This window comes from Micromonospora sp. LA-10 (genome assembly GCF_051853095.1).
Lineage (GTDB): Bacteria > Actinomycetota > Actinomycetes > Mycobacteriales > Micromonosporaceae > Micromonospora > Micromonospora echinospora_A.
In genome coordinates this window covers 2,649,467-3,539,255 of sequence record NZ_CP195710.1, presented here as the reverse complement: position 1 = coordinate 3,539,255, position 889,789 = coordinate 2,649,467, and the positions used below count along the sequence as shown (strand labels likewise).

Here is an 889,789-nt window from a genome sequence, read left to right as displayed (position 1 = left end):
GCGGGCGCCGAGCCCGCCGGACCGGCTTCCGTCGGGGAACCGCTCATGCCCATCGCCACGTCGTGCCAGGTCTGCCGGGTACGCCGGGCCGGCGAGCAGAGGACCACGTCGGGAAGCAGCCCGTGCCGGGCCAGCCAGGCGCCGGCGGTGGCGGCGTCGGCGTGCCCCCGCGCCGTCAGCGACCGCTCCACGTCCGGGGCGTCCCCGGACGGCTCGGCCTTGGCGTGCCGCAGCAGCACCAACGTCCGCTGCCCGTTTCTGCCGTCCGTCATACCGCCCAGCTTGCCTGATTGACGATCAAAGCGCCTGGGTATGTCGATGTGTGCCGCTACCTGATCCATGGCCGCGGCGGGCAGAAAACGCCAGCAGGACGCCAAGGAGGCGACGTCATGGGCATCGGTGCCAGCATCTTCCTCATCGCGCTCGGCGCGATCTTCGCGTTCGCCGTCGACGCCAACCTGGGATGGCTGAACCTCAACGTGGTGGGCTGGGTCCTCATGCTCGCCGGCGTCGCCGGCCTGCTCACCACGCTCTACTTCTGGAACAGCCGTCGCCGCGTCGTGGCCGCCCCGGTACGCGAGCGGGTCGTCGCCGAGCCGGTCGCGCCGGTGCGGGAGGACCGCGTCGTACGCGAGGAGTACCGCGAGGTGCGTGGTCCAGGCTCGGGCTATCCGGTCTGACCCGCACCCCCCGAACCCGAGGGCCCCGCAACGGCGCGGGGCCCTCGCGCATGTCCGGAGCCGGTCCGGCGCGACTCAGCGCGGTGCGGCCCGGCTCAGGCGAACAGCGCGAAGTAGATCGCGATGTGGTGGCAGATCGCCGCGACGAGCGTGCAGGCGTGGAAGAACTCGTGGTGGCCGAAGACCGTGGGCCACGGGTTCGGGCGGCGCAGCGCGTAGAAGACCGCGCCCACGCTGTAGATCGCGCCGCCCACGGCCAGCAGTACCAGCGCGGTGACGCCGCCGGAGTGCAGGATCTGCGGCAGCATGGCCACCGCGACCCAGCCGAGCGCGAGATAGAGCGGGGCGGAGACCCAGCGCGGCGCGTGCGGCCAGATCAGCTTCACCGCCACGCCCGCGATCGCGCCGCCCCAGACCAGGCTCAGCATGATCGTGGCCTGCCGGGTGTCCAGCAGCAGCGTGCAGAAAGGCGTGTAGGTGCCGGCGATGAACACGAAGATCATCGAGTGGTCCATCCGGCGCATGATCTGGTAGCCGCGTTCGGACCAGACCCGCCGGTGGTAGAGCGCGCTGGTGCCGAAGAGCCCGCACACGGTGAAGCTGTAGATCAGACAGCTCACCAGTGGTGCCCAGCCGGGACGGCCGGCGGCGATCGAACAGAGCACGATGCCGCAGACGAGAGCGGCGAAGAACGCGTACGCGTGCAGCCAGCCGCGCATGCGCGGCTTCCCGATGTCGGCCGGCCGGAGCCGGAACGGTGCGGATGTGGTCACCTCAACAGGTTACGACGGCGTAGGTTACTTGCAAGTAGTGTGGACCGTCACGTCAGCCGACGGGAGGATGACCGGATGCGGATCCGGCCGGTCGGAACCCATGCCCTGCTGCTCGACTGCGACGACCCCGAGCAGGTCGAGGCGTGGCGGGCCGAACTGTGGCACCGGCGCGCGAGCGGCGAGCTGACCGCCACCGAGATCGTCCCGGGCGCGGTCACCGTGCTGCTCGACGGCGTACCGGACCCGGAGGCGGCCGCCGACCGGATCGCCGGCTGGCACCCCCGGACCGCCGGCCCCGGCGCGGCCACCGCCGAGGTGCGGGTGCCGACCGTGTACGACGGCGAGGACCTGCCGCGAGTCGCCGCCCACTGGGACACCGACGTGCCCGCCGTGGTCGACCGGCTGCGGCGTACCGAGTTCCGGGTCGCGTTCTGCGGGTTCGCGCCCGGGTTCGCGTACCTGACCGGACTGCCGCCCGAGCTGGCGGTGCCCCGGCTCGCCACGCCGCGTACCCGGGTGCCGGCCGGCTCGGTCGCGCTCGCCGGCCCGTACGCGGGCATCTACCCGGCCGCGTCGCCCGGCGGCTGGCTGCTCGTCGGCCGGACCGACCTGCCGCTGTTCGACGTACGCGCCGACCCGCCGGCCCGGCTCACCCCCGGCACCCGGGTCCGGCTGGTCGACGCGCCGTGATCGAGGTGCTGCGGGCCGGGGCGCTCACCACGGTGCAGGACCAGGGCCGCCCCGGCTGGGCGCACCTCGGCGTGCCCCGCTCCGGCGCGCTCGACCCGGCCGCGCTGCGCCTGGCCAACCGGCTCGTCGGCAACGGCGGGCACGCCGCCGGGCTGGAGATCACCATGACCGGCTGCGTGCTGCGCTTCACCCGGGCGGTAGCTGTCGCGCTCACCGGCGCCCCCGCCGACGTGGTCGTCGAGTGGCCGCCGCCCGGCGCGCGGCGGCGTCCGGGGGACGTGGGACGGCCGCTGGCGCTGCCGGCCGGGGCGGTGCTGCGCGTCGGGCCGGCCCGGGCCGGGGTACGCACCTGGCTGGCGGTGAGCGGCGGGATCACCGTCGAGCCGGTGCTCGGCAGCCGATCCACCGACACGCTCTCCGGGCTCGGGCCGCCACCGCTGCGCGACGGAGATTGGCTGCCGCTCGGCACCCCGGACGGTCCCCCGCCCCCGGTCGACCTCACCGTCCCCCAGCCGGTCCCGGACGAACTGCGGCTCGCCGTGCGTCCCGGCCCCCGGCAGGACTGGTTCACCCCGCAGGCGCTGGACCTGCTGTGCGGCACTGCGTACACCGTGAGCCCGGACAGCAACCGGGTCGGCGCGCGGCTGGCCGGCGCGGCACTGCCCCGCGCGGTGGCCGGCGAGCTGCCCAGCGAAGGACTGGTGCTCGGCGCGGTGCAGGTTCCGCCGGACGGTCGGCCGCTGGTCTTCCTGGCCGACCACCCCACCACCGGCGGTTACCCGGTCGTCGGAGTGGTGGACGACGTGACCCCGCTCGCCCAGGCCCGGCCAGGCGCTACGGTGACGTTCCATGGACCTCAACGCTGACCTCGGCGAGGGATTCGGAAGCTGGCGGCTCGGCGACGACCACGCGCTGCTCGACCTGATCAGCTCCGCGAACGTGGCCTGCGGCTTCCACGCCGGCGACGCGCCCACCATGCACCGGGTCTGCGCCGCCGCCGCCGAACGCGGCGTCGCTGTGGGCGCGCAGGTCGGCTACCGGGACCTCGCCGGCTTCGGCCGGCGGCACATCGCGTACGACTTCGCCGAGCTGCGCGACGAGACGATCTACCAGCTCGGGGCGCTGGACGCCTTCTGCCGGGTGTACCGCACCCGGGTCCGCTACCTCAAACCGCACGGCGCGCTCTACCACGCGGCCGCCCGCGACGAGGCCCAGGCCGCCGCGCTGGTGGCCGCGATCAGCGGGTACGACCACGAGCTGCCCGTGCTCTGCCAGCCCGGCAGCGTGCTCGCCCAGCTCGCGACCGGCGCCGGCCTGCGGGTGGTGGCCGAGGGCTTCGCCGACCGCAACTACCTGCCGAACGGCACGCTGGTGCCGCGCAGCTCACCGGACGCGCTGGTGACCGACCCGGAGCAGGTCGCCGTCCGGGCGGTACGGATGGCCGTCGAGCAGACCCTGGTCGCCGTGGACGGCACGGTGATCCCCTGCCCGGTCGAGTCGATCTGCCTGCACGGGGACACGCCGGGGGCGGTGCGGTGTGCGGAACTCGTGCGGGCCGCGCTCGTCGACGCGGGGGTCACGCTCACTCCGTTCGCGTGAAAGGAAGGGCCCCCTGTTAACGCCTCCGGTAGAGGAAGGGGCCCTTCTTAACACTCGCGGTCAGGCGTCCATCCCGCGCAGGACCAGCGGCACACGGGTCGCGCCGCCGGTGACCACCCGGACCGGCACGCCCCAGTCCTGCCGCGTCAGGTGGCAGGCCGCGTGCTCCACGTCGGCGTCGCACGTCGCCGCCTGGGCGGTCACCTGGAGCACGCCCTGCGCCACGTCGCCGCTGACCACCAGCCTGCGGGACAGGTCGGTGGTGGTGCCCGCGCCCTCGACCAGCAGCTCCGGCGGGGACGCCGAGACCACCAGGCGGGTCGACGGCCCGTACGTCTCGTCGAGCTTCTGCCCCGGCGCCGGCGTGAAGATCACGTCCAGGGTCAGCTCCCCGGCCGCCACGTCGGTCGGCTTGCGCTCCAGCCGGTGCCGGGGGCCGTCCACCGTGTTCGCCCCGGCCGAGGTCAGCGCGCCCGGCGCCAGCCGGGTCAGCCGGTGCGCGGCCGACTCGACCACGAGCACGTCGCCCTCGCCGGTGAGCACCAGGTCGCTCGGCTCGGCCAGCCCGTCCGCCACGGTGCCCAGCTGGCCGGTCTCCGGGTCGAAACGCCGCACCGCCCCGTTGTACGTGTCGGCGATCAGCACCGAGCCGTCGGGCAGCGCGCACACGCCCAGCGGGTGCTGAAGCAACGCCTGGTCGGCCGGGCCGTCGACGTGCCCGAAGTCGAACAGGCCTTGACCGACGGCGGTGTGCATCACGCCGTCAGAGACCCAGCGGATCGCGCTGGTCTCGCTGTCGGCCACCCAGAGGCGGGTGCCGTCGGCCGAGACCGACAGCCCGGACGGCTGGGCCATCCACACGTCCGGCAGCGGGCCGTCGCGCAGCGCCTCGACCGTGGTTCCGGCGTACATGCCGGCGGTCCGCTTGATCGGGTCGAACCACCAGAGCTGGTGGATGCCGGCCATCGCGACGATCACCCGGTCGTCGTACCAGGCCACGTCCCACGGGGACGACAGGTCGACGGCGCGGGCGTCGTGCGCGTGGTCGTCGACCGTCGAGCGCCACTGCCGCCCGGTGCCCGCGACCGTGACCACCTCGCCGGAGGACAGCCGTACGCCGCGCAGCAGGTGGTTGACCGTGTCCGCGACGACCACGTCGTAACCGGCGACCTCGGCCACGTGCGGCGGCAGCAGGCAGAGCCCCTGCGGCTCGGCGAACGTGGCGGCGGAGGCCGGGCCGTCCGTCCGGCCCCGGGAACCGGCGCCGATGCGCCGGACCACGGTCTCGCCGTCGGCGGCCAGCTCGACCAGTGAGTGCCGGGCCGAGTCGCTGACCAGCAGGTTGCCGCCGTCGAGCGGCAGCGCCTTGCCGGGGAACCGCAGCACGGTGTCCGGCTCGGCCGGCGGCACGTACGGGCCCTCGCCCCGGTGCAGCGTGCCCTTGGCCTCGTGGGCGGCGATCAGCTCGTCGATCAGCCGGGCCAGACCTTCGGCGTGCCCCTCGCCGGCCATGGTGGCGACCACGTAGCCCTCCGGGTCGAGCACGGCCAGGGTCGGCCACGCCTTGGCCGCGTACTGCTGCCACATGTCCATGTCGGCGTCGTCGAGCACCGGGTGGTGCACGCCGTACCGTTCGACGGCCGCGGCCAGCGCCGCCGGGTCCTTCTCGTGCTCGAACTTCGGCGAGTGCACCCCGATCACGACCAGGACGTCGCCGTACTTCTCTTCGAGCGGGCGCAGCTCGTCCAGCACGTGCAGGCAGTTGATGCAGCAGAACGTCCAGAAATCCAGCAGGACGATCTTGCCTCGCAGGTCGGCCAGCGTGACGGCCTTGCCGCCGGTGTTCAGCCAGGCCCGACCCCGCAGTTCCGGTGCCCGTACGCGCGCGCTCATGCCCCCATCGTGCCGCACCCGCCGGGCGCGTTCCCGGCGATCCCGGGGTGAACAGAGGCACACCGAAACGGCGCGGAGCGCCCACCCGGCGAGGGGTGGACGCTCCGCGTACGTGCGGTTACTGACCGGCCGGCTTCAGGCAGAGCACCCGGGTGGCCCCGCCGCTCTCGACGGAGACCGTGGGCTGCGTCAGATCGGCGCACTTGTCCTTGTTGTCCACCTTCGACACCACGCTGAACGCGCCCTGCTCACCGCAGTCGGCGGCCACGGCGGTCTCGCCGGACTGCTTGACGCAGGAGCCGACCGCCGGGTCGAAGCCCGCCGGCTTGTCGTCGCCGACCTTGCCGAGCAGCGTGAGCAGACCGAGCGGTACGGCGAGGATGAGCACCGCCGCGATCAGCACCGCGGCCAGCACCCGCCCGTTGCGTACCTTCGGCGGGGGCGCCTCGGTCTGCGGCTCGGCGGCGTCCGGCTTGAACGCGTCGAAACGGCCCTGCTCCGGCTCACCGGACGGTCCGTCCTGCGACCAGGCCGGCGGGGCCTGCTGCGGCGCCGGGAAGGGGCTCGTGTCGCCCGGCCGGCCCTGGCCGGGCACCGCGACGGAGGCGCGCCCACCGGCCGGCGGGCCGAACTGGTCCGGCTGGCCGCCGAACGGCTCGGGACGGCCGGCCGGGCTGCCGAACGGGTCCTGGTGGCCGCCGGGAGAACCGAACGGGTCCTGGCGGCCGCCCGGCGAGCCGAACGGGTCCTGGTGACCGCCCGGGGTGCCGTACGGGCTCTGCGGGCCGTCGAACGGGTCCCGGACCGCGCCGGGCTGCTCGCCGCCCGGGTGCACTCCGTTGGCGGGACGGGTGTTCGCGGGCGGGTCCATGAAGGACGGCACACCGGCCGGGAACGGCGGCGGCGCGGCCGGCGAGGACGGCGGCGCGGCGGCGTACCCGTGCGGCCCGTCGGCGTCCTCGGTACGGGACTGCGGGCCGGGGAAGCCGTTGTCCGGGCCGAATCCGGACGGACCGTCCTGGTCGGGGAAGCCGTGCCCCTCCTGCTCGGGCGCCTCCTCGGGCTCCGGGCGGGCCGGCCGGCCGTACACCCGGGGCTGCGGCGCCGGGGTGCCGGTCGGCAGGGGCTGGTCGGACGGCGGGCTGACCCGGCTGGTCACCGGAACCGAGGCGCTGGCCGAGACCGGGCCGCCCTCCGGGGAGGTACGCGGGCCGGGCACGGACGCCGACTGCGGCTCGTCGTTGCCGGGACGGGACGCGCCCCACGCGCCGTCGCCGCGTTCCGGCTCGTACCCCTGGGGTTCGGCCGGCGCGGGCGCGTGGTCGGTGGGCGGCGACGCGGCAAGCGCGGCACCGGGCACCCGCTGCTGCTGCGCGGGCAGCGGCACGGCGTTGCCGGGCGAGATGCCCGGCGCGGGAGCGGGCTGGTACGCCGGTTCGGAGTCCTCGGAGCGGCCCCACGCCTCGGCGGGCGACCACGGCTCGGCGGCCGGTACGGCCGGGCGGTCGTCCTGGTTGCCGCCCCAGCCGGCGGGCGCGTCGGGAGCCGGTACGGAGACGCTCGCGCGGGCCGCCGGCGCCTCGACCGGTGCGGCGGCGCCCCAGCCGGGCTGTGCCGGCTCCTCCGCCGGCCGCCCGGTCTCCTGGCGCTGCGGCACGGACGCGGCGCCGCTCCAGGCGCCGGCCTGCTCCTCGGAGTCACGCTGCTGCGGTACGGCGGCGGCGCCCCAGCCGCCGGGCTGCCGGCCCTGGTCCGGCTCGCCCCAGCCGCCCGGCTGCGCCGTCTCGGCCGGGTTGGCGGCACGGCCCGCGGCCCAGCCACCGGAGCGGTCCGGGTCGTCGGGGCGGGCGGGCTCGTCCCAGCCACCCGACCGGTTCTCGGGCTGCGGGGCGGGCCAGCCGCCGGAGCGGTGTCCCTCGTCGTGCTGCGGTCCTCCCGTCGGACGCCAGCCGCCGGAGCGGTGCGGGTCGTCCTCGGGAGCGGCGGAGCGGTTGTCCTGATCGGACTGCTCCGGAGTGGACCACGAAGTGTCCGGCCGGGTGGCGCCGGGCACCGAGACCGCGGCGGCGGCCCGGGCGGGCGGGTCGGCCGGCGGCCAGGTGGCGCCGGTCTGCTGACCCGGGGGCGCCCAGGCCGGCTGGCTCTCGCGCGGCGTCCAGCCGCCGGAGCGGCCGGGGTCGTCGGCCGCGGCGGGCTGCTCGTCACGCGGGTTCCAGCCGCCGGAGCGGTTCGGATCCTCCGGCGGCGCGGCGGCGGGAGTCCAGCCACCGGCGTGTCCCGGGGCGTCGTCGTGCTGCCCGCCGGTGGGCGCGAAGCCGCCGGAGCGGTGCGGGTCGTCCGGCGGGGCGGGCGTGACCCAGGTCTCGTTCGGCACGGTGGCCGGGGCGGGGACGTAACCGGTGCTGCGAGCGGACGGGTCGCCGGACGGCGACCGGACCGGCTGCTCACCGGAGCCCCACCCCTGGCGGTTCTGCTCCGCGGCCCAGGCCGGCGCCGTCGGCTCGGCGGGGCTGCCCGGCGGCGTGGCGGCCCAGGCGGGCGGCGCCGGGTCGGCGGCGCGGTCCGGGCCGGGCTGCTCGGGAGCGCCCCACGCGGGGCTGCCCTGGCCGGCCCAGGCGGGCGCGCCCTGGTCGGCGCCGCCCCATGCGGGGGCGTTCTGGTCGGCACCGCCCCAGGCGGGCTGCTGCCCGCGGTCGGCGGGCGGTGGGACCTGGGCGGTGGCCCGGCCGGTCACCGGCTGGCCCGCGGGCGGGGTCCACGCGGGTGGCTGTTCGTCGTTCGCGGCCCAGGCCGGTTGTGCGGGCCGACCGGCCGGCGGGGGCGGCGCCCAGCCGAGGTCGGGCGCGCCGTTGTACCCGTTGTCCTGCTGCGCCGGCTGATCGCCGTACGGCACCGGTCCGCCGGTGCCCGGCGACACCTCGCCCGGCTCCTGGCCGGGGCGGTGCGGAGCCTCGGACGTCATGGGTGCGCCTCCTCCATCACAGGTCGGCCGCCGATGCCGGTCCGGGGAACCGTCGGCATGGCTGCCGGCGTCGCCGGCGGGTACCGGCCGTGCGGGCTCCCCGCACCGTATCCGGTGGTCGCCCGGAGCCGCCCGGGGGAGCATCAGCCGTCACCGAAAGTCACCGGACGACGTCGATGAGTGTCACTTGCCCGCGTCGGTCCGGAACCACCGGTTGGCGACCGTGCCAACCGTACCGGGCGGTGCGGCGAGGTGGAATCCCGGTGCCGACCGATGCCGATACGCCGAAGACCCGCCCGGTGTCGGGCGGGTCTTCGGACTGGAGGAGGTGAGAAAGGTCTGTGGCGTCAGCTCATGTGACGCTGGGCGATGGCGAGAAGCTCCTCGCGGACCGCGGGCGAGTTCGCGGAGCGCAGGGCGTGCTCGATGGCACGGGCCCGGCGGTTGGCGTCGCGGCGGGTGCGGATTCGCTCGATCATGCTCATCTTGGGTCTCTCCTCCTGGCTATTCGGTTGTCAGCCCCTTGATGTCTCTATTTAAGCGCACCGGACCGCCGATCGCCATCGATTATTAGGTGAGCTGAGCCACGTGCCTAAGGATCGTAGGTTCAGAGCGGCATCGATCCTATGATTCGGTTCCCAAAACGGTCACGGCCGGTGTGCCGGGCGTTCACCCGTTGCACACCGGCCGTGACCGGAGCGGTGGTACGTCAGGTCCAGGCGAGCAGCGCCGCCTCCGGGTCGGCGAGGAAGTCCCCGATGTCGCGGAGGAACTTCGAACCCAGCTCACCGTCGATGATGCGGTGGTCGAAGGAGAGGCCGAGCGTGGTCACCAGGCGCGGCTTCACCTTGCCCTTGTGCACCCACGGCTGCTCCCGTACCGCGCCGAAGGCGAGGATCGCCGACTCGCCCGGGGGCAGGATCGGCGTACCGGTGTCGACGCCGAAGACGCCGACGTTGGTGATGGTGAACGTGCCGCCGGACATGTCCGCCGGAGACGTCTTGCCCGACTTGGCGGTCTGCACCAGGCCGGTCATCGCGTCCGCCAGCTCGCGCAGCGAGAGCCGCCCGGCGTCCTTGATGTTCGGCACGATCAGCCCACGCTCGGTGGCCGCCGCGATGCCGAGGTTGACGTACTCCTTCACCACGATCTCGTCGCCGGCCCAGGTCGAGTTGACCATCGGGTGCCGCTTGACGGCCAGCAGCACCGCCTTGGCGACCAGCAGCAGCGGCGAGACCCGCACGTCGCGCCACTCGCGCCGGTCGCGGAGCCGGTCCAGCGCCTTCATCGCCCGGGTCACGTCGACGGTCAGGAACTCCGTCACGTGCGGGGCGGTGAACGCCGAGCGGGCCATGTTCTCCGCGGTGAGCTTGCGTACCCCCTTGACCGGGATGCGCTGCTCGCGGTCCGCGCCGAAGCTCGCGGCCGACGCGGCCGGCGTCGTGACCGTCAGCGGCTCGGCCGCCGCCGGGGCCGCGGTCGCCGCCCGCTGTACGTCCTCGCGGGTGATCGAGCCGAGCGGACCCGAGCCGGTCAGCGCGGCCAGGTCGATGCCGAGGTCCTTCGCCAGCTTGCGGACCGGCGGCTTGGCCAGCACCGGACCGGAGACCCGGCCGTTGCCGTTGACCGCCGGGGCGGGAGCGGGCGCCGGCGTGGGAACGACCGGCGCGGGCGCCACCGGGGCGGCGGCCTGAGCCGGCGCCGGCGCGTCACCCTTGCGCGGTCGGCGCTTGGCCGGGGCGTTGCGCGGGCCGTAGCCGACGAGCACCGCGGTGCGCCCACCTGGGGCGACACCACCGATCAGGCCCGGCTCGACCATGCCCTCGGCGGGCGCGACCTGGACCGCTGCCAGCGACGCGGCCGACGGCGTGGGCAGCTCCGACGCCGGAGTCGCGGTCGTGGACTCCTCGATCGGCCCGGCGCCCGGGTCGGTGTCGATCGCGATGATCGGCACGCCGACCTCGACAGTGGACCCCTCCGGGTGGAAGATCGCCTGCACCCGTCCGGCCCACTTCGCCGGGATCTCGACCGCCGCCTTCGCGGTCTCCACCTCGACGATCGGCTGGTTCAGCTCGATGTCGTCGCCGACCTTGACCAGCCAGGCGAGGATCTCGCCCTCGGTCAGGCCCTCGCCCAGGTCGGGAAGGTTGAACTCCTTGATCCGGGACATGCCGCTCACCAGCCGAACGTGCGGTCGACGGCGTCGAGCACCCGGTCCAGGTCGGGCAGGTACTCCTCCTCCACCCGGGCGGCCGGGTAGGGGGTGTCGAAGCCGGTCACCCGCAGCACCGGGGACTCCAGGGAGTAGAAGCACTCCTCGGTGATCCGGGCCGCGATCTCCGACCCGAGACCCAGGTTCCCCGGGGCCTCGTGCACCACCACGCAGCGGCCGGTGCGCCGCACCGACTCGTACGCGGCGGTCAGGTCCAACGGCGACAGCGTCCGCAGGTCGATGACCTCCAGCTCGCGGCCGTCCTCCCCCGCGGCGGTGGCCGCGTCGAGCGCGGTGCGGACCATCGGACCGTACGCCAGGACCGTCGCGTCCGTGCCGGGTCGTACGACCCGGGCCGAGTGCAGCGGGTACGCGTCGGCGATCGGCGCGTCCAGGTCCACCGGACCCTTCTCCCAGTAACGCCGCTTCGGCTCCAGGAACACGATCGGGTCGTCCGAGGCGATCGCCTGCTGGATCATCACGTACGCGTCCTGCGGGTTCGCGCAGCTCACCACCTTGAGACCGGCGGTGTGCGCGAAGTACGCCTCGGGCGACTCGGAGTGGTGCTCGACAGCGCCGATGCCGCCGCCGAACGGGATGCGGATGACCATCGGGATCCGCACCTTGCCCTGCGAGCGGTAGTGCATCTTCGCCACCTGCGACACGATCTGGTCGTACGCGGGGTAGACGAAGCCGTCGAACTGGATCTCGCAGACCGGCCGGAAGCCACGGATGGCCAGGCCGACAGCGGTGCCGATGATGCCGGACTCGGCCAGCGGGGTGTCGATCACGCGCTGGTCGCCGAAGTCCTTCTGGAGACCGTCGGTGATCCGGAACACGCCGCCGAGCTTGCCGACGTCCTCGCCCATGATGACGACCTTCGGGTCGTTCTCCAGGGCCCGCCGCAGACCGGTGTTGAGCGCCTTGCCGAGGGTGAGCGTCTCCGTGGCCATCAGTGCGCGCTCCCCTCGAAGGACTCCATGTACTGCGTGAACCGGGCCCGCTGCTCGTCCAGCTCGGGAGAGCCGTTGGGGTAGACGTGGTCGAACATGCTGACCGGCTGCGGGTCGGGCATGGCGAGCACGCGCTCACGCAGGTGCACAGACTCGGCGCGGGCCTGCTCGTCGACCTCGGTGAAGAACGACTCGTCGGCGATCTTCTGCTTGGTCAGGAACGCCTTCATCCGGGCGATCGGGTCCTTCGCCTGCCACGCCTCGACCTCGCTGGCGATGCGGTAGCGGGTCGGGTCGTCGGAGGTGGTGTGCGCGCCCATCCGGTAGGTGTACGCCTCGATCAGGCTCGGACCCTGGCCGTTGCGCGCGTTGTCCAGCGCGTGCCGGGTCACCGCGTACGACGCGAGCACGTCGTTGCCGTCCACCCGGACACCGGGGAAGCCGAACCCGCCGGCCCGGCGGTACAGCGGCACGCGGGTCTGCCGCTCCAGCGGCTCGGAGATGGCGTACTGGTTGTTCTGGCAGAAGAACACCAGCGGGGCGTTGAAGACGCTGGCCCAGACGAACGCCTCGTTGACGTCGCCCTGGCTGGTGGCGCCGTCGCCGAAGTAGGCGATGACCGCCTCGCCGTCCTCGCCGCCGGTCTTGCCGTCCATGGCGACACCCATGGCGTACCCGGTCGCGTGCAGGGTCTGCGCCCCGATCACGATCGTGTACATGTTGAACTTGAACTCGTTCGGGTCCCAGCCGCCCTGGTCGACGCCGCGGAACAGACCCAGCGGCATGATCGGGTCGATGCCACGGCAGTAGAGCACGCCGTGCTCGCGGTAGGTCGGGAAGGCCATGTCCTGGGTACGCAGCGCCCGGCCGGAGCCGACCTGCGCCGCCTCCTGACCCAGCAGGCTGGCCCACAGGCCCAGTTCGCCCTGGCGCTGCAGGGCGGTGGCCTCGGCGTCGAGCTTGCGGACCAGGACGAGATCGCGGTAGAGCCCGCGGTACTCCTCGTCCGTGAAGTCGACGCGGTACTCGGTCCCGTCCGGGCCGAGCGCGGTCTCGATCCGCTCACCTTCCGGCGTGAGCAGCTGTACGAGTTCCGGTTCACCGGCCGCGGCGGCGCGCCTGGTGCGGGGTGCGGCCCGCTTGCTGCGGGTGGCGGCCCCGGGGTCGCCCTTTGCCATCCGTCTCTCCCTGTCTGTCTGCGCCGGCGCCGGGGGTTACCCGAGCCGCGCACCTCGTGCGCCCGCCCCGGCTGATGCCGGGCCGGTCCCTGGCGACCGCGCCTGACCCCGGTGGGGGTTGCCGCGCGGCGTGAGCCCGGGATCCGTCGCGGACGGACCCAGGCCCGGGAGCGCCGGCGTCGTTCCGCACCAGCCGCGGGGTACGCGGAGGTGGCGGCTGCGTTGCCGTCGTGTCTGAATGATTGCAGAGGAGGTGAGCGGGCCCACAGTATGGCCTCCCCCACGAGCGAGGTTCCATCTGGTTCATGACGGATAGACGTCTTTGTCGCCAGTGGTGCGATCGGCTGACGTACAAAATGTGTGTCGACACGCGGTTGCGGCTGGTGAACTGAGCGTCACTGGGTCAAGCTTGCGGTGAGCCGTTGCGCGGCTTTTGTCCGAATATCCGCGCGTGCTCTCCCGTCCCCGTTCGCGCGTGAGGAGTGTGCCGGTGTCCGAACCAGAGGGTCCCCCCGGCTCACCATTCCTCGGCCGGCACCGGGCGCTGCCCGCCTCCCCGTACCGCCGCGTGGTCGGTGCGCACCGCGCCCCCGGCTCCGGCAGCCCCAGCCGCGGCTACCTGCTCACGGTGGCGCTGCTCGCCGGCACCGCGTCGATGCCGATCCTCGCCGCCGTCAGCACCGGATCGGCGACAGTGGGCAACAGCGCGCTCCCCGACACCAGCACCCCGTTCCTGCCGACGCCCTCGGTCGGGCCGGTGGTCATCCCGCTGCCCCAGACGACCCAGCCCGCCGTGCCGTCCACGCCCACCCCCGACGTCACCTCCGTACCCGCAGCGCGGCCCGTGCTCCCGGCCGCACCGAGCCTGCCCGACGACAGCGACCTGGCCGCCCGCCACCGGCCCCGGCCGGTGGCCGCGCCGCCGCCACCGTCCACGCCGGTCCGGCCCACCCCGGTCCGCCCGCCGCGCCCGTCGCCGGTGCCCTCACCGTCACCGTCGCACTCGCCGTCGGACCCGGGTACGCCGACACCCGAGCCGAGCCCCAGCCCCGAACCGTCCGCCACTTCCGTCGAGCCGACGCCGTCGGCTGGTTCGTCCGAGCCGTCCGGCCCATCGGGTACGTCCGGCCCACCAGATCCGTCCGGTCCCGCCGACCCGTCGGGTTCTGCTGGGCCGTCCGCCACGTCCGCTCCGTCCGGCCCGTCGGATCCACCTGGTCCTGCCGACCCGTCGGCCGCCTCGTCGGGCTCCACCGCCGATCCTCACCCCTCATGATCGACACCATTCCGGCGTAGTGGCGCGATCCCGACCGGCCTGATGCCGCCACTTCGCCGAGATGGTGTGGATCAACAAGGTTGTAGGGGTTCCCGGGACACGCCCGTGACACGGGCGGGGTGGTCCAGAGCGCGCAGGCCACATGATCGACGCCATTGCGCGGTAGTGGTGTGGTTCCGGCAGGCCCGATGCCGCCACCTCGCCGAGGCGGTGAATCAGCGAGGTTGTGGGCCTCCCCGAGGCTTGCCCCTGCCATGGGCGGGGTGACCCGGAGCGCGCAGACTCCATGATCGACACCATTCCGGCGTAGTGGCGCGGTCTCGACCGGCCTGATGCCGCCACCTCGCCGAGATGGTGTGGATCAACGAGAGGGATGCCGGACCGGGCATGCGCATGATCGACATCACTTCGCCGTGGTGGTGTGGTACCGGCCGGCTTGATGACGCCAGGTCGGGGAAATGGTGTGGATCAACGGGTGGGCTGGGTGCCGCGGGCACGCCTCGCGCGTCGGACGGCGGGTCGGGGATGGCAGGCCACATGATTGACACCATTACGGCGTTGTGGTGTGGTTCCGGCCGGTCCGATGCCGCCACCTCGCCGAGATGGTGTGGATCAACGAGGTTCGGGGGCATGCCCTCACCTCGGGCGAGGTGATCCGGGCCGGGCCCCTGCATGATCGACACCACTTCACCGTGGTGGTGTGGTCACGACCGGCACGAACGGCGGCGATCATGCAGGGGCGCGACTGTCTAGGCCGGGTCGTCGGTCAGGCGGTGGCGGTTCGCCTCGATCCAGGCGGTGAGCGCCTCCGGGTCGTCCGGATCCACCCCGTCCGCCATGAGCTGGGCCACCGCCGCGGTGGCCGGGCTGCGCCGCTCACCGGTGCTGTAGAGGCGGGCGAACTCCGGGACCATCTCGGTGATCGCCTCGTCCGTCCGGGCGGCGGCCGACTGCGACAGCCCGCGCTGCCGGGCCGCGTACGCCGCCCAGGCGCGCAGCACTCGGGGCAGCATGGCCGCGTCGTCCATGTCCAGCACGGCGCGGCGGTGCACCCAGTCGAGCAGGAACAGCTCCGCGACCATCGGGCTCCACCGCATCGGATCGGCGTCCGGGAAGCTGGCCGCGTGGTCGAGCAGCAGACCGAGGCAGAAGTGCAGCGAGGCCAGCTCGCCGTCGGCCACCTCGGGCAGGCCGAACCGGGCCGCCTCGGGTGAGTTGACGAACGCGCGTACCAGGCGGGTGCGCTCCTCGTCGGTGGGCGGCGGCACGACAGCCGGCCCGGCCGGCGGGGTCGGCCCGGGCAGGACGGCCAGCCGCGCGCCCACGAGCGCCCGGTCGGTGGCGAGCGAACCCTGTGCGGGCAGCTCGCCGAGGTCGTCGGTGACCGCCAGGTGGCGGCTCACCTCGGCGTGCATCCGGGCCGGGTCCTCGGTACGGAACCAGGTGAACTCGTCCTCGGTGCAGATCTCCCGGGCCTGCTCGACGATCCGGGCCGCCGGGCCGCCGACGAAGACGTCCTTGGTGATGCCGATGTTGTGGTCGACCAGCGCCACCAGCGCGTGCTCCGGCCCGCCCTGCTCCTCGTCGTCGTAGGCGAACGTGGCGAGGTAGGACGTCTGGTCGCCGTACACGTCGCCGTACGCCCAGGCGCCGGTGACGTGCACCCGGCCGAGCTGGGCGGCCCACGCCGGGGCGTACGCGCCGGGCCGGACCCGGGCGGCGCCCTCGGCGTCGGGCACCAGGGCGGCGAAGACGGCGCGCAGGGTGGTCGCGGCGGCGCTGCGGCGCCGGGACGTGGCGGCGAGGAAGCCGGTGACGAACTCGCGGACGGCCTGTTCCCGGTCGTGTTCCGCGACGGCGTAGACGCTGCCCAGCAACGCGGCGCCGAGCATTTCCGCGTCCAGGGCCGAGTCGAGCCTCGTCACGTCGCGCGCGGCGTGCAGCACCGCGTCGTAGGGGGTCTGTGGCGTGGCCATGCATCGACCCTACGCCGCGCGAGCCGCCCCCACACCGGTCAGCGCGCCGGGTTCAGCGCCGCCCGGCCTCGCGCAGCGCGTCCCGGCCCGTGCCGTAGCGCGCCAGCACCGCCCACACCGGGTCCAGCACGTACTTCTCGCCGACGCTGCCCACCGAGGTGAGCAGGCGTTGCTCGGCGCGCGCCCGGGCCCGCCGGGCCGCCCACCCGACCACCGGGCGGGTCAGCGCCGCCACGAGCAGCCCGGCCAGCAGGCCGCCGAGGAGCAGGACGGTCGGCCAGGGCACCACACCGAGCGTCGGGTGTTCCAGCGGGGGCAGGCCGAGCAGGCGCACCGCGTACCCGAGGAGCAGCCAGACCAGGCCCGCGAGCGCGGCGAGGGTGACCACCCACTGGAGTACGCCGACCACCCGCCACCAGGCCGGCCGGCGGTCCATGCCCAGGTCGGTCGCGGCAACCGCGTGGTCGAGCGCGCCGGGCAGGTCGGTCTGCCGGGATCGGGCCGCGGCGGTCACCGCGGCCGGCCATGGCGCCGGCAGACCGGCGCCGTGCCGGTCGGCCACCGCGCGGATCGCCAGCGTCAGCGCCGAGCGCTGCGCGGCCGTCGGATCGGGTACGGAAGTGGCCGCGACCAGGCTGTCCGCCGGCGCGTCCGGGTCCCGGCCCGGCAGGTGCAACCGGCGCAGCGGATCCGGTCGCAGCTTGCGCCAGCTCCGCAGCAGCGGCCAGCCGGTGTTGCTGACGGCCCGATGCCGGTACGCCCCCTCGACCGCCTGAGCCACGGTCGGCACCCCGGCTGCCCCGGCCAGCGCCCGGGTCAGCTCCTGCGCCGAGGCGTCACCGGGCCTGGTGCTCGGCGGTTCCGGCCCGACGAGCGGTTCGAGATCGGCCACCACGGCGTCCACGTCGCCGGAGAGCCGGCGCAGGGCGGCCTGCCGTTCGGAGACCGTACGCTCCAGCTCGGCCCGCAGGCCGCCCAGCCCGTTCGGGTCCACCGCGACCGTCGGCAGCAGCGGCACGCCGCCCAGCCCGTCGGCGTCGAGCAGCCGGCGCAGGTCGTCGAGGACCTTGGGCAGCTCGGTCGGGTGCAGCCGATCGGCCTGGTTGAGCACCACGACGGTGACGTCCTTGTGCCTGTGGAACTCGCGCAGGTAGCTGGTGTGGATCACGCGGTCGGCGTACTTCTGCGGGTCGACCACCCAGACCACCAGGTCGACCAGGCCCAGCAGGCGGTCCACCTCCAGCCGGTGGCCGTGCTGCACCGAGTCGAAGTCGGGCAGGTCGAGCAGGACGAGACCGTGCAGCGCCGACTCGTCGTCGCCGTCCAGCGGGCTCTCCCGGACGAACCGGTGCCGAGGCAGCACGCCGATCCAGTCGAGCAGCCGGACCGCGCCGTCCAGCGGACCCCACACGCAGGCGTGCGCGACGCCGGTGGTCGGCCGGCGTACCCCGACCGGGGAGAGGTCGAGCCGGGCCAGCGAGTTGAACAGGCTCGACTTGCCGCTGCCGGTCGCGCCGGCCAGCGCCACCACCGTGTGCCGCCCGGAGAGGGCGAGCCGGTCACCGGCCCGCTCCACCACCGTGTGCGCGGCGACCAGCTGGGCGTCGGGCACGTCGCCGTCCACCGCGCTCAGGAACCGCTGGATCGCCTGGAGGCGCTCGATCAGCACGTCCGGGTCGACCCGCTGCTCACCGCGCAGCGCGTCACGCATCCGTCCGACGACGTTGGTCACGGGCGACCGTCCTGTTGGGGGTTCGGGAACAGGCCGCTGCGGTGCCGGGCCCGCTCGACCTCCAGGGCGGCCCAGCGCAGCGCCGCGCCGGCGTTGTCGGCCGGGCGTTCGGCCTCGGTGCGGGCCAGGAAGCGCTCGGCCTCCTCGGCCAGCAGCTTGCCGACCCGGTCGAGCAGGTCGACCCGGGCCTTGCGGGACAGGTTCCGCACCGCCTGGTCCCCGAAGATCGCCTGGAGCACGGTCTGCCCGGCCACCGCCGTGCCGGTGCCGGCGGCGACCTCCAGCCCGGTGGGGATGAACGCGGTGGAGGCGAACACACCGATCATGACGACGAGGCCGGTGGCGTTCACCGCGTACGCCGCGGTGCGGGCCACGAAGCGCCGGTCGCCGCCCTCGACCCGGACCAGCTCCAGCACGCCGCGCTGCCAGTCGCGGACCAGTTGCTCGGCCCGCTGCGGCAGGTCGGCCGAGGCGTGGGCCAGGTCCGGTTCCAGCAGCGCCGCGCCGGCCGGGTGCGCCTTCCAGCCGGTGTACGCGTTCTCCGCCGCCTCGGAGGCCACCCCGCGCAGCAGCGTGACGAGCTGCGATTCGATCGCGGTACGCAGTTCCGCGGCGGGCGCGGGCCGCCCGGTGACCGCCGCGACGACCCGGTCCCGCAGCCGGCCGATGCGTGCTTCCAGGCCCCGGAAGAACTCGCCGGTGCCGATGAACTCCTGCCAGCGGGCCAGTACCTCGCCGCGCAGCAGCCGGCCGTCCCGGAGCCCTTGGTCGACTGTCCGTTCCGCGCCCCGGTACGCGGCCCGTACCCGCTCGTCCAGCGCGTCGGCGGCGGTGCACTGCTCGTCGGCGGCCTCGGCGAGCGCCTCCACCACCGGGTGCAGCGCGGCCAGCGCGCCGTCGAGCGTCTGCCGGACCACAGCGGCGCGGGCGTCGGCGTCGGCGGCGAGCCGGGAGAACCAGTCGCTGAGCGGCGCGGTGATCCGGTCCGGCAGCAGCCCCTGCCCGTCGACCCAGGTCTCCGGCAGGACGAACAGCGGCGCGGCGCCCAGTTCCTGATCGGCGAGCATCTCGGACAGGTGGGCGGCGACCTCGTCGGCTGCCTCCGGGGGTACCCGGTCCAGCACCATCGCCACCGCCGTGCCCCGGGCGCGGGCGCTGCGCAGCAGCTCCCAGGGGACGGCGTCGGCGTACCGGGCGGCGGTGGTGACGAACAGCCAGAGGTCGGCGGCGGCGAGCAGTTGCCCGGCGAGCGCCCGGTTGGCGTCGACCACGGAGTCGATGTCGGGCGCGTCGAGGAAGGCCAGGCCGGGCGGCAGCGCCGGGGCGGTGACCAGGTGCAGGGTGCCCGGCTGTTCGCTCGGCTCGGTGGTACGGGTCAGGCCGGGCAGCAGCTCGCCCTGCCGGAACCAGGCCGCGTCGCTGGGACTGCACACCAGCACCGGTGAACGGGTGGTCGGGCGGAGCACCCCGGCCGCGCTGACCCGTGCCTGGACCAGGCTGTTGACGAGCGTCGACTTGCCCGCGCCGGTGGAGCCGCCGACGACCACCAGGAGCGGGGCGTCGAGCCGGGCCAGCCGGGGAAGTAGGTAGTCGTCGAGCTGGTCGGTGAGGCTGGTGGCGGCGTGCCGGGCCGGCTCGGCCGAGGGGAGGGCGAGCGGGAAGCGGGCTGCGCCGATCGCCGACCGCAGGCCGGTCAGCGCGGCGGGCAGGCCCTCCGCGGCGTACGCAGGCTGATCGGCGCCGGTGGTGGCTCCGGTGCGGGCTGCGACGGCGGGCGCGCCGGCACTGGTGGCGGAATCGCCATGCGTCGTCACCGCTAAAGCGTGCCCGACCGACGCAAGGTAAGACAACCGGGCAGTAGTAACGGTCGGGTTGCGCCGGGTCGGCTCAACCCCGACTTGCGGATTGGCAATGGCGTGGCACTATTGAGTCAAGTTCACTCAACTTGTGGTGCGGTCGCTTCCGGGCGGCCCCCCGGGCAGGCCGTCTGACCTGCCCACCCGTTACGAAGCGAGGAAGCGAACATGGCACGTGCGGTCGGCATCGACCTCGGCACGACGAACTCCTGCGTCAGCGTTCTCGAGGGCGGTGAGCCCACCGTCATCGCCAACGCAGAGGGCTCGCGTACGACTCCCTCGATCGTCGCGTTCGCCCGCAACGGCGAGGTGCTCGTCGGTGAGGTCGCCAAGCGCCAGGCGGTGACCAACCCCGACCGGACCATCCGCTCGGTCAAGCGGGAGATCGGCACCAACTGGACCGTCGACATCGACGGCAAGAAGTACACCCCGCAGGAGATCTCGGCCCGGACGCTGATGAAGCTCAAGCGGGACGCCGAGGCGTACCTGGGCGAGCAGATCACCGACGCGGTGATCACCGTCCCGGCCTACTTCAACGACGGGCAGCGCCAGGCCACCAAGGAGGCCGGTGAGATCGCCGGCTTCAACGTGCTGCGGATCGTGAACGAGCCGACCGCGGCCGCCCTGGCGTACGGCCTGGACAAGGGTTCCAAGGAGCAGACCGTCCTGGTCTTCGACCTCGGTGGCGGCACCTTCGACGTGTCGCTGCTGGAGCTGGCCGAGGGCGTGGTGGAGGTCAAGTCCACCAGCGGTGACAACCAGCTCGGCGGTGACGACTGGGACCAGCGCATCATCGACCACCTGGTGAAGACGTTCCGCGGCGAGCACGGCATCGACCTCTCGCAGGACAAGATGGCGATGCAGCGGCTCAAGGAAGCGGCCGAGAAGGCCAAGATCGAGCTGTCCGCCGCCACCACCAGCAACATCAACCTGCCGTACATCACCGCCGGCTCGGCCGGCCCGCTGCACCTCGACGTGACGCTGAGCCGCGCCGAGTTCCAGCGCATGACGCAGGACCTGCTGGACCGCTGCAAGGGCCCGTTCGAGCAGGCCGTCAAGGACGCCGGCATCAAGATCTCCGACGTCGACCACGTCATCCTGGTCGGCGGCTCGACCCGGATGCCGGCTGTCACCGACCTGGTCAAGCAGCTCACCGGCCGGGACCCGAACAAGGGCGTCAACCCGGACGAGGTCGTCGCCGTCGGCGCCGCCCTGCAGGCCGGTGTGCTCAAGGGCGAGGTCAAGGACGTCCTGCTGCTCGACGTGACCCCGCTGAGCCTGGGCATCGAGACCAAGGGCGGCATCTTCACCAAGCTCATCGAGCGCAACACCACCATCCCGACCAAGCGCTCCGAGGTCTTCACCACTGCTGACGACAACCAGCCGTCGGTGCTGATCCAGGTGTTCCAGGGCGAGCGGGAGATCGCGGCCTACAACAAGAAGCTCGGCACCTTCGAGCTGACCGGCCTCCCGCCGGCCCCGCGCGGCGTGCCGCAGATCGAGGTCACGTTCGACATCGACGCCAACGGCATCGTGAACGTGCACGCCAAGGACCTGGGCACCGGCAAGGAGCAGAAGATGACGATCACCGGCGGCTCCTCGCTGCCGAAGGACGACATCGAGCGGATGCGCCGGGACGCCGAGGAGCACGCCGACGAGGACAAGCGCCGCCGCGAGGAGGCCGAGACCCGCAACGTGGCCGAGGCGCTCCAGTGGCAGACCGAGAAGTTCCTCGCCGAGAGCGGCGACAAGCTGCCCAGCGAGAACCGTGACCAGCTCAACGAGGCGCTCGGCGAGCTGCGCAGCGCGCTCGGCGGCCAGGACATCGAGAAGATCAAGTCCGCGCACGAGAAGCTGGCGCAGGTCTCCCAGCAGGCCGGCTCGCTGCTCTACGCCCAGCAGCAGGAGGGCGAGCAGGCCGCGCCGGGCGGCGCAGCCGGGCCGGGTGCCGGTGCGGGCGCGGGTGCGGCCGGTGGCCCGAAGGCCGGTGGCGACGACGACGTGGTCGACGCGGAGATCGTGGACGAGGACAAGAAGTGACATCCGGTCCCGGACACGATTCGCACGGCAGAGGGATGAGGTAACCGCATGACGGACAAGCCACGTGCGGCCGACCCGGGTGCGACCGGGTCGGCGCCGGGCGCCGGCAGGCACGCCGGCGACGAACCCCGGGTCGTCATCCGCGACAAGCGCAAGCTCGGCAAGGTGACCGAGCAGCCGGCGAACGACGCCTCGGCGGCGGACGCCGCTGCCGACGCGCCCGCCGAAGGGCTGGTCGAGGAGGCCGAGGTCGTGGTCGACGAGATCGGCGGCGAGGCCGAGGTCACCGGGCCGACGGTGGTCGACTCCCCGGCCGAGCCGAGCGGGGAGACCGAGGCGAGCGCGCCGCTCGGCGCCGAGCTGGAGTCGCTCCGTACCGACCTGGAGGAGCGCACCCGCGACCTCCAGCGGGTCACGGCGGAGTACGCCAACTACCGCAAGCGGGTCGACCGGGACCGCAACCTGGTCCAGGAGCAGGCCACCGGGGCGGTGCTCAGCGCGCTGCTGCCGATCCTGGACGACCTGGACCGGGCCCGCGAGCACGGCGATCTGGTGGGCCCGTTCGGCAGCGTGGCCGAGCAGCTCACCGCCGCGCTGGGCAAGTTCGGCCTGACCGCCTTCGGCGAGAAGGGCGACCCGTTCGACCCGACCCGCCACGAGGCGGTGGCGCACCAGACGTCCGCCGACGTGACCGAGTCGACCTGCGTGCAGGTCATGCGCCGGGGTTACCAGCTCGGCGAGCGGCTGCTGCGGCCCGCCATGGTCGCGGTCGCGGACCCGGAGTAGTGCCGACCCGTGACGTCCCGCCCGCCCTCACCGGGCGGGCGGGACGACCGGGCTTCGACCCGTGGAAGGGGGTGGACCGGTGAGTTCCAAGGACTGGATCGAGAAGGACTACTACGCCGCGCTTGGCGTGGAGAAGTCCGCCTCCTCGGACGAGATCAAGAAGGCGTACCGCAAGCTGGCCCGGGAGTCGCACCCGGACCACAACCCCGGTGACACCGGGGCCGAGGAGCGGTTCAAGACCGTCTCCGAGGCGTACGCGGTGCTGGGCGACGAGAAGAAGCGACGCGAGTACGACGAGATGCGCTCGCTGTTCGGCTCGGGTGCCTTCCGCCGCGGCGCCCGCGGGGCGGGCCAGCCGGGCGGCGTGCCGTTCGACGTCTCCGACCTGTTCGGCGGCGGCGCGGGCGGCGGCGACACCCGGTTCGGCGGCGGCGGTTTCACCGACCTGTTCAGCTCGATCTTCTCCGGCGGCGGCGGCGGCGGGGGCGGCGCGGCGCGTCCGCGCGGCCCGGCGCGTGGCCGGGACGTCGAGACCGAGGTGGCGCTGGACTTCTCCGACGCGGTCCGCGGCGTCACGCTGCCGCTGACGCTGCGCGCGCCAGGCGTCTGCGACACCTGCCACGGCAACGGCGCGAAGCCGGGCACGCAGCCGGTGGCCTGCCCCGTCTGTCACGGCGCCGGGGTGACCACCCGCAACCAGGGGTCGTTCAGCTTCTCCGAGCCGTGCCGCAACTGCCAGGGCGTCGGCACGATCGTCGAGGAGAAGTGCCCGGAGTGCCACGGCACCGGCGGCGTCACCAAGACCCGCACGCTCAACGTGCGCTTTCCCGCCGGGGTGGCCGACGGGCAGCGGATCCGGCTGGCCGGCCGGGGTGAGCCCGGTGAGCGGGGCGGTCCGGCGGGCGACCTGTTCGTGCAGGTGAAGGTCCGCCCGGACGAGCTGTTCGGGCGCACCGGGGACGACCTGACCCTGAACGTCCCGATCACGTACGCCGAGGCGGTCCTCGGCACGGACCTGCGCGTACCGACCCTGGATGGGACGGTGACGCTGCGGGTGCCACCGGGTACGCCCAGCGGGCGGGTGCTGCGCGCCCGCGGCAAGGGCGTCGTACGCAAGGACGGCCGCGCCGGTGACCTGCTGGTCACGCTCGACGTGGTGGTCCCGGCAAAGGTCTCGGACGAGGCGCGGGCGGCGCTGGAGACCTTCGCGGAGCAGACTCCGCCCGCCGCGCGGGAACATCTCGACGCGCGGGTACGTCGATTCAGTTGACGGCGGCAGCGGAGGTGAGCGGGCATGTCGGAGGAGTACGTCGGCTCAGGTGACCCGGCCTACGAGGCCAAGGTCTTGATGATCTCGGTGGCTGCGCGGATGGCGGGGATGCACCCCCAGACGCTGCGCCAGTACGACCGGTTGGGCCTGGTGCAGGCGGGCCGGGCGTCCGGCGGTGGTCGCCGGTACAGCGTCCGGGACGTGGTCCTGCTGCGCGAGGTGCAGCGGCTCAGCCAGGACGACGGGATCAACCTGGCCGGGGTCAAGCGGATCATCGGGCTGGAGCGGCTGCTCGAAGAGGCGCAGCAGCGGGTGGCCCGCCTGGAGGCGGAGCTGGACGCCGCGTACCGGCGGATCGCCGAGCTGGAGTCGCTCGGTGGCTTTCCCCGCGGCGATCTCGTGCCGACCAACCGCACGTCCACCGCGCTCGTCGTGTGGCGACCGCGCCGCGCTCCCGACCGCTGACCTTTCACCGGAAGGCCGGCGCGCCCCGCTCCCCCGGGGCCGCGCCGGCCTTCGTTCCTGCCCGGGCCGGTTCGCGGTCCGGGTCAGGGGAATCCGGGGTACGGCAGAGCGGGGTCGATTAGGCTTTTCCGTAGGGGCAAAAGCCCCAAAGCGGACTCCGGGCTGGCGGGGGGAGCCATGGCGGAACCGGCGAAGAAGGTGGCGGAACGCGCCGAGGAACGACTCGAGAAGGTGGCCGAGAACGTCCGCGAGCGGTTCGATCGGGTCACCGAGGGACGCTTCAGCGACAAGGTCAAGGAAGGGCGCTTCGCCGACCAGACGGACCACGGCGTGGACCGGGCCCGGGACGACGAGAGGCGCAAGAAGCAGGGCGGGTCGACCTGACGATCCGCCGACGTGCGGGCCGGGATCCACGGGGGATCCCGGCCCGTTCGTGTGCTCGGGATCGCGGCCCGTTCGTGTTCCGGGGAAAGCGACGCGTCAGAGGCGGCGGTTCTCGCGGACCAGGCCGCCCTCGCACCAGTCCCGGTAGACGAAGAGGTCCGGCCGGGCGAGCAGCACGCGGCTGTTGTGCGCCCAGTTGCGCATCAGGTCGTCGCCGGCGCGCTCGGCCTGCTCGACCAGCTTGCGGAAACGGCGCTTGGGATGGGCGCGGAAGTTCGTCCGGATGCCGTCGGCGGCGTAGATGTAGAGGCAGTGCAGCGCGAACCGGCGAGCCGGGCAGCCCTGGTCCATCGCCAGGTCGAACAGCGTCTGCACCAGGTGGTCACCGGCGACCAGCAGGTCCCAGTCGGGCGGCATCGAGGTCAGCGGCACCGAATCCGGTTGGTAGGCCCACGCCCGGAGTTCGGCGGGCGAGGGATCGACCGGATTGGCGAAGCCGTGGAACGTCTCTTCCTGCACGCTCACCGGCCGACCTTCCGCTTGCGCTGGCGGGGGCACCGGCCACCCGCGGACCCTGGCTGCTGGGCCGAAACGTTAACGCGGCTGAGCGGAGCAGTGGTAGACCTTCCGGGGATCAATTTGACAACGCCGGGCCGGATCTGCCCTGCGGCGGACCCGGCCCGGCACCGGTCAGTCTCCGGTCGGCGCGGGCAACGGCGCCGGCGTACGGGCGGCTGCGGCGCGGGTGCGCAGCCACTGCTTGAACCACTGCGTGTCGGGCAGCCGGGCGAGAAGCGGGCCGGTCACCACCGTGATCAACACGTACGCGGTGGCGAGCGCCGCCAGCTTCGGGTCCACCGGGTAGAGGGCGGAGACGGCCAGCCCGGCGATGACGATGGAGAACTCGCCGCGCGGTGTCAGCGCCAGGCCGGCCCGCCAGCGACCGGGCTCGGCGATCCCGACCCGGCGGGCGGCCAGGTAGCCGGTGGCCACCTTCGTCGCCATGGTGACCACCGCCAGCAGCAGCGCGGGCAGCAGCACCGGCGGCATGTCCAGCGGGTTGGTGACCAGCCCGAAGAACACGAAGAAGACAGCGGCGAAGAGGTCCCGCAGCGGGGAGAGCAGTTCGGTGGCGTGGTGCGCCACCGGCCCGGACAGCGCGATGCCGACCAGGAACGCGCCGACGGCGGCGGAGACCTGGAGCTTGGCCGCGACGCCCGCGACGAGCAGGGTCAGGCCCAGCACCCCGAGCAGGAGCGCCTCCGGGTCCTTGGCGGACAGCGCGGCGGAGATCAGGTGGCCGTACCGGATCGCCACGGCCAGCACGACGACCACGGTGAACACCGCGACGGCGAGCGCGATGCCGCCCTTCATCAGGCCTACCCCGGCGAGCAGCGCGGTGACCAGCGGCAGGTAGAGGGCCATCGCCAGGTCCTCGATCACCAGGACGGAGAGGATCACCGGCGTCTCCCGGTTACCGACGCGGCCCAGGTCGCCGAGCACCTTGGCGATGACGCCCGAGGACGACACCCAGGTGACGCCCGCGAGCACCACGGCGGCGACCCAGCCCCAGCCGAGCAGCAGCGCGAACCCGAAGCCGGGTAGCGCGTTGAGCACCGCGTCGATCAGGCCGGCGGGCGCGGCCGAGCGGAGGTTGCCCACCAGCTCGTTGGCGCTGTATTCCAGCCCGAGCATGACCAGCAGCAGGATCACGCCGATCTCGGCGCCGACGGCGAAGAACTCCTCGCTGGCGTTGAGCGGCAGCAGGCCGCCGTGCCCGAAGGCGAGGCCGGCGAGCAGGTAGAGCGGGATGGGTGAGACGCCGAAGCGACGGCTCAGCCGGCCGAGCAGGCCGAGCAGGAGCAGCAGCGCACCGACCTCGATGAGCAGGATGGTGGTTTCGTGCATACGCGTCAGACGTCCGGGCCGGTCTCGGCGAGGATCGCGGTCACGCCGTCGAGGCCCTGGCGGGTCCCGACCACGACGACCACGTCGCCGGCTTCGAACCGGAAAGTGGGATCCGGCGAGACGTTCACCGTGCCCTGACGCAGCACGGCGACGATCGACGCGCTGGTCCGGGTCCGCGCCTTGGTGTCACCCAGCCGCTTGTTGACGTACTTCGACCCGGCCGGGATGGCGATCTGCTCGGTCAGCAGCCCGGCGGCCTGCTCGCGCAGCCCGGAGAGCTGACCCAGCATCAGCGACGCGCCGAGGATGTCGGCGAGCGCCTCGGCCTCGTCGTCCGTGAGCGGGATGTCGTGCTGGCAGGAGTCGGGATCTTCCGGGTCGTAGAGGACCAGGTCGCGACGGCCATTGCGGTGGGAGACCACACCGAGCCGGCGGCCGGACTCCGTCATCAGGTCATGACGGACGCCGATCCCGGGCAGGGAGGTCTGCTCGACACGTACTCGCACGCCGGTGAGGCTACCGCTGCCGCGCACACGTTTTCGGTGGGGTCGATGTCTCGCCATTCGGCCGGCGAGTGGTGACTCAGGTCACACGAGTGGAGTTGAGCGGAATAGACTCAACTCTGGTTGTGTCATGTCCAGTGGACACGCCGATCCGGGGGAGCCCATGAACACGGAACGACTCACCACCAAGAGCCGCGAAGCCATCACCGGTGCCGTCGCGCTGGCGAACCAGCGCGGCCACGCCACCGTGGAGCCCTGGCACCTGCTGCTGTCACTGCTGGACACCGAGGGCTCGACCACCGCGGGCCTGCTGCGCGCCGTCGGGGCCGACCCCGCCGAGCTGCGCCGCGTCGCCCTGCGCTCGGTCGACGCGCTGCCCGCCGCGCGCGGGTCGAGCATCGCCGAGCCGACGCTCGCCCGCGAGTTCGTCAACGCCATCGGCGCCGCCGAGCAGATCGCCCGCCCGCTGGGCGACGAGTACACCTCCACCGAGCACCTGCTGGCCGGCCTGGCCCGGGTCGGCGGCGCGGTCTCGGTCGCGCTGAAGAACTCCGGCGCCACCGAGGAGAACCTGGTCGCCGCGTTCCCGACCGTCCGGGGCGGCGACCGCCGGGTCACCACCGCCGACCCGGAGCAGACCTACCAGGCCCTGGCCAAGTACGGCGTGGACCTCACCGCCAGCGCGCGCGACGGCAAGATCGACCCGGTGATCGGCCGGGACTCGGAGATCCGCCGCGTGATCCAGGTGCTGTCCCGGCGTACCAAGAACAACCCGGTGCTGATCGGCGAGCCGGGCGTCGGCAAGACCGCGATCGTGGAGGGCCTGGCCCAACGGATCGTGGCCGGCGACGTGCCGGAGTCGCTGCGCGACAAGAAGCTCGTCTCGCTCGACCTCGGCGCGATGGTCGCCGGCGCGTCGTACCGCGGCCAGTTCGAGGAGCGGCTGAAGTCGGTGCTGGAGGAGATCAAGAACTCCGACGGCCAGGTCATCACGTTCCTGGACGAGCTGCACACCGTGGTCGGCGCCGGCAAGGGCGAGGGCTCGATGGACGCCGGCAACATGCTCAAGCCGATGCTGGCCCGCGGCGAGCTGCGGATGGTCGGCGCGACCACGCTCGACGAGTACCGCGAGCACATCGAGAAGGACCCGGCCCTGGAGCGCCGCTTCCAGCCGGTGCTGGTCGGCGAGCCCACAATCGAGGACACGATCGGCATCCTGCGCGGGCTCAAGGAGCGCTACGAGGTGCACCACGGCGTACGGATCACCGACGCCGCGCTCGTGGCCGCCGCCTCGCTCTCCGACCGGTACATCACCGACCGGTTCCTGCCGGACAAGGCGATCGACCTGGTCGACGAATCCGCGTCCCGGCTGCGCATGGAGATCGACTCGCGCCCGGTCGAGGTGGACGAGATCGAGCGGGCGGTACGCCGCCTGGAGATCGAGGAGATGGCGCTGGCCAAGGAGCCGGACGCCGCGTCCGCCGAGCGCCTGGAGCGGCTGCGCAAGGAGCTGGCCGACAAGCGCGAGCAGCTCACCGCGCTCTCCGAGCGCTGGCAGACCGAGAAGAGCCACATCACCAAGCTCTCCACCGCCAAGGAGGAGCTGGAACGACTCGGCGGCGAGGCCGAGCGGGCCGAGCGCGACGGCGAGCTGGAACGCGCCGCCGAGCTGCGGTACGGCCGGATCCCCGCGCTGCGGACCGAGCTGAAGCAGGCCGAGGAGGAGCTGGCCCGGCTCCAGGCCGACGGCGCGATGCTCAAGGAGGAGGTCGGCGCGGACGACATCGCCGCAGTGGTCGCCTCCTGGACCGGCATCCCCGCCGGCCGGCTGCTCGAAGGCGAGACCGCCAAGCTGCTCCGGATGGAGGAGTCGCTGCGCGCCCGCGTGGTCGGCCAGGCCGAGGCGGTCGGCGCGGTCTCCGACGCGGTACGCCGCGCCCGGGCCGGCGTCGCCGACCCGGACCGCCCGACCGGCAGCTTCCTGTTCCTCGGCCCGACCGGCGTCGGCAAGACCGAGCTGGCCAAGGCGCTCGCCGAGTTCCTCTTCGACGACGAGCGGGCCATGGTCCGCATCGACATGAGCGAGTACGGCGAGAAGCACTCGGTGGCCCGCCTGGTCGGCGCCCCGCCCGGGTACGTCGGCTACGAGGAGGGCGGCCAGCTCACCGAGGCGGTACGCCGCCGCCCGTACTCGGTGATCCTGCTGGACGAGGTGGAGAAGGCGCACCCGGACGTCTTCGACGTACTGCTCCAGGTGCTCGACGACGGCCGGCTCACCGACGGTCAGGGCCGTACCGTGGACTTCCGCAACGCGATCCTGATCCTCACCTCGAACCTGGGCTCGTCGGTGATCAGCGACCTGACGCTCACCGAGAACGAGCGCCGGGAAGGCGTGCTCGCGGTGGTCCGGTCCCACTTCAAGCCGGAGTTCCTCAACCGGCTCGACGACATCGTGGTGTTCGCCGCGCTCCAGGGCGAGGACCTGCGGTCGATCGTGGACATCCAGCTCGACCGGATGCGCCGCCGACTGGCGGACCGCCGGCTGGGCCTGGAGATCACCGAAGCGGCCCGCACGTGGCTGGCCGAACACGGGTACGACCCGATCTACGGCGCCCGCCCGCTGCGCCGGCTGGTGCAGTCGGCGATCGGCGACCAGCTCGCCAAGGCGCTGCTGTCCGGCGACATCCGCGACGGCGACACGGTGCGCGTCGACCTGTCCGACACGAAGGAGTCCCTGGCGGTCACCGCCGCCTGACCCGTCCCACCCCGCGAAGGCCCGGCCCTCTCAAGGCCGGGCCTTCGCCGTCCCTCGCGCCCCCGCCCCCGCCCCCGCGCCCCGCCTGCGCCCGCGCGTCGTGCGGTGTTAATAGGGGGCCCTTCCTCTACCGGAGGCGTTAATAAGGGGCCCTTCCTTGGGGTTGGGAGGGGTGGTGGGGTGGGCACATAGTGGGGCATGAGCGGGACGTGGGAGCGGGAACTGGACGAGGCGGCGCGGGAACTCGACCGCGCGGACACTCTCGCCTTCGGCGGGGTGGGGCTGGCGGGGCAGGTGCTGCCCGCGACCGAGGCGTACCGGCGGCTGGAACAGGGGCTGCGGGAGCACCCGGAGGCGGCCCGCAAGCGGGTCGACAAGTTGCTCCGCAAGGGTTCGCCGGCCGGCCGGGCGTACGCGGCGACGCTGCTGGAGGCGGTCGATCCGGCGGCCGGGCGGGCGGCGTGGACCCGGCTGCGCGACGACGGCGGCGAGTTCACCACGTTCTCCGGATGCCTGATGGGCCAGGCCACGCTGGGCGAGTACGCGGCCGACCGGCTCGCCGGCCACGCAGGTAACTGAGCGAACACTCAGCGTCCGGGACTTCAGCAAGCTTGTCCGCGGTTGTTACCGTTCCCGCCGAGCATGTTGGGGGAGGCGGTCGTGAACGGTTCGTTGGCGTACGTGGTGACCACGCTGGGGTGCCTCGTCGGGGTGGCCGGTGTGGTGATCGCCGTGATTGCGATGCGGAAGTCCCGTTCCGCGTCCGGCCCGAAGACGAAGGCGGCGCCGGGTGACCCGTTCCGGGACCGGGACGCGGACGCTCTGCGCGGTGACCCGCGCGCGCTCAAGCCCGGCGACATCGTCGAGATCCGCGCCGTGCCGTACACGGTGCGCGGCTCGGTGCACCTGGTCGAGGGCGGCTGGAGCTGGGCGGAGCACCTGCTCGACGACGCGGGCGGGGTGAAGCGCTGGCTGTCCGTCGAGTCCGACCCGGATCTGGAGCTGGTGCTCTGGACCAGCGAGCCGGGGGCCACCGTGACGCCGGGCGCCCCGACGCTGGATATGGCCGGCCGCCGCTACAACTGGGACGAGTCCGGCCAGGCCCGGTACACCGCGACCGAGGGCACCGGCCTCGATCCGCACGGCACCATGCGCTACTACGACTACCAGGCGCCCGGCGGGGCGCGGCTGTCGTTCGAGGCGTACGGGGAGGCCGGCTGGGAGGTCAACCTCGGTGAGGAGCTGCGCCACGCCGAGGTGATGATCTACCCGCAGGGCGGCCCGGAGACGGTGCGCTGACGTGCTCGTCTGCCTTGATGCCCCCTACGTCGACACCAGCGCCGCCGACCTGAGCCTGGCCCTCGGCGGCCCGGAGCTGCCGGCGCTGGCCGTACGCGACCTCGACCTGCCCGGCCTGCCCCGGCTGCGGCTGCGCCTGCTCGGCGCCTCCCATCAGGTGGTGCTCGGCGGGCTCACCGAGACCGTCGCCTGCCTGCCCGGCCGCCCGCCGCACCTGCCGGACGCGCTGCACGACGAGACGGCCGGCTACCGGTTCATGGCCACCGTGCTCCGGCCGGAAGGCGACGGCCTGCGTACCCGGGTCGCGGCGCTGCGCGCCGAACTGGCCGAGGATCCGTACGCGCTGATCGGGGTCTTCCCCGGCGACGAAGACGCGGTCACCGCGCTCTCCGTCCGGCCCCGGCCGCCGGACGGCGCGCTCGCCTGGCGCACCTGGCACGTCTATCCGCAGACGAACGAGCTGGTCCTGACCGAGACCGTGGTGGAGGAGCTGTGACGTACCGACGGTGGTTCGTGGTGGGCGTGGCGGTCGCCGTCATCGGCGCGCTCGTCGCCGCCTTCACGATCTTCTACGGCAACTTCTCGCCCCGGGGCTACGTGGAGGACAACTTCTCCCGCGCCTCCGGGCGGGACATCGGCTCGAACGCGATCGCGTACACCTCGAAGAAGACGCCGAGCGAGGTGTCCCAGCAGATCACCGACGCCTGGCGCCCGGCCGACCAGTACGTCGACGGCAGCGGCGTCTACCTGCGCTACGACGACGACTCGGTGGTGATCCTCCCGCTCGCCGTCGGCTCGGTGATCCTGCTGGAGAAGATGACCACCGCCTACCCCCGCTACCACACCGTCGTCGGCAACAGCTGGGGCTGGGGCCGAGGCAGCACGGTGCGGGGCGGCGGCCCCGGTTCCGGTAAGTAGCCCTCTTCGATTCCCTCACCCCTGGAGTCTTCTGTGGAGAACCTCCTCACCGATCTGCTGGTCACGCTCGCGTACGGCGTGGTCGGCGTCGTCCTGATGGCCGTCGGTTACGTCCTGGTCGATGTGGCCACCCCGGGCAAGCTCCACGAGTTGATCTGGGTTGAGCGCAATCGCAACGCGGCGGTGTTGCTCTCGTCGAACCTGATCGGGGTGGGCACGATCGTGGTGGCGGCGATCGTGGCGAGCGCCGATGATTTCCGGCTGGGTCTGATCGGGGCGGGCGCGTACGGCATTCTCGGTTTGGTGATCATGGCGGTGGCGTTCGTGCTGCTGGACGCGGCGACTCCGGGCAAGCTCGGTGAGTTGCTGGTCGATCCGCAGCCGCATCCGGCGGTGTGGGTCTCGGCCACGGTGCACCTCGCCACCGGCGCGATCATCGCCGCCGCGATCATCTGATGGACGACTGGAATGCCGCCTCGGGGGAGAAGAAGGAGAAGCGCAACCCGGCGTTGACCTTGGCCGGGGAGATGCTGGACGAATGGTTCGTCTCCGCCTCGTCGGACGAGAAGGAGGCGAAGCGCCGGAGGATGGTGGGCCGGTTCACGGGAGCGGCCGACGGCTGGGCCGCCACACCGGAGAACGTGAAGGAGAAGCGCAAGAAGGCGTTCTTCTGGGTCGTGGTGGTGAGCGTGCTCGCCCTCTGCCTCCTCGGCGTCTTCGGCCCCGACTCGGACACCTCCGTCCCCGCCCCGGCGGCCGACGAGCGCTCCGGCACCGTGCCGATCCTCAAGGCGGCCGCCGACAGCCAGGGCATCTGCTACGGCTGGAGGCTGTCCGACGGGTGGAACGACGTGAGCGTCGGCTCCAACCACGGTGACGGCATGCCGGCCCCCGGCGCGCCGGGCTGCGCGCGCTGGATCGAGGTGACCGCCGAGGTCAGGTACTCCTCCATGACGGGCGAGAGGGAGGACGACGACGTCCTCATCCGGATCGAGGGTTCGGACGGCATCACGTTCACCGACCTCACCGAGATCCGGACCGGGCTGCGCCGCTTCGGGCTGGACGAGGAGACGTTCCTCGACGAACCGGGCTGGGCCGTCACCCGGGCCGCCACGATCCTGCCGCTGCTCGCCGCCGAGCGCGGGCTGGCCGGACCGGCCGCGGCGCCCACCGCCGCGCCGTCCACCGCCGCCGCGCCACTGCCGGACGCCGGCAGCGACTTCTGGCGGGACCGGTGGGGTTACATCCTCACCTCGGCCGGGTTCTTCCTGGTCGCCGCACTGTTCCTCGTCGTGGGCCTGCGACAGCGCCGCAAGCAGCGGGGCGAGGCGACCGTGCAGCGCGCCCGCGGTTCCGGTAAGTAGCCCTTCGCTCGATCCCCTCACCCTGGAGTCTTCTGTGCAACATCTCCTCACCGATCTGCTGGTCACCCTCGCGTACGGCGTGGTCGGCATCGCTCTGATGGCCATCGGCTATGTCCTGGTCGATGTGGCCACCCCGGGCAAGCTCCACGAGTTGATCTGGGTTGAGCGCAATCGCAACGCGGCGGTGTTGCTCTCGTCGAACCTGATCGGGGTGGGCACGATCGTGGTGGCGGCGATCGTGGCGAGCGCCGATGATTTCCGGCTGGGTCTGATCGGGGCGGGCGCGTACGGCATTCTCGGTTTGGTGATCATGGCGGTGGCGTTCGTGCTGCTGGACGCGGCGACTCCGGGCAAGCTCGGTGAGTTGCTGGTCGATCCGCAGCCGCATCCGGCGGTGTGGGTCTCGGCCACGGTGCACCTCGCCACCGGCGCGATCATCGCCGCCGCGATCATCTGATGAGCGGCAAGCCCGCAGTGGGGAAGGACAAGCGCACCCAGACGGTGATCTGGTCCGTGGTCGGGGGTTTCGTGGTTTTCGTCTGCGCCATCGGCGTGTTCGGCGGCGACTCGGACACCTCCGTCCCCGCCCCGGCGGCCGACGAACGGTCCGGCACCGTGCCGATCCTCAAGGCGGCCACCGACAGCCAGGGCATCTGCTACGGCTGGGAACTGCTCGACGTGTACGACGACGTGAGCGTCGGCTCCAACCTCGGCGACGGCACCACAGTCATCGACGCGCCCGGCTGCCCGCGCTGGATCGCGGTCTCCGCGAACGTCAGGTACACCTCGTCCAGCAGCGAGTCGGAGGATTCCGCCACGATCCAGATCAAGGGCTCGGAGGACATCGAGTACTCCGAGCTCTACGCGATCGAGACGGGGCTCGGCCGCTTCGGGCTGGACGAGGACGCGTTCCTCGGCGACCCGGGCTGGGCCGTCACCCGGGCCGCCACGATGCTGCCGCTGCTCGCCGCCGAGCGAGGGCTCGCCGGACCGGCCGCGCCGCCCACCGCAGCGCCGTCCACCGCCGCCGCGCCGCTGCCGGACGCCGGCAGCGACTTCTGGCGGGACCGGTGGCTCTACATCCTCACCTCGGCCGCGTTGTTCCTGCTCGCCGCGCTGTTCATCGGCGTGGGCGTGCGACAGCGCCGCAGGCACCGGGGCGGGGTGCCCGCGCAGCGCGCCGCGGCGGGAGCCGCCGGACGTACCCGGAGCATCCGGTGACCGCCGACGTGGCCGCACGGCCGCGGTGGCGCCTGGCGCGCGCGGCGGTCCTGCTCGCGGTCTTCGTCTGCGCGGCCTGCGGCCTGGTGTACGAGCTGGCGCTGGTCGCGCTCGGCAGCTACCTGATCGGCGACACGGTCGGCCAGGCGTCGATCGTGCTCGGCGTGATGGTCTTCGCGATGGGCGTCGGCGCGCTGGTGGCGAAGCCGTTGCAGTCCCGGGCGGTGGTCTCGTTCGCGGTGATCGAGCTGACCCTGGCGCTGCTCGGCGGCCTGTCCGTGCTCGGTCTTTACGCCGCGTTCGCCTGGCTCGACCTGTACGGCCCGGCGCTCGTCGGCACCGCGTTCGTGCTCGGTCTGCTGATCGGCGCGGAGATCCCGCTGCTCATGGTGATGCTGCAACGCATCCGGGAGCAGTCCGCGGGCAGCGCGGTGGCCGACCTGTTCGCCGCCGACTACGTGGGCGCGCTGCTCGGCGGGCTGGCCTTCCCGTTCCTGCTGATCCCGGTCTTCGGCCAGCTCAAGGGCGCGCTCGTGGTGGGCGCGGTGAACGCCGTCGCCGGGGTGGTGCTCGTCTTCACCGTGTTCCGCGCCGACCTCAGCCGGCGGGCGCGGGCCGCGCTGGGCGCGGCCACCGTCGCGGTCGGCCTGCTCCTCGGGTACGCGTGGGTGACCGCCCACGACTTCGAGGTGACCACCCGCCAGCAGCTCTACCGCGACCCGGTGGTGCACGCCGAGCGCAGCCGCTACCAGGAGATCGTGCTGACCCGCTCGGTGCGCGAGCCCGGCCACTCCGCCACCGACCTGCGGCTGTTCCTCAACGGCGACCTCCAGTTCAGCTCGATCGACGAGTACCGCTACCACGAGGCGCTCGTGCACCCGGCGATGCACGGGCCGCACGGCGACGTGCTGGTGCTCGGCGCCGGGGACGGGCTGGCCGCGCGGGAGATCCTCAAATACCCGGACGTGCGTTCGGTGACGCTCGTCGACCTCGACCCGGCAGTGGTCGAGCTGGCCCGCCGCGAGCCGCAACTGCGCGAGCTGAACGGCGGCTCGCTCACCGACCCCCGGGTACGGGTGCTCAACCTGGACGCGTTCGCCTGGCTGCGTACCGCCACGGACCGCTTCGACGTGGTGATCGCCGACCTGCCCGACCCGGACGAGACGGCTACCGCGAAGCTCTACACGATCGAGTTCTACACGCTGATCCGGCCGGTGCTGGCCCCCGGCGGGCGGCTCGTGGTGCAGTCCGGGTCCCCCTACTTCGCGCCCCGGTCGTACTGGTCGATCGAGCGGTCGATCCGCGAGGCCGGTTTCGCCACCGTGCCGTACCACGTCGACGTGCCGAGCTTCGGCGACTGGGGGTTCGTGCTCGCCGCGCCGGGTGACGTCGCGCCGGAGCTGGCGCTGCCGGACGATCCGCCGCCGCTGCGCTTCCTCACCCCGGCGGTGCTGGCCGCCGCCGCCACGTTCCCCGCCGACCGGGCCCGGCTGGACATGCCGGCCAACACCTTGTTGCGGCCCAGGGTGCTGGACTACGCCCGCGAGGAGTGGCGCGGCTACTAGGTTTCGGAACATGCCACCCGAATCGCCGCGCTACCGGCCGGGGATCGGCTGGCTGGTCCGCCGGCTGCCGACCCGGGCGATCCAGGCGGCGTCCTACCTCCAGGCGTTCGTGCTCTCCGGCGTGGTCACCGTGCTGGCCGTACGCGCGTACCTGAAGGCCACCGACTATCCGCAGCTCGGCGGCGGCGGGCTGCACATCGCGCACGTGCTCTGGGGCGGCCTGCTGCTCGCCGTGGGCCTGGGCATCCCGCTGGTCTTCCTCGGCGGCGGCGCCCGTACCGGCGGGGCGGTCGTCGGCGGCATCGGGTTCGGGCTGTTCATCGACGAGGTGGGCAAGTTCGTCACCACCGGCACGGACTACTTCTACGCCCCCGCCGCCGCCATCATCTACGTCGCGTTCGCGCTGCTGGTCCTGCTCACCCAGGCGGTACGCGGGCGGACCGGCCGATCCCGGCTGACGCCCGCCGAGCGCACCGCCAACGCGCTGGACGTGGTGCTCAGCGGCCTGCCCGCCGGGCTGACCGACAGGCGGCGGATCGCCGTGCTGCGCCTCGTGCAGGGCACCGGACCGGCCACCGAGACGGCGATGGCGCACCTGCTGGACGCCGTACCCCGTCGGGAACCGCCGCCGGTGCGGATCTGGCAGCGGGCGGCGGACCGGGCCCGGCGTCTCGCCGCCTGGGCGGCCGGGCGCCGCTGGCTGGTCTGGCCGGTGGTGGTCTACCTGGTGGTGGAGCCGGTGCTCACGGTTGTCGCGGTGGTCCTGGACGGCGTCACCGGGCACCTGGACCAGGAGCGGGAATGGGGCGCGGTGCTCGGCGTCAGCGCCACCGCGCTCGTCACCGCCGTGCTCGGCCTCTGGGCCGCCTGGCTGCTGCGCCGGAACCGGGCCGAGGCGTTCCGGCTGTTCAAGCTGGCGCTCCTGGTCGACCTGCTGTTCGGGCAGGTCTTCAACTTCACCGTCAACCAGTTCGGCGCGGTCTCCGCGGTCGCGCTCGACCTGGCGCTGCTCGGCGTGGTCACCGCCGAGCACCGCCGGCTGCGCCGCGCCGCGGAGCGGTGAGCCGTTCCGGCGTGCTGACCTGGTGCGAGATCGCTACGGTGGTCACCTGATCCAGGAAGGGAGAATCATGGCCGATGCTCCGGGCACCGCGCCCCGCGTGCGTCCCAGTGTGGTGACGCTTTCCAGTTGGCTGCTCATTCTCGTCGCCGTGATCCAGGTGGTGAACCTGATCGTGGCGCTGTCCGTCGTGGGCACCGTCCGCGACGTCCTCACCGACGCGTACGCGGGCACCTCGGCCGAGGGCGCCGCCGACATCGCGTACGTGTTCAGCCTCGCCACGGCGATCCTGTCGCTGCTGTTCGCGGCCGGGCTCGTCGTGCTCGCGCTGCTGAACAACCGGGGCAAGAACGCCTCCCGGATCACCACCTGGGTGCTGGGCGGCATCCTGTTCTGCTGCACCGGTGGCGGGCTGCTCACCGGCCTCACCGGTGGCATGACGGGCGGCACCGCCACGGGTGACATGCCCAGTCCGGAGGAGATCCAGCGCCGGATGGACGACGCTCTGCCGTCCTGGTACACCCCGGTCAACCTGCTGCTTGGCCTGGTGACGCTGCTCGCCCTGCTGGCCGCGCTGATCCTGCTGGCGCTGCCGAAGGCGAACGAGTTCTTCCGCAAGCCCAAGGCCGGCTGGGAGCCGCCGGTTCCGGGCGGCGCGTACCCGGCAGCCCCGGGGCACGCGGGTGACCCGTCGTACCCGTCGTACCCGGGCCCGACCGGCGACCCGGGGTACCCGCCGGCTCCCGGCACCCCGCCGCCGTCCACGCCGGGCGGTCAGCCGCCGTCGGCCGGTCAGCCGCCGGCCGGGCCGGGCAGTCAGCCGGGCGAGCGCCGCGACCCGGAGCCGCCGCCCGGAAGTTGACGTCCGGATAGCGGCGACGCCGACGATCCCTCCGAGTAGGTTGCAACCCGACGCCTACCGGAGGGATCAGTCGTGTCGTACCCCGATCGGGCCGCACCCCGGCGGCCGGGCACGGTCCTCGCCGCGGTGGCGGTGCTGCTGGCGATGGCGGTCGGCGCCGTGGCGTACGCGGTGGCCAACCTCGCCGTCACCGGTGGCACGGTGGAGCGGTTCCGGACCGCCGCGGCGGACGAGACCGGCGCGAGCGGCGGCGACGTCGACCAGGTGGTCGGCCTGCTGCGCGCCTCGACCTACCTCGCCGCCGTGTTCGGCGTGCTGGCCGCGCTGCTGCTCGTCGGGCTGGCGCTGGGCCTGCTCGCCGGCCGGCCCGGCGCCCGCGTGGGCACGTGGATCGTCGCCGGCGCCGGCCTGCTCTGCGGCTGTTGCGGGCTGGCGTTGCTGGTCGGCCAGCGGGCCGTCCCGCTGCAACTCGGCCCCGAGGACCGGATCACCGCCGACCTGCTGGGGCTCGTCGGTGACGCGTACCCGGCGTGGTGGATCCCGGTGAACGCGGCGGTGTCGGTGGCGCAGATCCTGGGGTACCTGGTGGTCGCCGCGCTGCTCACGTTGCCGTCGGCCGGCGCGTTCCTGCGTCGCGGCACCGGACCGGCGCGGCCGTCCGGCTACGGCGCCACCGTGTCCGGCGCGCCCGCCTCCGGGCCGACGCCCTGGGGACCGCCGCCCGGCCTGCACCAGCCGTCCGCTCCGCCTGCGCCGTCCGTGCCTCCGTCGTCCGCCCCGCCCGCGTCCGCTCCGCCTGTGCCTCCGGCGTCCGCCCCGCCCGCGTCGCCGTGGGCCGCGCCGCCGGCGACCTCGCCGCCCCCGTCCGCTCCGCCCGCGTCGCCGGGCGGGTTCCCGCCGCCTCCCGAGGACCGCCCATGACCGGTGACACCCATCCCTCCCGGCGCCGCGCCCTGGTGACCGGCGCCAGCCTCGGCATCGGCGAGGCGTTCGCTCGGCGGCTCGCCGCCGACGGCTGGGACCTCGTCATGGTGGCCCGGGACGCCGCCCGGCTCGACGCGCTCGCCACCGAGCTGACCGGTCGGCACGGCGGCGACGCGGAGACGATCGCGGCCGATCTGTCCACCGAGGACGGTTGCGCGACGGTTGAACGCCGGCTCGCCGACGGCCCGCCGGTCGACCTGCTGGTGAACAACGCGGGGATAAGCCTGAACACCTCGTTCGTCCGCTCGCCGGTGGCCGACGAGGCGCGGCTGGTCCGGCTCAACGTGCTCGCGGTGCTGCGCCTGACCCACGCCGCGCTCGGTCCGATGATCGAACGAGGCGACGGGGCAGTGATAAATGTCTCTTCCGTTGCGGGCTTCGGTGTCCCCATGCCGGGATCCACGTACTCGGCCAGCAAGGCGTGGGTGACGAATTTCAGTGAGTCGATCGGCCAGTCCGTCGCGCCGCTCGGCGTACGGGTGATGGCGCTCTGCCCCGGCTACACCCGCACCGGCAACCACGAGCGGGCCGGCATCGACATGTCGCGCCTGCCCGCCTGGGCCTGGCTGCGCGCCGACGATGTGGTCGCCGAAGGGCTCCGTGACCTGCATAAAGGCAAGTTCGTGAGTGTCCCGGACTGGAAGTACAAGGTCGCGGTGGCCGGGTTGCGGTACGCGCCGAAGCGCCTGCTGCGGGGCTTCCGCCGGGACACCCGGGGCGCGGTCGACCGGCGGCGCGGCTGAGCGGTGTGGCGCCGGATCGGCGGCCGGCCCGGATGGACGGTCGCACAGCGTAGCCAATCATCGCCACCCATCGGTCGCCCACTGGGTTGACCAGGGCGGACCCCAAGCACGGCGCTCAGACTTGCGAAGTACTCTCTGGGCCATGGGCGACCGCGACGACCTGCGCAAATTCATCAGTGACCTGGCTGTGGTCCACGGCCAGGTCGTGCTCTCGTCGGGTCGCGAGGCGGACTGGTACGTGGATCTGCGCCGGGTCACGCTCCATCACGAAGCGGCTCCGTTGATCGGTCGGGTCATGCTCGACCTGACCGCCGACTGGGCGTACGACGCGGTCGGTGGGCTGACCCTGGGCGCCGATCCGGTGGCCGCCGCCATGTTGCACGCCTCGGCCGGCACCGACGGCGCGGTGGACGCGTTCGTGGTCCGCAAGGAGGGCAAGGCGCACGGCCTCCAGCGCCGGATCGAAGGTCCGGACGTGGCCGGTCGCCGGGTCCTGGCGGTCGAGGACACCTCCACCACTGGCGGAAGTGTGTTGACGGCGGTCGAGGCATTACGTGAGGCGGGGGCCGAAGTGGTGGGTGTGGCGGTTATTGTTGATCGAGGCGCCGGCGACGCGGTGCGAGCCGCCGGATTGCCCTATCGGGCGGCCTATACGTTGGCTGACCTCGGCCTTGTGGCGTAAAAGTCTGCCGATTCGGATCTGCTGATATGCAGGCGGATCGATGCTGCTGGTGGAAGGATGGAATACGTGGGAACTGCGTTGGCTGAAATGACCATGCCTCAGATCTCGCCGCTTGCCGGCGAGCCGATCGAACGCGCCGACGCCGAGCGGCTCGCGGGGGTCCTCAAGGCCCTCGCGGACCCCGCACGGCTGCGGCTGCTCAGCCTGATCCAGTCGGCTCCCGAGGGGGAGGCGTGCGTGTGTGACCTCACCGCGCCGCTCGGCCTCTCGCAGCCGACGGTCAGCCACCACCTGCGAATCCTCACCGAGGCCGGCTTGCTGGAGCGGGAGAAGCGCGGGGTCTGGGCGTACTACCGGCTGGTGCCGTCCGCGATCGCCACGATCGCGGATCTGCTCACCCCGCCGCGGAAGCGGGCCACCAAGAAGGCTCGCTGAAACCTTCGGGCCGACCCGACGAGGGTCGTCCCGGCCGGGTGCCCGGTGGCGTGCGAGGGGTGGCGCCATCAGCGCACGATGACGGCTGTGGCCGTTCGTGTGACCCGGTTCGATGAGTCATGCCGAAAGCCGGTCCTCGCCCGAGGGCCGGCTTTCGGTGTCTCCGAACGCGTTCAGCGGCGGTGCTGCCCGCCGTCTCCGTGGCCGGGCCGGTGCTCCTGGATGCCTTCGCGAGCCGCCTCCACTGTGCCGGCCACGGTCGCCGCGGTGATCACCGCGACTGCCTCGCCGCGCTTGCGCGCGCGCCGGTCCCGCAGGAACTCGAAGAAGATCGGCAGCACCGAGATCACGATGATCAACGCGACCACCGGCAGGATGTACCTGTCGATCTTGTCGCCGATGGCGTCGTAGATCTGCCGGGCCAGCAGGTAGCCGATCAGCAGGATGCCGTCCACCCAGAGGACCGCGCCCACCACGTTCCACACGAAGAACTGGCGGGCCGGCATGCCGAGCACCCCGGCCACCGGGTTGAGGAACGTCCGCACGATCGGGATGAACCGGGCCAGCACCACAGCCTTCGCCGGCCCGAACCGCTGGAAGTAGTACTCCGCCTTCTCCACGTACTCCCGCTTGAACAGGCGGGAGTTGGGCTTCTCGAACATGCGGCGGCCGTACCGGGCGCCGAGCCAGTGCCCGAGCTGCGCGCCGACGATCGCGCAGAGCGGCCCGCCGATCATCAGACCGGCCAGGGACAGGCGGGTGCCGTCGCCGAAGATGGCGTCGGCCACCGGGGAGGCGGCCACCCCGGCCAGGAACAGCAGCGAGTCGCCCGGGAAGAAGAAGCCGACCAGGAGCCCGGTCTCGGCGAAGAGAATGACCCAGACGCCGATCATGCCGAAGGTGTGGATGAGGTCCTTCGGATCGAGCGGGTTCAGAGCCACGCTCTCGGAGAACATCCGTGTCTTCCCTGCTGTGTCCACGGCCACACAGGGTACCCCGGCCCGGTCCGGCATTTCGGCCGGACCGGGCGTCCTCGTCAGAGGCGGGGATCGACGGGCTCGGACTCGCAGGCGAGGATCGCGAACACCAGCTCGTGGCGACGCCAGAGCGGCGCGTCCTCGGCCAGCGCGTCCAGCGCGGCCAGGCCCAGGCCGTGTTCGCGCAGCGCGAGCCCGCGCTTGCGGCCCAGCGAGCGCCGGCGCAGCGCGGCGAGCTGACCCGCCCCGGTGTAGCCGGGACCGTAGATGATCCGCAGGTACTCGCGGCCCCGGCACTTGATCCCCGGCTGCAGCAGCGAGCCCTTCGGGCCACGGGCGGCCAGGCCCGCGTACGGCTTCACCACCATGCCCTCGCCGCCGGCCGCGGTGAGCGCCAGCCACCACTGCGTCGCGTCCGCCACCGCCGCCTCGTCGGCCAGCTCCACCACCCGCCGACGGGTCGGCGTGAAGAACTCCGGGTCGGCGGCGCACAGCCGGTCGGCCAGCGCCAGGTGCCAGCCGTGGTCGCGGTCGGCGTAGCTCACCCCGGCCCCGGCCAGCACCGCGAACGGCGCCAGCGTCACCCCGCGCAGCCCGTCGGTCGGCCGGACGTACGCCCGGTAGGCCGCCGAGTAGGCGGTGACCTCGGCGGCCCGGTCGGCCATCCGGGCGTGCAGCCCGTCCACCGGCAGCCCGCGCCCGGCGGCGGTGTCCAGCGCGGCGAGCACCGCCGGCAGCGCCGCCCGCCCGGCCGCGCCGACCCCGGCGTACTGCTCGCGGATCAGCCCGCCCGCCTTCGCGGACCAGGGCAGCAGCTCGGCGTCGAGCAGCAGCCAGTCGGTGCCCAGCTCGGCCCAGAGACCGGCGGCGGTGACCGCGGCGCGCACCCGCGCCAGCAGTTCGCCGTCGAGCGGCGGGCCGAAGAACGGCCTACCGGTACGGGTGTGCACCACCCCGCCGTCGAACCGGCCCGGCTCCCGCTCCACGAGCACCACCGCCCGCGAGCCCATGTGCTTCTCCTCGCAGACCACCCGGTCGACACCGGCCGCCCGGTAGTCGGCGAACGCCTCAGCCGGGTGCTCCAGGAACCCGTCGACCGTCGACGTGGAGCAGGGCGCCATGGTCGGCGGCAGCCACACCAGCCGACCCGGGTCGACAGCGAACCGGCTCATCACCTCCAGCGCGGCGGCGGCGTTCTCGGCCGGCACTGTGAGCGACCCGTACTGGTGGGTGACGTGGCGTCGCCCGGTCACGTCGGCCAGGTCCAGCACGGTGTCCGGCCGCGCCGGCGCGACCGGGACCAGCGGCCGGGCCGGGGCGTACCACTCCTTCACCGCCGGGACGGCGACCAGCTCCTTCTCCGGGTAGCGCAGCGCGGTCAGCTTCCCGCCGAACACGCAACCGGTGTCCAGGCAGATGGTGTTGTTCACCCACTCCGGCTCGGGAGTCGGCGTGTGCCCGTACACGACCATGGCCGAGCCCCGGTAGTCCCGCGCCCACGGGTAGCGCACCGGCAGGCCGTACTCGTCGGTCTCGCCGGTGGTCTCGCCGTAGAGCGCGAACGACCGCACCCGGCCGGACGCCCGCCCGTGGTACGCCTCCTTCAGCCCGGCGTGCGCCACCACCAGCCGGCCGCCGTCGAGCACGAAGTGGCTGACCAGACCGTCGATGAACGTCTCCACCCCGGCGACGAACTCCGGCGACTCCGCGGCGAGCTGCTCCATCGTCTCGGCCAGGCCGTGGGTCAGCCGTACGTCCCGGCCGCGCAGCTTGCGCAGCAGCTTCTGCTCGTGGTTACCAGGCACGCAGATCGCGTGGCCGGCCGCCACCATGCCCATCACCAGGCGGAGCACGCCGGGCGAGTCCGGGCCGCGGTCCACCAGGTCACCGACGAACACCGCGGTACGCCCCGACGGGTGCGCCGCGTCCACCGGGCGGCCCGCGTCGTCGCGGCGCAGCACGTAGCCGAGCCGGGACAGCAGCGCCTCCAGCTCGGTACGGCAGCCGTGCACGTCGCCGACCACGTCGAACGGCCCGGTCAGCTCGCGCCGGTCGTTGAACAGCTTCTCGTAGCGGATCTCCGCCGCGTCGATCTCGTCCACGCCGCGCAGCACGTGCACCTTGCGGAAGCCCTCGCGGGCCAGCCGCCCGTACGACTGCCGCAGGTCGCGGCGCATCCGGTTGAGCACCTGCCGGCCGTGCGTGCGGTCGGCGCGCGCCTCGGTACGCTCCCAGGCCACCGCCTCCGGCACGTCCAGCACGATCGCCACCGGCAGCACGTCGTGCTCCCGGGCCACCCGGATCAGCCCGGCGCGGGCGTGCGGCTGGAGGTTCGTCGCGTCGACCACTGTGAGCAGTCCCCGCCGCAGCCGGATGGCGGCGACGTGGTGCAGCGCGTCGAACGCGTCGGCGGACGCCGACTGGTCGTTCTCGTCGTCGGCGACCAGCCCTCGGAACGTGTCCGAGGAGAGCACCTGGCTGGGCGCGAAGTGCCGCCGGGCGAACGTCGACTTGCCGGAGCCGGAGACGCCGACGAGCGCCACCAGTGCCAGCTCGGGGATGTCCAGGACGGTCATCGGTTCGTCGCCTCCTTCCGGTCGTTGCTGCCGTTGCTGTCGTTGTTGCCGCGCCGGCCGTCGCGGTCGGCGCGGGTGAGCACCGCCATCTGGGTCGGCGCGCCCACCTCCGGGTCGTCGTCGCCGACGCCGCCGAGCACCGCCGTGTAGCCGTGCGCCGCCGCCACCCGGTCCACCCAGGCCGCGAACTCGGCGCGGGTCCACTCGAACCGGTGGTCCGCGTGCCGGAACCGGCCCGGCCCGAGCCCCTCGTAGCGGACGTTGTACTCGACGTTCGGGGTGGTCACCACCACCGTGGCCGGCCGGGAGTGACCGAACACCGCGTCCTCCAACGCCGGCAGGCGCGGCGGGTCGAGGTGCTCCACGACCTCCATCAGCACCGCCGCGTCGTACCCCCGGAGCCGGTCGTCGCGGTACGTCAGCGCCGACTGCCACAGCCGGATCCGGTCCCGCTGCCGCTCCGGCAGCCGGTCCAGGCGCAGCCGCCGGGCCGCCATTTCGAGCGACCGGTCGGACACGTCGACGCCCACCACCTCGGTGAACCGCCGCTCGGCGACGAGCGCGGTGAGCAGGGCGCCGCCACCGCAGCCCAGGTCCAGCACCCGGCTCGCGCCGCTGTCCCGCAGCGCGGTGAGCACCGCCTCGCGCCGCCGTACCGCCAGCGACGCCCGGCGCGCGCCCTCCGCCGTCCCGGCCCCACCGCCCGACGACTCGGCCGGGTCGCCGATCGACGGGTCGATGCTGTCGTCGGCGGGCGGCTCGTCGGTCAGGCGCAGCTCGGTCAGGCGGGCCATCGCCACGCCCGCGAGCGCCCGGCGGTGCGCCAGGTAGCGCCGCGTGATCAGGGCCCGCTCCGGATGACCGGCCAGCCAGCCGGCGCCCGCGCGCAGCAGCTTGTCCACCTCGTCCGGCGCCACCCAGTAGTGCTTCGCGTCGTCCAGCACCGGCAGCAGCACGTACAGGTGGTTGAGGGCGTCGGCGAGCCGCAGCGTGCCGGTCAGCGTCAGGTCGACGTAGCGGCTGTCGCCCCACTCCGGGTACGTCTCGTCGAGCGGGATCGGGGTGGCCGTCACGGTCCAGCCCAGCGGGGCGAAGATCCGTACCGCCAGCTCGGCACCGCCCCGGCAGCGCAGCACCGGCACCCGTACGGTCAGCGGGATCGCGGTGGCGGCCAGCTCGGGACGGTCACGCGACTCGCCCCGCAGGGCGGAGCGGAACACCTTCGACAGCGCCGACGAGAGCAGGCTGGAGGCGGCGTACGGGCGGTCGTTGACGTACTGCCCGAGCGCGAAGCCCTCCGGCGCGCGGTTCCGGCGGCCCCCGCCCAGCTTGAGCGGATCGACCTCGACCAGCAGCGCCGCCGTGCAACGCGCCTCGTCCGCCTCCGGGTAGAACACATGCGCGGCGCCGGCGGGCAGATCGAAGGTCTGCACGCGGTCCGGATGCTTCACCAGGAGGTGGCCGAGGTCGGTTGCGGGGCGGTGGGTCGTGGTGAGGGTCAGCAGCACTTGTCGATGATCTCTTGGGTTTGTGTTTTCTGTCGTGGGGGTTTCCGGGGGAGCCCGACCCGCTCCGGGCGGTCAGGCTTGATCCCTGCGCGGGTCGGGCTCCCCCGGAAACCTGACGTGGTCCCGTCGCGTCGACCTGTGCTGCCTGGTGGTTCGGTTTCTATGCGGCGGTGCCCCGCCGACCGGTGGTCGGCGGGGCACCTCTGTGCTTCGGGTCAGGCTACGAAGCGGGTCTTGCGGCGGCGGGTCAGCACGTAGCCGCCCGCGCCGGCGGCGAGCAGCAGCGCGCCGATGCCGGCGATCAGGGCGGTGGAGGAACCGGTGATCGGCAGCGTGCCGCCGTCACCGCCGCCCTGGCCACCGTCGCCGCCACCCGGCGCCGCGTTGACGACGACCTTGGCGGTGTCGTTGGCCGGCTTCAGGTCACGGTAGAAGCCACCGTCGCACTCGCACGGCACGTTGATCTTCACGAGGCCGGTGTCGTTGGCGATCACCTTGTCGATCTTCAGGCCGAAGTCCAGCTTCACGGTGTCCCCGGCCTTCAGGAACGAGTCGAAGTAGCAGCGGTAGTGACGCGCGCCCGGCTTGCCCGGCTCACCCCACTCGTCGCCCTTCACCGGGAAGCAGTTCTCCGGAACGGCAGTCGTGGTGGTGCCCTTCGGCACGTCGAAGGTCAGGTACGTGACCGAGCTGCCGGAGCGGCTGTAGTCCAGCGTGGCCGGACCGTTGTTGCGCAGCCCCACCGTCGCCTTGACGGTCGCGCCCGCCTTCCCGGTGACCGACGCGCCGAGCGCCTCCAGGTCGGTGCTGTTGTTGCCGGTGACCTTCACCTGCAGGTACGTGGCGTTGTTCTCCGGCCGCGGGTCGGCCTGGAAACCCCGCGCGGCGGCCCGGCCGGCGGCCTCGGCCAGCGTCAGCTTGCCGTCGGTGCCCGGCTTGCCGACGGTCACGTCGTAGTTGCCGAGGTAGTTCTCGAAGTCGTCGAGCTCGTCCGGGGTCATCCAGATGATCTCGCCGTACCGGGAGCCCGGCGCCAGGGTGTCCGCACCGAGCGCGTACGGCAGCGTCGCCCCGAACGTGCTGCCGCCGGGGAGCTCCTCGTCGAACCGGCAGGTGCGCAGCTCGTCGCCGACGTACGTGCAGTTGCTGTAGTGCTTGGTGGAGTTCATGCCGTAGTCGTTGTAGAAGATGACGGCGGCGCCCTTGGCGGTGGTCTCGCCGACGTTCGTCACCTTCAGCGGCGCGGTGAAGCTCTTGCCCGGGGCGGCCGAAACAGTGGTCTCCGGGCCGGCGGCCAGGTCGACGCCCTCACCGACGCGCACCTTGGCCTCGTGCGACACGCCGTCGAAGCCGTTCGCCGACAGCGTCACCTTGAGCGTGCCGGCGTCGCCGTCCTGAGCCTTGCCGGTGGGCTTGATCTGCACCGGGAAGACGCCGGCGAGGCCCCACTCGTCGACCTCCACCTCCCACGGCAGCATGCACACGAGCACGTTCGCGGAGGGCGAGGTGCAGTCCGCTCCGGTGTTCTCCTCCTCGCCGACGGTCACCTTGCCGGCGAGGCCGGTGAGCTCGTAGCGGACGGTGAGGTCGTGCAGCACGACCGGGGCCGAACTGCGGATGATGCTGTAGTCGATCTTGCCGTCCGAGTCGGCGGCGATCGTCGTGTCGCTGAAGTAGACGCCGAGCTTGACCTTGGAGTCCGCCGCGAAGCCGGGTGTGGCGGAGGCGGCGACGAACGCGCCTGCGACGCCCAACCCGGCGAGCAGCCGCCGGCTGGAGTTGCTGAGCATGTGGAGGGTCCTCCCGTGGGGGTGATCAGGTGGAGCCCACGGAGCTTAAAGATTCCTTAAAGGATCGCGTTGTCCCACATCATGAATATTGACCGAACGGATGATCGGCGCCACCGCAATGTTCCAGCTGCCCGGGACCGTCCATCAATGGGACACCGGGAGGTGCAGTGACGTACGAGGAGTTCGCCGACGCGCGGTTGGGCGCCCTGCTGCGGTACGCGGTCATGCTGACCGGAGACCCGCACCAGGCCCAGGACCTGGTGCAGGACACCATGGTCCGGGTCCAGCTCAACTGGCGGCGGGTGGCTCGCAGCGACGCCCCGGAGCGGTACGTGCGCCGCATGCTCACCAACCAGTTCATCGACTGGCGGCGCGGCTCCTGGGCGCGGCGCGTGCTGCTGCGCGGCGAGGTCGACGACTCGGTGCCCGCCACGGCCGACCACGCCCAGTCCGCTGTGGACCGCGACCAGGTCCGGTCCTGGCTGTCCCGGTTGCCCCGGCGGCAGCGCGCCGCCCTGGTGCTGCGCTACTACGAGGACCTGCCGGACGGGGAGATAGCCGAAATCCTCGGCTGCGCCGTGGGCACCGTCCGGTCCAGCATCTCGCGTGCGCTGGCCACCCTCCGAGCCGAAGTCGTGGAGGTCTGCTGATGATCGAGGACGAGCTGCGGGCCACCTTCGCCCGCCTTGAGGAGTTGACCCCGCCCTCCGGGCCGGTCCGGGCCGCCGTCGACCGGGCCGTGGTCCGGCGCCGTACGCGCCGTCGGCGCGTACGCCTGGCCGGCACGGCGCTGGCGGTCACCGCCGTCGCGCTCGCCGGCTTCACGGCCTTGGCGCCCCGGCCACCGGCGCCGCCGACGGCGCTTCCGGCCGCCACGCCGGAGCCCGCGCCCAGCGGAGCGCTGAACGTGCTGCTGCTCGGCGTCGACCAGGTCGCCGGCAGCCGCCGTGCCGACTCGATCCTGCTGGTGCACGTGCCGGCCGACCGGAGCCGGCTCTACCTGGTGTCGCTCCCGCGCGACCTGCTGGTGCCGATGCCGTCGAACGGAGGGAAGGAAAAACTCAACGCGACCTTCTCCCGCGCCGCCGGCTCGGGCACCGACCTGGCCGCCGGCTTCCGGGCGACCCGCCAGGCGGTCGACCGGCTGACCGGGGTACGCGTCGACGCCGGCGCGGTGCTCACCTATTCAGGAACACGGGAGCTGACCGACGCGGTCGGCGGCGTACCGGTCTGCCTGCCAGAGCCGGTGCGCTCGGTGCACACCGAGCGGCGTTTCCCGGCCGGATGCCAGCGACTCGACGGCGCGGCGGCGGTGGACCTGCTGCGGCAGCGGTACGGCCTGCGCGACGGCGGACTGGACCGCGACCGCAACGCGGTGCGCTACGCCGCCGGCCTGCTCCGCCAGATGCGCGAGCGGGGAACGATGACCGATCCGGCGCAACTCGGCCGCCTGCTCGTACGGATCGGCCCGGCCGTCACGATCGACGCCGGTGAGCTGTCGTTGCCGGCGCTGGTGGGCGCGACCGGCCGGGCCGGCGCCGCCGAACCGGTCGCGCTCGCTCTCCCGGTGCGCGACGAGTGGACCGGCCGTGGGTTCGAGCCGGACCCGGCGCTCGCGCCGGGATTCCTGGACGCGTTGCGCGCGGATCGGCTGGCGCAGTGGGCCGCCGCCCACCCCCGCCAGGTCACCGCCCTGCGGTGACCTGGCGTCAGGATCAGCGGTAGTCGTCCTCGTCGGCGGTGACGACGCGGGCCTGCTCCATGGCGTCCCAGTCGTCGACCTCCATGCCGCGGTGCGGCTCGCCGTCGGTGTCGTCGGTCACCGTGGTGGCCTGCTCGACCGCGTCGGCCGGCTCGGCCTCCAGATCCCGCTCCTCCGGGGCGAGGTGGTCACCGGGCGCGAAGTCCTCGTCGGGCTGCCCCATCGTCCCTCCCTGATCTCCGTGCGGGCATCGTCCCCACCACCGTACGGGCTGGTCCGGGCCGCCGCCCGGTGGCGGGCGGAACGCGGAGTCGGCGATTGTCCCGCTCCCGCCGCGCGGCCGGTGCCAGGATGGTTGCCATGGGCTTTCTGATCCGACTGGCGATCACCGCGGTCGCGTTGTGGATCGCGACGCTGATCGTGCCCGGGGTGGACGTGAGCGGCCGTAACACCGGCAACAACGTGCTCACCCTGATCGTGGTGGCGCTGGTCTTCGGTGTGGTCAACGCGGTGCTCAAGCCGCTCATCAAGGTGTTCGGCTGCGTGTTCTACCTGCTCACACTCGGCCTGTTCGCGCTCGTGGTGAACGCCCTGCTGTTCCTGCTGACCGACTGGATCGCCGGGGTGCTGAAGCTGCCCTTCCACGTGGACGGCTTCTGGGCCGCCTTCTGGGGCGCCATCGTGGTCGCGGTGGTGAGCTGGCTGATCAGCGTCGTCGTGCCGGACCGGCTGGAGAATCGGTGAGCGGCGTCCGGGCCGGTTGTGCCCCGCTCGCGCTCCTACGGGATACTGCCCGCGGTGGACAGCGCGGTCCGGCGCACCCGTGGACGTCAGCGGCCGGAACGGTCGCCTCCATGGAAGACAGCGGCCTGCACGGCCGAGAGCGGTAAGTAAGGAGCGTTCGACATGCCCATCGCTTCCCCTGAGGCTTACGCGGAGATGCTGGACCGGGCCAAGGCCGGCCGGTACGCGTACCCCGCGATCAACGTGACCTCCTCGCAGACGCTGAACGCGGCGCTCAAGGGCTTCGCCGACGCGGAGAGCGACGGCATCATCCAGGTCTCCACAGGCGGCGCGGAGTACCTGTCCGGCCCGTCCGTGAAGGACATGGTGACCGGCGCGGTGGCGTTCGCCGCGTACGCGCACGAGGTCGCCAAGAAGTACCCGGTGAACATCGCGCTGCACACCGACCACTGCCCGAAGGACAAGCTGGACAAGTTCGTCCGGCCGCTGATGGCCATCTCCCAGGAGCGCGTCAAGGCCGGCCAGGAGCCGCTGTTCCAGTCGCACATGTGGGACGGCTCGGCCGTGCCGGTGGCGGAGAACCTGGAGATCGCCGAGCAGCTGCTCGCTGAGGCCGCCAAGGGCAAGATCGTCCTGGAGATCGAGGTCGGCGTCGTCGGCGGCGAGGAGGACGGCGTCGAGAACGCCATCAACGACAAGCTCTACACCACCGTCGACGACGGCCTGGCCATGGTCGACGCGCTCGGCCTGGGCGAGAAGGGCCGCTACATGGCGGCGCTGACCTTCGGCAACGTGCACGGCGTCTACAAGCCGGGCAACGTCAAGCTGCGCCCCGAGGTGCTCAAGCAGATCCAGGACGCGGTCGGCGCCAAGTACGGCAAGGACAAGCCGCTCAGCCTGGTTTTCCACGGCGGCTCCGGCTCGCTGCTCTCGGAGATCCGGGAGGCGCTGGACTACGGCGTGGTGAAGATGAACATCGACACCGACACCCAGTACACGTTCACCCGCCCGGTCGCGGACCACATGTTCCGCAACTACGACGGCGTGCTGAAGGTCGACGGCGAGGTCGGCAACAAGAAGCTGTACGACCCGCGCGTCTGGGGCAAGGCCGCCGAGGCCGGCATGGCCGCCCGTGTGGTCGAGGCCTGCGAGCACCTGCGCTCCACCGGCACCACCATGAAGTGACCCTTCGCGTGTAAGGAAGGGCCCCTTGTTAACCGCTGTGGTTAACAAGGGGCCCTTCCTCTACCGGAGGCGTTAAAAGGGGGCCCTTCCTTTCACCGCACCAGGAGGGTGACTGCCTCGCGGGCGTCGTCGGTCAGGTGGATCGTGTGCGACAGGTCGCCGAACGGGGACGCGGCGAACAGCGGCCGCAGCAGCGACTCCACCGGCAACTCCGTGGTCCAGTACGTGCGGTCCAGGAAGACGTACGCCCCGCTCGCCCCGTCCGTGCCGTAGAACGTCTTCGTGGCCGCCTGGAACACCTCCTGCACGGTGCCGGCCCGGCCGGGCGCGAACACGATGCCGCCCCGGGCCAGCCGCAGGATCGTGTCCTCCCGGATGGCGTTGGAGAAGTACTTGGCGATCCGCCCCGCGAACAGGTTCGCCGGCTCGTGGCCGTACAGCCAGGTGGGGATGGCCAGCCCGCCGGAACGGGCCCACTCGGTGCCGGGGGCCGACGGGCGGGGCGAGGGCAGCGACGGGCCGTCCGCGTACCGCTTGCGCACCGCCAGCGCCGCCGCCGTGTACCGCTCGTGGTCGGTGAAGTCCGGCGCGACGGCGAGCGTGTCGATCGCGGCGGACAGCTCCTCGGCCGGCCAGGCCGCGAGGAACGCGCCGAGGTTCGCCGCCTCCATCACGCCGGGACCGCCGCCGGTCACCACCAGGCGGTCGGCCCGCGCCAGCTCCCAGCCCAGCACCGCCGCCATCCGGTACGCGGCGCTGCCGCGCTGTACCGCGTGCCCGCCCATCACACCCACCACCGACTGCGGCCCGTGCGCGGCCAGCCACGACCGGGTGGCGTCGGCGAGCGCGTTGTCCACGCCGTGGTCGTGCAGCCGCTGACCGAGCGCCTCGCGTACGTCCGGCAGCGCGCCGCCGTGCGCCCGGAAGTGCGCGTACACCCGGGTGTCGTACATCCCGGCGAACCCACCCTCGGCGAACCCGGCGGCCAGCTCGTCGGCGGTGTAGAGGTGCGACGGCTGGGTCGGGTAGGGCAGCCCGGAGAAGGGCGGGACCACGTTGGCGCCCCGCCGGACCAGGTCCGCCCCGACCTCGCGGCCGGCGAAGCGGCAGCCCACGAAGAGCGTGCCGGTGACGTCGACGTCGCGCAGGTCGGGAACCGGGTCGAGGTCGAGGCGCAGGCCCTGCACGGTCAGCCCGGCCAGGGTCCCTCCGGCCAGCCGCTGCTCGAACGCGGTGCGGGTCTCGATCTCGTTGACGTGGGGGGCGTGCGGCTCGATGACGTCCGCGGGTGGTGGGGTCGGCACCCCGTCATCCTGCCCCCGCACGGCAAGTGCCGAAACCGGGGCGGGAACGACAGGAGCCCGGCGGGCACGCCGCCGGGCTCCTGCGTAACCGGGTCCTGGGGAGGCTCCGGATCTGTATTTGTAGTGCAAGAACCACGCCGGCGGCATGGGCCGCGGGTACGTGCGCTCCCGCCGCAGGCGTGACGAAACCCTCAGCCGTTCAGCCAACCGTACGGGCGAGGCCCCTCGCGTACCCGAGGGCGAAGCGGGTTGAATGGGGCGATGCAGAACCTGTTGCCTGAGCCACCGGCCACCCTGCTCCCGACCCACGAGGAGGCCGACGCCGCGCTGGCGGCGGCGGCCGAGCAGGGCACCGACGAGGCGTACGCCGAGGTCGCGGCCCGCTTCCCGACCTACAGCGCGGCCTGGGGGGCGCTGGCCGGCCGCTCGCTCGCCGCGGATCAGGTCGTGACGGCGTACGCGTACGCCCGCACCGGCTACCACCGGGGCCTGGACCAGCTGCGCCGCAGCGGCTGGAAGGGCCACGGCCCGGTGCCCTGGTCGCACGCGCCCAACCAGGGCTTCCTGCGCTGCCTCTACGTGCTGTCCCGCGCCGCGGGGGAGATCGGTGAGGCGGACGAGGCGGCCCGCTGCGCCCAGTTCCTCCGCGACTGCGACCCGGCCGCCGGGGACGCGCTGTCCGGCGACTGACCCGCCCCGCGACGGCCGGCATCTTGCGGCCGGCCGTCGCGCCCGTCCCTACAGCCCTTCGGCCACCGACGCGGCGATCTTCAGCCAGGCGTCCCGGGTGGCGGAGGAGAGCTGCCCGTACCGCAGCGGCTCGCCGGTGTCGATGAGCCGCTCGTACGGCGCCAGCAGCACCGCCCGGGTCCGGGCCGCGAAGTGGGCCTGGATGGCCGGCAGGTCGATCTCCTTGCGGGACGGCGGCATCGACACCACGGTGACCGCCTGCCGGACCAGCCGCTGCCGGCCGCTCTGCTCCAGGTGGTCGAGCATCCGGGCGGCGGTCTCGGCCGAGTCGTTGCGGGCCGACATGGTCACCACGAGCTGGTCGGTGGCGTCCATCGCGGCCTGCCAGTTCTGCGCCCGGACGTTGTTTCCGGTGTCCACGAAGATCAGCTTGTAGAACCGGCTGACCACCTCGCGGATCTCGGCGAACGCGGCGGCGGTGAGCATCTCGCCGCCGGTCGCCGACTCGTCCGAGGCGAGCACGTCGAACATGCCCTCGCCCTGCGAGCGGACGTACTGCGACAGGTCGCCGACCCGGCCGTGCGGCCCCTGGAACTGGGCCAGGTCGCGCAGCATGTCCCGGACAGTACGGGCGTGGAAGTCCTGCTGCGCCCGCATGCCGAGGGTGCCCTGGGTCTCGTTGTTGTCCCAGGCCAGCACGTAGCCACCGCGCTTCTGGCCGAACGTCATGGCGAGCAGCAGGATGGCCACCGTCTTGCCGGCGCCGCCCTTCGGGTTGACCACTGTCACCTGGCGCAGCCCGCCGAAGTTGCGGCGGACCATCTCGATGTCGCGCTTCACCTCCTGCTCGTGCCGCCCGGGCGCGAGCCGGACCAGCCCGATCTTGTTGACCACCGCGCGTACGCCCATGGTGGCCACCGGGTCGACCGGGCGGACGTGGCGGCGGCGGGCGAAGTCCTCGGCGGTCGGTGGCACCGCCTGCTGCGGCGTCCAGCCCTGCTCCGGGTACGCCGGTGGGGGCGCGGCCGGACCGGACACCGGCGGGGCAGTCGCCTGCGGCGGCACCGGGGCACCCGGCTGCGGCGCGCCTGCCTGCGGCGGGCCGGCCTGCGGCGTCCAGCCGGGCGGCGGGTACCAGCCGGGCTGGCCGGGTTGCGGCTGGTACCCGCCCTGGGGGTAGCCGTTGCCGTAGGGCGAGGGCGGCGCCGGCACGCCCGGCGACGGTGGGAACGGCCCGAGGCGCGGCGGCTCCGGCGCGGGCTCACCCGACGGCGGCGTGTCCGGCCCGTGCGACGACGCCCCGGTGACCGATGCCCGGCCGGAGGCCGGGGCGGTGTCGGGCGGCGGGAGCGGAGTTCCGGCGACCGAGGCCCGGCCGGAGACGGTGCCGTCGGCCTGCACGACCCTCGGCGCGTCGGTACCGGACCCCGGCGTGGCGCCGTCAGCGGGAACGGGGTCCGGCGCGGAGTCGGCGGTGGCTCGCTGCGGCGGCTGGGCCCACGGCGACGCCGCCCGACCGTTCCCGCCGCCCTCGCCGTCCGGGTCGGCCGTTCCCGGCGTGACGGCGGACTGCGCCGTTGTCCGCGTGTCGTTCGGGTCGGCTGTTGTCCGCACGTCCGCCGGGTCCACCGACGTCCGCGTGGCGGCCGCGCCAGGATCGGGCGCGGCCTGCGACACGGGATACGCGGCGGCCGGGTCGGGCTCCGGCGCGGCCCGCGACGCGGGATACGCGGCGGCCGTGACCGGTGCGCCCGGTCCCGGCTGGGCCGGCGCCGGGCCGGTAGGCGGCTGGTCGAGCGTGAACGGCAGGTCCAGGTCGACCGCGGGCGCCGGTGGCCCCGGGACGTCCGCCGCCGGCGGCGTCGCAGCGTCGGCCGGCGGGAGCGGCCAGGGTACGGCCGCCCAGGGCGGGGCGGTGACCGCACCGTCGGTCTCCTCCGGCGGCCAGAGCGGCTCGACGTCGCGCTCCGGCACCTGCCCTCGACCCGGCACGTGGGCCCGGTCGTCGTTGTCGTGCACCACGGTTCCTCCCCATTCCTTCCGCCGAGGATAGGCGGTACGGCCAGCGGCGCGAGCCGGGCGGGGATCGACCGAGGTCAGCCCGTCCAGACCGCCCAGGCCCCCGGCTCGGTCCACCAGGAGCGTTTGCGGGTCAGCTCGCCCTCGACGCCGTCGTCGAGGAAGGGCACCTTCTCGTCGCGGGGCACCACCGCCACCGCACGTCCCCGCGCCCGGCGAACCTCCAGCCGGACCTTCTTCCGGCCCAACGCCGACCGGGTCACCACTGGCACGGCGACCCCGACCGTCACCCGGCCGTCGGCCGGGTCCGGACCGGCCAGCAGGTCCACCTCGCCGAGGCGCCCGTACCCGCCCGCGTTGCCGATCGCACAGGCGGTGATCGGCTCGGAGCCGTCGCTGAGCACCGTGCCGTCGACCTCGACCCGGGCCCGCCAGTGCAGCGGCCGGCCGGCGTCGTCGGCGGCGCCGAGCAGCGCGCCGTCCAACGTCACCGAGCCGCCGTCGTTGCGCAGCAGGTCCAGCCGCCGGGGGGTGCCGTCCAGCACCGCCGCGGCGACCCCGGCCGGGTCCCGGGGCAGCCCGAGCTGCGCGGCCAGGTCGCGCGCCGTCCCGGACCGGGCCGGATCGAGCGGGAGTACGCCGACCGGGGGCAGGTCGGGCACCGTCCGGTTCTCGGCCAGGTCCGCGGGGCGGCGGCTCGGCGGCGGAGCGTACCTGCGCACCAGCCGGCGCAGGACGGCGCGCAACTGACCGTCACTCGCAGTGGCGACGATCAGCCGGGTCTTGCCGTCGGGGTCCGGCCAGGTGAGGCCGTCGACGCGCGGCGGGCCGTCGAGCCGGGCCAGCACCTCGTCGATCTCGGCGTCCGACCGGGCGGTCACCGTGGTCACCCGGGCGCCCCGGGCGGTCAGTTCGTCCGCGCAGGCCAGCACCGGTACGCGCGGCGTCTCGCAGCGCTCCTCGCCGGTCTCGGCGGCGCTGTCGTCCGCGCCGCCGCAGCAGGCGCCGCCGTTGCCGCAGCCACCACCGGGAGCGTCCCGCTCCGAGCCGAGGGTGAGCAGCACCACGTCGTACACGAAGGAGCCTCCTGCTTCTCGACCAACCCCTGCTGGTCCCGCCGTCACTACTTGTTAGCCTGACACCCCGGGCTCGCAGACCGGTCGCCACCTGGCACCCGAGCCTTCTGGAGGCGGAAAAGATGCCAGCGATCGTGCTGCTCGGCGCCCAGTGGGGCGACGAGGGCAAGGGCAAGGTTACCGACCTGCTCGGTGAGCGGGTCGACTACGTCGTGCGCTACTCCGGCGGCAACAACGCAGGCCACACGGTGATCACGCCGGACGGCCAGAAGTACGCGCTGCACCTCATGCCGTCCGGTGCGCTGTCACCGAGCGCGATGATCGTGATCGGCAACGGCGTGGTGGTCGACCCGAAGGTGCTGCTGCAGGAGATCGACGGGCTCGCCGAGCGCGGCGTGGACGTGTCCCGCCTGCGCATCTCCGGTGACGCGCACCTGATCATGCCGCACCACCGGGCGCTGGACCGGGTGGTCGAGCGCTACCTCGGCAGCTCCCGCATCGGCACCACCGGCCGGGGCATCGGCCCCGCGTACGGCGACAAGGTCGCCCGGATGGGCATCCGCCTGCAGGACCTGCTCGACCCGGGCATCCTGCGTAAGAAGCTGGAGCTGGCGCTCCGCGAGAAGAACCAGCTGCTGTTCAAGATCTACAACCGCAAGGCGATCGACGTCGAGGAGACAGTCGAGGAGTACCTCCAGTACGCCGAGCGGCTGCGCCCGTACATCGCCGAGACCCGGGTGATGCTCTGGGACGCGCTCGACCGCGGTGAGACCGTGCTGCTCGAGGGCGCCCAGGCGACCATGCTCGACATGGACCACGGCACCTACCCGTTCGTCACCTCGTCGAACCCGACGGCCGGCGGGGCGTGCGTGGGCGCTGGTATCCCGCCGACTGCGATCACCAAGGTCATCGCGGTGAGCAAGGCGTACACGACGCGGGTGGGCTCCGGCCCGTTCCCCACGGAGCTGTTCGACGACAACGGGCAGCACCTGCGCAAGATCGGCCACGAGTACGGCACCACCACCGGCCGGGAGCGCCGCTGCGGCTGGTTCGACGCCGTGGTGGCCCGGTACGCGTGCCGCCTCAACGGGGTCACCGACCTCGTGGTCACCAAGCTGGACGTGCTGACCGGCCTGGCCAAGGTGCCGATCTGCGTCGGGTACGAGATCAACGGCGAGCGGTTCGACGACATGCCGATGACGCAGACCGACTTCCACCACGCCACGCCGATCTACGAAGAGCACGACGGCTGGTGGGAGGACATCACCAAGGCGCGGACCGAGGACGAGCTCCCCGAGAACGCGAGGCGCTACATCGCCCGCATCGAGGAGCTGACCGGCACCCGCGTGAGCGTGGTAGGTGTGGGCCCAGGCCGAGAGGAAAACGTCCTCCGCCACCCCCTCCTCCCCTAACCTCCTTTCTGCTGTTGATCAAGGAGTTTGTGTCCGATCCGGCGTCGGATCCGGACACAAACTCCTTGATCACCGGGGCGGGCGCGGGGTGGGCGTCCGGGGTTATCCACAGGGTTGTCCACAGGGGTGTCGGCTGTGGGGTGGCGCGGGGGAGCCTGCGCGTGTGGGTGAATTCGACGAGTTGACGCGGCTGGCTGCGGGGCAGGGCGGGTTTGTCACCGCTGGGCAGGCGTTGCGCCTGGGCCTCGGCCGGGAGCAGATCCGGTACCTCGTCCGGGCCGGGCGATGGACGCGCGTCTCGCGCGGCTGCTACCTCCCGTCCGCCGGGCCGACGGCGGTGGCGCTGCGGCGTGTGCGCATCCGCGCCGCGATCGCGAGCCTGGGGCCGGGTGCGGTCGCCGTGCTCGACACCGCCGCCGAACTGCACGGCATCGGCGGCCTTCCGCCGACGGCGGCGATCCACGTCTCGGTGCCGCCGGGTCGGCCGCACGTGCAGCGCCGGGCGGAGCCGGGACTGACGGTGCACCAGTTGACGCTCGCCGACGCGGACGTGTGCCGGGCCGGCGGCGTACCGGTCACCACACCGGCGCGGACCGTTGCCGACGTGTTGCTGCGGGCTCGGCGCTACCCGGCGGTGTGCGTTCTCGACTCCGCGCTCAACCAGGGGATCCTGGCCGAGGACGACCTGCCCCTGGTGCTCGCGCATCTTGCGGGACGCCGAGGGGCGGTCGCCGCGCGGGAGTACCTGGCCGAGGCGGACGGCCGGGCGCAGTCGCCCCTGGAGACGCGCGCCCGGCTCCGGTGTGTCGACGGCGGCGTCCCGCCGGACACCCTGCAACTCCCGGTACGGGACGAGGACGGTTACCTGCTCGGCATCGGGGACCTGGCATGGCGGGGCGCTCGGGTGATCGCGGAGGCGGACGGCCGGGCCCCGCACCTGACCCCGGAGGCCGTCTACGCCGACCGTTTCCGGCAGAACCGCCTGGTCAACGCCGGCTGGCGAATCCTCCGCTTCACCTGGTCCGACACCCTGCGCCCCGACTACATCCCCCAGACCGTCGGACGCGCCCTGCGCCAGAGCCGCCAGCGCGGTTGATCAAGGAGTTTGCGGACTCTCACCCCCGGATCTGGGACGCAAACTCCTTGATCAACGGGGTGGGGTGGGGTGGTCAGTAGGATGCGGGGTCGTGCGCGTACTTCTTGTGGGTGGTGGTGGGCGGGAGCACGCTCTCGCGCTCGGACTGGCCGGTGACCCGGCTGTCGAGGCGCTCGTCGCGGCTCCGGGCAATCCGGGGATCGCGGCCGTGGCGCAGCTGCGGGAGGTGACACCCACCGACCCGGCCGCCGTGGCGGCCCTCGCCGTCGAGGTCGCGGCGGACCTGGTGGTCATCGGCCCGGAGGCGCCGCTGGTGGCGGGCGTCGCCGACGCGGTACGCGCCAAGGGCATCGCGGTGTTCGGCCCGAGCGCGCAGGCGGCCCGGCTGGAGGGGTCGAAGACGTTCGCGAAGGACGTGATGACCGCTGCCGGTGTGCCGACCGCGCGCGCGTACACCTGTGAGGACGCGGCGGCCGTGGCGCGGGCGCTGGACGAGTTCGGCGCGCCGTACGTGGTTAAGGACGACGGGCTGGCCGCCGGCAAGGGCGTGGTGGTCACCGACGACCGGGCCGCCGCCGAGCGGCACGCCGCGGAGTGCGGCCGGGTGGTGATCGAGGAGTACCTGTCCGGTCCCGAGGTCTCCCTGTTCGTGGTCACGGACGGCGAGGCGGCGGTGCCCCTGCTGCCCGCGCAGGACTTCAAGCGCGTCGGCGACGGCGACACGGGCCCGAACACGGGCGGGATGGGCGCGTACGCGCCGCTGCCGTGGACTCCGCCGAACCTGGTGGACGACGTGATCCGCGACGTGGTGCACCTGACGCTCGCCGAGTTGCGCCGCCGGGGCACCCCGTTCGCCGGCCTGCTCTACGTGGGCCTGGCGATCACCCCGTCCGGCCCGCGCGTGATCGAGTTCAACGCGCGCTTCGGCGACCCGGAGACCCAGGTGGTGCTCGCCCTGCTGGAGACGCCGCTGGGCGGGCTGCTGCACGCCGCCGCCACCGGCACGCTCGGCGCGCACCCGCCGCTGCGTTGGCGCGACGGCGCGGCGGTCACCGTCGTGGTGGCGGCCGAGGGCTACCCGGCGGGCCCGCGTACCGGTGACGTGATCACCGGCGCGGACCGCGCCGGGATCATCCACGCCGGGACCCGCCGCGACGCCGACGGCACGTTGCGCTCCGCCGGTGGCCGGGTCCTCTGCGGTACGGCGACCGGCCCGGACCTGGCGGCCGCGCGCGACGCCGCCTATGCCCTGGTACGCGAGGTGGAGCTGGCCGGTTCCCACCACCGCACCGACATCGCGGCGGCGGCGGTGGACGGCCGGATCGCGATTCCGAGCTGACGGCGGGCGGGGCGGCGGGCGGCAGCGTGCCGAGTTCCGCCCCGATCATCGCTTGGGCGGTCCGGCTCAGTTCCTCGCTCTTGGCGTCCGTCGCGGTGATCGAGTACTCGACGCGGAACTGGCCGTCCCGGGTGGCGGCGACGCCGCCCAGGTAGCCGTAGCGGCTGCCGGTCTTGAGCCAGAGGTCGTGGCCGGGTGAGGCGATGATCGGCGGGGGAAGCCGGAGCTGTACTGGCCGATGGTGCCGTCGGGGGAACTCCGGCCGGGTGAACATCTCGGTCAGCCACGGCTCGGGCACGACCTGGCCGGCGAACAGCGCGTTCGTGAAGGTGTCCAGGTCGGACCGGCTGGAGACGAGGTCACCGGAGGCCGGCGGAGGGTCTGGCTCCACCTGCGGTCGTCCTCGGTGGTAACCCGGGGGACGCGACCGTAGTGGCCCGGCCACGGAGGGGCAGATGAGGTTCCCGGCTGATGGTGCCCCGGTCACCGGCCTCGTTGCCGGTGTACCGGTCACCTTCCTCGTCTGCGGATCAACAGGGCGAGCACGCTGAACGCCGCGCCGACGATGGCGCCGACGACGCGCACCCCTTCGGTGGCGGTGGCGCCGACGTCCACGCCGGACCCCGCGAGCAGGGTCAGCAGCAGGACGGTCAGCAGTCCGCTGCCCGCGATCGTCCAGATCCACCGTTCGGGGCCGCCATGGCGACCGTCGCCGTTTCCGCCCCCTGTGTCACCCGGGACCGGTAACCCCATGCCGCGCATCCCTCCGCCGGTGCCGGCGTGGTCGACGCCGGCCGTTCCAGAAACCTGCTCACACTCATACATGGACAGTAAGCGATGGGAGCACGTAAATGGGAGGTTCCCGATGAGATTCCCATGCAGATATCGGCATGCCTGCATGGCGTGGGGGCGGACGGTGACAGGAACGACTCAGTCGAAGTAGCGGCGCAACTCCCGGCTCAGCACCTTGCCGGTGGCGTTGCGCGGCAGGTACTTGACGAACACCACGTCCCGGGGCACGGAGAAGCGGGCCAGGTAGCGCCGGACGTACTCGCGGACCGCCTCCGGGTCGAGCGTCTCGCCCGGTCGCAGCGCCAGGAACGCGGCCAGCCGCTGGCCGTAGTCGGGGTCCGGGACGCCGATCACCGCGACCTCGCGGACCTGCGGCAGCCGGGCGATCAGGTCCTCCACCTCGGACGGGAAGACGTTCTCGCCGCCGGAGACGATCATGTCGTCGGCCCGGCCGTCCACGAAGAGCAGGCCTTTTGCGTCCAGCCGGCCGAGGTCGCCGGTGTCCAGGAGACCGTCGCGGCTCTCCCGCCCGACGCCCGAGGTGTAGCCCTCGAAGAGCATCTCGTTGCCCACGAAGATCCGCCCGACCTCGCCGTCCCGGACGGGACGGCCGTTCTCGTCCAGGATCGCCAGCCGGGTGCCGTGCGGTGGCCGGCCCGCCGTGTTGGGCGCGGCGCGCAGTTCGCGTGGGCCGGCGATGGAGGCCCAGGAGACCTCGGTCGAGCCGTAGAGGTTGTACAGCACGTCGCCGTAGCGGTCCATGAAGGCGGTGGCCAGGTTGCCGGGCAGGGCGGATCCGCTGACCGCCACCACCTTGAGCGGGGGCCGGGGCTGCGGCGGCTCGACCTCCATGAGCCGTTGCAGCATCACCGGTACGGCGAACATCGCGTCGCACCGCTGGTCGACGAGCGCGGTCAGCGTGGCGGCGGGGTCGAAGCGGCGGTGCAGCACGACCGTGGCGCGCAGCGCGAACGAGACCTGGAGGGCGGCGTACCCCCAGGTGTGGAAGATCGGCGCGGCGATCATGGTGGTGTTCCGCGCGTGCAGCGGGATGCGGTCGATGATGGACACCAGCGGGCCGAAGCCGTGCGGGGTGGGGCGGCGGGCGCCCTTGGGCGCGCCGGTGGTGCCGGAGGTCAGCACTATGGTGCGGCCGTCCCGCTCGGGCGGCTGGAGTTGTTCGCCGGGGACCGCGGCGGCGATCAGCTCCTCGTGCCGCCGCTCGTCGACCCGGTGCACCTCGGCGGGGAGGCCGAGGACGCGCTCGGTGAACTCGCCGTCGTGGACCAGGGCGCGCAGGCCCTGTTCCTCGGCCACGGTGCCCAGTTGTGCCGCGGACAGGCCGGTGTTGACCAGGACGGCGTCCGCGCCGAGCAGCATCGCGGCGACTATCGCCTCGATGAGGCCGTGGTGGTTGCGGCAGAGCACGCCGACCCGGTCGCCGGTCTGTACGCCGAGGTGGGACCGGAGAGAGCGGGCCAGCCGTTCGGAGCGCTCCAGCAGTTCCTGGTACGTCATGGTGGCGCCGCGCTCGTCGACGACCGCGACGCGGCCGGGGTCGCGGGCGGCGGCCTGGCGCAGCTCCCCGGCGAGGCTCCAGCCCCACCGGCGCAGCGCGTTGAGCTGCGAGACGACCCGGATCGGGCGGCCCGGGGTGAGCAGTCCACGGCGGGTCAGCGTGGCGGCGATGAACGGCAGGTCCAAGGCGCAACTCCTTCGCGTTCGTGGTTCGTCGACCAGGCTCCGGACGGGTCGGCCGTCCAGTTTTGCGTGATCTTGCGCCCGATCGCGGGTCGGGTCGGCCAGGCGGGGGCACCCGGCCCGCGACGGCGCTGTCTGTTGTCGCGGGCCGGGTGGTGGCCGCCGGCGGTCAGCGGATCTGCATCCCGGAGATGGCCCGGGAGATGACCAGCCGCTGGATCTCGGAGGTGCCCTCGAAGATGGTGTAGATCTTGGCGTCGCGGTACCACCGCTCGACCGGGTGGTCGCGCAGGAATCCCGCGCCGCCGAGGAGCTGGACCGCCTTGTCGGTCACCGAGACGGCAACCTCGCCGGCCTTGAGCTTGGACATCGAGCCCTCACCGGCGGCGAACGGCCGGTTGTTGCGGCCCATCCAGGAGGCGCGCCAGACCAGGAGCCGGGCCGCGTCGATCTCCATCTTCATGTCGGCGAGCGCGAACGCGACCGCCTGGTTGGTGATGATCGGGCGTCCGAACTGGACCCGCTCCTTGGCGTAGTCCAGGGCGTACTCGTAGGCGGCGCGGGCCACGCCGAGCGCCTGCGCGCCGACTGTCGGGCGGGACAGCTCGAACGTACGCATCGCCGCCTGGCCGGAGGCACGCTGCCCGGACCGGGCGCGGGCCAGGCGCTCGTCGAGCGCGTCCTTGCCGCCGAGCAGGCAGCGGCCCGGCACCCGGACGTCGTCGAGGAAGACGTCCGCTGTGTGCGAGGCGCGCAGCCCGAGCTTGCGCAACTTGCGGGTGGCGGTCAGACCGGAGGTGCCCGGGGGTACGACGAACGCGGCCTGCCCGCGCGAGCCCAGCTCGGGGTCGATCGAGGCGGTGACCACGTGCACTCCGGCGATGCCGCCGTTCGTGGCGTACGCCTTCTGCCCGTTGAGCACCCACTCGTCGGTGGCCTCGTCGTAGACGGCGCGGGTACGCATCGACCCGACGTCGGAGCCGGCTTCCGGCTCGCTCGTGCAGAACGCGGCGACGGCCGGGGAGTCGACGTCGCCGAAGCACTGCGGCACCCATTCGACGAGCTGGTCGGGGGTGCCGGCGCCGTAGATCGCGGCGACCGCGAGCGAGGTACCGAAGATGCTCAGGCCGATGCCGGCGTCACCCCAGAAGAGTTCCTCGCTGGCGATCGGCAGGGAGAGGCCGGTGGGGTCGGCCCAGCAGGTGGCGAGGAACTCGAAGCCGTACAGGCCGACCTTCGCCGCTTCCTGGATGATCGGCCACGGGGTCTCCTCCCGGGCGTCCCACTCGGCCGCGGCCGGGCGCACGACCTCGGCTGCGAAGCCGTGCACCCAGTCGCGTAGATCCCGCTGTTCCTCGTTCAGGTCGAGCGAGAACTCGGCCATGTCAGGCCTTGGGGATGTCGAACAGGTTGGCGATGTTGGCGGCCAGGCCCAGGTCGCCCTTGGCCTTCAGCTTGCCGGTCATGAACATCATCACCGGGTTGGCGGCGCCGGTGATGATCTTCAGGAACTCGACCGGGCCCATGGTGAGGCTCAGCTTCGGGTCGCGGGTCGGGGTCTCCGAGGCGGTGCAGGTGCCGTTCTCGATGACGACCTCGTAGGTGTCGGTCCCACCGTCCGGGCGGCCGGTGATGTTCCAGTGGATGACCGCGTTGGTGGCGCCGGCGCGGTCGGCGCGGAACAGCGCGGGCATCCGGTTGAAGACCTCGCTGAGGATCTTGCCGCGCGACTCGCCGGACATGATCTCGGCGATCTTGGCGTCCGGGGTGGACTTGACCAGCTGCGCGAACTCCTTCGGGCCGACGTTCGCGAAGTTGGCGGGGTCGAAGTCAGTCATAAGGGATTGCACCTCTCGGGCGGGTCCGGCTTTGGTTACTCTGGCGTAACCTTACGCACGGGTAGGTATGCTCGCAAGAGTGTCCAGCACACCGACCTTCAAGCGCCTTCCCCGCGCCGTACGCGAGCAGCAGATGCTCGACGCGGCGGTGAAGGTGTTCTCCCGCCGCGGCTTCCACGCCGCCAGCATGGACGAGATCGCCGACGACGCCGGCATCTCCAAACCGATGGTGTACGCCTACCTCGGCACCAAGGAAGAACTCTTCATCGCCTGCCTGCACCGGGAGAGCACCCGGATGATGGAGGCCATCGCCGGCGCCGCCGCCCCCGACCTGCCCGCCGACGAGCGGCTCTGGCGCGGGCTGCGCGCGTTCTTCGGCTTCGTCGGCGCACACCGCGACGGCTGGGCCGTGCTCTACCGGCAGGCCCGCGGCTCACAGCCGTTCGCCGCCGAACTCGCCGCCATGCGGGGACGGCTGGTCGAGGTGGTCGCCGGCATGCTCGACAACGCGCTGCGCGCCGCCGGACGGGAGGTCGGCGCCACCGACCTGGAGGTGGTCTCGTACGCGCTCGTCGGCGCCTCCGAGTCGCTCGCCGACTGGCTGGCCGACCACCCGGAGGCCGACGCCGGCAAGACCGCCACCCGGATGATGAACGTGGCCTGGCTCGGCGCCGACCAGCTGTTGCGCGGCGTGACCTGGCACCCCGGCGCTGTGTAAGGAAGGGCCCCTTCTTAACGCCTCCGGTAGAGGAAGGGCCCCTTGTTAACAGTCGCGCCGAGCGGCGGCCCGCCGGTGCGCCCGCCGCCGCGCCCACCGGACCGCCTCGAACAGACCGGTGACCGCGAGCGAGATGGCGACCCCGGCGAGGAGCCCGGAGACGGGGTTGTGCTCGAACGCCAGGCCGCCGAAGTAGCCGAGCAGCGCGCAGTAGATCCCCCAGGTCGAGCAGGCCAGCGCGTCGTACAGCAAAAACATCCGCGCCGGGTAGCGGACCGCGCCCATGGTCAGCGTGACGGCGGTCCGGCCGCCGGGCACGTACCGGGCGGTGGTCAGGATCATCCCGCCGCGCCTGTCGACGGCCCGGCGGGCCCACTCGGAGCTGGCCCGCCGCCGGCTGTCCGCGGGAAGCCGGGCGAGCCGGTGCGCGCCGCCGCCGCGCCCGATCGCGTACGAGATGTGATCGCCGAGAAGCGCGCCGAACGCGGCGGTCACGATCACCAGCACCAGGTTCGGCTCGCCGCCCGCCGCGAAGACCCCGGCCGTGATCACCACCGTCTCGCCGGGTACCGCCGGGAAGAACGCGTCGATCGCGGTGACCGCGATGATCAGCAGATACACCCACGGTGAGGTCACCGTGTGGTGCAGCAGGTCGAGCACGTCCCCCATGCACCCATGCTCGGGGGTGCGGTGTTAAGCAGGGGCCCTTCCCATACAAAAGGCGTTAACAAGGGGCCCTTCCTTCTCCTCGGCCGTGGGCCCGCGCGACGTGAGCACCACCGGCGCCCCCAGCGCCTCCGAGACCGCCGCCGGCCAGTCGTCCGGCGACTCGCCAAGCACCGGCCGAGCCCGCAGCAGCCGCTGCGTGAGCGCCGCCTGCCGGTCCAGGTCACCAGCCGGCCCGGGGACGAGCCGGTCCAGGTCACCAGCCGGCCCGGGGACGAGCCGGTCCAGTTCTTCGTACCGGCGGCAGATCCGCAGCTCGGGGCCGGCCAGGTCGAGGTGGGTCAGCGCCAGTCCGTCCACGCCACCTGCCACCTCCAGCGCGTACCGGTGGGCGACCGCGTCGAAGTGCCCGAACCGGAATCGCCCCTGCCAGGGGTTCGTCCCGTTGTGCCGGTCGGTGAACGGCAGCGCCGCGTCCTCGGTGACCAGCGGCCCGGGGCCGTGCCGGGTGGTGGTCGTGCGCAGCACGCCGAGCCGCTGCGCGGTCCCGGCCATGCCCGCCTCGGCGAGCAGCGTCTCGGCGTTGGCGAACGTCGTGGTGCTCCACGTCGTGTACGGGTGAAAGCCGTGCCACTCGTCCAGCAGCACCCCCTGGGCGCCCTCGAACACGCAGGTGCCCTCGCGCAGCGCGGACGCCAGCCAGGTCCGGTCGACGATCGCCACCCGGCGCGCGAAGGCCGCGTACGCGGGCAGGCAGTCCTCCACCGGCGGCGCGTCCAGCGGGCCCAGCTCGGCGGTGAGCCGGTCGCGCAGCGCGGTCAGCCGGCGGCGCAGCACCGCCGGGCGGCGGCAGTCCGCCACCCGGGGCGCCTCGTCGGGGTGGGCGAGGCCGTACGCGACAGCCTCGCCCACCCCGAGCCCGCAGGAGCCGTGCCGGTCGGCTCCCCGGGCGATCTCCCGGGCGCGGTTGGCGGCCCGGTGGTACGGGGTGGCGAGCAGCGCCTCCCCGTCCACGGTCAGTCGGTCGAGCGCGTCGGGCACGCCGACCGACGCGAGGTGGTCGGCCTCGGCGGCCAGCGCCAGCGGGTCCACCACGACGTGCCGCGCCAGGTGTGTCCGTACGCCCGGACGGAACGTCCCGGCGCCGAACTGCGCGAACGTGTGGTGCCGCCCGTCGCGCAGGACGACGTTGTGCGCCGCCTGCGCGCCCCCGTTGAAGCGGATCACCGTGTGCACCTGCCGGGTGGCGCAGAGCAGGTCCACCACTGTGCCCTTGCCGGCGTCGCCGTAGCCGAGGTCGACCACCATCACGTGGTTCACAGCCGGGTGACCCCGCTTCCGCCGTCGGCGGGGCTGAACGGCAGCGTCGCCACCGCGCGCCGCCCGGAGCCGACCTGCGCGAGGGCCTTCGAGACGGTCCGGGTGGCCGTCGAGCCGGCCCGGTCCAGGTCGCGCAGCCCGGCGTCCAGGTCGATGGCCTGCTCGCCGAGGCCGACGGTGAGCGCGATCGTCTCGCAGACCGCGTCCAGGTCGTCCAGCTCGACTGCGTTCTGTCCGAGCAGGCCGCGCCAGAAGTCCAGCACCTTGCGGTTGCCCGCGTAGTGGCTGCCGGCCGGGAGCAGGTAGTAGGTGTCCCAGCGCGCGGTCACCTCGTCCACGATCTGCCGGACCGGCATGTCCTCGCGCAGGTCGTCGCCGATCAGCCGGGCCACCTCCGCGCCCTTGACCCCCGGGTACGCCAGCTCGTCGCCGATGATGAACAGGTAGCCGCGCCGGCCGCGCTTGTCCCAGCTGTCGGTGGCGGTGTGCCGGGCCATGAAGTAGAGCGCCAGCTCGTACGACTCCATCATCTGGCCGCCTCCGCCGCCCTCCAGCACGATCCGGCCGAGGTCGTCGTCCATCCGGTTGTCGGACTCGAACTGCCCGATCTGCAACGGCACCCGGTCGCAGGTGGCGTCGCCGATCGCGCCGAACATGACCTGTGGGTCCTTCGCGTACCCCTGGCGCAGCAGCAGGCCGAGCAGCTGCGGCAGCTTGCTCTGCAGCACGCGGGGCACGTGCCCCATCGAGCCGGTGACGTCGAACAGCACGGCGATCGGCGTCGACTGGGGGTGTTCGGCGGAGTCTCGGCTCTCCCGCAGCGCGTCGCGCGGGTCGAGCGCCGGGTGCACCTTGCGGGCGCCGCTGTCGCTGTACGAGAACGCGCTCTTGCCGGTGCGGCGCCGGTAACGGTCGGCGGCGTCGTACACGTCGGTGGACCAGATTCCACTGCCCATGGCAGCCTCCCTAGGGGTTGAGGGTGAAGGGTCGGAAGGTGCGCGGCCCGTACAGCCGGTGCAGCACCTCGTCGAGTTCGCGCAGCAGCCGCCAGGCGTCGTCGGGCCGGGTGGCGAGCGCGGCGCCCTGGCATCCGTCGGCGAAGGCGCGTAGCTCGCGCGGCGCGCGGTCGCCCATCAGCCAGGTCATGCAGCGGGCGGCGAGCGCGATGTCGGTGCCGGGCCCGCACTGCCGCTTCGCGGCGACCTCCGGCGGATACCAGTCCTCATGGCCGGGCACCAGCGCCGGCACGAGCCCGCCCGGCTCGGCCGAGAAGCACCAGTCGACGAGCACCAGGCCGTGCGCGTCCGGCTCGATCAGCACGTGCCGGGGCAGCACCGCGCCGTGCACCACGCCGGCCCGGTGGGCCAGGCCGAGCGCCACGAGCAGCCGCCGCCACATCCAGGCCGCGTCGCGCGGGTCCAGCCCGTCCGGGTACGCGCGGCGCACGTCGTCCAGGCTGCGCAGCCCGGGTACGGTGACCAGCTCGTTGACCTGCCGTTGTACGCCTGTCGACGGGTCGCGCGCCGGGTAGGAGTCGACGAGCCTCGGCACGTACGCGAGGTGCTTGGCGTCGCCGCGCTCGGCGATGCGGCGCAACGCGCGTGCCTCGCGGGCCATCAGGTCGTTGTCGCCGGGGTGCCGGCACACCTTCGCCAGGTGATAAGAAGGGGCCCCTCCTCTACCGGAGGCGTTAACAGGGGGCCCTTCCTTTCGTTCGTGCAGGGTGGCGACGTCGCCGGTGTACGCGGGGGCGGGGGTGCGCCAGCGCGTGGTGACGGTGATCAGCGCTTCGGCGGCGGCGGCGCGTACCAGCGGGTCGGCCGCGCCCAGCCGGTCGGGGTGCAGCGCGCCGACCAGCTCGCGGTAGCGGCGGGCCGGTTCGTCGGCGCCGAACAGGTCGGTGTCGGTACGCGCGGCCGTGACCAGCCGGATCGCCTCTTCGGTCCTCACCGCACCGTCTCCTCCCGGGCGGGGCGCAGCAGCGCCGGGTGCAGCAGCCGGGCGTCTCCGGCGCGGTAGAGCTTGGCCCGGGGGCCGCCGCGCGCGCCGCCGCGTTCGGTGCTGGCGCCGGTGCTCTCCACGAATCCGGGCACCGAGAGCACCTTGCGGTGGAAGTTGCCGGCGTGCAGCGGGTGGCCCCAGACCGTCTCGTAGACCTCGCGCAGCTCGGTGACTGTGAACTCGGGGGCGAGGAAGCGGGTGGCCAGCGGCGTGTACTCCAGCTTGGAGCGGGCCCGCTCCAGCCCGTCGTCGATGATCCGGCCGTGGTCGAAGGCGAGCTGCCGGCTGGTCAGCGCGGTCACCGGCAGCCAGATCGCGTCGTCGGCGTCGGTGTCGGCGACCGGGTCGGGCAGGTCGGGGGCGAACGCCAGGTGCGCGACCGAGACCACCCGCATGCGCGGGTCGCGGTCGGGCGCGCCGTAGCTGCCGAGCTGTTCCAGGTGTACCCGGCGCAGCCGCTCGCCGCCGAGGCCGGTCTCCTCGGCCAGTTCGCGCCGCGCGCCGGCGGTCAGGTCCTCGTCCGGCTGGACGAAGCCGCCGGGCAGCGCCCAGTGCCCCTCGTAGGGCGGCGCGCCGCGGCGGATCAGCAGCAGGTGCAGCGCGCCCTCGCGGATGGTCAGGGCGACCACGTCGACGGTGACCGCGACCGCCGGGTAGTCCCGGGGGTCGTATCCGGCGAGGAAGTCCTGCTCGTTCACTGCGATCACTCTCTCAGGTTGAGAACAACTCAATCTGAGAACAACTTAGCGCCGAAAAGAGGGGACGGCAAGTCCCCTCTTTCGCTCAGCGCATGGAACCGGTCAGATGCGGCCTTCCGTCCCGGGCGCTGTGCAGCGCGAAGTCCCAGCCCGCGTCGGCCGGTGAGGCGCTGAACGCGACAGTGGACGGCAGCGGCACCGGCAGCTTGAACGCCACGTCCACCGTGTACGCCTCCGGCAGCCGGGGCGCCAGGGCGGCCAAGCAGCGGGCCTTGCTCCACATCCCGTGCGCGATCGGGCGCGGGAAGCCGAACAGCCGCGCGCCCAGCTTCGAGGTGTGAATCGGGTTGTGGTCGCCGGAGACGCGCGCGTAGTCCGTACCCACGCGGGGCGTCACCCGCCACTGCGCGGAGAAGGCCGGCGGCGCCGGGCGGTCACCCCGGTCGCGCCGCGGGCCGCCGCCGGACGCGCGCTCCTTCCCGAGGTACGTGGACACGCCGCGCCAGACCTCCTCGCCGCCGATCGATCCGATCAGCACCACGTCGAGCTGGCGGCCCCGCTCGTGCGGGCGCAGGTTCTCCGCGTACGTGTGGAAGTCGACGCGCTCGCCGACCTCGACCGGGCGGTGGACGGTGATCCGGTTGGCCACGTGCACCACGCCGGTGAGCGGGATGGGGAAGCCGGGGCTCGTCATCAGCCGCAGCGACAGCGGAAACCCGAGCACGTGCAGGTACGTCGCCGGCAGCCGGTCGGTCAGCCGGAACCCGCACACCCGGTCGTAGTCCGCCAGATGCCCCTGATCCACAGCGACCCCGGCTACGGCGAGTTCCAGCCCCGGCACGTCGGCCCCCCGCCGCCCCCCGACTCCGGGAACCACTCCCAGCAGCGCCCGCCGATAAAGCGCCCCACTGGCAGGCAACCGCTCCAGCGCCACCCGCCGCCGCCCGCCCTCGGGCCCTACCCCCTCACCCCGTCGATCATGAAGTTGGCTGCCTTGTGGATCTCCAGAAGTGCCGTCAACTTCATGATCGTCGGAGGTGGGGCGGGTGGGGGTGGGGTGGGCCTGGGTGCGGGCCAAGGCCGCGGCTCGGGCTGCCGTGAGGTCGCGGGTGGGGCCCTCGATCAGGTCGTGCAGGCTGAGGTCGTCGTCCTCGTGGTCGCGGGCTGCCATCACGCCCCCAGCAGGCTCTGGCCGCAGACCCGGACCACGTTGCCGCTCACCGCGCCGCTCGCCGGCCAGGAGAGCCAGCCGATCGTCTCGGCCACGTCCACCGGCAGGCCGCCCTGGGCCATGCTGTTCATCCGCCGTCCCGCCTCCCGGATGGTCAACGGGATACGCGCGGTCAGCCGGGTCTCGATGAAGCCCGGCGCGACAGCGTTCAGGCTGATCCCGCGTTCGCGCAGCACCGGGGAGAGCGAGTCGACAAGGCCGATCACACCGGCCTTGCTCGTGGCGTAGTTGGTCTGCCCCCGGTTGCCGGCGATCCCGGCGATCGAGGAGACCGACACGATCCGGCCGCCGGCCGGGATCAGGTCGCGTTCCAGCAGCACGTCGTTGATGCGCTCCTGACTGGACAGGTTCACGTCGATCACCGAGTCCCACCGGTCGGCGTCCATCCGGCCCAGCGTCTTGTCCCGGGTGATGCCCGCGTTGTGCACCACCACGTCAACCCGCCCGTGCCGGGACGCCAGGTGCTCCGCCAGCCGGGTCGGCGCATCAGGCGCGGTCAGGTCGAGCTGCACCGCGCTGCCGCCGATGTCGTTGGCGACAGCGGCCAGCTCGTCCCCGGCCGCCGGGATGTCCAGCGCCACCACCTGCGCGCCGTCGCGGGCCAGCACCTTCGCCAGCGCCGCCCCGATGCCCCGCGCCGCGCCGGTCACCAGCACCACCTGCCCGTCCAGCGGCCGGTCCCATTCGGCCGGCGCGACGGCGGTGCCGGCACCCACCCGGATCACCTGGCCCGAGACGTACGCGGACCGGCCGGAGAGCAGGAACCGGAGCGTGGACTCCAGGCTCACCGGGGTGCCGGCGTCACCCTCGCGGGTCACGTAGACCAGCTGGGCGGTGACGCCCCTGCCGAACTCCTTGCCGATACTGCGGGTCAGGCCCTCCAGCGCACGCTGGGCGGTAGCCTCCCGAGGGGAGCCGCACTCGGCCGGCGGCGTGCCCAGCATGATCACCCGGCCGCTCGGCACCAGCGAGCGGGCCTGCGGGTGGAAGAAGTCGTACAGCTGGCGCAGCCCGGTGGAGTCGGTGATGCCGCTGGCGTCGTACACCAGGGCCGCGAAGCGGCGGTCGGCGTCGTGCGCGGCGACCGGGTCGGCCAGCTCGACCCCGGCGGCGGTCAGGATCTTCCCGGCCGGCTCGGCGATCCGGCCACCGGCCGAGGAGCCGAGCAGGACCGGCCCGGGAACGAGCGGGTCGCCCGGCGTGTGCCGGCGCAGTCGGGGCGGGTCGGGCAGCCCGAGGCGCTTGACCAGCGCGCGACCGGCCCCCGTCTGGACGAAGCTCGCGTACCTGTCGGTCATAGGCGTAGCCTACTGGCGAGTAGGGTTCGGGCAACAGTTTCGAGGGAGGCCGATCGTGCAGAGTGTCCGGCGGGTCGCGGTCATCGGGGGCAACCGCATCCCCTTCGCCCGGTCCAACTCGCGCTACGCGCACGCGTCGAACGCCGACATGCTCGGCGCGGCGCTCGACGGGCTGGTCGCCCGGTTCGGGCTGGCCGGCGAGCGGCTCGGCGAGGTCGTGGCCGGCGCGGTGCTCAAGCACTCCCGCGACTTCAACCTCACCCGTGAGGTGGTGCTCGGCTCCCGGCTCGACCCGCACACCCCCGCGTACGACATCCAGCAGGCCTGCGGCACCGGCCTGGAGGCCGCCATCCTGGTCGCCAACAAGATCGCCCTCGGGCAGATCGAGGTCGGCATCGCCGGTGGCGTCGACACCACCTCGGACGCGCCGCTCGCCGTCAACGAGGACATGCGGCGCACCCTGATCCAGCTCAACTCCGCCCGTACGCTCGGCGAACGGCTCAAGATCGCGGCGAAGCTGCGCCCGCACCAGCCGTTCAAGCCGGACATCCCGCGCAACGCCGAGCCGCGTACCGGACTGTCCATGGGTGAGCACGCGGCCCGCACCGCGCTGCGCTGGAACGTCGACCGGACCGCGCAGGACGAACTCGCGCTGCGCTCGCACCAGCGGCTCGCCGCGGCGTACGACAAGGGGTTCTTCGACGACCTGATGACCCCCTACCTGGGGCTGACCCGCGACCAGAACCTCCGCCCGGACACCAGCCTGGAGAAGCTCGGCTCGCTCAAGCCGGTCTTCGGCGCCTCCGGCGCGGACGCCGAGCAGGCCACCATGACCGCGGGCAACTCCTCGCCGCTCACCGACGGCGCGTCGACGGTGCTGCTCGCCTCCGAGGAGTGGGCCAAGGCGCACAACCTGCCGGTGCTCGCGTGGTTCTCCTGGTCCGAGACCGCCGCCGTCGACTTCGTGCACGGCGACGAGGGGCTGCTGATGGCCCCCGCGTACGCGGTGCCCCGGATGCTGGCCCGCGCCGGGCTCAGCCTCCAGGACTTCGACTTCTACGAGATCCACGAGGCGTTCGCCTCCCAGGTGCTGGCCACGCTCGCCGCGTGGGCGTCGCCGGAGTTCTGCAAGGAGCGCCTCGGCCTGGACGCGCCGCTCGGCTCGATCGACCGCGACAAGCTCAACGTCAACGGCTCCTCGCTGGCGGCCGGACACCCGTTCGCCGCCACCGGCGGCCGGATCGTCGCCACGCTGGCCAAACTGCTCGACCAGAAGGGGAGCGGGCGCGGCCTGATCTCCATCTGCGCGGCCGGTGGGCAGGGCGTCACAGCCATCCTGGAGCGCTGACGGCTTCCGGCAGGGCTGCGGTCCCGGCCGCAGCCCTGCTCCACGTTTCCGCCGGTGCCCGGAGCAACCCGAAGGCGGCTCAGCCGCGTCACCTGGGCATGAGGCGAACGAAGGGCTCCGGGACGTGAACCGGGCCGAGGAAGACGAGTACCGGCAGTTCGTCGCCGCCCGGCTGGAGTCGTTGCGCCGCACCGCGTACCTCCTCTGCCGCGAGTGGCACACCGCCGACGACCTGGTCTCCATCACGATCGGCAAGCTCTACCGGCACTGGCGCCGGGTCCGCGCCGCGGAGAACATCGACGCGTACGTGCGCGGAATGCTCACCAACGCGTGGCTGGACGAGCGGCGGCGGCCCTGGCGGCGCGAGCACAGCACCGACGAGGTGCCGGAGACCGCCGACATGGTCCTGCCGGAGCCCACCCTCGCCGAACGCGACATGCTGCTCGCCCTGCTCGGTCAGCTGCCGCCCCGGCGGCGCGCCGTGCTGGTGCTCCGCTACTACTGCGACCTGTCGGTCGAGGAGACAGCTGACGTCATGGGCATCAGCACCGGCACGGTCAAGAGCCAGTCCGCGCGCGGCCTGGAGGCGTTGCGCCTGCTGCTGGGCGGCATCCCGTCGGCCCGAGGGGAACTGTCATGACGTACCGGCAGTTGTTCGACGACCTGATCGGCGAGCCGCCGGTCTCCACTGTGGACGTGGACCGGGTGATCAGCGGACAGCGCCGGGCCCGGCGGCTGCGGATCGGGGCCGGTACGACGGCGGTCGCCGCGGTGGTGGCGGCAGTGCTGGTCGGCACCACGACGCTCATCGGCAAGCCGCACGCCCAGCCGGCCAAGCCGGCACCGGCCGTCACGACGGTCCCCGGCAGCGATCAGGACCTCGATCGGATCGACGCCGCGGTGATCGCGGCGTTGACCCGCGCGGTGCCGAGCCTGGCCTGGGCGGTGAAGGACGGGCCCGTGATCGACGCCCCCAACTGGGCTTCACAGGCTGTGGGCCAGTCCGGCTCTCCCGGCTACCGAGGGGACGGCAGCTTCCGGGTGGACGGGGTGGATCTGACAGCAGATCTACAGATCACCCGGGACGGCGCGAAGAGCTGGCAGGCCGAGGCAACTCGCGCATGCTCCAAGAACGCCATCGAATGCGGCGAGCAGACGGGTCCGGACGGGGAGAAGATCAGGTACCAGCGGGCAGTCTGGGAGGAGGAGGTGCCGGCGCAGTTCCAGGATCGGATGCCGAGCCGGACAGAGACCGCTGACGCGGCGGCCCTGCGCCGGGACGGCACGTTGCTACGCCTGACCGTGCGGACCGTCACCGCCGAGGACGATCTCCCGATCACCGTCGGGCAGCTGATCCCGGTCGTGGTGGACCGGGCCGTCGCTCTCGCGCCGATGCCGTCCCCCAGCCCGGCGGCCACGTCGGCCGTCACCACTGTCGCGGGCACCGCCGCGGACGCGACACGTCTCGACGCGGCGCTGACCAGCGCCCTGCGCCGGCAGGCATCCGACTTCACCTGGCTGACCAAGTGGGGCGGCGCGAGCAGCCCGACCCCGGTCGGTTTCGAGCCCAAGGGCCGGCTGAGCGTCGACGCACCGGTGCTGTATGCCGCCACGTTCCGGGTCGGGAACCGGGCCGCGCAGGTCACCCTACGGCTGGTGCGCGATGGCGAGGCCGCCTGGTCGCTCGCCCCGCCCTGCCCCACCGCTGCGCTCGCCGCCCGCCACTGCACGGTGACCGAGTTCCCTGGTGGCGAGCGCCTGCGGGCACGGCGGATGCTCACCGGTTTCGGCTCGCGCCCCGACTCGGCGCGGCCGGCGGGAAGCAACAGCTACCTGATCGAGTCGCTCCGCCCGGACGGCACGCTGGTCCGCCTCCGTCTCACGCAGGACAAACCGGCGCTCTCGATGGACCAGACGATCGAGATTGCCCGGGAGCCGTCGCTCGTCCTGGCCCCACGGCCACCGGCGGGAACCGCCACTGCGCAGGCATACGGTCCCCCCAGGTGGGACTACGACGGCGCAGCGTCGGCCGCGGTCACCGCCGCGCTCGACGCCGCCTCGCCGGACGGAATGATCTATCTGCTGCCCTTCCGCGGAGGGGACGACGGGCTGAACGGCGCGACCCTCCTGTCGTACAACTTCCTGGTGCAGCGAGGCGGGCTGGCCGGCGACGGGGAGATCATCGTGGAGCGCCGCGCGGCGCTGGTGCTGAGCTGTGCCACGGTCGGAGCACTCCCGCCTGCGATGCACCGGGGGCACGCGCACGACGGCGAGTGCACCGAGTCGACCCGCCCGGACGGGAACCGGGTCGTCACGATCGTCTCCCGTCCGGCCGGGTCGGTGATCTACAGCGTGTTCGTGCAGCGACCCGACCGCGGCACGGTCGAGGTGGTGATCGACAACCGGCCCAACACCGGCGCCGCCTCGGACATGCCGACGGACGGAGATCTCGGGAGCCGCTGGCCGAAGGGCATTAAGGGCGGCACCACCCCGCCGCTCACCCTGGAGCAGGTCACGGCGCTTGCCGGTCACCCGGATCTGATCAACCTGTTGCCCTGACCGGAGAAGACGGACGCCCCGGGCCGGACCGGTCCGGGGCGTCCGCCACCAGCGGGCCGACCGGTGGCGGCGCGAGCCCGTACGCGAGAATGACGGCCGTGACGACGATCCCGAACGTGCTCGCCAACCGGTACGCCTCGCCCGAACTGGTCGCCCTCTGGTCGCCGGAGGAGAAGGTCCGGATGGAGCGCCGGCTCTGGCTGGCGGTGCTCAAGGCCCAGCGTGATCTCGGCGTGCCGGTGCCGGACGGCGTGGTCGAGGCGTACGAGCGGGTGGTCGACGACGTCGACCTGGCCTCGATCGCGGCGCGGGAGCGGGTCACCCGGCACGACGTGAAGGCCCGGATCGAGGAGTTCAGCGCGCTCGCCGGGCACGAGCACGTGCACAAGGGGATGACCTCCCGGGACCTCACCGAGAACGTCGAGCAGCTCCAGATCCGAGCCTCGCTGGAGCTGATCCGGGACCGGGTGGTCGCCACGCTGGCCCGGCTGGGCTGGCACGCGGGCGAGTACTCGGCGCTGGTGATGACTGGCCGGTCGCACAACGTCGCCGCGCAGGCCACCACGCTCGGCAAGCGCTTCGCGTCCGCCGCGGAGGAGCTGCTGATCGCGTACGAGCGGCTGGAGGACCTGATCGGCCGCTACCCGCTGCGGGGGATCAAGGGGCCGGTGGGCACCGCCGCCGACCAGCTCGACCTGTTCGACGGCGACGCCGAGAAGGTGGCCGAGCTGGAGCGCCGGGTGGCCGGGCACCTGGGCTTCAGCCGGGTGCTGGACAGCGTCGGCCAGGTCTACCCGCGCTCGCTGGACTTCGACGTGCTCTCCGCGCTGGCCCAGGTGGCCGCCGCGCCGTCGTCGCTGGCCACCACGATCCGGCTGATGGTCGGCCAGGAGCTGGTCACCGAGGGCTTCAAGCCGGGCCAGGTCGGGTCCAGCGCCATGCCGCACAAGATGAACACGCGCTCGTCGGAGCGGGTGAACGGCTTCGCGGTGATCATCCGGGGTTACCTGTCGATGGTCGGCGAGCTGGCCGGTGACCAGTGGAACGAGGGTGACGTCTCCTGCTCGGTGGTGCGCCGGGTCGCGCTGCCTGATGCGTTCTTCGCCGCCGACGGGCTGTTCCAGACGTTCCTCACCGTGCTGGACGAGTTCGGCCCGTACCCGGCGGTGATCAACCGGGAGCTGGAGCGCTTCCTGCCGTTCCTGGCCACCACGAAGATCCTGGTGGCAGCCGTACGCCGGGGGGTCGGCCGGGAGGTCGCGCACGAGGTGATCAAGGAGCACGCGGTCGCCGTGGCGCTGGCCATGCGGGAGAAGGGTGCGGCGGAGAACGACCTGTTCGACCGCCTGGCCGCCGACGGCCGGCTGGGCCTGACCAGGGCCGAGATCGACACCCTGGTGGCCGACCGCAACGCCTTCGTGGGCGCCGCCGCCGACCAGGTCAACCGCGTGACCGCGAGGATCACCGGTGTAGTGCAGACCCACCCCCAGGCCGCGACCTACTCCCCGCCCCCCATCCTCTGACCCCCGCCGCTTGCCGACGATCATGAAGTTGGCGGCACTGAGGGAGATCATTCCTGCCGTCAACTTCATGATCGACGCGGCAAGGCAAGAGGGTCAGGGGCCGGTGGGGGTTTCGGCTGCGGAACTCAGGTTGGGGGCGCTCGCGGGTTCGGCGATGCCGCCGGGCGCGGAGGCGATCTCCGGCTCGTGGGCGGTGTCGGCCGCGATCGCCGGCTGGTCCGGCGGCATGACGTCCGGCATCGTGGGCGCGACGATCACCGCCGTGCCGTACGCGCAGATCTCCATCCACATCTCGCCGCAGTCGCGGCTGTCGAAGCGCATGCCGATCACCGCGTTCGCGCCGAGGCGGCGGGCCTCCTCGCCGAGGCGGGCCACCGAGTCGGTACGCCACCGGGTCAGGTTGTCCGGCGCCAGCGGATCGTAGGCGCCACCGCGCAGGTTCTTGACCCCCTCGCGGTACGGGTTGCGGGTCCTCGCCATCGAGGAGACCACTTCGCCGAGGATCTGGCGGATTTCGTAGCCGGGCAGTTGATCCGTGGTCACTACCAGCACGTTTCCGATGCTGTCAGCCCTCGGCCGGGTGGTTCGCGAGCCGTGTTCAGCTGATCGGATGCTGAAAAACGACGCGGCGCGGACGGCCGGGCTGCTCCCGGCCGATCCGCGCCGCATCGGCATCAACCGTCAGACACCGGCCGTCGAGGTGATCCAGGACCGGTTGTACGCGACACTGCCGTAGTTCTGGATGGTGGTGCCGTTGGCGGTGGAGGCGACGCCGACCTGCCGGCCGTTGTAGAACTGCGGGCCGCCCGAGTCGCCCCGCCACGCGTTGCCGTTGACCCGGGTGCTCCGGATCGCCTGGCCGCCGTACGCGTCGGTGACGCTGGTGCTGGTCACCTGGACGGTGGCGGTCTTGAGTTGGGGCGACGCGCCGCAGCCGCTGTAGCAGGTCATGCCCCAGCCGTAGATGGTGTTGGTCGAGCCGACCGGCGGGTTGCTGGTGGCCAGCGACACGGCGGAGGTGCTGACCGTGCTGGACAGGCGCAGCAGGGCCAGGTCGTAGCGGGTGTAGGAGGCGCTCACGGTGCGGGTGACGCCGCCCGAGGCGTAGTAGACGCTGCCGACCCGCACGGACATGGTGCCGCTGACGCAGTGCCGGGCGGTGAGCACCCACTGGGGCGCGATCACGCTGCCGGAGCAGGTGAACGAGCCGTTGCTGAAGACGGCGGCGGCCCACGGGGCGGACGAGACGGTGCCGCCACCGATGATCGGCTGCGGGCCGGCCGGCGCGGCGGTGGCGCCGGAGGCGGTGGCCAGGACGCCGGCCAGCGCGGTGGTCAGCACGGCGAGCAGGGGACGGAGGCGCATGTCGGGGCTCCTTCTGCGCGACGCCCGGGGTTGCCGGGCAGGGGGACACCCGCCGGATGGGGTGAGCCGGCGAGGGACGTCGATCGAGTGCATCGACATCTGACGATGCATGCTACGGGTGTGCCGTGCGGTGTCACAAGAGACGAATCGAACAACGCCGATGGCGTGACGACTGACGCGCGTCGCGCCGACGTGCTGTCGGATACCTGTCCAAGCTGGGGCGTTTCGCGGCAGAATGCCTGCTAGGAGGGGGTGCGGAGGGTCACCCACAGGCACCGAGCGCAACGAATTCGCATCGACGCCGCAACGAACGGGCAACGGTGTCCGGCCGGCGTCGCCGGTCCCGCCGAGCACTGCCGGAAGTGCCCCCGGCCGGTTCGGGCCGGGCGGTATCTGCCAGGTAGGCTGGCTGCGCTCGCCCGATAGTGGGCCGGCACCCAACTGCGTACACAGTCAGGAGTGCCCCGTGCCTCGCGTCGTAGTCGACGTCATGCTCAAGCCCGAGATCCTCGATCCGCAGGGCCAGGCCGTCGCAAACGCGCTGCCCCGGCTCGGCGTCAGTGACGTCGCCTCGGTTCGGATCGGCAGGCGGATCGAGATCGAGTTCACCGGCGAACCGGACCTGGACCGGGCCCGCGAGATCGCCGACAAGCTGCTGGCCAACCCGGTCATCGAGGACTTCACCGTCCGCGTGGTCACCGCCGACGAGACCGCGGGCGCGCAGTCGTGACCGCCCGGGTCGGTGTGGTGACCTTCCCCGGCTCGCTCGACGACGGGGACGCGGCCCGGGCCGTACGGATCGCCGGCGCCGAGGCGGTCCGGCTCTGGCACGGCGACCCGGACCTGCACGGGGTGGACGCCGTCGTCCTGCCCGGCGGCTTCTCCTACGGTGACTACCTGCGCTGCGGCGCCATCGCCCGCTTCGCCCCGGTGATGGAGACGATCGTCCAGGCCGCCCGCGGCGGCCTGCCGGTGCTCGGCATCTGCAACGGCTTCCAGATCCTCTGCGAGGCGCACCTGCTGCCCGGCGCGCTCACCCGCAACCAGCACCTGCACTTCCGCAACCGGGACCAGGTCCTGCGCATCGAGGGCACCGGCACCGCCTGGACCAACGCGTTCCAGCCGGGCCAGGAGGTGCTCGTCCCGGTCAAGAACGGCGAGGGCTGCTACGTCGCCGACTCCGCGACGCTCGACCGGCTGGAGGGCGAGGGCCGCGTCGTCGCCCGCTACGTCGGCGGCAACCCCAACGGATCGCTGCGCGACATCGCCGCGATCACCAACGAGGCCGGCAACGTGGTCGGCATCATGCCGCACCCCGAGCACGCGGTGGAGGCGCTCACCGGCCCGTCCCTGGACGGCCTCGGCTTCTTCACCTCGGTGCTCAAGCACCTGGTGGGAGCGCCGGCGTGATGGTGGCCGTGATCATCGGTCGGCTCATCCGCCGCACCGGCGGCGAGCGCAACAAGGAGACGTCATGACCACCCATCCGGACCCGGCCCTGCGGGAGCCGCAGGGCGGCCCGACCGACGAGTGGGCGCCGGGCGTGGACACCGTCCCCCGGGCCGCCGAGACGCCGGAAGAGCTCCAGCCGTACGCCGAGCTGGGCCTCCGCGACGACGAGTACGACCGGATCCGGCACATCCTCGGCCGCCGGCCGACCCAGGCCGAGCTGGCCATGTACTCGATCATGTGGAGCGAGCACTGCTCCTACAAGTCGAGCAAGGTGCACCTGCGCCAGTTCGGTGAGAAGGCCCCGCCGAGCGACCGGCTGCTCGCCGGCATCGGGGAGAACGCCGGCGTGGTCCAGGTCTCCGACGAGCTGGCGGTGACCTTCAAGGTCGAGTCGCACAACCACCCGAGCTTCGTCGAGCCGTACCAGGGCGCGGCGACCGGCGTCGGCGGCATCGTCCGCGACATCCTCGCCATGGGCGCCCGCCCGGTGGCCGTGATGGACCCGCTGCGCTTCGGCGCGGCCGACCACCCGGACACCGCCCGGGTACTGCCCGGCGTGGTCGCCGGCGTCGGCGGCTACGGCAACTGCCTCGGCCTGCCCAACATCGGCGGCGAGGTCGTCTTCGACCCCTGCTACCAGGGCAACCCCCTGGTCAACGCGCTCTGCCTGGGCGTGCTGCCGGTCGACCGGCTGCAGAAGAAGGACGCCACCGGCCCCGGCAACATCGTGGTGCTGATGGGCGCCAAGACCGGCCGCGACGGCATCGGCGGCGTGTCGGTGCTGGCCAGCGCCACCTTCGACGAGGGCAGCGAGCAGCGCCGCCCGTCCGTGCAGGTCGGCGACCCGTTCATGGAGAAGCTGCTGATCGAGGCGTGCCTGGAGCTGTACGACGCCGAACTGGTCGTCGGCATCCAGGACCTCGGCGGCGCCGGCCTGACCTGCGCCCTCACCGAGACCGCCGCCTCCGCCGGCACCGGCATGCGGGTGTGGCTGGAGCGCGTGCCGCTGCGCGAGCCGTCGATGGAGCCGCACGAGATCCTGGCCAGCGAGTCCCAGGAGCGGATGCTGCTCGTCGTCTCCCCGGACAAGCTCGACGCGGTGCTCAAGACCGCCGAGAAGTGGGGCGTCTGGGCCACCGCCATCGGCGAGGTCACCGCGCCGTCGCCGGACGGCCGGCCGGGCCGCCTGGTCGTCACCTGGCGCGACCAGCTCGTTGTGGACGTGCCGCCGGGCTCGCTCGTCGACGACGGCCCGGTCTACGCCCGCCCGATGCGTGAGCCGGCCGACCTGATCCTGCTCCAGGCCGACCGCGCCGAGACGCTGCCCCGGCCGAACACCCCAGAGGCGCTCCGGGAGACCGTGCTGCGCATGATCGCGTCGCCGAACCTGGCCGACAAGACCTGGGTCACCGAGCAGTACGACCGCTACGTGCTCGGCAACACCGTGCTCGCCCAGCCGGAGGACTCCGGCGTGATCCGGATCGACGAGCGCAGCGGCCTCGGCGTCGCGCTCTCCGTCGACGGCAACGGCCGGTACGCCCGCCTCGACCCGTACCACGGCACGAAGCTGGCGCTGGCCGAGGCGTACCGGAACGTGGCGGTGACCGGCGCGAAGCCGATCGCCGTGACCAACTGCCTCAACTTCGGCTCCCCGGAGGACCCGGGCGTGATGTGGCAGTTCGCCGAGGCCGTGCGCGGCCTGGCGGACGGCTGCCTGGAGCTGGGCATCCCGGTGACCGGTGGCAACGTCAGCTTCTACAACCAGACCGGCGCCGCGGCCATCCACCCGACCCCGGTGGTCGGCGTGCTCGGCGTGCTCGACGACGTGGCGAACCGCGTGCCGATGGGCTTCGTGCCCCGGGCCGCCGGCGACCACGACCAGCTCTTCCTGCTGGGCGAGACGCACGTCGAGCTGTCCGGCTCGGAGTGGGCCTGGGTGACGCACGAGCACCTGGGCGGCATCCCGCCGCAGGTCGACCTGGCTCGCGAGCGTCAGCTCGCCGAGCTGCTGGCCGAGGCGGCCCGCGTCGGGCACCTCAGCTCGGCGCACGACCTCTCCGACGGCGGCCTGGCGCAGAGCCTGGTCGAGTCGGCCCTGCGCCGGGGCGTCGGCGCCCGGGTCGTCGTGCCGGAGCACTTCGCCGGTGGCTCGATGCCGTTCGTCTTCCTGTTCAGCGAGTCCGCCGGCCGCGCGCTGGTGTCGGTGCCGCGCGGGCACGAGAAGGCGTTCACCGCCCTCTGCGCCGAGCGCGGCGTGCCGTGGGAGTTCATCGGCGTCACCGACCCGGCCTCCGGCGCGCTGGAGGTGCACGGCCAGTTCCGGATCGGCCTGGACGAGCTGCGCGAGGCGCACACCGGCACGCTGCCGCGCCTGTTCGGCGCGGCCGAGGCGGCGCGGGTGGAGGTGGCGGCCACCCGTACCGGGACCACCACCGTGCTCCCGGCCACCGCCGAGCAGCCGATCGGCGTGGACCCGGCCGAGGTCGTCTCCGAGCCGATCGCTGAGGGCTCGTCGGCCGAGGCGCCCGCGCCGGCCGCCACCGACGCCGCTCCGGCGGCGTCCGAGGCGGATTCCGACGCACCCGCTGCGGCGGAGCCCGCCGCCGAGGCACGGGACGAGACCGCTCCGGCCGCCGACGCCACCCCGGCGCAGGACGGGTCCGACGGCCCGGCTCCCGGTGAGCCGGCGCCGGACCAGCGCTGAGGCCCTCGCCTTGGCCGTTTTCGCCCAGCCCGGCGCCGGTGCCCGCTTCGACTGGGGACTGACCGGGGCGGCGGAACTCGGCCGAGTCTGCGCCGCCCTGGTGGTGGTGGACGTACTGTCGTTCACCACCGCCGTGGAGGTGGCGGTGAGCCGCGGCATGCGGGTGCACCCGTTCCCGTGGGGCGAGCAGGCCGCCGACTACGCCCGCCGGGTCGGCGCCGTCGCGGCGGTGGGCCGCCGGCGGACGACAGCGGAGCATCCGTGGTCGCTCTCCCCGGCGGCGCTGCGGGCCGCGCCTGCCGTCGCCGACCTGGTGCTGCCGTCGCCGAACGGCTCGGCGATCAGCGCCGCCGCGAGCGCCACCGGCGTGCCGGTGGTCGCGGCCTGCCTGCGCAACGCACGCGCCGTCGGGCACTGGCTCCGCACCCAGGGGTACGGCTCGACCGACGCTCCAGTGGGTGTGGTGGCGGCCGGGGAGCGCTGGCCCGACGGGTCACTGCGGCCGTGCGTGGAGGACCAGCTCGGGGCGGCCTGCGTGCTCGACGCGCTCGCCGGGGTGCCCGGCGGGCTCTCGGTGGAGGCCGCGATGGCGCTGGCCGCGCTCGCCAGCACCCCTGACGTGCCGGCGGCGGTGCGGGGGTGCGTGTCCGGCCGGGAACTCGCCGAGGGCGGCTTCGCCGAGGACGTCGACGTCGCGACCGAGGTCGGCGTCTCCGAGGTCGTGCCGGTGCTCCGCCAGGACTACTTCGCCGCCGCCTGAGTCACAGCTGCCCGCGCGACGGGACGTATCGACAAAACTGTGGCCGCCCGCGAGCGCGGGCGGCCACAGTCGTGCGTGCTGATGCGGGTCAGTCGTCCAGCCAGTCGAGTCGCCGACCGCTGCGGTCGCCCTGCGCGTCCGGGCGAGCGCGACCGGCCTGCGCCGGGTCGTTGGGGTAGGCGTTGTCGTAGCCGCCACCGCGCTGCTGCGGCGGCTCCTGGCCGTAACCACCCTGCTGGCCGTAGCCGCCCTGCGGGGACTGGCCGTAACCGTCGCCGTATCCGGCGCCCTGCTGGCCGTATCCGCCGGCCTGGTGCCCGCCGTCGTACCCGCCACCGGTGTTGCCGTAGCCGCCAGCGGCCGGGCTGTTGTCGTAACCGCCCTGCTGCCGACCGTCGTAGCCACCGGCCGGGTTGTCGTAGCCACCGGCCGGAGCGTCGCCGTATCCGCCCTGCTGACGGCCGGCGTCGTAGCCACCGGCCGGGGCGTCGTACCCGCCAGTGGACGCGCTGTCGTAGCCACCCGCCGGGGCGTCGCCGTATCCACCGGTGGCCCGGCCACCGCCGTAGCCCGCGTCGCCGTAACCGCCGGCCGGGGCGTCACCGTAACCACCGGCGCTGCCGTAGCCACCCGCCGGGGCGTCACCGTAGCCGCCCTGCTGGCGGCCGCTGTCGTAGCCGCCGGTGGGCGCGTCGCCGTAGCCACCCGCCGGGGCGGCGCCGTACCCGCCGCCGGCGCGGTAGCCGTCGCCCTGCTCCGCGCCGCGACCGTACGGGGCCGGGGCGGACTGGTCGTAGCCGCGATCCTGCTCCGGCTGGTAGGTGCTGGTCGGGTACGGGTCGGCCGCCGGCGCGTACTGGGTGCTGTCGCCGGTGTAGCGGCCGGTGGGCTCGTCGAAGCGCTCGTTGCCGTACCCGCCGCCCTGGGCCGCGTATCCGGCCGCCCCGGCCGCAGCGCCGGCGGCGTAGTCCGGGGTGCCGTAGCCGGCCCCGGAGGACGGGCCGTTGCCGTAGCCGCCGCCCGAGGAGGGCGCGGTGCCGTATCCGCCGCCGGAGGCAGGCGCGTCGCCGTAACCGTTGCCGGCGCCGTAGCCGCCCTGACCGGGCGCGTCGTCGCCGTAGCCGTACCCGGCCTGTCCCGCGCCGACGCCGTACGCCGGTCCGGGCGGCGCGCCGTACGGGTCCGGCGGGACGTCGTCCACGACCGGCCGCTGGAGCATGGTGGGGGCCTCGCTGATCGACGGGCCGCCGACCATCGTCGCGCCCGGCCCGGCGCCCATGCCGTTCACCACCCGGGTCTGGTCGTCCGTGCCGTGGTAGGCGCCGCGGGCCGCGGGGATCGCGCCGGCTGCCGCTGCGCCGCCGGGGCCACCCGGACCGACCGGCCCACCGGGGCCGTCGCCGTCACCGTCGTCGCCCTCGTTCTTGCGCCGCATGTAGAGCAGCACGATGGTGCCCACACCGACGGCGACGAACAGGCCGCCGAGCAGGATCAGCAGCCAGGAGCCGAAGCCGCCGGAGTCCTCGTTCGCGGTCGGCTGCTGGGCGGCCGGCGCGTCGGTGGCCGGGGTGTCGGTCGCGTCCTCCTCGAGCGGCTCTTCCGAAGGCGGAGCGGACTCGCTCGCCGACGGGGTGGCGCTCGGGCTCGCCGACGCCCGCAGCTGAATGCTGAGCCGGACGCCGGTCACCGACTGGCCGGCGCTCGCGTTGATCGACCGGGCGACCGGCGTGGCGCCGTCGGTCGAGGCGCCCACCTCGATCCGGCCGGGCGCGATCGGGGCGGACTCGGAGCCGCTGAAGCTGAAGTTGCCGTTGCCGCTGGTGTTGGTACGGCGCTCCTTGCCCGCGCTGTCGCGCAGCATGACGAGGGCGCCTTCGATCGGCTCGCCGTCGGCGTTGACCACCTTGCCGGACACCGTCTTCACGGTCTGCGGCTGCTGCGGCGCGTCCGGACCGCTCACCCTCATGTCGCGCGAGTCGCCGCCCTGGTCGCCGCCGCCTGCACGAGCGGAAACCCGGACCTGCCCGGACTTGTTGTCGCCCGGCGCGAGATTGTCGGCGGTGAGGGTCACGTTGAAGGTCGCCGACTCGCCGCCGCCGATGGAGCGGGCTGGTACACGACAATCGCCCTGGCACTTCAGACCGTCGAAGGTGTCGACGCTGACGCTGAAGACGCTGGGCGAGTCATTGTTGTTCTTGACGGTGAAGCTCATGGGCGTCGACTGACCGCTCGACAGCGAGTCCCTCGACAGGCTGGTGATCTGCACGTCCGGGTTCGCCGCGAGGGCGGGGGTGGCGGGGACGGTGAGCAGGGCGCCGAAGAGCAGCGCTACGACCACACCGGCCCGCTGCTTCCAGGCACGTCGGTGTGTTGACACGTCCACCGCCTTCCGGGTCTGATCTCTCCGCCGGCCACTCGGCCGAGGTTGATCACTCACGGTACGAACAACGCCGTCGGCAACTATGCCTTGTCTGACCGGATCATCTCTACCCAGGGCCGCCGCATGGCGGCCTTCTGCCGGGTCGTATCGTCCCGTCGTGTCCTCTCCGCACGCTTATTCCGAAGCGGTACTCACCGCCCTGGCTGCGCTGGACGAGGGGCGTACGCCCGAACGGCCGGTCCTCCGGGAGGCGGTCCGGACCCTCTTGGCTGACCTCACGGATCGCGCCCCCGGCCGATCGGTGGAGGTGCGCGTCCCACCCTACGGTGCGGTGCAGTGCGTGAGTGGCCCACGACACACCCGGGGTACGCCCCCGAATGTGGTGGAGATGGACGCGCCGACGTGGCTGACGCTCGCCACCGGACGCCTCGAATGGGCGCGGGCGGTCACCGACGGTCGCGTACGGGTGTCGGGGAACCGGGCCGACCTCTCCGCGTACCTCCCTATTTGGTCGGCGGACGGCGACGACGTCCCCTCACCCTGAGCTGGGACTCCGTGACTGTCGGTATCGACTGCTGTTCGCGTACACTGAGAGCCGACGACGGTCCCGGCCCATGCGTGCGGAGCTGACCCCCGGCTCCGCCAGGCCAGTCCAGACCCCACTGCGAGGGAGCGGCAGGTGCCCCGAGGCGATGGCCGGCTGAGCCACGACCTTGACCCCCAGCGACCCGGCCCACAGGACGCGTGCGGCGTCTTCGGCGTCTGGGCGCCAGGGGAAGAGGTCGCAAACCTCACCTACTTCGGGCTGTACGCCCTCCAGCACCGCGGCCAGGAGGCCGCGGGCATCGCGGTCAGCGACGGTTCCGGCGTCGTGGTCTACAAGGACCTCGGCCTGGTCGCCCAGGTGTTCGACGAGCCGACGCTCGCCAGCCTGCGCGGGCACGTCGCGATCGGGCACGCGCGCTACTCGACCACCGGTGGCTCGACCTGGGAGAACGCCCAGCCGACCATCCGCGCCACGACCGCCGGCACCACGATCGCGCTGGCGCACAACGGCAACCTGGTGAACACCGCCGAGCTCCAGCGCGAGGCGGCGGTGCGCGGGCTGGACTCCGACGGCTCGACGAACGACACCTCGCTGGTCACGATGCTGCTGGCCAGCCGGCCCGACCTGTCGGTCGAGGCGGCCGCGCTGGAGGTGCTGCCGCAGCTGCGCGGCGCGTTCAGCTTCGTCTTCATGGACGAGTCGACGCTCTACGCGGCGCGCGACGCGCACGGCGTACGCCCGCTGGTGCTCGGCCGGCTGGAGCGCGGCTGGGTGGTGGCGAGCGAGACCGCCGCGCTGGACATCGTCGGCGCGAGCGTGGTCCGCGAGGTGGAGCCGGGCGAGCTGATCGCCATCGACGAGAACGGGATGCGTTCCAGCCGGTTCGCCTCGCCCGAGCCCAAGGGCTGCCTCTTCGAGTACGTGTACATCGCCCGGCCGGACGCCACCATCGCCGGCCGCAACGTGCACGCCGCGCGGGTGCAGATCGGCCGCCAGCTCGCCAAGGAGCACCCGGTCGAGGCCGATCTGGTGATCCCGGTGCCGGAGTCCGGCACCCCGGCCGCGATCGGCTACGCCGAGGAGTCCGGCATCACCTACGGCCAGGGCCTGATGAAGAACCCGTACGTCGGGCGCACCTTCATCCAGCCCTCGCAGACGCTGCGCGCGCTCGGCGTCCGGCTCAAGCTGAACCCGCTGCGGCAGAACGTGCGCGGCAAGCGCCTGGTGGTGGTGGACGACTCGATCGTGCGGGGCACCACCCAGCGGGCGATCGTCCGGTTGCTGCGCGAGGCGGGCGCCCTGGAGGTCCATGTCCGGATCTCCTCGCCGCCGGTGAGCTGGCCCTGCTTCTACGGCATCGACTTCGCCACGCGGGCCGAACTGCTGGCCAACGGGCTGGACAACGACGGAATCCGGCGCTCGATCGGCGCCGACACGCTCGGGTACGTATCGCTGCCCGGTCTCATCGCCGCGACCGAGCAGCCGAAGAGCCGGCTCTGCCGGGCGTGCTTCGATGGGGAGTACCCGATCGAGCTGCCGGCCGGGAACCTGATCGGCAAGCACGTGCTCGAAGGAGTGGGACGCCGGGTCGCCGCCGAGGCTGCCGGGCCGACCGGTCCGCTCGTCGCCACACCGACCCACCACCCGTAGCACCACCGACGCGGGTCCGGCCGCTCCGGGCTCGCGGGAACCACAAAGGGGAGAACCGTGACGCACGTGTCCGAGCGCAGCGGCGCAGGATCCAGCCCGACGGGCGCCGGCGGCGACCGCCAGCCCTGGTCGGCGGGGTCCGGCCGCACGCAGCGCAAACGCTCGGTCTCGTACGCCGACGCCGGGGTGTCGATCGAGGCGGGCGACCGCGCGGTCGAGCTGCTCAAGTCCAAGGTCAAGCAGACCCGGCGCCCCGAGGTCATGGGTGACCTGGGCGGCTTCGCCGGCCTGTTCCGGCTGGACACCAAGAAGTACAAGAACCCGATCCTGGCCTCCTCGACCGACGGCGTGGGCACCAAGCTGGTGATCGCGCAGCAGCTCGACATCCACGACACGGTCGGCATCGACCTGGTCGCCATGGTCGTCGACGACCTGGTCGCCTGCGGCGCCGAGCCGCTGTTCCTGCTCGACTACATCGCCACCGGCGAGGTCGTGCCGGACAAGGTCGCCGAGATCGGCGCCGGCATCGCGGACGGCTGCCGGTACGCCGGTTGCGCGCTGCTGGGTGGCGAGACCGCCGAGCACCCGGGCGTGCTGCGCCCCGACGAGTACGACATCTCCGCCACCGGCGTGGGCGTGGTGGAGGAGAGCGAGATCCTCCGCCCGGAGCGGGTGGAGGTGGGCGACGTGGTGATCGCCATGCGTTCCTCCGGCCTGCACTCCAACGGCTACTCCCTGGTCCGGCACGTGCTGCTGGGCGCCGGCCGGATGCGGCTGGACGTGGTGATCGACGACTTCGGCCGCCAGCGGACGCTCGGCGAGGAGCTGCTCACCCCGACCAAGATCTACGCGCAGGACTGCCTCAAGCTGATCGCCGAGGCCGAGGTGCGGGCGCTGGCCCACGTCACCGGCGGCGGCATCCCCGGCAACCTGGTCCGGGTGCTGCCCGAGCACGTCGACGCCGTGGTCAACCGCTCCACCTGGAAGCCGCAGCCGATCTTCGACCTGATCCAGTCCAAGGGCCGGATCGAGGACCCGGAGATGGAGGCGACCTTCAACATGGGCGTCGGCATGTTCGCGATCGTCTCCGCCGAGGACGCCGACCGCGCGCTGGCCACCCTGACCGGCCGGGGCGTGGACGCCTGGCAGGCGGGCGAGATCATCGAGGGGTCCGGCAACGTGCAGATGGTCGGGCAGCACACCCGGGGCTGATCACCCTGCGCCGATCGGCCGGGCACCTGATCGGGGGTTCACCCGAGCGGTCGCCGCGGCCTAGCCTGGAGGTTCGGTTTTCAGGCAGGCGGGGGAGGTGCTGATGGCTGCGCGCACGCCCGAAGGGATGCGGGGCATCGCCGCCGTCCCGTCGTACGTCGTGATGCAGCCGACGACGCTGTGCAACCTCGACTGTGCCTACTGCTACCTGCCGCTGCGGGCCGCCGACAGGCGCATGCCGGTGGCTGTCGCCGAGGCGGTGGCGGCGTCGGTGAACCCGTGGGCGGAGGGCGGCCGCTTCTCCGTGGTCTGGCACGGCGGCGAGCCGCTCGCCGCCGGCCGGGAGCATCTGGCCGCCCTGCTGGCGCCGTTCGGGCCGGACGTCGAGCACCACGTACAGACCAACGCCACGCTCGTGGACGACGCCTGGTGCGCGTTCTTCGCCGAGCACCGGGTGCGGGTCAGCGTCAGCGTGGACGGGCCGCGGGCCCGCAACGCCGAGCGGGTCACCCGGGGCGGACGGCCGGCGTACGACCGGATCGTGGCCGGCGTGGCGGCGCTGCGCCGCCACGGCGTGCCGTTCTCGGCGCTGGCGGTGGTGTCGCGGCCGGAGCCGGGCCTGGCGACCGAGCTGTACGACTACTTCCTCGACCTGGGCTGCGACGTGCTCGGTGTGAACATCGAGGAGACCGAGGGCGTCAACACCCGGACGAACGCCCGGGACGCGGGCGCGGTCACCGGGTTCTGGGCGGAGCTGGTGGCGGCGTGGCGCCGCGATCCCCGGATCCACCTGCGCGAGGTGGAGTGGTCGCTGCGGTACGCGGGCGCGGTGCTGGCCGGCACCGCCGACGACCTGCTGCCCCGCCGTCTGGACCCGATTCCGACGGTCGGGCACGACGGTTCGGTGGTGGTGCTCTCGCCGGAGCTGGCCGGCTTCACGGACCCGCACTACGGCGACTTCACCAGCGGGAACGTGCTCAGCACCCCGCTGGGCGAGATCCTGGCCGGCGCGGCCGGCACACCCTGGGTGGGGGAGTTCCTCACCGGCGTGGAGGCGTGCCGCACGTCCTGCGCGTACTTCGGCTTCTGTGGCGGTGGGCACGCCGCCAACCGCTACTTCGAGCTGGGGCGTTTCGACGGTACGGAGACCGAGCACTGCCGGAACAGCAAGATCCGCCTACTGGAGGGAGTGTTGGAGCATGCCCGAGACCATCAGTGACACCGACCGGGGGGCCGTGGCCGACCGGGTGCGGGACGCCGCTGCGGGGCTTACCGCTCTGCTCCGTGAGGCGGAGGCGGCGCGGCTGCTGCGGGCGGAGGTGTCGGGCGGCGACGGCGCCAACGCGGTCTGCGCGTGGAACCACTTCGAGAACATCCCGACGTTCTACAACTGGAACAACCGGCCACGCTGAAGGGACGGTTCCGCGATCAGGGACCTGTCGGCGAGTCGGGGCGGCACCCCGGCACGGCAGGTCCCTGATCGTCGGTCGCACGCCGGCTCAGCAGAGCACATGCGTGAGCACGCGGGGGGTTACCGCGTGCTCAGATGTGACCGGAGGTCAGCGGGTCGGACGAGCCCAGGTGTCCGGGTCGTCGTCCGCATGGTCCTCGTCATCGTCGTCGACATACTCTTTGTAGTCGTCGTCGAAGTTGTGCTCAGACTTTCCACTCCCCGCCAGTTCGCGCTGCAAGGCGGTTAGGTCGGTGTTCGGGGAGTGGTACTTCAACTCCCGGGCCACCTTCGTCTGCTTGGCCTTAGCACGGCCGCGCCCCATGGCTCGACCCCCTCGCACAGAATGCGGGGCAGCCCGAAGGCGGGCCCCGATGACGTCAGGCATCTCTCGTGGCTCTTACGGTACATGGGGATGCCATCGTTCGGCACCTCGGGTCACCGTCGACCGGACCTGCGCGTCGCGGTGGTCCAGCCGTCACCAAGTGTACCCGGTAAGGGGTAAGGTCCGGGGCTGGCCGTGACAGCGGACAAATCGGTAGAAATTAGCCCGAGCGCCAGCGTACCGCTCGGGTCCCCCGGGGGCGGAGTCGTCGTTCGCCCCCGGGGGGGTGAGCTTCACCGCAGATGGATCGCGCGCAGCCGGCCGACCTCGGCCATCCGCCGCTCGGCGAGCCGGTCCGCGGCCACCGCCGGAGGCACGCCCTCGTCGTCGGCCAGCTGGAGGATCTGCCGGGTGGTGTCGAAGATCCGGGTGGCCCGCAGCTTGGCGCGCTCGAAGTTGAAGCCCTCGATCTCGTCCGCCACCTGGATCACGCCGCCCGCGTTCACCACGTAGTCCGGGGTGTAGAGAATGCCCCGGTCGGCGAGCACCTTCTCGATCCCCGAGTGGGCGAGCTGGTTGTTCGCCGCCCCGGTGACCACCTTCGCCCGCAGCACCGGCACGGTCTCGTCGTTCAGCGCGCCGCCGAGCGCGCACGGGGCGTACACGTCGATGTCGGAGGCGACGAGCGCCGCGGTGTCGTCGACCAGGGTGACCTGCGGGTGGGTGGTGCGCGCCCACTCCAGGGCGCGCGGGCTCACATCGGTCGCCACCACCTCGGCGCCGTCGTCGAGCAGGTGGGCGGTGAGGTACTTGCCGACCTTGCCCAGCCCGGCCACGCCGACCCGCCGGCCGGCCAGCGTCGGGCTGCCCCAGACGTGCTCGGCGGCGGCCCGCATGCCCTGGAACACGCCCCACGCGGTGAGGATCGAGGAGTCGCCGGCGCCGCCGTGCTCCACGCTGCGGCCGGTGACGTACCGGGTCTCGCGCGCGATCACGTCCATGTCCGCGACGTACGTGCCGACGTCGCAGGCGGTGTAGTAGCGGCCGTTGAGCGACTCGACGAAGCGGCCGTACGCGCGCAGCAGCGCCTCGCTCTTGATCTGCTCGGGGTCGCCCCAGATGACCGCCTTGCCGCCACCGAGGTCGAGGTTCGCCAGGGCGTTCTTGTACGCCATCCCGCGCGAGAGGTCGAGCACGTCGGCGAGGGCGTCCTCCTCCGTCGCGTACGGGTAGAACCGGGTGCCGCCGAGCGCGGGGCCCAGCGCGGTGGAGTAGATCCCGATGATCGCCTTCAGGCCGGACTGCTTGTCCTGGCAGAACACGACCTGCTCATGCCCCGTGGAAACGGGGTCGTCGGTACTGGCGAATACGCCCATGGCTGACTCCTGTGTCGGTGAGCGCCCTTGTGGGGAGCGGAACCTGGTGGCACGCCGGCGGGATGGTGCCGGTGTCTCTGAGCCTAATATCGGCCCGAACCGTACTGTCGCGCACGTCACGCCACGGGGTTACGGGCGGCGACGGGCGGTCCCGTCTCGTGGGAGGATCGCGCCGTGCCGTCGCTCTTCGCTTCATACCTGCGCGTGTACGAGCCGTTGACCGCCTTCGACCGGGACCGGCAGTCGTACTGGCGCCGGTACGTCAGCGAAGGCCGGGCTATCGCCCCGCTGGAAGGGCCGGTCCGACAACGGACCGCGGTGATCGAGGCGCTGGGCGCGGGCTGGACCCGGCTGCCCGACCTACCCGACGAGGCGTACGTCCTGGAGTCGGACGACTCGCTGCTGGTCTGCCCCTGGAACCTGCGTATCCGGGTCGCCGAGGCGGCGCTGAGCGCCCGCGACGGCGTGCCCTCGGTGCTGGCCGACGCGTTCGTGCCGCCGGTGCTCGCCGGGCAGGCCAAGGCCGTGGTGGAGGACTGGCGCAGCGGCGCCCGGGTGCTGGAGCACGGCGTGCCCCGGGTGCACGAGCAGATCGCCACCTGGGGTGTGCCGCTGCGCTGGTTCGTGCTGTTCGAAGCCGGCGAGCGGCACCTGGTCACCGAGCCGGAGCGGCGCGCGCTGCGCTACCGCACCGAGATCTCCAAGGCGCGCCGCCGGGCGTCGCGGGCGCTGTCGGTGCTGCGCAAGTCGATCGGCGAGGCGCCGATCACCGAGGCGGTCGAGGAGGCCGCCCGGTGGCTGGAGGAGTTCCACCCGCGGTCGGTGGTCGAGCTGGACTACGGCGGCCTGGTGCAACTGCTGCCGGACGAGACGCTCGAGGCCGACGACTCGACCGAGCTGGTGGCCACCGGACTGTCCGGACTGGGCCGGGGCGAGGCGGAGGAGGCGTCCGCCGCGTACGACAAGCTGGTCGCCCGCTGGCGCGCGGTGCAGCTGCTGGAGCGCTGCAACTGACGCCCGGTTTGCCCCTATAAGTGGCCTTAGACACGAGAGTGTCTCGTAGTTGATGCATCACGAACCGTGATCATGAGTCCGAATAAGGTACTTTCTGCGGCATAAAAGTCGTAAAAATCGGGCATGCTTCATCCGTCCGTCTAGGGACCTTCAGCCGTTCGGCCCATGTCGGACATCGGGGACTAGCCGGACCATGGGAGACGCGTCGGCCGGCGGGACCCCGGCCGATGTCTATACATGTGGAGGAGTGACCCCGATGGCATCGCGAACGCACGAACCTGAGCCGCTACTCACACCGGCCGAGGTGGCGTCGATGTTCCGTGTCGACCCGAAAACGGTGACCCGGTGGGCCAAGGCTGGCAAGCTCAGCGCCATCCGGACCCTTGGCGGCCACCGCCGCTACCGTGAGTCAGAGGTTCGGGCCCTGCTGCAGGGGCAGATCCCCCAGCAGCGCCAGGGAGACTGACGAACCGGCGTTCTCCGGCGTTCCGATCAGGGGCGGTGCCATCGCGGCGCCGCCCTTAATCGCGTCCGGGCTCAGTCGCGCTCCGGACCGTCCAGCACGATCCGCAGCCCCACAGTGCCACCCTCGCCCCGACGCAGCCGGCTGCCCAGCAGGCTCAGCCGCCCGATCAGCCGGTACTTCTGCTTGAGCAGGCCCCGCACCCGACGGGTGCTGTCCGGGCCGGCGATCGTCGCGTGCCCCGGCACCGCCTCGCCGTGCGGCCGCCCGCGCACGTCGCACGGCGCCACTGTCACCCGGCCGTCGCGCCGGATCCGCTTCACCTTGCCGGAGTCGGACACCGTCCACACCGCAAGCGAGTCACCGTCGCGTACCGCCCACACCGGTGTCGCCACCGCCCGGCCGTCCTTGCGGAACGTGGTGAGCAGGACGTACTTCTCCGCCGCCAGGCGGTCCAGGTCGGTCACGCCGCCCAGGATACGGCTGCGACAGCCCGACGGAGCACGGATAGCGTGCTCACATGACCGGGGAACCCGAGATCGGCGACGTGTTCGGCGAGATGATCCGCGACGCGTACGCCGTCGCCACCGGCATCGGACCCCGGCCGATGGCCGGTGGACGCCTGCCCCGGCCGGTCATCGAGATCATCGAGCGGGACGACGGGCTGATCAACGGCGCGCCCGCCGGGCACTACCTCGACCCGCCGCAGCTGTGGCAGCCGCACGACCACCGGGCGGTCGACCGGGTACACGGGCACGTGCTCGACGTCGGCGTCGGCGCCGGACGGATCGCGCTGGAACTCCAGGAGCGCGGCGTGCCCGTCACCGGCCTGGACACCTCGCTGGGCGCGCTGCGGGTCAGCCGGCACCGAGGCGTACGCGACCTCGTCCACGGCACCGTCGACGAGCACGCCGCCGACGGACCGCGCTACGACACGTTCCTGCTGCTCGGCAACAACCTCGGACTGTTCGAAGGGCGGGAACGGGCGCCAGCGATGCTCGCCGCGCTCGCCGCCCTGGCCCGCCCCGGCGCCCGGGTCATCGCCCACGGCACCGACCCGTACGGCACCACCGACCCGGCGCACACCGGCTACCACGAGCGCAACCGGCAACGGGGCCGCCTGGGCGGGCAACTGCGGCTGCGGCTGCGCTACCGCCTGCTCGGCACCGGGTGGTTCGACTACCTGGTCTGCTCGCCCGAGGAGTTCGCCGAGCTGGTCCACGGCTCACCGTGGCGACTGACCGACGTGGACGACACCGACCATCCCTACTACCTCGCCACCCTGACGCTGCGGCGTTAGGAAGGGCCCCTTTCAAACGCCCAGGCGTTAACAAGGGGCCCTTCCTTACACGCTCAGACCTGGACGGTGGGGGTGGTCTCCTCCGGGGGCAGGCCGCCGTCGCCGTCGACCACCTCGTCCGGCGTGCCGTCCTCGTCGATGTCCACCATGGTGATGTCCACCTTGCCGTCACCGTCGGTGTCGAACTGGAACAGGTCAGCCTTGCCGTCGCCGTCGGTGTCCACCACCCACACGTCGGTCTTGCCGTCGTTGTTGGTGTCCGCGCGGAGCAGGTCCACCCGCTCGTCGCCGCGGGTCTCGACCGTCTCGGTGTTCTCCGCGCTCTCCGGTGCCTGGCTCATCTCGTTCCTTCCTTCGGCGTTGACGGCCGTCCTTACCCCGTCCGCTCCGCCCCCACTCATCCCGGCGGCCCGGCCCTGCATAGGGTCGCATGCAGGAACGAGCGAGCGGACGGGCCCGGCGGCGGAGACCCCGCGCGCCCCCGCCGCGGCGAGGGGACAGCGATGAGTGGTCGTTTTGTGGTCGTCGGGGCCGGCACCATGGGCCTCGGCATCGCGTACGTGGCGGCCGGCGCCGGGTACGCGGTCGAACTGGTCGAGGTCGACCCCGCCCGGGGCGCCGAGGCCGTCCGCCGGCTCGGCGAACTGTGGGACCGGGGCGTGCAGCGCGGCAAGCTGACCGAGGAGGCCGCCACCGCCAACCGCGAGCGCGTCACGTTGCGGGCCGGGCTCACCGAGGTGGCCGAGGGCCCCGACGTGATCGTGGAGGCCGTGCCCGAGCGGCTCGACCTGAAGCGCGCCGTGCTGCGCGAGGCGGAGAGTCGCCGGCCCGCGCTGCTGGGCAGCAACACGTCCAGCATCCCGATCGCCGAACTGGCCGCCGGGCTGGAGCGTCCCGCCGACTTCGTCGGGCTGCACTTCTTCAACCCGGTCTGGGCGATGGCGCTGCTGGAGATCGTGGTCGGCCCGGCCACCGCGCCGCAGACCACCGAGGCGGCCGTCGCGCTCGCCGGCCGGCTGGGCAAGGACCCCGTCGTGGTACGCGACATGCCCGGCTTCGCCACCTCCCGGCTCGGCGTCACGCTCGGCCTGGAGGCGATCCGGATGGTGGCCGACGAGGTGGCGAGCCCGGCCGACATCGACAAGGCGATGGTGCTCGGCTACCGGCACCCGATCGGCCCGCTGGAGCTGACCGACCTGGTTGGGCTGGACGTGCGGCTCGACATCGCGCGGACGCTCCAGGCCGCGTACGGGGACCGCTTCGCGCCGCCGCCGCTGCTGGTCGAGATGGTGGCCGACGGGAAGCTGGGCAAGAAGTCCGGGCAGGGCTTCTACACCTGGGAAGGCGGTGTCAAACAGTGACCGGACTGCGGATCGAGGAGCTGCCGGACCGGCTGGTGGTCACGCTGGACCGGCCGGAGAAACGCAACGCGATCGACGCCGACCTGGTGGCCGAGCTGCACGCGGTCTGCGCCGACCTGGAGGCACGCCCCCGGCTGCTGCTGCTCACCGGCGGGACGGCGGGCATCTTCGCCGGCGGCGCCGACATCGCCCAGCTGCGCGAGCGCGGCCGGCTGGACGCGCTGGCCGCCATCAACCAGGGCGTCTTCGCCCGCATCCGGGCACTGCCGATGCCCACCGTGGCCGCCGTCGACGGGCCGGCGCTGGGCGGCGGCGCCGAACTCGCGTACGCCTGCGATCTTCGGGTGTGCACGGACCGCGCGGTCTTCGGCCAGCCCGAGGTGCGGCTGGGCATCCTGGCCGGCGCGGGCGCGACCTACCGGCTGCCGGCGCTGATCGGTGAGGCCCGCGCCAAGGAACTGCTGTTCACCGGCCGGCGGGTGGACGCCGAGGAGGCGCTGCGGATCGGGCTGGTGAACCGGGTGGTGGCCGACCCGGAGGAACTGCTGCCCACCGCGCACGGCCTGCTCGACGAGATGGCCAAGGGCTCCCCGCTGGCCCTGCGGCTGACCAAGCTGGCGGTGGACGCCCCGCAGGCCGCGCACCCGCAGCTCGACCTGCTCAGCCAGGCGGTGCTCTTCGAGGACGAGGAGAAGCACCGGCGGATGACCGAGTTCCTGGACCGGCGCAAGACGCGCTGAGCCGGAATACGACGAGGGCCGCGCCGGTGTTCCGGCGCGGCCCTCGTCGTCGGTGTTTCTCAGCGCCGGATCTGGACTCCGGCGTCGGCCAGCGCCGGGATCGCCGGCGCGGACTCGGCGAAGCCGATGAGCAGCAGCGCCTCCGGCCCGTACGCCTTGATCTCCTGGGCGATGCCGGAGAAGTCGACGGGGGTCTTCGGGTCCTCCGGCGGGTCGTAGGTCAGCAGCTTGACCCGGTCCGCGCCGATGCCGGCCTTCTCCAGCTCCGAGCGGACGTTCTCCTGGAGTCCCTCGCCGTAGGAGTCCTTACGGGCCAGGATCGCGATCTTGCGCGGCCCGTCCCGGAGCATCACGTCGGCCAGCGCGCGCCCCTGGAGGCTGTCCGGCGGGGCGGTACGGAAGTAGAGGCCCTTGTCGTCCACAGCGCTCAGCCCAGCGTCGGTGTTCGACGGCGAGAACAGGATCCGCCCGGCGGCCACCACGTCCGGCAGTACCGCCCGGGAGATGCCGGAGCCGCCCGCGCCGATGATGACCTGGACGCCCTCCTGGACATGCGAGGCGACGGTGGCCTTGGCGACCGCCGGGTTGGTGCCGTCGTCGCCCTCGATCCACTTCACCGGCTCGCCGAGCACACCACCGGCGGCGTTGACCTCGCGCAGGGCGAGCGTGGCGCCCGCGGCCAGCGGCGGGTACGCCAGCGCCAGGTCACCGGTCTTCGGCAGGAGACCGCCGAGGACCAGCGGCGCGTCCTTCGCCTTCCCGTCGCGCAGCTTGCGACCACGCGGCGGCGTCTTGCTGCTCGCTCCGGACTCCTCACCGGCGCCGACGAACTCGGTCTTGCTGTCGTCGATCTTCTGGTTGTCGAAGTGCATGGTGCCGTAGCTCGCGGTGGCCGGCTCGCCGGTGTCCGTGAACCCGGCACGGGTGAGCGACACGCCCCGGTACTCGATGTCCTGACCGGCGCGGGCGAGCTGAAGGCAGGCCGCCACGTCGTCGCAGCGCTCGCCGCCGGTGGTCACCCCGACGATCTGCTTGGCGATCTCGGCCGGCGCGGTGGTGCCGGCGAGCTGGGCGGCCAGCGCGCTGATCACGACCGCGTCGTAGGACTCGGCGGAGTAGAGGAAGTCACCCAGCTTCGCGTCTACGGCGAGTAGTCGTTCCTTGAAGCTCTCGGGCAGCGGAGTGAGGGGCGTTGTGCCCTTCATCCCGTTCACCAGATCCGCCCGATCCTTCAGTTCGGCTGGGTACGAATTGAGCATGTTGCCGTCGGTGCCGTAGAGGCGCACCTGGGTGGCGGGCGCTTCTTCCGGCTCGTCGCTCCCGCAGGCGCTCGTGGCGAGCAGGAGCGCCGCGCAGGCCATGGACAGGGCCGCGCGCGACGTGCGTGTTCTCAGCATGGTCGTCCTTCCTCCGGCGAAGGTCCGCTGCGCACCTTAGCGTGCCCACGCGGCAGGCGGGACTGTGGAGTCGGCTGCGTCGGCACCCCGACTGCGGGTGTCACGCTCCGTGTTCATCGAGCGATTTCCGGGTCACGGCTTGACCCCCGGAGCTACTGTTCCGCGGGTGAACGACGAAGCACAGCAGACGCTGGACGACGCGACCGCCGTGCTCCGTTCCGCCCTGGCCGGGGACGGCGCCGGGGTGGTGGGCACGTTCGACGCGGTGGTGGACCGCTCCGGGCTGGCCGGGGCGTACGGGGTGGCCTGGTGCCTGGCCGCCACCATGCTCGGCGACGACGCGCCGCCCGGTGGCGCCGCCCTCGACTTTCCCGGCATCGACCAGGCCGACTACGACACCCGCTGGGTGGCCCGCTTTGTCAGCGCGTGCGCCAACGACGACGCCGACACCGGCGAGGCGCTGTTCGGGGCGGCGGCCGCCGACGGGCTGCTGCCCGACTGCCTGCTCACCCTCGCCGGCTCGACCATCGCCACACTGCGCAGCCGGTCCGACTGAGCCCGCCGCGCCGCGACGCGCCCCGGCTGTGATAGCTCTGGGACATGTCCGAGGCGATGCTCAGCAAGGTGCGCAAGCTGCTCGCCCAGGCCGAGGACCCGGCCTGCACGCCCGCCGAGTCGGCCGCGTTCATGGCCAAGGCAACCGAGCTGATCGCCCGTTACGGCGTCGACCGGGCGCTGCTCGCCGTCCGCGACCCGGCCGTCGACCCGGTCGGTGACCGGACCGTCGAGGTGGTCGCGCCGTACGCCCGGGACAAGGCCGGACTGCTGGCCGCGGTCGCCGAACCGTTGCGCTGCCGCTGCGTACGCCGACGGCAGGGCAACGGTTTTGCCATGCACCTGTTCGGCTTCGCCAGCGACCTGGAACGCGTCGAGCTGCTGTTCACTTCGCTGCTGGTGCAGGCCGCGCACGGGCTCGCCGGTGCCGTCGTGCCGGACGGGGAGCACCCGGCCGCGTTCCGGCGTACCTGGCTGGCCGGCTTCGCGTACGTCGTCGCCGAACGACTGCGCGCAGCCGAGAACAAGGCGGTGGCCGAGGCGGGCGGTCCCTCGACGGCCCTGGTGCTCGCCGACCGCTCCGATCGCGTGCAGCGCCGGGTCGCCGAGGCGTACCCCCGGTTGCGCACCGCGCCGCGACGGCGCCTCGCGGGCGGTGGTTTCGGACCGGGCGCGGACGCCGGCCGCCGCGCCGACCTCGGCGGCACCGGCGTGGCCGGCGCCGGAGCCACACCGGGCATCGCCGGCTGACCCGGCCCACCCGACGGGTACGGGTCAGGTGGTGCGGGCGACGGTGGCCAGGTAGCGGCAGAGCAACTCGTGCCAGCCGGCCGTGAGCGCCTCGCGGTAGCCCTCGGCCGCGGTGCCGTGCCGGTCGAAGTAGCGGTGCTCGACCTCGACCCGGGTCAGTTCCGGGCCCTCGGGGTGGAACAGGACCTCCACCTCGCTGGCGGCGGCCGGGTCGGGCACCGGCACCCGGTCCGGGCCGATCTGCCAGGTGAAGACCAGACGCCGGGGTGGATCCCAGGTCAGCACGCGGCCCCAGTCGTTGCGGAAGCCGTACGGGCCGATCTCGTAGAGCATGCCGCCGGCCCGGGGTTCGATGCCGAGCGCGGCGAGCGCCTGCGGGCCGGACCAGGTGTACTCGCGTACCCACCAGTCGGCGAGCGATCCGGTGAACACGGCGTACGCCTGCTCGGCCGACGTCGGGACGAACAGGTCGCTGCGGAGGGAGAAGCGGTCGGATTCCTGCCGGACCTCATCCGGATCGGCCATCTCCTGTCCCATAGGTCCGGACCATACCGGCTCATGTCTCGGTGCGCAGCTTCCGATCCGCCCGCTTCCGGACACCGGGACCGCCGGTCCACGACAGCGCTGAGTGGCGGGTCAGGCGCTCTACGCAAGGTGCGGCGGCGCTTCCGGGAGGTCAGGGCGGATGCCGTACCGGAAAGCGGGTAAGCGCCGTCGACCGGACCGACTGGGAGAGCGGGGAGCATGACCGACAGCCGAGCCACCGAACCAGTACCGGACCCCGGCTACGAGCCGCCCACCTCGCCGGCCGATCCCGAGTCGGAGCCGGACGTCCTGCTCGACGTCCCGGAGCTGACCGTCGACGAAATCCGGCTCACGGTGGACGGCCTCGACGCCGACCTGTCGTTGCGAGCCCGGCTGGCGAACCTGCTCCAACTCGACGCCGGGGTGCGGGTGCACCTGGAAGGCGTCGAACTGGACATCACCGGGGTGAGCGCCGAGGCGCTGCTCAAGGTGCGGCTGGAGAAGCTGGTGCAGATCCTGGACCGGGCGCTGACCACCATCGACCGCAACCCGCAGCTCATCGACGCGCTGGCCCGCTCGGCCGGCGTCGCCCTGGACGACGTGCACCGGCTCGCCGCGCCGGTGGTGGACCAGGCCGGACGTACGGTGGCGACGGCCGGCGAGGCGGTCGAGCGAGTCGTGCCGGCGGTGTCCGGCCAGATCGAGCCGCCGGAGCCGGTGCGCCGCCCCGACCGGGTCGCCGGTCCCGCTGCCACGGCCCCGGCGAGCTCGCCAGGGCCGACGGGCTCGGCTGGTTCTGCCGGCTCGACGGATTCCGCCGGGTCAGCCGGCTCGGGGCGCGAGGCTGGGGCGGCCGGGGCCAGGCGCGCTGCCGAACCGCCGGCGGGCGCCGGGGTGGGCGGGAACAGTGGCACGCCGGGCACTTCGCAGCCGACCCGTCCGGGGGGACCGGCGGGGTCGCGATCGACCGCCACCGGGGCGACCGGCTCCGGGTCAGCCGGCCAAGGCCCGGCGGGTCCGCAGGCTGCCGGTTCGGGGTCGGGTGGTCCAGGCCCGACCGGTTTGCAGGCCGGCGGTCCGGGGTCGGGTGGGCCGGGCGCAAGCCGGGCGAACGGTTCGTCGGCCCGCCGGCCTGCCGAGGGAAAGCGCGCCCCGGAGGGGAGACCCGGGCCGGAACGCACTAGCGGCGCCGGCCAGCCGGCGAGCGCCGCGGCGGAGGCCGCTCAACTGGCGAGCCAGGCCGGGCAGACGCTGCGGCAGGCCGGGCGCAGCGTGTGGGAGGCGATCCAGGGCGGAATCGGCCAGGCCCGCTCCCAACCCCCCGACCGCTGACCACCCACCCCCACCATCCCACCCGCCCCGGGCACTTCAGGCGTTGATCAAGGAGTTTGGGTCGGTTCGGGCGAGTCGGGATGCCACAAACTCCTTGATCACGCACGTGATCGGAACGATCAGGGCGGAGCGGGGCGTCCTGGGTGGACGTGGCGCTCTAGCGTCAGGTCATGAGAGCGCTTGTGGGGTTGCTTGTCGTGTTGGGCGTGCTCGTGGTCGGCGCGTTCGTCGCGGTGATCGTGCGGGACCGGCGGCGGATGTCCTCACCGGAGGACTCGGCCGCGGCCCGCGTCGCGCGGTCCGACCAGGAGCGGTACGCCGCCGAGCGGCACGGCATGCAGGGCGAGGTGTGGCGACGCGGCCAGAACTCGCCCTGACCGGGCCGGGTTCCGCCCTGACTGGCCAGGTCGGCCGTGCCACCTTCGCCCGTATCTCGTCGCGTACCCCTCGACGCAGCTCTTGTTTCGACATTCCTCTAGGTTGACAGACTTCAAAACAGAGGGCAGGGTGAAGGCTGCTTCGACATTCATCTAGACAGGGAGTCCACATGTCCCGCGTCCAGCTCGCCCTGCGCGTGTCCGACCTCGAAGGCTCAGTCGCCTTCTACAGCAAGCTGTTCGGCGTCGAGCCGGCCAAGCGCCGCCCCGGCTACGCCAACTTCGCGGTGGAGAACCCGCCGCTGAAGCTCGTACTCCTCGAAGGTGAGCCCGGCCTGCCGACGGTGATGGACCACCTCGGGGTCGAGGTGGCCACCACCGAGGAGGTGACCGCCGCGACCAACCGGCTCACCGAGTCCGGCCTGATCACGCTCGAGGAGAACGACACCGAGTGCTGCTACGCGCTCCAGGACAAGGTCTGGGTACGCGGCCCCGGCGACGAGCCGTGGGAGGTCTACACGGTCAAGGCCGACTCACCGCAGCGGGAGAAGGTGGTCGAGAGCGCCTGCTGTGCCTCGAACGCCGCGGAGCAGCCCGCCGCCGTCTGAGCCGCATACCGCGAGGTCCCCACCGGCTCGTCTGCCGGTGGGGACCCCTGTCGTTGTTGAGCCGCCTCAGCGTGCCCACCGCGCACGTCGACTATCGCGCTTTGGCGAACCTCAGCCGTTTGAAGCCCTCGACGTAGACGAACCGCTTGCCGTCCGGAGAGAAGCTCGGGTCGTACGCGCGGGCGCCGTCGGCGATCCGCGTCTTCTTCCCGGTGCCGACGTCGACCGACCACACGCCGCCCACGTGATCCGACGCGACGGCGGCGATCACCGACCGGCCGTCCGGCGACACCGCCAGGCCGGCGAGGCCGGGAAGCTCCGTGACGAACCTGGCCATGGCCGACCCGACGTCCCACTCGGTCAGGTGCCAGGTGAGGTCGTCCGGACTCACCTCGGGCGGCAGCGGCAACCTGCCCAGGGAGTCGGGTGCGGTGATGAAGAACAGCCGCTCGCCCAGCGCCGCGGGCGACCGCGTCAGCACCGTCGACTCGCAGTCCGTGTCACCGCCGCTGGGGTTGAAGGTCGTCCCGCCCGCCGTCACCGGAGCGGCGAACTCGTGCGCCGTCCCGTCGGCGAGCAGCTGGACTCCCCCCGGGCCGCACTCCCGGGGCGCCTCCACATATCCCCCGCCGCCACCGTTCACGAGTGCGGCGTCGGCGAGGAAGCGTGTCGACGCCAGCGGCTCGAACGTCTTGTCGGCGGGCGAGTAGCTGAGCAGCTCCGTTCGGTCCCAACCGCATTCGAGGGCCACCCCGAGGTCGCCGTCGGAGCCCGCGAACAGGAAGCTGAACAGGCCCCCCTCGCAGGCGGACACCGCCGGGGCGCGCGTGAGAACGGCTTCCTCGCCGCTCCCGTCGGGCCGCTGCCGCCACACCTCGGCCTGGTCCGAGCCCGAGGTCGAGGTCACCTCCCGCAGGTAGTAGACCCAGCCGTCGATGGCCCAGACCGGATGGGAGAGGGAGACGGAGTCCAGGAGCCCCGAGATCCGGCCACACCCGCCGAGCAGCATCACGGCGAGGACGAGGACCGGCGTCAGGGCCGTACGCAGCGCACGCACACGCGACCTTCCGGTGGCATTCGGTCCGCCGCTCGGCGGGCCCGCTCACCCTAGACGCACCGCGCGAGTGGCGGCCTCGCCGTCGCGACGGACGGGAACCGGACAGCCGAGCCTTCGGGGGCCGCAAAAGCAGAACGCCGACCTGCGTTTCCGCTGGTCGGCGTTCCTGTAGCCCGGCGAAAGGCTATGTGGCCAGGGGCGGGGTCGAACCGCCGACCTTCCGATTTTCAGTCGGACGCTCGTACCAACTGAGCTACCTGGCCGTGGTGCTCGGCACATGCTACCGCACGAGCCGATACGCAGAACGCCGCGCATGAAGCTGCGCGGCGTCAGCGCTTGCGGTCCTGACGGGACTTGAACCCGCGACCTCCGCCTTGACAGGGCGGCGAGCACTCCAACTGCTCCACAGGACCTGGCTGGTGTTGCATCCGGCGCGAGCCGGACCGTGCCCCCAACGGGATTCGAACCCGTGCTACCGCCTTGAAAGGGCGGCGTCCTGGGCCGCTAGACGATGAGGGCGGCCCCGCCATCATTGCACACTCGCAACTTCAAGCGGACTTGCTCCCATCCGGCCCCGCCGGAGGCAGGAGAAGCATATGTCATGCCTGCGCGGACGGCCAAACCGGTATGGGCACGGCTGCGGAGCCGGGTAAAACCGCAGGTCAACGGAGGCGTGCGATCCCGTACCGCCGTTTCAGGTCCGGGATCAGGTGCCGGCACGCAGCCATCGTCTGGGCCCGGTCACCGCCCGCGTCGTGCATCAGCACGACCGAGCCGTGCCGGGTGGCGCCCGTCACCCGCTTGATGATCGTCTTCGCCGGCGGGTGGTCCCAGTCCTGCGGGTCCACGCTCCAGTGCAACGGGCGCAGGCCCATCTGCCGGGCCACCACGATCTCCTCGGCGGTCCACCGGCCGCCGGGCTGGCGGAACCAGGTGATCGGTGCCTTGGGCGCGGCAGCGCGGATGGCGTCGTTGGTCCGCTCCAGGTCGGCCCGGATCTGGGCAGCCGACCGCCGGCCGAGGTTCACGTCGTGGTGCCAGCTGTGGTTGCAGAGCTGGTGACCCTCGCGGACGATCCGGGCCACCAGCTCCGGGTGGCGCTTGGCCTGCTGGCCGACCACGCAGAACGTGGCGGTGACCCGGGCCGCCCGGAGCTGGGCCAGGATCTGCGGGGTGTAGCGCGGGTCCGGCCCGTCGTCGAAGGTGAGCGCCACCCCGCTGCTCCCACTGGCCCGGTGCAGGCCTGCCGGCAGCTTCTTGGGCACCGGGCGCAGCTTCGGCTTTCTGGGCGTGGGGGTGGGGGTCGGTGAGGGCTTCGTCACGGGCGACGGCGACGCCGGGACCGACGGCGAGGCCGCCGCCTGTTCGGGTGACTTGCCGGCTTCGCCGCAGGCGGTGACGAGGAGCACCAGGCCCAGGACGAGCGCCGGCAGGGCGCGTGGACGCATTCGTCGCTCCCGGAGGGGTCGGGGTCAGACGGACTTTCCGACCGTAGTGGACGCGCCCCGGAGCGAAAAGGGCCGTCAGCCCGTGGTCGACTGGTCCAGCGAGTCCCGTACCGCCACGGCGAGGGAGAGCGCCTCGGCCAGATCCACCGGTCGGACCACCCCGGCCGGCAGCGAGTCGGCCCGCCAGCCGGGCCCGGCGGCGAGCACCAGCAGCGGCCGTCGCGGGACGGTCAGCAGCGCGGTGAGCTGGCACGGGTCGGCGGTCGAGCGGGTGTGCGACCAGAGGACCACGGCGGCCGGCCCGGTCCGGTTGACCGCCTCCACGAGGGCGGGCACCGGCACCCGGGCACCGAGCATGCGACAGCTCACACCGGCTTCCGCGAGCGCGGCGGCGAGCGCCTCCAGCGGCAGCGAATGCTGTTCCTCGTCGGCGCAGGAGAGCAGGATCCGGGGCGACCCGCCGTTCGGGTGGGCCCGGATCACCGTGGCGAACGCCACCGAGACGCACCGGGACATCAGGTGTTCCACCTCGATCAGGCCGGCGGTGGCGGCGTGCCGCTCCCCGATGCCGGTGAGCACCGGCCGGAGCAGCCCTTCCCAAGTCGCCACCACCCCGTCGGCGGCGAGCGCGTCGGCGATGGTCCGTGCGATGGTCACCGAGTCCAGGCGCATCGCGGCGCGGGCCAGCCCACGCGCGGCGGGGCCGGCCCGGCCGACCGGGATGGTCGTGCCGCCGCCGTCGCGTACCGCCGAGGTCCGTGCTTTGAGCGCGAGCCGGTCCGGAGGCGGCACGGCCGGTGCCTGCCGGGCCCAGCGGGCCGCCTCGGCGGGCGCCACCCCCTCGGCGGTCAGCCGGCGCATGATCTCCAGGCGGGCGAGGTCGGCGGGCGTGTAGCGCCGGTGGTGGCCCGGTACGTGCTCGCTGGGACCGAGTCCGTAGCGCTGGTGCCAGGTGCGCAGCGTGGTGACCGCCACACCCAGTCGGCGTGCCACGGCCCCCGCGCTCAGCGCCTCATCGGCCACCCGACCGCTCCGGTGCCTCGGAGGCTGCGACGCCCGGCCGGGCCGGGCCCGCCGGATGCAGCAGCCGGTTGACGACGCCGCCCAGCCACGGGGCGTACGCCCGGGGGTCGGCGTCCAGGTCGGCCACCACCGTGTCGGGGTCGGCCCAGCGCAGCTCGGCCACCTCGTCCGGGTCGGGCCGCGTCACCAGGTCGGCGGGTACGTCGGCGCGCAGCACGTGGTCGTACTCGAACTCGACGCGGCCGGTGGCCGGGTCCTCGGCGTAGTAGATGTAGACGCCGACCTCGGTGAGCGCGACCGGGCCGAGGCCCAGTTCCTCGGCGAGCCGCCGGTTGGCGGCCTCGGTCAGCGACTGGCCCGGCAGCGGGTGCCCGCAGCAGGAGTTCGCCCAGCGCAGCGGGAACCGTGTCTTCACCGCGGCCCGCTGCTGCAACAGCACCCGCCCCTGCGGGTCGACCAGGAGCACCGAGAAGGCGCGGTGCAGCCGGCCGGGTGGCTGGTGGGCGGTCGCCACGGTGGTCTCGCCGAGCACCTGCCCGTCGTCGCCGACCAGTTCGACGAGGTGTTCCTCGCGCTCGCTCATGCCGTCGCCCCGGTGATCCGGGCGGCGGCGAGCTTGCCGCTGATCAGCACCATCGGTACCCCCACGCCCGGCTGCGTGCCGGAGCCGACGAAGACCACGTTGTCCAGCTTCCGGTGCAGGTTGGAGGGGCGGAACGGGCCGGTCTGAAAGAGGCTGTGCGCGGCGGCGAACGGCGTGCCGGCGGCCATGCCCTGCGCCGCCCAGTCGGCGGGGGTGACGGCCCGCATCACCTCGATGCCGTCGCCGAAGCCGACGTAGCCGCGTTCCTCCAGCGTGCCCACGAGCTGATCGGCGTACCGCTGGGTGAGGTCGCCCGTCCAGTCGAACGGCGCCCGCTCCAGGTTCGGCACCGGCGCCAGCACGTAGTAGGTGTGCTTCCCGGCCGGCGCCACCGACGGGTCGGTGCGGCTCGGGTTCGTCACCAGCAGCGACGGGTCGGTCATCAGCTCGCCTCGGCGGATCACCTCGTCGAACGTGCCCTTCCAGGACCGCCCGAAGTGAATGTTGTGGTGGGCGATCTTGCCATAGCCCTGCGTCGAACCGATGTGCAGCACCACGCAGGACGGCGAGTAGGTGAGCTTGCGCTGCCGGCTGGGCGGCAGCAGGTCCTCGTAGGCGACCGGCAGGTCGGGGTTGAGCACCACCGTGTCGGCGGGGACGAAGTCACCGTCCGAGGTGATCACGCCGGTGGCGCGGCCGTTGGCGGTCTCCACCCGGGTCACGGTGGTGCCGTACCGGAACTGCACGCCGTGCTTCTCGGCCGCGCCGGCCATCCCCCGGGAGACCGCGTGGATGCCGCCGCGCGGGAAGCAGACCCCGGCCACCGAGTCGAGGTACGCGATGACCGCGTAGATCGCCAGCGCGTCGTGCGGCGACAGGCCCGCGTACATGGCCTGGAAGGAGAAGATCCGCTGGGTACGCGGGTCGCGGAAGAACTGGTTGATCTTCGTCTGGAGTCGCCGGAAGGCGCCGTTGGCGAACAGCTTCAGCAGGTTGCCGGTCAGCAGGTCGGTCGGCGCGTCGAGGTTGCGCTCGATGAAGTCGGCACGCTCCCACTGCCACAGGTTGCGGGCGTAGTCGACGAAACGCAGGTAGCCGTCCGCCTCGCGGGGGCCGCAGACACGCGCGATCTCGGCGGCCATCCGGGTGGTGTCGGTGATGACGTCGAGCGTCGACCCGTCCGGGTAGTAGGCGCGGTAGGCCGGGTCGAGCGGGCTCAGGTCGAGCCAGTCGGTCAGTTCCTCGCCCACCGCGCCGAGCGCCTCGGCGATCAGGTCGGGCATGGTGAGGACCGTCGGGCCGGTGTCGAACTCGTACCCGTCGACGCTGAGCCGCCCGGCGCGCCCGCCCGGCACCGGCTCGCGTTCCAGCACTGTCACCTGCCGGCCGCTACCCGCCAGGTGCAGCGCGCAGGCCAGCCCACCCAACCCGGCGCCGACCACGACCACCCGGTCGGTCCGTCCCTTGACGGTACGCATTCCGGCCCCCTTGCTCGCGAAGTTGCTCATCATGCCCGCCGCGCGGTGGCGGCGGTGGCGAGACCCGTCAGCGCGGTGCGCGCGGTCTCGTCGATCGGTGCGGTGCCAAGCGCGGCGAGCGCCTCGGTGACCCGGTCGGCGATCATCCGTTCCACCCGGGCGGTGGCCCCGGTGTCCCGGACCACGTCGGCCAGCCGGTCCACGTCGCGTGCCGTGGTGACCGACCCGGCCCGGTCCAGCACCCGGCGCTGCGCCGGGTCGGCGAGCTGCCGGGCCAGCATGAGCAGCGCGGTCGGCTTGCCGGTACGCAGGTCGTCCCCGGCCGGCTTGCCGGTGGTCTCCGGGTCGCCGTAGACGCCGAGCAGGTCGTCGCGGAGCTGGAACGCCTCGCCGACGGCCAGCCCGTACCGGGTGTACGCGGCGATGAGCGGGTCGTCCGCGTCGGTGCCGGCCAGGCAGGCGCCGAAGAGCAGCGGCCGCTGGACGGTGTAGCTGGCGGTCTTGTACCGGGCCACCCGCAGCGCCCGGTCGACAGTCCAGTTCCCCGCGTCGTTCTCGCCGAGCACGTCCAGGAACTGCCCGGCGACCGTCTCCACCCGCATCTGGTCGTAGCAGCGGCGCACGTCGAGCAGCCGCTCGGCGGGGACCGCCGCGTGGCTCATGAGCCGGTCGGCCCACACCATGCAGAGGTCGCCGATGAGGACGGCGACGGCTTCGCCGTACCGGTCGGGGTCGCCCGCGTGCCCGGCGGCCCGGTGCCGGGCGGCGGCGGCCCGGTGCGCGGTCGGCAGCCCGCGTCGGGTGTCGGAGGCGTCCATCACGTCGTCGTGCACGAGCGCGAACGTGTGCAGGAGTTCGAGGGCGGACAGGGCCGGGAGCACCGAACACATCGGTTCCTCCCCGCCGACGGCACCCCGCCATCCCCAGTACGCGAACGTGGGGCGGACCCGTTTGCCGCCGGCCAGCACGCAGTCGCGCGCGGTCGCGGCGAAAGCACCCATCGCTGCGTCGATCTCGGTGAGCGAGTCGACTTCCGCGGCCAGGAACGCCACCAGCGTCTCATCGACCCCTTTGATCAGGTCTTTCGTGAACGCGGCCAGTACGCCGCGGACCGGATCGTCCGTCGCCCCGGGCTGAGCCGGCGCGACGCGGAGCGCATTACCCGCAACTGCGTCGTTGGCCATGTGGGCGAGCGTACCCTAGGGTTACGAGTTGCGTCGATTGCTGCGTCGAAACTGAGGAGGGCCGATGGACGTGGATCTGGCCGCCGCCTATGACCGTTGCCGCGAGCTGCACCGGCGTCACGGCCGTACCTACTATCTCGCCACCCGACTGCTCCCCGCCTGGAAACGGCGGCATGTGCACGCCTTGTACGGATTCACTCGCTACGCGGACGAGATCGTCGACCGCACCGAGGACCTGCCGTCCGCCGAGCGCGCGGCCCGGCTGCGCGAGTGGTCGGATCGATTCGTGGCCGGGCTGCACGGCGCGTCGGTCGACGACCCGCTGCTCCCCGCCGTGCTGCACACCATCGCCGTGTTCGACCTGGACCGGGACGACTTCGCGTCGTTCCTGCGCAGCATGGCGATGGACCTGACGGTCATGTCGTACCCGACCTACGACGACCTGCTCGACTACATGGAGGGCTCGGCGGCCGTCATCGGCACCATGATGTTGCCGATCCTGGGCAGCTCCGACCCGGCCGCCGCCCGGGAGCCCGCCCGCCAGCTCGGCTTCGCGTTCCAGCTCACCAACTTCATCCGGGACGTCGCCGAGGACCTCGACCGGGGCCGGACCTACCTGCCCGACGAGGATCTCGCCAAGTTCGACGTCACCCGCGCCGACCTGGTCGCGGCCAAGGACGCCGGGCGCACCACGCCGCGCATCCGCGAGCTGATCGAGTACGAGGTGACCCGCGCCCAGGCCCACTACCTCGCCGCCGCGCCGGGCATCCCGCTGCTCAACCCCGCCTCGCAGGCGTGCATGCGCACCGCGTACGCGCTCTACGGCGGCATCCTCGACGAGGTCGCCGGGCAGGACTACGACGTCTTCGTCCGCCGGGCTCTGGTGCCGCAGCGGCGCCGGATGGCGGTGGCCGCGCGGGCGCTGCTCACCCCGGCCGGCACGCCGGTGCGGGTGCCCGGCCCGGCGCTGGAACCGGCCCTGGCCGGATGACCGGCCGGACGGCGGTCGTGCTGTTCACCCGCGACCTGCGGGTGCACGACCACCCGGCACTGGCCGCCGCCTGCTCCGCGTTCGAGCGGGTGGTGCCGCTCTACGTGCTCGACCCGGCGTTGCAGAAGCTCTCGGCGAACCGCACCCGGTTCCTGCACCAGAGCCTGGCCGACCTGCGCGAGGCGCTGCGCAAACTCGGCGGCGACCTGGTGATCAGGCGCGGCGACCCGGTGACCGAGACGGTCGAGCTGGCCCGGAAGGTGGGCGCCGAGGGCATCGGGCTCTCCGCCGACGTCAGCCGCTACGCCCGCCGCCGGGAACGCCGCCTGCGCGCCGAGTGCGACCGGCACCGTATGTTCCTACGGCTGTTCCCCGGCCTGACGATCGTCGAGCCGGGCGCGCTGCGTCCGAGCGGCGGCGACCACTACCGCGTGTTCAGCCCCTACTTCCGCGCCTGGCAGGGCGTGCGCCCGCGGGACGAACTCGCCGCGCCGAAGCGCGTCCGGCTGCCCGACGGCGTGGACCCGGGCCGCCTGCCCGACCCGCCGAAGGGCGACAGCCCGGCCGCCGCCGTGGGCGGGGAGAGCGTCGCCCGCCGCCGGCTCACCGCCTGGCTGCCCACCCTCGACAGGTACGACGACATCCACGACGACATGGCCGGCGACGAGACCTCCCGGCTCGGCCCGTACCTGCGCTTCGGCTGTGTCTCGCCGCTGGCCGTGGCGAACCGGGCCGGCGACCGCGACGGGCCGTTCGTCCGGCAGCTCTGCTGGCGCGACTTCTACCACCAGGTCGTCGCCGGCTTCCCCGACCTGTCCACGGTCGCCTACCGGCGCGGCGCGCGCGAGGACTGGCGGTACGACGAGCACGCGCTCGACGCCTGGACCGAGGGACGGACCGGCATGCCGATCGTGGACGCCGGCATGCGTCAGATGCGCGCCGAGGGCTGGATGCACAACCGGGCCCGCCTGATCACCGCCGGCTACCTGACCAAGCACCTCGGGCTGGACTGGCGGCCCGGCCTGGAGGTCTTCTTCCGGTGGCTGCTCGACGGCGACCGGGTCAACAACTCGGGCAACTGGCAGTGGGTGGCCGGCACCGGCAACGACACCCGGCCGTACCGCGGCTTCAACCCGGTACGGCAGGCCGAGCGTTACGACCCCGACGGCGCGTACGTGCGGCGGTGGGTGCCGGAGCTGGAGTCGGTGGCGGGCAAGGCGGTGCACCAGCCGTGGCGGCTGCCCGACGGGGTACGCCGCACGCTCGACTACCCGCCGCCGCTGGAGGTGCCCGGCGCCGACCCGGTATGGCTCCGCTGACGCCCTTCGTTGCCCGTCGCCCGTCGCCCGAGCAACAACGTCGCTGGCGCAGAGCCCACGCGGATCGCGGGGCCACTGCTCTCATAGTTACTGCAAGTGACCGCGGCTCTCGCCCGTGGCATCCACCTCCGGCCGACTTTGCTCTGCAGCCATATCCGCACCCGTTGCGGAACGTGACCGTGCGGGCCTCGCGCGGTTTTCGGACCTATTGCGAATGCCCTGCTCAACGCGGTGCTGCGCCATTGGCTGCAGAGCAAAGTCGAAAAAGGGAAGACCAGGTGGTCCCGCCAGCCGAATGCGCTGCGTGACGACGCCCTGAAATCACAGATCGTGACTGACGGTCAGAGGCAGGAGTGCAGCGCCTCGACCAACTCCTCCACCCGATCGTGGTCGGCCAGCCGGGCGGTCGCGTACGCGAAGGTGTAGCCCCGCTCCGGGTCGGCCCAGGCGCTGCTGCCGCCGATCCCGCCCATGCCCCAGCTGCCGTCCGGCTCCCACTGCATCCCGAGCGTCCAGTCCACCGGCCGGTCCAGCAACAGGTCCGGCCCGCTGTACTGCACCCGCGTCGCCTCCGCGACCAGCTCCGGGCTGAAGAGGCGGACCCCGTCCAGGGTGCCGCCGGCGAGCAGGCCCGCGTACAGCCGGGCGAGCCCGGCCGCGGTGGCGTGCAGGTTCACCGCCGGGATCTCGGCGGCCCGCCACAGCTCGCTGTTCACCATCGCGACGTCCATCCCGCCCGGCGGATTGTCCAGCGCCCGCGCCCGCAGCGAGCCCGGCTCGCCGCGCATCTGGTCCGGCCAGGCCGGATCGGCGTACGACAGGTCGGCGCACCGCCGCCGGTCCGTCGTGTCCAGCCCGAACGCCAGGTCGAGGCGCCACGGACCGGCGATCTCCTCGGCCAGGAACCGGCCCACCGGCCGCCCGTCCACCCGGCGGACCAGTTCGCCGACCAGGTGCCCGTACGTCCAGGCGTGCTCGCCGGCGACGGTGCCCGGCGTCCACTCCGGCTCGGCCGCCGCCAGGTCGGCGCAGAGCAGGCCCCAGTCGGCGATCGCCGCGGCGGGCCGGGGGACCGGGAAGGCGGGCAGCCCGGCGGTGTGGGCGAGGACCTGCCGCACTGTCGCCGGGGTACGGAATTCCGGCCAGTACGCCGACACCGGCGCGTCCAGGTCGACCCGGCCCCGGTCGACGAGCAGCAGCAGGCAGAGCGCCACCACCGGCTTGCCGGTCGAGTAGACGTCGACGAGCGTCTCCGGCCGCCACGCGCGGTCCGCCCCGGAAGCCGGTACGACCGCGCCAGGCGGAACCGTCGCATCCGTGCCGCCCATCAGCTCGATCACCGGTACGCCGTCGTGCCACACCGCCAGCGACGCGCCGGTCTCCCGGCCGGTGGCGAACAGGTCGTGGAAGCAGTCCCGGACCGGGGTGAAGCGCGTGTGCATGCGGCCACGGTAGGCGGTCGCGTTCGTGACGAGCGCGGGATTCGGGCCCGGTGCGGTGGCCGGTGTCCCGAAGGTACGGAATGCTTGCGGAATGGCGGAGCCGGAACTGGTGGACGTAGTAGTGGTCGGGCTCGGCGTCGGCGGCGAGGAGGTGGCCGGGCGGCTCGCCGAGGCCGGCCTCACAGTGGTCGGCATCGAACGGGACCTGGTCGGGGGCGAGTGCCCCTACTGGGGCTGTGTGCCGAGCAAGATGATGATCCGGGCGGCGAACGCGCTGGCCGAGGCGCACCGGGTGAACGAACTGGCCGGGTCCGCCCAGGTGCGGCCCGACTGGGCGCCGGTGGCGAAGCGGATCCGGGCCGAGGCCACCGACACCTGGGACGACAAGGTGGCGGTGGAGCGGTTCACCGGCAAGGGCGGCCGGTTAGTCCGGGGCAGCGGGCGACTCGACGGCCCGAACCGCGTACGCGTCGGCGACCAGGTGTTCCAGGCCCGGTACGGCGTGGTCCTCGGCACCGGCACCCGCCCGTCGGTCCCGCCGATCGACGGGCTGGCCGACACGCCGTACTGGACCAACCACCAGGCCATCGAGGTGGAGGAACTGCCCGCGTCGCTGCTGGTGCTCGGCGGCGGCGCGATCGGGCTGGAACTCGCGCAGGTCTTCGCCCGGTTCGGTGTCCGGGTGACGGTGATCGAGGCGGCCGACCGGGTGCTCGCCGTCGAGGAGCCGGAGGCGTCGGCGCTCGCCGCCGACGCGCTGCGCGCCGACGGGGTGGAGATCCACACCGGGGTCAAGGCCGGCCGGGTCGGCTACGACGGCGGCGCGTTCACCGTGCACGCCGACGGCGCCGAGTTCACCGGTGAGAAGCTGCTCGTGGTGACCGGCCGTAAGGCGCACCTGGAGGAGCTGGGCCTGGACACGGTCGGGGTGGACGCCGCGCAGCGTTACCTGCCGGTGAACGACCGGATGCACGTCACCGACGGGATCTGGGCGGTCGGCGACCTTACCGGCGAGGGCGCGTTCACCCACATCGCCATGTACCAGGCCGGCATCGTGGTGGCGGACGTCCTCGACCACATGCGGCGTACCAAGGGCGGCCCGGACGCCAGCGGCACCGCGAGTGTGGTCGGCGGCGCGGCCGGTGTGGTCAGCTCGGTCGGCGGCGCGATGAGCGCGGGCGGGTCGACCGCCGCACCCGGCAGCGTCCCGGTCGCCGACTACCGGGCGCTGCCCCGGGTCACGTTCACCGACCCCGAGGTCGGCGCGGTCGGCCTCACCGAGCAGCAGGCCCGCGAGCGCGGCGTCAACGTCCAGCTCGGATACGCCGATCTCACCTCGTCGGCCCGGGGCTGGATCCACAAGACCGGCAACGCCGGGTTCATCAAGCTGATCGCCGACGCCGACCAGGGCGTGCTCGTCGGGGCGACCTCGGCCGGACCGGCCGGTGGCGAGGTGCTCTCCGCGCTCGTCGTGGCGGTGCACGCGGCGGTGCCGATCAGCCAGCTCCGGCACATGATCTATGCGTACCCGACGTTCCACCGCGCCATCGAGGACGCGCTGCGCGCGCTGAAGTGACGCCTCAGCCGGCCAGCGCGCCGTGCCGGCCGGCCCCGGCGGCGAACCGGCCGGCGCCGCGTACCCCGTCCACGGCCAGCGACTCCATGCCGTAGGCCAGCTCGGTGGCCATCGCCTCCGGTTCCGACCGGCCCGCGCCGTCCAGCACCGCCGCCCGGTCGTTGCGCAGGCACGTCTGCGGAGACCGGGCGATCGCGGCGGCCAGTTCCTCGGCCGCCGCGCGGGCCGCACCCGGCGCGACCATCCGGTTGACCAGACCCATCGCGTACGCCTCGTCGGCGCCCACCGGGCGGCCGGTGAGGATCAGGTCCATCGCCCGGCTCTCGCCGATCAGCCGGGGCAGCCGGACCGTCCCGCCGTCGATCAGCGGTACACCCCACCGGCGGCAGAACACGCCGAGCGTGGCGTCCGACTCGGCGACCCGCAGATCGCACCAGAGCGCCAGCTCCAAGCCGCCGGCCACCGCGTACCCGGAGATCGCGGCGATCACCGGCTTGGACAGTCGCATCCGGGTGGGGCCCATCGGCCCGTCCCCCTCGGGCTCGACGCGGTTGCCGCGCGGCGTGCCGACGGCCTTCAGGTCGGCGCCGGAGCAGAACGTGCCGCCCGCGCCCCAGAGCACGGCCACCGCCGCGTCCGGGTCGGCGTCGAACGCGCGGAACGCGTCGGCCAGCGCCCGTGCGGTCGGTCCGTCCACGGCGTTGCGGGCCTCGGGCCGGTCCAGGATCACAGTGGTCACGGCACCGGCGTGCTCGACGCGTACCCCCATGGGCCCAGCATGCCCGCGACGCACCTGGGAGGGAATTCCGGGGCGTCCGGTTTGGGGGCTCTCCTGCCGGGAAGTCGGAACGGGTGCGCGAACTACTGACGAAGATCGAACAGGCCTCCGGTCTCGACCGGGTGGGTGACCGGTTGCAGCGCGCCGTTCAGGGCACGCTGCGTTCCCAGCGGGTACGCGACGCGCTGCACGGCGTGTGGCTCGGCCATCCGCTGCACCCCGCGATGGTGCAGGTGCCGGTCGGCGCGTGGATCTCCGCCGCCGTGGTGGACCTGCTGCCCGGCCAGCGCCGAGCCGCCACCGCGCTGGTGGGCCTCGGTACGGTCAGCGCGCTGCCCGCGGCCGTCGCGGGGCTCAACGACTGGGCCACGCTCTCCCGCGACCAGCGCCGGATCGGGCTGGTGCACGCCGCCGCCAACACGGTCGGCCTGGCGCTGTACGCCGGCTCGCTGGCGGCCCGGCTCAACGGGCGGCACGGGCTCGGCCGGGCGCTGTCCTACCTGGGTCTGTCCGCCGCGAGCGGCGGCGCGTACCTGGGTGGGCACCTCGCGTACAAGCAGGGCGCCCAGGCCAGCCAGAGCGTCTCCGAGCTGCACCTGATCAGCGACGGGTGGCACCGGGTCGGCGACCTGAGCAGCCTGCCCCGGCACGAGCTGGTCACCAAGAAGATCGACGACGTCTCGGTGATCCTCTACCGGGACGGTGACGACGTCACGGTGATGCTGGAGCGCTGCCCGCACCAGAGCGGCCCGCTCGGCGAGGGCAAGGTGGAGCAGATCGACGGTCACGCCTGCGTGGTCTGCCCCTGGCACGGCAGCGCGTTCCGGCTCAACGGCGGCGAGGTGGTGCACGGCCCGGCCGCGAACGACCAGATCGTGCTCCCCACCCGCGTGGTGTCCGGCCGGGTCGAGGCCCGGCTGCCCTGACTCAGTCCCGCCGGTGCCGCCCGCTGAACCCCGCCCGGGCGGGCACCGGCCGCTTGCGCAACCCGAGCAGCGCGCCGATCTGCGCGCCCACGATGCTGGCGACCGCCAGCACCGCCGAGATGGCGAGCGGACGGTTGATGCCCTCCTCGGCGGTGGGCCGGGACGCGCCCGCCGACATTGCCGGCGGCTGACCGACCGGCGCCTCCACGGTGGGTGTCGCGTCCCGCGGGGTGGGCTTCGGCTTCGCCGCCGACGCGCTCGACGACGCGCCGCCGCCACCCGGCTTGGCCGGCGCGGTCTGGGCCGGCTTGGTGACCACCAGCCGCCCGGTGGCGTGCCGCCGGGCACCGGAGTCCGTCGCGCCGTCCGGCAGCGTGATGAGCTGGCCGGGGCGGATCCGGTCCGGGTCGGCGAGCCGGTTCAGCCGGGCCAGCTCCTTGTATCTGTCGAAGTCGTCCAGGTAGCGGTCGGCCACCTCACCCAGGTAGTCGCCCTTGGCGACCCGGTACACGGCCTGGTCGCTGGCCTCCGCCGCGACCGGGGCCGGTGGCGTGACCTGGCTCGTGGCCACGACCGGTGAGGTGACGGTGGCGACCGCCGGGTGCGGGGCGGTGAACGTGGCGGCGCTCGCCGCGGCGGGGCTCGCGGCCAGGATCAGCGCGACCGAACCGACGAGCGCTGCAGCCGCCTTCTGCTGGCGGTGCATGCCGGGCAGCTTCGGCGCCGGCCGGCGTACCGCGGCCGCGAGCAGCTCCACCACGACGGAGAACGCGAACGTGGCCCAGCCGAACCAGCCCACCACCGCGAGCGCCCGCAGGAACAGTTGACCGTCGTCGCGGCTGGTCAACGTCGTACCGATCTCGGCGAACGTGGGCAGGTGATCCGGCAGCGGGTTGCCGGCGAACGCCAGCAGCGCGACCGGCCCGCCGGCCAGCACGCCGACGAGCACGACGAGGGCGCCGAGCCCGGTGAGGACCTGGCCGGCGCGGCGGACGGGGGAGCGTCGGGGTGCGCCCATGGCGGCCTTCCCTTCCTACGGTGGACCGGTGAGCGCCCGAGCGGTGGCCTCACCGGAGACGACGGCGGTGTTCTGCATGCCGAACAGACCCAGCAGGTCCCGGCTGTAGGTGATCTGCACGCTCACCCGGATCTGGGTCTCGGCGCCGACCACGGGGAAGTCGACCTCGTGGTCGGCGACCCCGCCCGCGGCGTCGAGGTAGGCGGCGACCGCGGCGCGGGCGGCGACCTGGTCGATCTGCTTCGGACCGCCCTCGATGGCCCGCGCGCGGTCGATCATCTGCCCGCCGGCGCGCGCCGCCTCGGCGGCCAGGTTGTCCGCGCGCTGGAGCGTGCGCAGTTGACCGGCGCCGTCGTAGGCGAGGCCGATGATCGCCAGCACGCCGGTCATCGCCACGGCCAGGAAGAGGCTCACCCGGCCGTTCTCCGCCTCGCGCCGCCCCGTCATCCGCGACTCCGGTAGGTGTCCAGCGGCGAGGTGAAGCGCGCCGAGACGGTCTTGCCACCCGGCACCCCCGGCAGGCCGGGCGCGCTCAGGTCGTCGAAGGAGACGGTGCAGGTCACGGTGACCGTCACCGTCGCGGGCACGCCTGCGGCGCTCTCGTACGCGGCGGCGAAGCTCGTCGCCGTCCCGGCCACCGAGCCCGCGAGGTCGAGCTGGGGTGGGCCGGTGCAGTTCAGTCCCGCCCAGCCGAGCTGATCGTGGGCCGCTTCCTCGGCGGCCTCCGCGCCGTCGTCGGCGTTGCGGGCGAGCGAGGCGGCCCGGGCGGCGTCGTGGGCGGCCGACTCCACCGCCTCGTCCGCGACAGCGGTCCGCCCGGCGACCCCGGCCAGCACCATCAGCCCGATGAAGGCGGGCGCGAGCACCGCCACCTCGATCGAGACGGAACCCCGGTCCCGCCGCGGCCCGGCGCTCATCCGGTCGTCCACCGTTCGGCCGGGCCGTGCGCGGTCTGCGTGACCTCGAACGAGACGCCCGGGATGACCGACAGGGAGCGTCCCTGCACCGTGCAGGTGACGGCGGTGGCGGTCTCGACGCAGGTCGGTCCGGTCTGCTGCCAGTCGACCAGCCAGTCCCCGGACTGTTGCAGGAAGCTGATCGCCCGCTCCCGGCCGGCGTCCGGCCCGGCGTCGATCGTGCGCTGGGCGTTCACAGCGGTCTGCGCGGCGTTGAGCGCCGTGGACCGGGCCACGAACCAGACGGCGACCTGGATCGAGCCGAACAGCATCACCAGGATCACCGGCATCACCACGGCCAGCTCGACCGGGTTGGCGCCCCGCTCGCCCTCGGCCAGACGGGCGCGCAGGACGGCGGCGATCCGCCCCGGACCGGGCGGACCGGCGGGCCGGCCGGCGCACGCCGGCCGGCTCCGGACCGTACGGGCGGGGCGGGGCATCACGGGGCCTGCGGCGCCGTGTTGTTCGGGATGGCGTTCATCCAGTTGTTCGCCTTGGCCAGGGCGAGCCCGGTGACCGCCATGGCCACCGCGACCAGGCCGAAGATGATCACCGCGGTCGGCACCGGGCTGTCGCCGCGCTCGGAGTCCCGGCGCAGCTCGGCGAGGCGGGTGCTCACCGCCACGTACAGGTAGGCGTAGAGGTGCATGGTCGTCTCCTTCTCGAAGGTGGGTTCACAGACGGGCGAGGAACGGATAGACGGCGAAGCCGAGCAGGACGAAGACCAGCAGCGAGCCGGGGATGTCCAACTTGCTGGTGACCCCCTCGGCGCGGGCCAGGTTGTCGGTACGGATCTGGTCCCGCAGCGAGTCGGCACGGGACCGCAACGTCTCGTGCACCTGGGCGCCCTCGCTGCCGGAGGAGCGCATGATCGCGCCCACGTCGCCCAGCTCCGGGATGCCGATCCGGTCGGCCAGCTCCTGCAACTCGTCCCAGGGCGAGTGCATCTGGAGCTGGGCGAGCCGCAGCGCCTCCCGGATCCGGTCGAAGACCCAGCCGTCGCAGACCGCCGCCGCGCGTTCCAGCGACTGCACCGGGCCGTGCGCGGCGGACAGCTGCAACGCCACCAGGTCGAGGTAGGTGCAGACCGCCTGCCGGAACTCGTCCCGGGCGGCGTCCGCCTTGGCCAGGACCGCGCGGTGCGCGAGCAGACCGGCGCCGAGCGCCAGGCCCAGGCTGGCCACCACCGGTACGGCCACCGGCAGCGCCACCCCGCCGACGAAGAGCACCGCCGAGGCGACCGCCGGGGTGGCGAACCCGACGAGCGCGGAGAGCAGCACCGACAGCGCGTACTGCTCGGGGGTGCGGTCGAGCAGGGCGAGCTGCCGGTGCGGCGGGCGCAGCCAGCGGGCGAACCCGCCGAGCCAGTCCGGTCCGGCGCCGGCGGCCGGGGCCTGGCCGGGCGGCTGGTGCAGCCGGCGCAGCGCCGGGCCGAGCGCCGGGGTGGCCGGCAGCGCCTCGCGTACCACCATGAACAGTCCGAGCCCTACCGCGCATCCGCCGAGCACCGCGATCGCCATCTGCCAGTTGAGGACGCTCACGCGATCGCCTCCTCCAGGTCGGGCGCCGGGAGGAAGCGCGCGGGCCGGGGCGGCTGGCTCATCGAACGCACCCAGACCAGCAGGCCGACGAACGCCGCGCCGAGCACCGCCATCACGAGCTGACCGGTGACCGTCCCGTACGGACGGATGTAGTCGCTGTTCACCAGCCCGTACGCCAGCGTCGCCAGCGTCATGCCGGTGAGGAAGCGGACCGCGAACCGGGGCTGGGTGCGCTTGGCCTCGACCTCGCGCCGCGTCGCCACCTCGGCCGAGGCGGCGGTGGCGATCGAGCCGAGCACGTCGCCGAGGCGCTCGCCCCGGTCGGTGAGGTGCAGGATCAGCGCGGCCACCACCTGGTCGGCGACCGGGTCGGCGATCTCGTCGGCGAAGGCGAGCAGCGCGGAGCGGGCCAGCCAGCCGGCCTGGAGGCGGGCCGCGAGCGTGCGTACCTCCTCCTGGATCTCCTCCGGCGCGGTGGCGATGGTGCCGATGATGGCCTGCTGGAGTCCCTGGCCCGTGGCCGAGATGTCCTTGAGCCGGCGGGTCCACTCGCCTACGGCTTCGACCCGGGCGATGGCCCGCTGCTCGGCCCGGCCCACCGCGAACAGCCACGGCACGCCCGGCACCGCGAGCGCCACCAGCAGGCCGACCACCGGCAGTCCGGTGAGCAGGAAAGCCGCCGCTCCGGCGACCACCGCGGCGCCGAGCAGGAGCTGGTAGCGGCGCTGGTCGGCGCGGCTCGCGCCGGAACCGGTCCAGAGCCGGCTCAGGCCCGGCCCGGCGCCCGGCGCCGGACCCGGCGGGCGGCTGGTGCCGACGAGCGCGACCACCGTCAGCACCAGCCCGGCCACGCAGGCCGCGCCGGAGACCAGGGCGATCAGTTCGATCTGCGTCACGCCGGCCCTCCGCTCGGCCGGGTCCCGAGGCGGGTGTGCCGGGGCCGCCGCCACGCGCCCACACCGGCCTCCACGAACCGGGTGAGCAGCCGGGCGTCGTAGCCGACGCGCAGCAGCTGCTCGCGGATGCGTTCGGGCAGGTGGCGGGGGACCGCGCGGCCGTCCGGCCCCGGGCCGAAGACGCTGGTGGTGATGATCCGGTTGCCCTCGCCGACGCCGATGACCTCCTCGACGTGCGAGACGAAGCGGTGCTTGCGCCCGCCGATCGCGGTCTCGTCCTCGACGGTCACGTAGACGATCAGGTCGAGCGCGTTGCCGGCCATCCGGCGGGCCTGGTCGACTGTCATCTCCCGGCCGTGCGACAGCGCCAGCTCGATGATGCGCTCGCTCACCCCCGAGGGGGTACGCGCGTGGATGGTGCACATCGAGCCGCGGCTCGTCGTCATCGCCTGGAGCATCGGCACGATCTCCCGGGACCGCACCTCGCCGACGATGATCCGCAGCACGCCCATCCGCAGCGACACCGGGATCAGGTCGGCGATGCTGACCTCACCCGCCGGCCGCCCGTCCGCGCCGCGCTCGCCGTGCCCTTCGCGGGACTCGAAGCTCATCACCGCGCGGTGCTTGTGCCCACGCCGGGCCGGCAGCAGTTCCCGGCTCTCCTCCAGCAGCACGTACGGCTCGTCGGCCGGGATCTCGTCCATCAGCGCCCTGATGACTGTGGTCTTCCCGGCCCCGGCGAGCCCGGCGACCATGATGTTCAACCCGGCCCGCATGGACGCGCGGAGGAAGTCGCGCAGCAGCGGGTCGATCATCTCGTCCAGGTCGGGCCGGGCGCCCGCGATGTCCTCCAGGCTCACCGCGAGCGTGTTGTGCTTGCGGATCACCGCGTACGGGCGGTGGCTGACCAGGAACACGGCGGCGAGCCGGCTGCCGTCCGGCAGTTGCAGGTCGAGCGTGGGCTTCGAGGTGGACAGCGACCGTTCGGTGGCCCCGGCCCGGCGGGCCGCCGCCTGGAGGATCTCCACCAGCTCGTCGTCGGTCTCGGCGATCGGCTCGGCCCAGTCGACGCCGCCGCCGTGCCGGGTGATGCGTACCTGGTCGCAGCCGAGGATGTGCACCTCCTCGATGCTGTCGTCGACGAGCAGCGTCTGGAGCCGGCCCAGCCCGACGAGCTCGGCTGTCACCTGGTCGAGCAGCAGCCGTTCCTCGTCGGCGGCCATCGGCGTGCCGGACCGGCGTACCGAGTCGGCGTACGCGGAGACCACTGTGACCGCCAGCCGGGCGCGCTCGACCTCCTCGGCGTCGGCGTCGAACTCGCGCCCGCGCTGCCAGTGGGTGAGCCGTTCGCTCAGCTCCCGGCGCAGCTCGCGGACCACCGCGAAGTCGATCCGGGGGCGCGGCGGTGGCGGGGGCGCGGCGGGGAGCGGGCCGGGTACGTGGTGCCGCCCGTTCGGCGGCGCCAGCGGCGGGACCGTGGAGACGACGCCGGGCTGCTGCCCGCGCGGGTCGTGGGAGACCGGCTCAAACCGCACCGGACACCCCCGGCACGCTCGGCGCGGTCACCGCGCGCGGTGTGGTCGCGCCCGGCCAGGCGAGCCGGGCCCGCCGCCGGTCCAGCAGCGCTCGGACCGGCACCTCCAGGGCGCCGGCCGCGCGCATCAGCGGCCGGTTCGCGCGTACGGTGCCGCCGTGGCCGAGCACCTCGGCGGTACGCGGGTCGTGCGGCAGGCGGGCGATCACCGGCAGCCGCAGCGCCTTGCTGATCTCGCTGGTGCCGTGCCCGTCCCCGACCACGAGCAGCCGCAGCGTGCCCGGCGGTACGCGGTGCTCGGTGAGGTCCCGTTCGATCGCCCGGGCGGTGGCCCGGGTGGCGGAGATGTCGGGCAGGTTCGCCCGGGTGACCAGCAGCACCACGGTGGCGGCCCGGAGCAGTGGCCACGGTGGACCGCCGACGGCGAGCCGGCCGCAGTCGACGAGCACGTCGTACGGCGGTTCGCCGCGCTCCAGCCCGGTGAAGTAGTCGGCGAAGCGCTGCCACAGTGGGATCACGCTGCCGGCCTGGGCCGGGTCGACCACGCCGGGCAGCAGCAGCCGTTCGCGCCGGGGCGCGTCCAGGTCGACCAGCTGGGACCAGAACGCCTGCTCCAGGCTGCCGTCGCGCAGCTCGCCCACTGCCAGCTCGCCGATGCCGCGCGGGCCGTCCAGGGCCCCGCCGAGGTAGCCGGCGAGGATCGAGCCGCCCGCCGGGTCGCACTCGGCCAGCACGAGCCGCCGGTGCCAGCTCAGCGCGGCGGCGAGCGCCGCGGTGGTGACGCCCGGCGATCCCTTCGCCGAGACCAGGGCGATGATCGCCATCAGGCGGCCTCGGTGAGCACGAGCGCGATGCGGTCGTCGGCGGCGAGCGCCACGACCGCCGGCACGTCCCGCACGGTCAGCGCCAGGTAGACCACCACGTCGCCGTTCTGGGGCGTGGCGGTGTCGATCACGGTGCCCTCGAACCGGGTTCCGCCGCCGCGGGACGCGTCGGTGCCGTTCGTGGCGTTGCTCGGTGTGCTGACCAGCAGCACCTTGTCGCCGGGGTTCAGCTTGCGGGCCGGCACCTGCTCGGGTTCCAGTCCCAGCGCGATCTGCTGCTGGCCGGGGCCGAGCAGCGGGGCCTCGGTGAGCTGCGCCTCGGTGAGCAGCGTGCCCGGGGTGAGCCGGACGGCGGCCCGCAGCCCCAGCACCTCGTCCATCCGGTCGGCCGGGACCGGCTGGAGTTCCCGTCCGCCGGAGACGCGTACCGGCACCAGGTCGTCGGCTGTGAGTTGCCGGCCGACGTCGACCGGCCGGGCCACTGCGAGGTACGTGCCGGTGGAGCGGACCGAGGTGACCGCGAACGCCGCGCCGAGCCCGCCGAGGGCGATCAGCAGGATCGCCAGGCCGAGCAGGCCGGGCCGGACACGTCGCTGCCGGACCACCTTCGGCGGCGCGACCGGCGCCTCCATCGGGGTTCCGTTGCGGGCTGCCACCACACTCATCGGGTCACCACCTGAAGCTCGTTGATCTGTACCGGGATGACGCCGCTGGACCGGCTCTGGGCGATCACGCCGCTTTCCCCGCCGCCGGACCACTCGACGGTCCAGAACGTGGTGGCGCTCACCTCGTAGGTGTCGGCCTTCGGATAGCCGGTGTCGAGACCGCAGTCCGGCGAGGTGGAGCCGGCCCGCGGCCCGTTCGCCCGGTACGGCGTGCCCGGTCCGTCACAGGTGACGTCGATGTCGTCGGACATGTGCCAGACGATCCGGTCCACCTTCGCGGTGATTCGGACGGTCAGCCCGCGGTCCGAGGCGGAGGCGTTCAGCGGCCCGAAGTACGACGCGCCCGGGCTGGCCCACATCCAGACCGGCAGCCCGACCAGGCCCGGCCCCTGACTGCGCCGGGGCGCGACCGAGACCCGGGGCGGGAGCAGCGAGATGGAGGCCAGCGCGCGCCGGGCCAACTCTTCCGGGTCCGGCGGCGCGCCGTAGCCGGGCGGCGGGGCGTCGCGCAGTGCCCGACGGATGCTGCCGAGGTCGCCGCCGTTGCAGGTGAGCTGGTACCACTGTTGGCCGGGAGGCGCCTCGCCCTGCGGCTCCTCGAGTTTGTAGTAACAGCCGTCGGCGTTGTTGAACCAGCCGAGAACCTCGTGGTAGCAGGGGATGACGCGGCCGTTCCACTGGCACTTCGGCGCGCCGCCGCCGTTGCCGCCCCCGCCGCCGTTGTCGCCGCCGCCCGGCCCTCCCGGCCCTCCCGGGGTGCCGGGGTCGTCGTCCCAGACGTCGCAGTCGGTCTGTTCCGGCGGGCACGAGCCACCGGGGTCGGCGGCTCGCGCGGGCGCGCCGGTGAGCGTCAGCAGCGCGGCGAGGCCGGCGGCGAGCAGCAGCCGGCGGAGCGTCCCGACCCGGGGTCGGCGGGCCGGGACACCCCTTCCTCCCCAGGTCAGCACGGCTGGTCCTGGTGTGCGGCGCCGCCGTTGATCAGCCACCGGCCGTCCGGGAAGCGGACCGCCGTCGCGGTGGCGAGGTAGCGCCCGCCGCGGGTGCCGGGCACGGCCTTGCGGTCCTTGGCGTAGACGAGCCGGTAGCCGCTGGCGTCCAGGCAGTCCTGGATCTCGACGGTGGGCGGGCGGGCGGCCAGGTCGACCGAGACCACTGTGGGATCGGAGACCAGTTTCCCGGTACGCATCGCGCCGTGCTCCTTCGCGTCGAGAATTGCCATTCGCACCCGGGTCAGTAGCGGATCAGCCAGAAAACGGGCCAGAGCGGGATGGGACGGATCGCTGCGGGCGCTCGCCGCTCGGGACGCGTCGAGATAGCCGGAATAGGCGGCAAGCGCTGACTTTTCGGCTTCCTTCTCCGCCTCGGCGGATTGGGTGGCGGGGGCGGCGGCGCGCCCGGTGAGCGGGCGGGTGGCCGCCTCCGGTTCGGTGCCGCAGCCGGTCGAGCCGACCGCCAGCGCGAGGCTGAGCAGGTAGATTTCCCATCGGCGGGATTGCCGTGTGCGCAACGCCGATCCCTCCTCGGTGCCGGCCCGGGGCGATCACGCCGACCCGCTCCGGGCATGCGGAGGCGCGCCCGGAACTGTCACTCCGGGCCCCCGTCGCCACCACTGGTATTGACCTGTACTGATTGCTGCGGACTCTGTGCCCTGACTCCTCCGACGCCAATTGATCGGGGGTTGCGTCGTACCCAAGGGGCGAGCATAAGCTCACGTCCGCCGATGCAACAGAGGCAATTCACGTGAACACGGTGAGTGAAGACGGGAGGTGGTGGCCGGTATGTGTCAGCACGGTGACGGGCGGGCTTCCGCAGGGCGCCGGGCCGGCTGGTGTGTGCTCACCCGTACCCGCCGCGGCGATGGCGACCGGCCGTCGGTATGGGTGGGGAGCGTGCCGCTCGTCCGATCCGTCCCGCCGGTCCACCCGGGTCGGGACTCGGTGCGCTCCGGCCCGCCGCGCGTCGCGTCGCACGCCGGTCCGGGTCCCGCCCGTCACATGTGGACGAACCAAGAATCACTCTGCGTGCTCCACGATGGAACCGTGGGCGACCGGACGGGGGAGCCGTCGTGACCGCTGAACGGGTGCGAGGTGCCGGACCGGTGGCCGAGGCCCACCGTCCGGTCGTCCGGCTGCTGGCCGCCCTCGCTGTCGTACCGCTGCTCCGGCTGGCGGTGGCGCGTTACGCCGTACCCCCGGGGTCTCCGGACCGGAGTGCGTGCGACGGCTGCGCCGCCCCGATCGGGCTGGACCGGCCGCTGCCGGCGCTCGGGCCCGGCGCCCGCTGCCCGGCCTGCCGGGCCCGGATCGGCGCGGCCCCGGCCGTGGTCGAGGTGGCGCTGCTGCTCGCGGTGGCCGTGCCGGTGCTCGCCGGCGGCGTGGCCGCCGCGCGCCTGGCGCTCGCCTGGTGGCTGCTCTGGGCGGTGCCGATGACGATCGTGGACGCGATGGCGCACCGGCTGCCCGACCGGCTCACCTGGCCGGCGGCGGCCGGCGCGTGGGCGCTGCTCGGGGTGGCCGCGCTGACCGGCCCGGGCGCGGACCCGTGGATCCGCGCCACAGCCGCCGGGCTGGCGCTCGGCGGCGGCTTCGCCGCGACCACGCTGCTGCTCGGGCGGCGCGGTTTCGGCCTCGGCGACGCCAAGCTGGCCCTCGGCGCGGGCGCGCTGCTCGGCTGGTACGGCTGGCCGGTGCTGGTGGCCGGCCTGGTGCTCGCGCTCGTCCTCGCCGGGCTGGCCGGGGTGGCGCTGCTCGCCGCCCGGCGGGTCCGCTGGACCGGGCACCTGCCGTTCGGGCCGTTCCTGGTGCTCGGCACCGCCGCCACGCTGGTGCTCGTCACCGTGTGATCGGCCACCCGCGGGTGCGAGCGGGGGTCGCCACGGGTATCGGAGTCCCAGCCGCCTCCCAGCCGGGTCTGGTTCGGTGGCGGTCCAGGCTTCGGACTCGGGAGGGCACGTGTCGCACGGCGACGACGGTTGGCGGATCCGGCGCACCAGCGCGGACCTGAACCGGCTGGGCGAGACCGAGTCGGTCTTCGCGCTCGCCAACGGCTGGGTGGGCTGGCGCGGGACGCTCGACGAGGGCGAACCGTGCGGCATGCCGGGCAGCTACCTCAACGGGTTCCACGAACAGCACGAGCTGAGCTACCCGGAGAGCGGGTACGCCTTCCCCGAGCTCAGCGACACCGTGATCAGCGCCCCGAACGCCGCCCTGATCCGGCTCTGGGTCGACGACGAGCCGCTCGACCTGCGTACCGGCACGATCCGGCGGCACCACCAGGAGCTGGACCTGCGCGCCGGAGTGGTCCGCCGGGAAACCGAGTGGATCTCGCCGGGCGGCCGGGGCGTCCGGGTCCGCAGCACCCGGCTGGTCTCGCTGACCCGTCGTCCGGTCGCCGCCGTCGACTGGTCGGTCGAGCCGCTGGACGAGCCGGCCCGGCTGCGGATCGGCGCCGACCTGCTCGCCAACCAGCGGGTGCCGGAACGCGCCGACGACCCCCGGGCCGCCTCGGTGATCCACGATCCGCTCACCGGCGAGGTCCGCCGCGACGACGGCCTCGACGGTGTGCTGGTGCACCGGACCGGGCGCAGCGGCCAGCGGGTCGCCGTCGCCGTCGCGAACCGGGTCGAGGCCCCCGACGAGATCGCCACCGACACCGAGCTGACCGACGACCGGTTCCGGCTGGCGCTGTCCGGCCCGGTACGCCCCGGCGAGCGCATCCGGGTCACCCGGTTCGCCGCGTACGAGTGCGCCGACGTCGACGGCACCCCGCCCGGTGAGCTGGCCGACCTGGTCGTCGCGGAGGCGGACGCGGCCCGGGCCGACGGATTCGAGGCCCTGCTCGCCGAGCAGCGCGCCGCACTGGACGCCGCGTGGGCCACCGCCGACGTCGAGCTGGACGGTGACCCGGAACTGCAACTCGCGGTGCGGTTCTCGGTGTTCCACCTGCTCCAGGCCGGGCGCGCCGACGGTGACCGGACCATCCCGGCGAAGGGGCTGACCGGGAACGGCTACGACGGGCACGTGCTCTGGGACACCGAGGGCTACGTGCTGCCGGTGCTGACGTACCTGAGGCCCGAGCTGGCCCGCTCGGCGCTGCGGTGGCGGCACGCCCACCTGCCCGAGGCCCGCGAGCGCGCGGCCGAGCTGCGCCTGACCGGCGCCACCTTCCCGTGGCGGACGCTCAGCGGCCGGGAGTGCTCCGGCTACTGGCCGGCCGGCAGCGCGGGCCTGCACGTCAACGCGGACATCGCGGACGCGGTCCTGCGGTACGTCGCGGCCACCGGCGACACCGCGTTCCTCGCCGAGTGCGGCGCCGAGGTGCTGATCGAGACCGCCCGGCTGTGGCACGGCTACGGCCACTTCGACGACGGCGGCGCGTTCCACCTGACCGGCGTCACCGGGCCGGACGAGTACTCCGCGCTCGTCGACGACAACGTCTTCACCAACCTGATGGCGCGGCGCAACCTGCGCGGCGCCGCCGACGCCGCCGAGCGCTGCCCGGAGGTGGCCGCCCAGCTGGGTGCCGACGCCGCCGAGGTGGCCGGCTGGCGGGCCGCCGCCGACGCGGTGTTCGTCCCGTACGACGGCAAGCGCGGCGTGCACGAGCAGTCGGCCGGGTTCACCGCGCAGCCGGAGTGGGACTTCGCCGGCACCGGCGAGGACGACTACCCGCTGCTGCTGCACTTCCCCTACCAGGAGCTGTACCGCAAGCAGGTGGTCAAGCAGGCCGACCTGGTGCTGGCCATGCTGCGCTGCCCCGGGGAGTTCACCGCCGAGGAGAAGACACGCAACGTCGCCTACTACGAGGCGCGGACCGTCCGGGACTCGTCGCTGTCGGCGTCCGCGCAGGCGATCCTCGCCGCCGAGGTCGGGCACCTCGACCTGGCGTACGACCTGTTCGCCGAGACGGCGTTCCAGGACCTCGCCGACCTGGGCGACAAGACCGCCGACGGGCTGCACCTGGCGTCCCTGGCCGGCGCCTGGCTGGTGGTGGCGCAGGGCTTCGGCGGGCTGCGCGACGACCGGGGCGTGCTCTCCTTCGACCCGCGGCTACCAGGGCGGATCACCCGGCTGGTGTTCCACCTGCGCTGGCACGGGCACCGGCTGCGGGTCACGCTCACCGGGCGGGAGGCCCGCTACGAGCTGCCGGACGCCGGTCCGGGCGACGCGGTCGAGCTGTGGCACCACGGCGAGCAGCTGCGGGTCACCGGCGACGGGCCGGTCACCCGGCCGATGCCGCCGGCGCCCGACCCCGGTCCCGAGCCGCAGGCCCCGCCGGGCCGCCGTCCCGAACGGCGCGCTCAGGAGGAGGCGGGCGGCGACGACTGAGCCGGCAGGCCGGACATCCGCGCGACGACCTCCTCCAGCGCCTCGAACGCGTACGCCCAGTTGTGGCACTTGAAGCTGCGCAAACCGGTGATCGGGGTCCGGCAGTCGGCACAGTGGACACCGGGGATCGCATCCGGCACCTCGGTGTTCACGTACTTGCGTTCGCCGAGGATCACCCGGGCGATCATCGTGCGGTCGTGCACGCCGTGCAGCGCGGACGCGACGATGTCGTACCAGGTCGCCCGCCGCCCGCACTTCGGGCAGTCCGGCTCGTCGCCGCTGACCCACAGCGGCGCGCCGATGCTGCGCGCCGGCATGTTCAGCAGCTTCTCCAGCCGGCGCACGTCCGCCTCCGGGGTGGTCCACCGGTGCCGCCCGGGCAGCGAGGCGGGCGAGTCGTAGACGGCGCGGAACACCACCGGATCGACCTCCACTGTCTCCCGGCCACCTGTCATCGGTACCTCCTCGCGACGGCGTGTCCCACCGTCGTACCAGGTGGACGGCGGGATCGGCCGGATCATCGACACGACGGGTCAGCGGTGTGTCGCCCAGAGTGCTAGACAACGAGGCGTGACGGAGGCTGAGAACCGACCCAATGTCGCCCGGATGTACGACTACTACCTGGGCGGCTGCCACAACTTCGCCGCCGACCGGGCCGCCGCCGAGGAGATCCTGAGGATCTTCCCGGACACCGGCGTCGCCGCGCAGAGCAACCGCGCGTTCCTGCGCCGGGTCGTGCGCTGGGCAGCCGAGCAGGGCATACGTCAGTTCCTCGACATCGGCGCCGGCCTGCCCACGCAGGGAAACGTGCACGAGGTGGTGCGCGCGATCCGCCCCGACGCCCGGGTGGTCTACGTCGACCACGACGAGGTGGCCGTCGCGTACGCCCGGCGGCTGCTGCCCACCGACGGCCGGACCGTGGTGCTCCAGGGCGATCTGCGGCGTCCCGGCGAGTTGCTCGCCGACCCGACGCTGCGGGCCACCATCGACCTGAGCGAGCCGGTGGCGGTGCTGCTGCTCGCGGTGCTGCACTTCGTGCCGGACGCCGACGACCCGTACGCGGCCGTGGCGACGCTGCGCGACGCCACCGTGCCGGGCAGCGTGCTCGCGCTGTCCCACCTCACGCTGGACGGCCTGCCGACGCTACCCACCGAGCAGGGCACCGCGATCTACCGCCGCAGCAGCTCACCGCTGGTGCCCCGCACCCGCGACCAGGTGGCCCGCTTCCTCGACGGCTACGAGCTGGTCGATCCGGGCCTGGTCAAGGTGGCGGAGTGGCGGTCCGACGGCGAGCCGCAGGCAGCGGTGTCGCACGGCTACGGCGGGGTGGGCGTCCGCCGCTGAGGGAGGGGCAGCCCAGGCCGCCGTGCGCCGGCGGCTTCCCGCTCACCGGCGCAGTGTGGTTTCCCGGGTCATGCGGGACAGCTTCTCCGGGTTGCGCACCGCGTAGAGGCCGCTGATCCGGCCGTCGTCGAGGCGTACCGCGACGACGGTGTCCAGCTCGCCGTCGAGGCGTACCAGCAGCGCCGGGTAGCCGTTGACCTGCGCCGGCTCCATCGACGCCACGGCCGCGATCCGGCGCCAGCCGCCCGCGAGCAGCCGGGCCACCTTGTCGCCGCCGGTGACCGGACGGGCCAGCGCCTGCTTGATGCCGCCGCCGTCGCCCACCAGGACCGCGTCCGGGGCCAGGACGCGGAGCAGCGCGTCCAGGTCGCCGGTCTCGACGGCCCGCCGGAACGCGTCGAGCGCGTCGCGGGCCTCGGCCGCCGAGACGGTACGCCGGGGCCGGCGCGCCGCGACGTGGGCGCGCGCCCGGTGCGCGATCTGCCGCACGGCGACCGGAGTCCGCTCGACCGTCTCGGCGATCTCGTCGTAGCCGACGTCGAACACCTCCCGCAGCACGAACACGGCCCGCTCGGTCGGCGTCAACGTCTCCAGGACCAGCAGCATCGCCATCGACACGCTGTCGGCCAGCGCCACGTCGTCTGCCACGTCGGGCGCGGTGAGCAGCGGCTCGGGCAGCCACGACCCGACGTACGACTCCTTGCGCCGCCCGAGCGTGCGCAGCCGGGACAGCGCCTGCCGGGTGGTGATCCGGACCAGGTAGGCGCGCCGGTCCCGCACCTCGCCGAGGTCGACGCCGGCCCAGCGCAGCCAGGTCTCCTGCACCACGTCCTCCGCGTCGGCGGCCGAGCCGAGCATCTCGTACGCGACCGTGAAGAGCAGGTTGCGGTGCGCGAGGAAGTCCTCGGTGGCCTGGTCCGCCATGGCTGGCTCCTCCGTTGTCCGGCTGCGCTCCCCACCAGACGCCGCCCGTCATCGCCGTGTGACATCGGGTCGCTGCGGCGTTCGTCACCCCGGTCCGGCGTCACGTGCGCGGCGTCTCCGGCATCTCGTGTTCGTCCGACACCACCGAAGCAGAGAGGTCGCAACCGATGCAGACCCGATTCAACCTGTTCGAGAACGCGGTCTCGGCCACGTTCATGAAGCGTTTCGCCGGCGCGGGCATGGTGATCCACCAGTCGTCGCTGCCCCGCACCGTCCAGGAGCTGGTGTCGCTGCGGGCCAGCCAGATCAACGGCTGCGGCTGGTGCATCGACATGCACACCAAGGAGGCGGTGGCCGGGGGCGAGAGCGCGGTCCGGCTGAACCTGGTCGCCGCCTGGCGCGAGTCGACAGTCTTCACCGAGGCCGAGCGCGCGGCGCTGGCGTTCGCCGAGGAGGGCACCCGGCTGGCCGACGCGCACCAGGGGGTGTCCGACGAGACGTGGGCACGGGTGCGGGAGCACTACGACGACGACCAGATCGCCGCGCTCGTCTGCCTGCTCGGGCTGATCAACGCGGCGAACCGGTTCGCGGTGCTCGTGCACCAGCGCGGCGGCTCGTACGAGCCGGGGATGTTCGCGGCGGCCATGAGCTGAGCGCCGCGGCGGCGGTCCGACCCGGTCGTCCGGTCCGGACCGCCGCCGGAAAACGCGGCGACACCGGTGATCCCTTGTGGCCATACTGCTCGCCATGAAGATTGCGGAGGCCCTTGCGCTGCGGGCGGAAGCGGCGCGACGCGCCGAACAGCTCCGTGTCCGCATCACCGCGAGCGCCCGCTACCAGGAGGGCGAGACGCCCGCCGAGGACGCCTCGGCCCTGCTCGTGGAGGCGGCCGGGGTGCTCGGTGAGCTGGAGACGCTGATCCGGCGGATCAACCGTACGAACGCCGCCACCGTGGTGGACGGTGGCACCCTGACCGACGCGCTCGCGCGGCGCGACGTGCTGCGTCTGCGGCACGGCGTGGTTACCGCGGCCGCGGACGCCGCCTCCGGTGAAGGCCAGCGCGGCTACCGACAGCTCCGGTCGGAGCTGAAGATGGTCCCGGCGTTGCCGGTGTCGGAGCTGCGCCGGCAGGCCGACGAGCTGGCCCGGCAGATCCGCGAGGTGGACACCACGATCCAGCGGACGAACTGGGAGGTCGATCTGCTGGACTGACGAGTCGCGGAGCAGGTAGCCGACGTGGAGGCGTGCACACCCCCGAGAGCCGGCGGGCAATCCGGCTCACCTCCTGGTGCGCCGAGGGCAGGCGCCGGGGTTCGACTCCCCAGCACACAACGCATGCCCAGCACGGGACACGCGTGACGGCGCACAGGGCACGGCACACCACCAGGTGCAGATCCACGACGGTGAGGGTGGGACAGGGGACTTCCGCGACTCGTCCCGTCATCGCAGGTTCATCGCAGGTTCCAGAAGAACGACCGGACGTCGTCGACGAACAGGTCCGGCACTTCCAGCGCGGCGAAGTGGCCGCCCCGGTCGAACTCGCTCCACTGCCGGATCGTGTACGTCAGTTCGGCGATCGGGCGGACGGACCGGGTGATGTCGTGCGCGAACACGGCCACCCCGATCGGCGGCGGGCAGGGCGCGGGCGGGCCACCGAACGCGCTCTCCCGCACCAGCCGTGCCGACGACGCGGCGGTGCCGGTGAACCAGTAGACCGAGACGTCGGTGAGGATGCGATCCACGCCGACCGCGGAGCGCGGGTCGGTCCACTCGGTGAACTTCTCGGCGATCCACGCGAGCTGCCCGACGGGCGAGTCGTGCAGCGCGTACGAGACGGTCTGCGGACGGCTGGCGTAGAGCACCTGGTGCGGGTGTCGCTGCGTCTTGAGCCGCATGATCCGGGCGAGCCGGTCACGGTCGTCGTCGGACAGGGCGGCCTCCCCGGTCCAGCCGGGCGGTGGGGGCGTGGGCAGGTAGTTGAGGTGCACGCCGACGACGTGCTCCGGGTCGACGCCGCCGAGCCGGGTGGAGATCACCGAGCCCCAGTCGCCGCCCTGGGCGCCGTACCGCCGGTAGCCGAGCCGGCGCATCAGCTCGGCCCAGGCGCGGGCGACCCGGCCGACGTCCCAGCCGCGCTCCCGGGTCGGGCCGGAGAAGCCGAATCCCGGGATCGACGGTACGACCAGGTGGAACTGCTCGGACAGCGGGCCGAGCACGTCGAGGAACTCCACGATCGAGCCGGGCCAGCCGTGGGTGAGGATCAGCGGCAGCGCGTCCGGGTCGGTGGCCCGTACGTGCAGGAAGTGGATGTTCTGCCCGTCGATGGTGGTGGTGAACTGCGGATACCGGTTCAGTTCGGCTTCGGCCGCCCGCCAGTCGTACGTGGTGCGCCAGCGCTCGGCCAGCTCGCGTACCCGGGCCAGCGGGATGCCGTAGTCCCATCCGGCGCCTGGTAGTTCGTCGGGCCAGCGGGTGCGGGCGAGGCGGTCGGCCAGGTCGTCGAGGTCGGCCTGGGGGACGTGGACATGGAACGGTTCGATCACGGCTGCCGTCCTTCGTTGGTGGCACAAACGTTGGGGCGGCCAACGGTAGCGCAGATCATTGGGGACGCCAACGTTTCCGGTTAGGCTGGGCACGTGGAGACCCCGGAGCCGGACCTCGTACCGACCCGCCTGGCCGCCCTGCCGAGCTGGCTGATCACCCAGACCGCCGTACGCGCCGGCCGGCTGGTCGCCGACGGGCTGGCGGCGGCCGACGCGCGCGGTTACCACTTCCGGCTGCTCGCCACGCTCGACGAGTTCGGCCCGGCCAGCCAGGCGGCGCTCGGTAGGCGCAGCGGCATCCACGTCAGCGACGTGGTGGCAGCGCTCAACGAACTCGCCGAGCGGGAGTTCGTCGTCCGCGCCCCGGACCCGGCCGACCGGCGGCGCAACGTCGTCACCATCACCGCTGCCGGGCGGCGGCAGTTGCGGCGACTGGAGAAGCGACTCGCCGCCGTGCAGGACGAACTGCTCGCGCCACTGTCGCCGGACGAGCGCGCGGACCTGACCCGGCTGCTGGCCCGGGTGCTGGCCCACCACACCCGCCCGCCCGCCTGACGACTGCTCTCCGGCACAGTCCTCATTCACCGCCTACCATTATCGTTCTCGATAGTGATAACGTCTGCGGCGTGACGATGTCGATGGAACGGTGGGCGGAGATCGCGCTGCACCCGGTGCGGATCCGCATCCTGCGTGCGGTCGCCGGTGCCCGGGTGACCACGCACGACCTGGTCGAGCTGTTGCCCGACGTCCCGCAGGCCACCCTCTACCGGCACCTGGCGACGCTCGTGAAGACCGGGATGCTCGACGTGGTGCAGGAGCGCAAGGTCCGCGGGGCCGTCGAGCGGGTGTACGCGCTACCCGCGCACGGCGCGGCGCTGGACCCCGCAGCCCTGGCGGCGGCGACGCCGGAGGACCACGCGCGCTACTTCACCGCGTTCGTGTCGAGTCTGCTGTCGGAGTTCTCCCGCTACCTCGCCCGGGAGTCCGTCGACTTCGTCGCCGACGGCGTCGGATACCAGCAGCTCGTCCTGCACCTGACCGACGCCGAGCTGCACGAGTTCGCGGCCGGGCTCAACGCGCTGGTCGGCCCGTTGCTCGCCAGAGGCCCCGGCGACGGACGGATCCCCCGGCTGCTGGCGACCGTCCTGATGCCCGCCGAGCGCCCGGCGACCCCGGGCGACGCGCACACGCACACGTCAGCGCACGACTCCGACACGACGAAGGGCGACAACTGATGGCCTCGGTAACGTTCGACGGCGACGTGATCGACATCCGGTTCACCGGATGGGAACGAATGTGGGTCGGCCGGGAGCGGTTCGCGCTGCGCCTGGCCGCCGTGCGGCACGCCGCCCCGGTGGACGAGCCGATCCGGCTCGCCCGGGGCGCCCGGCGCGGGTACACGGTGTCCGGCTTCGCCAAGGTCGGCGTCTGGGGCATCTTCGGCGGCCCCCGGCAGCTCGTGGCGGCCCGGCGCGGTCAGCCCGGTCTGCACCTGGTGCTGGACCGCGCGGCGGCCGGCGGGGAGTTCGACGAGGTCGTCGTCTCCGACCCGGCCGCGTCGCGCCTCGCCGAGACCATCGGGCGTGCGACGAGGAGCCGGCCATGACCGGCGACCGACTGGCGATCGAGGCGTCGGGCCTGACCAAACGCTACGGCGACGTCACCGCCGTTCGCGACCTGACGTTCACCGTACGACCCGGCGCGGTCACCGGCTTTCTCGGCCCGAACGGCGCCGGCAAGACCACCACGATGCGCATGCTGACCGGGCTGGTGACGCCGACCAGCGGCGCCGCCACGATCGGCGGGCAGCCGTACGGCCGGCTGGCCCAGCCGTCGCGGACCGTCGGCGCGGTGTTCGACGGCAACGCGTTCCACCCCGGCCACACCGCCCGTGACCACCTGGGCGTCTACGCCGCGATGGCCGGCTGCCCGGGCAGTCGCGTCGCGGAACTGCTGGACCTGCTGGGCCTCGCGCAGGCCGCCGACCGTCGTACCCGGGAGTTCTCCACCGGCATGCGCCAGCGGCTCAGCCTCGCCACGGCGCTGCTCGGCGACCCCCGCGTCCTGCTGCTCGACGAACCCTCGAACGGCCTGGACCCGGAAGGCATGTCGTGGCTGCGCGGACTGCTGCGCCGGCTCGCCGACGAGGGCCGCACCGTGCTCGTCTCCAGCCACGTCCTGCACGAGGTCCAGCAGGTGGTCGACGACGTGGTGGTGATCCGGCGCGGTGAACTCGTCGCCGCCGGGCCGTGGGCCCGGCTCACCGGGCCGCCGACGGTGCTCGTCACCTCGCCGGACGCCACCGACCTGGCCGCCGCCCTGACGGCGGGCGCCGGGTCCGTCGAACCGGCCGGGCCCGGCCGACTGCGGGTACGCGGACTGGACGCGCCGCGCGTCGCCGACCTGGCCGCGGACCACCGGCTGCGGATCCACGAGCTGGTCACCGAGTCCACAAGCCTCGAACAGCTCTTCCTCGACCTGACCACCGACCCGGCGGAGGCCCGATGAACCTGCTCAGAGCGGAACTACGCCGGGTGCTGGCCACCCGCATGTGGACCGGGCTGCTGATCGCCGCCGTCGCGCTCGGCGGCGGCCTGGTCGGGCTCATGGCGATCGTCGGACCGGAGAACTTCGACCCGCCGATGCCCGGCCTGCACACCGAGGAGGGCCTGCGGTCCATCCTCGGCCTCCTCGGTTTCACCGCCTTCGTGCCGGCCGCCGCCGGGGCCCTCGCGGCCACGTCCGAGTACCGGCACGGCACCGCCGCCGTCACGTTCATGTTCGCGCCGCGCCGAGGGCGGGTGCTCGCCGCCAAACTCGCCACCCACGCGATCGTCGGCCTCGGCTACGGGATCGCCCTGGCCGGGTCCGCCGCGGTCGCCCTGTTCACAGTCGCCGCCGCGCGTGGCGTGTCGCTGGGCCTGCCCGCTCCCACAGTGCTGGCGCTGCTCGCCCGCATCGGCGTCGCGATGGCGGTGTACCTGCTCGTCGGCACCGGCGTGGGCGCGCTGCTCCGCAACCAGGTCGCTGCCGTGTGCGTCGTGGTCGGCTACCTGTACCTGGCCGAGCCCGTGCTGATGATGATCCCCGGCGTCAACGCGCTCTACCCGCTCCTGCCCGGCGGCGCCACCGCCGCACTCACCGACTTCACGTACGTCGCCGACGCGATGTCCGAGCAGCTCGGCAGTGACGCCGTCGCGCTCCTGCCACCGGCGGTCGGCGCGTTGTTGTTGACCGGGTACGCGCTCGCCGCCGCCGCGATCGCCGTGGTCGTCCCGATGCGCCGCGACATCACCTGAGCGTCGCCGCACGGTAGCCGTCCGGCGTATCAGGGCTGGCGTGGACCGAAGACGATTCGTACTCTGGTCCTCCGACGTCCGGGGTCGACGGTGGGGGAGGGTCGACGCTGCATGGACCCGGTCCTCGCCGATCTTCCGACCGACCGTGTTCTCGCCCTGCCCGGCGCGGACACCGGCGCGGTGGCCATGGCGATCGCCCGCGATCACGCGGAGCTGGCCGCCGTCGTGCACCATCCGGCCTCGGCGTACGCCATGCCGGCGGACTTCGCGCGCGCCGCGCTGGACCGGCTCGAGCAGGTAGCCGTCGAACTGCTGCCGGCCTGGCTCCCGGAGGCCGCGCACGGCGTCCGCCCGGACACCTCCGGGCTCGCGGCCGTGCGGGCCGCGGCCGCCGCCCTTGCCCGCCGGGACCGCTACCCCGGCTCGTTCCTGACCGATCTGGCCGTCTTCGCGGTGACCGGGCGACGCCCCGCCACCAGAACGCTCCCGCTACGCGCCAGCGCGGCCGCGCTGGCGCGTCTCGTCGCCGCCGCGTTCGGCCGGCGGAAGGTGGTGCTGCTCGTCGGGCCGGTCACCGGCGACGCCGCAGTGGTCGCGGCCGGCGCCGCGTGGCTCGTGCAGCACGGCGGCCCGGCGGTCTGGCTGGCCGGGGCGGGTCCGGCCGGGCTGGAGGGGCTGCCGGTGTTCCGCGTCGCACCCGCGACCGTGCCCGGCGGTCACGTGCCGGTGGCGGGCCGGCCCCATCCGGGCAGCGACGCGGAGAAGAGGCTGGAGGCGGCGCTCGCGGCTCAGAGCTGGGCGGCCGGACGGAGATGGAACCAGAGCTACCAGTCGAACCGCCTTTCCGCGCCGGTGCGACTGGATCTAGTGTGGCCGGACGAGCGGTGCGTGGTGGAGATCGACGGCCCGGAGCACTGCCGCCCGGTCCGTTTCGAGGCCGACCGGCAACGCGACGTCCAGCTGCAACTGGACGGCTACGCCGTCCTGCGCTTCACGAACGCCCGAGTAGTCCACGACGTCGGCACCGTGGTCCAGCAGATCGGCACGTATCTGCGGGCACGTCGCCGAGACCTGGCGGAAGGACGGCATCATGGCCGGCGATGACCTGACCGCATCCGAGAGCGCGATCCTCGTGGTGCTCATGGCCGAGGCGCGGGAGGTGCTGAGCACCGAACTGCGGGACCGCTACGGCCTGGTCGTACGCAAGCCGCAGCGCGACAAGCTCACCCGCCTGCACTACGTGGCCAGCCGCAAGAGCGGGCCGACGTACGCCCTGCAACTGGACGACAAGGGCTGGGTACGGATGCAGAGCGACCTCGACTTCACGCTGCGCGGGGCGAGCGCGCTCGGCGCCGCCCTCACTGCGTTGCAGGCGCACCTTCGCGACCGGGTCCTGGCACGCAGCGGCTGCGCGACCCTCGCCGAACTCTTCGCGCTCACCGACGTGCGCGCGTCGGCCGACTCGTCGCCCTCCGAGCCGTCCGGATCGCTGACCGCGCGTGTGGTCAGCGCGTACCGGGCGCTCGCCGACGAGCCCGGCGCCTGGGTGAGCCTGCGCCGACTGCGGCCGTTCTTCGCCGACGTGCCCCGCGACGACGTGGACGAGGCGCTGCGCCGGCTCAGTCGCTCCGAGGGCGTCACCATCGCGCCGGAGTCGAACCAGAAGACGCTCACCGAGGCGGACGTCAAGGCTGCGCTGCGCCTCGGCGGGCAGGACAACCACCTGCTGGCGATCGGCGTGTGATGAACGAGGCGGAACGGAACGCGCTGGCCGCCCTGCGGTTCGACTGGGCACCGGTGCCCGACGACGTGTGGCGCCCGTTGCCCTTCCACGTCGACGGCCTGCACATCCCGGTCGTCCGGGAGGTGCTCGCCGGGGTGGACGAGGCTGCGTCGAACCCGCACGGCAGCCCGCTCGGCCTGGTGGTTCAGGGTCAGCGCGGATCCGGCAAGACCCACCTGCTGGGCGTGATCCGCCAGCAGGTGCAGGAGCGGAACGGCTACTTCTTCCTGGTCGGCCTGCTCGACGCCGGTGGCTTCTGGGACGGCGTGCTCGCCGCGATGCTCGACGGCCTGTCGCGGCCGGTGCCCGGTAGTCGCGAGACGCAGCTCAAACTGCTGCTTCGGCGCCTGTCCGCGCTGGTGGGCGCGCCCCGGACGGCGCGCCGGGCCGTCATGGGCGACACCCAACTGACCCGCGCGGCGCTGGACGCCTTCCTGGACGGGCTCGGCGACTTCGACAGGCACGCGGCCCGCACCTGCCAGGAGACGGCGCGTGCGCTCGCGTTGAGCGCCTCCGAGGACATCGGCCACCGCGACATCGCGGAGAACTACTTCCTCTCCGGTGAGGAGGTGGTTGCCGGGGAACGCGCGGCCTGGGGCATGCGTCGCGTCCCGCGCCCGGCCCAGCAGATCGTGCAGGACCTCTCCTGGCTGCTCGCCCTCACCGGCCCGTCGGTGGTGGCGATCGACCAGGTCGACACGCTCATCGCCCAGTTGGCGATCCAGAGCGACCCGGCCCTGGCCGGCGCCGCCGACATGAGCCCCGAGCAGGCGCTGATGCTGGCCCGGATGGCGGACGGCCTGATGGCGCTGCGGCAGACGACCCGCCGCACGCTCACCGTCCTCGCCTGCATCCCGAACTCGTGGACCATCATCAAGTCCACCGCCGCCGACACGGTGGCCGACCGGTTCCGGGAGACGCCGCCGCTGCGTCGCATCGACGACGCCGACCTGGCCCGGGCGATCATCGAGAAGCGGTTCACAATCCGCTACCGGGAGGCGGGTTTCGTCCCGCCGTACCCGTCGTGGCCGGTGTCCCCGCGCGCCTTCGCCGAGGCCGGGGCGTTCACCCCGCGGCAGCTGCTCATCGAGATCGACAGGCACATCCGCGAATGCCTCGCCGCCGACGAGGCCTGGGAGATGACCACGCTCGGCGAGCCGCCCACCGCCGAACCCCGGGCGCCCCGCCCCGCCCCGACGGCCGCCACCGGCGAGGAGGTGGACCGCTACGACGCCCGGTTCGCCGAGCTGCGGGAGGCCGCCGACGTCAGCGGTCCGCTCCGGCGGTCGTCCGAGGACGAGGCGATGCCGCCGCTGCTCGCCGCCGGGCTCACCGCCTGGATCCTGGAGCGGGGCGACGCGGGCGAGGCGTTCAGCGTCGACCCGCCCCCGAGCACCGACCCGCCGCTGCACGCCCGGCTGCGGCTCACGCTCGACGAGCGCACCGAGGACCAGGTGCACTGGTGTTTCCGGGCGATCGGCGACGACCACCACGGCAACGCCGCGCTGGCCCGGCTCCGCAAGGCGTCGGTGGCCGCCGCCCTCGACACCGGTTCGGGCCGACGCAAGCTGTTCCTGCTGCGCAACCGCGCCTGGTCGACCAGCGCGGCCACCAGCAGGGCGGTGGGGGCGTTCACCGAGGCGGGCGGCCAGACGCTCGGCATCGACGACGAAGACCTGCGCGTCCTCTGCGCCCTGCGGGTCATGCTCGCCGAGGCCCCCATGGATCTGCAGGGCTGGCTGGCCGAGCGCCGGCCGACCCGGGAGCTGAAGTTCCTCCAGCACGCGCTGGCCGACGTGGATCGCTGGACCATCGACGGCGGATCGCCGCCGGAACCGACCGAGGCGGCGGCCGAGCCGACCCCGGTGGCCACCGCGCCCGCAGCCGTGACCGACCCGGCGTTCGTCGTCGGGCACGGGTACGACGACGGGGTGCCCGTGCCGTTGGCGCTCGAAGCGCTGCGCAAGCACACCACGATCTTCGCCGGGTCCGGCTCCGGCAAGACCGTCCTCATCCGCCGCATCGTCGAGGAGTGCGCCCTGGCGGGCGTCTCCGCCATCGTGCTCGACCCGAACAACGACCTCGCGCGGCTCGGCGAGGGATGGCCCGAGCCGCCCGCGCAGTGGCGCCCGGGTGACGCGGAGCGGGCCCGGGACTACCTTGCCCACACCGACGTCGTGGTCTGGACACCGCGCCGCAACTCGGGCCGCCCGCTGAGCTTCCAGCCGCTGCCCGACTTCACCGGCGTACGCGACGACCCGGACGAGTTCGGCGAGGCCGTCGAGGCGGCCGTCGCGGCCCTCGCGCCGCGTGCCATGGTCACCGGCCGGGCCACCCGGGCCCACCTCGGGCTGGCCGTGCTGCGCAAGGCCGTCGAGCACTACGGCCGGCGTGGCGGTTCCCGCCTGCAGGGCCTCGTCGACACGCTCGCCGACCTGCCGGACGGGATCATCGACCTGGACGACGCCGACAAGATCGGCCTCAGCCTGGCACAGACCCTGACCGCCGCCATGGTGAACGACCCGCTGTTCGGGGGCGAGGGCACGCCGATGGACCCCGGCGTGCTGCTCACCCCCGCACCCGGCAGGCGGGCCCGCGTCTCGGTCGTCAGCCTGGTCGGTCTGCCGTCCGACGACGTACGGCAGAGCTTCGTCAACCAGCTCCAGATGGCGCTGTTCGCCTGGATCAAGAAGAACCCGGCCGGGGACCGGCCGCTGCTCGGGCTGCTCATCATGGACGAGGCGCAGACGTTCGCCCCGTCCGGCGCGATGACCGCGTGCACCCAGAGCACGCTGGCGCTCGCCGCCCAGGCCCGCAAGTACGGACTCGGGCTGATCTTCGCCACCCAGGCGCCGAAGAGCCTGCACAACCGCATCCCGGGCAACGCGGCGACCCAGCTGTACGGCCTGATGAACAGCCCCGTCCAGATCGAGGCGGCTCGCGAGATGGCCCGGGCCAAGGGCGGCGACGTGCCGGACATCTCCCGCCTGACCGTCGGCGAGTTCTACCTCGCCGCCGAGGGCGCGGCGCCCCGCAAGATCCGGACCCCGCTGTCGCTGACCCACCACCCGCGCAGCCCGCTCACCGTCGAGGAGGTGCTGGACCGCGCTCGCGGCGGTCAGGGGCGCAGCACGTAGCGTCCGCGTACCCCGCCCTCGGCCACCGCCCGGTGCGCGTCCGCCACCCGGTCCAGCGGCAGCACCTCGTGTACCCGCGCGGGCAGCTCACCGGCGGCGGTGCGGGCGAGCAGGTCGGCCAGGCGTACCCCGTCGGGGCGCACGTCGACCGCGCGCACCGTGACGCCGCGTTCGGCGGCCGGCTCGGCGTTCGGCCGTACGCCGACGAACACGCCGCCGTCACCGACCAGCGCGAGTCCCTGGTCCTGCCAGCCCGCGGCGTCGGCAACCGCGTCCCAGCCCGGCTCGGCCGCGGTGGTGAAGTCGGCGCCGAGCCCGCGGACGAACTTCTCGTCCCCGGCCCGCGCCAGGCCGGTCACCCGCCATCCCCGGTCCCGGGCGAGCGGCACGACGTAGCCGCCCACCGCGCCGGCCGCCCCGGTGACCAGCAGCCGCCCGCCGGCCGGCGGGTCGCCGAGCAGGTCGACGATCTGCGCCGCGGTCTGGCCGTTGAGCGGCACCGTCGCCGCCGCCACCAGATCCAGGTCATCGGGTACGACCGCCAGGTCGGCCACGGATACGACGAGCTGCTCGGCGTAGGTGCCGTAGTCGCGGTCGAACCCGCCGACGAGTCCGGCGACCCGGGTGCCCACGGCGAGGTCGACGGCGGGACCAGCTGCGGCGACGACACCGGCGAAGTCCCAGCCCAGGCCGGTGTGGTGCGGCTGGTGGATGAGCCCCAGCGAGTGGAAGAAGCCGCCGACGACGCCGAGGTCGGCCGGGTTGACCGGTGCCGCCGCGACGTCCACCCGGACCTCGCCGGGCCCCGGCTCGCGCTGCGGAACGTCGATGATCTCGATGGAGTCCGGTCCGCCCGGGTTGCGGACGACGGCGGCGCGGAAGGTACGCGTACCCATGGTTCTGTCTCCTTGTTCGTGCGGTATGCCGTGCTCCACGATGGAGGGGTAACTTTCTTTCGGGAAGTACGCACTTCGGAGTGCGTTGGGTACCCCGGGGTGGGAGGCGCGGACGATGCCGACGCAGACGGCGGCGGAGAAGCGGGCGCAGGCGCGGGAGGAGTACGACGCGTTCCTCGCCGGCTGCCCGAGCCGGCAACTCCTGGACCGGATCTCCGACAAGTGGGTGGCGCTGATCCTGGCCGCGCTGGGCCGCGACGGGCCGGACCGCGACGCTGGACCGCAGGTCATGCGCTACTCCGAGCTGTCGCGGCGGCTGGCCGGGGTCAGCCAGAAGATGCTCACCCAGACGTTGCGCTCGCTGGAGCGCGACGGCCTGGTCACCCGCACCGTGACGCCGAGCGTGCCGGTGACTGTCACCTACGAGCTGACCGGCCTCGGTCAGTCGCTGCATCAGCTGATGCGCGGCATGAAGCTGTGGGCCGAGGCGCACATGGACGAGGTGCACGCCAACCGCGAGCGGTACGACGCCGCGGCCGGTAGCTGACCGGATTTCCGAAACTTTCGGTCCGGGTCGCGCTTCTGCGGGCTCGGGCCGCGTGCCGTGCCGCGAGGGCGATCGGTGGGCTGGTGCCCTGATCGGCCGGGCTGGGTCCATGTTGACCTTAACATCGACATTGACCGATCGTGCCGTCGCGGATATCTTCCCAGGGAAGTTACCGGTACATCTTCGAAAAGTTTCAGGGCAGTGACGCGGGAGTGAGCGCACCGCCGGCTCCACCCGCGTCAAGCCGGGCATCGCCAGCGCATCATCGTCCGATATGCAGAGGAGTGTCATGAAACATCTACCGAGGCGCAGCCACCGCGTGGTGCTGGCCGCCGTCAGCAGCGCGCTGGCTCTGGCCGGCGCCGCGCTCGTGGTGCCCACCATGGCCCAGGCGGCGGCGAGCACGCTCGGTGCCGCCGCGGCACAGTCCGGCCGCTACTTCGGCACCGCCATCGCGGCGAACCGGCTGAGCGACTCGACGTACAGCACCATCGCGGCGCGTGAGTTCAACATGATCACCGCCGAGAACGAGATGAAGCCGGAAGCGCTCCAGCCGAACCGGGGCCAGTTCAACTTCTCCTCCGGTGACCAGATCTACAACTGGGCGACCCAGCGGGGCCTGAAGGTCCGCGGCCACACGCTGGCCTGGCACGCGCAGCAGCCCGGCTGGATGCAGAGCCTCAACGGCAGCAACCTGCGTCAGGCGATGATCGACCACATCAACGGCGTGATGGCCCACTACCGGGGCAAGCTGGCGGCGTGGGACGTGGTGAACGAGGCGTTCAACGAGGACGGCAGCCGCCGCAGCTCGAACCTGCAGGGCACCGGTAACGACTGGATCGAGGTCGCGTTCCGCACCGCCCGTGCGGCCGACCCGTCGACGAAGCTCTGCTACAACGACTACAACATCGAGAACTGGTCGTACGGCAAGACGCAGGGCGTCTACAACATGATCCGGGACTTCAAGTCCCGTGGCGTGCCGATCGACTGCGTCGGACTGCAGACCCACTTCACCGGCGGCAGCTCTCTGCCCGGCAACTTCCAGACCACGCTGCAGAACTTCGCCGCCCTGGGTGTCGACGTGGCGCTGACCGAGGTCGACGTCACGAACTCCTCGACCAGCCAGTACGCGGGGCTGACCCAGGCGTGCATCAACGTGCCGCGCTGCATCGGCATCACGGTCTGGGGCGTGCGTGACAGCGACTCGTGGCGCTCGAACGAGAGCCCGCTGCTGTTCGACGGCGGCGGCAACAAGAAGGCCGCGTACAACTCGGTCCTCAACGTCCTCAACTCCGCGTCGCCCAACCCGACGCCGACCGCGACCGTGTCGCCGACCGCCGGACCGACCGGCGGGCCGACCACGCCGCCCCCGACCACCGGCGCGAGCCGGATCGTCGGCAGCCAGTCCGGCCGGTGCATCGACGTGCCGAACTCTTCGCAGAGCAACGGCACCCGGGTGCAGCTCTACGACTGCCACGGCCAGACCAACCAGCGGTGGACCTACACCTCCAGCCGGCAACTGAACGTGTACGGCTCGATGTGCCTGGACGCCGCCGGCTCCGGCAACGGCTCGGCGGTCCAGATCTACAGCTGCAACGGGCAGACGAACCAGCAGTGGAACGTCAACTCCAACGGCACCATCAGCGGCGTGCAGTCCGGCCGCTGCCTGGACGTCTGGGGCACCGGTAACGGCCAGCAGGTGCAGATCTACGACTGCAACGGCCAGGCCAACCAGCGGTTCCAGCTCGTCGCCACGAGCTGACCTTCGCGTACGCACGGCGGCTCACCGTCGTGGCTTCGGCCACGGCGGTGAGCCGTTGCGTTGTGCCCGGCCCGGCGGGTTGTCGCGTTCCGGGTTGGCGGCCGGTGTCAGCCGATCAGCAACGCGGTGCGGTAGTCGGAAGCCAGCGCGGCGGCCCGGTCCCGGCGCTCGGCCTGCTCCTCCTCGGTGAGAGCCGGCGGCGGCGAGGTGGGACCGTCCACCCGGTCACCGACGCGCAGGAAGTACTCGTCCTGCCCGGCCGGCGTGCACATGCACAGGAGCCGCGCCGGCTGGTCGAAGGAGTTGCGGAAGAAGTGCGGCGCGTTCGCCGGAATGTTCACCGTCTCCCCGGCCCGCGCGACGGTGTGCTCGCCCCGGAACGTGAACTCCACGGCCCCGTCCAGCACCGTGAACATCTCCTCGAAGTCGTGCCGGTGCGGAGGCGGCCCACCACCAGGCGGAACCCGCATCTCGATCAGGCAGTACCGGCCGGCCGTCTGCTCGCCGGTCACCAGGATCGTGTAGGTGCCGCCCGCGATGGCGAGGTGCGCGAGGCCGGGGTCGTCGGGCCGGGCGTGGACGAGGGTACGGGTCGGATCGTCGGACGGGATCGCACCGCTGGCCATCGGCTCTCTCCTCGATCGTCGGTCTGCGGATCGATTCCCCTCATAGCCACCGAGAGTCCCGCTAAACCTGGGACGCTCGTCGTCATGCCGGTCGGCGAGCCACCACCGCCAGGGCCATGCCGAAGAACTTCAACGGCGAGCGTTCGATCGCGTCGGTCACCGGCCGGATCCGGCGCCCGAAACGGGACCTGTCGAACGGCGGCATGATGTAGTCCACCGCCATCGGCTCCAGCCCGGCCCGCCGGAGCTGCCCCGACAGGCCACGGGCGGTGAAGGCACGGGCGTCGGCGAGCCGACGGTGCAGCGGCACGATCCACGGCAGGAACGGACCCCGCGCCGGCCGGTACCGCCGGCCCCGGATCAGGAAGCCGTGCGTCTCGAACGGGAACCACCTGTTGGGCGTCGTCAGCGCGAACCGGCCGCCGGGCACGAGCACGCGGTGGACCTGCCGCAGGGCGGCGTCCAGGTCGTCGATGTGCTCCACCACCTCGATGGCGGTGACCAGGTCGAAGCTGCCGTCCGGGTAATCCAGCTCGGTGGCGGACAACTCCCGCACGTTGATCTTCCGGGCCGCCGCCGGATCGCCGGCCAGCCGCTCCCGGAACAGCTCCAGCCGGTCCTGCTGGATGTCCACGGCCTCGATCTGCGCGAACGCGTCGACCAGCCGCATCGTGTACGTGCCGTCCCCGCAGCCGATCTCCAGTAATCGCCGGCCGGTCAGCGATGTGTGCCGGCCTAAGGTGCCGAGCCTCTTCGCCACCCCACGCTCGCCGAACGCGCTGCCGTGACCCAGCCCCAGATTGCGATTCGTATTCACCATGGTCGCTGACCATAGACCTAACGAGCGTTAGCGTGGGGGCACCGAACGACCGGCGGTGCCGGCCCTTGCGGCGTCCTGATCTCTGACGCCGGAAGGGCCGGCCTCGTACCGCAGTCTTCGTCAGCCGCCGTTGGCCACGTAGATGTAGTAGCGGGTGACATCGGTGTCCGTGCCGTCCGCCTTGTGGCCGGTCACCGACAGGGTGTACGTCTGGTAGTTCTGCGTCGGCGTGTAGGTGATCGACGCCTTCCCCTGGCTGTCAGCCGGCACGTCGGTCGACGGTCCGTCGTCGATCTGCCAGGTGAAGGACACGATTCCCGGGGTGCCGCCGCTGAACTCGAACGTGCCGGGAACACCGGCGCCGCCCGACCAGGTGCCGTCCGGATACTGGGCGCTCGCGACGTAGGGCGCGTTGCCGACCGTGAACTCGAAGTCCGTCACGGGCGAGAACTCGCCGTTCGCCGTACGGCTCCGTACGTGAATGGTGTTGGTGCCGTTGCGTTCGAACGGCACCGCGACCCGCGTCGACGTGCCGTCGGTGCTCGCCGGCAGGACCTGCTCCGGACCGTCGTTGACGCGGTAGTGGTACTCGGTCACCTCGCCGAACAGTTGGGTGTGGAAGTAGAAGTAGCCGGTCCAGCCGATCCCCCTACGCGACCAGTCGTAGGTGCTGTACACGCTGACCATGTTGTCCCGGACGCTGAAGGACGCGATCCGCAGCTCCGACTCGGTGCCGTCCGCACCGACGCTCGTGACCCGGACGTCGTCGTAGCCCCACGAACCCGGCGTGTACGTGACAGTCGCGGTGCCGTCGGGACCGGCCGCGATCGTCTGCTCCTCGGCACCCCTCAGCAGGTAGCGGTACGAGACGACGTCCGGCAGCCCCGGACGGAACGTGAACGTAACGGGCCGGCCGACAACGGCATCGCCCTCCGGCGTCTGCGTGACCACGGGCCCGGACCAGATGCGGAACGTGTAGGTGGTGGCGGGTGATCGGGTGCCGTCCGACAACAGCGCCTCAACGACCACCGTGTTGTCGCCGGAGTGCTGCGGTGTGACAGTGACGTAGGCGTACGGGTTGCCGCCGCTGGACACGGTCTGCTCGGCGCCGCCGTCGAACCGGTAGACGAATCCGGTCAGGTTCGGCAGCCCGCTGTCAAACTCGATGCTCAACGGCACGCCGACTCCGTCCCGGCGCGGCCAGCTGGTCAGGTCGTGCGCGTAGGCGGTCGGGCGCGCGTCGATGATGAAGAACTGATATTCGGTGACCATCGACGTGGAACCGTCCGCCTTCACCGACCGGACGACCATCGAGTGCCAACCCGGCGTCGCCGTCCACGACAGCACGGCGGTGTCGTCCTCGGCCGCCGCGACGGTCTTCCACTCGTCGTCGAGGTAGTACTGGTAGGCGACGACGTCGCTGTTGCGCGGGGTGAAGCGGAACGAGCCGACCTTGCCCGCGACCTGGTCGGTGTCCAGGTTGAACTCCGCCGACTCGACGCCGGGGGCGTCGGTGACCCAGACCTGCAGCGTCTCCTGCCCGATCAGCTTGTTCCGGGCGTAGCTGCGCACGGCCATCTCGATCTGACCGGTGGTGGTGAACGTGACCGGACCGGTGGCCTTACCGTCGACCGCCGGGAGGCGGACCTCCGCGCCGTCCTTGAGCTGATACCCGAACGCGGTGGTCTCCGGCTTCGACGCGACAAGCGTGATCGTGCTCGGCAGGCCGACGCCGTTCACCACGACCTCGGCGTACGGCGCGGTCTCGGCGACCCGGAACCGGTAGTTCTTCTCCGGCCCGCGGTTGCCCGCCGCGTCGACCGACGCGACGTAGAGGTCGGTGCTGAACCGCAACTTCGGGGTGTACTTCAGGATCCCCGTGCCGCCCGGACGCCGGGCGGGAACCTGACCGTAAGACCCCCAGGAGTCACGCCAGGCGAACGCGACCACGTCGCGGTCACCCGCCCCGTCGAAGCGGAACGTCCCCTCGATGCCCGTGCCACCGCCCGGGGAGTCGCCCTCCGGATACGTCCGCGACGAGACCTGCGGCGGATTCGCCGGAGCGGTCACATCCATGACGATGTAGCAGGTCTTGCTCCACGGGCCCGCGTCGTCGTAGTCACTGGCCCGGGCCTGCCAGGCGAGAACCGTGCCGTCGGCGTACTGGCTCAGGTCCGTGCCGTAGTAGTCGTGGAACTCGCGACGCTGCTCGGGATGGTCGACCGGCCAGATCGCGTACAGCACGGTCGTGTAGTCGCCCTCGTCCCGATCACTGGCGGTGGCCCCGAACACCGTGTTCCGCGCCGCCGGCGACGGTTTGGTAAGCGTTCCGCACGGCCGGTCCGGGTACTTCAGTTGCAGGCCCGTGATCGTGGGCGGATGGTTCGCGGAGGCACTGAGCACCGGCTTCGCGAAGGTGCGACCGGTCCGCGCGTCGGCCTCCTGAGCGGCGGCGACCCGGATCTCCACGGTGATGCTCTTGTCGCGCCGGCTCAGCGCCGCGTTGAGCGTGGCCACCATGTCCAGAGCCAGATAGGCCGGGCAGGAGGCGCCGGCTCCCCGCGTGGTGGCCAGCAGCTTCTCGACCTCGGCCGGCGGACGCAGCCAGGTGGTGCTGTCAGTGACCGGGCGGGTCCGCCACACCTCGATCGTCGCCGGGGCGGAGCAGTCGGTGACCGCCTTCTCGACGGTCCAGAGGTACGAGTCGTGGACGACAGTGCCCTTCAAGCTGGTCAGGTCGTACGTGAAGTAGGAGCGGTAGGTGTGCGTCCGGCCGGCCGCGTCGCGGGACGTGCCGACCGGCGGCGTCACGTCCGCGTCGACGAACTTCGTCCTGGGGCTCTGCGAGTCGAGATAGGCCCAACTCGTCAGCGGGACATCGTAGGAAGTGGCGGCTGAGGCCGGAGAGCCGACGGTGAGCCCGGCGGCGACGACGGCGAGGACTGTGATCGGGACAGCAGCTTTGAGGCGTTTCATGTGGACGCGTACCTCCCCCGTGGCGGCGCCTCTATCGACGCAGGCGGGCGTCATCGTAGCGAGGGGAATCCATGCGATGGGGAGCGGCTGACTGTCGTTGTTCTTGCAGGACAACGCCACGATCAACGCCAGCCGGCCGCGCCGGGTCAGCGCTGGCCGATCCGTGGTCCCAGGCTTCGTGGATCTCTCTGGTCGTCGAACAGGAAGCGCGGACGACGCCAGAAGCTGGAACCGTAGAACATGTTGTTCTACACTCGTAGTCATGGAACGCATCGGTGTCCGGGAGCTGAACCAGAACACGAGCCAGGTGCTGGCTCGTGTGAGTGGCGGCGAGACCGTCGAGATCACCGATCGCGGTCACCCGATTGCCCGACTTGTCCCGGTTGGGGACGACAGATCGCTCTTGGCCAAGCTGGTAGCGGCAGGGCGAGCCGTCGCCCCCACCGGCGGCGGCTCTGTTCCACTCCCACCGAAGCTCGGTGACGAGAGTGTGGATGTGGCCGCCTCGCTCGCTGCGATGCGTGACGAGGAACGCTGGTGATCTATCTCGATTCGGCTGCCGTCGTCAAGCTGGTTCGGCAGGAGGCGTGCAGCATCGACCTTGTCTCCTGGCTCAACAATCACGACGACGTACCGCTGGTTTCCTCCGCTCTGGTTGAGGTGGAAGTACCCAGAGCGCTGCGCCGATCAGCCCCGCAAGCTTTGATCGGGGTGCCGGCTGCCGTCGGACGGCTGTTCCGACTGGAGATCGACAGCACGGTCCGCGCGACCGCAGCCGCGTTCGCCGAGCCGACGCTTCGCAGCCTTGACGCCATCCACCTGGCCACCGCCCAGGTGCTGACCAACGAGTCCGGCACGGCGCTCACCGCCTTCGTCACCTACGACCGGCGGCTGCTCGAATGTGCCAAGGAAGCCGGGCTACCCGTAGCAAGTCCCGGCCAGAGCTGACCACGAGTCCACCCGCTGGCGCAGCTGGCTCCGGGCCGGTCCGCATCGGTCGCGTCACCCTCAAGCTCGGCGATCGATCGGCGGAGGGCTGTGGCGTTGGCCGGGTTACGCAGGAGGTACTCGGTTTCCTTCATCGCTTCGTACTCGGCAAGCGGGACGATGACCACCGGTTCGTGGCCCGAGCGGGTCACCACCACTTACTCGGCGTCGTTGATGACGCTGTCGAGTTCAGCGGCCAGATTCAGCCTCAGCTGGGTGAAGTTGACGGTCCGCATGACCACCTCCAGAGCAAGTGGTCCGCGTCTCGTCCTGGTCGAGCCATGCTGATCCAAGATCGCGCCCACACAATGGGGCCGTTGAGCTGCAAGAGAGTGGGCCGCCAGGGACTCGAACCCTGAACCTATGGATTAAAAGTCCACAGCTCTGCCATTGAGCTAGCGGCCCGCCCGCCCAGATTACCGGAACCCGCCCGCTCCAGGCTCGCGGCTTCCGCCGCCTGTCGATCTTCAGACCCGCGGCCAGACCCGAACCAGGCGAAGCGCCAGAGAGGCGTGAACCTCCCTGCCTGGGGAACCGAGGCAACCATGCGAGTGACCAGCACCGCCGCCGTCGCGGCGTCCCGCGAGGTTCCGGGCGCCGACGGCGTACGCCGGCCCGGCGGTGAGGTGCACGCCTGGCTGCCGGGCCAGAACCAGACGTTGTGCGGGCTGCCGCTGAGCCGTACCCGCCTGCGCCGCTTCCCGCACGTGCCGTTCGACTACTCCGGCATCGACGTCCTCACCGAGGCCGACCCGGAGGGCTGGGTCTGCCCGCGCTGCCTGGCCGCCACGTCGGGTCGCCGCGATCGGGAGAAGGGCTGGGTGCGCACGAACCCCCGTCCGTGAGCGGTTGCTGCCCGGTTCAGCGGGTACCGCACCGGACATGCGCATCGTGATCGTGGGAGCGACCGGCAACGTGGGGACGGCCGTGCTGCGCCGGCTGCGGCGGGAGGCGGAAGCGGAGCTGGTGGGGGTGGCGCGCCGGCTGCCCGGACCGGACGCCGGTGAGCCGTACGCCGACGTGGAGTGGCACTCCTGTGACATCGGCGCGCCGGGCGCGGCCGACCAGCTCGTGCGGATCTTCGCCGGGGCTCGCGCGGTGGTGCACCTGGCCTGGCAGATCCAGCCCAGCCACGACCGCCGCACGCTCTACCGGACCAACGTCGGCGGCAGCCGCGCGGTGATCGAGGCCGCCGTCCGGGTCGGTGTTCCGGCCCTGGTGTACGCCTCATCTGTCGGTACCTACGCGCCCGGCCCGAAGAACCATCCGGTCAGCGAGAACTGGCCGGCGACCGGGGTGGAGACGTCGTCGTACAGCCGGGACAAGGCGGAGGTGGAGGCACTGCTGGACGGCGTGCAGCGGGAGCACCCGAAGCTGCGGGTGGTACGGCTGCGGCCAGGGCTGATCTTCCAGCGGGAGGCCGGTACGGAGATCAGCCGCTACTTCCTCGGCCCGCTGGCGCCGGTGCGCCTTCTCCGGTACGGCCGCATTCCGCTGGTGCCGTCGAACAAGCGACTGCGGATGCAGGCGGTGCACGCCGACGACGTGGCCGACGCGTACGCCCGGGCGGTTCTGGGGGACGCGAGCGGCGCCTTCAACGTGGCGGCCGACCCGGTGCTGACGCCGGAGCTGGTGGCCCGGCACTTCCACGGCTGGACGGTGCCGGTGGCGACGCCGGTGCTGCGCGCGGCGGCGGCGCTGACCTGGCGGGCGCGGCTGCAACCGGTCGACACCGGCTGGGTCGACCTGGCGCTGAACGTGCCGCTGATGTCCAGCCACCGCGCCGAGACCGAACTGGGCTGGACCCCGGCGGTCGACACGGTGACCGCCCTGAAGGACCTGTTCACCGGCATGGCCACGAGAGCCGGCACTGACTCCCCGCCGCTGTCCCCGGACCCGACCCTGCCCGGCCGCCCCGCAGCCCTGACCCGAGGCCACCTCCCCGGCCACCCCAACCCCTACTGACCCCGCCTCTCGCCGCTGCCCCCTGCCCGCCACTGCCCTATCGCTCCGGCCTCGGCCCCGCTCTGGCGCGCCCGTGCCCCACCACTACCCCGCCCTGCCTGCCTCGCCCTGTTGATCAAGGAGTTTGTGTCCCGCGCAGAGATCAACCAGGACACGAACTCCTTGATCACCGAGCCAAGAGGGCAAACGCGGGGGTGAACGGGCGGGGCGAGTGCCGGCGGGCCGGAATTGGCCGGTGATCATGAAGGTGGCGGGGCGACACGCCGATGACGGGACCGTCAAGTTCATGATCGACGAGGCGGGGCGAGAGCGGCGTTCGCGGGCCGGCTGGATCGGTCGACGATCATGAGGTTGACGGCGCGACACGCCGACGGGGAGGCCGCCAACTTCATGATCAACAGCGCGGGGTGAACCGGTGGGGAGGGGGAGAGGGTCAGGAGATGCGGGCGCCCAGGAAGAAGATGCCGGGGCGGCCCTTTGTCTCGAAGCCTCTGCTCGGGTTGCGGCGCAGCGTTGAACTGTCGATCTGCAGCGTGCCGGTGCGGTTGTTGCTGACGAAGAAGATCGCGCCGCCGCCCTCGTTCGCGCTGTTGTCCTCGATCACCGTGCCGGCGATCCGTACCGCGAACTCGTTGCCGTCGCAGTAGATCGCGCCGCCGCTGCCGCCGCCCGGCGTGCCGCCCCGGGCCGGGTTCGCGCCCGTGCCGACCGCCCGGTTGTCCCGGAAGACGCTGTTCAGCACCGTCCAGGAGACGCCGATGCTGCTCAACGCCCCGCCGTTGGCGCACACCCCGCCGGTGAAGGTGCTGCTCACCACGTACACCGGTTTGTTCTCGAACTGGCTGAGCACGCGCAGCGCCGCGCCGCCCAGGTCGGGGCCGGTACGGTCGCAGCGGTTGCCGACGAACCGCGAGTTGACCACCTTGAACCGCCCGCCCCGGACGAAGATCGCGCCGCCTCCACCGCCCTCGACCTTCTCGCCGGTGGAGTCGCCGTCGGCGAACGTCAGGTTCTGCACGGTGAGCTGCGGATGGTCCTGGTTCTGGCAGTGCGAGGTGGTGAAGCCCTGCGCCTGGTCGCAGGTGTTCATGTAGAGGATGCGCCGCTTGCCGCCACCGCTGAGCGTGACCTTGCCGCCGCCGTCCAGCACGATGCGCGGGCCGCGCGAGTTCACCACCTTGGCGGTGGCCTTCATGGTGATGGTGACCGGCGCGGGACCGCAGTCGAAGGTGATGACGCCGCCGGCCGCGACGGCCTTGACCACCGCCTCGGAGGTGCAGCTCGCCGGGGTGCCGCTGCCGACGGTACGGGTCGGGCGTGAGGTGTCCACCGCCCGCGCCTCGGCCGGCACGTTCGCCCGGCCGGCGGGGTTACCGGCGCGGAACGCCACGCTGGCGGGGGTGGGGCTCGGTCGGGCGCTACCGAGACCGGAGCGCCCGCTCGGGGACGCCGCCGGGGCGGCGGCAGTCGGACCGGCCGACGAGTCGGTGCCGGCGGCGGGCGCGGGAGCCGGATCGTCGCCGCAGGCGGGGAGCGTCGCCGTCGCCAGGGCGAGGACGAGCAGGGTGACAGCCGACTTCACGCGCACCGCCCGATGCTAGGAGGACCGTCCGCCCCGGCACGACCCCACAGCCGATCCTTAACCCGCCGCTAAGCCGCAGCCGCCGGCCGCGCGGCGGTCAGGCGTGCGACAGCGCGAACGCGACCAGGAAGCCGAGCACGGTGATCAGCCCGACCAGCAGGTGCGCGTCCGCGAACGCCTCCGGAACCATGGTGTCGGTGATCATCGCGAGGATCGCGCCGGCGGCGAGCGCGGTGATCGTCGCCAGCACCTCGGGCGGCGCGCCGCCGAGCAGCGTGTACCCGGCCAGCGACGCCGCGCCGGAGATCAACGCGATGGCCGTCCACAGCCCGAACACGTAGCGCCGGGTGCGTCCGGCCTGCCGCATCCCGGCCGCGCTGGAGAGCCCTTCCGGCACGTTGCTGAGGAAGACCGCGATGACGGTGACCAGGCTGACCGGTCCGCCGGCCAGCAGGCTCGCGCCGATCACCACTGATTCGGGTACGCCGTCGAGCAGCGCGCCGACCGCGATGGCATTACCCGAACCGGGCTGTTCCCGCTCGGATGGCTGCTCGTCGCCGGAGCGCTTGCGGTGCCGCGCGCCGTGCCGGGCCAGCAGCACGTTCGCCCCGGTGTACGCGAGCGCGCCGGCCGCCGCGCCGATTACCACCGGCAGCAGCCCGCCCTGCTCGTGCGCCTCGTCGATCAGCTCGAACGAGACGGCGGAGAGCAGCACGCCCGCCCCGAACGCCATCACCGAGGCGGTCACCGGGCGTGGTACACGCGCGAAGAACCCGACGGCCGCCCCGATCAGCAGGGCCGACCCGGCGAGCAGGCCCCAGAATCCCGCTTCCAGCCACTCCGGCACGCGCTGGACCCTACCCCCGCACGCGTGCCGCCAACCGGGTCAGAAGTCGGCGAACAGGTGCGGCAGTTCGCGCGGGAAGAGGCGGCGCAGCTCACCGGCCGCGTCCACCGGGACGTCACCCAGGCCGCGTACGACCACCTCGGCCGGGTCGAGCACGCCGTACGCCAGGGCGGACAGCCCGGCGGCGGTGAGCCGGGCGGTCGGCACGCTGCCCGCGGCGGCGGTCTGCGCGGGCAGCACGGCCAGCTTGCCGGTGGTGCCGTCGAGCAGATGGCGACCGGCGAGCCAGCGATCGCCGACCACCTCGATCAGCACCCGGCCGACCCCGACCGGCTGGTCGGCGAGCGCGTCCAGGCTGAGCAGCCGGGCCATCGGCGCGGTCGGGTCGGGCCGGGCCACCCGCGCCTCCACCTGCACGTCGAGGTCGGTGAGCCACAGCTCGGGCAGCTCGTCCGGGGGGATCTGGACGCTGATCCGGGCCACCTGGTCGACGTGCCGGGCGAAGAACTGGAGCACCGACGCCCGGGCGTACGGGTCGTCGACCAGCAGGTCGTCGGCGTGCAGCGTGCCGGCGTGGTCGTCGATGCGGTAGGTGACAGCGCCGACCGTCTCGCCGCCGCGCACCACGCTGAGCAGCCAGCGGTCGTCCCGGTCGCGCAGCCCGACCGCCCGGAAGTCCGGGAAGACCGCGAAGCCGTGGCGTTCGCGCAGGCAGCGTTCCGTGTACGCGCGCCACCGCGCATACCCCGCGCCGATCCGCTCCCAGACCAGCTCGTCGGGCAGTTCGGCGCGCAGCAGCGGCGCCAGGTCCGCGGGGGCGAAGACAGCGGTACGCCGCCGGGGCAGCCCGATGTAGCCGAAGCGCTCGTAGAACGAGGCGCGGAACGGGTGCAGCGCGCTGAGCTGCTGCCCCTCGTCCCGCATGCCGTCGAGGAGCTGGTGCATCAGCGTGCGGACGTGCCCGCGCCGGCGGGCCAGCGGATGGGTGGCCACACCCGCGACACCGGCCATCGGCAGCACCGCGCCGCGCAGGTTCTGCCGCATCGGGATCGCCGAGACCGCCGCCGCGGTGACCCCGTCCTCCTCGGCCACCAGCGTCGTGTTCCCGGCGTTGTACGGCAGGTAGGCGCGGAACTGGTCGGTCCGGGAGGCGCCCATCGGCGAGGCCTCGAACGCGTACGCCTGGAGCGGGAAGCTGGTGGTCAGTCGTTCATCGGCGGCCAGCCGGCGGATGTGCATCCGTTCATCCCAACCGCACCGGGCGCGGTCCGCAACCGGAAAGGGCGCCCGCTCACGCCTCGGTGACGTCCGAGATGACCACCGTCACGTTGTCCGGCGCGCCGGCCTGGTGGGCCAGTTTCACCAGTTGCTCGCCGCACTGCTGGCGGTCGCCGTAGGTGGCGAGCGCCGCCGCGATGGCGGCGTCCTCCACGTAGTCGGAGAGGCCGTCGCTGCACAGCAGCAGCCGGTCGCCGGGGAACACGGTGAGCGCTCCGACGGCCGGCGGCGCGTCGGAGCCCTGGACCGCGCGGGTGACCAGCGAGCGCTGCGGGTGGTGCCGGGCCTGGTCGCGGGAGAGCGCGCCCTGGTCGACGAGCGCCTGCACGAACGTGTCATCGCGGGTGAGCTGGGTCAGCTCGTGGTCGCGCAGCAGGTAGCAGCGGGAGTCGCCGACCTGGGCGAGCACCAGGGTGTCCCCGGCGAGCAGGGCGGTGGTCAGCGTCGTACCCATGCCGTCGCGGGCCGGGTCGACGGTGATGGCCGCGCGGATGCGCTGGTTGGCGGTGCTGACCACGGCGCGCAGCGCGTCGGCCGCCTCGTCGGCGCCGGTGGGCGGGGTCAGCTCGTCCAGGATGCGGATGACGATCTCGCTGGCCACCTCGCCGGCGGGGAGCCCGCCCATGCCGTCGGCCACCGCCACGAGGCGGTCACCGGCGAGGGCGGAGTCCTCGTTGTTGGTCCGGACGAGGCCGACGTCGTTGAGGATGGCCGAGCGGAGGATGAGCGTCATGACGACAAGCTTGCCAAGAAGAACGGCTCCGCGTCTCTACGCGCTGGCGGGTCTGCTGAAAGAAATGTCATCCGCTTGCATCCTGGGTATGCGTCAACTGTCCGGTGTGGACGGCCGAGGATAACGCAGCAGCAGGCTCGCGTGGACCTCCTCCTCGCCCACCGCCGCGTACGTGTGCGGCACGTCGGAGATCCACCGCAGGTAGCCGCCCGGACCGGCGGTCGGCGGGGCGTCGGCCGGGCCGGCGCGCAGGACGCCGGAGAAGACTGTGACGTGCTCGGTCACGCCGCTGGAGTGGGCGGGGGAGAGCTGCGCCGGGCCCGGGGTGACCCACATCCGGTACAGCTCGTAGGTCGCCTCCCGGTCGCCGAAGACCTCCAGCAGCGTGGCTCCGACTGCGCCTCCGCGTACGGTCGGTGCCTGGTCGGGCGCGGAGAGTACGGCGGTCAGCGGCACGCCGAGCTGCGCGGTGATCGCGTACAGCGTCTCCAGCCGGGGGTTGCGCACGCCGTTCTCCAGGCCGGAGAGCGTGGCCTTGCCGACGCCCGCGAGGCGGGCCAGCTCGGACAGGGAGATCCCGCGTTCCGCGCGCAGCGCGCGGATGCGCCGGCCGACCTCCTGTGCGCTCCGGTCACCGGCTGGTGGGGCAGCTGTCATGGGGCTATGGTGCTACACCGTGCCGTTCCGTTAACGGAACGGGTGGAGGGGGGAAGCATGGCCGGTCGACTCCAGCCCGTGCTGGCCGGCGTGGTGACCGCCCTGGTCGGCTTCGCCAGCTCGTTCACAGTCGTCCTGGCCGGGCTGCGCGCGGTCGGCGCCGACCGGGACCAGGCGGCCTCCGGCCTGCTCGCGCTCTGCGTCGCCAGCGGCGCCTGCGCGGTCTGGCTCGGCCTGCGGCACCGGCTGCCGCTGTCGATCGCCTGGTCCACGCCGGGCGCGGCGCTGCTCGTGGCTACCGGGCCGGTCACCGGCGGCTGGCCCGCCGCGGTCGGCGCCTTCCTGCTCGCCGGGCTGCTGATCGTCGCCGCCGGGCTGATCCCCGCGCTCGGCCGCGCGGTCGCCGCGATTCCCGCCCCGATCGCCTCCGCCATGCTCGCCGGGGTGCTGCTGCCGCTGTGTACGGCGCCCGTACGCGCCCTCGTGGAGGTGCCCCGGCTGGCCGGGCCGGTGGTGCTGGTCTGGCTGCTGCTGCACCGGTTCGCCCGCCGCTGGGCGGTACCCGGCGCGCTCGCCGTGGCAGTGGTGGCGATCGCGCTCACCACCTCCGGCCCGGCGCGGCTGGACGCCGCGCCGGTCGTCGCGCTCACCGCGCCGGCCTGGACGCTGCCCGCCGTCGTCGGGCTCGCGCTGCCGCTGTTCCTGGTCACCATGGCCGCCCAGAACGTGCCCGGCACCGCGGTGCTGGCCGGGTACGGCTACCGGGCCCCACTGGGCTCCGCGCTGCGGGTGACCGGGCTCGCCACCGCCCTCGGCGCCCCGGCCGGTGGGCACGCGGTGAACCTGGCCGCGATCACCGCCGCCCTGGCCGCCGGGCCGGACGCCCACCCGGACCCGGAACGGCGCTGGATCGCCTCGGTCACCGCCGGGATCGGCCTGGCGCTGCTCGGGCTCGGCGCGGGCGTGGCCACCACCCTGGTGCTGCTCTCCCCGCCGGTGCTGGTCGAGGCCGTCGCCGGGCTCGCGCTGCTCGGCGCGCTGGCCGGGGCGGTCGCGGCGGCGGTGGCTCAACCGGACGCGCGGGAGGCCGCCGTGGTGACGTTCGTGGTCACCGCCTCCGGGATCAGCCTGCTCGGCGTGGGCGGCGCGTTCTGGGGCCTGGTCGCCGGCTGGCTGATGCTGCTGCTCTTCCGCCGCCGCGCGGCCGCGCCCCCGCCGGCCGCCTCCCCGCCGGCCGGGCCGCCCGAGGCGGAAGCCGCCCCGCCGGTTCCCAGCCGCACCGGGTGACGAACCGTCATCCCATGGCGGTCTGCTGAGGCGGCAGCCGCAGTTCGAGTTCGATGCTCTGCACTTCCTCCTGACTCACCGTTATCGGTTCCGGCCGCCCGATCTGATAACCCTGGGCGAAGTCGACCTCCGCGGCGCGCAGAAGGTCGAGGGTCTCCCGGTCCTGGACGTACTCCGCGGCGACACGGATGCCGAGCGTGTGGCACAGCTCGACGAGCGCCGACACCACAGCCTGGTCCGCCGGTGACCGGCAGAGGTCGACGATGAACGCGCCGTCGATCTTCACCAGGTCCACCGGCAGGTATTTGAGTTGGGCAAGGGCGCCGTATCCGGTGCCGAAGTCGTCCAGCGCCAGGTGGCAGCCGACTTCTCTGATCCCGGTGGCGAATGCCACCGCCTCGTTGCGATTCTCGATGAGCGCGGTCTCGGTGATTTCGAACGTCAGGCATTCCGGATTGACGTGGTGCCGGTGAATCGCCTCGGTCACGAAGGCGAGCAGCCCCGGGTCGGCGAGCGACTTCCCGGAAATGTTGACCTGGTAATGGGAGGTCTGCGCCCCGCGGCCGATCAGTTCCAGAGCGTGGTCGATGACCCACTTGTCCACCGACAGGATCTCGCCGACCCGTTCGGCCATGTCGAGAAAGGCCCACGGCGCGACCGGCTCGCCGGTGTCGCTGCGAACGCGCAACAGGATCTCGTGGCGGGCGACCTGATTGAGCCCGAGGTCGATGATGGGCTGGGCGTACAGGGCGAACCGGTTGGCCGTGACGGCGCGATGAATCCGGCGGCGGCACCGGTCCGTCCGTTCCCGCTCGGCGACCGGCTGGTCCAGGACCTTGACGGCGGTGGCGTTGCGGTGCGCGTCGCGGGCCGCGTGCTCGCCGTCGACGAGAAGGTCGAAGCCGGTGTCCGGGATGTCGTTGCCGAAATGGACCACGCCCGCCGAGGTGTTGAGCCGCAGCGGCTTCTGCCGGACGCTGAAGAGATGGTTCCGGAACTTGTCCACGATCCGGGCGGCCAGGGTCTCGGCGTTCGCCGCGTCGTCCCGGGGGGCGAGCAGCAGGCCCCACGAGCCGGAGCCCACCAGGCCGCTGGTGACGTCGTCCCCGACGACTGTGCGCAGGTTCCGGGCGATCTCCGCCGTCAGCTGGTCCCGGTCCTCGTCGGTGAGCGCGTCGGGCAGCCGGGTGGCCGGCTCGGTGGCCACGACGATCAGGGCGCCGCCGGTGGTACGACGCGCCCGGTCGACCTCGTCGATCACGTAGCCGCGGGTCTGGAGCCCGGTGAGCACGTCCCGTACGGCCGGGTCGGCACCGAGCATCCGGCTGCGCACGGCGAGCCGGCGCTGCTCCTGACGGGCGAGTTCGAGCGCGGTGATGTCCTCGCCCGTGGCGATGACGCCCACCGGCCGGCCCGCGTCGGTCAGGATCTCCAGGTGGCAGTACACGTGGCGGATGCTGCCTCCGGGCTGGACCACCCGGAAGCCGATCTCGTCGGGGCGGCTCTGCTCCCACGCCGTCCGCACCGCGGCGAGGACGCGCTCGACATCGGCGGGATGAACGAGTTCGAAGAGCGCCCGCGGGGTGAGACGGAGCGTCCCCGGCGCGTGTCCGACGATCATCGCCATCTCGTCGGACCAGGAGAGCCGTTCGAAACGTTCCGTCCTGCCGTCACCGAACAGCCAGGTGACGGTGCCCTGCTTCGCCAGCTGGGCGGCGCGGGTGACCCGGGTGGCCTCGTCGGCGTCCCAGGTCAGAGGGTCGGCAAGGTCGGTGTCCACGATGATCTTGTAGCCCTCGGCGAGGGAGAGGTCGTGCTGACTCTGCACGGTCCGCGCGACACGGCGGGCGCGCGCGAGCTCCAGAGGGCTGGGCGTGGTCTCGGCGAGCGCCAGGATGTCATCGAGATCCACGGCTGGCCCCCTGCCGCCGGTCGCTCTCCGAGCGGGTGAAGCCGGCCTTCTCCGCCAGTTCGCACAGCCCTTTCTTGGCGGCGGCCTTGTAGGAGCGGACGCTGTTCTCGGTCAGTCCGAGAAGGCGGGCGATCTCCTGGTTGGAGAAGCCCTCCTTCGACATCTGGAACACTTCGGCGTGCCGTGCCGGCAGCTGGTGCAACCAGCCGCGCAGCGTCTCCTGCGCCTCCCACGCGTCGGCGATGTCCGAGTGGGACGACGGCGGGAGGTCCTCCGGCGCCACAGCGGCTTCCCGCCGGCGCCGTTCCTGGTCCTTCATCATCTTGAACCGCGCCGTACGGACGATCCAGCCGGCCGGTTTGACGTGGTCGCGAAGCTTCGACCACTCGACCCGGCCGTGCAGAAACGCTTCGTGAAGCGCGTCCTCCACCGCCTGGCGGTCCCGGCATCTCGCCCTCAGGATCCGTTCCACCGTGTGGTACGAGCCTTCGGTGAATTCGGCGAACTCCCGGTCGTGAACGGCCTTCAGGCGGGCCGCCTCGGCCTCGCGCAGCGCGTCGTTGTCGTCGGGACCCGGTGTCAGAGCGGCTGTGCCCTTGATGTCGGTCACGCCGCCTCCTCGACGGGGCCGGGCTTCGACGCGCTGCGCCCGCCCAGCTCGACCTCCCGATGCCCGTCGCGATCGCGCTCCACGATCCGTACGACGTCGTGGTCGGCCTCCGCGAGCCGGATCAGCCAGGTCACCCGGGCTGTGGTGCGTGTTGTCGCCTCGCGTTCCTCGTTGATCCGGGCGCGGTATGCCACGTAGGCCCGCACCAGGCCCGCCACCACTGCGGCGACGGCAGTGGCCACGGCCACCACCTGATATCCGGTGAGCGGTTCCGCCAGCGCTTCGTTCATTGTTCCCCCTCGGCCCCCTTGGTTCGCCAATTACTATCCGTGGCGAGAGGCCGATGTAGATACCAGAACACGCGCGATGTTTTTGAAGATCAACGATCAAGTCGTTCATCAGCGATTAAAGCGCAAAGTCATGGCATTGAGACTCTGCGCAAGGGGATCGACGAACGGCTTTTCCGGGCAACTTGCATTGATCACCTATTACTGCGGGTGACAAATCCATCACCTCGGCGGCGGGCGTCACTCCTCGGCGGGAAGCTCCGTGGCCGGGACGGTGAGGCGTACCGCGCCGTCGCTCACCGCCGCGATCCGGTCGGCGAGCACGTAGACCGCGCCGGTGCGGACCAGATCGGTGGAGACCTTGAGGTAGCCGTCGCGCAGCAGCCGCGCGGCCAGGTCGGCCGGCACGTCCGGCTCCTCGACCGCCGCCGACTCGATCAGCTCGTCCAGGCTGCTGCCCGGGTCGACCGGGGCGGGCGACTGCACGGTCACCGCGGCCGGGTCGCCGCGCTGGACGAGATCGACGGTGCCCACCTCGACGCCCGCCGAGTCGACCACCCGCATGCCGGTGGTGACCCGGGAGACGGTGTCCTGCTGCTGGCTCATGCAGAAGCGGTTCCCGGGCCACGCGGGCGCTAAACGGACGGGGCCCAGCCGCCCGGCGGCCGGGGGGACAGCTCGCGCCAGGTGTCGGTGCCGTCCAGCAGCGCCCGGACCGTCTCCTCCGCCTCCTCGACGCTGGCGTGCTCGTAGAACCGGGAGACCCCCTCGGCGCCGCCGGCCCGCTGCTCCACGTGCCAGCGGTCGCCGTCCACCCGGAGGAAGACGTCACGCCGGGCGAGGCGTCCCCATTTCCCGTTCCACCAGTGCCTGCGCTGCTCCATGCCCGGACTCTATCGAACATGTGTTCGATACACGTCGGCCCCCGCGAGATTGCCGCGGGGGCCGATCGGCTATGGCGTCAGCGCGGCGCGGGCGGCTCCTGCCGGCGGCCGAGCACGTCGTCCAGGGCGCTGCGCTGGCCCGGCGTGCCGTGGTTGCCGGCGAGCAGCGCGTCGCGGATCTCGGTGAGCAGCTTGACCTCCTCGCTCGGGGCCGAGGGCGGCGGCTCCTCGCCGCGCTTGCGGCGCTCGGCGAGCCGGTTCATCGGGTAGACGACCAGGAAGTACAGCGCCGCCGCGGTGAGCACGAACGTGATCAGCGCGTTGACGAAGGCCACCCAGTCGAAGGCGACGCCGCGGAAGGACGGCGTCGAGCCGCCGATCCCGTCCTCGTTGCCGGTGATCAACACGATGAACACGCGTACCAGCGGTTCCAGGAACGACTTGGTGAGCTGGGTGACCACGCCGGTGAACGCCGCGCCGATGACGACACCGACCGCCAGGTCGACGACGTTGCCGCGCATGATGAAGTCTTTGAAGCCCTTGAGCATCCGTACTCCCGTGCCCTGTTGAGTCTGCGTCGGGGACAACCTATGCCCCGGCGGGCCCTTCGAGAAAAGCGCCGGCCTCGATCGCCGCCCGCTGCGGGTCGCCGGCCCGGATCGCCTCGACCAGCCGGCCGTGGTCCACGTACCGATCCGGGGTGAGCGCCTCGCCCATCGCCTGGGCGACGGTGCTGCGCAGCGCGGCGCCGACCGAGCCGTACAGCTCGGCGAGCATGGCGTTGTGCGCGGCCGCCACCACGGCCGTGTGCAGCGCGGCGTCCGCCTCGACGAACTCGTCCACCCGGCCGCCGCGCCAGGCGGCCTCCCGGGCCGCGAGCGCGCCGTCGAGCGCCGCCAGGTCCTCGGGGGTACGCCTCAACGCGGCGAGCCGGGCGGCCTCCACCTCGAACGCGCGCCGGACCTCGATCACCTCGGTCATCCGGTCGTCGGTGAGCCGGCGGGCCACCACCGGCGCCAGCTCGTCGGTCGACACCACGTAGGTGCCGGAGCCCTGCCGGCACGCCAGCACCCCGGCGTGCACGAGCGCCCGGACCGCCTCGCGGACCGTGTTGCGCCCCACGCCCAGCTCGGCGACGAGTTGCGGCTCGGTGGGGATGCGCCCGCCCACCGGCCACTCGCCGCCGAGGATGCGCTCCCGGAGCTGCTCGATGGTCTGGCGGACCCGGTGACCGCGCGGCGGCACGGCGACGGAATCCACGGCGGGTGTCACGGGTTACACCTCATGCCGAAATTCATCCCATGATTGTAGGTTCGAGGTCATGACTCCGCCACCTGCGCCCGCCGCGACAGTGCCCGCCCCGGGCGTCGCATCCGCGGTCACCCCCACCCCGGCGCCGCGCGCGGTCCGGGGTGGCCTGCTCGTCCTGACCGGGATGCTGCTGGTCGCGCTGAACCTGCGGGCGGCGGTGACCAGCCTGGGCGCCCTGCTCGACGAGGTCCGGGTCGGTCTCGGTCTCTCCGGGGCCATGGCCGGCCTGGTCACCACACTGCCCACCATCGCGTTCGCCGGCCTGGGCGCGCTCACCCCGTGGCTGGTCCGCCGCTGGGCCGCGCCCCGGGTGCTGGTGCTCGCCATGCTGGCGCTCACCGTCGGGCAGGTGCTGCGCGCGCTCACCGGTTCGGCGGCGGTCTTCGTGCTCACCAGCGCGCTCGCGCTGGCCGGCATCGCGGTGGCGAACATCCTGCTGCCGATGCTCGTCAAGCAGCACTTCCCGCACCGCACCGGGCTGGTCACCGGGGCGTACACGATGGCCCTGACGGTCGGCACGACGGTGGCCGCCGCCGCGGCGGTGCCGATCGCGCACGCCTTCGGCTCCTGGCGGGCCGGGCTCGGCGTCTGGGCCGGGCTGGCCGCGCTGGCCGTACTCCCGTGGGTGCCGCTGGCGCTGCGTGCCCGCGCCGCGCGACGGGCCGCGCCCCCGGCGGTGGCCGTCGCCACCCCGGCACGGGTGCAACCCGCCCGGACCCGGCTCGGCTGGGCCATGGCGGTCTACTTCGGGGCGCAGTCGCTCAGCGGGTACGCGATCATGGGCTGGCTGGCCCAGCTCTTCCGGGACGCCGGATACCGCCCGGAGGCGGCCGGACTGCTGCTCGCCGGCGTGACCGCGCTGGGCGTGCCGGTGGCGCTGATGATGCCGACGGTGGCCGGCCGGCTGGCCACGCTCCGCCCGCTGGTGCTGTCACTGACCGTGTTCTCCGCTGCCGCGTACACCGGTCTGGCGCTGGCCCCGCGCGGCCTCGCGCCGCTGTGGGTGCTGCTGCTGGCGCTCGGGCAGGGCGCGTTCCCGCTCATCCTGACCACGATCGGGCTGCGCGCCCGGACCGCCGAGGGCACCGTGGCGTTGTCCGCGTTCGCGCAGAGCACCGGGTACGTCATCGCCGCGCTCGGGCCGCTGCTGGTGGGCATCCTCTACGAGGCGACCGGCGGCTGGACCGCCCCGATCGGCTTCCTGCTGGTGGCGCTGGCCGTGCAGACGGCGGCGGGCATGGTGATCGCCCGTCCCCGCTACATCGAGGACGAGCGCTGAGCAGGACCGGTCAGGAGGGGGAGGTCGGGGTGGGGTCGCCCGCGACGGCCTCTTCCACAGTCGGGTACGTGTGCAGCACCTCGACCAGCCCGCTGACCTCGAGGATGCGCAGCACGCCGCGCTGCGGGGCGGCCAGCCGGACGACGCCGCCAGCCTCGTCGCAGTTGTTCTTCGCCCGGACGAACACGGACAGGCCGGTGGAGTCGCAGAACGACACCTCCGCCAGGTCGAAGACGAGGCGGTTGCGCCCCTTGTCCAGCAGATCCGTGATCTGGTCCTGCAGTTGCGGTGCCGTGGCCATGTCCAGCTCGCCCGCGACCGACACGACGACCACGTCGCCGCGCTGTTCCGTGTGCACCGTCAAGGACATTCGTCGACCTCCTGTGTTCGGAGGAACGGTATCCCACGTCGGGTCCGCCGCGCAGAACGGGAGCGGTCACAGGTGCGGGCGATCATTTCTTTGCTCCGCGACAAGTAGTCCACCAGCCTCCGGTGATAGAGTCCGCCCGTCCAAATCAGGGAGGTCAACCATGGCGTTGAGCGCCGAACAGGGTGATCGGCTCGCCCACTTGCTCACTCAGCACGCGGAGCGGTTGACCAGTCGCTGGATCGAGATCATCGCCGGTTCGCTGCGCGGCCGCCTGAGCCGTGCCGAACTGGCTCGCCAGGTGCAGGAGCTGCATCGCGCGCTGGTCGACGCCGGCCAGCACGGTGTCACCGACCTGGCCGGCGAGCACGGTGGTGAGCTGCGCGCGGTGCTGTCCGAGCTGTCCACCAACCGGGCCCGTCAGGGGTTCTCCGCCACCGAGACCGCGATCAGCGTCTTCGCGCTGAAGGAAGCCCTGCTGGAGCTGATGGAGGAGGAGAAGGGCGAGGACACCCTGCGGGACTTCGTCGCCTACTCCGCGCTCATCGACCAGATGGGGCTGTTCACCTTCGAGACGTTCGTACGGGCCCGGGAGAGCCTGATCGCCGACCAGGCGGAGCAGTTGCTGGAGCTCTCCACCCCGGTGGTCAAGCTCTGGGAGGGCGTGGTCGCCGTCCCGCTGGTCGGGACGCTGGATTCGGCCCGTGCCCAGGTCGTGATGGAGCGGCTGCTCCAGACCCTGGTCGACACCGGGTCGCCGTACGCGATCATCGACATCACCGGCGTACCGGCGGTGGACACCCAGGTCGCGCAGCACATCCTCAAGACCGTGGTGGCCGCCCGGCTGATGGGCGCCGACTGCATCATCTCCGGCATCCGCCCGCAGATCGCGCAGACGATCGTGGCCCTCGGCATCGAGTTCGGCGACATCGCGACCAAGGCGAGCCTCGCCGACGCGCTGCGCCACGTGCTGCGCCTGACCGGGGTCGAGACCGCTCGCCGCCAGCGCCGGGAGTCCTGATGGAACGGGTGCCGATCCTCAAGATCGGCGACATCCTGCTGGTCTCCATCCAGGTCGACATGTCCGACCAGACGGCGATCCAGTTGCAGGAGGACCTGGCCGAGCGGATCGTCGCCACCGGCTGCCACGGCGTGATCATCGACATCACGGCGCTGGACATCGTCGACTCGTTCGTCGGCCGGATGCTCTCCACCATCGCGTCCATCTCGAAGGTGCTGGACGCCGAAACGGTGGTGGTCGGCATGCGCCCGGCCGTCGCCATCACGCTCGTCGAGCTGGGGCTGTCGCTCAACGGCATCCGTACCGCGTTGAACGTCGAGCGCGGCATGGAGCTGATCGCGGCCAGCCGCCCCGACGAATGGGACGAGGCGGCCGACGACGAGGGCACCGAGACGACGGCGACGGCATGACCACCGGCGTCGACCTCGGCGTGCCGGCGACGCAGGCGATCCGCAGCGACGAGGACGTGGTGCGGGTCCGGCAGTTGGTGCGTACCACGGCCGTCGCGGTCCGGCTCTCCCTGGTCGACCAGACGAAGCTGGTGACCGCCGCCAGCGAACTGGCCCGCAACACGCTGATCTACGGCGGCGGGGGCAGCGCCGAGGTGAGCACCGTCTCCGACGGGCGACGGCGCGGCGTGCGGATCCTCTTCGCCGACGAGGGGCCGGGCATCCCCGACCTCGACCTGGCGCTGACCGACGGCTACACCACCGGGGGCGGGCTGGGCCTCGGGCTCAGCGGGGCCCGCCGGCTCGTGGACGACTTCGACATCCAGACGGCTGTCGGCGAGGGGACGCGGATCACCGTCACCAAGTGGTCGCGATGACCGCTGACGTGGTCCCCGACCACGGGGTGTGGTTCCGGATCGACAACGGCGCGACCGCCGGCGGCGTACGCCGCGCCGCCGAGCGTCTGGGCCGGCAGATCGAACTGAGCACCGAACGTGTCGCGGATCTGGCCATCGTCACCGCCGAGATCACCAGCAACCTGGTCAAGCACGCCCGCGAGGGCTCGCTCCTGATGCGTCCGGCACGCCGGGACGAGCGGGCCGGGGTGGAGCTGGTGGCGATCGACTCCGGCCCCGGCATGGCCGACCTCACGCTCTCCTCGGTCGACGGCCACTCCACGGCCGGAACGCTCGGCATCGGCCTCGGCGCGATCGTCCGGCAGGCGAGCCGGTTCGACGGCTACTCGTTGCCGGCCCGGGGCACGGTCCTGGTCGTCCAGGTATGGGACGACGCACCGCCGGAGCCGGACTGGGCCGCCGGTCTGGCCCGGCCGATCACCGGCGAGCAGAGCAGCGGCGACGGGTACGCGGTTCGCGAGGTCGACGGCCGCCGGCAGGTGCTGGTCTCCGACGGCCTCGGCCACGGGCCGCTGGCCGCCGCCGCGACCGGGGCCGCCGTGTCCGCGTTCCGTTCCGCGCCCGACGGGCCGCCGGACGTGGTGGTGCGGCACCTGCACGCCTCCATGTCGCACACCCGGGGCGCGGCGCTCGCGGTGGCCGAACCGGATCCCGCCGCCGGGCTGCTCCGCTACGCCGGCCTGGGCAACATCGCCGCGATGATCGTCACGCCGGGCGAGCGGCGGCGCGGGCTGGTCTCGCTGCCGGGCATCGCCGGGCACCAGCGTCCGGCGATCCGCGGGTACGACTACCCCTTCTCGCGCGACGCCACCCTGGTCATGCACAGTGACGGGGTGGTGGATCGCTGGGATCTGGACGACTACCCCGGGCTGGCCGGGCGCAACCCGTTGCTGACCGCCGCGACGCTGCTGCGTGACGCCGGCATCCGTCGCGACGACGCCTGCGTCCTGGTGGCGCGGGGGGCGGCATGACAGAACCCCTTCTGCACCTCGCGCTCCGCGTCGAGCAGGACATCTTCCTGGTCCGGCAGCGTGGCCGGGAGGTGGCCGCGGCGGTCGGGCTGGAACACCAGGACCAGGTGCGGATCGCCACGGCGCTCAGCGAGGTGGCCCGGGAGTTGCTGAGCAGGACCGACGGCGCGGACGTCACGTTCGCCCTCGACCGGGACGCCGTGGGCCGCCGGATCCTCCAGGTCGACCTGTCGCCGCTGCGTCCGCTGCCCGACCGGTACGAGCCGCAGTCCGGCGCCGTCGCGCGTCTGGTGGACACGTTGCGTCTGGTGGCCGTCGAGGGCGATACCGTCGTGAGGATGTCCCGACGAGTGCCCGACCACGCCGCGGAGCTGACGCCGGAACGCGCCGGCCGGCTCCGCGCCGAGCTGGCCGAGCGTGCTCCGGGCTCCGCGCTGGATGAGCTGGCCGCGCAGAACTCCCAGCTCATCGCGGCCCTCGACGAGGTACGCAGCCAGCGCGACGAGCTGGAGGTGCTCAACTCGGAGCTCCAGGAGACCAACCGGGGCGTGATGGCGCTCTACAACCAGCTCACCGAGGAGCTGGAGGAGACCAACCGGGGCGTGGTGGCGCTCTACGCCGAGCTGGAGGAGAAGTCCGCGCAGCTGCGGGCCGCGAGCGAGTCGAAGAGCCGGTTCCTGGCCAACGTCAGCCACGAGCTGCGCGCGCCGGTCACCGCGATCATCGGACTGGCCCGGCTGCTCGCCGACTCCGCCTCCGACCCGCTCACCGGCGAGCAGGCCCGCCAGGTGGGGCTGATCCGGTCCTCGGCGGGCGACCTGCTGGGGCTGGTCAACGAGCTGCTCGACCTGGCGAAGGCGGAGTCCGGCCGGATCGAGCCGGAGTGGTCCGAGGTCGACCTGCGCGCGGTGTTCGGGCAGCTGCGCGGCACGCTGCGGGCGCTCACCACCCGCTCCGAGGTGGAGCTGGTGGTCGAGGAGCCGCCGGCCCCGGCGACGCTGCGCTCGGACGAGGTGCTGCTCGCCCAGGTGCTGCGCAACCTGCTGCACAACGGCCTGAAGTTCACCGAGCGCGGCGAGGTACGCATGCGCGCCGAGCGCCGGGGCGAGCAGTGGATGCTCTCGGTCACCGACACCGGCGTCGGGATCCCGTCCGAACTGCACGAGCGGGTCTTCGAGGAGTTCTACCAGGTGCCCGGCACGACGCGGGTCGGCGGCACCGGGCTCGGCCTGCCGTACGCGCGGCGGCTGGTCACGCTGCTCGGCGGGACGCTGGAGCTGCGGAGCGAAACCGGCCGGGGCAGCACGTTCACAGTGCTCCTTCCCGCGGGCGGAGCGTGACGGTGGACAGCGGGGCGGTGACCGTGCTGGTGGTCGACGACAGCGGCCCCAAACGGTACCTGCTGGTCAACTGGCTCACCCGGGCCGGTTTCGTCACCGTGGAGGCCGAGAACGGCACGCAGGCGCTGGACCGGGTGGCCCGGGAGCATGTCGACCTCGTGGTGCTCGACGTGCGGCTGCCCGACATGAGCGGCTTCGAGGTGTGCGAGCGGATCAAGGAGGGGTACCCGTACATCCCGGTCATCCACGTCTCCGCCCACGCGGTGGACGTGGTCGACCGGGCGCAGGGGCTCACCCGGGGCGCGGACGCCTACCTGGCCGAGCCGATCGAGCCGGAGGAACTGGTCGCCACCGCGCACGCGGTGCTGCGCTACTACCAGGCCCGGCTGCGTGCCGAGCAGCTCGCCGAGCGGCTCGCCGCGCTCGCCGACGCCACAGTGGAGATGCACGCGACGCCGAACTTCGTCCGGTTGCTGGAGGCGGCCGCGAGCGGCGCGGCGCGGATCTTCAAGGCTCCCGCGGCGGTGGTCGCGGAGACGTTCGACGGGGACTGCCTGGCCGGGGTGGCGGCCGACCCGCATACGCCGGCCAGGATCGTGCCGTGGGTGGTGGACGACACCGGAGTGCCGATCGGCACCCGGGTACGCGTCGACGAGCCGGCGAACTGGGCGCTGGCGGACTGGCCGGACGGCGACACGGTGACGGTGGCCGCCTCCCGGCTGCGCGAGGACCGCGCCCCGCTGTACGTGGTGGTGCCGACCGCCACCCAGACCGTCCGTACGCCGGTGCTGGTGCAGCTCGCCCAGGCCGTCGCCTCGGCGGTGGAGGCGCAGCGGTCCTTCGACGAGGAGCACCGGATCGCTGTGACGTTGCAGCGCAGCCTGCTGCCGCAGCGCCTGCCCGACGTCGTGGGCCTGGACCTGGCCGTGCGGTACGAGCCGGCGAGCGCGCAGACCGAGGTGGGCGGCGACTTCTACGAGTTGGTGATGCTCGACGGGCATCTGCTGGTGGCGATCGGTGACGTGGCCGGGCACTCGCTGCACGCCGCCACCGTGATGGCCGAGTTGCGGCACGCGGTGCGCGCGTACGCGGTCGAGGGCCATCAGCCGGGGGTGATCCTGGACCGGGTCAACGAGCTGATGCGCAACCTGTTGCCGAACGAGCTGGCCACCATCTGCGTGCTGCTGCTCCACCCGCCGACCGGGCTGGTCCGGCTGGCCAGCGCCGGGCACCTGCCGGCGTTGCTGAGCCGCGACGGCCGGGTCGAGTTCGTGGCGCAGTCCGCGCCGCTGCTCGGGGTGCGCGCGAAGCGTCCGCCCGACCTGGAGTTCGTGCTTCCCGCCGGGGCGACGCTCGTGCTCTACACCGACGGGCTGATCGAGCGGCGGGACGCCACCATCGACGACGGCATGGCGGCGCTCGGCGTGGCCGCCACCCGGGTGGACGACAACCTGGACGAGTTCTGCCAGCGGCTGCTGGTCGAGCTGGCGCCACCGGAGATCCAGGACGACGTCGCGGTGGTCGCGGTCCGCCGTCGCTGACCCGCACCGGCGCGGGTGCCGGCGAGCGTCACGGACGTAGGGCCGCCAGCGAGCGGGCGTACGCCGCGGGCGAGACCCCGGCGACGGCGGTGAACTCGCGGACCAGGTGGGCCTGGTCGGCGTACCCCAGATCGGCGGCGACCCGCGACCAGTCCAGCGGCCCGGCGGCGGCCTGTTCGATCGCCTCCTGGAGCCGGTAGCGGCGGATCACCCACTTCGGACCGACGCCGACGTGGTCCAGGAAGAGGCGCTGGAGCCGGCGGACGGAGACGCCCCGCCGCCGCGCGAAGTCGGTCACCCGCAGCACGGTCCGGTCGGCGCGGATCTCCTCGACCAGCGCGGTGGCCTCCGCGGTGAGCGGATCCGCGACCGGCGACCACGAGGTCAGCAGCTCGTCCAGCCTCGCGCAGCGCTCGTCGTCGGTCCCCGGACAGACCGGCCCCTCGGTGATCGGTACGCGCCGGCCGGTCAGCTCGGCGACCGGGCGCCGCCAGAACGGCCGGAAGCCGCCCGGACGGAACTGGACCCCGGAGACCCGGCCGGCGCCGTGCAGCGTGACGGCGAACAGGCCGGTGTCGACGCCGGCGATCTCACCCTGCTCGGCCGCACCGTCCTGCGCCTGGAACACCACGTTCACCGTCGGGTGCGGCACCACCCGCTGCTCGAACGGCTCGTCCAGGTCCCAGTCGATCAGCCAGTAGTGCTCGACCCACCGGCGCAGCGCCGGGGCGGCCATCCGGCGCCGGAACCGCACCTGCCGGCGCAGCCGGTCCGGATCGAGGATGCCCCGGTTGTCGCGCCGCGGTTCGTGTCGCATTTCTTCAAGACCGCCCTCATACGCTGCCCCTATGAGCACGAAGACTAGTGAACTGCTCGCCGTCGCGGCGCCGCGTACGGTCGCTGTGGTTCGCGGCATCTCCGACGACCAGCTCGGCCTGCCCACCCCGTGCCCCGACTACACGGTGCGCGACCTGCTCGGTCACCTGTTCGACGTGGTGGTCAACTTCCAGGAGCTGGCCCGCCGGGAGGAGGTCGACTGGTCCGGCAAGACCGACCACCTGACCGACGGCTGGCGCGACCGGTTCGCCACCGAGGCGGCCCGGCTGACCGAGGCGTGGTCCGACCCGGCCGCGCTGGAGGGCGTGTCACCCGGCATGGGGCTGCCACAGGAGACGGTCGGGTTGATGGCGCTGATCGACCTCACGGTGCACGGGTGGGACCTGGCCCGGGCCACCGGCCAGGAGCTGACAGTGGACCCGGCCGTGGTGTCGGCGGGGCACGAGTTCATGGACCGCATGGGCGACATGGGGCAGAAGATGGGCGCGTTCGGTCCGCCGGTGCCCACCGAGGCGGCACCGACCAGCATGGACGCGCTGCTCGGCCGGGCCGGGCGGAACCCGGTCTGGACCCGCTGACCCGAACGGCCCGCGTGGTCCCGCGCGGGCCGTTCGGGCGCGGTGTGCGCCGGGTCCGCGTACCGGATGGCTCGGTAAGCCCGCATTTTCCGCTGTTGCTCGCCGGCACGGGGCGGCGAGCGGCACGGACGGCGGCGTCCGCCGGGCCGGGACGGTCGGCGTCCGGCCCGGCGGTCAGCGGCCGAGCAGCCCGGCGGAGCCGGCGACCACCAGCCCGATCACTGTCGAACAGCAGCAGACGACGAGCGCGGCGGCGACCACCACGAGGACCAGCCAGGTCGGTCCCCGTCGCGCCGTCGAGGGCTCCTCGTCGCTCATCCCGGCAGTCTAGGTTGATGCGATGGAGCTGATCTCGATCGCCGACGTCCGGGCCGCCGCCGAGGACGTGGCCGGCACCGTGCTGCGGACCCCGTTGGTGCCGGTGCTCTGGGACGATCAGCTGTGGCTCAAGCCGGAGAACCTGCAACCGGTGGGGTCGTTCAAGCTGCGCGGGGCCACCCACGCGGTGGCCCGGCTCGATCCGGCGACCCGGTCGCGGGGCGTGGTCACCCACTCGTCGGGAAACCACGGGCAGGCCCTGGCGTACGCGGCCCGCGCCCTCGGCGTGCCCTGCACGGTGGTGGTCCCCGAGGGCGCGCCGGAGGTCAAGGTGGCCCGGATGCGGGCACTCGGCGCCGACGTACGGCTGGTGCCACCGGCCCGGCGGCTCGCCGAGGCGGAGCGGATCGTGGCCGGGATCGGCGCGACGCTGGTGCCGCCGTTCGACCACCCGGCGGTCATCGCCGGCCAGGGCACCGTCGGGCTGGAGATCGTCGCCGACCTGCCGGACGTGGACGTGGTGCTGGTGCCGGTGGGCGGCGGCGGGCTCGGCTCCGGCGTGGCCACGGCCGTCAAGGCGCTGCGCCCGTCCGCCGCCGTGATCGGCGTGGAGCCCGAGCTGGCCGCCGACGCCCGGGAGTCGCTCGCCACCGGTGAGGTGGTCGTCTGGGGCGTCGAACGCACCTACCGGACGTGCGCCGACGGGCTGCGGACCAACCTGTCCGCGCTGACCCTCGCCCACCTGCGGGACCGGCTCGACGGCATCGTCACGGTGACCGAGGACGAGATCATGGCGGCCACCGGCCGGCTGATCCGGGACGCGCGACTGGTGGCCGAGCCGAGCGGCGCGGTCGCCCTGGCCGCCCGGCTCTTCCACAGTGGCGAGCTGCCGGCCGGCCGTACCGTCGCGGTGGTGACCGGCGGCAACGCCGACCCGCACGTGCTGTCCGCCGCGCTCGCCCAGGTGTAAGGAAGGGCCCCTTGTTAACAGACGTCTGTTAAGAAGGGGCCCTTCCTTTCACGCGCGGCCGACGCGGTCCAGGATCCAGGCGTTGACGAACGCCTCCTCACGCCACGAGTCGTACCGGCCGCTGGGACCGCCGTGGCCAGCGCCCATCTCGGTCTTGAGCAGGTAGTCGCCGGCCGGCGCGAGCGCGCGCAGCCGGGCGATCCACTTGGCCGGCTCGTGGTAGAGCACCCGGGTGTCGTTGAGGCTGGTCACCGCCAGGATCGCCGGGTAGTCGGCGGTGGTGACGTTCTCGTACGGCGTGTACGACTTCATGTACGCGTACACCTCGGGGTCGTCCAGCGGGTTGCCCCACTCCTCCCACTCGGTGACCGTCAGCGGCAGCGACGGGTCGAGGATCGAGGTGAGCGCGTCCACGAACGGCACCTGCGCGACGATCCCGGTGAACGCGTCCGGAGCGAGGTTCGCCACCGCGCCCATCAGCAGGCCACCGGCCGACGCGCCCCGGGCGACCAGCCGGTCGCTGGCCGTCCAGCCCGCCTTGACCAGGTGCCGCGCGCAGGCCACGAAGTCGGTGAACGTGTTCTTCTTGGCCAGCAGTTTGCCCTCGTCGTACCAGCGCCGGCCCAGCTCACCGCCGCCCCGGATGTGCGCCACCGCGAAGATCACGCCGCGGTCGAGCAGGCTCAGCCGGGCGATCGAGAACCACGGGTCCATGCTCGCCTCGTACGACCCGTAGCCGTAGATGACGGCGGGCGCCGAGCCGTCGCGCGGGGTGCCCCGGCGGCACACGAGCGAGATCGGCACCCGGGTGCCGTCGTCGGCGAGCGCCCAGTCCCGGTGCTGCTCGTAGTCGGCCGGGTCGTACGGCCGCCCGTCCGGCCCGGGGCGTACCGGCTTCTGCCGCCGCAGCGTCAGCTCCCGGGTCACCAGGTCGTAGTCGTAGACCGAGTCCGGGGTGACGAGCGAGGTGTAGCGCAGCCGCACCTCGTTCGTGCGGTACTCCGGGTTGGCGTCCAGCCCGACGCTGTAGATCGGCTCGGGGAAGTCGATGTCCCAGCTGTCGTCGCTGCCGACCGGCAGCACCCGCAGACCGGTCAGGCCGTTGGCGCGCAGCGACACCACGAGGTGGTGCTCGAACGCGTCGACCGCCTCCAGCCGGGTGCCCGGCGTGTGCGGGATCAGCGGCGTCCAGTCGCCCGGCGCGTCCGCCGAGGTGTACGCGAGCGCGAAGTCCTCCGCGCCGTCGTTGTGCAGGATCAGGAAGCGGTGGCCGTGGTGCTCCACCGCGTACTCGATGCCCTGACGCCGCGGGGCCACGACGGCGGGCTCGCCGGTCGGGTTGGCGGCCGGGATCACCCGCACCTCGCTGGTGATCTTGCTGTGGATGTCGATGACCACGAAGCGCTCGGAGCGGGTCAGCTCGACGCCGACCCAGAACCGCTCGTCGTCCTCCTGGTAGACCACCACGTCCTCGCTGGACGACGTGCCGACGGTGTGCCGCCAGACCCGGTTCGGCCGCCACGCGTCGTCCACAGTCACGTAGAACAGCGTCGACGCGTCACTCGACCAGGCGGTGCCGTAGAACGTGTCCGGCACCTCGTCCGGCAGTGACTCGCCGGTGGTCAGGTCCTTGATCCGCAGCGTGAAGCGCTCGTCGCCGGAGAAGTCGGTGGAGTAGGCCAGCCAGCGGCCGTCCGGGCTGACGTCGAACGCGCCGAGCGAGAAGAAGTCGTGCCCCTCGGCGAGCTGGTTGCCGTCGAGCAGCACCTCCTCACCGTCGAGCGGCGCGCCGTCCGCGCTGACCGGGGGCGCGGTCTCGCCGGGGCGGACCGCGCGGCGGCACTGCACGCCGTACTGCTGCCCCTCGACAGTGCGGGTGTAGTACCAGTGACCGTCCTTACGGGTCGGCACCGACAGGTCGGTCTCCTGGGTACGCCGGCGCGTCTCCTCGAACAGCTCCGCGCGCAGCTCGGCCAGGTGGGCGGTGCGCGCCTCGGTGTACGCGTTCTCGGCGTCCAGGTAGGCGATCGTGTCCGGGTCGTCCTTGGCGGCGAGCCAGGCGTACTCGTCGAGGACTGTGTCACCGTGATGGACGCGCTCGGTCGGGACGCGCTTGGCGACGGGCAGTGGGGTTTCGGTCACGGCGCCACGTTACCGGGCGCCGGGCCGCCGCCGGGCGCGCCCGCCGCGCCAATCCGGCGACTCGCCGCCAGGGCTTTCGAACATGTGTACGATGACCGCCATGGCGGATGCAGCTCGTTCCACCAACCGACCCGGAGCCCTCGACATCACCCGGAAGCTGGCGGAGATCTGCGGTTCGCCGTTCGCCCGCTTCGCCGGCCCGGCCGACGAGGTGGCCGGGCGTACCGCCCGTTGGGTGGCCGTGCCGGGCGGCCCGCGCGCCGCCGCCGAGGTGTTGCGACTGGCCGCCGCGTACGACCTGACAGTGGTGCCCCGTGGCGCCGGCACGAAGATCGACTGGGGCGCCGCTCCGGCGCAGGTGGACATCATGCTCGACACCGGCCGCCTCGCCGGGGTCTGGCACGAGCCGCGCGACGCGGCGGTGGCCGAGATCGGGGCCGGTACGCCGCTGCGCGCGGTCCAGGCCACGCTGGCGCGTACCAACCGGCGGCTGCCGGTCGACGCGCCCTCGCCGGGCGCGACGCTCGGCGGGGTGCTCGCCGCCGACGAGTCCGGTCCGCTGCGGCACCGGCACGGCAGCCCGTGCGCCCAGCTCATCGGCGTGCGCTATCTCGACGCCGACGGCGAGCTGGTGAGTGTCGGCGAGTCCGGCACGGAGGCGTTCGGCCGGGCCGCCCCGGGTGTCGGCGGCGGCCGGCCGGGCGGACGCGCTCCGGCTAGCGATGGTGCTGGCGGCGTGAGCGGTGCCGGTTGGGGTGCCGGCGGTCCGGCGGACGGTCCCGGCTGGGGTGCTGGCGGTCGGGCGGGCGGTGCCGGCTGGGGTGCTGGCGGTCCGGCGGGCGGCGCCGGCGGAGATCCGGGGCGCGGTGGCGGCGACGCCATCCTCGGTCGGGGTGGGATGCCAGGGCTGGACGTGGCCCGGCTGCTCTGTGGCTCGCAGGGCGGGCTCGGGGTGCTGGTCTCGGCCACCATGCGGGTGCACGCCGTACCGGCGGGCCGGCTCTGGGTGTCCCGCCCGGTCTGGACGCCGCTGGAGGTCCACGATCTGGTTCGGGCTGTGCTGGCCGCCGACGTCGATCCGGCCGCCGTCGAACTGGACCTGCCCGTGCCGGTGCCGCTGCCCCGGCGCCGAATCCCGGCCACGCACCCGTCGGTGATCAACCGCCCCGATCACCCGGCCGTGACCGGCCGGCCCGCGGCGGGCAGCCTGGTGGTGCTGCTGGAGGGCGGCCCGGCCGACGTGACCGAGCGGGCCGAACGGCTGATGGCCGTCCTCGGCGCCCCGGCGATGGTCAGCCACCACGCGCCGGAGTGGTGGGGGCGCTACCCGTTCGCGCCCGGAGACACCGCGCTGCGCATCGAGGTGCCCATCAACGACCTGCACGCCGCCGTCTACGCGCTACGCGACGCCGCCGGCGCCCCCGTGCCGGTACGCGGCTCGGCCGGCACGGGCGCGGTGCACGCCGCCCTGCCCGGCGCGCTGCCGCCGGAGCGGGTCGCCTCGATCCTCACCGCCGTCCGCAGCGTCCTGATCGCCCGGCAGGGCCGGTGCGTCGTGGTGGCCGCACCGACAGCGGTGCGCCGTAGCGTGGACCTCTGGGGCGAGCTGCCCGCGCTGCCGCGCCTGCGCAGCGCCAAGGCCCACTTGGACCCGCACCACCGCCTGGCCCCCGGCCGCCTCCCCGGCGGCCTCTGACCAAGGCCCCCTTCACACCGGACGCCCATTCCAGCGGGCGCGGCAGCGGCGGGCACCACTTCGGGGGTGGTGGTTGTGTCGGCGTGCCCGGGATGCCGCCACCTCGGCGGGCTGGTGCGTCGATCGCCAGTTCGGGGTGGTGGTCGTATCCACGTCCCCAGGATGCCGCCACCTCGGCGAGTTGGTGCGTCGATCGCCAGTTCGGGGTGGTGGTTGTGTCGGCGTGCCCGGGATGCCGCCACTTCGGCGAACTGGTGCCGCCGACCGCCAGTTCGGCGTAGTGGTCGTGTCCGCGTGCGCCCGGATGCCGCCACTTCGGCGAACTGGTGCCGCCGACCGCCAGTTCGGCGTAGTGGTCGTGTCCGCGTGTGCCGGATGCCGCCACCTCGGCGGGCTGGTGCTGCCACCGCCAGATCGGTGTGGTGGTCGTGTCCGCGTCCCCGGGATACCGCCACTTCGGCGAGCTGGTGCGTCGATCGCCAGTTCGGGGTAGTGGCTGTGTCCGTGTGCGCGGGATGCCGCCACCTCGGCGAACTGGCGTCGCCCACCCATTAGTTCACCGACCCAGCCCCGCCAACCCACCGCAGACAACCTGTCACCGGCGCTCGCGCCTCACGGCTGCCGTGATCAAGGGCTTTGCGTCACGTTCCGCGCCTCCCCAAGCCCCAAACTCCTTGATCACCGCTGAGCCGGCCCGAGGGCCGGGGCCGGCGCCGGGACCGGGCAGGCCCAAGGGCGTGATCATGAGGTTAGCGGGGGCGAAAGGGACGAATTGAGCGGTCAACTTCATGATCGACCAGGCGAGGCGAGGCGAGGCGAGGCGAGGTGAGGCGAGGTGAGGCGAGGTGAGGTGAGGCGAGGCAGGGCGAGGCAGGGGGAGGGGGAGGGTTAGGGGGTGTCGTTTCGGAGGACCAGGATGGCTATGTCGTCGCGCGGTGGCTCCACCGAGAAGGCGATCGTGGCGGCGCGCAGCCGGGCGGCCACCACGTCGGCCGAGTACCCGGCCAGCGGCGCCGCCGACTCGCGCAGCCGTTCGGTGCCGAACAGCTCGCGTCCGCGCCGCCGTTCGGTGACCCCGTCGGTGTAGAAGATCAGCGCGTCGCCGGGCTTGAGCGCCAGCTCGGCGGTGGGCGTGCTGATGGTGTCGAGCAGGCCCAGCGCCGTACCGCCGGTCCCGACGAACGTGGCGCCGCCTCCGCCGTGCAGCAGCACCGGGCGGTCGTGGCCGGCCAGGTGCAGCGAGACGTCGAGCTGGTCGCCGTCGCCGGGCGAGACGGCTGCCAGCGCCAGCGTGCAGTAGCGTCCGCCGCCGCGCTCGACGAGCGTCTCGTTGAGCCGGCTGAGCACCTCGGGCAGCGGCTTGCCGTCGCCGACGAGGACCCGGATGACGTCCCGGACCAGGCCGGTCACGGCGGCGGCCTGCACGCCCTTGCCGGATACGTCGCCGACCACCACGAGCCAGCGGCCGTCCGGCAATGGGACCACGTCGTAGAAGTCGCCGCCGACCTCCGCGTCGTCGCCGGTGGGGACGTACTCGGCGGCGAAGCCGATGCCTTCGACCACCGGGAGCACCGGCGGCAGCAGGGACTGCTGGAGCGTCTGGGCGACCCGGCGGCGTTCGGCGTGGATGCGGGCGTTCTCGATGGCGAGGGCGGCGCGGCGGGCCACGTCCTCCAGCACGGAGACCTCGTCGGGGTCGTGCCGCTGCCGCTGGTGCCGGCCCACGGCGAGGGTGCCGAGCCGTTGCCCGCGGGCGATCAGGGGTACGGCGAAGCCCTCCATCGGCCCGCCGAGCGGCACCTGGGCGGCGTTGCGGGACGCCTCGCGCAGCCGGGACTGGATCGAGTCCGGGCCGGTCTCCTGGAGGATCCGGTGCAGCTGCGGCAGCATGGCCTCGTCGGCGTGGCTGGACGCGGCGAGGCGCAGCCGCCCCCACTCGTCGGTGGTGTGCACGGCGCACCACTGGCCGAGGCGGGGCACCACGAGCTGCGGGATGAGCGCCATGGTCAGCTCGACGTCCAGCGACTGGGCGAGCAGTTCGCTGGCCTCGGCCAGAAACGTCAGCCAGGTCGACCGGCGCACGTCGGCGCGGCGCAGGCGGTCGTTCTCCAGGTGCAGCGACAGCCGCTCGGCGGCCAGCACCGCCAGCGGCCGGGCGTACGTCGAGGGCGCCGCGTCCAGTTCCAGCTCACCGGTGTACGGGCGGTGCACGGCGAGCGGTACGCGCAGCAGTTCGTTGCCCTCGCGCGGCTGCCGGCCGTACCGGGCGAACACCTGGGTGCCGAGTCCGTCGCCCCGGTCCAGCCGGACGGTGCCACCGGCGGCGCCGACCATTTCGCCGACCCGGCTCAGCAGGGCGGTGGCGAACTCGGGCAGCGGCTCGTCGGCGTACGGGTCGGGGGTGATCTGCATCAAGTCGCTCATCGCGGCGGCGCTGGGCGTACCGTCGCCGGTCCGTTCCGGCTCGGTCAGCGGCGGCGGGCCGGCCGACGGGCGGGCGGGCCCGCCGGGGCCGGGCCGGTCGAGGCGGAACCAGACGCCCTTGCCGGTGGGCAGGTACGTGGTGCCCCATCGGCTGGAGAAGTGGTCGACGAGCAGCAGCCCGCGCCCCCGCGTGGCGACCTCGGCGATGTCGGAGGTGGTGTTGCGCACGCCGACGATCAGTTCGTCGACGGGTCCGGAGGCGAAGTCGGTGACGGTCACGGTGAGGCCGTCCGGGTCGGCTTCGACCTCGATGTCCAGTTCGGTGCGCGCGTGCTCGACGGCGTTCGTGGTCAGTTCCGTGGTGAGCAGCAGCGCCTCGTTCAGCAGTTCGGGCAGCCGGGCTTCGAGCAGCATGGTGCGTACCACGGCGCGGGCCGCCGCCGGGGTGCGGCGGTCGGCGGGGAGGCGGACCCGGCGGACGTGCTCGTCCGCACCGCCGCTCCGAGTGGCCCCCGCCTCCGCTGACACCTCCGTATCCTCCACCGCCCCGACCCCGGGTGCCAAGCGTCCGGCGAACCGGCCAGTCGGGCGGATACGACGCGTGACGCGGGGTTGCACGCCGTGACCTCGACGGATCACGCGGCAGAATGATGGGATGGCCGCGTGACGGCACGAGCCCGAGCGGAGCGAGGAACCATGACCACGGCAAAACAGTCGGCGACGGCGGACCCGTCCGCGTCCGACCACGAGGTGCTCCTCGGCGAGCTGGTCGACGCGTTGCGCCGGGTGGCGCACGGTGACCTGCGGGTACGCCTGCCGCGCCGGGCCGGACTGCCCGGTGAGGTCGCCGACGCCTTCAACGACGTGGTGTCGTTGCAGGAGCGGCAGCACCTGGACCTGCGGCGGATCAGCCGGATCGTCGGCCGCGACGGCCGGCTCACCGAGCGCCTGGACGACGAGGGTCTGGACGGCTCGTGGGCGGAGGGGCAGCGGGCGGTCAACTCGCTCATCGACGACCTGGGCCGGCCCACCACGGAGATCGCCCGGGTGATCGTGGCGGTGGCCGACGGCGACCTCTCCCAGCACATGGCGCTGGAGATCGACGGCCGTCCGCTTCGTGGTGAGTACCTGCGCATCGGCCGGACCGTGAACACGATGGTGGATCAGCTGTCGTCGTTCGCGGACGAGGTGACGCGGGTGGCCCGCGAGGTGGGCACCGAGGGCAAGCTGGGCGGCCAGGCCGACGTGCGTGGCGTCGCCGGCACCTGGAAGGACCTCACCGACTCGGTGAACACCATGGCGTCGAACCTCACCGGTCAGGTGCGGTCGATCTCGCAGGTGGCGACCGCGGTCGCGAAGGGCGACCTGTCGCAGAAGATCACGGTCGGGGCGCGCGGCGAGGTGGCCGAGCTGGCCGACACGATGAACTCGCTCACCGACACGCTGCGGCTGTTCGCCGAGCAGGTGACGCGGGTGGCCCGCGAGGTGGGCACCGAGGGCAAGCTCGGCGGCCAGGCGGAGGTGCCGGGCGTGGCCGGCACCTGGAAGGACCTGACCGACAACGTGAACTCGATGGCGTCGAACCTGACCGCGCAGGTCCGCAACATCGCCCAGGTGTCGACCGCTGTCGCCAAGGGTGACCTGTCGCAGAAGATCACGGTGGCCGCGCAGGGCGAGATCCTGGAGCTGAAGGACACCGTCAACACGATGGTGGATCAGCTGTCGTCGTTCGCCGACGAGGTGACGCGGGTGGCCCGCGAGGTCGGCATCGAGGGCAAGCTGGGCGGCCAGGCGCAGGTGCGCGGCGTCTCCGGCACCTGGCGCGACCTCACGGAGAACGTGAACCAGCTCGCCGGCAACCTGACCAGCCAGGTCCGCAACATCTCCCAGGTCTCCACGGCGGTCGCCAAGGGCGACCTGGGTCAGAAGATCACAGTGGACGCGCAGGGCGAGATCCTGGAGCTGAAGAACACCGTCAACACGATGGTCGACCAGCTCTCCTCGTTCGCCGACGAGGTGACGCGGGTGGCCCGCGAGGTCGGTACCGAGGGCAAGCTGGGTGGTCAGGCCCAGGTCAAGGGCGTCTCGGGTACGTGGCGGGACCTGACCGACAACGTGAACTCGATGGCGTCGAACCTGACCAGCCAGGTGCGGAACATCGCCTCGGTCACCACGGCGGTGGCGAAGGGTGACCTGTCGCAGAAGATCACCGTGGACGCCCGGGGCGAGATTCTGGAGCTGAAGTCGACTGTCAACACGATGGTGGATCAGCTGTCGTCGTTCGCCGACGAGGTGACCCGGGTGGCCCGCGAGGTGGGCACCGAGGGCAAGCTCGGCGGGCAGGCCCAGGTGCGCGGCGTCGCCGGCACCTGGCGGGACCTGACCGACAACGTGAACTCGATGGCGTCGAACCTGACCGCGCAGGTCCGCAACATCGCCCAGGTGTCCACGGCGGTGGCGAAGGGTGACCTGTCGCAGAAGATCACCGTGGACGCCCGGGGCGAGATCCTGGAGCTGAAGTCGACTGTCAACACGATGGTGGATCAGCTCTCCTCGTTCGCCGACGAGGTCACGCGGGTGGCCCGCGAGGTCGGTACCGAGGGCAAGCTGGGTGGTCAGGCCCAGGTCAAGGGCGTCTCGGGTACGTGGCGGGACCTGACCGACAACGTGAACTCGATGGCGTCGAACCTGACCAGCCAGGTGCGCAACATCGCCTCGGTCACCACCGCCGTGGCGAACGGCGACCTGGGTCAGAAGATCACCGTGGACGCGCAGGGCGAGATCCTGGAGCTGAAGAACACCGTCAACACGATGGTCGACCAGCTGTCCTCGTTCGCCGACGAGGTCACGCGGGTGGCCCGCGAGGTGGGCACCGAGGGCAAGCTCGGTGGTCAGGCCCAGGTCAAGGGCGTCTCCGGTACGTGGCGCGACCTCACCGAGAACGTCAACCAGCTCGCCTCCACCCTCACCACGCAGTTGCGTGCGATCGCCCAGGTCTCCACGTCGGTGACCCGCGGCGACCTGACCCAGCGCATCAACGTGAAGGCGCAGGGCGAGGTCGCCGAGCTGAAGGACAACATCAACCAGATGATCGTCACCCTCCGGGAGACGACGAAGAAGAACGCCGAGCAGGGCTGGCTCGACTCCAACCTGGCCCGCATCGGCGGCCTGCTCCAGGGTCAGCGCGACCTCGGCGAGGTCTGCCGCATGATCATGATGGAGGTGACCCCGCTGGTGGACGCGCAACTCGGCGCGTTCTTCCTGGCGGACAGCTCCGAGGGCAGCATGCGGCTGCGGCTCACCGCCTCCTACGGCTACGTGGCCCGCGGGCACGACGTGACGTTCGGTCCGGGCGAAGGGCTGGTCGGGCAGGCCGCGCTGTCCCGCCGGACGATCCGGGTCAAGGCGCAGCCGGACGGGCGCCTCGTGGTGCGTTCCGGGCTGGCCGACACGCCCCCGGCCGACCTGGTGGTGCTCCCGGTCCTGTTCGAGGGCGAACTGCTCGCCGTGATCGAGTTCGCCGGCGTGGCCACGTTCTCCGACCTGCACCTGGCGTTCCTGGAGCGGCTGGTGCTCACCATCGGCGTCGCGGTCAACACCATCCAGGCCAACCGGCGTACGGAGGAGCTGCTGGCGCAGTCGCAGCGGCTGGCGCACGAGATGCAGGACCAGTCGGCCGAGTTGCAGCGCACCAACGCCGAGCTGGAGGACAAGGCGAAGCTGCTGTCCGAGCAGAAGGCCAACATCGAGACGCAGAACCGGGAGATCGAGCTGGCCCGCCTCGGCCTGGAGGAGAAGGCGCAGCAGCTCACCCGGGCGTCGGCGTACAAGTCGGAGTTCCTGGCCAACATGAGCCACGAGCTGCGTACGCCGCTGAACTCGCTGCTCCTGCTGGCCCGGCTGCTCGCCGAGAACCCGGAGCGGAACCTCAGCCCGAAGCAGATCGAGTTCGCCCGGACCATCCACAGCGCCGGCTCGGACCTGCTCTCCCTGATCGACGACATCCTCGACCTGTCCAAGATCGAGGCGGGCCGGATGGACGTGGAGCCCACCGAGATCCAGTTCTCCGAGATCCGTGGGTACGTCGAGCAGGCCTTCGCGCCGCAGGCCGAGGAGAAGGGCCTGGACTTCCAGGTGCGGGTCAGCCGCGACCTGCCGCCGGCGCTGGTCACCGACGCCCTGCGGTTGCAGCAGATCCTGCGCAACCTGCTCTCCAACGCGGTGAAGTTCACCGACAACGGGGCGGTGACGCTGCGGATCGGGCCGGCGGCCGAGAACGCCGTCTTCGACGTGCCGGCGCTGACGAACGCGCAGCGGGTGATCGCGTTCACCGTGATCGACACCGGCATCGGGATCTCCGACGACAAGCTGTCGCTGATCTTCGAGGCGTTCCAGCAGGCGGACGGCACGACCAGCCGGCGGTACGGCGGGACCGGCCTCGGGCTGTCCATCAGCCGCGATCTGGCCCGCCTGCTTGGCGGCACGATCACCGTCTCGTCCGCGCCCGGTCAGGGTTCGACGTTCACTCTCTTCGTACCCGATGTGCTGGCGCCGGACGCGGTGGTGGCGCCGGCGCCGCCGTCGCCGAGCCGCGCGGGCCTGCCGTCGTCGCTGCTCATGCCGATGGAGCTGCCGCAGCCGCAGGAGACGCCGGCGACCCGGCGGCTGGACGGCGTGACCGTGCTGATCATCGACGACGACGTGCGGAACGTGTTCGCGCTGACGTCCGCGTTGGAACTGCACGGGATGACCGTGTTGTACTCGGACAACGGGGCGGACGGCGTCCGCCAGCTCGCCGAGCATCCGGAGGTGGACATCGTCCTGATGGACGCCATGATGCCGGACCAGGACGGGTACGAGACGACCGCGCAGATCCGCCGCAACCACCGGTTCGCGGACCTGCCGATCGTCTTCCTGACCGCCAAGGCGATGCCCGGCGACCGGGAGTCGGCGCTCAGCGCCGGCGGCAGCGACTACATCACCAAGCCGGTGGACCTGGACGAGTTGATCGAGCTGATGGCGTCCTGGATCGGCCGCAGCCGAGGCGAGGAGAACGAGTGACGCAGACGGCCAAGGCCCTGCTGGTGGACGACCGGCGGGAGAACCTGATGGCGCTGGAGGCGATCCTCCAGGGTCTCCCGGTGCAGTCGGTCGCGGTGGAGAGCGGCGAGGCCGCGCTCAAGCAGCTCCTCGTGGACGACTTCGCGGTGATCCTGCTGGACGCCCAGATGCCGGACATGGACGGCTTCGAGACGGCGACCCACATCAAGCGGCGCGAGCGCACCCGGCACGTACCGATCATCTTCCTGACCGCCGCGGACAAGGACGCCCAGCTCGCGCTGCGCGGCTACGCGGCGGGCGCGGTCGACTACCTGACCAAGCCGTTCGACCCGTGGGTGCTGCGGGCGAAGGTGACTGTCTTCGTCGACCTGTGGGTGAAGACCCGGCAGCTCGCCGCCCAGTCGGACCTGGTGCGGGAGCGGGATCTGCAGTGGCGGCACCTGACTGACGCGGTGGACGAGGCGACGGCGCTGCTGCGCGCCGACGACGACCCGTCCACCCGGGAACGTGCGGTGGAGCTGCTGGAGCAGGCCCGCTGGGGCAACACCCGCTGACGGCTCAGCCGCCGACCGGGCCGCCGTGCCCGGTCGCGGCCCGCCGGGCCCGCCACCGGTCGCCGAGCGATTCCAGTTCCTCCTGTACGAAGAGGAAGAAGTCGCGCATCTCGGCGACCCGTTCACCGGCGGGGGTGCTGCGGCCGTGCAGCGCGTCGACCCCGCCGGCGGCGATGTCGATGAAGTTCTTGTAGAGCGTGGTCTTGGTGATCGTCGCCTCGTACCAGGGGTTGTCCGGCATCCGGTAGCGGTCGCGCCGGGAGCCCTTGACCGGCTCGCGGACCAGCATGGCGAACTGGGTCAGGTAGCGGACCGCGCCGCTGACCGCCGCCGCGCTGACGCCGAGCCGTTCGGCGATCTCGCCGGCGGTGAGCGGGCCGTCGGCGCTCATCACCGTGAACAGGACCCGGGCGGCCATCCGGGGGAAGCCCACGTCGGCGAAGGCCATCGCCATCCGCTCCACGAAGAGGTGGACCTCCTCCTCGTCGTGACGGGACGGCTCGTTCATGGTCGGCTCCTCGACACTCACCCCGTGACCCTACAGTCTTCACAAGTTTGTGAAACGAGCGTAACTTCTGAAGTATGGAAACGGCAATCGATGTGTCCGGCCTGGTGAAGACCTTCGGCCGCACCCGGGCCCTCGACGGGCTCGACCTGACCGTCCGCACCGGGGAGGTGCACGGCTTCCTCGGACCGAACGGCTCCGGCAAGTCGACCACCATCCGGGTGCTGCTCGGCCTGCTGCGGGCGGACGCGGGGGCCGCCCGCCTGCTGGGCGGCGACCCCTGGCGGGACGCGGTGGCACTGCACCGCCGCCTCGCGTACGTGCCCGGCGACGTCACGCTCTGGCCCAACCTCAGCGGCGGCGAAGTGATCGACCTGCTCGGCCGGATGCGCGGCGGGCTCGACCCGAAACGCCGCGCCGAACTGCTGGAGTCGTTCGAGCTGGACCCGCGCAAGAAGGGCCGCACCTACTCCAAGGGCAACCGGCAGAAGGTCGGCCTGGTCGCCGCGCTCGCCTCCGACGTCGAACTGCTCATCCTCGACGAGCCGACCTCCGGGCTCGACCCGCTCATGGAGGAGGTCTTCCAGCACTGGGTCCGCCGGGCCGTCCACGACGGACGCACAGTGCTGCTGTCCAGCCACATCCTGGCCGAGGTGGAGGCGCTCTGCGACCGGGTGACGATCATCCGGGCCGGGCGGGCCGTCGAGTCCGGCACGCTCGGCGACCTGCGCCACCTGCACCGCACCGCCATCGACGCCGAGGTCGCCGCGCCGCTCGACGGCCTGGCCGACCTGCCCGGCGTACACGACCTGCGGGTGGACGGGCGGCGGGTGCGCTTCGACGTCGACACCGCCGCGCTCGACGCCGCGCTGCGCCGGCTCACCGAACTCGGCGTACGCAGCCTGGTCAGCACGCCGCCCACGCTGGAGGAGCTGTTCCTGCGGCACTACGAGACGGCGGCGCCCTCCGAGACGGCGCGCCCCGAGACGGCGGACCGGTCATGAGCACGCTCACCGGCACCCGTCACCTGGCCCGGCTGATCCTGCGCCGCGACCGTCTCCTGCTGCCGCTGTGGGTGCTCGTGCTCGCGGTGCTGCCGATGACGTACGCGGCCAGCTTCGCCGGGCTGTTCCCGACCGCCGCCGAGCGGGCCGGGTACCTGGAGGGCACCGCCCGCAACCCGTCCATCGTCGCGCTGCTCGGCCCCGCGTACGGCGACAGCATCGGCGGGCTGACCGCCCAGCGCAGCGGCTTCCTGCTGCTGATCGTCGCGCTGGCCAGCCTGCTCACCGTCATCCGGCACACCCGCACCGAGGAGGAGGCCGGCCGGCGGGAACTGCTCGGCGGCAACGTGCTCGGCCGGCACGCCGGGCTGACCGCCGCGCTGCTCGTCACGTACGCGGCGGATCTGCTGCTCGGCCTGCTCACCGCCGCCGGGCTGGTCGCGACCGGGCTGCCAGTCGGCGGCTCGGTCGCGTACGGCCTCGTCACCGTGCTGACCGGCGTCGTGTTCGCCACGCTCGGCGGGCTGGCGGCCCAGCTCACCGAGACCGCCGGCGGGGCGCGGGGCGTCGGCCTCGCCGGTCTCGGCGCCGCGTTCGGGCTGCGCCTGGCCGGGGACACCGCGAGCAACGACTGGCCGAGCTGGCTGTCCCCGCTGGGCTGGGCCGCCCGGGTCCGCCCGTACGAGGGGGAGCGGTGGTGGGTGCTGCTCCTGCCGCTGGCCGCCACGATCCTGCTCGCGGCGCTCGCGTACCCGGTCTCGGTCCGCCGCGACCTGGGCGCGGGCGTGCTGCCGCCCCGGCTCGGCCCGGCCACCGCCGGTGGTGGCCTGTCCGGCCCGTTCGGCCTGGCGTGGCGGCTGCACCGGACGCAGATCCTCTGGTGGTCGGTCGGGTTCGGCCTGCTCGGCCTGATCCTCGGGGGCGCGGCCGAGGCGGCCGGCCGGTCCGTCGAGGGCAGTCCGCGGATGGAGGAGATCGTGGCCCGGCTCGGCGGGGCGTCCGGCATGGCCGACGCGTACCTGGGCGTGACGCTGAGCCTGGCCGGGCTGGCCGCCGCCGGGTACGGCATCCAGGCCGCGCTGCGGATGCGCGCCGAGGAGTCCGCCGGGCACGCCGAGCCGGTGCTCGCCACCGGCACCCGCCGCTCGACGTGGCTGCTCTCGCACGTGGCGTTCGCGCTGCTCGGCCCGGTGGTGGTGCTCGCGGTGACCGGGCTGGCCACCGGCCTGACGTACGGCCTGAGCACCGGGGACGTGCCTCGGCAACTGGGCCGGATGCTCGCAGCGGGCCTGGCCCAGGTGCCGGCGGCGTGGGTGCTGGCCGGGCTAGCCGTGCTGCTCTACGGCCTGCTGCCCCGGCTCGCGCCTGCCACCTGGGCCGTGCTGGCGGTCTGCGTGCTGCTCGGGCAGCTCGGCGCCGTGCTGGAGCTGGACCAGTGGCTGCTCGACCTGTCCCCGTTCACCCACACCCCGCAGGTGCTCCGCGACGCCTGGACCCCCACCCCGCTCTACGTGCTGACCGCCCTGGCCGCGCTTCTGGCCACCGCGGGCCTGCTCACCTTCCGCCGCCGGGACCTCCCCGTCCTCTGACCCCTCGCTGATCTTGCACTTGCGGCCCCGGTCAAGGGTGATTCGCCCTTTTCGCCGGGGCCGCAACTGCAAGATCGCGGGGGAAGGCGGGGCTACGGGGTGGCTTCGTTGCGGATCATCAGGGCGCTTCGTAGGCCGGTGATGTCGAGGACGCGGATCAGGAAGTCGCCGACGTTGCTGAGCATCAGCAGGCTGCGCGCGTGACTGGCCTTGCGGCTGAGCACCACGAGCGTGCCGAGGCCCTGCGAGTCGCAGAACGTGACCCCGGCCAGGTCGAGCACGATGCGCGGCGGCGGATCCGTCAGCACCTCGTTGACCACCGTCGAGAGCTGGGCGGCCGTGAGCATGTCGATCTCACCGGCCAGACGAAGCACTGCTTCGTCACCGGTCCGGTGTACGGTGATGGACAGTTCGGCACGATCCACCCGGTCAGCCTATCGCGATCTCGACCAGCGGGCCTGTCGAGCGGATCGCGGGCGGCCTGCCGCCGCTCACCGGGGTGAGCCTGGTAACCCCCGTCGCGGGGTGCGTGCCAGGCAGCACTCCGACGCTGACACAATGGGCCCATCGTGACCGAGACGCTTTCCGCCGGATCCGGCCGCTACCCGGCCGACGCCCCGGCCTCCGAGGCCCTGTTCGACCGCGCCAAGGCCGTCGTGCCCGGCGGGGTGAACTCCCCCGTGCGCGCGTTCCGTGCCGTCGGCGGCACCCCGCGCTTCATGGTCCGGGGGGAGGGTCCCTGGCTCTTCGACGCCGACGGTCGTCGGTACGTCGACCTGGTCTGCTCCTGGGGGCCGCTCATCCTCGGCCACGCGCACCCGGCAGTGGTGGAGGCGCTGCGTGAGGCCGCCGCGCTGGGCACGAGCTTCGGCACGCCCACGCCGGGCGAGGTGGATCTGGCCGACGAGATCGTCGCGCGGACGCCGGTGGAGCAGGTGCGCCTGGTCAACTCCGGCACCGAGGCGACCATGTCGGCGATCCGGCTGGCCCGCGGCTTCACCGGCCGCGCCAAGATCATCAAGTTCGCGGGCTGCTACCACGGCCACTCTGACGCGCTGCTCGCCGCCGCCGGCTCCGGCGTGGCCACGTTCGGCCTGCCCGACTCGCCCGGCGTGACCGGCGCGGCGGCGAGCGACACGATCGTGCTGCCGTACAACGACCTGCGCGCGGTCGAGGAGGCGTTCGCCGCCCAGGGCCCGCACATCGCCGCGATCATCACCGAGGCCGCCGCCGGCAACATGGGCGTGATCGCGCCCCGGGACGGCTTCAACGCCGAACTGGCCCGGATCGCGCACGCGCACGGCGCGCTGCTCATCGTCGACGAGGTGATGACCGGGTTCCGGGTCTCCCGCGCCGGGTGGCACGGCCTCGACCCGTCGGACGCGGACCTGTGGACGTACGGGAAGGTCATGGGTGGCGGCCTGCCCGCCGCGGCGTTCGGCGGGCGCGCGGAGATCATGGCGAAGCTCGCCCCGGCCGGCCCGGTCTACCAGGCCGGCACGCTCTCCGGTAACCCGCTGGCCTGCGCGGCCGGCCTGGCCACGCTGCGGCTGGCCGACGACACGCTCTACCGGCGGCTCGACGAGACCTCCGCCGCGCTGGGCAAGCTCACCACCGAGGCGCTGTCCGCAGCCGGCGTGCCGCACCGCCTCTCCACCGCCGGCAACATGTTCTCGGTCTTCTTCACCGACGCGGACGTGCGCGACTACGACAGCGCCCGCACCCAGGTGGTGCCGGCGTTCAAGGCGTTCTTCCACGCGATGCTCGCCGGTGGCGTCTACCTGCCGCCGAGCGCGTTCGAGTCGTGGTTCGTCTCGACCGCCATCGACGACGCGGCGTGGGAGCAGATCGCCGCCGCCCTGCCGGTGGCGGCGCGGGCGGCGGCAGCGGCGGGAAGCGGGGGGTAACTATGGCGGAGACCGTGGTGCACGTGCTGCGGCACGGCGAGGTGCACAACCCGGACGGCATCCTCTACGGCCGACTGCCCGGGTTCCGCCTCTCCGAGCTGGGCGTGCAGATGGCCAAGGCGGCGGCGCAGGCGCTCGCCGACCGGACCGTGGTGCACGTGGTGGCCAGCCCGCTGGAACGCGCGCAGCAGACCGCCGAGCCGATCGCGGCCCAGTTCGGCCTCTCCGTCGGCGTCGACGAACGGCTGATCGAGAGCGCGAACTGGTTCGAGGGCAAGAAGGTCTCGCCCGGTGACGGCTCGTTCCGCGACCCGCGCAACTGGTGGGTGCTGCGCGACCCGATGACCCCGTCCTGGGGCGAGGCGTACCGGGCCATCGCCGAGCGCATGTTCGCCGCGCTGCACGCCGCCCGCGTCGCCGCCGAGGGCCGCGAGGCGGTGCTGGTGTCGCACCAGCTCCCGATCTGGACGCTGCGCCGGCACGTCGAGCGCAAGCGGCTCTGGCACGACCCGCGCCGCCGCCAGTGCGGCCTGGCCAGCCTCACCTCGTTCCACTTCGACGGCGCCAAGATCGTCGGCATCGGGTACTCCGAGCCGGCCGCCCACCTCGTCTCGGTCTCGCCGACCGCCCGGACGGCCAAGGGGGCCTGATGCTCACCCGGAGGCTCGCCGCCGCCCTGCTCGCCGCCGTCACCGCCGGTACGGCGCTGGTCGGCTGCACCTCCGACAGTCAGGAGAGCCGGTGCGCGGCCGACGGGTCCGTCGTCACCTGCGAACCGGGCCAGCGCTCGAAGACGCCGAAGGTCAGCGGTGAGCTGCTCACCGGCGGCGGCTACGACATCTCCCGCGACCGCGGCCAGGTCGTCGTGGTCAACTTCTGGGGCTCCTGGTGCGCGCCCTGCCGCGCCGAGGCCGACGACCTGGAGGCCACCTACCAGGCCACCAAGGGCACCGGCGTGACGTTCCTCGGCATCAACGTGCAGGACAGCAAGGACAAGGCGCTCGCGTTCGAGGAGGGCCGGGTCACGTATCCGAGCCTCTTCGATCCGGCCAGCCGGCAGGCGCTCAACTTCGACATCCCGCCGAACACCACCCCGGCCACCGTCGTGCTCGACCGCGAAGGCCGGATCGCCGTGGTGATCCGCCGGGCCGTCACCCAGGACGAGCTGCGGCCGATCGTCGAGAAGGTGGCCGCCGAGTCGCCGCCGCCGAACGGCTCCCGCTGATGGGCGAGACGTTCCGCCAGCTCGCCGAGTCCGGCCCGCTGCTGTTCGCGGTCGGCGCGGCCGCACTGGCCGGACTGGTCAGCTTCCTGTCCCCGTGCGTGCTCCCGCTGATGCCCGGCTACCTGTCGTACGTGACCGGCCTGGCCGGCGCCGACCTCGAGGGCGGTGCAAGGAAGGGCCCCCTGTTAACGCCTCCGGTAGAGGAAGGGCCCCTTCTTAACACCGGCAGCGCAAGCGGCGCAGGCGGGGGCGGCGTGGGCGTCGCCGAGCGGGCGGCGCCGCAACGGACCACCGCCGCCGTCAAGGGCCGCGTGCTCGCCGGCACGCTGCTGTTCATCGCGGGCTTCACCGTCGTGTTCGTCGCCACCGCGATCCTCTTCTCCGGCGTCGGCAAGCTCTTCTTCCGGTACGAGCGCACGCTGGAAATCGTCATCGGCGCGCTCGTGGTGGTGCTCGGGCTCGGCTACCTCGGGGTGATCCCCGGCATGCAGCGGGAGTTCCGCATCCGCTGGCTGCCCTCCGCCGGGCTGCTCGGCGCGCCGGTGCTCGGCGCGGTCTTCGCGCTCAGCTGGCTGCCCTGCACCGGCCCGACGCTCGGCGCGGTGCTCGGCATGGCGGCCACCGAGGGCGGAACCGACCGGGCCGTGGTGCTCGCCGTGGCGTACTGCCTCGGGCTGGGGATGCCGTTCGTCGTCTTCGGGCTGGGCTTCCAGCGCCTGCTCGGGGTGTTCCGCGCGGTCCGGCGCAACAGCCGCTGGGTCACCCGCATCGGCGGCGCCCTGCTGATCGCGATCGGCCTGGCGCTGATCACCGGCGGCTGGGTGAATGTGGTGATCTGGTTGCAGACGAACGTGGGCGTGGGCGAGGTGAGCATCTGATGACGACCGTCGACGACCGGCCGTCGACCCCTCCGGCGCAGGCGCCCCGGCGTCGGGTCAACCCGGTGCTGGCCCTGCTGCGCAACTCGTGGCGGCAGCTCACCAGCATGCGTACCGCGCTGATCCTGCTGTTCCTGCTCGCCGTCGCGGCGATCCCCGGCTCGGTGCTGCCGCAGCGCGGCGTCAACCCGGAACGCGTCAACCAGTGGTTCGTCGACCACCCCGACCTGGCGCCCCGGCTGGATCAGATCGGCGCGTTCGAGGTCTTCGGGTCGGTCTGGTTCTCCGCGATCTACCTGCTGCTGTTCACCTCGCTGATCGGCTGCATCCTGCCCCGCGCCCGGGACCACGTCCGCGCGCTGCGGATGAAGCCGCCGGCCGCGCCGAAGCGGTTCGACCGGCTGCCCCAGCACGCGGTGCTGGCCGCCGTCGCCGCCGATGCCGAGGCGATCGCGGCGGTGCTGCGCCGCCGCCGGTGGCGGGTCACCGTGCGTGGCAACGAGGTCTCCGCCGAGAAGGGCTACCTCAAGGAGACCGGCAACCTGCTCTTCCACGTGTCGCTGGTCGCCGTCCTGCTCGGGGTCGCGCTCGGTTCCTGGTACGGATGGCACGGCAACCGCATCCTGGTCGCCGGCGAGGACAACGCGTTCTGCAACACCCGCCAGCAGTACGCCGAGGCGTCGCTCGGCCCGCGTGTGGACAGCTCCGACCTGCCGCCGTTCTGCCTGACGCTGGAGAAGTTCGAGGCCGACTACCTGCCGTCCGGGCTGGCGTCCCGCTACTGGGCCACAGTCACTGTGGACGAGCCGGGCGGCGAGGCGCGGACCGCCGGTTTCTCGGTGAACTCGCCGCTGCGGCTCGGCTCGGCGAACGTCTACCTGCTCGGCAACGGCTACGCGCCGCTGCTGAAGTACACCGACAAGTACGGCCGCAGCCAGACCAGCGAGGCGCCGTTCCTGCGTACCGGTGACTCCAACGCGACCGAGGAGGGCGTGGCGTTCTTCCCGGACGCCAACGTCGACCCGAAGACCGGCGCGCGGGCCCCGGACCAGCAGATCGCCTTCGACGGGCTCTACCTGCCCACGGGTCCGGAGAGCGCGCCGTTCGTCTCGTCGCAGTACCCGGCCGAGCGCAACCCGATGGTGAACCTGACCGCGTACCGGGGGAACCTCGGGATGGACGCCGGCATCCCCGGCTCGGTCTACGCGCTGGACCGGCGGCAGATCGACGACGGCAAGCTCAAGGAGATCGGCACCAAGCTGCTGCGGCCGGGGGAGAAGTGGACCCTGGACGACGGCAGCACGCTGGAGTTCGTCGGCACCAAGCCGTACGTCACGCTCGCGGTCCGGCACGCGCCCGGTCAGACGCTGCTGCTGGTGGCCAGCGGCACGCTGCTGCTGGGCCTGATGGGCTCGCTGTTCGCCCGGCGTCGCCGGGTGTGGTTCCGGGTTTCGCCCCCGGAGGGTGGATCTCCGACGGGCGGTAGTAGTTTGGTGGAGGCCGGTGGGCTGCCGCGCACCGAACATCCAGGGTTCGCCGACGAGTTCGCGCAGCTTGTCGCCGCGGTGAGCGGCGACGCGCCGGACGCGCGGCGGGCGCGAGAAGGAGACGAGTGATGTCCGCACTCTCCGACCAGCTGGTCGCGTACGCGATCCTGGTGTACCTGGTCGCGATGATCAGCCACGCCGTGGAGTTCGCGCTGGGCAACGCGCGGAAGGTCCCCGCGGCCGCACCCGCGCGGGAGCTGGTCGGCGCGGGCGTCGGCGGCGCCGGCGGCAGCGTCGACGACCCGGCCGCTCCGGCCGAGCCGCCGCGCCCGGACCGCTCCGCCGCCCGAGCCGTGCTGGCCGGCCGGATCGCCGGCTGGCTCACCGTGGTCGCCGCCGCCGTGCACCTGGGCGCGGTGATCACGCGGGGCGTCGCCGCCGACCGGATGCCCTGGGGCAACATGTACGAGTTCGTGCTGACCGGCACCTGGGTCGGGATGGCAGCCTGGCTCGTGGTGCTCTGGAAGCAGCCGTGGCTGCGCCGGCTCGGGCTGTTCCTGACGCTGGTCATGGTGCTGCTGCTGGCGTTCGCCGAGCTGAAGCTCTACGTGCCGATCGAGCCGCTGATGCCGGCGCTGCAGTCGTGGTGGTTCATCATCCACGTCTCGACGATCATCTTCGCCTCGGGCATCTTCCTGCTGGGCGTGGTGCCCGCCGCCGCGTACCTGATGCGGGCCGGCTGGGAGCAGGGTCGGCGGAGTTTCCCGTACACCCTGGCCCGCCGCCTTCCGGAGGCGGCCGGGCTGGAGCGGTTGACCTTCACGCTGCACGCCTTCTCGTTCCCGATCTTCACGTTCGCGGTGATCGCGGGCGCGATCTGGGCCGAGGCGGCGTGGGGTCGCGCCTGGGGCTGGGACCCGAAGGAGACCTGGGCGTTCATCTCCTGGGTGGTGTACGCGGGCTACCTGCACGCCCGGGCCACGCCGAGCGTGAAGCGCAACGTGGCGACCTGGATCTCCATCGTGGGCTTCCTGACCGTGATGATGAACCTGTTCGGTGTGAACTTCTTCTTCACCGGTCTGCACTCGTACGCCGGGGTGTAGTGACGGGGCGCGTGCTCAGCACCTCGTCCACCCGGCGCGTGACCTGGTAGGCCACCTCCGGCAGATCGGCCAGTTCGAGGCGGTCGGCCCGGAGCGCGAACTGCGCGTGCAACTCGCGGGCCACCGCGTCGCGGATCTCTGCCTGGAGCGGGCTGAGGCCGTCCGGGTCACCTGCCACGTATGCGTCGTCCATCCGCCGATGATGAACCGCCGCTGGCGAATCTGTCAGTGACGCAAGATGTAGGACTACACTTCTTAGAACTGTAGTTATAAGAAGTGTGAGCCTGTATGCCGCTGCTCGGAAAGCCCGCAGAGATCTTCGACCGGGACGTCGAGTGGGCCGAGCTGGCCCGGTTCGTGGCCGACGACCGGCCCGGCGCGACCCTCGGCGTGGTCAGCGGCCGCCGGCGGCAGGGCAAGACCCTGCTGCTGTACCAACTGGCGCAGGTGAGCGGCGGCTTCTACTTCGGCGCGACCGAGGCGACATCGACGGAATCGCTGCGCCGGCTGGGTGAGGCGCTCGGCGCGTACTCCGGTGCGCCCGGCCCGGTCCACCTGCCGGACTGGGGCGCGGCGGTCGACGCGTTGCTCGCGCTGGGACGGGAACGCCCCGTCACCGTCGTCCTCGACGAGTTCCCGTACCTGGTGCGCGCGGCCCGTGACCTGCCGTCGATCATCCAGCATGCGTTGACGCCAGGGCGTCCGGAGCGGACCGGGTCCCGGGCGCGGTTGTTGTTGTGCGGCTCGGCGCTGTCCTTCATGGGAGGGCTGCTCGCGGGGTCGGCGCCGCTGCGCGGGCGCGCCGGGCTGGAACTGCCTGTGCAACCACTGGACTTCCGCGCCGCGGCGGCCTTCTGGCAGATCGACGACCCGCTGCTCGCGGTACGCGTCTTCTCCGTCGTCGGCGGCACTCCGGCCTACCGCCGGGAGTACGTGCAGGACGACACTCCGGCCGGGCCGGACGACTTCGACGCGTGGATCGTGCGTACCGTCCTGAACCCGGCCCGGCCGCTGTTCCGCGAGGCCCGATACCTGCTGGCCGAGGACCCGGACCTGCGGGACACGGCGCTGTACCACTCGGTTCTCGCCGCCGTCGCGGAGGGGAACGCCAGCCGGGGCGGAATCGCCGGCTACATCGGGCGGAAGGCCACCGACCTCCAGCACCCGCTGACCGTGCTGGAGGACGCCGGGCTGCTGCTGCGCGAGCCCGACCCGCTGCGCAGCGGCCGCAGCAGCTACCGGATCACCGAGCCGTTGATCACCTTCTACCAGGCCGTGATGCGTCCGGCGTGGACTGCTCTGGAGCAGCGGCGCGGGCCCGACGTCTGGCGTCGCTCGCAGCGTCGCTACGCCAGCGCGGTTCTCGGGCCCCGGTTCGAGGAGATCGTGCGGCAGTGGTCGCTGCGCTTCGCCGAACCGGAGTTGCTGGGTGGGCACGTCGCCGAGGTGAGCGCCGCGACGCTGACCGATCCGGACACCCGTACGCGTCACGAACTCGACCTGGTCGCCATGGGAGAGCCGCCCTCGGGCGACGGCCCCCGCCCGTTGTTGGCGATCGGTGAGGTGAAGTGGGGGCGCAGGCTGGGCCGGGCCGACCTCCAGCGGCTGGAGCGGATCCGCGCCGTGCTGCTGCGGCGACCCGGCTTCGACGCGGCCGGAGCGCGGCTGCTGCTGGCGAGCGGCGACGGCTTCGACGACGATCTCGTCGACGCCGCCGACGGCCGGCCGGACGTGGTGCTTGTCGACCCGGCCGTCCTCTACGGGCGCTGAGCGGGCGCGTCACCCACCGAACCAGCCGGGGACGTCGAGGCGGAACACGTCGGCGGGGACCATCCGGCGCAGGTCGTCCTCGATGGCGTCGACCCGGTCCGCGCCGAGCGTGCCCGCCCAGCGGTCGCGTAGCTCGTCGAAGACCACGGCCGAGCGGTGCAGCCCGTCGCGGCCCTTCGCTGTCATCCGGACCAGCTTGCGCCGGGCGTCGGCGGGGTCGTCCACGCGTTCCAGGTAGCCGAGCGCGACCAGCCGGTCCACCGTCTTGCCGGCGGCCTGCTTGGAGACGCCGAGGCGCTGGCCGAGGTCGGAGGCGGTGGTGCCGGCCGGGCCGACGGCCTGGAGGACGAAGCCGTGGGCCGGGCGCAGGTCGGGGTGCCCCTGGCGGGCCAGCTCGGCGTGCAGGTCGTCGACGAGCGTACGGAAGCCGGCGAGCAGGAGCAGCGGCAGCGCGAAGCCGGGGCGGTCAGGCGTTGCCATTTTCGACAACCACGTTTACTATTTCGTCAACCACGTTGACCATCTTACGAGAGGGGACCAGTCATGTCCCGCTTCACCGCGTACGAGCCGGACACCGCGCCCGCCGCCGCCCGCCCGGTCATGGCCGGCGTACGCCGCTCGCTGGGTCACCTGCCCGCTGCCGTCGGCCTGATGGCCGGCTCGCCCGAACTGCTCAAGGGCTTCCTCGCCGCCAACGCCGCCTTCGAGGCCACCGACCTCGACCCGGTCGCCCGGGAGGTAGTCGTGCTGACCGTCGCCACCCGCAACGGCTGCCACCTCTGCGTGGCCATGCACACCGCGACGCTCGTCCGGCACGCCGCCGCGCCCGAGCTGATCGAGGCGCTGCGGACCGGCGGGACGCTGCCCGACCCCCGGCTGGAGGCGCTGCGCCGGTTCACAGTCGCCGTCCTCGACCACCGGGGCGCGGTCCCCGACGCCGACCTGGACGCGCTGCTCGCCGCCGGATGGCAGCGCCGGCACGCGCTGGACGTGGTGCTCGGCGTCGGCACGTACACCATCTCCACGTTCGCGAACCGGCTCACCGAGGCGCCGCTCGACGCGCCGCTGGCCGCGTACGCCTGGACGCCAGCGGCCTGAGCTGCGGGTGTTAAGAAGGGGCCCCTCCTCTACCGGAGGCGTTAAGAGGGGGCCCGTCCTTACGCTCCCAGGAACGTGCGGGAGGATGGCGGTATGGCGGCGCGTGGGTTCCCGTACACCGATCTCAAGGATTTTCTGGCGGCGCTGGAGCGCGCGGGCGAGCTGCGGCGGGTGAGCGCGCCGGTCGACCCCACGCTGGAGATCAGCGAGATCGTCACTCGCACCGTCCGGGCCGGCGGGCCGGCGCTGCTGTTCGAGCGCCCCACCCGGGGCGAGATGCCGGTGGCGATCAACCTGTTCGGCACCGAGAAGCGGATGGCGATGGCGCTCGGGGTGGACAGCCTCGACGAGATCGGCGCTCGGATCGGCGACATGCTCAAGCCGGAGCTGCCGCAGGGCTTCTCCGGGATGATGGGTGGCCTCGGCAAGGTCATGCAGCTCAAGTCGATGCCGCCGAAGAAGGTCAAGACCGCCCCCTGCCAGCAGGTCGTCTACCGGGGCGACGACGTCGACCTGAACCGGCTGCCCGGGTTGCAGGTGTGGCCCGGTGACGGCGGGATCTTCCACAACTTCGGGCTGACCCACACCAAGCACCCGGAGACCGGCAAGCGCAACCTCGGGCTCTACCGGCTCCAGCAGCACAGCCGCAACACGATCGGCATGCACTGGCAGATCCACAAGAACTCCACAGCGCACCACGCGGTCGCGGAGCGCCTCGGCGAGCGGCTGCCGGTGGCGATCGCCATCGGCGCGGACCCGGTGGTGGCGTACTCGGCCAGCGCGCCGCTTCCGGCCGACATCGACGAGTACCTGTTCGCCGGGTTCCTCGCCGGTGAGCGCGTCGAGATGGTCGACTGCCTGACCGTCCCGCTCCAGGTGCCGGCGCACGCGCAGATCGTGCTGGAGGGCTACATCGAGCCGGGCGAGCGGCTGCCCGAGGGCCCGTTCGGCGATCACACCGGCTTCTACACGCCGGTCGAGCCGTTCCCGGTGATGCACATCGAGTGCATGACCATGCAGCGCGACCCGGTCTACCACTCGATCGTCACGTCCCAGCCGCCGCAGGAGGACCACGGCCTCGGCAAGGCAACCGAGCGGATCTTCGCGCCGCTGCTGCGCTTCCTGATCCCGGACATCGTCGACTACGACCTGCCCGCCGCCGGTGTCTTCCACAACTGCGCGATCGTGTCGATCCGCAAGCGCTACCCGAAGCACGCGCAGAAGGTCATGAACGCGATCTGGGGCGCGCACATGATGTCGCTGACCAAGCTGATCGTGATCGTGGACGAGGACTGCGACGTGCACGACTACAACGAGGTCGCGTTCCGCGCCTTCGGCAACGTCGACTACGCCCGCGACCTGCTGCTCACCGAGGGGCCGGTGGACCACCTCGACCACGCCTCGTACCAGCAGTTCTGGGGTGGCAAGGCCGGCATCGACGCGACCCGCAAGCTGCCCGAGGAGGGCTACACCCGGGGCTGGCCGGAGGAGATGCGGATGTCGCCCGAGGTGGTCTCGCTGGTGGACAAGCGGTGGAAGGAATACGGGATCTGATGACGGCGGCGGTACAGGAGCGGCCCGGCCGGGTCGCGTCCTTCCTCAAGCTCGTCGCCATCGAGCACTCGGTCTTCGCGCTGCCGTTCGCGTACCTGTCGGCGCTCACCGCCATGCAGCTCAACGGCGGCCGGGTGGATTGGCTCGACCTGCTGCTGATCACGGTGGCGATGGTCGGCGCGCGGACGTTCGCGATGGCCGCGAACCGCATCCTCGACCGGCGGATCGACGCGCGGAACCCGCGTACCGCGAACCGGGAACTGGTCACCGGCGCGGTGAGCGTGCGCACGGCCTGGACCGGCGCGGCCGTCGCGCTCGTGGTGTTCCTGGCCGCCGCCGCCCTGCTCAACCCGCTCTGCCTGGTGCTCGCGCCGCTCGCCGTGGTGCCGCTGATCGTCTACCCGTACGGCAAGCGGTTCACCAACTGGCCGCACGCCATCCTCGCGGTGGCGCAGGCGGTCGGCCCGGTCGGCGCCTGGCTGGCGGTGACCGGCACGCTCGACGGCTCCGGCCCGGCGTGGCTGCTCGGCGCCGCGGTCGGGCTCTGGATCGGCGGCTTCGACCTGATCTACGCCTGCCAGGACTCGGAGATCGACCGGGAGATCGGCGTGCACAGCGTCCCCGCCCGGTACGGCCGGCGCTTCGCGCTGCACGCCTCGACTGTCGCGCACGTGGTGACGTTCGCGCTGTTCATCTGGTTCGGCGCCTGGGTCGGCTTCGGCTGGCTGTGGTGGATCGGGCTGGCGCTGACCGCTGTCGCCTTCGCCTACCAGCACCTGGTGGTGAGTCCGACCGACCTGAGCAAGGTCAACCGGGCGTTCTTCACCGCCAACGGCTTCGTCGGCATCGCGTTGTTCGTCCTCGCGCTGCTCGACCTGGTGATCCGGCTCGGCCTGCGGCCGTAGCCGCGAAACCGGTCAGGACGCCGGGGTGACCGGGTAGCGGGCGCTCTCCAACGTCCAGTCCACTGTGCCGCGCACGGCGGCGGCCAGCCCGTCGAGGTGGATGGCGACCGCGTCGTCGAGCGCCGGGCCGAACGACGGCGTCGCCGCCCGGAGCGCCGCGAAGCGGTCCATCTCGGCCCGCCAGTGCCCGGCCACCAGGTCGACCGCCTCGGCCGTCGGCACGCCCCGCTCGGCGGCCACCGCCAGCACCAGGTTGTGCCCGCCGCCGGTGGCGTGGTCGCGCTCCAGCGAGGCGATGTCGTTGAACCAGGAGAGCAGGTCGTTGGCGAGGTCGGCGAGCCGCCGCAGCGCCGGGTGGTGGTAGACCGCGTCGGGCAGCGGACGCCCGGACGCGAACTCGATGAGCGGGTACGACACGTACGCCGCCGAGGTGGCCCGGCGCAGCCGCACGTACTCGGCGACGCCCGGTGGACGGCCGGACCCGGTGGCGGTGGCCTCCCGGTGCACGCCGTCGAGGTGGTCGGCGACCGCTTCGGCGAAGCGCAGCCGCCAGCGGGCCGGCATCCGGCGGCGGGGCTCGCGCCACGCCTGCACCAGCAGCCGCCGCAGCGGGCCGGTGAAGCCCGGATGGCGGGCTCGCGGCCCTTCGCGCAGCAACGCGAGCGCTCCGTCGCGCAACGCGCGGATCTGTCCCGGCGTCAGCCCGTCCCGCCCGTCGCAGGCGTCGTCGACCAGGAAGAACCAGGTGAACATCGCGGTCAGCACCCGAAGGTCCGCCTCGGTGGCGTCCGGGTAGAGGCGTCCGGCGTACCGGGCGAACCCGGCCCGCGCCAGCCGCCGCCGGGTGACCGGGTCGGATGGCAGGCCGAGCCGGTCGACCAGCTCCACCAGCCAGCCCTGCACGTCGTCCGCGTACGGGGAGATGCGGGGCGCGATGGGGCAGTCGGAACGCAGCGCCCGCAGCACCGCCGCCGTCATCACCGGCCCTTCCCACGGAAGTGGATTTGCCGATCGAAGAATTTCACGTCCCGGGAAGCTCCGTGAACCCACTGGACATCCCGGGCAGGCCGCCCGAACGGGGGTCGTGGCCCGTCGTCCGCGGCGACCAGGCACGCTTGAGGGCATGCGCGAACCATGGGTGGTGGGTGTCTCCGGGGCCTCGGGCACGCCGTACGCGGCTGCGGTCGTCCGGGCACTGCTCGACGCCGGCGAGGCGGTGGACCTGATCGTGTCCCGGGCGGCCCGGCTGACAGTGCTCGACGAGACCGGCCGGCCCTTCCGGGACGGGCACTGGGCCGAGGACCTGGCCGCCTGGCTCGACCGGGACCTCACCGGCGCGGACATCCGGCACTGGCCCGCCGGTGACCTGGCCGCCGGCCCGAGCAGCGGTTCCTACCGGGTACGCGGCATGGCGGTGGTGCCGGCCAGCACCGCCGCGTGCGCGGGCATCGCCATTGGGCTCTCCAAGGACCTGCTCCAACGTGCCGCCGAGGTGAACCTCAAGGAGCGCCGCCCGGTCGTGGTGGTGCCCCGGGAGACGCCGGTGACCCGCAGCCACCTGGAGCACCTTATCGCGCTGCACGACGCCGGAGCCGTGGTGCTGCCGGCCAGCCCGGGCTTCTACGGCGCCGGGGCGGCGGCCTCCGCCGGGCAACTCGTGGACTTCGTGGCCGGCAAGGTGCTGGACGCGCTGGGCGTCCCGCACACGCTGTTCCGGCGGTGGGCCGGCGAGCTGGCCGCCGGCCGCCGGGCCACCGACCCGGCCTGACCGGACCCGGCGTACGACGAGCGGGGCGCGGCCTCAATCGGACCGCGCCCCGCCCGTTCAGTACATGCCGGCGTTCGCCGGGCCGGGGCCGGTGGAAGCGGTCGGGCCCATGTTGCGGGCCTTGCCCATGTCCTCCGCCTCGTCCAGCATGCCCTCCCCCTCGAGCAGGGCCCGCACCTCGGATTCCCGAAACCGGCGGTGCCCTCCTGGAGTCCGGATACTGCCGATCCGGCCGGCCGCTGCCCATCTGGTCACAGTTTTCGGGTCAACCCGAAACAGCGCAGCGACCTCACCCGGTGTCAGCAGGCGATCTCCAGTGTCCACAGCCCCCTCCTCGCGTCGACGAAGCCCCCGGCTGAACACACTGCCCCCGGCCGGTGCGAGCCCAGAGCCGTCATGAGGGACGTATGGCAATTACAGCACCGGCTACCGGACGTGTCCGCCAAACGCGAAAAACGCACACACTGGGAAGTTAGGAAATGGTACCGGCGGAGAACCCCCGTGACCGCACGTTTGTGATAGGCGACAGTACCTCACGGGGCATCCGGTGCCCGCCGTGTCAGGTCCCCGTCGAGCGGATAGGGTCACTCTCCGTGGACACGATCGACCTGAGCCTCGTGGAGTTGCTGCGGGGCAACGCCCGCCTGTCGTACGCCGAGCTGGCCCGTCAGGTCGGCCTCTCCGCCCCGGCCGTGCACGAGCGGGTCGGCAAGCTGGAGTCCAGCGGCGTGATCCGGGCGTACCGGGCCGAGGTCGAGCCGGAGTCGATCGGGCTCGGCGTCACCGCGCTGATCGGCATCGTCGAGGACTCCGACGCGGACACCGACGACGTGCTGGAGTCGTTCCGCCGCATCCCCGAGATCGAGTCCTGCTATTTCATGGCCGGTGTCGAGTCCTTCCTGCTCAAGGCGCGGGTCGGCACGATCGCCGAGCTGGAACAGCTGATCGTCCGGCTGAACCGGACGGCGGGCGTGGCGTCCACCCGTACCAGCATCGCGCTGTCGACCAAGTGGGAGAACCGCCCGCAGCCGCTGGAACTGCCCACCACCTGACGCCTCTGGCCCCGGGGCGGGGGTTGCGGTTACCGTGCGCCGATGACGAGCTCGGGACGCGGCGCCGTAGTGGTCACCGGCGCGGCCGGTGGGCTGGGCCGGGCGATCGCCGCCGCGCTGCACGCCGACGGGTGGAACGTGCTGCTCACCGACGTCGATGCCGAGGCCGTGCAGGCCGCCGCCGCGCCGCTCGGTGGCTGGTCGCGCCCGCTCGACGTACGCGACGAATCCGCCTGCGCGGACGTCGCCGCCGAGGCGGCGGCCGCGCCCGGCGGCCTCGGGCTGTGGGTGAACAATGCCGGCATCCTGGTCACCGGCCCGTCCTGGGAGCACGACGCGGCCCGCCGCCGCTCGGTGGTCGAGGTGAACGCGCTCGGCGCGATGAACGGCACGCTCGCCGCCGTCGCGGTGATGCGCGAACAGGGCCGCGGCCACGTGCTCAACGTCGTCTCGCTGGCCGGGCTGATCGCCGCGCCCGGCGAGACGGTGTACGCGGCCAGCAAGCACGCCCTGCTCGCGTTCAGCCTCGGCACCCAGGCCGACCTGCGGATGGCCGGCGTCCGGGGCGTACACGTGTCGTGCCTGTGCCCGGACGGGATCTGGACGCCGATGCTGCACGACAAGCTGGACGACCCGGGTGCGCTGGCGTCCTTCACCGGTTCGCTGCTGACGCCGGAGCGGGTGGCCGCGCGGGCCGTGCGGCTGGCCCGCCGGCCCCGGCCGGTGGTCAGCCTGCCGCGCTGGCGCGGCGCGCAGGTACGGCTGCTCGACGCCTTCCCCCGGCTGGCCCTGGCCCTCACGCCGGTGATCCGGGCCACCGGCCGGGCCGGTCAGCTGCGGCAGGCCCGCCGGGTCCGGGGAAACCCGAGCCCACCTCGCTTGTAACGTTGCCGACGTGACTCATCTCGACCGGTGCGACGAGGCCAGCCGGCGCTGGGTGACCGAGGCGATCGCCGCTGTCGAGGCGGACGCCAACCGCTCCGCCGACACCCACCTGCTGCCCTTCCCGCTGCCCCGCGAGTGGGGGATCGACCTCTACCTCAAGGACGAGTCGGTGCACCCCACCGGCTCGCTCAAGCACCGGCTCGCCCGCTCGCTGTTCCTCTACGGGCTCTGCAACGGCTGGATCGGCCCGGACACCACGATCGTCGAGGCGTCATCCGGCTCGACGGCGGTCTCCGAGGCGTACTTCGCGCGGATGCTCGGGCTGCCGTTCATCGCTGTCATGCCCGCCTCCACCTCGCCGGAGAAGATCGCCCAGATCGAGTTCCAGGGCGGACGCTGCCACCTCGTCCAGGACCCGGCGAAGGTGGTGGTGGAGGCGCGCTGGCTCGCCGAGGACACCGGCGGCCGGTTCATGGACCAGTTCACGTACGCCGAGCGGGCCACCGACTGGCGGGGCAACAACAACATCGCCGAGTCGATCTACGCCCAGCTTGCGCTGGAACGGCACCCGGTGCCCGCCTGGATCGTGGTCGGCGCCGGCACCGGCGGCACCAGCGCCACCATCGGCCGCTACGCCCGCTACCGCCGGCTGCCCACCAAGCTCTGCGTGGTGGACCCGGAGAACTCCGCGTTCTACCCCGCCTGGCAGGCCGGCGACTGGTCGGTGTGCACCGACCGCGGCTCCCGCATCGAGGGCATCGGGCGGCCCACCGTCGAGGCGTCCTTCCTGCCCGGCGTGGTGGACCGGATGGTGCAGGTGCCGGACGCCGCGTCGCTCGCCGCGATGCGGGCCGGCTCGGCGGTGCTCGGCCGCCGGGTGGGCGGCTCCACCGGCACCAACCTGTGGGGCGCGTTCGGGCTGATCGCCCAGATGCTGGCGGACGGACGTACCGGCTCGGTGGTCACGCTCATCTGCGACCCGGGCGACCGGTACAGCGACACCTACTACTCCGACGAGTGGGTGGCCGCGCAGGGCCTCGACCTCGCCCCGCACCTGGCCACCGTCGACCGGTTCCTCACCGACGGCACTTGGCCGGCGGCCTGAACCGGTTGGTCAGCGCGGGTCGACCCGCTCGGCCAGCCCCGGGTAGCGCACCACGAAGCCCTCCGGGTCGACCTCCAGGTCCGCGGTGAACGTGCCGCTGGCGTACCGGACCCGCCCCGGGCCGAGCGAGGTGTAGACCTGCTCGGCGGGAACCACGGCCAGGCCGGGCAGCAGCACCCAGGCCACCGTCACCGCCGTCGCCATGTCGGCGGGCAGCCGCCCCAGCCCGATCCGGCGGATCGGCATCGTGTTCGTCAGCGGAGACCCGCCCAGGTCGATGTCGAGCGCCTCGTCCAGCCGGCCCGGGTCGTCGATGCCCGGCAACCCCGCCGGTGGATGCCCGGCCGCGCTCAGCGCCGCGTCCAGGTCACCCTCCTCGCCGGTACGCACGCGCCAGCCGTCCTGACCCCGCTCCAGACGTACGCTCCGCGACCAGCCGGCGCCCTCGGCCTCGACCTCCAGCCCGCTGGTCGACCAGTCGGGCGCGAGCGTCAGGCGGTAACGGCAGGTGTACGGGATCGGGTCCACGGCGAGTGCCACGCCCTGCGCGGTCAGCCCCTGCCCGCCGTCGAGCACGACGTGCTCGGAGCCGGCGGTGTCGGTCCGTGCCCAGAAGAGCGACTTCGGCATGGTCCGGACGTTACGCGACCGGGCCGTCGGCGGCAGCGGATGCGCGAACGCCGCCGCCGAGCAGGTGCTCGGCGGCGGCGTCGTGGGTGCTCAGATCAGTGGGTACGTGCCGGCGGGCGCCCGCCGAAGCCGCGCCGGTCGTCCCGGCCCCGCCCCTCGGTCCGGAAACCGCCGCTCCGGCGCTCGGCCGGGCGCGCGTCGCCCCGGTCACCGAAACGCCGCTCCGCCTGCGGACGGTCCTCCTGGCGACGGTCGCCGAAGCCGCGCGAACCGCCCGGCCGGTCGTCGTTCCGCCGCTCGTCGCGGTCGTACCCGCGCCCGGTTGCCGGCTGGTTCCGGTCCCCGAACGTGCGGTCGGCGCGCTCGCCGAAACGCCGGTCGTCGCGCTGGCCGCCGAAACGGTCGCTGCGCTGGCCGCGGTCGTCGGACCGCTGCTCGCCGAAGCTCCGGCCGTCGGACCGCCGGTCGCCGAAGCTCCGGTCGTCACGCCGCTCCGGCTGGCCGAAGCGGCGCTCGCCGCCGCCGGACCGCTCGCCCGAGTAGCCCTCGCCCGCCGGCCGGTCGCCGAACCGGCGGTCACCGCCGCGGTCCGCGAACCGCTCGCCCGCGGGCCGGTCGCCGTAGCGGCGCTCGCCCCGGCCGTCGCGGTCGCCGAACCGGCGCTCGCCACGGTCGGAGAAGCCGCCCCGGCCGCCCCGGTCGAAGCCTCGGCCGTCGCGGTCACCGAAGCGACGCGGGCCACCGCCGCGTCGCGGCTCCGGCTCGTTCCGCACCGGTACGCCGCTGGGCTCGCGCGCACCGATCAACTGGGCCAGCGCCTCGTCGCCCGCCCGGACCCGGGTCTCGGCCGGCTCGACGCCCGCCTTCTCCATCATGGCCAGCGTGGTGCGGCGCTGCTTGGGCAGCACCAGCGTCGCCACCGCGCCGGACTCGCCGGCCCGGGCGGTACGGCCGGCCCGGTGCAGGTAGTCCTTGGGGTCCTTCGGCGGGTCCACGTGCAGCACCAGCGAGACGCCGTCGACGTGGATGCCCCGGGCCGCCACGTCGGTCGCGACCAGCACGGGCGTGCGGCCCTCGCGGAACTCGGCGAGCGTCTTGGTGCGCATGCGCTGCGTCTTGCCGCCGTGCAGCCCACCGGCCCGCACGCCGACGGCGGCGAGCTGCTCGACCAGCCGGTCCACGCCGAGCTGCGTACGGGCGAACAGCATGGTGCGGCCCTCACGGGCGGCGATGGACGCCGCGACCGCGAACTTGTCGTGCGGCGGGATCAGCAGCAGGTGGTGATCCATGGTGGACACGGCGGCGGTGGCCGGTGCGGTCGAGTGGGTGACCGGGTCGGTCATGAACCGCTTGACGAGCGAGTCGACGTCGTTGTCCAGAGTGGCCGAGAAGAGCAGACGCTGCGCGTCCGCCGGGGTCTTGGCCAGGAGCTGGGTGACCTCGGGCAGGAAGCCCATGTCGGCCATCTGGTCGGCCTCGTCCAGCACGGTGATCTCGACGTCGTCGAGTCGGCACACGCCGCGCTCGATCAGGTCGCCGAGCCGCCCCGGCGTCGCCACGACGATCTCGACGCCCCGGCGCAGCGCGTCGATCTGCCGGTCGTACGGCACACCGCCGACAGCGGTCTTCAGGAACACGCCCACCGACTTGCCGAGCGGCACCAGCGCGTCGTTGACCTGCATGGCCAGTTCGCGGGTGGGGACGAGGACGAGGGCGCGGGGGTACAGCGGCCGGGCCCGGTTGCGGTCGGCGAGCCGGGCGATCACCGGCAGGCCGAAGGCGAGCGTCTTGCCGGAGCCGGTCTGGCCCCGGCCGAGTACGTCGCGTCCCGCGAGCGAGTCGGGCAGGGTGGCCCGCTGGATCTCGAACGGGGTGGTGATGCCCTGCCGGGCGAGCGTCTCGACGAGCTGCCGGGGCAGGCCGAGCGACGCGAAGTCGACGGTGTCGGAGTTCGGGTCGACGGACGGGGACGTGCTGGATTCAGCGAACGTGGTCAAGAAATGCCTCTCGAGCGGGGCGCATCTTCGCGATGGCCCGCCGCGGCCTGTCACGCCGCCGAATCGCCCGCAAGATCGCCCATGGGCGCACACTCTGGGCGCGCCGGGTCAGTAATCAGAGACAAGTGTACGGCGCATCGCCGACTCCGCCAGAGCAACGCGACACGGTAGTGGGCGGGCTCACCCCTGTCACTCGATCAGCATCGTCCCGGTCAGGCCGCTGAGCGCGTCGTTGGCCAGGAAGACCACGAGCAGGCTGATCGCGATGAGCATGGTCAGCGCGACCGCCAGCACGATGATCACCTTGGTGTTGCCGCTCCGGGCGGCCGGGCTGTCCTCGGACCAGCCCTGAGCCAGGATGTGCCCGGTCAGCGATCCGGAGTTCTCCAGCGGGTTGCCCTGCGGGAACGACACGGTGGCGAACCCGGGGCCGTCCGTCCCGCCGCCGTAGACGGCGCCGGCGAGATCCGTGCCGCCGGGCTGCTGACGTACCGGACGGGTCGTGTCGGCGTCGCGGGCCGGCGTGGCCGGCGGCGGCCAGGTCGGCAGCGCCGGCGCCGGCACCGCGGGCGGCGGCGGGGCGGACACGGGCGCGGCGGCCCACGCCGGACGCGACTCGGCGGCGGGCGCCGGAGTGCCGGTCGCGGCCGGTGGCCCGGACAGCGGGCCCGACGCGGACGGGAAGGGCGTGGTGGGCGCGGGCGGCGGCACCGCCGAGCCGGCCGGCGGCATGGCGAACGACGGCGGGCTCGCGGTGGCCGGCGGCGTGGCGAACGACGACGGGCTCGCGGTGGCCGGCGGCGCGGGGAACAGCGGAGCGGGCAGCGGGTTCGCCGTGGCGGTCATCGCCGGTGGCGGCGGGAACGGCGGCGCGGGCATCGGACCCGGCGGAGGCGGCGGCGGGGGCACCGCAGGTCCGGGCGGCGGCAGCGGCGGCCCGGGCACCGGCGGAACCGGTCCCGGCGGGGTGGGCGCCGGCGCGGGCGGCGCGGGCACGGGTGGTGTCGGCCGGAACGGTGGCTCCGGCTTCGGCTCCGGCACCGGCGGCGCGGGCGACGGCGGGGTCGGGCCCGGTACCGGGGTCGGCGCCGGCTCGGGCTCCGGACCGTGCGGGGCAGGGGGCTGCGCGGGCTCCGGCGGCTGGGCGGGCTCCGGGTGCTCCGGGTTCACCGGACCCGCCCGGTAGACGGTCGCGGCGGCGGGCGCGGACACCACCGAGGCGGCGATCTCGTCGGCGGACACCCGGCTCAGGCCGGGTACCGCGGCGCTGGCCCGGGCGCCGGTGGAGGTGCTGGCGGCCGCGCTCTCCGGCCGGTCGTCCGTCGCGGCCGCATCCCCGCCGGGGCCGTCCTCGGGCGACGTCTCGCCTGCTGCCGGTGCAGGCGCGTCAGACGGAGCGGGCGCGTCAGGCGGAACGGCCGGAGCGGCCGGAGTGGACGCGGCAGCCGGAGCGGCAGGGGCAGGCGAGCCGGTGGGGGCAGCCGGAGCGGGCGCGGGCACCCGGGCGGAACCGGAGACGCGGGGGGCCGGGATTCCGGCCGCCGGGCCGCCCGGGGAGGGTGCGCTCGTGGCGGCGGGGGCCTCCGGCGTGGCGGCGGGCTCCGGCGTCGCCGGGCGGTCGGCCACGGCGAAGGCGGACCAGGTCGACGGGGGCACTGTCGCGCCGGGGAGACGCCGGTCCAGCGGCGGCGCGGCATCGGCCGGTGCGCCCGCGCGGTACGTGGTGGGGCTGGACGGCGTCACCGGCGGCTCGTCACCGGCGGGTGGCGGTACTGCCGAACCGGCGACGGTCACCCGTGCCCGCGCGACGGCCACCGGCCCGGGGCGGGCCGCTGCCTGGCTGTCGTCGGCCGGGTCGGCGGCGTCGGGCGTCGGTCCCGGGTGGACCTTCTCCGCCGGAACCTCGTGCTCGCCCATCTCGCCCCTCCGCACCTACGCTCGCCCCCGACCGTGGCGCCGGCCGAAAGTGCCTGGATCTCACCGTGCCATATTCCGGCCCGGGCGCACAGCCGGAGTGCGGGTTGGGTCAGTCGGCGCTGCTGCTCGGGCTGGCGGAGGCACTGGCGGAGGCGCTGCCGGACGTGCTGCGCGACGGGGCGACGCTGCTGCTGCTCGGGGCGGCGCTGGTGCTCGGCGCGGAGCTGTCGCTCGGCTCCGGCTCCGGCTCTTCGGACGGGCTGGGCGGCGTGCTGGGCGTCGGGCTGGACGTCGTCGGGTCCGGCGTGGGCGTCGTCGGCCTCGGGGTGGTCGGCGTCGGCTTGGGAGTCGTCGGCGTCGGCTTCGGCGTGGTGGGCGTCGGCTTCGGCGTCGGGGACGACGGCGGCGGGGTGGTCGGCACGGGCGGCGGGGGAGCCGGGGTGGCCGGGGCGGCGACGGCTCCGATCACCCGGGTCGCGGCGTAGAGCCGGGTCCAGCGGACCACCGAGATCTTGACGACGTCGCCGGTCCGGGGCGCCTCCACCATCTTGCCGTTGCCGATGTACATGGCGACGTGGTGGATGCTCGTCCAGCTGCTTGTCGAGGCGAAGAAGAGCAGGTCGCCGGGGAGCAGCGCGTTCGGGGAGACGGTGCGGGAGCGGGTGGCGTAGTACTGGTCCTTGGCGACCCGCGGCAGGCCCTTGTAGCCGGCCGACCGGTAGGAGGCGAGCACCAGGCCGGAGCAGTCGAACCGGTCCGGGCCCTCGGCGGCCCAGAGGTAGGGGTCGCCGAGCTGGGCGAGCGCGTAGCGGACCGCGGCGAGCGCCTTGGGGTCCGCCGCCAGGCCGTCGATGCTCTGGTTGACGACGTACGAGCTGCCGAGCTGCTGCTCGGCGGCGTCGGCCAGGCGCTCGATCTCGAGCAGCTTGGCGGCGTTCTCCTTGCGCAGCGCGACAAGCGTCGTCTCCTGCTTGCGCAGGTCGGTCTCGGCGCGGGTGAACTCGGCGGCCTTCTCGGTCACCCGGCGCTGGGCCGAGTCGTGCGCCTCCCGGGCGATCCGCTCGGCGTTCGTGGCGCGGAGGAGTTCGCCGGTCACCGACGTGGTGGCGCCCTCGGCCTTGTCGCCCCGGGTGATGCGCTGGAGGTTGGCGAAGTCACGCAGGCTGGCGCCGAACTCGCCCGGCGGCAGCGCGGCGTCGGCCTTGACCGCGTCGGCGGCGGCGCTCTTGGCGTTCTCCTGGGCGCGGGTCAGCGCGTCCTGGGCCTCCTTGAGCCGGGCGGCGGACTGGGTCAGCTCGGCCTGCGCGGCGTCCCGCTCGCCCTTGATCCGCAGCATTTCCTCGCCGAGCAGCCCGACCTGGGCGTCGAGCTGGTTGATCTGCGCGATCAGCGGGCCGTCGGCCGGGTTGGTGACGCCGGTGATGGCGCCCGGCAACCCCGGGATCGTGACTCCGGGGAGGCCGGGCACGGTGCCGGGCACGCCGGGGACGCTGCCGGGCAGTTGCAGCGGGCCGGTGACCTGGGGCCGGGAGCCGGTGCTGGGCACGGTGTCGGGCAGCGGGTCGGCCCAGGCCGGGGTGGCGAGCGCCGCCGCCGCGACCGCACCCAGGAGCGCGGACCAGAGGGCCGGGCGCAGAACCGGTGAGATCACCGGCTGCCGGCCTCGTCGCCGTCGGGCCTTGGTGCTGTCGGACATTCCGCTCCCCGTCCGGTCTGGTGCCCGCCACGCGAGGTGGGGCGTGTCAGGACAGGACGGCACTGGTGTGTGTTCCGCCCCACCCTGTCTTACCTCACTGTCGCAGCGATGTCGATGTGCGGAGAGTGACGGCGGGTGAACTGGCTCGACCACGTCGGCGGCAGGTCGGACCCGCGACGTACGCTCGATCGGGAACCCAGGGGGAAGGACGTGGCTTTCGGATGGACGCCGGACTCAAGCGCGAACTCGAAGCGAAGGTGTACGCCGGGGAGCGGCTGACCCGCGAGGACGGCATCGCCCTCTACGCCAGCGACGACCTGACCTGGCTGGGCCGGCTGGCCCACCACAGGCGTACCGAGCTCAACGGCGACCGGGTGATGTTCAACGTCAACCGGCACCTGAACCTCACGAACGTCTGCTCGGCGTCGTGCGCGTACTGCTCGTTCCAGCGCAAGCCGGGCGAGAAGGACGCGTACACGATGCGCATCGACGAGGCGGTCCGCAAGGCCAAGGAGATGGAGGACGAGCAGCTCACCGAGCTGCACATCGTCAACGGCCTGCACCCGACGCTGCCCTGGCGCTACTACCCGAAGGTGCTGCGGGAGCTGAAGGCCGCGCTGCCGAACGTCAACCTCAAGGCGTTCACCGCCACCGAGGTGCAGTGGTTCGAGAAGATCAGCGGGCTCACCGCCGACGCGATCCTCGACGAGCTGATGGACGCCGGTCTGGAGTCGCTGACCGGCGGCGGCGCGGAGATCTTCGACTGGGAGATCCGCCAGCACATCGTCGACCACAACTGCCACTGGGAGGACTGGTCGCGCATCCACCGGCTGGCCCACTCCAAGGGCATGAAGACGCCCTCGACCATGCTCTACGGCCACATCGAGGAGCCCCGGCACCGGGTCGACCACGTGCTGCGGCTGCGCGAGCTGCAGGACGAGACCGGCGGCTTCCAGGTCTTCATCCCGCTGCGCTACCAGCACGACTTCGTCGACTCGGCGGATGGCAAGATCCGTAACCGGATCCAGGCCCGGACCACGATGGCCTCGCCGGCCGAGTCGCTGAAGACGTTCGCGGTCTCCCGGCTGCTGTTCGACAACGTGCCGCACGTCAAGTGCTTCTGGGTCATGCACGGCCTGTCGGTGGCGCAGCTCTCGCTGAACTTCGGCGTCGACGACCTGGACGGCTCGGTCGTGGAATACAAGATCACCCACGACGCCGACTCGTACGGCACGCCGAACACCATGCACCGCGACGACCTGCTCAACATGATCTGGGACGCCGGGTTCCGTCCGGTCGAGCGGAACACCCGCTACGAGATCGTGCGCGAGTACGACGGGCCGCCGTCGCTGGCCGAGCGTCGGTCCGAGCCGCAGCAGGTCTGGGCCTGAGCGGACCGATGAGCGGCGAGGAACAGCAGCGCGCCTTCCCCCGGCGTGACGCCGAGGGACGCATCCTGACCCTCGGCGACCTGCTCGGCGTGAGCCTCGCCGGCCTGGTCATCGGTGTGCTGGCGCTGCTGGTCTTCGAGTTCGCGTTCGCCACAGTGGGCGACAGCGGCTTCGGGGGCACGAACGGCTGGCTGGCGGTGATCCTGCCGCTCTGGTTGTTCTGGGACGAGTTCCGGGCCTGGGAGTTCGGCGCCGCCCGGGTGGTGGCCGCGCTGGTCGGCATCGCGCTCGGTGTGGTCGCCGGTCTGCTGGCCGCCGGGCTGGCCTCGGGGCTGCCCGCGCTGTTCACGGGAGCGTTGGCCGCGGCGGTGTTCACCGTGGTCTACGCGGTCGTCTGGTTTCATGGCGTGCACTGGCTGGCCCGGCGTACGGGCTGAGGCGCGAAGAGAGTGGGAATGCGGGAATGAGCGCGGCGCTCAAGTACACGCTGGGTCGGATCGGGCTGTTCGTCGTCGTGCTGGCGGCCCTCTGGTTCGTCGACATGAACATGTTCCTGCGGCTGATGCTGGCGTTGATCTTCTCCGCCACGCTGTCGTTCTTCCTGCTCAAGGGCCTGCGGGACCAGATGGCCGGGGAGATGGCGGAGGCGGCGGAGCGGCGTCGCGTGGAGAAGGACCGGCTGCGCTCCGCGCTGGCCGGTGACGACCAGGCCGAGCCGGACGGCGAGCGCCGCGACAGCTGAGCGGACCGGCGGGGCCCGGCGCGCGACGTCGCGCCGGGCCCTTCGCGGTTCACCGGATGGTCGAACCGCTCACCAGTTGGTCGAGCCCGGGACGACCGGCCACGGCCGGTCGACCGGCTTGATCAGGTACGCGATGCCGCCGGAGCCGGAGGCCACGGTGCCGTTCGCCCGGTAGCGCTTGGTGCGCAGCCAGATCTGCTCGAACTGCTCCCGCTTGTAGACGTTGCGCACCGCCTCGTTCGAGGAGGACGCCGGGTCGTTGACGATCACGTCGCCCTCGGCGGTGAAGCCGACGATCACGAACAGATGCCCGGCGGTGCCGTAGTTGGCCCCGTCCAGTTCGCTGGCGAGGAACGACTGCGAGGTCACCACCGGGATGCCGGCCTTGATGAACCGTTCCGCCTCGTCCAGCGAGTGCAGCCGGGTGACCCGCCCCTCCAGGCCGGGGAAGCTCGCCGCGTACGCGGTGTTGAACGGCCAGTTGCCGGCGCCCTCGTACTCGTAGTCGTAGGTCATCCGGGCGGCGTGGTCGACGGTCGGGTCGGGGTAGGCGGGGTCGACCCAGGAGACGTCCTCGGCCGAGGGCTTGCGGCCCCAGTACTCGACCACCATCTCCGTCGAGGTGGGTGAGCACCACGCCTCGCCGCCTCCGTCGTACTCGGGGTACTCGCCGATGTGGACGTTCTGCGAGTAGCGCGGCACGGCCAGCTCGGTGCCCCAGGCGATGCCGCCCCGGCTCGGGGTGACGGTGAAGCGGTCCGGCACGTTCGACGCCATCGCGCCGAGCATCCGCACCTGCGGCGCGGCGGCCTGGCCGGGGGCGCGGTAGAGCGTCAGCCGCAGCTGGTACGAGCGCAGCAGCACCCCGGCGTCGGCGTCGTCGATCGAGAACGTGTCGGTCCAGATGCTCGACCACGGGTCGCCCTGGCCGTCCAGCGTGGACCGCTTGATGTCCTGGTCGCCGGAGGCCCAGCGGCCCATGACGAACCACGGGGTCTGCGTCCCGGTGTTGTACGTGCCGTGCAGCTCGACCTGGATCCAGGTGCCGGCCGGGGTGGCGGCGTTCCAGGACGCGACCAGTTCGCTGGCGTCGAACCCGATCCGCCGCTCGGGCGAGGTCCAGGTGGCGTACTCCCAGGTGCGGGTCGTGCCGGTGTGCTCGTCGGTGAACTCGGTGGTGCCCGCCGGGCGGTCGATGGTCAGCGCGGGGTGGCGGCCCGGCACGGCGCGGGTGCCCTGGTGGGAGCCGCTGCGCCAGTCGGGGAAGCGGGAGAACTCCTGGAACGTGATCTGTTCGTCGTGCGTGACGCCCGGCCGCGGGGCGTTTGCCTGGGCCGGCGCGGTGGTGCCGAGGAGGGTGAGCGCGGTGAGGCCGGCGAGGGCGACCGCGCGCAGGGATCTTCCGAACATGGCAGCTCCACAGGGAAACGGCATCGTTGCCGTTCACTGTCGCCCCTGGCGGGAAGTTTCGCCAGATGTTCAGGCATGGAAAATCATTGCCGAAGTGACGATCAGGTCGGGATGGCTAAAGATAGAGACTGATATTGATATGACCATGTGTCTCCTGGTGGAGTGTGCGGACAACGGGAGCTCTCCCGTACCCCCAGGAGGTTGTCCATGGCCTTCCGCGCCTCTCCGTTCCGCCGCCGGCTGGCGCTCGCCGCCGCCATCGGCCTGACCATCGTCAGCGCGGCCGCCGCGCCCGCCGCCGCCCGGCCCGCGCCGGAAGGCTCCGGCGAGCCGGCCACCGTCGCGTACCGGGTGCTCGGCCCACGCACCGCCGCGGACCGCACCGCGGTCGCCGGCACCGGCGCCGCCATCGACTACTCCGAACACGGTGTGTTGCACGTCACGGCCACCAAGGCCGAGGCGAACGCGATCACCCGGCTCGGGTTCCGGCTGGAGAAGGACGTCGCGCCGGAGCACGACCACGCCGACGGGGGCATGACCGCCAACGCGTTCCCGTCCGCCGACTCGAACTACCACGACTACGCCGAACTGACCGCAGTGGTGAACAAGGTGGTCGCCGACCACCCGACCATCGCGCGCAAGCTGAGCATCGGCACGTCGTACCAGGGCCGCGACCTGATGGCCGTGAAGATCTCCGACAACGTCGCCACCGACGAGGCGGAGCCGGAGATCCTGTTCAACGCCCAGCAGCACGCCCGTGAGCACCTGACCGTCGAAATGGCGATCTACCTGCTCAACCTCTTCACCGACAACTACGGCAGCGACTCCCGGATCACCAGCATCGTCAACTCCCGGGAGATCTGGATCGTCCCCACCGTCAACCCCGACGGCAGCGAGTACGACATCGCCACCGGGTCCTACCGCTCCTGGCGCAAGAACCGGCAGCCCAACAGCGGCTCCACCGCCATCGGCACCGACCTGAACCGCAACTGGGCCTACCAGTGGGGCTGCTGCGGCGGCTCGTCCAGCTCGAAGTCGTCGGACACCTACCGGGGCCCGTCCGCCTTCTCCGCGCCGGAGACCGCCGCGCTGCGCAACTTCGTCAACAGCCGGGTCGTCGGCGGGGTGCAGCAGATCAAGGCGAACATCGACTTCCACACCTACTCGCAGCTGGTGCTCTGGCCGTACGGGTACACGTACAACAACACCGCCACCGGGATGAACACCGACCAGTACAACACCTTCGCCACCATCGGACGGCAGATGGCGGCGACGAACAACTACACCCCCGAACAGTCGAGCGACCTCTACATCGCCGACGGCACCAGCATCGACTGGATGTGGGGGGCCCACAAGATCTGGGCGTACACCTTCGAGATGTACCCCGGCTCCGCCTCCGGCGGCGGCTTCTACCCGCCGGACGAGGTGATCCCGGCGCAGACCTCACGCAACCGGGAAGCCGTGCTGCTGCTGTCCGAGTACGCCGACTGTCCGTACCGGGCGATCGGCAAGCAGAGCCAGTACTGCTGACCTCACCACCGGGTGGGAACCCCGGTTCCACCCCCGCCGGGGTTCCCACCCACCCCCACCGTCCGGACGATCTCCGCTGGTCGTGCGCTACCGTGGCACCGACCGTGCCACAGCGAAGCCGGTGTGAAACCGGCGCTGTCCCGCAACTGTGATGCCCCGTACGCGCGGCGTCGGCCTCCCGCCGGCGCCGACGGACGTGGGACGAGCCAGGTCGCCTGCGGCCCGGTCGCGACACGCGCTCTCGAGGAAGGGCGCCTCGCGGACGGGCCTTTCTTCCTGTCGGCGAAGCACCACACTCCTCGACCGACAGGAGGCTCAATGTCCAGACGTACCCCCCGGCTCTTCGCCACCGCGCTCGCGGCCGGCGTGCTGCTCCTCGGCGGCTGCGCCGAGAAGACCTCGACCGACACCCCCGCCGCCGGCGCCTCCGGCGGCGCGTTCCCGGCCACCGTCGGCAAGCTGACGCTGGAGAAGCGGCCCGAGAAGATCGTCTCGCTCTCGCCGACCTCGACCGAGATGCTCTTCGCCATCGGCGCCGGCAAGCAGGTCACCGCCGTCGACGACCAGTCGAACTACCCGGCCGACGCGCCCCGCACCGACCTGTCCGGCTACCAGCCGAACGCCGAGGCGGTCGCCTCCCGCAACCCCGACCTGGTGGTGATCTCGGACAACCTCAACAAGATCGCCGACCAACTCGTCGCGCTGAAGATCCCGGTCCTGCAGATCCCCGCCGCGGCGACGCTCGACGACACGTACCGGCAGCTCACCGACCTGGGCACGCTCACCGGCCACCGGTCCGAGGCCGAGGCCGTGGTGCAGAAGATGAAGGACGACATCACCGCGCTGACCAAGGACCTGCCCAAGCGCACCGAGAGGCTGACGTACTTCCACGAGCTGGGCCCGGAGCTGTACACCGCCACCAGCAAGACGTTCATCGGCACCATCTACGCGCTCGCCGGGCTGGAGAACATCGCCGACCCGTCCGACGCCGACGGCAAGAACGGCGGCTACCCGCAGCTCTCCCAGGAGATCATCGTCAAGGCGAACCCCGACTTCGTCTTCCTCTCCGACACCAAGTGCTGCAAGCAGAACGCCGACACGGTCAAGGCGCGCAGCGGGTGGGCCGGCATCAACGCGGTGAAGAACAACCAGGTCGTGGAGCTGGACGACGACATCGCCTCGCGCTGGGGCCCGCGCGTGGTCGACCTGCTGAAGGTCATCGTCGACGCCACCGCCAAGGTCCCGGCCTGACCGTGGCCGTGCGACCGGCGGAATCCGCCCCCCGCCCGGCCGGGACGCCCGAGGTGTCCCGGCCGGGCGGCCGGCGCCTGCCCCGGCCCGGGCGGCGGGGCACACCTGCCGCGCCGGTCCGGCCGGCCGGACTGCGCAAGCGCTGGCTGCTCGCCGGAGTCGTGGCGGTGCTCGTCGCGCTGGTGGCCGGCGTCTCGCTCGGTCCGGTCAGCCTGCCGCCCGGCAGCGTCGCGGCCGAACTGCTCAACCTCCTACCCGGGGTACGCCTCGACAGCGGGCTCACCGAGCGGGAAATCGCGATCATCACCGAGCTGCGGCTGCCCCGGGTCGTGCTCGGGCTCCTCGTCGGCGCGCTCCTCGCCCTGGCCGGCGGCTGCTACCAGGGCGTCTTCCGCAACCCGCTGGCCGACCCGTACCTGCTCGGCGTGGCCGCCGGCGCCGGTTTCGCGGTCACCACGGCGATCGTGCTCGGCGCGGGGGCCGGCGGGGCGCTGACCGGGCTGCCGATCACCATCCCGCTCGCCGCGTTCGTCGGCTCGCTCGGCGCGGTCGTGCTGACGTACCTCCTCGGCGCGGCCGGCGGACGGGACCGGTCACCGGCCACCCTGATCCTGGCCGGGGTGGCGGTCTCGGCGTTCTTCGGCGCCGGGCAGACGTACCTGCTGCAACAGCACTCCGACAACATCCAGCAGGTCTACTCCTGGCTGCTCGGGCGGCTCGCCACCGCCGGCTGGCACGACGTGTGGCTGGTCCTGCCGTACTTCGTGCTCACCGCCGTGGTGGTGCTGCTGCACCGGCGCGAGCTGGACGTGCTCTCCGTCGGCGACGACGAGGCCACCGGCCTGGGGCTGCACCCGCAGCGCTCCCGCTACCTGCTGATCGGCGCCGCGTCGCTCGGCACCGCCGCCGCGGTGTCCGCGTCCGGCCTGATCGGCTTCGTCGGCATCATCGTGCCGCACACCATGCGGCTGCTCTTCGGCTCCAGCCACCGGGTCATCCTGCCGCTGTCGATGCTGTTCGGCGGCGCGTTCCTCGCGCTCACCGACGTGGTCGCCCGTACCGCCGCCGCCCCCGCCGAGATCCCGATCGGCGTGGTCACCGCGCTGCTTGGCGGCCCGTTCTTCGTCCTCGTCCTGCGTACCGCCCGCCGGGTGGCGATGTGAACGCCCCCGCCGTGCGCGTCCACGACCTGCGGGTCGCCCTCGGCGGTAACCCGATCCTGGCCGGCGTCGACCTGACAGTCGCCGCCGGCGAATGGGTCACCGTCATCGGACCCAACGGCGCCGGCAAGTCGACCCTGTTGCGCGCCGTCGGCGGGCTGCTGACCGGCCCGGGCGAGGTGGCCCTCTTCGGTACGCCGATCGGCGCGCTCCGCCGCCGCGAACGAGCCCGGGTCGTGGCCACGGTGGCCCAGTCCCCGGTGGTGCCGGCCGGCATGTCGGTCTTCGACTACACGCTGCTCGGGCGCACCCCGTACATCCCGGCGCTGGGCCGCGAGTCGGCCGCCGACCTGGCCGCCGTGCACGAGGTGCTGGACCGGCTCGACCTCGGCCCGTTCGCGCACCGCGAGCTGGCCACGCTCTCCGGCGGTGAGCGGCAGCGCGTGTTCCTGGCCCGGGCGCTGGCCCAGGGCGCCACCCTGCTGCTGCTCGACGAGCCGACGAGCGCGCTGGACATCGGGCACCAGCAGGAGGTGCTGGAACTGGTCGACCAGCTCCGCCGAGAGCACGGCCTGACCGTGCTGGCCACCATGCACGACCTCTCCATCGCCGGCGAGTACGCCGACCGCCTGGTCCTGCTCGCCGACGGCCGGGTGGCGGCAGCCGGGCCGCCGGAGGAGGTGCTCACCGAGGCCCTGCTGGCCCGCCACTACCGAGCCCACATCCGGGTGATCCCCGGAGAGCACGGCCCCTTGGTGGTCCCCGTCCGCCCAACCTGACCCGCCCCGCGCCCGCCCCGCCTCGCGCCCGTCCCGCCCGCCCCGCCCCGCACCGTCGATCTTGCACTTTCCGCCCCGGCAAAAGGTGCATAAATCACGTCGGGAGGGCCGCAACTGCAAGATCGACGGAAGGGTTGGCGGCCTTGCCGCCTGCCGGGATGACGGGTAGATCTTGGTACGGATGGGCCCTCCCGGGGGCCGTTCCGTACCAAGATCTCGCTCGTCTCCGCTTCACCTCGTCGATCTTGCGGTTTCGGCCCGGGCAAAAGGTGTTTATGTGACGCCGGGAGGGCCGCGACTGCAAGATCGACGGGGACAGGAAAGGAAGGGGGGCGGGGGTTAGCGGAGGGTGGAGATGGAGAAGAGGGCGCCGGACGGGTCGCGCAGGGCGGCGCTGCGGCCGGCCGGGTTGTCGCGCGGCGGGACGAGGACGGTGCCGCCCAGTTCGGCGGCCCGCGCGGCGGTGGCGTCGGCCTCCTCCACGGCGAAGTAGACAGCCCAGTACGCGGGCAGGTCCGTCGGCAGCGGCTCGGCCTGGGGCACCATGCCGGCGACGATGCGGGCGCCGCAGCGCCACCCGGTGTACGGCACCGGCCCGGCGGGACGCTCCTCCGGGTGCCACCCGAAGACCAGCGCGTAGAACTCCTTGGCGGCCTCCGGGTCGGGGGTGACCAGTTCGTTCCAGCACATCGCGCCGGGCGCGTTGAACAGTTCGGCCCCGCGCATCGCCATCGGCTGCCAGACGCTGAACACGGCGCCCGCCGGGTCGGCGAGCACGGCCATCCGGCCCTGTGTGGAGACGTCGAACGGGGAGACCACCACCTGCCCGCCGGCCGCCTCCACCCGGGTCGCGACCAGGTCGGCGTCGTCGGTCGCCACGTACATCGACCAGACCGGCACCTGGTCCGGCGTGGCGGGAGGACCGGCCCCGGCGACGGCCTTGCCGTCCTTCTGGAAGACGGTGTAGCCGCCCGCGTCCGGCTCGGGGGAGATCTGTCCGGTCCAGCCGAACAGCTCGGGGTAGAAGGTCCGCGCGTCCTCCAGTCCCGGCGTGGCCAGGTCGGTCCAGCAGGGTGTGCCGGGCTCGACGCCGTTCACGGTGACCCCTCTCGCCGGGGACGGTCCCGCTGGCCCGCCCTGTCGGCATCGTGGCACCGCCGGGTCGGCCACCGGGCCGGAACCGGACAAAAGGTCAGGTGAAGCGGCGACCCTCGTCCCGCCGGTACGCCCAGCCGGCGGCCGCGGCGAGCACCAGCACCCAGACTCCCAGCATCACCAGCGACAGGGCGCCGGGCCGGAAGTCGGTGACCGCCGTCCAGATCAGCTCCACGGCGCCCCGGGTCGGCAGGTAGGGAGCGATCGCCTTGATGAAGCCGGGCGCGTCGTCCGGCCCGGAGAGCAGGCCGCCGCCGAACGCCAGCGGGAAGAAGATCACCTGCGCCACCACGATCGCCGCCTTGCTCGGCAGCGAGTAGCCGATCGCCAGGCCGAGCAGCGTGAACGGCACCGAGATCACCGCGACCGCGCCGAGCCCGAGCAGGAACTGCAGCGCGCTGACCCGGGCCTCGGTGGCCACCGCGGCGATCACCACCACCGGGATCATCGACACGTACGTCAGCACCAGCCCGGCCAGGATCCGCCCGGTCAGTCGCGGCGTCGGCCCGGTGGGCAGGGTCCGGGTGTACGGGTTCCAGGGCTGGTCGCGGTCCTCGGCGACGCCCACGCCGTACTGGAAGATGTTGGCGCTCATCACCGCGAACGTCACCATGGCGGCGGTGGCGTAGGTGGCGCCGGTCGGGTCGTCACCGGCGAACGGCACCACGAAGAAGAGCATCGCGGCCGCCGGGAAGAAGGCGCTGCCGACCACCGCCACCGGAATCCGGATGATCTCCAGGAGGTGGTAGCGGGCGTGGACGAGGGCGAGCTGCACGACTGTCTCCTAGGCGGGGGTGGGCGCGGGCCGGTCGCCGGCCGTGATGGCGAGGAACGCCTCCTCCAGCGAGGTGGGCCGGACCTCCAGGTCGCGGAACGCCACCCCGGCGGTGACCAGGTCACGGACGAGCTGGTCAGCGTCGGTGGTGAGCAGGTGCACCCGCCCGTCGGCCTGTTCGGTGGCGACCACCCCGGGCAGCGCCGGCAGGTCGTCGGCGACCAGGCTGACCCGGCGTACGCCGACGATCCCGCGGATCGCCGCCACCGAGTCGTCGGCGAGCACCCGCCCGTGGCCGATCACCACCACCCGCTGCGCGAGCGCCTCCACCTCCTCCAGGTAGTGGCTGCTCAGCAGCACGGTGCCGCCGTCGGCGTGGAAGCCGCGGATCGCGTCCCAGAGCGCGTGCCGCGCCTCGACGTCGAGGCCGGTGGTCGGCTCGTCCAGCACCACCAGCCGGGGACGGCCGACGAACGCCAGCGCCACCGCCAGCCGGCGGCGTTGCCCACCGGAGAGGCCGCCGGTCTGCCGGCGTACCTGGTCGGCGAGGCCGAACCGGTCGAGCAGCTCGCCCCGGGGCACCGGGTCGGGGAAGTGCGCGGAGACGAAGTCGATCACCTCGCCGACCCGCAGCGTGCCGGGCAGGCCGGTCTCCTGCGGCGTGACCCCGAGCTGCCGCCGGCTCGCCGGGTCGCGCGGGTCCCCGCCGCACAGCTCGACCCGGCCGGCGGTCGGGCGGCGCAGCCCGACCAGCAGGTTGATCAGGGTGCTCTTGCCGGCGCCGTTCGGGCCGAGCAGGCCGACCAGCTCCCCGGCCCGGACGGTCAGGTCGACCCGGTCCAGGGCCAGCACGTCGCCGTAGCGGCGGCTGACCTGTTCGGCGCGGGCCAGGATCATCCGGGGCTCCTCGGGCGGCGGAAGGGGTGCGCGTGCCTTCCCTGTCTACCGTGCCGGGGCAAACGTCGCCGCCCCCTGTGGAACTGCGCACATCCCCTAGGCTGGTGACGCCGTCGAGGACGGTGGAAGTTCCGACCGGACACTGGGGAGGGTCCGTGACCAGTCCGAGCAGGAATCTGGAGGTGCAGCCGGAGGCGTTGACGGCGTTCGCCGCCGCCTCCCGGGACCGGGCCGGCCAGTTCCGTGAGCTGCACCGGCTGTTCCGCGACGGCCACGTGGCCCGGCACGCGTTCGGCGTGATGCCCGCGTCGTTCAGCCTCGCCGCCGCGTACGAGCAGCAGTTCGAGGCGTGCCTGGAAGGGCTGGAGGACGGCGCCGAGGTGATGGCGACGATCGCCGATGGGCTCCGCGACACCGCCGAGGCCTACACCGGCACGGACGTGGCGAATACCGACATGTTCCAGCCGGGCGTCTGAGGGAGCGGGATGAGCACCGAGGCGCTGCAGCGCAACAAGACCTACTTCGAACAGATCGTGTCGGGTACGCCCGACCCGTTCAAGCCGCTCTCAAACGCCGTGCTGTGGCCGTTCGAGCAGCTGCTGGAACTGGTCGCCGGGGAGCCGGACGATCTCATGCGGGCGGCCCAGCTCGCGCTGACCACCGGCGACGCGGTCCGGCAGATCGCCGGCGACCAGGTCGCCGACCGGGCCCGGCTGCGCGGCGGCTGGGAGGGCGACGCGGCGGACAAGTTCCACGCCTCGATGGAGTCGATCGAGGAGGCGATGGAGGAGCTGGCCAAGGGGCTGGACGGCACCAAGGAGGTGCTGGTCGACGCCGCGAACGCCGCTGTCGACGCGTTCAACCTGCTGGTCGAGCTGATCCTGGAGTTCCTGCTCTGGTTCCTGACCGAGGTCATCATCGCCGCGGTGGCGGCCGTGCTCAGCGCCGGCGTGAGCCTGGCCGCCACGGTGGTGCGGGTGCTGGCCCGTCTGGCCACAGTGGTGGGTCGCATGGTCAAGATCGTTGCCCGGTTCGCGCAGATCCTCACCAAGCTGGCCGCCAAGCTGCAGAAGGTCGCCGAGCTGCTCATGCGCTACCGCAAGGTGGTGCTGGAGCTCCGCGAGGCCAAGAAGGCGTACGGCGTGTTCAAGAAGGCCGGCTACACGAGGGAGGCGGTGCTGTTCAAGGCCAAACGCGCCGCCATCCTGTTCCCGGGCAAGTTCGCCATCAACCAGACGTCACCGGTGAACATCCCCGGCGTCGGCGGCGCCCTGCTCGACACCGGTATGGGGCTGCACGACATCTCCGACGGGCGCAAGGACCGCAACTATCTGGTGGACGGCACGTACCGCGAGGATCTCGGCCCGTACACCAAGGGCGTGCAGAACGTGTTCGACTCGATCGTGAACTGAGAGGCACCCATGACGTTCCCGGCCCTGGACCGGATCGAGGCGCTGGCCCGCAACCTGGACGGGTGGCAGCGCGAACTCGGCGCGCGGATGGCCGAGCTGGAGCAGAGCAGCGCCCAGGGGGTCAGTGACTCCGGCCTGGTCACCGTCGTGGCCGCCGCCGACGGCAAGATCCTCTCCACCGACATCAACGCGCGGGCCATGCGGTTCGACTCGTACACGCTGGCCGAGGAGATCACCGCCGCGGCGAACCGGGCGCAGGAGGCCGCCGCCGCCCGGGTACGCGAGATCGTCGGCGAGGTGATGGGCAACGCCCCGGCGGCGGAGCGCCGTACCGACGACGGCTACGACGACGGCCGATACTGAGCCGATGGACGAGACCAGATACCGCGATCCGATCGACCGGCTCGTCGAGCCGGGCGAGCGCGTGCTGGCCCACGCCAAGGCCGACGTCGGCCAGGGGCTCGCCCCGGCACCGCCGCCCGAGCCGGAGCCCACCGTCGACCCGGGCCGGCGGACCGTCGGCTCGGTGCTGCTGAACGTCCTGCTGCCGCTCGCCACCTGGGACCGCGGTGACCGGCTGGTCGACCTGATCGGCTGGGGGATCGCCGGCCGTGGCGAGCCCGGCTCGGCCGCCTCCCGCCTGCACCGCGCGCTCCGCCCGCCCCGGCCCGACCTCCAGGTCCGGGAGACGCTGCTCGCGGTCACCGACCGGCGGCTGCTCGTCTGCCGTACCGGAGGGGTCAAGCTGCTCGCCGGGCGTGAGGCCGAGGAACGTGCGCTGGCCGAGACGTCGGTGGCGTGGTCGGCCGCGCGCGCGGAAATCGCCTCGGCCCGGGTGGGGTGGCACCGGCTCAACCCGAAGCGGCTGCGGATCAACTTCACCGACGGCTCCTGGCTGTCGTTCACAGTGCCGATCGCCGAGTCGGGCCGTCCGCTGCGAGAGGTCGCCGCCGCGCTGACCGGCTGACCGGGTCGCCCGGGTCAGCCGGCCAGCGGCGCGGGCAGCGGCTCGCGGTGCAGCACGGCCAGCCGGGAGACCGCCCGGGTCAGCACCACGTAGAGGCGGTGCAGCCCACGCGCCTCGGCGGCCACGATCGCGGCCGGCTCGACGACCACCACGTGGTCGTACTCCAGGCCCTTGACGAGCGTCGCCGGGACCACAGTGACGCGCGCCGCGGCCTCGACGTCGTCGGCGGTCGCGGTCTCGACACCCGCGTCGGCGAGCGCCGCGCGCAGCCGGTCCACCGCGTCGTCGGCGGCGATCACACCGACCGAGCCGTCGTGCGCGAGCGCCGCCCGCACCTCGGCCACCGTCGCGGCCGTCAGGTCCTCGGCGGTACGCACATCCAGCGCGCCGTCGTTGCGGAGCGACCGGGCCGCGGGTACGTCGACGGCGAGCGCCGGCAGCAGCCGGTTCGCGAACGCCACCACGACGGCCGGCACCCGGAAGCCCACACTCAGCGGCACCACAGCGGCGTCCGGCTTGCCCAGGTGGGCCAGGGACTCCCGCCAGTCGGTCGCCGCCCACGGCGCGGTGCCCTGGGCGAGGTCCCCAAGGAGCGTGATCGAGCCGTGCTCGCTGCGCCGGGCGATGGCGCGGCACTGCATGGGGGAGAGGTCCTGCGCCTCGTCCACCACCACGTGCCCGAAGCCGGCGGGCCGTTCGAGCAGCCCGGCCACCTCGTCGACGAGCACCGCGTCGGCGGCGGTCCACCGGGTCGCCTTCGCGGTACGCGCGGTCTTGCCGGCGCGGAACAGCTCCTGCTCCGCGGGCGTGAGCAGGCCGTCCGCGGCGGCGGCGAGCGCGTCGGCGTCGGTGCGCAGCCGGTGCAGCAGGCCGTCCGGGGTGAGCGCCGGCCAGACCGTGTCGAGCAGATCGGTGACCGGCTTGATCCGGCTCATCCGACGCAGCCAGGCGTCGCTCGGCGACTCCGCCCGGCGCGCCTCGGCCTGCCGTTGCAGCAGCCCCACCACCCGCGCCCGGACCCGTTCCCGGCCGGTGGCGTACGGCAGCCCTTCCGCCCGGGTCTCGGCGACAATCCGGTGCAGGGGGTCGAGGCCGATCCGCCACCGGTACGAGCCGTCCGAGACCATGATCGGCTCGGTGGGCGTACCGATGTGGGCCTCGACGGCCCGGCGCAGCACCTCGGCCATCCGGACGTCGTGCTTGAGCGCGGCGGCGGCCGGGTCGTCGACCGCGCGGACCGGGACGCGCGTGACCAGGTCCTCCACGGTGGCCTGTTCGACCTCGACCTCGCCGAGCGCGGGCAGCACCGCCGCGATGTAGGACAGGAACGCCCGGTTCGGCCCGACGATGAGCACACCCGAGCGGCGCAGCCGTTCCCGGTGCAGGTAGAGCAGGTACGCGGCGCGGTGCAGCCCGACCGCCGTCTTGCCGGTGCCGGGCGCGCCCTGCACGCAGATCGAGTCGGCCAGGTCGGCCCGGACCAGTTCGTCCTGCTCCGGCTGGATGGTGGCGACGATGTCGCGCATCGGGCCCACACGGGGGCGCTCGATCTCAGCGGTGAGGATGCGGCTGGCCGTGCCGAGTTCCTCGCCCCGGTCCAGGTGCTCGTCCTCGAAGCTGGTCAGCACACCCGCGCTGAACCCGAACCGGCGGCGCACGGCGACGCCCTGCGGGTCACGCGCGCTGGCCCGGTAGAACGACCGGGAGACCGGCGCCCGCCAGTCCAGCACCAGCGGCTCGCCCAGCTCGTCGGTGATGTGCCGCCGCCCGACGTGGTACTCCCGCCCGGCGTGGTCCGGGTCCGTCTCCCCGAAGTCGAGGCGGCCGAAGAACAGCGGCGTGGTGGGGTCGTCGGCCAGCTCCTTGACCCGCCGGGCCATGTGCCGGCCGAGCTGCTCGGCGGTGTACGAGTCACCGGCCACCTTGTCGCCGGTGGCGAAGAGCGCCTCGGCGCGCTCCCGCATCCGGGTCAGCGCGGCGCGGGAGGCGGTGAGGTGGGCGCGTTCGGCGGCCAGTTCGGCGTCGAGACTGGCAGTGGTGTCAAGGTCGGTTGCGGGCACTGTGAACTCCGATGGCTCAACTGAGGCTCGCTCGCGTGTCCGGGGCGGTTGGCTGCTCCCGGCGCGGGGACGTCCGCTGCGGTGCATGCTCACCGCGGCCGTCGGGCGGCCATCAACGCTACGGCCATCCGGACGGCAACACCACCGAATATTCGCTGCCGGGCGTGTCACTCGACCATCCTGGCTCTTAATAATATTCTTAAGTTCGGAGGTGAGGGATGGAGTGGGAGATCCTGATGACCGGGCAGGTCGAGGACTTCCTCGATGAGCTCTACGCTGCCGACCGCGAGTCGCACCGCCTGGTGAACCAGGCCATCCTGGTGCTGGAACGTAACGGCCCCATCGAGGGGAGACCCCTGGTAGACAGCATCACCGCATCTCGCCTCAGTAACCTCAAGGAGCTGCGGCCGCCGTCGGCCGGGCGCACCGAGATCAGGATTCTCTTCGTCTTCGACCCGTGGCGCTCCGCGGTTCTGCTGGTCGCCGGCGACAAGTCGGGGCAGTGGACGCGCTGGTACCGGGATGCCATTCCCGAGGCGGAGCAGCTCTACGACACCTACCTCAAGGAGCGGCAGGAGGAGATTCGATGAGCAGCGTCAAGCGGTGGCGTGACACCTCGCACCTGGACCGGGCGGTGGACACCGCCGGTGGTGAGCAGGCATTCGAGGCCGGGATCGGTGACATGCTCGATGAGGCCCGCGGTTGGCGTCTCGCGGAACTGCGCAAGCGGCGCGAGATGACTCAGGAGCAGGTCGCGTCGAGGATGGGCGTGTCGGTCGCGCGGGTGTCCCAGATCGAGGCGGGCAGCGTCGCGACCCAGGACGTGCTCGCGCGATACATCGCCGCTCTCGGTGGCACGCTCAAGCTGATCGCCGATTTCGGCGACGAGCAGCTCAAGGTTGCCTGAACGACCGGCTCCACCTCCCGTGTCCGGTTGCCGGCGGCGCGGGATCATTGAGGCATGACCGAGGCGCGGCCCGAGCAGCGCCGGGTGACCATCAGCGACCCGCAGGTGATGCGGGCGCTGGCTCACCCGGCCCGTATGGCGATCATGGAACATCTCGGCACGCTGGAGGGCGGTGCGACGGCCACCGAGTGCGCCGAGATCGCCGGGCTGTCGCCGAGCGCTACCAGCTACCACCTGCGCGAACTGGCGAAGTTCGGGCTGATCCGGCAGGCGCCCGGCCGGGGTGACGCGCGGGAGCGGGTGTGGCAGGCGGTGAATCCGTCGTACCACGTCGAGGTGGGGCCCGATGCCGACCCGGAGGCGCGCGCGGCCGAGGCGGCCCTGATCGAGGCGCATCTGGTCCGCGACGCGCAGCGCGTCCGGGACTGGTTGCGCGGGGCGCCGGACGAGCCGCAGGAGTGGTACGAGGCGACCTGGTTCAGCGACAGCGTGCTGCTGGTGACTGCCGAGGAGTTGACCGGGCTGAACCAGGCGATCCAGGCGCTGATGGAGCCGTACCGGCGGCGGAACCGGCCCGATCCACCCGCCGGGGTCCGCCCCGTGGCGGCGCAGTACCGGGCGATGCCTATCGATTGAGGGGTTGCGTCCGCCAGGTGTGAAGGATTATTTTCGAAGTATGTCCTTCACATCTGGTTCCTCGCGGTGGCCGGACGTCTGGCTCGCGGCCACCGCGCGCGGCATCTCCAGCTGCGGGAACTTCCTGGTCGCCAGCGCCCTCACGCTGGCGCTCCAGTCCGCCGGCGCCGGTGGGCTCGCCGTCTCCGGGCTGCTGCTCGCCGCGACGCTGCCGCTGGTCGCGCTCGCCCCGCTGACCGGCCGCCTCGCCGACCGGGTGGACAGCCGGGTGCTGCTGACCCTCGCCGGGATCGGCCAGGGCGCGACATGCCTGGCGCTCGCGTACGCCCCGGAGCCGGCGCTGGTGATCGCGCTGGTGGCGCTGCTGGCCACCGGCCTCGCGGTCACCCAGCCGGTGATCTCCGCGCTGGTGCCGGTCATGGTGCGGCCCGAGGACCTGCCCCGGGCCGGCGCGCTGAACCAGACCGCCGGCACGCTGGGCGCGCTCGCCGGACCGGCGCTGGCCGGGCTCCTCGTCGGTCAGTTCGGCACCCGGGTTCCGCTGCTCCTCGGCGCGCTCAGCTATCTCTCGCTGGTGGTGGCCGGGCTGCTCGTCCGTACCAGAAGGGGAGGCCGCCGGGTGACCGTCGGGACCGCCGTGGCGGCCGCGCCCTCGTGGCGGTTCCGGCGCGACCCGCTGCTGACGGTGATGGTCGGCAGCGTGGCAGCGGTGATCGGCGCGGTCGGAGCGGTGAACGTGATCGAGGTCTTCTTCATCCGGGAGACGCTCGGCAGCAGCACCACCGTGTACGGGCTGGTCACCGGCTCGTGGACGCTCGGCATCGTGCTCGGCGCGTGGCTGTTCGCCCGGGTCGCCCGCCGCCTCGCCGACGATGGCGCCCTGCTCGGCGCCGGGCTGGTGCTGCTCGGTGGATGCTGCCTGGCGGTGCTCGTGTCGGCGGCGGTGCCCTCGGCGTGGCTGCTCGTGCCGATCTGGCTGCTGGGCGGGGTGGGTAACGGCGGCGACAACGTCTTCAACAACCTCCTGCTGGCCCGGCGGGTGCCGGAGGCGGCCCGGGGCCGGGCGTTCGCGGTCTTCGGCGCGGCGGCGCAGGGCGCCGCGATGGGCGGCTATCTGGTCGGGGGCCTGCTGCTGGAGGTGGCCGGCCCGCGCACGCTGATCGCCGGCTGCGGCGTGGCCGGTCTGCTGGTCGTGGTGGCGCTGGCCGGGCCGGTCCGCCGGGCGGTACGCGCCGAGCGCGCCGTCGTCCCCGCCGCAGCCGTGGCGGCGGAGCCGGCGTGACCGCTGGCGTTAAGAAGGGGCCCTTTCACTACCGGAGGCGTTAAGAAGGGGCCCTTCCTTACCGCCGGGTGCGGGGTTCACCACTCGATCGGCTCCCCCGGCGGCGGGGGAAAGGCCGCGGCGATACGGTCGGGTCATGGCCGATCGCATCGCCCGCCCCCGGGTGGGGCACATCCAGTTCCTCAACTGCCTGCCGATCTACTGGGGGCTGATGCGGTCCGGCGCGCTCATCGACGTCGACCTGCACAAGGACTCGCCGGACCGGCTGAGCGCCGACCTGGTCGCCGGTGACCTCGACATCGGCCCGATCACGCTCGTGGAGTTCCTGAAGCACGCCGACGACCTGCTGCTCCTGCCCGACCTGGCGGTCGGCAGCGACGGGCCGGTGCTCTCGGTGAACATGGTGTCCACCCGGCCGCTGAGTGAGCTGGACGGTGCCCGGGTGGCGCTCGGCTCCACGTCGCGTACCGGGGTGCTGCTGGCCCAACTGCTGCTCGCCGAGCGCCACGGGGTGCGGCCGGAGTACTTCCGCTGCCCGCCGGATCTGACCCAGATGCTGCTGGAGGCGGACGCCGGGGTGCTGATCGGCGACGTGGCGCTGCGCGCGCTGTACGAGGCGCCCGCCAAGGGCCTCGAAGTGACCGACCTGGGTCAGGCGTGGCACGACTGGACCGGGCTGCCGATGGTCTTCGCCGTCTGGGCGGTACGCCGTGACTTCGCCGCCGCCCACCCCGGCCTGGTCAAGGAGGTGCACGAGGCGTTCCTGCGCTCGCGTGACCTGTGCCTGGCCGAGCTGGACCAGGTGGCGGAGGCGGCGGCCCGCTGGGAGACGTTCGACGCGGACACGCTCGCCACGTACTTCCGGGCGCTGGACTTCTCGCTCGGTGAGCGCCAGGTGGCCGGGCTGCGCGAGTTCGCCCGCCGGGCGGCCGCGTACGGGGAGGTGCCGGCGTTGCCGGCCGACGGCCCGGAGTTCTTCCAGGGCTGAGCCCACCGCGCGCGGGCCGGTGCTCCGGCCGCGCGCGAATCAGGCAGCCGGGTGGGTCAGGTCGCGGGGCGCAGCAGCGCCTTGGTGATCCGTTCGCAGGCGTCCATGCCGTACTCCCAGCCGCCCTCGACACCGAACGGGCTGCGGACCATCACGCCCATCGTCCACGTGTCGCCGATGGCGAGGCAGTTGACGTGGTACTCCTCTTCCTTGTCCCGGTCGATCCAGCCGTTCTTGATGGCGATCTTCTTCTGCTGGGCGGCCGGGAACGCCTTGCGGATGCCGAAGTCACCGGGAGCGCGTACCTGGCGCATCTCGTTGAGTAGCCACTTGGTCCACTTCGGCCCGGCGGCCCGGCCGTCGTCGATGCAGAGGCCGAGCCGGGCGGTGTCCCGGGGCGACAGTTCCGTCCGGCTCCAGCCGCCGTCGGAGGCGACCGCGCTGTCGGTCAGCTTGCAGATCGAGATGAGCCGCTCGATCGAGTCGGAACCGCCCACGGCCTCGTAGAACTCCTGGGCGCGGGTGTTGTCGCTGTCGCGAATGATCTTCGTGGCGTCGGCCAGCTTCGCGTCGCTCGGCGTCTTGCCGTCCTCGGCGCGCAGGCGCAGGTAGTCGGCCACCACCCAGGACTTGATCAGGGAAGCGGTCGTGCTGGTCTCGTCCATGTTCGCCGAGCCGATGATCTTTCCGGTCCGCTTGTCCAGCACGGACCAGCCGTACCAGCCCTTGATCTTCAGGCTGTCCAGGTTCTTCTCCTGGAACGGCAGCGGGGTGGGCGCCGGTGAGGGGGCGACGCGCGGCGCGTTGCGGTCGACCGGTTGCTTGGCGGACCGCTCGGTCGTCGGCTCGGGGTGCGAGTTCGCGGTGGCCTCCAGCGGCGAGCCGGGGATCACCCGCAAGGAGAGGCCGGACAGGCCGACGAGGACCACGGCCAGCACGCTGAACGCCAGTGGGCGGCGATGGCTGCCGGGCCGACGCCGGGCGCCGGCCATCAGAGCTTCCCGGCCGGCTGTTGCGGCACCTTGAGCGCGGCGCCGGGCTGCGGCGTCACGAGCTGGGTGGCGACGCTGGCGCACATCTTCGCGCCGTACGACAGGCCGGCCCTGGCCGGGTAGCGCATCATCACCGAGAGGCTCCACTTGTCGGTGAACGCCAGGCAGCTGACGTGCCAGTTGCCGTCGTAGGCGAGCCGCGTCCAGCCGTTCTTCATGTGCACCGGGCCCTGCGCCTTGATCGTCGCGGGCAGGCCGTCGATGATGCCCCACCGGCCGCCGCCGGAGCGCTGCCCCTGCTGCTTGACGCTGCCGGCCACCTTGGTCATTTCGCTGAGCAGCCACTTCGTCCACTTGGGCCCGGCGGCGCGGCCGTCGGCGATGCAGTCGCCGAGGCGGACCGCGTCCCGGGGGGACATCTCGGTGAAGCTCCACCAGCCCTTGTACTCGGGCACGGTGCCGGGTTTGGTGTCGGTCAGGCCGCAGAGCCGGATCGCCCGCGCGATGACCGGGTCCGGCTGGCCGCCCGGCTGGGGCCGGTAGGAGCCGCCGGCCGCCCGGTAGACCATGTTCGCGCCGTCGTCGTCGCTGTCGCGGATGGCGAGGATCGCGGACTTCTTTAGCCCGGCGCTCGGCTCCCTGTCGCCGAGCTGGCGCAGGTAGTCCGCGACGATCCAGGCCTTGAGCATCGACTCGGTGGAGCTCGTCTGGTTCATGTTCTTCGCGCCGGTGACAGTGCCGGTCGCGCGGTCCATCAGGGCCCAGGAGAAGAACTCGCCGTCGAACTTCACCGAGACGGGCGCGTCGGCGAGCGTCGGCGGTGCGGGTGCGGTCGGGCTCGGCGCCGGGACCTGTCCACCGCCGCCGATGCCGCCCTCGCCGTTGCCTCCGGCGAACTTGGCGTACGCGGCCGGCACCAGCATGACGCCACCGACGAGGACCGCCACGATGGCGAGCACCATGGTCACGCGAGGTCGCATGAGTGGTGAACTCCAGAGGTATGGCCGGGGGGACCGGCGCTTCAGCAGGTTTCGCTCCAGTCGCCACAAGGCCGGGGGAAGTTGGCCTGAACGGTGACGATCTTGGAGCCGAACGGCTTGCCGGGGGAAGTCTACTTCCGGACTGTCGATATGCCAGGTCTCGACACCCGTCGACTTGGCCGGAAGGGCGGGTTATTGACGTGCTTTGCCAGCCTTGGGGGGTTTCATCTTCGCGGAGTAATCGACATCACACCAACTCTTCGATGGCTGCCGACCACGGCAGGCGCTTGTCCGGTCACGGAAGGTGGCTCGCGAAAGCTGTTACACCCTCTGGTGTCAATCGTGCCGAGCTGTAACACTGACTACATGTATGGCAATGACTTCGCCCCGCCGGAGGACGCTCCGGGCGGCGGCCTGCTCGGCGAGGTGGAGGCGGCGGAGGCGGCGCTGCGCGAAGCGGCGGCGCGAGCCCGGCGCGGCGGCGCGGCGCCGGACGAGGACGTCGAGGCCTACTTCACCGACGTCATCAACGCGGACCAGAAGATCGAACCCCGCGACTGGATGCCCGAGGCGTACCGCAGGACGCTGATCCGGCAGATCGCCCAGCACGCCCACTCCGAGATCATCGGAATGCAGCCGGAAGGCAACTGGATCAGCCGGGCGCCGTCGCTCAAGCGCAAGGCCATCCTGCTCGCGAAGGTGCAGGACGAGGCCGGCCACGGCCTCTACCTGTACGCGGCGGCCGAGACGCTCGGGATCAGCCGCGACGAGCTGGTGGAGCTGCTGCTCGACGGGCGGCAGAAGTACAGCTCGATCTTCAACTACCCCACGCTGACCTGGGCCGACGTGGGCGCGATCGGCTGGCTGGTGGACGGCGCGGCGATCGTCAACCAGGTGCCGCTGTGCCGCTGCTCCTACGGGCCGTACGCGCGGGCCATGATCCGGGTCTGCAAGGAGGAGTCGTTCCACCAGCGGCAGGGCTACGAGATCCTGCATACGCTGGCGCACGGCACCGAAGCGCAGAAGGCGATGTCCCAGGACGCGGTGGACCGCTGGTGGTACCCGTCACTGGCCATGTTCGGCCCGCCGGACGGCGACTCGACGCACAGCGCCCAGTCCATGGCCTGGAAGATCAAGCGCTTCTCCAACGACGAGCTGCGGCAGCGCTTCGTCGACATGTGCGTCGGCCAGGCGGAGGTGCTCGGCCTGACCCTGCCCGACCCCGACCTGCGCTGGAACGAGGAGCGGCAGGCGTACGACTACACCCAGCCCGACTACGACGAGCTGATGCGGGTCATCAAGGGCAACGGGCCGTGCAACAGGGAGCGCATGGCGCACCGGCGCAAGGCGCACGCCGACGGCGCATGGGTACGGGAGGCCGCCGCGGCGTACGCCGCGAAGCGGGCGGATCGAAAGGAGCCGGTGGCGGCATGAGCGAACGCATGAGCAGCGCGTCCTCTCCCCTCTGGGAGGTCTTCGTGCGGGCCCGCCGTGGCCTGTCGCACACCCACGTCGGCAGCCTGCACGCCCCCGACGCCGAGCTGGCCCTGCGCAACGCCCGCGACCTCTACACCCGCCGGCAGGAGGGCGTCTCGATCTGGGTGGTGCCGGCGAGCGCGATCACCGCGTCCAGCCCGGACGAGAAGGACGCGTTCTTCGACCCGGCCGCCGACAAGGTCTACCGTCACCCGACGTTCTACGAGGTCCCCGAAGGGGCGGCCCACCTATGAGCCGGTTCGACTTCACGCTCGCCATCGGTGACGACGCGCTGATCGCGGCGCAGCGCCTCGGGGAGTGGACCTCCCGCGCGCCGGAGATGGAAGAGGACATCGCGCTCGCGAACATCGCCCTCGACCAGCTCGGCGCGGCCCGGCTGCTGCTCACGTACGCGGGCGAGATGGAGGGCGCGGGCCGCGACGAGGACGACCTGGCCTTCCTGCGCGACGACCGCGAGTTCCGCAACTGCCTGCTGGTCGAGCTGCCCAACGGCGACTTCGGCGTCACCATGGCGAAGCTGTTCTTCCTGGCCGCGTACCAGGTGCCGCTCTACACGGCGCTGGCCGGCTGCGCGGACGAGCGGCTGGCAGCGGTCGGCGCGAAGGCGCGCAAGGAGTCGGCGTACCACCTGGACCACGCCGCGCTGTGGGTGAAGCGGCTCGGCGACGGCACCGACGAGTCGCACCGGCGCATGCAGGACGCGGTCGACCACGTGTGGCCGTACGTCCACGAGCTGTTCGACCCGGCTCCGGCGGCGCCGGTCGACCCGGCCACCCTTCGGGCCGACTTCGACGCCACCGTGGCCGCCGTGCTGGACGACGCGACGCTCACCCGCCCGGAGACGGGCTGGACGCCCGGCGGCGGCCGGGAGGGCCTGCACACCGAACACCTCTCCTACCTGCTCGCCGAGATGCAGGTGCTGCACCGCGCCCACCCGGGAGCGAGCTGGTGACAAGCGCGAGGGACGCCGCGGCGGCGGTGGTGGACCCGGAGATCCGGGTCATCACCATCGACGAGCTGGGCATCCTGCGCGCGGTCGACGAGGAACCCGGCACCGGCCGGGTCGTCGTCACGATCACACCCACCTACACCGGCTGCCCGGCCATGGATGTGATCCGGGAGGACATCCGCCGGGCGCTGTCCGCCGCCGGGCACCCGGACGCCGAGGTGCGCACTGTCTACCACCCGGCGTGGAGCACGGACTGGATCTCCGACACCGGCCGGGCCAAGCTCGCCGCCGCCGGCATAGCCCCGCCCGCGCCGCGCGGCGACGACACGGTGGTGCCGCTGACCCTGGCCGTACGCTGCCCGCGCTGCGGGTCGCCGGAGACCACCCAGATCAGCCGCTTCGGCTCGACCGCGTGCAAGGCGCTGTGGCGCTGCCGCTCCTGTTCCGAACCTTTCGACCACCTGAAGGCGCTGTGACTGTCACCATCACGCGGCCGGTTCGCCGCCGGCCGGTCTTCCACCCGCTTCCAGTGGCCGCCGTGGACCGGCTCACCGACGACTCGGTGTCGATCACGTTCGCGGTGCCGGAGGAGCTGCGCGAGACGTTCGCGTTCTCGGCGGGGCAGCACCTCACCGTCCGCCGCCCGGCCGACGGAGACGGCGGGGAGGTGCGGCGGTCGTACTCGATCTGTTCCACCCCCGACGAGCTGGCGCGGCACGGCCGCTTGCGGGTCGGGGTGCGTGAGGTGCCGGGCGGGGCGTTCTCCGCGTACGCCTGCGGCGCGCTGCGCGGCGGCGACACCGTCGAGGTGCTGCCGCCGCTGGGCCACTTCACCTCCGCGTTCACCCCGGACCGGGCCCGCCGGTACGGCGCGGTGGTCGCCGGTTCCGGCATCACCCCGGTCCTCGGGCTGGCCGCGACCGCGCTGGCGACCGAGCCGCACAGCACGTTCACGCTGGTGTACGGCAACCGCACGGCGAACTCGGTGATGTTCGCCGAGGAGCTGGCCGACCTGAAGGACCGCTACCCGACCCGGCTGCACCTGGTGCACGTGCTGTCCCGGGAGATGGGCGAGTCGGCGCTGCTGTCCGGGCGGATCGACGCCGACCGGCTGACCCGGCTGCTCGACACCGTCGTACCCGGTGACGAGATCGAGGAGTGGTTCCTCTGCGGCCCGTACGGGATGGTGGTGGACGCCAAGGCGGTGCTGGCGGGTCGCGGCGTGCCGGATGCGGCTGTGCACACCGAGCTGTTCCACGTCGACGCCCCGCCGGAGCCGGTGCGCCGCGAGGTCGAGCGGTCCGGCGGCGCCGAGGTGACGATCGTGCTGGACGGGCGCTCGTCGAGTTTCACGATGGGCCGGGACGAGCGGGTGCTGGACGCGGCCCTGCGGGTGCGCGGCGAGCTGCCGTACGCGTGCAAGGGCGGGGTGTGCTCGACCTGCCGGGCCCGGGTGGTCTCGGGTGAGGTGACGATGGCGCGCAACTACGCGCTGGAGCCGGACGAGGTGGCCGCCGGTTACGTGCTGACCTGTCAGTCGAGCCCGGTCACCGACGAGCTGACCGTCGACTACGACGCGTGAGGTGACCTGCGGGCCGGCGCCCGCCGGTCAGAACGGCAGCGGCAGCGGCGCCGATGCCTGACGCCCTCGGGCCCGGCGGACGTGGCCGCGCCATCCGGCCAGGAGCGCGAACAGTGTCCAGCCGGCCGCGCCGAGCACGAGCATGCTCCGCTTGCCGGCGACGTCGACCTTCTCGGCGTCGGCCAGTTCCACCTGCCCCTGCGGGTCGACGAGCACGGTCAGCCGCTGGCCGACCCGGTAGCCGGGAGCGCTGCCCGAGTAGACGAGTGGCTCGTCGAGCGGACCGGAGTCGCCGCGGAGCGCGAACTCGTGCCGCTTGCCGGACGTCTGCACGTCGGTGATGGTGACCTGCTGGGCGACGCCCCGCTCCCGCAGCACCGCCTCGGGGGCGAGCTGCACGCTTCCCACCAGCACGAAGAGGGCCGGCACCACCGACAGGGCAGCCAGCCACCAGGCGCGGTGCAGCAGGCGCAGGGCGACGGTGAAGGCGAAGCAGCCGACCAGGCCGAGGCAGATCGGCACGGCCTGGGACAGTCCGACGGTCAGGTAGCCGACGAGCGTGTTCACCGCGATCACGGCGAGGCCGAGGCCGGCCACCACCGCGGTCAGCACGAGGGACCAGAGGGCGGGGCGGGCACCGGCCACGATGACGGGGGTGGGCGGATGCGGTGCGACGGACACGCGGCGAGCCTAGGCGACGGGCGCAAGATCCCTCGCGCCCGTCGCGGCGCGGGTCAGCTCGGCGCCTTGACCTCGCCGTCGAAGGCGATGCTGCGCCAGAGGTCGAACTGGCGGTCGTTGCCGATCAGCGGGTTGCCGACGAGCGCGACGGCGGCGTAGACCTCCTCGTTGTTGCGGAGCAGGCGGAAGTAACCGGGGCCGACCAGGGCGATGCCCCGGTTGGTGGACTGGATGAGCTTCATGTCGTCCTTCCAGAGTTCGAGGGGTGGGTTTCCGGTGAGCTGCCGGGCGACGTCGGCGCGCATGCTGTCGAGGTCGATGAAGGAGGGGTCGATCTTGCCGGTGGTGCTGGTCTCCCGGTGCCCGCGCGCGTAGGAGGCGTCGCGGCCGAGCCGGCGCAGCACGGCGGCGGTGGCGAGCACGGAGGCGGAGTACTGGGCGGGGGTCATCCGCTGGTCGACGCCGTTGTAGTCGATCTCCCAGCCGACCAGGAGCGTGTTGCCGTCACCGGCCGGGATCGGCCCGCTGCCGCGGCTGGACCCGGCGTGGTTGGCCCGCCCGCCGGAGATGACGTGGAAGACGCCGTTGTAGTCGACGAGCGCGTGGCAGAGCGGTCCGGGCAGGTCGGAGCGGCCGTTGATGCAGATGCCCAGGGCGGGGTGCGGGTTGGCGGCGCTGGAGGTCGAGGCGGTGTGGTGCCAGAGCACGCCGATCGGGTTGAACGAGCTGCCGGCCACGCGGCCGAGCCAGTTGCCCTCCTCGACCACAGTGACGCCGGCCGAGCGCAGCACGTCGGCGAGCCACGGAATGGTGGCCATCAGCGCTCCAGCAGGTCGGCGAGGCACTCCGGCGCGCTGGTGGCCGCCGCGGCGGGGCGAGGGCCGGCGGTGAGGGCCAGGCCGCCGGCCGCGAGTGGCGCGAGGACGAGCAGGGCGCGCCGGCGCAGCGCGCGTCTCGTGCGGGGTACGGGTTCGTCAGTCATCGATGCATCGTAGGTCATCGATGGAATTCCCAGGGGGCGTGGCGCTCGTCACCGTGTTTTCCGCGCCGGATCCCCAGGGTGGGCCGGTCGGTGCCGGGGGCGGTCGGCGTACGCTCGGGAGTGTGACGGCGAACCGGGAGATCGACGACATCCTGCAACGCGGCGCGGACGGCGGGCGCATCACGCCCGAGGAGGCGCTGCTGCTCTACACCGACGCGCCCTTCCACGCGCTGGGCGAGGCGGCCGACGCGGTGCGGCGGCGCCGCTACCCGGACAACGTCGTCACGTACCTGATCGACCGCAACATCAACTACACGAACGTCTGCGTGACGGCGTGCAAGTTCTGCGCGTTCTACCGGGCCCCCAAGCACAAGGAGGGCTGGACCCACCCGACCGAGGAGATCCTGCGCCGCTGCGGCGAGGCGGTCGAGCTGGGCGCCACCCAGGTCATGCTCCAGGGCGGGCACCACCCGGACTACGGCGTGGAGTACTACGAGGAGCTGTTCTCCTCGGTCAAGAAGGCGTACCCGCAGCTCGCGATCCACTCGATCGGCCCGAGCGAGATCCTGCACATGGCGAAGGTCTCCGGCGTGAGCCTGGACGAGGCCATCGCCCGGATCAAGGCCGCCGGCCTGGACTCGATCGCCGGCGCCGGCGCCGAGATGCTGCCGGACCGGCCGCGCAAGGCGATCGCGCCGCTGAAGGAGTCCGGCGCCCGCTGGCTGGAGGTCATGGAGCTGGCGCACCGGCAGGGCCTGGAGTCGACGGCCACCATGATGATGGGCACCGGCGAGACAAACGCCGAGCGCATCGAGCACCTGCGGATGATCCGCGACGTGCAGGACCGCACCGGCGGCTTCCGGGCGTTCATCCCGTGGACGTACCAGCCGGAGAACAACCACCTGAAGGGCCGCACCCAGGCGACCACGCTGGAATACCTGCGTCTGGTCGCGGTGGCCCGCCTGTTCTTCGAAACCGTGCCGCACCTGCAGGCGTCCTGGCTGACCACCGGCAAGGACGTCGGTCAGCTCGCGCTGCACATGGGCGTGGACGACCTCGGCTCGATCATGCTGGAGGAGAACGTCATCTCCTCCGCCGGCGCCCGGCACCGCTCCAACCTGCACGAGCTGATCGGCATGATCCGCTCGGCCGACCGGATCCCCGCGCAGCGGGACACGCTCTACAACCGGCTCGCGGTGCACCACACGCCCGCCGACGACCCGAGCGACGACCGCGTGGTCTCGCACTTCTCGTCGATCGCGCTGCCCGGCGGCGGGGCCGGGAAGTCGCTGCCGCTGGTCGAGGTCAACTGACCTCGTTCCCCCGTTCGGCCGGTCGGCTCCCGTCGTGCGGCCGGAGCTCCGGCCGTTTCCGGTGAAGCTTCCGCCAGGGGTCTTCACCTGCGTGATCACCGGCGGCTAGCCTGCCCGCGCGACACCACCGATCCGGGCCGCGAGCAGGCAGGTAACAGGTCGGCGGCGACCCGGGTGAGCACGGCCCGGCGCGCCGGCGACGCCATTACGCTGGCGGCGTCCGTCGGGGACGGTCGTCCTCCATCGGCCCATGAGGGCCGTTCACATAACGCACCGCGGCAAGGGCGGGATGGGTGACCATCCCGCCCTTGCTGTCTGTCGGAATCGATGGGAATTCCCACCCTGGGACGGTGGCGCGACGCTACGTCGCTCCGGTACCGTCCCTTCGTTCGTGCGTTGATCGGCACTTCCCTACCCCCGGGGGAACAATGACCTTCCGCTACCGGTCCACGCTGGCGCGCGCCGGCGTCGTGGCGCTGCTCTCCACCGCCGGTCTCGGCGCGCTCGCCGGCCCGGCGCAGGCGGCCGACAAGGCCGACCTCCAGCTCATCCCGCTCAGCTACCAGCTCGCCATGGGTGTCACCGACGCCAAGGCCAAGCCGTTCAAGTTCCAGGTGAACAACACCGTCGGGACGGTGGACGCGAAGGACGTCCGGGTCACCGTCGAGACGAAGAGTCTCAAGCGCGCCAAGGTCGGCGTGCTGGTCCCGAAGGGCTGCGACATCCGCGGCACCGCCTTCTCGTGCCTGCTGGGCGACCTGCCCGCCGGGACCACTGAGGACTTCGGCATCCCGCTGTTCTCCACCGGCGGCAAGGGCGCGGCCGGCACCCTGACGGTGTCGATCAGCGCGGCGAACGGCACCGGCGTGCTGGACACGGTCGAGCACGACATCACCGTCACCGAGCCCGGCTACGACCTCACCACGTGGGTCCAGGACGTGTACGCCGACGTGGCGGTCGACGGCGACGACGCCGGCGAGGCGGGCCTGCGCCCGGTCCGGCCGGGTCAGACCGCGCCGCTGGACTGGGCCGCGTTCAACGGCGGCAGCGAGCGTGCCACCGGCATCAGCTACGGGATCACGCTGCCGGCCGGCGTCACCTTCGCCGAGCTGCCCGAGGGCTGCGTCGAGCAGAACCTGGGCGGGTTCGCCAACGCGTACTGCGAGGACCTGGGCGCGGTGCTCAAGCCCGGCCAGTACTACACCGCCGGCGTCCGGGTGAAGGTTGGCGCGGACGTGACCGAGAAGCTGCTGCGTCCGGGCTTCGTCTGGGCCGCCGGCCTGGACTCGGCCGCGGGCACGCCGGAGGAGGAGCCGAAGGTCGCCACCTCGGCGCAGCGCCGCGCGTTCTCCGAGGCCGACGACGGCGACAACACCGCCCAGTTCGACGTCTTCGTCGACCAGAGCCCGCAGTCGACCCCGAGCCCGACGCCGACGGTCCAGCCGACCTCGACGCCGACTGCCGGGCCGACCCCGACCGGCAGCGTGACCGCGGTCCCGACCCCGACCGCCGGTGGTGGTGCCGGTGGCGGCTCCGGCGACGGCGGGCTGCCGGTGACCGGCGCGCAGGTCGGTCTGATCGGCGGGATCGGCGCGGCAGTGGTCGCCGCCGGCGTGGCGCTGATGATGCTGTCCCGGCGTCGCAAGGTGGTGCTCGTCACGCCGGACGAGGAGCGCACCGGCGACTGACCCGGTACGGAAGACGCGGCGAGGGCGGGGTGGACGACCACCCCGCCCTCTCGCGTACCCGGGGCGGAGTGAGGGCGGCGCGGCTGGCAGAGTGGAGGGGTGAGCCGTACCCCGCAGGGCCAGCGCGCCAGCCTGGACAAGCAGCCGCACGAGGTAGCCGCGATGTTCGACGGTGTCGCGGCCCGCTACGACCTGACCAACACCGTGCTCTCCTTCGGGCAGGACCGGTCCTGGCGGCGGGCCACCCGGGCGGCGCTCGGGTTGCGGCCGGGCGAGCGGGTGCTCGACGTGGGCGCCGGCACCGGCGTCTCGACCGAGGAACTGGCCCACTCCGGGGCGTACGCGGTCGGCGCCGACCTGTCGCTGGGCATGCTGTACGCGGGCAAGCGCACCCGCCCGTCGGTGCCGCTGCTGGCCGGGGACGCGCTGCGGTTGCCGTTCGCCGACGCGAGCTTCGACGCGGTGACCATCTCCTTCGCGCTGCGCAACGTCAACGACACCGACGCGGCGCTGCGCGAGCTGGCCCGGGTGACCCGGCCGGGTGGGCGGCTGGTGGTCTGCGAGTTCAGCACCCCGGTCAACCCGGCGTTCCGCACCGTCTACCTGTCGTACCTGATGCGGTCGTTGCCGGGCGTGGCGCGCGCGGTGTCCAGCAACCCCGACGCCTACGTCTACCTGGCGGAGTCGATCCGGGCCTGGCCGGACCAGCCGGCGCTGGCCGCGCGGATCGGCGCGGCCGGCTGGGGTCGGGTGGCGTGGCGCAACCTGACCGGGGGCGTGGTGGCCCTGCACCGGGCCGTCCGAAACTGACCCTCCGGCCAGCAAGCGCGGGTCATTTCGTGAATATCCGGTTCTGGTCTACTTTGTCCCGTAGGCTCGCCCCCATGACGGGACCAGACCAGGCCGCCACCGACGACGACGCCGCCGAGCTGATCGCCCAGCTCCGCGAGTTGGCCGGCGCGGATCCCGCTGATGTCCGGCAGGTCGTCGCCGAGGTGCTGGCGGCGCTCGACCGCGCGGCGGGTGGCGCGTTGCGCGACCACCTGCCCGAGGCGATCCGGCTCGACGCCGGGCTCGGACCGGCCGCGTCGGCGCGCCCCTGACCGGTTTCGGCCCTCCTACCGGCCCGTTTCCACGAAGTTAGGCCCCCCTCAGCGCGGCCTGGTGTAACGGCGGTCATAGACTCCAACCGGATGGGCTTGTGAAGCATTTCACGAGCATGCGGGAGGAGGCGCGGATGACCGCGGTGGAGAACGACGCCGACGTCATCGTCGTGGGCGCCGGTCCCGGAGGATCGGCCACGGCGTACCACCTGGCGCGGCACGGCGTACGCGTGCTGCTGCTGGAGAAGACGGAGTTTCCCCGGGAGAAGGTCTGCGGCGACGGGCTCACGCCCCGCGCCGTGCGGCAGCTGATCCGGATGGGCGTGGACACCTCGCCCGAGGCCGGCTGGCTGCACAACAAGGGCCTGCGGGTGATCGGCGGCGGGGTGCGCCTGGAGCTGGACTGGCCCGACCTGGCCAGCTTCCCCAACTACGGCCTGGTGCGGACCCGGCTCGACTTCGACGACCTGCTCGCGCAGCGGGCCGTCGCCGCCGGGGCCAAGCTGCGTACCAGCGTCAACGTCCTCGGCCCGGTGCTCGGCGCCGACGACCGGGTGATCGGCGTGCAGGCCGAGGTCGGCCCGGACAAGGAGCCCGCCACCTTCCACGCGCCGCTCGTGGTCGCCGCCGACGGCGTCTCCGGCCGCTTCCCGCTCGCCCTCGGACTGGCCAAGCGGGAGGACCGCCCGATCGGCGTCGCGGTCCGCCGCTACTACCGCTCACCCGCCAAGCACGACGACGACTACCTGGAGTCGTGGCTGGAGCTGCGGGCCAAGGGCAGCGACGCGCTGCTGCCCGGCTACGGCTGGATCTTCGGCCTCGGCGACGGCCGGGTGAACGTCGGCCTCGGCGTGCTGAACTCGTCCTCCGCGTTCGGCAAGACGAACTACCGCAAGCTGCTCACCGACTGGCTCGCGAACACCCCCGAGGACTGGGGGATGACCGACGAGTCCAACGCGGAGGGTCCGGTCCTCGGGGCCGCGCTGCCGATGGGCTTCAACCGGGTCCCGCACTACACCCGCGGTGTCCTGCTCGTCGGCGACTCCGGCGGCATGGTCAACCCGTTCAACGGCGAGGGCATCGCGTACGCGATGGAGTCCGGCGAGATGGCCGCGGAGGTCGCCGTGCAGGCGCTGGCCCGCCCGGCCGGCGCGGAGCGGGAACGGGCGCTGATGGCGTACCCGCAGGAGCTGAAGGCCCGCTTCGGCGGCTACTACCGGCTCGGCGGCGTGTTCGTGAAGCTCATCGGCCGGCCCGAGGTGATGCGGCTGGCCACCCGGCACGGCATGCCGCACCCGATGCTCATGCGCTTCGTGCTCAAGCTGCTGGCCAACCTGACCGACCCGCGCGGCGGGGACGCGATGGACCGGGTCATCAACGCGATGACGAAGGTGGCTCCGGCCGTGTAGGAGACAACCGTCCGTAGTCGAGCGACCACGGGCGGACAGAGATCGACCCCCGGCGACCGAGGTCTCAGGGACGTGAATAGTGTGATTTTGGCCAACCACCGAGGTCAGGGAAGGACGAGCAGGGGACAACGATGACGCTCTCTCCTTACGCACCCATCATCGGGCTGTTCGCCCTCGCTGCGGCGTTCGCGCTGTTCTCCGTGGCCGCCGCCCGACTCGCCGGCCCGCGGCGTCTGAACAAGGCCAAGCTCGAGGCGTACGAGTGTGGCATCGAGCCGAGCCCGCAGCCGGTCGGCGGCGGCCGGTTCCCGATCAAGTTCTACCTGACGGCGATGCTCTTCATCGTCTTCGACATCGAGATCATCTTCCTCTACCCCTGGGCGGTCTCCTTCGACGCTCTGCCGATCTTCGGCTTCGTGGAGATGGTCCTGTTCATCGTCGCGGTCTTCGTCGCCTACGCCTATGTCTGGCGTCGCGGCGGCCTGGACTGGGACTGAGGAGGTAGCAGATGGGCATCGAGGAGAAACTCCCCTCCGGCGTCCTGCTCACCAGCGTCGAGAAGCTGGTCAACTGGACGCGGAAGACCTCGGTCTGGGGTGCCACGTTCGGTCTGGCCTGCTGCGCCATCGAGATGATGGCGGCGGGCGGCCCGCACTACGACATGGGCCGCTGGGGCATGGAGGTCTTCCGCGCCTCGCCGCGCCAGGCCGACCTGATGATCGTGGCCGGCCGGGTGAGCCAGAAGATGGCCCCGGTGCTGCGCCAGATCTACGACCAGATGGCCGAGCCCCGCTGGGTCATCTCGATGGGCGTCTGCGCCAGCAGCGGCGGCATGTTCAACAACTACGCCATCGTGCAGGGCGTCGACCACGTCGTCCCGGTCGACATGTACCTCCCCGGCTGCCCGCCCCGGCCGGAGATGCTCATCGACGCCGTGCTCAAGCTGCGCGAGAAGATCATGCACGAGCCGCTGGGCCCGAACGGCCGCAAGATGCTGGAGGCCCGCCAGGCGCGCGGTGACGTGCCGGTCGTGCCGTACGGCTCGATGCCCTCGTCGTACCGCAGCGACAAGGCCCGGCGTGCCGAGTGGACGAAGGCCGTCCGCGAGGGGCGCGAGGAGCAGCTGCGGATCGAGAACTGGATGAAGGCGCAGAACCACCTTCAGGCGTCGCATAGGGGCCCGAAATGACCGCACCGAACGACAAGAACAACGACGGCGGGGTGCCGGTACCGACCACCCCGGCCGGTGCCAGCTCCACCGCCCCGGCCGAGTACCCGCCGGCCAGCCCGGCCGGCCGGGGGATGTTCGGCAACCAGGGCACCGGTGACGTCTCCGGCTACGGCGGGCTGGTCCGCCAGCGCAAGCCGATCGAGGAGGCGACCCGCCCGTACGGCAGCTACTTCGACGAGGTGCGGGACGCGCTGGAAGAGGCGTACCCGGACTTCGGCGACGCGATCGAGAAGGTCGTGGTCGACCGGGGCGAGCTGACGCTGCACGTGCGCCCGGAGCGCATCGCCGAGGTCTGCCAGATGATGCGCGACGACCTCGCGCTGCGCTTCGAGCTGCTCTCCTCGCTGTCCGGCGTGGACTACCTGGGCGCGGAACGGCGCCTGCACGTGGTCTACCAGCTGACCTCGATGACCTACCGCCGCATCGTCCGGCTGGAGGTGGCGGTCTCCGCCGAGCAGCCGCACGTGCCGAGTGTCACCGCCGTCTACCCGACCGCCGACTGGCAGGAGCGGGAGGCGTACGACATGTTCGGCGTCGTCTTCGACGGTCACCCCGCCCTGACCCGGATCCTCATGCCGGACGACTGGGAGGGCCACCCGCAGCGCAAGGACTACCCGCTCGGCGGCGTACCGGTCGAGTACAAGGGTGCGGAGATCCCGCCGCCGGACCGTAGGAGGTCGTACCAGTGACCACGTCGAACTACGCGACCGAGCGTGAGACCACCGAGGGCAAGGTCTTCACCGTCACCGGCGGGGACTGGGACGAGGTCGTCTCCGGCGCGGACCCGATCAACGACGAGCGGATCATCGTCAACATGGGTCCGCAGCACCCGTCCACCCACGGCGTGCTCCGGCTGGTCCTGGAGCTGGAGGGCGAGACGGTCCGCGAGGCCCGCTCGGTCGTCGGCTACCTGCACACCGGCATCGAGAAGAACCTGGAGTACCGCAACTGGGTCCAGGGCTCGACGTTCGTGACCCGGATGGACTACCTCTCCCCGCTGTTCAACGAGACGGCGTACGCGCTCGCGGTGGAGAAGCTGCTCGGGATCACCGACGACATCACCGAGCGGGCGAACACCATCCGCGTGCTGATGATGGAGCTCAACCGGATCTCGTCGCACCTGGTCTGGCTGGCGACCACCGCCATGGAGCTGGGCGCGATCAACATGATGCTGTACGGCTTCCGCGAGCGGGAGTACGTCCTCGACATCTTCGAGACCATCACCGGCCTGCGGATGAACCACGCGTACGTGCGGCCGGGCGGCGTGGCGCAGGACGTGCCGGACGACGCGATCCGCAAGATCCGCGACTTCCTCACGCTGATGCCGAAGCGGCTCAAGGAGTACGAGAACCTGCTCTCCGGTCAGCCGATCTGGCTGGAGCGCACGCAGAACGTCGCGGTTCTCGACGTGACCGGCTGCATGGCGCTCGGCGTCACCGGCCCGGTGCTGCGCTCCGCCGGCCTCGCCTGGGACCTGCGCAAGACCATGCCGTACTGCGGCTACGAGACGTACGAGTTCGACGTGCCGACCCACACCGACGGTGACGTGTGGGGCCGCTACCTGGTCCGCGTCGCGGAGATCCGGGAGTCGCTGAAGCTCGTCGAGCAGGCGCTGGACCGCCTGAAGCCGGGCCCGGTGATGGTCTCCGACAAGAAGATCGCCTGGCCGGCGCAGCTCGCCATCGGTGTCGACGGCATGGGCAACTCCCTGGAGCACGTCGCGAAGATCATGGGTCAGTCGATGGAGTCGCTGATCCACCACTTCAAGCTCGTCACCGAGGGTTTCCGGGTTCCGCCGGGCCAGGTGTACGTCGCCATCGAGTCGCCCCGCGGCGAGCTGGGCGTGCACGCGGTGTCCGACGGCGGCACCCGGCCCTACCGGGTGCACTACCGGGAGCCGAGCTTCGTCAACCTCCAGGCCCTCCCGGCGATGGCCGAGGGCGGCCTGATCGCCGACGTGATCGCCGGCGGCGCCTCGCTGGACCCCGTGATGGGTGGTTGTGACCGATGAGCACGTTCACTGAAGAGACCCGGCTCCGGGCGCGGGAGATCATCGCCCGGTACCCGGCCGACCGGTCGCGCTCGGCGCTGCTGCCGCTGCTGCACCTGGTCCAGTCCGAGGAGGGGTACGTCTCCCCGGCCGGTGTCGAGTTCTGCGCCGAGGTGCTCGGGCTGAACAAGGCCCAGGTCGGCGCCGTCGCCACCTTCTACACCATGTACAAGCGCAAGCCCACCGGTGACTACCTGGTCAGCGTCTGCACCAACACCATGTGCGACGTGCTGGGCGGGCAGAAGGTCTACGACGCCCTGGCCGAGCACCTCGGCGTCGGGCACGAGGAGACCACCGCCGACGGGAAGATCACCCTGGAGCACGCCGAGTGCCTGGCGGCGTGCGACTACGGCCCCGTCATGACCGTCAACTACGACTTCTTCGACAACGTGGAGCCGCAGGGCGCGCTCGACGTGGTCGAGGAGCTGCGGGCCGGCGGCCGGCCGATGCCCACCCGGGGCGCGCGCCTGTGCACGCTCAAGGAGATGGCGGTCCAGCTCGCCGGTTTCGCCGACGAGCGCGACGGCGCGGTGGCCGACGGCGGGCCGGGCGAGCCGAGCCTGCGCGGCCTGCGCCTGGCCGAGCAGCACGGCGTCTCGGTGCCGGGCTTCGACCCGAAGACCCCGATCCGCAGCAAGGCCGAGGCCGACCGGGCCGCCGCCGAGGCGAAGGCGAAGGCCGAGGCCGCGAAGCCGGCCCCCGCGCCCGAGCCGGCCAAGGCCGCCGAGCCGGCCAAGCCGGAGGCGGCCACCGGCAGCACCGCGCCGGACGTGAAGGCGCCGGACGCCAAGTCGCCGCAGGTGCGTACCGCCGAGACCCGGCAGCCGGACGCGGCCACCGCCGTACCGGACTCGCCGGGCACCAAGGTCCCGGTGGACGGCCCGGCTCCGGTGCCCCGCGACGCGCAGGCGGCGGAGGCGGCCGGCACGGCGGCGAACCCGCCGGCCGGCGACGGCAAGCCCGCCGGCGACGCGGCCGGCGCGCAGGAGCGCAACCTCAAGGAAGCGGAGGCCGGTACGGGCGTGGACGGCGCCGACCCGGCGGACGCCAACGGATCGGGGGTCCGGAAGTGACCACTCCTCGGCCGGAGACGCTGGCCAAGCTCACGCCGGTGCTCACGAAGCGCTGGCTGTCGCCGGACGCCTGGCGGCTCGGCACCTACGAGAAGCTGGACGGCTACGCCGCCCTGCGCAAGGCGCTCAAGGCGCACCCGGACGACCTGATCCAGCTGGTCAAGGACTCCGGGCTGCGCGGCCGTGGCGGCGCGGGCTTCCCGACCGGCCTGAAGTGGGGCTTCATCCCGCAGGGCGACGGCAAGCCGCACTACCTGGTGGTGAACGCCGACGAGGGCGAGCCGGGCACCTGCAAGGACCTGCCGCTGATGACCTACGACCCGCACTCGCTGGTCGAGGGCGTCATCATCGCCTCGTACGCGATCCGGGCCAACCGGGCGTACATCTACATCCGGGGTGAGGCCGTGCACGCCGCCCGGCGGCTGCGCAACGCGGTCCAGGAGGCGTACGCCAAGGGTTACCTCGGCCGGAACATCCTCGGCTCCGGGTTCGACCTGGACCTGGTGGTGCACTCCGGCGCCGGCGCGTACATCTGCGGTGAGGAGACCGCGTTGCTGGACTCGCTGGAGGGCTTCCGCGGCCAGCCCCGGCTGCGCCCGCCGTTCCCGGCGACCCACGGCCTGTACGCCAGCCCGACCGTGGTCAACAACGTCGGCACCATCGCCAGCGTGCCGTACATCGTGCTCGGTGGCGCGGACTGGTGGAAGACGATGGGCACGGAGAAGTCGTCCGGCCCGATGATCTACTCGCTGTCCGGCCGGATCGCGAACCCGGGCCAGTACGAGTGCTCGATGGGCATCACGCTGCGCGAGCTGATCGAGCTGGCCGGCGGGATGCAGCCCGGGCACGACCTGAAGTTCTGGACCCCGGGCGGCTCGTCGACGCCGCTGCTGACCGCCGAGCACCTGGACGTGCCGCTGGACTTCGAGGGGGTGGCGGGGGCCGGCTCGATCCTGGGCACCACCGCCACGCAGATCTTCTCCGACCAGGACTGCCCGGTGTACGCGACCTACCGGTGGCTGGAGTTCTACCACCACGAGTCGTGCGGCAAGTGCACCCCGTGCCGGGAGGGCAACTACTGGATGGTCCGGGTCTACCGGCGCATCCTGGCCGGCCAGGGCACCCACGAGGACCTGGACACCCTGCTCGACACCTGCGACAACATCCTCGGCCGCTCGTTCTGCGGCCTGGGTGACGGCGCGACCAGCTCGGTCACCTCGTCGCTGAAGTACTTCAAGCAGGACTACCTCGACTACATCGAGGGACGTACCGCTCCGAAGCTGTCGGAGAAGACCCTGGTAGGGGCGCACTGATGACCGACGTAGCCAAGCAGACCGAGACCGTCACGCTGACCATCGACGGTGTCGAGGTCACCGCCCCCAAGGGGGCGCTGCTGATCCGGGTCGCCGAGCAGCTGGGCACCGAGATCCCCCGCTTCTGCGACCACCCGCTGCTGGCCCCGGCCGGCGCCTGCCGGCAGTGCCTGGTGGAGGTGGAGGGCCAGCGCAAGCCGGTCGCCTCCTGCACCCAGACCGTCGCCGACGGCATGGTGGTGCGGACCCAGCTCACCTCCCCGGTCGCCAAGAAGGCCCAGGAGGGGGTGATGGAGCTGCTGCTCCTCAACCACCCCCTGGACTGCCCGATGTGCGACAAGGGCGGCGAGTGCCCGCTGCAGAACCAGGCGATGTCCACCGGCCGGACGGACTCGCGGTTCCACGAGCACAAGCGGGAGTACCCGAAGCCGCTGCCGATCAGCACCCAGGTGCTGCTCGACCGCGAGCGGTGCGTGCTCTGCCAGCGCTGCACCCGGTTCTCCGAGGAGATCGCCGGGGACAAGTTCATCGACCTGATGGGACGCTCCTCGCACGAGGAGATCAACATCTACCGGGACGAGGAGTACGGCGAGGACGGCGACGCCGGTGACGTCCCGTTCAACTCCTACTTCTCCGGCAACACCGTGCAGATCTGCCCGGTGGGCGCGCTGACCGGCACGCAGTACCGGTTCCGGGCCCGCCCGTTCGACCTGGTCTCCACGCCGAGCGTCTGCGAGCACTGCTCGGCCGGTTGCGCGCAGCGCACCGACTGGCGGCGCGGCAAGGTGCTGCGCCGGCTGGCCGGCGACGACCCGGCGGTGAACGAGGAGTGGAACTGCGACAAGGGCCGCTGGGGCTTCCAGTACGCCCGCGCGTTCGACCGGATCAGCACCCCGATGGTGCGCGACGAGAAGACCGGTGAGCTGCGCGAGGCGTCCTGGAGCGAGGCGCTGACCCGGGCCGCCGAGGGGCTGCGCGAGGCCCGTGACGGCGCGACCGGCACGGCGGTGCTGACCGGCGGCCGGCTCACCGTCGAGGACGCCTACGCGTACGCGAAGTTCGCCCGCATCGCGCTGCACACCAACGACATCGACTTCCGGGCCCGCCCGGTCTCCCGCGAGGAGGCCGACTTCCTGGCCAGCAGCGTCGCCGGGGTCACCGACGTGACCTACACCGACGTGGAGAACGCGCCCGCTGTGGTGCTGGTCGGCCTGGAGCCGGAGGAGGAGTGCCCGATCCTCTTCCTGCGGCTGCGCAAGGCGTACCTGAAGAAGAAGCTCACGGTGTACGCGATCGCGCCGTTCGCGACGCGCGGCCTGGAGAAGCTCGGGGCGAAGCTCGCCCGGGTGGTGCCGGGCGAGGAGGCCGGCGTGCTGGCCGAGCACGCCACAGTGGCCGAGGCGCTGGGGAAGCCCGGCGCGATCCTGATCGTCGGCGAGCGGCTGGCCGAGGTGCCGGGCGGGCTGTCGGCGGCGGCGGACGTCGCCCGGCGTACCGGTGCCCGGCTGGTCTGGGTGCCGCGGCGCGCGGGTGACCGCGGCGCTGTCGACGCGGGCTGCCTGCCCAACCTGCTCCCCGGCGGTCGTGTGGTCACCGAGCCGGCCGCCCGCGCGGAGCTGGGCGAGGCGTGGGACATCCCGGCCGGGGTGATCCCGAGCCAGGCCGGCCGCGACACCGACGGCATCCTCACCGCCGCCGCGAACGGTCAGCTCGGCGCCCTTGTGGTGGCCGGTGTCGACCCGGCCGACCTGGCCGACCCGCGTCTGGCCGAGACGGCCCTGGACGCGGTGCCGTTCCTGGTCAGCCTGGAACTGCGGATGAGCGCGGTGTCGCGCCGGGCCGACGTGGTCCTGCCGGTCGCGCCGGTGGTCGAGAAGGCCGGCAGCTTCCTGGACTGGGAGGGCCGGCTGCGCACGTTCGAGAAGGTGCTGGACACCGGCGCGATGACCGACGCCCGGATCCTCGACGCGATCGCCGCGCAGCTCGACGTGCGGCTGGGCACCGGCGACGTGCCGAGCATCCGCCGCGAGCTGGGCGCGCTGCCGCGTACCCGGGTCGAGCGGCCGTCGGCGCCCTCGGTCGAGCCGGCCGCCGTCCGGCAGCCTGGCGCGGGCGAGGCCGTGCTGTCCACCTGGCACCAGCTCATCGACCTGGGCAGCCTCACCGACGGCGACGAGCACCTCGCCGGCACCGCCCGCCCGCCGGTGGTCCGGCTGGGCAAGGGCACCGCCGAGTCCCTCGGTGTGGCCGACGGCGACGCGGTCACCGTCGGCACCGACCGGGGCGCTCTCACGCTGCCGGCGGCGATCACCGAGATGCCGGACGGCGTCGTCTGGCTGCCGACCAACTCGCCCGGCTCCACCGTGCGGCGCAGCCTCGGCGCGACGTCCGGTTCGCTGGTGAAGGTCTCCGTCGGCGCCGGCGGTGCGGCCGTCCCGGCGGGACGGGTCGCGGCGGACGCCGCGGACCGGCCGGGCCCGCTGCTGAACACGGGGAGTGCACAGTGAGCGCGCGCAGGCAACGAGCGGAGCGAGTACGCCTCGCGGTCGCGAACGAAAGGTCGGTGCAGTGAATCTCTACCTCGCGGCGCAGGACCCGACGCTTGCCGACTTCGGCAAGGACCCGTGGTGGCTGGTCCTCGGCAAGATCCTCTTCGCGTTCGTCGTCGCCGTGGCGGCCACGCTGCTGGGCGTCTGGTTCGAGCGCCGGGTCGTGGGCCGGATGGCGGTGCGGCCCGGCCCCAACCAGGCCGGCCCGTTCGGCCTGCTCCAGACGCTCGCCGACGGCGTGAAGCTGGCCTTCAAGGAGGACATCCTCCCGCGCAAGGCCGACAAGGTCGTCTACTTCTTCGCCCCGGTGATCTCCGTGGTCTGCGCGGTCACGGCGCTGTCGGTGATCCCGTTCGGGCCGATGGTGAGCATCTTCGGGCACCGCACGCCGCTGCAGGTCACCGACGTGTCGGTGGCGGTGCTGGTGGTGCTGGCCTTCTCCTCGCTGGCCGTGTACGGCATCGTGCTCGGCGGCTGGGCCAGCGGCTCCACGTACCCGCTGCTCGGTGGTCTGCGCTCCGCGGCCCAGCTGGTGTCCTACGAGGTCACCATGGGCCTGAGCGTGGTCGCGGTCTTCATGACCGCCGGCACCATGTCGACCAGCGGGATCGTCGCCGCGCAGGGCGACGGCACCCGGCTGAGCATCGGCGGCTTCGAGCTCGCCGCGCCCGGCTGGTACGCGATCCTGCTGCTGCCCAGCTTCATCATGTTCTTCATCGCCATCGTCGGTGAGACCAACCGGGCGCCGTTCGACCTGCCCGAGGCGGAGTCGGAGCTGGTGGCCGGCTTCCAGACCGAGTACAGCTCGCTGAAGTTCGCGCTGTTCATGCTCAGCGAGTACGTCGCGATGGTGACGATGTCGGCGTTCACCGTGACCCTCTTCCTCGGCGGCTGGCACGCGCCGTGGCCGATCACGATCTGGTCGGGCGCCAACGAGGGCTGGTGGCCGATGCTGTGGTTCTTCGGCAAGGTCATCCTGCTGGTCTTCGTCTTCGTCTGGCTGCGTGGCACGCTGCCCCGGCTCCGCTACGACCAGTTCATGCGCTTCGGCTGGAAGGTGCTGCTGCCGCTGAACCTGGTCTGGATCATGGTGCTCGCCGGGCTGCGCTCGATCGAGGACTGGCAGGCCCGGGACCGGCTGCTCGTCACCGCCGTCGGCGCGGGCGTGCTGCTGCTGGTCACGCTCTTCTGGCCGAGCCGGAAGAAGGAGCTGAAGCCGTCGCCCCAGGAGGCGGCGGACAGCCGGCCGTACGGCAGCTTCCCGCTGCCGCCGATGGATCTTCAGGTTCCGCCGAGCCCGCGTACCAAGCGCGTGCTCGCCGAGCGGGAGCCGGCCAACGTCGTCGCCGGCCCGGACTCCAGGGAGGTGTGACGTGGGCGCGATCACCGGAACGTTCAAGGGCTTCGGTGTCACCTTCTCGCACATGTTCAAGAAGGTCGTCACCACCGACTACCCGTTCAAGCCGCCGGTCTCGGCGCCGCGCTACCACGGGCGGCACATCCTCAACCGGCACCCGGACGGGCTGGAGAAGTGCATCGGCTGCGAGCTGTGCGCCTGGGCCTGCCCGGCCGACGCGATCTACGTGGAGGGTGGCGACAACACCGAGGAGCAGCGCTTCTCCCCGGGTGAGCGGTACGCCAGCATCTACCAGATCAACTACGCCCGGTGCATCTTCTGCGGACTCTGCATCGAGGCCTGCCCGACCCGTTCGCTCACCATGAGCAACGAGTACGAGCTGGCCCGGGACAACCGGCAGGACCTGATCTTCACGAAGGAGCAGCTGCTCGCACCGCTGCTCGAGGGCATGGAGCAGCCGCCGCACCCGATGCGGCTGGGCGACAGCGAGAAGGACTACTACGTCGGCGCGCTGACCAACCCGGGCACCTCGGCCGGCGCCGAGCGCTCGCCGATGGGCCCCGGCCGGTACCAGGTGGAGGAGCACCCCGGCGTGACCTTCCCCGGCGCCGAGCAGGCCGAGCAGCGGTCCGCCGCGGCGGGCAAGGGAGGCAAGGCATGACCTCGGCAACGGTGCTCGCCGCTGCGGGCCAGGTGTCCGGGGGTGAGGAGGTCACCTTCTGGATCCTCGCCCCGCTGGCCCTGCTCGGGGCGGTCGGCATGGTGTGGGCCCGCAACGCGGTGCACTCCGCGCTGTGGCTCGTGCTGACCATGCTCTGTCTGGGCGTGTTCTACGTGCTCCAGGCCGGGCCGTTCATCGGCATGGTGCAGGTCATCGTCTACACCGGCGCGATCATGATGCTGTTCCTGTTCGTGCTGATGCTCGTCGGCCGGGACGCGTCGGACTCGCTCATCGAGACGCTGCGCGGCCAGCGGATCGCCGCCGTCGTCCTCGGGCTCGGCTTCGCCGGCCTGGTGGGCAGCGGCCTGTACCGCGCGCTCGACGGCGTGCGGCCGGCCGGGCTCGACGAGGCGAACGCCGAGGGCAACGTGCAGGGCATCGCCCGGCTGCTGTTCACCAAGTACGTCTTCGCCTTCGAGCTGACCTCGGCGCTGCTGATCACCGCCGCGGTGGGCGCGATGGTGCTGGCGCACGTCGAGCGGCGCAAGGCGGACCGGATGGACCAGATCGCCACCATGAAGGCGCGGTTCCGTCCCGGCAACTACCCCGGCCCGAAGCCCGGCCCGGGTGTCTACGCCACCTCCTCCTCGGTGGCCACCCCGGCCCGCCTGCCCGACGGCCGGCTGACCGAGCGCAGCATCCCGGAGATCCTGCCGGTGCGTGAGCTGACGGCCGAGGAGACCGCACTGAAGGGGACGGATCGGTGAGCGCGAGGAGTGCAGCGGAGCGGAGCCCCGCAGTCGCGAACGAAAGGCCGGCACAGTGACCCCGGACTACTACCTGATCCTCGCGGCGGTGCTGTTCACCATCGGCGCCGTCGGCGTGCTGGTCCGGCGCAACGCGATCGTGCTGTTCATGTGCATCGAGCTGATGCTCAACGCGGCCAACCTGACCCTGGTCACGTTCAGCCGGATCAACGGCGACCTGAACGGCCAGATCATGGCGTTCTTCGTGATGGTGGTCGCGGCGGCCGAGGTCGTGGTCGGTCTCGCGATCATCATGGCGATCTTCCGTACCCGGCGCTCGGCGAGCGTCGACGACGCCAACCTGCTGAAGTACTGAGGGGCTCGTGGTGGAACAGATTCTGACGATCGCCCAGTCTGAGCCAGCCGAGGCCGTCACCTTCGCCACGGCGGACGGGATGCTGGGCTCGGTCTGGCTGCTGGTGGCGATCCCGCTGGTCAGCGCGGCGATCCTGCTGCTGCTGGGCAAGCGGGCGGACCGCTGGGGCCACTGGCTAGGCGTGGGCGCCATCGGCGCCGCCTTCCTGCTCGGGCTCACCTACTTCTTCCAGCTTCGCGGCCTGGAGAACAAGCAGGTCGAGCTGAGCCTGTGGGACTTCATGGTGGTCGGCGACCTGAAGGTGGACTTCGGTCTGCTCTTCGACCCGCTGGCCGCGGTCTTCGTCCTGCTGATCACCGGGGTGGGCTTCCTGATCCACCTCTACGCCGTGGAGTACATGGCGCATGACGAGGGCCGGCGGCTGTTCTTCGCCTACTTCAACCTGTTCGTCGCCGCGATGCTGTTGCTGGTGCTCGGCAACAACTACGTGATGCTCTACTTCGGCTGGGAGGGCGTCGGTCTGGCGTCGTACCTGCTGATCTCCTTCTGGTACGGCCGGCCCAGCGCCGCCACCGCCGGCAAGAAGGCGTTCCTGATGAACCGGGTCGGCGACGCCGGCCTGGCCATCGGCATCTTCATCATGTTCGCCATGCTCGGCACCACCCAGTACGACGAGGTGTTCAACGGGGTCGGCTCGCTGACCTCGACCACGGTGCTGGTGCTCGGCCTGCTCCTGCTGCTCGGCGCGGCCGGCAAGTCCGGCCAGTTCCCGCTCCAGGCGTGGTTGCCGGACGCGATGGAGGGCCCGACCCCGGTCTCCGCGCTCATCCACGCGGCCACCATGGTCACCGCGGGCGTCTACCTGATCGCCCGCTCCAACGCGATCTTCTCGGCCAACGAGACGCTCCAGCTCGTGGTGGTCAGCGTCGGCGCGCTCACCCTGCTGATGGGCTGCATCATCGGCGCGGCCAAGGACGACATCAAGCGCGTGCTGGCCTGGTCGACGGTGAGCCAGATCGGCTACATGTTCCTCGGCGTCGGTCTCGGCGGCGGCGCGTACGCGCTCGCCATCGTGCACCTGCTGGCGCACGGCTTCTTCAAGGCCAACATGTTCCTCGGCGCCGGCTCGGTCATGCACGGCATGAACGACCAGGTCGACATCCGCCGCTTCGGCGGACTGTCGAAGTACATGAAGGTCACCTGGCTGACGTTCATGATGGGCTGGCTCGCCATCATCGGCATGTTCCCGTTCTCCGGCTACTTCTCCAAGGAGCCGATCATCGTGGCCGCGTTCGAGCGGGAGGGCTGGACGGCCTGGCTGTTCGGCCTGGCCGCGCTGCTCGGCGCCGGGCTCACCGCGTTCTACATGACGCGGCTGTTCGTGCTCACGTTCCACGGCCCGAAGCGCTGGACCGAGGACATCGAGCACCCGCACGAGTCGCCGAAGCTGATGACGATCCCGCTGATCCTGCTGGCGATCGGCTCGGTCGGCGCGGGCTTCCTGCTCGCCACCTCCGTGCCGGACTGGCTCACCGCCACCAACGGGCTCGCCGCCGAGAGCGGGGAGCACGCACCGGTGCTGGCGCACTGGCTGCTCACCGCGCTGTCGCTGCTGATCACGGTGCTGGGCGCCGGGCTGGCCTGGTTCCTGTTCCGCGGCGGCACGGCCACCGAGCCGCAGCCGGCCGGCGTGGTGGTCACCGCCGCGCGCCGGAACCTCTACACGGACGCCTTCAACGAGGCGGTCTTCGAGAAGCCGGGCATCTTCCTCACCCGGGCGCTCGTGTTCCTCGACAACCGGGGCGTCGACGGGCTGGTCAACGGCCTGGCCGCCGCCGTGGGCGGGGGCTCGGGCCGGCTCCGGCGGCTCCAGACCGGCTTCGTGCGGTCGTACGCGACCTCGATCCTGACCGGCGCGCTGCTCGTGGTCGCGGCGTTCCTGGCCGTGCAGGCGGGGTGGCTGGCGTGATCGACCTCAACGCGGCCGCCCCCGCCGGCGGGCCACGCAGTCACGACGGAGGTAAGGCCGAATAATGTCCAACTTCCCGTTCCTCTCGGTGCTGACCGTGGCGCCGCTGGTCGGCGCCCTGGTGGTGGCACTGCTGCCCCGCAGCCGCCCGGACCTGGCCAAGATGGTGGCGTTCGGCTGGTCGCTGCTGGTGCTGGTGCTCTCGGTGGTGATGTGGTTCGCCTTCTCCGCCGGTGGTGACCGGTTCCAGTTCCGCGAGTCGTACCCGTGGATCCCGAACTGGGGCGTGAACTTCACCTTCGAGGTGGACGGCATCGCGCTGGTCATGCTGATGCTGATCGCGATCCTGGTGCCGCTGGTGATCTTGGCGTCCTGGCACGACGCCGAGGCGTCGAAGCGCTCGGTGCCCGCCTACTTCGCGCTGCTGCTCGTCCTCGAATGCACGATGATCGGCGTCTTCGCCGCCGCCGACGTCTTCCTGTTCTACGTGTTCTTCGAGGTCATGCTGGTGCCGATGTACTTCCTGATCGGCAGCTACGGCGGCCACCAGCGGCAGTACGCGGCGGTCAAGTTCTTCCTCTACTCGCTGGTCGGCGGTCTGTTCATGCTGGCCGCGGTGATCGGCCTCTGGGTGGTCGGCGGGAAGACCTTCGACTGGCAGGCGCTGAGCCAGGCGGAGTTCGCCACCGATACGGCCCGCTGGCTGTTCCTCGGCTTCTTCGTCGCCTTCGCGATCAAGGCGCCGTTCTTCCCGTTCCACACCTGGCTGCCGGACGCCGGTGGCGCGGCTCCGGCCGGCGCCGCCGCGCTGCTGGTCGGCGTGCTGGACAAGGTCGGCACGTTCGGCATCCTGCGCTACTGCCTGCCGCTGTTCCCGGAGGCGTCGCGGTGGTTCGCGCCGTGGGCGCTGGCGCTCGGCGTGATCGGCATCATCTACGCCGCGCTGCTGGCGGTCGGCCAGAACGACCTGAAGCGGCTGGTGTCGTACACCTCGATCGCGCACTTCGGGTTCATCGGCGTCGGCATCTTCGCGTTCACCACCCAGGCCGGCACCGGCGCGGTGCTCTACATGCTCAACCACGGTCTGGCCACCGGCCTGCTGTTCCTGGTGGTCGGCATGCTGATCGCCCGGCGCGGCTCGGCGCTGATCAGCGACTTCGGCGGCGCGGGCAAGCTGGTGCCGGTGCTGGCCGGCGTGCTCTTCTTCGCCGGTCTGGCCTCGCTGGCGCTGCCCGGCACCGCGCCGTTCGTCTCCGAGTTCCTGGTGCTGATCGGCACGTTCACCGTCAACAAGCCGGTCGCGGTGATCGCCACGCTCGGCATCATCCTGGCGGCGGCGTACGTGCTGTGGATGGTGCAGCGCACCACGCAGGGCACGCTGAACCCGGCGCTGACCGAGGTCGAGGGCATGCGCCGGGACCTCACGCTGCGCGAGAAGGTCGTCGTCGCGCCGCTGATCGCGCTGATCGTGCTGCTCGGCTTCTACCCGAAGCCGGTCACCGATGTCATCAACCCCGCCGTCCAGGCGACCATGCAGGACGTCGGCAAGTCCGATCCCGCCCCTGAGGTCGGCAGCGTCCAGGAGGCCGCGAAGTGAGTGAACTGAGGCTGCCGTCGATCGACTACGCGGCGCTCGCTCCAATCCTGATCATGCTGGGCGCGGCCCTGGTCGGGATCCTGGTCGAGGCGTTCGTGCCGCGTCGCCTGCGCAACGCGGTGCAGCTCGGGCTCGCCCTGGTGGCGATGCTCGCGGCGATCGTGATGGTGATCCTGAACGCGGACGTCCGGCTGATCACCATCGGCGGGGCCATCGCGGTCGACGGGCCGACGCTGTTCCTCCAGGGCGCCATTCTGGTCCTGGCCGTGATGGCGCTGCTGCTCGTCGGCGAGCGCACTGTGGAGCGGGGCGGCGCGTTCGTGGCGAACGCCGCGGTCACCGCCGAGTCGGCGGAGGACCGCCGGCAGGCCGAGGGCGTCGGTGGCGCCACCGAGGTCTACCCGCTGATGTCGTTCGCGATCGCCGGCATGCTGATCTTCGTGGCGGCGAACGACCTGCTGACCATGTTCATCGCGCTGGAGGTCTTCTCGCTGCCGCTCTACCTGCTCTGCGCGCTGGCCCGCCGCCGGCGTCTGCTGAGCCAGGAGGCCGCGCTGAAGTACTTCATGCTCGGCGCGTACGCCTCGGCGTTCTTCCTGTTCGGTGTCGCCCTGATCTACGGTTTCACCTCCGGCATCCCGGGCCGTGGGGCCGGCGTCGACTTCGCCACCGTGCACGCCGCGGTCACCGAGTCCCCGTCCAGCCCGGTGCTGCTGTTCGCCGGCATGGCGCTGCTCAGCATCGGCCTGCTGTTCAAGGCCGCCGCCGCGCCGTTCCACGTCTGGACGCCGGACGTCTACCAGGGTGCTCCGACCCCGGTGACCGGCTTCATGGCCGCCTGCACCAAGGTCGCCGCGTTCGGCGCGCTGCTGCGCGTCTTCCACGTCGCGTTCGCCGGGGCCTCCTGGGACTTCACTCCGGTGCTCGGCGCGGTGGCGGTGCTGACCATGCTGGTGGGCGCGGTGCTCGCGGTCACCCAGACGGACATCAAGCGCCTGCTGGCGTACTCGTCGATCGCGAACGCCGGCTACCTGCTGGTCGGTGTGCTGGCGCCGAGCCGCGAAGGGCTCTCCGGCACGATGTTCTACCTGGCCGCGTACGGCTTCTCGGTGCTCGCCGCGTTCGCCGTGGTGACGCTGGTGCGCGACAGCAACGGGGAGGCCACCCACCTGTCCCGCTGGGCCGGGCTGGGCCGCCGCTCGCCGTTCTTCGCGGCGATCTTCACGTTCATCCTGCTGGCCTTCGCCGGTATCCCGCTCACCAGCGGTTTCACCAGCAAGTTCGCGGTCTTCGGCCCGGCCCTGGAGGCCAACCAGGCATGGCTGGTGATCGCCGGTGTGCTGACCAGCATGGTGCTGGCGTTCCCGTACCTGCGGGTCGTGGTGATGATGTGGCTCTCCGAGCCGGGCGAGGCCACGCCGACGGTGACCGTGCCGGGCGCGCTCACCTCGGCGGCGCTGGTCATCGGCGTGCTGGCCACGCTGGTGCTCGGCGTGGTCCCGGGTCCGCTGCTCGACCTGACCACCGGTGCCGCCGAATTCGTCAGATGACCGAGGTGTTCCCACCGGGGGCCGGTACGCCGTGGCGTGCCGGCCCTCGGCCCGTATCCCCCTCGACGAGCAGGTCGAACGGGTGTGGCATGGTTGAGGACGTGGCGAATCCGGCTGGCGAGCGTTCAGGTCAGTTCGGCGCGCTCGGCCTGCACCTCGCGGACCCGCGCGTCGAAGCCTCAGTGCTGGGCGTGCTCGACCGGGTCGAGGCCGAGCTGCGGGCCGGCGTCGCCAGCGCGGACCCGCTGGTGACCGAGGCGGCGCGCCATCTGGTCGAGGCCGGCGGCAAGCGGTTCCGCCCGCTGCTGGTGGCGCTGAGCGCCCAGTTCGGCGACCCGGAGGCCGCGCAGGTCGTCCCGGCCGCTGTGGTGATGGAGCTCACCCACCTGGCGACGCTCTACCACGACGACGTGATGGACGAGGCCGCCGTGCGGCGGGGCGCGCCGAGCGCCAACTCCCGCTGGACCAATTCGGTGGCCATCCTGGTCGGCGACTACCTCTTCGCCCGGGCCGCGGACATCGCCGCCGACCTGGGCACGGAGGCGGTACGCCTGCAGGCGCGCACGTTCGCGCGGCTGGTGCACGGCCAGATCGCCGAGACGGTCGGCCCGCGCGACGACGACCCGGTCGCGCACTACCTGCACGTGATCGCCGAGAAGACCGGTTCGCTGATCGCCACGTCGGCCCGCTTCGGCGGCATGTTCGGCGGCGCGTCGCCCGAGCACATCGAGGCGCTCGCCGCGTACGGCGAGATCATCGGCGTCGCGTTCCAGCTCTCCGACGACCTGCTGGACATCTCCAGCGAGTCGATCCAGTCCGGCAAGACGCCCGGCACCGACCTGCGCGAGGGCGTGCCGACCCTGCCGGTGCTCTACGCGCTGGCCTCCGACGACGCGGACGCGGCGAGCGTACGGCTGCGGGAGATCCTGGCCACCGGCCCGCTGGTGGACGACGCGCTGCACGCCGAGGCGCTCGGCCTGCTGCGAGAATCCCCGGCGCTCAAGCGCGCCCGGGAGACGGTGCGCAGCTACGCCGAGGACGCCCGTGCGCGGTTGGCCCCGCTGCCCGAGGGCCCGGCGCGCCGCGCGCTGGAATCCCTCTGCGACTACATCGCCGACCGCACCAGCTGACCACCCCCGCACCACCTCCGCCCCCAGGGTGAGGGCGGTCAGGGGAGCGTGGGGGTGGAGCGGAGCAGGCGGGCGCCCAGCAGCATCAGCACGGCGGCCAGGAGCATGGCTGCCGCCGCCGTCAGCCACATCGCCGGGTAACCGGCCGCGCCGGCCAGCGCGCCCAGGCCGAGCGGTCCCAGGCAGCCGCCCGCGTACACGCCGGTCTGGGTGATCGAGGTCGCCGCAGCCGGCGCCTGCGGGTGCAGCCGGACCACCGCGAAGTTCATCAGCCCCGGCCAGGCCCAGCCGAGCCCAAAGCCGAGCACCACGCCGGCGACCAGCGGCGCCGGGCCGGCCACCGCGAGCAGGATCAGGCCGACCGAGCCGGTCAGCAGCATCCCCGCGATCAGCCCGACGTGCCCGCCGGCGCGCCGGTCGGCGAGCCAGCCGACGCCCACCCGGGCGAACACGCACACCGCGCTGCCGAGCGTCAGGGTCAGGCCGGCCAGGCCGGGGGAGAGGCCCCGCGCCGCCGCCGAGTCGACCAGGAACGTGCCCAGCGCGTTCGCCGCGGCCGCCGCCAGCGTCGCGGCCAGCCCGATCACCACCAGGGGCCCGGTGCCGCCGTAGCGGCCTCCGGAGGCGGCCCGGGCGTGCCGGTCCCGCCCGGTCCGGGGTACGGCCGGCAGCGCGGCCAGCGCCGCCCCGGCGGCCACCACGAAGGCCCAGCGCCAGCCGGCGGTGAGCGCGACGGTGGGGACCGCCACGCCGGCCAGCAGCGTCGCGACCGGGACGGCGGCCTGCTTCACGCCGAACGAGAGCCCCTGCCGGTGGGCCGGCACGTGCTCGGCGAGCGCCGCGTTGCTGGCGAGCTGCCCGAGCGCGTTGGCGGCGGCGCTGAGCGCCAGCAGCGTCACCAGCATCGGGTACGACCGGGCCAGCCCGGCCACGGCGAGCAGGGAGGCGGCGGAGAGCAGGATGCCGGCGCGGGCGACGGTGGCGGGGCCGTACCGCTCGACAAGGGCCCCGGAGGGCACCGAGGCGAGCGCGCTCACGCCGAAGTAGACCGAGACGGCCAGGCCGAGGCCGGCCGGGCTGAACCGGAGTTCGTCACCGAGCTGCACGGCGAGACCGCCGACGAGGAACACGGGCAGAACGCACACGATCGTGGTGACGGTGGCGCCGGCGCCCGCCCGGACCGCCCGCCGGGTCGACGCGGGCGCGCCTTGCGAAACTGTTTCAGTCATTGCGAGCACACCCTACGCCCGCACGTTTTGGCTGCTCATCGTGTCCGTCGACCTACCGTCTGTGTCCGGTGATCTGGCATCCTCCATCCGAACAGGCATTTCGCACTGGGCCGGTTTTTCATATGGTGTAAGTCCCCGGCGGCGGAGGTGGTTGTGCGCGACCCCTTGGCGGAACCTTCGGACCTGATCCGCAGCGTGTCCCGCGCGCTTCGAGTGCTCGAGTCGGTCGGCCGTGCGCCGAGAGGGCTCACCGTGAAGCAGATCGCCCGGCGTTGCGAGTTGACAGTCGCCACGACCTACCACCTCGTGCGCACCCTCGCGTACGAGGGCTACGTGATCCGCCGCGAGGACGGGACGTACATCGTGGGGTTGGAGGTGGCCGACCGCTACCGCGAGCTGGTCACCGCGTTCCGGGGGCCGCCCGCGGTCGGCGAGGCGCTGCGCCGCGCCGCGTCGGACACCGGCTGGAGCCACTACCTCGGCCGATTCATCGGCGGGCAGGTGGCGGTGACCGCCTCCGCGGAGGGACCGCGCTCGCCCTACCTGGAGGACCTCGTACCGGGCTTCGACGAGGGCGCCCACGCCACCGCGCTGGGCAAGAGCCTGCTCGCCACGCTCACCACCGAACAGCGCTTCCGCTACCTGCGCGAGTACGGTATGCGCCCGTTCACCACCGCCACCCTCACCACCGTCGAGGCGTTCGAGGCCGACCTGGCCGCCGGTGACCGGCGCGGCATGCAACTGGAACTCGGGCAGTTCCGGCAGGGCGTGGCGTGCGCGGCGGTGCTCGTCGCCCCGGACAAGGACATCGAGCGCCGGGTGGTGCTCGCGTGCGCGTTGCCGGCCGGCGAGATGATGACCTCCGCCCGGGTGGTCCGCGCGAAGCTGCTCACCGCCGCCCGGTCGATCGCCGACGGCATCGCCTCCGAGAACTAGGAAGGCCACCACCCGGCGGGGTGGTGGCCTTCAGCGGGCGGTCCGGCGCCGAACCGCCCCGAGGTGGGTCAGCTGCCGACCGGGCCGCCGTCGAGGCGCCAGGTGACCACCACGCCGGGCTTGGCGAAGTCGCCGTCCGGCCAGGTGGAGGCCGGGTTCTCCACCGACGCGCCGGTCACCTCGCCCGGGTGCTGCACGGCCACGAACACCGAGCGGTTGTCACCGGTGATGAACGGGCCGCAGGTCTCCGCGCCCAGCGGCACGGTGAGGAACTGCTTCAGGTGGCCCCGCTCCGGGCCCTCGACCGCGGTGGCGAACAGGCCGTCGTTGCTGCCCAGCGCGTTGCCGTCGGTCGAGATCCACAGGTTGCCGGTGGCGTCGAAGGCGACGTTGTCCGGGCAGGAGATCGGCGAGACCTTGGTCTTGTCGTACCCGGCGAAGTAGGTCGAGGCGTCGGCCGGGTCGCCGCAGACGATCGGCAGCGACCAGGAGAACGTCTCGGCGGTGTTGTCGCCGCGGTCCTCGACCAGCTCCAGGATCTGCCCGTGCCGGTTGCTGTTGCGCGGGTTCGCCTCGTCGGCCGGGGCCTTGCCCGCCTTGCCGCGGTCGCTGTTGTTCGTCAGCGCCACGTACACCTTGCCGGTGAGCAGGCTCGGCTCGACGTCCTCGGGGCGGTCCATCTTGGTCGCGTCGACCTTGTCCCCGGCCAGCCGGGTGAAGGTGAGCACGTCGGCGGCGGTCATGCCGTCGACGTACGAGCGGGTGCCGCTGACCAGCTTGATCCAGCGGCCCCGGCCGCCGAAGCCGCCGTCGGCCGGGAGCTTGCCGGAACCGTCGATCTCGGCGGCCGGGCTGTCCCCCTCGATCTTCGCGACGTAGAGCGTGCCGGACTCCAGCAGCGTCAGGTTGTGCCGCCGGGCCACCGAGGACTTCCCCGGCATGAACTTCTTGTCCGACACGAACTTGTAGAGGTAGTCGAAGCGCTCGTCGTCGCCCATGTACGCGACCACGCGGCCGTTGCGCGCCACGATGACGTTCGCGCCCTCGTGCTTGAACCGGCCCAGCGCGGTGTGCTTGCGCGGCTTGGACTGCGGGTCGAACGGGTCGATCTCGACGATCCAGCCGAACCGGTTCGCCTCGTTGGGGTGCTTGGCCAGGTCGAAGCGCTCGTCCGCCCGGTCCCACTTGCGGCTGCCGCTCGGGTAGCGCGCATCCGTCGGGATGCCGTAGCGGGTCAGCTTCGCCTTCTGCTCCTCGGCCACCGCGTCGCCGCCGACGAAGTACTGGTTGAAGTTCTCCTCGCCGGAAAGCACGGTGCCCCACGGCGTGACGCCACCGGCGCAGTTGTTGAGCGTGCCGACGACCGTGCGGCCCTTCGGGTCGGCGGCGGTACGCAGCCAGGCCGACCCGGCCGCCGGGCCGGTCAGCTCGAACTTCGTCGCGAGCGCCGTGACCCGGCGGTTGTACTCGCGCCGGCCGCGCCGCACCGGCTGCCACTGACCGGTGTTCTCCACCCGCTCCAGCTCGACCACTGACATGCCGTGCGCGGCCATCGCCACCCGCAGCTGCTCGACGGTGAGCGCGTCCTGACTGGTGAAGCCGGGGAACATCAGGTCCTCGTTGGTGTACTCGTGGTTCACCACGAGCAGCGCCCGCCGACGATCGATCGGCAGCACGCCGACGAAGTCGTTGTTGTAACCGAACTGCTTGGACTGGGCGGCGGCGGTCTGCCGGCCCAGGTTGAACGCGGGCGCACCGGGCACGACCTCGTCGCCCCAGCGGATCACCACCGAGTGGTCGTACCCGTTCGGCACGACAAGGGTGTCGAGCTTGTTCGGCGGGATCGGCTTGAACGTCAGCGCGCCGCTGCCGGGACGACCCGCGCCGGTGGCGGCCACCTCGCCCTCGCCGGGCACGGGCGGAGCGGCCGGCGCGGCGGTGGCCGCCGGGGCGCCGGCCAGCGCGCCCGCCGCGGCGCCGCCGAAGCCGAGCACCAGCGCGCCGACGGCGCCGGCCCGGACCACGCCGCGCCGGGAGATCTCGGTGTCGACCACGTCACCGAAGTACGGGTTGTCGGTCGGGTTGGGAACCGGGTGGTCGCAGGCGTTGCCGCACCGGTACAGACAGGTCATCGCGTCGCGGCTGCCGTGGCGGGTGCCGCCCAGCAGCGGGAGCAGGCGAGGCCGGTCGCTCATGAGGTGGAGCCTCCTGATCGGACGTGGGGAAAGGCGCACGGGCGAACGGCCCGCGCGCTCACCCGCCGGACGCTGCCAGGGCACCGTGAGCGGCGGTCGGCCCGGAGCTGAACCGGACGTGAACAGCTCCGTCGTGACCTGCGGCTGAACCGTTCGGTGCCACGGCACGTATGGAAGGGCGTACACATCGCCGGTTTCCCCGCCGCCGGAAGCGAGGTACCGCCATCAGCGACCACGACGCCCAACTGCTGCGCGCGCTGCACGACGAGCATGCCGACGCGCTGTACGCGCACGCCCTGCGGTTGGTCAACGGCGATCGGCCCCGGGCCGAGGACCTGGTGCAGGAGACGCTGCTGCGGGCCTGGCGGCACCCCGAATCGCTGGATCCGCGACGCGGCTCGGTACGCGCCTGGCTGTTCACCACCGCGCGGAACATGGCCATCGACGCCTGGCGGCGGCGCTCGGCCCGGGTCGGCGAGGTGTACACGGACGAACTGCCGGAGACCGCCGAAACTGTCGACGAGACGGAACGCGCGGTGGAGGCGTGGACCGTGGCCGAGGCGCTCAACCGGCTCAGCCCGACGCATCGAGAAGTGCTGGTCGAGTGCTTCTACCAGGGGCGTTCGGTGGCGGAGGCGGCCGCCCGGCTGGGCGTACCGCCCGGCACGGTGAAGTCGCGTACCCACTACGCGCTGCGCTCACTACGGTTGGCGCTGGCCGAGATGGGGGTGACCGGATGACACGCTGCGAGTTCGCGCACGACGACGGGGCGTACGTGCTGGGCGCCCTCGCCCCGGCGGACCGGGTCGCCTACGAGCGGCACCTGGCCGGCTGCGCGCAGTGCCGGGAGGCGGTGGCCGAGATCGCCGTGCTGCCCGGCCTGCTGGGCCGGCTCGACCCGGCCGGGCTGGAGCAGTTCCTGGAGATCGGGCCGGAGACGTCGCGGGTGCCCGCGCTGCTCGACGCCGCGCGGGAGCGCAAGCGCCGCGAGCGGTCCCGCTCCCGCCGCCAGTACGCGTTGACCGCGCTCGCCGCCGCCGCGCTAGCGGTGGTGGCCGGTGTCGGGGTGGCGCTGGTGCAGCCGCCGGCCGAGCCGTCCACGCCGCAGGTGGCGTTGACCTCCATGCGGCCGGTGGCCGGGACGGTGCCGGTGCACGCCGAGGTGGGGCTGACCGAGACGCCGTGGGGCACCGAGGTCACCATGCACTGCGGCTACGACAGGCGGGCCGGGCACCGGGAGGCGTACACGTTCCGGCTGGTCGCGCACGGCCCGGACGGCGCGACGGAGCAGATCGGCTCATGGCTCGCCGCCCCCGGCGACGACCTGCGGTTCTCCGGGGTAACCCGGTTCACCAAGGGTGAGCTGGTCCGCCTGGAACTCCTCCGAGGCAACAACGCCCCCGTCCTGGCCTACGACTTCCGCTGACCCCCCTCCGCCCTCCCCGGGCTCTCCCCGTTGATCTTGCAGTTGCGGCCCTCGGCGCGGGCGGTTCGCCCCTTTCGCCGGGGCGGTAAGTGCAAGATCAGCGGGACGGGGTGGGGGTTGGGGTGGGGGTGGTGCGGGCGGCGGAACGGGTGCGGTGGGAGTGGCGCAGGGCGTCCACGGTGAAGACCATCAGGGCCAGCCAGACCAGCGCGAAGCCGGCCAGCCGGACCGGGGGCATCGGCTCGTGGAAGATCAGCACGCCGCAGCCGAGCTGGAGGATCGGGGCGAGGTACTGCAACATGCCGACAGTGGACAGCGGCAGCCGGTTCGCCGCCCCGGCGAAGAGCAGCAGCGGGATCGCGGTGGCGGCGCCGGCGAGCACCAGCAGCGCGGTGTGCCCGGCCGACACGTGCCCGAACGTCGAGTCACCGCGCGCCGACAGCCACCCCAGGTACGCCAGGGCGGGCAGCGCCAGCACCGCCGACTCGACGAACAGCCCCTCCGTGGCGGGCAGGGCGAGGCTCTTCTTGACCAGGCCGTACCCGGCGAAGCTGAACGCCAGGGTGAGCGCCAGCCAGGGCAGCCGGCCGTAGTCCACGGTGAGCACCGCCACCGCGAACGCGCCGACGCCGAGCGCCGCCCACTGCGCCGGGCGCAGCCGCTCCCGCAGCAGGAACACGCCGAACAGCACCGACACCAGCGGGTTGATGAAGTAGCCGAGCGCCGTCTCCACCACCCGGTCGGAGTTCACGCCGTAGATGTACGTGCCCCAGTTGACGGCGATCAGCGCGGCGGCGATCCCGATGCCGGCGAGCGCCCGCGGCCGCCGGGCGAGCTTGCGCAGGAAACCGGCGTGCCGCGTCGCGGCCAGCAGCAGCGCCACGAACGCCACCGACCAGAGGATCCGGTGCGCGAGGATCTCCACCGGCCCGGCCGGGCGGAGCAGCTTGAGGTAGATCGGGAAGAAACCCCAGATCAGGTACGCGCCGACGCCGTACAGGTAGCCGAGCCGGAGCTGGTTCACCGCTCCACCGTAAGTGGTGGATCTGTCCGCTGCTCCTTATCGGTGACCGGCGTCACCCGCTGATCCAGCTCCATCCACCGATCCGGCGCGACCGGGCGGAAGCCGAGCTTCGCGTAGACCCCGTGCGCGTCGAGCGTCGCCAGCAGGATCCGGCGTACGCCCAGCTCCGCCAAGTGGTCGCGGACCGCGCCGGCCAGCCAGGTGCCCAGGCCGCGACCCCGCTCGGCCGGGTCCACGTAGACGTCGCAGAGCCAGGCGAACGTGGCCCGGTCGGTGACCACCCGGGCCACAGCGACCTGCCGCCCGTCATCGGGCCGGTAGGCGCCGAAGCCGATCGAGCCGGCGAACGAGCGCGCCACCGTCTCCCGCTCCCGCCCTCGCGCCCAGTACGCGTCACCGGCGAGCCAGGCGTGCACCCGGTCCAGGTCGATCCGGTCCGGGTCGGTGCTGATCTGGTAGCCGTCCGCGCGGGTCAGAGTGAACACCCGCCGACGCTAGCGCCGTCACCCGGGCAGCTCGCCAGCCAATTCCCTCCTGCTGGCCTGGTGGCCCCGGCCGGTCGCGTCGCGGCCGGCCGGGACCGGTGGCGTCAGTCGCGGTCGAGGACGGCGCCGAGGATCCAGGTGACGATGCCGACGAACAGCGCGCCCAGCACCGCCTCCGGCCAGAACCCGTCCACGTGGAAGGGCAGCCCGGCCTCACCGGCGATCCAGCTGGTGAGCAGGAAGAGCAGGCCGTTCACGACGATCGCGATCAGGCCGAGGGTCAGCAGGTAGAAGCCGCAACCCACGGTCTTGATGATCGGCTGGAGCACCGCGTTGACCACACCGAAGATCACCGCGACGAGCACCAGCGTGATCACGGTCTCGGCGGCCGACCCGGAGTCCAGCGAGATGCCCGGGATGAGCAGCGTGGCGAGCCAGAACGCCACTGCCGTCGAGCCCACACGAATAAGAAGACCCTTCAGGAAATCCATGGCCGGGATCGTGCCACGGACGTACCACCAGGGAAAGCAGCATGGCGTGCCCGGTCGGCGCGCGGCGCCTCAGCGTCGCGCCGGGCGACCGACCAGTTGCGACTCGACAGGCGTCGGTGAGAGCAGCGCCCACCGCAGGGCCCGCCGGTTGACCACCGCCACCATGTCGTCGCGGATGCGGGTCAGCCAGTCGGCGGAGCCGCCGAGCCCGAGCGCCGCCCCGGCCAGCGCCGCCTCGTCCGGGTCGAGCGGTTGGAGGATCGCCAGGTCGGCGCGGGCCAGCGCCGTCGTGTCGGCCGCGGTCAGCTCGTCGCGGACCACGAGCACGGACTGCCAGGCCGCGTCCGGGCCGGCCTCCGGCGGCACCGGGCCGACGTCGACCACGACCAGCAGCGGGCACAGCGGTGAGGCGGGCGCGCCGCCGGGCGGACGCCCCGGCGGGAGCAGCGGTACGCCGCCACCGAGCGTCCCGACGGCGCGGACGAACGGTTCCCAGGCCCGGGGACGGCCGGTCTGCACCGCCACCCGGGCGCCCAGCGCCAACGCCCGCAGCACGAGCAGTTGAGCGGCCGGCACACCGCCGATCAACAGCACCCGTGTCGTGGCCGGCCGGAACAGGCGCACGGTGAGCGCGGCGCCGTGGCGGTTGGCGCCCACCATCAAGCCGGCGGTGGCCGGCGGCAGCTCCAGCGCCGGCGGTGGCGACCCGGACCCACCTGTCACCCCCAGCGGCAGCGTGGCGGCCAGCCCGGCCAGGTGCTCCCCGTCGAGCCGGCGCAGCTCCCCGCCGACGTCACCGGCGACCCGCCGCAGCGTCCGATCCGCCGCCGACAACTCGTCCGCGCTGCCCGCGGCGACCCGCACCGCCAGCTCGGCCGGGACCGGACCCGCACCGGTACGGGGGCCGACCGTCAGCGCGACGGTGGTGGCGGTGGCCGGCACCGCGAGCAGCCGGGTGACCAGACCCCGGGCGGCCTCGCCGCGCGGATCCGGCCATCGGCGCAGTCGCCAGGTGGCCTGTGCCAGCCCGCCCACCGCGAGCAGCGGCCACGTCTCCCGGACCGGGGCGCCGGGCTCGTGATGGGCCAGCTCGGCGATCACCCGCAGCGCCGCGTCCCCGCCGAGCGGCCGGGCGGTGAGCGGCCCGAGCCGGCGGACGATCCGCCGCAGCGTGCCGGAGAGCGCCCGCAGCAACTCCTCGTCCGGCCAGCCGTCCGCGCGCAACACCTGGACGGCCAGGACCGCCCGCGCCCGCCCCGCCACCCGGCCGTCGGTGAGCTGCCGGTACGACGTCCCGGCGGGACCGGCCGCGACGGCCGGCACGGGCGCGGGGGAGGACGAGAAGACGAGCTGCAACCGGATCGCGGGGGCGTCCGGGCTGCTCGGCGGGAGCAGGTCGAACGGCGCGGGCAGCCGGCGCGCGTGGTCACCGAGCAGGTCGTCCGGGTCGCCGAGTTCCAGCAGCGCGGTCAGGCCGGCGGCGTCGTGCAGCACGGCGGCCGGACCGCCGGCCAGCTCGGTTGAGCCGGCCACCGAGCCCGGCCGGACCAGCTCCAGCAGCGCCGCCGGATCGGCGGCCGCCGGCAGGGCGCGGCGCCGGCTCAGGTACGCGACGGCGGTGAGGAGCCATTCGTGCAGCCAGCGGCCCCGTACCCGGATCCACGCGGCCGGCAGCACCAGCGCGGCCGTGAGCAGCGCGACGGCGGTCGCCACGACACCCCGCCCGGCGGCGGCCACCAGCACGGCCGCCGCGATCTGTGTCGCCACCACCTGACCGGCCCGCTGCCGCGTGCTCGGCCGACGTGTCCACAGTGGGGCGGGCGCGGCCGGCCGGGTCGTTGTCGTCGCGGTCACCGCACCTCCTCGCCGGGGCCTCGCTGTGACGTCGCCGTGGCACATCGTAATGGGCAGGTTGTCCACAGGGGAGCCCGAAGGGGTAGCAGAACCGGAATGAGACGGCTACCGTCAGCGACGAAATCGTCGAGTCGCGTGTTCGCCGCCGCCTGGTCTTCCCCTCCACCGGCCCCGGACGCCCCCGACGAGTCCACGGTGGTCACTGTGGTGACCAGCCACGACCGAGGAGACGAGGTGACGTCCGGGATGTCCCAGACCCAGGCAGAAGCCGCGGTGATGCAGCAGACCGCCGCGAAGTTCGAGCAGGTCGACCAGTCGCTGCAGACCATGCTCAGCGGCCTGATGGCCGAGCTGGAGGTGTTGCAGCAGGCCTGGCGGGGCGCCGGTGGGCGCTCGTTCGCGCAGGTCAAGCAGCAGTGGGCGCAGGACCAGGCGGCCCTTGCGCGGGCGCTGCGAGAGACCGCCACCGCGATCCGCACCGCCGGCCGGCAGTACGACGTGTCCGACACCGAGGCCGCCGGCCGGGTGGCGGGCACCAACCGCGGCATCCAGCTGCCCCTCTGACAACCGGAAGGATCGAACTCATGGAGCACGGTGTGCTGGTCGTCAACTTCGCCGCCCTGCAACAGGCCGGCGCGGACATCCAACGGGCGCTGTCCACCCTGGAGAGCCAGCTCGGCCAGCTGGAACGCGACGCGGCCCCGCTGGTGGCGAGCTGGAACGGCTCCGCCCGTGAGGCGTACGAGGTGCGGCAGTCACGGTGGCGGGCCGCCTCACAGGACCTGCAGGCGATGCTGCGCGACATCAAGCTCGCGGTGGAGGATTCCGCGGCCGACTACCTCGACACCGAGAAGCGCAACGCCAACCTGTTCCAGTGAAGCGAGCCGCGCGGCCCGGGTCTCCCTGATCCGGGCCGCACGGCGTTTCAGGCCGGGTCGGCCGCGCGCCAGCGTCGCCGTGCTCCGCGCGGCAGCACCAGAGCGAGCGCCGCCACGAGCGCCACCGCCCCGCCCACGACGGCGGCGGTCAGCAGCGCCCGGTCCCGGGCCGTCTCGCGGCGACCGTCGCGGGCCAGCGCGGCCGGGTCCGGCAGATCGGCGGGCAGCGCGGCGCCCGGCCGGGGACGGGAGTCCACGGCGCCCGCCGACTCGGTCACCGCCCGGTACGGGTTGAGCACCCCCGCGCCGTAGCCGGCATCGCGCCCCGGTGCCGGATCGGCGGCGGCCACGATCCGGGCGGCCACCTCCTCCGCGCTCAGCCGCGGCCGGTACTGGCGCAGCAACGCCGCGGTGCCGGCCACGAACGGGGTGGCGTAGCTGGTGCCCTCCGCCCGGTGATGTCCCTGCCGGGGCGCCGCCATCAGCACCTCACTGCCCGGGGCGACCACGTCGACGTACGGGCCGGTCTGGGAGAACGCCGACCGGGCGCCGTCCGGGCCGATCGCGCCCACCCCCAGCACACCGTCGTACGCCGCCGGATAGGGCCGGGGATCGCCGTTGTCGTGCAGGTTCCCGGCGGCGGCGACCACCACCACGTCCCGTCGTAGCGCGTAGGCGACGGCGGCGCGTACGTCGGGGTCGTCCGCGTACAGCACGACCGAGAGGTTGAGCACGTCGGCGTCGTGGTCCACCGCCCACCGGATCGCCCGGGCGAAACCGGCCGCGTCGACGGTACGCCCCGACTCCCGTCCCTCGACCACCTGCTGCTCGCTCACCCGTACCGGCAGGATGCGCGCGTCCGGCGCGAGGCCGCGGAACGCGACGCCGGGCTGCGGGGCGGCGGCGACGATGCTCGCCACGCCGGTGCCGTGCCCGGCGCAGTCCCGGGTGCCGTCCCCGCCCCGGTCGAGGAAGTCGGCGCCGGACAGGACACGCCCCGCGAGTTGCGGATGGGACCGGTCCACACCGGAGTCGACCACCGCGACCACGACTCCGGCGCCGGTGGCGAGCGGGGTGAGCCGGTCCGGGGCGTACCGTTGCTGCGGCCACGGCTGCTGCGCCACCGGCCGCGCCGGGGTGAGCGGCGAGGCGCAGCCGGCCGGTGCGCGAGCCGCCGCCGGGGCGACCGGAGAACCGACGAGGAGGAGCGTCGCCAGGGCGGCCACTGCGGGGTACGCGACAGGCCGAGACATCGACGACCTCCGTAACGTGTCGGCTCCGGGACGGGATGTTATCGCCTCGCGGACGTCGGGGCCGACCGTCGATGGCCAGAAGTCCTGATCTTGCTGCCACCTTGTAGGTTGTAGGCGATACCTGTGGCCTGTTCGCGGAAGGAGAGGTGGCCGTGACCGGATGGGAGCCGGCCACCGAGGCCGAGGTGGCGATGCGGGACGCGTTACGCGCCCAGGACCAGCAGCAGTACTTCCGTGTGCTGACGCGCGTCGATCTGTTCCTGCCGGTCGCGGGCAGCTCGGCCGGCGGATGGGGCACCTGGACCTCCGGCGGCCGCACGCACGTGCTCGCCTTCACCTCCGCCGCCGCGCTGCGGGCCAGCCTGGGAGAGAACGCCGGCACGGCCCGCCGTGTCCCCTACCCGGAGCTGGCGGCCGGCTGGCCCAACCCGGAGTGGTGGCTGGCGGTCAATCCCGGGCTGCCGATCGAGGGTTACCTGCCCGCCTGGTACGTCGCTCAGCTCTCCCGGGGCGACATCCGCCTGCCCGGCCGGACCATGGGCGCCCGGGCACGGCTGGACCGGGTGGAGAGCGCGGCCCGGAGCGCTCGCAACGGCGTACCCGAGTCCGCGCCCCACCCCTCGGCGGTGCCCGTCCCGCCGGCCGCCGTGGCGCCCCCTGTGGTTCCGCCGGCCGCGGTTCCCCCACCTGCCGTTCCGCCGCCCGCGGTGCCGCCCGCAGCCGTCCCACTGGCCGCGGTGCCGCCACCCGCGGTGCCGCCACCCGCGGTGCCGCCACCCGCGGTGCCGCCCCCCGCAGTGCCGGCTTCGCCGGTGCCGGGCGGCCGGGGCGAACGGCGGACGGAGCACGACGAGCCGCCCACGGCCCCGATACGCGGCGCTTCGGTCCTGGGACGGCGGCTGCCGACCATGCCGCCCCGCCGCCGGGAGCCGGACCGGGACGGCCCGGGCCGCGCCGACGCCGGCGACGAGCCGGGCACTGACGCCCTGGACGGCTGGCTCACCGATCTGCGCCGCCGCCCCGACGAGCCGGACCCCTTCGCCGCCCCGCCGGCGCCGACCGACGAGCCGCCGGCGGCCACCACCCCACCGCCACCGTCCCGTTCCTTCTTCGAGCCCGCCTCCGGCCGCTCGACCCGCCGCTCGTCGCCGCTGGACGCGCCGCGGCGGGCCGCCGACCGGGCCACCCCGCCGACCCGGTTCGCCGGCGGCCAGCCGTTTCCGCGTCGCCGTCCGCTGAACGAGCCGGTACGGGAGGAGCCCACCCAGGCGTTCGCGACGCGGGCGGACGAGCCGCCTCCGGTTCCCCGGACCGACGAGGCGACCCAGGCGTTCCGGCCGACCCGCCCACCCGAGGAGGCCATCGAGACGCTGCCCCGGCGGCACTCCGGCCCCGCCACCCCCGCGACTGACGCCTGGGCCGACCCGATCGGCCCCGACCGGGAGGCCCCGCCCTGGAACGCGGCCGAGGACCCGACGGAGGCGCTGTCGTCGTCGGTCGCGGAGCCGGTGTCGAGCCCGCCCGCGCCGCGCCGGGACTTCACCCCGATCGTCATCGAGGGCACAGTCATCGAGGCCCGCGACCTGACCGAGCCCGAGCAGCCCTGGTCCTCGCAGTACGCCGACCCGGTGCCTTCCGCGCCCGCCGACCACGCGGCGGCGCCCTGGGCCGGCGCCGCCGACCCGACCGCGCCGCTCCCGGCCGACCAGCTCCCGGCCGACCCGCTGGTCACGACCGGCGACGAGACGACGAACCTCACCGAGGCCGCCTACACCGTTCCACCAGCCGAAACGGCGTCGTTCGACCGGACCGGACGGCTCGACGAGTCGACGGTGTCGTTCGCCTCGACGTCCGAACCCACCGCGTCGTTGCTCGACTCGCCGACGGAGCCGCCGTTCGACCGGACGTCGGAGGACCCCACCACGTCCCTGTTCGGTACGTCGGCATCGTCGGCCGAGCCGACCCAGTCCTTGTTCGCACCGTCGGCGTCTTCGGCCGAGCCGACCCAGTCCCTGTTCGGGACGGCATCATCGTCGGCTGAGCCGACGCAGTCCCTGTTCGAGCCGTCGGCGTCGTCGACCGAGCCGTCCGAGTCGTTGTTCGGGCACCCGGCGTCGTCGGCCGAACCCACAATGTCCCTGTTCGAGGCACACACCCCGTCCGCCGAGCCGACCACGTCGCTGTACGAGCCGACGTCGGCCGAGCCGACCACGTCGCTGCACGAGCCGACGCCCGACGAGCCGACGACCTCGCTGTACGAGCCGTCGCCGGCCGAGCCGACGGCTCCGCTGTTCGCGCCGGCTCCGGCCGAGGAACAGGCCACCGTGTCGCTCTTCCAGCCGGCCACCGACGCCGAACCGGCCATGCAGCCGGCCGTGCACGCCGAGCCGACCACCCACGTCGAACCGGCCGCCGAGCCCGGACCGGCCACCTTCGACAACTCCGCCACCACGTCGCTGTTCGCCCCGGGTGAGCCGACCATCGCGCTCTCCACCCCGGACGAGGCGCCGGACGAGGCACCGAAGCTGGCAGAGCCGCCTGCGCCCGTAGCGGAGCCGGCACCGGTCGGCGGCGACGCGGCGAGCGCCGCCGCCGACTTCGTTCCGGCGAACGAGGTGGAGGAGGAGTTGCTCGCGGCCACGGGCAGCGGGAGCACCGACGGCTTCCTCACCACTCTGCTGCTGGCCCGGGTACTGCTGCCGGCCGCGCCCGAGTCGGCAGCCGGCAGCCGTCCGGGTGATCCGGGGTTCGTCTGGCACACCGAGCTGGTTGACGGCGAGACGTCCGTCTCGGTCTACACCTCCCCGGAACGCCTCGCCGAGCACGCCGGAGACCGGGTCGAGACGGTACGGGTCAAGTTCGTCCAGCTCATTCGCAAGTGGCCGGACGTGTCCTGGTCGTTCCGGGTGAACCCGGACAGCCCGGTCCGTGCGACGTACCCGGGGGAGCAGGTTCTCGCGCTCGCCAACTGGGCGGCCGAGGTGGGCCTCGGCGACGACCCGGAGCCGGCCGCCGCGCCGCAGCCGGCGGAAGGACAGCGCCCGGAAGCGCCGACCATCGCCGCGAACCGGCCGGTGACCATGCAGAAGGCGATCGCGGCGAGCCAGCTCGCCTACTACCTGGAGCGTGGCTACGACCGGGTCTCCGGTTTCGTACACCGGGCCGGGGAGTTGGCGCACCTGAACAGCCCGGCGGCGCTGCACCGCGCGCTCGGTCTCGGCCACCCGGGATCCCCGTTCTCGCCGGACGACGAGGAGATCTACCTGCTGCGGTGGCCGGCCTACCGGCCGAGCCTCTACCGGATCCCCTACGGCGGGCCGAACGAGTCCGCGATGCGGGCGATGGAGGGCTGGGTGATCGAGCGGCCGCCGTTCCGCGGCAACGGCTTCGCCCCCGGGGAGAGCAGCGACGTGATCGCCGAGTTCAAGGTGGACAGCGCGCGCCTGCCGCACGGCGCCGAGCTGTGGCGGCTCGGCGCGGACGGCGACACGCGGCTGGTCGCGGTCCTGGACACCGACGCGCTGGTCTGGCGGAAGGCGGACGAGGCGTGACCCGCGACGGCTACGTGGCCCGCTGGCGGGGGCGCGAGTACCAGGCCAGCCCCGCGGGGGACGAGGTCCGCCTCTACCAGCCCGGCCCGGACGAGGGTTTCACCGAGGTACGCCCCGGCCGGTACGTCCGGGTGGTGCCGGCGGCCGAGGTCGACGATCTGGCGTACGTGCGGACCACCTGCACCTGGCAGGGGCAGCCGTTCATCGTGCTGGCCGAGCACGAGGGCTGGCTGCGGCTGGAGTACACGGGTGGGCGCTGGCCGGTGGCCGAGGCGATGGGGCTGGAGGCGTTCGACTTCGGCGTCTACCAGGGCTGGGCGCCCGCGGCCGAGGTGGCCGATCTGGGCGAGCAGCGGGTCTGAGTCAGGACTTCGCCCAGCGCAGGATCTCGCCGAGCACCAGGTCGCGGGCCTCCACGTGCGGGAAGTGCCCCACGTCGTCGAGCAGCCGCCACTCGTACGGCGCGCTGACGTAGCGGCCGGAGCCCTGTGCGGTACGGGGCAGGGAGGCACGGTCCAGCGCGCCGTGCAGTTGCAGGGTCGGCGTGACGAGCGGCTTCTGCATCAGCTTCACGAAGCGGTAGCCGTGCAGCCGCAGCACCGAGCGGAACGCCCAGCGGTAGCCCTCCATCGCGCAGAACGCGGCCTGCGGGATCTGCATCGCGACGCGGCAGCAGTGGGCGTAGTCGGCGAAGTCGGGGCTGTCCGCCCAGCGCGGGCCGCCCCAGCGGCGCAGGATCTCCTCCACCTCGACGGCGTCGTCCCGGGTCAGGACGTGCTCGTAGCGGGGGAGCTGGAACTTCAGCGTCGCGGTGGCCGAGGCGAACTGGCCGCGCGGGTCGGCGAAGATGGCGGCCCGCAGCCGCAGCGGGTGTGGCGCCCCGAGCACCACGAGTCGCCGGACCAGGGTCGGGTGGAAGGAGGCGGCGGTCCAGCCGATGAGCCCGCCCGCGCCGGTGCCGACCACCGTGGCGGACCGTTCGCCGAGCGCGCGGATCAGGCCGGCGACGTCGGCGGCGAGCGTGTAGCCGTCGTACCCCCGGGGTGGCTTGTCGCTCGCGCCGTAGCCGCGCAGGTCGACGGCGACCGCCCGGAAGCCCGCGTCCGCGACCGCCGGCAGCATCTCGTGCCAGGCGTACCAGTACTCGGGGAAGCCGTGGAGGAAGAGCACCATCGGGCCCGCGCCCGCCTCGACGACGTGGAACCGGCTGCCGTTGGCGCCGACGAACCGGTGCGTCCACGGCCCTTCGGGCAGGACGCAGGACTCGTCGACGGGTCCGCCGCGCTGGTCGGTCATGGGGCACAGCCTAGGGCCGCCGGTCGCGCATCGGGCTTGCAGGTGACCAGGATCAGGGATTTCTCCGGGAGGCGACCCCTAGAGCCCGGCAACCGCTTGTGACGTCAGGATTCGACGACGCGCATCGGGATTCCGGGCCCGCAGTCCACCGAGCGGTCCCGCGCGGTCAGGCGCAGCGAGACGAAGTCGCCCTTGCGCAGTTCCCCGGTGTTCGGGCCGTACACGGCGTACTCCGTGCCGTTCTCGTCCATCAGGCCGTAGCAGGGGCCGGAGCCGCCCCGGATGATCCAGCCGGCGACGACGCCGGCCGGCCGGTTGTCGGTCGGCTTCTTCGGCGGGCCGGCGGGACGCCGCAGCGTCGGCAGTTCGGTGGCGGACAGCGGCGTGGGCCGGTCGGCGGGCGCGGCCGCGCCGCTCGCGGCTGGCGCGTCGGCTCGGGCCCGGGACGGGGGCGGCGTGGCCGGGCCGGCGGTGGGCGGCGTGGCCGGGGTGGGCGGCTGTCGGTCGTCGGACACGGGTCCTCCGTTTCCGGCGCAGCCCGCGACGGCGAGCAGCGCCGTCGCGAGAGCGGCCGGCAGGGCGGTGCGGGGCGGCATCCGGGTACGACGCGGGCACGAGCCGGCGGGTTCCCCGGAAAGGGCGATGCCCGGGCGGGGAGCCCGCCCGGGCATCGCGTGGCGCGTCGATCCGTGGATCAGGAGAAGCGGACCTTCATCGAGGTGCCGTTCTGCTCCAGAACCTTGATCTTGGTGCCGGTGGCCGGGAGCTTGACGCCGTGGTTCGGCAGCTCCGGGAACCAGTACTGCTTGGTGTCGTCGAACAGCGGCTGCGCCGCCTGGCCGCGGATGTACTGCGGCTGGCTGTTGAGGTGCAGCGTGAACGAGTCGGCCTTCTTCAGGCTGAACGGCGCGTCGTAGACCTGGACGCGGGCCCGCCAGGGCTGCCCGGTCAGGTTGTAGATCGGCCGCGGGTGCGCGTCGATGATCATGTTCCGACCCTCACCCGGGTGCGCGAACGTGTCGTTGTCCGCGAACCGGAGGTTCCAGTAGGAGATCAGCAGACCCTCCTGGTACGCGTAGTGGTCCACGTAGTCCGGGCGGGTGTTCGAGTAGCCGAAGAAGTACGGGCCGGTCTTGAGGTACTTGTCGTACGAGACGTACGACCGGTTGCCGGCGATGTAGTAGTTGTCGAACTTCCGGGTGTAGGTCTCCTCGACGATGCTGAAGCCGCTGAGGGTCCAGCCGTTCGCGCCGGCCTCTGCGCCGTCGGAGAGCACCGTCTGACCGTCGGCGGTCACGGTGATCGCGTCACCGTAGAAGCCGCCCTCGGAGACGCCACCGTCCGTCTGGTAGCGGAGCCGGAACTGCACGACCTTGCCGGCGACCGCGTCCATCGGGATGTTGACGTCGACCCACTGGTTGTTGCTGGAGCCGTCCAGGGCGTAGCGCCCGGGGGAGATCTCCTTCAGCGGGGTGCCGTTGGCCGTACCGGGCAGCGAGGCCCAGGTCTGGCCACCGTCGGTGGACGCTTCGAAGAACAGGTAGTCGTAGTCCGCCTCGATGCTGTAGCGACCCTTCATCGACAGCGCGGCGCTGGTCTTCCCGGTGAGGTCGACAGTGCGCGTCATCGCGTTGTTCAGGTCGTCGTCGTTGCCCGAGAAGAACTGCTTCGTACCCTCGAACGGCTTGCCGTTCTGGAACGTGTACTCCCGCTGCGGCAGCACCACCACGGCGCCCTGGGCCTTGTTGGAGTTGTACTCCTGCGGCCCGAGTTCCAGGGTGCGCTTCTGGCCGGCCACGATGACCTCGTAGTCGAGCCAGCCGAGCTGGAGCTTGTTCCAGGCGCCGAGGTCGCCACCGCGCTCGCCGATGCCGCCGTCGTTCTTGGCGCCGAGCCGGCTCTGGGCCATCAGGGTCCAGTGCTCGTTGTTGTTGTCCCCACCACTGACCACGTTGTAGTCGTCCGGCAGACCGAGGTCGTGGCCGTACTCGTGGTAGAAGACGCTCCGGCCACCGTTCTCCGGCTGGATCGTGTAGTCACCGATCCAGACGCCGGTGTTGCCGATCTGGGTGCCGCCGGCCGGGAAGTTCTCCGGGCCGGTGTTGCCCTGGTCGCTGGCGAAGGCGTACCACCGGTGGCTCCAGATGGCGTCCTCACCCTGGTACGGGTCACCGTCGGCCTCGTCGCCGCCGGCGTGGACGATCTGGAAGTGGTCGATGTAGCCGTCCGGCTCGTTGAAGTCGCCGTCGCCGTCGAAGTCGTACCGGTCCCACTCGTCCATCGCCTTGACGTCCGCGGCGATCTCCGCGTCGGAGCGGCCCTGCGCCTTCTGGTCGGCGACCCACTGGTTGGCGGCGTCGCGGACCAGCGCCCAGGTGTTGGTGCAGACGTTCGAGGCGCACGGGTAGCCGCCGGAGCGGCCGTAGCGAGCCTCGTTGTACCGCACCTTCACCCAGTTGGTGACCTCGCCGTCGACGCTGTACCGACCCGAGGACTGGGCCTCGTAGTACTGCTTCAGCGACTCGTCACCCGGGTTGGTGCCGAAGTACAGCTGGCGGTAGTGGTCGGCGTTGTAGTCGGCCTGCCACACGGTGGAGTTGTCCACCGCCCGGTTGGGCTGCGGGATCTGGTTGCGGAGCGGACCGTCGAACCGGGTCGGGCCCGGGGTGTCCGGGTCGGTGTCCTGGTCCGGGTAGTTCGGGTGCCGCTCGTCGCCGAACTCCGCGAGGATGACGAAGATCTTGTCGGTCCGCTCGCGGGAGAGTTCGACGTACTGATCCTTGACCGGACCCTTGCCGGCCTTGGTGCTCTTGGCTGCCTTGCCCGCCGCGGGACCGGCGACAGCCTGCTCGCCGACCTTGACGACCTTGCTGCCGTTGATCTTCTGGGCCTTCGCCCTGCCGGACAGGACCTCGCTGAGGCCCTCCTGGCGCAGCGCGCGCCGCTTCTCCTCCAGCGGGTTGGGCAGGTCGTGCTCAGCCTGCGCAGGCTCGGCCACCGACGGAGCGGCGGCCGGCAGCTTCGGCGTCGGCGCGGCGCTGGCGGACGTGCCTGCCATCAGCCCCGTCGCGGTCAGCGAAAGCCCGAGCAGACCCACTGCGACTTTGCGCACGTGGTACCTCCGGTGTGAGGGAACCGGCCCAACTGGGGGTACGGGCCGGTGGAACGTCCCACTAGTGGGACCAAGGGTGAACATAGACACTGCTGCGACTGGTGGGAAGATGCGTGCGTCGATTTGTTGCAACTTTTTGTTGAGAACGCTTTTCACCGTCATACACCTGCTCGCCACCAAGCCGTTGACCAGCGACGATGTGCGGAGCCGCGACGGCAGTGACATGCATGGATTAATTGGTTACGCGGAAGGGCCGGGAGCACTCGCGCTCCCGGCCCTTCCCCCATCGAGCTAGATCAGATCATTTTTCGGTCATTCCGGTTCCGCTTTGACCGCGCCCGTTCAGGGACGCGGCGGGACCACGTACACCTGGGCGTACGAGTTGTCCTTGGCGGCCCGCTTGATGATGATCGAGACGCCGTACTGGACGCCCGCGTCACCCGGGTTGCCGGTGCCGAGCACGATCGCCCCGCCACCCAGCGTCGAACCGTAGTAGTCGGTCGCCGGGCTGCCGTCCGGGTTCACCACCCGGGTCGTGTACTGCTGGTTGCCCCGGGACGGGATGACCACCGAGGCGTCGTTGTCCCGCGCGTACGCGGCGCCGTCACGGATCTCGATGCCCGGGTACCAGCCCTTGGCGTCGGTGAAGCCCTTCACCGGCGCCTGCGGGCCGAACTTCGTGCAGTACTCGCTGTACGGCTCGTCCGCCGCCTCCAGGCACTCCTTGAAGGGGTACGTGGGCCGAAGGCCGAACGCGGCGTTGGAGGACTGCGGCCGGCTGGGCAGGTTCTTCAGCACCGACGGGTCCTTCTCGGCCGCGACGCCCTTGCGGCGCAGCGGGTCGTTGTGCGAGTCGACGATCAGCAGACCGCCCTTGGCGCCGTAGCTGGGCAGCGCGGTCATCTGCGCGGTGACGTGGTTGACGTCGCCGAGCTGGGTGTCCCGGTACCAGACCAGCATGCCCGGCGCGTTGTACGCGATCCGGTCGACCTTCCAGGCCTCGTGCGAGTAGACGGTGTCGTAGGTGTACTTCAGACCGTTGTCGAAGCCGTCGAAGTTGCGCCACTCGGCCAGGTAGTAGTGCGACTTCACCTGCGTGCCCGAGTCGATGTACCAACCCGCGCCGCTGGTGTCGGTGAAGGTGCCGCCGGTCTGGGTCCAGCCCGCCGCGCCGCTCTCGACGTCGTCGCTCCAGGTGGTCGCGCCGCCGCCGGTCACCGAGAAGTCGTCGGCGAACCAGCCGCGCTCGACGAACGCCTCGTCGGTGGCGTACCGCAGCCGCACCTGCACGGTCTGCCCGGCGAACGACGACAGGTCGACGTAGTCGTGCCGCCAGCCGCCCGTGCTGCCGGTCAGGCCGTACTTCTTGTTGCCGAAGTCGACCATCCGGCCGTTCGGGTCGGCGTAGCCGTCGTTCGTGGAGACCAGCGCGCCGCCCTCGGCGTACACCTTCTGCTCGTTCCAGGTGGCGCCGCCGTCGGTGGAGACCTCGACGAAGCCGAAGTCCCAGTCCGCCTCGATGACGTAGTTGTTCCACATCCAGAACTTCGCGTCGGCGGCGTTCGGGACGGTCACCGTGCGGCTCAGCTTGACGTCGGCCCAGTTCTGGTCCGCGCCGGAGTACCACATGTTGCCGCCGCTGTGCGGGGTCGCCAGCGAGATCACCTTGTCCGGCAGGTCGATCTTGATGCCGTCCTCGGTGCCGACCGGCGTACGCGAGGTCTGCCCGAGCTTGACCAGCTTGGACCGATCACCCGGCCCGAACGTCTTCGGCTCGGCCCAGCCGAGCACCCACTTGTCCCAGAGGCCCATGTGGGTGGGGAGCGCCTGGAAGATCTCGCCGGAGTGCGAGCCGGACGCCATCAGGTCCCAGAAGTCCACGTCCGAGTCGGCGTTGCCGGAGGTGTCGTAGAGGTCCGGCAGACCCAGGTCGTGCCCGAACTCGTGGGCGAAGACGCCGACGCCGGCGTCCTCCGGCTGCACGATGTAGTTCGACACCTTCAGGTTGGTGCCGGGGATCGTGTAGCCGCCGGTCACGGTCGAGGAGTGCGCCCAGACCGAGTAGATCCCGACGTCACCGCCGCCACGGGACTTGCCCTGGTTGGCGTGCACCAGCACCAGGTGGTCGATCACGCCGTCCGGCTCGTGGTAGTTGCCGTCGCCGTCGCGGTCGCTCTGGTCCTCGATGTCGTAGTCGGCCCACGGGAAGTTCGGGTCGGCCGCGGCCAGCGCGTCGATCGCGTCGGTGGCGAGACGCCCGGCACCCTGCGGGTTGTCCGGGTGACCGTTCATCGACTGCTCACGCCCGGCGACCCAGTTGCCGTTCTCGTCCTGGAAGCAGCGCGACGCGGCGTACCAGCCCTCCGAGTGCGGCACCGTGATCCACGGGCTGGCCTGCCCGTCCACGGTGTACGCGCCCTTGGACATCTCCAGGTACATGTTGTGCATGGTCCGCCCGGCGAGGCTGATGCCCGGCTTGCCGTCCGGCCCCTTGAGGTCCTTGCGGACCCGCTCGGTGATGCCCTTCTTGCTGTAGAGCATCTTGTCGTAGTGGGCCGGCGAGAAGTCCGGCACCCACATCGAGTTGTTGTCCTTGTGCGGCAGCGTGGCCGGGTTCGGGATGGTGTTGTGCCGCGGCCCGTTCTGCACGGTGCCGGGAACGCAGGTGCGGTCCTCGAACACCGTCTTCGGGACCATCACGTTCGTGAAGTCGTCGTTGGCCTTGTCGTTGAACTCGACGAGCAGCGTCAGCAGCTTGGCGGTCTGCGTGCTCTTGGCCTTCTTGATCTTCCGCGGGCTGTGACCGGTCCGGATGGACTTGGCCTCCAGCTTGGCCAGCTCACGGGCGGCGATCGGGTTGCCGCCGGCGTACTTGCGGTCGTAGGCGCGGGCCTCGTCCGCGGGCGAGGAGAAGACGCCGTCGCGGCCCTTGACCTCCTTGCCGCCGGTGTCCGGCTGCACCTCGGGCTCGGCGTAGTTGATGTAGTGCTCGTCCGCCCCGATCGTGACCGGTGCGGACCGGGACGGCTGGGCCGCCGCGCTGCCCGTCACGGTCAGCGACGAGGCCGCGAGCGCGATGACGGGCAGCGCGACGAGTAAGCGTCGCCGTGCCCTGTGCTGCGACATGGGGAGCATGCCACTCCGTTCGTAGGGAATGGTGGGGAACCGGCCGTCTCACTGACGCTCGTCGAAATCCGCCGGTGCGGCTGAACGTAACCGACAACCAGCGACATCGACAGTGGTGGAAAAGTGCTCTGGCCGATCAGGTCAGATCGGGTCCACCGATCGACCGGCGCGGATCCCGGATACGACGAAGGGGCGGACCGCGATGCGGTCCGCCCCCTGATCGGCTGTCGTCAGTCCTCGTCGGACTTGCCGCCGCTCATCCCCGACGAGATCAACTCCATCACCGAGGAGTCCTGGAGCGTGGTCACGTCGCCGAGCGACCGGTTCTCCGCCACGTCCCGCAGCAGCCGGCGCATGATCTTGCCGGAGCGGGTCTTCGGCAGCTCCGGCACCAGCATGATCTGCCGCGGCTTCGCGATCGGGCCGAGCGTCTTCGCCACGTGGTTGCGCAGCTCGGCGATGAGCTGCTCGCCCGCGTCGCCGGCGGTCTCCGCGCTGCCGCGCGGGATGGCGAACGCGACGATCGCCTGCCCGGTGGTCGGGTCGGTCGCGCCGACCACCGCCGCCTCCGCCACCGACGGGTGGCTGACCAGCGCCGACTCCACCTCCGTGGTGGAGATGTTGTGGCCGGACACCAGCATCACGTCGTCGACCCGGCCCAGCAGCCAGATGTGCCCGTCGTCGTCCTTCTTCGCGCCGTCGCCGGCGAAGTAGACCCACTCGTCGCCGGTGTTGGCGCCCGCGCCGAACCGCGACCAGTACGTCTCCAGGAACCGGTTGTCGTCACCCCAGACGGTCCGCAGCATCGACGGCCACGGCTCCTTCAGCACCAGGTATCCGCCACCGCCGTTCGGCACCGACTGGCCCTGGTCGTCCACCACGTCGGCGACGATGCCGGGCAGCGGGCTCATCGCCGAGCCGGGCTTCGCCTCGGTCACGCCGGGCAGCGGCGAGATCATGATGGCGCCGGTCTCGGTCTGCCACCAGGTGTCCACCACCGGCAGCTCACCGCGGCCGACGTGCTGCCGGTACCAGATCCACGCCTCCGGGTTGATCGGCTCACCGACGCTGCCGAGCAGGCGCAGCGACGACAGGTCGTAGCCGGCCGGGATGTCCTCGCCCCACTTCATCATGGTGCGGATCAGCGTCGGCGCGGTGTACAGGGTGGTCACCTTGTACTTGTCGACGATCTCCCAGAACCGGCCCTTGTGCGGGGTGTCCGGCGTGCCCTCGTACATGACCTGGGTGGCGCCGTTGGAGAGCGGGCCGTACACGATGTAGGAGTGCCCGGTCACCCAGCCGATGTCGGCCGTGCACCAGTAGACGTCCGTCTCCGGCTTCAGGTCGAACACCGCGTGCGTGGTGTACGACACCTGGGTCAGGTAGCCGCCGGTGGTGTGCAGAATGCCCTTCGGCCGCGCGGTCGTGCCGCTGGTGTAGAGGATGAACAGCGGGTGCTCGGCGTCGAACGGCTGCGCCTCGTGCTCCGCCGACGCGGTCTCCACCGTCTCGTGCCACCAGTGGTCCTTGCCCGACCAGGCGACCTCCTCACCGGTACGCCGGACCACCAGCACGTGCTCCACCGACGGGCACTTCGCCACCGCCTCGTCCACTGTCGGCTTGAGCGCCGACGGCTTGCCCCGCCGGTACCCGCCGTCCGCGGTGATCACGACCTTGGCGCTGGCGTCCTGGATCCGGTTGGTGAGCGCGTCGGCGGAGAAGCCGCCGAACACCACGCTGTGCGTTGCGCCGATCCGGGCGCAGGCGAGCATCGCCACCGCCGCCTCCGGGATCATCGGCATGTAGATCGCCACCCGGTCACCGGCGCTCACGCCCAGCTCGGTCAGCGCGTTCGCCGCCTGACAGGTGAGCCGGTGCAGGTCGGCATAGGTGACGGTGCGGGTGTCGCCGGGCTCGCCCTCCCAGTGGATCGCCACCTTGTCCCCGAGGCCCGCCTCGACGTGCCGGTCCAGGCAGTTGTACGCCACGTTCAGCGTGCCCCCGGTGAACCACTTCGCGAACGGGGCGTTCGACCAGTCCAGCACCTGCTCCCACGGCTGGGCCCAGGCCAGCCGGCCGGCCTGGCGCTCCCAGAAGGCCAGCCGGTCACCGGCCGCCTCCCCGTACGCCTCGGCGGTCACATTGGCGTTCGCGGCGAGTTCAGCCGGCGGCGGGAACTGGCGCGTCTCGTTCAGCAAGTTGGCCAATGCCTCGCTCATGCGGTGACTCCTTCGTCGCGTGACCTGCGTCTCCTACTCCGGGGAAGGTTAGTCCCGCCGTACCCCGGTCGCGACCGCCCGACCCCTCACCGCGCGCCCAGCGGCCTTCCCCTCGCGCCGAGGTGTAAGGAAGGGCCCCCTGTTAACGCCTCCGGTAGAGGAAGGGCCCCTTCTTAACACCCCGGGCATGCGGGGAGCCCGGCGGTCGCTAGCGTGACGGGGTGACCACCGATCCGCTCGCCCCGCTGCTCGCGCTCGCCGACGTCGCCACCGCCGTCGAGCAGGCCCGCGACCGGGTCGACCAGGCCCACCGGCACCGCGCGCTGCGCCGCCAGGGCGGCCAGGTCGCCGCCGAGGTCAGCCTCCGCTCCGCCGTGGCCAGCGCCGCGCTCGAAGGCCGCGTCCACGACCGCGAGGAGGTACGCGCCGGCACCGTCACCGACCCGGTGATGCAGGGCGCGCTGCGGGTCGCCGGAGCGCTGCCCGGACTCAGCGACCTCTGGCCCAAGGCACCCCGGCAGGTGCTCGCCCGGCTGCACGTGCTCGCCGCCCGCGACGTGGTGACCGAGGAGGAACTGGGCCGGCCGGTCGCCGACCCGGTGGTCGCGGCCCGCCTCGACGGCCTCGCCGCCCTGGTCGCCGGTGGCACCAAGGTGCCACCGCTGGTGCTGGCCGCCGTCGTACACGGCGAGCTGCTGAACCTGCGCCCCTTCCCCGGCCCGTCCGGGGTGGTGGCCCGCGCCGCCGCCCGGCTGGTGCTGATCTCCACCGGGTTCGACCCCCGCGGGCTGGTCGCGGTCGACGTCGGTCACCGCGAACGCGAACCGGAGTACGTGGGCGCGGCCGGCGCGTTCGCCACCGGCACGCCCGACGGCCTGCGCTCCTGGCTGCGGCACTACATGACGGCGGTGGAGGTCGGCGCCGACCAGATCACGCTCATCGGCGACGAGATCCTCGCCGCGTCCTGACGGGCGCGGGCGTCAGGCGGTCGGCGCGGTGGCGCGGGTGCGGCGGTGCCGGCCGTACCAGGCGATGCCGATGGCCACGCCGACGCCCACACCGAGCGCCGCCGCCGCGACCGGCACCGCCGGCCGCTCACGCAGGCGACGGCCCAGCGGAATCGGGTGCCGGAACTCCAGCACCGGCCACGCGTTCTCCACCGCAAGCTTGCGCAGCGCCCGGTCCGGGTTGACCACCGTCGGGTGCCCCACGCATTCCAGCAGCGGCCGATCCGAGTACGAGTCGGAGTACGCGTACGAGTCGCTGAGGTCGTAGTCGCGTTCCAGAGCCAGCTCGCTGACCGCCTCGACCTTGCTCGGCCCGGCGGCGTAGAACTCGACCTCACCGCTGTACCGGCCGTCCACCACACCCATCCGGGTGGCGATCACGTCGTTGATCCCGAGCAGCTCGCCGATCGGCCGGACCATCTCGTCACCCGACGCGGAGACCAGCACCACGTCCCGGCCGGCGGCCTGGTGCTCCTCGATGAGGGCGGCCGCTTCGGCGTACACATAGGGGTTGATCAGCTCGTGGAGCGTTTCCGCGACGATCTGGCGGACCTGTTCCACCGGCCAGCCCTTGCAGAGTGTGGCCAGGTAGTCCCGGGTGCGGGCCATGGTCTGCTCGTCGGTGCCACCCAGCCGGAACATCAACTGGGCGTACGCCGACTTGACCACGTCACGGCGAGTGATCAGCCCGTCCCGGTAGAACGGCCGACCGAATGCCAGTGCGCTCGACTTGGCGATGACGGTCTTGTCGAGATCGAAGAAAGCGGCGCTGCGGCCCACGGCGCGAAAGTCTAGCCCGACGGGCGGCGCGGAGGCGTCCGCGCAGGGTCGTGGATGTTGACGAGCACCCTGAGGAGTGACGGCGGTCACATCTGATGTGCGAGAAATTAGCTTTGCGTGGACTGAACACCACTCGACGTATAAGGGTCGGCTGCGGCATGCTTGTCCTCGCGACGGGAGTTCGCATTCCCGACGCCGCCGGCCTCGGCGGTTGCACCCCCCGTAACCGCTGAGTCGGTTCGGCTCGACCCCCCCGGAGCCGAACCACAAGACGACCCCCGTCTCCCCCCGACGGGGGTCGTCCCTTTGCGCCGTGACCGTTCCGACGCAGGTCACAGGCCCTCCTCGCCGTCGTCCAGGGTGCCTCCCGGTGGTGTCTCCCGCGTCGGAGGCAGCAGAGAGGCAGCAGAGCCGTCGAAGGCAGCCAGGACGCGGGCCGCGTAGTCGTCCGGGGTGTGGGTGTAGCGGTTGAGCGTCGTCGACGCCTGTTCGTGGCCCATCACCCGCTGCACCAGGTTGATCGGAACGCCGTCGGTGACCAGCCAGGTGGCGTAGGCGTGCCGCAGATCGTGGAAGCGCATCCCACCGGACGCCTTGGCCGCCACGCAGGCGACGGCCTCCCGCTCGGTGGTGAACTCAGCCGACCACTCGATGCCCTCCCGGTCCGGCCAGGTCGCGCGGTACCTGTGTGGCCCGGTGTTGGCGACCTGGCCGAGCAGCCCGGCGCGGACCAGCGACGGCAGCCACACTCGCCGCCGGAAGTTCGATCGGCGCAGTGGCCGGCCGACCCGGTCGCGGAAGACCAGGGCTCGCGGGTCCGGATCGTCGGCGGCGGTGTGCAGCTCGCGGAGCGCGGCCAGGAGGAAGGACGGTAGCGGCACGGTCCGGACCCCGGCGCGACTCTTCGGGTACGGGCGCAGCACGATCCCGCCGTGCGTCTCCTCGGCCACCTGGACGACGCGCAGCGATGCCCGGTCGAGGTCCACCGACGACCACGTCAGGCCGGCGCACTCGCCCCAGCGAAGACCGGCCCCAGCGGCAGCGGAGACGATCCCTCGATGCCGAGGCGGGACCGCCGGAAGCAGCCGACCGAAGAAGTCCTCCCGACTGATCGTGACCGGCTTGACGTCGCGGGACCGATCACGCGGCAGCTTCACCCCCTCGGCGGGGTTGGTGGCGATCAGCCGTGCCTGTACCGCCGTCTTGAGGATCATCGACACCAGTTGGTAGCACTTGGCCACGGTGGCGGGCGCGAGATCCCGACCGAGACCGGTCACCCACTCCTGCACCGACATGAAGTCGACCTTTCCGAGCGGCCAGTCACCCCACTTCGGCAGGACGTGCGTGCGAAGCATGGAGACGGTCCGCTCAGTCGTACGCGCCTCGACTGCCCGGGTGGCGAGCCACTGCGAAGCGAAGTCACCGAAACGGGTACGACCGGCGTGCGGGTTCACATAGATGCCCCGATTGAGGCTCCCCTCGATCTCGGCGAGGAAGGCATTGGCCTCCCGCTTCGTGCGGAAGCTCTTGGACTTCTGCCCACCGGCAGGATCACGCCAGCAGGCACGGAAGGTACCGGCCGGAGTCTTGCGGACGAAACCCATCAGCGCCTCCGGCCATGCTCGGTGCCAGTGGCGGCGGTTTGCTCGGTGACGCCGTCGAGCCAGGCGTGGAACCGGGCACGCGGGATCAGCCAGCGACCTCCGAGGCGGGTCGCCGGGATGGTGCCGTCGCGGACGAGAGCGTAGGTGCTGCCTAGCGAGATGCCGAGGAGCTTGGCGACCTCGCGGACGGTGTAGGTGACCGGCTCGACGACGACGGTCCCGGTACGAGGGACGAGTCGGACGACCGGATTGGGGCGGGCGGTGGTGCTCATGACGGGTGACCTCCTCGGTCTGTCGGGATCAAGCGGCGACCGGCGCGATACCGGCCGAGGTAGTGGCGAGTTCGTGGGCGAGTTCTTCGCGGCCGGTGGATCGTCGTTCGCGGGCGAGGGCAGCGGCGGTGTTGGCGAGCAGTGCGTCACCCGAGGTGTGCCAGCCGACTCCGGCGAAGGTGAGGGTGCCGACGATGAGCGTGGTGTCCTCGTCGACGTGGTCGACGGGTGGGCCGCTGGCGGCGGGGTGTTCGTGGTCCTGGTGCTCGTGACGGCGGTAGGCGATGCGGGTGTCGCGTAGGAGCCGGAAGGTCACCGAGTAGCGGCGGGCTTTGGTGAGGAAGTGGCCGCCGTAGCCGAGCATGTGCGCCCATCGGCGCAGCCGGGCGTAAGGGTTGGTCGTTGCTGGCTTCGTCGGTTCGGTGTCAAGGGCGGCTTGACGGTGGGCGACGCAGACGGGGCAGGCGGGGTAGCGGGTGTGGGTGCCGCAGTCGGGGCATTCCCAGCGGTGGACGAAGCCGGGCCGTGGCCGGGGTTCCCGGGGCCGTTGCGTGAGTGGGGCCGGGGTGGTGGTGGGTCGGCCGATGCGCCAGCAGGCGTCGATGAGGCGGGCGGTGTGGTCGCCGTCGGGGTCGGCGTAGTCCCCGATCGTGTCGGCGGTCAGGCGGGTGGAGGTGTGCCCGGTGGCCTCGGTGCTTTTGGTGGCGTACTTGGCAAGGTAGCCCGCCACCATCCCATCGGTGACTTCCCCGGAGCCGTCGGTGGCGATCGGTTCCAGGTCGACCTGCTCGCCCCAGGCGATCGGCCATCCCTCGGGCCGGTCGGGGTGGGGCGGGGTGTGGAAGGCGATCTGCCGGGCGGCGTGACGCAGCGCGTCGATGAGGTCGTCGACGGTGAACCCGGCTGGCGGGGGCACGACGTTGTCGGGATCGGTGGCGTCGACGCCGTCGAGGCGGGCGATGACGTGGAAGTGCACCGCTCCCCGCGCTTGCAGTTCGGCGACCTTCCCGGGCGACAGCCGCACCGGGGCGACCTTGCGCGTTTTGCCGGAGGCGGTGACCACCTCGACGCGGGGGACGCCGCGGCGTTGGGCGAGCTTGGCGAGCCATCGTTCGGCGGCTTGTTTGGTGCGGTGCCAGAGTTCGCCGGAGAAGATGTTCCAGACGACCTGGTGGTCGTGGTCGTAGCAGTCCAGGCACAACGGATGCCCGAGCACCGCGTCCCCGGTTTCGTGGCGGGCCCAGCAGACGGCGGGACGGCCGTGGGGGCAGAGTCCGGTGTCGCGGCGGGCGTGGCAGGGTTCGGCGCGGCAGTCGCAGCGTCGGCGGTTGCGGCAGGTGTGCCGCTTCACCTTCCGGGCGTGAACGGTGCCGAACGACGGCGCGGTGAACGTGGCGAACACCGCCGGATGCGATGCCACCGACTCCGGCACGCCCTTGCCGCCGACGAGACCCGCGCGCAGGAGTTGGAAGGCGTCGCGTTGGTAGGTCTGGGCGCAGGCGGGGCAGACCGTGGCGCGGCGGTTGCCGCAGGCGGTGTAGATCGCCGCGTCAGGCATGGCGTCGGTGTGCCGCGCGTCCACGACCCGGCCGGTGGCCTGCTCGACGGTGAGGATCTGCCCGGACAGGCGGATAGGGCGGGTGCAGCCAGCGGCGGCGCGGACGTGTTCCAGCCAGCCGTAGTAGTCCGGTCGGGTGGCGCGTTCGAACGCGGCTCCGGCAGCAGTCCAGCCGTAGACGGGTGGGACATCGGCGTTCGAGCCCACCCCCCGGGCCGAAGCGCGGGGGGTGAGGTCCAGCGTCGAGGCCATCAACCGGCCACCCCAGCAGTGGGGTGCAGGTTGGTGATGGTGCGTTCGATGACGATGACCCGGCAGGCGCCGCACTGGCGCTTGACCGGCTCGTGCCGTCGGCACGCGATCTGCGTGACGGTGGTGCCGCAGCGGATGGTGACCGGGTTGCGGCAGGGCCCGCCGTCGATGACGTCGACGACGGTCCGGCGGGTGTCGTAGGGGTGGGGCTCCGGCTCGGCCGGGCAGGTGTGCAGGAGCTGCACGACGTCAACGGTGTGGATGCTCATCGGGCACCACCGCCGATGGTGGCCAGGAGCTGCCCGGCGACGGGTGGGGTGACGTCGAGGCGGTCGGCCAGTTCGGCCGGGGTGATGGGCTGGCCGGTGGCCTGTTCGTGCTGCACGGCCGCGAAACGCGCCATCGGCAGCAGATGAGTGGGAACGTCGACCGGCTCGGCCGGTGCGGCGACGGACTCCGGCGCGACAGCCGGGATGGTCACGGGTTCCGGCTCGGCGGCCGGGGTCGGGGTGATGGCAGCCGGTGGTACAGGCTCGGTGGTGACCTGCTCGGCCACCTGGACGCGGATGGGTTCGGCCGGAGTAGCCGGCGCGGTGGTGGGTTGTTCCGGTGTGGGTGCCGGGGCGAGGACGAGTTTCACCAGGGCCATGAACGCCAGCGCGGGGACGGCGGACAGGAGCCATCCGGAGATGCCGGGCTTGGCGACCGCGAGTTGCGCGGCGAGGGAGAGGCTGGCGGCGGCGATGAGCAGGAACAGCGGGTAGCCGATGGGCGCGCCCGAGCGGCGGCGTCGGCGGATGGTCAGCAGACACGCGATCGGGACCAGCTCGGAGATGACGGCGTTGGCCCAGCCGAACCACGCCCCGGTCCCAGCCGGGCTGTTGGCGAGGGTCCAGTCTTTGACGTGGGTGAAGGAGGCGGCCCCGGCGAACCCGGCGACCGCGATGAGGATGAGCACCAGGACCAGGCCCTCGATACGGGGGCCGGTGGTGGTGTGGCGGTCAGTGGTCATGGGTCACCTGCCCGGTGGTGACGGCGCGTTGTTCGGCGGCGAGTCCGGCGAGTCCGACGCGGATGCCGTTGCAGGTGGGGCAGTGCTGGTCGGGTCCGGCGGTGCATGGGTCAGGTGGGCGTCGTGGATGATGCGCAGACTTTCGGCGTAGTAGCCGGACAGGAACCGTTCGAAGGACAGTTCGCCTCGGGCGGCGAAGTCGCGGGCGATGGCGGTGACGACGTAGTCGTCCGGGGTCATCCGCTCCTGGGCGGCGAAGTTGACGGCGGTGGTGGTCATCGGACGCCTCCCATGTAGGCCAGGGCGATGCCGATGAGCAGGACGACGGCGAAGGTGATCAGGACAGCCATCAGTGGCCTCCGTGGCAGTCGAGGCAGCAGCCGTAGCGACGGGGGATGTAGTAGGGCTTGATCTGGCCGCAGTCGCGGCAGGTGCGCCGAGCGAGCAGGGCTTTGGCGATGGCCTCCCGCTGCGCGGGGGTGGCGATCCGCTTCGGCTTGGCCCAGTCGAGGCGGTAGAGGTAGGCGACCCGGCGGTGGGTGCGGTGTCGCCAGAGGATCTGGGCGACGGGGTCGTGCCCGCCGGGGCGAAGGCCTGCGGCGCGCAACTGTCGGCGGGTGGCCAGGCCCGCAGGCGCGGTGTGGAAGGGGAAGGTGGGGAACCCGTAGCGGGTTCCGGTCGGGTCGTAGAACTCGACCCGGATGCTGGTGCGGTCGGCGAGCTGCTCCAGCTCGGGAGAACGCAGGTCGGTCATGACTGGCCTCCCCAGCGCTGCTGGGCGGCTTGGCGGGAGATTCCGAGACGCTGACCGATCTCGGCCCAGGAGTAGCCGAACTGGCGCAGGCCCACGACGGCCTCACCGATGGCGTCGTCGATGACCGACGACAGGGCGACGAGGTCGCGGAGGGCTTCGACGTCGCCAGTGGCGACGCGGCGGCCGTGGGCGCGGATGATGCGCCGGGCGAAGGCGGCGAAGGCGTCGTTCTCGACGACGTCCCGGCGACGCTGTACCGGGATGCGCGGCGTCAAGGGCTTCTTGACGGTGTTCATCGCGTCTGGCCTCCCTGGGTGTGGAGGCGGTCCCACTGCTTTGCCGCGCCTTCGAGGGCGGCGATGACGTGCTCTGCGGTGCAGGCCGGGTCGTCGTTCCAGGAGTAGGGGGAGGTGTGCTCGTCGAGCCAGTAGCCGTCGTCGTCGACGAGGTGGATGGGGTAGTGCTGGTCGAGGTAGTCGGTCAGGGCCGCGATCGCGTCGAGGTAGGCGGACCGGTCGTCGGTGCTGAGATCGGAGAAGTGCTTGACCGGGTGTCCCGCGCAGGCCATGCCGATGGCCCCGACGGCGCAGGCCGCCGGGGTGGGGGTGTCGGTGGTGGGTGCGTAGTAGGTGCCCTGGTGCCAGCCGTGCCGGCGCAGGTAGAGGGCAGCCATCCGCAGCAGGTCAGCGGGTGTGACCTGAACTGCGGTGGGTGGGGTGTGGGTAGCCTTCATGGCAGCCACGTCCTTTCAAAAGGGCTTGGTGGGAGGTCGGCAGGACCAGCTCTGCTGCCAGGCGAGGTCCTGGTCCTGTCGGCCGATTTATCGGGTGCGCAGCCGCAGGTAGCGGCGCTGGCGGGTGTCGTCGCCGCCCACCGGGTGGGGTGGGCCGAGGTAGACGAGTCGGCCGCTGGCCGAGGCGACCTGAACCATCGAGGCGATCTCCGCAGGCTGGGCAACGATCCAGATCTCGACGTACCGGGAGGCACGCTGCTGGTTGGCCTTCGCGTATGCCTGCTCACGGGTGGTCATGCCGCCACCTCGAAATCCACCCGGGTCAGATCCGGGATCAGCGCCGGTAACGGCCGGGGTCGGCGAATCCATGCCGCGTAGTCGGCGATCCCGGCGATCTGGGTGTCGGTGAGGTAGGCGACTTTGATGCGCTTGGGGGTGCCGCCTTCGGCGATGAGGTAGGCGGCGCCCTGGTTGGTGGGGGCGATGTCGGTGGCCGAGTAGCCCTGCTCGGCCCAGCCGTGCCCGAGCACAATGTTGGAGGTGTTCGGAGTCGTGCACCGGAACGCGGCCCGGTAGCCGAACAGGTCCCGCAGCGAGGTGGGGATGATGTCGAAGCTGGGCCGCTGCGTCGCGGCCACCACCGGGATACCGGCAGCCCGGCCACGGGCGACCAGGTCGCGGAGCAGAGCCACGAACTCTTCCTGCTCCTGCTTCGAACCGACGGTGGCGGAGTAGTAGGCGATTTCGTCGACGAGGACGGTGATGACGGACAGGCCGTCGGCGGCGGTCACTTTGCGGCGGCCGTGGGCGCGCAGCCAGGCGTAGCGGTTGTTCATCACCAGCTGGAGGCGGCGGAGGATGTCGAGGGCGGCGGTGATGTCGGGGCCGATGAACGCGTCGGCGCAGTCCTCCCACTGGCCGAGTTCGACGAGCTTGCCGTCGAGCAGCACGAGCCGGGAGTCCACGCTGAGGGCGGCGTGGGCGGCGATCGTGTTGAGCAGACCGGACTTGCCTCCGCCGGGTTCGCCTCCGGCGAGCAGGTTGCGGTAGGCGAGGGTGATGTAGACGGGGTGACCGAACTCGTCGATGCCGACGAAGATGGGGTCGAACATCGACAGGCCAGGCCCCACCGGAACCCCCGAGGTCGGGGCGGGTGTGGTGGTCATGAGGTGCCCTCCTTGGGCGAGGTGTGGGCGCGGAGAGCCACACGAACGAGCCGCATGGGCTCTCCGCGACCGGGTTGGGTGAAGGTCAGATCCAGTCGGAGACGTCGTCCTCGACAGCCGAGGACGCAGCCGCGGGCTTGCTGCCGTTGGCGGTGGTGGCCGGCGGCTTCTTGGCGGCCGGTCTGCCCTGCTGGGTGGGCAGGGTGACGGTCGGGGCGTCGATGTCGGGCAGGTCCAGGGCGGTGGGCACGGTGGCCGGGATCCGCTCGGTTGCCGGGGTGTCGAGGTCGATGACGTCGACGAGCGGGGAACCGACCTGAGCGGTCAGAACCTCGCGGCGTTTGATGTCGAACCGCAGGTAGGCGGCGTTACGGTCGGAGGCCCGCTCGATCAGGGCGGTGGAGGCGTGGCAGGCCACGGCGATCCGGTCGAGGCGGCCTTCCAGGTCGGCCAGGGACAGGCCGGGGCGCAGGTAGACCCAGACCCGTTCGCCGACGGGTGTGGGACGTGCCCAGAGGATGAGGGGCAGGCTGCCGGACTGGTTGGCGATGATGAACTGCGCGAAGCACACGCGCAGCCGGTGCCGCACCACGAGGCACCAGGTCCAGGCGGCCAGGAACCGGCGGGACACCGGCACGGCGGCGGGGACACCCACGACCAGGGCGACCACCAGCAGGGTGACCAGGGTCGAAGTGTGGTTGACCAGCTGCACCCAGCAGACGCCGAGAAGCGTGGTGATCCCGATCTCGGGAGTCCACCACCACAGCAGCCGCAGCACCGGCCAGATCCGCACGAGCAGCCAGGCCAGGCCACCGAGGGGAACCCCGATCAGCGCGCCGACGAAGACGGCGAGGATGGGGTGGATGGAGGAAGCGGCCACCACGGCCGACAGAAGGCCGACGATGACCGCCGTGAGGATGAACGCCAACCGGGCGTTCCGTGCCGAGGACCGGTGAACTCTGGCCTCGATCACGGTGATGGTGCCGCTGGACTTCCGTCCGAAGGAGCGGCGAGGGCTAGACTTGGACACGACGAATCCCTCCCAATCGCGAGTTGGGTCGGATGAGTTGGAGGGCACGGGGTCGGCAGGTTTGGACGCCGGTACCGACCCCGCGCCATTTCTCGCGGGATGTGACCACCGGTCGTGGTCACCAGGCCGAGAACGTTGGACGCCGGAGCCGTCCTCGGACTGCTTGTTCACTTGGCTCGATCAGCGGACCTCAGGCCGCTGGAGGTCAGACACCACCAGGCTTCACACAGCACGCTGTGCGAAGGACTACTTGGCCGCCGAACCAGCCTTCGGCTTCAGCGAGATCGCACGGAACGCGACGCCGTTGCGCCCGTTGGTCGCCCACGGAATGGCCTCCAACTGCTCGACCTCGATGAGCTGCCCCACCATCACACCCGGCTTCTCTCCCGCCGTCGTGATGCTGATGACCTCACCGCCGGTCTCGTCGAGCACGATGACCTGGGTCGCCCACATGAGCCGGCCCGTTCCCTTCTCCGACCGCTGGTTGCCGTTCTGGTCGTTCTTCGGCTCCGGGTCCTTCGACACCGTCACCTGCTTGCCCTTGGTGTCCACGTACAGCTTCACAACAGACCTCCTGTGTCTAGGCGCATCCCTGTTGGATGACTGCCCTGCCGTCAAAGTACCAACTCAGTTGGTACTCTGCCAGACTCTTGCCGGAATCTTTTCGGCGTTTCGCTGGCACACACAACAATCTCTTTCGCTGCGATAGAACGACAGGTGTCACTCTGGTGACAGGTCTAAGTCCCCTCGCCATGCCCCCCGCGATGGGGCGATACTGGCCGTATGGCTGACGTAGCTGCTGACCTCGACCGCCCCGTCTGGGCTACCAGGCTCAGGGCTGAACGCACTGCCCGAGGATGGTCACAGGGAGAAGCCGTCCGAGCGATGCGGGTGCACGCCACCGAACAGCTTCCGACCGATAGCACCCTGCTGCGGAATTGGAAGCGGTGGGAGGCGGGAAGCTCCGAGCCTGACGGCTTCTACAAGGCCCTGATAGCGAAGACGTTCGGCACCGTCACCGCCGCTTTCTTCCCACCTGCGACGCCTCAAGAGGCTGACGCGGCGCTGATCGCAGGCACCGGCATGGAGACGGTCGAGATCCTCGCTCGCCTCCGTAGCTCCGACGTCTCGGCAGCGACGCTCGAAGCGCTCCGAATCACCGCTGATCGCCTCTGCTGCGAGTACCCCTACATGGCCTCGGAACAGCTACGAGTAGAGGGCCGGGCTTGGCTCCGCCGAATCACCGCCCTGATGGACCGTCGGCTGACTCTTGCCCAGCACCAAGAGGTATTGAGCCTCGCAGGATGGGTCGCGCTTCTCGTCGGCTGCGTGGAGTACGACATGGGGCTACGCCGAATCGCTGAAGGCACCCGTAAGGCTGCCTTGACGTTGGGCGACGAAGCGGGGAACGCCGCCATCTCTGGCTGGGCATACGAGATGCGAGCGTGGTACGCGCTTACCCAGGGCGATTATCGAGGCGTGATCGCAGCCGCCGAGGCCGGCGAAGCAGTAGCAGCGCACGACGGGGCGGCGGTCCAGTTGACGGCGCAACGCGCTAAGGCTTGGGCACGGCTCGGCGACAGGCGGCAGGTCGAAACGGCGCTGGACAAGGGTCGATCCTTGCTGGAATCGCTGCCGTACCCGGAGGACACCGATCACCATTTCGTGGTGGACCCGGCGAAGTTCGACTTCTACGCGATGGACTGCTACCGCATCGCCGGTGAGGACCGTCTCGCGGAGATGTACGCCCGTGAGGTCATCCGTTCGTCTACGGACCCGGACGGGACCGAGCGCAAGCCCATGCGCAACGCTGAAGCCCGGATCACGCTCGGCGTCGTGGCGGCGCGCAGCGGGGATCTCGACCAGGCGGTGTCGTACGGGCGTCGGGCCTTGAATGGAGATCGCAAGTCCCTGCCGTCGCTGCTGATGTGCTCCAAGGAACTGGCGACGCTGCTCCGGGATCGATACCCGACGGAGCCGGAGGCAGTCTCGTACCTCGACGAGGTCCGGACCCTCAGCGCGAGCTGACTCCATCAGGGTTGCCCTCGGCGGATTCCCGGACAGGTCTACCGCCGACACCAGGACGCGGCCGACTCTCATGCCACTCGACGACCCGCTTCGGGCGCCACATGTGAGTACGCCCAACCGTCGCGTCGGGCTCCGGCATCTGACCCCGCTTCCGGTAGTTGCTGACCGTCGCCACCTTGACACCCAGGTACGCAGCTACATCAGAGGTCGTCCACCACTCCGCGGTGAGGTCGGGGCCAGCTTCCACATCGTCATTCTTGCATCAGATGCCCTGTGTAGGTCGACGCCGCATGACCGCCAGCGGCGCATGCCAGGGGCACAGCCTTCTAGGTAGGGCCGGCCGGGCTGCCGGCGATGTGGTTCAAAGTTTCTGTACGTCTTCAAGGCGGCCCTGAACGGGCCGCACGCGCCGCCGCCTGGGCGCGTGCCGGCCGCTGCCGCTGTCCCTCTGCGGCCGTCACGCCTGATGCCCGGCGGCTGGCGCGGAGGGCGGGAAGCCCGGGGCCGCCCGCAGACGGCAGCGTCGAGAGTGGTTGAGCTTCGTTGGCCGGCAGCCGGCCGGGGCGCGGCGGCCGTCGCACCGCCGCGCCGTAGGGCGAGTTACCGCTGGCCGTGGTGGGGATGCGGCGCGAAGGATGCGGGGCCGCCCCTCCGACCTCAAGGGCGCTTCGCGTCGCTACGCGACGGCCCTACGGGCCGCCCTTGACCCCGGAGCCTCTGCGACCCCTCGGGCCGGCGTTGCCGGCAGGCGGGGGGCCTGCCCGTGATGCTCGCGCCGCATCCCCACCACGGCCTCGTCGCGCCGCCGCCCTGTCTTGTGCGGGCGAGCCATCCGTCAAGTCGTACTTGACGTGACTACTTCAAGAAGCCAGCTCAAAGCCGAGCTGCGACGCTGGGCGCAGTACGCCTGCTCCTCGCCTTTGGCCCGTCCGAGAGCTCGGCAGAGTCCTCATCGTGGAAGTTCTCGGTGAGGCGGCCGAGGCGCACGTGCCGGCCCGCCAGTAGGGTTGCGGACGTGAGTGAGACATCGATGACGCCCCGCGGCAATAACTCATCAGGCCTCACCAGCGCGAGGATGAACCGGAATGACGAGTTTTATACCCAGTTGCCTGACATCGAGGCCGAGCTCCGCCACTACCGGCCCCACTTCAAGGGCAAGGTCGTCCTGTGCAACTGTGACGACCCGTTCGAGTCCAACTTCTTCAAGTACTTCGTCATGAACTTCCGCCGCCTGGGCATCAAGAAGCTCATCGCTTCGTGCTACTCCGGGTCGCCCGTGCAAGGCGAGCAGATCTCTTTGTTCGACCTTGAGGGCATGACCGACGAGGAGGCCGAGGCACGACGCCCCTACAAGGTCGAGATCACTGAGATCCCCGACGCTAACAACGATGGCGCCATCGACCTGTCGGACGTGGAACACCTGCTCACGCACGACGCAAACGTCTTGACGGCGCTCAACGGCGATGGAGACTTTCGAAGCCGCGAGTGCCTGGCGCTGCTGGACGAGGCCGACATCGTGGTCACCAACCCGCCGTTCAGCCTGTTCCGGGAATACGTCGCCACGTTGATCGACCACGGAAAGCAGTTCCTCATCCTCGGCGACCAGAACGCCATCACCTACCCGCAGATCTTCACCCTCCTCAAGCACAACAAGCTGTGGATCGGCAACGACAACGGTGGAACCAAGTGGTTCCGCGTGCCGGACGACTACAACATCGCCACCGAGTCGCGCAAGAAGGTCGTCGATGGCGTCCAGTACTTCAGCATGGGCCGGATTTACTGGTTCACAAACCTGGACCACGCCAAGCGCCATGAAAACCTGATCCTCACGGAGCGGTACACGCCCGAGAAATACCCCCATTACGACAATTACGACGCTATCGAGGTGTCGAGAGTCGCGGATATCCCGGAGGACTGGGAGGGCGCCATGGGCGTGCCGATTACTTTCCTGGACAAGTACAACCCGGACCAGTTCGAGATCCTCGGGAACGACGACGACGGCTTCCCTGCGACCAAGACCTACGGCCGCAAGGTGAAGGTTGTCGATGGCGTGAGGAGCAGGTCCAACACCGGGGCACTCCGTTGCGTTCTGAGAGCCGAGTCGTTCGGGCCCGGGACCTACTTCGACGTCGGGTACCCGGTGAAGGGTACCTACCGCCGTGTCTTCATTCGTCGGATCGGAGCGACCTCTTGAGCACGATGCAGATCGACCTCCACCGGGTCCCGGTCCGGGCGGTCGTGTCGGGGTACGTCGACACGGAGGAGAACGGCGTTTTCGGCCTAGATGGCCGGCTGGATATCCGTCCGAAGTACCAACGGCTTTTTCGTTACAACGTCGAGCAGCAGCAGGCCGTCATCCGGACGGTCCTGAAGGGGTTCCCGCTAAACGTCTTTTACTGGTCGGTCAGCGGTGACAGTGACGGCGAGCCGACCTACGAAATGCTGGATGGACAGCAGCGTACCCTGTCGATCTGCGAGTTCATCGAGGGCAACTTCTCCATCACCGACCCATCCTGGCCGTTCCCGAAGAACTTCGACAGCTTGTCCATAGACGACAGGAATAAGATCCTCAACTACCAGCTGATGGTCTACAAGTGCAGCGGCACCGAGGACGAGAAGTTGGAATGGTTCCGGGTTATCAACATCGCCGGCCTAAAACTGGAAGCGCAGGAATTGCGCAATGCCGTATACACCGGCCCATGGCTTACCGACGCCAAGCGGTATTTCTCCCGGGAGAACCAAGCTGCGCACAAGTACGGCAAGGACTACGTCAAACCCGGTGACGTGAAGGCCCAGGCCCTCTTGGAGAAGGCACTGATCTGGATCGCAGGGCGGGGCGACGAGGCGATCTGCGGCTACATGAACGACCACCGCAACGACCAGAACGCCCTCGAACTGTGGAAGCGGTTCCGCGATGTGGTGGACTGGGCAAAGGCCACGTTCCCAAAGGTTCGACCGCAACTGCTCCAAGTTAACTGGCCCGATCTCTACGACCGTTTCGGATCCAAGACCTGGGACGCCGTCGAGTTGGAGCAGCGGGTCAAAGTGCTGCTCGCGGATGTTGACGTGACCAAGAAGGCGGGCGTCTACGAGTTCGTGCTCTCTGGGGACGAACGGGTGCTCAACATCCGTGCTTTCGACGACGCGATGCGGACGGAGGCGTACGAGCGGCAGGGCGGCATCTGCGTCAAATGCCGGGAGCACTTCGAGATCGGGGAGATGCACGCGGACCACATCACGCCCTGGTCGCTGGGCGGCAAGACCGAGGGCGCCAATTGCCAGATGCTGTGCGCCGACTGTAACCGACGGAAGTCGAACATCTAGAAAGCCATGTTAAGCGGTGTCACGGCTTGCTTAATGGTCGAGAGGCGGTTCGGAGCCTGCCGGCCATTCGCCCTTTCGAGCAGTCCTGGCCTGCCCAGATATGCTCGTTCAAGGTTCCAGCTAGATGCCTTGTCCGGTATCGGCTGACTGCGGCCGACTACCAGCGGCCGCTGCACGCTCAGGGCGGCGTCTGCGCGATCTGCGGCGGCGCAAACTGGCGCAACGACCAGCCAGCTCCGCTATCGGTAGACCATGACCATGTCTGCTGCGTCGGTGGGAAACGTACCTGTGGCCGGTGTGTGCGAGGACTTCTCTGCTCTACATGCAATGGGTTCCTCGGCGAACTGGAGCTTGCGGGTCGCGGAAGGTACGACGCGGGGTGGGAGGCGGCCGCAATGGAGTATCTGGAGCAGCGGGACTGTGATCCGAGCGCGCCGTATCGTCGGTTCGTGCTGAGGGAACAGCACCGGGCGCGCTCTGAGCAGGCCGGGACCCCGTGCACGTTCGACTTCCGCTCGGCCAGATGGTGACCCGGGGGTCACGCTTAACGCCCCACAAGAGAGCTGCCGTCAGCAAGAAGTCAGCGAGACGTGCGTCAACAACCGATAAGCGCTGGCATCGGACAGCAAGATCCCTGACGCCAACGGCACTGGCCGACACTGATCGAGGAGCGGCTGATGCATCGAGCCGCCTTTGCAAGGCAGTGTCCAGCGACCTGACCTTCACCACCGCCTCCGTCTGCTATGCGTCTCGTGCCAAGGCAAGGAGACGGCCGAGGACCAGTACGGAGGGCGGGCTAGGGGTTGAGCGTGCGGTGGCTAGCCCATGGCCAACCACCGCACCCGCTGCTACTAGACGAAGAGATGCACCACGATGTCCACGAGTCGAACCACGATCCCGAGAAGCGTCAGCCTCCAGTCCTCCCCCCGAGGCTGACGCCTGCGTGGTCGGTTGCTCTTGTTCTTACTTATAGCTGCCATTGGCCGCCTCCAACTGGTCCTGCGACGCCCACCTTGGGCATCGTCATTAGGTGGATCGGCCCTTAGCTGGAGGAACCCCGGCTTTTACAGGACGGGTTCGACGTGTTCTTCCTCACTTCACTGTCTGTGACGCAGCGTGGCAGGGGGGTGAGGGGCAACCCTCCAGGCAGCAGGCAAGGGGGCGACCTTTAGATCAAGGTGAGCGGGCCTCGTCCCTGCCTTCGTCTCACTTGTCGTCTCGTTCGCACCCGTGCGTGGGCGACCGTAGACGAGCGGCCGGTCGAGTTGGCCTAGGTGGCGAACCGACCCGATCATGCGCGTATAGCGCCGAGCAGAATTGGAAAGCGTGCCGGGCGGAACGGCTGTCGACAGCAACGCCGACAGCAACGGCGCCGGACGGCAGCGCACCGACGAGCGCTGGCATGGACGATGCCCGAGCGTGCAGCCGTTGCCGGACGCGTGCGGACGCGACGCACAGAGCTTGTAAGCGAGTCGTCAGGCTTAGGGCGGGCGCGACTGGACGTTAGCGCTGATCGCCCGGCATGTCCTCTTCGCCAGGCTCCTTCGCGGTAGCGGTGCCGGAGCTTCGCCTGCGGCGCTCCCGCTTCTCACGCTCCTCGCGGTCGATTTCCTCATAGATTGCCTCTTGTTCGGCCAGGGCGGCCTCATAGGCGGCGACGAAGGCGGGCGGTGCGGGAGCGGGTCTACCTTGCACGTAGGCAGCGACAAGAGCAAGACCGTACCGATTGCAGTTGCGGGCGATGGTCCAGTCGCGGTCGCCTTCGAAGGTGTTGATGGCGCCGCTGCTGTAGAACCTCGTGAGCTGGTACAGCCGCTCACGTAGCGACCTTGGCGCGGCCGCCGTGTGTGCCTGGATCTCCCGAAGGAGACGAACCTCCTGGTTGCGACTTTCGGACGCGAGGGAGCCATCCTGTTCTAGATCGGCGTCGTACAGGTGCTCAATGTCCAACAGCAACTGCCGGATCGCCATGGCAGCCTGCCGCTCGTGATCCTGCCGGCGGAGCCAGGCCTCCCGCTGCCAGCCGACTGCGAACAGGATCGTAGCCGTCGTTGTGCCTATGCCCGCCAGCCAGTCTGGGAATGATCCCCAATTAATGGCTCGATGGCCGATGAGGGCGAAGAGGCCGAAGGCGAGACCGGCGCTGCTCAGCGCAATGCAACCGACGAGCAGGTCTCGGGTTCTCAGAGCAGGCATCTTCACCAGGGCATCTTGCCTGGCTCTACCGCCTAGAGCGATGTCGGCTGTACGACACGGGCCCGGGCGAGGACGCGTCGCGGCACGACCGGTTAACCGAACCGTCTCCGTAGGGGCAGGGCCAACGTGGGACGAGGCAGACGGAGCCTTACGCGGAACGTCAAGTAGCGAGGCAGCAAGAAGGCAGCGCGAACCTTGATGCGGGTCAGGCTGGAACATCAACGGACGAGGATCGCCGCCTGCCCGTTGACGTAGTGCCTCATCCGCTGGCACGAACCGACGGCCTGGTACCGCATCCCCCCGACGGGGGTCGTCCCTTTGCGCGTGAGCGTTCCGCCGCACGTCACAGTCCCTCCCCGTGGTCGTCCAGGTCACTCCCCGGTATCAGACGCGGAGAATCCGACGGCTGCCCGCGATGCCCGGACTCCGGCCTGGTTGCAGATCGGTCTCAGGGGCCTGTGGCAGACCATCAGGCCGACATGATCGTCCGAGGCGGCTTTCTGGGGTACGGGGAGGAACGACATGGGCGCGAAAACAGCACTGCTGGCGTTTTCCGACGGCGACATTCGTCCGGCGCTGCGTGGTGCCGGGCGATCGGAGCGAGCCGAAGCCGAGGCGTTGGTGCGTCGAGTCCACCCCGGCTACGTCGTCGTGCCCGCCGAGGACGACACGCTGCTCGACGGCGTCTACCCGCCGGACGACGTCATGTACGCCACCGTGCTGGCCGGGGCGGAGCTGTACTGCGACCGACGGCTCATGCTCGACCGCCCGTCCGAGCTGCCGGAGCACCTGCGCCTGGCCGGAGCGGGTCGGCGAATCGTCATGCACGGGATGCACTCGGCGGTGGACTGGCTCGGCTTCGCGGTGTGGGAGGACGGCGTGCTGGTCAGGTCGCTGAGCCTGTCGTCCGACGGCGGCATCCAGGAGAACATCGGCGAGCCGTACGACTTCGAGTTGCCGTACTGGGCCGGTGAGCATCCCGTCGAGCCGGTCCCGGGCTGGCACGCCCAGGGCCCGTACCCGTTGCCGTTCCATCCCCTCGACCTCGGCGAGGAAGCGTTGCGTGCGCTGTTCGGCTTTGTCATCGAGGGCCGTCCGTCCCCCGACGACATCGACCCCGACGACGTGCCTCTGCACGGGTTCCGCGTGACCGATCCGTCCGGCGAGGAACAGGCCGCCCGTGAGGCCGCATATGCGGAGGCATTACAGACCATGGGACCGCCGCGGATGTACCGCATGGGACCGGACGGAACGATGTACGAGATCAGTTCCTGATCCGCCGACGGGCGGGCCAGCAGGTCAGGTGAGGCCGAGCGCCGTGAGGAGTTGCGTGAACCTGTGCGCCACCAGCCGCCAGGAGCATCGGCTGGGGTCGGTCCAGAAGTCACTGGCGACGACTCTCGGGTCGACGACGCCGGTGCGGTAGTCGAGCGCGAGGGCGACGTCGTCGCCGGGGAATCGGTTGACCGCGATGAACACCGCACGATCGGCGTCGAGCCACGGCAGACCGACCGGACGATCCATGCGGCTGCCACGGATCACTCGAAACAACTCCGACAAGGGGGCGTCGTCGGCGAAGAGGTCCAGGGCGTTGTTCTCGAACCGCATCGAGTCAAGGCTGGCGGGGAACATCAGTGGGTATTCGAACCACGGCATGACGCTCTGGAACACGTGGTCTCCGGGGTGCCGCCACCGGTCCTGTTCCAGCAGGGTGACCAGCGTGGTGGGCAGGGGGAGACCTCGGACCGTCCAATCCTGTGGACGAGGGCTCTCGTGCACGTCACCTCGCAACGTCAGTTGTCAGGCAGGGGCGGCCAGAGTAGCTGTTCAGCCGCGCGAAGGCCTGGCGCCTGAGGCAGCGCACGGATCCCCGGCGAACGTGCCGCAGCGGGTTCAGGGTGCGTAGCCGGGGTCGGCGACGGCCTCGGCTATACGGGTGAGCCAGTGCAGGTCGTTGGCCCGGGACTCCGGACTGGCTCCGGCGCTCAGGATGCTGCGAAGGAATTCCGCGACGTCGTCCAGGTGGCGCTCGCCGCGGTAGTAACTCAGCAACCTCTGATCCGGCTCCGCCGGTCCGTAGCCTCGCCGGAAGAGCTCGGCCCGGTGCGCGTCGATCGGGTGGTCGCCGAAGTCCTGGCTGTGGACGAACATCAGGTCCCGCTCGCGCGGCGCGAGCATCGGCGCGTCCCAGTCCACCACATGCAGCGGACCGTCACCGTCGGCGATCAGGTTGCCCGGGTGGATGTCGGCGTGGGCGATGACGTGCCGAGCGCGCGTCACACCGGAGGCCAGGTCGTCCACCGTGTCCGCCAACCGGTGCAGCGCGACGCCGTACCGCTTCCAGAACGCGCCGAGGGCGTCGCTCGCCGCGGCCTGCTCGCCGAGGGTTCGCAGCCGCTCGCCCGCTGTCGACCGGTAGGTCTCCACCGGCAGGACAGCGGCGAGTTCGGCGCTCGGCGTGACCTCGTGCAGCCGGCCCAGGAACTCGCCGTACGCGATCCACTGGCGGTCGGTGAGACCGCGAGCCCACAGACTGCCGCCCTCGCGGAACGGGTAGAGCAGCAGCCGGTAGCCCTCGAAGCTGTGGACGGCCCCGCCGTCCGGAAGGTCGATCGGCGCGACGACCTGCCGGAGTCCCTGCGCGCGAAGGAAACCGGGCAGCGCGACGGCGGCCCGGGTGAACTCGCCGCGGCGCAGCTTCAGGAAGTACCGCCGACCGTCGGTCGTGTCCGCCCGGTACGCCCAGGCGTTCCCGTCGAGCCCGACCGGCAGGAACACGAGGTCGGCGACGTCCAGGGACCAGGCGGCGGCCACCTCGGCCGCGAGCAGCCGTTCGTCGACGCCGGGCCTGTCGATCACCGCCGGAGCGTCGCAGCCGCAGGGCCCGGACGGCAAGCGAGTTGCCGCCGGAATGGATCAGCGGATCACCGCGCGCATCGGGCGCCCGGCCGGCTCGAAACACACCAGCGCGCCGCCGCGCTCGTCGGTGACCACCCAGGGATGGCCGACGTACGTCTGCTGCCGGTAGGACTTCCCGGGTTCGAGCAGCGCGTACCGCTGGCGCCGGCCCTCGTAGTTGAGCCAGTAGACGGTGACGGGCGCCCGCCGGGTGTTGACGAAGTCGATGAACGTCTCCGGTCCGCCGCCGTGTGAGCGCAGCGCCCGTTCGCGTGACGGCGGCAGCGGGCTGAGCTCGCCGGGACCGATGACAGGCGGTTTCGGCCTGGGACGTGAGGGCTTCGGCGACGCCGCCCGGCTGGTCGGAGCGGCGGCTCGGGTCGGCGCGGCCGTCCGGGTGGGCAGGACGGAGCGGCTGGAGAGCGACACCGGCGGCGGCGACCAGGACGCGGTCGGCGCCTCAGTGGCCGGCGCGGGCAGCGGCGGGGAGGCCAGGATCGCCTGACCCTCGATCGGTGGCGGAAGGTCGGGACGGCGGGGCGTCGCGAAGGCGCTGACGATGCTGGCGAGCACCACGACCACGAGCCCGACCGCGATCGCGGCGAGCGCTGTCGGTGAAGGATCACGCAGCCAGGCCTCGCCGCCGGTCGGCCCGTCGGGCAGCGCGTGACGTGGAGGTGGGGGAATCGCGAGGGGGTGCGATGAGTCGGTCATGGCCTCGAATCCGCAAGCCGGTGCCGTCCATAGAGCGGCGACGGGTCCCCGATTATCCGTTACTGATCATCCCTGTAGTCAATGGCTGACCGTGCGCTCAGTCCGTCCTTTGGCACATAGCAGATCCACTCGGTCGCCGAGGTCTGTCCACATCCCACTCCGTCGTCCACAGGCGAACGGTCATCTCCTTCGTTCGGCTCGTCGACCGGGCAGGCTGCCGGGCACGTCCGAGTCCGACCGATGGAGGCCGCCATGCCGCCCCGCACCCCGCTCCCGCCGTACCGTCGTCTGCCTCTGCTCGTCACCTCCGACGGCGACCTTCTCGACGAGCTGCTGCGGCTCGCGGCGGCCGGTGGCACCGAGGTCGAACTGGCCGCCGACCCGGCGGCCGCCCGGGCCCGCTGGGCGCCGGCGCCGCTGGTGCTGGTCGGCGCCGACCAGGCGGCGGCCTGCCTGCGGGCACGCCTTCCCCGCCGCGCCCGCACCGTCCTGGTCGGTCGCTCCGGAGAGCTCGATCCGGGTACGGAGTTGGCTGAGCTGATCGGCGCGGAGCACGTCGCGACGCTGCCGGCCGCCGAGCCCTGGCTGATCGACCGGTTCGCCGAATGCGGGGCCGGCCCGGCGGGCCCGGCGTCGGGGCGGGTGGTGGCGGTGCTCGGCGGGCGGGGTGGCGCCGGGGCCAGCGTGCTGGCCGGCGGGCTCGCCGTCACCGCGGCCCGCTCGCGCCTGCGGACGCTGCTGGTGGACGCCGACCCGCTCGGCGGCGGTCTCGATCTCGTGCTCGGCTGGGAGCAGCTCGACGGGTTGCGCTGGCCCGAGCTGGCCGGCACGGACGGGCGCGTCGACCCGCCGTCGCTGGTCCGCGCGCTGCCCAGCCGGGGCGACCTGGTGGTGCTCTCCTGGGATCGCGGGGACCTGCGGCACCTGCCGGCCGAGGCGATGGCCGCCACCGTCGACGCCGGACGTCGAGGGCGGGACCTGGTCGTGCTCGACCTGCCTCGGCACCTCGACGACGCGGCGGTGATCGCGCTCCAGGCCGCCGACCGCGCGCTGCTCGTCGTACCGGCCGAGCTGCGGGCGGCAGCCGCGGCGGCCCGGGTCGCCGCCGTCGCCGCGCCGCACTGCGTCGACCTGTCGGTGATCGTGCGCGGCCCGGCACCCGGCCGGCTCCGCGCGGCCGAGGTGTCGAGGGCGCTGGGCCTGCCGCTCGCCGGCACGCTGCGGCCCGAGCCAGGGCTGTGCCGAGGGCTGGAGCGGGGCGAGGCGCCGGGCGCGAGCGGCAAGGGCCCGCTCGCCGTCCTGTGCCAGCGGCTCGTGGACGAGATGGTCGGGTCGTCGGCGGCGGGTGCGGCATGACCGGGCCGGCCGACCCCGGCGAGCTGGCCGTCCGGGTCCGGCACCGGTTCGCCGCCGAGGCGACGCCGGTCACGCCGGCGGCGATCGTCTCGGCCGTACGCGCCGAACCGGCGACCGCGGTGCTCGGCGACACCACGCTGCTGAGGATCGCCGACCGAGTCCACGACGACCTGATCGGCGCCGGTCCGCTCGCGCCGCTGCTCGCCGATCCGCAGGTCACCGACGTGCTGGTGAACGGGGTACGCGTCTGGGTCGACAGGGGGCGGGGGCTGCGTCAGGTGGCGGTACCGCTGGGCACGCTCGACGACGTACGCCGGTTGGCGCAGCGCCTCACCGCCGCTGCCGGTCGCCGGCTGGACGACGCCGCGCCGTACGCCGACGCACGGCTGCCCGACGGCACCCGGCTGCACGCCGTACTGCCCCCGGTGGCGACCGACGGGCCGTACCTGTCGCTGCGTACCTTCCGGCAGCGGCCGTTCACCCTCGACGAGCTGGTGGATCGGGGCACCGTCGCCCGGCCGGTCGCCCCGCTGCTCGCCGCGGTGGTGGCCGCCCGCCTCGCGTACCTGGTCAGCGGCGGCACCGGCTCCGGCAAGACGACACTGCTCAACACGCTGCTCGGGCTGGTGCCCGGCACCGAGCGGATCGTGCTGGTGGAGGACGCCGCCGAACTGCGGCCGGTGCACCCGCACGTGATCGGGTTGCAGGCGCGTACCGCGAACGTGGAGGGCGCCGGTGCCGTCGGGCTCGGCGACCTGGTGCGACAGGCGCTACGGATGCGGCCGGACCGGCTGGTCGTGGGCGAGTGCCGGGGCGCCGAGGTGGTGGACCTGCTCGCCGCGTTGAACACCGGCCACGACGGCGGGGCGGGGACGCTGCACGCCAACGCTCCGGCAGACGTCCCGGCCCGGTTGGAAGCGCTCGGGATGCTCGGCGGTCTGCCCCGCCTCGCGCTGCACGCGCAGGTCGCCGCCGCGTTGCAGGTCGTCCTCCAGCTCCGCCGGACCGGCGAGGGTCGGGTGCTGGACTCCATCGGCCTGCTGCTGCCCGACGGCCCCGACCGTGTGGTGACTGTGGTGCCGGCCTGGGCACGAGGGCGAGGCCCCGGTCCGGCGGCCCGTGCGCTCGGCGCCCTGCTGCGACAGCGGGGTGTGTCGGTGCCGCCGATCCTCCAGGTGTCCGGGGCGGAGCCGTCGTGACCGCCCGGCTCGGCCTGGTGGCTCTGCTCCTCGCGGTCGCGGCGGCGGCCGTCGCCTGGCCGGTGCGCGCGGGTCGCGCCCGGCGGCTGGCGGTCCTGGGCAGTGGCCCGGCCCAGCGGGGAAGGGGCGCGCGCCGTCCGCTCGACGCCGGGCCCCAGTCGTCCGGGCGGCCGCCGGGCCGCGCTCGGGAACCACGTCGGCCCGGAACCGAGCACCCGGAACGTCGATGGGCCGGCCTCGGGCCCGCTCCCGACCGGGCACGGCAATGGGCTGGCGTCGGCCCTGCTCCCGCGCCGGCGCATCGTGCAGGGCAGTGGGGCGGCCCTGGGTCTGCGTCCGCGCCGGCTGACCGGGCAGGGCAGTGGGCGGACCTCGGCCCTGCTGCCGCGCTGGCGCATCGGGTCCGGCAGTGGGTCGGTCTCGGCCCGGCGACGCTCGCGGTGGACGGCGACCGATCGGCCGGTCCGCCGACGCCTCCACTGTTCACTCTCCGACGCGCGCTACCGGTGGCGGCGCTGCTCGGCGCGGTGTCCGGGGCGCTGCTCGGCGGTCCGGTGGCGGCCCTGGCGCTGGCCACCTACGCCGTCCTCGCCGCCCGGGCGGTGCTGCGTCGGCGTACCCACCGGGCGGCCGCCCTCGCGCACCGCCGCGACCTCGACCGGCTGGCCGCTGTTGCCGCCGACCTGCGGGCCGGGCTGCCGGCCGACCTCGACGACGGGCCGGGCCGGGTCGCGCGACTCGCCCGGGCCGCCGGAAAGCTGGCCGACCGCACCGGGGCGCCCCTGGCCGACCTGCTGGAACGGATCGAGGCCGACGCCCGCGCCGCCGACCGAGGGCTCGCCGCTGCCGCCGCCCAGGCCGCCGGAGCCCGGGCGACCGCCTGGCTGCTCGCCGCGCTGCCCCTGGGCGGGATCGGTCTGGGCTACGGCATCGGGGTGGACCCGGTGGCGGTGCTCCTGCACACGCCAGTGGGTGGCGGCAGCGCGCTGGCGGCCGTCGCGTTGCAGGTGGGCGGGCTGCTCTGGGCGGAGCGGCTCGGCGTCACACCCGGACGGGTCGCCTGATGGCCCGCCAGGTGCTGGCGGCCCTGTGCCTCGGTGGCGCCGCGTCCCTCCTGGCCGTCGCCGCTCCGGCGGTCCGCCCGGCCCGGCGGCTGCGCCGGCTCGCCCCGGCGCCACGGCGACCCCGCCCGCCGTGGTGGCCGGATCGGGTACGACTAAGCGCGGCGCTGGCCGGGCTGGCCGTGCCGGTGGTGGTCGGCGGCTGGAGCGGTCTGGCCCTCGGGCTGCTGGCCGGTGTCGCCGCCGATCGTCTGCTGCGGCGGATCGAGCCGCGCGCCGCCCGGGACCGACGGCTGCGGGAGACAGCCGACCTGCCGCTGGCCGCGGACCTGCTGGCCGCCGCGCTGCGGGCCGGCGCGCCGGTCGACCGTTCGGTGCTGGCGGTCGCCGAGGCGCTCGGCGGCCCACTCGCCGACCGGCTCGGCCGGGTGGGCCGCACGCTGGGCCTGGGCGGTACGGCAACCGAGGCCTGGGCACACCTGAGCTGCGTGGCCGGGGCCGAACCCGTGGTCACGGCGGCGGTCCGGTCGTCGAACAGCGGCGCCGCGCTGGCTCGCGCGCTGACCCGGCTCGCCGACGATCTCCGCGCTGAACGGTCGACCGCCGCCGAGGCTGCCGCCCGGCGCGCGGGCGTGCTCATCGTGCTGCCGCTCGGGCTCTGCTTCCTGCCCGCCTTCATTCTCGCCGGTCTGGTGCCGGTGATCGTCGCCGTTCTCGGCGACGTGCTGTGAACCATCGAGAAGGGACTACGACATGCGCAAACTCCTCACCCGCCTGCGGGGTGACGCCGGCATGAACACCGCCGAGTACGCCGTCGGCACGCTCGCTGCGGTCGCCTTCGCCGGGATCCTGCTGAAGGTGCTCACCTCCGGCAACGTGCAGTCCGCGCTGACCGCCGTCATCGACCGGGCCCTGAAGTGATCCGGCGCCGGTGGGCCGGCCGCTGGTTCCCCGCTCCGGCGCTCCCGCTGGGCATCCCGGCCGAAGCGGGCCCGATCCGCGGCGCTGCCGGCATCCGGGCCGGGGCGGTCGCGCGTGCTCTCGTCCGCCTGCTCCGCCGGGGACGTTCGTGGGTCGCTTGCGAGCGGGGCTCCTTCACCGCCGAACTGGCGGCCGGCCTGCCGGCGCTCATGCTGCTGCTCGTCGCGGGGCTGACGGCGGTGAACGCGGTGGGCACCCGGGTCGGCTGCGTCGACGCGGCCCGGGAGGCAGCGCTCGCCGCGGCCCGGGGCGAGTCCGGCACGGTCGCCGGCCACCGGTACGCCCCAGACGGCGCCGAGGTGTCGGTGACTGTGGCAGGCGACCGGGTCACGGCGACTGTTCGGGCGCCGGTCCGGACGTTCGGTGCTCGGCTGCCGCGCCTCAGCGTGTCGGGCCAGGCTGCGGCAGCAGTGGAACCCGGCGCGCCGGGGCCGGTGCCGTGACGGCCGTCCGGCCGTCGCGGCGAACCGCCGCCGAGCGGGGCGGAGCCACGGTGTGCCTGCTCGCGATCGGGCTGGTGTTCGTGCTGGTCGGGATGTTCGGCGCCGCGCTCGGGGCCGCCCGGTGCGCTCGGCACCAGGCCCGCAGTGCGGCGGACTTCGGGGCGCTCGCCGGCGCCGGGCGGGTGCTGGACGGCGTCGAGGGCGCTTGTGCTCGCGCGGCCGAGCTGGTGGCGGCCAACGGCGGCCGGATGACCGGCTGCCGGGTCGACGGGCTCGACCTGATCGTCACGGCGCGGGTAAGTGTCGAGCCGCTGCCCGGGCTGACCCGGTACGCCACCGCGACGTCCCGAGCCGGGCCGGCCCGAGACGCCGACGGCTGAGGGGCCGAGCCGGAGTGGCGCGCCGATGGCTGACGCGGGCGGGCGGGGACGCCGATGGTTGAGGCGGCCGCGCACAAGCGGGGTACCGATGGCTGACGCGGCCGAGTCGGGGCGGGACGTCCGAAGGCTGACGCGGCCGGAGCCCGGGGCGTCAATCGCTGGCGCACCCGGCTCCGGCCGGCGGGTTGAGCAGGTGGTGGAGGGTCAGCGGGACTGGAGCGCGTCCAGCCCGACGGCCATCGCGATCACCAGACGACGGTCGATCTGCGGGTGGTGGATGTCGACGACGTACCGGTCGCGCAGGCCCCACTTCTTGTCGACCGAGAACACCGGCTGGCCACCGGCCATGAAGTCGAAGTGGTACGGCAGCCAGGAGAGCGAGTCGACGAACCGGCGCAGCAGCGCGACCGGCAGGCTGCGCTCCTGCCCGGTGGCCGGCGGCAGCCCGGGCTGCTCGACGTGCCACGTCGAGCGCAGCAGCGACTGCGCGAAGTCCTTGCGGAACAGTCCGATCGGGTTGCCGGCGTGGTCGGTCACGTCGTAGGTGGCGCCGAGGTCGAGCCGCTGCCGGGCCTTGAAGCCGAGAAGGGGGTACTGCTTGGAGTCGTCGGTGTAGATGGTCACCTGCTCCTTGAAGGCGAGCCGCTTCTGCTGCGCGAACGCGAGCAGCCCGGCCTCGGAACCGTCGGGCGCCGCAGCGTGCACCTCGTACTGGTTGACCATCATCCGGATTCGCTGACGGACGATGAACCGGTTATGGGCCTGCAGATTGTCGAGCGACATCAGATCTCCTTCGAGGGGTCGCCGGAGTCTCGCACAGCATGCCCGCCACCGCTTGCCCCCACTCGCGCCAGGATCACCGCTCGCGGGGGCCTCCGGCTCCCGGCACCCACCCCACAAGGCGTACGACCACGGACGGTCAGCGACCGCCGTCGACCGTGGCCTTCATCGCCCAGGTGTTCAGCACCTGATGAATGCCGCGCAGGCGCTCGTTGATCTGCTCCAGCCGCTCCGCCTGGGCGAGGGTGGCCAGCGCGGTGCCCAGCGCGATCTGCTGGTCGGGGGTGAGGTTTTCCTGGTCGATGGTGTAGAGCAGCTCGACGGTCTCGGCGATCGTGTCGGCCATGGCGGCACCTCCGGCGGGACGGGTCTGGGGTCACCTCTGCGCTACCGGAAATGATGCATGGAAGCGCTCCCATACATCAATGCCCCAAGTGCTCTAGCCTCATGCACCCGTCCCACCCACCAGACCTCCTGAGGCCCGCGAAGCCCTCAAGCCAGCTTGATCCACACCAGCTCGGCGAAGTAGTGGGGTCCAGCACCTGCCAATACCGCCACCTCCCCGAACTGGCGGGCGGACAGCAGCCCGAGCGCCCGCCCGGCGCGGTCCGGCCGGCCAGACACTCGGGCCGCGCGGAGCGGCCAGAACCTGCTTGATCGACACCAGTTTGGGGAAGTGGTGGGGTCCAGCACCTGTCGATACCGCAACCTCCCCGAGCTGGCGGGCGGGCAGCAGCCCGAGCGCCCGCCCGGCGCGGACTGGCCGGTCAGGCGGGTGGGCCACCGGCGGCCTGAGCTGGGCGGGTCACCCGGTCGCCCTGCCGGGGCAACGTCTCGCCGCGCCCCGAGCCGCCCGCCTCCGAGCCGCCCGCCTCCGGGCCGGCACCCGCCTCCGGGCCGGCACCCGCCTCCGGGCCGGCACCCGCCTCCGGGCCGGCACCCGCCTCCGGGCCGGCACCCGCCTCCGGGCCGGCACCCGCCTCCGGGCCGGCACCCGCCTCCGGGCCGGCACCCGCCTCCGGGCCGGCACCCGCCTCCGGGCCGGCACCCGCCTCCAGGCCGGCACCCGCCTCCAGGCCGGCACCCGCCTCCAGGCCGGCAACCGCCTCCAGGCCGGCACCCGCCTCCAGGCCGGCAACCGCCTCCGGGCCGGCCACCGCCGCCTCGCCGCCGACCGTCGGGAGGTTCGCCAGCACCACGTCGAGGACCTTCACCGCCTCCGCCTTGGCCAGCGGGTTGTTGCCGTTTCCGCACTTCGGGGACTGGACGCACGACGGGCACCCGGTCTCGCACCCGCATTCGGCGATCGCGTCCCGGGTGGCGCGCAGCCAGGCGGCGGCGGTGCCGTACGCCCGCTCGGCGAAACCGGCCCCGCCGGGATGCCCGTCGTAGACGAAGACTGTGGGCGCCTCGGTGTCCGGGTGCAGGGCGGTGGAGAGCCCACCGATGTCCCAGCGATCGCAGGTCGCCATCAGCGGCAGCAGCCCGATGGCGGCGTGCTCGGCGGCGTGCAGCGCACCCGGCACGTCGGCCGCCTCGACTCCGGCGGCGGTCAGCGACTGGGGGGAGAGCGTGAACCACACCGCCACCGTGCGCAGCTCCCGCGCGGGCAGGTCCAGCGGCCGGGTGTCGATCACCTCGCCGGTGGCGATGCGCCGCCGCTGGTACGACACGACCTGGCTGGTCACGTCGACCTCGCCGAGGAAGAGGCCGACCGGGCCGGCGTCCACGTACGAGCGGACGGACACCACCGACAGCGAGGTGACGTCGCGGGCGTGGGTGGACCAGTCCGGCTCCTCGGCGTGCACGAGCGCGCATCCGTCGGCCAGGTCGAGCGAGTCGACCACGTACGAGACGCCCTGGTGCAGGTAGACCGCGCCGGTGTGCAGCAGGAAGTGCGCCGATCCTCCGTCGACGGTGCCGAGCAGCCGGCCGGTGGACTCCTCCACCACGCACACCGGGGTGCCGCCCTCGCCGCGCAGGTCGATCTCGGGGCGTTCCCGGTGCCGCCAGTACCAGCCGGTGGGCCGCTGCCGCAGCGCACCCGCCTCGACCAGCGAGTCCACCGCCTCCTTCGCGCCCTCGCCGAACAGGTCCAGGTCGGCGGGGGTGAGCGGGGACTCGTGCGCGGCGCAGGCGAGTTGTGGCGCGAGCACGTACGGGTTGGCCGGGTCGAGCACTGTCGCCTCGACGGGCCGCCCGAACAGCGCCTCCGGGTGGTGCACCAGGTAGGTGTCGAATGGGTCGTCGCGGGCCACCAGCACGGCGAGCGCCTCGTCGCCGGAGCGCCCGGCCCGCCCGGCCTGCTGCCAGAGCGACGCGCGGGTGCCGGGCCAGCCGCAGATCAGCACCGCGTCCAGCCCGACCAGGTCGACGCCGAGTTCGAGCGCGTTGGTGGAGGCGAGCCCGAGCAGGTCGCCGTGCAGCAGCGCCCGTTCCAGCTCGCGGCGTTCCTCGCGCAGGTAGCCGGCCCGGTAGGCGGCGACCCGCTCGCCCAGCCCGGGCACCGCCTCGTCCAGCGCCCGCCGGGCGTTCGCGGCGACCACCTCGGCGCCCCGGCGGGACCGCACGAACGCGAGCGTGCGTACCCCCTCGACCACGCTGTCGGCGAGCAGGTCGGCGGTCTCCCGCAGCGCGGAGCGCCGGACCTGGACGAGGTCGGCGTCGACCGATGAGTCGCTCGGGGGCAGCAGCGGCGGCTCCCAGAGCGCGAACGTCACCCCGCCGCGCGGCGAGGTGTCCTCGGTGATGGCGGTGACGGGCAGGCCGGTGAGCCGCCCGGCCGCCGTCGCCGGGTCGCCCGACGTGGCCGAGGCCAGCAGGAAGACGGGGGTACGCCCGAAGCGCGCGCACTGCCGGCGCAACCGCCGCAGCACGTGCGCGACGTGGGAGCCGAACACGCCACGGTAGGTGTGGCACTCGTCGACCACCACGTACGCGAGCCGGCGCAGGAACCCGGACCAGTGGGCGTGGCCGGGCAGGATGCCGTGGTGCAGCATGTCCGGGTTGGTCAGCACGAACCGGGAGTGCCGTCGGATCCACTCCCGCTCGGCGCGCGGCGTGTCCCCGTCGTAGGTGGCGGGGCGTACCCCGTCGAGTTCGAGACCGGCGACGGCGCGGAGCTGGTCGGCGGCGAGCGCCTTGGTCGGCGCCAGGTAGAGCACCGTGGCGCGCGGGTCGGCGAGCAGCGTGCTCAGTGCCGGCAACTGGTACGCCAGTGACTTGCCGGACGCCGTGCCGGTGGCGACCACGACGTGCCTGCCCGCGTACGCCAGCTCGGCGGCCTCGGCCTGGTGCCGCCACGGGGCGGTGACGCCGCGCCGCGCGAACGCCGCCCGCAGTTCCTCCGGCGCCCAGCCGGGCCACCCGACCGGCTCGCCGGCGCGGGCCGGGACGCGTTCGACGTGGGTGACCGGGTCGGTGGGGTGACGCAGCCGCAGCCGGCGCAGCAGCTCACCCGGCGCACGCCGCGGGCCGGGGCTGTGGTCGGTCACGTCCTGCACTCTCGCACTGGTGTTCGGAATTGGGAACCGTGGGGTGGGGGTAAGGGAGGGGCGCGGCCGGTGATCCGAGAGGGCTGCACGGGGGATGGTTAGATGCCCAGGAGAGTTTACCGAGGAGGGGCCGATGGAGCTGTCGCTGGCGACCCGCGCCGTGGGGGAGCACACGGTGCTCGAGGTCGGTGGAGAGGTGGACGTCTACACCGCCCCCCGCCTGCGGGAACGGCTTCTTGAGCTGATCGACGGCGGGGCGCACCGCGTGGTGGTCGACCTGGGTCGGGTGGACTTCCTCGACTCGACCGGGCTGGGCGTGCTGGTCGGCGCGCTCAAGCGGCTGCGCTCGGCCGGCGGCTCGTTCGCTCTGGTCTGCGACAAGGAGCCGCTGCTCAAGATCTTCCGGATCACCGCCCTGGACCAGGTCTTCCCGCTGCATCCGACGGTCGACGCGGCCATCGCCGCCGACTCCACCGGCGCGTGATGGCCACCGTCAAGCTTTCCTTCTCTCCGGCCCCGGTCCACGTGCGCACCGCACGCCTGGTCGGCGTCGCGGTGGCGCGGCGGGCCGGCGTACGCGAGGACCTGCTGGACGAGGTGCGCCTGGCCATCGGTGAGGCGTGCACGCGGGCGGTCGCGCTGCACCGGCAGTACGGCCTGGCCGACCCGGTGTACGTGGAGATGTCCGACACCGGCGGCTACACGGTCCGGGTGGTGGACCGGGCGCCGATCGAGGCGGGCCTCGGCCTGGCCGCGCTCGGGCCGGACGAGCTCGCCAAGGAGTCGCTGAGCGAGGACGCGCTCACCACCGGGGTGGGCTTCGCGCTGCTCGCCGGTTTCGTGGAGGACCTCCAGGTCCGCCCGGTCGACGAGGGCGTCGGCACCGAGGTCCGGATGACCTGGCCGGCCGGACGCGCCTGACCCCTTCCGTTCACGTAGGCCGCGTTCCCCGCACGGGGAGCGCGGCCTCGTCGCGTTGATGGCGCCATATATCAGATTTCTTCGCATAACACAGTTACGAAGATCATCGAGACACGGTGCCCCCTGCCTGTGACCCTCGCCACGCCGGAGGGCTACAGTACCCGGGTTGTCAGCAAGTGATCCGGTCCCGCAGCCAGCGGGAACGGGAGTTATCGCTGGTCCGCCGGGGTGGGTTGGCGCGCGCTTGCGAGTCCGCATCCAGGCGTCGGCCCGTGCGTCTCCACGGGCCGGCGCGAGTTGTTCGGTACAGGAGGACATAGATGTCCGGGACCTTGGCCGCCGACGGCGGCGCACTGTCCCTTACCGGAGCCAACGTGACGTACGTCGTCATCGCCGCGGTCATCGCGCTGGTGGCGCTCGTCTTCGCGGCAGCCCTCACCAGGGCGGTCCTGGCGGCCGGTAAGGGAACCACAAACATGCAGGAGATCTCCGGCGCGGTGCAGGAGGGCGCGTCGGCGTACCTGCTGCGGCAGTTCCGCACGCTGGCGATCTTCGTGGCGATCGCCGTCGTGCTGCTGTTCCTGCTGCCGGTGCACGACACCGACGGCAACGAGACGCTGGTGAAGGTCGGCCGCTCGGCGTTCTTCGTGGTGGGTGCGCTGTTCAGCGCGTTCATCGGCGGCGCCGGCATGTGGCTGGCCACCCGCGCCAACCTGCGGGTCGCCGCGGCCGCGCGGGAGCGCGAAGGCGGGCGCGAGGGCGCCATGAAGATCGCCTTCCGCACCGGCGGCGTGGTCGGCTTCCTCACCGTCGGCCTCGGTCTGTTCGGCGCGGCGCTCGTCGTGCTGATGTTCCGCGGTGACGCCCCGACCGTGCTGGAGGGCTTCGGCTTCGGCGCCGCGCTGCTCGCCATGTTCATGCGGGTGGGCGGCGGCATCTTCACCAAGGCCGCCGACGTCGGCGCCGACCTGGTCGGCAAGGTCGAGCAGGGCATCCCGGAGGACGACCCGCGCAACGCCGCAACCATCGCCGACAACGTGGGCGACAACGTAGGCGACTGCGCCGGCATGGCCGCCGACCTGTTCGAGTCGTACGCGGTCACGCTCGTCGCGGCGCTGATCCTCGGCCGGGCCGCGTTCGGCGAGACCGGCCTGGTCTTCCCGCTGATCATCTCCACCATCGGCGTGCTCGTCGCGATCGTCGGCGTGTTCATCACCCGGCTGCGCGCCAGCGACCGCAACGGCCTGACCGCCATCAACCGGGCCTTCTACCTTTCGGCGCTCCTCGCCGCGGTGCTCGTCGCGATCGCGGCGTTCGCATACCTGCCGGCCACCTTCGCCGAGCTGGAGGGCGGGCTGACCGACGTCGACCGCAACCCGCGGCTGGTGGCCATCGGCGCGGTAGTGATCGGCATCGTGCTGGCCGCCGCGATCCAGGCGCTGACCGGCTACTTCACCGAGACGAACAGGCGTCCGGTGCAGGACATCGGCAAGAGCTCGCAGACCGGCGCCGCCACCGTCATCCTCGCCGGCATCAGCGTCGGCCTGGAGTCGGCCGTCTACTCGGCGCTGCTGATCGGCGCCGGCGTGTTCGGCGCGTTCCTGCTCGGCGGCAGCTCGCTCACGCTGTCGCTGTTCGCCGTCGCGCTGGCCGGCACCGGCCTGCTCACCACCGTCGGCGTCATCGTCGCGATGGACACGTTCGGCCCGATCTCCGACAACGCGCAGGGCGTGGCCGAGATGTCCGGCGACATCGACGAGCACGGCGCGCGGACGCTCACCGAGCTGGACGCGGTCGGCAACACCACCAAGGCGATCACCAAGGGCATCGCGATCGCCACCGCCGTGCTGGCCGCGACCGCGCTGTTCGGCTCGTACACCGACACGCTCAAGACCGCGTACGGCGACGCGACGGGCACCGAGGACACCACCGCGCTGATCGACGAGCTGCTCAACGTGGCCAACCCGCGCAACCTGGTCGGCCTGATCATCGGCGCCGCCGTGGTCTTCCTCTTCTCCGGCCTGGCCATCAACGCGGTCTCCCGCTCCGCCGGTGCCGTGGTGATGGAGGTACGCCGCCAGTTCCGTGAGCTGCCCGGCATCATGGACCGCACCCAGCGGCCCGAGTACGGCAAGGTCGTGGACATCTGCACCCGGGACGCGCAGCGCGAGCTGCTGACCCCCGGTCTGCTGGCCATCCTGGCCCCGATCGCTGTCGGCTTCGGCCTCGGCGCGGGCGCGCTCGCCGCGTACCTGGCCGGCGCGATCGGCGCGGGCACGTTGATGGCCGTGTTCCTGGCCAACTCCGGCGGCGCCTGGGACAACGCCAAGAAGCTGGTGGAGGACGGCGCGCACGGCGGCAAGGGCTCCGACGCGCACGCCGCCACGGTCATCGGCGACACGGTCGGTGACCCGTTCAAGGACACCGCCGGCCCGGCGATCAACCCGCTGCTCAAGGTGATGAACCTGGTCTCGCTGCTGATCGCCCCGGCCGTGGTGGCCTGGAGCGTGGGCGACGACAAGAACAACCCGCTGCGCATCACGATCGCCGTGGTCGCCGCGCTGATCATCGCGGGGGCCGTGGTGTTCAGCAAGCGCAAGGGCGTGGCGATGACCGACTCGGACAGCGACGCCGGCAAGCCGGACCAGCACCCGGAGACGGTAAACGCCTGATCTCCACGCGACGGTTCCCGGCCGGCCCCGGCCGGCCGGGAACCCCGTGCCCGGCAAACCTGAGCGGTGGCGGTTCCGCTCGGAGGTCGTACGCTGCAACGCATGCGTACGCGCCGGGCGGCAACCGCCGGAAAGCTCACGGTGGTCCTGGCCACGCTGGTCCTCGTCGTCGCCGGGTGCGGCGGCGGCCCGAGCCCGCGGGTATGGGCCGCGTCGGTGTGCCAGGCGCTCGCCCCGTGGCGCGCGGAGATCTCCAAGCTGACCAGCAGCACCCAGCAGCAGATGACCGCGCAGACCACTCCGACGCAGGCCAAGGAGAATCTGGTCCGGCTCTTCGCCGGCGCCGAGCAGGCCAGCGAGACGGCCCGGCGCAAGGTCGAGGAGGCGGGCGTGCCGGAGGCCGAGCGCGGCGACGAGGTGTCCGCCGGGTTCCTGGGGTCGCTCAGCAAGATGCGCGACGCGTACGGCCGGGCGCGGGACGCCATCGACCGGCTCGACACCGCCCAGGCCGGCCCGTTCTACGACGGCGTGCGCGCCGCCGTGGACACGCTCAACAAGGAGTACGACGCGAGCGCGCTGGACACCAGCAAGCTCAACTCGACCGAGCTGAAAGAGGCCTTCGACGAGGTCCCGGAGTGTCGCTGACCCCTCCCACCCCGAAACCGGCCCGCCAGCCCTCGCTGTTCTCCACCGAGGCGGCCGATCCCGCGCTGGCGGATCTCGCCGGCCTGCTCGCCGGGCCGGGTGAGGTGGGGCGGATGGGCGGCACGGCCCGGATCTCCGTGGTGGTGGACGCCGCCTGGCGGGTGCACGTGCTGGTGGCGGAGCTGGGCGCCCGGGGCGTGCCGGCGAGCTGGGAGCCGACCGAGGACGGGCGGCATCGGGTGCGCACCGCGTACACGAGCATGCTGGCGCCGCTCGCGCGGGCCTGGCTGCGCGGGGCGGTGAAGCGGCCACCGGCCCGCTTCCACCTGGACGGGCGGCGGCTGCGGCTCTGGGTGGCCGCGGCCGGAACGGCCGAGCCGGCCGGGTTCCGGCTGCGGCTCGGCGCGGCCGACGAGCCGTCCTGGCCGGTGGTCCGCGCCGCGCTGGCGGCGGTGGGCCTGCCGGCCGCGTTCGTGGAGCCGGACGAGGGTGGGCCCGCGTTCCGGATCGGCGGGCGGCGGATGACGCGGCTCGCCGAGTTGGTGGGGGAACGGCCGGCCACGGCGCCAGCGACGGAGTGGCCGGGCTCGCACGGCTGACCGTCCGGTGTCCGAACCCGGACACCCGGTGCGGGCTCCGCCGGGGGTGCGCGATCGTCACAGTGACACGCCTGTCGCCCTACCCACGGTGTACCGTGACGCCGTCCGGCAGGGTGCGGCCGGCGGTCGCCGGGAGAGCGGCCCGTTTGCCGCCCACGAAACCCGGAACGCGGACGGCGCGTTACGTTGGACATCCGGACCGCCGTGGTCCGGGTGGCGCAACACGGCCCGAAGCGGGCATGGCGTAGGAGTGAGGTCGGGGAGAGACGTGCCGAGCAACGCTGGAACCACCCGTCTGGTCATCGTCGAGTCTCCGGCGAAGGCCAAGACGATCTCGGGCTACCTCGGCCCGGGGTACGTCGTGGAGGCCAGCTTCGGCCACGTCCGGGACCTGCCCCGCAACGCCGCCGACGTCCCGGCGAAGTACAAGGGTGAGCCGTGGGCGCGCCTCGGCGTCGACGTCGACAACGGCTTCCACGCGCTCTACGTGGTCTCGGCCGACCGCAAGCAGCAGATCAGCAAGCTGGTGAAGCTGGCCAAGGAGGTCGACGAGATCTTCCTGGCGACGGACGAGGACCGCGAGGGCGAGGCCATCGCCTGGCACCTGGTGGAGACGCTCAAGCCCAAGGTGCCGGTCAAGCGGATGGTCTTCCACGAGATCACCAAGCCGGCCATCCAGGCCGCGGTGGCGAACCCCCGGGAGATCGACCGCGACCTGGTCGACGCCCAGGAGGCGCGGCGCATCCTCGACCGGCTCTACGGGTACGAGGTCTCGCCGGTGCTGTGGAAGAAGGTCATGCCGAAGCTGTCGGCGGGCCGGGTGCAGTCCGTGGCGACCCGGATCGTGGTCGAGCGGGAGCGCCAGCGGATGGCGTTCCGGACCGCCGAGTACTGGGACATCCTGGCCACGCTCGCGGTGGCGAAGCCGGGCGAGGGCCCGCGCACGTTCAACGCCACGCTCGTCGCGCTGAACGGCGACCGGATCGCCACCGGCAAGGACTTCGAGCCGACCACGGGTCGCGTCAAGCCCGGCGCCGGGGTGGTCCACCTGGACGAGGGCGGGGCCAGAGGGCTGGCCGCCCGCCTGGCCGACCGGCCGTTCACAGTCACCCGGGTCGAGGAGAAGCCCTACCGCCGCCGCCCGTACGCGCCGTTCATCACCTCCACGCTCCAGCAGGAGGCGGCCCGCAAGATGCGGTTCTCGTCGCAGCAGACGATGCGCACCGCGCAGCGCCTGTACGAGAACGGCTACATCACCTACATGCGTACCGACTCGGTCAACCTGTCCGAGACGGCCATCGCCGCGGCCCGCCGGCAGATCGTCGAGCTGTACGGCGAGCGCAGCGTGCCGCCGGAGCCGCGCCGCTACACCGGCAAGGTGAAGAACGCGCAGGAGGCGCACGAGGCGATCCGCCCGGCCGGCGACAACTTCCGCACCCCCGGCGAGGTGGCCAAGGAGCTGTCCGCCGAGGAGTTCAAGCTCTACGAGCTGATCTGGCGGCGCACCATCGCCTCGCAGATGACCGACGCGGTCGGCTCCAGCGTGTCGGTGCGCATCCGCGCCCTCTCCTCCGCCCAGGAGGAGGCCGACTTCGGCGCGACCGGCAAGACCATCACCGACCCGGGCTTCCTGCGCGCCTACGTCGAGTCCAGCGACGACGAGAACGCCGAGGCCGAGGATGCCGAGCGGCGGCTGCCCACGCTCGTCAAGGACCAGCCGCTGACCGCCGACGAGCTGAACGCGCAGGGCCACCACACCCAGCCGCCCTCCCGCTACACCGAGGCGTCGCTGGTCAAGGCCCTCGAAGAGCTGGGCATCGGCCGGCCCTCCACGTACGCGTCGATCATGCAGACGATCCAGGACCGCGGGTACGTGGTGAAGCGCGGCCAGGCCATGATCCCGTCGTTCCTGGCGTTCGCGGTGATCGGGCTGATGGAGCGGCACTACCCGCGCCTGATCGACTACGACTTCACCGCCAGCATGGAGAACGAGCTGGACGAGATCGCCGGTGGTGACCACGCCGCCGTCGACTTCCTCACCTCCTTCTACTTCGGCAGCACCAACGGCACCGGTGACCAGGCCATCGCGCACGCCGGTGGCCTGAAGAAGCTGGTCACCGAGAACCTCAGCGAGATCGACGCGCGCAGCGTCAACTCCATCCCGCTGTTCACCGACGACGAGGGCCGCGAGGTGGTCGTCCGGGTCGGCCGGTACGGGCCGTACCTGCAACGCGAACTGCCGGGCGGCGAGCAGCCCACACCCTCCGGTGAGGGCGAGGAGGGCGGCTCGCAGGGCGACCGGGCGCCGATCCCGGAGGGCCTGGCCCCCGACGAGCTGACCCCGGAGAAGGTGCACGAGCTGTTCCTCGGCGGCGGCGGCGAGCGCAAGCTCGGCGACGACCCGTCGACCGGCGAGCCGATCCTGCTCAAGTCCGGCCGGTTCGGCCCGTACGTGGCCAGCGGCGAGCGCAAGTCGTCGCTGCTGCGCTCGCAGTCGCCGGACAGCCTCACCCTGGAGCAGGCGTTGCAGCTGCTGCGCCTGCCCCGGCTGATCGGCGTGGCTCCGGACGGCGCCGAGGTGGTCGCCAACAACGGCCGCTACGGCCCGTACGTCAAGCGCGGTGACGAGTTCCGTTCGCTGGACTCGGAAGAGAAGATGTTCACCGTCACGCTGGACGAGGCGCTGGCGCTGCTGGCCACCCCGAAGACCCGCCAGCGCCGGGCCGCCGCGCCGCCGCTGCGGGAGATGGGCAACGACCCGCTCACCGAGAAGCCGCTGGTGATCAAGGACGGGCGCTTCGGCCCGTACGTTACAGACGGCGAGTTCAACGCGTCGCTGCGGCGTGGGCAGACGCCGGAGGAGCTGACGCTGGAGCAGGCGTCGGAGATGCTCGCCGAGAAACGCGCGAAGGGCCCGGCCCCGAAGAAGAAGGCCGCGAAGAAGGCCGCCCCGGCCAAGAAGACAACAGCGGCGAAGAAGACGACCGCAGCGGCGAAGAAGACGACAGCGGCGAAGAAGGCCCCCGCCAAGAAGGCGGCTCCGAAGAAGGCGACCTCAACGCCGAACGAGTGATCTTGGAAGGAAAGGGCCCCTATGAGGGCCTTTTCCTTCCAAAATCTTCAGGAGCCCAACACCTGACTCAAGTACGGGTTCTGGAAGATGCGGGACGGGTCGAGGCGGGCGCGGACGGACTGGAAATCCGCGAATCTCGGGTAGGCGCTCGCCAGGGAATCCGCGTCGCGCCAGTGCAGCTTGCCCCAGTGCGGCCGGCCACCCAACTCCGTCGCCACCTGCTCAAAGGCGCGGAAGTACGGCTCGTACGGCATGCCCACGTACTGGTGCACCGCGATGTACGCCGAGTCCCGCCCGTACGAGTGGGACAGCCAGATGTCGTCGGCGGCGGTGAACCGCACCTCGACCGGGAACAGCACCTTGAACGGCAGCCGGTCCACGATCCGGCGCAGCTCGGCGAGCGCCGTCGGCAGCGCCTCGCGCGGCAGCCCGTACTCCATCTCCACGAAACGGACCCGGCGCGGGGTGCAGAAGACCTGGTCGGAGCGACCGGTGTAGGTGCGTTCGGTGAGCGCGCGGGCGGAGACGGCGCTGATCGTGGGCGCGAGGGCGGGCACGGCGCGGCCGAGGCGGCAGGCCCCGGCGAAGACGGTGTTGGAGAGGAACTCGTCGTCGAGCCAGCCGCGCCAGCCGGGCAGGGGCCGGTCGTCGGCGGGTACCCGGTCGTTGGTCTTGACCTGCACCCGGTCGGTGTACGGGAACCAGTAGAACTCGGCGTGGTCGTGCGCCTCGTACAGGCCGGGCAGGTCGTCGAGCACCTCGGCGAGCGGGGCGGGGCGTTCGTGCGCGCGCAGCACGAAGGCGTCGACGCAGCGCAGCGTGACCTCGACCAGCACGCCGACGGCGCCGAGCCCGACCCGGGCGGCGTCGAAGACGTCGCGGTTCTCCTCGGCGGAGCAGCGCAGCACCTCGCCGGTGCCGGTGACGAGCGTCAGCCCGGCCACGAAGGTGGACAGGCAGCCGAGTTTCGCCCCGGTGCCGTGGGTGCCTGTGGAGAGCGCGCCGGCGATGGTCTGGGCGTCGATGTCGCCGAGGTTCGGCATCGCCAGCCCGTGCCCGGCGAGCAGTTCGTTGAGCGTGTGCAACGTCATTCCAGCCGGTACGGTGACCAGGCGGCGCGCCACATCGACGCTGACGTCTGTCTCCAGTTCGGCGAGGTCGATGCGGTGCCCGTCGGCCACGGCGGTGGCGGTGAAGGAGTGGCCGCTGCCGGTGGCCCGGACGGTCCGGCCGGCCGCGGCGGCCTGGCGGACCGCCTCGGCGACGTCGGAGACGCTACGCGGGCGCACGGTGAGGAGCGCGGAGCTGTGCTGGTTGCCGGCCCAGTTGGACCAGGTGGCGGTGGTACCGGTCATCGCGGCCACTCCTCGACATGAATATGAACTGAATTCATATCAGGAACGTTGTGCCTGGTAAATACCGCAATCGAGCCCGGCTCGTTGTACCGGTAGTCACAGACTCGTGACGTGCAGATATGTTCATCCGTCGAAGGGGGGTGGCGCCGAGTGTCCACACCAGCCGCCACGACCGGGCCGCTGCGTCGGGTACCGGTGCAGGGTCGAAGTGTCGCGCGGGTCCAGCGGATGCTGGACGCCTGCGCCGAGCTCGTCGACGAGGTGGGGTACGAAGGGCTGACCACGACCCTGCTCGCCGAGCGCGCCGAGGTGGCGATCGGGTCGGTCTACCAGTTCTTTCCGGACAAGCGGGCCATCGTGCAGGCGCTGACGCTGCGCACCATGGAGTCCTACCTCCAGCGGCTCGACGAGCGGTTCTCCTCGGACGACCTGACCCACTGGTGGGACGGCGTCGACGCGGCGATCGACGAGTACATCTCGATGCACCGCACCGTCCCCGGTTTCCGTACCCTGCACTTCGGCGACGTGGTCGACCTGCACCTGCTGGACGACCAGCGGGACAACAACGGGGTCATCGCGGAGCAGCTCGCCCGCGTGCTCACCGAGCGCTTCGGCCTGGCCGGGGTGCCCGACCTGCGGTTCCACCTGGAGGTCGCGGTCGAGGCGGCCGACGCCCTGATCAAGCTGGCCTTCCGCCGCCGCACCGACGGCGACGAGCGGGTGCTCATCGAGGCGAAGGCGCTCATCCGGGAGTACCTGCACCGGCAGGTCAACGCCCCGGCCGAGGCCGTGTCCCAGAGCTGAGCGGCACGCCGAGCGGCGGGTTCCCGGGTGCGCCGGGGCCCGCCGTCGTCACGTCGCGGCCGTGTCAGAGAAAGGCGCGGCCCTCGCCCCGGTAGGTGGGCACCGTCGCGACCACCGCGTCCCCGTCGACGAGGTGCACCTCGTTGACGTGCTCGCACATCTCGCCCGCCTTGGCGTGGCGGAACCACACCCGGTCACCGACCCGCAGGTCGTCCGCGGCGTCCCCGGCCAGCGGCGTCTGCACCTCGCCGGCGCCCTCCGCGCCGAGCAGCTTCAGGCCGTCCGGCAGCCAGGGCCGGGGCAGCCGGCTGCTCGCCGCCTGGCCGGAGGCGATCCAGCCACCGCCGAGCACCGTGGCCAGCCCGGGCGCCGGGCGGCGGACCACCGCGCAGGCGAAGAACGCCGCCGGGGTCGGCCGCCAGGCACGGTACGCGTCGAACAGCGTCGGCCCGTACAGGCCGGAGCCCGCGGTGACCTCGGTGACCGCGGGGTCGGCGCTGGTGGCGGCCACGCTGCCGGTGCCGCCGCCGTTGACGAACTCCAGGTCGGCGTGCTCGCGTACCGCGGCGACAGCGGCCGAGCGGCGGGCCAGCAGTTCCCGGTACGACCCGCGTTGCGCGACCCGGATCGCCGAGCCGAGCATCGCCTGCCCGGGCGGCGCGTCGCCCAGGCCGGCGATCTGCGCCTCGTACGACATGAGGCCGACCAGCCGGAAGCCGGGCCGGGCCGCGACGGCGGCGGCGAGCCCGCCGGCCGCCGTGGCGCTGTGCACCGGGGAGCGGCGCACGCCGACGTGCACCCGGCCCCGCAGCGGCCGCCAGGAGGCGTCCAGGTCGAGGCAGATCCGCAGCGCGGGGCGGCGCGCGGGCGGGCTGACCTGGTCGATCAGGTCGAGCTGGGCGGCGTCGTCGACCATCAGCGTCACCGCGTCGGCGAGCGCCGGGTCGGCGGCCAGTTCGGCGAGGCCGGCCCGGTGCGCCGTCGGGTACGCCACCAGCACGTCGTCGCTGACGCCGGAGCGGGCGAGCCACACCGCCTCGGGCAGGGTGAAGGCCATCACACCCTGCCAGCCGGGGCGTTCGAGTACGCGGGTCAGCAGCTCGCGGACCCGTACCGACTTGCTCGCCACCCGCAGTGGCTTGCCGTCGGCCCGGCCGGTCAGCGCGCCGGCGTTGGCGTCGAACGCGGAGAGGTCGACCACCGCGTACGGCGGGTCGAGGTGAGCGGTCGCCCGGTCGAGACGCTCGCGAAGTTTGTCACGGTCGATGGCCACGTCTGCACGCTAACTGTCTGGGCGAGAATGCGAAATACCCTCGCGTCTGTCCGGGCTGCGGGCGGTGGTCCCGGCGGCCTAGGCTCAGCGAGCAGGTGAATGTCGCGCAGGCCTGCTCCTCCCGCGCGACTAGAGTGTTCCACCGGGGATGCCCAGACCTGGGCCGGCACGTGGAGGTACGGCCATCGAAAGCCAGAACAACGGCGAGTCGCCCGGCGTGTCGTCGCCCGGGACAGCCGCCGACCACTCCGGCCTCGCCGCCATCCGCTCGGTGCTGCGCATCCGGCCGTTCCGCAGGCTGTGGATCGTCCTCAGCGCCGCCTCCTTCGGCGACTGGCTCGGCCTGCTCGCCACCGCGCTGTTCGCCGCCTCCCAGGTCTCCGGCAGCACCGCCCAGGGCGCCGCGTTCGGCGGTGTGACAGCGATCCGGCTGCTCCCGGCGCTGGTGCTCGGCCCGGTGGCGGGCGTCTTCGCCGACCGGTTCGACCGCCGGTGGACGATGGTCATCTGCGACGTGCTGCGCTTCGTGCTGTTCGCCTCGATCCCGCTGTACGCGCTCACCGGCGCCGCCGGCGGGCTGGTGGTCGGCTGGGCGCTGATCGCCACGTTCCTGATCGAGTCGATCACGCTGCTGTGGATCCCGGCCAAGGAAGCGGCGGTTCCGAACCTCATCCCGCGTACCCGGCTGGAAGCGGCGAACCAGCTCACGCTGATCACCACGTACGGCCTCACCCCGGTCGCGGCGGCCGTCGCCCTGGCCGTGCTGGACCGGGGCGTCCGCGGCGCGGTCGGCGGCGACCTGCCCGACTGGGCCGAGCCGGCCCAGCTCGCGCTCTGGTTCAACGCCTTCTCCCGGCTGGCCACCGCGCTCGTGGTGGCCTTCGGGATCAAGGAGATCAGCGAGGCCCAGCGCGGCGAGGCCGAGCGCACCGAGCAGAGCATGTTCCGGCAGTTCTCCGAGGGCTGGAAATACATCGGCCAGACCCCGCTCGTCCGTGGCCTGGTGCTGGGTATCTTCGGCGCGTTCGCCGGCGGCGGCATCGTGGTCGGCACGGCCAAGTTCTTCGCCAACTCGCTCGGCGCCGGTGACGCCGCCTTCTCGCTGCTCTTCGGCGCGATCTTCGTCGGCCTGGCGCTCGGCATCGGCCTCGGGCCGATGATCGTGCGGGACATGTCCCGCCGCCGCTGGTTCGGCATGAGCATCGTGCTGGCCAGCGCCTCGGTGCTGGTGCTCGCGTTCGCCATCCACCTGTCGATGGCCATCCTCGGCGCGATCCTGGTCGGCGCGGGCGCCGGCATGGCGTTCCTGGCCGGCACCACGCTGCTCGGCGGCGAGGTCGCCGACGAGGTACGCGGCCGGGTCTTCGCTGTGGTGCAGATCGGCACCCGGCTGGTGCTGATCCTCGCCATCGCGCTCAGCAGCCTCCTGGTCGGCGTCGGCGGCTCCCGCCAGCTCACCATCGCCGACCTGGGCATCTCCATCTCCTCGACCCGTCTGCTGCTGCTCGCCGCCGGTGCGGCCGGCATCATCGCCGGCATCAGCGCGTTCGGCCAGATGGACGACAAGAAGGGCGTGCCGGTCCTCGCCGACCTGTGGGGCTCGATCCGGGGCCGCCCGCTGATGCCGGCCGAGCCGTTCGTCTCCAGCGGTCTGTTCGTGGTCTTCGAGGGCGGCGAGGGCGCCGGCAAGTCCACCCAGCTCGCCGTGCTCGCCGAGCGCCTGCGCGGGCAGGGGCGGGACGTGGTGGTCACCCGCGAGCCGGGCGCCACCCCGGTCGGCGAGCGGATCCGCTCGCTGGTGCTGGACACCGGCAGGGACGAGGCGCCGTCGCCGCGCGCCGAGGCGCTGCTCTACGCCGCCGACCGGGCGCACCACGTCGCGACTGTCGTCCGCCCGGCGCTCGTGCGCGGCGCGGTGGTGATCAGTGACCGGTACGTCGACTCGTCACTCGCCTACCAGGGCGCCGGCCGGACGCTGCCGGTGGACGAGGTCTCCTGGCTCTCGTCCTGGGCCACCGGCGGGCTCAAGCCCGACCTGGTGGTGCTGCTCGACGTCGAGCCGCGTACCGGCCTGAGCCGGGTGGAGACGCGCAACGAGGGGGCCGACCGGCTGGAGGCCGAGTCGCTGACGTTCCACGAGCGCGTCCGGTACGCCTTCCTCGACCTGGCCGCCGGTGACCCGAAGCGCTACCTGGTGCTCGACGCGTCCCGTCCGGTGGACGAGATCGCCGAGGCGGTGGCCCGCCGGGTGGGTGAGTTCCTCGCCGACCCGGGCGGCATCGTGCACCCGCGTCCGGCGCAGGGCCCGGACACCTCGGTCCAGCCGGAGTTATCCGACGCGGAGCTGGTGACGATGGAGCAACCCCGAAGATGACCGACGTCTTCGGCGATCTGGTCGGGCAGGACGAGGCGGTGACCACGCTGCGGCGGGCCGCCGCCTCGGCCGCCGCGCTGCTGCGCGCCGCCGCGCCGGTGACCGTCCGCGCGGGCGGGCCGGCCGGCGGGTACGACGACCTCGACACGCTCGCCGAGGAGTTCGACGGCAACGACGCCGACCCGGGTCCGGCGCCCGCCGGGGACGCCGACCCCGGCGCCGGGATGACCCACGCCTGGATCTTCACCGGCCCGCCCGGATCGGGCCGGTCGGTGGCCGCCCGCGCGTTCGCCGCCGCCCTGCAGTGTGTGCAGGGCACCGGATGCGGCAGCTGCCCCGGCTGCCACACGACGCTCACCGGCACGCACGCCGACGTGCGCCTCGTCGTCCCGGACGGGCTCTCCATCGGCGTCGGCGAGATGCGCGCGCTCGTGCTCCGGGCGGCGAGCACCCCGTCCGGCGGCCGGTGGCAGGTCGTCATCATCGAAGACGCCGACCGGCTCACCGAGGCCGCCGGCAACGCGCTGCTCAAGGCGATCGAGGAGCCGCCGCCGCGTACCGTCTTCCTGCTCTGCACCCCGTCCACCCACCCCGACGACATCTCCGTGACCATCCGGTCGCGCTGCCGCGTCGTACCGTTGCGCCAGCCGCCACCGGCCGCGGTGGCCGAGGTGCTGGTCCGTCGCGACGGCGTCGCGCCGGACGTGGCCGAGTGGGCCGCGGCGGCCGCGCAGGGGCACGTGGGCCGGGCCCGGCGGCTCGCCCGCGACCCGGAGGCCCGGCAGCGGCGCGACGCGGTGCTGGCCGTGCCGCGCCGGCTCACCGGCGTCGGCGCGGCGTTCGACGCCGCCTCGGCGCTGATCGAGGCCGCCGAGGCGGAGGCCGCCGCCTCGGTCGCCGAGATCGACGAGGCGGAACGGTCGGCGTTGCAGACCGCGCTCGGCGCGGGCGGCACCGGCCGGGGCGCGGCCGGCGCCATGCGTGGCGCCGCCGGCCAGCTCAAGGACCTGGAGAAGCGGCAGAAGTCGCGGGCCACCCGCGCCCAGCGGGACGCGCTCGACCGGGCGCTTGTCGACCTGGCCGGGTTCTACCGGGACGCGCTCACCATGGCGTTGCGGGCGCCGGTCGCCCCGGTGCACACCGACACCGCGGCGCTGGCCGGCGCGGGCGCGCAGAAGTGGGACGCCGAGGGCTCGCTGCGCCGCCTGGAGGCGGTCCTGGAGTGCCGGGCGGCGATCGAGGCGAACGTCAAGCCGCGGATCGCGGTGGAGGCGATGATGCTCGCCCTCTGGCGCGGCTGACCCACCCCCGTTCCACGCTGTCCACAGGGCATCGACACGCGCGATTGGCGTGCGGTACGGTCCCCGGTGATGCCGCGGTGATCGAGGCGGCACGCTCAGTGAGGTTGGGGCCGACCGGCCGGGAGGAGTCCGCCGATGCCGCGGGGCGAGATCGACGAGGCCTGGATCGAGGAGGCGGTGCGGCGCTACCGCCGCATCGAGAACCTGCAGGCCGAGTTCGACCAGGCGGTGGCCACTGTCGAGGTCACCGTCCGCTCGCCCGACGGCCTCGTCGAGGTGGTGGTGACCGCCGGTGGGCGGATCACCGACGTGCGTTTCCTCGGGCCGCTGCACCATCGCAGCCCACGTGACGTGGCCGGTTCGGTGCAGGCGGCGGTCACCGCCGCCGCCGACGCGGCGCAGTGGGCGCGGGAGAAGCTGCACAACGAGACGTTCGCGGCCTACCGGCCGCTGGCGGGAGCCTGACATGGAGACGCTGCGTGCCCTGGCCGCCCGCCTCGACGAGGCCGGCGCGACCCTAGCCACGCTGGCCCGCACGGTCACCGCCACCGACCCGCCGCACCCCGCGTTCGGCGCGCACGCCGCCGGCCGACCCGGTGACGTGGGCCGCGCGCTGCACCGGCAGTGGACCACGGCCACCGCCGACCGGGCACGCGAGGCACAGGCCGCCGCCGTCCGGCTCGCAGCCGCCGCGGCCGCGCTGCGCAGCGCCGCCGACCGCTACGCCGCCGCCGACGACGGCGTGGCCCGGCGGCTGGCCCGGGAGGCGTGATGGACGCGCTCGACCGCCTCGCCGAGCCGGGGCTCGACCTGCTCGCCCGCGTCGACACGCTGCTCGCTGCCGGCGCGCCCGAGGGGCACCGCCTCTGGCCGCTGCTGCGCCGCATGCAGGTGCTTCCCGGCGCGGCCGTGCGCGAGTTCCTCGACCTGCATCCCGCGCCGCTGACCGGCGCCGGCCACGCCGTGCGCCGGCTCGTCCGGGGGTACGACGACACCTGCGCCCTGCTCGGCGACCAGGTCGCCTGGTCCGGTGCTGCCGCGTCGGCGTACGACGAGGCGCGCGCAACCCTGCTCCGGCACCTGGACGAGGGGCCGGAGAGCCTGGTCGGCCGGCTGGAGTCGACGGCGAGTTACGCGGACGCGCTGGCCGGCTGGGTGGAGGGCAGCCGGGCCGCGCTGGCCCGCGCGCTGGCCGAGGTGCTGGGTTCGGCCGAGGCGGTCGCCGTGCACGCGGCGACCCGACCCGGCGTCCATGCCGGACCGTCCGGTGCAACTGCCGCGGCCGAGATCGCCACCCGGATCCTGGGCGTGCTCGGAGTCGCCTACGACGGTGCCGAGACGCTGCTGCGCCAGTGGGGGCCGAGCCTCGCGGAGACGGTCTGGCGGGATCGGCCGACGGTCGCTCCGCACTACGGCGGCACCACCCGAATCGGCTACTGACGGTCCACGGCGCCGCGCGCCGGACCGGCCGTGGCCGGGCAACGGCGGCGACGCCGTGGACTTCCCCTGCACCCCCCGCAGGTATGTCTTCACTCAACGCTGTCGACACACGCTTGTCCCGGCGGCGGGCGAGGTTTCAGCCGTCCGGGCGAGGCGAAGGGGGCGATTCGGCCGAGTCGGCGGACCCGATCGCCGCAGTGGGTGACCGGACGGCGACCGCGCGCCGTACGGCGGTGCGCCGATCCGCGTAGGGTGGGGCGCATGGGCATGCTCTGCGCGGTCAGTTTCAACCGGTACGGGCGCCTCTACTACCTCGACCCGGGCGAGCTGCGCCCGCAGGTGGGCGACCGGGTGCTGGTGCCCACCGACGAGGGACCGGAGGTGGCCGAGTGCGTCTGGGCCGCCCAGTGGGTCAGCGAGGACACCGACGGGTTCCCGAAACTCGCCGGGCTCGCCGAGGACGATGACCTGCGCCGCGACGAGACGCTGCGCCGGCGCAAGGCCGAGGCGAAGGTGGCCGCCAAGCGGCTGATCCGCGAACACGGCCTGCCCATGAAGGTAGTCGCCGTGGACCACGTCCTGGCCACGCCGGAGAACGGCAGCGACCGCACCACCATCTACTTCACCGCGCCGCACCGGGTCGACTTCCGCTCCCTGGTCCGTGACCTGGGTGCCACGCTGCACTGCCGGGTCGAGCTGCGGCAACTGTCCGCCCGCGACTCGGCACGGGTGCAGGGCGGCATCGGCTCCTGCGGGCGTGACCTGTGCTGCGCCACGTTCCTCAACGACTTCGAACCGGTGACCATCCGGATGGCGAAGGACCAGGACCTGCCGCTCAACCCGCTGCGCATCTCCGGCGCGTGCGGGCGGCTAATGTGCTGCCTCAAGTACGAGCACCCGCTGTACCAGAAGTTCCAGGAGACGGCCCCGGCGGTCGGCAGCCGGGTCTCCACGCCACAGGGCGAGGGCAAGGTGGTCGGCCACAGCGTCCCGCGTGACGCGGTGACGGTCCGCCTGGACGCCGACGGCTCACGGTCGATGTGCTCCCGGGCGTCGGTGTGCGGCCCGAGGCAGGCCCACGACCAGCACTACCCCCAGCCCTGACCCCGCCCCCTGCCCTCCCTCGCCTTCCCCCGGGCCCTCGCCCCGTTGATCATGAAGTTAGCGGTCGAAATGGTGATCGACTTCGCCGTCAACTTCATGATCAACAGAGTGAGGTCGGAGTGTGTGCCGGTTGGGGTCACCGGATGACGATGGGGGGTTCGGCGAGGCGGGGGGTCAGTGGGGTCTTCGGGGTCAGCCAGGAGGCGGTGGGGGACTGGTCGGGGTTCAGCTGCCAGCCGTGGGACACCTTGTCGACGGCGATCGGGTAGATCGTCAGCGTGCCGTCCGGGTCGATCCGGAACCGCAGGAACGCCTTCGAGTCCTCGATGCCCTGGGCGGCGAACAACTCGTTCAGGTTGACCCCGAACGCGCCGGCCACCAGCAGGTAGAGCGCGACGAGTTGGCTGGCGACCAGACCGCTCACCGGGCCGTAGAGCACCACTGCGGCCACCGCCGGCATCGGCCACGGCCAGTCGTAGAACGGAAGCTGCAACCAGACCCAGGTGCCCCCGGCGGCGAGGGCTATCTGAGCCAACCCGTGCGCCACGCCGAGGATCCAGTGCCGGGCGTGCCGTTTCCCGCCCGCCGTCGGCGGCTTGGCGAAGAACACCGCGCCCATCATCGCCGCCACCAGCATGATCGCCAGCGGCACGCTGAACAGTCGCTGCTCGGTGGTGCCCACCCGCTGCACCGCCACGCCGGCCATGGCCAGCATCAGCAGCGTGTGCAGGGTGCCGAGCAGCGTGGTGAAGCCCGGATTGCGGAACGGCAGCCGGGCGAAGATCCCCCAGCCGTACCGGCGGGAACGCGCCTTGTCCGGGTAGCGCGCGGCCAGGTCGTACTCCTGGGTGTTGCTGGCCCGCCGGGTGAGCGTGTCACGCGGCGGAACCTCCAGCTTCTCCGGCAGCCGGTGCGTGGGGTAGAGGTAGGCGCCGCCACCACCGCACGTGATGAGCTGCCGGTCCGCCCCGGCGTAACGGGCGTAGTGGTGCAGGTCGCCGGAGACCAGCACCCGCACCTGCGCCCCGGTCGGCGCGACGAGGGTACGGATGAAGTAGTCGATCGAGTCGTACGCGTTGGGGTGGTCGACGGCCTTGACCCACGTCGGCGCCGGCACCGCCAGGATCACCTTGGATTCCGGGGTCAGTTTGCGGGCCACCTCGTCGAAGTAGGTGAGCTGCGGGTCGTCCAGGTACGACCCGGACTGGTCGTCGAGGCCGAGCAGCCACCAGCCGGCCGGCAGCTCGACCGCGAAGTACGAGCGGGACTGGCCGGTGCCCCAGCCGCCGAAGTGCCGGTCCCGGGTGCGCACGAACAACCGCAGGAACGCGGTCAGCCCGTCGTACCAGTCGTGGTTGCCCGGCACCGCGAACAGCGTCGGCTGCTCCGGCGGGGCGACCGGCAGAGCCGCCTGGTACGGGCCCTTGCAGCGGTCCTCGTACGCCTCGTAGCCCGCCGCCGGGTAGACCTGGTCGCCGCCCATCACCAGCGTCTGCGCCCGCGGAAGCCGGTGCCCGTCCAAGGTCAGCTCTGGCTGGGCGAGCAGGTACGCCACCGAGTACGTGGCGTCGAAGCCGTCACCCAGGTCGGCCACGTAGTCGAGCCAGAGCCCGCCGTCCGGCCCGACCTGCCGGAACGTGCCGTCACCGAACGCGTTCTGCAGCTCGCGCTTGTCCAGGTACGCCCCGAATAACATCGCCAGCAACGTACGCAGGCCGGTGCTGATCAACAGCAGCGGCGCGAGCCAGGGCACCGGCCGGCGCGGGGTGAAACCCAGCTCGCGGGGGTCCATGCTGTGGGGGCGGCGGGTGGCGCGCTCGCCGGGATGCGCCTCGGGGGCCGCTGGCCGCGGCGGTTCGTCGGTCACCCGCCGCAGGGTAGTCGGGACGCGGCGCGAAGTCTCTCCCGTGACGGGGCGGATGTGGTCCGGTGTCCGGGTTCTGAGGCCGGGGGATCCGGTTCGGCTTCGGCCGGGGAGTGCCGTACACTTTACGATCGTTGCCGCCTTAGCTCAGTCGGCTAGAGCGACGCACTCGTAATGCGTAGGTCGACGGTTCGATTCCGTCAGGCGGCTCGGTACAGAAGCCCAGGTCATCGGCCTGGGCTTCGCCGTTTCCCGAGGTCGATCACATCGCCGCTGGCGGGTCGAGTCCTTGAATCCTTGTCCCGTGCGGCGACCGCCTCGTCCAGCCGGCTGGCGACCGCGTCCAGGTCGTCAGCGAACAGAGCCACGTACACGTCCAAGTGATGGTGCGGGGGAGTCGGACCAGCCGGCGGCAGCGGCCCAGGCCAACAGCACGCCCATGGTCAGGCCGGGCGGCAGGTACCAGAACGTGAGGAAGCCGGCAGGTGGAGTCAACGGCAGTGCCGCGACGAGCGCCGATGCGACGCGGCGCGGCAGCACGCCGCGACGCAGCCCCTGCAGCCCACACCAGACGGTGCCCACCAGCGCCGTCAACAGGGCCACGAGGTCGAACATCCACCCGTACCCGGGGCTGCTGTATTCCAGGCCGATCGCGATGGCCGCAGTGAGGAGCCCGTATCTCGTGAGGCGGCGGGGCGTCGCGGTGGCGTGGCCGGTCACCGTCCAGACGAGCGGCAGCGCCAGCAGCACAGACACGAAGAAGGGCCCGCGCCAGATCCACGCCGGCTCCCCACCGTCGAACAACGGCAGGTTCTCGGCCATCCATCGCGACGGAGCGGGGAGGGAGCTGACGGCTCGGCCGCCGCCGACCTCCCACTGCGTGGCCATCGCGGCGCCGAGCACCGCTGCGATCACCGGCGCGAGAACCGCCAGGACGCGCCGCCAGCGGGCGACAGGCAACTTGCCCTCGACGCCGGTCGGGCTGGCGCGATCGGGTACGTGCTGCGGATGCTCTTGTCGCATCGGACGATCGTCATTGCGTCGCTGGGAATTCTCATCAGGGAAACAGCCGGGTTCACCATCGGCGTATCGGTGGCCTGCGGGCCCAGTAATGACCGATCACTGCTCCCTTGCCGGACTCGTCAAGCCGGGTCACCTGACCACGTGCGAACTTCTACGATCCGCGCATGCCGCTCGTAGCGAAGCCACAGTGGATCGCCTGGCTCCTCGGCCCGTCCGCAGTGGCCGCCGCCCTGCTGGCGCAGTTCGCGATCGCGACACGCACCGGGCTGCTGCCGTTCGACCAGAGCTTCGCCGCCGGGCTGGACGGGGAATGGCTGACGCTGTCGGCGACCGTCGCGGGGCTGGCGGCCGTCACGTCGGCGCTCGGCGGGATCGTGGCCTCCGGCCTGGTGGCGGGCTCGCGGGCGCGGCTCGGCATCGTCGTCCTGGTCGCTGTGGCGGGCCTGACGTCTCTGCCCTTCCTCCGGGGTTCGGCGCGCGAGGCTCGTGACGTCATCCTCGCGGTGGGTGGTCCGGAGAACTCCGTGACGGTTGCCCTGGTCGTCGGGCTCGGGTTGGGTGCACTCACCGCTGGGGCCATCATCTCCGCCGGGGACTGGCGTCCCGCGGCCGCCGGCCTGGCGGTCACGACGGCAGCGTTGTGGGTGCTTGTCGCGATCAGTGGGAAGACCTCGGCCGGGCTGGCGCCGCTCGGGCTTCCCGGCGACCTGCTGCGAGCCGTGAACGGGTCGGGTCCCGGCTGGTGGCTTCCACTGCCCGCAGTGCTGTGGGTGGTGATCGGTGGTGCCTCGGCGCTCGCCGCGCGAAGCTTCACCACCAGCCGAGTGAGTCTGCTGCTCAGCGGGGTGCTGGGCGCGGTGCTCGTCTGCCTGTCGTACTTCGCGGCCTGGCCCGGCGAACCCTACGTCGATCACCTGACGGTGCACACCAGCGCGTTCAGTTTGACGAGGATGCTGGTGGGAGGCGCCCTGCTCGGCACCGGCATCGTCAGCCTCGCCGCAGTGCGGACGAACGACCGGGCGCAAACGACGTGAGGTGACGGCGGCCGGGCGCCAATGGCCGGTCAACGCAACAGCAGGTCGATGACGCCCGTCAGGTCCTCCTCGCCGCTGCCCTCGGCCAGCCGGCGGCGCATCAGCTCGAAGTAGGGGCTGAGCAGTTCCGGGCTGACGCCCTGCTCCTCTGCGGTGCGCAGGAACGTCGGCGTGCCGGCCACCTGCATGGCGAGAGTGGAGACGACACCCTTCGTGTAGTCGCCGCTGCGCAGCTGGTCGGCGGTCTGGTGCACGGCCGGGGCCATCGCGACGAGCCAGTCGGCGAGCAGCGGGGCCAGCGACGCGGGGTCGATGTCCTCACGGCGGATCAGGGCGAAGGCGTGCGCTGCCCCGGCGAACATCCCGTACATGGCGCTGAGCAGGGCCACGTCGTGCAGGGCGGCGAAGCCCGCGTCCCGGCCGACGTATGTGGTGCCGGCGGGGACGGCGAGCGTCGCCTGGTGCCGCTCGAACAGCTCTGGGGAGCCGCTGTAGAAGACGTAGCCGCCGGTGTCCGGGACACCGATCATCGGAGGAACGGCCATGATTCCGCCGTCCAGGTAGCGGGCGCCGCGCTCGCGGGCCCAGTCGGCTCGGGCGCGGGCCTGGGCGGGCGTACCCGTGGTCAGGTTGACCAGGTCCTTGCCGGCCAGGTCCTTGCCGGCCAGCACCTCCTCGACCGAGGCGTCGTCCAGCAGGCAGACGACGACAAGGGTGTTCGCGGCGACGGCCTCGGCGGCGCTGTCCGCGACCTCCGCTCCTTCGGCGGACATCGCCGCGGCGCGGGCCGGGGTGCGGTTCCAGACGGTGAGCGGGTGGCCGGCGGCGAGCCAGGCGCGGGCCAGCGCGGCGCCCATCGCGCCGAGGCCCAGCAGCGTGACGGGCGTCTTCTCCACAGTGTCGTGTGCCATGCCGTTCAGGCTGGTCGCGGGCCCAAGGACGATCAAGTACGCACTTCGGAGTAGGTGGTTACTCTGAGGTGAGCGAGCAGGTCGGAGGGGCGGGGGCATGACGACGTTGAACCGGCCGGGCGCACCGGACGGCCATGTCTGCGGGATCGACGCCGCAATGGAGGTGATCGGGGGCAAGTGGAAGGTGCTGATCCTCTGGGCACTCCACGAGCACCCGTGCCGCCGCTTCGGCGAGCTGCGGCGGCTGCTGCCGGGGGTCACCGAGAAGGTGCTGGCCGCGCACCTGCGCGAGATGGAGGCGGACGGCGTCGTGCGCCGCGTCTCCTACGACGAGGTGCCGCCCCGCGTCGAGTACTCGCTGACCGAGGACGGCGTACGCCTCAACGACGCGCTCGAGCCGCTGGCCGCGTGGGGACGTGAGCGGCGGGACGTGCAAAGCTTCCGTCCGTGACGGACGACGAGTCGACAGTCGTGCAGCTGTACTGCCGTATCGAGATCAGGGTCGACGACCCGGAGGCGGTGTTCGAGGCCGCCGAGCGGGAGTTGCGGAGCGCCGACGTCGACTGGCCGGGCGAGCAGGAGACGCTGGACGAGGCGGTCGACGAGCTGCGGAGCGACCTGGCGCAGTCGGTCGCCGGCCTGGTCGACCCGGACCGGATGGTGGCGGGCGTGCCCGGCCTGGAGGTACGCCGGGGACGGTGGTGGGCCGAGGTCGGGCCGCCGTCCGATCGGTTCCAGCCCGGCTTCGGCTCGCCGGAGGAGGACGCCGACCGCTAGCGCTGCTTCGCGCGTTGCCGGGCGGCCTCGTACAGCGCCACAGTCCCGGCCGCCGCCGCGTTCAGCGAGCTGGCCGCGCCGACGATCGGGATGCGCACCATCCGGTCGGCCGCCTCCTGCCAGCCCTTGCTGAGCCCGTGCGTCTCGTTGCCGACGAGCAGGAGCGTGGGCCCGGTCAGGTCGTGCTCCGCGACGTCGACGTCGCCGTGTTCGTCCGTACCGATGATCTGGATCTGTGGTCCCTCCTTCCGCACCTCGGCGACCCAGTCGAGGACGGCGTGGTGGCTGGGGACGCGCACGGCCGGTACCGCGAACAGCGACCCGGTGCTGGCCCTGACCGCCTTCGGGTCATACGGGTCGGCGGCGTGGCCGGTGACCACCACGCCGGAGGCACCGAAGGCGTCGGCGGACCGGATCAGCGTGCCGATGTTGCCCGGGGTCTTGGGGCGGTCGAAGACCACCACGAGCATGTCCGGCCCGACCGGGATGCGGGTCAGGTCGTCATCGGGCTGCGCCACCACGGCCAGCAGTTCGGGTGACTCCTCCTCCTTGCCGCTGAGCTCCCGCATCAGTTCGGGCGCGAGAGCGACCCGCCGGGCGTCGGCGCGGTCGAGCAGTTCCCGGCACCAGCGGGACAGCGGCTGCCGGTCCGGGTACAGCAGCGCCCGGATCTCCCACCCCTGCTCCAGGGCCACGGTGATCGGGCGTACCCCCTGGACCAGGAACTCCCCGGCACGCTGGCGCTTGTTGCGGTTGGTCAGCAGCGCCTGCCACTGCTGGAAGCTCGCGTTCCGGGTGGTGATCGTCAAGGTCTTCGCCACGCAGCCGATTCAACCCCATCGGGCGCCGGTACCGGGGTTGCGGGCCCCGGCGAGGATGGCCGGGTGATCAACCGCCGGTCGTTCCTGGTCCACCTCGCATGCGTACTGCTGGTGGTCGGCGGCGGCGCGTTGCTGTGGTTGCCGTTCCACACCCAGACGGAGCTGGACGACTGGGCGGTGACGCTGCGCGAGCGGGGTACGCCCGCGCGGGCGGTCGTCGTCGATCAGGTGACGAAGAGCGGCGGCAACCGGAGTTCCTCGTCGAGGACCATGTACTTCAGTTACGAGCTCGACGGCCGGACGCACGCGCAGGAGGTGGCCTGCTTCGAGGTGTGCCGGGCCGCCGGGGCCGAGGTGTCGATCTGGGTGAGCCCGGCGGACCCGGGCGACTTCGTGACCGACTTCGGCCAGCTCAGCGGGCACCGCGGCCGCGTGCAGGGCGTCCTCGGCGTGGTCGGGCTGGCCGTCCTGGGCGTCGGGGTGGTGCTGACCCTGTCCCAGATCAGCCGTCGCCGTGCCGACCGGCCGCGCCGCGACCGGCCGCGCCGCGTGGAGGCGGCGGACGGTCGCGGGTACGTGGGCCGGGGCAAACGCAAGCGCAACGTCCGGCTCTGAGCACCGGCCGACCTCAGCGGTACAGGGTCTCCAGGTAGGCCGGGCCGTAGTGGCGTTCCAGGTCGGCCAGGCTTTCCGCCGGGGCCTCCACCTCCTTGATCAGCCGGGCCCGGGTCGGCAGCACGTCCGGCTGCCAGGTTTCCGGCTGCCACAGCTCGGAGCGCAGGAACGCCTTCGCGCAGTGGTAGAAGATCTGCTCGATCGCGACCTCGACGGCGAGCAGCGGCCGGTGACCCTTGACCTCCATGTCGGCGAACCACGGCGCGTCGGAGATCAGCCGGGCGCGCCCGTTGATGCGCAGCGTGTCGGTGCGGCCGGGGATCAGGAAGATCAACCCGACGTGCGGGTTGGCGAGGATGTTGCGGTAGCCGTCGGCCCGCCGGTTGCCGGGCCGTTCCGGAATCGCGATGGTGGTGTCGTCCAGCACGAGTGCGAAGCCGGGCGGGTCGCCCTTCGGCGAGACGTCGCAGGTGCCGTCCGCGCCCGCGGTGGCGATCAGGCAGAACGGTGACGCGGCAAGCCACTCCCGGTCGCGTTCGTGCAGCGTACGGCGGTCCTTGGCGGCCGCGCGCGGCATCGGCGTCCCGATCAGCTCGCGTAGTTCGGCCTCGCTGGTGATCTCCCGGGTCGTCACGTCTTCCTCCCCCGTCCGTTGATCGTCACGACGGTTCCGGCCCGCGACGGGCCGCGTTCCGCCACTGTCAGCCTAGGAGACGCGTCGAGTGCCGGGTTTGCCCCCGGGACCGGCGGGTAGGGACCGGTTCGCAGCGTGCGTCCGGACGCGACGGATGGAGGCCGAGATGGAGAGCCGGTTGAAGGTGCTCGGCCATCCCGTGCATCCGATGCTCGTGATGTTCCCGGTGGCGCTCCTGGTGACCGCGGTGATCTTCGATGTGGTGGACACCGTGGGCGGGCCGGACTTCCTCGGCGAGGTCGCGTATTGGAACATCACAGTCGGCCTGATCGGCGGCCTGCTGGCCGCGGCGGCCGGGGCGTTCGACCTGCTCGCCCTGCCGGCCGGCACCCGCGCGAAGCGGGTCGGGCTGACACACGCCGCCGCCAACGTGGCGGTCATCCTGCTGTTCGCCGCGGTCTGGGCGGTCCGGCTCAACGCCGACTCGCGGGCCGCCGGTGGCGCGCTCATCGCGATCGAGCTGGTCGCGGTGGCGATCCTCGGGGTGAGCGCCTGGCTCGGCGGCGAACTGGTGGACCGGCTCGGCGTCGGCGTCGACCCGGAGCACGACCTGAACGCGCCCAGCTCGCTGCGACCCTCCTCGGCGAACCAGCGGATCGGAGACGTGCGATGACCGAACAGAGCGGCGGACGCGGCTGGCGGGGCCGCCAGCAGGGCTGGGACCCGATGGGTGAGCTGCAGTCGCTGCGCTCCGAGCTGAGCCGGCTGGTCGGCGGACGCTCCGGCGGCCAGGACGTGGATCTGGCCGAGACGGCCGACGGCTGGGAAGTAGTCGTCCGGCTCCCCGGAGTGGCGCCGGAGGAGGTCGCCGTCGAGCTGGACGACCGGGAGCTGTGCGTCCGCGCCCGGTCGGAGGCCGAGGTCAACGCCGACCACGGCATCCCGGGCGGGTTCACCACGCGCGGCTTCGAGTACCGCGTGGACCTGCCGTCCCGGGTGGACCCGGACCGGATCGACGCGGTGATGGACCACGGTCTGCTGCGGGTGCGGCTGCCCCGGGCGGCCCGGCCCACACCGCGCACCATCACCGTCGGCCGCACCGGCCCGCGCGCGAGCGTCGACCGTACGCCGATGCCGGCCGACCCGGCCGCGGACCGGGAGCTGCACCACCCGGACACCGCGCTCGACGAGATCGACCGGCCGTAGGGGTCGCGTGACCAGCCCGGACGACGGCTCCAGCTCGCCGCGCCGCGACCTGGAGCCGTCGGTGCTCGGCCCGGTCGGCGAGCGCGTACCCGACGTCGAACGGATCGCCGTGCTGCGCGCCAACGCGCTCGGCGACTTCATCTTCGTGCTGCCGGCGCTGGATGCGCTGCGGTCGGCGTACCCGTCGGCGGAGATCGTGCTGCTCGGCGCGCCGTGGCACGCGGCGCTCTGGCGCGACCGGCCCGGCCCGGTGGACCGGGTGCTGGTGGTGCCGGCGGCACCCGGAATCCGCGATCCCGGCGCCGGCGAGGAGCCGGGAGACGTCGCGGAGTTCCTGGCCGCGGCCCGCGCCGAGCGGTTCGACCTGGCGTTGCAGGTGCACGGCGGCGGCGCGAACTCCAACCCGCTGGTGGCGGGCCTGGGCGCGCGGGTCACCGCCGGCCTGCGGGCCGAGGGCGCGCCGCCGCTCGACCGCTGGCTGCGCTACGTCTACTACCAGCACGAGGTGATCCGCTACCTGGAGGTGGCCGCGCTGGTCGGCGCGCCCGCCACCACGATCACCCCGGCGCTTGCGGTGACCGCCGCCGACCGGGCCGAGGCCGCCGCCGTGCTCGGCGAGCCCACCCGGCCGCGCGTGGCGCTGCACCCGGGCGCCACCGACACGCGGCGGCGCTGGCCGCCGGAATGCTTCGCCGAGGTCGCCCGCGCACTCACCGGCGACGGGTACGAGGTGCTGGTCACCGGCACCCCCGCCGAGCAGGAGACAGTGGACGCGGTGGTGGCGGCGGCCGGCGTGCCGGTACGCCCGCAGGTCGGCACGCTCAGCCTCGGCGCGCTGGCCGCCGCGTACGCGGACTGCGCGCTCGTGGTCTCCAACGACACCGGCCCGCTGCACCTGGCCGCCGCCGTGGGCGCGCCGACCGTCGGCGTGTTCTGGGTCGGCAACCTGATCAACGGGGCGTCGCCGCTGCGCGGCCGGCACCGCCCGATCGCCGCCTGGACCACGCACTGCCCGGTCTGCGGCGTCGACTGCACACCGGGGATCTACCCGCACCGGCCCGGCGACGGGGAGTGCCCGCACCGGGTGTCGTTCGTGGCCGACGTCCCCGCCGTCGAGGTCATCGAGGCGGCCCGCGAGCTGCTCACACCTCCGCAGTCGACTCGCTGAGCACTACTTCCCACGCCTCCACGTCCCGCTCGGTGACAGTGGTCGGCGACTCCAGGTGGTAGGCGCCGCTGGGCAGCACACCGGCGCCGCCGTGGCGCTCCAGCACCGCGAGCTGGGCGGCGACGTCCTCGCCCTGGTGCCGGTCGGGCAGCCGCTCCCAGAAGTCGAAGCCACCGGCCTCGACCAGCTTCGCCCGGTCGTAGAGCACGCAGCCGCCGATCCAGGAGACCTTGTACGCGCGCCACTGCCCGGGCGGCAGGTTCAGCTTCTCGGTGACGTGCAGCAGGTTCGCGGCCGGGTGGATGGACGCCCGATGCCACTCCGGCGTGCCGGGCAGCACGCGTTCCGGCACCGGCGGCCCGGTCCACTCCTCGTAGTGCTCGTGCGTCTCCGGGCGGACGTCGTCGGCGTAGGAGAGCCCGTGCACCGCGTTGCCGACGAACCCGCAGCCCAGCTCGTCCAGCGCGGTGACCAGCCGGGACAGCGTGCCCGGCTCCAGCCACACGTCGTCGTCGAGGCAGAGCACCGCGTCCGCCGCCGACTGGGCGAGCAGGTAGGACCGGTGTTCAGCCAGGCCCCGCCGGGGCAGCCGCCGGGTCAGCAGCACCGGGTGCCCCCGGTGCCGCAACGCCCGGACCATGGTGGCGGCGGCCGGATGCGCGTACGCGGGCTCGCCGTCGGACTGGTCGCTGACCACCACACCGAACCCGGGTACGCCCTCCTGAGCGGCCAGCCCGGACAGCGTGACAGCCAGTTCGGCGGGCCGGTTGCGGGTGGGGATCAGCACGTCGAGCCGGCGGTGCTGCCGGAACTGCCCGGGCGCGCCCGGGTCGAGCGGTCGGGTCACGCCGGCCTGCCTTCCCCCACGGAAGGGTTGTGCATGGCCTCACGGCCCTCGCTCCGCTCGGTGCCGACCGACTGGGCGCGGATGCGGTCGATGATCGCCGAGGTGGATCGGTCCGGCACGTACCCGAGCGTGCGCACCTGCCCGCCCAGCCGCCGCACCAGCGGTGCCTCCGGCACCATCTCCGGCGGGTAGTCGCCGCCCTTGACGTAGACGTCCGGCCGGACCGCCTCGATCAGCCGGGCCGGCGAGTCCTCCTCGAAGACCACCACGTGGTCGACGCAGGCCAGCGCCGCCAGCAGCGCGATGCGGTCCTCGACCGGGTTGACCGGCCGGTCCGCGCCCTTGAGCCGGCGTACGCTGCCGTCCGAGTTGACCGCGACGATCAGCAGGTCACCGAGCGCGCGGGCCTGGGTCAGGTAGCGGACGTGCCCGGGGTGCAGCACGTCGAAGCAGCCGTTGGTGAACACCACCGACCGGCCGGCCTGCCGGTGCTCGTCCACCAGCGCGGCCAGTTCGTCGGCGCCGACCAGCGCCGGGTGCCCGCCCTCCTCCGGGCCGGTGCCGAGCGCGGCGAGCAGGTCCTCCCGGCGGCACACGCAGGTGCCGGTGTCGGCCACCGTGATGGTGGCGGCGAGCTGCGCGAGCTGGGCGGCGGTGGGCAGGCCCGAGTCGGCGGCGAGCGCCAGCGTCATGGCCGCCAGGTACGCGTCCCCGGCGCCCACCGCGTGGCTGGCCGGGACCGGGGTGCTGTGGCTGCGCCGGGGCTCACCCTCGGCGCCGCCGACCACCGCGCCCTCGGTGTCCAGGGTCACCGCCACCACGTCCGCGCCGGTGTGCGCGCGCAGCTCGGGCAGGCGCGACTCGGCCAGCACGGCCCGGTCCACGCCGGTGCCGGCGGTAGCGCTCACCGTCACGCCGGTGCCGGTGACGCTGAGGCCGTCACCGGTGAGCGCCACCCGCTCCTCGCCCGGCGTCGGCTCGCCGGTCGGGCCGGTGGAGCCGCCGGTGGTCCCGGTGGCGGGTGCCCCCGAGGTCGGGTGCGGGCTGCCCGGCGCGCGGTCGCCGGAGCCGCCCGGCGCCGCGCCGACCATCAGCTCGGACGGGCCGTCGGCCTCCGGCGGGTGGTCCAGGTGCAGGTCACCACCATGGGGTACGGCGTTGCGCTCGCCGTGCGCGAAGCCGGCGGCGGCGCGGGCCAGCAGCCGGGTCGCCTCGGCGAAGCTCGGCGTCACCACAGTCGGGTTCAGTCCACGCCAGTCGGCCAGGTCGTGCGCGTCCAGCGCCACGGTGCCGTAGCGGTCCCGGTTGGCGACCAGCCAGGCGCGTACCGCCGAGGGCAGGGCACCCAGGCCGTAGTCGCAGACCACGAGCGTGAGCGGCTGTCCTGGGGCGACCGCGCGCAGCTCCTCGGTGGCGCAGTGCAGCGCGGTCAGCAGCCGTGCCACCCCGTCGTCGTCCAGCGCGTCCTCCGGGCCGCCGGAGTCCTCCCGGAGCAGGATCTGGTTGCCGGCGAGCATCCGCCGCTTGACCGGCGTCGGCCGGCCGGGCTGGCTCACCGTACGGTCCCAGACCGCCGCGCGGTCCAGGCAGTCGTGCAGCTCGTCACCGGCCACGTCGGCGCCGACCGGGGCGACGATCGCCGCCCGTCCGCCGAGCGCCGCCACGTTCACCGCCGTGTTGGCGGCGCCCCCGGCCGCGGAGATCCGCCGCCGCAGGGTGAGGACCGGCGCGGGCGCCTCGCGGCAGAGCCGCTCCGACTCGGCGAACCGCCACTCGTCCAGCATGGCGTCCCCGACGACCAGCACGGGACGCTGCTGCCAGCTCGCCACCACGGTGGCCAGCCGGCGCTCTTCCGCTGCTGCTCCTGCCATGCCTCTGCGGATCCCCCCAGGCCATCGGGCCAAACCTGGTGCGACGCGGGCCACCCGGTGCGTCCGGTTTCGCCGCATCGGCCGGGGGAACGGTTCAGACATACCCCGGAGAGGAGAGAAGAGCATGGCAGCGACACTTCAGGGCAAGCGCATCGCCTTCCTGGCCGCCGACGGCGTCGAGGAGGTCGAGTACACCCAGCCCCGGGAGGCGGTGGAGAACGCCGGCGCGCAGGTCGAGCTGGTCTCCCTCGACTCCGGCTCGATCCAGGCCTTCAACCACCTGGACCACGGCAAGCAGTACCAGGTCGACGTCACCGTCAAGGAGGCGGACGCCGGGGCGTACGACGGGCTGGTGCTGCCCGGCGGCGTGGCGAACCCGGACTTCCTGCGGGCGGACCCGGACGCGGTCCGGTTCGTGAAGTCGTTCTTCGACGCCGGCAAGCCGGTCGGGGTGATCTGCCACGGCCCGTGGACGCTCGTCGAGGCGGACGTGGTGCGGGGCCGCACGATCACCTCCTGGCCGAGCCTGCGCACCGACCTCACGAACGCCGGCGCGAACTGGGTCGACAAGGAGGTCGTCACCGACAACGGGCTGGTCAGCAGCCGCAAGCCGGACGACCTGCCGGCGTTCTGCGCCAAGATCGTGGAGGAGTTCGCCGAGGGGCGGCACACCGCCGGCTGAAAACTCGTACGCCCACCGGGGGCATGATCCGCCCCCGGTGGGATAGAGAGCGGGATGACCGCCCAGACCGCCCCGCCCGCGCTGCCCGCCCGCCAGATCCGCCTGCTGATGTTCGGTCTGATGACCGGGATGCTGCTGGCGGCGCTCGATCAGACCATCGTGGGCACCGCCCTGCCGACGATCGTGGGCGAGTTGGGCGGCATCAACCATTACTCGTGGGTGGTCACCGCGTACCTGCTGGCCTCGACCGCCTCGACGCCGCTGTACGGCAAGATGGCCGACCTGTACGGACGCCGGCCGGTCTTCCTGTTCTCGATCGGCATGTTCCTGCTCGGCTCGTTGCTGGCCGGGCTGTCGCAGAACATGACCCAGCTGATCGTCACGCGCGGCGTGCAGGGTCTCGGGGCCGGTGGCCTGATGACGCTGGCGTTCACCATCATCTCGGACGTGGTCTCGCCCCGGGAGCGCGGTCGCTACCAGGGGTTGTTCGGCGCGGTGTTCGGTGTGTCCTCGGTGGCCGGGCCGCTCGTCGGCGGTTACTTCGCGGAGACCAACTGGCGGTGGATCTTCTACATCAACGTGCCGCTGGCGATCCTCGCCATCGTGGTCTGCTGGCACGTGATGCGGCTGGTGCCGTTCGAGCGGCGGGAGCACACTGTCGACTGGATCGGCGCGGCGCTGCTGGTCGCCGGCGTGAGCTGCCTGCTGCTGGCGCTGAGCTGGGGCGGCGCGGAGTACGCCTGGGGTTCCGGCGTGATCGTCGGCCTGTTCGCCGCGGGCGCGGTGCTGGGCGTGCTGTTCGTCGTCCAGGAGGCGCGGACCAAGGAGCCGATCCTGCCGCTGCGGCTGTTCCGCAGCGCCACGTTCGCGCTCGCAAACGCGGCGGGCTTCGTCCTCGGTCTGGTGATGTTCGGGTCGATCATCTTCATCCCGCTCTACCTCCAGATCGTCAAGGGCGCCTCGCCGACCCGCAGCGGTCTGCTGATGCTGCCGATGATGGCCGGCGTCATCATCACCTCGATCGTCACCGGCCGGGCGATGAGCCGGATCGGCAGGTACAAGTGGTTCCCGGTGGCGGGCGCGGCCGTGCTGGTGGTCGGCATGCTGCTGTTCCAGCAGCTCCAGGTGGCCACCACGCTGTGGGCCGCGTTCGGCTACATGGTGGTGATCGGTGTCGGGCTGGGCCTGTGCATGCAGTCGCTGATCCTCGCCGTGCAGAACGCGGTGAGCGTGCGCGACCTGGGCGCCGGCACCTCCTCGGCCACGTTCTTCCGGTCGCTCGGCGGCTCCTTCGGCGTGGCCATCCTCGGCGCGGTGCTGTCGTCCCGGCTCACCACCGAGCTGGCCGGCCGGCTGCCGGGCGCGCTCGCGCAGCTTCCGCCCGAGCAGCGGGCAGCGGTGTCGGCCGGCGGGAACTTCTCGATCAACGACCCGGCGGCCATCCAGGCCCTGCCCGCCCCGGTACGCGCCGCCGTGCAGGCCGCGTTCGTCGAGTCGCTGCACCTGGTCTTCCTGACCACCGGACTGATCGCGATCGTCGCGGTGCTGGTGACGCTGGCGATGCCGAACCACCAGCTGCGCGGCACCGGTCCGCAGGGCGCCACCGGCGGCGCCGACCCGATCGGCGGCAAGGCCCCCGCTCCCGGTGGCAAGCCGCTCACCAAGGAGTCGAAGGAGGAGGCCGCCGCCGACATGGAGGCGAAGTCGCAGACGATGCTGTGACCGGCGGCTACTTGAGGATCAGCCGGTTGGTCTGCTCGAACACGTCCAGGTCGGCGAGCGTCTCGTGGACGCTCGACGAGAGCGGGTGCGGGAAGTCCGCCGGGCGGAAGAAACCGGCGTCGGTGGTCTCGTCGGTGAACCGGTCCAGCTCGCCGTCCCACTCGTCGACCCGGAACGCGGCGGTGAAGACCTGGTACGTGTGCCCGTACATGTTGGTGTGGGTGCGGTCCGGGCCGGTGTAGAGCGCGAACGCGCTGACCCGCAGCGCCCGCAGGCCGGTCTCCTCCCGCACCTCCCGGACCGCGCAGTCGGCGATCGACTCGCCGAGCTCCATGGCGCCGGCCGGCAGTGCCCACTGGCCGTTGTCGGAGCGCTGGATCAGCAGCACCCGGGCGGCGTTGTCGCGCACCACGGCGCGGGCGCCGACGAACATCAGGGTGCGGTCACCGGCCAGGGCGCGGAGTTGCCCCACGTACGAGTCGGCCCACGAGATGCTCACCCGGACAATCTACGCATCATCTGCGATCACCTCGGTGGTTCCGGGGGGTTCCGTAGATGTGACCGCCGCCACTACTTTGTTACCCATGCGTAGCACGATGATGGACGCCCCCCTTCAGGTCGCCCGGATCCTCGAACACGGCGCCACCGTGCACGGCACGGCCGAGGTGGTCACCTGGACCGGCGCCGAGCCCCGCCGGATGACGTACGCGGAGGTGGGCCGCTGCGCCGCCCGGCTGGCCCACGCGCTGCGCGAGGAGTGCGGCGTGACCGGCGACGAGCGGGTCGCGACGTTCATGTGGAACAACAACGAGCACCTGGTGGCCTACTTCGCCGTGCCGAGCATGGGCGCGGTGCTGCACACGCTCAACATTCGGCTCTTCCCCGACCAGGTCGCCTACATCGCCAACCACGCCGAGGACCGAGTGGTGCTCGTCGACACCACGCTCATCCCGCTGCTCGCCCGGGTGATCGGCGAGATGACAGGCGTGGCGCACGTGGTGGTGGTCGGCGGCGGCGACCCGGCCCCGCTGCTGGCCGCCGCCGGTGACCGGATCACCGTGCACCACTGGGACGCGCTGCTGGCCGACCGCCCGGAGCACTACGACTGGCCGGAGGTGGACGAGCGGGACGCGGCCGCGCTCTGCTACACCTCGGGCACCACCGGCCACCCCAAGGGTGTCGCCTACTCGCACCGCTCGATCTACCTGCACTCGCTCCAGGTCTGCATGCCGGAGGGCTTCGGCCTCGGCCCGAACGACCGGGAGCTGGCGATCGTGCCGATGTTCCACGCGATGTCCTGGGGCCTGCCGTACGCGGCCTTCCTCTCCGGCGCCTCGCTGATCATGCCGGACCGGTTCCTCCAGGCCGAGCCGATCGCCGCGATGATCGCCGCCGAGCGCCCCACGCTGGCGGGCGCGGTGCCGACCATCTGGACCGACCTGCTGGCCTACCTGGACGCGCACGAGGTGGACCTCTCCTCGCTGAAGGAGGTCATCGTCGGCGGGTCGGCCTGCCCGCCGGCGCTGATGCACGCTTTCCACGACCGTTACGGCATCGACGTCATCCATGCCTGGGGCATGACCGAGATGTCGCCGCTGGGCTCGGTGTCCCGGGCGCCGGCGGGCGCGACCGGCGACGACGCCTGGCGCTACCGCTACACCCAGGGCCGCGTTCCGGCGGGAGTTACCGCGCGGATCGTCGGCCCGGCCGGCGAGCCGCTGCCCGCCGACGGGGCGTCGGTGGGCGAGCTGGAGGTACGCGGGCCGTGGGTGACGGCCCGCTACATCGGCGACGACGTGCCGGAGGAGGAGAAGTTCCGGGACGGCTGGCTGCGCACCGGTGACGTCGGCACGCTCTCGCCGGACGGGTACATCACGCTCACCGACCGCGCCAAGGACGTGATCAAGTCGGGCGGGGAGTGGATCTCCTCGGTCGAGCTGGAGAACGCCCTGATGGCGCACCCGGCGGTGCTGGAGGCGTGCGTGGTGGGCGTACCGGACGAGCGCTGGGACGAGCGTCCGCTGGCCACTGTGGTGGTCCGCGAGGGCGCCTCGGTGACCGCCGAAGAACTGCGGGACTTCCTGGCCGGCTCGGTGGCCCGCTGGCAGTTGCCGGAACGCTGGGCATTCATCGACGCCGTGCCGAAGACCAGCGTCGGCAAGTTCGACAAGAAGGTGGTGCGCTCGCGGTACGCCGACGGCGGGCTCGACGTGCGGGAACTGACCGCGTCGTAACGTTTCGGGGCGTACCGTCGCCTACACGGGCAGGAACACGTTTCCAACGGGCATTCCTCCCAGAGGGCGGCCCCGGCGTTCGCACCGCGCCGGGGCCGCCCGTCCGTTACGGGCTGACCCGCACCGTCATTGTTGCGAAACTTGTTCGCGTCTGTCCGGCTGTCGGGGAAATCCGGTCGCCTACTCGTCCGCTGTGGTGACCAGCACCTTGCCCACCACGCTGTCCTGCACCGCCTGCTGCGCGGCGGCTGCCTCCGCCAGCGGATACCGGTGCAGCGGCAGCCCGGCCTCCTCACCGACCCGGATCGCGCCCTGCGCCACCGCCGCCGCGATGTCGGTGACCGCCTGCGCCTTGGCGACCTTCGGCGCGGTGTAGATCAGCACGAACTGCCAGCGCGCGTTCGGACCCATCAGCGGCCGGATCGGCAACGTGACCTCGTCGCCGCCGTCGTCGGCGTACACGCAGACCGCCCCGCCGGTGCGCAGCATCCGCACGTCCGCGGCGGCGTTGCGGGCGGCGGAGACCTCGACGATCGTGTGGACCCCGTCGGGCGCGACCTTGCGGACCTCCTCGACCACGTCCTGCTCGCGATAGTTGATCACGAAGTCGGCCCCGGCCGCCGCCGCGAGCTGCGCCTTCTCCGGGCTGCTCACAGTGGTGATGACGCACGCGTCGGCCCAGCTCGCGAGCTGGATCGCCGCGTTGCCCACCGCGCCCGCGCCGCCCTGCACCAGCACCACGTGATCGCTCAGCGCGCCCGCGTGCAGCTTGTCCGGCATGTACTCACCAGCGGTCAGGCACCGGTGGGCGGTCATGAACGGGATGCCGAGCGCCGCACCCAGGTCGAACGACGCCGGACCGAGCGGCACCGCGTGCCGGACCGGAACCAGTGTGTACTCCGCCGCGGTGCCCCACGGCCGCTGCCACGCCGCCTCCCACACCCAGACCCGCTCGCCGATCAGCGTCCGGTCCACGCCCTCACCGACCGCCTCGACCACCCCGGCGCCGTCCTGGTGCGGGATCTGCCAGCCGGCCGGGAGCGGCCACGCCTGCCGGGCCTTCCAGTCGGTCGGGTTCACCCCCGACACGGCCATCCGCACCAGCAACTCGCCGGGGCCGGGCTCCGGCACGGGCCGCTCGACCACCTGGAGCACCGAGGCGTCCCCGGTGCGCTCGTACACGATCGCCTTCATCCACCCTCCCATTCCCACGTGCGCTACCCCGCCGCTCGCCGATCATTCAAGGAAGGGCCCCCTCTTAACGCCTCAGGTAGAGGAAGGGCCCCTTGTTAACACCCCTCGACCACAGCGGGAGTGAGCGCGCCGATCGAGGGGAGCAGCACGGCCGCGAGCGCCTCGGCGTCCGGATCGAGCGGGTACGACCCGTGCGGCACCGCCACCACCCGGCACCCGGCGGCAGCCGCCGAACGCACCCCGTTCGACGAGTCCTCCACCGCCACGCAGCGGGCCGGATCGACACCCAGCCGCCCGGCCACTGCCAGCCAGACGTCCGGCGCCGGCTTGCCCCGTGCGGTCTCCTCCGTCGACAGCGTCGCCCCGAACGAGCCGGCCAGGCCCGTCGCGTCCAGCGCCGCGGCGATCAACCGGGTCGGGGAGGAGCTGGCCAGCCCAAGCGGCCACCGCGCGGCCATCCGGCGCACGACCTCCGCCGCCCCGTCGATCACGGGTACGCGCTGCGCGTACCGCCGGGCCATCTCGGTCACCACCTCGGTGGCGACCTGCTTGGCCGACCTGTTCACGCCCAGCTCACCGCTGAGGTAGGCGGCCCACTCGCCGGTGCTCATGCCCATCAGCCGGCGCTGCGTGTCCGGTTGCCAGGTGCCGCCGTGCTCGGCCACGTACGCGCGCCGGACCTCCTCCCAGACCGGCTCGGAGTCCACGATCACGCCGTCCAGGTCGAAAAGCACCGCGTCCACCATGCCGCCATCCTGCCCCAGCCGGCGGCCCGGCTCACCGGGGCAGCGCGGCTCCGGCCGACCGCTGCGCCGGCAGGCCGATCGGCGCCTTGGCCGGGATGATCGTGCGGCAGCGCGTCGCGATCGGTTCCAGCAGCTCCCGCAGCCGGGCGGTACGGTCCGCGCCCAGCGCCCGCCACGGCCCCGAAGCGGCCCGGTCGGTGGCCTCCTCGACCGCGCGGAACGTCTCGGTGGCGTACGGGGTGGCGGTCCGGTCGGCGGTCAGCCAGCCCTTCTCCACCAGCCGCTCCTCGGCCGTGGTCCACTGCTCGTCGGTCCAGCCCCGGGCCGGCTGGTGGAACTCGCGGGACTGGTCGACCCGGCACCGCCAGGCCACCACCTCGACCGGTTCCAGCCCGGTCGTCACCAGCGCTGCCACATGCCCGTCGCCGCGGTGCTCGCGCAGCGTGGTGGCGGCCTGCCAGAGCCGGGCCAGCGGGTACTCGCCCCGGGGCAGCGCGGCATTCACCGCGCCGAGCACCCGCCCGGCGACGTCCACCCGCCCGGCCGCCTCCTCCAGCAGGTCGGCGGCCTCGACCAGATGCGACTCGGGCAGCTCGTAGGTGAACTCGGCGAGCGCCTGCACACCGCCGGTGAGCCGGGCCCGCAGCGCCTCCTCCGGGGTGGCCAGGCGCCACACCGACGGCAGCGCGCGGGCCACCATGGCCGGCGCGAAGCTGAAGAACGCCGCAGTCACGGCGGGCGCGTCGACCGCGCCGAGCGGCGCGGCGCGCCCCGCGAAGTAGCCGCGCCAGTAGCCGCGCAACCCGACCGCCTCGAACGCGGAGCGGGCCCGCGGGTGGAAGTAGGTCACCGCGTGGACCGGCTCGTACAGCGTCCACATCTGCCGGGTCGCCCCGGCCCCGTCCAGCGCCGCCACGTGCACCTCCGCGTCGGTGAGCAGATCACCGCGGGCGGACGTGCCGCCCGCGGTGACCATGAACCTACTGCCGCAGGGTGACCGGGCGGAAGCCTGGAGTGAGCTACTGCGCAGCCAGCACGTCGACGACGAAGCGCAGCGGGCCGGTCGGGCGGCCGCCCGAGGCGTCGTTGCCGTACGCCAGATCGGCCGGCAGGTCCAGCTGCACCCGGCTGCCCACCGGCACGCCGACCAGGCCCTGGTCCCAGCCCTTGATGACCTGGCCCACGCCGATCTGGAAGGTGGCCGGCTGGCCGCTGTCCCAGGACGCGTCGAACTGCTTGCCGTCCTTGTAGAACACGCCCACGTAGTTCGTGGTGATGTTCTGCCCGGCCTTCACCGCCGGCCCGGTGCCCTTCACCAGCGTGGTGACGGTGAGCTTCGTCAGCTCGCCGGTGCCGGCCTGCACTGTCGGCTTGGTCTTCAGCGCCGGGTCGATGCCGGCGGGCAGCTCCTGGGCGGGCGCGGCGGGCTCGGCCGGGGCGGTGGGGCTGGCCGAGGAGCCGGCGGTGGCCGCCTTGTCGTCGTCACCGCTGTTCAGCCAGACCAGGCCACCGACCAGGGCCACCACGGCGAGCACGCCGGCCGCCGCGCCGAGCATCGACTGCCGGCGGCGACGCGCCTCGGCTGCCTTCTTCTCGGCCAGCTGGGCGGCCAGCCGCCGCTGTGCCTTGGTGGCCGGGGCCTGGCCCGCCGACCGGTTCTCCACACGCTCGCTCACGTCGACTCCCTGCAGGGTGGGTGGGTGCGCCCCCGGCGGGCCGCCGCCGAGGCCAGCGCACACGGTACCCGCCCGGAGCCCCAGCGTGCCCATACGCCCGCACCGATCAGGACACAGAGCCCGATACGGGGGCACCGCACAGGGTACGTTTCGGCCATGGCGATCCTCAGCGAAGAAGACGTGGCCCTGCTCGCCGAGCCGCAGCTCGCGCACGTGGCCACCGTCGAGTCCGACGGCACCCCGCACGTCACCCCGGTCTGGGTGGACACCGACGGTGAGCACATCGTGTTCAACACGGCCAAGGGCCGGCAGAAGTACCTGAACATGTCGCGCAACCCGGTGGTCGCGGTGTCGGTGGCGGACAAGGCCGACGACTTCCGCACGCTCTGGATCAAGGGCACCGTCGAGTTCGTCACCGAGGGCGCCGACGAGCACATCGACCGGATGGCGAAGAAGTACCTCGGCCAGGACACGTACCCGTGGCGGCGCCCCGGCGAGGAACGCGTCATCGTCCGGGTCACCCCGACCGAGAAGCTCGGCCGAGGCTGAGCGGCCCGGCCCCGCCCGCCACCGAGGGCGGGGCCCCGGCCGTACGCGTCAGGCGGTCTTCTTCTTCGCCGCCGTCTTCTTGGCGGCGGTCTTCTTGGCCGGTTCGGCCTTCTTCGCGGCGGTCTTCTTCGCGGGTGTCTTCTTGGCCGCCGTCTTCTTGGCCGGTTCGGCCTTCTTCGCCGGCGCCTTCTTCGCGGCCTTCTTCGCCGAGCGCGCAGACGAGATCGGCGTCGGCTCGGCCCCGCCGCCGGACGCCGCCTCGCCCCGGGCCGCCCGGGCCCGCTCCACGGACGCCTTCAGCGCGGCCATCAGGTCCACCGCGGCGGCCGGCGCGGCCTCTTCCTCCTCCGGCTGCACCACCTCGCGGCCCTCGACCTTCGCGTCGATGACCTCCTGCAACGCCGCCCGGTAGTCGTCGGTGAAGGCGTCCGGCTCGAACTCGCCGGCCATCGAGTCGATCAGTGAACTGGCCATCGCCAGCTCCGGCGGGCGTACCTTCAGGTCCTCGTCGAGGAACCCGAAGTCGGGCCGGCGGATCTCGTCCGGCCACAGCATGGTGTTGAGCAGCAGCACACCCTCGCGGACCCGCAGCGTCGCCAGCTGCTCCCGCTGGCGCAGCGCCACCTTGACGATCGCCACCCGCTCCGAGTCGGACAGCGCGTCGCGCAGCAGCACGTACGGCTTGGTGGCCGAGCCCTCCGGCTCCAGGAAGTACGCCTTGTTGTAGAGAATCGGATCGACCTGCTCGGCCGGTACGAACTCCAGCACGTCGATCGCGTGCGAGGTGCTCAACGGCAGGTCGGCGAAGTCCTCGTCGGTGAGGATGACCATCTCGCCGCCGCCGATGTCGTAGCCCTTGGCGATGTCGTCGTAGGTGACCTCCTCGCCGCAGACCGAGCAGGTGCGCTTGTAGCGGATCCGGCCGCCGTCCTCACGGTGCACCTGGTGGAAACGGATGTCCTTCTCCTCGGTGGCCGAGTAGACCTTCACCCCGATCGACACCAGGCCGAACGACACCGCTCCTTTCCAGATCGCCCGCATACCCGCGCTCCTCTCCCCGGTTGACCACCAGAATCGCAAATGATCGAACGGGACGCACGCGCTTCGGCACCCAACTACAGTCGGAACGTGCCCGGCGCGCCGTTGAAGCCGATGCTCGCGACGACCGGGCAGCTCCCGGCCGGCGCCGCCTGGGCGTACGAGTTCAAGTGGGACGGGGTCCGCGCGCTCGCCGACATCTCGCGCGGCGACCGGCACTTCTACGCCCGCTCCGGCGTCGAGATCACCACCGCGTACCCGGAACTGCTCAACCTGGCCGAGCAGGTCGGTGACGCGCTCCTCGACGGCGAGGTGGTGCTCTTCACCGACGGGCAGCCCTCGTTCACCGCGCTCGCCGAGCGGATGCACGTCCGCAACCCGGCCAAGGCGGCGCGGCTCGCGGCGACCGTACCCGTCACGTACATGATCTTCGACCTGTTGCGGCTCGACGGCGAGGACCTGACCGCCCGGCCGTGGCGGGAGCGGCGGGCGGCGCTGGAGTCGCTCGGGCTCGGCGCGGCCCGGTGGGCGGTGCCGCCGGTCTTCGGCGACGGCCCGGCCACCTACGCGGCGGCCGGCGAGCACGGGCTGGAGGGGGTGGTGGCCAAGCGGGTCGACTCGCTCTACCGGCCCGGCGTGCGCTCCCCGGACTGGGTGAAGGTCAAGCTGGAGGTCACCGGCGACTTCGTGGTCGGCGGCTGGCGGCCCGGCGCGCGCCGCGTCGGCGGTCTGCTGGTCGGCGTGCCCGGCCCGGACGGGCGGCTGATCTACCGGGGGCGGGTCGGCGGCGGGATCGGCGCGGCGATCGAACGGGAACTGCTGCGCGAGCTGGAGCCGCTGCGGGCCACCGCGTCGCCGTTCGCCGCCGGGGTGCCGCGCGAGGATGCCCGCGGCGCGATCTGGGTAAGTCCCCGGATCGTGGTGGAGGTCAAGTACGGCCAGCGCACGCCGGACGGCCGGCTGCGCTTCCCGCGCATCCTGCGCCTGCGCCCGGACAAGCCGCCCGAGGAGGTCGACGATGCCGGCTGACCGGCTCAAGGTCGAGGTCGAGGGGCGCTCGCTGGAGCTGTCCAACCTGGACAAGGTGCTGTTCCCGCAGGCCGGCTTCACCAAGGGCGAGGTCATCGACTACTACACCCGGATCGCCCCCGTCCTGCTGCCGCACCTGCGTGACCGCGCGCTGACCCGGATCCGGTTCCCCAACGGCGTCGACGGCGGCTCGTTCTTCGAGAAGAACGCGCCCGCCGCGACCCCCGGCTGGGTACGCACCGAGAACCTGCCCGCCCCCGGGTCGAGCAAAGGGCGGGAGACCATCGACTACGTGGTCTGCGACGAGCTGCCCACGCTCGTGTGGCTCGCCAACCTGGCCGCGCTGGAGTTGCACACTCCGCAGTGGAAGGTCGGCGCGCACCCGGACATGATGGTGGTCGACCTGGACCCGGGCGCCCCGGCGGCGCTCAAGCAGTGCTGCCAGGTGGCGGTGCTGATGCGCGACCGGCTGGCTTCCGACGGGATTTCCTCGTTCCCGAAGACGTCGGGGAAGAAGGGCATGCAGCTCTGCTGCCCGATCGCCGGCACGCAGGACGCCGAACTCGTCTCCGACTACGCCAAGCGGATCGCGCAGGAACTGGAGAAGGCACACCCGAAGCTGGTCGTGTCGAAGATGGCGAAGAACCTGCGTCCCGGCAAGGTCTTCATCGACTGGAGTCAGAACAACGCGGCGAAGACGACAGTCGCGCCGTACTCGCTGCGGGCCCAGTCGGTGCCGGCCGTGTCGACGCCGCTGACCTGGGACGAGGTGGAGGCCGGTGCGGCCGGGAAGCGGCCGTCGGCGCGGCCGTACACCGCCGGTGAGGTGCTCAAGCGGGTGGAGAAGCAGGGCGACCTGCTGGCGCCGCTGCTCGACGGCGGTCCCGAGCTGCCGACCGGCTGACCCGCCACCACGCGCCGCCGACCAGCAGCAGCACGACCACGCTGATCGCCACGTCACCCACCAGCGCCACCGCCGGGCTCGCCGGGGCATAGGTCGGCACCGTGTACGCGAGCGCGGCCGCGACGACCAGGCCGGCCGCCGCGGTGGCGAGCACGTGCCGCTGCTCCCAGCCTTGTCGTCGGGACCAGCGCGTCAGCAGGACGGCGGCGACAGTGGCGAGCGCGAGGGCGAGCGCGACTCCCGGCCAGCCCGGGGCGATGGTGGCCCCCAGGTAGGCCACCACCACGACGAGCGCGGGCCAGACCGGCCGCGGCGCGGTCGCCGGCCTGGCCTGCGGCGCGTCGGCGAGCGGTCGGCCGACGGGCGTCGGCCCGGCGGGCGGTGGCGTGACGGACGTCGGCGCGACGGGCGGTGGCCCGGCGTGCCGGTGGCGGAGCAGGGCGGCGGTGACCAGGGCCAGCGCCACGCCGGTGGCGAACGCCAACTGGGCCGGCGAGGCCAGGAAGTTCTTGCGGCCACCGTCGTCGGCGAACACCAGCAGGCTGCCGCCGAGCCAGAGCAGCGCCGCCACGGCCAGCCCCGGCCGGCCCAGCCAGGGACGCGTCCGGCGGCCCGCACCGAGGTACGACTCGACGAGCGCGATCGGCGCGCAGATGGTCAGCACCACGTGGTTGCCCACGTAGTCGACCGCCTGCCGCGCGCTGAACCCGAGGCCGGGCACCATGGTGACCTCCGCCGCGGCCCGGGTGTCGGCGAACTCGGTGTCGTCCAGGAACCCGGGGTTGAACAACGACTGGTCGACCAGACCGGCCTGGATCACGCCGAACGCGGCGGCGAGCAGCGCGATCCCCGGCCAGCCGAGCCCGAGCCGCCGGGCCGTCTCGCGGATCAGCAGCGCGGCCCCGCCGTACATCGGGGCGAGCACCAGCACGACGAACGGCATGCCGGTGAGGGTGAAGCCGCCCCAGGAACACTCGGCGGTCCACGGGGCGAGCAGCAGCAGCGCGATCGCCGGCACCAGCCGCCGGCGCCGGGGTTCGGTGGTCATGCCCGCACCGTTCCGCAGCCACCCGGCCCTTCGATACGGCCGTCGGGCGACCGGGCTCGCGACCAAAGTCGACGGGGGTGGGCCCGGCTAGAGCGCGAACAGCAGGGCGGCGCTGACGAGGACGACCACGGCGGTGGCGAAGTGGATGCCGAAGGCGGTCGCCCGGGAGCCGCCGTGCCGCAGCACGATGACGGTGTCGCCCAGTGGGGCCAGCGCGACGACAAGCATGAACCAGGCGACGGCGTCGGCGCTGGTGAAGGCGATCAGGGCGAGGCCGACCAAGCCGTAGGTGAGGTCACGCACCCCTTTCACAGTGAGGTAGGCCGGATCTCCCGTGCCCTCCGCGGCCGGGACGCCGTAGCCGGCAGCGGCGGCTCGGGGCGTCAGGAGGAAGCGTGCGCCGATCAGGACGATGAACAGGCTGAGGACGACGGCGAGCCCGTAGGCGATGGGGGTGAGCATGTCGGCTCCAAAATCTAGCGATGCTAGGGATGAGAGCGAAGCTAGCAGAGCGTCGATAGATTGGCTAGCGGTGCTAGAGTTTCGTCATGTCGATTCGGGCCCGCCGGGAGCGGGAGCGGGCGGAACGCGAACGGGCGATCATCACCGCCGCCCGCGACCTGGCCGAGTCGGAAGGCTGGGACGCGGTCACCACGCGCCGCCTCGCCGCCGAGATCGAGTACAGCCAGCCCGTCCTCTACAGCCACTTCAAGGGCAAGGACGCCATCATGGCTGCCGTCGCCGTGGAGGGCTGCGCCGAACTGGCAGTCGAACTCGCCGCCGCCCGGGCCGCCGCGACCGACCCGCGCGCCGCGGTGGCCGGCATCGCCACGGCGTACGCCGCGTTCGCCGAACGCCGGCCCGCGCTCTACGACGCGATCTTCACCCTTCCCGTGGCCCTCTCCTTCGCCAGCCAGGACACCCCGGTCGAGCTGGTCCGGGCCTTCGCCGAACTGGCCGAGACGCTGCGCCCGTTCACCGGTGACGACGACCTCGAAACGTTCACCGAGACGTTCTGGAGCGGACTGCACGGCCAGGTCACCCTCATGCGCGACGGCCGTCTGCGACGGGCGGAACACGAGCGGCGGTTGGCGCTCCTGGTCGACCGGTTCACCCGGCTAGGGTGAGCTGACCGCCAGGGAGGAGCACATCCGATGGCCACCCGCGCACCCGCCGCCGTCGCGACCGACGAGCCGCTGCTGACCTACCTCGACGACGCCACAGGTGAGCGCACCGAGCTGACCGGGCCGCAACTGGGCGAGTGGACGGCCCGCAGCGCCGGACTGCTGCGCGACGGGTGCGGGCTGCGCCCCGGTGAACGGGTGGCGGTGCTGCTGCCGCCGCACTGGCGTACCGCGGCGGTGCTGCTCGGCGCCTGGTCGGTCGGGTTGACGGTCTCGTTCCGTCCCCGCGCGCTGGCCGGGCTGCCGGTGCTGGAACCGGGCGCGGACCGACCGTACGACGCCGTGTTCGTGACGCCGGAACGCCTGGACGACTGGCTGGAGGACGTGCCCGAGGGGACGCACCGATACCTGGTGGGCACCCGCCCAGGGCCGCTGGCCGAGGTGCCGCCGGGCTGGCTGGACTGGTCCGCCGAGGTGCTGCGGCACCCCGCCGACCCGCCGGACTACACGGCCGTCGACCCGTCCGGCCCGGCCACGCCGGACGGCACCAGCTTCGGCGCGTGGCGCCGGCTGGCCGCCGAGGTCGCCACCCAGCTCAACCTGCACCCGGGCGACCGCCTCACGGTGAACCCGGCCGAGGACGAACAGCCCTTGAAGTGGCTCCTGGCCCCCCTCTCCGCCCGAGCCACAGTCCTGATCCACGCCCCCCGAACCCCCTAACCCCGCCCCCGCCCTGCCCCGCTCGCCCGCTCTCTCGCCGTCGATCTTGCAGTTGCGGCCCTGCTCGCGTCGGTTTTACGACTCTTGTCCGGGCAGCAACTGCAAGATCAACGTGGCGGGGGAGTGGTGCGGGGGCGGCTGGTGCTCCCTGTCGGGGTGCGGCGCGTCGATCTTGGAGTTGTGGTGCCTTGCATAAGCCGTGAACCCGGCATCCGAGGCGCCACAACTCCAAGATCGCTGAGGCGGGCAAGGCGGGCCGGGGGGCAGGGAAACGGGTTGACCGTGGGGACGGGGTTTGGCCTACTGCGTCGGAGTGCTGGGCCGCGCGGGGCGTGAGGGCGGGAGTGGGCGTGGGCGGGACGGGTGCGGTGGTGTGGCGGGAGTTCGGCGAGGACGACCTACCCGCGTTGACCGGACTGGCGCAGGCGTGCCTCGCCACTGACGGCGGGTTACCGCTGTTCGGGCGTACCCCGTTGGTGCGGGCACGGCTGCTTCAGACGCGTACTCACGGCGCGTGGTGCGGCGGCGAGCTGGTTGCGGCCGTCGGGGTCGGCGCCGGGCGGACGCCGGCCACTGCCACCGGGCTGGTGCACCCGGCGTGGCGCGGGCGTGGGCTCGGCGGCGCGCTGCTGGACTGGGCCGAGAAGTACGCCGGCGACGGGGGACTGCTCGTCACCACGGAGACGTGGAACGCGGACGCGGAGGAGTTGTTCACCGAACGCGGCTACACGCGGACGTTTCTGGAGTGGGTGCTGCGGCACGACCTCGACGCGCTGCCCGAGGTCGCCGCGCCGGACGGCGTCACGGTAGAGCCCGCCACGCTGGGGCCGGAGCTGTTCGCCACCTACCGCGCGTCGTTCGCCGACCGGCCCGGCTTCGTGGAGCCGGACGCCGACGAGTGGCTGGGCGACCTGCGCGACGACGAGGACTTCCGCCCGGAGTTGACGCTGCTCGCGCGCGGCCCGGACGGGGAGGCGGCCGGCTTCGTCACGGTGCTCGACAACTGGATCGACCAGGTCGGCGTCGTGCCGGGCTGGCGCGGGCGGCGGATCGGCGCGTACCTGGTGGCGCGCGTGCTGGGCGGCCTCGCCGACGCGGGCGCGGACGCCGCGTGGCTCTGCGTCAACGACGACAACCCGGCGGCCGAGTTGTACCGGCGGCTCGGCTTCCGCGACTTCGGCCGCCGCGCCCGCTACCTGCATGACTGACCCGACGCGGGAGGCGATCCTGCGAGGACTCGCCGCGCTGCAGGCGGACGGCTGCCCGATCGCCGCCGACCCGGAGTGCCACGAACGGCTCGCCGACGTCGGCCTGCGCCGCTGGCACAGCGTCGCGCGCCGGGGACGGCGGCTCGGCCCGGACGACCGGTTCAGGGATCTGGTACGAGGACTGGTCGCCGCGTTCGAGCCGGACCCCAAGCTGGTCGGGCCGTTGGTGCGCGACTACGAGTGCGTCGCGCGGGTGATCGCCAACGCCGCGACGTCGACGGACCCACCGGGGACTGTTGCCGATGCCCATTGACGTGGTCTTATGTCGGGACGACGACGTCATCGACCCGCAGCTTTGACAACCCCGCGTCGGTACTCCTTTCATGCCTTCCGAAAGGTGCAACGATGCACAGGAAACCGACGATCCACCTGGCAGTGCTCGTCGCTGCCGCCGCCACCTTCCTGACCGCCGGAGGGGCCTCCGCCACGCCCGCACCCGTGGCCGCCTCCCCGATGGTCGCCGAGTGCGAGCCGGGTGCCGACAGCCACAGCGCCGCCCGGGTACGCGAGGGCGCCACCGCCAAGGAGCCCGAGCTCTACTCGACCAACGAGGCCAAGGCGTACGGCGTCATCAAGGACTCGCCGCGTCTGGCCAACGGCAGCGTCACAGTGCCGACGGTCTTCCACATGATCTCCGACCACGAGTTGAGCGCGGCTGAGAAGGCCCGCTGGAACACGCTCATCTCGGCGCAGATGACGGTGCTCAACGACTCGTTCGCGGGTCGTACGGCGGCCGACGCCTCGGACACGCCGTTCCGCTTCTCGCTCGTGGACACCACCTGGACCGTGAACAGCACCTGGTACACGGTGGTGCCGGGCAAGAACGAGCGGGACATGAAGAAGGCGCTCTACACCGGCGACTCCCGCACCCTGAACGTCTACGCGGCGAACATCGGTGGCGGGCTGCTCGGCTGGGCGTACTTCCCGAAGGGCTACAACAACGGCCGCGACTACATCGACGGCGTGGTGATGCTGGACGAGTCGATGCCGGGCGGCACGGCCGGCAAGTACGCGCTCGGCGACACGCTCACCCACGAGGTCGGGCACTGGCTGATGCTGGAGCACACGTTCGCGCACGGCTGCTCGGCGTCCGGCGACTTCGTGGCGGACACGCCGCGTGAGGCGGCGCCGCAGTTCAACTGCCCGATCGGCGCGGACACGTGCACCGCGCCGGGGCTGGACCCGATCCACAACTTCATGGACTACACGCAGGACTCCTGCATGAACATGTTCACCCCGGGCCAGGCCGACCGGATGAGCGACGCCTGGGTCGCGTTCCGCGCCAGCGGCAGGGGCTGACGACCGCGAGACCGGGCGGGCCGCAACACGGCGGCCCGCCCGGCCGCGCACGCCGGTCAGTCGACAGTCGGCAGCTTCGGCCCGAGCACGTCGTCGGCGTCCACGATGGTGTACGCGTACCCCTGCTCGGCCAGGAACCGCTGCCGGTGTGCGGCGTACTCGGTGTCGATGGTGTCCCGGGAGACCACCGTGTAGAAGTGGGCCTGCCGGCCGTCGGCCTTCGGGCGCAGCACCCGGCCCAGCCGTTGCGCCTCCTCCTGCCGGGAGCCGAACGTCCCGGACACCTGGATCGCGACGGCAGCCTCGGGCAGGTCGATGGAGAAGTTCCCGACCTTGGAGATCACCAGGGTCCGTACCTCGCCGGAGCGGAACGCGTCGAACAGCCGCTCGCGTTCCTTGTTCGTGGTGGAGCCCTGCACGATCGGCGCGTCCAGGTATTCGCCCAGCTGGTGCAGCTGGTCGAGGAACCCACCGATGACGAGGACCTGCTCGGAGGGGTGCCGGTCCACGAGCGCGCGGACCACCGGCAGCTTCGTGCGGGCGGTGGCCGCCATCCGGTAGCGCTCCTCGGCTTCCGCCGTCGCGTACGTCAGCCGCTCGGCATCGGTGAGCGTCACCCGTACCTCGGTGCACTCCGCCGGGGCGATCCAGCCCTGCTGCTCGATGTCCTTCCACGGCGCGTCGTACCGCTTCGGGCCGATCAGGCTGAACACGTCGCCCTCTCGGCCGTCCTCGCGTACCAGAGTCGCGGTGAGGCCGAGCCGGCGGCGGGCCTGGAGGTCTGCCGTGAAGCGGAAGATCGGCGCGGGCAGCAGGTGCACCTCGTCGTAGACGACCAGGCCCCAGTCGCGGGCGCCGAACAGGTCCAGGTGGGTGAACGCGCCGCCGCGCCGCGAGGTGAGCACCTGGTACGTGGCGATGGTGACCGGGCGGATCTCCTTGCGCTCGCCCGAGTACTCGCCGATCTCCTCCTCGGTCAGCGACGTGCGGGCGATCAGCTCCCGCTTCCACTGGCGTCCCGCCACCGTGTTGGTGACCAGGATCAGCGTGGTGGCCTTCGCCTCGGCCATGGCCGCCGCCCCGACGAGCGTCTTGCCGGCGCCGCAGGGCAGCACCACCACGCCGGACCCGCCGGCCCAGAACGCCTCGACGGCTTCCCGCTGGTACGACCGCAGCGTCCACGGCTTGCCGCCTTCGGAGCCGGACTCGGCCAGCTCGATCGGGTGCGCCTCGCCGTCCACGTACCCGGCCAGGTCCTCGGCGGGCCAGCCCAGCTTGAGCAGCGCCTGCTTGAGCCGGCCCCGCTCGGAGGGGTGCACCGCGATGGTGTCGTCGTCCAGTTTCGCGCCGAGCATGCCGGCGAGCTTCTTGCTCTTGGCGACCTCGATCAGCACCACCCGGTCCAGCGCGCGCAGCACCAGGCCGTGCACCGGGTCGTTGGCGAGCTGGAGCCGGCCGTACCGGTCCATCGTCTCGGCCACGTCGACCAGCAGCGCGTGCGGCACCGGGTAGCGGGAGTACTTGATCAGCGAGTCGACCACGCCTTCGGCGTCGTGGCCGGCGGCCCGGGCGTTCCACAGGCCCAGCGGCGTGAGCCGGTACGTGTGCACGTGCTCGGGGGAGCGTTCCAGCTCGGCGAAGGGCGCGATCGCCATCCGGCACGCCTGCGCGTCGGGGTGATCGATCTCCAGCAGCAGCGTCTTGTCCGACTGCACGATCAGTGGTCCACCGCTCACGCCAGCGTCCTCTCGCATCGCCCGGAACCCCGCTGCCCGGAACCCCGCCCGCACCCCGGCTGACCTGCCGGAGGCCGACCAACCAGTGTTGCACGCCGGAGGGCCCCGCAAAAAAGTCTGGCTGGACAGGCAACGTCATACTCGTCCCACACGTCTAGCAAGCGGGACAACTGTCCAGGGAGGGCCCATGCAGCGTGTCCGGTTTCTCGCCCGGGTCACCGCCCTGGCGGTGGTCGTGCTGGTCGGTGTCGGCGCCTGCGCGCTCGATCCGCAGGCGGACGGCGCCGGGGGGAGCACCCCCGGCCCGGTCGGGCTGACGGAGGGAGCATCGGGGGCGAGCGCGTCGCCCACGCCGGAGCAGCCGGTCACGTCCCCGTCGGCGCAGCCGAGCCGGACGGCCTCGCCGAAACCCTCCAGCTCGCCGGAGGCGACGAAGACGACGAAACCCAAGCCGAAGCCGAGCGCGTCCGCCGGGTGCCCGCAGGGGGAGCACCAGCGGGCCGTGGAGACGTACCTGACGCGGCTCGGCGGCTTCGGGACGCTGACCGTGGACGGCGAGCAGTCCGCCGCCGACTGCGCGGCGATCAAGAAGTTCCAGATCCGGTACGGCATCAGCCCGTCCTCGGGTCGCGCCGGCCCCACCACGTACGACGTGGCGAAGCGGCTGGCCGCCACCGACACCGCCCGGTGCAAGGCCGGTTCCCGGCTCACGTTCTGCGTCGACCTGACCCGGCAGACGGTCTGGGCGATGCGCGGCGGCAAGGTGGTGATGGGCCCGACAGTCACCCGCACCGGCATGTCCGGCTACGCCACCCCGGCCGGCACGTACTCGGTGGGGCGGAAGAACCCGCGCGAGTGGTCCAACCCGTACGAGGTGTGGCTGCCGTACTGGCAGCAGTTCAACGGCGGGATCGGCTTCCACGAGACCACCACGTACCTGCACAACGGCGCGATCGGCTCGCACGGCTGCGTCAACCTGCTGTACCGCGACGCGGTACGCCTGTGGGAGTTGGGCTCGGTCGGCACCCGCGTGGTGGTGATCGGCCGCCGCCCCGGCACCTGAGCCGCCCCGGCCCGTCCCTACCCGTGACCGGACCGCCCGGATCAGGGTTTTAACCCCTGTCCGCCTCGTCCGGCAGGTGCCACTCTGGAAGCCGGGTCCATGCCGGGGCGGGGAGGGACTGCCATGACCGTTGACCAGGACGTGCTTCCCGACGAGGAGCGGACGCAGCAGCAGGAGGTGCCCACCGCGGTCCTGTTCGGCTACGCGGCCGCCGCCGTCGGGGTGTTCGGCTGGTTCCTGTTCGGGCTGCTGGTGCAGCAGCAGGGCTTCGTGGACTCGGTCGGCGAGTCGGCCGGCGCGGCGTTCGCGTTGCTGCTGGCCGTGTCGGTGGTGGGCACGCTGCGCCGCAACGGGGAGTGATCCCTCACTCCTCCAGCACCGCCGCGGTGATCCGGTGCAGCGCGAACGTGTGCAGCATCTCCGTCCGGTCGTCCTCGGCGCGCAGGTAGCCGGCGCCGATCGACACCGGCCGGACCAGCCGGGACGCGGTCGCCCCGTGCGCGTCCACGTAACCCACCCAGACCAGCGCCTTGTCCCGTACCGCCTGCTGGAGCACCGCCAGCGCGTCGCCGTGACCGGGCACCGGCGCGGGACCGCCCGTGCCGGCGCCGCCCCGGACCACCGCCGGGGCCCGCCGCGCCGCCCGGGCCGCCGCGTCGCCCCGGCGGATCTGCTCGACCACGCCGAGCAGGCGGGGCATCGGCAGCTTCGGCGTGGCGAGCGGGTCCACCGCGCGGCCGATCCCGGTACGGGCGGGCGCCCGCCGGGTCTTCGGCCGGGCCAGCACCGTCGCTCCGCTGGCGTCCTCGGGCACCGGGGCGTACCCGGCGTCGCGCAACGCGGTGAGCATCCGGTTGACCTGGTACGGCGTGACCAGCACGGTGGGGGCGAGCCGGCGGAACGCCAGCGGTTCCAGCCGCCGGTCGGCCTGCACCTCGGTGAGCAGCGCCTCGTCGTCGCTGCGCACGTAGGCGCCGGCCGACCCGACGCGCAGCCCGCCGTGCTTGCGGGCCACGTCGTCGACCATGTAGGTCAGGCCCTGCGGCACCGGGGTACGCGAGCGGCGGCGGAACAGCGCGTGCAGGTCCTCGGCGGTGTAGCCGGCGTCCAGCGCCCGCCGGATGCTTCCCGTGGTGACCCGGTGCACGCTCGCCCCGCCCGCCGACTCGTGCTCGGCCACCACGTCCAGTTCGGCGGCGAGCGCCGGGTCGGGCGGGCCGGGCACCACGACCGTCAGGTCGGCCTGCACCAGCACGTGGTCGACCGGGGCGGGCAGCAGCCCGTCCAGCGCGCGGACGGTGGTCGACGGGTCGCCCGACTCGGCGTCGGAGCGCAGCCCGAGCGGGTCGTCGCCGCGTTCGTCGGCGTCGGTCAGCTCGGCGAGCAGCAGCCGCCCGTACGTGGTGAGCGCGCCGAGCCCGGTCACGCCCAGCGCGGCCGCCTCGGTCAGCACCTCCCGGTGCGCCGTCTCCCGCCCCCGGGCGCGCCGGGGCGCGCGCCAGTCAAGCAGTTCCAGCACCTCGTCGGGGGTGGGCGCGGTCCCGGCCGGCAGGTCGGCGAGCACGGCGAGCACCGCGCGCCGGGCGGCGGGCGCGCCGGCTCGTTCCGCCTCGGCGGAGAGCACCGAGATGGGCCGGTCCCGGTCGTCGCGCTGCCCGATCAGGCCGGCCTGGCGGGGCATCGACATCCAGGCGCGGGCGAGCTGCTCCCAGCGCTGGGCCAGCGACGCCGCGCGCCACACCTCGTACCCGCCGGTGGGCAGGATCTGCTGGTCGCCGCCGTACCGGGTGGTGGCCGCGCCGCTCAGCTCCATCTCCCCGGTCAGCCCGGCCGCGTACGCCACCTCGAACAGCAGCGCGGTGGTCGTCTCGTCCAGCCCGAGGCCACGGGCGAGCCGGCGCAGGTCGCGGACGCCGACGCCACCGGAGCGCAGCACCGGGGCCGGCTCCACGATCAGCGCCTCCAGCAGCGCCTCGGTGTGCCGGACCACCTCCATGGTCTGCCCGGCCCCGGCCGAGTCGACGGACTTGACCTCGCGGGGCGGGCCGGAGACCACGGGTGGGCTGGTGCGCAGCGGGCCGAGCGGGCCGGAGTCGCGGCGCAGCACGAGGCCCACCTCGCGGGGCAGTTCGACGGTGCCGTTGCGGCCGCCGGACATCCGGACCAGCAGCCGGTGCTCGACCAGCCAGCGGATCGGGGAGCCGGTCGGCGCGCCGCCGTTTACCAGGTCGGGCGGGAGCACGTCCTCGGCGCCGGTGGCGGGCGCCTCCAGCGCGCCCGGCGCGACAGTGCCGACCGGCGGCCCGGCCGCGAGCCGGTCCAGGACCGCGCGGGCCGAGGGCGGCGCGGACAGCAGCGTCCGCCGCAGCTTCGCCGGGTCCGCGCAGAGGGCCGCCACGCGCGGGTCCAGCTCCGCCGCCGGTCGGCCCAGCCCCGCCGGGTACGGGGACACCTCGTCGATGCCGCCGGCCACGCAGAGGTCGTGCTCGGGGCCGTACAGCAGGAACCGGGCCCGGAGCCGGTCGACGGCGGCGCGGACCGCCGTGGGCGCGGGGGGCTGCGGCCCGGCGGTGGCCATGGCGAGGATCTGGTCGGTGGAGGTGGCGCCCTCGGGGCCGCGGGTGAGGCGGGCGGCGTCGAGGATCTGGAGGGTGAACTGGTCCAGCCCGTCGAGCGCCCGGGCCACGGAGACCCGGGACTGGGCGCGCAGGGCGAGGGCGGACACGTCGGCCGGCACCGGCACGACGAGATCCGGCCGCAGCTGGAGCAGCGCGGCGAGGGACTCGTCGGGGAGGGCCCGCAGGTGGTCGGCGAGTGAGGTGGTCATCGTCGTACCACGCTAGCCCGCTGGGTAGGTTCTCGGCATGCCTCCGCTGATGGTCGGCTTCGACCTCGACATGACACTGGTCGACTCCCGTCCCGGTATCGCGGCCGCCTACCGGGCGTTGACCGAGCGCACGGGCGTGCCGGTCGACGCCGACCTGGCCGTCTCCCGGCTGGGCCCGCCGCTGCGTACCGAGTTGGCGCACTGGTTCCCACCGGAGCGCGTCGAGGAGGCGGTGACGCTCTACCGCGAGCTCTACCCGGCGTACGCGATCACTCCGACCGTGCCGATGCCGGGTGCGGAGGCCGCGCTGCGCGCGGTGCGGGAGCGCGGTGGGCGGGTGATGCTGGTGACCTCCAAGATCGGGCGGCTGGCGAAGCTGCACCTGGATCACCTCGGGCTGCCGGTGGACGAGCTGGCCGGGGACGTGTTCGCCGAGCAGAAGTCGGTCGCATTGCGCGAGCACGGCGCCACGCTGTACGTGGGCGATCACGTGGCCGACATGGCCGCCGCGCGAGCTGCGGGAATCCCAGGCGTGGCAGTGGCGACAGGTCCCTGTTCGGCCGCCGAACTGACCGAGGCCGGGGCGTACCTGGTGCTTGATGATCTCGTCGAATTCCCGAGGGCGCTGGACCGGATCATCGGGCTAGCCTTGGAGGGGTAGACGGTTCGAGTGGAGCGGGGTTCAACAGGTGCCGACGGGTCGAGTGAAGTGGTACGACGCCGCCAAGGGGTACGGGTTCGTCACCAGTGACGAGGGTGGCGACGTGTTCCTGCCGAAGGGCGCGCTACCGGCGGGTGTCGCCGACCTGAAGGGTGGCCAGCGGGTCGATTTCAGCGTGGTGGACAGCCGGCGGGGCGCCCAGGCGATGGGGGTCAAGCTGCTGGAGGCGCCGCCGTCCGTGGCGGAGCTGCGCCGCCGGCCGGCCGAGGAGCTGCACGGCCTGGTGGAAGACATGATCAAGGTGCTGGAGGCGAAGGTCCAGCCGGACCTGCGCCGGGGTCGCTTCCCGGATCGGAAGAGCGCCCAGAAGATCGCTCAGCTGGTCCACGCGGTGGCGCGCGAGCTGGAGGTCTGAGGGACGAGCCCGGCGTCGGCGGCCCGGCCCAGCAGCGCCTCCACGGCTGCGAAACCGGCCTCACCCAGGTCGGCGGTGAACTCGTTGACGTAGAGGCCGATGTGCCGGTCCACCACGTCGGGCTCCATCTCCTGCGCGTGCGCGAGGACGTACTCGCGGCTGGCCTCCGGGTCGGCCCACGCCTGCCGTACCGACTCGCGGATCCAGGCGGTGGCCTCGACCGGGTCGACAGCGCCCCGGCGGGCCAGGATCGCGCCGAGCGGGATCGGCAGCCCGGTGTCGCCCTCCCACCACTCGCCGAGGTCGACGAGCGCGGTCAGCCCGTGCCGCGGGTAGGTGAAGCGGGCCTCGTGGATGACCAGGCCCGCGTCGTACCGGCCGGCGGCCACGCCCGGCATGATCTCGTGGAACGGCACCACCTCGATGCGCGCCGGGGCCTGGCCGGCCGCCCAGAGCCGGAACAGCAGGTACGCGGTGGTCCGCTCGCCGGGCACCGCCACCGTCGCCCCGGACAGGTCGGTCCGGTCGCCGCGGGTCAGCACCAGCGGGCCGCAGCCCCGGCCGAGCGCGCCGCCGCAGGGCAGCAGGTGGTAGTCCGCCAGCAGCCAGGGCAGCGCCGCGTAGCTGACCTTCACCAGGTCGAACGCCCCCCGCTCGGCGGCCGTGTTTGTGACGTCCACGTCCGCGTAGGTCACCTCGACCGGCGGCGCGCCGGGCACCCGGCCGTGCACCAGGGCGTCGAAGACGAACGTGTCGTTGGGGCAGGGGGAGATCGCCAGGGAGAGCGCCACGTCCCCACGGTAACCCCGGGGGCCGGGCGGCCCGTCACCCCGTCCGGTGTGACGTCCAGCCGTCCCGGTGCAGCCGTTCGATGCCGTCGAGCAGCAGGTCCAGCGCGAACTCGAACTCGAACTGGTCGTCGCAGCCCGGCCCGACGACGGAGTTGTCGTCGTGCGACGCCGCGGCGGCGATCGCCGCGAGGTTGGGGAACCGGGCGGCGATCTCCGGCGGCAGGTCGGCGGGCGGCTCGGGCACTGCCGCGCCGGACCGGCCGGCCTGCCGGGTGGCGTCGAACAGCTCCTGGCTGAAGCCCAGGACACGGCTGCCCATCGCGTGCATCACGTGGTGGGCGAGGTCGGTGGAGAACCCGCCGGCGCGCAACGCGCCGACGGTGGAGTCGAGGTACGCGAGGACGGCCGGGGTGGCCATGCTGCGGGACTCGATCGCCAGCGGCGCCCAGGGGTGGCGCAGCAGCACCTGCCGCGCCGAGACGATGCGCCGCCGGATCGCGTGCTTCCAGTCGCCGGCCTCGGGCGGGTCGATCTCCGCGACCACGACGTCGATCATGCCGTCGACCAGTTCGTCCTTGTTGGCCACGTGCTTGTAGAGCGCCATCGGCACGACGCCCAGGTCCTGCGCGAGGTTGCGCATGCTCAGCGACTCGATGCCGCTCTCGTCGGCGAGCGCGACGGCGGCACGCAGGATCCGGTCCCTGCTCAGCGGTGCCCGGCGCACCTTCTCCGCCTGCTTCGGCATCTGTTCCTCGCCTTCCCGGGGGCGGTTGTCACAGTATCCGCCTTGACTGGTGTACGGCGTACACCTAGCCTGGTCCCATCGAGGTGTACGCCGTACACCTGGGAGGGAGCGGGACCATGAGAGCGATCGTCCAGGACCGGTACGGCCCGCCCGAGACACTCACGCTCACCGACGTCGACACGCCCGTACCCGCCGCCGACGAGGTGCTGGTCCGGGTCGAGGCGGCGGCGCTCAACGCGTACGACTGGCACGTCATGCGCGGCGACCCCCGGCTGTCGCGGCTGGCGCTCGGCCTCGCTCGGCCCCGGGCGCGCATCCGCGGCCGCGACGTGGCCGGGCGGATCGAGGCCGTCGGCGCGCAGGTGCGGCAGGTACGCCCCGGCGACGCCGTCTTCGCCGACCTCGGCGAGGCCGACGGCGCGTTCGCCGAGTACGTGTGCGTACCCGAACGCCTGGTCGCGCCCCGGCCGGCGAACCTGACGCCGGAGCAGGCCGCCGCTCTGCCGCTGGCCGGTGTCACCGCGCTCCAGGGGCTGCGCGACGCCGGGCAGGTCCGGCCCGGCCACCGAGTCCTGACCAACGGGGCGTCCGGCGGCGTCGGCACGCTCGCCGTCCAACTGGCCAAGGCGTTCGGCGCGACGGTGACCGGCGTGTGCAGCACCCGCAACGTCGACCTGGTCCGCTCGCTCGGCGCCGACCACGTCGTCGACTACACCCGCGACGACTTCACCCGCGACAGCGACCGGTACGACGTGGTGTTCGACCTGGTCGGCAACCGTTCGCTGCGTGCGCTGCGGCGTGCGCTGACACCGGACGGGACGCTCGTGCTCTCCGGCGGCGGCGTCTACCGCGGCGGCAGCCTCATCGGGCCGGTCGGCCTGCTCGCCCGGGGACGGCTGACGGCGCCCTTCGTCCGGCAGCGCATCGTCGCGCTCGCCACCTCACCCGGCCGGGCGCACCTGGACGTGCTCCGCGAGCACGCCGAGGCGGGTCGGCTCACCCCGGTGATCGACCGGACGTACCCGCTAGGCGAGGTGCCCGAGGCGATCCGGTACCTCGAAGCGGAGCACGCGCGAGCCAAGGTCGTCATCACGATCTGAGGCCGTCGTCCCCAGCCCGGCGAGTTGTCCACAGAGTTGTCCACAGGTGGACAAGATCAGTGGAGGGCGGCAGCGGCAGCGGTCAGCGCGGCGAACGCCTCGCGCATGCGCCACGCGCTCCGGTCGCGCGGGCCGATCGGGTTGGAGACGGTACGCAGCTCGGCGAAGGGCACGCCGGCCTGGGCGGCGGCGACCGCCACGCCGTACCCCTCCATGGCCTCGGCCACCGCGTCCGGGTGCCGTTCGGCGAGGGCCGCCGTGCTCGCGGCGGTGCCGGTCACCGTGCTCACGGTCAGCACCGTGCCGACCGTCGCCCCCGGCAGGGCGGCCCGCAGCCCGGCCAGCAGGCCCGGGTCGGCGGGCACGGTCCGACCGCCGCCCAGCAGCTCGGGGGGCATGCCCAGATCCTCGACCGGAATGAACCCGCCCGGCGACTCGGCGCCGAGATCGGCTGCGACACTGCGGTCGGCGAGCACCGTGCCGCCGACCGGAACCCGGTCGGCGAACCCTCCGGCGATGCCCGCGCTGACCACCGCCCGGTACGGCCGCCCGGCCGCCTCGGCCAGCGCCAGCAGTCGTGCCGTGGCGGCAGCGGCGACAGCCGGGCCGACCCCGACCGGCACCACTGTCACCGTCTTGTCCGGTGCGGTCAGGCCGGCGCGGATCGCCTCGGCCTCGGCGGGCACCGCCGTGACCACGAGCAGCCCGCTCACGCCACCGGCCCCCGGGGATCACGCCGCTCGGTGTCCTCGACGCCGCCGGGACCGCCCACCGACGAGGAGGGCCGGTAGATGTGGAAACCGGGCGGCGCGAGCCCGTCGTCGTCCGGCGGGCCGGGCCGCTGAGGCGCCGGTGACGTGGGCGCCGGGTCGTCGAACGAGGTGGCGGCCGGTTCCTCGGCCCGGGTGGCCTGCTCCGCCGCCAGTTCCTCGTCGCCGAGCGGCCGGCCGACCAGGTGCTCACCGCGCAGCTTGCCGGCGACCAGCACCCCGCGTACGGCCACCAGCGCGGCCACCGCGGCGGCGACGGTCACGCCGATCAGCCCGGTGAACGGCACCAGCCCGAGCCCGCCCCCGGCCACGAACGCGAGCATCAGCGCGGTCTCCGAGTGCGCGAAGGAGCTGGCCCGCAGCCGCTCCGGGATGCGTTCCTGGATCGAGGCGTCCACAGTCAGCTTGGCGATCCCGCTCATCATCGCCGCCACCAGGCAGAGCAACGCCACCATGGGCAGGGAGAACTTCAGCGCGGCGAGCACCGCCACGCCGGCCACCACGATCGTGCCGCTGGACTGGAGCGCGGTCGGCCGGTGGATGCGCAGCCGGGTGCCGATCGCGGTGGCCAGGAACGTGCCGACGGCCAGCGCGCCGCCGACCAGGCCCAGCGCGCCCTGCGCGCCGAGGTCACGGCCGAAGAAGTCGGTGGTCAGGTCACCGGCCTTGATGGCGAAGGCCAGGAAGAGCAGCAGGAAGCCGTAGAGCCCGCGCAGCGCCGCCGCGCCGATCAGCGTGGCGATCACCAGGCGGCCGGCCGGGCGGCCCCGGCCCAGCGGACGCTCGCCGTCGCGGCGGCGCATCGCGCGCAGCGGGTGCGGCATCCGCTCCGGCGGCTCGGAGTCGGCCTTCGGCGGCAACCGGAGTGAGATCACCATGCCGATCAGGAAGATCACCGAGGCGACCCGCAGCGGCCACTGCGGCCCGAACCAGAACGCGGCCAGCCCGATCGGCGCCACGAGCGCGCCCGCCACCGTGCCGTAGACACTCGCCCGCGCCCCGACCTGGGACAGGCCCAGGCCCTCAGGCAGCAGCCGGGGGACCGCCGCCGAGCGGGCCACGCCGTACGCCCGGGAGAGCGCGAGCACGCCGAACGCCGCCGGGTAGAGCCCGAATCCGCCGATGTAGTCGGAGATCAGCCACGCCAGGAACGCACGGCCGAGCATGGTGGTGGCCAGCGCGTACCGCCGGCCGTGGCGGAAGTGGTCGAGCAGCGGGCCGACCACCGGGGCGAGCATGGCGAACGGGACCATGGTCACCAGCAGGTAGAGAGCGACCTTGTTGCGGGCCTCGCCCAGCGGCACGTCGAAGAAGATCGTCCCGGCCAGGCCGATGGCGATGAGCGTGTCACCGGCGCAGGAGACGGCGTGCAGGTCGAACAGCCGGACCATGCCCACCTCGTTGCCGGCGCTGCGGGCCCGGGCGGTGCCGGCGCGGCGGGTCATCCAGCGCCCGCCGTGCAACGAACCCCGCAGCAGCAGCCGGGTGGCGCGGATGCCGGTGCCGACGGTCCGCCCCAGGAACGAGCGGCCGGAGCGGGAGGACAGCGCCATGCGTCCCATCCTCGCCCATTCGATCCACGCGTGCCGCATCACCCGGAGAGAACGACTCCGGGGAGTGCCTGTCACCCGTGGACCGGCATGGGGAACAATGGTCAGGTGACTCGGCCCGCCTCCGCCCGCGCTCCCCGGCTCGACCAGGTCTGCGCCGCCGCCGTCGAGGTGGCCCGCGACGCCATCACCGAGGTGGAGCCGACCGACATCGGCGACCATCTCCAGGCCGTCGCCGAGGGCGACCGGGTCGTCACCCACTACTTCGAATGCCGGATGGCTGGTTACCGCGGCTGGCGCTGGGCCGTCACGGTGACCCGGGTGCCCCGCAGCCGGCAGGTCACCATCTGCGAGACGGTGCTGCTGCCCGGCCCGGACGCGCTGCTCGCCCCGGGTTGGCTGCCCTGGCAGGAGCGGCTCAAGCCGGGTGACCTGGGCCCGGGCGACCTGCTGCCCACCCCCGCCGACGACGAGCGGCTCGCCCCCGGCTACCTGCTCTCCGACGACCCGGCGGTCGAGGAGACCGCGTGGGAGCTGGGGCTGGGCCGGGCCCGGGTGCTGTCCCGGGAAGGGCGTGCCGAGGCCGCCCAGCGCTGGTACGACGGCGACCACGGCCCGGACGCCGCGATCTCGGTGGCCGCGCCGGCCGCCGCCCGCTGCGGCACCTGCGGCTTCTACCTGCCGCTGGCCGGCGCGCTGCGCATGGCCTTCGGCGCGTGCGGCAACTTCTACGCGCCCGACGACGGCCGGGTGGTCAGCGCCGACCACGGGTGCGGCGCGCACTCGGAGACGCTCGTGGACACGCCCGAGACGCCCGTCGAGGAGCTGCCCACCATCTACGACGACAGCGCGGTCGAGGCCATGACTGTCAGCCGGGCCCCGGGCTCGGTGGAGGCGGCCGAGCCGGCGGAGCCGTACGGCCACCCCTGACCGGTCAGCGCGGGCGCCGCTCGGCGGCCGCGCGTCGGCGACGCCGGTTGGCGTCGTGCCGCATCATCACCGCCAGGCCGGGAAAGCCCCACAGAAAACCGGCCAGGCAGGTCCAGAGCCAGTTCTGACGCCCGGACTCGGTGAGCCAGTCCCGGAAGAAGACCAGTAGCACCAGGCCGGCCACCGCCCAGGCGATCAGCCCGGCGACGGCGAACGGCACCATCGGCGGGTCGAGCGGCTCCGGCCGCGGCTGTTGCTCCTGTGACACCGGCCCAGCCTACGTGATCGTTCTTCCCTGCCGGCCAGGTGATCTGGGACGATGCGCGCGACAAAACCCGGCCGCTGACCAGATGAGGAACCATGTCCATTGCCCCGCCGCAGGATCACGGCACTCCGCCCGATCCCGCGCATCCACGTAACGCCTTCGACCGCTACTTCCTGATCTCGGCACGCGGGTCCACGCTGAGCCGGGAGCTTCGGGGCGGTTTCGCCACGTTCTTCACGATGGCGTACATCGTGGTGTTGAACCCGCTGATCCTCGGCAGCGGGAAGGACGGCGACGGCCGTTCGCTTGCCATCCCGGCGCTCGCCGCGGCGACCGCGCTGGTGGCCGGTCTGATGACCATCCTGATGGGTGTGGTGGCCCGGTTCCCGATCGCGCTCGCGGCCGGCCTGGGCGTGAACGCGCTCGTCGCCTACGAGATCGCGCCGCAGATGACCTGGGCGGACGCGATGGGCCTGGTGGTCATCGAGGGTGTGCTGATCGGCATCCTGGTGCTCACCGGTCTGCGTACCGCGGTGTTCCGGTCGGTGCCGACGCAGCTCAAGACCGCGATCGGCGTCGGTATCGGCCTGTTCCTGACCATCATCGGCCTGGTCGACGCCGGGTTCGTCCGGCGCATTCCGGACGCGGCGAACTCCACGGTGCCGGTCGGGCTGGGCATCAACGGCAAGATCGTCAGCTGGCCGATGCTGGTCTTCGTGGTCGGCCTGCTGATCACCCTGGTCCTGGTGGTACGCCGGGTCCGGGGCGCGATCCTGATCGGCATCCTCGCCTCCACCGTGCTGGCCATCGTGGTCGAGGCGATCGCCAACGTCGGCCCGTCCTTCGTCGACGGCAAGCCGAACCCGAAGGGCTGGTCGCTGAACGTTCCCGAACTGCCCAAGCAGATCGTGGACCTGCCCGACCTGTCGCTGCTGGGCCAGTTCAACGTGCTCAACTCGTGGAGCCGGGTCGGCTGGCTGGTGCCGCTGATGTTCATCTTCACGCTGCTGATCACGGACTTCTTCGACACCATGGGCACGATGGTCGCGATCGGCCAGGAAGGGGACATGCTCGACGAGACGGGCACCCCGCCGAAGGCCAAGGAGATCCTGCTCGTCGACTCGATCGCCGCCGCCGCGGGTGGCGCCGCCTCGGTGTCCAGCAACACGTCGTACATCGAGAGTGCCGCAGGCGTCGCGGAGGGTGCCCGGACCGGCGTGGCCAACCTGGTCACCGGCGTCATGTTCCTGCTGGCCATGTTCCTCGCGCCGCTGTCGTTGATCGTGCCGTTCGAGGCCGCGTCGACGGCCCTGGTGGTGGTCGGCTTCCTGATGATGACGGCGGTCCGCACGATCGACTGGACCGACTACGAGATCGCCATCCCGGCGTTCCTCACCATCGCGCTGATGCCGTTCACCTATTCGATCTCCAACGGCATCGGGGCCGGCGTGATCAGCTTCGTGCTGCTCAAGGTGGCCAAGGGTAAGGCCCGCGAGGTCCACCCGCTGCTGTACGGGGTCGCCGTGCTGTTCATCGTGTACTTCCTGCGCGGGCCGGTCGAGTCCGTGTTGCTCTGACGCTGGTGAGCCTGGTCATAACGCATGTCGTTAGCCAGGCTCATTAGTTAAGCTAACGAGTGTGACGGAGCGGACGGTGACGGCGAAACGCGTGCCACCGGCGCAGCTGGCCCCTCAGCTGCGAGATGCGATCACCCGGCTCAACCGGCGGGTCCGACAGGCCCGGCCGGTCGGCGACCTCACGGTCACCCAGCTGTCGGCGCTCACCAGCCTCAACCTGGCGGGCGCCCTCACGCCACGGGAACTCGCTGATGTCGAACGGGTGCAGCCGCCCACGATGACGAAGATCGTCGCGAAGCTGGAGGAGCGGGGCCTCGTGCAACGCACCCCCCACCCGACCGACGGACGACAGGTCATCCTGGCGGCAACCGAAGGGGGACGGGCCGTGCTCGACCAGTTCGAGCGGGCCCGCAACGAGTGGCTGGCCACCCGGCTGGCCGACCTCACCGAGGACGAACGCGAGACGCTACGGCGTGCCGCGGACATCCTCCAGGGCATCGCTCGCGCCTGACACCGCCGCCCGCGGTTCGCTTCGTCAGCTGTGGATGAAGCGTACCGACGCAAGGAGGCGCACCTAGAGTGCAGGCCAAATTGAGCACGATGTTCCAGTCCCTAGGGGTCCGCAACTACCGACTCTTCGCCACCGGACAGCTGATCAAACTGATCGGCGTCTGGATGATGTTCATCGCCCAGGACTGGCTCGTGCTCGAGCTCAGCGACAACTCGGCGACCGCGCTCGGCGTGGTCACCGCGTTGCAGTTCACGCCCGTACTCCTGCTCACGCTGCTGTCCGGCCGGCTCGCCGACCGCTACGACAAGCGGATGCTGCTCTTCGTCGCCAACGCGTTCTGGACGGTCCTCGCGCTGGCCATGAGCGTCCTGGTCCTCACCGGCCTGGTGCAGCTCTGGCACGTCTTCACGTTCGCCGCTCTGCTCGGCGTCTCCAACGCGATCGAGACGCCGGTCCGTCAGGCGTTCGTCTCCGAGCTGGTCGGCATGCCGCTGCTGCCGAACGCGCTCTCGCTCAACGCAGCCGTGTTCAACTCCGCCCGGATCGTCGGCCCGGCCGTCGCCGGCCTGGCCATCGCCGCCGTCGACGTCGGCCCGGTCTTCCTGGTCACCGCGCTCAGCTCGATCGCCCCGCTGGTGAACGTGGTCCGGATGCGTACCTCCGAACTGCACCGCAAGGACCTGCTGCCGGTCGGCGAGCGGGACCAGGCCCGCGTGGTCGACGGCCTCCGGTACGTCGCGCGCCGCCCCGACATCCTGCTGCCGATGGTCCTCATGTCGGTGATCGGGATGAGCCTGTTCAACTTCCAGCTCACCCTCGCCGCGCTCGCGAAGACCGTGTTCAACACCGGCGCCGCCTCGTTCGGCCTGTTCAGCACCGCCCTCGCGGCCGGTGCGCTGGTCGGGGCGCTGGCCGGCACCGGACGGCGCAGCCGGCCCTCGGTCTGGCTCGTGCTCGGCGCCGCGATCGGCTGTGCGGTCTTCGGCACGCTCGTCGGGCTCGCCCCGGCGTACTGGCTGGTCGTCACGCTGCTGCTGCCCGCCGGGTTTTTCATGATCTACTTCGCCCAGGCCGCCAACCAGCGCGTACAGCTCGGCGTCGACGCCTCCTTCCGGGGACGCGTGATGGCGCTGTGGGTGCTGGTGTTCCTGGGCACCAACCCGGTCGGCGCGCCGCTGATCGGCTGGGTCGCCGAGACCTACGGCGCGGGCGCGAGCATCTGGGCCGGCGGCCTGATCTCGCTCACCGCCGCGCTGCTGGCGCTCACCTGGCAGCTGCGCCGCTCCGGCGCCCGGCTGCGCATGCGGGTGCTGCCCATGCCCCGCTTCTACGTGGTGTCCCCCGGAGCGAAGTAGCGTCGTCATGGCCGGCCGTACCGGTCCGATTACCCAAACGGGTGGCGGGCCGGTGCGGCAGGGCTTAGCGTCGATGTGTGGACGTGGGGCAGGGGCTGCTGCTGGCACTGGCGATCCTTGCCGTGTGCTGCCTGCCCGCCCTGTTCGCGCTGCTGTTCTGCGCCGACGAGATCATCGACCGGGTCGCCTGCGGGTGGGCCGAGTGGCGCGAGCAACGCCGGGAACGCCGCACCATCGCCCGGCTCGACCGGGCCATCGAAGCCGAGGCGCTGACCCGCGACATCGACCTCACCGAGTTCGACCGGGACGGCCGGCGGCCGCTTGACCAGCTCGCCACCGACCTGCGCCGACTCGGCGGCCACCGGCTCGCCGCCGCCGACCGCAGCGTGGTGTGGCACGGCGCGGTCATCGAGGCGTACGACGAACGGCTGCGCGCCGCCTGCCGGGCGCTCGGCATCGTCGAGCACCTGGCCGAGCTGGACGGCGTCGACCGGGAAATCGAACGGGTACGCGTCGAAGGGCTGCTGCACGCCGCCGGGCTGACGTTGCCGGCCGCCCGCGCCGCGCACCACCAGCGGCACCGCTGACCTGGTGCGTCTCTTCACGGCGATCTACCCACCTGCCGTGGCGGTCGCCGACCTGACCGCCCGGGTCAAGGGCCTCCGGATCGCGTCCGCCTGCCACGCCCGGCTCGCCGACCCGGCGAACCTGCACCTCACGCTGGCCTTCCTCGGCGAGGTGCCGGACGTCCGGCTCCCCGACGTGGAGCACGCGCTCGCCTCGGCCGCCCGGTCGGCCCGTTCCCCGCGGCTGTGCCTGGCCGGGGGCGGCAGCTTCGGTCAGGGCCGATCCACAGTGCTCTGGGCCGACGTTCGCGGCGACGTCGAGGCGCTCGACGCGCTCGCCCGGTCGATCCGCGACGGGCTGCGCGAGGCCGGGCTGCCCTGCGACGACAAGCCGTTCCGGGCGCACCTGACCATCGCCCGCCCTGGTGACCGGGTGTCCGAGGCCGACCTCCGCTCGGACGTGCACACGCTGCACGACTACGCCGGGCCGCAGTGGGTGGCCAGCGAGTTGCTCCTGATCCGCAGCCACCAGGGCCGTACGCCGCGCTACACCCGCGTCGCCGCTTGGGCGCTGGCGGCGGGGCGTTGATGCAGCGGGGGGTTGGGGGAGTTAAGAAGGGGCCCTTCCTTTCACCTACCAGGCCCAGGCCTCGGGGCCGGGGCCGCCGTTGCCGACCGGCGGGAACAGCTCGTCCAGGCGAGTGAGCGTGGCCTCGTCCAGGTGGACGTCGAGCGCGCCGAGGTTGCGGTCGAGCTGGTCCATGGTGCGCGGGCCGACGATCGGGGCGGTCACGCCCGGACGGGACAGCAGCCAGGCCAGCGCCACGTCGGCCGGGTCGTGGCCCAGGTCGGCGCAGAGCTTCTCGTACGCCTCGATGGTGCTGCGGTGCTCGGCCAGCGCGTCGGCCGAGCGGCCGGTGGTGCCGCGCGCCGCGCTGCCGTCGGCCATCTTGCGGATGATGCCGGAGAGCAGCCCGCCGTGCAGCGGCGACCAGGGGATGATGCCCAGGCCGTAGTGCTGCGCGGCCGGCACGACCTCCAGCTCGACGTACCGGGTCAGCAGGTTGTAGATGCACTGCTCGGAGACGAGGCCGAGGAAGTTGCGCTTGCCCGCCGCGGCCTGCGCCTGGGCGATGTGCCAGCCGGCGAAGTTGGACGAGCCGACGTAGAGCACCTTGCCCTGGGCGACGAGCGTCTCCATCGCCTGCCAGATCTCCTCCCACGGCGTGGTCCGGGAGATGTGGTGCATCTGGTAGAGGTCGATGGTGTCGGTCTGGAGGCGGCGCAGCGAGTCCTCGCAGGCCCGGATGATGTGCCGGGCGCTCAGGCCCTGCTCGTTGGGCCACTCGCCCATCTTGCCGTACACCTTTGTGGCGAGGACGACCTTGTCGCGGCGCCCGCCGCCCTGCGCGAACCAGCGGCCGACGATCTGCTCGGTGACGCCCTCACCGAGCTTCCAGCCGTAGACGTTCGCGGTGTCGAAGAAGTTGATCCCGTGTTCGAGCGCCCGGTCCATGATGGCGAAGCTGTCCGGTTCGTCGGTCTGCGGACCGAAGTTCATGGTGCCGAGGCAGAGTCGGCTCACGGACAGGCCGGTGCGTCCCAGGTTCGTGTACTCCATGACTCCACCCTGGCACGCCGGCACTTAGAGTGCCCTCTCGACGAGCCAGGGTGGAGCTGCGGATCAGGAGGATTCGCGGGCTGCCGGGCCGGTGCCGAAGAGCACGTCGTCCCAGCTCGGCAGCCGCTTGCGCGGCTTGCCACTGGCGTCGGTGGACTCGGTGCCAGCACCGCCGGTCGCTGCCGCGGGGCCGGTGCGGCGGGGCCGCAGCACTGCGAGCGAGGGTACGGCCGGGATCTCCTTCGGCGCGTCCGAGTCGTCGTCGAAGGCCGAACCCTGCCCACCACCGAGCAGCGCGGCGGCGCCACCGGCAACGGCACGCTGACGGGGCGCCTCCTGCCCGGCCAGCGCGGCCGGGGAGCGGGTGTCGAGACCGCGCCCGGACGTGCCGCCGAGCGGCCGGTCCAGCGAGGCGAGCAGCGCGTCCCGGCCGGCGCGGATCGGGTCGCGCGCCGGACGGGCGTGGTCGGAGGCGGCCGGCAGGCCGTGCCCGCCACGGCTCGGCTCGCCGCGCGACGGACCTGGCAGCGCGTGGCCACCCCGCTCCGGCGCCGGCTCCTGGCCGAGGATCGGTGTGGGCCGCTCGGCGCACAGGTACTGCGCCATGTCGTCGTGCGGGGCGACGTTCTGGCGGGTCTTGTCCAGATCCCACACCGCCTGCGCGGTGGCCTTGCCGGACGGCCAGGTCGCGATGATCCGCCAGGTGCCGTCGTCGCGGCGGTAGGCGTCCCACGAGATCTTCTCGGTGTCGATCCCGTGCTGGGCCAGCCGGCCGTTGACGACCTCGGCCAGCGGGGTCGGCTTCTCCGCGCCCTTCAGCCGGGTGCGCCGGGCGTGCTGGGCGAGCATGGCCCGCTCCTGGAGCACCGGGCCGGCGTAACGCAGCACCCGGTCGACCGGCACGCCGGCGATGCGGGCGACGTCCTCAGCGGACTCACCGGAGCGGATGCGGGCCTGGATGTCCCGTGGGGACAGCGACGGCGTCGGGTCGGTGGCGCTCGGCACCACCGCGAGCGGCGGGGCGCCCGGCTCGGCGTGCAGCGCCGACGCGATCCGTTCGTCGATGGGCAGGGCGAGCAGGCGCCCCACCTCGTCGGCGAGCACCAGGGCCTGGCCGTCCTCGGAGAGGGCGACGAAGCGTACTGGGCGCATGGGCTTGCCTCCGTCCCGCTTCGCTGGCCGTCACGCCACGGGAGCCGGCCACCCGGGCGTCTCGCACCACCGTACGCTCATCTACCCGGCGATGGGGACTGCGACACCCCGGCATGTCGTGACTGAGCTGCGGTAATGATCACGGTGGGTGGCCGCCGGAGCCCTGACGGCCACGCACCGTGACGGAGTGATCAGAGTCGCTCGACCACGTAGTCGATCGACGCGGTGAGCGCCTCGACGTCGGCCGGCTCGACGGCCGGGAAGAGCGCCACCCGCAGCTGGTTGCGGCCCAGCTTGCGGTACGGCTCGGTGTCGACGATGCCGTTCGCGCGCAGCACCTTGGCGATCGCCGTGGCGTCCACCCCGTCGGCGAAGTCGACTGTGGCGACCACGTTGGACCGCAGCGCCGGGTCCGACACGAACGGCGTGGCGAACGACGAGCGCTCGGCCCAGCCGTACACGATGCCGGCGCTCTCGGCGGTGCGCTTGGCCGCCCAGGCCAGCCCGCCCTGGGAGTTCATCCAGTCGGTCTGCTCGGCGGCCAGGAAGATGGTCGCCAGCGCCGGGGTGTTGTACGTCTGCTCCAGCCGCGAGTTGTCGATCGCGGTGACCGGGTCGAGGAAGGCCGGGATGTAGCGACCGGACTCCTTGATCTCGGTGGCCCGGGCCAGCGCGGCCGGCGACATCAGGGCCAGCCAGAGGCCGCCGTCGGAGCCGAAGCACTTCTGCGGCGCGAAGTAGTAGACGTCGGTCTGGGCGACGTCGACGTCCAGGCCGCCCGCGCCGGAGGTGGCGTCGACCAGCAGCAGCGAGCCCTCGTCGGCGCCCGGCACCCGGCTGATCGGCACCGCGACGCCGGTGGAGGTCTCGTTGTGCGGGGTGGCGTAGACGTCCACGCCGGCCTCGGCCACCAGCGTCGGGGCGCTGCCCGCGTCGGACTTGCGTACCGTCGGCTCGCCCAGGAACGGTGCGTCCTTGACCGACTTGGCGAACTTGGCGCCGAACTCGCCGAAGCTGGCGAACTGGGCCCGGTCGCGGATCAGGCCGAACGTGGCGACCTCCCAGAACGCGGTGGTGCCGCCGTTGCCGAGCACCACCTCGTACCCCTCGGGCAGGGAGTAGAACTCGGCCAGGCCGCGGCGCAGCCGGGCGACCTGGTCGCGGACCGTCTTCTGCCGGTGCGAAGTGCCCAGGTAGCTGGTGGCGACGTCGGCGAGGGCGGAGACCGCGGCCGGACGGACCTTGGACGGGCCGCAGCCGAATCGTCCGTCGGCGGGCCTGATCTCGTCGGGAATCCGGATGGTCGGTGCGTCAGCCACGGTCTTGAAGATCCTTCCGCATGGGCGAGAGGTGAGCTGGCAGGGCGCGGACGATGTGCTGCCGCGTGGCGGCGGGCGGCGTCCGAGCCCGTTCCGGCGACACTGCCACGGCCATCCTCGCACCTGCCCGGGCACGTCCGGCGGGCTGTCCCATCCCGGTCGGTGAGGCGTCCGCCACACGGGCGGCGACGGCGGTTGCCCGCACCCGCGAGCATGAGTGACGGAGGTGACGGATGAGCCGAGGACACCGCCGCTCGTTCGGGGAGTGGCTGGCGCTGGCGTTCGGCGTCGTGGCCGCGACGGTCTTCCTGATGGTCGCCGCCGTCAAGGCGGACCAGGACGCGCGCCTGCTCGGCGCGGAGACCACTGCCACCGGCATCGTTCTGGGGTTCGAGGGCGACCCGGCACGGGTGGCGTTCGTCACCGCCGAGGGCCGGAGGGTGGTCGCCGAGATCGACGTCTACTCCGGCACCCGGGTCGGCGACGAGGTGCCGGTGCTCTACCACCCGGACGACCCGGCCTGGTACGCCATGGACACCCGGACCCACCACCTGCCGTTCCTCCTGCCGGCCATCGCGCTGACCGGCGCGGTGGTCATGGGCGTGATGACCTGGCGCCTGTGGCGGCGCTGACCGGGGCGCCCCCGGACGTGCCGGGGCCCCGCTCCACCGGCGGGTGGAAGCGGGGCCCCGGGCGAGACGTCAGACGCCGTGCGGGATGGCGTCCCAGCCCTCGACCTGCTGCGGCTTGCGCGAGCCGTGGCCGACGTACGTCGCCGACGGGCGCACCAGCCGCTGGAGCTTCTTCTGCTCCAGGATGTGCGCGGACCAGCCGCCCATCCGGGCGCAGGTGAACATCGAGGTGAACATGTGCGCAGGCACCTCGGCGAAGTCCAGCACCACGGCCGACCAGAACTCGACGTTCGTGGCGAGGACGCGGTCCGGGCGGCGGGCCTGGAGCTCGGCCAGGGCGGCCTTCTCCAGCGCCTCGGCGACCTCGAAGCGGGGCGCGCCCAGCTCCTTGGCGGTACGCCGCAGCACGCGGGCGCGGGGGTCCTCGGCCCGGTAGACCCGGTGGCCGAAGCCCATCAGCCGCTCGCCCCGGTCGAGCACGCCCTTGACGTACCCGTCGGCGTCGCCGCTGCGCTCGACCGCCTCCAGCATGCTGAGCACCCGGGACGGGGCGCCGCCGTGCAGCGGGCCGGAGAGCGCGCCGATGCCGGAGGAGATGCAGGCCGCGGCGTCCGCGCCGGTGGAGGCGACGATCCGGGCGGTGAAGGTGGAGGCGTTCAGGCCGTGCTCGGCGGCCGAGATGAAGTACGCGTCGACGGCCTTGACGTGCCGCGGGTCGGGCTCACCCCGCCACCGCTTCATGAACCGCTCGACGATGGTCTCCGCCTTGTCGATCTCCTTCTGCGGCACGGCCGGCAGGCCCAGGCCGCGCGCCGACTGGGCGACGAAGGACAGCGCGGTGACCGACACCCGGGCCAGGTCCTCGCGGGCCTGCTCGTCGGAGATGTCGAGGAGCTGGTTGAGCCCCCAGTACGGAGCCAGCATGGCGACGGCGGACTGCACGTCGACGCGGATGTCACCGGAGTGCACCGGCACCGGGAACGGCTCGGCCGGCGGCAGGCCCGGGCCGAACCGGCCGTCCACCAGCAGTGCCCAGACGTTGCCGAACGAGACCTGGCCGATCAGGTCCTCGATATCCACGCCCCGGTAGCGCAGTGATCCCCCCGCGCGGTCGGGTTCGGCGATCTCGGTCTCGAAGGCTACGACGCCCTCCAGGCCCGGTTTGAAATCGGACATGTCGTCTCCTGGCTTCGGCTCGGCGCGCCCGGGCGGGCTGATCGAGCCCCGCAGCTCAGGCGACCCTTCAGGGGTGTGGTTCGGAACATCTTGCCCGGTGGGTAACAGACTGCGCGACCCACAGCCACTGTGCGCCACACGACATCCCCGCCGCTGGCGGTCGGGGAGACAGGGAGAAGACTGGGTACCGGGGCCTGGCCAGCGTCGGGGGACGCCGGCATGCCCGGGAGAGGGACGACCACAGTGACAGGCGACACACCCGCCCCGGCCGGAATGCGTAACGAGTACGCCGCCGACCTGGGCCTGACCGAGACGGACCTGGCCACGGACTGGCACACCCAGTTCGCCGGCTGGTTCGCCGACGCGGTGGCACATCCGCTGCCCGAGCCGAACGCGATGGTGCTCGGCACCGCCGACGCCCGGGGCCGACCCAGCGGACGCACCGTGCTGCTCAAGGGGTACGACCCGGAGGGCTTCGTCTTCTACACCAACCACGGCTCGCGCAAGGGCGCCGAGGTGACCGGGAACCCGTGGGCCAGCCTGGTGTTCCCCTGGTTCCCGATGCAGCGGCAGGTGACGGTGACCGGCCGGGTCGAGCAGGTGGACCGGGCCGAGACCGAGGCGTACTTCGCCGGCCGGCCGCGCGGCTCGCAGCTCGGGGCGTGGGCCAGCGCCCAGTCCTCGGTGGTGCCGGACCGGGCCGCGCTCGACGAGGCGTACCGGGCGGCGGCGGAGCGGTTCGCCGACGTGGACCCGATTCCCGCGCCGCCGCACTGGGGCGGCTTCCGGGTCCGTCCGGAGACCGTCGAGTTCTGGCAGGGCCGGGCGAGCCGGCTGCACGACCGGCTGCGCTTCCGGCGTACCGGGGACGGGGTCTTCGTCGTCGAGCGGCTCGCGCCGTGACCGACGTCACTACGGCCCGGCGGCGGGGAGCGCGCCGCTGGGCGATCGACCTGCGTCCGCTGCGGGTGCCGGCGTACCGGCGGGTGTGGACCGGCAACGCGATCGCCATGTTCGGCTTCCAGTTCACCGCCGTGGCGGTGCCGGTGGAGATGTTCGACCTGACCGGCGGCTCGCTCTGGGTCGGCCTGCTGGGCATCGCCGGGTTCGTGCCGCTGCTGCTGTTCGGGTTGTGGGGCGGCGCGATCGCCGACGCCCGGGACCGCCGCCGGGTGCTGCTCGTCGGCGGTTGCGTGCTCTGGGCCTCGACGCTGGGGCTGCTGGTGCAGTCGCTGGCCGGCGCGCGCAGCCCGCTGCTGCTCCTGCTGCTCGTCGCCCTCCAGTCGACCGCCTTCGCGATCACCTCGCCGGCCCGCAGCGCGATCCTGCCCCGGCTGGTGCCGGCCGAGCTGGTCCCGGCCGCGACCACGCTGAACTTCACCACGTTCACCGCAGCCGCCGTCTTCGGCCCGCTCGCCGCCGGCCTGATCTTCGCCGGGTGGGAGGTCGAGACGGCGCTGCCCATCGCGTACGCGGTGGACGCGCTGCTCTACACGGCGGCGCTCTGGGCGACGCTGCGGCTGCCCGCGATGCCGCCCGCGCCGGACCCAAACGGCGGCGTCCGCAAGGCCGGGCTGGCCAGCATCGTCGACGGCTTCCGCTACCTGGCCTCCACGCGGGTGCTGCTGCTCTCCTTCGCCATCGACCTGATCGCGATGATCCTGGCCATGCCGCGCGCGCTCTTCCCGGAGCTGGCGCAGGAACGCTTCGGCGGCGCTTCGGCGGTGGGCTGGCTCTACAGCTCCATCGCCATCGGCGCGATGCTGGGCGGCCTGACATCCGGGTGGATCGGCCGGGTACGCCGGCAGGGCGTCGCGCTCACCGTGGCGGTGGTGGGCTGGGGCGTGGCGATCGCGCTCGCCGGGCTGGCCGGCCAGTTGTGGCTGGCGGTGGTGCTGCTCGGCGTCGCCGGGGCGGCGGACCTGGTCAGCGCCACGCTGCGCCAGTCGATGCTGCTGGTCTACGCGCCGGACCGGATGCGGGGCCGCCTCCAGGGCGTCAACACGGTGGTGGTGGCCGGCGGCCCGCGCCTGGGCGACCTGCGCGCCGGTGCGATGGCCGCCGGTTTCGGCACCGGTTTCGCCATGGTCGGTGGTGGCCTGGCCGCCGCCGTACTCGCGGTGTTGCTGGTGGTGGCGTTCCCGGCGTTGCTGCGCTATCGCTCGACCACCCCCGCCGAGGAGCCGCGCTGACGGTAGGGTCGCCGACATGGGGATCGACGTGCAGCCACCTTCCGGTACACAGTGGACCATCGCGGCCGACGGCCACGAGGCCGTCGTGGTCGAGGTGGGCGGCGGGCTGCGGGCATACCGGCACGACGGAGTGGACTACCTCGACGGGTACGCCGAGGACGAGGTCTGTCCCGGCTCGGCCGGTCAGGTGCTCGCGCCCTGGCCGAACCGGATCCGGGACGGCGTCTACTCGTTCGGGGAGCGGTCGTTCCAGCTCGACCTCACCGAGCCGGAGCGGCACAACGCGCTCCACGGCCTGGTGAACTGGGCGCGGTGGCACCTGATCGAGCAGTCGGCGGACAGCGTGACGATCGGCTACGACCTGCCGCCCAGCCCCGGCTACCCGTGGGCGCTGCGGGTGCGGGCCCGGTGGAGCGTCGGCCCGGACGGGCTGCGGGCCGAGCACGAGGCGACGAACCTGTCCGGCGAGCCGGCGCCGTTCGGCTTCTCCGTGCACCCCTACCTGCAACTGCCGAAGGCCGGCGTGGACGGGCTGCGGCTGCACCTGCCGGCCCGGCGGCGGGTGCTGGTGGACAGCCGGCTGCTGCCCGTCGGGGCGACCGAGGTGGCCGGCTCCGAGTTCGACTTCACCAGCCCGCGCCCGATCGGCGACCTGGTCCTCGACACCGCCTTCGGTGACGTCGAGCGCGACGCCGACGGCGGTTCGGCGGTGACGCTCGGCTCGGCGGACGGCTCGTCCGGGCTGCGGATCTGGGCGGACCGCGAGTTCGGCTGGTGGCAGGTGTTCACCGGCGACACGCTCGGCGGGGAACGGCACCGCCGGTCGGTGGCGGTGGAGCCGATGACCTGCCCGCCGGACGCGTTCCGCTCCGGCAAGGACGTCATCACGCTGGAGCCGGGGCAGACCTGGCGGGGCGCCTGGGGCGTCCGGCCGGAGGTCTGAGCGTGGAGTTCGCCGAGGTCGTCCGCCGCCGCCGGATGGTGCGCAACTACGACCCCGACCGTCCGGTGCCCCCGGAAGTGGTGGACCGCCTGCTGGACCACGCCGTCCGCGCGCCGTCGGCCGGTTTCGCCCAGGGCTGGGGCTTCCTGGTGCTGGAGGAACCCGAGGACCGGGAACGGTTCTGGGCCGCCACCACGCCTGGCGGCGGCGGCCGGGAACGCTGGCTGACCGGGATGCGCCGGGCCCCGCTGATCGTGGTGCCGCACGCCAACCGCGACGCCTACCTGGACCGCTACGCCGAGCCGGACAAGGGCTGGGCGGACCGCGCCGAGGATCGCTGGCCGGTGCCCTACTGGTACGTGGACACCGGCTTCGCGGCGCTGCTGATGCTGCTCACCGCCGTGGACGAAGGGCTGGGCGCCTGCTTCTTCGGCATTCCGCCGCAGCGGATCGAGGCGTACCGGGAGGCGTTCGGGGTACCGCCGGAACTCAGCCCCGTCGGCGCAATCACAGTGGGTTATCGTGCCGTTGACCATCGGTCACCGTCGCTGCGCCGAGGGCGGCGTCCGGTGCAGGATGTGGTGCGGCGGGGACGGTGGACCTGAGCGGTTAGGCTGACATCCACATCGTCAGCCGGGCCTGGGGGAGGAGAGCACGCCGTGATCTTCAGGGCGGTCCGGGACGGGCGTCCCTACCCGGAGCACAACCTCACGCTGAAGCAGTGGGCCGAGATCCCGCCGCGCCCGCTGCGGCTGGACCAGCTCATCACCACCAAGCGCGAACTGGCGCTGGACAAGCTGCTCGCGGAGGACTCCACCTTCTACGGCGACCTCTTCCCGCACGTGGTCCAGTGGAACGGCGGCCTCTACCTGGAGGACGGCCTGCACCGGGCGCTGCGCGCGGCGCTGCAGCAGCGCAACCAGATCCACGCGCGTGTGCTGGTCCTCGGCGACCAGGGCGAGTGACGCCCGGCTGAGCCTTGGTTAAGGTGACGCCATGACTCCTCTGGACCTGCTCGACATCGATGCGTCGCTCAGCGAGGAGGAGCGGCAGATCCGCGCCGTCGTGCGCCAGCTCGTGACCGACCGGGTACGCCCCCACGTCGCCGGCTGGTACGAGGACGGCCAGGTGCCGGCCCGTGAGCTGGCCCGCGAGTTCGGCAAGCTCGGCCTGCTCGGCATGCACCTGACCGGGTACGGCTGCGCCGGCGCGTCCGCTGTCGCGTACGGGCTGGCCTGCCTGGAACTGGAAGCCGGCGACTCGGGCGTCCGCTCGCTGGTGTCGGTGCAGGGATCGCTGGCCATGTACGCCATCTGGCGCTACGGCAGCGAGGAGCAGAAGCAGCGCTGGCTGCCCGCCATGGCCAACGGCGAGGCGATCGGCTGCTTCGGGCTGACCGAGCCGGACCACGGCTCCGACCCCGGTTCGATGGCCACCCGTGCCCGCCGCGACGGCGACGACTGGATCCTCAACGGCAGCAAACTGTGGATCACCAACGCCCCCATCGCCGACGTGGGCGTGATCTGGGCGCGCACCGACGAGGGCGTGCGCGGCTTCGCCGTACCCATGGACACGCCGGGGGTGACGGCGCGCGAGATTCGGCACAAGATGTCGCTGCGCGCGTCCCTGACCGGCGAGATCGCGCTCGACGACGTCCGGCTGCCGGCCGACGCGCGACTGCCCGAGGCGATCGGGCTGAAGGCGCCGCTGGGGTGCCTGACCGAGGCCCGGCACGGCATCGTCTGGGGCGCGCTCGGCGCGGCCCGCGACTGCCTGGAGACCGCACTGGAGTACGCGACGACGCGCACCCAGTTCGGCCGCCCGCTCGCCGGCTTCCAGCTGACCCAGGCCAAGCTCGCCGACATGGCGGTGGAGTGGAACAAGGGGATGCTGCTCGCGCTGCACCTGGGCCGCCTCGCCGACGCCGGCACGCTGCGGCCCGAGCAGGTGAGCGTGGGCAAGCTGAACAACGTCCGGGAGGCGCTGGCCATCGCCCGCCAGTGCCGCACGATCCTCGGCGCGAACGGCGTCTCCGGCGAGTACCCGGTGATGCGGCACGCCAACAACCTGGAGAGCGTCCTCACCTACGAGGGCACCTCCGAGATCCACCAGCTCGTCATCGGCCAGCGGCTCACCGGCCTGTCCGCGTTCGCCTGACCTGCGGTTTCACTCGATCGGGGCGCTCGACGCGCGACTGTCGCACGGTGGCCGTACCGTCATTGTCAGTCGATGTGTCGGACGAGGACGGTGAGGGCGATGGCCCGCGACGGTGACATCAACGAGCCCACCCGGGAGTTCCCGGACTACCCCACCAGTGAGTCCCTTCGCGACCGGGCGGAGGGCTCACCCGACCCGGACCGCGATCCCGGCCCGGGTGTCCCGCCGTCGGGCGGCGGCGCGGCACGGGGCCTGCTCTGGGTGCTCGGCGCGGCGGCGCTGGCGGTGGTGGTGCTGCTCGGCGTGCAGGCCACCGGTCTGCTGCCCGACTTCCGCAACCCGTTCGCCAAGGAGCAGACCGACCGAAGCCAGCCGCCGCTGCTCAAGTCGATCCGTGACCTGAGCCGCTACGTCGCCGCCGAGGGCAACTTCCAGGTCGTCGTCGACGTGCAGAACGACAGGCGCAACGTGCCCGACTTCCTGCTCAACGAGCGCACGCTGTTCGTCGGGGCGGGCCGCGTCGAGGCGTACGTCGACTTTGCGAAGATCGCGGACGGCGCCGTGGTGGTCTCCGAGGACGGCAAGTCCGCCGAGATCAAGCTGCCCGCGCCGCAGCTCGGCGAGACCGACCTGGACATGGACAAGAGCTACGTGTTCGCCGAGCAGCGCGGCCTGATCAACCGGCTCAACGACCTGGTGGCGGGCGACCCCAACCGGCAGCAGCAGGTCTACAAGCTCGCCGAGGACCGGATCACCGCGGCGGCCCGGGACAGCGGGCTCGCCGCCCGCGCCCAGGAGAACACCCGCAAGATGTTGGAAGGGCTGCTGCGGTCCCTCGGCTACGAGAAGGTGACAGTCACCTACACGGCTCCCTGACCTGGTGTCCTTTTGCGTCGCGCGCCCGCCCCGATCGTTCCGGGGCGGGCGCGTTCGCGTGCGTGCCGGTGTCCCGGCTTCGTGTCGCGTCGTGTCGCGTCAGCGGGTGGCGAGGTAGCGGTCCTCGTTCGGCATCAGGACCCACAGGATCAGGTAGATGATCACCTGCGTGCCGGGCAGCAGCAGCGACAGCAGGAACAGCAGCCGGACCATGCCGGCCGACATGCCGAACCGCTGCCCCAGGCCGGCACAGACACCGGCGATCATGCGCCCCTGGCGGGGCCGGACCAGTTTGCGACTCATCGTCGTCTCCCACTTCTGCGGCGATCCGCCGCGCTGATTCCACGGTAGAGAGGGGTGCGCGCCGCGCCCTCGGCCCCGAGGATGATCGGCGACCCGGGCACCCGTAAGTGCATACCCCGGACCATCCCCACCGACGCACCCGCGGAGATTCCCCGGGCCACCGCCCTTCCCGCCTCCCGCCTCCCGCCTCCCGCCTCCCGCCTCCCGCGTCCCGCGTCCCGCGTCCCGCGTCCCGCGTCCCGCGATCTTGCACTTGAGGCCCTCGTCGTGTCCGATCTGCGCTGGATTGTCAGGGCCGCAAATGCAAGATCGCGGCAGTGGTGGGGGTGGCGTGCGGAGGGAGCCTCCTTCGGTGGGGTGTGGTGTCGAGTGCCGTTCCGTGTTGCGGGACTGGTGTTCCGGTGAGTGGGATTTGGAGATCTTGGTAGGAAAGGGCCCCTATAGGGGCCGTTTGGTTCCAAGATCTCTCGGGAGCCGGGAGCCGGGAGCCGGGAGCCGGGAGCCGGGAGCCGGGAGCCGGGAGCCGGGAGCCGGGAGCCGGGAGCCGCGGAGTGGGCAGCGGCTCGTGTCGCGTTGTGCGGCGATCTTGGAGTTGTGGCGGTTCATGAAAGCCGTGAACCGGGCATCCTGGGCGCCACAACTCCAAGATCGACGGGGGAGGGGCGGGGCGGCGGCGGGGGCGGGGGAGCACTGCGGGGCGGGTGGTCGCGGTGGGGCGGGTATGGGGTGGAGTGGGGGCGGGTATTTACGGGGGCGGGGTAGGCTCGCCGGTCGGGCGCCCCCACCCGGGCGCCGGCCGTCCACCCGCCTGGCGGGTACGGCAACCCACGCACCGGCTCGGATCCGCACAACGGGGACGACGGCGAGGAAAGCAGCCAATGATCAGCGTTTTCGATCTTTTCAGCGTCGGTATCGGGCCGTCCAGCTCGCACACCGTCGGGCCGATGCGGGCCGCCCGTACGTTCGTGGCGGGCCTGAAGGCCGACGGGCAGCTCGCCGACGTGGCGCGCGTACGGGCGGAGCTGTTCGGCTCGCTCGGCGCGACCGGGCACGGGCACGGCAGCGACCGGGCGGTGCTGTTGGGGCTGGAGGGCGAGGTCCCGGAGACTGTCGACACCGACTCGGTGGGGCCGCGTGTGGAGCGGATTCGCACGCAGCGGCGGCTCGAACTGTTCGGCAGCCAGGGGATCGACTTCGACCCGGACGCCGACCTGGTGCTGCACCGCCGGCGCTCGTTGCCGTACCACCCGAACGGGATGACGTTCGCGGCGTACGACGCGGCCGGGAACGAGGTGCGGACACGCACGTACTACTCGGTCGGCGGCGGCTTCGTGGTGGACGAGGAGGCGGCCGGGGCGGACCGGATCAAGGCGGACACGACCCGGGTACGGCATCCGTTCCTCACCGGCGCGGAACTGCTGACCGTCACCTCGGACACCGGCCTGTCGATCAGCGAGGTGATGCTCGCCAACGAGCTGTCCTGGCGCAGCGAGGCAGACGTGCGGGACGGGCTGCTGGAGATCTGGCGGGTGATGCGCGAATGCGTGGAGAGCGGCTGCACGCGTGACGGCGTACTCCCGGGTGGGTTGAAGGTCCGGCGGCGCGCGGCCGAGATGCGGCGCAGCCTGGAGGCGGAGACCGGCAGCCAGGACCCGCTGCGCGCGATGGACTGGGTGACGCTGTTCGCGCTGGCGGTCAACGAGGAGAACGCGGCCGGCGGGCGGGTGGTCACCGCGCCGACGAACGGCGCCGCCGGGATCATCCCGGCCGTGCTGCACTACTACACCCGGTTCGTGCCGGGCGCGTCCGAGGAGGGCGTGGTCCGGTTCCTGCTGGCGGCCGGCGCGATCGGCGTGCTGTTCAAGGAGAACGCGTCGATCTCCGGCGCCGAGGTGGGCTGCCAGGGCGAGGTGGGTTCGGCGTGCTCGATGGCGGCGGCCGGGCTGGCCGAGGCGCTCGGCGGTACGCCGGAGCAGGTGGAGAACGCCGCCGAGATCGGCATGGAGCACAACCTGGGGCTGACCTGCGACCCGGTGGGTGGCCTGGTGCAGATCCCGTGCATCGAGCGCAACGCGGTGGCCAGCATCAAGGCGATCACCGCGGCCCGGCTGGCGTTGCGCGGCGACGGGGTGCACCACGTGTCGCTGGACAAGGTCATCAAGACCATGCGGGAGACCGGCGCGGACATGAAGGTCAAGTACAAGGAGACCGCGCGGGGCGGGCTCGCCGTCAACGTGATCGAGTGCTGACCTCGTTGGGGTGACCCGGCGCGGACGGCCGACGCGCCGGCACGGAAAAGACGCGATTATGATGCGGTGACGTCAGGCGTCGCGGCGCTCTGGTCCGCCCGCACCTCGCTGCGCATTCTGGTCCGGCGGGATCTCGCGGTGAAGTACCAGCAGTCGGTGCTGGGCTACTTCTGGTCGCTGATCGAGCCGCTCGGCATGGGCCTGATCTACTGGTTCGTCTTCGGCGTGCTCTACTCCGGCGCGACCCGGCGGCATCTGGGCGAGGCGGCCGGCTCGTACCCGCTGTTCCTGATCACCGGGATCTTCGCCTGGATGTGGGCGAGTTCGGCGTTGACCGAGGCGGCGAACGCGCTCACCGGGCAGTCCCGGCTGATCACCACGATGAATCTGCCCCGGCCGATCTTCCCGATCGGGCGGGTCACCGGCCGCTTCGCCGAGTACCTGGCGGGGCTGCCGATCCTGGTCGCCGTCGCGGCGATCTACGCGAGCCAGGGGAAGATCCGCCCCGGCTGGAGTCTGCTGGCGCTGCCGCTCGCCGTGGCGGTGCAGTTCGTGCTGCTGGTGGGCCTGGCGCTGCTGCTGTCGGCGGGCAACGTGCTGATGCGCGACATCGAGCGCACCATGCGGCTGGTCATCCGGCTGCTGTTCTACGCCACCCCGATCATCTACCCGCTCGACCTGGTGCGGGAATCGGGCATGCCCGGCTGGCTCAAGATCGGGTACGAGCTGAACCCGCTGGTCGGGATCTTCCAACTGCACCACGCGGTCTGGTACCCGGACGAGTTCCCGGACGCCCGCCTGCTCATCATCACCGTGTCCGGCAGCGTGGCGGTGCTGGCGCTCGGCTGGTGGGCGTTCCACCGCCTCGAACCGGCAGTGCTGAAGGAACTCTGAATGGCCCCGATCATCGAGGCGGACGGGCTCGGCATCCGGTTCGTCCGCAACCGGCGCCGTCAGCTGCGGCTGCGGGAGCTGATCGTGCACCGGGGCGCCCGCGACCCGGACGCGGGCCGGTTCTGGCCGTTGCGCGACCTGTCGTTCCGGATCGAGCCGGGCGAGACGGTGGGCGTGGTGGGACGCAACGGCACCGGCAAGAGCACGCTGCTGCGGCTGATCGCCGGCGTGCTCATCCCGGACGAGGGCTCGATCCGGGTGCACGGCCGGGTGGCGCCGCTGCTCGAACTGTCCGCCGGGTTCTCCGGGGACCTGACCGGCAGGGAGAACCTCTACCTGGTGGGTGGGCTGCACGGGCTCTCGTCGGCGTACCTGCGGGAGCACTTCGACGAGATCGTCTCGTTCGCCGGTGAGCAGGTGGAACGCGCCATCGATACGTCCGTGCGGCACTACTCGTCGGGAATGAAGGTGCGGCTGGGCTTCGCGGTGATCGCGCACCTGCCGCACCCGGTGCTGCTTGTGGACGAGGTGACAGCGGTCGGGGACGCGGAGTTCCGCGCGAAGTGCTATGCGACCATCGAGCGACTTCTCGCGGAAGGGCGCACGCTGGTGCTGGTGTCACACAACGACAAGGACCTCACCCGATTCTGCCGTCGGGGGCTCTACCTCGACGCCGGACGGCTGATCGTCGACGGGACGATCGACGAGGCGCTGGCGGCCTACGCCGACGCGGCGAAGCGGTGACGCTCGCGATCGTGCTCGCCGCCGACCCGGCGGCGGGCCCCCTCACCGAGCCGTCGAGCCGCCCGACCGAGCCGGCCCACCCGATGGAACCGGGTCGACCGAGCGAGCCGACAACCGGCCGGCCCGCCTGGGAACCGCTCGCCGAACGCCTGGCGGCGCAGTGGCGCCGGGCCGGGGCGGACGACGTGCGTATCGCCGCCGACCTGACCGAGCTGGCCGACCTGGTAGGCGCCGCGACCGGCCCGGTGCTGGTGAGCGGCGCTGATCTGGTGGCGCACACGGCCGTACTCAAGCACCTCGCGACCAGCCCGGTCGGGCCGACGGTGGCGCTGGTGCTCACCGATCCGCCCGCTCCCGGGCAGGCCACCGTGCGTGAGGAACGCGGCCAGGTGGTGGAGGTCGACGCCGCCGACGCGAGCGGCGTGTTCGGCGGCGCGCTGCGGGTGGGCGCGGCCGACCTGCCGGCGCTCGCCGACGCCGCCCGCCGCGCCGCGGGCGCCGCACCCGATCCGGCCTCCGCGCCGGACGGGCGCCTGACCGACCCGTCGGCCGTCGGCGCCGCAGACGGCGGGACGCTGGGCGCGGTGGACCGGCTCGTGGCCGACCTCGCCGCCCGCGGCACGCTGATCTTCGCTCAGCGGGTACGTCTGCTCGTGGCGCACCGGGTCGGCGACGAGGCGCAGCGGGTGGCGGCCGAGGCGGCGGTGGCCGCCGTGGACGAGGACCGGGCCGAGTTGAAGCTGTCGGTGAAGGAGCGCGACGACTTCTTCACCACGTTCTTCGTCAGCACCTGGTCCCCGTACGTCACGAAGGCGGCGGCGCGGATCGGGATCGGCCCGACCGGGGTCACCATGGTCTCGGTGGCGTTCGCGGTGGCCGCGGCGGTGCTGTTCGGCACCGGTGGACGGCTCGCGCTGGTGGCCGGCGCGGTCCTGCTGTACCTGGGGTTCGTGCTGGACTGCGTGGACGGGCAGCTCGCCCGCTACACGCGGCACTTCAGCGCCTGGGGCGGCTGGCTGGACACGATGGCCGACCGGTTCAAGGAGTACGTGGTCTACGCCGGTCTCGGTTTCGGGGCCACGCACGCCGGGTTCCGGTACGGCTGGGCGCTGGCGCTGGCCGCGATGACTCTCCAGACCGTGCGGCACATGACCGACACCTGGTACGGGGCGCTGCACGACGAGGCGGCCCGGCGGCCGAAGGTGGTGGCCGCTGACGCGGGCGGCATCGGCGGGAAGTTGAACGCCGCGTCGACGCGGGTGCAGGCGGACACCGGTTCGGTGTCGTACTGGCTGAAGCGCACTGTGGTGTTCCCGATCGGGGAGCGGTGGGCGTTGATCGCGATCGCCGCCGCGCTGTTCGGGCCACTGGTGGCGCTGGTCGCGGTGCTGGTGTGGGCCGCGCTGGCGTTCGCGTACACAGGGGGGTTGCGGACCTTGCGGGCGCGGTGGATGCGGGTGCCGGTGATGGCCACTGTGGATGCGCCTCTGCACCGCGACGACGGCCTGCTGGCGCGGACGCTGCCGACCACGCGGCGGCCGCTGCTGCTGGCGGTGCTCGGCGCGCTCGGCGCGGCGGGCACGCTGGTGTGGGCGCTGCTCGCGGTGCACGGCGGCGGCGACCTGCCGGTGTTCGTGCCGGTGCTGGCGCTGGTGCTGCTGCTGGGCGCCGCGCAGGGTTCGCGGGCGCCGCACGACGGGTCGCTGGACTGGCTGGTGCCGGCGGCATTGCGGGCCGCCGAGTACCTGTTCGCCATCGCGGTCGGGGTGGCGGGCCGGGCGCCCGCGTGGCTGATCTTCGGGTACGTGCTGGTGCTGACGTTGCACCACTACGACCTGACCGCCCGGCTGGAGAAGCGGCAGTCGGCGCCGCCGCTGCACGCGGCCACGCTGGGCTGGCCGGGGCGGTCCGTGCTTCTGGCAATCGGGCTGATCGCCGGATATGCGAGTATCGCTCTGGCTACACTCGGTGCGTACCTTCTCGTGGTTTTTGTCGCGAGCGTGGTCCTCGCCTGGGTGGTCCTGCCGGCCCGCGCCCGTGGGGGTGTGCGCTCGCCGGGCTGACGGAGGGCGGGCCGGGGTGACCTTGATCAGCTTCGTCGTACCGGCCTTCAAGGTGCAGGGCTACCTGCGGGAATGTCTCGACTCGATCCTCGACCAGCCGTTCGGCGACATCGAGGTGATCGGTGTCGACGACGCCTCCCCGGACGACAGCGGCGAGATCCTGGCCGAGTACGCGCTGCGCGACCCCCGGGTCCGCCCGGTGCGGCTCGCCGAGAACGTCGGGCTCGGTCCGGCCCGCAACATCGGGCTGGACCGGGCCGTCGGCGAGTACGTGTGGTTCGTCGACGGGGACGACTGGCTGGTGCCCGGTTGCCTGCCGCACGTCGCCGACCGGCTCCGCGACACCGCGCCGGACGTGCTGATCGTGGACCACGTCCGGGCGCACTGGAACAACGTCGGCACGCGCAGCGCGATGCGGGACGTGTTCCCGGTGCCGCCCGGCCCGACGACGTTCGCGCTGCGGGACCGGCCGGAGACGCTGAAGCTGCTGCACACCGCGTGGAACCGGGTGGTGCGGCGGGAGTTCTTGATCGAGCGCGGGCTGCGTTTCGAGCCGGGCTGGTACGAGGACGTCTCGTTCAGCTATCCGGCGCTGATGGCGGCCGAGCGGATCGGCGTACTCGACCGGATCTGCCTGAACTACCGGCAGCGCCGCACCGGCGCGATCACGAAGACCCGCGGGGACCGGCACTTCGAGGTCTTCGCGCAGTGGCACCGGGTGTTCGGGCTGATGGACCGCTGGAAGGTGACCGGGCTGCGACCGGCGGTCTTCGAGCGGATGATCTGGCACTACCTCACGGTGCTCGGCAACGGCGACCGGATCGCCCCCGAGCTGCGGGCGCCGTTCTTCGCCCAGATGCACGCCGACTACGTGCGGTTCCTGCCGCCCGAGGGCTACCCGGTCCCGCCCGGCTCGGAAGGGCTCAAGCACCGGCTGGTGGCGACCGGCCGGTGGCGGACGTTCAGCGCGCTGCGCGAGGCGCACCAGGCGGGGGAGACGGCCCGGCGGACCGCCCGGAAGACCAGACGACGGGTCGCGCCGGTGGTGCGGCGTACCGCCCGGCGGGCCCGTGACCTGGTGCTGGGCGAGTACTACCGGGCCGAGCTGCACCAACCGATCGACCCGACGCTCGCCGTCTACGCGGCCTACTGGTACCGGGGTTACTCGTGCAACCCGGCCGCGATCTACGAGGCGGCCCGCCGGCTCGCGCCGCAGGTGCGTGGCGTGTGGATCGTCCGCCGCGACCGGGTGGCCGCGTTGCCGCCCGGTGTCGAGTACGTGGTGGCCGGCACCCGCGAGTACCACCGCGTCCTGGCCCGTGCCCGCTGGCTCGTCAACAACGTCAACTTCCCGGACTTCGTCCGCAAGCGGCCCGGCTCGGTGCACGTGCAGACCCACCACGGCACGCCGGTGAAGGTGATGGGCCTGGACCAGCAGCGTTACCCGGTGGGCGCGATGGGGATGAACTTCGCCGGCCTGCTGCGCCGGGTGGACCGCTGGGACTACAGCATCACGTCGAACAGCTTCTCCACGCAGATGTGGGAGCGGGCGTACCCGGCGGACTACACCACGCTGGAGGTCGGCTACCCGCGCAACGACCGGCTGGCGCTGGCCACCGCCGAGGAGCGCGGCCAGGTCCGCGCCGCGCTGGGCATCGCACCCGACGAGTACGTGGTGCTGTACGCGCCGACGCACCGCGAGCACCTGCCCGGGTGGCGGCCGCCGTTCGACCCGGATCGGATGCTCGACGTGCTCGGGCCCCGGGGCCGGCTGCTGATGCGCAGCCACTACTTCCACGACCGCGAGCGGCATCCCGGGGGGCCGGCGGCGGACGGCGTGCTGGACGTGAGCGCGTACGACCGGGTGGAGGACCTCTACCTGGCAACGGACGTGCTGGTCACCGACTATTCCTCGGCGATGTTCGACTACGCGGTGCTGGACCGGCCGATCGTGGTCTACGCGCCGGACTGGGACGCCTACCGGGTGGCCCGTGGCGTCTACTTCGACCTGCCGGCCGAGCCGCCGGGCGCTGTCGCGTTGGACTTCCCCGGGCTGCTCGACGTGTTCCGCTCCGGCGCGGTCGACGACGAGGCGGCCGAGCGGGCCCGGACGGCGTTCCGGTCGCGGTTCTGCGCCCTGGACGACGGGCACGCCGCCGAGCGCGTGGTGCGCCGGGTGTTCCTCGGCGAGACGCCGTAAAAGCGGTTACTCGCTGGTCACTTGACCGTGGAGCCCGGCGAATACCGCTTAATAGGACTGTCACGAGCCGAACATGGCACGTTTACCCGATGTGCGGATCAGATGATCCTGGTCACAGTCATTCCCGGGTTTGGGGAGAGAAAACTGGGGAGGTGGCGGTGGCTACCGTCGCGCTCAAGGATGTCACCAAGGTGTTCCCGGACGGGACAGTCGCGGTCGACACCATAAATCTGGACGTCAACGACGGCGAGTTCATGGTGCTGCTCGGCCCGTCGGGCTGCGGGAAATCGACAGTGCTGCGCATGGTCGCCGGGCTGGAGGACCCGTCCTCCGGCGCGATCATGCTCGGCGGCGAGCTGGCCAACGACCTGCCGCCACGCGACCGGAAGATCGCCATGGTCTTCCAGGACTTCGCGCTCTATCCGCACATGACAGTCGGCGACAACATCGGTTTCCCGCTGCGGCTGAGCGGCGTCGAGCCCGGCCCGCGTGGCGAGCGGATCCAGGACGTGGCGAGCGCGCTCGGCATCGGCGACGTCCTCGGGCGCAAGCCCAGCCAGCTCTCCGGCGGCCAGCGGCAGCGGGTCGCCATGGGGCGGGCGATAGTGCGCCGGCCCGGCCTGTTCCTGATGGACGAGCCGCTGTCCAACCTGGACAGCGGACTGCGCGCCGAACTGCGCGCCGAGATCTCCGGCCTCACCCGTGAGCTCGGCGTCACCACCATCTACGTCACCCACGACCAGGCCGAGGCGCTGACCATGGCCGACCGGGTGGCGATCATGCGCAAGGGCGTGCTCCAGGACGTGGGCACCCCCACCCAGGTGTACGGCCGCCCGGCCACGCTCTACGTCGCCGCGTTCCTCGGCAGCCCCCGGATGAACCTGCTGGAGGCGTCGGTCTACGTCCACCTCGACCGGTACGTGGCGCTGAACCTCGGTGAGCAGTCGCTCTACCTGCCGTGGGACGACATCCGCAGCCGGGCGGTGGCGCACTACCACGGTGAGCGGATCGTGGTCGGCATGCGTGCCGAGGCGCTCACCCCGGTCGCCCCGGACACCGCCGGTGACGTGCTGCACGGGCGCATCCGCTACCTGGAGCACCACGGCCACGAGTCGCTCGCGTTCCTCGACATCGGCGCCACCGCGATCGTCGTCGACGAGATGGGCACCCCGGTCGAGCAGGCCGCACCGGGCCAGCGCGGCCTGCGCCGGTTCAACCAGGTGATGCAGCGGCTCACCGGGCGCGCGACCGAGTCGTCCGCGCCCGCCACGGAACCCGGCGGGGGCGGCGGCAACCGTACGAGCGTGCTGCCCGACCCGGGCCGCCACCACCGCCGTCCGGCGGAACTGGCGGTACGGCTGGCGCCGTACCCGCAGGTGTCGCCGGGGCACCCGCTCGCCGTGCAGGTGCGGATGGACGCGCTGCACTTCTTCGACGAGCGGGGCGACCGTATCGACGTCGGCTGGCGGTGAAAGGAGGGGCACCCTATTAACGCCTCCGGTAGAGGAAGGGCCCCTTCTTAACAACCGCCGCCCGGTGGGACGGGCCGGTGACGGCGGTACGGGCCCCAGCCGACGAAGCGGGCGAACATGTCGGCCGGGGCGGGCGCGTCGTTCGGGTTCAGCCGGTAGAGGTCGCGCGTCGCCTCGTACAGCAGCCCGCACAGGTAGATGGACAGCCCGATCCGGTTGTCCTCGTACTCGCTGCGCAGCAGCAGGCGGGCCGTCGGGCACGGCCACGGCTGCCCGCACGCCCGGCAGCACCACATCGGACGCAGCGGCGTGTGCGGGGTGGCGTGCAACGGGTACGGCCGGGGGCGATCCGGCGTCGGCCCGTCCGGCGGCTGCCCGAGCTGGTGGCTGATCACCGAGGCTCCTCGTGGTGGCCGCCGCGCCGGCCGTGCTCCGGGTGACCGTCGTCGGCGGGCCACCTGCTGCCGCCGTCGTTCCCGCGCTGCTCCGGGACGGACCAGCGGCCGCCGTTCGCCCGCCACTGCTGTGCCGGGGTGAGGTTGCCGACCCGGCCGGGACCCATCGTCGGGAGTGGACGGGTGGGCTGCCGCATCCAGTCCGGCAGGTTGTCGCCCCGTACCCGCTGGGGCAGTGTCGGTGCCGACGCACCCCGGCAGCGGAACCAGCGCAGTCGCACGGCGCAACTCCTCTCACTAGCGGGAACCGGACGAGTTCGGCTCCACTGCGTGACAGTCTCGTCACCGCGCCGCTAGGGTCGGAAGGCGTTCCACCCCCACCTTCCTGGCCGTCCGACCGGCCGATTTCCGTGTGCAGCCGTGTGCAGAGGTGTGCAGATGATCCGTGTGCCGTTGTGGGAACTCTTCGCCGGTGAGCTGCGCCGGTTACGTACCGATGCGGGGCTGACCCAGGAGGCGCTGGGCGAGCGGGTGAGCTATTCGGCGTCGCTGGTGGCGGCCGTCGAGCAGTGCCGCCGCGCGCCGCGCGCCGAGTTCACCGAGCGCTGCGACGAGGTGCTGAACGGCGGCGGCCTGCTGGTGCGGATCCGGGACGCGCTCATGCAGGAGGCGCTGATGCCGTGGTTCCGCGAGTGGGTGAGCATCGAGCAGGAAGCTGCCTCACTGCGTAGCTTCCAACCGCTGGTGGTGCCCGGCCTGTTGCAGACCGAGGAGTACGCCCGCGCGCTCCACGAGGGCGCTAGCCCACTTGTCGGTGATGCTATGGAGCAGCAGGTGGCCGCACGGATGGCGCGGCAGGTGGTGCTGGACCGCCCGGCTCCGCCGCAGTTCGTGGCGGTCCTCGACCATTCGGTGCTCACTCGTGCCGTCGGCGGCCCCAAGGTGATGCGGGAGCAGTTGGCGCACCTGGTCGAGGTGGGTCGTCGACCTCGCGTGCACCTGCACCTGGTGCCGGAGACGGTCGGTGCCTACCCGGGGCTCAACGGTGCTTTCGTGCTCGCGACCCCGGCTGACGGTGACGACGTTGGCTACCTGGACAACCAGTTGCACGGCACGATTGTGGAGCGGCACGCGGACGTAAAATCACTTCGGCAAACCTGGGAGTCGGTGCGCGCGGAAGCTATGCCGCACGGGGCGACTCTGGCGGCGATTACGGAGGCGGCGAAGCGATGGAGTTGACCGGCGCGATCTGGCGCAAGAGCACCCGCAGCAGCGGCAACTCCGGCGACTGCGTCGAGGTGGCGGACAACCTGCCCGGCGTGGTGGGGGTGCGGGACAGCAAGGACCGGCAGGGGCCGGCGCTGAGGTTCACGCCGTCGAGCTGGGCGGCGTTCGTCGCGTACGCCAAGCGGGGCTAGACAGCGGCCGGCGTCACGGCGCGAACGGCCACTCCTCGAACGACCGGCAGCGGCCGTCCTCGGCGAACCGCATGATCCAGAGATCGCGCCACTCCTGGTGGACGGGGTCGCCGTACCGGACCTGCACCCGTGCCACAGCGGTGTCGCCGTCGACCGCGACGACCTCCGAGGTCATCTGGAAGACCTCGTCGGGGCCGTCGCGCTCGCTGTCCCACATGCGGACGATGGCGGGCAGGCCGACCACCGGATCCCGGTACGGCCCCTGCTGGTAGGTCGCGTCGGAGGTGAACATCGTGCCGAGCGCCTCCGTGCCCGGCGTGCGCCACGCCTGCTCGTACGCCGCGATCCAGGCGGCCACCCGATTCCTGTCCATGGCTGCCAGCCTGCCATCCCCGCCCGCCCGGATCTCCCAGATCGGCCGCCCGGGGTCGTCGTTACGTACGACGACGTCGGCGTGCTCGGCCGGGCGGGCCGTGGCGAAGTAGAGCCGCTGGGCGGGCAGGTAACGCTCGTGCCAGCGCCGTTCGACGTCGGCCCTCGTCGACACGCGGCTCTCGCGGATCACCGCACGATCCACCGTCGTGTCGAGCGCTGTGGACACGAAGACGCGCAGCTCCCAGCGGTCGAGCAGTTCCGGGCGCAGGAGGAAGACGCCGTCGAAGACCAGCACGGCGTCGGCGGGAGCGGTCGCGACCGGCGGGGACACCACCGCGTCCGTGGCGTGGTCGTAGACCGCGAGCCGGAAGCGCCGGTCGCCGCCCGGCCCGAGCGGGTCGAGCAGCACCCGGTTCAGCGACTGGTGGTCGTGGGTGTCGACGTAGCAGCCCTCGGCCGAGTACTCGCCGCGTCGGTAGCGCCGGGCGCGGGGGAAGAGGAAGTCGTCGACTGTCGCCCGGATGACGTACCGACCCCTGGTGCGCAGGACGGCGGCCAGCTCGTCGGCGAGCGTGGTCTTGCCGGCGGCGGGCGGCCCGTCGACGGCGACCCGCGTCGGGTGCGCCACCGTGACGGACCCGACCGCGTCGGCCAGGAGGCCGATCAGCTGGTCGCGGCGCTGATAAATGGATTGCCCCTGCGCCGGGCCGGGAGTTTCACTGCCGTCCATGCCGTCCCCCTCACCGGTCTTCGTCGCGGGCACGGGCCGTTCGGGCACGTCGCGGATCGCCGACGTCATCGGCCAGCATCCGCTGATCCACCGGATCCCGATGGAGACCAAGTTCATCGTCGAACCGGGTGGCCTGCGGGACCTGGCCGACGCGCTCACCGAACGGTACGACCCCATCGTCGGCGAGGACGCCCTGCAACGGCTGAGCGACTTCCTCACCGTACGGGTGCCCGGACGGCGTGACGACCGTGGCAAGACCGTGCCCGAGCTGGTCGGCGAGCGGCGCTACCGGGACGCCGTACACCAGCTCTGGCCGCTGCTGATCGCGGACGCCTTCGAGGAGCCCGTGCCCGCGGAGGGCTTCGGGGACGGCGACCGGCCCGCCGGGCCGTTCGGGCCGGCCAGCCGCCGACGGGTCGTCCCGAGGTACTTCCGTGACCCGGCCGAGTTGATCGCCGTCCTGCGCGGCCTGGTCGACACCCTGTTCGGTGGCGCGGCGGCCGACGCGGGCAAGCCGACGTGGTGCGAGAAGACGCCGTTCAACCTCTTCGCCATGGACTTCCTCTGGGAGCTGGTCCCCGAGGCGGCGATCGTGCACATCAAGCGGCACCCGGTCTCGGTGCTCGCCTCCCACCTGGCCCAGCCGTGGGCGCCGTCCACTGTCGACGGCTTGTTGGCCTACCTCGTGCCGATCTACCAGCGGTGGTTGGCCTGGAGGAACGCGGCCGATCTGACGGGCCGGCGGTACGTCGAGGTGAAGGCGGAAGACCTCGCGGCCGACTGGCCCGGGCAGCGGCGCGCTCTTTTCGAACGGCTCGGCGTCGAGGACGCCGTCACCGCGTCGACGTTCCAGGCGGACAAGCTGGCGCACCGCGACGACCAGTTCGACTCGGACACACGCGCGTACATCGAGGAAGCGCTGGGCGAGATCATCCCCGCGATGGGATACGAGTGACCTCAGCAGGAGCCGGCGTGATCGATCGGGACCATCAGGCCGGCGCTCACCGCGATTCCCAGTACGGCGACCGCCAACCACGGCCAGGGGTTCCGGACGTGCGGCCGGGCGCCTACCCGGGCCACGACGACGGAGAGGACCGCCGTCGCCGTCATCGCCAGGACCAGCAGGGCGTACGCATCCCTCGCCGCCTGCGCCGAAGCGTAGGTGTCACCGTCGCACGGCGCCGAGGGCGCCAGGAGCGGGATGCAACTGAGGCAGCTCGCGACGACGAGCAGTGTGCCCAGCACGGTCACCAGAGTCGCTGTCGCCTTGGCCGCACGGGATCGCATCGACTGGACAGTAGGGCCCGAAGGTCTCGGAGGTGACACGACCGGGCAACCGCGGATCAGGTGTCACGCCCTGTGGCGCAGTTCGCGGAGCACGCCGTGCCGGCGCAGCGCCCACCCCAGGCGCCGTGCGCTCGGGTGCCGGACGAACAGCACCGCCGCCCGGCGGATCAGCCCGAACCGGTTGTCGCTCACCTGGTCGTCGACCGCCCGCCAGATCAGCTCGCGTACGCCGGCGCTGTCCAGCATCGCCCGTACCTCGTGGCGTACCCGGGGATCCTCGGCCGCGGACGTGACGGCGGTGACCAGGCCGGGCCGGTCGGCGAGCGGCTCCACCGCCGCGGCGACGAGCGGCCGGCGTACGGTGTCCCGCTCCAGCAGCAGCAACACCGCCTCCCGGACCTCGGTGCTGTCGAGCCCGGACCGCAGCAGGCCCAGCGCGCTCCGCTCGACCTCGCGGTCGCGGTCCGGAAGGGACAGCGCGGCCAGCAGCACCGTCACCTCGTCGAGGTCGACGAGGTGACGCAGCCCGTCGCGGAACTCCGGCAGCGCCCAGGCCACCGTCAGCCCACGTGCGAGATCGCGGTTCATGGGCCACTGGCTACCCGCAGCCGGCGGCCGGCGAAACGCCCTGCGGATGTTGCCATGTCGCTTAGCTGGTGTTCTACTTAACCATTACAATCTGACGGAGGGTCACCAGGGTGATCAACTTTCATGTCGACCGGTCCAGCAGCGTCCCCGCGTACGCCCAGCTGGTGCGGCAGGTCCGTGAGGCGCTGCGGATCGGGACGCTGCGGCCAGGCGACCAGCTCCCCACCGTGCGCAGCGTGGTGACCGCGTGCACCGTCAACCCGACCACTGTGCTCAAGGCGTACCGGGAGCTGGAACTGTCCGGCCTGGTGGAGGCGAGGCAGGGCGCGGGCACGTTCGTCAGCGGGACGCTCGGGCACACCGATCCCCACGTCATGGCCCGCCTGCGCGGCAGCCTGGCCCGGTGGCTCGGCCAGGCCCGCGAGGCCGGTCTGGAGGACGAGGACGTCCAGGCGCTGCTCGCCTCGGTGATCGCGGCGAACGCGGCACCCGCGAAGAGAGAGAACACGGAGGGCGCGGCGTGAGCGGCGAGCCGGCCGCCGTCGAGGCGCGTGACCTGAGCCGGCGCTACGGCGCGGTGTGGGCGCTGCGGGAGTGCTCGTTCGCGCTGCCCGCCAACCGGGTCGTCGCACTGGTCGGCGCGAACGGCGCGGGCAAGTCGACGCTGCTGAGCATCATCGCCGGCACGCTGGCGGCCACCGGCGGCACGGTGTCGGTGCACGGCCGGGCGGTGGTGCGTGGCGGGTCCGCCGACGGCGGCAGCCGGGTGGCGATCCTGGCCCAGGACAAGCCGCTCTACCGCGACTTCACCGTCTCGGACATGCTCCGCTTCGGGCGCTCGACGAACCACGTGTGGGACCAGCGGCGGGCGCTGTCGTGGCTCGAACGCTTCGCCGTCCCGCTGGACCGCCGCTGCGGCAAGCTGTCCGGCGGGCAGCGGGCGCAGGTCGCTCTGGCGGTCGCGCTCGGCTCCCGCCCGGCGGTGCTGCTGCTGGACGAACCCCTCGCGAACCTGGATCCGCTGGCCCGCGTCGAGGTCACCGGCGAGCTGCTGGCGGAGGTCGCCGACGACGACATGACAGTCGTGCTGTCGACCCACATCGTCGCCGAGCTGAGCGGCGTCGGTGACCACCTGCTGCTGCTCGACGCCGGTCGGCCCGTCCTCACCGGCGACGTCGAGGAACTGCTCGACAGCCACGTCCGGCTGACCGGGCCCCGCGCCGACCAGCCACCCGGGCCGGGCACGATCGTCCAGGCGCAGCACACCGGCCGCCAGTCCACCTTCGTCCTCCGGCGGCCGGCGGCGCCGGCGGCGCACGCCGTCGTCGCGCCCGGCTGGACCGCCCAGCCCATCACCCTGGACGAGCTGATCCTGACCCACCTCAGAGCGTCGGCCGCCGCGCCGCACGAGCGGGAGGCAGCCGCATGAGCCCGGTCGGCCAACTGTCCGCACCCACGAACCGCCGGAGCGACCCCGGGTACGCCGGAGGCGTACGCGGTCTGCTCTGGCTGACCTGGCGTCAGCACCGCTGGACGGTGATCGGCACGCTGGTCCTGGCCGCCGTCCTGGTGGGCTGGATGACCTACCTGTCCGTGGAGCTGACGAGCCTGTGGCACCAGTGCCACGAGACGTTCTGCGCGGAGGACTCGCCACAGGGCCGGCGGCTCGGCGGCTCCTCCAGCCTGGTCCTGACGCTGGCCGTCCTGTCGCAGGTGGTGCAGTGGATGCCGCTGCTGATCGGCGTGTTCGTCGGCGTCCCCGTGCTGACCAGGGAACACGAGCAGCGCACCCTGCTGCTGGCCTGGAGCCAGGACGTCTCCCCGCAGCGGTGGCTCTGGACGAGGCTGGCCCTGCTCGGCCTGTTCGTGGCGGCGGTGACCTCGGCCGTCGCCGGTGTCAGCGACCACCTGGAGCGACTCCAGGCCCGGGTCGCCCCGGTGAGCCTCTTCGAGTACGGGCCGTTCCTCAACACCGCGATGCTTCCGGCCGTGATCAGCCTCTGCTGGTTCGCGGTCGGCGTCGCGCTCGGCGCCGCGATCAAGCGCACGCTGCCGGCCGTGTTCGCCGTGATCGTCGGCTTCGTCGGCCTGACCTATCTCGTCCGGTGGCGCTACCCCACGCTGATGGAGCCGTTGACCGCGCACCGCGTCATCGGCGGGCCGGGCGTGGGTGTGCTGCGCGACAACGCCCTGGTCGTCAAGGGCGGCATCATCGACTACGGGGTCGACGGGCCGTCCGGAGCGTTCGACGCCTCCGGGCGTGAACTCAGCGGGGCCGAGCTGCAACGCCTCTGCCCACCCGACAACGGCACCGGCCGGACGCTCGCCTGCTTCGTCGAGCACAACCTTCAGCAGCACATCCAGTACCAGCCGGGCAGCCGGATCCCCGAGTTCCACCTGATCGTCGCCGGCGGCTACCTGGGCCTGACCGTGCTGGCGCTCCTCGTCGTCTGGTGGATCGTCCGCCGCACCGACCTGAGCGCGGGCTGACCAGGGAATCGGCCTTGCCGGGGTTATTACTGGCGAGTAGCGTTCGGGCATGAGCATCGACTCTCGCCAGGTGGCGGCCGGTCTCCTCGACGCCGTGCCGTTCGCCCGCACACTCGGGATCGAGTTCGTCGAGGTGGCGCCCGAGGCCGAGGGCGGGGTCCGGGCCGTGGTCCGGCTCCCCGACGACCCGGCGCACCACAACCACGTGGGCGGCCCGCACGCCGGGGCCATGTTCACGCTGGGGGAGACCGCCTCGGGCGCGGTTGTTCTGGCCGCGTTCGGGCAGGTGCTCGACCGGGCCGTACCCCTGGCCGTGACCGCGACCATCCGCTACCTCAAGGTGGCGGTGGGGCCGGTGCTGGCGACCGCGCGGCTCGGCGGCGTACCCGCCGAAGTGCTGGCCGAGCTGGACGCCGGGCGTCGGCCCGAGTTCCCGGTCGAGGTGGAGGTGCACACCGAGGACGGCACGCACACCTCCTCGCTCACCGTGATCTGGACGCTGCGACCGAACCGCTGAGCCCCGAACGGGTTTGCCCGGGGCGAGCGCCGGATAGATTCAAGCGATGCTGGGCCTCCCCGCGCACGTGAGCGCGTGTCTCTTCGATCTGGACGGTGTGCTGACGCAGACCGCCAAGGTGCACAACGCCGCCTGGGCGGAAACGTTCGACGCGTACCTGCGGCGACGGTCCGCCGAAACCGGCGAGCCGTTCCGACCGTTCGACCCCGGACCGGACTACAACCGTTACGTGGACGGCAGACCGCGCGCCGACGGGGTGCGCACATTCCTGACCTCGCGCGGCATCACCCTGCCCGAGGGCTCACCCGACGACCCGCCCGAGGCGGACACCGTCAACGGCCTCGGCAACCGCAAGAACGTCGTCCTGCTCCAGTACATCGAGCAGCACGGCGTCGAGGCGTACGAGGGCTCGGTTCGCTACCTGGAGGCCGCCACCGCGGCCGGGCTGCGGCGCGCGGTCGTCTCGGCCAGCGCCAACTGCGCCGCAGTGGTACACGCCGCCGGACTGGACCACTGGCTGGAGGCACGGGTGGACGGCGTGATCGCCCGCGCGAACGGGCTGCGCGGCAAACCGGACCCGGACACGTTCCTGGAAGGCGCGCGGCTGCTCGGCGTCGAACCCGCCCGGGCCGCCGTCTTCGAGGACGCCCTCGCCGGCGTGGCCGCCGGACGAGCAGGCGGATTCGGGTACGTGATCGGCGTCGACCGCGTCGGCCAGGCCGACGAGCTGCTGGCGCACGGCGCCGACGTGGTGGTCACCGACCTCGCCGAACTGCTCGCAGCGGAGCCGGCCGCGTGATCCGGGAACGGGCGTACCCGGTCGAGCCCTGGCACGTCCGGGAAGTACGGCTCGACATGGACGTGCTGGCCCAGTCCGAGTCGGTGTTCGCGCTCTCCAACGGACACATCGGGCTGCGCGGCAACCTCGACGAGGGCGAGCCGCACGGCCTGCCCGGCACCTACCTGAACTCCTTCTACGAGCTGCGCCCCCTGCCGTACGCGGAGGCCGGCTTCGGCTTCCCCGAGTCCGGGCAGACCATCGTCAACGTCACGAACGGCAAACTGATCCGGCTGCTCGTGGACGACGAACCCCTCGACGTCCGCTACGGCGAGGTGCTCGCCCACGAGCGGGTCCTCGACATGCGCGCCGGGACGCTCCAGCGGGAACTGCACTGGCGTTCCCCGGCCGGACGCGAGGTCAAGGTCCGCACCACCCGGCTGGTGTCGTTCACCCAGCGCTCGGTCGCCGCCATCCACTACGAGGTGGAGCCGGTCGACGGGCCGCTGCGGCTGATCCTCCAGTCCGAGCTGGTCGCCAACGAGACGCTGCCGCCGCAGAGCCGCGACCCCCGGGTGGCCGCCGTGCTGGAGTCACCGTTGCAGGCCGAGGAGGAGCTGACCACCGACGACGGCGGCCTGCTCATCCACCGGACCAAGGTCAGCGGCCTGCGGGTCGCCGCCGCCATGGGCCACGACGTGCAAGGCCCCGAGCGCACCACGATCGAGAGCGAAGGGTACGAGGACTGGGTCCGCACCACCATCGGCTGCGTGCTCAAGCCCGGCGAGAAGCTGCACGTGATCAAGTACCTCACGTACGGCTGGTCCAGCCGCCGGTCCCTGCCGGCGCTGCGCGACCAGGTCGGCGCGGCGCTCGCCGCGGCCCGGCTCGACGGCTGGGACGGGCTGCGCCGGGCCCAGCGGGAATACCTCGACGCGTTCTGGGACGCCGCCGACGTGCGCGTCGAAGGCGACCCGGAGGTGCAGCAGGCCGTCCGCTTCGGCCTCTTCCACGTGCTCCAGGCCGGTGCCCGCGGGGAACGACGGCCGATCTCCGCCAAGGGCCTCACCGGCCCCGGGTACGACGGCCACGCGTTCTGGGACACCGAGATGTTCGTGCTGCCGGTGCTCACGTACACCCAGCCCGGCGCGGTACGCGACGCGTTGCAGTGGCGGCACTCCACGCTCGCCCAGGCCCAGGAGCGGGCCCGCACGCTGAACCTCGACGGCGCCGCCTTCCCGTGGCGCACCATCGAAGGCCCCGAGTCGTCGGCGTACTGGCCGGCCGGAACCGCCGCGTTCCACATCGCCGCCGACGTCGCCGACGCGCTGCGCCGCTACGTGCTGGTGACCGGCGACGAGACGCTGGAACGCGAGATCGGGCTGGAACTGCTTGTCGAGACCGCCCGGCTGTGGCGCTCACTCGGCCACCACGACCGGGCCGGGCAGTTCCACATCGACGGCGTGACCGGCCCCGACGAGTACACGGCGGTGAAGAACGACAACGTCTACACCAACCTGATGGCGCAGCGGAACCTGACCGCCGCCGCCGACTGCGCGATGCGCTACCGGGACCAGGCCCTCGACCTCGGCGTCACCGAGGAGGAAGCCGCCGCGTGGCGGGACGCCGCGAACGACATGCACGTCCCGTACGACGCCGAGACCGAGGTGCACGAGCAGGTCGAGGGGTTCACCCGGTTCCAGGAGTGGGACTTCCAGCACACGCCGCCGGAGAAGTACCCGCTGCTGCTGCACTACCCGTACTTCGACCTCTACCGCAAGCAGGTCGTCAAGCAGGCCGACCTGGTGCTCGCCATGCACTGGCGCGGCGACGCGTTCACCGCCGCCGAGAAGCTGCGCAACTTCGTCTACTACGAGCGGCGCACCGTACGCGACTCGTCGTTGAGCGCCTGCACCCAGGCGGTGCTCGCCGCCGAGGTCGGCTTCCTCGAACTGGCCCACCGCTACCTGCGCGAAGCCGCGCTGATGGACCTGCACGACCTGAACGAGAACACCCGCGACGGCGTGCACATGGCGTCCCTGGCCGGCGCCTGGATCGCGCTCGTCGCCGGATTCGGCGGGCTGCGGGACCACGACGGGACGCTCTCCTTCGCGCCCCGGCTCTCCAGCCGCCTCAGCCGACTGGAGTTCTCCCTCCAGTGGCGCGGAATGCGACTACGTGTCGACGTGCGGCCGCACCAGACCACGTACTCGCTGCGCAACGGCGGCCCCGACACGGTGGTGGAACTACGGCACCACGGCGAGCCGCTGCGGGTCACCTCGGCGCAGCCGGTCACCGTGCCGATCCCGCCCGAGCACCCGACCGAGCCGCAGCCGGAGCAGCCGCAGGGCCGCGCGCCGCTGATGCACCTGCCCGAACGCATGTAGCGGTCCCGCCACGACGGGCGGGACCGCTACGTACGCGTACCTCAGAACTGGCGGCCGTTGGACGGACGCCCGCCGGCGTCGCGCGGCGCCGTGGCCCGCGGATCGTCGGATGTCCGCGCCGTCGCGGCGCGGTCGGCCCAGTCCGGCGAGCCCTCAAGCTCCCGCTTGCGGCGTTCCTGGTCGGTGAGTTCCTGTTCCCGGGACCTGTCCTGTTTCGCCATGACGATCCTCGCGATCCGTCGGGGTCCGTGGTCACCCCGCGCGTTCCCGCCCGGCGGCGGCTCAACCGTCCAGGCGAGGGCTCAACCGTCCAGGTGCTGGGCGAAGCTGCGCCGCAGGTGGTCCTTGGGGCGGGAGCCGACGATCGAGCCGACCACCTCGCCGCCCCGGAACACCAGCATGGTCGGCGCGGACATGATCCGGTGGGCGCGGGTGGTCGCCGGGTTCTCGTCGGTGTTGAGAGTGACGAAGCGCAGCGCGTCGCCGAACTCCTCGGCCAGCTCGGCCAGATGCTTCGACACCACCCGGCACGGCGGGCACCACTCGGCCCAGAAGTCCACCACCACCGGCCGGTCGGCGGCCAGCACGGTGGCCGCGAAACTGTCGTCGGTGACCGGGTTCAGCCGGCCGGTCCCCGTGTCCTGAGGCATGTTTCCTCCCGTTGGGCGATCGCGTGGGCGAGCTGGTCGTGCAGCCGGCGGCGGACGTCGCCGAGCCGGTCCAGGTAGTCGTCCACCTCGGCGAGCTTGCGCCGCAGCACCGCCACCGAATCGGGGCAGACGTCACCGGAGTCGTTACCGGCACGCAGGCAGGCGACGAACGGACGGATGTCGTCCAGGCCGAAACCGATCGCCAGCAGCGACCGGATCTCGCGGACGACACGCAGTTCCGCCTCGTCGTAGACCCGGTACCCGTTGGCGGACCGGCCCGGCCGGACCAGGCCGTGGGTCTCGTAGTAGCGCAGGGTGCGGGTGCTCGTACCGGCCCGCCGCGCCAGCTCCCCGATCCGCATCCGCCGCCCCCGTCCCTCTCTGTGGCTCGACGCTAAACCTTGCCGCCGACGTCAACGCAACCCTGCGCTTGTCGGCCTCCCTCGCGCGGCTCCTGCTGGCTCTCCCCGCCCGCTCTCCCTGCCGGCTCTCCCCGCCGCTGTCCCTGCTGGCTCTCCCCGCTGGCTTTCCCCGTCGATCATGAAGTTAGCGGCGTTTTTGATCTCCGAATCTGCCGTCAACTTCATGATCAACGCGGTCGGGCGGGGTGCGGGGTGGTCCTCTCGTGGATCTTGGTACGAAATGGCCCCTCCAGGGGCCATCTCGTACCAAGATCTCTCCTGTGGCCTTGCCCGGATGGCGTGATCATGAGGATGGCGGGGTGGGGGAGCGCTTTCCGGGCCGTCAACCTCATGATCGTGCGGCTTGGGGGTATCGGGTGGGCGGGTTGAGCGGGGGGTGACGGGGATGCGTGAGGTTTCGGTGCCTGTTGTCGACGGTGGGCTCGTGGGGGATGTCAGCGTGCCCGACGGGGCGGGTGGGGTGGTGCTGTTCGCGCACGGGAGCGGCAGCTCGCGGCACAGTCCGCGCAACATGGCCGTCGGGCGCGCGCTCAACGAGCGTGGGCTGGCCACCGTGCTGGTCGACCTGCTGACTGCCGACGAGGAGGCGCGGGACGAGGTCACCGCCGAGCTGCGCTTCGACATCGGCATGCTGGCCGAGCGCCTCGCCGGGATCGTCGACTGGATGGGCGCCGACCCGGAGCTGGGGCGGCTCCCGATCGGGCTGTTCGGCGCCAGCACCGGCGCCGCCGCCGCCCTGGTCGCCGCGGCGGCCCGGCCGGACCGGGTGGGCGCGGTGGTCTCCCGGGGCGGCCGGCCCGACCTCGCAGGCAGCTCACTGACGGCGGTACGCGCACCGACGCTGCTTCTCGTCGGCGGCCTGGACGAGCAGGTGATCGTGCTCAACGAGCAGGCCCGGGACGCGCTCGGCGAGGTGGCGGAGCTGCGCATCGTGCCCGGCGCCACGCACCTGTTCGAGGAGCCCGGCACGCTGGAGCAGGTGGCCGACCAGGCCGGCACCTGGTTCACCACACATCTGCGCCAGCCGCACCCCGCCTGAGCACCGCGCCGCCAGCGCGACCGGCGGCCGGGCGGGCCTGCGCCCAGCGGCCTCGACGGCGCGGCTGTCAGCCAGCGGCCTCGACGGCGTGGCTGTCAGCCAGCGGCCTCGACGGCGTGGCTGTCAGCCAGCGGCTTCGACGGCCCGGCTCAGCCGGCAGCTTGACGGCCCGGCTCAGCCGGCGGCTTCGGCGGTGCGGCCGGGTCCAGTGGCCGGGCCGGGACCGATTGCGCGCTTCGCCGCGTCGGCGCGGTGCCGCTGCACCGTGTCCAGCACCCGCCAGAGCACCGCCGCGATCGGCACCGACACGAACGCGCCGGCCACCCCGGCGACCAACGTGCCGGCGGTGACCACCACCAGGATGACGGCCGGGTGCAGTTGCACCTGCCGCCGCATCACCAGCGGCTCCAGCAGGTTGCCCTCGATCTGCTGGACGGCGATCACGGCGGCGAGCGTGAGCAGGGCCGTGGTGGGACCGTTCGCGGCGAGCGCGACCAGCACCGCCACCGCGCCGGCCACAGTGGCGCCGATGATCGGCACGAAGCCGCCGAGGAACGTGATCAGGGCGAGCGGCAGGGCCAGCGGGACACGCAACACGACCAGCGCCAGCCCGATGCCGATGGCGTCGATGGCCGCGATGATCATCGTGCCCCGGCTGTACGCGCCGAGCGTGCGCCAGCCCGCCCGGCCCGCCTCGGCGGTCAGCTCCCGGCGCGGGCCGGTCAGCCGGCGCAACACCCAGCCCCACATCGAGCGGCCGTCCTTGAGCAGGAAGAACAGCAGCACCAGCGCGAGGAGGATCGCACCGGCCACCTCGGCTGCCTTGCGCGCCCCGGCGACCGGGTCGGGCGCCCCGCTGCTCAGGCCCTGCCGGATCTGCTCCACCAGCCGGTCGAGCTGCTGGTCGGTGACCGGCAGGCTGGACGTGACGAAGTCCCGGGTGCGTTGCAGCCCTTCGTCGAGTTGCTGGCTCAGCTCGCTGAACTGGCTCGCGGTGAGGTTCCAGACGAGGACGCCGGCGCCACCCAGGATGCCGAGCAGCAGCAGGATGGTGAGCAGCGCGGCGAGCCCGGCCGGCACCCGCAGCCGGCGCAGGCGTACCAGCACGGGATCGAGCAGCGCGGTGAGGAAGAGCGTGCCGGCCAGCGCCACCGCCAGCGGGGCGAGCAGCACCGCGATCTGCCCCAGCAGCCACAACCCGGCCGTCACCACGAGGAGACAGGCGCTCCAGGTGACAGCGGTCCGTACCGGCCAGGGCAGCCCGGCCCAGGTCTGCCGGGGGCCGGTCGTCGGTGCCGGCCGCGTCGGCTCGGATCCATCAGCGTCCACGTCGCCTCCTCGATCGTGGCCGTTGGTACCCGACGGACGTCGATCCGACACCAGGGCGGTAATGGCCCACCCGGTGTTTGTGCCCCCAGCCCCAGGGAAGGCTTCCAACGTATCGAAGGGAGATCCGACATGAGTGACTTCATGGACAAGGCGAAGGACTTCGCCGACAAGCATGACAAGCAGGTCGACCAGGGTATCGAGAAGGCCGGCGACGCGGCCGACAAGCGCAGCGGCGGCAAGTACGACAACCAGATCGACAAGGGCGTCGACATGGCGCAGCAGCGGACCGGCGAGGGTGACACCGGGCGCTGACCCCGTACACCCGCTCCGGCGCCGGACACGACGGCGGCCACGCCCCCAGGGGAGCGTGGCCGCCGTGGCGTCGGGGTCAGGAGCTGTAGCCGCGTCCGGCGATCCAGTTGGCCAGCTCGGTCACGTCCATCCAGTACGTCGGCATGTCCGGCCGGGCCGGGTCGGCGATGAGGACGGTGTCGGCGTCGCCCTCGTACCGCACCACGGTCAGGTAGTGGCCGGGGTAGCTGTGCTCCACCCCGTCGATGTCCCGGGCGCCGCCCAGGATGTTCGCCACCACCGGCCGGTCGTCGTCCACCGCGGCCCGGATGTCCGTGCGCAGGCGTGCGACCTGCTCCGGGGTAGCCACGTCGTGGCGGATCTCGGTGGTGCGGTACTTGCCTCCGGTGTACTCGTTGAGCACCCGGGTGATGTCGATGGCGGAGTCGGTGCCGTTCTGGGTGGTGCCCAGCTTCCCGGCCAGCTCGTCCTGGCTCACGTCCTTACCCTCGGCCGAGAGCGCGATGCGGGCCGAGGCGGGACCACAGTAGAAGAAGTTCGGCTGGGCCTGGTACTCGTAGTCGGCGGTGCGGTCACCCTTGCCCTTGACCGGGGCCGCGTGGGCGGCGGCGGCCGGGCCGGCCACAGCTCCGCCGGCAGCGGCGAGGCCGGCGACGGAGAGCACGCACTTGCGGATGATCGGATTCATGTCGAGGCTCCATTCGGGGGTCGGCGCTCCGTGCGGGAGACGCGGCACCAGGAGTGGCGCTCGGCGTACGGAGAGTTCAACCGCCCTGCTTCCGGGCCTCATTCCGGGCGTGACCGGGGCCACCGCGAAACCGGACAGGCCGCCTCAGTCGGGCAGGCTGCCCAGGAGCCGGGTGACCGCGATCTCGATGACCACCCGCTCCGGATTCGGACGCGGGGTGCGATAGCGCCCGGCGTACCACCGCTCGGCCTCGGCCACCGACTCCGGGTTGCGGCGCAGCACGGCCCGGCCCTCCACGGTCAGCCACCAGCGGCCGTCGACCTGGCACACGGCCACCGGAGTGCCGTCCGAACCGGCCGCCGCGACGTGCCGGGCCTTGGCCGACCCCGCGGAAGTGATCACCCGGGCCACTCCGGCCTCCGGGTCGAAGGTCACCCCCACGGGTACGACGTGCGGGGTGCCGTCGGCGCGCAGCGTCGTCAGCGTGGCGAGATGCCGGTCCGCGAAGAAACGGCCCACCCGCCCGTCGTGCGGGTCCAACCGGTGCCGTCCCGCCATGCCGTCTCCTCGCTCGCGTGCCTCATCGACGGGGTGCCGCGCCGGGCGGCAACGCCGGGGCCGGGGACTCCTCGGTGGCCCGCTGCGCGGCACGGTGCTTGACTGCGAGCCGGCCCAGGTAGAACAGCGCGCCGGCCAGCACGCCCATGTCGTCCAGGTAGACCGGGTCGGGCAGCAGGTCCACCGGCAGGATCGTGTAGATCAGTGCGCCGTAGAACGCGACCTTGCCGCCGGCGCCGAGCGCGCCGAGCATGCGGCGGGTGCGGACCAGCCGGACGGCGAGCACGATCGCCCCGGCCAGCATGGCCGCCGCGACGACGGCGGCGAGTGCGACGAGCACCCAGGATTCGCGGGACACGTCACCACGCTAGCCGAGCCGGGCCCGCGCCGCGCTGCGTCGTGGCCCGGGGCGCCACCCTTCCGCCCTGAGCGGCATCGGAGTGCCCGGAATGGAGCCACCTCCCCCCGGAGCTGGCGGACCGGGCGCCACTACGCCGAGGTGGTGGCAACGAGGTGGTGCCGACCCAGCCACTTCGCCGAACTGGTGAGCCGGCCGCCATTACGCCGGGGTGGCGGCATCGGAGTGCCCGGAATGCAGCCACTTCGCCGAACTGGCGGACGGGGCCGCCACTACCCCGGGGTGGCGGCAATAGGGGTGCCCCGGACCTAGTCAGCTCCCCGGGCTGGCGGGCCGGGCGCCACTTCGCCGAGGTGGTGGCAACGAGCTGGTGCCGACCCAGCCACTTCGCCGGACTGGCGAACCGGGCCGCCATTACGCCGGGGTGGCGGCATCGGAGTGCCCGGAATGCAGCCACTTCGCCGAACTGGCGGACGGGGCCGCCACTACCCCGGGGTGGCGGCAATAGGGGTGCCCCGGACCTAGTCAGCTCCCCGGGCTGGCGGGCCGGGCGCCACTTCGCCGAGGTGGTGGCAACGAGCTGGTGCCGACCCAGCCACTTCGCCGGACTGGCGAACCGGGCCACCATTACGCCGGGGTGGCGGCATCGGAGTGCCCGGAATGCAGCCACTTCGCCGAACTGGCGGACGGGGCCGCCACTACCCCGGGGTGGCGGCAACAGGGTGCCCCGGAGCTAGTCAGCTCCCCGGGCTGGTGAGCCGGGCGCCACTTCGCCGAACTGGCGAACGGGCCGCCGTTACGCCGGGGTGGCGGCATCGGAGTGCCCGGAATGCAGCCACCTCCCCGGAGCTGGCGGGCCGGCCACCACTACGCCGAGGTGGTGGCAACGAAGTGGATCCAGCCCTTACCCCGGACTGGCGAACGGGGCACCATTACGCCGAGGTGGCGGCATCGGAGTGCCCGGAATGCAGCCCCTTCGCCGAACTGGCGAACGGGCCCGCCACTACCCCGGAGTGGCGGCAACAGGGTGCGCCGGACCTAGTCAGCTCCCCGGGCTGGTGAGCCGGACCACCACTTCGCCGAGGTGGCGGCAACGAGGTGGTGCCGACCCAGCCACCACCCCGAACTGGCGAACCGGGCCGCCACTACCCCGAAGTGGCGGCAACGGCTCGGGACCGCGGGGCGCTCAGGCCGCCACGGCCGCCCGTCCCCGGGCAACCGGGGTCAGCTCGCGGGTGATGTCGACGGCGGCCGTCCCGGCCGGCAGTTCCCGGGTGGCGTCCGGCCCGGCGAACCCGACGATGGACAGCTCCGTCTGCGGCTCGGCGACCGGGTGCAGTGCCGCGAACACCTCGTCGCGCAGGCTCTGCGCCGCCGCCGCGGCCCGCTCGGCGGCCTGCCAGGCGGCCTGTTCCCGCTGCGTCGCGGCCCGGTGCCGGGCGGCGAGGTTGTCCCGGACCAGCCGGCGCAGCAGCAGTTCCTGCTCCACCGGGTGCCGGCTCGGGTCCCAGCCGTTGCCGCCGAGGATGTCGCTGAGCTGCCGCACCGTGATCTCGTTGCGCCACTGGGCGTCCATCGCCGCCCGGTGCAGCCAGCGCTCCCGGTCCGCGTACTCGGCCGGGGTCCGGGCGGTCCGGGGCAGCGGCAGCGCTGCGGCGGCGGCCAGGCGCCGCACGTCGTCCTCGGCCGCCTGGTACGCCTGCCAGGCCGCCTCGGCCTCCTCCTGGGCGGTCAGCCACTCCGACCGGCTCCGCTCGGCAGTAGCTGCCGCGCGGGCGGCGGCCACCGCCACCTCGTCGGCGTACCGGTCCCGCTCCCGGTCCTGTACGCGAGCCCGCTCGGCCCGTTCGATGCTGCTCGGCCGGGCGGCGTCACTGATCCGGTCGACAAGCTCCGAGCGGAACCGGGACGGGCGGACGATCAGGGCGGCGACCACTGTCGCGGCCACGGCGAGCAGAGCCAGCCAGATCACGGCGGCTGCGGGGACGTCGGGCAGGACGGTGGAGAAGACGGTCTGCATCACCAGCACCTCAAGGTGGAACGTGGGACGAACAAACGGTTGTGGCCCGGTCGTCCGGGCGGGTGCGCCTCGTGGGGAGGCGCGACTCGACGCGCGGCAGGGCGCACGCGGTGCGGCTCATGGGGCCGCGTCGGGGCGTACCGAAAGGTGGCCCGGTCAGGCGCGCGGCGGACCGCGGCGGGCGATGGCCGCCCGAGCCGGGTCGGCGACGACCACGGCCTCGACGCCGGGCACGCGCCCGGCGGAGACGGAATCGGTGACGGCCGCATCGGCGGCGGGACCGGTGGCGGACCGCGGCGCGCCGTCGGCCGTCGTGGTGCCCGCCGCGACCGGAGACGCGATCGCGCCCGGCGAGAATCCGGCGGATGTCGCTCGGGCGCCGGCCGCCCCGAACCCGGCGGTACGTGCCGTGGTGGCGTCGGCCGTGACCGCGACGGACTGCTCGGTCACGGCGGCGTGGGCGGGTGCGGCGGCGATGCCCTGGAGGCCGGCGATCAGCACCAGGCTGGCCACGGCCGTGCGGGCGATCCGGCGCAGCGTCGCCGTCCAGGTGGACGGGGTGAACGCTACGGGCAGCACCGTTTCAACCTATCGGCCGACGGGAGATTTCGCAGCTCAAAGATCTTGCTGGTTACGTGAGCCGTCCCACGGGTCGCTGTGGACGGACCGGTCCCTCGGCTCGGGCGAGCGGACTCCAGCCGACGCGAAACGGCGCGGAACCCGCCCGGGTGCCGCGCCGTTTCGTGGATGCTGCTGTCAGTTGCCGCCGAGCACCGGCGGCGGGGCGCCGTCGCCGTCGCCCCAGACCATCTCGTCTTCGGTGAGCCAGGTCAGCCGGCCGTCGGACTCGTCGTCGCCGTGGCTGCCGCGACCACCGAGCACGCCGCCACGGCCGGCCATCGCGGGCCGCCCGGTGCCGCCGGCGCGCTCGCCGGACTTGCTTCCGGCGTCGACCACCAGGCCGCGACCGGAGGTGAGCCGGCCGGTGCCGGCCGCCGCGCGGTTCTCCGCGCCGGGCATCCCGCCGAACCGGGCCGAGGACGCCGAGTTGGGGCCGGTGCCCGCGAGCGCCCCGGTGCTGAGGACGCCGGGGGCGCCGTAGAGCGCGCCGCCGCCCCCGCCGGCCGTCATCGTCGCCGGGCCGCCGCCGGTGCCGAAGCCCGGGCCGCCGCCGATCGTCGGGCCGCCGGTGGTGCTGGTCAGCGGGCCGGCGCCGGCCAGTGAGGTGCCGGTCGGCTCGACAGTGCCGCCGGTGGTGACGGAACCCGGAACGCCCGTGCCGGGGTTGCCGCCCGGTGTGCCGGAGCCCGGGGTGCCCTCACCCGGCGTGCCGCTGGTGGGCGCCGCGTGGTGCACGCCCGTCGTGGTGGCGGTGCCGCTCGCCCCCGGGCCGAAACTGCCCAGGCTGGGGCCGGACGACGGCGTCTTGACCGAGGGGCCGTTCTGCAGCGTCGGGTCGCCGTTGCGGGTGTTGCCGGGCAGCTCGACCTCGGGCGGGTCCGGCACGACGATCCGGCCGTACGCCGAGAAGTCGTAGCCCTCGGCGAGCTTCGCCACGACCTGCACCATCCGCTGGTGCGCCTTCTCCTGCTCGGCCTTGTCCTGCTGGTGGCCGACGATCCCGCCGATCACCGCGCCGGGGGCGCCGCCGATCAGGAAGCCCTTGCCGGCGCCGCCGAGCAGCTTGTCGTTGTCGTCGGTCTCCTCCGGGCTCTCCGCCTTGGTCTGCGCGGCCCGCAGCTCGCTGGACATCATGTCGAGACCCTGCCGGATGCCGGTCATGCCCTCGGCGAGGTTGCCGGAGTAGCGCACGACCATGTCGAGCCGCCTGGTGAACTCGTGCGCGGCGTCGCCCGTCCAGCTCTTCGACAGCGCCTCCAGGTCGGCGTTGAGGTCGCGGCCGAGGTCGTCGAGTGTGCCCTTGAGGGAGGTCCACTGGGCGCTGAGCGCCTCGATCTGCTTCGGGTCGCCGGCGTTGACGCCCTGGTAGAGCTCCTCGTGGCTGACGTGCTCGTAGCGCCGGGTGTACTCAGACACGCGGGTCCTCCTTCGGCTGCTTCATCGCCTCGTTCAGCCCCGAGAGGGCGGCGGCGATGTCGGCCGCGGCGGCGGCGTTGCGGGCCTCGGCGGTCTTGTAGTTCGTCATGATCTTGTGGGTCGCCTCGCGGGCGGCCAGGATCGCCCGGCGCAGCCGGTCGACGTGGTTGACGTAGCTCTGGTGCGTCTCGGAGTAGCGACGTGCGTTGTCGGTCGCGTCGGTGAACGTGCCGAGCGCGGGCGGGCGGCACTGCATCTGGGTGTTGAGCTTGCGCAACACCGACTCCGCCTCGTGCAGGCGCCGCTCAAGTCGCTGGTGGAAGTCCTCCAGGGACAGTACGTCTACTGTCGTGCGACCGGTCATGGCTGTATCCCCGTAGTCATCGTCGATAACCTTCGCCGCACTCAGGTTAGTCGAAACGCGCCAACCCGGGCGACCCGTGACGGCATCCATCCACATCGGATCCCGGAGGGGCCGGTCAACCGCCCTGGACCTGGGCCGCCGCGCCGCCGGCGGAGGGGGTCGCGGTGGGCGCCGGCGGGGCCGAGGCATCGAAGTACGCCATCGCGTCCTCCCGGGACAGCGTCGGGCCGGTCGGCACCAGCGCCAGCAGCGAGGCGGGTACGGCCAGCGGCGTCACGTCGCCGTACCCGAGGGCGCTCTTCGCGTCGCCCCCGGCGGTGCCGAGCGGATAGCGGATGCCCTGGGCGGTGATCAGGTAGACCGTCGACCCGGCCGCGGGCTTGCCGCTCTCCCCGGCGGTCGCCTGTGCCAGCACGCCCTTGCCGCCGGGCAGCAACACGTTCTCGGCGGTGCGTACCGCGTCCCGGCCGCCCTGCCGCGACGGTATCGCGGTCGCCTCGGTCAGCTCGGCCGGCGGGGAGTCGAAGACCTCCAGCGTGGTGGTCGGCGGCTGGCCCGCCGGTCCGGGCCGGTAGGTGGCGCAGAGCACCGTGCGCCCCGGGCGGACCTCATGCGGCGTCGGCAGCTGGGCGGGCAGGCCGTCCGGCTCCAACCGCTGGTCGGTGAGGAGCCGGCCCGCCTCGTCCGGAGTGATCTGCGTCACCTCGCCGCCCCGGCCGAGCAGCAGCAACGCGGTGACCTCCCGGACCGTGGCCAGGCCCTGCCGGGTGAGCACGTAGTACTGGCCGGCCGCCTGGTAGACCTGGCCGATCCGGGCCTGCCGACCGGCCACGGTGAGCCCGCTCGCACCGCCGTCCCCGTCGATCGTGGGCTTGCGCAGCACCGGGCCCACCGGCACCGCGTTCAGCAACTGCTGCCCGACGGTGAGGTTCGTGACGCCGGCCATCTTCAACGCCACGAGCGCCTGGTCGTCGCCGGCGACACGCAGCCGCGAGCCGCCGGTGAGCAGGTAGCGGGCCTCGCCGGTACGCACCACGACGGCCCGGTCGGTGAGCGCGGTGCCGCCGGGCAGCGTCCGGTCGATCACCAGGTGCGTGGTGGAACGCTGCGTGTCGTTCGGGTCGGGCACGTCGCACACCGACCAGGGGAGCCCGACCAGGGACTTGCGGTCCGGCAGGTCGTCCGGCGCGCCCACGATGCCGACCAGCCGGCCGCGCGGCCGGTCCTTGATGGACGCCTGGGACATGGTGCGCGGCTTCGCCGCCGCGTCGTTGACAATCAGCCGGGCCGAGGCGTAGTTGAGCGTCGGGCGCAGCACCCGGTCCTCGCCGAAGTAGTACGTCGCGCCGGTCTCCCGCTCGATCACCAGCGTGTTCGGCTCCAGCGGCGCCGAATTGCTGGTGAGCTGCCCGTACGCGCCCACCCCGCCGAGCACCACGGCGGCCGCGATCACGCTGCCGAACACCGCCATGCCGAGGCGGCGCATCGGCAGGTCGTTCGTCTCCGGATCACCCGACAGCAACGCCGAGACGATGCGGCGGGTGACGAAGCGGTACGCCTGCACCTGATCGCGGCGGGTCCGCATGACTAACCTCCGGCAGGGGTGGATCCACGACGACAGGGCCGAGCGGCGCCGCGGGCTTCCCTACGATAAGGGGCCGCCGGGGGTGCGCCGGACCCCGTCCGCCGCCCGAACGCCGCACCCCGCCGGGCGGACGCCCAGGATGTCCAGAAGGGACGCTCACCGATGACGCAGCTGCAGGCGCCACCCGGTCGTACGGCCACCGCCCCCGCCGTACCGGCGGACCGGCCGGTCACCCCGGCCGACAAGCGCCGCCGGGGCCGGCTCGGCCCGGTCGTGGTCGGGCAGCTCGTCGTGGTGGAGTGCGCCGCGCTCGCCGTCTGGTTCGCCACCGCCGGTCCGGCCTGGCTGCTCGGGGTGGTGGGCGTGCTTGCGCTGCTCGCCGTCGTCGCCGCGTTCGCCCGCCGGGGCGGTCGCTGGTGGTACGAGGACCTGATGCTGCGCCGCCGGCTGCGCCGCCGCCGGGGCCGGGCCCGGGGCGCGACGTCGGGCGGCGACCCCCGGCTGGCCGCGCTCGCCCCGGAACTGACAGTGGTGGAGCTGACCGAGCGCGGCACCCGCCTCGGCATCGGGCAGGACGACCGGGGCTGGTTCGCCGCGCTGGCGCTCACCGGCCGGCCCGGCGCGCCCGCCGGCTCGATCGAGGCCGCCGTGGTGGACCGCGTGCTCGCCGTGCTCGCCGACTTCTCCGGCCCGGTCACCCAGACCCAGGTCGTCTCGCACACCCTGGTCTGGTACCCGGCCCCCGGCGCGCCGCCGTCGGCGTACCGGACCGTGTGGGTGGCGCTGCGCCTGTCGGTGGGCGACGCGCGGGCCGAGACGGTGAGCCGGGGCGGCGGCCTGCGCGGCGTGCACCGGACGGTGGCGGCCGGGGTGGGCCGGCTCGGCAAGGCGCTCAACGCCGCCGGTCTCGGCCACCGCGTGCTCGGCCGGGACGAGCTGCACGCGGCGGTGGTGTCCGGGGCCGGGCTCGACCTGGCGCCGGAGGCCCCGGTGGAGACGTGGAACAGCGTGCGCGGCGGCGGCTGGACGCAGCGCTGCCTGGCCCTGCGGGTACGCCCCAACGGCTCGCTCGGCGCGCTCGTGGACGCGGTCACCGCCACCTCCGCGCCCTCGCACACGGTCGCCGCGGTGGTGCTCCCGGGCGGCCGGCGGGTACCGCCGCTGCTGCGGGTGGCGGCCATGGACGGGCACGCCGAGGCGCTGGTGAAGGCGGTCCGGGACATGGCCGGGCGGGTGGGTGTGCCGGCCCGCCCGCTGGACGGCCAGCACGGTCCCGGCGTCTACGCGACCGCGCCGGTCGGCACTGCGATGGGGACCGTCACGGTCGAAGGTTGACGATCCAGCCGTACATGCCGCACACCCAGACGGCCAGCGGCACCAGCGCGATGATCAGCAGGATCTCGACGATGTCCAGAGTCCGGCCCCAGACCGGCGAGATCCGCTTGCCGGCCACTGTCAGGCCGTAGAGCAGGCTGATCACGGCCACCACGGCCAGGCCGCCGAGGATCAGACCGAGCCGTACCGCCAGCGAGCCGGCGGTGAACACGGCGGCGGCGACCAGTCCCAGGCCGACGGTGCCGGACAGCAGCACCGGCGTGCGCTGGCCGCGGCTGAGGAACGGGCGTGCCCGCAGCAGCGACAGCAGCGCCAGGACCAGGCAGAGCAGGACCGCCGGCAGGCGGCCGTCCTCGGCCAGCACCACCTCGCTGCCGAGCACCAGCAGCGAGACGGTCCAGAGCAGGCCGGTGAGGAACGCGTCGGCGCGCTCGCTGTTGCGCAGCACCGACGGCCCGTCCACCGACTCGGTGTCGGACTTCAGGTCGTCCGGTCCGGTGGGGATGGACGGCACCGGCAGCCGGGCCAGGCGGTAGGCGAGCATCGGCAGCGCGGGCAGCGCGCCGAAGGCGACGGTCGCCACCACGGCCGCCGAGGCCGCCGCGTCGATGTCGAAGGCCAGGCTGAGCACCGCGCCGAGGCCGACCGCCGCTCCCACGCCGACCGCGCCGAGGAACAGCGGCAGGCGGTCGCCGACGGCGAGCGCGGCGATCGCGGCGAACACCACCACGGCGGTGCCGGCGAGCAGGACGTGCGGGCTGGCCAGCTCGCCGAGCGTGCGGTCCCCGGCGAGCACGAGCAGGCCGCCGACGCCCGCGTAACCGACCCCGACCAGGGCCAGCACCGCGCCGGTGCGACTGTCGCCGGCCGCCCGGGACAGCACCGCGGCGCCGACCAGCAGCGCCACCGCGACCACGAACGCGGCGGCCGCGCCGGGCAGCTGCGGCGGGCCGGTGAGCAGCGCCGCCACCGCGCCGCCGGCCAGCGCGGAGGCGGCCAGGAGGACCGCGAACGTCCGGGTGGTGCCCACCTGCCAGGCGCCCGCCCGCTGCGTGGTGGAGGTGGCGACCGCGTCCACCACGTCGTCGAAGACGATCTCCGGAGCGGTGGCCGCCCGGGGGTTGAAGTAGAGCACCTCGCCGTCGCGGACCCCGAGCTGCGCGGCGGTGCGGCCACCGTCGAGCGGCTGGCCGCCGAGCCGGGACAGGCTCCAGCCGCCGTGGCGTACGCCCTCGTCGGCCAGGTCCTCGCCCGCGTAGCGCAGCAGCGTGGGCAGCAGGTCGGCGAGCGGCACGTCGGACGGCAGCGCCAGGTCCATCCTGGTACGCGGCGCCACGATGGTGATCCGGCTCAGCCCGCCGGTCGCCGTCTTCGTCGCCACAGTGGCCTCCTCGTTGCTCGCAGACGATCCGCTCGGCCGTCGGCGTCGGCCCCACGGGTCCACGACGCCTCCGGGAGATTACCTACGATGGCGGTCGCACAGGTTGCCCACCCGACGCTCACCGGCGGTGGCAGACCACGATCAGGGCCGCTTCTGAGAGGGGAGAGCCGTGAGTACGGTGGTGTTCCGCCGACTTCCGCGTCAACAGGGTCCCGCGCTGCCGCGCGGTGAGGTGCTGCTGGAGTCCCCGCCCGAACTGCCGGAGCCGAAGGCCAAGGGCATGGGGCAGGTGCTGATGATCCTGCCGATGCTCTGCGGCGTCGGCGCGATGGCGTTCCTCTACGCCGGCCGCGGCGGCGGCATGATGACGTACGTCGCGGGTGGTCTGTTCGGTGTGTCCATGTTGGGCATGGCGATCGGCACGCTCGGCAACGGCGGCAACGACAAGGCCGAGCTGAACGCGCAGCGGCGCGACTACATGCGCTACCTGGCGCAGATGCGCAAGCGCACCCGCCGGGCCGCCGAGCAGCAGCGCGCCGCGATGACCTGGCGGCACCCGGAGCCGGACGCGCTCTGGTCGGTCGCCGCCTCCCGCCGGCTGTGGGAGCGGCGGATCACCGAGGACGACTTCGGCGAGGTGCGGATCGCGCTCGGCCCGCAGCGGCTGGCGGTGGAGATCGTGCCGCCGGAGACGAAGCCGGTGGAGGACCTGGAGCCGATGAGCGCGATCGCGCTGCGCCGGTTCGTCCGGGCCCACTCCAGCGTGCCGGACCTGCCGACCGCGTTGTCGCTGCGCGCGTTCAGCCGGATCGCGCTGCGCGGCGACCGGGAGGCCGTGCTCGACCTGGCCCGGGCCGCGCTGGGCCAGCTCGTCACGTTCCACGCCCCGGAGGACCTGCTGGTCGTCGTGGTGGCCGCGCCGGACCGGCAGCCCGCTTGGGACTGGGTGAAGTGGCTGCCGCACGCCCAGCACCCGGGGCGTACCGACGCGGCGGGCGCGCGCCGGATGGTGTTCGCCGCGCTCGACGAGGCGGAGACCGCGCTCGCCCAGGACCTGGGCGGCCGGCCCCGGTTCGCGCCGGAGGCGAAGCCGCTGACCACCGCGCCGCACGTGGTGGTCGTGCTGGACGGCGGCGAGGTCTCGGCGACGTGCGCGCTGACCGGTGCGGGCCTGCTCGGCACCACCGTGGTCGACCTGTCCGGCACGGTGCCCCGCGACGCCGGGCGCTGGCTGCTCTGCCTGGACGCCGGCGACGGCACCGGGCTCGACCTGGTCCGCGGCACCGCCACGTCCCGGCTCGGCAGCCCGGACCGGCTGTCCCTGTCCGCCGCCGAGGGGCTGGCCCGGCAGATCGCCCCGTTCCGGCTCTCCCAGCAGCAGGGCGCCAGCACCGAGGAGCCGCTGGCCCGCAGCATGGAGCTGCCCGACCTGCTCGACGTCGGCGACGCGGCCACAGTGGACGTCCGGCAGACCTGGCGGCCGCGCAGTCATCGCGACCGGCTGCGCATCCCGCTCGGCCTGGGCCCGGACGGCAACGTGGTCGAGCTGGACTTCAAGGAGTCCGCGCACGAGGGCATGGGCCCGCACGGTCTGGTGATCGGCGCGACCGGCTCAGGCAAGAGCGAACTGCTGCGTACGGTGGTCGCCGCGCTGGCCGTGACGCACTCCTCGGAGGAGCTGAACTTCGTCCTGGTCGACTTCAAGGGCGGCGCCACGTTCGCCTCGCTGGACGCGCTGCCGCACACCAGCGCGGTGATCACCAACCTCTCCGACGAGCTGCCGCTGGTGGACCGCATGCGGGACGCGCTCGCCGGTGAGATGAACCGCCGGCAGGAGGTGCTGCGGGCGGCCGGCAACTACGTCTCCCGGTACGACTACGAGAAGGCGCGGGCCGCCGGTGAGCCGCTGGAGCCGATGCCGAGCCTGCTGATCATCTGTGACGAGTTCTCCGAGCTGCTGGCCGCCAAGCCGGACTTCATCGACCTGTTCGTGATGATCGGCCGCCTCGGCCGGTCGCTCGGCGTGCACCTGCTGCTCGCCTCGCAGCGGTTGGAGGAGGGCAAGCTGCGTGGCCTGGACACGCACCTGTCGTACCGGATCGGCCTGCGCACGTTCTCGGCGGTGGAGAGCCGGATCGTGCTCGGCGTGCCGGACGCGTACGAGCTGCCCAGCGCGCCGGGCCACGGTTACCTGAAGACCGACACCGCCACCATGCTGCGCTTCCGTGCCGCGTACGTGTCCGGGCCGTACCAGGCGCCGGGGCAGGTGCAGCGCTCCACCCGGGCGCACGTGCAGCGGCGGATCGTCCCGTACGGCATCGACTACGTGCCGGCGCCGGCGCTGCCGAGCCCGGCGGAGGCCACGCCGGAGCCGGAGCAGCCGGGCGACGGCAAGGCGGTGGCCATGCTGGACGTGCTGATCGACCAGCTCAAGGGCCGCGGCAAGCCGGCGCACCAGGTCTGGCTGCCGCCGCTGGCCGAGCCGTCCGGGCTGGCCGAGCTGCTGCCGAAGCTGAGCGTGCACCCGACGTACGGCCTGACCACCGCCGACTGGGCGGGCCGCGGCCGGCTCGCCGTGCCGGTCGGCATCGTGGACCGCCCGTACGAGCAGCGCCGCGACCCGATGATGGTCGACCTGGCCGGGGCCGGCGGCAACGTGGTGATCGTCGGCGCGTCGCTGAGCGGCAAGAGCACCATGCTGCGCTCGATGCTGGCCTCGCTTGCGCTCACCCACACGCCGCGCGAGGTGCAGTTCTTCTGCCTCGACTTCGGCGGTGGCGCGCTGCGCAGCCTGGACGGGCTGCCGCACACCTCGGGCGTGGCGGGGCGGCGCGATGTCGAGGCGGTCCGGCGGACGGTGGCCGAGGTGGTCGCGGTGATCGACGAGCGGGAGAACCGGTTCACCCAGCACGGCATCGACTCGGTGGCCAGCTACCGGCGCCGCCGCGCGGCCGGTGAGTTCGCCGAGGACCCGTTCGGTGACGTCTTCCTCGTGGTGGACGGCTGGAACACGCTGCGCCAGGAGTACGAGGAGCTGGAGCAGACCATCACCAACCTGGCGAACCGGGGCCTCGGCTTCGGCGTCCACGTGGTGATCACGGCGGTGCGCTGGGCGGAGATCCGGATCAACATGCGGGACCTGCTCGGCACCAAGCTGGAGCTGCGGCTCGGTGACCCGTCCGAGTCGGAGATCGACCGGCGGGCCGCGCAGAACGTGCCGGTCGGCGCGCCGGGCCGCGGCCTGACCCGCGACAAGCTGCACTTCCTGACCGCGATCTCGCGGATCGACGGCAAGCGCGACATCGAGGACCTGACCGAGGCGTCGGTGGCGCTGGCCGGTCACGTCGCGGCGAACTGGCCGGGCCGCCCGGCGCCGAAGGTCCGGCTGCTGCCGCGCAGGCTGGCGGTCACCGAGCTGGCGAAGTTGATCGACCGGTCGGCGCCGGGCATCCCGATCGGCGTCAACGAGTCGGCGCTCGCCCCGGTCTACCTGGACCTGGCGAGCGAGCCGCACCTGACCGTGTTCGGCGACGCCGAGTGCGGCAAGACCAACCTGCTGCGGTTGATCGCCCGGGGCATCGCCGAGCGGTACACCCCGGCCCAGGCGCGGCTGGTCATCGCCGACTACCGGCGCGGCCTGCTCGGCGCGGTCGAGGGTGACCACCTGCTCGACTACGCGCCGTCGAACCAGGTGTTCAGCCAGGGCCTCGGCTCGATCCGCAGCGCGTTGCAGAACCGGCTGCCCGGCCCGGACGTGACCACCGCGCAGCTGCGCGACCGCAGCTGGTGGAAGGGGCCGGACCTCTACATCCTGGTGGACGACTACGACCTGGTCGCCTCCGGCGGGAACAACCCGCTCAGCGCGCTGCACGAGCTGCTGCCGCAGGCGCGGGACATCGGCCTGCACCTGATCGTCACGCGGCGGGTGGGTGGTGTGGCCCGGGCGCTGTACGAGCCGGTGCTGCAACGCCTGCGCGAGCTGGACTCCCCGGGCCTGCTGATGTCCGGCAGCCGGGAGGAGGGCGCGGTCTTCGGCAACCTGCGGCCGACCCCGCAGCCGCCGGGCCGGGGCACGCTGGTGCGCCGCCGCGACGGTCAGCAGCTGATCCAGACCGCGTGGACGGAACCGGCCTGACGGGACGGACGACCGGCGCGGATTTCCGGTAGCGTCGGCCCGATCGATCGTCGCGATTACGGGGAGGGCCCGGAGTTGAGCAGCCCGTCGGGTATCGGTGGAGCCCTGGAAGGCCTGCTGCGGCAGGCGCAGGAGCAGCAGCGGCGGCTGGCCGAGCTCCAGCAGCAGCGTGCGGAGCTGCGGGTCACCGGGGAGAGCCCGGACGGGCTGGTGCGGGTGACTGTCGACGGCGACATGAAGGTCGGCGACGTCGAGCTGAACGCGCGGGCCATGCGGCTGGACAGCTTCTCGCTGGCCCAGTCGATCCAGGCCGCCGTCGACGCCGCGTACGCGGCGTTCGAGGAGCGGCAGCGGGAGATGCTGGGCGAGATGCTCGGCGACTCCGAGATGGTCCGCCGGGCGCAGGACGGCACGCTGACCCCGGAGGACTGGTTCCGCCAGTTCGGGGTGGACCTGTCCGACCCGACCCGCAACCTGCGGCGCTGAGCGAGAGGGGACGACGATGCCGAACACCGTCGACGTCGACGCGATCCGGAAGGCGAGCCGGATGCTCGACGCCCCGGACGGCCCGATCCAGTACCTGCGCAACGTCGAGGCGCTGCTGGCCGAGGTGAAGCTGCCCGGCAGTGCGCTGAGCCTGTTCGGCACCGGCGCGGTCGAGCGGCACAACGCGGCGGTGGACGGGCACCTCGACAACGTCCGGACCGGCGTGGAGCATCTGCGCAAGGCCGCCGCGCAGCTCGAACAGAGCGCGAAGAACTGGGAGAAGTCGGATCAGCCCTGGGTGGTCAAGTGACCGGCCGGGCCCGCCAGCGGAAGGACGCCTGATGCCACCGGAGATCCTCATCGCCAACGCCTCGGGGACGGTGACCGGCTCGGTGTCGGTCGCCCAGACCACGGCGCCGGTACGGTCGGCCGCGGCCATCGCCAGGGGAAACCTGGTCTGGATCGCCGCCTCGGCGGCGCTGATCGGCACCATCCTCTACCTGGAGTCGTTCGACAACCAGCAGGTGAACGAGTCCATCAAGAAGTGGGACGAGGCGGCCCGCCTGCTCGGGGCGGACCAGTTCGGCGCGGCGATGGCGGCGGTCCCGCCGGAGGCGTCGGAGTGGGACTTCGACGACCGGGACGCGTTCGACCAGTTCATGCGCAAGCTCGGCGCGGAGATCAACTCGCTGGCCGAGGCGTTCAACGCCAACCGGGACACGCTCACCGCGGCCCGGGACGCGTACAACGACGCGGTCTCCGGCCTGGCTCAGGCGCTCATGCCGATCCTGGTCGCGGTGATCGCCTCGATCGCGCTCCAGTTCTTCCCCGCGACCACCGCCCTGGCCCAGGCCATCGGCATCGCCGGTCTGGCCGCCACCGCCGCGATCCTGGTCCTGGTCTTCGGGGAGATCAGCGCGCTGCTGCACGCGTTGCTCTCCGCGTTCCACACCGACAGCCGGTTCACGTTCACCGCGGACTCCCGGCCCGGCTGGGCGCCGGCCGGCTCCGACCCGGACATCAAGGACATCAAAATCGACTGGGTTCAGGACTCCGCGTTCTACAGGTGACGGGAGCGGGCCATGGACACTCTGATCTTCGCGCTGTTCCTGTACGTCCTGCTGACCATCCCGGTCTTCGTGGCCCTGATGCTGTTCGCCGTGCTGACCCGCTCGGCGCGGCTGCGGCGGGCCGCCGAGGTGGTCTCGCTGAGCGCCTGCGCGGCGCTGCTCGTGCTGACGTTCCAGCGTGCGTTCGAGAAGCCGCTGCTGTGGATCGTGGTGGTGCTGCTGATCGCGGTGCTGGCCTTCGGCGTCTCGACGATCGTCAGACGTGTCGACGATCGCCAGAGCGGCACCTGAGCGGCCCTGACCTCGGGACGGACCGTCCAACTCGTACGGTGGACGCCGGATCGCCTTGCCGATCCTGGGCTGTCGGAATACATCGATGGGACGGCAGGGCTGCGCGGGTTGGACATCGTCCGCTACGGTTCGGATGAAGTGTCCGTCGGTGGGGTGTGTTCGCCTTGCCGCGGGGGAGGGCGCGGCGGATCCGCCGCCACAAGATGACGGAAGGGTGTGAAGCATGGCGTTCGAGGTCACTGCAGCAACTCTGCACACCGCCGCGAGTGACGTGCGGTCCACGCGCAGCGAGGTTGACGGCGAGCTGAAGAAGCTGTGGAACGTGGTCGACGACCTCGCGATGGCCTGGAAGGGCCAGGCGTCCACGGGCTTCCAGGGCCTGATGAACCGCTGGAACGAGGACACGACCAAGCTGCTGACCGCGATGGACAACATCGCGGACCTGCTCGACAAGTCGGGCACCACGCACCAGGTCAACGACGAAGAGCAGCAGCAGATGCTGGACAAGTTCCACGCTGCTCTCAACCCGTGATCCGCGAAGACAGGCAGAGGAGGAATCCATGAGCATCAAGGTTGACTACGCTGTTCTGGAGAGCAGCAACCAGCAGATGCAGGCCATCTCGCGGGTCATCGACGAGAAGCTGGACACGCTGCGGGCAATGCTGACCAAGCTTGAGTGGGAGGGCCAGGACCGGGCCGCCTACCAGCAGCACCAGGCCCAGTGGGACGCCGCCGTCCGGGACATCAACAAGGTCCTGAACGAGATCGGTGGCGCGGTGGGCATCGCGCGCGAGAACTACATGACCACGGAGATGAGCAACTCCAAGGTCTGGGGCAACTGACCCCGGACCGGTCCACAGCGGCTCCGCTCCGGCTCGTGCCGGGCGGGGCCGTCGTGTATTCCAGCCCTGCCGTGCGGCGCTCGGCGGCCGGTCAGGCGTCCTGCGGGACGTCCCGCCGGCCGGGGCGCCATCCGCGTCGCCGGCCGCGTACCAGGATCGGCCGCAGCGTGAGCAGGACGCCGGCGAGCAGCCCGCCGACGACGGCGACCCAGATCGCGACGGTGCGCTGCCACGCCAGCGGGTCGGTGGGCGGTGCCGGCGGCGGCATGGCGCCCAGCGGCGGGTCCGCACGGGTGCCGAGCAGGCTGGTCACCGCCCGGTAGGGGTTGACCATCCCGTAGCCGACGTCGGCGTTGTGCCCGTCGGGCGGGTTGTCGGCGGTGCGGGTCAGCCGATGGGCGACCTCGGCGGTGCTGATGTCGGGGTGCGCGGCCCGTACCAGCGCGGCGACGCCGGAGACGTACGCGGTGGCGAAGCTCGTCCCGCCCTGCGGCTCGGCCCGGTAGCCGGACCCCTGCGGCGCGGGCCCGACGATGTTCAGGCCGGGGCCGGCGATGTCCACATAGTCCCCGCTGACCGAGCTGCCCACGTGCCCGCCCTGCTCGTCCAGGCCGGCGACGGCTATGACCCCCGGGTACGCCGCCGGATAGGCCGGCCGGTCCTCCCGGTTCTCCTGCCGGTTGCCGGCGGAGGCGACGACCACCACGTCCTTGTCGAGCGCGTACTGCACAGCCGACTTCAGCGCCGGGTCGTCGAGCGTGACCAGGGACAGGTTGATCACGTCGGCGTCGTTGTCGACCGCCCAGCGGATCGCCTTGCCGATCTCGCCCGGCACGTCCGGGTCGAAGTTCTCCTTGTTCTCGGCCAGCACGCGCAGCGGCAGGATGCGGGCCTCCGGCGCGATGCCGGTGTACGGCGAGCCGGTGCCCTCCCGCCCCGCGATGATGCCGGCGACCATGGTGCCGTGACCGACCAGGTCGCACTGGCCCTGGAGCCGGACGAGCTGGTTGAAGTCCTCACCGGGCAGCACCCGCCCGCGCAGCAGGGGATGGGACGGCGAGACCCCGGAGTCGATCACGGCGACGGTGATCCCGGCGCCCTTGCCGACGCGCCACGCGGCGGCCGGGTCGAGGCGGCTCAGCGCCCACGGCGTCTCGGTGGGCGCGGGACCGCCGGTGGGCCCGCACTTCGGGGCGGCCACCGCGGGTGAGGGCACCGTCAGCGCGCCCCCGAGCAGGGCGGCCGCCGCCGCTCCGGAGAGGACGGACCTGATCCGGTGTCCGGCCCGGACGCGTCGCTTCGTCGCGCCCGGCCGCAAGCTGTCGCGCACGCGGTGAGATTACCGTCGCGCCGGCCCGCGCGGGCGCACGCGGTCGCCCGAACCGGTCACCGGTCGGCGGTGACGTCCCCGGCCGACTCGGCGGCGAAGAGGGCCAGCAGGGCGCCGACCTGCTGGTCGGCCTCCGCCGGGTGCCGGAAGCGCCCCTTCGGGTTGATCGTGTACTCGTTGCGCCGCCCCACCCGGGTGCGGCGCAGGTAACCCCCGGCCTCCAGGTCGGCGACGATGGCCTGGGCCGCCCGTTCGGTCACGCCCACCTCGTCGGCCACGTCCCGCAGCCGCGCGGTGGGGTTGCGCGCGATCGCCAGCAGCACATGCCCGTGATTGGTGAGGAAGGTCCAGTTACGGCGGCTCCCGTCCTCAACTGGTGTGGTCGCCATGGTGGTCATGCTATGGCCATCGACGGGCTCGCCCGAATCGGACGCGGCCCGGCACGGGAAAGTATGAAATGCGTATCACGAATCTTGACGTGCCCCACACGCCGTGTGACCGTGAAGTCGCGAGGCCGTACGGCCTGGTCGTTCCCCCAGGTAGACGAGGTGAGGCAGATGACGCCGAGAAGCCCGGAGCAGGCGCTCGCGGAGCTGCGCGCCGGTAATCACCGGTTCGTCACCGGCGTGCCGCAGCATCCGAATCAGGACGCCGGGCACCGGGCGGCGGTGGCCGACGGCCAGCACCCCTTCGCGGTGATCGTCGGCTGCTCCGACTCGCGGCTCGCGGCGGAGATCATCTTCGATCGCGGCCTCGGTGACCTCTTCGTGGTGCGTACCGCCGGGCACACCGCCGGGCCCGAGGTGCTCGGCAGCGTCGAGTACGCGGTCACAGTGCTGGGCACGCCGCTCGTGGTGGTGCTCGGGCACGACTCCTGCGGCGCGGTCCAGGCCGCCCGGGAGGGGGTGCGGACCGGCGCCGCCCCGGCCGGGCACCTGGGCGCGGTGGTGGACGCGGTCTCGCCCAGCCTGCTGCGGGCCGCCCGGCAGGGGATCGAGGACCTCGACGGCATCGTCGACGTCCACATCGCGCAGACCGTGGAGACGCTGCTGGCCCGGTCCACCGTGCTGGCCGAGCGGGTCGCGGCGGGGCGGTGCACGGTGGTGGGGATGTCGTACCGGCTCTCCGGCGGCCAGGTGCGGACAGTGGCGCAGGTCCCGGCGTCACTGCCCGCTCCCTCGGCGCCGGCGGACGCGGACGCGGCGCTGGCCGGCTGACCGCGGCGCCGGACGACGAGAAGGGGCCGCCCGCGGGCGGCCCCTTCTCACTGCGTCCAGGTCAGAGCATCGACATGTGGACGTGGTCGGTGTGGTTCGACGGTCCGCTGTACGAACTCCAGCCGGTGGCCGGGAACCAGATCTGCCGGTTCCAGATGACGTAGTAGATGCCCAGCCGGTCGGCGTTGCGGATGAGGAACGCGGCCACGTCGTTGCCGTACTTGCGGGTGTCGTTGTTGTGCCAGGGCGCGAAGCCGCTGTTCTGCAGCGACCAGTCGCACGCCTTGCCCTTGGGGTGCTCCCACGGCCCGCCCGGCCGGTAACAGCCCACGAAGCGCGTGTAGCCGGCGCGCCGGACCTCCTTGTAGGCGTGCAGCGTCCGCGGCGTGACGCAGCCCGAGGTGGTCGGGTCGCTCTCGCTGCACGACTCGGCCTTCCAGCCGCCGTCGGCGGTGCGGCCGGGGCCGATCTTGGCGACCGGTGAGGTGGCGTCGACCAGGCCGCCGGTGAAGCCGAGGCCGCCGACGAGCTTGAGGGCGCGCTCGGCCTGCACCTTCTCACGCTCCATCGCGTTCTTCTGCTTCTCCTGCTCGCGTACCTCGGCGTCGAGCGCGATCTTGGCCGTCTCGGCGCGGTTCTTGACCGCGTTGATGGCGGCCAGGCGCTGCGCGTTGAGGAGGTTCAGCTCGTCCAGGGCGTTGACGCGGCGGACGAACGAGTCGGGCGAGTTGCTTTCCAGCAGCATCGCCATCGCACCCATCCGGCCGGTCCGGTAGGACTGGGCGGCGAGCTGGTTGACCTGCGGGCTGAGCGCCTCGAGCTCGGCCTGTGCCGTCTGCACCTCGGCGGCCAGCCGCCGCTGGCGGTCCTGCGACTTGGCCAGCTTCGCCTTCGCCTGGAGGAAGTTGCGGTTGGCGTTGTTGATCGCCTCGGTGATGAGTGGTGGTTCGCCGTCCTCCTCGTGCCCGGACGGCTTCGGGGCCGCCGCGGCGGCGGGGGCCGCCATCGCCGAGTTCGGCCCGGCCAGCACTGCCAGCGAGGCCAGCACGGCCACCAGGGGTGTCAGCCAGCGGCGCAGGGGTGGCGTCACAGTGTTCCCTTCCGTCGGCCGCCGACCGGGTTAGCTGACGGGTTCGGGACGGAAGTGGCCCCTACCGCTCGCGCGGATTCACCCCTTGTACCTGGTTCCCCGGCTCGCCCGCAGGCGATTGGGCGGCGGCACCGCTGGCGCCGGTGCGCGCCTTCGGCGGTGACCGGCAGCGAGGTTACCCGACAGCACTCCTGCGGATCTACGTCCGGAAGCCGACCAATAGCGAGATTTCGCCGTGGCGTGCCGTGACCAGCATCGCGTTTGAAATCGATGGTCACCGTGCGGAGTGTCACCATGTCGCCTCCGTGCTTTTTCCGCCGCCGAGCGCCTCCAGCGCGTCGTCGCGTCCGCCCGGCGGACGGGGCGCGGGGGCCGCCGGCGCCGCGCCGGGCGCGCGCCGTCCGGCGGTGGTCACGATCGCGGCCAGCGCGGTCGTCAGCGGTACGGCCGCGATCAGGCCGAGCGTGGCCACCGCGCTGCGGACGATCTCCTGGGCGAGGAACTCGCTCGTGAGGATCTGGCTCACCGGGCGGGAGTCGGCGACCAGCAGGAGCAGGAGCGGCAGCGAGGCGCCCGCGTACGCCAGCACGATGGTGTTGACGGTGGACGCGATGTGGGCGCGGCCGACGCGGGTCGCCGCCCGGTAGAGCTGCCGCCGGGACAGTCCCGGGTTGGCGTGCGCGAGTTCGGTGACGGTGGCCGCCTGGGTGACTGTGACGTCGTCCAGCACGCCCAGCGAGCCGATGATGATGCCCGCCAGCAGCAGCCCGTGCAGGTCCACGTCGGCCTGGAACATGGACAGGGTGGTGGCGTCCTCGCTGCCGAAGCCGGTCAGGTGGGTGGCGGACGTGGCGAGCAGGCCGAGCACACCGGTGATCACCAGGCTGCCGAGCGTGCCGAGCACCGCCACCGACGTCTGCGCGGTGACCCCGTGCGTCAGGTAGAGCACCACGAACATGATCAACGCGGCGCCCACGATAGCCACCAGCAGCGGCGGCTGGCCGCCGCCGATGCCGGGTAGCACGAAGCCGAGCAGGATGGCGAAGCTGGCCGCCAGGCCGCCGAGCGCGGCGAGCCCGCGCCAGCGCCCGAACGCCACGATGGCGGCGGCGAAGAGGACCAGAAGCCAGATCAGCGGGGTGCCGCGCTGGTGCTCGGCGATGTTGTAGGACTTCACCGAGGGGTCGGCCGGGTCGATCAGCTCGACCAGGACGATCTTGTCGCCGACCTCGACCCGTGGCGCCCCCGGCCCGGCCGGCAGCGGCGTCTCGACCTGCCGGCCCGCGTCCGGGCCCTGCTCGGCGGTGACGGTCACGGTGCCGCAGGGCCCGCCCGCGCCCTCCGGGGCCTCCGGGGTCGGCGGGCAGGGCTCGGTGACCACCCGGGTCACGGTGCCGTGGTAGCGGGGGACGTCCGCGCCGCCGACCGGCTCCCGGTCCTGCCGGGGCCAGAGCACCAGCGCCGCGATCACGGTGAGCGCGAACAGCGGCACCACCGTGGCGACGAGCAGCCGGCGTACGCGCGGCGGCGTGGGCGGTGCGGGGCGGGTGTGGTCGGCACCCAAGGCGTCTCTCCCAACGGTCGCGGCGACGCCTGGTCCGCCGGACCGGTGTGGTCACCGGGCCGGCGCGGACGTGTCGGCCACGTCCGGGTCGTCGTCCGGCCATGGTAGGCAGCCCGGCTGGGCGCACCCGGGCACCGTGGCCGGTGCCGCGCGCCCCGCTCGGGTCAGGTCAGGCCGGCCCGGCGTCGCCGGTACTCGTCCTCGTCGATCTCGCCGCGCGCGTACCGCTCGTCCAGGATGCGCCGGGCCGTCGTCGGGCCCAGGTACTGCGGGCCGGTCCACCGCACAGCCGCCCAGACGAGCCCTGCCAGCACCGCGAGCACCAGTAGGGACCAGATCCACATCCAGCCCATCATCGGGCTCTGCCACATCATCGGGCCGCCCTCCGTCCGTCGCCGCGGGTCCGCCGGGGTCGGCCTGCCCGCCACTTCGACGGTACGACCGGCCCGACGCGTCGGCGCGGGTCGATGTGCCCGGCTCCGGGGGCCGGAGGTCCCGCTCAGCCGCGCTTCATCAGGCGGCCGACGGCGGCCATCATCTCGGTCGCCATCTCGTCGGCCCGGCCCTCGGCGGCGCCCTCGTGCATGCAGTGCCGCGCGTGGCCGTCGAGCAGGCCGAGGCCGACCTTGTCCAGCGCCGCCTGGATGGCCGAGATCTGGGTCAGCACGTCGATGCAGTAACGGTCGTCCTCGACCATCTTCTCGATGCCCCGGACCTGACCCTCGATGCGGCGGAGCCGGGCGAGGAGTTGGTCCTTGCTGGCGGTGTAGCCCCGGGTCGGGCTGGACGGCGCGGTCATGGAAACGAGGATAGCGTACCCCTCGGGGGTATGCTAACGTTCCGGCAGTACCCCCAGGGGGTATAAGATCGGAGGGCGAGATGGAGAGCACCTACCAGGTGAGCGGCATGACCTGCGGCCACTGCGTCAACTCGGTGAGCACCGAGCTGAGCGCGCTTCCGGGCGTCACCGACGTCCAGGTCGACCTGGCCACCGGCCGGGTCACCGTCACCAGTCAGAACCCGCTGGACGCGGACGCCGTCCGGGCGGCGGTCGACGAGGCCGGCTACGACCTCGTCGGTGCGTGACGGGTCCACGGACCCGCAGGAGCGAGGAGAAACCATGAACACGGCGACGAAGCTCAGCGGCTTCGCGCTCGGCCTCGTGGCGGTCTTCGGCGCGGCGTACGGGATCGGCAACCTGGCCGATCCCGTCGCCCCGGCCGCCGAGGCCCGCCACGACGACAGCGGCAGCGACCACGGGACCGGCGACACCGGTCACGGTGACGAGAACCACGCGGGCGGCGACGCCGCGCACCTGCCCGGCGGGCTGCTCGTCTCCGAACGCGGCTACACGCTCCAGCCCACCACCACGGCGGCCGGGCAGTTCGCCTTCCGGATCACCGGCCCGGACGGCACGCCGGTCACCCGCTTCGAGGTGGCCCACGACAAGCGCATGCACCTGATCGTCGCCCGGCGGGACCTCTCCGGGTTCCGGCACGTCCACCCGGAGATGGCCGGCGACGGCACCTGGTGGGTCGCCTCCCCGCTCGACGGCCCCGGCGTCTGGCGGGCGTTCGCCGACTTCACGCCCGAAGGCGGCGAGCCGCTGACCCTCGGCCTGGACGTCACGGTCTCCGGCGAGCTGGCCGCCCGGCCGCTTCCGGCGCCGGCGACCAGCACCACCGTCGACGGCTACACCGTCACCCTGACCGGCGCGCCGGAGCCGGGCCGGACGAGCCGGCTCACGCTCTCCGTCAGCCGCGACGGGCGGCCGGTCACCGACCTTCAGCCCTACCTCGGCGCGTACGGGCACCTGGTGGCGCTGCGGCAGGGCGACCTGGCGTACCTGCATGTGCACCCGGAGGGCACGCCCGGCGACGGGCGCACACCCGCCGGTCCGGCGATCACGTTCGCCGCGGAGGTGCCCTCGGCCGGGGCGTACCGTCTCTACCTGGACTTCCGGCACGGCGACACGGTGCACACCGCCGAGTTCACCGTCCTGGCCGGCGACCAGACCGCGCCGGCGCCCGCCGCGCCGGCACCCACCACCGCACCGACCCCGGACGCCGGACACGGCACGCCCGGGCACGGGCACAGTTGAGCGCCGGAGGTGCCGCGATGACTGCCACGGGAAAGGCGCTGCCCACCGCGCCGAACCTGATCGAGCTGGCGATCGGCGGGATGACCTGCGCGTCCTGCGCCGCCCGGATCGAGAAGAAGCTCAACCGGATGGACGGCGTCGAGGCGACGGTGAACTACGCCACCGAGAAGGCCACCGTCCGGTACGCCGACGAGGTCGCGCCGGCCGACCTGATCGCCACAGTCGAGAAGACCGGCTACACCGCAGTGGTGCCGCCCCCGCCCGAGCAGGCGACCGCAGCGGCCGGGGAGCCGGTGGACGAGCTGCGCGCCGCGCGTACCCGGCTCTGGGTCTCCGCCGTGCTCACCGTGCCGGTGATCGTGCTCGCCATGGTTCCGGCCTGGCAGTTCGACTACTGGCAGTGGGCCTCGCTCACGCTGGCCGCCCCGGTCGTGGTCTGGGGCGGGCTGCCGTTCCACCGCGCCGCCCTGGTCAACCTGCGGCACGGCGCGGCGACCATGGACACGCTCGTCTCGCTCGGCACGCTGGCCGCGTTCGGCTGGTCGCTCTGGGCGCTGTTCCTCGGCGACGCCGGCATGCCCGGCATGAAGCACCCGTTCAGCTTCGACATCACCCGGGGCGACGGCGCCGGCAACATCTACCTGGAGGCTGCCGCCGGGGTGACGGTGTTCATCCTGGCCGGGCGGTACTTCGAGGCCCGCTCCAAGCGCACCGCCGGGTCGGCGCTGCGCGCGCTGCTCGAACTCGGGGCCAAGGACGTGGCGGTGCTGCGCGGCGGCCAGGAGGTCCGGGTGCCAGTCGGTCAGCTTGCGGTCGGCGACCGGTTCGTGGTCCGGCCCGGTGAGAAGATCGCCACCGACGGCGTGGTCGAGGAGGGCACCTCGGCGGTCGACGCCAGCATGCTCACCGGCGAGTCGGTGCCGGTCGAGGTGGGGCCGGGCGACACGGTGACCGGCGCGACGGTGAACGCCGGCGGCCGGCTGGTCGTCCGGGCCACCCGGGTCGGCGGCGACACCCAGCTCGCCCAGATGGCGCGGCTGGTGGAGCAGGCGCAGACCGGCAAGGCGGCCGTGCAGCGGCTCGCCGACCGGATCTCCGGCGTCTTCGTGCCGATCGTGATCGCGCTGGCCGCCGGCACGCTCGGCTGGTGGCTCGGCACCGGCTCCGGGCCGACCGCCGCGTTCACCGCCGCGGTGGCCGTGCTGATCATCGCCTGCCCGTGCGCGCTCGGCCTGGCCACGCCGACCGCGCTGCTCGTCGGCACCGGCCGCGGGGCGCAGCTCGGGGTGCTCATCAAGGGGCCGGAGATGCTGGAGTCCACCCGCCGGGTCGACACCGTCGTGCTGGACAAGACCGGCACCGTCACCACCGGCCGGATGGCGCTGGCCGAGGTGCTGCCCGCCGACGGCGAGGACGCTGCCGAACTGCTCCGGGTGGCCGGCGCGCTGGAGGCCGCCTCCGAGCACCCGATCGCCCGGGCCGTCGCCGAGGCCGCGGCCGAGGCCGGTCCGCTGCCGCCGGTCGGCGAGTTCGCCAACGCCGAAGGGCTCGGCGTGACCGGCACCGTCGACGGCCGGACCGTGGTGGTCGGCCGAGCGCGGCTGCTGCGCGAGCGGGGTCTCGACGTACCCGAGGAGGTCGCGCGGGCCGCGACCGGCGCGGAGGCGGCGGGCCGGACGGCGATCCTGGCCGGCTGGGACGGGCGGGCCCGGGGCGTGCTCGCGGTGGCCGACGCGGTGAAGCCGACCAGCCGGACGGCCGTCGCCCGGCTGCGCGAGCTGGGGCTCACACCGGTGCTGCTCACCGGCGACAACGCCACTGTGGCGAAGGCGGTGGCCGCCGAGGTCGGCATCGACGAGGTGATCGCGGAGGTGCTGCCCGCCGAGAAGGTCGCGGTGATCGAGCGGCTCCAGGGCGAGGGCCGGGTGGTCGCGATGGTCGGCGACGGGGTCAACGACGCCGCCGCGCTGGCCCGGGCCGACCTCGGGCTGGCCATGGGCACCGGCACCGACGCGGCCATCGAGGCCGCCGACCTGACGCTGGTCCGGGGCGACCTGACCGCGGCCGTGGACGCGATCCGGCTCTCCCGGCGCACGCTGGCGATCATCAAGGGAAACCTGTTCTGGGCGTTCGCCTACAACGTCGCGGCGTTGCCGCTGGCGGCGGCCGGGCTGCTCAACCCGATGCTCGCCGGGGCGGCGATGGCGTTCTCGTCGGTCTTCGTGGTCGGCAACAGCCTGCGGCTGCGGCGCTTCCGCCCGATCGGGTGAGGGGATTGGGCGGGTGGCCGACGGGGTAACCAGTTGTCGACAGGCAATCGCATCAGTGGAGGTCATCATGGGTCTCGACGACAAGATCGACAACACTTCCCAGGACGCCGCGGGCAAGGTCAAGGAGGGCGTCGGCCGGGCCACGGACAACGAGCGCCTGGAGGCCGAGGGCCGCAACGACCAGACCGGCGCCAAGCTCAAGCAGGCCGCCGAGAAGGTCAAGGACGCCTTCAAGAGCTGACGTACGCGCAGTGCACGTCGCCGGGCCGGCCCTTCGGGCCGGCCCGGCGTGCCGTACCGGTCAGCGTCGAACCCGGTAGCGCACGTGCGTGACAGTGGGCGACGCCACCACCTTCTCCGGCTCCAGCACCACGTCCAGCGGCCCGTCGAACAGCGGCGTGCCGCCGCCCAGCACGATCGGCACCGTGTGCAGCCAGACCGAGTCGAGCAGCCCGTCGGTCAGGTAACGGCGTACCGTGGCGCCGCCACCGGCCACGCAGACCCGCCCGTCACCCGCCGCCGACCGGGCCCGCTCCAGCGCCGCCCCGGGGCCGTCGGTGACGAAGTGGAACTCCGTGCCGCCGCTCATGACCAGCGGTTCCCGCGGGTGGTGGGTCAGCACGAACACCGGAGTCCGGAACGGCGGGTCGTCGCCCCACCAGCCGGTCCACCCGAGGTCCCACTGACCCTCGCCGCCGCCGAACATGCGCCGGCCCATCACGTACGCGCCGACGCCCTCGGTCATCTCCTCGATCACCTCGGCGTCCGAATTGCGCTCCCCGCCCTCCTGGCCGTGCTGCGCGCGCCAGCTCTCGGTGGCGAACGCCCACTCGTGCAACCGCAGGCCACCACGGCCCAGCGGGTCCGCCTGGCTCTGGCCCGGCGCCGCCACGTAGCCGTCCAGCGACACCGACATCTGACTGGTCACCTCTCCCATGACGGGTGGACCCCCGGGCGCGCGTCAACTCATCGGTCAGGCCAGGCGGGCGGCGCCGGCCTGGAGGTAACGGCGCTCCGGCAGGCTGGTGGTGGCCCGTGCGGCGGCCAGGTACGCGGCCCGCGCGTCCGCCCGGTCCCCGGCCAGGTCGAGCAGATGCGCGCGGACGGCGGCGAGCCGGTGATGGCCGGCGGTCCGGCCGTCGGCGTCGAGCGGTTCCAGCAGCGCGAGCCCGGCGCGCGGGCCGTCCACCATGGCCACCGCGACCGCCTGGTTGAGCGTGACCATCGGATTCGGCGCGAGGTGGGCCAGCACCCGGTAGAGCGCGACGATCTGCGGCCAGTCGGTGGTCTCGGCGGAAGGGGCCTCCGCGTGCACCGCCGCGATGGCCGCCTGCACCTGGTACGGCCCCGGCGACGACCAGGTAAGCGCCTCGGTCACCAGCGCCACCCCCTCCGCGACGGCGTCCCGGTCCCACCGGCCGCGGTCCTGCTCGGCCAGCGGCACCAGCTCGCCGTCCGGCCCGGTACGCGCCGCCCGGTGCGCGTCGGTGAGCAGCATCAGCGCCAGCAGCCCGGCCACCTCGCCGTCGTCCGGGAGCAGCCGGCGCAGCTCGCGGGCCAGCCGGATCGCCTCGGCGGTCAGCTCCGCCCGGTGCAGCGCCTCGCCGCTCGACGCGGCATAGCCCTCGTTGAAGACCAGGTAGAGCACGCGCAACACCGCGCCGAGCCGCTCGTCCCGGTCGGCCGGCGAGGGCAGCGTGAAACGCGCGCCGGCCGCCTCGATCCGCTGCTTCGCGCGGCGGATCCGCTGGCTCATGGTCGCCTCCGGCACCAGATACGCGCGGGCGATCTCGGCGGTGCTCAACCCGCCCACCGCACGCAGTGTGAGCGCCACCTGCGCGCTGACCGGCAGCGCCGGATGGCAGCAGAGGAACAGCAGCTTCAGCGTGTCGTCCCCGCTGGGCGGCTCCTCGTCGGCGGGCGGCGCGACAGTCGCGTACGCCGGCTGCCGGACCGCCACCGCGACCTCGCGTGCCCGGCGGGCGTGCTCGCCGCGCCACTCGTCGGTGAGCCGGCGGGTGGCGACGGTGACCAGCCACGCTCGGGGATGGTCCGGCAGGCCCTGCTCCGGCCACTGGACGGCGGCGGCCAGCAGCGCCTCCTGGACCGCGTCCTCGCAGGCGTAGAACTGGCCGTGCCGGCGCACGAGCACGCCGAGGACCTGCGGCGCGAGCGCACGCAGCAGGTCCTCGACCGCCCGGGAGGTCACATCTCCGTCCCGGCCTGCTCCATCACCGCGCGCACCTCCAGCACGCCGAAACCGTGCCGCACGTCCGGCCAGCGCGCGGCGATCTCGGCGGCCCGCTCCGGGGTCTCGCAGTCGACAGTCAGGTAGCCGGCGAACTGTTCCTTGCTCTCCACGAACGGCCCGTCGGTGATCTCGGTGCCGCCGGAGGCCGCCGGTCGTACCGTCCGGGCCTGCGACGGGTGGGCCAGCGCATCGCCGCCGACCAGCTCACCGGATTCGGTCAGCTCCTTCATGATCTCGTCGACCTCGCCGAAGATCGCGTTGCGCTCCGCCTCGGACAGCTCCTCCACGAAGCCGGGCCGGTTCCAGATCAGCAGCATGTACTTCACGGTGTACTCCTCGGGTGCGGGCCACCGGCGGTGGCGCCTCGCAGACGGGTCGGAGCCGGTCCGCCCGATCCGACATCATCACCCGGGAAGGTCAGCGACTCCCGCGTACCGGACGGCGCGCCGGGCGTCCCGGGTCGAGCGAGGCGCGGTCGGCCGCGCTGGTGCCGGAGACCCAGCCCTGCTCGTCGCGCACCTGGAGCCGGTGCCGGGTGGTGCCGGGAAAGAGCTGGTCGACGCGTTCCCGGACGGCGTCCGAGCGGGCCGCGAGCACCGGCAGCAGCCGGTCGTCGTCGCTCTCCTCGGCCGCGACCGCGCTGGCCTCCCGCAGCCGGTCGCCGATCCGCAGCGCGAACGCGTTGAGGAAAGACTCGTCGTAGCCCTTGGTGCGCCGCCCGCCGGCCCTGCCGCGCTCACCTCGGCCGCGCAGCATCGCGGCGGTGGCCTGCACCAGCAGCGAGGTGTGCAGCAACTCGACCGCCGCCAGGTCGGCCGGGAAGCCGAGCACCGTGGCGAAACCCAGGTCGTCGGACCAGACCGACTCGCACCGGTTCGCCGCCGCCACCTCCTGGACCAGCAGCGCCTTCGCCGCCGCGTACGGGGCGTCGACGCCGATCCGGACCCCGCCCGGACCACCGGACCGCTCGGCGGCGGCGTCGAGCAGCGCCGCGTCGATGCTGTGCCGGGCCATCAGCTCCTGCGCCTTCGCGGTGAACGCCTCCGCCTCGGCCGGGTAGGCGGTCGACTCGGCCTTGGCGAGCAGCGCGCGTACCCGGTCGAGCATCCGGGAACCGCTCGGCGCCGCGGCGGCGCGTGGGACGGCGGCCGAGCCCGGCGGGGGTCGCAGCGCCGCGATCGGCGGCAGCCCCGCCACCAGGACGAGCGCGTCGACCGCGTCCCGCAGCGCGGTGATCCGGTCGCCGTCGGCGCGCCGGTCCAGCCAGCCCGCGTCGTCGTCCCAGCGGGCGCCGGCCTCGGTGAGCTGCGCGTCGAACCAGTCCGGCACCGGTGCAGGCAGGGTGCGCCGCTGGGCGGCCATGGCGTCGCGCAGCAGGCGGGCCCCGCGCGGGGTCAGCCGCCGGGTGGCGAGCCGGTCCAGGTCGGCGGGCTGCCAGCCGCGTGGCCAGAGCCGGCCCACGTCCCGGGTCAGCCGGGTCAGCAGCGCCGCGTCCACCGCCGCGCCGTCGGTCACGACCAGCCCGTCGAGGGCCCGCTCGGCGGCGCGTACGTCGGTGCCGCGCGCCGTCGAGACGGCGGCGTCGAGCAGTCGGTCGGCTGGTGACACGGGTGGCTCTCCCTGAACTCCGGCAGGCGGCCTCTCGCTCACCCCGCACCGACGGTACCCGGCCCGCCCGTTCAACCGTCCGGGCCTGCCGTCCGTACTCCTGCCCGAGCGGGTGGGGGCGACGGACGGAGATCGACGTGGGCGGGCGTGACCGAGGGCTGCACCGGCGACGGCGGAGGACGCGATCGGGGCGGTTTTTGGCGGTGGTAGTGGTCGCCGCCGCGCTCGCCGCCGGCGGGTACGCCGCCCGGCACCCGGACCTGCTGGACCGCGTCGACGTGCGGCGCACCGTGCAGGCGGCGGCGCCGAGCGCGCCGGCGCCGGACGCGCGTCCCTCGCCGACTGCGGTGCCGACGCCGGTCCCGGCCGCCGGGCGGGTAGCGCCCGGCATCGGCTACCCGGCCCGGGGCAGCGGCACCTTCCGCACCGCCGACACCGTCGGCGCCGTCGCCGGGCGCTCCGGCGAGCTGCTGCGCTACCGGGTCGCCGTCGAGGACGGCATCCGCAACGTCGACGTGGAACGCTTCGCCCGTGAGGTCGCGGCGACGCTTGCCGACCGGCGGGGCTGGACCGGCGACGGCCGGTGGCGGCTGCAACGGGTGGGCCGCGACGACCCGGCCGACTTCACAGTGCTGCTCACCACGCCGGTGACCCGGGGGCGGCTCTGCGGCGACCCGAGCGACACCTACACGTCCTGCCGCAACGGGGAGCGGGTGGTGATCAACGTGGCCCGCTGGGTCTACGGGGTGCCGCACGTCACCGACCTCGACGCCTACCGGCAGTACCTGCTCAACCACGAGGTCGGCCACCGGCTGGGCCGGGGACACGAACTCTGCCCCCGGGCCGGCGGCCCGGCACCGGTGATGGTGCAGCAGACGCTCGGGCTGCACGGGTGCACGCCGAACCCGTGGCCGATCGTGGGCGGCGAACCGCTCGCCGGGCCATCCGGCCAGTACGACGACCCGATCCCGGCCGGGGACCGCTGAGCCCTCGCCCGGCGGCGGGCCGTCAGCGGGAGAACGCGGCCCAGATGTTCTTGGTGGACTCGGTGCCGTACCAGCCGACGTCGAGCGAGACCGACTGGGCCAGGAACAGCCCGCGCCCGCCCGAGTCGGTCGGGCTGATGTCGGTCAGCTCCGGCACCGAGCTGACGTCGTGGTCGGCCACGTCGAGCAGGAACCGGTCGTCGGTGGCGAGCAGCGTGATGATGGTGGGCGGCCGGCCGTGCCGCAGCGCGTTGCTGGCCAGCTCGGTGGCGACCAGCACGACCAGGTGCGGCACCTCGTCCAGGTCCTCGCCCTGCACCAGGCCGTGCCGGTTCAGCGCGCCCCGCAGCGAGGCACGCAGGTCGCGCAGATCCTCGGGACTGTCCAGCACCCACTGCTCCAGCTCAGTGGCCTGTGGCGGCGGAGGCGAGGTGCGCAGCTGTCCCATGATCTGGCTTTACCCTGCGTAGCCGTTCGTTAAGCAGCTCACCGGCGCAGCAGCGCGAACACTCCCCACCCCAGGTACTCACGCTGGAAGCGGACGTACCGCAGCGGATCCTCGGTGAGCTCCCGCCGCAGCTCCGGGGCCAGTTCGTCGTCCGGATTGGCGTCCAGCCAGCGGCGCAGGTTCAGCCAGTGCGCCGCGGCGTACCGGTCCCAGCTGCCCTGGTCGGCGAGGACCATCTCGACCAGGTCCCAGCCGCACTCGCCGAAGAGCCGAACCAGACCGGGCAGGTCGTGGAACTCGTCCCGGGACCGGGCGTGCGAGCCGGTGACGGTCTCCTCGTCCGGCGGGTCCCGCCGCCAGTAGGGCTCGCCGACCAGCGCCATGCCGCCCGGCCGCAGCGCCCGGCCGAGCAGTTCCAGCGTGCCCGGCACCCCGTCGCCGATCCAGGTCGCGCCGACACAGGCCGCCACGTCGACCGGCCGCTCCGGTGAGTACGCCGCCGCGTCGCCGTGCACGAACCGTACGTGCTCGGCCACGTTCAGTTCGGTGGCGCGTTCCCGGGCGGCGGCGGTGAAGGCGCTGCTGATGTCGACGCCGGTGCCGGTGACTCCGTGGTCGCGGGCCCAGGTGCAGAGCAGCTCGCCCTTGCCGCTGCACAGGTCCAGCAGCTCGTCGCCTGGTCGCAGCCGGATCGCGCGGCCCAGCGTGGCCAGCTTGACCTCGTCGAACGGGTTGAGGATCCGCAGGTCGCCCTCGCGGATGGTGAAGCTGCGCGGCAGGTCCGGTGCTGTCATCCGGGGATCGTGCCGCCGCCCGGCCGGTGGCGGCAACCGATTTGCGTCTGTGCTGCTCCGGGTCTCCTGCGGTACGGTCACGACATGGTGGTCGAGGAACACTGGTGGAACGGCGTCAACAACCCTCGCGGACGGCGTGACGTCTACATCTGCACCGACGGAAGCCAGTGGCAGGTCCAGGCGCAGATCGGCGGGGCGTCCGGCCGGTCCAAGATCCAGCAGTGCCCGAGCCGTGGCTCGGCGAGCATCCTGGCGGGGGCGTGGCGCGCGAGTGGCTCCGGCTGGCGGGCGATGCCCCGCTGAGCGGGCGGTCAGTCGCGAGGGCCGTGCGCCGCGCGCTGCACAAGTGACTCGGCGACCTCGCGCAGCTTGCGGTTGGAGTCCTGCGACACCCGGGCCAGGATGGCGAACGCCTCGTCGGCCGAGCAGCGCCGCTGGCCCATGATGATGCCCTTGGCCTGTTCGATCACGGCTCGGCTCTGCATGGCCTCCTGCATCTGCTGTGCCAGCGTCGCGGTGCTCTCGTAGAGGTGGACGTTCGCCAGCGCGATGGCGGCGTATCCGGCCAGCGTCTGCGCCAGCTCGACCTGCTCGTCCAGGACGCGGGGCGCCGCGCCGTAGATGTTCAGCGCGCCGACCATCGCCTCCTGGATGGGCAGGCCGACCGACAGCGAGCTGGCCGCGCCCGCCTCGTGCGCCCGGGCCGCCCACTCCGGCCAGCGGCTCTCCGCCGACATGTCGGGCACCAGCATCGCGGTGCCGGTGGTGGCGGCGTCCAGGCACGGGCCGCGGCCGTGCGCGTACTGCCACTCGTCGAGCGTCAGCGCCAGCACGCCGGTGTACGCGGCGGTGTGCGCCTCCGTGCCCTGGACAAGGGTCACGGAGACCTCGGCGGTCCCGGGGAGGGTGTCCTTGGCGACCTGGGCGATGGTCGACAACACCACGTCGAGGTCGACTTCGTCGTACTTGATCCGAGCGAGTCTGATCAAGGCTGCGGCGAGGTCGGGATGGGCCTGCGGCATGAGCTGTGACGTCCTTGTGCGAAGCGACGCCGCCGGCCCGGGCGGGGCACGACGGCTGGTGGCGGGGGTGGGCCCGTGGTGACGGACCAGCGTCCCGATTCCGGCATGGATCGGGACCGGCGCCGCTTCTTGACGCTCGTTCGTGACGTCCCGGACGGGACGTCGACTACCCGGACAACTCTACGACCCGAAGCGGGTGGGTACGACGGGACGTGCCGACCCGCCGTCGACGGCCGGCAGCGCGGGGCGATCGACGACCTCGAACGCGCCGAGCGTGCCGGTGACGCCGAGGACGCGACGCACCACCGGGGAGGGCCGGTGCAGGATCAGCCGCCGGCCGTGCCCGGTGAGCAGCCGCTGGGCCAGCACCAGCGCGCTGGTGCCGTACGCGCCGAAGAAGCTGACCTCGGACAGGTCGATCACCACGAGCGGAGCGGCCATCGAGACGGTGGTCGCCACGAGTTCGGTGAGCAGGTGCGCGTTGCTGAGGTCCACCTCGCCGGTCACCGAGATCCGGGTCACGTCGGTGCCCGCGTCGCAGTTCAGCCACATGATCGGCTCGTCCGGCCAAGGCGCCCCGGACGGCGTGGGGACCTGATGGCAGCCGAAAACCGGCCGTTCGTCCGACATGTCACCTCCGACCTCATCGATTGAGGAAGCCCGCGGCGAGGCGCGCCGCGAGCCGGGAGGGCACATGTCTTGACCCGAGCCCGACGATACGCCGACCGGGTGGACATCGCAGCGTGGGACGCGTTCGGACCCCGCCGTGCCGGGTACCGTCAGGGGAACGACAGGCGCCGATGACCCCGCCAGGACAGGAACCAGGATGGAACCCGCCCGGATGGACCCCGCCGACGCCCTCGCGGAGCTGACCCGGATCCGGCTCGACGAGGTGGCGCTCGACGACGTCCTGGCGCGCGTCGCCGATCTGGCGAACCGGGCGGTGCCGGGCAGCGTGGAGGTGTCCGTCTCCCTGGTGCAGGCCGGCGCGAACCGGGCCATCGCCTACACCAGTGACCTGGCCCGCAGGCTCGACGAATGGCAGTACGAGCACGACGACGGCCCCTGCCTGGACGCCTCGGTCAGCGCGGTGAGCATCTCCCTGCCCGACCTGACCGACGAGCCGCGCTGGCCGGCCTGGGCCGCGCAGGCATGCGAGGCGGGCGTGCGGAGTTCACTGTCGATCGGACTGCCCATCCAGGAGGCGGTCACCGGCGCGCTCAACGTCTACGGGGGCACCACCCACGCCTTCGACAAGTCGTCGATCGAGCTCGCGGAGGAGTTCGCCGCGTACGCCGCGGTCGCGCTCGCCAACGCGCACCTCTACGAGAGCACCGCCCTGCTGGCCCGGCAGATGCAGGAGGCGATGCGCAGCCGGGCCGTCATCGAGCAGGCCAAGGGCATCATCATGGGGCAGCGGCGCTGCTCCGCCGACGAGGCGTTCACGCTGCTCGCCAAGCTCTCCCAGGACTCCAACCGCAAGCTGCGCGAGGTGGCCGAGGCGCTGGTCGCCCGCGCCGCCGGCCGCTGACCGCACCCGTCGATCGGGGCCGAGGCCCGTCCGGTGACCCGGATCACCGGCCCGGCGGGCGGCGTGAAAAGCGCGTCAAGAAACCGCGGCCGCGCGTGATGGTCGCGTCAAAGACCCTGTCGGTCCGGCGGATACGGCGCTGTGATTGCCCGGCGCGGCCGGGAGGCGGTCGCGAGGACATCTTCCGCTAGGAGAGATCAGCCGTGTCTGACGTGCTGTTCGTGATGCTGACGGTGGGGCTGTTCGCGGCTCTCGCCCTCGTGGTGAGGGGCGTGGAGAAGCTGTGAGCGCCGTCAACGCCGTCGGCCTGGTGCTGGCGATCGGGCTGGGCGTGTTCCTGGTCGTCGCACTGCTGTTCCCGGAGCGCTTCTGATGAGCATGACCACAGCCGCCGTGCTCTTCGTCCTGTCGCTGGTGGTGGCGCTCGTCGCCGTGCACCGGCCGTTCGGCGACTACATGCACCGCGTGGTCGCCGGAACCCGGTCGTCCCGAGCCGAGCGGGGGATCTACCGTCTGGTCGGGGTCAACCCGGCCGCCGAGCAGACCTGGGGCGTGTACGCCCGCTCGGTGCTGGCCTTCTCCGCCGTGTCCCTGCTGTTCCTGTACGCGTTCCAGCGCCTGCAGAACCACCTGTGGCTGTCGCTGGGCTTCGACCCGGTGGTGCCGCACGGCGCCTGGAACACCGCCGTGTCGTTCGTGACCAACACGAACTGGCAGTGGTACTCGGGTGAGTCGACGATGGGCCACCTGGTCCAGATGGCCGGCCTGGCGGTGCAGAACTTCGTCTCGGCCGCCGTGGGCATCGCCGTCGCGGTGGCGCTGGTCCGGGGTTTCGCCCGCAGCCGCACCGGCGAGCTGGGCAACTTCTGGGTCGACCTGACCCGGGTCACGCTGCGGATCCTGCTGCCGATCGCGGTGCTCGGCGCGCTCGCGCTGATGCTCGGCGGCGTGGTGCAGAACCTGTCCGGCGGCACCGACGTGACCACGCTGACCGGCGGCGCACAGACGATCACCGGCGGGCCGGTGGCCGGCCAGGAGGTCATCAAGGAGCTGGGCACCAACGGCGGCGGCTTCTACAACGCCAACAGCGCCCACCCGTTCGAGAACCCGACCGCGTGGACGAACTGGCTGGAGATCTTCCTGATCCTGGTGATCCCGTTCAGCCTGCCCCGGGTCTTCGGCCGGATGGTGGGGCAGAAGCGGCAGGGCTACGCGATCGCCGCCGTGATGGCGATCCTCGCGCTCGCCGGCATCACCCTCACCAACGTGTTCGAACTGGCCGGCCACGGCACGGTGCCGCAGGCGATCGGCGCGGCGCTGGAGGGCAAGGAGGTGCGCTTCGACGTGTCGAACTCGGCCACGTTCGCGGCGGCCACCACGCTCACCTCGACCGGCGCCGTCAACTCGTTCCACGACTCGTACACCGCGCTGGGCGGCATGATGACGCTGGGCAACATGATGCTCGGCGAGGTCGCGCCCGGCGGTGTCGGCGCCGGCCTCTACGGGCTCCTGATCCTCGCGGTGATCACGGTGTTCGTGGCCGGGCTGATGGTCGGGCGTACGCCGGAATACCTCGGCAAGAAGATCGGCTCGCGCGAGATCAAGTTCGCCTCGATGTACTTCCTGATCACCCCGGCGCTGGTGCTCACCGGCACCGCCGCCGCGTTCGCCACCGGCAACGCCTCGACAGCCCTCAACGTCGGGCCGCACGGACTGTCCGAAGTGCTCTACGCGTTCACCTCGGCCAGCAACAACAACGGCTCCGCGTTCGCCGGCATCACAGTGAACACGCCGTGGTGGAACATCGCGCTCGGGCTCTGCATGCTGCTCGGCCGGTTCCTGCCGATCATCTTCGTGCTCGCGCTGGCCGGCTCGCTCGCCCGCCAGCAACCCACACCCGCCTCCGAGGGCACCCTGCCGACCCACCGGCCGCTGTTCGTCGGCATGGTCGTCGGCGTCACAGTGGTCCTCGTCGCGCTCACCTTCCTTCCCGCGCTCGCGCTCGGCCCGCTGGCCGAAGGGCTGTGACCACCATGAGAGACAAGGACATGACAGCACCCGTGCAGACCGCCGACGCGCCGGTGGCCGGCACGCCGGGCCGCCGCGACGACCGGGTCGGCGGCGGGCTGCTCGACCCCGCGCAACTGCTCCGGTCGCTGCCGGATGCGCTGCGCAAGCTCGACCCGCGCACGCTGTGGCGCAACCCGGTGATGCTGATCGTGGAGATCGGCGCGCTGTTCACCACTGTGCTCGCGGTGACCGACCCGTCGGTGTTCGCGGTGGCGATCACCGTCTGGCTCTGGCTCACCGTGATCTTCGCGAATCTGGCCGAGGCGGTCGCCGAGGGGCGTGGCAAGGCGCAGGCCGACACGCTGCGCCGGGCCAAGCAGGACACCATCGCCACCCGCCTGGTCGGCTGGACGCCGGGCGCCGCGGCGAACGCGTACCGGGACGAGGCGGTGCCCGCGCCGCAACTGCGGCAGGGCGACATCGTCCTGGTCGAGGCCGGGCAGGTGATCCCCGGCGACGGCGACGTGGTCGAGGGCATCGCCAGCGTCGACGAGTCGGCGATCACCGGCGAGTCCGCGCCGGTGATCCGGGAGTCCGGCGGCGACCGCAGCGCGGTCACCGGCGGCACCCGGGTCCTCTCCGACCGGATCGTCGTACGGATCACCCAGAAGCCGGGCGAGAGCTTCATCGACCGCATGATCGCGCTGGTCGAGGGCGCCAACCGGCAGAGGACGCCGAACGAGATCGCGCTGAACATCCTGCTGGCCGCGCTGACGATCGTCTTCCTGCTCGCCGTCGTCACGCTCCAGCCCATGGCGATCTTCGCCAAGGGGTACCAGGCCGCCGCGCCCGACACCGCCGCGATCACCGACTCCGGCGTCACCGGCGTCGTCCTGGTCTCGCTGCTGGTCTGCCTCATCCCGACCACAATCGGCGCGCTGCTGTCCGCGATCGGCATCGCCGGCATGGACCGGCTCGTGCAGCGCAACGTGCTGGCGATGAGCGGCCGGGCGGTCGAGGCGGCCGGTGACGTCAACACGCTGCTGCTCGACAAGACCGGCACGATCACGCTCGGCAACCGGCAGGCCGCCGAGTTCCTGCCGGTGGCCGGCGTGGACGCGGCCACGCTCGCCGACGCGGCGCAACTGTCCAGCCTGGCCGACGAGACCCCCGAGGGCCGCTCGGTGGTGGTGCTGGCAAAGAACGAGTACGGGCTGCGCGAGCGCGAGCCCGGCCTGATCCCGCACGCCACGTTCGTGCCGTTCACCGCGCAGACCCGGATGAGCGGCGTCGACCTCGACGCCGACGGCGACGTCCGGCGCGTCCGCAAGGGCGCCGCCGCCGCGGTCATGAAGTGGGTACGCGACAACGGTGGCCACCCGACCGAGCAGGTCGGCGAACTGGTCGACGCGATCAGCGGCACCGGCGGCACGCCGCTCGTGGTGGCCGAGCACGTGGCCGGCGAACCGGCCCGGGCGCTCGGCGTCATCCACCTCAAGGACGTCGTCAAGGCCGGCATACGGGAGCGCTTCGACGAGATGCGCCGGATGGGCATCCGCACCGTGATGATCACCGGTGACAATCCGCGTACCGCGAAGGCCATCGCCGACGAGGCGGGCGTTGACGACTTCCTCGCCGAGGCGACGCCGGAGGACAAGCTCGCCCTGATCAAGAAGGAACAGGAGGGTGGCCGGCTGGTCGCGATGACCGGCGACGGCACCAACGACGCGCCCGCGCTGGCCCAGGCGGACGTCGGCGTGGCCATGAACACCGGCACGTCGGCCGCGAAGGAGGCCGGCAACATGGTCGACCTCGACTCCGACCCGACCAAGCTGATCGAGATCGTGGAGATCGGCAAGCAGTTGCTGATCACCCGGGGCGCGCTGACGACGTTCAGCATCGCCAACGACATCGCGAAGTACTTCGCGATCATCCCGGCCATGTTCGCCGGCATCTACCCGTCGCTGGACCGGCTCAACATCATGCGGCTGGCCAGCCCCGAGTCGGCGATCCTCTCCGCCGTCGTCTTCAACGCGATAGTCATCGTGGCGCTGATCCCGCTGGCCCTGCGCGGCGTGCGGTACCGCCCGGCCAGCGCGTCCGCGCTGCTGCGCCGCAACCTGTGGCTCTACGGCCTCGGCGGCATCGTGGTGCCGTTCGTCGGCATCAAGCTCATCGACCTGCTCGTCCAGTTCGTCCCGGGGATCTCGTGATGCGCCTTCCCAGTTGGCTCTCCCAGCACCTGGCCGCCCTGCGCGCGGTGCTCGTCTTCACCGTGCTGCTCGGTCTTCTCTACCCGCTCGCCCTGGTCGCCGTCGGCCGGCTCCCCGGCCTCGACGGCAGGGCCGAAGGCTCACTGCTCACCGTCGACGGCCGTACCGTCGGCAGCTCGCTCATCGGCCAGTCGTTCACCGACGCGGACGGCAACCCGGTCCCGCGCTACTTCCAGTCCCGCCCGTCCGCCGCCGGGGACGGCTACGACCCGACCGCCACCGCGGCCGGCAACCTCGGCCCGGAGAGCGTGGTGGACACGCTCACCGGCGACGAGGAGACCTCCGCGCAGAGCCTGCTCACCCAGGTCTGCGCCCGCAGCAAGGCGGTCGGCGAACTGGACGGCGTGGACGGGCGGCGCCCGTACTGCACGCCGGACGGGGTGGGCGCGGTGCTCGCCGTGTTCCGCGCCGACGGCCTCACCGGCCGGATCACCCGCGTGGTGAGCGTCAACCAGGCCGCGCCCGCGACGCCGTTCGTCACCACCTGGCAGGGCGTACCGGTGGAGGCGGCGCAGCCCGGCCACGACTACGTGGCCGAGGGCGGCATCGTCACCCCGGTCCGCGGGGACGCACCGGCCCGGCCCGCCGTGCCGGCCGACGCGGTCACCGCCGGCGGCAGCGGCCTCGACCCGCACATCTCCCCGGCGTACGCGCAGATCCAGGTGGCCCGGGTGGCGCGGGAGCGCGGCGCGGACCCGGCGGCGGTACGGCGGCTGGTCGCCGAGCACACCACCGGCCGGGCGCTGGGCTTCATGGGCGAGCCCGCTGTGAACGTGCTGGAACTCAACCTCGCGCTGGACGAGGCGTTCCCGGCGCGCTGACGGAAGTTGTTAAGAAGGGCCCCCTTCACCTCGCGAGGCGTTAACAGGGGGCCCTTCCTTGCACTCAGGGAGGATGGAGGCTGTGGGCAGGGGTGAACTGCGGATCTATCTCGGGGCCGCCCCGGGCGTCGGCAAGACGTGCGCGATGCTCGAGGAGGCCCAGCGCCGGGCCGAGCGCGGCACCGACGTGGTGGTCGGCCTGGTCGAGACGCACGGCCGCCGGCACACCGCCGAGATGATCGGCGACCTGGAGGTGGTGCCGCGCCGGTCGATGACGTACCGGGGTGTCGAGTTCACCGAGATGGACCTGGACGCGGTGCTGGCCCGGCGGCCCGAGGTGGTCGTGGTGGACGAGCTGGCCCACACGAACGTGCCCGGCTCTCGCCACGAGAAGCGCTGGCAGGACGTGCAGGAACTGCTCGACGCCGGGATCAGCGTGCTCTCCACCGTGAACGTGCAGCACCTGGAGTCACTGAACGACGTGGTCGCGCAGATCACCGGCACCACCCAGCGGGAGACCGTGCCGGACCAGGTGGTCCGGGCCGCCGGGCAGGTCGAGCTGGTGGACATGACGCCGGAGGCGCTGCGCCGGCGGATGGCGCACGGCAACATCTACCGGCCCGACAAGATCGACGCCGCGCTGGGCAACTACTTCCGGGTCGGCAACCTCACCGCGCTGCGCGAACTGGCGCTGCTCTGGCTGGCCGACAAGGTCGACGAGCAGCTCGACGCGTACCGCGCCCAGCAGGGCATCTCCGACACCTGGGAGGCGCGGGAACGGGTGGTCGTCGCGCTGACCGGCGGCCCGGAGGGCGAGACGCTGATCCGCCGCGCCGCCCGGATCGCCGCCCGCAGCAAGGGCGCCGACCTGCTCGCCGTGCACGTCGCGCGCAGCGACGGCCTGGCCGGCGCCGACCCGGCCCAGCTGGCCCGGCAGCGAGTGCTGGTGGAGAGCCTCGGCGGCACGTACCACCAGGTGCTCGGCACCGACATCCCGGCGTCGCTGCTGGACTTCGCCCGGGGCGTCAACGCCACCCAGCTCGTGCTCGGCGCGAGCCGCCGGGGCCGGTTCGCGCAGGTGTTCGCCCGGGGCGTCGGGGTGACCACCACAGCGCTTTCCGGCCCGATCGACGTGCACCTGGTCACCCATCCCGAGGCGGGGCGCGGACGCCGGGCGGGGGCGGTGCCCGCCGCGCTGTCCCGGCGGCGACGGCTCGTCGGGTACGCGCTCGCCGCGCTCGGCATGCCGCTGCTCACGCTGCTGCTGCGGACGCTGCCCGACCTCACGCTGACAAACGACATCCTGCTGTTCCTCGCCGGTGTGGTGGGCGTGGCGCTGGTCGGCGGGCTCTGGCCCGCGCTGGTCGCCGCGCTCGGCGGCTCGCTGCTGCTCAACTGGTTCTTCACCCCGCCGTACCGGACGCTGACCATCGCCGAGGCGGACAACCTGCTCGCCCTCGGCGTGTTCGTCGGCGTCGCCATCGCGGTGAGCTGGGTGGTCGACGTGGCGGCCCGGCGTACCCGGGAGGCAGCGCGGGCCTCCGCCGACGCGCAGACGCTGGCCACGGTCGCGGGCAGCGTGCTGCGCGGCGAGCGGCCGTTGCCCGCCCTGCTGGACCGGCTGCGGGAGACGTTCGGGCTGCGCGCGGTGAGCGTGCTGGAGCTGACCGACGAGGGCGGGGGACGCCCGGCGCGTGCCCGGGAGGCGGACGCCTGGCGGGTCGTGGCGAGCGTCGGCGAGCGCCCGCCGGGCAGCCCGGACGCGGGCGAGACGGTGGTGCCTGTGGACGACCGGCTCAGCGTGGTGCTCGCTGGCCGGCGCCTGGAGGCGGCCGACCGCCGGGTGGTCGAGGCGTTCGCCGCGCAGGCCGCCGTCGCGCTGCGCCAGGAGCGGCTGGCCGAGGAGGCCGCCACCGCCCGCCCGCTGGCAGCCGCCGACCGGATGCGGACCGCGCTGCTCGCGGCGGTCAGCCACGACCTGCGTACGCCGCTGGCGTCGGCCAAGGCCGCGGTGAGCAGCCTGCGCAGCCACGACGTCGAGTTCGACAGGGACGACCGGGAGGAGTTGCTGGCCACCGCCGACGAGTCGCTGGACCGGCTGGGCCGGCTGGTGGCGAACCTGCTCGACATGAGCCGCCTGCAGGCCGGCGCGCTCGGCGTCACCACCACCGCGATCGGGCTGGAGGACGCCGTACCCCGGGCCCTTGACGAACTGGGCGCGGCGGCGGCCGAGGTCGCCACGGACATCCCGGCCGACCTGCCGGCGGCGCTGGCCGACCCGGGTCTGCTGGAGCGCGTGCTGGTCAACGTGGTGTCGAACGCGCTGCGGCACAGCCCGCCCGGCAGCCCGCCGACGATCACCGGCAGCGCGCACGCCGGGCAGGTCGAGCTGCGGGTGATCGACACCGGCCCGGGCATCCCGGCGGACCAGTGGGAGCACGTCTTCCTGCCGTTCCAGCGCCTCGGCGACCGGGACAACCAGACCGGCGTGGGCCTCGGGCTGGCGCTGTCCCGGGGTCTCGCCGAGGCGATGGGTGGCAGCATCACCCCGGAGACCACGCCCGGCGGCGGACTCACCATGGTGTTGCGGCTGCCGGCCGCCCCGCACCCGGAAGGGCCGCAGGAATGACCCGCATCCTGGTCGTCGACGACGAGCCGCAGATCCTGCGCGCCCTGCGGATCAACCTGCGGGCCCGGGGCTACGACGTCGAGGTGGCCGACAGCGGCGCCGCCGCGCTCAAGGCCGCCGCCGGGCACCCGCCCGACCTGGTGGTGCTCGACCTCGGCCTGCCCGACCTGGACGGCACCGAGGTCATCCGGGGCCTGCGCGGCTGGACCGGCGTGCCGATCATCGTGCTCTCCGGCCGGGCCGGCAGCGAGGACAAGGTGGCCGCGCTCGACGCGGGCGCCGACGACTACGTCACCAAGCCGTTCGGGGTCGACGAGCTGCTCGCCCGCATCCGCGCGGTGACCCGGCGGCTCGCCCCCGCCACGCCCTCCGTGCCCGCGCTGCGGATCGGCCGCAACACCGTCGACCTGGCCGACCGGACCGTCACCCGGGACGACGGCGTCGAGGTCAAGCTCACCCCCACCCAGTGGGCGATGCTGGAGAAGCTGCTGCGCCACCCGGGCAAGCTGGTCAGCCAGCGCCAGCTGCTGCACGACGTGTGGGGGCCGGAGTACCACCAGGAGACGAACTACCTGCGGCAGTACATGGCCCAGTTGCGGCGCAAGCTGGAGGACGACCCGGCCCGCCCCCGGCACCTGATCACCGAGCCCGGGATGGGCTACCGCTACCGCCCCTGACGTTTGCGACCGCGTCCGCGGGGGACTCGGCGAGCCGGTCGGGCGGCGGGGGAGGGGCATGGCGGGCAACCGGTCCTCGGAGGGGTTCGGCCGGCAACTGGACGAACACGCCATCGACGCCGGCGCGGCGGAGCCGGAGCGCCCCGACGGGCTTGTCGACAGCGGCGTCTACGTCGACGGGGCACGCCGGGCGTCGCCGGTCAGCCTCGCCGACACGTACCGCTGCCTGCAGCAGCTCGACGACGCGATGGCCTGGATCGGGCTGCTCCGGCCGGGCCGCGAGCAGATCGCCTCGCTCGCCGCCGAGTTCCAGCTCCCCGACCTGGCCGTCGAGGACGCCATCAACGCCCATCAGCGCCCCAAGCTGGAACGGTACGGCGACACGCTGTTCGTGGTGCTGCGCGCCGCCCGCTACCTGGACGAGCGGGACGCCGTCGAGTTCGCCGAGCTGCACCTGTTCCTCGGGCCCGGATTCGTGATCACCGTGCGGCACGGCGGCACGCCCGACCTGGCCGAGGTACGGCGGCGGCTGGAGGCCGAGCCGAACGTGCTCGCGTTCGGCCCGGAAGCGGTGCTCTACGCCGTGCTCGACCGGGTCGTGGACGGCTACGCGCCGGTGGTGGCCGGGCTGGAGAACGACATCGACGAGATCGAGACCGAGGTGTTCGGCGGCGACCCGAACGCCAGCCGCCGCATCTACGAGCTGAGCCGCGAGGTGATCCAGTTCCAGCGGGCCGCCCGTCCGCTGCTGAAGGTCGTGGACGAGCTGACCCACGGCTTCGACAGGTACGGCACGGACGAGGAGCTGCGCCGCCGGCTACGCGACGTGGCCGACCACCTGACCCAGGTGGTGGAGCGGGTGGACGGGTTCCGGCACCTGCTCCAGAACATCCTCACCGTCAACGCCACACTGGTCTCGCAGGCGCAGAACGAGGAGATGCGCAGCCTGACCGCCGCCAGTTTCGAGCAGAACGAGGAGATCAAGCGGGTCTCCGCCTGGGCGGCCATCCTGTTCGCGCCGACCCTGATCGGCACCGTCTACGGGATGAACTTCGGCCACATGCCGGAGCTGGCCTGGCGGTACGGCTACCTGTTCGCGCTCGCCCTGATGCTCGCCGTCTGCGGCGCGCTCTATCTGCTGTTCAAGCGCCGCGGCTGGCTGTGAGCGGACCGCCGCGCCTCGGCCGTGACCGCGCGCCGGTGGTGATCCACTAAAGTGTCCGGGTGACTACCCCCTGTCGTCCGTGCGTTGCCCGGACCGCGTGTCGTGGAGGCAGGCGCTGATCGGGGACACGGTGCCGGCACCGCGTGGCGGGCGCCGGACGAGCACGGGGAAGCGGGGGCTGGCGGGCCACTGTGCCCGGATCGTCGCGTCCCGGCCGTTCGAGGTCGCCATCGTGGTGCTCATCATGGCCAACGGCGTGGTGCTGGGCATCGAGACGTACCCGAACCTGGGCGCCGCCGGGCCGGTGCTGCGGTGGACCGAGCTGATGTTCCGGGCCGCCTTCGTCGTGGAGATCACCATTCGGATCCTCGCGTACGGCCGCCGCCCGCAGGACTTCTTCCGGCACGGCTGGAACGTCTTCGACCTGCTGGTCACCGCGGCCATCTTCATCCCCGGGCTGCACGGCGACTCGGCGGTGCTGCGGTTCATCCGCGTCGCCCGGGTGCTGCGCCTGGTCCGCTTCTCGCCCGGCCTGCGGACCATCGTCGCGGCGCTGTGGCGCAGCCTGCCCGGCGTCGCCGGCTTCCTCGCGCTCGCCGCCGTCACGCTCTACGTGTACGGCATGGCCGGCTGGCTGATCTTCGGTGACCGCTACCCCGAGCAGTACGGCGACATCGGCCGTTCCCTCGTCACGCTGTTCGTGCTGCTGTCCCTGGAGACGCTGCCGGACCTGCTGGAACAGGGCCTGGAGGTGTCACCGTGGACGCTGCTGTACTACGTCAGCTTCGTGATGATCGCTGTCAACCTGCTGCTGAACATCCTCATCGCGGTCATCGTCAACTCGATGGAGGAGGCGCGCCGCCTGGAGATGACCGAAGGGCTGGCGCCGGACTACGACGAAGACGGCGACGGGATACCGGACGAGGTGGACCGGATCGCGATCAGCCAGCGCCTGGACGACCTGCGCATGGTCGTCGCCGAGCTGGAGCGGGAACTGCGCATCGAGCGGGAGGAGCCGCCCGGCGCGCCGCGCCGCCGTCAGCACTCCGAGCACTGACCGGCAGGTCATGACAGTTCCGTGACGAAAGCGGCCGGTACGTTTGGCCGGACGGTTGATCTGGGCAACCACCGAGGCGCCAACACATCCGAGGGAAGGGACGCCTCTCGTGGAGATCACGGGCTTCTTCACCGCGCTCATCATCGGCCTCGTCATCGGCGCGCTCGGGCGCCTGGTGGTGCCGGGCAAGCAGAACATCCCGATCTGGCTGACCCTGCTCATCGGTGTGGTCGCCGCGTTCATCGGCACCCTGGTGGCCGGTGCGTTCGGCGTCGACGACACCCCCGGCATCGACTGGATCGAGCTGTTGCTGCAGGTGGGCTTCGCGGCCATCGGCGTCGCTGTCTTCGCCGGGCTGTACGGTCGCCGCCGCATCTAGGACCGAAGGAAGGGCCCCTTCTTATCGCATTCTGCATAAGGAGGGGCCCTTCCTAACGCCTGGGCTACTCCCGCCAGCCGGTCAGCTCGACGCCCTTGGCCAGCTCCACCCGGAAGCCCAGCGCGATCTCCCCGCTCTCGCCCGGCGCCAGCGACAGCCGCCAGGTCAGCTCGCCAAGCTCCGTACGCTCGGCCGGCGGCGGCGTCAGCGCCGTCTCGCGTACCGCCACCGCCTCGTCCCGGGACACCGGCAGCTGGTCCCGCACCTCCACAGTGGCCGGCCGGGGCGTGTGGTTCGCCACAGTGATCCGGTACTCCACCTCCCGCCGCCGCGTCGACCCGAGCGTCGCCTTGCTCTCGGTCCGCCGGTGCAGCTTCCGCTCCACCCGTACCCGGTCGTCCACACCGAGCGCCAGCTCGGTCTCCTCGCCCGGCGCCCACGTCGGCAGCCGCGTCGCCGCCACGAAGTCCGCGCCGTGGAACACCGACGCCGGGCCGGGCAGCAGCGTGTGGTCGGATGTGTTGCGGACGGTGGCCCGCAGGTGCGCCTCGGCGGCGCGTACCGGCACGCTCACGTGGTCCAGACGGGCCGGCAGCTCCAGCGCCGCGACCGTCACCCGGTGCGCGCTGCCGTCGGCCGGCACCGCCACCGGCCGGGCGGGCCGGTAGGTCGCCGCCGTGACGCCCTGCTCGACCTCGGCGACGCTTTCCCGCATCGCCGGCCGGGACGCCGCCGCCCGTGCCGCGCCGGCCCTGCCCGCCGGCGCCGCGCCGGGCGCCGGGGGCGGCACCATGCCGTCGAACGACGCGGCCGACACACCCACCGGCGGCTGCGGGCGGAGCCGGTCGAGATACCAGGGCGACAATTCGGGTACGCCGCTCGCCGCGGCCGGGCGGGCGGTGGAGAGCAGAAGCTCGCACTCCGGCCAGTCCTCCCCGGTGCTCTGGCTGACCAGCCCGAACCAGGTGACCGTCACGGTGTCCTCGACCAGCCGCAGGTCGTAGGAAGGCGTCCAGCGGGCACCGTCGACCAGGTAGCTCAGCTCCAGCTCCACCTCGGAGTCGTCGGCGTCCACGGAGACGGACACCTCGGCGGCCAGCCGGTCCGGCGCCCGCTTACCGCGCGCCGCCTCCAGCTCCCGGTCGACGGCGGCCAGCTCCTCCGCCAGATCGGTGCGCCGCCGGGCCAGCCCGCGCCGCCGGGACCGGGACTCGGCGAGCTGACCGGACACCGAGTCGGTGAAGGCCGCGACGTCGGCCGGGGACGCGTCGCCACCGGCCAGCGCGCGGGCGTACGTGCCACCGGCGCGCTCGGCCAGCCGGGTGAGGAACTCGCCGCGCTGGGCCTCGATCGCGTCCGTGTCCTCGACCTCGGCCACCTCGTCGGCGAGCTCCCGCCGCCGCTGCTCCAGCTCGACCACCTGCGCGTCGGTGCTGCGGGCCTGCCGGTGGGCGGTCACGTCGACACCGAGCACGGTGGCCGGGCCGTGACCGCCCACCCGGATCGAGTCCCGCCGCAGGCCCAGCGGGAGCGGCGCGACGCGTACCCGATGTTCGCCCGCGGCGAGCCGGAGGCCACCCCGGCGGGTGACCCGCGCGCGGTCCGGGTAGACGGTCACGCCGACGACTGGCGCATCGATCTCCACAGTGTTCACGGGCGCGAGGGTAGTTCAGGCGCGCCCACCACGGGCTACCGAAGGTGCAGCCGCTGGTCGACGGCGAGCGTCGCCAGTTCGCGCTCGGTGAACGGCAGCGGGGACGCGGCCGCCTGCCTGTCGTACGCGCCCTGCGCGACGAACACCACCACGCCGTCGGAGTGCCGGTAGGCGGCCCACTGGTCGAACCGGTCGTCCGAGCCGGGTCGGACCACCACACCCACCGTCGCGTCGCCGACGGTCGTCGGCCGGCACTCGCCCCCCATGCGCCAGAACTCGCGCGCCAGGGCGCACGGTTCGGACGGCAGCGGGTTGCCCGCCGTGTGCACCTCGGTGAGCAGGCGCCCCTTCCACGTCCCCTTCGCCACGTCGACCGAGGCCATGTAGCTCCACACTTCGGCGCCGCCCGTCCGTCCGGTGAAGTTCGCCTCGTGCGTGCCCAGCGTCTCCTTCCCGGTCTCGTCGGAGACGGTCTTCTCGGCGGTGTAGCCGGCGGGCACCACCGTGACGAGCCGGTCGAGCAGCAGGGCGGCCTGGTCGTACCGGGTGCCCGCCCGCGCGGTGCGGTCCTCCTGCGGCAGGCCGTCGGGCCCGGTCGGCATCGGCTCCGCGCTCGTGTCCGCCGACGGCGGCGGGGCGGCCTGCGGCAGCGCGGCCGGCGGGCGTCTGTCGCCGCCGTCCGGGGTGGCGAGGGCCACGACACCCGCGACGGCGAGTACCGCCGTCGCCGATCCGGCACACGCCCGGATGACCCGGCGCCGGTTGCGCGCCCGGCGGGCGGAGCGCAGCATGCCGTCCGTGCTCGGTCGCGGTGGCGCGGCGACGCCGAGCATCTCGTCGCGAAGCGCCTCGCGCAGCTGGTCTCCGTTCATCGTTGCCCCTTCTCGCTCGATGAGTGCATGGGTGACAGGAGGCCGCGCAACGTGTCCAGGCCGCGTGCGGACTGGCTCTTCACCGTTCCCGGCGAGCAGTTCAGCAGCGCCGCCACCTCGTCGATCGACAGGTCCTCCCAGTAGCGGAGGACCAGGACGGCCCGCTGCCGGGGCGGTACGGCGGCGAGCGCCTGGAGCACCACGAGCCGGTCCTCGGACGGACTCGCCGGCGCGGGCGGGTCGGCGTCGGGCGTGCCCACCCGTTCCCGCCGCCACCAGCCGCGCCGCCGTTCGTCGAGGAAGGACCGGACGATGATCTGGCGCAGGTAGGAGTCGAGCGCGTCGTGCCGGGCGACCCGGTTCCAGACCAGGTACAGCTTGGTGCACCCGGTCTGGACCAGGTCCTCCGCGCGGTGCCAGTCACCGCAGAGCAGATACGCGGTGGCGCGCATGGCGTGGTGCCTCGCCGAGAAGTACTCCGCGAACGCCGTGTCGCGATCACTCATCCGGACCTCCGATCAGATTCGGGATAGTCACGCCAGGTGCGGCTCCCGGGGTTGCTCGAAGTCCGGAGGAATCTGCGTCGCCGACGGTCAGCCGCGGAAGCTGCGCGCGAGCAACCGGAGCCCTTCGGGCACGTCGGCAGTGCCGACGGCGCCGTAGCCGAGCACCAGACCGGCCGAGCCGGGCGGGCCCACCCGGTAACCGGCGATCTCGCGTACCGTGACGCCGGCTTCCGCCGCCCGGGCGACGACTTCCGGCAGGTCGACGCCGGTCTCCGGGCGCAGCCGCGCGCACAGGTGCAGGCCCGCCGTTGACGGCACCGGTTCGAGCCAGGCGGCGAGGTCGGAGCGCAGCGCGGCGTCGATCAGGTCGCGTCGCTCGGCGTAGACCCGGGTCGCCTTGCGGATGTGCCGGGGCAGTTCGCCGGAGTCGATGAACCGGGCCAGCGCGGCCTGAGTGGTGTGGTCGCCATGCCAGTCGGTGAGCTGCCGGACGGCCAGCAGCGCCGGGCGCAGCGACGCCGGCGCGACCAGGAAGCCGAGGCGCAGCATGGGCAGCAGGGTCTTGGAGAACGTGCCGACGTAGACCACCTTCCCGGCCCGGTCCAGCGTCTGCAGTGGGTCCAGCGGACGTGCCGAGAAACGGAATTCGGTGTCGTAGTCGTCCTCGACGATCACCGCGTCCCGGGCCGCCGCCCAGGTCAGCAGCGCCGCCCGGCGGGCCGGGGACATCCGGACGCCCAGCGGGAACTGGTGGGACGGCGTGACGTAGACCAGCCGCGCGTCGCCGGGCAGCGCACTTACGTCGAGGCCCTGGTCGTCGACGGGCACCGGCACGACCCGCGCGCCGTGGCCGGCGAACAGCCGCCGGGCAGGGGGATAGCCGGGATCCTCCACCGCCACCCGGTCGCCCGGTTCGAGCACGACCCGGGCGATCAGGTCCAGCGCCTGCTGCGCGCCGTGGGTGACGACGACGTCCTCGGGCCCGGCCCGTACCGCGCGGGCGAGCCCCACGTACCGGGCGACGGCGGTACGCAGGCCCTCGTGCCCGGCGGGGTCGGCGTAGCCGCCCCGGATCGTCGCGGTACGCAGTTCCCCGGCGACCAGCCGCCGCCAGGTGGCCAGCGGGAACAGCCCGGTATCAGGGGTGCCGGCCCGGAAGTCGTGGCCCGGCCGGGGCGCCGCGGTGGGGGCCGGCGCGGCGGACTCCCATAACGCGCGGGGGCGTACGCCACCGGCCGGCGCCGGACGCGGCCGGGCGCGGGCGACCGGCTCGTCGGCGACGAACGTGCCCGCGCCGACCCGGGCGGTGAGCAGGCCCTCGGCGGTCAGCCGCTCGTAGGCGACGGCGACCGTGTTGCGGGAGACGTCGAGCCGCCGGGCCAGCTCGCGGGTCGGTGGAAGTCGTTCGCCGGGCCGCAGCCGGCCATCCAGGATCGCCTCCAGCAACTGCCTGTGGATCCGGGTGGCGCGGTCGGCGGGACCGGCCAGGCTGACGTGTACGTCCACCGCGACGACACTACATTGGCCCAATCGAATCGCTGGGAATCGGCGCTTCTGCGAGCCAATTCCCGGGTCTTGGATGGAGGAAGGAGAACGGCGAACGGGGGACGGGCAATGACCGATGTCGACACCGGCCGACCGGTCCGGGTGCTGAGCCTGGCGCAGCTCGCGAACTCGGTCGGTGACGGCGCGTTCTACGCCTGCTCGGCACTGTTCTTCATCCGGGTGGTCGGGTTGTCCCCGACGCAGGTCGGGATCGCCCTCACCGTGGGCTGGTCGACGGGCATCCTCGCCGGGGTGCCCGCCGGCCAGTTGGCCGACCGGTACGGCGCGCGGCGGATGACCGTCGTCTTCGCCGTCGCCACCGCCGCCGCGCTCAGCGGCTTCCTCGTGATCCGTTCCTTCCCGCTGTTCGTGCTGCTCGCCTGCGGCTACGCCGCCTGCCAGGCCGGGCTCACCGCCAGCCGGCAGGCGCTCCTGGTCGGGCTGATCGCGCCCGCGCGACGCACCGCGGTACGCGCCCGGTTGCAGTCGATCTCGAACGCCGGCCTGGCCGCCGGGGCCGGGCTGGGCGCGCTCGTGCTCTGGGCGGACACCCGCCCGGCCTACCTGTCCGCCTTCGCGCTCGACGCGGCGAGTTTCCTGGCCGCCGCGCTGCTGGTGCGCCGGCTGCCCGAGGTGGCGGCGCCGGTCCCGGCCGGACCCGAGCCGGGCCGGCTGACCGTGCTGCGCGACCGCCCGTACGCGCTGATCACGCTGTTGAACGCGGTGATGTGCCTGAACATGCCGCTGCTCAGCCTGGCGCTGCCACTGTGGATCGCGGAACGGACCGACGCTCCGGCGCCGATGGGCGCGATCGTGCTCACCGTGAACATGTTGTGCGTGGTGCTGTGGCAGGTCCGGGTCGCCCGCCGGGTGACCGATCCGGGCACGGCGGCGCGGGCCAGCGGGCACGCCGGCTGGGTGCTGCTTGTCGCCTGCGGCGCGTACGCCGTGTCCGGGATGGTCGGCGGCGCGTGGGTGGCCTCGGCGGTGCTGCTCGGCGCGGCCCTGGTGCAGGTGTTCGGCGAGATGGTGCAGGCGGCCAGCGGCTGGGAGGTCGGCTTCACCCTGGCCCGCCCTGACCGGCAGGGGCAGTACCAGGGCTTCTTCGGCATGGCGCCGCAGCTGGCCCGGATGCTCGGCCCGGCGCTGCTCACCTCGCTGCTGCTCGGCTGGGGCACCCCGGGCTGGCTGGTGCTCGGCGGGCTGTTCGTGGTCGCCGGCCTGGCCATGCGACCGGCGGTACGCCTCGCCGAGCACCGCCGGGCCGCCGCCGCGGTGCGGATCCCCGCTCCGGTGCGGCGGACCGGCACCGAGACGACGGCGTGACCGGCCCGGTCAGCGGGACGCGGCCTCCTGCCGGAGCGCCTGCTCGACCGCCTCCCGCACGCGGCCGTCCTCGCGACGCTTGCGGCGTGCCCGGTTGCGGCGGGCGAGTCGGGCCGCCACCACGGCGCCCGCCACCAGCACGACGACAAGCACCAGCAGGGTCCACGGGACGGCCCAGCCGTGCCCGGTGGCCGAGACCGGGTCGAGCGCCGTGGTCGAGTTCGACGCGTCGGTGAGCAGTGGCGTCAGCGTCACCGTCGCGGCCAGCCGCAGCGCCGGGGCGACGTCGTGGGCCGGCACCCGCATCGTCCAGCTCTCGCCCGGAAGCAGGTCCGGTGGGGCGGGGACGTCGCGCGCGTCGGCGCGCAGCAGGCCGAACGGGCCGGTGACCGCGACGGCCTGCCGCGCGGACAGGATGGCGTTGCCGGTGTTGTGGATCCGGTACGTGACGGTGGCGTCGCCGGCGCCGAGCGGGTCGGCCGTACCGGCGTAGGTGACGTGCAGGTCCTCGACCGCGAGAGCCGGCTTGAGGGCGCCGCTGATCCGCAGCCGGATCCGGATGCCGAGCCGCCGGTCCACGGTGATGCCCTCGGCCTGGTCGGCCCGGGTGAGTGAGGTGACCACGCCGCCCGCGTAGTCGCCGGGCGTGGCGTTGTCCGGAACGGTGACCGCGAACGGCACCTCGACAGTCTTCCCGGGCGGGACGACCACGTGCTCCTTGCCGGTGCGTACCCAGGCGCCGATGCCCACCGACTTCCGGTCGCGGGTGAGCAGGTCGAGCTGACCGGCGTCGGTGGTGAAGCCGTCGGCGGTGTAGACGGCCAGGTCGAGCGGCTCCCGGCCGCGGTTGGCGACGACCATGGCGTCCTCGACGCGGCCGCCGGGATTGACCGCGTAACTGAAGCTGGACCGGTCGGCGCCGAGGGCGTTCGAGGCCGTCCGGACCGTCCAGGTGACGGCGCCGTCCGCCGCCCGGGCGGGCGCGGCGCCCGTGGCGGCGAACGCCACGGCGGCGAGCAGGGCGAGAGCGACGGTACGGGCGACTGTGGCGACGCCGCTTCTCCGGCGCGTGACGAGCAGGTGCATCTCGGGGTCCTCGGCGATCGGGGTGGGATCGGGGCAGGCGGCGGGGCGGGCGCCCGGAGACGCCCGCCCCGCCGGAACGGGTCAGCTGCTGAGCGCGGTGATGGTGAGCGTCGCGCGGTAGCTGCCCTTGTCGGCGCTGTCCGGGATCTTCAGGTCCAGGTCGGCGCCGAGCTTGGCCGTACCCCGGGGGTGACCCTGGGCGGCCGAGCCGAGACCGCGCGAGACCGACAGGCCAGCGCCCTGGTCGTCGAAGCCGGACGCGACGGCGTCGCCGGCCTGGGCGCCGGCACCGGCGGTCAGGACCTTCGGCGTCCAGCCCAGGTACGCGCCGGAGAAGGACTTGTCGCCGTCGCGGAAGTCACCCACGCCGGCCGAGATCGACCACGGGGCGAGCGAGCGGCGGCTGTCCGACACGAGGATCGGGTTGATCCGGCCGACGGCGGCGAAGTAGCCGCCGGTGCGCTCCTGCGCGGTGCCGAGGTCGACCAGGCCGTTGTAGCCGTCGATCGTCCAGCCGAACTCACCCGGCGCCGGGTTGGGCACGTTCACCTGGATGTTCTGCCCGTCGCCCTGGTACGGGTGCACAGTCACCTTGTCGACGACCGATCCCACCGGCTGGTTCGGCGGGGTGTTGTAGCACCAGCTGCCCTTCTCCACGGAGGCGTTCGGGGCGGCGCAGGTGCCGCTGCGGATGTTCTCCACCACCAGCTTGTCGTCGCGCACCTGCACCTTGACGTAGCTGCGGACGTGCTCCTGGTTCTGCACCGAGTTGTACCAGTAGCTGTCCGGGTTCAGCGGGTCCGGACCGTTGCCGGCGCCGGTCGACGCGCTGCCGTCCGGCTTGGAGATGTCGTAGTACTTCGAGCCGGACGCCGAGTTGCCGGTCACGTAGATGACGCCGCCCGGGCCCGGGTAGACGTCCGCCGCACCGGGCTGCTCGCCCGCGTTGGCCTTCGCGCCGTTCTTGATCTCGTAGCTGCGCGAGTAGGCGTGGTCGTGACCCGCCATCACCATGTCGATGCCGAGGTTGGAGAACACGGCGGGGAAGTCGACCCGGCGCACCTTGGCGTCGGAGTCCTTGGCGTGGCTGGCCGGCGAGTACATCGCGTGGTGGAAGACGAGCACCTTCCACTTGGCCTTCGCGCCGTGCCGGTTCACCACGTCGGTGATGTACGCGACGTGCGCCGCGTCACCGCCGCCACCGGAGGACGTGTTGTAGCTGTTGCTGTTGATGTCGATGAACAGCACGTCCTTGTAGATGAACCAGTAGTCGCCGCCGGACGTGTTGGACGCCGGGTTGCCGTTGGCGTACAACGCGCCCGAGCGGTCGCTGTTCGGCGTGAAGTGGTGCTGCTCGTACGCCTTCGAGCCGACGTCGTGGTTGCCGATCGTCGCGGCGAACGGCACCTGACGCAGCTGGTCGGGAGCGAGGAAGGCGCTCCACTGTGTCTCGTTGCCGGCGCTCTCGACGTGGTCGCCGCCGGACATCAGCAGCTCGGCGTCCGGGTTGGCCTCGGTGGCGACCTTCAGCGTCTCCTGCCAGCCGGCCTGGTCCTTCGACACGTCGCCGGACGAGCCGATCTGCGGGTCACCGAGGAACAGGAAGTCGTAGCCGCCCTCGAAGTCCTGCGTCTTGAACGAGTACGTCGGGGACCAGCCGCCGGGGGAGCCGACCCGGTAGGAGTACGCGGTGTGCTCCTTGAGCCCGCTGAGCGTCGCGTGGCGGTTGAACCCGCCACTGGTGGTGATGTTCGCGCCGCCGATCGCGTCGAAGGTGGCGGCGCCGGCCGGGAACTCGCCGTCGACGAGCGAGGCGGTCGGGGCGAGCTGGACGAGCTGGGCGGTGTCGGCCGAGGAGTACCAGTTCACGATGCGCTGGGACTCGTCGGCGCCGACACCGAGGATGACGCCGGTGAGAGCGGTGGGCTCAGCGGCGCCGGCGCCGCTGCCCAGTCCGCTGCCGACGGCCATGGCCAGGCCCAGGACCGCTGCCGTCGCCCCCGTCGCCACCCGTCGCCGCATGAGCCCGGAGGCCGACGCGGGGGTGCTCGATCTCATCAATTCCGATCCTTCTCTCCAGAGGTGCGGATAAGCGGACCCAAGCTGTCGCCGCCGGATGAATCGGCAGTGAATCCGTACCTGCGGGCCCGTGGCGCTTCCCGGAACGCTGCCGCGGATTCAGAAGCCGAGGATCCTTTGGACGAACCAGACCAGCCCCATAACGGTCACGGCGGCAGCAATCACGCCGGTGGCCCAGAGGCCGGCCCTCGGCCGGCGGCGGCGCAGCACGACCAGCAGCGGGAAGACGACGGCGATGACTGCCAGCTGGACGACCTCGATGCCGACGTTGAACACCAGCAGCGACCACAGCAACGTCCACGACCACGCCTCCTCGATCCCCAGCGCGCCCGCGAAACCCAGGCCGTGCACGAGACCGAAGCCGAACACCACGGCGAGGCGCAGCCGGCCGGAACGGTCCAGGCCGACGTGTCCGCCGCCGGTGGTCTCCAGGTCGGCGGCGTGCTCGCCGCGTCGCCGGATCCGCCACAGATGCCAGCCGGCGACCACGGCGATCGACAGCGCGATCACCGGCTCCACGACACGCGCCGGCACGTCGACCAGGCCGAGCGCGGCGAGCATGAACGTCACCGAGTGCGCCAGCGTGAAGCTGGTGGCGGCGAGCACGATCTCCCGCAGCCGCCGCGACCCGGCGATCAGCGCCAGCAGGAACAGCACGTGGTCGATCCCGGTCAGCAGGTGCTCCGCGCCCAGCCGGAAGAACTCCCAGAACCGTTCGTACCAGGTCTGGGCGGTGGAGAAGGCCGGGTGAGCGGCGTCGAGCGCGGCGCTGCCCGAGCGGCCGTCCAGGTCGTACGTGACGATCGTCTTGACGCCCTTGACGTAGCCCTCGCCGTCGGGGAACAACGCGCTGCGCACCTCGTGCCCGCCGCTCGCCTCGGGGCAGGCCCAGTCCAGCAGCAGCTCGGCGTAAGGCACGTCCTTCCGCTCCCCGACGGTGAAGTCGCCCACCTGGCTCGGCGCGCACGCCACGCCACCCGAGGCGACGGTGAGCCGTTCGGTGACGTACCCGGTCGCCGTGGCCCGGTGGGCGTTCAGCACCGCAGCCTGCGCGGCGCTGTCACCGGCCTCGAAGGCCGGGATGCCCGCCCGGAACAGCGGGTCGTCGTGGCGCTGGTCGGCGGCGGAGACGACGAAGAGGTCGTACTCGACCTCCACGCTCGTCCGAACGCGGTGCTCGTCGCCGCCGGTGACCCGTAGATGGACGGTGGACGTGAAACCGTGGGCGAGCGCCGGGCCGGCGGTCAGGACGGCGGCCATCGCCGCCAGGATCCCGACGACGACGAGGGCGGTCCGGCGGACACGCGGTGTTGACATGCTGCTCCTTCGCATTGGCGAGAGGCACGGTGCATGCCACGTCTGAACGCCGGCCGGACCGTCGGCGAACCGCTGACGAACAAAACGGCCGGAACCGCGATCAGCGCATTGACCTGCGCGGGAAGTGGGATAGGAAGGAGCGCGCCCATCCCCGCTCCCCTCGGAGGACGACCGTCTTGCGCCCCTTGCTCCGGGCCGTTGCCATCCTGGCCACGGCCGCCGCGCTGATCACCGGATGCGGTTCCGGCGACGACTGGTCGCGGCCGCACCCCAGACCCGCGCCGATCGGCACTCTCGGCCCGGGCTTCGTCGACCCGTCCGCCCCGCCCACCCCGGAGGGGACCCTCACCCCACGCCCCGGTTCCTGGGCCGGGGTACGCCCGCCCGAGGGTTACCGGGTGGTGCTCGTCACCGCCGGTGACGACCGGCCGACGAAGGCGCTCGTGACAGCTGTCCGGCAGTGGGCCCGGGAGGCGCGCGCCGACCTGCGGACCGTTGTCGCCCGGGACGGGCACGATCTCGTACCCGCCGTCGACCGGGCGCTGGCGATGGGGCCGGACCTCGTCGTCAGCGCGGGCAACGACCTGGTGGAACCGCTCGCCCTGGTCACCCCGAATCACCTGTCGCAGCAGTTCCTGGTGGTGGGCGCGGAACTGGCCGAGCCCACCCACAACGTGACGGCGGTGGACTGGTCCGGCGCGTCGTTCCGGGGCGAAGGGCTCGGCGCCTCCTCGACGTTCGACCCGGAGTCGTTCACCGCGCAGCGGTGCGCGGCCGCGGTCCGGGCGGGGGTCGCGGCGGTGCTCAACGAGCTGACCGGGATCGTGATCTGGCTCGATCGGCACTGAGGTGTCGTCCACCACTTTCGCGGCGGGGCCGACGAACCGACGTGAGCCCATGGGAGGCGATCAGGGCCGATTTCTGGCACGGTGTCGGGTAGCGACGGGCGCGCGGTTGAGGGGGCGTGGTGGAGTTTTCGGTGACGACCAGACAGGGCCGTGTCGGCCCGGTGATCGAGGTCGCCGGTGACCTGGACATGGCCAGCTCGCCACAGCTGCGTGACCGGCTGCTCGAGGTGGTGGAGACCGGTGCGCGTACGGTGGTCGTCGACCTGACCCAGGTCGGATTCGTGGACTCCAGCGGCCTGGGCGCACTCGTGCTCGTCTACAAGAATCTGCGGGAACGCGGGGGGTGGCTCGGTCTGGCGGTCGTCCGCCAGTCGATCCGCAACGTCTTCTCGATCACCTCGGTGGACCGCGTCATCCCGCTCTTTCACACGGTGCGGGACGCCGAGGACGGATCAGCGGCGGCGGTGCGCTGAGGGCTCCTCGTCCGGGCTGACGCGGGCGCTGTCGGCGCCGGCGGTGCTGTGCCGTGGCCCGTGATCGCCGTACCAGTCGACGACGAGCAGCGTGGCGTCGTCGGTCAGAGCCGGGCCGGCGATCTCCAGCACCGCGTCGGAGAGCGCCCGGACCGCTTCGCGGGGATGCAGGTGGGCGAGGCGGAGCAGCGCCCCGGGCAGGTCGAGGTCGGCGGCGTTGCGGTCCCGCATGCCGTCGGTGACGACCACCAGCCGGTCGCCGGGCAGCAGGGCCAGCTCTCCGCTGCGGTAGCTCTCGCCGGGGAACATCCCGAACGGAAAGTTGCCCGGCAGCTCCACGGGGGTGACCTGGCCGTCCCGGACCAGCATCGGCGGGACGTGACCGGCGTTCAGCAGTTCGCAGCGCCCCGTGGCCAGGTCGATGCGGCCCAGCACGGCGGTGACGTACGCGCCGCGTACGTTCGCGTGCTCCGCGACGGCCCGGTTGGCCTCCTCGGCCTGGGTGACGAGGCCGACGCCGCGCCGGCGGGTGTTGCGCAGGCTGCCCACGCCGAGGGTGGCGGTGAGCGCGCTCGCCACGCCGTGGCCCATCGCGTCGGTGACGCTGAGGTGCAGCAGATCCCGGGCCAGGCTGTAGTCGAAAGTGTCGCCGCCGACGCTCGCGGCGGGTTCCAGCCAGCCGGAGAGCGCGAAGGCGCCGGCCTCGCAGGTGAACGAGGCGGGCAGCAGGCGGCGCTGGATCTCGGCGGAGAGGCTGAACGGGGTGGTGCGCTGGCCCCACTCGAACAGGTCGGTGTGCCGGCGGTTGGCGATGACCACGAACGCCAGCGCGTGCGCGGTGCGGGCGACCCAGTTCACCACGTCGCCGTCCGGCTCGTCGGGCAGGTCGATCTCCAGCAGGCCGATCGCCTCACCGCGGTCGGTGACCGGCGCCAGCACGGTCCACGCGCCGTCGCCGGCGACGATCTCGGGGGCCTGCTGACGCAGGGCGCGTTCGTAGGGTCCGCCGTCGAACGGCATGACCTCGGCGTCCTCCTCGCCGTGGCGCCGGCCGCTGCCGCCGCCGTTCGGCTGGTGGGTCAGCCGGACCAGCGCACGGCCGCTGAGGTCGGCGATCAGCAGCGAGACGCCGCGCGCGTTCAGCGCCGTGGCGATGACGCCGGTGACTGCCTCGACCGCCTGCACCGGGGCGGCATCCTCGGCCGACTGCAACATCCCGGCCAGCACCGCCTGCTCGCTGTCCTTCACCCTCTGAGCATATTCAGCACGCCGGACGGCCGCCTCACGAGCGACGCCGGACGGTGGGTCGGCTCATCGATCGGCGCTTATTGCATATAGTTGGCAACTACTGAATAGTGGCGGTAGCGGGCGTTCGGGCACGCGATGATCGATCCTCGCCGGAGCGCCCGCCCGGCTGCCACCCGCAGACGAGTGTTCGAGGGGTTGCCGGTGGCGATCAGTCCCAAGCCCGTACGCGTGGCCGCGGTGCTCACCGCCGCGCTGCTCGCCGTCACGGCCTGCTCGTCGCCGACCGGGTCGACCGGCGGCCGGAACAACGCCGGGACTGTGGTCGTCGCCACCGCTGGCGAGCCGGACACGCTCAACCCGGTGCTCAACTACGGCGTCGACGGCGCTTCACTGATCTTCGACGGGCTGGTCGCCCGGGACGCCCGCAACGAGCTGGTACCCGCCCTGGCCCGGGAGCTGCCCACCGTCTCCGCGGATGGGAGGACGGTTACCGCGAAGCTGCGCGAGGGAGTGCTGTTCCACGACGGCAGTCCGCTGACCGCCCAGGACGTGGCGTTCACCTACCAGGCGGTGCTGGACCCGGCTGTCGACTCGACGCTGCGCTCCGATCTGGACATGCTCGTCTCGGTCACCGCGCCGGACCCGGCGACTGTGGTGTTCACGCTGAAGTACGCGTACGCGCCGTTCCTGCAATGGCTGGCGCTGGGGATCGTCCCGGCCAAGGCGTTCGCCGGGCAGGACGTCAACAAGGCCGCCTTCAACCGCAAGCCGGTCGGCACCGGCCCGTACCGGGTGACGTCCTGGACGCCGGGTGACCGGCTCGTGCTCGCGGCCAACGAGACGTACTGGGGTGGTAGGCCGGCGAACACGGGCGTGGTGGTGGCGTTCGTCGCCGACGACAACGTGCGGGCCCAGCGGATGCGGGCCGGCGAGTTCGACGCGGCGGAGCTGGCGCCGAAGCTCGCGTCCGGCTTCGACGGCCGCGACGGCTACCGGGTGCACAAGGTGCCGACCGCCGACTACCGCGGTGTCATGCTGCCGATGGGCAACCCGGTCACCGGCGACCTCGCGATCCGGCGGGCGCTGAACGTCGCGGTGGATCGGCAGGCCATGGTGACCGGTGTGCTCGGCGGGGCCGGGGAGCCCGCGTTCGGGCCGGTGCCGCCCACGTCCGAGTACGCCGAGCCGTCGGTCACCGGCAGGCCCGCCGCCGACGTCGCCGCCGCGACCGCCGCGCTGGACGCCGCCGGCTGGAAGCCCGGTCCGGACGGCATCCGGGTCAGGAACGGGCGTACGGCCGCGTTCACGATCATGTACCCGGCCACCGACAGCCTCCGCAAGGAACTGGCCCTGGCCGTCACAGCCGACGCGAAGAAGGTCGGCATCAAGGTCACGCCGGAGGGCCTGACCTGGGACGCGATCACCCCGAGGATGGGGAACGATGCGCTGGTCATGGGCTACGGCACGCCGTACGACCCGGACTTCGTCTCCTACAAGCTGTTCAGCTCGGCCTTCGCCGGGCAGGGCTTCTTCAACCCCGGCTCGTACCGGTCCACAGTCACCGACACCGCGTTGCGGCAGGGCCGGGACAACGCCGACCCGGCCGCCCGCAAGGCCGCGTACGCCACGTTCCAGAAGCAGCTCGCCGCCGACGTGCCGTGGGTGTTCCTCACCTACCTCCAGCACACCTACGTGCTGAAGGACACCGTGTCCGGGGTGACGCCGCGGGTCGAGCCGCACGAGCACGACGTCGCCAACAGCATCTGGTGGAACGTGCACACCTGGACGAAAAACCCGTGACCGGCCGTCGGCGGCTGGCCGGGGCGGGCGTCGTGGTCCGGCGACGGCTGCTGGTCGCCGTGCCGGTGCTGGCCGCGACCAGCATGGGCATGTTCGCCCTCGGCGCCGCCTCCCCGATCGACCCGGCCCAGCAGTACGCGGGCGCGGCGGCGTTCACCACCAGCGAGGAGAACCTCGCGCAGATCCGCGCCAACTGGGGCGTCGACGACCCGCTGCCGGTGCAGTACGCCCGCTGGGTCGGCAACCTGCTGCGCGGCGACCTGGGCTGGTCGACCAGCCGGCACGAGCCGGTCACCTCGGTGCTCGCGTCCCGGGCCGGGTGGACGCTGCTGCTCGTCGGCACCGCGCTGGCCCTGGTGCTGGTTGCGAGCGTGCTGCTGGGCACACTGGCCGCGTACCGGCGGGGTGGCTGGTTCGACAGGGCGCTGCGCGCCGTCGCGTACGCCGTGCAGTCCATGCCGGTGTTCTGGATCGGTCTCGCGGCGATCGCCGTGTTCGCCCTCAGCCTCGGCTGGCTGCCCGCCGGTGGGCTCACCGACATCACCGCCACCGGCACCGACCCGGCCGACGTGGCCCGGCACCTGGTGCTGCCGGTGACAGTGCTGGCGATCTCCCAGGCGCCGTGGTTCGTCCTGTTCGTCCGCGACGCGGTCGCCGAGAGCCTGCGCGACGACCACGTCCTGGCCGCCCGCGCCCGAGGGCTGCCCGGCCGGGTCGTCCTGTTCGGACACGCGCTGCGTACCGCGCTGCTGCCGTTCCTCACCCTGGTCGGCACGCACCTGCCCGAACTCGTCGGCGGCGCGGTCCTGGTGGAGACCGTGTTCTCCCTGCCCGGGCTCGGCGCGGTCACCGTCGAGGCGGCGCTGGGCGCCGACTTCCCGCTGCTCGCGGCCACGACCCTGGCGACCGCCGTCGTGGTGCTGACCGCGAACCTGCTCACCGACCTCGCCTACGCCGCCGCCGACCCCCGGGTACGCCTCGATGACTGACCTCGCCCTCCCCGCGCGCGTCCGGCGCCTGCGCCGACCCGGCAGCGTGGGCACGACAGTCGCCGTCGTCGTGCTCGCCGGTGTCGTGGCCGCCGCGCTGCTCGCCCCGGTCCTGTGGCCGCTTGACCAGAGCGCCGTCGACCTCTCCCGTACCCGGCTCGCGCCCTCGCCGGAGAACCTGGCCGGCACCGACGACCTCGGCCGCGACGTGGCGGTGCGCAGCCTCTACGGGCTGCGCGTCTCGCTGCTCGTCGGCGCGGTCGCGGCGCTCGTCGCCGCCGTCATCGGCGGCCTGGTCGGCGCGCTCGCCGGCAGCGTCGGCGGCTGGGTCGACCGGGCGCTCATGCGCGTCGTGGACACCGTCGCCGCGCTGCCGCACCTGCTGCTGGGCATCTTCGTGGTGGCGATGCTGCGTCCCAGCCTGGGCGCGGTGATCGCGTCCATCGCGCTGACGCACTGGCTGTCCACCGCCCGGATCGTCCGCTCCGAGCTGCTCAGCCTGCGCAACCGGCCGTTCGTGGACGCCGCGATCTCCGGCGGCGCGAGCCGGGCCCGGGTGCTCACCCGGCACCTGCTGCCGCACGTGCTGCCGCGCCTGGCGCTGGCGACCACGCTCATGGTGCCGCACGCCGTCTGGCACGAGACCGCGCTGTCGTTCCTCGGCCTCGGCCTGCCGCCGCACCTGGCCTCGATCGGCAACATGATCAACGACGGGCAGCGGTCGCTGCTCACCGGCGCCTGGTGGGCCAGCATCGTCCCCGGCCTCCTGCTCGTGGCGGCCACGCTGGCGCTCGCCGCGCTCACCGGCCGGTGGCGCGACCGCCTCGACCCGCGCGTACGGGCGGAGCTGCACCTGTGACCGCCCCGGCGCTGCTGACCGTCGACGGGCTGACCGTCCGCTTCCGGCTGCGCGACGCGCTCGTGCACGCCGTCAGCGACCTGAACCTCACGCTGCGGCCCGGCGAGCTGCTGGCTGTGGTCGGCGAGTCCGGGTGCGGCAAGTCCGTCCTCGCGCACGCCCTGCTCGGCCTGCTGCCGCGCAACGCCACAGTCACCGGTCAGGCCCGCCTGCGCGCGCCGGGCCGGGACGAGGTCGACCTGATCGGCGCGGGGGAGCGGCACCTCGCCCGGCACGTACGCGGCCGGGGCGTCGGCCTCGTCCCGCAGAGCCCCACCACCGCGCTCACCCCGGTGCGGACCGGGCGGAAGCTGCTGGAGGAGACGCTGCGCGCCCACGGGCACACCCGCCGCGACGCGCCGGCCGCCGCCGAGCGGATCGCCGCCGACGTGGGTCTCGACCCGGCCGACCTGGACCGGTACCCGCACGAGCTGTCCGGCGGCATGGCCCAGCGGATCGCCACCGCGCTCGCCCTCGCGCCCGACCCGCCGGTGCTGCTCGCCGACGAGCCCACCACCGGCCTCGACCGGCCGCTCGTCGACCACACGCTCGACCTGCTGCGCCGCCGCTGCGACACCGGAGCGGCGGTCCTACTCATCACGCACGACCTGGCCGCCGCGCGCCGCGTCGCGGACACCGTCGCCGTGATGTACGCCAGCCGCATCGTCGAACACCGCCCCGCCGAGGCGCTGTTCGACGACCCGGCCCACCCGTACACCGCCGGGCTGCTCGACGCGCTGCCCGACCGCGCGTTCGTTCCGGTACCGGGCCACCCGCCGGCGCTCACCGACCTGCCCGGCGGATGCGCCTTCGCCCCGCGCTGCGCCCGCGCCACCGACACCTGCGCGACGCTGCCCCGCCTCGCCGCCGACGACGCGGGCCGGGTCGCCTGCCACCACCCGCTGCGCGAGGGAGTACCGGCATGACGCTCACCGCTCCCGACACCACCGACGCCGCCGCCCCGGGCGCCGCGTCGGCCGCCGGGCTCGCCGCGCACCAGGTCTGCGTCGCGTACGGCAGGCAGCGCGTCCTCGACCGGGTCGACCTGCGGATCGCTCCCGGTGAGACGGTCGGGCTGCGCGGACCGTCGGGCAGCGGCAAGTCCACGCTCGCCCGCGTCCTCGCGCTGCTGCACGCCCCGGACAGCGGGCACGTCACGATCGACGGGCAACCGCTCGACGGCGTCCGCCATCGCCTGCCGGCGCAAGTGCGCACCCGCGTGGCGATCCTGTTCCAGAGCCCGCGCGCCGCCACCGACCCGCGGCTCAGCCTCGCCGACATCGTCGCCGAGCCGCTGCGCGCCACCGGCACACCGCGCGGGCAGGCCGCCGCCCGCGCGGCGGAGCTGGCCGACCTGGTCGGACTGACCCCTGACCTGCTGACCCGCCGCCCGCATGCGGTCAGCGACGGGCAGCTGCAACGCGCCTGCCTGGCCCGCGCACTGGTCCACCGGCCGGACTACCTGCTCTGCGACGAGGCCACCGCGATGCTCGACGCCTCCACCCAGGCGCACGTCGCCGCCGTCATCGGCGACTACCAGCGCCGGCAGGGCGCCGGGGTCCTGGTCATCACCCACGACCCGGCGCTCATGGCCCGCTGGGCCACCCGGGTGGTGGACCTGCCGGCGGCGTGACGCCGCGTCACTCCTCGACCGGGCGGCGTACGGCGCCCACCGCCCCGGCGACGACGGCCCCGAATCCGATCGCCATGAGCGGCATCCCCATCTCGAAGGGCAGTTCACCGACCCAGTCGATGCTGTCGCGCTCCGGCAGCGCGTCCAGGGTCACCGCGACCACGGCGCCGGCGAGGAACATCCCGGCCACCGCCGCGCCGACCGCGAGCTTGGCGCACGCGACGCTCCGGCCGGCCCAGAGGCCGGCGAGGACGGCGATCGCCAGGGACACCACGACCAGCCAGGTCCAGCCGCCCTCGGCCTCCAGGTAGGTCCAGCCCGAGTACGACCACTGGTGGAGGCGGCTGGCGCGGAACCACGGGATCAGGTAGCCGAGCAGCGCGGTGGCGGCGCCGATCACGAGCAGCAGGTCAGGGGCCGGGCGGTACCAGCGGGGGGAGTCGTCCATGCGTCCGGAAGGTAGCAGTGCCATGATCCACGCGCACGGTGACGGTTCCGCGGACCGGCGCGTACGGACGTGGCGGTGGCCCGGCCGCAGTGTCGCGACCGGGCCACCACTCGTGCTGTGTCAGCCGCCCAGGCTCGCGGCGGCGGACTGGATCGCCGAGGCGAACGTGCTGACCTGGGTGTAGACGCCGGGGTAGTTGGGGCGGGCGCAGCCGTTGCCCCAGCTCACGATGCCCACCTGGATCCAGGCGTTGGCGGCGTCCCGGCGGAACATCGGGCCACCCGAGTCACCCTGGCAGGTGTCGACGCCGCCGCTGGCGTACCCGGCGCAGATCTCCTCGCTGGGGATGACGTCGCCGCCGTAGTAGCGGTTGCAGGTGGTGTCGTCGACGAACGGCACGCTGGCCTTGAGCAGGTAGCGCTGCTGCGCGCCACCCTCACGCGCGGCACCCCAGCCGGCCACCGTGAACGTGCCGCTGTCGTACGCCGTGGTGGTGGCGATCTTGAGGGTGGCGAGCGAGGTGACCGGGCTGGCGAGCCGGATCAGCGCCCAGTCGTCGCCGTTGCCGTTGTAACCGGGGGCCCGGTAGACGTAGTTGGAGCGGACCTGGATCCGGCTGGAGGACTGGAGGTCCACCACGCCCAGGGTGGCGGTGATGCTGGTGTTGGACCCGGTGCGGCCGACGCAGTGCGCGGCGGTGAGGACCAGTCGCGAGCTGTAGAGCGCGCCGCCGCAGCCCATCGAGAGCCGGACCATGAACGGGAACTCGCCCTGCGCGGCCCGGGTGCCGCCGACGACGTACGGCGTCATGTCCCCGGCCGGCGCCGCCACGGCCGGGGCGGTCACGGTGACCGCTCCCGCGGTGACCACTGCCAACACGGCCGCCAACCGGCCGACAAATCTACGCCAACGGACCATGGTCCCCTCCAGACATCGACTGTGTGCCGCCCGCCGGGGCCGCACGCGGTGGCAGGGAGCCTATGGGCAGATATCGATGCTCGGCAATGAATCTGTGCATCCCGTCTGCGTCATACGCCGCGCGTGCCGGCACCGTTTCCGGGTGCCGGCACGCGCGGGCGGGCAGGGTCAGCACCAGCCGTTTATCGGCCCGTTCACGCCGGTGGAGAGGTAGGCGTCGGACACCCAGCTGCCGTCGCTGAGCCGGTCCCACAGCGCCGTGGTGCCGTAGCGGCCGGTGTGCGAGGTGCCGTTGGCGGAGCAGGAGACGGTGACAGTGGCGCCGTCGGCCACCGACCCGAGGACGCCGTACCCGGTGCCGGGGCCGGAGCGCCGGGTCAGCGTGCCGCCGCCGTTGGCGTCGACGACGCCCTGGTTGAAGCCGAGCGCGCCGTAGTTGTAGACGCCGCCGCCCCCGCCGGCGTAGGCGGACCCGTGCCGGGCGCCGCCCTGGTACGCCGCGGCGCCGCTGACGAAGTCCCACTTGCCGATGCCGTGCCCGGCGATCGGGACGTACGCCGAGTTCTGCCGCAGCCCGAAGTGCACATGCCGGCCGGTGGCCGAGCCGCCGCAGGTGACGTCGGTGCCGGTGTTGCCCAGGACCGCGCCCTGGCCGACGCCCGCGCCGTTGACGGAGATGCTGTTCCACAGGTGGTAGTAGTCGGTCGAGTAGCCCCGGTCGTGGATGACCCGGATCCATCCGGTGCACATCGTGTACGCGGTGCCGGCCCGCGCGGCGCGGACGACCTGGTCGCCACCGGCGAGGTCGACCGAACTCCACGGCGCGGCGGCGCCGCCCCAGCCGTGCGGCCCGGAGGTGAGCGTCCACGTCTGCCCGACCGCGAACGGCAGCGCCATGCCGGTGCGGAAGTCTCCGCCCGCGAGCAGCGGTGTGACCGGCGTGGTGAAGACGGCCTTCTCGGTCTCGCTCACCAGCGGCGACGCGGCGGCCAGGTCGCCGAACGCGGCCTCCCCGTCGAACGCGACGGTCCAGCCCTTGGCGTCGGCCCGGGCGAGGAAGACCGAACCGGTGGGGTGCGCGTCCGCGGACCGGTCCGCCAGCAGCACCGCGGTGCCGAAGGCCCACCGTCCGTTCGCGCGGGTGACGCTGATCCGGGTCCGCTCCGCGCCCGCCGCGCGGGCGGTGGCCGCGTCGGCCGAGCCGAGAAGCTTCGCGGTCACGGCGTCGGCGACGGGTTCCGGTGTCGCGCGGGGAGCGGCGGTGGCGGGTGCCGGTGCCACCGCCCAGGCACCGATCGCTGCCAGGGCGCAGGAGAGCATGAGCCGTCGCATGGAGCCTCCTTATCGACATGTGTCACTGGATTGAGAGGCTATCGACGCCGGTGAAAGTTGTCTACGACTCTTCGCGTGATGGTGAAGGATCTGTGCATCGGGGCGTACCCGGAAGTGGATCTTCCGGTTGGCGGGGTTGATCCGCCGCCGGCCGGGTAGCTGAGCGGCATGCGAGTACCGACCCTGGTCAAGACCGCTGCGGCAGTCACCGCGACCGCCGCCGCGGGCACCGCCGCCACCTCCACCGGCACCTCGACGCGCTGGTACCGCCGCCTGCGCAAGCCCGCCTGGCAGCCGCCGTCCGCCGCGTTCCCCCTGGTCTGGACCCCGCTGTACGGGCTGATCGCGGTCGCCGGCGCCCGGGCGCTGGACCGTTCCGAGGGGCCCGAACGCGCTGCCTTCGCCCGCGGCTACGCGCTCAACCTGGCGCTCAACGCCGGCTGGACCGCCCTGTTCTTCGGCGCCCGCAAGCCCGGCGCCGCGCTGGCCGAGATCGCCGCGCTGAACGTGTCCAACCTGGTGCTGCTGCGCCGCGCGGCGCGCACCGACCGGCCCGCCGGGGCCGCGCTCGCCCCGTACGTCGCGTGGACGCTCTTCGCCACCGCCCTCAACGGCGCGATCGTCGGCCTCAACCGGGGGCGGTGACCGGCGTCCGGCTGGTCAAGCGGACGCCGGGCGGGTCGCGCGCCACGACGCCAGCAGTCGCAGCCGGTCCGCGTCCGGGCTGCCCGGCTCGGCGGTGAAGACGAGCACGACCGGGCCCGGACTGCCCGGTAGCGGATAGGTGTCCCAGTCCAGGACGATGTCGCCCAGTCCGGGCACCCGGAACGTCTTGGTGCCGCTCACCGACGCGCGGACGTCGTGCCGCGCCCACAGCCGCCGGAACTCCGCGCTGCGGATGCTCAGCTCGCCGACGATCGCGGTGGCGCGGGGATGGGTGGGGTCGTCGGCGACGGCGGCGCGCAGCATGCCGATGTAGTCCAGCGCCTGCCGCTCCCAGTCCGGGCAGCTCCGCCCCCCGGTCAGCGCGTCGTCGAACAGCAGCAGGAGCATGTTGAGCCGGTCGGGCGGGCGGTCGGCCGGGTCACCGAGCAGCGCCTGCGCCATCGGGTTCCAGTCGAGCAGGTCCAGGTGCCGGCCGAGGACGACCGCCGGGGTGTCCATCACCCGCAGCAGCCGCCGGGTGCTGTCCGGCACCCGCTCCGGCCCGTGGTCGACGCGGGTCGGCATCGGCCGCCGGGCGGCCCGTGCCAGCGTGAACAGGTGCCGGCGTTCGGTGTCGTCGAGAGCGAGGGCGCCGGCGAGCGCGTCCAGCACGTCGTCGGAGGGGCGTACCTCCCGGCCCTGCTCCATCCGCTGGTAGTAGTCGGTGCTCAGCCCGGCCAGCAGCGCCAGTTCCTCCCGCCGCAGGCCGGTCACCTTGCGCCGGCCGCCCGGCTCCAGGCCGACGTCACGCGGGCGCAGCCGGCCACGCCGGGCGCGCAGGAACGCGCCCAGCTCGCGTGCGTACGGATGCGGGCTGCCCATGCCGCCAGTCTGCCGCGACGCCGACCGCCCAGGGTAGGTCCCGCGGACCTAGGCAACCGCGAACGACCGAGACCGGCCGGACCGCTCCTAGCGTCATCGCTGCACGCGAACCCGCACCCGAGGAGCAGCAGATGACCGGATGGACCGCCGACCGCATTCCCGACCAGCGCGGCCGGGTGGCCGTCGTTACCGGCGCGAACTCGGGCCTCGGCCTGGTCACCGCCACCGAGCTGGCCCGCCACGGCGCGCACGTCGTGCTGGCCGTGCGCAACACCGCCGCCGGCCGGCAGGCCGCCCGCCGCATCGGCGGCGACACCGAGGTACGCGAGCTGGACCTGGCCCGCCTCGACTCGGTACGCGCGTTCGCCGCGAAGCTGACCGCCGACCACCCGACGATCGACCTGCTCGTCAACAACGCCGGCGTGGTGCTGCTCGGCCCGCGCCGTACCTCCGCCGACGGCTTCGAGCTGCAGTTCGCCACCAACATGCTGGGCCCCTATGCGCTGACCGGCCTGCTGCTGGACGCGCTCGCCGGGGCGCGGGCGGCGCGGGTGGTGAGCCTCAGTTCGCTCACCCACCGCAACGCGCGTCTCGACTTCGACGACCTGCTGTCCGAGCGTGACTACCGGGCCTCTGCCGCGTACGGCCGGTCGAAGCTCGCCACCACCGTCTTCGGCGTCGAGCTGGACCGCCGCCTGCGCGCGGCCGGGGTGCCGATCGTCAGCGCGCTGGCGCATCCCGGACTCACCCGCAGCAACCTCACGCCGCGAGCCTGGGAACACCGGGGCCGGTTGGGACGGGTGATCGGGCGGCTCGGTCTGCTCGCCACCCAGCCGGTAGAGCGGGGCGCCCTGCCGCAGCTGCGGGCCGCGACCGACCCGGACGTGCGTGGCGGCCAGTTCTTCGGCCCGTCCCGGCTCTTCGAGACCTGGGGCCCGGTCACCGAGGCGCGGCTCAGCCGGCAGGCCGCCGACCCGGCCGTCGGCAGGCGGCTCTGGGCGGCGGCGGGGGAGCTGACGGGTGTCAGTTACCTCTGAGCCGACGGCGCGAGTGGGATTTTGCACTCCCAGTGCACTTGTCTCCGGTTTCGCTGCTGCCTAGCGTCAGGCCATGGCTGACTCGTGGACTTTCGCTGTGGCCCGTGACGACCTCGCCCGCACCACGCTCGCCGACGGCGCGGTGCCCGCCCTCGCCGACGGGGAGGCGCTGCTACGCGTGGACCGGGTCGGCCTGACCGCCAACAACGTGACGTACGCGGTGCTCGGCGAGGCGATGCGCTACTGGGAGTTCTTCCCGCCCGAGCCGCGCGGGCTGGACCGGCAGTGGGGACTGCCACCGCTGTGGGGCTTCGCCGAAGTGATTGCATCCACAGTGTCAGGAGTCGAGCCGGGAGGCCGGGTCTACGGCTACCTGCCGCCCGCCGGCCACCTGGTGGTCCGCCCGGAGCGGGTGGACGGCTCCGGATTCCGGGACGGCAGCGCGCACCGGGCCGCCCTGCCCTCGCCGTACAACTCCTACCGGTCGACCACCGGCGACCCCGCGTACCGGGCGGAGCAGGAAGACCTGCTGATCCTGTTCCGGCCGCTGTTCTTCACCTCGTTCATGCTCGCCGACCAGGTCGTCGACAACGACTGGTACGGAGCGGAATCGCTTGTGCTGTCGTCGGCGTCGAGCAAGACCGCGTACGCCGCCGCGTTCGAGCTGCACGGCCGCGGCCACCGCCTGACCGGTCTCACCTCACCCGGCAATCTCGCCTTCACCCGGTCGCTCGGCTGCTACGACGACGTCCTCGCGTACGACGACATCGCGGCGCTCGACGCCGTGCCGACCGTCTACCTCGACCTGTCCGGCGCGCCGGCGCACCGGGCCGCCCTGCGGGCCCACCTCGGCGACCGGCTCGTGCGGGACATCGCCGTCGGCCTGACCCAGCAGACGCCGAACGCCGACGCCGCCGAGGAGGTCTTCTTCGCGCCGGTCCAGATGCGCAAGCGCAGCCGGGACTGGGGTCGCGACGGCCTCGACAACCGGTTCGCCGACGCCTGGCAACGGTTCTCGCAGGTGGTGAGCGGATGGCTCGACGTGCGGGTCGGCACCGGTCCCGAGGCGCTGCGGGACGCCTGGCTCGACGTCCTCGCCGGCCGTACGCCGCCCCGGGTGGGCCACGTCGTGCAGCTCTGAGCGCGTCAGCGGTTGAGGTAGGCGGCCAGGCCGCCGAGCTCCTCGTTGGCGATGAAGACCGAGCGGACGTTGATGATGGCTTCCTCGACGTGGACCGGGCAGCCCCACGCCGAATCGCCCCACGAGTCGGCGACCTTGATCTCGGCGGGTGCGGCGCATCCGTCGCTGCCGCCGAGCTGACACTGCTCGGGGCGGGGAGTGGCGGCCTGCGCGGCGGCGGCGGCGCGCAGCCGGGCGGTGAGTTCCGCGGCGGCGGCGGCGCGCTGTTCCGCCTCGGTCCGCAGCTCCCGCTCCGCCCGCACCACCCGGGCCAGCTCGTCGTGGGCGGCTCGCGCGCGGGCGTCCGCTTCGGACTTCGCCTCCTCGATGTGGTGGCGTTCGATGGCCAGGGCGGCGGTGCCGGTGAAGACCCGGGCGAGGGCCAGGTCGGCGTCGCGCGGGACACGCGGGGTGCGGTGGTACATGGCGAACGTGCCGAGCAGGCTGCCGTCGCGGGCCAGGATCGGCGTGGACCAGCAGGCGGCGAGCCCGGCCCGCTCGGCCAGATCGCGGAAGTCGGCCCAGAACGGGTCGGTGGCGATGTCGGTGACGACTACCGGTTCCCGCCGGTGGGCCGCGGTGCCGCACGAGCCGACGCCCTCGCCGGTGGCGATCCCGTCGATGGCCTCGTTGTAGAAGTCGGGCAGGCTGGGCGCGGCGCCGTGGCGCAGGTGCCGGCCGTCGGCGTCGGCGAGCAGGACGGAGACGAGCACCTCCTGCGGCGCGAGGTTCTCGATGCAGCGGGCCATCCCGTCGAGCACCTCGGCCAGGGGCGCCTGCCGGGCGATCTGCTCCAGCATGGCGCGGTGCTCGGCCATCAACCGCTGCGCGTGCTTGACCTGCGTGGTCTCCACCCCGATCACGCGGATCCCGGTCACCGTGCCGGCGGCGTCGCGTCGCGGCTCGTAGGTGAAGTCGAAGAACGCCTCCCGCGCGCGTGACCCGGTGCCCAGCATGATGCGGGCGTCGTGACCGGTGTAGGCCTCGCCCGTCCGGTAGACCTCGTCCAGCAGGGCGATGAAGCCCTGGCCGTCCAGTTCGGGCATCAACTCGGCGAGGGCGACTCCGGTACGTGCGCGCTCCTCACCGATGGCGGCGAAGAACGCCGGGTTCGCGGCCTCCACCACGTGCGTCGGCCCCGCGAGCGCCGCGAAGACGGCGATGGACTGCCCGAACAGTGTCCGCAGATCCTCGTCCGCGGGCCTGGGCAGATGCTGGCCCGGTAGCGCCGTCATGCCTGGTCTTCCTCCCCACCGCTTGTCGATCGTTGCCAGATTACGGGGCAGTGGCCGACGTTCACATCTTGGCATCGACGCCCGCCTCCGTTACCGTCCATGGGAACGCTCCCATGAACTTAGATACTTCGATGTGATCAGGAGGAAACACGTCGTGGCTATCCTCTCCGCCCGCCGCAGGTCAGCGGCCATCAGCGTGGCGGCCGTCGCGGGCCTCGCCGGCGTCGGCTTCGCCGTCGGTGGCGCGTCCGCCGGCACCGTCTCCGGAACGCTCTACCGCGACCCGAGTTCGGCAGTCGTCCGCTGGGTCGCCGCCAACCCCGGCGACTCCCGCGCCGCCGTCATCCGCGACAAGATCGCCAGCCAGCCGCAGGCCCGCTGGTACGCCAACTTCAACCCGTCGACCATCCAGTCCGAGGTCTCCGCGTTCATCGGCGCCGCCAACTCGGCGCAGCAGATCCCGGTGCTGTCGGTCTACGAGATCACCAACCGGGACTGCGGCGGCGCCAGCGCCGGTGGCGCGCCGGACCTCAACCAGTACCAGACCTGGGTGTCCAACTTCGCCCGCGGCCTCGGCAACCAGACGGTCCTGATCATCCTGGAGACCGACTCGCTCGCTCTGCAGACCTGCCTGAGCACCAGCGAGCTGAACGCCCGCAACCAGGCGCTCTCCACGGCGACCCAGACCATCAAGTCGGCCAACCCCAACGCCAAGGTGTACCTCGACGGCGGCCATTCCACCTGGAACAGCGCGAACGACACGGCCAACCGGCTCCGGGCGGCCGGCGTGCAGTACGCCGACGGCTTCTTCACCAACGTGTCGAACTTCAACCCCACCTCCAGTGAGGCGAACTTTGGCCGGGCCGTCATCTCCGCCCTCAACGGCATGGGCATCACGGGCAAGCGGCAGGTCATCGACACCAGCCGCAACGGCGGAGCGGCCGGCGACTGGTGCGCCGACGACAACACCGACCGGCGCATCGGGCAGTACCCCACGACGAACACCGGCGACGCCAACATCGACGCGTACCTCTGGGTGAAGCCGCCGGGCGAGGCGGACGGCTGCCGCTACACGGCCGGTTCGTTCCAGCCGGACCTGGCCTTCAGCCTGGCCAACGGCGCGCCCAACCCGCCCACCACCGCGCCTCCGACGACCGCGCCGCCGACGACCGCCCCGCCGACCACGGCGCCCCCGACCACGGCGCCCCCGACCTCGCCGCCGCCGGGCGGTAACGGCTGCTCCGCGGCGGTCGCGATCAACCAGTGGAACGGCGGCTTCACCGCCAGCGTGAACGTCACTGCGGGCTCCGCGGCCATCAACGGCTGGACCGTGACCGTCGCGCTGCCCGGCGGCGCCGCGATCACCGGCACCTGGAACGCCCAGGCCAGCGGCACCAGTGGCACTGTCCGGTTCACGAATGTGGGCTACAACGGCCAGGTCGGCGCCGGGCAGACGACCAACTTCGGGTTCCAGGGCACCGGCACCGGTCAGGGCGCGACGGCCACCTGCGCCGCCTGATCCGCACGACGCCCGCGGGCCCGGCACGGAGGAGCGTTCCTCCGCGCCGGGCCCGTCCGCGTGCTCCTGGTCGGCGTGCGGCTCGCTCAGGCGGCCGGCGGGCGTTAGGCTGTCTATGCGGGGTACGACGGCTGATCGCCGACCCCCTGCCCTTCCCACGGTTTCTCAGCCGCGACGACTGAGTCGAGTGCTGCCGTGCAAATTCCTTGGAGCACGACGTGCCCGACAAGACATTCGCCCTGAATCCCTTCGGCGTCGAGGGGGTCAAGGCCACCGACGAGGAGCGCAGTCCGGCCGCGGACATCAGCGCCGCCTCGATGACCCGCCTGCGCAGCCCGTTCACCGCCGAGGGACCCGCCCGCGACAGGGCCGGCGAGCCCACCCGGCGCTGACGCCGACAATCACGCCCGCGCGAGTCGCCGCGCTCTCCTCAGGTTGAGGGCCAGCTCCTCGCGGTTCTGGTGCGCGTGTCGGATCCACGCGGGCTGACCCGGGCCGGTACGCCAGGATTCGCTCAGCGGGCTGTTGTCCACGGTGTCGAAGCCGAACTGGTCGTACAGCCGCGTCACCAGAGCAACCGCCTCGGCGAAGTTGCTGGAGACGGAGAGCGCCAGCCGGTCAGGGGCACCAGCAGGCCGGGCGGAGGTGAGAAGGCGGGGCGCCTGGATGTGGGTGAACGCCTTGGCGACTTTCGACCCGGGAAGCTGTTCCTGACGTAGTTCGTGGATCGTCTTCTCACCCGAGTCGATGACCGGGATGTGCCCGTCGCGCCAGACCATGTAGTTGTTCGTGTCCAGGACGATCTTGCCCGCGAGCTCCTCGGCCGGCATGTCGTTGACGACCTTCAGGGGTACGGCGACGACAGCGAAGTCGCCCGCCGCCGCGGCGTCCCTGGCGTACGCCGCCCGCGCCGACGGACCCAGCTCGGCGACGAGGCCGGCCAGCGTTTCGGGCCCTCGCGAGTTGGCGATGACGATCGTGTATCCGGCCGCGACCGCCGCCCGTGCGATCTGGCTGCCGACCTCGCCGGCGCCGATGATGCCGATTGTTGTCATGGTTTCCACCTCAAGCTGCCGGTTGTGCGGCTACCAGTTCAGGTGCCCGGACTCGTCCTGGAGCGTCCCGGTCGGGCCGTCCGTGGGGAGCGTCGCCAGACGTACGACAATCCGGGCGCTCTCGGCCGGTGATCTTCCGCCGCCGAGCGCGGCGGTCATGTCGGTGGCGGTGAAGCCCGGCTCGACCGCGTTGAACTTGATGCCCGGCTGAGACCTGGCGTACTTGAGGGTGACCATGGTGGCGGCCGCCTTGGACGCCGAGTAGAGCGGGAAACCCAGATCGAACTCCGGCCGGTCAGGGTTGTTCGTCGCCCAGAAGGAGCCCGCGCTGCTCGACACCGTGACCACGGTGGGGTTGGCTGATCTGCGCAGCAGGGGCAGTGCCGCCTCGGTGACCCGGATGATCCCGACCACGTTGGTGTCGAACACCCGCAGTGCGGTGGGTCCGTCGACGGTGCCGTCCTCGGCGATGCCTGCGTTGTTGACCAGGACGTCGAGCCGGCCGTGGGCCGCGTCGATCGTCGACAGGGCCTCGGTCACCGAGGCGTCGTCGGTCACGTCGAGGTGCAGGAACCGCGCGCCGAGCGCCGCCGCGGCATCCTCGCCCTTCCGTTTGTCGCGCGCCCCGACGTAGACGATGTGGCCCAGGTCCAGAAGCTGCCTGGCGGTCGCGAAACCAATGCCCTTGTTCGCGCCGGTGATCAACGTGACGGTCATGCGTCTCCCTCGGTCCGCGGTGGCGCGAGGCACTGCCGCAGTTTTTGTACTGATCGGTTCTGGCATCACCGTAACAAGGTTCTGTACCGATCGGTTGGTGCTCTGCGTCACTTCTGTACCGAGCGGTAGAGTGGATGCATGGGCACTCCCACACCGGGCCGGCCGCGGGCCTTCGACGAGCAGACGGTCCTCGACCGGGCCGCCGAGGTCTTCTGGCGACACGGTTACGAAGGCGCGTCACTCAGCTCCCTCACCAGCGCGATGGGCATCAACCGGCCGAGCCTGTACGCCACCTTCGGCAGCAAGGAAGAGCTGTTCCGGCGCGCCTTCGCCCGCTATCACGAGACCAACCTGGCCAACGCCCGCGCCGCACTCGAACAACCCACCGCGTACGCCGCCGTAGAGAGCTTCCTGCGCGCCAGCGCCGACGGCCTCACCGCCGACGACCATCCCGCAGGCTGCCTCTCCATCCAGGGCGGGCTCTCCTGCTCCCCGGAGAACACCCGCATCTCCGAGATGCTGGCCGCCGGCCGGGCGGCCACCGAGACAGCTCTCGAAGAACGGCTGGCCCGCGCGGCGAAGGAAGGCGACCTCCCGGAAGGCGTCGACAGCCGGGCGCTCGCCCGGTTCGTGATGGCGCTCAGCGAGGGCCACGCCGTGCACGCCGCAGCCGGCGCGAGCCGCGAAGACCTCCAGGCCTCGGTCGACGTCGCGATGCGGGTGCTCAACCTCGCGCCCGACCCGGCGACCTCGGCCTGACCGGCGCGGCCCGTTCAGGCGGAGGCGCCAGATGGGCGTCCAGGTTCCCGGCGGCAGCGTCCGTCCCGGCGAGGACCCGGCGGACGCCGCGCTGCGCGAGGCACGGGAAGAATCCGGACTGACGGACTTCACCGTCGTGCGCAAGCTGGGTGAGATCGAGTACGACATCAGTCCGCTCCGCTTCGAGATCCAACGTCGTCATGTCTTCGAACTGGCGCTGCGCGGGCCGGCGCCCGAACGGTGGGCGAGTCGGGAAGACCACGACGGCGAGCAGGAGCCCACCCGGTTCGAGTGCTTCTGGATACCGTTACGCGCCGCGCACGTCCTGCAGTCCGGCCAGGGCGCCCTGATCGGCCGGTTGTTCGACTGAGCCGGAATCTCCGGGAGTGCCGATGCGGGAGGACGAACTGCGGGACCTGGTCCGGCGCAGCCCGTGGCTGATCCGGACGCTGGGTGTCGTTCGGGACTGCGGCCTGCCGGACGCCTGGATCGGCGCGGGCGTCATCCGCGACCGCGTCTGGGGCGAGCGGTACGGCCACGGATTCGACCCCTCGTCGGTGCGCGACGTCGACGTGGTCTTCCTCGACCCGGCGGACCTGAGCCGCGACAACGACGACCGGGCCACCCGGCGACTGGTGGCGAGCTGGTCGGATCCGCCGTGGGAGGCGAAGAACCAGGCCGCCGTGCACACCTGGTATCCCGCCAGGTTCGGCGGTGGCCCGGTGACCCCGCTGCGCACCATCGCCGACGCGGTCGCCACCTGGCCCGAGTACGCCACCGCCGTCGCCGTACGCCTCGACACGTACGACCAGATCGCGGTGTGTGCGCCGCACGGCCTCGACGACCTGCTCGACGGCGTGTGGCAACGCAACCCGACCAGGGTCAGCCCGGAGGTGTCCCGGCAACGACTGGCCCGTCACCGCCCCGCCGAACGCTGGCCCGGCGTCCGCGTCGTGACCTGAGCCGGTGCTCGGTGCTCGGTGCTCGGTGCTCCGCTCAGCGTGGGCCCAGCTCGGTCCGCCCGTCGATGAGTTCGCGCACGACATCCAGGTGGCCGGCGTGCCGGGCGGTCTCCTCGATGACGTGCAGAACAATCCGCCGTAGGTCAGTGGTCTGCGACGCCAGAGGCTCCTCCGGGTGCCGGCCAACGGGTTCCGCCGTCAAGGGCGCCGCGGCGATGATCGCGTCGGAGATCTGGCACTGGTCGCGGTAGAAGTCGAAGACCTGGGCCGGCGATCGAGACGTGCGGAGCGGCGTGTTCTCGTCCGGCCAGGGCAGCGGCTCCACCGAACCGCGAAAGACCTCCTGGAACCAGTGGCGCTCCGCATGGCCGAGGTGCTCCACCAGGCCGAGCGGCGACCATCCGGAGGGCAGGACGGACGTCCGCAGTGCGGTCGGGTCCAGATCAGCGAGGATGGCTCGGACGCTGGCCCGCTGGTATTCGAGGAACTCGCACAGCGTGGCCTTCTCCGCATCGATATTCGTCACGCCGGCAGGTTAGTGGCCGACGCCGACACTTTCGGATCGCTGTGATCTTCGATGAGGTGCGCGGTGGGCTCAGCGGATGCCAGCCCGGGCGGATCGGTGCAACGTCGCCCACCGCCAGGCGCAATCTCACCGCCATCGTGAAGGACGCGAACACCCCACCCGCGGGTCGACCCAGGCGAGGATCGAGAAGGTGATCGCCTCCTGGATCAGTGCCAGGGCGACGACCAGGCCATTTCCACTCGGGCGCCGTTGGTGCGCACATGTCTGCCCCGGGCCGGACTGGCGTAGCCACTCACAGCTCGACGACAGGGGGTCGGCCGGTCGCCAGGCGTCATCGCTTCGGACGCGATCTGTCCCGCCCCGGGCGGCTATCCGGCTACGCCTCGAGATCGACACCGAACCTGCCCCTCCGTCAGGGGAAGTTCGCCGGGAGTGTTGAGCGCCAGCATGCCGCTCCGGGGTTCGCGGATTCCCTGGGAGCGATAGAACCAGCCATGCCGAGGCTCGATCGGGACAACGGTTGTGACACCTCGCGTAGCGACTCGGCAGGCCGACACTCTGTTGGGCGGCGGCCAGTAAATCTAGGCTGCGAAGCCTAGACATCCTCCTCGGTGTGGCATACTGTTCCTCAGGTCGAGAGGAAAGGTCCGTCAAGACGCAGACGGGCTGTCCGGTCGTGAGGGCACGCCGGGCGGCGAGGGGTGGAACAGGCTCCATCGTTCCCCCGCGAAGAAGGCAGTAGCAGCGCAGCCCGGCGTGATACAAGCCGGGGCCGCAGGTGGGGCCAGGGCTTTTCTAGGGCTCCACCTGTTGTCGCCGTACGTGCAGGGGCCATGAAGTTGCGTGGGGCTCCGGCACCGGCGACCGTACGTCAGCTAGTCAGAGAAGTAGCAGAGGAAAGGGAGGGCCGTACACCGTTGGATCGCCCGCCGTCGGCTGTCATGTCAGGCCGGGCGGACACCGCAGTTTCCATCGAACGAGAGGTGGTCTCCGGTCACGCATACGCGATCCTCGCGCCCGAAGCCGTCGATGACGGCTGGCGCGGATACGACAAGCCGACGTTCGCGTCGGTAGATGGTGTTCTGACCCGTAACCCTGGGCCCCGGCGCTGACGCGCCGGGGCCCTCGACATGGAGGTGACATGGGGCAGAACCCCGATGACGTGTTCGGCGACGAGAACTACCCGGCCTACACCATCGGCCAAGCCGCGGAGATGCTCGGCACCACGCAGGACTTCCTGCGTCGCCTGGACGAGGCCAAACTGATCAACCCGCACCGCTCCGCCGGCGGACACCGCCGCTACTCCCGCTACCAGCTCCGCCTGGCCGCCCGGGCCCGCGAGATGGTCGACCAGGGCACCGCCCTGGAGGCCGCCTGCCGGATCATCATCCTCGAAGACCAGCTCGAGGAAGCCCTCCGGCAGAACCAGAACCACCAGCATCGGCCGGGACGCACCGACGGGTGAGGTCGTCGGCGGGCGCCGAGCCGGCCGGCCCGCCAGCGCACACCACCTCGGCCTGCCGGCCGTACGCGGGACACTCCGTCGGCCTTCGCCCGCTCAACCGGCTGCTGAGTGGACCCCACCTCCGCCGCCGTTGCCGCGGAAGCTGAACAGCGTTTTCTGATCCGTGGTCGTTGCCGGACAGGATCACCGTCGTCGCGCCGCCTTGGGTGCGAAGGTGGATCACGTGCTATGGTAGGCGAGTTGCAGTTTTGATTTCCTTAGACGTTTTCCGGCGCCTGATGGGGCATCTGAACCCCTCCAGGCGCTTTTCGTTTTTCGTGTCGTTTCGACGCGGGTGATCAACGCGGCGGCAGAGGGGTCCGCACAGTGCGGTCTCCGACAGCCTGCGAAGGAGCAGACATGGCTACAGGCACCGTGAAGTGGTTCAACGCCGACAAGGGCTTCGGCTTCATCACCCCCGACGGCGGCGGCGCCGACGTCTTCGCCCACTTCTCCGCGATCTCGGCGAGCGGCTTCCGCAGCCTCGACGAGAACCAGAAGGTGGAGTTCGACATCACCCAGGGCCAGAAGGGCCCGCAGGCGGAGAACATTCGCCCGCTCTGATTCACGCTCTTGCGTAGGGCGGCCCGACTGGTTCAGCGGGCCGCCCTTCGGCGTTCCACGCGCTCACCAGGGCATCGCGAAACTCGTTTGATCGGTTGCAGGCCGGTCATCTCGGTGTGCAGCCAGCTCCGTATTGTCCTGTTTCTGCACCCTGGATCGATCCGGCCCTCGGGCGCCGGCCCTGAGCATCGACTCTCATCCCTACGGGCAGAACGCCGCCTCACGGCCGCCCTGGCAGCCAGCCGGGACCCGAGGTGTACGGCGTTGCATCTTGAAAGGTTGGTGACTATGGCGACGACCTACTCGGGTCCCGCGAAGCTGATCCTGGTCGACGGCACCTGCATCTCCGGCATGGCTTCCCTCAGTACCAACCAGCGCGGAGGACTCAACGGCTGGGGCGGCACGTTCCGGCCGGACGAGATCACGACAGACCTTCGTAACGCGGTCGAAGGGCTGCAACTGGAGCTGCCCTACGATCGGGTGGGGACAGTCGCCGTCACCGGTATTCGCAAGCTACTCGCCACGCAGGTGCTGATGTCGTTGGCCGGTCGCGGACCCGCACCATTTTGATCGTGCGTCGCACCGCCGCCGTCATGTCACCGCGAACGCGGTCACTCTGCTCCGAGGCAGCGACGGGGGCAGGGGCGTGTTGAGCGGGTGTGGATCAATGGTGTGGGGCCGCCGACGCAGGTCCAGCTGTCGTCCCAGGGTGCGGAGGCCAGCCATGACCTGCACCGGCGATGCGCGCGGCAGCCTGAACCAGCACGCTTCCGGCCGACGCGACCCCATCGCGCTGGCCACTCCGCCGTGCCCGCCAAGATCAACCGGAGTCGCATGGAGACTCGAGCTGTGGTTCTGGGCTGGGAGAACGGCGGTCCGGGGAACGTGGGTGCACGTGGGCCACTCCCTGCCACTCCAGGTGAACCCCAGGTCGCGAGACTGGGCCCTCGCGCCCTCGTAGCTCAGCGGATAGAGCATCGGTTTCCTAACCCGACGCTCTGCGGGTGCCCAGGGGCCGACGACCTGCTGCTTTCTATCTTCTGCCGTTGCGTGCTGGTCGCTTCGTGGGCTCGCTGCGATCGCTTGCCGAAGATCAGCTGGAACGTTCAGGTTCTGCCGGTGCAGGCTTGACGCTGCCGCGAGTCGGGAGGCGAGTCATCCTTTCTCGTCGTCGAGCAGTTCGCGGCGCCACTCCGCAAATCGGCTTCGGAGTTTGTCCAGCGCTGGGCCGGTGACGCCGTACTGGGCGAAGTCGTCGGGATCGAGCTGGGTGGCTTGTCCGAGGGCGTCGGCGAAGATGCGCGGGTCGAAACCACGGTCGGCGCGCTGCGCGAGGGCGAGGAGGGCGTCGCGGGTGTAGCGGCCGGATCGGAGTGTGGCGTCGATGTCGATGAAGTCCCGGGCGAACGCTCGTCCGTAGAGGGCGCTCATCTTGTTGGCGACCGCGTCGTCGGGGTGGAGGACCGGTCCGATCGCCATGAGGATCGGTTCGTTGGCGCGCCAGTCCACACCGAGTTCGACCTTGGAGACCCGCACGCCGTCGGTGACGGCCAGCCGGGCGAACGTGTCGTACTGCCGCTCGGTCTCGACGGTGAGGCCGTCGTTCCGGTAGGCGTGCACGACGGCGGCGACCGCGGCGGTGAACTCGTCGCGGAGGTCCCAGGCGGTGAACAGGTCGACGTCCTCACTGGCCCGCTCGACGAGCCCAGCGGCCTGAACCGCGTAACCGCCGGCCAGCGCGAAGCCGTATCGGTCGGCCGCCGCGAGCCCGGTACGGGCGAGGCGTTCGTGGAAGGGGTCCACCGCTATGCCGCGTTGCTGCGGGTGGCGGCGAGTTCGGGGAAGACGTCCTCCCAGCGCTGCCGGAGCTGGGGCGGCAGCCAGAGGGTGGGCCAGAGCCGCCGGAGGAGGTCGGCGTCGAGCCAGGTGTTCAGATCCTCGACGGTAGCGGCTTCGGTGAGTACCACCTTGTACATGGTGGCCAGGCGCGCGGTCCGGCTCAGGTCGTACTCGGCTTGCCCTGACCAGTCGAGGTGACGCGGAAGCGTCACCGTGCCGCCGGTCGGGCCGCGCAGTTCGGCAAGGGTGTCGGCCACGACGTAGGGTTTCCGGTCGCCGTAGGGTCGGTAGTCCGCTGGCGGCTGGGGTGATGTCCTGCGCCGGTTGATGTTGGTCGCCCGCCGGACTTCCGGTCGGAGTGCCTGACGGATCGTTTCCCGGCTGTATCCGGTGACCCGCTGCAGGTCCACCGGCCGCCATCCGGCCGCGTGGAACGCCCGCAGCTGCTCGTCCCGCTCGGTCAACGCGGCGGCCCGCGTCGCCTCATACCGAGAGACAACCGCCTGCAACTCATCCTCGGAGAACCGGCCCATGACCGCTAGCCTACCAGGCTAGGCCCAGCGCGCTTGGCTTACGTAGTAGCTCTGTAGCCGGCGGACCAGTCATGATGATCGCGATGGATGCGCTCATGTCCTGGTGAAGCCGAGGGCCCGGTATCCGGGCATGCGGCGTGGGAGTGAGGCGGCGAGGATTGGTGTAGCCGGGTCGTGGTAGTCGTGGACCTCGGCGAGGTCCTTGCCGGGCGCGGCGCGGATAACGCGGCCAGCGCATTGGACGAGTAGGCCGTCGTAGGAGATCGGGCCGGCGAGGGAGGGCAGCAGCGCGATGTCCACCGTGCCGGTGAGCTTGCGTCGGCCGCCACGAGTTGGCCAGGCTTGATGTCGAGGAAAGGGCGGCCCGCGCACGCTGATGGAACGATACTTCGACGCACACCTGTACCTGGCGAACTGGGGCACCCGCCAGCTCATGCTGCGACTACCGAAACACGTGCTCGACCCCGCCAGGGTGGCCCAGTACTGCCAGGGCGACAGCGCATCCGCGTGGACGGCCGGCAAGCACGTCATCATCGACCTGCACGACGAGGACGAGGACGGCACCGACGAGTGGGACCTCGACGGCCACGGCCAGCTCACCTCCATCATCCCGGTCCGGGCCCGCCTCGCCGCCGGCGACCTGCGCCTGCTCTACCAGGCCTGGCTGCGCTGCGTACAGTCCGAGGAGGTCGCCGACGACGATCCCGAACCGCCCGTCCCCGCCGGCATCGGCACCCTCGACGCGCCCCTCACCGCCGTAGCCGAGTTCCTGCGCATCGACCCTGACCTGATCGCGGCTGCGGCGGCTGGGTCGTCGCCGGCCGCTTCCGGTGAACCGACCGCCGCACAACTACGGAAGTGGGTCGTCGGGCTACACGCCCGGGACAAGGACGCCATCCTGACCGACCTGATCACCAGCGGCGAAAGCCACCTGCGCAACCGACTGCTGCGCCGCTACCGCGACGCGCATCCCGCCGACGAGTCCACCCCGACGGCCGTCCGTACCGCCGGTCAACTCCTCGTCGACCTGCGCGACCTCGGCGAACGCTACGGGGACACCGCATCGTTCCGACACCGGCTGGCCGAGCTGCGGGCGGTGCACGCCCGCGAGCCCAGCCTGCTCGAACGCCTCAACCTCGCAGGCCTCGACACCTGACGCCTGGTCCGCCGCCCGGTGGGCTGGCCACCATCGCCTACACACGCTGCGGCTCTCGCGCCGGCGCCACGACCTCAGACGTTGACCGTCGGCCTGCAACAGGGCCGGGGTTGACGGCCATAGTGTGGTGTGAGGCATCAGGTACGGCCGTCGGACGAGGAACTGTGGTCCTCGATCACCGCCGGCGACGAGGCGGCGTTCGGTCGGCTCTTCGACCGGTACTCCCGCCCGGTCTACAACCACGCGTTCCGGCTGACCGGCTCGTGGTCCACGGCCGAGGACGTCACCCAGGCGACGTTCCTCGTCGCATGGCGCCGCCGGCACGACGCCCGACTCGTGGACGGATCGGCGCTGCCGTGGTTGCTGGTCGTCGCCACGAACGCGGTCCGCTCGGAGTGGCGGTCGGTGCGTCGGTGGCTTGCGCTGATCCGGCGTCTACCGGCGGAGCGGTTTGTCGATGGTGACCTCGCCGACGAGGTTGCTGCGAGGCTCGATGACGAGCGGCGGATGACCGAGGTCCTCGCGGTGGTCCGCCGGCTGTCACCGGCCGAGCGGGAAGCGGTGGCCTTGTGCCTGTGGTCTGGCGTGTCGTACCCGGACGCGGCAGCCGTGTTGGGCATCAGCGAGGTGGCGGTGCGGTCGCGGGTCAGTCGCGCGCGCAGCCGCCTGGCCCGCCTGATGCCGCAGGAGATCCAGGAGGGGGAACGGTGAACGACATTCTCGACCTGCCCGCGGAGCGGGACCTGCCGCCGGAGGCGGCGCTCGCGATGCGGGCCCGGCTCCTCGGCTTCGCGAGCCCGCCTCCGGCGCGTACTCCCCGACTGAGGATCGCCGTGGCCGTAGCGGTGCTGCTGGCCGTGGCATCTGGTGCCGCGGCGGTGGTGTGGGACCGGCCGGACCGCTCGGCCGTGCAGGTGCTGGCCATGGGAGCCGGGGAGCTGTCACCGACGCTGCAGGATGCGGCCGAGCGGTGCCTGCGGTGGAACTCCCCGCAGCGGCAGACCCGCCAGGCTCCAGGGGAGCGACCCGTTCCGGTGTCCCTGACCGACCTGGCGGTGGCCATGGAGCGGGGTGACCGCGCGCTGGTGTTATTCATGAACGACGTCGGCTACGCCACCTGCGACGTGGAAGGGGCGGGAACGGCCCGGGAGTCCGGTGGGGGTGCCACCGAGCCGTGGCCGCACGGTGCCTGGCTGCCCGGGCCGGTGCAGCGGCTGCTGCTGACCTCCACCGAGTCCGACGGTGGAGACGTCAGCGTCAGCGGCCGGGTCAGCAGCCGCGTCCACCGGCTCGTACTCGACCACCGCGACGGCCACACCACAGCAGCCCGGCTCTCCGAGGGCGCGTTCGGCCTGATGACCAGCGACGCAAGACTCAAGGCCGGCAACGACCCTGAACTGGTCAGCTACGACGCGCGTGGGGCGGAGATCGACAGGCGTCCGCTGTTCCAGGCCGAAGACCAACTCGAGCACTGCTATACAGGCCCGGACGGGAAGTGGATCTACGGCAAGCCGACCAGCAGATGCCGTCCTGCCGAAAAGTGGGGGCGTTAGCCCTGATCGGAGGGTGACCGCTGCCCCAGGGGGCGTGGGTCGTCACTCGCGGGTCAGCCCCCGTGGCAGTGCGTCCTCGTCGGGTTGGACCTGGCGGGCATTGGCCACGGGACCGCGTTGGAGGGTGTGGATCACGGGTGTCGGGCCGCCGACACAGGTCCAGGTGTCGTCCCAGAGCGCGGAGACCAGCCATGACCGGTCGGCAGGGAAGAACAGGTCCGGCAGCGCGCCGTGCGGGTGGCGGATATGACCACCGGTGCGCCAGGTGAGGGCCTGCTCGGGGCCGGTCTCGACCAGAATGTACGGCCAGTTCCAGTGGAGGAACACCCTCGGGGCGTGAGGCAAGACGACGTCGTGGGCGCCGGTGTCGAGGTAGGCCAGCCACCACGGCTGGTCAGGAGTGTGCGCGGTGAGGTGCTCGATCAGGGCGTGCTCGTAGGCGGCGGCGGTGACCTGGTCGGTCTGGTACGTGGTGGCGTAGGCGTCGAAGACCGCCGGCATGGCGGTGGTGATCGAGATGCCGGCAGTGGTGTGCCCGGCGATCCAGCTCACGTCGGCGGCGGCGCCGACGCCCCAGTCCCGCCCGCCTCTGTTGACCTGCACACCGCTCGCTGCCGCGACGGTTGGCGTGGGAATCAGGCTGGTCGCGGAACGGCGGCCGGCAACCAGCCATCATGGGCCACCATGCCGTACGCCTGCCCCGCGCGCGGTGGAGTGCTAATGCTCCGCAGGTCCCGCACATCGTGTCCGGGGTGCCAGCCGGCGACGGCGGCAGGCTCAGGATTGCCGCGCCCGCGGGGCCGAGGGTGGGGATGGCTGAAGTGTGTTCCGCCGTGATCATGGCTGAGCCTTGAGGTGGCCACCCACTTCTCGCTCCGCGGGCGGGCCGGGTTGAACGGGCGCGGCACCGACAGCCGTAGACCCTGATACCCGTTTCGACGTGTGGTCCTGGGCTGGGCGAACGGGGGTCCGGGAAACGTGGGTGAACGTGGGCCACTCCCTGCCACCCCAGGTGAACCCCCAGGTCGCTAGACTGTGCCCTCGCGCCCTCGTAGCTCAGGGGATAGAGCATCGGTTTCCTAAACCGTGTGTCGCAGGTTCGAATCCTGCCGGGGGCACCTCGCTACGCAGCCGAAATGCCACCGAGCTGGCAATACACACGTCGGTCAGATGCGGCGGCGTGCCGCAGGTCGTATGGCCGACCGGCGAGCGGATAGTCAACCTGGCGCGGCCCCAACATCAGCCGACGCGCCTCATCCCAGACCCGCGAGTACGTCGATGCCGCAACGGCGTTGCCCCGCTCACTCTGGAACAGCCGGCCGTCCTCGGCGACCCCAAACCGCTCGATGTGTGCGCGCCGGATTCCGCGGGTCCGACCGGTGGATATATAGATGAGGCAACCTCCGCTGCCGCTTCCAGAAGACCCCGACCGCAGGCTCGCCGCGGACCCGTTCCAGCAGCGCGGCCTGGCCGAGTACGCGGCGACGGATTTCGTTCCCTGGCCGGACCGCTCGGAGGGTGCCCGCGCGACGCGGACACCCTCCGAGGGCCGGCAGTGCCGGATTCCCGGCTCGCCCTCAGCTCGTGGGGCCGGACGCCGCCCCACCGAGGGTCACCTTGAGGATCTTCTCGTTGCTGTTGTTCGGGATGCTGTCCTTGTCCCCGCCGGTGCTCGTGGTCAGCCACAGGTTGCCGTCGATGGTCGGTTCGACGGTGCGCAGCCGGAAGTACGTTCCGACGAAGTACTGCTGGAGGTTGGTGAGCGTGTTGCCGCTGATCTCCGCACGGTACATCCGGTTACCACGCAGGCAGGCGATGTAGAGCACGTCCCGGACGATCGCGATGCCGCTGCACGAGGCCTCGGCCACCGGGTACGTCCGGATCGGGGCCCTGTAGTTCGGGTTGGCGCAGTTGCCGGAGGTGCCCTCGCAGGCAGGCCAGCCGTAGTTGCCGCCCTTGACGATGATGTTGGTCTCATCCATGACGTTGTTGCCGAACTCCTGCTCGAAGAGCCGGCCCTGGGAGTCGAAGGCGAGTCCCTGCGGGTTGCGGTGGCCGTAGCTCCACACGTAGTTGCCGAAGGGGTTGTCCGCCGGCACGGTGCCGTCGGGGTTGAGCCGCAGCACCTTGCCGCCCAGGTTGTTGGTGTCCTGGGCCACGTCCGGGTTCTGTCCGTCGCCGGCGGCGGCGTAGAGCTTGCCGTCGGGGCCGAAGCGCAGCCGGCCGCCGTTGTGGTACTTGTTGCGCGGGATTCCCGTGACGAGCACCTGCTCGGTGCCGGTTTGCAGCGTGCCGTCGTAGCGGATGCGCACGATCCGGTTGTCGGTCGTGGTGGTGTGGTAGATGTACAGCCAGCGGTCGGTGGTGAAGTTGGCCGAGACGGCCAGCCCGAGCACGCCGCCCTCGCCGTTGGTGCCGGCCACGTTCGGCACGGTGCCGATGCTGTGCTTGTCGGTGCCGTCCGGCTTCATGGCGACGATGTCGAACAGGTCGCGCCGGCCGTAGAGGACCGTGCCGTCGGGCAGTTGCACCAGGCCCCAGGGCAGGTCCTTCTCGGTGGTGATCGCCGTGGCGCCGCAGATCGGGCTCGTGCAGCCCGAGCCGGTGTGCGCGGTGACCGCGGCGCTCGCCGCCGAGACATTGCCCTGGGCGTCCCGGGCGGTCACCGTGTACCGGTAGTCGGTGTCGGGCGTCAGTCCGGTGTCGGTGAACGTGGTCGCCGGCGGGTTGCTGGCGGTGCCGGTGGTGGAGCCGACCGCCGTACCGTTGCGCAGGATGGTGTAGCCGGTGACCGCGACGTTGTCGGTGGAGGCCGACCAGGTGAGGGTCACGTCCGTGCCGTTGACCGTCGCAGCCAGGTTGGTCGGCGTGCTGGGCGGAGACGTGTCCTGCTGGCAGAACGGCGGGGTGACCGAGAGCGTGGAGCTGGCCTGCGAGACGTTGCCGGCGGCGTCGCGGGCGTTGACGTACCAGCCCCAGGTGACACCCTGCACGACGCTGAGCGTGGCGGTCAGCGTCCGTCCCGAGACCGAGGTGACGAGCTGGCCGTCGTGGTAGATGTCGTAGAAGGCGACGCCGACGTTGTCCCGCGAGGCGTACCAGGAGAGCGTGACGGACTGGCAGGTCAGCCGGCTGCTGCGCAGGCCGGTCGGCCGGGTGGGCGGGCTGGTGTCGGCGGCGAGCCCGGCCGCCGGCCGGCTGCCGGTCGCCGGTGCGGCCGGCGCGGCGTTGGCGGGTACGCCGGTCAGCATGGTGCCGGCGCAGATCAGCAGAGCGAGCGGGACGCGGTGGCGGAGCTGGTGAGGAATAATCCGCACGGTGCTTTTCCTTCCCGGGGTTCTTGGTCAGTACGGGTAGCCGGGGACGTTGAGTCGGACGCTGTACAGGCCGGAGTCGTTCGTTCGGCCGGAGGTGATGTAGAGGGTCTGCCGGTCGGGTCCGCCGAACGCAGCGTTGGTGGTGCCGGTGCCGCCGGAGCGGATCGTGCCGAGCTGCGCGCCGGCGGGCGAGTAGACGTGGATCAGCCCATCCGAGCCGGAGGCCCAGTACACGTTGCCGGCGCAGTCGACGGTCACCCCGTCGGGACCGCCGAGGTAGTTCACGAAGACGCTGCGGGCGCCGGTGCTGCCGTCGGGCTGGACGACGTACTTGTAGATCTTGTTCTCGAAGTAGGCGCCCACGTAGAGCGTGCTGCCGTCCGGGGAGAGCGCTATGCCGTTGGGTTGCCGCAGCCGGTCGTCCACCAGCGACACCTGGCCGCCAGAGACGCGGAAGACGCTGGTACGTCCGCTCATCTGGTCGGGTCGGTTGCCACGCTGGAAGTTGGGGTCGGTGAAGTAGACGACGCCGTCGGAACGGACCGTGACGTCGTTGGGTGAGTTGAACGACCGGCCCTGGTAGCCGGCGGCGACGGTGCTGCGGGCCTGGTCGTTAAGCCGGTATGCGGAGACGTTCCGCTGGTCGTGGGTGGCAGCGATGATCTGCTGGGCGTCGGGGCTGAGCGCCAGGCCGTTGCTGCCGGCGTCGGCGATGAAGGTGTCGAAGGTCGCCGGCGGGGTGAACCGGCGGATCGTGGAGGGCTGCACGTTGCTCGGCCCGGTGCCCGCGGCCATGTCGGACATCAGCAGGTAGCCGCCGTCGGCGATCCAGACCGGTCCTTCGAGGAACGAGAACCCGCTCTGGACCTTCGTCGCGGACACGGAGCTGGCAGGCAGGGGTGGGCCGTACCCGGTGCCGCCCGGACAGACCCCGGGGGGCGCGCCGGGTGGGCCGGCGAGTGGGTTGGTGTGAACGTTCACATCAGGGGCGCGGCGAGGCGTCGGGGGTGCGGGCGCGGCTCCGACGGGGCCTGGCGCGGTGGTGAGTGCGAGGCACAGGCCGGTGAGTGCGGCGATGGTTGGACGCCAGGTCATCGGGTACTCCAATCGGGGTCGGTGAATGCGTGCCAGTGAACAGCCCTGGTCACCAACACCCGCCATCGATCAACATCGATGCATATGGACGAGCTTAGGCGAGGAAGCAGCGCTCCGCATCAGTTCCCCCCGATCACCTTTGGCGCACGCCCCGAAGGCGCCCCGATGACCTGGCCGGGGCGATGAGGCCCGGCCCCCACCGACCCGGCACACAAGTCGCTCAGCCGTCGTGCCGGTCGCTGAGCTTCGAGACCTGGTCACCCGCGGGGTAACGGTGACGCCGCTCCGGAAGTGGAAGACCGCCGGCGTAACCGGGGATGACGTGCACCGGGTCGGGCGCCACCGGCACCGTGAAGGTGGGCGGCGCCACCCGGCGCCTCGTACTCGTGACCGGCGGGCGGTAAAGCGAAAAATGGAGACTGTCATGCCTGCGATTGTTGAAAGGCGTCCATCAGCACTGGCTGGCCGCCGATGGCACGTGGTGCGGCCAGTCGGGCTAGATCCCGCCACCCGCCATGGACGAAGCCGCAACAGGCACCGGATGCCCTTCTCACATCACCTGATCGACACCGTAGACGGCCTGTGCGTGCGTGTACCCCTCGAATTCCAACTGCTTGATCAGGCCTGAACGGGAGAACGCCTGGGTGTCGAGGTAATCCTTCGCCGTCTTGGCAGCCTGTTTTCTGTAGTCAACGTTCAGAGAATCCACGGCCTGGGTTGCGATCTTCCTCGGGTAGCCCTCGAACTCCAACTGCTTGATCAGGCCGGAGCGGGAGAACGCTTGATATCGCAGGTAATCGGAGGCGGCCCTGATGGCGTTCTCCTGCTCTACGGACACCTTCGGCTCGGACGACGCCTTGGTGGTGGCCTTCGGCTTCGGCTTCGGTGTTGCTGTGGTAGGAGCTGCGGTGGTGGGTGTTGCGGTAGTAGGTGCTGCGGTGGTGATCTCCACCGCCGGCGCTGCAGGGCTTTCTGCCGGGACAGACGCTGCGGTGGTCGTCTCCGCGGCGGCGCTCCTTGTGGGAGGTGAGTCGCCACCGCCGACTGCCGCAGCGATGGTCACTCCGCCGCAGCAGAGCACCAAGACGCCGCCGACGACCGCTCCGATGATGACCTTCACGGACCGCTTCTTCGGACGCTGCTGCGACTGCATAGCTGGATAACCGGGTGGCGGCGGAGCGCTGTAGCTCACTGATAGGACCCTTCGGGAGACTGTGCGTAACCGTGTACACGGCGAGTCTGCTCAGACGGACCATCAATAACCATCCCCGCTTCAGCCGATGATCTCCTCAGCCGTTGCTGGTGGAATGTCGGCCGACCGCTGACACGTTCTGCTGCATGAGTTAGCCGGAGCGGGACATGTGGCTGCGATTGCCGTACGTCACTTCGTTTCCTGAGGGGACGGCAGCATCCACTATGCAGAGGGCGCGCAAAGTGCTCGTCTCGAAATCGTTTCCGGTGAGTGCGGAAGCAGGTGAAAGCCTGCCGGAGGCGCCTGCATTCACTCATTCCCCGACCGTTCGTCGCGGGTTCTAGTCCTGGCGGGGGGGGGGGGGGGGGGGGGGGGGCAGCGGGCCACACTCTGGTCGGCCGCTGTTGGGCCGTCTGGGTTCACGTGCTCATCCGGGTTTCCAGCGGCGAGTGGGCGACCTCTTCCCTGCCACAGGCGAGCAAGGCGACAGGGCCCGTCGCGAGGCGCCAGGTGAGGTGGGCGGCCGGATAGCCGACGCGCACATGGTCAAGTTCGAGCCGGACGACGCGCGACAAGAGTTGCGCTCGCCGACATTCCGGCGAGGTGACCGAGGCCCGTGCGACGACGCCTGGAACGGTAGGTTGCACGTCAATGGCTCTCGTCTTCCTCGCGCTTGCGCTGCTCGCCCTGGCCTGGCCGGTGTTCGCGGCCGCCGGCCTCGTGTTCGTGGTGATCGGCGCGCTTGCGCTCCGTCGCGACCCGGACATCCTGGGCAGGGCATCGGCGCTGAGGCGGGCGGGATGGTTTCTGGCCGCCGGTGCGGCGTTCACCGCTGCCGCCGCCTACGGTCGCGGATTGGCGGCGACCACCTTCGGGCTGCTGGACCCCGACGACGGCTGCATGCTGCGGCGACCGGAAGGCTACGACCACCGCGCCGGCGCATCGGCTGACGGTTCGTCGAGCATGTGGCCTCTGCGCGACACCACGTGCGGCCCCGACCTGGTGCCCGGTTACGTCAATCCGCTGGTGGCCGGGTCGGCGGTGCTGTTCGTGGCGCTCCTGGTGGTCCTGATCCTGGCGGAGGTCAGGTCCCGGCCACTGCCGGCCGGCGACGCAGCCCGCCGGTGACAATGGCCGGCGACGCGGCCAACCGGTGACATTGGACGACGAACCGGCGCCGGCGAAGCGAGCGCACCGACGACGAGGCGGGGACGGGACGGCCCCGCGTCCGGCCGGAGCTCGGGCGCGGGGCCGGCGGGTCAGCGGACCAGCGCTGCCACCAGCGTCCCGATGCAGGCGACGATGGCGGCGATGATCGGACTGAGCGTCTTGATGTACGCCAGGATGAGCCGGTGCCGGTCGGTCGGCTCGGCAACGGTTTCTTCCTCGTCCTCTGGTGTCTCGAAGTCTGACCCGTGAGGGATTACAGTCAACGTGACTCCTTCCGTTGCAGCGGTGGAGTCGAATGCGGCGTCCGGTGGCAGCCGGGCGCCGCCCTCTGTGTGAGGCGACGCAGTGCCGTTCGACGATTCGAGCATCCTCCCGGCGAACAGCTAGCACAAGAGTGGGCAATTCACTGTCGGGTACCTGACAAGCAGATGCATCGCATCGAGAAAATTTCGGTGCCATCTCTTGCCAAATGCAATTTTCCGTGAACCAGTTCTACCGAACGTGACCAGCCAGAAGCTTACGGTGAGCAGGCGTGTGGTCAGGCGCGGCGGAGCTGGAGCACCGCCACGCGGGCGTCGTGGCCGTCGACGTGCATGGGCACCGTCTTGCGGTTGCGCAGCTGGATCTCCACCCCGTTCGACCCCTGGAGCCAGCCGATCTGGTCGATGCCGGCGTCGAAGGCGCGCGTCTCCTTCGCGGGGAACAGCTTCGGCATCGGGTTGCGGTTGGTGTCGCCGGTCCAGATCACCGGGAAGCCGCGGGCCTGCCAACTGGAGATCCGCTCCCGGAGGACGTCGAAGTGGAGCGCCCACTTGGCCCGGCGCCACGCCTCGTGCGGATCTTCCTGGCCGTTGAACGCGCCGGCCACGAAGTGCGTGTTGAGGAACGCGAACTGAAGCGCCGCGTCGTCGTTCGCGCCCAGCAGGACCTCGGAGATGACGCGGTTCACCGAGACGCCAGCCAGACCTTCGTGTACGGGTGTGACGCGCTTGTCGAGCACGTCGTACACCTTCGGCACGGAGATCGGCACGTAGTGCCCGCCGTCGTTGAGGTGCACGTTGCGGTAGTGCTCGCCGAACAGGTCGTTGATCCAGCCCTTCTCCTTCGTGTCGCCGTCACCCCCGCCGATCTCCTGCCAGCCGACGAGCGGACGGTCCGCGGGGCCGGTCATGTCGAGGGCGTTGCGGACCGCGGTGATCGCGGCCTTGCGCTGGTCGAGGTTCGCGCGACCGATGTTGGCGGTGACGACGCCGAGGTTCCGCCACGCGGTCGCCGCCCCGGCGGGTGTGGGGAAGCCCAGCGTGCCGGCGAGCGCGACGCCGCCCGCGAGGCCGAGTGCCTGTCGTCTGCTGACCGGGTTCATATGAATCACCATGTGTCCGACGGACTACGAGACGAGGAAGCCGGACGAAGGGCGGGTCAGGACGCCGGTCATCGGGAAGCGGGTGGAGCCGTTCCACCAGTGCCACACCACGCGCTCGGTGCCGTCGGCGGCGTCGAAGACGTCCATCCCGCCGGGGCCCTGGTGGTTGCCGGGCAGGTCGCGGATCGGGTTGAGTCCGGCGCTGCCGGTGTAGCCGAAGAAGGGCCGGGACACGCCTTCGCGAATGGGGGTGCAGCGGGAGCCGGGCAGGGGAGTGGCGCCGCAGCGGGCGATGCCGGTGGAGTAGCGCGCGCTGTCCCAGTTGTTGCCCGAGTACATCAGGTACCAGTCGCCGTCGGCGGCCTTCCACATCGCCGGGTTCTCGACGACGTGCGTACCGCCGCTGGTCTTGGCGGTGTCCCAGGTGATGTCGGTGCTCTTGAGCATGTCCCGGCGGGTGTCCCAGATCGCGCGGCCCTCACCGTCGGTGCGGACGGTGGAGATGCCGGTCTCGGCCCCGCTGGCGATGGCGTCGTCCCGGTAGGTGACGTACAGGTTCCCGCCGGCCACGAAGGGGTTGGCGTCGAGGGCCCACCGGCCGGCGTCCGGACAGGCCCATTCGCCCTGGTTCTGGAAGGGGCCGCGGGCGCTGTCGGAGATGGCCCGTCCGATGCATTTCTGCCCGGAGCCCTTGCGGGAGGCGGTGTAGAACATGAAGAACCGGTTGCCGAAGCGGGCGACTCCGGGGGCCCAGACCGCGCCGCCGGGCTCGGCCCAGGCGCCCGGACCGGACGGCAGCGCGTCGTGCGAGGCGCAGTCGGCCATGCCGACGCTGCTGCCGGAGCCGTGGACGAGGACGGGTACGTACAGCCGGCCGGTCGCGCCGCAGCGCGCGCCGGTCCCGGCGCCGACCGTGGTGCCGTAGGTGACGTAGGAGCCGTCCTTCGCCAGCAGCGTGTCCGGGTCGGCCAGCGGGAAGGTGGACGAGCTCGCCAGGGTGGAAAAGTCGCTGCCGGGCGCGGCCGCGGCGGGCGCCCCTGCCGTCGTGCCGGCGAGCAGCGCGGTAGCCGCGAGGGCGGCGAACGTGCGCCGCGTCAGAAGAAATTTCACCGGACGTCCTCCATCGATGAAAGTAATTGACGACCGGAGGCTATCGATGGGTGGCGATGTCGTCAACGGCTCCGCGGGTGACCCGACGATCCGGCGGGCACGTCGGCCGCGCCCGCGCCGGCCGGTGGAAGCCCGCCGCGCGCGCCGGAGCCGCTGTTACGCTCCGTCAGGAGGGCCGCGCCGCACGGCGATCCCCTCCGGGTCGGGCCCTCAAGGTCGGCGCCAGGGTGCGTCGGTACCCTGCTAGTTCTGGCCTGTCCGCGACGACATGAGGTATTCGTGAACGATCTTCGAGTGGTGGCGTTCGACCTGGACGACACCCTGGCGATTTCCAAGTCCCAGATCGATCGTCGAATGGCGGAGCTGCTCGGCCACCTGCTCACCGAGGTGGACGTACTCATCATCTCCGGTGGTCGGTTCGAGCAGTTCCAGTCGCAGGTGCTCGCCCACCTCGACCTCACCGAGGAGCAGCGCGATCGGCTGCACCTGATGCCCACCTGCGGCACCCGGTACTACCGCTGGTCCGACGGGGACTGGCGGCAGGTCTACGCCGAGGACCTGAGCGAGGCCGACAAGGCGCGTGTCGTCACCGCGCTCACCGAGTCGGCGCAGGCGCTGGGTCTGTGGGAGGAGAAGACCTGGGGCGACATCATCGAGGACCGGGGCAGCCAGATCACGTTTTCCGCGCTGGGCCAGTCCGCCCCGCCGGCGGAGAAGTACGGCTGGGACCCGGACGGCGACAAGAAGCGGCGGCTGCGGGACGCGGTCGCGGCGAAGCTGCCCGACCTGGAGGTTCGCGGTGGCGGCTCGACCTCGATCGACGTCACCCGCAAGGGCGTGGACAAGGCGTACGGCATGCGCAAGCTGCTGGAGCACCTGGACCTGACCATCGACAACGTGCTCTTCGTGGGTGACCGGCTCGACGTGGGTGGCAACGACTACCCGGTCAAGGCCATGGACATCCGCTGCCACGCGGTCACCCGGTGGGAGGACACCGCCGACTACGTGGAGCGGCTCGTCGACGACCTGGTGAAGCAGCGCGCCGGGCGCGCCTGAGCACGACCCGCAGCAGAGCCCGCCGGTTCCGGAACCGGCGGGCTCTGGCGGTATCGACGGTGATGAGGTAGGAACAGCCGAGAGAGCGCTCTCCCGTCCCATCACCGAACAGGCAGGCAGATGAGATCACCCGACCCCTCCCGCCGCCGCTTCCTCACGCTCACCGCCTCCGCGGCGTCGCTCACCGCCCTCGGCCTCCCGGCCGGCGCCGCCGCCGCGTCCCCGGCCGCGCGTCCCGCCCGCGAGCCCGACTTCGGCCCGAACGTCTTCGTGTACGACCAGGACACGCCGGTCGAGGAAATCCAGTCCACGCTGGACCGGCTCTTCACCGCGCAGGAACGCAACGAGATGGGCTTCGACAGGTACGCCGTGCTGTTCAAGCCCGGCCGCTACGAGGTGGACGCCCGGCTCGGCTACTACACCACTGTCGCCGGTCTCGGCGCCCACCCGGACGACGTGGAGATCCACGGCGCGGTGCGGGTGGTCGGCCAGCCCGACCCGAACTCGCCCGCGGGCATCTCCGCGCTGACCAACTTCTGGCGTTCGGCGGAGAACCTCGCTGTCACCCCGACGGACTGGTCGAATCAGTGGGCCGTCTCGCAGGCGTCACCGATGCGGCGGGTGCACGTCAAGGGCGTGCTGTGGCTGGAACCCGGCAACGGCGGCTACTCCAGCGGCGGCTACATCGCCGACTCCAAGGTGGACGGCATCACCATCAACGGCTCCCAGCAGCAGTGGCTCACCCGGGACAGCGAACTCGGCGGCGAGTGGACAAACGGCGTGTGGAACCAGGTGTTCTCCGGCGTCATCGGCGCGCCCGCACAGGGCTTCCCCGATCCGCCGTACACCACGCTGCCGACCAGCCCGGTCACCCGGGAGAAGCCGTACCTGTTCGTCGACGCCCGGGGTGCCTGGCGGGTCGCCGTACCGCGCCTGCGCCGCGACACCGCCGGCACCACCTGGGCCGCCGGCGGCGCGCCGGTGCCGTCGCTGCCGCTGTCCGCGTTCTTCCTGGCCCGGCCCACCGACTCGGCCAAGCGGATCAACGCGGAACTCGCCCGCGGCCGGCACCTGCTGCTCACCCCCGGCGTCTACCACCTGGACCGGGCCCTGCGGGTACGCCGCCCGGACACCGTGGTGCTCGGCCTCGGCATGCCGAGCCTGGTGCCGGACCGCGGGGACGCGGCGCTGCGGATCGAGGACGTGGACGGGGTCCGCATCGCCGGAGTGCTGGTGGACGCCGGGCCGGTCGAGTCGCCGGTGCTGGTCGAGGTCGGTACCCGGCACTGCCACCGGTCGCACGCCACGAACCCGATCTCGCTCCAGGACGTCTTCTTCCGCATCGGCGGCCCGTACGCGGGGCGGGCGGTGACCAGCCTGGTGGTGCACAGCCGGCACACGCTGATCGACAACATCTGGGCCTGGCGCGGCGACCACGGCCGGGCCGGCACGATCGGCTGGACCGTGAACACCGCTGCCACCGGCGTGATCGTCAACGGCGACGACGTGACCGCGTACGGGCTGTTCGTCGAGCACTACCAGCGCTGGCAGACCATCTGGAACGGCGAGCGCGGCCGGACCGTGTTCTACCAGAGCGAGCTGCCCTACGACCCGCCGAGCCAGGCGGCCTGGCGCAGCCCGACCGGCAACGGCTGGGCCTCGTACAAGGTGGCCGACCACGTCCGCACGCACGAGGCGTGGGGGCTGGGCGTCTACTCGTACTTCAACCAGGGCGTGGACATCCGCTGCGACCGGGGGATCGAGGCGCCGCGCCGGGCCGGGGTGCGGTTCCACGACGCGATCACCGTGTTCCTCGACGGCAGCGGCGGGATCGAGCGCACGATCAACGACGTCGGCACCCCGGTCGTCGGCTCGTACGGCACCAGCACCGTGGTCAGCTACCCCTGACCGGCGTCGGGCGGCCCGGCCGGTGATCCGGCCGGGCCGTCCCGGCTCACCCGGCGAGCTGGTCGACGCGGGAGAGCACCTGGTCGATCAGGCCGTACTCGCGGGCCTCCTCGGCGGTGAACCAGCGGTCGCGGTCCCAGTCGCGCTGGATCTCCTCCAGCGTGCGCCCGCTGTGCCGGGCGATGAGTTCCTGCATGGTCCGCTTCACGTGCAGCATGTTCTCGGCCTGGATGGTGATGTCGGAGGCCGTGCCGCCCATCCCGCCGGAGGGCTGGTGCATCAGGATCCGCGTGTGCGGCAGCGCGAACCGCTTGCCGACCGCCCCGGCGCAGAGCAGGAACTGCCCCATCGAGCCGGCGATCCCGAGCGCCAACGTCGCCACGTCGTTCTTGACGTACCGCATGGTGTCGTAGACGGCCATGCCGGCGCTCACCGAGCCGCCGGGCGAGTTGATGTAGAGGAAGATGTCCCGCTCCGGGTCCTCGGCCGCGAGGAGCAGGATCTGCGCGCAGATCTGATTCGCCGACGCCTCGGTGACCTCGGTGCCGAGGAAGATGATCCGTTCCTTCAGCAGCCGTTCGAAGACCCGGTCGTCGAACGCCGGCTGCCGATCGTCGAGCATCCAGATGCCACCCATCGCCGCGCACCTCCGTACCGCCGGTGGGCGGTGGACCGCCCGGGAACCCGCGGTCTCCAGCGTCCGCCGGGCGCACGGTCGCGGCCCAGGCTTTCTGCCCGGGGCAGATCCGCCCTCGGCAGAAGCTACGCGGCGACCGGCCGCCGCCGGCCGGCGCGAGCCCGCCGCCGGGCCACCGTGACGGAGGTACGCGGACGGGGGCGGGCGGTCGGGGCGGAGGGAGCCGGCCAGATCCGGATGCCGCCACCGAACCCGATCGGCGTGGCGGCGTCGAGGGGCGCACCGAGCGGCGCCGGCCCCAGGCCGAAGGGCCGCAGCGCGCCGCCGAGCAGCGGCGTGGCGGTGACCGGCCGACGGGCGATGTGCGGCCGGAGCGAGACGGCGGGCCGGCGGGACACGGGCAGCCGGGGTGGCACGGCCGGCCGGCGGGTGACGGACAGCCTCGGCGGACCGACCCGCGCCTGCGGCCCGGTGCGCGCGACCGGCACCCGGTCGAACCGGGCCGCCGAGATCCCGGGGCCGACCGGCGTCGGCCGCTCGCGGCGCAGCTCGTCGCGTGCCTCTTCGAGCAGGTCGGCGAGGTGGATCCCGAGCGCGCGGCAGATCGCGGCCAGCACCTCGGAGGAGGCCTCCTTGCGCCCACGTTCGACCTCGGACAGATAGGGGAGGGAGACGCCGGCGGCCTGGGCCACCTCGCGCAGCGTGCGGCCCTGGCGCAGGCGGATGCGCCGGAGCACCCCGCCGATCACGCGTCGCAGCAACGACATGCCGGCCTCCTCGCGGTCGCCGTCCCGGATGTTCCCATCATGCCCCGCCCACGCGCCCGGCACCTGCCCGGTCGGCCCCCGTGTGCCGACCGGGCAGGGGTGGATCATCGCCAGACGACCGCGCGGGAGTGCCAGCTCGGCGAGGTGAAGTACGTCTGACCGACGATTACTCCGGCGTCGTTGACATTGATCGCGATGCTGCTCACGGCTCCGTCCGGCATGGGCAGCAGCTGGGATTCGGCGGTGGGTGAGGGCCAGATCATCGCCCGGTTCGCGGTGCCGTCGGTGCCGATCACCAGACCCGAGTCGTTCACGGCCTGCGCCGTCGGGGAGGGCGACGAGGTGGCCAGCCGGCGCATCGTCGTACCGTCCCAGAAGAAGGCGGCGAACTGGCCGTCGGCGGTCCAGCTGGTGCCGACCACCTGACCGAGGTCGTTGATGCCGTTCGCGTCGCTCGTGGGCCCGCCCAGGGTGCCCAGCGACCGCAGGACGCCGTCGCGCCAGACGAATGCCTGGTTGACGAAGGGCGGGTCGGTCCAGTCCTTGTATCCGTAGGTGCCCGCGACGGTACCGGCCTCGTTCACCGCGAGCGCGCTCGCGCCGGGCGGCGCGTCGATGGTGATCTCGGTGTTCCCGGTCCGGACGAACGGCCGCCGCCCGGAGAAGCTGTCGGTGACGTGGTAGACGCCGACCACCCGGTCACCCGCCGTGTCGTACGCGATGGAGAAGATGCCCCCGGTCAGGCCGAGATCCTGGATCTTCCCGTCCACCCAGGCCACGGCATGGCTGCTGCCGTCGGCCGCCTGGGCGGTGCCGACGATGCGTCCCCGCTCGTCGATCGCCTGGGCCAGGCTGTTCGGCCCGCCGAGCGTCCCCAGATCCTCGATCCGTCCGTCCACCCAGCGCACCGCGTGCCAGTAGCCGCCGGCCACCTGCGCCGACCCGACCACCACGCCGGCGCTGTTGACGTCCGCCGCCGAGCTGCCCCCGCCGAGTGTCGGCAGCAGCTCGACGGTCCGCTTCGCCGTCGGCATCGGCGCCGGCGTGGTGGCGGTCGGCGTACCCGTGGGCGACGGTGAGGCGGTCGGCGCCCCGGTGGCGGTCGGCGTGGGCGTCGGCGTCGGCGGCACGGTCGGTCGCGGAGAGATGGTCGGCGACGGGAGGACCGTGGGCTTCGGCCGGGTGGGCCGGGCCGTCCCCGGCGGCCGGTCCCCGGGCCGCCCGGCAGTCGCGGGCGGCGCCCCGGAGACGACCATCCCGAGCACCACTGCCAACGCTGTCACTGCCGCGCCTGTACGCATCCGACGCCCCCTCGTCACGATCGGTGAGTCATCAGTCTCACCCGCAGGCGCGTCGATGAATGTGACGAGATCCTTACCGATGGCGGCCCCGGGGTGGGCCTGCGGCCCAGGCAGCCGGCTCGGGGCGTACCCGCTATCTTGAGGGCGTGCAGGCGACGGTGGCGGAGCGGGACCGACGGTGATCCATTTTCCCGCGCAACGGCGGGGGCCACTGAGCGCGCTGAGTCTGCGCCTGCTCGCCGCCCTCGGCCTGGTCTTCGCCACGGTGTTCGTGGTGTGGCTCGACCGCGACGGCTACCGCGACGTCGACGAGAGCGGCCTGACCCTGCTCGACTGCTTCTACTACGTGGTGGTCTCGCTCTCCACCACCGGGTACGGCGACATCACGCCGGTCAGTCCGTCGGCGCGCCTGGCAAACGTCCTGTTCGTCACCCCCGCCCGGGTGCTCTTCCTGATCATCCTGGTCGGCACCACCCTGGAAGTCCTGACCGAGCAGTACCGCACCGGGCGTCGCCTGTCGCGGTGGAGGAGAACCGTGAAGGACCACGTCATCATCTGCGGCTACGGCACCAAGGGCCGCAGCGCGGTCACCGCCCTGCTGGAGAACGGTACGGACAAGGCCAGGATCGTGGTGGTCGAGCGCAGTGGGCCGGCGCTGCGGCAGGCCACCTCGAACGGCCTGGTGACGATCGAGGGCTCGGCGACCCGCTCGTCGGTGCTTGAGCAGGCGCACGTGCGTACCGCGAAGGCGGTCATCATCGCGACCGACAGCGACGACGCCTCGGTGCTGGTGGCGCTCACCGTCCGGCAGCTCACCGCCGGCCAGGTGCGGATCATCGCGGCGGTACGCGAGGCGGAGAACGCGCCGCTGCTCAAGCAGAGCGGCGCGCACCACGTGATCGTCTCGTCGGCCACGGCCGGGCGGCTGCTCGGCCTCTCCACTTCGGCCCCGCCCCTGATCGACGTGGTGGAGGACCTGCTCACCCCGGGTCAGGGCATGGCGCTGGCGATGCGGTCGGCCGAGCGCGCCGAGGTGGGGCGTTCGCCGCGTGAGCTGGAATCGCTCGTCATCGCGCTGGTCCGCCGGGGCAAGGTGGTCACGCTCAACGATCGTGCCGCCGCCGTGATCGAGACCGGCGACATGCTGGTCCACGTCCGGGACGACCGCCCGCAGGCCACCACCGCGCTCTGACCGGCCCCGGCTGAGCGCGAATGCTCAGCAGGCGCCCGGGCCGCCTTCCGCGAGCACTTCGCCGCAGGTCGACGACCGGCCCTGGGTGGCCCGTCGCAGCAGGTCGTAGAGCATGTCCCGCTCGCCGGGCGCCAGCGCGCCGAGGACCTCCTCCTCGGCTCCGGCGAGCGCGCACTCCGCCTCGCGCAGTCGCTGCGTGCCCGCCTCGGTGAGGCGTACCTCGTGCCGGCGACGGTCCTCCGGTGAGCGGCGGCGCTCGGCCAGACCGTCCGACTCCAGGTCGTTGAGCAGCCCGACCACGTTCGTGCTGTCGAGCTGGAGCGTGCCGGCCAGCGCCTGCTGGCTGATCCCGCCGGAGTCGCGCAGCACGGTGAGCGCCACCAGGTGGCGGGGGCGCAGGCCCAGCGGGGCCAGCACCGACTCCGAGCGCAGCCGCATCCGCCGGGCCAGGTGATCGAGCAGGGGCCCGGAGCGGCGCTCGGACTCCTCGACCTGTGCGGCGGACATGTGACCCAGTCTACGCGGTCCGCGGAACATCGACCTGCTATAAATAGTTGGTCCTACACGAACGATCGTCGGAGGAGAAACCACCAATGGCACACCTACTGCACATCGACTCCAGCATCACCGGGGAGCGGTCGATCAGCCGGCGGCTCACCGCCCGTGCCGCCGCCGCCTGGCGCGCCGCCCACCCGGACGGCACCGTCACCTACCGCGACCTGGGCCAGAACCCGCTGCCGCACCTGGACGCCGCGAGCGGTCTCGCGCGCATGGTGCCGCCGGATCAGCACACCCCCGAGCAGGCGGCGTCCTGGCGGCTGACCGAGGAGGTCGTGGCCGAGGTGAAGCAGGCCGACACGGTCCTGCTCGGGCTCCCGCTCTACAACTACGGCGCCCCCAGCAGCGTGAAGTCCTGGGTCGACCACCTGATCGCCCCCGGCATCGCCTACGACCCGGTGACGAACGCCGGGCTGCTCGGCGACCGCCAGTTCGTCGTCCTGGTCAGCCGCGGCGGCGGGTACGGCGCGGGCACGCCCCGGGAGGGCTGGGACCACGCCGAGCCGTGGCTGCCGCACGGCCTGTCGCTGACCGGCCTGGAGCCGCGGTTCATCTGCGCCGAGCTGACCCTGGCGCCGGTCAACCCGGCGATGGCCGAGCTGATCCCGCTGTTCGAGCAGAGCCTCGCCGCCGCCGAGCGGGCCGTCGACGAGCTGTGGGTGCCCGCCTCGGCGGCCGCCTGACCGGGCTGCGTCACAGGCGAAGGGCGGGCCGCTCCACGGGGGAGCGGCCCGCCCTCTCGCATGACGGGTCAGCGGCGGATCAGAGGATCGTCCAGGTGTCGCCGCTGCCGAGCAGCGCGGCGAGCTGCTGCTCCGGGGTCTTGTCGACGGTGGCCTTGGCGGCCGCGACCTGCTCCTGCACCACGCTGTCGTACGAGGGGCGGCCCACCGAACGGAACACCCCGATCGGGGTGTTGCTCAGGTCGAGGCCGGGCAGCCGGGACAGCGCGAACGCGTACGCCGGGTCGGCGACGCCCGCGTCGTGCACGACGATCTCCTCGGCCGGGGTGTTCGCGGTCTCCCGGACCTCCAGGCCGAAGCCACCCGGCGGGTGCACGACGCAGAACTGCCCGTCCTTGCCGAACGTGATCGGCTGCCCGTGCTCCAGCCGGATCAGGAAGTCGTCCCGGGTGGCCGGCTCCTTCAGCGGGTCGAACGCGCCGTCGTTGAAGATGTTGCAGTTCTGGTAGATCTCCACGAACGCCGAGCCCTCGTGCTGGGCGGCGGCCCGCAGCACCGACTGGAGGTGCTTGCGGTCCGAGTCGATCGTCCGGGCCACGAACGTGGCCTCGGCGCCGAGCGCCAGCGACAGCGGGTTGAACGGGGCGTCCGCCGAGCCGACCGGCGTCGACTTGGTGATCTTGCCGACCTCGGAGGTCGGCGAGTACTGGCCCTTGGTCAACCCGTAGATCCGGTTGTTGAACAGCAGGATCTTCAGGTTCACGTTGCGGCGCAGCGCGTGGATCAGGTGGTTGCCGCCGATGGAGAGCGCGTCGCCGTCACCGGTGACCACCCAGACCGACAGGTCCGGCCGGGACACCGACAGGCCGGTGGCGATCGCCGGGGCGCGGCCGTGGATCGAGTGCATCCCGTACGTGTTCATGTAGTACGGGAAGCGCGACGAGCAGCCGATGCCCGAGACGAAGACGATGTTCTCCCGGGGGATGTTCAGCTCCGGCATGAAGCCCTGCACGGCCGCCAGGATGGCGTAGTCGCCGCAGCCGGGGCACCAGCGCACCTCCTGGTCGGACTTGAAGTCCTTGGCGGTGAGCTTGAGGGCGACGGGCTCAGACATTCTTCAGGACCTCTTCCAGCATCGTCTCCAGCTCGGCGGCGGTGAACGGCAGGCCGCGGACCTGGTTGTAGCCGATCGCGTCGACCAGGTAGCGCGCCCGGATGACGTGCGCGAGCTGGCCGAGGTTCATCTCCGGGACGACCACCTTGTCGTACCGCGCCAGCACCTCGCCGAGGTTGGCCGGCATCGGGGCCAGGTGCCGCAGGTGCGCCTGGGCCACCGAGAGCCCGCGCTGGCGCAGGCCACGGCAGGCCGCGCCGATCGGGCCGTACGTCGAGCCCCAGCCGAGCACCAGCACCCGGGCGTCGCCGTCCGGGTCCTCCACCTCGATGTCCGGCACCGGGATGGTCTCGATCCGGGCCGCCCGGGTCCGCACCATGAAGTCGTGGTTGGCCGGGTCGTACGAGATGTCGCCGGTCTTGTCGGCCTTCTCCAGACCGCCGATCCGGTGCTCCAGGCCGGCGGTGCCGGGCACCGCCCACGGACGGGCCAGCGTCTGCGGGTCCCGCAGGTAGGGCAGGAACGTGGTGCCGTCCTCGCCGTTGGGCTTCGTGGCGAACTCGACCCGCAGGTCGGGCAGCGACTCCACGTCCGGCAGCAGCCACGGCTCGGAGCCGTTGGCGACGTAGTTGTCCGACAGCAGGATCACCGGCGTGCGGTAGGTCAGCGCGATCCGGGCCGCCTCCAGCGCCGCGTGGAAGCAGTCCGACGGCGACTTCGGCGCGATCACCGCGACCGGCGCCTCGCCGTGCCGGCCGTACAGGGCCATGTTCAGGTCGGCCTGCTCGGTCTTGGTGGGCATGCCGGTGGACGGCCCGGCCCGCTGCACGTCGACGATGACCAGCGGCAGCTCCAGCGCCACCGCCAGGGAGATCGTCTCGCTCTTCAGCGCCACACCGGGACCGCTCGTCGTGGTGACGCCGAGCGAGCCGCCGTACGACGCCCCGAGCGCGGCACCGACCGCGGCGATCTCGTCCTCGGCCTGCATGGTGACCACGCCGAACTTCTTGTGCTTGCTCAGCTCGTGCAGGATGTCCGAGGCCGGCGTGATCGGGTACGCGCCGAGGAACACCGGCAGCCCGGAACGCACTCCGGCGGCCACCAGGCCCAGCGACAGCGCCGCGTTGCCGGTGATGTTGCGGTAGGTGCCGGGCAGCATCTTCGCCGGCTTGACCTCGTACCGGACGGAGAAGTCCTCGGTGGTCTCGCCGAAGTTCCAGCCGGCCCGGAACGCGGCCACGTTCGCCGCGACCAGCTCGGGGCGGGCCGCGAACTTGCGCTCCAGGAAGCGCAGCGTGGACTCGTACGGGCGGGAGTACATCCAGCTCAGCAGCCCGAGCGCGAACATGTTCTTGGCCCGCTCGGCGTCCTTCTTGGAGACGTCGTGCTCGGCCAGCGCGCCGATCGTCATCGAGGTGAGCGCCACCGGGTGCACGGCGTACCCGGCGAGCGAGTCGTCGTCCAGCGGGCTGGTCGCGTAGCCGACCTTGGCCAGGTTGCGCCGGGTGAACTCGTCGGTGTTGACGATGATGTCCGCCCCGCGCGGCAGGTCGGCCAGGTTGGCCTTCAGCGCGGCCGGGTTCATCGCCACCAGCACGTTCGGCGCGTCACCCGGGGTCAGGATGTCGTAGTCGGCGAAGTGCACCTGGAAGCTCGACACTCCGGGGAGGGTGCCGGCGGGCGCGCGGATCTCGGCGGGGAAGTTGGGCAACGTGGAGATGTCGTTGCCCAGCTGCGCCGTCTCCGACGTGAACCGGTCGCCGGTGAGCTGCATGCCGTCGCCGGAGTCCCCGGCGAACCGGATGACCACCCGGTCCAGTTGACGGATCTGCTTGGTCACACCCGCACCTCGCTTCGCTGAGCGCCGTCGCCCCTGCCGGCCCGGCCCGCTCCGATTCTCACGTCAGAGCCTACGTCGCCACGTTAGGGCCACCTTGGTCGAGGTCCGACGTATGGGACTGGTTCGGGCCGCTGTATGCCCCGCTTTGCAGGGTTTAGTACCTGGGTCCGTAACCCAGATCACCACACATCCATGATCACCTGTCGGTGACCGGCGGCTCCGGCACCGTGATGTCGCTGCGGCGGCGCAGCGAACGGGTCGCCAGCGTCAGCGCGAGCACGACCAGGAGGCCGGACACGGCGATCAGCGCGATCGCGGTCCGCCGGATCGAGGCGTCGTCGTCGGCCGGCCCGCCGCCCGCGGCGAGCACGCCCTGCGAGGCGGTCGGACCCGGCGCGCCCACCGGCGGGGTGGCGTCCGCCGCGGCGGCGCTGATCCGGAAGCTCATCTGCACCTGCCGGTCCCGCCCGCTGCGCGGCTCCAGCCGGCCGATCACCGCGCCGGCCAGCGGGGCCCGGCGCTGCGCCTCGGCCGACGCGGCGAGCGTCAACCGCAGGGTCGCGGTCCGGCCGGCCGGCAGGACGCCCAGCTCGCACCGGGTCCGGTCGGCGGTCACCGCGGCGCAGCCGTTGCCGGTGTCGCCGACAGTCACGCCGGCCGGCAGGAGCACCTCGATGCGGCCCGCGGCGTCGACCGCGCCGGTGTTGCCGAGCCGGACGGTGAGCGTGCTGGGCGCGCCGCTGATGTCGAACAGCACCTCGTCGGCGCGCAGCGAGATCCCGGGCACCGGGGGCCCGGGCGGAAAGAGCACCGGGAAGCCCTCGTCGTCGTACGCCGCTCCGCTGACCCCGGGCGCGACGGCGGTGACCTGCACGGAACCGGTCAGCGGCATGGTGCGCCAGGCGTCGCCGTCGACCCGTACCCGGATGGTCGCGCTGAACCGCGCGCCCGGCTCGGCGTCCCACCCGACGCAGCGGTGGTTGCCGCCGCCGGTCGACTGGCAGCCCGGCGTGCCCGCGTCGGTCAGCCCGGGCGGCAGCGTGTAGCCGAGGGTGATCCGCTCCGCCCGCCCGCCGGTGTTCGTCACGGTCACCCGCAGCGTGGTCACCGTGCTGTCCGCATTCCAGTAGTCGGGCGTGAGCACCACGTCCTCGGTGTTCACCCGTACCCCGAGCGGCCCGCCGGGCGGCTGGGCCGAGGGCGGCGGCGGAGGCTGGACGGGCGGCACGACCGGCGGCGGCGCGGTGGTGCCCGGGGCCGCGGTGGTCGGCGCCGGCTCGGCGGGCGCGCTGCTGACCGGCGGAGCGGGCGCGGTGGTGACCGGCGGCGGAGGCGTGCTCGGCGGCGGCGGCGCCTCGGTGGGCGGCGGAGCCGGCGAACTGGTCGCCGGGTCCGCGGTGGGGACCGGTTCGGTCGGCTCGCCGGCCGGATCGCCGGGCTCGACCACCCGGGCCGGCGCGGCCGGACCCCCGGCGGCGGCCGTCGCACCGGCCGGCGCCACCGCTACCAACGCCGCGACCAGCGCGGGCGCCAGCAGCGCGAGGGTACGGCGGAGCGCGGCCCGCCGAACGGGTCGAACGCGCAGGCGGGCCATCTGTCCTCCGGGACGGGTCAAGGGTGTCTCATTATTCGGTGATGCTTGTCTTGTGGCACTAGTCCTGCCAGGAAACGAATTCGTAACGTGTCCGGGACATCTGGACCGGGCCGGTACGCTCCGGTCGTGACCGGATATCTCGGCTCGTACGCCACGCTCGGTCTGCTGCTGCTCGCCGCCGTGCTCTTCTTCGTGACGGCGTTCTCCGCGAACCGGGTGTTACGTCCGAGCCGTCCGGCCGAGCCGTGGGGCAAGCGCGCCACGTACGAGTGCGGCATCGACCCGGTCGGCGGCGACTGGGCCCAGATGCAGATCAGGTACTACGTCTACGCCTACCTGTACGTGCTCTTCGCGGTCGAGGCCGTCTTCCTGTTCCCGTGGGCGCTGGTGTTCGACCGGCCCGGCTTCGGGGCCACCACTGTCGTCGAGATGGGCGTCTTCGTGTCGATCGTCGCGCTCGGCATCCTCTACGCCTGGCGGCGCGGCGTCCTGCGCTGGACCTGACCCGTCAGGCCAGCCCGCGCCGGGTCACCGCCGGCGGCCGGTCGCCCCGGATCGAGGCCACCATGTCCAGCACCCGGCGGGTCTGGCGTACCTGGTGGGCGCGGAACACCCGGGCGCCGAGCCACGCCGAGACCGCGGTGGCGGCGAGCGTCCCCTCCAGCCGCTCGGGCACCGGCAGGTCGAGCGTCTCGCCGATGAAGTCCTTGTTCGACAGGGCCACCAGCAGCGGCCAGCCGGTGGCGGTCAGCTCCGCCAGCCGCCGGGTGATCTCCAACGAGTGCCGGGTGTTCTTGCCGAAGTCGTGCGCCGGGTCGATCAGGATGCCGTCCCGGCGCACACCCAGCCCGGCCGCGCGTTCGGCCAGCCCGGTCACCGTTGCGACCACGTCGGCCACCACGTCGTCGAAGGCGGCCCGGTGCGGCCGGGTACGCGGGGCGAGCCCGCCGGCGTGCGAGCAGACCAGCCCGGCGCCGGTCGCCGCGGCCACCCGGGCCAGCGCCGGATCCGCCCCCGACCAGGTGTCGTTGAGCAGGTCCGCGCCGGCCGCCACCGCCTCCACCGCCACCTCGGCCCGCCAGGTGTCGATGGAGATGACCACGTCGGGGAACGCGGAGCGGACCGCGGCGATGGTGTCCACCGTGCGCCGGATCTCCTCGGCCACGTTCACCTCGTCGCCCGGGCCGGCCTTCACCCCGCCGATGTCGATGATCTCCGCGCCCTCGTCCACCGCGCGCTCCACCGCGCGCAGCGCGCTGTCCTGCGCGAAGGTGGCGCCCCGGTCGAAGAACGAGTCCGGAGTGCGGTTGACGATCGCCATCACCACCAGCTCACCGGGGCCGAACGTCCGTCCGCCCAGCCGCAACGCCCCGGTCATGCCCGCCTCCTCGTGGCCCGCCCTCGCCGGCCGGTCCGACGCTATCCGGTCCCCTCCGCGCCACCGGTTCCGGTCCCGTGCGCCGGACGCAATTAACGACCGGACGTCTCGGAGGGCTCGCCCGATCCGGGCCCGCATGCCACGATCTGTGCATGGGTGAGGTTCTGCTCCTCTTGGTCGTCGCGCTGACAGTCGCGGCGGTGGTGTTCGGGGTGACGGTGCTGGTCTCCGGCAAGGATCCGGGCCTGACACCGGCCGAGCCGGACGGGCAGGCCGTGCCCCTGCCGGGCAGCCGTCCGCTCGACGAGTCGGACGTGACCGGCGTCCGCTTCGACACGGCGCTGCGTGGCTACCGGATGGCCCAGGTCGACTCCGCGCTGCGCCGGGCGGCATACGACATCGGCTACAAGTCCGAGCTGATCAGCGTGCTGGAGGCGGAGAACGCCGCCCTGCGCGACGGGCGCACCGAGGACGCCGACGCGCTGCGCCGGGCACGTGAGGAGGCCGCCGCGACCCGGCCCGAGACGGACCCGGCCGTCGACACGTCCGACGCGGAGCCGGTGGTGATCGACCTGTCCGCGCCGGAGCGCCCGGGCGCGGCCGAGGCGGGCGTGGCGGAGGCCCCCGCCGCCGCGGCGACCGAGGACACCGTCGACCCGGCCAACGGGATCGCCGCCGGCGGCGACTCCGACCGGGAGCGCGGGCCGGTGGTCCGGTCGGAGTCGGCGTGACCGGCGGCGGCCGGCCGGCGGACGACTTCACCGAGGCGTCCCGGCGCGGCGCGGGCGAGGTCACCGCCACGGTGATCGTCGACGCGCCGGCCGACCGGGTCTTCGCCGCGCTGACCGACTGGGAGCGCCAGTCGGACTGGATCCCGCTGACCCGGGTCCGGGTGGTCGAGGGCGACGGCGGCGAGGGCAGCCTGGTCGAGGCGGTCACCGCGCTCGGCCCGGCCGTGCTCCGCGACGAGATGCGTGTGGTCCGCGTCGACGCCCCGTACGAGGTCGGGGTGGTGCACTGCGGCAAGCTGCTGCGCGGCCCCGGCGTGCTGCGCTGCACCCCGATGGACCGCGACCGCACCCAGGTGGTCTGGCACGAGTGGTTCCACCTGCCGGGCGGCCCGGCGGGGCGGGTGGCCTGGCCGGTGCTCTGGCCCGGCTCGAAGTTCAGCCTGACCCAGGCGTTGAAGAAGTTCGCCCGGCTGGTCGAGCAGGGCCGCCTGCCCTGACCCGGGTTTGTCGGTGGGCTGACCTACCGTGGACGCCGTGACTGACCTGGTGACCGGCCCCGACGGGCTGCCGCGCTGCGCGTGGGGAGCGAGCACCCCCGACTACGCCGTCTACCACGACGAGGAGTGGGGCCGGCCGCTGCGTGGCGACGACGCGCTCTACGAGCGGCTGACGCTGGAGGCGTTCCAGTCCGGCCTGTCCTGGCTGACCATCCTGCGCAAGCGGCAGGCGTTCCGGGACGCCTTCGCCGAGTTCCGGATCGAGCGGGTGGCCCGCTACGGCGAGGCCGACGTGGCCCGGCTGATGGCCGACGCCGGGATCGTCCGCAACCGGGCCAAGATCGAGGCGGCGATCGCCAACGCCCGCGCCGCGTCGGAGCTGCCCGAGGGCCTCTCCGCGCTGCTCTGGTCCTTCGCGCCCCCGCCCCGCGCGGCGCGCCCCCGGTCCTTCGCCGAGGTGCCGGCCACCAGCCCGGAGTCCGTCGCGATGGCCAAGGCGCTCAAGAAGCGCGGCTTCCGGTTCGTCGGCCCCACCACCGCCTACGCGCTGATGCAGGCCACCGGCATGGTCGACGACCACCTGGCCGACTGCCACGTGAGCGGTGACCGGGCCGGGGTGTGACGGAGTCCGCGACCTCCGGCGTGATGGGATTGGGACATGACCGACACCGAGCCGCGTACGAGCGGGACGACCGACGGTGAGACCACTACCGGCGCCTGGGCGGTGCTGCTGCCGGCCGAGCGCTTCGAGGCCGAGCGGCTGGTGCACCACGACGTGCTGGAGCTGACCGGGCCGGCCGGGGCGGCCCGCCCGCGGCCCGGCGACCGGGTCGCGGTGCTCGTCGGCGAGCCGCTGCGGCTGGTCGCGCTGGGCCGGGTCGCGCTGGCGGCGTCCGAGACCCGGGAGGACCCGGACGACCCGCAGTCCGACCCGGCGGCCGGGTCGCTCGTGGTCACGTACACCCGGCGGGCGCTGGACGAGCCGGTTCCGGTCGACGGCCCGGCGCCGGACGGGCCGGTGGTCGCGCTCGACCCGGCCCGCTGGCGCGCGCTGGCCGACCGGATCGGCCCGCCGCCCGTCCGCAGGACCTGGCTGGTCAGCCTGGACCTGCCGATCGAGGCGGCGTCGCGGGCCGAGGCGGTCCGGATCTTCTGGTCCTACGTGCAGGAGCTGGGTCCGCGTGAGCTGCCGGCGTTCGTCTCGCCCTACGGCGACGAGCTGGCCATGCAGGCGTTCGTGCTCGGGGTCGAGGCCAACCAGGATCCGGAAGAGGACGACTGACGCTCCGCCACGGCTCCTCCTCGCCTCCGACGACGCGGCCTGGGTCACCGGGCACACGATCCCCCGTCGACGGCGGCTACGTGGCCCCTGAGCGGGCGCGCGGGGCATTCCCGGCGCCCGATCCGGCGCGGATTCAGCGGCCCTCGAAGACCGGCTTCTGCTTGTTGACGAACGCCTTGGTGGCGGCGTGGTGGTCGGCGGTGGCGCCGCAGATCGCCTGCGCCTGCGCCTCGGCGGCCAGCGCGTCGGCGAGCGTGCCGGCGTCGGCGATGGAGAGCTGGCGCTTGATCGCCCCGTACGCGACGGTCGGGCCGGCGGCGAGCCGCGCGGCCAGCTCCTGCGCGGCCGGGAGCACCTGCTCGTCGTCGTCCACCAGCCGGTTCAGCAGGCCCAGCCGGCAGGCATCCTCGGCGCCCACCGGCTCGGCGAGCATCAGCAGCTCGACGGCCTTGGCGTGGCCGACCAGCCGGGGCAGCGTCCAGGAGGCGCCGGTGTCGGCGGCCAGCCCCACCCCGGCGAAGGCCATCAGGAAGCGGGTCTTCGGGCCGCCGATGCGGAAGTCGGCGAGCAGGGCCAGTGAGGCGCCCGCTCCGGCGGCCATGCCGCGTACCGCGGCGACCACCGGCTTGGGCAGATTGGCCAGCCGGGCGGCGATCGGGTTGTAGTGCGCCCGGACCGTGCCCAGCGGGTCGGTGTCGGCCGAGTCCAGCGTCCGCACGTGCTCGCGCAGGTCCTGTCCGGCGCTGAACGAGCCGCCCGCGCCGGTCAGCACCACGGCCCGGCAGGAGCGGTCGGTCTCCAGCTCGGCCAGGGTGTCCCGGAGCGCCTCCTTGAGCGCCACGTCGAGCGAGTTCATCGCCGTCGGGCGGTTCAGCGTCACGGTGACGACGGCGTCGGTGCGGTCGACGAGGAGCGGCTCGGTCACGTTTCTAACGACCCTTCTGTCGGGCGAGGCGGTTGCTCGCGTCGAGGCACTGCTCGACGTACCGGTCCGCGGCCGGCCGGAGCCGGGCGGCGTGCCGGTCGAAGAAGCTGGCCGCGCTGGTGCCCGGCCACCGCTCAGGGAGCAGCGCCGGGGGCAGCTGCGGGTCCCGGAACAGGAAGGTACGCCACGCGTGCACGAGCCGGAACCGGGCCGCGTACGCGTCCTCGTCGCTGCTGCGCACCGTGACGCCGGACAGGAGCGGCTTCTGCTCGGCGACGAAGCGCTCGTACGCCCGGCCGATCTCGGCCAGGTCCCAGGCGCGGCGGACCACTCCCATCGCGCCGGGCGTGCCGGCGGTGTGGGCGGCGGTGAACCGCTCGTAGCGCACGCCCGCCTCGTCGAGCAGCAGGTCGACGTCCTCGCCGGCCCGGGTGGCGACCCAGGTGCAGTCGTCGAGCGTGCCGTAGCCGAGGAAGGTGAGGTTGGCGGCGAGCCGCTGCCGGTCGCGGCGGGACGCGGGTGGGGTGAGCACCAGGAGGTCGAACCGTCCGTCCCAGCTGTGCCGGCCGGTCCGGTAGATCCGCGACGCCGCCTCGTCGAGTCGACGGGCCGCCTTCGGGGTGATCGAATACCCGGGTCCGGAGGCGAGCCGGAGCGGGTCCAGCCAGCCCTGACGGACCATCCGGCTGACCGCGGTGCGCACCGCCGGTGGGGCGATCCCGAGCGGGGCGAGCAGCTTGACCAGGGCGGCGACGGGTGCGCGGCCACCCCGGGCCCGGAGGTGGTCGCCGTACAGGTCGAAGAGTGCCGACCGTGCCTGCATGACCGCACATTGTGACAGGCCTATCCAAGATAAGCTAGATGCTGTTACATCAATGCTGCTTCGGTTTGGGTCCGGCGGTGTTCATCAGGGAAAATCGTTGGTCGAGCCTCCGCGAAGGTTGCGGTTGGCGATGGCGAAGTGGCTGTGGGGCAACTCACCGACCCTGGTGTAGGTCTGAGGGGAGACAACATGGCGGCGATGAAGCCGCGGACGGGCGACGGTCCGCTGGAAGTCACCAAGGAGGGCCGGGGCATCGTCATGCGTGTCCCGCTGGAGGGTGGTGGCCGGCTCGTCGTCGAGATGACTCCCGACGAGGCCACCGCGCTTGGTGACGCGCTGAAGGCGGCAGCGGGCTGATTCGAGGAGTGTCCGCGTGGCGTCCGCCGCGCGGGCGGTTCGTCATACCCTGAGCCACCGGCGACGCCGGTGGCTCAGGGCCTTCCTCGGTGGGCGAGCGATGAAACGTCCCCCGTGAAACCATTTCGGAGGTACGGTCCAGCGTGCTGGTCATTCGTCTGGTGAGCGGGCCCGTGGGGTCCGACGCTCTCGCCCTGCCCGTCCGTCCCGGAAAGCCCGGCTCTCCGGCCGAGCTGGTTCCGACCGCGGCGCCGCCGGGCGAGGACGTCCGCGCCGAGGCCGCCGCCGTGCTGCCCGCCACCCGGCTCACCGGCGCCGCCGGTGAGGTGCGCGAGCACCTGCGTCCCGGTAGCGCTCCGGGGCGGCTGTGGCTGCTCGGCGTCGGGAACGGCGAGGAGCACGACTGGCGCACCGCGGGGGCCGCGCTGGCCCGCGCGGCGAAGGATGAGACGCAGATCACTATCGCGCTTCCCGCCGAGGCGACGGCGGCGCTGCGCGGCCTGGCCGAGGGCCTGCTGCTCGGCTCGTACCGCTACCGCCTCACCGACTCCGGCCGACGCCCGGCCCTGGCCGAGGCGCTGGTGCTCGTCGACGACCCGGAGGCGCTCGCCGGCACGCTCGACGCCGCCCGGACCACCGCCGAGATGACCCGCCTGGCCCGGGACCTGACGAACACGCCCTCGTCCACGAAGAACCCGGAGTGGTTCGCCGAGCAGGTCGCCGGCGCCGCGTCCGGACATACCGGCCTGCACCTGCGGGTACGCGGCCCGCAGGAGCTGGCGGCCGAGGGCTTCGGCGGCATCCTGGCCGTCGGCGGCGGCTCCGCCAGCGGCCCGCGCCTGGTCGAGCTGGACTGGCGGCCGGAGGGCGCGCGCACCCACGTGGTGCTCGTCGGCAAGGGCATCACGTTCGACACCGGCGGCATCTCGATCAAGCCGGTGCCCGCCATGAAACTCATGCGCAAGGACATGGCCGGCGCCGCCGCCGTGATCGCCGCGACGCTCGGCGCCGCCGAGCTGGGGCTGCCGGTACGGGTCACCACGCTGACCCCGCTCGCCGAGAACATGGTCAGCGGGTCGGCGTTCCGCCCCGGCGACGTGATCCGGCACTACGGCGGGCTGACCAGCGAGAGCACCAACTCCGACGGGGAGGGCCGCCTGGTGCTCGCCGACGCGATGGCGTACGCGGTCCGCGAGCTGAAGCCCGACCTGCTTGTCGACCTGGCCACGCTGACCGGCGCGAACGCGGTGGCCCTCGGCAAGCGGCACGCGGCGCTCTACAGCGAGAACGACGCCCTGGCCGGCGACCTGCTCGACGCGATCACCGCGGCCGGGGAGCGGGCCTGGCGGATGCCGCTCGCCGACGACTACGTCGAATACCTGGCCAGCGACGTCGCCGACCTGCACAGCTCCCCGGCGCAGGGGGCCGGCTCGGTGGTGGCCGCGCTGTACCTGCGGGAGTTCACCGGTGACCTGCGGGACCGCTGGGCGCACCTGGACATGTCCGCGCCGTCGTGGTCCGACGACACGCACGGCGAGCTGGTGAAGGGCGCCACCGGCTGGGGCGTACGGGGATTGCTGCGCTGGCTGGCGACGCTGGGCTGAATCAGGCGTGCCGGGGCACACGGGGCATGATTCAGCTCTTCACAGCGGCGAGCAGGCCGTGGCCGACCGGCAGCAGCGCGGGCACCCAGTTCTCCGACTCGCGGATCGTCTTGATGGTCTCCCGCACGGTGACCGTCTCGACGTCCCGCGCGGCCGGATCGCCGATCCGGCCGGCCGCGAGCGCGCCGTTGAGCGCGAGCACCCCGCCGGGGCGCAGCAGCCGCAGCGCCGCGTCCACGTACGCCGCGAAGCCGGTGGCCGCCGCGTCCACGAAGAGCAGGTCGTAGGCACCGTCCGCGAGCCGGGGCAGCACGTCGAGGGCCCGGCCGGTGATGATCCGGGTACGTCCCGACGGGAAACCCGCCTCCTGGAACAGCCGACGGGCGATGCGCTGGTACTCCACCTCGACGTCGATCGTGGTGAGCACCCCGTCGGGGCGCATGCCGCGCAGCAGCCAGACGCCGCTCACCCCGGTGCCGGTGCCGATCTCCACCACCGCCCGGGCGCTGCCGGCGGCGGCGAGCAGCCGCAGGGCGGCGCCCGACCCGGGCGTGACCGCCTCCACCCCCACCTCGTGGGCGAGGGCACGGGCCGTGCGCAGCACGAGGTCCTCGGTGACGTACGACTCGGCGAAGTGAAGCGCCTGGGCCGTCGAACTGCCGTGACCGGCGACCGTGGCGATGGGACACCTCCGGGGGCGGACTGGTGCGAGGGGCGGTATGCACTGTGAGCGTAGAGGCGGGCCGGTACCGGCGCAGCCGCGAGTCCGCGGTGGAGCGGTCACGGAGGGCAACCCCTGACTCCATTCGCGTCATCCGTGTAATCCTGGATGCGTCCCGTGCGTCACGGTCGTCCGGCTCCGCCGGTCTCCGGCACGGGGCCAGGGGGACGGACTGGGAGGCACCGACGTGACCGACGGCTGGGACTGGCGCCGGCCCGGCGGATCACCGGCACCGGGTGGACCGGCGCCGGGACGACCCGCGCAGGACGCCCCGGGTCAGGCGACGTCGCCGTGGTGGTCGGACGCGCTCGCCGACCCCTGGCGGGACCCGTACGCGCCCGCCGCGGTGGTGGTTCCGGCCGCGCCGGCACCCGGCGCGGGTGAGCCGGAGCCGGTCACCGATCCGGACCTGCCGACCCGGCCAGGACTGCGCCAGGTGGTGCTGATTTCCCTGGTCACAGCGTTGCTGGCCGGTTCCCTGGGCAGTGCCCTGACGTACGCCCTCCTGCGCGGCGGGGACGTGCCGACGCTCGGCGCGCAGTCCGGGCAGGCCCCGGCGCTGGCCCAGCGCAAGCCGGAGTCGCTCGCGGGCGTCGCCGAGCGGGTCCTGCCCAGCGTGGTCACCATCCGGGTGGCCAGTCTCGGCGGCACCAGCGAGGGTTCCGGCTTCGTGGTCAGCGCCGAGGGGCACATCGTCACCAACGACCACGTGGTCGCCGACGGCCCCGGCAAGGCGACAGTCGTGTTCAACGACGGCAGCACCGCCGCGGGCACCGTGGTCGGGCAGGACCCGGAGTCGGACATCGCAGTGATCAAAGTCTCCCGCAACGGGCTGACCCCGGTGCAGTTCGGCGACTCCGACGCGCTCGCCGTCGGCGACCCGGTGCTCGCGATCGGCTCGCCGCTGTCGCTGGCAAACACCGTCACCGCCGGCATCGTGAGCGCGCTGGACCGGACGATGCAGGCCGGCGAGCCGGGCGGGCCGATCCGCTACTACGCCGCGATCCAGACCGACGCCGCCGTCAACCACGGCAACTCCGGCGGCCCGCTCGTCGACGGCGCCGGCCGGGTGGTCGGGGTGAACTCGACGATCAAGTCACTGGTGGCGGACGGGCAGGAGGCCGGCAACATCGGCCTCGCCTTCGCCATCCCGATCAACCAGGCGAAGCGGATCACCGAGGACATCATCGGCACCGGCAAGGCCCGGCGTACGGTGATCGGCGCCCAGGTCGGCGGCACCGGCGCCACCGGCGGCGGGGTACGTCTCAACGCGGTCGAGCCGGCCGGTCCGGCGGCGGCCGCCGGGCTGCGTACCGGGGACGTGGTGCTGCGGCTGGACGGCCATCCGATGACCGACCCGACCGATCTGGTGGCCCTGGTGCGCAAATACGCGCCCGGGTCGGTGGTGACAGTCGAGTACCGGCGCGGGTCGTCGCGGCAGAACGCCTCCGTGACGCTCGCCGCTGACGCGAAGTAAGCAGCGGTCACCCCCTCCCGGATGGCCACCTGGCGTGCGTAGTCTTGCCCTGACACGGACGAGGAGGCCGCGGTGTTCGAGAACCTGAACTGGTGGGAGATCGGCGTCCTGCTGCTTCTGGCGCTGTTGATCTTCGGGGATCGGCTGCCCAACGTCATCAACGACGGTCTCCGGATGGTCCGCAACCTGCGCAACATGGCGCGCAACGCCACCGGCGACCTGAGCCGCGAGCTGGGCACGGACATCCAGCTGGAAGATCTGCACCCCAAGGCGTTCATCCGCAAGCACCTGCTCAGCGAGGACGACGAGCAGGCGATCCGCAAGCCGCTGCAGAGCATGTACGACAACCTGCGCTCGGACGTCACCGGCGTGCACGACGAGCTGAAGGACGTCGCGAAGGCCGCCGACCTGCGCACCCCCAGCGTGGCCACCGGCACGCCCACCCCGACGCCGCCGGCCCCCCGCCCGTCCTACGACGACGCCACCTGACGCCGCGCCGGAAAGCGAACCGCCCCCTCCCGCGTGCGGCGGGAAGGGGCGGCGGGGAGCGGTGGGTGAGGGTCAGCGGCCGGCCGGCTTGAGGCCCAGGGGCTTGCCGAGCAGGGACTCGCGGCGCACGGCCAGACGGTCGGCGACCTGGAACAGGGCCTTCGCGGCCGGCGCGTCCGGCTGCGCCAGCACGATCGGCTGACCGGCGTCGCCGCCCTCGCGTACCCGGGTGTCCAGCGGGATCTGCCCCAGCACCGGCACCTGCGCGCCGATGGTCCGGGTCAGCGACTCGGCCACCGCCGCGCCGCCACCGGCCCCGAAGACCTCCATCCGCGAGCCGTCCGGCATCTCCAGCCACGACATGTTCTCGATGACGCCGACCACCCGCTGGTGGGTCTGCAGCGAGATCGCGCCGGCCCGCTCGGCCACCTCGGCGGCTGCGGCCTGCGGCGTGGTGACCACCAGGATCTCCGCGTTCGGCAGCAGCTGGGCCACCGAGATCGCGATGTCGCCGGTGCCCGGCGGCAGGTCGAGCAGGAGGACGTCCAGGTCACCCCAGTAGACGTCGGCGAGGAACTGCTGGAGCGCCCGGTGCAGCATCGGCCCGCGCCAGACCACAGCGGCGTTGCCGGGGGTGAACATGCCGATCGAGATGACCTTCACGCCGTGCGACTGCGGCGGCATGATCATGTCCTCGACGCGGGTCGGCGCGCCGTCGGCGCCGAGCATCCGGGGCACCGAGTGGCCGTAGATGTCCGCGTCCACCACACCCACCGACAGGCCCCGGGACGCGAGCGCGGCGGCCAGGTTCACGGTGACGCTCGACTTGCCGACGCCGCCCTTGCCGCTGGCGACCGCGTAGACGCGGGTCCGCGAGCCGGGCTGGGCGAACGGGATCACCGGCTCGGCCGTGGCGCCACCGCCACGCAGCTTCGACTGCAGCTCCTGGCGCTGCTCCGGGCTCATCACCCCGAAGACGATCTCGACGCCGCTCACGCCGGGCACCGCGCCCACCGCGGCGGTGATGTCGCTGCGCAGCTTGTCCTTCAGCGGGCAGCCGGCCACGGTGAGCAGCAGCTCCACCCGGACCACGCCGTCGTCGTCCCGCTCGGCGGACTGGACCATGCCGAGTTCGGTGATCGGCCGGCGGATCTCCGGGTCGTTGACGGTGGCCAGGGCGGCCTGGATCGCGTCGGAGACGGTGCTGACGGGTGCTGACATGCCCGCAATGCTACGTCGCGGGTCATCGGCCACCGCCGCTGGCGGCGGCGGTGTGAGCGATTCGATGACCGCTCAACCCTCGTAGCGGCCGCCCCGGGCGTAGTCGCCGTCCAGCTCGTCCCGGGGCTCGTCCAGCCGCTCGCCGCCGGCCGCCCGCCGGGCCCCCCGCTCCTGCTGCCGCCGTTCCAGCTTGCGCCGCCGCTCGGCCGCCTCGTCCAGCTCCTCACCGAGCCGGCTCAGCTCGGAACGGAGGAAGTCCCGGGTGGCCACCTCACCCATCGCGATCCGCAACGCGGCGATCTCCCGGGCCAGGTACTCCGTGTCGGCCTTCTGCATGGTCGCCCGCCGCCGGTCCTCCTCCATCGCGATCCGGTCCCGGTCCGCCTGCCGGTTCTGCGCGAGCAGGATCAACGGCGCCGCGTACGACGCCTGGAGTGAGAGGATCAAGGTCAGGAACGTGAAGGTGTACGGGTCGAAGCGCAGATTCGCCGGGGCCAGCGTGTTCCACAGGAACCACGCCACCAGGATCAGCGTCATGTAGACGAGGAAGTTCGCCGTACCCATGCCCCGGGCGATGCCCTCGGCCCAGCGGCCGAACGTCTCCGCGTCGACGCGGGGCAGTTGCAGGTTCCGCGGGGCGCGCGGCTGGTCCAGCCGGTCGCCTCGTCGCTGATCACTCATCGTCGCCGTCCATGGTGCCGTCGTCGGTGGCGGACGAGGGGAATGCCGCGTCCCGGTCCCGCCAGTCCCGCGGCAGGGAATGGTCCAGCACGTCGTCCACCGTCACCGCGCCGACGAGCCGGTTGTTCCGGTCCACCACCGGCATGCCGACCATGTCGTAGGTGGCCATCCGGCGGGTGATCTCGGGCAGCGGCGTCGACGCCCGCAGCGGGTCGATGTCGTTGACCACGATGCCGCCGAGCAGATCCGCCGGAGGCTCGCGGAGCAACCGCTGGAAGTGCACCATACCCAGGTAGCGGCCGGTCGGTGTGGTCAGCGGGGCGCGGGCCACGAAGACCTGGGCGGCCACCGTGGGGGACAGCTGCGCCTCCCGGATCCGGGCCAGCGCCTCGGCCACCGTGGCGTCCGGCGGCAGGATCACCGGCTCCGAGGTCATCACGCTGCCGGCGGTGCCGGAGGCGTAGCGCAGCAACTGGCGTACCGGGTCGGCCTCGTCCGGCTCCATCAGGTCGAGCAGCACGTCCTGCTCCGGCGGGGGCAACTCGTTGAGCAGGTCGGCGGCGTCGTCCGGCTCCATCTCCTCCAGCACGTCGGCGGCGCGCTGACGGTCCAGCGCGGCCAGGATCTCCACCTGGTCGTGCTCGGGCAGCTCACTGAGCACGTCGGCCAGGCGCTCGTCGTCGAGCGCGGCGGCCACCTCGTTGCGCCGGGCGTCGGGCAGGTCCTGGAGGGCGTTGGCGAGGTCGGCCGGACGCAGGTCCTCCAGGACGGCGAGCAGGTTCGCCGTACCCCGGTTGTCGCCGACCGCGCCCAGCCCGTGCACCCGGTCCCACTCGACCTGGTGGAGGTGGCCGCGCCGGGTGAGCCGGCCGGTGTGCTCGCGGACGGCGACGCGGCCCAGCGTCCACTCGCCGCCGCGGCTGCACTCCATGGCCACGTCCACCACGGATCCGGCCTGCCCGCCTTCGACCTGGACCCGGCGGTCGAGCAGTTCCTGGAGCACCAGCAGCTCGTTCGGGCGCTTCTCGAAGCGGCGCAGGTTGAGGGTGCCGCTGCCGAGCACGACGCCGTCCGGATCGATGGAGGTGATCCGGTTGATGGAGAGGAAGATGCGCCGCCGCATCGGCATCTCGGCGACCAGGCCGACCACCTCCGGCGGGCGCTGGGTCGCGCGCATCCGCGCCACCGCGTCCCGGACGCGGCCGACCTGGTCGCCGTTCGGGTCGAAAACGGCGACTCCGGCGAGTCGAGCGAGGTAGACCCGGTTCGGCGTGCTCACGGGCACCAGCCTAAGGGCCTACTCTCTAACAGCATGTCGACCTTGGGCTACGAGATCGTGGACGTCTTCACCGACCGCCCCTTCGCCGGCAACCCGCTGGCCGTGGTGTTCGGCGCGGAAGGGCTGGCCACCGAGCAGATGCAGGCGCTCGCGCTGGAGTTCAACCTGTCCGAGACGGTCTTCGTGCTCCCGCCGACACAGGTGGGCGCCACCTACCGGGCGCGGATCTTCACCCCGGCCGACGAACTGCCCTTCGCCGGGCACCCGAGCGTCGGCGCCGCGGTGACCGCGAGCCGGCGCGGCGTCTTCGAGGCGGGCCGGGTGACCCAGGAATGCGGTGCCGGCGTCCTGCCGATCGAGGTGACCGCCACCGGCGCGACGCTCACCGGCGGCACGCCCACGCTCGGCCCGGAACTCGACCCGGAACCGCTGCTGGAGATGGTCGGCCTCACCGGCCCCGACCACGTCGGCCCGCCGCCGCGCGTCGCCGGGTGCGGTCTGGAGTTCCCCTACCTTCCGGTACGCCCGGACGCGGTGGCCCGGGCACGGTTGAACACGGCGGCGGCGGAGCGGTACGGCGTGGAGCACGTCAGCCTCTTCTCCTGGGACGCCGATTCGCAAACCGCGCACGCCCGGGTCTTCGTGCCGGGGCTCGGCGTGCCCGAGGACCCGGCGACCGGCTCGGCCGCTCTCGGGCTGGGCGTCTGGCTGGTCGCCAGCGGGCTGCTGCCCGGCGAGGGGCGCGCGGAGTACACGGTCCGGCAGGGCATCGAGATCCACCGCCCTTCCACGCTGACCTGCACGGTGACCGCCTCCGGCGGGCTGGCGCTGGGCGCGACGGTCTCCGGCCAGGTGATGCCGGTGGCCCGAGGCGAGATCACCGTCCCCCCGTTCATCGGCTGACCCCCCGCGCTCTCTCCCTGGGCCCCGCCCGGGCCCCCGTCCAGGCAGGGCAGGGCGGGGCGGGTGCGGGTGAGGGCGGGAAGGATCGGCGGGGATGGGGGAGGATGGCGGAGTGAGTGACGAGGTGGACGAGCGGGTGACTTCTCCGCTGGTGGACGAGGCGGTGAAGAAGGCCGCGGTCTGCTGGGTGAGCAGTGGTGGCGGCCCGGCGTACGCGCTGTGGTGCCTGCCTCTGGACGGCACGCTGCTGGTGGTCAGCGGCCCCGGTGAGCAGGCCGCGCCCGGGCTGGCCGACAGCGAGACCGCCGAGGTCACACTGCGCGGCGACCACGGCGGACGGATCGTCACCTGGTCGGCGCGGGTGACCCGGCTGCGGCCCGGCACCGAGGAGTGGGACACCGCCGCGCCGCTGGTCGCGGCGAAGCGGCTCAACGCCTCCGGCTCCGCCACCGACCTGGTGGCGCGGTGGGCCGCCGAGGGGTGCGCGCTCAACCGGCTCGCGCCCGCCGACGCCGTCGTGACCGGCGCCGACCTGCCGGACGGCTCGCTGAGTGAGCAGCCCCGGCCGGCCCCCGTGGTGCGGGCCGTCCGCAAGCCGTTCCGCCTGCACCGCGTCCGCCGCCGCTGACGGGCGAACCGACCGACGCCCGATGCGACTCGGCCGCGTTCGGCAGGCCGGGCCGCGTCCGACGCGCGGGGTCAGGCGACGGGGACCGGGTCGAGCAGGTCGAGCACGTCCGTCAGCGAGGTCAGCGACGGCCCGTCGAAGCCGTGGTCCGCGTTGAGGACCACGTGACCGGCGAGGTCCGGCGCGGCCAGCCGGACCGCGCTCAGCCCGGCCCGTTCCGCGCCGGTCAGTTCCTGGCTGTCGCCGTCGCCGACGTAGAGGCAGTCGGCCGGGGCCTGGCCGAGGCGGTAACAGGCGGCGAGGTAAAGCTCCGGGTCCGGTTTGCAGCGTCCGAGGCGTACCGAGAAGATCTGGGCGTCGAGCAGCGGCGCGACCGCGAGCTGTGGCAGGAACGCCGGCAGTTCGTGCGTGCAGTCGCTGACCAGCCCGGTGCGGAGGCCCCGGTGGCGCAGCGCGGCCAGCACCGAAACCGCCTCCGCGCGTAGCCGGGTGTCGGCCCGTACGGCCCGGTGCCGGATGGCGACGGCGGCGCGCACCGCCGCGTCGGACGGGTGGACGCCGAGCCGGGCGCACACCCAGCGCATGGTGGACTCGGCGCTCCCGAAGGAGCCGCTGGCCCGTTCGTAGAAGCTGCCGTTCAGCACCTCCACCAGCGCCTCGGTGGAGCAGCCGAGCAGTTCGGCGGTGGCGCGGTGGGCGGCGCCGCGCCGGACGCCGTGGGTCAGGGTGCCGAAGAAGTCGAACAGCACCGCCTGGAATCTGGGCATGGGGGAACGCCTCCGGACGTCGAGGGGGAGATCGCCGGGACGCATGATCGTAACCGAGCGCTGACGTTCCGTATCGGTCGGGTGTCCGTGTGAGGATTACCGTTCGTGCCGACCGTTCCGCATCGCCCGCCGCTCGACGTGTTGACGATGGGCGCGCTCGCCCTGGCTGTCGCCTCGGTGTCGTCCTCGGCGCCGCTCGTGGCGTTCGCCGCCGCCTCGGCGCTCGCTGTCGCGTTCTGGCGTACCGCGTTGTCAGCGGCGGTCCTGGGCCCGGTGGCGCTGACCCGTCGACGGGCCGAGCTGCGCGCCCTGACGGTCGGACCGGGCCGGCGCGAGGGCCTCTACTGCGTACTCTCCGGGGTCGCGCTGGCCGCCCACTTCGCCACCTGGATGCCGAGCGCGCAGCTCACCTCGGTTGCGGCCGCGACCGCGCTCGGCGCGACGCAGCCGGTGTGGCAGGGCCTGATCGCCCGCTGGCAGGGACGGCGGCTGCCGTCGGCGGTGTGGGCCGGCATCGGGGTCGCCGTGCTCGGCGCGGTGCTCGCCACCGGCGCGGACTTCGGCGTCTCCGGCCGCGCGTTCGCCGGTGACCTGCTCGCGGTGGTCGGCGGCCTGTTCGCGGCCGTCTACACCGCGTTCGGCGAGCGGGCCCGCGCCAGCATCAGCACCACCACCTACACCACCGTCTGCTACGGCGTGTGCGCGCTGGTCCTGCTCGTGGTGTGCCTGGTCGGCGGGGTACGCCTGCACGGCTTCGACGGCCCGACCTGGCTGGCGATCCTCGGCCTGGTGGCCGGCGCACAACTGCTCGGCCACTCGATGTTCAACTACGCCCTGCACCGGGTCTCCGCGACCACCGTGAGCGTGCTGATCCTGCTGGAGGCGCCCGGCGCGGCCCTGATCGGCTGGGTGTGGCTGGGCCAGCTGCCCCGGCCGCTGGCCCTGCCCGGCCTGGCGTTGCTGCTGGCCGGTGTGGCGGTGGTGGTGCTCGGCGGGGCGCGGGCCGGTCGCCGCGTCACACCGGTCGCCGCGCCCGCCGACCCGACCCCGCTCGGTGACGCGGCGCAGGCGCGGCGGCCCGGCGCCGAGCCCGACTGAGCCGGTCGGGGCGAAGTCGCGCCGTTCCGGCCACCGGGCGGTCCGGTTTGCACGAAAGTGCTCAGGGTGGGGGCGGAGCGGGACGACGCGGCGCAGGCGGGCACCGTCGTCACGCCCTCGGCCGAGTTCCCGCCGCTGAGCGACGAGGAACGGGTGGCGCTCGGCCGGATCGGCGAGCGGTGGCGCGGCCCGCGCCGCGCCGACGACCTGCCGGTCGACCCGACGCTCGGGCGGCACGACCACCAGCCGGCGCCGACCCGCTTCGGCAGGCTGGCGCCGATCGACATGTTCACAGTGGCGCAGCCCGGCGAACTGGTCGCCACCGGCGCGGCGGACCTGCCCGGCAACCGGGCCGGCCGGTCGGTCGCCCGGGTCCGCCGGACCCTGTTCGGTCCGCCGTTGTCCAGCGCGTCAGTGCTGTACGAGCGGATGCGCAAGCTGGTCGCGCTGCCGGTGCTCTCCTCGGACCTGCTCAGTTCGGTGGCGTACGGGCCGGAGGCGATGCTCGCGGTGCTGGTGCTGGCCGGGAGCGCCGCGCTCGGGCTGGCCCTGCCGCTCGCCGCCGTGCTGGTGGTGCTGATGGTCGCGGTCGGCCTGTCCTACCGGCAGACCATCCCGGCCTACCCGCACGGCGCCGGCTCGTACATCGTCGCGGGAGACAACCTCGGGCGTACGCCGGGACTCGCCGCCGCGGCCGGGCTGATGCTCGACTACGTGCTGACCGTGTCGGTGTCGGTCGCGGCCGGGGTGCACGCGGTCACCTCGGCGCTACCCGGGCTCGACCGGTGGGCGGTGCCGCTCGGCGTGCTGGTGATCGCCGTGCTGCTGGCCGGGAACCTGCGCGGCGTACGCACCGCCGGGAACATCTTCGTGCTGCCCACGTACGCGTTCGTGGTGGTGCTGCTCGCGGTGCTGGCGGTCGGGTACGCGAAGGCCGCCTCGCGGGGTTTCGCGCCGCTGCCGCCGCCCTCGGTGCCGGCCGCCGAGGGTCTGGGCCTGCTGCTGGTGCTGCGGGCGTTCTCCTCCGGGGCGGTGTCGATGACCGGCATCGAGGCGGTCTCCAACGCGGTGCCCGCGTTCCGCCCGACGGAGTGGCGCAACGCCCGCACCACGCTGGGCTGGATGGTCGCCATGCTGGTCACGCTCTTCGCCGGGCTGGTCGGGCTGATCCACCTCGACGGCCTGGCGCCCCGGGCGGACGAGACGCTGCTGTCCCAGCTCGGCCGGGTGACGTTCCCCAGCGGGCCCGGGTACGCGATCCTCCAGGCCACCACCGCGCTGATCCTGCTGCTGGCCGCGAACACGGCGTTCAACGACTTTCCCCGGCTGCTGTTCTTCATGGCCCGGGACGGGCACGCGCCGCGCCGGTTCCTGCACATGGGCGACCGGCTGGCGTTCAGCAACGGGCTGGTGGCGCTGGCGCTGACGGCCGTGCTGGTGTTCGTCGCGTTCGGCGGGCACACCGAGCGGCTGATCCCGCTCTACGCGGTGGGCGTCTTCCTCGCGTTCACGCTGTCCCAGACCGGAATGGTGGTGCACTGGCGACGCCGCCGAGGGCCGGGCTGGCGCCGCCGGCTCGCGGTCAACGCGGTCGGCGCGACGCTGTCCGGCCTGGTGCTGCTGACCGCGGCGGTCGCCAAGTTCGCCGAGGGCGCCTGGGTGGTGGTGCTGGCGGTGCCGCTGCTGGTGCTGCTGTTCCGCCGGATCCACGGCCACTACGCGCGGCTGCACCGCGCGCTGGCGCTGCACTCGCCGCCGTCCGCGCCGCCCGCCGAGTGCGACGAACTGCCCCAGCAGGTACGTCACCTGGTGGTGGTGCCGGTGGCCCGGCTGAACCGGGCGTCGCTGCGCGCGCTGGCGTACGCGACGTCGCTCGGGCGGCCGACGCTCGCCGTGCACATCGCCCCGGCGCAGGACGAGGCGGACCGGTTCCGCGACCAGTGGCGGACCTGGGGCGACCACCTGCGGCTGGAGACGATCGTGTCGCCGTACCGGTCGGTGATCGGGCCGCTGGCGCACTACCTGGAGGCGCTGCACACCGCGAGCCCGGACCTGACGCTCACCGTGATCGTGCCGGAGGTGGTGCTGCGCCGGCGGCGGTACCGGCTGCTGCACAGCCGCGCCGAGCAGCGGCTGCGGACCGCGTTGCGGGCGCTGCCCGGCGTGGTGGTGACGAGCGTCCCGGTGCACGTGACGTGACCTCAGACGTCGTGGACCTCCAGGACCCGGGTGGCGGGTGCGGCGTCGCCCAGCTCGGCGCGCAGCGCCACACGGTCCGGGTCGACCAGGAACGCGTCCAGCCCGGCCCGGCTCGCGAACCGGATCACGTGCACCTCGGTCTCCCCGTCGCCGGTACGCAGCCGCCGCTCCAACTCGCCGCCGTGCCGGCCGAGCAGCGCCAGCACCGCGTCCTCGTACCGCCGTCCGGCGTCCGCGTCGGCGCTCAGGTCGACCAGCGCGACCAGCAGGACCTCGTTCCCCGTCGTCATGGCGTCGAGTGTCGCAACCGACCGGCGGTCGCGGTGTCCCTCAGGCGTCGATGCCGACCGCCTTCGCGCTGGCCGTCCAGAGCCGGGCGGCGAGCGCCGGGTCGGCCGCCTTGGGCCGGGGCCGGTGCGGCTTGCGGTCGGCGTAGTAGCCGCCGTCGGTCAGCCGGGACGGATCCTGGCAGGCGAGCCAGACCAGCGTCTCCGCGCCCTTCTCCGGGCTGCGGAACGGCAGCAGCCGCATGCCGAGCGCCACGATCCGGCTCTCGTTGCCGAAGCGGGTACGCACCACGCCCGGGTGGAACGCGTGCGCCGGCACCTCCGGCCAGCGCCGGGCCGCCTCCGCGGTGAACAGGATGTTCGCCTGCTTGCTGGTGCCGTACGCCCGGAACGGCCGGTACGAGCGCAGCGCGGAGTTGAGGTCGTCCGGGTCGAGCACGCCGCTGCGGTGCGCGTCCGAGGCGGTGACCACCATCCGCCCGATCCGGTCCCGCAGCAGGTTGCTGAGCAGGAACGGGGCGAGGTGGTTCGCCTGCATGCTCAGCTCGAAACCGTCGACCGTGGTGATCGGTTCCAGCACGATCGCGCCCGCGTTGTTGGCGAGCACGTCGATCCGGTCGTACCGCTCGCGCAGCCGTTCGGCGAGCCCGCGTACGTCGTCGAGCACCGCGAAGTCGGCGCGGAACAGCTCCGGCTGCTCGCCGCAGCACTCGCGGACCCGCTCGCCCGCGGCACGCAGCCGGGCCGGGTCCCGGCCGACGAGGACCACCTGGTCACCGCGGCGCGCCAACTCCTCCGCGGCGGCCAGGCCGATGCCGGAGCTCGCCCCGGTCAGCACCACGATCCGACGCTCAGTGAGATCTTCCACAGGTCCATTCACCCCGGTCACGGCACGAGGTTACCGTGGCGTCACCACGCCCTTTGGGATCGTTAAGTTCTCGAAATCCACCGCTGCGTCGGCGCGCCCGCGCCGGACGCTGGAAGGAGCGCATCCATGACCGCTGTCGGTCGCCCCCGCCGATCCTGCCTGGCGGTTCCCGGCTCCAGCGTCAAAATGCTCGGCAAGGCCCAGGGCCTCCCGGCCGACCAGGTCTTCCTGGACCTGGAGGACGCGGTCGCGCCGCTGGCCAAGCCGGACGCGCGCAAGAACATCGTGGCCGCGCTGAACGAGGGCGACTGGACCGGCAAGACCCGCGTGGTCCGGGTGAACGACCTGACCACGCCGTGGACCTACCGGGACGTCATCGAGGTGGTCGAGGGCGCCGGGGCGAACCTGGACTGCATCATGCTGCCGAAGGTGCAGAATGCCGAGCAGGTGCACTGGCTGGACCTGCTGCTCACCCAGATCGAGAAGACGCTCGGCCTGGAGGTGGGCCGGATCGGCATCGAGGCCCAGATCGAGAACGCGGCCGGGCTGGTGAACGTGGACGCCATCGCGGGCGCCTCGCCCCGGGTCGAGACGATCATCTTCGGCCCGGCCGACTTCATGGCCTCGATCAACATGAAGTCGCTGGTGGTCGGCGCGCTGATCCCGGACTACCCGGGCGACCCCTACCACTACATTTTGATGCGCATCCTGATGGCCGCCCGGATGCACGACAAGCAGGCCATCGACGGTCCGTTCCTGCAGATCCGCGACGTGGACGCGTTCCGCGAGGTGGCGAAGCGCTCGGCGGCGCTGGGCTTCGACGGCAAGTGGGTGCTGCACCCCGGCCAGATCGACGCGGCCAACGAGGTCTACTCGCCGGCCCAGGCCGACTACGACCACGCCGAGCTGATCCTCGACGCCTACGACTACTACACCTCGGAGGCGGGCGGGAAGCTCGGCGCGGTGATGCTCGGCGACGAGATGATCGACGAGGCGTCCCGCAAGATGGCGCTCGTGATCGCCGCCAAGGGACGCGCCGCCGGCATGTCCCGTACGTCCTCGTTCACGCCGCCCGCGTCCTGACCGTGCCGGGCCGCCCCCGCGCCGGGGGCGGCCCGTCCGCGTCAGTAGTTGGTGCTGGTGGCTGTGGAAGCGCCGATCGCGATCACGATCATCACGATGTAGAAGATGATGACGGCGACCAGCAGCGCGGTCAGGATCCAGCCCACGATGATGGCCGCCTTGGCCATGCCCTCGCCCTGCTCACCGGTCTCCCGGATCTGCTTGCGGGCGACGTGCCCCATGATCGCGCCGATCGGCGCGGTGATGCACGAGGCGAAGCCGACGAGCGACAGGACCAGCGCCACGATGGCCATCGTGTTGGTGCGGGCCGGCGGCATCGCGTAGCCGGGATAAGGCCCCTGCGCCGGGTAGGCGCCCGGTGCCGGGTAGCCGGGCATCGGCGCGGCGTACGGGTCGCCGCCGGGCGGGGCGTAGGGGGACTTCGCTCCCGCGTACGGGTCGGCGACCGGCGCATAGGGATCGGCGACCGGCGCGTACGGGCCGGCCGGGCCCGGCTGATTCGGGATCGCGGGCATGATCGGGTCGGCCGGCGGCGCCGAGTGCGGCCCGGCCGCCGAGGGGTCCTGCCAACCACCGGGCGGTGGGGGATAGCTCATCTGATCATCTCCAGGTACGTGGTCGGCTCAGGGTAGCCACCGGGTGCGCGACACGGAGGACCTCTTTCCGGGCGCGCGTTGCCCGGCGGGTCCGTACCGGGCAGGATCCTCGGCATGGCACTTGACGCGCGTGGGGGTCGGTCGCGACGGGACATGAGCCGGCCGGGGTCGGTGCGGCGCCCGCGCGGCGGCGAGCCGATCGGCGCCGCCGACTCCGAACGGCCGGCGCCGCTGCCGGAACCGGCCACCATGCGGCTCGACGGCCGCGTCGCGCTCGTCACCGGCGCGGGCAGCGCCGACGGCATCGGGTACGCGACCGCGCGCCGGCTGTCCGACCTGGGCGCCCGGGTCGCGATCGTCTCCACCACCCGGCGCATCCACGAGCGCGCGGGCGAGCTGGGCGTCACCGGCTTCGTCGCCGACCTCACCGACGAGTCTGAGGTGGGCGCGCTCGCCGACGCGGTGGCCGAGCAGCTCGGCGACGTCGAGGTGCTGGTGAACAACGCGGGCCTGGCCAGCCGGGCCAGCCCGGAGGTGCTGCGCCCGGTCGCCCAGCTGACGTACGACGAGTGGCGCGGCGAGATCGACCGCAACCTGACCACGGCGTTCCTGTGCAGCCGGGCGTTCATCGGCGGCATGGCCGAGCGGGGCTGGGGGCGGATCGTCAACCTGGCCGCCACCGCCGGGCCGGTCAACGCGCTGCCCACCGAGGCCGGTTACGCGGCGGCCAAGGCCGGTGTGGTCGGGCTGACCCGGGCGCTGGCGATGGAGATGATCGCCGACGGGGTCACTGTGAACGCGGTGGCGCCGGGCATCATCCACACCGCGGCGTCCACGATGGCCGAGATCAAGCAAGGGCTGGGCACGCCGGTCGGGCGTCCCGGCACACCGGACGAGGTGGCCGCCGCGATCGCGTTCCTCTGCTCGCCGGCCGCCTCGTACATCACCGGGCAGATGCTCGTGGTCGACGGCGGCAACAGCGTCCGGGAGGCGCAGTTCCGCTGAGCGTCAGTAGGTGCCGTTGTCGGAGTTGGCCCAGATCGCCAGCCCGATCCAGCCGCAGCAGGCCACCAGGCCGATCGCGGTGAAGATGTAGCTGAGGATCAGGCCCCAGGTGGCGAGCTGGTCGCCGTCCTCGCCGGTCTGCCGGATCTGCCGCTTCGCCAGGTGGCCGCAGACGATGCCGGCGGGAGCGAAGACGAACGCGAAGACCAGCGACAGGATGGCGAGCACGTTCGTGCCGGGTGGGCGTGGCCCCTGCCCGGGCGGGCCGTACTGGCCGTAGGGCGGCTGCGGGGCGTACGGGGGCTGCTGGCCCCACTGCGGGTGCTGCTGGCCGTACTGCGGCTGCCCGTACGGCTGGCCGTGCGGCGGCGGCTCGTACGGTGAGGGTGGCTGCTCGTCGGTCACGCGCGCCCCTTTTCCCCAGGTGAACGGGCCCTCTCTCTTGCGGACGCTACCCGTAGCGGTGAACCTTTTCACAGCGGTTGTAGGGACTGGTCACCTTGGCTGCGCCGGTCCCGGGGCCGATACTGACCGAGCGTTCAGTTACCCCTGAGTAATGCGCCGACGACCCCGGAGGCTGAAATGGCCCGACTCGCCCAGACGCCCGGACTGACCGACGTGCAGCGGTCGATCCTGGAAACTGTCCGGGAGTTCGCCGACAAGGAGATCATCCCGCACGCCCAGCGGCTGGAGCACGCCGACGAGTACCCGAGCGACATCCTCGACGGCATGCGCGAGATGGGGCTGTTCGGTCTCACCATCGACGAGGAGCACGGCGGCCTGGGCGAGTCCCTGCTGACCTACGCGCTCGTGGTCGAGGAGCTGTCCCGGGGCTGGATGTCGATCTCCGGCATCGTCAACACCCACTTCATCGTGGCGTACCTGATCTCGCAGCACGGCTCCGCCGAGCAGAAGGCCCGGCTGCTGCCCCGGATGGCCACCGGCGAGGTGCGCGGCGCGTTCTCGATGTCCGAGCCCGAGTGCGGCTCGGACGTCTCGGCGATCAAGTCGAAGGCTGTCCGCGACGGCGACAACTACGTGCTCAACGGCCAGAAGATGTGGCTGACGAACGGCGCGTACTCGTCGGTGGTGGCCACCCTGGTCAAGACCGACACCGGCGCCGACTCGGTCTACGGCAACATGAGCACCTTCCTGCTGGAGAAGGAGCCCGGCTTCGGCGAGACCGCGCCCGGCCTCACCATCCCCGGCAAGATCGACAAGATGGGCTACAAGGGCGTCGAGACCACCGAGATGGTGCTCGACGGCGTCACGGTGCCCGCCTCCGCCGTGCTCGGCGGCGAGGAGAAGGTCGGCCGCGGCTTCTACCAGATGATGGACGGCATCGAGGTCGGCCGGGTCAACGTCGCGGCCCGCGCCTGCGGCATCTCGATCCGGGCGTTCGAGCTGGCTGTCGCGTACGCCCAGCAGCGCCACACCTTCGGCCAGCCGCTCGCCAAGCACCAGGCCGTCGCGTTCAAGCTCGCCGAGATGGGTACGAAGATCGAGGCCGCGCACGCGCTCATGGTCAACGCCGCCCGGCTGAAGGATGCCGGCCAGCGCAACGACGTCGAGGCGGGCATGGCGAAGCTGCTGGCCTCCGAGTACTGCGCCGAGGTGGTCCAGGAGGCGTTCCGCATCCACGGCGGCTACGGCTACTCCAAGGAGTACGAGATCGAGCGCCTGATGCGTGAGGCGCCGTTCCTGCTCATCGGCGAGGGCACCTCGGAGATCCAGAAGACGATCATCTCGCGCGGCCTGCTCAAGCAGTACAAGCAGTAGGCCGGGACGGTCAGGCGCGCCGGGTCAGCCCGGCGGCGGCCCGCTCGACGATGAGGCACCTGTCCTCGACGTAGTCGAGGCCCGCCTCCTCGGCGATCCGGCGCGCCTCGTCCGAGAAGATCCCGAGCTGCAACCACACCGCCGGGGCGCCGATCGCCACCGCCTGCCGGACCACGTCGACCGCGTCTCGCGCCGGGCGGAACACGTCGACCAGGTCGACCGGGTGCGGGATGTCGGCCAGCGTCGGGTACGCCTTCTCGCCGAACAGTTCGTCCACCGTCGGGTTGACCGGGATGATCCGCCAGCCGTGCCGCTGCATCTCCAGCGGTACGCGGTGCGCGGCCTTGCCCGGATCGCGGGAGGCGCCCACGACGGCGATCACGGCGGAGTCGGCGAGGATCTGCTGAGCGGAGCGCATCGGCCGACTCTAGCGCCGCCGCTCAGCCCTCGCCGGCCAGCGCGCGAACCAGCCGGGCGTACTCCGCCCCGGTGCCGATCGCGGCCCGGTGTTCGGAATGGGTCAGGTAGTGCCGGATCGCGCCGGCGACCAGCGCGGGAGCGACGTCCACCTCGCGGACCGCCATGGTCGTGCCATCCCGGCCCACGCCGCGACCGGCGCGGATCAGATCCGGTCGGGCGACCGGCAGTGAGATCGTCCGGTTGCCCGGCCGCCAGCCGACCTGCCCTTGCGGGTCGAGGGCAGCCCAGGGGACGAACCACCGCCGTTCATGGCGGCCATGGGTGATCCCCTCCGGGGTCAGCTCGACCACCGGCACGCGGAACCAGCCGAGGGCGGTGAAGACGATCGCAAACGGGAGGAAGAACGCGGCGAGTCCCCAGTCCCAGCTGCCCTCCACCGCCCCGTCCCCGCTGACGATCGCGCGGTAGAGCACGAAGCCCGTCAGGACCGTCAGGAAGCCGACCGTCGCCCGTGGCGGGGCGAAGAACGCCCGCTCGTGCTCGTCCATCCGCAGGTTGGCCCTGCTGGGCCGGCGGCGGAGTTCCCGCACGGCCGCCACCAGGAGGACGGCGAGCGGCACCAGGCTGACCAGCACCAGGGGCCCACCGGCCTCTTCCGCGCGCATGTCGACCACGGCGGCCAACCACCCGACGACGACCGCGACCGCCACCCCGATCCGCTGCCGGCGCAGCGCCGCGCCGAGGGTCTCCCGCATGGCGGGCACGCTAGTCGATACGCGTTACAGGAGCGAAAGTTGCTCGCTCGTCGGCGGGGCCGGGGAAGGGGCCGGCTGACGGTTTTCCCCCGCCTCGCCCCGGTGCAGCCCGTGGCGGCGGGCGGCCATCCGCACCCGCGCGGTGACCTCCCGCTGGTAGGCCTGCGGCGTGTACGCCCCGGCCTGGTAGAGCTGTCGGTAGCGGGGCACCAACTGCGGGAACTCGCGGGCCAGCCAGCGGGCGTACCACTCCCGGGCACCGGGACGCAGGTGCAGCGGCAGCGGCGTCACACTCGCCGCGCCCGAGGCGGCGACGGCCGCGACGGTGGCGTCGATCGACTCCTCGTCGTCACTGAGACCCGGCAGGATCGGCGCCATCAGCACGCCGACGGAGAAGCCGGCGTCGGTCAGGGCGCGGACCGCGTCCAGGCGGCGGCGCGGACTCGGCGTGCCCGGCTCGGCCGCCCGCCAGAGCGCCTCGTCCACGAACCCCACCGAGTACGACAGCCCGACCCGGGTCAGCTCGGCCGCCTGGCGCAGCAGCGGCAGGTCACGCAGCAGCAGGGTGCCCTTGGTCAGGATGGAGAACGGGTTCGCGAAGTCCCGCAGCGCCTCGATGATCGGCGGCATCAGGCGGTAGCGCCCCTCGGCCCGCTGGTAACAGTCCACGTTGGTGCCCATGGCGACGTGCGCGCCGCGCCAGCGCGGGGCGGCCAGCTCGCGGCGTACCAGCTCGCCGGCGTTGACCTTGACGATCACCTTGCGGTCGAAGTCGGCGCCCGCGTCCAGGTCGAGGTAGGTGTGGGTGTTGCGGGCGAAGCAGTTGTGGCTGACCACGCCGTTGGCGATGAAGTCGCCGGTGCCGGTGGTGATGTCCCACAGCGGAAGCTCCAGGCCGAGATCCTCGACGGCTGTCACCTGGAGTTGCGCGGCGCACTTGAGCGCCATGCCCTCGATCGAGCGCCGGGCGGTGACGGCCGGGTCGGTGAGGTGGAAGAAGCGCAGCCGCTCGGGCAGCCCGCCGGTCAGCCGGAGCTGGCGTGCCGTGCCCGGCACGCCGGGCACGTCGAGCGCCCACCGGAAGCCGAAACGCTCCAGCGCGCCGGACGTGCGGGCCTGGCTCTCGTCGCCCGCGACGCTGATCCGGAACACGCCCCGGTGGCAGGTGCCGGCGGCGTCGAACATGCCGGCCAGGTAGCCCAGCGTCCAGTCGTCGGTGGTCTCGTCCGGCGGGCTCAGCAGGCCGGTGACGACCTCGGCCGGGCCGGAGGTGCGTACCACTGTGGTCGTCGGCCGGCGGCCGACCCGGGTGACTGTGGCCCGCTCGACTGTGACCCCCGCGTCGGCCAGATAGCGTTCGGCCCGCTCCAGCGCCTCCGCCTCGGCGGTGGCCAGCCGGAACCGGGCGCTCGCGCCGGCCCGCTCGTCGTCGCGGACGAGGGCGTGCAGGTAACCCCGGCGGTAGTCGGCCGAGCGCTTCGGCGCCATCGTGAACCGGCCGGTGCCCAGCAGGCGATTACGGGTGGTCAGGTGGGGGCGGCGGCCGCCGCCCCGCATGCTCCCGGTGACGTGTTTCCAGCCGCGTTCGGTCAGGAAGCGGTGGTCGCCGCTGGCGACGAGCGTGGTGCCGTCGGCCAGGGTGACCCGGTAGGCGCGCTTCACAGTGGACCACTTGTTGAGCACCGTGGTGACGACGTAGTGGCGGTAGGCGCCGCGCCGCCGGGTGCCGTAGATGCGGTCGCCGGGCTCCAGCTCGCTGATCGCCCTGGTGCGCCCGTCGGCCATCAGGATCGGCGTGTCCCCGCCCAGGCAGTAGACGCAGGCGTGCGAACAGCCCCGGTAGGGGTTGATGGTCCATTCGAACGGCACACGCGACTGACCGGGCACCCGGTTGATGATCGACTTGGCGCGGACCTCGTAGAAGGTCATGCCGGCGAAGCCCGGGGTGTCGAAGGTGCGGGCGATGGCGCCGGGCAGCGCCAGCGGCAGGGGTGGAGCCGCCGGCGCCGCCCGATCGGGAGTCCCCTCGTCCGGGGGAGCGGAGAGGTTGTCCCAGCGCATGGACCTCATTCGAACATGCGTACGAACAAAGTGCAAGTGACGCTGCGGACACCGCGCGCCGCCGCGTCCGGGGGCGGTGCAGGATGGAGACATGGAGACGTCGACCTTCGTCTACGACGGCGACTGCGCCTTCTGCACCCGGTGCGCGCAGTTCATCGAGCGTCGAATCCCGACCGGCGCCCGGGTCGTCCCGTGGCAGTTCGCCGACCTGGCGGCGCTGGGCCTGACGGAGGCCGAGTGCGAGCAGGCGGTCCAGTGGGTGGGCGCCGACGGCTCCCGTGCCGCCGGACCGGACGCGATCGCCCGGCTGCTCGGCGACAGCGGCCCGCTCTGGCGGTTCGCCGGGGCCGGGCTGCGCCTCTCCCCGGTACGCGCGGCGGCCTGGCCCGCGTACCGCTGGGTGGCCCGCAACCGGCACCGGCTGCCGGGTGGCACGGCCGCGTGCGCGCTGCCGCAGGAGGCCCGGGAACGGCTGTACGGCCCGACCGGCCGGCCCGGCCCGAACGCCTGACCGGCGCTGAGGCCGGCGCTCAGGCGCTCGCCGTCGGGGACGGGTCGGGGGCCGACGCCGTGGAGACCGGCGCGGGTACGGGGGACGTCGGCGCGCCGGGCGGCGGACGGCCGAGCAGGCGCCGGACGAACACCACCGGGCGGACCTTCTCCAGCGCCAGGAAGCTGGTCATCGCCACCAGGTGCGGCGCGAACGAGATGGTGATCGTCGCGATGGTCACCAGGTGGAACGAGTAGAAGAAGCCGACGGTCATCGTCCGCCACCGCGCCGGCAGCACGAACACCAGCGGGCTGAGCAGCTCGAACGCCAGGATGCCGAACTGCGCCACGATCAGCAGGTGCGGCACCTGCGCGATCAGGTCGGCGAGGTCGGTGCCGCGCCGGATGATCGCGCGGGCCAGCACCGAACCGTTCGCCCAGTCCAGGCCGCCGAAGCGGAACTTGGCCCAGGCGGCGAGGAAGTACGTGCAGATGACCGAGATCTGGGTGACCCGCAACGCCCAGCCGCCCGCCTCGGTACGGGTCGGGTCGCCGTGCCGGGCGCGGCCGGCGGTGGGCAGCACGGCGAGCGCCACGAGGAGCGCGAACCGGTCGTGGTCGACCTTGCCGTAGCTCATCGCCACGATCATCCACTCGAAGTACAGCGCGAAGACCGTCCAGCCGAGCAGCCGGTGCGCCCGGCCGGTGGCGGCGAGCAGCGCGGTGACCAGCAGCGCCCAGAACACCACGCCGACCAGGGCGGGCGTGGGGGTGGGCAGCGGGAGCAGCCGGCCGACGAGCAGCGGCTGGTAGAGGTCGCCGGGCACGTCCACCCGGGTGCGTACCCAGGGGGTGAAGACCACCAGGTCGGCGGCGACGAAGAGATAGACCAGGGTGCGGAACGCGGCGATCCGGCCGCGTGGGACCGCCTCGGTCAGCCAGGCGGTCATCCGCCGGTCTCCCAGCGGACGGCGGTCTCGTCGGTCCACTTGCCGGTCGGGCGGCCGCCCTGGATGTCGAACCAGCGGACCACGATGCGCACCTCCACCAGTTCCGGCGCGCCGGGGTGGCGTTCGGCGTACGCGTCGGCGACGGTGCGCAGCAGGCTCGGGTCGGTGGCGTACCGGCCCTGCTGGCCCTCGATCTCGGCGCGGCGGATGCCGGTGGCGTCCTGGCCGAGCGGGACCACCGCGCCGGTGCGGTCCACGCCCTCGACCCGGGTGTCCGGGGCGGGCGCGTTCGGCGGGTCGGAGGTGGAGTACATCCGGAACGGCCCGAACGGGAAGTCGTCGTCGGTGCCGCGCACGGTGCCCAGGATCAGCAGCGCCAGGCCGAGCAGGGTGGCGCCCACTCGGACCGCGCGCCCGCGGGCGGTCAAGGTCTCCATCGCGTGGTGACGATACGGGAGTGAAGTGGCCGAAAGTGTCCCTCACTCGGCCATTCCTCACTGTCCGTCCCGCTGGTGCGGCGGGCGCGAAAACGCCGCCGGCCGCTCCCGGGGCGGGATCGGCCGGCGGCGTGGGGAACGTCAGTGGTTGTGCTCGGCCAGCTTCTTGCGGACGTCGTCCATGTCCAGCGCCTGGACCTGCTCGATCAGGTTCTCCAGCGCCGACTCCGGCAGCGCGCCCGGCTGGGCGAACACGATCACGCCGTCGCGGATCGCCATGATCGTCGGGATGGAGCTGATGTTGAACTTCGCCGCCAGCTCCTGCTGCGCCTCGGTGTCGACCTTGCCGAAGGCGATGTCCGGGTGCTTCTCCGAGGACCGCTCGTAGACCGGGGCGAAGCGCTTGCACGGGCCGCACCAGTCCGCCCAGAAGTCGAGCAGGACGATCCCGTCCTGGCCGGTCACCTCGTCAAAGTTGGCCGTGGTCAGCTCAACCGTTGCCATTGCTCTCTCCGATCACCGCGGATTGTCGTACGTCCGGTGGAACCAGGGTCAGTCCGTCCGAATTCCCGGGACCGTGGGGACGAAACGCTCAGCGCCCGGACGGTGACCCTGGGCACATCGAACTCTATCTGTGCCGTCCGCTCGTGCGGAACGCAAATGCACGCCGCACTTGCGTGACGGGACGTGATGGGAGCGTTTCCAAGGAGATCACGCTCAGTTCTGGCTACGAATCAGTAACTTCGGCTCTGACGAGCATCGATCCTGCCTGCGGAGATCGCTTACCGACAGGGCGTCGGTGACTTTACGTAGTGTTACGAAAAGGTAAATGTGACCCCCGTCTCTGTTGGTGTGGTGCCTCGTACGGCAGAATTCTTCGCATCAGAGCGTGGGCGGCGGGTGCCGGGGAGGGCCCCGCCGCTCATTGCGTCCGGACCCGGTCGCGCCGGTGTGACATTTCCGCCGCGCGAGCGCCCCGCGCCTCGCCTTAACAAGCGATAAGGCATGCTGTGCCGAACTCCATCGCCGCCTGTCGAAGGGGACAAGGATGCAGTTCGGCCGCTACTACGAGGAGTTCGAGGTCGGCGCGGTCTACCGGCACTGGCCGGGCAAGACGGTCACCGAGTACGACGACCACCTCTTCTGCCTGCTCACCATGAACCACCACCCGCTGCACATGGACGCGCACTACGCCGAGTCCGCCTCGCAGTTCAAGCGCAACGTGGTGGTCGGCAACTACATCTACTCGCTGCTGCTGGGCATGTCCGTGCCGGACGTCAGCGGCAAGGCGATCGCCAACCTGGAGATCGAGTCGCTGCGGCACGTCGCGCCGACGTTCCACGGCGACACCATCTACGGCGAGACGACGGTGCTGGACAAGCGCGAATCGGCCTCCAAGCCCGACCGGGGCGTGGTCGCGGTCGAGACCCGCGGTTACAACCAGGACGGCACGCTGGTCTGCGTGTTCCGCCGCAAGGTCATGGTCCCGAAGAAGGAGTACGCGGCCGCCGCCGTCCCGGACGGCGTCGACCCGGAGCGTCCCAGCTTCCCCGAGCCGCGCTGACCCGCGTCCGTCCGGCTCACCGGGCCTCGTTCTCCGTTCGGCGGGGACGGGGCCCGGACCTCGTCCGGAGGCATATGCTCGGGCTGGAGGTGCCCATGAGCCACTCCGCAGCCGGAGAGCCGCCTTCCGCCGGTCGCCGCGCCGCGCCGCTCACCACCGCCGCCTACTCCGCGGCGGAGTGGGACCTGCTGACCGACCTGCCCGGCCGTGTCCTCGTGGCCGCCGCCTCGCCCGGGCCCGGGCGTCCGCCGCGCGGCGTGGCCGCCGGCCTCGCCGGGCTGGACGCGGTGGCCGCCGGCCGGGCCTTCGACAGTGATCTCGTCCGCGCCGTGGTGTCCGCCATCTACGCCCGCCACGACGGCGCCACCGAGCGGGACGAGCGCCTGACTGACCTGGTCGACCTGCTGGCCGCCGCCCGGGCCGCGGTACGGGTGCTGCGCCGCCGGGCCGACCCGGCCGACTCGGCGGCGTACCGGCAGTGGGTGGAGTCGGTGGCCGCCCGCGTGTGCCGCGCCGGGCAGACCACGCCGAGCCCCGCCGACCGGCGTTTCCTCGACCGTCTGGGCGGCGCGCTCGACCTGCGCTGACGCGTGGCGCCGCCGGGCCGTACCCTCGGCAACCGTGACCGACGACCAGCTCGACGTGGGTGTGGGGCCGTGGCCCGGTGACCCGCCGGACGACCCCCGCTACGACCCGGAGCTGCTCGTCGCCGGTGACCGGCGCAACGTGGTGGACCGGTACCGCTACTGGCGGCGCGAGGCCGTCGTGGCCGATCTGGACCGGCGCCGCCACGACTTCCACGTGGCGATCGAGAACTGGCAGCACGACTTCAACATCGGCACCGTGGTCCGCAACGCCAACGCCTTCCTCGCCGCCGAGGTGCACATCGTCGGGCGGCGGCGGTGGAACCGCCGGGGCGCCATGGTGACCGACCGCTACCAGCACGTCCGGCACCACCCGACGATCGAGGAGTTCGTCGCCTGGGCGCGGCACGAGAGCCTGCCGGTGGTCGGGATCGACAACCTGCCCGGCTCGCGGCCGATGGAGACCGCCGCGCTGCCGCGCCGCTGCGTGCTCCTCTTCGGCCAGGAGGGGCCCGGCCTGTCCCCGGTGGCCCGGTCGGCCTGCGACGCGCTCTTCTCGATCGCCCAGTACGGCTCGACCCGGTCCATCAACGCGGGCGTGGCCAGCGGCATCGCCATGCACGCCTGGATCCGGTCGTACGCCGGTCCGCCGCCGGACTGACGCCGCGGTTCCACCACCGGACGGAAATCCCACGCCGGTCGGCCCGGCCCGCTTGACGCCTCGCCGCGCGAGGGCGACGGTGAGGGTGTGACTGTCGCGGTGAGTTGTCCGAGATGCGCCGGGCCGGTACGCGAGCCGGACCTGATGCACGCCGAGCACCGGTGCCTGCGCTGCGGCCCGGTCGCGCCGCTGCACGTGCCCGAGCGCATCAACGACGAGATCATGGCCAGCGTGGTGGAGCGGATGGCCGCCGACCCCGACCCGACCGGCCGGCTCCGGATGCCGCTGTGGTGCCCGTGGCCGCTCCCACCGGGTTGGACGCTCACCGGTGTGGGCTGGGCAGGCGACGAGCGCGCGGGAGTCCGGGCCACCCTCGTCGCTTGCGCCGGACCGGCCCCGCTGGACGGTGGGCCGGCCGACCTGATCTTCGTCGCCGAGGAACCCGGCGTCGGTCTCGGTTCCCGCTTCGCGGGACTGCCCGGCCCCGATCCCGGTCCTGAGGTGGAGGAGGCGCTGACCGATCCCGGCCCTGGTCATCCCGAGCGGCTGCCGCACGCGAAGATCCGGGTGGGCGGCCATCCGACTCCACTGTGGCTCGTACGCTCCGAAACGGATCGAAGCGCGTACGCCGGCGAGGCTCGGGGAATGTGGCTCCATGCGATAGCCTGGCCGGCGAGTGCGGGTCACCTCCTCGCGGAAGAAGTCGTGCTGCACGACCTCACCGAGTGGACACCCCCCGAACTCGTGTACGGCGCACCGTCTCCGTACCTGCACGGGCGGGCCTGACCGGGCCTGCGCGGGCAAGTCGGAGAGCGGACGCAGATATTCACGGTAAGACACCATGCTGATACTCTGGGTGCCGCTGCGGTAAACGGACCCGGCTCCGCGCGAGAGGATGGCCCGCTATGGTCAAGAAGGTCCTCACCTGGGCCGGCATCGCATTCTTGATCTTCTTCGTTGCGTACCGGCCCAACTCCGCCGCCGACGTCTTCAAGTCTCTCGGTGGCGGCATCATGGACATCGCGCAGGGCTTCGGCGACTTCTTCACCAACCTCGTCGCCTAGCCGCCCATGGGAAGCCCCTCCGGTCCACCCTTCGACCCGGACGACCCCGACCGGGCGCGCCGGGAGCGCGACACCGAGCCGATCCCGCGGATCGACCCGGACGATCCTCCCAGCGCCTACGGTCCCGGCCCCTACGGCGGTGACCCGGACGACGCCGGTTACGGCGGCGCCTACGCCGGCGAGGGGCGATCGAGCCGTGCCTGGGCGCGTGACCCGGAGGGCTTCCCGGAGCAGCCCATCTCCGAGGAGGAGCTGGCCGGGCTGCGGGCCGACGCCACCGGCATGGCCCCACGCCGGGTGCTGCCGCTGGAGGACGAGCCCAGCTCGCTGGTCGCGCGCTACCTCTTCCCCACCGAGCGCTACCGGGGCGAGTGGAAGCGGCACTGGATCCACCTCACCACACCGATCATCGTCGGCGTCGCGGCCACGTTCGTGCTCGGCTACCTGTCCGGCTTCCTCGCCGGGCGGGACGTCGGCGCGCTGACCACCGTCGCCGTGCTGCTCTGGTTCGGCGTGATGGGCTGGGTCGCCTGGAGGGTCGCCGACTGGTGGTACGACCGGTTCATTCTCACCAACAAACGGGTGATGGTGGTCGCCGGGATCATCACCCGCCAGGTCGCGATGATGCCGCTCACCCGGGTCACCGACATGAAGTACGAGCAGAGCCCGACCGGCCGCGCGCTCAACTACGGCACGTTCGTGCTGGAGTCCGCCGGCCAGGAACAGGCGCTCCGGGTGATCAAGAACCTGCCCAACCCGAACGAGCTCTACCTGCGCGTGGTCGAGGAGATGTACGAGCCGCAGGCGGTCGAGGCACGGCTGGGCAAGGAAGCCGACGAGGCGAAGGCCGACGACGGAGCCTGAAACTTTTCGTCCGAACATCGGATGAACTGCACACCTTCCGCCATCGACCTGACCGGCCGGACCGTGGCATTCTGCCAGGCAGGACGGGGGGAGATGAGCGTGGTGAGCAGGGATCCGCTGGAGGAGGAGTTCCGCGAATTCGTCGCGGCCCGGTCCGGCGCGCTGCTGCGCACCGCCTACCTGCTCGCCGGTGACTGGGCCACCGCCGAGGACCTGCTCCAGACCGCGCTGACCAAGACCTACCTCGCCTGGAAGCGGCTCGGCGGGATCGACGCCATCGAGCCGTACGCCCGCCGGGTCCTGGTCAACACCTCCACCAGCTGGTGGCGTCGCCGCTGGCACGGCGAGCGCCCCACCGAGGTGCTGCCGGAGCACGCCGGGGTCGACGAGATCGAGCAGCAACTCGACCGCGACGCGCTCTGGCGGCACCTGCAGGCGCTGCCCGCCCGGCAGCGGGCCGTGCTGGTGCTGCGCTTCTACGAGGACATGTCCGAGGCGCAGACCGCCGCGCTGCTCGAGATCTCCCCGGGCACTGTCAAGAGCCAGACCTCGCGCGCGCTCAACACCCTGCGCCGCCGCCTGGGCTCCGAGGCGGCCCTGAGCCTGCCCGCGCCCGCGTCGCCGCCGCCCGCCCCGGCCGGCCGGTCCGTGCCGCCCGCGCGCGGAAACGAGCAGTCCGTGCCCCGTACCCCGGCGCGACGGCCCGCCGCCCGGGTGCCGCGACCGGTCACGCCACCGGCGGCACCGGTCCGCCCCGCCGTTCCGATCCCGGCGGAGAGCCGATGACCGGCATCCGGCAGAACGGTGACAACCGGACGGGCAGTCCGGAGCGTCCATTGGCCGTGAGCGACGACGAGCTGGAACGGGCGCTGCGGGAGACGCTGACCCGCCGCGTCGTCACGTCCCGGCCGCTGCCCGTCGACCCGGCCGGAGAGGTCCTGCGCCGGGCGCGGCGCACGGGCCGGCGGCGTACGCTCACCGGCCTGGCCCTGGCCGGGGTCGCGACCGTGTTCGTCACCACCGGCGTCGCCCACTTCAGCGCCTCCGGCGGCGACGGCGGCACCCCCACCGTCGTGCTCGGCGACCCGCCCGGGCTCTCCCCGTCCCCGCTGGCCTCGGGGCCCTCGATCACCCGCTTCGGGCCGATCCGCGCCGAACTCGACCTGCTCATCGGCGACCGGCTGGACACCAGCGGCGGCGAACGGCGGCAGCTGACCGGGGTCAGCGGCGTCGAACGGGCGCAGCGCGTCCACGACCGGGAGGGCTGGCTGATGACCTCGGCGGCCACCGCCGCCGGTCGTACCCTCTGGTGGGTCCCGGCCAACGGCACCGCGCCACAGGTCATGCTCGCCGCCGCGGACGCCGTCGCGGTCTCCCCGGACGGGCGGCAGGTCGCCTGGCGGGACGGCCCCGAGGTGATCGCCGCCGGGGTGGTCGCCGGTCAGCTCATCGCGCCGGTCCGGACCCCCGCGCCCGACGGCGCCGTGCCGGTCGGCTTCGCCGGCGACGCCGTGCTGATCCAGCAGCCCGGCGAGGGCGGGGTGAGCGTCTGGGAACGCGCGCTCGGTGGGCAGCCGGCGCCTGCGAACCCGGACGTCCGCGCCGTCTACGGCACCCGGCCCGACGGCCGTCTGGTCGGCCTGGTCGCCGCCGACCGGCCCGGGCAGCACTGCCTGGCCCTGCTCGACCCGGCCCGCGAACTCGCGCCGGTGCGTACCGGCTGTGGAGTGAAGCTGGCCGCCGACGGGCTCGGCGGCGTCTCCGCCGACGGCCGGTGGCTGCTCGCAAACGGCAATGCCCGTACCGCCCTGCTGGTCGACCTGACCGACCCGGGCGCATCCCCGGCCGCCCACCCGGCCGGCCCGGTGCTGGCCGGCGACGTGGCCTGGACCCACGCGGGCGTGGCGCTGCACGTGGACGCGACCGGCGGGCTGGTCCGGGTCAAGCCGGAGCGGGTGCTCGCCGGGGATCGGCCCACGGCGTCGCCCGTCGAAGGGCTGGCGCCGGGGGACCGGCCGGTGGTGGTGGCCGACGTCCCCGCCACTCCGGAAGGCGCGTAGCGTCGGGCGGGTGAGCGTTCCGGCCCGCATCGACCTGCACACCCACTCCACCGCCAGCGACGGCACCCTGACCCCGGCCGAGCTGGTCCGGGCTGCCGCCGACGCCGGGCTCGACGTGGTGGCGCTCACCGACCACGACACCACCGCCGGCTGGGCGCCGGCCGTCGCCGCGCTGCCGCCCGGCCTCACCCTGATCCGCGGCGCGGAGATCTCCTGCCGCTGGTTCGGCGTCGAGCCGGCGATCCCGCTGCATCTGCTCGCGTACCTCTTCGACCCGGACGAGCCGGAGCTGGCCGCGGAGCTGGCCCGGGTCCGGCAGGCCCGCGAGGAACGCGGCGAGCGCATAGTGCGGCTGCTCCAGGCCGACGGCATCCAGGTGAGCTGGACGGAGATCCTGACCGGCGCGGGCGGCGGCACCGTGGGCCGCCCGCACATCGCGCAGGCGCTGATCCGGGCCGGTCTGGTCGCCACCACGAGCGAGGCGTTCGGGCCGGACTGGCTCGGCGAACGGTACCGGCTGCCCAAGGACGACATCGAGGTGTTCCGCGCGGTGGCGCTGGTGCGGGCGGCCGGCGGCGTGCCCGTCTTCGCCCACCCGAAAGCCAGCCGGCGTGGCCGGATCGTGCCGGACGAGCTGGTCGCGGACCTGGCGGCGGCCGGCCTGGCCGGCCTGGAGGCCGACCACGAGGACCACGACACGGCCGAGCGGGAGCACGTCCGCGGGCTCGCCGCCGAGCTGGGGCTGCTGGTCACCGGCTCGTCCGACTTCCACGGCACGCACAAGACCGTCCGGCTCGGCGCGCACACCACCGGACCCGAGGCGTACGAGCGGATCGTCGCGCTGGCCCGCGGGGTGACCCCTGTCGCTTCGAGCTGAAGCGCTACCGCGGCACGGCTACCGTGTCCGCGTGGATCTCAAGCTCTTCGGCGAGGTCTTCGTGACCCTGCTGGTGATCGTCGACCCGCCCGGAATGATGCCCATCTTCCTCGCGCTCACCGGGCCGTTGACGGCGCGCGACCGGAACCGGGCCGCCTGGCAGGCCGTCGCGCTGGCGCTCGGGGTCATCGTGATCTTCGCGGTGGCGGGGCAGACGATCCTGGCGTACCTGCACGTCGACCTGCCCGCCCTCCAGGCGGCGGGCGGCCTGCTGCTGATCCTCGTCGCGCTGGAGCTGCTGACCGGCAAGGCGGACGACCCGAGCAACCAGGTCACCTCGAACATCGCGCTGGTGCCGCTCGGCACCCCGCTGCTGGCCGGGCCGGGCGCCATCGTGGCCACCATGCTCTTCGTCCAGCAGGCCGGCGGTCCCGTCGACTACCTGGCCATCGGGCTCGCCATCGTCGCGGTGATGATCACCGTCTGGGTGGTGCTGCGCTTCTCCGGCGGGATCGTCAAGGTGCTGCGCCCCGGCGGCATCGAGGTGCTGACCCGCATCGCCGGCCTGCTGCTCGCCGCCATCGCCGTGCAGCTCATCGCCGACGCGATCGCCGCGTTCGTGACCCAGTACCTCAACAACGCCTGAGCGGGTCCGTCCGGTGTCGTACCCGGATGGCAGGATTCAGGGTGTGCGACGACCGTCAGCGGCCGGCTCCACCGGCTCCCGGGCCCCCCGACCCCGCGCCGAGCAACCCGAGCAGCTCGGCTTCGAGGGCATGCCGGAACGCCTGTTCGTCTGCACCCCCAGCAAAATCGGCACGTTCGTCGACTGCCCGCGCCGCTACCGCTACGCCTACGTGGACCGGCCCGCGCCGCCCAAGGGCCCGCCGTGGGCGCACAACTCGCTCGGCGCGAGCGTCCACACCGCGCTGAAGAACTGGTACGCGCTGGCCCCCGACCGGCGCCGCCCCGAGGTGCTCGGCACGCTGCTCAAGGGCACCTGGGTCCGTGAGGGCTACCGCGACGACGAGCAGGAGCGCGACGCGTTCCGGCGGGCGCTGACCTGGCTGGAGAGCTACGTGGCGGGCCTCGACCCGGCCGACGAGCCGATCGGCGTGGAACGGGTCGTCGCCGTCAAGACCGCCGTGCTCGCGTTCAACGGCCGCACCGACCGGATCGACTCGCGCCCCGGCCCGGACGGGCGGCCCGAGCTGGTCATCGTCGACTACAAGACCGGCCGCACCGGCCTCGACACCGACGACGCGCGCGGCTCGCAGGCGCTCGCGCTCTACGCGTACGCGGCCGAGCGGGTGTTCCGCAAGCCGTGCCGCCGGGTCGAGCTGCACCACCTGCCCACCGGCACCGTCGCCGCGCACGAGCACACCCCGGAGTCCCTGCACCGACAGCTCACCCGTGCCGAGGACACCGCCCGCGACATCATGGCCGCCGAACGCGCGGTGGCCGACGGCGCCGACCCCGACGCGGCGTTCCCCACCGAACCGGGCCCGCGGTGCGGCTGGTGCGACTACCGGCGTACCTGCCCCACCGGCGCGCAGACCCCCGGCAAGGAGCCCTGGTCCGCAGTCGAGCGGTTCGCCGACCCGCAGTGAGCGCGCGCCGTCAGGCCGCGGCCAGGCGGGCTGCGCGTTCCTTGGCAGCCTGCTGCAACGGACCCTCCCGGTAGCGCCGGGGCACCGCCGCCAGCGCCAGCCGCAGCGCCCGCGCGCTCAGGTCCGCCGACAGCGCGGTGGTCGGCAGGCCCAGCCCGCCGTAGAGCCGCAACGCCCACGGCGGCAGCATCCCCAGCGCGGTGGCGGCGATCCCCAGGTACGCCCAGCGCGGCGGCCCCAGGTTCAGGCCGACCCGCGCCGGCAGGTTGAGCTTCCACGGGATCGGCGGCGCGGTCAGGAACAGCGCGGTCTCGGCCGCCTCCCGGGTCATCCGCAACTGCGGGCGTACGTCCCGGTAGTAGTCCGCCACCTCGGCGGCGGTACCCGGCACGTCGTCCGGGTCCAGCCCCACCAGGGCCGCCGACCGGCGCTGCTCGGTGTAGTAGCCGTCCACCTCGTCGTCGGTGAGCGCCAGACCGGCCCGCCGGGCAGTGCTCACGAACGACTCGACCTCGGTGACGTGCACCCAGCGCAGCAGCTCCGGCTCGTCGACGCGGAACTCCTCGCCGGTGAACGGGTCGGTGGCGCGCATCCGGGCGTGCCGCGCACGCACCCGTCGCCCCGCCGCCTCCGCCTCGGCGGTGGTGCCGTAGATCGTCGTCCCCACGTACGTCGCCGTGCGGACCAGCCGGCCCCAGGCGTCCGAGCGGTAGTTGCTGTTCTGCGCGACGCCCGCCATCGCGCGCGGATGCAGCGCCTGCAGATAGAGCGAGCGCAGGCCGGCCACGATCAGGATCGGTTCCTCGTGCACCTTCCACGTGACCGAACCCGGACCGAACAGGCCGAGATCGTCAGTGTCCACCGATCAAGAGTGCCACGCCGGGCGCGGTGCTTCGCTCAGTCGTCGGCGGAGCGGCGCGACTGGCAGGCCGGGCAGAGACCCCAGAAGGTCACCTCGGCCTCGTCCAGCTCGAAGCCGTGCGACACGTTCGGGTCGAGGCAGGGCGCGCTGCCCACCGCGCAGTCCACGTCGGCGATCTCGCCGCAGCCCCGGCACACCACGTGGTGGTGGTTGTCGCCGACCCGGGCCTCGTACCGCGCGGGGCTGCCGGCCGGCTCGATCCGGCGGGACAGCCCGGCCCGCGACAGCGCGCCCAGCACGTCGTAGACGGCCTGGGTGGACACGGAGTCGATCCGCTGGCGGACCCGGCGGGTGATCTCGTCGACCTCCAGGTGCCCACCGGCGGAGAGCACGTCCAGCACGGCGAGACGCGGTCGCGTGACCCGTAGGCCCCTCGACCGGAGCAGTTCCTCACCCGTGGACATGGATCCATGACAGCACGCAGGTGACAGGCCGACAAGCGAGCGTGCGCGCGGGTGTCCCGGGCCACAGGTGAACCGGAAGGGCCGCGCCTGCGTGTGTCGAGGTACACAGCCTCGCGACGTACGCTGAGCGCGCCTTACCACCCACTCGCCGGAGGTGTCGGTGTTCAGGGAATTCAACGGTCTACCGCTCCACGTGCTCGTCATCCACGCGGTGGTGGTGCTCGTGCCGCTGCTGGCGCTGTTCGCCATCGCGTACGGGGTGCTGCCCCGCTGGCGGCACCGGCTGGACTGGGCGGTCGCCGCGCTCGCCGTGATCACCCCGGCGGTCGCCTGGGTCGCCACCGAGTCCGGCGAGGAGCTGGAGGAGATCCTGCGCGCGAAGGGCTACCCGCCGGACCGGCTCCAGCAGATCAGTGAGCACGCCTCGTACGGGGACACGCTGCTCTGGTACGCGCTCGGCCTCGGCGCGGCGGCGCTGCTGCTGGTGCTGTCGACGAGCCGCTTCGTCGCGGGCCGGAACCTGCCCCGCTGGCTGCCGATCCTGTTCACCGTCGCGGTGGTGGTGCTGGCGGGCTTCGCGCTCGTGTACGTCTACCTGACCGGTGACAGCGGCGCCAAAATGGTCTGGGACGGCGTGGTCTGACCGTTGCGGCGCGGCATCTTCAGACAGGCGCCGCATGGTGTCGTCGGGCTGGTGCCGCACGGCATCGTCCGGCCGGCGTCGTACGGCATTGTCTGACCGGCATCGCACGGCACTGTCCGGCCGGCGTCGCTCAGAACAGCAGCCGGGAGCAGAGCAGACAGGTGAGCAGCACCAGCACCACGGCGACGACCGCCCCGACGCCGTAGGTGAGCCGCTGCGCGCGTTGCTCGGCCTGATCCATCGCGGCCATGTCCTGCGGCGGAAGCCGGCGGGGCGGTGCCGGCTGGACGTGCACCGGGGGTCGCCAGCCGGGCGGTGGAGGCGTGCTCGACGGCGGGCCGGCGTAGCCACCGGCAGCCGGGTCACCGGCGGACCGGCCCGGCCAGGGCCCGCCCGCCACCGTCCAGCCGCCGGCCGCCTCCGGCTTCGCCCACGGGCTCTCGGTGGCCGCCTCGCGCGACCACGGGCTGTTCGACCCGGAGGCGTCGGCGGTGGTGGGGACTCCCGCTCCGGCTGCGCCGGTTCCGGTCGGTTGGTTCCCGGCTTCGCCGGTTCCCGGCGCGTCCCACCCGGCGGGGTCGGGTGTGTGGCCCACGGGCTCGCGTTCTGCCGGGTGGCTCACGGGTTCGGGGTCGGCTGGGTGGCCCACGGGCTCGCGTTCTGCCGGAAGGCTCACGGGTTCGGGGTCGGCTGTGTGGCCGGCGGGTTCGGGGTCGGGTGTGTGGCCGACGGGTCCGGGGTCGGCTGTGTGGCTCACGGGTTCGAGGCCGGCGGGGTGGCCGACGGGTCCGTGGTCAGCTCGGTTGCCCACGGGCCCGTGGTCGGCCTGGCGGCCCAGGGGCCCGGGATCGGCGGGGTCGCCCACAGGCCCGGGGTCGGCCTGGCCGGAGCCCGTCCCGCCTGGGCGGGACACCCTGGCGTCGTTCTCCTCACCCGTGGCATGTTGCTCCGGGCGTCGCCAGGTCTCGTCGTCGGGGCTGCCACCGCTCGGCGTCGTCACGCCGTCCGACGCTACCAACGCCCCGGCCGGTCGGCCGCCCGACGCGGCGAGGCACTGGCCGTGGCGGGCGTCGCGGGATCGAGGTGGCCGCCGGTCCGGCGGTATCGTTGCTGCTCGTGACCGACCCCGGCATCCGGACACCGCGCGGCGACGACGACCGCGTGGTCGACCTCAGCGAAGACTTCGTGGTGCTGCCCGAACAGACCACCGACGACACCGACCGCGGCTGGGGCGAGCGCCCCGGCGGCAACGACGACTGGCTGCTCGCCGAGCGCCCGCCGCACTGGGACTGACCGCGCCGAGCTGGCTGATCACGCTGTCCAAGGGCTGATCGCGGGGTCGCCTCACCCGCGTACGACCACGGCGAAGCGGCTGCCCTCCGGCAACCCGATCGCTCGTCGCGCCTGCTCCGGCGGCAGCGCCAGGTAGAGCGCGGAGGACCCGTCGACCGCCCCGGTGGCGCCGACCACGTCGAGCACCAGCGCGCGCGGTGCCAGCAGCGTGGGATCGGTCGACCCGCCGGCCGGCACCACAAGTAGGTCGACCCGGGCACCTGGGCGCAGCACCGCGAGGGCAGCCGGCTCGGCCAGCCGGATCGGCACACCGACCGCACCCGCGGGCAACGCGCGCGCTCCGGCGGGCGGCGTACCGGTCGGGGCCGTCGAGGCGGCCGGGGGTGCGCCGGGCTGGCAGGACGGGGGTGTCTGGAGCACCGCCGCAGCCAGTCCCAGCAGCACCGCGACGAGTGTCACCCGCAGGAGCGTCCGGCGCTGCGGCAGCCCGCGCCAGCGGACCGGACGCAACGTAGCCTCGCCATCCGCCACCGCTGCCTCCCACCGTCGGCCAACCATCCGACCCGCAGGCTAGAACCGGGCCACGGTCGCCCGCCGACCCACCGCTCGCCCCTGTGGATAACCCGCCGCCCTGTGCACAACCGCTGCCCGGGCAGAGGCCCGCCTCACCCTTTCGGCGAGGTGGCCACATCCGGCACGGCCGGGGCCGCCAGATCGGGGAGGTGGCTGCTTCCGGGCGGGCTGATGCAGCCATTTCCCCGAGCTGGTGAGCGAGGCGGGCTGATGCAGCAACCTCGCCGAGGTGGCGAGCCAGGCACGCGGGGTTGGAGTGCTGCACCGCTGGGCGAGTTGGGGCTCGCTGATGCAGCACGAGCTGGCGATCAACGCGGGTTGGTGTAGCGGCCCCGCCGAGCTGGCGAGCAAACAAGGGCTGATGCAGAGAGGTGGCGGGCAACGCGGCTGATGCAACCATCTCGCCGAGGTGGTGAGCATTGCGGGCTGACGCAGGCCTCTCGTGCGAGTTGGCGAGCAACGCGGGGCTGCGGCCATCTCCGAGCCGAGGTGACGAGCACTGCGGCCTGATTCAGCAGCCTCGCCGAGGTCGAGAGCAACTGCTGCCGCGGACGGGCCGGCCACACGCAACGTGGCCGCCCCGGAAACGGGACGGCCACGTACAGCGCGAAGCGTTGGTCAGGAAGAACTGGACGCCGCAGGCGCCTTGCCCGCCGTCGACCCGGAACCCGAACCAGAGCCGGAACCGGACGACGACCCCGAAGAGGACGACGAGGACGAACCAGACGAGGACGAACCAGACGACGACGTCGAACCAGTCGACGAGGACGAATCGGACTTGGCCGGCTTGCTCGCGGCGCCGGCGCCGTTGTCGGATCCGGACGTACGGGAGTCCGTGCGGTAGAAGCCGGAGCCCTTGAACACGATGCCCACCGAGTTGAAGAGCTTTCGCAGCCGCCCCTCACACGCCGGGCACTCGGTCAGCGGGTCGTCCGAGAAGGACTGCACCGCCTCGAGCTGGTGGCCGCACGCGGTGCAGGCGTACTGGTACGTGGGCACGTTCTCCTCCGGATCTTGGCACGGCCTCTTGGCACTCGTGGACTTCGAGTGCCAATGGTGCGTCATCACCCCCGGGTTCGTCCAGCGGAAGCGCCCGGGCCCACACCCGGGACGGCCACCAGCCCGTCCGCCGGAGTGATCACACAGTGCACCGGGCGGTCGTGCGGCTGGGCGGGGACCGCCTCGACCAGCTCGCCGTCGTGCAGCAGAGCCACCGTCGGCACTGTGGCGGGCACCCGCGTGAGCGCCCGGTCGTACGAGCCGCCGCCGCGTCCCAGCCGGATGCCCCGGCGGTCCACGGCGACTGCCGGCACCACGACCAGGCCCGCTGCGGCCACTGCGGCACGGCCCCGGGGCGGCGTGGTCGGCTCGCGCATGCCCCGGCCGGCGGCGCGCAGCGACTCCCGCCCGGTGTAGGGGGCCCAGTCCAGGTCCAGGTCGTCGCAGAGCACCGGCAGCAGCAGCTCGGCGTCGGGCGGCAGCGCGGCCCGCAGCACGTCCGGCAGGTCGTCCCCGCCGGGCTCGGAGGCGACCGGCACGTACGCGCTCATCCTGGCCGGTCGCAGCCGGCGTACCAGGGTCACCAGCTCGGCCTGGACGGCGGCCGCAGCGACCGCGCGGTCGGGCGCGGACAGCGACCGGCGGGCGGCGAGTAGCGCGACGCGCATCTTCTGCTTCGCATCGTGCGCTTCATCCGAAAATTCCGGCACGCAACACTCCTGACGCAACGCTTGCCTAATGGTCGCTCTGTGTCAGCATCGCACCAAGGGGCGCGGAACTTCCGGGGGGAAGCTTGACGCTACGCGGGCGGTTGACGGCAGCCTTCCTCGCGGTGGTGCTCGGCCCCGTCCTGCTCGGCGCGCTCTTCGTCGGGGCCGCGTTGAGCGCCGTCGACCGCAGTCGCGCCACCGAGCGACTGGGCCTGGCCGCGGCCGGTGTGCGTACCTCGATCGACGCGCTCTGCCAACAACTGCGCGCGGCGGCCGACGCGGTCGCGCTCGTGGGCGACCCGGCCGCCCGGTCGCGTGCGGCCGACCAGGTGGTCGGCCGGGGCCTGGCCGCCGCCGTGCTGATCGCCGACGCCGCCGGCCGCACCACCTATGTCACGGCGGGCGGCCCGGCCGGGCGCTGGCAGGACTGCGCCGGCGCCCCCGCCACCCCGGTGGGCGCGCTCTCCGCCCAGGTGCGGCTGCGCGACCCGGCCGGCACGGACCTCGGCGCGGTCGCCGCCGCGCAACCAGTGGACCGGGCCTTCGTGGCGCGGCTCGCCGCCGTCACCGGCGTCGCGGTCACCCTCCTCGACGCCCCCGGGCAGATCACCCACACGACCGAAGACCAGGCGGTACGCGCAGCGGTGCTGGCCGCCGCCGGCAAGGCGCACGGGAACGGGGTGGCCGGGACGGGCGACGGCCGGTACGTGCGCCGGGTGGGCCCGATGCCCGGTCAACCGCTGCCGCTGGTGCTCTCGATTCCCGGTGAGCGCCCGCCCGGCCTGTACGGCGCGCTGATCGCGGCGGTGGCGCTGGCCGCCCTGCTTGCCGTGCTGACCGCGTGGCGGCTCGCCCGGGTGACGACCCGGCCGCTGGGCGAGCTGGCCGGGGCGGTGGACCGGGTGGCGCGCGGCGATCTGAGTGCCCGGGTGCCGGTGCGCAGCCGGGACGAGATCGGGCGGCTGGCCGGCGCGTTCAACCGGATGGCCCGGGAGACCGGTAGTTACGTGGCGGCGCTGACCAGCAGCCGGGACCAGCTGCGCAACCACCTGGCCGTGCTCGGCGACACGCTCGCCAGCACGCACGACCTGCAACGCATCCTCCGGGTGATCCTGGACAGCGCGATCGCCGCCACCGGCGCCCGGGCCGGCGCGGTGCTGCTCGTCGACGCCGAGGGGGTGCTCGTCGGCCGGTGCGTCGAAGGGCTGACCGGACGCTGGCCGACGAGCGATCCGGCCGACCCGGCGACGCTGCGGGTGCCGGTCGGCGCCGGGGTGCTCGGCGCGGTCGCCGCCACCGGTGAGCCGCTGCGCGGCCGGTGGACCCCACCCGAGACTCCGACCGGGGAGCCGTCCTGCGAGACGTACGTGGCGGTGCCGTTCGCCACGCCCGGCGGCGCCGAGTCGCGCGGCCCGGACCGTCCCGGCCATCCGCCCGCCGACGGCGACCCGCCCGGCTCGGCCTGCGCGGCGCTCGGCGTGCTGGTGCTCTACGACCGGCTCGGCGGTCCCGAGTTCCACGACGACGACGTGGTGACGCTGCGGACGTTCGCCGGGCACGCGGCGGTCGCGGTGGAGAACGTCCGGGTGCACGAGGAGGCGCAGCGGCTCTCCCTCACCGACCCGCTGACCGGGTTGTGGAACTACCGCTACCTGCGCGAGTCGATCCGCCGGGAGGTGGAGCGGGCGAACCGGTTCGGCCGGATGCTCAGTGTGCTCGCGCTCGACCTGGACCGGTTCAAGCGCGTCAACGACACCTGGGGGCACGCCGCCGGGGACGCCGTGCTCGTCGAGTTCGCCCGCCGGGTACGCGGCGTGATCCGCGAGGTGGACCTGGCGTTCCGGCAGGGCGGCGAGGAGTTCGTCGTGCTGCTGCCGGAGACCGACGCGCGGGGCGCCACGATCGTCGCCGAGCGGCTCGGCGCTGTCGTACGGGACCAGCCGGTGACTGTCGAGGGAAGCGCTGACGAACCGGTGCAGGTGCCGGTGACAGTCTCCATCGGCATCGCCGTCTACCCGGACCACGCCGCCGACGGCCAGCAGGTGCTCGACGCCGCCGACGACGCGTTGTACGCGGCGAAGGCCGCGGGACGCGACGGCTACCGGCTGGCCCCCGCGCCCGATCCGGTTCCCACCCAGGAGATCCCGGTCGTGGCCGGCACCGTCAGCCCGCCGGACGGGCTGCCCCGGGCGGGCGCCGCGGACGCGCCGGGCGCCGTCCAGGGCGGCGCGTCTTCCGGTCCTCACCCGCCGCGGCAGAGCCGTGGCCGATAGTCTCGCGACATGTCGGAGCACTCAGCGAACCCCTCAGCGACCCCCGGTCGCTCCCGCGCGGTCAAGGCCGTGATCCCGGCCGCCGGCCTGGCCACCCGGTTCCTGCCGGCCACCAAGGCGGTTCCCAAGGAACTGCTGCCGGTCGTCGACCGGCCGGTGCTGCAGTACATCGTCGAGGAGGCCGCGCAGGCCGGCATCGACGACATCCTGCTGATCACCGGTCGCGGCAAGACCTCGATGGTGGACCACTTCGACCGCCGGCCCGACCTGGAGGAACGGCTCGCCAAGAAGCCCGAGCTGCTGGCCGAGGTCAAGCGCACCGAGGAACTCGCAGCGATCTACACGGTCCGCCAGCCGGAGCAGCTCGGCCTCGGCCACGCCGTCGGGTACGCCGAGTCGCACGTCGGCGACGCGCCCTTCGCGGTGCTGCTCGGCGACGAGTTCGTCAAGCCCTCCGAGCCGCTGCTGCCGGCCATGCTGGAGCTCCAGGCCCGCACCGGCGGCGTGGTGCTCGCCTTCTTCGAGGTCGACCCGGCCGAGACCAGCCGCTACGGCATCGCGTCGGTCGAGCCCGCCGAGTCGGAATACTCCGACATCGCGGAGGTCGTCAAGGTCACCGGCATGGTGGAGAAGCCCAGCCCGGAGGATGCGCCCAGCAACCTGGCGGTCCTCGGCCGGTACGTGCTCCCGGGGAAGATCTTCGACGCGATCCGGCGTACCGACCCGGGCAGCGGCGGCGAGATCCAGCTGACCGACGCGATGGAGCTGCTGCGTACCGAGGGGGTGCCGGTGCACGCGATCGTCTACCGGGGCACCCGCTACGACACCGGCATGCCGCTGGGCTACCTGCAGACCGTGGTGCAGATCGCGGCCGAACGGGAGGACCTGGGCGCCGAGTTCCGCAAGTGGCTGGCCGAGTTCGTCAACAACGGCGACGAGACGGTCACCGCGGCGATCCTCAACGGCGTGCGTGACGCGTCCGGCGGTGCCGATACATGACCGCGACGGCCGACGCCGAGGCGGCCGCGAACGAGTTGACGCCGCTCGCCGACTACCTGGGCAGTGTGCTGCGCAGGTTACGCGCGCTGCCTCCACTCGACCTCGACCTGACCCAGGCGTACGGCAACGTGCTCGCCGAGGACGTGGTCGCCCCGCACTCGTACCCCGCCTTCGACCAGGCGGCGGTGGACGGGTACGCCGCGCGCTGGGAGGACATCTCCGGTGGGAGTCGGGGGCCGGGCTACGTCCCGGCCCCCTCCGGTATGCCCGGTGGCCGCAGCATCCGGCTCAACGTCGTCGGTGACCTGGGCGCGGCGAGCTGGCGGCCGGTGCGGCTCACCCCCGGCTCGTGCTTCTCGGTCGCCGCGGGCGCGCCGCTGCCGATCGGCGCCGACGTGGTCGTCCCGGTGGAGTGGACCGACCAGGGCATGGCCGCCGTCGAGATCTTCCGCGCCCCCAAACGGGGGTACGGCCTGCGCCGCGCCGGGGAGGAACTGGTCGCCGGCACGGTGCTCGCCCGCGCCGGCGCGTACGTCTCACCGGCGCTTGTGGCGGTGTTCGCCGCCACCGGCATCGGGCACGTCGTGGTGCGCCCCAGTCCGCGCGTGGTCATCGTGGCCACCGGCGACGAACTGGTCGACGTGGGCCGGGGCAGCCAGCCCGGGCAGGTGGTGGACACCAACTCGCACGCGCTCACCGCGGCGGCGGCCGAGGCGGGCGGCCTTGCGTACCGGGTGGGGATCTGCGACGACGACCCGGAGGCGCTGCGCGGCCTGCTGGACGACCAGACGCTGCGGGCCGACCTGATCATCACCACCGGCGGCACCGGCACCGGCCCTGGTGACATGGTCCGCCGCATCCTGTCGCGCCGCGAGGGCGGCCGGGCCGGACCGGTCACCTTCACCGAGGTGGCCCTCTATCCGGGAACGGCTCTCGGGTTCGGTACGGTCGGTGCCGAGGAGGTGCCGGTGGTGTGTCTTCCCGGCGAGCCCGGCGCGGCGCTCATCGGCTTCGAGGTGCTGGCCCGCCCGGCGATCCAGCTGCTGGCCGGCGCCGAGCCGGTGTTCCGGCCGAGCGTCCGCGCGCACCTGCTGGAGACCGTGTCGTCGCCGGCCGGGCTGCGCGAGTTCCGGCCCGCGCACGTGGCCGAGCGGCGCGGCGGCGGGTACACCGTGCAGCCGCTCGCCGGTGGCCCGTACACGCTGTCCGGCCTGTCCGACGCGAACGGCCTGCTGGTGCTCGGCGAGCGGGTCACCACCGCCGCCGCCGGATCCACCGTGGATGTGTTGTTGCTGGACCGGCGTCGGTGAGCGCGAGGAGTGAGCTTGCGAGCCCCGCAGTCGCGAGCGAAAGGCAAGCTCGGTGAGGTTCTGGCGGGCTCCGGGGTGGCCGGCGGTGCTGGTGGACGGCCCGGTGGTGCTGCGGCCGTACCGGCGCTCGGACGCCGGCGCCTGGTCGGAGATCCGGCGCGCGAACCGCGAATGGCTGGCGCCGTGGGAGTCGCACGTGCCCGGCGGCTGGTACGAGACCAACTCGCCCGCGGCGTTCCGGCTGGTCCACGCCGACCAGCGCAAGTCCGCGCGCAGCGGTGAGGGCATGCCGTTCGCCGTGTGCCTGCGCGAGGACGGCCGGGAGCGGCTGGTCGGGCACGTCAACATCGGCAGCATCGTGCGGCGGGCGTTCTGTTCCGGGTACGTGGGCTACTGGGTGGACTCCCGGGTGGCCGGCCGGGGCGTGATCCCGACCGCCGTCGCGCTCGCCGTGGACCACGCCTTCGGACCCGGTGGCCTGCACCGGATCGAGGTGAACATCCGGCCGGAGAACATGCCGTCCCGCCGGGTCGTGGAGAAGCTCGGCTTCCGCGAGGAGGCCTATCACGTGCGCTACATGCACATCGACGGCGCGTGGCGCGACCACATCGGATACGCGATGACCGGCGAGGAAGTAGTTGCCGAGGGCGGCTTGCTGGCGCGGTGGCACCGCGTACGTGACACCCGCCGCTGACGTGCCCGCCCGGCGCGGCGCACTGTGAACTGGGTCGACGGCCCGTAACCTCAAGTAACTGCAAGCTGTGGCAAGCGCTGCCCGCCCGCACGAAGTGCGCCGTAAACGACGGTCGACGGAACAAGTTGCGGCGTGTGGCGCTCGCCAGTGAACTTTGGTGACGGGAGGGGTGAGGGTGCCCACGTCGGTGCTCCTCGCCGTCCTCGCCGCCGCCGGTCTGCTCGCCCTCGCTCCGGCGCTGGTCCGCCGGTACGACGCCACCGAGCGGCTGGTGGCGGAGCGGGCGCAGTCGACGGCGCGGGTGCTTCAGCGCCAGCGTCGACGGCGCACCGTGCCCGGGCGACGGCCGCTGCACCCGCCGCGCTCCCTCGTAGTCACCCTCAGTGAAGACTCCGATACGGGTAGTCTCGCCCGCCCGGTCTCCGCGCCACCCCTGCGCCGCCGCTCCGGTCGGCTCCGGCCCGTCTCCGCCGTCCCGGCCCAGTCCCGCCGACGGAACCCGCCCCGACGGCGGCACACCCCGGCGATCTACCGCCGGCGCCGGGTACTCGCCGCGCTGCTGCTGCTCAACCTGGTGGAACTGGGCGGCGTGGTACTCGTCGGACCCGGGTTCTGGATCAGCGTCTCGGTCACCGGCGCGCTGCTCGTGGCGTACGTCGTACACCTGCGGCAGCGTGCCCTCGCCGAGCGCCGGCGGCGGCGCGCGGACGCCCGCGAGGCGGCCTGGCTGGCCGCCCGCCAGGCCGAGGTGCGCCGCGAGCAGGCCCGGCGCGCGGCGGCCCGCCGGGAGGCGCAGCGCCGGCTGGCCGCCCAGCGCGAGGCGGTCCGGCGTACGGCGATGGGACTGGACCGTCCCGCGGACCTGCCGCCCGCGGCGAGCGGCGGCTCGGTGTCCTACCGGCGGGCCGGCGGCCTGCGCGGACGCCCCTACCAGTCCGGCCGAGGCGCCTGACGCTCCCGTTCCCTGCTCGGCGCGGGGCGCCTCCGCCTCGTCCGCGTGGTGATCTCCCGCGGGTGGAACGCCATGGGTGTCTCCGGCCCTCCATGACACCCATGGCGTTCCACTCGCGCGGCTCGCGTCGCCCGTGGCGAGCGATCTTGGAAGAATTGGGCCCCTCCGGGGGCCGTTTCCTTCCAAGATCTACGGGGGCGGTGGGGCGGTTCGCGTCGCGGGGGCGCGACCTGTTAGCCTTGTCGCCGGCCCACCCGGTGAAAGCTGGGTGGGACCGACGCCGGTTCGCCGGCGGAGGGGCTGTGGCGCAGACCGGTAGCGCACCTCGTTCGCATCGAGGGGGTCAGGGGTTCAAATCCCCTCAGCTCCACCCAGTTCAAAGGCCGTTTCCCGTGGTGGGAAACGGCCTTTTTCGAACGCGCCGGCGTCAGTCGAACAGCCGGTCAAGCGCTTCCTGTTCGAGGTCGCGCCAGCGCTCGGCGTCCTTCAGCGCCTTGGCGATCTCCTTCTCATTGAGGTGGTGGGCGCCCTCCTCGCGGATGCATGCGACGCTGAACGGCCGGCCGACCGACGGCGAGGTCCGCTCCAGCGCCTCCAGCACCCGCACCACACCCACCACGCCGTACTCGACGGTGCGCTCGGTCATCCGGAAGTGGGACAGCAGCGCGCCGGCCTGCTGGGCCATCGGCGCGCCGGAGCCGATGGCGTGGAAGCCCACATCCTCGTAGCGGCCGATGAGCCCGTTCGGGTTGATCTCCACGATCCATGGGCCGCCCTGGCTGTAGCCGGCCGCGAGCAGGTACGCCGACACCCCGCCGCCGGAGCCCTCGCCGGGTACGTCGGGGATGTAGTTCTCGTAGTGCTTCTTGAAGACGGGCAGGACGCGCTCCTGCAACTCGTCGCCGATGTCCGGCGCTTCGAGGATGGCGGTGGCCGAGTCCTGGAGGAGGGGGCGCAGGTCGTTCAGCACTCCCCGAGCGCCGCTGCCGCCCCAGGCGGCGCAGTCGCCCAGCGGGTGCAGCTTCTGCGCGGGGAAGCTCAGACCGCGGTCGCTCTCGGTGATCTGGGAGTCGGCGCCGATCACCACCCCGTCGCTGCAGACAACGGCGAGTACGACGGTCATGAGGTCCTCCTGGGCAGGGGTAAGGGGTAAGGCGCGAGGTACCCGGCATCCCGTCTGCCTACACCCCGAGGGGTGTCGGCCGGCTCACTGCAGGTTCCGCTTCCGGCTCATGTGACGGTGGCGGCGGTGAGGAAGAACGTGACCGCGTACGTGAACCGGCCCGCCTCGACCGCCTCGTCGAACTGGTCTTCGAACGCGCGAGCCTCGGCGGGGTCGAGCACGCCGCGCTGAGCCGCCGTACCGGCCCAACTGCGCAGACCGAGAACGTTGTCGGCGGCGTTCGGGTCCCGAACCAGCAGCGTCCGGGGCTCGACGGTGACCTCGGTCAGACCGAGCGTGGCGAGGATGCCGGCGTGCTGGTGAGCCAGGCTGCCGTTGCGGAGCAGGACGTCGGCCCGGAACCTCAGCACGCGCCGGGCCAGGTCCTGGTCGGCGATGTCGAGCACCTGCGTGTCGTAGTCGGGGTCGGCGAGAACGACGCGGCCGCCCGGGCGGACGACCCTGGCGAGTTCCCCGATCGCCGCGCGGGGATCGGCGAGGTGCTGCACGGTGCGGTCGGCCCAGGCGCCGTCGATCGAGTCGTCGAGGAACGGCAGCCGATGGGCATCGGCGACGGCGCACCGGGTCAGGCCACGGGCTCGCATGGCGACAGCCATGGTCAGGGAGCGATCCACCGTCAGCACGGCGGCGTCGTGTTCGTCCCTCAGGCGGACCGCGCTCGCCCCGGTGCCCGCACCGACGTCGAGGTAGCGCCGGCCGGGCGACGGGCGGAGCAGCTCGCGTACCCGGTGCTGGTATGCCTGGTAGAAGGGCTCGTCGGTCAGGCGGTCGAGCACGCCGACCCACGAGTTCGGGTCCGGCTGCTGGTCGACGTCGGTGAATCCGTGCACGATCTGGAGCCTATTGCGCTGCTGTCAATTGATCCGGCAGCGTCGACGCGTCAGCGGGCCCGCTTGTCCTCGACGTGGACGACGGTCAGCTCATGGCCGTCGCGGTTTCGCTTGTGGCGCCCGTACAGACCGACCGCCAGGTCGCTGTCGTCTGAGACCTCGTCGGGGCCGACGTAGGTCAGGACGTCGTTGTGATGGCCGTAGACCGCCCAGCCGGGGCCGGGATCGAGCGTGACGGTACCGAAGTCGGCGGACGGCGAGCCGACCTGGACGGGGCCGTACTCGCGCAGGATCTCGACCGCCTGTGCGGCGAGGTCGACGCCCGGCTCGGGGTCCGGTAGGACGACGCACGTGCCGTGCGCGAACACGACCCAGGACTTGCCGTCTCCCAGGATGATGCGACGCCAGGTGTCGGCCAGGTTGTCGTCAGACATGAAGCTGATCATTGCCGAGTCCGTGTGCCGTCGCTACCCGCGAACTGTCCAGCCGCCGACACGCCGGACGCGCGTCACCGGTTTTCGTCGTTCCCGACCGCGCGCGGGTGGCCGCTGCGGCGAGTCGCAGTGCTGCCGAACCACCTGGTCAACGCATCCTCCAGTGTCCGCTGACCGTCGCCCACCCAGGCCACGTGCCCATCCGGCCGCAGCAGCGCCGCGGGCACGTCCAGCTTGTCGCCGGTGCCGGTGACGAGCCCGACCCGGTCGGCCCAGCCGTCCACCGACAGCCTCCCGGTCCCGTCCAGCAACAACCCCCTGCCGGTACGCATCAGCTCGTACAGGCGTCCCTGCGGCAGCGGTACGTCGCGCAGCCGCCGCCCGAGCAGGGGATGACCCTCGCCGACGTCGTACCTGACGCTGATCGCCGTGATTTTCTCGATCAGGAAGCGGTTGACCTCGTCGAAGTCCATGAGTTGCGTCAGCACCTGCCGTACCGCCTGCGGCCCGGGCTCGTTCGTGGTCAGCAGCATCTGCGCGCGCGTGTTGGTCAGCACGTCGGCCGCCACCGGCCGCCGCTCGGACTCGTAGGTGTCCAGCAGATCACCCGGCGCCCATCCGTGCACCGCCGCCGCCAGCTTCCAGCCCAGGTTGAACGCGTCCTGGATGCCCAGGTTGAGCCCCTGCCCGCCCAGTGGCGGGTGGACGTGCGCGGCGTCGCCGGCCAGGAACACCCGCCCGACCCGGTAACGCTCGGCCAGGCGGGTCGCGTCGCCGAAGCGCGACAGCCAGCGCGGGGAGTTCACGCCGAAGTCGGTGCCGGCGTACGCGGTCAGTTGCCGTTTGAAGTCCTCCAGCGTCGGGGGCGCCGATGCGACGTCGGCTGCCGGTACGACCACCCGGAACACGCCGGGCGTGCCCGACGGCCCGAGCCCGAACCGCTTCTCGGTGCGGCGTACCTCGGTCATGATCGTGGTGATCTCGTCCGGGGAGGCGGTCACCTCCATCTCGCCCAGCAGCGTGTCGACAGTCGACGGCTCGCCGGGGAACCCGACGCCGAGCAGCTTCCGGATGGTGCTGCGCCCGCCGTCGCAGCCGACGACGAACCGCGCCCGCAGCGGCTCCGAACTCTCGTCGTCGAGGCGGACGGTCACGCCGTCGTCGTCCTGATCCAGCCCGGTGACCGCACGGCCGCGCCGGATCTCGGCCCCGACCACGGCCGCGTGCTCGGCGAGCAGCCGGTCGGTGAGCGTCTGCGGGATGCCGAGCACGTACGGGTGGGCGGTGTCCAGATCGGCGGGGGCGGGCTTGTCGATGCCGGCGAAGAACCCCCGGATCGGGTGCTTGCCGCCGTTGTCGAGGAACCGCTCCAGCAGCCCTCGCTGGTCCATCACCTCGATGCTGCGGACGTGCAGGCCGAGCGAGCGCACGTACGGCGGCGGCTCGGGGTCCCGCTCCAGCACGAGCACGCCGACGCCCTGGAGGCGTAACTCGCTCGCCAGCATCATGCCGGTCGGCCCGCCGCCGACCACGATCACGTCGAACACACTTTCCCCCGTGCCGAGTATCAGGCGACCGTCCCATCGGGCGGCACGAACCGACCATAGCCCTCGTGCCGGAACGCCCGGGCCTCGAAGGGCAGGCAGGCGGGCAGCTCGTTCAGACCGCCCGGCGTCCGCCGCGCCCGGTGAGCTTCGCCAGCAGTACGAGGGCGCCACCGCCGACGACGAGACCGACGACGGCGAAGACGAGCGTCTGGAGCAGCCAGTGGGCGCCATTGAGCAGCGACGTCGCCAGCCACACGCAGAGCAGGCCGGTCGGCATCGAGAGGACCAGGGCGACCACGACGGCTGTCGTCCACTGCCCGGTCGTGGCTTCCGGGTAGGTGTTCCACCAGCTCTGCTTCGACCCCGTGCTGCGATCCATGGTGGATCGAAGTACCCGCGCCGGCGCGCCGGCAATCCGGTCAGCCTCGGCGGAACGTCCGGCGGTAGGTGTCCGGCGGCACGCCCACTGTGCGGTGGAAGTGCCGGCGCAGGGTCGTCGCCGTACCCATGCCTGATGCCTCCGCGACGACGTCGATGCTGTCGTCGGTGTTCTCCAGCAGTTCCTGCGCCCGCCGGATGCGCTGGGTGGCCAGCCACTGCGACGGCGTGGCGCCGGTCGCGGCGGTGAAGTGGCGGACCAGGTTGCGGGTGCTCATGTTGGCCTGGCGGGCCAGGTCCGCGACTGTCAGCGGGCGGTCCAGCCGCGCCATCGCCCACGGGAGCAGCGCGGCGAGCGGGTGGTCCTCGCGGGCCGGGACGGGGGTGGTGACGTACTGGGCCTGGCCGCCCGCGCGGTGCGGTGGCACGACCAGGCGGCGGGCGACGGCGTTGGCGACCGTGGAGCCGTGGTCGCGGCGGATCAGGTGCAGGCACAGGTCGATGGCGGCGGCCTTGCCGGCGGAGGCGAGCACGGCGCCGTTGTCCACGTAGAGCACGTCCGGGTCGACGTGCACGCGCGGGTAGCGGGCGGCGAGCGCCTCGGTGTGCGCCCAGTGGGTGGTGGCGCGCAGCCCGTCGAGGATGCCGGCGGCGGCGAACACGAACGCGCCGGTGCAGAACGACACCATCCGGGCGCCCGCCGCGTGGGCGGCGCGGACCGCGTCGACCAGGTCGGACGGCGGTTCGGCGTCGGTGTCCTCGATCGCCGGGACGATCACCGTGTCGGCGCGGGCCAGGTGGTCCAGGCCGTGGTCGGGCGTCACGGCGAACCGGCCGACGCCGACCGGGCCGGGGCCGCAGACCACCAGGTCGTACCAGGGGGCGGCCAGGCCGGTCGGGTCGCGGACGAAGATCTCGCAGGCCGCGGCCAGCTCGAAGTGCAGCATCCCGTCGGTGGCGGCGAGCGCGATGGTGGCCATGTCCGAAACTGTACGGGCATTGGCGTTTGCGACACTGGCCCGGCTCATGCGACCCGGCGAGGATCATTCCAGTCGATCTTCGAGGGGGAACGTCATGCAGGTGGCGGTGTTCGGGGCGTACGGGCACACCGGGCGGTTCGTGGTGGCGAAGCTGCGCGAGCGGGGGTACGAGCCGCTGCCGCTCGGGCGTGACGCCGGAAAGCTGGCGGCCGCGTTCCCGGCAGGGGAGCACCGGGTGGCGTCGGTGGACGATCCGGGCTCGCTGGACCGGGCGCTGGCCGGGGCAGCGGCGGTGGTCAACTGCGCCGGGCCGTTCGCCTCGACCGCGGGCCCACTGATCGAGGCCGCGCTACGCGCCGGGATTCCCTACGTCGACGTGGCGGCCGAGATCGAGGCGAACCGGGACACCTTCGCGCACTACGCCGAGCGTGCCGAGGCGGCCGGTGTCGCTGTGGTGCCCGCGATGGCGTTCTTCGGCGGACTCGGTGACCTGCTGGTCACCGCCGCGATGGGGGACTGGACGGCGGCCGACGAGGCGCACGTCGCGTACGGGCTGAGCAGCTGGCACCCGACGGCCGGGACGGTCGCCTCCGGCGTCGTCTCGCGCGAGCGCCGCGACGGCCGGCGGGTCCGCTTCACCGACGGGCGGCTGGTGTACGCCGACGGCGACCTGCCCCGGCTGGACTGGGCTTTCCCGGCGCCGCTGGGGGTGCGGCCGGTGCTCGGCGAGTTCACCATGGCCGACGTGGTGACGGTGCCGAGTCACCTGGACATCCCGGAGGTGTGCACGTACATGACCGCGGACGCGGCGCGCGACCTGGCGGCGGGCGACGCTCCGGCCGCCGTGGACGAGCGGGGCCGGTCCGCGCAGACGTTCACTGTCGACGTGGTGGTGCGGGCCGGCGACGCCCGGCGGCGGGTGGTGGCCCATGGGCAGGACATCTACGCGGTCACCGCGCCGCTGGCGGTGGGGGCGACGCACCGCGTCCTGACCGGGCGTACCCGGGTGAAGGGTGTCGCCTCGGCCGGCCGGATCTTCGACGCGCCGGACTTCCTGCGCGCGCTGTCGGACCACCTGACCGTGCGGTCGCTCGCGGCGTGACGGACGGAGACGGCCGGCCCACCCGAGCGGGTGGGCCGGCCGTTTCGCGGGGTGGTCAGCAGCTGGTGTAGCCGCGGCCGCCCTTGCCCCAGCTGCAGCTGTCGACCAGGCTGCCGGAGGGGTTGCGCAGGTAGGCGGTGTCGCCGTCGTTGTTCCAGACGTACGCGGCGCGGCCCCAGTAGCGGTGGGTGCCCTTGTTGGTGCCCTTGCCGGTGTGGATGACGATGCTGTTCCCGGCGGCCACCTTGAAGTCGCCGGTGAACGAGTAGACGTGGCCGGCCTTGTCGCGCACGTAGTAGCCCTTGAGGTTGAGGACCGTCTTGCGCTTGTTGGTCAGCTGGACGTACTCGGCGTTCAGGCTCGTGTTCGAGCGGGTGTCCTTGCCGGGGGAGTCGTAGTACACCTTGGTGATCATGAAAGGCGGCGTGGCGGCCTGCGCCGGAGCGGCGGCGGCGAAAGTGCCGGCGAGGGCGATGGTGATCGCCGACGCGATGCCGAGAAGCCTTCTGCGCACGATGTCCCCTTGAGGTCAGAGCGGTGTTGGCGGGCGAGAGCGTAGCGAGGATTCCCAGCCGAATTTGTTCCCACGAGGCGTGTCCGGCGGGTTTCGGACCGGCTGGCGGATCCGATGTGGCCGGTCGTCGAACCGACCCGGTCGGTGGGGTGAGCCGAGACACCGGAACGGTTACGCATCCACATGCGCCGATTGACAATGTTTGGAATCCAAACTTATTCTCGCGCTGGGCGGGTGCGCGCCCCGCCTTCCCCGTCCACGCGCCCACCCCACCACGAAGGAACCACCATGTTCCGCTCTTTCCGTACCGCCCGATTGCGGGTCGGCCTGGTCGCGGCGACCGCCGCCACACTCGTGGCCGGCACCGCACTGCTGGCGACGAACGCCCAGGCGGCCGCCGGCTGCCGCGTCACCTACACGACCGCCAGCCAGTGGCCCGGCGGCTTCACCGCGAACGTCGACGTGACGAACCTCGGTGACCCGGTCAACGGCTGGAGCCTGCGCTGGACGTTCCCGTCCGGCCAGCAGGTCACCCAGGCATGGAGCGCCAACGTCACCTCCTCCGGCGCCGACGTCACCGCCACGAACGTCGGCTACAACGGCGCGATCGCCACCAACGGCACCGTCTCGTTCGGCTTCAACGGCTCCTGGACCGGCGCCAACACCGTGCCCACCGCGTTCACGCTCAACGGCGTGGCCTGCACCGGCGGCGTCGGCGGAACCACCCCGCCGCCGACCACCACCCCACCGCCGACCACCCCGCCCCCGACCACGCCGCCGCCCACCACCCCGCCGCCGGCCGGCAACGCCATGGCCGCCGTCGCCGCCATGCAGCCCGGCTGGAACCTCGGCAACTCCTTCGACGCGGTCGGCGCGGACGAGACCGCCTGGGGCAACCCGCGGGTCACCGAGGCGCTGCTGGACAACATCCGGGCGCAGGGCTTCAACAGCATCCGCATCCCGGTGACCTGGAGCAACCACCACGGCGCCGCGCCGAACTACACGATCGACTCCGCCTGGCTCAACCGGGTACGCGAGGTGGTCGGCTGGGCGCTCGCCGACGGCTTCTACGTGGTGCTCAACATCCACCACGACTCGTGGCAGTGGATCAACACGATGCCCACCGACCGCACGGGCGTGCTGAACCGCTACAACGCGCTCTGGACCCAGATCGCCGCCGCGTTCAAGGACTCCTCACCGAAGCTGACCTTCGAGAGCGTCAACGAGCCGCAGTTCACCGGCAGCTCCGGCGACGCGCAGAACGCCACGCTCCTCAACGAGCTGAACACGTCGTTCCACCGCATCGTCCGCCAGTCCGGCGGCGGCAACGCCACCCGGCTGCTCGTCCTGCCGACCCTGCACACCTCCGCCGAGCAGGCCCGGGTGGACGAGCTGGTCAGCACGTTCAACACGCTCAACGACCCGAACCTGATCGCCACCGTGCACTTCTACGGGTACTGGCCGTTCAGCGTGAACGTCGCCGGCGGCACCCGGTTCGACGCGACGGTGCAGCAGGACCTGACCGACCAGTTCGACCGTGTCTACAACGCCTTCGTCACCCGCAACATCCCGGTCATCATCGGCGAGTACGGGCTGCTCGGCTTCGACCGGCACACCGGCACCATCGAACAGGGCGAGAAGCTCAAGTTCTTCGAGTTCCTCGGCCACTACGCGCGCAGCCGCAAACTGACCACCCAGCTCTGGGACAACGGCCAGCACTTCGACCGCACGTCGTTCGTGTGGAAGGACCCCGAGCTGTTCGCCCAGATCAAGTCGAGCTGGACGACGCGCTCCGGCACCGCGTCCAGCGACCAGGTGTACGTGCCGCGCACCGGCACGATCACCGCCAAGAGCCTGACGCTCAACCTGAACGGCACCACGTTCCAGGGGCTGCGCCAGGGCACCACCGACCTGGTGAACGGCACCGACTACACGGTCTCCGGCAGCACGCTGACGCTCACCGCGTCGGCGCTGACCCGGCTGGTCGGCTCCCGCGCGTACGGCGTGAACGCCAACCTCCAGGCGCGCTTCTCCGCGGGCGTGCCGTGGCGGATCAGCATCATCACGTACGACCCGCCGGTGCTGTCGAACGCCACCGGCACCACAGCGGCGTTCACGCTCCCGGCGCAGTTCCGCGGCGACCAGCTCGCCACCATGGAGGCGAAGTACGCCGACGGCAGCAACGCCGGCCCGCACAACTGGACCTCGTACAAGGAGTTCGACGTGACGTTCGCGCCGAACTACACCGGAAACACGATCGCGCTGAAGCCGGAGTTCTTCGCCGAGGTCAACGACGGTCAGCGGGTCACCCTGACGTTCCACTTCTGGAGCGGCACGAAGCTGACCTACTACGTGACGAAGTCCGGCAGCACCGTCACCGGCACGGTGAGCTGACGGCGACGGCCCGGCTCGCGGCGGTGGGCGCTCGACACCGCCGTGAGCCGGGTCCGGCGCGGTTTCCCGCCGAACCGATGAGTTCCCGGGCCTGCGACGGTCGACAGAGGCATGAACACGCTCACTCTCCAGACGCCCGAGGTCGACCTCGTCTACGACATTCGCACGCCGAGCGCCGCCGACGCCGGACACCGCCCGCTGTTCATGATCGGCCAGCCCATGTGCGCGGACGGCTTCGCCACGCTCGCCTCGTACTTCCCGGACCGGACCGTCGTCACGTACGACCCGCGCGGGCTCGGTCGCAGCGTCCGCAAGGACGGCCGCGGCGACGACGTGCCCGAGGTCCAGGCCCGGGACGTACGCGACATCATCGAGGCCCTCGGCGCGGGCCCGGTGGACCTGTTCGCCAGCAGCGGCGGCGCGGTGACCGCGCTCGCCCTGGTGGCCGCGTACCCGGACGCGGTGGCCACGCTCGTGGCGCACGAGCCACCGCTGGTGCAGGTGCTGCCCGACGCCGAGGCCGCCCGGCGGGCCATGGCGGCCTGCCAGGAGGCGTACCAGAAGAGCGGCTGGGGCGCCGGCATGGCGGCGTTCATCGCCATGACGTCGTGGCGGGGCGAGTTCACCGACGAGTACTTCGCCCAGCCACTGCCCGACCCGGCCGCGTTCGGCATGCCGACCGAGGACGACGGCAGCCGGGACGACCCGCTGCTCTCCGACCGCGCCGCGGCGGTCACCCGCTTCCGGCCGGACGTGGACGCGCTGCGCGCTGCGCGTACCCGGGTCGTCGTCGCGGTGGGCGAGGAGTCGGCGGACACCTTCACCGGACGCACGTCGGTGGCCACGGCCGAGCTGCTCGGCGGCAAGGCCGCGGTCTTCCCCAGCCACCACGGCGGGTTCCTGGGTGAGGAGATGGGCCACGCCGGGCAGCCGGAGGCGTTCGCGCGCCGGCTGCGGGAGATCCTCGACGGCGCCGCCTGACCGGGCTCAGGCGCGGCGCACGTCGGTGACCATGACCGGGTAGGGGCCGGCCGGCATGTCGGCCCCCGCCTGGTCGGCGGGGACCACGTTCTCCATCCGCAGCCGCAGCGTGGCCGGGTCGGCGGTGTCCACTGTGATCCGCCACTCCCATCCGCCGCCGTACCCGGCGCTCAGCTCGACCTCCGTCGCGCCGCCCGCCGTGCCGGTCAGCGTCATGGGCGTGGGCTGCTGGTGCCACGAGTCGCCCCACCAGGCGACGAGCGAGCCGGGCTCCTCGCCGGCGGCGATCACCAGCAGACCGTCCTGCGGCCCGTCGGCCGGGTGGGCCCACGAGTACGACACGGTGGTCAGGTGGCCACCGGCGGCGGTCGCGACGGTGGCGGTGGCCGGCGACTCGGCGAGCGGATCGGCGGGCATCAGACGGAAGCCGCTGGTGCCGGCCCAGGATCCGGTGACGTCAGTGAGAACCATCGCCCCAGGATAGGAACCACCCCCGACACCGCCCGCCGAAGCGGGTCACGCGGCGCGCCACCGGGCCCGGGGATCGCCGGCCTTGCGCGTGCAGCGCATCAGCGTGCCCTTGGCGGTACGGCCGGTCGCGCCGACCGGCGAGCAGAAGGCACCAGGGTGGACGGAGCCCTGGACGGTGCCGGTGGACGGCTTTGTGGTCCGGGGCGCGCTCGTGGTCCGCTTCGGCGCCGGCTTGGGCGTGGTCCGCTTCGGCTTCGGCCGGGGCGTCGGCCGCGCGGTCGCGGTCTGCGGCGACGGCTCGGCGGACCGCGTCGTCGGCGGGGCCGACGGTGAGTCGGTCGGGACGGCGACGTTCGAGGGCGACCCGGACGAGTGGACGGCAGGGGGCGGGCCGGCACTGCGTGCGGTCGCGGACGAGGCGGCGCTGATCGACGCGGGCTTCTCGTCGGTCGCGCCGCCGACTGCGGCGAGCCCGCCGCCGCAACAGCACAGCACCAGCACGCCGCCGGACACGATCACGGCCTTCGTGCCGCCGGAGAGCCGGCGCCACCAGGACTGCGTCGGCATCGGCCCGGATCTCTGCGGTAATGGCTTGGTCACGCCACACAGTCTGCTTGCGCCATCAATGATTGCGATTGGTCAACTGGCGCGTTTCGCATCGACGCTCGGCGACGCGAGCCGACAATCCGTCGGCATGCTCAGCCGACCGATGGGAGCCGGACCACAGTCGACCCATCGGCGGTCCCCGATCGGGAGACGCGACGCCACCAGGCGTACCCCATCGGTCTGCCGATCATCGGGGGTGACGGACGCCGAGAGATCTTGGAAGATTTCGGCCCCTATGAGGGCCGAAATCTTCCAAGATCCGCGCGTGGGGAGCGTGGAGCGCTAGGCGGAGAAGTTGTCGTCGGCGTCGCGGGCGTCCTCCTGGACGTGCTCGCCGGGGCGCTTGCCACGGATCTCGTCCAGTTCCCGCACCCGGTCGGCTTCGGCGTGTTCGTCCTGGTTCAGGTCACCCAGGCGGGCCCGGGCCGGACCGGCCAGGTTCTCCAGGTCGTTGTTCGCCCGCTCGACGCTCATGCCGCCTCCCCGGATCGTCGCGTGACGGCCCTCGCCGCCTGCCACGTCGCGTCCCCGCTGACCCGCACGGCAAACCGCCGCCACCGGATCGGCTTCAGCCGGCCTCCCGGCGCGACCCGCGCCACCCGGCCGGGCGGTCATGCGGGCGGCACGGCCATGAGCAGGTCCTCGGCGTGCCCCAGCGTGTCGGCCAGCCGGGCCCGCGACTCGTCGTCCAGCGGGACCGACAGCGCCTGCCGCACCAGTTCCCCGGCGGCCTCCGGCTCCCCGAGCTGCAGTGCCAGCTCGGCCCGGTAGACCAGCGCCTCCACCAGAACCGCGGGGTCGTCGGCGGCGTCCGGGCGGGCCAGCGCGCCGTCGAGGATGCGCGCGGCCTGACCGGGATTGCCGCGCGATTCGCCCTGCACCACGGCGTTGCCCAGCGTGCGGGCGAGCCCGCCCCGGTCGTCGTCGGCGTCCGGCGTCGAGGCTCGGGCCACGAACCGGATCCAGTTGCCGCCCGGGTCGACGATGCTGAACCCGGAGTGCCCGTCTTGATTGCGGCGGGGCCGGGGCCGGGTCATCCGGGGTACGCCGGAGACCAGCACCTTGCCGTACGTGGCGCGCAGGCCGTCGGTGAAGGCGCGGTGCAGGGCGGCCAGGTCGTCCACCACCACCAGGCAGGAGCCGCACGAGTCGGCCGGATCGAACTCGGCCATCCCGAAGAAGTGCAGGTTGAGGTCCTCCCGGCGCAGGGCCAGGTACGGGTTGGGGCGCTCCTGCCGGTACGTCGCCTCGAAGCCGAGTGCCTGGTAGAAGGGCGCCACGTCGTCGAGTGAGCGGCAGGGCAGCAGCGGGATGGTCGTCTCGTTCGCCATCCTCCGAGCCTGGCCACCGGGAGCGCCCATGCGCACATGGAAAGGCCCGAACGGCCGGCGGGCACTGTCCGAACAGTCACCGGGGCCGGTCCGAAACGGACCGGCCCCGGTTGCGGGTCAGGCGCGGGTCAGGGCTTCCAGGACCCGGCGGTACGGAAGCGGTGCTTGTACTCGACGACGCCGTTCTGGTCCTTGACGTCGAAGATGAGCTGACCGCTGCGCTTGGAGCCGGCGGGCAGGTTGTTGCCCGAGGTCATCAGCCTGCCGCACCCGGAGAAGGCGCCGCCGATGCCGTTCTCCTCGGTGCCGTCCTCGGCCACCCAGGAGAAGTAGAACGGGTTGATCGAACCGGTGCCCTTGGTGATCTCGGCGGTCACGTCGGCGATCAGGAACATGCCCTTCTTCGGGCCGGGCATGATCTCGCTGCAGGCGGCGTTCCGGGTCCGGAAGTTGCCGACGGTGATCTCGATGGTGCCGTCGGTGTCGTTGATGATCAGTTTGTCGCCGGCCGGCATGTTGAAGGTCTTGTCGTCGGTGCCGCCCGGCTGTGGCGTGCCGGTGGGAGCGCCGGTCGGGGCCTCCTGGGTGGGGAGGCCGTCGGTGACGCTCGGCGTCGGCGGCGAGTCGACAATCTCCTGGGCCTGGTTCACGCCACTGTAGACGGCGAAGATGCTGCCACCGCAGCAGAGCAGCAGCAGGAGCGCCGCGACGATGCCGATCGTGATCCAGACGTTCTTGTTCGACTTCTTGGCCGGCGGCCCGAAGGGCGCTCCCGGCGGCGGGTACGGCGCCCCGGTGGGCCCGTACGGCTGCCCACCGCCCGGCGGCGGATAGCCCCCCGGCGGCTGATACGCCGCGCCCGGCTGCTGGTACTCGCTGCCCGGCTGATACGCGGCGCCTGGCTGCTGGTACTCGCTGCCCGGCTGATACGCGGCGCCTGGCTGCTGGTACTCGCTACCCGGCTGATACGCGGCGCCCGGCGGCTGGTACTCGCTACCCGGAGGCTGGTACGGCGGGTAGGGCGCGCCCGAGGTCGGCGGCGCCGGCGGGAAGCCCTGGGCGGGAGCGGGCGGGTACTGCTCGCCCGGCCCCGGCTGTGGCGGATACGGCGCCCCGGAGGTCGGCGGATAGGGCGCGCCCGACACCGGCGGATACGGCGCACCCGAAACGGGCGGCTGCGGCGGCGCCGACACCGGCGGCTGCGGCGTGCCCGGAGGCGGCGGATAGGGCGCGCCCGAGACCGGGGGCGTCGGCGCGTCCGGGGCAGGCTGCTCGTACGGGTCGCTCGGCGGCATCGGCGCGGTGGGGAACGCCTGCGTCGGCGGCTCCGGCGGCTGCTGGTTCGGGTCCGGTGACCCGGATGGAGGCTGAGGGTGGCTCACCGTACTCCTAGGGGCGCCTTCGGGATTTTCAGTCGGAACGACGGTACAAGCCCGAGGCAACCCGGCCGACAGGGCGTCATCGATGTGGCAGGACGGCGGCGGTGCGCACCAGTTCGTCGTCCACCGCGAACCGTCCGGTCACGCGGGACGGCGGGTCGGCCACCGGAGCGGCCGCGAGCCGGGCCGGCGCGATCTCGGCGTGGAACGTGCCGGTCTGCGGGTCGAGCGTGACGCGGGCGTCGGCGAAGCCGAGCCAGGTCCCGACGAGCGGGTGCCAGACCTTGTAGACGGTCTCCTTGGCGCTGAACAACACGGTCGGCCAGGGCGTCCCGGCCGGCAGCCGGGCCAGGTCCGCCTCCTCGTCAGGGCGGCACACCTTCCGCCGTACCCCGGGGGAGAGCGGGCGAAGCCGCTCGGCGTCGATGCCGACGGCGCGCACGTCGGTGGCGCGGGCGGCGGCGGCCGCGCAGTAGTCCAGGGTGTGGGTGATCGCGCCGACGACGCCGGGCGGCCACATCGGGGCCCGGTCCGCGCCGGCGGGCACCGGCGTGCCGGTCAGGCCGAGCGTGGCGAGCGCCCGGCGGGCGCAGACCCGGCCGGCGGTGAAGTCGCGGCGGCGGCGGAGCACCGCGCGGTCGCCCAGGGCGGCTCGTTCGGCCGGCAGCAGCTCGCCGGACCAGTCGGCCGGGCCGGCCACCGACACGGCGACCACGGCCGGCAGCAGATCACGCACGTGTGGTGGATGACGGGGGCACGCGGTGACCGTACCGTAACGCTGGGGCGTGCCGCGGCGCTGAAGGGACGTTGCGGGGAGGCAACCGGTCCATCACCACCTCGATCGCGATCAGAGAAGGAGCGGCGGATGACGCGTGGCGCGGAGGCACCGGGGAGGCGGGACGGCGAGCACGTGCCGGTGACCCCCGACTGGACCTGCGGCTCGTGCGGTGACGAATGGCCCTGCGCCACGAAACGTCACCATCTGCTGCGCGAGTACCAGGTGGATCGGGCGTCGTTGAGCGTCTATCTCGGTTCCTGCCTGGCCGCTGCGACGCAGGATCTGCGCTCCGTGCCGGTCACCGCGCTCCAGGACCGGTTCATCGGCTGGGTGCCGCGCGGCCCGCGTACTGCTGAGGCGTGAGAGCCTCCGGTGGCCGCCGCGTCGGGTTCACAGCGGCCACCGGCTGCGGTCTTCAGCTGCGGCGGGGCCGCCGGGTGAGCGCGAAGCCGACCACGCCGGCGACGGCGGCGAGCACGCCGCCCACGCCGGTCCAGGCCCAGCGCGAGCCCGCGTCGGGCAGCCAGCCGGTCAGGTCGGTCTCCTCCTCGGCCACCGGCTCGGGCGTCGGCTCGGCGGCCAGCACCGTGCCGGCCCTGGTGTTCGGCACCAGCGGCGCGGCCAGTTCGCCGTCGTCGCCGGACGCGCCGCCCTCGTCGGTGGCGCCGACGAGCATCTCCACCTCGACCGGCAGGCCGAGGTCGGGCTCGGGCAGGTCGGTGACGGAGAGCCGGACGTAGTAGGTGCCGGGCAGCGGGTCGCCGGACCACGGCTCGGCCCACGGCCGTACCCGGCGCAGCGTGCAGCCGAGCGCCACGCTCGTCGCCGCCGCGTCCGCTGTGGGCGTCTGCGCGCCGGCCGTGCACGCCTGCCGGCGGCGCAGCCCGTCGAACACGTCGACGGTCCAGGTGGACGCGCCGGTGCGTTGCTTCGGGAACGTGACGGTGGCGGTGATCTCGTGGACCTGCCCGGCGTCGGCCCGGAACGACCAGTACAGGTGGTCGCCGGTCGACGCGCCCACCTGCACCGGCTGTCCGGCGGTGACGGTCGTGGCGGTGAGGAACGAGGTGCCGGCCTTGGTCACAGTGGTCGCGCCCGGTGACGGGCTGGGCGCGGCCAGGGCCGCCGCCGGGGTGAGGGCGAGTCCCGTGACGGCCGTCGCCGCCGCGGCGCGAATCAGCGTACGCATGCTCAGTTCACCCTCCACGTGTGCACCCACCAGCGGGTGAGCAGTCCGGCGACCAGCCCGGTGAGCAGTCCGGCCAGCGTGAGCAGGAGCAGCAGCACCCAGCCGCGGCCGAGGTCCGGCCCGTCCGGGGCGGGGGAGGCGGCCACCACGTCGACTGTGAGCTCCACCGGCATGCCCGGCTGGGCCTGCGTACCGGGCCGGGCCGCGAAGGAGTTGCTGACCACCAGGCAGACGGTCCGTACGGCCTGCTCCGCGCCGGGGCTCGGCTCCGGGCTCGGGCCGTCGTCGTCCTCCTCGGCGGCCGACCACCGCAGGCCGGCGGAGACCACGTCGGTGCGCCCGCTGCCGGCGTCGACGCCGCGGACCAGTTCCCGCCCGTCCGGCGAGGTGGCGCGCAGCAGCACGCCGTAGTCCGGGTTGACCGGCCGGTCCAGCGCGACGCTCACCGAGGCGCGCAGTTCCTGCCCGGGCCGCACCGGCACCCGGTACCAGCGGTGCTCGGAGAACGCCTCCCGGTCGCTGTAGACGCCGGGGGCGAGCAGCGGCGCGCCCTGGCACGCCGCGCCGCCGCCGACCACCGCCGGGGTGGCCGTGTACGTGTCCCGGGCCCGGTCGACGAGCTGCTTGATCCGGCCGGTCAGCTCGTCGGCGCTCTGCGCCGCCGTGTAGGTCCCACCGGTCGCGCCGGCGATGCAGAGCAACTGCCGGCGTACCTTCTCGTCCGGGGCGAGACCGAGCGTGTCCACGACGAGCCGGGTGCCCTGGGCGGCCAGCTCGCGCGCCACCTCGCACGGGTCGGGCGGGGCGCAGGTGTCCTCGCCGTCGGTGATCAGCACGATCCGGCGGGCGGTGCTGCCGGTGCCCAGGTCCTGCGCGGCGGAGCGCAGCGCCAGACCGACCGGTGTGAAGCCGGTCGGGCGCAGCCCGGCGACGGCGGCCTTGGCCTGGGTACGGTCCACCGGGCCGACCGGCACGATCTGCTGGGTGTCCAGGCAGCCCTTCTTCTTGTCCTTGCCCTGGTAGGTGGCGCCGAGCACCCGGATGCCGAGCTGTGTCTCGTCCGGTAGGGCGTCGACCACCTCGTTGAACGCCTGCTGCGCGACGGAGATCCGGCTGCGCCCGTCGATGTCCCGGGCCCGCATCGAGCCACTGACGTCGAGGACCAGCTCGACCTTGGGCGGTTCGGCGGCCGGTTCGGCGGTCTCGTCGTCGGCCCCGGCGGGACTCGGCCCGATCAGCGCGGCGGCCGCCAGGAGTCCGAAGAGGACAATCGTCGATCGTCTCTTGTTGATCACCGGGCGAAGTGTAGTGAGATCCACTTTGGAAGATCATCCGGGTCTGGCGACCCTCCGCGCGGCCGTTGCGCCGGAGATCGAACCCGTTATGTTCCCGCAGGATGACCCACGGTTAGATGATTGAGGTAAACCTTTCGGGAGTGGCGTGCCCGTCGTAAATCTGACCGGCTCGCACCCGTTGTGCCCGTGCCGGAGTGTGGTTAAGCTCTGTCTTGCGCGCCCCAATCGCCCGCTTCCCCCGTGGCAGGCGATCGGGGCGCGCTTCTTTGTGCCGGCGCCCGCGCCTCAGATCCAGCGGCCGTCCAGCCACATTCGCGCCGACCACTCCGCGTACGGCAGCACCCGGCCCACGAAGATCGGGTAGAAGTACGCGAAACAGAGCGCCACCAGCAACACGTAGGCGCCCGCGATGATCCCGCCCACCATCCGCCGGTCCCGTAGCTGTTGCGGGTCGGGCGGCGCGGCCGTGGCGGTCGTCGCGGTCACCGGCGCCGGAGTGGTGATCGCGCCGAGCACATAGACCACCGCGAGCACCAGGAACGGCACCGCCGGCGCGGCGTAGAAGGAGAACATCGTCCGGCCGTCGAGGGCGAACCAGAACCAGGGCAGCAGGCCGGCGGCGATGCTGAGCAGGATCGCGCCCGCCCGCCAGTCCCGCCGGGCCAGGCCGAGCCAGGCGGTCGCGACGATCGCCGGCAGGAACGACCACCACAGCAGCGGGGTGCCCAGCAGCAGCACCTCCGAGGCGCAGCTCGGCGCGCCGCAGCTGCCGTCCCCGGACCAGTGGAACGCCACCGGGCGGCCGAGCAGCAGCCACTGCCACGGCCAGGACTGGTACTTGTGCGGGTCGTCGAGCTGGGTGTGGAAGCCGTACGAGGCCTTGTGGTACTCCCACAGGTTGATCAGCGCCCCGACGAACGGGGTGTCGCTCAGCTCCGGGTTGTTCGGGTAGCGCTCGGCCAGGCGGTAGTAGCCCTCGTCGCTGAGCAGCCAGCCCGACCAGGTCGCGACGTAGGTGACCACCATCAGCACGCCGGCCGCGAGCAGCCAGGGCAGTTCGTCCAGCACCGCGTCACGCCACGGGCGGCGGACCCCGGCCGAGCGGCGGACGCCCACCTCCCAGAGCAGCACCAGCAGCGCGAACGCCGGCACGAAGTAGACCGCGCTCCACTTGACCGAGCAGGCGCAGCCGAGCAGCACACCGGCCGCCAGCCGCCACCACGGCCAGTTCCGCCAACCCGAGGGAGGCCGCCCGGCGCGGCCCGGCCGGCTCGGGTCGAGCCCGCCCTCCAGGGCCCGCGTCCAGCGCCGCCGCCGGGCGTCCCGGTCGAGCACCAGCGCGCCGAACGCGGCCAGCACGAACAGCAGCAGGAAGATGTCGAGGATGGCGGTGCGGGACAGCACCAGGTGGAACCCGTCGAGCGCGAGCAGCAGGCCCGCCGCGCAGCCGAGCACCGTGGAACGGAACATCCGCCGGGCGATGCGGATCAGGAGCAGCACCGACAGCGTGCCGGCCACCGCCGCGCCGAACCGCCAGCCGAACTCCGGCGACGTCGTGATCAGGTGGCCCGGCACCGAGACGCCGCTGTCCGCGTCCTGGTAGCCGAAGGCCCACTCGCCGATGCCGATCATCCACTTGCCCAGCGGTGGATGCACCACGTACGAGGGGCCGTTGTCCTTGTAGTTCCACTCGACGCCGCGGTCGATCAGCCCGTACGCGTCCTTCGCGTAGTAGGTCTCGTCGAAGACCTTGCCGGGCGGGAAACTGAGCCCCACGAAGCGCAGGATCGCCGCGATCGCCACCACCACGGCTGTGGCCAGCCACGCCTGCCCCCGACCGATGCGGTCGTCGACGGTGGCGAGCCGGCGCCGCACGGCGGCGGGCAGCCCGCCCCCGCTGCCGTCGCCCCGCTCGGCGGTGGAAGGGTCCGGGTTCGCGCTCTGTGCTGTCGACGCACTCGTCACCCGGCGATCGTAGGCTGCGAGGGTGCCCGGTGGCGTCCATCGTCTCCGAAATTGGTACGACCGTCGATGAAGGAGCACACGCCGTGGGGGAAATGTCCGAGGTCGGACGGCTGGTGCTGCTCGGCGCGCCGCTGGGCAATCCGGCCGACGCGTCCGCCCGGTTCCGCGAGGTGCTGGCCGCCGCCGACGTGGTCGCGGCCGAGGACACCCGGCGGCTCACCCGGCTGGCCCGCGACCTCGACGTGACGGTGCCCGGCCGGATCGTCTCCTACTTCGAGGGCAACGAGGAGCGGCGTACCCCGGAACTGGCCGAGGTGCTCGTCGCCGGCTACACGGTCGCGCTGGTCACCGACGGCGGCATGCCGAGCGTCTCCGACCCCGGGTACCGGCTGGTCCGGGCCGCCCTCGACGCGGGCGTCCCGGTCACCGCGGCGCCCGGGCCCAGCGCTGTCACCACCGCGCTGGCGCTGTCCGGGCTGCCCTGCGACCGGTTCTGCTTCGAGGGCTTCCTGCCGCGTACCCCCGGCGCCCGCCGCTCCCGCCTGCGGGCGCTCGCCGCCGAGGAGCGCACGCTCGTGTTCTTCGAGGCGCCGCACCGCATCGCCGGCGCGCTGGCCGACCTGGCCGAGGCGTTCGGCAGGGACCGGCCCGCCGCGCTCTGCCGCGAGCTGACCAAGACCTACGAGGAGGTGGTCCGCCGCCCGCTCGGCGACCTGGCCGAGTGGGCCGCCGACGGCGACCCCCGGGGGGAGATCACGCTCGTGGTGGCGGGCGCGCCGGTCACGCCCGCGGTCCGGCCCGACGACGACACGCTGCGCGCCGCGGTGGCCGAGCGCGAGGCGGGCGGGCTTTCCCGGCGCGACGCGATCACCGAGGTCGCCACCGCGTACGGGCTGCGGCGGCGCGAGGTCTACGCCGTCGTGCACCAGTGAAAGGAAGGGCCCCCTGTTAACGCCTCAGGTAGAGGAAGGGCCCCCTTTTAACACCTCACCTCACCTCACCAGGCGGCGGCCAGGAACCCGACCGTGATCAGCGCCGGCCCGGCCAGCGCCAGGCCGACCGCCCAGCGCCGCTGCCGCTCGTCCGCCAGCCGGGTCGCCCCGGTCCACCTGGCGATCCCGGCGGCGCACCCGGCCACCAGCGCCAGCCCGAGCAGCCAGCGCAGGTGCCGTCCGGGACCGGTGTCCGCGTAGGCGGTGGACCCGTCCGGCCCGGTCATCCGCGCCGGCAGCAGGGTGCCGGTGGCGGTGCGCTCGGCCGGTACGCCGCTGACCCGTACACCCTGGGCCTGGAACCGGTCGCCGTCGGCCAGGAAGATCCCCCGGCAACGCTGGGTGAGCCCGCCGCCCGCGCACCCGGTGATCATCACGGTGCCGCCGGTCGAGTGTCCGGCCGCCAGCCAGAACGGCCCGGCGCTCACCCAGGCGAAGAACGCGGCGAGCAGGCTCAACGTCAGCAGCACGGCGAGGCCGACGGGCGGGGTCGGCGGAGGGGCCGGGCGGGCCGGCTCGCGGCGGACCGGCGACCGGACGGGGAGCGGGTGCGGCTCGTCGCGCAGCGGCGTGCCGTCCCAGTGCACCTCCTCGATCGGCGCCCAGCCGCCCGCCTGCGCGGCCTTGCGCTGCCAGCGCGGCTGCCGCACCGGCACCCGGCTCGGCACCGCGTCCACCGGCGCGCCGGTGGTGGGCTCCACCTCGACCGGCGGGTCCGCCGGGTCGAGCCGGGGCTGCGGCGCGACGGGCGCGCCCACCGGACCGGGCCGCGCCCGCCGGGTGGTGGCCGCCGACGGCTCCGGCGCCGCTGGTCTGTTGGTCACGATGTTCATTTCACACCGGTACGCCCGGCTTGCGAGGAAGCTCATGCCGCGTGTCGGCGACAAATCGGACGTACGGCTGGCGCCTGCCGCCCATTGGTTCGCGGCCGGCCCACCGCAATCACTAGGCTTGCTGCTCATGAGTCACGTTCTCGCCGCGGTCGCCTGGCCCTACGCCAACGGCCCGCGCCACATCGGCCACGTATCCGGATTCGGCGTTCCCTCCGACGTCTTCGCCCGGTACATGCGGATGGCCGGTCACGACGTGCTCATGGTCTCCGGCACCGACGAACACGGCACCCCGATCCAGGTGCAGGCCGACGCCGAGGGGGTCACCCCGCGCGAGCTGGCCGACCGCTACAACCGGGTGATCGCCGAGGACCTGAAGGCGCTGGGCCTGTCCTACGACCTGTTCACCCGCACCACCACGCGCAACCACTACGCGGTGGTGCAGGAGCTGTTCACCGGCCTGTACCGCAACGGGTACATCGTCCCGAAGGTCACCACCGGGGCGATCTCCCCGTCCACCGGCCGGACGCTGCCCGACCGCTACATCGAGGGCACCTGCCCGATCTGCGGCTACGACAGCGCGCGCGGCGACCAGTGCGACAACTGCGGCAACCAGCTCGACCCGATCGACCTGATCGACCCCAAGTCGAAGATCAACCGCGAGACGCCGGAGTTCGTCGAGACCGAGCACTTCTTCCTCGACCTGCCCGCCCTGGCCGACGCGCTGCGGCAGTGGCTGGACAACCGCGAGGGCTGGCGCCCCAACGTGCTGCGGTTCTCCCGCAACCTGCTCGACGACCTTCAGCCCCGGGCCATCACCCGGGACCTGGAATGGGGTGTGCCGATCCCGCTGGACGACTGGCGTGACCGGCCGGACAAGCGGATCTACGTCTGGTTCGACGCGGTCATCGGCTACCTGTCCGCGTCCATCGAGTGGGCCCGCCGCACCGGCGACCCGGAGGCCTGGCGCAAGTGGTGGTCCGCGGACGGCGAGGGCAAGGACGCCCGCTCCTACTACTTCATGGGCAAGGACAACATCGTCTTCCACTCGGTGATCTGGCCGGCGCTGCTCGGCGGCTACTCCGGCGAGGGCGCCCGCGACGGCGAGCCGGGCGAGCTGGGCCGGCTCAACCTGCCCACCGAGGTCGTCTCCAGCGAATATCTGACCATGGAGGGACGGAAGTTCTCCTCCTCCCGCAAGGTGGTCATCTACGTCCGGGACTTCCTGGAGCGCTACGACGCCGACGCGCTGCGCTACTTCATCGCGGTGGCCGGCCCGGAGAGCAACGACACCGACTTCACCTGGGCGGAGTTCCTGCGCCGCAACAACGACGAGCTGGTCGCCGGCTGGGGCAACCTGGTCAACCGGTCCGTCTCGATGGCGGCGAAGAACTTCGGCGCGATCCCGCCGGTCGACCCGGCCGGGCTCACCGAGGCCGACCAGGCGCTGCTGGACACCGCGAAGGCCGGTTTCGGCGTGGTCGGCGACCTGATCGCCCGGCACCGGCAGAAGCAGGCCATCGGCGAGGCCATGAAGGTCGTCGCCGAGGCCAACAAGTACCTCTCCGAGCAGGCGCCCTGGAAGCTCAAGGGCGAGGACGACAAGCCCCGGATGGGCACCATCCTGCACGTCGCCCTCCAGGTGGTCAGCGACGCGAACACGCTGCTCACCCCGTTCCTGCCGCACTCCGCACAGAAGATCCACGAGCTGCTCGGCGGCACCGGCACGCACGCCCCGATGCCGGTGATCGAGGAGGTCGACGACCTCGACGGCGGGCCGTCGTACCCGGTGCTGACCGGTGACTACACCGTCGGGACGCGCTGGGAGTCCGTACCCCTGGAAGTGGGCCGGCCGCTCGCGGCGCCGAAGCCGGTGTTCCGCAAGCTCGACCCGTCCATCGTCGAGGAGGAGCTGGCCCGCCTGGCCGGCTGAGCACACGCGCGAACCGCGGCCCGGGGATCTCTCCCCGGGCCGCGGTCGTGCGCGCAGGTCAGGCGCGGGCCATGCTCGGCTTGCCGATGAACTCCATCACCGCCTTGTTGACCTCGCCCGCGTGGGTCCACGGGAGGCCGTGCGGGGCGTCCGGCAGCGCGACCAGGCGGGCGTCGGGCAGCATGTCCACCAGCCGCTGGCCGGTGGCCGGGAACGGCAGCACCGCGTCCTTGGTGCCCTGGATGATCAGCACCGGCACGTCGATGTTCGGCAGGTCCGGCCGGAAGTCGCTCAGCCACGCGTCCACCGAGTCGTGGGTGCCCTTCGCCGACGCCTGCGTGCCGATCTGCCAGTGGGCGTGGTACGCCTCGTTGCTGACCGCCCGGTCCCGCTTCCCGCCCGAGTCGAAGAACGCGTCGCAGAACGCGGTCAGGTAGGCGAAGCGGTCCGCCAGGATCGCCTGCTGGAAGCCCTCGAAGACGCTCTTCTCCACGCCCTGCGGGTCGTCGGCGGTCTTCAGCAGGTACGGCGCCAACGGCGAGATCAACACCGCCCGGTCCACCCGGTCCGACCCGTACGCGCCCAGGTACCGGGTCACCTCACCGGTGCCCATGGAGTGCCCGACCAGGATCGCGTTGCGCAGGTCCAGTTCGGTCATCAACACGTCCAGGTCGGCGGCGAACGTGTCGTAGTCGTAGCCCATGGCCGGCTGGGCGGAGTTGCCGAACCCACGCCGGTCGTACGTGATCACCCGGTATCCGGCGTTCAGCAGGTTGCCGCTCACCTTCTCCCAGGTCGCCCCGTTGAACGGGAAACCGTGGATCAACACGATCGGCTGACCGGAACCGTGATCCTCGTAGTACAGGTCGATAGGTGCGGAGTTCTCCGTACCGACGGTGACGAAAGGCATGTCGGGATTCCCCCTCGCGCGGGCTTCTCGGACGCCCCACGCCTTCCCCACGCGCCCCCGTCTATTCGTGCCGGGCCGGATAGGGCAGATCCACCACCCGGTCGTCGGTCAGCTCGGCGCCCGGCGCCCAGACCTCGTAGACACCCCGTTCCAGGCACTGGGCCCCGGTCGCGGCCACCGCGTCCGGATCCGGACGGCGCAACCGCAGCCGCAGCCAGCCGCCCTCCTCCCGCAGCACCAGGCACTGCGCCCCGCGCCACGCCGCCACCCGCAGCCGCCGGGCCGCCGCGTCCACCGGGTAGCGGGCCGCCCGGGTCATCGCCAGCACCCGGAACCCGCCCGGCTGGTCGGCCACCGCCTCGTACTCCGAACCCGCGAACGTGCCGACGAGCCGGGTGGAGCGCGGCGCCTCGCCGGTCGGCACGTACTCCTGGTCGGCGGACAGGCCGGGCACCGCGGCGAGCAGGTGCCGCCACTGCGGACCGGCCAGGCGCAGCCAGCCCCGCTGCTCCGCCTGGTAGGTGTAGAGCACCACCTCCACCCCCTCGGCCGGATAGGCCAGCAGCGTGGCGTTCGCCGGCATCGGCAGGTCGGCGAAGTCCCGGGTGACGAACTCCGGCACGAGCTGCCCGTTGCTCGGCACGAACCCGGTACCGAGCACCGGCGGCCCCAGCCGGTCCCGGGGCGGCAACGCCATCAGTCCCCGGTGCGCGTCGCCCACCGGCACGTCGTAGTCGGCCGGGTCGGCGGCCCGCCAGCGCAACGCGTACGCCACGTCACCGCCCTCGGAGTCGCCCCGCAGCACCGCCATCCCGGCCGGAGTGCGCAGGTGCGCCACGTCGTGCTCCCGGTAGCAGAAGCCGTGCGGCAGCCAGCCCCGCACGTAGCCGGCGAGCTGCCGGGCGGAGAGCACCTTCACCATCCGGGTGCCGGGCCGGACCACCGCCGAGGCCCGCACCGCGGCCAGCGTCGGGTCACCCGCCGCCCCCGGCTGCTGGCTGAGCCGATGTACGTACTCCCAGCCCCGGTCCCGGTGCACCGGCATCAGCAGCGGCGCGTCCGTCTCGTCGGCCGGACCGTCGGCGCCGTGCACCGCGTCCACCTCGGTCGCGTGCACGAACCGGCGCCACGGGTAGCCGCCCCCGGGGCGGGGACACCACTCGAACCCGGGCGCCTCGTCGGCGCTGAACAGCTCGTACGCGGCACCCCGGGCGATCTCCTCGGCCGGGTGCACCCGGCCGCCGTACGTCACGCGCAACCCGGCCCGGTCGGAGGCGGGCCCGCCGGCCTGGTCGGTGACGGTCACTCCAGGACGCTAAGCCCGCCAGATGTGGGGCGTGTGAACAGCCGGTGGCGGTCCGGGAACGCCGCCGGAGGCCGGTGTGTGATGCTGGCGGCGATGACCGAGCAGACCGAGACCCGCAAGCAGCGCGCCGCCCGCCGGGCCGGGGAGTTCCCGCCCGCGCCCGAGCCGCTGCCCGTGCCCGTGCTGGACAGCCACACCCACCTCGACATCACCGTCGGCGAGTTCGGGACACCCCCGGGCGGCGCCCCCGGCGACGACCCGCTGACCGCCGCGATCGCTGTCGCCACCCGGGCCGGCGTGGACCGGCTCGTCCAGGTCGGCGTGGACGTCGAGTCGTCCCGGTGGAGCGCCGACGTCGCCGACCGGTACGCCCCGGTGCTCGCCACCGTCGCGCTGCACCCCAACGAGGCGCCCCGGCTCGCCGACCTCGACGAGGCGCTGCGCGCGATCGAGACGCTCGCCGGGCGGGACCGCGTCCGGGGCGTCGGCGAGACCGGCATGGACTTCTTCCGTACCGGCGAGGACGGGCGGGCCGCGCAGGAGGAGAGCTTCCGCGCACACATCGCCATCGCCAAGCGGCACGGCAAGGCGCTCGTCATCCACGACCGCGACGCGCACGCCGACGTGCTGCGCATCGTCGACGACGAGGGCGCCCCGGACACCGTGGTCATGCACTGCTTCTCCGGCGACGCCGACTTCGCCAGCGAGTGCGTACGGCGCGGCTTCCTGCTCAGCTTCGCCGGCACCGTCACGTTCGGCAGCGCCGCCGCGCTGCGCGAGGCCGCCGCCGTCACCCCGCCGGAGCAGATGCTGGTGGAGACCGACGCGCCGTACCTCACCCCGATGCCGTACCGGGGACGGCCGAACGCGTCGTACCTGATCCCGTTGACCGTCCGCTTCCTCGCCGAGACCACCGGCGTCGACCTGGACACCCTCTGCGCCACCATCTCCACGAACGGTGAGCGCGCGTTCGGCCCGTGGCGTTAAGAAGGGGCCCCTCCATATCGCGAGGCGTTAAGAAGGGGCCCTTCCTTCCCCCAGGGCGGGGGCGCTTACGCTACGGGGCGTGACCGGACTCCTCGGCCCGGCGGAGATCCGGGAACTCGCCGCGCGCCTCGGCGTCACGCCGACCAAGAAGCTCGGCCAGAACTTCGTGCACGACCCGAACACGGTGCGCCGCATCGTCACCACCGCAGGGCTGACCCCTGACGACGTGGCGCTGGAGGTCGGCCCCGGGCTCGGCTCGCTCACGCTCGCCCTGCTCCCGGTCGCCGCGCACGTGCACGCCGTGGAACTCGACCCGGCGCTGGCCGCCGCGCTCCCGGAGACCGCCGCGCGCTTCGCCGGTGAGGCCGCCGGGCGGCTCACCGTCCACCCGGCCGACGCGCTGCGGGTCACCGCCGCCGACCTGGCCGACCCGGCGCCGACCGCGCTGGTGGCGAACCTGCCCTACAACGTCGCCGTGCCGGTCGTGCTGCACCTGCTCGCCGAGCTGCCCACGCTGCGGCACGGCCTGGTGATGGTGCAGAAGGAGGTCGCCGACCGGCTCGTCGCCGGTCCCGGCTCCAAGGTGTACGGCATCCCGTCGGTCAAACTCGCGTGGTACGCCCGCTCCCGGGCCGCCGGCAAGGTCCCGCCGAACGTGTTCTGGCCGGTGCCGAACGTCGACTCCGGGCTGGTCGCGTTCACCCGGCGCGAGCCGCCCCGCCCGGACGTATCCCGGAAGGCCGTCTTCGCCGTCGTCGACGCCGCGTTCGCCCAGCGCCGCAAGACGCTGCGCGCCGCCCTGGCCGGCTGGGCCGGCGGCGCGGACCGGGCCGCCGCGGCGCTCACCGCGGCCGGTGTCGACCCGGGCGCACGCGGCGAATCGCTCACCGTGGAGCAGTTCGCCGCCATCGCCGCGTCGGCCCCCGACGGCTCCGCCGCCGAGCAGTAGGCTGGCGCCGTTGCCCGACCCCGCCGAGGAGCTGACCGTGCAGAAGCCGTTCGACATCCGCCCGCGTCCAGGGGAGCTCACCCGGTGACCGAGGCATGGCGACCGGAGGACGAGGACGGGCAGCGACGCGGGGCCAGCGGCCCGGTCAAGGTGCGGGTGCCCGCCAAGGTCAACCTGCATCTCGGGGTGGGACCGCTGCGGCGCGACGGCTACCACGAGCTGAACACCGTCTACCACGCGATCTCCATCTACGACGAGCTGACCGCCCGGCGCGGTGACACGCTCACCCTCACCATGGAGGGTGAGGGCGCCGGAGAGCTGGCGCTCGACGACACCAACCTGGCGCTGCGCGCCGCGCACGCGCTCGCCGGCTACGCGGGCGTCGCCCCGCACGCCCGGCTGCACCTGCGCAAGCAGATCCCGCTCGCGGGCGGGCTCGCCGGCGGCAGCGCCGACGCCGCCGCCGCGCTCGTCGCCTGCGACACGCTCTGGGGCACCGGGCTGTCCCGCGACGAACTCGCCGGCATCGCCGCCGACCTCGGCTCCGACGTGCCGTTCCTCATCCACGGCGGCACCGCGCTCGGCACCGGCCGGGGCGAGGCGGTCAGCCCGGTGCTGGCCCGCCCCACCTCCTGGCACTGGGTGGTGGCGATCGCCGACGGCGGCCTGTCCACCCCGGCCGCCTACCGGGAGCTGGACCGGCTGCGCGACGCCGGCGCCGCCGGCACGCCGCTGGGCAGCACCGACGCGCTGCTCGCCGCGCTGCGCCAGCGTGACCCGCGGGTGCTCGCCGCCACGCTCGGCAACGACCTCCAGGACGCCGCCCTGACCATGCGTCCCTCGCTGGCCGAGACGCTCAAGGCGGGCGAGGCGGCCGGCGCGCTCGCCGGCATCGTCTCCGGCTCCGGGCCCACCTGTGTCTTCCTCGCCGCCGGCGAGGCCGACGCGGGCCGGATCGCCGCCGAGCTGACCGCCGCCGGGGTGTGCCGGGAGGCCCGCGTCGCGCACGGACCGGTCGCCGGCGCCCGCGTGGTCTGAGGCCCCGTACCCTTGACTCAGGCGTCCCGGGCCCCGGGACGCCTGAGTCGTGAAAGGTGGGGAATGGCCAACATCGTCAACCTGGACCGGGTGTCCAAGGGGTACGGCGCCGCCGGGCCGCTGCTCACCGACGTCTCGCTCGGCCTCGACGACGCCGACCGGGTCGGCGTGGTGGGCCTCAACGGCGCCGGCAAGTCGACGCTGCTGCGGCTGCTCACCCGCGCCGAGGAACCCGACGACGGCCGCGTCACCCACCGCCGCGACCTGCGCGTCGCCTGGCTGCCGCAGCGTCTGGACCTGGCCCCCGAACTCACCGTGCGGGACGTCGTGCTCGGCACCGCCTGGCTCGGCGAGAGCATGGGCGCCGAGCACGAGTGGGCCGGCGACGCCGGTGTGCGTGCCATCCTCGACGGCCTCGGCATGCCCCACCTCGGCCTGGACACGGCGGTCGGCCCGATGTCCGGCGGGGAACGCCGCCGCGTCGCGCTCGCCGCCCTGCTGGTCCGCGACGCCGACCTGCTCGTCCTCGACGAGCCCACCAACCACCTCGACGTCGGCGGCGTCGACTGGCTGGCCCGGCACCTCGTCACCCGCAAGGGCGCGCTCGTCGTGGTCACCCACGACCGCTGGTTCCTCGACGCCGTCTGCACCGCCACCTGGGAGGTCGCCGACCAGACCGTCCGGGCGTACGAGGGCGGCTTCGCCGCGTGGACGCTGGCCCGCGTCGAGCGGCAGCGCGTGGCCGCCGCCACCGAGGCCCGCCGGCAGAACCTGCTCCGCAAGGAGATCGCCTGGCTGCGCCGCGGCGCCCCGGCGCGCACCTCGAAGCCCAAGTTCCGCATCGACGCGGCGAACGCGCTCATCGCCGACGTGCCGGAACCCCGCGACACCATGTCGCTGCAACGGCTCGCCACCGCCCGGCTCGGCAAGCAGGTGTACGACCTCGAAGGCGTCCGGCTGCACGCCGGCCCGAAGGAGATCCTGCACGACACCACCTGGCAGGTCGGGCCCGGCGACCGGGTGGCCATCCTCGGCCGCAACGGCGCCGGCAAGACCACACTGCTGCGGATGCTCGCCGGGGTGACCGGCCCCGACGGCGGGCGCTTCGCCGCCGGGCAGACCGTCCGGCCCGCGTTCCTCTCCCAGGAACTCGCCGAACTTCCCGGCCACCTGCGTGTGCTGGAAGCCGTCGAGGAGGTGGCCCGCCGGGTGCAGTTCGGCGACCGGGAGATCAGCGCCGCCCAGCTCGCCGAGATCTTCGGCTTCGACGACCGGCGGCTCTGGACCCCGGTGAGCGACCTCTCCGGCGGTGAGCGCCGCCGCCTGCAGATGCTGCGCCTGCTCGCCGGGGAGCCCAACGTGCTCCTGCTGGACGAGCCCACGAACGACCTGGACACCGACACGCTCGCCGCGCTGGAGGACCTGCTCGACTCGTGGCCCGGCACGATCGTGGTGGCCAGCCACGACCGCTACCTGATCGAGCGGGTCACCGACGTCGCGTACGGCATGTTCGGCGACGGCCGGCTGGTGCACCTGCCCGGCGGCGTCGACGAGTACCTGGCGCGCGCCGCCGCGGCCGGCGGCCCGGCGCCCGCCGACCTCACCCCGGCCACCGCGGCGCCGGCGCGCGAGGGCATGTCCGCTGCCGAGGTACGCGTCGCGAAGAAGGAACTCAACCGGCTGGAACGGCAGATCGCCAAGCTGGAGCAGAAGGAGGCGGCCCTGCACGAGCAGCTCGCCGCGAACGCCACCGACTACGCCCGGGTCGCCGAGCTGGACGCACAGCTCAAGGAGGTACGGGCCGAGCGGGACCGCACCGAGGAGACCTGGCTGGCCCTGGCCGAGGAGCTGCCGGGCGGCTGACCTGCCGCCGGGGTGGGGGGTGTGCGGCGTCACTGACCGGCGTACGGGACAATCACCGGTGGAACCCTCGTCCGAACGGTCTTTTGGAGACGCAGAGATGGCCCACACCCCCGTCAACCACCCCGCGCGGCCGATCTACCGGGCGATCGGCGGGATCGTTGGTCTGTACTTCGTCGTCTTCGGCGGCCTCGGCGTCATCGCCAGCGCCGGCGGCGACTTCTTCGCCCAGGACGACACCAAGGTCCTCGGCCAGGGCACCAACATGGCGTTCTCGCTGGTGTCCGTGCTCGTCGGCGTGGTGATCCTGGTCGGCACCGCGATCGGCCGCAACCTCGACGTGGCGGTCAACCAGTGGCTGGCCTACACCCTGATGGTGATCGGCCTGGGCTCGCTGGCGTTCCTGCAGACCGACGTCAACATCTTCAACTTCTCGATCATGACCGACGTCGTGGTCCTGACCCTGGCGCTGGTGCTCCTGATGGCCGGCATGTACAGCAAGGTCGGCTCCGACGAGGAGCACGAGGCGTGGCAGAAGGCCCGCCTGGTGCTCTGACCCCTCTCGTACGAAGGCCCGGCGCGGCGCGCCGGGCCTTCGGTGTTTTCCGGACGCGAACGGACAACCCAGGCGACAATTGCCCCGAATCAGTCACACGACTGGAGGGCACCATGGCGCACTTCCCGGTGAACCACCCCGCGCGGCCCCTCTACCGGGTGCTGTCCGGGCTCATCGGCCTCTACATCCTGGTCTTCGGCGTCTACGGCGTCTTCCTGACCTGGGGCGAAGGACTGTTCGGCCGCGGCAGTGACTGGGCGCTGGGCCTGCGTACCAACCTGGCCTTCTCGCTGGTCTCGGTCGTCTTCGGCGCGGTCCTGCTGGTCGGCGCGTCCCGCCGCGACAACCTCGGCCACTACATGAACCTCACCGCCGGCGCGGTCTTCCTGGTCACCGGCATCCTGATGATGTCAGTGCTGCAGACCTCGGCGAACTTCCTGAACTTCTCGATGTCGACGGTCATCGTGTCGCTGCTGTTCGGGCTGGTCCTGCTCGCCACCGGCCTCTACGACAAGGTCGGCACCCCGGAGCAGTCCGAGGAGGAGCGGCAGCGCCGCTACCACCCGATCGCCGAGCGCTGAGCCGGCTGTCGTCGTCGCCACTACGGGCGGCCCGGCTCATTCCCGCGTCGAGGGGCCGTCGTCGGCCTGGTCGGCCTGGTCGGCCTGGTCGGTCCGTGGACCGTGGAGCGCGCGAAGCGCGTCGAGTGCGACAGCGGTGAGAACGCCGCGGCCGACACCTGCGCGGCCGAGCAGCTCCATCCCCCGGGTGACCGCCACGAAGTAGACCGCCAGTGACTGCACGTTCGCGTCCTCCGGGAGATCCCCGTTCTCCCGCGCGTGTTCCAGGCATCCGGCGTAGATCCCGGCGAGCTGCTCGATGCCGGCTTTCGTGACAGTCGAGAGCGGATCCTCCTCGCCTGTCGACTCGACGAGCGCGCGCGTGGTGAGCGAGACCCGCCGATCACTGCTGCTGAACTCGATCGCCATGCGGAGCATGTGACCCCGAATTCGTTCCAGCGGCGAAGCGCCGTCGTGCCCGAGCGCTTCCGAGACCGCGCGCGTCGCCTCCTCCCGATCCTCGGAGAGCGCCCGGAGGAACAGCTCCCGCTTTCCGCCGAACGCGTTGTACAGGCTCTGCTTGCCCAGACCGGTTGCCCGCACCAGGTCGTCGAGGGTCGAGGCGGCGAGGCCGTGCACGGCGAACACCTCACTGGCGCTGCTGACGACATCGCTCTCGACGAACTTGCGGGGACGGGGCACGAGGGAAGCCTACGTTATTGACCATCTGGTCAAAAACTTGCTAGCGTGATCGCGGCGGCATCGATGAAGAACTGTTTCCCGCGGCGGCACGACAATCAAGGACGGGCAGAATGAAGAGCAACGAAGAGATCGTTCGCGAGGCATACCGGCTGGCGGAAGGGGACGTCCTCGACGGACACGGCTTTCGCGCCCTGTTCACCGAGGACGGAACGTTCAACGACATGCCCAATGGGCTGACCTTCCGCGGGGACCAGATTCCGCAGGCGCTGACGGGCTTCGCCAGCGTCTTTCCCGACGTCCACCGCGAGCTGCTCGACGTGCATGCTCTCGGTGACGTCGTCGCCGTCGAACTACGAATTCAGGGCACCCACCTCGGCGGTTTTCCCACCCCGGCCGGCGAGATCCCGCCGACCGGCAACCGGATCGACGTGCCGACGGCTGATCTCTGGCATCTCCGTGACGGAAAGATCGAAAGGTTCGACTGCTACAACGCGGCGAACGTGCTGCTCGCCCAGATCGGCGCCGGCCCCGACTTCGACTCGGCGATCGCGGCTGCCGCAGGGGCCTAGCGCCGCCGCACCGCACGGGCCGAGGATCGAGCTCAACCCCGGGGGATCGGACCCGGCTTCGACTCCAGGTGCGACAACCCGTTCCAGGCCAGGTTCACCAGGTGCGCGGCCACCGTCTCCTTGCGCGGCTTGCGCACCTCCAGCCACCAGCGCCCGGTCAACGCCACCATGCCCACGAGCGCCTGGGAGTAGAGCTCCGCCAGCTTCGGGTCGTACCCCCGGATGGAGAACTCGCCCGCGAGGATGTGCTCCACCTGGTGCGCGACGTCGTTCATCACGCTGCTGAAGTTGCCCGTCGCCGACATCAGCGGCGACTCCCGGACCAGCACCCGGAACCCGCTGGTCTCCTCCTCGATGTAGGTCAGCAGCGTCAACGCGGCCTGCTCCAGCAGTTCGCGCGGATTGCCAGCGGTCAGCGCCGTGGTGATCCGGTCCAGCAGGGCCCGGACCTCCCGGTCCACCACCACCGCGTAGAGCCCTTCCTTGCCGCCGAAGTGCTCGTAGACCACCGGCTTGGACACCTTGGCGCGCGCCGCCACCTCCTCGATCGAGGTCGCGTCGAAGCCGCGCTCGGCGAAGATCTGCCGGGCGATCGAGATCAGCTGCTCGCGTCGCTGCGTCGCGGACATCCGCACCCGGGACGGCTTCGCCGCCGGCGCGGGCCGCCGACGGGTGCGGTCACTGCCGGGAGCGTCGGTCACCCGCCCATCCTGCCAGGTGAGGCGAGCGCGGTCCGACCGGTCAATCTGTCGTACGCCAGTTCTAGCCTCCGGGAGTGACCCTCGGTGATCGATCGAACACTCACAACTCCTATCGTGGTCGAAAGCCTGAGCTGCACGCCCAGGCGCTGGCCCTGCGGCGTGCCGGTTGTCCCGTCGGGGAGATCGCCGCGCGGCTCGACGTCTCCAAGTCCACTGCCTATCTCTGGACCCGGCACCTGCCGCTCGACCCGGCGTTGGTGCGGCGTCGTCGTCAGGCCGCGCAGCGGGCCCGCTCCGATGCGCAGTGGGGCGCGCACCGCGCGGCCCGTGACGCGGCCAGGGCGGAGACGATCGCGGCTTCCGCCGAGTGGGTGCGAGGGCTGGGCCTGCGCGAACTGCTGCTGATCGGGGCGGCCATCTACTGGTGCGAAGGCGGCAAGGCCAAGCCGTGGCGTCCGCACGACTGCAGGATCAAGTTCGTCAACAGCGATCCGTTGCTCGTGGGCCTGTTCCTGCGCTTCCTGGATGCCGTCGAGGTCCCGCCCGAGGATCGACGATTTCGGGTGAGCATCCACGAGACGGCTGACGACGCGGCGGCGGTCCGGTGGTGGGCCGCGCGGGTGGGCGTGCGTGCTGATCGCTTTCAGCCCACCACGATCAAGAGACATCGTCCACTGACGACACGCAAGAACGTCGGAGCCGGCTATCACGGCTGCCTGACCATTCACGTGGTCGGCGGAAGCCGGATCTACTGGAGGATCGAGGGGATCATGAAGGGAATGAGCAATGAAGATCCACCACGTGACCGGTAAGGTGTAGGCAGCCGGAGGGCAGCTTCCTTTTTGCCCGTTTTCGACCGTCCCGGGTCGTCTAATGGCAGGACGTCAGGTTTTGGTCCTGATTATAGGGGTTCGAATCCTCTCCCGGGAGCTTCTGCTGTTTGCCCTCCGTCGGGTGGTTAGCATGACCGCGAGACTGTCGCCGTCCCGACGGGAGTGCCACGTCGTGTCCCAGCCCCACCTCCGCACCGTTGTCGTGCTCGCCGCCGGTGAGGGCAAGCGGATGAAGTCGTCCCTGCCCAAGGTGCTCCACCCGCTGCTCGGCCGTACCCTGCTCGGTCACGTCCTCGCCGCGGCCGGGCCGCTCGGTGCGGACCGCACCGTGGTGGTGGTCGGCCACGGCGCCGACCAGGTCCGGGCGCACCTGACCGACGTGGCCCCGGCCGCGACGCCGGTGCTCCAGGAGCGCCAGCTCGGCACCGGGCACGCGGTCCGCATCGCGCTGGACGCGGTGCCGGACGCCACCGGCACCGTCGTGGTGATCAACGGGGATGTGCCGCTGCTGCGGCCGGAGACGGTCCAGGCGCTCGTCGAGGCGCACGAGGACGCCGCCGCGGCGGCGACCGTGCTGGCGGCCGAGGTGCCGGACCCGACCGGGCTGGGCCGGATCGTGCGGGACGTGCAGGGGCAGTTGGAGCAGATCGTGGAGGAGCGGGACGCCTCGCCCCAGCAGCGCGCGCTGCGGGAGATCAACGCGGGCATCTACGCGTTCGACGTGGCCCGGCTGCGCGAGGCGCTGGGCAAGCTCTCCACCGACAACGACCAGGGCGAGGAGTACCTGACCGACGTCTTCGCCCTGCTGCGCGACGCCGGTGAGCCGGTGGCGGTGCACTGCGCCGCCGACCACGTGGAGACGCTCGGCTGCAACGACCGGGTCGAGCTGTCCGCGCTGCGGCGGCTGCTGCGCGACCGGGTGAACGAGGGCTGGATGCGTACCGGGGTGAGCATTCTCGACCCGCACACGACGTGGATCGACGTGACGGTGACCGTCGAGCGGGACGCGGTGATCGACCAGAACACGCAGTTGCAGGGCGCCACGGTGGTCGGCGCGGGCGCGCTCGTCGGCCCGGACACCACGCTCGTGGACACGGTGGTGGGCGCGGGCGCGAGCGTGGTGCGCTCCCACGCGCTCGGCGCCGAGGTGGGGCCGGAGGCCAGCGTGGGGCCGTACGCGTACCTGCGGCCGGAGTCGCGGCTGGGCCGCAAGGCGAAGGTCGGCACGTTCGTGGAGACCAAGAAGGCGTCGATCGGTGACGGGTCGAAGGTGCCGCACCTGTCGTACGTGGGGGACGCGACGATCGGCGAGCACAGCAACATCGGCGCGGCCACTGTCTTCGTCAACTACGACGGGGTGCGCAAGCACCACACCACCATCGGCAGTCACGCGCGTACCGGAGCGGACAACATGTTCGTGGCGCCGGTTCGGGTCGGCGACGGCGCGTACACCGCTGCGGGGTCGGTGATCACCGGGGACGTGCCGCCGGGCGCGATGGCGGTGGCGCGGGGCCAGCAGCGCAACGTGGAGGGCTGGGTGCTGCGCAAGCGGGCCGGTACGGAGGCCGCGGAGGCGGCGCGGCGGGCCGGTGAGGATGCGTCGGAGTCGGGCGGCGCCGCAAGGGAAGGTGACTGACTCCACGGGGATCGGCGGGCCGTGGGTGGATCGCTGAACCGGGGGCATACTGCAACCGAACACTCCCCGGCCCCACCGCCGCCGGGCACCACCGACATACGGGAGCAGACGGGCCCATGGGCAGCATCGTCGCCGAAAACCGCAAGAGCCTGATGCTCTTCTCCGGGAGGGGTTTTCCGGAGCTGGCCAAGGAGATCGGTGAGGTGCTCGGCGTCGCGCCGACGCCGGCCGACGCGTACGACTTCGCCAACGGCGAGATCTTCGTCCGGTACAAGGACTCGGTTCGTGGTTCGGACGCCTTCGTGGTGCAGTCCGTGACGCACGGCGTGAACACCTGGGTCATGGAGACCCTGATCATGGTCGACGCGCTGAAGCGTGGTTCGGCCAAGCGGATCACCGTGGTGCTGCCGTTCTACCCGTACGCGCGGCAGGACAAGAAGCACCGCGGCCGGGAGCCGATCTCGGCGCGGCTGATCGCCGACCTGCTCAAGACGGCGGGCGCGAACCGCATCCTGACCGTCGACCTGCACACCGCCCAGATCCAGGGCTTCTTCGACGGCCCGGTGGACCACCTGTTCGCCATGGACGTGCTGGCCGAGTACGTGGAGCACAAGTACGCGGGCCGGCCGATGACAGTGGTGGCGCCGGACTCGGGCCGGGTACGTGTGGCGGAGCGGTGGACCGACCGGCTGGGCGGCTGCCCGCTGGCGTTCATCCACAAGACCCGTGACCCGCTGAAGCCGAACCAGGTCGTGGCGAACCGGGTCGTCGGTGAGGTCGAGGGCCGGGTGTGCCTGATCGTGGACGACATGATCGACACCGGCGGCACGATCACCAAGGCGGCGGACATTCTCAAGGAGCAGGGCGCGGCGGAGATCGTGGTCGCCTCGACCCACGCGCTGCTGTCCGACCCGGCGACCGAGCGGCTGAAGAACAGCCCGATCAGTGAGGTCGTGGTGACGAACACGCTGCCGCTGCCGTCGGAGAAGCAGCTGGACAAGCTGACCGTGCTGTCGATCGCCCCGCTGCTGGCCCGGGCGATCCGTGAGGTCTTCGACGACGGTTCGGTGACCACCCTCTTCGGTGGCCTGAGCTGATCGTTGCGGTCCGGTCGCCGGTGCTCCGGCGACCGGGCCGATGCCCTGCGGAACCGGCGGGGCGGTGATATGGGGGACTGCCGGAGAGCCGGGAATTCCCTCGGGTAGACTGGTGCGGTTGCCACGGCGAGGGTGCCCGGCGGGCTGCTGACAAGCACCGCACGGAGGCGCCGTCATCGACGCGGTGCTCCGGGCGGTCGTTCATGACCCTAGCCCCAGCGAGCCCCTCGCCCCAGCACCGCCAGACGACAAGCCGCCGCAGCGAAGCATCAGGAGTTTCCCCGTGTCCGAGGTAAAGATCAGCGCCGAGCCCCGTACCGAGTTCGGCAAGGGTGGTGCCCGTCGTACCCGCCGGGCCGGCAAGGTGCCCGCCGTGCTGTACGGCCACGGCGAGAAGCCCAAGCACATCGCGCTTCCGGCGCGGGAGTTCGCCGCCGCGATCCGTAAGGGTGGCGCGAACCAGCTCTTCGCCATCGAGGTCAGCGACGGCACCCAGGTGCTGGCGCTGCCGAAGGCGATCCAGCGTGACCCGATCAAGGACACCTTCGAGCACGTGGACCTGCTGCTGGTCCGCCGGGGCGAGAAGGTCACCGTCGAGGTTCCGGTCCAGCTGACCGGTGAGGCCGCGAAGGACACCCTGATCGTGCACGACCACGACACGCTGTCGGTGACCGCCGACGCGACCAAGGTGCCGGACCACCTGGAGGCGTCGATCGAGGGCGCCGAGCCGGGCACCACGATCACCGCCGCCGACGTCGAGCTGCCGGCCGGCGTCGAGCTGGCCACCGACGACAGCACCGCTGTCGCCTCGGTGACCGCCGCTCCGACCGCCGAGCAGCTCGAGGCCACCCTCCCCGAGGTCGAGGAGGCCACCGAGGAGGCCGAGGCCGAGGTCGGCGAGGAGACCGCCGAGGGCGCCGAGGGTGCTCCGGCCGCCGAGGGCGAGGAGGCCCCGGCCGAGGCGAAGACCGAGGCCTGACCGGTCCGCAAGGCTGTGCGACAGGCGTCCCCGGTTCCCGGGGGCGCCTGTCGGCGTATCGGGACTGCTGGTCGGGCGAGCGAGCGGGAAGGGGCGTCGGGTGACGGACGAGGCGGGGCCGTGGCTGGTGGTCGGCCTGGGCAACCCCGGCCGGGAGTACGCGAACAACCGGCACAACGTCGGGTTCATGGTGGCCGATCTGCTGGCGGCCCGGGTGGGCGCGAAGTTCGGGCGGCACAAGCGCGCGATGGCCGAGGCTGCCGAGGGGCGGCTGGGGTTCGGCGGCCCGAAGCTGGTGCTGCTCAAGCCGTTGACGTACATGAACCTCTCCGGCGGTCCGGTGGCTGGGCTGGCGCAGTTCCACAAGATCCCGCCCGGGCGGGTGATCGCCGTGCACGACGAGCTGGACATCCCGTACGGGCAGGTGCGGGTGAAGTGCGGCGGTGGCGAGGGCGGCCACAACGGCCTGCGTTCGATGTCGAAGTCGCTCGGTACGAAGGACTACGTGCGGGTGCGGTTCGGCATCGGCCGGCCGCCGGGGCGGCAGGACCCGGCTGACTACGTACTCTCGGATTTCTCCTCGGCGGAGCGCAAGGAGCTGGAGTTCCTGGTGGACCGCGCGGCGGACGTGGTGGAGTCGGTGGTCGTCAAGGGCGTGGAGCCGACGCAGAACCTCTACCACGGGGGCTGAGCAGTGGCCGGGGACGGAAGGGCGGGCGACGGGAGCATCATGGGCAGTCCTCCGGTGATCGACGGCGGCTTCGCCCGGTGGCTGGCGTCGCGGGCCGGCCAGGCGCTGACGGCGTTGCGGACGGAGCTGGGCTTCGCCGACGCGGGCGCGCTCCGGTCGGCCGGGGACAAGGTCTCGCACGACCTGATCCGCACCGAGCTGGCGAGGTGGCGGCCGGCGGACGCGGTGCTGTCGGAGGAGGACGAGGGCGCCCGGCTGGCCTGGACGGCGGAGGTGACGAGCGAGGCGTTGTCCCGCCTGACCGCCGATCGAGTCTGGATCATCGATCCGCTGGACGGCACCCGGGAGTACGCGGAGGAGGGGCGCGCGGACTGGGCGGTGCACGTGGCGCTCTGGTCGCGTAACGCGTCGACGCCGCACGGCCTGGTGGCGGGCGCGGTGGGTCTGCCGGCCCAGCACCGGGTGCTCGGCACGGATCATCCGCCGGCCTACCCGCCGATGACTGTGGAGGCGGCTGTGGGCGCCGGCCGGCGGGTCATCCGGTTGGCGGCCAGTCGTAGCCGTCCGCCGGTTTTCCTGACCGATCTGGCAGAGGACGTCGGCGCTCATCTGGTCCCGATGGGCTCGGCGGGCGCGAAGATCGCCGCCGTGGTCACCGGTGAGGTCGACGCGTACATCCACGCGGGCGGTCAGTACGAGTGGGATTCGGCCGCTCCGGTCGCTGTGGCGACGGCCACCGGTCTGCATGCTTCCCGGATCGACGGTTCTGCGCTGAAATACAACGAGGCCGACCCGCGCCTACCGGATCTGCTGGTCTGCCGCAAGGATCTCGCGAGTCGGTTGCTTGCAGCGTTGCAGCGGCATTCCGGGTAACCTGAGCGTTCTTCTTCACGACTCCGACCTGAAAGGTCTGGAATCCCGATGTGCGGATCCGAGCGAATCGAGTTCGTGTCATGACGTCCCCCGCCGCGTACCAGGTGTCGCACCTCGACGCCCTCGAGGCGGAGAGCATCTTCGTGATGCGCGAGGTGGTCGCCGAGATGGAGCGCCCGGTGCTGCTCTTCTCCGGCGGCAAGGACTCGATCGTGATGCTCCGGTTGGCCCAGAAGGCGTTCGCGCCGGCCAACATCCCCTTCCCGGTGATGCACGTGGACACCGGGCACAACTTCCCCGAGGTGCTCGACTACCGCGATCAGCGGGTGGCCGAGCTGGGCCTGCAGCTGATCGTGGCGAGCGTGCCGGAGGCGCTGAACAAGGGCCTGGTCCGCGAGTCCGCCGACGGCATGCGCAACCGCATCCAGACGCCGGTGCTGCTGGAGGCGGTGGAGAAGCACCGCTTCGACGCGCTGTTCGGCGGCGCCCGGCGCGACGAGGAGAAGGCGCGGGCCAAGGAGCGGGTGTTCAGCTTCCGCGACGAGTTCGGCCAGTGGGACCCGAAGAACCAGCGTCCGGAGCTGTGGGCGCTCTACAACGGCCGGCACCACCCGGGCGAGTCGATCCGGGTGTTCCCGCTGTCGAACTGGACCGAGCTGGACGTGTGGCACTACATCGAGCGGGAGCGGATTCCGCTGCCGTCGATCTACTACGCGCACGAGCGCGAGGTGATCGAGCGCGACGGCATGCTCTACGCGGTGAACGAGTTCTTCCGGGCCCGCGCCGGTGAGCAGGCGTTCAAGGCCCAGGTGCGGTACCGGACCGTGGGTGACGCCTCCTGCACCGCGGCGGTCCGCTCGGACGCCGACACGGTGGAGAAGGTGATCGAGGAGGTGGCCGCGACGCGGATCACCGAGCGCGGCGCGACCCGCGGCGACGACCGGGTCAGCGAGGCCGCCATGGAGGACCGCAAGCGAGAGGGCTACTTCTGATGAGCGTCGAGACCATGGCGCCGGCCGAGAGCGAGACCGCGCGGCCGATGGACCTGCTGCGGTTCGCCACCGCGGGCAGCGTCGACGACGGCAAGTCGACGCTCATCGGCCGTCTGCTCTACGACACCAAGTCGCTGTTCACCGACCAGCTCGCCGCCGTCGAGGCGGTCAGCGCGGCGCGTGGCGACGAGTACACGAACCTGGCGCTGCTCACCGACGGCCTGCGCGCCGAGCGGGAGCAGGGCATCACCATCGACGTGGCGTACCGCTACTTCGCCACGCCGCGGCGCAAGTTCATCATCGCCGACACCCCGGGGCACATCCAGTACACCCGGAACATGGTCACCGGCGCTTCGACCGCCGACCTGGCGCTGATCCTGGTGGACGCGCGCAAGGGTCTGGTGGAGCAGTCCCGCCGGCACGCGTTCCTCTGCTCGCTGCTGCGGGTGCCGCACCTGGTTCTCTGTGTGAACAAGATGGACCTGGTGGACTGGTCGCAGGAGGTCTACGAGCGGATCGCCGACGAGTTCACCGCGTTCGCGGCGAAGCTCGACGTGCCGGACCTGACCGTGGTGCCGGTCTCCGCGCTCAAGGGCGACAACATCGTCACCCGCTCGGAGAACATGCCGTGGTACGAGGGGCCGTCGCTGCTGCACCACCTGGAGCGGGTGCACATCGCCTCGGACCGCAACCTGGTCGACGTGCGGTTCCCGGTGCAGTACGTGATCCGGCCGCAGTCCACCACCGTCACCGACTACCGGGGTTACGCCGGGCAGGTGGCCTCCGGTGTGCTCAAGCCGGGCGACGAGGTGATGGTGCTGCCGTCCGGCTTCACCAGCCGTATCGCCGCGGTGGAGACCGCGGACGGCCCGGTGGACGAGGCGTTCCCGCCGATGTCGGTGACGGTCCGGCTGACCGACGAACTGGACATCTCCCGCGGCGACATGATCTGCCGGCCGAACAACGCCCCGATGGCCGTGCAGGACATCGAGGCGATGGTCTGCTGGATGGACGAGACCCGCCCGTTGCAGGTCGGCGGCAGGTACGCGATCAAGCACACCACCCGCTCGGCGCGGGCGATCGTGCGCGGCCTGCACTACCGGCTGGACATCAACTCGCTGCACCGGGACGAGACGGTGGGGGAGTTGAAGCTCAACGAGATCGGCCGGGTCCGGCTGCGGACCACGGTGCCGCTGCTCGCCGACGAGTACCGGCGTAACCGCACCACCGGCGGCTTTGTGATCATCGACGAGGCCACGAACCGTACGGTCGGCGCCGGCATGATCGTCGAGGCCGGCTGACCCCTGCGTTGTAAGGAAGGGCCCCTTGTTAACAGCTCACTGTTAATAAGGGGCCCTTCCTCTACCGCAGGCGTTAATAGGGGGCCCTTCCTTACACCTCACCCGAGGCGGGTGGCGCCTCCGGCGGGGCGGACGGTGAGCGTGCCGGGGGCTGTGAAGCCGCGCTCGGCGTACGCCTCGGTGACGGCGGCGGCCACCGCGTCGGCGGCGTCCGCGTCGACCAGGGCGAGCACGCAGCCGCCGAAGCCACCGCCGGTCATCCGGGCGCCGTACGCCCCGGCGGCCAGCGCCGCCTCGACGGCGGTGTCGATCTCCGGCACGGTGATCTCGAAGTCGTCGCGCATGGAGGCATGCGAGGCGGTCAGCAGCGGCCCGGTGTCGCGGACCCGCCCGGCGCGCAGCAGCGCGACGGTGTCGAGCACCCGCTGGTTCTCGGTGACCACGTGCCGGACCCGGCGGCGGGTCTCGTCGTCGTCGAGGCGGGCCAGCGCGGCGTCGAGGTCGGCCACGTCGACGTCGCGCAACGCGGTCACTCCGAGCGTCGCGGCGGCCCGCTCGCAGCTCTTGCGCCGGGCCGCGTACTCGCCGTCCGCGTGCCGGTGCGGCGCCCGGCTGTCGATCACCAGCACGGCCAGCCCGGCGGCGTCCAGGTCGAACGGGATCTGCTCGACCTCCTCGGTCCGGCAGTCGAGGAACAGGGCGTGCCCGGCCCGGCCACGGATCACCGCGGACTGGTCCATGATCCCGGTGGGCGCGCCGACGTAGTCGTTCTCGGCCCGCTGGGCCAGCCGTGGCCACGCCTGCGCGGGCAGGTCCAGGCCGCCGAGGTCGACCAGCGCGGCCAGCACCGCCGACTCGATGGCGGCCGACGAGGAGAGCCCGGAGCCGACCGGCACGTCGGAGGCGACGGCGAGCCGCGCGCCCGGCACGTCGTGGCCGGCGGCGCGCAGCGCCCACACCACCCCGGCCACGTAGGCGGCCCAGCCGTCGACGCCGCCGGGCTCGTCGGCCTCCGCGGCGCCGAACTCCACCGGCTCGTCGTCCAGCTCCGACCAGACCGTCCAGCGTCCGTCGGGGGCGGGCGCGGCGGCGACCACGGTACGCAGCGGCAGCGCGAAGGGCAGCACGAAGCCGTCGTTGTAGTCGGTGTGCTCGCCGATCAGGTTGACCCGGCCGGGAGCCGCCCAGCGGCCGGCCGGCTCGGTGCCGTACCGCTGCCGGAAGCCGGCCGTGGCGCGGTCGGCGACGGTCATGAGGGCTGCCCCGCGACGTGTGCCCGGTAGAACGCCCACGCGTCGCCGACCATGTCGTGCAGGGTCGGCTTGGCCGGCGTCCAGCCCAGCTCGTCGCGGGCCAGCGCGGAAGACGCGACCAGCTCGGCCGGGTCGCCCTCGCGGCGGGGGGCCACCTCGACCGGCACCGGGTGGCCGGTGACCTCGCGGACCACGTCGACCACCTGCCGGTTGGTGAAGCCGTTGCCGTTGCCCAGGTTGTAGATGCGGTGCCGGCCCGGGGTGGCCGCGTCGAGCGCGAGCAGGTGGGCGCGGGCCAGGTCCTCGACGTGGATGTAGTCGCGTACGCAGGTGCCGTCGACTGTGGGGTAGTCGTCGCCGAAGAGCTGGAGCTTCTCCCGCCGCCCGGCGGCCACGTCGAGCGCGATCGGGATGAGGTGCGTCTCCGGGTCGTGCCGTTCGCCGATGGCCAGCCCGTCGCGCAGGTACGCCCCGGCGACGTTGAAGTAGCGCAGCGAGACAGCGGCCAGGTCGTGCGCGATCGCCTCGGAGGTGAGCGCCATGTCCACGGCCAGCTTGGTCGCGCCGTAGGTGCTGGTGGGGGCCTTGACGGCGGTTTCCGGGATGGGCAGTTCGGTGGGGTTGCCGTAGACGGCGGCGGTGGAGGAGAAGACCATCCGGGGCACCCGGGCGGCGCGGACCGCGTCGATGAGCGCGATCGAGCCGACGGTGTTGGTGTGCCAGTACAGCTCGGGGCGGATCATCGACTCGCCGGCGGCGATCAGGGCGGCGAAGTGCAGCACGCCGTCGAACCCGGCGTCGGGGGTGAGCACCCGGGCGGCCTCGTGCACGGGCAGGTCGACGTGGGTCGCCTCGGGGGCGAGGGCTTCCCGGTGACCGGTGCGCAGGTCGTCCAGCACGGTCACCTGGTGGCCGTGGTCGAGCAGCATCCGGGTCACCACGCTGCCGATGTAGCCGGCGCCGCCGGTGACGAGCAGTTTCACGTCGGTCGTCCTCCTGCCTGGGCCGCGTCGCGCGGCGGCCGTCCCGCGATCACCCTAAGGCCGGGGGCGGTGTCGCGGCTGTCGAGTTGAGTCCGCCTCCATTCCATCATAATCCTTCATGATTGAACAGATCCGAACATCGGCCCGAGCGCACCGTGGCCGCTGTCTACCATCCTTCTCATGCGGGAGGGTGGTGGTCCCGGGCCCCGGCGGCGTCCGTCGGGGCGGCTCCGACGCGAACCCGGCCCGCTGGCCCGTACCGTGGCCCGCCTCGTGGTGCGGGCGGCCGACGGCGCCACCCGCCTGGTGACCGACCTGCTCGGCGCCAGCCCGGTCGCCGGACGGGAGCGGATCAGCGAGGCCGAGCTGCGGGATCTGGTCGCTGCGAACACGCTGCTCGACGCCGACGAGCGCCGGATCATCGACGAGGTGCTGGTGGCCGGTGCCCGGCTCGTACGCGAGGTGATGGTGCCCCGCACGGAGGTGGTCTTCCTCAGCGCCGCCCTGCCGCTGGCGCGGGCCCAGCGGCTGGTCCGGGACGACCCGCACACCCGCTACCCGGTGGTCGACGGCACGCACGACGACGTGGTCGGCATGGTGCACCTGCGGGACGTGCTGCTGCGCCCGGAACCCGACCGGCCGCTGGTGGTCGGCGACCTGACCCGCGAGGTGAAGCGTCTGCCGGACAGCAAGCGCGTGCTCGCGGCGCTGACCGAGATGCGCCGGGAGGGCCACCACCTGGCCGTGGTGATCGACGAGTACGGCGGCACCGCCGGCATCGTCACCTGCGAGGACCTGGTCGAGGAACTGGTCGGCGAGATCCGGGACGAGGAGCACGGCCCGCTCGAACCGGAGGCCGCCGGCCTGCCCGCTGTCGTGGACGGCCGGCTCAACCTGACCGACTTCACCGAACGGACCGGCGTGGCGCTGCCCGCCGGGCCGTACGAGACGGTGGGCGGGTTCGTGATGGCCGCGCTGGGCCGGCTGCCGGTGGCCGGGGACGAGGTGCCGGTGGCGGTCGACCCGGAAGGCGGATCGGTCCCGGTCGATCCGGCCGGCTGGCTGCTGCGGGTACTGACGCTCGACGGGCGGCGGGTGTCCCGCCTGGCGGTCTCCGCCGCGCGGCTGCCCGAGCCCCGGCGTGAGGTGAACGGTCCGCTTCCGCCCGTACCCGCCCGATCCACCGGCCCGTCATGACGGACGCCGGGGCTTGCTGACAGAATTGCCGCCATGTCCGACGTACCCGCCCGCCCGCGCGTCTTCTCCGGCATCCAGCCGACGGCCGACTCGTTCCACCTCGGCAACTACCTGGGCGCGCTGCGGCACTGGGTGGCGTTGCAGGACAGTCACGACGCCTACTACTGCGTGGTCGACCTGCACGCGATCACCGCCGGGCACGACCCGAAGGTGCTCAAGCACCGCAGCCGGGTGGCCGCCGCGCAGCTGTTCGCGCTGGGCCTCGACCCGGAGCGCAGCACGCTGTTCGTCCAGTCGCAGGTGCCCGAGCACCCGCAGCTGGCCTGGGTGCTCGGCTGCATCACCGGGTTCGGCGAGGCCGGCCGGATGACCCAGTTCAAGGACAAGTCGCAGAAGCAGGGCAGCGAGCGGGCCAGCGTCGGCCTGTTCACGTACCCGATCCTGCAGGCCGCCGACATCCTGCTCTACCAGGCGAACGCGGTGCCGGTCGGCGAGGACCAGCGCCAGCACCTGGAGCTCTCCCGCGACCTGGCCCAGCGGTTCAACTCGCTGTTCGGCCGCACCTTCACGGTGCCCGCGCCGCACATCGTGAAGGACACCGCGAAGATCACCGACCTGCAGGACCCGACGGCCAAGATGTCGAAGTCGTCGTCCTCCCCGGCCGGCATCATCGACCTGCTGGAGGACCCGGCCCGCTCGGCCAAGAAGATCCGCTCGGCGGTCACCGACACCGGCCGCGAGATCGTCTTCGACGCCGAGGGCAAGCCGGGCATCAGCAACCTGCTCACCATCTACTCGGCGCTGTCCGGGCGGGGCATCGACGACCTGGTGGCCGCGTACGACGGCAAGGGCTACGGCGACCTCAAGAAGGACCTGGCCGAGGTGGTGCGAGAGTTCGTCACCCCGATCCAGGAACGCACGAACGGCTACCTGAACGACCCGGCCCAGCTGGACAAGCTGCTCGCGCGGGGCGCGGAGAAGGCCCGGGTGGTGGCCGCCGCGACGCTGCGCGACGCGTACGAGCGGGTCGGTTTCTTCCCGCCGGTGCGGTTCGAGTAACGGCCCGGGCGGGACGGGTGGTGGCCGGAGGGATGGCGCGCGACGTGGCGGGCAATGACGCGGCGCCGGGCGGCGCGGACACGATCCAGATCGGGATCGCTGTCGACGTCCCCGAGCCGTGGGGCGGGATGCTCACCCGCCGCCGGGTCGAGGCCGGCGACCCGGCGGCCGTTCCCGCGCACGTCACCCTGCTCGGGCCCACCGAGATTCCGGTACGCGCGCTGCCCGCCGTCGAGGGGCACCTGGCCCGGGTCGCCGCCGCGCACCTGCCGTTCACCCTGCACCTGCGCGGCACCGGCACGTTCCGCCCGGTCACCCAGGTGGTGTTCGTGGCGGTGGCGGCCGGGATCAGCGAGTGCGAACTGCTCGCCGCCGCCATCAACTCGGCGCCCGAGCTGCGGCGCGAGCTGCGTTTCCCCTACCACCCGCACGTCACTGTGGCGCAGGACGTGCCGACCGAGGTGCTCGACAAGGCGTACGAGGATCTGGCCGACTTCTCCGCGTTGTTCCAGGTGGAGGCGTTCACGCTGTTCTCGCACAGCGGGGCGACGCGGTGGCAGCCCCGGCGCGACTTCCGGCTCGGCGGGGCGAGCTGAACATTCGACCGGCCGGGGCTCCTCCGCCACGGGCGGAGATCGGCGAGGATGACGGGGTGAACGTCTTCGGCCGGATCGAGGCGGCGGTGGGGCGCCGCATCGACGCGGCCCGGGGCCGCTCGTCGGCCTTCGACCACGTGTGGCGGGCCGGGACGCTCTACGCCGACCTGCTCGCCGGGCGGCTCGCCGCAGCGATCGCCTACTACGGCTTCTTCGCCGTGTTCGCGCTCGCGCTCGTCGCGTACTGGATCTTCGGCGCGGTGCTGCGCGACAACGAGGAGGTCAGCCGCGGCGCGGCGCACTTCCTGGAGGAGAACCTGCCCTTCCTCGACCCGGCGCAGATCGCCGAGAGCAGCAGCACCGTCGGCGTGGTCGGCCTGGTCATCCTGGTGTTCACCGGCATCGGCTGGGTGGAGGCGATCCGCTCCTCGCAGCGGCTGATGTACGGCTTCAACCAGCAGCCCGGCAACCTGGTGATGCGGCGCCTGGTCGACCTGGGCGTGCTGGTCGCGGTCTTCGTGCTGCTGTTCGTCTCGGTCGCCGCCGTCGACGCGCTGGAGTCGCTGCTGCGCTTCCTGCTGCGCAGCACCGGCTCGGTGGGCCTGACCACGGTCAGCGCGGTGCTGAGCGTGCTCGTCAACGCCGTGCTCGCCGCCGCGCTGCTGCTCGCAGTGCCCCGGCTGCGGATGAGCCGGCGCCGGCTGCGCCCGGCGATCCTGACCATCGCCGTCGGGATCACCCTGCTCAACACCGTCGGGCGCTACTACGTGGTACGCACCGAGCGGAACCCGGCGTACACGGTGGTCGCCACCGCCGTGGGCCTGCTGCTCTACCTCTACCTGCTCAACCAGTTGGTGCTCTTCGGCGCGGCGCTCGCCGCCACCAGCCCGTACGGCCGGGTGGTGGACATGGCCGAGGGCGGGGCACGGGAGGTGGACGTGGAGGCGGACGTGCTCGACGAGGAGACCGAACCGGGGACGCCGGGAGGGGCGGGATGAGCGCGCGGATCCGGATCGACGCCGCGTCGGCGGTGCCGCCGTACGAGCAGGTGCGCGCGCAGTTCGCGGCGCGGATCGGCGACGGGCGGCTGCCGGTGGGCACCCGGCTGCCCGCGGTGCGGCAGCTCGCGGCGGACCTGGGGCTGGCGGTGAACACGGTGGCGCGGGCCTACCGGGAGCTGGAGGCCGCCGGGCTGGTCCAGACGCGCGGCCGGCACGGCACGGTGGTCGCGCCCGGCCGGGACGACGCCACCGACCGGCTGCAACAGGCCGCCGCCGGGTACGCCGCCGAGGCGCGCCGCCTGGGCGTCCCGCCGGAGCGGGCGGTCGCCCTGGTCCGTGCGGCGCTGGAGGCCGGTACGCGTGGCTGAGCGCGGTCCCCTGAGCGGGGGGGAGTCGGGTCGATGCGGTCCCCGGGCGAGTCCCGGCCGACGATGATGGGCCGGTGGGCGCACTCGTGACACTCGACCTGCCGGACGACTCGCCGATGCTCGGCCTGCCGTGGATCATCACGTTCGCCCCGCTCGGCGCCGACGACGAGTGGGAGCCGGTGGTCTGCGGCCCGTACGAGCGGGCGCACGCGCTGGCGCTGGCCGAGGCGGTGGTGGCCGACGAGCAGCTGATGGCGGTGGTGGAGCCGCTGCTGCCGGCGCTCACGCCGGAGGAGATCCGGGGCGAGATCGCCGCCGCGCAGATCGCCGCCGAGGACGAGGCGGCCGAGATCGACCAGGCGGACCTGTACGGCGACTTCGAGGACGTCATCGACGAGGAGCTGGAACGGGCCGCCGAACGCGAGCCGGAGCCCGAGCCGCCGAACCCGCCAGACCGGGAGGAGATCCGGGCTGGGTTCGCCCGGATCGCCGCGCTGCTCACCGCCAAGGGCGGCTGAGAACGCTCAGCGCGGCGGCCCGTCGAGCACGCAGAACTCGTTGTCCTCCGGGTCGGCGAGCACCACGAAGCCCTCCGCGCCGGTCTGCCCGACGTCCGCGAGCCGGGCGCCGAGCCCGATCAGCCGCTCGACCTCCGCCGTCTGCCCCTCGTCGGCGACCAGGTCCAGGTGGAGCCGGTTCTTGCCGCGCTTCGGGGTGCCGCTGCCCTGCAACCAGACGGTCGGGCCGGGCCGGCCGGGCGGCGGGTAGAGCTTCGCGTTGCCGTCGTCGCCCTGCGCGACGGTGTAGCCGAGGGCGGCGGACCAGAACCGGGCCATCAGGTCCAGGTCGCTGACGTCGAGGGTGTACTGCGCCACGCGTGCGGTCATCCCCCGGTGGTACCCCGGGCTGCCGGGATGGACACCGGCCCCTCGGGAGCGGACTCCCGAGGGGCCGGGACCACCTCACCCCCCACCACAAGGGGTCGGCAGCCCAGCCGCCCGTCGGCGCGGGGCACAACGGACGGCCAGGTCGTTGGCGGGTTACCCGGCTCAGCGCCGTTCGAACCACGCAGCTGCGTCCACCGGCAGGACGTGTCCGTCGCCCCGCTCGGTGAGGTCGGCGCTCGCGACGACCGGGCGGCCGTGGCCGCTCACCGTCACGTCGGCGCCGCTGATGTTGACCACACAGGTCAGCTCGGCGTCCCCGGCGGCGCGGCGGAACGCCAGTACGCCGGGCTCGGTCTCCAGCCAGGTGATGCCGCCGACCTCGGCGAGCGCCGGGTGCTCGTGCCGGATCCGCAGCGCGGTCCGGTACAGCTCCAGCGTCGAGCCGGAGAGCCCGGTCTGCGCGGCCACCGACAGGGATCGCCAGGTCGCCGGCGCGGGCAGCCAGCTCAGCTCGCTGCCGTCGGGCCCGAATCCGTACGGGGCCAGCTCGCCGCTCCACGGGATCGGCACCCGGCAACCGTCGCGGCTCTCCCCGGTGCGCCGGAACGCCGGGTCCTGGCGCAACTCGTCGGGGAGGTCCAGCACCTCCGGCAGGCCCAGTTCCTCGCCCTGGTAGACGTACGCGCAGCCGGGTAGCGCGAACATCAGCAGCGCGGCGGCGCGGGCGCGGCGCAGGCCGATCTCGCCGTCGCCGTACCGGGTGACGTGACGCTGCCGGTCGTGGTTGGACAGCACCCAGGTGGTGGGCGCGCCGACGATCGTCGACTCGGCCAGCGCGGTGTCGATCACCTTGCGGAACGAGTCGGCCGACCAGGTGGCGTCGAGGAAGTCGAAGCTGAACGCCTGGTGCAGCTCGTCCGGGCCGATGTACCGGGCCAGCCGCTGCGGGGTCTCGGCCCACGCCTCGGCCACCGCCATCCGGCCACCCGGGTAGCTGTCCAGGATCGGGCGCCAGGCGCGGTAGATGTCGTGCACTTCGTCCTGGTCGAAGTACGGCAGCCGGCCCTTGCCCAGCAGTTCGGACTGGCGCTGGCCGGTGGTCATCGAGTTGAAGCCGACGTCCGGCAGCCCTTCGGCCTTGATCATCCCGTGGGCCACGTCGATGCGGAAGCCGTCCACGCCCCGGTCCAGCCAGAAGCGCAGGATGTCCTCGAACTCGGCCCGTACCTCGGGGTGACGCCAGTTCAGGTCGGGCTGCGCCGGGTCGAACAGGTGCAGGTACCACTGGCCGTCGACCACGCGCGTCCAGGCCGGGCCGCCGAAGATGCTCTCCCAGTCGTTCGGGGGCAGCTCGCCCTGCTCGCCCTTGCCGTCGGCGAACAGGTAGCGCTCGCGCTCCGGCGAGCCGGGGCCGGCGGCGAGCGCCGCGGCGAACCACGGGTGCGCGCTGGAGGTGTGGTTGGGCACCATGTCGACGATGATCCGCAGGCCGAGCGCGTGCGCGTCGGTGATCATCTCGTCGAAGTCGGTCAGGTTGCCGAACAGCGGGTCGACGTTGCGGTAGTCGGCCACGTCGTAGCCGGCGTCGACCTGGGGAGAGGTGTAGAACGGCGTCAGCCAGAGCGCGTCCACGCCGAGGTCACGCAGGTAGGGCAGGCGCTGACGGATGCCCTGGAGGTCGCCGACGCCGTCGGAGTTCGCGTCGGCGAAGCTGCGGACGTACACCTGGTAGACGACCGCGGACCGCCACCAGTCGTCGTCGGCGGTCCGTGGCGTGGGGGTGGTGGCGGAGGTCATCGCTGTCGATTCCCGTTCTGTGGCGGCGCAGGCTGTCTGAGCAGAATGCCGCCATAGGCCTGCAAGAGTCAAGCATTCCTTGCGCAAGAAATGACGGCTATCACCCGCTGCCGCGCCACGACCCGCTCCCGCATCCCGAGACGCCCCCCACCTCCGCGCCCATCCGAGGGCGCGGTGATCAAGGGGTTTGTGTCCGGGTGGGAGATCGACTCCGCCGCAAACTCCTTGATCAACGGGGATAAGGAGGGAGGGGAGGGGGGAGGGTGCTGGTCAGGCGGGGATGGGGAGGGAGGAGGAAGGGGTGGCGGGGCGCTGGCGCTTCGGGGGGTCGGCGGGGCGGGTCACCGCGGTGGAGCCGCGCACCACCAGCTCGGGCCGGAACAGGTACTCGGAGTTCGGGGAGGGGTGGCCGTTGATCTCGTCGACCAGGGCCCGCACGGCCGCCACCGCCATGGCGGCGACCGGCTGGCGCACGGTGGTCAGCGGCGGGTCGGTGAAGGCCATGAGCGGCGAGTCGTCGTACCCGACCACTGAGATGTCACCGGGCACCGACAGGCCGCGCTGGCGGGCCGCCCGGATCGCGCCGAGCGCCATCAGGTCCGAGCCGCAGACGAGTCCGGTCACGCCACGCTCGATGAGCCGGCCGGCGGCCGCCTCGCCACCCTCGACGCCGAACAGGGACAGCTCGGTCAGCTCGGTCAGCTCGTCCTCGGCGATGTCGGTGAGGCGCCCCATCGCCGCCTTGTAGCCGGCGACCTTGCGCTGCACCGGCACGAACCGGTCCGGGCCGGTGATCAGGCCGATCCGGCGGTGTCCGAGCGCGACCAGGTGAGCGACGGCGAGTTCGGCGGACTCGCGGTCGTCGCAGGAGACGAACGGCGCGGGGATGCCCGGGGCGTACCCGTTGATCATGACGATCGGCAGCGGCCGGGCCAGCAGCGTTCGGTAGCGGTCGTGGTCCGCGGCGGTGTCGGCGTGCAGGCCGGAGACGAAGACGATGCCGGAGACCTGCCGGTCCAGCAGCATCTCCACGTACTCGTCCTCGCGGACACCGCCCGGGGTCTGCGTGCAGAGCACCGGGGTGTAGCCGGTCGGAGCGAGCGCGGACTCGATGATCTGGGCGAACGCCGGGAAGATCGGGTTGTCCAGCTCGGGCACCACCAGGCCGACCAGCCCGGCGCTGCGCTTGCGCAGCCGGGCCGGTCGTTCGTAGCCGAGCACATCGAGGGCGGTGAGGACGGCCTGCCGGGTCTCGGGGGCCACGCCGGGGCGGTCGTTGAGCACCCGCGACACCGTGGCCTCGCTGACTTCAGCCTGTTGGGCGATGTCGGACAGTCGAGCGCGCATGTGCGGCACTTTAGCCCAACGGCAAAGTCTTGCGTACACTTCTGCAAGCCCTTCCATTCTCTGCAACCTCTTGCTAACGTCCCCGCAACATGCGAGAGCAGCGGCGCAGCACCACGGCGCCGGTCAGCAAGAAATTTCAGAGGTTTCCACTGGCGGGCCGCCCTTCCCCCGGCGGGCCGCCATGACGACAGGAGTACCGATGCGCATCCGTACCGCGGGTGTGGTCGCCGTCCTCGGCCTGGCGCTCGCCGCCTCCGGCTGTGGTGACAGCGGCAGCGACGACAAGCCGGCCGCCGGCGAGTCCGCCAAGGCGACCGGCGGCAAGCTGGTCATCTGGGCCGACGACAAGCGCACGGCCGCGCTCAAGCCGTTCGCCGAGGAGTTCGGCAAGGAGAACGGCGTGACCGTCGAGGTCCAGGCCGTCTCCAAGGACCTGCAGACCAACTTCGTCACCGCCTCGCAGCAGGGCAGCGGCCCGGACGTCGTGGTCGGCGCGCACGACTGGATCGGCAACCTGGTCCAGAACGGCGCCATCGACCCGGTGCAGCTCCCGGCCGAGCAGAAGGCCGGCTTCAACGAGACCGCCATCAAGGCCGTCACGTTCAACGGCCAGCTCTACGGTGTGCCCTACGCCACCGAGAACGTCGCGCTGATCCGCAACACCGAGCTGGCCCCCGAGGCGCCGAAGACGATCGAGGACCTGGTCGCCGCCGGCAAGAAGCTCAAGGCCGAGAAGAAGGCCAGCGAGATCCTGTGCCTGCAGTCCGGCCAGAACGGCGACGCGTACCACATCTACCCGCTCTACACCTCCGGCGGCGGCTACCTGTTCGGCACCACGGCGAACGGCGACTACGACCCGAAGGACCTGGGCGTGGGCAAGCCGGAGTCGATCGCTGCTTTCCAGAAGATCGCCAAGCTGGGTGAGAAGGGCGAGGGTGCGCTGAAGCGTTCCATCACCGGCGAGAACTCCATCGCCACCTTCACCGGCAAGAAGTGCGCGTTCCTGGTCTCCGGCCCGTGGGCCGTGGCCGACGCCAAGAAGGCCAACATCTCCTACGACATCTCCCCGGTCCCCGGCTTCGCCGGTGGCCAGGAGGCCCAGCCGTTCGTGGGCGTCCAGGCGTTCTACGTGGCCGCCAAGGGCAAGAACAAGGCCCTGGCCCAGGAGTTCGTCACCAACTACGTGACCAAGCCCGAGCTGGCCGTCGCGCTGTACAAGGCCGAGCCGCGCCCGCCGGCGCTGACCGCCGCCTTCGACCAGGTCAAGGGCGAGGACGCGGACCTGGCCAAGTTCTCCGAGGCCGGCAAGAACGGCCAGGTGCTCCCGGCGATCCCGGCCATGGCCGCGATCTGGGACCCGTTCGGCAAGGCCGAGGCCGCCATCATCGGCGGCGCCGACCCGGCCAAGACGATCACGGCCGCCGGCAAGACCATCCAGGGTCAGATCAAGTAATGAGCGCGCCGCTGTCCGGCCCGGGGTCTGCACCGCAGACCCCGGGCCGGGAGCCCGTACGCCGTGGGCTCCCGCGCACGTCCCGTACCGCGCGGCAACACGCGCCGATCACCGCGACCGGCCTCGTCGTCAAGGTGGTCCTGCTCGGCCTGGTGGCCGGGATCGCGATCTGGGCGGCCTTCCCGCTCATCGAGGCCGAACACTGGATCGGGCTGGGCATCCTGGCGGCCACCACCACCGGCCTGTTCTACCTCTACCTGGGCCGCCGGCACATCCCGGCCAAGTACCTGGTCCCCGGCACGCTCTTCCTGATCGCCTTCCAGGTCTTCCCGGTCCTCTACACCGCGAGCACCGCGTTCACGAACTTCGGCGACGGCCACCGCGGCAGCAAGGACGACGCGATCGTCGCCGTGCAGACCTCCTCGGTGAAGCAGGTCCCCGGCTCGACCGAGTACAACCTCACCATCGCCACGAAGGGCGACCCGGCGACCGGCCCCCTGGTCTTCCTGCTCAGCGACCCGAAGACCAAGGACGTCTTCGCCGGCGACGCGGAAGGGCTGCGCAAGCTCGACGCCGCCGACGTCGAGGTGAGCAGCCTCAGCGGCAAGATCACCGCCGCGGACGGCTACACCCTGCTGAACATCGGGCAGGCCAGCGGCCGCAGCGACGCCGTCACCGCGCTCATCGTGCCCACCGACGAGGGCGCCATCCGCTCCAACGGCCTCACCCGGGCCTACGAGGGCAAGGCGATCCGGGCGTACGACGCCGGCTGCGACTGCGTCAAGGACAGCGAGACCGGCAAGACGTGGACCGCCGACGAGGGGTCCGGCTCCTTCGTCGCCGCCGACGGCGAGCGGCTCGCCCAGGGCTGGAAGGTCGACGTCGGGCTGAAGAACTTCAGCGCGGTGCTCACCGACCCGAACATCTCCGGCCCGTTCTTCGGCACGCTGGCCTGGAACTTCGCGTTCGCGATCGGCTCCACCGGCCTGACGTTCCTGCTCGGCATGGCCATCGCGCTCGCGCTGCACTCACCCCGGATGCGGGGCACCAACTTCTACCGGGTGCTGCTGATCCTGCCGTACGCCATGCCGTCGTTCGCCATGCTGCTGATCTGGCGGGACATGTTCAACACCGACTTCGGGCTGCTCAACAACCTGTTCGGGCTGAACGTCGACTGGTTCGGCGGCAGCTGGTCGGCCCGGATCGCGGTGCTGCTGGTGCAGCTCTGGCTCGGCTACCCGTACATGTTCCTGGTGGCCACCGGCGCGTTGCAGGCCATCCCGCGAGAGCTGACCGAGGCGACCTCGGTCGACGGCGCATCACCCTGGCAGTCGTTCAGGTCGGTCACCCTGCCGCTGCTGCTGGTGGCGCTCTCGCCGCTGCTGATCGCGTCGTTCGCGTACAACTTCAACAACGTCAACGCGATCCTGTTCACCACCGAGGGCGGCCCGTTCGCGCCGGACAACCCGACGAACGGCGCCACCGACCTGCTGATCACCTACACGTACCGGCTCGCGTTCGGCGCCCAGGGCGCCGAGTTCGGCCTGGCCGCCACCGTCTCGATCTTCATCTTCGCGATCGTGGCGACGGTGTCGGCGATCAGCTTCCGGCGGACCCGTAAGCAGGAGGAGGTGTACTCGTGACCACAATCGCGCAGAAGCCCACGGCCACCCGCACGCCGGCCCGCCGCTCGCGTGGACGCTGGTTCGCGCAGGTCGGCTGGCGGCACGTGGTGGGCGTGGTGGCGGTGGCGTTCAGCCTCTTCCCGATCCTGTTCGTGATCTCGGCGGCGTTCAACCCGCTCGGCACGCTCTCCTCCACCGAGCTGCTGCCGACCGGGGCGTCGCTGGAGAACTTCACGAACCTGTTCGACCGGACCGCGTTCGGCCACTGGTTCCTCAACTCGCTGCTGCTGGCGGGTGTGGCCAGCTTCGCGTCGATCTTCCTGTCGTCGCTCGCGGCGTACGCGTTCTCCCGGATGCGCTTCGCCGGACGCCGGGTCGGCCTGCTCGCGCTGCTGCTGATCCAGATGTTCCCGCAGTTCCTGGCGATCGTGGCGATCTTCCTGATCTTCACCACGCTCACCGACCTCTACCCGTCGATCGGGTTCAACACCCCGTGGGGCCTGTTCCTGCTCTACATGGGTGGCGCGCTGGGCGCGAACACCTGGCTGATGAAGGGCTTCTTCGACACGCTGCCGAAGGAGCTGGACGAGTCGGCGACCATGGACGGCGCGTCGCACGTGCAGGTCTTCTTCCGGATCATGCTGCCGCTGGTGGCGCCGATCCTGGCGGTGACCGGCCTGCTCGCGTTCATCGGGTCGATCAACGAGTTCATCATCGCCAACGTGTTCCTCACCGAACCCGAGGCGAAGACCCTCGCGGTCGGCATGTACGGCCTGGTGGCCGGCGAGCGCAACAACAACTTCGGGATGTTCGCGGCGGGCACCCTGCTCACCGCGATCCCGACGGTGCTGGTGTTCCAACTGCTCCAGCGCTACATCGTCTCCGGACTCACCTCCGGAGCGGTAAAGGGCTGAGCCTCCTCGGCTCACGCTGCGGCAAGGGCGTCGTGTCGGCGTACACCGGAGCGGTTCTCGGGCGGACCGCCGCGGTCGGGTGAACCGACCGCGGCGGGTGCCCGCCCCTCTCCCTGTCGGTACGACGCGAAAGGCAGCACCATGCCCCTTCAGCCGCACCACGACGGCTCCGCAACCTACGTCCCGGAGCAGGAGCCCGCGCTCGGGCAGACCGTCCCGGTCTTCGTCCGGGTCCCGGCCGGCTCCGGCGTCTCCCAGGTGCACGTGCGCACCACCGGCGACGGCGAGCCGCGCTTCGCCGAGGCGCGGATCGACCGCACCGACGGCGGCGACGTGTGGTGGCGGGCCGACGTCGAGGTCCGCAACCCGGTCAGCAACTACCGCTTCCTGCTCGACGGCGAACGCGGCGCCCGCTGGCTGAACGCCGCCGGCCTGGCCGGGCACGACGTGCCCGACAACGGCGACTTCAAGCTGGTCAGCTACGCCCCGCCGCCGGCCTGGGCCCGCGACGCGGTGATCTACCAGATCTTCCCGGACCGGTTCGCCCGCTCGGCCGCCGCCGACGACCGCACCGTGCCGGACTGGGCCATCGGATGCGACTGGGACACCCCGGTCATCGGCCGCGGCCCGGAGACGCCCCGCCAGTTCTACGGCGGCGACCTCGACGGCGTCACCGAGCGCCTCGACCACCTGGACCGGCTCGGCGTCAACACCGTCTACCTCACGCCGGTGTTCCCGGCGCGCTCCAACCACAGGTACGACGCGTCGAGCTTCGACACCGTCGACCCGCTGCTCGGCGGCGACGCGGCGCTGGCCCGGCTCGCCGACGCCGTGCACGCCCGGGGCTGGCGGCTGCTCGGCGACATCACCAGCAACCACACCGGCGACGCGCACGACTGGTTCACCGCCGCCGTCTCCGACGTGCACGCGCCGGAACGCGAGCTGTACTACTTCGACCTGCCCGGCTCGGACTACGAGTCGTGGAACGGGGTGAAGTCGCTGCCGAAGCTGAACTGGGGCAGCGCGGAACTGCGCCGCCGGTTCGCCACCGCCGAGGACTCGCTGCTGCGCCGCTGGCTGCGCCCGCCGTACGGGCTGGACGGCTGGCGGGTCGACGTGGCGAACATGACCGGGCGGCGAGGCGCGGACGCGTACACCCACGAGGTGGCGCGGCTGCTGCGCGAGGTGGTCGCCGAAACCCGCCCGGACGGGCTGCTGCTCGCCGAGCACGGCCACGACCACACCGGTGACCTGGACCGCGACGGCTGGCACGGGACGATGAACTACGTCGGCTTCACCGACCCGGTGTGGTCCTGGCTGCGCCACGGCGACGACCCGGTGCCGAACTTCCTCGGCACCCCCGGCGGCGTACGGCGGCGCGACGCGTCGGCGGTGCTCGCCACCATGAACACCTACCGGTCGCTGATCTCCTGGCGGTCGTACACGCACTCGTGGCAGCTGCTCGGCTCGCACGACTCGGCCCGGATCCGCACCGTGGTCGGCGACGCGGCCCGGCAGGAGGTGGCGGCCGGGCTGCTCGCCACCATGCCCGGCACGCCTGTGGTGTTCGCCGGCGACGAGCTGGGCCTGACCGGCACGAACGGGGAGGGCTCACGTACCCCGATGCCGTGGCACCGGCCGCAGAGCTGGGACCGGCGCACGTTCGAGGCGTACCGGTCGTTGCTGACGCTGCGCCGCGACGAGCCGGCGCTGCGGCACGGCGGCCTGCGCTGGGTGCACGCGGACGCGGACACGCTCGTCTTCCTGCGCGAGGCGCCCACGTCGACGGTGCTGGTGCTGGCGAGACGCGCCGCCGGCACCCCGGTCCGCCTGACCGGCGTGGGCACCGCCGACAACGCCTACGGCAACGCCCCAGCCCTCCACCCCGACGCCCAGGGCGCGGTGACCCTCCCCGCGGACGGCCCCACGTTCCAGGTCTGGCGCCTGCGCTGAACTTCCGTCGATCTTGCGGTTGCGGCCCGTGTGGCGCGGCTTCTGCCCCGTTTGCCAGGGCGGCAACCGCAAGATCGCGGGGGAGTGTGGGGTCACGGTATGACGGCAGGTCGGCCGGGTCATTACTACAAAGCGTCGTTGATGAGGGAGGATGGGGCGCGTGGAAGCTCTTCGACTGATTCTTCTCTACGTCCATCTGATCGGTTTCGCGCTGCTGCTCGGCGGCGGGATCGCCCAGTACGTCTCCGGCAAGCTGCGCATCAACGCCGCCATGCTCTGGGGCGCGATCATCCAGGTCCTCACCGGCATCGGGCTGTCCGCTCCGCTGCGCGACGGGGACGAGCCGGCCACGGCGAAACTTGTTACCAAGTTGGTGCTCGCGCTGCTCATCTTCGTCATGGTCTTCTTCTCCCGTAAGCGGGAGACCGTCAACCGCGGCCACTTCCTCGCGATCGTCGGGTTGACGCTGGTCAACGCTGCCGTGGCGGTGTTCTGGCGTTAGTTCGCCGCGAGTCGGGGAAGCTCGGGGAAACGGACGTTCGCGACACCACCGCGCACGCCTACCGGCCGGATAAGTGACCTGCCCCACGCAAGGGTTACACCGGGGTAACGGACGCTCAACAGTCGTGCACGATTGTCGGCCGGTGGGTGGGCGCGGGCGTACGCTCCCGTCCGTAACGTGGGACGCCGGCCGCATGTCGCAGGCCGGCGCAAGGGCTGCACACCGCGCACGACGCGGTGTGCAAGGGGAAGGAGACGTCTTGCGCTCTGTGCGTGGGATGCGGATTGCCTCCGTCATTGCGGCGGGTGGACTCGTGCTGGGCGCTGCCGCGTGTGGTGAGGCTCCGGACGACGACAACAACAACGCCGGCGGCGACGCCGGCAAGAAGTTCAGCGCCTGCATGGTGACCGACGTCGGCGGCGTCGACGACAAGTCGTTCAACGCCTCGGCCTGGAAGGGCCTGCAGGAGGCGCAGAAGCAGAACGACAAGATCGACATCAAGTACGTCCAGTCGAAGGCCGAGGCGGACTACGAGGTCAACCTGACCGGGTTCGTCAACCAGAAGTGCGACTTCATCCTGGCCGTCGGTGGCCTGATGTCGGACGCCACCAAGGCGGCGGCGGAGAAGAACCCGAACCAGCAGTTCGCCATCGTCGACGCCAACCCGGGCGTCTCGAACGTCTACCCGATGCAGTTCGACACGGCGCAGGCCGCGTTCCAGGCCGGCTACCTGGCCGCCGGGATGAGCAAGACCGGCAAGGTCGGCACCTACGGTGGCCTGCCGATCCCGCCGGTCACCATCTTCATGGACGGCTTCGCCGACGGCGTGGCGTACTACAACAAGGCCAAGAGCAAGAACGTCCAGGTTCTCGGCTGGGACAAGGCCGCCCAGAAGGGCTCCTTCGCGAACTCGTTCGAGAAGCAGGACGAGGGCAAGAAGGTCTCCGACGCGCTCGTCGCGCAGGGTGCCGACATCGTGATGCCGGTCGCCGGTGGCGCCGGTCTCGGCACCACCTCCGCGGCCAAGGCCTCGGGCGGCAAGTACTCGACCGTCTGGGTCGACATCGACGGCTGCGAGAGCACCCCGGACTGCTCGGCGATCCTGACCACCGTGGTCAAGAACATCCCGGACGCCGTCAAGGAGGCCGCGCTGAAGGCCGCCGGTGGCGAGAAGCTCCAGTCCACGCCGGGCTTCGTGGGCACGCTGGCCAACAACGGCGTCTCGATCGCCCCGTACCACGACTTCGACAGCAAGGTTCCGGCCGAGCTGAAGGCCGAGGTCGACAAGATCAAGGCGGACATCGCCGCCGGCACCATCACCGTCACCTCGAAGGCCCAGCCGACCAAGTGACAGCCCCGCCGACCGCCACGGTGAGATCATCGGCAGCGGGGGCCGGCGGGCACCAGGCATGACGATCCGGCCGTCCCGGCGCAACGGGGTCCCGAACCCCGGCGCCGGGGCGGCCGATCACCTTGAATCCCCCGAACATCCCCACCCGGCGCGGTGGCAGCGCGGCAGGTCGCTACGCTGCACCATCGCTCGCACTCCAGGAGGTTGCGCTGAGACTCGAACTGCGCGGCATCACCAAACGGTTCGGTGATCTGGTCGCCAACGACCACATCGACCTGACGGTGGAGCCTGGAGAGATCCACGCCCTGCTCGGCGAGAACGGCGCCGGCAAGTCGACCCTGATGAACGTGCTCTACGGCCTCTACCAGCCGGACGAGGGCGAGATCCTGGTCGACGGCAAGCCGCTGAAGCTGAAGGGCCCGTCGGACGCGATCGCCGCCGGGATCGGGATGGTGCACCAGCACTTCATGCTGGTGCCGGTCTTCACCGTGGCCGAGAACGTGATGCTCGGCGCCGAGCAGGTCAAGGGCGGCCCCCTCGGCTTCCTCGACCGCCGGCGGGCCAAGCGCGAGGTCGCCGAGGTCTCGCAGCGGTACAACCTGCGGGTCGACCCGGACGCGGTGATCGAGGACCTGCCGGTCGGCATCCAGCAGCGGGTGGAGATCGTCAAGGCCCTCACCCGCGACGTCGACCTGCTGATCCTCGACGAGCCGACGGCCGTGCTCACGCCGCAGGAGACCGAGGAACTGCTCACTGTCATGCGGTCGCTCAAGGCCGCCGGCAAGTCGATCGTGTTCATCACCCACAAGCTTGGCGAGGTGAAGGCCATCGCCGACCGGATCACGGTGATCCGGCGCGGCCGGACGGTCGGCACCGCCGAGCCGAGCGCCAGCCGGGACGAGCTGGCCGCGCTGATGGTGGGACGCAGCGTCCGGCTGACAGTGGACAAGAAGCCGGCCACGCCGGGCCGGCCGGTCCTGGAGGTCGCCGGCCTGGTGGTGGACGACGACCGGCAGGTACGCGCTGTCGACGGCGTCGACCTGACAGTGCACGCCGGTGAGGTGCTCGGCGTCGCGGGCGTGCAGGGCAACGGCCAGACCGAGCTGATCGAGGCGATCATGGGCCTGCGCCCGACGCTCGCCGGCACGATCAGCCTGGAGGGCGAGCCGACGCACGGCTGGTCGACGAAGAAGGTGCTCCACGCCGGCGTCGGCTACGTGCCGGAGGACCGCAGCGTGGACGGCCTGGTCAAGGAGTTCTCCGTGGCGGAGAACCTGGTGCTGGACATCTACGACCGGCCGCCCTTCGGCAAGGGCCTGTCGCTCAAGCCCGACGCCATCGCGAAGTCGGCGCGGGAACGGATCGAGCAGTTCGACGTCCGTACCTCCTCGGCCGACGCGGCGGTCGGCACGCTCTCCGGCGGCAACCAGCAGAAGGTGATCGTGGCCCGGGAACTGTCCCGGCCGCTGAAGCTCTTCATCGCGGCCCAGCCGACCCGGGGCGTGGACGTCGGCTCGATCGAGTTCATCCACAGCCGGGTCGTCCGCGAGCGGGACATCGGCACCGCGGTCCTGGTGGTCTCCAGCGAACTGGACGAGGTGATCGGCCTGGCCGACCGGATCGCGGTCATGTACCGCGGCCGGATCATCGGCATCGTCGGCCCGGACACCCCGCGTGAGGAGATCGGCCTGCTGATGGCCGGCATCACCCCGGACGCCGCCACCCCGGACGCCGCCACCCCGACCGACGACGGCCCTGGCAACGAGGACGAGGCATGACCAACCCGAACCCCGACTCGGGCTCCCCGGACAAGGAGCCGGCGACCGAGGCGCAGGAGTCGCTGAGCGAGGCCCGGGCGACGCCGACGCAGCCGGCCGGTGACACCGAGCAGACGGTCCCGGCCACCGCGACCGCGAAGAAGCCGGCCCCGCCGGGCGAATCCCGCCGCGACATGGGCCGGATGTTCCTGGACAACCTCTGGGCGGCCAACACGGTCACCGTGACAGTGCTCGCGGTGCTGCTGGCCATGGTGGTCGGCGCGGTGCTGATCATCGTGTCCGACCCGGAGGTGCTGGCCACCTACAGCTACATCACGGCCCGCCCCTCCGACGCGCTGAACGCCAGCTGGACGGTGGTCAGCGAGGCGTACGCGAACCTGTTCAAGGGCGCGATCTTCGACCCGGACGCGGTCGGCTTCACCGCCGCCATGAGCCCGATCTCGGAGACGCTCACCTACGCCGCGCCGCTCGTCTTCACCGGCCTGTCGGTGGCGCTCGCCTTCCGCGGCGGCCTGTTCAACATCGGCGCCCAGGGTCAGGCGACGATCGCCGTCATCCTGGCCGCCGTGGCCGGCTTCGCGCTGCCGCTGCCGCCCTTCGTGCACCTGCTGGTGGCGCTGATCGCGGGCGCGCTCGGCGGCGCGCTCTGGGGCTTCATCCCCGGCATCCTCAAGGCCCGGGCCGGCGCGCACGAGGTGATCAACACGATCATGCTCAACTACGTGGCGGTCTACTTCCTGTCCTGGATCATCGTCCAGAACGGGGTGCAGAACCCGAACCGGTCGGACGCGATCAGCAAGCCGGTCGACTCCAACGCGCAGCTGCCCCGCCTGCTCGGCGAGGACCTGCGGGTGCACGCCGGCATCCTGCTCGCGGTCGCGGCCACCTGGTTCATCGCGTGGCTGCTCAACCGCTCCACGCTCGGCTTCGAGCTGCGGGCGGTGGGCGCGAACCCGGACGCGGCCCGGACCGCCGGCATCAGCGTGACAAAGACGTACGTGCTGGTGATGGTGCTCGCGGGCATGCTGGCCGGCCTGGGCGGCTCGACCATGGTGCTCGGCACCACTGCAAACGCGCTGACCCCGCTGGTGATCGCGCAGATCGGCTTCGACGGCATCCTGGTCGCGCTGCTCGGGCGCGTGAAGCCGTGGGGCGTGCTGCTGGCCGCGCTGCTGTTCGGCGCGCTCCAGGCCGGTGGCAACCGGATGCAGTCGTACTCCGGCATCTCGCTGGAGCTGGTCACCGTGCTCCAGGCGCTCATCGTCATCTTCATCGCCGCGCCTGCCCTGGTGAAGACGATCTTCCAGCTCCGGGCGGCCCGCGCCGCCCGGTTGCAGACGAGCCTCGCGAAGGGCTGGTGAGCATGTCCACCACCGCTGTCCCCGAGGTCGCCGTTACCGCGGTCGACGAGGGTTTCTGGACCCGGAACCGCAAGATCGGCGTGGTCCTGCTGGCGCTCGGCGTGCTCGCGGCGGTGCTGTTCGGCGCGCTCGCGACCGACCAGCACGCGCGGTTCACGCTCAGCGAGACCGAGGGCGGCGCCGCCCTGGAGATCAACGGTACGGTCGGCGCGATCCTGTTCGGGCTGATCACCGCCGCGACCGGAGGCGCGATGCTGGCCGGCGTGCACAAGCGCTGGTTCTCGCTGCTGCTCGGCGCCGGCCTGGTCGCCTTCGTGCTGAGCTTCCTGTGCTGGCAGGTCTCCGCCGCGCCCGAGGGCCGCAACTTCATGCCGCTGGTAAACGTCGTACGCGGCACGTTCATCCTGGCCCTGCCGCTGATCTTCGGCGCGCTCGCCGGTGTGCTCTGCGAGCGCTCCGGCGTGGTGAACGTGGCGATCGAGGGCCAGCTCCTGATGGGCGCGTTCTCCGGCGCGCTGTTCGGCAGCATGTCCGGCAGCGTCTGGGTGGGCCTGGTGGCCGCCGCCATCGGCGGCGCGTTCATCTCGTTCCTGTTGGCCGTGTTCTCCATCCGCTACCTGGTCGACCAGGTGGTCATGGGCATCGTGCTCAACCTGCTCGCGGTCGGCATCACCGGCTTCCTCTACGAGCGGCTGATGCAGACCGACGCGGCGAAGTACAACAGCGCGCCCCGGTTCGGCAACTGGGAGATCCCGCTGCTGTCCGACATCCCGCTGATCGGTCCGGCGCTGTTCCGGGGCAACATCTTCCTCTACCTCGGCCTGCTGCTGGTGCTGGTCATCCACCTGGCGCTGTTCCGTACCCGGTGGGGGCTGCGGACCCGGTCGGTCGGCGAGCACCCGACCGCCGCCGACACGCTGGGCGTGAAGGTGCTGCGGCTGCGCTACCGCAACGTGATCCTGGCCGGTCTGGTGGCCGGCGTCGGCGGCGCCTCGTACACGCTGGCGCTCTACTCGTTCACCAAGAACATGATCGGCGGTAAGGGCTTCATCGCCCTGGCCGCGCTGATCTTCGGCCGGTGGAGCCCGACCGGCGCGCTGCTCGCGGCGCTGTTCTTCGGCTTCGCCGACCAGCTCGCCACCTACCTGGGCGCGATCGGCAGCAGCATCCCGAGCCAGTTCCTGGCGATGCTGCCCTACCTGGCGACGATCCTGGCCGTGGCCGGGCTGGTCGGCAAGGTCCGGGCGCCGGCCGCCGACGGCAAGCCGTACATCAAGGGCTGACCGTCCGCCGCGACACAGTGCCCGGCGGGGCGACCCGCCGGGCATCGTCGTCTCCGGCGGTGCCGCGACCGATCGGCGTGAATTGGGCAGAATGGGAGTCGTGATGGAGATCGACTGGGAAGGGCTGCGCGCCGCCGCCACCGAGGTCATGCGGTACGCCTACGTGCCGTACTCGAAGTTCCCGGTGGGCGCCGCCGCGCTCGTCGACGACGGCCGTGTCGTGGTCGGCTGCAACGTGGAGAACGCCGGATACGGCGTAACGCTCTGCGCCGAGTGCGGCGTGGTCTCGCAACTGCACGCCACCGGCGGCGGCCGGATCGTGGCGCTGTCCTGCGTCGACGCCACCGGCGAGCCGCTGATGCCGTGCGGCCGGTGCCGGCAGCTGCTGTGGGAGCAGGGCGGACCGGACTGCCTGGTCGAGGCGAAGGGCGGGCCGCTGCGGATGTCCGAGCTGCTGCCGCACGCCTTCGACGTGGCCGACATCGAGGCGGTGACCGGCGAGCACCCGGTGCCGGTGGTGCCGGGCCGGCTGGCCGCCTGGCGGGGCCGGGGCACCGTGTTCGTGCACCCGGACCTCTCGGGCGGGCAACAGGTCTGGACGGCGTACTGGGAGCGGTCCTCCGGCGGCGCCGAGGACGCCGAGACTGGTGTGCTGGAGGAGGGCTCGACCTGGGACGACTCGGCGAGCGCGATCGAGTGGGGGCTGGCGCGTACGCCGCGCGTGGTGGTGGTGGATGCTTCGGGCACGGTCTTCTGGGCTGGTGAGGGTGAGCCTCCGTCGGAGATTCCGGTTCGCTGGGGTTGATCCGTGGTTGCGGTGGGGGCCGGGGCCGACCGTGCCCGGCTCCGGGCGGTCAGGCTTGATCCCTCCGCCGGGCACGGTCGGCCCCGGCCCGACCTGGTCATCGTTCGCGGGGGCGTGGCCGCGGCGATTGTTGATCTATTGATGGGAACTCAAAGGTGAGTGCTTTTACGGCGGTTGATGTCATCCGGGCCAAGCGGGACGGGGGTGTGCTGAGCGAGGGGCAGATCGACTGGGTGGTCGACGCGTACACGAAGGGTCTGGTCGCCGACGAGCAGATGTCCGCGCTGGCCATGGCGATCCTGCTGCGCGGCATGACCGCGCCGGAGATCGCCCGGTGGACCGCCGCCATGATCGCCAGCGGCGAGCGGCTCGACCTGTCGCCGGTGGCCCGGCCGACGGTCGACAAGCACTCCACGGGCGGCGTCGGTGACAAGATCACCCTGCCGCTGACCCCGCTGGTGGCCGCGTGCGGCGCGGCCGTCCCGCAGCTGTCCGGCCGGGGCCTCGGCCACACCGGCGGCACGCTGGACAAGCTGGAGTCGATCCCGGGCTGGCGGGCGGCGCTCACAAACGACGAGTTCATCGCCCAGCTCCGCGACGTGGGCGCGGTGATCTGCGCGGCCGGCGACGGGCTCGCCCCGGCCGACCGCAAGCTGTACGCGCTGCGCGACGTCACCGGCACCGTCGAGGCGATCCCGCTGATCGCCAGCTCGATCATGAGCAAGAAGATCGCCGAGGGCACCGGCGCGCTGGTGCTCGACGTGAAGGTCGGCTCCGGCGCGTTCATGAAGAACGCCGACGACGCCCGCGAGCTGGCCCGCACCATGGTCGAGCTGGGCGGCGCGCACGGCGTACGGACTGTCGCCCTGCTCACCGACATGTCCACGCCGCTCGGCCTGGCCGTCGGCAACGCGGTCGAGGTGACCGAGTCGGTGGAGGTGCTGGCCGGTGGCGGCCCGGCCGACGTGGTGGAGCTGACGCTGGCGCTGGCCCGGGAGATGCTCCACGCGGCCGGGCTGCCGGACGCCGACCCGGAGGCGGCGCTGCGGGACGGTCGGGCGATGGACGCCTGGCGCACGATGATCCGGGCGCAGGGCGGCGACCCGGACGCGCCGATGCCCACGGCGAACGAGGTCGAGGTGGTCACCGCGGCCGAGGACGGCTGGGTCGCGGAGCTGGACGCGTACGCGATCGGCGTGGCCGCCTGGCGGCTCGGCGCCGGCCGCGCCCGCAAGGAGGACCCGGTGAGCATTCCGTCCGGCGTGGTGCTGCACAAGCGCCGTGGCGACCGGGTGCGCGTCGGCGATCCGCTGTTCGAGCTGCGCGCCGAGCACGCCGAGCGGATCCCGGCCGCGCTGGCCGAGGCGCGCGAGGCGGTGCGGATCGCGCCGGACGCGCCGGACGCGACGCCGCTCGTCATCGAGCGGATCGGCTGAGTCCGGCCATGGTGCCGACCCGGTCGGAGTCGCTATCCTCCCAGGCCAGGGGGGACCGACCGGCGAGGACCCGAACAGACAGGGACTGACCGTGCGCGTACCCGCTCCCGACCCCCGGGCCGTCCGGGAGGCGAGCCTGGACGAATTGTCCCGGCTGGGCCTTCCGCTGCCCCCACCGCAGTTCCCGCTGGTCTGGGAGCCGGGCGACGAGATCGAGCTGCGTCCGACGCCGGAGATCGAGGCCCGGATCGCGGTGCTGCACGTGATCCTGGCCCGCTGCTTCGGCATGCCCGCGCAGGCGGCGATGAGCTGGCTGCTGGAGTCGCACCTGGTCGACTCCGTGACGCCGCCGGAGTGGCAGTTCGTGATGGGCGGCCGCGGCGACCACAGGTCGTTCGTGCTGCACCACGACGCGCTGTTCTCGCTGGCCTGGGTGCTCGGGCTGGCCAAGGAGCTGGACCCGACGGTGCCGGTGGACGAGCGGCTGGTCGAGCGGATGCCGAACCTGGTCGCCGGGGAGACGTTCGGCCAGTGGCGGGCCCGGATCCTGGCCGCGCCGCAACACCCCGGGGACGCTGCCGCGCTGCTCGACCTGCACTACTGCCTGGACTGGGCGTACCTGGAGACCGAGAAGGCCGGGGGCGCGCTGCCGGGGCTGGTGGACGCCAACGCGATCGGCCAGCGGCGGTGGGCGCTGGAGTGGGCGGTGGTGCTGCGCGGGCCGTACCACGACGAGCCGCCGGGCTGGGAAGAGGTCGACCTGTCCACCTGAGCCGGGTCAGCGCGGGCGGTGCACGCCGAGCCGGACCGAGAGCGTGACCTCGACGGGCTCGGGCAGCGCGGCGATGCGCGCGGCGAGCCGTTCGGGCTCGGCGTGCCAGGCGCTCGGTCCCATTCCGACGAGCGTGGTGACCTCGGCGCGGGTGAGCGTCAGCCGGGCCCGGAGCCCGGTCGCGGACTCCTCGCTGAAGTGGGCGCCCAGGCTGCCCGCGACCCGGTCGGCCTTGGCCGGGTCCACCCGCAGCAGGTCCAGCGCCTCGACCAGTTCGGCCAGGTGGTCGGCGGCCGGGGTGACGACGAGCAACGCGCCGCCGGGGTCGAGCACGCGGTGGAACTCCGGGCCGTTTCGCGGCGCGAACACGTTCAGCAGTACGGCTACCGACCGGTCGGCGAGCGGCAGGCGCTGCCAGGTGTCGGCGAGCGCGGCGGCGGCCCGCGGGTGGGCGCGGGCCGCGCGGCGCAGCGCCGGCTTGGACACGTCCAGGGCCAGGCCGGCGGCGTCCGGCAGCGCCGCCAGCACCGCCGCGAGGTAGTGCCCGGTCCCGGCGCCAGGTTCCACCACCATGGGGTACGGGTCGACGCCCGCGACCCGGACCGCGGTGTCGGCGAGCGCGGCGGCGACGGTGTCGTAGTGGCCGGCGGCGAGGAAGTCGGCGCGGGCGGCGACCATGTCGGCGCTGTCCCCGGTGTGCGGGGAGCGGCCGGCGAGCAGGTTGACGTACCCCTGCCGGGCGGTGTCGAAGCTGTGCCCGCGCGGGCAGCGCAGCGCGCGGGTGGTGCCGGCGGTGGTCTCGGTGAGCGGCTCGGCGCAGACCGGGCAGCGCAGCCGGGCGAGGATGTGACAGTCCACGTCTCAGCCCTCCGCTTCCGGGCGGCCGGTGGGGCGGCCGGTGAGATGGTCGATCACCCGTTCGCTGAGCGTGCCGAGCGCGGACACCTCGGCCGGGGTGAGCCGGTCGATCAGGTGCCGGCGGACGGCCGCGACGTGTCCGGGCGCGGCGGCCTCGACGGCCTGGCGTCCGGCCGGGGTGAGCACGACGACCGAGCCGCGGCCGTCGGTGGCGCATTCCTCGCGGGTGACCAGGCCTCGTTGTTGCATCCGGGAGATGTGGTGGGACAGGCGGCTGCGGGACCAGAGCATCCGGTCGGCCAGTTCGCTGAGCCGCAGCCGTTGCCCGGGGGTCTCGGAGAGGTCGCTCAGGACGTCGTAGTCCGGCTCGGAGAGGCCGGCGTCCTGCATCAGCTCCCGGGCCAGTTCCAGGTCGAGCAGGCGGCGCATGCGGCGGTAGCCGCGCCAGGCGCGGTCCTCCTGCTCGTCCAGCCAGCGCGGTTCGTCCATGTGCCGATCCTACAGATGTTGTTGACATGTCACCAAGTTGCGGTCTAGCTTGATGACATGTCAACCAAACTGCCGTCCCGGCTGGTGCGGCTGTCCGCCGGCCTGGCCCTGTTCGGCGGCAGTGTCGCGCTGATGGTCCGCGCCGACCTCGGGCTCGCGTCCTGGGACGTGCTGCACCAGGGCCTCGCCGACCGCACCGGCCTGCCGATGGGCCTGCTCGTCAACGGCGTGGCGCTGCTGGTGCTGCTGCTGTGGATCCCGCTGCGGCAGCGCCCGGGCGTCGGCACCGTCGCGAACGTCGCGCTCGTCGGCCTGGCCCTCGACGCGACGCTGGCCCTGCTGCCACCGGTCGGCCCGCTCCCCGGCCGGATCGGCCTGCTGGTCGCGGGCGTCCTGCTCAACGGCCTCGCCACCGCGCTCTACCTCGGCGCCCGCCTCGGCCCCGGTCCGCGGGACGGGCTGATGACCGGCCTGGCCGCCCGCGGCCTGCCACTCGGCCCGGCACGCACCGGGATCGAGGTGACGGTGCTGGCGGTCGGCTGGCTGCTCGGCGGCGCCGTCGGCCCCGGCACCCTGCTCTACGCGATCGGCATCGGGCCGATCGTCGCCTGGCTCGTTCCCCGACTCACCGCGCCGGCCCCGGCCGCCGTCCCGACAGGAGTGACCTCACCATGCCCCGCCTGAACGTCGTCGTCGCCAGCACCCGTCCCGGCCGGGTCGGCCGTCGCATCGGTGACTGGTTCACCGCCGCCGCCGTCCGCCACGCCGGCTTCGACGAGGTACGCCTCCTCGACCTGGCCGAGATCGGGCTGCCCTTCCACGACGAGCCGCACCACCCGTCCGAACGGAACTACCTGCACGAGCACACCCGGGCCTGGAGCGCCGAGATCGACGTCGCGGACGCCTTCGTCCTGGTCATGCCGGAGTACAACTACGGCTTCAGCGCGCCGCTGAAGAACGCGATCGACTACCTCTACCACGAGTGGCAGCACAAGCCGGTGGGCTTCGTCAGCTACGGCATGACCTCCGGGGGCCTGCGCGCGGTGCAGATGATCAAGCAGGTGGTGACCACGCTGAACATGACGCCGGTCAACGACCAGGTGGTCGTCTTCCTGCGGCAGGCGCTGGACGAGTCGGGCGAACTGCGACCCGACCCCGCCCGTGAGGAGGCCGCCGCGGTCATGCTCGACCAGCTCGTCCGGCTGGCCGCCGCGCTCGCGCCGCTGCGGGTGAACGCGTGAGCGCCGGGAGTGGGCCGGGTTCGCGGCTCTGGGAGCTGTTCGGCGAGCGCGGGCGCGGGGTGCTCGTCACGCTGCGCCGGGACGGCCGCCCCCAGTTGTCCAACCTCGACTACCTGGCCGAGCCCGGCCTGATCCGCTGCTCCACCACCGGCGACCGCGCGAAGGTGCGCAACCTGCGCCGCGACCCCCGGGCCAGCTTCCACGTGACCACCGCCGACGGCGGGGCGTACGCGGTGGCCGAGGGCGTCGTGACGCTCACCCCGCCGGCGGCCGCCACCGACGACGCGACTGTCGAGGAGCTGGTCGAGGTCTACCGGCGCATCCGCGGCGAGCACCCGGACTGGGCCGACTACCGGGCCGCCATGGTGGCCGACGGGCGGGTGGTCCTCCGGCTCGCGGTGGAGCGGGTGTACGGCTGGCGGCCCTGAACCGGCCCGGTCCACCGTCGCGCCCGTACCGGGGGTGACTAGGGTCGGAGCATGGTCGCAATCTCGTACGAGGACATCGTCAAGGTCCCGAAGGCGCTGCTGCACGATCACCTCGACGGCGGCCTGCGGCCCGCGACGATCGTCGAACTGGCCGCCGAGGTCGGCCACGAACTGCCCACCACCGACCCGGCGGCGCTCGGTGTCTGGTTCACCGAGGCGGCGAACTCCGGCTCGCTGGAGCGTTACCTGGAGACGTTCGCGCACACGGTGGCGGTCATGCAGACCGCGAGCGCGTTGCGCCGGGTCGCCCGCGAGTGCGCGCTGGACCTGGCCGCCGACGGCGTGGTCTACGCCGAGGTGCGCTTCGCCCCGGAGCAGCACCTGGAGCAGAACCTGACGCTGGACGCGGTGGTCGACGCGGTGGTCACCGGGTTCCGGGAGGGCAGCGCGCTGGCCGCCGAGGCCGGCACCCCGATCCGGATCGGCACGCTGCTCACCGCGATGCGGCACGCCGCCCGGTCGCAGGAGATCGCCGAGCTGGCGGTGCGGCACCGCGACACCGGGGTGGTCGGGTTCGACATCGCCGGCGCCGAGGCGGGCTTCCCGCCCACCCGGCACCTGGACGCGTTCGAGTACCTCCAGCGGGAGAACTTCCACTTCACCATCCACGCCGGGGAGGCGTTCGGCCTGCCGTCGATCTGGCAGGCGATCCAGTGGTGCGGTGCCGACCGGCTCGGACACGGCGTACGCATCGTCGACGACATCACCCCCGGCAACCCGCCGGTGCTGGGCCGGCTGGCCGCGTACGTGCGGGACAAGCGCATCCCGCTGGAGCTGTGCCCGTCGTCGAACGTACAGACCGGCGCGGCGGCCTCGATCGCCGACCACCCCATCGGCCTGCTGCGCGACCTGCGGTTCCGGGTGACTGTGAACACCGACAACCGGCTGATGAGCGGCACCTCGATGTCCCGGGAGATGGCGCTGCTGGTGGAGGCCTTCGGCTACGGCTGGAAGGAACTCCAGTGGTTCACCATCAACGCGATGAAGAGCGCATTCATCCCGTTCGACGAGCGCCTGCGGATCATCGACGAGGTGATCAAGCCGGCGTACGCCGAGTTGATCGGCTGATCACGACTGGCGGGGGTGGCCGGAGAGCAACGCGGCCACCCCGCGCAGCACCTGACCGGCCCGGGCCGCCTCGGCGCCCAGCCCGGTCTGCCGGCGCAGCACGGCCGGTTCGGCGCGCAGCAGCGCGACCCCGCGTCGCAGCAGCACCCGGGGCGCCTTGCGCTGCTCGGCGAGATCCCGGGCGAGACGGCGCAGGAACGTCGCGCCGCGCGGGCGGCGTAGCGCGTACGCCCCGGCGAGCAGGCCCCGCCGCCGGCACTCGGCCACGATCTCGGCGGCAAAGATCCCCTCGGCGACAAAGATTGGCGATCCGTCGATGTCGAATGGCCGGGTGGCCACCCGGCGGTCCGCGCCGATCGCATAAACCGGCACTTCGGCCTTGCCCTGCCGGGCCAGTCGGGTGATTGTTTGCACCGCCGTGTCCGCATCCCAGGACAGTGGAGACTCCCAATCCACCTGTCCGTTCCGACGCGGGCACGTAGGGTCATCGCCGTCCTTGTAGAAGTCGTCCAGGCAGAGCACCGGAAGTCCGGTTCGCTGCGCTATGTATGACTTTCCTGACCCGGAGGGGCCAGCGAGCAGGACAACGCGGTGCGGATGTTCCATTACCTTCAGTGACTCCGGCCAGACGGATTGCTATCAAATTGCATCAACATCTCATCACACCTCCGGTGAGGGACAACCTGGTCTTTCTCTTTGCGAGGCGGCGTGATGGAATCTCGGAGGTCCGACCCGCCGGGTCGGTCGCTCGGCGTTGCCCTCAGGTGGCGTCGGGCGCAGTAATGCGAGGGCGGTGACGTGAGCAAACGGCCAACGACGGCGGGCTCCTTCCTGTCGCGGCTGCGCCGGCCGATGAATCGGCTGCGCGACATGCCGATCTGGTCCAAGCTCGGTCTGATCATGATCGTGCCGACCATCGCCACGGTCGTGGTGGGCACTAGTGGTCTTGTCGACCACCTGGAGACGCTCAACAATGCCAACCGGGCGGGGGATCTGGCCAACCTGATCGGCTACTCGGGTGACCTGGTCGACACCGTGCAGGACGAGCGGGTCGGCGCCGTGCTCTTCCTCGGCGCGAAGGAGTTCCAGACCCGGGCGCAGTACCAGGAGGGCTACAACCGGGCGAACCAGCGGGTGGACCAGGCGAAGTCGCCCTACCTGCGGCAGCGTGGCGAGATCGACGACCTGCCCCGCAACTTCGTCGGGCTGCTCGACACGATCGACACCCAGCTGAAGGACCTCCCGGCGACCCGGAGCCAGGTGCTGAACGGCAAGCTCAAGATCAATGACGCCGACCAGGCGTACCGGCAGCTGATCGAGGACCTGCTGTCGATCCGCGACTCGGCCACCCAGCTCGCCGGTGACAACGACCTGAGCGACCGGATGCGCGCGGCCGGCGCGGTGGCCCGGCAGAAGGAATACCTGACCCAGCGCCGCGTGGTCGTCCACCAGGCGATCACCCAGAACCAGTACACCGCCGCGCTGCGCGAGCAGTTCATCGCCAGCGGCACCGGCCAGGCGCAGTCGCTCGCGACGTTCCAGGCGATCGCCACCGAGCCGGACAAGCTGTTCTACGAGCAGACCGTCTCCGGGCCCGACCTGCGCAAGGCGGACCGCTTCACCAGCTTCATCTCGAGCAACAACAACGGCTCGATGGCGAACGCCCCGTTCGGCCCGGACCAGTGGGACCAGACCATGGTCGCCAACGCCAAGCTGATGCGCAGCGTGGAGTCCCGCCTCGACGGCAACGTTGTCCGGCAGGCCGACGCGCTGCGCTCGGACACCCAGCGCCAGGTGTTCCTGGAGACCGGCCTGCTGCTCACCATGCTGCTGCTGGCCATCCTCTTCGCGTACCTGGTCGCCCGCTCGATGGCCCGCTCGCTGCGCGACCTGCGCCAGGGTGCCCTGGCGGTCGCCCAGTACGGGCTGCCACAGGCGGTCGCCCGGCTACGCGACCCGCAGGTGACCGGCCAGCTCACCCCGGTGCAGCTGGCCAACCAGATCGCCGAGCCGCTGCCGGTGCGCAGCAGGGACGAGTTCGGCCAGGTGACCGAGGCGTTCAACGCCGTCCACCTGGAGGCCGTCCGGACCGCCGCCGAGCAGGCCGCCCTGCGGGCGTCCGTCGCGACCATGTTCGTCAACCTGGCCCGCCGCTCGCAGATCCTGGTCGACCGGCTGATCGGCCACCTCGACCGGCTGGAGCGCGGCGAAGAGGACCCGGACCGGCTCGCCGAGCTGTTCCAGCTCGACCACCTCGCCACCCGGATGCGCCGCAACGACGAGAACCTGCTGGTGCTCGCCGGCGCGGACTCCACGCGCGTGCAGCGCGAGCCCGCCGCCCTGATCGACGTGCTCCGTGCCGCCCAGTCCGAGGTCGAGCACTACACCCGGATCGAGTTCGGGGTGATCGACCGGGACATCGAGGTCGCCGCCCACGCGGTGAACGACCTCGTGCACCTGGTCGCCGAGCTGTTCGACAACGCGACCGCGTTCTCCCCGCCGGACTCCCAGGTCATGGTGGAGGCCCGCCGGGTCGGTGACCGCGCCTCCCTCTACGTGGAGGACCGGGGCATCGGCATCAGCCCGGAGCAGCTCCGCGACCTCAACGAGCGGCTGGCCACGCCGCCGCAGGTGGACGTCGCGGTCTCCCGGATGATGGGCCTGGTCGTGGTGGCGCGGCTGGCCGCCCGCCACGGCGTCCGGGTCGAGCTGCGGCCGGGCACCGACCGCGGCACCGTCGCCGACGTCACGCTGCCCACCACGGTCCTGGTGCCGCGTGCCCTGGCCGGCCGCGGACAGCCGACCCCGGCCCTGCCGGCCGCCGGTCCGCAGCAGAGCGGCCCGACCCCGGCCTTCGGCGCCCTGGCCGCCTTCGGCGGCAACCCGCAGAGCCTGCCGCCGGCCCCGCACCCGGGCGCCTCCGGCAACCAGGTCACGCTCGGCGGACGCGCCTTCGACCCGGCGCCGCGCAACGGCGCGGGCACCCCGGCGAACGCCGGTGGCGGTCGCGCCATGCCGGCCTGGTCCGACCTGACCGGGGCCAACCCGGGCGGCGGGGACGGCGGGTTCGGCCCCCGGCCCTCGTCCGGATCCGGGTTCGAGCCGCTGCCCCAGCGGCGCAACCCGGCCGAGGGCGACCCGGGCACCAGCGGTCAGCAGCCGGCGATCCCGCGCCAGCTGCCGAGCAGCCCCGAGGCGCGGCCCTACAGCCCGCCGCCGGTCTCCGCGCCGCCGGTCCCGCCGGTGTCGGCCCCGCCGCTGCCGCCGGTCTCCGGCGCCCCGGCCGCCGGCCACCCGCTGCCGTACCGTCCGGTCTCGGCCGCCCCGGTCTCCGGTGACCCGTACTCCGGTCGCCCGGTCTCCGCCGCGCCGGTCTCCGGCCAGCCCACGTCGGCAGTGCCGGTCTCCGGTCAGCCGACCGGTTACCAGGTCTCCGCGCCGCCGGCGAACCAGCTGCCGGCGCGTCCGGTGACGCAGACGCCCATGCCGGGCGTGGGCGCGCCGCCGGTCTGGCCGCCGGTCGCACCGCACCCGGCCCCGGCCCCCGTGGCGCCGGAACGGCCCACCAGCGGCATGGACATGACCACCGAGCTGCCCCGGGTGCCGCGCACGGAGATGCCGGCCACCTCGCAGCCCGCGACCGGCCAGCCGGCCGCCGCCAACCCGGCGACGAACCAGCCGCCTGCCACCCCGGCGAGGCCGGCCGCCACCCCGGCGGCGCGACCGGGCCCGGCGCAGCAGCAGGGCAACCGCCAGCGGTACGCGGACGAGACGATGGAGCTGCCGATCTTCCGGGAGCTGGAGTCGGCGTGGTTCCGTACCCGCCGACCCGGGCCCGAGGAGACGGCGGCCCCGGCCGCGACGACGAACGGCGGCGCCGCCACCCAGCAGTTCGCCAAGGTGGACACCGCCGGCCGGCCGGTGCCGCAGCCGACACCCGCAACGACAGGTAACGCACCGATGGCACCCACTCCGACGGCCGGCGGAGCACCGCGTGACAACGGCGCGGCGAACGGGAACACCCGTCCCGCGTACTCCGGAGGGCTGCCCACCCGGCAGCCGACCGCGTCGCCGCAGTCGTCGCCCTGGCAGACCGCGGCCGACGACGGCTGGCGCGCCGCCTCGGCGGCCACCGAGGTGCCGGTCGCGGAAACCACCCAGAAGGGCCTGCCGAAGCGGAAGCCGATGGCCCAGCTCGTGCCCGGCAGCATCGACAAGCCTTCTGCCTCGGTGCAGCGGCGGACACCGGAGGGCGTCCGGGGTCTGCTCTCGGCCTACCATCGGGGCGTGCAGCGCGGGCGTAACACCGACAGCAACACGACCGGCCCGGAGGGCACTCCGGGCGGGCAGCAGTCCTCGCAGTCTGGCTCAGGCCCGGTGGCCGGGAGCGGGCAGAAGGAGCAACAAGGATGACTACTACGCAGGATCTCGGATGGCTGCTCGCCAACTTCGCCGACCGGGTGCCCGGTGTGGCGCACGCGGTCGCGGTCTCGGCCGACGGCCTGCTTCTCGCCTCGTCCCGTGACCTTCCGCGGGACCGCGCCGACCAGCTCGCCGCGATCGCGTCCGGTCTGGTCAGCCTCACCCAGGGCGCGGCCCGCTGCTTCGAGGGCGGAGCGGTGTTGCAGACAGTCGTCGAGATGGACAACGGTTTCCTGTTCCTGATGTCCATCTCCGACGGTTCGTCGTTCGCGGTGCTGGCGGCGCGGAGCTGCGACGTGGGTCAGGTCGGGTACGAGATGGCCCTGCTCGTGGACCGGGTGGGCGATGCCCTGACGCCGCAGCCGCGCACGGCTGTGGGAATGATGGGCTGAATGACGCGCTGGCCGGTGGGTCAGGTGCGGGAACAACAACGACAGCGACGGATGCCACCGGGGCGAGCCGGTGCCGGGTACGAGGGAGGTGAGCGGCGACATGGTGGATCGTGACGAGCCGACCGGCGCATTGGTCCGGCCGTACGCCGTCACCCGTGGTCGTACCCGTCCCCGGCTCGACATCGCCTTGGAGGCGCTCGTCGAGACGACGGTGCGCGGCCGAGCGGTTGCCACTGGCAATGGTGGTGGCCACGGTCGTGAACACCAGTACATCGCCGCGTTGTGTGACGGACGTGTGCAGTCGCTCGCCGAAATCGCGGCGCGGATGCAGCTTCCGCTCGGCGTGGCCCGGGTGCTCATCGCCGACATGGCGACGGACGGCCTGGTCGCGGTCCACGAGCCGACCATCCTGGACGACTCCGACGACGCGGTGGGTACTGAACTGCTGGAGAGGGTGCTGAGTGGACTTCGCAGGCTCTGACATGTCGCACCGGCCGCCGGCCCCGAGCGGCCGAGTGACGTCGGCGAAGATCGTTATCGCCGGTGGGTTCGGCGTCGGCAAGACGACGCTGGTCGGCTCGGTCTCCGAGATCACGCCGCTGACCACCGAGGCGATCATGACCTCCGCCGGTGTCGGCGTCGACGACACCCGGCAGGTGCCGGGCAAGACGACGACCACGGTGGCGATGGACTTCGGTCGTATCTCGATCGACCGTGACCTGATCCTGTACCTCTTCGGTACGCCGGGTCAGACGCGGTTCTGGTTCATGTGGGACGAGTTGGTCCGGGGTGCGATCGGCGCGGTGGTGCTGGTCGACACCCGGCGGCTCGCCGACTGCTTCGCCGCCATCGACTTCTTCGAGCACCGGCGGCTGCCGTACCTGGTGGCCATCAACTGCTTCGACGGCATGCAGTACCACGATCCGCAGGACGTCCGGGACGCGCTGGCGATCTCCCGCGACGTGCCGGTGGTGCCGTGCGACGCCCGTAACCGGGAGTCCACGAAGCACGTGCTGATCTCGCTCGTCGAGTACGTGCTCACCATGCGGCGCTCGCGGGCCGTCGCGCCCGCCTGACCGACGCGCGGAAGCGCCCGGCGGCCTTCGGGCCACCGGGCGCTTCCTGCCGTCCGGGGTCGGACACGGTACGCGGTCGCCCGGTGACCCTCCAGTAGGGACGGTCGCCGGGCGGCGGTCCGGTCAGGCGTACCGGGTCCAGCTGCCCCGGTAGACCTGGTAGACGGCGAGCGAGTCGCGCTCCATGCCGCCGTGCCGACCGGCGCTGAACGCGTACCCGCCCGCGATGCCCTCGACGGTCTGCGCCTGGAGCAGGGCCCGCAGCCGGCCCCGGTCCAGGCTCGTCGCCATCCGCGCCGACATGGCGAGGAGCTGGAGCGCGTCCGAGGCGTACGGGGCGAAGTCAGGGCTGTCGCCGTGCCGCTGCGTGTAGCGGTTGGCGAAGTCCCGGCGGGCCAGCTGAGCCGTGGTGGTGGCGATCGCCCCGGAGATGTCCAGACAGGCCGGGTGCACCGCGTACGCGCCCTCCACCGCGGCGGCGTTGGCCCCCTGCACTGTGTCGTCGGCGACCGCGCCGGCGTCGAAGAAGATCGGACCGCGGTGCCCGGCGGCGCGGAGCTCCCGGGCGGCGGCGCCGGAGTCCGGCGCGGTGGCCCAGATGACCACTCCGTCCCCCGTACCGCCCGCGACCCGGTCGGCGGCGGCGCGGAAGCGCCGGCCGGTCCCCGGCAGGCGGACCGTGCGGGCCAGGTCGGTGCTGCTGTCGGCGAGCGCGTCCCGCATCGCCCGCACACCCGAGTCGCCGTGCAGCCCGTCCGCGGCCAGCAGGGACACCTGCCGGAGCCGCTTCGACTCGAACAGCTCCACCAGGCGGCCCGCCATGTCGATCGCGTCCGGGGTGAGCTTGTAGGTGAACGTGCGCTCGTCCAGCGGCGCCACGATGCGGTCCCCGTAGCCGAGCGACAGGAAGGGCGTCTTGACCCGCTGGGCGGCCGCCGCCAGGGCGGCGGAGGTCTCGCCGAGCACGCCGCCGATTAGCGCCTGCGCCCCGGCCCGGGTCAGGTCTGCGGCGTGACGGGCGGCGACCTGAGGGTTGCTGCCGTTGTCGAGGATCTGGAGCCGGACCGACCGGACCAGGTTGCCGACCGGAATGCCGGTGCGGTTGAGCGAGTCGGCGGTGAGTTGCAGGGCCTGCCGCTGGGCGACGCCGAGCAGCGCCCCCGCACCGGTCAGCTCCAGGCTCGCGCCGACGATCAGGTCCTGGTCGCTCGGCGCGCTGCTGGACGGGCCGTCGTCCGGCCGCTGGCCCTGCGGCGCGCAACCCGCGAGCAGCAGGCTCCCGGCCGCGGCGGCGAGGACCCCCCGACGCGTGAGCACAGTGGAGTCGAACGCCGGTGTCGCCATTGGAATCGCCTTCCCACCCCGGCGATCAGGCGCCGCCGCTGGTCCGCCGGGTATGTTCCCGGCCGGTCGGACCTAGCGTCAAATCGCCCTGGTGTGGGATGAAACACCCCCCGGCGAGCCCGGTCAGGAGCGGTATCCGGCCGAGCGGTACTCGTACTCCCGGTCGTCCTCGCGGTCCCCGCTGTCGCGGGTGAAGTCCCAACCGCCGGCCGCCTCACGGCCCGGACGGCCGCCCACGGCGAAACCGCCGATCTCCTGGCCACGCCGCCAGCCCCGGAAGTATCCGGTGGTGTTCTCGGCGAGGCTCGCCGCGTTCCGGACGATCCGCAGAGGACGCTCCTCGCGCAGCGGGGAGCCCGGCACCAGGTTGGCCTGCGGAACCCGCTTCGGCAGCCCGGCCTTGGTCTCCGCGCCGACGGACGGGCGGGCGGCCTGCTCGGCCGCCTGCCAGCCGGTGTCAGCGGTGCTGGACCACTCCAGGTCGGCCTCGTCGCCGTGCCCGACGAACCAGGCGGACTTGGCCTGCGCGAAGATCAGCAGGTCGCCGTCGCCGTCGTCGGAGACCGGCGGCGGCCGGTGCTCCTTCGGCGCGGGACGCCGCTCGAGCGGGGCCGGAAGCGAGGCGCGGCTCGGGTCGCCGTGGTCGACGAGACGCAGCGGCGGCGTGTCCAGCCCCGGATCGGCGGGCCGGCTCATCTCGCCGCGCAGCGCCCGGTCGGCCAGCGGCGGCGGCTCCACCAGCCGCAGCATCGGCGGCTCCTGCGGAAGGTCGTCGGCGAGCCACGGCGGGGTGACCCGGCCCGGGTCGCTCGGCGCGTCCACGCCCCGGCCGTACGGGTAGGTGGTGCCCTCCCGCTCCCGTGCGGTGTCGTCCTCGTTGTTCACCAGCGGCCAGTTCGCCCGGGAGCCCGGCGGTGCGGCCTCCGGCGCCGGCGGGCGCGGAGCCGGCACCGGGATGCTCAGGTCGGTGGCGCTGAACCCGCCGGTCGGCGGCTCCTGGTGCTGATTGGTTTTGGGACGGGGCGGGATGACGGTGCGCTGCCGCTCCGCCCGCGCCTTGTTGATCGCCGCGGTGGTCAGCGTCGGGCGGAACGGCTCGCCGGCCTCGGCCGGTGGCACGGCGCCGCGCGGCGACGGAGCGATCGGGGTGATGCCGGGCGGCGGCGGAGGCGGCGCCGAGACCGGCCGGTTGGTGGGTCCGTCCACCCGCGACGGCAGCGGCGCGCCGGTCGGCTCGGGCCGGGACTGCGGTGCGGAGGCCGGGCGGCCCAGCGAGGCCGCCGGGGCCACTGGCGTCACCGGGGCCGGAGCGACCGGCGGAGGCGTGACCGGGGCGGGCGCGACGGGCGGCGGGGCGAGCGGCCGGGGCGTCGTCGTGGCGGCCGGGCCGGAGACCGGCTCGGGCCGGCCGCGGCGCCCGCCGGGAATCGGCTCCGGGCGGCCACGCCGCCCGGCCGGCTCGGGTGCGCCGGCCGGCTCGGGACGACCACGGTGGGATGCCGGCTCGGCGACCGGCTCGGGCTGGACCGGCCGCACCGCGCGCAGGTCGGTGGCCGGGGCCAGCTCGTCGACCTGCTCGCCGCGTCGGGCGGCGGCCCGGCGGCCGGTGGCGGGCGCGGGAGCGGTGCGTTCGGCGAGCGCGCCAACCAGCGCGTCGCATCCGGCGTCACAGGTCCGGACGGAGGCGACCGCCTGCCGTACCGTCTCGGCGACGGCGGCGGTGAGCGTCCGGTTGACGGTGGCCCGCCGGGGTGTCTCGGAGATGGCGACCCGCAGCGCGGTCACCGCGTCGGAGACGGCCTCGGCGTCCGCCACACCCTCGGCGGCGAGCTGGGCGACCACCGCGTCGGCGGTCAGCCCGCCGTCACGGCCACGGGCCGCGGAACCGGTGAGCATCCCCGGCTCGGGCAGCGCGTCGAGAACCGCGAGGGCGACCCGGTCCGCCGGGTCCGGGTACGCGCGCAGCGCGGACGGGTAGAGCTCGCGGAGCACCTCGCGCAGCGTCACCGCGGCCGAGTGCCGGCCGCTCGCGAGCGCCGCGTGCGCGGCCAGGACCTGCGTGTATCCGGCGAGTTCACGCGGCGCCGGGAGGGTCACCGCGGAGAGCGCACCGGCCTGCAGCGCGCGGGCCAGCCCGACCGCGCGGCGCTCGGCGGGCGGGGACTGCATCTCCTCCAGGGAGTCGTCGTCGGCGAAGCGCTCGGCGAAGTCGTCGACCGAGTCGTCGTCGGCGATCGCCAACGGACGGCCGGCGGCGCTCAGCAGCGAGGTGACGATGTGGTCGTCGCTGTCCGCGGCGATGGCCGCGCCGCTCGGACCGCCGGACCGCTCCACCAGCAGCGCGACCAGCTGGGCGTACCCGGCGGCCTCGTCCCCGATCTCACAGACGTGCAGCAGACGGCCTGCGTCGTCGACCACAGCGGACGTCAGCGTCGTTCCGGCCGAAGCCGTTCGGTCGGCCGGATCTGCCGAGGCCAGACCGCAGTACACGCGCACGAGCGCCACGGCGTCGTCCTCCTCCCGGGACACAGGTCTTGTTCTGCCAGAGACTGATGCTCCCCGCTCCGGGTCAGTCGCGCCAGTCCACAACCGCAGAGATCTTGCCGACAATGGTGCGCCAACCCAAACTTGCGGTTTGTGCCCCGATTTTCTTCAACCGGCGACGGCCGAGGAATCCCCCGATTCCGCCATTGACGGAAGCCCGCAGAGCCTCGTCCAGGTCGTCCAGGCTGGAGCCGGCGGAGAGCATGTCCAGCACGGCTGGTAGCCGCAGGGCGTACGCCAGGTCACGGGCGATCTCACCAGCTTCGATGAGTAGCTCGTGGTCCCACGCGTCGTGGCCGCCTCGCAGGTTCTCCACCACCAGGTCGAGTTCGTAGGTGTCCTCGTCCAGCGGGGCGATGTCGGCCGGTTCCAGCCGTTCGGACAATTCATTCCAGCTGTCCAGTTGGGACAGATCGGTGGGCGCGCCGGAACGGATGAAAGAGACCAATGACTCCGGGGTCTTGAACAGTAGGAGCCGGCCCTTGTGGGTGAGGAAGACCGGCACCTCCTCGTCGCCCGCGGCGTCCTCGTCCTCGTCGTCTTCCTCGGCCTCTTCGTCCTCGTCGTCGTCCTCGGACCCGGCCTTGTCCTCGGTCGCGTCGTCGTCGGCCTTGCCCTTGCGGCGCCCCTTGGCGGCCTTGTCGGCCTTCTCGTCGTCCTCGTCGTCCTCCTCGGCGGAGAGGGCGGCGAACTCCTCGTCGAGGATCACCACCTCCTCGTCGTCCTCGGTCTCGACGACCTGGCGACGGGCCAGGAAGGGGTCGTCCTGGTCGCGCTCGACGACGTCGGTCGGGGTCAGCTCGCGCGCCGGCCGGTACGCCCGCAGCGTGAAACCGGTGCCGGCGGGCAGCGCGATCTCCACCGGGTCGATCCGCACCTCGTCCCAGAGGGCGCGGTTGACCGGCGTGCGGTCCGCCTCGACCTCGTCGGCTGCGGCGGGCGCGTCGGTGTCGTCGAGCTCGGGCTCGTCGGCGTCGGGCCGTTGGGGCGACTGGCGGGCCACGCTGACCTCCGTGTGCGTTCGGTTGCCCACCCGGCGGCGTCGCGCCGCCGAGTGACTCTGCGCACATACCCTAGTGGGCGATCCGTTCCGGCCGGGAGCCGCACCCCATGGCGTTCCGGAGACCCGACAAGTAGCGTTGCTACGCATGAAGGCGCAGGCGCTGCACGGACACCTCGACGCGCTGCTGCTCGCCGTGCTGGAAAAGGGCCCGCGGCACGGCTACGCGATCATCGAGGCGCTGCGCGCCCGCAGCGGCGGGACGCTGGATCTGCCCACCGGCACCATCTATCCGGCGCTGCGCCGGCTGGAGCGGGCCGGCCTGGTGGCGAGCACGTGGAGCACCGTCAACGGCCGGGAACGCCGCACCTACGAGCTGACCGAGGCCGGTGGCCGGGCGCTGGCCGGGGAGCGGGCCGGCTGGCGTGAGTTCAGCGCCACCGTCGGCCGGTTCCTCGGGGCGGACGAGCCGCCCACGGCCCCGGCCTGACCCCGGTCGGCCGGGCCGGTGGGGGCGACTCAGCCGGCCAGCCGCCGCTCGGCGAGCACCCAGCAGCGGGCGGCCCGGACCAGGGCGAACCAGGCCGCCGAGCCCAGCGTCGCCCCGATGATCATCGGGGGCCAGGTGAGCGCGGCGTCCCACAACCCGACCGACCAGCCGAACAGCGCGCCCCCGGCGGCCACGCCGAGCAGCAGGGCACCGGTCAGACCGAAACCGATCAGCCGGGCCGGACGGACGAGCCGGGGCGATCCCCACCGGGCGGTGAGCGGGCCGACGAGCAACGCGGCCAGCGCCAGCACGGCGACCACACCCCAGATGACGTTCAGCCCGGCAGACAGCAGCAGGTAGCTCGCCGGCGGCGGGGGACCACCGCTCCAGCTCGACCCCTGCCAGGTCAGGTCACCGGCGGCGATCAGCACCACCGACACCAGGAGCGTGCGCAGCGCCAGCCCACGCAGCGCGCCGGTGGCCAGCTCGGCCTGGAACTCCGGCACGAGCTGCCGGTCGCTGCCGAACTCGGCGACCGCCCGCCGCTCCGCCTCCGCGCGCGGCAGGCCCCCCTCCCGGTACGCCTCGACGGCGTCCTCCAGCGCGTGCCGCGTCTCGGTCAGCAGGTCGGCCTTGAGCCGGTCCGGCCCGTACAGCCGCCCGGACAGCTCGCGCAGCCGGCGGTCGACCACTGCCTCCTCATGGACCCGCATGCGCACAAGCCTGCCATCGGGGACCGGTTGCCGCGTCGGGGAAAACCCCGATCGAATTCAGGGCCGGCGGGGGCGCTACGGCGTGATCGCCAGGTAGCCGCGTTCGGCCGTCTGCTGCCGCAGCCACTGCTCCCGGTACCAGCCGGGACGTGCCACCAGCTCGTCGTGCCGGCCGCGTTGCACGACCCGGCCGCCGTCGAGCACCACGATCTCGTCCAGCCCGGACAGGCCGCTGAGCCGGTGGCTGATCAGCAGCACCGAGTGCCCGGCCGGGGTGGCGGCGAGCGTGGACTCCAGCACCGCGTCGGCAGCCGGCGGGTCGAGCCCTTCGGTCGGCTCGTCGAGCACCAGCACCGGCGGGGCGGCCAGCAGCGCCCGGGCCAGCGCGAGACGCTGCCGCTGCCCGCCGGAGAGCTGCCCGCCCTGCTCACCGACCACTGTGTCCCAGCCCTCGGGCTGCTCGCGTACCCAGTCGAGCAGGCCGGCCGCCCGGGTGGCGGCGACCAGGTCCGCCTCGGTGGCGTCCGGACGGCCGAGGAGCAGGTTCTCCCGGACCGTGGCGTGGAAGACGTACGCCTCGGCGAGCAGGCCACCGACCACCCGGGGCAGGCGCTCGTCCGGGATGTCGGCCACCGGCGCGCCGCCGACGGTGACCCGGCCGGTGTCGGGGCGTACCGCGCCGGTGAGCACGGCGGCGAGCGTGCTCTTGCCGGCGCCGCTCGGCCCGACCACCGCCACCCGGCGGCCGGCCGGCAGGTCGAGGTCGAACCCGGCCAGCGCGGGCGCGGCCCCGGCCCGGTAGCGGACCGTCACGTCGGCGAACTCCACGTCGTGACCGTCGATCGCGGGCTGCGGCTCGCTCTGCGGCGCCGCGGCGGCGGGCTCGGCCAGCAGGTCGGCGACCCGGGCCAGCCCGGTCCGGAGCTGGGCGCGCTGGCGGGCCGCCGCGACGAGCGCGAGGGCCACCTCCACGGCGGCGAGCGACCCGACCGCGAGGACACCCACCAGCACCCCGCCGACCCCGGCCCGCAGCGCGACGGCCACCACCGCGGCGGCGGTGAGGCCACCCACGAGTACGCCGGTCGCGTCCACCGCGAAGCCGGTCGCGGCGAGCCGGCGCTCCAGCCGGGCCAGCCGCCCGGCCCGGCCCTCGGCGGCGGCGAGCGCAGCGCCGGTCGCCCCGAACGCGGCCAGGTCGGCGGCGCCGTGGGTGAGGTCGACCGCGTCCACCGCGAGCGCGCCGCGCAGCGGGGCGACCTCGTCGGCGGCGCGGCGGGTGAGCCGGGTGGCGAGCACGGGCAGCGCCACGCCGGCCACCAGCAGGCCGATTGCGAGCACACCGGCGGCCGGGGGTGAGATCAGCGCGGCGACGCCGACGGCGAGCACGCTGACCACAGCCGCCGCCGCGCCCGGCACGAGCACGCGCAGGAGCAGGTCCTGGGCCGCCTCCACGTCGGACACCAGGCGGCTCAGCGCGTCCCCGGTACGGCGGCCGGCGTCGCGCCGGGCGGCGAGCGTGGCGAACACCCGCGCCCGTACGTCGGTGATCATGCGGAGCACGGCGTCGTGCCCGGCGAGCCGTTCGGTGTACCGCAGCACGCCCCGGCTGACCGCCAGCGCCCGGACCGCGACGATGGCCACCGTCAGCCGGTCCAGCGGCGGGCGGCCGGCCGCGCTCATCAGCAGCCAGGTAGCGGTGGCCATCAGCGCCAGACCGGCGAACTCGGTCGCGGCGGCGAGCAGGCCGGCGCCGAGCAGCCGGCTCAGGTACGGCCGGGCCAGGCGCAGCACCGCCCGCTCGGCGCCGGGCCGGGCAGGCGCGGGCGGTTCCGGCGTGCCGGTCGGCTCCGCCGCGACCGGGGCCGGCCCGGCGGGCGTACGGCCCACCGGCGTCACGCCGTCGCCGGCGGTCACCGGGTCACCGCCGTACGGGCGGGGGAGACGGTCATCGGGTCACCGCCGGGCCGGTCGGGTGCAGTTCGGTGACGCGGCCGTCCTCGACGCGCAGGATCCGGTCGGCGTCGGCCAGCAGCGCGGGCCGGTGCGCCACGAGCAGCGCGGTACGTCCGGCGACCAGCCGCCGGGTGGCGTCCAGCACCACCGCCTCGCTGGCGCTGTCCAGCCGCGCGGTCGGCTCGTCGAGCAGCACGACCGGGGCGTCCCGGAGGAACGCGCGGGCCAGCGCCACGCGTTGCCGCTGCCCGCTGGACAGACCGTGGCCGCGTTCGCCGAGCCGGGTGTCCAGCCCGTCGGGCAGGGCGTCGACCACCTCGTCCAGCGCGGCGTCGGCGACCGCGGCGGCCAGCGCGTCGTCAGGGGTGTCCGGGGCGCCGAGGCGGATGTTGTCGGCCAGCGACCCGGCGAACAGGTGCGCCCGCTGCGGCACCCAGGCCAGCTCGCGGCGCCAGGCGTCGAAGTCGACCTCAGCCAGGTCGACGCCGTCGACGGTGACCCGGCCGGAGGTCGGGCTGACGAAGCCGAGCAGCAGGTTGAGCAGCGTGCTCTTGCCCGCGCCGCTGGGCCCGATGACGGCGATCCGGTCGCCGGGCCGGATGGTCAGCGTGACGTCGCGCAGCGCGGTGGTCCGGTCGTACGCGACGCTCACGCCCTCGAAGCGGATCTCGCCCCGGCCGCCCGGCGCCGGACGCCGCGGCTCGGCGGAGACGGGCGCGCCGGTGTCGGAGAGGGTGAGCGCCTCGTCCAGCGCGGTGAGCCCCTCCATGCTGGCGTGGAACCGGCTGCCCGCCGCCCGCAGCGGCAGGTACGCCTCCGGGGTGAGCAGCAGCACCAGCAGCGCCGTGGAGAGTGTCAGGCCGCCGCCGAGCAGCCGGATGCCGACCGGCACCGCGACGAGCGCGACGGAGAGCGTGGCGACCAGTTCCAGCACCAGCGCGGACAGGAACGCGATGCGCAGCGTCTTCATGGTGGCCTGGCGGTGGCCGTCGGCCATCCGGCGTACCACGTCAACCTGGCCCCGGGACCGGCCGAACGCGCGCAGCGTGGGCAGCCCGGCCACCATGTCGAGGAAGTGCCCGCCGAGCAGCGACAGCCGCCGCCACTGCCGTTCGGTGGCGGCCTGCGCCTGCCAGCCCAGCAACGCGCCGAAGATCGGGATGAGCGGGATGGTGAGCGCGATGATCAGCGCCGAGCTCCAGTCGGCGAACACGATCCGGGCCAGCACCGCCACCGGCACCGTGACGCTCAGCACGAGCTGCGGCAGGTAGCCGGTGAAGTACGGGTCGAGCGCGTCCAGGCCTCGCCCGGCCAGCGTGGCGAGCTGCCCGGCCCGCTGCCCGGCGACCCAGGTGGGGCCGTGCCGGCCGACCGCGCCCAGCAGGTCGGCGCGCAGCGCCGCCTTGACCGTCGCGGCGGCCCGCGCCGCCACAGTGCCCTGCGCCCAGCTCACCAGCGCCCGCCCGGCGACCGCCGCCACGAACCCGGCCAGCGCCGGCCGGTGCAGCCGCCCGTCGAACGCGGCGGCCAGCAGCGTCGCCAGCGCGGTGGCCTGGGCGATCACCAGCAGCGCGGTCAGGCCGCCCAGCGCCGCGAGCACGGCGAGGTCGCGCCGGGCCGCGGGGACCCGACGCAGCAGACGCGGGTCGAACGGGCGGCGGCTCACCAGTACACCGGTGCCCTGCCGTCGATCCGTCCCCGGAAAACCCACCAGCACATCGCCTGAAAGCCTAGTAGGGCCGGCACGAGCGGTAACGCGAGCCATCCCAACAGTGCCAGCGTCGGTCGGCTGGCGGCCGCCTCGGCCACCGTCAGCGAGGCCGCCGGATCGGTGGTGGAGACCAGGATCCGGGGCCAGAGCGCGGCCCCGACCAGCGGCGCGGGCAGCGCCAGCGCCGTCGCGGTCGCCGCGAAGGCGACACCGTCCCGGCCCCGCCGCAGCGCCGCGCGGGCGGCCAGCAGCGCCGCCACGAGCACCAGCGGCAGGAGTACGGCCAGAGCCGGGCGCGCCACCGCGGCGCGTACCCGGTCGGAGAGGACGCCCAGGACGGTGGCCGAGGCGACGGCGACGAGCGCGGCGGGCACCAGGACGCTCGCCAGCCGGGCCAGGGCCGGGGCGTCGGCGGCCGGCAGCCGCAGCGTGAGGAATGTCGCACCGTGCACCGCTACCAGCGCCAGCAGGGCCAGCGCGGCGGCGGCGACGAACGGGGTGGCCAGATGACCGACACCGACCACGTGTCCGTCCGCGCTTAGCGGCACGCCCTGGAGCAGCCCGCCGAGCATCGCGCCCCAGCCCAGCGCGGCGAGCACGCTGCCGACCACCACCACCCGGCCCCAGCCGGCGCGGGCCGCCTCGGAGGCCGGGCGGCTGCGCAACTGCACCCCGGCGGTCACCAGCACCACCCCGGTCAGCGCGGCGAGCACCGCCGGGTAGAAGCCGGAGAGCAACTCGCCCTCCAGCCGGGGGAACGCGCCGAACAGGATGCCGACGGCGGCCACCAGCCAGACCTCGTTGCCGAGGAAGAACGGCCCGAGCGCGGTGAGCGTGGCCCGGGGTCCCGGCGCCGGGCCGCGCCGGGCCAGCAGCAGGCCGACGCCGTAGTCGTAGCCGCCGAGCACGAGGTACGTGGCGAAGAAGAGGCCGAGCAGGGCGTACCAGGCGAGTTCCACGGCGGGCTCCCTCAGACGAGCACGGGCTGGTGGTGGGGGTCGGTGTCGGGCGCGGGCGGACGGCCGAGGGCGGGGTCGTGCGCCCCGCGGGCGGCGTGCCGGGCCAGCAGCGTCCAGTTGGTCACCGCGAGCGCGCCGAGCAGAAGGCTGAACCCGATCAGCGAGGCGAGCATCAGGGCCGGCGAGACCGGTGACACGGCCTGCGCGGTGGGCAGCAGCCCGTACGCCGCCCAGGGCTGACGGCCCACCTCGCGGGCGATCCAGCCGAGCAGCATCGCCACGAACGGCAGCGGCAGGCCGAGCAGGATCAGCCAGAGCGGGAACCGCAACCGGATGATCCAGTCGCGCCAGAGCAGCGGCAGCAGGAGCCAGACGGCGCCGAGCGTGAAGCCGATCAGGATCATGAAGCCGAGACCGACACTGGAGAGCGTCGGCGGATCCCAGTCGCCGGGGCCGAACCGTGCGGTCCAGTCGGCGACGAGCGCGTCGCGCTCCGGCCCGCCGCCGAACTTGGTCGGCTGGACCTGCGCGACCGGCCCGAACTGGGCGAAGCCGAAGCCCTGGAGCAGGGTGACCGAGAGCGCCGCGGTGATCAGGCCGAGCCGCAGCGAGGTGCGGAACAGCGCGAAGTCGGGGGTACGCCGCAGCAGGTGCCAGGCGCTGACGGCGGCCATCAGCAGGCCGCCGGTGACCAGGCTCGCCGAGACGACGTGGCCGAACGCCATGCCGAACGTGGGATTGGTGAGCAGCGCGCCGAAGTCGGTGAGGTGGGCGACGCCGTCGCGGACCTCGTACCCGACCGGGTTCTGGAGCCAGGAGTTCGCCACCATGATCCAGAACGCCGAGGCGTACGCGGTGATCGCCACGCCCCAGAGCAGCGCCAGGTGCACGCCGCGCCGCAGCCGGTGCCACCCGAAGATCCACATGCCGAGGAACGTGGACTCCAGGAAGAACGCCACCAGCGTCTCGATGGCCAGCGGCGCGCCGAACACGTTGCCGACGTAGCGCGACAGCCCGCTCCAGTTCAGCCCGAACTGGAACTCCATCACGATGCCGGTGGCGATGCCGAGCACGTAATTGATCACGTAGAGCTGGCCCCAGAACCGGGTCAGCCGCTCGTACACCGGCTTGCCGGTGAGAAAGCCGGCCGTCTGCAGGCCGACCAGGAGCGTGACCAGGCCGAGCGTCACCGCCACGAACAGGAAGTGGATCGAGGTGGTGGTGGCGAACTGGAGGCGGGCGAGGAGCAGCGGGTCCACGGACGTCCTCCCACGGGTTGGCTCGCTTGTCGTAGCCAACCTACACGTAGCGTCGCTACCTATGGGCGCGCGCGAACCCGGAGAAGTCCCGTAGGGGGCGAGATCAGCTCAGCTCAGGAACAGGGCGAACGGCAGGGAGACGAGCGTGCCCGCGACCGCCAGCGCCATCGCGCCGAGCACCCGCGGCGGGCGGTCCGCGACGAGCAGCCGCTGCACCCGTACGTCCAGGTCGCGGTCGCCGAGACCGAGCGTGCCGGCCGGTTGCACCCGGTGCTCGGCGGCGGCGAACCGGCGCAACGCGCCCGCCAGTGGCGCGTCCGCGTGCAGCTCCCGGGCCTTGTCGTCGGCGCGCATCTCGACCAGCAACGCCACCCGCGCGTGCGCGTCCCGCACCCACCGGAACCACGGCAACGCCCGGCACAACGCGGTGAACGGCAGCAACACCAGGTCGTGCCGCTCCTGCGCGTGCGCCCGCTCGTGCGTGAGAACAGCCGCCAGCTCCGCCGGATCGAGCAGATCGAGCGTGCCAGCGCTCACCACCACCCGGGGCCGCACCCCGGGCAGGCAGTACGCCGCAGCGCTCGGATGGTCGAGCACCAGCGCTCCGGGCACCGTCGGGTCACGCCGGGCCACCAGGTGCAGCAACTCCCGGTGCCGGCGCTGGGCGCGTACCGCGCCGTGCAGGCTGCGTACCGTCGTGGTGAGCAGCACCGCGCCGATGCCGAGACCGACGCCGACCAGGCTGAGGTGCACCGCGCCCACACCGGCCGGCAGCGTACCGTGCGCCAGGTCGTTGACGAGGGCCACCAGCGCCCACCCGGTCGCCCGGTCGTACACGTCGAGGCCCAGCGCCATCGGCAGCCCCATGGCCGACAGACCGAGCGCCAGCCCGACCGCCTGCCAGCACAGGATCGCCACCCGGGGCGCGCGCCACGTCCAGCGCGCGGCGGCGAGGACCTGCGCCGTCAGCCAGCAGGCCAGGATGGTCGCGGCGAAGTGCAGGGCGTACGCCACGGCGGCCGCCTACCGGTCCGTCGCCTCGTCGAGCGCCGGCCGACCGGGCCGGGGGTCCTCGATCCGGCCGGTCGGACCGTCCTCGACGGTCGCGGGATCGGTGGCCCCGGCCTCGGCGCCGAGCGCGGCGCGGAGCACGTCCGCCTCCGTGCCGGTGACCGAGCGGGCGAAGCGTACGAGCGCGGCGTCCCGGCTGCCGCCGAGGTCGAGGGCTTCGAGCATGAGCTGGGCGATGTGCGCCTCGCGGGTGGCGGCGGGCCGGTAACGCCAGGCGCGGCCCTCGCGTTCACGCTGCACCATGCCCTTGCCGGCGAGCCGGTCGAGCACCGTCATCACTGTGGTGTAGGCGAGTTCCCGCCCGTCCAGGGCGTCGGCGACCTCGCGCACCGTCACACCGCCCGAGGCGGCGGGTGCCGCGTCCCACAGCACGTCCATCACCGCACGCTCAAGGTCCCCCAGCCGAGTCACCCACCAATCCTACCCCCGGTAGTAGATCCCCTCCGCCGGCCCGGTCCCCGTTCCCCCGCTCCCGAAGATCAACGCCAGCTCGGGGAGGTGGTGTCGTCCCGGCGGGTCGATGCAGCCACCTCGCCGTGCTGGTGTCGATCTTGCTGACCGGGGGTCCGGGCTGCTTCCGGGGAAACGGTGTCGACCATGCCGTGGTCGGGTGGGCACCCATGGGCAAGATCCACACCAGTTCGGGGAAGTGGTGCTGCCCTGGGTCGGTCGATGCAGCCACTTCGGCGTGCTGGTGTTGATCTTGCCTGTCCCGTGTGGGCGCTCCGGATGAGATCAACACCAGCTCGGCGAGGTGGTGCTGTCAACGCCTGGTCGATGTGGCCACTTCGCGGAGCTGGTGTTGATCTTGTCGGTGTCGGGCGGCATCGGGGTGATGCCCGGGCCACTCCGGGGGTCTGTTGTTGATTCTGCTGATCCGGGCGGGCGTCCCGCGCAAGGTCAACGCCAGTTCGGGGAGGTGGTGCTGCCCCGGGTGGGTTGATGTAGCCACCTCGCCATGCTGGCGTTGATCTTGAAGTTCAGGTGGGGCGCATGGGCAGTACCCGCACCGGCTCGGGGAGTTGGCGGTGTGCGAGGCGGGTTGATGCAACCGCTTGGTCGTGCCGATGTTGATCGTGAAGCCCGCAGTCCGAGCGTGGACGAGATTCAGGCCGGTTCGGGGAGGTGGCGACATCCGGAGTGGGCGGATCCAGCCACCTCGCCGTGCTGGTGCTGATCTTGAGGCCTGAGGTGGGGGCGGGGATGCGACCCGCGCGCCAGTTCGGGGGGGGGGGGGGGGGGGGGGGGGGGGGGGGGGGGGGGGGCTGTCCCGGGTGGGTGGATGGATGCAGCCATCTCCCGTGCCGGTGTTGATCTTGGAGCCGGGGCGCTCGGCAAGGTCAGCACAGGCTTGGGGAGGTTGTGCTGTCCGCGGGTGGCTGATGTGGCCACTTCGGGGAAGTGATGTTGATCTTGCTTGTTGCGGGTGGCGCACCGGGTGAGGTCGACACCGGGGAGGTGGGGAAAGGGGAAGTGGCGGCGACCCGGGTGAGGGGTGCCGCCACTTCGGGCCGGACTCGGCTGCGTCGAGTCAGACGCCCTTGGGGTGCCAGACGGTCTTGGTTTCCAGCAGCGTGGTCATCCGGGTGACGCCCGGGTCGGCGTGCCAGTCGTGGTCGGCCGGGGCCGGCCGCAGCACCCGCTTGAGGTTCTCCGCGGCCTTGACCTCCAGGTCGGCGGCCAGTTCGGCGTCGGCGACGCCGGTCAGGTCGATCGCGTTGACGTCCATGTGCGAGGCGAGCGTCGGCACGGTCTCGGTCAGCCGACCGGTGAGGATGTTGACCACCCCGCCGGGCAGGTCGGAGGTGGCGAGCACCTCGGCCAGCGTCACCGCCGCCAGCGGCGCCGCCGGGGAGGCGGCCACCACCACGGTGTTGCCGGTGACGATCGCCGGGGCGATCACGCTCACCAGGCCGAGCAGCGCCGGAGCCTCGGGGGCCACTGCCGCGACCACGCCCGTCGGCTCCGGCGCGGACAGGTTGAAGTACGGGCCGGCCACCGGGTTCGCGCCGCCGTACACCTGGGCGATCTTGTCGGACCAGCCCGCGTACCAGACCCAGCGGTCGATCGCGGCGTCCACCTCGTCGGCCGGGACGCCCAGGGCGACGAACTGCTCGCGGCGGCCCTCCAGCATCTCGGCGACGCGGTAGAGGATCTGACCCCTGTTGTACGCGGTCGCCCCGGCCCAGCCCTTCACGGCGGCGCGGGCGGCCACTACCGCGTCCCGCGCGTCCTTTCGGGAGGCAAGAGACACGTTCGCCGATTGCACGAGATACGACCGTCCCGACTCGCTGCGCGGGAACTTCCCGCCGATGAAGAGCTTGTACGTCTTGCGTACCGCGACCCGCTCAGACATTGAGGTAGCCCTCCAGCCCGTGCCGGCCGCCCTCGCGACCGTAGCCCGACTCCTTGTAGCCGCCGAACGGCGACGTCGGGTCGAACTTGTTGAACGTGTTGGCCCACACCACGCCCGCGCGCAGCCGGTCGGCCAGCCACAGGATCCGGGAACCCTTGTCGGTCCAGATCCCGGCCGACAGCCCGTACGGCGTGTTGTTGGCCTTTTCGACGGCCTCCGCCGGGGTGCGGAACGTGAGCACGGACAGCACCGGGCCGAAGATCTCCTCGCGGGCGATGCGGTGCGCCTGGGTGACGCCGGTGAAGATGGTCGGCGCGAACCAGAAGCCGCGCTCGGGCAGCTCGCACGGCGGCGACCAGCGCTCCGCGCCCTCGGCGGACCCGGCGTCGGACAGCTCCCGGATACGGGCGAGCTGCGCGGCCGAGTTGATGGCGCCGACGTCGGTGTTCTTGTCCAGCGGGTCACCGACGCGCAGCTGGGCCATCCGACGCTTGAGCGACTCCAGCACCCGGTCGGCGACCGATTCCTGCACCAGCAGGCGGGAACCGGCGCAGCAGACGTGCCCCTGGTTGAAGAAGATGCCGTTGACGATGCCCTCGACGGCCTGGTCGATCGGGGCGTCGTCGAAGACGATGTTCGCGGCCTTGCCGCCCAGCTCCAGCGTGAGCTTCTTGCGGGTGCCGGCGACCGCGCGGGCGATGGCGCGGCCGACCTCGGTGGAGCCGGTGAACGCGACCTTGTCCACGCCCGGGTGCTCGACCAGCGCCCGGCCGGTGTCGCCGGCGCCGGTGACGATGTTGACCACACCGGCGGGCAGGTCGGCCTGCTGGCAGATCTCGGCGAACAGCAGCGCGGTCAGCGGGGTGGTCTCGGCCGGCTTGAGCACCACCGTGTTGCCGGCGGCCAGCGCCGGAGCGATCTTCCACGCCAGCATGAGCAGCGGGAAGTTCCACGGGATGACCTGCGCGGCCACGCCCAGTGGCTTCGGGTCTGGGCCGAAACCTGCGTGCGGAAGCTTGTCGGCCCAGCCCGCGTAGTAGAAGAAGTGCGCGGCGACCAGCGGCAGGTCGACGTCGCGGGACTCCTTGATCGGCTTGCCGTTGTCCAGCGACTCCAGCACCGCCAGCTCGCGCGAGCGCTCCTGGATGATCCGGGCGATCCGGAACAGGTACTTGGCCCGGTCCCGGCCCGGCATCGGACCCCACACCTTCTCGTACGCGGTCCGCGCCGCGCGCACCGCGCGGTCCACGTCGTCGGCGCCGGCCTCGGCGATCTCGGCCAGCACCTCCTCGGAGGCCGGGTTCACCGACTTGAAGCTGCCGCCGGAGGCCGGGTCGACGAACGCGCCGTCGACGAAGAGCCCGTACGAGGGCTTGATGTCCACCACCGAGCGGGACTCGGGGGCGGGAGCGTATTCGAACATCGCGTTCAGTCCAGGGTGAAGTAGTCGGGGCCGGCGTAGACGCCGGTCGTCAGCTTGGTGCGCTGCATGAGCAGGTCGTTGAGCAGGCTCGACGCGCCGAACCGGAACCAGTCCGGGCTCAGCCAGTCGGCGCCGACTGTCTCGTTGACCATGACCAGGTACTTGATCGCGTCCTTGGTGGTCTTGATGCCGCCGGCCGGCTTGACGCCGACCTGCTGCCCGGTGGCGGCGCGGAAGTCGCGGACCGCCTCCAGCATCACCAGCGTCACCGGCAGTGTGGCCGCGACCGGGACCTTGCCGGTGGAGGTCTTGATGAAGTCGCCGCCGGCGATCATCGCGAGCCAGGAGGCGCGCCGCACGTTGTCGTAGGTGGCCAGCTCGCCGGTCTCCAGGATCACCTTGAGGTGGGCGTCCCCGCAGGCCTCCTTGGTGGCCACGATCTCGTCGTAGACCTCCTGGTAGCGCCCGGCCAGGAACGCGCCCCGGTTGATCACCATGTCGATCTCGTCCGCGCCGGCCTCGACGGCGGCCCGGACGTCGGCGAGCTTGATGTCCAGCGGGGCCTGCCCGGACGGGAACGCGGTCGCCACGCTGGCCAGGTGCACACCGCTGCCGCGCAGCACCTCGGCCACGTACGGGACCATCGACGGGTAGACGCAGACGGCGCCGACGTGCGGGCAGCTCGGGTCGGCCGGGTCGGGGCGCAGCGCCTTCGCGGCCAGCGCCCGCACCTTGCCCGGCGTGTCAGCGCCTTCCAGGGTGGTCAGGTCGACCATCCGGATCGCCAGGTCGATCGCCTCGGCCTTCGCCGTGGTCTTGATGGAGCGGGTGCCGAGCTGTGCCGCCCGCTGCTCCGCGCCGACCTGGTCCACGCCGGGCAGGCCGTGCAGGAAGGTCCGCAGAGCGGTCTCGGATCGTCCCAGCTCGGAGAGATCCGACCGGGCCGACGTCGTTGTCGCCGTCATGCCCCGAATAGTACGCACTCGCGAGTCCTGTGATCTTGGTCACTGTGGGCCGGTTTGCGAGCGCCGTACGTGAGCGGGGTCGCTGGTCGGGCCGCACCCACCGTGCGCCGGGTCGCGGAGCGGTAGGTTGAGCGATCGTGGACGTACACGTCATTGACCATCCGCTCGCCCAGACGCGGCTGACCGCCATGCGGGACGCCCGGACCGACTCGTCGTCGTTCCGGGCGGCGCTGCGCGAACTCACCACCATGCTGGTTTACGAGGCCGCGCGCTCCTTCCCGGTCGAGAGGTACTCGATCCAGACCCCGGTCACCGCCACCGAGGGCAGCCGGCTGGCGAACCCGCCGCTGCTGGTGCCGGTGCTGCGGGCCGGTCTCGGCATGGCCGACGCCGCGCTCGGCCTGCTGCCCGAGTCGTCGATGGGCTTCGTCGGCCTGGCCCGCGACGAGGAGACGTACGAGCCCCGCGCGTACATGGAGTCGCTGCCGCGCGACCTCAGCGGCCTGCCGGTGCTGGTGCTCGACCCGATGCTCGCCACCGGTGGCTCGCTGGAGCACTGCTGCCGGCTGCTCGCCGACCGCGGCTGCACCGACATCACAGTGCTCTGCGTGCTGGCCGCGCCGGTCGGCATCGAGCGGCTGGAGCGGTCCGGTCTGCCGTTGCGCCTGGTCACCGCCTCGATCGACGAGGGCCTCAACGACCGGATGTTCATCGTCCCCGGCCTCGGTGACGCCGGTGACCGCCAGTTCGGCGGCATGCCCCGCTTCTGAGACCGGTCCGGTGCGGAGGGCCCGCCCTCCGCACCGGGAACCGGACTGCCCCGGCGAGTTGGTGCGCGGGGGTGCGGGGAGGCGCTAGCGTTCCGGGCCATGACTGGTGTTGCGCTCGCCGAAGAGCTGCTGCTCCTCGCGTACGACGACGAAACCGGCAAGGCCACCATGCCGCGGATCAGCCTTGACCTGGGCATGGCCGCCGCGGTGCTGGTCGAGCTTGCCCTGGCCGGACGGGTCGCGTACGCGGACGGGAACCTGGTGGTGGTCGATCCGGCGCCGACCGGCGAGCCGATCGCCGACGCCGTACTTGCCAAGATCGCCGCAGAGACCCCGCACACGCCCTCGTCCTGGGTGCAGCGGCTGCGGCACGGGCTGCGCGACCGGATCCTCACCGACCTGTGCGGGCGGGGCGTGGTCCGGGACGTGGAGGAGACCGAGCTGGGGTTCATCCACGTGCACCGCTACCCGGTGGCGGACCCCTCGGTCGAGGCGGACATCCGGCAGCGCCTGGCCGACGCGCTGACCAGCGGGCAGCTCCCCGACGAGCGGACCGCCGCGCTCGCCACGCTCGTCGCGGTGCTGCGGATGGAGCCGGCGCTCGGGCTCAGCGGCCCGGCCGCCGAGGACGCCGGGCGCCGTCTGGAGGAGATCGCCGCCGGCGCCGGGTTCTCCGGCACGGTGAGCCTCGACGACAGCGTGGTGCGCCCGTCGATCAGCCTGGTCATCGCCGCGCTGGGCCAGGCCGTGGACGCCGCCCTGGGCAAGCGGTAAGGAAGGGCCCCCTCTTAACGCCTCCGGTAGAGGAAGGGCCCCTTGTTAACGCCAGGCGTTAACAAGGGGCCCTTCCTTACACCGAGGTCAGAGGCCCAGGGCGGCGGCGATCTCGTTGCGCAGCTCCGTCACCGCGGCACGCGCTCGCTGCCGGGCCGCCGGCACGTCGCCGCCGGTCACCGGCTCCACCACCTCCAGGTACGCCTTGAGCTTCGGCTCGGTGCCCGACGGCCGGATCACCACCCGCGCGGCGCCGGTACGCAGGATCACCACGTCCGCGTCGGGGAGCAGGTCGGACGCCTCGGTCACCGGCTGCCCGAGCAGCGTGGCCGGGGTGGCCGCCCGGATCCGCGCCATCGAGTCCGCGATGACCCGCAGGTCCTCCACCCGGACCGAGAGCTGCTCGGTGTGGTGCACGCCGAACTCGGCGGCCAGCTCGTCCAGCCGGTCGAGGAGCGTACGGCCCTGCGCCTTGAGACCGGCGGCCAGTTCGGCGACGGTGAGCGCGGCGGTGATGCCGTCCTTGTCGCGTACGTGCTCCGGCGCGACGCAGTAGCCGAGCGCCTCCTCGTAGCCGTACGCCAGCGGCTCCCGCCCGCCGCCGGCCCGGACGATCCACTTGAACCCGGTGAGCGTCTCGTCGTAGGGCAGCCCTCGGGCCGCCGTCATGGCCCGCAGCAGCGCCGAGGACACGATCGTGGTGGCGTACAGGCCGGTCACGCCACGTCGCATCAGGTGGTCGGCGAGCAGCGCGCCCACCTCGTCGCCGCGCAGCATCCGCCAGGACCCGGCGTCGCGTACGGCCACCGCGCAGCGGTCCGCGTCCGGGTCGTTGGCGACGGCGAGGTCCGCGCCGGTGCGGTCGGCGAGCGCGACGAGCAGGTCCACCGCGCCCGGCTCCTCCGGGTTGGGGAAGCTGACGGTCGGGAACGCCGGGTCCGGCTCGGCCTGCTCGGGCACCACGCCCGGCACGCCGAACCCGGCGCGCGCGAACGCGGCGGTCAGCACCGCGCCGCCCACCCCGTGCAGCGGCGTGTACGCCACCTTCAGGTCCCGTGGCCCGGTCGGGTCCACCACTGCGGCGGCCCGTTCCACGTACGCGGCCACCAGGTCGTCGCCGAGCGTCTGCCCGGCCGGGCCGAGCGGCACCTCGGCGAGCGGGCCGACGGCCCGGATGGCCGCCTCGATGCCGGCGTCGGCGGGCGGCACGATCTGCGCGCCGGCACCCAGCTCACCGCCGAGCTGCGCGCCCAGGTAGACCTTGTAGCCGTTGTCCTGGGGCGGGTTGTGGCTGGCGGTCACCATCACCCCGGCGACCGCGCCGAGCTGCCGTACCGCGAACGCCAGCACCGGCGTGGGCAGCGGCCGGGGCAGCAGCAGCGCCGGGCGGCCCGCGCCGGTGGCGACCTGCGCGGTGCGCTCGGCGAACGCACGCGAGCCGCGGCGGGCGTCGTACCCGATCACCAGCGGGCCTTCACCGCCCTGGGCGGCGAGCCAGCGGACGAGCCCGGCGGCGGCCTGGGTGACCACGGCGAGGTTCATGCCGTTCGGCCCAGCGCGCAGCGGGCCGCGCAGCCCGGCGGTGCCGAACGTCAGCGGGCCGGCGAACCGGTCGGCCAGGTCCGCCGCCGTGCCGGGCAGCCCGTCGAGGACGGCGCGCAGTTCTTCGCGGTCGGCCGGGTCGGGGTCGTCGGCGAGCCAGCGCTCGGCTCGGACGCGAAGGTCGTCAAGGTCAGTGGTTTCCGCCGCCATTGCCTCTTGATAGCACGGCGGCGGATCACCACTGGCCGTCGGCCTCTACTCAGTTCGCCTCGGTGAGCTGGAACGAGCCGACCATCGCGTCGAAGATCGGCTTGCTCTCCGCGAACCGCGCGTCGGTCGAGGAGAGGTAGAACGAGTAGACCTTGCCGTCCTTGACCAGGCCCCGCCAGATGCCGTGACGCATGGACTCGCCCTCGCCGCAGGTGTATTCGAGCTGACCGGCGGTCTGCCCGGCGAGCGGCTGCTCCGAGACCGAGATCTCGGTGTAGGGGGCGGGACAGCTCTTGCTCTTGGTGCTGTTCTTGTTCAGGTTCCGCGAGGCGAACTCGGCCCAGCTGATCGAGGTGCCGCCCCACGGCTCGGCGATCACCCGCACCTTGCGGCCCTCGTCGGCCGGGTCGACGTAGTCGACGTAGAGGCCGCCGGTCTGCCGCTGCCAGCCCTTCGGCACCTGGATGGTCACGCCCTTGACGGTCTGCTCCTGCATCTCGGGCGCGGCGGCGGCCGAGTTCGACGGCAGCGTGCCCACGATCGGCGGTGGCGTGTCGTCGCCGCCGCTGGTCAGCGCGATCACGCTCACCAGCAGCACCACCGCGAGGCCACCGGCGGCGGCGAGCTGGACCTTGCGCGGCCACGCCTTGACCCGGCCGAGGAAGCCCTTGGCGGTGCCGAGCGCGCCGCCACCACCGGCGGCGGCCGGCGCGGTGGCCGGGGTGGTCCACGGCTGGCCGGTGCCGGGCACCGACCACTGGTTGCCGCCGCCGTACACCGGCTGGGTGGTGTCGACCGCGCGGCCGTAGACCGGCTGGGTGGTCGGCACCTGCTGGGTGGCGTCCGCCCCGGCGCCCCGGCCGAGCCGGACCGTGGCGTCCGGCGAGATGCGCTGGGTGGCCTCGGGCGCGGGCCCGGACATCGCGCCGGTCGGGGTGTGCAGCGGGCCGGCCAGCGCATCAGCGCTGGTTTCGTCCAGCGCGGCGTCGCCCGCCGCCGGCTTCTCACCGGCAGGCCGCTCCCCGCGGCGCAGCGCGGCGAGCCGGTCGGTCAGCGACTCCTCCGGGCCGATCATGGCCCGGCCGCCGATCTGGCCGCCCGGCTTGGGCTCGGCCGCGATGGCCGGCGGCGTGGTCGGGCGCGGCACCGGCACCACCGCGTACGGGTCGGTGACCGAGTTGACGGCGGTGGCGGTGCTGGTCAGCGGCCCGGCGAGCAGTTCGCGCAGATTGGCGCGGGCCCGGTGCACGTCCATCCGACGGGCCGGGTCCTTCTCCAGCAGCCCCATCAGCACGCCGGTGAGCGGGCCGCTGCGCTGCGGCGTGGCGGGCGGGTCCTCGACCACGGCGTGCATGGTCTCGATCGGGTCGCCCTTGTCGAACGGGGGACGGCCCTCGACGGCCGTGTAGAGCGTCACGCCGAGCGAGAACAGGTCGCTGGGCGGCCCGAACTCCTGGCCCATGGCCCGTTCGGGGGAGATGAAGTGGGGCGAGCCGAGCACCATGCCCGGCGTGGTGAGCTGCACGTCGGTGGGCATCCGGGCGACGCCGAAGTCGGTGAGCACGCAGCGGCCGTCGGAGCAGATCAGCACGTTCGCGGGCTTGACGTCGCGGTGCAGCACGCCGATGGCGTGCGCCACCTCCAGCGCGCCGAGCAGCGCGATCCCGATCTTGGCGACCGCGCGCGGCGCGACCGGCCCGTCCTCGATCACCATGTCGGCGAGGCTGCGGGCGTCCAGCAGCTCCATCACGATCCACGGCCGGCCGCCCTCGGTGACCACGTCGTAGACCTGCACCACTGCCGGGTGCTGGATCGCGGCGGCGGCGCGGGCCTCCCGCAGCGTCCGTTCGTAGAGCGCGTCGCGGTCGCTCGGGGCCAGCCCCGGCGGGAGGACGACCTCCTTGACCGCCACGTCGCGGCGCAGCAATGTGTCTGTGGCCCGCCAGACCGTGCCCATGCCTCCGTTGCCCACGGGGGAGCGCAGCGAGTAGCGACCACCGATGGTGGTGCCGGGCGCCGCGCGTCCCGTGGGGGGACTGGCCGGTCCGCCGCTCCACGTCGGAATCTGAGTCACAGAAAAGCCACCGGGGGATATCGAGGGGGCTGGGACACAACCCCTCTATCTTGCTGGTTCCGACGCCCGATGCGAAACCCGACGCGGCGGGCGTTTACCTACTCGACGGTATGTGTCCGGTTGCTCACCTCCGGTGGTTCGCCGTGGCCAGGTGTGCGGTATCCCTCACCCACCAGGCGGTCAGCGCGTCCTACCATCCGGTAATGAGCGATGCGCGGTCAAGCGAGTCGGGTTTCCCGATCCAGGGCCTCTACACGGCGGCAGACCTTCCGGAGGACCTGGAGGCCCGGCTGGGCGAGCCGGGCGAGTTCCCGTACACCCGCGGGGTCTACCCGACGATGTACACCTCCCGGCCCTGGACGATGCGACAGTACGCCGGCTTCGGCACCGCGACCGAGAGCAACGCGCGGTACCACCAGTTGCTGCGCGCCGGGACCATGGGCCTGTCCGTCGCGTTCGACCTGCCCACCCAGATGGGGTACGACTCGGACGACCCGATCGCGCACGGCGAGGTGGGCAAGGTCGGTGTCGCCATCGACTCCATCGAGGACATGCGAACGCTGTTCGGCGGGATCCCGCTGGACAAAGTCTCCACCTCGATGACGATCAACGCGCCCGGCTCGGTGCTGCTGCTGCTCTACCAGCTCGTCGCCGAGGAGAACGGCGTTCCGGGCGCGGCGCTCAACGGCACCATCCAGAACGACATCCTCAAGGAGTACATCGCCCGGGGGACGTACATCTTCCCGCCGAAGCCCTCGCTGCGGCTGGTCGCGGACACCTTCGCCTACTGCCGGGCCGAGGTGCCGAAGTGGAACACCATCTCGATCTCCGGCTACCACATGGCCGAGGCCGGCGCCACGCCCGCGCAGGAGGTCGCGTTCACGCTCGCCAACGGCGTGGAGTACGTCCGCGCGGCGCTCGCCGCCGGGCTGGCCGTGGACGACTTCGCCCCGCGCCTGTCGTTCTTCTTCGTGGCCCGCACCACGCTGCTGGAGGAGGTCGCCAAGTTCCGCGCGGCCCGGCGGATCTGGGCCCGGCTGATGCGCGACGAGTTCGGCGCGAAGAACCCGAAGTCGATGATGCTGCGGTTCCACACCCAGACCGCCGGCGTGCAGCTCACCGCCCAGCAGCCGGAGGTGAACCTGGTCCGGGTGGCGGTGCAGGGCCTCGGCGCGGTGCTCGGCGGCACCCAGTCGCTGCACACCAACAGCTTCGACGAGGCGATCGCGCTGCCCACCGAGAAGGCGGCCCGGCTGGCGCTGCGCACCCAGCAGGTGCTGGCGTACGAGACGGACCTGACCGCCACCGTCGACCCGTTCGCCGGTTCGTACGTGGTGGAGGCGATGACCGCCGAGGTGGAGGCGGCGGCCACCGAGCTGATGGACCGGGTCTTCGACCACGGTTCGGCGGTGGACGCGATCGAGGCCGGTTTCCAGAAGCGGGAGATCGAGCAGTCCGCGTACCGGATCGCCCAGGAGATCGACTCGGGTGAGCGGGTGGTGGTCGGCCTCAACCGGTTCCAGATCGACGAGGAGGAGCCGTACGAGCCGCTGCGGGTGGACCCGACGATCGAGGCGGCGCAGGGGGAGCGGCTGGCCCGGCTGCGCGCCGAGCGGGACTCCGGCGCGGTGGAGCGGGCGCTGGCGGAGCTGCGTGCCGCCGCCGAGGGCGACGCCAACGTGCTCTATCCGATGAAGGAGGCGCTGCGCGCCCGGGCCACCGTCGGCGAGGTCTGCGGCACGCTGCGCGAGGTGTGGGGGATCTACCGGCCGAGCGATCGGTTCTGACGGTTTTTCGACGGCGGTCCCGTCGGCGCACCCAGGTGCCCGGCGTGGGCCGCCGTCGTGCGTCCGGTAGCGGTCTGACCTGGGCGGACCGGGCCGGTGAGGCGTACCGTTGGTCCCCTTCCGGGCGACGGCGCCCGGCCGGTCACGGCGGGTTGCCGGGCGGTGGCGTCCGGTGCCGCGCGTGTGCGATTCGCCGATGCGGGTAAACCGGATCGGGTGAACGGGACGGACAGCCTGTGCGGTCGACGGCCGGGCGGTCATGTCACCGTCGGGAGTCTTCCGGCAGCCGACAGTTGTCGCGCAATTGTCCGAGCGGCAGTTAATTGCCGCGACTAATGCGACAATTCGGAACGACGGCCCGGATATTAGTGGCCGTTGAAACGGTTACGCGTTGTAGGAGGTGGGACGCGGATGACGGGCTCCGACCGTGATCTACCTGCTGTCCCGCAGATATTCGAGCACTCTCACCAGGGCATTCGTGACGCTGCGCGGTCCGACCGCTACGCGAAAGATGTTGCGCAGCGTCACCGCCGGAGGTCTAGGCTGTCTGCTGTTCTACCCGATGATCCATCCATCTCTAGTGATCGAGAATTCGACGTGACGAGTGCGTTGACGCTGCCTTCCGGCGGCCCGCTGGCGTCGTCCCGGCCCGAGGCGCCGACCGGTTCCCAGCCCCTGCCCTTCGAGCTCGACCATCTCCTCGCGCTGCGCGTACCCGGCCTCATCGCGACCCGCCGGCACCTCCACTCCCACCCGGAACTGTCCGGCGAGGAGTTCGAGACCGCCGCCCTGGTGCACCGCGAGCTGTCCCTCGCCGGGCTGAAGCCGCGCCTGCTGCCGAAGGGCAACGGCGTCATCTGCGACATCGACGGGCGCCCGGACGGCCCGGTGATCGCGCTGCGCGCCGACATCGACGCGCTCCCGCTGGACGACCCGAAGGACGTGCCGTACCGCTCGACGGTGGAGGGCGTCTGCCACGCCTGCGGCCACGACGTGCACACCTCGGTGATGCTCGGCGTCGGCATGCTGCTGGCCCAGCTCGCCGACATCGGCCAGCTCGACGGCCGGGTGCGGCTGATCTTCCAGCCGGCCGAGGAGATCCTGCCCTGCGGCTCGCTGGAGGTCATCGAGGCCGGCGGCCTGGAGGACGTGACGCAGATCTTCGCGCTGCACTGCGACCCGAACCTGCCGGTGGGCAAGGTCGGCCTGCGGGTCGGCCCGATCACCGCCGCCGCCGACAACGTCACCGTCCGGCTCACCGGCCCGGGCGGGCACACCGCCCGCCCGCACCTGACCGTCGACCTGGTGGATGCGCTCGGCCGGTTGGTGACCGAGGTCCCGACCCTGATCAGCCGCCGGGTGCCGGCCAACAGCGGGCTGCTGCTGGTGTTCGGCCACGCCTCGGCCGGCACCCGTTACAACGTCATCCCCTCCGAGGCGTGCGCGGCCGGCACGCTGCGGGTGATGGACCGCGACACCTGGGACGAGGCCCCCAAGATCGTGGCTCAGGTGGTGCGGGACGTGCTCGCCCCCACCGGCGCCACTGTCGATCTGGAGTACCTGCGCGGCCGGCCGCCGGTGACCAACGACGCCCGCGCGATCGGCGTGCTCACCGCCGCCACCGCCGCCGCGCTCGGCCCTGACGGCATCGCCGAGACGCCGCAGAGCATGGGCGGCGAGGACTTCTCCTGGTACCTGGAGCACGTGCCCGGCGCGCTCGCCCGCCTCGGAGTCGGCCGGAGCGGGCCCAACGTGGACCTGCACCGGGCCTCGTTCGACGTGGACGAGCGCGCCATCGAAGCGGGCGTACGCCTCATGGTCCAGACCGCGCTGCGGGCACTGGCGGCGGCGCGCTGACCGGACCGTCGGCCGGCGCCGCCGGGCCCGGCGGCATCGGGCCCAGGCCCGGCGGCGGCATCGCGCCCGGGCCGGGCGGCGGCGTCCGCCGGGCCCGCCGGCGCCGCCACAGGAGCAGCAACCACAGCGGTACGCCGATCACCACCGCGAACGGCAGCACCGCGCCGAGCACTGTGAGCGCAATCCGGGCCGAGGCTCGGAAGGCCGTCCAGCCGCCGTCCAGCCCGCTGAGGAAGCCCAGGTCGGCCTCCTCCTCGGCGGTGCTGGCGTCCGGCCCGAGCAACGTCACGGTGATGGTGGACAGCGCGGTCAGGTCCGCCAGCCGGCGCTTGCGCGCCTCCAGCGCGGCCAGGTCCGCCTGACGGGTGCCCACCTCGTTCTCCAGCCGGACCAGCTCGTCCACCGAACTCGCCTGGGCGAGCAGCTTGCGGGCGCTCTCCACCCGCGCCCGCTGGGTGGCGATCCGGGAATCCAGGTCGACCATCTGCTCGGTGACGTCCTCGGTGCGGATCTCCCGGCGCTCCTGCCGGCCGAGGCCGGCGAGCTGGTCGATCACCCCGGCGAACTTGTCCGCCGGCACCCGCAGGGTCAGCGTCGCCCGGGCCTCGGCGGACCGGCTCGTCCGCCGGTCGCCGCCGACGAACCCACCGGCCGCTGTCACCGCGGTGACCGCCTCCCGCGCCGCGGTCTCCACATCGTCCACCCGGACCTGCATCGTCCCGGTGTAGATGATGGACCGCTGGTCGACCCGCAGGTCCGCGCCGCCGGTGCCGCCGGGAGCGGCCTGGTCGCCGTCCGCGCCGCCCTCCGCGGGCTGCTCGCGCGCCGCGCCGCCGTCCATGGCCGGCTGGGCGGAGTCGCTGCCACTGTCCCCGCCCGCGCCGCAGCCGCCCACCGCGAGCGCCGCGACCATACTCACCGCCACCAGGGCAAGGCCCCGGAATCGTCGTCCACCCATTCCCCGTACTCCGATCGTCGACGGCCCCGACCACCGGGACCGATACCTCGGACGTGACGCGTGGTCGCGCCGGTTCCGGCAGACTGCGCTGAGGACATCACGATTCGGTATTCGAGGAGTCACGATGCAGGTGACCAAGTACGCCCACTCCTGCCTGCGGCTGGAGCACGACGGCGCGGTGCTGGTCGTCGACCCGGGTGTCTTCAGCGATCCGGCGGCGCTCGACGGGGCGGACGCGGTGCTGATCACCCACGAGCACCCGGACCATGTGGACGTCGGCACGCTGACCCGGGCGCTGGAGCGGCGGCCCGTGCCGGTGCACGGCCCGGCATCGCTCGCCGGGGTGCTCGGCGACGCCGCCGAGGCGCTGGTGACGGTCGAGCCCGGACAGTCGTTCACCGTCGCCGGGGTGCCGGTGCGGGCGTACGGCGGGCAGCACGCGGTCATCCACCCGGACATCCCGGTGATCCAGAACATCGGCTACCTCTTCGCCGACGTGGTCTACCACCCGGGCGACGCGTTGTTCGTGCCCGACGACGTGCAGGTGGACACGCTGTTCGCCCCGATCCACGCGCCCTGGTCGAAGTTCTCCGAGGTGGTCGACTTCATCCGCGCGGTCGCGCCGCGCCGGGCGTACGCGCTGCACGACGCACTGCTCAACGACAACGGCCTCGGCGTGCTGGACCGGCAGTACACCGCGTTGTCCAAGACCGACTACCGCCGTCTGGAGCCGGGCACCCGGATCGACGCCTGAGCATGGCCGAGGTACCCGCGGAGGTGATCCGGCGGCTGTACGCCACGCCGCCGGACCGGTTCGTCGCGGCCCGGGACGCCGCCGTCGCGCAGGCGCGGCAGTCCGGCGACCCGCGTACCGCCCGGGAGATCGGCAAGCTGCGCCGGCCCACTGTGGCGGCCTGGCTGGTCAACCTGCTCGCCATCCGCCGGCCCGAGCTGGTCGCCGACCTGACCCAGCTGGCCGAGTCGCTGCGCGCCGCGCAGCGCGACCTGCGCGGCGGCACGCTGCGGGAACTGTCCGCGCAGCGGCGCGCCGTCGTGGGCGCGCTCGTCGCGGAGGTACGCCGCCTGGCCGCCGCCGAACCCGCCGCGCCGCCGGCCGGGAAGCTGCCGCTGGGCGAGGTGGAGGCGACACTGAACGCCGCGCTGTCGGACACCGAGGTGGCCGAGCAGGTACGCGCCGGACGGCTGCTGCGGGCCAGCCACTACGCCGGGTTCGGCGAGGTGCCCCGCCCCCAACTGCGGCTCGTGACCGGAGGCGAGGAGGCGCCCGTCGTACCCGATCGGGCGGCCGAGCGGGCCGACGCGCGCCGGGCCCGCGACGAGCGGGCGGCGCGGGCCGAACGGGCCGGGCGGCGGCGGACCGCGACCCGCGAGCTGACCCGGGCCCGCGCGGACCTGGACCGGGCCGAGAAGGAGCTGACCGAGGCCGACGCGGCCGAGCGCGACGGCGCCGCGACGCTGGACCGGATCGAGACGGAACTGGCCGAGCTGGAGCGTCGCCGCGCGGTGGCCGAGCAGGAGCTGAGCCGGGCCCGGCTGGCCCGCCGGGGCGCGGAACGGGCGGTCACCGCCGCCCGCCGCCGGGCCGGTGAGGTGGAAGCCGTCCTGGAGGCGCTCGACGCCGAAGAGGGGGATGCCGACACCGGTGACGAACAGGCAGACTGAGCGTGATGAATGGCCACGGTGGACTGACGGCGATGGGCCGCCGATGACTCCAGAGCAACTCGCCGCCGCCTGCAAACCGCTGGTGCTCGAACTCGGGGAGGCGTTCAACCGCTGCCCGTCCACGCTGCGGCGGGCGCGGCTCCTCGGCATCTCCGGGTGGGCGTTCTACATCACCGGGCGGGCCGGGGCGCTCGGTGACGTCCGCGCCGAGACGGTCGCCGCGGCGCTGGGCTTCATCGCCCCGGAAGCGGTCACTGACGGCTGGGACGCCGCCGCGCGGACCGTCCCGCCGCTGGAGGTGGCCACCGCCAACCTCGCCGAGTGCTGCCGGTGGGGCACGGCCCGGCTCGGTGACGGTGCCGAGTCGTCCCGGCTCGCCGCGCTGCTGGGCCGGGCGGTCGAGGCGGCCGACGGCAGCGGCATGCCGCTGTTCGCCGCCTGGCGGGCCATGCCGGTGCCCGACCCCTCGCCGGGCGCGCGGGCGGCGGTCGGCATGCTGCTGCTGCGCGAGCACTTCGCCGGGGCGTACCTGCTGGCGGTGCGCGCCGCCGGGCTGACACCGCTGGAGGCGGTGCTGGCCGGGCCGGAGGGCGAGGCGGGAGCGGCCGCGTGCGGCTGGGCGCCCCCGTACCCGCCGGTCGGGCCGCTGGTGCGACGGCGGCTCTGGGCCGAGGCGGTGACCGACCGCCTGGCGTCGGCGGCGTTCCGCGTGCTGAGCGCGGCCGAGGGCGCGGAACTGCTGGTTCTGCTCGGTGCCGCGCGGCAGCGCGCCCGGCGCGGATAAATGGGAGGCGGCCCCGCCGCTGCGGCTGTCAGGATCTGGCCCGTGACGCTCCCCGCCGGCTGGTCGGCCCGCCGCCCGACCCTCGACGACGTGCCAGCGATCCTGGCGGTGGTGCACGCCGCCGACACGTTCGCCGTCGGCTACCCCGACTTCGACGACGAGGACGTGCGGTCCGCGCTGACCGCGCCGTTCGTCGACCCGGCGCGGGACTCCTGGCTGGTCACCGACCCGGACGGTACGGCGGTGGCCTGGTCGATCCTGGCCAACCCGAGCGGCGTGGGCCGGGAGTGGGTGGACGTCCTCGTCGACCCCGACCGCGGCGCCGACCTGCGCGCGCCGCTGCTGGCCCGGCTGCTGGAGCGGGTCGCCGAACGCGCCGCCGAACGTGGCCTGCCCGCGCTCACCGCCCGCGCCGGGGTCTACGCGCCGGAGACCCGCTGGGCGGGAGAGCTGGCCGAGGCCGGGTTCACCCGGCTCAAGCGCTACATCCGGATGAGCCGCTCGCTCGCCGACCTGCCCGCCGAGCCGGCGCCCCCGCCCGGGGTGACGGTGCGGCCGCTGCGCGCCGACGACGAGAGCGACCTGCGGCTGTTCCACCGGATCTACGACACCGCGTTCCGGGACACGCCCGATCATGACCCGCTCGACTTCGAGCAGTGGCGAGACCTGCTGCCCTCGTACGGCAAGGTCTGGGACGAGTGGTTCCTGGCCGAGGTCGACGGCGAGCCGGCCGGCGCGCTCCAGTCCTCCGACCAGGCGCTCGACCAGGACCTCGGGTGGGTGCGGACACTGTCGGTGCTGCCCGCGTACCGGCGGCGCGGGGTGGGCGCGGCGCTGCTGCGCCGGGCCTTCGCGGTCTACGCGGCGAAGGGCCGCGCCGGGGCCGGGCTCGGCGTCGACCTGGCCAACCCGACCGCGCCGGTCACGCTCTACCGTTCCGTCGGGCTGGTGGAGGAGCGCTGGGTCGACATGTACGAGCGGAGCGTGCCCGCCTCGCGGGTGTGACCCGGCACCCCTCGTACCGGGGTCGCCGAGCGCGGGTGCGGCCGCGCGGCGCACACTGTGGGTGTGGGAGACGCGCTACGCGGACGCGGTGCCGGTGGGGCGGGACCGCAGCTCGGTGACGTAGTCGTCCGGCGCGCCCGCCTTCTCCGCGGCGTTCGCCAGCTCCGACAGGTACCACGCGGTGGGCAGCCCGCCCTCGTAGCCGTCGAACACGTAGACCCACGCGGTCACGTCGCCGTCGAGCGTCGAGACGCGCACGGTCAGCCGGCGGTACGTCTCGGCGGTCACGCCCTCGATCTCGTCGAGCTGCGCGGCGTCGTACGGGTGGATGTCGTAGAGCGCCACGAAGACCCGGTCACCCGGGGACTCGACAACGGTGCTGACCGAGCCCTCCCACCCGATGACGTCCTCGCCGGCGAAGGTGAGCCGCCACCCCTCCAGCCAGCCGGTACCCACCATCGGCGAATGCGGGCAGTAGGCGCGCATGCGGGCCGGGTCCAGGTTTGAGCCGTAAGCAGCGTAGAGACGCACGGCGACGACGATAGCCCGGCCGGCGGGTGGGGGAGAATACGACAGTGCGTGTCGAACCCGACGGGGAGAAGAAAGTCACTGTGAGTTTCGACGAAGGGACGGCTCTGTGAGCCAGATCGTGATCATCGGCGGCGGGCCGGCCGGGTACGAGGCGGCCCTGGTCGCCGCGCAGTTGGACGCCGAGGTCACGGTGGTCGAGGCGGAGGGGGCCGGCGGCGCCTGCGTGCTCTCCGACTGCGTGCCCTCCAAGACGTTCATCGCCAGCTCCGAGGTGGTCACCGGCTACCGGGACACCGAGGAGTTCGGCGTGCACTCCGACGGCCTGGAGGCGGTCACCGTCGACGCGCGGGCGGTGCACGAGCGGGTCAAGCGGCTCGCCCTGGCGCAGTCCGCCGACATCCACACCAAGCTGGTCAAGGCCGGCGTCGAGTTCGTGGCCGGCACCGCCCGGCTGGGCGAGGACACGCTCGGCCACACCCACCGGGTGATCGTCACCCCGGCCGGCGGCGGCGAGGAGTACTCGATCGCCGCGTCGACGGTGCTCGTCGCGACCGGCGCGACCCCCCGCCAGCTGCCCACCGCCGTACCGGACGGCGAGCGCATCCTGACCTGGCGACAGGTGTACGACCTGCCCGAGCTGCCCGAGCACCTGATCGTGGTCGGTTCCGGCGTCACCGGCGCCGAGTTCGCCAGCGCGTACCTGGCCATGGGCGTCAAGGTCACGCTGGTCTCCAGCCGCGACCGGGTCATGCCGCACGAGGACGCCGACGCCGCCATGGCGATCGAGCGGGTGTTCCGCAACCGGGGCATGAGTATCCTGAACAACTCCCGCGCCGAGGCGGTCCGCCGCGTCGGGGACGGGGTCGAGGTCGTGCTCTCCGACGGCCGCCAGGTCACCGGCTCGCACGCGCTGATCGCGGTCGGCTCGATCCCGAACACCTCCGACCTGGGCCTGGCCGAGTACGGCGTGGAGCTGGCCCGGGGTGGTTACGTGACAGTGGACCGGGTCTCCCGTACCAACGTGCCCGGCATCTACGCGGCCGGTGACTGCACCGGCGTGCTGCCGCTGGCGAGCGTCGCGGCCATGCAGGGCCGGATCGCCATGTGGCACACGCTGGGCGAGGCGGTCCGGCCGCTGCGGCTGCGTACCGTCGCGGCGAACGTCTTCACCGACCCGGAGCTGGCGACGGTCGGCGTCTCCCAGGACGAGGTGGACGCCGGCAAGACCCCGGCCCGCCAGGTGATGCTGCCGCTGTCCGGCAACGCGCGGGCGAAGATGGACGACCTGGCCGACGGCTTCGTCAAGTTGTTCTGCCGGCCCGCGAGCGGGCAGGTGATCGGCGGCGTGGTGGTGGCGCCGAAGGCGAGCGAGCTGATCCTGCCGATCACGATGGCGGTGGAGAACAACCTCACCGTGAACGAGCTGGCCCACACCATCACCATCTACCCGAGCCTGTCCGGCTCCATCACCGAGGCCGCCCGCCAGCTCATGCTCCACGAGCTGGAGTAACCGCGCCCTCCTTCCCTCGCCTTATGTTCGTCGATCATGGAGTTGCGGCCCCTGATCCGACCGGTATGCCCGGCCTGTGCGGGGTCACAACTGCATGATCGACGACTTTGGTCAGGGTGAGGTGCAGGGCCAGGGTGGTGAGGAGGCCTGTCTCGGTCAGGATGAGCAGGCGCTCGATCAGGCCGAGCAGGGCGCGATCACCCAGGTAGGCGGACCAGATCATCGTGGCCGCGAGCACCAGGCTGGCTGCGGTCAGGCCGCGCAGCCAGGCGGCCGCTCCGGTGACCGGGTGACGGGCGAGCAGCCAGCCGGCCACCGGCAGGGCCAGGAACGACAGCACCGAGGCGTACCGGTGCACGTAGGCGGCGGTGTCCATGGGCGTACCCGGCTCGTTCGTGGGCACCACAGCCGCGGCCAGCAGCCCGGCCGACCAGGCGGTCAGCAGCGCGCGCGGCACCCGGCCCGCACCGCCCCGGCGTAGCGCCGGCAGCAGCACCACGCTGGCCGCCGCGAGCACCGCCATCGCAGTGTCGATGACGCCGCCCCGATCGGAGACGGCGAAGTCGCTCACGGTCAGCGACCAGGGATCCAGGTCGTCGCTCACCCCGAGGTGACCGATCGTCGCGAGCACCGCCGCCAGGACGATCCCGCCGAGGGCCAGCAGGCCGCTTCTCCGCGTTCCAGGCATACGGCCAGCCTGTCGCCGGAACCGCCCGAGACGGATCCGGGACCGCCACCCACTTCACTACCCGGGTGGTCCCCTACCGCTACCCGGAGAAACGCGTCAGGCTACGTCCAGTCGGATGTTCCCGATCCGGGCGACCACATCGAGGTGTCCGCCCAGTCCGGTCACGTAGGCGCGCAGAATCTCCAGGCTGACACTCTCGCCGTTCTCGATCTGGCTGATCCGTGCCTGAGACAAGCCCGCCGCTTCCGCCAGTTGAGCCTGGGTCATGCCCAGCTGCTTGCGGATCTCCGCCAGCTGCGCGCCGGTGACGGAAGCCAGCATCTGCTCTCGGAATTGTCCCCGCCGGGCCACACGGTCGCTGTCGTCCCATGAGGGATCAACACTTCTTGCCTTCGCCTTGACGTCGCGCCAGTTCGCCCCACCACTCATGGCCGTTCTTCCTTCAAGTTGATCAGGTGCTCCTGGAAACGCTCGTCCGCCAACGGGATGGCGAGCCGGTACCAACTCTGCCACTGCCCCGCCTTGTCTCCGGCCACCAGGAATATGGCTTCACGGGAGGGGTCGAACGCGAAGATCATCCGAACCTCCGAGGCGCCGCTCGAACCTGGTCGTAGCTCTTTCATGTGGTGATATGAGCTGCCCTTGAGCCGGTCGACCAGTGGCCGGCCCAGTGCGGGGCCGTGCTCCGCCAGTAGATCGAGCGCCTCGCTGACGAGGTCAGCGGTGCTCGGCTCACTCGCGCACAGGTCCAGGAACCAATGCTCGACCTCGGGATGAAGTCTGATCTCCCACCCCCGGTCAATATAAACAAAACTTATACGCGAGGTGGGTCAACGCGCCTGCCTGCGCGTCAGCTGCCGGCTGAGTCGGCTGCGGCTTCGGCCCGGGTCTGCCGGGCGCTGCTGATCCAGGTCATCGCCCACCCGGCCAGCGCGAACCCGGCCGCTGCCACGCCACCGATCAGCAGCAGCCGCCACGCCGAGTGGGTCAGCGCCGTACCGCCCAGGTGGCCGACGAGCGCGCCGTAACTGGACCAGGCGAGCGCCGCCGCCGCCTCGTAGGGCAGGAAGAGGCGGTACGGGTAGCGGCTGCGGCCGGCCGAGAAGCAGGCTGCCATCCGGCCGCCGGGCACGAACCGGCAGAGCAGGATCACCAGCGGCCCCGGCTCGCGCAGTCCGCGGGTGACCCGCGTGACGGCCCGGCGCGCCCGTCCGCGTGGCGTGGCACGTGCCGCCCGGCGGGTGGGCGTGGTGCGGCCGATCAGGTAGCAGGCCAGGTCGCCGATGAAGACGCCGGCCGCGCCGACCGCGATGGTGACCGGCAGGCTGAGCCCGCCGTAGACGGTCAGCGCCCCACTGGTGATCATGACGAGCTGGGTCGGCACCACCGGAACGAAGGCGTCGGCGATCAGCAGGGTCAGCAGCAGCGCGTACGCCCACATGGGCGACGCGACGTCAGAGATGAGTTCGGCCACGACCGCCACCTCGCCGGAGTTCTCCGTTCGACCGGATCGAGCCTGACGCCGTGTCCGGCGTCACCACCACCGGCCCCACCTGGCGGTGACAGACGACACCGACGGGCCGTAGGTGTGAAACGAGCCGACCCGGCCGGAGGTGACGGGTGGGCGAGGCCACAGGGCGGGGCGGCGGATCGACGGATCGCGGCGTACCGTTGGCGGGACGCGGCACCGGAGCCGTCGGGTCCCCCGTTCCCGATGCCCACGCCGCGGCGGGTCGCCGACAGGTCCCGTGTCGGCGACCCGCACCCTCTCTCCGAAATCCAGGTGCGCCGGTGGCGTCCGCGCGTCTACGTTCGGGGCATGCGCAGCGCGGTAGTGACCACGACGCCGGGTGTTCCCGGCGCGCCGCACTGACGTTTCCGTCGACGAGGCCCCGGGGCGATCCGCTCCGGGGCCTCGCGGCGTTCCGGGCCCGCTCGCCTCCGGGTCGTACCCGATCAAGGAGAGCGACATGATCGACCACCGCAGGCTCGGCCGGGACCTGGAGCTGTTCGTCTCCGACCCGCTCGCGGGCGCCGGACTGCCGATCTGGCTGCCGGACGGCGCCGCCGCCCGGCACGCCGTCGAGGAGTACGTCCGGGAGCTGGAGCGTCGGGCCGGCTACCGGCACGTCTACTCGCCGCCGCTTGGTAAACGGGAGCTGTTCGAGCTCTCCGGGCACCTGGGCTACTTCGCCGACGACATGTTCCCGCCGATGCGGCTGAGCGCCGACGACGAGTTCGTGCTGCGCCCGGCGCTGTGCCCGCACCACGCGCTGGTGTTCCGGGCGCGCGGGCGCTCCTACCGGGAGCTGCCGCTGCGCGTCGCCGAGCTGGGCGGGATGTACCGGGCGGAGCGTTCCGGGGTGCTCGGCGGGCTGTCCCGGGTGCGCGCCATCTCGCTCAACGACGCGCACAACTTCTGCGCCCTGGACCAGGTCGGCGACGAGGTCCGCGAGATCCTGCGGCTGATCGGCGAGGCGCACGCCGCGCTCGGCGTCCGTCCCGCCGGGTTGCGGCTGTCGCTGCGCGGGCCGGGTCAGCGGTACGTGGGCGACGACGCGAGCTGGGCGCGGGCCGAGGACCTGCTGCGCGCGGCGCTCGACGGGGTCGACGTCATGGAGGCGCCGGGTGAGGCCGCGTTCTACGGCCCGAAGATCGACATTCAGATCGTGGACGCGGCCGGCCGGGAGTCGACCATCTCCACCGTCCAGCTCGACTTCGACAAGCCGGAACGGTTCGACCTCTCGTACACCGACTCGGACGGCCGCCGGAAACGGCCGGTGATGGTGCACCGCAGCCTGGTGGGCAGCATGGAGCGGCTGTTCGCGTACCTGATCGAGGTGCACGGGGGCGCGTTCCCCGCCTGGTACGCCCCGGTGCAGGTGCTGCTGCTCCCGGTCGACGCGGCGCAGGCCGACGCGGCTGCCGGGCTGGCCCGCCGCGCCGAGGCGGCCGGGCTGCGGGCCGAGGTGCAGCACGCCGGTTCGCTGGGCTCCCGCATCCGCGACGCGGCCCGCAGGCGCATCCCGTACACCGGGGTGATCGGCCCCCGGGAGGCGGCCGACGGGTCGGTCTCGCTGCGTCTGCGCGACGGCCGGGTGCTCGATCCGATGCCCGCCGCCGAGGCGGTGGGCCTGGTCGGCGCGGTGGTCGCGAGCCGGTCGGCCGGGCTGCTCCCGTCCGGCTGACTCCGGCCCGCCCGGGTGCCGGGAAGGCACCCGGGCGGCGGCCCGTGTCGGGCCGGTGGCCGGGTCCACGTCAGTTCCCGACCGGCGTGCCGGCGCCGGCACGCATGCCGTTCGGCGGGCCGGCCGGGGCCGGCGCCGGAACCTCGTCGGTGATCACCGCGCCGGTGAACTGCGCCCGGTAGAGCCGGGCGTACGCGCCACCGGCGGCGACGAGCTGGTCGTGGGTGCCCTGTTCCACGATCCGGCCCTGCTCCATCATCAGGATCAGGTCGGCGTCGCGGATGGTGGAGAGCCGGTGCGCGATGACGAAGCTCGTCCGGTCCGAGCGCAGCGCCGCCATGGCGCGCTGGAGCAGCACCTCGGTCCGGGTGTCCACCGAGCTGGTCGCCTCGTCCAGGATCAGCAGCGACGGCTCGGCCAGGAACGCGCGGGCGATGGTGATGAGCTGCTTCTCCCCGGCGCTGACGTTGCTGCCCTCCTCGTCGATCACGGTGTCGTAGCCGTCGGGCAGGCTGCGCACGAACCGGTCCACGAACGTCGCCCGGGCGGCGGCGAGGATCTCCTCCTCGGTGGCGTCCGGGCGCCCGTAGGCAATGTTGTCCCGGATGGTGCCGCCGAACAGCCAGGTGTCCTGGAGCACCATGCCGATCCGGCCGCGCAGGTCGTCGCGGCGCATCGTGGAGATGTCCACCCCGTCCAGCGTGATCCGGCCGGCGTCCAGCTCGTAGAACCGCATGACCAGGTTGACCAGCGTGGTCTTGCCCGCGCCGGTGGGGCCGACGATGGCCACCGTGTGACCCGGCTCGGCGACCAGCGACAGGTCGTCGATGAGCGGCTTCTCCGGGTCGTAGCGGAAGGAGACATGCTCGAACTCGACCCGCCCGTGCGGGTCGGCGATCCGCGCCGGCTCGGCCGGGTCGGGGCTCTGCTCGCCGGCGTCGAGCACCGCGAAGACCCGCTCGGCCGACGCCACCCCCGACTGCAGCAGGTTGGCCATCGAGGCGACCTGGGTGAGCGGCTGGGTGAACTGCCGCGAGTACTGGATGAACGCCTGCACGTCACCGAGGCTCATCGAGCCGGACGCCACCCGCAGGCCGCCGACCACCGCGATCGCGACGTAGCTGAGGTTCCCGATGAAGAACATCGCCGGCATGATGATCCCGGAGACGAACTGCGCGCCGAAGCTGGCCCGGAACAGCTCCTCGTTCTTGGCGTGGAAGGCGGCTTCGACCTCCTTCTGCCGGCCGAAGACCTTGACCAGCTCGTGCCCGGTGTACGCCTCCTCGATCTGGCCGTTCAGCTCGCCGGTGTGCTTCCACTGCGCGATGAACTTGCCCTGCGACCGCTTCGCGATCTGGCTGGTGACCACCACCGACAGCGGCACCGCGACCAGCGCGACCAGCGCCAGCAACGGCGAGATCCAGAACATCATCCCGAGTACGCCGACGACTGTGAGCAGCGACGTGAGCAACTGGCTCAGCGTCTGCTGGAGCGTCTGCGACACGTTGTCGATGTCGTTCGTGACCCGGCTCAGCAGCTCACCCCGGGGCTGCTTGTCGAAGTACGGCAGCGGCAGCCGGTTGAGCTTGTCCTCCACGTCGGCGCGCAGCTTCAGCACGGTGCGCTGCACCACCCCGTTGAGCACCCAGCCCTGCGCCCACTGCAGGATGCTCGCGCCGATGTAGAGCACCACAGCGAACGCCAGCACCCGGCCCAGCGCGGCGAAGTCGATCCCGGTGCCGGGGATCACGTCCATCCGGGCCAGCATGTCGGCGAAGTTGCCGTTGCCCTCGGCGCGGGCCGCCTCCGCCGCCGCCTCGGTGGTGGTGCCGGCCGGCAGCTGACGGCCGATCACCCCGCTGAAGATGATGTCGGTGGCGTGGCCGAGCACCTTCGGCCCGATAACGCTGAGCCCGACGCTGCCCAGGGCCAGCGCGAGCACGCCGGTGAGCTGGAGCCGGTACGGTCGCAGCCGCCCCAGCAGACGGCGTGCCGACGGCCCGAAGTTCATCGCCTTCTCGGCCGGCATGCCCATGTTCATGTGCGGCGGTCCACCGCCCGGCCGGCGTCCGGCCGGAGGTAGTCGTGCCGGTTCGTTCTTCTGCTGCGGTACCGGCGGCGTGCCGCCGTTCCTCCCACTCACGCTGTGCCCCCGTTCGTTCGCGACTGCGGGGCTCGCAACCCCGGCTCACTCCTCGCGCTCACGCTGCAACCTCCGCCGTCTGCTGCGACGCGACGATCTCGGCGTACGTGGGGCAGCTCTCCAGCAGTTCCTCATGTCGTCCCATCCCGACGACACCCCCGTCCTCGAGCACGATGATCTGGTCGGCGTCGACGATCGTGGAGACCCGCTGGGCCACGATCACCACCGCCGCGTCCGCGGTGACCGGCTTGAGGGCGGCCCGCAGCCGGGCGTCCGTGCCGAGGTCGAGCGCGGAGAAGGAGTCGTCGAAGAGATAGATCTCCGGTTTGCGTACGAGCGCGCGGGCGATCGCCAGTCGTTGCCGCTGGCCGCCGGAGACGTTCGTGCCGCCCTGCGCGATCGGCGCGTCCAGTCCGCCCGCCATCTCGGCGACGAAGTCGCGCGCCTGGGCGATCTCCAGGGCGGCCCACAGGTCGGCGTCGGTGGCGTCCGGGTTGCCGTAGCGCAGGTTGCTGGCGACGGTGCCGCTGAACAGGTACGGCCGCTGGGGCACCAGCCCGATCCGCCGCCACAGCTCCTCCGGGGCGAGTTCCCGCACGTCCACGCCGTCGACCAGGACGGCGCCGGCGGTCGGGTCGACCAGACGGGGGATCAGGGTCAGCAGTGTGGTCTTGCCGGCGCCGGTGGAGCCGATGATCGCTGTGGTCCGGCCCGGTTCGGCGCGGAACGAGATGTCGTGCAGCACCGGCGCGCTCGCGCCCGGGTACTGGAATCCGGCGCCACGCAGCTCCAGCTCGCCGTGGCCGGTGACCTCGGTGACCGGGTCGGGCGCCGGCACCACCGACGAGTCGGTGTCCAGCACCTCCTCGATGCGCTCGGCGCAGACGGCGGCCCGGGGCACCATCATCAGCATGAAGGTGGCCATCATGACCGCCATCAGGATCTGCATCAGGTACTGCAGGAACGCGGTCAGCGCGCCGACCTGGATCTGGCCGGAGTCGACACGCGCCGCGCCGAACCAGAGCACCGCGACGCTGGATACGTTCAGGACCAGCATCACGATCGGGAAGATCAGCGCCTGGAGCCGCCCGATCCGCAGGGCGGTGGCGGTCAGGTCGGTGTTCGCCACCCGGAAGCGGTCGGTCTCGTACGGCTCGCGGACGAAGGCCCGGACCACCCGGATGCCGGTGATCTGCTCGCGCAGCACCCGGTTGACGGTGTCGATCCGGGTCTGCATGAGCCGGAAGCCCGGCACCATCCGGCGGATGATCAGGCCCAGCGCGACGGCGAGCACCGGTACGCAGACCAGCACCAGCCAGGAGAGCCCGACGTCCTCGCGCAGCGCCATCACCACGCCGCCGACGCTCATGATCGGCGCGGCGACCAGCATGGTGCAGCTCAGCAGCACCAGCATCTGCACCTGCTGGACGTCGTTGGTGTTGCGGGTGATCAGCGACGGCGCGCCGAACCGGGCCACCTCGCGGGCGGAGAAGCTGTTCACCCGCCGGAAGATCGAGCCGCGTACGTCGCGGCCGAAGCCCATCGCGGTTTTCGCCCCGAAGTAGACGGCGGCGATCGAGCAGGCGATCTGGAGCAGGCTGACCAGCAGCATCCAGCCGCCCGTACGCAGGATCTGGTCGGTGTCGCCGACGGCGACGCCGCGGTCGATGATGTCGGCGTTCAGGCTGGGCAGGTAGAGCGAGGCGATGGTGCCGACGAACTGGAACGCCACCACGGCGACCAGCCATCGTCGGTACGGGCGCAGATGTGTGCGCAGCAGGCGGATCAACACGGATGGCTCCCCGTTGGCGGCTCGGTGTCGGACTCGCTGTCCCGGTTCAACCGACGGAGGTCCCCGTCGGACATGCCGGTGATGATTTCGATCAGGAACGCGCGGATCACCGCCCGCTTGTCCGGGTCGGCGTCGACCGACGTCAGTGGCCGATCGCTGTGGATCATGTCGATGATGGCGCGGGCGTGCTCGCCGCCCTTGTCGGTCAGGGCGAGCCGGACGGTGCGGCGGTCCTCGGCCGCGCGACGCCTGCTGACGAAGCCGTCGCGTTCGAGGGTGTCCACGATGCCGGTGAGCGTGGCGGGCCGGACGAAGCAGAGTTCGGCCATGTCCCGGTGGCTGGCCTCGCCGGAGCGCAGGAGGATCATCAGGACCCGCATGCCGGCGGAGGTGAGGCCGTGGTGCTCGGCCAGGTAACGCCCCCAGTGCTGCTCGACGACGTGGCCGGCGATCGAGACCAGCCGGCCGAGCGGCGCGTGGTGCAGCGCGTCGGGAAAGCGTACGAGGGGCCCGGGATTCACGGCTGTCAGATTAGCCCCCGAATCATCAGGGCCCAAACTAATTTCTGAGAAGTCCCTCAGCCGCGTTCGGCGCGCGCCCGAGGCGGCTCGTCCGGCGCGGTGGCGACGTAGTCCCGCATGACGTCGGTGACCTCGCGCAGGAACGCCGCGGTGGCCTCGGCCTGCTCCGGGGTGAGCCGGGAGACCGCCCGGTCGACGCCGACGAGCAGCGGGCGCAGCGCCTCCAGCACCTCGCCGACGGCGCTCTCGGTCACCTGGAGGCTGAGCCGCCGCCTGTCGTACGGGTGCGGGGACCGGGCGACGTGACCGGCCTGCACGAGCCGGTCCACGAGCGTGGTCGCCGAGGCCGACCGGATGCCGAGCCGGTTGCCCAGCTCGACCGGGCCCAGCGGCTCCGGGCTGGAGACCAGGTGGTCGATGGCCGCCGCGTCGGTCGCGTTGAGGCCCAGGCGGCGGGCCAGCGCGGCCCGGGTGTCACCGGCGATCCGCAGCACGTCGCGCAGCGCGCGGGAGGCCTCGCTGCTCGGCGGCGGACCCGGCACGTTTTCCCCGGTTGACGGCACCCCCTCCATGGGATAAAGCTAGCAGCTCGGTTAGCTAGAAAATCTAGCTAATAGAGGGGACCGCACATGCGCAGCGACGGACGGGGACGCTGGTTCGGGCTGCTCGCCATCAGCCTCGGCGTCGCGATGATCATCGTGGACGCCACCATCGTGAACGTCGCGGTGCCGCAGATCATCCGGGACCTGGACATCACCTCCACCGACGCGCAGTGGGTGCAGGAGGCGTACACCCTGGTCTTCGCCGCGTTGCTGCTGGTCGCCGGGCGCTTCGCCGACCGGTCCGGGCGGCGGCGGATGTTCCTCGTCGGCGTCACCGTGTTCGTCGTCGCAAGCGTGCTCGCGGCGCTCGCCGGCTCCGGCGAGACGCTCATCGCCGCCCGGGTGCTCCAGGGCATCGGCGGCGCGATGATGCTGCCCACCTCGCTCTCCCTGCTCAACGCCAACTTCACCGGCCGGGAGAAGGGCATCGCGTTCGCCGTCTGGGGCTCCACCATCGGCGGCGCGGCGGCGCTCGGGCCCCTGCTCGGCGGCTGGCTCACCACCACGTACTCCTGGCGGTGGGCCTTCGGCATCAACGTCCCGGTCAGCCTCGCGGTGATCGTGGCGACGCTGGTCCTGGTGGCCGAGTCCCGCGACGACCGGGCCGAGCGCGGCCTGGACCTGCCCGGTGCGCTGCTCTCCGTGATCGGCATGACCGGCGTGGTCTTCGCGCTGATCGAGGGCCGCACCTACGGCTGGTGGGAGCGGGAACGGCCGTTCAGCCTGTTCGGGCTGGACTGGACCGCGTCGATCTCGCCGGTGCCGGTGGCCGCGATCCTGGGCCTCGCCGCGCTCGGGCTCTTCCTGGCCCAGCAGGTACGCCGCAACCGGGCCGGCCGGCCGGCGCTGCTCGACCTGTCGCTGTTCGGCATCGGCTCGTTCCGCAACGGCATCCTGGCCGCCGCGATCGTCAGCCTGGGCGAGTTCGGCCTGCTGTTCGCGCTGCCGCTGTGGTTCCAGAACGTGCTCGGCTACAGCGCCTTCCGGACCGGCCTGGCGCTGCTGCCGCTCGCCGTCGGCAGCTTCCTGGCCAGCGGCCTCGGCGCGCCGCTCACCCAGCGCTGGGGCGCGGCCCGGGTGGTCCAGCTCGGTGTCGCCGCCGAGCTGGTCGGCGTCGCCGGGCTCGGGTTCGTGGTCGCGCCGGACACCAGCTGGTGGGCGCCGGTGGGCTTCCTTTTCGTGTACGGCGTCGGCGTCGGCCTGGCCACCGCCCAGCTCACCGGGGTCTCCCTGTCCGAGGTGCCGGTACGCCGCAGCGGCCAGGGCTCGGGCCTGCAGAGCACCGCCCGGCAGGTCGGCTCCGCGCTGGGCATCGCGGTGCTCGGCACCGTGCTCTTCGCCGGCCTCGGCGGACTGCTCGGCGACCGCCTCGCCGACCAGCCCGGACTCGACCCGGCCCAGCGGGACCAGGTGGTGAGCGCGGTCAAGGAGAGCGCCGGCGCGGCGATCGGCGGGCTGGAGGCGGACCCGCGTACCGCGCCGATCGCCGAGGAGGCGAAGGCGGCGTTCTCCGACGCCACCCGGTACGCGGCGTTCGCCGGAGCCGGGTTCCTGCTGATCGGCCTGGTCGCCTGCCTTCGCCTGCCGTCGGTGCGGCCCGGGGACGCCACGCCGCGCGCCGAAGAGGAGCCGGCCCGGGCCTGATCCTGGGCCCGGCGGCGGCTCACCTGCGGGGGCCGCCGCCGGGCCCGGCACGCGGCTCATGCGCCGAACGCGACCGCCAGCGCGGCGGCCACGAAGAGGACCTGGAGCGCCGTGCGGACGCCCAGCGGGGTCACCGGGCGGCCGGCGAGCGTGAGGCGGCGGCGCGCGGCCGACACGTTCGCCGGGAACATGGCCAGCATCAGCAGCGCCAGCCCGGCCGCCGCCCAGCGCGCCGTGGCCGGGACCAGCAGCGCGAGCGCGCCGCCGAGTTCCAGCACGCCGGTGACGGTCACCAGCAGGTCGGGCCGGGGCAGCGACGGCGGGACCATCGCGATCAGGTCCCTGCGCCGGGACGCGAAATGGGCCACGCCGGTCAGCGCGAACATCAGCGCCAGCCCGACCCGCAGCGCGGGATGCCAGCCGTCCAGAGCGTCCACGCCGAGCAGGCCGGCGATCCGGGCCGAAGCGGCGCCGGCGAGAAGTGCGATCAGGGGTGCCATGGTCGTCCCTCCGGCGGGGAATCTTGTCAGCGACAAGATTGCCCGCGCGGGTGGCATCTTGTCAATGACAAGTTAGGGTGACGGCATGGCCTCCTACCACCACGGCGACCTGCGCCGCGTCCTGCTGACCACCGCGGCGGAGGCGATCGCCGAGGCCGGACCGGCCGCACTGAGCCTGCGGGACCTGGCCCGCCGGGCGGGCGTCTCGCACGCCGCGCCCGCACACCACTTCGGCGACAAGGCCGGGCTGCTCACCGCGCTCGCCGCCCAGGGCTTCGACCTGCTCGCCGACGCGCTCCGGCAGGCCGGCGACGACCTGCTCGACACCGGCGTGGCCTACGTCGGGTTCGCGATACGGCACCGGGCGCACTTCGACGTCATGTTCCGGCCCGAGCTGTACCGGGCCGACGACCCGGAGCTGATCGCCGCCCGGACGCGGTCGGGCGAACTGCTGCGCGACGGGGTGGCCCGGCGCACCGGGCGGGAGCCGGACGCCGACGCGCTGGCCGCCTGGTCGATCGTGCACGGCTTCGCCACGCTCTGGCTCGCCGGCGCGCTGCCGCCCCGGGTGGGCGACGACCCGGAGGCCGCCGCCCGCGAGGTGATCAGGCGGCTCTTCGCCTGAGCCGGTCTCAGCCGCGATGCCAGGTTGGGCCGGGCCGCCGGAACGGGCTCACCAGCTCGTCGGCAGCGGCATCCCCTCGGTGTAGCCGGCGGCGCTCTGCACGCCGACGAGCGCCCGCTCGTGGAACTCCTCCAAGCTGCGCGCGCCCGCGTACGTGAACGCGCTGCGTACCCCGGAGATGATCTCGTCGATCAGGTCCTCGACGCCGGGCCGGTTCGGGTCCAGGTACATCCGGGCCGAGGAGATGCCCTCCTCGAAGATCGCCTTCCGGGCCCTGTCGAACGCGCTGTCCTCGGCCGTACGGGCGCTCACCGCACGCGAGGACGCCATGCCGAAGCTCTCCTTGTAGCGCCGCCCGTCGGCGTCGGTGTACAGGTCGCCGGGGGACTCGTAGGTGCCGGCGAACCAGGAGCCGATCATCACGTTCGACGCGCCCGCGGCGAGCGCCAGCGCCACGTCCCGCGGGTGGCGTACGCCGCCGTCGGCCCACACGTGCCGGCCCAGCGAGCGGGCCGCCGCCGCGCAGTCGAGCACCGCGGAGAACTGTGGACGGCCCACGCCGGTCATCATCCTGGTGGTGCACATCGCGCCCGGCCCGACGCCCACCTTGACGATGTCCGCGCCCGCGTCGACCAGGTCGCGTACGCCATCGGCGGTGACCACGTTCCCGGCCGCCACCGGCACCGGCGGATCCAGCCGGCGGACCGCCCGCAGCGCATGGAGCATCCGCTCCTGGTGCCCGTGCGCGGTGTCCACGACGAGCGTGTCCACCCCGGCCTCCAGCAGCGCGGCGGCCTTGCCCGTGACGTCGCCGTTGATGCCCACGGCGGCGGCGACGCGCAGCCGCCCCCGGTCGTCGGTGGCCGGCTTGTACAGCGTGGCGCGCAACGCGCCCTGCCGGGTCAGCACCCCGACCAGGCGGCCCTGCGCGTCCACCACCGGCGCGATCCGCCGCCGGCCCGCCGACAGCCGGTCGAATCCGGTACGCGGGTCCGCGTCCGCCGGGACGGTGTGCAGCTCGGTCGACATCACGTGCCGGAGCTGGGCGAAGCGGTCCACCCCGACGGTGTCCGCCTCGGTGACCACGCCCATCGGCCGACTGTCCGCGTCGACCACCACCACCGCGCCGTGCGACCGTTTCGGCAGCAGGTGGATGGCGTCGCCGACGGTCTCGGTCGGGCCCAGGGTGATCGCTGTGTCGTGCACCAGGTGGCGCTGCTTGACCCAGCCGACCACGTCGGCGACGACCTCGATCGGGATGTCCTGCGGGATCACCGCCACCGCGCCGCGCCGCGCCACCGTCTCGGCCATCCGCCGGCCCGCGACGGCTGTCATGTTCGCCGCCACCAGCGGGATGGTGGTGCCGGTCCCGTCGGTGGTGGCCAGGTCGACGTCGAGCCGGGAGCCCACCTCGGACCGGTTGGGCGCCATGAAGACGTCGTTGTAGGTCAGGTCGTGCGCGGGGACCGCGCCGTGAAGGAACCGCACCTGGCCATCATTCCCGCCCCGGGCTGTGCCCGCCCCCGGTGGTGGCTCAGACCACCCGGCCCGGCGCTGTCAAGAAGGGGCCCTTTCTCTACCGCACGCGTTAAGAAGGGGCCCTTCCTTACACCTCAGGCGATGGTGCAGATCGCGGCGCCGGACGTGATCACCGCGCCGACCTCGGCGGCGAGCCCGCTCACCGTGCCGGCCTTGTGCGCGTGCAGCGGCTGCTCCATCTTCATCGCCTCCAGCACCACGACCAGGTCGCCCTCGGCCACCTCGTCGCCGTCCGCGACCGCGATCTTCACGATCGTGCCCTGCATCGGCGAGGTGAGGGCGTCGCCGCTGACCGCGGCGCCCGCCTTGCCTCCGCCGCCCCGGCGGGCCGGCTTCTTCGCGGCGGGCGCGGCTGCCGCCGTACCCGCGCCGAGCCCGGCGGGGAGGACGACCTCCAGCCGCTTGCCGCCCACTTCGACCACCACGGTCTCGCGCTCGGCCGGCTCGTCGGCGGCGCCCGGGGTGGCGGTGAAGGCCGGGACGGTGTTGTCCCACTCCGTCTCGATCCACCGGGTGTGCACGGTGAACGGCTCGGCGGCGAACGCCTCGTCGCGGATCACCAGGCGGTGGAAGGGCAGCGCGGTGGCCATGCCCTCGACCACCATCTCGTCGAGCGCCCGGCGGGCCCGCTCCAGCGCCTCGGCGCGCGTCTCGCCGACGATGATCACCTTGGCGAGCAGGGAGTCGAAGTTGCCGCCGATCACGTCGCCGGCCGAGATTCCGGTGTCCACCCGCACGCCCGGCCCGGAGGGCAGGCGCAGCGCGGTGACGGTGCCCGGCGCGGGCAGGAAGTTGCGGCCCGGGTCCTCGCCGTTGATCCGGAACTCGATGGCGTGCCCGCGCGGCGTCGGGTCCTCGGTAAAGCGCAGCTTCTCGCCGTCCGCGATGCGGAACTGCTCGCGGACCAGGTCGATGCCGGCGGTCTCCTCGGTGACCGGGTGCTCGACCTGGAGCCGGGTGTTCACTTCCAGGAACGAGATCGTGCCGTCCGCGCCGACCAGGTATTCCACGGTGCCGGCGCCGTGGTAGCCGGCCTCGCGGCAGATGGCCTTGGCGCTGTCGTGGATCTGGGCGCGCTGGGCGTCGGTGAGGAACGGCGCGGGCGCCTCCTCGACCAGCTTCTGGTGCCGGCGCTGCAACGAGCAGTCCCGGGTGCCCACCACGATCACGTTGCCGTGCTGGTCGGCCAGCACCTGCGCCTCGACGTGGCGGGGCTTGTCGAGGTAGCGCTCGACGAAGCACTCGCCCCGGCCGAACGCGGCGACCGCCTCGCGGGTGGCCGACTCGAACAGGTGCGGGATCTCCTCCATGGTGCGGGCGACCTTGAGGCCGCGCCCGCCACCGCCGAAGGCGGCCTTGATGGCGACCGGCAGGCCGTGGTCGACGGCGAACGCCATCACCTCGTCCGCGTTGCCCACCGGGTCCGGGGTGCCGGGCACCAGCGGCGCGCCGGCCCGCTGCGCGATGTGGCGGGCGGTCACCTTGTCACCGAGGTCGCGGATCGCCTGCGGGGTGGGGCCGATCCAGGTGAGCCCGGCGTCGATGACGGCCTGGGCGAAGTCGGCGTTCTCGGAGAGGAAGCCGTAGCCGGGGTGCACCGCGTCCGCGCCGGACCGGGCCGCCACGTCGATCAGCTTGTCGATGCGCAGGTAGCTGTCCGCGGCGGTGTCGCCACCGAGGGCGTACGCCTCGTCGGCGAGCGTGGCGTGCAGGGCGTCCCGGTCGGAGTCCGCGTAGACGGCGACGCTCGCCAGGCCCGCGTCGCGACACGCGCGGATGACGCGGACGGCGATCTCGCCGCGGTTGGCGATGAGAACCTTGCGCACCTTGTGGCTCCTCCCGGGAGGTCGTTGCCGGGAGTTTAGCGGCCGACCTGCGGAGCCTAACGATCGCTCAGTGTGGGATGCGGCACTGTAGTCAAACTTGGCTATTACGCTTGTCCGGTGTCGGCAACGAGGATGATGATTCTGGGCCTGGTCCGGTGGATGCAGCCGGTGCACGGCTACGACGTGCGCCGTGAGCTGCTGAGCTGGAGTGCGGACAAGTGGGCCAACGTGCAGCCCGGTTCGATCTACCACGCGCTGCGCAAACTCACCGACGAGGGCCTGCTCCGGACGGTCTCGGTCGAGCAGGTGGGCGCCCGTCCGGCGCGCACCACGTACGAGGTGACGGCGAAGGGGGAGGACGAGTTCGAGACGTTGCTGCGGGCGCAGTGGTGGCAGCTCCACGAGCCGCCGGACCCCTTCGTGGCGGCTTTCTCCTTCCTGCCGGCGATGCCGCGTGAGGAGGCGGCGGCGGCGCTGCGCAACCGGGCCAACCTGCTGCGCGCCGGGGTCGAGTCGACGCGCGCCTCGCTCGACTCGGACTGGGTGCGCACCCGCAAGCCGGTGCACGTCGGGTGGATGTTCGAGCTGTGGCTGGCCCGCGCCGAGGCGGAGTCGGCTTGGTGCGAGCGGATCGCGGAGCGGATCGAGTCGGGGGTGTCGTACCTGCCCGATGGGATGGAGCGGGCAGAGGGCTGGTCGGGCTGGACCGACGGATCGCTGTGACACGACATAATCAACGTTGACTAGAAGAGCTATATCGCGTTAGCCTCGGCAGGAATCGCGGGGGATTCGTGCGTCCTCGCGGACGATCGGCGGCCGGTCAGGTCCGCCCGGACGACCAGGAGCAGAAATGATCGAGACCAGGGGGTTGCGGAAGTCGTACCGCTCCCGCGAGGGTCGCGAGACGAAGACCGTGGACGCGGTCCGCGGCGTCAACCTCGACGTCGCCGAGGGGGAGATCTTCGGCTTCCTCGGGCCCAACGGCGCCGGCAAGACCACCACGCTGCGGATGCTCGCCACCCTCATCGAGCCGGACGGCGGCCAGGCCACGGTGGCCGGCGCCGACCTGCGCAAGGACCCGGCCGAGGTGCGCCGCCGGATCGGGTACGTGGCCCAGGGCGGCAGCACCTGGGACGAGTCGACCGCCCGCGAGGAACTGGTGCTCCAGGCGCGCCTCTACGGCATCGGCAAGGCCGAGGCGAACCGGCGGGCCAACCGCGCGCTCGACGCCTTCCAGCTCACCGAGTACGCCGACCGCAAGTGCAAGACCTACTCCGGCGGCCAGCGCCGGCGGGTCGAGATCGCGCTCGGCATCATCCACGAGCCGAAGATCGTCTTCCTGGACGAGCCGACCACCGGTCTCGACCCGCAGAGCCGCGCGCACATGTGGGACGAGATCCGCCGGCTGCGCACTGAGGGGATGACCGTCTTCATCACCACGCACTACCTGGACGAGGCGGACGCGCTCTGCGACCGCATCGCGATCATGGACCACGGCGAGGTGGTCGCCGAGGGCACGCCGGCCGAGCTGAAGCGGGAGATCTCCGGCGAGGTGGTGATCGTCGGCCTGGACGCCCCGAGCACCCCGCGTGCCGCCGAGCTGCTCGACACCGAGGCGTACGTGAGCAAGCTGGAGACCGTCGACGAGGGCGGCCTGCGTCTCTACGTCGACGAGGGCGCCACCGCCATCCCGCAGGTGCTGCGCCGCCTCGACCACGCCGGGCTGGACCTGCGCTCGATCGAGCTGCACCGCCCCAGCCTCGACGACGTCTTCCTCACCAAGACCGGCCGCTCGCTGCGCGAGTCCTGACCCCCGGAGAAGCTGTCATGAAACTCGCCCGCGACACCTGGCTGATCTTCCAGCGCCAGACGCTGCTGCTCCTGCGCAACCCGGTGTGGATCTTCGTCGGCGTCTTCCAGCCGGTGATGTACCTGCTCCTGTTCGCCCCGCTGCTCAAGCCCGCGCTGAACGCCCCGACGCAGGCCGCCGCGTACAAGATCTTCGTGCCCGGCCTGCTGGTGCTGCTCGCCATCTTCGGCGGCCTGTTCCAGGGCTTCGGCCTGATCGCCGAGCTGCGCGCCGGCGTGATCGAGCGTTCCCGGGTCACCCCGGTCAGCCGGCTCGCGCTGCTGCTCGGCCGGTCACTGCGCGACGTGGTCTCGCTCATCGTGCAGGCAGTCATCATCACGCTGCTGGCGCTCGCGTTCGACCTGCGCGTCTTCATCGGCAACCTGCTCCTGGCGTACCTGATGCTCGCCCTCATCGCGCTTATGACCTCGGCCGTCTCCTACGGCATCGCGCTCAAGGTCAAGAGCGAGGACGCGCTCGCCCCGCTGATGAACACCGTCGCGCAGCCGGTGCTGCTGCTCTCCGGCATCCTGCTGCCGCTCACCTTCGCGCCCGGCTGGCTCCAGGGCGTGGCCAAGTGGAACCCGTTCTCCTGGGCGGTCGAAGGCACCCGCGCCTTGTTCAACGGCGACCTCGGCAACGACCGGGTCTGGCAGGGCCTCGGCATCATCACGGTGCTCGCCGCCGCCGGGGTGTTCTGGGCCGCCCGCCAGTTCGCCCGCAGCGTCCGCTGAGCAGGGGGCACCGGCGCGGTCCGCGCGGCTTGATCGACTCCACTTGATCGACTCCACTTCGGCGAGGTGGCGGCATCCGGCGCTCAGGGATACCGCCACCTCGGCGAGGTTGTCTTCGGCCGGCTCAGAGCACCCGGGCGAGCGTGACGCCGTCGGCGATCGGCAGCATTACCGCCTCGACGCGGACATCCGCGATCACCGCGTCGTTGAACGCGGCGATCGCCCGGTCGTCGGCGTTGCGCGGGGCAAGCACCCGGCCGTCGCGCAGCGTGTTGTCGACAGCGATCACCGCGCCGGGGCGCATGCGGGGCACCAGTTCGTCCCAGTAGATCGGGTAGCCGACCTTGTCGGCGTCGATGAACGCGAAGTCCAGGTAACGCTCGCGGGGCAGCTCGCGCAGCGTCTCCGCGGCCGGGCCGATGCGCAGCTCGATCCGGTCCTGCACACCGGCGCGCTCCCAGTAGCGCCGGGCCACACCCGTGTACTCCTCGGAGATGTCGAAGCAGGTCAGCCGCCCACCCTCGGCAAGCCCGCGGGCGATCGCCAGTGAGGAGAGGCCGGTGAACGTGCCCACCTCCACCGCCTGCCGTACGCCGAGCAGCCGGGTCAGGAACGTCAGGAACGCGGCCTGTTCCGGCGCGACCTGCATGCCCGCCTCGGCGGGCAGGACCGCCCGGGTCTCCTCGGCCAGCTCCCGGACGATCTCGTCCGGCGCGGACCCGTGGGCCACCAGATAGTCGTGCAGTTCCGGCGTGAGCGGCAGCGGCTTTGTGGTCATGTCCGGACGTTAGCCGAGATGCTCGATCTCCTGGCCCCCCGGCGCGACCTTCGTCCACAGGTCGACGATGCTCAGCTCCACCTCGCCGAGCAGCCGGCGCAGCAGCGGCAGGGACAATCCCACCACCGTGCCCGGGTCACCCTCGATCCCGGTCAGGAACGCGCCGCCCAGCCCGTCGATGGTGAACGCGCCGGCCACCGCCAGCGGCTCGCCCGTCGCCACGTACGCGGCGATCTCCTCGTCACTGATGTCGGCGAAATGCACAGTGGTCGACGCGGCCGCCTCCGCCTGCGACTCGTGCGTCACGTCGATCAGACTGTGCCCGGTGTGCAGGACGCCGCTGCGCCCGCGCATCCGCTGCCAGCGCCGGGTGGCGTCCGCCGCGTCGTCCGGCTTGCCCAGGATCTCGCCGTCGAAGGCCAGCACCGAGTCACAGCCGAGCACGAGAGTGCGTTCGTCCGGCGACGGCCGCAGCCGATCGCGTACGGCCTGCGCCTTCAGCCGGGCCAGCTCCAGGCACAGATCCTCGGCACGCTCGCTGACCACCTGCGACTCGTCCACGCCGCTGACCAGCACGTCGGGCTCGATCCCGGCGGCCTGGAGCAACTTGCGGCGGGCGGGAGACTGCGAGGCGAGCACAAGGCGCACCGGTACGGAGGTCGACACCTTGCCGACGCTACCGGCTGACCCTCGGCGGCGGGTCGTCGGCACGTCGGCGCCGCCGCCAGAACAGGTACCCGCCGCCCGCCGCCACCAGTACACCCAGGGTGGCGAGCCCGCGTACGGTCGCGCTGCTGTCGTCGCCCTTTTCCGGGGCTGCCTCCGCCGACGCCGGTGGCGTGACGTTCGAGGACTCGAAGCCGAGCGGGGGGACGTCGGCGGTGAGCGCCGCTACCAGGTCGATGACGCCGTAGCCGTACTGGTCGTCGCGGCCTGGCGGTCCCTTGTCGACGGCGGTGGCGGTCAGGCGGTGGGCGACTTCCTGCGCGGGGAGGTTGGGGTACTTGGAGCGGATGAGAGCAGCCGCGCCGGCAACGATCGCGGTGGCACTGGATGTCCCGGTGCCCTTCGAGTACTTGCCGCCATAGCTGGTGCTGTAGATATCAACGGCTGGGGCAGCAATCTCGATCTTGGGCCCTGTGACCGAAATCGGGGCATGGTTCCCGGCCTGGTCGATCCCGCTTACTGCGATGACACCTTCCTCTGCGGCTGGATAGCCAATCGTGGCGGCTTCAGGGAGGTTGCCGACGCCTGCGACAACGACTATGTCAGCGGCCACTGCGTTCTTCACTGAACGAGTTAGTTTCTCGCTTGTGACGCCTGCGCTGGAGATGCTTATTACTCCAGCGTGCTGCGTGACTGCGTAATCTATCGCCTCTGCGAGTTTGTCGGCCTCGCCGTAGTTGTCTGAAGTGGACGAGATTATTGGGAGAATTTTGGCCTCCGGCGCTATCCCTAGTGCGCCGATTTCCCCATCAGCGCCATGGGCGGCGATGAGTCCCGCCATGGCAGTCCCGTGGCTGTTTGCGTCCCGCAAGCCGTCTCCGGTGCCCGTCAGAATATTCTTGCCTTCAAGTAAATTTCGGGAGAGGTCCGGATGAGTGTCAACGCCAGTGTCGGGGACGGCCACTAGGACCCCCGCTCCGCGAGAGACCTTATGAGCTTCGTTGACCTTGAGGAAGGTCAGATGCCACTGATCCTTTCGAACCTGCGAAGTCTCCGCTGGCGCGGCTGATTGCACTGCCTGGGTTGAGAAGAGGCTGACGACGGCCAAGATCGAGAGGGCTGCACGCATGCTGAGTCGGTCAACGATCTCGGCCGATGGCTGGTCCTGGATCGATCGGACCTTCGGCGGGCGGAGGCAGCACGACTGGACTGACCCCTTTGTCGGTCTCCCAGGGGTGGTCTGAATCCCAGGGGCGAGATGCTCCATTCGTCTCGTTCTGGCGACCGGATCGGCTGCTCATGGAGGGGTAGCCGCCGAGAGGTGTTCCGCCCGTTGGACCCATCACTGGGTTTTTCCCAATTCCGGGGCGTGATCCAGCATTGCCGGCGGGTGCGGTGCCCGCGCCGCCACCTCCGATGACGCCGCCCACGGGATTCACCCTGCGGGGCGTGGCATTCGGCGAGGGTGGCTGCACGAGACCCGGGCCGAATGGTTGGCCGATCAATCCGTTCGGCTGCGTGCGGGGGAAGGCGTTCTTCGGCACCTCTCCTGAAACTGGTCTGCCCGTGAGAGGGTTTGGTCGAGTATCTCGCAGAGACGGGTTAGCGCCTAGAGCGCCAGGAGTGGCCGGCGGAAGGGGAACCGAGTTTGGCAACGATGGGGAAGTCGATGGAGCGTGTGGTGCGGTGGTGCTTGGAGAAGGATTCAGAGCGGAGCCGGCGCTGCCAAGGATCGGTCCGATGCCCACGGTGGGGGGAGTTTGTGGCCTCCGGCCGGAAATGCCGCCGAGCGGCGCTGGCTTCGTCCTTGGACTTGGGCTTGTGACAGCAACCGGAACGATTGGTGGAATAACAGGTGCTGCCCCGCTCGCCCCATAAACGTCTGGGTTATTCGTCTCGATGCCAGGCCGAGGAGCGGCCGGCGGACGCTGAAGCATGACCTGGGCGTGCTGGAGTTCGCCGCTCAACCCCGTCATCAACCCCCGCGCCCGTACGTTCAACTGCTCCAGGTCGTCGTCCGTGACCGGGGGCCGTTCCGGCAACCGACTACCAGCCACCGCCTTCGGGTCGGCGATCGTCGCCTCGTACGCCCGCTTCTGCCGCAGCTTCTTCTCGTACTCCTCGTGCAGCGGTTGCAACTCGGCCCGCGCGCTGCCGATGGCGCGGGTGGCGGCGGCGAGCGCGTCGTAGTTCGCGGCGGCGGCGTCGTGGGTGCGCTGCACGCGGTCGATGAGCTGGTCGAGTTCGGCGATGTACGCCTGCGCGGCGGCGTTGGTCTCGGGCGGCCATGCCTCGGCGAGGCCGCGCCGGTATTCCCGCAGCCGGCTCAGGTGGGTCAGCGCGAGGTCGCAGACCTTGCGCCACCCGGCGACCTGCTTCCACTGGCCGGTGGTGTCCTGGTCCTGCACGCACGCCCACATGCTGAGGACGTCCATCAGCCGCCAGTCGGTCAGCCCGGAGGTGCGTCCGCTGCCCCGTTCGATCACGGCAGGATCACCCGGCTCTGTTCGGGGGCGGTGGGGTCGGCGAGTGGCGGCAGCGGGCGGGCGACGGTGCTCGACGGCCCGGCGAGCGCCCGTTCGACGTCGGTGACCCGGGCGGAGGAGAACGCGTCGGCGTCGCCGTAGTGGGTGGCGATCCGGCCGGCGGCGTCGGCGAGCCGGCCGGTGGCGGGCGCCAGGTCCCACACGGCGCTGACCGCTGCGGTCTGCGTGTCGTGGTGGGCCTGGAGGAAATGGACCAGCTCGATGAAGGCGTCGGCCGGGTTGGGTACCGGGGCCTTCATGTCGTCGGCGATGTAGGACAGATGCGGCGAGTAGTTGCGCGTCACCTCGTCCTGGAGTCGATCGGCGAACTCCCGCATCTGCCGGATGTCGGCCTCGATGCCGCCGTAGCCGCGCAGCCAGCCGGCTGGCTGGTTGTCCTCCGGGATCATCGGAGCCTCCTGCCCGTCACCACACGGTTTCCCTGAGTGAGGTTAGTGGCTCAACGTGGATCCCGGCAGCCCCGCCCGGCGCCGGGGGTGGAAGCAGACGTCAGCGGGGCAGGCCGGAGGCCCGCCACGCGCCGACGCCGGCCACCGGGCGGGCGAGGGCGGGACGTGCGCTGCGCGCCCACTGCGACACGGGGGCCGGCGCGGCGGCCTGGGTCGGGCGGGTGCGCACCATGATCGCGCCGACCAGAGCGGCCAGCTCCTCGGCGGTGGGCACGCCACGAACGATCCGGAACAGCGGCTCCTCGGCAGACATGACCCAAGAGTACGCGTCGCGAATTCGACCTTCGCCGTACAGTGGCGTGCCGACGGTGTGAGCGTCCGGGCGTCCGGGTACGGTTTCTGCGATGTCGAACGCGCTCCCCCAACTCGTCGCCGACCGGTACCGGCTTCTCACGCCGCTCGGTCAAGGCGGCATGGGCCGCGTCTGGAAGGCGCGGGACGAGGTGCTGCACCGGGACGTGGCCATCAAGGAACTGGTCCCGCCGCCCGGTCTCACCCCGGACGAGCGCCGCGAGATGCGCGAGCGCTCGCTGCGCGAGGCGCGGGCGATCGCCCGCCTCAACAACGTCAACGTGGTCCGCATCTTCGACGTGCTGCGCACCGACGGCGATCCGTGGATCGTCATGGAGTACGTGGCGTCGAAGTCGTTGCAGGACACCATCGCCGAGGACGGTCCGGTCTCGGCGGCCAAGGCGGTCGAGGTCGGCCTCGGCGTGCTGAACGCGTTGAAGGCCGCGCACAAGGCCGGCATCATGCACCGCGACGTCAAGCCGGGCAACGTGCTGCTCGGCGAGGACGGCCGCGTGGTGCTCACCGACTTCGGCCTGGCCACGATCCCCGGCGACCCGAACGTGACGCGCACCGGCATGGTGCTCGGCTCGCCCGCGTACATCTCGCCGGAGCGCGCCCGCGACGGCACGGCCGGCCCGGAGGCGGACCTCTGGTCGCTCGGCGCCACGCTCTACGCGGCCGTCGAGGGCAAGTCGCCGTACGCGCGCCCGTCGGCGATCGCCACGCTCGCGGCGCTCGCCACCGAGCCGATGCCGCCGCCGCGCAACGCCGGGCCGCTCAAGCCGGTGCTCCAGGGCCTGCTGCGCAAGGACCCGGACGAGCGGATCACCGCCGAGGTCGCTGAGCGCATGCTGCGCAAGGCCGCCGGTCGCCGGGCCAAGGGCATCTCGCTGCTGGACGGCGTACGCCGGCCGGGGCCGAACGGCCCGCGTGTGCCGCGCCCGCCGCTGGTGCCGGCGCCGCGCCCGGCCGAGCAGGCCGAACGCGCGGCGACCTCGGTCTCCGGGGCCGCCACCGGGGGTACGGCCGCGACCGTTGACCCGACGGCGAAGGTGCCGGCGCCCACTACGGACGCCGGTCCCACCGCGAAGGTGACGCCACCGGTCGCCGATCCGACCACCAAGCTCGACCCGGCGCCGTCGACCGACGAGACCCGGGTGGACGACGAGGCCCGGGTCGACGGTGTCGACCCGGCGCTGGACGAGACGCGGCTCGACGGCGAGCCGGTCACCGACACCCCGGCGCCGGTCAGCCCGGCCGTGACCGGCTCCGCACCGGTCAGCCCGGCTCCGGCGCAGGAGGCGCCGTCGGCCGGCCGGGCCACGGTGCTGCCGGTCGAGAAGTCCGCGCCCAACCGGCGCAACCTGCTGATCGGCGCGCTGGTCCTGCTGCTGCTGGTCGGCCTGGTGGTGGCCGTGCCGCTGCTGAACAACGGGGACGAGGGCGACGGCGGTGAGCCGACGGCCGGCACCTCGGCGTCTGCTGCGCCGCCGGCCGCGCCGAGCGAGAGTTCGTCGCCGAGTGCTCCGGCGGCAAGCGCGTCGGCCAGCCCTACGCCGTCGGCCAGCCCGTCGGTGTCCGGGGCCGCGTTGCCGGCCGGCTGGCGTCTCTACACCGGCCCGAACGGCTTCAAGGTGCCGATCCCGGAGAACTTTCAGGCCCGGGTCGGCAGTGACAACGTCGTGCTCTACGAGGTCGGCGGCAGCCGGCGGGTGCTGTTCGTCCAGTGGACGCCGAACCCGAAGCGTGACGCGTACGCCGACTGGAAGGGCCAGGAGCCGTACCGCGCATCGCGTGTGCGGGGCTACAAGCTGGTCGGCATCACCAAGTGCGACCCCTACTTCCGCACCTGCGCCGACTGGGACTGGCTGGAGACGCGCAACGGCGACACCCGCTTCCACGTCCGCAACCGTGGTGTGGCGACCGCCAGCAACAGGGGCTTCGCGCTGCGCTGGGAGGTCCCGGCGAAGGACTGGGACGCCAACCTGGCGAATTGGGAGGCCATCACCAAGGGTTTCGTGCCGGACCGTCAGAACTGATCGGAATCCCGCCGGTCACGAACTCGCTCGCATGGCTTTGCGTCGTCGAGGGTATGAATCCCTGCGACGACGGAAGAGGTGCGACATGGGTTACCGACGCAGGGACACCGGCCCGCGGCTGGCACTGTGGATGCTCGTTGCGCTCGGCGACGTCGTGCTGCTCCTGATCACCGCCGGCCTGTCCGTGCCGGTCGCGGTCCTCGGCGTGCTGACCCTCACGATCGCGGGTGTGGCGGCGTGGCGCTGGATGCGCCGGACACCGGTGCCCGTGCCGGCCTCCGCGCGCCGCAGAGCCTGAGCCACGTACGACGCGACAGTGGGACCGCCTCCTTGCGAGGCGGTCCCACTGTCGTAAGCCGGTGGATCAGGTGTTGTTGGCCAGGGCGATCAGCCGGCTGCGGTCACCGTTCCAGTAGTTGCGGTCGACGTTGCCGCTGATCCCGGAGACGGAGCCGGTGCTCGTGTACTGCCAGAAGCTGTAGAACGGAGCGCCGGCCGGCAGGGTGCCGGGCGCGCTGGCCCAGCGGGCGATCCACAGCGGGTGGTTGCCCCACGGGCCGCTCCAGCTGCCGGTGCACTGGTTCCACCAGCTCGTCGTGGTGTAGATGACCGCGTACCGGCCGGTGCGGGAGCGGTAGGTGTTGAGGAAGTCCTGGACCCAGTTGCGCATGCCGGTGGTGCTCAGGCCGTAGCAGTAGCCGCCGCTGTACGGGTTGCCCTCCAGGTCCAGCGCGGCGGGCAGCGTACGGCTGTCGGCCGACCAGGCGCCGCCGTTGCTGGCCAGGTAGTTGGCCTGGGTGGAGCCGGCGGAGATGTTCGGCCGGGCGAAGTGGTACGCCCCGCGGATCACCCCGGCGTTGTAGGCGTTGACGTAGTTCGCGTTGAAGTTCGGGTCCTTGTAGCTCGTGCCCTCGGTGGCCTTGATGAAGGCGAACTGGATGCCCGCGTTGCGCACGCTGGTCCAGTTGATGCTGCCCTGATAGCGGGAGACGTCGATTCCGGGCGTGGTCGCGGCGGCGGCCGGTCCGGCGGTCGCCACGAGGGCCACGGCCGCGGTGGCGGCGGCGGCCAGGCCGGCAGCGAGGAGCCGGCGTACGGAGAGTCTGGTACGGGCCATGGTTGCCTCCAGAGGGACGTCCGTCTATTGACGCCCATCTTTGGAGCTAAGTGCCCTAGATCGCAATAGGGAGCAAGGAAATTTTCATCGACGGCCATCGTTCACCCAGGTGGCGCGTCGATTGCGGATCAGCGGAGCGTGATCGGGTCCATGGCCCAGCGGAACGGCTCGGTGACACTCAGCGTCTCGCCCAACGCGAGGTAGCCGGCCTCGGTCCACGGCTCGACCTGTGACCTCCGCGGCTCCCAGGGAGCTGCGCGCACCGACCTCACCTCCGCTCCGGCGCCTCGTCCGATCGGTCTCACACTCTATGAGACTCGCCCGGTCGAGCGACGCGGCTCGGGCCGGTAGGCTCCCCGCCCATGCCCCTGATCGACGGCCTCACCACGCTCTGGGACACGCTGATGAGCGCCCAGCCGGACCCGCCGCCGCTGCTGGTGGTGCTCACCGCCGTGGTCGCGCTCGCCGTGGTCGCCACCCGGCTGCCGTGGCGGATCGCCCGTAACGCGGTCACCATCGCGCACGAGGGCGGCCACGCGCTCGTCGCGCTGCTCACCGGCCGGCGGCTGCACGGCATCCGGCTGCACTCGGACACCTCCGGGCTGACGCTCTCCGCCGGCCGCCCCACCGGGCCGGGGATGATCCTCACGCTGCTCGCCGGGTACGTAGCGCCGTCGCTGCTCGGTCTCGGCGGCGCGTGGCTGCTGGCCGGGAACCGGATCACGCTGCTGCTGTGGCTGGCGGTGGCGCTGCTGCTGGCCATGCTGGTGATGATCCGCAACCTGTTCGGCGTGCTCTCGCTGCTGGTCACCGGTGGGGTGGTGCTGGCCGTCTCCTGGTACACCTCGCCCGAGGTGCAGGCCGCGTTCGCCTGGACGTCGGTCTGGTTCCTGCTGCTCGGCGGCGTACGGCCGGTGTTCGAGCTGCACCGGCAACGCGCCCGGGGCCGGATGCCGCAGTCCGACGCGGACCAGCTCGCCCGGCTCACGCCGTTCCCGGCGCTGTTCTGGGTGGGCGTGTTCCTGCTGGTCAGCGTCGGCGCGCTGGTGGTCGGTGCGCTGCTGCTCGCCGGTCCGATCCTCACCGACGCCGGCCTGATCGGCTGACCGCGGCCCGCGCGTCGGCTCCCGTCCGGGGGCGGCCACCGCCACGGCGGGGCAGAATCGGACGGGTGCGATACGTGATCATCGGAGCGGGCGCGGTCGGCGGCACCATCGGCGTACTCCTGGCCGACGCCGGCCACGACGTGACGCTCGTGGCGCGCGGCGCGCATCTGGACGCTCTGCGGGAGCGAGGTCTGACGCTGCGGACGCCGGAGCGGGAGGTCACCAGCCGGCTGCCGGCGGTGGCCGGGCCGGACGGCCCGCCGCTGCCGGCCGACACCGTGCTGGTGCTCACCGTGAAGTCGCAGGACACCGTGGCGGCGCTGACGGCGTGGGCGGACGCCCCGGTCGAGGGCGGCGGGACGGCCGGTGAACGGCTGCCGGTCGTGCTCGCCCAGAACGGCGTGGCGAACGAGCCGGCCGCGCTGCGCCGATTCGCCCGCGTACATCCGGTCTGCGTCTGGCTGCCCGCCACCCACCTGGAGCCGGGCCTGGTGGTCGCCAACGGGCATCCGCACCCGGGCATGCTGCACATCGGCCGCTACCCGAGCGGCGCCGACGACACCAGCCGGGCGGTCGCCGTCGACCTGACCGCCGCCGGGTTCGTCGCGCCGGTCCGCGACGACGTGATGCGCTGGAAGTACGGCAAGCTGCTCGCCAACCTCGGCAACGGCCTCCAGGCGCTGCTCGGCCGCGACGTGCCCGAGTCGCTGTCGAAGCGGGTACGCGCCGAGGGAGAGGCGGCGCTCGCCGCCGCCGGCATCACGCACACCACAGTCGAGGAGGAGACCGCCGAACGCGGCGACCGGGTGTCGCACCGGCCCGTCGGCGGCGAGGAGCGCTCCGGCGGCTCCACCTGGCAGAGCCTGGCCCGGGCTGCGGGCTCGGTCGAGACCGACCACCTCAACGGCGAGATCGTGCTGCTCGGACGCCTGCACGGCGTGCCGACCCCGGCCAACGCGGCGGTGCAGACGGCGGTACGCCGGGCGGTCCGCGACCGGATCCCGGCCGGTGGCTTCCCGCTCGGCGAGCTGGAGAAATTGGTCGGCTGAGCGGGCAACCCGCGCCGCGCCGCCAGGCGTGTCTCCTCACGAACACGGGGAGGTGACAGGTGCCCGACAGCGACGGATTCGACGAGTTCTACCGGGGCAGCCGACAGCGGCTGCTCGGCTTCGTCTACGTGCTCACCGGTGACCTGGCCGAGGCGCAGGACGCCGTGCAGGAGGCGTACATCCGGGCCTGGCAGCGGTGGTCCACAGTGCGCGGATACGACGACCCGGAGTCCTGGGTGCGGGTGGTGGCGAGCCGGATCGCGGTGAGCCGCTGGCGCAGCCTGCGCAGCCGGGCGCGCGCCTACCTGCGGCACGGCGCGGTGGCGGACGTGCCGGCGCCCAGCACCGAGACGCTGGAGGTGGTCGCCGCGCTGCGCCGGCTGCCCGAGGCTCAGCGCACCGCGATCGCGATGCACTACCTGCTCGGCATGCCGGTCGCCGAGGTGGCCCGGGAGACCGAGGCCCCGGTCGGCACCGTCAAGGCCCGGCTGTCCCGGGGGCGGACCGCCCTCGCCGAGTTGCTCGCCGTGGTGGACCTGGAAGAGGAGGCGGCAGATGCCTGACGACGTCGCGCTCGTGGAGTTGCTGCACCGGGACCTGCGGAGCGTCACCTGGCCGGAGCCGGAGAAGATCCGGGCCGCCGCCCGGCGGCGCAGCCGGCGCTCCGCCGCGCTCGCCGCTGCCTCCGTGGTGGTCGTCGCGGCGCTCGCCGCGACGGTCGTGAACCGGGTCGGCGCGCCGCCCACGTCACCTGCTGCCGGAGGCTTCGACGGGCAGGCGGAGATCGTGGCCGAGGCGATGCTGGAACCGGCCGACATCCCGGTCCGGATCGGCGAGCGGCTCAGCGAGACCGGCGTGGACGAGCCGGTCCGGGTCGACGACCTGCTCCAGGTCTGCGCCGCGAAGCAGGGGCTGCCGGCGCAGGAGCCGCGCTCGCGCTACTCGCGGTCGCAGACCCTGATGGAACCGCCGACCGAGCCCGCGACCACCGTCGGATCGGTCCTCACCCAGGACGTCTACCGGATGCGGTCCGGAGCGGCGGGACGGTTCGTCGACGAGCTGGAAGGCGCCGTCGCGGTCTGCGGCGCGTGGCGGACGGCGGGCCAGGTCTACACCGAGCAGGGGATGGCCAGTGCCGACGTCGTGCACCGCTGGTACGTCGCGGCGAGCGGCTTCGCCGGCGACCAGGCGCTGCTGCTGCGGCACGAGGTCGCAGTGCCGGCGGACGAGACGACGGGCCGGCCGCCCGGATACCACCCGATGTCGCTCGACGACCGGCTGGTCGTCCGGGTGGGTGACCTGGTGACGGTGCTGATCCCGTCCGGCCGGCTGCGGACCGACGTGCCGGGCGCCGAGGTGACCGAGGACGAGGTACGGCAGCTGGCCCGGGTCGCCGCCGAGCGGATGTGCGTCGCCGCGAACCCGGGTTGCTGACGCCGGTGCCCCCGCCGCTCTCCCGGCGGGGGCACCGGATCGACTACAGCGGAATGTTGCCGTGCTTCTTCGGCGGCAGCGTCTCGCGCTTGGTCCGCAGCACCCGCAGCGCCCGCACGATCTGCACGCGCGTCTCGTGCGGCGGGATCACGCCGTCCACGTAGCCTCGCTCGGCGGCGATGTACGGGTTGGCGAGCGTGTCCTCGTACTCGGCGATCTTCTCGGCCCGGACGGCGGCCGGGTCCTCGGCGTTCGCCAGGTCCGAGCGGTAGAGGATGTTCACCGCGCCCTGCGCGCCCATCACCGCGATCTGCGCGGTCGGCCAGGCGAAGTTCAGGTCCGCGCCCAGGTGCTTCGAGCCCATCACGTCGTACGCGCCGCCGTACGCCTTGCGGGTGATGACTGTGACCTTCGGGACGGTGGCCTCGGCGTACGCGTAGATGAGCTTCGCGCCGCGCCGGATGATGCCGTCCCACTCCTGGCCGGTGCCGGGCAGGAAGCCGGGCACGTCCACGAAGGTGAGCACCGGGACGTTGAACGCGTCGCAGGTACGCACGAACCGGGCCGCCTTCTCCGACGCCGCGATGTCGAGCGTGCCGGCGAACTGCATCGGCTGGTTCGCCACCACGCCCACCGGGCGGCCCTCGACGCGACCGAAACCGACCACCATGTTCTGCGCGTACAGCGGCTGCACCTCGAGGAACTCGCCGTCGTCGAGCACGTGCTCGATGACCCGGTGCATGTCGTACGGCTGGTTGGCCGAGTCCGGGATCAGCGTGTCCAGCTCCCGATCCTCGTCGGTGACGTCGAGGATCGCCGGGGCGTCGAAGACCGGCGGCTCGTCCAGGTTGTTCGACGGCAGGTACGACAGCAGCGCCTTGACGTACTCGATCGCGTCCTCCTCGTCGGCGCCGAGGTAGTGCGCGTTGCCGCTGCGGGTGTTGTGGGTCCGGGCGCCGCCCAGCTCCTCCATGCCGACGTCCTCGCCGGTGACCGTCTTGATCACGTCGGGGCCGGTGATGAACATGTGCGACGTCTGGTCGACCATGACTGTGAAGTCGGTGACCGCCGGGGAGTAGACCGCGCCGCCCGCGCACGGGCCCATGATCAGCGAGATCTGCGGGATGACGCCGCTGGCCCGCACATTGCGGAAGAAGATCTCGCCGTAGAGGCCGAGGGACGTGACGCCCTCCTGGATCCGCGCGCCGCCGGAGTCGTTGATGCCGACGACCGGGCAGCCGATCTTCATGGCGAGGTCCATCAGCTTGACGATCTTCTCGCCGAAGACCTCGCCGAGGGAGCCGCCGAAGACGGTGAAGTCCTGCGAGAAGACGCAGACCTGCCGGCCGTCCACGGTGCCGTAGCCGGTCACCACGCCGTCCCCGTACGGGCGGGTCTTCTCCAGCCCGAAGTTGGTCGAGCGGTGCCGGGCGAACTCGTCCAGCTCGACGAACGATCCCTCGTCGAGCAGCATCTCGATCCGCTCGCGGGCGGTCTTCTTGCCCCGCGCGTGCTGCTTCTCGACCGCGCGTGCCGACCCGGCGTGCACCGCCTCGTCGAGCCGTCGCTCCAGGTCCGCCAGCTTGCCGGCGGTCGTGTGGATGTTGAACCCGGTCTCGGTAGTCACCCGTGGAATATAACGATGGTTCAGGTGTCTGAGGCTGTGCAGTACGCCTCATCCGGGCCGTAGGCTGGCGTGATGCCCGGCTCGCCGTACACGGATCTGGACCGACCGCCGCTCTCCGCGGCCCGGCTGCGGCGCGCGCTGGTCGCGCCGAACGGGCCCTGGCGCCGGTTGGAGCTGCTGGCCGAGACCGGCTCGACGAACGCGGACGCGGTGGCCGCGGCGCGCTCCGGCGAGCCGGAGGGCCTGGTGGTGGTGGCCGAGCGGCAGACCTCCGGCCGGGGCCGGCGAGGGCGTGTCTGGCAGTCGCCGCCGCGCGCCGGTCTCGCCACGAGCGTGCTGCTGCGGCCCGGCGAGGCGGTCCCCGGGCGGGGTTGGGCGCCGGTGCCGGTCACCGGGTACGGCTGGCTGCCGCTGCTCACGGGTGTAGCGCTGGTCGAGGCGGTACGCCTGCTGGCCGAGCTGGACGCGCGGCTGAAGTGGCCCAACGACCTGCTGGTCGACGGCGCGAAGTGCGCCGGTGTGCTGGCCGAGGCGGTGCCGGGCGAGAACGACAGGCCGCCCGCGATCGTCGTCGGGGTGGGGCTGAACGTGACGCTGCGCGCCGACGAGCTGCCGGAGAACCCGACCGGGCTACCAGCCACGTCGCTCCAGCTCGCCGGCGCCACCGCCACCGACCGAGATCCGCTGCTGCGGGCGCTGCTGCGCTCGCTCGCCGACTGGTACGAGCGCTGGCGTGACGCCGGAGGCGACGCGGAGGCCAGCGGGCTGCGCGAGGCGTACCTGGCCGGGTGCGCCACCATCGGCCGGCAGGTGCGGGTGCTGCTGCCCGACGGCAGCGAGGCGCACGGCACCGCCACCGGCGTGGACACCGACGGGCAGCTCCTGGTCGAGACGGCCGCCGAGACGCTGCGGCTCGCAGCCGGAGACGTGCTGCACCTGCGGTGAAAGGAAGGGCCCCCTCTTAACGCCTCCGGTAGAGAAAGGGCCCCCTCTTAACAACCACGCCCCGCGCGCACAACCACGCCCCGCCCGCACAACCACGGCCCGCCGCCCGCACAACCACGCGCAGCCGCCCGCGCGGCCGATGCCGACCGGATGCGCCGACCGGTTACGGTCAGCGCGTCCTGTTCTGCCGAGGAGGTTCCCCCGTGGCGTTCCCCGAAGACGTGCTCACCGAGGACGAGCACGTCGTGTTGCACCTGCACCCGCACTGGAAGGCCCTGATCCGGCCGGTCCTGGTGCTCGTGCTCGCCGTCGCGGCGGTCGTCGCCGGGTGGCTCCTGCTACCCGACGGCAGCGGCGGCACCATCGCGCTCTACGCGATCGCCGTGGTCGCCCTGGCGCTGGTGCTGTGGCTGGGCCTGTGGCCGTTCCTGGTCTGGCGCACCACGCACTACCTGTTCACCAACGAGCGCGTGCTGCTCCAGCAGGGGGTGCTGTCGCGCAATCGGCGGGACCTGCCGCTGACCCGGATCAACGACCACGCCATGAACCAGCGCTTCGTGGAGCGGCTGCTCGGCTGCGGCACGCTGACCATCGAGTCGGCGGGTGAGCGCGGCCAGTCGGTGCTGCACGACGTGCCGGGCGTGGACAAGGTGCAGACGAAGCTGTACGAGCTGGTCGAGGCGCACCACGACAAGCACAGCCTTGGTGACGGCGAGATGCGCGAGATCCTCGCCGACATGACCGAGGGCAAGGCCCTGCGCGACCAGCCCTGACCCGACCGACGAAAAAGGCCGGCACCCGTGTCAGGGGTGCCGGCCTTTCGTCGTTCAGCGTCGCGCGCGGCGGGGCTGGAGTTCGGCGGCGAGTTCGGCGTCCAGATCGCTGCTCAGCGCGCCGCCGAGCCCGGCGTCGGCCGGCGCCGGACGGCCCCGGGGTGGCGCGTAGTCGGGTCGGCCGGCGCCCGGGGGAGGCTCCTCCTCCTCCAGCTCGCTCACCGACTCGGCCAGCTCGGCGACCGGGTCCATCTCGGCGACGTTGTCCCACTCGTCACGCGGCACCGAGTGCCAGGTCTCCTCGGCGTGCTTGGGCACCGGCTGGAAGACGAACGTGCGGTAGGACCAGAAGCGGAACAGCGTGGCCAGCAGGACACCGATGGTCTTGGCGACGTTCAGCGCCAGCAGCCCGTGTACGCCGAGGCCGTACTTGGCCAGCGCCAGGACGCCGAGTTCGATGACCAGGCCGGCGCCGTTGAAAAGGAAGAACAGGACGTATTCCCGCCGGAGTGCCGATTTCGGCCGATCCCGGTACGTCCAGTGACGATTCATAAGATACGACGTGATCGTGGCGACAATCGTCGCGATCACAGTCGCTTTCAACTGGCCGTCGCGGAAAACCGTGAGTGCCAGGGCATTGAACACCGCGTAATTGATGACGGTGTTGATGCCGCCGACGACGCCGAATTTGAGCGCCTCGTGGATGAACTTCTGCCAGCGCTCGGGCAGCAGACGGACTCCAGGCATGCGGAACACCTTAAGCAGTGGGCTGGGCCGGCTCGGCCCGGCGGGTCGGGATGGGCGGCTCGTCACGCCCCGGACTCTCGGTCTTGGCTGGATGCCGGAACGGAAGGTGTTCCCGCCTCGACGAAGACGAACCGTCGGTACGACCAGAACCGGAAGAGCGTCCCCAGGCCGGTGCCGACGATGAAGCTGGCGATGTTGTCGGCCAGCGGGGTCTGGAACACCGGCCAGACCGCGCCCAGCCCGTAGTGGCTGATCGCGAGACAGGCCACCGCGATGCCGAGGCCGACCGCGTTGAAGAAGAAGAACAGCGCGTACTCCCGGGCCGGGTTGGAGCGCTGCCGGTGCCGCCACGTCCAGAACCGGTTGCCGAGGAAGGCGACGGTCGCGGCGATCACCGTGGAGATGGTCTTCGCGGCGAGCGGCGCCATGTCCCGGCCGCTGGACAGGTAGTTGAAGAGGATGAAGTCCACCACGAAGGCGAAGCCGCCGACGGTGGCGAACTTGCTCAACTCGTGGATCAGGTGACCGAAACGGTCGAGTAGTGCTCCGATCGGACCCCGGCGGGTCTGCGGAGCCCCCGGTTGGTCCCCGGTCATCGTCGCGGCCACCCGCCGAGAGTACCGGTTGTCCGGTACGCGGGCGGACCGCAACGGCGAGTCGGCCACGACGGCCTCGCCGTGGCTCTCGCGGCCGGGCCGGCCGGGTCGGGGATCGGTCGCCCGTTCTCGATGTCCGTGAGCAGAGGGTAACCCGCTGTGTGAATCTGTGGAGCCCATCACGGAATCGTCTTTCACGACATGTTCGTACGCTTCCCCGCGATCGGGCGTCGCGGTCACTCCGGTGACGGACGGGGCCGTCGAAGGTTCACCGCAGGATTTGCGTGAAACTGCGCGCGAAAGCGGGTATCAGATCGTGAAGCCGCAGCGTGGCCGTACCTTGTGCAGTTCTTCACAACCAGTCCCACTGACTGGCGAGGCAGTCCGGTTTACGCTGAGCCCAATCCCAGGTTTCCACGAGGCGGCGTACTTGCCCGCCAGAACTCGTGCACCCCATAGATCGGTCAGCGTCGACCACAAGGAGAAGTGACATGGTTGCTCCGGCTGCTGTTCGGGGTATCGATCAGGCCCCGACGTCCCACCCCAAGCTGCTGGCCTGGGTTCGTGAGGTCGCGGAACTGACCACCCCCGACCGCGTGGTCTGGGTGGACGGGTCTGATGAGGAGTGGCGCCGCCTCACCGACGAACTCGTCTCCAACGGCACCCTGATCCGCCTGAATCCCGAGAAGAAGCCCAACTCGTTCTACGCGCGTACCGACCCCACGGACGTCGCCCGGGTGGAGGAGCGCACCTTCATCTGCTCCGTCGACGAGGCGGACGCCGGCCCCACCAACAACTGGATGGCGCCGGCCGAGATGAAGCGGACGATGACGGAGCTGTACCGCGGCAGCATGCGCGGGCGCACCATGTACGTCATCCCGTTCTGCATGGGCCCGATCGAGGCCGAGAACCCCATGTTCGGCGTGGAGATCACCGACAGCCCGTACGTGGTCGCCTCGATGCGGATCATGACGCGGATGGGGTCGGCGATCCTGGAGGCGATGGGCGACGACGCCGACTTCGTGCACGCGCTGCACTCGATCGGCGCGCCGCTCGACCCGGGCCAGCAGGACGTGGCCTGGCCGTGCAACGAGACGAAGTACATCTCCCACTTCCCGGAGACCCGGGAGATCTGGTCGTACGGCTCCGGCTACGGCGGCAACTCGCTGCTGGGCAAGAAGTGCTACTCGCTGCGTATCGCCAGTGTGATGGGGCGCGACGAGGGCTGGCTGGCCGAGCACATGCTGATCCTCAAGATCACCTCGCCGGAGGGCAAGGTCTACCACATCGCCGGCGCCTTCCCGTCCGCCTGCGGCAAGACCAACCTCGCGATGCTGGAGCCGACCATCCCGGGCTGGAAGGTCGAGACCATCGGCGACGACATCGCCTGGATGCGGTTCGGCCAGGACGGCCGCCTCTACGCGATCAACCCGGAGTACGGCCTGTTCGGTGTCGCCCCCGGCACCGACTGGAAGACCAACGCCAACGCCATGCGGACGCTGGACCGGGGCAACTCCATCTTCACCAACGTGGCGCTGACCGACGACGGCGACATCTGGTGGGAGGGCATGGGTGAGCCGCCGGCGCACCTGATCGACTGGAAGGGCAACGACTGGACGCCGGAGAGCGAGAACCTCTCCTCGCACGCGAACAGCCGCTTCTGCACCCCGATCACCCAGTGCCCGATCCTGGCCGACGACTACTACGACCCGAACGGCGTGCCGATCGACGCGATCCTGTTCGGCGGCCGTCGTCGCGACACCATCCCGCTGGTCACCGAGGCCCGCGACTGGGTGCACGGCGTCTACATGGGCGCCACGCTCTCCTCGGAGACCACCGCCGCCGCCTCCGGCGCGGTCGGCGTGGTGCGCCGCGACCCGATGGCCATGCTGCCGTTCATCGGCTACAACGGCGGTGACTACTTCCGGCACTGGATCGAGATGGGCAAGGGCGCCGACGGCGACGAGTCCAAGCTGCCCAAGATTTACTACGTCAACTGGTTCCGCAAGGACGCCGAGGGCAACTTCCTCTGGCCGGGCTTCGGCGAGAACTCCCGCGTGCTCAAGTGGGTCATCGAGCGGCTGGAGGGCCGGGCCGAGGCGGTGGAGACCCCGATCGGCATGGTCCCGGCGCAGGACGCGCTCGACGTCGAGGGTCTGGACATGACCCCGGAGGACGTCCGGATCGCGCTGAAGGTGGACGCGGACGAGTGGCGCAACGAGCTGCCGCTGGTCACCGAGTGGTTCGAGAAGTTCGGGGACAAGCTCCCCGGCGTGCTCTGGGCCGAGCTGGACGCGCTGCGCGCCCGCCTCGACGCGGAGCCGCAGAAGTAACAGGTGTGCCTGTTGCCCGCGCCGGGCAACATCGGATGCCATGAGGACGGCCGCTGAACCTGTCGAGGTCCGGCGGCCGTCCGCCGTCCGGGCGCTGACCACGCTGCTCGCCGTGACCGCGGCGGCCACCGTCGTGGTCGAGCTGCTCAACTACTGGTACGCCCCGGAGCAGGAGTTCGGTCTGGCCGTACGCACCGGCTGGGCGATGCTCCGGTCGCTCGGCTTCCTGCTGCTAATCGGGCACGTGAACAAGGGCCGGGTCGCTGCCCGGCCGTTCGGGCTGATCCTGGCGGTGACCACGATCTTCGCGGTCGGGCGGCTGATCGTGCCCCGGCAGGGGGTGCCCGCGCTGCCCGGCCTGATCGGGTTCGCCGTGCTCACCGCGCTCTGCGTCGCCGTGGTGGTGCTGCTCTACCGTTCCGAGGCGATCCGCGCGCACCTGGTCCGGCACCGCAAGGGCCTGGTCGTCGAGGGCGGGACGATCTCCTGGCGGGAGATGACGCCGAAGCGCCCGCAGGCGAACGGCTGGCTGCTCACCGCCCGGGTCGCGGCGTTCACCTACAGCCCGCTGATGCTGGTGCCGGCGCTGGTGGCGACCGGCGCCGTGCTGGACGGGCGGCTCGCCGCCGTACCTGCTCTGGTCCTGTGGTTCGGCGCCGGCATCGCGGTCAGCTACGCGGTGCTGTTCTGCACCGCGTTCCTGCTGCGCGACCGGGCCTGGGCGCGGAAGGCCCTGGTCGCGGTCACGCTCGGCGTACTGGCGATCGACCTGCCGCTGTGCTGGTGGCTGCTCGGCGTCGACGGCCTGATCCGCGACGGTGCCCCCCTGATAACCGCGGCAGCCCTCTGCCTCTGGTCCCTGTACCGGGCAACCCGGTCCCGTTGATGCCCGGGGCGGGGGCCGGCGGGGGAGGATGAGGGCGTGTGGGACGTCGTGGTGGTGGGGGCGGGGCCGGCGGGAGCGGCCGCCGCGCTCGGCGCGCGGCGGGCCGGGGCGGCGCGGGTGCTGCTGCTGGACCGGTCCGACTTCCCCCGGGACAAGGCGTGCGGTGACGGCATCGCCGCGCACGCGCTCGACGTCCTCGCCGAACTGGGCGTGACCGGGGCCGTCGACGGCTATCCGCCGCTGCCCGCGCTGCGCCTGGTCGGACCGGGTGGCGGCACCGTCGCCCGGACGCTGCCCCGGCCCGCCTACACGGTGCCCCGCCGGGTGTTCGACGCACGCCTGGTCGCGGCGGCGGTGGCGGCCGGCGCGGAGTTGCGGCGGCACACCGTACGCCGGGTGGAGATCGCCTCCGACCGGGTGGTGCTCGACGGCGAGTTGGCCGCGCGGGCGCTGGTGGGCGCGGACGGCGCCGGATCGGTGGTCCGGCGTGCGCTCGGGCACCCGGTCAACCCGGACCGGCACCTGGCGCTCGCCATCCGGGGCTACGCGCCCGCCCCGCCCGGGCTGCCCGAACAGCTCATCGTCACCTCGGCGGCGCGCTGGCCCGCGTACGCCTGGGCCTTTCCGATCGGCGACGGTCGCGCGAACGTCGGGTACGGGGAGGTGCTGCGCGGCGAGCCGCTGACCCGCGCGCACCTGCTGGCCCGGACGGCCGCGCTGCTGCCCGGCGTCGACCCGGCCACGGTGACCGGCCTGCGCGCGCACCATTTGCCGCTGTCCACCCACCGGCCGGCGCCCGGGCGGGGCCGGGTGGTGCTGGCCGGGGACGCGCTGTCGCTGATCAACCCGTTCACCGGCGAGGGCATCTTCTACGCGCTGCGCTCGGGAGCGCTGGCCGGCGCGGCGGCGGCCGGCAATCCCGCCGAGGCCGCCTCCGGGTACGCGGCTGCGCTGCGCGCCCGGCTCGGCACTCACCTGCGGCACAGCTCGGCGGCGGCCTGGCTGGCCAGGCGTCGCTGGGTGGTCGACGCGGTGGTCGGCGCGGCCGGACGCGACGAGCGGGTCTACCGCACGGTGGTGGAGCTGGGGCTCGGCGACGGCCGGCTCGACGTCCGCACGCTCGCGGCGATCGCCGCTGACGTGCCGCGGCCACGCCGGAGCGGCTCGCCGTCGGCTGATACGCCACCGAGACACTGATCTTTCTCACGGGTCGCTACCCTGCAAGGTGATGACTCTGCGGAAACTCCTCTACTCCGTATACGAGCGCCGACTGACGGCGAAGCTCGCGGGCAAGCCCGTACCCGCACACGTCGGCGTGATGTGCGACGGCAACCGCAGATGGGCCCGGGAGATGGGCTTCGTCGACCCGAACGACGGCCACCGGATGGGCGCCGAGCGGATCAAGGAGCTGCTCCGCTGGTGCGACGCGGCCGGCGTCGGGCACGTCACGCTGTGGCTGCTCTCCACCGACAACCTCTCCCGTCCGGCCGCCGAGCTGGACCCACTGCTCCAGATCATCGAGGACCTCACCACCGAGCTGGCCGAGGAGGGCAATCCCTGGCGGCTGCGGATGGTCGGCGCGCTCGACGTGCTGCCGGCGCAGCACGCCGCCGCGCTCAAGGCCGCCGAGGAACGCACCCGGAACCGCGACGGCGGGGCTCAGGTCAACATCGCGGTCGGGTACGGCGGGCGGCGCGAGATCGCCGACGCGGTCCGCTCGCTGCTGGTGGAGCACGCCGCGAACGGCGGCACGCTTGAGGAGCTGGCCACCTCGCTCGACGTCGACCACATCTCCGAGCACCTCTACACCAAGGGGCTGCCGGATCCGGATCTGATCATCCGGACCAGTGGCGAGCAGCGGCTCTCCGGCTTCATGCTCTGGCAGAGCGCGCACTCGGAGTTCTACTTCTGCGAGCTGAACTGGCCCGACTTCCGCAAGGTCGACTTCCTCCGCGCCCTGCGCTCCTACGCCACCCGCCAGCGCCGCTTCGGCACCTGACCCCCGGCGCGAGGGTCAGGTCAGGTCAGGTCAGGTGGCGCAGGGCGTCGGTGAGGAAGTCGGCCAGGGCGGCGGGGGAGTCCAGGGTCAGGTCGGCGGCGTCGGCCACCTCGCGCCCGGTCTCCGGGTTGGCCACGGCGACGCAGACACCGAGGAAGCCGGGGTCGGCGGCGGCACGGGCGCGCAGCGCGGCGAACGCCTTGATGTCGGAGACGTCGTCACCGAAGTACCAGGCGCCGCCGGCGTCCCGGACCGTCTCGCCGATCACCATGCCCTTGTCCCGGTCGACAGGGGGCTTGAGTTCCAGCACCATCCGGCCCGGCTGGGCGCGCAGGCCCAGCCGCTCGGCCTGGGCCCGGCCCCACTCCTGCACCAGCTCACCGAGCTGCGGGGCGGTACGCCAGTGCAGCGCGACGGAGAGCCGCTTGAACTCGACGAGCGCGCCGGGCGGCAACTCGGCGCGGGCCTGCTCGGCCAACTCGGACATGGTCGGCACCCAGGGCAGGGCGGCCGGCTCGGTGACCGTCTCGCTGCCGGAGTGGCTGTGTTCCAGGCCGTAGAGCCCGTACAGGTCGATGCCGGTGAGGCCACCGAGGTGGTCACGGAGGAAATCCACCGGGCGGGCGGAGACGATGGCGATCCGCCGCACGTGCGGGGCGAGCGCCTCCAGCGCGGTGAGCACGTTCGGCGCGGGCCGCACGGCCGTCGGGTCGTCGTCGACCGGCGCCAACGTGCCGTCGAAGTCGAAGAAGAGCACGACGTCCCGTGCACGGTCGGCGGTCGCACGCCAGGCGTGCTCCGCGTTCAACGGGGTCTTCGGCTGCTGGTTGCCCAGATTCAACGGCGGCACGCGCGTCAGCGTACCCCGCGTCCGGCGGCGTATTCGTGGCCGAGATGTGACGTCGAAACGGCGTGGGGTCAGCGTTCGGCGGCTCCTCGTCCCCGGCGCCCGAACGGCACCACTGCCGCGTCCTGCCCGTGGCTGAGCAGGTAGCCCTCCACGAAGCCGGTGTTGCGGTCGCCGGTGTGCGCCTCGATCTCGTTCAGCCGCGCCACCAGGAACTCGGTGAGCGCGCTGACCCGGTCGTTGAGACGATCGTGCAGCTCGGCGACGACGGCGAGGATCACCGCGGTGCCGGCCGTGGTGAGCGCGAAGAGGTTGACGACCAGGGGAAGCTGCCCGCCGTCCAGTACGCCGACCACCACGTTGCCGGTCACGCACGATGTCAGCGACACCACCGCGACCACGACTGCCAACCATTTCAGGGTCATGGACAGACCCCTCCTTCTGTCCCGCAGGGCTGGGTTCGGCTGTGTCCCGTCCCCCCGCCGATGACGAGCCCCTAGCAGTACAAACGTGGACGCTAGCGGGTCCGTTCCGTCCCCGAGGCGAAACGATCGGGTCCGACCTTCCGTTCTTTCGCCATCTGAGGAACTACCCGGCTTGTTTACCCCTATTTCGGACACCGCCCGGCAGAGTCGGGCGGTATGCGAGGTAACGGATGGTTTCTCGAATGTGGAACTTCTCCGCGTCCGACACGGTCGGGTCGACCAGCCGGCGCAGCAGCGCCTCCACGTCCGGGTCCATCGGCGGTGGGGTGGGCGTGGCCCGTGGGCCGGCGGCGCGGTCCCAGCCGAGCGCGGTGAAGGCGGTGGCCGGATCGAGCCCCAGGCCCTCGCAGAAGGCGACCACCCGCTCGGCCTCCGGGTCGCTGGCCCAGTCTCCGCGGACCCAGCGGTTGATGGTCTGCCGGGAGACGCCTGTGCGCCGGGAAACCTCGGTGCCGCTCCAGGCCCGCAGCGCTCGTGCGTCGTCGAGGGCACGGCGGACGAAGGTGGCGAAGGCGATCTTCCGCGCGTTGGCCGTCTCGGTCACCCCGTGACGGTACGGCCAGTCAGTCCCGTCGGGCGGTCTCGGCACGCTGCTGTCACGCCGACGTGACGGTGATCGCGCATTTCCGGTAAACGATCCAGGGCTGCTCCTGAGGGGTGTCACCTGGGCAGAATAGATGGACACGAGTACGGCGGCAAAGGCCCGAAAAGCTGATACTGTCACGCTCATGAGACAACTTACGGTGTGTCACGTGCTTGAGACGACGAGTGCTCACATGCGTCACTCCGCGGGTGCCGAGGGGGTTTCGTGACCGAGCTCGCGACCCGTGCCCAGGCCTTCGGGCTGATCGCGGAAGGCGTGTCCGCCGGGCTGAGCGCCCCGTGGCGTCTCTATCTCGCCCGGGGTTGCCGGTACCTCTCGCTCAGCGTCGGCGACCGGGGGGAGTGGGACGCCTGGCGTACCCACCTCGGCTGTCCCGAGCTGAGCGTCCGGGTGTACGACTCCGGCGGCGAGATCCGCCGGGCGTCGGTGGCCGAGGTCATCCTCGACGGCTGCCGGATCAGCGTCGAGCTGGTCGAGGAGGTCAGCACCGACGACCTCGAACGGCTGCTGGTGGTCGACCCGCTGCCCGGGGCGGACGAGCGATGACCCCTTTTCTCGCCGTGGTCCTCGTGCTGGTGCTCGGCTCCACCTGCTACGCCGCCGGTCGCCTGCACGGGCAGCTGAGCTACCGCATCGGCTACCGGTTCGGCTACCGGCAGGGCTACTTCGACGGTGACCGGGGCGCCTGGAACCGCCGCCGTCGCGACGCCCAGGCCGCCATCGCCTCGGCGCTGTCCGCCCCCGGCGCGACTGTGGTGACGTCGGCCGGGCGCTCGGCAGTGCCGTTCGCCGGCACCGCCGTACCGGCCGCTGTCGCCGCCCGGTCCGGCTCCGCCCCGGCCGTACGGGTCACCGCCACCGCTCAGCTCGGCGCGGTGGGGCGGGCGGGCACCACGTACACCGGATCGTCGTTCGGTGCGACCGGCGCTGGCCCGAGGGCCGGCACGCTGGCGCGGCGGCCGGGCTGAGGCCCGCACCGCGACGCCGACCGCGGCGACCGGCCGGGATGCGCGCAGGGGGCATGCATCCCGGCCGGTTCCGGTCCGCCCGTCACCCGAACAGGTGTACGTCCGGCGCCGACCACACGATGATCCACGCGCACCTCTAGCCCCGCGGCCCCTCGGCGATTAGCGTCTAGGCATGGCGCGGGGTTTTCCCGGGCCAGCCGGACAGCCCGGACCTGCGTCCTCGCACACGGGGCCCGCATCCGACCCCGTGTCCACCGGGCACCGGAAGAGGCGGAACTCGGGTGGCCGGGTGCCCATCCGCGGAGCAGGCCTGTGACCACTCGCCGTACCCCCGCCGGAGCCGAGCAGAGCCCGGCCGCGACCGCCCCGACCCGCCGGACCACCCGCAGCCGCCGGAGCGCCGCTGCCGAGGCTGAGGAGCCCCGACCAGCCGGCCCGGCCTTCGTCCTGGACACCTCCGTCCTTCTCTCCGACCCGGCGGCGTTCCACCGCTTCGCCGAGCACGAGGTGGTGCTGCCGCTGGTGGTCATCTCCGAGCTGGAGGGCAAGCGGCACCATCCCGAGCTGGGTTGGTTCGCCCGCCAGTCGCTGCGCATGCTCGACGAGCTGCGGGTGCGGCACGGCCGGCTGGACCGTCCGGTGCCCGCCAACGAGCAGGGCGGCACGCTGCGGGTGGAGCTGAACCACACCGACGACGGCGTGCTGCCGCCCGGCTTCCGCAACGAGTCGAACGACGCGCGCATCCTGTCCGTGGCGCTCAACCTGGCCGCCGAGGGGCGTGAGGTCACGCTCGTCAGCAAGGACATGCCGCTGCGGGTGAAGGCGGCCTCGGTCGGCCTGCGTGCCGACGAGTACCGGCACGGCCAGGCCAGCGACCCGACCTGGACCGGTATGGCCGAACTGGACCTGTCCGAGGAGGAGATCGGCCGGCTGTACGCGGGCGAGACGCTCGACGTCGACGCCGCGGCGGGCCTGCCCTGCCACACCGGCCTGGTGCTGCAGTCCGGGCGCGGCTCGGCGCTGGGCCGGGTGCTGCCGGACAAGACGATCCGGCTGGTCCGGGGCGACCGGGAGGCGTTCGGCGTGCACGGCCGCTCGGCGGAGCAGCGGGTCGCGCTCGACCTGCTGCTGGACGAGTCGATCGGCATCGTCTCGCTCGGCGGCCGGGCCGGCACCGGCAAGTCCGCGCTGGCGCTCTGCGCCGGCCTGGAGGCGGTGATGGAGCGGCGCCGGCACAAGAAGGTGATCGTGTTCCGTCCGCTGTACGCGGTGGGCGGTCAGGAGCTCGGCTACCTGCCCGGCTCGGAGTCGGAGAAGATGTCGCCCTGGGCGCAGGCCGTCTTCGACACGCTCGGCTCGGTGGTGCACGAGAACGTGCTGGAGGAGGTCACCTCGCGCGGGCTGCTGGAGGTGCTGCCGCTGACCCACATCCGCGGCCGCAGCCTGCACGACGCGTTCGTCATCGTCGACGAGGCCCAGTCGCTGGAGCGGGGGGTCCTGCTCACCGTGCTGTCCCGGATCGGCCAGGGGTCTCGGGTGGTGCTCACCCACGACGTGGCCCAGCGGGACAATCTGCGGGTCGGCCGGCACGACGGGGTGACCGCGGTGATCGAGGCGCTGAAGGGGCATCCCCTCTTCGCGCACGTCACGCTCAGCCGATCGGAGCGTTCTCCGATCGCCGCGATGGTCACCGACCTGCTGGAGGACATCCCCGGCTGACCGCCGCTTTTGCCCCACTTTGTCCCGATTCTCGGGGTGACGCAGATCACTTTTAGGGCTGGCCATTTCCCACCGGCCTCACTGTGCGCAATGGTGTCCATCGAGCGTCACCGACCACTCGGGAGCCTTACACGCCCCGCAGTCACACCGGTACCGGAGCGCTCGCGGCACGTCGGCGCGGCCCGGTGAGGCCACGCGCGTGCCGCGTCCCTGCCCCCGACGAAGGGAAACTTCGTGAGTCGGCTGTGGAGCCGGTTCGGCGCCCGCACCGCCGCTGTGGCACTGCTCTCCGTGGGCGTGGCCGGCGGCTTCTACTTGGGCGAGGATCGCCAGACCCAGCAGCAGGGCCTGACCGCGCAGGTCGGCCTGGAGGTCGACCAGGCGGAGTACGCGTACCAGCGCGAACGGCTGTCCGACCACCGCGTGGACTCGTCCCGGCAGCGTGCCGCCGAGTACCAGGCGAAGCTGCGTGCCGCCGCGGCGGCGAAGGAAGCCGCCGAGCGGGCCAAGAAGGCCGAGGCGGCCGCCGCCACCCGCAAGAAGGAACGGGAAGCGGCGGAGACCGAGACGAAGATCAAGCCGTACGAGGGACCGATCCCGTCCTCGTGCGCGGAGTACAGCGGCAACCGGAAGATCGGTTGCGCGATCATGCTCCAGAAGGGCTTCGGCATCGACCAGTTCCCCTGCCTGGACAAGCTCTGGACCAAGGAGAGCGGCTGGAACCCGAAGGCTTCCAACAGCTCCTCCGGAGCGTACGGAATCCCGCAGGCGGTGCCGGGCAGCAAGATGAGCTCGGTCGCCGACGACTGGAAGACCAACCCGGCGACCCAGATCACGTGGGGTCTCGGCTACATCAAGGGCCGGTACGACACCCCGTGCGGCGCCTGGCAGAAGTCGCAGAGTTCAGGCTGGTACTGACCTTGTGACGACGGCGGGACACCCGGGCAGAACCGGGTGTCCCGCCGTCGTCGTACCCGGTCCCGACTGGCGGCCCGCCACTTTTACTGATAGCTCTTGGTAGGTGACCTGGCCTGACAGCCCACGTGGCGGCGACCCTCACCGGTTCGGCACCGATGCGTTCTACGCGGCGCTCGGCCGGGCCTTCGTCGCCATGTGCGCGGTCGTGCCGGTGCTGTTCCTCATCGAGGCGCTCGACGTCGGCCTGCGACTCGGCCTCGACTACACCGCCGGCATCATCCCGCAGCGGATCCAGGGCCTGGACGGCGTCTTCTTCTCACCGTTCCTGCACGCCGGCTGGAACCACCTCTACAGCAACAGCATCCCGCTGATCCTGCTGGGCACGTTCGTGCTCGCCGCAGGCACCCGCCGGTTCCTCTGGTCCACCGGGGTCATCATCCTGGTCAGCGGCCTGGGCGTCTGGTTCACCGGCTCGCCCAACTCGGTGGTGGTCGGCGCCAGCGGCGTCATCTTCGGCTACCTCGGCATCCTGCTCACCCGCGGCATCGTGGAGCGGAGCTGGTGGAACTTCGCCGTCGGCCTGCTCGTCGGGCTGCTCTACGGCTGGCAACTGCTAGGCATCCTCCCCACCGACGAGCGCGTCTCCTGGCAGGGCCACCTGTTCGGGCTGCTCGGCGGCGTGATCGCGGCGATCCTGTTCCGCCGCCGCAGGGACACCGACGACGCGGACCGCCTCGGCTCACCGAGGATGACGCTGCCCTGACGGCACGTTGATCGAACAGCGGGACGTGCTTGCCCGCGGCCACCGGCCCGCCTACCGTTTCGGCATCAGCGTGGGTTGATCCCGAAGCGGAAAGTGACGGTGAGCCATGCGCGAGGTCGATGTCGCCGTGATCGGGGCCGGTCCCGCCGGGCTCTTCGCCGCCTACTACGCCGGATTCCGCGGACTCTCCGTGTCGGTGATCGACGCGCTGCCCGAGCCGGGCGGTCAGATCACCGCCATGTACCCGGAGAAGCTGATCCTCGACGTCGCCGGCTTCCCCGCGATCAAGGGCCGCGAGCTGGTCGCGAACCTGGTCGCCCAGGCCGCGCCCTTCCACCCCGACTACCAGCTCGGCGTACGCGCGGAAAAGCTGTCCTACCTCGACGGCCGGCCGGTGCTCGGCCTGGCCGGCGGTGAGCAGCTCAGCTGCGGCGCGGTGGTGGTCACCGGCGGGCTCGGCAGCTTCACGCCCCGACCCCTGCCGGTCGCGGAGAGCTTCACCGGCGGCGGGATCGTCTACTTCGTGCCGCAGCCGGCCGAGCTGACCGACCGGCACGTGCTCATCGTGGGCGGCGGCGACTCGGCGTTCGACTGGGCCGCCACGCTCGCGCCGCTGGCCCGGTCGGTGACGCTCGTGCACCGGCGGGACCGCTTCCGGGCGCACGCCGCCACCATCGAGCGGGTCCGCGCGCTGCCGGTGCGGATCGTCGTCAACGCCGAGGTGAGCCGGCTGTACGGCGAGGAGACGGTCACCGGCGCCGAGCTGACCGTACGCGGCGGCGAGGTGGAGACGCTTCCGGTGGACACGGTGGTGGCCGCGCTCGGCTTCACCGCCGACCTCGGCCCGCTCGCCGAGTGGGGGCTGAACATCGACCGGCGGCACATCGTGGTGGACAGCGCGATGGCCACCAACCTGCCCCGGGTGTTCGCCGCCGGGGACATCACCGAGTACCCGGGCAAGGTCCGCCTGATCGCCACCGGCTTCGGCGAGGCGGCCACCGCCGTGAACAACGCGGCTGTCGTCATCGACCCGACCGCGCACCTGTTCCCCGGTCACTCGTCCGACGGCACCTGACGCCGCATCCTGACCACTTCGTGGCCGCGGCGCGACAGTCGGTGCCCACGATGGACTGATGACGCCCGCCGAGCCGACCACCCCCGACGGCGCTCGCCCCGCGTTGGCCTGGCTGGGCCATCCGGTGACGGTGCTCTCGTTGATCGTGCTGGTGCTCAACGACCACGTGTTCAAGGCCGCCTTTCCCGGCCTGGTGACCGGCAAGCTGAGCGACGTCGCCGGGCTGGTACTCGCGCCGCCGCTGGTCGCGGTGCTGGTGACGCTGTTCGTACCCCGGCTTCGGCCCCGGGTCGTCGTCGGTCTCGCGCTGGGTTCGGTCGGTGCCGGCTTCGTGCTGGTCAAGAGCAGTGAGTACGCCGCGACGGCCGCCTCCGGACTGTGGAGCGCGGTGAGCGGGCCGTCGCTGATCCGGGCCGACCGGACCGACCTGCTCACCCTGCCGGCGCTGGCCCTGGCCGCGTGGACGTGGCGGCGGGCCCGGCGCGACGCGGTGGGGCGCCGGGCCGCCCGGCTGGTCCGGCTGGTCGTGCTGCTGCCGGCGGCCACCGTCGCGGTGGCGGCCACCAGCGCGGCCACGTATCCCGACGCGATCGGAGCCACAGTCGTCGACGGACGGCTGGCCGCCGGAGTCGCCTTTGAGGCGTACCCGGACGACGAGACCCGTCCCTGGTACACCGCGACAAGCGACGACGCCGGGGTGACCTGGCGCGATCCCACGCCCGCCGAGGAGGAGGCGCTGCGTGGTCGTTCGAGGACCACGACCGGGCCGGAGCGCGAGCAGTGCTCGACCGCCTCACCCCAGCGCTGTTACCGCCTGTCGCCGGGGCGGATCAGGGTGCAGGAGAGCGACGACGCCGGCCGGACCTGGCGGCTCTCCTGGGAGATCACCGAGAGGCAGCGCGAGCTGCTGAAGGCGCGACACCAGGAGGCAGGACCGGACGGGGCGCGGATCACCGGGCAGGACCTCGCCGTGCTCGACCTGCCCGGTGGTGGGCACGTGGTGCTGGTCGCGAACGGCCGGGACGGTTTCGCGTTGCGCGACGCCGACGGCGGGTGGCGGCGGATCGGGTTTCCGGACGGCTGGCCCAGCTCCGGGCCACCGCCGCTCGACCGGATCGCCCCCGGTGACCGGCATTACGATCCGCTGTGGGCGTTCCTGCTGGTCGTCAACCTGGCCGCCCTGGTCCTGGTGGTGTCCGCGGTGCGGGCCGCACGGTCGTCCCGTGCCGGCCGGGCGCTGCCGGTCCAGCAGGGCGCGATCCAGGTCCTCGCCGCGCTGGTGCTGCTGAGCCTCTGGAGAGCGACTTTCCTGCTCCTGCCAATTCCGCTCATGTGCTGGGTGACGCTCCAGGCGGGCAGCCTGGCGCTCGCCTTCTGGCCACGCCGTTCGTGGAGGTTGCCCGGCCGTTGGTTCGCCGAGGTGCTGACGGCCGCCGCGCTCACGGCGACGCTGGCCGGTGCCGTGATGGTGGGATGGCTCTACGGCCGCCCCGTGTACATCACGACGGCTGTCGCGCTGGCCGGACTGGCGACGGTGCCGGGGCTGCTGCTCGGGTGGCGGGCGGCCCGGCTGGTCGAGCCGTGGCGGCCGCCGTACCCGCCGGCTGTCGATGTCTTCCCGCGGTGGCGGGGCCCGGCCGGCTGACCTGTTCCCGGTCACTCCTCCGACGGCACCTGACGCCGCATCCTCACCGTTCCGTGGCCGGAGCGCGACTGTCCGCGCCCACGATGGACGGATGCGCCTCTCCGAGTCGACAGCGCCCGACGGTGCCCGTAACGCGCTCGCCTGGCTGGGTCATCCGGTGACAGTGCTCTCGTTGATCGTGCTGGTGCTCAACGACCACGTCTTCAAGTCGGCTTTTCCGGGCCTGGTGACCGGCAAGCTGAGCGACGTCGCCGGTCTGGTGCTCGCGCCGCCGCTGGTCGCGGTGCTGGTGACGCTGTTCGTACCCCGGCTCCGGCCCCGGGCCGTCGTCGGTTTCGCGCTGGGTTCGGTCGGTGCCGGCTTCGCGCTGGTCAAGAGCAGTGGGTACGCCGCGACGGCCGCCTCCGGCCTGTGGAGCGCGGTGAGCGGGCCGTCGCTGATCCGGGCCGACCGGACCGACCTGCTCACCCTGCCGGCGCTGGCGGTGGCGGCCTGGGCGTGGAAGGCAGCACGGCGGGACCCGGTAAGACACCGCGCGGCCCGGCTGGTCCGGCTGGTCGTCCTGTTGCCGGCGGCGCTCGTCTCGGTGGCGGCCACCAGCCCGATCGAGCGCCCCGACGCGGTCGCCACCAAGGTGGTCGAGGGTCGGCTGGCCGCCGGCACCGCCACCCTCCCGATGTCGGCGGAGGACGGCATGCCCACCTGGTGGCAGATCAGCGACGACGCCGGTGTGACGTGGCGCGACCCCGTCGACGCCGAGCAGGAGGCCCTGTGGAAGCGCGTGCCGACCAGGATCGGACCGGACCGCCCGGTGTGCGTCGCCGCCACGCCCCAGCGGTGCTACCGGGTGACGTCAGGCCGGATCCGGGTGGAGGAGAGCGACGACGCCGGGCGGACCTGGCGACTGTCCTGGGAGATCCCCGAGAGGCAGCGGGAGCTGTTGAAGGCCCGGTACGAGGAGGCCGGGCCGGACGGGAGGCGGATCACCGCTCAGGACATCGCCGTGCTCGACGTTACCGGTGGCGGACACGTGGTGCTGGTGGCGAACGCCCGGGACGGTTTCGCGGTGCGTGACGTCGCCGGCAGGTGGCAGCGGATCGGGTTCCCGGGCGGCCAGCGGGAAGGGGAGCCGCCGCCGCTGGGCGTGATCTCGCCGGGGGACCGGTACGACGACACGGTCCGTGCGCTGCTGCTGGTGCCGGCGCTGGTCGTGCTGGTGCTCCTGGCCGCCCGGATCCGGGCCGGGCGGGCGTCGGGCCACGGCGTGTCGATGCCCGTCCTCCAGGGCGCGGTCCAGGTCTTGATCGCGATGCTGCTGTTCGCGGTCTGGACCAGCGAGGACATCGCGCTGGTGAGACTGGCGCCGCTGCTCGTCGTGCCGCTGTTGCTGGGCGCCGCGGTGCTCGCGCTCGTCTCCCGCGATCTGCGGGCGGCGTCCGGCCGGTGGGTCGCCGAGGTGCTGACCGCCGCGGGCCTCACCGTGGCGCTGGCCGGGGCGGCGATGGCGGGATGGCTGCACGGCCGACCGGTGTACGCCCTGACCGCCGTCGTGCTCGCCGTGCTCGGCACAGTGCCGGGGCTGCTGCTCGGGTGGCGGGCGGCCCGGCTGGTCGAGCCGTGGCGGCCGCCGTACGAGCCGCCGTACCCGCCGGCGGTCCCGGTGGACCGCTCGCGGCCCGGCTGACCGGCGTCAGGGCAGGCCGATGAGGTCTGCCATCAGGCCGATCTGGTGGTCGAAGTACTCGTCGCGGTGCGGCAGCGCCCGGTTGATCCGGCCGAACAACTCGAAGCTGATCAGCCCGAACAGCTGGGTCCAGCCGGCCATGCCGCGGGCCAGCAGCGCGGGCGGCACGTCCATGCCGATCTGCTCGACCAGTTCGGTCACGTCGCCGCGCAGCGGTTCGGGCAGGTCCTCGCCGGGCGGGGCGAGCCGGCCGGTGGCCAGACCGTCGCGCAGGATGCCGATCAGCGTCACCGGTGGGCGCTGGGCCGGCACGACCGTGTCGTCGGGCGCTGCGTACCCGGGCACCGGGCTGCCGTAGAGCAGCGCGTACTCGGCGGGGTGGGCCAGCGCCCACGTGCGGGCGGCCCGGCAGGCGGCGAGCCAGCGTCCGCGCAGGTCGGCCTGGTCCTCGGCGGCGTCGGCCGCCTCCACCGCGTCGCCGAGCGCGTCGTACGCCTCCAGGATCAGCGCGGTGAGCAGGTCGTCGCGGCTGGGGAAGTAGCGGTAGATCGCCGAGGAGACCATGCCGAGGTCGCGGGCGACCGCGCGCAGCGAGAGGTTCGCGCCGTCGGTGTCCAGGTGGCGGCGGGCCACCGTCTTGATCTCTTCGATCATTCCGGCGCGGACCCGGGCGCGCAGTGAGGGAGCGACCATGCCCTCACTCTGCCACGGATGAGAGCAGCAATCAAAAGAGAGAGCACTGCTCTTGACAGTCCGCCCGCGCTTGAGTCATGCTCTGTTTCGAGAGCGGTGCTCTCGCTTCGGACAACTGCTTCAGAGAAGGTGGACCTGTCATGGCCCTGCATGTGATCGTCGGCGCCGGCCCCGTCGGCACCGCCACCGCCAACCTGCTCGCCGAGCGCGGCGAGCAGGTGCGGGTGGTCACCCGGCGCGGCACCGGCCCTAAGCACCCGGCGGTCGAGCGGGTGACCGCCGACGCCGCCGACACGGACCGGCTCACCGAGCTGGCCAAGGGCGCGGCCGCGCTCTACAACTGCGCCAACCCGGCGTACCACAGGTGGGCGACGGACTGGCCGCCGCTGGCCGCCGCCCTGCTCACCGCCGCGGAGCGTGGCGGCGCCGTGCTCGCCACAGTCGGCAACCTCTACGGGTACGGCCCGGTCGACGCCCCGATGACCGAGGCGACGCCGCTCGCCGCCACCGGCGTCAAGGGCCGGGTCCGCAACCGGATGTGGGCCGACGCGCTGGACGCCCACCGCGCCGGACGGGCCCGGATCACCGAGGTACGCGGCTCCGACTACATCGGGCTCGGCGGCAACTCCCTGCCCATGATGGTGCTGCCCAAGGTGCTCGCCGGGCAGCGGGCGTTCCTGCCTGTCGACTGGGACGCCCCGCACACCTGGACGTACGTGCCGGACGTCGCCCGTACCCTCGTCACCGCCGCGACCGACCCGCGCGCCTGGGGACGGGCCTGGCACGTGCCGAGCGCGCCGCCGGTGCCCATGCGGAGCCTGGCCGAGCGGGCGGCGGAGCGGGCCGGCGTGGCGTCGCCACGGCTGACCCGGATGCCCTACCCGGTGCTCTGGCTGGGTGGCCTGGCCGACCCGTTCGCCCGCGAGCTGCGGGAGACCGCGCACCAGTTCGCCGGGCCGTTCGTGATGGACTCCAGCGCCGCCACCACCACGTTCGGGATCGAGGCGACACCGCTGGACCGGGTCGTCGACGAGATGGTCTCCGGCCTGCGCGCCCCGGCCCCCGCCGCCCGTTAGGGGCGGGGGCGGGACGCCGCCGGGCTCACTCCTGCTCGGCCAGCGGTCGGCCGTCGAAGTCGACGGCCGAGTAGAGGGCGAGCTTCTCCAGGCGGTGGTACGAGTCGATCACCCGGATCGTGCCGCTCTTGGAGCGCATCACGATCGACTGGGTGTACGCCCCACCCGAGCGGTAGCGCACGCCACGCAGCAGGTCGCCGGAGGTGACGCCGGTGGCCACGAAGAAGCAGTTGTCGCCGGTGACCAGGTCGTCGGTGAACAGCACCCGGTCCAGGTCGTGCCCGGCGTCCAGCGCCTTGCGGCGTTCCTCGGAGTCCTTCGGCCAGAGCTTGGCCTGCATCATGCCGCCCATGCACTTCAGCGCGCACGCGGCGGTGATGCCCTCCGGGGTGCCGCCGATGCCCATCAGCACGTCCACGTCCGACTCGCCGCGGGCCGCCGCGATGGCCCCGGCGATGTCGCCGTCGGAGATGAACCGGATCCCGGCGCCGGTACGCCGGATCTGCTTGACCAGGTCGTCGTGGCGCGACCGGTCCAGCACGCACACAGTCACCTCGGCGGTGTCGGTGCCCTTGACCTTCGCGATCCGGCGGATGTTCTCGGCCACTCCGGCGTTGATGTCCACCACGTCGGCGTACATCGGGCCGACCGCGAGCTTCTCCATGTAGAAGACGGCGCTCGGGTCGAACATCGCGCCGCGCTCGGCCACCGCGAGCACGGCGAGCGCGTTCGGCATGCCCTTGCTCATCAGCGTGGTGCCGTCGATCGGGTCGACCGCCACGTCCACCTCGGCGCCGGTCCCGTCGCCGACCTCCTCGCCGTTGAACAGCATCGGGGCGTTGTCCTTCTCGCCCTCACCGATCACCACGACGCCGCGCATCGGGATGGAGTTGATCAGCTTGCGCATGGCGTCGACCGCTGCGCCGTCGCCGCCTTCCTTGTCGCCCCGGCCGACCCAGCGGCCGGCGGCCATCGCCGCGGCCTCGGTCACCCGTACCAGATCGAGGGCGAGGTTGCGGTCGAGATCCTGGGGCGTCCGCGTCCTGGTGGTTGTCATGGCGGCCTCCTCGCGACGTTGCGGGGTGGGACCGGCGGTCGTCGCCGCCGGTTTTGTCGCTGATCCTCACACGATCTCAGGTTCGCGGTCCCGGCGGGGCAGAGGAGGCCAGGATCACGCCACCCGGAGGGCTGCGACAATGGCCGGGTGGAAGCCGCACAGCCTGCCGACCGCGCACCGACCGACGCCACCCCACCGCAGGGCCAGCCGCCGGTCCGGCCGGGCGGCGGCCCGACCCCGCCCGAGGGTCAGCCCGCGCTCGTCGCGGAGCGGGACGAGGCGGCCACCGCGGGGGACACGCCCGCGCCGCCCGCCGGCAAGGAGAAGGCCCGCTCCGAGCGGTCGCCGAAGGACATGGCGCTGTCCCTGCTGATCCTGCTGGTCCCGATCGCGCTGCTGCTGGCCTTCTACCGCGGCTTCCTCGGCGGTGACTCGCCGGTCACCGTCGACCCGGCGCCCGTGCTGGAGCAGGCCCGCTCCGCGAACGTGTTCCCGGTCAGCGAGCCGACCGGGCTGGGCGACGACTGGCGTACGGTCAACGCCCGCTTCCGGACCGAAGCCGACGGCTCGACGCTGCGGATCGGGTACGTGACCCCGGAGGGCCGGGGCGCGCAGCTCGTGGAGAGCAACGTGCCGGCGGAGAAACTGCTCCCGGCCGAGCTGAGCGAGGGTCGGCCGCAGGGCGCGGCCGACCTGCCCGACGGGCTGAGCTGGCAGCGCTACACCGCCCGCGGCAACGAGCAGGCGCTCGTCCTGCTGGAGCCGAACCGCACCGTGATCGTGGTCGGCGACGCCGGGGAGACGGAGCTGCGCAAGCTCGCCTCGTCGCTGCGCTGACGTCCTCCCTCCGGGTGATGCGGGATTGCGGAACCCCGCTTCCGGGAACAGAAGGGACATCGAGCCCGGACGACCCACCTGGAGAGGTTGACGTGAAGATACGACGCTTCAGCGCCACCGCGTTCGCCGCGGCGCTGCTCATTCCCGGCCTGGCGGCCTGCAACGGCGACGCGACGACCTCCGGCGCCTCCGCGACCCCGAGCGCCTCCGGCAGCGTCGCCCCGAGCGCCACGGCGTCCAACAGCGCGGCCAAGCAGGCCCTCCTCGACTCCACGAACGCGATCCGTGAGGGCAATTTCAAGTTCACCATGACCGGCGCGGGCTCCACCGCCGAGGGGCAGGTGCACGAGCCGAGCCAGAGCGCCGACATGCGGATGACGATCGGCGACCCGTCGTCGGACCTGATGATGAAGCTGGACCTCATCCACGCCAAGCCGGACAGCTGGGTCAAGCTGGAACTCGGCGGCACGGCGGCGACCCAGATCCCCGGCGTGAAGAACCTCAACACCGGCAAGTACCACCACCTCGACCAGAACCGGATCAAGGGCAACCGGGCGCTGGGCTTCGACTTCGAGAAGCTCGACCCGGCCGGCAGCGCCGTGCTCACCCAGGGCATCACCGAGGTACGGCAGACCGGCGAGGGCGCGTACGAGGGCACCGTCGACGTGTCCAAGGCCGCCGAGGCGGGCTCGCTCGACCCGGCCGTGATCACCGCGCTCGGCGCGCAGGCCCAGTCGGTGCCGTTCACCGCCAAGGTCGACACGCAGGGCCGGCTCAGCGAGATGGTGCTCAAGATCCCGGCGGCCGGGCAGAGCGCCGCGCAGGACCTGAAGATCACCTATACGGACTACGGCAACGCGGCGGCGGCCCAGAAGCCCCCGGCCGACCAGGTCGTCGAGGCGCCCGCCGAGCTGTACAACCTGTTCAACTGAGGCCCGCGGTGGGGTTCGACGATCGCGCCGAACCCCACCGTCAGTCCTCGACGCGCTGCCGCGCGGCGTCGATGCGGGCGCGGGCGCCGTCCAGCCAGCGCTGGCACACCCCGGCGAGCTGCTCGCCGCGCTCCCAGAGGGCGAGCGACTCCTCCAGCGAGGTGCCGCCGGCCTCCAGCTTCTCCACCACCGAGGCCAGCTCGGCGCGGGCCTGCTCGTAGCTGAGCTGTTCGTCCTGCTTCGTCCCGGTCATCGTCTCTCTTCCCTCAGCCGTCGACGGTGGCGGTCAGCTCGCCCTCGGCGAGGCGTACCCGCAGTGGATCGCCCTTTGCCACCTCGGACGCCGAGCGGACGACGTGGCCGTCGGCGCGCTGCACGATCGCGTAGCCGCGCTCCAGCGTCGCGGCCGGGGACAGCGCGCGCAGCCGGGCCAGCGTGTGCCGCAGGTCGTCGGTGGCGCCGCGCAGCCGGTGCTCCAGGGACCGGCCGGCGCGGTCGCGCAGCGCCGACACGTCCACGGCCCGCTGCTCGACCATGACCTGCGGCCGGGCCAGCACCGGGCGGGACCGCAGCAGGTCGATCCGGTGCTGCTCCCGGTCGACCAGGTGACGAACCGCGCGTTCCAGCCGGGACCGGGCCTGGCCGATCAGGCGGACCTCCTCGGTCAGGTCCGGCACGATGCGCTTCGCCGCGTCGGTGGGGGTGGAGGCGCGCACGTCGGCCACGTAGTCGAGCAGCGGCGTGTCGGTCTCGTGGCCGATCGCGCTGACCACCGGCGTGCGGCAGGCGAAGACCGCGCGGCACAGCGCCTCGTCGGAGAAGGGCAGCAGATCCTCGATGCCGCCGCCGCCCCGGGCGATGACGATCACGTCGACCGCGGGGTCGGCGTCGAGCACCTTCAGCGCGCCCACGATGTCCGGCACCGCGCTCGGCCCCTGCACCGCCACGTTGATCGTGCGGAAGTCGACGGCGGGCCAGCGGCGGCGGGCGTTCGTCAGCACGTCGCGCTCGGCCGCCGAGGCGCGGCCGGTGATCAGGCCGACCCGGCCCGGCAGGAACGGCAGCCGCCGCTTGCGGGCCCGGTCGAACAGGCCCTCGGCGCCGAGCAGCTTCTTGAGCTTCTCCAGCCGGGCCAGCAGCTCACCGAGGCCGACCTGGCGGATCTCGTCGGCGCGCAGGCTGAGCGTGCCCCGCGCGGCGTAGAACTCGGGCTTGGCGTGCAGCACCACGCGGGCGCCCTCGCGCAGCTCCGGCGCGCCCGCGTCCAGCACGTCGCGGTTCGTGGTGACGGTGAGGCTCAGGTCGGCCGACGGGTCGCGCAGCGTGAGGAAGACGGTGCTCGCGCCGGGGCGGCGGCTGATCTGCGCCACCTGGCCGTCGACCCACACCCAGCCGAGGCGGGCGATCCACGCGCCGACCTTCTGGCTGACCACCCGGACCGGCCACGGCTCCTCGGGCGTGCTCCGCCCCTCGGATCTGCTCTGCCCGTCCTCGCCCGCGCTCACCAGGCCACCCTACGGCCCGGGACCGACAGCGCCCGCGTGCGCCTCGCGGCCGCTGCCGCGCGGGAGAGCGGCACGTACGATGGGCGGGTGACTGATGCTGAGACGACTCCCCGGACCGGCAAGCGCGTGCTCCTGGCCAACCCCCGCGGTTACTGCGCGGGCGTGGACCGGGCGGTGCAGACCGTCGAGGAGGCGCTGAAGCTCTACGGCGCGCCGATCTACGTGCGCAAGCAGATCGTGCACAACAAGCACGTGGTGCGCACGCTGGAGGCCCAGGGCGCGATCTTCGTGGAGGAGAACGAGGAGGTGCCGGAGGGCGCCACAGTCATCTTCTCCGCCCACGGCGTCGCCCCCGAGGTGTACGAGCAGGCCAAGGAGCGCTCGCTGCGGGCGATCGACGCCACCTGCCCGCTGGTCACCAAGGTGCACCACGAGGCCCGGCGGTTCGCCGCGCAGGACTACGACATCCTGCTCATCGGCCACGAAGGGCACGAGGAGGTCATCGGCACCGCCGGTGAGGCGCCCGCCCACATCCAGCTCGTCGACGGCCCGGACGGCGTCGACAAGGTCACCGTGCGCGACCCGGAGAAGGTGGTCTGGCTCTCCCAGACCACGCTGTCGGTGGACGAGACGCTGGAGACGGTGGCCCGGCTCAAGAAGCGGCTGCCGCTGCTCCAGTCGCCGCCCAGCGACGACATCTGCTACGCCACCTCCAACCGCCAGCACGTGGTCAAGGAGATCGCCCCCGAGTGCGACGTGGTGATCGTGGTCGGCTCCCGCAACTCCTCGAACTCCGTCCGGCTGGTCGAGGTGGCGCTGGACGCCGGCGCCCGCGCCGGGCACCTGGTCGACTTCGCCCACGAGATCGACGACGCCTGGCTGGCCGGCGCGAACACGGTGGGCGTGACCTCCGGCGCGAGCGTCCCGGACGAACTGGTCCAGCAGGTGCTGACGCGCCTGGCCGAGCGCGGCTTCGGCGACGTCGAGGAGATCACCACCGCGGACGAGCGGCTCACGTTCTCGCTGCCGCAGGAACTCAAGCGCGACATGAAGGCCGCCGCCGCGGCCCGGGGCTGACCGGGAACGGAACGGCCGTCCGCCGCGTCCAATCGACCATGAAGACTCCTCGTACGGTGCTCGTCGCACTGCTCGCCGGCCTCGCGCTGACCGCCTGCGCCGCACCCGGCGACGGGTCCGCCGATCCCAGCCCGAGCCCGAGTACGACGGGAGCCGCCCCGGTGACCAGCCAGCCCGACCCCGGCACCAGCCCGAGCCGTCCGGACCCCTCCTGGAAGGGCGGCCCGTCCACCCCGCCGGGTGTCGGCGGCACCGTGATCAGCGGCACCGTCCAGGCCGGCGTCGAGCCGAACTGCCTGCTGCTCGACGGCCACCTGCTGGTCGGCGGCCCGCGCGACGTGCTCAAGGCCGGCGCCCGGGTCGAGGTCACCGGCCGCCCCGAGCCGGGCATGATGACCACCTGCCAGCAGGGCACCCCGTTCGTGGTCGAGTCCGCCCGCCCCGCCTAACGACACGAAGGAGCCCCGCCCCCTGCGAGAGGGGACGGGGCTCCGTCGTGTCAGCGGCTCAGTTGACCGCGAGGACCTCGACCGAACCGCGGCCGACGACCGCGCCCTCGGTGGTGGTCACGGCCATGTCGCCGTACAGCTCCCGGCCGGCGGCCGGGCTGGACAGGGCGGTCACCGAACCCGTGAGGGTGGCGGTGGCGCCGTTGGCCAGCGACAGCGGCGTGGACGACGCGGAGAGCGTGCCCAGCGCCGGGGACGCGAACGAGTCCCGGTAGTCGTACGCGGTGCTCGGGTCGCTCATCGAGTAACCGTCGACGACCACCCGGTAGGTGCCCGGCGCCGGGTTGTTCAGCGTGACCGCCTCCTCCGAGTCACCGTCGGCCGACTGGCCCACCCGGGTCGCGCCCAGGAAGACAGTCAGGTCCAGGTCGGCGCTCAGGTCGGACGGGTTGCCGATCCGCGCGGTGAACGAGGTGGCGCCCGCGGGCACCTCCACCAGGTACTCCTGGCTCGCGCCCTCGGTGATGCTCGGGCGCTCGGCGCGGACGCTGGCGAGCGGACCGCCGACGCCGGTCACCTGGACCGGGCCGAACGTGTTGGTCAGCTTCCAGCTCACCGGAGCCGGCGTACCGGCGGTGACCGACGGGAGCTGCACCACTGCCGGCTCCACCTTCACGCCCTGCACACGGGCCTGCAGCCGGAACGGGTTGTCCAGCGCCGGCGAGGTGCGGCGCGCCTCCACCTCGATCTCCCACACGCCCGGGATCGGGTTCTGGTAGTCCCGCTCCTGCGGCTTGCAGACCGCCGCGTCGGAGAAGTTGGTGTAGCAGGCGGTGCTGGCGGTGGTCTCGACCGGCACGCCGTACGGGTTGATGGCGATGAAGCGGGTCTGCGAGCCGGTCGCGATGCCGGACAGGTTGACCTGCAGCGCGCCCGCGCCCGGCGGGACGGTCACGAAGTACGACCGGAAGTTGTTCCGCTCGACCGAGCCCTCGGCCGAGAAGGAGTACGCCGGAGCGGACACCGGGTTCGAGGCGACCACGACGGTGGCGACCTCGAAGTCGACCACGTTGGTGGCCGGGTCGTCGACGGTCATGATGGCGCCGTGCGCGCCGGCCGTCATCGGCTTGGCCTTCACCTTGACCGTGACCGTCTTGTTCAGCGGCAGCCAGACCACCTTCGGGGCGGAGTAGGTGCCGTCGTTGCCGCGGAACGCGACCTCGTGCTTGATGCCCTTGTTCGGGCCGCTGGTCCGGGTCAGCTTCACCTCGTAGTGGCGGCTCTCCTTGACCTTCTGGCCACCACGGTCGGCGGCGCAGCGGTTGTAGAGGCCGGTGCCGACGTTCGGGTTCGGCACGAACGTGCCGGAGGCCCGGTCGTAGCGGGTCAGGTTCGGCGACAGCTCGGTGCAGACCGGCGCCTCGGAGGTGTACGTGCGGGTCGGCACGCCCTTGGCGAGCAGGCTCCACGCGCCCGGCACGTTGAACATGCCGTAGCCCTGCGCGTACGTCGGCACGCCGGCGATCGGCTGGGCCGAGGTGTAGACGGCCCGGCGCAGCGCGGCCGGGGTGACGCCCTTGCCGGTCGCCTTCGCGGCCGACAGCAGCAGCGCGGCGGCGCCGGTGGCCTGCGGGGCGGCCATCGAGGTGCCGTTCAGCATCTGGTAGCCCGGGGGCAGCGGGTAGCCCGCCTCCGGCACCGGGTTGCCCGGCTGCCAGGTCGGCGCGGTGGAGATGGCCGAGCCCGGAGCGGCGATGTTCGGCTTGAAGCCACCGTCCTCACGCGGGCCGCGCGAGGAGAAGTTGAACAGCGCGTTGTCCTTGCGGACCACCGAGCCGTAGTTGGCCAGCCAGGTGTCCTTGCTGACGCTCGCCGCGACGCTGACCACGTCGGTGGCGACCGACGGGTCGCCGACGGTGTTCAGGCCCGGGCCGGAGTTGCCGGCCGAGATGAACAGCTGCACACCGTAGGTGTTGATCAGGTCGTTGTAGAGGACCGCGCGGGCGTTCGAGCCGTCGTTGAGCGCGGGCAGGCCGCCGATCGACATGTTCACCACGTCGACCTTGCGGTTGATGACCAGGTCGGCCATGCCGGTGGTGAGCGCGGCGGCGGTGCAGCCGCCACCCCACGAGCAGGCGCGGGCGGAGACCAGCTTGGCGCCGGGCGCGGCGCCGTCGAAGGCGCTGTTACCAAGCATGTCGTTGGCGGCGGTGATGCCGGCGACGTGGGTGCCGTGGGTGCTCTCGACGATGCCGATGTTGACGTAGTCGACCAGGCCCGGACCGCCGACCGGCGCGGTGTCCACGTTGCGCCGGTACTCGACCACGAACGGGATCTGCTCGCGTACCGCGGTGGCCGGGTTGTCCGTGCCGAAGTGGCCGACCTGGAACCGCTCCTTGTACGGCCGCATCACCTCGTCGTCGGTGAAGTCGTTGTTCTGGTTCGCGTCGACGCGGACGTCACCGGTGGCGGGGTTGTAGAGCACGCCCCAGAAGTCGGTGGTGTCGCCGTCGCGGTTGAGGTCGCCGCGCGCGTCGCTGTTCGCGGTGATGTTCTCGCGGAACACGTTGAACCGGTAGTTGCCGGCCGGTGCGGTCCAGGTGCCCAGCGAGGTGGTGAACGACGGGCCGCTGACCTCGGTCAGCATCGGCCGCCAGGAGGCGTCCTCCAGCGGGTCGGTGGCGGTGACCCAGTCGACGATCTTGCGCTCGCCGGTGGTGGTCGTCTGCAGCGCCGGCTGGTCGAGGTCCACACCGGAGTCCATGATGCCGATGGTCACGCCGCGGCCGTCCCACTGCGGGTTCGCGGCCTTGAAGGCCTCCGCGCCGGTCTCGTTCGTCGGCATGTACGGGTTCACCGCACCGGTGTCACCGCCCGGCCCGGCCAGCGTCTGGGCCTGCGAGGCGGTCTTGGCGCCCTTCGGCGCCGCCTCCGGCGTCGGGTCGGGGAGCTTGATGGTCTCGTCCAGGTCGACGGCGGCGACACCGGGCAGCGTGGCGGCCTTGAGCGCCTTGGCGGTGGGGACCTTCGCCAGCACGTACCCGATCTGGTCGTACCGCTGGCTGACGGTCGCGCCCAGGCCGGCCAGGCCGTCGACGACCTTCTTGGCCGAGCCCTTCTTGACCGCGATGATCATCGTGACGGTCGGCGCGTTCTTCGCCTCGGCCTCGTCGAGCAACTTGGCGTCGTGTGCGCCCAGTGCCTTCGCGGCGGTCGGCTGCGAGGGTTGCGGGGCGGCGGGGGCGGCGCTCGCGGTGCCGGCGCCACCTCCGACGGTCAGGGCGCCGGCCGCGAGGACCGAGGCCAGGAGCGCGGCGGACGGACGCCGGCTGCGCGTGCGGGGTTTACTCAACGTTCTCTTCCTCCAGAGAACAGGGCCCTCGAGGGGCAGGGCACGTGTGACGGTGATCCTGCGTGTCAGGGCGACACGTGTCACTACCCGGCCTGGGTTTGTGATCAGTCCGTGACACAGATCGGTCTACGTCATCACGTGCGACGTGTTAGGCGTCGACGTCCGTCGACCTCTCGACCGATGTGGACGGCGCGCCCAGCAGCTCCGGCGCCTGCGGCTGCCTCGGTGCCAGCTCGACCTGCGCCGGGACGGCCAGCTCGTCGTCGGAGACGCCCAGCTCGGCCAGCTTGCGCGCGCTCACCAGCACCCGGGCCTCCAGCGAACCCACCGCCCGGTTGTACGCCGTCACCGCCCCGCTCAGCGAGCTGCCCAGCTTGCCGACGTGATCACCCAGCGTGGACAGCCGCCCGTACAGCTCGCGGGCCAGCGAGTGGACGGTCGCCGCGTTGCGCGCCAGCGCCTCCTGCCGCCACGAGTAGGCCACGGTGCGCAGCAGCGCCACCAGCGTCGCCGGGGTGGCCAGCACCACGTTGCGGGCGAACGCGTGCTCCAGCAGCGTCGGGTCGCGTTGCAGGGCCACGTCGAGGAACGGGTCGGCCGGCACGAACAGCACCACGAAGTCCGGCGTCTGGTCGAACGCCGACCAGTACGACTTGGCGGCCAGGCCGTCCACGTGCGCGCGCAGGTGCCGGGCGTGCGCGTCGAGGTGGGTGTCGCGCCCGCGCTCGTCGCGCGCCTCCATCGCGGTCAGGTACGCGTCGAACGGCGCCTTGGCGTCCACCACCACCGTGCGCCCGCCGTGCAGCCGCACCACCAGGTCGGGGCGTACCCCCTGGTGGTCGGTCGCGGCGGTGACCTGCTCGCTGAAGTCGCAGTGCTCCAGCATGCCGGCGGCCTCGACGATGCGGCGGAGCTGGTGCTCGCCCCAGCGGCCCCGCACCTGCGGCGCGCGCAGCGCGGCGACCAGCTGCTTGGTCTCGGTGCGCAGCTCACCCGACACGGCGCTCATGGACCGCACCTGCTCGCGCAGCTCGGCGTACGCGTCGACCCGGTCCCGCTCCAGCTCCGCCACCCGCTGCTCGTAGCGGCGCAGCGTGTCGTGCAGCGGCGCCACCGCGCGGGCCACCGCCTCCTGGGACTGCGCTGTCGCCTCGTAGCTCAGCGCCCGCATGGACTGCTCCAGCCGGCCCTCGCCGGCCTGGGTGGCGGCAAGCGTCGCCTCCAGGCGGGCGATGTCCGCCGCCGCGCGCGCCCGGGCGGCCAGCCAGCCCACCGCGCCGCCCGCGGCGAGACAGAGCACCACCACGGCCAGCGTCGCAAAGCTCATGGCCAAGAGCTTGCCAAACGGGTACGACGAGCGCCCGGTGGGTACGTTCAAGTCATGGAGTTCGCGTTGTGGCTGTTCCTGATCCTGCTGCTCGGAGGTGCGTTCGTGTTCTGGCGACGGGGGAGCGGATCGCGCCGGTCGAACGAGCTGGCCGACGCCCGCGCCGAGGCACAGCGGTGGTACGAGCGGCTCGGCGGCCAGCTGATGAATCTGCACGGCGACGCCCCGGCGGTCCGGCAGGCGCTCGCCGACGCCGGTGAGCGGTACAACGCTGCCGGTTCCCAGCTGGAGCAGGCGACCACGCCGCGCCAGTTCGGGCTGGCCCGGGAGAGCGCGCTGGAAGGGCTGGCGTACATCCGGGCGGCGCGGACCGCGATGGGCATCGACCCGGGCCCCGAGCTGCCGCCGCTCGCCGCCGCCCAGGGCGCCGGCGCGCTCACCAAGGAGCGCGAGGTCGACGTGCAGGGGCAGACGTTCCGGGCCGGTCCGCAGCCGGGGAACGCGACGCCCTACTACTACCCGGGTGGCCGGTTCCAGGGCCGGCCGGTGCCGGCCGGCTGGTACTCCACGCCGTGGTGGAAGACGGCGCTCGGCGCCGGCGTCGGTGTGGTCGGCGGCCTCCTGATCGCCGACGCGCTGTTCTCGCCGGCGTTCGCCGACCCCGGTTACGACGCCGGCTACCAGGAGGGCTTCGGCGACGGCCAGGACTTCGGTGACCAGGGCGGCGACATGGGCGGTGGCGACATGGGCGGCGGTGGCGACTACGCCGGTGGCGACTTCGGCGGCGGCGGGGACTTCGGCGGCGGCGACTTCGGTGGCTTCGGCGGCGGAGATTTCGGCGGCGGCGACTTCTAGCCGGCGCCGCACGCCGCTCGCGCCGCTCGCGCCGCACGCCGCTCGCGCCGCTCGCGCCGCACGCCGCTCGCGCCGCTCGCGGCGCGCTCGGCGCACGCGTTAAGAAGGGCCCCCTCTTATGCACGAGGCGTTAAGAGGGGGCCCTTCCTTACACCTCAGCCGGTGTTGCGCATGCCGGCGGCGATGCCGTTGACGGTGGTCAGCAGCGCCCGCTCCAGCGCCGTACCGTCGTTCGGGGCCCGCCGCCCACCCGGCGCGGTCGCCACCGCCCGCCCGGCGGCGCCGGATTCGCGGTACTGCCGCAGCAACGCCACCTGCAGGTGGTGCAGCGGCTCCAGGTAGGTGTCCCGCACGGCGAGCGTGCGCTGGAGCACCGGCGAGTTGTCCAGCAGCGCCGGTGACGCCGTGACCGCCAGCACCTCCTGCTTGGTCAGCTCGTACTCCTGCTCGATCTTGTCGAAGATCGGGTGCAGCTTCTTCGGCACCAGCGTCTCCACGTACCGCCGGGCGATGGTCAGGTCCGTCTTGGTCAGCATCATCTCGACGTTCGACAGGAACGTGCGGAAGAAGTGCCAGTTCCGGTTCATCTCGGCGAGCACGTCGGCCAGTCCGGCCGTCCGCGCGGCGGCCAGCCCGGAGCCCACGCCGAACCAGCCCGGCACGATCTGCCGGGTCTGCGTCCAGCCGAACACCCACGGGATGGCGCGCAGGCCGGACAGGCCGGCGCCGGTGTTGGGGCGCTTCGCCGGCCGGGAGCCGATGTTCAGCGCGCCGAGCAGCTCGGTCGGCGTGGAGGCCCAGAAGTACGCGGGCAGGTCCGGGTCCTCGACCAGCGACCGGTACGACCGGAACGCCGACTCCGACACCACATCCATGGCCGCGTCCCAGCGCTCCAGCATCTCGGCCGGCTGCCGGGGCGCGGTGTGCAGCAGCGTGGCCTGGAGCACCGCGGCCACTGTCAGCTCCAGGTTCTCCCGGGCCAGCGCCGGCAACGTGTACTTGTCGGAGATGACCTCGCCCTGCTCGGTCACCTTGATCGCGCCGTCGAGCGTGCCGTACGGCTGGGCCAGGATCGCGTCGTGCGTGGGGCCGCCGCCCCGGCCGACGGTGCCGCCCCGGCCGTGGAACAACCGCAGGTGTACGCCGTGCCGCGCGGCCACGTCGCGCAGCGCGCGCTGCGCCCGGTGGATCGACCACTGGCTGGTGGTGATGCCCGCCTCCTTGTTGGAGTCGGAGTAGCCGAGCATCACTTCCTGCACGTCGCCTCGCGCCGCCACCAGTGCCCGGTACGCGGGCAGCGACAGCAACTCGTCCAGCAGTTCGCCGCCGGCGTTCAGCTCGGCCGGGGTCTCCAGCAGCGGCACGATGCCGATGCGGGCGCGCCCCGAGTGCACGTCCACCAGACCGGCCTCGCGGGCCAGCACCACGGCGGCGAGCACGTCGTCCACGCCGAGCGTCATCGAGATGATGTACGACTCGATGACCTCGGGGCCGAACCGGTCCTGCGCCTCGCGGATCGCCGCGAACACGTCGAACGTCTTGCGGGCCGACTCGGTGAGCGGGCTGTCCTGGGTGGAGAGCGGCCGGCGGCCGGTCAGCTCGTCGGCGAGCAGCTTGGTGCGCTCCAGCCGGGACAGCGCCGGGTAGTCGGACACCTCGCCGACCGCCTCGTAGAGCTGGGCCAGCACCTCGTGGTGCTTCTCCGCGTGCTCCCGGATGTCCATGGTGGCCAGGTGCAGGCCGAACGCGGACACCGTACGGATGACGGAGGCCAGCCGTCCCACGGCGGTGAGCTGGCCGGAGTTGCGGGCCAGCGACGCGCGCAGCAGCTCCAGGTCGGCGATCAGCTCGGTCGAGCCCCGGTAGTCCCGCCCCGGCACGTGCGGGGTGTCCGCGCGCAGCCGCTCGCGGGTGTTGGCGAGCTTCGCCTTCACGCACCGTGCCTTGAGCCGGTACGGCTCCTCGGCGTTGACCCGGCGGAACCGGGGCGCCACCTCGGGCAGCGCGTCCAGGTCCTTGGCGAGGCTGGCGGACAGGTCCAGCGACACCGCACGCAGCCGCCGGGAGACGCTGACCTCGGTGATCAGCTCGTCCATCGCCTTCTCGGTGGCGGCGATGCCGTGCTCGTGCTGGATGCGCAGCACCTCGCGGGTGACCACCGGCGTGACGAACGGGTTGCCGTCGCGGTCGCCGCCGATCCAGGTGCCGAAACTCAGCGGGCGGGACGTCGGCGACGTCTCCACGCCGAGCGTGCGCAGCGTGTCGGCCAGGTCGTCGAGGACCTGCGGCGCGGCCTCGGCGTACAGGTCCCGCAGGTAGTAGATCGCGTTGCGCGCCTCGTCGGTCGGGTCGGGCCGGTCCAGCCGCAGCTCGTCGGTCTGCCACATCAGGTCGAGCAGTTCGGCGAGGCGGCGGTTGGCCGGGCCCTCGTCGCTGGCGCCGTAGAGGATCGCGTTGGCGGTCTCGTTGTCCAGCTCGTCGGCGACCGCGCGCAGCTTGGACAGGATGGACCGGCGGGCCGCCTCGGTGGGGTGGGCGGTGAAGACCGGGCGTACGGCCAGGCGGCGGGCCGCGGCGGCGATCTCCTCGGCCGGTACGCCCCGCTCGGCGATCATCTTGGCGGCCTGGTCCAGCCAGCCGCCGTCGGTGGCGCGGCGGCGGCGCAGGTCCCGGGCGCGGTGCACCTGCTCGGTGATGTTCGCCAGGTGGAAATAGGTGGAGAAGGCGCGGGCGAGCTTCGTGCCGGTGGTGACGTCCAGCCCGGCGAGGCGCTGGGCCGCGGCCGGCACGTCGGAGCGGACCTGGGCCCGGATCTCCTCGACCAGGTCGAGCAGCGGCCGGCCCTCCTGACGGGCCAGGGTCTGCCCGAGCAGCGTGCCGAGGCGGCGGATGTCGGCCCGGAGAGCGGCGTCGGGGCCGTCGTGGTCGTGCTGGTCGGTCACGGTTGCGCTCCTTACGCGAGGACGAAGGACAGCGCTGTCCGACTCCCCTGGATCGTATCCGCGTACCCCCGGGGGACAGGAGGGGGACCGCGTGATGATCTGCACTCTGGGACGGCCCGCCGGTCAGCTCCGGTCGACGGCGTGCCGGCCCGGCTTCGGGCGCGGCCGGGCGTGGAACATGGTCGCGGTGAGCAGCCCGGCCAGGCCGGCGACCACCCAGAGCAGCAGTCCGGTCAGCGCCCATCCGCCGCCGCGCCAGTCGAAGTAGATCGCCGATTTGAACAGGTCGGTGGCGAGGCCGGGCACGTTCCAGCGGTGCATGCCGCGCAGGAACGGCGGCAGGAACTCGGGCGCGTAGATGCCGCCGGAGCCGGGGTTGCCGAGCACCACCAGCAGCAGGATCACGATGCCGGTGCCGAGCAGTCCGAGCCAGCCCTGCACGGCCGCCGCGACCATCCCGGCCGCGAGCGCGGCGAGCGCGCCGACCGCCGCCACTGTCGCCACCCGGTGTTCGAACACGCCGAGCACCGGCCCGACCAGGATCGCCCCGATGACGCCGAGCAGGACGGCGTGCACCGCGAGCGTGGCGATCCGCAGCCCGGCCCGGCGCAGGCTGCGGGGTCTGGTGCCGAGCGAGATGCCGAGCGCCGTGGACGCCAGGTAGCCGCCGAGCACCACGCCGACGGCCAGGTAGAAGGGGACCAGGCCGCGCGGGTCGTCGCCGGAGACCGGCACGTCGTCGGTGACCTCCAGCGGCACCCCGGCCTGCCGGGCCGCTTCGGTGAACACCTCGGTGACGAGTTCGGTGGCGGCGGGCGCGCCGGCGCTGGCGGTGGCGAGCGTCAGGCCACCGTCGGGTGCGGAGCTGAGCACCGCGTACACCGATCTGTCGTTGAGGCCGTCGGAGGCGGCGCCTCGGCTGTCGTACCCGACGGGTTTGATCGTGTCGGTGCTGGCGCGGACGGCGGACATCACGGCCTGGGCCTGCTGGTCGCTCGTGACCACGGCGACCGGCACGTCGCGCGGGTCGGGCTTGTGCAGCGCGCCGACGTAGGCGGCGATGAACGCGCCGGCCAGCGCCAGGGTGCCGAGGACCAGCGCCGCCGTGCGCGGCAGCCAGTCCCGGGTACGCAGCTCCGGCTCGTCCTCCACGCGCTCAGCCTATTGCTGGCATTTGCCTGGCTGATGGGGTTTTGTCAGGCGAAAACCGCTGGCCCGGGCCGATAGCGTCGGGCCATGCAGGCACCCCTCTATCCCCCCAAACCGAAGCCGGGCGACCGGGTCGCTGTCGTCTCACCCTCCGCCGGCCTGCCGGGTCTCTTCCCCCACGTGTACGAGCTGGGGCTGTGCCGGCTCCGCGACGAGCTGGGGCTGGAACCGGTGGAGTACCCGACCACGCGGGTCATGGGCGCCGACCCGCGCGACCGGGCGCGTGACCTGACCGCCGCGTTCGCCGATCCGACGATCACCGCCGTGCTGGCGACGGTCGGCGGGGACGACCTGATCACCGTCACCCCGTACCTGGACGACGAGGTGTTGCGGGCGAACCCGAAGCCGTACTTCGGCTACTCGGACAACACGAACGTGCTCAACCACCTCTACCGGCTGGGCGTCGTCGGCTACCACGGCGGCTCGGTGCTCGTGCACCTCGGGCGCTCCGGCAAGCCGCACCCGCTCACGCTCGACTCGCTGCGCGCCGCGCTCTTCACCTCCGGCTGGTACGAGCTGACGCCCGCCCCCGAGTGGGGCGACGAGCCGCGCGACTGGCGCGACCCGGCCACGCTCGCCGAGGAGCCGCCGATGTACCCGTCCGAGGGCTGGCGCTGGCACGGCCCGGCCCGGGTGGTGCGGGGCCGGACGTGGGGCGGCAACCTGGAGATCCTGCACTGGCTGATGGCGGCCGACCGCGTTCCGCGCGCGGCCGACCTGGCCGGCTCGGTGCTGGTGCTGGAGACGTCGGAGGAGTTGCCGCCCGCGCAGGAGGTCTTCCGGATCGTGCGCAACATGGGCGAGCGGGGTCTGCTCGCCGCCGTCCCGGCGATCGTGGTGGGCCGCCCCAAGGCGTGGGACTTCGACCGGCCGCACTCGGTCGCGCAGCGGCTGGCCTGGGCCGCCGACCAGCGGGCGGCGATCCTGCGGGCGATCGGCCCCTACACCGCCGACCCGGTGGTGGTCTTCGACGTCGACCTGGGCCACACCGACCCGCAGGTGATCATCCCGTACGGCGGGGAGATCCGGGTGGACGCGGTCGAGCGCCGCATCGCGGTCCGCTACTGACCCGCCCTCACCCGCCGCCCTCACCCCGCCGCCCGCCGCTCCGTGGAACGGCATGGGTGTCTACGTCCCCGTTTGACACCCATGCCGTTCCACTCACGCGTCGAAGTGCCGGTCAGTGGAACGCCATGGGTGTCTCCGGCCCGTTTTGACACCGATGCCGTTCCACTCGCCGCTGGCAGGGGCCGGCCGGCCGGCAGGGCGGGCGGGGAGGCCCACTCCAGTTCGGCGAGGTGGGGGTGTCGGCGAGCGGTGGGCCCCGCCACCTGGGCGGGATGCGGCGTGCGTCAGGCGTCCACGACGGCGAAGGCGCGGACCGGGAACGTGCCCATGCCGGCCACCCGCGGCGGCGCCGCGGTGAACCGGAAACCGGTCGGCGGCAGCGCCTCCAGGCCGGTCAGGTGCTCCACGATCGGCACCCCGGCGGCCAGCAGACCGGTGTGCGCCGGGCGCTGACCCGCTGCCGCCGGAGTCATGTCGTCGATGTTGATCGAGTCGATGCCGACGAGCGCCGCGCCCGCCTCGGCCAGCCACTGCGCGCCGTCGCCGGTCAGGTAGGGCGCGTCCGGCGCGGCGTACGCGTCGGTGCCGAAGTGCGCGTCCCAGCCGGTGTGCAGCAGCACCGCGCACCCGGCCACGTCGTACGGGGCGAGCAGCAGCCGGTCCACCGCCCGCGTACCGGCCGGCACCCGTACCACCAGGCCGGGCAGGTCGGCGAGGCGGTCCAGCGGCACCCCGGTCAGGTCCGGCCCGTCGGCGAAGCGGTGCGACGGCGTGTCCACGTAGGTGCCGGTGTTGGCGATCATGTCGATCCGCCCGACCTGGAACTCGACGCCCGGCGCGTACCGGCCCCGGGACGCCTCCCGGGTCAGCCACTCGCTGATCGCCGGTGCGGGCCAGCCGGGCAGCGTGACCATGCCGTCGGTGACCACGTGACTCAGCTCGATCAGCTGCCGCCCGCCGCCGGCGGCCGGTGCGGTCACCCCGCGTCCGCCCTTGTGCGGCTCCTCGACGACGGTCCGGTTGGTGATCCGTACCTCGCCGACCATGAGCAGCCCGAGGTGCCGGACCAGCAGCGCGGCCACCTCGTCGTCGGTGACGTCCGGGTGCGGCACGTCCAGCCGGAACCCGTCCGTGCGCAGGCCACCACCGTTTGCGAAGTCCACCTCGGCGTCGAAGACCGCCCGATATTCGACCATCTGCCCACCGCACCACGCGCGGTGGCGGAGCGTCAAGATCCGCAAGCCGGGCGGGCCCGGATTGTCGGGGCAGGGGGATAGGCTCGGACGGTGCACCCCCCGTCCGGCTGGACGCGGGGTCGTCGTCGTGTGTCGATCCGCTGGAAGTGATCACTGATGCTCACCGGACTCTTCTCCGCCGCCCTGGCCGACCCGGGGCTGGCCCGGGCGCGTGACCTGGCGCGCTCCGGTGCCGCCCAGGTCGACGGGCTCGACCTGACCGCCCCCGCCGCGCTGCGCCCGTTCGCGGTCGCAGCGGTCGCCGCCGACGAGCCGGCCGGCGGCGCGGGCCGCCCGGTGCTCGCGGTCACCGCCACCACCCGGGAGGCCGACGACCTGGCCTCCGCGCTGGGCAGCCTGCTACCGCCGGAGCAGGTGGCGGTCTTCCCGTCCTGGGAGACGCTGCCGCACGAGCGCCTGTCGCCCCGCTCCGACACCGTCGGGCGGCGCCTCGCCGTGCTGCGCCGCCTGGCCCACCCGGACGCCGCCGACGCGCACGGTCGCACCGGGCCGCTGCGGGTCGTCGTCGCGCCGGTCCGGTCGCTGCTCCAGCCGCAGCTCAAGGGCCTCGGCGACCTGGAGCCGGTGCAACTCGCCGCCGGTGACGAGGCCGACCTGGAAGACGTCGCCCGCCGGCTCACCGACATGGCGTACGCCCGGGTCGATCTGGTCACCAAGCGCGGCGAGTTCGCGGTACGCGGCGGCATCCTGGACGTCTTCCCGCCCACCGACGAGCACCCCTCCCGGGTCGAGTTCTGGGGCGACGAGGTGGAGGAGATCCGCACGTTCGCGGTCGCCGACCAGCGCACCATCGAGGGCGTCGCGCAGATGTGGGCCCCGCCGTGCCGCGAACTGCTCCTGACCCCGGGCGTGCGGGAACGGGCCGCCGCGCTCGCCGCCGAGCACCCGGAGCTGGCCGAGATCCTGGACAAGCTCGCCGAAGGCATCCCGGTCGAGGGCATGGAGTCTCTCGCGCCCGCGCTGATCGGCGCCGACGCGCTGGAACTGCTCGTCGACTGCATGCCGCCCGGCACCCACGTACTCCTCTGCGACCCCGAGCGCATCCGCACCCGCGCGCACGACCTGGTCCGTACCTCGGAGGAGTTCCTCCAGGCCAGCTGGGCCGCGGCCGCCGTCGGCGGCCAGGCCCCGGTCGACCTCGGCGCCGCCGCCTTCAAGACCCTGGCCGAGGTACGCACGGCGGCCCGCGCCCTGCGCCAGCCCTGGTGGACGCTCGCCCCGTTCGGCCTGGTCGAGGCGGACGCGGCCCCGGCCCGGCAGCCCTGGGAGGACGCGCCGGCCGAGGTCGACGTCACACCCGACGACGCCATCGCGGTGAGCCTGGCCGCCCAGCCGGCCCCGCTCTACCACGGCGAGACCTCCCGGGTGGTCGACGACCTCAAGCGCTGGGCCGGTGAGGGCTGGTCGATCGCGCTGGTCTTCGAGGGGCACGGTCCCGCCCAGCGGGCCGTCGAGGTGCTCCGCGACGCCGGTCTCGGCGCCCGCCTCACCGAGGAGGTGCCCGCCGCGCCCGCGCCCGGCGAGCTGCTCGTGTCCTGCGGCTGCCTGACCGCCGGGTTCGTCGACGAGGCGTCGAAGTTCGTGCTCCTCACCGGCAACGACGTCACCGGCGGCCGGGGCACCTCCACCCGCGACATGCGCAAGATGCCCAGCCGGCGGCGCAACACCATCGACCCGCTGGAGCTGAAGGCCGGCGACTTCGTGGTGCACGAGCAGCACGGCATCGGCCGGTACGTCGAGCTGGTGCAGCGCACCGTGAACGGCGCCAGCCGCGAATACCTGGTCATCGAGTACGCGCCGAGCAAGCGCGGCCAGCCCGGCGACCGCCTCTTCGTCCCCACCGACCAGCTCGACCAGCTCTCCCGCTACGTCGGCGGCGAGCAGCCCACGCTGCACAAGATGGGCGGCTCGGACTGGCAGAAGTCCAAGGCGCGGGCGCGCAAGGCGGTCCGCGAGATCGCCGCCCAGCTCATCCAGCTCTACGCCGCGCGCAAGGCGTCCAAGGGGCACAACTTCGCCCCCGACACCCCGTGGCAGCGGGAGCTGGAGGACGCGTTCCCCTGGCAGGAGACGCCCGACCAGCTGGCCGCCATCGAGGAGGTCAAGCGGGACATGGAACAGACCGTCCCGATGGACCGGCTGATCTGCGGCGACGTCGGCTACGGCAAGACCGAGATCGCGGTACGGGCGGCGTTCAAGGCGGTGCAGGACGGCAAGCAGGTGGCGGTGCTGGTGCCGACCACGCTGCTCGTGCAGCAGCACTACAACACGTTCGCCGAGCGGATGAGTCAGTTCCCGGTGTCGATCCGGCAGCTGTCCCGGTTCCAGACGCCGAAGGAGACCGAGCAGACGCTGGAGATGGCCGCCGCCGGCACCGTCGACATCGTCATCGGCACGCACCGGCTGCTCCAGGCGTCCACCCGGTTCAAGTCGCTCGGGCTGGTCATCATCGACGAGGAGCAGCGGTTCGGCGTCGAGCACAAGGAGCACCTGAAGACGCTGCGCGCCTCCGTCGACGTGCTCGCCATGTCGGCCACCCCGATCCCGCGCACGCTGGAGATGGCGATCACCGGCATCCGGGAGATGTCCACCATCGCCACCCCGCCCGAGGAGCGGCACCCGGTGCTCACGTTCGTCGGCGCGTACGACGACCGCCAGGTGGCCGCGTCCATCCACCGCGAGCTGCTGCGCGACGGCCAGGTCTTCTACCTGCACAACCGGGTCGAGTCGATCGAGAAGACGGCCCGCAAGCTGCGGGAGCTGGTGCCCGAGGCCCGGGTCGCGGTGGCGCACGGCCAGATGGGCGAGGAAGCGCTGGAGAAGGTGATGGTCGGCTTCTGGGAGAAGGAGTTCGACGTCCTGGTCTGCACCACGATCGTCGAATCCGGCATCGACATCCCGAACGCCAACACGCTGATCGTGGAGCGCGCCGACCTGCTCGGCCTGGCCCAGTTGCACCAGATCCGCGGCCGGGTCGGCCGGGGCCGGGAGCGGGCGTACGCGTACTTCCTCTACCCGCCGGAGAAGCCGCTCACCGAGAACGCGCACGAGCGGCTCGCCACCATCGCCCAGCACACCGAACTCGGCGCGGGCATGTACGTGGCGATGAAGGACCTGGAGATCCGGGGCGCCGGAAACCTGCTCGGCGGCGAGCAGTCCGGCCACATCGAGGGCGTCGGCTTCGACCTGTACGTCCGGATGGTCGGCGAGGCCGTCTCCGCCTTCAAGGGCGAGAGCACGGAGGAGGAGACCGAGGTCAAGGTCGACCTGCCGATCGACGCGCACCTGCCGCACGACTACATCGGCGTGGAGCGGCTGCGCCTGGAGATGTACCGCAAGCTCGCCGAGGCCCGCGACTCCGAGCGGCTGCGCGAGGTGGTCGCCGAGATGACCGACCGGTACGGCGAACCGCCCGCGCCGGTGCAGAACCTGGTCGCGGTGGCGACGTTCCGCCTGCTGGCCCGCCGCTACGGGCTCACCGACGTGTCGATGCAGGGCAAACACATCCGGTTCAGCCCGCTGCCGCTGCCCGACTCGAAGCAGATGCGGCTCAAGCGCTACCACCCGGACTCGGTCTACAAGCAGGCGCTCGACCAGGTCAGCGTGCCCCGGCCCAGCACCCGGCGGATCGGTGGCGAGCCGCTGCGCGACCAGGCGCTGCTGGAGTGGTGCGGGCAGCTCCTCGCCGACGTGCTCGGCAAGCCCGAGGAGCTGGCCGGTTCTGCCAGCCCCGCAGTGGCGAGCGGAAGATGACCCGGCAAGCCCGAGGAGCTGGCTGCCTCCGTCCCGGCGGGTGCGCGATGAGGTGGGTGGAGTCACAGGCTGGTACGGGGCGTGAGAGAGTGACCCACATGCGTGCCCGCCGTTCCCTCGTCGCCGTCAGCGTCGCGGCCCTCGCCGCGCTCTCTCTCGCCGCCTGTGGCCGATCCGCCCCGGACGTCGCCGCCTACGTCGGAGACACCCGGTACTCCGTCGAGCGGGTCGACGCGATCTACGACGACGCGCAGCGGCAGTACGCGGACGCCGTCCGGAACCAGGCGCCGCAGACGCCGTCGCCGGAGGAGCTGCGCTCCCCGGTGACCCGGCAGGACGTGCTGAACCTGCTCGTCGCGCTCGACCTCGGCAAGCGCGTGGCGGCCGAGAAGGGCCTCCAGGTCACCGACGAGGTGTCCCCGGAGCAGCTCCAGCAGCAGCTGCGGATGCCGGCGACCACCGAGTACACGAAGCTGTGGGGCGAGTGGGTGGACCTCTCCGCCACCCTCCAGCAGAGCCTGCCCCCGGCCGACCTCAGCGACGATTCCCTGATGGCCGTCTACCGCGCCATCGAGAAGACCGGGGCGATCCAGCCCGGCCTGAGCGTCGAACAGGTCCGGCAGGCGTTCGGCGAGGCCGGGTTCGTGCGCAGCGCCACCGCGCTGAGCACCGCGCTCCAGCAGGAGGCCGAGAAGGCGGACATCAGCGTCAACCCCCGCTTCGGGGTGACCGGCGTGCCGTCGCTCGTCAACACCGGCCAGTCGCTCGTCTTCTACTCCCTGCCCTACGTCAACCAGGACGGCCCGGTCACCGACATCTCGACGCCGGAGGCGCCGGCCGGTAGTTCGCCGGCTCCCGGAACCGTATGACCGCGCGCATCGTCCTGCTCGTCACCTCACCCCGGCTGCCCGCCGGCCTGCTGACCTCGGCCGCCTGGGACGCCGTACGCTCCGCGCCGGTCCTCGCCGGGGCGGAGAGCGAGCTGACCCGGGCGGTCCGGACGGCCGGCGCCGAGGTGAGCGTGGTGACCGAGGGCGCGACCCAGGCGCTGCTCGACGCCGCCGCCACGCACGGCGGCGCGGTGTGGCTGGCCGGCCCGGCCGGCGACGAGACGCTCGCCCGTGAGCTGGGGCTGCGGCTGGCCCGCGAGCCCGGCCTGGCCGAGCTGGAGCTGATGTACGGCTCGTGGGACCCGCCCGGCGCCCGGCTGCTCGACGCAGTCGAGGTGATGGACCGGCTGGCCTCCCCGGGCGGCGACCCGTGGAAGCGGGCGCAGACCCACCGCAGCCTCGCCGGGTTCCTGCTGGAGGAGTGCTACGAGGCGTACGACGCGATCAGCGCCGACGACACCGACGCGCTCCGCGAGGAACTCGGCGACGTGCTGCTCCAGGTGCTGCTGCACGCCCGGCTGGCCGAGAACCTGCCGGAGGGCGAGAGCTGGAGCGTCGACGACGTGGCGGGCACGCTCGTCGACAAGATGGTGCGGCGCAACCCGCACGTGTTCTCCGGCGAGCCGGCCGGCTCGATCGAGGAGATCGAAGCGAACTGGGAACGGATCAAGCGGGCCGAGAAGACCCGCGACTCGGTGCTGGACGGCATCGCGCTGAGCCAGCCCGCGCTCGCGCTAGCCGCGAAGATCCTGGACCGGGCCGGCCGGGTCGGCCTGGCCGTACCGCCCCCACTGGCCGAGTCGCAGGTGGACCCGGAGGCCCGGCTGGGGGCGAGCCTGCTGGCAACTGTCGCCGCCGCCCGTCAGGCCGGCATCGACCCCGAGGCCGCCCTGCGACGAGCCGCCCTGTCCTACGCCGAAGCAGTCCGAGCCGCCGAACACCCCACCTGACCCGTCCTCTCCCGCCCCCGGCCCCCGCCCGCCCTCCCCGCCGATCTTGCACTTTCGGCCCCCGGGTGTCGCAAATATCCCTTCCGTCCGGGCAGGAAGTGCAAGATCGCCGAGGCTGCCGTGGGCGGGATCGGGGTCGGGGTGGCGGGACAGGTTGACGGGCTCGGCGCTCGGCTGCTCTCGTCGGCCCGGTCGGTTCCCGCGTGTTGCCAGCCCTGTCCTGCCGCCCCGGGCTCACCCCGCGCTGCCTCCGACCCGCCTCGCCCTCAGTGGAGTCGAGCCCTCTCGCCTCCCGGGATGCGCAGACCGAACCTCGGGATCGACAGTAGATCTTGGTGCGAAACGGCCCTCACGGGGGCCATTTCGTACCAAGATCCGCCTCGCTGCCCAGGCGGTCCGGTCGGTGATCAAGGAGTTTGGGGCGAGGGTGGGCGCTGGTGGGGACACAAACTCCTTGATCAACGCGGAGGGTGGCCGGAGACGGCCCGGGGAAGGGGTCGGGGGTGATCGGTAGGGTGCCGGGTATGGAGTCGTTCGTGCCGCTGGCGGAGCGGATCGTGGAGGCGTTGCTGGAGAGCCGGCCCGGGCTGGCCACCTCCGCCGGGGACCACCGCTACGACGACCGGCTGCCCGATCTGTCCGCCGACGCGCTCGCCGCCGATCAGGCGATGCTGAAGGACGCGGCGGACGCGCTCGCCGAGATCGACCCGGACGCGCTCGACGTGGCGGAGAGCGTCGACCACGCGCTGCTCACCAGCATGGTCGACAGGGGTCTGTTCGAGGCCACCGAGATTCGCGCCCACGAGTGGGATCCGCTGCGCCACAATCCGGGGCCGCTGCTGCACGCCCTGCTGGCCCGTCCCTTCGCCCCGGCCGAGGAGCGCCTGACCAGCCTCGCCGGGCGTCTGTCGGCCGTACCCGATGCGCTGGCGACAGCGCGCGCGACGCTGCGCGACATGCCGCGGGTCCACGCGGAGACGGCGGTCGGGCAGTTCACCGGCACGGCGGCGCTGATCCGCGACGAGGTGCCGCTGTTGCTCGCCCAGGCGCCCGCGCTGCGGGACCGGGTCGGCCCGGCGGCCACAGACGCGATCGCCGCCCTGGAGGAGTTCGTGGCCTGGCTGCGGCAGGATCTGGCCGCCGACGCCGGCCCGGGGCGTGACCCGCGGCTGGGCCGGCGGCGCTGGGAGGCGCGGCTGTGGCACACGCTCGACACCGAGCTGAGCGCCGCCGAGGTGCAGCGCCGCGCCTGGGCCAACCTGGACCGGGTCACCGAGGAGATCCGGGCGGCGGCCGTCGAGCTGGTCGGTGGTCCGGGCGACGACGAGACGGTACGCCGGGCGCTGGACCTGCTGGCCGCCGAGCACCCGGACGACGCCACGATCGTCGACCTCGCCTCGGTGACGCTCGACGAGGCGAGTGACTTCGTCCGCCTCCACGACCTGGTCAGCATGGTCGGCGACCCGTGCGTCATCCAGGAGATGCCGGAGTTCGCGCGGGGCGTCGCGGTCGCCTACTGCGACTCGCCGGGGCCGCTGGAGACGGCCGACGTGCCGACGTTCTACTGCATCTCGCCCACTCCGGCGGACTGGCCGGCGCAGCGGGTCGAGTCGTTCTATCGCGAGTACAACGACCACATGATCCGCAACCTGACCGTGCACGAGGCGATGCCCGGCCATTTCCTCCAGCTCGCCCACGCCCGCCGCTACGACGGCCCGACGCGGGTACGCGCGCTCACCGAGTCGGGCGTGTTCATCGAGGGCTGGGCGGTCTACACCGAGGAGCTGATGGCCGGGCTCGGCTTCGGCGGTCTGCCGGTGCGGTTGCAGCAGCTCAAGATGCAGTTGCGGATGACCATCAACGCGCTGCTCGACCAGCTCGTGCACTGCGACGACCTGCCCGAGGCCGAGGCGATGGCGCTGATGACCGGGCGCGGGTTCCAGGAGGAGGGGGAGGCGGCCGGCAAGTGGCGGCGGGCGCTGCTCACCTCCACGCAGCTCTCCACGTACTTCGTCGGCTACAGCGAGATGGCCGACATCGCCGCCGCCCGGCCGAACGGCGTGTCGGTGCGCGACTGGCACGACGCCATGCTGGCGCACGACTGCCCGCCGCCGCGCCACCTGCGCACCCTGCTGGAGCTGTGACCGCCTGATGACCGGGGCAGCCGTTGCGAATCCGGTTCAGCCGGCAGCCATGGGCGGCCTACGATCCGGCGATGGGTTCCTCACCGCCTATTCGCCCGGCCCGGGTCGGGGACGTCGCGGCGATGGCGCGTGTGCATGTGCGGTGCTGGCAGGAGACCTATCGCGGGCTCGTGCCGGACGCGGTGCTGGACGACCCGGGTTTCCCGGCGGCTCGGGAGCGGTTCTGGACCGCCGCGCTGACCGACGAGCGCTATCGCGATAACCGGGCGGCGGTGGCCGAGCGGGACGGCGAGTTGGTCGGCATCGCCATGTCAGGCCCGGCGCTCGACGCCGCAGCGGCGTGGGCACGACAGTTGTACGTCCTCTATGTGTACGCGGCCGACCACGGCACGGGTGCGGGGGATGCGTTGTTGCGGGCTGTCATCGACCCCGCGGAGTCGGCGGCGCTGTGGGTCGCCGACCCCAACCCTCGCGCGCAGGCGTTCTACCGTAGGCGCGGTTTCGTCGCCGACGGGACGACCCAGGTCGAGAACGGTGTGCGGGAGATCCGCATGGTCCGCGCCGTGCGGTCGTGGTGAGCGGGAACGCTCCGGGTGGCGTACCCACCGACGCCGTCAGCGGGCGGCGACCGCGTCGATCAGCCAGCGGGACAGGGAGTACGCGGGCGGCAGCTCGGCGGGCAGCGCGTCGACCGGGAACCAGCGCGCCTCGGTCAGCTCCGTCCCGTCGACCACCGGTTCGGCGGCCGGGTCGGTCACGTCGGCGGTGAAGCCGGCGAGCAGCGTGCCCGGTCCGGACAGCGCCCACGGCTGGCTGTCCACGTACGCGGGGCGTCGCAGGGTCAGGCCGACCTCCTCGGCGACCTCGCGGTGCACCGCCGCTTCCAGCGACTCGCCGGCCTCGACGAACCCGGCGACGAGCGCCCACAGCTGCGTCGGCCCGTGCGCGTGCCGAACGAGCAGGAGTTCGCCCGCTCCGCCGGCCGGGCCGGGGCGGGTGATCGCGGTCAGTACCGCGACGGAGAGCGGCACGAACACGGTCAGGTCGCAGTCCGGGCAGCGCCGCGCGGTCTCACCCGGCACGTCGGCCAGCTCGGCCCGGCACGCCCCGCACCACCTGTGGGTACGCCGCCAGGTGACCACGGCGAGCGCCCGCCCCGCCAGGTCCGCCTGCGGTGCGGGCAGCTCGGCGGCGAGGCCGCGCCAGCCACGCCACCGGCCGGGCAGCGACTCCGGATCGGCGACCTCGGCCGCCCAGGCCGGCGTGCCGTCGAGCGTGCCGACGGGTGTCCAGGCGAGCTCGCCGGGCAGCGCGCCGATCCGCAGCGGCTGGTCGGCGTCCGGGCCGGTCAGCAGCTTCCGCCCGGCGACCGGCAGCGCCAGGTCACCCGGCCGCGGCGACCGCCCGTGATCGGCAACGGGCCGGAACCCGGCACCGGACGGGGCGCCGTCGGACGGGGGGCCGTCGGGCGGGGTCACGACGTGGCGGGTCGGCGGTCCACCACGCCCGCGCCGGCCGGTACGGCGAACGCGGCGGCCTCGACGCTCTCGGTGTAGCGACTCAGCGTCACCTCGGCGGCCTTGCCGTCGATCGTGCCGGAGAAGCTGCCCAGCACGCCCTCGTTCGTCACGCACGTGCTGAAGCGCTCGCCGTCGTGGGTGACATTGACGCAGGTGGCATGGTGCCCGGCCAGCGTCGTGTCGCTCTGCTCGATGACGGCGTCCGGCGCCAGCGCGGCCTCGGTGAGCAGCCGGATCACCGCGGGCGGCGTGACCAGGCCCTGCTTGCGTGCCTCGTCGTAGACGATCACCGACGGCTTCCCGGCGGTGAGCACGGGTGGCGAGACGGTGCAGGAGGTGCGGCTGGCGGTGCTCGCGCACCGGGTCACCGACTCCTGCGTCACCGTGATCTTGCCGCCGGGCCAGGTGTACGTGGAGCGCAGCGGCTTCTTGGTCTGCGCGATCGAGGCGGTGCGACCGCCGTCGAGCTGGTAGTCGGCGGCCCAGGTCTGCTCCAGCGCCCGGTCCATGCGCGCGGCGAGGTCGTTGACCAGGTCGGCTCGACCGAGCGCGACGCCCGCGTCGTCCAGGGCCTGGCAGCCGGTGACCGAGAGCGACGCGATGACCGAGGCGGCGAGCACGCGGAGAGTCGTCGAGGCGGCAGGCATGATGCCCAGCCTTGTCGATCGACGCAACGTCTCGCAAACCGGTTGCCGGTTGACGACCGGTAATCCGGGAATGTCCGTCTCAGCAAGCGCCTCGGGGGCCGCCCCGAGCGGGGTGCGGCAGGGCGGGGACCGATACGCTGCGTTCAACACCTGCCTCAGCCGCACCGTCGCGGCCCATACGGACCGGAACCACACAAACGAGGAGCGACTCAGTGGCAACCATCGAGGGAATCGTCGCCCGGGAGATCCTGGACTCGCGGGGCAACCCGACGGTCGAGGTCGAGGTCGGGCTCGACGACGGCACGATCGCCCGCGCCGCGGTGCCGTCCGGCGCCTCCACCGGCGCCTTCGAGGCGGTCGAGCTGCGCGACGGTGACAAGGACCGCTACCTGGGCAAGGGTGTCGAGAAGGCCGTCGCCAACATCGAGGACCGGATCGTCGACCAGCTCATCGGCTACGAGGCCAGCGAGCAGCGGCTGATCGACCAGAAGATGCTCGACATCGACGGCTCGGAGAACAAGGGCGAGCTGGGCGCGAACGCCATCCTCGGTGTCTCCCTGGCCGTGGCCAAGGCCGCCGCCGGCAGCGCCGAGCTGAGCCTGTTCCGCTACCTGGGCGGCCCGAACGCGCACCTGCTCCCGGTGCCGATGATGAACATCCTCAACGGTGGCGCGCACGCCGACTCGAACGTCGACATCCAGGAGTTCATGATCGCGCCGATCGGCGCGCCGACGTTCCGGGACGCGCTGCGCTCGGGCGCCGAGGTCTACCACGCGCTGAAGTCGGTGCTGAAGAAGAAGGACCTGTCGACCGGCCTGGGCGACGAGGGCGGCTTCGCCCCGAACCTGCCCACCAACGCCGCCGCGCTGGACCTGATCGCCGAGGCGGTGGAGAAGGCCGGGTACCGGCTCGGCACCGACATCGTCTTCGCGCTCGACGTGGCCGCCACCGAGTTCTTCGACAACGACACCTACACGTTCGAGGGCACCGCGAAGAGCGCCGAGGAGATGAGCAACTACTACACCAAGCTCGCCGGCGACTACCCGATCGTCTCCATCGAGGACCCGCTGGCCGAGGACGACTGGAGCGGCTGGGCCACCCTCACCGCCGCGCTCGGCGACCGGATCCAGATCGTCGGCGACGACCTGTTCGTGACCAACCCGCAGCGCATCGCCCGAGGCATCGCGGAGCAGGCCGCCAACGCGGTGCTGGTGAAGGTCAACCAGATCGGCTCGCTCACCGAGACGCTCGACGCCGTCGACCTGGCCCACCGGGCCGGCTTCAAGTGCATGATGAGCCACCGCTCCGGCGAGACCGAGGACACCACCATCGCGGACCTGGCCGTCGCCACCGGCTGCGGGCAGATCAAGACCGGCGCTCCGGCCCGCTCGGACCGGGTGGCCAAGTACAACCAGCTCCTGCGGATCGAGGAGGAGCTGGCCGACGCGGCGCGGTACGCCGGTGCCGGCGCGTTCCCGCGCTACCGTTCGGCCTGAGCCAGCGCTCCGGGGGAGGGGTGTGACGATGCAGCAGCGCCGCACACCGGGTGGCCAGCGGCCCGCCCGTCGGCCGGGTCAGCCCGGCCGGACGGGCGGCGCCCGGGTCCGGTCCACGGCCCGCGACAGCGGCGTCCGCGCGGAGACGCGCGCCGCCGGCCGGTCACCCGGCGCGTCCCGGGCCACCGACGGCGTACGCTCCGCGAGCCGCCCCGCCGCGGCCCGGCGTACCGCTGCCGGTGGTCCGGTCAAGCGGCTCACCGCACCCCAACCCCGGCGCTTCACCGGGCGCGCCACAGTGCTTTTCGCGGTGCTGATCGCGCTCGCGCTGGCGTACACCTATCCGGTCCGCGTCTACCTGGACCAGCAGGCGGACATCGAGCGGATGGAAGCAGCGCAGGCCGCCCAGCGGGCCGAGATCGAGCGGCTCACCGCCGAGGCGGCCAAGTGGCAGGACCCGGAGTACGTCAAGACGCAGGCCCGGGAGCGGTTCTTCATGGGCAAGCCGGGCGAGACGCTGCTGGTGGTGCTCTCCGACCCGGAGGGCGCGGCCAAGGACGCCGGCAAGGACGCGAAGCCGGGGGCGCCGACCGCGCCGGAGCCCTGGTACGACACCCTGTGGTCGAGCGTGCGGGCGGCGAACGCCGAGCGCCAGGACAAGTGAGCACCACACGAAAGGCACTTCCGTTGAGCGTCGTACCACCGCAGGAGCCGGCGGCGGACTCCGTACCCCCGCCGGAACGCCAGCCGGCCACCGAGGCCGACCTGGCCGCGGTGGCCGCGCAGCTCGGACGCCCGCCGCGCGGCACCCGCGCGGTGGCCCACCGGTGCCCGTGCGGCCTGCCCGACGTGGTGGAGACGACGCCCCGGCTGGCCGACGGCACGCCGTTCCCGACGCTGTTCTACCTGACCTGCCCGCGTGCCACGGCGGCGTGCAGCCGGCTGGAGTCGGCGGGGCTGATGAAGGAGATGGCCGAGCGGCTCGCCGAGGATCTGGAGCTGGCCGCGCGCTACCGGGCGGCGCACGAGGACTACCTGACCCGCCGGGAGGCGATCGGCGAGGTGCCGGAGATCGCCGGCATCTCGGCCGGCGGCATGCCGGGGCGGGTGAAGTGCCTGCACGTGCACCTGGGGCACGCGCTCGCCGCCGGGCCGGGGGTCAACCCGTTCGGCGACGAGACGCTGGCGCTGGTGGAGAAGTGGTGGGCCGCCGGTCCCTGCGTGGACGTGCCCGCGGTCGAGTGAGATGAGCGCCGACGAGATCACTGTGCGCCGGGCCCGGACCACTGATGTGCGTGGCATCCGGCGGCTGGTGGACACCTACACCGACGACCGGCGGCTGCTCAGCAAGGCGACTGTGACGCTGTACGAGGACGTACAGGAGTTCCGGGTCGCGGTGACGCCGGACGGCACAGTGGTCGGCTGCGGCGCGCTGCACGTGATGTGGGAGGACCTGGCCGAGATCCGGACGGTGGCTGTCGACCCGTCCTGCCGGGGTCACAAGATCGGGCACCGGATCGTCGGTGAGCTGATCGACTCGGCGCGGGAGCTGGGCATCGCCCGGATCTTCGTGCTCACGTTCGAGACCGGCTTCTTCGGCTCGTTCGGCTTCCGCGAGATCGACGGCGCGCCCGTGCCGCAGCCGGTCTACGAGCAGCTGCTGCGCTCGTACGACGAGGGCGTCGCGGAGTTCCTGGACCTGGAGCGGGTCAAGCCCAACACCCTCGGCAACTCCCGCATGCTGCTGCGCCTCTGAGCCGGGGGTGGGGGCGGGCTGCCGTAGGGTGGGCGCCGTGAGTGCGCGTGTTGCCGCCATCGACTGCGGGACCAACTCGATCCGACTGCTGATCGCCGACCTGCCGGACCCGTCGGGCGGGGAAGCGGCGCCGCTGACGGACGTCAGCCGACGGATGGAGATCGTGCGGCTGGGGCAGGGCGTCGACCAGACCGGCATGCTCGCCCCGGAGGCCATCGAGCGGACCCGCGTCGCGCTCGCCGACTACGCGGCGGAGATCGAGAAGTCCGGCGCCGATCGGGTACGCATGTGCGCCACCTCGGCCTCCCGCGACGCCTCCAACGCCGCCGACTTCCGCACGATGGTCGAGCGCACGCTCGGCGTACCGCCCGAGGTGGTGACCGGCGACGAGGAGGCACGCCTGTCGTTCACCGGCGCGGTGCGCGGCCTGCCCACCGACGCCGAGCCGCCGTACCTGGTGGTCGACATCGGCGGCGGCTCGACCGAGTTCGTCGTCGGCACCCGCGCCGAGGGTGTGCGGGGTGCGATCTCGGTGGACATCGGCTGCGTCCGGATGACCGAACGGCACCTGCACGGCGACCCGCCCGGCGCTGCTGAGATCGCCGCCGCCGAGGCCGACATCGCCGCCGCCGTCGACCGCGCGCTCGCCGCCGTGCCCGGCCGCGAGGCCGCCACGCTGGTCGGGCTCGCCGGTTCGGTCACCACAGTGGTCGCCTTGGCGCAAGGGCTCCGGGAGTACGACCCGAGCCGCATCCACCACGCACGCGTCTCGTACGAGCAGGTGGCCGAGGTGACCGCCGACCTGCTCGGCAAGAGTAGTGAGCAGCGGCTGGCGTACCCGGTGATGCACCCGGGGCGGGCCGACGTGATCGGCGCGGGCGCGCTGATGCTGCGGGTGATCATGGAGCGGGCCGGGATGCCCTCGGTGGTCGCCTCCGAGCACGACATCCTCGACGGCATCGCCTGGAGTCTCGCCCTCTAGGGCGGTGATCAAGGAGTTTGTGTCAGATCCGGACGCCTCCGGGGACGCAAACTCCTTGGTCAACGGGACGGGGTTACTCCGTCGTCAGGTCGGGGCGGTGTTCCCTGATCCACTTCTCGACGTCTGACTTCCGCCAGACCTTGCCCATCGCCAGCACGGCGATCGGCTCCGGGAAGTTGCGCTGGTTGGCGATCACGGATGCGCGCTGACGCGACACGTTGCCGAGCATCGCCCGAATCTCCGACACGCCCACCAGCTCCACACGTTGACGATGGCAGCGTCGGCGTCGCCGAACAGCGACAACTACGCAGGCTATTGACGTAGACAATAGGAGGCGACACGATCGGGGGATGAGTGTGAGGAACTGTTCTCCCGTACCCGATCGCGGTCGCCGGGTCGTGCGGCCGCACGTAGCGATGCGGCCGTTGTGGTTGTGCCGGGTGTGCGCGGCCCCCTGGCCGTGCCAGCCGGCCCGCCTGTTGCTGCTGCTCGACTACCGGCGCGACCGCGTCGCCCTGTCGATCCACATGGCCGGCTGCCTGTTCGACGCCACCGCCGACCTGCTGGCCGCGAACCCGAACCCGGCTGACCTGTTCGACCGTTTTCATCGGGTGGACCGCGCGCCCGTAGGTGCTATGTCGTTGACGGTAGTACGCAATGCGCACTAGTGTGCTGAGCGTGGATACCACGCAGCTCCTCAAGGGCGTGCTCGACCTGGCGGTGCTCGCCGTGCTCAAGGACGAGGACGGATACGGCTACGACATCCTGCGACGGCTACGCGAGGCCGGTCTCACCGAGGTCGGCGACGCCTCGGTCTACGGCACGCTGCGCCGGCTGTTCGCGGGCGGTCTGCTCACCACGTACGTGGTGCCGAGCGAGTCCGGGCCGCACCGCAAGTACTACTCGCTGAACGCCGCCGGGCGTGACCAGCTCACCCGCTCCGGCAAGACCTGGCGCTCGTTCGCCACCACCATGGACGCACTGCTCGACGATCGGGGGATGGCGGCATGACCGTCACTGGGCAGGAGATCACGGACTACGTCGGCCGGGTGCGCGCGGCGCTCGCCGACCTGCCGCCGGCGGTCCGCGACGAGCTGACCGAGGACCTGCCGGAACACCTCGCCGAGGTGGCCGCCGAGGGCGAGGGCGCGCTCGTGGACCGGCTGGGCACCCCCGAGGCGTACGCGGCCGAGCTGCGCGCCGCCGCCGGCGCCGGGGAGGGGCGGCGACCGGCGCGCTTCCACCGCCTGGCCGAGGCGCGGGAGCAGGCGGCCACGCAGATCCGCCTGCTGGACCGCCAGCTCGGCCCGGTGCTCGGGCACGAGACGGTGAGCGACTTCCTGCGTCCGCTGCGCCCGGCCTGGTGGCTGGTCCGCGGCTGGCTGGCCGCGCTGGTCGTGGCGTGGCTGGTGGACGGCCGGTCCGGTCTGGTGCCCCGGCTGGGCGGCAACACCTCCATGGGGCTGTTGCTGCTCATCGGCGCGATCGTCGCGTCCATGTGGTGGGGGCGGCGCTCCGCCGGGATCACCGGGTGGCGGCGACAACTGCACCAGATCGCCACCGCCGCGCTGCTGCTGTTCTCCTTCGCCGTGCTGGTGCAGGTGGACGAGCGCGCCGACACCGACGTCTACAGCGGTTACGAGCAGACGTCGGTGGACCACAAGTACGAGCGGATCGAGGACGTCTTCGTCTACGACCAGCAGGGGCGGCTGATCCGCGGCGCGCAGCTCTTCGACCAGAACGGCGTGCCGATCCGGCTCGGCTGGCCGAACTGCCTGGACTCGTCCGGCGCGATGCCTGCACCTCGCAACGCCTACCCGTACTGCCCCGAGCTGGCCCCGTTCGGCCTGCCAGCCTCGCCGTCGATCGCCCCGCCCGCACCCGCGCCCGTGCCCACGGACAGCGCCACCCCGACCGCGCCCACCACCAGCGTTTCCCCGGAACCCACGTCAACGCGATAGAGCGCGCTCGACGCCGCGAGATCTTGGAAGGAAACGGCCCCCATGAGGGCCGTAATCTTCCAAGATCTCGCAGGAGCAGCTGTCAGGCGATGGCGGCGATGTCGCCGTCGTCGAAGTAGATCGCCTGGTGGAGCCGGCCACCCAGGGCGGCGGCGAACCGGGCCACCACGTCCTGACCGGAAATCTTTCCCTGTTCGATCTGGGAGATCCGTCCCTTGGTGACGCCCATGCGGTCAGCCACCTGCTGCTGGGTCAGCCCCCGCGCACGGCGTACCTCCGCGAGTCGGTGGCCGATGACCTCGGCGAGGAGTTGCTGCTTGCCCGCGTCGACCGCCTCTTCGCCTCCGGCCCGGGCGACATGGTCGGCGCGGATGTCCTGCCATCGGGAGTAGTCGCTCATGCCTTCCCCTCCTCGCGTGCCCGATCCTTGAGGTAGAGCTCGTAGCGGTGCTCGGCGACCGGTATCGCCTCCTGATACCACGTCTTCCACCGGCCGGACTTGTCGCCGGCGACCAGCAGGATGCTGGAGCGCCACGGGTCGAACGCGAAGAGAATACGCACGCTGCCGGGCCGGAGATCCACTGCCGCACCTCGTCGACCAGGTAGACGTCCCAGTCTCCAGCTACCACGGGGCCAGTTTAGCAATCGCTATACCTGGGTGTGTACCTGTGGGGCGGTTCAACAGGAGGTGAATGCCACTGTTGTTCCGTCTTCCCCGGGCCGCTGACCGCGTGGCACGCTACCGGCACATAACAGCCAACTGTGCGACCAGCCAACGTTGACTGACCGCAAGGAGGACGGGCCCATGGGCGAGATGGTGAGCTTCACCGGCAACGGGGGGACGAGCGAGGGGTATCTCGCGATACCCTCCGGCGGTGCGGCCAGCCCGGCGGTCATCGTCATCCAGGACTGGTGGGGTCTCGTACCCCACGTACGGGCCGTGGTCGACCGCTTCGCGGAGGCCGGCTTCGTGGCGCTCGCGCCCGACTTCCGGCACGGTGGTCCGGCCGTGAAGCCGACCGAGCCGCGGCTGATGCTCAACAGCTCCCAGATGGACGAGGCGGCCAGCGACATCGCCGCCGCCGCCGAATACCTCGCGGGCCGACCCGAGGTCGCCGGCAAGGTGGGCTGCGCCGGGTTCTGCGCGGGCGCCAGCCTGGCCCTGTGGTCCGGCACGTTCTCCGAGCGCATCGTGGCCACCGCCGGGTTCTACCCGCGCCTGCCCTGGGAGGGCATGGCAGTGGGAGCGGCTGACGAAGGCGGCTGGGCCGGCTACGCCGGGAAGGCCGCGCTCATCCACTGCTCCGAGGCGGACGGCCTGTCCGCCGCCGACGGGGTGCAGAGCGTCCGCCGGTCCATCGAGTCGGCCGGTGGCACCTGCCAGACGTTCGACTACCCGGGCACCGCGCACGCGTTCTTCAACGAGGACCGGCCGGAGCACTTCGACCAGCGGGCCGCCGCCACCGCCTGGGCCCGCACGCTGGAACTGTTCCGGGCGAAGCTTGGCTGAGTCGCGTACCCCGCAGGATGTGGTCGCCCGCGCCGCGCGGGCGGCCGACCTGGCCGACCTCGACGGCGCGGTCAGTGACTGCTTCGCCTGCCCTCGCCTGGTGGCGTGGCGCGAGGAGGTAGCGCTGGTCAAGCGGGCCGCGTTCCGCGACCAGGACTACTGGGGACGGCCGGTGCCCGGCCTCGGCCCGCCGGACGCGCGCATCGCCATTCTCGGTCTCGCGCCGGCCGCGCACGGCGGCAACCGCACCGGCCGGATCTTCACCGGGGACCGGTCCGGTGACGTGCTGTTCGCCGCGCTGCACCGCGCCGGGCTGGCCAACCAGCCGACGAGCGTCGCCGCCGACGACGGCCTGACGTTGCGCGACACGCGCATCTTCGCCGCGGTGCGGTGCGCGCCGCCGGACAACAAGCCCACCCCGGCCGAGCGGGACACGTGCGCGCCGTGGCTGCACCGCGAGGTCGAGCTGATCCGGCCCACGCTGCGCGTCGTGGTCGCGCTGGGCGCGTTCGCGTGGGCCGCGTGGTGGCCGGTGCTGCGTCAGGTGTACGGGCGGCGGCCGCCCACGCCGCGACCGGCGTTCGGCCATGGGGCACACTGGTCCGGCGAGTCCGTGCCGGAGTTGCTGGGCTGCTACCACGTCAGCCAGCAGAACACGTTCACCGGCCGGCTCACGCCGGCGATGTTGGACGACGTGTTCGCCCGGGCGAAGGACCTGGCCGGGGTGGACTGAGGAACACCTGAGGCGGTGGGATGGATTTCGGCGTACTGCGCAGGTGGTGGCCGGTCGCCGCGGTGACGGTGCTGCTCGCGCTCGCCGCGTTCGCCGCCGGTCACTCCGCCATCGGTGCCAGCCGGATCCCGCCCGCGGCCGACACCATCCCGTACGTGCCGGACTACCCGTCGCCGGAGGCGGTGCCCTCGATCCCGGTCGAGCCGCGCGACGTGGGCGAGTCCACCTCGGGCGGCGTGCCCGGCTGGCTGGCCACCGCCGCCGTGGCGTTGCTGTCCGCGGCGGTGCTGGGCGCGATCGGGTACGTGCTGTGGAACGTGCTCCGGGGCGCGCTGCGGCGTACGACCCGCGCGGTGCCGGTGCGGCGGACCCGGCGTACCGCCGAGGGGACCGCGCGTGAGGTGGTGGCCGCGCTCGACGCCGGGCTCGTCGAACTGGACGACCGTTCCACCGACCCGCGGACCGCTGTCATCGCCTGCTGGGTACGCCTGGAGGAGGCCGCCGAGGACGCGGGCGTGCCCCGGCACACCGGCGACACCCCGACCGACCTGGTGGCCCGGCTGCTGCGCGGCGACCCGGCGGCGGGCATTCCGGCGATCGCCAGCGCCGACGTGCTCGACGGGTTCGCGCACGTCTACCGGGAGGCCCGGTACGCCACGCACCCGGTCGACGAGGACACCCGCGACCAGGCCCGCGCCGCGCTGCGGCGGCTGCGCGGTGAGCTGACCAGCCTGGCGGGGGAGACGCCGTGAGCACGAGCATCGACGACCTGCTCTCGTTCGGCGAGGAGCCCGCCCGGGAGGACGTGCGGCCCTCGGGCGGCGGCGGCCGGGTGCGCGTGCTGCTGCGTACCGCGGCGGTCACCGCCGCAGTCGTCGTGGTGGTCGTGGTCGCGCTGCGCGCGGTCGGCCTGAAGGCACCGATCTGGATCATCGTGGCCGGGGTGCTCGCCGTGCTCGCGGTACGCCGGGTCACCACGGCGCTGTCACCCCCGCCGCCGCCCCGCGCCGGTGCCCGGGCGCCCGCCGGTGAGGAGCCCGGCATCTGGAACTGGTCCGCCCGGGACGCGTTGCGTGCCGCGATCAACGGCTGGGAGCGCCCGCTGGACTGGTCTGCCGACAACCGGGAGCGGTTCACCGAGCGCATCCTGCCCCGCCTCGGCGAGTTGGCCGACGAGCGGCTGCGCCAGCGCCACGGCGTCACCCGCGAGTCCGATCCGGCCCGCGCCCGGTCGGTGCTCGGTGAGCCACTGTGGACGTTCCTCACCACCCCCGCCCGCCGCCCTCCGTCGCCGCGCGACCTCGCGGCGATCGTCGCCGAACTGGAGAAGATCTGATGAACGACGTGGACCGGAGCATGGCCCCCGCCGAGGTGGGCCGGCTCGCCCGGACCGTCCTGGAGGCGGTCGGCACCGTCGTGGTCGGCAAGCGGGACGCGCTGGAGCTGGTGCTGGCCGGCATCCTCGCCGGTGGTCACGTGCTGCTGGAGGATCTGCCCGGCCTGGGCAAGACGCTCACCGCGCGCTGTTTCGCGCAGGCGCTCGGGCTGGACTTCCGGCGGCTCCAGTTCACGCCGGACCTGCTGCCCGCCGACGTGACCGGCTCGTTCCTCTACGACCAGAGCAGCGGCGACTTCGCCTTCCGGGCCGGGCCGGTGTTCACCAACCTGCTGCTCGCCGACGAGATCAACCGGACGCCGCCGAAGACGCAGTCGGCGCTGCTGGAGGCGATGCAGGAGAAGCAGGTGTCGGTGGAGGGCGTGACCTATCGGCTGGACGAGCCGTTCCACGTGCTCGCCACCGCCAACCCCATCGAGTACGAGGGCACGTACCCGCTGCCGGAGGCCCAGCTCGACCGGTTCCTGCTGCGGGTGTCGTTCGGCTACCCGACCCACGACGAGGAGTGGGAGGTGCTGCGCCGCCGGATCGGCCGCCGCCGCGAGGAGGCCGAGATCAAGCCGGTGGTGGACGCCGCCACGCTGCGCGCCATGCAGGCCGCGCTGGAGGACGTGGTGGTCGAGGACTCGGTCGGCAGGTACATCGTGGCGCTGACCGCCGCCACCCGGGAGCACCCGTCCGTGCTGGTCGGCGCGTCGCCGCGCGGCTCGCTGGCGCTGCTGCTGCTGTCCCGGGTCCGGGCGGTGCTCGCCAACCGGGACTACGTCGTGCCGGAGGACGTCAAGGAGGTGGCGGCGCCCGCGCTGGCACACCGGATCACGCTGCGGCCGGAGATGTGGCTGCGCCGGGTCGACCCGGCCTTCGTGGTCGGCGAGGTGCTGGAGTCCACGCCGGCTCCGGCCAGCGGCGCGCTGCCCAGCTACGCCGCCGGGCGCTGATGGACCGGGCCGAGGCGGCGAGCGGCTGGGCGCCCACCTGGGCGCTCGGCCGGGCCGTGCTGCTCACCGGCGTGCTGCTCGTCGCCGCCGTACTGCTCGGCCGCATCGACCTGGTGGTGCTCGCCACGCCGTTCGCGCTCGGGACCGCGTACGCGCTGCGCCGCCGCCCCGCCGCGCTGCCCGATCTGGAGCTGGGTGTCGGGGACACCCACCTGGTCGAGGGCTCCCCGCTGGCCGCGACCGTCGCCGTGGCCAACCCGGACCTGATCGGGTACGACGTGGCTGTGGTGCGGACCCGGATGTCGCGCTGGCTGCGGGTGGAGCAGGTCGGCTTCGGCGGCGCCGGGCTGGACGTGAGCCGCTCCGGTGGGGCGGACCGCCCGTTCGTTACCTCCGTACCCCGGGGCAGCGCTGTCGACCTGGAGCTGACCGGCACGGCGCTGCGGTGGGGGCGGCACCCGATCGGCCCGGCCGGGGTGCGGGTCGCCGCCGCCGACGGGCTGCTGGTCTCCCGCGCGGTGATCACCGACCCGATCCGGGCCCGGGTCTATCCGCGGACCGAGCCGTTCGACGCGGTCGAGGTGATGCCCCGGGCCGCCGGCCTGGTCGGCGGGCACCGGTCGCGCCGGCCGGGGGAGGGCGGCGAACTGGCCGGGGTCCGCGTGTTCGCACCTGGTGACCGGCTGCGCCGCATCGACTGGCGGGTGTCGCTGCGGGCCCGTCAACTGCACGTCGCAGCGACGCTGTCGGACCGGGACGCCGAGGTGGTGGTGCTGCTGGACGTGCTGGCCGAGGCGGGTCGCTCCGGTGGGGTGAACGGCCCGGCGTCGGTGCTGGACACCACGGTCCGGGCCGCCGCCGCGATCGCCGAGCACTACCTGCACCGCGGCGACCGGGTGTCGATGCTGGAGTACGGCCCGGCCGCCCGCCGGCTGCGTCCGGCCACCGGGCGGCGGCAGTACCTGACAGTCCTGGAGTGGCTGCTCGACGTGCAGGCCACGACGTCCCCGCACGAGCCGTACGACCAGGTCTTCGGCCCGCAACTGCTCTCCTCGGACGCGCTCGTGGTGGTGCTCACCCCGCTGCTCGACGAGCGGTCCGCGCAGATGCTGGCCCGGCTGGCCCGCGGCGGCCGGTTCGTGGTGGCGGTGGACACGCTGCCGGCCGAGCTGCCGGTGCCGAAGGAACGTGGCTGGGCCGAGGTGGCGTACCGGCTGTGGCGGCTGGACCGGGACACGATGATCGGCCAGCTCCGCGAGCACGGCGTGCCGGTGGTGCGCTGGGCCGGCGCCGGCAGTCTGGACGAGGTGCTGCGCGACGTGGCCCGGCTGGCGACCGCCCCGAAGGCAGGGCTCCGGTGAGCGCGAGGAACGCAGCGAAGCGGAGTCCCGCAGTCGCGAACGAAAGGCCGGCTCAGTGACTGACGCTGTGGTGGAGCGGGTGCGGGCGCTGCGGTACGCCGCCGCCCGGGTCAGCCCGCTGCCGTTGCTGGTACGCGGCGGCATCTTCCTCACCGTGCTGGCCGGTTTCCTGCTCGCGTACCCGGTGCAGGCCCTCACCGCGCGCTCGCTGCTGGCCCTGGCGGTGGCCGCGGTGCTGCCGGCGTTCGGGCCGCGCCGGATCTGGCCGACGTTCACCGCGCTGGTGACTGTCGGCGGCTGGCTGCTGGCCACGCTCGGCTTCGACCGCCCGCCGGCGCTGTGGCGGCTGCTCGCCGTGGCGACGCTGCTCTACCTGGCGCACTCGCTCTGCGCGCTCGCCGCGCTGCTGCCCTACGACGGGCTGATCGACCCGGACCTGGTGTTGCGGTGGCTGGGCCGGGCGGGCGGCGTGGCGCTCGCCAGCGCCGTGCTCGGCGTGGTGCTGGCGTGGCTCGGTGGGGTCGGCGGGACGGACGGCTCGCAGGCGGCCACAGTGGTGGGGCTGCTGGTGGCGGTGGGGCTGAGCGCGCTGCTGGGCTGGTTGCTGCGTCGCAGGTGACGCAGTGTTCCGGTGACGTTGCGCAGGTCACACGGGTTGTGCTCCGTCACAGAAGGGGGTCTCGCGCGGGATTACCGGGGGCCCCCGGGGAAAGATAGATGACGTGAACCCGAAGCGGATCCTTGTCGTGGGTGCCGGTCACGTGGGCCTGTACGCCGCTCTGCGCCTGTCCAAGAAGCTGAGCAGCCGTGAGGCCGAGGTCATCGTCGTCGACCCGCAGCCGCACATGACGTACCAGCCGTTCCTCCCGGAGGCATCGGCGGGCAACATCTCCCCGCGGCACGCCGTCGTGCCGCTGCGGCGGGAGTTGCGTAAGTGCACCGTGGTGGCTGGCACTGTCACCCGGATCGACCACGACCGGATGACCGCCGTGGTGCAGCCGATCAGCGGCCCGGCCCGGGAGATCCAGTACGACCACGTGGTGGTCGCGCCCGGCTCGGTCTCCCGCACCCTGCCGATTCCCGGCCTGCACGAGCACGGCATCGGGTTCAAGACCATCGGTGAGGCCATCTACCTGCGCAACCACGTGCTGGACCGGCTCGACGTGGCGGCCTCCACCACCGACCCGGCGGTACGCAGCCGCGCGCTGACGTTCACCTTCGTCGGCGGCGGCTACGCCGGCATCGAGGCGCTCGCCGAGATGGAGGACATGGCCCGCGACGCGCTGCGCTACTACCCGGAGCTGAAGCCGGAGGAGATGCGCTGGGTGCTGGTCGAGGCGACCCAGCGGGTGCTGCCCGAGGTCGACCGGGACATGGGCGCCTACACGGTGCAGCAGCTGATGAAGCGGGACATGGACATCCGCCTGGACACCCGGCTGGAGTCCTGCGTCGACGGTGTGGTGAAGCTCTCCGACGGCGACAGCTTCCCGTCCGACACCATCGTCTGGACCGCCGGTGTGAAGCCGTCGCCGATGCTCGACGCCACGGACTTCCCGCGCGACGAGCGTCGCCGGGTCACCTGCCGGCCGACGCTGCAGATCGTGGACGGCGACCGGGTGGTCGAGGGCGCGTGGAGCGCCGGCGACTGCGCCGCGGTGCCGGACCTGACCAAGGAGCCGGGCAACTTCTGCTCGCCGAGCGCCCAGCACGCGGTGCGGCAGGCGGCGCGGATGGCCGACAACATCGCCAACGTGATCCGCGGGCGCGAGCCGGTCGACTACAAGCACAAGCACGCCGGCAGCGTGGCCAGCCTCGGCCTGCACAAGGGCGTGGCGCAGGTCTACGGCATCAAGATGACCGGCTGGCCGGCCTGGTTCATGCACCGGACGTACCACATGTCCCGGATTCCCTCGTTCAACCGCAAGGTGCGCGTGGTGGTCGACTGGACGCTGGCGTTCTTCCTCAAGCGTGAGGTGGTGGCGCTGGGTCAGCTGCACGACCCGCGTGAGGAGTTCGCCGAGGCGTCCGCCCCGCCGGTCGCCGCGCGCGTCTGACGCACGTCCGCGAAAGGGCCCTTTCCGTACGGGAGGGGCCCTTCGCCGTGTCCGGGGTCAGAACCCCTGCCGGGCTCAGAACCGCCAGGTCCACGCGTCGGCGAGGCGGGTGCCGGGCCCGAACAGCTGCTCCAGGGTGCGCCGCAGCATCTCCGCGTGCGGCGCGTCGTCGGTCACCGCCACGCAGGACGCACGCCAGAACTCGACGTCCCGGGCGGCCTGGCGGCGCTGCCGGTCGCCGACCGCGGGCGCCACGCCCCGCCGGGCCACGTCGGCGAGCAGGGCCGAGGTGGGGCGTTGCCAGGTGCCCATGGTGGCCGCGCCGCCCCGGCCGTACGGGCCGATGAAGAAGCCCTCCGGCATGGCGAAGTCGACGCCGGTGGCGGTGGCCCAGCGCATCGGCCAGGGGTCCTGCGGGGTGGCGGTGGGCACCGGCACCAGCACCCCGCCGGGGCGTACGCACTGCCGCCAGTGGCCGCCGGTGACGAAGTCGGGCAGCGGCGGCCGGTCCATCGTGGGCAGCGGTGTCGGCAGGACGCTGAGCACCGCCGCGCCGACAGCGATCGGGACGCCCCGGCGGGCCCGCCCGGGTTCGCCGAGCGCCCGGTGCACGGCGAGCGTGAGCACGGTGCCGACCAGCGGCAGCACCGCCAGCGCGAAGCGCATCGGCAGCGCGCCGTCCACCACCGGCAGGCCGGCCAGCAGCCGGTACGGGCCGGGAAGCCCGGTCCGTTCGCCGCCGATCACGACCTCGGGGCCGAGCGCGAGCGCGGCCGTCACCAGCGCGCCGGCGACCAGCGCCACCACCAGGGGCCGCCGGCCCAGCCAGGCCGCGCAGCCGAGCGCGACCAGCAGCAGCGGCCAGCCGAGGAACGTGGTGAACTCGGCCGGACCGGTGGTCAGCCGGACCGCCTCCGGGCTGCCGAACACCGTCAGCGCGGAGAGGCGCGTCCAGCCGGCCAGGTCGGCGGAGAAGTAGGCGGGCGGGAACATCCCGTCGGCGACGCCCTGCGGACCGGCGAACTGCACCCAGAGCGGGTACGCCAGCACGAGCAGCGCCAGACCGGCGGCGCCGAGCAGTCCACGGGCGAAGCCGGGACCGGCCCGGCGCAGCAGCTCCCGGTCGGCCGGCCCGTACGCGAGGGTCATCACCGCCAGCGTGAGCGCGGTGAGGAAGAGCACCTCCTCGCCGACGAATACCTGCACGGTGACGGCAGCGGCGAGCCCGGCCGCCGACGACACCATCCGCCGCCGGTCCGGGCCGTCCGGGCGCCCGGCCGGGTCGGCGGCGCGCAGCAGCCGGACCACCAACCAGACCAGCACCGGAACCAGCCACTGCGCGGTCATGTGCAGGTGGCCGTTGCTCTGCGAGACCATGCCCGGCCCGAAGCCGCACAGCGCCGCGCCGAGCCCGGCGGCGAGCCGGCGGGCCCGCAGGACACGGGTGAACAGCAGGTACCAGGCCAGCGCGGTGCCGGCCATGTTGAGCGCGACCAGCAGCGCGAACGTGACGGGCGCACCGACCACCAGCGTGACCGGGGCGAGCAGCACGCCGAGCGCGACGACCGAGGTGTTCGCCATCAGGTTGACCCCGTCCGGCGCGTTCAGGCGGTCGCTGACCAGGCTCAGCTCGCCGCGCAGGGCGCGCGCGTCGAGCGCCAGGAACCACTCGTACAGCGTCTGGTCGGCCGGGTTGAGCGCGAGCACCCGCGTGCCCGGCGCCGGCCAGAGGCCGTGGGTGAGCCAGCCGGCGAGCACGACGAACGCCAGCCCCACGAGCAGGTCCGCGCGGCGCCGCCGGACGGCGGCCGTCAGCCGCCGCGTGACCGCCGCCGGACGGACCGCCCGGGCCTGGTCCGGCCGGGGGGCCGTGCGGGCGGCGCTGGTCACGGCCTCGACCATATCGGCCGCAGCCGTCGGGGTACGCCGCGTCGCGGCCGAGCCGCTACGGTGAGATCTGCACCGCGCGTGTCGACGCGCCGGTGTCACCCGCCCGGGTGGTGGAACGGCAGACACGGCCGCCTTAAAAGCGGCTGCCGCAAGGCGTGCGGGTTCGACCCCCGCCCCGGGCACACGAACTCTCAGGTTTCCCACAGCTAGCTGTCGCACGCGCGATTGCGGCCACGTTTACCCTGGAGTAGCACGTCTACGTGCGATCGACCCCCTGAGGGAGGCCTGAGAAGTGAAGACCTCGAACCCGGTGCTCGCCCGGCTCGGCCAGGCGGCAGAGCGTGAGCGGGCGGCCGGGTACGCCCAGCCCGGGCCTTACGGTCAGCCCGGATACCCCCAGCAGTACCCCCAGCAGCAGCAGTACCCGCAGCAGCCCTACCCGGGCGGCTACGGCCAGCCGGTGGCCCCGCCCACCGTGACCCCGATGACGCTCGACGACGTGGTCGTCAAGACGGTCCTCATGCTCGCCATCCTCGGCGCCTCGGCCGCTGCGGCCTGGGTGCTGGTGCCGGACTCGCTCGTCGGCGTGGCGTGGATCGGCGCCGCGGTGGTCGGCCTGGTGCTGGGTCTGGTCATCTCGTTCTCCCGGATGGCCAACCCGGCGCTCGTGGTGGCGTACTCGATCATCGAGGGCGTCTTCGTCGGCATGGTCAGCAAGGCGTTCGAGTCGCTCTACGACGGCATCGTGCTCCAGGCGGTCGCGGGCACGTTCGGCGTGTTCTTCCTGATGGCCATGATCTACAAGGCGCGGATCATCCGGGCCACCCCGAAGTTCGCCCGCATCATGGTGGCGATCATGGCCGGCCTGTTCGGCGTGATGATGGTCAACCTGGTGCTGGCGCTGTTCGGCGTGAACACGCACCTGCGCGACGGCAGCCCGCTGGCGATCGGCTTCAGCCTGGTCTGCATCGTGGTGGCGTCGCTGAGCTTCGTGCTCAACTTCGCCCAGATCGAGGAGGGGGTCCGGATGGGCCTCCCGCAGCGCTACGCCTGGACGGCCGCCTTCGGCATCGTGGTCGGCCTGGTCTGGCTCTACATCGAGATCCTGCGGCTGCTCAGCTACTTCCAGGGCGACGACTGACAGTCGCTTTCCGCCGACGCCCGCCTGCCGCATCCGCGGCGGCGGGCGTCGCCGTTTTCCCGCCCCTGCCGCGCCGCCCGGGGCAGAGTGGGACTCGGGTACGTCGGCGGGAGGTGGTCACGGTGCGCAGCGCCAATCCGGTGCTGGACCGGCTGGACGACGTCGGCCGCGCCGAACGGCAGGTGCTCGGGGTCGGGACCGCCGACGCGATGACGGTGGCCGACGTGGTGAGCCGGACCGTGGGGCTGCTACTGGTCACCGGCGTCACGGCGGCGGTGTCCTGGGTGGTGGTGCCGGAGGCCGCATGGATCTCCGCCGCGCTGGCCGGGAGCGCGCTGGCCAGCCTCGCCCTGGTGCTCGTCATCTCGCTGAAGCAGATCACCAGTCCGTCGGTGATCGTCGGGTACGCGGTCCTGCAAGGGCTGCTGCTCGGGGTGGCCAGCCGCGCCTTCGAACTGGTCTACCCGGGCATCGTGGTGCAGGCGGTGGTCGGCACGTTCGGCGTCTTCCTCGGCATGGCCGCGCTCTACCGGGCCCGGCTGGTACGCGCCACCCCGCGCCTGGCCCGCCTGGTCATCGGCACGCTCGTCGGGATCGTGGCGATCGGCTTGGTGAACCTGTTCGCGTACCTGTTCACCGGGCGGCAGGGCGTGGCCGTCTACAGCCTCAGCGACCGGGTGGGCTGGCTGCCGTACGTGTTCTCGGTGGTGGCGATCATCGCCGGCGCACTCAGTTTCGTCCTCGACTTCGACCTGGTCGAGCGGTCGGCGGCCAACCGGTTGCCCCGCCGCTACGCCTGGTACTGCGCGTTCGGGCTGCTCGTCGGGTTGATCTTCCTGTACTGGCAGATCCTGCGCCTGCTCAGCTACGTACGCCGCTGACGGTTCCGGCCGTCGCGTCCTGGTGCCGCCGTAGACTCGGCGGCGATGAGCGCAGCGGAACTGGACCGAGCGGTTGGGCTGCTGGTCCGACAGGTGGGGCACTGGCAGCAGCCGCGCTGGTCGGCCAAGGCCGAGGGCGGCAACGTGTCGCGGGCCGATCTGGTGCACAAGCTGGTCCAGGAGATCGCCAACCTCGCCGCTGACGCTGCGGGTGAGCCGCGCCGCGAGGTGCCCCGGCTGCCGAACGACCTGGCCCTGCCCGACCAGCTCCGCGTGGTGACCGCCGACCTGAAGCTGGCCGAGCCCGCCGATCCCGTCCTGGCCGAGGCCACAGAGGCGATAACCCGAACCCGCGCCACCCTCTGACCCCGCCCTCCGACCGGGTTGATCATGAGGTTGGCGGCGACAAAACGGACGCGAATCTCCGCTAACCTCATGATCAACCCGGTCGGAGGGCGGGGTCAGGGCTTGAGCCAGCGGCGTACCTTGCGGCGTCTTGCCCGGTCGCGTGCCCGCAGGACCGCCGGGCGGTCGTGGCCGGCGGCCTCCGCCTGCCTCGCGTGCAGCAGCCCGTAGGTGAACGTGTTCTCGCCGTCGGCGTACGCCTGGAGCGCCTGCCGCCGGAGCGTCTCCCGGGTCACCACCGAGTCCTGGTGGGTGCCGAGCAGATCCTGGAGCGCCTTGAACCGCTTCACCAGGTGGGCGGCCGGTTTGCCGGCGCTCGGCTCACGCACCTCCACCGCGTACCGGGCCGCCTTGTGCTTCTTGCGCGCCTCGTGCAGCGCCGCGTCCCCGGCCGGCCCGTCGACGGTGAGCGCCCGGTCCAGCCGCTCGTCCGCGCGGCGTACCGCCTTGCGGATGCGGCGGTCCACCCAGCGCCGGCCGATGTCGGCGGGCGGGCCGTCGACCAGCCGGTCCAGGCGGGCCAGCAGCTCGGGATAGCGGTCGGAGTCCAGCGCGGACCGCAGCGCGACGGTCGCCCCGGCCAGGTCGGCTGCGAACCGCTCACCGATCCGCGCGGCCACCGGGCCGAGCACCAGCTCGCCCGGCAGCTCGTGCACCGCGTCGGTGAGCCGGGCGGCCATCACCTGGGTGTCGCGGACCCGGCCCAGCTCGCCGCCGAGCCAGCGCAGCTCGGCCCGGACCGCCTCGCTCTCCCGGCGGTCCCACAGGCCCCGGAACGTCCGCAGCGTCGCCCGCAGCCGGCGGGTCGCGACGCGCATGTCGTGGACCGCGTCCTCGTCACCCTGGTACGCGGCCGCGTGGTTGCCGACGATCGCGTCCCGCTGCGCCCTTGCGTACCCGAGAACCGGACCCGCGGGGCCGTCAGCCGGCTCGTCGTCGAAACGCTCGATCCGGCCGGCGACGGCCCGGTGCGACTTGCTGACCGCCACCTCCCGGGCGCCTGCCTCGCGCAGTCGCTCGCCCAGCGCGTCGAGCAGCCCTTCGTCGCCGTCGACCAGCTCGATCTCGATCTCGTGCCAGGTGCGCTCGGCGCCGTCCACCAGATCCTCGGACCGGACGTCGTCCTCGGCCACCTCGGCCAGCACCCGGCCGTCCGCGTCCAGCAGCCGGCGCTCCCGGCGGCGGTTGACCACCCGGGCGGCCGGCGCGACCGGACGGCCCCGCGACGCGCCCCGGATCAGCGCGGCCAGCTCGGCCGGCGGGCCGTCGTCGGACGCCCCGGCCGGGAACTGGTGCTCGACCCGCGCGCCGCCGACCGCGCCCACCTTCAGATGCCAGCCCGCGTCGTGCCCGCCGGTACGCCGACGCAGCGCGTGCCCGCTGCGCAGCAGGAGCAGGTCGTCGGTGTCCCAGTAGACGGCGTCCAGATCCGAGACGGTGGCGTCGGACATGGTCACGACGCCACCGCACCCGGTCAGGTCGGGCAGCTGGAAACCCTCGTCGCCGGAGTACTTGCGCTCACGTTCCACGACGGTTGCCATACGGCCTCCCGTACCCGGCCCGCGCCCCGGCGAACCGGTCTCAGCTCAGTCGCTCCAGCACCATCGCCATGCCCTGGCCACCGCCGACGCACATGGTCTCCAGGCCGATCGTCTTGTCGTGCCACTCCAGCGCGTTGAGCAGCGTGCCGGTGATCCGGGCGCCGGTCATGCCGAAGGGGTGGCCGACAGCGATCGCGCCACCGGCGACGTTCAGCTTCTCCTCCGGGATGCCGAGCTGCCGGTACGAGGGGATCACCTGCGCGGCGAACGCCTCGTTGATCTCGACCAGGTCGACGTCGTCGATGGTCATGCCGGCCCGCTTCAGCGCCTGCTTCGACGCCTCGACCGGACCCAGGCCCATGATCTCGGGGGAGAGCGCGCTGACCCCGGTGGAGACGATCCGGGCCAGCGGGGTGAGCCCCAGCTCGGAGGCCCGCTCGGCGCTCATGATCACCACTGCGGCGGCGCCGTCGTTGAGCGGGCAGCAGTTGCCCGCGGTGATCCGGCCGTCCGGGCGGAACACCGGCTTCAGACCGGCCACGGCCTCCAGCGTCACCCCGGCACGCGGGCCGTCGTCGGTGCTGACCACGGTGCCGTCCGGCGTGGTGACCGGGGTGATCTCGCGGGCCCAGAAGCCGTCCGCGATCGCCTTCTCCGCGAGGTTCTGGCTGCGGACGCCGAACGCGTCCATGTCCTCGCGGGTCACGTCGTACACCTGGGCCAGGTTCTCCGCGGTCTGCCCCATGGAGAGGTAGATGTCGGGGAGGCGGCCGTCCTCACGCGGGTCGGCCCACACCTCGGCACCGCCCTGGGCGCGGGCCGCGGAACGCTCCCGCGCCTCGGCGAAGCGGGGATTCTCCCAGCCGCCGCCGACCAGTGCCTGCGCCTCCGGGGGCAGCGTGTCCGAGTTGCCCCGGGCGTACCGGGAGACCATCTCCACACCGGCGGAGATGAACACGTCACCCTCGCCGGCCCGGATCGCGTGCATCGCCATCCGCGTGGTCTGGAGCGAGGACGCGCAGTAGCGGGTCAGCGTGGCGCCGGGCAGGCCGTCCAGGCCCATCAGGGTGGCGACCACCCGGGCCATGTTGAAGCCCTGCTCACCGCCGGGCAGGCCGCACCCGAGGTAGAGGTCGTCGATGGTGGTGGCATCGAGCGCCGGGACCTTGTCGAGAGCGGCCTGGACGATGGTGGCGGCGAGGTCGTCCGGGCGGACCTCGCGGAGGGAACCCTTGAACGCGCGGCCGATGGGGGACCGGGCGGTGGCGACGATGACGGCGTCGCGGGGCGACTCAATCGGCATGAGCCAACGTTAACGCCCCGGTAACATGCGCGGGAAGGCGTACGGCAGGCGGGAAATGTCACCCCGTGGGCGGTCGTCGGTGGTGCCGGAACGCGACAGTCGCCGCCGCCTCGACCGCAGGCAGCAGCGCGTGCGCCCAGACCCGGTAGCCGTCGGCGGACGGGTGGAAGCCGTCGTGGCAGAGCGTGCCGGCGTCCGCGCGGAACACCGGGCCCGTCTCGGTGCCCAGGTCGACCACAGTGCCCCCGGCGTCCAGCACCGCCGCCGTCTGGGCCCGCGCCATCCGCCGGCCGGACCAGCCGAGCACCTGACGCAGCGGGGCGGCGACCGCGCGTACCGCGCCGAGGTCCGGGCAGGTGCCCACCACCACCTCGACGTGCGCCTCCCGCATCCGGCGTACCGCCGAGCCGAGATAGGCGGCCGCATCACCCGGGCGGCCCAGCGCGGTCGCGTCGTTCGCCCCGATCAGCACCACCGCCACGTCGGGCCGCTCGCCCAGCAGCGCCCGGGCCACCTGGGTCGCCAGGTCGGTGGCGCGGGAGCCGGAGACCCCGACGCTGGACAGGTGCACCCGGCGGCCGTGCGGCCCCTCGGCGAGCAGGTTCGCGAGCTGACCGCCGATCGTCTCCTCGAAGCGGTCGACGCCCACGCCGAGCGCCGACGAGTCGCCGAGCAGCACCAGCCGCAGCGGCGGCGCGTCCGCCCGGCCGACCGAGGCGCGCAACACCAGACCCAGCTCGGGCTGGGCGTACTCCCGGCTGCGGGCGGCGATGGCCTGCCCGGCGAGGACCGCCGCGCCGCCCACCGTGCCGGCCAGCAGCGACAGGGCCGCCGCGCGGCCCCACCGGGTCACCTCACTGCGTTCGCTCATGACGCCACTCCGCTTCGCTCCGTGCCGCCACGAGGCACCTTCGCGCTGAGCCGGCCGATTCGCTCGCTCATGCCGTTTCCTCCAGGGTGGCCGAGTCGGCGGCGCCGCCGGTCGGGGGCAGCGCGCCGACGCCGAAGAAGGCCCGTCGGCGAAGCTGCGCCCAGCGGCCGCCGGGCCCGCGGTCGCGACCCCGGAGCTGGGCGCCGCTGACCTCCGTGCCGGCGTGCCGGGCCGCCTCGTGAGCCGCCTCCGGGAGCGACCGTACGCCTTCCACGCCGGGCAGGACAGGCCTGCGTTCCGGGACGACGCCCAGCGCGGACAGCACGGTGGGCAGCAGAGCCGCCGCTGCTATCGCGTACCCCTCGGCGGAGGGGTGGAACCGGTCCCAGGCGAACATCCGGCCCGGCTCGGCGGCGAACCGTGGCCCGAGCATGTCGCCGAGCGAGACGGCACGGCCGCCGGCCTCGACCACGCCCACCGTCTGGGCGGCGGCGAGCTGGCGGCTCCAGCGCCGGGCCAGCCAGCGCAGCGGCGGCTGGATCGGCCGGATGGTGCCCAGGTCGGGACACGTGCCGACGACCACCTCGCAGCCGGCCGCCCGCAGCGTGCGGACCGCGTCGACCAGATAGCGCACGGCCAGCCCCGCCGGCGTGCGGTTGGTGACGTCGTTGCCGCCCACCAGGATCACCGCCACGTCCGGCTCGACCTCCAGGGCGGACTCGACCTGCGGCTTCAGCCCGGACGACAGCGCGCCCACCACGGCGAACCGGTGCAGGCGTACGGGCCGGTGCAGGCGGCGGGACAGCCCGGTGGCCAGCAGCGAACCAGGGGTCTCCCGGCGCCTGTGCACGCCGTAACCGGCCGCCGAGGAGTCGCCCAGAACGACCATGGTGACCGGCGGGCCGGGCAGCTTCGCGCCGTAGACGCCGTCGCAGCGCGGCGGCGGGGCCTGCGCCATCGGAATGGTGCGGCGAGCCTGCCGGGCCTGGCCGAGCAGCACCCCGCCGGTGGCGGCAGTGGCCGCAACCGTGGCGCCCGTGCCGATCGCCGCCAGGCGGGCGATGTGCCGGGCGCGCTGCCAGCGAACCGGCGCGACGGAACCAGCGTCCCCCATGAACCGACAGTATCGCGCCGGTACGACCCCCACTGTCCGCGATCGGATGGCTGGGCGGTGCCCGGATTGGGTACCGATGGGGTAGCGGACGCGGGCTTGCCACCGGGCCGCACCATGGTCGGGCGGAGAGGGGCGAAAACATGGGGAAGACGTTGAAGCGCAGCGCCGCGTTCGCCGCGCTGGCCCGGGCGCTGGCGGCGGGTACGCGGGGCGGACCGTCGCTCGGGGCCCGGCTGGCGGCGCTGCCGCGGATGATCCGCGCGACCACCCGGGGGGAGTACGACGGCGGCCTGCGCCTGGCGCTGATGGCCGGGGCGACCGCGTACATCGTCTCCCCGATCGACCTGCTGCCGGAGATCCCGCTGGCGATCTTCGGGCTGGCCGACGACGCGGTGATGGTCACCTGGCTGGCCGGCAGCGTGCTCGCCGAGACCGAGCGGTTCCTGGAGTGGGAGGCACGTCGCAGCTCGGTCATCCCGGGGCATGTGGTGCCCTGACGGCACGTACGCTGGTCGGCGAACTGACGGCTGACCGACCGCCCCACGACGGCGGCGCGACGAAGGGCACAACGAGGTGCAGTACTACGACAACGTCGTCGAGCTGATCGGCAACACCCCGCTGGTCCGCCTGCGCAACGTCACCGAGGGCATTCAGGCCACCGTGCTGGCGAAGGTGGAATACGTGAACCCGGGCGGCTCGGTCAAGGACCGGATCGCGCTGCGGATGGTGGAGGACGCCGAGAAGGCGGGCATCCTGCGCCCGGGCGGCACGATCGTGGAGCCGACCAGCGGCAACACCGGCGTCGGGCTGGCCCTGGTGGCCCAGCTCCGCGGCTACCGGTGCGTCTTCGTCTGCCCGGACAAGGTCAGCCAGGACAAGCAGGACGTGCTGCGCGCGTACGGCGCGGAGGTGGTGGTCTGCCCGACCGCCGTCGCGCCGGAGGACCCGCGCTCCTACTACAACGTCTCCGACCGGCTGGCCCGGGAGATCCCCGGCGCGTGGAAGCCCAACCAGTACAGCAACCCGGCCAACCCGCGCTCGCACTACGAGACGACCGGCCCGGAGCTGTGGCGGCAGACCGAAGGAAAGATCACCCACTTCGTGGCGGGCGTCGGCACCGGCGGCACCATCTCCGGCATCGGCCGCTACCTCAAGGAGGCGTCCGAGGGCCGGGTGAAGGTGATCGGCGCGGACCCGGAGGGCTCGGTCTACTCCGGCGGCACCGGCCGGCCGTACCTGGTCGAAGGCGTCGGTGAGGACTTCTGGCCGGAGACGTACGACCGGTCGATCGCCGACGAGATCGTCGAGGTGTCGGACAAGGAATCCTTCGAGATGACCCGCCGGCTGGCCCGCGAGGAGGGTCTGCTGGTCGGCGGCTCCTGCGGCATGGCGGTGGTGGGCGCGCTGGAGGTGGCCCGCAAGGCCGGCCCGGACGACGTGATCGTGGTGCTGCTGCCGGACGGCGGCCGGGGCTACCTGTCGAAGATCTTCAACGACAAGTGGATGGCCCGGTACGGCTTCCTGGACGACTCCGGCACCGAGCCGACGGTGGCCGACGCGCTCGCCAGCAAGCCCGGTGGCCTGCCCGAGCTGGTGCACGTGCACCCGACCGAGACGGTGCGCGACGCGATCGACTACATGCGCGAGTACGGCGTCTCTCAGCTCCCGGTGCTGAAGGCCGAGCCGCCGGTGGTGACCGGTGAGGTGGCCGGTTCGATCGCGGAGAAGGACCTGCTCGACGCGCTCTTCACCGGTCAGGCCCACCTGCACGACACGATCGAGCGGCACATGGGCGAGCCGCTGCCGATGATCGGCGGCGGGCAGCCGGTGAGCGAGGCGGTCGGGCTGCTGGAGAAGGCGGACGCGGCGCTGGTGCTGGTCGACGGCAAGCCCAAGGGCGTGCTGACCCGCCAGGACCTGCTGGCCCACCTCGGCGCCCGCTGACCCTCCGCGTTGTAAGGAAGGGCCCCTTGTTAACACTCGGTGTTAACAAGGGGCCCTTCCTCTACCGGAGGCGTTAAGAAGGGGCCCTTCCTTACACCAGGCGGGCGTAGCGGAGCTGGGGGACGAGCGCCGCGCCGATGTGCTCGTCCCGCTGCTCACCGGTGGCGGCCCAGCCGCCGCGCTCGTAGAAGCGGCGCGCGGCGGCGTTGTCCCGAAGCACCCACAGCGCCGCCCGGGTCCACCCACGGGCCCGCATTGCGTCCAGCGCGTCCACCATCAGCGCCCGCCCGGTGCCCCGGCCCCGCTCGGACGGCTCCAGGTGGATCGCGTTGAGCAGCCCGGTCGACGGGTCGCCCTCGTCGTCCGGCCCGAGGTAGCTGAACCCCACCAGCCGCCCGTCCCGTTCGACCACTGTCATCCGGTGGTCGGCGCCCTCCCAGGTCAGCCGCTCCACCCAGTAGCGGCCCATCGCCTCGGGCGTCGGGTCGGCCAGCGCCTCGGGCGGCAGGAACGACGAGTACGCCGCCACCCGGGAGCGCTGGTGCAGGGCGCCGACCGCCATCAGGTCGGCCTCGGTCGCGGAACGTAGGGAGATCGTCACCCGGGCGACGGTACCCGCCGGGGCGGCACCTGCACCGTCAGCAGATCCTCGGCGATCACCAGATCCCCGGTGAAGTGCTCCCGGGCCTCGTCGTGGAAGCGGCGCGGGTCGGCGTACCGCTGGGAGAAGTGGGTGAGCACGAGCGTGCGTACCCCCGACTCGGCCGCCACCCGCGCGGCCTGGCCGGCGGTGAGGTGCCCGACCTCGGCGGCGAGCGCCGCCTCCGACTCCAGGAACGTCGACTCGATCACCAGCAGGTCGGCGTGCTCGGCCAGCGCGTACACGCCGTCGCAGAGCCCGGTGTCCATCACGAACGCGAACCGCTGCCCCGGCCGGGTCACGCTCACCTCGTCCCGGGTGACGCGGCGTCCGTCGAGGTCCAGGTGCCCGTCGCGCAGCAGCCGCCCCACGTCCGGACCGGCGATGCCGTACGCGGCCAGCCGCTCCGGAAGCATCCGGCAGCCGTCCGGCTCGACCAGGCGGTATCCGTACGTCTCGATCGGGTGCCGCAGCCGGCGGGCCTCCAGCGTGCCGGCGCCGAGCGTGATCCGCTGCCCGTCGGTGTCGATCGGCTCGACGGCCAGCTCGGCGGTCTCGTAGAAGCTGGAGGCGTGGCGCAGCCGGGCGAAGTACTCGGCGCCGCCGGCCGGGAAGTGCACCGCCACCGCGCGCGGTACGCGGTCCAGCGAGAGCCGCTGGATCATGCCGGGCAGGCCGAGGCAGTGGTCGCCGTGGAAGTGGGTGACGCAGATCCGGGTCAGGTCGGTGGCGGTGACGCCGGTGTGCAGCATCTGCCGCTGGCTGCCCTCGCCCGGGTCGAAGAGGATCACCTCGTCGTCCCAGCGCAGCAGGTAGCCGTTGTGGTTGCGCTGCCGGGTCGGGGCCTGGCTGGCCGTACCGAGCACCACCAGCTCACGCATGGACACCGCACCCTCCCGAGCGCAAAAAGCGACCCCCGGGGCTTCCGCGCTCGCGCGCGGGCCGGCTGGACTGGGCCGGCACCCCGGGGGTCGGGTGGCTGTCGTGGTTTCGCCGCACCGCTGCCACACGGTCTCGACGATCCTGCAGGTGTCCGCCTCGCGGCGGACGAGTTTTCACTGTCGAGGACAGCGGCTAGCGGACAGCCACCTCACGAGTCCGATTGCTATACAAGTCTGGACCACCTCCTTTCCCGTGTACCGCCACGCTATCCACTTCCCGGCGGCCTCGGCAACGGGTTTCGATCACAAGCGTCAGTCCAGGCCGATCGGGCCCTCGCGCGGGCCCTCCTCGAGCGCGGGCTGCACCGCGAGCGACGGGAAGTCGGCCAGGTCGCCCTCCGGCTCGGCGTCCCACTCGGGGAAGACCAGCGGGCTCTGGAGGTAGAGGCAGAGCAGCTGGGTGAGCTGGTGCAGGCCGTCGAGGTGGGTGCGCTCGTGGCCGTGGGTGGCGTCCACGCCGAACCCGAGCAGCGCCACCCGGGCGTGCGCCCCGGCCTCGACCGCGGCGGCCACGTCCGAGCGGTAGTAGTCGAAGACGTCCCGGACCAGGTCGACGCCGTGTTCCTTGGCGATCGAGGCGAGGTTGCGGGTCAGGTGGTAGTCGAACGGGCCGACCCCGTCGCCCATGGCGAGCGTCGCCGCGGTCTCCCGGGACTGCTGGCCCGGCGCGACCACCGCCGCGTCCACCGAGACGATCTCCGCGACGTCCGGGTCCAGCCCGTGGCTGGCGCCGTGGCCGATCTCCTCGGTGACGGTGACCAGCAGGTGCGCGGTGACCGCCGGGGTGACCCCGGCGTCGACCATCGCCTTGAACGCGGTCAGCACCGCCGCCACGCCCGCCTTGTCGTCCAGGTGGCGGGACTTGACGTACCCGTTCGGGGTGATCGTGGGGTTGGTGAGGAACGCCACGAAGTCCCCGGCGTCGATGCCCAGCGCCCGCAGCCCGGCCTCGTCGTGCACCGGCTCGTCCACCCGCACCTCGACCAGCTCCCAGCCGACGCCCTGGAGGTCCACCGCCTCGTTGTAGCGGTGCCCGCTCGCCTTCAGCGGCAGCACCTGGCCGGTGACGACCCGGTCCAGGTCGTCGGTGAAGATCCGCACGTGGGCGCCCTCGGCGAAGCGGGCGCTGTGCGTGCCGATCGGGTTGACCTCCAGCCGGCCGTTCTCCTTGAGCCGCTTCACCATGCCGCCGATGGTGTCGGTGTGCACCACCACGGCCCGGTCGGCGCCGGTCGACCGGGGACCGGGCAGGCAGGCGCTCAGCGCCCCGCGACGGGTCAGCGTGGAGCTGATCCCGATCGCGGAGAGCCGCTCGCCCACGTACTGCTGGATGTGGTCGGTGCGCCCCGACGGGCTGGGGATCTCCAGCAGCTCCACCAGCACCTGGCGGAGATAGTCGAGGTCGAGCTTGAGCGGTTGGGGTTTGCGTGCGGTCATGCCCCAGAGCCTGCCGCACCGGCAGGCGACCAGAGTCGCTGCGGTGCCCGGGTACCCGGGAAGAGCAGGTCGACGAAGCGTTCGGCGGTCGGCTGCGGCTCGTGGTTGGCCAGTCCGGGCCGCTCGTTCGCCTCGATGAACACGTGTTCCGGCCGGTCCGGGGCGGGGACCAGCAGGTCCAGCCCGGTGACCGGGATGTCCAGCGCCCGGCTGGCGGTGACGCACGCCTCGGCGATCGTCGGGTGCAGCTCGGCGGTCACGTCGTGGATCGTGCCGCCGGTGTGCAGGTTGGCCGTGCGCCGGACCGCCAGCACCTCGCCCTCCGGGAGCACGTCGTGCATCCGGTAGCCGGCCTCGGCCACGACCTCGCGGGTCATGTCGTCGACCGGGATGCGGGACTCACCGCCGGTGGCGGCGGCCCGGCGGCGGCTCTGCCGCTCGATCAGCTCGGTGATGTCGTGCACGCCGTCGCCGGTGATCTGCGCCGGGCGGCGTACCGCGGCGGCGACGACCTCGTGGTCGATCACCACGACCCGCAGGTCCTCGCCCGCGCGCAGCTCCTCGATCAGCACGTCCGGGCAGAACCGGCGGGCCAGCTCGACGGCCGCGGTCAGCGCCTCCGGCGTACGCACGCCGACGGTGATGCCGTTGCCCTGCTCGCCGCGCGCCGGCTTGACCACCACCGGGCCCACGTCGTTGAGGAACGCCACGTCGTCGGGCTCGCCGGTGGCGGTACGCCCGCGCGGCACGGACAGCCCGGCCTCGGTGAGGATGCGCCGGGTCACCCGCTTGTCGTCGCAGCGGCTCATCGCCACCGCCGACGTCAGCTCCGACAGCGACTCACGGGTGTGGATGGTCCGGCCGCCGCTGGTCAGCTTCAGCTCACCCCAGTGCGGATCGGTCACCTCCACCCGGATGCCGCGGCGCATCGCCTCGTCCGCGACGATCTTCGCGTACGGGTTCAGCTCGTCGTACCCCTGCGGCATGGCGGGCAGGAACAGGCGCTCGTTGATCGGGTTCTTCCGCTTCACGCAGAGCGTGCCGGTGCGGTGGAAGCCGAGGCGCTCGTACAGCCGGATCGCGCCCGAGTTCTCGGCCAGCACGGACAGGTCCACGAACGCCCGGCCGCGCTCGTCGAGCCGGTCGGCGAGCGCGGTGAGCAGCGCCTGGCCGGTGCCGGGCGGGGCGGTGTTGAAGTCCACCGTCAGACACCACAGGCTGGCGCCCTTCTCCGGGTCGCCGAAGACCGCGACGTGGTCCACGCCGGTGATGGTGCCGACCACCTCACCCGTGGCGTCCTCCGCGACGAGGTGCAGGAACCGGTCGGTGCCGGCGTTGTCCACCAGCACCTCGACCGGGGCGGTGACCATGCCGTTGCGCGCGTAGATCCGGTTCACCGACTCGGCGTCGTCGGCGTCGCGCAGCGGCCGGACGGTCAGCCCGGGGACCTCGCCGCCCTCGGTGGCGGCGGGCCGCTTCTCGCCCAGCGGCAGCCGGTACGTCAGCGACGGGTCGATGAACAGCTCGTCCGGCAGCCGGGACACCAGCACGTGCGGGTCGCGCAGGTAGATGCAGATGTCCCGGGCGCCGACCGCCTCGGAGCGCAGCACGTCGGCCACGTGCACCTGGTCGGCGAACGTCTGCCCGAACACCAGCCGGCCCCAGCCGCAGTCCAGCACCACGCCCGTGGAGTCGGTGGGCGCGGTCTCCGGCTGCCGCTGCTCCGGCGTACCCGGTGCGACCGGGTCACCGCCGGGGCCGGTGCGTTCCCGGCGGCGCCCCAGCACCCGTTCCCGGTCGGTACGCGCCGTGCCGGTGGCGAGGGTGTCAGTCACGGTCAGTCGATTCCGTGGCTCTGGAGCCACATTTCCAGGAGTCCCAGTTGCCACAGCTTGTTTCCGTTCAACGGGGTCAGTTCGGCATTCGGGTCGGCGAGCAGCGCGTCGACGTAGTCGGCGCGGAACAGGTCACGACGGCGCGCCTCGGGGGCGGTGAGCGCGTCGCGTACCCGGTCGAGGAGCTTGCCCTCCAGGTGGGTGAGTCCCGGCACAGGGAAGTAGCCCTTGGGCCGGTCGATGACCTCGTGCGGCAGCACCCGGCGGCCGATCTCCTTGAGCACGCCCTTGCCGCCCTGGGCCAGCTTCAGCTCCGGCGGGCAGCTCGCGGCCAGTTCGACGAACTCGTGGTCGAGGAACGGCACCCGGGCCTCCAGCCCGTGCGCCATGGTCATGTTGTCGACCCGCTTCACCGGGTCGTCGGTCAGCATGACCTGGGTGTCGATCCGCAGGCCGGCGTCGACGGCGGTCTGCGCGCCGGCGCGGCCCAGGTGCGCGGCCACGAACTCCCGCGCCGGGTCGCCGTCGGCCAGCCACGCCGGGTTGAGCACCCGGGCCAGTCCGGCCGCGTCGCGGTCGAAGAACGCCTTCGCGTACGTCTCGAGCGCCTGCTCCCGGTCCACCCCGGCCAGCGGCGGGTACCAGTGGTAGCCGCCCAGGATCTCGTCCGCGCCCTGACCCGACTGGACCACCTTGACGTGCCGCGCGACCTCCTGGCTGAGCAGCCAGAACGCGACGCAGTCGTGGCTGACCATGGGCTCGCTCATGGCCGCGACGGCGGATTCCAGCGGCGGCAGCAGGTCGCCGGTGGGCACCCGGATCTGGTGGTGGTCGGTGCCGAACGTCTTCGCGACCAGGTCGGAGTAGACGAACTCGTCGCCCTCACGCCCGCCGACCGCGTCGAAGCCGATGGAGAACGTGGCCAGGCCGGAGCGGGCCTGCCCCTCGCCGGCCAGCAGCGCCACGACCAGGCTGGAGTCGAGGCCGCCGGAGAGCAGCACGCCCACCGGGACGTCGGCCACCATGCGGCGGCGTACGGCGGTGGTCAGCGAGTCGAGCAGCGCGTCCTGCCAGTCCCGCTCGGACCAGCCGGCCCGCTCGGCGGCGCGGCCGAAGGACGGGTCCCAGTACACCCGCTCGTTGGTGGAGCCGTCCGCCTCGTACACCCGGACCGTGGCCGGCGGCAGCTTGGTGACGCCGGCGAGGATCGTGCGCGGCGGCGGCACGATGCTGTGGAAGCTCAGGTAGTGGGCGAGCGCCACCCGGTCGATGGTGGTGTCGATGCCGCCACCGGCGAGCAGCGCCGGCAGGGTCGAGGCGAACCGCACCACGCCGGGGCTCTCGGCCAGGTAGAGCGGCTTGATGCCGAGGCGGTCCCGGGCCAGCACCAGGCGGCCGGTGTCGCGCTCGCTGATCGCCACCGCGAACATGCCGATCAGGTGGTCGACGAAGTCGAGACCCCACTCGGCGTACGCCTTGACCACGACCTCGCTGTCTCCGGAGGAGAAGAAGCGGTGTCCCTTGGCCTGCAGCTCCGCGCGCAGCTCCCGGTAGTTGTAGATGCAGCCGTTGAACACGCCGGTCAGCCCGGCGGCCGCGTCCACGATCGGTTGGCCGCTCGCGGCGGACAAGTCGATGATCTTCAAGCGCCGGTGTCCCAGCGCGGTCGGCCCCTGCGACCAGACGCCGCTGTCGTCGGGCCCTCGGTCACTCATCGTGGCCGCCATCCGCTCCACGGCCGAGACATCGGCGCGTGAACCGTCACGGCGGAACTCTCCCGCAAGTCCGCACATACGAGCCAATGCTGCCAGAGGTTGTTTCGGTTCGCCTGTTGAGACGATGACGAACGTGTGACAGGTTGCTACGATGCGCCGTCACGCAGGGTGGTCGCCAGTTGAGGTGCAGTTTCCAGCCCTCGGGCGCCGGATGCCGGAAATCCGGCTCGACCGGGGTGTGAGGAACACCGCACGGCCCGCCGCCCGTACCCCGCTCCCGCGATCTTGCAGTTCGGGCCCACAGGATGTCCGATTGGCGAGTTTGCGGGGGTAGCAAAGTGCAAGATCGGCGAGCATGGCGGGGCGGTCGGGCACGATGCGCGGGGTCGCCGGTCATCGTGCCCGATCCGGGTGTGGCTACGCGGTGCGGGCCACGCCGACGGGGCAGCTCAGCCCGTTCGGTCCGTGGTCGCAGTAGCCGTCGGGTTCTTGGTCCTGGCGGACGGCGTACTAATGGCCGCCTAGCTTGTCGATCTCTGTAGGAGTTGTCGGGACGACTCGAAGCCCAGCCGTTCGTACACCGGGACCGCCCTGCGACCGGAATGAACCGTCACGCGGAGGGATCCAAGGTGGGTGGCACGCCCCGCCGCAGCTTCCACGAGCGCCGAGCCGATCCCCCGGCCTCGCTGATCCGGTAAGACGAAGACGCTCTGTATGTCGGCGGACAGCCGACGTGTCGCTCCAGGTCGTGGCACGCGAGGGACGAGCGCGACCCAGGCCATGCCGACGATCTCGGGTCGGCGGAGTCGAGCGACGAACGCCAGGTGCGAGTCCTGGTGGGCTTCCCACCACCGAGCAAGCTCCGCTGTGAATGCGTCAATGGACGGCTGTGCTGGCGCCTCATGAAGACTGTCCAGCCACAGCAGCAGCCGGGCCAACTCCGGGACGTCGTCCGCGCCCGCCTGACTGATCCGCACGAGCCGAGTCTGCCACCGCCGGAGTGCGCCGGTCACGCCCAAGTCAGCGCTGACGCGGATCCGCAGACCCGCACCAGCGCTGTGCCGGAATCAGGCCGTCTTGGCCACGCCCACTGGGCAGGTCATGCCGTTGGGTCCGTGGTTGCAGTAGCCGTTCGGGTTCTTCGTCGGAGCCAGGTACTGCTGGTGGTAGTCCTCGGCGAAGTAGTAGTCGCCGAGCGGAGCGATCTCGGTGGTGATCTCACCCTTGCCGGCCTGGGCCACGATCGGCGCGAACGCGTCCCGCGACGCCTTCGCGGCGGCGGCCTGCTCGTCCGTCGTGGTGTAGATCGCCGAGCGGTACTGGGTGCCCACGTCGTTGCCCTGGCGCATGCCCTGGGTCGGGTCGTGGTTCTCCCAGAAGACCTTGAGCAGGTCCTCGTAGGCGATCTTCGACGGGTCGTAGACCACCTGGACCACCTCGGCGTGCCCGGTCATGCCCGAGCAGACCTCCTCGTACGTCGGGTTGGTGGTGTAGCCACCCGCGTAACCGGCGGACGTGGTGATCACGCCGGGGAGGGTCCAGAACAGCCGCTCGGCGCCCCAGAAACAGCCCATGCCGAAGACGGCGACCTGCGCGCCCTCGGGGAACGGGCCCTTCAGCGTCGACGGCAGCACCTCGTGCCGGTCGGCGATCGGCATCGCGATCGGGCGGCCCGGCAGAGCCTGGTCAGGAGTGATCATTTCGGCCTTCATGCGGCGGAGGAACACGGTGGGACTCCTCTCTTGGCTTTCCCAGCGTGTGCAACAGCGTCGGCCCCCGGTTCCTTACCCGCCCACGCGCACGTCAGGCCAGCGCAGCCGAGATCCGCCCGGCGAACGTCTCGGCCTCGGTGTCGTCGGCGTACCGGGTACGCGGCCAGAAGAAGCCGCGCAGCCCGTCGCCCTTGGTCCGGGGCACCACGTGGGTGTGCAGGTGCGGTACGGACTGGGACACCCGGTTGTTCATCGCCACGAACGTCCCACCGGAGCCCAGACCGGCCTCCACCGCCACGGCGATGCGCTGCACCAGCCGGAAGTAGCCGGGCAGCGCTTCGGCCGGCAGGTCGGACAGGGTGACCAGGTGGGTGCGGGGCACCACGAGCACGTGTCCCTTGAACACCGGCCGGGTGTCGAGGAACGCGACCCCGTCCGGCTCGTCGGTGACCCGGAACGCCGGCACCTCGCCCGCCACGATCCCGCAGAACACACACCCGCTCATCCGTCCCACCCTAGGCCGGACCCGTGGCCCCCGCTCCGCAGGCGAGCGTGATCATGAGGTTGGGGGCGACAAATCGGACCACGGTCGCCGTCAACCTCATGATCGACGAAGCGTCGGTCGCGGTCAGGCGCGGTCGAGGTAGGCGTCCCAGTCGTCGTCGGGGACGCCGGCCGGGCCGGTCTCGCCGTTGGCGAGGCGTGCCCGGATGTCCGCCTCCCACCGCAGCGCCCATGCGCGCAACTCTTCGACCTGCTGCTCGGTGATTCCGTACGACCGGAACGTCCGGCCGTCCCGCTCCACCACGCCACCCAATCGGTCGGCCAGTTCGTCGAGCGAGAAGCCTGCGGTGTGCCGGGCGCCGAGGTGCTCCAACTCCGACCAGGTGAGTCGAGCGGAGGCTGCGTGGACGTCGATGTAGTCGCGGTGGGCAGCACGGTCGTGTAGCGCGCGGACCTTCAGCCCGACCGCGTCCTCGAAGGCCAGCACCGGGCCCAGCGCCATGCGGGCCGGCGGCGCGAGTGCCTCCTTGAGCAGATCGACCTCACATGAAGAGACGTCGTCCGAGATCAGCAGGCGAGCCATGCGCGGCGTCGACTCGATGATCCGGGCGGAGAACCCGGCCGCGGCGTAGGCGGCGGCGAGGCGGTCCGCCACGGCACCGAGCGGAATCGCGGCGGCCGTGGCGAAGTCGATGTCCTGAGAGGGCCGGTCGACCAGATCGTGGGCACACATGGCGTAGCCACCGGCGAGCATCAGTCCCAGGTCGTCACCAGCGGTGAAACCGATCTCCAGCAGGCGACGGTGCAGTGCGCCCATCATCCGGCGACGAGGTCGGGCAGTTGCCGCTCCCAGAGCCGGGTCACCCGTCGGGCCGTCAGCCGTCGAATGCGTGGCCAGTCCTGGCGGAGCAGCGCGGCGTCGACGTACCTGATGATGTCCTCCCGTTGGCCGCAGTCCAGCAGGAGGCAGTAGAGGGTCAGTCGCTCACCCGGGTCACCCACGTCGTAGTCGCCCGGGCCCGACCAGGCGAGGCGCACGGGCAGCCTGACCCGCCCCGACCGCGGCCCGCTCAGGAGGCCCAGCGAGGCCGGGATCCGGTCGGCGACGCCGTGCAGGCGGGAGGGGAGCGCCTCGGTCGTACTCACCGGCCCAGTATGGCCGACCACCCCGACAGACTCCTGGTTGTGACAGGCGCGCCCGGCCTACCGGGAGCAAAGGCAAAGCGGGCGGACTAACGTCTGCGGCATGAGGCACGGCTTCGAGACACTCGCCATCCACGCCGGTCAGGCCCCGGAGGCCCGCACCGGCGCGGTGATTCCGCCGATCTACCAGACCAGCACGTACGCCCAGGACGCCGTCGGCGCGCCGCGCGAGGGCTACGAGTACAGCCGCTCCGGCAACCCCACCCGGGACGCGCTCCAGGAATGCCTGGCCGCGCTGGAGGGCGGCCAGGTGGGGCTCGCCTTCGCCAGCGGGCTGGCCGCCGAGGACACGCTGCTGCGGACCATCTGCAAGCCGGGCGACCACGTGGTGATCCCGGACGACGCGTACGGCGGCACCTACCGGCTGTTCGCCAAGGTGGCCGAGCGCTGGGGGCTGGCGTACACCCCGGCGAAGGTCTCCGACCCGGACGCGGTGCGCGCGGCGATCCGCCCGGGCGCCACCCGGATCGTGTGGGTGGAGACGCCGACGAACCCGCTGCTCGGCATCGCCGACATCGCGGCGCTGGCCGCCGTGGCGCACGACGCCGGCGCGCTGCTGGTGGTCGACAACACGTTCGCCTCGCCGTACCTGCAGCAGCCGATCGCGTTCGGCGCGGACGTGGTGGTGCACTCCACCACCAAGTACGTCGGCGGACACTCCGACGTGGTCGGCGGCGCGCTCGTCGCCGCGGACCGGGCGCTCGGCGAGGAGCTGCGCTACCACCAGAACGCGATGGGCGCGATCAACGGCCCGTTCGACGCCTGGCTCACCCTGCGCGGCATCAAGACCCTCGGGGTACGGATGGACCGGCACTGCGACAACGCCGAGCGGATCGCGGCCTACCTGGACGGCCACGCGAAGGTCGCGCAGGTCCTCTACCCGGGCCTGCCCTCGCACCCCGGGCACGAGGTGGCCGCCAAGCAGATGCGGCGGTTCGGCGGCATGATCTCGTTCCGCGCGGCGGGCGGCGAGGAGCACGCCGTGGAGATCTGCAACCGGGCCCGGTTGTTCGTGCTCGCCGAGTCGCTCGGCGGCGTCGAGTCCCTGATCGAGCACCCCGGCCGGATGACACACGCAAGCGCTGCGGGCTCGCCGCTTGAAGTTCCCGGCGATCTCGTGCGACTGTCTGTCGGCATCGAGACGGTCGACGACCTGCTCGCCGATCTGGAGCAGGCCCTGGGCTGACCGCTGGCTGGGGAGGGTGGCAGTGCCGGAGATCTTGCCGACGACGTGGGTCGGTGCGACCGCGAAACAGATCGCCCGGGCGGTACGCCGGGGCGACGTCTCCGCCACCCAGGTCGTCGCCGACCACCTGGATCACGTCGCCCGGGTCGACGCCGACCTGGCCGCGTTCCGCACGGTACGCGGCGGTGAGGCGATCACCGAGGCGGAGAAGGTCGACGAGCAGGAGGAGCTGGCGAACCTTCCGCTCGCCGGTGTGCCAGTGGCGGTCAAGGAGAACACGCCGGTGGCCGGCCTGCCCACGTGGAACGGGTCGGCCGCCATGCGTACCGGCGTGGCGGAGGCCGACCACGAGGTGGTCCGGCGGCTGCGCGGCGCGGGCGCGGTGATCCTGGGCGTGACCCGGATGCCGGAACTGGGCCTGTGGGCGCTCACCGACGACGACACCGCTGCCACCCGTAACCCCTGGGATCCGACGCGTACCCCCGGCGGCTCCTCCGGCGGCGCGGCCGCCGCGGTGGCCGCCGGGCTGGTGCCGATGGCCCACGGCAACGACGGCCTCGGCTCGATCCGCATCCCGGCGGCCTGCTGCGGCCTGGTCGGGCTCAAGCCCGGCCGGGGCGTGGTGCCCTGCCAGCTCGGCGCGGACGACTGGTTCGGCCTCACCGAGCACGGCATGCTCACCAGCACCGTGGCCGACGCGGTGGTCGGCTTCTCGGTGCTGGCCGGTCGCCGGCCGGACAAGCTGGTTCCGCCGGCGCGGCTGCGGGTCGGCGTGTCGCTGCGCTCGCCGGTGCGCGGCGTCTCCCCGGACGCGCCGAACCGGGACGCGGTCGCCGCCGCCGGCCGGCTGCTCGCCGCCGCCGGCCACGACACCGTGCCCTCCGACCCGGTCTACCCGACCCGGCTGGGCCTGCAGGGCATCGCCACCTGGTTCGCGGCGGCCGCCGCCGACGTGCGCGCCGCCGGGGTCGCCCCGCGCCAGCTCCAGCGGCGCAGCCGCCGGCACGTGACGCTGGGCGAGTGGGCGCAGCGCCGGGGGTACGTGCGGGAGGCCGACCGGACCGCCTGGCGCGAGCGGTCGGTGAACTTCTTCGCGGACAACTCGATCGACCTGCTGCTCACCCCGGCGCTGGCCGGGCCGCCGCCGGAGGCCGCCGGCTGGTCCGGCCGTTCCTGGCTCGCGAACATGTCGGCGAACATCAGGTACGCCCCGTACGCGGCGCCGTGGAACATCGCCGGGCTGCCGTCGATCGTGGTGCCGGTCGGCCGCCGCCCGGACGGGCTGCCGGTGGGCGTGCAGTTCGTCGGCCCGCCCGGCTCCGAGCTGCTGCTGCTCGGCGTGGCCGGCCAGTTCGAGATGCAGGCGCCGTGGGCGCGGCACGCCCCCGGCTACCCCCGCATCGATACGGGGTCGCCGGCCGCCGCATGATCGTCTAGCGTGTGCGCGCCCCTGTCGCACACACCATCTCGGACGGTCCCCGATGCACTGCCAGACCTGCGGGGACGCCACGTCCCCGGCCTACGAAGAGTGCCAGCGTTGCGGTACGCGCGTCGGCCAGCCCGCGGTGACCCCCGGCGCGCCCACCTACGGCGTACGCGGACTGGCCGTGGCCAGCGCGCTCGCGGTCGGCGCCGCCACCCTGTGCTACCTGCTGACGGCCCTGTTCCCCCTGGTGGGCGTACAGATGGCCCGCTCGGCCGCCGAGCAGCTCGACCGGGACGTGCTGCTCGGCGTGGTGCTCGTCGAGGTGCTGTTCACCCTGCCCTACCTGCTCGCCCTGCTGACCGCGGGGACGCTCGTGGTGATCTGGACGTGGCGGGCGCGCAAGAACCTGGACGCGTTCCCGGGCGCCGTGCCGAGCCTGAGCCCGGCCTGGGCGATCGCCGGCTGGCTGGTGCCGTTCGCCAACCTCGTCGTGCCGGCCCGGGTGCTGGCCGACCTGCTCCGCAACAGCGTGTGGCAGCGCCGCCAGTCGTGGCTGGTCGGGGTGTGGTGGGCGAGCTGGCTGGTGTTCCTGATCGGTGACCGGTTCGTCGCGCGGGCCGAGCAGCAGCGGTACGACCGGCTGACCGAGCTGCCGCGCAACGACGCGGAGTTCGCCACGTACGTGCGCTTCTACGAGGAGGCGCTCGCACCCCGGCTGACGCCGGCGGTGGCCTGCCTGGTCGCCGGGGTCGCGTTCGTCGTGCTGGTCCGCCGGATCTCCGCCGCCCAGCAGGACCGGCTCGCGCGGGCCGTGCCCGCGTGGCCCGGCCAGCCGGTCTGGCCCGGTCACCCCGGCTGGCCCGCACCCGCCGCCTTCGCGCCTGCCGCGCCCGCCGCGCCGGTCGCCGCCGGGGCCGCTGGTCCCCGGGACGGCGCGGACGGCGCCTCGGCGACGTCGCCGCAGGTTCCGCCGGGACCGAATGGCACGATCGGGGCATGACGGAACTGGTCGGTCTCGCCGACGTTCAGGCCGCGCGGGAACTGCTCGGCGGGGTCACCCGTACCACCCCGCTGGAGCCGTCCCGGCCGCTCAGCGCCGCGCTCGGCGGGCCGGTCTGGCTCAAGTGCGAGAACCTGCAACGCGCCGGGTCGTACAAGGTGCGTGGCGCGTACGTGCGGATCTCCCGGCTCTCGGCCGAGGAGCGGTCCCGCGGCGTGGTCGCGGCGAGCGCCGGCAACCACGCCCAGGGGGTGGCGCTCGCCGCCGGCCTGGTCGGTGCGCACGCCACCGTCTTCATGCCGGTGAACGCGCCGCTGCCGAAGGTCGCCGCGACCAAGGGGTACGGCGCGCAGGTCGAGCTGGTCGGCAACACGGTGGACGAGTCGCTCGTCGCGGCGCAGACCTTCGCGGAGCGGACCGGCGCGGTGTTCATCCACCCGTTCGACCACGCGGACGTGATCGCCGGGCAGGGCACCGTGGCGCTGGAGATCCTCGAACAGTGCCCGGACGTGCGCACCATCGTGACCGGGGTGGGCGGTGGCGGGCTGGTCTCCGGGATGGCGGTGGCGGCCAAGGCGCTGCGTCCCGACGTACGCGTGATCGGGGTCCAGGCGGCGAGCGCCGCCGCCTTCCCGCCCTCGCTGCGGGCCGGTGAGCCGGTACGGCTGCCCTCGTTCGCGACGATCGCCGACGGGATCGCCGTCGGCCGGCCGGGGGAGCTGACCTTCACCCACGTTCGGAAGCTCGTCGACGAGGTCGTCACGGTCTCCGAGGAGGACATCTCCCGGGCGTTGCTGATGCTGCTGGAGCGCGGCAAGCAGGTCGTCGAGCCGGCCGGCGCGGTCGGTGTGGCGGCGCTGCTGGCCGGTGCGGTGGAGGTGACCGCGCCGGTGGTCGCGGTGCTCTCCGGCGGCAACATCGATCCGCTGCTCATGCTCCGGGTGATCGAGCACGGTCTGGCGGCGGCCGGCCGTTTCCTGCGGATCACGGTGCGCTGCACCGACCGGCCCGGTCAGCTCGCCTCCCTGCTCGGCGAGATCGCCGAGCACCGGGCCAACGTGGTGGACGTGGTGCACCAGCGGGCCAACCCGCACCTGCGCCTGGGCGAGGTGGAGGTGGCCCTGTCCGTGGAGACGCGCGGGGTGGAGCACTCGGACACGCTGATCAGCGCGCTGCGGGCCAGCGGCTACCAGGTGGTGTTCACCGGCGAGGGCTGAGCCCTCGCGACAACGCGAACGCCCCGGCCGGATGATCCGGTCGGGGCGTTCGCGTGTGCGGCTCGGGTCCGAGGAGCCTGTCAGCCTCGGTCGGGTTCGGGACCCGAGCCATCCGGCGCGGGTCCGGAAGGTCAGCCGCTGTACGGCTCGAAGGAAACGATCGTCACCTTGATATCGGCGCCGCTGGGAGCGGTGTAGGTGCAGGTCTGCCCCGCCTTGCCGCCGAGGATGGCCTTGCCGAGCGCGGACTCGGGGCTGTAGACCGTCAGGTCGGTGGTGGCGGCGATCTCCCGCGAGCCGAGCAGGAACGTCTCGCTGTCGTCCGCGTCGTCGTCGAAGTAGATCGTCACGACCATGCCCGGCGCCACCGCATCGGTGTCCGGAGCCTCACCGACCTTGGCGGTGCGGAGCAGCTCCTTCAGGTAGAGAATGCGACCCTCGGCCTTGCCCTGCTCCTCGCGGGCGGCGTGGTAGCCACCGTTCTCCCGCAGGTCGCCCTCCTCGCGCCGGGCGTTGATCTCGGCGGCGATGACCGGTCGGTTGGCGATCAGCTCGTCGAGCTCTGCCTGCAGACGGTCGTAGGCGTCCTGGGACAGCCAGGTGGCGGGCGCCTCGTTTCCATTTGTGGACACAGGCGGTCTCCTCGGTTGGTGCGGACTGGCTGACAGGTGAACTTGCAAGGCTACCAGTGCCGCACACGTCGAGGTGTGATCAATCACCCCGGGTGCTGGCGACGGGACCGGGGTGCGGATGCCGGCGGTTCGCCGGCGCTGCGGTTCAGCCGGCCGGCCGGCAGCGCAACACCTCGCCGATGAACGGCCGGGCGCTCGTGGGCACCTCCTGGCGGGTCCGGATGTGGCGCTGGCCCGGCTCCGCGGTCACCGTGGTCTCGATGGTGCCCACCTGGGCGCCGTCGTGCGAGCGGGCCCGCAGCAGACAGGTGGCGGAGCCACCCGGCGGCACGGTGACCCGGAAGTCGACGGTCACCCGGGAGTCGGTGATGTCGGAGTAGCTGATCATCTCGCCCTGGTACTCCGGGTCGCCGTACTGGTAGTAGAGCTTCGCCGCGCCCAGCCCGAGGACGGCGAGCAGGACCGTCACCGTCAGGGCGAGCAGCAGCGGCCGGCGGCGGCCCGGCTCCCGGCGTCGGCCGTACCGGCCGGGCGGGAAGACCGGCGCTCCCGCTACGACTGTGGCGTGCGTCTCGCTCACCGGCGGGTATCTCCTGGCGTTGTTGTCGGCGGCATCGGCAAGAATGGCTAGGTCCATCTTCCCAGCCCGGCGCTGAGTCAAGGATGGCAGGTCGGCCTGGACCGGCGGGCGTGGCCCTGGCCACTCCGGTGGCGGCCCCCGACCGGCTGTCACGGGGGCTTTCGCGGGCGCGGGGGGAGATTCCGGCAGGTCAGCCGACCGGACGGTGGTCGGCGGGCACAGACGAGGAGCGCCGAAGGTGGCAGAACAGCTGCGTCTCATGGCGGTGCACGCCCATCCCGACGACGAGTCGAGCAAGGGTGCCGCCACCATGGCCAAATACGTCGCCGAGGGGGTGGACGTCCTGGTCGTCACCGCGACCGGTGGCGAACGGGGCAGCGTGCTCAACCCGAAGATGGACCGCCCCGACGTGTGGGCCAACATCGGTGACATCCGGCGGGCCGAGATGGACGCCGCCCGGGCCATCCTCGGCGTCGAGCAGGCGTGGCTGGGCTTCGTCGACTCGGGGCTGCCCGAGGGCGACCCGCTGCCGCCGCTGCCGGAGGGCTGCTTCGCCCTGCAGGACGTGGATGTCGCCGCCGCGCCGCTGGTGCGCCTGATGCGGCAGTTCCGCCCGCACGTCGTCACCACGTACGACGAGGAGGGCGGCTACCCGCACCCCGACCACATCATGACGCACAAGGTCACCGTGGCGGCGTTCGACGCGGCCGGTGACCCGGAGCGTCACCCCGAGCTGGGCGAGCCGTGGCAGCCGCTCAAGCTCTACTACGACGTGGGCTTCTCCCGCGCCAAGATCATGAGCCTGCACGAGGCGGTGCTCGCCGCCGGGCTCGAGTCGCCGTACGGCGACTGGATGAAGCGCTGGGACGAGCGCCCCGACAAGGGCGCGCGGATCACCACCCGCGTCGAGTGCGCCGACTATTTCCCGGTGCGCGACGACGCGCTGCGCGCCCACGCCACCCAGATCGACCCGGACGGGTTCTGGTTCCAGGTGCCGATGGAGCTGCAGAAGCGCGCCTGGCCGACGGAGGACTTCCAACTCGCCCGCTCGCTGGTCGACAGCCCGCTGCCCGAGTCCGACCTGTTCGCGGGCGTACGGGAGGCGTGCCGTGCCCACTGACCGGGCCCGGGTCTACGCTGGTGGGCAGCCGCACATCGGAGGAACACCATGCTGACCACCGTCGAGGTGCTCGCACAGAACAACTTCGGTGACACCCGTACGGGTGGTCTGGCCGGTCCGATGGGCCTCTTCCTCATCGTCGCGCTGGCCACCGTCACCGTCCTGCTGATCCGCAACATGAACGCCCGGCTGCGCCGGCTGCCCGACCGCTTCCCGCAGCAGGGCGGCCCGGAGCGGGCCGATTCCGCAGTCGCCGATCCGACAGAAGGGCTCGTCGAGCAGGATTCACCGACGAACGCGCCCAGCGGCTCCCAGCAGCGCCGGAACAGCTGAACACCGCGTGAATCACGCCCAAGCCGGTCGTCGCCCCCTGTTGCGACCACCGGCTTTGGCTTAGCCTTCCGCCGGGGGGACCGTCAGGCCCCGGACCCTGCGCGGAAGGGGGACGCCGATGTCGAAGGCAGCACCGGCCCCCGGCCATGCCCCCGCCCGGCCCGGTGACGGGGCGGCCCCGTGACCACCGAGCCGGCCGACCGTCCCCCGGACCGGGTCGGCCTGCGCGGGACACCGACGGGCGTCGTCGCTCTGACCGTCGCGGTCGCGTTCACCGGCCTGCTGGCCGCTGTGCTCGGCCTCGTCGTCCCGTCGCACCTTCCGGTGGACCATCCGCTGCCCGGCCCGGCGCGGTTCGGTATCGCCACTGTCGCGTTCGCGGTTGCCCAGCTCGCCCGGCTGCGCTTCCGTACCGCGTCGGGCATGGTGAGCATCACCTGGGGCGAGGCCGCGCTGGTGGTCTGCCTCTGGCTGGTGCCGGCCGGCTGGCTCCCGGCCGCGGCCCTGCTCGGGGCGGGCGCCGCCTGGACCGTCATGTCGGTGGTCTCGGACCGTCGACCGGCCCTGGAGCTGGCGGGGATCGCCGGCTCGCTCACCGCCGCCACCGCGCTGGCAGCGGCCGTCGCGACCGCCCTCGGCCCGCCGCTGCTCGCCGCGCCCACGCCGGAGCTCGCGCTCACGCTCACCGCCGCCGCGGTGACGTACCTGCTCACCACCGCCTTCCTGGGCGCCGTCACGCTCGCGCTACGGCACGGCATCCCGATGGGGCCGCCGCTGTTCGCCGCACTGCGCGGCAAGCTGCTCATGTTCGTCGGCAACGTGGCGGTCGGCATGGTGGTGGTCGCGCTGCTCGAACTCGACGCGCGCTGGCTGCTGCTCCTGCCGCCGCCGCTCTGGCTGCTCCAGCAGACCTACCGGCACCGGCTGCGGGCTGACCAGGAGCGGCGGACCTGGCGGGCGTTCGCCGAGGCCACCGCCGCGCTCAACCAGCTCGACGAGCGGGGCGTGGCGACCGCCGCGGTGACCGGCGCGCTCACCCTGTTCGGCGCCGAACTGGTCGAGGTCGACGTGGCCCGGGGTGAGGGGCGCTGGCGCCGGTACCGGGCCGATCGTGGCGGGCAGGTCCGCGACCGGGAGGTGGAGCCCCTCGGGTGCGCGGGCGTCGCCGAGCACGAGTTGGTGCGGAATCTCGTCGTGGGCCCCGCCGAGGTCGGCCGGCTGCGGGTGCGGTTCGCCCGGTCCGCCCCGCCGAGCGCCCGGGAACGCGACGGCGTGGCGGCCTTCGGGGACGCGCTCGCCGCCGCCCTGCACGACGCCGCCACCCACCGGGAGCTGCGGCTGGTCACCGCCCGCTCGTCGTACGACGCGGTGCACGACCAGCTCACCGGCCTGCTGAACCGGGCGGCGCTGCTCACCAAGGGCGACCAGGCGTTGCGGCAGCGCCCGCACGACCACCCGGTGGCCCTGCTGCTGCTCGACGTGAACCAGTTCAAGGAGGTCAACGACACGCTCGGGCATTCGGCCGGCGACCAGCTGCTGCGGCTCACCTCCAACCGGCTCGCCGCGCTGACCCGGCCGGGTGACCTTCTCGGGCGGCTCGGCGGCGACGAGTTCGCCCTGCTGCTCACCTCGGTGCCGCTGGTCGAGGACCGCACGGCCCCGATGGCGTACGCGCTGCGCCAGGCCCGGGAGGTCGCCGAACGTCTCGCCGCCCCGACCGAGGTGGCCGGGGTACGGATGTCCGTCGAGGTGGCGGTGGGCGTGGTGGTGGCCGACGCGGGGGCGGCCGACCTGACCGAGCTGCTGCGGCGCGCCGACATCGCCATGTACCAGGCGAAGGAGGGCGGCGGCAGCGTCGCCGCGTACGACAGCTCCCGCGACGCGGCGAGCACCGACCACCTGGCGTTGCTCGCGGAGATGCGGGAGGCGCTGGCCGCCGACGACCAGCTGGTGCTGGCGTTGCAGCCGGCGGTGGACCTGGCCACCGGCGCGCCGACCGGCGTGGAGGCGCTGATCCGGTGGCGGCACCCGCGCCGGGGCTGGCTCGGCCCGGCCGACTTCATCCGCCCGGTGGAGAACAGCGAGCAGCTCGGCAGCTTCACCCGGTACGTGCTGGACAAGGCGCTGGCCGTGGCGTCCGGGTGGGCGCGGGAAGGGCTGGACGTCCCCATCTCGGTGAACCTGTCCGCGCGCAGCCTGCTCGACCCGCGGCTGCCCGCCGAGATCGACGAGGCGCTGCGCCGCCACCAGGTGCCGCCGCACCGGCTGGTCCTGGAGATCACCGAGACGGTGGTGATGAGCGAGCTGGAGGTCATCGACGAGGTGCTGACCACGCTGCGCGCCATGGGTGTGCAGCTCGCCGTGGACGACTTCGGCACCGGCTTCTCCTCGCTGACGTTCCTCACCCGGATCGCCGTGGACGAGCTGAAGGTGGACCGGTCGTTCGTGCTCCGGATGGCCGACTCACCCGAGGCGGCGGCGATCGTCCGGACCACCGTCGGGCTGGCCCACGAGCTGGGGCTGCGGGTCGTGGCCGAGGGCGTCGAGACCGCCGAGCAGCGCACCGCGCTGGCCGAGCTGGGCTGCACCGCGGCGCAGGGTTACCACTTCTTCAAGCCGATGCCCGCCGACAAGATCGCCGCGGTGCTCGGGTCGCTGCGTGACGCCGCCCGGGGCAACGTGTTCCCGCTGCGCGCCGACGGCGCTTCCTGACCCCTGCCGCACCGGCGGCGTCGGAAGGCGATGGTGGATAGGGTCGGGTGGTGAACCGACTCGCCGAGGCCACCTCGCCCTACCTGTTGCAGCACAAGGACAACCCGGTCGACTGGTGGCCGTGGTGCGACGAGGCGTTCGCCGAGGCGAAGCGGCGCGACGTGCCGGTGCTGATCTCGGTCGGTTACGCGGCCTGCCACTGGTGTCATGTGATGGCGCACGAATCGTTCGAGAACGAGGCAGTGGCCCGGCTGATGAACGACGACTTCGTCTGCGTGAAGGTCGACCGCGAGGAGCGCCCCGACGTCGACGCGGTCTACATGACCGCCACCCAGGCGATGACCGGGCAGGGCGGCTGGCCGATGACCGTCTTCGCCGCGCCGGACGGCACCCCGTTCTTCTGCGGCACGTACTTCCCCCGCGCCAACTTCATCCGCCTGCTCGGCTCGGTCGCCGCCGCCTGGCGCGACCAGCGTGAGGCGGTGCTGCGCCAGGGCGCCGCCGTGGTCGAGGCGATCGGCGGCGCGCAGGCCGTCGGCGGCGTGACCGCCCCGCTCACCGCCGACCTGCTCGACGCCGCCGCGAGCCAGCTCGCCCGGGAGTACGACGAGACGAACGGCGGTTTCGGCGGCGCGCCGAAGTTCCCGCCGCACATGAACCTGCTCTTCCTGCTCCGGCACCACCAGCGCACCGGCTCGGCGCGCAGCCTGGAGATCGTCCGGCACACCTGCGAGGCGATGGCCCGCGGCGGTCTCAACGATCAGCTGGCCGGCGGTTTCGCCCGCTACTCGGTGGACGGCCACTGGACCGTGCCGCACTTCGAGAAGATGCTCTACGACAACGCGCTGCTGCTGCGCGTCTACACTCAGCTGTGGCGGCTCACCGGCGACCGGCTGGCCCGCCGGGTGGCCCGGGACACCGCCCGGTTCCTCTCCGACGAGCTGCACCGCGCCGGTGAGGGCTTCGCCTCCGCGCTGGACGCGGACACCGAGGGCGTCGAGGGGCTCACGTACGTCTGGACCCCGGACCAGCTCATCGAGGTGCTGGGGGAGGACGACGGCCGGTTCGCCGCCGACCTGTTCGAGGTCACCGCCGAGGGCACGTTCGAGCACGGCAGCAGCGTGCTGCGGCTGGCCCGGGACGTGGACGACGCCGACCCGGCGGTGCGGGCGCGCTGGCGGGACGTGGTGGGCCGGCTGCTCGCCGCCCGGGACACCCGGCCGCAACCGGCCCGCGACGACAAGGTGGTGGCCGCCTGGAACGGGCTCGCGATCACCGCCATCGCCGAGTTCCAGCAGGTCGCCGCGCTGCTCGTGTCGCCGGACGACGAGGACGCGAACCTGATGGACGGCGTACTGATCGTCTCCGACGGCGCGATGCGGGACGCCGCCGAGCACCTGGCCGCCGCGCACCTGGTGGACGGCCGGCTGCGCCGGGTCTCCCGGGACAAGGCGGTCGGCGCGCCGGCCGGGGTGCTGGAGGACTACGGCTGCGTCGCCGAGGCGTTCTGCGCGATGCACCAGCTCACCGGCGAGGGCCGGTGGCTGACGCTGGCCGGTGAGCTGCTCGACGTGGCGCTGGCCCGGTTCGCCGGGCCGGACGGCGCGTTCTACGACACCGCCGATGACGCCGAGCGCCTGGTCACCCGGCCCGCCGACCCGACCGACAACGCGACCCCGTCCGGCCGCTCGGCGATCGTCGCGGCGCTCGTGGCGTACGCGGCGCTGACCGGGGAGACCCGCTACCGGGAAGCGGCCGAGCAGACGCTGACGACGGTCGCGCCGATCGTCGACCGGCACGCCCGGTTCACCGGGTACGCGGCCACCGTCGGCGAGGCGCTGCTGTCCGGGCCGTACGAGATCGCGGTGGCGACCGGCGACCCGGAGGGCGACCCGCTGGTGGCCGCCGCCCGGCGGCACGCCCCGCCCGGCGCGGTGGTGGTGGCCGGCGCCCCGGATCAGCCCGGCGTGCCGCTGCTGGCCGGGCGGCCGTTCGTCGACGGGCGGCCCGCTGCGTACGTCTGCCGCGGCTTCGTCTGCCAGCGGCCGGTGACCACCGTCGAGGAACTGGTCGCGCAGCTCGGCTGACCGGAGTGGGCCGGGCCGCCCTCACGGTCCGGCCCGCCACCGGCCCTTATAGGCTGGCGGCGCTATGGACTCCCGTACCGGTCTCCCCGTCGTGGGCATGGTGGGTGGCGGCCAGCTCGCCCGGATGACCCACCAGGCCGCCATCGCCCTCGGCCAGTCGCTGCGCGTGCTGGCGCTCGCCCCTGACGACGGCGCGGCGCTGGTCGCCGCCGACGTTCAGTACGGCGACCACACCGACCTGGCCGCGCTGCGCACGTTCGCCAAGGGCTGCGACGTGGTCACCTTCGACCACGAGCACGTGCCCAACGAGCACATCCGCGCCCTGACCGACGAGGGCGTGAAGCTGTTCCCGCCGGCCGAGGCGCTGGTGCACGCGCAGGACAAGCGGGTGATGCGGGAACGGCTCGGCGAGCTGGGCGCGCCGAACCCGGCCTGGCGTCCGGTGGAGTCCCCGGCCGACCTGGTCGCCTTCGGCGAGGAGATCGGCTGGCCGGTGGTGCTCAAGGCCGCCCGGGGCGGCTACGACGGCCGGGGCGTCTGGATGGTCGACGACGCGGCCCAGGCCGCCGAGCTGGCCGCCACGCTGCTCGCCGGTGGCACGCCGCTGCTGGTCGAGGAACGGGTGAAGCTGCGCCGCGAGCTGGCCGTGCAGGTCGCGCGGTCGCCGTTCGGGCAGGTCGCCGCGTACCCGGTGGTGGAGACGGTGCAGCGCGACGGCATCTGCGTCGAGGTGCTGGCGCCCGCGCCCGGCCTGCCCGAGGAGCAGGCCGTCGCCGCGCAGCAGCTCGCCATCGACCTGGCCACCGCGCTCGGCGTGGTCGGCCTGCTCGCGGTGGAGCTGTTCGACACGCCGTCCGGGCTGGTCGTCAACGAGCTGGCCATGCGGCCGCACAACTCCGGGCACTGGACCATCGAGGGGGCCCGGACCTCGCAGTTCGAGCAGCACCTGCGGGCGGTCCTCGACTACCCGATGGGGGACACCTCGCTCACCGCGCCGGTCGTGGTGATGGCGAACGTGCTCGGCGGTGAGCCGGGCGGCATCTCCATCGACGAGCGGCTGCACCACCTGTTCGCCGCCGAGCCCGGGGCCAAGGTCCACCTGTACGGCAAGCAGGTCCGCCCGGGCCGCAAGATCGGGCACGTCACCGTGCTCGGCAACGACCTCGAGGAAGTACGGGCCCGGGCCGCCCGTGCCGCCCGCTGGCTCCAGGAGGGGCACTGATGAGCACCGTCGGGCTGATCATGGGCAGCGACTCGGACTGGCCGGTCATGCGGGCCGCCGCCGAGGCGCTGGACGAGTTCGGCGTGCCGTACGAGGTCGGCGTGGTCTCGGCGCACCGCACCCCGGTCAAGATGATCGAGTACGGCCGGACCGCCGCCGACCGTGGCGTCCAGGTGATCATCGCGGGCGCGGGCGGAGCGGCTCACCTGCCCGGCATGGTCGCCTCGGTCACCCCGCTGCCGGTGATCGGCGTCCCGGTGCCGCTGAAGTACCTGGACGGCATGGACTCGCTGCTGTCCATCGTGCAGATGCCGGCCGGCGTACCGGTCGCCACCGTCTCGATCGGCAACGCTCGCAACGCCGGCCTGCTGGCGGTACGCATCCTGGGCGCGGCCGACCCGGTGTTGCGCGAGAAGATGGCCGCCTACCAGGCGAGCCTGGAGGATCTGGTCGCCGAGAAGGAAGCCGCGCTGCGCGCCTCCCTGACCTGACCGTTCATCACTCTGCGTGCTCGGTGTGGCAGGGTCACTCAACGTCACTGACCCGAGCGGGCGGCGGCTGTGCCCTTCGGCGACTTTGCTCTGCAGCCATCGAGGCAACACTGCTCTGAACTGCGGCGCGACGATTTGTCCCCCGGCGACTTCACGACAATGATCGTCACGCCCGGTGATCGTTGCGTCAATGGATGCAGAGCAAAGTCGGCGGACAGGCATCACCTCCGCTGTGGCTTGCGAACACGGAAAGTGACCGGTGGGGTGGTCAGGTCGGGGGCGTCGGCCCGGGGCGCGTGACCCGGCGGCGGACGAATCGGTCGGCCGACGTGCTCACCGTCAGTGGAGGCCGAGGCTCAGACGTGGTCTCCGGGCACGGTGGCGGCCGGACGACCCGGGCCGGTCTCGGCCCGGGCCCGACGGCTCACCGCATGCCGCGTAGCGCGGTCTGCAGGCGCTCCTGGGCGCGGCGGCGACGCTCGTTGCTCGCGCCGAGCACCAGCAGCACGATGCCGACCGGGATCAGCACCAGCCACGGGCCGAGGCTGAACAACGCGTGCACGGCCGCGATCGCGGTCACCGTCGCGCCCACGATCACCGGCGCCTGCTGCCGGCTGGTCGAGCCGAAGATGAGCACCGCGACGGCCCCGAGCAGCAGCAGCACCTGGCGCAGCATGCTGGAGTCGGTGGCGATCACGATCGCCAGCGTGGGCAGGAACGCGGTGACGAGCGCCGGCCCGTACGCCACCCAGCTCGACAGGTCCGGCCGGTGGCGCAGTTGCAGCACCCCGACCAGCAGCGCGAGCGCCGCGAACGGCAGCGTGTACGCCTCCGGCAGCGCCACGTCGGCCACCCGCATCAGGATCCACCAGGCGCTGATCTCGCAGGCCACCACCGCCCAGAACAGAAGGTTGCGCTCCATCGGCCGCCGCCCCGGACGGGTGGCCGCCACTCCGAGGACCGCACCCCAGGCGGCCAGCAGCGCGGCAATGTGCCGGGGCGAGTCGTACGCCAGGGCCAGCGCGATGAGCGCCGCCCCGAAGCCGCTCCACTCGACGGTGGCCGCCTCCCGGTACGCCTCGGGGCGGCGTAGCCGGGGCAGCGTGGCGGCGAAGACCTGCAACGCCGCGCCCACAGCGAGCACCCCGAAGGCGGACCAGACGGCGGCGAGCCCGGACTTCAGGCCGACGGTGAGCACGAAGAGCTGCGCCATCAGCGAGCCGAACAGCCAGCCCAGGATGCGGGCGCGCTGGGTCGTGCCGAACAGCGCGGCGACGGCGCCCACGCCCACCGCGCCGCCGAGCGTGAACACGGTCAGGTCGCTGGTGGCGAGGCTGCCGGCGAGCCCGGCGCCACCGGCGGCCAGCCCGAGGGCGAAGACCAGCACCCGGGCCACCCGGATCGACCGGCCCGGCTCGGCCAGCGCCGGCGGCGGGGTCAGCGCCAGCCCGAGCATCGAGATGGTGAACACCGCAAGCGCGGCCAGCGCGGTCACCGGCCAGCCCCGGCCGAGCGCCACCGGCGTGATCAGCAGCGTGACCGCCGCCCCGGGCAGGATCACCGGCACGGCACGGGACCGCCGGCCGCCGCTGAACCCGGTGGCGGCGAGCGCCGCGGTCACGGTCAGCAGCAGCGCGGTGAGCACGTCAGTGGGATTCACCGCGTTCGCCGGCGGGGTCAGCAGCTCCGGCGGCGGCCCCTGCCACACCCGGCTCAGCACCGCGAACGGCGAGAACAACGCCACGACCAGCGCGGGCGCCAGCGTGGCCAGCGCCAGCGCGGTGGGCAGCGCCGCGGCGGCGAGCGCGCCGGCGGCCGGGCTGACCCGCCAGCGCAGCACCGGATCGTCCGGGTCGCGGCGCATCGCGCCGTTCAGCAGGACGGTCCAGCGGCGGACCGGCCGGGCCGAGCCGGCGGGCGGGACGGTGGCCGCCCGTACCAGTTCGGCGAGTACGCCGAGCAGCGCCGCGGCGGCGGCGAACACGCCCGCCGGCAGGCCGACCGCGAGCGCGGCGGCAGCGGTGACGGTGGCCGCGCCGACCACCGCCACGCTGGCGAACGGCAGGTACTGGGGCACCTGCCGGCGTACGGCCGCGATCGCGGCCAGGCCGATGCTGGCGGCGGCCAGCGCGGCGGTCAGCACCACCTGAGGCGGGTGGCCGAACGCGGCGGCCAGGGCGGCGACCGCGCCGGGCAGGGCGAGCAGGGCGGCGCCCGCGCCGGCACCGCCCACCTGCACCAGGTGCAGCGGCATGCCCTCGGTGCGTACGTCGTCCACGAGCGACGGCGCGAGCGTGCGGGCCAGGGCGGCCACCGTCGCCCCGATCAGCGCGATGCTGCCGAGCGCCAGCGCTGTGGTTCCCGGCCGGACCAGCCCCGCCCCGGCCGCGTGCAGCGCCACCACACCGGCCACCGTGGCCCGGGACAGCGAGGCCCGGGGATCGACAGCGGCCACGGCCGCCATGCCGTAGACAGTGGCCACCATGGCGCCGACCACCACCGGCGACCACCAGGGCAACTCGAACGCGGCCGGCGCGCCCACAGTGGCGAGCACGACGGCCAGGCCCGACACGTCGTACTTCCACGGCGCCGGCAGCAGGACGGCGGCGGTCACCGCCAGCAGCACCAGCGCGACCGGGGCCTGCCAGGTCGACCCGCCCGTCGGCGCGGCCGGCCACCCGCTCAGGTCCCCGGCCCAGATCGGGCCGGGAGTGGCGAGCACGCCGAGCCCGCCGCGCAGCGCGCTCCAGGCGGCGATCAGGCCGAGGAGCAGGCCACCGGCGGCGATGCCGAGGATCGGTCCGCGCCGCCACTCCTCCGGCAGCGCGCGGGCGGCCACCGCCACCAGCAGCACCAGCGCGGACGCCACCACGAGCTGACCACCGGGGGCGAGCACCGCGGCGATCCGGGCCAGCGTGGCGACGAGCGCCACAGTGGTGGCGGCCAGGGCCAGGTCGGACCCGTCCAGCGACATGTCGGCGCGGCGCCCCGCGTCGATGCGCGGGGCGAGCGCCAGCAGGGCGGCGGCAACCATGAGCAGACTGCCCACCCAGGCGTCCGCCGAGGTCGCACCCGGCGCGCCGAACGCGGCGGCGGCGACGGCCACCGCGCCGAGCACGGTGCCGAGCGCGTGCGGCATGCTCAGGTGCCGCTGCGCCACCTGCACCAGGGCGGCGTAGCCGAGCGTGACGCAGACGGCGAGGAAGCTCGCCGCGAGGATCGGAACGGTGACCTCGCGCAGGTTCGCCGGAGTGGCGATCGGCGGGGTCGGCGCGGTGGCGGCGACGAACGCGGCGACGGCGCCCGGCAGGGCGAACGCCGCCCCGCCGGCCGCCCAGGCGCAGACGGTGTCGGTCGCGGCGGCGGCGAGCCGGACCCGTGGGGCGAGGGAGACCAGTGCCCCGGCCAGGAAGAGCAGCGTCAGCGCCGCGGCGGTCAGCGCCGGCCGGGCGAGCGCGGCGCCGGCGCCGATCAGGCCCAGCCCGGCCGCGGTGACCGCGTGCGTCACCGCGGCGCGTTCGGTGCCGGCGCTCAGCCCGAGCACCCCGACGGCGACCGCGGTCAGCAGCATCGGCCAGCAGGCCGCCGCCCACCCCAGGCCCAGCGACGCGGGTACGGCGAGCGCGGTGAGCGCCGCGCCGACCACCGCGAACTCCCGCCGGATCTCGGGCGGCAGCGCGATCACGGCGGCGACGGTGAGCAGCAGCGCGCTGGCGGCGAGCTGCCAGCCGGTCGGGCCGACCGCCCGGGCCAGTTCAGCGTGCCACCCGCTCAGGTCCGCCGACCACGCCGGCAACGCGGCGCGGACCGGCGCCAGCCCGGCGCGCAGCGCGCCACCGGCGACCACCAGGCCGCTCACCGTGAGCGCCACCGCCGACGCGAGCTGCGGACCCCGCCGGGCCGCCTCCGGTACGGCCCGGACGGCGAGCCCGGTCAGCGCGATGACTGCGGAGATCAGCAGCAGGGACCGGCCCGGCAGGGCCACCGAGGCGACCCGCCCGAGCGCGCCGATCACCGCGAGCGTGAGGATGCCGGCGCCGACGTCGGGCAGCGGCGGCCGGCGCAGCACGAGCGTTCCGGCCAGCGCGACCAGGGCGGCGAGCAGCAGCACCGTACCCGCGGCGGCGGCCGGCGGGACGGTGGTGGCGCGCAGCAGGCCGGTGACCGCGTACGCCAGCGCGACAGCGACCGCCACGCCGTGCAGCAGCCAGGTCAGCTCGGGCAGCCACGGCACCGGCCGGGCGGTGGCGGCCGGCTCCGGGGGAGTGTCGCCGCCGAGCACCTCGCCGGCCTCCTCCGGCGCCGACTCGGGCCGGTCGTCGTCGGCGCGCTGCCGGGGCGGTACGGGCGAGGGCGGCTCGGTGGCGGGCAGGTCACGCCGGACCGGCCGCTCGCGTACCACCGCCGAGCGGACGAGCGCGAGGTCGAGCACGGCCACTGCGGTCAGCACCAGCGCCCAGCCGACCGGCCCGGTGATCCGCTCGTACGCCAGCAGCGGCAGCACCGGCTGGGCGGCCAGCACGGTGGCGAAGCGTGGGGCGCGCAGACCGGTCCCGTACGCGTACCCCAGGGCGACGAGCGTGGTGACCAGGAAGATCGACCCGGCGAACGCGGCGCCCGAGGAGCCGCCGCCGATCCGGTCGACGGCCCAGAGCGCGTACCCGGCCAGCGGCACCAGCAGCAACCCGACCGCGGCGATGGTCTCGGCGGTGGAGGTCAGCCCGCGACGGGCCAGGACCGGCGGGGCGAGCAGCATCAGCGCCGTCGCCACCAGCAGGACGCCGAGACGCGCCAGCGCGTCCATCGAGCTGGTGGCGACCGCCGCGAAGACCACCGCGGCCACGCCGAGCAGGAGCGCGCCCAGCCCCAGCGGGATGTTCTGCACCTCCCGCGAGGACGCCTCGGGCGGGTGCTCCGGGTCGTCCGCGTCCAGCCATCGCGGGCGGCCGCGGGGCGGCGACGGCGGCAGGTCCTCCGGCGCGGGCGGCGGGGTGCCCTGGCGGGGCACCCGGGGCGGCGCTCCGGTGGCGGCGGTGGGCGGCCGGCGGCCGGGACGGCGGCGCAGCACCCGGCGCGGCCGGGTGGCCTGCCGCATGCGTTCCTCACCGGCGTGCGCAAGGATGTCCCGCTGGAAGAGGGCGGCCTGCATCTTGGCGGCGATCTGCCGCTGTTCCCGGGCGATCTCGGCGTCGCGGGCCTTCATCTCGGCGATGGACCGTTCGATGTCGGCCAGGTGCTCGGCCCACTGCGGCTGATGGGCGCCGCAGTGCGGGCAGACCACGGCGGGCTTGATGTCCTGCCCGCACGAGGGGCACCTGAAGCTCTCCACGACAGTCTCCCGTCCGCCCGTGCCCTCGCACTGTGGACCTCCCAGAGGCAGCATGCCTTGAGCGGGCCGGGATTTCGACAGTTGCAGGCGCGTTCCGGACAACAAAAAGGACCGGCCCGGTCGGGGAGGGTGTCCCCGGCGGGCCGGTCCGGCCGGTCAGCGGGTCAGGGGCGGCCCATGCCGCGGTATTCCCACCCGGCCTGCGTCCACAGTGTCGAGTCGAGGCAGTTGCGCCCGTCGACCACCTTGCGGCCGTTGGCCAGCTCGCCCAGGGCGACCGGGTCGGCGTTGCGGAACTCGGCCCACTCGGTGAGCACGCAGACCAGGTCGGCGCCACGGACGGCGTCGTTCATGGTCTCCTCGTACGTCAGCTCGGGCACCGCCCGGCGCGCGTTCTCGATACCCTGCGGGTCGAACACGTGCACGTCGGCGCCGGCCTTGCCGAGCAGCGCGGCGACCGCGAGCGCCGGCGCGTCGCGTACGTCGTCGGTGTTGGGTTTGAACGTGGCGCCGAGCACCGCGACGCGGGTGCCGGACAGGTCCGGCCCGGCCGGGCCGGAGCGGCGGCCGAGCAGCTCGGCGGCGAGCTGCACGACGCGGCTGCGCCGGCGCAGGTTGATCAGGTCGACCTCGTGCAGGAAGCGCAGCGCCTCACCGGCGCCCAGCTCCTGCGCGCGGGCCTGGAACGCGCGGATGTCCTTGGGCAGGCACGCGCCGCCGAAGCCGAGCCCGGCCTGGAGGAAGCGGTTGCCGATGCGCGGGTCGTAGCCGATCGAGCGGGCCAGCTGGGTGACGTCGCCGCCGGCGGCCTCGCAGACCTCGGCCATCGCGTTGATGAAGGAGATCTTGGTGGCGAGGAACGCGTTCGCGGCGACCTTGACCAGCTCGGCGGTGGCGAAGTCGGTGACCACGAGCGGGACCTCGCGGTCCTCGGTGGCGGCGAGGTCGAAGACGCCCTTGTGCGCGGCGTAGAGCATGCCGTTGGCCCACTCGCTCTTGACGCCGACCACGATCCGGTTCGGACGCAGCACGTCGTCGACGGCGAAACCCTCCTGGAGGAACTCGGGGCTCCACGCCACCTCGACGCCGAGATCGGCCGGGCTGTGCTTGCCGACGAGCTGCTCCACCCACTCGGCGGTGCCCACCGGCACGGTGGACTTGCCGACGATCAGCGCCTTGCGGGTCAGGTGCTGGGCCAGGCTGGTCACGGACGCCTCGACGTACGACAGGTCGGCGCCCATGCCGTCGGCCCGCTGCGGGGTGCCGACGCAGATGAAGTGGACGTCGCCGAAGTCGGCGGTCTCCTTGATGTCCGTGCTGAACCGCAGCCGGCCGGCGGCCAGGTTGCGCCGCAGCAGCTCGTCGAGGCCGGGCTCGTGGATCGGCACCTCACCGGCGTTCAGCTTGGCGATCTTGTCCGCGTCGACGTCGAAACCGAGCACCTCGTAGCCCAGCTCGGCGTAGCAGATGGCGTAGGTCGCACCGAGGTAGCCGGTGCCGAGGAACGTCACCCGGGGACGGGCGGCGCCGGACGGCGGGGTCACCGCGGCGATGGCGGGCATCGGCTGGGTGTTCGGGTACGGAATCGTCACGCCTGTCTTCTCCGCTCGCACTGGCGGCGCTTCCACGCGTCGCATTCTGCTGGGGGCGCCTGGGCCGGGCACCGAGGGAACTGAATTTCTGCTGTGAGGGTAGTGGGGCCGGGCGGGCGACGCTCGGGCGCGAGCCTACCCGCCGGTAAGGTCCGACAGGGGCCGGTGGCTATCCTTCAGTTTGCGGCAGTCGTCGGCCCCCGGGCGGTACAGACTGCGCATGATAGCGGTGAAAGGGGAGGGCCGACATGGCCGCAGAGCAGTCGTTCGACGTCTACCGGTTGCCGGAGGAGCACGAGGCGATCCGGGAAGCGGTCCGTGAGGTCTGTGCGGCCAAAGTGGCTCCGCACGCCGCTGAGGCCGACGAGACAGGTGAGTTCCCGAAGGCGTCCTACGAGGCGCTGCGGGCCGCCGACTTCCACGCCCCGCACATCCCCGTCGAGTACGGCGGCGCCGGTGCGGATGCCCTGGCCACGGCCATCGTGATCGAGGAGGTGGCGCGGGCCTGCGCCTCGTCCTCCCTGATCCCGGCGGTGAACAAGCTGGGCACGATGCCGCTGCTGCTGGCCGGCTCCGAGGAGCTGAAGCGCAAGTACCTGACCCCGGTCGCGGCCGGCGAGGGCATGTTCTCCTACTGCCTCTCCGAGCCGGAGGCGGGCTCCGACGCCGCCGCGATGACCACCAAGGCGGTACGCGACGGCGACCACTGGGTGCTCAACGGCGTGAAGCGGTGGATCACCAACGCGGGCGTCTCCGAGTACTACACCGTCTTCGCCGTGACCGATCCCACAGCCCGGTCGAGGGGCATCTCCGCCTTCGTCGTGGAGAAGTCCGACCCGGGCGTCAGCTTCGGCGCCCCGGAGAAGAAGCTCGGCATCAAGGGCTCGCCGACCCGCGAGGTCTACTTCGACAACGTGCGGATCCCGGCCGACCGCATGATCGGCGCCGAGGGCACCGGCTTCGCCACCGCCATGAAGACGCTGGACCACACCCGGGTCACCATCGCCGCCCAGGCCGTCGGCATCGCCCAGGGCGCGCTCGACTACGCCAAGGGCTACGTCCAGGAGCGCAAGCAGTTCGGCAAGGCGGTCGCCGAGTTCCAGGGCATCCAGTTCATGCTCGCCGACATGGGCATGAAGCTGGAGGCGGCACGGCAGCTCACGTACGCCGCCGCCGGCAAGTCCGAGCGCGGCGACGCGGACCTGACCTACTTCGGCGCGGCCGCGAAGTGCTTCGCCTCGGACGCCGCCATGGAGATCACCACGGACGCGGTCCAGCTGCTCGGCGGCTACGGCTACACCCGCGACTACCCGGTCGAGCGGATGATGCGGGACGCCAAGATCACCCAGATCTACGAGGGCACCAACCAGGTGCAGCGCATCGTCATGGCCCGTCAGCTGCTCAAGGGCTGACCGGAGACGTTCGGGCGGGCGGGCCGGTGCGTACCGGCCCGCCCGCGCTCGTTCAACGGCTCTCGGTGCCCTCCGGCCGGCCCGCGCCGCGCGGCGGGGCCGACCACGGCGACTCCCCTCCGGTACGGCGAGGCAGCGGCTCGGTCGGGGTCTCCGGGTACGCCAGCGTGAGCGGCGGCGTGTCCGGATCCTTGGCCGGCGCCGGAGGCCAGTCCGTGAGCGTCGGCTTGTGCTCCACCGGCTCCGCGGCCGGGGTCAGCTCCGCCTCGGCCGTCGCGGGTGTGGCAGGACGCCGCCAGCGGCTCGTGCTGAACACGGCCATCAGCAACAGCACGCCGATCAGGAACAGCGTGCCGTTGTCCAGCGGGTCGCGCAGCGGCAGCGGGTCACCGAGCAGCTTCAGGTCACCGGGAACCCGGTCCCGCACGCTGAACGGCGCGACGAACAGCCCGAGGTACGGGACCGCGAGCAGCAGGCCGGCCACGAGCGGGCCGAACGGCGAGAAGCGCAACGTGCCGAGCAGGCCGAGCAGGATGCCGGCGACGCCCAGATAGACGGCCGGCTCGATCAGGTTCGGCGTGCTGTACGTCCCGATCTCCACCCAGCGGTCGACGGTCCGCTCAGATCCGTCCTGACCGAGCGTGACGAGCACCCAGGTGACGGGCGCCACCGCCAACCCGGCGAGGAAGCTCCAGAGATGTCGCATCCGCGCACCGTACCGTTTTCGGCATGACAGATCATCCCGCGGTCCCGTCGGGTAAGCCGACCTCGTACTCCCGCGTCACGCTCAGTCGCATCATGACCGCGGTCGATGTCAATCTGTACGGGACCGTGCACGGTGGGGTACTGATGAAATTCGTGGACGACGTTGCCGGCGCGGCGGCGGCGCGGCACAGCGGCGGCACCGCCGTGACGGCCTCCATCGACGAGATCGTCTTCTCCGAGCCGGTGCGGGTGGGCGACCTCGTGCACGCGCACGCCCAGATCAACTGGACCGGCAGCACCTCCATGGAGGTCGGCGTGAAGGTGGTCGCCGAGCGCTGGGACTCGGCCGAGGACGAGCCCGTGCCGGTCGCCACCGCGTACCTGGTCTTCGTGGGCGTCGACGTGGGCGGCGCGCCGCGCCCGGTGCGCCCGGTGCTGCCCGAGACGCCGGAGGACGAGCGCCGCTTCCGGGAGGCGGAGATCCGGCGGGCGCACCGGCTGGCGCGCCGCCGAGCGATCCAGGCCCACCGCGCCGGCTGAGGGGTGTAAGGAAGGGCCCCCTATTAACGCCTGCGGTAGAGGAAGGGCCCCCTATTAACACCCGGGCACGCACGCTGCCTCCGCCGTCCGGCGGCGGACCCCGCGGGGAGTGAGGCGTTAACAGGGGGCCCTTCCTATGCACGAGGCGTTAATAGGGGGCCCTTCCTTACACGCGGGCCACATGGGGTGGGGGTGCGGGGTGTGGGCGGGCCACGCCCCGTACGCCGCGCCCGGCGCGGACAATGGCGGCACGAGGTAGGGCAAGATGGCGCCACGGCCCCGGCACACCGTCGTGGCGGGCCCAGGGGAGGGTGGAACAGTGGCTGACGTGCTGTGGACGCCGCCGGCGGACGTGCGGGAGCGGTCCCGGATCGGTGACTACCTGCGCTGGCTGGCCGAGCACCGCGGGCTGGAGTTCGCCGACTACGACGCGCTGTGGCAGTGGTCGGTCACCGACCTGGACGCGTTCTGGCGCTCGATCTGGGACTGGTTCGACGTCGTCGCGCACACCCCGCCGACCGCCACGCTCTCCGACCGGGCCATGCCGGGCGCGCGCTGGTTCCCCGGCGCGACGCTCAACTACGCCGAGAACGTGCTGCGGATGCCGGGGCTGGGCGACGACGACCCGGCGGTGATCGCGCACGGTCAGACCCGCGCCCCGGAGACGCTCACCGCTGCCGAGCTGCGCGAGCGGGTCCGCCGGGTGGCGGCCGGGCTGCGTCGCCTCGGCGTGGGTCCGGGCGACCGGGTGGCCGCGTACGCGCCGAACATCCCGGAGACGTATGTCCTGCTGCTCGCCACCGCCAGCCTCGGCGCGATCTTCTCCTCCTGCGCGCCGGAGTTCGGCACCCGCAGCGTCACCGACCGCTGGCAGCAGATCGAACCGACGGTGCTGGTCGCCGTGGACGGCTACCGGTACGGCGACAAGCCGGTGGACAGGCGCGCCGAGGTGGCCGCGATCCGGGCGGCGTTGCCGTCGCTGCGGCACACGGTCGCCATCGCGTACCTCGATCCGGACGGCCCGGCCCCCGACGGCGCGCTGCCGTGGGCGGAGCTGGCGGCGCCGACCGACGAGCCGTTGACGTTCACGCCGGTGGCCTTCGACCACCCGCTCTACGTGCTCTACTCCTCCGGCACCACCGGCCTGCCCAAGCCGATCGTGCACGGCCACGGCGGCATCCTGCTGGAACACCTGAAGATGCTGGCGCTGCATCACGACCTGGGCGCGGGTGACCGGTTCCTGTGGTTCACCACGACCGGCTGGATGATGTGGAACTTCCTGGTCTCCGGCCCGGCGGTGGGCGCGGCGATCGTGCTGTTCGACGGCAACCCGGGTCACCCCGACCTGGGCGCGCTGTGGCGGCTGGCCGCCGACACCGGCACCACGTACTTCGGCACGTCCGCGCCGTTCCTGCTGGCCTGCCGCAAGGCCGGGCTGGTGCCGCGGGAGGTCGCCGACCTGTCCGCGGTGCGCGGCCTCGGCTCGACGGGCGCGCCGCTGCCGGCCGAGGGCTTCACCTGGGTGTACGAGAACGTCAGCGACCGCCTCCAGCTCCAGTCGCTGTCCGGCGGCACGGACGTGTGCACCGGGTTCGTCGGCGGCGTGCCGCTGCTGCCGGTGTACGCCGGGGAGATCGCGTGCCGGGCGCTGGGCGCGAAGGTGGAGGCCCGTTCCGCCGACGGCAGCGCGGTGATCGGGCAGCTCGGCGAGCTGGTGATCACCGAGCCGATGCCGAGCATGCCGGTCGGGTTCTGGAACGACCCGGACGGCGCCCGCTACCGGGAGGCGTACTTCGAGGTCTATCCCGGGGTGTGGCGGCACGGCGACTGGATCACCGTGAACGAGCGCGGCGGATGTGTGATCACCGGCCGGTCCGACGCCACGCTGAACCGGGGCGGCGTGCGGCTGGGCACCGCCGAGTTCTACTCGGTGGTCGAGGGCCTGGACGAGGTGGTCGACTCGGTGGTCGTGCACCTGGAGGACGACGAGGGCGGCGCGGGTGAGCTGCTGCTGTTCGTGGTGCTCGCCGAGGGACTGGAACTCGACGACGAGATGCGGCGCAAGATCTGCCGGGAGCTGCGTACCGCGTTGTCGCCGCGGCACGTGCCGGACGAGATCCACCAGGTCCGGGCCGTGCCCCGCACGCTGAGCGCGAAGAAGCTGGAGGTGCCGGTCAAGAAGATCCTGACGGGTACCCCGGTGGACAGCGCCGCGGCCAAGGGCGCCCTGGCCAACCCCGAGTCCCTGACCGCGTTCGTCGCCCTGGCCCAGCGCCGAGCCACCACCGACAGCCCCGTCTCGCCTCGCTGATCTTGCACTTTCCGCCCCGGCGAAGGGGGCGAATCGCCCCGACCGAGGGCCGAAACTGCAAGATCAGCGGGGAGGGAGGGGTCAGGGAAGGGTGTGGGTGGCCTTCTCGGCTTCGGCCCGGGTGGGCAGGCGGGTCGGGTCGGGGTGGGCGCAGGCCACCACGCTGGCGCCGGTGATCAGGGGAGCCAGCAGCCAGTCGACGGGGTCGGGGTGGCGGGTCACGTCGACCAGGAGGCGGTCGCCGGGGGTGAGGCCCAGCTCCGCGGCGCGGGCCTGCGCGCGGGCCAGCAGCGCCGCGTCGCCCTCGCCACCCTCGGGGTACGGCGTGAAGTGGTCGCCGTGTCCGCGTACCGCCGTCACGAAGTCGGCGTAGCCAGTCGGCACCTGCCGCATCGGCAGCGCGAACGGGTCGAGCGCCAGCGCGTACCGCTCGCCGGCCGGCCACCCGGCCGCCTCGTCCACCCGGTCGGCGGCCACGAACACGACCTCCACCGGACCGGGCGCGTCGGTCACCGTCAGTTTCGCCGACCAGCAGCCGAGCAGCACGGCGGCGGTCTGCCAGTGCGGCGGCAGCAGCACGCCGGCCGAATCGCCCGGCGCGGCGTCGATCTCGTCGGTGAGCAGGTTGGCCGTCTTCGCCACCCAGTTCGCAAGCGTCGCGCCGGAGAGTTCGGTGCGCTCGCCGGTGGCGTCGTCGTACCAGGTCAGCAGCGGTCGGGTGGGGTCCGGCGCGATCGCGTCGGCGAACACCCGGGCAATGTTGTCGGCCATCGGCGCGAACGATACGCGCCCCGCGTGCGTACTCGATGACAACGTCAAGTCGGCGTACCGTCGGGTCGCGGTCAGCGTCGTGCGTCCGGCGCGGCGTACGCTTGCCGACAGTGTTCTTCCCCACAACTGCGCCATCTGAGGAGCCGCCCCGTGACCGCCGGTCGCCCGCCCCGCGTTCTCATCGACGCCACGAGTGTCCCCGCCGACCGTGGTGGCGTCGGTAGATACGTCGACGGACTGCTCGGCGCGCTGGGCCGGGTCTGCGGCACCGGCGTCGACCTGGCGGTGGTGAGCCTCCGCACCGATCTGGAGCGCTACACCCGGATGCTGCCGGGCGCCGAGGTGATCCCCGCCCCGGCGGCGGTGGCGCACCGGCCGGCGCGGCTGGCCTGGGAGCAGACCGGCCTGCCGCTGCTGGCCCAGCAGGTCGGCGCGGAGGTGCTGCACTCGCCGTTCTACACCTGTCCGCTGCGGGCCGGATGCCCGGTGACGGTCACTGTGCACGACGCGACGTTCTTCACCGAGCCGGAGCACTACGACAAGTCGCGCCGGACGTTCTTCCGCAGCGCCATCAAGACCTCGCTGCGGCGGGCCAGCCGGGTGATCGTGCCGAGCAAGGCCACCCGCGACGAGCTGATCCGGCTGCTGGACGCCGACCCGACCCGGATCGACGTCGCCTATCACGGCGTCGACCAGGACGCCTTCCACGCGCCCGGCGACGAGGAGAAGGCGCGCGTGCGGGCCCGCCTGGGTCTGGGCGACAGCAGCTACGTCGCGTTCCTCGGGGCCAAGGAGCCGCGCAAGAACGTACCCAACCTGATCCGCGGCTGGGCGCGGGCGGTGGCCGACCGGCCGAACCCGCCGGCGCTGGTGGTCGCGGGCGGTCAGGGGCACGACGACGACATCGACCGCGCGGTGGCCGAGGTGCCGTCGCACCTGCGGCTGCTGCGCCCGGGCTACCTGCGCTACGCCGACCTGCCCGGCTTCCTCGGCGGCGCGCTCGTGGCCGCCTACCCCTCCTACGGCGAGGGCTTCGGCCTGCCGATCCTGGAGGCGATGGCGTGCGCGGCCCCGGTGCTCACCACGCCGCGCCTGTCCCTGCCCGAGGTGGGCGGCGACGCGGTGGCGTACACCAGCGAGGACCCGGACCAGATCGCCGCCGACCTGGCCGCCCTGCTGGACGACGAGCCGCGGCGGCTGTCGCTGGCCAAGGCCGGGTTCGACCGGGCCAAGGAGTTCACCTGGGAGTCCAGCGCGGACGTGCACATCGCGGCCTGGCGACGGGCCCGGTCCTGAGGGCCGGCGGGCGGCCCCGGGCGACCGACCGTGACGACTCGCCCGCTTCGGGCATGATGTGCTGATGTTCTACGCCGTCATCCCGGCGGGTGGCAGCGGCACACGGTTGTGGCCGCTGTCCCGTGCCGGCCATCCCAAATTCCTCCACCCGCTGACCGGGACCCCCGCCTCGCTCCTGCAGGCCACTGTCGACCGGTTGTCGCCGTTGACCACACCCGAGCGCACGCTCGTGGTCACCGGGGCCGCGCACGCCGCGGCGGTGGCTCGGCAGCTGGCCGGCGTGCCGGAGGAGAACATCCTGGTCGAGCCGTCGCCCCGGGACTCCTGCGCGGCGATCGCGCTGGCCGCCGCGGTGATCGCCGCGCGTACGCCGGACGCGGTGATGGGCTCGTTCGCCGCCGACCACCTGATCGGCGACCCGGCCCGGCTGGCCGAGGTGGTACGGCAGGCCATCCGGGGCGCGGAGCAGGGGCTGCTGATGACTGTGGGCATCACCCCGACCCGCCCGGAGACCGGCTACGGCTACCTGGAGACCGGTGATCCGGTGGGGGACGGCCCGCTGCGTCCGGTGCGCGAGTTCAAGGAGAAGCCGGCTGCGGAGGTGGCCGAGGTCTACGTGCGCTCCGGCCGGCACCTCTGGAACGCCAGCATGTTCGTCTGGCGGGTGGACGTCTTCCTCGCCGAGCTGGCCCGCCAGCAGCCGGAGCTGCACGCCGGGATCACCGCCATCGCGGCGGTCTGGGGCACCCCGGAGCAGGACGACGTGCTGGGCCGGGTCTGGCCGACGCTGCCCCGGATCTCGGTGGACTACGCGGTCATGGAGGGCGCGGCGACGGCCGGCCGGGTGGGTACCGTGCCGGGTGACTTCGGCTGGAACGACGTCGGTGACTTCCACACGCTCGGCGAGGTGCTGCCGGCCGACGGCGCCGGGAACGTGGTGCTGGGTGGCGACGCGAAGCCGGGCGTGCTGCTGCACGACACCACCGGCACTGTCGTGGTGCCGCACTCCGGCCGGCTCGTCGCCACCGTCGGGGTGCGCGACCTGATCGTGGTGGACACCCCGGACGCGCTGCTGGTCTGCCCGCGTGACCGCGCGCAGGACGTGAAGAAGGTCGTGGACGAGCTGAAGGAACGCGGCGAGGAGGGCCTGGTCTGATCCGGCCGGGACGGCCCGCCTCCGCTCAGCGGGCGGCGTGGCGGGCCAGCACGGCGAGTCAGCGGGCGGCGTGGCGGGCCAGCACGGCGAGCGCCGGCGGCACCAGTTGGGCCGTGGCGTGGGCGAGCGGCTCGGGCAGCCGGTCCGGCGGGAACCAGCCGAGCGCCTCGGACTCGGCGCTCACCTGCTCGACGGCCCCGGCCGGGGCCAGCGCCGCGTACCGGACGTCGTAGTGGAACGACCCGCCCTGGCAGGCGACCTGGTGGATGTCCACATCGATGGGCTCCGGCTCGACGGTCAGGCCGGTGATGCCGGACTCCTCGGTGGCCTCGCGCAGCGCGGCGGCAACGAGCGTCCGGTCGCCGGGCTCGCAGTGCCCGCCGAGCTGCATCCACCTGCGGATCTTGCCGTGCAGGCAGAGCAGCACCCGGCCGTCCGGGTCGAGCACCAGCGCGCTGGCGGTGACATGCCCGGCGCGGTGTGTCCGGCTCATCGCCACCGGCCCGTCGGCGAGAAGCGCCAGCGTCCGGTCCCGGTTGGCGGCGGCGGCCGGGCTGGTCGCCGTCCAGCGGCTCAGCGTGGCGACGGCGTCGGCGTGCAGGCCGGCGTACGTGGTGAGGTCGGTGTCGGGCACCCGGACACTCTACGAGCGCCACCGCGGTACGCCGGCGCGGCGACCCGCCAGCGGACGAGCGAAGGCCGGGCGGCACCCCTGCGACGATGTCGCAGACCCTCGTGGTGCCGCCCGGCCACGCCCGTCAGCCGGCGACCGGGTCGACATTGCGCCCCGGCGTCGGCGGGCAAGGAAGAGTCTGCCGAACCGGTCACCTCGCCGTCGAGGTCTTTCACCTGAGGCTTAAATATGGAGATTAGTGCCGGCGGGTAAAGTGCGAGGCAAGGCGGGCACCCCCGCCGTCCGCACGGGAGCACTCCATGTTGAAGATCATTTTCTCGAGCGAGGACGTCCTGCGGACCCGGGTCGCCCCGGCCGCGGACCCGCTCTGGGAGCTGGTCCTCAGCCTGCACCTGCTCCAGGGGCGCGGCCGCGACCCGATGATGACCACGTGGCGACGCACAGTGGCCCACGGGCTGCGCACCGACAGCGGCGCCGAGCAGTACCGCCTGCTCCTCGCGCTCAACCCGCCGCGCGGCTACTTCCCCGACTTCCTCACCCCGTTCGCCAGCCGGGAGGGCTTCGAGGTCGGGCTGGACGCCGTCCGGGGCACCCCTGTCGACATGCTGCGCCGCGACCTGACCCGGCTCGCCGAGGAGACCACGCTGCCGTCCTCGGCGACCGCGCTCGCCCGGGGCGAGCCGGAGACGCTGCACCACCTCACCGACGCGATGGCGCGATACCAGTCGCTGGCCGTCACGCCGTACTGGGCCCGGGTGCAGGCAGCTGTCGAGGCGGACCGGGCCCGGCGCGCCCGCGCCATGCTCGACGGCGGCGCCGAAGGGCTGCTGGCCAGCCTGCGGCCGAACATGCGGTGGAACTCCGGCGTGCTGGAGGTGCTCGACTATCCGGACACCCGGGAACTGCACCTGGACGGGCGCGGGCTGCTGCTCGTCCCGTCGTTCTTCTGCTCGCGTACCCCGGTGGCGCTCGTCGACCCGACCCTGCCCCCGGTGCTCGTCTACCCGGTGGACCGGCTCGCCGGGCTGACACCGGCGTCCGGCGTCGGCGTGTCCCCGCAGGGCGAGGCGCTCGCGGCCCTGCTCGGCCGTACCCGGTCGCGGGTGCTCCAAGCCGCCGACGAGGGCTGCACCACCGGCGAGATGGCCCGCCGGCTGCACATCTCCGCCGCCGCGGCCAGCCAGCACACCACAGTGCTGCGCAACGCCGGGCTGCTGGTCAGCCAGCGTGAGCGCAACACCGTCCTGCACACGCTGACGCCGCTGGGCCGAGCCGTCCTCGACGCCTGAGGGCACCCACCGGGCCGCCACCCGCCACGCCGAACCCCGCCCCGGCAGGGCAGCGCGTCAGAGCGCCAGCGTGGCGCTGGCGGCGCTGCCGCCCGGGGGCGGGAGCAGGACGGACCCGATTCCCTCGGCGGCCAGCGCGGCACGCAGGCGTTGCACGTCCGCGCCGAACCGGACCAGGTCCGCCGAATCGAGCGGGGTCGGCGCCGCGCCGAGCAGCAGGCCGGTGGCCGAGGCGGGCCAGCCGGGCACGGTGGCGGCGAGTCCGGCGCGTACCTCGTCGTCGGTGACGTGGGTGAAGACGGTGCCGGGGGCGACCACGTCGGCGACCGCGGTGATCGCCCGCCGCACCGCGGCCGGGTCGGCAGGCTCGGGCCCGGTCCGGTCGGGCAGCGTCGCCGCCTCCCGCAGGCCGGCGGCACGCGCCTCGGCGGTACCGAGCGAGAACAGGTCCATCGAGGCGTCGCGGACGAGCGCCCGGGCGCCCTCGTCGTCGTCCCGGGGGGTGCCCAGGTAACCGCGGACCACGGCGACCGGCACCTGGTCGCACTTGCCCTTGATCAGCTCGCCGGCGCCGGCCAGCTCGTCGACCACCGCCATCTGGGTGACGAACAGCTCGTTGCCGTACGGGTCGACCTCGCCCCGGTGGTCGCGGATCGCCGGCATGCCGGCCACCCCGAGCGCCACGTCGGTGAGCCCGTTGCGCCACGGGCGGCCCATGGTGTCGCTGACGATCACGGCGACGTCGAGGCCGTACCGCTCGCGCAACGCGGCACGCAACGCCCGCGCGGACGCGTCCGGGTCGGCCGGCAACAGCACCAGCCGGGTCTTGTCCACGTTCGACGCGTCGATGCCGGCGGTGGCCATCACGAACCCGTGGTGGGTCTGCACGATCCGGGTGGTGCCCCGCGTCGCGACCACCCGGGCGGTCTCGCCGTCCAGGATCCGGTCCCGCGCCTCGAGGCGTTCCGGGCCGTCGGCGGGCACGTCGACCAGCCGGCCCTCCGCCTTCGACACGATCTTGCTGGTGACCACCAGCACGTCGCCGTCGCGCAGCCACGGCGCCGCGCCGGCGATCAGCGCCGCCAGGTCGTCGCCCTCGGTCACGTCGCCGATGCCCTGCACCGGCAGGATCTCCAGCCTCACATCAGCTCCAGCGCGGCGCGCACCATCGCGGCGGTCGCCGCCTCGTCGGTCATCCGCAGCGGCGCCGCGCGGACCACCACGTCCGGCACCGCCGTGCCATCGTCCTCCGGCGCGACCAGCCAGCCGTCGAGCAGCCCGCCGTCGGACCGGGCGCCGTAGAGGCCGCCCACACCGGCCGCGCTGCACTCCACGCCGAGCACGGCGAGGCAGCGGTCGGCCATGCCGCGTACCGGCGCGCCGCCGATGATCGGCGACACCCCGATCACCGGGGCCGGCCCGCCGGTCACCGCGTCGCGCAGACCGGGCACGGCGAGCACCGGGGCGATGCTGACGACCGGGTTGCTGGGCGCGATCAGCACCACGTCCGCGGCCGCGATCGCCTCCACCACGCCGGGCGCGGGCTTCGCCGCGTCGGCGCCGACGAAGACGAACCGGTCGGTGGGTACGCCGGCGCGGTACCGCACCCACCACTCCTGGAAGTGGATCGCCCGCCGGCCCTGCTCGTCGGTGACGACGGCATGGGTCTCCAGGCGGTCGTCGGTGGCCGGCAGCAGCCGTACGCCCGGCTGCCAGCGCGCCGCCAGCGCCTCGGTGACCTGGGACAGCGGATAGCCGGCGTTGAGCATCGTGGTGCGGACCAGGTGGGTGGCGATGTCCTTGTCGCCCAGGCCGAACCAGCTCGGCTCCGCGCCGTACGCGGCCAGCTCGTTCTTCACCGTCCAGGTCTCGCCCACCCGGCCCCAGCCGCGCTCCGGGTCGGCGCCGCCGCCGAGCGTGTAGAGCACGCTGTCCAGGTCTGGGCAGACCTTCAGCCCGTGCAGCAGCAGATCGTCGCCGACGTTCACCACGGCGGTCACCTCGGCGCCCACCTCGCGGGCGTAGGCCCGCACGCCGAGCAGGAAACGGGCGCCCCCGATGCCGCCGGTCAGAACCACGATGCGCATGGCGTCCATCCTTCCGCACGCGCCGCCGTCGATCGTTCGGTGGCCGGAGAGACTACGCTCACTTCGGCAACTGTCCGCTTTCGTCCCCTGGGGGAGTCCGTGACCAGCCCCGCCGAGCCCGCGTCCGGTGACGCCGCGCAGGCCAGCCAGTTGATCAAACCGTTGCGCGAACTGGCCGCGCTCGTCCTTCTCGGCGCCAACGCCGTGCTGCTCTTCGTCGGCCTGCTGCGCCTGCTGGTGCCGGTCGACGACTACAGCACGTTCAGCGGCCGGGCGGGAAGCACGTACTTCAGCTTCGTCGGCCTGGAGGCGACGGTCCTGCCGCTGCTCGCCGTCCTGATCGCCACCGTGATCCTCCCGGTCGTGCCGAAGGCCAAGCTGATCACGCAGGTGGCGCTGGTCGAGTACGCCGTGTCCGCCGTGTTCGGCGCGCTGACGTTCCTGATCTGGCTGGTCGGCCGGCTCGCCGACGGTGAGGTGCTCGACGCGTTCCTCGGTCTGCTGACCCGCGCGGCCTGGCTGGCGATCTTCGCGGTCGCCGCGTTCGTGGTGTTCAAGATCTGGCGCACGCTCTACTACGTGCCGAAGCCGAAGGCGCAGCCCGGCGTGTACGGCCAGCCCCAGCCCGGCTGGCCGCAGCAGGGTCAGCCCGGCGGCTACCCCGGTCCGGGCGGCTACCCGCAGCAGCAGCAGCCGGGCCAGGGCTACCCGCAGGCCGGCTCGCCCCCGCCCGGGTGGCCGCAGCAGCCCGGCCCGTACGGCCAGCCGCAGTCGGCGCCGCCGTTCAACACCGCGCCGCCGCACGCCCCGCAGTCCGGCCCGCCGTTCGCCGACCAGCAGTCGGCCCCGCAGCCCGGCTCGCCGTACGCCGGTCCGCAGCAGGCGCCCCAGTACGGCTCGCCGCAGTCCGCGCCGCCGTTCGGCCAGCCGCCGTCGGCCGACCCGACGCAGGCGATCCCGCGCCAGTCCGCCGAGCCGGGCGCGCCGTCGCCCGCCGCCGACGACGAGCGCACCCAGCGGTTCGACCGCGAGGACCCGAACCAGCCCCGCTGAGCCGCGCGGCGGGCGGCGGAGTGCCGCCGCCCGCCGGACGGCAGACGATCGACGGCCCGCGCCGGTCCCGCTGTGAGGCGGGCCACGCGGGCCGTCCCGTTGCCCGGACCACGAGCGGGCCCGGGCGGCCCGCCGCCCGGCAGCACATAGGCTGGGCGGATGGTTGATCGCAGCGACCCCGAACCGACCGAGGCGAGCGTCCGGCGGGCGCTGGGACGGGCCGCCACCGGCCGGGCGCTCGACGCCGACGAGGCCGGCGCGCTGCTCGCCGCGCGCGGGCAGATGCTCGACGAGCTGCTCCGGGTCGCCGGTGAGATCCGCGACGCCGGGCTGCGCGACGCCGGGCGACCGGGCGTGGTCACGTACTCGAAGAAGGTCTTCATCCCGCTTACCCGGCTCTGCCGGGACCGCTGCCACTACTGCACGTTCGCCACCGTGCCGCACCGGCTGCCCGCCGCCTACCTGGAACGCGACGAGGTGCTGGCGATCGCCCGCGAGGGCGCCGCGCAGGGCTGCAAGGAGGCGCTGTTCACGCTCGGCGACCGGCCGGAGGAGCGGTGGCCGGCGGCCCGCCGGTGGCTGGACGAGCGGGGGTACGACTCGACGCTGGACTACCTGCGCGCCTGCGCGGTGGCGGTGCTGGAGGAGACCGGCCTGCTGCCCCACCTGAACCCGGGCGTGCTGACCTGGTCGGAGTTGCAGCGGCTCAAGCCGGTCGCGCCGAGCATGGGCATGATGCTGGAGACCACCGCCACCCGGCTGTGGTCCGAGCCGGGCGGCCCGCACTTCGGCTCACCGGACAAGGAGCCCGCGGTACGCCTGCGGGTGCTCGACGACGCCGGCCGGGTCGGGGTGCCGTTCACCACCGGCATCCTGATCGGGATCGGCGAGAACCGGGCCGAGCGGGTCGACGCGATCTTCGCGATCCGCCGGGCGATGCGGGAGTACGGCCATCTCCAGGAGGTGATCGTGCAGAACTTCCGCGCCAAGCCGGACACCGCGATGCGCGGCATGCCGGACGCGGAGCTGCACGACCTGGCCGCCACCGTGGCCGTGGCCCGGGTGCTGCTCGGCCCGAAGGCCCGCATCCAGGCCCCGCCGAACCTGATCGCCGGCGAGTACGACCTGCTGCTGCGCGCCGGCATCGACGACTGGGGCGGCGTCTCCCCGGTCACGCCCGACCACGTCAACCCGGAGCGGCCCTGGCCGCACCTGGAGGAGCTGGCGGCGCGTACCGCGAGCGCCGGGTTCACGCTGCGCGAGCGGCTCACCGTCTACCCGGAGTACGTCCGCGCGGGTGGCCCGTGGCTGGACCCGCGTGTGCTGCCGCACGTCACGGCGCTCGCCGACCCGGCCACCGGGCTCGCGGTCGAGGAGGCCCGCCCGGTGGGACTGCCCTGGCAGGAGCCGGAGGAGACCTACGGCGGTCGCACCGACCTGCACGCCACCATTGACGTGACCGGCCGCACCGAGGACCGGCGCGGCGACTTCGACAGCGTCTACGGCGACTGGACCGAGGTGGCCGGCAAGGTGGCGCCGGAGGCGCGCTCGGGCGTACCCCTTGCCGGTGGCGCGGACGCCGACCTGCGCGCGGGCCTGCGGCTGGCCGCGGACGACCCGGCCGCGTTGCTGACGCCGGCGCACGAGGCGAAGGCGCTGGCGCTGTTCGGCGCGGACGGCCCGGCGCTCGACGAGCTGTGCCGACTGGCGGACGACGCGCGCCGGGACGCGGTCGGCGACGACGTGACCTACGTGGTGAACCGGAACATCAACTTCACGAACGTCTGCTACGTGGGCTGCCGGTTCTGCGCGTTCGCCCAGCGGGAGAGCGACGCCGACGCGTTCCGGCTCTCGCTGGAACAGGTCGCCGACCGGGCCGAGGAGGCGTGGACGGCCGGCGCCACCGAGGTCTGCCTCCAGGGCGGCATCGACCCGAAGATGCCGGTCACCGGCTACGCCGACATCGTCCGGGCGATCAAGGCGCGGGTGCCGGGCATGCACGTGCACGCCTTCTCCCCGATGGAGATCGTCACCGCCGCCGCGAAGGCCGGCGTGCCGGTGCGGGAGTGGCTGCTCCAGCTCCGCGAGGCCGGGCTGGACACCATCCCGGGCACCGCCGCGGAGATCCTCGACGACGACGTGCGCTGGGTGCTCACCAAGGGCAAGCTGCCGGCCGCCGCCTGGGTCGAGGTGGTGAGCACGGCGCACGAGCTGGGCATCCGGTCCAGCTCCACGATGATGTACGGCCACGTGGACCACCCGGGCCAGTGGCTCGCCCACTTCCGGGTGCTGGCCGGCGTGCAGGACCGCACCGGCGGGTTCACCGAGTTCGTGGCGCTGCCCTTCGTGCACACGAACGCGCCGATCTACCTGGCCGGCATCGCCCGCCCGGGGCCGACCTGGCGGGAGAACCGGGCGGTGCACGCGATGGCCCGGCTGCTGCTGCACGGCCGGATCGACAACATCCAGTGCTCCTGGGTGAAGCTCGGCGACGAGGGCACGGTGTCGATGCTGCGCGGCGGCTGCAACGACCTCGGCGGCACGCTGATGGAGGAGACCATCTCCCGGATGGCCGGCTCGGGCAACGGCTCGGCCCGTACCGAGGAGCAGTTGCGGGCGATCGCCACCGCCGCCGGCCGCCCGTTCCGCAAGCGGACGACCGCGTACGGTCACGCCGGCGCCTGAGGTCGAACCTTTCCCCGTCGCCCGCCGTACCTGTGGATGCCGGCGGCGGTTTCGGCGAGGACCGCCGCCGGTGACCCCCGATCCGGGGGCCCGGCGGGTGTCCGGGCGTCCCGGGCCCGTTGCGGCGCTGCGGCGCCGGTCCGGAAAGGTTGCCGATGAGCACTGACGAGACCACCGACGCGCCGAAGAAACGGCGGACCTGGCCGCGGTTGACCCGCAGGCAGACGCTCACCGCCGCGGCGAGCGCGACACTGGGCGCCGCCGCCCTCACCGTGCCGGGCCTGTCCGCCGCGCAGAACGCCCCCACGGCGAGCCGGCGCGACGAGCCGATCGTGGTCCACCTCCGCGACGCCGCCACCGGCGTGATGGACGTCTTCGTCGGCACGACAAGGGTCGAGGTCCGCGACCGCGGCCTGGCCGACCGCCTGGTGCGCGCCGCCGGCCGGCGCTGATCCCACCCTCCACCGGCGTGGGCTCCCGGCGCCGGTTCCGTCTTCCGTTCCCCCGACGAAGGTGCGTCCGCCATGTCCTCTCACCGCGAGGCCCCGGAGATCGCCAAGGATCCGGTCGCCGACAGTTCCGACCTGTACGCGTTCGTCACGCCGAGCCAGCCGGACACGGTCACGTTGATCGCCAACTACGTGCCGCTGCAACTGCCGTCCGGCGGCCCGAACTTCTTCGAGTTCGGCGACGACGTCCGGTACGAGATTCACATCGACAACGACGGCGACGGTAATCCGGACGTCACCTATCGTTTCGAATTCACCACCGAGATCACGAACCAGAACAGCTTTCTCTACAACACCGGGCCGATCGAGTCGCTGGAGAGCAAGAACTGGAACCGGCGGCAGTTCTACCGGCTGACCCGGATCGCCGACGGCCGGGCGCGCGTACTGGCGCACAAGCTGCCCTGCCCGCCCTGCAACGTCGGGCCGCTGTCCACACCGAAGTACCAGAACCTCGTACGCCAGGCGACGTTCAAGCTGTCCACCGGTGAGAAGGTCTTCGCCGGCCAGCGGGCCGACGGCTTCTTCGTCGACCTGGGCGCGGTGTTCGACCTGGGCACCCTGCGGCCGTTCCAGCAGCTGCACGTCGCCGGCAAGAAGCTGTTCCAGGCCGAGGGCGAGCCGGTGAACTCGCTGGACCGGCTGAACGTGCACAGCCTCGCCGTGCAGGTGCCGCTGAGCCAGGTACGCCGCAAGGCCGCGCGCTACGGCGTCGCGGACCGCGCCTCGACCATCGGAGTGTGGACCAGCGCGTCCCGCCAGCAGGTCCGGGTGCTCGGCGACCGGGTCGCCGCGGACACCGCCGCCGGCCCCTTCACGCAGGTGTCGCGGCTCGGTAACCCGTTGTTCAACGAGGTCATCGTGCCGATGTCCAGGAAGGACGTGTGGAACACGCTGCCGCCGTCGGAGGACAAGCGGTTCGCCGGGTTCGTCGAGCGGCCGGAGCTGGCCGCGCTGCTGCCGGCGCTCTACCCGGGCGTGTTCCCCAGTCTGGACGCGCTGAACAAGTCCAAGAAGCCGCGCGCCGACCTGGTGGCGATCCTGCTCACCGGCATCCCGGCCGGCCTGATCGACGGCTTCGCCAACACCACAGGCGACGTCCAGGCGGACATGCTGCGGCTGAACACGGCGATCCGGCCCAGCCGTACCCCGGACCGGTTCGGCGTGCTCGGCGGCGACCTGGCCGGCTTCCCGAACGGCCGCCGGGTCGCCGACGACGTGGTGACCATCGCGCTGCGCGCCATCGCCGGGCTGACCGTGCCGCTGGTGGACAAGACGTTCCGGCCCGACGCCGCCGCGGCGGCGGTCACGCCGGGGCTGAGCGCGGCCGACGTCACCGCGCCGTTCCTGGCCGACTTTCCGTTCCTCGGCACGCCGTACGACGGGTTCGGCAACCCGCAGGCGAAGAAGTCCTGACGGGAGGCGCGGATGTCACACCATCACGATCTCGGCCCCTCGCAGGTCGGCAGCGTCGTGCTCGACCTCGGCGGCAACCGGGGCGCGCTGATCATCCACACCGGCCGGGACCTGCACGGCCGGGAGATCGAGATCAGCCGGGCGGACCTCGACGGACCGCGGACCCACTCCGCGGTACGTGAGCGGCACGTCCTGGACGGGGTCTTCCACAGTGCCGTCTACCCGGACCTGGAGGCGGGTGTCTATACCGTCTGGTGGGACGAGAGCACATCGGCCGGCGCGATCTCGGTCACCGGCGGGTGCATCGCCGAATTCGTCTGGCCAACCAGCTCACCAGCCCGCATGGACTGAACCGGCGACCGCGCCGGAGACTGCGCCCCGTCCACATGGTGGACGGGGCGCAGTCGGCGTTGGACGGCTCGACGGGCGGTACCGCGGCGGGCGCGTTACCCTTTGCCCCACCAATTCTGATCTTGGTACGAGCGGCCGGCGGGGGCGTCCGGCCGGCCCGCCGACGGTGCGCCACGGCAGAAAACTTCTGGCAACTCGCCGGGGAGGGCGTTACTCGTCCGGGGTCTGAATCGATAGGGCAGGTTGCGAGGCTACGGGCGACCGCGTCGGTCGTCCCGGACGTGTCGGGAGGGCGACTCCATTATCAAGTTTGGCTTGACGGCGCGCGCATTACACGCGTGTAATTTGAATGGGGTTGTTCGCACGGAACGCAACAAATGGTGACCGTACGGACAGGCACGCCTTTCGCGTGGGGGGTTGCAGCGGCGAATGACGCCGGTGCGCGACAAGGAGGCAATCGATGGACGGCCAGCTCGAGGTGGCCGACCTGCTCGGGAACGCGCCGGAGTGGCAGGAGCGGGCGCTCTGCTCGCAGACCGACCCGGAGGCGTTCTTTCCCGAGAAGGGCGGCTCGACCCGCGAGGCGAAGCGCATCTGCTCGCGGTGCGAAGTGAAGACGGAATGCCTGGAGTACGCGCTCGGCCACGACGAGCGGTTCGGAATCTGGGGTGGCCTCTCCGAGCGGGAGCGGCGCAAGCTCAAGCGGCGGGTCGCCGCCTGACACACGTACGGGCCGACGGGCGGTGGGGGCCGCCCGGGCCCGGGTCGCTGTCCGGCCGGCGGGGGCCGGCCGGGTGGCGGCGTCAGGCCAGCTCGTCCGGGTCCACCCCGAGCAGGTTCGCCACCTGCTCGATGATCACGTCGTGGACCAGGTCGGCGAGGTCCTCGCGGTCCATCGCGCGGAACTCCAGCGGCCGCCGGTAGAGCACGATCCGCGGCGGCACCTCCTGGCGGCCGGGCCGCCCGGGCAGCAGCCGGGCGAGCGGCACCTCGCCGTCCTCCAGCACGTCCGAGTCGTAGACGTTCAGGTCCGGCGGAACGTCCTCGACCGCGAACTCCACCCCGGCCAGCTCCTTGGCGAACCGGCGTTCCAGCGTCTCCACCGTGTCGAGCACCAGGTCGTCGAAGACCTCGGCCTTCGTGCGGGCCAGCGGGACGGTGGCCGGCACCAGCCGCCCGCGCAACCCGCGACCGTGCCGGTCACGGTGGGTGCGCCGGCCGGAGCCGGGGCGGCGGTTCTGCGGGCTCGTCATGACGGACAGGGTAGCCCGGAGCGGCGGCCCGCCCGCCGTCGCGCGGCCGCCCGGCGCGCCGGTGCGCCGATCGGAGGAATTGTGATCACCATGACGGGCGTGTCGTAACGCGAAGCGGTGCGCCGGACCCGGTAATGGGGATACCCTGCCGCCGTGAGGTCACCACGGCGCTGCTCCCGTAACGGCTGCCCCCGGCAAGCGGTCGCCACATTGACCTATGTCTACAACGAGTCGACGGCGGTGGTGGGCCCGCTCGCCGCGTTCGCCGAACCGCACACGTACGACCTGTGTGAGCCGCACGCCCGCAGCCTGACCGCCCCGCGCGGCTGGGACGTGGTGCGGCACGAGGGCGAGTTCGAGCCGCCGCCGCCCACCACTGACGACCTGGTGGCGCTGGCCGAGGCGGTCCGCGAGGCCGCCCGCCCGGCCCCGCCCCGCCCGCCCGAGGACGAGCCCGGCAAGCCCCAGACCCCCCAGCAGGGCCGCCGAGGTCACCTCCGGGTCATCCCGCCCCACCACTGACCCACCCAGCGCCGGCCCCCGGCCCGGCGCTGCCGTCGGTCGATCATGAAGTTGACGGCGTTTTCGATCTCCCTGAGTGCCGCCAACTTCATGATCAACGGGGCGGAGGGCCGGGCGCGGTCAGTGGCCCAGGAAGCGGTTGAAGAGATCGGCTCGGCGGGACGGGCGGGACGTCCGGTGCTCGCTCCGATCGGCTGAGGACATCACCCGCAGGCCGGCGTTCACCGCGAGCCAGCGCAGCGGTTCCGGCTCCCAGCGCGGGGAGCGGTGGCCCACCCAGGGCAGCGCCGTGAGGTCGCTGTCCACGCCCCGGATCAGGTCGGCCAGCGTACGACCGGCGAGGTTGCTGGTGCCGACGCCGTCACCGACGTAGCCACCCGCCCAGGCGAGCCCGGTGCGGCGGTCCAGCCCCACCGACGCGGCCCAGTCCCGGGCCACGCCGAGCGGCCCGCCCCAGGCGTGCGTCACCGGCACGTCCGGCCCGAGCGCCGGGAACAGTTCGCCGAGCGTGCGGCGCAGCGCCGCGAACACCCGGGGCTCCCGGTCGAAGCCGGGCCGGACCCGGGAGGCGTAGTGGTAGGGCGCGCCCCGCCCCCCGAACGCGAGCCGGCCGTCTGCGGTGCGCTGGCCGTACACGATGACGTGCCGGTAGTCGGAGAACGTCTCCCGCTCCGCGAGCCCGATCCGCGCCCACGTCTCCTCGGGCAGCGGCGGCGTGGCCACCATCAGCGAGTAGACCGGCGCGACCGTCCGCCGCTGGCCGGGCAGCCCCGGCGTGTAGCCCTCCGTGGCGCGGACCACTACCGGGGCCCGGACCGCGCCCGCCGGGGTCACCGCCGCGCCCGGCCGCAGCGCGGTCACCGGGGTGCGCTCGTGGACGCGTACGCCCCGGCGTTCCACCGCCCGGGCCAGGCCCCGGACCAGCTTCGCCGGGTGCACGGCCGCGCAGTGCGGCGTGTACGTGCCGCCGCGTACCCCCTCGGCGTCGCACCGCGCGGCGGCCTCGGCGGCGTCGAGCAGCGTCAGGTCGTCGTCGGTGAGCCCGTGCGCGTGGGCCTGGTCGACCTCGGCGCGGGCCCGGGCGAGCTGGGCCTCGCCTCGGGCCAGCGTCACAGTGCCGCCGGCCCGCCAGGCGCAGTCGATGCCCTCGGCGGCGGCGACCCGCCCCACCTCGCCGACCGTGGCGTGCATGGCCCGTTGCAGGGCGAGCGCCCGGTCCCGGCCGTGGCGCCGGGCCAGCGCCGGCAGCGAGGTGGGGAACAGCGCGGAGCACCAGCCGCCGTTGCGCCCCGACGCGCCGTACCCGGCGATCTCCCGCTCCAGCACGACGACGCGCAGCGTGGGGTCGGCCTCGGCCAGGTAGTACGCCGTCCACAGCCCGGTGTACCCGGCGCCCACGATCGCCACGTCGGCGTCCGTGTCGCCGGGCAACCCGGGTCGCGGTGTCAGCGGCTCGTCCAGGCTGGACAGCCAGTACGACAGGTGCCGGTAGCCGGTCATCGGCTCAGAGCCGGGACCACGCCTCGGTCAGCACCGCGCGCAGGATCTGCTCGATCTCGTCGAAGTGCTGCTGGTCGGCGATCAGCGGCGGAGCGAGCTGCACCACCGGGTCGCCCCGGTCGTCGGCCCGGCAGTAGAGCCCGGCGTCGAACAGCGCGGTGGAGAGGAAGCCGCGCAGCAGCCGCTCCGACTCGGCCTCGTCGAACGTCTCCCGGGTCGTCTTGTCCTTTACGAGCTCGATGCCGTAGAAGTAGCCGTCGCCGCGGACGTCGCCGACGATCGGCAGGTCGTGCAGCTTCTCCAGGGTGGACCGGAACGCGCCCTCGTTGGCCCGGACGTGCCCGATCAGGTCCTCGCGGGCGAACACCTCCAGGTTGGCCAGCGCGACCGCGCAGGAGACCGGGTGGCCGCCGAACGTCACGCCGTGCGCGAACATGCCGGTCTCGGTGAGGAACGGCTCCATCAGCCGCTCGCTGGCGATCATCGCGCCGAGCGGGGCGTAGCCGGAGGTGATGCCCTTGGCGGTGGTGATGATGTCCGGCTGGTAGCCGTAGCGGACGGCGCCGAAGTACTCGCCGAGCCGGCCCCAGGAGCAGATCACCTCGTCGCTGACCAGCAGCACGTCGTACGCGTCGCAGATCTCGCGTACCCGCTCGAAGTAGCCGGGCGGGGGCGGGAAGCAGCCGCCGGAGTTCTGCACCGGCTCCAGGAAGACGGCGGCGACAGTCTCCGGCCCCTCCCGTTCGATCGCCCGGCCGATCTCCTCGGCGGCCCACCGGCCGAACGCCTCGGCGTCGTCGCCGTGCTCGGGGGCCCGGTAGAAGTTGGTGTTCGGCACCTTGATGCCGCCCGGGACCAGCGGTTCGAAGTCGGTCTTGATGCCGGGCAGGCCGGTGATCGACAGCGCGCCCATCGAGGTGCCGTGGTAGGCGATGTAGCGGCTGACCACCTTGTGCTTGGTGGGCTTGCCGGTGCGCTTGAAGTAGGCCCGGGCCAGCTTCCACGCGGCCTCGACGGCCTCCGAGCCACCGGTGGTGAAGAACACCCGGTTCAGGTCGCCGGGCGTGAGCGTGGCGATCTTCTCGGCCAGCTCGACGGCCTTCGGGTGGGCGTACGACCAGAGCGGGAAGTAGGCCAGCTCGCCGGCCTGCTTGGCGGCGGCCTCGGCCAGCTCGGTGCGGCCGTGGCCGGCGTTGACGACGAACAGCCCGGCCAGCCCGTCCAGGTAGCGGCGGCCCTGCGCGTCCCAGACGTACGCGCCCTCGCCCCGGACGATTGTCGGAACCTCGCCGGCGGGGTAGCTCGCCATGCGGGTGAAGTGCATCCACAGGTGGTCGGTGGCGTTGGCCATGTCAGCCCCATCGGGTCTCGGGCCGGTCAGGGGTGACACCGGCCGCTCTGCCCACGGTTATCCCACAGGCGATGCCGATAAGGCAAGTGAACAAGCCTCGCCGCGACGGATTCAGCGCCGCATTACTTTCCCGTCAACGGAATCCGCATCACGCGGTGCCCCAGCTGTAGGTCTGCTTACGCAGCTTCAGGTAGACGAACGCCTCGGTGGAGAGCACCCCGGGCACGCCGCGCAGCTTCTGCAGGATCTCCAGCAGGTGCGCGTCGTTGCGGCAGACCACCTCGGCCAGCAGGTCGAACGAGCCGGCGGTGATCACCACGTAGTCGATCTCCTCGAACTCGGCCAGCCGGTCGGCCACCGACTCCAGGTCGCCGTCGGTGCGCAGCCCGATCATGGCCTGGCGGGGGAAGCCGAGCTGGAGCGGATCGGTGACCGCCACGATCTGCATGACGCCCGCGTCGAGCAGCCGCTGCACCCGCTGGCGTACCGCGGCCTCGGAGAGGCCCACCGCCTTGCCGATGCTCGCGTACGGGCGGCGTCCGTCCTCCTGGAGCTGCTCGATGATCTGCTTGGCCACGTCGTCCAGCAGAACGTGATTGGAGCCTTCACGCACGGTGACCCGACGGCCGCCGTTGGAGTTCTCCTGGTGCCGGTTGACCATCGACGCTCCTCGTGTCCGATTCTTCGTATCGAGCGTAGTGCCCCGCGCAGTCTGGCGTATTTCGTGGCGACTGGCTATTCCTGCAACGGAATCCCTTGTGAGAGAGGTTTTCTCATGTCAGGATCAGTCGTCCATCGCCACTGACCCTCCCGCCGGCGCGCCGCCCCCTTCCCGCCGCCGACGATGCCCCCCAAGGAGTCGTCACATGCGTAGTCCCCTCCGGACCCTCACCCGGCGCGGTCTGCTCACCGGGACCGTCGGCTCGGCCGCGCTGCTCGCCACTGCGGGCACCCTGGCCGGCTGCGGGACCAAGGGCGCCCAGCAGACCGAAGCCGGCTGCAAGAGCGAGGATCTGTCCGCCACCGAGAAGAAGGTCGCCTTCTCGAACTGGCCGCAGTACATGGACACCGACGAGAAGGACGAGTCCAAGCGCCCCACGCTCGACGCGTTCGTCGCCGCCTCGGGCATCCAGGTGACGTACACCGAGGACGTCAACGACAACAACGAGTTCTTCGGCAAGGTCCGCAACCAGCTCGCCGGGTGTCAGAGCACCGGCCGGGACATCATGGTGCTCACCGACTGGATGGCCGCCCGGGTGATCCGCCTCGGCTGGGTGCAGAAGCTGGACAAGTCGAAGATGCCCAACGTCGAGGCGAACCTGCTGCAGTCGCTGCGCGGGCGCTCCTTCGACGCCGAGACCCAGCTCGCCGTCCCGTGGCAGTCCGGGCTGGCCGGGCTCGCGTACAACGCGAACGTCACCAAGGAGATCCGCACCGTCGACGAGCTGCTCACCCGCCCCGATCTCAAGGGCAAGGTGACGGTGCTGTCGGAGATGCGCGACACCATCGGCCTGCTGCTCCAGTCGCTCGGCCACGACCCGGCCAAGTTCACCGCGGCCCAGTTCGACGACGCGCTGAACAAGCTCAAGAAGGCCGTGGACAGCAAGCAGATCCGGCGCTTCACCGGCAACGACTACGCGCCCGACCTGGCCAAGGGCGACATCGCCGCGTGCATCGGCTGGTCCGGCGACGTGGTCCAGCTCGGCTTCGACGACGAGAAGATCAAGTTCGTGGTGCCCGAATCCGGCGTGATGCTCTGGTCGGACAACATGCTGGTGCCGAACAAGGCCACCCACAAGGCCAACGCCGAGGCGTTGATGAACCACTACTACGACCCGGCGGTCGCGGCGAAGCTGGCCGCGTACGTCAACTACATCTGCCCGGTGCAGGGCGCGCAGGCCGAGATGGAGAAGATCGACCCCGATCTGGCCACCAACCCGCTGATCTTCCCGGACGACGCGATGCTGTCGAAGGCCAAGGTCTTCATGGCGCTCGACGAAGCCCAGGAGAAGGAGTACGAGACCAAGTTCCAGCAGGTGATCGGCGCGTGAAGGGGCAGCAGACCCCGGCCGGCGACCTGCGACTGGTCGACCTCACCAAGCGGTTCGGCGTCTTCACCGCCGTCGACGACCTCACCCTCACCATCGGGCAGGGCTCGTTCTTCGCCCTGCTCGGCGCGTCCGGCTGCGGCAAGACCACCACACTGCGGATGATCGCCGGGCTGGAGCAGCCGACGAGCGGAAAGGTGCTGCTCGGCGAGCAGGACATCGCCGGCCTGCGGCCGTACAAGCGGCCCGTCAACACCGTGTTCCAGAGCTACGCGCTCTTCCCGCACCTGGACATCCACGAGAACGTGGCGTTCGGGCTGCGCCGCCGCGGCATCCGCAAGGTGAGCGACCAGGTCGAGCGGATGCTCGCGCTGGTCCAGCTGGAGGGTTACGGCCGCCGCCGGCCGGCCCAGCTCTCCGGCGGCCAGCAGCAGCGCGTCGCGCTCGCCCGGGCGCTCATCAACCACCCGCAGGTGCTGCTGCTCGACGAGCCGCTCGGCGCGCTCGACCTGAAGCTGCGCCGGCAGATGCAGATCGAGCTGAAGCGGATCCAGACCGAGGTCGGCATCACGTTCGTGCACGTCACCCACGACCAGGAGGAGGCCATGACGATGGCCGACACGGTCGCGGTGATGAACGCCGGCCGGATCGAGCAACTCGGCGCGCCCGCCGACATCTACGAGTACCCGGCCACCGCGTTCGTCGCGAACTTCCTCGGCCAGTCCAACCTGCTCGCCGCCGAGGCGGGCGGCCGCGCCGCCGACGACGTGCTGGTCACGGCGCACGGCGCGCGCTTCTCGGTGCCCGCCGGCCGGGCCCGGCTCACCGACGGCCCGGGCTTCCTCGGCGTACGTCCGGAGAAGCTGCACCTGGCCGAGGGCCCGGACGGGGTGCCTGCGGGGCACCAGCACATCGGTGGCGTCGTCACCGACGCCTCCTACGTCGGGGTGAGCACCCAGTACCTGGTGCGCACCGCGTGGGGCAGCGAGCTGTCCGCGTTCGCCGCGAACAGCGGGCTGGGCGGCCGGCTGGCGGTCGGTACGCCGGTGACCGCGCACTGGGATCCCCGGCACGCGTTCCTGCTGCCCCGGGCCGCCGGTGAGGACGACCAGACCGCGCCGCTACTCGACGAGCCGCCGGTGGGTGCGTCGGCATGAGCGCGCTGGCCCACGTACCGACCTCTGCCGGGAAACCGGCGCCGCCGCCGGTGCGGCGCGGGCGCAACCGGCTGCTGCCGTACCTGTTGCTGCTGCCCGGCGCGGCCTGGCTGCTCGTCTTCTTCGCGCTGCCGCTGGTGCAGCTCGCCTCGGCCAGCCTCTACGACCCGGCCGGCTCGCTCTCCACCGGGTACGCCATGACGTGGGCGTTCAGCAACTACCCGGACGCGTTGCAGGCGTACTGGCCGCAGTTCTCCCGGTCCTTCCTCTACTCGGCCATCGCGCTGGTGCTCGCGCTGCTGATGGGCTACCCGCTGGCGTACGCGATCGCGCAGAAGGCCGGCCGGTGGAAGAACCTGCTGCTGGTCGCGGTGGTCGCGCCGATGTTCACCAGCTTCCTGGTGCGCACGCTGGCCTGGAAGACCATCCTGTCGGACAACGGCGCGCTGGTCGGGCTGCTGCGCGACGTGCACCTGCTCGGACCGGACGGCCGGCTGCTGGCCACCCCGATCGCCGTGGTGCTCGGCCTGACGTACAACTTCCTGCCGTTCCTGGTGCTGCCGCTGTACGCGAGCCTGGAGCGGCTAGATCCCCGGCTGCTGGAGGCGGCGAGCGACCTGTACGCGAGCCCGGTGCGTGCGTTCGCCAAGGTCACGCTGCCGCTGTCGATGCCCGGCCTGATCGCCGGCACGCTGCTGTTCTTCATCCCGGCCACCGGTGACTACATCAACGCCGAACTGCTCGGTACTCCGAACGAGTACATGATCGGCAACGTCATCGACTCGGCGTTCCTGGTCCGGCTGGACTACCCGCAGGGCGCGGCGCTGTCGTTCCTGCTGATGGCCGCGATCCTGGCGATCGTCTTCGTCTACCTGCGCCGCGCAGGAACGGAGGAGGTCCTGTGAGCGGACTGAAGCGCTGGCTCGCCGACCGGTGGGTGATGGGCGTGGCGCTGCTCGTCCTCGGTTACCTGACGCTGCCGATCATGGTGGTCGCCGGGCTCTCCTTCAACCGGCCCTCCAGCCGGCTCTCCTACGACTTCAACGAGTTCACGCTCGACAACTGGAAGCAGCCCTGCGCCACCTCGGACATGTGCGACGCGGTGGTACGCAGCATGCAGATCGGCCTGATCGCCACTGTCGCCTCCACGATCCTCGGCACGCTGATGGCGTTCGCGCTGGTCCGGCACAGCTTCCGCGGCCGGGCCGGGCTCAACGGGCTGATCTTCCTGCCGATGGCCACCCCGGAACTGGTGATGGGCACCTCGCTGCTCGCCCTCTTCGTCGCCGCCGGGGTGCCGCAGGGCTTCTGGACCATCGTCATCGCGCACGTCATGTTCTGCATGTCGTTCGTCGTGGTCACCGTGAAGGCCCGGCTCTCCGGCATGGACCGGCGGCTGGAGGAAGCAGCCATGGACCTGTACGCCAGTGAATGGCAGACGTTCCGCAGGATCACGCTGCCGCTCGTGCTCCCCGGCATCGTGGCCGCCGCGCTGCTGGCGTTCTCGCTCAGCTTCGACGACTTCATCATCACGAACTTCAACGCCGGCACCACAGTCACGTTCCCGATGTACGTCTGGGGCGCCTCGCAGCGGGGCATCCCGCCGCAGGTGAACGTGATCGGCACCGCCATGTTCGTGATCGCGTTGCTGCTGGTCGGGGCCACCTCGCTGCGCGGTCGGCGGGCACGACGGGCCGCCCTCGCGGTGGTCGCCACACCGGCGGGCAAGCCATGACACTCCCGCATACCGGCCGGGCGCTGGCCGACGCCGCGCCCGTGTCGTACTGGCTGGACCGCCCGGTTCGGCCCGACCCGCTGCCGCCGCTGACCCGGTCGCACGCCGCCGACCTGCTCGTGGTCGGCGGCGGGTACGCCGGGCTGTGGACCGCGCTGCTCGCAAAGGAGGCCGACCCGGACCGCGACGTGCTGCTCGTCGACGCGGGCACGTGCGGCTGGGCGGCGTCCGGGCGCAACGGCGGGTTCTGCGCCGCGTCGCTGACCCACGGGCTCGCCAACGGCGTCGAGCGGTTCCCCGGCGAGATCGACGAGCTGGAACGGCTGGGCCGGGAGAACCTGGACGCCATCGCCGCGACTGTGGCGAAGTACGACATCGACTGCGACTTCGAACGCACCGGCGAGCTGGCTGTCGCTGTCGAGCCGTACCAGCTCGACGGGCTCGCCGCCGACGCCGAGCTGGCCCGCCGGTACGGCCATGACGTGCGACTCCTCGACCGCGACGAGGTACGCGCCGAAGTGGCGTCGCCGACGTACCTGGGCGGCATGTGGGACCGCGACCGGGTGGCCCTGCTCGACCCCGCGAAGCTCGCCTGGGGGCTGCGCCGGGCCGCGCTCGACCTGGGCGTACGCGTGCACGAGCACACCCGCGTCACCGGCCTGGCCCGCGACGGCGCCGCGCTGCTCGCCACCACCGCGGGCGGCGCGGACGCGGCACCCGGCGAGGTCCGGGCAAGGCAGGTCGTGCTCGCCACCAACGCGTTCCCGCCGCTGCTGCGCCGGCTGCGCTCCTGGGTCGTCCCGGTGTACGACTACGCGCTGATGACCGAGCCGCTGACCGCCGCGCAGCGCGACGCGATCGGCTGGCGGCACCGGCAGGGGCTCGCCGACACCGGCAACCAGTTCCACTACTACCGGCTCACCGCCGACAACCGGATCCTGTTCGGCGGCTACGACGCGATCTACCACTACGGCAACCGGGTGGCGCCCGCGCTGGAGCAGCGCGAGGCCACCTTCACCACGCTCGCCTCGCACTTCTTCGCCACGTTCCCGCAACTGGACGGGCTGCGGTTCAGCCACCGCTGGGGCGGCGTCATCGACACCTGCACCCGGTTCTGCGCGTTCTTCGGCACCGCCTACTCCGGGCGCCTGGCGTACGCGGCCGGGTTCACCGGGCTCGGCGTCGGCGCGACCCGGTTCGGCGCCCGCGTGACGCTCGACCTGCTCTCCGGCACGGAGACCCCGCTGACCCGGCTCGACCTGGTACGCAGCAAGCCGCTGCCGTTCCCGCCGGAACCGGCCCGGTCCGTGGGCATCAACCTCACCCGCTGGTCGCTCGCCCGCGCCGACGCGCGCGACGGACGGCGCAACCTCTGGCTCCGTACTCTCGACCGTCTTGGACTGGGGTTCGACTCCTGATGCGTATCCTCCTCGTCGGCGCCGGTGGCGTCGGCTCCGCCGCCGTATCCATCGCCGCCCGCCGTTCCTTCTTCGAGCTCATCGTCGTCGCCGACCACGACCCGGCGCGCGCGGCGCGGGCCGTCGCCGGGCACGGCGACCGGTTCGTCGCCGCCACAGTGGACGCCTCCTCCGCCGACGCGGTGGCCGCGCTGTGCCGGGAACACCGCATCACGCACGTGCTCAACGCGGTCGACCCACGCTTCGTCATGCCGATCTTCGACGGCGCGTTCGCCGCCGGGGCCGACTACCTCGACATGGCCATGTCGCTGTCCCGGCCGCACCCCGAGCGTCCCTACGCGCAGACCGGGGTCAAGCTCGGCGACGAGCAGTTCGCCGTCGCGCAGCGGTGGGCCGCCGCCGGGCGGCTCGCGCTCTGCGGCATCGGCGTCGAACCGGGCCTGTCCGACGTCTTCGCCCGCTACGCCGCCGACGAACTCTTCGCCGAGATCGACGAGATCGGGGTACGCGACGGCGCGAACCTCACAGTCGCCGGGTACGAGTTCGCGCCCTCGTTCTCCATCTGGACCACCATCGAGGAGTGCCTCAACCCGCCGGTGATCTGGGAGGCCGGGCGCGGCTGGTTCACCACCGAACCGTTCAGCGAGCCGGAGGTGTTCGACTTCCCGGCCGGGATCGGCCCGGTCGAGTGCGTCAACGTCGAGCACGAAGAGGTGCTGCTCATCCCGCGCTGGGTCGAGGCGAAGCGGGTCACCTTCAAGTACGGCCTTGGCGCCGAGTTCATCGAGGTCCTGCGCACGCTGCACAAGCTCGGCCTCGACTCGACCGAGCCGGTGCGGGTACGCGGAGTCGAGGTGTCGCCGCGCGACCTGGTGGCCGCCGCGCTGCCGGACCCGGCCACGCTCGGCGACCGGATGAGCGGCAAGACCTGCGCCGGCACGTACGTCACCGGCACCGGCACGGACGGGCGGCCGCGCCGCGTCTACCTGTACCACGTGGTCGACAACGAATGGTCGATGAGCGAGTACGGCCACCAGGCGGTGGTCTGGCAGACCGCCGTGAACCCGGTCGTCGCGCTGGAACTGCTCGCCACCGGCGCGTGGGCCGGCGCTGGCGTGCTCGGCCCGGAGGCGTTCCCGCCTGTCCCCTTCCTGGACCTGCTCACCGGCTACGGTTCGCCGTGGGGGATGGAGGAACGATGACCCGGTACGGCCCGATGTACGGCCCCGACATCACGTTCCTCGGCGTGCCGCCGTGCACCGTCGAGGAGCCGGTCACGTACGCCGACGCGGACGTCGTGATCATCGGCGCGCCCTTCGACGGCGGCACCTCGCACCGGCCCGGCACCCGGTTCGGGCCCTCCGCCATCCGGCAGGCCTGCTACCTGCCGCACGACGGCTCCCGCCCGTCGCTGGCGCTGCGCGTGGACGGGCTGAAGGACCTGTGCGTCTACGACGCCGGCGACGTGGAGATGTTCAGCGGCGATATCGAGCGCTCGCTCGCCGCGCTGGAGACCGCCGTGCACGCGGTCGCCGCCGCCGGGGCGATCCCGGTGGTCCTCGGCGGCGACCACTCCATCGCGCTGCCCGACGCCACCGGCGTGGCCCGGCACCACGGGCTCGGCCGGGTGTCGCTGGTGCACTTCGACGCGCACGCAGACACCGGCGACGTCGAGTTCGGCTCACTGCACGGGCACGGCCAGCCGATGCGGCGGCTCATCGAATCCGGCGCGGTACGCGGCGACCGCTTCCTCCAGATCGGGCTGCGCGGCTACTGGCCCGGCCCGGACACGCTGGCGTGGATGGCCGAGCAGCGGATGCGCTCGTACGAGATGACCGAGATCGTGGCGCGGGGCCTGGACACCTGCCTGACCGAGGCGTTCGGCATCGCGACCGACGAGTGCGAGGGCGTCTTCCTCTCCGTCGACGTGGACGTGGTCGACCCCGGCATGGCGCCCGGCACCGGCACGCCCGAGCCGGGCGGATTCACCTCCCGGCAGCTGCTCGACGCGGTCCGCCGGGTCTGTTACGAGCTGCCGGTGGTCGGGCTGGACGTGGTCGAGGTCGCGCCCCCGTACGACCACGCCGACATCACCGCGTACCTGGGCAACCGGGTGGTGCTGGAGGCGCTGTCCGCGATAGCCCGCCGCCGCCGAGACGCCGCCGGTGGAACCCCCTGGAACCCCAGCCAGCCGCTGTTGGACGACCGCTGACTCGTCGACCGACGGGTTTAGCCCGGGCTATAGTTCAGCAGGTGACGGAGTTCTATCACTGGGACGAGGTCCGCGCCGAACTCGGCGGCGACGACGAGGCGTACGAGGCGGAGCGCGCCCGGACCGACGCATGGGTGAGCGCGTTCCACCTGGCCGAGGAGCGCAAGCGGCTGGGGCTCACCCAGCGGCAGGTCGCCGAGATCATGGGAGTCACGCCCGGTCGGGTCAGCCAGATCGAGAACGGCGACCTCGACGTCAACGAAGTGGCCACGCTCAGCCGGTACGCCAACGCCCTCGGCGCCCGGCTGCGGATCATCTTCGACTACGGCGACGACCTCCGGCAGATCGCCTGACCGGAGGCCGTCGACGCGGTCAGGGGTGGGCGCAGCGGGAGCGCAGGCGCACGGGCTCGGTGGTTTCGGTGAGGGAGTTGGGCTCGATCACCAGGCGGGCGATCGTGGTGGCCGGGCCGGGGCGGAATCTGCCCTGGTCGGCGGGGATCGTCGCGGTCCAGGTGCCGGCGGTGCGCTCGTCGGTGCACGCGCCGATCACGCCGAACCCGAAGCCGGTGACCGAGCCGCGCCGCTGGTCGAGGTGCACCTCGATGTACGCGAGGCCGCGCTCGGCCCCGCAGTCGAACCGGCCGCCGACGGTGGCGGTGTGCGCCCGCACGTCGGCCGTGCCGAACCAGTTGACGGAGATGCTGGGGGCGGCTGCCGGGGCGGCGACGGCGGCGCCCGGCGCGAGCCCGAGCGTGGCGGCGGTGGCCAGGGCGGTGAGGCCGGCGGCGAGCACTGGCTGTCGGAGCGGGTGCATGGGCGGGCTCCTGTCGGCGGTGGTGGGACGCGTACTCCGAAGTGGACGGCGTCAGCATCCCACCGCCGCGAGGCCCGCGTGCTGCAAGATCTCGGACAGATCAGCGGTTCAGGTGGGACCGGATGAGGAAGCGGACGCCCTCCGGGGCCTCCAGGGAGAAGCCGCTACCCCGGCCGGGCACCACGTCGACGGTGAGCCGGGTGTGCTGCCACAACTCCCACTGGGCCTTGGACATCCAGAACTCCACCGGCTCGGGCACGCCGTCGACCGCCAGCGAGGCGAGCAGCACGTCCGAGCCGCCGGTACGGAACTCACCGGCCGGGTAGCACATCGGGGCGCTGCCGTCGCAGCAGCCGCCGGACTGGTGGAACATGAGTGGGCCGTGCTGCCCCCGCAGCGACCGGATCAGGTCGGCCGCCGCGGGGGTCAGGGTCACCGGGTCGCCCATCAGAAGAAGCCGAGCTTCTTCGGCGAGTAGCTGACCAGCAGGTTCTTGGTCTGCTGGTAGTGCTCCAGCATCATCTTGTGGTTCTCCCGGCCGATGCCGGACTGCTTGTAGCCGCCGAACGCCGCGTGCGCCGGGTAGGCGTGGTAACAGTTCGTCCAGACCCGGCCGGCCTGGATCGCCCGCCCGGCGCGGTACGCGGTGTTGAGGTCCCGGGTCCACACGCCCGCGCCGAGTCCGTACAGCGTGTCGTTGGCGATCTTCACCGCGTCGTCCAGGTCGGCGAAGGACGTCACCGACACCACCGGCCCGAAGATCTCCTCCTGGAAGATCCGCATCGAGTTGTCGCCCTCGAAGATGGTCGGCTGGACGTAGTAGCCGCCGGACAGCTCGCCGCCCAGGTCGGCCCGCTCGCCGCCGGTGAGGACCTTCGCGCCCTCCTGCCGCCCGATGTCCAGGTAGGACAGGATCTTTTCCAGCTGGTCGTTCGACGCCTGCGCGCCGACCATCGTGTCGGTGTCCAGCGGGTGCCCCTGCTTGATCTGCCCGGTCCGGTCCACGGCGGCGGCCAGAAAGTCGGAGTAGTGGCCCTGCTGGATGAGCGCCCGCGAGGGGCAGGTGCACACCTCGCCCTGGTTGAGCGCGAACATGGTGAAGCCTTCGAGCGCCTTGTCCAGGAAGTCGTCGGAGGCGGCGCTGACGTCGTCGAAGAAGAGGTTCGGGCTCTTGCCGCCCAGCTCCAGCGTGACCGGCCTGATGTTCTCGCTGGCGTACTGCATGATCAGTCGCCCGGTGGTGGTCTCGCCGGTGAACGCCACCTTCGCCACCCGGGGCGAGGACGCGAGCGGCTTGCCCGCCTCGACGCCGAAGCCGTTCACCACGTTCACCACGCCCGGCGGCAGCAGGTCGCCGATCAGCGAGAGCAGGTAGTGGATCGAGGCGGGCGTCTGCTCGGCCGGCTTGAGCACCACCGCGTTGCCGGCGGCGAGCGCCGGGGCGAGCTTCCACACCGCCATGAGGATCGGGAAGTTCCACGGGATGATCTGCCCGACCACGCCCAGCGGCTCGTGGAAGTGGTAGGCCACCGTGTCGTCGTCGAGTTCGCCGAGCGAGCCCTCCTGCGCCCGGATCGCCCCGGCGAAGTAGCGGAAGTGGTCGATGGCGAGCGGGATGTCGGCGGCGAGCGTCTCGCGTACCGGCTTGCCGTTCTCCCACGTCTCGGCGATCGCCAGGGACTCCAGGTTGTCCTGCATGCGGTCGGCGATGCGGTTGAGGATCAGCGAGCGTTCGGCCACCGACGTGCGGCCCCACGCGTCGGCCGCGCCGTGCGCCGCGTCGAGCGCCTTCTCCACGTCCTCGGCGGTGCCCCGGGCCACCTCGCAGAAGGTCTGCCCGGTCACCGGGGTCGGGTTCTCGAAGTACTTCCCACCGTGCGGCTTCACGTACTCGCCGCCGATGTAGTGGTCGTAGCGGGACTGCCAGTGGGTGGGGGCGTCGTAGCGCGTCATGGGTACCTCCGCCGTCCGTCTGGGGTGGATGGCGGGCAGGCTAGTTTCCGGGACGTTGCAGGAACGTTGCGCGCGGCAGCGCGTACTCCTCGGCGAGCTGGCGGGCCCGCGCGAGCGCGAGCGGCCGGCGCGGCGTGCCCGGCGGCAGCGCCCGGGCCAGGGCCTGCCAGGCGGCCAGGTCGTCGGCGCCGGCCGCCGTCGCGGTCCAGGCGGCGATCAGGCCGGGGTCGACGCCGGCCAGCACCGCCGCGCGCAGCTGGCCGTCGACCAGGCGGCGCAGTCGCGCCACTCCCGGCGCGTCCGACCCGGGCAGGAGCGGCCCGCGGTACGCGCGCAGCGCCGCCGCCGGATCGCCACGTTCCAGCAGTTCGGTGACGGTGCGGAAGTCGGCGCGCACGGCCGGGCGCAGCCGGTACGGGCGGGAGTCGAGCAGTTCCTCGCCGAGCGCGCGGCGCAGCCGGGACAGTTCGGCGCGCAGCGTGACCGGGTGCCGCCGGTCGTCGCCGTAGAGGTCGAGGCCGAGCTGTTCCCCGGTGCGCCCTTCGGGGTGGTCGACGAGCAGCACCAGCAGCTCGCTGTGCCGGCGGCCCAGCCGGATGCGCCGGCCGCCGACGCGCAGCTCCGCCTCGTCGCGGCCGAGCGCCGACACGTACGCCACGTCCGGCGCGGCGGGTGCGGCGCCGGCCAGGAACGCCTCGGCGGCCCGGGCGGTGGCCCGGACCAACGCCAGGCTCTGCGGGGCGGCCAGGTGGTCCCCGCCGGTGATGTCGACGGCGCCGAGCAGCGCGCCGCTGACCGGGTCGTGGATCGGCGCGGCGGCGCAGGTCCAGCGCTGCACCGGCCGGACGAAGTGCTCGGTGGCGAAGATCTGCACGCCGTGGTCGACGGCGAGGGCGGTGCCGGGGGCGTTGGTGCCGGCGTGCGCCTCGTCCCAGCGCGCGCCGGGTACGAAGTTCATCCGCTCGGCGTGCCGCAGCACCCCGGGGTGGCCCTCCACCCAGAGCAGCCGGCCGGCGGCGTCGCAGACCGCCATCAGGTGCGCGCCGTCCTGTGCGATGCCGCCGAGCAGGTCGCGGAAGATCGGCATCACGCGGGCGAGCGGGTGCGCGGCGCGGTAGGTCTCCAGCGCGTCGTCGGTGAGGTCGACCGGTGCGGTGGCCTCCGGGTCGAGCAGCGCGGACCGCTCCCAGGAGCGGGCCACCACCTCCCGGACGCCGCCGGTGGTGCCGGCGGTGAGGAACGCCTCGTGGGCGGCACCGACCTGCGCGATCCGCTCCGCCGGATCCGCGCCGAACTCCAGGGCGAGCCACGGGTCAGCCACCAGCGCCTCCTTCCACCCATCGTGACCCACCTCACGCCTGAGCGCCAATGCGTGATCCGGGTCACTTCAGCGGTGCTCGCGCCACCTGCGTACCGGACGAACGGCCCAGACGGCTCGACGGCGGTTGTCGCAGCGTGGCCCGCGTGGAGGATGGCTGCTGCGGACGCTTACAGAACCCTTAACTGCGGCCTGCGAAGGTGTGCCGGACGACGAGGGAAGACACGGGGGAGCGCAACGGTGCGGGTGCTGGTGGCGGACGACGAGCGGCTCTTGGCGGACACGGTCGCCGAGGGGCTGCGACGGTTCTCCATGGCTGTCGACGTCTGCTACGACGGCGACGGCGCGCTGGAGCGGATCGGGGTCAACCGGTACGACGTGGCGGTGCTGGACCGGGACATGCCCGGTGCCACCGGCGACGAGGTGTGCCGCAGCCTGGCCGGGTCCGACGCCGGCACCCGCGTGCTGCTGCTCACCGCCGCCGCCGGCATCCGGGACCGGGTCGCCGGCCTCGGGCTGGGCGCCGACGACTACCTGACCAAACCGTTCGCGTTCGCCGAGCTGGTGGCGCGGGTCCAGGCGCTGGGCCGCCGCTCCACCCCGGCCCTGCCGCCGGTGCTGGAGCGGCACGGCGTGGTCCTGGACGTGGCCCGGCACGCCGCGACCCGGGACGGCAGCCCGCTCGGGCTCAGCCCGAAGGAGTTCGCCGTCCTGCACGTGCTGATGCGGGCCGGCGGCCGGGTGGTGAGCGCCGAGGAACTGCTGGAACAGGCGTGGGACGAGTTCGCCGACCCGTTCACCAACGCGGTCCGGGTGACGGTGATGACCCTGCGCAAGAAGCTCGGCCAGCCGTCGGTCATCCACACCGTGCCCAAGGCCGGCTACCGGATCGGCGAGCCGGAGTGAGCCCCCGCCGCCGCATCCTGCTGGTCGGGATGCTCGCCCTGCTCGCCGGGTTCTTCGTGCCCCGCATGGTCAAGTCACTGCTCGAACTGGTGTGGGGGCAGGCCCAGTGGTTCTGCGGCCTGGCCACGATCGGCGCGGTGTGCGAGCCGGGCCGTCCGTTCGTGCCGCTGCTGCCGCGGCTGACCGAGTTGCTGGTGCTGGTGGCCGCCGGGCTCGCGGTGTGGGGCGCGGCCCGCTGGTGCCTGCGCCCGGTGCGCGAACTGGCCGCTCCGATGGCGAGCCTGGGGCCGCAGAATCTCGGTTACCGCATCCGGCGCGGCGGCCGGGACGAGCTGGCCGGGCTCGCCCGCTCGATCGACGACATGCTGGACCGGGTCACCGCCGGGTACGAGGGACAGCGGCGGTTCGCCGCGAACGCTTCCCACGAGCTGCGTACGCCGCTGGCGGTGCAACGAACGCTGATCGAGGTCGGCATGGCGCAGTCGCTCACCGGGGAGCAACTGGAACTGCTGACCGCGCAACTGCTCGCCACGAACGAACGCAACGAGCGGCTGATCGAAGGGCTGCTGGCGCTCAGCGAGAGCGACCAGGGTCTGCGGTCCTCGACCCCGCAACGCCTGGAACAGATCGTCGGCGGCGTGCTGGCCGCGTACGCCGACCGGGCCGCCGAAGCCGGCGTGACGGTGGAGGCCCAGCTGTCGCCCCGGATCGTGACCGGCGAGCGGGTACTGCTGGAACGCCTGGTCACGAACCTGGTGGAGAACGGCATCAAGTACAACCGCGAGGGCGGCCGGCTCGTCGTCACGGTTGGCGGCGACCCCGCGCTGACCGTCACCAACAGCGGGCAGGCCGTCCCCGCCGAGGCGGTCGACGGGCTGTTCGAACCGTTCCGGCGCCTCGCCCGGGACCGGACCAACCAGGGCGGCGGCGCCGGGCTCGGCCTGGCCATCGCCCGCTCCATCACGCAGGCGCACGGCGGCATCATCGCCGCCCGCCCGGGTACGGACGGCGGCCTGCGGGTCGACGTCCACCTGCCCCACGTGGGCTGACCACCAACACACACGACTCCGGGAGCCGCCGTCGCGGCGTTCCGCGATGACACCTGCCCGAGAACGGGACCGGCGGCGCTGCCGCCTGCCCGGAGACGGCCGGAGAGGAGACCGCAGTGCCGACGCGTACCGAGGAGGGAAGCGCGCCGCCCGGTGACCGGGTGGTCTGGGCCGACGTGGCCAAGGGCGCCTGCATCGTGCTCGTGGTGCTGTGGCACGTCGTCGTCAAGGACTACCTGCGCATCGACTGGCGGGTCGGCCTGCCGGTGCCGGGCGCGTGGGGGCTGCTCGGCGAACAGTTGCTGCCGCTGCGGATGCCGTTGTTCTTCGCGATCTCCGGCATCTTCGCGGCCAACGCGGTGGCCCGCCCGTGGCGGCTGTCCGGGCGGCCCCGGATCGCGCGGAACCTCTACCTGTACGCGGTCTGGCTGCTCATCCACACCGCGCTGCTGGCGCTGGCGCCCGGCTTCCCGACCGACCGGGCCACCAACCCCGGTGAGCTGCTGGCCCAGCTCACCGTGACGCCGTCGAACCTGTGGTACCTGTACGCGCTGGCGCTCTACTTCGTGATCGCGAAGGCGCTGCGCCGGGTTCATCCGGCGGTGCTGCTGACCGCCGCGGGCGTCCTGTCCGCGGTGGCGGCCACCGGGCTGCTGGACAGTCCCGGCAACCGGGGGCAGGTCTACCAGAACCTCGTGTTCTTCCTGGCCGGCGTGCACCTGAAGCCGTACCTGACGAGGTGGGCGGACGGCGTGAGCACCCGGCGGCTCGCCGCAGCCGGGGCGGCGTACGGGATCGGGCTGGCCGCCATGGCCCTCGCGGGCGCGCAGAGCCGGCCCGGCGTGTACCTGCTCGTCTCCGTCGCCGCCGTGGCGTTCGGGCTGACCGCCGCCGCCCGGCTGGCCCGGCACCGCCTGGCCGGTCCGGCGTTGGCCCGGCTCGGCCGCCGCACGCTTCCCGTGTACGTGATCCACATGCCGGTGCTGGCGCTGCTGGACCGGCTCCTCGCCGCACCGGTGGCCGGCCTGGACGGACCCGCGCGGGCGCTGCTCGTGACCGTCTACCCGGTCGTGCTCACCGCGCTCGTGCTGGCACTGAGCCTCGCCGCGCACCGCGGCCTCACCGCACTCGGCGCGCGCTGGCTGTTCGACCTGCCGCGCCGTGCCCACTCGAATCCCGAAGGAGAGATCATGCCCCGAATCGACGCGCCGGAGCTGCCGGCCCGAACACATGTCGAGGAGGCCGCCCGCGTGCTGTCCGGCCGGGTGGTGCGTACCCCGGTGCTGCACAGCCCGGCTATCGACCGCCTGGCCGGCGCCCGGATCCTGCTCAAGGCGGAGAACCTCCAGGACGGCGGCTCGTACAAGATGCGCGGCGCGATGCTGGCGGTGGGCCGGCTCGCCGCCGCCGGGCACACCGGCGTGGTCGCGCAGAGCACCGGCAACCACGCCGTCGCGGTGGCGCTGGCCGCGCGGCGGCACGGGCTGGCCGCGACTGTCGTGCTGCCGGTGGACGCCGCGCCGGTCAAGGTGGACCGGGCGCGAGCGGCCGGGGCCCGGGTGGTCCGGGCCGGCACCACAGTCGAGGAGCGCCTCGCCGTCGCCCGGCGGATCGCCGAGGTGGAGGGCCACCCGCTCGTCGACGCGTACGACCACCCGGACGTGGTGGCCGGGCAGGGCAGCGCCAGCCTGGAGCTGATCGAGGAGGCGGCGCGACGCGGAACGCCGCTGGACGCGCTCGTGGTGCCGGTGGGCGGAGGCGGCGGCATCGCCGGGGCCTGCCTGGCGGCGGCCGGAACCCCGATCCAGGTGTACGGCGTGGAGCCGGTCGGCTGCGACTCGCTCGCCCGCAGCCTGGCCGCCGGGCGGCCCACACCGGTGGCCCCGGCGCCGAGCCTGGCCGACGGGCTGCGTCCCGGCTGCGTCGGCGACCTGCCGTTCGCGGTTGCCCGGACCGCGGTGCGGGGGGTGGTCCGGGTCGACGACGACGCGATCGTCGAGGCGTTCCGGCTGCTCCTGCTGGAGCTGAAGGTGCTGGTGGAGCCGTCCGGCGCGGCCGGGCTGGCCGGCGCGCTGCGGCTCGGCGAGGTCGCCGGTCCCGGCGGCCCGGGCGGCGGACGGCAGATGACGGTCGGCGTGGTGCTGACCGGCGGAAACGTGGAAGCAGACCTGGTGGCCCGGCTGGCGGGCGACCGGATGACGGCGGGAGTGGCGGCATGAGGGCGACAGTGCGGATCGGTGTCCTGTTCGGAGGCCCGTCGGCGGAGCACGAGGTCTCCTGCGCCTCGGCGCTCGGCGTGGCCCGGGCCCTGGCCGGGCAGGGCCACCGGGTGGTGGCGCTCGGCCTCACCCGTACCGGCGGGCTGCGGCTGCTGCCGGAACCGGTGCTCGCGCAGCACCTCGGCACCGTGGCGGCCGGGCGGGCCATCGACGACCGGCTGCCGGTCACCGGCCCGGCGGTCGAGCTGCGGCGCGGGGCAGCCGCCGGGACCGTGGCGGTCACCGCCGCCGACGCCCCGGCGACAGTGCACGCCGAACTGGACGTGGTGTTCCCGGTGCTGCACGGCCCGTACGGCGAGGACGGCGTGGTGCAGGGACTGCTGGAATCGCTGGGCGTGCCGTACGTCGGGTGCGGCATCCTCGCCTCCGCCGTCGGCATGGACAAGGTGGCGATGAAGCGGGCGCTGCGGGCCGAGGACGTGCCGACCACCCCGTACGTCTGGTTCGACGAGCCGACCTGGCGGGCCGCGGCGGACCCGGAGAAGCTGGTCGTCGGGCTGCGCGGGCCGCTGTTCGTCAAGCCGGCCCGGATGGGCTCCTCGATCGGCATCTCCCGGGTGGCCGACGGCGACGACCTGGTCGCGGCGGTGGAGGAGGCGTTCCGGCACGACCACGTTGTCCTGGTCGAGCAGGGCGTGACCGGCCGGGAGCTGGAGTGCGGCGTGCTCGGCGGCTGGCAGCCGGAGGCGTCGGCGGTCGGCGAGGTCCGGGTCGCCGGCGGCTGGTTCGACTACCGGCAGAAGTACTTCGGCGACGCCGACCCGATGATCGTCCCGGCGCCGCTGCCGGACGAGGTCACCGAGCGGATCCGCGAGCTGTCGGTGCGGGCGTTCACCGCGATCGGCGGCTGGGGTCTGGCCCGTGTCGACTTCCTCTACGACGAGGCCACCGGCGACCTGTTCGTCAACGAGCTGAACACGCTGCCCGGCTTCACCGCGCACTCGATGTACCCGAAGGTGTGGGCCGAGTCCGGCGTCACGTACCCCGAGGTGGTGGACCGGCTGGTCGCGCTCGCCTTCGCCCGGCACGCGGCCCGGCCGTCCACCGCACACCCCGGGGGTACGCCATGATCCTGCTCTCGGATCCCCGGGTCGCCGCGGTGTCCAGCCGGGACGACGGCGAACCCCTGGTGGACCTGCGCGACGTTCCCGGGCTGCTGGTGGACGCGCGGGCCGCCGATCCCGCCGGGGCGTACGCCCGGGTGCGGCGCGGCGTCGCGGACCGGCTGCTGGCCGCGCAGCGCGCGCTGCCGGCCGGGCTGCGCCTGCTCGTGGTCGAGGGCTACCGGCCGTTCCGGGCGCAGCTCGACATCTTCACCGGCTACCGGGACGAGCTGCGGCGGCGGCACCCGGAATGGCCGGCGGACCGGCTGCACCGGGAGACCACCAAGTTCGTGTCGCCGGTCGAGGTGGCCCCGCACAGCACCGGCGGAGCAGTGGACCTCACGCTGTGTGACGCCGACGGTGTGGAGTTGGACATGGGCACGGCGCTCGACGCCACCCCGGAGGAGAGCGCGGACGCCTGCTTCACGGCGGCCCGGCACATCCCCGTGAGCGCATGGCGCAACCGGGACGTGCTGGTGGCGGCGTTGAGCGGCGCGGGCCTGGTGAACTACCCGACGGAGTGGTGGCACTGGTCCTACGGCGACAGGTACTGGGCGTTGATGACCGGAGAGCCGCACACCCGTTACGGTCCGTTGTAGCCCGTCAACTCAGGTGAACGTTCCGGCCCTCCCGTCCGTACCACGCGACGAACGACAGCGACGACGGGAGAGAACGTGAAGGTGCAGCGCAAGCACGTGATGGCGGCCACGGTGGCGGTGACCGCCACGGTGGCGGTCTCGGTGGGGACCGGACTGGGGTTCGCGGACACCGCGCCGCTCGGGCGGTCGGTCTGCGCCGGGTCGGTGACCTTCTCGGCCGAGGGCGGGCCGCCGGCCGCTACGAGCGATCGGTTCCCGGTGGGCACCCGGCTGCGGGTGACGAACCTCGACAACCGCAAGGTGGCCACTGTGACTGTCACCGGGCCGTCCGGGAGCTGCGTGCTGCTGAACACCGCCGCCATGGACCTGGTGCGCGAGCCGGGCAAGAACGTCATCCGCCGCAACGTGGTGGAACGCCTCGACGGCGCCGCCGCCCCGGCACCGGACGCCCAGCCGGGCGAGACCCGGCCCGGCGCGGCGCAGCCGATCGGCGGCAGCGTCTGCTCCGGCGCGATCACGTTCTTCGCCGAGGGCGGGACGCCGGCCGCCACCAGCGGTCAGTTCCCGCTCGGCACCCGGCTGCGGGTGACGAACCTGGACAACAACAAGGCGGTGACGGTGACTGTGACCGGGCCGTCCGGGAGCTGCGTGCTGCTCAACACCGCCGCCATGGACGCCATCCGGGAACCGGGCAAGAACCTGGTCCGCCGCAACACCGTCGAGTTGATCCGCTGAGTTCCCGGGTGGAACACCATGGGCGGGCCCGGGGGAGATCACGCCCATGGTGTTCCACGTCCGGGGTCAGCCGAAGGCGGCTGCCAGGATGTCCAGGCCTCGGCCCAGTTCGTCGTCGGAGATGACCAGCGGCGGCAGGAACCGCAGCACGTTGCCGTAGGTGCCGCAGGTGAGCGTGAGCAGCCCGGCCGCGTGGCAGGCCGCCGAGATCGCCGTCGTAGCGGCCGGGTCCGGGGTCAGCGTGCCGGGCGCCACGATCTCCACGGCGAGCATCGCGCCCCGGCCGCGTACCTCGGCGATGCGTGGGTCACCGGCGGCGATCGCGCGCAGCCGCTCGCCCATCACCGCGCCGATCCGGCGCGCGGCGGCGGCCAGGTCCAGCTCCCGCATCGTCTCCATCGACGCGAGCGCGGCGGCGCAGGCGATCGGGTTGCCGCCGTACGTGCCGCCCAGGCCGCCGACGTGCACCGCGTCCATCAGCTCCGCCCGGCCCGTGACGGCCGCCAGCGGCAGCCCGCCCGCGATGCCCTTCGCCAGCGTGATCAGGTCCGGCTCGACGCCCTCGTGCTCGCAGGCGAACCAGTCGCCGGTGCGGCAGAAAGCGGTCTGGATCTCGTCGGCGACGAACACCACCCCGGCCGCCGTCGCCCACTCGCGCAACGCCGGCAGGAAACCCGGCGCGGGTACGACGAAACCGCCCTCGCCCTGGATCGGCTCGATCAGCAGCGCGGCCACGTTCTCCGCGCCCACCTGCTTCTCGATCATCTCGATCGACCGGGCCGCCGCGACGGCGCCGTCCAGCCCGCCGTCGCGCAGCGGGTACGACATCGGCACCCGGTAGACCTCGCCGGCGAACGGCCCGAACCGGTGCTTGTACGGCATGTTCTTCGCGGTCAGCGCCATGGTCAGATTGGTGCGGCCGTGGTACGCGTGGTCGAACACCACCACCGCGGGCCGCCCGGTCGCGTGCCGGGCGATCTTCACCGCGTTCTCCACCGCCTCGGCGCCGGAGTTGAAAAGCGCCGAGCGCTTCCCGAAGCCACCCGGGGTCAGCGCGTTGAGCTGCTCGCAGACCGCCACGTACGACTCGTACGGCGCGACCATGAAGCAGGTGTGGGTGAACCGTTCGACCTGCGCGCGTACCGCCTCGACCACCCGCGGCGCGGAGTTGCCCACGTTGGTGACAGCGATGCCGGCGGCGAAGTCGATCCACTCCCGCCCGTCCACGTCGGTGATCGTGCCGCCGCCCGCCCGGTCCACGTACGCGGGAATCGTGCTGCCCACGCCCCGCGCCACCGCCTCGACCCGGCGCTTGTGCAACTCCTCGCTGGTGGCCACCGGGATCAGCCCTCGATGTTGTGCATGACGTGCTTGACCCGGGTGTAGTCCTCCAGGCTGTAGACCGACAGGTCCTTGCCGTGGCCGGAGTGCTTGAAGCCGCCGTGCGGCATCTCCGAGACGAACGGGATGTGCGTGTTCACCCAGACGCAGCCGAAGTCCAGGCGCCGGGTCATCCGCATGGCCCGGCCGTGGTCGCGCGTCCACACCGAGGCGGACAGGCCGTAGTCCACGCCGTTGGCCCAGCGCACCGCCTCGTCCTCGTCGGAGAAGCGCTGCACGGTGATGACCGGCCCGAACACCTCGTCCTGGATGATCTCGTCGGTCTGCCGTACGCCGGAGACCACTGTCGGGGCGTAGAAGAAGCCGCGCTCGCCGACCCGGGCCCCGCCGGTGGTGACGTTCGCGTGGTCCGGCAGGCGGTCCACGAAACCGCTCACCCGGGCGAGCTGGTTGGCGTTGTTCAGCGGGCCGTAGAGCACGTCGGCGTCGTCCGGCGCGCCGGTACGGGTGTTGCGGGCCTGCTCGGTGAGCGCGGCCACGAAGTCCTCGTGGATGCCCGGCCCGGTGAGCACCCGGGTCGCCGCTGTGCAGTCCTGGCCGGCGTTGAAGTAGCCGCCCATCGCGATCGCCTCGGCCGCCGCCGCCAGGTCCGCGTCGTCGAAGATCACCACCGGGGCCTTGCCGCCCAGTTCCAGGTGGGTCCGCTTCAGGTCCGGCGCCGCCGCGGCGGCGACCTCCATGCCCGCGCGGGTCGAGCCGGTGATCGACACGAGCTGCGGCGTCGGGTGGGAGACCAGCGTACGGCCGGTGTCGCGGTCGCCGCAGACCACGTTGAACACACCCGGCGGCAGATGCTCGGCGGCGATCTCGGCCAGCAGCAGCGTCGACACCGGCGTGGTGTCCGACGGCTTCAGCACCACCGCGTTGCCCGCCGCCAGCGCCGGGGCGATCTTCCAGACCGCCATCATCAGCGGGTAGTTCCACGGCGTCACCTGGGCGCAGACGCCGATCGGCTCGCGCCGCACGTACGAGGTGTGCCCGGCCATGTACTCGCCGGCCGAGCGACCCTCCAGCAGGCGGGCCGCCCCGGCGAAGAAGCGCAGCTCGTCCACCGCCGGCGGCAGCTCCTCCTCGGTGGTGAGCTGCCGGGGCTTGCCGGTGTTGCGGACCTCGGCGTCGACCAGCTCCGCGGCCCGCGCCTCCACCGCGTCGGCGAACTTCAGCAGCGCCCGCTGCCGTTCGGCCGGAGTGGTGTCCCGCCAGGTCTCGAACGCGGCGGAGGCGGCCTTCATCGCCGCGTCCACGTCCGCCGCGCCGGAGACCGGGGCCTGGGCGAAGACCTCGCCGGTGCACGGGTCGATCAGGTCGGCGTAGCCGCCGTCCACCGGGTCGACGTACTCGCCGTTGACGAAGTTGCGCAGCTGCTGCTGGTCGCTCATCAGAAGTCTCCGTGAAGGTGGCCGGGGAGAGGGTCAGCGGAGGTTATCGCAATCTGACTGCCATCTTGGCTACTAAATCCGAGGCAGACAAGGGTTTGAGCAACTGTTTCCGCGTGAGCGCCTGTGGTCTAGGCTGCCGGTCGTGGAGCCGAGAGCCTTCTACGTCGCCGGCCGCCCCGCCCACGGCGAGGACGAGCTGACAGTCATCCACCCGTACGACGGGCAGCCGGTGGGGCGTACCACGATCGCCACGGCCGACCAGGTCGAAGCCGCCGTCGCGGGCGCCGCCGCGGTGGCCGCGGAGGCCGCGGCCCTGCCCGCGCACGCCCGCGCGGCCGCCCTGGACCACGTCTCCCGGCGGCTCGCCGAGCGGGCCGACGAGGTCGCCGCGCTGATCACCGCCGAGAACGGCAAGCCGGTCAAGTGGGCCAAGGCCGAGGTGGGGCGCGCGGTCTCCACGTTCCGCTGGGCCGCCGAGGAGGCCCGCCGCTTCTCCGGCGACCTGCAACGGCTCGACACCGACCCCGCCACCACCGGCCGGATCGCCCTGGTCCGGCGCGTGCCGCGCGGCCCGGTGCTCGGCATCACGCCGTTCAACTTCCCGCTCAACCTGGTCGCCCACAAGGTCGCCCCGGCGCTCGCCGTCGGAGCGCCGATCGTGGTCAAGCCGGCCCCGGCCACCCCGCTCACCGCGCTGCTGCTCGGCGAGATCCTGGCCGAGACGGACCTGCCCGAGGGCATGTTCTCGGTGCTGCCGCTGCCGAACGAGCGGGCCGCCGAACTGGTCGCCGACCCGCGGCTGCCGGTGGTGTCGTTCACCGGCTCCGGGCCGGTCGGCGCGGCCATCCGGCGGGTCGCGCCGGACAAGCACGTCACGCTGGAACTCGGCGGCAACGCCGCGGCGGTGATCTGCGAAGACTGGGCGGCCGACGAGGACCTGACGTTCGCCGCGCACCGCATCGCCACGTTCTCCAACTACCAGGCCGGGCAGTCGTGCATCGCCGTGCAGCGCGTCTACGTGCACGAATGGCTCTACGACGGCTTCCTGCCCCGGCTCGTCGCCGCGGTCCAGGCGCTGCGCACCGGCGACCCGCGCTCCGAACTGACCGACGTCGGCCCGCTGGTGTCCGTCGAGGCCGCGCAGCGGGTCGCGACCTGGGTGCACGAGGCGGTCGCCGCCGGCGCCGTCATCGAGACCGGCGGTCGGCGCGACGGCGCCACCTACCCGCCCACGGTCCTCAGCGGCGTACCGGCCGACGCGAAGGTGTGCGCCGAGGAGGTGTTCGGGCCGGTGCTCGTGGTCGCCCCGGTCGCGAACGACCGGGCCGCGTTCGCCGCCGTCAACGACTCCGCGTACGGCCTGCAGGCCGGCGTCTTCACCCACCGGCTCGACGTGGCGTTCGACGCCGCCCGCACGCTTGAGGTCGGCGGCGTGATCATCGGGGACGTGCCGTCGTACCGGGCGGACCAGATGCCGTACGGCGGCGTGAAGGGCTCCGGCGTCGGGCGGGAAGGGCTGCGCAGCGCCATGGACGACTACACCGAGCCGCGGGTCACCGTGCTGACCGGCGTGGCCCTCTGATCGCTCGCCCGCCCGCCACTCACCAGGTGCCGTCGTCGCGGACCCGGGCGGGGGCGCGGCCGAGCAGCAGGGTGGTGAGGGCGGCGTCGATGTCGGGGCCGAGGAACCACTCACCGGCCTGGTCCAGGGCGAAGATCCGGCCGTGCTCGTCGACGGCGAGGATGCTCTCCTGACGTTCGCTGCCGAGCGGGAAGAGGCGGGCGTCGATGACCGCCCCGAAGTCGGCGAGAGAGTCGGCGCTGTGCGCCATCTTTCGCGGACGTACCTCGAAGCGGGAGATCCACACCGCTTCGCCCGGACCCTGGCGGGCGGTCACCAGCCCGGGAAAGGCGGTGAGTGTCGCCAGCGCGGCGGGGAAGGAAGCGTGCGCGTGCTTGGTGCCGCTGACCTCGGTGACCTTACGGACCGAGGTGGCGGCGGAGACCTCGTCGCCGAAGTGCGGCCGCCAGCCCGCGATCACCAGCGCGTTCGCGACCTCGGTGGGAAACCGGCCGGGCTCGGGGGGTGTCTGCGGATCCGACTGCCATTCCTCGGCGTAGGCCAACTCCGGCCAGGGAAGCGCGTTGACGTGCACGAGGAACCTGATGCACGACTCGCAGCGGAGGTCGGCCGGACCGCCCGCGGGGTCACCGGGCTCGCGAACCCGGAAGCTCTCGATCCGGCTGGTGCCGAGCAGGTCGCGGGCGTCCTCGATGGTCAGTGGTGCCAGGCCGTCGGCGGCCCGGCGGTGGTCGTGCTCGTACAGCGCGTCGGAGACCACGATCATCTCGGCGTGCCGCTCACCGCCACGCACCAGATGGCCCGGGGGCAGAGAATCCAGATAGGACTGGACCAGCGGATGGTGCCGAACCTCGACGTCGCCCTTCGCGCCCTGCGCGACGTGCCGCCGGCCGTCGAGCGTGAGGTGCGCCGCCGCGCCCGGCGTTGGCAGCCGGGTCAGTTCGCGGAGCAGTTGAGCGGCCGGGTCGACGGCTCGCGGCGCACGGGGTTCAGCGGGCCGCTGCTGCCGGTACATCGCCTCGACCGCCGGTGCCGGAATCCGCGGCCAGGTGGACACCTCGCCGGTCTCCTTGTCGATGACTGTGGTCGGCAGGTCGCCGGGTAGCGCCCGCGCGTCCGTGGACACAGTGGACAGCACCACGTAGCCCAGGTCGAACTCCTCAACCACGGGCGTGCAGGGAAAACCGAGGCGGTCGGAGTCCCGCCGGGCCCATACCGAGGCGATCTGCTCGGCCTGCTGTCGCTCGATCACCACTTGAAATTACCGGACCTCACGGATTTCGTGGCACCCGGTATGGTCGGGCCTACCCACGGTGACGGAAGGGGTGCGGCGGTGGCCGAGAGTGCGGACCGGGATGCGAACCGTGCACTGCGCGCGCGATTCGACGAGGTGTACGGCCAGTACCAGCGGTTGCGGTCCGGTCTGGACGAACTTCAGGTCAAACTGGCCGAGCTGCGGGTCACCGAACGCTCCGACGACGGTCAGGTGACCGCAGTGGTCGGTGCGCGGGGCGAGCTGATCAGCGTCGAGGTGAGCCCGGCGGCCTTCCAGGAGCGGGACGCCCGAGGGCTGAGCCGGAAGATCACCGAGACCGTGCTGCGCGCCTCCACGGCCGCTGTCACCGCCACCCGCGAGCTGGTCTCCGGCTATCTGCCCCCGGGTTCGCCGTCGGTCGAGTTCCTGCGTACCAATGACTTCGGCGCGCTGCTCGGCCGGGCCGACGCCGTGCTGGCACGCGGCGAGTGACAGGTGGCCGGGGGAGAGATCTGGCTGGACCCGGACCGGGCCCGGCGCGGCGGCGCCGACCTGACCCTGTCCGGTAAGGCGATGGGCGCGGCCCGGCGGGAGACAGGCGACCCGATCGCGACCGCCGGCGCGCAGCGACCCTGGGGCCGCGACGACATCGGCACCGCCTTCGACAAGCACTACCAGGGGTACGCCGAGACGCTGCTGCGCGCGTGGGAACAACTCGGCCGGTCGCTGGAGGTGCTCGGGTCGGATGTCGTCCGCTCGGTCGCGGCCACCGTGGAGACGGACCTGAGCAACGCCCGTGACCTCGGGAAGATCCCACAGCAAGGCCACAACCCGCATCGGCACTGGCGCTGACCACCGGAGGATCCGCGCGTGAGCATGCTGCCCAGCCCGATCCCGCACCCGCTCGACTTCTGCCCGTGGGACGTGCCCGGCTGGATCTACGAGGCGCTCGACTGGGTCGTCGGCGTCGAGTGGCCGGAGGGCAACGAGCGCGCCGTCTGGGACCTGGCCGACCAGTGGTACGGCGTCGCAGGCGTCCTGACCGGTCCGCGTGACGACGCCACCGCCGCCGCCGGTGAGGTGAAGAGCGGGTACGGCGGCGTCGGCCTGGTCGCCGGCGCGTTCGACACGGCCTGGCACAAGCTCGCCGAAGGTGAGGACGCGCCGCTGCACGTCCTCGTGGCGGCCACCGACGAACTGGGCCGGCTGGTCGACTCCTGCGGCTGCGACATCGAGGGCGCGAAGCTCGAAGCATGGATCGAGCTGGGCATCCTGGTCGTGGAGCTGCTGGCCCTGGCGGTGGCCGCCGTGCTCACCCTGGGCGCCGCCTCCCCGGCGGCCGCCGCCGCGATCACCGCGACGAGGGTCGTCGTTCAGCAGATCTTCAAGCGCCTGGTGGCCCAGCTCGCGCGCAAGGCGGTCAAGCAGGGCCTCAAGGAGGCGGGCGAACGGGCCGCGAAGGAGGCGGCGAAGGCCGGTGCCCGTGGGCTGGCCCGGCGGGCGGCGCTCGGCGGCCTGGTGGAGGCCGGTCAGGAGGCGGGCACGAACCTCGCGACCCAGGCGTACCAGAACACCACCGGCCGACGTGACGGCCTGGACCTGACCGACGTGAGCACGTCGGCTCTCGGCGGCTTCGCCGGTGGAGCGGTTGCGCCGCTCGCCGGTCTGGGCCGGCATGCGAGCGGGCGGTTCGCGGAGATCGGCGAGCGGCTCGGCCGGGAGATGGCCGGGGAGACACTGGCCGAGACCGCGGCCGGGCTGGCCACCGGTCAGGGGCCGTCGCTGGAGGATCTGGCGCGGGCGGCCGCCTCCGGGGCAGGCGGATCCGCCACCAATCAGGCGGACTCGGCGCTGCAACGCCGCCTCGACGGCCAGTTGAGCGGGTTGACCGTTGCGCCGATCGGCCTGGACGTGCCACCCGTCGCCGACCCCGTCGGGCTCATCCCGGCCCAGCGGGTCGCCGAGCCGGTCGTTCAGGGCGGCGAAGCGGTGGCAGGCCAGCTCTCCCCGACACCCACACCCGTCTCGCTGCACGCTGCCGCCTCCCACCCCCTCGCGGTGGATCCGCCGCATCCGGCGCCGGAGACGGTGGCGTCGCCGGTGGCCGGTGCCACCCCACCGGACGCGACACGGCTACCGGTCGCATCCAGCCCCACGTTGTCCTCGGTGATCACGGATGTGCCCGTCGTGTCGCCCACCGAGCAGCCCGACCCGCGAACCGGCACGGGTTCCCCGACCGTGACGCCTGGTGGCAACGCCCCGCTGCCGTCGACTCCGGTCCAGGCTGCAGCGGGGCCGGCCACACTGTCCCCGCCGGTCGGGGATCACCCGCAGTCGGCGGGGCCACCACTGTCGGACCGGACCGTCCCCGGCGTCGCACATCCCGCACCGGTGAACACCCCGCCGCCACCACCGCAGTCCGCGTCACCCCAAGGGCCGCTCGGGCCGGATCCCCGCCCGACGCCGAATCCGCGCTTCCCGTTGCTGGAGTCCCTGGCACCACCCCGGCCTGCCGCCGATCCGCCGGCACCCAGCCCTGGCCCGGTCGACCCGCCGCCTCCCGACCTGCGGACCATCCGGGAGCGCGCCGCGCGCCTCGCGGCCGACCGCGAGTCGTTCGACCGGCGCCGCTACCACGGTTATCTGCAGTCCCAGCGCACGTGGTTCGAGGATCGCCGGCGCCAGACCAGGGCCGACTGGCTGCATGAACGTGCCGCCTATCACGAGGAACGGGCCAGCGACTGGGCCGCGCAGGCGATGGAGCTACGTCGCACCGGGCGGACGTTGGCGGCACAACGATGGCACCGCGAAGCGCACGAGGCGGATCTCGAGGCGGCCGAGCTGCGCCAGGAGGCTCGGCAGGTCCTCGCCGGAAGAGTCGTGCCGGAGCGGGTGATGGTCGAGGACGACCTCGACTTCTACCGCATCAACGACGACGTGGCGGACCTGGCCGTCGGCGCGGTCGAGACGGCCGACCATTCGGCGCTCACCGGCAATGGCCACCCCGAACCGATCGACAGGTCCCGGCCCTACGGCCGCAGGGGAGGGCTCCGGCCGCCGCTCGCGCTGCACCAGACCGACCTGGAACGGCAGATGCCCCGCAACCCGGACGGCAGCGTCGCGCGTACCGCCGATCCCCGCCGTGGCGGGTGGTTCCGCCTGGCGAACGACGGCGGGCCGGCGGCGGACGCGACCCGGGGCATCAACTGCCTCGACTGCACGCTGTCGCTGTTCGAGACCTGGGTCCACGGGCGGCCGCGGGTCGCCGCTCCGCGTACGTTCGACGGCTACCTCGACGGTGACGTGCTCCGGCCGGTGGGCGGCGAGGCGGACGGACCGCTGCGGGTCGAGGAGACCACCGGTGGCCGGTTCCAGAACCTGTGCCCGGTCGACCGGCCCGGCATCACCGGCCCGGAGCGGCAGTGGCTGGTGGATCGCGGCTACCGCGACCTGTACGCGCAACTGGCGTCGAGCGGCCACGGCAGCTACGCGTTCCTCATCACCAGCTTCGAGGGCGGCGGATCGCACGCCTGGGTGGCGTTGAACCAGAACGGCACGATCCTCTTCCTCGACCCGCAGTCGGGCGCCGTCGCCGACCGGCCGCTCTATCACCACAGCGGCCGCCCGTTCGAGGGCAACGTGGTCGGTGTCGACGCGCTGGTGCTCGGCCCCGACGGACGGCCGAGGCCGCTCACCGGCCGTTCGCCCGGCACGTACAACGTCCTGCCTGAACCCCGGCCTCGCCCCGCGCCGCCACGCCTGCCCGAGCCGCCGCCGGCCGACGACGGGAACGCGCCGGACTTCAACCACGTCCACCTGCTCGGCGAGTCCACCACCATCCACCGCCGGGCCGACGGACCACTGCCGGGCAACGCGCCGCCCGTCGAGCCGCAGCCCGACCGGGTACGCGAGGAACACCGGCAGGCGCACGCCGACCGGATCGCCGGCGGGCACTACGTACGCGACGTGCTCGCCGAGAGCGGAAGCCTCGACGCGGCCTTCGCCGCCGGGGTGACACCGGTCGAACTGGCGCAGGCCGCCGACGTGCCGACGCTGCGGCGGCTCGTACCCGGGTTGGACGATGCCGCCGCAGCGGACCTGACGCGGTTGTTCGCCGACCCGCGCGTGCAACGGATGCTCGACCAGAGCTGGGAAGCGCCACCGCGACGGGAGGAGTTGCTGGCCGAGACGCTGGTACGGCAGCTCGCGGAGCGGCCCGACCTGGTCCGGATGATCCTGGCGACACCGGAACTCGCGAACTCGCTGACCGCGCGGCCGCTGACCCTGCACCACCTGGCCAGCCATCAGCAGGCCATCGACGTGCTCGGCGACGTGCTGGCGGATATCGAGACGGACGGACCCGAGGCGCAGGTGCTGGAGGGCGACCCGAACCCTTCCCCCATTCCACTGACTCCTGAGCAGCTCAGGCTGACGCGGTACCTGGCTTCCCGGCGCCAACCGGCCGGACAGGACGGGTTCGATCCGAGCAGGAAGCGGGACCCGGACTATGTCGCCGAATATCTAGCCGGGCTGAATGCCGAAGCGGCTGTAGCGCAAGTGAGCCTGAATGCGATCGCTACCGCACTTGCGGGACAAAAGGGGGAGCCCGGCTGGCGCACCGAACCTAAGACGCAGGGCCGGATCATGGACAAAATGGTCGAATATGGAAATGACGCTTCTCGCCTGAAGGACTTGGCCGCCGCGAAGGTGGAGTTCTCCACTCTCAACGACATCTATGACGCGTTAGCCGACCTCGTCGAGGATCCCGACGTGATGATTCTGGATGTCAAGGATCGCTTCGTCGTTCCGAACGGTAGTGGTCACTGTGACATCCTGCTGAACCTTCGCCTGTCTAATGGGCACGTCGGGGAGTTGCGCCTGCAACTCAAAGCCTTGGAGGTCGTCGCCGAATGGGAGCATGCGTTGTATGAGGTCCGGCGCGACCTCGATGCGCTGGCGGAGCTGGACGGACGTCCGCTGACGACGATGGAGACGGCGGTCCGGGATGGTCTGCTAAGACGCATGCAGACCATCTACTGGGACGCGGTACAGCAGACATTGGGAGAGGCGTAAGACAGTGACCCATCCGGCCGGCCTCGTGTTGCCGAAGTTCTTCCTCTACTACGACTCGCCGGTGAAGTTGGTGAGGACGGAGGACGGCGGCATGGCGGGCTGGCGGCTCTCACTCGACAACGGCCGCTGGCAGCCGGCGAACGATCTCGTGGACAGGGTGCTGTTCGGTAGGGACGACGAGATATTCGAGATCAACCCCGAGGAGTTCGTCTGGTACGTCGAGCAGGAGCGGGGCCTGGGTCAGCGCGGTGATGGGCCGATCTCCGCTCTCTACGAAACCGTTCGAGCGATCCAGGACACGCTGCGGGAGGAGCGTCGATATCCGACGCCCACGGAGCAGGCGTTGATCAAGCGGATCAGGCGGCGGACCTTCGTGATGTTCGAAGAAGAACTCCAGCGCGCCGGTGACCCCGGCGCCGACCCGACGGTCGTCAGCCTGTCGGCTGACGAAGACCGCGAGGAGCCACCGCGATGAGGCAGTTGGCGAGCTTGAGGCTGCCCAACTTCTTCAGCTACTACGACTCTCCGGTGAAGTTGGTCGCCACCGCTGACGGTGGCATGGCTGGCTGGCGACTCTCCAAGGACACCGGCGGTTGGCGCGAGGCCAACAATCTCATCGACAAGGTGCTTTTCATCGGCGGCGACGAGATCAACGAGATATCGCGAGATGAGTTCATTCAGCTCACTGAGCACGAACGGGGCCGCTATCTGCGCGGCGACGGGCCGATCTTCGCTCTCTACGAGACCGTTCGGGCGATCGAGGACACGCTTCGGGAGGAGCGCCGGTATCCAACGCCGCAGGAGCAGGCGCTGATCCGGGGAGTCCGGCGGCGGACCTTCGTGATGTTCGAGGAGCAGCTCCAGCAGGCCGGTGACCCCGCCGCCGACCCCACCATCGCCACCACCGCCTCCTGACACGGCCCGGGAACCTCATGTCCGTCGACGAAAGTCCGCCTGTGCCGTACGTGCCGCCCGCCGACGTGACGGAGGCGACGCGCGTACAGGAGGAGTTGCGATCTCGGGTGGACCTGGTGGGGCCCGGTCCCAGCGCGCCCGCGACGGTGGCCGGGCTGGACGTGGCCTACGCGCCCGACGGTGACCTGCTCGCCGCGGCCGTCACGGTGCTGGACGCGGTCAGCCTCGCCGTGGTGGACGAGGCGGTGTGCGTGGGCCGGCCCGCCTTTCCGTACGTGCCGGGGTTGTTCGCCTTCCGGGAGATGCCGGCGCTGCTGGCGGCGTTGGGCCGGCTGACCGTCCGCCCAGAGCTGCTGGTGTGCGATGGGCACGGGCTGGCGCATCCGCGCCGGTTCGGGCTGGCCTGCCATATGGGTCTGGTGACCGGGCTGCCCGCGATCGGGGTGGGCAAGACGCCGCTCGTCGGCTCGTGGACGGGGCCGGGTCCGGAGCGTGGTGACAGCGCCGACCTGTGTGACGAGGGCGACGTGATCGGGCGGGTGCTGCGTACCCGGGAGGGCGTCCGGCCGGTCTTCGTCAGCGTCGGGCACCGGATGGGGTTGGACAACGCGGTGGAACGGGTACTGGCACTGACGCCCCGGTACCGGCTGCCGGAGACGACCCGGACGGCCGACCAGCTCTGCCGCCGGGCGCTCGCTGCGGCCGTCGTCTCCGGCGGTGACCTGGACCGGCGGTGAACGCGTGGCGCGGCACACATGTGGCGTGGTCGATGCGCGGGCACCCTCCGGGCCCGGTAGTAACCTGACCGGCGGATCCGGTCCGGACGCAACGGTGAGGTGGGGATGTCGGTGGGGCGGCACGCGGCGCGGTGGGCCATGGTCGGCGCGCTGCTGGGTGGGCTCATCGCCGTCCCGGCGTCGCCGGCGTCGGCCCGGGACGACCGGGTCGGGCTGCGCTCGGCGGGCAGCTTCACCGCCGGTGGCTCGCCGGGCGCCGTGACTGTCGAGGTGCGCAAGCGCACCGACGGCTGCGTGCAGCTGCGTACCGCGATCGGGCTCCGGCTGGAGGGCCTGCGGGCCGACCAGGTGCGGGTGCAGGTCGCCGCCGACGGCCGCTGGACGCCGGTGCAGGTCTCCGGTGGTGACGGCGCGGTCGCCACCGCCGCGGTCGCGCCGGTCGACCGGCCGCTGTGCAAGGGCAAGGGCGTCACCGTGCGCTACCGGGTGTCCTTCCTGGCCGGCGTCGTCGGCGGGCGGCTGGAACTGGCGGGCGAGGCGAGCGCCGCGAACGGTGACGTGCTCGGCCGGGCCGGTGGGTCGGCTCGGCTGGTGGGCGCGCCGCCTACGCCGAGTCCGAGCCCGTCCCGCAAGCCCTCGCCGACGCCCACCCCCAGCGCGAGCGAGACCACGCCGGCCGACGCGACGGACACGTCGCCGGTCGCCGCCGCTGTCGCCCCGGCCACCGCCGCGGCCGACGACTCGTCGTTCGGAGGTTCCATGATCATGTGGTTCGGTATTGCGCTGGTGCTCGTCGGCGCGGCGCTCATCGTCCTGCTGCTGCGCCGCAACCGTGCCGACCGCAGCGGCGGCGGGCCGGTCGCCGACCCGCCGCCGGTCCCGCTGCCACGCAGCACCACCACCTACCGTTCCGGCGCCACCGGGGCGGCCCCCACGGTGTACGGCGGCGCCCCGGCGCCCCGTCCGGCCGGCAACGTGTACGGCGCGCCCGCGCCTGCGCCCGGCCCGACGCCGCCCGCGCCCAGCCCCACGCCGCCCGCGGCCGGCCCGATGCCGCCGGCCCCCGCGGGCGGGGACGCGACGAGTGTCCTGCCCCGCTTGCCGGACTGAGGCCGAACCCGACCGGCTCGCGGGGTTACCGTGACGGTGGGTGGTCGCGCCGTGACCCGGTGGCCGCCACCTGCCCGGCCGGAGGACGGACACCGGGGCCGAACGGGGCCCGGTGCCGGGGCCGGTTGGCCGATAAGATCGCGTGCGCCGATCGGCACCGCCGACCGGTGAGACCACATACGTGGAAGGAGCCGCGCCGTGGCCCTGGACCCGCAGTTGCTCGACATCCTCGCCTGCCCGGACACGCACCATGCCCCGCTCGACTACGACGCGCAGGCGCAGACGCTCACCTGCACCGAGTGCGGTCGCATCTTCGAGGTCCGCGACGACGTACCGGTGCTCCTGCTGGACGAGGCGCGCGGTGGACCCGCCGCCGACGAGGCGCGGGGCGGGTCGTCGCGGTGATGGAGGGTACGGCCGGGGTCAGCGGGCACCGGCACGCCGACGAGGCACTGCTCAACGACGCGGCGCTGCTGGCCGAGCGGGATCCGGGCGGCATGCTCCGGCACACCGCGTCCGCCGGCGCCCAGGTGCGCGAGACGGCGGCGCTGGCCGCCGAGGCCAACCTGTCCGTGCTCGCCGACGACGGCCGGCCGCGCGCGGTGGTCATCGCCGGAATCGGCACCGCCGGGCGTACCGGTGACGTGCTGGCCACTGTCGCCGGGCCGCGCTGCCCGGTGCCGGTCATCCCGCACCGCAGCGCCGGCGTGCCGGGCTGGGTGGGCGCGGCGGACGTGGTCATCGCGGTGAGCGCGTCCGGCCGCAGCCCCGAGGCGCTGGGCGCGGCCGAGGCGGCGCACCGGCGTGGGGCCCGGCTGGTGGCGGTGGGCGCGCCCGACTCGCAGCTCCAGTCGGTGGCGGAGCGGGCCCGGGCGCCGTTCATCCCGGTGCCGCGGCGCGCACCGGCCCGGGCCAGCCTCTGGGCGCTCACCGTGCCGGTTCTGCTCGCCGCCCGTACCCTCGGGCTCGTGAAGGTCAACGAGGCCGATCTGGCGGAGACGGCGGCCCGGCTCGACGCCGACGCCGATCGATGCCGGCCGACCGCGGAGTCCTTCGTGAATCCGGCGAAGTCGCTGGCGCTGGGGCTGTCCGGCTCGATCCCGATCGTGTGGGGCTCGTCCCCGCTGGCTACTGTCGCGGCCCGGCGGTTCGGCGACACCTTGTCCGCCAACGCCCGTTACCCGGTGGTCGCCGGCGCGCTGGGCGAGGCGGGCCGGGGCCGTGTCGGCCTGCTCGACGGCGTGTTCGGCGGCCTGGCCGAGGGCGAGCGGGACATCTTCGCCGACCCGGGCGACGACGAGTCCGACGGCACCCGGCTGCGGCTGGTGCTGCTGCGCGACGGCGGCCTCAACGCCGACGACGACACCGACGAGCCGCTGGCGGTGGAGGAGCGCCGCGCGGACGCGGTGCAGACGCTCGCCGAGCGCCGTGGGGTGCGCTGTGACGTGGTGACCGCCGAGGGCGGCTCCGCGCTGGAGCGGCTCGCGTCGCTGGTGGCGGTCCCCGACTTCGCCTCGATCTACCTCGCCCTGGCACACGGGCTGGACCCGATGGCGGTACCGGCCATCACGGAGATGAAGGAGCTGGCAAACCAGTGAGCACACGGGGCGACGAGCGAGGCGGGGAATGAGCGCAAACGGGGGCACCAAGGCGATCGTCGCCGCCCTGGCGGCGAACCTCGGTATCGCCGTCACCAAGTTCGTCGCGTTCGCCCTCACCGGCTCGTCGTCGATGCTGGCCGAGTCGATCCACTCGGTGGCCGACTCGGGCAACCAGGGCCTGCTGCTGCTCGGCGGCCGGCGGGCCAAGCGGCAGGCCACGCCGCAGCACCCGTTCGGGTACGGCCGGGAGCGCTACATCTACGCCTTCATCGTGGCGATCGTGCTGTTCAGCATCGGTGGCCTGTTCGCGCTCTACGAGGCGTACCACAAGGCGTCCGACCCGCACCCGATCGAGAACTGGCAGTGGGTGCCGGTGGTGGTGCTCGTCGCGGCGATCGTGATGGAGGGCTTCTCCTTCCGTACCGCCATCAAGGAGTCGAACCTGGTCCGGGGCAACCAGACCTGGGTGCGGTTCATCCGCCGCGCCAAGGCCCCGGAGCTGCCGGTGGTGCTGCTGGAGGACTTCGGCGCCCTGGTCGGTCTGGTCTTCGCGCTGTTCGGCGTCGGCATGACGCTGATCACCGGCAACGGCATGTGGGACGCGGCGGGCACCGCGATGATCGGTGTGCTGCTGGTGATCATCGCGATCACGCTGGCGATCGAGACCAAGAGCCTGCTGCTCGGCGAGGGCGCGGAGCAGGGCGAGCTGGACAAGATCGAGCAGGCCGTCACGAGTGGTCCCGAGGTCGAGCGGATCATCCACATGAAGACGCTCTACCTGGGCCCGGAGGAGCTGATGGTGGCCGCGAAGATCGCGGTACCGGCCTGGGAGACCGCCGAGGACCTGGCGCGCGACATCAACGCGGTCGAGGCGCGGATCCGGCGTGAGGTGCCGACCGCCCGGGTGATCTACCTGGAGCCGGACATCTACTCCCCGGAGGCAGAGCGGGCGGGCACCGGGCAGGCGGCGAGGACCGCTGTCCGGGAGGCCGCGGCCGCCGACGAGGCGCACACGGCCGACGAGGTGGCCGGGCGGCCCGGGAGCTGACCGATGGAGTTGTTGCAGGGCCGGATCCGCGACTACGCCTGGGGCTCGCGCACCGCGATCGCCGAGTTGCAGGGGCGGCCGGTGCCGAGCAACGGGCCGGAGGCGGAGCTGTGGCTGGGCGCCCACCCGGGCGCCCCGGGCACTGTGCAGCGGGACGGCCGCCCGGTCAGCCTCACCGAGTTGCTGGTGGCCGAGCCGGGCCACTGGCTGGGTGAGCGGCTGGTCGGCCGGTTCGGCACCCGGCTGCCGTTCCTGCTGAAGGTGCTGGCCGCCGACGCGCCGCTGAGCCTCCAGGCCCATCCGGACGCCGAGCAGGCCCGCGCCGGGCACGCCGCCGACGTGGGGCGGGTCAACTACGTCGACCCGTACCACAAGCCGGAGCTGCTGGTGGCGCTCTCGGAGTTCGACGCACTCTGCGGCTTCCGCGACCCGGGGGAGTCGGCGGCGGCGATCGCCGCGTTCGGCGTACCCGCGCTGGAACCTGTGGTGGCAGCGTTGCGTGCCGGGCCGGCGGGGCTGCGGGAGGCGGTACGCCTGCTGTTGAGCTGGCCGCAGGCGGAGCGCGCCGGGCTGGTGGCGGCCGTGCTGGCGGCGGCGGACGCCGGGCCGGCGTCGGCGGACGCGGAGCTGGTACGCGCGCTGGCGGCCGGCTATCCGGACGATCCGGGCGTGGTGGTGGCGCTGCTGCTGCACCACGTCCGGCTGGCGCCCGGCGAGGGCATCTGGATGCCGGCGGGGAACCTGCACGCCTATCTGCGCGGCACCGGCGTGGAGATCATGGCGGCCAGCGACAACGTGCTGCGCGGCGGGCTGACCGCGAAGCGGGTCGACGTGGACGAGCTGCTGCGGGTACTCCGGTTCGAGGTGCTGACCGAGCCGGTGCTGCGGCCGGAGACGGTGGCGCCCGGGGTGCTGACGTGGCCGGTGCCGGTGGAGGACTTCGCGCTGCACCGGGTCGAGGTGGCCGCCGGGTCGCCGGGGGCGCGGCTGACGCTGCCCGGGCCGCGGGTGGTGCTCTGCCGGGCCGGGAAGCTCACAGTCGACGACGGGGTGGGCGTGGTCACGCTCGGCGCGGGACAGGCCGCCGTGGGGACGGCGGCGGGCGGTCCGCTGACGCTGGGCGGGGACGGCGAGGCGTTCGTCGCCACCTGCGGTCTCAGCTGAGCGTCCGAGTGAAAGCCGCAAGTCCGACTTTCCCGAAATAGCTTGACGGTCCACTGGCGCGGTGTGACTCTATGGGTACGCAGCGTTGTCGCGACGAAGGTCCGATGACGTGCGGGGGAACCAAACCGGGGGGATGCACGGGGCGGCCGGGCCGTGGACGGAAAGTCCGTCCATGACCGACCGCCCCGTGCGCTGTCCGCCGACCGGCCGATTGTGTGCTCGGTCAACCGGGCATCGGCCGGACGGGTCGCGCGCGTAAGGTGGAAGGCTGCGCACCACATCGTTCGACAGGAGCTTCCATGACCAGCACCCTCCCCGCGGCCTCCAGCGGCGCGTCGTCGCAGGCTCGGCCGAGCACCCTCGCCGAGGGCGACTACAAGGTGGCGGATCTGTCGCTCGCCGCGTTCGGGCGCAAGGAGATCCGGCTCGCCGAGCACGAGATGCCCGGCCTGATGGCGATCCGGCGTGAGTTCGCCGAGGCCCAGCCGCTGGCCGGCGCCCGCATCACCGGCTCGCTGCACATGACCGTCCAGACCGCCGTCCTGATCGAGACCCTTGTCGCGCTCGGCGCGCAGGTCCGCTGGGCGTCCTGCAACATCTTCTCCACCCAGGACCACGCCGCCGCGGCGATCGTGGTCGGCCCCGAGGGCACCCCCGAGGCCCCGGCCGGCGTGCCGGTCTACGCCTGGAAGGGCGAGACGCTGCCGGAGTACTGGTGGTGCACCGAGCAGGTGCTCGCCTGGCCGGACGGGCAGGGCCCGAACATGATCCTGGACGACGGCGGCGACGCCACCCTGCTCGTCCACAAGGGCGCCGAGTTCGAGAAGGCCGGCGTCGTGCCGCCGGTCGAGTCCGCCGACTCCGAGGAGTACGCGGTCATTCTCGAACTGCTGCACCGCTCGCTGGCCGAGGACAACCAGCGCTGGACCCGGATCGCCGCCGGCATCAAGGGCGTCACCGAGGAGACCACCACCGGCGTGCACCGGCTCTACGAGATGCACCGCGCCGGCACGCTGCTCTTCCCGGCCATCAACGTCAACGACTCGGTGACCAAGAGCAAGTTCGACAACAAGTACGGCTGCCGCCACTCGCTCATCGACGGCATCAACCGGGCCACCGACGTGCTGATCGGCGGCAAGATGGCTGTCGTCATGGGCTACGGCGACGTGGGCAAGGGCTGCGCCGAGTCGCTGCGCGGCCAGGGCGCCCGGGTCGTGGTGACCGAGGTCGACCCGATCTGTGCGCTCCAGGCGGCGATGGACGGCTACCAGGTCGCCACGCTGGACGACGTGGTGGAGCAGGCGGACATCTTCATCACCGCGACCGGCTGCTTCGACGTCATCACCAACGAGCACATGGCCCGGATGAAGCACCAGGCCATCGTCGGCAACATCGGCCACTTCGACAACGAGATCGACATGGCCGGCCTGGCCAAGCGCAGCGACGTCACGCGGGAGAACATCAAGCCGCAGGTCGACGTGTGGCGCTTCGACGACGGCCACGCGATCATCGTGCTCTCCGAGGGCCGCCTGCTGAACCTGGGCAACGCCACCGGCCACCCGAGCTTCGTGATGTCGAACTCGTTCGCCAACCAGACGATCGCCCAGATCGAGCTGTTCACCAAGACCGACGAGTACCCGATCGGCGTCTACGTGCTGCCCAAGCACCTGGACGAGAAGGTCGCCCGGCTGCACCTGGACGCGCTCGGCGCGAAGCTGACCACGCTCACCAAGGAGCAGGCCGCCTACCTGGGCGTCTCCCCGGAGGGCCCGTTCAAGTCGGACCACTACCGCTACTGAGTTCCACGCTCCCGGAAGGACCGGGGTCGGCCGCCGCGCGGCCGTCCCGGTCCTTTTCGCGTACGGGGGGAGTCCGGCGGATGTCGAACCGGGTGACGTTACAGCGATCAGCTTGACGTTTGCTGTGAACAGGAGCAAGGTATGGCTGCCCTAAGTTAACTGAGGCAAGCCTGACTACGGAGTCTCCATGTTCGCCACGTACCTGATCGGCCTGCGCGAGGGCCTGGAAGCGACGCTCGTGGTCAGCATCCTCGTCGCCTTCCTGGTCAAGTCGCAGCGCCGGGAGCGGCTGCCGCAGGTCTGGGCCGGCGTCGGCCTGGCCGTGGCGCTCTCCGTCGGCTTCGGCTTCCTGATCCAGTACACCTCGACCTCGCTGCTGCGCACGTCCGAGTCGCGCGAGCTGTTCGAGGCGGTCACCTCGGTCGCCGCAGTGGTCTTCGTGACCTGGATGATCTTCTGGATGCGCCGGGCCGCCCGCACCATCGCGGGCGAGCTGCGCGGCAAGCTCACCGACGCGCTCGCGGTCGGCTCCCTGGCGGTCGCCGGCATGGCGTTCCTCGCGGTGATCCGGGAGGGCCTGGAGACCGCGCTCATCTTCTACGCCGCCGCGGAGAGCGTGGCCGGCGGCACCGGGCCCGGTTCGCTGCTCGCCCTGGCCGGCGGCGTCGCCACCGCGGTGGTGATCGGCTTCCTGCTCTACCGCAGCGCGGTCCGGATCAACCTGAGCCGGTTCTTCACCTGGACCGGGGCGCTGCTCATCCTGGTTGCCGCCGGCATCCTCAAGTACGGCGTGCACGACTTCCAGGAGGCGGGCGTCCTGCCCGGCCTGAACGACCTGGCCTTCGACATCTCCACCACGCTGGACCCGAACACCTGGTACGGCGCGCTGCTCGCCGGCATGTTCAACATCACCGCCGCGCCGACTGTGCTGGAACTGGTCGCGTGGGTCGCGTACGCGGTGCCGGTGCTCGTGCTCTTCCTGCGCAAGCCCGCCAAGCCGGCGAAGCCGGCCGCGCCCGCTCAGCCCGCCGAGCCGGTCCCGGCCGCCGCGCCCGCAGCCGACACGTCCGACGCGCCGGCCGACGTCGTCGCCGTTCCGTCCCCCCGCGCCTGAACCACCCGAGGAGACCCCGCACGATGCGTACCACTCGATTCGTCGCGCCCGCCGCCGCCGGGCTGCTCGCCGTCGCCGGGCTGACCGGCTGCGGGGGCGGTGACGACGCCGACGCCACGAGCGGCGGGCCGATCGCCGTCAAGGCCACCGACACCGTCTGCGAGGTCGGCGACACCGAGATCGACGCCGGTCAGGTCACGTTCAAGGTGACGAACAACGGCTCCAAGGTCAACGAGTTCTACGTCTACGCCGCCGGTGACCGGGTGATGGGCGAGGTGGAGAACATCGCCCCCGGGCTCAGCCGCGAGCTGCGCGTCGAGCTGTCCGCCGGCACGTACGAGACGGCCTGCAAGCCCGGGATGAGCGGCCGGGGCATCCGGGGCGCGCTGAAGGTCTCCGGCGCCGCCGCGACTGTCGCCCCGGACGCCGCGCTGACCCAGGCCACCGAGAGCTACCAGCGGTACGTGCGCAGCCAGACCGCCGCGCTGCTGACGAAGACCGAGGAGTTCGTGGCCGCGGTCAAGGCGAACGACGTGGCGAAGGCCAAGGCGCTGTACCCGGTGGCCCGCACCTACTGGGAGCGGATCGAGCCGGTCGCGGAGAGCTTCGGCGACCTCGACCCGAAGATCGACGGCCGCGAGGAGGTGGTCGAGGAGGGCATGGAGTTCACCGGCTTCCACCGGATCGAGAAGGACCTCTGGACCACCGGCGACGTCAGCAAGGACGGTCCGATCGCCGACCAGCTCCTGGTCGACGTCAAGGCGATCGTGGCCAAGGCGAACGCCGAGAAGCTCACCCCCCTCCAGCTCGCCAACGGCGCCAAGGCGCTGCTCGACGAGGTCGCCAGCGGCAAGATCACCGGCGAGGAGGAGCGGTACTCGCACACCGACCTCTGGGACTTCAACGCCAACCTGGAGGGCTCCAAGGCGGCCATCGCGGCGCTGCGCCCGGCCCTGGAGCAGCGCGCGCCCGACCTGGTCAAGCAGCTCGACAGCGAGTTCGCGAACGTGGAGGCCACGCTCGGGCGGCACCGGGCCGGCGACGGCTGGAAGCTGCACACCCAGCTCGGCAAGGCCGAACTGAAGGAGCTGTCGGACGCGGTCAACGCCCTGGCCGAGCCGGTCAGCAAGGTCGCGGCGGCAGTCGCGCGATGACCGGCCCGGCCGACGGCGACGCCACGAGCGAGCCGAACACGCAGCGCGCCGGCCGGGGCGTGTCCCGCCGCCGGGCGATCACCCTGGCCGGCGTCGGCGTGGCCGGAGTCGCCGGGGCAGCGGGCGGCGCGGGCGCGCTGCTCGCCGGCGGGAACGAGGCGTCCGCGACCGGATCGGCCGCCGGTTCCGTGCCGTTCCTCGGCGAACACCAGGCCGGCATCACCACCCCGGCCCAGGACCGGCTGCACTTCGTCGCGTTCGACGTGGTCACGAAGGACCGGGACCGGCTGGTCGCGATGCTCCAGGAGTGGACCGCCGCGGCGGCCCGGATGACCGCCGGGAAGGACGCCGGGGTGATCGGCGCGGTCGGCGGCATGCCCGAGGCTCCGCCGGACGACACCGGTGAGGCGCTCGGACTGCCCCCGTCGCAGCTCACCCTCACCGTGGGCTTCGGGCCGACGCTGTTCCGCGACGCGCAGGGCCGGGACCGCTTCGGCATCGCCGCCCGGCGCCCGGCCGCCCTCGCCGACCTGCCGCACTTCGCCGGGGACGCGCTGCGGCCGGAACTGTCCGGCGGGGACATCTGCGTCCAGGCGTGCGCCAACGACCCGCAGGTCGCGGTGCACGCCATCCGCAACCTCGCCCGGATCGGCATGGGCGTGGTGAGCGTCCGCTGGTCGCAGCTCGGCTTCGGGCGTACCTCGTCGACGACGCGGGACCAGGCCACGCCGCGCAACCTGTTCGGCTTCAAGGACGGCACCGCCAACCTCAAGGCCGAGGACGCCGGCCTGCTGCGCGACCAGCTCTGGGTGCAGCCCGGCGACGGTCCGGACTGGATGACCGGCGGCTCCTACCTGGTCACCCGGAAGATCCGGATGCTGATCGAGACGTGGGACCGCAGCCCGCTGGCCGAGCAGGAGATGATCGTCGGCCGGACCAAGGGCAGCGGCGCCCCGCTCGGCCGCCGGGACGAGTTCGACGAGCCGGACTTCGCCGCCAAGGGCGACGACGGCGAGCCGCTCATCGCCGACACCGCGCACGTGCGGCTGGCCCACCCGGACACGAACGGCGGGGCGCGTCTGCTGCGCCGCGGCTACAACTTCGTGGACGGCTCGGACGGGCTGGGCCGGCTCGACGCCGGGCTGTTCTTCATCGCCTACCAGCGCGACCCGCGCCGCCAGTTCGTGCCGATCCAGACCCGGCTGGCCCGCAACGACGCGATGAACGAGTACCTGCGGCACGTCTCCAGCGGCCTGTTCGCCTGCCCGCCCGGCATCCGCGACGCGGCCGACTGGTGGGGGCGCGCGCTGTTCTCCTGAGGCCCGCTCAGCGCTCCTCGGGGCCGGCTCAGCTCTCCCGGGGCCCGCTCAGCGGCGTACCGGATCGGGTGCGACCTGCGGCGCGGCGGGCCGCAGCCGGCCCGTGCCCGGCCCGGCGGCACCCGGCCCGGCGGGGCCCGGCACGACGATCCCCGGCGCGACGGCGGGCGCCGGGACCAGCTCCGGCCAGAGCGTGGCGGCCACCGCCCGGCTGCGGCCCAGCCGGTGCGCGGCCCGTCGCCCCCGCTCGGCGAGCACCGCCGACAGGTACGCCCAGTCCGGCGCGGCCCACGGCGGAGGCGGCGAGGTGACCGCCGCGACCTCCGTCCACAGC

At 72.6% G+C, this 889,789-nt stretch carries 873 protein-coding genes, 9 tRNA genes, 3 pseudogenes and 2 riboswitches (2 of these 887 cut by a window edge); of the genes and pseudogenes, 500 read left to right on the top strand and 385 right to left on the bottom strand.

What is annotated here, in order from left to right:
* A protein-coding gene (locus ACSDG8_RS16735; RefSeq protein ID WP_210895611.1) for a SixA phosphatase family protein crosses the window boundary here: on the bottom strand, window positions 1-272 show its 5' portion. It extends 265 nt beyond the left edge of the window; only the first 272 of its 537 coding nucleotides appear in the window; it begins with the start codon at window positions 270-272; the stop codon falls past the left edge of the window.
* A gap of 117 nt (window positions 273-389) precedes the next feature.
* Between ACSDG8_RS16735 and ACSDG8_RS16730 the strand changes: the two genes are divergently transcribed.
* On the top strand, window positions 390-680 hold the full coding sequence (locus ACSDG8_RS16730) for a DUF6458 family protein (protein WP_073826882.1): 291 nt from the start codon (window positions 390-392) through the stop codon (window positions 678-680).
* 95 nt (window positions 681-775) lie between these two features.
* On the opposite strand, the gene trhA is transcribed toward ACSDG8_RS16730, so the two are convergent.
* Window positions 776-1,453, bottom strand: a complete 678-nt coding sequence (gene trhA / locus ACSDG8_RS16725) for a PAQR family membrane homeostasis protein TrhA (protein ID WP_210895612.1) — start codon at window positions 1,451-1,453, stop codon at window positions 776-778.
* A 75-nt stretch (window positions 1,454-1,528) separates the two neighbouring features.
* Between trhA and ACSDG8_RS16720 the strand changes: the two genes are divergently transcribed.
* The 3 genes from ACSDG8_RS16720 to ACSDG8_RS16710 are packed head-to-tail and all read left to right on the top strand — an operon-like array spanning window position 1,529 to window position 3,742.
* A complete protein-coding gene (locus ACSDG8_RS16720) occupies window positions 1,529-2,143 on the top strand; it encodes a 5-oxoprolinase subunit B family protein (protein ID WP_210895613.1) in 615 nt (204 codons plus the stop codon).
* The gene (locus ACSDG8_RS16715) at window positions 2,140-3,009 is read left to right on the top strand and encodes a biotin-dependent carboxyltransferase family protein (RefSeq protein WP_210895614.1); all 870 of its coding nucleotides are present in this window, start codon (window positions 2,140-2,142) and stop codon (window positions 3,007-3,009) included. The genes ACSDG8_RS16720 and ACSDG8_RS16715 overlap by 4 nt, the downstream gene beginning before the upstream one ends.
* Complete coding sequence (locus tag ACSDG8_RS16710; protein WP_210895615.1) at window positions 2,993-3,742, top strand: LamB/YcsF family protein; 750 nt, start codon at window positions 2,993-2,995, stop codon at window positions 3,740-3,742. Before ACSDG8_RS16715 ends, ACSDG8_RS16710 begins: the two co-directional genes overlap by 17 nt.
* 60 nt (window positions 3,743-3,802) lie before the next feature.
* On the opposite strand, the gene ACSDG8_RS16705 is transcribed toward ACSDG8_RS16710, so the two are convergent.
* The 6 genes from ACSDG8_RS16705 to pdhA form a co-directional block, all read right to left on the bottom strand.
* Window positions 3,803-5,635, bottom strand: a complete 1,833-nt coding sequence (locus ACSDG8_RS16705) for an NHL domain-containing thioredoxin family protein (RefSeq protein ID WP_439427037.1) — start codon at window positions 5,633-5,635, stop codon at window positions 3,803-3,805.
* Between the two features lie 118 nt (window positions 5,636-5,753).
* The gene (locus tag ACSDG8_RS16700) at window positions 5,754-8,597 is read right to left on the bottom strand and encodes an LppU/SCO3897 family protein (protein ID WP_439427036.1); all 2,844 of its coding nucleotides are present in this window, start codon (window positions 8,595-8,597) and stop codon (window positions 5,754-5,756) included.
* Window positions 8,598-8,944: 347 nt separating this feature from the next.
* Entirely contained in the window at window positions 8,945-9,082 is a 138-nt protein-coding gene (locus ACSDG8_RS16695) for a hypothetical protein (protein ID WP_013283356.1), read from the bottom strand.
* 224 nt (window positions 9,083-9,306) lie between these two features.
* Complete coding sequence (locus ACSDG8_RS16690; protein WP_439428056.1) at window positions 9,307-10,767, bottom strand: dihydrolipoamide acetyltransferase family protein; 1,461 nt, start codon at window positions 10,765-10,767, stop codon at window positions 9,307-9,309.
* A 5-nt stretch (window positions 10,768-10,772) separates the two neighbouring features.
* A complete protein-coding gene (locus ACSDG8_RS16685) occupies window positions 10,773-11,762 on the bottom strand; it encodes an alpha-ketoacid dehydrogenase subunit beta (RefSeq protein ID WP_210895618.1) in 990 nt (329 codons plus the stop codon).
* The gene (gene pdhA, locus ACSDG8_RS16680; RefSeq protein ID WP_210895619.1) at window positions 11,762-12,940 is read right to left on the bottom strand and encodes a pyruvate dehydrogenase (acetyl-transferring) E1 component subunit alpha; all 1,179 of its coding nucleotides are present in this window, start codon (window positions 12,938-12,940) and stop codon (window positions 11,762-11,764) included. The genes ACSDG8_RS16685 and pdhA overlap by 1 nt, the downstream gene beginning before the upstream one ends.
* Window positions 12,941-13,430: 490 nt before the next feature.
* Here pdhA and ACSDG8_RS16675 point away from each other — a divergent pair, with 490 nt between their 5' ends.
* The gene (locus ACSDG8_RS16675; protein ID WP_439427035.1) at window positions 13,431-14,216 is read left to right on the top strand and encodes a hypothetical protein; all 786 of its coding nucleotides are present in this window, start codon (window positions 13,431-13,433) and stop codon (window positions 14,214-14,216) included.
* 749 nt (window positions 14,217-14,965) lie between these two features.
* Here the strand turns inward: ACSDG8_RS16675 and ACSDG8_RS16670 are convergent.
* The 3 genes from ACSDG8_RS16670 to ACSDG8_RS16660 are packed head-to-tail and all read right to left on the bottom strand — an operon-like array spanning window position 14,966 to window position 19,738.
* A complete protein-coding gene (locus tag ACSDG8_RS16670; protein ID WP_439427034.1) occupies window positions 14,966-16,192 on the bottom strand; it encodes a hypothetical protein in 1,227 nt (408 codons plus the stop codon).
* Window positions 16,193-16,244: 52 nt separating this feature from the next.
* The gene (locus ACSDG8_RS16665) at window positions 16,245-17,903 is read right to left on the bottom strand and encodes a GTPase (protein ID WP_439428055.1); all 1,659 of its coding nucleotides are present in this window, start codon (window positions 17,901-17,903) and stop codon (window positions 16,245-16,247) included.
* Window positions 17,904-17,920: 17 nt separating this feature from the next.
* Window positions 17,921-19,738 carry an ABC transporter gene (locus ACSDG8_RS16660; protein ID WP_439427033.1) on the bottom strand — a complete coding sequence of 606 codons (1,818 nt, stop codon included), beginning with the start codon at window positions 19,736-19,738 and terminating at the stop codon, window positions 17,921-17,923.
* A 210-nt stretch (window positions 19,739-19,948) separates the two neighbouring features.
* Between ACSDG8_RS16660 and dnaK the strand changes: the two genes are divergently transcribed.
* From dnaK to ACSDG8_RS16635, 5 genes are all read left to right on the top strand, one after another.
* Window positions 19,949-21,820 carry a molecular chaperone DnaK gene (dnaK, locus tag ACSDG8_RS16655; RefSeq protein WP_210895623.1) on the top strand — a complete coding sequence of 624 codons (1,872 nt, stop codon included), beginning with the start codon at window positions 19,949-19,951 and terminating at the stop codon, window positions 21,818-21,820.
* 48 nt (window positions 21,821-21,868) lie between these two features.
* Window positions 21,869-22,606, top strand: coding sequence for a nucleotide exchange factor GrpE (grpE, locus tag ACSDG8_RS16650; RefSeq protein WP_439427032.1), 738 nt, complete (start codon window positions 21,869-21,871; stop codon window positions 22,604-22,606).
* A 79-nt stretch (window positions 22,607-22,685) separates the two neighbouring features.
* Window positions 22,686-23,876 (top strand): molecular chaperone DnaJ, encoded by a 1,191-nt coding sequence (gene dnaJ / locus ACSDG8_RS16645; protein ID WP_210895625.1) that lies wholly within the window; start codon window positions 22,686-22,688, stop codon window positions 23,874-23,876.
* A 24-nt stretch (window positions 23,877-23,900) separates the two neighbouring features.
* Window positions 23,901-24,341: a heat shock protein transcriptional repressor HspR gene (locus tag ACSDG8_RS16640; protein WP_120572381.1), complete on the top strand. Its 441-nt coding sequence runs from the start codon at window positions 23,901-23,903 to the stop codon at window positions 24,339-24,341.
* Between the two features lie 177 nt (window positions 24,342-24,518).
* Entirely contained in the window at window positions 24,519-24,725 is a 207-nt protein-coding gene (locus ACSDG8_RS16635) for a hypothetical protein (protein WP_043327580.1), read from the top strand.
* A gap of 96 nt (window positions 24,726-24,821) precedes the next feature.
* On the opposite strand, the gene ACSDG8_RS16630 is transcribed toward ACSDG8_RS16635, so the two are convergent.
* The 3 genes from ACSDG8_RS16630 to ACSDG8_RS16620 all read right to left on the bottom strand — a co-directional run bounded on the left by ACSDG8_RS16630 (window position 24,822) and on the right by ACSDG8_RS16620 (window position 27,139).
* Window positions 24,822-25,250 carry a hypothetical protein gene (locus tag ACSDG8_RS16630; protein ID WP_174532840.1) on the bottom strand — a complete coding sequence of 143 codons (429 nt, stop codon included), beginning with the start codon at window positions 25,248-25,250 and terminating at the stop codon, window positions 24,822-24,824.
* Window positions 25,251-25,415: 165 nt separating this feature from the next.
* Window positions 25,416-26,633, bottom strand: coding sequence for a cation:proton antiporter (locus tag ACSDG8_RS16625; protein WP_210895626.1), 1,218 nt, complete (start codon window positions 26,631-26,633; stop codon window positions 25,416-25,418).
* Between the two features lie 5 nt (window positions 26,634-26,638).
* Window positions 26,639-27,139, bottom strand: coding sequence for a cation:proton antiporter regulatory subunit (locus tag ACSDG8_RS16620; RefSeq protein WP_210895627.1), 501 nt, complete (start codon window positions 27,137-27,139; stop codon window positions 26,639-26,641).
* Between the two features lie 160 nt (window positions 27,140-27,299).
* On the opposite strand from ACSDG8_RS16620, the gene clpB reads away from it, so the two are divergent.
* From clpB to ACSDG8_RS16540, 16 genes are all read left to right on the top strand, one after another.
* Window positions 27,300-29,891, top strand: a complete 2,592-nt coding sequence (gene clpB, locus ACSDG8_RS16615; protein WP_210895638.1) for an ATP-dependent chaperone ClpB — start codon at window positions 27,300-27,302, stop codon at window positions 29,889-29,891.
* Window positions 29,892-30,089: 198 nt separating this feature from the next.
* Window positions 30,090-30,470, top strand: coding sequence for a hypothetical protein (locus tag ACSDG8_RS16610; protein ID WP_210900664.1), 381 nt, complete (start codon window positions 30,090-30,092; stop codon window positions 30,468-30,470).
* Window positions 30,471-30,551: 81 nt separating this feature from the next.
* Window positions 30,552-31,190 carry a DUF4178 domain-containing protein gene (locus ACSDG8_RS16605; protein WP_210900667.1) on the top strand — a complete coding sequence of 213 codons (639 nt, stop codon included), beginning with the start codon at window positions 30,552-30,554 and terminating at the stop codon, window positions 31,188-31,190.
* Window position 31,191: 1 nt separating this feature from the next.
* On the top strand, window positions 31,192-31,686 hold the full coding sequence (locus tag ACSDG8_RS16600; RefSeq protein WP_210900670.1) for a DUF2617 family protein: 495 nt from the start codon (window positions 31,192-31,194) through the stop codon (window positions 31,684-31,686).
* A complete protein-coding gene (locus ACSDG8_RS16595; RefSeq protein WP_210900673.1) occupies window positions 31,683-32,108 on the top strand; it encodes a DUF4247 domain-containing protein in 426 nt (141 codons plus the stop codon). The genes ACSDG8_RS16600 and ACSDG8_RS16595 overlap by 4 nt, the downstream gene beginning before the upstream one ends.
* A gap of 33 nt (window positions 32,109-32,141) precedes the next feature.
* On the top strand, window positions 32,142-32,564 hold the full coding sequence (locus ACSDG8_RS16590) for a DUF350 domain-containing protein (RefSeq protein ID WP_210942624.1): 423 nt from the start codon (window positions 32,142-32,144) through the stop codon (window positions 32,562-32,564).
* Entirely contained in the window at window positions 32,564-33,472 is a 909-nt protein-coding gene (locus ACSDG8_RS16585) for a hypothetical protein (RefSeq protein ID WP_247678174.1), read from the top strand. The genes ACSDG8_RS16590 and ACSDG8_RS16585 overlap by 1 nt, the downstream gene beginning before the upstream one ends.
* 34 nt (window positions 33,473-33,506) lie before the next feature.
* Window positions 33,507-33,929 carry a DUF350 domain-containing protein gene (locus ACSDG8_RS16580; protein ID WP_210892412.1) on the top strand — a complete coding sequence of 141 codons (423 nt, stop codon included), beginning with the start codon at window positions 33,507-33,509 and terminating at the stop codon, window positions 33,927-33,929.
* Entirely contained in the window at window positions 33,929-34,693 is a 765-nt protein-coding gene (locus ACSDG8_RS16575; protein ID WP_210892414.1) for a hypothetical protein, read from the top strand. The genes ACSDG8_RS16580 and ACSDG8_RS16575 overlap by 1 nt, the downstream gene beginning before the upstream one ends.
* Window positions 34,690-36,258, top strand: a complete 1,569-nt coding sequence (locus ACSDG8_RS16570) for a polyamine aminopropyltransferase (protein ID WP_307856141.1) — start codon at window positions 34,690-34,692, stop codon at window positions 36,256-36,258. The genes ACSDG8_RS16575 and ACSDG8_RS16570 overlap by 4 nt, the downstream gene beginning before the upstream one ends.
* A gap of 64 nt (window positions 36,259-36,322) precedes the next feature.
* Window positions 36,323-37,321, top strand: a complete 999-nt coding sequence (locus ACSDG8_RS16565) for a hypothetical protein (protein WP_210892958.1) — start codon at window positions 36,323-36,325, stop codon at window positions 37,319-37,321.
* A gap of 67 nt (window positions 37,322-37,388) precedes the next feature.
* Window positions 37,389-38,180 (top strand): hypothetical protein, encoded by a 792-nt coding sequence (locus tag ACSDG8_RS16560; protein ID WP_210892416.1) that lies wholly within the window; start codon window positions 37,389-37,391, stop codon window positions 38,178-38,180.
* 72 nt (window positions 38,181-38,252) lie between these two features.
* A complete protein-coding gene (locus tag ACSDG8_RS16555) occupies window positions 38,253-39,101 on the top strand; it encodes a hypothetical protein (protein ID WP_374223498.1) in 849 nt (282 codons plus the stop codon).
* Window positions 39,098-39,907: an SDR family NAD(P)-dependent oxidoreductase gene (locus ACSDG8_RS16550; RefSeq protein ID WP_210892418.1), complete on the top strand. Its 810-nt coding sequence runs from the start codon at window positions 39,098-39,100 to the stop codon at window positions 39,905-39,907. Before ACSDG8_RS16555 ends, ACSDG8_RS16550 begins: the two co-directional genes overlap by 4 nt.
* 142 nt (window positions 39,908-40,049) lie before the next feature.
* Window positions 40,050-40,589 carry an orotate phosphoribosyltransferase gene (pyrE, locus tag ACSDG8_RS16545; RefSeq protein WP_210892420.1) on the top strand — a complete coding sequence of 180 codons (540 nt, stop codon included), beginning with the start codon at window positions 40,050-40,052 and terminating at the stop codon, window positions 40,587-40,589.
* Window positions 40,590-40,646: 57 nt separating this feature from the next.
* Entirely contained in the window at window positions 40,647-41,024 is a 378-nt protein-coding gene (locus ACSDG8_RS16540; RefSeq protein WP_007454255.1) for an ArsR/SmtB family transcription factor, read from the top strand.
* A 173-nt stretch (window positions 41,025-41,197) separates the two neighbouring features.
* Here ACSDG8_RS16540 and ACSDG8_RS16535 read toward each other — a convergent pair whose 3' ends face one another.
* The 4 genes from ACSDG8_RS16535 to ACSDG8_RS16520 all read right to left on the bottom strand — a co-directional run bounded on the left by ACSDG8_RS16535 (window position 41,198) and on the right by ACSDG8_RS16520 (window position 47,875).
* Window positions 41,198-41,980 carry a DedA family protein gene (locus ACSDG8_RS16535; protein WP_374225811.1) on the bottom strand — a complete coding sequence of 261 codons (783 nt, stop codon included), beginning with the start codon at window positions 41,978-41,980 and terminating at the stop codon, window positions 41,198-41,200.
* An 80-nt stretch (window positions 41,981-42,060) separates the two neighbouring features.
* A complete protein-coding gene (locus ACSDG8_RS16530) occupies window positions 42,061-44,577 on the bottom strand; it encodes a polynucleotide kinase-phosphatase (protein WP_210892424.1) in 2,517 nt (838 codons plus the stop codon).
* Window positions 44,574-46,085: a 3' terminal RNA ribose 2'-O-methyltransferase Hen1 gene (locus ACSDG8_RS16525; RefSeq protein ID WP_210892426.1), complete on the bottom strand. Its 1,512-nt coding sequence runs from the start codon at window positions 46,083-46,085 to the stop codon at window positions 44,574-44,576. Before ACSDG8_RS16525 ends, ACSDG8_RS16530 begins: the two co-directional genes overlap by 4 nt.
* Before the next feature lie 215 nt (window positions 46,086-46,300).
* Complete coding sequence (locus ACSDG8_RS16520) at window positions 46,301-47,875, bottom strand: LPXTG cell wall anchor domain-containing protein (RefSeq protein ID WP_210892428.1); 1,575 nt, start codon at window positions 47,873-47,875, stop codon at window positions 46,301-46,303.
* 167 nt (window positions 47,876-48,042) lie between these two features.
* On the opposite strand from ACSDG8_RS16520, the gene ACSDG8_RS16515 reads away from it, so the two are divergent.
* Entirely contained in the window at window positions 48,043-48,525 is a 483-nt protein-coding gene (locus ACSDG8_RS16515) for a SigE family RNA polymerase sigma factor (RefSeq protein ID WP_210892430.1), read from the top strand.
* Window positions 48,525-49,577: an LCP family protein gene (locus ACSDG8_RS16510; RefSeq protein WP_210892433.1), complete on the top strand. Its 1,053-nt coding sequence runs from the start codon at window positions 48,525-48,527 to the stop codon at window positions 49,575-49,577. Before ACSDG8_RS16515 ends, ACSDG8_RS16510 begins: the two co-directional genes overlap by 1 nt.
* Before the next feature lie 13 nt (window positions 49,578-49,590).
* On the opposite strand, the gene ACSDG8_RS16505 is transcribed toward ACSDG8_RS16510, so the two are convergent.
* A complete protein-coding gene (locus ACSDG8_RS16505) occupies window positions 49,591-49,800 on the bottom strand; it encodes a hypothetical protein (protein ID WP_210892435.1) in 210 nt (69 codons plus the stop codon).
* 137 nt (window positions 49,801-49,937) lie between these two features.
* Here ACSDG8_RS16505 and ACSDG8_RS16500 point away from each other — a divergent pair, with 137 nt between their 5' ends.
* Entirely contained in the window at window positions 49,938-50,321 is a 384-nt protein-coding gene (locus tag ACSDG8_RS16500) for a phage holin family protein (protein WP_184680857.1), read from the top strand.
* A gap of 162 nt (window positions 50,322-50,483) precedes the next feature.
* Complete coding sequence (fbaA, locus tag ACSDG8_RS16495) at window positions 50,484-51,506, top strand: class II fructose-bisphosphate aldolase (protein WP_210892437.1); 1,023 nt, start codon at window positions 50,484-50,486, stop codon at window positions 51,504-51,506.
* Between the two features lie 92 nt (window positions 51,507-51,598).
* Here fbaA and ACSDG8_RS16490 read toward each other — a convergent pair whose 3' ends face one another.
* Window positions 51,599-52,810 carry an LOG family protein gene (locus ACSDG8_RS16490; protein ID WP_210892439.1) on the bottom strand — a complete coding sequence of 404 codons (1,212 nt, stop codon included), beginning with the start codon at window positions 52,808-52,810 and terminating at the stop codon, window positions 51,599-51,601.
* A gap of 261 nt (window positions 52,811-53,071) precedes the next feature.
* Here ACSDG8_RS16490 and ACSDG8_RS16485 point away from each other — a divergent pair, with 261 nt between their 5' ends.
* The gene (locus ACSDG8_RS16485; protein ID WP_210892440.1) at window positions 53,072-53,500 is read left to right on the top strand and encodes a DUF3151 domain-containing protein; all 429 of its coding nucleotides are present in this window, start codon (window positions 53,072-53,074) and stop codon (window positions 53,498-53,500) included.
* Between the two features lie 48 nt (window positions 53,501-53,548).
* Here the strand turns inward: ACSDG8_RS16485 and ACSDG8_RS16480 are convergent, their stop codons facing one another.
* Both ACSDG8_RS16480 and ACSDG8_RS16475 read right to left on the bottom strand, forming a co-directional pair.
* Window positions 53,549-55,522, bottom strand: a complete 1,974-nt coding sequence (locus ACSDG8_RS16480) for a MinD/ParA family ATP-binding protein (RefSeq protein WP_210892442.1) — start codon at window positions 55,520-55,522, stop codon at window positions 53,549-53,551.
* Window positions 55,523-55,596: 74 nt separating this feature from the next.
* Window positions 55,597-56,595 (bottom strand): diacylglycerol kinase family protein, encoded by a 999-nt coding sequence (locus ACSDG8_RS16475; protein ID WP_439427031.1) that lies wholly within the window; start codon window positions 56,593-56,595, stop codon window positions 55,597-55,599.
* Window positions 56,596-56,717: 122 nt separating this feature from the next.
* Here ACSDG8_RS16475 and ACSDG8_RS16470 point away from each other — a divergent pair, with 122 nt between their 5' ends.
* The 3 genes from ACSDG8_RS16470 to purD all read left to right on the top strand — a co-directional run bounded on the left by ACSDG8_RS16470 (window position 56,718) and on the right by purD (window position 60,442).
* Window positions 56,718-58,007, top strand: coding sequence for an adenylosuccinate synthase (locus tag ACSDG8_RS16470; RefSeq protein WP_184680869.1), 1,290 nt, complete (start codon window positions 56,718-56,720; stop codon window positions 58,005-58,007).
* A gap of 163 nt (window positions 58,008-58,170) precedes the next feature.
* On the top strand, window positions 58,171-59,103 hold the full coding sequence (locus ACSDG8_RS16465) for a type IV toxin-antitoxin system AbiEi family antitoxin domain-containing protein (RefSeq protein WP_439427030.1): 933 nt from the start codon (window positions 58,171-58,173) through the stop codon (window positions 59,101-59,103).
* A 91-nt stretch (window positions 59,104-59,194) separates the two neighbouring features.
* The gene (gene purD / locus ACSDG8_RS16460) at window positions 59,195-60,442 is read left to right on the top strand and encodes a phosphoribosylamine--glycine ligase (protein WP_210892448.1); all 1,248 of its coding nucleotides are present in this window, start codon (window positions 59,195-59,197) and stop codon (window positions 60,440-60,442) included.
* 510 nt (window positions 60,443-60,952) lie between these two features.
* Here the strand turns inward: purD and ACSDG8_RS16455 are convergent.
* The 4 genes from ACSDG8_RS16455 to ACSDG8_RS16440 all read right to left on the bottom strand — a co-directional run bounded on the left by ACSDG8_RS16455 (window position 60,953) and on the right by ACSDG8_RS16440 (window position 64,773).
* Entirely contained in the window at window positions 60,953-61,195 is a 243-nt protein-coding gene (locus ACSDG8_RS16455) for a hypothetical protein (protein WP_210892450.1), read from the bottom strand.
* Window positions 61,196-61,372: 177 nt separating this feature from the next.
* Window positions 61,373-62,938 carry an AMP-binding protein gene (locus ACSDG8_RS16450; protein ID WP_210892452.1) on the bottom strand — a complete coding sequence of 522 codons (1,566 nt, stop codon included), beginning with the start codon at window positions 62,936-62,938 and terminating at the stop codon, window positions 61,373-61,375.
* A 166-nt stretch (window positions 62,939-63,104) separates the two neighbouring features.
* A complete protein-coding gene (locus tag ACSDG8_RS16445; RefSeq protein WP_064447943.1) occupies window positions 63,105-64,319 on the bottom strand; it encodes an acyl-CoA dehydrogenase family protein in 1,215 nt (404 codons plus the stop codon).
* 1 nt (window position 64,320) lies between these two features.
* Entirely contained in the window at window positions 64,321-64,773 is a 453-nt protein-coding gene (locus ACSDG8_RS16440; RefSeq protein ID WP_030500577.1) for an SCP2 sterol-binding domain-containing protein, read from the bottom strand.
* A gap of 79 nt (window positions 64,774-64,852) precedes the next feature.
* Between ACSDG8_RS16440 and ACSDG8_RS16435 the strand changes: the two genes are divergently transcribed.
* Window positions 64,853-65,491: a TetR/AcrR family transcriptional regulator gene (locus ACSDG8_RS16435; RefSeq protein ID WP_210892455.1), complete on the top strand. Its 639-nt coding sequence runs from the start codon at window positions 64,853-64,855 to the stop codon at window positions 65,489-65,491.
* 45 nt (window positions 65,492-65,536) lie between these two features.
* Here the strand turns inward: ACSDG8_RS16435 and ACSDG8_RS16430 are convergent, their stop codons facing one another.
* The 7 genes from ACSDG8_RS16430 to ACSDG8_RS16400 all read right to left on the bottom strand — a co-directional run bounded on the left by ACSDG8_RS16430 (window position 65,537) and on the right by ACSDG8_RS16400 (window position 72,705).
* Window positions 65,537-66,160 carry a DedA family protein gene (locus tag ACSDG8_RS16430; protein ID WP_210892458.1) on the bottom strand — a complete coding sequence of 208 codons (624 nt, stop codon included), beginning with the start codon at window positions 66,158-66,160 and terminating at the stop codon, window positions 65,537-65,539.
* A gap of 24 nt (window positions 66,161-66,184) precedes the next feature.
* Window positions 66,185-67,477 (bottom strand): adenylosuccinate synthetase, encoded by a 1,293-nt coding sequence (locus ACSDG8_RS16425; protein WP_439427029.1) that lies wholly within the window; start codon window positions 67,475-67,477, stop codon window positions 66,185-66,187.
* Window positions 67,474-68,433 (bottom strand): hypothetical protein, encoded by a 960-nt coding sequence (locus ACSDG8_RS16420; protein WP_210892461.1) that lies wholly within the window; start codon window positions 68,431-68,433, stop codon window positions 67,474-67,476. Before ACSDG8_RS16420 ends, ACSDG8_RS16425 begins: the two co-directional genes overlap by 4 nt.
* A 10-nt stretch (window positions 68,434-68,443) precedes the next feature.
* Window positions 68,444-69,427, bottom strand: coding sequence for a serine/threonine protein kinase (locus ACSDG8_RS16415; protein ID WP_210942623.1), 984 nt, complete (start codon window positions 69,425-69,427; stop codon window positions 68,444-68,446).
* Window positions 69,424-70,182, bottom strand: coding sequence for an NUDIX hydrolase (locus ACSDG8_RS16410; RefSeq protein WP_210892960.1), 759 nt, complete (start codon window positions 70,180-70,182; stop codon window positions 69,424-69,426). Before ACSDG8_RS16410 ends, ACSDG8_RS16415 begins: the two co-directional genes overlap by 4 nt.
* A 79-nt stretch (window positions 70,183-70,261) precedes the next feature.
* Window positions 70,262-71,347 carry a MaoC/PaaZ C-terminal domain-containing protein gene (locus ACSDG8_RS16405; RefSeq protein ID WP_247678176.1) on the bottom strand — a complete coding sequence of 362 codons (1,086 nt, stop codon included), beginning with the start codon at window positions 71,345-71,347 and terminating at the stop codon, window positions 70,262-70,264.
* Window positions 71,347-72,705 (bottom strand): 3-oxoacyl-ACP reductase, encoded by a 1,359-nt coding sequence (locus ACSDG8_RS16400; RefSeq protein ID WP_439427028.1) that lies wholly within the window; start codon window positions 72,703-72,705, stop codon window positions 71,347-71,349. Before ACSDG8_RS16400 ends, ACSDG8_RS16405 begins: the two co-directional genes overlap by 1 nt.
* A 55-nt stretch (window positions 72,706-72,760) precedes the next feature.
* Between ACSDG8_RS16400 and ACSDG8_RS16395 the strand changes: the two genes are divergently transcribed.
* The 4 genes from ACSDG8_RS16395 (at window position 72,761) to purB (ending at window position 78,135) form a co-directional block, all read left to right on the top strand.
* Window positions 72,761-74,053, top strand: coding sequence for an acetyl-CoA C-acetyltransferase (locus ACSDG8_RS16395; RefSeq protein WP_439427027.1), 1,293 nt, complete (start codon window positions 72,761-72,763; stop codon window positions 74,051-74,053).
* A 124-nt stretch (window positions 74,054-74,177) separates the two neighbouring features.
* Window positions 74,178-74,693: a SigE family RNA polymerase sigma factor gene (locus ACSDG8_RS16390; protein ID WP_439427026.1), complete on the top strand. Its 516-nt coding sequence runs from the start codon at window positions 74,178-74,180 to the stop codon at window positions 74,691-74,693.
* A complete protein-coding gene (locus ACSDG8_RS16385) occupies window positions 74,690-76,612 on the top strand; it encodes a hypothetical protein (protein WP_210892474.1) in 1,923 nt (640 codons plus the stop codon). Before ACSDG8_RS16390 ends, ACSDG8_RS16385 begins: the two co-directional genes overlap by 4 nt.
* A 98-nt stretch (window positions 76,613-76,710) precedes the next feature.
* Entirely contained in the window at window positions 76,711-78,135 is a 1,425-nt protein-coding gene (purB, locus tag ACSDG8_RS16380) for an adenylosuccinate lyase (RefSeq protein WP_210892476.1), read from the top strand.
* Window positions 78,136-78,228: 93 nt separating this feature from the next.
* Here the strand turns inward: purB and ACSDG8_RS16375 are convergent, their stop codons facing one another.
* Window positions 78,229-78,804: a YbjQ family protein gene (locus ACSDG8_RS16375; protein WP_210892478.1), complete on the bottom strand. Its 576-nt coding sequence runs from the start codon at window positions 78,802-78,804 to the stop codon at window positions 78,229-78,231.
* A 12-nt stretch (window positions 78,805-78,816) separates the two neighbouring features.
* Window positions 78,817-79,500 (bottom strand): S1 family peptidase, encoded by a 684-nt coding sequence (locus ACSDG8_RS16370; protein WP_210892480.1) that lies wholly within the window; start codon window positions 79,498-79,500, stop codon window positions 78,817-78,819.
* Window positions 79,501-79,966: 466 nt separating this feature from the next.
* Between ACSDG8_RS16370 and purS the strand changes: the two genes are divergently transcribed.
* From purS to ACSDG8_RS16350, 4 genes are all read left to right on the top strand, one after another.
* On the top strand, window positions 79,967-80,230 hold the full coding sequence (purS, locus tag ACSDG8_RS16365) for a phosphoribosylformylglycinamidine synthase subunit PurS (protein ID WP_013473439.1): 264 nt from the start codon (window positions 79,967-79,969) through the stop codon (window positions 80,228-80,230).
* Window positions 80,227-80,910 carry a phosphoribosylformylglycinamidine synthase subunit PurQ gene (gene purQ, locus ACSDG8_RS16360; RefSeq protein WP_073826750.1) on the top strand — a complete coding sequence of 228 codons (684 nt, stop codon included), beginning with the start codon at window positions 80,227-80,229 and terminating at the stop codon, window positions 80,908-80,910. The genes purS and purQ overlap by 4 nt, the downstream gene beginning before the upstream one ends.
* 64 nt (window positions 80,911-80,974) lie before the next feature.
* Entirely contained in the window at window positions 80,975-83,656 is a 2,682-nt protein-coding gene (gene purL / locus ACSDG8_RS16355) for a phosphoribosylformylglycinamidine synthase subunit PurL (protein ID WP_210942622.1), read from the top strand.
* A gap of 10 nt (window positions 83,657-83,666) precedes the next feature.
* Entirely contained in the window at window positions 83,667-84,416 is a 750-nt protein-coding gene (locus ACSDG8_RS16350) for a 2-phosphosulfolactate phosphatase (protein ID WP_210892483.1), read from the top strand.
* An 88-nt stretch (window positions 84,417-84,504) separates the two neighbouring features.
* Here ACSDG8_RS16350 and ACSDG8_RS16345 read toward each other — a convergent pair whose 3' ends face one another.
* A complete protein-coding gene (locus ACSDG8_RS16345) occupies window positions 84,505-86,793 on the bottom strand; it encodes a carboxypeptidase-like regulatory domain-containing protein (RefSeq protein WP_210892485.1) in 2,289 nt (762 codons plus the stop codon).
* Window positions 86,794-86,953: 160 nt separating this feature from the next.
* On the opposite strand from ACSDG8_RS16345, the gene ACSDG8_RS16340 reads away from it, so the two are divergent.
* The 5 genes from ACSDG8_RS16340 to amcA all read left to right on the top strand — a co-directional run bounded on the left by ACSDG8_RS16340 (window position 86,954) and on the right by amcA (window position 91,617).
* Complete coding sequence (locus tag ACSDG8_RS16340; RefSeq protein WP_307856140.1) at window positions 86,954-87,340, top strand: sterol carrier family protein; 387 nt, start codon at window positions 86,954-86,956, stop codon at window positions 87,338-87,340.
* A gap of 135 nt (window positions 87,341-87,475) precedes the next feature.
* The gene (gene purF, locus ACSDG8_RS16335; RefSeq protein ID WP_210892489.1) at window positions 87,476-88,993 is read left to right on the top strand and encodes an amidophosphoribosyltransferase; all 1,518 of its coding nucleotides are present in this window, start codon (window positions 87,476-87,478) and stop codon (window positions 88,991-88,993) included.
* A gap of 57 nt (window positions 88,994-89,050) precedes the next feature.
* Entirely contained in the window at window positions 89,051-90,205 is a 1,155-nt protein-coding gene (gene purM / locus ACSDG8_RS16330; RefSeq protein WP_210942621.1) for a phosphoribosylformylglycinamidine cyclo-ligase, read from the top strand.
* A gap of 127 nt (window positions 90,206-90,332) precedes the next feature.
* A complete protein-coding gene (gene amcB / locus ACSDG8_RS16325; protein ID WP_210892961.1) occupies window positions 90,333-91,424 on the top strand; it encodes a cyclophane-forming radical SAM peptide maturase AmcB in 1,092 nt (363 codons plus the stop codon).
* Complete coding sequence (amcA, locus tag ACSDG8_RS16320) at window positions 91,405-91,617, top strand: multiple cyclophane-containing RiPP AmcA (protein WP_030500600.1); 213 nt, start codon at window positions 91,405-91,407, stop codon at window positions 91,615-91,617. The genes amcB and amcA overlap by 20 nt, the downstream gene beginning before the upstream one ends.
* A gap of 147 nt (window positions 91,618-91,764) precedes the next feature.
* Here the strand turns inward: amcA and ACSDG8_RS16315 are convergent, their stop codons facing one another.
* Both ACSDG8_RS16315 and ACSDG8_RS16310 read right to left on the bottom strand, forming a co-directional pair.
* On the bottom strand, window positions 91,765-91,980 hold the full coding sequence (locus ACSDG8_RS16315; RefSeq protein WP_013283429.1) for a DUF3073 domain-containing protein: 216 nt from the start codon (window positions 91,978-91,980) through the stop codon (window positions 91,765-91,767).
* Between the two features lie 293 nt (window positions 91,981-92,273).
* Window positions 92,274-93,356 carry a Glu/Leu/Phe/Val family dehydrogenase gene (locus ACSDG8_RS16310; RefSeq protein ID WP_174532890.1) on the bottom strand — a complete coding sequence of 361 codons (1,083 nt, stop codon included), beginning with the start codon at window positions 93,354-93,356 and terminating at the stop codon, window positions 92,274-92,276.
* Window positions 93,357-93,530: 174 nt separating this feature from the next.
* On the opposite strand from ACSDG8_RS16310, the gene ACSDG8_RS16305 reads away from it, so the two are divergent.
* Together ACSDG8_RS16305 and ACSDG8_RS16300 are read left to right on the top strand one after the other, a co-directional pair.
* Window positions 93,531-94,370: a hypothetical protein gene (locus ACSDG8_RS16305; protein WP_210892493.1), complete on the top strand. Its 840-nt coding sequence runs from the start codon at window positions 93,531-93,533 to the stop codon at window positions 94,368-94,370.
* Between the two features lie 256 nt (window positions 94,371-94,626).
* The gene (locus tag ACSDG8_RS16300) at window positions 94,627-94,836 is read left to right on the top strand and encodes a BldC family transcriptional regulator (RefSeq protein ID WP_007073996.1); all 210 of its coding nucleotides are present in this window, start codon (window positions 94,627-94,629) and stop codon (window positions 94,834-94,836) included.
* 71 nt (window positions 94,837-94,907) lie between these two features.
* Here ACSDG8_RS16300 and ACSDG8_RS16295 read toward each other — a convergent pair whose 3' ends face one another.
* Entirely contained in the window at window positions 94,908-95,300 is a 393-nt protein-coding gene (locus ACSDG8_RS16295; RefSeq protein ID WP_210892495.1) for a PPOX class F420-dependent oxidoreductase, read from the bottom strand.
* A 53-nt stretch (window positions 95,301-95,353) separates the two neighbouring features.
* Here ACSDG8_RS16295 and ACSDG8_RS16290 point away from each other — a divergent pair, with 53 nt between their 5' ends.
* Window positions 95,354-96,133: a class I SAM-dependent methyltransferase gene (locus ACSDG8_RS16290; protein WP_210892497.1), complete on the top strand. Its 780-nt coding sequence runs from the start codon at window positions 95,354-95,356 to the stop codon at window positions 96,131-96,133.
* A gap of 53 nt (window positions 96,134-96,186) precedes the next feature.
* On the opposite strand, the gene ACSDG8_RS16285 is transcribed toward ACSDG8_RS16290, so the two are convergent.
* Window positions 96,187-96,474 (bottom strand): hypothetical protein, encoded by a 288-nt coding sequence (locus ACSDG8_RS16285; RefSeq protein WP_210892499.1) that lies wholly within the window; start codon window positions 96,472-96,474, stop codon window positions 96,187-96,189.
* A 162-nt stretch (window positions 96,475-96,636) separates the two neighbouring features.
* Here ACSDG8_RS16285 and ACSDG8_RS16280 point away from each other — a divergent pair, with 162 nt between their 5' ends.
* Entirely contained in the window at window positions 96,637-97,494 is an 858-nt protein-coding gene (locus tag ACSDG8_RS16280) for a 3-hydroxyacyl-CoA dehydrogenase family protein (RefSeq protein ID WP_210892501.1), read from the top strand.
* Window positions 97,491-98,234, top strand: coding sequence for an enoyl-CoA hydratase/isomerase family protein (locus tag ACSDG8_RS16275; protein ID WP_210892503.1), 744 nt, complete (start codon window positions 97,491-97,493; stop codon window positions 98,232-98,234). Before ACSDG8_RS16280 ends, ACSDG8_RS16275 begins: the two co-directional genes overlap by 4 nt.
* Before the next feature lie 59 nt (window positions 98,235-98,293).
* Here ACSDG8_RS16275 and ACSDG8_RS16270 read toward each other — a convergent pair whose 3' ends face one another.
* Window positions 98,294-99,631: an ABC transporter substrate-binding protein gene (locus ACSDG8_RS16270; protein WP_210892505.1), complete on the bottom strand. Its 1,338-nt coding sequence runs from the start codon at window positions 99,629-99,631 to the stop codon at window positions 98,294-98,296.
* 166 nt (window positions 99,632-99,797) lie between these two features.
* Between ACSDG8_RS16270 and ACSDG8_RS16265 the strand changes: the two genes are divergently transcribed.
* Window positions 99,798-100,187, top strand: a complete 390-nt coding sequence (locus tag ACSDG8_RS16265; protein ID WP_210942620.1) for a hypothetical protein — start codon at window positions 99,798-99,800, stop codon at window positions 100,185-100,187.
* A gap of 44 nt (window positions 100,188-100,231) precedes the next feature.
* A complete protein-coding gene (locus ACSDG8_RS16260; protein WP_210892507.1) occupies window positions 100,232-100,936 on the top strand; it encodes a DUF2786 domain-containing protein in 705 nt (234 codons plus the stop codon).
* A gap of 24 nt (window positions 100,937-100,960) precedes the next feature.
* On the opposite strand, the gene ACSDG8_RS16255 is transcribed toward ACSDG8_RS16260, so the two are convergent.
* Window positions 100,961-101,473: an SRPBCC family protein gene (locus ACSDG8_RS16255; protein WP_439427025.1), complete on the bottom strand. Its 513-nt coding sequence runs from the start codon at window positions 101,471-101,473 to the stop codon at window positions 100,961-100,963.
* Between the two features lie 207 nt (window positions 101,474-101,680).
* Here ACSDG8_RS16255 and ACSDG8_RS16250 point away from each other — a divergent pair, with 207 nt between their 5' ends.
* From ACSDG8_RS16250 to ACSDG8_RS16240, 3 genes are all read left to right on the top strand, one after another.
* Window positions 101,681-102,793: a hypothetical protein gene (locus tag ACSDG8_RS16250; protein ID WP_439427024.1), complete on the top strand. Its 1,113-nt coding sequence runs from the start codon at window positions 101,681-101,683 to the stop codon at window positions 102,791-102,793.
* A gap of 170 nt (window positions 102,794-102,963) precedes the next feature.
* The gene (locus ACSDG8_RS16245; protein ID WP_439427023.1) at window positions 102,964-103,170 is read left to right on the top strand and encodes a hypothetical protein; all 207 of its coding nucleotides are present in this window, start codon (window positions 102,964-102,966) and stop codon (window positions 103,168-103,170) included.
* A gap of 170 nt (window positions 103,171-103,340) precedes the next feature.
* Window positions 103,341-103,778, top strand: a complete 438-nt coding sequence (locus ACSDG8_RS16240) for an ArsI/CadI family heavy metal resistance metalloenzyme (RefSeq protein WP_439427022.1) — start codon at window positions 103,341-103,343, stop codon at window positions 103,776-103,778.
* 91 nt (window positions 103,779-103,869) lie between these two features.
* Here ACSDG8_RS16240 and ACSDG8_RS16235 read toward each other — a convergent pair whose 3' ends face one another.
* From ACSDG8_RS16235 to ACSDG8_RS16195, 9 genes are all read right to left on the bottom strand, one after another.
* Window positions 103,870-104,835, bottom strand: a complete 966-nt coding sequence (locus ACSDG8_RS16235) for a TolB family protein (RefSeq protein ID WP_439427021.1) — start codon at window positions 104,833-104,835, stop codon at window positions 103,870-103,872.
* Window positions 104,836-105,024: 189 nt separating this feature from the next.
* A tRNA-Phe gene (locus ACSDG8_RS16230) sits at window positions 105,025-105,098 on the bottom strand.
* A 76-nt stretch (window positions 105,099-105,174) separates the two neighbouring features.
* Window positions 105,175-105,248: transfer RNA gene (locus tag ACSDG8_RS16225), tRNA-Asp, on the bottom strand.
* Between the two features lie 33 nt (window positions 105,249-105,281).
* Window positions 105,282-105,354: transfer RNA gene (locus ACSDG8_RS16220), tRNA-Glu, on the bottom strand.
* 143 nt (window positions 105,355-105,497) lie between these two features.
* On the bottom strand, window positions 105,498-106,283 hold the full coding sequence (locus ACSDG8_RS16215; protein ID WP_439427020.1) for a polysaccharide deacetylase family protein: 786 nt from the start codon (window positions 106,281-106,283) through the stop codon (window positions 105,498-105,500).
* Between the two features lie 75 nt (window positions 106,284-106,358).
* Window positions 106,359-107,306: a MerR family transcriptional regulator gene (locus ACSDG8_RS16210; protein ID WP_210892527.1), complete on the bottom strand. Its 948-nt coding sequence runs from the start codon at window positions 107,304-107,306 to the stop codon at window positions 106,359-106,361.
* Entirely contained in the window at window positions 107,296-107,889 is a 594-nt protein-coding gene (gene idi / locus ACSDG8_RS16205; RefSeq protein ID WP_210892529.1) for an isopentenyl-diphosphate Delta-isomerase, read from the bottom strand. Before idi ends, ACSDG8_RS16210 begins: the two co-directional genes overlap by 11 nt.
* Window positions 107,886-109,367, bottom strand: coding sequence for a phytoene desaturase family protein (crtI, locus tag ACSDG8_RS16200; protein WP_181373707.1), 1,482 nt, complete (start codon window positions 109,365-109,367; stop codon window positions 107,886-107,888). The genes idi and crtI overlap by 4 nt, the downstream gene beginning before the upstream one ends.
* Before the next feature lie 29 nt (window positions 109,368-109,396).
* Window positions 109,397-110,551 (bottom strand): polyprenyl synthetase family protein, encoded by a 1,155-nt coding sequence (locus ACSDG8_RS16195; protein WP_439427019.1) that lies wholly within the window; start codon window positions 110,549-110,551, stop codon window positions 109,397-109,399.
* Window positions 110,552-110,615: 64 nt separating this feature from the next.
* Here ACSDG8_RS16195 and ACSDG8_RS16190 point away from each other — a divergent pair, with 64 nt between their 5' ends.
* Together ACSDG8_RS16190 and ACSDG8_RS16185 are read left to right on the top strand one after the other, a co-directional pair.
* Window positions 110,616-111,542, top strand: coding sequence for a phytoene/squalene synthase family protein (locus tag ACSDG8_RS16190; protein WP_439427018.1), 927 nt, complete (start codon window positions 110,616-110,618; stop codon window positions 111,540-111,542).
* A complete protein-coding gene (locus ACSDG8_RS16185; RefSeq protein WP_439427017.1) occupies window positions 111,539-112,861 on the top strand; it encodes a cryptochrome/photolyase family protein in 1,323 nt (440 codons plus the stop codon). The genes ACSDG8_RS16190 and ACSDG8_RS16185 overlap by 4 nt, the downstream gene beginning before the upstream one ends.
* 341 nt (window positions 112,862-113,202) lie before the next feature.
* On the opposite strand, the gene ACSDG8_RS16180 is transcribed toward ACSDG8_RS16185, so the two are convergent.
* Window positions 113,203-114,303 (bottom strand): serine hydrolase domain-containing protein, encoded by a 1,101-nt coding sequence (locus tag ACSDG8_RS16180; protein WP_439427016.1) that lies wholly within the window; start codon window positions 114,301-114,303, stop codon window positions 113,203-113,205.
* A 91-nt stretch (window positions 114,304-114,394) separates the two neighbouring features.
* Here ACSDG8_RS16180 and ACSDG8_RS16175 point away from each other — a divergent pair, with 91 nt between their 5' ends.
* Window positions 114,395-115,879, top strand: a complete 1,485-nt coding sequence (locus ACSDG8_RS16175) for a dihydrolipoyl dehydrogenase family protein (RefSeq protein ID WP_439427015.1) — start codon at window positions 114,395-114,397, stop codon at window positions 115,877-115,879.
* Window positions 115,880-115,883: 4 nt separating this feature from the next.
* Here ACSDG8_RS16175 and ACSDG8_RS16170 read toward each other — a convergent pair whose 3' ends face one another.
* Window positions 115,884-116,648, bottom strand: a complete 765-nt coding sequence (locus ACSDG8_RS16170; RefSeq protein WP_439427014.1) for a crotonase/enoyl-CoA hydratase family protein — start codon at window positions 116,646-116,648, stop codon at window positions 115,884-115,886.
* A gap of 83 nt (window positions 116,649-116,731) precedes the next feature.
* On the opposite strand from ACSDG8_RS16170, the gene ACSDG8_RS16165 reads away from it, so the two are divergent.
* Complete coding sequence (locus tag ACSDG8_RS16165) at window positions 116,732-117,583, top strand: Rieske 2Fe-2S domain-containing protein (protein ID WP_439427013.1); 852 nt, start codon at window positions 116,732-116,734, stop codon at window positions 117,581-117,583.
* A gap of 1 nt (window position 117,584) precedes the next feature.
* Here ACSDG8_RS16165 and ACSDG8_RS16160 read toward each other — a convergent pair whose 3' ends face one another.
* The 12 genes from ACSDG8_RS16160 to ACSDG8_RS16105 are packed head-to-tail and all read right to left on the bottom strand — an operon-like array spanning window position 117,585 to window position 126,524.
* Window positions 117,585-118,601: a LysM peptidoglycan-binding domain-containing protein gene (locus ACSDG8_RS16160; RefSeq protein ID WP_439427012.1), complete on the bottom strand. Its 1,017-nt coding sequence runs from the start codon at window positions 118,599-118,601 to the stop codon at window positions 117,585-117,587.
* Between the two features lie 15 nt (window positions 118,602-118,616).
* Entirely contained in the window at window positions 118,617-119,048 is a 432-nt protein-coding gene (locus ACSDG8_RS16155) for a pilus assembly protein TadG-related protein (protein ID WP_439427011.1), read from the bottom strand.
* Window positions 119,045-119,518, bottom strand: coding sequence for a TadE/TadG family type IV pilus assembly protein (locus ACSDG8_RS16150; RefSeq protein WP_439427010.1), 474 nt, complete (start codon window positions 119,516-119,518; stop codon window positions 119,045-119,047). Before ACSDG8_RS16150 ends, ACSDG8_RS16155 begins: the two co-directional genes overlap by 4 nt.
* Entirely contained in the window at window positions 119,515-119,997 is a 483-nt protein-coding gene (locus ACSDG8_RS16145; RefSeq protein WP_247678178.1) for a TadE family protein, read from the bottom strand. The genes ACSDG8_RS16150 and ACSDG8_RS16145 overlap by 4 nt, the downstream gene beginning before the upstream one ends.
* Window positions 119,997-120,206: a hypothetical protein gene (locus ACSDG8_RS16140; protein WP_013283462.1), complete on the bottom strand. Its 210-nt coding sequence runs from the start codon at window positions 120,204-120,206 to the stop codon at window positions 119,997-119,999. Before ACSDG8_RS16140 ends, ACSDG8_RS16145 begins: the two co-directional genes overlap by 1 nt.
* Window positions 120,207-120,231: 25 nt before the next feature.
* Window positions 120,232-121,077 carry a type II secretion system F family protein gene (locus tag ACSDG8_RS16135; RefSeq protein WP_210892967.1) on the bottom strand — a complete coding sequence of 282 codons (846 nt, stop codon included), beginning with the start codon at window positions 121,075-121,077 and terminating at the stop codon, window positions 120,232-120,234.
* A 17-nt stretch (window positions 121,078-121,094) separates the two neighbouring features.
* Window positions 121,095-121,994, bottom strand: coding sequence for a type II secretion system F family protein (locus tag ACSDG8_RS16130; RefSeq protein WP_210892548.1), 900 nt, complete (start codon window positions 121,992-121,994; stop codon window positions 121,095-121,097).
* Window positions 121,991-123,529, bottom strand: a complete 1,539-nt coding sequence (locus ACSDG8_RS16125; protein WP_439427009.1) for a CpaF family protein — start codon at window positions 123,527-123,529, stop codon at window positions 121,991-121,993. Before ACSDG8_RS16125 ends, ACSDG8_RS16130 begins: the two co-directional genes overlap by 4 nt.
* Window positions 123,519-124,352 carry a ParA family protein gene (locus ACSDG8_RS16120; protein WP_439427008.1) on the bottom strand — a complete coding sequence of 278 codons (834 nt, stop codon included), beginning with the start codon at window positions 124,350-124,352 and terminating at the stop codon, window positions 123,519-123,521. Before ACSDG8_RS16120 ends, ACSDG8_RS16125 begins: the two co-directional genes overlap by 11 nt.
* Window positions 124,352-125,017, bottom strand: a complete 666-nt coding sequence (locus ACSDG8_RS16115) for an SAF domain-containing protein (protein ID WP_439427007.1) — start codon at window positions 125,015-125,017, stop codon at window positions 124,352-124,354. The genes ACSDG8_RS16120 and ACSDG8_RS16115 overlap by 1 nt, the downstream gene beginning before the upstream one ends.
* On the bottom strand, window positions 125,014-125,964 hold the full coding sequence (locus ACSDG8_RS16110) for a hypothetical protein (protein ID WP_439427006.1): 951 nt from the start codon (window positions 125,962-125,964) through the stop codon (window positions 125,014-125,016). The genes ACSDG8_RS16115 and ACSDG8_RS16110 overlap by 4 nt, the downstream gene beginning before the upstream one ends.
* The gene (locus tag ACSDG8_RS16105) at window positions 125,958-126,524 is read right to left on the bottom strand and encodes a hypothetical protein (RefSeq protein ID WP_439427005.1); all 567 of its coding nucleotides are present in this window, start codon (window positions 126,522-126,524) and stop codon (window positions 125,958-125,960) included. The genes ACSDG8_RS16110 and ACSDG8_RS16105 overlap by 7 nt, the downstream gene beginning before the upstream one ends.
* Before the next feature lie 558 nt (window positions 126,525-127,082).
* Here ACSDG8_RS16105 and ACSDG8_RS16100 point away from each other — a divergent pair.
* Both ACSDG8_RS16100 and ACSDG8_RS16095 read left to right on the top strand, forming a co-directional pair.
* On the top strand, window positions 127,083-127,859 hold the full coding sequence (locus ACSDG8_RS16100; RefSeq protein WP_439427004.1) for a prepilin peptidase: 777 nt from the start codon (window positions 127,083-127,085) through the stop codon (window positions 127,857-127,859).
* A gap of 109 nt (window positions 127,860-127,968) precedes the next feature.
* Window positions 127,969-130,344 carry a glycoside hydrolase family 65 protein gene (locus tag ACSDG8_RS16095; RefSeq protein ID WP_439427003.1) on the top strand — a complete coding sequence of 792 codons (2,376 nt, stop codon included), beginning with the start codon at window positions 127,969-127,971 and terminating at the stop codon, window positions 130,342-130,344.
* Here ACSDG8_RS16095 and ACSDG8_RS16090 read toward each other — a convergent pair.
* On the bottom strand, window positions 130,317-130,799 hold the full coding sequence (locus ACSDG8_RS16090) for a hypothetical protein (RefSeq protein WP_210892564.1): 483 nt from the start codon (window positions 130,797-130,799) through the stop codon (window positions 130,317-130,319). The two genes, ACSDG8_RS16095 and ACSDG8_RS16090, sit on opposite strands and share 28 nt — an antisense overlap.
* Before the next feature lie 151 nt (window positions 130,800-130,950).
* Here ACSDG8_RS16090 and ACSDG8_RS16085 point away from each other — a divergent pair, with 151 nt between their 5' ends.
* Complete coding sequence (locus ACSDG8_RS16085) at window positions 130,951-131,688, top strand: SAM-dependent methyltransferase (RefSeq protein ID WP_247678217.1); 738 nt, start codon at window positions 130,951-130,953, stop codon at window positions 131,686-131,688.
* A 42-nt stretch (window positions 131,689-131,730) separates the two neighbouring features.
* Here ACSDG8_RS16085 and ACSDG8_RS16080 read toward each other — a convergent pair whose 3' ends face one another.
* Entirely contained in the window at window positions 131,731-132,612 is an 882-nt protein-coding gene (locus ACSDG8_RS16080; RefSeq protein WP_210892568.1) for an RNA polymerase sigma-70 factor, read from the bottom strand.
* A 167-nt stretch (window positions 132,613-132,779) separates the two neighbouring features.
* Here ACSDG8_RS16080 and ACSDG8_RS16075 point away from each other — a divergent pair, with 167 nt between their 5' ends.
* Both ACSDG8_RS16075 and ACSDG8_RS16070 read left to right on the top strand, forming a co-directional pair.
* The gene (locus ACSDG8_RS16075; RefSeq protein ID WP_210892570.1) at window positions 132,780-133,265 is read left to right on the top strand and encodes a carboxymuconolactone decarboxylase family protein; all 486 of its coding nucleotides are present in this window, start codon (window positions 132,780-132,782) and stop codon (window positions 133,263-133,265) included.
* A 94-nt stretch (window positions 133,266-133,359) separates the two neighbouring features.
* The gene (locus ACSDG8_RS16070; RefSeq protein ID WP_210892572.1) at window positions 133,360-133,824 is read left to right on the top strand and encodes a DIP1984 family protein; all 465 of its coding nucleotides are present in this window, start codon (window positions 133,360-133,362) and stop codon (window positions 133,822-133,824) included.
* Between the two features lie 239 nt (window positions 133,825-134,063).
* Here the strand turns inward: ACSDG8_RS16070 and ACSDG8_RS16065 are convergent, their stop codons facing one another.
* Window positions 134,064-135,155 (bottom strand): epoxide hydrolase family protein, encoded by a 1,092-nt coding sequence (locus ACSDG8_RS16065; protein ID WP_210892574.1) that lies wholly within the window; start codon window positions 135,153-135,155, stop codon window positions 134,064-134,066.
* Window positions 135,156-135,248: 93 nt separating this feature from the next.
* On the opposite strand from ACSDG8_RS16065, the gene ACSDG8_RS16060 reads away from it, so the two are divergent.
* The 8 genes from ACSDG8_RS16060 to ACSDG8_RS16025 all read left to right on the top strand — a co-directional run bounded on the left by ACSDG8_RS16060 (window position 135,249) and on the right by ACSDG8_RS16025 (window position 143,374).
* Window positions 135,249-135,710, top strand: coding sequence for a MarR family winged helix-turn-helix transcriptional regulator (locus tag ACSDG8_RS16060; protein WP_210892576.1), 462 nt, complete (start codon window positions 135,249-135,251; stop codon window positions 135,708-135,710).
* A 77-nt stretch (window positions 135,711-135,787) separates the two neighbouring features.
* The gene (locus tag ACSDG8_RS16055; RefSeq protein ID WP_210892969.1) at window positions 135,788-136,390 is read left to right on the top strand and encodes a helix-turn-helix domain-containing protein; all 603 of its coding nucleotides are present in this window, start codon (window positions 135,788-135,790) and stop codon (window positions 136,388-136,390) included.
* Window positions 136,390-136,761: a hypothetical protein gene (locus tag ACSDG8_RS16050; protein ID WP_210892579.1), complete on the top strand. Its 372-nt coding sequence runs from the start codon at window positions 136,390-136,392 to the stop codon at window positions 136,759-136,761. Before ACSDG8_RS16055 ends, ACSDG8_RS16050 begins: the two co-directional genes overlap by 1 nt.
* Window positions 136,758-137,663: an ABC transporter ATP-binding protein gene (locus ACSDG8_RS16045; RefSeq protein WP_210892582.1), complete on the top strand. Its 906-nt coding sequence runs from the start codon at window positions 136,758-136,760 to the stop codon at window positions 137,661-137,663. The genes ACSDG8_RS16050 and ACSDG8_RS16045 overlap by 4 nt, the downstream gene beginning before the upstream one ends.
* The gene (locus ACSDG8_RS16040; protein WP_210892584.1) at window positions 137,660-138,454 is read left to right on the top strand and encodes an ABC transporter permease; all 795 of its coding nucleotides are present in this window, start codon (window positions 137,660-137,662) and stop codon (window positions 138,452-138,454) included. Before ACSDG8_RS16045 ends, ACSDG8_RS16040 begins: the two co-directional genes overlap by 4 nt.
* A 111-nt stretch (window positions 138,455-138,565) precedes the next feature.
* Complete coding sequence (locus tag ACSDG8_RS16035; RefSeq protein WP_210892586.1) at window positions 138,566-139,558, top strand: endonuclease domain-containing protein; 993 nt, start codon at window positions 138,566-138,568, stop codon at window positions 139,556-139,558.
* Window positions 139,545-140,198, top strand: a complete 654-nt coding sequence (locus tag ACSDG8_RS16030) for a hypothetical protein (RefSeq protein ID WP_210892588.1) — start codon at window positions 139,545-139,547, stop codon at window positions 140,196-140,198. Before ACSDG8_RS16035 ends, ACSDG8_RS16030 begins: the two co-directional genes overlap by 14 nt.
* A complete protein-coding gene (locus tag ACSDG8_RS16025; RefSeq protein ID WP_439427002.1) occupies window positions 140,198-143,374 on the top strand; it encodes a helicase HerA domain-containing protein in 3,177 nt (1,058 codons plus the stop codon). The genes ACSDG8_RS16030 and ACSDG8_RS16025 overlap by 1 nt, the downstream gene beginning before the upstream one ends.
* Here ACSDG8_RS16025 and ACSDG8_RS16020 read toward each other — a convergent pair.
* A complete protein-coding gene (locus tag ACSDG8_RS16020) occupies window positions 143,356-144,270 on the bottom strand; it encodes an NADP-dependent oxidoreductase (RefSeq protein WP_210892597.1) in 915 nt (304 codons plus the stop codon). The two genes, ACSDG8_RS16025 and ACSDG8_RS16020, sit on opposite strands and share 19 nt — an antisense overlap.
* Window positions 144,271-144,385: 115 nt before the next feature.
* Between ACSDG8_RS16020 and ACSDG8_RS16015 the strand changes: the two genes are divergently transcribed.
* The gene (locus ACSDG8_RS16015; protein WP_210892599.1) at window positions 144,386-144,817 is read left to right on the top strand and encodes a winged helix-turn-helix transcriptional regulator; all 432 of its coding nucleotides are present in this window, start codon (window positions 144,386-144,388) and stop codon (window positions 144,815-144,817) included.
* A 289-nt stretch (window positions 144,818-145,106) separates the two neighbouring features.
* Window positions 145,107-146,579: an endo-1,4-beta-xylanase gene (locus ACSDG8_RS16010; RefSeq protein ID WP_439427001.1), complete on the top strand. Its 1,473-nt coding sequence runs from the start codon at window positions 145,107-145,109 to the stop codon at window positions 146,577-146,579.
* Between the two features lie 107 nt (window positions 146,580-146,686).
* On the opposite strand, the gene ACSDG8_RS16005 is transcribed toward ACSDG8_RS16010, so the two are convergent.
* The 3 genes from ACSDG8_RS16005 to ACSDG8_RS15995 form a co-directional block, all read right to left on the bottom strand.
* On the bottom strand, window positions 146,687-147,205 hold the full coding sequence (locus ACSDG8_RS16005; protein ID WP_439427000.1) for a cupin domain-containing protein: 519 nt from the start codon (window positions 147,203-147,205) through the stop codon (window positions 146,687-146,689).
* Window positions 147,206-147,287: 82 nt separating this feature from the next.
* On the bottom strand, window positions 147,288-148,025 hold the full coding sequence (locus ACSDG8_RS16000; protein ID WP_210892605.1) for a class I SAM-dependent methyltransferase: 738 nt from the start codon (window positions 148,023-148,025) through the stop codon (window positions 147,288-147,290).
* A 120-nt stretch (window positions 148,026-148,145) separates the two neighbouring features.
* On the bottom strand, window positions 148,146-151,001 hold the full coding sequence (locus tag ACSDG8_RS15995) for a hypothetical protein (protein ID WP_439426999.1): 2,856 nt from the start codon (window positions 150,999-151,001) through the stop codon (window positions 148,146-148,148).
* Between the two features lie 262 nt (window positions 151,002-151,263).
* Here ACSDG8_RS15995 and ACSDG8_RS15990 point away from each other — a divergent pair, with 262 nt between their 5' ends.
* On the top strand, window positions 151,264-151,542 hold the full coding sequence (locus ACSDG8_RS15990) for a type II toxin-antitoxin system Phd/YefM family antitoxin (RefSeq protein ID WP_210892608.1): 279 nt from the start codon (window positions 151,264-151,266) through the stop codon (window positions 151,540-151,542).
* Window positions 151,539-151,949, top strand: coding sequence for a type II toxin-antitoxin system VapC family toxin (locus ACSDG8_RS15985; protein ID WP_210892610.1), 411 nt, complete (start codon window positions 151,539-151,541; stop codon window positions 151,947-151,949). Before ACSDG8_RS15990 ends, ACSDG8_RS15985 begins: the two co-directional genes overlap by 4 nt.
* Here ACSDG8_RS15985 and ACSDG8_RS15980 read toward each other — a convergent pair.
* Window positions 151,880-152,116 carry a type II toxin-antitoxin system Phd/YefM family antitoxin gene (locus ACSDG8_RS15980; RefSeq protein ID WP_439428054.1) on the bottom strand — a complete coding sequence of 79 codons (237 nt, stop codon included), beginning with the start codon at window positions 152,114-152,116 and terminating at the stop codon, window positions 151,880-151,882. The genes ACSDG8_RS15985 and ACSDG8_RS15980 overlap by 70 nt on opposite strands.
* 205 nt (window positions 152,117-152,321) lie before the next feature.
* Window positions 152,322-152,393: transfer RNA gene (locus tag ACSDG8_RS15975), tRNA-Lys, on the bottom strand.
* A gap of 140 nt (window positions 152,394-152,533) precedes the next feature.
* Between ACSDG8_RS15975 and ACSDG8_RS15970 the strand changes: the two genes are divergently transcribed.
* Together ACSDG8_RS15970 and ACSDG8_RS15965 are read left to right on the top strand one after the other, a co-directional pair.
* Window positions 152,534-152,833 carry a hypothetical protein gene (locus ACSDG8_RS15970; protein WP_064448380.1) on the top strand — a complete coding sequence of 100 codons (300 nt, stop codon included), beginning with the start codon at window positions 152,534-152,536 and terminating at the stop codon, window positions 152,831-152,833.
* 37 nt (window positions 152,834-152,870) lie between these two features.
* Window positions 152,871-153,953, top strand: coding sequence for an NAD-dependent epimerase/dehydratase family protein (locus tag ACSDG8_RS15965; protein WP_439426998.1), 1,083 nt, complete (start codon window positions 152,871-152,873; stop codon window positions 153,951-153,953).
* A gap of 433 nt (window positions 153,954-154,386) precedes the next feature.
* Here the strand turns inward: ACSDG8_RS15965 and ACSDG8_RS15960 are convergent, their stop codons facing one another.
* The 5 genes from ACSDG8_RS15960 to ACSDG8_RS15940 all read right to left on the bottom strand — a co-directional run bounded on the left by ACSDG8_RS15960 (window position 154,387) and on the right by ACSDG8_RS15940 (window position 159,050).
* Window positions 154,387-155,535, bottom strand: a complete 1,149-nt coding sequence (locus tag ACSDG8_RS15960) for a hypothetical protein (RefSeq protein WP_210892971.1) — start codon at window positions 155,533-155,535, stop codon at window positions 154,387-154,389.
* 97 nt (window positions 155,536-155,632) lie between these two features.
* Window positions 155,633-156,382 carry a ZIP family metal transporter gene (locus ACSDG8_RS15955; protein WP_210892614.1) on the bottom strand — a complete coding sequence of 250 codons (750 nt, stop codon included), beginning with the start codon at window positions 156,380-156,382 and terminating at the stop codon, window positions 155,633-155,635.
* Window positions 156,383-156,421: 39 nt separating this feature from the next.
* On the bottom strand, window positions 156,422-157,621 hold the full coding sequence (locus ACSDG8_RS15950; RefSeq protein WP_210892616.1) for a GNAT family N-acetyltransferase: 1,200 nt from the start codon (window positions 157,619-157,621) through the stop codon (window positions 156,422-156,424).
* 52 nt (window positions 157,622-157,673) lie between these two features.
* Window positions 157,674-158,393, bottom strand: coding sequence for a PP2C family protein-serine/threonine phosphatase (locus tag ACSDG8_RS15945; RefSeq protein ID WP_210892618.1), 720 nt, complete (start codon window positions 158,391-158,393; stop codon window positions 157,674-157,676).
* A 93-nt stretch (window positions 158,394-158,486) separates the two neighbouring features.
* Window positions 158,487-159,050, bottom strand: coding sequence for an XRE family transcriptional regulator (locus ACSDG8_RS15940; protein ID WP_210892620.1), 564 nt, complete (start codon window positions 159,048-159,050; stop codon window positions 158,487-158,489).
* A 57-nt stretch (window positions 159,051-159,107) separates the two neighbouring features.
* On the opposite strand from ACSDG8_RS15940, the gene ACSDG8_RS15935 reads away from it, so the two are divergent.
* Complete coding sequence (locus tag ACSDG8_RS15935) at window positions 159,108-160,337, top strand: benzoate/H(+) symporter BenE family transporter (RefSeq protein ID WP_210892622.1); 1,230 nt, start codon at window positions 159,108-159,110, stop codon at window positions 160,335-160,337.
* A gap of 7 nt (window positions 160,338-160,344) precedes the next feature.
* On the opposite strand, the gene ACSDG8_RS15930 is transcribed toward ACSDG8_RS15935, so the two are convergent.
* The 7 genes from ACSDG8_RS15930 to ACSDG8_RS15900 all read right to left on the bottom strand — a co-directional run bounded on the left by ACSDG8_RS15930 (window position 160,345) and on the right by ACSDG8_RS15900 (window position 165,302).
* Window positions 160,345-162,249, bottom strand: a complete 1,905-nt coding sequence (locus ACSDG8_RS15930; RefSeq protein ID WP_210892624.1) for a GGDEF domain-containing phosphodiesterase — start codon at window positions 162,247-162,249, stop codon at window positions 160,345-160,347.
* The gene (locus ACSDG8_RS15925; RefSeq protein ID WP_210892625.1) at window positions 162,236-162,859 is read right to left on the bottom strand and encodes an RNA polymerase sigma factor; all 624 of its coding nucleotides are present in this window, start codon (window positions 162,857-162,859) and stop codon (window positions 162,236-162,238) included. Before ACSDG8_RS15925 ends, ACSDG8_RS15930 begins: the two co-directional genes overlap by 14 nt.
* On the bottom strand, window positions 162,856-163,149 hold the full coding sequence (locus tag ACSDG8_RS15920; RefSeq protein ID WP_439426997.1) for a hypothetical protein: 294 nt from the start codon (window positions 163,147-163,149) through the stop codon (window positions 162,856-162,858). The genes ACSDG8_RS15925 and ACSDG8_RS15920 overlap by 4 nt, the downstream gene beginning before the upstream one ends.
* A 237-nt stretch (window positions 163,150-163,386) precedes the next feature.
* Window positions 163,387-163,752, bottom strand: a complete 366-nt coding sequence (locus tag ACSDG8_RS15915; RefSeq protein WP_210892629.1) for a hypothetical protein — start codon at window positions 163,750-163,752, stop codon at window positions 163,387-163,389.
* Between the two features lie 29 nt (window positions 163,753-163,781).
* Complete coding sequence (locus ACSDG8_RS15910; protein WP_026268772.1) at window positions 163,782-164,030, bottom strand: hypothetical protein; 249 nt, start codon at window positions 164,028-164,030, stop codon at window positions 163,782-163,784.
* Between the two features lie 77 nt (window positions 164,031-164,107).
* Window positions 164,108-164,578: a large conductance mechanosensitive channel protein MscL gene (gene mscL / locus ACSDG8_RS15905; RefSeq protein ID WP_210892631.1), complete on the bottom strand. Its 471-nt coding sequence runs from the start codon at window positions 164,576-164,578 to the stop codon at window positions 164,108-164,110.
* 40 nt (window positions 164,579-164,618) lie between these two features.
* Window positions 164,619-165,302 carry a FadR/GntR family transcriptional regulator gene (locus ACSDG8_RS15900; protein WP_210892633.1) on the bottom strand — a complete coding sequence of 228 codons (684 nt, stop codon included), beginning with the start codon at window positions 165,300-165,302 and terminating at the stop codon, window positions 164,619-164,621.
* Window positions 165,303-165,351: 49 nt separating this feature from the next.
* Between ACSDG8_RS15900 and ACSDG8_RS15895 the strand changes: the two genes are divergently transcribed.
* Window positions 165,352-166,620, top strand: a complete 1,269-nt coding sequence (locus ACSDG8_RS15895) for an MFS transporter (RefSeq protein WP_439426996.1) — start codon at window positions 165,352-165,354, stop codon at window positions 166,618-166,620.
* A gap of 10 nt (window positions 166,621-166,630) precedes the next feature.
* Here ACSDG8_RS15895 and ACSDG8_RS15890 read toward each other — a convergent pair whose 3' ends face one another.
* Window positions 166,631-166,990 (bottom strand): STAS domain-containing protein, encoded by a 360-nt coding sequence (locus ACSDG8_RS15890; RefSeq protein WP_439426995.1) that lies wholly within the window; start codon window positions 166,988-166,990, stop codon window positions 166,631-166,633.
* Window positions 166,991-167,150: 160 nt separating this feature from the next.
* On the opposite strand from ACSDG8_RS15890, the gene ACSDG8_RS15885 reads away from it, so the two are divergent.
* The 6 genes from ACSDG8_RS15885 to ACSDG8_RS15860 are packed head-to-tail and all read left to right on the top strand — an operon-like array spanning window position 167,151 to window position 172,725.
* Window positions 167,151-168,008, top strand: a complete 858-nt coding sequence (locus ACSDG8_RS15885; protein ID WP_210892637.1) for an STAS domain-containing protein — start codon at window positions 167,151-167,153, stop codon at window positions 168,006-168,008.
* Complete coding sequence (locus ACSDG8_RS15880) at window positions 168,008-168,418, top strand: STAS domain-containing protein (RefSeq protein ID WP_439426994.1); 411 nt, start codon at window positions 168,008-168,010, stop codon at window positions 168,416-168,418. Before ACSDG8_RS15885 ends, ACSDG8_RS15880 begins: the two co-directional genes overlap by 1 nt.
* On the top strand, window positions 168,415-168,834 hold the full coding sequence (locus ACSDG8_RS15875) for an ATP-binding protein (protein WP_210892641.1): 420 nt from the start codon (window positions 168,415-168,417) through the stop codon (window positions 168,832-168,834). The genes ACSDG8_RS15880 and ACSDG8_RS15875 overlap by 4 nt, the downstream gene beginning before the upstream one ends.
* Window positions 168,831-169,844 (top strand): SpoIIE family protein phosphatase, encoded by a 1,014-nt coding sequence (locus ACSDG8_RS15870; RefSeq protein ID WP_210892643.1) that lies wholly within the window; start codon window positions 168,831-168,833, stop codon window positions 169,842-169,844. Before ACSDG8_RS15875 ends, ACSDG8_RS15870 begins: the two co-directional genes overlap by 4 nt.
* Window positions 169,841-171,184 (top strand): ATP-binding protein, encoded by a 1,344-nt coding sequence (locus ACSDG8_RS15865; protein ID WP_210892645.1) that lies wholly within the window; start codon window positions 169,841-169,843, stop codon window positions 171,182-171,184. Before ACSDG8_RS15870 ends, ACSDG8_RS15865 begins: the two co-directional genes overlap by 4 nt.
* 2 nt (window positions 171,185-171,186) lie before the next feature.
* Complete coding sequence (locus ACSDG8_RS15860; protein WP_210892647.1) at window positions 171,187-172,725, top strand: SpoIIE family protein phosphatase; 1,539 nt, start codon at window positions 171,187-171,189, stop codon at window positions 172,723-172,725.
* 28 nt (window positions 172,726-172,753) lie between these two features.
* Here ACSDG8_RS15860 and ACSDG8_RS15855 read toward each other — a convergent pair whose 3' ends face one another.
* Window positions 172,754-173,542: a helix-turn-helix domain-containing protein gene (locus ACSDG8_RS15855; RefSeq protein WP_210892649.1), complete on the bottom strand. Its 789-nt coding sequence runs from the start codon at window positions 173,540-173,542 to the stop codon at window positions 172,754-172,756.
* A 31-nt stretch (window positions 173,543-173,573) separates the two neighbouring features.
* On the opposite strand from ACSDG8_RS15855, the gene ACSDG8_RS15850 reads away from it, so the two are divergent.
* On the top strand, window positions 173,574-174,140 hold the full coding sequence (locus ACSDG8_RS15850) for a TIGR03086 family metal-binding protein (protein ID WP_210892651.1): 567 nt from the start codon (window positions 173,574-173,576) through the stop codon (window positions 174,138-174,140).
* A 174-nt stretch (window positions 174,141-174,314) separates the two neighbouring features.
* Here ACSDG8_RS15850 and ACSDG8_RS15845 read toward each other — a convergent pair whose 3' ends face one another.
* On the bottom strand, window positions 174,315-174,458 hold the full coding sequence (locus ACSDG8_RS15845) for a hypothetical protein (protein ID WP_210892653.1): 144 nt from the start codon (window positions 174,456-174,458) through the stop codon (window positions 174,315-174,317).
* A 22-nt stretch (window positions 174,459-174,480) separates the two neighbouring features.
* Between ACSDG8_RS15845 and ACSDG8_RS15840 the strand changes: the two genes are divergently transcribed.
* Window positions 174,481-175,428, top strand: a complete 948-nt coding sequence (locus ACSDG8_RS15840; RefSeq protein WP_210892655.1) for a threonine ammonia-lyase — start codon at window positions 174,481-174,483, stop codon at window positions 175,426-175,428.
* A gap of 48 nt (window positions 175,429-175,476) precedes the next feature.
* Here ACSDG8_RS15840 and ACSDG8_RS15835 read toward each other — a convergent pair whose 3' ends face one another.
* Window positions 175,477-177,570, bottom strand: coding sequence for a S9 family peptidase (locus tag ACSDG8_RS15835; RefSeq protein ID WP_210892657.1), 2,094 nt, complete (start codon window positions 177,568-177,570; stop codon window positions 175,477-175,479).
* 100 nt (window positions 177,571-177,670) lie between these two features.
* Here ACSDG8_RS15835 and ACSDG8_RS15830 point away from each other — a divergent pair, with 100 nt between their 5' ends.
* A complete protein-coding gene (locus ACSDG8_RS15830; RefSeq protein WP_439426993.1) occupies window positions 177,671-179,266 on the top strand; it encodes an FAD-binding oxidoreductase in 1,596 nt (531 codons plus the stop codon).
* Window positions 179,267-180,154: 888 nt separating this feature from the next.
* On the opposite strand, the gene ACSDG8_RS15825 is transcribed toward ACSDG8_RS15830, so the two are convergent.
* Window positions 180,155-182,218, bottom strand: a complete 2,064-nt coding sequence (locus ACSDG8_RS15825; RefSeq protein ID WP_210892661.1) for a SpoIIE family protein phosphatase — start codon at window positions 182,216-182,218, stop codon at window positions 180,155-180,157.
* A gap of 168 nt (window positions 182,219-182,386) precedes the next feature.
* Between ACSDG8_RS15825 and ACSDG8_RS15820 the strand changes: the two genes are divergently transcribed.
* Window positions 182,387-186,751 (top strand): HAMP domain-containing protein, encoded by a 4,365-nt coding sequence (locus ACSDG8_RS15820; protein WP_210892663.1) that lies wholly within the window; start codon window positions 182,387-182,389, stop codon window positions 186,749-186,751.
* Entirely contained in the window at window positions 186,748-187,305 is a 558-nt protein-coding gene (locus ACSDG8_RS15815; RefSeq protein WP_013283536.1) for a response regulator, read from the top strand. The genes ACSDG8_RS15820 and ACSDG8_RS15815 overlap by 4 nt, the downstream gene beginning before the upstream one ends.
* A gap of 4 nt (window positions 187,306-187,309) precedes the next feature.
* On the opposite strand, the gene ACSDG8_RS15810 is transcribed toward ACSDG8_RS15815, so the two are convergent.
* Window positions 187,310-187,834 (bottom strand): GbsR/MarR family transcriptional regulator, encoded by a 525-nt coding sequence (locus tag ACSDG8_RS15810; RefSeq protein ID WP_307856137.1) that lies wholly within the window; start codon window positions 187,832-187,834, stop codon window positions 187,310-187,312.
* Between the two features lie 53 nt (window positions 187,835-187,887).
* Between ACSDG8_RS15810 and ACSDG8_RS15805 the strand changes: the two genes are divergently transcribed.
* Together ACSDG8_RS15805 and ACSDG8_RS15800 are read left to right on the top strand one after the other, a co-directional pair.
* Window positions 187,888-188,814, top strand: a complete 927-nt coding sequence (locus ACSDG8_RS15805) for an ABC transporter ATP-binding protein (RefSeq protein ID WP_210892665.1) — start codon at window positions 187,888-187,890, stop codon at window positions 188,812-188,814.
* Window positions 188,811-190,403: an ABC transporter permease gene (locus ACSDG8_RS15800; RefSeq protein WP_210892667.1), complete on the top strand. Its 1,593-nt coding sequence runs from the start codon at window positions 188,811-188,813 to the stop codon at window positions 190,401-190,403. The genes ACSDG8_RS15805 and ACSDG8_RS15800 overlap by 4 nt, the downstream gene beginning before the upstream one ends.
* 92 nt (window positions 190,404-190,495) lie before the next feature.
* Here ACSDG8_RS15800 and ACSDG8_RS15795 read toward each other — a convergent pair whose 3' ends face one another.
* Entirely contained in the window at window positions 190,496-190,828 is a 333-nt protein-coding gene (locus tag ACSDG8_RS15795) for an STAS domain-containing protein (protein WP_210892669.1), read from the bottom strand.
* A 144-nt stretch (window positions 190,829-190,972) separates the two neighbouring features.
* Here ACSDG8_RS15795 and hemL point away from each other — a divergent pair, with 144 nt between their 5' ends.
* From hemL to ccsB, 6 genes are read left to right on the top strand one after another with little or no spacing between them, the layout of a single operon-like run.
* The gene (hemL, locus tag ACSDG8_RS15790; protein ID WP_210892672.1) at window positions 190,973-192,310 is read left to right on the top strand and encodes a glutamate-1-semialdehyde 2,1-aminomutase; all 1,338 of its coding nucleotides are present in this window, start codon (window positions 190,973-190,975) and stop codon (window positions 192,308-192,310) included.
* A 2-nt stretch (window positions 192,311-192,312) separates the two neighbouring features.
* Complete coding sequence (locus tag ACSDG8_RS15785; RefSeq protein WP_210892674.1) at window positions 192,313-192,960, top strand: histidine phosphatase family protein; 648 nt, start codon at window positions 192,313-192,315, stop codon at window positions 192,958-192,960.
* On the top strand, window positions 192,960-193,535 hold the full coding sequence (locus ACSDG8_RS15780; RefSeq protein ID WP_210892676.1) for a TlpA family protein disulfide reductase: 576 nt from the start codon (window positions 192,960-192,962) through the stop codon (window positions 193,533-193,535). Before ACSDG8_RS15785 ends, ACSDG8_RS15780 begins: the two co-directional genes overlap by 1 nt.
* Complete coding sequence (locus ACSDG8_RS15775) at window positions 193,535-194,413, top strand: cytochrome c biogenesis CcdA family protein (RefSeq protein WP_210892678.1); 879 nt, start codon at window positions 193,535-193,537, stop codon at window positions 194,411-194,413. Before ACSDG8_RS15780 ends, ACSDG8_RS15775 begins: the two co-directional genes overlap by 1 nt.
* Window positions 194,413-196,029: a cytochrome c biogenesis protein ResB gene (gene resB, locus ACSDG8_RS15770; protein WP_210892679.1), complete on the top strand. Its 1,617-nt coding sequence runs from the start codon at window positions 194,413-194,415 to the stop codon at window positions 196,027-196,029. The genes ACSDG8_RS15775 and resB overlap by 1 nt, the downstream gene beginning before the upstream one ends.
* Window positions 196,029-197,003 carry a c-type cytochrome biogenesis protein CcsB gene (gene ccsB, locus ACSDG8_RS15765; protein ID WP_210892681.1) on the top strand — a complete coding sequence of 325 codons (975 nt, stop codon included), beginning with the start codon at window positions 196,029-196,031 and terminating at the stop codon, window positions 197,001-197,003. The genes resB and ccsB overlap by 1 nt, the downstream gene beginning before the upstream one ends.
* Here the strand turns inward: ccsB and ACSDG8_RS15760 are convergent.
* On the bottom strand, window positions 196,972-197,196 hold the full coding sequence (locus ACSDG8_RS15760) for a hypothetical protein (protein ID WP_210892683.1): 225 nt from the start codon (window positions 197,194-197,196) through the stop codon (window positions 196,972-196,974). The genes ccsB and ACSDG8_RS15760 overlap by 32 nt on opposite strands.
* 95 nt (window positions 197,197-197,291) lie before the next feature.
* On the opposite strand from ACSDG8_RS15760, the gene ACSDG8_RS15755 reads away from it, so the two are divergent.
* A complete protein-coding gene (locus tag ACSDG8_RS15755) occupies window positions 197,292-198,773 on the top strand; it encodes an ATP-binding protein (protein ID WP_210892685.1) in 1,482 nt (493 codons plus the stop codon).
* A 9-nt stretch (window positions 198,774-198,782) separates the two neighbouring features.
* Here ACSDG8_RS15755 and ACSDG8_RS15750 read toward each other — a convergent pair whose 3' ends face one another.
* Window positions 198,783-199,253 carry a MarR family winged helix-turn-helix transcriptional regulator gene (locus ACSDG8_RS15750; RefSeq protein WP_210892687.1) on the bottom strand — a complete coding sequence of 157 codons (471 nt, stop codon included), beginning with the start codon at window positions 199,251-199,253 and terminating at the stop codon, window positions 198,783-198,785.
* Between the two features lie 63 nt (window positions 199,254-199,316).
* On the opposite strand from ACSDG8_RS15750, the gene ACSDG8_RS15745 reads away from it, so the two are divergent.
* The 3 genes from ACSDG8_RS15745 (at window position 199,317) to mqnP (ending at window position 202,330) form a co-directional block, all read left to right on the top strand.
* On the top strand, window positions 199,317-199,871 hold the full coding sequence (locus tag ACSDG8_RS15745) for a carboxymuconolactone decarboxylase family protein (protein WP_210892689.1): 555 nt from the start codon (window positions 199,317-199,319) through the stop codon (window positions 199,869-199,871).
* Window positions 199,872-199,964: 93 nt separating this feature from the next.
* Window positions 199,965-201,425, top strand: coding sequence for a menaquinone biosynthesis decarboxylase (locus ACSDG8_RS15740; protein WP_210892691.1), 1,461 nt, complete (start codon window positions 199,965-199,967; stop codon window positions 201,423-201,425).
* The gene (gene mqnP, locus ACSDG8_RS15735; protein ID WP_210892693.1) at window positions 201,425-202,330 is read left to right on the top strand and encodes a menaquinone biosynthesis prenyltransferase MqnP; all 906 of its coding nucleotides are present in this window, start codon (window positions 201,425-201,427) and stop codon (window positions 202,328-202,330) included. The genes ACSDG8_RS15740 and mqnP overlap by 1 nt, the downstream gene beginning before the upstream one ends.
* 12 nt (window positions 202,331-202,342) lie before the next feature.
* Here mqnP and ACSDG8_RS15730 read toward each other — a convergent pair whose 3' ends face one another.
* Window positions 202,343-203,308 (bottom strand): terpene synthase family protein, encoded by a 966-nt coding sequence (locus tag ACSDG8_RS15730; protein WP_210892695.1) that lies wholly within the window; start codon window positions 203,306-203,308, stop codon window positions 202,343-202,345.
* A 145-nt stretch (window positions 203,309-203,453) separates the two neighbouring features.
* Between ACSDG8_RS15730 and ACSDG8_RS15725 the strand changes: the two genes are divergently transcribed.
* The gene (locus ACSDG8_RS15725; protein WP_210892697.1) at window positions 203,454-204,098 is read left to right on the top strand and encodes a UbiX family flavin prenyltransferase; all 645 of its coding nucleotides are present in this window, start codon (window positions 203,454-203,456) and stop codon (window positions 204,096-204,098) included.
* 57 nt (window positions 204,099-204,155) lie between these two features.
* Here the strand turns inward: ACSDG8_RS15725 and ACSDG8_RS15720 are convergent, their stop codons facing one another.
* Entirely contained in the window at window positions 204,156-204,422 is a 267-nt protein-coding gene (locus ACSDG8_RS15720; protein ID WP_013473529.1) for a BldC family transcriptional regulator, read from the bottom strand.
* 269 nt (window positions 204,423-204,691) lie between these two features.
* Between ACSDG8_RS15720 and ACSDG8_RS15715 the strand changes: the two genes are divergently transcribed.
* The 3 genes from ACSDG8_RS15715 to ACSDG8_RS15705 are packed head-to-tail and all read left to right on the top strand — an operon-like array spanning window position 204,692 to window position 207,140.
* Window positions 204,692-205,150: an Lrp/AsnC family transcriptional regulator gene (locus ACSDG8_RS15715; protein WP_073826456.1), complete on the top strand. Its 459-nt coding sequence runs from the start codon at window positions 204,692-204,694 to the stop codon at window positions 205,148-205,150.
* Between the two features lie 42 nt (window positions 205,151-205,192).
* Complete coding sequence (locus ACSDG8_RS15710) at window positions 205,193-206,035, top strand: SDR family NAD(P)-dependent oxidoreductase (RefSeq protein ID WP_210892699.1); 843 nt, start codon at window positions 205,193-205,195, stop codon at window positions 206,033-206,035.
* A gap of 10 nt (window positions 206,036-206,045) precedes the next feature.
* On the top strand, window positions 206,046-207,140 hold the full coding sequence (locus ACSDG8_RS15705) for a PLP-dependent cysteine synthase family protein (RefSeq protein WP_210892700.1): 1,095 nt from the start codon (window positions 206,046-206,048) through the stop codon (window positions 207,138-207,140).
* 9 nt (window positions 207,141-207,149) lie between these two features.
* Here the strand turns inward: ACSDG8_RS15705 and ACSDG8_RS15700 are convergent, their stop codons facing one another.
* From ACSDG8_RS15700 to ACSDG8_RS15685, 4 genes are all read right to left on the bottom strand, one after another.
* Window positions 207,150-207,770, bottom strand: coding sequence for a putative glycolipid-binding domain-containing protein (locus tag ACSDG8_RS15700; protein ID WP_210892702.1), 621 nt, complete (start codon window positions 207,768-207,770; stop codon window positions 207,150-207,152).
* Between the two features lie 95 nt (window positions 207,771-207,865).
* The gene (locus ACSDG8_RS15695; protein ID WP_210892704.1) at window positions 207,866-209,767 is read right to left on the bottom strand and encodes a DEAD/DEAH box helicase; all 1,902 of its coding nucleotides are present in this window, start codon (window positions 209,765-209,767) and stop codon (window positions 207,866-207,868) included.
* 189 nt (window positions 209,768-209,956) lie between these two features.
* Window positions 209,957-211,684: a hypothetical protein gene (locus ACSDG8_RS15690; protein WP_439426992.1), complete on the bottom strand. Its 1,728-nt coding sequence runs from the start codon at window positions 211,682-211,684 to the stop codon at window positions 209,957-209,959.
* 109 nt (window positions 211,685-211,793) lie between these two features.
* On the bottom strand, window positions 211,794-213,380 hold the full coding sequence (locus tag ACSDG8_RS15685; protein WP_210892708.1) for a C40 family peptidase: 1,587 nt from the start codon (window positions 213,378-213,380) through the stop codon (window positions 211,794-211,796).
* 221 nt (window positions 213,381-213,601) lie between these two features.
* Here ACSDG8_RS15685 and mqnE point away from each other — a divergent pair, with 221 nt between their 5' ends.
* Genes mqnE through ACSDG8_RS15670 form a run of 3 tightly spaced genes read left to right on the top strand, consistent with a single transcriptional unit; the run spans window position 213,602 to window position 215,513 of the window.
* Window positions 213,602-214,771: an aminofutalosine synthase MqnE gene (gene mqnE / locus ACSDG8_RS15680; RefSeq protein WP_030500737.1), complete on the top strand. Its 1,170-nt coding sequence runs from the start codon at window positions 213,602-213,604 to the stop codon at window positions 214,769-214,771.
* Between the two features lie 8 nt (window positions 214,772-214,779).
* Entirely contained in the window at window positions 214,780-215,208 is a 429-nt protein-coding gene (locus ACSDG8_RS15675; RefSeq protein ID WP_210892711.1) for a hypothetical protein, read from the top strand.
* A gap of 26 nt (window positions 215,209-215,234) precedes the next feature.
* Window positions 215,235-215,513 (top strand): DUF4229 domain-containing protein, encoded by a 279-nt coding sequence (locus tag ACSDG8_RS15670; protein WP_210892712.1) that lies wholly within the window; start codon window positions 215,235-215,237, stop codon window positions 215,511-215,513.
* A gap of 69 nt (window positions 215,514-215,582) precedes the next feature.
* On the opposite strand, the gene ACSDG8_RS15665 is transcribed toward ACSDG8_RS15670, so the two are convergent.
* The gene (locus tag ACSDG8_RS15665; protein WP_210892714.1) at window positions 215,583-216,923 is read right to left on the bottom strand and encodes a C39 family peptidase; all 1,341 of its coding nucleotides are present in this window, start codon (window positions 216,921-216,923) and stop codon (window positions 215,583-215,585) included.
* A 207-nt stretch (window positions 216,924-217,130) separates the two neighbouring features.
* Between ACSDG8_RS15665 and ACSDG8_RS15660 the strand changes: the two are divergent.
* From ACSDG8_RS15660 to ACSDG8_RS15645, 4 genes and pseudogenes are all read left to right on the top strand, one after another.
* Window positions 217,131-218,450 (top strand): annotated as a pseudogene (locus ACSDG8_RS15660) (M14 family metallopeptidase); the annotation flags it as partial.
* 120 nt (window positions 218,451-218,570) lie between these two features.
* A riboswitch (cobalamin riboswitch) is annotated at window positions 218,571-218,664 on the top strand.
* Between the two features lie 107 nt (window positions 218,665-218,771).
* Window positions 218,772-219,704 (top strand): ABC transporter substrate-binding protein, encoded by a 933-nt coding sequence (locus ACSDG8_RS15655; protein WP_210892718.1) that lies wholly within the window; start codon window positions 218,772-218,774, stop codon window positions 219,702-219,704.
* Window positions 219,705-219,781: 77 nt separating this feature from the next.
* On the top strand, window positions 219,782-220,867 hold the full coding sequence (locus ACSDG8_RS15650; RefSeq protein WP_439428053.1) for a FecCD family ABC transporter permease: 1,086 nt from the start codon (window positions 219,782-219,784) through the stop codon (window positions 220,865-220,867).
* Window positions 220,864-221,643, top strand: coding sequence for an ABC transporter ATP-binding protein (locus ACSDG8_RS15645; protein WP_210942601.1), 780 nt, complete (start codon window positions 220,864-220,866; stop codon window positions 221,641-221,643). The genes ACSDG8_RS15650 and ACSDG8_RS15645 overlap by 4 nt, the downstream gene beginning before the upstream one ends.
* A 339-nt stretch (window positions 221,644-221,982) precedes the next feature.
* On the opposite strand, the gene ACSDG8_RS15640 is transcribed toward ACSDG8_RS15645, so the two are convergent.
* The 3 genes from ACSDG8_RS15640 to ACSDG8_RS15630 form a co-directional block, all read right to left on the bottom strand.
* Window positions 221,983-222,741: a VOC family protein gene (locus ACSDG8_RS15640; protein WP_210892722.1), complete on the bottom strand. Its 759-nt coding sequence runs from the start codon at window positions 222,739-222,741 to the stop codon at window positions 221,983-221,985.
* Between the two features lie 94 nt (window positions 222,742-222,835).
* On the bottom strand, window positions 222,836-223,573 hold the full coding sequence (locus ACSDG8_RS15635; protein ID WP_210892723.1) for an ABC transporter permease: 738 nt from the start codon (window positions 223,571-223,573) through the stop codon (window positions 222,836-222,838).
* A gap of 9 nt (window positions 223,574-223,582) precedes the next feature.
* Window positions 223,583-224,470, bottom strand: a complete 888-nt coding sequence (locus ACSDG8_RS15630) for an ABC transporter ATP-binding protein (protein WP_210892725.1) — start codon at window positions 224,468-224,470, stop codon at window positions 223,583-223,585.
* Between the two features lie 155 nt (window positions 224,471-224,625).
* Between ACSDG8_RS15630 and ACSDG8_RS15625 the strand changes: the two genes are divergently transcribed.
* From ACSDG8_RS15625 to ACSDG8_RS15610, 4 genes are read left to right on the top strand one after another with little or no spacing between them, the layout of a single operon-like run.
* On the top strand, window positions 224,626-224,946 hold the full coding sequence (locus ACSDG8_RS15625; protein WP_210892727.1) for a type VII secretion target: 321 nt from the start codon (window positions 224,626-224,628) through the stop codon (window positions 224,944-224,946).
* Between the two features lie 9 nt (window positions 224,947-224,955).
* Window positions 224,956-225,882 carry a WXG100 family type VII secretion target gene (locus ACSDG8_RS15620; protein ID WP_210892729.1) on the top strand — a complete coding sequence of 309 codons (927 nt, stop codon included), beginning with the start codon at window positions 224,956-224,958 and terminating at the stop codon, window positions 225,880-225,882.
* Between the two features lie 9 nt (window positions 225,883-225,891).
* Window positions 225,892-226,245 carry a YbaB/EbfC family nucleoid-associated protein gene (locus tag ACSDG8_RS15615; protein WP_210892731.1) on the top strand — a complete coding sequence of 118 codons (354 nt, stop codon included), beginning with the start codon at window positions 225,892-225,894 and terminating at the stop codon, window positions 226,243-226,245.
* A 4-nt stretch (window positions 226,246-226,249) separates the two neighbouring features.
* Window positions 226,250-226,849 carry a hypothetical protein gene (locus ACSDG8_RS15610; RefSeq protein WP_210892732.1) on the top strand — a complete coding sequence of 200 codons (600 nt, stop codon included), beginning with the start codon at window positions 226,250-226,252 and terminating at the stop codon, window positions 226,847-226,849.
* 14 nt (window positions 226,850-226,863) lie between these two features.
* Here the strand turns inward: ACSDG8_RS15610 and ACSDG8_RS15605 are convergent, their stop codons facing one another.
* Window positions 226,864-228,909, bottom strand: coding sequence for a HelD family protein (locus tag ACSDG8_RS15605; protein ID WP_210892734.1), 2,046 nt, complete (start codon window positions 228,907-228,909; stop codon window positions 226,864-226,866).
* A gap of 218 nt (window positions 228,910-229,127) precedes the next feature.
* Here ACSDG8_RS15605 and ACSDG8_RS15600 point away from each other — a divergent pair, with 218 nt between their 5' ends.
* The 5 genes from ACSDG8_RS15600 (at window position 229,128) to ACSDG8_RS15580 (ending at window position 232,722) form a co-directional block, all read left to right on the top strand.
* The gene (locus ACSDG8_RS15600; RefSeq protein WP_184681230.1) at window positions 229,128-229,499 is read left to right on the top strand and encodes a type II toxin-antitoxin system RelE/ParE family toxin; all 372 of its coding nucleotides are present in this window, start codon (window positions 229,128-229,130) and stop codon (window positions 229,497-229,499) included.
* Entirely contained in the window at window positions 229,496-229,816 is a 321-nt protein-coding gene (locus ACSDG8_RS15595; RefSeq protein WP_210892736.1) for a helix-turn-helix domain-containing protein, read from the top strand. Before ACSDG8_RS15600 ends, ACSDG8_RS15595 begins: the two co-directional genes overlap by 4 nt.
* 54 nt (window positions 229,817-229,870) lie before the next feature.
* The gene (locus ACSDG8_RS15590; RefSeq protein WP_210892738.1) at window positions 229,871-230,452 is read left to right on the top strand and encodes an ArsR/SmtB family transcription factor; all 582 of its coding nucleotides are present in this window, start codon (window positions 229,871-229,873) and stop codon (window positions 230,450-230,452) included.
* A 40-nt stretch (window positions 230,453-230,492) separates the two neighbouring features.
* Entirely contained in the window at window positions 230,493-231,734 is a 1,242-nt protein-coding gene (locus ACSDG8_RS15585) for an MFS transporter (protein ID WP_210892740.1), read from the top strand.
* Between the two features lie 136 nt (window positions 231,735-231,870).
* Window positions 231,871-232,722 carry a menaquinone biosynthetic enzyme MqnA/MqnD family protein gene (locus ACSDG8_RS15580; RefSeq protein ID WP_210892742.1) on the top strand — a complete coding sequence of 284 codons (852 nt, stop codon included), beginning with the start codon at window positions 231,871-231,873 and terminating at the stop codon, window positions 232,720-232,722.
* Window positions 232,723-232,778: 56 nt separating this feature from the next.
* On the opposite strand, the gene ACSDG8_RS15575 is transcribed toward ACSDG8_RS15580, so the two are convergent.
* Together ACSDG8_RS15575 and ACSDG8_RS15570 are read right to left on the bottom strand one after the other, a co-directional pair.
* On the bottom strand, window positions 232,779-233,714 hold the full coding sequence (locus tag ACSDG8_RS15575) for a hypothetical protein (protein WP_210892744.1): 936 nt from the start codon (window positions 233,712-233,714) through the stop codon (window positions 232,779-232,781).
* Window positions 233,714-234,694, bottom strand: a complete 981-nt coding sequence (locus ACSDG8_RS15570) for a hypothetical protein (RefSeq protein WP_210892746.1) — start codon at window positions 234,692-234,694, stop codon at window positions 233,714-233,716. Before ACSDG8_RS15570 ends, ACSDG8_RS15575 begins: the two co-directional genes overlap by 1 nt.
* A gap of 366 nt (window positions 234,695-235,060) precedes the next feature.
* Between ACSDG8_RS15570 and paaA the strand changes: the two genes are divergently transcribed.
* From paaA to paaE, 5 genes are read left to right on the top strand one after another with little or no spacing between them, the layout of a single operon-like run.
* Window positions 235,061-236,128: a 1,2-phenylacetyl-CoA epoxidase subunit PaaA gene (gene paaA, locus ACSDG8_RS15565; RefSeq protein ID WP_210892748.1), complete on the top strand. Its 1,068-nt coding sequence runs from the start codon at window positions 235,061-235,063 to the stop codon at window positions 236,126-236,128.
* An 8-nt stretch (window positions 236,129-236,136) separates the two neighbouring features.
* Complete coding sequence (gene paaB, locus ACSDG8_RS15560; RefSeq protein WP_184977474.1) at window positions 236,137-236,424, top strand: 1,2-phenylacetyl-CoA epoxidase subunit PaaB; 288 nt, start codon at window positions 236,137-236,139, stop codon at window positions 236,422-236,424.
* Entirely contained in the window at window positions 236,421-237,143 is a 723-nt protein-coding gene (paaC, locus tag ACSDG8_RS15555; RefSeq protein WP_210892750.1) for a 1,2-phenylacetyl-CoA epoxidase subunit PaaC, read from the top strand. Before paaB ends, paaC begins: the two co-directional genes overlap by 4 nt.
* Window positions 237,140-237,616 carry a 1,2-phenylacetyl-CoA epoxidase subunit PaaD gene (gene paaD / locus ACSDG8_RS15550; RefSeq protein ID WP_210892751.1) on the top strand — a complete coding sequence of 159 codons (477 nt, stop codon included), beginning with the start codon at window positions 237,140-237,142 and terminating at the stop codon, window positions 237,614-237,616. The genes paaC and paaD overlap by 4 nt, the downstream gene beginning before the upstream one ends.
* Window positions 237,613-238,722 carry a 1,2-phenylacetyl-CoA epoxidase subunit PaaE gene (gene paaE, locus ACSDG8_RS15545; protein ID WP_210892752.1) on the top strand — a complete coding sequence of 370 codons (1,110 nt, stop codon included), beginning with the start codon at window positions 237,613-237,615 and terminating at the stop codon, window positions 238,720-238,722. Before paaD ends, paaE begins: the two co-directional genes overlap by 4 nt.
* A gap of 27 nt (window positions 238,723-238,749) precedes the next feature.
* Here the strand turns inward: paaE and ACSDG8_RS15540 are convergent, their stop codons facing one another.
* The 3 genes from ACSDG8_RS15540 to ACSDG8_RS15530 are packed head-to-tail and all read right to left on the bottom strand — an operon-like array spanning window position 238,750 to window position 240,385.
* Window positions 238,750-239,403, bottom strand: coding sequence for a hypothetical protein (locus tag ACSDG8_RS15540; protein ID WP_307856136.1), 654 nt, complete (start codon window positions 239,401-239,403; stop codon window positions 238,750-238,752).
* Window positions 239,404-239,456: 53 nt separating this feature from the next.
* Window positions 239,457-240,221 carry a peptidoglycan recognition protein family protein gene (locus tag ACSDG8_RS15535; RefSeq protein ID WP_247678181.1) on the bottom strand — a complete coding sequence of 255 codons (765 nt, stop codon included), beginning with the start codon at window positions 240,219-240,221 and terminating at the stop codon, window positions 239,457-239,459.
* Window positions 240,221-240,385, bottom strand: a complete 165-nt coding sequence (locus ACSDG8_RS15530; RefSeq protein WP_210892753.1) for a hypothetical protein — start codon at window positions 240,383-240,385, stop codon at window positions 240,221-240,223. Before ACSDG8_RS15530 ends, ACSDG8_RS15535 begins: the two co-directional genes overlap by 1 nt.
* Window positions 240,386-240,507: 122 nt before the next feature.
* On the opposite strand from ACSDG8_RS15530, the gene mqnC reads away from it, so the two are divergent.
* The 20 genes from mqnC (at window position 240,508) to ACSDG8_RS15430 (ending at window position 263,500) form a co-directional block, all read left to right on the top strand.
* Complete coding sequence (mqnC, locus tag ACSDG8_RS15525) at window positions 240,508-241,698, top strand: cyclic dehypoxanthinyl futalosine synthase (protein ID WP_128137406.1); 1,191 nt, start codon at window positions 240,508-240,510, stop codon at window positions 241,696-241,698.
* 428 nt (window positions 241,699-242,126) lie between these two features.
* Window positions 242,127-243,386, top strand: coding sequence for a cell wall anchor protein (locus tag ACSDG8_RS15520; protein WP_210892754.1), 1,260 nt, complete (start codon window positions 242,127-242,129; stop codon window positions 243,384-243,386).
* Between the two features lie 99 nt (window positions 243,387-243,485).
* Window positions 243,486-244,196 carry a demethylmenaquinone methyltransferase gene (locus tag ACSDG8_RS15515; protein WP_210892755.1) on the top strand — a complete coding sequence of 237 codons (711 nt, stop codon included), beginning with the start codon at window positions 243,486-243,488 and terminating at the stop codon, window positions 244,194-244,196.
* A gap of 74 nt (window positions 244,197-244,270) precedes the next feature.
* Entirely contained in the window at window positions 244,271-244,489 is a 219-nt protein-coding gene (locus ACSDG8_RS15510; protein ID WP_174535009.1) for a hypothetical protein, read from the top strand.
* A gap of 134 nt (window positions 244,490-244,623) precedes the next feature.
* Entirely contained in the window at window positions 244,624-245,898 is a 1,275-nt protein-coding gene (locus ACSDG8_RS15505; RefSeq protein ID WP_210892756.1) for a geranylgeranyl reductase family protein, read from the top strand.
* Window positions 245,899-246,029: 131 nt separating this feature from the next.
* Window positions 246,030-246,395, top strand: coding sequence for an NADH-quinone oxidoreductase subunit A (locus tag ACSDG8_RS15500; protein WP_013283601.1), 366 nt, complete (start codon window positions 246,030-246,032; stop codon window positions 246,393-246,395).
* An 11-nt stretch (window positions 246,396-246,406) separates the two neighbouring features.
* Window positions 246,407-247,087: a NuoB/complex I 20 kDa subunit family protein gene (locus ACSDG8_RS15495; RefSeq protein ID WP_013283602.1), complete on the top strand. Its 681-nt coding sequence runs from the start codon at window positions 246,407-246,409 to the stop codon at window positions 247,085-247,087.
* Window positions 247,084-247,818 carry an NADH-quinone oxidoreductase subunit C gene (locus ACSDG8_RS15490; RefSeq protein WP_210892758.1) on the top strand — a complete coding sequence of 245 codons (735 nt, stop codon included), beginning with the start codon at window positions 247,084-247,086 and terminating at the stop codon, window positions 247,816-247,818. Before ACSDG8_RS15495 ends, ACSDG8_RS15490 begins: the two co-directional genes overlap by 4 nt.
* Window positions 247,815-249,140 (top strand): NADH-quinone oxidoreductase subunit D, encoded by a 1,326-nt coding sequence (locus ACSDG8_RS15485; protein WP_210892760.1) that lies wholly within the window; start codon window positions 247,815-247,817, stop codon window positions 249,138-249,140. The genes ACSDG8_RS15490 and ACSDG8_RS15485 overlap by 4 nt, the downstream gene beginning before the upstream one ends.
* The gene (nuoE, locus tag ACSDG8_RS15480; RefSeq protein WP_210892762.1) at window positions 249,137-250,252 is read left to right on the top strand and encodes an NADH-quinone oxidoreductase subunit NuoE; all 1,116 of its coding nucleotides are present in this window, start codon (window positions 249,137-249,139) and stop codon (window positions 250,250-250,252) included. The genes ACSDG8_RS15485 and nuoE overlap by 4 nt, the downstream gene beginning before the upstream one ends.
* On the top strand, window positions 250,249-251,565 hold the full coding sequence (gene nuoF, locus ACSDG8_RS15475) for an NADH-quinone oxidoreductase subunit NuoF (protein WP_116503472.1): 1,317 nt from the start codon (window positions 250,249-250,251) through the stop codon (window positions 251,563-251,565). Before nuoE ends, nuoF begins: the two co-directional genes overlap by 4 nt.
* Window positions 251,565-254,072, top strand: a complete 2,508-nt coding sequence (locus tag ACSDG8_RS15470; RefSeq protein WP_439428020.1) for an NADH-quinone oxidoreductase subunit G — start codon at window positions 251,565-251,567, stop codon at window positions 254,070-254,072. Before nuoF ends, ACSDG8_RS15470 begins: the two co-directional genes overlap by 1 nt.
* Before the next feature lie 61 nt (window positions 254,073-254,133).
* Window positions 254,134-255,486, top strand: coding sequence for an NADH-quinone oxidoreductase subunit NuoH (nuoH, locus tag ACSDG8_RS15465; RefSeq protein ID WP_210892766.1), 1,353 nt, complete (start codon window positions 254,134-254,136; stop codon window positions 255,484-255,486).
* Window position 255,487: 1 nt separating this feature from the next.
* Complete coding sequence (gene nuoI / locus ACSDG8_RS15460; protein ID WP_073826325.1) at window positions 255,488-256,132, top strand: NADH-quinone oxidoreductase subunit NuoI; 645 nt, start codon at window positions 255,488-255,490, stop codon at window positions 256,130-256,132.
* Window positions 256,129-256,899, top strand: a complete 771-nt coding sequence (locus ACSDG8_RS15455) for an NADH-quinone oxidoreductase subunit J (RefSeq protein WP_210892768.1) — start codon at window positions 256,129-256,131, stop codon at window positions 256,897-256,899. The genes nuoI and ACSDG8_RS15455 overlap by 4 nt, the downstream gene beginning before the upstream one ends.
* A 55-nt stretch (window positions 256,900-256,954) precedes the next feature.
* Window positions 256,955-257,254, top strand: a complete 300-nt coding sequence (gene nuoK, locus ACSDG8_RS15450) for an NADH-quinone oxidoreductase subunit NuoK (protein ID WP_013283611.1) — start codon at window positions 256,955-256,957, stop codon at window positions 257,252-257,254.
* A gap of 7 nt (window positions 257,255-257,261) precedes the next feature.
* On the top strand, window positions 257,262-259,223 hold the full coding sequence (gene nuoL, locus ACSDG8_RS15445) for an NADH-quinone oxidoreductase subunit L (RefSeq protein WP_073826318.1): 1,962 nt from the start codon (window positions 257,262-257,264) through the stop codon (window positions 259,221-259,223).
* 64 nt (window positions 259,224-259,287) lie between these two features.
* On the top strand, window positions 259,288-260,820 hold the full coding sequence (locus tag ACSDG8_RS15440) for an NADH-quinone oxidoreductase subunit M (RefSeq protein ID WP_210892770.1): 1,533 nt from the start codon (window positions 259,288-259,290) through the stop codon (window positions 260,818-260,820).
* Window positions 260,817-262,370, top strand: coding sequence for an NADH-quinone oxidoreductase subunit NuoN (gene nuoN, locus ACSDG8_RS15435; protein ID WP_210892772.1), 1,554 nt, complete (start codon window positions 260,817-260,819; stop codon window positions 262,368-262,370). Before ACSDG8_RS15440 ends, nuoN begins: the two co-directional genes overlap by 4 nt.
* Before the next feature lie 89 nt (window positions 262,371-262,459).
* On the top strand, window positions 262,460-263,500 hold the full coding sequence (locus ACSDG8_RS15430) for a polyprenyl synthetase family protein (protein ID WP_210892774.1): 1,041 nt from the start codon (window positions 262,460-262,462) through the stop codon (window positions 263,498-263,500).
* Between the two features lie 38 nt (window positions 263,501-263,538).
* On the opposite strand, the gene ACSDG8_RS15425 is transcribed toward ACSDG8_RS15430, so the two are convergent.
* Window positions 263,539-264,729: an MFS transporter gene (locus ACSDG8_RS15425; protein WP_210892776.1), complete on the bottom strand. Its 1,191-nt coding sequence runs from the start codon at window positions 264,727-264,729 to the stop codon at window positions 263,539-263,541.
* Between the two features lie 153 nt (window positions 264,730-264,882).
* Here ACSDG8_RS15425 and ACSDG8_RS15420 point away from each other — a divergent pair, with 153 nt between their 5' ends.
* Window positions 264,883-265,665: an IclR family transcriptional regulator gene (locus tag ACSDG8_RS15420; protein ID WP_073826302.1), complete on the top strand. Its 783-nt coding sequence runs from the start codon at window positions 264,883-264,885 to the stop codon at window positions 265,663-265,665.
* 68 nt (window positions 265,666-265,733) lie between these two features.
* Here the strand turns inward: ACSDG8_RS15420 and ACSDG8_RS15415 are convergent, their stop codons facing one another.
* Complete coding sequence (locus ACSDG8_RS15415) at window positions 265,734-267,860, bottom strand: PhoX family protein (RefSeq protein ID WP_210892777.1); 2,127 nt, start codon at window positions 267,858-267,860, stop codon at window positions 265,734-265,736.
* A gap of 245 nt (window positions 267,861-268,105) precedes the next feature.
* On the opposite strand from ACSDG8_RS15415, the gene ACSDG8_RS15410 reads away from it, so the two are divergent.
* Together ACSDG8_RS15410 and ACSDG8_RS15405 are read left to right on the top strand one after the other, a co-directional pair.
* Window positions 268,106-268,600: a sigma-70 family RNA polymerase sigma factor gene (locus ACSDG8_RS15410; protein WP_247678243.1), complete on the top strand. Its 495-nt coding sequence runs from the start codon at window positions 268,106-268,108 to the stop codon at window positions 268,598-268,600.
* The gene (locus tag ACSDG8_RS15405; protein ID WP_210892779.1) at window positions 268,597-269,286 is read left to right on the top strand and encodes an anti-sigma factor family protein; all 690 of its coding nucleotides are present in this window, start codon (window positions 268,597-268,599) and stop codon (window positions 269,284-269,286) included. The genes ACSDG8_RS15410 and ACSDG8_RS15405 overlap by 4 nt, the downstream gene beginning before the upstream one ends.
* Before the next feature lie 97 nt (window positions 269,287-269,383).
* Here ACSDG8_RS15405 and rarD read toward each other — a convergent pair whose 3' ends face one another.
* The 4 genes from rarD to eccE form a co-directional block, all read right to left on the bottom strand.
* Window positions 269,384-270,310 (bottom strand): EamA family transporter RarD, encoded by a 927-nt coding sequence (gene rarD, locus ACSDG8_RS15400; protein WP_210892781.1) that lies wholly within the window; start codon window positions 270,308-270,310, stop codon window positions 269,384-269,386.
* A complete protein-coding gene (locus ACSDG8_RS15395; protein WP_210892783.1) occupies window positions 270,307-270,795 on the bottom strand; it encodes a GNAT family N-acetyltransferase in 489 nt (162 codons plus the stop codon). Before ACSDG8_RS15395 ends, rarD begins: the two co-directional genes overlap by 4 nt.
* A 104-nt stretch (window positions 270,796-270,899) precedes the next feature.
* Complete coding sequence (locus tag ACSDG8_RS15390) at window positions 270,900-271,286, bottom strand: phage holin family protein (protein WP_210892785.1); 387 nt, start codon at window positions 271,284-271,286, stop codon at window positions 270,900-270,902.
* 69 nt (window positions 271,287-271,355) lie between these two features.
* The gene (gene eccE / locus ACSDG8_RS15385) at window positions 271,356-273,140 is read right to left on the bottom strand and encodes a type VII secretion protein EccE (protein ID WP_439428019.1); all 1,785 of its coding nucleotides are present in this window, start codon (window positions 273,138-273,140) and stop codon (window positions 271,356-271,358) included.
* Between the two features lie 246 nt (window positions 273,141-273,386).
* Here eccE and ACSDG8_RS15380 point away from each other — a divergent pair, with 246 nt between their 5' ends.
* Window positions 273,387-273,704, top strand: coding sequence for a WXG100 family type VII secretion target (locus tag ACSDG8_RS15380; protein WP_210892983.1), 318 nt, complete (start codon window positions 273,387-273,389; stop codon window positions 273,702-273,704).
* A gap of 20 nt (window positions 273,705-273,724) precedes the next feature.
* Window positions 273,725-274,018: a WXG100 family type VII secretion target gene (locus tag ACSDG8_RS15375; RefSeq protein WP_073826279.1), complete on the top strand. Its 294-nt coding sequence runs from the start codon at window positions 273,725-273,727 to the stop codon at window positions 274,016-274,018.
* Window positions 274,019-274,065: 47 nt separating this feature from the next.
* Here the strand turns inward: ACSDG8_RS15375 and mycP (ACSDG8_RS15370) are convergent, their stop codons facing one another.
* The gene (mycP, locus tag ACSDG8_RS15370; RefSeq protein ID WP_210892789.1) at window positions 274,066-275,271 is read right to left on the bottom strand and encodes a type VII secretion-associated serine protease mycosin; all 1,206 of its coding nucleotides are present in this window, start codon (window positions 275,269-275,271) and stop codon (window positions 274,066-274,068) included.
* A gap of 152 nt (window positions 275,272-275,423) precedes the next feature.
* On the opposite strand from mycP (ACSDG8_RS15370), the gene ACSDG8_RS15365 reads away from it, so the two are divergent.
* Both ACSDG8_RS15365 and ACSDG8_RS15360 read left to right on the top strand, forming a co-directional pair.
* Window positions 275,424-278,822, top strand: a complete 3,399-nt coding sequence (locus ACSDG8_RS15365; RefSeq protein WP_439428018.1) for an SseB family protein — start codon at window positions 275,424-275,426, stop codon at window positions 278,820-278,822.
* On the top strand, window positions 278,819-279,184 hold the full coding sequence (locus ACSDG8_RS15360; protein ID WP_210892791.1) for a hypothetical protein: 366 nt from the start codon (window positions 278,819-278,821) through the stop codon (window positions 279,182-279,184). The genes ACSDG8_RS15365 and ACSDG8_RS15360 overlap by 4 nt, the downstream gene beginning before the upstream one ends.
* A 1-nt stretch (window position 279,185) precedes the next feature.
* Here the strand turns inward: ACSDG8_RS15360 and ACSDG8_RS15355 are convergent, their stop codons facing one another.
* From ACSDG8_RS15355 to acs, 5 genes are all read right to left on the bottom strand, one after another.
* Window positions 279,186-280,118 (bottom strand): alpha/beta fold hydrolase, encoded by a 933-nt coding sequence (locus ACSDG8_RS15355; RefSeq protein WP_210892793.1) that lies wholly within the window; start codon window positions 280,116-280,118, stop codon window positions 279,186-279,188.
* Window positions 280,119-280,222: 104 nt separating this feature from the next.
* On the bottom strand, window positions 280,223-280,633 hold the full coding sequence (locus ACSDG8_RS15350) for a hypothetical protein (RefSeq protein ID WP_247678182.1): 411 nt from the start codon (window positions 280,631-280,633) through the stop codon (window positions 280,223-280,225).
* Between the two features lie 179 nt (window positions 280,634-280,812).
* Entirely contained in the window at window positions 280,813-283,215 is a 2,403-nt protein-coding gene (locus tag ACSDG8_RS15345; RefSeq protein ID WP_210892988.1) for an immune inhibitor A domain-containing protein, read from the bottom strand.
* Window positions 283,216-283,572: 357 nt separating this feature from the next.
* Entirely contained in the window at window positions 283,573-286,356 is a 2,784-nt protein-coding gene (locus ACSDG8_RS15340; protein WP_247678183.1) for an immune inhibitor A domain-containing protein, read from the bottom strand.
* 230 nt (window positions 286,357-286,586) lie between these two features.
* Window positions 286,587-288,575 (bottom strand): acetate--CoA ligase, encoded by a 1,989-nt coding sequence (gene acs, locus ACSDG8_RS15335; RefSeq protein WP_210892803.1) that lies wholly within the window; start codon window positions 288,573-288,575, stop codon window positions 286,587-286,589.
* Between the two features lie 221 nt (window positions 288,576-288,796).
* Here acs and ACSDG8_RS15330 point away from each other — a divergent pair, with 221 nt between their 5' ends.
* Entirely contained in the window at window positions 288,797-289,543 is a 747-nt protein-coding gene (locus tag ACSDG8_RS15330) for an oxidoreductase (protein ID WP_210892804.1), read from the top strand.
* Between the two features lie 12 nt (window positions 289,544-289,555).
* On the opposite strand, the gene ACSDG8_RS15325 is transcribed toward ACSDG8_RS15330, so the two are convergent.
* The 14 genes from ACSDG8_RS15325 to ACSDG8_RS15260 form a co-directional block, all read right to left on the bottom strand.
* A complete protein-coding gene (locus tag ACSDG8_RS15325) occupies window positions 289,556-290,362 on the bottom strand; it encodes an HAD family hydrolase (RefSeq protein ID WP_210892806.1) in 807 nt (268 codons plus the stop codon).
* A gap of 332 nt (window positions 290,363-290,694) precedes the next feature.
* Window positions 290,695-291,966: a tyrosine-type recombinase/integrase gene (locus ACSDG8_RS15320; RefSeq protein ID WP_439428017.1), complete on the bottom strand. Its 1,272-nt coding sequence runs from the start codon at window positions 291,964-291,966 to the stop codon at window positions 290,695-290,697.
* On the bottom strand, window positions 291,966-292,238 hold the full coding sequence (locus tag ACSDG8_RS15315; protein WP_357477895.1) for a helix-turn-helix domain-containing protein: 273 nt from the start codon (window positions 292,236-292,238) through the stop codon (window positions 291,966-291,968). Before ACSDG8_RS15315 ends, ACSDG8_RS15320 begins: the two co-directional genes overlap by 1 nt.
* Before the next feature lie 28 nt (window positions 292,239-292,266).
* The gene (locus tag ACSDG8_RS15310; RefSeq protein WP_439428016.1) at window positions 292,267-294,048 is read right to left on the bottom strand and encodes a replication initiator; all 1,782 of its coding nucleotides are present in this window, start codon (window positions 294,046-294,048) and stop codon (window positions 292,267-292,269) included.
* Window positions 294,048-294,317, bottom strand: coding sequence for a hypothetical protein (locus ACSDG8_RS15305; protein WP_439428015.1), 270 nt, complete (start codon window positions 294,315-294,317; stop codon window positions 294,048-294,050). The genes ACSDG8_RS15310 and ACSDG8_RS15305 overlap by 1 nt, the downstream gene beginning before the upstream one ends.
* A complete protein-coding gene (locus tag ACSDG8_RS15300; RefSeq protein ID WP_439428014.1) occupies window positions 294,314-295,060 on the bottom strand; it encodes a hypothetical protein in 747 nt (248 codons plus the stop codon). The genes ACSDG8_RS15305 and ACSDG8_RS15300 overlap by 4 nt, the downstream gene beginning before the upstream one ends.
* Before the next feature lie 3 nt (window positions 295,061-295,063).
* Complete coding sequence (locus ACSDG8_RS15295; protein ID WP_439428013.1) at window positions 295,064-295,339, bottom strand: hypothetical protein; 276 nt, start codon at window positions 295,337-295,339, stop codon at window positions 295,064-295,066.
* Between the two features lie 70 nt (window positions 295,340-295,409).
* Window positions 295,410-295,814, bottom strand: a complete 405-nt coding sequence (locus tag ACSDG8_RS15290; RefSeq protein ID WP_439428012.1) for an RRQRL motif-containing zinc-binding protein — start codon at window positions 295,812-295,814, stop codon at window positions 295,410-295,412.
* On the bottom strand, window positions 295,811-296,110 hold the full coding sequence (locus tag ACSDG8_RS15285) for a hypothetical protein (protein WP_174535052.1): 300 nt from the start codon (window positions 296,108-296,110) through the stop codon (window positions 295,811-295,813). The genes ACSDG8_RS15290 and ACSDG8_RS15285 overlap by 4 nt, the downstream gene beginning before the upstream one ends.
* Window positions 296,107-296,547, bottom strand: coding sequence for a DUF6197 family protein (locus ACSDG8_RS15280; protein ID WP_439428011.1), 441 nt, complete (start codon window positions 296,545-296,547; stop codon window positions 296,107-296,109). Before ACSDG8_RS15280 ends, ACSDG8_RS15285 begins: the two co-directional genes overlap by 4 nt.
* Before the next feature lie 87 nt (window positions 296,548-296,634).
* Window positions 296,635-296,844: a hypothetical protein gene (locus ACSDG8_RS15275; RefSeq protein ID WP_439428010.1), complete on the bottom strand. Its 210-nt coding sequence runs from the start codon at window positions 296,842-296,844 to the stop codon at window positions 296,635-296,637.
* Window positions 296,841-297,713 (bottom strand): FtsK/SpoIIIE domain-containing protein, encoded by an 873-nt coding sequence (locus ACSDG8_RS15270; RefSeq protein ID WP_439428009.1) that lies wholly within the window; start codon window positions 297,711-297,713, stop codon window positions 296,841-296,843. Before ACSDG8_RS15270 ends, ACSDG8_RS15275 begins: the two co-directional genes overlap by 4 nt.
* A gap of 85 nt (window positions 297,714-297,798) precedes the next feature.
* On the bottom strand, window positions 297,799-298,692 hold the full coding sequence (locus ACSDG8_RS15265; RefSeq protein WP_439428052.1) for a hypothetical protein: 894 nt from the start codon (window positions 298,690-298,692) through the stop codon (window positions 297,799-297,801).
* A 297-nt stretch (window positions 298,693-298,989) separates the two neighbouring features.
* Window positions 298,990-299,307, bottom strand: coding sequence for a hypothetical protein (locus ACSDG8_RS15260; RefSeq protein ID WP_030274472.1), 318 nt, complete (start codon window positions 299,305-299,307; stop codon window positions 298,990-298,992).
* Window positions 299,308-299,628: 321 nt separating this feature from the next.
* On the opposite strand from ACSDG8_RS15260, the gene ACSDG8_RS15255 reads away from it, so the two are divergent.
* On the top strand, window positions 299,629-300,771 hold the full coding sequence (locus tag ACSDG8_RS15255) for an XRE family transcriptional regulator (protein ID WP_439428008.1): 1,143 nt from the start codon (window positions 299,629-299,631) through the stop codon (window positions 300,769-300,771).
* Here the strand turns inward: ACSDG8_RS15255 and ACSDG8_RS15250 are convergent.
* Window positions 300,758-300,946 carry a hypothetical protein gene (locus ACSDG8_RS15250; protein WP_439428007.1) on the bottom strand — a complete coding sequence of 63 codons (189 nt, stop codon included), beginning with the start codon at window positions 300,944-300,946 and terminating at the stop codon, window positions 300,758-300,760. The genes ACSDG8_RS15255 and ACSDG8_RS15250 overlap by 14 nt on opposite strands.
* Window positions 300,947-301,786: 840 nt before the next feature.
* Here ACSDG8_RS15250 and ACSDG8_RS15245 point away from each other — a divergent pair.
* From ACSDG8_RS15245 to ACSDG8_RS15235, 3 genes are read left to right on the top strand one after another with little or no spacing between them, the layout of a single operon-like run.
* Entirely contained in the window at window positions 301,787-302,965 is a 1,179-nt protein-coding gene (locus ACSDG8_RS15245) for an adenine-specific methyltransferase EcoRI family protein (RefSeq protein ID WP_439428006.1), read from the top strand.
* Between the two features lie 5 nt (window positions 302,966-302,970).
* Window positions 302,971-304,095 (top strand): HNH endonuclease family protein, encoded by a 1,125-nt coding sequence (locus tag ACSDG8_RS15240; protein ID WP_439428051.1) that lies wholly within the window; start codon window positions 302,971-302,973, stop codon window positions 304,093-304,095.
* Between the two features lie 26 nt (window positions 304,096-304,121).
* Window positions 304,122-304,625: an endonuclease domain-containing protein gene (locus ACSDG8_RS15235; RefSeq protein ID WP_439428005.1), complete on the top strand. Its 504-nt coding sequence runs from the start codon at window positions 304,122-304,124 to the stop codon at window positions 304,623-304,625.
* A 973-nt stretch (window positions 304,626-305,598) separates the two neighbouring features.
* Here ACSDG8_RS15235 and ACSDG8_RS15230 read toward each other — a convergent pair.
* Window positions 305,599-306,297 carry a hypothetical protein gene (locus ACSDG8_RS15230; RefSeq protein ID WP_439428004.1) on the bottom strand — a complete coding sequence of 233 codons (699 nt, stop codon included), beginning with the start codon at window positions 306,295-306,297 and terminating at the stop codon, window positions 305,599-305,601.
* A 516-nt stretch (window positions 306,298-306,813) separates the two neighbouring features.
* On the opposite strand from ACSDG8_RS15230, the gene ACSDG8_RS15225 reads away from it, so the two are divergent.
* Entirely contained in the window at window positions 306,814-307,566 is a 753-nt protein-coding gene (locus tag ACSDG8_RS15225; RefSeq protein ID WP_439428003.1) for a DUF6928 family protein, read from the top strand.
* A gap of 24 nt (window positions 307,567-307,590) precedes the next feature.
* Here ACSDG8_RS15225 and ACSDG8_RS15220 read toward each other — a convergent pair whose 3' ends face one another.
* From ACSDG8_RS15220 to ACSDG8_RS15210, 3 genes are all read right to left on the bottom strand, one after another.
* Window positions 307,591-307,962, bottom strand: a complete 372-nt coding sequence (locus ACSDG8_RS15220; RefSeq protein WP_307856132.1) for a hypothetical protein — start codon at window positions 307,960-307,962, stop codon at window positions 307,591-307,593.
* A gap of 222 nt (window positions 307,963-308,184) precedes the next feature.
* On the bottom strand, window positions 308,185-309,150 hold the full coding sequence (locus ACSDG8_RS15215; RefSeq protein WP_439428002.1) for a phosphotransferase enzyme family protein: 966 nt from the start codon (window positions 309,148-309,150) through the stop codon (window positions 308,185-308,187).
* A 57-nt stretch (window positions 309,151-309,207) separates the two neighbouring features.
* Window positions 309,208-309,903, bottom strand: a complete 696-nt coding sequence (locus ACSDG8_RS15210; RefSeq protein ID WP_439428001.1) for a hypothetical protein — start codon at window positions 309,901-309,903, stop codon at window positions 309,208-309,210.
* Window positions 309,904-310,155: 252 nt separating this feature from the next.
* Here ACSDG8_RS15210 and ssd point away from each other — a divergent pair, with 252 nt between their 5' ends.
* From ssd to ACSDG8_RS15175, 7 genes are all read left to right on the top strand, one after another.
* Window positions 310,156-311,259: a septum site-determining protein Ssd gene (gene ssd / locus ACSDG8_RS15205; protein WP_210892815.1), complete on the top strand. Its 1,104-nt coding sequence runs from the start codon at window positions 310,156-310,158 to the stop codon at window positions 311,257-311,259.
* Window positions 311,256-312,458: a TadA family conjugal transfer-associated ATPase gene (locus ACSDG8_RS15200; protein WP_210892817.1), complete on the top strand. Its 1,203-nt coding sequence runs from the start codon at window positions 311,256-311,258 to the stop codon at window positions 312,456-312,458. Before ssd ends, ACSDG8_RS15200 begins: the two co-directional genes overlap by 4 nt.
* Window positions 312,455-313,522: a hypothetical protein gene (locus ACSDG8_RS15195; RefSeq protein ID WP_439428000.1), complete on the top strand. Its 1,068-nt coding sequence runs from the start codon at window positions 312,455-312,457 to the stop codon at window positions 313,520-313,522. The genes ACSDG8_RS15200 and ACSDG8_RS15195 overlap by 4 nt, the downstream gene beginning before the upstream one ends.
* Entirely contained in the window at window positions 313,522-314,250 is a 729-nt protein-coding gene (locus tag ACSDG8_RS15190; RefSeq protein ID WP_210892819.1) for a type II secretion system F family protein, read from the top strand. Before ACSDG8_RS15195 ends, ACSDG8_RS15190 begins: the two co-directional genes overlap by 1 nt.
* A gap of 22 nt (window positions 314,251-314,272) precedes the next feature.
* Window positions 314,273-314,440 (top strand): DUF4244 domain-containing protein, encoded by a 168-nt coding sequence (locus ACSDG8_RS15185; protein WP_013283643.1) that lies wholly within the window; start codon window positions 314,273-314,275, stop codon window positions 314,438-314,440.
* A 92-nt stretch (window positions 314,441-314,532) separates the two neighbouring features.
* Complete coding sequence (locus tag ACSDG8_RS15180) at window positions 314,533-314,943, top strand: TadE family type IV pilus minor pilin (RefSeq protein WP_439428050.1); 411 nt, start codon at window positions 314,533-314,535, stop codon at window positions 314,941-314,943.
* Entirely contained in the window at window positions 314,940-315,323 is a 384-nt protein-coding gene (locus tag ACSDG8_RS15175; protein ID WP_439427999.1) for an Rv3654c family TadE-like protein, read from the top strand. Before ACSDG8_RS15180 ends, ACSDG8_RS15175 begins: the two co-directional genes overlap by 4 nt.
* A gap of 204 nt (window positions 315,324-315,527) precedes the next feature.
* Here ACSDG8_RS15175 and ACSDG8_RS15170 read toward each other — a convergent pair whose 3' ends face one another.
* From ACSDG8_RS15170 to ACSDG8_RS15155, 4 genes are all read right to left on the bottom strand, one after another.
* Complete coding sequence (locus ACSDG8_RS15170) at window positions 315,528-316,106, bottom strand: hypothetical protein (RefSeq protein ID WP_184681327.1); 579 nt, start codon at window positions 316,104-316,106, stop codon at window positions 315,528-315,530.
* Window positions 316,107-316,242: 136 nt separating this feature from the next.
* On the bottom strand, window positions 316,243-316,449 hold the full coding sequence (locus tag ACSDG8_RS15165) for a hypothetical protein (protein ID WP_073826232.1): 207 nt from the start codon (window positions 316,447-316,449) through the stop codon (window positions 316,243-316,245).
* 146 nt (window positions 316,450-316,595) lie between these two features.
* On the bottom strand, window positions 316,596-316,727 hold the full coding sequence (locus tag ACSDG8_RS15160) for a hypothetical protein (protein WP_439427998.1): 132 nt from the start codon (window positions 316,725-316,727) through the stop codon (window positions 316,596-316,598).
* A 143-nt stretch (window positions 316,728-316,870) separates the two neighbouring features.
* Window positions 316,871-319,597 (bottom strand): DEAD/DEAH box helicase, encoded by a 2,727-nt coding sequence (locus ACSDG8_RS15155; RefSeq protein ID WP_439427997.1) that lies wholly within the window; start codon window positions 319,595-319,597, stop codon window positions 316,871-316,873.
* A 133-nt stretch (window positions 319,598-319,730) separates the two neighbouring features.
* Here ACSDG8_RS15155 and ACSDG8_RS15150 point away from each other — a divergent pair, with 133 nt between their 5' ends.
* The 6 genes from ACSDG8_RS15150 (at window position 319,731) to topA (ending at window position 327,507) form a co-directional block, all read left to right on the top strand.
* Complete coding sequence (locus ACSDG8_RS15150; RefSeq protein ID WP_210892824.1) at window positions 319,731-320,081, top strand: STAS domain-containing protein; 351 nt, start codon at window positions 319,731-319,733, stop codon at window positions 320,079-320,081.
* Window positions 320,081-320,518, top strand: a complete 438-nt coding sequence (locus tag ACSDG8_RS15145; RefSeq protein WP_043327241.1) for an ATP-binding protein — start codon at window positions 320,081-320,083, stop codon at window positions 320,516-320,518. Before ACSDG8_RS15150 ends, ACSDG8_RS15145 begins: the two co-directional genes overlap by 1 nt.
* 320 nt (window positions 320,519-320,838) lie before the next feature.
* Window positions 320,839-323,190, top strand: a complete 2,352-nt coding sequence (locus ACSDG8_RS15140; RefSeq protein WP_210892826.1) for a sodium-translocating pyrophosphatase — start codon at window positions 320,839-320,841, stop codon at window positions 323,188-323,190.
* A gap of 102 nt (window positions 323,191-323,292) precedes the next feature.
* Window positions 323,293-323,835, top strand: a complete 543-nt coding sequence (locus ACSDG8_RS15135) for a hypothetical protein (RefSeq protein ID WP_210892828.1) — start codon at window positions 323,293-323,295, stop codon at window positions 323,833-323,835.
* Window positions 323,826-324,434: a hypothetical protein gene (locus ACSDG8_RS15130; protein WP_210892829.1), complete on the top strand. Its 609-nt coding sequence runs from the start codon at window positions 323,826-323,828 to the stop codon at window positions 324,432-324,434. Before ACSDG8_RS15135 ends, ACSDG8_RS15130 begins: the two co-directional genes overlap by 10 nt.
* Window positions 324,435-324,702: 268 nt before the next feature.
* Complete coding sequence (gene topA, locus ACSDG8_RS15125) at window positions 324,703-327,507, top strand: type I DNA topoisomerase (RefSeq protein WP_439427996.1); 2,805 nt, start codon at window positions 324,703-324,705, stop codon at window positions 327,505-327,507.
* A 47-nt stretch (window positions 327,508-327,554) separates the two neighbouring features.
* Here topA and ACSDG8_RS15120 read toward each other — a convergent pair whose 3' ends face one another.
* Entirely contained in the window at window positions 327,555-328,871 is a 1,317-nt protein-coding gene (locus ACSDG8_RS15120) for a D-arabinono-1,4-lactone oxidase (RefSeq protein ID WP_439427995.1), read from the bottom strand.
* A 219-nt stretch (window positions 328,872-329,090) separates the two neighbouring features.
* Here ACSDG8_RS15120 and ACSDG8_RS15115 point away from each other — a divergent pair, with 219 nt between their 5' ends.
* On the top strand, window positions 329,091-329,666 hold the full coding sequence (locus tag ACSDG8_RS15115; RefSeq protein WP_439427994.1) for a TetR family transcriptional regulator: 576 nt from the start codon (window positions 329,091-329,093) through the stop codon (window positions 329,664-329,666).
* A 64-nt stretch (window positions 329,667-329,730) separates the two neighbouring features.
* Here ACSDG8_RS15115 and ACSDG8_RS15110 read toward each other — a convergent pair whose 3' ends face one another.
* Window positions 329,731-330,939 carry an amino acid deaminase/aldolase gene (locus ACSDG8_RS15110; protein WP_439427993.1) on the bottom strand — a complete coding sequence of 403 codons (1,209 nt, stop codon included), beginning with the start codon at window positions 330,937-330,939 and terminating at the stop codon, window positions 329,731-329,733.
* A 217-nt stretch (window positions 330,940-331,156) separates the two neighbouring features.
* Between ACSDG8_RS15110 and tmk the strand changes: the two genes are divergently transcribed.
* From tmk to ACSDG8_RS15080, 6 genes are all read left to right on the top strand, one after another.
* Entirely contained in the window at window positions 331,157-333,313 is a 2,157-nt protein-coding gene (tmk, locus tag ACSDG8_RS15105) for a dTMP kinase (RefSeq protein ID WP_439427992.1), read from the top strand.
* Window positions 333,310-334,614, top strand: a complete 1,305-nt coding sequence (locus ACSDG8_RS15100; RefSeq protein ID WP_439427991.1) for a DNA polymerase III subunit delta' — start codon at window positions 333,310-333,312, stop codon at window positions 334,612-334,614. The genes tmk and ACSDG8_RS15100 overlap by 4 nt, the downstream gene beginning before the upstream one ends.
* Before the next feature lie 135 nt (window positions 334,615-334,749).
* Window positions 334,750-335,079 carry a YbaB/EbfC family nucleoid-associated protein gene (locus ACSDG8_RS15095; protein WP_013473591.1) on the top strand — a complete coding sequence of 110 codons (330 nt, stop codon included), beginning with the start codon at window positions 334,750-334,752 and terminating at the stop codon, window positions 335,077-335,079.
* A 1-nt stretch (window position 335,080) separates the two neighbouring features.
* Window positions 335,081-335,386: a hypothetical protein gene (locus tag ACSDG8_RS15090; RefSeq protein WP_210892840.1), complete on the top strand. Its 306-nt coding sequence runs from the start codon at window positions 335,081-335,083 to the stop codon at window positions 335,384-335,386.
* Entirely contained in the window at window positions 335,386-336,054 is a 669-nt protein-coding gene (locus ACSDG8_RS15085) for a hypothetical protein (protein ID WP_439427990.1), read from the top strand. Before ACSDG8_RS15090 ends, ACSDG8_RS15085 begins: the two co-directional genes overlap by 1 nt.
* 261 nt (window positions 336,055-336,315) lie before the next feature.
* Window positions 336,316-337,158: a PSP1 domain-containing protein gene (locus ACSDG8_RS15080; protein ID WP_030503766.1), complete on the top strand. Its 843-nt coding sequence runs from the start codon at window positions 336,316-336,318 to the stop codon at window positions 337,156-337,158.
* A gap of 136 nt (window positions 337,159-337,294) precedes the next feature.
* On the opposite strand, the gene ACSDG8_RS15075 is transcribed toward ACSDG8_RS15080, so the two are convergent.
* A complete protein-coding gene (locus ACSDG8_RS15075) occupies window positions 337,295-339,025 on the bottom strand; it encodes a metallophosphoesterase family protein (RefSeq protein ID WP_439427989.1) in 1,731 nt (576 codons plus the stop codon).
* Between the two features lie 133 nt (window positions 339,026-339,158).
* On the opposite strand from ACSDG8_RS15075, the gene ACSDG8_RS15070 reads away from it, so the two are divergent.
* A tRNA-Thr gene (locus ACSDG8_RS15070) sits at window positions 339,159-339,232 on the top strand.
* 141 nt (window positions 339,233-339,373) lie between these two features.
* Here the strand turns inward: ACSDG8_RS15070 and ACSDG8_RS15065 are convergent.
* On the bottom strand, window positions 339,374-340,045 hold the full coding sequence (locus ACSDG8_RS15065; protein WP_439427988.1) for a hypothetical protein: 672 nt from the start codon (window positions 340,043-340,045) through the stop codon (window positions 339,374-339,376).
* A gap of 164 nt (window positions 340,046-340,209) precedes the next feature.
* On the opposite strand from ACSDG8_RS15065, the gene ACSDG8_RS15060 reads away from it, so the two are divergent.
* Window positions 340,210-341,079, top strand: coding sequence for a hypothetical protein (locus ACSDG8_RS15060; protein ID WP_210892848.1), 870 nt, complete (start codon window positions 340,210-340,212; stop codon window positions 341,077-341,079).
* Between the two features lie 29 nt (window positions 341,080-341,108).
* Here ACSDG8_RS15060 and ACSDG8_RS15055 read toward each other — a convergent pair whose 3' ends face one another.
* Entirely contained in the window at window positions 341,109-341,990 is an 882-nt protein-coding gene (locus ACSDG8_RS15055; RefSeq protein ID WP_439427987.1) for an NAD(P)-dependent oxidoreductase, read from the bottom strand.
* 97 nt (window positions 341,991-342,087) lie between these two features.
* Between ACSDG8_RS15055 and ACSDG8_RS15050 the strand changes: the two genes are divergently transcribed.
* Both ACSDG8_RS15050 and ACSDG8_RS15045 read left to right on the top strand, forming a co-directional pair.
* Window positions 342,088-342,441, top strand: coding sequence for a winged helix-turn-helix transcriptional regulator (locus tag ACSDG8_RS15050; RefSeq protein WP_439427986.1), 354 nt, complete (start codon window positions 342,088-342,090; stop codon window positions 342,439-342,441).
* Window positions 342,438-342,767: a hypothetical protein gene (locus ACSDG8_RS15045; RefSeq protein ID WP_439427985.1), complete on the top strand. Its 330-nt coding sequence runs from the start codon at window positions 342,438-342,440 to the stop codon at window positions 342,765-342,767. The genes ACSDG8_RS15050 and ACSDG8_RS15045 overlap by 4 nt, the downstream gene beginning before the upstream one ends.
* On the opposite strand, the gene ACSDG8_RS15040 is transcribed toward ACSDG8_RS15045, so the two are convergent.
* Entirely contained in the window at window positions 342,764-343,588 is an 825-nt protein-coding gene (locus ACSDG8_RS15040; protein WP_210892856.1) for a TrmH family RNA methyltransferase, read from the bottom strand. The two genes, ACSDG8_RS15045 and ACSDG8_RS15040, sit on opposite strands and share 4 nt — an antisense overlap.
* Before the next feature lie 63 nt (window positions 343,589-343,651).
* Here ACSDG8_RS15040 and ACSDG8_RS15035 point away from each other — a divergent pair, with 63 nt between their 5' ends.
* Window positions 343,652-344,203, top strand: coding sequence for a DUF3592 domain-containing protein (locus ACSDG8_RS15035; protein ID WP_307856130.1), 552 nt, complete (start codon window positions 343,652-343,654; stop codon window positions 344,201-344,203).
* Between the two features lie 13 nt (window positions 344,204-344,216).
* Here ACSDG8_RS15035 and ACSDG8_RS15030 read toward each other — a convergent pair whose 3' ends face one another.
* The gene (locus ACSDG8_RS15030) at window positions 344,217-344,780 is read right to left on the bottom strand and encodes a pyridoxamine 5'-phosphate oxidase family protein (protein WP_247678263.1); all 564 of its coding nucleotides are present in this window, start codon (window positions 344,778-344,780) and stop codon (window positions 344,217-344,219) included.
* Between the two features lie 223 nt (window positions 344,781-345,003).
* Between ACSDG8_RS15030 and ACSDG8_RS15025 the strand changes: the two genes are divergently transcribed.
* The 3 genes from ACSDG8_RS15025 to ACSDG8_RS15015 are packed head-to-tail and all read left to right on the top strand — an operon-like array spanning window position 345,004 to window position 347,211.
* Window positions 345,004-345,510: a DUF2231 domain-containing protein gene (locus ACSDG8_RS15025; RefSeq protein WP_210892860.1), complete on the top strand. Its 507-nt coding sequence runs from the start codon at window positions 345,004-345,006 to the stop codon at window positions 345,508-345,510.
* Window positions 345,507-346,043 carry an Hsp20/alpha crystallin family protein gene (locus tag ACSDG8_RS15020; RefSeq protein WP_210892862.1) on the top strand — a complete coding sequence of 179 codons (537 nt, stop codon included), beginning with the start codon at window positions 345,507-345,509 and terminating at the stop codon, window positions 346,041-346,043. The genes ACSDG8_RS15025 and ACSDG8_RS15020 overlap by 4 nt, the downstream gene beginning before the upstream one ends.
* Window positions 346,044-346,050: 7 nt before the next feature.
* A complete protein-coding gene (locus ACSDG8_RS15015; RefSeq protein WP_439427984.1) occupies window positions 346,051-347,211 on the top strand; it encodes a glycosyltransferase family 9 protein in 1,161 nt (386 codons plus the stop codon).
* Here the strand turns inward: ACSDG8_RS15015 and ACSDG8_RS15010 are convergent.
* On the bottom strand, window positions 347,186-348,058 hold the full coding sequence (locus ACSDG8_RS15010; RefSeq protein WP_210892867.1) for a glycosyltransferase: 873 nt from the start codon (window positions 348,056-348,058) through the stop codon (window positions 347,186-347,188). The genes ACSDG8_RS15015 and ACSDG8_RS15010 overlap by 26 nt on opposite strands.
* Window positions 348,055-349,929, bottom strand: a complete 1,875-nt coding sequence (rfaE2, locus tag ACSDG8_RS15005) for a D-glycero-beta-D-manno-heptose 1-phosphate adenylyltransferase (RefSeq protein WP_247688091.1) — start codon at window positions 349,927-349,929, stop codon at window positions 348,055-348,057. The genes ACSDG8_RS15010 and rfaE2 overlap by 4 nt, the downstream gene beginning before the upstream one ends.
* A 124-nt stretch (window positions 349,930-350,053) precedes the next feature.
* Between rfaE2 and ACSDG8_RS15000 the strand changes: the two genes are divergently transcribed.
* Window positions 350,054-350,611 carry a type 1 glutamine amidotransferase domain-containing protein gene (locus ACSDG8_RS15000; protein ID WP_210892869.1) on the top strand — a complete coding sequence of 186 codons (558 nt, stop codon included), beginning with the start codon at window positions 350,054-350,056 and terminating at the stop codon, window positions 350,609-350,611.
* A 54-nt stretch (window positions 350,612-350,665) separates the two neighbouring features.
* The gene (locus tag ACSDG8_RS14995) at window positions 350,666-352,333 is read left to right on the top strand and encodes an MDR family MFS transporter (RefSeq protein WP_210942595.1); all 1,668 of its coding nucleotides are present in this window, start codon (window positions 350,666-350,668) and stop codon (window positions 352,331-352,333) included.
* A 7-nt stretch (window positions 352,334-352,340) separates the two neighbouring features.
* On the opposite strand, the gene ACSDG8_RS14990 is transcribed toward ACSDG8_RS14995, so the two are convergent.
* On the bottom strand, window positions 352,341-352,832 hold the full coding sequence (locus ACSDG8_RS14990; RefSeq protein WP_073826143.1) for an NUDIX domain-containing protein: 492 nt from the start codon (window positions 352,830-352,832) through the stop codon (window positions 352,341-352,343).
* A gap of 100 nt (window positions 352,833-352,932) precedes the next feature.
* Between ACSDG8_RS14990 and ACSDG8_RS14985 the strand changes: the two genes are divergently transcribed.
* Window positions 352,933-354,567, top strand: a complete 1,635-nt coding sequence (locus ACSDG8_RS14985) for a fatty acid--CoA ligase (RefSeq protein ID WP_210942634.1) — start codon at window positions 352,933-352,935, stop codon at window positions 354,565-354,567.
* Between the two features lie 180 nt (window positions 354,568-354,747).
* On the opposite strand, the gene ACSDG8_RS14980 is transcribed toward ACSDG8_RS14985, so the two are convergent.
* From ACSDG8_RS14980 to ACSDG8_RS14965, 4 genes are all read right to left on the bottom strand, one after another.
* Entirely contained in the window at window positions 354,748-355,761 is a 1,014-nt protein-coding gene (locus tag ACSDG8_RS14980) for an NADPH:quinone reductase (RefSeq protein ID WP_210892873.1), read from the bottom strand.
* A gap of 95 nt (window positions 355,762-355,856) precedes the next feature.
* Complete coding sequence (locus ACSDG8_RS14975) at window positions 355,857-356,507, bottom strand: HAD family hydrolase (protein WP_210942594.1); 651 nt, start codon at window positions 356,505-356,507, stop codon at window positions 355,857-355,859.
* A gap of 31 nt (window positions 356,508-356,538) precedes the next feature.
* Entirely contained in the window at window positions 356,539-357,387 is an 849-nt protein-coding gene (locus ACSDG8_RS14970; RefSeq protein ID WP_439428049.1) for an SCO6745 family protein, read from the bottom strand.
* A 139-nt stretch (window positions 357,388-357,526) separates the two neighbouring features.
* The gene (locus tag ACSDG8_RS14965; RefSeq protein ID WP_439427983.1) at window positions 357,527-358,276 is read right to left on the bottom strand and encodes an FKBP-type peptidyl-prolyl cis-trans isomerase; all 750 of its coding nucleotides are present in this window, start codon (window positions 358,274-358,276) and stop codon (window positions 357,527-357,529) included.
* Between the two features lie 63 nt (window positions 358,277-358,339).
* Between ACSDG8_RS14965 and ACSDG8_RS14960 the strand changes: the two genes are divergently transcribed.
* Window positions 358,340-358,732 (top strand): PPOX class F420-dependent oxidoreductase, encoded by a 393-nt coding sequence (locus tag ACSDG8_RS14960; RefSeq protein WP_073826123.1) that lies wholly within the window; start codon window positions 358,340-358,342, stop codon window positions 358,730-358,732.
* A 48-nt stretch (window positions 358,733-358,780) separates the two neighbouring features.
* Here the strand turns inward: ACSDG8_RS14960 and ACSDG8_RS14955 are convergent, their stop codons facing one another.
* On the bottom strand, window positions 358,781-359,773 hold the full coding sequence (locus tag ACSDG8_RS14955) for a Ku protein (RefSeq protein WP_439427982.1): 993 nt from the start codon (window positions 359,771-359,773) through the stop codon (window positions 358,781-358,783).
* An 87-nt stretch (window positions 359,774-359,860) separates the two neighbouring features.
* On the opposite strand from ACSDG8_RS14955, the gene ligD (ACSDG8_RS14950) reads away from it, so the two are divergent.
* Together ligD (ACSDG8_RS14950) and ligD (ACSDG8_RS14945) are read left to right on the top strand one after the other, a co-directional pair.
* Complete coding sequence (gene ligD / locus ACSDG8_RS14950) at window positions 359,861-360,799, top strand: non-homologous end-joining DNA ligase (RefSeq protein ID WP_439427981.1); 939 nt, start codon at window positions 359,861-359,863, stop codon at window positions 360,797-360,799.
* On the top strand, window positions 360,789-361,703 hold the full coding sequence (ligD, locus tag ACSDG8_RS14945) for a non-homologous end-joining DNA ligase (RefSeq protein ID WP_439427980.1): 915 nt from the start codon (window positions 360,789-360,791) through the stop codon (window positions 361,701-361,703). Before ligD (ACSDG8_RS14950) ends, ligD (ACSDG8_RS14945) begins: the two co-directional genes overlap by 11 nt.
* On the opposite strand, the gene ACSDG8_RS14940 is transcribed toward ligD (ACSDG8_RS14945), so the two are convergent.
* The gene (locus ACSDG8_RS14940) at window positions 361,630-362,751 is read right to left on the bottom strand and encodes a hypothetical protein (protein WP_439427979.1); all 1,122 of its coding nucleotides are present in this window, start codon (window positions 362,749-362,751) and stop codon (window positions 361,630-361,632) included. The genes ligD (ACSDG8_RS14945) and ACSDG8_RS14940 overlap by 74 nt on opposite strands.
* An 87-nt stretch (window positions 362,752-362,838) precedes the next feature.
* A complete protein-coding gene (locus tag ACSDG8_RS14935) occupies window positions 362,839-363,213 on the bottom strand; it encodes a DUF4267 domain-containing protein (RefSeq protein ID WP_210892886.1) in 375 nt (124 codons plus the stop codon).
* An 86-nt stretch (window positions 363,214-363,299) separates the two neighbouring features.
* On the opposite strand from ACSDG8_RS14935, the gene ACSDG8_RS14930 reads away from it, so the two are divergent.
* The 5 genes from ACSDG8_RS14930 to ACSDG8_RS14910 all read left to right on the top strand — a co-directional run bounded on the left by ACSDG8_RS14930 (window position 363,300) and on the right by ACSDG8_RS14910 (window position 367,162).
* Window positions 363,300-363,878 carry a TetR/AcrR family transcriptional regulator gene (locus ACSDG8_RS14930; RefSeq protein ID WP_439427978.1) on the top strand — a complete coding sequence of 193 codons (579 nt, stop codon included), beginning with the start codon at window positions 363,300-363,302 and terminating at the stop codon, window positions 363,876-363,878.
* Window positions 363,879-363,905: 27 nt separating this feature from the next.
* Window positions 363,906-364,595, top strand: a complete 690-nt coding sequence (locus tag ACSDG8_RS14925; protein WP_439427977.1) for a TIGR03089 family protein — start codon at window positions 363,906-363,908, stop codon at window positions 364,593-364,595.
* 350 nt (window positions 364,596-364,945) lie between these two features.
* Window positions 364,946-365,803 (top strand): GNAT family N-acetyltransferase, encoded by an 858-nt coding sequence (locus tag ACSDG8_RS14920; protein ID WP_439427976.1) that lies wholly within the window; start codon window positions 364,946-364,948, stop codon window positions 365,801-365,803.
* Window positions 365,796-366,116, top strand: coding sequence for a hypothetical protein (locus tag ACSDG8_RS14915; protein ID WP_439427975.1), 321 nt, complete (start codon window positions 365,796-365,798; stop codon window positions 366,114-366,116). The genes ACSDG8_RS14920 and ACSDG8_RS14915 overlap by 8 nt, the downstream gene beginning before the upstream one ends.
* A 92-nt stretch (window positions 366,117-366,208) precedes the next feature.
* Window positions 366,209-367,162 carry a zinc metalloprotease gene (locus tag ACSDG8_RS14910; RefSeq protein WP_439427974.1) on the top strand — a complete coding sequence of 318 codons (954 nt, stop codon included), beginning with the start codon at window positions 366,209-366,211 and terminating at the stop codon, window positions 367,160-367,162.
* A gap of 56 nt (window positions 367,163-367,218) precedes the next feature.
* Here ACSDG8_RS14910 and ACSDG8_RS14905 read toward each other — a convergent pair whose 3' ends face one another.
* Window positions 367,219-368,898: a DNA repair helicase XPB gene (locus ACSDG8_RS14905; protein WP_439427973.1), complete on the bottom strand. Its 1,680-nt coding sequence runs from the start codon at window positions 368,896-368,898 to the stop codon at window positions 367,219-367,221.
* A 187-nt stretch (window positions 368,899-369,085) separates the two neighbouring features.
* Here ACSDG8_RS14905 and ACSDG8_RS14900 point away from each other — a divergent pair, with 187 nt between their 5' ends.
* Both ACSDG8_RS14900 and ACSDG8_RS14895 read left to right on the top strand, forming a co-directional pair.
* Entirely contained in the window at window positions 369,086-369,961 is an 876-nt protein-coding gene (locus tag ACSDG8_RS14900) for a L,D-transpeptidase family protein (RefSeq protein WP_439427972.1), read from the top strand.
* A 123-nt stretch (window positions 369,962-370,084) separates the two neighbouring features.
* Complete coding sequence (locus ACSDG8_RS14895; RefSeq protein ID WP_030503577.1) at window positions 370,085-370,321, top strand: hypothetical protein; 237 nt, start codon at window positions 370,085-370,087, stop codon at window positions 370,319-370,321.
* A 4-nt stretch (window positions 370,322-370,325) separates the two neighbouring features.
* Here ACSDG8_RS14895 and ACSDG8_RS14890 read toward each other — a convergent pair whose 3' ends face one another.
* Entirely contained in the window at window positions 370,326-372,788 is a 2,463-nt protein-coding gene (locus tag ACSDG8_RS14890; RefSeq protein ID WP_439427971.1) for a helicase-associated domain-containing protein, read from the bottom strand.
* Between the two features lie 37 nt (window positions 372,789-372,825).
* On the opposite strand from ACSDG8_RS14890, the gene ACSDG8_RS14885 reads away from it, so the two are divergent.
* Together ACSDG8_RS14885 and ACSDG8_RS14880 are read left to right on the top strand one after the other, a co-directional pair.
* On the top strand, window positions 372,826-373,449 hold the full coding sequence (locus tag ACSDG8_RS14885; protein ID WP_439427970.1) for an HAD family hydrolase: 624 nt from the start codon (window positions 372,826-372,828) through the stop codon (window positions 373,447-373,449).
* 28 nt (window positions 373,450-373,477) lie between these two features.
* Window positions 373,478-373,864, top strand: coding sequence for a cold-shock protein (locus ACSDG8_RS14880; RefSeq protein ID WP_210892906.1), 387 nt, complete (start codon window positions 373,478-373,480; stop codon window positions 373,862-373,864).
* Here ACSDG8_RS14880 and ACSDG8_RS14875 read toward each other — a convergent pair.
* Window positions 373,825-374,655 (bottom strand): 1,4-dihydroxy-6-naphthoate synthase, encoded by an 831-nt coding sequence (locus ACSDG8_RS14875; protein ID WP_439427969.1) that lies wholly within the window; start codon window positions 374,653-374,655, stop codon window positions 373,825-373,827. The two genes, ACSDG8_RS14880 and ACSDG8_RS14875, sit on opposite strands and share 40 nt — an antisense overlap.
* Before the next feature lie 34 nt (window positions 374,656-374,689).
* Window positions 374,690-375,400, bottom strand: a complete 711-nt coding sequence (locus ACSDG8_RS14870; RefSeq protein ID WP_439427968.1) for a TetR/AcrR family transcriptional regulator — start codon at window positions 375,398-375,400, stop codon at window positions 374,690-374,692.
* Window positions 375,401-375,516: 116 nt separating this feature from the next.
* Between ACSDG8_RS14870 and ACSDG8_RS14865 the strand changes: the two genes are divergently transcribed.
* The gene (locus tag ACSDG8_RS14865) at window positions 375,517-376,500 is read left to right on the top strand and encodes an NAD(P)-dependent alcohol dehydrogenase (protein ID WP_439427967.1); all 984 of its coding nucleotides are present in this window, start codon (window positions 375,517-375,519) and stop codon (window positions 376,498-376,500) included.
* Between the two features lie 56 nt (window positions 376,501-376,556).
* Here the strand turns inward: ACSDG8_RS14865 and ACSDG8_RS14860 are convergent, their stop codons facing one another.
* Together ACSDG8_RS14860 and ACSDG8_RS14855 are read right to left on the bottom strand one after the other, a co-directional pair.
* Entirely contained in the window at window positions 376,557-377,213 is a 657-nt protein-coding gene (locus ACSDG8_RS14860) for a futalosine hydrolase (RefSeq protein ID WP_439427966.1), read from the bottom strand.
* Window positions 377,210-378,823, bottom strand: a complete 1,614-nt coding sequence (locus ACSDG8_RS14855) for an MFS transporter (RefSeq protein WP_210892914.1) — start codon at window positions 378,821-378,823, stop codon at window positions 377,210-377,212. Before ACSDG8_RS14855 ends, ACSDG8_RS14860 begins: the two co-directional genes overlap by 4 nt.
* An 87-nt stretch (window positions 378,824-378,910) precedes the next feature.
* On the opposite strand from ACSDG8_RS14855, the gene ACSDG8_RS14850 reads away from it, so the two are divergent.
* Window positions 378,911-379,750, top strand: a complete 840-nt coding sequence (locus ACSDG8_RS14850) for a DUF3027 domain-containing protein (protein WP_439427965.1) — start codon at window positions 378,911-378,913, stop codon at window positions 379,748-379,750.
* A 4-nt stretch (window positions 379,751-379,754) separates the two neighbouring features.
* Here ACSDG8_RS14850 and ACSDG8_RS14845 read toward each other — a convergent pair whose 3' ends face one another.
* The gene (locus ACSDG8_RS14845) at window positions 379,755-380,018 is read right to left on the bottom strand and encodes a DUF2530 domain-containing protein (RefSeq protein WP_210892919.1); all 264 of its coding nucleotides are present in this window, start codon (window positions 380,016-380,018) and stop codon (window positions 379,755-379,757) included.
* A gap of 92 nt (window positions 380,019-380,110) precedes the next feature.
* On the opposite strand from ACSDG8_RS14845, the gene ACSDG8_RS14840 reads away from it, so the two are divergent.
* The 5 genes from ACSDG8_RS14840 (at window position 380,111) to thpR (ending at window position 384,613) form a co-directional block, all read left to right on the top strand.
* Window positions 380,111-381,592, top strand: a complete 1,482-nt coding sequence (locus ACSDG8_RS14840; protein WP_210892921.1) for an NCS2 family permease — start codon at window positions 380,111-380,113, stop codon at window positions 381,590-381,592.
* Between the two features lie 61 nt (window positions 381,593-381,653).
* Window positions 381,654-382,103: a MarR family winged helix-turn-helix transcriptional regulator gene (locus ACSDG8_RS14835; RefSeq protein ID WP_210892923.1), complete on the top strand. Its 450-nt coding sequence runs from the start codon at window positions 381,654-381,656 to the stop codon at window positions 382,101-382,103.
* 68 nt (window positions 382,104-382,171) lie between these two features.
* Window positions 382,172-383,458 carry an MFS transporter gene (locus tag ACSDG8_RS14830; protein WP_210892925.1) on the top strand — a complete coding sequence of 429 codons (1,287 nt, stop codon included), beginning with the start codon at window positions 382,172-382,174 and terminating at the stop codon, window positions 383,456-383,458.
* Window positions 383,459-383,535: 77 nt separating this feature from the next.
* Window positions 383,536-384,045 carry a hypothetical protein gene (locus tag ACSDG8_RS14825; protein ID WP_073826038.1) on the top strand — a complete coding sequence of 170 codons (510 nt, stop codon included), beginning with the start codon at window positions 383,536-383,538 and terminating at the stop codon, window positions 384,043-384,045.
* A 4-nt stretch (window positions 384,046-384,049) separates the two neighbouring features.
* Complete coding sequence (gene thpR / locus ACSDG8_RS14820; protein WP_210892927.1) at window positions 384,050-384,613, top strand: RNA 2',3'-cyclic phosphodiesterase; 564 nt, start codon at window positions 384,050-384,052, stop codon at window positions 384,611-384,613.
* A gap of 45 nt (window positions 384,614-384,658) precedes the next feature.
* On the opposite strand, the gene ACSDG8_RS14815 is transcribed toward thpR, so the two are convergent.
* The 3 genes from ACSDG8_RS14815 to serC all read right to left on the bottom strand — a co-directional run bounded on the left by ACSDG8_RS14815 (window position 384,659) and on the right by serC (window position 388,116).
* Window positions 384,659-385,645: an aldo/keto reductase gene (locus tag ACSDG8_RS14815; RefSeq protein WP_439427964.1), complete on the bottom strand. Its 987-nt coding sequence runs from the start codon at window positions 385,643-385,645 to the stop codon at window positions 384,659-384,661.
* A 63-nt stretch (window positions 385,646-385,708) separates the two neighbouring features.
* The gene (gene sepH / locus ACSDG8_RS14810; protein ID WP_210892932.1) at window positions 385,709-386,797 is read right to left on the bottom strand and encodes a septation protein SepH; all 1,089 of its coding nucleotides are present in this window, start codon (window positions 386,795-386,797) and stop codon (window positions 385,709-385,711) included.
* Window positions 386,798-386,988: 191 nt separating this feature from the next.
* A complete protein-coding gene (serC, locus tag ACSDG8_RS14805; protein ID WP_439427963.1) occupies window positions 386,989-388,116 on the bottom strand; it encodes a phosphoserine transaminase in 1,128 nt (375 codons plus the stop codon).
* A 233-nt stretch (window positions 388,117-388,349) separates the two neighbouring features.
* On the opposite strand from serC, the gene ACSDG8_RS14800 reads away from it, so the two are divergent.
* Window positions 388,350-388,748, top strand: coding sequence for a DUF3592 domain-containing protein (locus tag ACSDG8_RS14800; protein WP_210892936.1), 399 nt, complete (start codon window positions 388,350-388,352; stop codon window positions 388,746-388,748).
* A gap of 69 nt (window positions 388,749-388,817) precedes the next feature.
* On the opposite strand, the gene ACSDG8_RS14795 is transcribed toward ACSDG8_RS14800, so the two are convergent.
* On the bottom strand, window positions 388,818-389,924 hold the full coding sequence (locus ACSDG8_RS14795; protein ID WP_210892938.1) for a citrate synthase 2: 1,107 nt from the start codon (window positions 389,922-389,924) through the stop codon (window positions 388,818-388,820).
* Between the two features lie 219 nt (window positions 389,925-390,143).
* On the opposite strand from ACSDG8_RS14795, the gene pdxH reads away from it, so the two are divergent.
* The 7 genes from pdxH (at window position 390,144) to ACSDG8_RS14760 (ending at window position 396,092) form a co-directional block, all read left to right on the top strand.
* Complete coding sequence (gene pdxH / locus ACSDG8_RS14790) at window positions 390,144-390,827, top strand: pyridoxamine 5'-phosphate oxidase (protein ID WP_210892940.1); 684 nt, start codon at window positions 390,144-390,146, stop codon at window positions 390,825-390,827.
* Window positions 390,824-392,116, top strand: a complete 1,293-nt coding sequence (locus ACSDG8_RS14785; protein ID WP_210892943.1) for an MFS transporter — start codon at window positions 390,824-390,826, stop codon at window positions 392,114-392,116. The genes pdxH and ACSDG8_RS14785 overlap by 4 nt, the downstream gene beginning before the upstream one ends.
* A gap of 16 nt (window positions 392,117-392,132) precedes the next feature.
* Entirely contained in the window at window positions 392,133-393,059 is a 927-nt protein-coding gene (locus ACSDG8_RS14780; RefSeq protein WP_210892945.1) for an aldose 1-epimerase family protein, read from the top strand.
* 2 nt (window positions 393,060-393,061) lie between these two features.
* The gene (locus ACSDG8_RS14775; RefSeq protein ID WP_174537344.1) at window positions 393,062-393,664 is read left to right on the top strand and encodes a nitroreductase family protein; all 603 of its coding nucleotides are present in this window, start codon (window positions 393,062-393,064) and stop codon (window positions 393,662-393,664) included.
* Between the two features lie 54 nt (window positions 393,665-393,718).
* The gene (locus ACSDG8_RS14770) at window positions 393,719-394,024 is read left to right on the top strand and encodes a type II toxin-antitoxin system VapB family antitoxin (RefSeq protein ID WP_013283726.1); all 306 of its coding nucleotides are present in this window, start codon (window positions 393,719-393,721) and stop codon (window positions 394,022-394,024) included.
* Between the two features lie 31 nt (window positions 394,025-394,055).
* Window positions 394,056-395,216: an acyl-CoA dehydrogenase family protein gene (locus ACSDG8_RS14765; RefSeq protein WP_210892947.1), complete on the top strand. Its 1,161-nt coding sequence runs from the start codon at window positions 394,056-394,058 to the stop codon at window positions 395,214-395,216.
* A 99-nt stretch (window positions 395,217-395,315) separates the two neighbouring features.
* The gene (locus ACSDG8_RS14760; protein WP_210892949.1) at window positions 395,316-396,092 is read left to right on the top strand and encodes a DUF4230 domain-containing protein; all 777 of its coding nucleotides are present in this window, start codon (window positions 395,316-395,318) and stop codon (window positions 396,090-396,092) included.
* A gap of 99 nt (window positions 396,093-396,191) precedes the next feature.
* On the opposite strand, the gene ACSDG8_RS14755 is transcribed toward ACSDG8_RS14760, so the two are convergent.
* Window positions 396,192-396,395: a PspC domain-containing protein gene (locus ACSDG8_RS14755; protein WP_030503550.1), complete on the bottom strand. Its 204-nt coding sequence runs from the start codon at window positions 396,393-396,395 to the stop codon at window positions 396,192-396,194.
* 878 nt (window positions 396,396-397,273) lie between these two features.
* Between ACSDG8_RS14755 and ACSDG8_RS14750 the strand changes: the two genes are divergently transcribed.
* The 6 genes from ACSDG8_RS14750 (at window position 397,274) to ACSDG8_RS14725 (ending at window position 406,017) form a co-directional block, all read left to right on the top strand.
* On the top strand, window positions 397,274-398,644 hold the full coding sequence (locus tag ACSDG8_RS14750; protein ID WP_210895863.1) for an L-serine ammonia-lyase: 1,371 nt from the start codon (window positions 397,274-397,276) through the stop codon (window positions 398,642-398,644).
* Window positions 398,645-398,710: 66 nt separating this feature from the next.
* Window positions 398,711-399,538: an ABC transporter permease gene (locus ACSDG8_RS14745; RefSeq protein WP_210895861.1), complete on the top strand. Its 828-nt coding sequence runs from the start codon at window positions 398,711-398,713 to the stop codon at window positions 399,536-399,538.
* A complete protein-coding gene (locus tag ACSDG8_RS14740) occupies window positions 399,539-400,282 on the top strand; it encodes an ABC transporter ATP-binding protein (RefSeq protein WP_030503547.1) in 744 nt (247 codons plus the stop codon). It begins immediately after the preceding gene.
* 83 nt (window positions 400,283-400,365) lie between these two features.
* The gene (locus ACSDG8_RS14735; RefSeq protein WP_210895887.1) at window positions 400,366-402,345 is read left to right on the top strand and encodes a DUF5941 domain-containing protein; all 1,980 of its coding nucleotides are present in this window, start codon (window positions 400,366-400,368) and stop codon (window positions 402,343-402,345) included.
* A gap of 16 nt (window positions 402,346-402,361) precedes the next feature.
* Window positions 402,362-404,545 (top strand): bifunctional glycosyltransferase/CDP-glycerol:glycerophosphate glycerophosphotransferase, encoded by a 2,184-nt coding sequence (locus ACSDG8_RS14730; protein WP_210895859.1) that lies wholly within the window; start codon window positions 402,362-402,364, stop codon window positions 404,543-404,545.
* 158 nt (window positions 404,546-404,703) lie between these two features.
* Window positions 404,704-406,017 carry an ABC transporter ATP-binding protein gene (locus ACSDG8_RS14725; RefSeq protein ID WP_210895857.1) on the top strand — a complete coding sequence of 438 codons (1,314 nt, stop codon included), beginning with the start codon at window positions 404,704-404,706 and terminating at the stop codon, window positions 406,015-406,017.
* 47 nt (window positions 406,018-406,064) lie between these two features.
* Here the strand turns inward: ACSDG8_RS14725 and ACSDG8_RS14720 are convergent, their stop codons facing one another.
* Window positions 406,065-406,412 carry a hypothetical protein gene (locus ACSDG8_RS14720; RefSeq protein ID WP_073825983.1) on the bottom strand — a complete coding sequence of 116 codons (348 nt, stop codon included), beginning with the start codon at window positions 406,410-406,412 and terminating at the stop codon, window positions 406,065-406,067.
* Complete coding sequence (locus tag ACSDG8_RS14715) at window positions 406,409-406,693, bottom strand: hypothetical protein (protein ID WP_307856285.1); 285 nt, start codon at window positions 406,691-406,693, stop codon at window positions 406,409-406,411. Before ACSDG8_RS14715 ends, ACSDG8_RS14720 begins: the two co-directional genes overlap by 4 nt.
* Window positions 406,694-406,850: 157 nt before the next feature.
* On the opposite strand from ACSDG8_RS14715, the gene ACSDG8_RS14710 reads away from it, so the two are divergent.
* Window positions 406,851-407,651, top strand: coding sequence for a helix-turn-helix domain-containing protein (locus tag ACSDG8_RS14710; RefSeq protein WP_091332031.1), 801 nt, complete (start codon window positions 406,851-406,853; stop codon window positions 407,649-407,651).
* Entirely contained in the window at window positions 407,642-407,830 is a 189-nt protein-coding gene (locus ACSDG8_RS14705) for a DUF397 domain-containing protein (RefSeq protein WP_210895855.1), read from the top strand. The genes ACSDG8_RS14710 and ACSDG8_RS14705 overlap by 10 nt, the downstream gene beginning before the upstream one ends.
* A gap of 13 nt (window positions 407,831-407,843) precedes the next feature.
* Here ACSDG8_RS14705 and ACSDG8_RS14700 read toward each other — a convergent pair whose 3' ends face one another.
* Together ACSDG8_RS14700 and ACSDG8_RS14695 are read right to left on the bottom strand one after the other, a co-directional pair.
* The gene (locus ACSDG8_RS14700) at window positions 407,844-408,203 is read right to left on the bottom strand and encodes a YybH family protein (protein WP_247678921.1); all 360 of its coding nucleotides are present in this window, start codon (window positions 408,201-408,203) and stop codon (window positions 407,844-407,846) included.
* A gap of 24 nt (window positions 408,204-408,227) precedes the next feature.
* Window positions 408,228-408,935 (bottom strand): annotated as a pseudogene (locus ACSDG8_RS14695) (nuclear transport factor 2 family protein); the annotation flags it as partial.
* Here ACSDG8_RS14695 and ACSDG8_RS14690 point away from each other — a divergent pair.
* Window positions 408,934-409,890, top strand: coding sequence for a sulfotransferase family protein (locus tag ACSDG8_RS14690; RefSeq protein ID WP_247678879.1), 957 nt, complete (start codon window positions 408,934-408,936; stop codon window positions 409,888-409,890). The pseudogene ACSDG8_RS14695 and the gene ACSDG8_RS14690 sit on opposite strands and share 2 nt — an antisense overlap.
* A 2-nt stretch (window positions 409,891-409,892) precedes the next feature.
* Here ACSDG8_RS14690 and ACSDG8_RS14685 read toward each other — a convergent pair whose 3' ends face one another.
* Both ACSDG8_RS14685 and ACSDG8_RS14680 read right to left on the bottom strand, forming a co-directional pair.
* On the bottom strand, window positions 409,893-410,222 hold the full coding sequence (locus tag ACSDG8_RS14685; RefSeq protein ID WP_210895849.1) for a hypothetical protein: 330 nt from the start codon (window positions 410,220-410,222) through the stop codon (window positions 409,893-409,895).
* Window positions 410,223-410,285: 63 nt separating this feature from the next.
* Entirely contained in the window at window positions 410,286-410,810 is a 525-nt protein-coding gene (locus tag ACSDG8_RS14680; RefSeq protein WP_210895848.1) for a hypothetical protein, read from the bottom strand.
* Between the two features lie 110 nt (window positions 410,811-410,920).
* Between ACSDG8_RS14680 and ACSDG8_RS14675 the strand changes: the two genes are divergently transcribed.
* The 6 genes from ACSDG8_RS14675 to ACSDG8_RS14650 are packed head-to-tail and all read left to right on the top strand — an operon-like array spanning window position 410,921 to window position 416,982.
* Window positions 410,921-411,334 carry a GntR family transcriptional regulator gene (locus ACSDG8_RS14675; RefSeq protein WP_210895846.1) on the top strand — a complete coding sequence of 138 codons (414 nt, stop codon included), beginning with the start codon at window positions 410,921-410,923 and terminating at the stop codon, window positions 411,332-411,334.
* The gene (locus tag ACSDG8_RS14670) at window positions 411,331-412,239 is read left to right on the top strand and encodes an ABC transporter ATP-binding protein (RefSeq protein WP_210895844.1); all 909 of its coding nucleotides are present in this window, start codon (window positions 411,331-411,333) and stop codon (window positions 412,237-412,239) included. Before ACSDG8_RS14675 ends, ACSDG8_RS14670 begins: the two co-directional genes overlap by 4 nt.
* Complete coding sequence (locus tag ACSDG8_RS14665) at window positions 412,236-413,300, top strand: ABC transporter permease (protein WP_210895842.1); 1,065 nt, start codon at window positions 412,236-412,238, stop codon at window positions 413,298-413,300. Before ACSDG8_RS14670 ends, ACSDG8_RS14665 begins: the two co-directional genes overlap by 4 nt.
* Window positions 413,301-413,349: 49 nt before the next feature.
* Complete coding sequence (locus ACSDG8_RS14660) at window positions 413,350-413,817, top strand: DUF4442 domain-containing protein (RefSeq protein ID WP_210895840.1); 468 nt, start codon at window positions 413,350-413,352, stop codon at window positions 413,815-413,817.
* A gap of 46 nt (window positions 413,818-413,863) precedes the next feature.
* A complete protein-coding gene (locus tag ACSDG8_RS14655; protein WP_210943214.1) occupies window positions 413,864-414,616 on the top strand; it encodes an HAD family hydrolase in 753 nt (250 codons plus the stop codon).
* Window positions 414,613-416,982, top strand: a complete 2,370-nt coding sequence (locus ACSDG8_RS14650) for a glycoside hydrolase family 65 protein (RefSeq protein WP_210943213.1) — start codon at window positions 414,613-414,615, stop codon at window positions 416,980-416,982. Before ACSDG8_RS14655 ends, ACSDG8_RS14650 begins: the two co-directional genes overlap by 4 nt.
* A gap of 41 nt (window positions 416,983-417,023) precedes the next feature.
* Here the strand turns inward: ACSDG8_RS14650 and ACSDG8_RS14645 are convergent, their stop codons facing one another.
* The 3 genes from ACSDG8_RS14645 to ACSDG8_RS14635 form a co-directional block, all read right to left on the bottom strand.
* Window positions 417,024-417,203, bottom strand: a complete 180-nt coding sequence (locus ACSDG8_RS14645) for a hypothetical protein (protein ID WP_210895834.1) — start codon at window positions 417,201-417,203, stop codon at window positions 417,024-417,026.
* An 81-nt stretch (window positions 417,204-417,284) separates the two neighbouring features.
* Window positions 417,285-417,632, bottom strand: coding sequence for a thioredoxin family protein (locus ACSDG8_RS14640; protein WP_282100780.1), 348 nt, complete (start codon window positions 417,630-417,632; stop codon window positions 417,285-417,287).
* Window positions 417,602-417,994, bottom strand: a complete 393-nt coding sequence (locus ACSDG8_RS14635) for a MerR family transcriptional regulator (protein WP_030503529.1) — start codon at window positions 417,992-417,994, stop codon at window positions 417,602-417,604. Before ACSDG8_RS14635 ends, ACSDG8_RS14640 begins: the two co-directional genes overlap by 31 nt.
* A gap of 445 nt (window positions 417,995-418,439) precedes the next feature.
* On the opposite strand from ACSDG8_RS14635, the gene ACSDG8_RS14630 reads away from it, so the two are divergent.
* Window positions 418,440-419,093, top strand: a complete 654-nt coding sequence (locus ACSDG8_RS14630) for a dienelactone hydrolase family protein (RefSeq protein WP_210895830.1) — start codon at window positions 418,440-418,442, stop codon at window positions 419,091-419,093.
* Window positions 419,094-419,267: 174 nt separating this feature from the next.
* Here the strand turns inward: ACSDG8_RS14630 and ACSDG8_RS14625 are convergent, their stop codons facing one another.
* Window positions 419,268-420,422 carry an AI-2E family transporter gene (locus ACSDG8_RS14625; protein ID WP_210895828.1) on the bottom strand — a complete coding sequence of 385 codons (1,155 nt, stop codon included), beginning with the start codon at window positions 420,420-420,422 and terminating at the stop codon, window positions 419,268-419,270.
* Between the two features lie 129 nt (window positions 420,423-420,551).
* On the opposite strand from ACSDG8_RS14625, the gene ACSDG8_RS14620 reads away from it, so the two are divergent.
* Entirely contained in the window at window positions 420,552-420,734 is a 183-nt protein-coding gene (locus ACSDG8_RS14620) for an antitoxin (protein ID WP_174533445.1), read from the top strand.
* A gap of 76 nt (window positions 420,735-420,810) precedes the next feature.
* Here ACSDG8_RS14620 and ACSDG8_RS14615 read toward each other — a convergent pair whose 3' ends face one another.
* The 8 genes from ACSDG8_RS14615 to eccB all read right to left on the bottom strand — a co-directional run bounded on the left by ACSDG8_RS14615 (window position 420,811) and on the right by eccB (window position 428,344).
* The gene (locus tag ACSDG8_RS14615; RefSeq protein WP_210895827.1) at window positions 420,811-421,422 is read right to left on the bottom strand and encodes a C39 family peptidase; all 612 of its coding nucleotides are present in this window, start codon (window positions 421,420-421,422) and stop codon (window positions 420,811-420,813) included.
* Between the two features lie 144 nt (window positions 421,423-421,566).
* Window positions 421,567-421,980 (bottom strand): pyridoxamine 5'-phosphate oxidase family protein, encoded by a 414-nt coding sequence (locus tag ACSDG8_RS14610; RefSeq protein ID WP_210895825.1) that lies wholly within the window; start codon window positions 421,978-421,980, stop codon window positions 421,567-421,569.
* A 22-nt stretch (window positions 421,981-422,002) separates the two neighbouring features.
* Complete coding sequence (locus tag ACSDG8_RS14605) at window positions 422,003-422,338, bottom strand: hypothetical protein (protein ID WP_439427962.1); 336 nt, start codon at window positions 422,336-422,338, stop codon at window positions 422,003-422,005.
* 1,186 nt (window positions 422,339-423,524) lie between these two features.
* Window positions 423,525-424,358: a hypothetical protein gene (locus tag ACSDG8_RS14600; RefSeq protein WP_210895821.1), complete on the bottom strand. Its 834-nt coding sequence runs from the start codon at window positions 424,356-424,358 to the stop codon at window positions 423,525-423,527.
* A 156-nt stretch (window positions 424,359-424,514) separates the two neighbouring features.
* A complete protein-coding gene (locus tag ACSDG8_RS14595; protein ID WP_210895819.1) occupies window positions 424,515-424,937 on the bottom strand; it encodes a hypothetical protein in 423 nt (140 codons plus the stop codon).
* A gap of 177 nt (window positions 424,938-425,114) precedes the next feature.
* Entirely contained in the window at window positions 425,115-426,395 is a 1,281-nt protein-coding gene (locus ACSDG8_RS14590; RefSeq protein ID WP_210895818.1) for a WXG100 family type VII secretion target, read from the bottom strand.
* A complete protein-coding gene (locus ACSDG8_RS14585; RefSeq protein WP_013283763.1) occupies window positions 426,388-426,759 on the bottom strand; it encodes a hypothetical protein in 372 nt (123 codons plus the stop codon). The genes ACSDG8_RS14590 and ACSDG8_RS14585 overlap by 8 nt, the downstream gene beginning before the upstream one ends.
* Before the next feature lie 115 nt (window positions 426,760-426,874).
* Window positions 426,875-428,344: a type VII secretion protein EccB gene (gene eccB, locus ACSDG8_RS14580; RefSeq protein WP_210895816.1), complete on the bottom strand. Its 1,470-nt coding sequence runs from the start codon at window positions 428,342-428,344 to the stop codon at window positions 426,875-426,877.
* A 162-nt stretch (window positions 428,345-428,506) separates the two neighbouring features.
* Between eccB and ACSDG8_RS14575 the strand changes: the two genes are divergently transcribed.
* Entirely contained in the window at window positions 428,507-429,679 is a 1,173-nt protein-coding gene (locus ACSDG8_RS14575; protein ID WP_210895814.1) for a type VII secretion protein EccE, read from the top strand.
* Here the strand turns inward: ACSDG8_RS14575 and eccD are convergent.
* Window positions 429,663-431,060, bottom strand: coding sequence for a type VII secretion integral membrane protein EccD (gene eccD, locus ACSDG8_RS14570; RefSeq protein ID WP_210895812.1), 1,398 nt, complete (start codon window positions 431,058-431,060; stop codon window positions 429,663-429,665). The two genes, ACSDG8_RS14575 and eccD, sit on opposite strands and share 17 nt — an antisense overlap.
* A 169-nt stretch (window positions 431,061-431,229) precedes the next feature.
* Between eccD and eccCa the strand changes: the two genes are divergently transcribed.
* The 7 genes from eccCa to ACSDG8_RS14535 all read left to right on the top strand — a co-directional run bounded on the left by eccCa (window position 431,230) and on the right by ACSDG8_RS14535 (window position 437,884).
* Window positions 431,230-435,195 carry a type VII secretion protein EccCa gene (gene eccCa, locus ACSDG8_RS14565; RefSeq protein WP_210895810.1) on the top strand — a complete coding sequence of 1,322 codons (3,966 nt, stop codon included), beginning with the start codon at window positions 431,230-431,232 and terminating at the stop codon, window positions 435,193-435,195.
* 75 nt (window positions 435,196-435,270) lie between these two features.
* Entirely contained in the window at window positions 435,271-435,681 is a 411-nt protein-coding gene (locus ACSDG8_RS14560; protein WP_210895808.1) for a YbaB/EbfC family nucleoid-associated protein, read from the top strand.
* Window positions 435,682-435,697: 16 nt separating this feature from the next.
* Window positions 435,698-435,991 carry a hypothetical protein gene (locus ACSDG8_RS14555; protein ID WP_210895805.1) on the top strand — a complete coding sequence of 98 codons (294 nt, stop codon included), beginning with the start codon at window positions 435,698-435,700 and terminating at the stop codon, window positions 435,989-435,991.
* Between the two features lie 31 nt (window positions 435,992-436,022).
* Entirely contained in the window at window positions 436,023-436,751 is a 729-nt protein-coding gene (locus ACSDG8_RS14550; protein WP_073825889.1) for a hypothetical protein, read from the top strand.
* 12 nt (window positions 436,752-436,763) lie between these two features.
* The gene (locus ACSDG8_RS14545) at window positions 436,764-437,042 is read left to right on the top strand and encodes a hypothetical protein (protein WP_210895803.1); all 279 of its coding nucleotides are present in this window, start codon (window positions 436,764-436,766) and stop codon (window positions 437,040-437,042) included.
* A gap of 223 nt (window positions 437,043-437,265) precedes the next feature.
* Window positions 437,266-437,574, top strand: coding sequence for a WXG100 family type VII secretion target (locus tag ACSDG8_RS14540; RefSeq protein ID WP_210895801.1), 309 nt, complete (start codon window positions 437,266-437,268; stop codon window positions 437,572-437,574).
* Between the two features lie 28 nt (window positions 437,575-437,602).
* A complete protein-coding gene (locus ACSDG8_RS14535) occupies window positions 437,603-437,884 on the top strand; it encodes a WXG100 family type VII secretion target (RefSeq protein ID WP_210895799.1) in 282 nt (93 codons plus the stop codon).
* Between the two features lie 91 nt (window positions 437,885-437,975).
* Here ACSDG8_RS14535 and mycP (ACSDG8_RS14530) read toward each other — a convergent pair whose 3' ends face one another.
* Together mycP (ACSDG8_RS14530) and ACSDG8_RS14525 are read right to left on the bottom strand one after the other, a co-directional pair.
* Window positions 437,976-439,214 (bottom strand): type VII secretion-associated serine protease mycosin, encoded by a 1,239-nt coding sequence (gene mycP, locus ACSDG8_RS14530; RefSeq protein WP_307856284.1) that lies wholly within the window; start codon window positions 439,212-439,214, stop codon window positions 437,976-437,978.
* A 56-nt stretch (window positions 439,215-439,270) separates the two neighbouring features.
* Window positions 439,271-439,612 (bottom strand): helix-turn-helix transcriptional regulator, encoded by a 342-nt coding sequence (locus ACSDG8_RS14525; protein WP_210895797.1) that lies wholly within the window; start codon window positions 439,610-439,612, stop codon window positions 439,271-439,273.
* A gap of 159 nt (window positions 439,613-439,771) precedes the next feature.
* Here ACSDG8_RS14525 and ACSDG8_RS14520 point away from each other — a divergent pair, with 159 nt between their 5' ends.
* A complete protein-coding gene (locus ACSDG8_RS14520) occupies window positions 439,772-440,431 on the top strand; it encodes a carbonic anhydrase (protein ID WP_210895795.1) in 660 nt (219 codons plus the stop codon).
* A gap of 61 nt (window positions 440,432-440,492) precedes the next feature.
* Here ACSDG8_RS14520 and ACSDG8_RS14515 read toward each other — a convergent pair whose 3' ends face one another.
* The 4 genes from ACSDG8_RS14515 to ACSDG8_RS14500 all read right to left on the bottom strand — a co-directional run bounded on the left by ACSDG8_RS14515 (window position 440,493) and on the right by ACSDG8_RS14500 (window position 443,884).
* The gene (locus tag ACSDG8_RS14515) at window positions 440,493-441,521 is read right to left on the bottom strand and encodes a coiled-coil domain-containing protein (RefSeq protein ID WP_210895793.1); all 1,029 of its coding nucleotides are present in this window, start codon (window positions 441,519-441,521) and stop codon (window positions 440,493-440,495) included.
* Between the two features lie 4 nt (window positions 441,522-441,525).
* Window positions 441,526-441,656, bottom strand: a riboswitch (cyclic di-AMP (ydaO/yuaA leader).
* Window positions 441,657-441,810: 154 nt separating this feature from the next.
* Window positions 441,811-443,085: a YibE/F family protein gene (locus ACSDG8_RS14510; RefSeq protein WP_210895791.1), complete on the bottom strand. Its 1,275-nt coding sequence runs from the start codon at window positions 443,083-443,085 to the stop codon at window positions 441,811-441,813.
* Between the two features lie 164 nt (window positions 443,086-443,249).
* Window positions 443,250-443,459 (bottom strand): SHOCT domain-containing protein, encoded by a 210-nt coding sequence (locus ACSDG8_RS14505; protein ID WP_210895789.1) that lies wholly within the window; start codon window positions 443,457-443,459, stop codon window positions 443,250-443,252.
* A 125-nt stretch (window positions 443,460-443,584) separates the two neighbouring features.
* The gene (locus ACSDG8_RS14500; RefSeq protein ID WP_013283780.1) at window positions 443,585-443,884 is read right to left on the bottom strand and encodes a metal-sensitive transcriptional regulator; all 300 of its coding nucleotides are present in this window, start codon (window positions 443,882-443,884) and stop codon (window positions 443,585-443,587) included.
* 80 nt (window positions 443,885-443,964) lie between these two features.
* On the opposite strand from ACSDG8_RS14500, the gene ACSDG8_RS14495 reads away from it, so the two are divergent.
* The 4 genes from ACSDG8_RS14495 (at window position 443,965) to ACSDG8_RS14480 (ending at window position 447,697) form a co-directional block, all read left to right on the top strand.
* Window positions 443,965-444,171: a heavy-metal-associated domain-containing protein gene (locus ACSDG8_RS14495; RefSeq protein WP_210895787.1), complete on the top strand. Its 207-nt coding sequence runs from the start codon at window positions 443,965-443,967 to the stop codon at window positions 444,169-444,171.
* A 34-nt stretch (window positions 444,172-444,205) separates the two neighbouring features.
* Window positions 444,206-445,186 (top strand): hypothetical protein, encoded by a 981-nt coding sequence (locus tag ACSDG8_RS14490; RefSeq protein WP_210895785.1) that lies wholly within the window; start codon window positions 444,206-444,208, stop codon window positions 445,184-445,186.
* A gap of 17 nt (window positions 445,187-445,203) precedes the next feature.
* Window positions 445,204-447,456: a heavy metal translocating P-type ATPase gene (locus ACSDG8_RS14485; protein ID WP_210895783.1), complete on the top strand. Its 2,253-nt coding sequence runs from the start codon at window positions 445,204-445,206 to the stop codon at window positions 447,454-447,456.
* Between the two features lie 67 nt (window positions 447,457-447,523).
* Window positions 447,524-447,697, top strand: a complete 174-nt coding sequence (locus ACSDG8_RS14480; protein ID WP_210895781.1) for a CsbD family protein — start codon at window positions 447,524-447,526, stop codon at window positions 447,695-447,697.
* 60 nt (window positions 447,698-447,757) lie between these two features.
* On the opposite strand, the gene ACSDG8_RS14475 is transcribed toward ACSDG8_RS14480, so the two are convergent.
* From ACSDG8_RS14475 to ACSDG8_RS14460, 4 genes are all read right to left on the bottom strand, one after another.
* Entirely contained in the window at window positions 447,758-448,393 is a 636-nt protein-coding gene (locus ACSDG8_RS14475; RefSeq protein ID WP_210943212.1) for a dihydrofolate reductase family protein, read from the bottom strand.
* A 36-nt stretch (window positions 448,394-448,429) separates the two neighbouring features.
* Window positions 448,430-449,665 (bottom strand): RNA polymerase sigma factor, encoded by a 1,236-nt coding sequence (locus ACSDG8_RS14470; protein WP_439427961.1) that lies wholly within the window; start codon window positions 449,663-449,665, stop codon window positions 448,430-448,432.
* Window positions 449,662-450,024, bottom strand: a complete 363-nt coding sequence (locus ACSDG8_RS14465; protein WP_439428048.1) for a YciI family protein — start codon at window positions 450,022-450,024, stop codon at window positions 449,662-449,664. The genes ACSDG8_RS14470 and ACSDG8_RS14465 overlap by 4 nt, the downstream gene beginning before the upstream one ends.
* Window positions 450,025-450,124: 100 nt before the next feature.
* Window positions 450,125-451,315 carry a DUF2786 domain-containing protein gene (locus ACSDG8_RS14460; RefSeq protein WP_210895775.1) on the bottom strand — a complete coding sequence of 397 codons (1,191 nt, stop codon included), beginning with the start codon at window positions 451,313-451,315 and terminating at the stop codon, window positions 450,125-450,127.
* A gap of 203 nt (window positions 451,316-451,518) precedes the next feature.
* On the opposite strand from ACSDG8_RS14460, the gene ACSDG8_RS14455 reads away from it, so the two are divergent.
* Complete coding sequence (locus ACSDG8_RS14455) at window positions 451,519-452,301, top strand: DUF3152 domain-containing protein (protein WP_307856283.1); 783 nt, start codon at window positions 451,519-451,521, stop codon at window positions 452,299-452,301.
* Between the two features lie 22 nt (window positions 452,302-452,323).
* Here the strand turns inward: ACSDG8_RS14455 and ACSDG8_RS14450 are convergent, their stop codons facing one another.
* Both ACSDG8_RS14450 and ACSDG8_RS14445 read right to left on the bottom strand, forming a co-directional pair.
* Window positions 452,324-452,749 (bottom strand): ATP-binding protein, encoded by a 426-nt coding sequence (locus tag ACSDG8_RS14450; RefSeq protein WP_210895771.1) that lies wholly within the window; start codon window positions 452,747-452,749, stop codon window positions 452,324-452,326.
* 38 nt (window positions 452,750-452,787) lie between these two features.
* Entirely contained in the window at window positions 452,788-453,543 is a 756-nt protein-coding gene (locus tag ACSDG8_RS14445; protein WP_210895769.1) for an SAM-dependent methyltransferase, read from the bottom strand.
* An 84-nt stretch (window positions 453,544-453,627) separates the two neighbouring features.
* Here ACSDG8_RS14445 and ACSDG8_RS14440 point away from each other — a divergent pair, with 84 nt between their 5' ends.
* Window positions 453,628-453,846, top strand: a complete 219-nt coding sequence (locus tag ACSDG8_RS14440) for a hypothetical protein (protein WP_073825840.1) — start codon at window positions 453,628-453,630, stop codon at window positions 453,844-453,846.
* Window positions 453,847-453,854: 8 nt separating this feature from the next.
* On the opposite strand, the gene ACSDG8_RS14435 is transcribed toward ACSDG8_RS14440, so the two are convergent.
* Both ACSDG8_RS14435 and ACSDG8_RS14430 read right to left on the bottom strand, forming a co-directional pair.
* On the bottom strand, window positions 453,855-454,565 hold the full coding sequence (locus ACSDG8_RS14435) for a GAF and ANTAR domain-containing protein (RefSeq protein ID WP_210895767.1): 711 nt from the start codon (window positions 454,563-454,565) through the stop codon (window positions 453,855-453,857).
* Window positions 454,566-454,745: 180 nt separating this feature from the next.
* Window positions 454,746-455,117, bottom strand: coding sequence for an STAS domain-containing protein (locus ACSDG8_RS14430; protein ID WP_247678875.1), 372 nt, complete (start codon window positions 455,115-455,117; stop codon window positions 454,746-454,748).
* Between the two features lie 274 nt (window positions 455,118-455,391).
* On the opposite strand from ACSDG8_RS14430, the gene ACSDG8_RS14425 reads away from it, so the two are divergent.
* The 10 genes from ACSDG8_RS14425 to ACSDG8_RS14380 all read left to right on the top strand — a co-directional run bounded on the left by ACSDG8_RS14425 (window position 455,392) and on the right by ACSDG8_RS14380 (window position 467,107).
* Window positions 455,392-456,096, top strand: a complete 705-nt coding sequence (locus tag ACSDG8_RS14425; protein WP_210895763.1) for a GAF and ANTAR domain-containing protein — start codon at window positions 455,392-455,394, stop codon at window positions 456,094-456,096.
* 283 nt (window positions 456,097-456,379) lie between these two features.
* Window positions 456,380-456,469, top strand: a complete 90-nt coding sequence (gene kdpF / locus ACSDG8_RS14420) for a K(+)-transporting ATPase subunit F (protein ID WP_036343797.1) — start codon at window positions 456,380-456,382, stop codon at window positions 456,467-456,469.
* On the top strand, window positions 456,469-458,124 hold the full coding sequence (gene kdpA / locus ACSDG8_RS14415) for a potassium-transporting ATPase subunit KdpA (protein ID WP_210895761.1): 1,656 nt from the start codon (window positions 456,469-456,471) through the stop codon (window positions 458,122-458,124). The genes kdpF and kdpA overlap by 1 nt, the downstream gene beginning before the upstream one ends.
* A 20-nt stretch (window positions 458,125-458,144) precedes the next feature.
* Window positions 458,145-460,319 (top strand): potassium-transporting ATPase subunit KdpB, encoded by a 2,175-nt coding sequence (kdpB, locus tag ACSDG8_RS14410; protein WP_210895759.1) that lies wholly within the window; start codon window positions 458,145-458,147, stop codon window positions 460,317-460,319.
* Window positions 460,319-461,200 carry a potassium-transporting ATPase subunit C gene (locus tag ACSDG8_RS14405; protein ID WP_210895757.1) on the top strand — a complete coding sequence of 294 codons (882 nt, stop codon included), beginning with the start codon at window positions 460,319-460,321 and terminating at the stop codon, window positions 461,198-461,200. Before kdpB ends, ACSDG8_RS14405 begins: the two co-directional genes overlap by 1 nt.
* Window positions 461,201-461,282: 82 nt before the next feature.
* Entirely contained in the window at window positions 461,283-463,829 is a 2,547-nt protein-coding gene (locus ACSDG8_RS14400) for a sensor histidine kinase (protein ID WP_210895755.1), read from the top strand.
* Complete coding sequence (locus tag ACSDG8_RS14395; protein ID WP_210895753.1) at window positions 463,826-464,506, top strand: response regulator; 681 nt, start codon at window positions 463,826-463,828, stop codon at window positions 464,504-464,506. Before ACSDG8_RS14400 ends, ACSDG8_RS14395 begins: the two co-directional genes overlap by 4 nt.
* 58 nt (window positions 464,507-464,564) lie before the next feature.
* Window positions 464,565-465,671 (top strand): magnesium and cobalt transport protein CorA, encoded by a 1,107-nt coding sequence (locus ACSDG8_RS14390; protein ID WP_210895751.1) that lies wholly within the window; start codon window positions 464,565-464,567, stop codon window positions 465,669-465,671.
* 232 nt (window positions 465,672-465,903) lie between these two features.
* On the top strand, window positions 465,904-466,728 hold the full coding sequence (locus tag ACSDG8_RS14385) for an ion transporter (RefSeq protein WP_439427960.1): 825 nt from the start codon (window positions 465,904-465,906) through the stop codon (window positions 466,726-466,728).
* Between the two features lie 109 nt (window positions 466,729-466,837).
* Window positions 466,838-467,107, top strand: a complete 270-nt coding sequence (locus tag ACSDG8_RS14380; RefSeq protein ID WP_013473801.1) for a GlsB/YeaQ/YmgE family stress response membrane protein — start codon at window positions 466,838-466,840, stop codon at window positions 467,105-467,107.
* Between the two features lie 64 nt (window positions 467,108-467,171).
* Here ACSDG8_RS14380 and ACSDG8_RS14375 read toward each other — a convergent pair whose 3' ends face one another.
* The 4 genes from ACSDG8_RS14375 to ACSDG8_RS14360 form a co-directional block, all read right to left on the bottom strand.
* Window positions 467,172-468,761 carry a DUF4139 domain-containing protein gene (locus tag ACSDG8_RS14375; protein WP_210895749.1) on the bottom strand — a complete coding sequence of 530 codons (1,590 nt, stop codon included), beginning with the start codon at window positions 468,759-468,761 and terminating at the stop codon, window positions 467,172-467,174.
* Between the two features lie 35 nt (window positions 468,762-468,796).
* A complete protein-coding gene (locus ACSDG8_RS14370; protein ID WP_210895747.1) occupies window positions 468,797-469,633 on the bottom strand; it encodes a hypothetical protein in 837 nt (278 codons plus the stop codon).
* A complete protein-coding gene (locus ACSDG8_RS14365) occupies window positions 469,630-470,139 on the bottom strand; it encodes a SigE family RNA polymerase sigma factor (RefSeq protein ID WP_210895745.1) in 510 nt (169 codons plus the stop codon). Before ACSDG8_RS14365 ends, ACSDG8_RS14370 begins: the two co-directional genes overlap by 4 nt.
* Before the next feature lie 87 nt (window positions 470,140-470,226).
* Window positions 470,227-471,645, bottom strand: a complete 1,419-nt coding sequence (locus ACSDG8_RS14360; protein ID WP_307856281.1) for a PLP-dependent aminotransferase family protein — start codon at window positions 471,643-471,645, stop codon at window positions 470,227-470,229.
* A gap of 108 nt (window positions 471,646-471,753) precedes the next feature.
* On the opposite strand from ACSDG8_RS14360, the gene ACSDG8_RS14355 reads away from it, so the two are divergent.
* Complete coding sequence (locus ACSDG8_RS14355; protein ID WP_210895743.1) at window positions 471,754-473,010, top strand: MFS transporter; 1,257 nt, start codon at window positions 471,754-471,756, stop codon at window positions 473,008-473,010.
* A gap of 9 nt (window positions 473,011-473,019) precedes the next feature.
* Here the strand turns inward: ACSDG8_RS14355 and ACSDG8_RS14350 are convergent, their stop codons facing one another.
* From ACSDG8_RS14350 to ACSDG8_RS14340, 3 genes are all read right to left on the bottom strand, one after another.
* Window positions 473,020-474,096: a WxL protein peptidoglycan domain-containing protein gene (locus ACSDG8_RS14350; protein WP_210895741.1), complete on the bottom strand. Its 1,077-nt coding sequence runs from the start codon at window positions 474,094-474,096 to the stop codon at window positions 473,020-473,022.
* A gap of 81 nt (window positions 474,097-474,177) precedes the next feature.
* Window positions 474,178-476,154 carry a purple acid phosphatase family protein gene (locus ACSDG8_RS14345; RefSeq protein WP_210895739.1) on the bottom strand — a complete coding sequence of 659 codons (1,977 nt, stop codon included), beginning with the start codon at window positions 476,152-476,154 and terminating at the stop codon, window positions 474,178-474,180.
* A gap of 120 nt (window positions 476,155-476,274) precedes the next feature.
* Entirely contained in the window at window positions 476,275-477,492 is a 1,218-nt protein-coding gene (locus ACSDG8_RS14340; RefSeq protein WP_210895737.1) for a HupE/UreJ family protein, read from the bottom strand.
* A gap of 176 nt (window positions 477,493-477,668) precedes the next feature.
* Here ACSDG8_RS14340 and ACSDG8_RS14335 point away from each other — a divergent pair, with 176 nt between their 5' ends.
* Together ACSDG8_RS14335 and ACSDG8_RS14330 are read left to right on the top strand one after the other, a co-directional pair.
* On the top strand, window positions 477,669-478,340 hold the full coding sequence (locus ACSDG8_RS14335) for a hypothetical protein (protein ID WP_210895735.1): 672 nt from the start codon (window positions 477,669-477,671) through the stop codon (window positions 478,338-478,340).
* 131 nt (window positions 478,341-478,471) lie between these two features.
* On the top strand, window positions 478,472-478,813 hold the full coding sequence (locus tag ACSDG8_RS14330) for an STAS domain-containing protein (RefSeq protein ID WP_307856280.1): 342 nt from the start codon (window positions 478,472-478,474) through the stop codon (window positions 478,811-478,813).
* Here the strand turns inward: ACSDG8_RS14330 and ACSDG8_RS14325 are convergent.
* Window positions 478,793-480,061 carry a PP2C family protein-serine/threonine phosphatase gene (locus tag ACSDG8_RS14325; RefSeq protein ID WP_439427959.1) on the bottom strand — a complete coding sequence of 423 codons (1,269 nt, stop codon included), beginning with the start codon at window positions 480,059-480,061 and terminating at the stop codon, window positions 478,793-478,795. The two genes, ACSDG8_RS14330 and ACSDG8_RS14325, sit on opposite strands and share 21 nt — an antisense overlap.
* A 201-nt stretch (window positions 480,062-480,262) precedes the next feature.
* Between ACSDG8_RS14325 and ACSDG8_RS14320 the strand changes: the two genes are divergently transcribed.
* From ACSDG8_RS14320 to ACSDG8_RS14300, 5 genes are read left to right on the top strand one after another with little or no spacing between them, the layout of a single operon-like run.
* Window positions 480,263-481,861, top strand: coding sequence for an ABC transporter substrate-binding protein (locus tag ACSDG8_RS14320; protein ID WP_210895731.1), 1,599 nt, complete (start codon window positions 480,263-480,265; stop codon window positions 481,859-481,861).
* Window positions 481,858-482,850 (top strand): ABC transporter permease, encoded by a 993-nt coding sequence (locus tag ACSDG8_RS14315; RefSeq protein WP_210895730.1) that lies wholly within the window; start codon window positions 481,858-481,860, stop codon window positions 482,848-482,850. The genes ACSDG8_RS14320 and ACSDG8_RS14315 overlap by 4 nt, the downstream gene beginning before the upstream one ends.
* Complete coding sequence (locus tag ACSDG8_RS14310) at window positions 482,843-483,709, top strand: ABC transporter permease (RefSeq protein ID WP_210895729.1); 867 nt, start codon at window positions 482,843-482,845, stop codon at window positions 483,707-483,709. The genes ACSDG8_RS14315 and ACSDG8_RS14310 overlap by 8 nt, the downstream gene beginning before the upstream one ends.
* Complete coding sequence (locus ACSDG8_RS14305; protein WP_439427958.1) at window positions 483,706-484,674, top strand: ABC transporter ATP-binding protein; 969 nt, start codon at window positions 483,706-483,708, stop codon at window positions 484,672-484,674. The genes ACSDG8_RS14310 and ACSDG8_RS14305 overlap by 4 nt, the downstream gene beginning before the upstream one ends.
* Window positions 484,671-485,381, top strand: a complete 711-nt coding sequence (locus ACSDG8_RS14300; protein WP_210895727.1) for an ABC transporter ATP-binding protein — start codon at window positions 484,671-484,673, stop codon at window positions 485,379-485,381. The genes ACSDG8_RS14305 and ACSDG8_RS14300 overlap by 4 nt, the downstream gene beginning before the upstream one ends.
* Window positions 485,382-485,388: 7 nt before the next feature.
* Here the strand turns inward: ACSDG8_RS14300 and ACSDG8_RS14295 are convergent, their stop codons facing one another.
* The 3 genes from ACSDG8_RS14295 to ACSDG8_RS14285 all read right to left on the bottom strand — a co-directional run bounded on the left by ACSDG8_RS14295 (window position 485,389) and on the right by ACSDG8_RS14285 (window position 488,079).
* The gene (locus tag ACSDG8_RS14295) at window positions 485,389-485,829 is read right to left on the bottom strand and encodes a hypothetical protein (protein ID WP_210895726.1); all 441 of its coding nucleotides are present in this window, start codon (window positions 485,827-485,829) and stop codon (window positions 485,389-485,391) included.
* A 120-nt stretch (window positions 485,830-485,949) separates the two neighbouring features.
* Window positions 485,950-486,747, bottom strand: a complete 798-nt coding sequence (locus ACSDG8_RS14290) for a S1 family peptidase (protein ID WP_210895725.1) — start codon at window positions 486,745-486,747, stop codon at window positions 485,950-485,952.
* Between the two features lie 168 nt (window positions 486,748-486,915).
* Window positions 486,916-488,079: a peptidoglycan DD-metalloendopeptidase family protein gene (locus tag ACSDG8_RS14285; RefSeq protein ID WP_210895724.1), complete on the bottom strand. Its 1,164-nt coding sequence runs from the start codon at window positions 488,077-488,079 to the stop codon at window positions 486,916-486,918.
* Between the two features lie 168 nt (window positions 488,080-488,247).
* Here ACSDG8_RS14285 and ACSDG8_RS14280 point away from each other — a divergent pair, with 168 nt between their 5' ends.
* Entirely contained in the window at window positions 488,248-488,724 is a 477-nt protein-coding gene (locus ACSDG8_RS14280) for a TspO/MBR family protein (protein ID WP_210895723.1), read from the top strand.
* 15 nt (window positions 488,725-488,739) lie between these two features.
* On the opposite strand, the gene ACSDG8_RS14275 is transcribed toward ACSDG8_RS14280, so the two are convergent.
* Window positions 488,740-489,606, bottom strand: a complete 867-nt coding sequence (locus ACSDG8_RS14275) for a helix-turn-helix domain-containing protein (RefSeq protein WP_210895722.1) — start codon at window positions 489,604-489,606, stop codon at window positions 488,740-488,742.
* A gap of 131 nt (window positions 489,607-489,737) precedes the next feature.
* Between ACSDG8_RS14275 and ACSDG8_RS14270 the strand changes: the two genes are divergently transcribed.
* The gene (locus ACSDG8_RS14270) at window positions 489,738-490,643 is read left to right on the top strand and encodes an oxidoreductase (RefSeq protein ID WP_210895721.1); all 906 of its coding nucleotides are present in this window, start codon (window positions 489,738-489,740) and stop codon (window positions 490,641-490,643) included.
* Between the two features lie 73 nt (window positions 490,644-490,716).
* Window positions 490,717-491,784, top strand: coding sequence for a DUF2855 family protein (locus tag ACSDG8_RS14265; protein WP_210895720.1), 1,068 nt, complete (start codon window positions 490,717-490,719; stop codon window positions 491,782-491,784).
* A 5-nt stretch (window positions 491,785-491,789) separates the two neighbouring features.
* Here the strand turns inward: ACSDG8_RS14265 and ACSDG8_RS14260 are convergent, their stop codons facing one another.
* Complete coding sequence (locus tag ACSDG8_RS14260; protein ID WP_210895719.1) at window positions 491,790-493,058, bottom strand: GAF domain-containing protein; 1,269 nt, start codon at window positions 493,056-493,058, stop codon at window positions 491,790-491,792.
* A gap of 154 nt (window positions 493,059-493,212) precedes the next feature.
* Between ACSDG8_RS14260 and ACSDG8_RS14255 the strand changes: the two genes are divergently transcribed.
* Window positions 493,213-494,577 (top strand): glycoside hydrolase family 6 protein, encoded by a 1,365-nt coding sequence (locus tag ACSDG8_RS14255; RefSeq protein ID WP_439427957.1) that lies wholly within the window; start codon window positions 493,213-493,215, stop codon window positions 494,575-494,577.
* 218 nt (window positions 494,578-494,795) lie between these two features.
* Window positions 494,796-494,969 (top strand): hypothetical protein, encoded by a 174-nt coding sequence (locus tag ACSDG8_RS14250; protein ID WP_307856279.1) that lies wholly within the window; start codon window positions 494,796-494,798, stop codon window positions 494,967-494,969.
* A 9-nt stretch (window positions 494,970-494,978) separates the two neighbouring features.
* On the opposite strand, the gene ACSDG8_RS14245 is transcribed toward ACSDG8_RS14250, so the two are convergent.
* Both ACSDG8_RS14245 and ACSDG8_RS14240 read right to left on the bottom strand, forming a co-directional pair.
* Window positions 494,979-495,632: an NADPH-dependent F420 reductase gene (locus tag ACSDG8_RS14245; RefSeq protein ID WP_210895716.1), complete on the bottom strand. Its 654-nt coding sequence runs from the start codon at window positions 495,630-495,632 to the stop codon at window positions 494,979-494,981.
* Window positions 495,633-495,662: 30 nt separating this feature from the next.
* Window positions 495,663-496,349, bottom strand: a complete 687-nt coding sequence (locus ACSDG8_RS14240; RefSeq protein ID WP_210895715.1) for an SDR family NAD(P)-dependent oxidoreductase — start codon at window positions 496,347-496,349, stop codon at window positions 495,663-495,665.
* Between the two features lie 138 nt (window positions 496,350-496,487).
* Here ACSDG8_RS14240 and ACSDG8_RS14235 point away from each other — a divergent pair, with 138 nt between their 5' ends.
* From ACSDG8_RS14235 to ACSDG8_RS14225, 3 genes are read left to right on the top strand one after another with little or no spacing between them, the layout of a single operon-like run.
* Window positions 496,488-497,108: a TetR/AcrR family transcriptional regulator gene (locus ACSDG8_RS14235; RefSeq protein WP_210895714.1), complete on the top strand. Its 621-nt coding sequence runs from the start codon at window positions 496,488-496,490 to the stop codon at window positions 497,106-497,108.
* A 31-nt stretch (window positions 497,109-497,139) separates the two neighbouring features.
* Window positions 497,140-497,478, top strand: coding sequence for an NUDIX hydrolase (locus ACSDG8_RS14230; RefSeq protein ID WP_210895713.1), 339 nt, complete (start codon window positions 497,140-497,142; stop codon window positions 497,476-497,478).
* Window positions 497,479-497,500: 22 nt separating this feature from the next.
* Complete coding sequence (locus ACSDG8_RS14225) at window positions 497,501-498,070, top strand: nucleotidyltransferase family protein (protein WP_439427956.1); 570 nt, start codon at window positions 497,501-497,503, stop codon at window positions 498,068-498,070.
* Between the two features lie 34 nt (window positions 498,071-498,104).
* Here the strand turns inward: ACSDG8_RS14225 and ACSDG8_RS14220 are convergent, their stop codons facing one another.
* A complete protein-coding gene (locus tag ACSDG8_RS14220; protein WP_210895711.1) occupies window positions 498,105-498,596 on the bottom strand; it encodes a DinB family protein in 492 nt (163 codons plus the stop codon).
* A 1,141-nt stretch (window positions 498,597-499,737) separates the two neighbouring features.
* Here ACSDG8_RS14220 and ACSDG8_RS14215 point away from each other — a divergent pair.
* The 3 genes from ACSDG8_RS14215 to ACSDG8_RS14205 all read left to right on the top strand — a co-directional run bounded on the left by ACSDG8_RS14215 (window position 499,738) and on the right by ACSDG8_RS14205 (window position 501,234).
* Window positions 499,738-500,061 (top strand): helix-turn-helix domain-containing protein, encoded by a 324-nt coding sequence (locus ACSDG8_RS14215; RefSeq protein ID WP_210895710.1) that lies wholly within the window; start codon window positions 499,738-499,740, stop codon window positions 500,059-500,061.
* A gap of 399 nt (window positions 500,062-500,460) precedes the next feature.
* Entirely contained in the window at window positions 500,461-500,664 is a 204-nt protein-coding gene (locus ACSDG8_RS14210; protein ID WP_210895709.1) for a cold-shock protein, read from the top strand.
* A 288-nt stretch (window positions 500,665-500,952) separates the two neighbouring features.
* The gene (locus tag ACSDG8_RS14205) at window positions 500,953-501,234 is read left to right on the top strand and encodes a hypothetical protein (protein WP_210895708.1); all 282 of its coding nucleotides are present in this window, start codon (window positions 500,953-500,955) and stop codon (window positions 501,232-501,234) included.
* 585 nt (window positions 501,235-501,819) lie between these two features.
* Here ACSDG8_RS14205 and ACSDG8_RS14200 read toward each other — a convergent pair.
* Both ACSDG8_RS14200 and ACSDG8_RS14195 read right to left on the bottom strand, forming a co-directional pair.
* The gene (locus tag ACSDG8_RS14200; RefSeq protein WP_210895707.1) at window positions 501,820-502,467 is read right to left on the bottom strand and encodes a nucleotidyl transferase AbiEii/AbiGii toxin family protein; all 648 of its coding nucleotides are present in this window, start codon (window positions 502,465-502,467) and stop codon (window positions 501,820-501,822) included.
* 2 nt (window positions 502,468-502,469) lie between these two features.
* Window positions 502,470-503,036, bottom strand: coding sequence for a hypothetical protein (locus ACSDG8_RS14195; RefSeq protein WP_210895706.1), 567 nt, complete (start codon window positions 503,034-503,036; stop codon window positions 502,470-502,472).
* A gap of 376 nt (window positions 503,037-503,412) precedes the next feature.
* Here ACSDG8_RS14195 and ACSDG8_RS14190 point away from each other — a divergent pair, with 376 nt between their 5' ends.
* From ACSDG8_RS14190 to ACSDG8_RS14180, 3 genes are all read left to right on the top strand, one after another.
* Window positions 503,413-504,192 (top strand): hypothetical protein, encoded by a 780-nt coding sequence (locus ACSDG8_RS14190; protein WP_247678873.1) that lies wholly within the window; start codon window positions 503,413-503,415, stop codon window positions 504,190-504,192.
* Between the two features lie 129 nt (window positions 504,193-504,321).
* The gene (locus tag ACSDG8_RS14185) at window positions 504,322-504,903 is read left to right on the top strand and encodes an RNA polymerase sigma factor (protein ID WP_210895705.1); all 582 of its coding nucleotides are present in this window, start codon (window positions 504,322-504,324) and stop codon (window positions 504,901-504,903) included.
* Window positions 504,900-505,745: a hypothetical protein gene (locus tag ACSDG8_RS14180; RefSeq protein ID WP_210895704.1), complete on the top strand. Its 846-nt coding sequence runs from the start codon at window positions 504,900-504,902 to the stop codon at window positions 505,743-505,745. The genes ACSDG8_RS14185 and ACSDG8_RS14180 overlap by 4 nt, the downstream gene beginning before the upstream one ends.
* A 42-nt stretch (window positions 505,746-505,787) precedes the next feature.
* Here ACSDG8_RS14180 and ACSDG8_RS14175 read toward each other — a convergent pair whose 3' ends face one another.
* The gene (locus tag ACSDG8_RS14175) at window positions 505,788-506,348 is read right to left on the bottom strand and encodes a hypothetical protein (protein ID WP_210895703.1); all 561 of its coding nucleotides are present in this window, start codon (window positions 506,346-506,348) and stop codon (window positions 505,788-505,790) included.
* A 442-nt stretch (window positions 506,349-506,790) separates the two neighbouring features.
* On the opposite strand from ACSDG8_RS14175, the gene ACSDG8_RS14170 reads away from it, so the two are divergent.
* Window positions 506,791-506,863 (top strand) — tRNA-Arg (locus tag ACSDG8_RS14170).
* A gap of 459 nt (window positions 506,864-507,322) precedes the next feature.
* Here ACSDG8_RS14170 and ACSDG8_RS14165 read toward each other — a convergent pair.
* The 4 genes from ACSDG8_RS14165 to ACSDG8_RS14150 all read right to left on the bottom strand — a co-directional run bounded on the left by ACSDG8_RS14165 (window position 507,323) and on the right by ACSDG8_RS14150 (window position 511,277).
* Window positions 507,323-509,062 carry a PQQ-dependent sugar dehydrogenase gene (locus tag ACSDG8_RS14165; RefSeq protein WP_307856276.1) on the bottom strand — a complete coding sequence of 580 codons (1,740 nt, stop codon included), beginning with the start codon at window positions 509,060-509,062 and terminating at the stop codon, window positions 507,323-507,325.
* Window positions 509,063-509,089: 27 nt separating this feature from the next.
* On the bottom strand, window positions 509,090-509,944 hold the full coding sequence (locus tag ACSDG8_RS14160) for an SMP-30/gluconolactonase/LRE family protein (RefSeq protein WP_307856275.1): 855 nt from the start codon (window positions 509,942-509,944) through the stop codon (window positions 509,090-509,092).
* A gap of 433 nt (window positions 509,945-510,377) precedes the next feature.
* Entirely contained in the window at window positions 510,378-510,527 is a 150-nt protein-coding gene (locus ACSDG8_RS14155) for a hypothetical protein (protein ID WP_210895669.1), read from the bottom strand.
* A 180-nt stretch (window positions 510,528-510,707) separates the two neighbouring features.
* Window positions 510,708-511,277 carry an Ltp family lipoprotein gene (locus ACSDG8_RS14150; RefSeq protein WP_439427955.1) on the bottom strand — a complete coding sequence of 190 codons (570 nt, stop codon included), beginning with the start codon at window positions 511,275-511,277 and terminating at the stop codon, window positions 510,708-510,710.
* A gap of 723 nt (window positions 511,278-512,000) precedes the next feature.
* Between ACSDG8_RS14150 and ACSDG8_RS14145 the strand changes: the two genes are divergently transcribed.
* Window positions 512,001-512,477 (top strand): hypothetical protein, encoded by a 477-nt coding sequence (locus ACSDG8_RS14145; RefSeq protein WP_439427954.1) that lies wholly within the window; start codon window positions 512,001-512,003, stop codon window positions 512,475-512,477.
* A gap of 131 nt (window positions 512,478-512,608) precedes the next feature.
* Here the strand turns inward: ACSDG8_RS14145 and ACSDG8_RS14140 are convergent, their stop codons facing one another.
* The 3 genes from ACSDG8_RS14140 to ACSDG8_RS14130 form a co-directional block, all read right to left on the bottom strand.
* Complete coding sequence (locus ACSDG8_RS14140; protein WP_210895666.1) at window positions 512,609-512,782, bottom strand: hypothetical protein; 174 nt, start codon at window positions 512,780-512,782, stop codon at window positions 512,609-512,611.
* A 275-nt stretch (window positions 512,783-513,057) separates the two neighbouring features.
* Window positions 513,058-513,882, bottom strand: coding sequence for a hypothetical protein (locus ACSDG8_RS14135; RefSeq protein ID WP_439427953.1), 825 nt, complete (start codon window positions 513,880-513,882; stop codon window positions 513,058-513,060).
* A 24-nt stretch (window positions 513,883-513,906) separates the two neighbouring features.
* Window positions 513,907-514,992 carry a family 43 glycosylhydrolase gene (locus tag ACSDG8_RS14130; RefSeq protein WP_439427952.1) on the bottom strand — a complete coding sequence of 362 codons (1,086 nt, stop codon included), beginning with the start codon at window positions 514,990-514,992 and terminating at the stop codon, window positions 513,907-513,909.
* Window positions 514,993-515,271: 279 nt separating this feature from the next.
* Between ACSDG8_RS14130 and ACSDG8_RS14125 the strand changes: the two genes are divergently transcribed.
* Window positions 515,272-516,048 (top strand): HAD-IIB family hydrolase, encoded by a 777-nt coding sequence (locus tag ACSDG8_RS14125; RefSeq protein ID WP_439427951.1) that lies wholly within the window; start codon window positions 515,272-515,274, stop codon window positions 516,046-516,048.
* 120 nt (window positions 516,049-516,168) lie between these two features.
* Window positions 516,169-517,956, top strand: coding sequence for an adenylyl cyclase (locus ACSDG8_RS14120; RefSeq protein ID WP_210895663.1), 1,788 nt, complete (start codon window positions 516,169-516,171; stop codon window positions 517,954-517,956).
* A gap of 46 nt (window positions 517,957-518,002) precedes the next feature.
* Here the strand turns inward: ACSDG8_RS14120 and ACSDG8_RS14115 are convergent, their stop codons facing one another.
* From ACSDG8_RS14115 to ACSDG8_RS14105, 3 genes are all read right to left on the bottom strand, one after another.
* On the bottom strand, window positions 518,003-518,593 hold the full coding sequence (locus ACSDG8_RS14115; protein ID WP_030501061.1) for a ClpP family protease: 591 nt from the start codon (window positions 518,591-518,593) through the stop codon (window positions 518,003-518,005).
* 125 nt (window positions 518,594-518,718) lie between these two features.
* Complete coding sequence (locus ACSDG8_RS14110) at window positions 518,719-519,360, bottom strand: helix-turn-helix domain-containing protein (RefSeq protein WP_439427950.1); 642 nt, start codon at window positions 519,358-519,360, stop codon at window positions 518,719-518,721.
* A 104-nt stretch (window positions 519,361-519,464) separates the two neighbouring features.
* Complete coding sequence (locus tag ACSDG8_RS14105) at window positions 519,465-520,643, bottom strand: hypothetical protein (protein WP_439427949.1); 1,179 nt, start codon at window positions 520,641-520,643, stop codon at window positions 519,465-519,467.
* 196 nt (window positions 520,644-520,839) lie between these two features.
* Here ACSDG8_RS14105 and ACSDG8_RS14100 point away from each other — a divergent pair, with 196 nt between their 5' ends.
* Window positions 520,840-521,853, top strand: a complete 1,014-nt coding sequence (locus ACSDG8_RS14100; RefSeq protein ID WP_439427948.1) for a potassium channel family protein — start codon at window positions 520,840-520,842, stop codon at window positions 521,851-521,853.
* Between the two features lie 24 nt (window positions 521,854-521,877).
* Here the strand turns inward: ACSDG8_RS14100 and ACSDG8_RS14095 are convergent, their stop codons facing one another.
* Window positions 521,878-522,360, bottom strand: a complete 483-nt coding sequence (locus ACSDG8_RS14095) for a MarR family winged helix-turn-helix transcriptional regulator (RefSeq protein WP_439427947.1) — start codon at window positions 522,358-522,360, stop codon at window positions 521,878-521,880.
* An 86-nt stretch (window positions 522,361-522,446) separates the two neighbouring features.
* On the opposite strand from ACSDG8_RS14095, the gene ACSDG8_RS14090 reads away from it, so the two are divergent.
* On the top strand, window positions 522,447-523,094 hold the full coding sequence (locus tag ACSDG8_RS14090; protein ID WP_210895658.1) for an FMN-dependent NADH-azoreductase: 648 nt from the start codon (window positions 522,447-522,449) through the stop codon (window positions 523,092-523,094).
* 79 nt (window positions 523,095-523,173) lie between these two features.
* Here the strand turns inward: ACSDG8_RS14090 and ACSDG8_RS14085 are convergent, their stop codons facing one another.
* The 3 genes from ACSDG8_RS14085 to ACSDG8_RS14075 all read right to left on the bottom strand — a co-directional run bounded on the left by ACSDG8_RS14085 (window position 523,174) and on the right by ACSDG8_RS14075 (window position 527,642).
* Entirely contained in the window at window positions 523,174-524,208 is a 1,035-nt protein-coding gene (locus ACSDG8_RS14085; protein ID WP_135243168.1) for a 2-oxoacid:ferredoxin oxidoreductase subunit beta, read from the bottom strand.
* Complete coding sequence (locus ACSDG8_RS14080; RefSeq protein WP_210895657.1) at window positions 524,201-526,048, bottom strand: 2-oxoacid:acceptor oxidoreductase subunit alpha; 1,848 nt, start codon at window positions 526,046-526,048, stop codon at window positions 524,201-524,203. Before ACSDG8_RS14080 ends, ACSDG8_RS14085 begins: the two co-directional genes overlap by 8 nt.
* A gap of 196 nt (window positions 526,049-526,244) precedes the next feature.
* Window positions 526,245-527,642, bottom strand: a complete 1,398-nt coding sequence (locus tag ACSDG8_RS14075; RefSeq protein ID WP_210895656.1) for a hypothetical protein — start codon at window positions 527,640-527,642, stop codon at window positions 526,245-526,247.
* A 126-nt stretch (window positions 527,643-527,768) separates the two neighbouring features.
* On the opposite strand from ACSDG8_RS14075, the gene ACSDG8_RS14070 reads away from it, so the two are divergent.
* Window positions 527,769-528,146, top strand: coding sequence for an NADH-quinone oxidoreductase subunit A (locus tag ACSDG8_RS14070; protein WP_073825659.1), 378 nt, complete (start codon window positions 527,769-527,771; stop codon window positions 528,144-528,146).
* 4 nt (window positions 528,147-528,150) lie between these two features.
* Here the strand turns inward: ACSDG8_RS14070 and folP are convergent, their stop codons facing one another.
* On the bottom strand, window positions 528,151-529,020 hold the full coding sequence (gene folP, locus ACSDG8_RS14065; protein WP_210895655.1) for a dihydropteroate synthase: 870 nt from the start codon (window positions 529,018-529,020) through the stop codon (window positions 528,151-528,153).
* Window positions 529,021-529,172: 152 nt separating this feature from the next.
* Here folP and ACSDG8_RS14060 point away from each other — a divergent pair, with 152 nt between their 5' ends.
* From ACSDG8_RS14060 to ACSDG8_RS14045, 4 genes are read left to right on the top strand one after another with little or no spacing between them, the layout of a single operon-like run.
* A complete protein-coding gene (locus tag ACSDG8_RS14060) occupies window positions 529,173-529,751 on the top strand; it encodes a DivIVA domain-containing protein (protein WP_210895654.1) in 579 nt (192 codons plus the stop codon).
* Window positions 529,748-530,248: an SRPBCC family protein gene (locus ACSDG8_RS14055; protein WP_210895653.1), complete on the top strand. Its 501-nt coding sequence runs from the start codon at window positions 529,748-529,750 to the stop codon at window positions 530,246-530,248. The genes ACSDG8_RS14060 and ACSDG8_RS14055 overlap by 4 nt, the downstream gene beginning before the upstream one ends.
* A gap of 37 nt (window positions 530,249-530,285) precedes the next feature.
* Window positions 530,286-530,870, top strand: a complete 585-nt coding sequence (locus tag ACSDG8_RS14050) for a DNA-3-methyladenine glycosylase I (protein ID WP_210895652.1) — start codon at window positions 530,286-530,288, stop codon at window positions 530,868-530,870.
* A gap of 36 nt (window positions 530,871-530,906) precedes the next feature.
* Window positions 530,907-531,530, top strand: a complete 624-nt coding sequence (locus ACSDG8_RS14045; protein WP_210895651.1) for a hypothetical protein — start codon at window positions 530,907-530,909, stop codon at window positions 531,528-531,530.
* Between the two features lie 133 nt (window positions 531,531-531,663).
* On the opposite strand, the gene ACSDG8_RS14040 is transcribed toward ACSDG8_RS14045, so the two are convergent.
* The gene (locus ACSDG8_RS14040; RefSeq protein WP_210895650.1) at window positions 531,664-532,455 is read right to left on the bottom strand and encodes an enoyl-CoA hydratase/isomerase family protein; all 792 of its coding nucleotides are present in this window, start codon (window positions 532,453-532,455) and stop codon (window positions 531,664-531,666) included.
* Window positions 532,456-532,459: 4 nt separating this feature from the next.
* Window positions 532,460-533,278, bottom strand: a complete 819-nt coding sequence (locus tag ACSDG8_RS14035; RefSeq protein ID WP_210895649.1) for a PaaX family transcriptional regulator — start codon at window positions 533,276-533,278, stop codon at window positions 532,460-532,462.
* A gap of 189 nt (window positions 533,279-533,467) precedes the next feature.
* Here ACSDG8_RS14035 and ACSDG8_RS14030 point away from each other — a divergent pair, with 189 nt between their 5' ends.
* Complete coding sequence (locus tag ACSDG8_RS14030) at window positions 533,468-533,635, top strand: DUF3117 domain-containing protein (RefSeq protein ID WP_013283866.1); 168 nt, start codon at window positions 533,468-533,470, stop codon at window positions 533,633-533,635.
* Between the two features lie 143 nt (window positions 533,636-533,778).
* Complete coding sequence (locus ACSDG8_RS14025; RefSeq protein ID WP_439427946.1) at window positions 533,779-535,239, top strand: leucyl aminopeptidase family protein; 1,461 nt, start codon at window positions 533,779-533,781, stop codon at window positions 535,237-535,239.
* Window positions 535,240-535,270: 31 nt separating this feature from the next.
* On the opposite strand, the gene ACSDG8_RS14020 is transcribed toward ACSDG8_RS14025, so the two are convergent.
* The gene (locus ACSDG8_RS14020; protein WP_073825634.1) at window positions 535,271-535,843 is read right to left on the bottom strand and encodes an O-methyltransferase; all 573 of its coding nucleotides are present in this window, start codon (window positions 535,841-535,843) and stop codon (window positions 535,271-535,273) included.
* A gap of 289 nt (window positions 535,844-536,132) precedes the next feature.
* Between ACSDG8_RS14020 and ACSDG8_RS14015 the strand changes: the two genes are divergently transcribed.
* Window positions 536,133-537,437 (top strand): S1C family serine protease, encoded by a 1,305-nt coding sequence (locus ACSDG8_RS14015; RefSeq protein WP_210895864.1) that lies wholly within the window; start codon window positions 536,133-536,135, stop codon window positions 537,435-537,437.
* Window positions 537,438-537,509: 72 nt separating this feature from the next.
* On the top strand, window positions 537,510-537,926 hold the full coding sequence (locus ACSDG8_RS14010; protein WP_073825630.1) for a preprotein translocase subunit TatB: 417 nt from the start codon (window positions 537,510-537,512) through the stop codon (window positions 537,924-537,926).
* Between the two features lie 72 nt (window positions 537,927-537,998).
* Here the strand turns inward: ACSDG8_RS14010 and ACSDG8_RS14005 are convergent, their stop codons facing one another.
* The 3 genes from ACSDG8_RS14005 to ACSDG8_RS13995 all read right to left on the bottom strand — a co-directional run bounded on the left by ACSDG8_RS14005 (window position 537,999) and on the right by ACSDG8_RS13995 (window position 541,107).
* Window positions 537,999-539,147 (bottom strand): Mrp/NBP35 family ATP-binding protein, encoded by a 1,149-nt coding sequence (locus ACSDG8_RS14005; RefSeq protein WP_210895647.1) that lies wholly within the window; start codon window positions 539,145-539,147, stop codon window positions 537,999-538,001.
* A 72-nt stretch (window positions 539,148-539,219) separates the two neighbouring features.
* Complete coding sequence (locus ACSDG8_RS14000; RefSeq protein WP_120571780.1) at window positions 539,220-539,828, bottom strand: DUF1003 domain-containing protein; 609 nt, start codon at window positions 539,826-539,828, stop codon at window positions 539,220-539,222.
* Window positions 539,821-541,107: a magnesium transporter MgtE N-terminal domain-containing protein gene (locus ACSDG8_RS13995; RefSeq protein WP_120573991.1), complete on the bottom strand. Its 1,287-nt coding sequence runs from the start codon at window positions 541,105-541,107 to the stop codon at window positions 539,821-539,823. The genes ACSDG8_RS14000 and ACSDG8_RS13995 overlap by 8 nt, the downstream gene beginning before the upstream one ends.
* A 33-nt stretch (window positions 541,108-541,140) precedes the next feature.
* Here ACSDG8_RS13995 and ACSDG8_RS13990 point away from each other — a divergent pair, with 33 nt between their 5' ends.
* A complete protein-coding gene (locus ACSDG8_RS13990; RefSeq protein WP_210895646.1) occupies window positions 541,141-542,010 on the top strand; it encodes a PhzF family phenazine biosynthesis protein in 870 nt (289 codons plus the stop codon).
* A 112-nt stretch (window positions 542,011-542,122) separates the two neighbouring features.
* A complete protein-coding gene (locus tag ACSDG8_RS13985; protein WP_374223506.1) occupies window positions 542,123-542,638 on the top strand; it encodes a hypothetical protein in 516 nt (171 codons plus the stop codon).
* 71 nt (window positions 542,639-542,709) lie between these two features.
* On the opposite strand, the gene ACSDG8_RS13980 is transcribed toward ACSDG8_RS13985, so the two are convergent.
* On the bottom strand, window positions 542,710-543,405 hold the full coding sequence (locus tag ACSDG8_RS13980; RefSeq protein WP_210895644.1) for an HAD family hydrolase: 696 nt from the start codon (window positions 543,403-543,405) through the stop codon (window positions 542,710-542,712).
* A 105-nt stretch (window positions 543,406-543,510) separates the two neighbouring features.
* On the opposite strand from ACSDG8_RS13980, the gene ACSDG8_RS13975 reads away from it, so the two are divergent.
* Window positions 543,511-544,503, top strand: coding sequence for a DMT family transporter (locus ACSDG8_RS13975; protein ID WP_210895643.1), 993 nt, complete (start codon window positions 543,511-543,513; stop codon window positions 544,501-544,503).
* 66 nt (window positions 544,504-544,569) lie between these two features.
* Complete coding sequence (locus ACSDG8_RS13970; protein ID WP_307856169.1) at window positions 544,570-546,702, top strand: APC family permease; 2,133 nt, start codon at window positions 544,570-544,572, stop codon at window positions 546,700-546,702.
* A gap of 2 nt (window positions 546,703-546,704) precedes the next feature.
* Here ACSDG8_RS13970 and ACSDG8_RS13965 read toward each other — a convergent pair whose 3' ends face one another.
* Together ACSDG8_RS13965 and ACSDG8_RS13960 are read right to left on the bottom strand one after the other, a co-directional pair.
* Window positions 546,705-546,992: a hypothetical protein gene (locus ACSDG8_RS13965; RefSeq protein ID WP_439427945.1), complete on the bottom strand. Its 288-nt coding sequence runs from the start codon at window positions 546,990-546,992 to the stop codon at window positions 546,705-546,707.
* 40 nt (window positions 546,993-547,032) lie between these two features.
* Window positions 547,033-547,857, bottom strand: coding sequence for an SDR family NAD(P)-dependent oxidoreductase (locus tag ACSDG8_RS13960; RefSeq protein ID WP_439427944.1), 825 nt, complete (start codon window positions 547,855-547,857; stop codon window positions 547,033-547,035).
* Between the two features lie 126 nt (window positions 547,858-547,983).
* On the opposite strand from ACSDG8_RS13960, the gene ACSDG8_RS13955 reads away from it, so the two are divergent.
* Window positions 547,984-548,940, top strand: coding sequence for an HpcH/HpaI aldolase/citrate lyase family protein (locus ACSDG8_RS13955; RefSeq protein ID WP_116503786.1), 957 nt, complete (start codon window positions 547,984-547,986; stop codon window positions 548,938-548,940).
* Window positions 548,941-548,981: 41 nt separating this feature from the next.
* Here the strand turns inward: ACSDG8_RS13955 and ACSDG8_RS13950 are convergent, their stop codons facing one another.
* Window positions 548,982-549,536 (bottom strand): DUF4190 domain-containing protein, encoded by a 555-nt coding sequence (locus tag ACSDG8_RS13950; RefSeq protein WP_439427943.1) that lies wholly within the window; start codon window positions 549,534-549,536, stop codon window positions 548,982-548,984.
* A 114-nt stretch (window positions 549,537-549,650) separates the two neighbouring features.
* On the opposite strand from ACSDG8_RS13950, the gene ACSDG8_RS13945 reads away from it, so the two are divergent.
* On the top strand, window positions 549,651-550,541 hold the full coding sequence (locus ACSDG8_RS13945; RefSeq protein ID WP_210897985.1) for an SDR family NAD(P)-dependent oxidoreductase: 891 nt from the start codon (window positions 549,651-549,653) through the stop codon (window positions 550,539-550,541).
* 3 nt (window positions 550,542-550,544) lie between these two features.
* On the opposite strand, the gene ACSDG8_RS13940 is transcribed toward ACSDG8_RS13945, so the two are convergent.
* Window positions 550,545-550,946: a DUF4190 domain-containing protein gene (locus ACSDG8_RS13940; RefSeq protein WP_210897983.1), complete on the bottom strand. Its 402-nt coding sequence runs from the start codon at window positions 550,944-550,946 to the stop codon at window positions 550,545-550,547.
* A gap of 177 nt (window positions 550,947-551,123) precedes the next feature.
* Between ACSDG8_RS13940 and ACSDG8_RS13935 the strand changes: the two genes are divergently transcribed.
* Window positions 551,124-552,320, top strand: a complete 1,197-nt coding sequence (locus tag ACSDG8_RS13935; RefSeq protein WP_210897981.1) for an acyl-CoA dehydrogenase family protein — start codon at window positions 551,124-551,126, stop codon at window positions 552,318-552,320.
* A 10-nt stretch (window positions 552,321-552,330) separates the two neighbouring features.
* Here the strand turns inward: ACSDG8_RS13935 and ACSDG8_RS13930 are convergent, their stop codons facing one another.
* Genes ACSDG8_RS13930 through ACSDG8_RS13920 form a run of 3 tightly spaced genes read right to left on the bottom strand, consistent with a single transcriptional unit; the run spans window position 552,331 to window position 555,556 of the window.
* Window positions 552,331-552,738 carry a CoA-binding protein gene (locus tag ACSDG8_RS13930; RefSeq protein WP_113972090.1) on the bottom strand — a complete coding sequence of 136 codons (408 nt, stop codon included), beginning with the start codon at window positions 552,736-552,738 and terminating at the stop codon, window positions 552,331-552,333.
* Window positions 552,739-552,760: 22 nt separating this feature from the next.
* Window positions 552,761-553,495: a hypothetical protein gene (locus ACSDG8_RS13925; RefSeq protein WP_210897979.1), complete on the bottom strand. Its 735-nt coding sequence runs from the start codon at window positions 553,493-553,495 to the stop codon at window positions 552,761-552,763.
* Between the two features lie 24 nt (window positions 553,496-553,519).
* Window positions 553,520-555,556 (bottom strand): intein-containing Rv2578c family radical SAM protein, encoded by a 2,037-nt coding sequence (locus ACSDG8_RS13920; protein ID WP_439428047.1) that lies wholly within the window; start codon window positions 555,554-555,556, stop codon window positions 553,520-553,522.
* 91 nt (window positions 555,557-555,647) lie between these two features.
* Here ACSDG8_RS13920 and ACSDG8_RS13915 point away from each other — a divergent pair, with 91 nt between their 5' ends.
* A complete protein-coding gene (locus ACSDG8_RS13915) occupies window positions 555,648-556,067 on the top strand; it encodes a thiol-disulfide oxidoreductase DCC family protein (protein WP_210897976.1) in 420 nt (139 codons plus the stop codon).
* Between the two features lie 19 nt (window positions 556,068-556,086).
* On the opposite strand, the gene ACSDG8_RS13910 is transcribed toward ACSDG8_RS13915, so the two are convergent.
* The 3 genes from ACSDG8_RS13910 to trxA form a co-directional block, all read right to left on the bottom strand.
* A complete protein-coding gene (locus ACSDG8_RS13910) occupies window positions 556,087-556,995 on the bottom strand; it encodes an HTTM domain-containing protein (RefSeq protein WP_247679295.1) in 909 nt (302 codons plus the stop codon).
* The gene (locus ACSDG8_RS13905) at window positions 556,992-557,432 is read right to left on the bottom strand and encodes a hypothetical protein (RefSeq protein ID WP_210897974.1); all 441 of its coding nucleotides are present in this window, start codon (window positions 557,430-557,432) and stop codon (window positions 556,992-556,994) included. Before ACSDG8_RS13905 ends, ACSDG8_RS13910 begins: the two co-directional genes overlap by 4 nt.
* Window positions 557,433-557,573: 141 nt before the next feature.
* Window positions 557,574-557,936, bottom strand: coding sequence for a thioredoxin (gene trxA / locus ACSDG8_RS13900; RefSeq protein WP_018789069.1), 363 nt, complete (start codon window positions 557,934-557,936; stop codon window positions 557,574-557,576).
* A gap of 544 nt (window positions 557,937-558,480) precedes the next feature.
* Here trxA and ACSDG8_RS13895 point away from each other — a divergent pair.
* From ACSDG8_RS13895 to ACSDG8_RS13845, 11 genes are all read left to right on the top strand, one after another.
* Complete coding sequence (locus ACSDG8_RS13895; RefSeq protein ID WP_013283894.1) at window positions 558,481-558,996, top strand: MaoC family dehydratase; 516 nt, start codon at window positions 558,481-558,483, stop codon at window positions 558,994-558,996.
* A gap of 95 nt (window positions 558,997-559,091) precedes the next feature.
* The gene (locus tag ACSDG8_RS13890; RefSeq protein WP_210897972.1) at window positions 559,092-559,583 is read left to right on the top strand and encodes a hypothetical protein; all 492 of its coding nucleotides are present in this window, start codon (window positions 559,092-559,094) and stop codon (window positions 559,581-559,583) included.
* A gap of 34 nt (window positions 559,584-559,617) precedes the next feature.
* The gene (locus tag ACSDG8_RS13885; RefSeq protein WP_184681797.1) at window positions 559,618-560,241 is read left to right on the top strand and encodes a TrmH family RNA methyltransferase; all 624 of its coding nucleotides are present in this window, start codon (window positions 559,618-559,620) and stop codon (window positions 560,239-560,241) included.
* A gap of 99 nt (window positions 560,242-560,340) precedes the next feature.
* Window positions 560,341-561,027 carry a TFIIB-type zinc ribbon-containing protein gene (locus tag ACSDG8_RS13880; RefSeq protein WP_307871206.1) on the top strand — a complete coding sequence of 229 codons (687 nt, stop codon included), beginning with the start codon at window positions 560,341-560,343 and terminating at the stop codon, window positions 561,025-561,027.
* 119 nt (window positions 561,028-561,146) lie between these two features.
* Window positions 561,147-561,305, top strand: coding sequence for a hypothetical protein (locus ACSDG8_RS13875; protein WP_013283898.1), 159 nt, complete (start codon window positions 561,147-561,149; stop codon window positions 561,303-561,305).
* 6 nt (window positions 561,306-561,311) lie between these two features.
* Window positions 561,312-562,169, top strand: a complete 858-nt coding sequence (locus ACSDG8_RS13870) for a PH domain-containing protein (protein WP_091415127.1) — start codon at window positions 561,312-561,314, stop codon at window positions 562,167-562,169.
* A gap of 93 nt (window positions 562,170-562,262) precedes the next feature.
* A complete protein-coding gene (locus ACSDG8_RS13865; RefSeq protein ID WP_210897970.1) occupies window positions 562,263-562,955 on the top strand; it encodes a SigE family RNA polymerase sigma factor in 693 nt (230 codons plus the stop codon).
* Window positions 562,956-563,011: 56 nt separating this feature from the next.
* Window positions 563,012-564,229 (top strand): hypothetical protein, encoded by a 1,218-nt coding sequence (locus ACSDG8_RS13860; protein WP_307856171.1) that lies wholly within the window; start codon window positions 563,012-563,014, stop codon window positions 564,227-564,229.
* A gap of 10 nt (window positions 564,230-564,239) precedes the next feature.
* On the top strand, window positions 564,240-565,106 hold the full coding sequence (locus ACSDG8_RS13855) for a PHP domain-containing protein (RefSeq protein ID WP_210897966.1): 867 nt from the start codon (window positions 564,240-564,242) through the stop codon (window positions 565,104-565,106).
* A gap of 31 nt (window positions 565,107-565,137) precedes the next feature.
* On the top strand, window positions 565,138-565,752 hold the full coding sequence (locus tag ACSDG8_RS13850; protein ID WP_210897964.1) for a MarC family protein: 615 nt from the start codon (window positions 565,138-565,140) through the stop codon (window positions 565,750-565,752).
* A gap of 130 nt (window positions 565,753-565,882) precedes the next feature.
* A complete protein-coding gene (locus ACSDG8_RS13845) occupies window positions 565,883-566,716 on the top strand; it encodes a RecB family exonuclease (RefSeq protein WP_247679332.1) in 834 nt (277 codons plus the stop codon).
* Between the two features lie 10 nt (window positions 566,717-566,726).
* Here the strand turns inward: ACSDG8_RS13845 and ACSDG8_RS13840 are convergent, their stop codons facing one another.
* Together ACSDG8_RS13840 and ACSDG8_RS13835 are read right to left on the bottom strand one after the other, a co-directional pair.
* Window positions 566,727-567,578, bottom strand: coding sequence for an oxygenase MpaB family protein (locus ACSDG8_RS13840; protein ID WP_439427942.1), 852 nt, complete (start codon window positions 567,576-567,578; stop codon window positions 566,727-566,729).
* A 35-nt stretch (window positions 567,579-567,613) separates the two neighbouring features.
* A complete protein-coding gene (locus ACSDG8_RS13835; protein ID WP_210897958.1) occupies window positions 567,614-568,042 on the bottom strand; it encodes a Fur family transcriptional regulator in 429 nt (142 codons plus the stop codon).
* A gap of 160 nt (window positions 568,043-568,202) precedes the next feature.
* Between ACSDG8_RS13835 and ACSDG8_RS13830 the strand changes: the two genes are divergently transcribed.
* Complete coding sequence (locus ACSDG8_RS13830) at window positions 568,203-568,685, top strand: DUF2231 domain-containing protein (RefSeq protein ID WP_210897956.1); 483 nt, start codon at window positions 568,203-568,205, stop codon at window positions 568,683-568,685.
* A gap of 130 nt (window positions 568,686-568,815) precedes the next feature.
* Here ACSDG8_RS13830 and ACSDG8_RS13825 read toward each other — a convergent pair whose 3' ends face one another.
* A complete protein-coding gene (locus ACSDG8_RS13825; RefSeq protein ID WP_210897953.1) occupies window positions 568,816-569,280 on the bottom strand; it encodes a hypothetical protein in 465 nt (154 codons plus the stop codon).
* Between the two features lie 521 nt (window positions 569,281-569,801).
* Between ACSDG8_RS13825 and ACSDG8_RS13820 the strand changes: the two genes are divergently transcribed.
* A complete protein-coding gene (locus tag ACSDG8_RS13820; RefSeq protein ID WP_370013414.1) occupies window positions 569,802-569,978 on the top strand; it encodes a hypothetical protein in 177 nt (58 codons plus the stop codon).
* Between the two features lie 51 nt (window positions 569,979-570,029).
* On the opposite strand, the gene ACSDG8_RS13815 is transcribed toward ACSDG8_RS13820, so the two are convergent.
* The 3 genes from ACSDG8_RS13815 to ACSDG8_RS13805 all read right to left on the bottom strand — a co-directional run bounded on the left by ACSDG8_RS13815 (window position 570,030) and on the right by ACSDG8_RS13805 (window position 572,260).
* Window positions 570,030-570,509 carry a flagellar biosynthesis protein FlgA gene (locus ACSDG8_RS13815; protein WP_210897951.1) on the bottom strand — a complete coding sequence of 160 codons (480 nt, stop codon included), beginning with the start codon at window positions 570,507-570,509 and terminating at the stop codon, window positions 570,030-570,032.
* 660 nt (window positions 570,510-571,169) lie between these two features.
* Window positions 571,170-571,550: an FmdB family zinc ribbon protein gene (locus ACSDG8_RS13810; RefSeq protein ID WP_439427941.1), complete on the bottom strand. Its 381-nt coding sequence runs from the start codon at window positions 571,548-571,550 to the stop codon at window positions 571,170-571,172.
* Window positions 571,551-571,615: 65 nt separating this feature from the next.
* On the bottom strand, window positions 571,616-572,260 hold the full coding sequence (locus ACSDG8_RS13805; protein WP_439427940.1) for a 5-formyltetrahydrofolate cyclo-ligase: 645 nt from the start codon (window positions 572,258-572,260) through the stop codon (window positions 571,616-571,618).
* Window positions 572,261-572,343: 83 nt separating this feature from the next.
* Between ACSDG8_RS13805 and ACSDG8_RS13800 the strand changes: the two genes are divergently transcribed.
* From ACSDG8_RS13800 to ACSDG8_RS13775, 6 genes are all read left to right on the top strand, one after another.
* Entirely contained in the window at window positions 572,344-574,533 is a 2,190-nt protein-coding gene (locus ACSDG8_RS13800; RefSeq protein ID WP_439427939.1) for a diguanylate cyclase, read from the top strand.
* A gap of 9 nt (window positions 574,534-574,542) precedes the next feature.
* On the top strand, window positions 574,543-575,532 hold the full coding sequence (locus ACSDG8_RS13795; protein ID WP_210897941.1) for a UTP--glucose-1-phosphate uridylyltransferase: 990 nt from the start codon (window positions 574,543-574,545) through the stop codon (window positions 575,530-575,532).
* Entirely contained in the window at window positions 575,529-576,842 is a 1,314-nt protein-coding gene (locus ACSDG8_RS13790) for a molybdopterin molybdotransferase MoeA (protein ID WP_210897939.1), read from the top strand. Before ACSDG8_RS13795 ends, ACSDG8_RS13790 begins: the two co-directional genes overlap by 4 nt.
* Before the next feature lie 52 nt (window positions 576,843-576,894).
* Complete coding sequence (locus ACSDG8_RS13785) at window positions 576,895-577,536, top strand: GNAT family N-acetyltransferase (RefSeq protein WP_116503818.1); 642 nt, start codon at window positions 576,895-576,897, stop codon at window positions 577,534-577,536.
* Window positions 577,537-577,705: 169 nt separating this feature from the next.
* Window positions 577,706-578,488: a divisome protein SepX/GlpR gene (gene sepX / locus ACSDG8_RS13780; protein ID WP_184681852.1), complete on the top strand. Its 783-nt coding sequence runs from the start codon at window positions 577,706-577,708 to the stop codon at window positions 578,486-578,488.
* Window positions 578,489-578,784: 296 nt separating this feature from the next.
* Window positions 578,785-578,858, top strand: a tRNA-Ala gene (locus ACSDG8_RS13775).
* 57 nt (window positions 578,859-578,915) lie between these two features.
* Here the strand turns inward: ACSDG8_RS13775 and ACSDG8_RS13770 are convergent.
* The 6 genes from ACSDG8_RS13770 to ACSDG8_RS13745 form a co-directional block, all read right to left on the bottom strand.
* Entirely contained in the window at window positions 578,916-579,611 is a 696-nt protein-coding gene (locus ACSDG8_RS13770) for a proteasome protein (RefSeq protein WP_210897937.1), read from the bottom strand.
* Between the two features lie 107 nt (window positions 579,612-579,718).
* Window positions 579,719-580,501 carry a methyltransferase domain-containing protein gene (locus ACSDG8_RS13765; RefSeq protein ID WP_210897935.1) on the bottom strand — a complete coding sequence of 261 codons (783 nt, stop codon included), beginning with the start codon at window positions 580,499-580,501 and terminating at the stop codon, window positions 579,719-579,721.
* A 50-nt stretch (window positions 580,502-580,551) separates the two neighbouring features.
* Entirely contained in the window at window positions 580,552-580,947 is a 396-nt protein-coding gene (locus ACSDG8_RS13760) for a hypothetical protein (protein ID WP_247679293.1), read from the bottom strand.
* A 62-nt stretch (window positions 580,948-581,009) separates the two neighbouring features.
* Window positions 581,010-582,482 carry a rifampin monooxygenase gene (gene rox / locus ACSDG8_RS13755; protein WP_439427938.1) on the bottom strand — a complete coding sequence of 491 codons (1,473 nt, stop codon included), beginning with the start codon at window positions 582,480-582,482 and terminating at the stop codon, window positions 581,010-581,012.
* 112 nt (window positions 582,483-582,594) lie between these two features.
* Window positions 582,595-582,861: a hypothetical protein gene (locus tag ACSDG8_RS13750; protein ID WP_210897931.1), complete on the bottom strand. Its 267-nt coding sequence runs from the start codon at window positions 582,859-582,861 to the stop codon at window positions 582,595-582,597.
* Between the two features lie 40 nt (window positions 582,862-582,901).
* Complete coding sequence (locus ACSDG8_RS13745) at window positions 582,902-583,840, bottom strand: helix-turn-helix domain-containing protein (RefSeq protein WP_439427937.1); 939 nt, start codon at window positions 583,838-583,840, stop codon at window positions 582,902-582,904.
* Between the two features lie 94 nt (window positions 583,841-583,934).
* On the opposite strand from ACSDG8_RS13745, the gene ACSDG8_RS13740 reads away from it, so the two are divergent.
* On the top strand, window positions 583,935-584,942 hold the full coding sequence (locus ACSDG8_RS13740) for a saccharopine dehydrogenase NADP-binding domain-containing protein (RefSeq protein WP_210897927.1): 1,008 nt from the start codon (window positions 583,935-583,937) through the stop codon (window positions 584,940-584,942).
* 55 nt (window positions 584,943-584,997) lie between these two features.
* Here ACSDG8_RS13740 and ACSDG8_RS13735 read toward each other — a convergent pair whose 3' ends face one another.
* Window positions 584,998-585,456 (bottom strand): lamin tail domain-containing protein, encoded by a 459-nt coding sequence (locus ACSDG8_RS13735; protein ID WP_307856172.1) that lies wholly within the window; start codon window positions 585,454-585,456, stop codon window positions 584,998-585,000.
* Between the two features lie 288 nt (window positions 585,457-585,744).
* Here ACSDG8_RS13735 and ACSDG8_RS13730 point away from each other — a divergent pair, with 288 nt between their 5' ends.
* Both ACSDG8_RS13730 and ACSDG8_RS13725 read left to right on the top strand, forming a co-directional pair.
* A complete protein-coding gene (locus ACSDG8_RS13730; RefSeq protein WP_439427936.1) occupies window positions 585,745-587,850 on the top strand; it encodes a cellulase family glycosylhydrolase in 2,106 nt (701 codons plus the stop codon).
* Between the two features lie 111 nt (window positions 587,851-587,961).
* Window positions 587,962-588,831 carry an alpha/beta fold hydrolase gene (locus ACSDG8_RS13725; protein ID WP_439427935.1) on the top strand — a complete coding sequence of 290 codons (870 nt, stop codon included), beginning with the start codon at window positions 587,962-587,964 and terminating at the stop codon, window positions 588,829-588,831.
* A 6-nt stretch (window positions 588,832-588,837) separates the two neighbouring features.
* On the opposite strand, the gene ACSDG8_RS13720 is transcribed toward ACSDG8_RS13725, so the two are convergent.
* Entirely contained in the window at window positions 588,838-589,302 is a 465-nt protein-coding gene (locus ACSDG8_RS13720) for a hypothetical protein (protein ID WP_210897921.1), read from the bottom strand.
* Window positions 589,303-589,384: 82 nt separating this feature from the next.
* On the opposite strand from ACSDG8_RS13720, the gene ACSDG8_RS13715 reads away from it, so the two are divergent.
* Window positions 589,385-590,194, top strand: a complete 810-nt coding sequence (locus ACSDG8_RS13715) for a hypothetical protein (RefSeq protein ID WP_439427934.1) — start codon at window positions 589,385-589,387, stop codon at window positions 590,192-590,194.
* Here the strand turns inward: ACSDG8_RS13715 and ACSDG8_RS13710 are convergent.
* From ACSDG8_RS13710 to ACSDG8_RS13695, 4 genes are all read right to left on the bottom strand, one after another.
* Entirely contained in the window at window positions 590,191-590,382 is a 192-nt protein-coding gene (locus ACSDG8_RS13710) for a general stress protein CsbD (protein WP_210897916.1), read from the bottom strand. The two genes, ACSDG8_RS13715 and ACSDG8_RS13710, sit on opposite strands and share 4 nt — an antisense overlap.
* Before the next feature lie 137 nt (window positions 590,383-590,519).
* The gene (locus ACSDG8_RS13705; protein ID WP_439427933.1) at window positions 590,520-591,239 is read right to left on the bottom strand and encodes a VOC family protein; all 720 of its coding nucleotides are present in this window, start codon (window positions 591,237-591,239) and stop codon (window positions 590,520-590,522) included.
* A 128-nt stretch (window positions 591,240-591,367) separates the two neighbouring features.
* Window positions 591,368-592,621, bottom strand: coding sequence for a hypothetical protein (locus ACSDG8_RS13700; protein WP_439427932.1), 1,254 nt, complete (start codon window positions 592,619-592,621; stop codon window positions 591,368-591,370).
* A gap of 76 nt (window positions 592,622-592,697) precedes the next feature.
* Window positions 592,698-593,354, bottom strand: a complete 657-nt coding sequence (locus tag ACSDG8_RS13695; RefSeq protein ID WP_210897908.1) for a 4'-phosphopantetheinyl transferase family protein — start codon at window positions 593,352-593,354, stop codon at window positions 592,698-592,700.
* Window positions 593,355-593,483: 129 nt separating this feature from the next.
* Here ACSDG8_RS13695 and ACSDG8_RS13690 point away from each other — a divergent pair, with 129 nt between their 5' ends.
* A complete protein-coding gene (locus tag ACSDG8_RS13690) occupies window positions 593,484-593,759 on the top strand; it encodes a hypothetical protein (RefSeq protein WP_210897906.1) in 276 nt (91 codons plus the stop codon).
* A 52-nt stretch (window positions 593,760-593,811) separates the two neighbouring features.
* Here the strand turns inward: ACSDG8_RS13690 and ACSDG8_RS13685 are convergent, their stop codons facing one another.
* The 3 genes from ACSDG8_RS13685 to ACSDG8_RS13675 form a co-directional block, all read right to left on the bottom strand.
* Entirely contained in the window at window positions 593,812-594,585 is a 774-nt protein-coding gene (locus ACSDG8_RS13685) for a peptidase (protein ID WP_210897904.1), read from the bottom strand.
* Window positions 594,586-594,587: 2 nt separating this feature from the next.
* Window positions 594,588-595,880 carry a VWA domain-containing protein gene (locus ACSDG8_RS13680; protein ID WP_210897902.1) on the bottom strand — a complete coding sequence of 431 codons (1,293 nt, stop codon included), beginning with the start codon at window positions 595,878-595,880 and terminating at the stop codon, window positions 594,588-594,590.
* A 285-nt stretch (window positions 595,881-596,165) separates the two neighbouring features.
* On the bottom strand, window positions 596,166-597,845 hold the full coding sequence (locus ACSDG8_RS13675) for a dolichyl-phosphate-mannose--protein mannosyltransferase (protein WP_210897901.1): 1,680 nt from the start codon (window positions 597,843-597,845) through the stop codon (window positions 596,166-596,168).
* Between the two features lie 92 nt (window positions 597,846-597,937).
* Here ACSDG8_RS13675 and rsmI point away from each other — a divergent pair, with 92 nt between their 5' ends.
* On the top strand, window positions 597,938-598,777 hold the full coding sequence (rsmI, locus tag ACSDG8_RS13670) for a 16S rRNA (cytidine(1402)-2'-O)-methyltransferase (RefSeq protein WP_247679323.1): 840 nt from the start codon (window positions 597,938-597,940) through the stop codon (window positions 598,775-598,777).
* A gap of 65 nt (window positions 598,778-598,842) precedes the next feature.
* Here rsmI and ACSDG8_RS13665 read toward each other — a convergent pair whose 3' ends face one another.
* The gene (locus tag ACSDG8_RS13665) at window positions 598,843-599,670 is read right to left on the bottom strand and encodes a hypothetical protein (RefSeq protein WP_439427931.1); all 828 of its coding nucleotides are present in this window, start codon (window positions 599,668-599,670) and stop codon (window positions 598,843-598,845) included.
* Window positions 599,671-599,797: 127 nt separating this feature from the next.
* On the opposite strand from ACSDG8_RS13665, the gene metG reads away from it, so the two are divergent.
* On the top strand, window positions 599,798-601,600 hold the full coding sequence (metG, locus tag ACSDG8_RS13660) for a methionine--tRNA ligase (RefSeq protein ID WP_210897897.1): 1,803 nt from the start codon (window positions 599,798-599,800) through the stop codon (window positions 601,598-601,600).
* A gap of 58 nt (window positions 601,601-601,658) precedes the next feature.
* Here metG and ACSDG8_RS13655 read toward each other — a convergent pair whose 3' ends face one another.
* Both ACSDG8_RS13655 and ACSDG8_RS13650 read right to left on the bottom strand, forming a co-directional pair.
* A complete protein-coding gene (locus ACSDG8_RS13655) occupies window positions 601,659-602,510 on the bottom strand; it encodes an alpha/beta fold hydrolase (RefSeq protein ID WP_210897895.1) in 852 nt (283 codons plus the stop codon).
* 61 nt (window positions 602,511-602,571) lie between these two features.
* Window positions 602,572-603,816 carry a hypothetical protein gene (locus tag ACSDG8_RS13650; protein WP_439427930.1) on the bottom strand — a complete coding sequence of 415 codons (1,245 nt, stop codon included), beginning with the start codon at window positions 603,814-603,816 and terminating at the stop codon, window positions 602,572-602,574.
* Window positions 603,817-603,897: 81 nt separating this feature from the next.
* On the opposite strand from ACSDG8_RS13650, the gene ACSDG8_RS13645 reads away from it, so the two are divergent.
* The 6 genes from ACSDG8_RS13645 to ACSDG8_RS13620 all read left to right on the top strand — a co-directional run bounded on the left by ACSDG8_RS13645 (window position 603,898) and on the right by ACSDG8_RS13620 (window position 609,787).
* Window positions 603,898-604,803: a TatD family hydrolase gene (locus ACSDG8_RS13645; protein WP_439427929.1), complete on the top strand. Its 906-nt coding sequence runs from the start codon at window positions 603,898-603,900 to the stop codon at window positions 604,801-604,803.
* A gap of 79 nt (window positions 604,804-604,882) precedes the next feature.
* A complete protein-coding gene (gene rsmA, locus ACSDG8_RS13640) occupies window positions 604,883-605,752 on the top strand; it encodes a 16S rRNA (adenine(1518)-N(6)/adenine(1519)-N(6))-dimethyltransferase RsmA (RefSeq protein WP_210897892.1) in 870 nt (289 codons plus the stop codon).
* Between the two features lie 84 nt (window positions 605,753-605,836).
* Window positions 605,837-606,790 (top strand): 4-(cytidine 5'-diphospho)-2-C-methyl-D-erythritol kinase, encoded by a 954-nt coding sequence (locus tag ACSDG8_RS13635; RefSeq protein ID WP_030501156.1) that lies wholly within the window; start codon window positions 605,837-605,839, stop codon window positions 606,788-606,790.
* Window positions 606,791-606,853: 63 nt separating this feature from the next.
* Window positions 606,854-608,653: an ABC-F family ATP-binding cassette domain-containing protein gene (locus ACSDG8_RS13630; RefSeq protein WP_210897887.1), complete on the top strand. Its 1,800-nt coding sequence runs from the start codon at window positions 606,854-606,856 to the stop codon at window positions 608,651-608,653.
* Between the two features lie 97 nt (window positions 608,654-608,750).
* The gene (locus ACSDG8_RS13625) at window positions 608,751-609,206 is read left to right on the top strand and encodes a DUF4383 domain-containing protein (protein ID WP_116503855.1); all 456 of its coding nucleotides are present in this window, start codon (window positions 608,751-608,753) and stop codon (window positions 609,204-609,206) included.
* Window positions 609,207-609,319: 113 nt separating this feature from the next.
* A complete protein-coding gene (locus ACSDG8_RS13620; protein ID WP_210897885.1) occupies window positions 609,320-609,787 on the top strand; it encodes a DUF4383 domain-containing protein in 468 nt (155 codons plus the stop codon).
* Window positions 609,788-609,823: 36 nt separating this feature from the next.
* Here ACSDG8_RS13620 and ACSDG8_RS13615 read toward each other — a convergent pair whose 3' ends face one another.
* Entirely contained in the window at window positions 609,824-610,468 is a 645-nt protein-coding gene (locus ACSDG8_RS13615; RefSeq protein WP_210897884.1) for a TetR/AcrR family transcriptional regulator, read from the bottom strand.
* A gap of 110 nt (window positions 610,469-610,578) precedes the next feature.
* Between ACSDG8_RS13615 and ACSDG8_RS13610 the strand changes: the two genes are divergently transcribed.
* Window positions 610,579-611,037 (top strand): ester cyclase, encoded by a 459-nt coding sequence (locus tag ACSDG8_RS13610; RefSeq protein ID WP_210897883.1) that lies wholly within the window; start codon window positions 610,579-610,581, stop codon window positions 611,035-611,037.
* Window positions 611,038-611,069: 32 nt separating this feature from the next.
* Here ACSDG8_RS13610 and ACSDG8_RS13605 read toward each other — a convergent pair whose 3' ends face one another.
* Entirely contained in the window at window positions 611,070-611,738 is a 669-nt protein-coding gene (locus tag ACSDG8_RS13605; RefSeq protein ID WP_210897881.1) for a TetR/AcrR family transcriptional regulator, read from the bottom strand.
* Window positions 611,739-611,812: 74 nt separating this feature from the next.
* On the opposite strand from ACSDG8_RS13605, the gene ACSDG8_RS13600 reads away from it, so the two are divergent.
* The 9 genes from ACSDG8_RS13600 to ACSDG8_RS13560 all read left to right on the top strand — a co-directional run bounded on the left by ACSDG8_RS13600 (window position 611,813) and on the right by ACSDG8_RS13560 (window position 620,140).
* Window positions 611,813-612,550, top strand: a complete 738-nt coding sequence (locus ACSDG8_RS13600) for a resolvase (protein ID WP_439427928.1) — start codon at window positions 611,813-611,815, stop codon at window positions 612,548-612,550.
* A 47-nt stretch (window positions 612,551-612,597) separates the two neighbouring features.
* Window positions 612,598-612,668 (top strand) — tRNA-Gln (locus ACSDG8_RS13595).
* A 33-nt stretch (window positions 612,669-612,701) separates the two neighbouring features.
* On the top strand, window positions 612,702-614,207 hold the full coding sequence (gene glmU / locus ACSDG8_RS13590) for a bifunctional UDP-N-acetylglucosamine diphosphorylase/glucosamine-1-phosphate N-acetyltransferase GlmU (RefSeq protein ID WP_439427927.1): 1,506 nt from the start codon (window positions 612,702-612,704) through the stop codon (window positions 614,205-614,207).
* A 116-nt stretch (window positions 614,208-614,323) separates the two neighbouring features.
* Window positions 614,324-615,304, top strand: a complete 981-nt coding sequence (locus ACSDG8_RS13585; RefSeq protein WP_030501163.1) for a ribose-phosphate diphosphokinase — start codon at window positions 614,324-614,326, stop codon at window positions 615,302-615,304.
* A 283-nt stretch (window positions 615,305-615,587) separates the two neighbouring features.
* Window positions 615,588-616,283, top strand: a complete 696-nt coding sequence (locus ACSDG8_RS13580) for a 50S ribosomal protein L25/general stress protein Ctc (RefSeq protein ID WP_116503866.1) — start codon at window positions 615,588-615,590, stop codon at window positions 616,281-616,283.
* 100 nt (window positions 616,284-616,383) lie between these two features.
* Entirely contained in the window at window positions 616,384-616,974 is a 591-nt protein-coding gene (gene pth / locus ACSDG8_RS13575; RefSeq protein ID WP_210897876.1) for an aminoacyl-tRNA hydrolase, read from the top strand.
* Window positions 616,975-617,013: 39 nt separating this feature from the next.
* Complete coding sequence (locus ACSDG8_RS13570; RefSeq protein WP_439427926.1) at window positions 617,014-617,847, top strand: inositol monophosphatase family protein; 834 nt, start codon at window positions 617,014-617,016, stop codon at window positions 617,845-617,847.
* Between the two features lie 80 nt (window positions 617,848-617,927).
* Entirely contained in the window at window positions 617,928-618,839 is a 912-nt protein-coding gene (gene cysD / locus ACSDG8_RS13565) for a sulfate adenylyltransferase subunit CysD (protein ID WP_439427925.1), read from the top strand.
* Window positions 618,839-620,140, top strand: coding sequence for a sulfate adenylyltransferase subunit 1 (locus tag ACSDG8_RS13560; protein WP_439427924.1), 1,302 nt, complete (start codon window positions 618,839-618,841; stop codon window positions 620,138-620,140). The genes cysD and ACSDG8_RS13560 overlap by 1 nt, the downstream gene beginning before the upstream one ends.
* A 98-nt stretch (window positions 620,141-620,238) precedes the next feature.
* Here the strand turns inward: ACSDG8_RS13560 and galK are convergent, their stop codons facing one another.
* Both galK and galE read right to left on the bottom strand, forming a co-directional pair.
* Window positions 620,239-621,393 carry a galactokinase gene (galK, locus tag ACSDG8_RS13555; protein ID WP_439427923.1) on the bottom strand — a complete coding sequence of 385 codons (1,155 nt, stop codon included), beginning with the start codon at window positions 621,391-621,393 and terminating at the stop codon, window positions 620,239-620,241.
* The gene (gene galE / locus ACSDG8_RS13550) at window positions 621,390-622,376 is read right to left on the bottom strand and encodes a UDP-glucose 4-epimerase GalE (protein ID WP_073825326.1); all 987 of its coding nucleotides are present in this window, start codon (window positions 622,374-622,376) and stop codon (window positions 621,390-621,392) included. Before galE ends, galK begins: the two co-directional genes overlap by 4 nt.
* A 180-nt stretch (window positions 622,377-622,556) precedes the next feature.
* On the opposite strand from galE, the gene ACSDG8_RS13545 reads away from it, so the two are divergent.
* The 6 genes from ACSDG8_RS13545 to ACSDG8_RS13520 all read left to right on the top strand — a co-directional run bounded on the left by ACSDG8_RS13545 (window position 622,557) and on the right by ACSDG8_RS13520 (window position 627,115).
* Entirely contained in the window at window positions 622,557-623,573 is a 1,017-nt protein-coding gene (locus ACSDG8_RS13545; RefSeq protein WP_247679290.1) for a hemolysin family protein, read from the top strand.
* 33 nt (window positions 623,574-623,606) lie between these two features.
* Window positions 623,607-624,632: a tryptophan--tRNA ligase gene (trpS, locus tag ACSDG8_RS13540; RefSeq protein ID WP_210897866.1), complete on the top strand. Its 1,026-nt coding sequence runs from the start codon at window positions 623,607-623,609 to the stop codon at window positions 624,630-624,632.
* A gap of 32 nt (window positions 624,633-624,664) precedes the next feature.
* Entirely contained in the window at window positions 624,665-625,228 is a 564-nt protein-coding gene (locus tag ACSDG8_RS13535) for a 2'-5' RNA ligase family protein (RefSeq protein ID WP_210897864.1), read from the top strand.
* A gap of 56 nt (window positions 625,229-625,284) precedes the next feature.
* On the top strand, window positions 625,285-626,226 hold the full coding sequence (locus ACSDG8_RS13530; protein WP_210897862.1) for a YhjD/YihY/BrkB family envelope integrity protein: 942 nt from the start codon (window positions 625,285-625,287) through the stop codon (window positions 626,224-626,226).
* Window positions 626,223-626,597: a GntR family transcriptional regulator gene (locus ACSDG8_RS13525; RefSeq protein WP_210897860.1), complete on the top strand. Its 375-nt coding sequence runs from the start codon at window positions 626,223-626,225 to the stop codon at window positions 626,595-626,597. Before ACSDG8_RS13530 ends, ACSDG8_RS13525 begins: the two co-directional genes overlap by 4 nt.
* Before the next feature lie 74 nt (window positions 626,598-626,671).
* Window positions 626,672-627,115 carry a hypothetical protein gene (locus ACSDG8_RS13520; RefSeq protein WP_210897858.1) on the top strand — a complete coding sequence of 148 codons (444 nt, stop codon included), beginning with the start codon at window positions 626,672-626,674 and terminating at the stop codon, window positions 627,113-627,115.
* A gap of 6 nt (window positions 627,116-627,121) precedes the next feature.
* Here the strand turns inward: ACSDG8_RS13520 and ACSDG8_RS13515 are convergent, their stop codons facing one another.
* From ACSDG8_RS13515 to ACSDG8_RS13505, 3 genes are all read right to left on the bottom strand, one after another.
* Window positions 627,122-627,484: a VOC family protein gene (locus tag ACSDG8_RS13515; RefSeq protein WP_210897855.1), complete on the bottom strand. Its 363-nt coding sequence runs from the start codon at window positions 627,482-627,484 to the stop codon at window positions 627,122-627,124.
* 162 nt (window positions 627,485-627,646) lie between these two features.
* Window positions 627,647-629,281, bottom strand: a complete 1,635-nt coding sequence (locus ACSDG8_RS13510) for a glycoside hydrolase family 13 protein (RefSeq protein WP_210897853.1) — start codon at window positions 629,279-629,281, stop codon at window positions 627,647-627,649.
* A 270-nt stretch (window positions 629,282-629,551) separates the two neighbouring features.
* The gene (locus ACSDG8_RS13505) at window positions 629,552-630,628 is read right to left on the bottom strand and encodes a LacI family DNA-binding transcriptional regulator (protein ID WP_210897851.1); all 1,077 of its coding nucleotides are present in this window, start codon (window positions 630,626-630,628) and stop codon (window positions 629,552-629,554) included.
* Window positions 630,629-630,827: 199 nt separating this feature from the next.
* Here ACSDG8_RS13505 and ACSDG8_RS13500 point away from each other — a divergent pair, with 199 nt between their 5' ends.
* The 12 genes from ACSDG8_RS13500 (at window position 630,828) to ACSDG8_RS13445 (ending at window position 645,861) form a co-directional block, all read left to right on the top strand.
* A complete protein-coding gene (locus tag ACSDG8_RS13500) occupies window positions 630,828-632,081 on the top strand; it encodes a sugar ABC transporter substrate-binding protein (RefSeq protein WP_073825291.1) in 1,254 nt (417 codons plus the stop codon).
* Window positions 632,081-633,724, top strand: a complete 1,644-nt coding sequence (locus tag ACSDG8_RS13495) for an ABC transporter permease subunit (RefSeq protein ID WP_210897849.1) — start codon at window positions 632,081-632,083, stop codon at window positions 633,722-633,724. The genes ACSDG8_RS13500 and ACSDG8_RS13495 overlap by 1 nt, the downstream gene beginning before the upstream one ends.
* On the top strand, window positions 633,721-634,620 hold the full coding sequence (locus ACSDG8_RS13490) for a sugar ABC transporter permease (protein WP_210897847.1): 900 nt from the start codon (window positions 633,721-633,723) through the stop codon (window positions 634,618-634,620). The genes ACSDG8_RS13495 and ACSDG8_RS13490 overlap by 4 nt, the downstream gene beginning before the upstream one ends.
* A 141-nt stretch (window positions 634,621-634,761) precedes the next feature.
* The gene (locus ACSDG8_RS13485; protein ID WP_210897845.1) at window positions 634,762-636,573 is read left to right on the top strand and encodes a glycoside hydrolase family 13 protein; all 1,812 of its coding nucleotides are present in this window, start codon (window positions 634,762-634,764) and stop codon (window positions 636,571-636,573) included.
* A 160-nt stretch (window positions 636,574-636,733) separates the two neighbouring features.
* Window positions 636,734-637,075: a hypothetical protein gene (locus ACSDG8_RS13480; RefSeq protein ID WP_439427922.1), complete on the top strand. Its 342-nt coding sequence runs from the start codon at window positions 636,734-636,736 to the stop codon at window positions 637,073-637,075.
* 277 nt (window positions 637,076-637,352) lie between these two features.
* Window positions 637,353-638,426: a BMP family lipoprotein gene (locus tag ACSDG8_RS13475; RefSeq protein ID WP_210897843.1), complete on the top strand. Its 1,074-nt coding sequence runs from the start codon at window positions 637,353-637,355 to the stop codon at window positions 638,424-638,426.
* A gap of 281 nt (window positions 638,427-638,707) precedes the next feature.
* Window positions 638,708-640,204, top strand: coding sequence for an ABC transporter ATP-binding protein (locus ACSDG8_RS13470; RefSeq protein WP_439427921.1), 1,497 nt, complete (start codon window positions 638,708-638,710; stop codon window positions 640,202-640,204).
* The gene (locus ACSDG8_RS13465; RefSeq protein ID WP_210897841.1) at window positions 640,201-641,565 is read left to right on the top strand and encodes an ABC transporter permease; all 1,365 of its coding nucleotides are present in this window, start codon (window positions 640,201-640,203) and stop codon (window positions 641,563-641,565) included. The genes ACSDG8_RS13470 and ACSDG8_RS13465 overlap by 4 nt, the downstream gene beginning before the upstream one ends.
* 2 nt (window positions 641,566-641,567) lie before the next feature.
* Window positions 641,568-642,848, top strand: coding sequence for an ABC transporter permease (locus tag ACSDG8_RS13460; RefSeq protein ID WP_210897839.1), 1,281 nt, complete (start codon window positions 641,568-641,570; stop codon window positions 642,846-642,848).
* A 103-nt stretch (window positions 642,849-642,951) separates the two neighbouring features.
* The gene (locus ACSDG8_RS13455) at window positions 642,952-643,653 is read left to right on the top strand and encodes a cytidine deaminase (RefSeq protein WP_210897837.1); all 702 of its coding nucleotides are present in this window, start codon (window positions 642,952-642,954) and stop codon (window positions 643,651-643,653) included.
* 155 nt (window positions 643,654-643,808) lie between these two features.
* Complete coding sequence (locus ACSDG8_RS13450) at window positions 643,809-645,089, top strand: thymidine phosphorylase (protein ID WP_439427920.1); 1,281 nt, start codon at window positions 643,809-643,811, stop codon at window positions 645,087-645,089.
* Between the two features lie 91 nt (window positions 645,090-645,180).
* A complete protein-coding gene (locus tag ACSDG8_RS13445) occupies window positions 645,181-645,861 on the top strand; it encodes a DUF4272 domain-containing protein (protein ID WP_135243271.1) in 681 nt (226 codons plus the stop codon).
* A 6-nt stretch (window positions 645,862-645,867) separates the two neighbouring features.
* On the opposite strand, the gene ACSDG8_RS13440 is transcribed toward ACSDG8_RS13445, so the two are convergent.
* Together ACSDG8_RS13440 and ACSDG8_RS13435 are read right to left on the bottom strand one after the other, a co-directional pair.
* Window positions 645,868-646,719, bottom strand: coding sequence for a putative RNA methyltransferase (locus tag ACSDG8_RS13440; protein ID WP_210897833.1), 852 nt, complete (start codon window positions 646,717-646,719; stop codon window positions 645,868-645,870).
* A gap of 3 nt (window positions 646,720-646,722) precedes the next feature.
* Window positions 646,723-647,208: a MarR family winged helix-turn-helix transcriptional regulator gene (locus ACSDG8_RS13435; RefSeq protein WP_210897831.1), complete on the bottom strand. Its 486-nt coding sequence runs from the start codon at window positions 647,206-647,208 to the stop codon at window positions 646,723-646,725.
* Window positions 647,209-647,265: 57 nt separating this feature from the next.
* On the opposite strand from ACSDG8_RS13435, the gene ACSDG8_RS13430 reads away from it, so the two are divergent.
* Genes ACSDG8_RS13430 through ACSDG8_RS13415 form a run of 4 tightly spaced genes read left to right on the top strand, consistent with a single transcriptional unit; the run spans window position 647,266 to window position 650,005 of the window.
* Window positions 647,266-647,892, top strand: coding sequence for a YczE/YyaS/YitT family protein (locus ACSDG8_RS13430; RefSeq protein ID WP_210897829.1), 627 nt, complete (start codon window positions 647,266-647,268; stop codon window positions 647,890-647,892).
* Window positions 647,880-648,449, top strand: coding sequence for an NADPH-dependent FMN reductase (locus tag ACSDG8_RS13425; RefSeq protein WP_210897827.1), 570 nt, complete (start codon window positions 647,880-647,882; stop codon window positions 648,447-648,449). Before ACSDG8_RS13430 ends, ACSDG8_RS13425 begins: the two co-directional genes overlap by 13 nt.
* Window positions 648,446-648,877 carry a PPOX class F420-dependent oxidoreductase gene (locus ACSDG8_RS13420; protein WP_210897825.1) on the top strand — a complete coding sequence of 144 codons (432 nt, stop codon included), beginning with the start codon at window positions 648,446-648,448 and terminating at the stop codon, window positions 648,875-648,877. Before ACSDG8_RS13425 ends, ACSDG8_RS13420 begins: the two co-directional genes overlap by 4 nt.
* A gap of 51 nt (window positions 648,878-648,928) precedes the next feature.
* Entirely contained in the window at window positions 648,929-650,005 is a 1,077-nt protein-coding gene (locus ACSDG8_RS13415; RefSeq protein WP_210897823.1) for an adenosine deaminase, read from the top strand.
* On the opposite strand, the gene ACSDG8_RS13410 is transcribed toward ACSDG8_RS13415, so the two are convergent.
* Window positions 650,006-650,419, bottom strand: coding sequence for a hypothetical protein (locus tag ACSDG8_RS13410; RefSeq protein ID WP_247679289.1), 414 nt, complete (start codon window positions 650,417-650,419; stop codon window positions 650,006-650,008). It abuts the gene before it with no gap.
* A 384-nt stretch (window positions 650,420-650,803) separates the two neighbouring features.
* Between ACSDG8_RS13410 and ACSDG8_RS13405 the strand changes: the two genes are divergently transcribed.
* The 4 genes from ACSDG8_RS13405 to ACSDG8_RS13390 all read left to right on the top strand — a co-directional run bounded on the left by ACSDG8_RS13405 (window position 650,804) and on the right by ACSDG8_RS13390 (window position 655,895).
* Window positions 650,804-654,418: a sensor histidine kinase gene (locus ACSDG8_RS13405; RefSeq protein ID WP_210897819.1), complete on the top strand. Its 3,615-nt coding sequence runs from the start codon at window positions 650,804-650,806 to the stop codon at window positions 654,416-654,418.
* Complete coding sequence (locus ACSDG8_RS13400) at window positions 654,415-654,819, top strand: roadblock/LC7 domain-containing protein (protein WP_013283992.1); 405 nt, start codon at window positions 654,415-654,417, stop codon at window positions 654,817-654,819. The genes ACSDG8_RS13405 and ACSDG8_RS13400 overlap by 4 nt, the downstream gene beginning before the upstream one ends.
* Before the next feature lie 100 nt (window positions 654,820-654,919).
* Window positions 654,920-655,300 carry a DUF742 domain-containing protein gene (locus tag ACSDG8_RS13395; protein WP_210897991.1) on the top strand — a complete coding sequence of 127 codons (381 nt, stop codon included), beginning with the start codon at window positions 654,920-654,922 and terminating at the stop codon, window positions 655,298-655,300.
* Window position 655,301: 1 nt separating this feature from the next.
* The gene (locus tag ACSDG8_RS13390; protein ID WP_030501201.1) at window positions 655,302-655,895 is read left to right on the top strand and encodes a GTP-binding protein; all 594 of its coding nucleotides are present in this window, start codon (window positions 655,302-655,304) and stop codon (window positions 655,893-655,895) included.
* Window positions 655,896-656,018: 123 nt separating this feature from the next.
* Here the strand turns inward: ACSDG8_RS13390 and ACSDG8_RS13385 are convergent, their stop codons facing one another.
* From ACSDG8_RS13385 to ACSDG8_RS13375, 3 genes are all read right to left on the bottom strand, one after another.
* Window positions 656,019-657,239: an ABC transporter substrate-binding protein gene (locus tag ACSDG8_RS13385; protein ID WP_210897817.1), complete on the bottom strand. Its 1,221-nt coding sequence runs from the start codon at window positions 657,237-657,239 to the stop codon at window positions 656,019-656,021.
* 123 nt (window positions 657,240-657,362) lie between these two features.
* Window positions 657,363-659,768: a transposase gene (locus ACSDG8_RS13380; protein WP_210897815.1), complete on the bottom strand. Its 2,406-nt coding sequence runs from the start codon at window positions 659,766-659,768 to the stop codon at window positions 657,363-657,365.
* A 40-nt stretch (window positions 659,769-659,808) separates the two neighbouring features.
* A complete protein-coding gene (locus tag ACSDG8_RS13375) occupies window positions 659,809-660,816 on the bottom strand; it encodes a DNA primase (RefSeq protein WP_210897813.1) in 1,008 nt (335 codons plus the stop codon).
* Window positions 660,817-660,931: 115 nt separating this feature from the next.
* On the opposite strand from ACSDG8_RS13375, the gene ACSDG8_RS13370 reads away from it, so the two are divergent.
* The gene (locus ACSDG8_RS13370) at window positions 660,932-661,273 is read left to right on the top strand and encodes a PadR family transcriptional regulator (RefSeq protein ID WP_210897811.1); all 342 of its coding nucleotides are present in this window, start codon (window positions 660,932-660,934) and stop codon (window positions 661,271-661,273) included.
* A 29-nt stretch (window positions 661,274-661,302) separates the two neighbouring features.
* Here ACSDG8_RS13370 and ACSDG8_RS13365 read toward each other — a convergent pair whose 3' ends face one another.
* The 10 genes from ACSDG8_RS13365 to deoC all read right to left on the bottom strand — a co-directional run bounded on the left by ACSDG8_RS13365 (window position 661,303) and on the right by deoC (window position 673,683).
* Entirely contained in the window at window positions 661,303-661,986 is a 684-nt protein-coding gene (locus ACSDG8_RS13365; RefSeq protein WP_210897809.1) for a permease prefix domain 1-containing protein, read from the bottom strand.
* Window positions 661,987-662,061: 75 nt separating this feature from the next.
* Complete coding sequence (gene cydC / locus ACSDG8_RS13360; protein WP_374223512.1) at window positions 662,062-663,882, bottom strand: thiol reductant ABC exporter subunit CydC; 1,821 nt, start codon at window positions 663,880-663,882, stop codon at window positions 662,062-662,064.
* A gap of 49 nt (window positions 663,883-663,931) precedes the next feature.
* Window positions 663,932-665,605 carry a thiol reductant ABC exporter subunit CydD gene (gene cydD, locus ACSDG8_RS13355; protein WP_210897804.1) on the bottom strand — a complete coding sequence of 558 codons (1,674 nt, stop codon included), beginning with the start codon at window positions 665,603-665,605 and terminating at the stop codon, window positions 663,932-663,934.
* Window positions 665,602-666,609 carry a cytochrome d ubiquinol oxidase subunit II gene (locus ACSDG8_RS13350; protein WP_210897802.1) on the bottom strand — a complete coding sequence of 336 codons (1,008 nt, stop codon included), beginning with the start codon at window positions 666,607-666,609 and terminating at the stop codon, window positions 665,602-665,604. Before ACSDG8_RS13350 ends, cydD begins: the two co-directional genes overlap by 4 nt.
* A gap of 11 nt (window positions 666,610-666,620) precedes the next feature.
* On the bottom strand, window positions 666,621-667,868 hold the full coding sequence (locus tag ACSDG8_RS13345) for a cytochrome ubiquinol oxidase subunit I (protein WP_210897800.1): 1,248 nt from the start codon (window positions 667,866-667,868) through the stop codon (window positions 666,621-666,623).
* A gap of 108 nt (window positions 667,869-667,976) precedes the next feature.
* The gene (locus ACSDG8_RS13340; RefSeq protein ID WP_210897798.1) at window positions 667,977-668,882 is read right to left on the bottom strand and encodes a M56 family metallopeptidase; all 906 of its coding nucleotides are present in this window, start codon (window positions 668,880-668,882) and stop codon (window positions 667,977-667,979) included.
* Window positions 668,883-668,891: 9 nt separating this feature from the next.
* On the bottom strand, window positions 668,892-669,350 hold the full coding sequence (locus ACSDG8_RS13335) for a BlaI/MecI/CopY family transcriptional regulator (RefSeq protein WP_210897796.1): 459 nt from the start codon (window positions 669,348-669,350) through the stop codon (window positions 668,892-668,894).
* A gap of 1,120 nt (window positions 669,351-670,470) precedes the next feature.
* On the bottom strand, window positions 670,471-671,295 hold the full coding sequence (locus tag ACSDG8_RS13330) for an aldehyde dehydrogenase family protein (protein ID WP_210897794.1): 825 nt from the start codon (window positions 671,293-671,295) through the stop codon (window positions 670,471-670,473).
* Window positions 671,288-672,718 (bottom strand): aldehyde dehydrogenase family protein, encoded by a 1,431-nt coding sequence (locus tag ACSDG8_RS13325; protein ID WP_210897792.1) that lies wholly within the window; start codon window positions 672,716-672,718, stop codon window positions 671,288-671,290. Before ACSDG8_RS13325 ends, ACSDG8_RS13330 begins: the two co-directional genes overlap by 8 nt.
* A 5-nt stretch (window positions 672,719-672,723) precedes the next feature.
* Entirely contained in the window at window positions 672,724-673,683 is a 960-nt protein-coding gene (gene deoC, locus ACSDG8_RS13320) for a deoxyribose-phosphate aldolase (protein WP_210897790.1), read from the bottom strand.
* Between the two features lie 137 nt (window positions 673,684-673,820).
* Here deoC and upp point away from each other — a divergent pair, with 137 nt between their 5' ends.
* Together upp and ACSDG8_RS13310 are read left to right on the top strand one after the other, a co-directional pair.
* Complete coding sequence (gene upp, locus ACSDG8_RS13315; protein WP_184682012.1) at window positions 673,821-674,453, top strand: uracil phosphoribosyltransferase; 633 nt, start codon at window positions 673,821-673,823, stop codon at window positions 674,451-674,453.
* Between the two features lie 99 nt (window positions 674,454-674,552).
* Entirely contained in the window at window positions 674,553-675,227 is a 675-nt protein-coding gene (locus ACSDG8_RS13310; RefSeq protein ID WP_210897788.1) for a GOLPH3/VPS74 family protein, read from the top strand.
* A gap of 87 nt (window positions 675,228-675,314) precedes the next feature.
* Here ACSDG8_RS13310 and ACSDG8_RS13305 read toward each other — a convergent pair whose 3' ends face one another.
* Both ACSDG8_RS13305 and ACSDG8_RS13300 read right to left on the bottom strand, forming a co-directional pair.
* Window positions 675,315-676,979, bottom strand: coding sequence for a phospho-sugar mutase (locus ACSDG8_RS13305; protein WP_210897786.1), 1,665 nt, complete (start codon window positions 676,977-676,979; stop codon window positions 675,315-675,317).
* A 49-nt stretch (window positions 676,980-677,028) separates the two neighbouring features.
* Window positions 677,029-679,053, bottom strand: coding sequence for a serine/threonine-protein kinase (locus ACSDG8_RS13300; protein ID WP_210897784.1), 2,025 nt, complete (start codon window positions 679,051-679,053; stop codon window positions 677,029-677,031).
* Between the two features lie 203 nt (window positions 679,054-679,256).
* Between ACSDG8_RS13300 and ACSDG8_RS13295 the strand changes: the two genes are divergently transcribed.
* Both ACSDG8_RS13295 and ACSDG8_RS13290 read left to right on the top strand, forming a co-directional pair.
* On the top strand, window positions 679,257-680,840 hold the full coding sequence (locus tag ACSDG8_RS13295) for an acyl-CoA mutase large subunit family protein (protein WP_210897782.1): 1,584 nt from the start codon (window positions 679,257-679,259) through the stop codon (window positions 680,838-680,840).
* 597 nt (window positions 680,841-681,437) lie between these two features.
* Window positions 681,438-682,697: an amidohydrolase gene (locus ACSDG8_RS13290; protein WP_210897780.1), complete on the top strand. Its 1,260-nt coding sequence runs from the start codon at window positions 681,438-681,440 to the stop codon at window positions 682,695-682,697.
* Here ACSDG8_RS13290 and ACSDG8_RS13285 read toward each other — a convergent pair.
* The gene (locus tag ACSDG8_RS13285; RefSeq protein WP_210897778.1) at window positions 682,654-683,655 is read right to left on the bottom strand and encodes a DUF4349 domain-containing protein; all 1,002 of its coding nucleotides are present in this window, start codon (window positions 683,653-683,655) and stop codon (window positions 682,654-682,656) included. The two genes, ACSDG8_RS13290 and ACSDG8_RS13285, sit on opposite strands and share 44 nt — an antisense overlap.
* Before the next feature lie 124 nt (window positions 683,656-683,779).
* On the opposite strand from ACSDG8_RS13285, the gene ACSDG8_RS13280 reads away from it, so the two are divergent.
* Genes ACSDG8_RS13280 through ACSDG8_RS13265 form a run of 4 tightly spaced genes read left to right on the top strand, consistent with a single transcriptional unit; the run spans window position 683,780 to window position 687,127 of the window.
* Window positions 683,780-684,409, top strand: coding sequence for an MBL fold metallo-hydrolase (locus tag ACSDG8_RS13280; protein WP_210897776.1), 630 nt, complete (start codon window positions 683,780-683,782; stop codon window positions 684,407-684,409).
* Between the two features lie 2 nt (window positions 684,410-684,411).
* Window positions 684,412-685,338 carry a hypothetical protein gene (locus ACSDG8_RS13275; RefSeq protein WP_210897774.1) on the top strand — a complete coding sequence of 309 codons (927 nt, stop codon included), beginning with the start codon at window positions 684,412-684,414 and terminating at the stop codon, window positions 685,336-685,338.
* A 43-nt stretch (window positions 685,339-685,381) separates the two neighbouring features.
* Entirely contained in the window at window positions 685,382-686,122 is a 741-nt protein-coding gene (locus tag ACSDG8_RS13270) for an SCO6745 family protein (protein WP_210897772.1), read from the top strand.
* Window positions 686,123-686,164: 42 nt separating this feature from the next.
* Entirely contained in the window at window positions 686,165-687,127 is a 963-nt protein-coding gene (locus tag ACSDG8_RS13265) for a GNAT family N-acetyltransferase (RefSeq protein ID WP_210897770.1), read from the top strand.
* A gap of 75 nt (window positions 687,128-687,202) precedes the next feature.
* Here ACSDG8_RS13265 and ACSDG8_RS13260 read toward each other — a convergent pair whose 3' ends face one another.
* Window positions 687,203-687,658, bottom strand: coding sequence for a gamma-glutamylcyclotransferase (locus tag ACSDG8_RS13260; protein ID WP_030501227.1), 456 nt, complete (start codon window positions 687,656-687,658; stop codon window positions 687,203-687,205).
* A gap of 106 nt (window positions 687,659-687,764) precedes the next feature.
* Here ACSDG8_RS13260 and ACSDG8_RS13255 point away from each other — a divergent pair, with 106 nt between their 5' ends.
* Window positions 687,765-689,168, top strand: coding sequence for an NAD(P)H-quinone dehydrogenase (locus ACSDG8_RS13255; protein ID WP_210897768.1), 1,404 nt, complete (start codon window positions 687,765-687,767; stop codon window positions 689,166-689,168).
* A 34-nt stretch (window positions 689,169-689,202) separates the two neighbouring features.
* Here the strand turns inward: ACSDG8_RS13255 and ACSDG8_RS13250 are convergent, their stop codons facing one another.
* The 4 genes from ACSDG8_RS13250 to ACSDG8_RS13235 all read right to left on the bottom strand — a co-directional run bounded on the left by ACSDG8_RS13250 (window position 689,203) and on the right by ACSDG8_RS13235 (window position 691,330).
* Window positions 689,203-689,856, bottom strand: coding sequence for a DUF998 domain-containing protein (locus ACSDG8_RS13250; RefSeq protein ID WP_210897766.1), 654 nt, complete (start codon window positions 689,854-689,856; stop codon window positions 689,203-689,205).
* 96 nt (window positions 689,857-689,952) lie between these two features.
* The gene (locus tag ACSDG8_RS13245; RefSeq protein ID WP_210897764.1) at window positions 689,953-690,285 is read right to left on the bottom strand and encodes a helix-turn-helix domain-containing protein; all 333 of its coding nucleotides are present in this window, start codon (window positions 690,283-690,285) and stop codon (window positions 689,953-689,955) included.
* Complete coding sequence (locus tag ACSDG8_RS13240; protein WP_439428046.1) at window positions 690,282-690,527, bottom strand: type II toxin-antitoxin system RelE/ParE family toxin; 246 nt, start codon at window positions 690,525-690,527, stop codon at window positions 690,282-690,284. Before ACSDG8_RS13240 ends, ACSDG8_RS13245 begins: the two co-directional genes overlap by 4 nt.
* A gap of 179 nt (window positions 690,528-690,706) precedes the next feature.
* Window positions 690,707-691,330: a DedA family protein gene (locus ACSDG8_RS13235; RefSeq protein ID WP_210897762.1), complete on the bottom strand. Its 624-nt coding sequence runs from the start codon at window positions 691,328-691,330 to the stop codon at window positions 690,707-690,709.
* A gap of 496 nt (window positions 691,331-691,826) precedes the next feature.
* Between ACSDG8_RS13235 and thrS the strand changes: the two genes are divergently transcribed.
* On the top strand, window positions 691,827-693,044 hold the full coding sequence (gene thrS, locus ACSDG8_RS13230; protein WP_210897760.1) for a threonine--tRNA ligase: 1,218 nt from the start codon (window positions 691,827-691,829) through the stop codon (window positions 693,042-693,044).
* A 70-nt stretch (window positions 693,045-693,114) separates the two neighbouring features.
* Here the strand turns inward: thrS and ACSDG8_RS13225 are convergent, their stop codons facing one another.
* The 4 genes from ACSDG8_RS13225 to ACSDG8_RS13210 form a co-directional block, all read right to left on the bottom strand.
* The gene (locus tag ACSDG8_RS13225) at window positions 693,115-695,073 is read right to left on the bottom strand and encodes an ABC transporter ATP-binding protein (RefSeq protein WP_374223514.1); all 1,959 of its coding nucleotides are present in this window, start codon (window positions 695,071-695,073) and stop codon (window positions 693,115-693,117) included.
* Between the two features lie 172 nt (window positions 695,074-695,245).
* The gene (locus ACSDG8_RS13220; protein WP_210897756.1) at window positions 695,246-696,979 is read right to left on the bottom strand and encodes an ABC transporter ATP-binding protein; all 1,734 of its coding nucleotides are present in this window, start codon (window positions 696,977-696,979) and stop codon (window positions 695,246-695,248) included.
* Entirely contained in the window at window positions 696,973-697,500 is a 528-nt protein-coding gene (locus tag ACSDG8_RS13215; RefSeq protein WP_439427919.1) for a MarR family winged helix-turn-helix transcriptional regulator, read from the bottom strand. Before ACSDG8_RS13215 ends, ACSDG8_RS13220 begins: the two co-directional genes overlap by 7 nt.
* Window positions 697,501-697,556: 56 nt before the next feature.
* Window positions 697,557-698,072, bottom strand: coding sequence for a MarR family winged helix-turn-helix transcriptional regulator (locus ACSDG8_RS13210; protein WP_210897752.1), 516 nt, complete (start codon window positions 698,070-698,072; stop codon window positions 697,557-697,559).
* A 57-nt stretch (window positions 698,073-698,129) separates the two neighbouring features.
* On the opposite strand from ACSDG8_RS13210, the gene ACSDG8_RS13205 reads away from it, so the two are divergent.
* Window positions 698,130-699,746 carry an MFS transporter gene (locus tag ACSDG8_RS13205; protein WP_210897750.1) on the top strand — a complete coding sequence of 539 codons (1,617 nt, stop codon included), beginning with the start codon at window positions 698,130-698,132 and terminating at the stop codon, window positions 699,744-699,746.
* A 56-nt stretch (window positions 699,747-699,802) separates the two neighbouring features.
* Here the strand turns inward: ACSDG8_RS13205 and ACSDG8_RS13200 are convergent, their stop codons facing one another.
* A complete protein-coding gene (locus ACSDG8_RS13200; RefSeq protein WP_210897749.1) occupies window positions 699,803-700,246 on the bottom strand; it encodes a DoxX family protein in 444 nt (147 codons plus the stop codon).
* An 85-nt stretch (window positions 700,247-700,331) separates the two neighbouring features.
* Here ACSDG8_RS13200 and ACSDG8_RS13195 point away from each other — a divergent pair, with 85 nt between their 5' ends.
* A complete protein-coding gene (locus ACSDG8_RS13195) occupies window positions 700,332-700,871 on the top strand; it encodes a TetR/AcrR family transcriptional regulator (protein ID WP_210897747.1) in 540 nt (179 codons plus the stop codon).
* Window positions 700,872-700,919: 48 nt separating this feature from the next.
* Here ACSDG8_RS13195 and ACSDG8_RS13190 read toward each other — a convergent pair whose 3' ends face one another.
* Together ACSDG8_RS13190 and ACSDG8_RS13185 are read right to left on the bottom strand one after the other, a co-directional pair.
* Complete coding sequence (locus tag ACSDG8_RS13190; RefSeq protein WP_439427918.1) at window positions 700,920-702,359, bottom strand: GuaB1 family IMP dehydrogenase-related protein; 1,440 nt, start codon at window positions 702,357-702,359, stop codon at window positions 700,920-700,922.
* A gap of 125 nt (window positions 702,360-702,484) precedes the next feature.
* Window positions 702,485-704,236, bottom strand: coding sequence for an acetyl/propionyl/methylcrotonyl-CoA carboxylase subunit alpha (locus ACSDG8_RS13185; protein ID WP_210900655.1), 1,752 nt, complete (start codon window positions 704,234-704,236; stop codon window positions 702,485-702,487).
* A gap of 132 nt (window positions 704,237-704,368) precedes the next feature.
* Here ACSDG8_RS13185 and ACSDG8_RS13180 point away from each other — a divergent pair, with 132 nt between their 5' ends.
* The 3 genes from ACSDG8_RS13180 to ACSDG8_RS13170 all read left to right on the top strand — a co-directional run bounded on the left by ACSDG8_RS13180 (window position 704,369) and on the right by ACSDG8_RS13170 (window position 706,819).
* Window positions 704,369-704,959, top strand: coding sequence for a PadR family transcriptional regulator (locus tag ACSDG8_RS13180; RefSeq protein WP_210900658.1), 591 nt, complete (start codon window positions 704,369-704,371; stop codon window positions 704,957-704,959).
* Window positions 704,960-705,086: 127 nt separating this feature from the next.
* Window positions 705,087-706,046, top strand: a complete 960-nt coding sequence (locus ACSDG8_RS13175; RefSeq protein ID WP_210942740.1) for an ATP-binding cassette domain-containing protein — start codon at window positions 705,087-705,089, stop codon at window positions 706,044-706,046.
* 17 nt (window positions 706,047-706,063) lie between these two features.
* Entirely contained in the window at window positions 706,064-706,819 is a 756-nt protein-coding gene (locus tag ACSDG8_RS13170) for an ABC transporter permease (RefSeq protein ID WP_184682062.1), read from the top strand.
* A 124-nt stretch (window positions 706,820-706,943) separates the two neighbouring features.
* On the opposite strand, the gene ACSDG8_RS13165 is transcribed toward ACSDG8_RS13170, so the two are convergent.
* The 6 genes from ACSDG8_RS13165 to ACSDG8_RS13140 all read right to left on the bottom strand — a co-directional run bounded on the left by ACSDG8_RS13165 (window position 706,944) and on the right by ACSDG8_RS13140 (window position 711,511).
* The gene (locus tag ACSDG8_RS13165; protein WP_210900630.1) at window positions 706,944-707,597 is read right to left on the bottom strand and encodes an O-methyltransferase; all 654 of its coding nucleotides are present in this window, start codon (window positions 707,595-707,597) and stop codon (window positions 706,944-706,946) included.
* Window positions 707,598-707,606: 9 nt separating this feature from the next.
* Complete coding sequence (locus tag ACSDG8_RS13160) at window positions 707,607-708,263, bottom strand: Maf family protein (protein WP_210900633.1); 657 nt, start codon at window positions 708,261-708,263, stop codon at window positions 707,607-707,609.
* A gap of 10 nt (window positions 708,264-708,273) precedes the next feature.
* Complete coding sequence (locus ACSDG8_RS13155) at window positions 708,274-709,392, bottom strand: S8 family serine peptidase (RefSeq protein ID WP_210942741.1); 1,119 nt, start codon at window positions 709,390-709,392, stop codon at window positions 708,274-708,276.
* 10 nt (window positions 709,393-709,402) lie between these two features.
* The gene (locus ACSDG8_RS13150) at window positions 709,403-710,749 is read right to left on the bottom strand and encodes a hypothetical protein (RefSeq protein ID WP_210942742.1); all 1,347 of its coding nucleotides are present in this window, start codon (window positions 710,747-710,749) and stop codon (window positions 709,403-709,405) included.
* Window positions 710,746-711,198 (bottom strand): hypothetical protein, encoded by a 453-nt coding sequence (locus tag ACSDG8_RS13145; protein ID WP_073825088.1) that lies wholly within the window; start codon window positions 711,196-711,198, stop codon window positions 710,746-710,748. Before ACSDG8_RS13145 ends, ACSDG8_RS13150 begins: the two co-directional genes overlap by 4 nt.
* A 100-nt stretch (window positions 711,199-711,298) precedes the next feature.
* Entirely contained in the window at window positions 711,299-711,511 is a 213-nt protein-coding gene (locus ACSDG8_RS13140; RefSeq protein ID WP_073825084.1) for an acyl-CoA carboxylase subunit epsilon, read from the bottom strand.
* Between the two features lie 91 nt (window positions 711,512-711,602).
* Between ACSDG8_RS13140 and ACSDG8_RS13135 the strand changes: the two genes are divergently transcribed.
* Window positions 711,603-713,588 (top strand): protein kinase domain-containing protein, encoded by a 1,986-nt coding sequence (locus ACSDG8_RS13135; RefSeq protein WP_439427917.1) that lies wholly within the window; start codon window positions 711,603-711,605, stop codon window positions 713,586-713,588.
* An 85-nt stretch (window positions 713,589-713,673) separates the two neighbouring features.
* Complete coding sequence (locus ACSDG8_RS13130) at window positions 713,674-713,886, top strand: hypothetical protein (RefSeq protein ID WP_439427916.1); 213 nt, start codon at window positions 713,674-713,676, stop codon at window positions 713,884-713,886.
* A 66-nt stretch (window positions 713,887-713,952) separates the two neighbouring features.
* Here ACSDG8_RS13130 and ACSDG8_RS13125 read toward each other — a convergent pair whose 3' ends face one another.
* Together ACSDG8_RS13125 and ACSDG8_RS13120 are read right to left on the bottom strand one after the other, a co-directional pair.
* Window positions 713,953-714,705, bottom strand: a complete 753-nt coding sequence (locus tag ACSDG8_RS13125) for a GH25 family lysozyme (protein WP_439427915.1) — start codon at window positions 714,703-714,705, stop codon at window positions 713,953-713,955.
* A gap of 128 nt (window positions 714,706-714,833) precedes the next feature.
* Window positions 714,834-714,968: a hypothetical protein gene (locus tag ACSDG8_RS13120; RefSeq protein ID WP_439427914.1), complete on the bottom strand. Its 135-nt coding sequence runs from the start codon at window positions 714,966-714,968 to the stop codon at window positions 714,834-714,836.
* Window positions 714,969-715,067: 99 nt separating this feature from the next.
* On the opposite strand from ACSDG8_RS13120, the gene ACSDG8_RS13115 reads away from it, so the two are divergent.
* The 4 genes from ACSDG8_RS13115 to ACSDG8_RS13100 all read left to right on the top strand — a co-directional run bounded on the left by ACSDG8_RS13115 (window position 715,068) and on the right by ACSDG8_RS13100 (window position 718,294).
* On the top strand, window positions 715,068-715,811 hold the full coding sequence (locus ACSDG8_RS13115) for a M50 family metallopeptidase (protein WP_174534080.1): 744 nt from the start codon (window positions 715,068-715,070) through the stop codon (window positions 715,809-715,811).
* A 65-nt stretch (window positions 715,812-715,876) separates the two neighbouring features.
* Window positions 715,877-716,860, top strand: a complete 984-nt coding sequence (locus tag ACSDG8_RS13110) for a ketopantoate reductase family protein (protein WP_439427913.1) — start codon at window positions 715,877-715,879, stop codon at window positions 716,858-716,860.
* A 59-nt stretch (window positions 716,861-716,919) separates the two neighbouring features.
* Window positions 716,920-717,423 (top strand): SigE family RNA polymerase sigma factor, encoded by a 504-nt coding sequence (locus ACSDG8_RS13105; RefSeq protein WP_210899848.1) that lies wholly within the window; start codon window positions 716,920-716,922, stop codon window positions 717,421-717,423.
* Complete coding sequence (locus ACSDG8_RS13100; protein WP_210899851.1) at window positions 717,416-718,294, top strand: hypothetical protein; 879 nt, start codon at window positions 717,416-717,418, stop codon at window positions 718,292-718,294. The genes ACSDG8_RS13105 and ACSDG8_RS13100 overlap by 8 nt, the downstream gene beginning before the upstream one ends.
* Window positions 718,295-718,337: 43 nt before the next feature.
* Here the strand turns inward: ACSDG8_RS13100 and ACSDG8_RS13095 are convergent, their stop codons facing one another.
* Window positions 718,338-719,921 carry an acyl-CoA carboxylase subunit beta gene (locus ACSDG8_RS13095; RefSeq protein WP_210899854.1) on the bottom strand — a complete coding sequence of 528 codons (1,584 nt, stop codon included), beginning with the start codon at window positions 719,919-719,921 and terminating at the stop codon, window positions 718,338-718,340.
* 72 nt (window positions 719,922-719,993) lie between these two features.
* On the opposite strand from ACSDG8_RS13095, the gene ACSDG8_RS13090 reads away from it, so the two are divergent.
* Complete coding sequence (locus tag ACSDG8_RS13090; protein WP_210899857.1) at window positions 719,994-720,866, top strand: biotin--[acetyl-CoA-carboxylase] ligase; 873 nt, start codon at window positions 719,994-719,996, stop codon at window positions 720,864-720,866.
* Window positions 720,867-721,069: 203 nt separating this feature from the next.
* The gene (locus tag ACSDG8_RS13085) at window positions 721,070-721,639 is read left to right on the top strand and encodes a PH domain-containing protein (protein WP_210899861.1); all 570 of its coding nucleotides are present in this window, start codon (window positions 721,070-721,072) and stop codon (window positions 721,637-721,639) included.
* 54 nt (window positions 721,640-721,693) lie between these two features.
* Here ACSDG8_RS13085 and ACSDG8_RS13080 read toward each other — a convergent pair whose 3' ends face one another.
* On the bottom strand, window positions 721,694-722,386 hold the full coding sequence (locus ACSDG8_RS13080; RefSeq protein ID WP_210899864.1) for a GtrA family protein: 693 nt from the start codon (window positions 722,384-722,386) through the stop codon (window positions 721,694-721,696).
* Between the two features lie 62 nt (window positions 722,387-722,448).
* Complete coding sequence (locus tag ACSDG8_RS13075) at window positions 722,449-722,982, bottom strand: GtrA family protein (RefSeq protein ID WP_210899948.1); 534 nt, start codon at window positions 722,980-722,982, stop codon at window positions 722,449-722,451.
* Between the two features lie 491 nt (window positions 722,983-723,473).
* Here ACSDG8_RS13075 and ACSDG8_RS13070 point away from each other — a divergent pair, with 491 nt between their 5' ends.
* From ACSDG8_RS13070 to ACSDG8_RS13055, 4 genes are read left to right on the top strand one after another with little or no spacing between them, the layout of a single operon-like run.
* Complete coding sequence (locus tag ACSDG8_RS13070; RefSeq protein WP_210899867.1) at window positions 723,474-725,315, top strand: phosphoenolpyruvate carboxykinase (GTP); 1,842 nt, start codon at window positions 723,474-723,476, stop codon at window positions 725,313-725,315.
* 40 nt (window positions 725,316-725,355) lie between these two features.
* Window positions 725,356-726,201, top strand: a complete 846-nt coding sequence (locus tag ACSDG8_RS13065) for a hypothetical protein (protein ID WP_210899870.1) — start codon at window positions 725,356-725,358, stop codon at window positions 726,199-726,201.
* Window positions 726,202-726,237: 36 nt separating this feature from the next.
* The gene (locus ACSDG8_RS13060) at window positions 726,238-727,398 is read left to right on the top strand and encodes a geranylgeranyl reductase family protein (protein WP_439427912.1); all 1,161 of its coding nucleotides are present in this window, start codon (window positions 726,238-726,240) and stop codon (window positions 727,396-727,398) included.
* Between the two features lie 31 nt (window positions 727,399-727,429).
* Window positions 727,430-728,200, top strand: coding sequence for an isoprenyl transferase (locus ACSDG8_RS13055; RefSeq protein ID WP_073825033.1), 771 nt, complete (start codon window positions 727,430-727,432; stop codon window positions 728,198-728,200).
* 25 nt (window positions 728,201-728,225) lie between these two features.
* On the opposite strand, the gene otsB is transcribed toward ACSDG8_RS13055, so the two are convergent.
* The 3 genes from otsB to ACSDG8_RS13040 form a co-directional block, all read right to left on the bottom strand.
* Window positions 728,226-729,050, bottom strand: coding sequence for a trehalose-phosphatase (gene otsB, locus ACSDG8_RS13050; protein WP_210942747.1), 825 nt, complete (start codon window positions 729,048-729,050; stop codon window positions 728,226-728,228).
* Window positions 729,051-729,118: 68 nt separating this feature from the next.
* Window positions 729,119-729,472, bottom strand: coding sequence for a hypothetical protein (locus ACSDG8_RS13045; protein ID WP_026268070.1), 354 nt, complete (start codon window positions 729,470-729,472; stop codon window positions 729,119-729,121).
* 163 nt (window positions 729,473-729,635) lie between these two features.
* On the bottom strand, window positions 729,636-730,076 hold the full coding sequence (locus ACSDG8_RS13040) for a helix-turn-helix domain-containing protein (RefSeq protein ID WP_210942748.1): 441 nt from the start codon (window positions 730,074-730,076) through the stop codon (window positions 729,636-729,638).
* A 264-nt stretch (window positions 730,077-730,340) separates the two neighbouring features.
* Between ACSDG8_RS13040 and ACSDG8_RS13035 the strand changes: the two genes are divergently transcribed.
* From ACSDG8_RS13035 to ACSDG8_RS13000, 8 genes are all read left to right on the top strand, one after another.
* Entirely contained in the window at window positions 730,341-730,682 is a 342-nt protein-coding gene (locus ACSDG8_RS13035) for a hypothetical protein (protein ID WP_210942749.1), read from the top strand.
* Window positions 730,679-731,104 (top strand): hypothetical protein, encoded by a 426-nt coding sequence (locus ACSDG8_RS13030; protein ID WP_116504012.1) that lies wholly within the window; start codon window positions 730,679-730,681, stop codon window positions 731,102-731,104. The genes ACSDG8_RS13035 and ACSDG8_RS13030 overlap by 4 nt, the downstream gene beginning before the upstream one ends.
* A gap of 312 nt (window positions 731,105-731,416) precedes the next feature.
* Entirely contained in the window at window positions 731,417-732,823 is a 1,407-nt protein-coding gene (locus tag ACSDG8_RS13025; protein ID WP_210899890.1) for a PhoH family protein, read from the top strand.
* A gap of 234 nt (window positions 732,824-733,057) precedes the next feature.
* Complete coding sequence (locus ACSDG8_RS13020; protein ID WP_210899893.1) at window positions 733,058-733,741, top strand: transglycosylase SLT domain-containing protein; 684 nt, start codon at window positions 733,058-733,060, stop codon at window positions 733,739-733,741.
* A gap of 103 nt (window positions 733,742-733,844) precedes the next feature.
* The gene (locus tag ACSDG8_RS13015; RefSeq protein WP_210899896.1) at window positions 733,845-734,504 is read left to right on the top strand and encodes a rhomboid family intramembrane serine protease; all 660 of its coding nucleotides are present in this window, start codon (window positions 733,845-733,847) and stop codon (window positions 734,502-734,504) included.
* A gap of 106 nt (window positions 734,505-734,610) precedes the next feature.
* The gene (locus ACSDG8_RS13010; protein WP_116504018.1) at window positions 734,611-735,579 is read left to right on the top strand and encodes an NAD(P)/FAD-dependent oxidoreductase; all 969 of its coding nucleotides are present in this window, start codon (window positions 734,611-734,613) and stop codon (window positions 735,577-735,579) included.
* A gap of 58 nt (window positions 735,580-735,637) precedes the next feature.
* On the top strand, window positions 735,638-737,224 hold the full coding sequence (locus ACSDG8_RS13005; RefSeq protein ID WP_210899899.1) for a hypothetical protein: 1,587 nt from the start codon (window positions 735,638-735,640) through the stop codon (window positions 737,222-737,224).
* Window positions 737,225-737,315: 91 nt separating this feature from the next.
* The gene (locus ACSDG8_RS13000; protein WP_439427911.1) at window positions 737,316-738,908 is read left to right on the top strand and encodes a hypothetical protein; all 1,593 of its coding nucleotides are present in this window, start codon (window positions 737,316-737,318) and stop codon (window positions 738,906-738,908) included.
* A 6-nt stretch (window positions 738,909-738,914) separates the two neighbouring features.
* On the opposite strand, the gene ACSDG8_RS12995 is transcribed toward ACSDG8_RS13000, so the two are convergent.
* Entirely contained in the window at window positions 738,915-739,601 is a 687-nt protein-coding gene (locus tag ACSDG8_RS12995; protein ID WP_439427910.1) for a TetR/AcrR family transcriptional regulator, read from the bottom strand.
* A 140-nt stretch (window positions 739,602-739,741) separates the two neighbouring features.
* Here ACSDG8_RS12995 and ACSDG8_RS12990 point away from each other — a divergent pair, with 140 nt between their 5' ends.
* Window positions 739,742-740,677 (top strand): NAD-dependent epimerase/dehydratase family protein, encoded by a 936-nt coding sequence (locus tag ACSDG8_RS12990; protein WP_439427909.1) that lies wholly within the window; start codon window positions 739,742-739,744, stop codon window positions 740,675-740,677.
* A 25-nt stretch (window positions 740,678-740,702) separates the two neighbouring features.
* Here the strand turns inward: ACSDG8_RS12990 and glpX are convergent, their stop codons facing one another.
* Window positions 740,703-741,734, bottom strand: coding sequence for a class II fructose-bisphosphatase (gene glpX / locus ACSDG8_RS12985; RefSeq protein ID WP_073825013.1), 1,032 nt, complete (start codon window positions 741,732-741,734; stop codon window positions 740,703-740,705).
* Between the two features lie 147 nt (window positions 741,735-741,881).
* On the opposite strand from glpX, the gene ACSDG8_RS12980 reads away from it, so the two are divergent.
* The gene (locus ACSDG8_RS12980) at window positions 741,882-742,571 is read left to right on the top strand and encodes a DUF4245 domain-containing protein (RefSeq protein ID WP_210899912.1); all 690 of its coding nucleotides are present in this window, start codon (window positions 741,882-741,884) and stop codon (window positions 742,569-742,571) included.
* A gap of 92 nt (window positions 742,572-742,663) precedes the next feature.
* Entirely contained in the window at window positions 742,664-743,503 is an 840-nt protein-coding gene (locus ACSDG8_RS12975; protein ID WP_030501279.1) for a hypothetical protein, read from the top strand.
* 40 nt (window positions 743,504-743,543) lie between these two features.
* Here the strand turns inward: ACSDG8_RS12975 and ACSDG8_RS12970 are convergent, their stop codons facing one another.
* Window positions 743,544-743,756, bottom strand: a complete 213-nt coding sequence (locus ACSDG8_RS12970) for an exodeoxyribonuclease VII small subunit (protein WP_210899915.1) — start codon at window positions 743,754-743,756, stop codon at window positions 743,544-743,546.
* A gap of 13 nt (window positions 743,757-743,769) precedes the next feature.
* Window positions 743,770-745,008 (bottom strand): exodeoxyribonuclease VII large subunit, encoded by a 1,239-nt coding sequence (gene xseA / locus ACSDG8_RS12965; RefSeq protein WP_210899919.1) that lies wholly within the window; start codon window positions 745,006-745,008, stop codon window positions 743,770-743,772.
* Window positions 745,009-745,095: 87 nt separating this feature from the next.
* Here xseA and ACSDG8_RS12960 point away from each other — a divergent pair, with 87 nt between their 5' ends.
* Together ACSDG8_RS12960 and ACSDG8_RS12955 are read left to right on the top strand one after the other, a co-directional pair.
* Window positions 745,096-746,085 (top strand): 4-hydroxy-3-methylbut-2-enyl diphosphate reductase, encoded by a 990-nt coding sequence (locus ACSDG8_RS12960; protein WP_210899922.1) that lies wholly within the window; start codon window positions 745,096-745,098, stop codon window positions 746,083-746,085.
* Between the two features lie 38 nt (window positions 746,086-746,123).
* Window positions 746,124-746,534, top strand: a complete 411-nt coding sequence (locus ACSDG8_RS12955) for a hypothetical protein (protein WP_210899923.1) — start codon at window positions 746,124-746,126, stop codon at window positions 746,532-746,534.
* 58 nt (window positions 746,535-746,592) lie between these two features.
* Here ACSDG8_RS12955 and ACSDG8_RS12950 read toward each other — a convergent pair whose 3' ends face one another.
* Both ACSDG8_RS12950 and ACSDG8_RS12945 read right to left on the bottom strand, forming a co-directional pair.
* Entirely contained in the window at window positions 746,593-749,886 is a 3,294-nt protein-coding gene (locus ACSDG8_RS12950) for a S8 family serine peptidase (protein WP_210899925.1), read from the bottom strand.
* Window positions 749,887-750,034: 148 nt separating this feature from the next.
* Window positions 750,035-751,213, bottom strand: a complete 1,179-nt coding sequence (locus ACSDG8_RS12945) for a DNA recombination protein RmuC (RefSeq protein WP_210899932.1) — start codon at window positions 751,211-751,213, stop codon at window positions 750,035-750,037.
* A gap of 54 nt (window positions 751,214-751,267) precedes the next feature.
* Between ACSDG8_RS12945 and ACSDG8_RS12940 the strand changes: the two genes are divergently transcribed.
* Window positions 751,268-752,068, top strand: coding sequence for a hypothetical protein (locus ACSDG8_RS12940; RefSeq protein WP_210899935.1), 801 nt, complete (start codon window positions 751,268-751,270; stop codon window positions 752,066-752,068).
* A gap of 155 nt (window positions 752,069-752,223) precedes the next feature.
* Here ACSDG8_RS12940 and ppc read toward each other — a convergent pair whose 3' ends face one another.
* Together ppc and ACSDG8_RS12930 are read right to left on the bottom strand one after the other, a co-directional pair.
* A complete protein-coding gene (gene ppc, locus ACSDG8_RS12935) occupies window positions 752,224-755,010 on the bottom strand; it encodes a phosphoenolpyruvate carboxylase (protein ID WP_210899938.1) in 2,787 nt (928 codons plus the stop codon).
* Window positions 755,011-755,133: 123 nt separating this feature from the next.
* On the bottom strand, window positions 755,134-756,162 hold the full coding sequence (locus tag ACSDG8_RS12930; protein WP_439427908.1) for a hypothetical protein: 1,029 nt from the start codon (window positions 756,160-756,162) through the stop codon (window positions 755,134-755,136).
* A gap of 84 nt (window positions 756,163-756,246) precedes the next feature.
* Between ACSDG8_RS12930 and ACSDG8_RS12925 the strand changes: the two genes are divergently transcribed.
* On the top strand, window positions 756,247-757,287 hold the full coding sequence (locus tag ACSDG8_RS12925; RefSeq protein WP_439427907.1) for a S66 family peptidase: 1,041 nt from the start codon (window positions 756,247-756,249) through the stop codon (window positions 757,285-757,287).
* 284 nt (window positions 757,288-757,571) lie between these two features.
* Here the strand turns inward: ACSDG8_RS12925 and ACSDG8_RS12920 are convergent, their stop codons facing one another.
* The gene (locus tag ACSDG8_RS12920; RefSeq protein WP_439427906.1) at window positions 757,572-758,483 is read right to left on the bottom strand and encodes a cyclase family protein; all 912 of its coding nucleotides are present in this window, start codon (window positions 758,481-758,483) and stop codon (window positions 757,572-757,574) included.
* Window positions 758,484-758,639: 156 nt separating this feature from the next.
* Here ACSDG8_RS12920 and mfd point away from each other — a divergent pair, with 156 nt between their 5' ends.
* From mfd to ACSDG8_RS12895, 5 genes are all read left to right on the top strand, one after another.
* Entirely contained in the window at window positions 758,640-762,296 is a 3,657-nt protein-coding gene (gene mfd / locus ACSDG8_RS12915; RefSeq protein WP_210896726.1) for a transcription-repair coupling factor, read from the top strand.
* Between the two features lie 98 nt (window positions 762,297-762,394).
* A complete protein-coding gene (locus ACSDG8_RS12910) occupies window positions 762,395-763,165 on the top strand; it encodes a SurA N-terminal domain-containing protein (protein WP_210896724.1) in 771 nt (256 codons plus the stop codon).
* On the top strand, window positions 763,162-764,136 hold the full coding sequence (locus ACSDG8_RS12905; protein WP_210896722.1) for a nucleoside triphosphate pyrophosphohydrolase: 975 nt from the start codon (window positions 763,162-763,164) through the stop codon (window positions 764,134-764,136). Before ACSDG8_RS12910 ends, ACSDG8_RS12905 begins: the two co-directional genes overlap by 4 nt.
* A gap of 524 nt (window positions 764,137-764,660) precedes the next feature.
* The gene (locus tag ACSDG8_RS12900; RefSeq protein ID WP_210896720.1) at window positions 764,661-766,280 is read left to right on the top strand and encodes a DUF885 domain-containing protein; all 1,620 of its coding nucleotides are present in this window, start codon (window positions 764,661-764,663) and stop codon (window positions 766,278-766,280) included.
* Window positions 766,281-766,351: 71 nt separating this feature from the next.
* The gene (locus ACSDG8_RS12895; RefSeq protein WP_247679034.1) at window positions 766,352-766,858 is read left to right on the top strand and encodes a GNAT family N-acetyltransferase; all 507 of its coding nucleotides are present in this window, start codon (window positions 766,352-766,354) and stop codon (window positions 766,856-766,858) included.
* A 36-nt stretch (window positions 766,859-766,894) separates the two neighbouring features.
* Here ACSDG8_RS12895 and ACSDG8_RS12890 read toward each other — a convergent pair whose 3' ends face one another.
* Window positions 766,895-767,758, bottom strand: a complete 864-nt coding sequence (locus ACSDG8_RS12890) for an NAD(+) diphosphatase (protein ID WP_210896718.1) — start codon at window positions 767,756-767,758, stop codon at window positions 766,895-766,897.
* The gene (locus ACSDG8_RS12885) at window positions 767,755-768,447 is read right to left on the bottom strand and encodes a hypothetical protein (RefSeq protein ID WP_210896716.1); all 693 of its coding nucleotides are present in this window, start codon (window positions 768,445-768,447) and stop codon (window positions 767,755-767,757) included. The genes ACSDG8_RS12890 and ACSDG8_RS12885 overlap by 4 nt, the downstream gene beginning before the upstream one ends.
* A gap of 212 nt (window positions 768,448-768,659) precedes the next feature.
* On the opposite strand from ACSDG8_RS12885, the gene eno reads away from it, so the two are divergent.
* The 5 genes from eno to ACSDG8_RS12860 are packed head-to-tail and all read left to right on the top strand — an operon-like array spanning window position 768,660 to window position 772,681.
* Window positions 768,660-769,943 (top strand): phosphopyruvate hydratase, encoded by a 1,284-nt coding sequence (eno, locus tag ACSDG8_RS12880; protein ID WP_210896714.1) that lies wholly within the window; start codon window positions 768,660-768,662, stop codon window positions 769,941-769,943.
* Window positions 769,944-769,971: 28 nt separating this feature from the next.
* The gene (locus tag ACSDG8_RS12875; RefSeq protein WP_210896738.1) at window positions 769,972-770,607 is read left to right on the top strand and encodes an FtsB family cell division protein; all 636 of its coding nucleotides are present in this window, start codon (window positions 769,972-769,974) and stop codon (window positions 770,605-770,607) included.
* Window positions 770,608-770,630: 23 nt separating this feature from the next.
* On the top strand, window positions 770,631-771,188 hold the full coding sequence (locus tag ACSDG8_RS12870) for a DUF501 domain-containing protein (protein ID WP_210896712.1): 558 nt from the start codon (window positions 770,631-770,633) through the stop codon (window positions 771,186-771,188).
* A gap of 1 nt (window position 771,189) precedes the next feature.
* Window positions 771,190-771,699 (top strand): amino-acid N-acetyltransferase, encoded by a 510-nt coding sequence (locus ACSDG8_RS12865; protein ID WP_210896710.1) that lies wholly within the window; start codon window positions 771,190-771,192, stop codon window positions 771,697-771,699.
* A gap of 37 nt (window positions 771,700-771,736) precedes the next feature.
* Window positions 771,737-772,681: a Ppx/GppA phosphatase family protein gene (locus ACSDG8_RS12860; RefSeq protein WP_210896708.1), complete on the top strand. Its 945-nt coding sequence runs from the start codon at window positions 771,737-771,739 to the stop codon at window positions 772,679-772,681.
* 73 nt (window positions 772,682-772,754) lie between these two features.
* Here the strand turns inward: ACSDG8_RS12860 and ACSDG8_RS12855 are convergent, their stop codons facing one another.
* Window positions 772,755-772,943 carry a hypothetical protein gene (locus ACSDG8_RS12855; RefSeq protein ID WP_210896706.1) on the bottom strand — a complete coding sequence of 63 codons (189 nt, stop codon included), beginning with the start codon at window positions 772,941-772,943 and terminating at the stop codon, window positions 772,755-772,757.
* Between the two features lie 217 nt (window positions 772,944-773,160).
* Between ACSDG8_RS12855 and ACSDG8_RS12850 the strand changes: the two genes are divergently transcribed.
* Genes ACSDG8_RS12850 through ACSDG8_RS12840 form a run of 3 tightly spaced genes read left to right on the top strand, consistent with a single transcriptional unit; the run spans window position 773,161 to window position 774,642 of the window.
* On the top strand, window positions 773,161-773,349 hold the full coding sequence (locus ACSDG8_RS12850) for a hypothetical protein (protein WP_247679033.1): 189 nt from the start codon (window positions 773,161-773,163) through the stop codon (window positions 773,347-773,349).
* A 10-nt stretch (window positions 773,350-773,359) separates the two neighbouring features.
* The gene (locus tag ACSDG8_RS12845) at window positions 773,360-773,692 is read left to right on the top strand and encodes a PadR family transcriptional regulator (protein ID WP_439427905.1); all 333 of its coding nucleotides are present in this window, start codon (window positions 773,360-773,362) and stop codon (window positions 773,690-773,692) included.
* A complete protein-coding gene (locus tag ACSDG8_RS12840; protein WP_439427904.1) occupies window positions 773,689-774,642 on the top strand; it encodes an HAAS signaling domain-containing protein in 954 nt (317 codons plus the stop codon). Before ACSDG8_RS12845 ends, ACSDG8_RS12840 begins: the two co-directional genes overlap by 4 nt.
* A gap of 82 nt (window positions 774,643-774,724) precedes the next feature.
* Here ACSDG8_RS12840 and ACSDG8_RS12835 read toward each other — a convergent pair whose 3' ends face one another.
* Complete coding sequence (locus ACSDG8_RS12835) at window positions 774,725-775,042, bottom strand: helix-turn-helix domain-containing protein (RefSeq protein ID WP_113972018.1); 318 nt, start codon at window positions 775,040-775,042, stop codon at window positions 774,725-774,727.
* Window positions 775,039-775,221, bottom strand: a pseudogene (locus ACSDG8_RS12830) (type II toxin-antitoxin system RelE/ParE family toxin); the annotation flags it as partial. The pseudogene ACSDG8_RS12830 and the gene ACSDG8_RS12835, both read right to left, overlap by 4 nt.
* Window positions 775,222-775,447: 226 nt before the next feature.
* Between ACSDG8_RS12830 and ACSDG8_RS12825 the strand changes: the two are divergent.
* The 8 genes from ACSDG8_RS12825 (at window position 775,448) to ACSDG8_RS12790 (ending at window position 782,634) form a co-directional block, all read left to right on the top strand.
* On the top strand, window positions 775,448-776,152 hold the full coding sequence (locus ACSDG8_RS12825) for a dienelactone hydrolase family protein (RefSeq protein ID WP_210896699.1): 705 nt from the start codon (window positions 775,448-775,450) through the stop codon (window positions 776,150-776,152).
* Between the two features lie 19 nt (window positions 776,153-776,171).
* On the top strand, window positions 776,172-776,885 hold the full coding sequence (locus ACSDG8_RS12820) for a uracil-DNA glycosylase (protein WP_439428045.1): 714 nt from the start codon (window positions 776,172-776,174) through the stop codon (window positions 776,883-776,885).
* 20 nt (window positions 776,886-776,905) lie between these two features.
* Complete coding sequence (locus tag ACSDG8_RS12815) at window positions 776,906-777,637, top strand: DUF4129 domain-containing protein (protein WP_210896697.1); 732 nt, start codon at window positions 776,906-776,908, stop codon at window positions 777,635-777,637.
* Window positions 777,634-778,221, top strand: a complete 588-nt coding sequence (locus ACSDG8_RS12810) for a hypothetical protein (RefSeq protein ID WP_439427903.1) — start codon at window positions 777,634-777,636, stop codon at window positions 778,219-778,221. Before ACSDG8_RS12815 ends, ACSDG8_RS12810 begins: the two co-directional genes overlap by 4 nt.
* Window positions 778,221-779,219 carry an AAA family ATPase gene (locus ACSDG8_RS12805; RefSeq protein ID WP_439427902.1) on the top strand — a complete coding sequence of 333 codons (999 nt, stop codon included), beginning with the start codon at window positions 778,221-778,223 and terminating at the stop codon, window positions 779,217-779,219. The genes ACSDG8_RS12810 and ACSDG8_RS12805 overlap by 1 nt, the downstream gene beginning before the upstream one ends.
* Window positions 779,219-780,580: a DUF58 domain-containing protein gene (locus ACSDG8_RS12800; protein ID WP_439427901.1), complete on the top strand. Its 1,362-nt coding sequence runs from the start codon at window positions 779,219-779,221 to the stop codon at window positions 780,578-780,580. Before ACSDG8_RS12805 ends, ACSDG8_RS12800 begins: the two co-directional genes overlap by 1 nt.
* A gap of 55 nt (window positions 780,581-780,635) precedes the next feature.
* Complete coding sequence (locus ACSDG8_RS12795) at window positions 780,636-781,199, top strand: hypothetical protein (protein ID WP_210896689.1); 564 nt, start codon at window positions 780,636-780,638, stop codon at window positions 781,197-781,199.
* A 103-nt stretch (window positions 781,200-781,302) separates the two neighbouring features.
* Window positions 781,303-782,634, top strand: coding sequence for an NAD(P)/FAD-dependent oxidoreductase (locus ACSDG8_RS12790; protein ID WP_073824937.1), 1,332 nt, complete (start codon window positions 781,303-781,305; stop codon window positions 782,632-782,634).
* 75 nt (window positions 782,635-782,709) lie between these two features.
* Here ACSDG8_RS12790 and ACSDG8_RS12785 read toward each other — a convergent pair whose 3' ends face one another.
* Window positions 782,710-784,536, bottom strand: coding sequence for a hypothetical protein (locus ACSDG8_RS12785; RefSeq protein WP_210896687.1), 1,827 nt, complete (start codon window positions 784,534-784,536; stop codon window positions 782,710-782,712).
* Between the two features lie 89 nt (window positions 784,537-784,625).
* Between ACSDG8_RS12785 and ACSDG8_RS12780 the strand changes: the two genes are divergently transcribed.
* The 4 genes from ACSDG8_RS12780 to ACSDG8_RS12765 all read left to right on the top strand — a co-directional run bounded on the left by ACSDG8_RS12780 (window position 784,626) and on the right by ACSDG8_RS12765 (window position 786,912).
* A tRNA-Leu gene (locus ACSDG8_RS12780) sits at window positions 784,626-784,706 on the top strand.
* 110 nt (window positions 784,707-784,816) lie between these two features.
* Entirely contained in the window at window positions 784,817-785,665 is an 849-nt protein-coding gene (locus tag ACSDG8_RS12775; protein WP_210896685.1) for a Bax inhibitor-1/YccA family protein, read from the top strand.
* Window positions 785,666-785,787: 122 nt separating this feature from the next.
* Window positions 785,788-786,546, top strand: coding sequence for a Bax inhibitor-1/YccA family protein (locus ACSDG8_RS12770; protein ID WP_210896683.1), 759 nt, complete (start codon window positions 785,788-785,790; stop codon window positions 786,544-786,546).
* Window positions 786,547-786,591: 45 nt separating this feature from the next.
* Window positions 786,592-786,912 carry a hypothetical protein gene (locus ACSDG8_RS12765; RefSeq protein WP_210942755.1) on the top strand — a complete coding sequence of 107 codons (321 nt, stop codon included), beginning with the start codon at window positions 786,592-786,594 and terminating at the stop codon, window positions 786,910-786,912.
* A gap of 95 nt (window positions 786,913-787,007) precedes the next feature.
* On the opposite strand, the gene ACSDG8_RS12760 is transcribed toward ACSDG8_RS12765, so the two are convergent.
* The 4 genes from ACSDG8_RS12760 to ACSDG8_RS12745 form a co-directional block, all read right to left on the bottom strand.
* Window positions 787,008-788,492 (bottom strand): CYTH and CHAD domain-containing protein, encoded by a 1,485-nt coding sequence (locus ACSDG8_RS12760; RefSeq protein ID WP_210896679.1) that lies wholly within the window; start codon window positions 788,490-788,492, stop codon window positions 787,008-787,010.
* A gap of 40 nt (window positions 788,493-788,532) precedes the next feature.
* Complete coding sequence (locus tag ACSDG8_RS12755; protein ID WP_210896677.1) at window positions 788,533-789,795, bottom strand: acetyl-CoA C-acetyltransferase; 1,263 nt, start codon at window positions 789,793-789,795, stop codon at window positions 788,533-788,535.
* Between the two features lie 58 nt (window positions 789,796-789,853).
* A complete protein-coding gene (locus tag ACSDG8_RS12750) occupies window positions 789,854-790,666 on the bottom strand; it encodes an SGNH/GDSL hydrolase family protein (protein WP_210896675.1) in 813 nt (270 codons plus the stop codon).
* A gap of 67 nt (window positions 790,667-790,733) precedes the next feature.
* Window positions 790,734-791,780, bottom strand: coding sequence for an SGNH/GDSL hydrolase family protein (locus ACSDG8_RS12745; protein WP_210896673.1), 1,047 nt, complete (start codon window positions 791,778-791,780; stop codon window positions 790,734-790,736).
* 140 nt (window positions 791,781-791,920) lie between these two features.
* On the opposite strand from ACSDG8_RS12745, the gene ACSDG8_RS12740 reads away from it, so the two are divergent.
* Window positions 791,921-792,277: a YkvA family protein gene (locus tag ACSDG8_RS12740; protein WP_013474058.1), complete on the top strand. Its 357-nt coding sequence runs from the start codon at window positions 791,921-791,923 to the stop codon at window positions 792,275-792,277.
* Between the two features lie 76 nt (window positions 792,278-792,353).
* Window positions 792,354-793,724 carry a cystathionine beta-synthase gene (locus ACSDG8_RS12735; RefSeq protein WP_210896671.1) on the top strand — a complete coding sequence of 457 codons (1,371 nt, stop codon included), beginning with the start codon at window positions 792,354-792,356 and terminating at the stop codon, window positions 793,722-793,724.
* A gap of 91 nt (window positions 793,725-793,815) precedes the next feature.
* Here the strand turns inward: ACSDG8_RS12735 and ACSDG8_RS12730 are convergent, their stop codons facing one another.
* From ACSDG8_RS12730 to ACSDG8_RS12685, 10 genes are all read right to left on the bottom strand, one after another.
* A complete protein-coding gene (locus ACSDG8_RS12730; RefSeq protein ID WP_210896669.1) occupies window positions 793,816-794,325 on the bottom strand; it encodes a GNAT family N-acetyltransferase in 510 nt (169 codons plus the stop codon).
* Window positions 794,322-795,251 carry a ribonuclease Z gene (locus ACSDG8_RS12725; RefSeq protein WP_210896667.1) on the bottom strand — a complete coding sequence of 310 codons (930 nt, stop codon included), beginning with the start codon at window positions 795,249-795,251 and terminating at the stop codon, window positions 794,322-794,324. The genes ACSDG8_RS12730 and ACSDG8_RS12725 overlap by 4 nt, the downstream gene beginning before the upstream one ends.
* 306 nt (window positions 795,252-795,557) lie before the next feature.
* Window positions 795,558-796,742 (bottom strand): osmoprotectant NAGGN system M42 family peptidase, encoded by a 1,185-nt coding sequence (locus ACSDG8_RS12720; RefSeq protein ID WP_210896665.1) that lies wholly within the window; start codon window positions 796,740-796,742, stop codon window positions 795,558-795,560.
* Window positions 796,739-798,577: an N-acetylglutaminylglutamine synthetase gene (gene ngg, locus ACSDG8_RS12715; RefSeq protein WP_210896663.1), complete on the bottom strand. Its 1,839-nt coding sequence runs from the start codon at window positions 798,575-798,577 to the stop codon at window positions 796,739-796,741. Before ngg ends, ACSDG8_RS12720 begins: the two co-directional genes overlap by 4 nt.
* 2 nt (window positions 798,578-798,579) lie before the next feature.
* Window positions 798,580-800,370, bottom strand: a complete 1,791-nt coding sequence (locus tag ACSDG8_RS12710) for an N-acetylglutaminylglutamine amidotransferase (protein WP_439427900.1) — start codon at window positions 800,368-800,370, stop codon at window positions 798,580-798,582.
* Between the two features lie 443 nt (window positions 800,371-800,813).
* Window positions 800,814-801,269, bottom strand: coding sequence for a GNAT family N-acetyltransferase (locus ACSDG8_RS12705; RefSeq protein ID WP_210896659.1), 456 nt, complete (start codon window positions 801,267-801,269; stop codon window positions 800,814-800,816).
* 90 nt (window positions 801,270-801,359) lie between these two features.
* Entirely contained in the window at window positions 801,360-802,019 is a 660-nt protein-coding gene (gene msrA, locus ACSDG8_RS12700) for a peptide-methionine (S)-S-oxide reductase MsrA (protein ID WP_210896657.1), read from the bottom strand.
* A 76-nt stretch (window positions 802,020-802,095) separates the two neighbouring features.
* On the bottom strand, window positions 802,096-802,509 hold the full coding sequence (locus ACSDG8_RS12695; protein ID WP_210896655.1) for an HIT family protein: 414 nt from the start codon (window positions 802,507-802,509) through the stop codon (window positions 802,096-802,098).
* 123 nt (window positions 802,510-802,632) lie between these two features.
* The gene (locus ACSDG8_RS12690) at window positions 802,633-803,328 is read right to left on the bottom strand and encodes a nucleotidyl transferase AbiEii/AbiGii toxin family protein (protein ID WP_210896653.1); all 696 of its coding nucleotides are present in this window, start codon (window positions 803,326-803,328) and stop codon (window positions 802,633-802,635) included.
* Window positions 803,325-803,654 carry a hypothetical protein gene (locus tag ACSDG8_RS12685; protein WP_307856175.1) on the bottom strand — a complete coding sequence of 110 codons (330 nt, stop codon included), beginning with the start codon at window positions 803,652-803,654 and terminating at the stop codon, window positions 803,325-803,327. Before ACSDG8_RS12685 ends, ACSDG8_RS12690 begins: the two co-directional genes overlap by 4 nt.
* Before the next feature lie 100 nt (window positions 803,655-803,754).
* On the opposite strand from ACSDG8_RS12685, the gene ACSDG8_RS12680 reads away from it, so the two are divergent.
* The 4 genes from ACSDG8_RS12680 to ilvA all read left to right on the top strand — a co-directional run bounded on the left by ACSDG8_RS12680 (window position 803,755) and on the right by ilvA (window position 808,540).
* A complete protein-coding gene (locus ACSDG8_RS12680) occupies window positions 803,755-804,897 on the top strand; it encodes a cystathionine gamma-synthase (protein WP_210896650.1) in 1,143 nt (380 codons plus the stop codon).
* A gap of 16 nt (window positions 804,898-804,913) precedes the next feature.
* Window positions 804,914-806,326 carry an amidase gene (locus ACSDG8_RS12675; RefSeq protein WP_210896648.1) on the top strand — a complete coding sequence of 471 codons (1,413 nt, stop codon included), beginning with the start codon at window positions 804,914-804,916 and terminating at the stop codon, window positions 806,324-806,326.
* Between the two features lie 136 nt (window positions 806,327-806,462).
* Window positions 806,463-807,323, top strand: a complete 861-nt coding sequence (locus ACSDG8_RS12670; protein WP_307856176.1) for a DUF4328 domain-containing protein — start codon at window positions 806,463-806,465, stop codon at window positions 807,321-807,323.
* Window positions 807,320-808,540, top strand: a complete 1,221-nt coding sequence (gene ilvA / locus ACSDG8_RS12665) for a threonine ammonia-lyase (protein ID WP_210896644.1) — start codon at window positions 807,320-807,322, stop codon at window positions 808,538-808,540. The genes ACSDG8_RS12670 and ilvA overlap by 4 nt, the downstream gene beginning before the upstream one ends.
* Window positions 808,541-808,671: 131 nt before the next feature.
* Here ilvA and greA read toward each other — a convergent pair whose 3' ends face one another.
* Both greA and ACSDG8_RS12655 read right to left on the bottom strand, forming a co-directional pair.
* Window positions 808,672-809,172: a transcription elongation factor GreA gene (greA, locus tag ACSDG8_RS12660; RefSeq protein WP_210896642.1), complete on the bottom strand. Its 501-nt coding sequence runs from the start codon at window positions 809,170-809,172 to the stop codon at window positions 808,672-808,674.
* A 145-nt stretch (window positions 809,173-809,317) separates the two neighbouring features.
* The gene (locus ACSDG8_RS12655; RefSeq protein ID WP_210896640.1) at window positions 809,318-809,752 is read right to left on the bottom strand and encodes a DUF4307 domain-containing protein; all 435 of its coding nucleotides are present in this window, start codon (window positions 809,750-809,752) and stop codon (window positions 809,318-809,320) included.
* Between the two features lie 238 nt (window positions 809,753-809,990).
* Here ACSDG8_RS12655 and mca point away from each other — a divergent pair, with 238 nt between their 5' ends.
* The 6 genes from mca to purE all read left to right on the top strand — a co-directional run bounded on the left by mca (window position 809,991) and on the right by purE (window position 817,717).
* Window positions 809,991-810,872 carry a mycothiol conjugate amidase Mca gene (gene mca, locus ACSDG8_RS12650; protein ID WP_210896638.1) on the top strand — a complete coding sequence of 294 codons (882 nt, stop codon included), beginning with the start codon at window positions 809,991-809,993 and terminating at the stop codon, window positions 810,870-810,872.
* 48 nt (window positions 810,873-810,920) lie between these two features.
* Entirely contained in the window at window positions 810,921-811,205 is a 285-nt protein-coding gene (locus ACSDG8_RS12645) for a hypothetical protein (protein ID WP_210896636.1), read from the top strand.
* Between the two features lie 222 nt (window positions 811,206-811,427).
* Window positions 811,428-813,917 carry a putative bifunctional diguanylate cyclase/phosphodiesterase gene (locus ACSDG8_RS12640; protein ID WP_210896734.1) on the top strand — a complete coding sequence of 830 codons (2,490 nt, stop codon included), beginning with the start codon at window positions 811,428-811,430 and terminating at the stop codon, window positions 813,915-813,917.
* 50 nt (window positions 813,918-813,967) lie between these two features.
* Window positions 813,968-816,004 carry a thioredoxin domain-containing protein gene (locus ACSDG8_RS12635; protein WP_210896634.1) on the top strand — a complete coding sequence of 679 codons (2,037 nt, stop codon included), beginning with the start codon at window positions 813,968-813,970 and terminating at the stop codon, window positions 816,002-816,004.
* A 64-nt stretch (window positions 816,005-816,068) separates the two neighbouring features.
* Window positions 816,069-817,226, top strand: coding sequence for a 5-(carboxyamino)imidazole ribonucleotide synthase (locus ACSDG8_RS12630; protein WP_210896632.1), 1,158 nt, complete (start codon window positions 816,069-816,071; stop codon window positions 817,224-817,226).
* Window positions 817,226-817,717, top strand: coding sequence for a 5-(carboxyamino)imidazole ribonucleotide mutase (gene purE / locus ACSDG8_RS12625; protein ID WP_210896630.1), 492 nt, complete (start codon window positions 817,226-817,228; stop codon window positions 817,715-817,717). The genes ACSDG8_RS12630 and purE overlap by 1 nt, the downstream gene beginning before the upstream one ends.
* A gap of 424 nt (window positions 817,718-818,141) precedes the next feature.
* On the opposite strand, the gene ACSDG8_RS12620 is transcribed toward purE, so the two are convergent.
* Complete coding sequence (locus ACSDG8_RS12620; RefSeq protein WP_439427899.1) at window positions 818,142-823,046, bottom strand: zinc ribbon domain-containing protein; 4,905 nt, start codon at window positions 823,044-823,046, stop codon at window positions 818,142-818,144.
* 164 nt (window positions 823,047-823,210) lie between these two features.
* The gene (locus ACSDG8_RS12615) at window positions 823,211-824,638 is read right to left on the bottom strand and encodes a UDP-glucose dehydrogenase family protein (RefSeq protein WP_073824860.1); all 1,428 of its coding nucleotides are present in this window, start codon (window positions 824,636-824,638) and stop codon (window positions 823,211-823,213) included.
* A gap of 248 nt (window positions 824,639-824,886) precedes the next feature.
* Between ACSDG8_RS12615 and ACSDG8_RS12610 the strand changes: the two genes are divergently transcribed.
* Window positions 824,887-826,050: an acyl-CoA dehydrogenase family protein gene (locus tag ACSDG8_RS12610; protein ID WP_210896626.1), complete on the top strand. Its 1,164-nt coding sequence runs from the start codon at window positions 824,887-824,889 to the stop codon at window positions 826,048-826,050.
* 52 nt (window positions 826,051-826,102) lie between these two features.
* Here ACSDG8_RS12610 and ACSDG8_RS12605 read toward each other — a convergent pair whose 3' ends face one another.
* Window positions 826,103-826,756: a hypothetical protein gene (locus tag ACSDG8_RS12605; protein ID WP_030501343.1), complete on the bottom strand. Its 654-nt coding sequence runs from the start codon at window positions 826,754-826,756 to the stop codon at window positions 826,103-826,105.
* A gap of 23 nt (window positions 826,757-826,779) precedes the next feature.
* Between ACSDG8_RS12605 and ACSDG8_RS12600 the strand changes: the two genes are divergently transcribed.
* Together ACSDG8_RS12600 and ACSDG8_RS12595 are read left to right on the top strand one after the other, a co-directional pair.
* On the top strand, window positions 826,780-827,295 hold the full coding sequence (locus ACSDG8_RS12600) for an acyl-CoA thioesterase (protein WP_210896624.1): 516 nt from the start codon (window positions 826,780-826,782) through the stop codon (window positions 827,293-827,295).
* A gap of 319 nt (window positions 827,296-827,614) precedes the next feature.
* Window positions 827,615-829,606 (top strand): acetoacetate--CoA ligase, encoded by a 1,992-nt coding sequence (locus ACSDG8_RS12595; RefSeq protein ID WP_439427898.1) that lies wholly within the window; start codon window positions 827,615-827,617, stop codon window positions 829,604-829,606.
* Between the two features lie 81 nt (window positions 829,607-829,687).
* On the opposite strand, the gene ACSDG8_RS12590 is transcribed toward ACSDG8_RS12595, so the two are convergent.
* The gene (locus tag ACSDG8_RS12590) at window positions 829,688-830,377 is read right to left on the bottom strand and encodes a TIGR03089 family protein (RefSeq protein ID WP_210896620.1); all 690 of its coding nucleotides are present in this window, start codon (window positions 830,375-830,377) and stop codon (window positions 829,688-829,690) included.
* 150 nt (window positions 830,378-830,527) lie between these two features.
* On the opposite strand from ACSDG8_RS12590, the gene ACSDG8_RS12585 reads away from it, so the two are divergent.
* Together ACSDG8_RS12585 and ACSDG8_RS12580 are read left to right on the top strand one after the other, a co-directional pair.
* Window positions 830,528-831,673, top strand: a complete 1,146-nt coding sequence (locus ACSDG8_RS12585) for a glycosyltransferase family 4 protein (protein WP_209960083.1) — start codon at window positions 830,528-830,530, stop codon at window positions 831,671-831,673.
* A 64-nt stretch (window positions 831,674-831,737) separates the two neighbouring features.
* Window positions 831,738-832,829, top strand: a complete 1,092-nt coding sequence (locus tag ACSDG8_RS12580) for a mannose-1-phosphate guanylyltransferase (RefSeq protein ID WP_210896618.1) — start codon at window positions 831,738-831,740, stop codon at window positions 832,827-832,829.
* 58 nt (window positions 832,830-832,887) lie between these two features.
* Here ACSDG8_RS12580 and ACSDG8_RS12575 read toward each other — a convergent pair whose 3' ends face one another.
* A complete protein-coding gene (locus ACSDG8_RS12575; protein ID WP_210896616.1) occupies window positions 832,888-833,463 on the bottom strand; it encodes an NUDIX hydrolase in 576 nt (191 codons plus the stop codon).
* Between the two features lie 299 nt (window positions 833,464-833,762).
* Here ACSDG8_RS12575 and ACSDG8_RS12570 point away from each other — a divergent pair, with 299 nt between their 5' ends.
* On the top strand, window positions 833,763-834,752 hold the full coding sequence (locus ACSDG8_RS12570; protein ID WP_210896614.1) for an ArsR/SmtB family transcription factor: 990 nt from the start codon (window positions 833,763-833,765) through the stop codon (window positions 834,750-834,752).
* Window positions 834,753-834,809: 57 nt separating this feature from the next.
* On the opposite strand, the gene ACSDG8_RS12565 is transcribed toward ACSDG8_RS12570, so the two are convergent.
* Both ACSDG8_RS12565 and cofD read right to left on the bottom strand, forming a co-directional pair.
* On the bottom strand, window positions 834,810-835,895 hold the full coding sequence (locus tag ACSDG8_RS12565) for a coenzyme F420-0:L-glutamate ligase (RefSeq protein WP_210896611.1): 1,086 nt from the start codon (window positions 835,893-835,895) through the stop codon (window positions 834,810-834,812).
* On the bottom strand, window positions 835,892-836,839 hold the full coding sequence (gene cofD / locus ACSDG8_RS12560) for a 2-phospho-L-lactate transferase (RefSeq protein WP_210942758.1): 948 nt from the start codon (window positions 836,837-836,839) through the stop codon (window positions 835,892-835,894). The genes ACSDG8_RS12565 and cofD overlap by 4 nt, the downstream gene beginning before the upstream one ends.
* A 99-nt stretch (window positions 836,840-836,938) precedes the next feature.
* On the opposite strand from cofD, the gene ACSDG8_RS12555 reads away from it, so the two are divergent.
* The 6 genes from ACSDG8_RS12555 to ACSDG8_RS12530 all read left to right on the top strand — a co-directional run bounded on the left by ACSDG8_RS12555 (window position 836,939) and on the right by ACSDG8_RS12530 (window position 843,571).
* Complete coding sequence (locus tag ACSDG8_RS12555) at window positions 836,939-837,892, top strand: hypothetical protein (RefSeq protein ID WP_210896608.1); 954 nt, start codon at window positions 836,939-836,941, stop codon at window positions 837,890-837,892.
* Between the two features lie 159 nt (window positions 837,893-838,051).
* Window positions 838,052-840,577, top strand: a complete 2,526-nt coding sequence (locus ACSDG8_RS12550; protein ID WP_210942759.1) for a bifunctional FO biosynthesis protein CofGH — start codon at window positions 838,052-838,054, stop codon at window positions 840,575-840,577.
* A 155-nt stretch (window positions 840,578-840,732) separates the two neighbouring features.
* On the top strand, window positions 840,733-841,029 hold the full coding sequence (locus tag ACSDG8_RS12545) for a hypothetical protein (protein ID WP_210896604.1): 297 nt from the start codon (window positions 840,733-840,735) through the stop codon (window positions 841,027-841,029).
* Window positions 841,030-841,101: 72 nt separating this feature from the next.
* The gene (locus ACSDG8_RS12540; protein WP_210896602.1) at window positions 841,102-842,499 is read left to right on the top strand and encodes a DUF4331 domain-containing protein; all 1,398 of its coding nucleotides are present in this window, start codon (window positions 841,102-841,104) and stop codon (window positions 842,497-842,499) included.
* Between the two features lie 12 nt (window positions 842,500-842,511).
* The gene (locus ACSDG8_RS12535) at window positions 842,512-842,850 is read left to right on the top strand and encodes a phospholipase (protein WP_210896600.1); all 339 of its coding nucleotides are present in this window, start codon (window positions 842,512-842,514) and stop codon (window positions 842,848-842,850) included.
* Window positions 842,851-843,310: 460 nt separating this feature from the next.
* Window positions 843,311-843,571: a WhiB family transcriptional regulator gene (locus ACSDG8_RS12530; protein ID WP_013284161.1), complete on the top strand. Its 261-nt coding sequence runs from the start codon at window positions 843,311-843,313 to the stop codon at window positions 843,569-843,571.
* A gap of 82 nt (window positions 843,572-843,653) precedes the next feature.
* Here the strand turns inward: ACSDG8_RS12530 and ACSDG8_RS12525 are convergent, their stop codons facing one another.
* Window positions 843,654-844,103: a metallopeptidase family protein gene (locus ACSDG8_RS12525; RefSeq protein WP_018787548.1), complete on the bottom strand. Its 450-nt coding sequence runs from the start codon at window positions 844,101-844,103 to the stop codon at window positions 843,654-843,656.
* A 153-nt stretch (window positions 844,104-844,256) separates the two neighbouring features.
* Here ACSDG8_RS12525 and ACSDG8_RS12520 point away from each other — a divergent pair, with 153 nt between their 5' ends.
* Window positions 844,257-844,625, top strand: a complete 369-nt coding sequence (locus ACSDG8_RS12520) for a DUF3499 domain-containing protein (RefSeq protein ID WP_210896599.1) — start codon at window positions 844,257-844,259, stop codon at window positions 844,623-844,625.
* Window positions 844,626-844,745: 120 nt separating this feature from the next.
* On the opposite strand, the gene ACSDG8_RS12515 is transcribed toward ACSDG8_RS12520, so the two are convergent.
* The 3 genes from ACSDG8_RS12515 to ACSDG8_RS12505 all read right to left on the bottom strand — a co-directional run bounded on the left by ACSDG8_RS12515 (window position 844,746) and on the right by ACSDG8_RS12505 (window position 848,137).
* Window positions 844,746-846,125: an NAD(P)/FAD-dependent oxidoreductase gene (locus ACSDG8_RS12515; protein WP_439427897.1), complete on the bottom strand. Its 1,380-nt coding sequence runs from the start codon at window positions 846,123-846,125 to the stop codon at window positions 844,746-844,748.
* A 4-nt stretch (window positions 846,126-846,129) separates the two neighbouring features.
* A complete protein-coding gene (locus ACSDG8_RS12510; RefSeq protein ID WP_128137035.1) occupies window positions 846,130-847,476 on the bottom strand; it encodes an aspartate aminotransferase family protein in 1,347 nt (448 codons plus the stop codon).
* A 148-nt stretch (window positions 847,477-847,624) separates the two neighbouring features.
* On the bottom strand, window positions 847,625-848,137 hold the full coding sequence (locus ACSDG8_RS12505) for an Lrp/AsnC family transcriptional regulator (protein WP_210896593.1): 513 nt from the start codon (window positions 848,135-848,137) through the stop codon (window positions 847,625-847,627).
* A 205-nt stretch (window positions 848,138-848,342) separates the two neighbouring features.
* Between ACSDG8_RS12505 and ACSDG8_RS12500 the strand changes: the two genes are divergently transcribed.
* From ACSDG8_RS12500 to ACSDG8_RS12465, 8 genes are read left to right on the top strand one after another with little or no spacing between them, the layout of a single operon-like run.
* Window positions 848,343-849,527: a polyamine ABC transporter substrate-binding protein gene (locus tag ACSDG8_RS12500; protein WP_210896591.1), complete on the top strand. Its 1,185-nt coding sequence runs from the start codon at window positions 848,343-848,345 to the stop codon at window positions 849,525-849,527.
* Window positions 849,524-850,681, top strand: a complete 1,158-nt coding sequence (locus ACSDG8_RS12495) for an ABC transporter ATP-binding protein (RefSeq protein ID WP_210896589.1) — start codon at window positions 849,524-849,526, stop codon at window positions 850,679-850,681. Before ACSDG8_RS12500 ends, ACSDG8_RS12495 begins: the two co-directional genes overlap by 4 nt.
* Window positions 850,678-851,586: an ABC transporter permease gene (locus tag ACSDG8_RS12490; protein WP_210896587.1), complete on the top strand. Its 909-nt coding sequence runs from the start codon at window positions 850,678-850,680 to the stop codon at window positions 851,584-851,586. Before ACSDG8_RS12495 ends, ACSDG8_RS12490 begins: the two co-directional genes overlap by 4 nt.
* Window positions 851,583-852,416, top strand: coding sequence for an ABC transporter permease (locus ACSDG8_RS12485; protein WP_307856177.1), 834 nt, complete (start codon window positions 851,583-851,585; stop codon window positions 852,414-852,416). The genes ACSDG8_RS12490 and ACSDG8_RS12485 overlap by 4 nt, the downstream gene beginning before the upstream one ends.
* Window positions 852,413-853,834, top strand: a complete 1,422-nt coding sequence (locus tag ACSDG8_RS12480; protein WP_439427896.1) for an NAD(P)/FAD-dependent oxidoreductase — start codon at window positions 852,413-852,415, stop codon at window positions 853,832-853,834. The genes ACSDG8_RS12485 and ACSDG8_RS12480 overlap by 4 nt, the downstream gene beginning before the upstream one ends.
* On the top strand, window positions 853,834-855,036 hold the full coding sequence (locus ACSDG8_RS12475) for a saccharopine dehydrogenase C-terminal domain-containing protein (protein WP_439427895.1): 1,203 nt from the start codon (window positions 853,834-853,836) through the stop codon (window positions 855,034-855,036). The genes ACSDG8_RS12480 and ACSDG8_RS12475 overlap by 1 nt, the downstream gene beginning before the upstream one ends.
* Entirely contained in the window at window positions 855,033-856,046 is a 1,014-nt protein-coding gene (gene speB, locus ACSDG8_RS12470; RefSeq protein WP_439427894.1) for an agmatinase, read from the top strand. The genes ACSDG8_RS12475 and speB overlap by 4 nt, the downstream gene beginning before the upstream one ends.
* 41 nt (window positions 856,047-856,087) lie before the next feature.
* Complete coding sequence (locus ACSDG8_RS12465) at window positions 856,088-856,399, top strand: helix-turn-helix domain-containing protein (RefSeq protein ID WP_013284175.1); 312 nt, start codon at window positions 856,088-856,090, stop codon at window positions 856,397-856,399.
* 19 nt (window positions 856,400-856,418) lie between these two features.
* On the opposite strand, the gene ACSDG8_RS12460 is transcribed toward ACSDG8_RS12465, so the two are convergent.
* From ACSDG8_RS12460 to ACSDG8_RS12445, 4 genes are all read right to left on the bottom strand, one after another.
* Window positions 856,419-856,862: a hypothetical protein gene (locus tag ACSDG8_RS12460; RefSeq protein ID WP_439427893.1), complete on the bottom strand. Its 444-nt coding sequence runs from the start codon at window positions 856,860-856,862 to the stop codon at window positions 856,419-856,421.
* Window positions 856,863-856,962: 100 nt separating this feature from the next.
* Window positions 856,963-857,310, bottom strand: coding sequence for a DUF779 domain-containing protein (locus tag ACSDG8_RS12455; RefSeq protein WP_184682286.1), 348 nt, complete (start codon window positions 857,308-857,310; stop codon window positions 856,963-856,965).
* Window positions 857,310-858,815: an aldehyde dehydrogenase gene (adh, locus tag ACSDG8_RS12450; protein ID WP_210896575.1), complete on the bottom strand. Its 1,506-nt coding sequence runs from the start codon at window positions 858,813-858,815 to the stop codon at window positions 857,310-857,312. The genes ACSDG8_RS12455 and adh overlap by 1 nt, the downstream gene beginning before the upstream one ends.
* Window positions 858,816-858,855: 40 nt before the next feature.
* On the bottom strand, window positions 858,856-860,136 hold the full coding sequence (locus ACSDG8_RS12445; protein ID WP_210942760.1) for a transcriptional regulator: 1,281 nt from the start codon (window positions 860,134-860,136) through the stop codon (window positions 858,856-858,858).
* A 237-nt stretch (window positions 860,137-860,373) separates the two neighbouring features.
* On the opposite strand from ACSDG8_RS12445, the gene ACSDG8_RS12440 reads away from it, so the two are divergent.
* The 6 genes from ACSDG8_RS12440 (at window position 860,374) to ACSDG8_RS12415 (ending at window position 866,804) form a co-directional block, all read left to right on the top strand.
* Window positions 860,374-861,039 (top strand): response regulator transcription factor, encoded by a 666-nt coding sequence (locus tag ACSDG8_RS12440; RefSeq protein ID WP_210942761.1) that lies wholly within the window; start codon window positions 860,374-860,376, stop codon window positions 861,037-861,039.
* Complete coding sequence (locus ACSDG8_RS12435) at window positions 861,036-862,088, top strand: sensor histidine kinase (RefSeq protein WP_210942762.1); 1,053 nt, start codon at window positions 861,036-861,038, stop codon at window positions 862,086-862,088. The genes ACSDG8_RS12440 and ACSDG8_RS12435 overlap by 4 nt, the downstream gene beginning before the upstream one ends.
* A 116-nt stretch (window positions 862,089-862,204) precedes the next feature.
* Window positions 862,205-864,307, top strand: coding sequence for a pyridoxal-phosphate dependent enzyme (locus ACSDG8_RS12430; protein WP_210896569.1), 2,103 nt, complete (start codon window positions 862,205-862,207; stop codon window positions 864,305-864,307).
* Window positions 864,304-865,437 carry a D-alanine--D-alanine ligase family protein gene (locus tag ACSDG8_RS12425; protein ID WP_210896567.1) on the top strand — a complete coding sequence of 378 codons (1,134 nt, stop codon included), beginning with the start codon at window positions 864,304-864,306 and terminating at the stop codon, window positions 865,435-865,437. Before ACSDG8_RS12430 ends, ACSDG8_RS12425 begins: the two co-directional genes overlap by 4 nt.
* Window positions 865,434-866,069, top strand: a complete 636-nt coding sequence (locus ACSDG8_RS12420; RefSeq protein WP_210896565.1) for a M15 family metallopeptidase — start codon at window positions 865,434-865,436, stop codon at window positions 866,067-866,069. The genes ACSDG8_RS12425 and ACSDG8_RS12420 overlap by 4 nt, the downstream gene beginning before the upstream one ends.
* 75 nt (window positions 866,070-866,144) lie before the next feature.
* The gene (locus ACSDG8_RS12415; RefSeq protein ID WP_210896563.1) at window positions 866,145-866,804 is read left to right on the top strand and encodes a hypothetical protein; all 660 of its coding nucleotides are present in this window, start codon (window positions 866,145-866,147) and stop codon (window positions 866,802-866,804) included.
* Between the two features lie 66 nt (window positions 866,805-866,870).
* On the opposite strand, the gene gabT is transcribed toward ACSDG8_RS12415, so the two are convergent.
* Together gabT and ACSDG8_RS12405 are read right to left on the bottom strand one after the other, a co-directional pair.
* A complete protein-coding gene (gene gabT, locus ACSDG8_RS12410; protein WP_210942763.1) occupies window positions 866,871-868,142 on the bottom strand; it encodes a 4-aminobutyrate--2-oxoglutarate transaminase in 1,272 nt (423 codons plus the stop codon).
* Window positions 868,143-868,147: 5 nt separating this feature from the next.
* Window positions 868,148-869,584, bottom strand: a complete 1,437-nt coding sequence (locus ACSDG8_RS12405; protein ID WP_210896561.1) for a gamma-aminobutyraldehyde dehydrogenase — start codon at window positions 869,582-869,584, stop codon at window positions 868,148-868,150.
* A 142-nt stretch (window positions 869,585-869,726) separates the two neighbouring features.
* Here ACSDG8_RS12405 and ACSDG8_RS12400 point away from each other — a divergent pair, with 142 nt between their 5' ends.
* The gene (locus tag ACSDG8_RS12400) at window positions 869,727-871,166 is read left to right on the top strand and encodes an aldehyde dehydrogenase family protein (RefSeq protein ID WP_210896559.1); all 1,440 of its coding nucleotides are present in this window, start codon (window positions 869,727-869,729) and stop codon (window positions 871,164-871,166) included.
* Between the two features lie 19 nt (window positions 871,167-871,185).
* Here the strand turns inward: ACSDG8_RS12400 and ACSDG8_RS12395 are convergent, their stop codons facing one another.
* Complete coding sequence (locus ACSDG8_RS12395; RefSeq protein WP_210896556.1) at window positions 871,186-872,421, bottom strand: SUKH-3 domain-containing protein; 1,236 nt, start codon at window positions 872,419-872,421, stop codon at window positions 871,186-871,188.
* Between the two features lie 78 nt (window positions 872,422-872,499).
* Between ACSDG8_RS12395 and ACSDG8_RS12390 the strand changes: the two genes are divergently transcribed.
* From ACSDG8_RS12390 to efeB, 15 genes are all read left to right on the top strand, one after another.
* Window positions 872,500-872,913: a YbaB/EbfC family nucleoid-associated protein gene (locus ACSDG8_RS12390; RefSeq protein WP_210896554.1), complete on the top strand. Its 414-nt coding sequence runs from the start codon at window positions 872,500-872,502 to the stop codon at window positions 872,911-872,913.
* 3 nt (window positions 872,914-872,916) lie between these two features.
* Entirely contained in the window at window positions 872,917-873,273 is a 357-nt protein-coding gene (locus ACSDG8_RS12385; RefSeq protein ID WP_210896552.1) for a hypothetical protein, read from the top strand.
* Between the two features lie 327 nt (window positions 873,274-873,600).
* On the top strand, window positions 873,601-877,494 hold the full coding sequence (locus tag ACSDG8_RS12380) for a toxin glutamine deamidase domain-containing protein (RefSeq protein WP_439427892.1): 3,894 nt from the start codon (window positions 873,601-873,603) through the stop codon (window positions 877,492-877,494).
* Between the two features lie 4 nt (window positions 877,495-877,498).
* Complete coding sequence (locus ACSDG8_RS12375) at window positions 877,499-877,969, top strand: hypothetical protein (protein WP_439427891.1); 471 nt, start codon at window positions 877,499-877,501, stop codon at window positions 877,967-877,969.
* Entirely contained in the window at window positions 877,966-878,409 is a 444-nt protein-coding gene (locus ACSDG8_RS12370) for a hypothetical protein (RefSeq protein ID WP_439427890.1), read from the top strand. The genes ACSDG8_RS12375 and ACSDG8_RS12370 overlap by 4 nt, the downstream gene beginning before the upstream one ends.
* 17 nt (window positions 878,410-878,426) lie before the next feature.
* Window positions 878,427-879,146, top strand: a complete 720-nt coding sequence (gene nfi, locus ACSDG8_RS12365; protein WP_439427889.1) for a deoxyribonuclease V — start codon at window positions 878,427-878,429, stop codon at window positions 879,144-879,146.
* Between the two features lie 105 nt (window positions 879,147-879,251).
* Window positions 879,252-880,256, top strand: a complete 1,005-nt coding sequence (locus ACSDG8_RS12360; RefSeq protein ID WP_439427888.1) for a hypothetical protein — start codon at window positions 879,252-879,254, stop codon at window positions 880,254-880,256.
* A 198-nt stretch (window positions 880,257-880,454) separates the two neighbouring features.
* A complete protein-coding gene (locus ACSDG8_RS12355) occupies window positions 880,455-880,661 on the top strand; it encodes a Trm112 family protein (protein ID WP_091418686.1) in 207 nt (68 codons plus the stop codon).
* Window positions 880,658-881,854, top strand: coding sequence for an SIS domain-containing protein (locus tag ACSDG8_RS12350; protein WP_210896540.1), 1,197 nt, complete (start codon window positions 880,658-880,660; stop codon window positions 881,852-881,854). The genes ACSDG8_RS12355 and ACSDG8_RS12350 overlap by 4 nt, the downstream gene beginning before the upstream one ends.
* 28 nt (window positions 881,855-881,882) lie before the next feature.
* Window positions 881,883-882,905 carry a cation diffusion facilitator family transporter gene (locus ACSDG8_RS12345; protein ID WP_210896538.1) on the top strand — a complete coding sequence of 341 codons (1,023 nt, stop codon included), beginning with the start codon at window positions 881,883-881,885 and terminating at the stop codon, window positions 882,903-882,905.
* A gap of 3 nt (window positions 882,906-882,908) precedes the next feature.
* Window positions 882,909-884,069, top strand: coding sequence for a mannose-6-phosphate isomerase, class I (gene manA / locus ACSDG8_RS12340; protein ID WP_210896536.1), 1,161 nt, complete (start codon window positions 882,909-882,911; stop codon window positions 884,067-884,069).
* Between the two features lie 299 nt (window positions 884,070-884,368).
* On the top strand, window positions 884,369-885,868 hold the full coding sequence (gene ahcY, locus ACSDG8_RS12335; RefSeq protein WP_030501394.1) for an adenosylhomocysteinase: 1,500 nt from the start codon (window positions 884,369-884,371) through the stop codon (window positions 885,866-885,868).
* A 187-nt stretch (window positions 885,869-886,055) separates the two neighbouring features.
* Window positions 886,056-886,982 (top strand): iron uptake transporter permease EfeU, encoded by a 927-nt coding sequence (gene efeU / locus ACSDG8_RS12330; protein ID WP_210896534.1) that lies wholly within the window; start codon window positions 886,056-886,058, stop codon window positions 886,980-886,982.
* Window positions 886,983-887,005: 23 nt separating this feature from the next.
* On the top strand, window positions 887,006-888,136 hold the full coding sequence (efeO, locus tag ACSDG8_RS12325; protein ID WP_210896532.1) for an iron uptake system protein EfeO: 1,131 nt from the start codon (window positions 887,006-887,008) through the stop codon (window positions 888,134-888,136).
* A complete protein-coding gene (efeB, locus tag ACSDG8_RS12320) occupies window positions 888,133-889,455 on the top strand; it encodes an iron uptake transporter deferrochelatase/peroxidase subunit (protein ID WP_210896530.1) in 1,323 nt (440 codons plus the stop codon). The genes efeO and efeB overlap by 4 nt, the downstream gene beginning before the upstream one ends.
* Window positions 889,456-889,503: 48 nt before the next feature.
* On the opposite strand, the gene ACSDG8_RS12315 is transcribed toward efeB, so the two are convergent.
* A protein-coding gene (locus ACSDG8_RS12315) for an RDD family protein (RefSeq protein WP_307856179.1) crosses the window boundary here: on the bottom strand, window positions 889,504-889,789 show its end. It continues 689 nt past the right edge of the window; only the last 286 of its 975 coding nucleotides appear in the window; its start codon lies off the right edge, out of view; it ends in the stop codon at window positions 889,504-889,506.

Excerpts from the sequence above, each read along its gene's own strand:
- ACSDG8_RS16730 (WP_073826882.1), top strand. The coding sequence starts at position 390 with ATGGGCATCGGTGCCAGCATCTTCCTCATCGCGCTCGGCGCGATCTTC.
- ACSDG8_RS16720 (WP_210895613.1), top strand. The coding sequence starts at position 1,529 with ATGCGGATCCGGCCGGTCGGAACCCATGCCCTGCTGCTCGACTGCGAC.
- ACSDG8_RS16710 (WP_210895615.1), top strand. The coding sequence starts at position 2,993 with ATGGACCTCAACGCTGACCTCGGCGAGGGATTCGGAAGCTGGCGGCTC.
- ACSDG8_RS16705 (WP_439427037.1), bottom strand. The coding sequence starts at position 5,635 with ATGAGCGCGCGCGTACGGGCACCGGAACTGCGGGGTCGGGCCTGGCTG.
- ACSDG8_RS16700 (WP_439427036.1), bottom strand. The coding sequence starts at position 8,597 with ATGACGTCCGAGGCTCCGCACCGCCCCGGCCAGGAGCCGGGCGAGGTG.
- ACSDG8_RS16695 (WP_013283356.1), bottom strand. The coding sequence starts at position 9,082 with ATGAGCATGATCGAGCGAATCCGCACCCGCCGCGACGCCAACCGCCGG.
- ACSDG8_RS16690 (WP_439428056.1), bottom strand. The coding sequence starts at position 10,767 with ATGTCCCGGATCAAGGAGTTCAACCTTCCCGACCTGGGCGAGGGCCTG.
- ACSDG8_RS16685 (WP_210895618.1), bottom strand. The coding sequence starts at position 11,762 with ATGGCCACGGAGACGCTCACCCTCGGCAAGGCGCTCAACACCGGTCTG.
- pdhA (WP_210895619.1), bottom strand. The coding sequence starts at position 12,940 with ATGGCAAAGGGCGACCCCGGGGCCGCCACCCGCAGCAAGCGGGCCGCA.
- ACSDG8_RS16670 (WP_439427034.1), bottom strand. The coding sequence starts at position 16,192 with ATGGCCACGCCACAGACCCCCTACGACGCGGTGCTGCACGCCGCGCGC.
- ACSDG8_RS16665 (WP_439428055.1), bottom strand. The coding sequence starts at position 17,903 with ATGCGTGACGCGCTGCGCGGTGAGCAGCGGGTCGACCCGGACGTGCTG.
- dnaK (WP_210895623.1), top strand. The coding sequence starts at position 19,949 with ATGGCACGTGCGGTCGGCATCGACCTCGGCACGACGAACTCCTGCGTC.
- grpE (WP_439427032.1), top strand. The coding sequence starts at position 21,869 with ATGACGGACAAGCCACGTGCGGCCGACCCGGGTGCGACCGGGTCGGCG.
- ACSDG8_RS16640 (WP_120572381.1), top strand. The coding sequence starts at position 23,901 with ATGTCGGAGGAGTACGTCGGCTCAGGTGACCCGGCCTACGAGGCCAAG.
- ACSDG8_RS16635 (WP_043327580.1), top strand. The coding sequence starts at position 24,519 with ATGGCGGAACCGGCGAAGAAGGTGGCGGAACGCGCCGAGGAACGACTC.
- ACSDG8_RS16625 (WP_210895626.1), bottom strand. The coding sequence starts at position 26,633 with ATGCACGAAACCACCATCCTGCTCATCGAGGTCGGTGCGCTGCTGCTC.
- clpB (WP_210895638.1), top strand. The coding sequence starts at position 27,300 with ATGAACACGGAACGACTCACCACCAAGAGCCGCGAAGCCATCACCGGT.
- ACSDG8_RS16610 (WP_210900664.1), top strand. The coding sequence starts at position 30,090 with ATGAGCGGGACGTGGGAGCGGGAACTGGACGAGGCGGCGCGGGAACTC.
- ACSDG8_RS16585 (WP_247678174.1), top strand. The coding sequence starts at position 32,564 with ATGGACGACTGGAATGCCGCCTCGGGGGAGAAGAAGGAGAAGCGCAAC.
- ACSDG8_RS16575 (WP_210892414.1), top strand. The coding sequence starts at position 33,929 with ATGAGCGGCAAGCCCGCAGTGGGGAAGGACAAGCGCACCCAGACGGTG.
- ACSDG8_RS16560 (WP_210892416.1), top strand. The coding sequence starts at position 37,389 with ATGGCCGATGCTCCGGGCACCGCGCCCCGCGTGCGTCCCAGTGTGGTG.
- ACSDG8_RS16550 (WP_210892418.1), top strand. The coding sequence starts at position 39,098 with ATGACCGGTGACACCCATCCCTCCCGGCGCCGCGCCCTGGTGACCGGC.
- pyrE (WP_210892420.1), top strand. The coding sequence starts at position 40,050 with ATGGGCGACCGCGACGACCTGCGCAAATTCATCAGTGACCTGGCTGTG.
- ACSDG8_RS16540 (WP_007454255.1), top strand. The coding sequence starts at position 40,647 with ATGGAATACGTGGGAACTGCGTTGGCTGAAATGACCATGCCTCAGATC.
- ACSDG8_RS16535 (WP_374225811.1), bottom strand. The coding sequence starts at position 41,980 with ATGTTCTCCGAGAGCGTGGCTCTGAACCCGCTCGATCCGAAGGACCTC.
- ACSDG8_RS16530 (WP_210892424.1), bottom strand. The coding sequence starts at position 44,577 with ATGACCGTCCTGGACATCCCCGAGCTGGCACTGGTGGCGCTCGTCGGC.
- ACSDG8_RS16520 (WP_210892428.1), bottom strand. The coding sequence starts at position 47,875 with ATGCTCAGCAACTCCAGCCGGCGGCTGCTCGCCGGGTTGGGCGTCGCA.
- ACSDG8_RS16510 (WP_210892433.1), top strand. The coding sequence starts at position 48,525 with ATGATCGAGGACGAGCTGCGGGCCACCTTCGCCCGCCTTGAGGAGTTG.
- ACSDG8_RS16505 (WP_210892435.1), bottom strand. The coding sequence starts at position 49,800 with ATGGGGCAGCCCGACGAGGACTTCGCGCCCGGTGACCACCTCGCCCCG.
- ACSDG8_RS16500 (WP_184680857.1), top strand. The coding sequence starts at position 49,938 with ATGGGCTTTCTGATCCGACTGGCGATCACCGCGGTCGCGTTGTGGATC.
- fbaA (WP_210892437.1), top strand. The coding sequence starts at position 50,484 with ATGCCCATCGCTTCCCCTGAGGCTTACGCGGAGATGCTGGACCGGGCC.
- ACSDG8_RS16485 (WP_210892440.1), top strand. The coding sequence starts at position 53,072 with ATGCAGAACCTGTTGCCTGAGCCACCGGCCACCCTGCTCCCGACCCAC.
- ACSDG8_RS16470 (WP_184680869.1), top strand. The coding sequence starts at position 56,718 with ATGCCAGCGATCGTGCTGCTCGGCGCCCAGTGGGGCGACGAGGGCAAG.
- ACSDG8_RS16455 (WP_210892450.1), bottom strand. The coding sequence starts at position 61,195 with ATGGGGTTACCGGTCCCGGGTGACACAGGGGGCGGAAACGGCGACGGT.
- ACSDG8_RS16445 (WP_064447943.1), bottom strand. The coding sequence starts at position 64,319 with ATGGCCGAGTTCTCGCTCGACCTGAACGAGGAACAGCGGGATCTACGC.
- ACSDG8_RS16440 (WP_030500577.1), bottom strand. The coding sequence starts at position 64,773 with ATGACTGACTTCGACCCCGCCAACTTCGCGAACGTCGGCCCGAAGGAG.
- ACSDG8_RS16430 (WP_210892458.1), bottom strand. The coding sequence starts at position 66,160 with ATGGGGGACGTGCTCGACCTGCTGCACCACACGGTGACCTCACCGTGG.
- ACSDG8_RS16420 (WP_210892461.1), bottom strand. The coding sequence starts at position 68,433 with ATGGGCAGTGGAATCTGGTCCACCGACGTGTACGACGCCGCCGACCGT.
- ACSDG8_RS16405 (WP_247678176.1), bottom strand. The coding sequence starts at position 71,347 with ATGGCAGCCCGCGACCACGAGGACGACGACCTCAGCCTGCACGACCTG.
- ACSDG8_RS16400 (WP_439427028.1), bottom strand. The coding sequence starts at position 72,705 with ATGACCGACAGGTACGCGAGCTTCGTCCAGACGGGGGCCGGTCGCGCG.
- ACSDG8_RS16385 (WP_210892474.1), top strand. The coding sequence starts at position 74,690 with ATGACGTACCGGCAGTTGTTCGACGACCTGATCGGCGAGCCGCCGGTC.
- ACSDG8_RS16375 (WP_210892478.1), bottom strand. The coding sequence starts at position 78,804 with ATGCGGCGCGGATCGGCCGGGAGCAGCCCGGCCGTCCGCGCCGCGTCG.
- ACSDG8_RS16370 (WP_210892480.1), bottom strand. The coding sequence starts at position 79,500 with ATGCGCCTCCGTCCCCTGCTCGCCGTGCTGACCACCGCGCTGGCCGGC.
- purL (WP_210942622.1), top strand. The coding sequence starts at position 80,975 with ATGACCACCCATCCGGACCCGGCCCTGCGGGAGCCGCAGGGCGGCCCG.
- amcB (WP_210892961.1), top strand. The coding sequence starts at position 90,333 with ATGCGGGGCATCGCCGCCGTCCCGTCGTACGTCGTGATGCAGCCGACG.
- amcA (WP_030500600.1), top strand. The coding sequence starts at position 91,405 with ATGCCCGAGACCATCAGTGACACCGACCGGGGGGCCGTGGCCGACCGG.
- ACSDG8_RS16315 (WP_013283429.1), bottom strand. The coding sequence starts at position 91,980 with ATGGGGCGCGGCCGTGCTAAGGCCAAGCAGACGAAGGTGGCCCGGGAG.
- ACSDG8_RS16310 (WP_174532890.1), bottom strand. The coding sequence starts at position 93,356 with ATGGGCGTATTCGCCAGTACCGACGACCCCGTTTCCACGGGGCATGAG.
- ACSDG8_RS16300 (WP_007073996.1), top strand. The coding sequence starts at position 94,627 with ATGGCATCGCGAACGCACGAACCTGAGCCGCTACTCACACCGGCCGAG.
- ACSDG8_RS16290 (WP_210892497.1), top strand. The coding sequence starts at position 95,354 with ATGACCGGGGAACCCGAGATCGGCGACGTGTTCGGCGAGATGATCCGC.
- ACSDG8_RS16285 (WP_210892499.1), bottom strand. The coding sequence starts at position 96,474 with ATGAGCCAGGCACCGGAGAGCGCGGAGAACACCGAGACGGTCGAGACC.
- ACSDG8_RS16280 (WP_210892501.1), top strand. The coding sequence starts at position 96,637 with ATGAGTGGTCGTTTTGTGGTCGTCGGGGCCGGCACCATGGGCCTCGGC.
- ACSDG8_RS16270 (WP_210892505.1), bottom strand. The coding sequence starts at position 99,631 with ATGCTGAGAACACGCACGTCGCGCGCGGCCCTGTCCATGGCCTGCGCG.
- ACSDG8_RS16260 (WP_210892507.1), top strand. The coding sequence starts at position 100,232 with ATGTCCGAGGCGATGCTCAGCAAGGTGCGCAAGCTGCTCGCCCAGGCC.
- ACSDG8_RS16255 (WP_439427025.1), bottom strand. The coding sequence starts at position 101,473 with ATGGGACAGGAGATGGCCGATCCGGATGAGGTCCGGCAGGAATCCGAC.
- ACSDG8_RS16250 (WP_439427024.1), top strand. The coding sequence starts at position 101,681 with ATGACCGACAGCCGAGCCACCGAACCAGTACCGGACCCCGGCTACGAG.
- ACSDG8_RS16245 (WP_439427023.1), top strand. The coding sequence starts at position 102,964 with ATGAGAGCGCTTGTGGGGTTGCTTGTCGTGTTGGGCGTGCTCGTGGTC.
- ACSDG8_RS16240 (WP_439427022.1), top strand. The coding sequence starts at position 103,341 with ATGTCCCGCGTCCAGCTCGCCCTGCGCGTGTCCGACCTCGAAGGCTCA.
- ACSDG8_RS16215 (WP_439427020.1), bottom strand. The coding sequence starts at position 106,283 with ATGCGTCCACGCGCCCTGCCGGCGCTCGTCCTGGGCCTGGTGCTCCTC.
- idi (WP_210892529.1), bottom strand. The coding sequence starts at position 107,889 with ATGAGCGAGCGCGAGGAACACCTCGTCGAACTGGTCGGCGACGACGGG.
- crtI (WP_181373707.1), bottom strand. The coding sequence starts at position 109,367 with ATGCGTACCGTCAAGGGACGGACCGACCGGGTGGTCGTGGTCGGCGCC.
- ACSDG8_RS16195 (WP_439427019.1), bottom strand. The coding sequence starts at position 110,551 with ATGGCCAACGACGCAGTTGCGGGTAATGCGCTCCGCGTCGCGCCGGCT.
- ACSDG8_RS16190 (WP_439427018.1), top strand. The coding sequence starts at position 110,616 with ATGGACGTGGATCTGGCCGCCGCCTATGACCGTTGCCGCGAGCTGCAC.
- ACSDG8_RS16185 (WP_439427017.1), top strand. The coding sequence starts at position 111,539 with ATGACCGGCCGGACGGCGGTCGTGCTGTTCACCCGCGACCTGCGGGTG.
- ACSDG8_RS16180 (WP_439427016.1), bottom strand. The coding sequence starts at position 114,303 with ATGCACACGCGCTTCACCCCGGTCCGGGACTGCTTCCACGACCTGTTC.
- ACSDG8_RS16175 (WP_439427015.1), top strand. The coding sequence starts at position 114,395 with ATGGCGGAGCCGGAACTGGTGGACGTAGTAGTGGTCGGGCTCGGCGTC.
- ACSDG8_RS16170 (WP_439427014.1), bottom strand. The coding sequence starts at position 116,648 with ATGGGGGTACGCGTCGAGCACGCCGGTGCCGTGACCACTGTGATCCTG.
- ACSDG8_RS16160 (WP_439427012.1), bottom strand. The coding sequence starts at position 118,601 with ATGGGCGCACCCCGACGCTCCCCCGTCCGCCGCGCCGGCCAGGTCCTC.
- ACSDG8_RS16155 (WP_439427011.1), bottom strand. The coding sequence starts at position 119,048 with ATGACGGGGCGGCGCGAGGCGGAGAACGGCCGGGTGAGCCTCTTCCTG.
- ACSDG8_RS16150 (WP_439427010.1), bottom strand. The coding sequence starts at position 119,518 with ATGAGCGCCGGGCCGCGGCGGGACCGGGGTTCCGTCTCGATCGAGGTG.
- ACSDG8_RS16145 (WP_247678178.1), bottom strand. The coding sequence starts at position 119,997 with ATGCCCCGCCCCGCCCGTACGGTCCGGAGCCGGCCGGCGTGCGCCGGC.
- ACSDG8_RS16140 (WP_013283462.1), bottom strand. The coding sequence starts at position 120,206 with ATGCACCTCTACGCCTACCTGTACGTGGCGGTGAGCACCCGCCTCGCC.
- ACSDG8_RS16135 (WP_210892967.1), bottom strand. The coding sequence starts at position 121,077 with ATGGCGATCGCGGTGCTCGGCGGATGCGCGGTAGGGCTCGGACTGTTC.
- ACSDG8_RS16120 (WP_439427008.1), bottom strand. The coding sequence starts at position 124,352 with ATGGCGATCATCGCCCTGGTCTCGGCGAAGGGATCGCCGGGCGTCACC.
- ACSDG8_RS16115 (WP_439427007.1), bottom strand. The coding sequence starts at position 125,017 with ATGAGTGTGGTGGCAGCCCGCAACGGAACCCCGATGGAGGCGCCGGTC.
- ACSDG8_RS16090 (WP_210892564.1), bottom strand. The coding sequence starts at position 130,799 with ATGACAGGTGGCCGGGAGACAGTGGAGGTCGATCCGGTGGTGTTCCGC.
- ACSDG8_RS16085 (WP_247678217.1), top strand. The coding sequence starts at position 130,951 with ATGTACGACTACTACCTGGGCGGCTGCCACAACTTCGCCGCCGACCGG.
- ACSDG8_RS16080 (WP_210892568.1), bottom strand. The coding sequence starts at position 132,612 with ATGGCGGACCAGGCCACCGAGGACTTCCTCGCGCACCGCAACCTGCTC.
- ACSDG8_RS16075 (WP_210892570.1), top strand. The coding sequence starts at position 132,780 with ATGCAGACCCGATTCAACCTGTTCGAGAACGCGGTCTCGGCCACGTTC.
- ACSDG8_RS16070 (WP_210892572.1), top strand. The coding sequence starts at position 133,360 with ATGAAGATTGCGGAGGCCCTTGCGCTGCGGGCGGAAGCGGCGCGACGC.
- ACSDG8_RS16055 (WP_210892969.1), top strand. The coding sequence starts at position 135,788 with ATGTCGATGGAACGGTGGGCGGAGATCGCGCTGCACCCGGTGCGGATC.
- ACSDG8_RS16050 (WP_210892579.1), top strand. The coding sequence starts at position 136,390 with ATGGCCTCGGTAACGTTCGACGGCGACGTGATCGACATCCGGTTCACC.
- ACSDG8_RS16045 (WP_210892582.1), top strand. The coding sequence starts at position 136,758 with ATGACCGGCGACCGACTGGCGATCGAGGCGTCGGGCCTGACCAAACGC.
- ACSDG8_RS16040 (WP_210892584.1), top strand. The coding sequence starts at position 137,660 with ATGAACCTGCTCAGAGCGGAACTACGCCGGGTGCTGGCCACCCGCATG.
- ACSDG8_RS16035 (WP_210892586.1), top strand. The coding sequence starts at position 138,566 with ATGGACCCGGTCCTCGCCGATCTTCCGACCGACCGTGTTCTCGCCCTG.
- ACSDG8_RS16030 (WP_210892588.1), top strand. The coding sequence starts at position 139,545 with ATGGCCGGCGATGACCTGACCGCATCCGAGAGCGCGATCCTCGTGGTG.
- ACSDG8_RS16025 (WP_439427002.1), top strand. The coding sequence starts at position 140,198 with ATGAACGAGGCGGAACGGAACGCGCTGGCCGCCCTGCGGTTCGACTGG.
- ACSDG8_RS16020 (WP_210892597.1), bottom strand. The coding sequence starts at position 144,270 with ATGGGTACGCGTACCTTCCGCGCCGCCGTCGTCCGCAACCCGGGCGGA.
- ACSDG8_RS16015 (WP_210892599.1), top strand. The coding sequence starts at position 144,386 with ATGCCGACGCAGACGGCGGCGGAGAAGCGGGCGCAGGCGCGGGAGGAG.
- ACSDG8_RS16010 (WP_439427001.1), top strand. The coding sequence starts at position 145,107 with ATGAAACATCTACCGAGGCGCAGCCACCGCGTGGTGCTGGCCGCCGTC.
- ACSDG8_RS16005 (WP_439427000.1), bottom strand. The coding sequence starts at position 147,205 with ATGGCCAGCGGTGCGATCCCGTCCGACGATCCGACCCGTACCCTCGTC.
- ACSDG8_RS16000 (WP_210892605.1), bottom strand. The coding sequence starts at position 148,025 with ATGGTGAATACGAATCGCAATCTGGGGCTGGGTCACGGCAGCGCGTTC.
- ACSDG8_RS15995 (WP_439426999.1), bottom strand. The coding sequence starts at position 151,001 with ATGAAACGCCTCAAAGCTGCTGTCCCGATCACAGTCCTCGCCGTCGTC.
- ACSDG8_RS15990 (WP_210892608.1), top strand. The coding sequence starts at position 151,264 with ATGGAACGCATCGGTGTCCGGGAGCTGAACCAGAACACGAGCCAGGTG.
- ACSDG8_RS15970 (WP_064448380.1), top strand. The coding sequence starts at position 152,534 with ATGCGAGTGACCAGCACCGCCGCCGTCGCGGCGTCCCGCGAGGTTCCG.
- ACSDG8_RS15965 (WP_439426998.1), top strand. The coding sequence starts at position 152,871 with ATGCGCATCGTGATCGTGGGAGCGACCGGCAACGTGGGGACGGCCGTG.
- ACSDG8_RS15950 (WP_210892616.1), bottom strand. The coding sequence starts at position 157,621 with ATGCACATCCGCCGGCTGGCCGCCGATGAACGACTGACCACCAGCTTC.
- ACSDG8_RS15945 (WP_210892618.1), bottom strand. The coding sequence starts at position 158,393 with ATGACGCTCATCCTCCGCTCGGCCATCCTCAACGACGTCGGCCTCGTC.
- ACSDG8_RS15940 (WP_210892620.1), bottom strand. The coding sequence starts at position 159,050 with ATGACAGCTGCCCCACCAGCCGGTGACCGGAGCGCACAGGAGGTCGGC.
- ACSDG8_RS15935 (WP_210892622.1), top strand. The coding sequence starts at position 159,108 with ATGGCCGGTCGACTCCAGCCCGTGCTGGCCGGCGTGGTGACCGCCCTG.
- ACSDG8_RS15920 (WP_439426997.1), bottom strand. The coding sequence starts at position 163,149 with ATGAACGAAGCGCTGGCGGAACCGCTCACCGGATATCAGGTGGTGGCC.
- ACSDG8_RS15915 (WP_210892629.1), bottom strand. The coding sequence starts at position 163,752 with ATGAGCCAGCAGCAGGACACCGTCTCCCGGGTCACCACCGGCATGCGG.
- ACSDG8_RS15910 (WP_026268772.1), bottom strand. The coding sequence starts at position 164,030 with ATGGAGCAGCGCAGGCACTGGTGGAACGGGAAATGGGGACGCCTCGCC.
- mscL (WP_210892631.1), bottom strand. The coding sequence starts at position 164,578 with ATGCTCAAGGGCTTCAAAGACTTCATCATGCGCGGCAACGTCGTCGAC.
- ACSDG8_RS15895 (WP_439426996.1), top strand. The coding sequence starts at position 165,352 with ATGACTCCGCCACCTGCGCCCGCCGCGACAGTGCCCGCCCCGGGCGTC.
- ACSDG8_RS15890 (WP_439426995.1), bottom strand. The coding sequence starts at position 166,990 with ATGTCCTTGACGGTGCACACGGAACAGCGCGGCGACGTGGTCGTCGTG.
- ACSDG8_RS15885 (WP_210892637.1), top strand. The coding sequence starts at position 167,151 with ATGGCGTTGAGCGCCGAACAGGGTGATCGGCTCGCCCACTTGCTCACT.
- ACSDG8_RS15880 (WP_439426994.1), top strand. The coding sequence starts at position 168,008 with ATGGAACGGGTGCCGATCCTCAAGATCGGCGACATCCTGCTGGTCTCC.
- ACSDG8_RS15875 (WP_210892641.1), top strand. The coding sequence starts at position 168,415 with ATGACCACCGGCGTCGACCTCGGCGTGCCGGCGACGCAGGCGATCCGC.
- ACSDG8_RS15870 (WP_210892643.1), top strand. The coding sequence starts at position 168,831 with ATGACCGCTGACGTGGTCCCCGACCACGGGGTGTGGTTCCGGATCGAC.
- ACSDG8_RS15865 (WP_210892645.1), top strand. The coding sequence starts at position 169,841 with ATGACAGAACCCCTTCTGCACCTCGCGCTCCGCGTCGAGCAGGACATC.
- ACSDG8_RS15855 (WP_210892649.1), bottom strand. The coding sequence starts at position 173,542 with ATGCGACACGAACCGCGGCGCGACAACCGGGGCATCCTCGATCCGGAC.
- ACSDG8_RS15850 (WP_210892651.1), top strand. The coding sequence starts at position 173,574 with ATGAGCACGAAGACTAGTGAACTGCTCGCCGTCGCGGCGCCGCGTACG.
- ACSDG8_RS15845 (WP_210892653.1), bottom strand. The coding sequence starts at position 174,458 with ATGAGCGACGAGGAGCCCTCGACGGCGCGACGGGGACCGACCTGGCTG.
- ACSDG8_RS15840 (WP_210892655.1), top strand. The coding sequence starts at position 174,481 with ATGGAGCTGATCTCGATCGCCGACGTCCGGGCCGCCGCCGAGGACGTG.
- ACSDG8_RS15830 (WP_439426993.1), top strand. The coding sequence starts at position 177,671 with ATGGCGGATGCAGCTCGTTCCACCAACCGACCCGGAGCCCTCGACATC.
- ACSDG8_RS15820 (WP_210892663.1), top strand. The coding sequence starts at position 182,387 with ATGACCACGGCAAAACAGTCGGCGACGGCGGACCCGTCCGCGTCCGAC.
- ACSDG8_RS15805 (WP_210892665.1), top strand. The coding sequence starts at position 187,888 with ATGGAAACGGCAATCGATGTGTCCGGCCTGGTGAAGACCTTCGGCCGC.
- ACSDG8_RS15800 (WP_210892667.1), top strand. The coding sequence starts at position 188,811 with ATGAGCACGCTCACCGGCACCCGTCACCTGGCCCGGCTGATCCTGCGC.
- ACSDG8_RS15785 (WP_210892674.1), top strand. The coding sequence starts at position 192,313 with ATGGCGGAGACCGTGGTGCACGTGCTGCGGCACGGCGAGGTGCACAAC.
- ACSDG8_RS15780 (WP_210892676.1), top strand. The coding sequence starts at position 192,960 with ATGCTCACCCGGAGGCTCGCCGCCGCCCTGCTCGCCGCCGTCACCGCC.
- ACSDG8_RS15775 (WP_210892678.1), top strand. The coding sequence starts at position 193,535 with ATGGGCGAGACGTTCCGCCAGCTCGCCGAGTCCGGCCCGCTGCTGTTC.
- resB (WP_210892679.1), top strand. The coding sequence starts at position 194,413 with ATGACGACCGTCGACGACCGGCCGTCGACCCCTCCGGCGCAGGCGCCC.
- ccsB (WP_210892681.1), top strand. The coding sequence starts at position 196,029 with ATGTCCGCACTCTCCGACCAGCTGGTCGCGTACGCGATCCTGGTGTAC.
- ACSDG8_RS15760 (WP_210892683.1), bottom strand. The coding sequence starts at position 197,196 with ATGGACGACGCATACGTGGCAGGTGACCCGGACGGCCTCAGCCCGCTC.
- ACSDG8_RS15755 (WP_210892685.1), top strand. The coding sequence starts at position 197,292 with ATGCCGCTGCTCGGAAAGCCCGCAGAGATCTTCGACCGGGACGTCGAG.
- ACSDG8_RS15750 (WP_210892687.1), bottom strand. The coding sequence starts at position 199,253 with ATGGCAACGCCTGACCGCCCCGGCTTCGCGCTGCCGCTGCTCCTGCTC.
- ACSDG8_RS15745 (WP_210892689.1), top strand. The coding sequence starts at position 199,317 with ATGTCCCGCTTCACCGCGTACGAGCCGGACACCGCGCCCGCCGCCGCC.
- ACSDG8_RS15740 (WP_210892691.1), top strand. The coding sequence starts at position 199,965 with ATGGCGGCGCGTGGGTTCCCGTACACCGATCTCAAGGATTTTCTGGCG.
- mqnP (WP_210892693.1), top strand. The coding sequence starts at position 201,425 with ATGACGGCGGCGGTACAGGAGCGGCCCGGCCGGGTCGCGTCCTTCCTC.
- ACSDG8_RS15730 (WP_210892695.1), bottom strand. The coding sequence starts at position 203,308 with ATGACGGCGGCGGTGCTGCGGGCGCTGCGTTCCGACTGCCCCATCGCG.
- ACSDG8_RS15725 (WP_210892697.1), top strand. The coding sequence starts at position 203,454 with ATGCGCGAACCATGGGTGGTGGGTGTCTCCGGGGCCTCGGGCACGCCG.
- ACSDG8_RS15710 (WP_210892699.1), top strand. The coding sequence starts at position 205,193 with ATGACGAGCTCGGGACGCGGCGCCGTAGTGGTCACCGGCGCGGCCGGT.
- ACSDG8_RS15700 (WP_210892702.1), bottom strand. The coding sequence starts at position 207,770 with ATGCCGAAGTCGCTCTTCTGGGCACGGACCGACACCGCCGGCTCCGAG.
- ACSDG8_RS15690 (WP_439426992.1), bottom strand. The coding sequence starts at position 211,684 with ATGGGCGAGCACGAGGTTCCGGCGGAGAAGGTCCACCCGGGACCGACG.
- ACSDG8_RS15685 (WP_210892708.1), bottom strand. The coding sequence starts at position 213,380 with ATGTCCGACAGCACCAAGGCCCGACGGCGACGAGGCCGGCAGCCGGTG.
- mqnE (WP_030500737.1), top strand. The coding sequence starts at position 213,602 with ATGGACGCCGGACTCAAGCGCGAACTCGAAGCGAAGGTGTACGCCGGG.
- ACSDG8_RS15675 (WP_210892711.1), top strand. The coding sequence starts at position 214,780 with ATGAGCGGCGAGGAACAGCAGCGCGCCTTCCCCCGGCGTGACGCCGAG.
- ACSDG8_RS15670 (WP_210892712.1), top strand. The coding sequence starts at position 215,235 with ATGAGCGCGGCGCTCAAGTACACGCTGGGTCGGATCGGGCTGTTCGTC.
- ACSDG8_RS15665 (WP_210892714.1), bottom strand. The coding sequence starts at position 216,923 with ATGTTCGGAAGATCCCTGCGCGCGGTCGCCCTCGCCGGCCTCACCGCG.
- ACSDG8_RS15655 (WP_210892718.1), top strand. The coding sequence starts at position 218,772 with ATGTCCAGACGTACCCCCCGGCTCTTCGCCACCGCGCTCGCGGCCGGC.
- ACSDG8_RS15630 (WP_210892725.1), bottom strand. The coding sequence starts at position 224,470 with ATGATCCTGGCCCGCGCCGAACAGGTCAGCCGCCGCTACGGCGACGTG.
- ACSDG8_RS15620 (WP_210892729.1), top strand. The coding sequence starts at position 224,956 with ATGAGCACCGAGGCGCTGCAGCGCAACAAGACCTACTTCGAACAGATC.
- ACSDG8_RS15615 (WP_210892731.1), top strand. The coding sequence starts at position 225,892 with ATGACGTTCCCGGCCCTGGACCGGATCGAGGCGCTGGCCCGCAACCTG.
- ACSDG8_RS15610 (WP_210892732.1), top strand. The coding sequence starts at position 226,250 with ATGGACGAGACCAGATACCGCGATCCGATCGACCGGCTCGTCGAGCCG.
- ACSDG8_RS15600 (WP_184681230.1), top strand. The coding sequence starts at position 229,128 with ATGGAGTGGGAGATCCTGATGACCGGGCAGGTCGAGGACTTCCTCGAT.
- ACSDG8_RS15595 (WP_210892736.1), top strand. The coding sequence starts at position 229,496 with ATGAGCAGCGTCAAGCGGTGGCGTGACACCTCGCACCTGGACCGGGCG.
- ACSDG8_RS15590 (WP_210892738.1), top strand. The coding sequence starts at position 229,871 with ATGACCGAGGCGCGGCCCGAGCAGCGCCGGGTGACCATCAGCGACCCG.
- ACSDG8_RS15585 (WP_210892740.1), top strand. The coding sequence starts at position 230,493 with ATGTCCTTCACATCTGGTTCCTCGCGGTGGCCGGACGTCTGGCTCGCG.
- ACSDG8_RS15580 (WP_210892742.1), top strand. The coding sequence starts at position 231,871 with ATGGCCGATCGCATCGCCCGCCCCCGGGTGGGGCACATCCAGTTCCTC.
- ACSDG8_RS15575 (WP_210892744.1), bottom strand. The coding sequence starts at position 233,714 with ATGGCCGGCGCCCGGCGTCGGCCCGGCAGCCATCGCCGCCCACTGGCG.
- ACSDG8_RS15570 (WP_210892746.1), bottom strand. The coding sequence starts at position 234,694 with ATGCGACCTCGCGTGACCATGGTGCTCGCCATCGTGGCGGTCCTCGTC.
- paaA (WP_210892748.1), top strand. The coding sequence starts at position 235,061 with ATGTATGGCAATGACTTCGCCCCGCCGGAGGACGCTCCGGGCGGCGGC.
- paaB (WP_184977474.1), top strand. The coding sequence starts at position 236,137 with ATGAGCAGCGCGTCCTCTCCCCTCTGGGAGGTCTTCGTGCGGGCCCGC.
- paaC (WP_210892750.1), top strand. The coding sequence starts at position 236,421 with ATGAGCCGGTTCGACTTCACGCTCGCCATCGGTGACGACGCGCTGATC.
- ACSDG8_RS15535 (WP_247678181.1), bottom strand. The coding sequence starts at position 240,221 with ATGGCCACCATTCCGTGGCTCGCCGACGTGCTGCGCTCGGCCGGCGTC.
- ACSDG8_RS15530 (WP_210892753.1), bottom strand. The coding sequence starts at position 240,385 with ATGACTGACGAACCCGTACCCCGCACGAGACGCGCGCTGCGCCGGCGC.
- ACSDG8_RS15520 (WP_210892754.1), top strand. The coding sequence starts at position 242,127 with ATGACCTTCCGCTACCGGTCCACGCTGGCGCGCGCCGGCGTCGTGGCG.
- ACSDG8_RS15510 (WP_174535009.1), top strand. The coding sequence starts at position 244,271 with ATGACGGGACCAGACCAGGCCGCCACCGACGACGACGCCGCCGAGCTG.
- ACSDG8_RS15505 (WP_210892756.1), top strand. The coding sequence starts at position 244,624 with ATGACCGCGGTGGAGAACGACGCCGACGTCATCGTCGTGGGCGCCGGT.
- ACSDG8_RS15500 (WP_013283601.1), top strand. The coding sequence starts at position 246,030 with ATGACGCTCTCTCCTTACGCACCCATCATCGGGCTGTTCGCCCTCGCT.
- ACSDG8_RS15495 (WP_013283602.1), top strand. The coding sequence starts at position 246,407 with ATGGGCATCGAGGAGAAACTCCCCTCCGGCGTCCTGCTCACCAGCGTC.
- ACSDG8_RS15490 (WP_210892758.1), top strand. The coding sequence starts at position 247,084 with ATGACCGCACCGAACGACAAGAACAACGACGGCGGGGTGCCGGTACCG.
- nuoE (WP_210892762.1), top strand. The coding sequence starts at position 249,137 with ATGAGCACGTTCACTGAAGAGACCCGGCTCCGGGCGCGGGAGATCATC.
- ACSDG8_RS15470 (WP_439428020.1), top strand. The coding sequence starts at position 251,565 with ATGACCGACGTAGCCAAGCAGACCGAGACCGTCACGCTGACCATCGAC.
- ACSDG8_RS15455 (WP_210892768.1), top strand. The coding sequence starts at position 256,129 with ATGACCTCGGCAACGGTGCTCGCCGCTGCGGGCCAGGTGTCCGGGGGT.
- ACSDG8_RS15440 (WP_210892770.1), top strand. The coding sequence starts at position 259,288 with ATGTCCAACTTCCCGTTCCTCTCGGTGCTGACCGTGGCGCCGCTGGTC.
- ACSDG8_RS15430 (WP_210892774.1), top strand. The coding sequence starts at position 262,460 with ATGGTTGAGGACGTGGCGAATCCGGCTGGCGAGCGTTCAGGTCAGTTC.
- ACSDG8_RS15425 (WP_210892776.1), bottom strand. The coding sequence starts at position 264,729 with ATGACTGAAACAGTTTCGCAAGGCGCGCCCGCGTCGACCCGGCGGGCG.
- ACSDG8_RS15415 (WP_210892777.1), bottom strand. The coding sequence starts at position 267,860 with ATGAGCGACCGGCCTCGCCTGCTCCCGCTGCTGGGCGGCACCCGCCAC.
- ACSDG8_RS15405 (WP_210892779.1), top strand. The coding sequence starts at position 268,597 with ATGACACGCTGCGAGTTCGCGCACGACGACGGGGCGTACGTGCTGGGC.
- ACSDG8_RS15390 (WP_210892785.1), bottom strand. The coding sequence starts at position 271,286 with ATGGATTTCCTGAAGGGTCTTCTTATTCGTGTGGGCTCGACGGCAGTG.
- ACSDG8_RS15380 (WP_210892983.1), top strand. The coding sequence starts at position 273,387 with ATGTCCCAGACCCAGGCAGAAGCCGCGGTGATGCAGCAGACCGCCGCG.
- ACSDG8_RS15375 (WP_073826279.1), top strand. The coding sequence starts at position 273,725 with ATGGAGCACGGTGTGCTGGTCGTCAACTTCGCCGCCCTGCAACAGGCC.
- mycP (WP_210892789.1), bottom strand. The coding sequence starts at position 275,271 with ATGTCTCGGCCTGTCGCGTACCCCGCAGTGGCCGCCCTGGCGACGCTC.
- ACSDG8_RS15355 (WP_210892793.1), bottom strand. The coding sequence starts at position 280,118 with ATGACCGACCAGCGCGGCGGACCCGTCGACGAGTCCTGCGTCCTGCCC.
- ACSDG8_RS15340 (WP_247678183.1), bottom strand. The coding sequence starts at position 286,356 with ATGTCGCAGCACAGGGCACGGCGACGCTTACTCGTCGCGCTGCCCGTC.
- acs (WP_210892803.1), bottom strand. The coding sequence starts at position 288,575 with ATGAGCGAGGCATTGGCCAACTTGCTGAACGAGACGCGCCAGTTCCCG.
- ACSDG8_RS15320 (WP_439428017.1), bottom strand. The coding sequence starts at position 291,966 with ATGGGTTTCGTCCGCAAGACTCCGGCCGGTACCTTCCGTGCCTGCTGG.
- ACSDG8_RS15315 (WP_357477895.1), bottom strand. The coding sequence starts at position 292,238 with ATGAGCACCACCGCCCGCCCCAATCCGGTCGTCCGACTCGTCCCTCGT.
- ACSDG8_RS15310 (WP_439428016.1), bottom strand. The coding sequence starts at position 294,048 with ATGGCCTCGACGCTGGACCTCACCCCCCGCGCTTCGGCCCGGGGGGTG.
- ACSDG8_RS15305 (WP_439428015.1), bottom strand. The coding sequence starts at position 294,317 with ATGAGCATCCACACCGTTGACGTCGTGCAGCTCCTGCACACCTGCCCG.
- ACSDG8_RS15300 (WP_439428014.1), bottom strand. The coding sequence starts at position 295,060 with ATGACCACTGACCGCCACACCACCACCGGCCCCCGTATCGAGGGCCTG.
- ACSDG8_RS15295 (WP_439428013.1), bottom strand. The coding sequence starts at position 295,339 with ATGACCACCACCGCCGTCAACTTCGCCGCCCAGGAGCGGATGACCCCG.
- ACSDG8_RS15290 (WP_439428012.1), bottom strand. The coding sequence starts at position 295,814 with ATGACCGACCTGCGTTCTCCCGAGCTGGAGCAGCTCGCCGACCGCACC.
- ACSDG8_RS15285 (WP_174535052.1), bottom strand. The coding sequence starts at position 296,110 with ATGAACACCGTCAAGAAGCCCTTGACGCCGCGCATCCCGGTACAGCGT.
- ACSDG8_RS15280 (WP_439428011.1), bottom strand. The coding sequence starts at position 296,547 with ATGAAGGCTACCCACACCCCACCCACCGCAGTTCAGGTCACACCCGCT.
- ACSDG8_RS15275 (WP_439428010.1), bottom strand. The coding sequence starts at position 296,844 with ATGACCACCCGTGAGCAGGCATACGCGAAGGCCAACCAGCAGCGTGCC.
- ACSDG8_RS15270 (WP_439428009.1), bottom strand. The coding sequence starts at position 297,713 with ATGACCACCACACCCGCCCCGACCTCGGGGGTTCCGGTGGGGCCTGGC.
- ACSDG8_RS15255 (WP_439428008.1), top strand. The coding sequence starts at position 299,629 with ATGCGGGTGCACGCCACCGAACAGCTTCCGACCGATAGCACCCTGCTG.
- ACSDG8_RS15240 (WP_439428051.1), top strand. The coding sequence starts at position 302,971 with ATGCAGATCGACCTCCACCGGGTCCCGGTCCGGGCGGTCGTGTCGGGG.
- ACSDG8_RS15225 (WP_439428003.1), top strand. The coding sequence starts at position 306,814 with ATGGGCGCGAAAACAGCACTGCTGGCGTTTTCCGACGGCGACATTCGT.
- ACSDG8_RS15210 (WP_439428001.1), bottom strand. The coding sequence starts at position 309,903 with ATGACCGACTCATCGCACCCCCTCGCGATTCCCCCACCTCCACGTCAC.
- ssd (WP_210892815.1), top strand. The coding sequence starts at position 310,156 with ATGCCGCCCCGCACCCCGCTCCCGCCGTACCGTCGTCTGCCTCTGCTC.
- ACSDG8_RS15200 (WP_210892817.1), top strand. The coding sequence starts at position 311,256 with ATGACCGGGCCGGCCGACCCCGGCGAGCTGGCCGTCCGGGTCCGGCAC.
- ACSDG8_RS15190 (WP_210892819.1), top strand. The coding sequence starts at position 313,522 with ATGGCCCGCCAGGTGCTGGCGGCCCTGTGCCTCGGTGGCGCCGCGTCC.
- ACSDG8_RS15185 (WP_013283643.1), top strand. The coding sequence starts at position 314,273 with ATGCGCAAACTCCTCACCCGCCTGCGGGGTGACGCCGGCATGAACACC.
- ACSDG8_RS15170 (WP_184681327.1), bottom strand. The coding sequence starts at position 316,106 with ATGTCGCTCGACAATCTGCAGGCCCATAACCGGTTCATCGTCCGTCAG.
- ACSDG8_RS15165 (WP_073826232.1), bottom strand. The coding sequence starts at position 316,449 with ATGGCCGACACGATCGCCGAGACCGTCGAGCTGCTCTACACCATCGAC.
- ACSDG8_RS15150 (WP_210892824.1), top strand. The coding sequence starts at position 319,731 with ATGGAGCTGTCGCTGGCGACCCGCGCCGTGGGGGAGCACACGGTGCTC.
- ACSDG8_RS15145 (WP_043327241.1), top strand. The coding sequence starts at position 320,081 with ATGGCCACCGTCAAGCTTTCCTTCTCTCCGGCCCCGGTCCACGTGCGC.
- ACSDG8_RS15140 (WP_210892826.1), top strand. The coding sequence starts at position 320,839 with ATGTCCGGGACCTTGGCCGCCGACGGCGGCGCACTGTCCCTTACCGGA.
- ACSDG8_RS15135 (WP_210892828.1), top strand. The coding sequence starts at position 323,293 with ATGCGTACGCGCCGGGCGGCAACCGCCGGAAAGCTCACGGTGGTCCTG.
- ACSDG8_RS15115 (WP_439427994.1), top strand. The coding sequence starts at position 329,091 with ATGCTGGACGCCTGCGCCGAGCTCGTCGACGAGGTGGGGTACGAAGGG.
- ACSDG8_RS15100 (WP_439427991.1), top strand. The coding sequence starts at position 333,310 with ATGACCGACGTCTTCGGCGATCTGGTCGGGCAGGACGAGGCGGTGACC.
- ACSDG8_RS15095 (WP_013473591.1), top strand. The coding sequence starts at position 334,750 with ATGCCGCGGGGCGAGATCGACGAGGCCTGGATCGAGGAGGCGGTGCGG.
- ACSDG8_RS15090 (WP_210892840.1), top strand. The coding sequence starts at position 335,081 with ATGGAGACGCTGCGTGCCCTGGCCGCCCGCCTCGACGAGGCCGGCGCG.
- ACSDG8_RS15085 (WP_439427990.1), top strand. The coding sequence starts at position 335,386 with ATGGACGCGCTCGACCGCCTCGCCGAGCCGGGGCTCGACCTGCTCGCC.
- ACSDG8_RS15080 (WP_030503766.1), top strand. The coding sequence starts at position 336,316 with ATGGGCATGCTCTGCGCGGTCAGTTTCAACCGGTACGGGCGCCTCTAC.
- ACSDG8_RS15065 (WP_439427988.1), bottom strand. The coding sequence starts at position 340,045 with ATGCGACAAGAGCATCCGCAGCACGTACCCGATCGCGCCAGCCCGACC.
- ACSDG8_RS15060 (WP_210892848.1), top strand. The coding sequence starts at position 340,210 with ATGCCGCTCGTAGCGAAGCCACAGTGGATCGCCTGGCTCCTCGGCCCG.
- ACSDG8_RS15055 (WP_439427987.1), bottom strand. The coding sequence starts at position 341,990 with ATGGCACACGACACTGTGGAGAAGACGCCCGTCACGCTGCTGGGCCTC.
- ACSDG8_RS15050 (WP_439427986.1), top strand. The coding sequence starts at position 342,088 with ATGACGACGTTGAACCGGCCGGGCGCACCGGACGGCCATGTCTGCGGG.
- ACSDG8_RS15030 (WP_247678263.1), bottom strand. The coding sequence starts at position 344,780 with ATGCCGCGCGCGGCCGCCAAGGACCGCCGTACGCTGCACGAACGCGAC.
- ACSDG8_RS15025 (WP_210892860.1), top strand. The coding sequence starts at position 345,004 with ATGGAGAGCCGGTTGAAGGTGCTCGGCCATCCCGTGCATCCGATGCTC.
- ACSDG8_RS15020 (WP_210892862.1), top strand. The coding sequence starts at position 345,507 with ATGACCGAACAGAGCGGCGGACGCGGCTGGCGGGGCCGCCAGCAGGGC.
- rfaE2 (WP_247688091.1), bottom strand. The coding sequence starts at position 349,929 with ATGGCAGGAGCAGCAGCGGAAGAGCGCCGGCTGGCCACCGTGGTGGCG.
- ACSDG8_RS15000 (WP_210892869.1), top strand. The coding sequence starts at position 350,054 with ATGGCAGCGACACTTCAGGGCAAGCGCATCGCCTTCCTGGCCGCCGAC.
- ACSDG8_RS14995 (WP_210942595.1), top strand. The coding sequence starts at position 350,666 with ATGACCGCCCAGACCGCCCCGCCCGCGCTGCCCGCCCGCCAGATCCGC.
- ACSDG8_RS14985 (WP_210942634.1), top strand. The coding sequence starts at position 352,933 with ATGGACGCCCCCCTTCAGGTCGCCCGGATCCTCGAACACGGCGCCACC.
- ACSDG8_RS14980 (WP_210892873.1), bottom strand. The coding sequence starts at position 355,761 with ATGAAGGCGATCGTGTACGAGCGCACCGGGGACGCCTCGGTGCTCCAG.
- ACSDG8_RS14975 (WP_210942594.1), bottom strand. The coding sequence starts at position 356,507 with ATGGTGGACGCGGTGCTTTTCGACCTGGACGGCGTGATCGTGGACTCC.
- ACSDG8_RS14970 (WP_439428049.1), bottom strand. The coding sequence starts at position 357,387 with ATGTGGACGCTGTACGAGCCGGTCCACGCGGTGACCTACTTCCACCCG.
- ACSDG8_RS14965 (WP_439427983.1), bottom strand. The coding sequence starts at position 358,276 with ATGGGCACGCTGGGGCTCCGGGCGGGTACCGTGTGCGCTGGCCTCGGC.
- ACSDG8_RS14960 (WP_073826123.1), top strand. The coding sequence starts at position 358,340 with ATGGCGATCCTCAGCGAAGAAGACGTGGCCCTGCTCGCCGAGCCGCAG.
- ACSDG8_RS14955 (WP_439427982.1), bottom strand. The coding sequence starts at position 359,773 with ATGCGGGCGATCTGGAAAGGAGCGGTGTCGTTCGGCCTGGTGTCGATC.
- ligD (WP_439427980.1), top strand. The coding sequence starts at position 360,789 with ATGCCGGCTGACCGGCTCAAGGTCGAGGTCGAGGGGCGCTCGCTGGAG.
- ACSDG8_RS14940 (WP_439427979.1), bottom strand. The coding sequence starts at position 362,751 with ATGACCACCGAACCCCGGCGCCGGCGGCTGGTGCCGGCGATCGCGCTG.
- ACSDG8_RS14935 (WP_210892886.1), bottom strand. The coding sequence starts at position 363,213 with ATGCTCACCCCCATCGCCTACGGGCTCGCCGTCGTCCTCAGCCTGTTC.
- ACSDG8_RS14930 (WP_439427978.1), top strand. The coding sequence starts at position 363,300 with ATGTCGATTCGGGCCCGCCGGGAGCGGGAGCGGGCGGAACGCGAACGG.
- ACSDG8_RS14925 (WP_439427977.1), top strand. The coding sequence starts at position 363,906 with ATGGCCACCCGCGCACCCGCCGCCGTCGCGACCGACGAGCCGCTGCTG.
- ACSDG8_RS14915 (WP_439427975.1), top strand. The coding sequence starts at position 365,796 with ATGACTGACCCGACGCGGGAGGCGATCCTGCGAGGACTCGCCGCGCTG.
- ACSDG8_RS14910 (WP_439427974.1), top strand. The coding sequence starts at position 366,209 with ATGCACAGGAAACCGACGATCCACCTGGCAGTGCTCGTCGCTGCCGCC.
- ACSDG8_RS14900 (WP_439427972.1), top strand. The coding sequence starts at position 369,086 with ATGCAGCGTGTCCGGTTTCTCGCCCGGGTCACCGCCCTGGCGGTGGTC.
- ACSDG8_RS14895 (WP_030503577.1), top strand. The coding sequence starts at position 370,085 with ATGACCGTTGACCAGGACGTGCTTCCCGACGAGGAGCGGACGCAGCAG.
- ACSDG8_RS14890 (WP_439427971.1), bottom strand. The coding sequence starts at position 372,788 with ATGACCACCTCACTCGCCGACCACCTGCGGGCCCTCCCCGACGAGTCC.
- ACSDG8_RS14885 (WP_439427970.1), top strand. The coding sequence starts at position 372,826 with ATGCCTCCGCTGATGGTCGGCTTCGACCTCGACATGACACTGGTCGAC.
- ACSDG8_RS14870 (WP_439427968.1), bottom strand. The coding sequence starts at position 375,400 with ATGCCGAAGCAGGCGGAGAAGGTGCGCCGGGCACCGCTGAGCAGGGAC.
- ACSDG8_RS14865 (WP_439427967.1), top strand. The coding sequence starts at position 375,517 with ATGAGAGCGATCGTCCAGGACCGGTACGGCCCGCCCGAGACACTCACG.
- ACSDG8_RS14855 (WP_210892914.1), bottom strand. The coding sequence starts at position 378,823 with ATGGCGCTGTCCTCCCGCTCCGGCCGCTCGTTCCTGGGGCGGACCGTC.
- ACSDG8_RS14850 (WP_439427965.1), top strand. The coding sequence starts at position 378,911 with ATGGGGAACAATGGTCAGGTGACTCGGCCCGCCTCCGCCCGCGCTCCC.
- ACSDG8_RS14840 (WP_210892921.1), top strand. The coding sequence starts at position 380,111 with ATGTCCATTGCCCCGCCGCAGGATCACGGCACTCCGCCCGATCCCGCG.
- ACSDG8_RS14815 (WP_439427964.1), bottom strand. The coding sequence starts at position 385,645 with ATGGAGTACACGAACCTGGGACGCACCGGCCTGTCCGTGAGCCGACTC.
- sepH (WP_210892932.1), bottom strand. The coding sequence starts at position 386,797 with ATGCGCCCAGTACGCTTCGTCGCCCTCTCCGAGGACGGCCAGGCCCTG.
- ACSDG8_RS14800 (WP_210892936.1), top strand. The coding sequence starts at position 388,350 with ATGAGCCGAGGACACCGCCGCTCGTTCGGGGAGTGGCTGGCGCTGGCG.
- ACSDG8_RS14795 (WP_210892938.1), bottom strand. The coding sequence starts at position 389,924 with ATGTCCGATTTCAAACCGGGCCTGGAGGGCGTCGTAGCCTTCGAGACC.
- pdxH (WP_210892940.1), top strand. The coding sequence starts at position 390,144 with ATGCCCGGGAGAGGGACGACCACAGTGACAGGCGACACACCCGCCCCG.
- ACSDG8_RS14780 (WP_210892945.1), top strand. The coding sequence starts at position 392,133 with ATGGGGATCGACGTGCAGCCACCTTCCGGTACACAGTGGACCATCGCG.
- ACSDG8_RS14765 (WP_210892947.1), top strand. The coding sequence starts at position 394,056 with ATGACTCCTCTGGACCTGCTCGACATCGATGCGTCGCTCAGCGAGGAG.
- ACSDG8_RS14760 (WP_210892949.1), top strand. The coding sequence starts at position 395,316 with ATGGCCCGCGACGGTGACATCAACGAGCCCACCCGGGAGTTCCCGGAC.
- ACSDG8_RS14755 (WP_030503550.1), bottom strand. The coding sequence starts at position 396,395 with ATGAGTCGCAAACTGGTCCGGCCCCGCCAGGGGCGCATGATCGCCGGT.
- ACSDG8_RS14750 (WP_210895863.1), top strand. The coding sequence starts at position 397,274 with ATGATCAGCGTTTTCGATCTTTTCAGCGTCGGTATCGGGCCGTCCAGC.
- ACSDG8_RS14740 (WP_030503547.1), top strand. The coding sequence starts at position 399,539 with ATGGCCCCGATCATCGAGGCGGACGGGCTCGGCATCCGGTTCGTCCGC.
- ACSDG8_RS14735 (WP_210895887.1), top strand. The coding sequence starts at position 400,366 with ATGGAACCGGGTCGACCGAGCGAGCCGACAACCGGCCGGCCCGCCTGG.
- ACSDG8_RS14710 (WP_091332031.1), top strand. The coding sequence starts at position 406,851 with ATGATCCGTGTGCCGTTGTGGGAACTCTTCGCCGGTGAGCTGCGCCGG.
- ACSDG8_RS14705 (WP_210895855.1), top strand. The coding sequence starts at position 407,642 with ATGGAGTTGACCGGCGCGATCTGGCGCAAGAGCACCCGCAGCAGCGGC.
- ACSDG8_RS14700 (WP_247678921.1), bottom strand. The coding sequence starts at position 408,203 with ATGGACAGGAATCGGGTGGCCGCCTGGATCGCGGCGTACGAGCAGGCG.
- ACSDG8_RS14690 (WP_247678879.1), top strand. The coding sequence starts at position 408,934 with ATGCCGTCCCCCTCACCGGTCTTCGTCGCGGGCACGGGCCGTTCGGGC.
- ACSDG8_RS14685 (WP_210895849.1), bottom strand. The coding sequence starts at position 410,222 with ATGCGATCCCGTGCGGCCAAGGCGACAGCGACTCTGGTGACCGTGCTG.
- ACSDG8_RS14680 (WP_210895848.1), bottom strand. The coding sequence starts at position 410,810 with ATGAACCGCGATCTCGCACGTGGGCTGACGGTGGCCTGGGCGCTGCCG.
- ACSDG8_RS14665 (WP_210895842.1), top strand. The coding sequence starts at position 412,236 with ATGAGCCCGGTCGGCCAACTGTCCGCACCCACGAACCGCCGGAGCGAC.
- ACSDG8_RS14660 (WP_210895840.1), top strand. The coding sequence starts at position 413,350 with ATGAGCATCGACTCTCGCCAGGTGGCGGCCGGTCTCCTCGACGCCGTG.
- ACSDG8_RS14655 (WP_210943214.1), top strand. The coding sequence starts at position 413,864 with ATGCTGGGCCTCCCCGCGCACGTGAGCGCGTGTCTCTTCGATCTGGAC.
- ACSDG8_RS14645 (WP_210895834.1), bottom strand. The coding sequence starts at position 417,203 with ATGGCGAAACAGGACAGGTCCCGGGAACAGGAACTCACCGACCAGGAA.
- ACSDG8_RS14640 (WP_282100780.1), bottom strand. The coding sequence starts at position 417,632 with ATGCCTCAGGACACGGGGACCGGCCGGCTGAACCCGGTCACCGACGAC.
- ACSDG8_RS14635 (WP_030503529.1), bottom strand. The coding sequence starts at position 417,994 with ATGCGGATCGGGGAGCTGGCGCGGCGGGCCGGTACGAGCACCCGCACC.
- ACSDG8_RS14630 (WP_210895830.1), top strand. The coding sequence starts at position 418,440 with ATGCGTGAGGTTTCGGTGCCTGTTGTCGACGGTGGGCTCGTGGGGGAT.
- ACSDG8_RS14620 (WP_174533445.1), top strand. The coding sequence starts at position 420,552 with ATGAGTGACTTCATGGACAAGGCGAAGGACTTCGCCGACAAGCATGAC.
- ACSDG8_RS14615 (WP_210895827.1), bottom strand. The coding sequence starts at position 421,422 with ATGAATCCGATCATCCGCAAGTGCGTGCTCTCCGTCGCCGGCCTCGCC.
- ACSDG8_RS14610 (WP_210895825.1), bottom strand. The coding sequence starts at position 421,980 with ATGGCGGGACGGCACCGGTTGGACCCGCACGACGGGCGGGTGGGCCGT.
- ACSDG8_RS14600 (WP_210895821.1), bottom strand. The coding sequence starts at position 424,358 with ATGCAGACCGTCTTCTCCACCGTCCTGCCCGACGTCCCCGCAGCCGCC.
- ACSDG8_RS14585 (WP_013283763.1), bottom strand. The coding sequence starts at position 426,759 with ATGACCGGTCGCACGACAGTAGACGTACTGTCCCTGGAGGACTTCCAC.
- eccB (WP_210895816.1), bottom strand. The coding sequence starts at position 428,344 with ATGCGGACCCGCCGCGATCAGGTGCAGGCGTACCGCTTCGTCACCCGC.
- ACSDG8_RS14575 (WP_210895814.1), top strand. The coding sequence starts at position 428,507 with ATGACGCAGCTGCAGGCGCCACCCGGTCGTACGGCCACCGCCCCCGCC.
- ACSDG8_RS14555 (WP_210895805.1), top strand. The coding sequence starts at position 435,698 with ATGCCGAACACCGTCGACGTCGACGCGATCCGGAAGGCGAGCCGGATG.
- ACSDG8_RS14550 (WP_073825889.1), top strand. The coding sequence starts at position 436,023 with ATGCCACCGGAGATCCTCATCGCCAACGCCTCGGGGACGGTGACCGGC.
- ACSDG8_RS14545 (WP_210895803.1), top strand. The coding sequence starts at position 436,764 with ATGGACACTCTGATCTTCGCGCTGTTCCTGTACGTCCTGCTGACCATC.
- ACSDG8_RS14540 (WP_210895801.1), top strand. The coding sequence starts at position 437,266 with ATGGCGTTCGAGGTCACTGCAGCAACTCTGCACACCGCCGCGAGTGAC.
- ACSDG8_RS14535 (WP_210895799.1), top strand. The coding sequence starts at position 437,603 with ATGAGCATCAAGGTTGACTACGCTGTTCTGGAGAGCAGCAACCAGCAG.
- ACSDG8_RS14525 (WP_210895797.1), bottom strand. The coding sequence starts at position 439,612 with ATGACCACCATGGCGACCACACCAGTTGAGGACGGGAGCCGCCGTAAC.
- ACSDG8_RS14520 (WP_210895795.1), top strand. The coding sequence starts at position 439,772 with ATGACGCCGAGAAGCCCGGAGCAGGCGCTCGCGGAGCTGCGCGCCGGT.
- ACSDG8_RS14505 (WP_210895789.1), bottom strand. The coding sequence starts at position 443,459 with ATGATGTGGCAGAGCCCGATGATGGGCTGGATGTGGATCTGGTCCCTA.
- ACSDG8_RS14500 (WP_013283780.1), bottom strand. The coding sequence starts at position 443,884 with ATGACCGCGCCGTCCAGCCCGACCCGGGGCTACACCGCCAGCAAGGAC.
- ACSDG8_RS14495 (WP_210895787.1), top strand. The coding sequence starts at position 443,965 with ATGGAGAGCACCTACCAGGTGAGCGGCATGACCTGCGGCCACTGCGTC.
- ACSDG8_RS14490 (WP_210895785.1), top strand. The coding sequence starts at position 444,206 with ATGAACACGGCGACGAAGCTCAGCGGCTTCGCGCTCGGCCTCGTGGCG.
- ACSDG8_RS14485 (WP_210895783.1), top strand. The coding sequence starts at position 445,204 with ATGACTGCCACGGGAAAGGCGCTGCCCACCGCGCCGAACCTGATCGAG.
- ACSDG8_RS14480 (WP_210895781.1), top strand. The coding sequence starts at position 447,524 with ATGGGTCTCGACGACAAGATCGACAACACTTCCCAGGACGCCGCGGGC.
- ACSDG8_RS14475 (WP_210943212.1), bottom strand. The coding sequence starts at position 448,393 with ATGGGAGAGGTGACCAGTCAGATGTCGGTGTCGCTGGACGGCTACGTG.
- ACSDG8_RS14465 (WP_439428048.1), bottom strand. The coding sequence starts at position 450,024 with ATGCTGCTGATCTGGAACCGGCCCGGCTTCGTGGAGGAGCTGTCCGAG.
- ACSDG8_RS14450 (WP_210895771.1), bottom strand. The coding sequence starts at position 452,749 with ATGGGACAGCTGCGCACCTCGCCTCCGCCGCCACAGGCCACTGAGCTG.
- ACSDG8_RS14445 (WP_210895769.1), bottom strand. The coding sequence starts at position 453,543 with ATGACAGCACCGGACCTGCCGCGCAGCTTCACCATCCGCGAGGGCGAC.
- ACSDG8_RS14440 (WP_073825840.1), top strand. The coding sequence starts at position 453,628 with ATGGTGGTCGAGGAACACTGGTGGAACGGCGTCAACAACCCTCGCGGA.
- ACSDG8_RS14435 (WP_210895767.1), bottom strand. The coding sequence starts at position 454,565 with ATGCCGCAGGCCCATCCCGACCTCGCCGCAGCCTTGATCAGACTCGCT.
- ACSDG8_RS14430 (WP_247678875.1), bottom strand. The coding sequence starts at position 455,117 with ATGTGGCTGAACTGCGACGCGGGCACCGACGTGACCCGGATCTCGGTG.
- ACSDG8_RS14425 (WP_210895763.1), top strand. The coding sequence starts at position 455,392 with ATGGAACCCGCCCGGATGGACCCCGCCGACGCCCTCGCGGAGCTGACC.
- kdpA (WP_210895761.1), top strand. The coding sequence starts at position 456,469 with ATGAGCATGACCACAGCCGCCGTGCTCTTCGTCCTGTCGCTGGTGGTG.
- kdpB (WP_210895759.1), top strand. The coding sequence starts at position 458,145 with ATGACAGCACCCGTGCAGACCGCCGACGCGCCGGTGGCCGGCACGCCG.
- ACSDG8_RS14405 (WP_210895757.1), top strand. The coding sequence starts at position 460,319 with ATGCGCCTTCCCAGTTGGCTCTCCCAGCACCTGGCCGCCCTGCGCGCG.
- ACSDG8_RS14395 (WP_210895753.1), top strand. The coding sequence starts at position 463,826 with ATGACCCGCATCCTGGTCGTCGACGACGAGCCGCAGATCCTGCGCGCC.
- ACSDG8_RS14390 (WP_210895751.1), top strand. The coding sequence starts at position 464,565 with ATGGCGGGCAACCGGTCCTCGGAGGGGTTCGGCCGGCAACTGGACGAA.
- ACSDG8_RS14370 (WP_210895747.1), bottom strand. The coding sequence starts at position 469,633 with ATGAACGGAGACCAGCTGCGCGAGGCGCTTCGCGACGAGATGCTCGGC.
- ACSDG8_RS14365 (WP_210895745.1), bottom strand. The coding sequence starts at position 470,139 with ATGAGTGATCGCGACACGGCGTTCGCGGAGTACTTCTCGGCGAGGCAC.
- ACSDG8_RS14355 (WP_210895743.1), top strand. The coding sequence starts at position 471,754 with ATGACCGATGTCGACACCGGCCGACCGGTCCGGGTGCTGAGCCTGGCG.
- ACSDG8_RS14350 (WP_210895741.1), bottom strand. The coding sequence starts at position 474,096 with ATGCACCTGCTCGTCACGCGCCGGAGAAGCGGCGTCGCCACAGTCGCC.
- ACSDG8_RS14345 (WP_210895739.1), bottom strand. The coding sequence starts at position 476,154 with ATGAGATCGAGCACCCCCGCGTCGGCCTCCGGGCTCATGCGGCGACGG.
- ACSDG8_RS14340 (WP_210895737.1), bottom strand. The coding sequence starts at position 477,492 with ATGTCAACACCGCGTGTCCGCCGGACCGCCCTCGTCGTCGTCGGGATC.
- ACSDG8_RS14310 (WP_210895729.1), top strand. The coding sequence starts at position 482,843 with ATGACTGACCTCGCCCTCCCCGCGCGCGTCCGGCGCCTGCGCCGACCC.
- ACSDG8_RS14300 (WP_210895727.1), top strand. The coding sequence starts at position 484,671 with ATGACGCTCACCGCTCCCGACACCACCGACGCCGCCGCCCCGGGCGCC.
- ACSDG8_RS14295 (WP_210895726.1), bottom strand. The coding sequence starts at position 485,829 with ATGGACGACTCCCCCCGCTGGTACCGCCCGGCCCCTGACCTGCTGCTC.
- ACSDG8_RS14290 (WP_210895725.1), bottom strand. The coding sequence starts at position 486,747 with ATGGTCCGTTGGCGTAGATTTGTCGGCCGGTTGGCGGCCGTGTTGGCA.
- ACSDG8_RS14285 (WP_210895724.1), bottom strand. The coding sequence starts at position 488,079 with ATGCGACGGCTCATGCTCTCCTGCGCCCTGGCAGCGATCGGTGCCTGG.
- ACSDG8_RS14280 (WP_210895723.1), top strand. The coding sequence starts at position 488,248 with ATGCGAGTACCGACCCTGGTCAAGACCGCTGCGGCAGTCACCGCGACC.
- ACSDG8_RS14275 (WP_210895722.1), bottom strand. The coding sequence starts at position 489,606 with ATGGGCAGCCCGCATCCGTACGCACGCGAGCTGGGCGCGTTCCTGCGC.
- ACSDG8_RS14270 (WP_210895721.1), top strand. The coding sequence starts at position 489,738 with ATGACCGGATGGACCGCCGACCGCATTCCCGACCAGCGCGGCCGGGTG.
- ACSDG8_RS14265 (WP_210895720.1), top strand. The coding sequence starts at position 490,717 with ATGGCTGACTCGTGGACTTTCGCTGTGGCCCGTGACGACCTCGCCCGC.
- ACSDG8_RS14260 (WP_210895719.1), bottom strand. The coding sequence starts at position 493,058 with ATGACGGCGCTACCGGGCCAGCATCTGCCCAGGCCCGCGGACGAGGAT.
- ACSDG8_RS14245 (WP_210895716.1), bottom strand. The coding sequence starts at position 495,632 with ATGACAACAATCGGCATCATCGGCGCCGGCGAGGTCGGCAGCCAGATC.
- ACSDG8_RS14240 (WP_210895715.1), bottom strand. The coding sequence starts at position 496,349 with ATGACCGTCACGTTGATCACCGGCGCGAACAAGGGCATTGGTTTCGCG.
- ACSDG8_RS14235 (WP_210895714.1), top strand. The coding sequence starts at position 496,488 with ATGGGCACTCCCACACCGGGCCGGCCGCGGGCCTTCGACGAGCAGACG.
- ACSDG8_RS14230 (WP_210895713.1), top strand. The coding sequence starts at position 497,140 with ATGGGCGTCCAGGTTCCCGGCGGCAGCGTCCGTCCCGGCGAGGACCCG.
- ACSDG8_RS14225 (WP_439427956.1), top strand. The coding sequence starts at position 497,501 with ATGCGGGAGGACGAACTGCGGGACCTGGTCCGGCGCAGCCCGTGGCTG.
- ACSDG8_RS14215 (WP_210895710.1), top strand. The coding sequence starts at position 499,738 with ATGGGGCAGAACCCCGATGACGTGTTCGGCGACGAGAACTACCCGGCC.
- ACSDG8_RS14210 (WP_210895709.1), top strand. The coding sequence starts at position 500,461 with ATGGCTACAGGCACCGTGAAGTGGTTCAACGCCGACAAGGGCTTCGGC.
- ACSDG8_RS14205 (WP_210895708.1), top strand. The coding sequence starts at position 500,953 with ATGGCGACGACCTACTCGGGTCCCGCGAAGCTGATCCTGGTCGACGGC.
- ACSDG8_RS14195 (WP_210895706.1), bottom strand. The coding sequence starts at position 503,036 with ATGGGCCGGTTCTCCGAGGATGAGTTGCAGGCGGTTGTCTCTCGGTAT.
- ACSDG8_RS14190 (WP_247678873.1), top strand. The coding sequence starts at position 503,413 with ATGGAACGATACTTCGACGCACACCTGTACCTGGCGAACTGGGGCACC.
- ACSDG8_RS14145 (WP_439427954.1), top strand. The coding sequence starts at position 512,001 with ATGGCTCTCGTCTTCCTCGCGCTTGCGCTGCTCGCCCTGGCCTGGCCG.
- ACSDG8_RS14135 (WP_439427953.1), bottom strand. The coding sequence starts at position 513,882 with ATGAACCCGGTCAGCAGACGACAGGCACTCGGCCTCGCGGGCGGCGTC.
- ACSDG8_RS14120 (WP_210895663.1), top strand. The coding sequence starts at position 516,169 with ATGAGATCACCCGACCCCTCCCGCCGCCGCTTCCTCACGCTCACCGCC.
- ACSDG8_RS14115 (WP_030501061.1), bottom strand. The coding sequence starts at position 518,593 with ATGGGTGGCATCTGGATGCTCGACGATCGGCAGCCGGCGTTCGACGAC.
- ACSDG8_RS14110 (WP_439427950.1), bottom strand. The coding sequence starts at position 519,360 with ATGTCGTTGCTGCGACGCGTGATCGGCGGGGTGCTCCGGCGCATCCGC.
- ACSDG8_RS14095 (WP_439427947.1), bottom strand. The coding sequence starts at position 522,360 with ATGTCCGCCGCACAGGTCGAGGAGTCCGAGCGCCGCTCCGGGCCCCTG.
- ACSDG8_RS14090 (WP_210895658.1), top strand. The coding sequence starts at position 522,447 with ATGGCACACCTACTGCACATCGACTCCAGCATCACCGGGGAGCGGTCG.
- ACSDG8_RS14085 (WP_135243168.1), bottom strand. The coding sequence starts at position 524,208 with ATGTCTGAGCCCGTCGCCCTCAAGCTCACCGCCAAGGACTTCAAGTCC.
- ACSDG8_RS14075 (WP_210895656.1), bottom strand. The coding sequence starts at position 527,642 with ATGGCCCGCCTGCGCGTTCGACCCGTTCGGCGGGCCGCGCTCCGCCGT.
- folP (WP_210895655.1), bottom strand. The coding sequence starts at position 529,020 with ATGACCGGGGCGTTGCGGCTGGGCGGACGGACGTTCGGCCCCGGTGAG.
- ACSDG8_RS14060 (WP_210895654.1), top strand. The coding sequence starts at position 529,173 with ATGGGTGAGGTTCTGCTCCTCTTGGTCGTCGCGCTGACAGTCGCGGCG.
- ACSDG8_RS14045 (WP_210895651.1), top strand. The coding sequence starts at position 530,907 with ATGACCGACACCGAGCCGCGTACGAGCGGGACGACCGACGGTGAGACC.
- ACSDG8_RS14035 (WP_210895649.1), bottom strand. The coding sequence starts at position 533,278 with ATGCAGGCACGGTCGGCACTCTTCGACCTGTACGGCGACCACCTCCGG.
- ACSDG8_RS14030 (WP_013283866.1), top strand. The coding sequence starts at position 533,468 with ATGGCGGCGATGAAGCCGCGGACGGGCGACGGTCCGCTGGAAGTCACC.
- ACSDG8_RS14005 (WP_210895647.1), bottom strand. The coding sequence starts at position 539,147 with ATGTCAGCACCCGTCAGCACCGTCTCCGACGCGATCCAGGCCGCCCTG.
- ACSDG8_RS14000 (WP_120571780.1), bottom strand. The coding sequence starts at position 539,828 with ATGAGTGATCAGCGACGAGGCGACCGGCTGGACCAGCCGCGCGCCCCG.
- ACSDG8_RS13990 (WP_210895646.1), top strand. The coding sequence starts at position 541,141 with ATGTCGACCTTGGGCTACGAGATCGTGGACGTCTTCACCGACCGCCCC.
- ACSDG8_RS13980 (WP_210895644.1), bottom strand. The coding sequence starts at position 543,405 with ATGCCCAGATTCCAGGCGGTGCTGTTCGACTTCTTCGGCACCCTGACC.
- ACSDG8_RS13965 (WP_439427945.1), bottom strand. The coding sequence starts at position 546,992 with ATGACGACGGGGAACGAGGTCCTGCTGGTCGCGCTGGTCGACCTGAGC.
- ACSDG8_RS13955 (WP_116503786.1), top strand. The coding sequence starts at position 547,984 with ATGACCGCTGTCGGTCGCCCCCGCCGATCCTGCCTGGCGGTTCCCGGC.
- ACSDG8_RS13950 (WP_439427943.1), bottom strand. The coding sequence starts at position 549,536 with ATGAGCTATCCCCCACCGCCCGGTGGTTGGCAGGACCCCTCGGCGGCC.
- ACSDG8_RS13945 (WP_210897985.1), top strand. The coding sequence starts at position 549,651 with ATGGCACTTGACGCGCGTGGGGGTCGGTCGCGACGGGACATGAGCCGG.
- ACSDG8_RS13935 (WP_210897981.1), top strand. The coding sequence starts at position 551,124 with ATGGCCCGACTCGCCCAGACGCCCGGACTGACCGACGTGCAGCGGTCG.
- ACSDG8_RS13930 (WP_113972090.1), bottom strand. The coding sequence starts at position 552,738 with ATGCGCTCCGCTCAGCAGATCCTCGCCGACTCCGCCGTGATCGCCGTC.
- ACSDG8_RS13925 (WP_210897979.1), bottom strand. The coding sequence starts at position 553,495 with ATGCGGGAGACCCTCGGCGCGGCGCTGCGCCGGCAGCGGATCGGGGTG.
- ACSDG8_RS13920 (WP_439428047.1), bottom strand. The coding sequence starts at position 555,556 with ATGCGCTGGGACAACCTCTCCGCTCCCCCGGACGAGGGGACTCCCGAT.
- ACSDG8_RS13915 (WP_210897976.1), top strand. The coding sequence starts at position 555,648 with ATGGAGACGTCGACCTTCGTCTACGACGGCGACTGCGCCTTCTGCACC.
- ACSDG8_RS13910 (WP_247679295.1), bottom strand. The coding sequence starts at position 556,995 with ATGACCGCCTGGCTGACCGAGGCGGTCCCACGCGGCCGGATCGCCGCG.
- ACSDG8_RS13905 (WP_210897974.1), bottom strand. The coding sequence starts at position 557,432 with ATGGAGACCTTGACCGCCCGCGGGCGCGCGGTCCGAGTGGGCGCCACC.
- trxA (WP_018789069.1), bottom strand. The coding sequence starts at position 557,936 with ATGGCAACGGTTGAGCTGACCACGGCCAACTTTGACGAGGTGACCGGC.
- ACSDG8_RS13895 (WP_013283894.1), top strand. The coding sequence starts at position 558,481 with ATGCAGTTCGGCCGCTACTACGAGGAGTTCGAGGTCGGCGCGGTCTAC.
- ACSDG8_RS13890 (WP_210897972.1), top strand. The coding sequence starts at position 559,092 with ATGAGCCACTCCGCAGCCGGAGAGCCGCCTTCCGCCGGTCGCCGCGCC.
- ACSDG8_RS13875 (WP_013283898.1), top strand. The coding sequence starts at position 561,147 with ATGGTCAAGAAGGTCCTCACCTGGGCCGGCATCGCATTCTTGATCTTC.
- ACSDG8_RS13870 (WP_091415127.1), top strand. The coding sequence starts at position 561,312 with ATGGGAAGCCCCTCCGGTCCACCCTTCGACCCGGACGACCCCGACCGG.
- ACSDG8_RS13865 (WP_210897970.1), top strand. The coding sequence starts at position 562,263 with ATGAGCGTGGTGAGCAGGGATCCGCTGGAGGAGGAGTTCCGCGAATTC.
- ACSDG8_RS13845 (WP_247679332.1), top strand. The coding sequence starts at position 565,883 with ATGCCGGAACGCCTGTTCGTCTGCACCCCCAGCAAAATCGGCACGTTC.
- ACSDG8_RS13835 (WP_210897958.1), bottom strand. The coding sequence starts at position 568,042 with ATGTCCACGGGTGAGGAACTGCTCCGGTCGAGGGGCCTACGGGTCACG.
- ACSDG8_RS13795 (WP_210897941.1), top strand. The coding sequence starts at position 574,543 with ATGTCGGAGCACTCAGCGAACCCCTCAGCGACCCCCGGTCGCTCCCGC.
- ACSDG8_RS13790 (WP_210897939.1), top strand. The coding sequence starts at position 575,529 with ATGACCGCGACGGCCGACGCCGAGGCGGCCGCGAACGAGTTGACGCCG.
- ACSDG8_RS13770 (WP_210897937.1), bottom strand. The coding sequence starts at position 579,611 with ATGACCGTCGTACTCGCCGTTGTCTGCAGCGACGGGGTGGTGATCGGC.
- ACSDG8_RS13760 (WP_247679293.1), bottom strand. The coding sequence starts at position 580,947 with ATGATCAGCTTCATGTCTGACGACAACCTGGCCGACACCTGGCGTCGC.
- ACSDG8_RS13750 (WP_210897931.1), bottom strand. The coding sequence starts at position 582,861 with ATGGATCGCAGCACGGGGTCGAAGCAGAGCTGGTGGAACACCTACCCG.
- ACSDG8_RS13745 (WP_439427937.1), bottom strand. The coding sequence starts at position 583,840 with ATGGCCACCATCGCGCTCGCCGCCACCGACGGGATGCTGCACTTCGAG.
- ACSDG8_RS13740 (WP_210897927.1), top strand. The coding sequence starts at position 583,935 with ATGCAGGTGGCGGTGTTCGGGGCGTACGGGCACACCGGGCGGTTCGTG.
- ACSDG8_RS13730 (WP_439427936.1), top strand. The coding sequence starts at position 585,745 with ATGTTCCGCTCTTTCCGTACCGCCCGATTGCGGGTCGGCCTGGTCGCG.
- ACSDG8_RS13725 (WP_439427935.1), top strand. The coding sequence starts at position 587,962 with ATGAACACGCTCACTCTCCAGACGCCCGAGGTCGACCTCGTCTACGAC.
- ACSDG8_RS13720 (WP_210897921.1), bottom strand. The coding sequence starts at position 589,302 with ATGGTTCTCACTGACGTCACCGGATCCTGGGCCGGCACCAGCGGCTTC.
- ACSDG8_RS13710 (WP_210897916.1), bottom strand. The coding sequence starts at position 590,382 with ATGAGCGTCGAGCGGGCGAACAACGACCTGGAGAACCTGGCCGGTCCG.
- ACSDG8_RS13705 (WP_439427933.1), bottom strand. The coding sequence starts at position 591,239 with ATGGCGAACGAGACGACCATCCCGCTGCTGCCCTGCCGCTCACTCGAC.
- ACSDG8_RS13690 (WP_210897906.1), top strand. The coding sequence starts at position 593,484 with ATGACGCGTGGCGCGGAGGCACCGGGGAGGCGGGACGGCGAGCACGTG.
- ACSDG8_RS13685 (WP_210897904.1), bottom strand. The coding sequence starts at position 594,585 with ATGCGTACGCTGATTCGCGCCGCGGCGGCGACGGCCGTCACGGGACTC.
- rsmI (WP_247679323.1), top strand. The coding sequence starts at position 597,938 with ATGTCCGAGGTCGGACGGCTGGTGCTGCTCGGCGCGCCGCTGGGCAAT.
- ACSDG8_RS13665 (WP_439427931.1), bottom strand. The coding sequence starts at position 599,670 with ATGAACATCGTGACCAACAGACCAGCGGCGCCGGAGCCGTCGGCGGCC.
- metG (WP_210897897.1), top strand. The coding sequence starts at position 599,798 with ATGAGTCACGTTCTCGCCGCGGTCGCCTGGCCCTACGCCAACGGCCCG.
- ACSDG8_RS13655 (WP_210897895.1), bottom strand. The coding sequence starts at position 602,510 with ATGCCTTTCGTCACCGTCGGTACGGAGAACTCCGCACCTATCGACCTG.
- ACSDG8_RS13645 (WP_439427929.1), top strand. The coding sequence starts at position 603,898 with ATGCTGGCGGCGATGACCGAGCAGACCGAGACCCGCAAGCAGCGCGCC.
- ACSDG8_RS13630 (WP_210897887.1), top strand. The coding sequence starts at position 606,854 with ATGGCCAACATCGTCAACCTGGACCGGGTGTCCAAGGGGTACGGCGCC.
- ACSDG8_RS13625 (WP_116503855.1), top strand. The coding sequence starts at position 608,751 with ATGGCCCACACCCCCGTCAACCACCCCGCGCGGCCGATCTACCGGGCG.
- ACSDG8_RS13620 (WP_210897885.1), top strand. The coding sequence starts at position 609,320 with ATGGCGCACTTCCCGGTGAACCACCCCGCGCGGCCCCTCTACCGGGTG.
- ACSDG8_RS13610 (WP_210897883.1), top strand. The coding sequence starts at position 610,579 with ATGAAGAGCAACGAAGAGATCGTTCGCGAGGCATACCGGCTGGCGGAA.
- glmU (WP_439427927.1), top strand. The coding sequence starts at position 612,702 with ATGACCGCGAGACTGTCGCCGTCCCGACGGGAGTGCCACGTCGTGTCC.
- ACSDG8_RS13585 (WP_030501163.1), top strand. The coding sequence starts at position 614,324 with ATGGGCAGCATCGTCGCCGAAAACCGCAAGAGCCTGATGCTCTTCTCC.
- ACSDG8_RS13570 (WP_439427926.1), top strand. The coding sequence starts at position 617,014 with ATGGGCAGTCCTCCGGTGATCGACGGCGGCTTCGCCCGGTGGCTGGCG.
- cysD (WP_439427925.1), top strand. The coding sequence starts at position 617,928 with ATGACGTCCCCCGCCGCGTACCAGGTGTCGCACCTCGACGCCCTCGAG.
- ACSDG8_RS13560 (WP_439427924.1), top strand. The coding sequence starts at position 618,839 with ATGAGCGTCGAGACCATGGCGCCGGCCGAGAGCGAGACCGCGCGGCCG.
- galK (WP_439427923.1), bottom strand. The coding sequence starts at position 621,393 with ATGACCGTCGCCGACCGCGCCACGGCCGGCTTCCGGCAGCGGTACGGC.
- ACSDG8_RS13545 (WP_247679290.1), top strand. The coding sequence starts at position 622,557 with ATGCGGGAGGGTGGTGGTCCCGGGCCCCGGCGGCGTCCGTCGGGGCGG.
- trpS (WP_210897866.1), top strand. The coding sequence starts at position 623,607 with ATGTCCGACGTACCCGCCCGCCCGCGCGTCTTCTCCGGCATCCAGCCG.
- ACSDG8_RS13535 (WP_210897864.1), top strand. The coding sequence starts at position 624,665 with ATGGCGCGCGACGTGGCGGGCAATGACGCGGCGCCGGGCGGCGCGGAC.
- ACSDG8_RS13525 (WP_210897860.1), top strand. The coding sequence starts at position 626,223 with ATGAGCGCGCGGATCCGGATCGACGCCGCGTCGGCGGTGCCGCCGTAC.
- ACSDG8_RS13515 (WP_210897855.1), bottom strand. The coding sequence starts at position 627,484 with ATGACCGCACGCGTGGCGCAGTACACCCTCGACGTCAGCGACCTGGAC.
- ACSDG8_RS13510 (WP_210897853.1), bottom strand. The coding sequence starts at position 629,281 with ATGACCTCCGCCACCACCCCCACGCCACGGACCGCCGACGACGACTGG.
- ACSDG8_RS13505 (WP_210897851.1), bottom strand. The coding sequence starts at position 630,628 with ATGCGCGCTCGACTGTCCGACATCGCCCAACAGGCTGAAGTCAGCGAG.
- ACSDG8_RS13500 (WP_073825291.1), top strand. The coding sequence starts at position 630,828 with ATGCGCATCCGTACCGCGGGTGTGGTCGCCGTCCTCGGCCTGGCGCTC.
- ACSDG8_RS13495 (WP_210897849.1), top strand. The coding sequence starts at position 632,081 with ATGAGCGCGCCGCTGTCCGGCCCGGGGTCTGCACCGCAGACCCCGGGC.
- ACSDG8_RS13485 (WP_210897845.1), top strand. The coding sequence starts at position 634,762 with ATGCCCCTTCAGCCGCACCACGACGGCTCCGCAACCTACGTCCCGGAG.
- ACSDG8_RS13475 (WP_210897843.1), top strand. The coding sequence starts at position 637,353 with ATGCGGATTGCCTCCGTCATTGCGGCGGGTGGACTCGTGCTGGGCGCT.
- ACSDG8_RS13465 (WP_210897841.1), top strand. The coding sequence starts at position 640,201 with ATGACCAACCCGAACCCCGACTCGGGCTCCCCGGACAAGGAGCCGGCG.
- ACSDG8_RS13460 (WP_210897839.1), top strand. The coding sequence starts at position 641,568 with ATGTCCACCACCGCTGTCCCCGAGGTCGCCGTTACCGCGGTCGACGAG.
- ACSDG8_RS13455 (WP_210897837.1), top strand. The coding sequence starts at position 642,952 with ATGGAGATCGACTGGGAAGGGCTGCGCGCCGCCGCCACCGAGGTCATG.
- ACSDG8_RS13435 (WP_210897831.1), bottom strand. The coding sequence starts at position 647,208 with ATGGACGAACCGCGCTGGCTGGACGAGCAGGAGGACCGCGCCTGGCGC.
- ACSDG8_RS13430 (WP_210897829.1), top strand. The coding sequence starts at position 647,266 with ATGTCAACCAAACTGCCGTCCCGGCTGGTGCGGCTGTCCGCCGGCCTG.
- ACSDG8_RS13425 (WP_210897827.1), top strand. The coding sequence starts at position 647,880 with ATGCCCCGCCTGAACGTCGTCGTCGCCAGCACCCGTCCCGGCCGGGTC.
- ACSDG8_RS13415 (WP_210897823.1), top strand. The coding sequence starts at position 648,929 with ATGGTCGCAATCTCGTACGAGGACATCGTCAAGGTCCCGAAGGCGCTG.
- ACSDG8_RS13400 (WP_013283992.1), top strand. The coding sequence starts at position 654,415 with ATGACTACTACGCAGGATCTCGGATGGCTGCTCGCCAACTTCGCCGAC.
- ACSDG8_RS13395 (WP_210897991.1), top strand. The coding sequence starts at position 654,920 with ATGGTGGATCGTGACGAGCCGACCGGCGCATTGGTCCGGCCGTACGCC.
- ACSDG8_RS13390 (WP_030501201.1), top strand. The coding sequence starts at position 655,302 with ATGTCGCACCGGCCGCCGGCCCCGAGCGGCCGAGTGACGTCGGCGAAG.
- ACSDG8_RS13385 (WP_210897817.1), bottom strand. The coding sequence starts at position 657,239 with ATGGCGACACCGGCGTTCGACTCCACTGTGCTCACGCGTCGGGGGGTC.
- ACSDG8_RS13370 (WP_210897811.1), top strand. The coding sequence starts at position 660,932 with ATGAAGGCGCAGGCGCTGCACGGACACCTCGACGCGCTGCTGCTCGCC.
- ACSDG8_RS13365 (WP_210897809.1), bottom strand. The coding sequence starts at position 661,986 with ATGCGGGTCCATGAGGAGGCAGTGGTCGACCGCCGGCTGCGCGAGCTG.
- ACSDG8_RS13330 (WP_210897794.1), bottom strand. The coding sequence starts at position 671,295 with ATGTCTGAGCGGGTCGCGGTACGCAAGACGTACAAGCTCTTCATCGGC.
- ACSDG8_RS13325 (WP_210897792.1), bottom strand. The coding sequence starts at position 672,718 with ATGTTCGAATACGCTCCCGCCCCCGAGTCCCGCTCGGTGGTGGACATC.
- deoC (WP_210897790.1), bottom strand. The coding sequence starts at position 673,683 with ATGACGGCGACAACGACGTCGGCCCGGTCGGATCTCTCCGAGCTGGGA.
- ACSDG8_RS13310 (WP_210897788.1), top strand. The coding sequence starts at position 674,553 with ATGACTGGTGTTGCGCTCGCCGAAGAGCTGCTGCTCCTCGCGTACGAC.
- ACSDG8_RS13305 (WP_210897786.1), bottom strand. The coding sequence starts at position 676,979 with ATGGCGGCGGAAACCACTGACCTTGACGACCTTCGCGTCCGAGCCGAG.
- ACSDG8_RS13295 (WP_210897782.1), top strand. The coding sequence starts at position 679,257 with ATGAGCGATGCGCGGTCAAGCGAGTCGGGTTTCCCGATCCAGGGCCTC.
- ACSDG8_RS13285 (WP_210897778.1), bottom strand. The coding sequence starts at position 683,655 with ATGGGTGGACGACGATTCCGGGGCCTTGCCCTGGTGGCGGTGAGTATG.
- ACSDG8_RS13280 (WP_210897776.1), top strand. The coding sequence starts at position 683,780 with ATGCAGGTGACCAAGTACGCCCACTCCTGCCTGCGGCTGGAGCACGAC.
- ACSDG8_RS13275 (WP_210897774.1), top strand. The coding sequence starts at position 684,412 with ATGGCCGAGGTACCCGCGGAGGTGATCCGGCGGCTGTACGCCACGCCG.
- ACSDG8_RS13270 (WP_210897772.1), top strand. The coding sequence starts at position 685,382 with ATGACTCCAGAGCAACTCGCCGCCGCCTGCAAACCGCTGGTGCTCGAA.
- ACSDG8_RS13250 (WP_210897766.1), bottom strand. The coding sequence starts at position 689,856 with ATGCCTGGAACGCGGAGAAGCGGCCTGCTGGCCCTCGGCGGGATCGTC.
- ACSDG8_RS13245 (WP_210897764.1), bottom strand. The coding sequence starts at position 690,285 with ATGAGTGGTGGGGCGAACTGGCGCGACGTCAAGGCGAAGGCAAGAAGT.
- thrS (WP_210897760.1), top strand. The coding sequence starts at position 691,827 with ATGATCGACCACCGCAGGCTCGGCCGGGACCTGGAGCTGTTCGTCTCC.
- ACSDG8_RS13225 (WP_374223514.1), bottom strand. The coding sequence starts at position 695,073 with ATGCCGGCCGAGAAGGCGATGAACTTCGGGCCGTCGGCACGCCGTCTG.
- ACSDG8_RS13210 (WP_210897752.1), bottom strand. The coding sequence starts at position 698,072 with ATGGAGGGGGTGCCGTCAACCGGGGAAAACGTGCCGGGTCCGCCGCCG.
- ACSDG8_RS13205 (WP_210897750.1), top strand. The coding sequence starts at position 698,130 with ATGCGCAGCGACGGACGGGGACGCTGGTTCGGGCTGCTCGCCATCAGC.
- ACSDG8_RS13200 (WP_210897749.1), bottom strand. The coding sequence starts at position 700,246 with ATGGCACCCCTGATCGCACTTCTCGCCGGCGCCGCTTCGGCCCGGATC.
- ACSDG8_RS13195 (WP_210897747.1), top strand. The coding sequence starts at position 700,332 with ATGGCCTCCTACCACCACGGCGACCTGCGCCGCGTCCTGCTGACCACC.
- ACSDG8_RS13180 (WP_210900658.1), top strand. The coding sequence starts at position 704,369 with ATGATGATTCTGGGCCTGGTCCGGTGGATGCAGCCGGTGCACGGCTAC.
- ACSDG8_RS13175 (WP_210942740.1), top strand. The coding sequence starts at position 705,087 with ATGATCGAGACCAGGGGGTTGCGGAAGTCGTACCGCTCCCGCGAGGGT.
- ACSDG8_RS13170 (WP_184682062.1), top strand. The coding sequence starts at position 706,064 with ATGAAACTCGCCCGCGACACCTGGCTGATCTTCCAGCGCCAGACGCTG.
- ACSDG8_RS13165 (WP_210900630.1), bottom strand. The coding sequence starts at position 707,597 with ATGACCACAAAGCCGCTGCCGCTCACGCCGGAACTGCACGACTATCTG.
- ACSDG8_RS13155 (WP_210942741.1), bottom strand. The coding sequence starts at position 709,392 with ATGCGTGCAGCCCTCTCGATCTTGGCCGTCGTCAGCCTCTTCTCAACC.
- ACSDG8_RS13145 (WP_073825088.1), bottom strand. The coding sequence starts at position 711,198 with ATGATCCCGGAGGACAACCAGCCAGCCGGCTGGCTGCGCGGCTACGGC.
- ACSDG8_RS13140 (WP_073825084.1), bottom strand. The coding sequence starts at position 711,511 with ATGTCTGCCGAGGAGCCGCTGTTCCGGATCGTTCGTGGCGTGCCCACC.
- ACSDG8_RS13135 (WP_439427917.1), top strand. The coding sequence starts at position 711,603 with ATGTCGAACGCGCTCCCCCAACTCGTCGCCGACCGGTACCGGCTTCTC.
- ACSDG8_RS13130 (WP_439427916.1), top strand. The coding sequence starts at position 713,674 with ATGGGTTACCGACGCAGGGACACCGGCCCGCGGCTGGCACTGTGGATG.
- ACSDG8_RS13125 (WP_439427915.1), bottom strand. The coding sequence starts at position 714,705 with ATGGCCCGTACCAGACTCTCCGTACGCCGGCTCCTCGCTGCCGGCCTG.
- ACSDG8_RS13115 (WP_174534080.1), top strand. The coding sequence starts at position 715,068 with ATGCCCCTGATCGACGGCCTCACCACGCTCTGGGACACGCTGATGAGC.
- ACSDG8_RS13100 (WP_210899851.1), top strand. The coding sequence starts at position 717,416 with ATGCCTGACGACGTCGCGCTCGTGGAGTTGCTGCACCGGGACCTGCGG.
- ACSDG8_RS13090 (WP_210899857.1), top strand. The coding sequence starts at position 719,994 with ATGCCCGGCTCGCCGTACACGGATCTGGACCGACCGCCGCTCTCCGCG.
- ACSDG8_RS13080 (WP_210899864.1), bottom strand. The coding sequence starts at position 722,386 with ATGCCTGGAGTCCGTCTGCTGCCCGAGCGCTGGCAGAAGTTCATCCAC.
- ACSDG8_RS13075 (WP_210899948.1), bottom strand. The coding sequence starts at position 722,982 with ATGACCGGGGACCAACCGGGGGCTCCGCAGACCCGCCGGGGTCCGATC.
- ACSDG8_RS13070 (WP_210899867.1), top strand. The coding sequence starts at position 723,474 with ATGGTTGCTCCGGCTGCTGTTCGGGGTATCGATCAGGCCCCGACGTCC.
- ACSDG8_RS13065 (WP_210899870.1), top strand. The coding sequence starts at position 725,356 with ATGAGGACGGCCGCTGAACCTGTCGAGGTCCGGCGGCCGTCCGCCGTC.
- ACSDG8_RS13055 (WP_073825033.1), top strand. The coding sequence starts at position 727,430 with ATGACTCTGCGGAAACTCCTCTACTCCGTATACGAGCGCCGACTGACG.
- ACSDG8_RS13045 (WP_026268070.1), bottom strand. The coding sequence starts at position 729,472 with ATGACCCTGAAATGGTTGGCAGTCGTGGTCGCGGTGGTGTCGCTGACA.
- ACSDG8_RS13030 (WP_116504012.1), top strand. The coding sequence starts at position 730,679 with ATGACCCCTTTTCTCGCCGTGGTCCTCGTGCTGGTGCTCGGCTCCACC.
- ACSDG8_RS13010 (WP_116504018.1), top strand. The coding sequence starts at position 734,611 with ATGCGCGAGGTCGATGTCGCCGTGATCGGGGCCGGTCCCGCCGGGCTC.
- ACSDG8_RS13005 (WP_210899899.1), top strand. The coding sequence starts at position 735,638 with ATGACGCCCGCCGAGCCGACCACCCCCGACGGCGCTCGCCCCGCGTTG.
- ACSDG8_RS13000 (WP_439427911.1), top strand. The coding sequence starts at position 737,316 with ATGCGCCTCTCCGAGTCGACAGCGCCCGACGGTGCCCGTAACGCGCTC.
- ACSDG8_RS12995 (WP_439427910.1), bottom strand. The coding sequence starts at position 739,601 with ATGGTCGCTCCCTCACTGCGCGCCCGGGTCCGCGCCGGAATGATCGAA.
- ACSDG8_RS12990 (WP_439427909.1), top strand. The coding sequence starts at position 739,742 with ATGGCCCTGCATGTGATCGTCGGCGCCGGCCCCGTCGGCACCGCCACC.
- glpX (WP_073825013.1), bottom strand. The coding sequence starts at position 741,734 with ATGACAACCACCAGGACGCGGACGCCCCAGGATCTCGACCGCAACCTC.
- ACSDG8_RS12970 (WP_210899915.1), bottom strand. The coding sequence starts at position 743,756 with ATGACCGGGACGAAGCAGGACGAACAGCTCAGCTACGAGCAGGCCCGC.
- ACSDG8_RS12955 (WP_210899923.1), top strand. The coding sequence starts at position 746,124 with ATGAAGACTCCTCGTACGGTGCTCGTCGCACTGCTCGCCGGCCTCGCG.
- ACSDG8_RS12945 (WP_210899932.1), bottom strand. The coding sequence starts at position 751,213 with ATGAGCTTTGCGACGCTGGCCGTGGTGGTGCTCTGTCTCGCCGCGGGC.
- ACSDG8_RS12940 (WP_210899935.1), top strand. The coding sequence starts at position 751,268 with ATGGAGTTCGCGTTGTGGCTGTTCCTGATCCTGCTGCTCGGAGGTGCG.
- ACSDG8_RS12925 (WP_439427907.1), top strand. The coding sequence starts at position 756,247 with ATGCAGGCACCCCTCTATCCCCCCAAACCGAAGCCGGGCGACCGGGTC.
- ACSDG8_RS12920 (WP_439427906.1), bottom strand. The coding sequence starts at position 758,483 with ATGGTCGAATATCGGGCGGTCTTCGACGCCGAGGTGGACTTCGCAAAC.
- mfd (WP_210896726.1), top strand. The coding sequence starts at position 758,640 with ATGCTCACCGGACTCTTCTCCGCCGCCCTGGCCGACCCGGGGCTGGCC.
- ACSDG8_RS12910 (WP_210896724.1), top strand. The coding sequence starts at position 762,395 with ATGCGTGCCCGCCGTTCCCTCGTCGCCGTCAGCGTCGCGGCCCTCGCC.
- ACSDG8_RS12905 (WP_210896722.1), top strand. The coding sequence starts at position 763,162 with ATGACCGCGCGCATCGTCCTGCTCGTCACCTCACCCCGGCTGCCCGCC.
- ACSDG8_RS12900 (WP_210896720.1), top strand. The coding sequence starts at position 764,661 with ATGGAGTCGTTCGTGCCGCTGGCGGAGCGGATCGTGGAGGCGTTGCTG.
- ACSDG8_RS12895 (WP_247679034.1), top strand. The coding sequence starts at position 766,352 with ATGGGTTCCTCACCGCCTATTCGCCCGGCCCGGGTCGGGGACGTCGCG.
- ACSDG8_RS12885 (WP_210896716.1), bottom strand. The coding sequence starts at position 768,447 with ATGCCTGCCGCCTCGACGACTCTCCGCGTGCTCGCCGCCTCGGTCATC.
- ACSDG8_RS12875 (WP_210896738.1), top strand. The coding sequence starts at position 769,972 with ATGCAGCAGCGCCGCACACCGGGTGGCCAGCGGCCCGCCCGTCGGCCG.
- ACSDG8_RS12865 (WP_210896710.1), top strand. The coding sequence starts at position 771,190 with ATGAGCGCCGACGAGATCACTGTGCGCCGGGCCCGGACCACTGATGTG.
- ACSDG8_RS12840 (WP_439427904.1), top strand. The coding sequence starts at position 773,689 with ATGACCGTCACTGGGCAGGAGATCACGGACTACGTCGGCCGGGTGCGC.
- ACSDG8_RS12835 (WP_113972018.1), bottom strand. The coding sequence starts at position 775,042 with ATGAGCGACTACTCCCGATGGCAGGACATCCGCGCCGACCATGTCGCC.
- ACSDG8_RS12825 (WP_210896699.1), top strand. The coding sequence starts at position 775,448 with ATGGGCGAGATGGTGAGCTTCACCGGCAACGGGGGGACGAGCGAGGGG.
- ACSDG8_RS12815 (WP_210896697.1), top strand. The coding sequence starts at position 776,906 with ATGGATTTCGGCGTACTGCGCAGGTGGTGGCCGGTCGCCGCGGTGACG.
- ACSDG8_RS12805 (WP_439427902.1), top strand. The coding sequence starts at position 778,221 with ATGAACGACGTGGACCGGAGCATGGCCCCCGCCGAGGTGGGCCGGCTC.
- ACSDG8_RS12800 (WP_439427901.1), top strand. The coding sequence starts at position 779,219 with ATGGACCGGGCCGAGGCGGCGAGCGGCTGGGCGCCCACCTGGGCGCTC.
- ACSDG8_RS12785 (WP_210896687.1), bottom strand. The coding sequence starts at position 784,536 with ATGGTCGAGGCCGTGACCAGCGCCGCCCGCACGGCCCCCCGGCCGGAC.
- ACSDG8_RS12765 (WP_210942755.1), top strand. The coding sequence starts at position 786,592 with ATGAGCGCAGCGGAACTGGACCGAGCGGTTGGGCTGCTGGTCCGACAG.
- ACSDG8_RS12760 (WP_210896679.1), bottom strand. The coding sequence starts at position 788,492 with ATGGCAACCGTCGTGGAACGTGAGCGCAAGTACTCCGGCGACGAGGGT.
- ACSDG8_RS12755 (WP_210896677.1), bottom strand. The coding sequence starts at position 789,795 with ATGCCGATTGAGTCGCCCCGCGACGCCGTCATCGTCGCCACCGCCCGG.
- ACSDG8_RS12750 (WP_210896675.1), bottom strand. The coding sequence starts at position 790,666 with ATGAGCGAACGCAGTGAGGTGACCCGGTGGGGCCGCGCGGCGGCCCTG.
- ACSDG8_RS12745 (WP_210896673.1), bottom strand. The coding sequence starts at position 791,780 with ATGGGGGACGCTGGTTCCGTCGCGCCGGTTCGCTGGCAGCGCGCCCGG.
- ACSDG8_RS12740 (WP_013474058.1), top strand. The coding sequence starts at position 791,921 with ATGGGGAAGACGTTGAAGCGCAGCGCCGCGTTCGCCGCGCTGGCCCGG.
- ACSDG8_RS12720 (WP_210896665.1), bottom strand. The coding sequence starts at position 796,742 with ATGACCGCACGCAAACCCCAACCGCTCAAGCTCGACCTCGACTATCTC.
- ACSDG8_RS12710 (WP_439427900.1), bottom strand. The coding sequence starts at position 800,370 with ATGTGCGGACTTGCGGGAGAGTTCCGCCGTGACGGTTCACGCGCCGAT.
- ACSDG8_RS12695 (WP_210896655.1), bottom strand. The coding sequence starts at position 802,509 with ATGAGCGGGTGTGTGTTCTGCGGGATCGTGGCGGGCGAGGTGCCGGCG.
- ACSDG8_RS12690 (WP_210896653.1), bottom strand. The coding sequence starts at position 803,328 with ATGATGGGCGCACTGCACCGTCGCCTGCTGGAGATCGGTTTCACCGCT.
- ACSDG8_RS12680 (WP_210896650.1), top strand. The coding sequence starts at position 803,755 with ATGAGGCACGGCTTCGAGACACTCGCCATCCACGCCGGTCAGGCCCCG.
- ilvA (WP_210896644.1), top strand. The coding sequence starts at position 807,320 with ATGACGGAACTGGTCGGTCTCGCCGACGTTCAGGCCGCGCGGGAACTG.
- ACSDG8_RS12645 (WP_210896636.1), top strand. The coding sequence starts at position 810,921 with ATGCTGACCACCGTCGAGGTGCTCGCACAGAACAACTTCGGTGACACC.
- ACSDG8_RS12630 (WP_210896632.1), top strand. The coding sequence starts at position 816,069 with ATGGACTCCCGTACCGGTCTCCCCGTCGTGGGCATGGTGGGTGGCGGC.
- purE (WP_210896630.1), top strand. The coding sequence starts at position 817,226 with ATGAGCACCGTCGGGCTGATCATGGGCAGCGACTCGGACTGGCCGGTC.
- ACSDG8_RS12610 (WP_210896626.1), top strand. The coding sequence starts at position 824,887 with ATGGCCGCAGAGCAGTCGTTCGACGTCTACCGGTTGCCGGAGGAGCAC.
- ACSDG8_RS12605 (WP_030501343.1), bottom strand. The coding sequence starts at position 826,756 with ATGCGACATCTCTGGAGCTTCCTCGCCGGGTTGGCGGTGGCGCCCGTC.
- ACSDG8_RS12600 (WP_210896624.1), top strand. The coding sequence starts at position 826,780 with ATGACAGATCATCCCGCGGTCCCGTCGGGTAAGCCGACCTCGTACTCC.
- ACSDG8_RS12590 (WP_210896620.1), bottom strand. The coding sequence starts at position 830,377 with ATGGCCGACAACATTGCCCGGGTGTTCGCCGACGCGATCGCGCCGGAC.
- ACSDG8_RS12580 (WP_210896618.1), top strand. The coding sequence starts at position 831,738 with ATGTTCTACGCCGTCATCCCGGCGGGTGGCAGCGGCACACGGTTGTGG.
- ACSDG8_RS12570 (WP_210896614.1), top strand. The coding sequence starts at position 833,763 with ATGTTGAAGATCATTTTCTCGAGCGAGGACGTCCTGCGGACCCGGGTC.
- cofD (WP_210942758.1), bottom strand. The coding sequence starts at position 836,839 with ATGCGCATCGTGGTTCTGACCGGCGGCATCGGGGGCGCCCGTTTCCTG.
- ACSDG8_RS12550 (WP_210942759.1), top strand. The coding sequence starts at position 838,052 with ATGGTTGATCGCAGCGACCCCGAACCGACCGAGGCGAGCGTCCGGCGG.
- ACSDG8_RS12545 (WP_210896604.1), top strand. The coding sequence starts at position 840,733 with ATGAGCACTGACGAGACCACCGACGCGCCGAAGAAACGGCGGACCTGG.
- ACSDG8_RS12540 (WP_210896602.1), top strand. The coding sequence starts at position 841,102 with ATGTCCTCTCACCGCGAGGCCCCGGAGATCGCCAAGGATCCGGTCGCC.
- ACSDG8_RS12535 (WP_210896600.1), top strand. The coding sequence starts at position 842,512 with ATGTCACACCATCACGATCTCGGCCCCTCGCAGGTCGGCAGCGTCGTG.
- ACSDG8_RS12530 (WP_013284161.1), top strand. The coding sequence starts at position 843,311 with ATGGACGGCCAGCTCGAGGTGGCCGACCTGCTCGGGAACGCGCCGGAG.
- ACSDG8_RS12525 (WP_018787548.1), bottom strand. The coding sequence starts at position 844,103 with ATGACGAGCCCGCAGAACCGCCGCCCCGGCTCCGGCCGGCGCACCCAC.
- ACSDG8_RS12515 (WP_439427897.1), bottom strand. The coding sequence starts at position 846,125 with ATGACCGGCTACCGGCACCTGTCGTACTGGCTGTCCAGCCTGGACGAG.
- ACSDG8_RS12510 (WP_128137035.1), bottom strand. The coding sequence starts at position 847,476 with ATGGCCAACGCCACCGACCACCTGTGGATGCACTTCACCCGCATGGCG.
- ACSDG8_RS12505 (WP_210896593.1), bottom strand. The coding sequence starts at position 848,137 with ATGGTCAACCGGCACCAGGAGAACTCCAACGGCGGCCGTCGGGTCACC.
- ACSDG8_RS12500 (WP_210896591.1), top strand. The coding sequence starts at position 848,343 with ATGCGTAGTCCCCTCCGGACCCTCACCCGGCGCGGTCTGCTCACCGGG.
- ACSDG8_RS12490 (WP_210896587.1), top strand. The coding sequence starts at position 850,678 with ATGAGCGCGCTGGCCCACGTACCGACCTCTGCCGGGAAACCGGCGCCG.
- ACSDG8_RS12480 (WP_439427896.1), top strand. The coding sequence starts at position 852,413 with ATGACACTCCCGCATACCGGCCGGGCGCTGGCCGACGCCGCGCCCGTG.
- ACSDG8_RS12475 (WP_439427895.1), top strand. The coding sequence starts at position 853,834 with ATGCGTATCCTCCTCGTCGGCGCCGGTGGCGTCGGCTCCGCCGCCGTA.
- speB (WP_439427894.1), top strand. The coding sequence starts at position 855,033 with ATGACCCGGTACGGCCCGATGTACGGCCCCGACATCACGTTCCTCGGC.
- ACSDG8_RS12460 (WP_439427893.1), bottom strand. The coding sequence starts at position 856,862 with ATGCACCCGCTCCGACAGCCAGTGCTCGCCGCCGGCCTCACCGCCCTG.
- ACSDG8_RS12455 (WP_184682286.1), bottom strand. The coding sequence starts at position 857,310 with ATGGGCGACCCGGTGACCCTGACCCCCGCGGCGGCCGACCTGATCCGG.
- adh (WP_210896575.1), bottom strand. The coding sequence starts at position 858,815 with ATGACGCGCTACGACGCCCCCACCCACTGGCAGTCCCGCTACGACCAC.
- ACSDG8_RS12425 (WP_210896567.1), top strand. The coding sequence starts at position 864,304 with ATGAGGGCGACAGTGCGGATCGGTGTCCTGTTCGGAGGCCCGTCGGCG.
- ACSDG8_RS12420 (WP_210896565.1), top strand. The coding sequence starts at position 865,434 with ATGATCCTGCTCTCGGATCCCCGGGTCGCCGCGGTGTCCAGCCGGGAC.
- ACSDG8_RS12405 (WP_210896561.1), bottom strand. The coding sequence starts at position 869,584 with ATGAGCGACCAGCAGCAGCTGCGCAACTTCGTCAACGGCGAGTACGTC.
- ACSDG8_RS12370 (WP_439427890.1), top strand. The coding sequence starts at position 877,966 with ATGAGGCAGTTGGCGAGCTTGAGGCTGCCCAACTTCTTCAGCTACTAC.
- nfi (WP_439427889.1), top strand. The coding sequence starts at position 878,427 with ATGTCCGTCGACGAAAGTCCGCCTGTGCCGTACGTGCCGCCCGCCGAC.
- ACSDG8_RS12360 (WP_439427888.1), top strand. The coding sequence starts at position 879,252 with ATGTCGGTGGGGCGGCACGCGGCGCGGTGGGCCATGGTCGGCGCGCTG.
- ACSDG8_RS12345 (WP_210896538.1), top strand. The coding sequence starts at position 881,883 with ATGAGCGCAAACGGGGGCACCAAGGCGATCGTCGCCGCCCTGGCGGCG.
- manA (WP_210896536.1), top strand. The coding sequence starts at position 882,909 with ATGGAGTTGTTGCAGGGCCGGATCCGCGACTACGCCTGGGGCTCGCGC.
- ahcY (WP_030501394.1), top strand. The coding sequence starts at position 884,369 with ATGACCAGCACCCTCCCCGCGGCCTCCAGCGGCGCGTCGTCGCAGGCT.
- efeU (WP_210896534.1), top strand. The coding sequence starts at position 886,056 with ATGTTCGCCACGTACCTGATCGGCCTGCGCGAGGGCCTGGAAGCGACG.
- efeO (WP_210896532.1), top strand. The coding sequence starts at position 887,006 with ATGCGTACCACTCGATTCGTCGCGCCCGCCGCCGCCGGGCTGCTCGCC.
- efeB (WP_210896530.1), top strand. The coding sequence starts at position 888,133 with ATGACCGGCCCGGCCGACGGCGACGCCACGAGCGAGCCGAACACGCAG.